Annotated in this window: 851 protein-coding genes, 8 tRNA genes, 1 other RNA gene, 5 pseudogenes and 1 riboswitch (2 of these 866 only partly in view); of the genes and pseudogenes, 380 read left to right on the top strand and 485 right to left on the bottom strand. The window is 63.0% G+C overall.

The features are described 5' to 3' along the window. Nucleotides 1-909: the 3' portion of an aldo/keto reductase gene (locus IEV58_RS05095; protein ID WP_188408578.1), read on the top strand. Its footprint begins 39 nt before the window's first position; only the last 909 of its 948 coding nucleotides appear in the window; its start codon lies beyond the left edge, outside the window; its stop codon occupies nt 907-909. A gap of 11 nt (nt 910-920) precedes the next feature. Further along, on the top strand, nt 921-1391 hold the full coding sequence (locus IEV58_RS05090; RefSeq protein WP_188408577.1) for an MgtC/SapB family protein: 471 nt from the start codon (nt 921-923) through the stop codon (nt 1389-1391). On the opposite strand, the gene IEV58_RS05085 is transcribed toward IEV58_RS05090, so the two are convergent. The 8 genes from IEV58_RS05085 to coxB form a co-directional block, all read right to left on the bottom strand. Then, nucleotides 1388-2131: an SURF1 family protein gene (locus IEV58_RS05085; RefSeq protein WP_188408576.1), complete on the bottom strand. Its 744-nt coding sequence runs from the start codon at nt 2129-2131 to the stop codon at nt 1388-1390. The two genes, IEV58_RS05090 and IEV58_RS05085, sit on opposite strands and share 4 nt — an antisense overlap. Further along, nucleotides 2121-2495: a DUF983 domain-containing protein gene (locus IEV58_RS05080; protein ID WP_188408575.1), complete on the bottom strand. Its 375-nt coding sequence runs from the start codon at nt 2493-2495 to the stop codon at nt 2121-2123. The genes IEV58_RS05085 and IEV58_RS05080 overlap by 11 nt, the downstream gene beginning before the upstream one ends. 93 nt (nt 2496-2588) lie before the next feature. After that, a complete protein-coding gene (locus tag IEV58_RS05075; protein ID WP_188408574.1) occupies nt 2589-3434 on the bottom strand; it encodes a cytochrome c oxidase subunit 3 in 846 nt (281 codons plus the stop codon). 40 nt (nt 3435-3474) lie between these two features. Further along, nucleotides 3475-4092 carry a cytochrome c oxidase assembly protein gene (locus IEV58_RS05070; RefSeq protein ID WP_188408573.1) on the bottom strand — a complete coding sequence of 206 codons (618 nt, stop codon included), beginning with the start codon at nt 4090-4092 and terminating at the stop codon, nt 3475-3477. 17 nt (nt 4093-4109) lie between these two features. Then, the gene (locus tag IEV58_RS05065) at nt 4110-4274 is read right to left on the bottom strand and encodes a cytochrome c oxidase system small membrane protein (protein WP_188408572.1); all 165 of its coding nucleotides are present in this window, start codon (nt 4272-4274) and stop codon (nt 4110-4112) included. Beyond that, the gene (locus IEV58_RS05060; RefSeq protein ID WP_229729247.1) at nt 4274-5182 is read right to left on the bottom strand and encodes a heme o synthase; all 909 of its coding nucleotides are present in this window, start codon (nt 5180-5182) and stop codon (nt 4274-4276) included. Before IEV58_RS05060 ends, IEV58_RS05065 begins: the two co-directional genes overlap by 1 nt. Nucleotides 5183-5282: 100 nt before the next feature. Next, nucleotides 5283-6932 carry a cytochrome c oxidase subunit I gene (ctaD, locus tag IEV58_RS05055; protein ID WP_188408571.1) on the bottom strand — a complete coding sequence of 550 codons (1650 nt, stop codon included), beginning with the start codon at nt 6930-6932 and terminating at the stop codon, nt 5283-5285. A gap of 29 nt (nt 6933-6961) precedes the next feature. Continuing rightward, entirely contained in the window at nt 6962-7891 is a 930-nt protein-coding gene (coxB, locus tag IEV58_RS05050) for a cytochrome c oxidase subunit II (protein ID WP_229729195.1), read from the bottom strand. A 234-nt stretch (nt 7892-8125) separates the two neighbouring features. Here coxB and IEV58_RS05045 point away from each other — a divergent pair, with 234 nt between their 5' ends. Continuing rightward, nucleotides 8126-8650 (top strand): invasion associated locus B family protein, encoded by a 525-nt coding sequence (locus IEV58_RS05045; protein WP_188408570.1) that lies wholly within the window; start codon nt 8126-8128, stop codon nt 8648-8650. A gap of 64 nt (nt 8651-8714) precedes the next feature. Here IEV58_RS05045 and IEV58_RS05040 read toward each other — a convergent pair whose 3' ends face one another. After that, nucleotides 8715-9095, bottom strand: a complete 381-nt coding sequence (locus tag IEV58_RS05040) for a DUF1127 domain-containing protein (RefSeq protein ID WP_188408569.1) — start codon at nt 9093-9095, stop codon at nt 8715-8717. Nucleotides 9096-9263: 168 nt separating this feature from the next. Between IEV58_RS05040 and IEV58_RS05035 the strand changes: the two genes are divergently transcribed. From IEV58_RS05035 to IEV58_RS18320, 17 genes and pseudogenes are all read left to right on the top strand, one after another. Continuing rightward, on the top strand, nt 9264-10148 hold the full coding sequence (locus tag IEV58_RS05035) for a LysR substrate-binding domain-containing protein (protein ID WP_188408568.1): 885 nt from the start codon (nt 9264-9266) through the stop codon (nt 10146-10148). 181 nt (nt 10149-10329) lie between these two features. Next, nucleotides 10330-11151 (top strand): SDR family NAD(P)-dependent oxidoreductase, encoded by an 822-nt coding sequence (locus IEV58_RS05030; protein WP_188408567.1) that lies wholly within the window; start codon nt 10330-10332, stop codon nt 11149-11151. 5 nt (nt 11152-11156) lie between these two features. Beyond that, the gene (locus IEV58_RS05025; protein WP_188408566.1) at nt 11157-13193 is read left to right on the top strand and encodes a hydantoinase/oxoprolinase family protein; all 2037 of its coding nucleotides are present in this window, start codon (nt 11157-11159) and stop codon (nt 13191-13193) included. Further along, complete coding sequence (locus IEV58_RS05020; protein ID WP_188408565.1) at nt 13193-14968, top strand: hydantoinase B/oxoprolinase family protein; 1776 nt, start codon at nt 13193-13195, stop codon at nt 14966-14968. Before IEV58_RS05025 ends, IEV58_RS05020 begins: the two co-directional genes overlap by 1 nt. Continuing rightward, nucleotides 14965-15357 carry a hypothetical protein gene (locus IEV58_RS05015; protein ID WP_188408564.1) on the top strand — a complete coding sequence of 131 codons (393 nt, stop codon included), beginning with the start codon at nt 14965-14967 and terminating at the stop codon, nt 15355-15357. Before IEV58_RS05020 ends, IEV58_RS05015 begins: the two co-directional genes overlap by 4 nt. Further along, nucleotides 15350-16228, top strand: a complete 879-nt coding sequence (locus tag IEV58_RS05010) for an alpha/beta fold hydrolase (protein WP_188408563.1) — start codon at nt 15350-15352, stop codon at nt 16226-16228. Before IEV58_RS05015 ends, IEV58_RS05010 begins: the two co-directional genes overlap by 8 nt. A gap of 4 nt (nt 16229-16232) precedes the next feature. Then, complete coding sequence (locus IEV58_RS05005; protein ID WP_188408562.1) at nt 16233-17222, top strand: NAD-dependent epimerase/dehydratase family protein; 990 nt, start codon at nt 16233-16235, stop codon at nt 17220-17222. 40 nt (nt 17223-17262) lie between these two features. Beyond that, on the top strand, nt 17263-18429 hold the full coding sequence (locus tag IEV58_RS05000; RefSeq protein WP_188408561.1) for an ABC transporter substrate-binding protein: 1167 nt from the start codon (nt 17263-17265) through the stop codon (nt 18427-18429). A gap of 83 nt (nt 18430-18512) precedes the next feature. Next, nucleotides 18513-19682, top strand: a complete 1170-nt coding sequence (locus IEV58_RS04995) for an ABC transporter substrate-binding protein (RefSeq protein ID WP_188408560.1) — start codon at nt 18513-18515, stop codon at nt 19680-19682. A 76-nt stretch (nt 19683-19758) separates the two neighbouring features. Next, entirely contained in the window at nt 19759-20919 is a 1161-nt protein-coding gene (locus IEV58_RS04990) for an ABC transporter substrate-binding protein (RefSeq protein WP_188408559.1), read from the top strand. A 67-nt stretch (nt 20920-20986) separates the two neighbouring features. Then, a complete protein-coding gene (locus IEV58_RS04985) occupies nt 20987-21853 on the top strand; it encodes a branched-chain amino acid ABC transporter permease (protein ID WP_229729194.1) in 867 nt (288 codons plus the stop codon). Next, nucleotides 21850-22854: a branched-chain amino acid ABC transporter permease gene (locus tag IEV58_RS18195; protein ID WP_229729193.1), complete on the top strand. Its 1005-nt coding sequence runs from the start codon at nt 21850-21852 to the stop codon at nt 22852-22854. Before IEV58_RS04985 ends, IEV58_RS18195 begins: the two co-directional genes overlap by 4 nt. Next, nucleotides 22851-23624, top strand: a complete 774-nt coding sequence (locus tag IEV58_RS04980; RefSeq protein WP_229729192.1) for an ABC transporter ATP-binding protein — start codon at nt 22851-22853, stop codon at nt 23622-23624. Before IEV58_RS18195 ends, IEV58_RS04980 begins: the two co-directional genes overlap by 4 nt. Beyond that, entirely contained in the window at nt 23621-24334 is a 714-nt protein-coding gene (locus IEV58_RS04975) for an ABC transporter ATP-binding protein (protein WP_229729191.1), read from the top strand. Before IEV58_RS04980 ends, IEV58_RS04975 begins: the two co-directional genes overlap by 4 nt. 35 nt (nt 24335-24369) lie before the next feature. Next, entirely contained in the window at nt 24370-24942 is a 573-nt protein-coding gene (locus IEV58_RS04970) for a cysteine hydrolase family protein (protein WP_229729190.1), read from the top strand. Between the two features lie 33 nt (nt 24943-24975). Then, nucleotides 24976-25458, top strand: a pseudogene (locus IEV58_RS18325) (NAD(P)-dependent oxidoreductase); the annotation flags it as partial. A gap of 30 nt (nt 25459-25488) precedes the next feature. Continuing rightward, the gene (locus IEV58_RS18320) at nt 25489-25869 is read left to right on the top strand and encodes an NAD-binding protein (protein WP_268235566.1); all 381 of its coding nucleotides are present in this window, start codon (nt 25489-25491) and stop codon (nt 25867-25869) included. 142 nt (nt 25870-26011) lie between these two features. Here the strand turns inward: IEV58_RS18320 and IEV58_RS04960 are convergent, their stop codons facing one another. Together IEV58_RS04960 and IEV58_RS18420 are read right to left on the bottom strand one after the other, a co-directional pair. Continuing rightward, a complete protein-coding gene (locus IEV58_RS04960; protein ID WP_229729189.1) occupies nt 26012-26359 on the bottom strand; it encodes an Lrp/AsnC family transcriptional regulator in 348 nt (115 codons plus the stop codon). 27 nt (nt 26360-26386) lie between these two features. Next, a pseudogene (locus tag IEV58_RS18420) lies at nt 26387-26470 on the bottom strand (AsnC family transcriptional regulator); the annotation flags it as partial. 177 nt (nt 26471-26647) lie between these two features. On the opposite strand from IEV58_RS18420, the gene IEV58_RS04955 reads away from it, so the two are divergent. Continuing rightward, entirely contained in the window at nt 26648-26968 is a 321-nt protein-coding gene (locus IEV58_RS04955) for an antibiotic biosynthesis monooxygenase (protein ID WP_188408554.1), read from the top strand. Nucleotides 26969-27001: 33 nt separating this feature from the next. Here the strand turns inward: IEV58_RS04955 and IEV58_RS04950 are convergent, their stop codons facing one another. From IEV58_RS04950 to IEV58_RS04925, 6 genes are all read right to left on the bottom strand, one after another. Further along, entirely contained in the window at nt 27002-27547 is a 546-nt protein-coding gene (locus IEV58_RS04950) for an AAA family ATPase (protein ID WP_188408553.1), read from the bottom strand. A 35-nt stretch (nt 27548-27582) separates the two neighbouring features. After that, nucleotides 27583-28953: a glutamate--cysteine ligase gene (locus tag IEV58_RS04945; protein ID WP_188408552.1), complete on the bottom strand. Its 1371-nt coding sequence runs from the start codon at nt 28951-28953 to the stop codon at nt 27583-27585. An 83-nt stretch (nt 28954-29036) separates the two neighbouring features. Continuing rightward, nucleotides 29037-29708: a L,D-transpeptidase gene (locus IEV58_RS04940; protein ID WP_188408551.1), complete on the bottom strand. Its 672-nt coding sequence runs from the start codon at nt 29706-29708 to the stop codon at nt 29037-29039. A gap of 187 nt (nt 29709-29895) precedes the next feature. Next, complete coding sequence (locus tag IEV58_RS04935; protein WP_188408550.1) at nt 29896-30564, bottom strand: L,D-transpeptidase; 669 nt, start codon at nt 30562-30564, stop codon at nt 29896-29898. Between the two features lie 99 nt (nt 30565-30663). Then, the gene (locus IEV58_RS04930) at nt 30664-31419 is read right to left on the bottom strand and encodes a 16S rRNA (uracil(1498)-N(3))-methyltransferase (protein ID WP_188408549.1); all 756 of its coding nucleotides are present in this window, start codon (nt 31417-31419) and stop codon (nt 30664-30666) included. Nucleotides 31420-31426: 7 nt separating this feature from the next. Next, complete coding sequence (locus tag IEV58_RS04925) at nt 31427-32254, bottom strand: lytic murein transglycosylase (protein WP_229729188.1); 828 nt, start codon at nt 32252-32254, stop codon at nt 31427-31429. A gap of 117 nt (nt 32255-32371) precedes the next feature. Here IEV58_RS04925 and ubiA point away from each other — a divergent pair, with 117 nt between their 5' ends. Genes ubiA through IEV58_RS04910 form a run of 3 tightly spaced genes read left to right on the top strand, consistent with a single transcriptional unit; the run spans nt 32372 to nt 34538 of the window. Beyond that, the gene (ubiA, locus tag IEV58_RS04920; RefSeq protein WP_188408548.1) at nt 32372-33313 is read left to right on the top strand and encodes a 4-hydroxybenzoate octaprenyltransferase; all 942 of its coding nucleotides are present in this window, start codon (nt 32372-32374) and stop codon (nt 33311-33313) included. A gap of 11 nt (nt 33314-33324) precedes the next feature. Then, nucleotides 33325-34095, top strand: coding sequence for a class I SAM-dependent methyltransferase (locus tag IEV58_RS04915; RefSeq protein ID WP_188408547.1), 771 nt, complete (start codon nt 33325-33327; stop codon nt 34093-34095). Then, entirely contained in the window at nt 34092-34538 is a 447-nt protein-coding gene (locus tag IEV58_RS04910) for a DUF6314 family protein (RefSeq protein ID WP_188408546.1), read from the top strand. Before IEV58_RS04915 ends, IEV58_RS04910 begins: the two co-directional genes overlap by 4 nt. A gap of 4 nt (nt 34539-34542) precedes the next feature. Here IEV58_RS04910 and IEV58_RS04905 read toward each other — a convergent pair whose 3' ends face one another. Next, a complete protein-coding gene (locus IEV58_RS04905) occupies nt 34543-35109 on the bottom strand; it encodes a DUF6101 family protein (RefSeq protein WP_188408545.1) in 567 nt (188 codons plus the stop codon). Nucleotides 35110-35402: 293 nt separating this feature from the next. Between IEV58_RS04905 and IEV58_RS04900 the strand changes: the two genes are divergently transcribed. From IEV58_RS04900 to lpxK, 5 genes are read left to right on the top strand one after another with little or no spacing between them, the layout of a single operon-like run. Continuing rightward, nucleotides 35403-36212 (top strand): 3'(2'),5'-bisphosphate nucleotidase CysQ, encoded by an 810-nt coding sequence (locus tag IEV58_RS04900; protein ID WP_229729187.1) that lies wholly within the window; start codon nt 35403-35405, stop codon nt 36210-36212. 15 nt (nt 36213-36227) lie between these two features. Beyond that, entirely contained in the window at nt 36228-36458 is a 231-nt protein-coding gene (locus tag IEV58_RS04895) for a DUF4170 domain-containing protein (RefSeq protein ID WP_188408544.1), read from the top strand. Between the two features lie 17 nt (nt 36459-36475). Continuing rightward, complete coding sequence (locus tag IEV58_RS04890) at nt 36476-37189, top strand: lysophospholipid acyltransferase family protein (protein ID WP_188408543.1); 714 nt, start codon at nt 36476-36478, stop codon at nt 37187-37189. Continuing rightward, nucleotides 37182-38471 (top strand): 3-deoxy-D-manno-octulosonic acid transferase, encoded by a 1290-nt coding sequence (locus tag IEV58_RS04885; RefSeq protein ID WP_188408542.1) that lies wholly within the window; start codon nt 37182-37184, stop codon nt 38469-38471. Before IEV58_RS04890 ends, IEV58_RS04885 begins: the two co-directional genes overlap by 8 nt. Then, entirely contained in the window at nt 38471-39493 is a 1023-nt protein-coding gene (gene lpxK / locus IEV58_RS04880; RefSeq protein WP_188408541.1) for a tetraacyldisaccharide 4'-kinase, read from the top strand. The genes IEV58_RS04885 and lpxK overlap by 1 nt, the downstream gene beginning before the upstream one ends. Here lpxK and IEV58_RS04875 read toward each other — a convergent pair. The 4 genes from IEV58_RS04875 to IEV58_RS04860 all read right to left on the bottom strand — a co-directional run bounded on the left by IEV58_RS04875 (nt 39465) and on the right by IEV58_RS04860 (nt 41281). Next, nucleotides 39465-39692, bottom strand: a complete 228-nt coding sequence (locus tag IEV58_RS04875) for a DUF2093 domain-containing protein (protein ID WP_188408540.1) — start codon at nt 39690-39692, stop codon at nt 39465-39467. The two genes, lpxK and IEV58_RS04875, sit on opposite strands and share 29 nt — an antisense overlap. A gap of 74 nt (nt 39693-39766) precedes the next feature. Further along, on the bottom strand, nt 39767-40405 hold the full coding sequence (locus IEV58_RS04870; protein ID WP_188408539.1) for a protein phosphatase CheZ: 639 nt from the start codon (nt 40403-40405) through the stop codon (nt 39767-39769). A gap of 54 nt (nt 40406-40459) precedes the next feature. Further along, nucleotides 40460-40843: a response regulator gene (locus tag IEV58_RS04865; protein WP_188408538.1), complete on the bottom strand. Its 384-nt coding sequence runs from the start codon at nt 40841-40843 to the stop codon at nt 40460-40462. Nucleotides 40844-41053: 210 nt separating this feature from the next. Beyond that, nucleotides 41054-41281 carry a DUF378 domain-containing protein gene (locus IEV58_RS04860; protein ID WP_188408537.1) on the bottom strand — a complete coding sequence of 76 codons (228 nt, stop codon included), beginning with the start codon at nt 41279-41281 and terminating at the stop codon, nt 41054-41056. A gap of 120 nt (nt 41282-41401) precedes the next feature. Between IEV58_RS04860 and IEV58_RS04855 the strand changes: the two genes are divergently transcribed. From IEV58_RS04855 to IEV58_RS04815, 9 genes are all read left to right on the top strand, one after another. After that, nucleotides 41402-42376 carry a bifunctional riboflavin kinase/FAD synthetase gene (locus tag IEV58_RS04855; RefSeq protein ID WP_188408536.1) on the top strand — a complete coding sequence of 325 codons (975 nt, stop codon included), beginning with the start codon at nt 41402-41404 and terminating at the stop codon, nt 42374-42376. Between the two features lie 92 nt (nt 42377-42468). Continuing rightward, nucleotides 42469-45453 (top strand): isoleucine--tRNA ligase, encoded by a 2985-nt coding sequence (ileS, locus tag IEV58_RS04850; protein ID WP_188408535.1) that lies wholly within the window; start codon nt 42469-42471, stop codon nt 45451-45453. Next, on the top strand, nt 45450-45965 hold the full coding sequence (gene lspA, locus IEV58_RS04845) for a signal peptidase II (RefSeq protein ID WP_188408534.1): 516 nt from the start codon (nt 45450-45452) through the stop codon (nt 45963-45965). The genes ileS and lspA overlap by 4 nt, the downstream gene beginning before the upstream one ends. A gap of 10 nt (nt 45966-45975) precedes the next feature. Next, nucleotides 45976-46620 (top strand): hypothetical protein, encoded by a 645-nt coding sequence (locus IEV58_RS04840; protein WP_188408533.1) that lies wholly within the window; start codon nt 45976-45978, stop codon nt 46618-46620. Nucleotides 46621-46865: 245 nt separating this feature from the next. Further along, a complete protein-coding gene (locus tag IEV58_RS04835) occupies nt 46866-48116 on the top strand; it encodes a M16 family metallopeptidase (RefSeq protein WP_229729186.1) in 1251 nt (416 codons plus the stop codon). Continuing rightward, nucleotides 48113-49450 carry a M16 family metallopeptidase gene (locus IEV58_RS04830; protein ID WP_188408531.1) on the top strand — a complete coding sequence of 446 codons (1338 nt, stop codon included), beginning with the start codon at nt 48113-48115 and terminating at the stop codon, nt 49448-49450. The genes IEV58_RS04835 and IEV58_RS04830 overlap by 4 nt, the downstream gene beginning before the upstream one ends. Nucleotides 49451-49511: 61 nt before the next feature. Then, on the top strand, nt 49512-51296 hold the full coding sequence (gene mutL / locus IEV58_RS04825) for a DNA mismatch repair endonuclease MutL (RefSeq protein ID WP_188408530.1): 1785 nt from the start codon (nt 49512-49514) through the stop codon (nt 51294-51296). A gap of 72 nt (nt 51297-51368) precedes the next feature. Then, nucleotides 51369-52277, top strand: coding sequence for an alpha/beta fold hydrolase (locus tag IEV58_RS04820; protein WP_188408529.1), 909 nt, complete (start codon nt 51369-51371; stop codon nt 52275-52277). A 1-nt stretch (nt 52278) separates the two neighbouring features. Next, nucleotides 52279-53280: a phosphotransferase family protein gene (locus IEV58_RS04815; RefSeq protein WP_188408528.1), complete on the top strand. Its 1002-nt coding sequence runs from the start codon at nt 52279-52281 to the stop codon at nt 53278-53280. Here the strand turns inward: IEV58_RS04815 and IEV58_RS04810 are convergent, their stop codons facing one another. Continuing rightward, nucleotides 53281-53727, bottom strand: coding sequence for a nucleoside deaminase (locus tag IEV58_RS04810; protein ID WP_188408527.1), 447 nt, complete (start codon nt 53725-53727; stop codon nt 53281-53283). 154 nt (nt 53728-53881) lie between these two features. Between IEV58_RS04810 and IEV58_RS04805 the strand changes: the two genes are divergently transcribed. After that, entirely contained in the window at nt 53882-55582 is a 1701-nt protein-coding gene (locus IEV58_RS04805; RefSeq protein ID WP_188408526.1) for a pseudouridine synthase, read from the top strand. Nucleotides 55583-55588: 6 nt separating this feature from the next. Further along, on the top strand, nt 55589-56146 hold the full coding sequence (gene rsmD, locus IEV58_RS04800) for a 16S rRNA (guanine(966)-N(2))-methyltransferase RsmD (RefSeq protein ID WP_188408525.1): 558 nt from the start codon (nt 55589-55591) through the stop codon (nt 56144-56146). On the opposite strand, the gene IEV58_RS04795 is transcribed toward rsmD, so the two are convergent. From IEV58_RS04795 to purD, 3 genes are all read right to left on the bottom strand, one after another. Next, nucleotides 56147-57472, bottom strand: a complete 1326-nt coding sequence (locus tag IEV58_RS04795) for an SDR family oxidoreductase (RefSeq protein ID WP_188408524.1) — start codon at nt 57470-57472, stop codon at nt 56147-56149. It abuts the gene before it with no gap. Next, complete coding sequence (locus tag IEV58_RS04790; protein ID WP_188408523.1) at nt 57469-57942, bottom strand: DUF2269 family protein; 474 nt, start codon at nt 57940-57942, stop codon at nt 57469-57471. Before IEV58_RS04790 ends, IEV58_RS04795 begins: the two co-directional genes overlap by 4 nt. A 78-nt stretch (nt 57943-58020) precedes the next feature. Beyond that, nucleotides 58021-59280, bottom strand: a complete 1260-nt coding sequence (gene purD / locus IEV58_RS04785) for a phosphoribosylamine--glycine ligase (protein ID WP_188408522.1) — start codon at nt 59278-59280, stop codon at nt 58021-58023. Between the two features lie 89 nt (nt 59281-59369). Between purD and xseA the strand changes: the two genes are divergently transcribed. After that, a complete protein-coding gene (gene xseA, locus IEV58_RS04780) occupies nt 59370-60905 on the top strand; it encodes an exodeoxyribonuclease VII large subunit (RefSeq protein ID WP_188408521.1) in 1536 nt (511 codons plus the stop codon). A gap of 13 nt (nt 60906-60918) precedes the next feature. Here xseA and IEV58_RS04775 read toward each other — a convergent pair whose 3' ends face one another. The 3 genes from IEV58_RS04775 to aptA form a co-directional block, all read right to left on the bottom strand. Continuing rightward, nucleotides 60919-61824, bottom strand: a complete 906-nt coding sequence (locus IEV58_RS04775; protein ID WP_229729185.1) for a TIGR01459 family HAD-type hydrolase — start codon at nt 61822-61824, stop codon at nt 60919-60921. 19 nt (nt 61825-61843) lie between these two features. After that, complete coding sequence (locus IEV58_RS04770) at nt 61844-63409, bottom strand: EAL domain-containing protein (RefSeq protein WP_188408520.1); 1566 nt, start codon at nt 63407-63409, stop codon at nt 61844-61846. A gap of 115 nt (nt 63410-63524) precedes the next feature. Next, nucleotides 63525-64868, bottom strand: coding sequence for an omega-aminotransferase AptA (gene aptA, locus IEV58_RS04765; protein WP_188408519.1), 1344 nt, complete (start codon nt 64866-64868; stop codon nt 63525-63527). Nucleotides 64869-65113: 245 nt separating this feature from the next. Between aptA and hisS the strand changes: the two genes are divergently transcribed. Both hisS and IEV58_RS04755 read left to right on the top strand, forming a co-directional pair. Beyond that, nucleotides 65114-66598, top strand: a complete 1485-nt coding sequence (gene hisS, locus IEV58_RS04760; protein ID WP_188408518.1) for a histidine--tRNA ligase — start codon at nt 65114-65116, stop codon at nt 66596-66598. 254 nt (nt 66599-66852) lie between these two features. Beyond that, a complete protein-coding gene (locus tag IEV58_RS04755) occupies nt 66853-67368 on the top strand; it encodes a hypothetical protein (protein WP_188408517.1) in 516 nt (171 codons plus the stop codon). Between the two features lie 143 nt (nt 67369-67511). Here the strand turns inward: IEV58_RS04755 and IEV58_RS04750 are convergent, their stop codons facing one another. Then, nucleotides 67512-67790 carry a hypothetical protein gene (locus IEV58_RS04750; RefSeq protein ID WP_188408516.1) on the bottom strand — a complete coding sequence of 93 codons (279 nt, stop codon included), beginning with the start codon at nt 67788-67790 and terminating at the stop codon, nt 67512-67514. Between the two features lie 16 nt (nt 67791-67806). Then, nucleotides 67807-69036: a zinc metallochaperone GTPase ZigA gene (gene zigA, locus IEV58_RS04745; protein ID WP_188409088.1), complete on the bottom strand. Its 1230-nt coding sequence runs from the start codon at nt 69034-69036 to the stop codon at nt 67807-67809. A 150-nt stretch (nt 69037-69186) separates the two neighbouring features. On the opposite strand from zigA, the gene IEV58_RS04740 reads away from it, so the two are divergent. The 4 genes from IEV58_RS04740 (at nt 69187) to IEV58_RS04725 (ending at nt 73143) form a co-directional block, all read left to right on the top strand. Beyond that, nucleotides 69187-70299 (top strand): ATP phosphoribosyltransferase regulatory subunit, encoded by a 1113-nt coding sequence (locus tag IEV58_RS04740; RefSeq protein WP_188408515.1) that lies wholly within the window; start codon nt 69187-69189, stop codon nt 70297-70299. Continuing rightward, a complete protein-coding gene (gene hisG / locus IEV58_RS04735) occupies nt 70296-71273 on the top strand; it encodes an ATP phosphoribosyltransferase (protein WP_188408514.1) in 978 nt (325 codons plus the stop codon). Before IEV58_RS04740 ends, hisG begins: the two co-directional genes overlap by 4 nt. A gap of 102 nt (nt 71274-71375) precedes the next feature. Beyond that, nucleotides 71376-71804: a GlcG/HbpS family heme-binding protein gene (locus IEV58_RS04730; protein WP_188408513.1), complete on the top strand. Its 429-nt coding sequence runs from the start codon at nt 71376-71378 to the stop codon at nt 71802-71804. Nucleotides 71805-72024: 220 nt separating this feature from the next. Continuing rightward, complete coding sequence (locus IEV58_RS04725; RefSeq protein WP_188408512.1) at nt 72025-73143, top strand: extracellular catalytic domain type 1 short-chain-length polyhydroxyalkanoate depolymerase; 1119 nt, start codon at nt 72025-72027, stop codon at nt 73141-73143. Here the strand turns inward: IEV58_RS04725 and IEV58_RS04720 are convergent, their stop codons facing one another. From IEV58_RS04720 to IEV58_RS04700, 5 genes are all read right to left on the bottom strand, one after another. Next, nucleotides 73144-73767 carry a MarC family protein gene (locus IEV58_RS04720; protein WP_188408511.1) on the bottom strand — a complete coding sequence of 208 codons (624 nt, stop codon included), beginning with the start codon at nt 73765-73767 and terminating at the stop codon, nt 73144-73146. It abuts the gene before it with no gap. A gap of 85 nt (nt 73768-73852) precedes the next feature. After that, nucleotides 73853-75499 (bottom strand): chaperonin GroEL, encoded by a 1647-nt coding sequence (gene groL, locus IEV58_RS04715; RefSeq protein WP_188408510.1) that lies wholly within the window; start codon nt 75497-75499, stop codon nt 73853-73855. Nucleotides 75500-75553: 54 nt separating this feature from the next. Next, a complete protein-coding gene (gene groES / locus IEV58_RS04710) occupies nt 75554-75841 on the bottom strand; it encodes a co-chaperone GroES (RefSeq protein ID WP_188408509.1) in 288 nt (95 codons plus the stop codon). A 139-nt stretch (nt 75842-75980) separates the two neighbouring features. Continuing rightward, entirely contained in the window at nt 75981-76304 is a 324-nt protein-coding gene (locus IEV58_RS04705; protein ID WP_188408508.1) for a hypothetical protein, read from the bottom strand. Then, nucleotides 76301-78454: a lysylphosphatidylglycerol synthase domain-containing protein gene (locus IEV58_RS04700; protein ID WP_229729246.1), complete on the bottom strand. Its 2154-nt coding sequence runs from the start codon at nt 78452-78454 to the stop codon at nt 76301-76303. Before IEV58_RS04700 ends, IEV58_RS04705 begins: the two co-directional genes overlap by 4 nt. 317 nt (nt 78455-78771) lie before the next feature. On the opposite strand from IEV58_RS04700, the gene IEV58_RS04695 reads away from it, so the two are divergent. Beyond that, nucleotides 78772-79623, top strand: coding sequence for a L,D-transpeptidase (locus IEV58_RS04695; RefSeq protein ID WP_371873615.1), 852 nt, complete (start codon nt 78772-78774; stop codon nt 79621-79623). A 78-nt stretch (nt 79624-79701) separates the two neighbouring features. On the opposite strand, the gene IEV58_RS04690 is transcribed toward IEV58_RS04695, so the two are convergent. From IEV58_RS04690 to thiE, 3 genes are all read right to left on the bottom strand, one after another. Beyond that, nucleotides 79702-80049: a DUF2076 family protein gene (locus IEV58_RS04690; protein ID WP_188408506.1), complete on the bottom strand. Its 348-nt coding sequence runs from the start codon at nt 80047-80049 to the stop codon at nt 79702-79704. Nucleotides 80050-80160: 111 nt separating this feature from the next. Beyond that, on the bottom strand, nt 80161-81759 hold the full coding sequence (gene aceB, locus IEV58_RS04685; RefSeq protein WP_188409086.1) for a malate synthase A: 1599 nt from the start codon (nt 81757-81759) through the stop codon (nt 80161-80163). 106 nt (nt 81760-81865) lie between these two features. Beyond that, the gene (thiE, locus tag IEV58_RS04680; RefSeq protein WP_188408505.1) at nt 81866-82501 is read right to left on the bottom strand and encodes a thiamine phosphate synthase; all 636 of its coding nucleotides are present in this window, start codon (nt 82499-82501) and stop codon (nt 81866-81868) included. A 181-nt stretch (nt 82502-82682) separates the two neighbouring features. Here thiE and IEV58_RS04675 point away from each other — a divergent pair, with 181 nt between their 5' ends. Beyond that, a complete protein-coding gene (locus tag IEV58_RS04675) occupies nt 82683-83615 on the top strand; it encodes a LysR family transcriptional regulator (protein ID WP_188408504.1) in 933 nt (310 codons plus the stop codon). Between the two features lie 52 nt (nt 83616-83667). Next, a tRNA-His gene (locus IEV58_RS04670) sits at nt 83668-83744 on the top strand. A 36-nt stretch (nt 83745-83780) separates the two neighbouring features. Here IEV58_RS04670 and IEV58_RS04665 read toward each other — a convergent pair. The 4 genes from IEV58_RS04665 to IEV58_RS18185 form a co-directional block, all read right to left on the bottom strand. Continuing rightward, nucleotides 83781-84530, bottom strand: a complete 750-nt coding sequence (locus IEV58_RS04665) for a DUF3750 domain-containing protein (protein ID WP_229729184.1) — start codon at nt 84528-84530, stop codon at nt 83781-83783. A gap of 103 nt (nt 84531-84633) precedes the next feature. Beyond that, nucleotides 84634-84798: a hypothetical protein gene (locus tag IEV58_RS04660; RefSeq protein WP_188409121.1), complete on the bottom strand. Its 165-nt coding sequence runs from the start codon at nt 84796-84798 to the stop codon at nt 84634-84636. A gap of 80 nt (nt 84799-84878) precedes the next feature. After that, nucleotides 84879-85076, bottom strand: coding sequence for a GNAT family N-acetyltransferase (locus tag IEV58_RS18190; RefSeq protein WP_229729183.1), 198 nt, complete (start codon nt 85074-85076; stop codon nt 84879-84881). Between the two features lie 12 nt (nt 85077-85088). Continuing rightward, complete coding sequence (locus IEV58_RS18185; RefSeq protein ID WP_229729182.1) at nt 85089-85382, bottom strand: GNAT family N-acetyltransferase; 294 nt, start codon at nt 85380-85382, stop codon at nt 85089-85091. A gap of 265 nt (nt 85383-85647) precedes the next feature. Here IEV58_RS18185 and IEV58_RS04650 point away from each other — a divergent pair, with 265 nt between their 5' ends. Further along, the gene (locus tag IEV58_RS04650) at nt 85648-86157 is read left to right on the top strand and encodes a hypothetical protein (protein ID WP_188408503.1); all 510 of its coding nucleotides are present in this window, start codon (nt 85648-85650) and stop codon (nt 86155-86157) included. A gap of 101 nt (nt 86158-86258) precedes the next feature. Here IEV58_RS04650 and IEV58_RS04645 read toward each other — a convergent pair whose 3' ends face one another. Both IEV58_RS04645 and IEV58_RS04640 read right to left on the bottom strand, forming a co-directional pair. Next, nucleotides 86259-86717: a phasin gene (locus tag IEV58_RS04645; RefSeq protein ID WP_188408502.1), complete on the bottom strand. Its 459-nt coding sequence runs from the start codon at nt 86715-86717 to the stop codon at nt 86259-86261. A 169-nt stretch (nt 86718-86886) separates the two neighbouring features. Then, nucleotides 86887-87270 carry a phasin family protein gene (locus IEV58_RS04640; protein WP_188408501.1) on the bottom strand — a complete coding sequence of 128 codons (384 nt, stop codon included), beginning with the start codon at nt 87268-87270 and terminating at the stop codon, nt 86887-86889. 160 nt (nt 87271-87430) lie between these two features. On the opposite strand from IEV58_RS04640, the gene IEV58_RS04635 reads away from it, so the two are divergent. The 3 genes and pseudogenes from IEV58_RS04635 (at nt 87431) to bfr (ending at nt 91376) form a co-directional block, all read left to right on the top strand. Continuing rightward, entirely contained in the window at nt 87431-90442 is a 3012-nt protein-coding gene (locus IEV58_RS04635) for a PAS domain-containing sensor histidine kinase (protein WP_188408500.1), read from the top strand. A 147-nt stretch (nt 90443-90589) separates the two neighbouring features. Continuing rightward, nucleotides 90590-90733, top strand: a pseudogene (locus IEV58_RS18180) ((2Fe-2S)-binding protein); the annotation flags it as partial. Between the two features lie 163 nt (nt 90734-90896). Then, the gene (bfr, locus tag IEV58_RS04625; protein ID WP_188408498.1) at nt 90897-91376 is read left to right on the top strand and encodes a bacterioferritin; all 480 of its coding nucleotides are present in this window, start codon (nt 90897-90899) and stop codon (nt 91374-91376) included. Between the two features lie 72 nt (nt 91377-91448). Here the strand turns inward: bfr and IEV58_RS04620 are convergent, their stop codons facing one another. Both IEV58_RS04620 and pstS read right to left on the bottom strand, forming a co-directional pair. Next, the gene (locus IEV58_RS04620; protein ID WP_188408497.1) at nt 91449-93179 is read right to left on the bottom strand and encodes a Na/Pi cotransporter family protein; all 1731 of its coding nucleotides are present in this window, start codon (nt 93177-93179) and stop codon (nt 91449-91451) included. A 60-nt stretch (nt 93180-93239) separates the two neighbouring features. After that, nucleotides 93240-94319: a phosphate ABC transporter substrate-binding protein PstS gene (gene pstS, locus IEV58_RS04615; RefSeq protein ID WP_188408496.1), complete on the bottom strand. Its 1080-nt coding sequence runs from the start codon at nt 94317-94319 to the stop codon at nt 93240-93242. A gap of 386 nt (nt 94320-94705) precedes the next feature. Here pstS and IEV58_RS04610 point away from each other — a divergent pair, with 386 nt between their 5' ends. Both IEV58_RS04610 and IEV58_RS04605 read left to right on the top strand, forming a co-directional pair. Further along, entirely contained in the window at nt 94706-95740 is a 1035-nt protein-coding gene (locus IEV58_RS04610; RefSeq protein ID WP_308790875.1) for a Fe(3+) ABC transporter substrate-binding protein, read from the top strand. Nucleotides 95741-95789: 49 nt separating this feature from the next. Continuing rightward, the gene (locus IEV58_RS04605; protein WP_188408495.1) at nt 95790-97523 is read left to right on the top strand and encodes an ABC transporter permease; all 1734 of its coding nucleotides are present in this window, start codon (nt 95790-95792) and stop codon (nt 97521-97523) included. Here the strand turns inward: IEV58_RS04605 and IEV58_RS04600 are convergent. Beyond that, entirely contained in the window at nt 97493-99445 is a 1953-nt protein-coding gene (locus tag IEV58_RS04600) for an acetoacetate--CoA ligase (RefSeq protein WP_188408494.1), read from the bottom strand. The genes IEV58_RS04605 and IEV58_RS04600 overlap by 31 nt on opposite strands. Before the next feature lie 103 nt (nt 99446-99548). On the opposite strand from IEV58_RS04600, the gene IEV58_RS04595 reads away from it, so the two are divergent. Continuing rightward, nucleotides 99549-101357: an AsmA family protein gene (locus tag IEV58_RS04595; protein WP_188408493.1), complete on the top strand. Its 1809-nt coding sequence runs from the start codon at nt 99549-99551 to the stop codon at nt 101355-101357. A 9-nt stretch (nt 101358-101366) separates the two neighbouring features. On the opposite strand, the gene IEV58_RS04590 is transcribed toward IEV58_RS04595, so the two are convergent. From IEV58_RS04590 to IEV58_RS04575, 4 genes are all read right to left on the bottom strand, one after another. After that, nucleotides 101367-102182, bottom strand: coding sequence for an ABC transporter permease (locus IEV58_RS04590; protein WP_188408492.1), 816 nt, complete (start codon nt 102180-102182; stop codon nt 101367-101369). After that, on the bottom strand, nt 102179-103078 hold the full coding sequence (locus IEV58_RS04585; protein WP_188408491.1) for an ABC transporter permease subunit: 900 nt from the start codon (nt 103076-103078) through the stop codon (nt 102179-102181). Before IEV58_RS04585 ends, IEV58_RS04590 begins: the two co-directional genes overlap by 4 nt. Before the next feature lie 5 nt (nt 103079-103083). Then, complete coding sequence (locus IEV58_RS04580) at nt 103084-104235, bottom strand: ABC transporter ATP-binding protein (RefSeq protein WP_188408490.1); 1152 nt, start codon at nt 104233-104235, stop codon at nt 103084-103086. 75 nt (nt 104236-104310) lie between these two features. Next, entirely contained in the window at nt 104311-105429 is a 1119-nt protein-coding gene (locus IEV58_RS04575; protein ID WP_188408489.1) for a polyamine ABC transporter substrate-binding protein, read from the bottom strand. Between the two features lie 186 nt (nt 105430-105615). On the opposite strand from IEV58_RS04575, the gene IEV58_RS04570 reads away from it, so the two are divergent. The 4 genes from IEV58_RS04570 (at nt 105616) to IEV58_RS04555 (ending at nt 109124) form a co-directional block, all read left to right on the top strand. After that, complete coding sequence (locus IEV58_RS04570; RefSeq protein ID WP_188408488.1) at nt 105616-107013, top strand: glutamine synthetase family protein; 1398 nt, start codon at nt 105616-105618, stop codon at nt 107011-107013. Between the two features lie 9 nt (nt 107014-107022). Then, nucleotides 107023-107217, top strand: a complete 195-nt coding sequence (locus IEV58_RS04565) for a hypothetical protein (RefSeq protein ID WP_188408487.1) — start codon at nt 107023-107025, stop codon at nt 107215-107217. Further along, a complete protein-coding gene (locus tag IEV58_RS04560) occupies nt 107214-108494 on the top strand; it encodes an NAD(P)/FAD-dependent oxidoreductase (RefSeq protein ID WP_188408486.1) in 1281 nt (426 codons plus the stop codon). The genes IEV58_RS04565 and IEV58_RS04560 overlap by 4 nt, the downstream gene beginning before the upstream one ends. A 114-nt stretch (nt 108495-108608) precedes the next feature. Continuing rightward, entirely contained in the window at nt 108609-109124 is a 516-nt protein-coding gene (locus IEV58_RS04555; protein WP_188408485.1) for a hypothetical protein, read from the top strand. Nucleotides 109125-109173: 49 nt separating this feature from the next. On the opposite strand, the gene IEV58_RS04550 is transcribed toward IEV58_RS04555, so the two are convergent. Continuing rightward, a complete protein-coding gene (locus tag IEV58_RS04550; RefSeq protein WP_188408484.1) occupies nt 109174-110739 on the bottom strand; it encodes a DHA2 family efflux MFS transporter permease subunit in 1566 nt (521 codons plus the stop codon). A 20-nt stretch (nt 110740-110759) separates the two neighbouring features. Continuing rightward, a complete protein-coding gene (locus tag IEV58_RS04545) occupies nt 110760-111938 on the bottom strand; it encodes an HlyD family secretion protein (protein WP_188408483.1) in 1179 nt (392 codons plus the stop codon). A 111-nt stretch (nt 111939-112049) separates the two neighbouring features. On the opposite strand from IEV58_RS04545, the gene IEV58_RS04540 reads away from it, so the two are divergent. After that, a complete protein-coding gene (locus IEV58_RS04540; protein ID WP_188408482.1) occupies nt 112050-112667 on the top strand; it encodes a TetR/AcrR family transcriptional regulator in 618 nt (205 codons plus the stop codon). A gap of 332 nt (nt 112668-112999) precedes the next feature. Continuing rightward, complete coding sequence (locus IEV58_RS04535; RefSeq protein ID WP_229729181.1) at nt 113000-113566, top strand: MarR family winged helix-turn-helix transcriptional regulator; 567 nt, start codon at nt 113000-113002, stop codon at nt 113564-113566. A 98-nt stretch (nt 113567-113664) separates the two neighbouring features. Here IEV58_RS04535 and IEV58_RS04530 read toward each other — a convergent pair whose 3' ends face one another. Together IEV58_RS04530 and IEV58_RS04525 are read right to left on the bottom strand one after the other, a co-directional pair. Next, nucleotides 113665-114699 carry a LysR family transcriptional regulator gene (locus IEV58_RS04530; protein WP_229729180.1) on the bottom strand — a complete coding sequence of 345 codons (1035 nt, stop codon included), beginning with the start codon at nt 114697-114699 and terminating at the stop codon, nt 113665-113667. A 98-nt stretch (nt 114700-114797) separates the two neighbouring features. Further along, a complete protein-coding gene (locus IEV58_RS04525) occupies nt 114798-116123 on the bottom strand; it encodes a TIGR03808 family TAT-translocated repetitive protein (RefSeq protein WP_188408480.1) in 1326 nt (441 codons plus the stop codon). A gap of 260 nt (nt 116124-116383) precedes the next feature. On the opposite strand from IEV58_RS04525, the gene IEV58_RS04520 reads away from it, so the two are divergent. Together IEV58_RS04520 and IEV58_RS04515 are read left to right on the top strand one after the other, a co-directional pair. Beyond that, nucleotides 116384-117340 (top strand): Bug family tripartite tricarboxylate transporter substrate binding protein, encoded by a 957-nt coding sequence (locus tag IEV58_RS04520; RefSeq protein WP_188408479.1) that lies wholly within the window; start codon nt 116384-116386, stop codon nt 117338-117340. 160 nt (nt 117341-117500) lie between these two features. Then, nucleotides 117501-118862, top strand: a complete 1362-nt coding sequence (locus tag IEV58_RS04515; RefSeq protein ID WP_188408478.1) for an esterase-like activity of phytase family protein — start codon at nt 117501-117503, stop codon at nt 118860-118862. 72 nt (nt 118863-118934) lie between these two features. Here IEV58_RS04515 and aceA read toward each other — a convergent pair whose 3' ends face one another. Together aceA and IEV58_RS04505 are read right to left on the bottom strand one after the other, a co-directional pair. Continuing rightward, nucleotides 118935-120230 carry an isocitrate lyase gene (gene aceA, locus IEV58_RS04510; protein WP_188408477.1) on the bottom strand — a complete coding sequence of 432 codons (1296 nt, stop codon included), beginning with the start codon at nt 120228-120230 and terminating at the stop codon, nt 118935-118937. Nucleotides 120231-120311: 81 nt separating this feature from the next. After that, nucleotides 120312-120539 carry a hypothetical protein gene (locus IEV58_RS04505; protein ID WP_188408476.1) on the bottom strand — a complete coding sequence of 76 codons (228 nt, stop codon included), beginning with the start codon at nt 120537-120539 and terminating at the stop codon, nt 120312-120314. Nucleotides 120540-120667: 128 nt separating this feature from the next. Between IEV58_RS04505 and IEV58_RS04500 the strand changes: the two genes are divergently transcribed. Beyond that, nucleotides 120668-122071: a helix-turn-helix domain-containing protein gene (locus IEV58_RS04500; protein ID WP_188408475.1), complete on the top strand. Its 1404-nt coding sequence runs from the start codon at nt 120668-120670 to the stop codon at nt 122069-122071. Nucleotides 122072-122111: 40 nt separating this feature from the next. On the opposite strand, the gene IEV58_RS04495 is transcribed toward IEV58_RS04500, so the two are convergent. From IEV58_RS04495 to IEV58_RS04440, 12 genes are all read right to left on the bottom strand, one after another. Further along, nucleotides 122112-122411, bottom strand: coding sequence for an I78 family peptidase inhibitor (locus tag IEV58_RS04495; protein ID WP_188408474.1), 300 nt, complete (start codon nt 122409-122411; stop codon nt 122112-122114). A gap of 177 nt (nt 122412-122588) precedes the next feature. Continuing rightward, nucleotides 122589-124502: a putative bifunctional diguanylate cyclase/phosphodiesterase gene (locus IEV58_RS04490; protein WP_188408473.1), complete on the bottom strand. Its 1914-nt coding sequence runs from the start codon at nt 124500-124502 to the stop codon at nt 122589-122591. Nucleotides 124503-124891: 389 nt separating this feature from the next. Further along, nucleotides 124892-125689 (bottom strand): hypothetical protein, encoded by a 798-nt coding sequence (locus tag IEV58_RS04485; protein ID WP_188408472.1) that lies wholly within the window; start codon nt 125687-125689, stop codon nt 124892-124894. Nucleotides 125690-125726: 37 nt separating this feature from the next. After that, complete coding sequence (locus IEV58_RS04480) at nt 125727-126986, bottom strand: type II toxin-antitoxin system HipA family toxin (protein WP_188408471.1); 1260 nt, start codon at nt 126984-126986, stop codon at nt 125727-125729. After that, nucleotides 126986-127210 carry a helix-turn-helix domain-containing protein gene (locus IEV58_RS04475; protein ID WP_188408470.1) on the bottom strand — a complete coding sequence of 75 codons (225 nt, stop codon included), beginning with the start codon at nt 127208-127210 and terminating at the stop codon, nt 126986-126988. The genes IEV58_RS04480 and IEV58_RS04475 overlap by 1 nt, the downstream gene beginning before the upstream one ends. A gap of 196 nt (nt 127211-127406) precedes the next feature. Continuing rightward, a complete protein-coding gene (locus IEV58_RS04470; protein ID WP_188408469.1) occupies nt 127407-129254 on the bottom strand; it encodes a ParB/RepB/Spo0J family partition protein in 1848 nt (615 codons plus the stop codon). A 525-nt stretch (nt 129255-129779) separates the two neighbouring features. Continuing rightward, nucleotides 129780-133088 carry a DUF499 family protein gene (locus IEV58_RS04465; protein WP_188408468.1) on the bottom strand — a complete coding sequence of 1103 codons (3309 nt, stop codon included), beginning with the start codon at nt 133086-133088 and terminating at the stop codon, nt 129780-129782. A gap of 13 nt (nt 133089-133101) precedes the next feature. Beyond that, on the bottom strand, nt 133102-136023 hold the full coding sequence (locus tag IEV58_RS04460) for a DUF1156 domain-containing protein (RefSeq protein ID WP_229729179.1): 2922 nt from the start codon (nt 136021-136023) through the stop codon (nt 133102-133104). Then, complete coding sequence (locus IEV58_RS04455) at nt 136024-136515, bottom strand: hypothetical protein (protein WP_188408467.1); 492 nt, start codon at nt 136513-136515, stop codon at nt 136024-136026. Further along, nucleotides 136515-137348 carry an ASCH domain-containing protein gene (locus IEV58_RS04450; protein ID WP_188408466.1) on the bottom strand — a complete coding sequence of 278 codons (834 nt, stop codon included), beginning with the start codon at nt 137346-137348 and terminating at the stop codon, nt 136515-136517. The genes IEV58_RS04455 and IEV58_RS04450 overlap by 1 nt, the downstream gene beginning before the upstream one ends. Further along, a complete protein-coding gene (locus IEV58_RS04445) occupies nt 137345-140860 on the bottom strand; it encodes a DUF8742 domain-containing protein (protein ID WP_188408465.1) in 3516 nt (1171 codons plus the stop codon). The genes IEV58_RS04450 and IEV58_RS04445 overlap by 4 nt, the downstream gene beginning before the upstream one ends. A 2-nt stretch (nt 140861-140862) precedes the next feature. Beyond that, nucleotides 140863-141780: a helix-turn-helix transcriptional regulator gene (locus tag IEV58_RS04440; protein ID WP_188408464.1), complete on the bottom strand. Its 918-nt coding sequence runs from the start codon at nt 141778-141780 to the stop codon at nt 140863-140865. A gap of 181 nt (nt 141781-141961) precedes the next feature. On the opposite strand from IEV58_RS04440, the gene mblB reads away from it, so the two are divergent. From mblB to IEV58_RS04420, 4 genes are all read left to right on the top strand, one after another. Beyond that, nucleotides 141962-143095 carry an anti-phage 6A-MBL system MBL-fold protein gene (gene mblB / locus IEV58_RS04435; protein WP_188408463.1) on the top strand — a complete coding sequence of 378 codons (1134 nt, stop codon included), beginning with the start codon at nt 141962-141964 and terminating at the stop codon, nt 143093-143095. Then, on the top strand, nt 143095-145371 hold the full coding sequence (gene cap2-3 / locus IEV58_RS04430; RefSeq protein WP_188408462.1) for an anti-phage 6A-MBL system cap2_3 protein: 2277 nt from the start codon (nt 143095-143097) through the stop codon (nt 145369-145371). Before mblB ends, cap2-3 begins: the two co-directional genes overlap by 1 nt. Further along, nucleotides 145368-146528, top strand: coding sequence for a patatin-like phospholipase family protein (locus IEV58_RS04425; RefSeq protein WP_188408461.1), 1161 nt, complete (start codon nt 145368-145370; stop codon nt 146526-146528). Before cap2-3 ends, IEV58_RS04425 begins: the two co-directional genes overlap by 4 nt. A 370-nt stretch (nt 146529-146898) precedes the next feature. Then, nucleotides 146899-147192, top strand: coding sequence for a hypothetical protein (locus IEV58_RS04420; RefSeq protein WP_188408460.1), 294 nt, complete (start codon nt 146899-146901; stop codon nt 147190-147192). A 17-nt stretch (nt 147193-147209) separates the two neighbouring features. Here IEV58_RS04420 and IEV58_RS04415 read toward each other — a convergent pair whose 3' ends face one another. From IEV58_RS04415 to IEV58_RS04405, 3 genes are all read right to left on the bottom strand, one after another. Then, complete coding sequence (locus IEV58_RS04415) at nt 147210-147539, bottom strand: hypothetical protein (protein WP_188408459.1); 330 nt, start codon at nt 147537-147539, stop codon at nt 147210-147212. A gap of 93 nt (nt 147540-147632) precedes the next feature. After that, entirely contained in the window at nt 147633-149402 is a 1770-nt protein-coding gene (locus tag IEV58_RS04410; protein ID WP_188408458.1) for a relaxase/mobilization nuclease domain-containing protein, read from the bottom strand. A 7-nt stretch (nt 149403-149409) separates the two neighbouring features. Further along, the gene (locus IEV58_RS04405) at nt 149410-149736 is read right to left on the bottom strand and encodes a hypothetical protein (protein ID WP_188408457.1); all 327 of its coding nucleotides are present in this window, start codon (nt 149734-149736) and stop codon (nt 149410-149412) included. Nucleotides 149737-150310: 574 nt separating this feature from the next. Between IEV58_RS04405 and IEV58_RS04400 the strand changes: the two genes are divergently transcribed. Next, a complete protein-coding gene (locus IEV58_RS04400; protein ID WP_229729178.1) occupies nt 150311-151162 on the top strand; it encodes a SprT-like domain-containing protein in 852 nt (283 codons plus the stop codon). 73 nt (nt 151163-151235) lie between these two features. Here the strand turns inward: IEV58_RS04400 and IEV58_RS04395 are convergent, their stop codons facing one another. The 4 genes from IEV58_RS04395 to IEV58_RS04380 form a co-directional block, all read right to left on the bottom strand. Next, on the bottom strand, nt 151236-151544 hold the full coding sequence (locus IEV58_RS04395) for a hypothetical protein (protein ID WP_188408456.1): 309 nt from the start codon (nt 151542-151544) through the stop codon (nt 151236-151238). Further along, nucleotides 151541-151750, bottom strand: a complete 210-nt coding sequence (locus IEV58_RS04390) for a hypothetical protein (protein WP_188408455.1) — start codon at nt 151748-151750, stop codon at nt 151541-151543. Before IEV58_RS04390 ends, IEV58_RS04395 begins: the two co-directional genes overlap by 4 nt. Before the next feature lie 31 nt (nt 151751-151781). Next, nucleotides 151782-152036, bottom strand: a complete 255-nt coding sequence (locus tag IEV58_RS04385; protein WP_188408454.1) for a hypothetical protein — start codon at nt 152034-152036, stop codon at nt 151782-151784. A 665-nt stretch (nt 152037-152701) separates the two neighbouring features. Further along, entirely contained in the window at nt 152702-153067 is a 366-nt protein-coding gene (locus IEV58_RS04380) for a phosphoglycerate kinase (protein ID WP_188408453.1), read from the bottom strand. 308 nt (nt 153068-153375) lie between these two features. Between IEV58_RS04380 and IEV58_RS04375 the strand changes: the two genes are divergently transcribed. Next, complete coding sequence (locus IEV58_RS04375) at nt 153376-154902, top strand: type IV secretory system conjugative DNA transfer family protein (protein ID WP_188408452.1); 1527 nt, start codon at nt 153376-153378, stop codon at nt 154900-154902. Here IEV58_RS04375 and IEV58_RS04370 read toward each other — a convergent pair. Both IEV58_RS04370 and IEV58_RS04365 read right to left on the bottom strand, forming a co-directional pair. Next, nucleotides 154894-155286 carry an ankyrin repeat domain-containing protein gene (locus IEV58_RS04370; RefSeq protein ID WP_188408451.1) on the bottom strand — a complete coding sequence of 131 codons (393 nt, stop codon included), beginning with the start codon at nt 155284-155286 and terminating at the stop codon, nt 154894-154896. The two genes, IEV58_RS04375 and IEV58_RS04370, sit on opposite strands and share 9 nt — an antisense overlap. After that, the gene (locus tag IEV58_RS04365; protein ID WP_188408450.1) at nt 155276-156139 is read right to left on the bottom strand and encodes a hypothetical protein; all 864 of its coding nucleotides are present in this window, start codon (nt 156137-156139) and stop codon (nt 155276-155278) included. The genes IEV58_RS04370 and IEV58_RS04365 overlap by 11 nt, the downstream gene beginning before the upstream one ends. Nucleotides 156140-156245: 106 nt before the next feature. Here IEV58_RS04365 and IEV58_RS04360 point away from each other — a divergent pair, with 106 nt between their 5' ends. Then, nucleotides 156246-156938 (top strand): hypothetical protein, encoded by a 693-nt coding sequence (locus IEV58_RS04360; protein WP_188408449.1) that lies wholly within the window; start codon nt 156246-156248, stop codon nt 156936-156938. A 61-nt stretch (nt 156939-156999) separates the two neighbouring features. Here the strand turns inward: IEV58_RS04360 and IEV58_RS18360 are convergent, their stop codons facing one another. The 7 genes from IEV58_RS18360 to IEV58_RS04330 all read right to left on the bottom strand — a co-directional run bounded on the left by IEV58_RS18360 (nt 157000) and on the right by IEV58_RS04330 (nt 162054). Then, nucleotides 157000-157446 carry a zincin-like metallopeptidase domain-containing protein gene (locus IEV58_RS18360; protein ID WP_308790992.1) on the bottom strand — a complete coding sequence of 149 codons (447 nt, stop codon included), beginning with the start codon at nt 157444-157446 and terminating at the stop codon, nt 157000-157002. Between the two features lie 3 nt (nt 157447-157449). Next, nucleotides 157450-157914 carry an ArdC-like ssDNA-binding domain-containing protein gene (locus IEV58_RS18355; protein ID WP_308790863.1) on the bottom strand — a complete coding sequence of 155 codons (465 nt, stop codon included), beginning with the start codon at nt 157912-157914 and terminating at the stop codon, nt 157450-157452. Between the two features lie 532 nt (nt 157915-158446). After that, nucleotides 158447-159163, bottom strand: coding sequence for a GIY-YIG domain-containing protein (locus IEV58_RS04350; protein WP_188408448.1), 717 nt, complete (start codon nt 159161-159163; stop codon nt 158447-158449). Then, nucleotides 159160-159948 carry a DUF6884 domain-containing protein gene (locus IEV58_RS18175; RefSeq protein WP_229729177.1) on the bottom strand — a complete coding sequence of 263 codons (789 nt, stop codon included), beginning with the start codon at nt 159946-159948 and terminating at the stop codon, nt 159160-159162. The genes IEV58_RS04350 and IEV58_RS18175 overlap by 4 nt, the downstream gene beginning before the upstream one ends. 341 nt (nt 159949-160289) lie before the next feature. After that, a complete protein-coding gene (locus IEV58_RS04340) occupies nt 160290-161471 on the bottom strand; it encodes a tyrosine-type recombinase/integrase (RefSeq protein WP_188408447.1) in 1182 nt (393 codons plus the stop codon). A 57-nt stretch (nt 161472-161528) separates the two neighbouring features. Then, nucleotides 161529-161771 (bottom strand): hypothetical protein, encoded by a 243-nt coding sequence (locus tag IEV58_RS04335; RefSeq protein WP_188408446.1) that lies wholly within the window; start codon nt 161769-161771, stop codon nt 161529-161531. A 37-nt stretch (nt 161772-161808) separates the two neighbouring features. Further along, nucleotides 161809-162054, bottom strand: a complete 246-nt coding sequence (locus IEV58_RS04330) for a hypothetical protein (protein WP_229729176.1) — start codon at nt 162052-162054, stop codon at nt 161809-161811. Nucleotides 162055-162302: 248 nt separating this feature from the next. Here IEV58_RS04330 and IEV58_RS04325 point away from each other — a divergent pair, with 248 nt between their 5' ends. The 4 genes from IEV58_RS04325 to IEV58_RS04310 all read left to right on the top strand — a co-directional run bounded on the left by IEV58_RS04325 (nt 162303) and on the right by IEV58_RS04310 (nt 164961). Continuing rightward, nucleotides 162303-162494: a hypothetical protein gene (locus IEV58_RS04325; protein WP_188408445.1), complete on the top strand. Its 192-nt coding sequence runs from the start codon at nt 162303-162305 to the stop codon at nt 162492-162494. A gap of 114 nt (nt 162495-162608) precedes the next feature. Then, on the top strand, nt 162609-162998 hold the full coding sequence (locus tag IEV58_RS04320; RefSeq protein WP_188408444.1) for a hypothetical protein: 390 nt from the start codon (nt 162609-162611) through the stop codon (nt 162996-162998). Nucleotides 162999-163045: 47 nt separating this feature from the next. Further along, a complete protein-coding gene (locus IEV58_RS04315; protein ID WP_188408443.1) occupies nt 163046-163309 on the top strand; it encodes a hypothetical protein in 264 nt (87 codons plus the stop codon). After that, on the top strand, nt 163306-164961 hold the full coding sequence (locus IEV58_RS04310) for a recombinase family protein (RefSeq protein WP_188408442.1): 1656 nt from the start codon (nt 163306-163308) through the stop codon (nt 164959-164961). Before IEV58_RS04315 ends, IEV58_RS04310 begins: the two co-directional genes overlap by 4 nt. On the opposite strand, the gene IEV58_RS04305 is transcribed toward IEV58_RS04310, so the two are convergent. From IEV58_RS04305 to IEV58_RS04295, 3 genes are all read right to left on the bottom strand, one after another. After that, nucleotides 164932-165008: transfer RNA gene (locus tag IEV58_RS04305), tRNA-Arg, on the bottom strand. The two genes, IEV58_RS04310 and IEV58_RS04305, sit on opposite strands and share 30 nt — an antisense overlap. Before the next feature lie 53 nt (nt 165009-165061). Continuing rightward, nucleotides 165062-166498 carry a sensor histidine kinase gene (locus tag IEV58_RS04300; protein WP_188408441.1) on the bottom strand — a complete coding sequence of 479 codons (1437 nt, stop codon included), beginning with the start codon at nt 166496-166498 and terminating at the stop codon, nt 165062-165064. Nucleotides 166499-166526: 28 nt separating this feature from the next. After that, nucleotides 166527-167918 carry an FAD-dependent oxidoreductase gene (locus IEV58_RS04295; protein ID WP_188408440.1) on the bottom strand — a complete coding sequence of 464 codons (1392 nt, stop codon included), beginning with the start codon at nt 167916-167918 and terminating at the stop codon, nt 166527-166529. A gap of 194 nt (nt 167919-168112) precedes the next feature. Between IEV58_RS04295 and rpmH the strand changes: the two genes are divergently transcribed. The 8 genes from rpmH (at nt 168113) to thiC (ending at nt 175534) form a co-directional block, all read left to right on the top strand. Beyond that, a complete protein-coding gene (gene rpmH, locus IEV58_RS04290; protein ID WP_188408439.1) occupies nt 168113-168247 on the top strand; it encodes a 50S ribosomal protein L34 in 135 nt (44 codons plus the stop codon). A gap of 11 nt (nt 168248-168258) precedes the next feature. Then, nucleotides 168259-168675, top strand: coding sequence for a ribonuclease P protein component (gene rnpA / locus IEV58_RS04285; protein WP_188408438.1), 417 nt, complete (start codon nt 168259-168261; stop codon nt 168673-168675). Next, nucleotides 168659-170443 (top strand): membrane protein insertase YidC, encoded by a 1785-nt coding sequence (gene yidC, locus IEV58_RS04280; RefSeq protein ID WP_188408437.1) that lies wholly within the window; start codon nt 168659-168661, stop codon nt 170441-170443. Before rnpA ends, yidC begins: the two co-directional genes overlap by 17 nt. 78 nt (nt 170444-170521) lie before the next feature. Beyond that, nucleotides 170522-171175, top strand: coding sequence for a CatB-related O-acetyltransferase (locus IEV58_RS18350; RefSeq protein WP_188408436.1), 654 nt, complete (start codon nt 170522-170524; stop codon nt 171173-171175). Then, the gene (gene yihA / locus IEV58_RS04270; RefSeq protein ID WP_188408435.1) at nt 171172-171813 is read left to right on the top strand and encodes a ribosome biogenesis GTP-binding protein YihA/YsxC; all 642 of its coding nucleotides are present in this window, start codon (nt 171172-171174) and stop codon (nt 171811-171813) included. Before IEV58_RS18350 ends, yihA begins: the two co-directional genes overlap by 4 nt. A gap of 102 nt (nt 171814-171915) precedes the next feature. Further along, nucleotides 171916-172812 (top strand): acetylglutamate kinase, encoded by an 897-nt coding sequence (argB, locus tag IEV58_RS04265; RefSeq protein ID WP_188408434.1) that lies wholly within the window; start codon nt 171916-171918, stop codon nt 172810-172812. Beyond that, nucleotides 172784-173500 (top strand): pyrimidine 5'-nucleotidase, encoded by a 717-nt coding sequence (locus IEV58_RS04260; RefSeq protein WP_188408433.1) that lies wholly within the window; start codon nt 172784-172786, stop codon nt 173498-173500. Before argB ends, IEV58_RS04260 begins: the two co-directional genes overlap by 29 nt. A 28-nt stretch (nt 173501-173528) precedes the next feature. Continuing rightward, nucleotides 173529-173648: riboswitch (TPP riboswitch) on the top strand. Between the two features lie 65 nt (nt 173649-173713). Further along, nucleotides 173714-175534 carry a phosphomethylpyrimidine synthase ThiC gene (thiC, locus tag IEV58_RS04255; protein ID WP_188408432.1) on the top strand — a complete coding sequence of 607 codons (1821 nt, stop codon included), beginning with the start codon at nt 173714-173716 and terminating at the stop codon, nt 175532-175534. A 28-nt stretch (nt 175535-175562) separates the two neighbouring features. On the opposite strand, the gene IEV58_RS04250 is transcribed toward thiC, so the two are convergent. Together IEV58_RS04250 and IEV58_RS04245 are read right to left on the bottom strand one after the other, a co-directional pair. After that, on the bottom strand, nt 175563-175763 hold the full coding sequence (locus tag IEV58_RS04250; protein ID WP_188408431.1) for a hypothetical protein: 201 nt from the start codon (nt 175761-175763) through the stop codon (nt 175563-175565). Between the two features lie 17 nt (nt 175764-175780). Next, nucleotides 175781-175966, bottom strand: a complete 186-nt coding sequence (locus IEV58_RS04245) for a hypothetical protein (RefSeq protein ID WP_188408430.1) — start codon at nt 175964-175966, stop codon at nt 175781-175783. A 206-nt stretch (nt 175967-176172) separates the two neighbouring features. Here IEV58_RS04245 and IEV58_RS04240 point away from each other — a divergent pair, with 206 nt between their 5' ends. From IEV58_RS04240 to dapE, 3 genes are all read left to right on the top strand, one after another. Continuing rightward, a complete protein-coding gene (locus IEV58_RS04240; RefSeq protein ID WP_188408429.1) occupies nt 176173-177372 on the top strand; it encodes an MFS transporter in 1200 nt (399 codons plus the stop codon). 63 nt (nt 177373-177435) lie between these two features. Then, entirely contained in the window at nt 177436-178278 is an 843-nt protein-coding gene (dapD, locus tag IEV58_RS04235) for a 2,3,4,5-tetrahydropyridine-2,6-dicarboxylate N-succinyltransferase (protein WP_188408428.1), read from the top strand. Nucleotides 178279-178283: 5 nt separating this feature from the next. After that, nucleotides 178284-179438: a succinyl-diaminopimelate desuccinylase gene (gene dapE, locus IEV58_RS04230; protein ID WP_188408427.1), complete on the top strand. Its 1155-nt coding sequence runs from the start codon at nt 178284-178286 to the stop codon at nt 179436-179438. On the opposite strand, the gene truA is transcribed toward dapE, so the two are convergent. The 4 genes from truA to IEV58_RS04210 all read right to left on the bottom strand — a co-directional run bounded on the left by truA (nt 179423) and on the right by IEV58_RS04210 (nt 183558). Next, nucleotides 179423-180169, bottom strand: a complete 747-nt coding sequence (truA, locus tag IEV58_RS04225; RefSeq protein WP_188408426.1) for a tRNA pseudouridine(38-40) synthase TruA — start codon at nt 180167-180169, stop codon at nt 179423-179425. The two genes, dapE and truA, sit on opposite strands and share 16 nt — an antisense overlap. Then, nucleotides 180169-181098 (bottom strand): methionyl-tRNA formyltransferase, encoded by a 930-nt coding sequence (fmt, locus tag IEV58_RS04220; RefSeq protein WP_188408425.1) that lies wholly within the window; start codon nt 181096-181098, stop codon nt 180169-180171. Before fmt ends, truA begins: the two co-directional genes overlap by 1 nt. A 31-nt stretch (nt 181099-181129) precedes the next feature. Next, complete coding sequence (gene def / locus IEV58_RS04215; RefSeq protein WP_188408424.1) at nt 181130-181684, bottom strand: peptide deformylase; 555 nt, start codon at nt 181682-181684, stop codon at nt 181130-181132. 164 nt (nt 181685-181848) lie between these two features. Beyond that, nucleotides 181849-183558, bottom strand: coding sequence for a methyl-accepting chemotaxis protein (locus IEV58_RS04210; RefSeq protein ID WP_229729175.1), 1710 nt, complete (start codon nt 183556-183558; stop codon nt 181849-181851). Between the two features lie 544 nt (nt 183559-184102). Between IEV58_RS04210 and IEV58_RS04205 the strand changes: the two genes are divergently transcribed. Then, the gene (locus tag IEV58_RS04205; protein WP_188408423.1) at nt 184103-185284 is read left to right on the top strand and encodes a DNA recombination protein RmuC; all 1182 of its coding nucleotides are present in this window, start codon (nt 184103-184105) and stop codon (nt 185282-185284) included. Nucleotides 185285-185287: 3 nt separating this feature from the next. Here the strand turns inward: IEV58_RS04205 and IEV58_RS04200 are convergent, their stop codons facing one another. The 5 genes from IEV58_RS04200 to ffs form a co-directional block, all read right to left on the bottom strand. Then, nucleotides 185288-187000, bottom strand: a complete 1713-nt coding sequence (locus IEV58_RS04200) for an AmpG family muropeptide MFS transporter (RefSeq protein ID WP_229729174.1) — start codon at nt 186998-187000, stop codon at nt 185288-185290. Between the two features lie 72 nt (nt 187001-187072). Then, on the bottom strand, nt 187073-187678 hold the full coding sequence (gene recR, locus IEV58_RS04195; protein ID WP_188408422.1) for a recombination mediator RecR: 606 nt from the start codon (nt 187676-187678) through the stop codon (nt 187073-187075). 13 nt (nt 187679-187691) lie between these two features. Then, the gene (locus IEV58_RS04190; protein WP_188408421.1) at nt 187692-188012 is read right to left on the bottom strand and encodes a YbaB/EbfC family nucleoid-associated protein; all 321 of its coding nucleotides are present in this window, start codon (nt 188010-188012) and stop codon (nt 187692-187694) included. A gap of 12 nt (nt 188013-188024) precedes the next feature. Then, complete coding sequence (locus IEV58_RS04185) at nt 188025-189773, bottom strand: DNA polymerase III subunit gamma/tau (RefSeq protein ID WP_188408420.1); 1749 nt, start codon at nt 189771-189773, stop codon at nt 188025-188027. A gap of 27 nt (nt 189774-189800) precedes the next feature. Beyond that, nucleotides 189801-189897: signal recognition particle sRNA small type (gene ffs, locus IEV58_RS04180), an RNA gene on the bottom strand. Nucleotides 189898-189952: 55 nt separating this feature from the next. On the opposite strand from ffs, the gene IEV58_RS04175 reads away from it, so the two are divergent. Together IEV58_RS04175 and nudC are read left to right on the top strand one after the other, a co-directional pair. Further along, the gene (locus IEV58_RS04175; RefSeq protein ID WP_188408419.1) at nt 189953-190471 is read left to right on the top strand and encodes an HIT family protein; all 519 of its coding nucleotides are present in this window, start codon (nt 189953-189955) and stop codon (nt 190469-190471) included. Continuing rightward, the gene (gene nudC, locus IEV58_RS04170) at nt 190461-191378 is read left to right on the top strand and encodes an NAD(+) diphosphatase (protein WP_229729173.1); all 918 of its coding nucleotides are present in this window, start codon (nt 190461-190463) and stop codon (nt 191376-191378) included. The genes IEV58_RS04175 and nudC overlap by 11 nt, the downstream gene beginning before the upstream one ends. 3 nt (nt 191379-191381) lie before the next feature. Here the strand turns inward: nudC and IEV58_RS04165 are convergent, their stop codons facing one another. Continuing rightward, on the bottom strand, nt 191382-192236 hold the full coding sequence (locus tag IEV58_RS04165) for a prephenate dehydratase (protein ID WP_188408418.1): 855 nt from the start codon (nt 192234-192236) through the stop codon (nt 191382-191384). 15 nt (nt 192237-192251) lie between these two features. Beyond that, a complete protein-coding gene (locus IEV58_RS04160; RefSeq protein WP_188408417.1) occupies nt 192252-192980 on the bottom strand; it encodes a 3-deoxy-manno-octulosonate cytidylyltransferase in 729 nt (242 codons plus the stop codon). A 164-nt stretch (nt 192981-193144) separates the two neighbouring features. Here IEV58_RS04160 and IEV58_RS04155 point away from each other — a divergent pair, with 164 nt between their 5' ends. The 7 genes from IEV58_RS04155 (at nt 193145) to IEV58_RS04125 (ending at nt 202432) form a co-directional block, all read left to right on the top strand. Further along, entirely contained in the window at nt 193145-194029 is an 885-nt protein-coding gene (locus IEV58_RS04155) for a c-type cytochrome (RefSeq protein ID WP_188408416.1), read from the top strand. Between the two features lie 142 nt (nt 194030-194171). Next, nucleotides 194172-196028, top strand: a complete 1857-nt coding sequence (locus tag IEV58_RS04150; protein WP_188408415.1) for an extracellular solute-binding protein — start codon at nt 194172-194174, stop codon at nt 196026-196028. Beyond that, on the top strand, nt 196028-197911 hold the full coding sequence (locus IEV58_RS04145; RefSeq protein ID WP_188408414.1) for an extracellular solute-binding protein: 1884 nt from the start codon (nt 196028-196030) through the stop codon (nt 197909-197911). The genes IEV58_RS04150 and IEV58_RS04145 overlap by 1 nt, the downstream gene beginning before the upstream one ends. 30 nt (nt 197912-197941) lie before the next feature. Continuing rightward, the gene (locus tag IEV58_RS04140) at nt 197942-199057 is read left to right on the top strand and encodes a microcin C ABC transporter permease YejB (protein ID WP_188408413.1); all 1116 of its coding nucleotides are present in this window, start codon (nt 197942-197944) and stop codon (nt 199055-199057) included. Nucleotides 199058-199060: 3 nt separating this feature from the next. Further along, nucleotides 199061-200203 (top strand): ABC transporter permease, encoded by a 1143-nt coding sequence (locus tag IEV58_RS04135; protein ID WP_188408412.1) that lies wholly within the window; start codon nt 199061-199063, stop codon nt 200201-200203. 10 nt (nt 200204-200213) lie between these two features. Next, nucleotides 200214-201842 (top strand): ABC transporter ATP-binding protein, encoded by a 1629-nt coding sequence (locus tag IEV58_RS04130; RefSeq protein WP_188408411.1) that lies wholly within the window; start codon nt 200214-200216, stop codon nt 201840-201842. Further along, nucleotides 201839-202432 (top strand): NUDIX domain-containing protein, encoded by a 594-nt coding sequence (locus IEV58_RS04125; RefSeq protein ID WP_188408410.1) that lies wholly within the window; start codon nt 201839-201841, stop codon nt 202430-202432. The genes IEV58_RS04130 and IEV58_RS04125 overlap by 4 nt, the downstream gene beginning before the upstream one ends. Before the next feature lie 25 nt (nt 202433-202457). Here IEV58_RS04125 and IEV58_RS04120 read toward each other — a convergent pair whose 3' ends face one another. From IEV58_RS04120 to IEV58_RS04100, 5 genes are all read right to left on the bottom strand, one after another. Continuing rightward, the gene (locus IEV58_RS04120) at nt 202458-204404 is read right to left on the bottom strand and encodes a MacB family efflux pump subunit (RefSeq protein WP_188408409.1); all 1947 of its coding nucleotides are present in this window, start codon (nt 204402-204404) and stop codon (nt 202458-202460) included. Then, nucleotides 204401-205585, bottom strand: coding sequence for an efflux RND transporter periplasmic adaptor subunit (locus IEV58_RS04115; RefSeq protein WP_188408408.1), 1185 nt, complete (start codon nt 205583-205585; stop codon nt 204401-204403). Before IEV58_RS04115 ends, IEV58_RS04120 begins: the two co-directional genes overlap by 4 nt. 151 nt (nt 205586-205736) lie before the next feature. Next, on the bottom strand, nt 205737-206582 hold the full coding sequence (locus IEV58_RS04110; RefSeq protein ID WP_188408407.1) for a C40 family peptidase: 846 nt from the start codon (nt 206580-206582) through the stop codon (nt 205737-205739). After that, the gene (locus IEV58_RS04105) at nt 206579-206929 is read right to left on the bottom strand and encodes a MarR family transcriptional regulator (RefSeq protein WP_188408406.1); all 351 of its coding nucleotides are present in this window, start codon (nt 206927-206929) and stop codon (nt 206579-206581) included. The genes IEV58_RS04110 and IEV58_RS04105 overlap by 4 nt, the downstream gene beginning before the upstream one ends. A 58-nt stretch (nt 206930-206987) precedes the next feature. After that, nucleotides 206988-208358, bottom strand: coding sequence for a leucyl aminopeptidase family protein (locus IEV58_RS04100; protein ID WP_229729172.1), 1371 nt, complete (start codon nt 208356-208358; stop codon nt 206988-206990). Between the two features lie 108 nt (nt 208359-208466). Between IEV58_RS04100 and IEV58_RS04095 the strand changes: the two genes are divergently transcribed. Then, entirely contained in the window at nt 208467-209237 is a 771-nt protein-coding gene (locus IEV58_RS04095; protein WP_188408405.1) for a tetratricopeptide repeat protein, read from the top strand. Nucleotides 209238-209288: 51 nt separating this feature from the next. Here the strand turns inward: IEV58_RS04095 and IEV58_RS04090 are convergent, their stop codons facing one another. From IEV58_RS04090 to IEV58_RS04050, 9 genes are all read right to left on the bottom strand, one after another. Then, nucleotides 209289-210263 carry a type II secretion system F family protein gene (locus tag IEV58_RS04090; protein ID WP_188408404.1) on the bottom strand — a complete coding sequence of 325 codons (975 nt, stop codon included), beginning with the start codon at nt 210261-210263 and terminating at the stop codon, nt 209289-209291. Between the two features lie 10 nt (nt 210264-210273). Continuing rightward, complete coding sequence (locus IEV58_RS04085) at nt 210274-211251, bottom strand: type II secretion system F family protein (RefSeq protein WP_188408403.1); 978 nt, start codon at nt 211249-211251, stop codon at nt 210274-210276. An 11-nt stretch (nt 211252-211262) separates the two neighbouring features. Beyond that, on the bottom strand, nt 211263-212711 hold the full coding sequence (locus IEV58_RS04080; protein WP_188408402.1) for a TadA family conjugal transfer-associated ATPase: 1449 nt from the start codon (nt 212709-212711) through the stop codon (nt 211263-211265). A 14-nt stretch (nt 212712-212725) separates the two neighbouring features. Continuing rightward, nucleotides 212726-213997, bottom strand: coding sequence for a CpaE/TadZ family protein (locus IEV58_RS04075; RefSeq protein ID WP_188408401.1), 1272 nt, complete (start codon nt 213995-213997; stop codon nt 212726-212728). Further along, on the bottom strand, nt 213994-214725 hold the full coding sequence (locus IEV58_RS04070; protein WP_188408400.1) for a CpaD family pilus assembly protein: 732 nt from the start codon (nt 214723-214725) through the stop codon (nt 213994-213996). Before IEV58_RS04070 ends, IEV58_RS04075 begins: the two co-directional genes overlap by 4 nt. Before the next feature lie 17 nt (nt 214726-214742). Beyond that, entirely contained in the window at nt 214743-216173 is a 1431-nt protein-coding gene (locus tag IEV58_RS04065; RefSeq protein WP_188408399.1) for a type II and III secretion system protein family protein, read from the bottom strand. Between the two features lie 37 nt (nt 216174-216210). Then, nucleotides 216211-217023: a Flp pilus assembly protein CpaB gene (gene cpaB / locus IEV58_RS04060; RefSeq protein ID WP_188408398.1), complete on the bottom strand. Its 813-nt coding sequence runs from the start codon at nt 217021-217023 to the stop codon at nt 216211-216213. 113 nt (nt 217024-217136) lie between these two features. Beyond that, complete coding sequence (locus tag IEV58_RS04055) at nt 217137-217637, bottom strand: A24 family peptidase (RefSeq protein ID WP_188408397.1); 501 nt, start codon at nt 217635-217637, stop codon at nt 217137-217139. Between the two features lie 57 nt (nt 217638-217694). Next, nucleotides 217695-217871, bottom strand: coding sequence for a Flp family type IVb pilin (locus IEV58_RS04050; protein ID WP_188408396.1), 177 nt, complete (start codon nt 217869-217871; stop codon nt 217695-217697). Nucleotides 217872-218263: 392 nt separating this feature from the next. Between IEV58_RS04050 and IEV58_RS04045 the strand changes: the two genes are divergently transcribed. From IEV58_RS04045 to IEV58_RS04035, 3 genes are all read left to right on the top strand, one after another. Continuing rightward, nucleotides 218264-218665 carry a pilus assembly protein N-terminal domain-containing protein gene (locus IEV58_RS04045; RefSeq protein WP_188408395.1) on the top strand — a complete coding sequence of 134 codons (402 nt, stop codon included), beginning with the start codon at nt 218264-218266 and terminating at the stop codon, nt 218663-218665. A 92-nt stretch (nt 218666-218757) separates the two neighbouring features. Continuing rightward, complete coding sequence (locus IEV58_RS04040) at nt 218758-219315, top strand: TadE/TadG family type IV pilus assembly protein (protein WP_188408394.1); 558 nt, start codon at nt 218758-218760, stop codon at nt 219313-219315. A gap of 11 nt (nt 219316-219326) precedes the next feature. Beyond that, complete coding sequence (locus tag IEV58_RS04035) at nt 219327-219869, top strand: TadE/TadG family type IV pilus assembly protein (protein ID WP_188408393.1); 543 nt, start codon at nt 219327-219329, stop codon at nt 219867-219869. 304 nt (nt 219870-220173) lie between these two features. Here the strand turns inward: IEV58_RS04035 and IEV58_RS04030 are convergent, their stop codons facing one another. From IEV58_RS04030 to IEV58_RS04020, 3 genes are all read right to left on the bottom strand, one after another. Further along, complete coding sequence (locus tag IEV58_RS04030) at nt 220174-222273, bottom strand: putative bifunctional diguanylate cyclase/phosphodiesterase (protein WP_188408392.1); 2100 nt, start codon at nt 222271-222273, stop codon at nt 220174-220176. Between the two features lie 153 nt (nt 222274-222426). After that, entirely contained in the window at nt 222427-223926 is a 1500-nt protein-coding gene (locus IEV58_RS04025) for a phosphomannomutase/phosphoglucomutase (RefSeq protein WP_188408391.1), read from the bottom strand. Between the two features lie 91 nt (nt 223927-224017). Beyond that, complete coding sequence (locus IEV58_RS04020; RefSeq protein WP_188408390.1) at nt 224018-224527, bottom strand: retropepsin-like aspartic protease family protein; 510 nt, start codon at nt 224525-224527, stop codon at nt 224018-224020. 147 nt (nt 224528-224674) lie between these two features. On the opposite strand from IEV58_RS04020, the gene IEV58_RS04015 reads away from it, so the two are divergent. Both IEV58_RS04015 and IEV58_RS04010 read left to right on the top strand, forming a co-directional pair. Next, nucleotides 224675-225487 (top strand): DUF1194 domain-containing protein, encoded by an 813-nt coding sequence (locus IEV58_RS04015; RefSeq protein ID WP_188408389.1) that lies wholly within the window; start codon nt 224675-224677, stop codon nt 225485-225487. 5 nt (nt 225488-225492) lie between these two features. After that, a complete protein-coding gene (locus IEV58_RS04010) occupies nt 225493-225897 on the top strand; it encodes a methylglyoxal synthase (RefSeq protein ID WP_188408388.1) in 405 nt (134 codons plus the stop codon). Here IEV58_RS04010 and IEV58_RS04005 read toward each other — a convergent pair. The 7 genes from IEV58_RS04005 to IEV58_RS03975 form a co-directional block, all read right to left on the bottom strand. Then, on the bottom strand, nt 225882-226151 hold the full coding sequence (locus tag IEV58_RS04005) for a PepSY domain-containing protein (protein ID WP_188408387.1): 270 nt from the start codon (nt 226149-226151) through the stop codon (nt 225882-225884). The genes IEV58_RS04010 and IEV58_RS04005 overlap by 16 nt on opposite strands. Nucleotides 226152-226206: 55 nt before the next feature. Continuing rightward, complete coding sequence (gene hrpB / locus IEV58_RS04000) at nt 226207-228660, bottom strand: ATP-dependent helicase HrpB (RefSeq protein ID WP_308790853.1); 2454 nt, start codon at nt 228658-228660, stop codon at nt 226207-226209. Between the two features lie 88 nt (nt 228661-228748). After that, entirely contained in the window at nt 228749-228940 is a 192-nt protein-coding gene (locus IEV58_RS03995; protein ID WP_188408385.1) for a hypothetical protein, read from the bottom strand. A gap of 100 nt (nt 228941-229040) precedes the next feature. Then, entirely contained in the window at nt 229041-230783 is a 1743-nt protein-coding gene (ggt, locus tag IEV58_RS03990) for a gamma-glutamyltransferase (protein ID WP_188408384.1), read from the bottom strand. 42 nt (nt 230784-230825) lie between these two features. Continuing rightward, on the bottom strand, nt 230826-231629 hold the full coding sequence (locus IEV58_RS03985; protein ID WP_188408383.1) for an FAD binding domain-containing protein: 804 nt from the start codon (nt 231627-231629) through the stop codon (nt 230826-230828). A gap of 24 nt (nt 231630-231653) precedes the next feature. Continuing rightward, a complete protein-coding gene (locus IEV58_RS03980; RefSeq protein WP_188408382.1) occupies nt 231654-232118 on the bottom strand; it encodes a (2Fe-2S)-binding protein in 465 nt (154 codons plus the stop codon). 3 nt (nt 232119-232121) lie between these two features. Beyond that, nucleotides 232122-232751: an SRPBCC family protein gene (locus IEV58_RS03975; RefSeq protein ID WP_188408381.1), complete on the bottom strand. Its 630-nt coding sequence runs from the start codon at nt 232749-232751 to the stop codon at nt 232122-232124. A gap of 184 nt (nt 232752-232935) precedes the next feature. Here IEV58_RS03975 and IEV58_RS03970 point away from each other — a divergent pair, with 184 nt between their 5' ends. The 4 genes from IEV58_RS03970 (at nt 232936) to IEV58_RS03955 (ending at nt 237337) form a co-directional block, all read left to right on the top strand. After that, complete coding sequence (locus IEV58_RS03970) at nt 232936-234609, top strand: methyl-accepting chemotaxis protein (RefSeq protein ID WP_188408380.1); 1674 nt, start codon at nt 232936-232938, stop codon at nt 234607-234609. 128 nt (nt 234610-234737) lie between these two features. After that, nucleotides 234738-235709, top strand: coding sequence for an acetyltransferase domain-containing protein (locus IEV58_RS03965; RefSeq protein WP_188408379.1), 972 nt, complete (start codon nt 234738-234740; stop codon nt 235707-235709). 185 nt (nt 235710-235894) lie between these two features. Further along, nucleotides 235895-236074: a hypothetical protein gene (locus IEV58_RS03960; protein WP_188408378.1), complete on the top strand. Its 180-nt coding sequence runs from the start codon at nt 235895-235897 to the stop codon at nt 236072-236074. A gap of 75 nt (nt 236075-236149) precedes the next feature. Then, the gene (locus tag IEV58_RS03955) at nt 236150-237337 is read left to right on the top strand and encodes an MFS transporter (RefSeq protein WP_188408377.1); all 1188 of its coding nucleotides are present in this window, start codon (nt 236150-236152) and stop codon (nt 237335-237337) included. A 43-nt stretch (nt 237338-237380) separates the two neighbouring features. Here IEV58_RS03955 and IEV58_RS03950 read toward each other — a convergent pair whose 3' ends face one another. The 5 genes from IEV58_RS03950 to IEV58_RS03930 are packed head-to-tail and all read right to left on the bottom strand — an operon-like array spanning nt 237381 to nt 240667. Then, nucleotides 237381-237947: a DUF2076 domain-containing protein gene (locus IEV58_RS03950; RefSeq protein ID WP_188408376.1), complete on the bottom strand. Its 567-nt coding sequence runs from the start codon at nt 237945-237947 to the stop codon at nt 237381-237383. Between the two features lie 15 nt (nt 237948-237962). Further along, nucleotides 237963-238676: a Bax inhibitor-1/YccA family protein gene (locus IEV58_RS03945; protein WP_188408375.1), complete on the bottom strand. Its 714-nt coding sequence runs from the start codon at nt 238674-238676 to the stop codon at nt 237963-237965. A gap of 22 nt (nt 238677-238698) precedes the next feature. Next, nucleotides 238699-239472 carry an anti-sigma factor family protein gene (locus IEV58_RS03940; RefSeq protein ID WP_188408374.1) on the bottom strand — a complete coding sequence of 258 codons (774 nt, stop codon included), beginning with the start codon at nt 239470-239472 and terminating at the stop codon, nt 238699-238701. Continuing rightward, nucleotides 239456-239998 (bottom strand): sigma-70 family RNA polymerase sigma factor, encoded by a 543-nt coding sequence (locus IEV58_RS03935; RefSeq protein WP_188408373.1) that lies wholly within the window; start codon nt 239996-239998, stop codon nt 239456-239458. Before IEV58_RS03935 ends, IEV58_RS03940 begins: the two co-directional genes overlap by 17 nt. A gap of 27 nt (nt 239999-240025) precedes the next feature. Continuing rightward, complete coding sequence (locus tag IEV58_RS03930) at nt 240026-240667, bottom strand: TetR/AcrR family transcriptional regulator (RefSeq protein WP_188408372.1); 642 nt, start codon at nt 240665-240667, stop codon at nt 240026-240028. 226 nt (nt 240668-240893) lie between these two features. Between IEV58_RS03930 and IEV58_RS03925 the strand changes: the two genes are divergently transcribed. Beyond that, complete coding sequence (locus tag IEV58_RS03925; protein ID WP_229729170.1) at nt 240894-244292, top strand: acyl-[ACP]--phospholipid O-acyltransferase; 3399 nt, start codon at nt 240894-240896, stop codon at nt 244290-244292. A gap of 49 nt (nt 244293-244341) precedes the next feature. Here the strand turns inward: IEV58_RS03925 and IEV58_RS18460 are convergent, their stop codons facing one another. Continuing rightward, nucleotides 244342-244428, bottom strand: coding sequence for a small membrane protein YohP (locus IEV58_RS18460; protein ID WP_443092846.1), 87 nt, complete (start codon nt 244426-244428; stop codon nt 244342-244344). A gap of 396 nt (nt 244429-244824) precedes the next feature. Between IEV58_RS18460 and IEV58_RS03915 the strand changes: the two genes are divergently transcribed. Next, nucleotides 244825-249363 carry an autotransporter outer membrane beta-barrel domain-containing protein gene (locus IEV58_RS03915; protein ID WP_188408371.1) on the top strand — a complete coding sequence of 1513 codons (4539 nt, stop codon included), beginning with the start codon at nt 244825-244827 and terminating at the stop codon, nt 249361-249363. Between the two features lie 211 nt (nt 249364-249574). On the opposite strand, the gene IEV58_RS03910 is transcribed toward IEV58_RS03915, so the two are convergent. Then, nucleotides 249575-249659 (bottom strand) — tRNA-Leu (locus IEV58_RS03910). Between the two features lie 146 nt (nt 249660-249805). On the opposite strand from IEV58_RS03910, the gene IEV58_RS03905 reads away from it, so the two are divergent. Then, on the top strand, nt 249806-250780 hold the full coding sequence (locus tag IEV58_RS03905) for a complex I NDUFA9 subunit family protein (protein WP_188408370.1): 975 nt from the start codon (nt 249806-249808) through the stop codon (nt 250778-250780). A gap of 15 nt (nt 250781-250795) precedes the next feature. On the opposite strand, the gene IEV58_RS03900 is transcribed toward IEV58_RS03905, so the two are convergent. Beyond that, nucleotides 250796-251602, bottom strand: a complete 807-nt coding sequence (locus tag IEV58_RS03900) for an undecaprenyl-diphosphate phosphatase (RefSeq protein WP_188408369.1) — start codon at nt 251600-251602, stop codon at nt 250796-250798. A 145-nt stretch (nt 251603-251747) separates the two neighbouring features. On the opposite strand from IEV58_RS03900, the gene IEV58_RS03895 reads away from it, so the two are divergent. From IEV58_RS03895 to IEV58_RS03885, 3 genes are read left to right on the top strand one after another with little or no spacing between them, the layout of a single operon-like run. After that, nucleotides 251748-252440: a glutathione S-transferase family protein gene (locus IEV58_RS03895; RefSeq protein WP_188408368.1), complete on the top strand. Its 693-nt coding sequence runs from the start codon at nt 251748-251750 to the stop codon at nt 252438-252440. Between the two features lie 25 nt (nt 252441-252465). Then, nucleotides 252466-253605 (top strand): tRNA epoxyqueuosine(34) reductase QueG, encoded by a 1140-nt coding sequence (gene queG / locus IEV58_RS03890; protein WP_188408367.1) that lies wholly within the window; start codon nt 252466-252468, stop codon nt 253603-253605. Next, on the top strand, nt 253602-254477 hold the full coding sequence (locus IEV58_RS03885) for an NAD-dependent epimerase/dehydratase family protein (protein ID WP_188408366.1): 876 nt from the start codon (nt 253602-253604) through the stop codon (nt 254475-254477). Before queG ends, IEV58_RS03885 begins: the two co-directional genes overlap by 4 nt. Before the next feature lie 3 nt (nt 254478-254480). Here IEV58_RS03885 and IEV58_RS03880 read toward each other — a convergent pair whose 3' ends face one another. Continuing rightward, complete coding sequence (locus IEV58_RS03880; protein ID WP_188408365.1) at nt 254481-255182, bottom strand: winged helix-turn-helix transcriptional regulator; 702 nt, start codon at nt 255180-255182, stop codon at nt 254481-254483. A 68-nt stretch (nt 255183-255250) separates the two neighbouring features. Here IEV58_RS03880 and IEV58_RS03875 point away from each other — a divergent pair, with 68 nt between their 5' ends. From IEV58_RS03875 to IEV58_RS03860, 4 genes are read left to right on the top strand one after another with little or no spacing between them, the layout of a single operon-like run. Further along, on the top strand, nt 255251-255673 hold the full coding sequence (locus IEV58_RS03875) for a VOC family protein (protein WP_188408364.1): 423 nt from the start codon (nt 255251-255253) through the stop codon (nt 255671-255673). A 29-nt stretch (nt 255674-255702) separates the two neighbouring features. Continuing rightward, on the top strand, nt 255703-256143 hold the full coding sequence (locus IEV58_RS03870) for an SRPBCC family protein (protein WP_188408363.1): 441 nt from the start codon (nt 255703-255705) through the stop codon (nt 256141-256143). Nucleotides 256144-256179: 36 nt separating this feature from the next. Then, nucleotides 256180-256533, top strand: a complete 354-nt coding sequence (locus IEV58_RS03865) for a DUF1428 domain-containing protein (RefSeq protein WP_188408362.1) — start codon at nt 256180-256182, stop codon at nt 256531-256533. 4 nt (nt 256534-256537) lie between these two features. Then, nucleotides 256538-257008, top strand: coding sequence for a VOC family protein (locus tag IEV58_RS03860; protein WP_188408361.1), 471 nt, complete (start codon nt 256538-256540; stop codon nt 257006-257008). A gap of 34 nt (nt 257009-257042) precedes the next feature. On the opposite strand, the gene hrcA is transcribed toward IEV58_RS03860, so the two are convergent. Continuing rightward, entirely contained in the window at nt 257043-258158 is a 1116-nt protein-coding gene (hrcA, locus tag IEV58_RS03855) for a heat-inducible transcriptional repressor HrcA (protein WP_188408360.1), read from the bottom strand. Between the two features lie 149 nt (nt 258159-258307). Between hrcA and IEV58_RS03850 the strand changes: the two genes are divergently transcribed. Continuing rightward, the gene (locus tag IEV58_RS03850) at nt 258308-259981 is read left to right on the top strand and encodes a thiamine pyrophosphate-binding protein (RefSeq protein WP_188408359.1); all 1674 of its coding nucleotides are present in this window, start codon (nt 258308-258310) and stop codon (nt 259979-259981) included. A gap of 43 nt (nt 259982-260024) precedes the next feature. Further along, nucleotides 260025-260747 (top strand): hypothetical protein, encoded by a 723-nt coding sequence (locus IEV58_RS03845; protein ID WP_188408358.1) that lies wholly within the window; start codon nt 260025-260027, stop codon nt 260745-260747. A 2-nt stretch (nt 260748-260749) separates the two neighbouring features. Here IEV58_RS03845 and IEV58_RS03840 read toward each other — a convergent pair whose 3' ends face one another. The 4 genes from IEV58_RS03840 to IEV58_RS03825 form a co-directional block, all read right to left on the bottom strand. Beyond that, nucleotides 260750-261526: an SDR family oxidoreductase gene (locus IEV58_RS03840; RefSeq protein WP_188408357.1), complete on the bottom strand. Its 777-nt coding sequence runs from the start codon at nt 261524-261526 to the stop codon at nt 260750-260752. Nucleotides 261527-261607: 81 nt separating this feature from the next. After that, on the bottom strand, nt 261608-262693 hold the full coding sequence (locus tag IEV58_RS03835) for an ABC transporter substrate-binding protein (protein ID WP_188408356.1): 1086 nt from the start codon (nt 262691-262693) through the stop codon (nt 261608-261610). Between the two features lie 48 nt (nt 262694-262741). Next, nucleotides 262742-264418, bottom strand: coding sequence for a thiamine pyrophosphate-binding protein (locus IEV58_RS03830; protein WP_188408355.1), 1677 nt, complete (start codon nt 264416-264418; stop codon nt 262742-262744). 269 nt (nt 264419-264687) lie between these two features. Then, the gene (locus IEV58_RS03825) at nt 264688-265404 is read right to left on the bottom strand and encodes a GntR family transcriptional regulator (RefSeq protein ID WP_229729169.1); all 717 of its coding nucleotides are present in this window, start codon (nt 265402-265404) and stop codon (nt 264688-264690) included. 219 nt (nt 265405-265623) lie between these two features. Here IEV58_RS03825 and IEV58_RS03820 point away from each other — a divergent pair, with 219 nt between their 5' ends. The 6 genes from IEV58_RS03820 (at nt 265624) to IEV58_RS03795 (ending at nt 271917) form a co-directional block, all read left to right on the top strand. Further along, nucleotides 265624-266640: a TAXI family TRAP transporter solute-binding subunit gene (locus tag IEV58_RS03820; protein WP_188408354.1), complete on the top strand. Its 1017-nt coding sequence runs from the start codon at nt 265624-265626 to the stop codon at nt 266638-266640. Nucleotides 266641-266747: 107 nt separating this feature from the next. Then, complete coding sequence (locus IEV58_RS03815) at nt 266748-268778, top strand: TRAP transporter permease (protein ID WP_188408353.1); 2031 nt, start codon at nt 266748-266750, stop codon at nt 268776-268778. 58 nt (nt 268779-268836) lie between these two features. Next, nucleotides 268837-269553, top strand: a complete 717-nt coding sequence (gene rph / locus IEV58_RS03810; RefSeq protein ID WP_188408352.1) for a ribonuclease PH — start codon at nt 268837-268839, stop codon at nt 269551-269553. Then, the gene (gene rdgB, locus IEV58_RS03805) at nt 269550-270206 is read left to right on the top strand and encodes an RdgB/HAM1 family non-canonical purine NTP pyrophosphatase (RefSeq protein WP_188408351.1); all 657 of its coding nucleotides are present in this window, start codon (nt 269550-269552) and stop codon (nt 270204-270206) included. Before rph ends, rdgB begins: the two co-directional genes overlap by 4 nt. Next, nucleotides 270203-271354 carry a radical SAM family heme chaperone HemW gene (gene hemW / locus IEV58_RS03800; RefSeq protein ID WP_188408350.1) on the top strand — a complete coding sequence of 384 codons (1152 nt, stop codon included), beginning with the start codon at nt 270203-270205 and terminating at the stop codon, nt 271352-271354. Before rdgB ends, hemW begins: the two co-directional genes overlap by 4 nt. A 239-nt stretch (nt 271355-271593) precedes the next feature. Continuing rightward, nucleotides 271594-271917: a hypothetical protein gene (locus IEV58_RS03795; RefSeq protein ID WP_188408349.1), complete on the top strand. Its 324-nt coding sequence runs from the start codon at nt 271594-271596 to the stop codon at nt 271915-271917. Nucleotides 271918-271966: 49 nt separating this feature from the next. Here IEV58_RS03795 and IEV58_RS18415 read toward each other — a convergent pair whose 3' ends face one another. Beyond that, nucleotides 271967-272164 carry a con-10 family general stress protein gene (locus IEV58_RS18415; protein ID WP_188408348.1) on the bottom strand — a complete coding sequence of 66 codons (198 nt, stop codon included), beginning with the start codon at nt 272162-272164 and terminating at the stop codon, nt 271967-271969. Between the two features lie 206 nt (nt 272165-272370). On the opposite strand from IEV58_RS18415, the gene ahcY reads away from it, so the two are divergent. From ahcY to trxA, 7 genes are all read left to right on the top strand, one after another. After that, complete coding sequence (ahcY, locus tag IEV58_RS03785) at nt 272371-273765, top strand: adenosylhomocysteinase (RefSeq protein ID WP_229729168.1); 1395 nt, start codon at nt 272371-272373, stop codon at nt 273763-273765. A gap of 147 nt (nt 273766-273912) precedes the next feature. Continuing rightward, entirely contained in the window at nt 273913-276357 is a 2445-nt protein-coding gene (locus tag IEV58_RS03780) for a sensor histidine kinase (RefSeq protein WP_188408346.1), read from the top strand. A 4-nt stretch (nt 276358-276361) separates the two neighbouring features. After that, nucleotides 276362-277885: a tRNA (adenosine(37)-N6)-threonylcarbamoyltransferase complex ATPase subunit type 1 TsaE gene (gene tsaE, locus IEV58_RS03775; RefSeq protein WP_188408345.1), complete on the top strand. Its 1524-nt coding sequence runs from the start codon at nt 276362-276364 to the stop codon at nt 277883-277885. Then, nucleotides 277882-278610, top strand: coding sequence for a nucleotidyltransferase family protein (locus tag IEV58_RS03770; RefSeq protein ID WP_188408344.1), 729 nt, complete (start codon nt 277882-277884; stop codon nt 278608-278610). Before tsaE ends, IEV58_RS03770 begins: the two co-directional genes overlap by 4 nt. Next, nucleotides 278610-281693: a double-strand break repair protein AddB gene (gene addB, locus IEV58_RS03765; RefSeq protein ID WP_188408343.1), complete on the top strand. Its 3084-nt coding sequence runs from the start codon at nt 278610-278612 to the stop codon at nt 281691-281693. The genes IEV58_RS03770 and addB overlap by 1 nt, the downstream gene beginning before the upstream one ends. Beyond that, on the top strand, nt 281690-285151 hold the full coding sequence (addA, locus tag IEV58_RS03760; protein ID WP_188408342.1) for a double-strand break repair helicase AddA: 3462 nt from the start codon (nt 281690-281692) through the stop codon (nt 285149-285151). The genes addB and addA overlap by 4 nt, the downstream gene beginning before the upstream one ends. 75 nt (nt 285152-285226) lie before the next feature. Further along, complete coding sequence (gene trxA / locus IEV58_RS03755) at nt 285227-285547, top strand: thioredoxin (RefSeq protein WP_188408341.1); 321 nt, start codon at nt 285227-285229, stop codon at nt 285545-285547. Between the two features lie 49 nt (nt 285548-285596). Here the strand turns inward: trxA and IEV58_RS03750 are convergent, their stop codons facing one another. The 11 genes from IEV58_RS03750 to aroA all read right to left on the bottom strand — a co-directional run bounded on the left by IEV58_RS03750 (nt 285597) and on the right by aroA (nt 296299). Beyond that, complete coding sequence (locus tag IEV58_RS03750) at nt 285597-286913, bottom strand: bifunctional folylpolyglutamate synthase/dihydrofolate synthase (RefSeq protein WP_188408340.1); 1317 nt, start codon at nt 286911-286913, stop codon at nt 285597-285599. 4 nt (nt 286914-286917) lie between these two features. Further along, nucleotides 286918-287838 (bottom strand): acetyl-CoA carboxylase, carboxyltransferase subunit beta, encoded by a 921-nt coding sequence (gene accD, locus IEV58_RS03745; RefSeq protein ID WP_188408339.1) that lies wholly within the window; start codon nt 287836-287838, stop codon nt 286918-286920. Nucleotides 287839-287853: 15 nt separating this feature from the next. After that, on the bottom strand, nt 287854-288693 hold the full coding sequence (gene trpA, locus IEV58_RS03740; RefSeq protein ID WP_188408338.1) for a tryptophan synthase subunit alpha: 840 nt from the start codon (nt 288691-288693) through the stop codon (nt 287854-287856). Continuing rightward, nucleotides 288690-289904, bottom strand: coding sequence for a tryptophan synthase subunit beta (gene trpB, locus IEV58_RS03735; RefSeq protein WP_188408337.1), 1215 nt, complete (start codon nt 289902-289904; stop codon nt 288690-288692). The genes trpA and trpB overlap by 4 nt, the downstream gene beginning before the upstream one ends. A 2-nt stretch (nt 289905-289906) precedes the next feature. Then, complete coding sequence (locus IEV58_RS03730; RefSeq protein WP_188408336.1) at nt 289907-290572, bottom strand: phosphoribosylanthranilate isomerase; 666 nt, start codon at nt 290570-290572, stop codon at nt 289907-289909. Nucleotides 290573-290697: 125 nt separating this feature from the next. Continuing rightward, the gene (locus IEV58_RS03725) at nt 290698-291036 is read right to left on the bottom strand and encodes a lipopolysaccharide assembly protein LapA domain-containing protein (RefSeq protein WP_188408335.1); all 339 of its coding nucleotides are present in this window, start codon (nt 291034-291036) and stop codon (nt 290698-290700) included. Nucleotides 291037-291045: 9 nt separating this feature from the next. Then, a complete protein-coding gene (locus IEV58_RS03720) occupies nt 291046-291336 on the bottom strand; it encodes an integration host factor subunit beta (protein ID WP_188408334.1) in 291 nt (96 codons plus the stop codon). A 14-nt stretch (nt 291337-291350) separates the two neighbouring features. Next, complete coding sequence (sppA, locus tag IEV58_RS03715) at nt 291351-292334, bottom strand: signal peptide peptidase SppA (RefSeq protein ID WP_188408333.1); 984 nt, start codon at nt 292332-292334, stop codon at nt 291351-291353. Nucleotides 292335-292437: 103 nt separating this feature from the next. Next, the gene (gene rpsA, locus IEV58_RS03710) at nt 292438-294147 is read right to left on the bottom strand and encodes a 30S ribosomal protein S1 (protein WP_188408332.1); all 1710 of its coding nucleotides are present in this window, start codon (nt 294145-294147) and stop codon (nt 292438-292440) included. Nucleotides 294148-294344: 197 nt separating this feature from the next. Continuing rightward, nucleotides 294345-294968, bottom strand: a complete 624-nt coding sequence (gene cmk, locus IEV58_RS03705) for a (d)CMP kinase (protein ID WP_229729167.1) — start codon at nt 294966-294968, stop codon at nt 294345-294347. Then, a complete protein-coding gene (gene aroA / locus IEV58_RS03700) occupies nt 294965-296299 on the bottom strand; it encodes a 3-phosphoshikimate 1-carboxyvinyltransferase (RefSeq protein WP_188408330.1) in 1335 nt (444 codons plus the stop codon). Before aroA ends, cmk begins: the two co-directional genes overlap by 4 nt. A 157-nt stretch (nt 296300-296456) precedes the next feature. Between aroA and IEV58_RS03695 the strand changes: the two genes are divergently transcribed. The 4 genes from IEV58_RS03695 (at nt 296457) to IEV58_RS03680 (ending at nt 297941) form a co-directional block, all read left to right on the top strand. Beyond that, nucleotides 296457-296864, top strand: a complete 408-nt coding sequence (locus IEV58_RS03695; protein ID WP_188408329.1) for a TIGR02300 family protein — start codon at nt 296457-296459, stop codon at nt 296862-296864. 94 nt (nt 296865-296958) lie between these two features. Beyond that, nucleotides 296959-297034 (top strand) — tRNA-Ala (locus IEV58_RS03690). Between the two features lie 192 nt (nt 297035-297226). After that, nucleotides 297227-297685, top strand: coding sequence for an Hsp20 family protein (locus IEV58_RS03685; protein WP_188409072.1), 459 nt, complete (start codon nt 297227-297229; stop codon nt 297683-297685). Continuing rightward, complete coding sequence (locus IEV58_RS03680; protein WP_188408328.1) at nt 297675-297941, top strand: BQ00720 family protein; 267 nt, start codon at nt 297675-297677, stop codon at nt 297939-297941. The genes IEV58_RS03685 and IEV58_RS03680 overlap by 11 nt, the downstream gene beginning before the upstream one ends. Before the next feature lie 48 nt (nt 297942-297989). Here the strand turns inward: IEV58_RS03680 and ptsN are convergent, their stop codons facing one another. The 8 genes from ptsN to IEV58_RS03640 form a co-directional block, all read right to left on the bottom strand. After that, nucleotides 297990-298457, bottom strand: a complete 468-nt coding sequence (ptsN, locus tag IEV58_RS03675; protein ID WP_188408327.1) for a PTS IIA-like nitrogen regulatory protein PtsN — start codon at nt 298455-298457, stop codon at nt 297990-297992. A 75-nt stretch (nt 298458-298532) separates the two neighbouring features. Beyond that, nucleotides 298533-299111: a ribosome hibernation-promoting factor, HPF/YfiA family gene (gene hpf, locus IEV58_RS03670; protein WP_188408326.1), complete on the bottom strand. Its 579-nt coding sequence runs from the start codon at nt 299109-299111 to the stop codon at nt 298533-298535. A gap of 255 nt (nt 299112-299366) precedes the next feature. Beyond that, nucleotides 299367-300854 carry an RNA polymerase factor sigma-54 gene (gene rpoN / locus IEV58_RS03665; RefSeq protein ID WP_188408325.1) on the bottom strand — a complete coding sequence of 496 codons (1488 nt, stop codon included), beginning with the start codon at nt 300852-300854 and terminating at the stop codon, nt 299367-299369. A gap of 62 nt (nt 300855-300916) precedes the next feature. Continuing rightward, nucleotides 300917-301666 (bottom strand): LPS export ABC transporter ATP-binding protein, encoded by a 750-nt coding sequence (lptB, locus tag IEV58_RS03660; RefSeq protein WP_229729244.1) that lies wholly within the window; start codon nt 301664-301666, stop codon nt 300917-300919. A 91-nt stretch (nt 301667-301757) separates the two neighbouring features. Next, nucleotides 301758-302312 (bottom strand): lipopolysaccharide transport periplasmic protein LptA, encoded by a 555-nt coding sequence (gene lptA, locus IEV58_RS03655; protein ID WP_229729166.1) that lies wholly within the window; start codon nt 302310-302312, stop codon nt 301758-301760. Further along, nucleotides 302309-302977 carry an LPS export ABC transporter periplasmic protein LptC gene (gene lptC, locus IEV58_RS03650; RefSeq protein WP_188408324.1) on the bottom strand — a complete coding sequence of 223 codons (669 nt, stop codon included), beginning with the start codon at nt 302975-302977 and terminating at the stop codon, nt 302309-302311. The genes lptA and lptC overlap by 4 nt, the downstream gene beginning before the upstream one ends. 41 nt (nt 302978-303018) lie before the next feature. Next, complete coding sequence (locus tag IEV58_RS03645; protein WP_188408323.1) at nt 303019-303633, bottom strand: ribonuclease D; 615 nt, start codon at nt 303631-303633, stop codon at nt 303019-303021. Nucleotides 303634-303768: 135 nt separating this feature from the next. Further along, nucleotides 303769-304920: an acyl-CoA desaturase gene (locus tag IEV58_RS03640; protein ID WP_188408322.1), complete on the bottom strand. Its 1152-nt coding sequence runs from the start codon at nt 304918-304920 to the stop codon at nt 303769-303771. Between the two features lie 306 nt (nt 304921-305226). On the opposite strand from IEV58_RS03640, the gene IEV58_RS03635 reads away from it, so the two are divergent. Both IEV58_RS03635 and polA read left to right on the top strand, forming a co-directional pair. Continuing rightward, the gene (locus IEV58_RS03635) at nt 305227-306276 is read left to right on the top strand and encodes an acyltransferase family protein (RefSeq protein WP_188408321.1); all 1050 of its coding nucleotides are present in this window, start codon (nt 305227-305229) and stop codon (nt 306274-306276) included. Between the two features lie 173 nt (nt 306277-306449). After that, a complete protein-coding gene (gene polA / locus IEV58_RS03630) occupies nt 306450-309374 on the top strand; it encodes a DNA polymerase I (protein ID WP_229729165.1) in 2925 nt (974 codons plus the stop codon). A gap of 18 nt (nt 309375-309392) precedes the next feature. On the opposite strand, the gene IEV58_RS03625 is transcribed toward polA, so the two are convergent. The 4 genes from IEV58_RS03625 to IEV58_RS03615 all read right to left on the bottom strand — a co-directional run bounded on the left by IEV58_RS03625 (nt 309393) and on the right by IEV58_RS03615 (nt 312531). Further along, nucleotides 309393-310049: an exopolysaccharide biosynthesis protein gene (locus IEV58_RS03625; RefSeq protein WP_188408319.1), complete on the bottom strand. Its 657-nt coding sequence runs from the start codon at nt 310047-310049 to the stop codon at nt 309393-309395. 146 nt (nt 310050-310195) lie between these two features. Beyond that, the gene (locus IEV58_RS03620) at nt 310196-310870 is read right to left on the bottom strand and encodes an SDR family NAD(P)-dependent oxidoreductase (protein WP_229729243.1); all 675 of its coding nucleotides are present in this window, start codon (nt 310868-310870) and stop codon (nt 310196-310198) included. Continuing rightward, nucleotides 310752-312299 carry an AMP-binding protein gene (locus IEV58_RS18155; RefSeq protein ID WP_229729164.1) on the bottom strand — a complete coding sequence of 516 codons (1548 nt, stop codon included), beginning with the start codon at nt 312297-312299 and terminating at the stop codon, nt 310752-310754. The genes IEV58_RS03620 and IEV58_RS18155 overlap by 119 nt, the downstream gene beginning before the upstream one ends. Next, nucleotides 312277-312531 carry an acyl carrier protein gene (locus tag IEV58_RS03615; RefSeq protein ID WP_188408317.1) on the bottom strand — a complete coding sequence of 85 codons (255 nt, stop codon included), beginning with the start codon at nt 312529-312531 and terminating at the stop codon, nt 312277-312279. Before IEV58_RS03615 ends, IEV58_RS18155 begins: the two co-directional genes overlap by 23 nt. Nucleotides 312532-312642: 111 nt before the next feature. On the opposite strand from IEV58_RS03615, the gene IEV58_RS03610 reads away from it, so the two are divergent. Continuing rightward, nucleotides 312643-313269: a serine O-acetyltransferase gene (locus IEV58_RS03610; protein ID WP_188408316.1), complete on the top strand. Its 627-nt coding sequence runs from the start codon at nt 312643-312645 to the stop codon at nt 313267-313269. Here the strand turns inward: IEV58_RS03610 and IEV58_RS03605 are convergent. From IEV58_RS03605 to IEV58_RS03575, 7 genes are all read right to left on the bottom strand, one after another. Next, a complete protein-coding gene (locus IEV58_RS03605; protein ID WP_188408315.1) occupies nt 313249-314757 on the bottom strand; it encodes a tripartite tricarboxylate transporter permease in 1509 nt (502 codons plus the stop codon). The genes IEV58_RS03610 and IEV58_RS03605 overlap by 21 nt on opposite strands. Then, on the bottom strand, nt 314754-315227 hold the full coding sequence (locus IEV58_RS03600; protein ID WP_188408314.1) for a tripartite tricarboxylate transporter TctB family protein: 474 nt from the start codon (nt 315225-315227) through the stop codon (nt 314754-314756). The genes IEV58_RS03605 and IEV58_RS03600 overlap by 4 nt, the downstream gene beginning before the upstream one ends. Then, a complete protein-coding gene (locus tag IEV58_RS03595; protein ID WP_188408313.1) occupies nt 315218-316183 on the bottom strand; it encodes a tripartite tricarboxylate transporter substrate binding protein in 966 nt (321 codons plus the stop codon). Before IEV58_RS03595 ends, IEV58_RS03600 begins: the two co-directional genes overlap by 10 nt. A gap of 84 nt (nt 316184-316267) precedes the next feature. Beyond that, a complete protein-coding gene (locus tag IEV58_RS03590; RefSeq protein ID WP_188408312.1) occupies nt 316268-316837 on the bottom strand; it encodes a peroxidase-related enzyme in 570 nt (189 codons plus the stop codon). Further along, a complete protein-coding gene (locus tag IEV58_RS03585) occupies nt 316834-317322 on the bottom strand; it encodes a carboxymuconolactone decarboxylase family protein (RefSeq protein ID WP_229729163.1) in 489 nt (162 codons plus the stop codon). Before IEV58_RS03585 ends, IEV58_RS03590 begins: the two co-directional genes overlap by 4 nt. Beyond that, complete coding sequence (locus IEV58_RS03580; protein ID WP_229729162.1) at nt 317319-318791, bottom strand: flavin-containing monooxygenase; 1473 nt, start codon at nt 318789-318791, stop codon at nt 317319-317321. Before IEV58_RS03580 ends, IEV58_RS03585 begins: the two co-directional genes overlap by 4 nt. Further along, entirely contained in the window at nt 318788-319777 is a 990-nt protein-coding gene (locus IEV58_RS03575; RefSeq protein WP_188408310.1) for a LysR substrate-binding domain-containing protein, read from the bottom strand. The genes IEV58_RS03580 and IEV58_RS03575 overlap by 4 nt, the downstream gene beginning before the upstream one ends. A 221-nt stretch (nt 319778-319998) precedes the next feature. On the opposite strand from IEV58_RS03575, the gene IEV58_RS03570 reads away from it, so the two are divergent. From IEV58_RS03570 to IEV58_RS03555, 4 genes are all read left to right on the top strand, one after another. Beyond that, nucleotides 319999-320075, top strand: a tRNA-Arg gene (locus IEV58_RS03570). Between the two features lie 919 nt (nt 320076-320994). Further along, nucleotides 320995-322074, top strand: coding sequence for a hypothetical protein (locus IEV58_RS03565; protein ID WP_188408309.1), 1080 nt, complete (start codon nt 320995-320997; stop codon nt 322072-322074). Beyond that, a complete protein-coding gene (locus IEV58_RS03560; protein WP_188408308.1) occupies nt 322071-322472 on the top strand; it encodes a hypothetical protein in 402 nt (133 codons plus the stop codon). Before IEV58_RS03565 ends, IEV58_RS03560 begins: the two co-directional genes overlap by 4 nt. Next, nucleotides 322465-323121, top strand: coding sequence for a hypothetical protein (locus IEV58_RS03555; protein ID WP_188408307.1), 657 nt, complete (start codon nt 322465-322467; stop codon nt 323119-323121). Before IEV58_RS03560 ends, IEV58_RS03555 begins: the two co-directional genes overlap by 8 nt. A gap of 24 nt (nt 323122-323145) precedes the next feature. Here IEV58_RS03555 and IEV58_RS03550 read toward each other — a convergent pair whose 3' ends face one another. Then, nucleotides 323146-323352: a helix-turn-helix domain-containing protein gene (locus IEV58_RS03550; protein ID WP_229729242.1), complete on the bottom strand. Its 207-nt coding sequence runs from the start codon at nt 323350-323352 to the stop codon at nt 323146-323148. A 74-nt stretch (nt 323353-323426) separates the two neighbouring features. Here IEV58_RS03550 and IEV58_RS03545 point away from each other — a divergent pair, with 74 nt between their 5' ends. Together IEV58_RS03545 and IEV58_RS03540 are read left to right on the top strand one after the other, a co-directional pair. Then, nucleotides 323427-323957 carry a hypothetical protein gene (locus tag IEV58_RS03545; RefSeq protein ID WP_188408305.1) on the top strand — a complete coding sequence of 177 codons (531 nt, stop codon included), beginning with the start codon at nt 323427-323429 and terminating at the stop codon, nt 323955-323957. Between the two features lie 20 nt (nt 323958-323977). After that, nucleotides 323978-324577, top strand: coding sequence for a hypothetical protein (locus IEV58_RS03540; protein ID WP_188408304.1), 600 nt, complete (start codon nt 323978-323980; stop codon nt 324575-324577). Nucleotides 324578-324583: 6 nt separating this feature from the next. On the opposite strand, the gene IEV58_RS18410 is transcribed toward IEV58_RS03540, so the two are convergent. From IEV58_RS18410 to IEV58_RS03520, 4 genes are all read right to left on the bottom strand, one after another. Continuing rightward, the gene (locus tag IEV58_RS18410) at nt 324584-325000 is read right to left on the bottom strand and encodes a winged helix-turn-helix domain-containing protein (RefSeq protein ID WP_371873614.1); all 417 of its coding nucleotides are present in this window, start codon (nt 324998-325000) and stop codon (nt 324584-324586) included. 271 nt (nt 325001-325271) lie between these two features. After that, nucleotides 325272-325499, bottom strand: a complete 228-nt coding sequence (locus IEV58_RS03530; RefSeq protein WP_188408302.1) for a helix-turn-helix transcriptional regulator — start codon at nt 325497-325499, stop codon at nt 325272-325274. 68 nt (nt 325500-325567) lie between these two features. Further along, complete coding sequence (locus tag IEV58_RS03525) at nt 325568-326092, bottom strand: hypothetical protein (protein ID WP_188408301.1); 525 nt, start codon at nt 326090-326092, stop codon at nt 325568-325570. A gap of 58 nt (nt 326093-326150) precedes the next feature. After that, entirely contained in the window at nt 326151-327131 is a 981-nt protein-coding gene (locus tag IEV58_RS03520) for a site-specific integrase (protein WP_188408300.1), read from the bottom strand. Between the two features lie 107 nt (nt 327132-327238). Between IEV58_RS03520 and IEV58_RS03515 the strand changes: the two genes are divergently transcribed. Then, a tRNA-Arg gene (locus IEV58_RS03515) sits at nt 327239-327314 on the top strand. A gap of 75 nt (nt 327315-327389) precedes the next feature. On the opposite strand, the gene IEV58_RS03510 is transcribed toward IEV58_RS03515, so the two are convergent. Then, nucleotides 327390-328643, bottom strand: a complete 1254-nt coding sequence (locus tag IEV58_RS03510; RefSeq protein WP_188408299.1) for an MFS transporter — start codon at nt 328641-328643, stop codon at nt 327390-327392. Further along, entirely contained in the window at nt 328640-330154 is a 1515-nt protein-coding gene (locus IEV58_RS03505) for an FAD-dependent oxidoreductase (protein WP_188408298.1), read from the bottom strand. Before IEV58_RS03505 ends, IEV58_RS03510 begins: the two co-directional genes overlap by 4 nt. Before the next feature lie 62 nt (nt 330155-330216). Between IEV58_RS03505 and IEV58_RS03500 the strand changes: the two genes are divergently transcribed. Continuing rightward, on the top strand, nt 330217-330696 hold the full coding sequence (locus IEV58_RS03500) for a MarR family winged helix-turn-helix transcriptional regulator (protein WP_229729161.1): 480 nt from the start codon (nt 330217-330219) through the stop codon (nt 330694-330696). 34 nt (nt 330697-330730) lie between these two features. Here the strand turns inward: IEV58_RS03500 and copM are convergent. Together copM and IEV58_RS03495 are read right to left on the bottom strand one after the other, a co-directional pair. Next, nucleotides 330731-331033 (bottom strand): annotated as a pseudogene (gene copM, locus IEV58_RS18150) (CopM family metallochaperone); the annotation flags it as partial. Between the two features lie 42 nt (nt 331034-331075). Continuing rightward, nucleotides 331076-331840 (bottom strand): annotated as a pseudogene (locus tag IEV58_RS03495) (MauE/DoxX family redox-associated membrane protein); the annotation flags it as partial. 48 nt (nt 331841-331888) lie between these two features. On the opposite strand from IEV58_RS03495, the gene IEV58_RS03490 reads away from it, so the two are divergent. After that, the gene (locus tag IEV58_RS03490; RefSeq protein ID WP_188408296.1) at nt 331889-332293 is read left to right on the top strand and encodes a MerR family transcriptional regulator; all 405 of its coding nucleotides are present in this window, start codon (nt 331889-331891) and stop codon (nt 332291-332293) included. 86 nt (nt 332294-332379) lie between these two features. Here IEV58_RS03490 and IEV58_RS03485 read toward each other — a convergent pair whose 3' ends face one another. From IEV58_RS03485 to IEV58_RS03460, 6 genes are all read right to left on the bottom strand, one after another. Next, the gene (locus IEV58_RS03485; RefSeq protein ID WP_188408295.1) at nt 332380-332964 is read right to left on the bottom strand and encodes a GNAT family N-acetyltransferase; all 585 of its coding nucleotides are present in this window, start codon (nt 332962-332964) and stop codon (nt 332380-332382) included. A 155-nt stretch (nt 332965-333119) separates the two neighbouring features. Continuing rightward, nucleotides 333120-333596 carry an Rrf2 family transcriptional regulator gene (locus IEV58_RS03480; RefSeq protein WP_188408294.1) on the bottom strand — a complete coding sequence of 159 codons (477 nt, stop codon included), beginning with the start codon at nt 333594-333596 and terminating at the stop codon, nt 333120-333122. Nucleotides 333597-333832: 236 nt separating this feature from the next. Further along, entirely contained in the window at nt 333833-334129 is a 297-nt protein-coding gene (locus IEV58_RS18405) for an SH3 domain-containing protein (protein ID WP_371873617.1), read from the bottom strand. A gap of 412 nt (nt 334130-334541) precedes the next feature. Continuing rightward, nucleotides 334542-335609 carry a Gfo/Idh/MocA family protein gene (locus IEV58_RS03470; RefSeq protein WP_188408292.1) on the bottom strand — a complete coding sequence of 356 codons (1068 nt, stop codon included), beginning with the start codon at nt 335607-335609 and terminating at the stop codon, nt 334542-334544. Continuing rightward, nucleotides 335606-336562 (bottom strand): MDR/zinc-dependent alcohol dehydrogenase-like family protein, encoded by a 957-nt coding sequence (locus tag IEV58_RS03465; protein ID WP_188409067.1) that lies wholly within the window; start codon nt 336560-336562, stop codon nt 335606-335608. The genes IEV58_RS03470 and IEV58_RS03465 overlap by 4 nt, the downstream gene beginning before the upstream one ends. A gap of 135 nt (nt 336563-336697) precedes the next feature. Then, nucleotides 336698-337240: a DUF1003 domain-containing protein gene (locus IEV58_RS03460; protein WP_188408291.1), complete on the bottom strand. Its 543-nt coding sequence runs from the start codon at nt 337238-337240 to the stop codon at nt 336698-336700. A gap of 168 nt (nt 337241-337408) precedes the next feature. Here IEV58_RS03460 and IEV58_RS03455 point away from each other — a divergent pair, with 168 nt between their 5' ends. Genes IEV58_RS03455 through IEV58_RS03425 form a run of 7 tightly spaced genes read left to right on the top strand, consistent with a single transcriptional unit; the run spans nt 337409 to nt 346120 of the window. Further along, the gene (locus tag IEV58_RS03455; protein ID WP_188408290.1) at nt 337409-338515 is read left to right on the top strand and encodes an NAD-dependent epimerase/dehydratase family protein; all 1107 of its coding nucleotides are present in this window, start codon (nt 337409-337411) and stop codon (nt 338513-338515) included. Next, a complete protein-coding gene (locus IEV58_RS03450) occupies nt 338515-340545 on the top strand; it encodes an NAD-dependent epimerase/dehydratase family protein (RefSeq protein WP_188408289.1) in 2031 nt (676 codons plus the stop codon). The genes IEV58_RS03455 and IEV58_RS03450 overlap by 1 nt, the downstream gene beginning before the upstream one ends. After that, a complete protein-coding gene (locus tag IEV58_RS03445; RefSeq protein WP_229729160.1) occupies nt 340542-341702 on the top strand; it encodes a glycosyltransferase family 4 protein in 1161 nt (386 codons plus the stop codon). Before IEV58_RS03450 ends, IEV58_RS03445 begins: the two co-directional genes overlap by 4 nt. 2 nt (nt 341703-341704) lie before the next feature. Next, on the top strand, nt 341705-342835 hold the full coding sequence (locus tag IEV58_RS03440) for a CgeB family protein (protein ID WP_188408288.1): 1131 nt from the start codon (nt 341705-341707) through the stop codon (nt 342833-342835). Then, the gene (locus tag IEV58_RS03435; RefSeq protein ID WP_188408287.1) at nt 342832-343926 is read left to right on the top strand and encodes a CgeB family protein; all 1095 of its coding nucleotides are present in this window, start codon (nt 342832-342834) and stop codon (nt 343924-343926) included. The genes IEV58_RS03440 and IEV58_RS03435 overlap by 4 nt, the downstream gene beginning before the upstream one ends. Then, entirely contained in the window at nt 343923-345050 is a 1128-nt protein-coding gene (locus tag IEV58_RS03430) for a CgeB family protein (RefSeq protein ID WP_188408286.1), read from the top strand. Before IEV58_RS03435 ends, IEV58_RS03430 begins: the two co-directional genes overlap by 4 nt. Before the next feature lie 32 nt (nt 345051-345082). Then, nucleotides 345083-346120, top strand: a complete 1038-nt coding sequence (locus IEV58_RS03425; RefSeq protein ID WP_188408285.1) for a UDP-glucuronic acid decarboxylase family protein — start codon at nt 345083-345085, stop codon at nt 346118-346120. 31 nt (nt 346121-346151) lie between these two features. Here IEV58_RS03425 and IEV58_RS03420 read toward each other — a convergent pair whose 3' ends face one another. The 7 genes from IEV58_RS03420 to IEV58_RS03390 are packed head-to-tail and all read right to left on the bottom strand — an operon-like array spanning nt 346152 to nt 353615. After that, entirely contained in the window at nt 346152-347072 is a 921-nt protein-coding gene (locus tag IEV58_RS03420) for a 2-hydroxyacid dehydrogenase (RefSeq protein ID WP_188408284.1), read from the bottom strand. Continuing rightward, nucleotides 347069-348205 carry an NAD(P)/FAD-dependent oxidoreductase gene (locus IEV58_RS03415; RefSeq protein ID WP_188408283.1) on the bottom strand — a complete coding sequence of 379 codons (1137 nt, stop codon included), beginning with the start codon at nt 348203-348205 and terminating at the stop codon, nt 347069-347071. Before IEV58_RS03415 ends, IEV58_RS03420 begins: the two co-directional genes overlap by 4 nt. Then, on the bottom strand, nt 348202-349572 hold the full coding sequence (locus tag IEV58_RS03410; protein WP_188408282.1) for an FAD/NAD(P)-dependent oxidoreductase: 1371 nt from the start codon (nt 349570-349572) through the stop codon (nt 348202-348204). Before IEV58_RS03410 ends, IEV58_RS03415 begins: the two co-directional genes overlap by 4 nt. Continuing rightward, complete coding sequence (locus IEV58_RS03405) at nt 349569-349862, bottom strand: (2Fe-2S)-binding protein (protein ID WP_188408281.1); 294 nt, start codon at nt 349860-349862, stop codon at nt 349569-349571. Before IEV58_RS03405 ends, IEV58_RS03410 begins: the two co-directional genes overlap by 4 nt. Before the next feature lie 27 nt (nt 349863-349889). After that, complete coding sequence (locus IEV58_RS03400; RefSeq protein WP_188408280.1) at nt 349890-351404, bottom strand: FAD-dependent oxidoreductase; 1515 nt, start codon at nt 351402-351404, stop codon at nt 349890-349892. Nucleotides 351405-351414: 10 nt separating this feature from the next. Further along, nucleotides 351415-352980: an ABC transporter substrate-binding protein gene (locus tag IEV58_RS03395; protein ID WP_188408279.1), complete on the bottom strand. Its 1566-nt coding sequence runs from the start codon at nt 352978-352980 to the stop codon at nt 351415-351417. 23 nt (nt 352981-353003) lie between these two features. Continuing rightward, on the bottom strand, nt 353004-353615 hold the full coding sequence (locus IEV58_RS03390) for a helix-turn-helix domain-containing protein (RefSeq protein WP_188408278.1): 612 nt from the start codon (nt 353613-353615) through the stop codon (nt 353004-353006). A 241-nt stretch (nt 353616-353856) separates the two neighbouring features. On the opposite strand from IEV58_RS03390, the gene IEV58_RS03385 reads away from it, so the two are divergent. The 8 genes from IEV58_RS03385 (at nt 353857) to IEV58_RS03350 (ending at nt 362560) form a co-directional block, all read left to right on the top strand. Continuing rightward, nucleotides 353857-354798, top strand: a complete 942-nt coding sequence (locus IEV58_RS03385; protein ID WP_188408277.1) for an ABC transporter permease — start codon at nt 353857-353859, stop codon at nt 354796-354798. Next, nucleotides 354795-355655, top strand: a complete 861-nt coding sequence (locus tag IEV58_RS03380) for an ABC transporter permease (protein ID WP_188408276.1) — start codon at nt 354795-354797, stop codon at nt 355653-355655. The genes IEV58_RS03385 and IEV58_RS03380 overlap by 4 nt, the downstream gene beginning before the upstream one ends. Continuing rightward, nucleotides 355648-356673 carry an ABC transporter ATP-binding protein gene (locus IEV58_RS03375; protein WP_188408275.1) on the top strand — a complete coding sequence of 342 codons (1026 nt, stop codon included), beginning with the start codon at nt 355648-355650 and terminating at the stop codon, nt 356671-356673. The genes IEV58_RS03380 and IEV58_RS03375 overlap by 8 nt, the downstream gene beginning before the upstream one ends. Beyond that, complete coding sequence (locus tag IEV58_RS03370; protein ID WP_188408274.1) at nt 356670-357659, top strand: ABC transporter ATP-binding protein; 990 nt, start codon at nt 356670-356672, stop codon at nt 357657-357659. Before IEV58_RS03375 ends, IEV58_RS03370 begins: the two co-directional genes overlap by 4 nt. Further along, nucleotides 357649-359088: an MmgE/PrpD family protein gene (locus IEV58_RS03365; RefSeq protein WP_188408273.1), complete on the top strand. Its 1440-nt coding sequence runs from the start codon at nt 357649-357651 to the stop codon at nt 359086-359088. Before IEV58_RS03370 ends, IEV58_RS03365 begins: the two co-directional genes overlap by 11 nt. A gap of 197 nt (nt 359089-359285) precedes the next feature. Continuing rightward, nucleotides 359286-360086 (top strand): methyltransferase domain-containing protein, encoded by an 801-nt coding sequence (locus IEV58_RS03360; protein WP_188408272.1) that lies wholly within the window; start codon nt 359286-359288, stop codon nt 360084-360086. A gap of 60 nt (nt 360087-360146) precedes the next feature. After that, nucleotides 360147-361478, top strand: coding sequence for an APC family permease (locus tag IEV58_RS03355; protein ID WP_188408271.1), 1332 nt, complete (start codon nt 360147-360149; stop codon nt 361476-361478). A gap of 203 nt (nt 361479-361681) precedes the next feature. Next, nucleotides 361682-362560, top strand: coding sequence for a glycosyltransferase family 47 protein (locus tag IEV58_RS03350; protein ID WP_188408270.1), 879 nt, complete (start codon nt 361682-361684; stop codon nt 362558-362560). Here the strand turns inward: IEV58_RS03350 and rfbF are convergent. The 7 genes from rfbF to IEV58_RS03315 form a co-directional block, all read right to left on the bottom strand. Then, nucleotides 362557-363333 (bottom strand): glucose-1-phosphate cytidylyltransferase, encoded by a 777-nt coding sequence (gene rfbF / locus IEV58_RS03345; RefSeq protein WP_188408269.1) that lies wholly within the window; start codon nt 363331-363333, stop codon nt 362557-362559. The two genes, IEV58_RS03350 and rfbF, sit on opposite strands and share 4 nt — an antisense overlap. After that, nucleotides 363330-364637 carry an NAD(P)H-dependent oxidoreductase gene (locus tag IEV58_RS03340; RefSeq protein WP_188408268.1) on the bottom strand — a complete coding sequence of 436 codons (1308 nt, stop codon included), beginning with the start codon at nt 364635-364637 and terminating at the stop codon, nt 363330-363332. The genes rfbF and IEV58_RS03340 overlap by 4 nt, the downstream gene beginning before the upstream one ends. A gap of 21 nt (nt 364638-364658) precedes the next feature. Further along, nucleotides 364659-365225 carry a dTDP-4-dehydrorhamnose 3,5-epimerase gene (rfbC, locus tag IEV58_RS03335; RefSeq protein ID WP_188408267.1) on the bottom strand — a complete coding sequence of 189 codons (567 nt, stop codon included), beginning with the start codon at nt 365223-365225 and terminating at the stop codon, nt 364659-364661. Between the two features lie 110 nt (nt 365226-365335). Next, the gene (locus IEV58_RS03330) at nt 365336-366376 is read right to left on the bottom strand and encodes an NAD-dependent epimerase/dehydratase family protein (protein ID WP_188408266.1); all 1041 of its coding nucleotides are present in this window, start codon (nt 366374-366376) and stop codon (nt 365336-365338) included. 106 nt (nt 366377-366482) lie between these two features. Continuing rightward, entirely contained in the window at nt 366483-368123 is a 1641-nt protein-coding gene (locus IEV58_RS03325) for an MFS transporter (RefSeq protein WP_188408265.1), read from the bottom strand. 111 nt (nt 368124-368234) lie between these two features. Beyond that, entirely contained in the window at nt 368235-369104 is an 870-nt protein-coding gene (locus IEV58_RS03320) for an EamA family transporter (protein ID WP_188408264.1), read from the bottom strand. A gap of 19 nt (nt 369105-369123) precedes the next feature. Further along, on the bottom strand, nt 369124-370437 hold the full coding sequence (locus tag IEV58_RS03315; RefSeq protein WP_188408263.1) for an MFS transporter: 1314 nt from the start codon (nt 370435-370437) through the stop codon (nt 369124-369126). A gap of 176 nt (nt 370438-370613) precedes the next feature. Between IEV58_RS03315 and cyoA the strand changes: the two genes are divergently transcribed. From cyoA to IEV58_RS03280, 7 genes are all read left to right on the top strand, one after another. Beyond that, entirely contained in the window at nt 370614-371780 is a 1167-nt protein-coding gene (gene cyoA, locus IEV58_RS03310) for a ubiquinol oxidase subunit II (RefSeq protein WP_188409065.1), read from the top strand. A gap of 15 nt (nt 371781-371795) precedes the next feature. Then, nucleotides 371796-373808, top strand: coding sequence for a cytochrome o ubiquinol oxidase subunit I (gene cyoB, locus IEV58_RS03305; protein ID WP_188408262.1), 2013 nt, complete (start codon nt 371796-371798; stop codon nt 373806-373808). A 5-nt stretch (nt 373809-373813) separates the two neighbouring features. After that, on the top strand, nt 373814-374443 hold the full coding sequence (cyoC, locus tag IEV58_RS03300) for a cytochrome o ubiquinol oxidase subunit III (RefSeq protein WP_188408261.1): 630 nt from the start codon (nt 373814-373816) through the stop codon (nt 374441-374443). After that, nucleotides 374440-374829 (top strand): cytochrome o ubiquinol oxidase subunit IV, encoded by a 390-nt coding sequence (cyoD, locus tag IEV58_RS03295; RefSeq protein ID WP_188408260.1) that lies wholly within the window; start codon nt 374440-374442, stop codon nt 374827-374829. Before cyoC ends, cyoD begins: the two co-directional genes overlap by 4 nt. Nucleotides 374830-374847: 18 nt before the next feature. Continuing rightward, complete coding sequence (locus IEV58_RS03290) at nt 374848-375645, top strand: SURF1 family protein (protein ID WP_229729158.1); 798 nt, start codon at nt 374848-374850, stop codon at nt 375643-375645. A gap of 82 nt (nt 375646-375727) precedes the next feature. After that, nucleotides 375728-376927: an ATP-binding protein gene (locus IEV58_RS03285; RefSeq protein WP_229729157.1), complete on the top strand. Its 1200-nt coding sequence runs from the start codon at nt 375728-375730 to the stop codon at nt 376925-376927. Beyond that, complete coding sequence (locus IEV58_RS03280; RefSeq protein ID WP_188408258.1) at nt 376917-377450, top strand: response regulator transcription factor; 534 nt, start codon at nt 376917-376919, stop codon at nt 377448-377450. The genes IEV58_RS03285 and IEV58_RS03280 overlap by 11 nt, the downstream gene beginning before the upstream one ends. A 16-nt stretch (nt 377451-377466) precedes the next feature. Here the strand turns inward: IEV58_RS03280 and IEV58_RS03275 are convergent, their stop codons facing one another. The 10 genes from IEV58_RS03275 to IEV58_RS03230 all read right to left on the bottom strand — a co-directional run bounded on the left by IEV58_RS03275 (nt 377467) and on the right by IEV58_RS03230 (nt 386361). After that, nucleotides 377467-378105: a flavin reductase family protein gene (locus IEV58_RS03275; protein WP_188408257.1), complete on the bottom strand. Its 639-nt coding sequence runs from the start codon at nt 378103-378105 to the stop codon at nt 377467-377469. A 57-nt stretch (nt 378106-378162) separates the two neighbouring features. Beyond that, nucleotides 378163-379059, bottom strand: coding sequence for a polysaccharide deacetylase family protein (locus IEV58_RS03270; RefSeq protein ID WP_188408256.1), 897 nt, complete (start codon nt 379057-379059; stop codon nt 378163-378165). Between the two features lie 26 nt (nt 379060-379085). Next, nucleotides 379086-380516 carry an amidase gene (locus IEV58_RS03265; RefSeq protein WP_188408255.1) on the bottom strand — a complete coding sequence of 477 codons (1431 nt, stop codon included), beginning with the start codon at nt 380514-380516 and terminating at the stop codon, nt 379086-379088. Next, nucleotides 380509-380706, bottom strand: a complete 198-nt coding sequence (locus tag IEV58_RS03260; protein ID WP_188408254.1) for a hypothetical protein — start codon at nt 380704-380706, stop codon at nt 380509-380511. Before IEV58_RS03260 ends, IEV58_RS03265 begins: the two co-directional genes overlap by 8 nt. Nucleotides 380707-380763: 57 nt before the next feature. Further along, entirely contained in the window at nt 380764-382074 is a 1311-nt protein-coding gene (locus IEV58_RS03255; RefSeq protein ID WP_188408253.1) for a TRAP transporter large permease, read from the bottom strand. After that, on the bottom strand, nt 382067-382630 hold the full coding sequence (locus tag IEV58_RS03250; RefSeq protein WP_229729156.1) for a TRAP transporter small permease subunit: 564 nt from the start codon (nt 382628-382630) through the stop codon (nt 382067-382069). The genes IEV58_RS03255 and IEV58_RS03250 overlap by 8 nt, the downstream gene beginning before the upstream one ends. Nucleotides 382631-382692: 62 nt before the next feature. After that, the gene (locus IEV58_RS03245; RefSeq protein WP_188408251.1) at nt 382693-383706 is read right to left on the bottom strand and encodes a TRAP transporter substrate-binding protein; all 1014 of its coding nucleotides are present in this window, start codon (nt 383704-383706) and stop codon (nt 382693-382695) included. 29 nt (nt 383707-383735) lie between these two features. After that, entirely contained in the window at nt 383736-385094 is a 1359-nt protein-coding gene (locus IEV58_RS03240; protein WP_188408250.1) for an amidase, read from the bottom strand. Continuing rightward, nucleotides 385091-385282, bottom strand: coding sequence for a hypothetical protein (locus tag IEV58_RS03235; RefSeq protein WP_188408249.1), 192 nt, complete (start codon nt 385280-385282; stop codon nt 385091-385093). The genes IEV58_RS03240 and IEV58_RS03235 overlap by 4 nt, the downstream gene beginning before the upstream one ends. 62 nt (nt 385283-385344) lie before the next feature. Next, on the bottom strand, nt 385345-386361 hold the full coding sequence (locus IEV58_RS03230) for a TRAP transporter substrate-binding protein (RefSeq protein WP_188408248.1): 1017 nt from the start codon (nt 386359-386361) through the stop codon (nt 385345-385347). A gap of 345 nt (nt 386362-386706) precedes the next feature. Between IEV58_RS03230 and IEV58_RS03225 the strand changes: the two genes are divergently transcribed. The 4 genes from IEV58_RS03225 (at nt 386707) to IEV58_RS03210 (ending at nt 390356) form a co-directional block, all read left to right on the top strand. Then, entirely contained in the window at nt 386707-388134 is a 1428-nt protein-coding gene (locus IEV58_RS03225; RefSeq protein WP_188408247.1) for an amidohydrolase family protein, read from the top strand. A gap of 4 nt (nt 388135-388138) precedes the next feature. Next, complete coding sequence (locus IEV58_RS03220; RefSeq protein WP_188408246.1) at nt 388139-388459, top strand: hypothetical protein; 321 nt, start codon at nt 388139-388141, stop codon at nt 388457-388459. Continuing rightward, nucleotides 388456-389454, top strand: coding sequence for a CobW family GTP-binding protein (locus IEV58_RS03215; protein ID WP_188408245.1), 999 nt, complete (start codon nt 388456-388458; stop codon nt 389452-389454). Before IEV58_RS03220 ends, IEV58_RS03215 begins: the two co-directional genes overlap by 4 nt. 164 nt (nt 389455-389618) lie before the next feature. Beyond that, complete coding sequence (locus IEV58_RS03210; RefSeq protein ID WP_188408244.1) at nt 389619-390356, top strand: GntR family transcriptional regulator; 738 nt, start codon at nt 389619-389621, stop codon at nt 390354-390356. A 49-nt stretch (nt 390357-390405) separates the two neighbouring features. On the opposite strand, the gene IEV58_RS03205 is transcribed toward IEV58_RS03210, so the two are convergent. The 8 genes from IEV58_RS03205 to IEV58_RS03170 all read right to left on the bottom strand — a co-directional run bounded on the left by IEV58_RS03205 (nt 390406) and on the right by IEV58_RS03170 (nt 398153). Continuing rightward, nucleotides 390406-391560: a M20 aminoacylase family protein gene (locus tag IEV58_RS03205; RefSeq protein WP_188408243.1), complete on the bottom strand. Its 1155-nt coding sequence runs from the start codon at nt 391558-391560 to the stop codon at nt 390406-390408. Continuing rightward, nucleotides 391557-392231, bottom strand: coding sequence for an RraA family protein (locus tag IEV58_RS03200; RefSeq protein WP_188408242.1), 675 nt, complete (start codon nt 392229-392231; stop codon nt 391557-391559). The genes IEV58_RS03205 and IEV58_RS03200 overlap by 4 nt, the downstream gene beginning before the upstream one ends. Before the next feature lie 23 nt (nt 392232-392254). Beyond that, nucleotides 392255-393334: an ABC transporter ATP-binding protein gene (locus tag IEV58_RS03195; protein ID WP_229729155.1), complete on the bottom strand. Its 1080-nt coding sequence runs from the start codon at nt 393332-393334 to the stop codon at nt 392255-392257. Further along, a complete protein-coding gene (locus IEV58_RS03190) occupies nt 393327-394145 on the bottom strand; it encodes an ABC transporter permease (protein ID WP_188408240.1) in 819 nt (272 codons plus the stop codon). Before IEV58_RS03190 ends, IEV58_RS03195 begins: the two co-directional genes overlap by 8 nt. A gap of 10 nt (nt 394146-394155) precedes the next feature. Continuing rightward, the gene (locus IEV58_RS03185) at nt 394156-395013 is read right to left on the bottom strand and encodes an ABC transporter permease (RefSeq protein ID WP_188408239.1); all 858 of its coding nucleotides are present in this window, start codon (nt 395011-395013) and stop codon (nt 394156-394158) included. A gap of 83 nt (nt 395014-395096) precedes the next feature. Beyond that, nucleotides 395097-396194: an ABC transporter substrate-binding protein gene (locus IEV58_RS03180; RefSeq protein ID WP_188408238.1), complete on the bottom strand. Its 1098-nt coding sequence runs from the start codon at nt 396192-396194 to the stop codon at nt 395097-395099. Between the two features lie 121 nt (nt 396195-396315). Then, nucleotides 396316-397467 carry a M20 family metallopeptidase gene (locus tag IEV58_RS03175; protein ID WP_188408237.1) on the bottom strand — a complete coding sequence of 384 codons (1152 nt, stop codon included), beginning with the start codon at nt 397465-397467 and terminating at the stop codon, nt 396316-396318. A gap of 2 nt (nt 397468-397469) precedes the next feature. Then, nucleotides 397470-398153 (bottom strand): RraA family protein, encoded by a 684-nt coding sequence (locus IEV58_RS03170; RefSeq protein ID WP_188408236.1) that lies wholly within the window; start codon nt 398151-398153, stop codon nt 397470-397472. Between the two features lie 200 nt (nt 398154-398353). Between IEV58_RS03170 and IEV58_RS03165 the strand changes: the two genes are divergently transcribed. Beyond that, nucleotides 398354-399244: a LysR substrate-binding domain-containing protein gene (locus tag IEV58_RS03165; RefSeq protein ID WP_188408235.1), complete on the top strand. Its 891-nt coding sequence runs from the start codon at nt 398354-398356 to the stop codon at nt 399242-399244. Nucleotides 399245-399258: 14 nt separating this feature from the next. Here the strand turns inward: IEV58_RS03165 and IEV58_RS03160 are convergent, their stop codons facing one another. Beyond that, complete coding sequence (locus tag IEV58_RS03160; protein ID WP_188408234.1) at nt 399259-400038, bottom strand: ZIP family metal transporter; 780 nt, start codon at nt 400036-400038, stop codon at nt 399259-399261. A 470-nt stretch (nt 400039-400508) separates the two neighbouring features. Here IEV58_RS03160 and IEV58_RS03155 point away from each other — a divergent pair, with 470 nt between their 5' ends. After that, complete coding sequence (locus IEV58_RS03155; protein WP_188408233.1) at nt 400509-401264, top strand: response regulator transcription factor; 756 nt, start codon at nt 400509-400511, stop codon at nt 401262-401264. Here IEV58_RS03155 and IEV58_RS03150 read toward each other — a convergent pair. The 5 genes from IEV58_RS03150 to IEV58_RS03130 form a co-directional block, all read right to left on the bottom strand. Beyond that, nucleotides 401261-401863 carry a hypothetical protein gene (locus tag IEV58_RS03150; protein WP_188408232.1) on the bottom strand — a complete coding sequence of 201 codons (603 nt, stop codon included), beginning with the start codon at nt 401861-401863 and terminating at the stop codon, nt 401261-401263. The two genes, IEV58_RS03155 and IEV58_RS03150, sit on opposite strands and share 4 nt — an antisense overlap. A 2-nt stretch (nt 401864-401865) precedes the next feature. Continuing rightward, a complete protein-coding gene (locus IEV58_RS03145; protein ID WP_188408231.1) occupies nt 401866-403173 on the bottom strand; it encodes an HlyD family type I secretion periplasmic adaptor subunit in 1308 nt (435 codons plus the stop codon). Then, the gene (locus tag IEV58_RS03140) at nt 403166-404887 is read right to left on the bottom strand and encodes a type I secretion system permease/ATPase (RefSeq protein ID WP_188408230.1); all 1722 of its coding nucleotides are present in this window, start codon (nt 404885-404887) and stop codon (nt 403166-403168) included. The genes IEV58_RS03145 and IEV58_RS03140 overlap by 8 nt, the downstream gene beginning before the upstream one ends. Nucleotides 404888-404895: 8 nt before the next feature. Continuing rightward, nucleotides 404896-411903 (bottom strand): carbohydrate-binding protein, encoded by a 7008-nt coding sequence (locus IEV58_RS03135; protein WP_188408229.1) that lies wholly within the window; start codon nt 411901-411903, stop codon nt 404896-404898. A 180-nt stretch (nt 411904-412083) separates the two neighbouring features. Continuing rightward, nucleotides 412084-413037, bottom strand: a complete 954-nt coding sequence (locus IEV58_RS03130) for a LysR family transcriptional regulator (RefSeq protein WP_229729154.1) — start codon at nt 413035-413037, stop codon at nt 412084-412086. Between the two features lie 71 nt (nt 413038-413108). On the opposite strand from IEV58_RS03130, the gene IEV58_RS03125 reads away from it, so the two are divergent. After that, nucleotides 413109-413855 carry a sulfite exporter TauE/SafE family protein gene (locus tag IEV58_RS03125; protein ID WP_188408228.1) on the top strand — a complete coding sequence of 249 codons (747 nt, stop codon included), beginning with the start codon at nt 413109-413111 and terminating at the stop codon, nt 413853-413855. Nucleotides 413856-413871: 16 nt separating this feature from the next. On the opposite strand, the gene IEV58_RS03120 is transcribed toward IEV58_RS03125, so the two are convergent. After that, nucleotides 413872-414558, bottom strand: coding sequence for a GntR family transcriptional regulator (locus IEV58_RS03120; RefSeq protein ID WP_229729153.1), 687 nt, complete (start codon nt 414556-414558; stop codon nt 413872-413874). Between the two features lie 100 nt (nt 414559-414658). On the opposite strand from IEV58_RS03120, the gene IEV58_RS03115 reads away from it, so the two are divergent. From IEV58_RS03115 to IEV58_RS03085, 7 genes are all read left to right on the top strand, one after another. Further along, nucleotides 414659-415987, top strand: a complete 1329-nt coding sequence (locus tag IEV58_RS03115; protein WP_188408227.1) for an FAD-dependent oxidoreductase — start codon at nt 414659-414661, stop codon at nt 415985-415987. Nucleotides 415988-416050: 63 nt separating this feature from the next. Next, on the top strand, nt 416051-417649 hold the full coding sequence (locus tag IEV58_RS03110) for an acyl CoA:acetate/3-ketoacid CoA transferase (RefSeq protein ID WP_188408226.1): 1599 nt from the start codon (nt 416051-416053) through the stop codon (nt 417647-417649). Nucleotides 417650-417769: 120 nt separating this feature from the next. Next, nucleotides 417770-418804: a TRAP transporter substrate-binding protein gene (locus tag IEV58_RS03105; protein WP_188408225.1), complete on the top strand. Its 1035-nt coding sequence runs from the start codon at nt 417770-417772 to the stop codon at nt 418802-418804. Between the two features lie 95 nt (nt 418805-418899). Continuing rightward, entirely contained in the window at nt 418900-419397 is a 498-nt protein-coding gene (locus IEV58_RS03100) for a TRAP transporter small permease subunit (protein ID WP_188408224.1), read from the top strand. Further along, entirely contained in the window at nt 419387-420700 is a 1314-nt protein-coding gene (locus tag IEV58_RS03095) for a TRAP transporter large permease (protein WP_188408223.1), read from the top strand. Before IEV58_RS03100 ends, IEV58_RS03095 begins: the two co-directional genes overlap by 11 nt. Before the next feature lie 45 nt (nt 420701-420745). Further along, nucleotides 420746-421489, top strand: coding sequence for an enoyl-CoA hydratase/isomerase family protein (locus IEV58_RS03090; RefSeq protein ID WP_188408222.1), 744 nt, complete (start codon nt 420746-420748; stop codon nt 421487-421489). A gap of 24 nt (nt 421490-421513) precedes the next feature. Then, nucleotides 421514-422653: an acyl-CoA dehydrogenase family protein gene (locus IEV58_RS03085; RefSeq protein WP_229729152.1), complete on the top strand. Its 1140-nt coding sequence runs from the start codon at nt 421514-421516 to the stop codon at nt 422651-422653. A 33-nt stretch (nt 422654-422686) separates the two neighbouring features. On the opposite strand, the gene IEV58_RS03080 is transcribed toward IEV58_RS03085, so the two are convergent. The 17 genes from IEV58_RS03080 to IEV58_RS03000 form a co-directional block, all read right to left on the bottom strand. Next, nucleotides 422687-423637 (bottom strand): D-2-hydroxyacid dehydrogenase family protein, encoded by a 951-nt coding sequence (locus tag IEV58_RS03080; RefSeq protein WP_188408221.1) that lies wholly within the window; start codon nt 423635-423637, stop codon nt 422687-422689. A gap of 145 nt (nt 423638-423782) precedes the next feature. After that, a complete protein-coding gene (locus tag IEV58_RS03075; RefSeq protein ID WP_188408220.1) occupies nt 423783-424601 on the bottom strand; it encodes an enoyl-CoA hydratase/isomerase family protein in 819 nt (272 codons plus the stop codon). 66 nt (nt 424602-424667) lie between these two features. After that, nucleotides 424668-425657 carry an ABC transporter substrate-binding protein gene (locus IEV58_RS03070; protein ID WP_188408219.1) on the bottom strand — a complete coding sequence of 330 codons (990 nt, stop codon included), beginning with the start codon at nt 425655-425657 and terminating at the stop codon, nt 424668-424670. Between the two features lie 36 nt (nt 425658-425693). Further along, nucleotides 425694-426563, bottom strand: coding sequence for an ABC transporter permease (locus IEV58_RS03065; RefSeq protein ID WP_188408218.1), 870 nt, complete (start codon nt 426561-426563; stop codon nt 425694-425696). Nucleotides 426564-426637: 74 nt separating this feature from the next. Continuing rightward, nucleotides 426638-427429, bottom strand: coding sequence for an ABC transporter ATP-binding protein (locus tag IEV58_RS03060; protein ID WP_188408217.1), 792 nt, complete (start codon nt 427427-427429; stop codon nt 426638-426640). 181 nt (nt 427430-427610) lie between these two features. Further along, on the bottom strand, nt 427611-428831 hold the full coding sequence (locus IEV58_RS03055) for a CaiB/BaiF CoA transferase family protein (protein WP_188408216.1): 1221 nt from the start codon (nt 428829-428831) through the stop codon (nt 427611-427613). Then, nucleotides 428828-430258, bottom strand: a complete 1431-nt coding sequence (locus IEV58_RS03050) for an MmgE/PrpD family protein (RefSeq protein ID WP_188408215.1) — start codon at nt 430256-430258, stop codon at nt 428828-428830. Before IEV58_RS03050 ends, IEV58_RS03055 begins: the two co-directional genes overlap by 4 nt. A gap of 390 nt (nt 430259-430648) precedes the next feature. Then, nucleotides 430649-430724: transfer RNA gene (locus tag IEV58_RS03045), tRNA-Phe, on the bottom strand. A 66-nt stretch (nt 430725-430790) separates the two neighbouring features. Next, a complete protein-coding gene (yacG, locus tag IEV58_RS03040; protein ID WP_188408214.1) occupies nt 430791-431000 on the bottom strand; it encodes a DNA gyrase inhibitor YacG in 210 nt (69 codons plus the stop codon). Beyond that, nucleotides 430997-431632, bottom strand: coding sequence for a Maf-like protein (locus IEV58_RS03035; protein WP_188408213.1), 636 nt, complete (start codon nt 431630-431632; stop codon nt 430997-430999). The genes yacG and IEV58_RS03035 overlap by 4 nt, the downstream gene beginning before the upstream one ends. 46 nt (nt 431633-431678) lie before the next feature. Continuing rightward, complete coding sequence (gene infA / locus IEV58_RS03030; protein ID WP_188408212.1) at nt 431679-431897, bottom strand: translation initiation factor IF-1; 219 nt, start codon at nt 431895-431897, stop codon at nt 431679-431681. Between the two features lie 77 nt (nt 431898-431974). After that, on the bottom strand, nt 431975-432409 hold the full coding sequence (locus IEV58_RS03025; protein ID WP_188408211.1) for an arsenate-mycothiol transferase ArsC: 435 nt from the start codon (nt 432407-432409) through the stop codon (nt 431975-431977). Continuing rightward, nucleotides 432406-432909, bottom strand: a complete 504-nt coding sequence (locus IEV58_RS03020; protein WP_188408210.1) for a UPF0262 family protein — start codon at nt 432907-432909, stop codon at nt 432406-432408. Before IEV58_RS03020 ends, IEV58_RS03025 begins: the two co-directional genes overlap by 4 nt. A 49-nt stretch (nt 432910-432958) precedes the next feature. Continuing rightward, nucleotides 432959-434251: a histidinol dehydrogenase gene (gene hisD, locus IEV58_RS03015; RefSeq protein ID WP_188408209.1), complete on the bottom strand. Its 1293-nt coding sequence runs from the start codon at nt 434249-434251 to the stop codon at nt 432959-432961. After that, on the bottom strand, nt 434251-434700 hold the full coding sequence (locus IEV58_RS03010) for a DUF2948 family protein (RefSeq protein ID WP_188408208.1): 450 nt from the start codon (nt 434698-434700) through the stop codon (nt 434251-434253). Before IEV58_RS03010 ends, hisD begins: the two co-directional genes overlap by 1 nt. A gap of 93 nt (nt 434701-434793) precedes the next feature. After that, complete coding sequence (gene murA, locus IEV58_RS03005; protein WP_188408207.1) at nt 434794-436083, bottom strand: UDP-N-acetylglucosamine 1-carboxyvinyltransferase; 1290 nt, start codon at nt 436081-436083, stop codon at nt 434794-434796. A gap of 81 nt (nt 436084-436164) precedes the next feature. Beyond that, entirely contained in the window at nt 436165-436329 is a 165-nt protein-coding gene (locus IEV58_RS03000) for a hypothetical protein (protein WP_188408206.1), read from the bottom strand. Between the two features lie 116 nt (nt 436330-436445). Here IEV58_RS03000 and IEV58_RS02995 point away from each other — a divergent pair. Continuing rightward, a tRNA-Thr gene (locus IEV58_RS02995) sits at nt 436446-436520 on the top strand. A 464-nt stretch (nt 436521-436984) separates the two neighbouring features. Then, nucleotides 436985-437569, top strand: coding sequence for a hypothetical protein (locus IEV58_RS02990; RefSeq protein WP_229729151.1), 585 nt, complete (start codon nt 436985-436987; stop codon nt 437567-437569). Between the two features lie 168 nt (nt 437570-437737). On the opposite strand, the gene IEV58_RS02985 is transcribed toward IEV58_RS02990, so the two are convergent. Then, nucleotides 437738-438106: a hypothetical protein gene (locus IEV58_RS02985; protein WP_188408204.1), complete on the bottom strand. Its 369-nt coding sequence runs from the start codon at nt 438104-438106 to the stop codon at nt 437738-437740. Between the two features lie 365 nt (nt 438107-438471). Between IEV58_RS02985 and IEV58_RS18145 the strand changes: the two genes are divergently transcribed. From IEV58_RS18145 to IEV58_RS02975, 3 genes are all read left to right on the top strand, one after another. Next, the gene (locus tag IEV58_RS18145) at nt 438472-438699 is read left to right on the top strand and encodes a hypothetical protein (protein ID WP_229729150.1); all 228 of its coding nucleotides are present in this window, start codon (nt 438472-438474) and stop codon (nt 438697-438699) included. A gap of 24 nt (nt 438700-438723) precedes the next feature. Then, entirely contained in the window at nt 438724-439533 is an 810-nt protein-coding gene (locus IEV58_RS02980) for an AI-2E family transporter (RefSeq protein ID WP_229729149.1), read from the top strand. A 289-nt stretch (nt 439534-439822) separates the two neighbouring features. Further along, nucleotides 439823-441631 carry an SLC13 family permease gene (locus IEV58_RS02975; RefSeq protein ID WP_188408203.1) on the top strand — a complete coding sequence of 603 codons (1809 nt, stop codon included), beginning with the start codon at nt 439823-439825 and terminating at the stop codon, nt 441629-441631. 73 nt (nt 441632-441704) lie between these two features. Here the strand turns inward: IEV58_RS02975 and IEV58_RS02970 are convergent, their stop codons facing one another. Next, nucleotides 441705-442268 (bottom strand): 3-keto-disaccharide hydrolase, encoded by a 564-nt coding sequence (locus tag IEV58_RS02970; RefSeq protein WP_188408202.1) that lies wholly within the window; start codon nt 442266-442268, stop codon nt 441705-441707. Continuing rightward, nucleotides 442268-442819, bottom strand: a complete 552-nt coding sequence (locus IEV58_RS02965; protein ID WP_229729148.1) for a Mut7-C RNAse domain-containing protein — start codon at nt 442817-442819, stop codon at nt 442268-442270. The genes IEV58_RS02970 and IEV58_RS02965 overlap by 1 nt, the downstream gene beginning before the upstream one ends. A gap of 344 nt (nt 442820-443163) precedes the next feature. On the opposite strand from IEV58_RS02965, the gene IEV58_RS02960 reads away from it, so the two are divergent. Both IEV58_RS02960 and hemA read left to right on the top strand, forming a co-directional pair. Then, nucleotides 443164-443322 (top strand): hypothetical protein, encoded by a 159-nt coding sequence (locus IEV58_RS02960; protein ID WP_188408201.1) that lies wholly within the window; start codon nt 443164-443166, stop codon nt 443320-443322. Between the two features lie 97 nt (nt 443323-443419). Continuing rightward, nucleotides 443420-444646, top strand: a complete 1227-nt coding sequence (gene hemA, locus IEV58_RS02955) for a 5-aminolevulinate synthase (RefSeq protein ID WP_188408200.1) — start codon at nt 443420-443422, stop codon at nt 444644-444646. On the opposite strand, the gene IEV58_RS02950 is transcribed toward hemA, so the two are convergent. Both IEV58_RS02950 and IEV58_RS02945 read right to left on the bottom strand, forming a co-directional pair. Next, on the bottom strand, nt 444643-445788 hold the full coding sequence (locus IEV58_RS02950; protein ID WP_371873613.1) for an AbrB family transcriptional regulator: 1146 nt from the start codon (nt 445786-445788) through the stop codon (nt 444643-444645). The genes hemA and IEV58_RS02950 overlap by 4 nt on opposite strands. Continuing rightward, nucleotides 445742-446212 (bottom strand): Lrp/AsnC family transcriptional regulator, encoded by a 471-nt coding sequence (locus IEV58_RS02945; RefSeq protein WP_188408198.1) that lies wholly within the window; start codon nt 446210-446212, stop codon nt 445742-445744. The genes IEV58_RS02950 and IEV58_RS02945 overlap by 47 nt, the downstream gene beginning before the upstream one ends. Before the next feature lie 126 nt (nt 446213-446338). Between IEV58_RS02945 and IEV58_RS02940 the strand changes: the two genes are divergently transcribed. From IEV58_RS02940 to pdeM, 3 genes are read left to right on the top strand one after another with little or no spacing between them, the layout of a single operon-like run. Next, nucleotides 446339-448732 (top strand): thiamine pyrophosphate-binding protein, encoded by a 2394-nt coding sequence (locus tag IEV58_RS02940; RefSeq protein ID WP_188408197.1) that lies wholly within the window; start codon nt 446339-446341, stop codon nt 448730-448732. Between the two features lie 53 nt (nt 448733-448785). Beyond that, nucleotides 448786-451317, top strand: coding sequence for a ligase-associated DNA damage response DEXH box helicase (locus IEV58_RS02935; RefSeq protein WP_188408196.1), 2532 nt, complete (start codon nt 448786-448788; stop codon nt 451315-451317). Beyond that, entirely contained in the window at nt 451310-452122 is an 813-nt protein-coding gene (gene pdeM, locus IEV58_RS02930; RefSeq protein WP_229729147.1) for a ligase-associated DNA damage response endonuclease PdeM, read from the top strand. The genes IEV58_RS02935 and pdeM overlap by 8 nt, the downstream gene beginning before the upstream one ends. On the opposite strand, the gene IEV58_RS02925 is transcribed toward pdeM, so the two are convergent. The 3 genes from IEV58_RS02925 to IEV58_RS02915 form a co-directional block, all read right to left on the bottom strand. After that, on the bottom strand, nt 452050-452811 hold the full coding sequence (locus IEV58_RS02925; RefSeq protein WP_188408195.1) for a TIGR02186 family protein: 762 nt from the start codon (nt 452809-452811) through the stop codon (nt 452050-452052). The genes pdeM and IEV58_RS02925 overlap by 73 nt on opposite strands. Next, on the bottom strand, nt 452808-453764 hold the full coding sequence (locus IEV58_RS02920; protein WP_308790815.1) for a sulfite exporter TauE/SafE family protein: 957 nt from the start codon (nt 453762-453764) through the stop codon (nt 452808-452810). Before IEV58_RS02920 ends, IEV58_RS02925 begins: the two co-directional genes overlap by 4 nt. 77 nt (nt 453765-453841) lie before the next feature. Beyond that, a complete protein-coding gene (locus IEV58_RS02915; RefSeq protein WP_188408193.1) occupies nt 453842-457030 on the bottom strand; it encodes an SEL1-like repeat protein in 3189 nt (1062 codons plus the stop codon). Between the two features lie 284 nt (nt 457031-457314). On the opposite strand from IEV58_RS02915, the gene IEV58_RS02910 reads away from it, so the two are divergent. The 5 genes from IEV58_RS02910 (at nt 457315) to IEV58_RS02890 (ending at nt 463990) form a co-directional block, all read left to right on the top strand. Then, nucleotides 457315-459102 carry an acyl-CoA dehydrogenase C-terminal domain-containing protein gene (locus IEV58_RS02910; RefSeq protein WP_188408192.1) on the top strand — a complete coding sequence of 596 codons (1788 nt, stop codon included), beginning with the start codon at nt 457315-457317 and terminating at the stop codon, nt 459100-459102. A 105-nt stretch (nt 459103-459207) separates the two neighbouring features. Further along, a complete protein-coding gene (locus IEV58_RS02905) occupies nt 459208-460416 on the top strand; it encodes an acetyl-CoA C-acetyltransferase (RefSeq protein ID WP_188408191.1) in 1209 nt (402 codons plus the stop codon). A 13-nt stretch (nt 460417-460429) separates the two neighbouring features. Next, nucleotides 460430-462646 (top strand): FAD-dependent oxidoreductase, encoded by a 2217-nt coding sequence (locus IEV58_RS02900; RefSeq protein WP_188408190.1) that lies wholly within the window; start codon nt 460430-460432, stop codon nt 462644-462646. Further along, a complete protein-coding gene (locus IEV58_RS02895) occupies nt 462646-463221 on the top strand; it encodes a secondary thiamine-phosphate synthase enzyme YjbQ (RefSeq protein WP_188408189.1) in 576 nt (191 codons plus the stop codon). Before IEV58_RS02900 ends, IEV58_RS02895 begins: the two co-directional genes overlap by 1 nt. Nucleotides 463222-463312: 91 nt before the next feature. Then, nucleotides 463313-463990, top strand: a complete 678-nt coding sequence (locus IEV58_RS02890; protein ID WP_188408188.1) for a response regulator transcription factor — start codon at nt 463313-463315, stop codon at nt 463988-463990. 1 nt (nt 463991) lies between these two features. Here IEV58_RS02890 and IEV58_RS02885 read toward each other — a convergent pair whose 3' ends face one another. Further along, on the bottom strand, nt 463992-467510 hold the full coding sequence (locus IEV58_RS02885; RefSeq protein WP_188408187.1) for a hybrid sensor histidine kinase/response regulator: 3519 nt from the start codon (nt 467508-467510) through the stop codon (nt 463992-463994). A gap of 181 nt (nt 467511-467691) precedes the next feature. Between IEV58_RS02885 and mscL the strand changes: the two genes are divergently transcribed. From mscL to IEV58_RS02860, 5 genes are all read left to right on the top strand, one after another. Continuing rightward, nucleotides 467692-468111, top strand: a complete 420-nt coding sequence (mscL, locus tag IEV58_RS02880) for a large conductance mechanosensitive channel protein MscL (RefSeq protein ID WP_188408186.1) — start codon at nt 467692-467694, stop codon at nt 468109-468111. A 79-nt stretch (nt 468112-468190) separates the two neighbouring features. Then, nucleotides 468191-469384 (top strand): pyridoxal phosphate-dependent aminotransferase, encoded by a 1194-nt coding sequence (locus IEV58_RS02875; RefSeq protein ID WP_188408185.1) that lies wholly within the window; start codon nt 468191-468193, stop codon nt 469382-469384. Between the two features lie 14 nt (nt 469385-469398). Beyond that, on the top strand, nt 469399-470553 hold the full coding sequence (locus IEV58_RS02870; protein WP_188408184.1) for a YbfB/YjiJ family MFS transporter: 1155 nt from the start codon (nt 469399-469401) through the stop codon (nt 470551-470553). 45 nt (nt 470554-470598) lie between these two features. Next, on the top strand, nt 470599-471645 hold the full coding sequence (locus IEV58_RS02865) for a ligase-associated DNA damage response exonuclease (protein ID WP_188408183.1): 1047 nt from the start codon (nt 470599-470601) through the stop codon (nt 471643-471645). Continuing rightward, the gene (locus IEV58_RS02860; RefSeq protein ID WP_188408182.1) at nt 471642-473285 is read left to right on the top strand and encodes a cisplatin damage response ATP-dependent DNA ligase; all 1644 of its coding nucleotides are present in this window, start codon (nt 471642-471644) and stop codon (nt 473283-473285) included. Before IEV58_RS02865 ends, IEV58_RS02860 begins: the two co-directional genes overlap by 4 nt. 5 nt (nt 473286-473290) lie before the next feature. Here IEV58_RS02860 and IEV58_RS02855 read toward each other — a convergent pair whose 3' ends face one another. The 4 genes from IEV58_RS02855 to IEV58_RS02840 all read right to left on the bottom strand — a co-directional run bounded on the left by IEV58_RS02855 (nt 473291) and on the right by IEV58_RS02840 (nt 477948). Further along, nucleotides 473291-475003 (bottom strand): alpha-amylase family glycosyl hydrolase, encoded by a 1713-nt coding sequence (locus tag IEV58_RS02855; protein WP_188408181.1) that lies wholly within the window; start codon nt 475001-475003, stop codon nt 473291-473293. After that, nucleotides 475003-476631, bottom strand: a complete 1629-nt coding sequence (locus IEV58_RS02850; RefSeq protein ID WP_188408180.1) for an alpha-glucosidase family protein — start codon at nt 476629-476631, stop codon at nt 475003-475005. Before IEV58_RS02850 ends, IEV58_RS02855 begins: the two co-directional genes overlap by 1 nt. A 175-nt stretch (nt 476632-476806) precedes the next feature. Then, complete coding sequence (locus tag IEV58_RS02845; RefSeq protein WP_188408179.1) at nt 476807-477523, bottom strand: LrgB family protein; 717 nt, start codon at nt 477521-477523, stop codon at nt 476807-476809. 5 nt (nt 477524-477528) lie between these two features. Continuing rightward, entirely contained in the window at nt 477529-477948 is a 420-nt protein-coding gene (locus IEV58_RS02840) for a CidA/LrgA family protein (RefSeq protein ID WP_188408178.1), read from the bottom strand. Here IEV58_RS02840 and IEV58_RS02835 point away from each other — a divergent pair. From IEV58_RS02835 to IEV58_RS02815, 5 genes are all read left to right on the top strand, one after another. Then, nucleotides 477947-478309 carry a DUF6460 domain-containing protein gene (locus IEV58_RS02835; RefSeq protein WP_229729146.1) on the top strand — a complete coding sequence of 121 codons (363 nt, stop codon included), beginning with the start codon at nt 477947-477949 and terminating at the stop codon, nt 478307-478309. The two genes, IEV58_RS02840 and IEV58_RS02835, sit on opposite strands and share 2 nt — an antisense overlap. A 166-nt stretch (nt 478310-478475) precedes the next feature. Then, nucleotides 478476-479078, top strand: coding sequence for an HD domain-containing protein (locus tag IEV58_RS02830; protein ID WP_188408177.1), 603 nt, complete (start codon nt 478476-478478; stop codon nt 479076-479078). Nucleotides 479079-479103: 25 nt separating this feature from the next. Then, nucleotides 479104-479592: a TRAP transporter small permease gene (locus tag IEV58_RS02825; RefSeq protein WP_188408176.1), complete on the top strand. Its 489-nt coding sequence runs from the start codon at nt 479104-479106 to the stop codon at nt 479590-479592. 24 nt (nt 479593-479616) lie between these two features. Then, nucleotides 479617-480939 (top strand): TRAP transporter large permease, encoded by a 1323-nt coding sequence (locus tag IEV58_RS02820; RefSeq protein ID WP_188408175.1) that lies wholly within the window; start codon nt 479617-479619, stop codon nt 480937-480939. Between the two features lie 26 nt (nt 480940-480965). Then, on the top strand, nt 480966-481973 hold the full coding sequence (locus IEV58_RS02815; protein ID WP_188408174.1) for a TRAP transporter substrate-binding protein: 1008 nt from the start codon (nt 480966-480968) through the stop codon (nt 481971-481973). 17 nt (nt 481974-481990) lie between these two features. On the opposite strand, the gene IEV58_RS02810 is transcribed toward IEV58_RS02815, so the two are convergent. From IEV58_RS02810 to IEV58_RS02775, 8 genes are read right to left on the bottom strand one after another with little or no spacing between them, the layout of a single operon-like run. Beyond that, nucleotides 481991-482299, bottom strand: coding sequence for a hypothetical protein (locus IEV58_RS02810; RefSeq protein ID WP_229729145.1), 309 nt, complete (start codon nt 482297-482299; stop codon nt 481991-481993). 21 nt (nt 482300-482320) lie between these two features. Then, nucleotides 482321-483046, bottom strand: a complete 726-nt coding sequence (locus IEV58_RS02805) for a maleate cis-trans isomerase family protein (protein ID WP_188408173.1) — start codon at nt 483044-483046, stop codon at nt 482321-482323. A gap of 7 nt (nt 483047-483053) precedes the next feature. After that, nucleotides 483054-484589 (bottom strand): L-piperidine-6-carboxylate dehydrogenase, encoded by a 1536-nt coding sequence (gene amaB / locus IEV58_RS02800; RefSeq protein WP_188408172.1) that lies wholly within the window; start codon nt 484587-484589, stop codon nt 483054-483056. A 40-nt stretch (nt 484590-484629) separates the two neighbouring features. After that, complete coding sequence (locus tag IEV58_RS02795) at nt 484630-485745, bottom strand: LVIVD repeat-containing protein (RefSeq protein WP_188408171.1); 1116 nt, start codon at nt 485743-485745, stop codon at nt 484630-484632. Between the two features lie 20 nt (nt 485746-485765). Then, entirely contained in the window at nt 485766-487298 is a 1533-nt protein-coding gene (locus IEV58_RS02790; protein WP_188408170.1) for a tripartite tricarboxylate transporter permease, read from the bottom strand. Between the two features lie 39 nt (nt 487299-487337). Beyond that, complete coding sequence (locus IEV58_RS02785; protein WP_188408169.1) at nt 487338-487772, bottom strand: tripartite tricarboxylate transporter TctB family protein; 435 nt, start codon at nt 487770-487772, stop codon at nt 487338-487340. 1 nt (nt 487773) lies between these two features. Beyond that, the gene (locus IEV58_RS02780) at nt 487774-488727 is read right to left on the bottom strand and encodes a Bug family tripartite tricarboxylate transporter substrate binding protein (RefSeq protein WP_188408168.1); all 954 of its coding nucleotides are present in this window, start codon (nt 488725-488727) and stop codon (nt 487774-487776) included. Between the two features lie 48 nt (nt 488728-488775). Beyond that, nucleotides 488776-489513, bottom strand: a complete 738-nt coding sequence (locus tag IEV58_RS02775) for a GntR family transcriptional regulator (protein ID WP_188408167.1) — start codon at nt 489511-489513, stop codon at nt 488776-488778. Between the two features lie 106 nt (nt 489514-489619). Between IEV58_RS02775 and IEV58_RS02770 the strand changes: the two genes are divergently transcribed. The 7 genes from IEV58_RS02770 (at nt 489620) to IEV58_RS02735 (ending at nt 497229) form a co-directional block, all read left to right on the top strand. Next, nucleotides 489620-490108 carry a VOC family protein gene (locus IEV58_RS02770; RefSeq protein WP_188408166.1) on the top strand — a complete coding sequence of 163 codons (489 nt, stop codon included), beginning with the start codon at nt 489620-489622 and terminating at the stop codon, nt 490106-490108. Nucleotides 490109-490811: 703 nt separating this feature from the next. After that, entirely contained in the window at nt 490812-491834 is a 1023-nt protein-coding gene (locus IEV58_RS02760) for a lysylphosphatidylglycerol synthase transmembrane domain-containing protein (protein WP_188408164.1), read from the top strand. Nucleotides 491835-492011: 177 nt separating this feature from the next. Then, nucleotides 492012-493622, top strand: coding sequence for an ABC transporter substrate-binding protein (locus tag IEV58_RS02755; protein WP_188408163.1), 1611 nt, complete (start codon nt 492012-492014; stop codon nt 493620-493622). Between the two features lie 7 nt (nt 493623-493629). Next, nucleotides 493630-494700: an ABC transporter permease gene (locus IEV58_RS02750; RefSeq protein WP_188408162.1), complete on the top strand. Its 1071-nt coding sequence runs from the start codon at nt 493630-493632 to the stop codon at nt 494698-494700. Further along, the gene (gene nikC, locus IEV58_RS02745) at nt 494697-495608 is read left to right on the top strand and encodes a nickel transporter permease (RefSeq protein ID WP_188408161.1); all 912 of its coding nucleotides are present in this window, start codon (nt 494697-494699) and stop codon (nt 495606-495608) included. The genes IEV58_RS02750 and nikC overlap by 4 nt, the downstream gene beginning before the upstream one ends. Continuing rightward, on the top strand, nt 495605-496438 hold the full coding sequence (locus IEV58_RS02740) for an ABC transporter ATP-binding protein (RefSeq protein WP_188408160.1): 834 nt from the start codon (nt 495605-495607) through the stop codon (nt 496436-496438). The genes nikC and IEV58_RS02740 overlap by 4 nt, the downstream gene beginning before the upstream one ends. After that, nucleotides 496435-497229: an ABC transporter ATP-binding protein gene (locus tag IEV58_RS02735; protein ID WP_188409057.1), complete on the top strand. Its 795-nt coding sequence runs from the start codon at nt 496435-496437 to the stop codon at nt 497227-497229. Before IEV58_RS02740 ends, IEV58_RS02735 begins: the two co-directional genes overlap by 4 nt. Here the strand turns inward: IEV58_RS02735 and IEV58_RS02730 are convergent. The 7 genes from IEV58_RS02730 to IEV58_RS02700 form a co-directional block, all read right to left on the bottom strand. Continuing rightward, the gene (locus tag IEV58_RS02730; RefSeq protein WP_188408159.1) at nt 497220-497945 is read right to left on the bottom strand and encodes a FadR/GntR family transcriptional regulator; all 726 of its coding nucleotides are present in this window, start codon (nt 497943-497945) and stop codon (nt 497220-497222) included. The genes IEV58_RS02735 and IEV58_RS02730 overlap by 10 nt on opposite strands. A gap of 99 nt (nt 497946-498044) precedes the next feature. Further along, nucleotides 498045-499574 carry a tripartite tricarboxylate transporter permease gene (locus IEV58_RS02725; protein WP_188408158.1) on the bottom strand — a complete coding sequence of 510 codons (1530 nt, stop codon included), beginning with the start codon at nt 499572-499574 and terminating at the stop codon, nt 498045-498047. Between the two features lie 3 nt (nt 499575-499577). Beyond that, nucleotides 499578-500024 carry a tripartite tricarboxylate transporter TctB family protein gene (locus IEV58_RS02720; RefSeq protein ID WP_188408157.1) on the bottom strand — a complete coding sequence of 149 codons (447 nt, stop codon included), beginning with the start codon at nt 500022-500024 and terminating at the stop codon, nt 499578-499580. Nucleotides 500025-500088: 64 nt separating this feature from the next. Next, nucleotides 500089-501072 (bottom strand): Bug family tripartite tricarboxylate transporter substrate binding protein, encoded by a 984-nt coding sequence (locus IEV58_RS02715; protein WP_188408156.1) that lies wholly within the window; start codon nt 501070-501072, stop codon nt 500089-500091. A gap of 50 nt (nt 501073-501122) precedes the next feature. After that, nucleotides 501123-502010, bottom strand: coding sequence for an isocitrate lyase/PEP mutase family protein (locus tag IEV58_RS02710; protein WP_188408155.1), 888 nt, complete (start codon nt 502008-502010; stop codon nt 501123-501125). Nucleotides 502011-502100: 90 nt separating this feature from the next. Continuing rightward, complete coding sequence (locus tag IEV58_RS02705; RefSeq protein ID WP_188408154.1) at nt 502101-505289, bottom strand: efflux RND transporter permease subunit; 3189 nt, start codon at nt 505287-505289, stop codon at nt 502101-502103. 28 nt (nt 505290-505317) lie between these two features. Then, complete coding sequence (locus IEV58_RS02700) at nt 505318-506547, bottom strand: efflux RND transporter periplasmic adaptor subunit (protein WP_188408153.1); 1230 nt, start codon at nt 506545-506547, stop codon at nt 505318-505320. 109 nt (nt 506548-506656) lie between these two features. On the opposite strand from IEV58_RS02700, the gene IEV58_RS02695 reads away from it, so the two are divergent. Beyond that, nucleotides 506657-507268: a TetR/AcrR family transcriptional regulator gene (locus tag IEV58_RS02695; RefSeq protein ID WP_188408152.1), complete on the top strand. Its 612-nt coding sequence runs from the start codon at nt 506657-506659 to the stop codon at nt 507266-507268. 38 nt (nt 507269-507306) lie between these two features. Here IEV58_RS02695 and IEV58_RS02690 read toward each other — a convergent pair whose 3' ends face one another. From IEV58_RS02690 to IEV58_RS02655, 8 genes are all read right to left on the bottom strand, one after another. Continuing rightward, nucleotides 507307-508320, bottom strand: a complete 1014-nt coding sequence (locus IEV58_RS02690) for a 2-hydroxyacid dehydrogenase (protein ID WP_188408151.1) — start codon at nt 508318-508320, stop codon at nt 507307-507309. A 180-nt stretch (nt 508321-508500) separates the two neighbouring features. Beyond that, nucleotides 508501-509604 (bottom strand): ABC transporter substrate-binding protein, encoded by a 1104-nt coding sequence (locus IEV58_RS02685; RefSeq protein ID WP_188408150.1) that lies wholly within the window; start codon nt 509602-509604, stop codon nt 508501-508503. Between the two features lie 296 nt (nt 509605-509900). After that, nucleotides 509901-510653, bottom strand: coding sequence for a citryl-CoA lyase (locus IEV58_RS02680; protein ID WP_188408149.1), 753 nt, complete (start codon nt 510651-510653; stop codon nt 509901-509903). Next, nucleotides 510650-511708, bottom strand: a complete 1059-nt coding sequence (locus tag IEV58_RS02675; RefSeq protein ID WP_188408148.1) for an ABC transporter ATP-binding protein — start codon at nt 511706-511708, stop codon at nt 510650-510652. The genes IEV58_RS02680 and IEV58_RS02675 overlap by 4 nt, the downstream gene beginning before the upstream one ends. Further along, complete coding sequence (locus IEV58_RS02670; RefSeq protein WP_188408147.1) at nt 511701-513452, bottom strand: ABC transporter permease; 1752 nt, start codon at nt 513450-513452, stop codon at nt 511701-511703. The genes IEV58_RS02675 and IEV58_RS02670 overlap by 8 nt, the downstream gene beginning before the upstream one ends. A 3-nt stretch (nt 513453-513455) precedes the next feature. Beyond that, nucleotides 513456-513788, bottom strand: a complete 333-nt coding sequence (locus IEV58_RS02665) for a MaoC family dehydratase (protein ID WP_188408146.1) — start codon at nt 513786-513788, stop codon at nt 513456-513458. Between the two features lie 10 nt (nt 513789-513798). After that, nucleotides 513799-514251, bottom strand: coding sequence for a hypothetical protein (locus IEV58_RS02660; RefSeq protein ID WP_188408145.1), 453 nt, complete (start codon nt 514249-514251; stop codon nt 513799-513801). Continuing rightward, nucleotides 514248-515444, bottom strand: a complete 1197-nt coding sequence (locus IEV58_RS02655) for a CaiB/BaiF CoA transferase family protein (RefSeq protein WP_188408144.1) — start codon at nt 515442-515444, stop codon at nt 514248-514250. The genes IEV58_RS02660 and IEV58_RS02655 overlap by 4 nt, the downstream gene beginning before the upstream one ends. A gap of 659 nt (nt 515445-516103) precedes the next feature. Between IEV58_RS02655 and IEV58_RS02650 the strand changes: the two genes are divergently transcribed. The 13 genes from IEV58_RS02650 to IEV58_RS02590 all read left to right on the top strand — a co-directional run bounded on the left by IEV58_RS02650 (nt 516104) and on the right by IEV58_RS02590 (nt 528652). Then, nucleotides 516104-516565, top strand: a complete 462-nt coding sequence (locus IEV58_RS02650; RefSeq protein ID WP_229729144.1) for an SRPBCC family protein — start codon at nt 516104-516106, stop codon at nt 516563-516565. A 120-nt stretch (nt 516566-516685) separates the two neighbouring features. Further along, entirely contained in the window at nt 516686-517279 is a 594-nt protein-coding gene (locus tag IEV58_RS02645; protein WP_188408142.1) for a UbiX family flavin prenyltransferase, read from the top strand. Further along, nucleotides 517243-518958, top strand: a complete 1716-nt coding sequence (locus IEV58_RS02640; RefSeq protein WP_229729143.1) for a UbiD family decarboxylase — start codon at nt 517243-517245, stop codon at nt 518956-518958. The genes IEV58_RS02645 and IEV58_RS02640 overlap by 37 nt, the downstream gene beginning before the upstream one ends. A 78-nt stretch (nt 518959-519036) precedes the next feature. Continuing rightward, nucleotides 519037-519402, top strand: coding sequence for a Rieske (2Fe-2S) protein (locus IEV58_RS02635; RefSeq protein ID WP_188408141.1), 366 nt, complete (start codon nt 519037-519039; stop codon nt 519400-519402). Beyond that, on the top strand, nt 519389-519733 hold the full coding sequence (locus IEV58_RS02630; RefSeq protein WP_188408140.1) for a hypothetical protein: 345 nt from the start codon (nt 519389-519391) through the stop codon (nt 519731-519733). The genes IEV58_RS02635 and IEV58_RS02630 overlap by 14 nt, the downstream gene beginning before the upstream one ends. Continuing rightward, complete coding sequence (locus IEV58_RS02625) at nt 519730-520974, top strand: amidohydrolase family protein (RefSeq protein WP_188408139.1); 1245 nt, start codon at nt 519730-519732, stop codon at nt 520972-520974. Before IEV58_RS02630 ends, IEV58_RS02625 begins: the two co-directional genes overlap by 4 nt. Nucleotides 520975-521081: 107 nt before the next feature. After that, the gene (locus tag IEV58_RS02620; protein WP_188408138.1) at nt 521082-522050 is read left to right on the top strand and encodes a Bug family tripartite tricarboxylate transporter substrate binding protein; all 969 of its coding nucleotides are present in this window, start codon (nt 521082-521084) and stop codon (nt 522048-522050) included. A gap of 48 nt (nt 522051-522098) precedes the next feature. Continuing rightward, nucleotides 522099-522539, top strand: a complete 441-nt coding sequence (locus IEV58_RS02615; protein WP_188408137.1) for a tripartite tricarboxylate transporter TctB family protein — start codon at nt 522099-522101, stop codon at nt 522537-522539. Continuing rightward, complete coding sequence (locus IEV58_RS02610; protein ID WP_188408136.1) at nt 522530-524041, top strand: tripartite tricarboxylate transporter permease; 1512 nt, start codon at nt 522530-522532, stop codon at nt 524039-524041. Before IEV58_RS02615 ends, IEV58_RS02610 begins: the two co-directional genes overlap by 10 nt. Nucleotides 524042-524052: 11 nt before the next feature. Continuing rightward, nucleotides 524053-525783, top strand: coding sequence for a thiamine pyrophosphate-requiring protein (locus tag IEV58_RS02605; protein ID WP_188408135.1), 1731 nt, complete (start codon nt 524053-524055; stop codon nt 525781-525783). Nucleotides 525784-525839: 56 nt separating this feature from the next. Continuing rightward, the gene (locus tag IEV58_RS02600; RefSeq protein WP_188408134.1) at nt 525840-527267 is read left to right on the top strand and encodes an aldehyde dehydrogenase family protein; all 1428 of its coding nucleotides are present in this window, start codon (nt 525840-525842) and stop codon (nt 527265-527267) included. A gap of 97 nt (nt 527268-527364) precedes the next feature. Then, nucleotides 527365-527847 carry a MarR family winged helix-turn-helix transcriptional regulator gene (locus IEV58_RS02595; protein WP_188408133.1) on the top strand — a complete coding sequence of 161 codons (483 nt, stop codon included), beginning with the start codon at nt 527365-527367 and terminating at the stop codon, nt 527845-527847. A 13-nt stretch (nt 527848-527860) separates the two neighbouring features. After that, nucleotides 527861-528652, top strand: a complete 792-nt coding sequence (locus IEV58_RS02590; protein ID WP_188408132.1) for a sulfite exporter TauE/SafE family protein — start codon at nt 527861-527863, stop codon at nt 528650-528652. Here IEV58_RS02590 and IEV58_RS02585 read toward each other — a convergent pair. The 18 genes from IEV58_RS02585 to IEV58_RS02500 form a co-directional block, all read right to left on the bottom strand. Further along, nucleotides 528649-529680, bottom strand: coding sequence for an alpha-hydroxy acid oxidase (locus IEV58_RS02585; protein ID WP_188408131.1), 1032 nt, complete (start codon nt 529678-529680; stop codon nt 528649-528651). The genes IEV58_RS02590 and IEV58_RS02585 overlap by 4 nt on opposite strands. A 230-nt stretch (nt 529681-529910) precedes the next feature. Further along, the gene (locus IEV58_RS02580) at nt 529911-530846 is read right to left on the bottom strand and encodes a LysR substrate-binding domain-containing protein (protein ID WP_188408130.1); all 936 of its coding nucleotides are present in this window, start codon (nt 530844-530846) and stop codon (nt 529911-529913) included. A 299-nt stretch (nt 530847-531145) separates the two neighbouring features. Beyond that, nucleotides 531146-532657, bottom strand: coding sequence for a tripartite tricarboxylate transporter permease (locus IEV58_RS02575; protein ID WP_188408129.1), 1512 nt, complete (start codon nt 532655-532657; stop codon nt 531146-531148). A 13-nt stretch (nt 532658-532670) separates the two neighbouring features. Beyond that, entirely contained in the window at nt 532671-533150 is a 480-nt protein-coding gene (locus IEV58_RS02570) for a tripartite tricarboxylate transporter TctB family protein (protein ID WP_229729142.1), read from the bottom strand. A 47-nt stretch (nt 533151-533197) separates the two neighbouring features. Beyond that, nucleotides 533198-534190, bottom strand: coding sequence for a Bug family tripartite tricarboxylate transporter substrate binding protein (locus IEV58_RS02565; RefSeq protein ID WP_188408127.1), 993 nt, complete (start codon nt 534188-534190; stop codon nt 533198-533200). Between the two features lie 392 nt (nt 534191-534582). After that, nucleotides 534583-535491 carry a Bug family tripartite tricarboxylate transporter substrate binding protein gene (locus IEV58_RS02560; protein ID WP_188408126.1) on the bottom strand — a complete coding sequence of 303 codons (909 nt, stop codon included), beginning with the start codon at nt 535489-535491 and terminating at the stop codon, nt 534583-534585. A gap of 186 nt (nt 535492-535677) precedes the next feature. After that, a complete protein-coding gene (locus IEV58_RS02555; RefSeq protein WP_188408125.1) occupies nt 535678-536643 on the bottom strand; it encodes a Bug family tripartite tricarboxylate transporter substrate binding protein in 966 nt (321 codons plus the stop codon). A gap of 135 nt (nt 536644-536778) precedes the next feature. Further along, nucleotides 536779-537765 carry a Bug family tripartite tricarboxylate transporter substrate binding protein gene (locus IEV58_RS02550; RefSeq protein WP_188408124.1) on the bottom strand — a complete coding sequence of 329 codons (987 nt, stop codon included), beginning with the start codon at nt 537763-537765 and terminating at the stop codon, nt 536779-536781. A 205-nt stretch (nt 537766-537970) separates the two neighbouring features. After that, nucleotides 537971-538753: an ABC transporter ATP-binding protein gene (locus tag IEV58_RS02545; RefSeq protein ID WP_229729141.1), complete on the bottom strand. Its 783-nt coding sequence runs from the start codon at nt 538751-538753 to the stop codon at nt 537971-537973. Then, a complete protein-coding gene (locus tag IEV58_RS02540; RefSeq protein ID WP_188408123.1) occupies nt 538750-539556 on the bottom strand; it encodes an ABC transporter permease in 807 nt (268 codons plus the stop codon). Before IEV58_RS02540 ends, IEV58_RS02545 begins: the two co-directional genes overlap by 4 nt. Continuing rightward, on the bottom strand, nt 539553-540578 hold the full coding sequence (locus tag IEV58_RS02535; protein WP_229729140.1) for an ABC transporter substrate-binding protein: 1026 nt from the start codon (nt 540576-540578) through the stop codon (nt 539553-539555). The genes IEV58_RS02540 and IEV58_RS02535 overlap by 4 nt, the downstream gene beginning before the upstream one ends. Before the next feature lie 353 nt (nt 540579-540931). Next, on the bottom strand, nt 540932-541738 hold the full coding sequence (locus tag IEV58_RS02530) for an alpha/beta fold hydrolase (RefSeq protein ID WP_188408121.1): 807 nt from the start codon (nt 541736-541738) through the stop codon (nt 540932-540934). Nucleotides 541739-541742: 4 nt separating this feature from the next. After that, nucleotides 541743-542207, bottom strand: coding sequence for an SRPBCC family protein (locus IEV58_RS02525; protein ID WP_188408120.1), 465 nt, complete (start codon nt 542205-542207; stop codon nt 541743-541745). Between the two features lie 24 nt (nt 542208-542231). Next, nucleotides 542232-543212 carry an amidohydrolase family protein gene (locus IEV58_RS02520; RefSeq protein WP_188408119.1) on the bottom strand — a complete coding sequence of 327 codons (981 nt, stop codon included), beginning with the start codon at nt 543210-543212 and terminating at the stop codon, nt 542232-542234. Further along, nucleotides 543202-545604 carry a xanthine dehydrogenase family protein molybdopterin-binding subunit gene (locus IEV58_RS02515; protein ID WP_188408118.1) on the bottom strand — a complete coding sequence of 801 codons (2403 nt, stop codon included), beginning with the start codon at nt 545602-545604 and terminating at the stop codon, nt 543202-543204. The genes IEV58_RS02520 and IEV58_RS02515 overlap by 11 nt, the downstream gene beginning before the upstream one ends. Then, nucleotides 545601-546101 carry a (2Fe-2S)-binding protein gene (locus tag IEV58_RS02510; RefSeq protein ID WP_188408117.1) on the bottom strand — a complete coding sequence of 167 codons (501 nt, stop codon included), beginning with the start codon at nt 546099-546101 and terminating at the stop codon, nt 545601-545603. Before IEV58_RS02510 ends, IEV58_RS02515 begins: the two co-directional genes overlap by 4 nt. Continuing rightward, nucleotides 546098-546976, bottom strand: a complete 879-nt coding sequence (locus tag IEV58_RS02505) for an FAD binding domain-containing protein (protein ID WP_188408116.1) — start codon at nt 546974-546976, stop codon at nt 546098-546100. The genes IEV58_RS02510 and IEV58_RS02505 overlap by 4 nt, the downstream gene beginning before the upstream one ends. 43 nt (nt 546977-547019) lie before the next feature. Then, a complete protein-coding gene (locus IEV58_RS02500; protein WP_188408115.1) occupies nt 547020-547340 on the bottom strand; it encodes an NIPSNAP family protein in 321 nt (106 codons plus the stop codon). A 272-nt stretch (nt 547341-547612) separates the two neighbouring features. On the opposite strand from IEV58_RS02500, the gene IEV58_RS02495 reads away from it, so the two are divergent. Continuing rightward, nucleotides 547613-548992 (top strand): aminotransferase-like domain-containing protein, encoded by a 1380-nt coding sequence (locus IEV58_RS02495; protein ID WP_229729238.1) that lies wholly within the window; start codon nt 547613-547615, stop codon nt 548990-548992. Between the two features lie 101 nt (nt 548993-549093). On the opposite strand, the gene IEV58_RS02490 is transcribed toward IEV58_RS02495, so the two are convergent. Further along, complete coding sequence (locus IEV58_RS02490) at nt 549094-550050, bottom strand: homocysteine S-methyltransferase family protein (protein WP_188408113.1); 957 nt, start codon at nt 550048-550050, stop codon at nt 549094-549096. A 206-nt stretch (nt 550051-550256) separates the two neighbouring features. Here IEV58_RS02490 and IEV58_RS02485 point away from each other — a divergent pair, with 206 nt between their 5' ends. Continuing rightward, complete coding sequence (locus IEV58_RS02485) at nt 550257-550937, top strand: TetR/AcrR family transcriptional regulator (RefSeq protein ID WP_188408112.1); 681 nt, start codon at nt 550257-550259, stop codon at nt 550935-550937. Here IEV58_RS02485 and IEV58_RS02480 read toward each other — a convergent pair. Next, nucleotides 550934-551791 carry a type 1 glutamine amidotransferase gene (locus IEV58_RS02480; RefSeq protein WP_229729138.1) on the bottom strand — a complete coding sequence of 286 codons (858 nt, stop codon included), beginning with the start codon at nt 551789-551791 and terminating at the stop codon, nt 550934-550936. The genes IEV58_RS02485 and IEV58_RS02480 overlap by 4 nt on opposite strands. A 369-nt stretch (nt 551792-552160) precedes the next feature. On the opposite strand from IEV58_RS02480, the gene IEV58_RS02475 reads away from it, so the two are divergent. Continuing rightward, on the top strand, nt 552161-553669 hold the full coding sequence (locus tag IEV58_RS02475) for a lipopolysaccharide biosynthesis protein (protein WP_188408110.1): 1509 nt from the start codon (nt 552161-552163) through the stop codon (nt 553667-553669). Nucleotides 553670-553681: 12 nt separating this feature from the next. Here the strand turns inward: IEV58_RS02475 and IEV58_RS02470 are convergent, their stop codons facing one another. Further along, the gene (locus IEV58_RS02470; protein ID WP_188408109.1) at nt 553682-554875 is read right to left on the bottom strand and encodes an iron-containing alcohol dehydrogenase; all 1194 of its coding nucleotides are present in this window, start codon (nt 554873-554875) and stop codon (nt 553682-553684) included. Between the two features lie 128 nt (nt 554876-555003). Between IEV58_RS02470 and IEV58_RS02465 the strand changes: the two genes are divergently transcribed. Next, entirely contained in the window at nt 555004-555828 is an 825-nt protein-coding gene (locus IEV58_RS02465) for a TrmH family RNA methyltransferase (RefSeq protein WP_188408108.1), read from the top strand. 88 nt (nt 555829-555916) lie between these two features. Continuing rightward, nucleotides 555917-556318: a PRC-barrel domain-containing protein gene (locus tag IEV58_RS02460; protein WP_188408107.1), complete on the top strand. Its 402-nt coding sequence runs from the start codon at nt 555917-555919 to the stop codon at nt 556316-556318. Between the two features lie 72 nt (nt 556319-556390). Here the strand turns inward: IEV58_RS02460 and IEV58_RS02455 are convergent, their stop codons facing one another. From IEV58_RS02455 to cobA, 8 genes are all read right to left on the bottom strand, one after another. After that, the gene (locus IEV58_RS02455) at nt 556391-556678 is read right to left on the bottom strand and encodes a hypothetical protein (RefSeq protein WP_188408106.1); all 288 of its coding nucleotides are present in this window, start codon (nt 556676-556678) and stop codon (nt 556391-556393) included. Between the two features lie 105 nt (nt 556679-556783). Further along, complete coding sequence (locus IEV58_RS02450) at nt 556784-557830, bottom strand: sulfate/molybdate ABC transporter ATP-binding protein (protein ID WP_188408105.1); 1047 nt, start codon at nt 557828-557830, stop codon at nt 556784-556786. An 88-nt stretch (nt 557831-557918) separates the two neighbouring features. Further along, the gene (locus IEV58_RS02445; RefSeq protein ID WP_188408104.1) at nt 557919-558911 is read right to left on the bottom strand and encodes a sulfate ABC transporter substrate-binding protein; all 993 of its coding nucleotides are present in this window, start codon (nt 558909-558911) and stop codon (nt 557919-557921) included. A gap of 43 nt (nt 558912-558954) precedes the next feature. Continuing rightward, nucleotides 558955-559671 (bottom strand): phosphoadenylyl-sulfate reductase, encoded by a 717-nt coding sequence (locus IEV58_RS02440; RefSeq protein WP_188408103.1) that lies wholly within the window; start codon nt 559669-559671, stop codon nt 558955-558957. Further along, complete coding sequence (locus IEV58_RS02435) at nt 559671-560174, bottom strand: DUF934 domain-containing protein (RefSeq protein ID WP_188408102.1); 504 nt, start codon at nt 560172-560174, stop codon at nt 559671-559673. Before IEV58_RS02435 ends, IEV58_RS02440 begins: the two co-directional genes overlap by 1 nt. After that, on the bottom strand, nt 560161-561816 hold the full coding sequence (locus IEV58_RS02430; RefSeq protein ID WP_188408101.1) for a nitrite/sulfite reductase: 1656 nt from the start codon (nt 561814-561816) through the stop codon (nt 560161-560163). The genes IEV58_RS02435 and IEV58_RS02430 overlap by 14 nt, the downstream gene beginning before the upstream one ends. Before the next feature lie 9 nt (nt 561817-561825). Then, a complete protein-coding gene (locus IEV58_RS02425; protein ID WP_188408100.1) occupies nt 561826-562140 on the bottom strand; it encodes a DUF2849 domain-containing protein in 315 nt (104 codons plus the stop codon). A gap of 5 nt (nt 562141-562145) precedes the next feature. After that, complete coding sequence (cobA, locus tag IEV58_RS02420; protein WP_229729137.1) at nt 562146-562925, bottom strand: uroporphyrinogen-III C-methyltransferase; 780 nt, start codon at nt 562923-562925, stop codon at nt 562146-562148. Between the two features lie 193 nt (nt 562926-563118). Here cobA and cysD point away from each other — a divergent pair, with 193 nt between their 5' ends. The 9 genes from cysD (at nt 563119) to IEV58_RS02375 (ending at nt 579906) form a co-directional block, all read left to right on the top strand. Beyond that, a complete protein-coding gene (gene cysD / locus IEV58_RS02415; protein WP_188408098.1) occupies nt 563119-563913 on the top strand; it encodes a sulfate adenylyltransferase subunit CysD in 795 nt (264 codons plus the stop codon). 14 nt (nt 563914-563927) lie between these two features. Then, nucleotides 563928-565820: an adenylyl-sulfate kinase gene (cysC, locus tag IEV58_RS02410; RefSeq protein WP_188408097.1), complete on the top strand. Its 1893-nt coding sequence runs from the start codon at nt 563928-563930 to the stop codon at nt 565818-565820. A 128-nt stretch (nt 565821-565948) separates the two neighbouring features. Next, entirely contained in the window at nt 565949-567493 is a 1545-nt protein-coding gene (glpD, locus tag IEV58_RS02405) for a glycerol-3-phosphate dehydrogenase (protein WP_229729136.1), read from the top strand. Beyond that, entirely contained in the window at nt 567490-568989 is a 1500-nt protein-coding gene (gene glpK / locus IEV58_RS02400) for a glycerol kinase GlpK (protein WP_188408096.1), read from the top strand. Before glpD ends, glpK begins: the two co-directional genes overlap by 4 nt. Nucleotides 568990-569209: 220 nt before the next feature. Continuing rightward, nucleotides 569210-571018 carry an autotransporter assembly complex protein TamA gene (locus IEV58_RS02395; protein ID WP_188408095.1) on the top strand — a complete coding sequence of 603 codons (1809 nt, stop codon included), beginning with the start codon at nt 569210-569212 and terminating at the stop codon, nt 571016-571018. 1 nt (nt 571019) lies between these two features. Next, nucleotides 571020-574850 carry a translocation/assembly module TamB domain-containing protein gene (locus tag IEV58_RS02390; protein WP_188408094.1) on the top strand — a complete coding sequence of 1277 codons (3831 nt, stop codon included), beginning with the start codon at nt 571020-571022 and terminating at the stop codon, nt 574848-574850. A 145-nt stretch (nt 574851-574995) separates the two neighbouring features. Then, a complete protein-coding gene (locus IEV58_RS02385; protein ID WP_188408093.1) occupies nt 574996-576768 on the top strand; it encodes an N-acetylglutaminylglutamine amidotransferase in 1773 nt (590 codons plus the stop codon). A 69-nt stretch (nt 576769-576837) separates the two neighbouring features. Next, a complete protein-coding gene (ngg, locus tag IEV58_RS02380) occupies nt 576838-578625 on the top strand; it encodes an N-acetylglutaminylglutamine synthetase (protein ID WP_188408092.1) in 1788 nt (595 codons plus the stop codon). A 114-nt stretch (nt 578626-578739) separates the two neighbouring features. Next, entirely contained in the window at nt 578740-579906 is a 1167-nt protein-coding gene (locus IEV58_RS02375) for an osmoprotectant NAGGN system M42 family peptidase (RefSeq protein WP_188408091.1), read from the top strand. 16 nt (nt 579907-579922) lie between these two features. On the opposite strand, the gene IEV58_RS02370 is transcribed toward IEV58_RS02375, so the two are convergent. Beyond that, complete coding sequence (locus IEV58_RS02370; RefSeq protein WP_188408090.1) at nt 579923-581596, bottom strand: thiamine pyrophosphate-binding protein; 1674 nt, start codon at nt 581594-581596, stop codon at nt 579923-579925. A 1-nt stretch (nt 581597) separates the two neighbouring features. Continuing rightward, nucleotides 581598-582782 carry an acyl-CoA dehydrogenase gene (locus IEV58_RS02365; RefSeq protein WP_188408089.1) on the bottom strand — a complete coding sequence of 395 codons (1185 nt, stop codon included), beginning with the start codon at nt 582780-582782 and terminating at the stop codon, nt 581598-581600. 256 nt (nt 582783-583038) lie between these two features. On the opposite strand from IEV58_RS02365, the gene IEV58_RS02360 reads away from it, so the two are divergent. Together IEV58_RS02360 and pbpC are read left to right on the top strand one after the other, a co-directional pair. Further along, nucleotides 583039-588225: an alpha-2-macroglobulin family protein gene (locus IEV58_RS02360; protein ID WP_188408088.1), complete on the top strand. Its 5187-nt coding sequence runs from the start codon at nt 583039-583041 to the stop codon at nt 588223-588225. 5 nt (nt 588226-588230) lie between these two features. Continuing rightward, nucleotides 588231-590303, top strand: a complete 2073-nt coding sequence (gene pbpC / locus IEV58_RS02355; protein ID WP_188408087.1) for a penicillin-binding protein 1C — start codon at nt 588231-588233, stop codon at nt 590301-590303. 90 nt (nt 590304-590393) lie between these two features. On the opposite strand, the gene IEV58_RS02350 is transcribed toward pbpC, so the two are convergent. From IEV58_RS02350 to IEV58_RS02340, 3 genes are all read right to left on the bottom strand, one after another. Next, the gene (locus IEV58_RS02350; RefSeq protein ID WP_188408086.1) at nt 590394-590603 is read right to left on the bottom strand and encodes a hypothetical protein; all 210 of its coding nucleotides are present in this window, start codon (nt 590601-590603) and stop codon (nt 590394-590396) included. Nucleotides 590604-590800: 197 nt separating this feature from the next. Further along, nucleotides 590801-591934, bottom strand: a complete 1134-nt coding sequence (locus IEV58_RS02345; RefSeq protein ID WP_188408085.1) for a helix-turn-helix transcriptional regulator — start codon at nt 591932-591934, stop codon at nt 590801-590803. A gap of 124 nt (nt 591935-592058) precedes the next feature. Beyond that, entirely contained in the window at nt 592059-592634 is a 576-nt protein-coding gene (locus tag IEV58_RS02340) for a helix-turn-helix domain-containing protein (RefSeq protein ID WP_188408084.1), read from the bottom strand. Between the two features lie 299 nt (nt 592635-592933). Here IEV58_RS02340 and IEV58_RS02335 point away from each other — a divergent pair, with 299 nt between their 5' ends. The 3 genes from IEV58_RS02335 to IEV58_RS02325 all read left to right on the top strand — a co-directional run bounded on the left by IEV58_RS02335 (nt 592934) and on the right by IEV58_RS02325 (nt 596288). Further along, on the top strand, nt 592934-594373 hold the full coding sequence (locus tag IEV58_RS02335) for a sensor histidine kinase (RefSeq protein ID WP_188408083.1): 1440 nt from the start codon (nt 592934-592936) through the stop codon (nt 594371-594373). Further along, nucleotides 594363-594995 (top strand): response regulator transcription factor, encoded by a 633-nt coding sequence (locus tag IEV58_RS02330; RefSeq protein ID WP_188408082.1) that lies wholly within the window; start codon nt 594363-594365, stop codon nt 594993-594995. Before IEV58_RS02335 ends, IEV58_RS02330 begins: the two co-directional genes overlap by 11 nt. Before the next feature lie 63 nt (nt 594996-595058). Beyond that, entirely contained in the window at nt 595059-596288 is a 1230-nt protein-coding gene (locus tag IEV58_RS02325; protein WP_229729135.1) for a BaiN/RdsA family NAD(P)/FAD-dependent oxidoreductase, read from the top strand. Here the strand turns inward: IEV58_RS02325 and IEV58_RS02320 are convergent. Together IEV58_RS02320 and IEV58_RS02315 are read right to left on the bottom strand one after the other, a co-directional pair. Beyond that, a complete protein-coding gene (locus IEV58_RS02320) occupies nt 596275-597354 on the bottom strand; it encodes a quinone-dependent dihydroorotate dehydrogenase (RefSeq protein ID WP_188408080.1) in 1080 nt (359 codons plus the stop codon). The genes IEV58_RS02325 and IEV58_RS02320 overlap by 14 nt on opposite strands. Beyond that, nucleotides 597351-597701 carry a DUF952 domain-containing protein gene (locus IEV58_RS02315; protein ID WP_188408079.1) on the bottom strand — a complete coding sequence of 117 codons (351 nt, stop codon included), beginning with the start codon at nt 597699-597701 and terminating at the stop codon, nt 597351-597353. Before IEV58_RS02315 ends, IEV58_RS02320 begins: the two co-directional genes overlap by 4 nt. A 166-nt stretch (nt 597702-597867) precedes the next feature. Between IEV58_RS02315 and IEV58_RS02310 the strand changes: the two genes are divergently transcribed. Then, nucleotides 597868-598503, top strand: coding sequence for a S24 family peptidase (locus IEV58_RS02310; protein ID WP_188408078.1), 636 nt, complete (start codon nt 597868-597870; stop codon nt 598501-598503). Between the two features lies 1 nt (nt 598504). Here IEV58_RS02310 and IEV58_RS02305 read toward each other — a convergent pair whose 3' ends face one another. Beyond that, nucleotides 598505-600151: a lysine--tRNA ligase gene (locus IEV58_RS02305; protein ID WP_229729134.1), complete on the bottom strand. Its 1647-nt coding sequence runs from the start codon at nt 600149-600151 to the stop codon at nt 598505-598507. 625 nt (nt 600152-600776) lie between these two features. Here IEV58_RS02305 and IEV58_RS02300 point away from each other — a divergent pair. Further along, the gene (locus IEV58_RS02300; protein ID WP_188408077.1) at nt 600777-601586 is read left to right on the top strand and encodes a hypothetical protein; all 810 of its coding nucleotides are present in this window, start codon (nt 600777-600779) and stop codon (nt 601584-601586) included. Nucleotides 601587-601589: 3 nt separating this feature from the next. On the opposite strand, the gene IEV58_RS02295 is transcribed toward IEV58_RS02300, so the two are convergent. Both IEV58_RS02295 and IEV58_RS02290 read right to left on the bottom strand, forming a co-directional pair. Continuing rightward, entirely contained in the window at nt 601590-601829 is a 240-nt protein-coding gene (locus IEV58_RS02295; protein WP_188408076.1) for a hypothetical protein, read from the bottom strand. A 57-nt stretch (nt 601830-601886) separates the two neighbouring features. Beyond that, nucleotides 601887-602285: a winged helix-turn-helix transcriptional regulator gene (locus IEV58_RS02290; RefSeq protein ID WP_188408075.1), complete on the bottom strand. Its 399-nt coding sequence runs from the start codon at nt 602283-602285 to the stop codon at nt 601887-601889. Between the two features lie 87 nt (nt 602286-602372). Here IEV58_RS02290 and IEV58_RS02285 point away from each other — a divergent pair, with 87 nt between their 5' ends. The 4 genes from IEV58_RS02285 (at nt 602373) to IEV58_RS02270 (ending at nt 604889) form a co-directional block, all read left to right on the top strand. Continuing rightward, a complete protein-coding gene (locus IEV58_RS02285) occupies nt 602373-602948 on the top strand; it encodes an NADPH-dependent FMN reductase (protein WP_188408074.1) in 576 nt (191 codons plus the stop codon). Between the two features lie 265 nt (nt 602949-603213). Continuing rightward, a complete protein-coding gene (locus tag IEV58_RS02280) occupies nt 603214-603411 on the top strand; it encodes a hypothetical protein (protein ID WP_188409119.1) in 198 nt (65 codons plus the stop codon). Nucleotides 603412-603423: 12 nt separating this feature from the next. Beyond that, complete coding sequence (locus IEV58_RS02275; protein WP_188408073.1) at nt 603424-604017, top strand: SCO family protein; 594 nt, start codon at nt 603424-603426, stop codon at nt 604015-604017. 29 nt (nt 604018-604046) lie between these two features. After that, entirely contained in the window at nt 604047-604889 is an 843-nt protein-coding gene (locus IEV58_RS02270; protein ID WP_188408072.1) for a transporter substrate-binding domain-containing protein, read from the top strand. On the opposite strand, the gene IEV58_RS02265 is transcribed toward IEV58_RS02270, so the two are convergent. Genes IEV58_RS02265 through IEV58_RS02255 form a run of 3 tightly spaced genes read right to left on the bottom strand, consistent with a single transcriptional unit; the run spans nt 604883 to nt 608033 of the window. Further along, entirely contained in the window at nt 604883-605878 is a 996-nt protein-coding gene (locus tag IEV58_RS02265; RefSeq protein WP_188408071.1) for an Hsp33 family molecular chaperone, read from the bottom strand. The two genes, IEV58_RS02270 and IEV58_RS02265, sit on opposite strands and share 7 nt — an antisense overlap. Continuing rightward, on the bottom strand, nt 605875-606810 hold the full coding sequence (gene argF / locus IEV58_RS02260; protein WP_229729133.1) for an ornithine carbamoyltransferase: 936 nt from the start codon (nt 606808-606810) through the stop codon (nt 605875-605877). The genes IEV58_RS02265 and argF overlap by 4 nt, the downstream gene beginning before the upstream one ends. 14 nt (nt 606811-606824) lie before the next feature. Then, nucleotides 606825-608033: an aspartate aminotransferase family protein gene (locus IEV58_RS02255; protein WP_188408070.1), complete on the bottom strand. Its 1209-nt coding sequence runs from the start codon at nt 608031-608033 to the stop codon at nt 606825-606827. Nucleotides 608034-608441: 408 nt separating this feature from the next. Between IEV58_RS02255 and IEV58_RS02250 the strand changes: the two genes are divergently transcribed. Beyond that, nucleotides 608442-608945, top strand: a complete 504-nt coding sequence (locus IEV58_RS02250) for a GcrA family cell cycle regulator (RefSeq protein ID WP_188408069.1) — start codon at nt 608442-608444, stop codon at nt 608943-608945. A 60-nt stretch (nt 608946-609005) separates the two neighbouring features. On the opposite strand, the gene phoB is transcribed toward IEV58_RS02250, so the two are convergent. After that, nucleotides 609006-609710, bottom strand: a complete 705-nt coding sequence (gene phoB, locus IEV58_RS02245) for a phosphate regulon transcriptional regulator PhoB (protein WP_188408068.1) — start codon at nt 609708-609710, stop codon at nt 609006-609008. A gap of 128 nt (nt 609711-609838) precedes the next feature. Here phoB and IEV58_RS02240 point away from each other — a divergent pair, with 128 nt between their 5' ends. The 7 genes from IEV58_RS02240 (at nt 609839) to IEV58_RS02210 (ending at nt 618189) form a co-directional block, all read left to right on the top strand. Then, nucleotides 609839-611122 (top strand): ATP-binding protein, encoded by a 1284-nt coding sequence (locus tag IEV58_RS02240; protein ID WP_229729132.1) that lies wholly within the window; start codon nt 609839-609841, stop codon nt 611120-611122. Between the two features lie 111 nt (nt 611123-611233). Then, the gene (locus IEV58_RS02235; RefSeq protein ID WP_188408067.1) at nt 611234-612280 is read left to right on the top strand and encodes a PstS family phosphate ABC transporter substrate-binding protein; all 1047 of its coding nucleotides are present in this window, start codon (nt 611234-611236) and stop codon (nt 612278-612280) included. A gap of 88 nt (nt 612281-612368) precedes the next feature. Next, the gene (pstC, locus tag IEV58_RS02230; protein ID WP_188408066.1) at nt 612369-613733 is read left to right on the top strand and encodes a phosphate ABC transporter permease subunit PstC; all 1365 of its coding nucleotides are present in this window, start codon (nt 612369-612371) and stop codon (nt 613731-613733) included. After that, on the top strand, nt 613726-615567 hold the full coding sequence (gene pstA, locus IEV58_RS18400) for a phosphate ABC transporter permease PstA (RefSeq protein WP_188408065.1): 1842 nt from the start codon (nt 613726-613728) through the stop codon (nt 615565-615567). Before pstC ends, pstA begins: the two co-directional genes overlap by 8 nt. 15 nt (nt 615568-615582) lie before the next feature. Next, on the top strand, nt 615583-616392 hold the full coding sequence (pstB, locus tag IEV58_RS02220; RefSeq protein WP_188408064.1) for a phosphate ABC transporter ATP-binding protein PstB: 810 nt from the start codon (nt 615583-615585) through the stop codon (nt 616390-616392). 20 nt (nt 616393-616412) lie between these two features. Then, on the top strand, nt 616413-617126 hold the full coding sequence (gene phoU / locus IEV58_RS02215) for a phosphate signaling complex protein PhoU (protein WP_188408063.1): 714 nt from the start codon (nt 616413-616415) through the stop codon (nt 617124-617126). Nucleotides 617127-617244: 118 nt separating this feature from the next. Beyond that, a complete protein-coding gene (locus IEV58_RS02210; RefSeq protein ID WP_188408062.1) occupies nt 617245-618189 on the top strand; it encodes a cation diffusion facilitator family transporter in 945 nt (314 codons plus the stop codon). A 7-nt stretch (nt 618190-618196) separates the two neighbouring features. Here the strand turns inward: IEV58_RS02210 and IEV58_RS02205 are convergent, their stop codons facing one another. From IEV58_RS02205 to IEV58_RS02130, 16 genes are all read right to left on the bottom strand, one after another. Then, nucleotides 618197-618871: a class I SAM-dependent methyltransferase gene (locus IEV58_RS02205; RefSeq protein WP_188408061.1), complete on the bottom strand. Its 675-nt coding sequence runs from the start codon at nt 618869-618871 to the stop codon at nt 618197-618199. A 65-nt stretch (nt 618872-618936) separates the two neighbouring features. Beyond that, nucleotides 618937-620205, bottom strand: coding sequence for a phosphoglucose isomerase-related protein (locus IEV58_RS02200; protein WP_188408060.1), 1269 nt, complete (start codon nt 620203-620205; stop codon nt 618937-618939). A 143-nt stretch (nt 620206-620348) separates the two neighbouring features. After that, nucleotides 620349-620924: a HupE/UreJ family protein gene (locus IEV58_RS02195; RefSeq protein ID WP_188408059.1), complete on the bottom strand. Its 576-nt coding sequence runs from the start codon at nt 620922-620924 to the stop codon at nt 620349-620351. 15 nt (nt 620925-620939) lie between these two features. Beyond that, nucleotides 620940-621566 (bottom strand): urease accessory protein UreG, encoded by a 627-nt coding sequence (gene ureG, locus IEV58_RS02190; protein ID WP_188408058.1) that lies wholly within the window; start codon nt 621564-621566, stop codon nt 620940-620942. After that, nucleotides 621563-622231, bottom strand: coding sequence for an urease accessory protein UreF (locus IEV58_RS02185; protein ID WP_229729131.1), 669 nt, complete (start codon nt 622229-622231; stop codon nt 621563-621565). Before IEV58_RS02185 ends, ureG begins: the two co-directional genes overlap by 4 nt. Continuing rightward, nucleotides 622221-622685: an urease accessory protein UreE gene (locus tag IEV58_RS02180; RefSeq protein WP_188408056.1), complete on the bottom strand. Its 465-nt coding sequence runs from the start codon at nt 622683-622685 to the stop codon at nt 622221-622223. Before IEV58_RS02180 ends, IEV58_RS02185 begins: the two co-directional genes overlap by 11 nt. Nucleotides 622686-622833: 148 nt before the next feature. Beyond that, the gene (gene ureC, locus IEV58_RS02175) at nt 622834-624546 is read right to left on the bottom strand and encodes an urease subunit alpha (protein WP_188408055.1); all 1713 of its coding nucleotides are present in this window, start codon (nt 624544-624546) and stop codon (nt 622834-622836) included. Next, nucleotides 624543-624899, bottom strand: coding sequence for a GFA family protein (locus tag IEV58_RS02170; RefSeq protein ID WP_188408054.1), 357 nt, complete (start codon nt 624897-624899; stop codon nt 624543-624545). Before IEV58_RS02170 ends, ureC begins: the two co-directional genes overlap by 4 nt. Next, complete coding sequence (locus IEV58_RS02165) at nt 624899-625519, bottom strand: urease subunit gamma (protein WP_188408053.1); 621 nt, start codon at nt 625517-625519, stop codon at nt 624899-624901. Before IEV58_RS02165 ends, IEV58_RS02170 begins: the two co-directional genes overlap by 1 nt. Nucleotides 625520-625534: 15 nt before the next feature. Beyond that, nucleotides 625535-626377 carry an urease accessory protein UreD gene (locus tag IEV58_RS02160; RefSeq protein ID WP_229729130.1) on the bottom strand — a complete coding sequence of 281 codons (843 nt, stop codon included), beginning with the start codon at nt 626375-626377 and terminating at the stop codon, nt 625535-625537. Continuing rightward, on the bottom strand, nt 626349-627044 hold the full coding sequence (urtE, locus tag IEV58_RS02155) for an urea ABC transporter ATP-binding subunit UrtE (RefSeq protein ID WP_188408052.1): 696 nt from the start codon (nt 627042-627044) through the stop codon (nt 626349-626351). Before urtE ends, IEV58_RS02160 begins: the two co-directional genes overlap by 29 nt. A 139-nt stretch (nt 627045-627183) precedes the next feature. Further along, nucleotides 627184-627936 (bottom strand): urea ABC transporter ATP-binding protein UrtD, encoded by a 753-nt coding sequence (gene urtD / locus IEV58_RS02150; RefSeq protein WP_188408051.1) that lies wholly within the window; start codon nt 627934-627936, stop codon nt 627184-627186. Between the two features lie 5 nt (nt 627937-627941). Further along, nucleotides 627942-629081, bottom strand: a complete 1140-nt coding sequence (urtC, locus tag IEV58_RS02145; RefSeq protein ID WP_188408050.1) for an urea ABC transporter permease subunit UrtC — start codon at nt 629079-629081, stop codon at nt 627942-627944. Between the two features lies 1 nt (nt 629082). Next, nucleotides 629083-630729 (bottom strand): urea ABC transporter permease subunit UrtB, encoded by a 1647-nt coding sequence (gene urtB / locus IEV58_RS02140; RefSeq protein WP_188408049.1) that lies wholly within the window; start codon nt 630727-630729, stop codon nt 629083-629085. A gap of 129 nt (nt 630730-630858) precedes the next feature. Beyond that, complete coding sequence (urtA, locus tag IEV58_RS02135; RefSeq protein WP_188408048.1) at nt 630859-632157, bottom strand: urea ABC transporter substrate-binding protein; 1299 nt, start codon at nt 632155-632157, stop codon at nt 630859-630861. Between the two features lie 192 nt (nt 632158-632349). Beyond that, the gene (locus IEV58_RS02130; RefSeq protein ID WP_229729129.1) at nt 632350-633108 is read right to left on the bottom strand and encodes a class II glutamine amidotransferase; all 759 of its coding nucleotides are present in this window, start codon (nt 633106-633108) and stop codon (nt 632350-632352) included. Nucleotides 633109-633324: 216 nt separating this feature from the next. Between IEV58_RS02130 and IEV58_RS02125 the strand changes: the two genes are divergently transcribed. Further along, nucleotides 633325-634743 (top strand): sodium:proton antiporter, encoded by a 1419-nt coding sequence (locus IEV58_RS02125; protein ID WP_229729128.1) that lies wholly within the window; start codon nt 633325-633327, stop codon nt 634741-634743. Between the two features lie 9 nt (nt 634744-634752). On the opposite strand, the gene IEV58_RS02120 is transcribed toward IEV58_RS02125, so the two are convergent. The 4 genes from IEV58_RS02120 to IEV58_RS02105 all read right to left on the bottom strand — a co-directional run bounded on the left by IEV58_RS02120 (nt 634753) and on the right by IEV58_RS02105 (nt 637215). Next, nucleotides 634753-635823, bottom strand: a complete 1071-nt coding sequence (locus tag IEV58_RS02120) for a serine hydrolase domain-containing protein (RefSeq protein ID WP_229729127.1) — start codon at nt 635821-635823, stop codon at nt 634753-634755. A 93-nt stretch (nt 635824-635916) separates the two neighbouring features. Continuing rightward, complete coding sequence (gene leuD, locus IEV58_RS02115; RefSeq protein WP_188408046.1) at nt 635917-636519, bottom strand: 3-isopropylmalate dehydratase small subunit; 603 nt, start codon at nt 636517-636519, stop codon at nt 635917-635919. 55 nt (nt 636520-636574) lie between these two features. Further along, nucleotides 636575-636985, bottom strand: coding sequence for a metallopeptidase family protein (locus IEV58_RS02110; protein ID WP_188408045.1), 411 nt, complete (start codon nt 636983-636985; stop codon nt 636575-636577). Further along, complete coding sequence (locus IEV58_RS02105; protein ID WP_188408044.1) at nt 636982-637215, bottom strand: hypothetical protein; 234 nt, start codon at nt 637213-637215, stop codon at nt 636982-636984. The genes IEV58_RS02110 and IEV58_RS02105 overlap by 4 nt, the downstream gene beginning before the upstream one ends. Nucleotides 637216-637387: 172 nt before the next feature. Between IEV58_RS02105 and IEV58_RS02100 the strand changes: the two genes are divergently transcribed. Then, complete coding sequence (locus IEV58_RS02100) at nt 637388-637669, top strand: hypothetical protein (RefSeq protein WP_188408043.1); 282 nt, start codon at nt 637388-637390, stop codon at nt 637667-637669. Between the two features lie 140 nt (nt 637670-637809). On the opposite strand, the gene leuC is transcribed toward IEV58_RS02100, so the two are convergent. From leuC to msrP, 9 genes are all read right to left on the bottom strand, one after another. Then, nucleotides 637810-639219: a 3-isopropylmalate dehydratase large subunit gene (gene leuC / locus IEV58_RS02095; protein ID WP_188408042.1), complete on the bottom strand. Its 1410-nt coding sequence runs from the start codon at nt 639217-639219 to the stop codon at nt 637810-637812. Between the two features lie 83 nt (nt 639220-639302). After that, nucleotides 639303-639470, bottom strand: coding sequence for a hypothetical protein (locus IEV58_RS02090; protein WP_188408041.1), 168 nt, complete (start codon nt 639468-639470; stop codon nt 639303-639305). A gap of 133 nt (nt 639471-639603) precedes the next feature. Further along, the gene (rplS, locus tag IEV58_RS02085) at nt 639604-639999 is read right to left on the bottom strand and encodes a 50S ribosomal protein L19 (protein ID WP_188408040.1); all 396 of its coding nucleotides are present in this window, start codon (nt 639997-639999) and stop codon (nt 639604-639606) included. A 77-nt stretch (nt 640000-640076) separates the two neighbouring features. Continuing rightward, nucleotides 640077-640808, bottom strand: coding sequence for a tRNA (guanosine(37)-N1)-methyltransferase TrmD (trmD, locus tag IEV58_RS02080; protein WP_188408039.1), 732 nt, complete (start codon nt 640806-640808; stop codon nt 640077-640079). Further along, a complete protein-coding gene (gene rimM, locus IEV58_RS02075; protein ID WP_188408038.1) occupies nt 640805-641329 on the bottom strand; it encodes a ribosome maturation factor RimM in 525 nt (174 codons plus the stop codon). Before rimM ends, trmD begins: the two co-directional genes overlap by 4 nt. 103 nt (nt 641330-641432) lie before the next feature. Continuing rightward, complete coding sequence (gene rpsP, locus IEV58_RS02070; RefSeq protein ID WP_188408037.1) at nt 641433-641816, bottom strand: 30S ribosomal protein S16; 384 nt, start codon at nt 641814-641816, stop codon at nt 641433-641435. Between the two features lie 32 nt (nt 641817-641848). Next, complete coding sequence (gene ffh, locus IEV58_RS02065) at nt 641849-643357, bottom strand: signal recognition particle protein (protein WP_188408036.1); 1509 nt, start codon at nt 643355-643357, stop codon at nt 641849-641851. 156 nt (nt 643358-643513) lie between these two features. Beyond that, nucleotides 643514-644182: a protein-methionine-sulfoxide reductase heme-binding subunit MsrQ gene (msrQ, locus tag IEV58_RS02060; protein ID WP_229729126.1), complete on the bottom strand. Its 669-nt coding sequence runs from the start codon at nt 644180-644182 to the stop codon at nt 643514-643516. A gap of 8 nt (nt 644183-644190) precedes the next feature. Beyond that, nucleotides 644191-645147, bottom strand: a complete 957-nt coding sequence (msrP, locus tag IEV58_RS02055) for a protein-methionine-sulfoxide reductase catalytic subunit MsrP (protein ID WP_188408035.1) — start codon at nt 645145-645147, stop codon at nt 644191-644193. A 228-nt stretch (nt 645148-645375) separates the two neighbouring features. On the opposite strand from msrP, the gene IEV58_RS18315 reads away from it, so the two are divergent. Then, nucleotides 645376-645504 (top strand): hypothetical protein, encoded by a 129-nt coding sequence (locus IEV58_RS18315; protein WP_268235562.1) that lies wholly within the window; start codon nt 645376-645378, stop codon nt 645502-645504. Between the two features lie 85 nt (nt 645505-645589). Here IEV58_RS18315 and IEV58_RS02050 read toward each other — a convergent pair whose 3' ends face one another. Together IEV58_RS02050 and IEV58_RS02045 are read right to left on the bottom strand one after the other, a co-directional pair. Beyond that, nucleotides 645590-647203: a phosphoenolpyruvate carboxykinase gene (locus IEV58_RS02050; protein WP_188408034.1), complete on the bottom strand. Its 1614-nt coding sequence runs from the start codon at nt 647201-647203 to the stop codon at nt 645590-645592. Nucleotides 647204-647358: 155 nt separating this feature from the next. Then, nucleotides 647359-648378: a PAS domain-containing protein gene (locus tag IEV58_RS02045; RefSeq protein ID WP_188408033.1), complete on the bottom strand. Its 1020-nt coding sequence runs from the start codon at nt 648376-648378 to the stop codon at nt 647359-647361. Between the two features lie 189 nt (nt 648379-648567). On the opposite strand from IEV58_RS02045, the gene IEV58_RS02040 reads away from it, so the two are divergent. The 6 genes from IEV58_RS02040 (at nt 648568) to IEV58_RS02015 (ending at nt 653157) form a co-directional block, all read left to right on the top strand. Continuing rightward, nucleotides 648568-649233 (top strand): Crp/Fnr family transcriptional regulator, encoded by a 666-nt coding sequence (locus IEV58_RS02040; protein ID WP_229729125.1) that lies wholly within the window; start codon nt 648568-648570, stop codon nt 649231-649233. 150 nt (nt 649234-649383) lie between these two features. Then, nucleotides 649384-650082, top strand: coding sequence for a response regulator transcription factor (locus IEV58_RS02035; protein WP_188408031.1), 699 nt, complete (start codon nt 649384-649386; stop codon nt 650080-650082). 36 nt (nt 650083-650118) lie between these two features. Next, nucleotides 650119-651897, top strand: coding sequence for a sensor histidine kinase (locus IEV58_RS02030; RefSeq protein ID WP_188408030.1), 1779 nt, complete (start codon nt 650119-650121; stop codon nt 651895-651897). After that, a complete protein-coding gene (locus IEV58_RS02025) occupies nt 651894-652343 on the top strand; it encodes an HPr kinase/phosphorylase (RefSeq protein WP_188408029.1) in 450 nt (149 codons plus the stop codon). Before IEV58_RS02030 ends, IEV58_RS02025 begins: the two co-directional genes overlap by 4 nt. A gap of 122 nt (nt 652344-652465) precedes the next feature. Next, the gene (locus tag IEV58_RS02020) at nt 652466-652867 is read left to right on the top strand and encodes a PTS sugar transporter subunit IIA (RefSeq protein WP_188408028.1); all 402 of its coding nucleotides are present in this window, start codon (nt 652466-652468) and stop codon (nt 652865-652867) included. Continuing rightward, on the top strand, nt 652864-653157 hold the full coding sequence (locus IEV58_RS02015) for an HPr family phosphocarrier protein (RefSeq protein ID WP_188408027.1): 294 nt from the start codon (nt 652864-652866) through the stop codon (nt 653155-653157). The genes IEV58_RS02020 and IEV58_RS02015 overlap by 4 nt, the downstream gene beginning before the upstream one ends. A 251-nt stretch (nt 653158-653408) precedes the next feature. Here the strand turns inward: IEV58_RS02015 and IEV58_RS02010 are convergent, their stop codons facing one another. Genes IEV58_RS02010 through IEV58_RS02000 form a run of 3 tightly spaced genes read right to left on the bottom strand, consistent with a single transcriptional unit; the run spans nt 653409 to nt 656647 of the window. After that, complete coding sequence (locus IEV58_RS02010) at nt 653409-653729, bottom strand: EscU/YscU/HrcU family type III secretion system export apparatus switch protein (RefSeq protein ID WP_188408026.1); 321 nt, start codon at nt 653727-653729, stop codon at nt 653409-653411. Beyond that, nucleotides 653726-655708, bottom strand: coding sequence for a flagellar hook-length control protein FliK (fliK, locus tag IEV58_RS02005; protein WP_188408025.1), 1983 nt, complete (start codon nt 655706-655708; stop codon nt 653726-653728). The genes IEV58_RS02010 and fliK overlap by 4 nt, the downstream gene beginning before the upstream one ends. Before the next feature lie 45 nt (nt 655709-655753). Further along, on the bottom strand, nt 655754-656647 hold the full coding sequence (locus IEV58_RS02000) for an NAD(P)/FAD-dependent oxidoreductase (protein WP_188408024.1): 894 nt from the start codon (nt 656645-656647) through the stop codon (nt 655754-655756). A 159-nt stretch (nt 656648-656806) separates the two neighbouring features. Between IEV58_RS02000 and IEV58_RS01995 the strand changes: the two genes are divergently transcribed. Then, the gene (locus IEV58_RS01995; protein WP_188408023.1) at nt 656807-659029 is read left to right on the top strand and encodes a transglycosylase domain-containing protein; all 2223 of its coding nucleotides are present in this window, start codon (nt 656807-656809) and stop codon (nt 659027-659029) included. Nucleotides 659030-659032: 3 nt separating this feature from the next. On the opposite strand, the gene IEV58_RS01990 is transcribed toward IEV58_RS01995, so the two are convergent. From IEV58_RS01990 to IEV58_RS01980, 3 genes are read right to left on the bottom strand one after another with little or no spacing between them, the layout of a single operon-like run. Continuing rightward, the gene (locus IEV58_RS01990) at nt 659033-660235 is read right to left on the bottom strand and encodes a multidrug effflux MFS transporter (protein ID WP_188408022.1); all 1203 of its coding nucleotides are present in this window, start codon (nt 660233-660235) and stop codon (nt 659033-659035) included. A gap of 34 nt (nt 660236-660269) precedes the next feature. Next, a complete protein-coding gene (locus IEV58_RS01985) occupies nt 660270-661058 on the bottom strand; it encodes a M48 family metallopeptidase (RefSeq protein WP_188408021.1) in 789 nt (262 codons plus the stop codon). A 43-nt stretch (nt 661059-661101) separates the two neighbouring features. Beyond that, nucleotides 661102-661866, bottom strand: a complete 765-nt coding sequence (locus IEV58_RS01980) for an alpha/beta hydrolase (RefSeq protein ID WP_229729124.1) — start codon at nt 661864-661866, stop codon at nt 661102-661104. Nucleotides 661867-661983: 117 nt separating this feature from the next. On the opposite strand from IEV58_RS01980, the gene IEV58_RS01975 reads away from it, so the two are divergent. From IEV58_RS01975 to pheT, 6 genes are all read left to right on the top strand, one after another. Then, complete coding sequence (locus tag IEV58_RS01975; RefSeq protein ID WP_188408019.1) at nt 661984-663156, top strand: glycosyltransferase family 4 protein; 1173 nt, start codon at nt 661984-661986, stop codon at nt 663154-663156. Nucleotides 663157-663168: 12 nt separating this feature from the next. Next, on the top strand, nt 663169-663807 hold the full coding sequence (gene infC / locus IEV58_RS01970) for a translation initiation factor IF-3 (protein WP_229729123.1): 639 nt from the start codon (nt 663169-663171) through the stop codon (nt 663805-663807). A 197-nt stretch (nt 663808-664004) separates the two neighbouring features. Continuing rightward, complete coding sequence (gene rpmI / locus IEV58_RS01965; RefSeq protein ID WP_188408018.1) at nt 664005-664208, top strand: 50S ribosomal protein L35; 204 nt, start codon at nt 664005-664007, stop codon at nt 664206-664208. Nucleotides 664209-664252: 44 nt separating this feature from the next. Continuing rightward, nucleotides 664253-664612 carry a 50S ribosomal protein L20 gene (rplT, locus tag IEV58_RS01960; RefSeq protein WP_188408017.1) on the top strand — a complete coding sequence of 120 codons (360 nt, stop codon included), beginning with the start codon at nt 664253-664255 and terminating at the stop codon, nt 664610-664612. Nucleotides 664613-664743: 131 nt separating this feature from the next. After that, nucleotides 664744-665826, top strand: coding sequence for a phenylalanine--tRNA ligase subunit alpha (gene pheS / locus IEV58_RS01955; protein ID WP_188408016.1), 1083 nt, complete (start codon nt 664744-664746; stop codon nt 665824-665826). A gap of 16 nt (nt 665827-665842) precedes the next feature. Continuing rightward, entirely contained in the window at nt 665843-668260 is a 2418-nt protein-coding gene (gene pheT, locus IEV58_RS01950) for a phenylalanine--tRNA ligase subunit beta (protein ID WP_188408015.1), read from the top strand. A gap of 18 nt (nt 668261-668278) precedes the next feature. Here pheT and IEV58_RS01945 read toward each other — a convergent pair whose 3' ends face one another. Together IEV58_RS01945 and nth are read right to left on the bottom strand one after the other, a co-directional pair. Continuing rightward, nucleotides 668279-668959 carry a sulfate transporter family protein gene (locus IEV58_RS01945; protein ID WP_188408014.1) on the bottom strand — a complete coding sequence of 227 codons (681 nt, stop codon included), beginning with the start codon at nt 668957-668959 and terminating at the stop codon, nt 668279-668281. Between the two features lie 84 nt (nt 668960-669043). Next, nucleotides 669044-669655 carry an endonuclease III gene (nth, locus tag IEV58_RS01940; RefSeq protein WP_229729122.1) on the bottom strand — a complete coding sequence of 204 codons (612 nt, stop codon included), beginning with the start codon at nt 669653-669655 and terminating at the stop codon, nt 669044-669046. Nucleotides 669656-669770: 115 nt separating this feature from the next. On the opposite strand from nth, the gene IEV58_RS01935 reads away from it, so the two are divergent. The 5 genes from IEV58_RS01935 (at nt 669771) to IEV58_RS18345 (ending at nt 674127) form a co-directional block, all read left to right on the top strand. Beyond that, a complete protein-coding gene (locus tag IEV58_RS01935) occupies nt 669771-670283 on the top strand; it encodes a DUF2244 domain-containing protein (RefSeq protein WP_188408012.1) in 513 nt (170 codons plus the stop codon). Nucleotides 670284-670403: 120 nt separating this feature from the next. After that, nucleotides 670404-671405 (top strand): sulfate ABC transporter substrate-binding protein, encoded by a 1002-nt coding sequence (locus tag IEV58_RS01930; protein ID WP_188408011.1) that lies wholly within the window; start codon nt 670404-670406, stop codon nt 671403-671405. A 122-nt stretch (nt 671406-671527) separates the two neighbouring features. After that, a complete protein-coding gene (gene cysT, locus IEV58_RS01925; protein ID WP_188408010.1) occupies nt 671528-672367 on the top strand; it encodes a sulfate ABC transporter permease subunit CysT in 840 nt (279 codons plus the stop codon). Beyond that, complete coding sequence (gene cysW, locus IEV58_RS01920) at nt 672351-673190, top strand: sulfate ABC transporter permease subunit CysW (protein WP_229729121.1); 840 nt, start codon at nt 672351-672353, stop codon at nt 673188-673190. Before cysT ends, cysW begins: the two co-directional genes overlap by 17 nt. Before the next feature lie 61 nt (nt 673191-673251). Then, nucleotides 673252-674127 (top strand): methylated-DNA--[protein]-cysteine S-methyltransferase, encoded by an 876-nt coding sequence (locus tag IEV58_RS18345; RefSeq protein WP_188408008.1) that lies wholly within the window; start codon nt 673252-673254, stop codon nt 674125-674127. Here the strand turns inward: IEV58_RS18345 and IEV58_RS01910 are convergent. Further along, complete coding sequence (locus IEV58_RS01910) at nt 674115-675215, bottom strand: hypothetical protein (protein ID WP_188408007.1); 1101 nt, start codon at nt 675213-675215, stop codon at nt 674115-674117. The two genes, IEV58_RS18345 and IEV58_RS01910, sit on opposite strands and share 13 nt — an antisense overlap. Before the next feature lie 202 nt (nt 675216-675417). On the opposite strand from IEV58_RS01910, the gene IEV58_RS01905 reads away from it, so the two are divergent. From IEV58_RS01905 to nadE, 6 genes are all read left to right on the top strand, one after another. Continuing rightward, nucleotides 675418-676806 (top strand): lipopolysaccharide biosynthesis protein, encoded by a 1389-nt coding sequence (locus tag IEV58_RS01905; RefSeq protein ID WP_188408006.1) that lies wholly within the window; start codon nt 675418-675420, stop codon nt 676804-676806. Nucleotides 676807-676811: 5 nt separating this feature from the next. Beyond that, a complete protein-coding gene (locus IEV58_RS01900) occupies nt 676812-677939 on the top strand; it encodes a hypothetical protein (protein ID WP_188408005.1) in 1128 nt (375 codons plus the stop codon). 118 nt (nt 677940-678057) lie between these two features. Beyond that, nucleotides 678058-680007 carry an asparagine synthase (glutamine-hydrolyzing) gene (asnB, locus tag IEV58_RS01895; protein WP_188408004.1) on the top strand — a complete coding sequence of 650 codons (1950 nt, stop codon included), beginning with the start codon at nt 678058-678060 and terminating at the stop codon, nt 680005-680007. Between the two features lie 20 nt (nt 680008-680027). Then, nucleotides 680028-680297 carry an acyl carrier protein gene (locus IEV58_RS01890; RefSeq protein ID WP_188408003.1) on the top strand — a complete coding sequence of 90 codons (270 nt, stop codon included), beginning with the start codon at nt 680028-680030 and terminating at the stop codon, nt 680295-680297. Between the two features lie 21 nt (nt 680298-680318). Beyond that, nucleotides 680319-681887: a class I adenylate-forming enzyme family protein gene (locus IEV58_RS01885; RefSeq protein WP_188408002.1), complete on the top strand. Its 1569-nt coding sequence runs from the start codon at nt 680319-680321 to the stop codon at nt 681885-681887. Between the two features lie 2 nt (nt 681888-681889). Beyond that, nucleotides 681890-682879 carry an NAD(+) synthase gene (gene nadE / locus IEV58_RS01880; RefSeq protein WP_188409045.1) on the top strand — a complete coding sequence of 330 codons (990 nt, stop codon included), beginning with the start codon at nt 681890-681892 and terminating at the stop codon, nt 682877-682879. A 13-nt stretch (nt 682880-682892) separates the two neighbouring features. Here nadE and dapB read toward each other — a convergent pair whose 3' ends face one another. Further along, a complete protein-coding gene (gene dapB, locus IEV58_RS01875) occupies nt 682893-683708 on the bottom strand; it encodes a 4-hydroxy-tetrahydrodipicolinate reductase (protein ID WP_229729119.1) in 816 nt (271 codons plus the stop codon). Nucleotides 683709-683910: 202 nt separating this feature from the next. Between dapB and IEV58_RS01870 the strand changes: the two genes are divergently transcribed. Then, the gene (locus tag IEV58_RS01870) at nt 683911-684375 is read left to right on the top strand and encodes a hypothetical protein (protein WP_188408001.1); all 465 of its coding nucleotides are present in this window, start codon (nt 683911-683913) and stop codon (nt 684373-684375) included. 34 nt (nt 684376-684409) lie between these two features. Beyond that, the gene (gene ampC / locus IEV58_RS01865; RefSeq protein ID WP_229729118.1) at nt 684410-685579 is read left to right on the top strand and encodes a class C beta-lactamase; all 1170 of its coding nucleotides are present in this window, start codon (nt 684410-684412) and stop codon (nt 685577-685579) included. Nucleotides 685580-685586: 7 nt separating this feature from the next. On the opposite strand, the gene IEV58_RS01860 is transcribed toward ampC, so the two are convergent. The 5 genes from IEV58_RS01860 to dnaK form a co-directional block, all read right to left on the bottom strand. Beyond that, nucleotides 685587-685892: a DUF1330 domain-containing protein gene (locus tag IEV58_RS01860; protein WP_188407999.1), complete on the bottom strand. Its 306-nt coding sequence runs from the start codon at nt 685890-685892 to the stop codon at nt 685587-685589. A gap of 27 nt (nt 685893-685919) precedes the next feature. Next, nucleotides 685920-686621 carry an orotidine-5'-phosphate decarboxylase gene (gene pyrF, locus IEV58_RS01855; protein WP_188407998.1) on the bottom strand — a complete coding sequence of 234 codons (702 nt, stop codon included), beginning with the start codon at nt 686619-686621 and terminating at the stop codon, nt 685920-685922. Continuing rightward, the gene (locus IEV58_RS01850; protein ID WP_229729117.1) at nt 686618-687163 is read right to left on the bottom strand and encodes a class I SAM-dependent methyltransferase; all 546 of its coding nucleotides are present in this window, start codon (nt 687161-687163) and stop codon (nt 686618-686620) included. The genes pyrF and IEV58_RS01850 overlap by 4 nt, the downstream gene beginning before the upstream one ends. Before the next feature lie 135 nt (nt 687164-687298). Beyond that, nucleotides 687299-688435 (bottom strand): molecular chaperone DnaJ, encoded by a 1137-nt coding sequence (gene dnaJ, locus IEV58_RS01845; RefSeq protein ID WP_188407996.1) that lies wholly within the window; start codon nt 688433-688435, stop codon nt 687299-687301. A gap of 89 nt (nt 688436-688524) precedes the next feature. Further along, nucleotides 688525-690429 (bottom strand): molecular chaperone DnaK, encoded by a 1905-nt coding sequence (dnaK, locus tag IEV58_RS01840; RefSeq protein ID WP_188407995.1) that lies wholly within the window; start codon nt 690427-690429, stop codon nt 688525-688527. Between the two features lie 358 nt (nt 690430-690787). Here dnaK and IEV58_RS01835 point away from each other — a divergent pair, with 358 nt between their 5' ends. Continuing rightward, on the top strand, nt 690788-691429 hold the full coding sequence (locus IEV58_RS01835; RefSeq protein WP_188407994.1) for an alpha-ketoglutarate-dependent dioxygenase AlkB family protein: 642 nt from the start codon (nt 690788-690790) through the stop codon (nt 691427-691429). Here the strand turns inward: IEV58_RS01835 and IEV58_RS01830 are convergent. The 5 genes from IEV58_RS01830 to IEV58_RS01810 all read right to left on the bottom strand — a co-directional run bounded on the left by IEV58_RS01830 (nt 691426) and on the right by IEV58_RS01810 (nt 695806). After that, nucleotides 691426-692049 carry a trimeric intracellular cation channel family protein gene (locus IEV58_RS01830; protein WP_188407993.1) on the bottom strand — a complete coding sequence of 208 codons (624 nt, stop codon included), beginning with the start codon at nt 692047-692049 and terminating at the stop codon, nt 691426-691428. The two genes, IEV58_RS01835 and IEV58_RS01830, sit on opposite strands and share 4 nt — an antisense overlap. A 27-nt stretch (nt 692050-692076) precedes the next feature. Next, nucleotides 692077-692715: a nucleotide exchange factor GrpE gene (gene grpE / locus IEV58_RS01825; RefSeq protein WP_188407992.1), complete on the bottom strand. Its 639-nt coding sequence runs from the start codon at nt 692713-692715 to the stop codon at nt 692077-692079. A gap of 56 nt (nt 692716-692771) precedes the next feature. Beyond that, complete coding sequence (locus tag IEV58_RS01820) at nt 692772-694154, bottom strand: polyhydroxyalkanoate depolymerase (RefSeq protein ID WP_308790773.1); 1383 nt, start codon at nt 694152-694154, stop codon at nt 692772-692774. Between the two features lie 84 nt (nt 694155-694238). After that, nucleotides 694239-695063, bottom strand: a complete 825-nt coding sequence (locus IEV58_RS01815) for an ABC transporter permease (RefSeq protein ID WP_229729116.1) — start codon at nt 695061-695063, stop codon at nt 694239-694241. Further along, nucleotides 695060-695806 (bottom strand): ABC transporter ATP-binding protein, encoded by a 747-nt coding sequence (locus IEV58_RS01810; RefSeq protein ID WP_188407991.1) that lies wholly within the window; start codon nt 695804-695806, stop codon nt 695060-695062. Before IEV58_RS01810 ends, IEV58_RS01815 begins: the two co-directional genes overlap by 4 nt. Nucleotides 695807-695925: 119 nt before the next feature. On the opposite strand from IEV58_RS01810, the gene IEV58_RS01805 reads away from it, so the two are divergent. Both IEV58_RS01805 and IEV58_RS01800 read left to right on the top strand, forming a co-directional pair. Beyond that, a complete protein-coding gene (locus IEV58_RS01805; protein ID WP_188407990.1) occupies nt 695926-697263 on the top strand; it encodes an ActS/PrrB/RegB family redox-sensitive histidine kinase in 1338 nt (445 codons plus the stop codon). Nucleotides 697264-697327: 64 nt separating this feature from the next. Then, nucleotides 697328-697879, top strand: coding sequence for an ActR/PrrA/RegA family redox response regulator transcription factor (locus tag IEV58_RS01800; RefSeq protein ID WP_188407989.1), 552 nt, complete (start codon nt 697328-697330; stop codon nt 697877-697879). Nucleotides 697880-697882: 3 nt separating this feature from the next. Here IEV58_RS01800 and IEV58_RS01795 read toward each other — a convergent pair whose 3' ends face one another. From IEV58_RS01795 to IEV58_RS01775, 5 genes are all read right to left on the bottom strand, one after another. Further along, nucleotides 697883-698377, bottom strand: a complete 495-nt coding sequence (locus tag IEV58_RS01795) for an MmcB family DNA repair protein (protein ID WP_188407988.1) — start codon at nt 698375-698377, stop codon at nt 697883-697885. Nucleotides 698378-698414: 37 nt separating this feature from the next. Further along, nucleotides 698415-699029: a LysE family translocator gene (locus tag IEV58_RS01790; RefSeq protein WP_188407987.1), complete on the bottom strand. Its 615-nt coding sequence runs from the start codon at nt 699027-699029 to the stop codon at nt 698415-698417. Between the two features lie 63 nt (nt 699030-699092). Then, entirely contained in the window at nt 699093-702245 is a 3153-nt protein-coding gene (locus tag IEV58_RS01785; RefSeq protein ID WP_188407986.1) for an efflux RND transporter permease subunit, read from the bottom strand. Nucleotides 702246-702258: 13 nt separating this feature from the next. Then, a complete protein-coding gene (locus tag IEV58_RS01780) occupies nt 702259-703428 on the bottom strand; it encodes an efflux RND transporter periplasmic adaptor subunit (protein ID WP_188407985.1) in 1170 nt (389 codons plus the stop codon). Nucleotides 703429-703564: 136 nt separating this feature from the next. Further along, entirely contained in the window at nt 703565-703801 is a 237-nt protein-coding gene (locus IEV58_RS01775; protein WP_188407984.1) for an Lrp/AsnC ligand binding domain-containing protein, read from the bottom strand. A 122-nt stretch (nt 703802-703923) separates the two neighbouring features. Between IEV58_RS01775 and IEV58_RS01770 the strand changes: the two genes are divergently transcribed. The 5 genes from IEV58_RS01770 to IEV58_RS01750 all read left to right on the top strand — a co-directional run bounded on the left by IEV58_RS01770 (nt 703924) and on the right by IEV58_RS01750 (nt 708486). Next, complete coding sequence (locus IEV58_RS01770; RefSeq protein ID WP_188407983.1) at nt 703924-704256, top strand: hypothetical protein; 333 nt, start codon at nt 703924-703926, stop codon at nt 704254-704256. 81 nt (nt 704257-704337) lie between these two features. Further along, a complete protein-coding gene (locus tag IEV58_RS01765; RefSeq protein ID WP_188407982.1) occupies nt 704338-705504 on the top strand; it encodes a M20 aminoacylase family protein in 1167 nt (388 codons plus the stop codon). A gap of 130 nt (nt 705505-705634) precedes the next feature. After that, on the top strand, nt 705635-706738 hold the full coding sequence (locus tag IEV58_RS01760) for an AbrB family transcriptional regulator (RefSeq protein ID WP_188407981.1): 1104 nt from the start codon (nt 705635-705637) through the stop codon (nt 706736-706738). Next, on the top strand, nt 706735-707526 hold the full coding sequence (locus IEV58_RS01755; protein WP_188407980.1) for an LOG family protein: 792 nt from the start codon (nt 706735-706737) through the stop codon (nt 707524-707526). Before IEV58_RS01760 ends, IEV58_RS01755 begins: the two co-directional genes overlap by 4 nt. A gap of 129 nt (nt 707527-707655) precedes the next feature. After that, nucleotides 707656-708486, top strand: a complete 831-nt coding sequence (locus tag IEV58_RS01750) for a MipA/OmpV family protein (protein WP_188407979.1) — start codon at nt 707656-707658, stop codon at nt 708484-708486. 55 nt (nt 708487-708541) lie between these two features. On the opposite strand, the gene gyrB is transcribed toward IEV58_RS01750, so the two are convergent. The 9 genes from gyrB to mutM form a co-directional block, all read right to left on the bottom strand. After that, nucleotides 708542-710959 carry a DNA topoisomerase (ATP-hydrolyzing) subunit B gene (gene gyrB / locus IEV58_RS01745; protein WP_188407978.1) on the bottom strand — a complete coding sequence of 806 codons (2418 nt, stop codon included), beginning with the start codon at nt 710957-710959 and terminating at the stop codon, nt 708542-708544. A 293-nt stretch (nt 710960-711252) separates the two neighbouring features. Further along, on the bottom strand, nt 711253-713073 hold the full coding sequence (gene recQ, locus IEV58_RS01740; protein WP_188407977.1) for a DNA helicase RecQ: 1821 nt from the start codon (nt 713071-713073) through the stop codon (nt 711253-711255). Then, nucleotides 713070-714206: a DNA replication/repair protein RecF gene (gene recF / locus IEV58_RS01735; RefSeq protein WP_188407976.1), complete on the bottom strand. Its 1137-nt coding sequence runs from the start codon at nt 714204-714206 to the stop codon at nt 713070-713072. The genes recQ and recF overlap by 4 nt, the downstream gene beginning before the upstream one ends. Before the next feature lie 23 nt (nt 714207-714229). Further along, entirely contained in the window at nt 714230-715342 is a 1113-nt protein-coding gene (dnaN, locus tag IEV58_RS01730) for a DNA polymerase III subunit beta (protein WP_188407975.1), read from the bottom strand. A 121-nt stretch (nt 715343-715463) separates the two neighbouring features. Next, entirely contained in the window at nt 715464-716933 is a 1470-nt protein-coding gene (dnaA, locus tag IEV58_RS01725; protein ID WP_188407974.1) for a chromosomal replication initiator protein DnaA, read from the bottom strand. 96 nt (nt 716934-717029) lie between these two features. After that, nucleotides 717030-717449 (bottom strand): rhodanese-like domain-containing protein, encoded by a 420-nt coding sequence (locus IEV58_RS01720; protein ID WP_188407973.1) that lies wholly within the window; start codon nt 717447-717449, stop codon nt 717030-717032. A 649-nt stretch (nt 717450-718098) separates the two neighbouring features. Beyond that, nucleotides 718099-718365, bottom strand: a complete 267-nt coding sequence (rpsT, locus tag IEV58_RS01715) for a 30S ribosomal protein S20 (RefSeq protein ID WP_188407972.1) — start codon at nt 718363-718365, stop codon at nt 718099-718101. A gap of 140 nt (nt 718366-718505) precedes the next feature. Beyond that, nucleotides 718506-719279, bottom strand: a complete 774-nt coding sequence (locus IEV58_RS01710) for an enoyl-CoA hydratase (RefSeq protein ID WP_188407971.1) — start codon at nt 719277-719279, stop codon at nt 718506-718508. Nucleotides 719280-719296: 17 nt separating this feature from the next. Next, the gene (gene mutM, locus IEV58_RS01705; protein WP_188407970.1) at nt 719297-720163 is read right to left on the bottom strand and encodes a bifunctional DNA-formamidopyrimidine glycosylase/DNA-(apurinic or apyrimidinic site) lyase; all 867 of its coding nucleotides are present in this window, start codon (nt 720161-720163) and stop codon (nt 719297-719299) included. Nucleotides 720164-720253: 90 nt separating this feature from the next. Between mutM and ubiE the strand changes: the two genes are divergently transcribed. From ubiE to IEV58_RS01670, 7 genes are all read left to right on the top strand, one after another. Next, complete coding sequence (gene ubiE, locus IEV58_RS01700) at nt 720254-721012, top strand: bifunctional demethylmenaquinone methyltransferase/2-methoxy-6-polyprenyl-1,4-benzoquinol methylase UbiE (RefSeq protein ID WP_188407969.1); 759 nt, start codon at nt 720254-720256, stop codon at nt 721010-721012. A 6-nt stretch (nt 721013-721018) separates the two neighbouring features. After that, a complete protein-coding gene (gene ubiB, locus IEV58_RS01695) occupies nt 721019-722590 on the top strand; it encodes a 2-polyprenylphenol 6-hydroxylase (RefSeq protein ID WP_188407968.1) in 1572 nt (523 codons plus the stop codon). Nucleotides 722591-722614: 24 nt separating this feature from the next. Beyond that, the gene (coaBC, locus tag IEV58_RS01690; protein ID WP_188407967.1) at nt 722615-723823 is read left to right on the top strand and encodes a bifunctional phosphopantothenoylcysteine decarboxylase/phosphopantothenate--cysteine ligase CoaBC; all 1209 of its coding nucleotides are present in this window, start codon (nt 722615-722617) and stop codon (nt 723821-723823) included. Continuing rightward, entirely contained in the window at nt 723820-724287 is a 468-nt protein-coding gene (gene dut, locus IEV58_RS01685) for a dUTP diphosphatase (protein WP_188407966.1), read from the top strand. Before coaBC ends, dut begins: the two co-directional genes overlap by 4 nt. Continuing rightward, the gene (locus IEV58_RS01680) at nt 724284-724742 is read left to right on the top strand and encodes an RrF2 family transcriptional regulator (RefSeq protein WP_188407965.1); all 459 of its coding nucleotides are present in this window, start codon (nt 724284-724286) and stop codon (nt 724740-724742) included. Before dut ends, IEV58_RS01680 begins: the two co-directional genes overlap by 4 nt. Nucleotides 724743-724826: 84 nt before the next feature. Beyond that, on the top strand, nt 724827-725780 hold the full coding sequence (gene cysK / locus IEV58_RS01675) for a cysteine synthase A (protein WP_188407964.1): 954 nt from the start codon (nt 724827-724829) through the stop codon (nt 725778-725780). A gap of 121 nt (nt 725781-725901) precedes the next feature. Then, nucleotides 725902-726171, top strand: a complete 270-nt coding sequence (locus tag IEV58_RS01670; RefSeq protein ID WP_188407963.1) for a hypothetical protein — start codon at nt 725902-725904, stop codon at nt 726169-726171. Between the two features lie 60 nt (nt 726172-726231). On the opposite strand, the gene typA is transcribed toward IEV58_RS01670, so the two are convergent. The 5 genes from typA to IEV58_RS01645 all read right to left on the bottom strand — a co-directional run bounded on the left by typA (nt 726232) and on the right by IEV58_RS01645 (nt 733135). After that, entirely contained in the window at nt 726232-728064 is a 1833-nt protein-coding gene (gene typA, locus IEV58_RS01665) for a translational GTPase TypA (protein ID WP_188407962.1), read from the bottom strand. A 127-nt stretch (nt 728065-728191) separates the two neighbouring features. Next, a complete protein-coding gene (locus IEV58_RS01660; RefSeq protein ID WP_188407961.1) occupies nt 728192-729313 on the bottom strand; it encodes an NAD(P)/FAD-dependent oxidoreductase in 1122 nt (373 codons plus the stop codon). Beyond that, entirely contained in the window at nt 729310-730035 is a 726-nt protein-coding gene (locus IEV58_RS01655) for a methyltransferase domain-containing protein (protein ID WP_188407960.1), read from the bottom strand. Before IEV58_RS01655 ends, IEV58_RS01660 begins: the two co-directional genes overlap by 4 nt. Continuing rightward, complete coding sequence (locus IEV58_RS01650; protein ID WP_188407959.1) at nt 730035-731108, bottom strand: type III polyketide synthase; 1074 nt, start codon at nt 731106-731108, stop codon at nt 730035-730037. The genes IEV58_RS01655 and IEV58_RS01650 overlap by 1 nt, the downstream gene beginning before the upstream one ends. A gap of 86 nt (nt 731109-731194) precedes the next feature. Further along, nucleotides 731195-733135, bottom strand: coding sequence for a hybrid sensor histidine kinase/response regulator (locus IEV58_RS01645; protein ID WP_188407958.1), 1941 nt, complete (start codon nt 733133-733135; stop codon nt 731195-731197). A 191-nt stretch (nt 733136-733326) separates the two neighbouring features. Between IEV58_RS01645 and IEV58_RS01640 the strand changes: the two genes are divergently transcribed. Beyond that, a complete protein-coding gene (locus tag IEV58_RS01640; protein WP_229729115.1) occupies nt 733327-733827 on the top strand; it encodes a pyridoxamine 5'-phosphate oxidase family protein in 501 nt (166 codons plus the stop codon). 77 nt (nt 733828-733904) lie between these two features. Next, nucleotides 733905-734969 carry an ROK family protein gene (locus tag IEV58_RS01635; protein ID WP_188407957.1) on the top strand — a complete coding sequence of 355 codons (1065 nt, stop codon included), beginning with the start codon at nt 733905-733907 and terminating at the stop codon, nt 734967-734969. Here the strand turns inward: IEV58_RS01635 and IEV58_RS01630 are convergent. Continuing rightward, nucleotides 734966-735718: a HesA/MoeB/ThiF family protein gene (locus IEV58_RS01630; protein ID WP_188407956.1), complete on the bottom strand. Its 753-nt coding sequence runs from the start codon at nt 735716-735718 to the stop codon at nt 734966-734968. The two genes, IEV58_RS01635 and IEV58_RS01630, sit on opposite strands and share 4 nt — an antisense overlap. A gap of 137 nt (nt 735719-735855) precedes the next feature. Here IEV58_RS01630 and IEV58_RS01625 point away from each other — a divergent pair, with 137 nt between their 5' ends. Then, entirely contained in the window at nt 735856-736251 is a 396-nt protein-coding gene (locus tag IEV58_RS01625) for a DUF4112 domain-containing protein (RefSeq protein WP_188407955.1), read from the top strand. A gap of 111 nt (nt 736252-736362) precedes the next feature. Next, nucleotides 736363-737577 carry an argininosuccinate synthase gene (locus tag IEV58_RS01620; protein WP_188407954.1) on the top strand — a complete coding sequence of 405 codons (1215 nt, stop codon included), beginning with the start codon at nt 736363-736365 and terminating at the stop codon, nt 737575-737577. Between the two features lie 66 nt (nt 737578-737643). Here the strand turns inward: IEV58_RS01620 and IEV58_RS01615 are convergent, their stop codons facing one another. The 4 genes from IEV58_RS01615 to fabA form a co-directional block, all read right to left on the bottom strand. Continuing rightward, complete coding sequence (locus IEV58_RS01615) at nt 737644-738270, bottom strand: LysE family translocator (protein WP_188407953.1); 627 nt, start codon at nt 738268-738270, stop codon at nt 737644-737646. A gap of 4 nt (nt 738271-738274) precedes the next feature. Then, nucleotides 738275-739129, bottom strand: a complete 855-nt coding sequence (gene fabI, locus IEV58_RS01610; protein WP_188407952.1) for an enoyl-ACP reductase FabI — start codon at nt 739127-739129, stop codon at nt 738275-738277. 101 nt (nt 739130-739230) lie between these two features. Beyond that, nucleotides 739231-740448: a beta-ketoacyl-ACP synthase I gene (gene fabB / locus IEV58_RS01605; protein WP_188407951.1), complete on the bottom strand. Its 1218-nt coding sequence runs from the start codon at nt 740446-740448 to the stop codon at nt 739231-739233. 20 nt (nt 740449-740468) lie between these two features. Continuing rightward, nucleotides 740469-740996: a 3-hydroxyacyl-[acyl-carrier-protein] dehydratase FabA gene (fabA, locus tag IEV58_RS01600; RefSeq protein ID WP_188407950.1), complete on the bottom strand. Its 528-nt coding sequence runs from the start codon at nt 740994-740996 to the stop codon at nt 740469-740471. A gap of 220 nt (nt 740997-741216) precedes the next feature. On the opposite strand from fabA, the gene irrA reads away from it, so the two are divergent. Then, on the top strand, nt 741217-741660 hold the full coding sequence (gene irrA / locus IEV58_RS01595) for an iron response transcriptional regulator IrrA (RefSeq protein ID WP_371873612.1): 444 nt from the start codon (nt 741217-741219) through the stop codon (nt 741658-741660). A 52-nt stretch (nt 741661-741712) separates the two neighbouring features. Here irrA and IEV58_RS01590 read toward each other — a convergent pair whose 3' ends face one another. Beyond that, complete coding sequence (locus tag IEV58_RS01590; protein ID WP_229729114.1) at nt 741713-742255, bottom strand: SH3 domain-containing protein; 543 nt, start codon at nt 742253-742255, stop codon at nt 741713-741715. A 158-nt stretch (nt 742256-742413) separates the two neighbouring features. Between IEV58_RS01590 and IEV58_RS01585 the strand changes: the two genes are divergently transcribed. Continuing rightward, a complete protein-coding gene (locus IEV58_RS01585; protein WP_188407949.1) occupies nt 742414-743412 on the top strand; it encodes a 2-hydroxyacid dehydrogenase in 999 nt (332 codons plus the stop codon). Nucleotides 743413-743587: 175 nt separating this feature from the next. Here IEV58_RS01585 and pnp read toward each other — a convergent pair whose 3' ends face one another. The 8 genes from pnp to rimP form a co-directional block, all read right to left on the bottom strand. Then, nucleotides 743588-745726: a polyribonucleotide nucleotidyltransferase gene (gene pnp, locus IEV58_RS01580; RefSeq protein ID WP_188407948.1), complete on the bottom strand. Its 2139-nt coding sequence runs from the start codon at nt 745724-745726 to the stop codon at nt 743588-743590. Between the two features lie 175 nt (nt 745727-745901). After that, on the bottom strand, nt 745902-746171 hold the full coding sequence (gene rpsO, locus IEV58_RS01575; RefSeq protein ID WP_188407947.1) for a 30S ribosomal protein S15: 270 nt from the start codon (nt 746169-746171) through the stop codon (nt 745902-745904). 194 nt (nt 746172-746365) lie between these two features. Further along, a complete protein-coding gene (truB, locus tag IEV58_RS01570) occupies nt 746366-747316 on the bottom strand; it encodes a tRNA pseudouridine(55) synthase TruB (protein ID WP_188407946.1) in 951 nt (316 codons plus the stop codon). Further along, nucleotides 747313-747717, bottom strand: coding sequence for a 30S ribosome-binding factor RbfA (rbfA, locus tag IEV58_RS01565; protein WP_188407945.1), 405 nt, complete (start codon nt 747715-747717; stop codon nt 747313-747315). Before rbfA ends, truB begins: the two co-directional genes overlap by 4 nt. A gap of 154 nt (nt 747718-747871) precedes the next feature. Then, nucleotides 747872-750466, bottom strand: a complete 2595-nt coding sequence (infB, locus tag IEV58_RS01560) for a translation initiation factor IF-2 (protein WP_188407944.1) — start codon at nt 750464-750466, stop codon at nt 747872-747874. Beyond that, nucleotides 750463-751134: an RNA-binding protein gene (locus IEV58_RS01555; RefSeq protein ID WP_188407943.1), complete on the bottom strand. Its 672-nt coding sequence runs from the start codon at nt 751132-751134 to the stop codon at nt 750463-750465. Before IEV58_RS01555 ends, infB begins: the two co-directional genes overlap by 4 nt. Nucleotides 751135-751158: 24 nt before the next feature. Then, nucleotides 751159-752769, bottom strand: a complete 1611-nt coding sequence (gene nusA / locus IEV58_RS01550; protein ID WP_188407942.1) for a transcription termination factor NusA — start codon at nt 752767-752769, stop codon at nt 751159-751161. A gap of 2 nt (nt 752770-752771) precedes the next feature. After that, entirely contained in the window at nt 752772-753425 is a 654-nt protein-coding gene (gene rimP, locus IEV58_RS01545; RefSeq protein ID WP_188409038.1) for a ribosome maturation factor RimP, read from the bottom strand. 176 nt (nt 753426-753601) lie between these two features. On the opposite strand from rimP, the gene IEV58_RS01540 reads away from it, so the two are divergent. Further along, nucleotides 753602-754285, top strand: coding sequence for a class I SAM-dependent methyltransferase (locus IEV58_RS01540; RefSeq protein WP_188407941.1), 684 nt, complete (start codon nt 753602-753604; stop codon nt 754283-754285). On the opposite strand, the gene trmB is transcribed toward IEV58_RS01540, so the two are convergent. From trmB to miaB, 8 genes are all read right to left on the bottom strand, one after another. Continuing rightward, nucleotides 754282-754977, bottom strand: a complete 696-nt coding sequence (gene trmB, locus IEV58_RS01535; protein WP_188407940.1) for a tRNA (guanosine(46)-N7)-methyltransferase TrmB — start codon at nt 754975-754977, stop codon at nt 754282-754284. The genes IEV58_RS01540 and trmB overlap by 4 nt on opposite strands. Before the next feature lie 5 nt (nt 754978-754982). Beyond that, nucleotides 754983-756155, bottom strand: coding sequence for a methionine adenosyltransferase (gene metK / locus IEV58_RS01530; protein WP_188407939.1), 1173 nt, complete (start codon nt 756153-756155; stop codon nt 754983-754985). Nucleotides 756156-756258: 103 nt separating this feature from the next. Next, the gene (locus IEV58_RS01525) at nt 756259-756609 is read right to left on the bottom strand and encodes a helix-turn-helix domain-containing protein (RefSeq protein WP_229729113.1); all 351 of its coding nucleotides are present in this window, start codon (nt 756607-756609) and stop codon (nt 756259-756261) included. Between the two features lie 177 nt (nt 756610-756786). Next, nucleotides 756787-758418, bottom strand: coding sequence for an apolipoprotein N-acyltransferase (gene lnt / locus IEV58_RS01520; protein ID WP_188407937.1), 1632 nt, complete (start codon nt 758416-758418; stop codon nt 756787-756789). Then, on the bottom strand, nt 758415-759446 hold the full coding sequence (locus IEV58_RS01515) for a hemolysin family protein (RefSeq protein ID WP_188407936.1): 1032 nt from the start codon (nt 759444-759446) through the stop codon (nt 758415-758417). The genes lnt and IEV58_RS01515 overlap by 4 nt, the downstream gene beginning before the upstream one ends. Before the next feature lie 11 nt (nt 759447-759457). Continuing rightward, entirely contained in the window at nt 759458-759958 is a 501-nt protein-coding gene (gene ybeY, locus IEV58_RS01510; RefSeq protein ID WP_188407935.1) for an rRNA maturation RNase YbeY, read from the bottom strand. Further along, complete coding sequence (locus IEV58_RS01505; protein WP_229729234.1) at nt 759955-760959, bottom strand: PhoH family protein; 1005 nt, start codon at nt 760957-760959, stop codon at nt 759955-759957. The genes ybeY and IEV58_RS01505 overlap by 4 nt, the downstream gene beginning before the upstream one ends. Before the next feature lie 29 nt (nt 760960-760988). After that, complete coding sequence (gene miaB / locus IEV58_RS01500; RefSeq protein ID WP_188407934.1) at nt 760989-762371, bottom strand: tRNA (N6-isopentenyl adenosine(37)-C2)-methylthiotransferase MiaB; 1383 nt, start codon at nt 762369-762371, stop codon at nt 760989-760991. A gap of 346 nt (nt 762372-762717) precedes the next feature. On the opposite strand from miaB, the gene IEV58_RS01495 reads away from it, so the two are divergent. The 3 genes from IEV58_RS01495 (at nt 762718) to IEV58_RS01485 (ending at nt 769745) form a co-directional block, all read left to right on the top strand. Further along, nucleotides 762718-766905, top strand: coding sequence for an ankyrin repeat domain-containing protein (locus IEV58_RS01495; RefSeq protein ID WP_188407933.1), 4188 nt, complete (start codon nt 762718-762720; stop codon nt 766903-766905). A gap of 150 nt (nt 766906-767055) precedes the next feature. Next, nucleotides 767056-768111, top strand: coding sequence for a dipeptidase (locus IEV58_RS01490; protein WP_188407932.1), 1056 nt, complete (start codon nt 767056-767058; stop codon nt 768109-768111). Between the two features lie 125 nt (nt 768112-768236). Continuing rightward, nucleotides 768237-769745, top strand: a complete 1509-nt coding sequence (locus IEV58_RS01485; RefSeq protein WP_188407931.1) for an argininosuccinate lyase — start codon at nt 768237-768239, stop codon at nt 769743-769745. Between the two features lie 59 nt (nt 769746-769804). Here the strand turns inward: IEV58_RS01485 and IEV58_RS01480 are convergent, their stop codons facing one another. Continuing rightward, nucleotides 769805-770761 (bottom strand): LysR family transcriptional regulator, encoded by a 957-nt coding sequence (locus IEV58_RS01480; protein ID WP_188407930.1) that lies wholly within the window; start codon nt 770759-770761, stop codon nt 769805-769807. 176 nt (nt 770762-770937) lie between these two features. Between IEV58_RS01480 and IEV58_RS01475 the strand changes: the two genes are divergently transcribed. The 6 genes from IEV58_RS01475 (at nt 770938) to IEV58_RS01450 (ending at nt 777675) form a co-directional block, all read left to right on the top strand. Further along, nucleotides 770938-771930 (top strand): TRAP transporter substrate-binding protein, encoded by a 993-nt coding sequence (locus tag IEV58_RS01475; RefSeq protein WP_188407929.1) that lies wholly within the window; start codon nt 770938-770940, stop codon nt 771928-771930. Between the two features lie 127 nt (nt 771931-772057). Continuing rightward, entirely contained in the window at nt 772058-773437 is a 1380-nt protein-coding gene (locus tag IEV58_RS01470) for an MmgE/PrpD family protein (RefSeq protein ID WP_188407928.1), read from the top strand. A 7-nt stretch (nt 773438-773444) separates the two neighbouring features. Continuing rightward, the gene (locus IEV58_RS01465) at nt 773445-773915 is read left to right on the top strand and encodes a TRAP transporter small permease (protein WP_188407927.1); all 471 of its coding nucleotides are present in this window, start codon (nt 773445-773447) and stop codon (nt 773913-773915) included. Nucleotides 773916-773917: 2 nt separating this feature from the next. Then, nucleotides 773918-775201, top strand: a complete 1284-nt coding sequence (locus tag IEV58_RS01460; protein ID WP_188407926.1) for a TRAP transporter large permease — start codon at nt 773918-773920, stop codon at nt 775199-775201. Between the two features lie 69 nt (nt 775202-775270). Beyond that, nucleotides 775271-776023, top strand: a complete 753-nt coding sequence (locus tag IEV58_RS01455; protein ID WP_188407925.1) for an enoyl-CoA hydratase/isomerase family protein — start codon at nt 775271-775273, stop codon at nt 776021-776023. A gap of 59 nt (nt 776024-776082) precedes the next feature. Beyond that, the gene (locus IEV58_RS01450) at nt 776083-777675 is read left to right on the top strand and encodes an AMP-binding protein (protein WP_188407924.1); all 1593 of its coding nucleotides are present in this window, start codon (nt 776083-776085) and stop codon (nt 777673-777675) included. A gap of 72 nt (nt 777676-777747) precedes the next feature. On the opposite strand, the gene proC is transcribed toward IEV58_RS01450, so the two are convergent. The 8 genes from proC to putA form a co-directional block, all read right to left on the bottom strand. After that, nucleotides 777748-778563 carry a pyrroline-5-carboxylate reductase gene (gene proC / locus IEV58_RS01445; protein WP_188407923.1) on the bottom strand — a complete coding sequence of 272 codons (816 nt, stop codon included), beginning with the start codon at nt 778561-778563 and terminating at the stop codon, nt 777748-777750. A gap of 31 nt (nt 778564-778594) precedes the next feature. Continuing rightward, a complete protein-coding gene (locus IEV58_RS01440; RefSeq protein ID WP_188407922.1) occupies nt 778595-779431 on the bottom strand; it encodes an IclR family transcriptional regulator in 837 nt (278 codons plus the stop codon). 104 nt (nt 779432-779535) lie between these two features. After that, complete coding sequence (gene dapA, locus IEV58_RS01435) at nt 779536-780453, bottom strand: 4-hydroxy-tetrahydrodipicolinate synthase (protein ID WP_188407920.1); 918 nt, start codon at nt 780451-780453, stop codon at nt 779536-779538. Nucleotides 780454-780486: 33 nt separating this feature from the next. After that, nucleotides 780487-782193, bottom strand: a complete 1707-nt coding sequence (locus tag IEV58_RS01430; RefSeq protein ID WP_229729112.1) for an ABC transporter permease subunit — start codon at nt 782191-782193, stop codon at nt 780487-780489. 60 nt (nt 782194-782253) lie between these two features. Continuing rightward, the gene (locus IEV58_RS01425) at nt 782254-783351 is read right to left on the bottom strand and encodes an ABC transporter ATP-binding protein (protein ID WP_188407915.1); all 1098 of its coding nucleotides are present in this window, start codon (nt 783349-783351) and stop codon (nt 782254-782256) included. An 87-nt stretch (nt 783352-783438) separates the two neighbouring features. Further along, nucleotides 783439-784521 (bottom strand): ABC transporter substrate-binding protein, encoded by a 1083-nt coding sequence (locus IEV58_RS01420; protein WP_188407914.1) that lies wholly within the window; start codon nt 784519-784521, stop codon nt 783439-783441. 55 nt (nt 784522-784576) lie between these two features. Further along, a complete protein-coding gene (locus tag IEV58_RS01415; RefSeq protein WP_188407912.1) occupies nt 784577-786001 on the bottom strand; it encodes an FAD-binding oxidoreductase in 1425 nt (474 codons plus the stop codon). A gap of 154 nt (nt 786002-786155) precedes the next feature. Next, a complete protein-coding gene (gene putA, locus IEV58_RS01410; RefSeq protein ID WP_188407910.1) occupies nt 786156-789851 on the bottom strand; it encodes a trifunctional transcriptional regulator/proline dehydrogenase/L-glutamate gamma-semialdehyde dehydrogenase in 3696 nt (1231 codons plus the stop codon). A gap of 147 nt (nt 789852-789998) precedes the next feature. Between putA and IEV58_RS01405 the strand changes: the two genes are divergently transcribed. Beyond that, nucleotides 789999-790466 carry an Lrp/AsnC family transcriptional regulator gene (locus tag IEV58_RS01405; protein WP_229729111.1) on the top strand — a complete coding sequence of 156 codons (468 nt, stop codon included), beginning with the start codon at nt 789999-790001 and terminating at the stop codon, nt 790464-790466. A gap of 12 nt (nt 790467-790478) precedes the next feature. Here IEV58_RS01405 and olsA read toward each other — a convergent pair whose 3' ends face one another. From olsA to trpS, 7 genes are all read right to left on the bottom strand, one after another. Beyond that, the gene (gene olsA, locus IEV58_RS01400; protein WP_188407909.1) at nt 790479-791276 is read right to left on the bottom strand and encodes a lyso-ornithine lipid O-acyltransferase; all 798 of its coding nucleotides are present in this window, start codon (nt 791274-791276) and stop codon (nt 790479-790481) included. Nucleotides 791277-791279: 3 nt separating this feature from the next. Continuing rightward, the gene (locus IEV58_RS01395) at nt 791280-791708 is read right to left on the bottom strand and encodes a Fur family transcriptional regulator (protein WP_188409035.1); all 429 of its coding nucleotides are present in this window, start codon (nt 791706-791708) and stop codon (nt 791280-791282) included. A 97-nt stretch (nt 791709-791805) separates the two neighbouring features. After that, on the bottom strand, nt 791806-792294 hold the full coding sequence (locus IEV58_RS01390; RefSeq protein WP_188407907.1) for a GNAT family N-acetyltransferase: 489 nt from the start codon (nt 792292-792294) through the stop codon (nt 791806-791808). Beyond that, nucleotides 792291-792974, bottom strand: a complete 684-nt coding sequence (tsaB, locus tag IEV58_RS01385; protein ID WP_229729110.1) for a tRNA (adenosine(37)-N6)-threonylcarbamoyltransferase complex dimerization subunit type 1 TsaB — start codon at nt 792972-792974, stop codon at nt 792291-792293. The genes IEV58_RS01390 and tsaB overlap by 4 nt, the downstream gene beginning before the upstream one ends. Before the next feature lie 69 nt (nt 792975-793043). After that, nucleotides 793044-793607, bottom strand: coding sequence for a NifU family protein (locus IEV58_RS01380; protein WP_188407906.1), 564 nt, complete (start codon nt 793605-793607; stop codon nt 793044-793046). A 116-nt stretch (nt 793608-793723) separates the two neighbouring features. Beyond that, nucleotides 793724-794221 (bottom strand): universal stress protein, encoded by a 498-nt coding sequence (locus tag IEV58_RS01375; protein ID WP_188407904.1) that lies wholly within the window; start codon nt 794219-794221, stop codon nt 793724-793726. A 46-nt stretch (nt 794222-794267) separates the two neighbouring features. Beyond that, the gene (gene trpS / locus IEV58_RS01370) at nt 794268-795305 is read right to left on the bottom strand and encodes a tryptophan--tRNA ligase (RefSeq protein ID WP_188407902.1); all 1038 of its coding nucleotides are present in this window, start codon (nt 795303-795305) and stop codon (nt 794268-794270) included. Between the two features lie 174 nt (nt 795306-795479). Between trpS and IEV58_RS01365 the strand changes: the two genes are divergently transcribed. Then, nucleotides 795480-796487 (top strand): adenosine kinase, encoded by a 1008-nt coding sequence (locus IEV58_RS01365; RefSeq protein WP_188407901.1) that lies wholly within the window; start codon nt 795480-795482, stop codon nt 796485-796487. Nucleotides 796488-796520: 33 nt separating this feature from the next. Here IEV58_RS01365 and IEV58_RS01360 read toward each other — a convergent pair whose 3' ends face one another. From IEV58_RS01360 to IEV58_RS01320, 9 genes are all read right to left on the bottom strand, one after another. Further along, nucleotides 796521-797522, bottom strand: coding sequence for a TraB/GumN family protein (locus tag IEV58_RS01360; RefSeq protein WP_188407899.1), 1002 nt, complete (start codon nt 797520-797522; stop codon nt 796521-796523). Between the two features lie 26 nt (nt 797523-797548). After that, a complete protein-coding gene (gene coaA / locus IEV58_RS01355; protein WP_229729109.1) occupies nt 797549-798505 on the bottom strand; it encodes a type I pantothenate kinase in 957 nt (318 codons plus the stop codon). 10 nt (nt 798506-798515) lie between these two features. Next, the gene (locus IEV58_RS01350) at nt 798516-798839 is read right to left on the bottom strand and encodes a phosphoribosyl-ATP diphosphatase (RefSeq protein WP_188407895.1); all 324 of its coding nucleotides are present in this window, start codon (nt 798837-798839) and stop codon (nt 798516-798518) included. Nucleotides 798840-798851: 12 nt separating this feature from the next. Next, the gene (gene hisF / locus IEV58_RS01345) at nt 798852-799613 is read right to left on the bottom strand and encodes an imidazole glycerol phosphate synthase subunit HisF (RefSeq protein ID WP_188407894.1); all 762 of its coding nucleotides are present in this window, start codon (nt 799611-799613) and stop codon (nt 798852-798854) included. After that, complete coding sequence (hisA, locus tag IEV58_RS01340; protein ID WP_188407892.1) at nt 799606-800346, bottom strand: 1-(5-phosphoribosyl)-5-[(5-phosphoribosylamino)methylideneamino]imidazole-4-carboxamide isomerase; 741 nt, start codon at nt 800344-800346, stop codon at nt 799606-799608. The genes hisF and hisA overlap by 8 nt, the downstream gene beginning before the upstream one ends. Continuing rightward, on the bottom strand, nt 800343-800993 hold the full coding sequence (gene hisH / locus IEV58_RS01335) for an imidazole glycerol phosphate synthase subunit HisH (RefSeq protein WP_188407891.1): 651 nt from the start codon (nt 800991-800993) through the stop codon (nt 800343-800345). The genes hisA and hisH overlap by 4 nt, the downstream gene beginning before the upstream one ends. Beyond that, a complete protein-coding gene (locus IEV58_RS01330) occupies nt 800990-801487 on the bottom strand; it encodes a DUF2628 domain-containing protein (protein ID WP_188407889.1) in 498 nt (165 codons plus the stop codon). The genes hisH and IEV58_RS01330 overlap by 4 nt, the downstream gene beginning before the upstream one ends. Further along, entirely contained in the window at nt 801487-802080 is a 594-nt protein-coding gene (hisB, locus tag IEV58_RS01325) for an imidazoleglycerol-phosphate dehydratase HisB (protein WP_188407888.1), read from the bottom strand. The genes IEV58_RS01330 and hisB overlap by 1 nt, the downstream gene beginning before the upstream one ends. A gap of 154 nt (nt 802081-802234) precedes the next feature. Beyond that, nucleotides 802235-803020 carry a DUF72 domain-containing protein gene (locus IEV58_RS01320; protein ID WP_188407887.1) on the bottom strand — a complete coding sequence of 262 codons (786 nt, stop codon included), beginning with the start codon at nt 803018-803020 and terminating at the stop codon, nt 802235-802237. A gap of 83 nt (nt 803021-803103) precedes the next feature. Between IEV58_RS01320 and hslV the strand changes: the two genes are divergently transcribed. The 3 genes from hslV to hslU are packed head-to-tail and all read left to right on the top strand — an operon-like array spanning nt 803104 to nt 806064. Then, nucleotides 803104-803655: an ATP-dependent protease subunit HslV gene (gene hslV, locus IEV58_RS01315; protein ID WP_188407886.1), complete on the top strand. Its 552-nt coding sequence runs from the start codon at nt 803104-803106 to the stop codon at nt 803653-803655. Between the two features lie 50 nt (nt 803656-803705). Beyond that, complete coding sequence (locus IEV58_RS01310) at nt 803706-804752, top strand: hypothetical protein (protein ID WP_188407885.1); 1047 nt, start codon at nt 803706-803708, stop codon at nt 804750-804752. 7 nt (nt 804753-804759) lie between these two features. Beyond that, the gene (hslU, locus tag IEV58_RS01305) at nt 804760-806064 is read left to right on the top strand and encodes an ATP-dependent protease ATPase subunit HslU (protein WP_188407883.1); all 1305 of its coding nucleotides are present in this window, start codon (nt 804760-804762) and stop codon (nt 806062-806064) included. Nucleotides 806065-806086: 22 nt separating this feature from the next. Here the strand turns inward: hslU and IEV58_RS01300 are convergent, their stop codons facing one another. Genes IEV58_RS01300 through IEV58_RS01290 form a run of 3 tightly spaced genes read right to left on the bottom strand, consistent with a single transcriptional unit; the run spans nt 806087 to nt 808352 of the window. After that, complete coding sequence (locus IEV58_RS01300; protein ID WP_188407881.1) at nt 806087-806635, bottom strand: Smr/MutS family protein; 549 nt, start codon at nt 806633-806635, stop codon at nt 806087-806089. Next, nucleotides 806632-807633, bottom strand: a complete 1002-nt coding sequence (gene mltA, locus IEV58_RS01295) for a murein transglycosylase A (RefSeq protein ID WP_188407879.1) — start codon at nt 807631-807633, stop codon at nt 806632-806634. The genes IEV58_RS01300 and mltA overlap by 4 nt, the downstream gene beginning before the upstream one ends. Then, a complete protein-coding gene (locus IEV58_RS01290; protein WP_188407877.1) occupies nt 807630-808352 on the bottom strand; it encodes a Tim44/TimA family putative adaptor protein in 723 nt (240 codons plus the stop codon). The genes mltA and IEV58_RS01290 overlap by 4 nt, the downstream gene beginning before the upstream one ends. 226 nt (nt 808353-808578) lie before the next feature. Here IEV58_RS01290 and secB point away from each other — a divergent pair, with 226 nt between their 5' ends. Next, a complete protein-coding gene (gene secB / locus IEV58_RS01285; RefSeq protein WP_188407876.1) occupies nt 808579-809061 on the top strand; it encodes a protein-export chaperone SecB in 483 nt (160 codons plus the stop codon). 8 nt (nt 809062-809069) lie between these two features. On the opposite strand, the gene dnaQ is transcribed toward secB, so the two are convergent. The 5 genes from dnaQ to IEV58_RS01260 are packed head-to-tail and all read right to left on the bottom strand — an operon-like array spanning nt 809070 to nt 812666. Further along, nucleotides 809070-809768 (bottom strand): DNA polymerase III subunit epsilon, encoded by a 699-nt coding sequence (gene dnaQ, locus IEV58_RS01280; protein WP_188407874.1) that lies wholly within the window; start codon nt 809766-809768, stop codon nt 809070-809072. Between the two features lie 12 nt (nt 809769-809780). Continuing rightward, nucleotides 809781-810365 carry a dephospho-CoA kinase gene (gene coaE / locus IEV58_RS01275; RefSeq protein ID WP_188407872.1) on the bottom strand — a complete coding sequence of 195 codons (585 nt, stop codon included), beginning with the start codon at nt 810363-810365 and terminating at the stop codon, nt 809781-809783. Beyond that, on the bottom strand, nt 810362-811201 hold the full coding sequence (locus tag IEV58_RS01270) for a shikimate dehydrogenase (protein ID WP_188407870.1): 840 nt from the start codon (nt 811199-811201) through the stop codon (nt 810362-810364). Before IEV58_RS01270 ends, coaE begins: the two co-directional genes overlap by 4 nt. Continuing rightward, entirely contained in the window at nt 811198-811824 is a 627-nt protein-coding gene (locus tag IEV58_RS01265; RefSeq protein WP_229729108.1) for a Maf family protein, read from the bottom strand. The genes IEV58_RS01270 and IEV58_RS01265 overlap by 4 nt, the downstream gene beginning before the upstream one ends. After that, the gene (locus IEV58_RS01260; protein WP_188407868.1) at nt 811821-812666 is read right to left on the bottom strand and encodes a pyruvate, water dikinase regulatory protein; all 846 of its coding nucleotides are present in this window, start codon (nt 812664-812666) and stop codon (nt 811821-811823) included. The genes IEV58_RS01265 and IEV58_RS01260 overlap by 4 nt, the downstream gene beginning before the upstream one ends. A 356-nt stretch (nt 812667-813022) precedes the next feature. Here IEV58_RS01260 and hemE point away from each other — a divergent pair, with 356 nt between their 5' ends. The 8 genes from hemE to IEV58_RS01220 all read left to right on the top strand — a co-directional run bounded on the left by hemE (nt 813023) and on the right by IEV58_RS01220 (nt 821537). After that, nucleotides 813023-814048 carry a uroporphyrinogen decarboxylase gene (gene hemE, locus IEV58_RS01255; protein WP_188407867.1) on the top strand — a complete coding sequence of 342 codons (1026 nt, stop codon included), beginning with the start codon at nt 813023-813025 and terminating at the stop codon, nt 814046-814048. Further along, entirely contained in the window at nt 814045-814470 is a 426-nt protein-coding gene (gene hemJ, locus IEV58_RS01250; RefSeq protein ID WP_188407866.1) for a protoporphyrinogen oxidase HemJ, read from the top strand. The genes hemE and hemJ overlap by 4 nt, the downstream gene beginning before the upstream one ends. A 197-nt stretch (nt 814471-814667) precedes the next feature. Then, the gene (gene rho / locus IEV58_RS01245) at nt 814668-815933 is read left to right on the top strand and encodes a transcription termination factor Rho (RefSeq protein ID WP_188407865.1); all 1266 of its coding nucleotides are present in this window, start codon (nt 814668-814670) and stop codon (nt 815931-815933) included. A gap of 33 nt (nt 815934-815966) precedes the next feature. Next, on the top strand, nt 815967-817268 hold the full coding sequence (gene mnmE / locus IEV58_RS01240) for a tRNA uridine-5-carboxymethylaminomethyl(34) synthesis GTPase MnmE (RefSeq protein WP_188407864.1): 1302 nt from the start codon (nt 815967-815969) through the stop codon (nt 817266-817268). Between the two features lie 46 nt (nt 817269-817314). Continuing rightward, the gene (gene mnmG / locus IEV58_RS01235; RefSeq protein ID WP_229729107.1) at nt 817315-819186 is read left to right on the top strand and encodes a tRNA uridine-5-carboxymethylaminomethyl(34) synthesis enzyme MnmG; all 1872 of its coding nucleotides are present in this window, start codon (nt 817315-817317) and stop codon (nt 819184-819186) included. After that, complete coding sequence (gene rsmG / locus IEV58_RS01230; protein WP_188407862.1) at nt 819179-819808, top strand: 16S rRNA (guanine(527)-N(7))-methyltransferase RsmG; 630 nt, start codon at nt 819179-819181, stop codon at nt 819806-819808. Before mnmG ends, rsmG begins: the two co-directional genes overlap by 8 nt. Before the next feature lie 22 nt (nt 819809-819830). After that, nucleotides 819831-820637 carry a ParA family protein gene (locus IEV58_RS01225; protein ID WP_188407860.1) on the top strand — a complete coding sequence of 269 codons (807 nt, stop codon included), beginning with the start codon at nt 819831-819833 and terminating at the stop codon, nt 820635-820637. A 30-nt stretch (nt 820638-820667) separates the two neighbouring features. Continuing rightward, nucleotides 820668-821537, top strand: a complete 870-nt coding sequence (locus IEV58_RS01220; protein WP_188407859.1) for a ParB/RepB/Spo0J family partition protein — start codon at nt 820668-820670, stop codon at nt 821535-821537. Between the two features lie 9 nt (nt 821538-821546). Here the strand turns inward: IEV58_RS01220 and holA are convergent, their stop codons facing one another. The 3 genes from holA to leuS are packed head-to-tail and all read right to left on the bottom strand — an operon-like array spanning nt 821547 to nt 825743. After that, on the bottom strand, nt 821547-822587 hold the full coding sequence (holA, locus tag IEV58_RS01215) for a DNA polymerase III subunit delta (RefSeq protein ID WP_188407857.1): 1041 nt from the start codon (nt 822585-822587) through the stop codon (nt 821547-821549). A 5-nt stretch (nt 822588-822592) separates the two neighbouring features. Further along, entirely contained in the window at nt 822593-823123 is a 531-nt protein-coding gene (gene lptE / locus IEV58_RS01210) for an LPS assembly lipoprotein LptE (protein ID WP_188407855.1), read from the bottom strand. Next, a complete protein-coding gene (leuS, locus tag IEV58_RS01205) occupies nt 823110-825743 on the bottom strand; it encodes a leucine--tRNA ligase (protein WP_188409031.1) in 2634 nt (877 codons plus the stop codon). Before leuS ends, lptE begins: the two co-directional genes overlap by 14 nt. Nucleotides 825744-825890: 147 nt before the next feature. Here leuS and IEV58_RS01200 point away from each other — a divergent pair, with 147 nt between their 5' ends. Continuing rightward, nucleotides 825891-826559 carry a YggS family pyridoxal phosphate-dependent enzyme gene (locus IEV58_RS01200; RefSeq protein ID WP_188407853.1) on the top strand — a complete coding sequence of 223 codons (669 nt, stop codon included), beginning with the start codon at nt 825891-825893 and terminating at the stop codon, nt 826557-826559. 8 nt (nt 826560-826567) lie between these two features. On the opposite strand, the gene IEV58_RS01195 is transcribed toward IEV58_RS01200, so the two are convergent. Continuing rightward, entirely contained in the window at nt 826568-827077 is a 510-nt protein-coding gene (locus IEV58_RS01195) for a L,D-transpeptidase family protein (RefSeq protein ID WP_371873616.1), read from the bottom strand. 115 nt (nt 827078-827192) lie between these two features. Between IEV58_RS01195 and IEV58_RS01190 the strand changes: the two genes are divergently transcribed. Next, nucleotides 827193-827879 (top strand): response regulator transcription factor, encoded by a 687-nt coding sequence (locus IEV58_RS01190; protein WP_188407849.1) that lies wholly within the window; start codon nt 827193-827195, stop codon nt 827877-827879. Then, nucleotides 827879-828331 carry a cyclic nucleotide-binding domain-containing protein gene (locus IEV58_RS01185; protein WP_188407848.1) on the top strand — a complete coding sequence of 151 codons (453 nt, stop codon included), beginning with the start codon at nt 827879-827881 and terminating at the stop codon, nt 828329-828331. The genes IEV58_RS01190 and IEV58_RS01185 overlap by 1 nt, the downstream gene beginning before the upstream one ends. Before the next feature lie 2 nt (nt 828332-828333). On the opposite strand, the gene IEV58_RS01180 is transcribed toward IEV58_RS01185, so the two are convergent. From IEV58_RS01180 to tesB, 6 genes are all read right to left on the bottom strand, one after another. Further along, nucleotides 828334-829134: an exodeoxyribonuclease III gene (locus IEV58_RS01180; protein WP_188407846.1), complete on the bottom strand. Its 801-nt coding sequence runs from the start codon at nt 829132-829134 to the stop codon at nt 828334-828336. Between the two features lie 267 nt (nt 829135-829401). Then, complete coding sequence (locus IEV58_RS01175; RefSeq protein WP_229729105.1) at nt 829402-830205, bottom strand: outer-membrane lipoprotein carrier protein LolA; 804 nt, start codon at nt 830203-830205, stop codon at nt 829402-829404. A gap of 81 nt (nt 830206-830286) precedes the next feature. Continuing rightward, entirely contained in the window at nt 830287-832866 is a 2580-nt protein-coding gene (locus tag IEV58_RS01170) for a DNA translocase FtsK (RefSeq protein WP_188407845.1), read from the bottom strand. A 173-nt stretch (nt 832867-833039) separates the two neighbouring features. Further along, nucleotides 833040-834368, bottom strand: a complete 1329-nt coding sequence (locus tag IEV58_RS01165; protein ID WP_188407844.1) for an ammonium transporter — start codon at nt 834366-834368, stop codon at nt 833040-833042. A 38-nt stretch (nt 834369-834406) separates the two neighbouring features. After that, complete coding sequence (locus IEV58_RS01160) at nt 834407-834745, bottom strand: P-II family nitrogen regulator (RefSeq protein ID WP_188407843.1); 339 nt, start codon at nt 834743-834745, stop codon at nt 834407-834409. Nucleotides 834746-835012: 267 nt separating this feature from the next. Beyond that, entirely contained in the window at nt 835013-835876 is an 864-nt protein-coding gene (gene tesB / locus IEV58_RS01155) for an acyl-CoA thioesterase II (protein WP_188407842.1), read from the bottom strand. A 69-nt stretch (nt 835877-835945) separates the two neighbouring features. On the opposite strand from tesB, the gene IEV58_RS01150 reads away from it, so the two are divergent. Continuing rightward, complete coding sequence (locus IEV58_RS01150) at nt 835946-837178, top strand: FAD-dependent monooxygenase (protein ID WP_188407841.1); 1233 nt, start codon at nt 835946-835948, stop codon at nt 837176-837178. A gap of 57 nt (nt 837179-837235) precedes the next feature. Here the strand turns inward: IEV58_RS01150 and IEV58_RS01145 are convergent, their stop codons facing one another. Next, nucleotides 837236-838834, bottom strand: coding sequence for an alpha-amylase family glycosyl hydrolase (locus IEV58_RS01145; RefSeq protein ID WP_188407840.1), 1599 nt, complete (start codon nt 838832-838834; stop codon nt 837236-837238). 174 nt (nt 838835-839008) lie between these two features. On the opposite strand from IEV58_RS01145, the gene IEV58_RS01140 reads away from it, so the two are divergent. Genes IEV58_RS01140 through IEV58_RS01130 form a run of 3 tightly spaced genes read left to right on the top strand, consistent with a single transcriptional unit; the run spans nt 839009 to nt 842005 of the window. Continuing rightward, the gene (locus IEV58_RS01140) at nt 839009-840634 is read left to right on the top strand and encodes an alpha-amylase family protein (RefSeq protein WP_229729104.1); all 1626 of its coding nucleotides are present in this window, start codon (nt 839009-839011) and stop codon (nt 840632-840634) included. A 1-nt stretch (nt 840635) separates the two neighbouring features. Further along, the gene (locus tag IEV58_RS01135) at nt 840636-841637 is read left to right on the top strand and encodes a TIGR03885 family FMN-dependent LLM class oxidoreductase (protein ID WP_188407838.1); all 1002 of its coding nucleotides are present in this window, start codon (nt 840636-840638) and stop codon (nt 841635-841637) included. Then, a complete protein-coding gene (locus IEV58_RS01130; protein ID WP_188407837.1) occupies nt 841634-842005 on the top strand; it encodes a sensory rhodopsin transducer in 372 nt (123 codons plus the stop codon). Before IEV58_RS01135 ends, IEV58_RS01130 begins: the two co-directional genes overlap by 4 nt. A gap of 16 nt (nt 842006-842021) precedes the next feature. Here IEV58_RS01130 and prpC read toward each other — a convergent pair whose 3' ends face one another. The 6 genes from prpC to IEV58_RS01100 form a co-directional block, all read right to left on the bottom strand. Then, nucleotides 842022-843194, bottom strand: a complete 1173-nt coding sequence (gene prpC, locus IEV58_RS01125; protein WP_188407836.1) for a bifunctional 2-methylcitrate synthase/citrate synthase — start codon at nt 843192-843194, stop codon at nt 842022-842024. A 201-nt stretch (nt 843195-843395) separates the two neighbouring features. After that, nucleotides 843396-845210: an ABC transporter ATP-binding protein gene (locus IEV58_RS01120; RefSeq protein WP_188407835.1), complete on the bottom strand. Its 1815-nt coding sequence runs from the start codon at nt 845208-845210 to the stop codon at nt 843396-843398. Nucleotides 845211-845215: 5 nt separating this feature from the next. Beyond that, the gene (locus IEV58_RS01115) at nt 845216-846250 is read right to left on the bottom strand and encodes a glycoside hydrolase family 113 protein (RefSeq protein WP_229729103.1); all 1035 of its coding nucleotides are present in this window, start codon (nt 846248-846250) and stop codon (nt 845216-845218) included. A gap of 180 nt (nt 846251-846430) precedes the next feature. Beyond that, on the bottom strand, nt 846431-848629 hold the full coding sequence (locus IEV58_RS01110) for a sugar nucleotide-binding protein (RefSeq protein ID WP_188407833.1): 2199 nt from the start codon (nt 848627-848629) through the stop codon (nt 846431-846433). After that, a complete protein-coding gene (gene glf / locus IEV58_RS01105) occupies nt 848626-849780 on the bottom strand; it encodes a UDP-galactopyranose mutase (RefSeq protein ID WP_188407832.1) in 1155 nt (384 codons plus the stop codon). The genes IEV58_RS01110 and glf overlap by 4 nt, the downstream gene beginning before the upstream one ends. Further along, nucleotides 849773-850966, bottom strand: a complete 1194-nt coding sequence (locus IEV58_RS01100) for a glycosyltransferase family 1 protein (protein WP_188407831.1) — start codon at nt 850964-850966, stop codon at nt 849773-849775. Before IEV58_RS01100 ends, glf begins: the two co-directional genes overlap by 8 nt. Before the next feature lie 243 nt (nt 850967-851209). Between IEV58_RS01100 and IEV58_RS01095 the strand changes: the two genes are divergently transcribed. The 8 genes from IEV58_RS01095 (at nt 851210) to egtD (ending at nt 859687) form a co-directional block, all read left to right on the top strand. Further along, entirely contained in the window at nt 851210-852205 is a 996-nt protein-coding gene (locus IEV58_RS01095; protein ID WP_188407830.1) for an ATP-binding cassette domain-containing protein, read from the top strand. Next, complete coding sequence (locus IEV58_RS01090) at nt 852202-853005, top strand: ABC transporter permease (protein ID WP_188407829.1); 804 nt, start codon at nt 852202-852204, stop codon at nt 853003-853005. The genes IEV58_RS01095 and IEV58_RS01090 overlap by 4 nt, the downstream gene beginning before the upstream one ends. Nucleotides 853006-853160: 155 nt before the next feature. Then, nucleotides 853161-854486, top strand: coding sequence for a sn-glycerol-3-phosphate ABC transporter substrate-binding protein UgpB (ugpB, locus tag IEV58_RS01085; protein ID WP_188407828.1), 1326 nt, complete (start codon nt 853161-853163; stop codon nt 854484-854486). A gap of 58 nt (nt 854487-854544) precedes the next feature. Beyond that, on the top strand, nt 854545-855432 hold the full coding sequence (ugpA, locus tag IEV58_RS01080; RefSeq protein ID WP_188407827.1) for a sn-glycerol-3-phosphate ABC transporter permease UgpA: 888 nt from the start codon (nt 854545-854547) through the stop codon (nt 855430-855432). 6 nt (nt 855433-855438) lie between these two features. Further along, nucleotides 855439-856287 (top strand): sn-glycerol-3-phosphate ABC transporter permease UgpE, encoded by an 849-nt coding sequence (gene ugpE / locus IEV58_RS01075; protein WP_188407826.1) that lies wholly within the window; start codon nt 855439-855441, stop codon nt 856285-856287. A 10-nt stretch (nt 856288-856297) separates the two neighbouring features. Beyond that, on the top strand, nt 856298-857347 hold the full coding sequence (gene ugpC / locus IEV58_RS01070; RefSeq protein ID WP_188407825.1) for a sn-glycerol-3-phosphate ABC transporter ATP-binding protein UgpC: 1050 nt from the start codon (nt 856298-856300) through the stop codon (nt 857345-857347). Between the two features lie 103 nt (nt 857348-857450). Continuing rightward, a complete protein-coding gene (egtB, locus tag IEV58_RS01065; RefSeq protein ID WP_188407824.1) occupies nt 857451-858728 on the top strand; it encodes an ergothioneine biosynthesis protein EgtB in 1278 nt (425 codons plus the stop codon). Nucleotides 858729-858730: 2 nt separating this feature from the next. Next, the gene (gene egtD, locus IEV58_RS01060) at nt 858731-859687 is read left to right on the top strand and encodes an L-histidine N(alpha)-methyltransferase (protein ID WP_188409029.1); all 957 of its coding nucleotides are present in this window, start codon (nt 858731-858733) and stop codon (nt 859685-859687) included. A 36-nt stretch (nt 859688-859723) separates the two neighbouring features. On the opposite strand, the gene IEV58_RS01055 is transcribed toward egtD, so the two are convergent. Then, nucleotides 859724-860020 carry a hypothetical protein gene (locus tag IEV58_RS01055; RefSeq protein ID WP_188407823.1) on the bottom strand — a complete coding sequence of 99 codons (297 nt, stop codon included), beginning with the start codon at nt 860018-860020 and terminating at the stop codon, nt 859724-859726. A gap of 132 nt (nt 860021-860152) precedes the next feature. On the opposite strand from IEV58_RS01055, the gene IEV58_RS01050 reads away from it, so the two are divergent. Then, a complete protein-coding gene (locus tag IEV58_RS01050) occupies nt 860153-861421 on the top strand; it encodes a DUF763 domain-containing protein (protein ID WP_188407822.1) in 1269 nt (422 codons plus the stop codon). Here IEV58_RS01050 and IEV58_RS01045 read toward each other — a convergent pair. Further along, on the bottom strand, nt 861418-862218 hold the full coding sequence (locus IEV58_RS01045) for an IclR family transcriptional regulator (protein WP_188407821.1): 801 nt from the start codon (nt 862216-862218) through the stop codon (nt 861418-861420). The two genes, IEV58_RS01050 and IEV58_RS01045, sit on opposite strands and share 4 nt — an antisense overlap. A gap of 214 nt (nt 862219-862432) precedes the next feature. On the opposite strand from IEV58_RS01045, the gene IEV58_RS01040 reads away from it, so the two are divergent. The 6 genes from IEV58_RS01040 to IEV58_RS01015 are packed head-to-tail and all read left to right on the top strand — an operon-like array spanning nt 862433 to nt 868121. Next, entirely contained in the window at nt 862433-863449 is a 1017-nt protein-coding gene (locus tag IEV58_RS01040; protein WP_188407820.1) for a tripartite tricarboxylate transporter substrate binding protein, read from the top strand. A 16-nt stretch (nt 863450-863465) separates the two neighbouring features. After that, a complete protein-coding gene (locus tag IEV58_RS01035) occupies nt 863466-864380 on the top strand; it encodes an SMP-30/gluconolactonase/LRE family protein (protein ID WP_188407819.1) in 915 nt (304 codons plus the stop codon). A gap of 17 nt (nt 864381-864397) precedes the next feature. Then, nucleotides 864398-865807 (top strand): acyclic terpene utilization AtuA family protein, encoded by a 1410-nt coding sequence (locus IEV58_RS01030; RefSeq protein ID WP_188407818.1) that lies wholly within the window; start codon nt 864398-864400, stop codon nt 865805-865807. Beyond that, on the top strand, nt 865804-866112 hold the full coding sequence (locus IEV58_RS01025; RefSeq protein WP_188407817.1) for a DUF4387 domain-containing protein: 309 nt from the start codon (nt 865804-865806) through the stop codon (nt 866110-866112). Before IEV58_RS01030 ends, IEV58_RS01025 begins: the two co-directional genes overlap by 4 nt. 60 nt (nt 866113-866172) lie before the next feature. After that, nucleotides 866173-866616: a tripartite tricarboxylate transporter TctB family protein gene (locus IEV58_RS01020; protein WP_188407816.1), complete on the top strand. Its 444-nt coding sequence runs from the start codon at nt 866173-866175 to the stop codon at nt 866614-866616. After that, complete coding sequence (locus tag IEV58_RS01015; RefSeq protein ID WP_188407815.1) at nt 866616-868121, top strand: tripartite tricarboxylate transporter permease; 1506 nt, start codon at nt 866616-866618, stop codon at nt 868119-868121. Before IEV58_RS01020 ends, IEV58_RS01015 begins: the two co-directional genes overlap by 1 nt. A 65-nt stretch (nt 868122-868186) precedes the next feature. Here IEV58_RS01015 and IEV58_RS01010 read toward each other — a convergent pair whose 3' ends face one another. From IEV58_RS01010 to IEV58_RS00990, 5 genes are all read right to left on the bottom strand, one after another. After that, nucleotides 868187-868852, bottom strand: a complete 666-nt coding sequence (locus IEV58_RS01010) for an ATP-binding cassette domain-containing protein (protein ID WP_188407814.1) — start codon at nt 868850-868852, stop codon at nt 868187-868189. Beyond that, nucleotides 868852-869598, bottom strand: coding sequence for an ABC transporter ATP-binding protein (locus tag IEV58_RS01005; protein ID WP_188407813.1), 747 nt, complete (start codon nt 869596-869598; stop codon nt 868852-868854). The genes IEV58_RS01010 and IEV58_RS01005 overlap by 1 nt, the downstream gene beginning before the upstream one ends. Beyond that, nucleotides 869595-870524 carry a branched-chain amino acid ABC transporter permease gene (locus tag IEV58_RS01000; protein ID WP_188407812.1) on the bottom strand — a complete coding sequence of 310 codons (930 nt, stop codon included), beginning with the start codon at nt 870522-870524 and terminating at the stop codon, nt 869595-869597. The genes IEV58_RS01005 and IEV58_RS01000 overlap by 4 nt, the downstream gene beginning before the upstream one ends. Before the next feature lie 6 nt (nt 870525-870530). Then, nucleotides 870531-871430, bottom strand: coding sequence for a branched-chain amino acid ABC transporter permease (locus IEV58_RS00995; RefSeq protein WP_188407811.1), 900 nt, complete (start codon nt 871428-871430; stop codon nt 870531-870533). Between the two features lie 71 nt (nt 871431-871501). Continuing rightward, the gene (locus IEV58_RS00990; protein ID WP_188407810.1) at nt 871502-872797 is read right to left on the bottom strand and encodes an ABC transporter substrate-binding protein; all 1296 of its coding nucleotides are present in this window, start codon (nt 872795-872797) and stop codon (nt 871502-871504) included. 222 nt (nt 872798-873019) lie between these two features. Between IEV58_RS00990 and IEV58_RS00985 the strand changes: the two genes are divergently transcribed. Both IEV58_RS00985 and IEV58_RS00980 read left to right on the top strand, forming a co-directional pair. Beyond that, nucleotides 873020-873706: a DUF2848 domain-containing protein gene (locus IEV58_RS00985; RefSeq protein WP_188407809.1), complete on the top strand. Its 687-nt coding sequence runs from the start codon at nt 873020-873022 to the stop codon at nt 873704-873706. Continuing rightward, nucleotides 873703-874425, top strand: a complete 723-nt coding sequence (locus tag IEV58_RS00980; RefSeq protein WP_229729101.1) for a GntR family transcriptional regulator — start codon at nt 873703-873705, stop codon at nt 874423-874425. Before IEV58_RS00985 ends, IEV58_RS00980 begins: the two co-directional genes overlap by 4 nt. A gap of 1 nt (nt 874426) precedes the next feature. Here IEV58_RS00980 and IEV58_RS00975 read toward each other — a convergent pair whose 3' ends face one another. The 9 genes from IEV58_RS00975 to IEV58_RS00935 form a co-directional block, all read right to left on the bottom strand. Next, nucleotides 874427-875785 carry an amidase gene (locus tag IEV58_RS00975; protein WP_188407807.1) on the bottom strand — a complete coding sequence of 453 codons (1359 nt, stop codon included), beginning with the start codon at nt 875783-875785 and terminating at the stop codon, nt 874427-874429. 18 nt (nt 875786-875803) lie between these two features. After that, on the bottom strand, nt 875804-876184 hold the full coding sequence (locus IEV58_RS00970; RefSeq protein WP_188407806.1) for a cupin domain-containing protein: 381 nt from the start codon (nt 876182-876184) through the stop codon (nt 875804-875806). Nucleotides 876185-876208: 24 nt separating this feature from the next. After that, entirely contained in the window at nt 876209-877678 is a 1470-nt protein-coding gene (locus IEV58_RS00965) for a 4-hydroxyphenylacetate 3-hydroxylase family protein (protein ID WP_188407805.1), read from the bottom strand. Nucleotides 877679-877711: 33 nt separating this feature from the next. Continuing rightward, nucleotides 877712-878263 (bottom strand): flavin reductase family protein, encoded by a 552-nt coding sequence (locus IEV58_RS00960; protein WP_188407804.1) that lies wholly within the window; start codon nt 878261-878263, stop codon nt 877712-877714. Between the two features lie 33 nt (nt 878264-878296). Beyond that, the gene (locus IEV58_RS00955) at nt 878297-879997 is read right to left on the bottom strand and encodes a thiamine pyrophosphate-binding protein (RefSeq protein ID WP_188407803.1); all 1701 of its coding nucleotides are present in this window, start codon (nt 879995-879997) and stop codon (nt 878297-878299) included. Continuing rightward, complete coding sequence (locus IEV58_RS00950) at nt 879994-881469, bottom strand: aldehyde dehydrogenase family protein (protein WP_188407802.1); 1476 nt, start codon at nt 881467-881469, stop codon at nt 879994-879996. The genes IEV58_RS00955 and IEV58_RS00950 overlap by 4 nt, the downstream gene beginning before the upstream one ends. 92 nt (nt 881470-881561) lie before the next feature. After that, nucleotides 881562-883070: a tripartite tricarboxylate transporter permease gene (locus tag IEV58_RS00945; RefSeq protein ID WP_188407801.1), complete on the bottom strand. Its 1509-nt coding sequence runs from the start codon at nt 883068-883070 to the stop codon at nt 881562-881564. Continuing rightward, nucleotides 883064-883516 carry a tripartite tricarboxylate transporter TctB family protein gene (locus IEV58_RS00940; protein WP_188407800.1) on the bottom strand — a complete coding sequence of 151 codons (453 nt, stop codon included), beginning with the start codon at nt 883514-883516 and terminating at the stop codon, nt 883064-883066. The genes IEV58_RS00945 and IEV58_RS00940 overlap by 7 nt, the downstream gene beginning before the upstream one ends. 80 nt (nt 883517-883596) lie before the next feature. Beyond that, the gene (locus tag IEV58_RS00935) at nt 883597-884556 is read right to left on the bottom strand and encodes a Bug family tripartite tricarboxylate transporter substrate binding protein (protein WP_188407799.1); all 960 of its coding nucleotides are present in this window, start codon (nt 884554-884556) and stop codon (nt 883597-883599) included. Between the two features lie 466 nt (nt 884557-885022). Here IEV58_RS00935 and IEV58_RS00930 point away from each other — a divergent pair, with 466 nt between their 5' ends. The 6 genes from IEV58_RS00930 (at nt 885023) to IEV58_RS00905 (ending at nt 891128) form a co-directional block, all read left to right on the top strand. Next, nucleotides 885023-885571, top strand: coding sequence for a MarR family winged helix-turn-helix transcriptional regulator (locus IEV58_RS00930; protein ID WP_188407798.1), 549 nt, complete (start codon nt 885023-885025; stop codon nt 885569-885571). A gap of 135 nt (nt 885572-885706) precedes the next feature. Then, entirely contained in the window at nt 885707-886309 is a 603-nt protein-coding gene (locus IEV58_RS00925) for a UbiX family flavin prenyltransferase (protein ID WP_229729100.1), read from the top strand. 61 nt (nt 886310-886370) lie between these two features. Continuing rightward, nucleotides 886371-887777: a UbiD family decarboxylase gene (locus IEV58_RS00920; RefSeq protein WP_188407796.1), complete on the top strand. Its 1407-nt coding sequence runs from the start codon at nt 886371-886373 to the stop codon at nt 887775-887777. 12 nt (nt 887778-887789) lie between these two features. Next, on the top strand, nt 887790-888344 hold the full coding sequence (locus IEV58_RS00915) for a TIGR02444 family protein (RefSeq protein ID WP_188407795.1): 555 nt from the start codon (nt 887790-887792) through the stop codon (nt 888342-888344). Between the two features lie 283 nt (nt 888345-888627). Beyond that, on the top strand, nt 888628-890085 hold the full coding sequence (locus IEV58_RS00910; protein WP_308790732.1) for a DUF7125 family protein: 1458 nt from the start codon (nt 888628-888630) through the stop codon (nt 890083-890085). Further along, complete coding sequence (locus IEV58_RS00905) at nt 890082-891128, top strand: sensor histidine kinase (protein WP_188407793.1); 1047 nt, start codon at nt 890082-890084, stop codon at nt 891126-891128. Before IEV58_RS00910 ends, IEV58_RS00905 begins: the two co-directional genes overlap by 4 nt. A gap of 24 nt (nt 891129-891152) precedes the next feature. On the opposite strand, the gene IEV58_RS00900 is transcribed toward IEV58_RS00905, so the two are convergent. From IEV58_RS00900 to IEV58_RS00880, 5 genes are all read right to left on the bottom strand, one after another. Then, nucleotides 891153-892226, bottom strand: a complete 1074-nt coding sequence (locus IEV58_RS00900) for an ABC transporter ATP-binding protein (RefSeq protein WP_188407792.1) — start codon at nt 892224-892226, stop codon at nt 891153-891155. A gap of 28 nt (nt 892227-892254) precedes the next feature. Beyond that, a complete protein-coding gene (locus IEV58_RS00895; RefSeq protein WP_188407791.1) occupies nt 892255-893079 on the bottom strand; it encodes a carbohydrate ABC transporter permease in 825 nt (274 codons plus the stop codon). Nucleotides 893080-893087: 8 nt separating this feature from the next. Next, entirely contained in the window at nt 893088-893996 is a 909-nt protein-coding gene (locus tag IEV58_RS00890) for a carbohydrate ABC transporter permease (protein ID WP_229729098.1), read from the bottom strand. Nucleotides 893997-894030: 34 nt separating this feature from the next. Next, nucleotides 894031-895272 (bottom strand): ABC transporter substrate-binding protein, encoded by a 1242-nt coding sequence (locus IEV58_RS00885; RefSeq protein ID WP_229729097.1) that lies wholly within the window; start codon nt 895270-895272, stop codon nt 894031-894033. 167 nt (nt 895273-895439) lie between these two features. Further along, the gene (locus tag IEV58_RS00880; RefSeq protein WP_188407789.1) at nt 895440-896798 is read right to left on the bottom strand and encodes an MmgE/PrpD family protein; all 1359 of its coding nucleotides are present in this window, start codon (nt 896796-896798) and stop codon (nt 895440-895442) included. Nucleotides 896799-897107: 309 nt separating this feature from the next. Between IEV58_RS00880 and IEV58_RS00875 the strand changes: the two genes are divergently transcribed. From IEV58_RS00875 to IEV58_RS00825, 11 genes are all read left to right on the top strand, one after another. Beyond that, complete coding sequence (locus IEV58_RS00875; RefSeq protein ID WP_188407788.1) at nt 897108-897770, top strand: TetR/AcrR family transcriptional regulator; 663 nt, start codon at nt 897108-897110, stop codon at nt 897768-897770. Between the two features lie 2 nt (nt 897771-897772). Next, nucleotides 897773-898960 carry a pyridoxal phosphate-dependent aminotransferase gene (locus tag IEV58_RS00870; protein ID WP_188407787.1) on the top strand — a complete coding sequence of 396 codons (1188 nt, stop codon included), beginning with the start codon at nt 897773-897775 and terminating at the stop codon, nt 898958-898960. Nucleotides 898961-898962: 2 nt separating this feature from the next. Then, complete coding sequence (locus tag IEV58_RS00865; protein ID WP_188407786.1) at nt 898963-899763, top strand: transporter substrate-binding domain-containing protein; 801 nt, start codon at nt 898963-898965, stop codon at nt 899761-899763. 29 nt (nt 899764-899792) lie between these two features. Continuing rightward, on the top strand, nt 899793-900470 hold the full coding sequence (locus IEV58_RS00860; RefSeq protein WP_188407785.1) for an amino acid ABC transporter permease: 678 nt from the start codon (nt 899793-899795) through the stop codon (nt 900468-900470). After that, on the top strand, nt 900463-901113 hold the full coding sequence (locus IEV58_RS00855; protein WP_188407784.1) for an amino acid ABC transporter permease: 651 nt from the start codon (nt 900463-900465) through the stop codon (nt 901111-901113). Before IEV58_RS00860 ends, IEV58_RS00855 begins: the two co-directional genes overlap by 8 nt. A gap of 12 nt (nt 901114-901125) precedes the next feature. After that, nucleotides 901126-901869, top strand: coding sequence for an amino acid ABC transporter ATP-binding protein (locus tag IEV58_RS00850; protein ID WP_188407783.1), 744 nt, complete (start codon nt 901126-901128; stop codon nt 901867-901869). An 11-nt stretch (nt 901870-901880) separates the two neighbouring features. Beyond that, complete coding sequence (locus IEV58_RS00845; protein ID WP_188407782.1) at nt 901881-902963, top strand: 4-oxalomesaconate tautomerase; 1083 nt, start codon at nt 901881-901883, stop codon at nt 902961-902963. Between the two features lie 42 nt (nt 902964-903005). Then, nucleotides 903006-903728: a PIG-L deacetylase family protein gene (locus IEV58_RS00840; RefSeq protein ID WP_188407781.1), complete on the top strand. Its 723-nt coding sequence runs from the start codon at nt 903006-903008 to the stop codon at nt 903726-903728. After that, the gene (locus tag IEV58_RS00835; RefSeq protein ID WP_188407780.1) at nt 903725-904432 is read left to right on the top strand and encodes a 4-carboxy-4-hydroxy-2-oxoadipate aldolase/oxaloacetate decarboxylase; all 708 of its coding nucleotides are present in this window, start codon (nt 903725-903727) and stop codon (nt 904430-904432) included. Before IEV58_RS00840 ends, IEV58_RS00835 begins: the two co-directional genes overlap by 4 nt. A gap of 234 nt (nt 904433-904666) precedes the next feature. Then, entirely contained in the window at nt 904667-905098 is a 432-nt protein-coding gene (locus IEV58_RS00830) for a DUF2231 domain-containing protein (protein WP_188407779.1), read from the top strand. After that, nucleotides 905095-906450, top strand: coding sequence for a PQQ-dependent sugar dehydrogenase (locus tag IEV58_RS00825; RefSeq protein WP_188407778.1), 1356 nt, complete (start codon nt 905095-905097; stop codon nt 906448-906450). Before IEV58_RS00830 ends, IEV58_RS00825 begins: the two co-directional genes overlap by 4 nt. Nucleotides 906451-906482: 32 nt before the next feature. Here the strand turns inward: IEV58_RS00825 and IEV58_RS00820 are convergent, their stop codons facing one another. Continuing rightward, nucleotides 906483-907124, bottom strand: a complete 642-nt coding sequence (locus tag IEV58_RS00820) for a GntR family transcriptional regulator (protein ID WP_188407777.1) — start codon at nt 907122-907124, stop codon at nt 906483-906485. Between the two features lie 330 nt (nt 907125-907454). Here IEV58_RS00820 and IEV58_RS00815 point away from each other — a divergent pair, with 330 nt between their 5' ends. Continuing rightward, a protein-coding gene (locus IEV58_RS00815) for a proline racemase family protein (RefSeq protein ID WP_188407776.1) crosses the window boundary here: on the top strand, nt 907455-907540 show its 5' end (the start). Its footprint extends 922 nt past the window's final position; only the first 86 of its 1008 coding nucleotides appear in the window; the start codon lies at nt 907455-907457; the stop codon falls past the right edge of the window.

Below are 907540 nucleotides of genomic sequence, written 5' to 3'. Positions count from 1 at the left end.
GCCCCGATCGTTCTCGGTGGCAATGTCTTTGGCTGGACCGCCGATGAAGCGACCTCATTCCAGTTGCTGGATGCCTTCGTTGACGCCGGCTTCAACGCCATCGACACGGCCGACAGCTATTCGCGGTGGGCGCCCGGCAATAGAGGTGGCGAGTCCGAGACCATCATCGGAAAATGGCTCGCTTCTTCCCGCAAGCGCGACAAGGTCGTGCTCGCCACCAAGGTGGGTTGGGATCTTGGCGACGGACGAAAGGGCCTGGCGAAGGACTACATCCTGGAAGCGGTGGAGGGCTCTCTGCGCCGGCTGAAAACGGATCGGATCGACCTCTACCAATCCCACGTGGACGACCACGAGGCACCCATGGAGGAAACGCTGTGGGCCTACGATCAGTTGATCCGACAGGGGAAGGTGCGAGCCATTGGCGCGTCAAACCACGAGGCGGAGCGGCTGAAGACGGCCCTGTCCATATCGGAACGTGAGAGCTTGCCCCGTTATGAGAGCCTCCAGCCAAAATATAATCTCTATGACCGGGATGCCTTCGAGGGCGACCTTGAAAACCTCTGCCTGGAGGAGAACGTCGGCGTCATCTGCTATTATGGCCTCGCCGCCGGGTTTCTCACTGGAAAGTATCGATCCGCCGCCGATTTCGGGAAGAGCGCGCGCGGCCAGGGCATGAGCACCTATCTGAACGCGCGAGGACTGCGGATCCTCGCCGCGCTCGACAAGGTCTCAGGCGAGCTTGGCGGCACACCGGCGCAGGTCGCCCTCGCCTGGCTCATCGCCCGGCCCTCGGTAACCGCTCCCATCGTCAGCGCCACCAGCCTGGACCAGTTGCGCGACATCCTGGGCGCTGCCCGGTTGACACTCGGTTCAGAAGCCATCGCGGCCCTGGACGACGCAAGCGCCTGAGGGCCCGGCAGATGATCGACCAACTCGGCCAACTCATTCCGGGCAATATCCTGCCGCACTTTGCGGCCTTGGTTGCCGCCTATGTGCTGGCGCTTCCGATCGGCTGGGACCGGGAGCGCCGGGAAAGGTCTGCCGGTCTTAGAACATTTCCGCTGGTGGCCCTCGCCTGCTGCGGTTTCATTCAGGCGACGGAACGGATCACGATCGGCTCCCCCGAGGCAACCGCCCGAATCATGGAGGGGTTGATCACGGGCATGGGCTTCATCGGCGGCGGGGCGATCCTGCGGCTGGAGGATTCGGTCCGCGGAACGGCAACGGCAGCCAGCCTCTGGGCCACCGGCGCCATCGGCGCGGCGGTTGGACTGGGAGCTTATGACGTGGCGGTCGCCATCGCCTTCATGACCTTTGTGACCCTGCGCGCGCTTACCCCGCTCGGACGCAAGGTTCAGGAAGCCGGCAAGGATGAAAAGGGAAGCGGTTAGGACCGGCGCCGTCGGCTCCACGCCCATGCACCGAAGACCCCGAGCAGGCCTGCCGCCAGGCCATACCAGGTCAAGGCATATTCCAGATGCCGGTTCGGGAAGGCGATCCGGGTTTCACCTCCCTGGGGCAGGCCACCCGGATTGGAGGTCGCATCGGCATCGACGGTGAACGGCGCCGCATCAGTGATGCCATAGCCCGCAGCGATGTCTGCGGCATCGCGTGAGAAAAACAGCTTTCTCTGCGGATCCGGCGCAGGCGTGAACATATTTCCCGCCTCCGGTGCTCGCAGCAGACCGGTAACGGTGACGTCGCCTTCCGTTTGCCCCTCGGACCGAGTCTCAGGGCCGGCGCGTTCTTGCGGGACGAAACCGCGATTGACGATCACTGTCCCGGAACCGTCGGCCAGCGACAGCGGCGTCAGGATGAAATAGCCGGCACCCTGCTCCCGGCCCTTTGGCTCACTCAGCAAGGTGTAGACCCGTGCCTCCCGGCCGTGATCGAACCGGCCATGAAGCGTGACCGGACGATACTCCCAACGCGCATAGTCAAGATCGGCCCACTCCGATCTGGGAGGAAGCGGAGCGGGTGGCTCCTCGATGCGCTGCGCCACCCGCGCCATCAGCTCTTCCTTCCAGTGCAGGCGCTGAAGCTGCCAGCTTCCCAGGCCGACAAGGATGACGAAGGCGACAGCCGTCAGGACGGCGGGAATTACGATGCCCGTTTTGGCCTCAGCGTTCACGCTGACCTTCCGATGCACGGTTGCGGTATTGCAGAGCCAGGAGCAGCCCCTTCAGAGGGCGCAGCATGCCAAGGCAGATCACCAGCGTCAGCGGCAGAAAGACAACAAGATGCAGCCAGAGCGGCGGCGCGAGAACGAGTTCCGCCCAAAGCGCCGCGCCAACGATGAGGAACCCGGCCATCATGATGACGAACACGGCCGGTCCGTCGCCGGCGTCAGCGAAATCGAAATCCAGACTGCAGATCGCGCACTCTTTATTGAGCGCGATAAAGCCGTGGAAGAGCCGTCCCTGGCCGCACCGCGGGCAACGCCCGGCAAGGCCGGTCGCATAGGGCGATAACGGTGGGTAGTGCCCATCAAGCATTCCATACTCCAGATACACGTCGGCCCCGCCAATGCGCCTCGCCTGTGGCGGGCTTGTGGCAGGGCCGATAGCGCGGTCAGGGTTAAGAAAGTGTCAGTGCGCGGCGGCGCCCGCCACAGGGCCTCCATAGCCATAGACGTAGATGCAGGCGAAGAGGAACAGCCAGACCACGTCCACGAAATGCCAGTACCAGGCGGCCGCCTCGAAGCCGAAATGCTGCTTCGGCGTGAAATGGCCGAGGTAGACGCGGTAGAGGCAGACCGCGAGGAAGATGGTGCCGACAATGACGTGGAAGCCGTGGAAGCCAGTCGCCATGAAGAAAGTGGCACCATAGATGTGGCCGCCGAAATCGAAGGTGGCGTGGCTGTACTCATAGGCCTGGCACAGGCTGAAGAGGATGCCGAGGGCCACCGTGATCCAGAGTGCCTGCTTCACGCCCTTGCGGTCGCCATGGATCAGGGCGTGGTGCGCCCAGGTCACGGTTGTGCCGGATGTCAGAAGAATGAGCGTGTTCAGGAGCGGCAGGTGCCAGGGATCGAAGGTCTGGATGCCGGCGGGAGGCCAGGTGCCGCCGGTCAGCTCGGTGCGCTGAAACTGCGCCGCCTCATTGGCATAAAGCGCAACGTCGAAGTAGGCCCAGAACCAGGCGACGAAGAACATCACCTCGGAGGCGATGAAGAGGATCATGCCATAGCGGTTGTGGAGCTGCACGACACGGGTGTGATGGCCGGTCTGGGCCTCCTTCACGACATCCCGGAACCACATCAGCATGACATAGAGAATGCCGAGGAACCCAACGGCAAAGACCAGCGGCGAGCCGCCTTTCATCCAATGGATGGCGCCGATGGCGGTGACGAAGGCGGAAACGGAGGCCACGAACGGCCAGGGGCTCGGGTCCACCAGATGGTAGTCATGATGCTTGGCGTGTGCCTCGGCCATATCTCGTCTCCGGTCGCGTCGCGGGGCGAAGCCCCAACGGTCACATAGGCTGTTGCGTCTTGGTCGTTCCCACCTGCGCTGTCGGCTTGGCGTCAGGTTCGGTGGGGAAGAAGGTGTAGGAAAGCGTGATCGTCTTTACCCGGCTCGCATCGCCATCCTCGACAATTGCGGGATCCACGAAGAAGACGACGGGCATGTTCAGGGTTTCGCCCGGTTTCAGGTGCTGCTTGGTGAAGCAGAAGCACTGAAGCTTGGCGAAATAGGAGCCGGTGATGCCCGGCGATACGTTGTAACTGGCCGTGCCCCAGGTGTCCTGCGAGGAGAGATTGGTCGCTTTATAGACCACCATGCGGGTCTCGCCGAGCTTGACGGTAACCTCGCGCTCCTCGGGAACGAACTCCCACGACAGGCCTGGCGCCACATTGCCGTCGAAACGGACCTTGACGGTGCGCTCCAGCGCTGCCGCCGGCGCGGACGAGGCGACCGTGGTGGTACCGCCGAAGCCCGTCACCCGGCAGAAGAGGTCGTAAAGCGGGACGGCAGCGAATGCCGCGCCGAGCATGGTGCTGCCGAACAGCACACAAATCATGGCGACGCGCTTGTGACGGCGCGCCAGATCCGATGAGGTCCGCGAAGAGGTCTGGGGTGCATCATTCATGCTGTCGCCCTCCCCTTTCAGAACGGCCGGTTGAGGACATTGGGTCCCATCTTCACGACGGTGACCGCATAAAAGATGCCGACCAGCGCGAAGAGCACCACGGCGATCGCGATGTTGCGGCGGCGTTGGCGGCGCTTCTGCTCCGGTGTCAGGACCAGGGGGTTCTTGTCCGGCTCCTGCATCAGGCGGCTCCCGGCAGAACGGCCTCTACCAGAAGCACCGCGAAGAGCGCGAAGAGGTAGAGAATGGAAAAGGCGAAGAGCTGACGCGCCGCCGTCTTGGCAGGTTCGCCCTGCCGCTGCCGCCAGACACGCACCGCAAGGATAAGGAACATGGCGCCGAGACCGAGGGAGGCAATGCCGTAGCCGATGCCGGTGAAACCGAGTGCCCAAGGCGCGACGCCGAGCGGCGCGAGTAACACAGAATAGATGAGGATCTGGCGACGGGTCTCGTCAGCACCAGCCACCACAGGCAGCATGGGGACGCCCGCACGCGCGTAATCATCCGACTTCAGGAGCGCGAGCGCCCAGAAGTGAGGCGGCGTCCAGAAGAAAATGATCATGAAGAGCAGGATGCTCTCCAGACTAATGTGCCCTGTAACCGCGGCCCAGCCGATCATGGGCGGGAAGGCACCGGCAGCTCCACCGATCACGATGTTCTGCGCTGTCCAGCGTTTGAGCCACATCGTGTAGACGACGGAATAGAAGAAGATCGTGAAGGCGAGGAGCCCTGCCGCGAGGAGATTGACCGCAAGGCCAAGCACCATCACGGCGCCCGCTGACAGCACCAATCCAAACGCCAGCGCCTCGCCGGGCGCGATGCGGCCAGCGGGAATCGGGCGGCCGCGCGTGCGGGTCATGACGGCATCGATGTCCGCGTCCCACCACATGTTGAGGGCACCGGAGGCACCAGCACCGATGGCGATGCAGAGAAGCGAAACGGCCGCCAAAACCGGGTGAAGGGCATCAGGCGCCCGGACGATGCCGACCAGCGCTGTAAAGATGACCAGTGACATGACACGCGGCTTCAGCAGCGCCACGAAATCGCGCACTTCACCCTCGCTCGGCTGAGCGGCTGGTGCGTGGCTCATATGGTCGCTTGCAAGGGTCATGTCAGTCAGCATGTTCTTTCAGTGGGCCGGCCGGAGCAGTGCCCCGGCCGATATCGTGTTTGTCCGTTCGGCCGCCCGATCACTTGATCTTTGGCAACACTTCGAACTGGTGGAACGGCGGAGGCGACGACAGCGTCCATTCCAGCGTGGTTGCACCCTCGCCCCAGGGATTGTCGCCGGCGACACGCTTCTTCGCGAAGGCCTCCGCGACACCGTAGAGGAAGATCAGCACGCCGACGAAGGCGATGTAGGAGCCATAGCTGGACACCATATTCCAGCCTGCGAAGGCATCCGGATAGTCGACATAGCGGCGAGGCATGCCGGCGAGGCCCAGGAAGTGCTGCGGGAAGAAGATCACGTTGACGCCAATGAAGGTGACCCAGAAGTGCAGCTTGCCGATGAACTCGGAGTACATGTAGCCGAACATCTTGGGGAACCAGTAGTACCAGGCCGCGAAGATGGCGAAGACCGCACCCAGCGACAGCACGTAGTGGAAGTGCGCCACGACATAATAGGTATCGTGCAGGTAGCGGTCGATGCCGGCGTTGGAGAGCACCACGCCCGTTACACCGCCAAGGGTGAAGAGGAAGATGAAGCCGAGGGCCCAGAGCATGGGGGTGCGGAAGGAAATCGAGCCGCCCCACATGGTCGCGATCCAGGAGAAGATCTTCACGCCCGTCGGCACCGCGATGACCATCGTCGCGAAGACGAAATAGGCCTGCGTATTCACCGAGATGCCCGAGGTGTACATGTGATGGGCCCAGACGATGAAGCCCACCACGCCGATGGCGACCATGGCATAGGCCATACCGAGGTAGCCGAAGATCGGCTTGCGCGAGAAGGTGGAGACGATGTGGCTGACGATGCCGAAGGCCGGCAAGATCAGGATGTAGACCTCAGGGTGCCCGAAGAACCAGAACAGATGCTGGAACAGGATCGGATCGCCACCCCCCTCAGGTGCGAAGAAGGTCGTGCCGAAGTTGCGATCCGTCAGCAGCATGGTGATGGCGCCGGCCAGAACGGGAAGCGACAGCAGGAGCAGGAAGGCCGTGACAAGAACCGCCCAAGCGAAGAGCGGCATCTTGTGCAGCGTCATTCCCGGCGCGCGCATGTTGAAGATGGTGGTGATGAAGTTGATCGCCCCCAGGATGGACGACGCGCCGGCGATGTGAAGCGCCAGGATGGCGTAATCCATGGCCGGACCAGGCTGACCGGAGGTCGAGAGCGGCGGATACATGGTCCAGCCACCGCCCGCACCGTTGGCGCCGGCAGGTCCCGGCACGAACATGGAAATCAGGAGCAGGATGAAGGCCGGCGGCAACAGCCAGAACGAGATGTTGTTCATGCGCGGGAAGGCCATGTCCGGCGCGCCGATCATGATGGGCACGAACCAGTTGGCGTAACCGCCGATCATGGCCGGCATCACCATGAAGAAGATCATGATGAGGGCATGGGCCGTGGTGAAGACGTTGAAAAGATGCTTGCCGACATCAAGAGCGCCATCAGGAGAGGCCCCTTCGATCATCTGGGCGAGGCCCGTGAAGATCTGAATGCCTGGTTCCTGAAGCTCCATGCGCATCGCCACGGACAACAGGCCGCCGAAGACCCCCGCGAAGATCGCGAAGATCAGGTACATGGTCCCGATGTCCTTGTGGTTGGTCGAATAAACGTACCGTTTCCAACCGGTCGGGTGGGCGTGCGCGTCGTGGGCTGCCGCAGTGGTCGCCATGATATCCTCCGACGTCTTCTCTGTCGCGCTCAGCGCGCCGTTTCAATGGCAGCAACCCGGCGGACGGGAGCCGTGGTGGTTGCCGCAAATCTCTGTTTCGCCTCGGCCATCCAGGCCGCGTATGCCTCATCGGAGACCACGCGCACCGCGATAGGCATGAAGGCATGATCCTTGCCGCACAGTTCCGAGCACTGGCCGTAGTAGACGCCCTCACGCTCGGCGCGGAACCAAGTCTCGTTCAGGCGGCCGGGCACTCCGTCCGCCTTGATGCCGAATGACGGCACCGCGAAGGAGTGGATCACATCGCCTGCGGTGACGAGAAGGCGCACCACCTTGTTGACGGGAACAACGACCTCATTGTCCACCGCCAGAAGGCGCGGCTGGCCGGGCTGCAGGGCATTGTCCGGAACCATGGTCGAATCAAAGGCGATCTCGACCGTGTCGCCATCCTGCGCGGCCTGCTGGCCCGCTACATTGGCGGCCTCTTCCTGAACGACATTGCCAGCCTCGTTCTGCTGCGCCGTCTGGGCGCCCGCCTGATACTCATAGCTCCAGTACCACTGATGGCCTGTCGCCTTGATGGTCAGATCCGCCTCCGGCGCATCGTACTGCTGGTAGAGCAGCTGAAATGAGGGAATCGCGATCACCACCAGGATCATCACCGGCAAAACCGTCCAGATCACCTCGATCACCGTATTGTGCGTCGTCCTCGACGGCACTGGATTGGCCTTGGCGTTGTAGCGCACCGACACGATCACCAGAAGCCCAAGGACCAGCAGCGTGACCGCCGTGATCAGGACCAGCAGAAGCCAGTGAAAGTCGTGCATCTCTTCCGCGACCGCCGTGACGGCGCCCTGAAGGTTGATCTGCCAGTCCGACGGCTGGCCTGTGCCAGCGCTTGCCGGGGCGGTCAGCGCCATGACGGCACCGAGGACGATGAGGCCGAAGCGGATCAGCATGTCCGGGTCGCTCTCCTGAATAGGGTATGGTCGCGCTGACGGGGCGCCAACACGCTTCGCTCTTCAAACATAAAGGGAGATGCCCCGCAACGGCGAGGGCTCGGCCATCCCGTGCGGCATAAGGGCGCGAAGAGGACGGACGCCTCAGGCGCCAAGCCTTGACAGGCAAACCGTCTCTGTTAGGCCAGAATCCGGACGCATCACCCTGCGGTCCTGCAATCTGGAGATTTCCACGTGTCCTTCGCTCCGACCCTTCGCCGCGCTGTGCCGCTCGCCCTTGCGCTTGCGCTGGCTTCCGGCCCCACCGCCGCCTTCTACCCCGCAGCCGCACAGGGAACCGTGAAGGCCAACCACGGTGATTGGCAGCTCAGGTGCGACACGCCTCCAGGCGCGCAAAGCGAACAATGCGCGCTGGTTCAGAACGTCACCGCCGAAGACCGACCCAATGTCGGCCTGACGGCGATCGTGCTGAAGACCGCGGACAACAAATCCCGGCTCATGCGGGTTCTGGCTCCGCTGGGCGTCCTCCTGCCCGCGGGGCTCGGCCTCAGAATCGACAATGCGGATGTGGGCCGGGCAGGCTTCGTGCGCTGCCTGCCGAACGGCTGCGTCGCCGAGGTTGTCATGGACGACGAACTTCTCGGCAAGCTGAGCAAAGGCAAGCAAGCAACGTTCATCATCTTCCAGACGCCAGAAGAGGGAATCGGCATTCCCGTTTCGCTCAATGGCTTTGAGCCGGGTTTCGCCGCGCTCAAGTAGCGAAAAAAGAACGGCCGCCGCAGAGGGGAGCGGCGGCCGTCTAAACCTGTCGATCGTTGCGGGATCAGCAGGCAGTTTTCAGGCCTTCGGCCCGAGGGCGGTTTGTCATCTCGGTGGCGGGGGGCACCGAGTCAGAGGCCGCCATCCATTGAAGGTCTTCACGTGCCTTGGCGCGAGCGGAAGCGCGGCGCTCCACGACCACCAGCTTGAGGCGAATCGTCGGATCGGACCACAGAGGCTCGGCAAGGGCGGAGCGGACATCGCTTTCATGCAGGCCGATGTCCTTGAGCATGCGCCCGTCCATGCCAGCGAGGGTCACCATGGCTTCACGTCGGTTGCGCCATGCTTTGAAAATCGATTTGCCCTGGAGGAAGAGGTCGCGCACGCGCACCACGACTGCCTGGCGAGCGGGCACGGGTATGGGCGTCAGAAGATCATGCGACATTGGACTTCTCCATCCTGCTGCCAAGCGCATACTCCTCCGCAAACCCCTGTTTGCAGCCGGTTTTCAGCAGCGCTTTCAGCATGACCTTCTTATGCCCCAAGCCGATTGATAATTTAAGCGCATAGTTTTAATATGTGACATCATTATTTGTGATGTGACGCTTTCGCCATGCCCGCGCTTCTGGACGTCGATCAACTACGCACCTTTGTGGCCATCGCCGACACCGGCTCGTTCACCCGCGCCTCTGAAATCGTGCACAAGACCCAGTCGGCCGTGTCGATGCAGATGAAGCGGCTCGAGGAGCGCCTGGGCAAACCCATCTTCATGCGGGATGGCCGCCAGAGCCGTCTGACCGAGGACGGGGAGCGTCTGCTCGATTATGCCCGCCGCATCGTCAAACTCTCGTCCGAGGCCCTAACCGCCCTGTCGGATGTGGACCTGACGGGCCATGTCCGTCTCGGTCTCCCGGACGACTATGCGGACCGCTATCTCCCGGAGATCCTGGCCCGTTTCAGCCGATCCAACCCAAGGGTCGAAGTGACGGTGGTATGTGAACCGACACCGGACCTGGTGGATTCACTCAATGATGGCGGGCTGGATCTAGCCATTATCACACATACCGACCGGCGTGGGCCGGCGACCATCGTGCGGCAGGAGCAACTCCTTTGGGTGACCGCCTCCAATGCCATGGTCCATGAGGAAGATCCGCTGCCCCTGGCTCTTGGCCGGCCGACCTGTGCCTGGCGGCGTGCCGCGTTCGAGCGGCTGGAGGCCGTGGGACGCAGCCATCGCGTCCTCTATGCCAGCTGGAATTCCACTGCGGTCGGTGCGGCCGTTCTCGCCGGCCTTGCCGTCTCGGTGCTGCCGGAATCCGCCATTCGTCCGGGCATGCGCGTGCTTGGTCCATCGGACGGCTTTCCGGCGCTGCCCTCCATCAAGATCGCACTTCTGAAAAACCCTCACGAAACATCCACTTTGATCGAGGCGCTCGCTGATCATATAGTGGCCAGCCTCGACAACCTGTCGGATGCTGCCGCCCTCGCTGCCGAGTGAGGTTCATGCCTCGCTTATGGGCGGAAATGTCGTTGCAAACAGCAACCAAATTGAGCGCCGACGCCCATTAAGTTGACTGTTGACAGTTGGTGGCAAGTCGGCCTTAACTTCCATCCCAGAGGCGCCGCCAGAGCGCCCGCAAAAAAGAAGACCCGCTTCCCACGAACAGCCGGGTTGGGACATGAAACGCTTGGAGAATCGCGTTGCGCTCGTCACGGGTGCAGCGAGAGGTTTGGGCCGCGCCATCTCCTGCGCCTTTGCGCAGCAAGGAGCTGCGGTCTGCTGTCTCGATATCGATGCTGAAGGCATTGCCGAAACGGTTCGCACCATCAGCGCCGCCGGCGGCGCGGCTTTGGCGCTCACGGCCGATGTCTCCGACGAGGCCGGCGTTACCAGCGCCGTTGAAACGGCGGCCGGAACCTATGGCCGCCTCGACATCGTCATCAACAACGCCGTCTTCGCCCGTTACGGTCCTCTCGCGCAACTGGACCCCAAGCTCCTTGACCGCATGCTCGCCGTCGGCATCAAAGGCGTGCTGCTGACCACCAAGGCCGCGGCCCCTGCCCTGGCTTCAAGTGGGCATGGTGTCGTCATCAACATGTCGTCCATCGTCGGCCTGCGCGGTGTCGCTTATTCGTCGGCTTATGCCGCGTTGAAGGGGGCGGTGAACGCCATCACGCCGGCTCTCGCGGTGGAGCTCGGGCAACAGGGCATCCGCGTCAATGCCGTCGCGCCGAGCGCCATCCCCAGCGACATGTCCAATGCCGTGCTCGACGAGGCTGGTTGGGAGGAGCGCCGGCGCCGCACCGCGCTGCAGAAGATCGGCACACCCGAGGATGTGGTGGAAGCGACCCTTTTCCTCGCAAGCGATGCCGCCCGCTTCATCAGCGGGGTGGTGCTGCCGGTCGACGGGGGCTTCACGGCGGCGGGGCTCATTCCAGGCGTCGATCTCAGGAGCGTCCAGACCAGTGCCGCCTCTGAACGCGTTCAGGCTGTGGGGTAAAGCTCATGCAGTTCCACGTAGGCGTCGACGTCGGCGGAACATTCACCGATACCATCGCGATCGATGCCGATGCCGGCACGGTAAAGCTTTCCAAGGTCCCGTCGACGCCGCCCAACCAGGCGGTGGGCTTCCTCAATGGCCTGCGGCAGGTCGACATTCCCTATGAAGCCGTGTCCTGGCTCGTGCACGGCACGACCGTCGGCACCAACGCCACCCTGGAGCGCAACGGCGCGGTCTGTGGACTGATCACCACACGCGGCTTCCGGGACATCATTGAACTCGCCCGGCGCGAGCGTCCGCAGCTCTTCGGCCTCTATGGCGAATTCGAACCGTTGATCCTCCGCAAAAATCGGCTGGAGGTGACGGAGCGCCTGAACGCCGATGGCGAAGTGGTGGTGCCGCTCGATGAGGACGGGCTTCGGGATGCCATCGAGGAACTGAAGGCCAATGGCGTCGAAGCCCTGATGATCGGCTTCCTCCATGCCTATGCAAATCCGGTGCATGAGCAGCGGGCGCTCTCCATCGCCCGCGAGATCTGGCCCAATCCATACATCACCACCAGCGCGGACATCCTGCGGGAATACCGTGAGGTGGAGCGCTTCGGCACGGCTGCGGTCAACGCCTACATCCAGCCGCTGATCCACCGCTATGTCACCCGGCTGAAAAGCGATCTCAAAGAGGCTGGCGTCCCGCGCAACCTCGCCATCATGCAAGCCAACGGCGGCATCATGTCGGCGGACATGGCCTGCGACCGCTCGGTCAACACCGTCCTGTCCGGCCCGGCGGCAGGCGTGATCGCCGCCTCCTACATCTCGCGGATGGCGGGCTTCAAGAACGTCATGACCTGCGATCTCGGCGGCACGAGCTTCGATGTCGGCATGATCGTCAACGGCACGCCCGTGGTCTCCAGCGACCGGGACCTCGGTTTCAACCTGCCGATGCGCATCCCGGTGATCGACATCCACACCATCGGCGCCGGCGGCGGCTCCATCGCGCATATCAACGAGGCCGGCATCCTGCAGGTCGGGCCTCGCAGCGCCGGTGCCGTGCCGGGCCCGATCTCCTATGGCCGCGGCGGCGAGAAGGTCACCGTCACCGATGCCAATGTCGTTCTCGGCCGTCTCAGCTCGGAAAAGCTTCTGTCGGTGGAAGGCGGCGTCGACATGCCCCGCGTTCACAAGGCCTTCGACGAGCAGGTCGGGGCAGCCCTCGGTCTTGATGCCATCAGTGCCGCGGCGGCGACGCTCCGGGTGGTCAACGACAGCATGGCCGGCGCCATCAGGCTCGTCAGCCTGCAGCGCGGGTTCGATCCGCGCGAGTTCGCCATCTTCTCCTTCGGTGGCGCCGGGCCGCTGCATGGCACCGCGCTTGCCCGCGAACTCGGCGTGCCGCATGTCATCGTGCCCTATGTTCCCGGCATCACCTGCGCGCTCGGCTGCATTGTCGCCGATGTCAGGCATGACTTTGTGCAGACCGTCAGCCGCCTGATCGATGAGGTTTCGGAGAGTGATCTTGCCGATGTCCTTAAAACGCATCGGGCAGAAGGCGAGGAACGACTGAAGGCGGACCAGGTGCCGGTGGGTGCCATCGAGGTCACCCATTTCGCGGACATGCAATATGAGGGCCAGACCTACACCCTCCGTGTCGCGCTCAACCCGGATGATCTCAGTACCGCTGCCCTGAAAGACGCGCTGCGGCAGGCCTATCTCGACCGCTTCTCGATCGACCTTTCCAACTTCCGCGCCAAGCTCATCAACCTGCGCACCGCCGTGACCGGACGCCGGCAGGCCCTGGACCTGAAGCGCATCTTCAATGCCTCGCCGAAAAAATCCAGTGCCGCCGAGGCCATCATCGGCGAACGCGAGGTCTGGTTCGACGGCGCGTGGCTGAAGACGCCCATCTATGCACGGGACGAACTCCCCGTCGGCGCCGAGATCATGGGTCCGGCCATCTTCAACCAGATGGACACGACAACGGTGGCCGAACCGGGCAACCGGATCACGGTCGACGAGGTCGGCAATCTCATCATCGAGGTGAAGTGATGCTGGACAACCCCGCCCTTCCCGCCATCGACCCGGCGACACTGGCCGTGATGCAGAACGCGCTGCGGCAGATCGTCGATGAGATGGACATCGCTCTTGAGAAGGCCGCCTTCAACCCGGTGATGTCGGAAGCGCGCGACCGCGCCAACGGCATCTATCACCCCGTCACGGGCGAGGTCGTGGCGCAGGGCGACACCGGCCTGCCGATCTTCGTCGGCGTCATGCAATATGCGGTGCAATCCGCCCTCGCCGCCTTCCCCGACATGGAGGAAGGCGACGTCGTCATCCTCAACGATCCCTATTGCGGCGGCACGCACCTCATGGACGTGAAGCTGGTGCGGCCCTTCTACTACAAGGGCAAGCGCTTCGCCTTCCTCGCCAACTGCGGCCACTGGACCGACATCGGCGGCAATGTGCCCGGCGGCTTCGGCGTGAAGGCGACCGAGGTGATCCAGGAGGGCGTGCGCATCCCGCCCATTATGCTCTACCGCAAAGGTGTGCTGCAGGAAGGCATCCTCGACATCCTCTTCGCCAATATGCGGGTGCCGGAGGAGCGGCAGGGCGATCTCAAAGCCCAGGTCGCGGCGCTCAATGTCGGCGAGGAACGACTGACCGCCCTCCTCGACAAATACGGCGACGGCACCGTCACCCGCTATATCGATGAGCTCAACGCGCGCGCCGAGCAGCAGATGCGCGCCTACATCACGCAGATCCCCGACGGCTCCTATCACTTCGAGACATCGCTTGATTCCGACGGAATCGTGCTGGAGCCGATCAATGTCGTGCTCCAGATGACCGTGAAGGGCGACCGGCTCCAGTTCGATTTCACCGGGTCCTCGAAACCCGTGAAGGGCCCCCTCAACGGGTCGATCTCCGCGACCTTCGCCGCCGTCTTCGTGGCGCTGAAACATGTCTTCCCCGAGGTGCCGATCAACGCCGGCATCTTTCGGCCCGTGGACATGATCGTGCCCGAGGATACCTTCCTCAATGCCAAATATCCCCGTGCGGTCTCCGGCTCCTCCGCCGAAGTGTCGCTGCGCGTGGTGGATGCGGTCTTCGGCTGCCTTGCTCAGGCGGTGCCTGATCGCGTGCCGGCGGCCTGTTTCGGCTCCGTCGCCAATTTCACCATCAGCGGCTACGACCAAAAACGGGACAAGCCCTTCATCATGTTCCGCTTTTCCGGCGGCGGCTATGGCGGGCACCCGATCTGCGACGGGCTGACGAACGGCAACGCCCCGATCTCGGCCGCGCGCACCTCGCCGGTGGAGATCATCGAGCAGCTCTATCCCCTCACCTTCGACCATTACCGCATCCGCGAGGGCTCGGCCGGCGCCGGTTATCATCGTGGCGGCTTCGGCATGGAGTTCCAGATCCGCCTGCGCGAGGGGGAGGCTGTCTCCTCCGTGCTGGGTGACCGCGGCCGCTTTCCGCCCTATGGCCTCCATGGCGGGCACGATGCCGAGAAGGCGGATGTCGAGTATGTGACCTCCGGCATTTCCTACCGGCCGGAGCATGTGACCAAGGACGAAGGCATCCTCATGGCGGCAGGCGACACGGCACGTGTCGCGACACCCGGCGGCGGTGGCTGGGGCGATCCCATGACACGCGACCCCAGGAAGGTCCTGCGCGACGTGATGATGGGCTATTTCTCCCGCGAGGCAGCGAAGCGGGACTATGGCGTCGTCCTGCGCGACGGCGCGTCGGGCCTTGAGGTCGACGAGGATGCCACCCGCCGAATCCGCAACGGCCACACATCCCTCAAGGAGGCATCATGAGTATTGAAGGCGCTCTCCGGACCTTCATGGCTGACGCGGTCAACGCCTCTCCACCCCTCGTCCAGCGCGGCACCCTCCTCAACACCGTGTTCCTCATGGGGATCGGTGACGAGAGTTTCTATGTCACGGTTCGGGACGGCCGCATCGAGAGCATAGAGACCCGCGAGAAGCCGCTGCAGGCGGTGTCCTTCTCCGTCAAGGGCGGCATCGATGCCTGGAACGATTTCTGGCAGCCGGTCCCGAAGCCCGGCTCCTATGACATCCTCGGCCTTGCCAAGGTCAAGCGGATGACCATCGAGGGAGACATCAAGGTGCTCATGACCCACCTGCGCTACATCAAGGAGGTGCTGGCGGCGCCACGGGGAAAGATGGGAGCGCTCCATGGTTGAGTTCGAGCCCATCGTGGGGCGCTACGCCACCTTCGAGATCGGCGGCCGGCCCAACCGCATCTATATCGAGGAGGCCGGTCAGGGCATCCCGCTGCTGTGCCTGCACACGGCCGGAGCCGACGCCCGCCAGTTCCGCCACCTCATGAACGATGCTGAAATCACCAAAGACTTCCGCGTCGTGGCTTTCGACATGCCCTGGCACGGCAAGTCCTATCCGCCGGAGGGTTTCGAGGACGAGGAGTACAACCTCACCACCGACGGCTATACCGACACCATCATGGCGGTGGCCCGCGGGCTCGAGCTCGACCAGCCGGTGGTCATGGGCTGCTCCATGGGCGGCCGCATCGTGCTGCACCTGGCGCGGGTCCATGCCGATGAGCTCGGCGCGGTCATCGGACTTTCGGGCGCCGACCACCAGCAACCCTGGTATGACACCCAGTGGCTCAACCGGCCCGATATTCACGGCGGCCAGGTCTCGGCCGCGCTGGTCTCCGGCGTCATCGCCCCGCAGAGCCCCAAGGTCTACGGCTGGCAGACGCTGTGGCAATACATGCAGAGCGGACCAGGCGTCTTCAAAGGCGATCTTTTCTTCTACCGCGAGGATTCCGATTTCCGGGGCAAGGTCGCCTCGATCGACACCTCGCGCTGCCCGGTCCACCTGCTGACCGGCGAATACGACTTCTCCTGCACCGTGGAGGACAGCGAGCGCACCTCGAAGGCGATCAAGGGCTCAACCTTCACGCCCATGACCGAGATGGGCCACTTCCCCATGAGCGAGAACCCGGACCACTTCCGGACCTACCTCCTGCCCGTGCTGCGCGAAATCCAGCGCACGCGCAGCAGCGCATCCAACCAGAAAAAGGCATCCTGACACTATGAAGATCGAGAACGGCACATTCATGATCACCGGAGGCGTCAGCCTCGTCGGCTCTCACATCACCGAGCAGCTGCTTGAACAGGGCGCCAGACAAGTCATCCTGTTCGACAATTATTCGCTCGGCTCGCCCGACATGATCGCCGACATCCTCAAGGACCCGCGCGTCAAGCTGGTGCGTGGCGACATCCTCAGAACCAACGAGCTCTACGACAACCTCGAGGGTGTCGATGGCGTCTTCATGGTTGCGGCCTTCCTGACGCTGCCGCTCAGCCAGAACCCGCAGCTCGGACTCTCGGTCAATGTCCAAGGCCAGATCAGCGTGCTGGAAGCCTGCCGCTACCGCGGCGTGAAGCGCGTGGTGCTGTCGTCCTCCATCGCCACCTATGGTGACCCCAAGGCCGACCTCATCGACGAGACGCATCCCTTTGAATGGCAGAGCCTGTCGCCCGCGGGCGTGCTCTATGGCGCGTCCAAGATCATGGGCGAGAACCTCCTGCGCCTCTACCACCAGCGCCATGGCATCGGCACCGTTTCGCTGCGCTATTCCAGCGTCTACGGCGAGCGCCAGCACTACCGCGGGGTCAATGCACTCTACATCATCGAGACCTACGACAAGATCCTCAAGAACGAGCGTCCGACCATCCCCGACGACGGCTCAGAGGTGCATGACTACGTCCATGCCGGCGACGTGGCGAGGGCCAACATTATGGCCATGGCCAGCGACGTGTCAGGCGAAAGCTTCAACGTCTGCACCGGCAAGGCGACGACCTTGAACGATCTCGTCGACATCGTCCTCAAGATCACCGGCTCGGACCTGAAGCCGGAATACAAGACCGATCCGAACGCGGTGCGCGTCACCACATCCGACAAGCTTAACCTCAGCGTCGAGAAGATAAAGAAAGCCATCGGCTGGGAGCCGAAGGTTAGCCTCGAAGAGGGCGTCCGCCGCGTGATAAAGTGGCGGGAGTCACAAGCCAGCAAAGCCTGACAACCAAAAAAGCAAAACGTGACGGATCCGGAGGAAGCAGATGTTCAAATATGGATTGAGTGCCCTGGCGCTCTGCGTCGCCTTCGCGGGCGGCGCACAGGCGCAGGAACAGGAACTGAAGATCGGCGTCATCGCGTCGTTGTCCGGCGCGGGCGCCACCTGGGGCCTTGCCATGAAGGGCGCGGCGGAACTGGCCGCCGAGGACGTCAACAAGGAAGGCGGCCTGGAGGTCGGTGGCAAGAAATACAAGGTGAGGATCATCGCCTATGACGACCAGTACAAATCGTCGGAGGCGATCACCGCCGTCAATCGTCTGATCTCCGAGGACAAGGCGAAGTATTTCGTCGGCACGGCAGGCTCGGCTCCCATGGTCGCGGTCCTGCCGATCACCACCAAGGCCAAGGTCATCAACATGACGCTGGCCTTCACCGACAAGGCCACGACGCCCGAGGTGCCCTATTCGTTCCGCTCGGTGCTGCCGACCGGCATCTTCGCCAAGCCGCAGATCGCCTGGGTGGTGGACAAGCTCGGCGCCAAGAAGATCGCCGGCCTGTTCCCCAACGACGAGAGCGGGCAGCAGCTCGCGAAAGACAATGAGGCGGCCTATGAGGCAGCCGGGGCGAAGTTCGTGTCGAAGGAGTTCTTCGAGCGCGAGCGCACCGACTTCACGCCGCTGCTGACGCGCATCCTCGCCAGCGACGCGGAGGCCATCGAACTCGACGGCAATGCGCCCAATACCGCGGGCCTCATCGTCAAACAGGCCCGCGAACTTGGCTGGGACAAGCCGATCATCCGCACCGGCGGCGACGCCACGGCCGATATCATCAACATCGCCGGAGCGCAGTTCGCCGAAGGCGTCTATGTCCACCAGCCGATCGATCCCGAACTGCCCGAGACCAAGGCCTACATCGACCGCTGGAAGAAGACCTACAACACCGAAATGAACGGCTTCTCGCCCTTCTTCTACGTCAACGTCAAGATGCTGTTCGAAGCGATGAAAAAGGCGGGTACGGTCGATGACACCGACAAGGTGCGCGAGGCCATGGTGGCGTTGAAGGACTTCCCCTCCGCGCTCGGTCCGGTGGGCTGGACCGGCGAGGAGCTGTTCGGGATCAACCATCAGCTCAGCGCACCCTTCTACATCGGGCAGATCAAGGGCGGAAAATCCGAGATCGTCGCCCGTTGCACGAGTGCCGGCTGCGAATAAGCCGCTCATGCGGGAGGGCGGCGCCTTCAACGCCGACCTCCCAAGCCCGGTTTGGGCCTGACCTTTTCCCTGTGGAGTCCTCTATGACGCAGAAGCGCCTTTGCATCACGACCCTTGCAGTCCTTTCCCTTCTGTCCGCACCCGCCGTGGCACAGGAAACAATAAAGCTTGGAGTGCTCGTCTCCCTAAGCGGAGCCGGCGCTACCTGGGGGCTGGCCATGAAAGGCGCGGCTGAGCTCGCGGCCGAGGACATCAACAACGAGGGTGGCCTCGATGTCGGCGGCAAGAAATATAAGATCGACATCGTCGCATATGACGATCAGTACAAATCCTCGGAAGCCATCACGGCGGCCAACCGCCTGATCTCACAGGACGGCATCAAGTTCATGATGGGCCCCATGGGATCGGCACCGGCCGTCGCCATCATGCCCATCACGACACAGGCAAAGGTGCTGACCTCCACCATGGCCTTCACCGACAAGGCCATGAACAAGGACACGCCCTATTCCTTCCGACCGGTGCTTCCGTCCTCGCTCTTCTCAGGCCCGCAGGCAAAATGGGTCGTCAAAAAACTGGGCATCACCAAGATCGCCGGCTTTTATCCCAACGACGAAACCGGGCAGGCCCTGCTCAAGGACAATGAAGAGGCCTATACGGCCGCCGGTGCGAGCTTCGTCATCAAGGAGACTTTCGAGCGCGAGCGCACAGACTTCACCCCGCTTCTGACCCGCGTGATCGCCTCTGATGCGGAGGCCATCGAGCTCAGCGGAAACTCGCCCCAGACCGCTGGTCTGATCGTCAAGCAGGCGCGCGAATTCGGCTGGGACAAGCCCATCATCCGCACCGGAGGCGATGCCACGGCTGATATCATCAACGTGGCCGGCGCTCAGTTCGCGGAAGGCGTCTATGTGCACCAGCCCCTGAATGCCGAACTGCCGGAAACCAAGGGCTACATCGATCGCTGGAAGGCCCGGTACAAGACCGAGGTGAACGGCTTCTCACCCTTCTTCTACGTCAACATGAAGATGTTGTTCGAGGGCATCAAAAAGGCCGGCACCGTGGACGATACGGACAAGATCCGCGCCGCCATGCTGGAGCTGAAGGACTATCCATCCGTGCTCGGCCCGGTCAGTTGGACCGGCGAGCAGAAATACGGGATCAACCACCAGCTCAACGCACCCTTCTATATCGGCCAGATCAGGGGCGGCAAATCGGTGACGATCGCCACCTGCGATATCGACGACTGCAAGTGATGCGAAGACCGGGGTGGCCGAAATGCTGCCCCGCACGGCCTGATGAACTCACGAAGCCCCTTTCGCGGAGACGCAGATGCGTGGATCACTCATTGCCCTGGCCGCAGCCGGGCTTATCGCCACCGGCGCTCAGGCGCAGGAAGAACTCAAGATCGGTGTCCTCGTGACCCTCAGCGGCGCCGGAGCCACCTGGGGCAACGCCATGAAGGGCGCGGCAGAGCTCGCCGCGGAGGATGTCAACAAGGCCGGCGGCCTCGATGTCGGCGGCAAAAAATACAAGATCCGCCTCATCTCCTATGACGATCAGTTCAAGAGTTCGGAAGCCATCACGGCCATGAACCGGCTGATCGCCGAAGACAAGGTGAAGATCGTCATGGGCCCCATGGGATCGGCCCCGGCCGTGGCGCTGGCGCCTATTACTTCTCAGGCCAAGGTCATCACCATCACCATGGCTTTTACGCCAAAGGCTATGAATGCCGATACGCCCTATGCCTTCCGGCCCGTTCTTCCAACCGGCATCTTCGCCAAGCCGCAGGCCGACTGGGTGGTGAAGAAGCTCGGCGTCACCAAGATCGCTGGCCTTTTTCCCAACGATGAGACCGGCCAGGCGATCTTCAAGGACAACGAGATCGCCTATGAGGCGGTCGGCGCCAAGTTCGTCGCCAAGGAAGTGTTCGAGCGCGAGCGCACCGACTTCACTCCGCTGCTCATCCGCATAATGTCGACCGATGCCGAGGCCATCGAGCTCGATGGCAACTCGCCGCAGACGGCCGGGCTCATCGTCAAGCAGGCGCGTGAGCTTGGCTGGGACAAGCCCATCATCCGGACGGGTGGGGACGCAACCGCCGACATCCTGTCCGTGGCCGGCAAGGAGGCGGCGGAAGGCGTCTATGTGCACCAGCCGCTGAATCTCGGCATGCCGGAGACCAAGGCATTCGTGGACCGCTGGAAGGAGACCTACAAGACCGAGATCAACGGCTTTACTCCCTTCTTCTACGTCAACATGCATATGCTGTTCGAAGGCATGAAGAAGGCCGGCACCGTGGACGACACGGACAAGATCCTCGAGGCCACGCTGGCGCTGAAGGATTTCCCTTCCGTGCTTGGCCCTGTCAACTGGACCGGCAAAGAACAGTTCGGACGCAATCACCAACTCAGCGCCCCCTTCTACGTCGGCCAGATCCGCAATGGCCAGGCTGAAACCATCGCCACCTGCGACGCCAATACTTGCAAGTGATCCGCCGGCGGGGCCCGCACGCGGGGACCAGCTGACCCGACTCTACCTCCTAACGGGAGCCCATGTTTTGACCGGAACTCTCATCGCCCAATCGCTCGTGAACGGGGTCGTGCTCGGCATGACCTATGTTCTCGTGGCGCTCGGCTTCACACTCATCTTCGGCATCATGCGCATGGTGAACTTCGCTCATGGCGAGTTCTACATGCTGGGCGCCTTCGTCACCTTCTTCGCCTTCGCGCAGTTCCAGATCCCCTTTATTGTTTCACTGGCAATCGCGGCGATCATCATCGGCTGTTTCGGTATGCTGATAGAGAGGGTGATCTTCCGGCCATTCCGGGGCAACGAACTCAACGGCATGATCGCCGCGCTGGGCCTTGCGATCATCATCCAGAACGCGGCCCTGATCATGTGGGGCGCCGACCCGAAGCCCATGCCGTCGGTGGCGACAGGCATCCTCAAGCTCGGTCCGCTGATCTTCCCGTGGTCTCGCCTCTATGTGATCGGCGCCGCAGCAGTCATCATCGCTCTGTTCTATGTGGTGATCACCCATACCTCGCTCGGCCGGGCCATGCGGGCCGTGGCTCAGGACACCGAGATCGCCCTTGTCCAGGGCATACGTGCGGAGCGCATCTACCCCTTCGCCTTCGGGCTCAGCGTCGCCCTCGCAGCATTGGCCGGCGGCCTGATGGGGCCGGTCTTCGGCGTGTCACCCACCGTGGGTCTCGCGCCCATGCTCAAGGCCTTCATCGTCGTCATCATCGGCGGGCTCGGCAGCATTCCAGGCGCTTTGCTCGGCGGCCTCCTACTGGGCATCGTGGAAAGCTTTGCAAGCACCTTCCTTGGCGCGACCGTGTCGGACTTCCTGCTTCTTGCCCTGGTCATGCTGGTCCTGATCTTCCGCCCCTGGGGCCTCATGGGAGTGCGTGAAGCATGAGCATCAGCCAGACAACGGAAGTACCGAACGCCGATCATATGCCCGCCGCGACGCAGGGCCGCCACGTCTGGCGGAACTTCATCATCGTGGCGGTGGCCGTGGCCGTCGTCCCACTCATCACCTCCAGCCAATACTACCTGCATGTCGCAATCCTGGTGTTGATCAACTCCACCTTCTCCACCAGCCTCTCCATCATCGCTCGCACCGGCCAGCTTTCACTGTGCCATGCCGGCTTCGCCAGCGTTGGCGGTTACATCTCGGCTCTGGGTGCCATGCGTCTCGGCATACCGCCCGTCTTCGGCATCTTCATCGGCGGCGCCGTCGCCGGTCTGGTGGCGCTTCCTCTCGGCTGGATCATCCTGCGGCTGCGAGGCGTCTACTTCGTCCTCGTGACCTTCACCTTCGGCCAGTTGCTGACGCTTCTGGCGCTCGACCTGCAGTCGATCACCGAAGGCGCCAACGGTCTGGTCGGTGTGCCGCCGCTGTCGATCTTCGGATATGCCTTCGTCGACCGCGTGCCCTTCTACTATCTCGCCGCAGGTTTCGCTGGCCTCGTCTTCCTCTTCACCTGGCGTCTTCTGGGCGCGCCCGCCGGGCGAAACTTCACCTGTGTGGAGGAGAATCTGCAGCTGGCCGAATCGACCGGCATCGATACACGCAAGACGCAGGTGATCGCCTTCGTCATCGGCAGCTTCATCGCCGGCATGGGCGGCGCGCTGATGACGCATTACATCCGCTATATCTCGCCTGACTCCTTCACCTTCTGGAGCTCCGTCGCCTTCATCACGATGATGGTGGTGGGTGGCCGATGGGCGCTTGCTGGTCCTTTCATAGGCGCCCTTATCATCACACCTCTGCCCGAGCTCCTGCGGGACACGGGCGGCTTCCAGCACATCATCTACGGTGCGATCCTGATCCTCGTGCTGCAGTTCCTGCCCGACGGCATTGCGAGCATTTCCCAGCGAGTGAAAGCCATAAGCAGAAGGAGGGCACAGCCGTGAGCGCCTCTCTGGAAGTCCAGAACGTCGGGAAATATTTTGGCGGCCTAAAGGCCCTCAACGGCGTCAACTTCACTATCCAACCCGGCCAGATCTTCGGACTGATCGGTCCCAATGGCGCCGGCAAGACCACAGCCTTCAACGTCATCAGCGGCGTGCTTCCGCCTTCAAAGGGCGACATCCGCCTCAACGGCGAGAGCATCGTCGGCAAGAAGCCGAGCCGCATCGTCGACAAGGGACTGGTCCGCACCTTTCAGCAGACTATGGTGTTCCCCGGCCGAACTGTGCTGGAGAACGTCATCGCCGGCGCCATGGTGAAGGAAGAGATCTCGCTGGCAGCGTCGATCTTCGACACCAAGGCGGCGCAAGATGCCCGCAACCGTGCCGAGGAACATGCCTGGGAGGCCCTCAACCTCCTTGGCATCGGCCACCAGGCTCATATCCGCGCCGGAGATTTGCCCTACGGCCACCAGCGGCGCCTCGGCGTTGCCGTCGCTCTGTCAACGCGGCCCAGCATCCTCCTCATGGATGAGCCAGCCGCCGGCCTCAACCCGGAGGAAAAGGCCGACATGGCGCGCGCCATCACCTCCATCCGCGAGGCACGCAACCTCACCATCCTCCTGGTCGAGCATCACATGAAGATGGTGATGGGCCTGTGCGATCGCATCGCCGTTCTCAATTACGGCGAGATGATCGCGGAAGGCTCGCCCGCCGAAATCCGGTCCAACCCCAAGGTCATCGAGGCCTACCTCGGAAAGGATGACTACGAGTGAGCATCCTCGAACTCTCCAATGTCAGCGTGTCCTACGGCCCCGTGGTCGCGGTCCATGACGTTTCGCTCTCGGTGCCCAAGGGCAAGATCCTCGCGATCATCGGCGCCAATGGTGCCGGCAAGAGCTCCACGCTCAAGGCAATCATCGGGCTCATCAAGCCCCGATCCGGCGAAATCCGCTTCGAGGGCGAGCGCATCGACGGCCTGTCGGCGCCCGATATCGTGGCGCGCGGCATTGCCCTGTCGCCCGAAGGCCGCCGGGTCTTCCCGCGCATGAGCGTGATGGAAAACCTCACTCTCGGCGGCTACCTTCAGCGTGACAAAGGCGTTGTCTCCCGCACGCTGGAGCTGATCTTCCATCACTTCCCGCGGCTGAAGGAGCGGCGTTCCCAGGCGGCAGGCTCGCTGTCAGGCGGCGAGCAGCAGATGCTGGCGATCGGCCGCGCGCTCATGGCCCAGCCACGCCTTCTCCTTCTGGACGAGCCCTCGCTCGGTCTCGCACCGATCATGGTTCAGGAGGTGGCCCGGGTGATCGTCGACATCAACAAGAGCGAAGGCATCTCCGTCGCGCTTGTGGAGCAGAACGCCAAGCTTGCCCTGAAACTCAGTCATGAGGCCGTGGTGCTGGAAAGCGGCGAGGTGGCACTCGGCGGCACCGGCGAAGAACTTCTCACAAGCGAATATGTGCAGAAGGCTTACCTCGGCGTGTGACGCCTTCAAAAACCAACATGCAGGAGTGACGTGCCGTGCAGTCGATTTTCCTCATCATGGACATGATCAACGACCTTGTGGGCGAGGACGCATCGGGCCCCAAGGGCTTCAAGAAGGAAGTCGAAAGGCGCGATCTCATCGCCAACATCAAACGTGCCCGCGAAAAGGCCGATGCGGCCGGGGCGGCCGTCGGTTACGTGCGGCTCGGCTTCTCGCCGGATTATCGGGAATGCCCGGAGCACTCGCCGCAGTTCGGTGCGGCCAAGAAGAACGGCCTCTTCAAGCTCGGCAGCTGGGGCACGGAAGTCTGTCCGGAGCTGGCACCGCGACCCGGCGACTACGACATCGTCAAGCATCGCGTCAGCGCCTTCTTCGGAACGAACCTCACTCCGCTGCTCGGCGCCAACGGCATCCGGCGGCTCTATCTGTCAGGCGTTTCCACCACCTATGTGGTGCAGGCCACCGCCCGCGACGCCCATGACCGGGACTATGAAGTCGTGGTGCTGGACGATTGCTGCGCGGCCTTGAGCGAAGAAGAGCACGAGTGGTCCATCAAGGCACTGTCGCGGCCCGCGAAGATCGCTACCTCGCATGACGTGACATTCTGATCACCGTCCGCGCACTCAAGTCATCAGGAGAATGCAATGACCGACGAGAAGATTGCCGTCATCGGCATGGGGCAGATGGGTTCCGCCATGGCCGAACGACTGATCGACAGCGGCTATGATGTCCTCGGCAGCGATATCAGCCCGGATATCCGCAAGGCCTTGGCCGATCGTGGCGTGCCCGTTACCGAGGATGTTGCCAAGGCGCTGGCGGGGCGCAAGATCGTGCTCTCAAGTCTGCCGAACCCGGTGGCGGCACGCGCGGCTTTTCTGGGCCCGGACGGCGCATTTGCCAAGGCGGACAAAGGCAGCGTCTTCATCGATCTGTCGACGCTCGATCCCGCCAGCATGAAGGAGCTGAACGAGGCGGCGAAGGCCGCTGGCCACGAGATGGTGGACTGCCCCGTCAGCGGCAGCCCAGCGGAGGCACGCCAGGGTAAACTTGTGCTCATCGCCGGCGGCAACCGGGCGACCATCGACAGGCTGGAGCCGCTGCTCCTGAAGCTCGGCTCAAGCTGGTTTTACACGGGCGATGTCGGCACCGCCAAAGTGGTCAAGATCGTCAACAACATGATGTCCATGGGCAATGTGCTGGTGGCGGCCGAGAGCTTCGCGCTCGGCACCGCAGCGGGTGTCGATGCGCAGATCCTTTATGACGTGATCGCCAACAGCGGCGGGCGCTCGCATCATTTCACCAAGCGCTTTCCGAATGCTCTGAAGGGCAATTTCGCCCCCGGCTTCAAGATGGAGCTAGGCGAGAAGGATCTGGCGCTCGGCATTGAGCTTGGCCGCACGCTGCATCAGCCGACACCGGCGGCATCTGCCGTACGCGAGATGTTTTCCGTGGCCATGGCCGAGGGATATCGCGGCCAGGACATCGTCGCCCTGCTCGACATGTACAACAAGTGGGCGGAGAAGGTGAAAGCCTAGGCTCAGGATCCACCGATCCAGACCGGGAGTGGCGGCATCTCGATCTGCCCTCAGATGCCTCGAATCGTATTGCGCTTCTGAAGACCCGAACCCTCACGGCTTCAACGAGCGATGTCGACGATGCCGCCATGGGCTGCTTGAACTATTCCGACAATGCGAGCGGCTGCTGAACGCAGATCGTTCTCAGCGCGAAGTTCGATCGAACATTTGAAATCATCTCCATCGTCAGGATGTGCTCAGTCAGCACACGTTCATAAGCCGCGTGATCGGCAACAACCACTTCGGCCAGAAAGTCCGCGTTGCCTGATACCATGTGGCACGAAACGAGCCCTGGTATGGCGGCGAGGCGCTCCTGAACGGCATCGGCGTTTTGCTTTGAATGCCGGTCGACGGATATCTCAATGAAAACAGTCGTCGTCAGACCTACCGCGGCCCGATCAACATCAGCTCGGTAGCCCTTGATAATGCCCGCCTCTTCCAGAAGCCGCACACGCCTCAGGCAAGGCGAAGGCGACAATCCGACCCTGTCCGCCAGCTCGACATTGGTCAGGCGGCCGTCCCGCTGAAGTTCAGCAACAATCTTTTTGTCTATCCGATCCATTGTGGCACACCATGCTAAGAAGGCCGCATAAAATCAACAGACATGCCAAGACTTGGAATTTTCTGGACTCAAGTTCGGCAGGACCTGCTCTCCCCCAGCACGTTAAGATCTTCCCGTGCGAACAGCATCGGAAGCAACGGAATAATCCGGGGCTTCCTCTGAGACAGGAGCTAGTTGATGATCACGCGCATCTGGCACGGCTGGGCCACCCACAAGAACGCTGATTCCTATGAAACCATTGTCCGGACTGAAGTCATTCCTGGCATTCTTGCAAAAAAGATCAACGGGTTCAGGCGCATTGAACTGATGCGGCGCGAGCGCCAGGAGGATGTGGAGTTTGTGACCGTGATGTGGTTCGACAATCTGGACGCGGTAAAAGCGTTTGTGGGGCCGGACTACGAAACCGCCTATGTCCCGAACAATGCTCGCCAGGCGCTTGCGCGTTTCGATGCACAAGCCCAGCGTTACGACATTCTGGACGTGCAGGATAACGGCTGACGTTCATCCGGTATGGAGCGAAGCAGTCTGCCGCTAACGTTCTGCCATTCTGATCACGAAGTCCGCCCGCTCATCCACCGTCGCGCGCGGCACTTCGACGAGTTCGTATCCGAGCGCCCCGTAGGTACGCACCATGGTGTCATAGGTGCGCGCGGCCACCTCCAGCGTCTGCTTGCGCTCCGCATCCTGGCCGAAGATCTCCGGCCAGGGCGGGCAGAGAAAGACGCGTGGCGCGTAAAGCAACGTCTGTGCGGCACGCGACGCATGGCACGGGACGGGGATATCTTCGAGTTCGAGATAACCAACGACATCGGGCACGCCGCGATCGAAGAAGACGACGTTTCGGCTCCCCATCTTGTCCCGATAGCTGCGCATCTCCCACGACAGCATCAATTCGGCGAACAAGGCTTTGTCGGCCCAGGGCAGCGCCTTGCCTCCGACCGTCTGCTGCTCCTGGATGATCCGGCGCCCCACCTCCTCGGTGGTTTCATATCCGCGCGCGGACAGGGCGCCGATCAGCGTGCTTTTCCCGGAGCCTGGACCGCCGGTGATGACGAAGAAATTGTTCTTGCGTGGCATTGGTTGAACGCGAGCGCGAGAGCACTTGCCGCCTGTCAGTACGCCTGTTCCATGAACACCGGGTCGACCGATCGCCGCCAAACGCCCTCATAGCGCATCAGGAGATCGTCCGCGGCGGTGCGACCGCTGGTGACGATGCCATCCAGTGGTCCAAGGAAGACAGACTCGTCGTCGCCAAAGCTGTCCTGTTTGCCGCGCGCGACGAGGCCAGCGCGCGAGATGTCGAGCGTCTCTCGGGCAATGTCGCCCAGCGTATGGTTGCGGAAGGGCGTGCGAAGTCCCGTTCTCGGCACTTCCCGGCGCAATGTGTCGCGTTCCTCTTCCGTCCAGTCCTTGGCCAGGTCCCAGGCGGCATCCAACGCCGTCTGATCATAGAACAGGCCGGTCCAGAACGCTGAGAGGGCGCAGATGCGGCTTGTGGGACCGGAATCAGCACCCCGCATTTCCAGATAGCGCTTCAGCCGGACCTCGGGGAAGATCGTGCCGAGGTGGTTCGACCAGTCGGAAACCGTCGCGCGCTCGCCCGGCAACTGGGGCAGCCGGCCCTCCAGAAGGTCACGGAACGACGCGCCGGTGACATCGTGATAGGTGTCGCCGCGTTTGACGAAATACATGGGCACATCGAGCGCATAGTCGGTGTATCGCTCAAAGCCCATGCCATCCTCAAAGGCGAACGGCAGCATGCCGGCTCGATTGTTGTCGGTATCGAGCCAGATGTTGGAGCGTTCCGACAGATAGCCGTTGGGGCGCCCCTCCGTGAAGGGAGAGTTGGAGAAGAGCGCGGTGGCGACGGGTTGCAGCGCCAGGCTCATCCTCAGCTTCTTGACCATATCCGCTTCGGAGGAGAAGTCGAGATTCACCTGGACCGTCGAGGTACGATACATCATGTCGAGGCCGCGGGTGCCGACCTTGGGCATGTAGCCAGTCATGATGTCATAGCGGCGCTTAGGCATCCTAGGTGTGCGCGCCAGGGTCCAGGACGGGCTCATGCCGAGGCCGAGAAAGCCGATGCCGAGAGGGGCGGCCACCTGCCGCAACTGCGCGAGATGCGCATGAAGCTCTCGGCAGGTCTGCTGGATCGTTTCGACCGGCGCTCCGGACAGCTCGAACTGGCCGCCCGGTTCGAGGCTGATGGCGCCGCCACCGGTCACATCCAGCAGGCCAATGATGTGATCGCCCTCGATGATGGGCTCCCAGCCCAGCAGCTTCTGCATGCCATCGAGCAAAGCCGCGATGCCCCGGCGCCCATCATATGGCACCGGTGTATGGTCGGCGATGTAGAAGGGAAATTTCTCGTGTTCGGTGCCGATGCGGAAATCGGCGGGCGCTTTGCAGCCCTTCTCGAACCAGGTGACCAGTTCGTCGCGGGAGGAGATGGGCGTTTCGTCGATGATATCGCGGGCCATGCGGGGTCTCGCGTAGAGGGGTCCGCGAGAGGTAGGCAGTTGAAGGCCCGCCGTCTAGTGGCGGGCCTTAAGTTTCCCGAATCTCACACCATGCCCGCGCCAAGCACCACCACTTCGGTGCCGATCGGAACGCGCGAGTAAAGATCAATAATATCCTGATTTATCAAACGGATGCAGCCCGAAGACACCGCGGTGCCGATGGAATAGGGTTCCCGCGTGCCGTGGATGCGGTACAGCGTGTCGCGGCCGTTCTGATAAAGATAAAGAGCGCGAGCGCCCAGTGGGTTGTCCAGGCCCGGCTCCATGCCGTTGGCCCATTCCGCATTGCGCGGATCACGGGCGATCATATCCTTGGTCGGCGTCCAGCGCGGCCATTCCGCCTTCCGCTGGATGGTTGCGCGCCCGTTCCAGTCCAATCCCTCCTTGCCGACACCGACGCCGTAACGCATCGCCTGCCCGTTCTCCTGGACGAGGTACAGGAACTTGTTGAAGGGATCGACCACCAACGTGCCGGGACGCTCCACGGTCGGATAAGAGACCACCTGGCGGTAGAACATCGGGTTGACACGCGAGATGTCGATGGCCGGCAGAGGGTAGCGCTCGTTGGGGACCGGCCCGTACATCGTGACGTAATAGGGATCCACATAGGGACCTATCGGCTCCTGAGGGGCACTGACGCATGCGGCAGCGACAAGCGGAACACCGAAGACAAAAGCACGGCGGCTCAGAACAGCAGGAGACACTTCATCGACCATAAAGATTCCTTGCAGGAAGGCAGATCCTGCAAACCTTTCATACGTGAGCGTGGGAACACGCGGATATTTCACTGCGGCCTGTCGGTGCAGGACGTGGCCAAAACGTGGCGAAACTCGAAACAGTTTCCTCACGAACCGGTGTGAGGCGTTGAGGTCGGAAGCCTGTGCTTTTTCGGCAACGCCTGTGTCAGGCGCGCACGACCACCGGCGCGTTCATTTCCACCCGCGCATAGAGGTCGATGATGTCCTGGTTGAAGAGCCGGATGCAGCCGGAGGACGCCGCCGTGCCGATCGACTTCGGCTCGTTGGTTCCATGCAGCCGGTAGAGCGTGTCTTTCTGGCCTTCATATAGGTAGAGCGCCCGGGCCCCCAGCGGGTTCTGGATGCCGGGGTCCATACCCTCGCGGTAGGGTTCCAGGCGCGGCTCCCGTTCGATCATTTCCTTCGGCGGAAACCACTTCGGCCATTCGCGCTTGGCGCCAACCCTCGCATTGCCGTTCCAGGCAAAACCTTCGCGCCCGACACCGACGCCGTAGCGCAAGGCCTTGCCGCCCGGCTGAACCAGATAGGCGTAACGGGCCTTGGGATCGACAACGATGGTGCCCGCGGCCTCAGGTCCGGTCCAGGAGACCTCGCTGCGCAGAAAGGCGGGATTGATGGTGGTCGTGTCGATGGCCGGAATACGATATTGGCCTTCAACGACAGGGCCGTACATCTCGGCGTAGCTCATGGCGCGCCACGGACCGGCGGGGCCGCCCCCCGGGCTGACACAGGCTGCGGCAACCAGCGGAATCCCCAGCACGAGGCTGCGACGCGTCAGAGTGGAGGCGGAAGATGTGGTGCAATCAGTGCTCATAGCTGTCCCAGCCCGGCGAGAATCACGATTCTTCACCATTCGCCATGACTACCCCCCCGCTCTCAAGAGGCTGATGAACTTCTTGGCGCTATGGTGTTTTCAGGTCACAGGTGCTGTCCAATCCCCCAGCACCGCCTGAACGACCGTCAAAGCGGCAACAGCCGCGGTGTCCGCCCGCAGGATGCGGGGGCCAAGCGACAACCGGACCACGGACGGCAATCTCAAGAGGCGCGCCCGCTCACTTTCATCGAAGCCGCCCTCAGGGCCCACCAGAACGGCGAGCGGCCCGGCGGGTTTCGCCTGCGCCAGCGTCTCGACCGCGCTGGCGGCGCCCGCGTCCTCGTCGCAGAAGATCATCGTCCGTTCGGGCGGCCATGCGTCGAGCACCTTTTCGAGAGGTGCTGGTTCAGCAATGCCGGGAACATTGAGAATGCCGCATTGCTCCGCGGCCTCGATGGCGTTTGCGCGCATACGTTCGCCGTTGACACGGGAGGCCTGCGTGCGGCGGGTGAAGACGGGCATCAGGCGCGATGCACCCATCTCCACAGCCTTCTCGACCATATAATCAAGCCGGGCATGCTTCAGCGGCGCGAAGACGTACCAAAGATCGCCGGCGTTCTGCTGCGGGCGGACGAGCTCTTCCGCCACTAGCGTCACCCGCCGTTTCGCAATGGCGCTCAGCCGGGACCGCCACTCTCCATCGCGGCCGTTGAACAGCAGCACCTGATCGCCTTCAGCCAGCCGCAGCACGTTCTTCAGGTAATTGGCCTGGCTTCCCTCCAGCACCACGTCGGCGCCGGCTGCGAGAGCCTCCTCCACGTAAAGCCTTTGAGCGGCGAAGTCATAGGAGGCCATGAAGCGGTCACACCCCGCCTGCGAGTTTCGTGGCGAAAAGAGCAATGGTCTTCTGATAGACCTGCGACCGGTTCCAGTGCTGGAACACGGCGAAATTCGCTGTTCCTTCCGTCCAGGGCTGCCCAGGCCGCCAGCCATAGCCGCGCAGGTAATTGGCCGTCGAGGCCAAAACATCCGGGGTGGATCGGATCAGGTCGCGCCGTCCGTTGCCATCGAAGTCAACAGCGAAGCGAATGTACGAGGTTGGCAGGAACTGCGTCTGGCCAAGTTCGCCCGCCCAGGCGCCCCGCATCTCGGCCGGCGTCATGTCGCCGCGATCCACGATCCGCAATGCGTCCAGAAGCTGCCCCTGGAACATCTCGGTGCGGCGGCAATCATGGGCCAGGGTCGCCAGCGAGCGTATGGCCGGCTGCTTACCCATGACGGCGCCAAAATCGGTTTCCAGCCCCCAGATGGCAACGATGACCGGCCCTGGCACGCCGAACCGCTGCTCGATCCGCGCCAACAGGGACGCATGCTGCTTCAAGAGAGCCGCGCCCTTGCGCAGGCGTCCGGCCGTGATGCGATTGGCGGCGAATTGCTGAAAGCTCTGCTTGAACACCTTCTGATTGCGGTCAAGCGAGAGCACCTTCTGGTCAGGCGTCAACCCGGTCAGGGTCGCCGAGACGGTGCGAGGCGATATGCCTGAGGCCACGGCCTCTTGAGCAAAAGCTTCAAGCCAGGCGTTGAAGCCCCCGGGAGGCTGGCACTGGGCGGCAAGAGCTGGAGATGCCCCGCACATGATAAGCAGCGGAATGAGCTTCAGCGAAAAACGCATAGAAACAGGCCGCGACATGAAACCCCCTGCATCAGGATAGAGCATGGGCGCTGCATAAGCCCTATGCCTTAAAATTGTGCTAGGAGGCGTGCTCAAGAGCTTGCGAGCAGTCCCTCCTGAAGGCATTTCGCCGTCATGATTGAATCAAACGCCACCATCGTCGCGGACGCCGTGCCGGGCAACTGGGTCGATCGCCACGCGCCCGTCTGGGCTCGTCCTTATCTTCGGCTGGCGCGGCTCGATCGGCCGATCGGCACCTGGCTCCTGTTCTGGCCCTGCGTATGGGGCGCGGCACTCGCGGCCATCACACTTGGCTTCCCCTGGCCCAATCCGTGGCATATCGCGCTTTGCGCAATCGGTGCGCTCGTCATGCGGGGTGCCGGCTGCACCTACAACGATATCGTCGACCGCGACATCGATGCCCGTGTCGCCCGCACCGCCAGCCGACCGCTTCCCTCCGGCCAGGTCACCCTCAAGGGAGCGGCCGCTTTTCTGGCGGCGCAACTCCTTGTCGGCCTCCTGGTGCTGCTCCAGTTCGACACCTATACCATCATGGTCGGCATGGCCTCGCTGGTGCCGGTCGCCACCTACCCCTTCATGAAGCGGATCACCTGGTGGCCGCAGGTGATGCTCGGCATCTGCTTTTCCTGGGGCGCGCTCGTCGGCTGGTCCGGCACCATGGGTTCCATGGACGCGCCCGCGATCGCGCTCTACCTGGGCGCGCTTCTGTGGACCATCGGCTACGACACCATCTATGCGCTGCAGGACATCGAAGATGACGCCCTCGTCGGGGTTCGGTCCACCGCCCGGCTGTTCGGCACGCGGGTCAAGGCCTGGGTCGGCGTCTTCTATGCCGCGACCATCCTGGTGCTCGGTTCGGCGCTGATCATGTCGGCTGCGGGGCTGACCGCCTTCGTGGGCCTCCTCGCCTTCGCCGCCCACCTGTCCTATCAGGTGGCGGAGGTTCAGCCCGACGATCCGGCCCTGGCGCTGCGGCTCTTCAAGTCCAACCGCAACGCCGGCCTCATCTTCGCCCTTGGCCTCATCGCCGATGCCTATGTCATGACGTTGATCTGACGGACCGCCGGATGCACGCGAAGAGCTTTCATGCCGATGCCAAGCGCTACAGCGCCTTCCGGCCAAACTACACCGGCGGATTGCTGGCGCATCTCGCCCAGGCGCTGGCCGCAGCACCCCCGACGACGGGTCCCGTGCTGGATGTCGGAAGCGGAACCGGCATCTTCACCCGCCAGCTGCGGGAATGCCTGCCGGCGAGCATATCCGTCATCGGCATCGAACCTTCGGATGCCATGCGAGAGAAGGCAATCGATCTTGCGGGGCGCGACACCAACCTGACCTATGCGGCGGGGGCCGCCGAACGATTGCCTGTCGAGGCGACCTCCGCCCGGGCCGTCGTTGCCGCCGCGGCCGCCCATTGGTTCGATCGGCCTGCCTTCTTTGCCGAGGCAGGACGAGTGCTTCGCCCCTCAGGCCCGCTCGCGATCGTGGAGTATGTGCGCGACGAGGCACGATCGCCCGCCGCCGCGGCCCTTATCCGGTTCACCGCCGATCACGGCGGCCCTGCAACCTATGGCCGGCCGGACTATGCGGAAGAGCTGGCGGCACTTGAGAGCTTCACACAGCTCGATGTTTTTCAGGAAACGGCCATTCTTCATCTGACGGCGGAGCAATATATCGGCCTGGCACTCTCTTCGTCCCATGCTCGGCCGGCGATAGAGAAACTCGGCGCCGCGCGCGCGGAAGAGCTGTTGCGCGGTCTTGGAGAAGAACACGCCGGCTCCGACGGCCTCATCCCCTTCGGCTATATCTTTCAATCCTTCATGGTCCGCCGAAGGTGAGCGGGCGTGAGACTTCCTGGCAGGCGGCCAGCCTGGTGTTGTCGCTTGCCGGTCGGTGGCAGCTGGAGCGCGAGATCAGCGGCAATATCTCCATGGAAGGCGGCGCTGTCTTTTCGCCGCACGGCGACGGCGCCCTCCTCTACCATGAGGAGGTTCGCCTGCATCTCGCCGACGGCCAGGAGCTTGACGGCAGCCGCCGCTACTTTTTCAGACAGGCTGGAAACGGGTTCGATGTCTTGTTCGACGAGCGAGTGCCGCGGCTATTCCATCATGTGGAGCTTTCGGCAGCCGGTGCCGAGTTGCGCGGCGGCGCCATCCATTACTGCGGCGCCGATGTCTATGAGAGCATCTATGATTTCAAGCCCGGCGGTTCGTTCCGGGTCCGGCACATGGTGTCGGGGCCACGCAAAGACTATTTGATCGACACGCGCTACCGGCGCTGAAGCCTCAGTTGCGGGCGATGATCTCGCGCTCATCGCGGATGACTTCGGCATCACGGTCGGGATGCCCAGCCTTGCGCCGCATCAGAAAACGCGGGCGGCGTGCGAGAAAGGAACGGCGGCGGCGCGGTCCGGGGCGGGCGATCTGCACCTGACCCAGCCGGCTGTAAGGCTCCGACAGGCGGCCGTCCAGATCCTCGATCAGAAGCGGCAGACCAAGCGTCGATGCCCAGGTCTGCCATTCCGCCACGACATCCGCATCGTGATCGGCCTCATAAAGCGTCACATCCAAAGCGCGGTCGCGATGCGCCAGCACGATGGCGATACGATCGAAATTCTCAGTGATGCCGGGAAGCACTCGCACGGCAACGCCACGGAAGCTGCGCATCGGAAGCCTGATGTTCATGGCTGTACGGCCAACGTGACGCGCCACCATCACTTCCCCGCGATCCAGAAGGATCCGCCGCTCTCCGCCGTCCGCCGCAGCATCGGGAGCCGCGAAGCGAACGGGGAGATGGGCGGGGTCCAGACGGCTTGGACATCCTGACTGTGCAGTGGTTCGACCAAGTTCCATTTGCCCATGCTCCGATTTGACTGTCATCCTGCCGCTGTTTCGCGGCTTATGAGCATGATGCTAGGCAGCTACCTTCCCGATCTGCTTAATTCTTCTGGTTAACCGCAAGTATCCCTATTTCTTGGTTTTTGAAGTCTTTCCGATAATTGAAGAAAACCTTTCCAACACCTGAACAATTGGTTTCCAAGCCGCGACGAAAGGTCTGCGGTCGTCAGCCGTCATATCTTGCCGCGGGCGGGGTGCTCCGCTACTTCATTCGCCATGACTTTCCAGCATCTTCCTGAAGGTCCCTGGTGACCCCAGAGGCAACCGCACCTGACCTCGACCTCCTGGCACCCGCGCTTGATCAGATCATGCGCGAGGCGGGAGAGATCGCCGCCGGCTTCTTTCACCGAGGCGCCCGGCGCTGGGAGAAAGCCGACTCCTCACCCGTGACCGAGGGCGACATCGCGGTCGACACGTTCCTGAAGGCCCGGCTTCCGCCACTCCTCGCGGGATCGGGCTGGCTATCGGAGGAGACCGCGGATACGGCCGAACGGCTTCAGCGGAGCCACGTTTGGGTGGTTGATCCCATCGACGGCACCCGCGCCTTCGCCGACGGCATACCCATGTGGGTGATTTCGGTCGCGCTGGTGGAGCGAGGACGCCCTGTTCTTGCCGCCATATTCAATCCGCTTGCAGACGAATATTTCGAGGCGACCGCCGGTGGCGGAGCAAGGCTCAACGGCCAAGCCATCATGGCCACCTCACCGTCAGGGCTCGCAGGGCTCAGCATCTCGGGACCTGCGCCATTGTTCGACCTCTTCGCCGCGTTCGGCGCGCGCAAGGCACCCTGGGTCTATGCCCTCGCCTATCGCCTGGTGCATGTGGCCGCCGGGCGGATCGATGTCGCCACGGCCCGGACCAATCCCAAGGATTGGGATCTGGCCGCCGCCGATCTTATCCTCCACGAGGCAGGGGCGGTGCTGACGGACCTGCAAGGCCGCGAACTGACCTACAACCGTCTCCAGGTCAGTCATCCCGCGCTGATTGCCGCCGGGCGGGCTATTCACAGCACGCTCGTCACCGCTATAGCTTCCCAGAACCGATCATCTCAAACTTGACTGAGTGAGCCTCTCATGACCGACACTCCGCAAAAGCTCCATCTCGTTTTCGGCGGCGAGCTCGAGAACCCCGATACCGTTCACTTTCACGATCTTTCGACGCTCGACATCGTCGGCATCTTCCCCGATGCGGAAAGCGCGAAGGCAGCCTGGAAGTCCAAGGCGCAGGGTTCGGTCGATAACGCCCATATGCGCTATTTCGTGGTCAACCTGGACCGCAGCCTCAATCCCGACCGCGCGAACTGAGCAGCGCAGTAAGAGGCATGCTGAAGCGTATCTGGCGTTCGACGCTCGTCCAGGAGACGATAGGCGGATTTATGGCGGCTTACCTGACGTTCGTGTTCCGCACGACGCGGTGGGAGGTCGTGACGCCTGATCTGCTCGAAGATCTCAAGCGTGACGGGCCGGTGATCGCGGCCATGTGGCATGGCCAGCACTTCCTGGTGTCCTTCTTCGTGCCGGAAGGTGCGCGGGCCAAGGTGTTGATCTCGAGGCACGGCGACGGCGAGGTCAATGCCATTGCCATACGCAAGCTCGGGCACGGCCTCATCCGGGGATCGGGCGGGCATGGTGCCCCGGACAAGATCCGCAAGCGCGGTGGTATCCAGGCGCTGCGGGACATGGTCCGCGCACTGTCGGAAGGATTCATGATCGCCATGACGGCGGACGTGCCCAAGGTCTCGCGTGTGGCGGGAGAGGGCGTGGCGCTTCTCGCCAAACTCTCTGGACGGCCGATTTATCCCGTTGCGGTCGTCACCAGATGGCGTATCACCCTTGGGTCATGGGACAGGGCCACCATCGGTCTGCCGTTTTCGCGTGGAGTGCTTGTCCTTGGGCCCGCGGTGCGTGTGCAGGCAGATGCGGGCGCGGACGCGGTGGAAGAGGCGAGACGGCAGGTGGAATCGGAACTCGAAGCGGTGCATGAGCAAGCCTATCAGCGCCTAGGCGGCAAGCCCTGGAGCGCGCGGCATGGCTAATCGCTCGATCGGACTGTCGGCCTATCGGCGCGCCCTTGGGGCCTTCGGGCCGCTGGCGAACCTCGTGCTGCATTACCGTGTCCGCAAGAACAAGGAAGATCCGGCTCGCATCGGCGAGCGGCGGGGTCGCCATGGCGCGGCACGTCCGCCCGGCCCCCTTGTCTGGCTGCATGCAGCAAGCGTTGGCGAGTTCCTGTCGATCCTTCCTCTGATCGAGGCGATCGGTGAACGTGGCTTTGTGCTCCTTGTCACCACGGGCACGGTCACATCCGCGAAGCTGGCAGACGAGCGGCTGCCCCAGAATGCCATCCACCAGTATGTGCCGCTGGACGTGCCACGCTACGTGCGCCGTTTCCTGGCCCATTGGCGTCCGGATATGGCGATCTTCGCGGAATCAGAGCTTTGGCCAAACCTGCTGGAGGGTCTTCGTGCCGCTTCCACGCCGGTGATCCTCGTCAATGCACGCATGTCGGAACGCTCGTTCCGGCGCTGGGGGCGCGCGCGCTCCACAATCGGAACCCTGCTTAACCGGATCGACCTGTGCCTTGCTCAATCCGACGTGGATGCCAAGCGGCTCGAGTCTTTGGGCGCTCCGCGCGTGGTCACCACGGGAAATCTCAAGTTCGATGTGCCGCCACCGCCGGCCGACAGCAGCCTGTTGCAGCGGCTCAAGATCGCGCTGGGTCATCGCCCCGTTCTTGTGGCGGCCAGCACCCACTCCGGTGAGGAAGCGGTCATCGCCGAGGCCCATCAGAAGATGTCGGACCAGTTGCCCGACCTCTTGACGATCATCGTCCCGCGTCACCCGGAGCGTGGTTACGAGGCCGGCGAGACCGTGGCCAACGCGGGACTGTCAGTCGCCACCCGCTCTTTCGGCGAGGAAGTCCATCACGACACCCAGATTTATATTGCCGACACCATCGGCGAGCTCGGTCTGTTCTATCGCCTCGCAAATGTGGTCTTCATGGGCGGTTCTCTGGTCCCGCACGGGGGGCAGAACCCCATCGAACCGGCAAAGCTTGGCGTGCCGGTTCTCCACGGCCCGCACATTCACAACTTCACCGCCGTTTATGAATCGCTCGATCGGGTGCAGGGCGCCCTCACCGTGGTCGACGGCGACGCGCTTGCCGAAGTCGTGACGACGCTGGTTTCCAACGAAGAGGCCTGCGAGGACATGCGCCGTGCGGCGGCTGAGATCGTCATCGCCTATTCCGGCGCACTTGGCCGCACGGTCGCAGCCATCGACCCCTATCTGATGCAACTGCGGCTGGGGCGCACCTGATGCGCGCTCCCGCCTTCTGGTGGCGGGAGCGGCCGGGGCTGGCCGCCTTTCTGCTGTCGCCGGTTGGCGCGGTTTGGGGTGCCCTCACCTCCGCGCGCATGGCGCGTTCGGGAACCGGTGTCGGCGTGCCGGTGATCTGCGTCGGCAATCCCGTCGCCGGCGGCGCCGGGAAAACGCCGACCGCCATGGCGCTTGCGGTATTGATGACCGGCATGAAAGTAAGGCCGGCTATCGTCTCCCGGGGGTATGGAGGCAGCCTGCAGGGACCGGTTCGCGTCGATCCTTACGCTCATGGTGCCGAAGCTATTGGCGACGAGCCGCTGCTGCTGGCACGTCAGGCGGCCACCTACGTGGCTCATGACCGGGTCGCCGGAGCCCGAATGGCGGTGGCAGATGGCGCGACGGCTGTGGTGCTGGACGACGGCTTTCAAAACCCCGCACTGACAAAGGACCTGTCGCTGCTGGTGGTGGACGGCGCCGTCGGGGTCGGCAACGGGCTGTGCCTGCCGGCGGGGCCCTTGCGTGCGCCGATGGATGATCAATTACGGCGTTCCGATGGATTGATCATCATCGGCACGGGAGCGGCGGGAGACGTGATCGCCGCGACGGCCCGGGCGGCAGGCAAGCCGGTTTTCCTGGCTCGCCTAGCGCCGGATAGGGAGATTGCAGCCCGACTGAACGGCCGGCGCGTGATCGGTTTTGCCGGCATCGGCCGTCCGGCGAAATTTGCCGCGACCCTGCGCGAGGTGGGCGCCGAGATCGCCGCGTTCCACGCCCTGGGAGATCACGCCGTGCCGTCGCCGTCCAAGGCACGCGCGATCCTGTCACAGGCGGAGCAGGAAGGCGCGCTTGTGGTCGCAACGGAGAAAGACGTCGTGAAGCTTTCCACCCAGGGCGAGCTCGGCGCTCTGAAGGCCGCCACCATCGCCCTGCCCGTCACTCTCCAGTTCGAGGACGAGGCTCGAATACGCGACCTTCTGGGCCGCGCAATCGTCAGTGTGGGGTCAGACCCAGTTCAGTGAGGCGCGCGAGCGCAGCCTCAGGGCCGGAATAGGCTTCTTGCCGATCAACCGACCAATAGCGAAGTTCATCCAGGGGAATAGGATCGCCCGTCACGGCGCAACGGACGAAGCTACCAGGCGACAAGATGCGGAAGTCGGCGTCGAGATATTCGACACGCGCTTCGCTGGCGCCGCCCATAGGTCGTTCAAACCGGTTCATGCCTGCAGCATGTCACACGCAGACCAGATGGCGTCAAGGCAAACCCGGCCCTGAAGCCATCACGGATCGGCCTGTCACTTGAAGAGCTCGTCCACCGAGGTCTGATCGATACCGCCGCCCTCAAGCTGCGGTCCATTCAGCATCAGCATTTCCTTGCGCTTCTTGCGCTGCTCTTCCGCCATGGACAACACGCCGTCGATGTCTTTGGCATTGACCGCATCGATCAGGCGCCCGACGCGCTTCTCGATTGTCTGCAAGGTCTCCACCACCTTGGACACCCGCTGACCGGTAAGGTCCTGGAACGAGCAGGCTTCAAAAATCTGCATGACCTTGTCGTTCACCAGCGACTGATAAGCTTCCGGATTGCTGGTGTCCGCAGCCAGGATCTCTTCCGCGCATTCCATGATGGAATTGGTCGCCTGCTCGGTCGACTGCACCACTGCGTCCAGTTCCTGGCCCGCGGCGGGGATGCGGCTGTCCTTGATATCGTTTGCCTGGAAGACGCCGATCTCCTGCTTCATCGTCACGATGTAATCGGCGATGCCGCGCAGCTCGCGGTTCACGGCCGCATCCATGTTATGGATGAACTGCTGCATGGATTCCGAGGCGATGCGCGCCAGCGCGACTACATCGCCAAGGGAGGGATCGTTCTTACCATTGGCGCGAAGATGGCCAAGGATGCTGTCATAGGTCTGACGTCGGGTCTGCGGCATGATGCACTTCCTCGCCCGGAACGGGCTGAACTAGATGGCGGATGATGCCGCAGCTCAATCGCCGAACACCGCGTCGATTTTCGATTTCAAAGTCTGGGCGTTGAAAGGCTTGACGATGTAGTTGTTGACGCCGGCCTTCTTGGCCGCAATGACGTTTTCCGTCTTGGATTCAGCCGTCACCATGATGAAGGGCGTCTTCTGCAGCTTCTCGTCGCCGCGCACTTCTTTCAGCAGCTCGTAGCCCGTCATCGGCTCCATGTTCCAATCGGAGATGACGAGCCCATAACGCTTCTCGCGCATCTTACCGAGCGCCTCAGAACCATCGGCCGCCTCGTCGACGTCTTCAAAACCGATCTGTTTCAAGAGGTTGCGGATAATGCGGATCATGGTCTTGTAATCGTCCACGACCAGCACCGACATCGAGCTATCGACAGCCATTCTCACTCTCCTAGCGAATTCAAATCGGCATTCTGCCGACCATTTGTCGCGGTTCCCGAAGCATCCGCCGTCACGGCATCATCTTCTCCAGGCCCTTCTTAAGCGCTCGGATTGAAAAACCGGTTAATCCGGTTGCAGAGACATCTGTCTTGCCACCGGCACAAAAAAACGCCGGCCCCGAAGGCCGGCGTCCATGGACCCTGTTCGCAGTCAGTGTATCCGCTGTGGGTTGCTGTATCCGTCATGCGACACAGCGGCAAACAATGGGATCAGCTGATAGATAGCCGAGACCCCAACGACGATATAAACAAGCCGGGCGAGCGCCGAGCCGGGACCGAACAGTGCCGCAACGACATCCAGGTCGAACAGACCGACAAGACCCCAGTTCACGCCGCCCACGATGAGCAGCAGCAGTGTGATGATATTCAGCGTTTTCATGACCGACGATCTCCGAGAGTTAAGTTGCATCAACAACCACTTGGCAACGTTCTGGTTCCCCTCAGTCGACAGCAGCGGCTTGACCATCGGCTGTTCCGATGAGCACCGTGGCGGGCGACCATGACCATCTTTCCGTCCACCACATCCTTCACCGTCACTCATGGCCATGAAAACGATGGCGTTCTCAAGGGCGGTGCTCTGGCCATCGGCAATTTCGACGGCGTTCATCGCGGCCACAAGGCTGTCCTGGCTCAAGCCAGGGCCATGGCCCATCCCAGCGTCGCCGTAACCTTCGAGCCACATCCACGCACCCTTTTCCGACCGGATGCCCCCGTGCCGCGGCTGACCAGTGAGGCGGACAAGTTGAGGCTTCTGAAGCGCGAAGGAATGGACGGCGCCGTCATCCTGCCCTTTGATCGCGCGCTCGCCGCCGTCGATGCCGAGCATTTCGTCACCGAGATCCTGATCGGCCGTTTTCAGCCCCAGGCCGTGGTGGTGGGTTACGACTTTCACTTCGGCAAAGACCGCGCCGGCTCGCCCGATTTCCTTCGCGATGCGGGAAAGCGTCACGGATTTGCCGTCGAGGTCGTCGCGCCCTTTGGCGAGGGTGCGCCGATCTCGTCGAGCACCATCCGCTCGCTGCTCGGCGCCGGCGAGGTTTCACGGGCCAATGGACTGCTCGGCCATCGCTGGTTCGTGTCCGGCGAGGTGGTGCATGGCGACAAGCGCGGACGCGATCTCGGCTATCCGACAGCCAACATCGTGCTGCCCCCGGAAAGCCCGCTCGCCCATGGCATCTATGCCGTACGCGCGGGCTTCGGGGGGACAATCCTGGGCGGTGTCGCAAGCTTCGGCCGGCGCCCGACGTTCGATGATGGCGCCCCCCGACTTGAAGTCTTCCTGTTCGACTTTGCCGGTGACCTTTACGGAAAGACGCTTGATATCGAGTTCCTCGGCCATATCCGTGGTGAGGAGAAGTTCGACACGATCGAGGCGCTCCTCGCGCGCATGGATCTGGATTCCAAGATCGCCCGAGACATGCTCGCCGAACCCGATAACGGGGATGCTCCGAGCGCAATCGAGGCGTTCTCATAGGAGCGACCACGGTTCACAAAACAGAAATTCTCTGTTTTGTCCGGAAGCATCTTGCTACAAGCCCGACAAAAGCTGACACCGACATTGATCCCATGACCGATACCACGACGCCAACGCGCGACTATTCCGAGACGCTGTTTCTGCCGAAGACTGATTTTCCCATGCGCGCGGGCCTGCCCGAGCGGGAGCCGCAGATGCTGGCGCGTTGGGAGGAGATCGGCCTTTACCGGCAGCTCCGGGAGCAGGCCAAGGGCCGCAAGCCCTTCACGCTGCATGATGGTCCCCCTTATGCCAACGGGCACCTTCACATCGGGCATGCGCTCAACAAGATCCTGAAGGACGTCGTCACCCGATCGCGCCAGATGGCGGGCTTCGATGCCAATTATGTGCCGGGTTGGGACTGCCACGGCCTCCCGATCGAATGGAAGGTCGAGGAAGGCTACCGCGCGAAAGGCCGCAACAAGGACGACGTGCCCGTGGTGGACTTCCGTCGCGAGTGCCGTGCCTACGCCGAACATTGGATCGACGTGCAGAAAGCGGAGTTTCAGCGCCTCGGCGTCACCGGCGATTGGGCCCATCCCTACACCACCATGAGCTTCCGGGCCGAGGCGGTGATCGCGAACGAACTGATGAAGTTCGCAACCTCGGGCCAGCTCTACCGTGGATCGAAGCCGGTCATGTGGTCGGTGGTTGAAAAGACCGCTCTCGCCGAGGCCGAGATCGAATATCACGACCACACCAGCGATACGATCTGGGTCAAGTTCCCCATCGTCTCCTCCGCCGAAAAAGCTGCGGAGGCCGTCCTGATCGCGGCCGCCGCCGGAGACGGCGATGCCTATGTCGCTGGTGGCGCCACCTCGGCCTTCGATGGCGCATCCGTCGTCATCTGGACCACCACGCCCTGGACCATTCCCGGCAACCGGGCCATCTCCTATTCGCCAAAGATCGCCTATGGGCTCTATGAGGTCACGGCGGCACCGGAGGACAATTGGCTCAAGACCGGAGAGCGGCTGGTGCTGGCCGACAAGTTGGCCAGCGATGTCTTCGGCCAAGCGCGCGTCGAAAGCTTCGAGCGCCGGGCGGATGTCAGCGCGGATGATCTCACCGGCCTCGTCTGCGCGCATCCGTTGCGAGGGCAGGGGTATGAGTTCGACGTGCCGCTGCTCGACGGCGACCACGTCACCGACGACACCGGAACGGGCTTCGTGCATACCGCTCCCGGCCACGGCCGCGAGGACTTCGATGTCTGGATGAACAACAAGGCCGCCCTCGATGCGCGCGGCATCGACACGACCATACCTTATACTGTGGATGCGGACGGGCGTCTGACGACCGACGCGCCCGGCTTCACCGGCCGCCAGGTCATCACCGACAAGGGCGAGAAGGGCGATGCCAATGAGGCCGTGATCGCGGCCCTGCGCGAGGCCGGCAACATCATCGCACGCGGCCGGCTCAAGCATCAGTATCCGCACTCCTGGCGCTCGAAGAAGCCGGTGATCTTCCGCAACACGCCGCAGTGGTTCATCTCCATGGACCTTGGCCTTGAAGGCGGCAGGACCGACACGCTGCGGGCACGCGCGCTGAAAGCCATCTCCGAGACCGCTTTTTATCCGCCGCAGGGGCAGAACCGACTGCGCGGCATGATCGAGGCGCGTCCCGATTGGGTGATCTCGCGCCAGCGCGCCTGGGGCGTGCCGATCGCCGTCTTTGTCGAAAAGGCGACCGGGGAGGTGCTGACCGACGAGAAGGTCAACGCCCGCATCGTCGAGGCCTTCGAGGCCGAGGGCGCCGATGCCTGGTTCGCCGATAATGGCGCGCGCTTCCTCGGCAACGACTATGCGCTTGAGGACTACGAAAAGGTCAACGACATCCTGGATGTCTGGTTTGATTCCGGTTCGACCCACGCCTTTGTGCTGGAGGGCCGCGACGACGTGACATGGCCGGCCGCGATGTATCTGGAAGGATCCGACCAGCATCGGGGGTGGTTCCATTCCTCACTCCTGGAAAGCTGCGGTACCCGCGGCCGCGCGCCTTACGACAGCGTGCTGACCCATGGCTTCGTGCTCGACGAGCAGGGCCGCAAGATGTCGAAGTCGCTCGGCAATACGGTCACGCCCCAGGAGGTGATCCAGAAATCCGGCGCCGATATCCTGCGCCTCTGGGTCGTCGCCTCCGACTATGCGGATGATCTGCGCATCGGGCCGGAGATCCTGAAAACCACCACCGACACCTATCGCAAGCTGCGCAACACCCTGCGCTGGATGCTGGGCACGCTTGCCCATCATCGCCCTGATGAAGACGTGTCCTACGCCGAGATGCCGGAACTTGAGCGCGTCATGCTGCATCGGCTCACGGAAGTCGATGCCGTGGTGCGGGAAGGCTTTGAGGCCTATGATTTCAAGCGCATCTTCGCCGCGGTCATGGCCTTTCTGACGGCGGACCTCTCCGCCTTCTATTTCGACGTGCGCAAAGACACGCTTTATTGCGAGCCGATCTCCTCGGTGAAGCGCCGTGCCGCCCTGACGGTCGTCGATCGTCTCTTCGACACCGTCGTGCGCTGGCTTGCTCCGCTCCTGCCCTTCACGGCGGAAGAAGCCTGGCTCTCGCGGCACCCGTCGAAAGACAGGTCGGTCCACCTCCAGACCTTCGCGGACGTCTCCGACGCCTGGCGCGATGAGGCACTTGCTGCCAAGTGGGAGAACGTGCGCCGCGTGCGCCGTGCCGTTACCGGCGCTCTGGAACTGGAACGCGCCGCCAAGCGCATCGGCTCTTCGCTGGAAGCGGCGCCTGTGGTCCATGTCTCGGATTCGGACCTGCTCCAGGCGCTTGAGGGTCTCGACCTCGCCGAAATCTTCATCACCTCCGGCGCGCAGCTTTCCGCAGGCGAAGGCCCGGCCGATGCCTTCCGCATGGATGAGGTGAAGGGCGTGGCGGTGACGCCCGAACTGGCCGAAGGGCGCAAGTGCGCGCGGTCCTGGCGGATCACTGCCGATGTCGGCTCCGATCCTGAGTTTCCCGACATCACCGCCCGCGACGCACAGGCCATGCGTGAGTGGCTGAAGGCGACGGCCGCATGACGGCGACCCGGCTCGGCGTCATCATCACGCTCATTACCCTGGTGCTGGACCAGGCGAGCAAGCTTTGGGTGCTGTTCAGCTTCGATCTGCCTCTCAAGGGACGCGTCGCCATCGCTCCCTTTGTCGATTTCGTCATGGTCTGGAATCGGGGCATCTCCTACGGCCTCATGCAGCAGGATGGCGATCTCGGGCGCTGGCTGCTGATTATTGTGACGGTCATCGCCGTCGTATTCCTCGCCAACTGGCTTCGCAAAGAGGACGGCCGGATCAACGCGGCCGGGCTGGGCCTGATCATCGGCGGCGCCGTGGGAAACGGCATCGACCGCGTCGTTTATGGCGCGGTTGCCGACTTCGTGCTGCTGCACGCCGGCAACTTTGAATGGTATGTCTTCAACATCGCCGATGCGGCCATCGTTGTCGGCGTCGTCTTCCTTCTGTATGGTGCGCTGAAAATCGGACGCGACGATGAGCGTTCGCGGGCCGAGGAGCCCGGCACCAACACAACCACATGACAGGTTGGACATGAACAGGACACCATCTCCCGCACGCATTGCCGCCCTTTTTGTCGGTGGCGCGATGCTGTGGCTTCCCACCCAGGCGTCCGCCCAGAGCAGTGGCCTGATCCATGATCTTGTCGGCGGCTTCGGCCTGCTGAAGCAGGAAAAGCCCGATATCGAGTACCGCGAACGGCCGGGCCTCGTGATCCCGCCGTCCCGCGATCTGCCGCCGCCGGAAGCCGGTGCTCCCGTGGCCGCCAATCCCAATTGGCCGACCGACCCTGACGTCATGCGCCGGGAAAAGGAACGTCAGGCGCGGAACATGCCTGCCGGCAGCGACACCAAGTCCCGCCTTCAGATCGACCCGCGCCTTTCCCCCGATGAGTTGCGGGCGGGGCGTGCCGCGACCCCCGAGCGCGGGTACGAGGAAGTTCCCGTCGGCAATCGCGAGGATCCAAGGATCTCGCCCGATGAACTGCGTCGCGGTTCGGCTGTCTACAAGGCGCAGAAAGAGAAGCAGCTCGACCTGACCACGCGGCCGCGCCTGAGCGATCCCCCCGTCGGCTATCTGGAGCCTTCGCCCAATGCGCCGCTGGCGCCCTCCGGCGAGGAGCCGACCGCGCCCGGGCAGAAGAAGTCCTGGCTGAGCAAGATCAATCCGTTCGATTGATCACGGCAGCCGGCGTCATCGCGCGCTGTCCTGCCCTTCACAGTTTTGTGCTGTTGCGGCGCCGCTTTGGCGCCGCAGTTATATAAGCTCTTACCCGCACCCGCTTATATTGGTCGGCTAGGTTTTTGATGTTTTCGCTCTCGCGCCTCATGGTATCTGCTTTGGTCACAGCCACCCTGTCTCACGGAACTCTCGCCCAGGCACAGCCTGCGAACATTACCGGGCCAGAGGTCGAGACCTTCACATTGAACAACGGTCTACAGGTCGTGGTGATCCCGGATCATCGCGCGCCTGTCGTCACCCATATGATCTGGTACAAAGTGGGCGCGGCCGACGAACCGGAGGGCGAATCCGGCATCGCCCATTTCCTCGAGCACCTGATGTTCAAGGGCACCAAGACCCACCCCGGCGGCGCTTTCTCCGCCATGGTGTCCGAGCTCGGCGGCCAGGAGAATGCCTTCACCAGCCAGGACTACACCTCCTACTATCAGCGCGTGGCCAAAGAGCATCTGCCGACGGTGATGGAGTTCGAGGCGGACCGGATGACGGGCCTGGTCCTCAGCGATGAGGTGGTGAATCCGGAACGTGACGTCGTCCTGGAAGAGCGGCGCATGCGGACCGACAATGATCCGGGATCGCGTCTCAGCGAAGCCATCGCGGCCACGCTGTTCGTCAATCACCCGTACGGCACGCCGATCATCGGCTGGCAGCACGAGATCGAACAGCTTGATCGCGCCAACGCGCTCAGCTTCTACGACCGTTTCTACACGCCCAACAACGCCATCGTGGTGGTGGCCGGCGATGTGACCACCGGCGAAGTGCGCACACTCGCCGAGGCCACCTACGGCAAGATCGAACGGCGGGGGGACGTCGGCCCGCGCATGCGTCCGGCAGAGCCGGACCTGCTTGCCGCGCGGCGCGTGACCCTGGCGGATCCGCGCGCACGCCAGCCCAGCCTGACACGAACCTATATCGTGCCCTCCTATGCCAATGCCGAAGGGCGCCAGGCCCATGCGCTGGATCTTTTGGCCTTCATCCTCGGCGGCGGCTCGACCAGCCGGCTGCATCGTTCGCTGGTGGCCGATCAAAGCATAGCGGCCTCCGCCGGCTCCTATTATCAGGGCGACGCGCTCGACCAGTCGCGCTTCGTGGTCTATGCGATCCCGCGCGAGAACATCGATATGGAGCGGCTTGAGAAGGCGCTCGATGCCGAGCTTTCCAAGATCGTCAAGGACGGCGTGACCGCGGAAGAGCTGACCCGGGCCAAGAAGCGGCTGGTGGCCGAGACCATCTATGCCCAGGACAGCCAGACCACCCTTGCCCGCGCCTATGGCACAACCCTGACCACCGGTGGTACGGTCGAGGACGTCAAGGAATGGCCTTCGGTGATCGAAGCCGTTTCAGCGGAGGAGATCCAGGCGGCCGCCAAGCTGGCGCTGCAGATCAATCGCTCCGTCACCGGTCTCCTTCTCACCGAGGAGGCTCCGCCACAATGATATCCCGCCTCCTACTCGTGGTTGCCATGTCGCTTGCCGTTGCCCTGCCCGCCAAATCCGAAACCCGCATTGAGGAGGTGACCTCTCCCAAGGGGATCAAGGCCTGGCTGGTGCACGACACGACGCTTCCCATCGTCGCGCTCGAATTTGCCTTCCGCGGCGGCGCCGTGCAGGACGCCAAAGGCCGGGACGGCACCGCCAATATGGTCTCCGGCCTGCTCGATGAAGGTGCCGGCGAACTCAAAGCCCAGGAATTCCAGAGCCGTCTGGAAGACAGCGCGGTCGAGCTGTCGTTCGACACCCGCTACGACAGTTTCTTCGGCAGCCTCAGGACGCTCTCGGCCAATGAGGATGAGGCCTTCGATCTGCTGAAGCTCGCCGTGACCTCTCCGCGCTTCGACCAGGATGCGATCGACCGTATCCGCGCCCAGGTAATGGCCCGCATCCGGCAGAACTCCACCAATCCGGAAGCGTTAGCCCATTATAATTTCCAGGAGCAGGCCTTCCCCGGTCATCCCTATGGGCGCGAGGTCGAGGGAACCGCCGAAACCGTGACCAGCATCACGCGTGACGACCTCGTCACCTTCCACCGCAACAACTTTGCGCGGGACAATCTCGTCGTCACCGCCGTGGGCGCGATCGATGCCGAGACCCTCGGCAGGCGTCTCGATGAGGCTTTCGGCGATCTGCCCGCCACGGCGGAGATCACGCCCGCGGCGCCGGCCACCCTGACCAATGTCGGGACGCTGACGGTCGTGGAGATGGATACGCCGCAGACTGCTATTTCGTTCGGCCGGCCAGGCCCCCTTCGCAAGAACGAGGACTTCATGGCCTATTACGTGCTGAACCACATCCTGGGTGGCGGCACCTTCACATCGCGGCTGTTCAACGAGGTGCGCGAGAAGCGCGGCCTGTCCTATGGGGTCTTTACCGGGCTCTTCCCGCTTTCGGCCTCGGGCTATGTCATGGGCCAGGTGGCAACGCGCAACGACCGCGCCGGCGAGGCCGTCAGCGTAATCCGAGACGAGTTCCGCAAGCTTGCCGCCGAACCGCCAAGCGAGGAAGAGATCGCCAAGGCGAAGAAATATCTTATCGGCTCCTTTGCCCTGCGTTTCGACTCCTCCAACAAGATCGCCCGCAACCTGCTGCAGTTCCAGATCGACAATCTGGGCATCGATTTCATCAACGAGCGGAACGCCTTGATCGAAGCAGTGACGCGCGAGGACCTCGCCCGCGCCGCCAAGTCGCTGCTGGGGGATGGTGAGCTCCTGGTGGTCGCCGTGGGCAAGCCCGAGGGCCTGGAGAGCACCGGTACGAGCAGCGGCGACCGCTGACGCGTCGACGGTCACGGGCTATTGTTGAGGCGTGACATCCGAATCAGGTGAAAGCCGCCTCATGTCCGTCCGTCTGCTGCCCGAGACCCTGTCCAACCGCATCGCTGCGGGCGAGGTGGTCGAGCGCCCCGCCAGTGTGGTCAAGGAACTGGTCGAGAACGCCATCGACGCGGGCGCTGGCCACGTCGAGATCGTCGCGCGGGATGGCGGCACCAGCCTCATTCGCATCACCGACGATGGCCACGGCATGAATGCCGGGGATCTGACGCTGTGCGTGGAACGGCATGCGACGTCGAAACTGCCTGACGACGATCTGCTGGCCGTGCGCCATCTCGGCTTTCGCGGCGAGGCGCTGCCCTCGATCGGCTCGGTGGCACGCCTCACCATCACGACCCGCACGGCCGATGCCCCTCATGCCCTGGCGCTGACGGTGGATCACGGCCGGCGCGGCGATCCGCGGCCTGCCGCCGGGCCACGCGGCACTCGGGTGGATGTGGAAGACCTCTTCGCCGCACTGCCGGCGCGACGCAAGTTCCTCAAGACCAACCGGACGGAAGCCCAGGCCATCGCGGAGACCGTGCGACGGCTCGCGGCGGCACGACCCGACATCGACATGACGCTCGTGCTCGATGATACGACGCTTCGCTTCGAGCGTGCCGGAGGCAGCGGCGAGGGCGTCAGGGACCGGCTCGCCGTCATCCTCGGGCGGGATTTCGCGGAAGCGGCCGTGCCCGTCTCGGCGCTACGCGAGGGCGTTTCCTTAAGCGGGCTTGCCGCCCTCCCCACCTATACCCGCGCAAATGCGGCCCATCAGCTGCTCACGGTGAATGGGCGGCCGGTTCGCGACCGGCAGTTGATCGGCGCCATCCGCGCCGCCTATGGCGATCTCCTGCCCCGGGACCGGCAGCCGGCGGTGGCGCTCAGCATCGAGCTCGATCCGCAGGAGGTCGACGTCAATGTGCATCCGGCCAAGGCCGAGGTGCGGTTCCGGGACCCCGGCCTTGTGCGCGGCCTTGTGATCAGCGGGCTGCGGGCCGCGCTCGCGGACGCGGGGCCGCAGCCGCTGGCAACCGGTGCAGCGCGCGCCTCCACGGCCTTTCGCGCGCCACCACCGGCCTGGCCGCAGCGCCCGTGGTCGGCGGCGACGAGCCCGTCGGCACCTCCGGGTTTTCAGGAGCCGGCCCAGAGCGGCTTCGGTTTTGCGCCATCGGCGGATATGCGTGCGGCCGTGGCGGCCGAAGAGGTTTCCGCGCCAGAGCCGTCGGGGCTGCCCCTGGGCGCCGCGAAAGCGCAGCTGCACGACACCTATATCGTCAGCCAGACCGAGGACGGCCTGATCCTCGTCGATATGCACGCCGCCCATGAACGTCTGGTCTATGAGAAGCTGAAACGCGAACGCGCCGCCAGCGGCGTCGCCCGCCAGGCGCTGCTGGTGCCTGAAGTCATCGACCTCGGGCTGGAAGATGCCGAGCGTGTCGCCGCAGCTGAGCGGGAACTGGCGGCGCTTGGACTCGTGGTGGAGGGTTTCGGCCCCGGCGCCGTGCTGGTGCGGGAAACGCCGGCGGCACTCGGCACCACTGACGTCACCGCCATGGTGCGCGATGTGGCCGATGCCCTGGCGGAGACCGGCAGCGCCGGAGCACTGGAGGACCGGCTGGACCGCCTTGCCGCGACGGTTGCCTGTCACCATTCCATCCGCGCCGGCCGCCGGCTGAAGCCCGATGAGATGAACGCCCTCTTACGGGCTATCGAAGCGGAACCGGCGGCTGGGACCTGCAACCATGGGCGCCCGACCTTCGTTGCCCTGTCACGAGCCGATCTGGAGCGCCTGTTCGCACGTCGTTGACGTTTTCTTCGCGCCCTTTCGGCAAGATGATGGCGAGGCAGGATGCCTCGGCCCGCCTGTCAGGGGTATATCATGCCAGAGAACGCCGATCTTTTTCCCGGTTTTCAGTCGGAGTGGATCGACACCGACGGCGGCCGCTTCTTCGCCCGTGTGGGCGGGAAGGGACCCGCCCTGCTCCTGCTTCACGGCTACCCCCAGACGCACGTCATGTGGCACCGGCTCGCGCCGGGACTGTCCGAACGCTTTACGCTTATCATGCCTGACCTGCCCGGCTACGGCTGGTCCTTCGTTCCGCGCGCGGCGGATGACCACCGGCCGCATTCCAAACGGGTCTGGGCGGCGGCATTGGTGGATCTCATGGAGAGGCTTGGCCACGTGCGGTTCGGCGTGATCGGGCATGATCGCGGCGCGCGGACCGCCTACCGCATGGCGCTCGATCATCCCGGACGCATAGACCGGCTCGCGCTCCTCGACATCATACCGACGGAAGCCATGTGGACCGGGATGACGGCGAAGCTGGCGATGAAGTCCTATCACTGGCTGTTCCTGGCTCAGCCGCACCCTCTTCCGGAAACGCTGATCGGAAAGGATCCCGATTTCTATCTGGACTGGACGCTGGCAAGCTGGACCGCGACAAGCGATCTCTCAGCGTTCGATCATCGCGCGCTCGCTCAATACCGGGCGGGTTTTCGATCTCCGGACCGCATCCGTTCAGCCTGCGAGGATTATCGCGCCGGACAGAGCGTGGATCTCGCCGATGATCAAGCCGATCTGGAGACTGGCAAGAAGATAACCGTGCCCTTGCTGGCGCTCTGGGGTGAAAGGGGATTTCCCGGCGAGACGTCGGGGCCTCTGTCGATCTGGCAGCGCTGGGGAGACGAGGTCACGGGCGCCGCCATCACGTCCGGCCATTTCCTTGCCGAGGAAAATCCTGGTGAGGCGCTGACGTCCCTTCTTCATTTCTTCGCACCCGAGGCCTGACATGACCGTAGCCGCCCGTGAGATACCGCAGGCCAATCAGTTTCGGGTCCAGCGGCTCGAAGTGTTCCTGACGCACACCATCGCCGGCTTCCGTGGACCCGTGACGGTCCGCCCAATCCATGACGGATTGGAGAACATGAGCTATCTCATCGCCACGCCGGGCGACCGGCTGGTGTTGCGGGCAAAGACACCGGACGCGACGCATCCGCTGGAGCGCGAGTTTCGTGTGGTCGCCGCCCTCAGCGCGCGCGGATTCCCCGTGCCGCGACCTCTCATCTATTCCGACGATGAGAGCGTTCTCGGCTACGCCTTCTATGTCATGACCTTCGTGGACGGCCGCATCTTCCCACGTCCAAGCCTTCCCGGCGTCACGCCTGCCGATCGCACCGCCATCTATGATGCCATGACGGATACCCTGGCACGGCTGCACAGCTACGATCCTCACACGCTGGGGCTTGCCAGCCTGAACAAGAGCAGCGGCTATCTTGCAGGGCAGGTCCAGCATTGGAGCGAGGTTTACCGCACCCTGTCCGGCGATGAACTGCCGGAGATGAACCGCTTGATGGCCTGGCTGCCCGACCACCTGCCGCCTGATCGCCCGCTGCGGTTGGTGCACAACGATTTCGCCACGGAAAAGCTGATCATCGCGCCGCAGGAGCCGAAGATCCTGGCGGTGGTCGATTGGGAGGCGGCGACGCTGGGCGATCCCGTGGCCGATGCCGTCAACAGCGCCATCCCCTGGATCACTCCGCACGCGACCGCCTCCGGGACAAGCCTGATGGGCCTCAAGCTCTCCGAACTCGGCATCCCATCCATGGACCGGTACCTGTCGGCCTATGCGGCGCGGGCCGGCCTGGCGGAGATACCGCACCTCAACACCTACATTGCCTATTGCTTCTTCCGCAGGGTGGCGATGCTGCGCCGAAATCCCGGCGCCGCCGAGCCGCGCCATGCCGCCGCGCTCGCCAAAATCGGATGGGCCTTTGCCCAGCGCGCCGGCTGATCAGCGTTTTGCGCGGAAGAAATTGCGCAGGATGTTGCCGGACTGAATTTCCCGGAAGCCACCATAGACCTCAGGCCTGTGGTGGCAGCTTGGCTGCTCGAACAGCCTCACTCCATTCACGACAGCGCCCCCCTTGGGATCTTCCGCGCCGAAATAAAGCCGCCGCACGCGGAAGAAGGAGATGGCGCCCGCGCACATGGGGCAAGGCTCCAAAGTGACCCAGAGATCAGCCTCACCGATGCGTTCGGAGCCTTTCAAGGCGGATGCCTGACGCAGGGCCAGCATTTCGGCATGGGCTGTGGGATCGGAATATTCCCGCGTCCGGTTTCCGGCGCGAGCGACAACCTCGCCATCGAGCACCACGACAGCGCCCACCGGCACCTCGCCGCGTGCCGCGGCGGCCTCGGCCTCCTCGAGTGCGAGCGCCATGAATTCTGGTCGTGCCATGCTCTCCCCAACCGCTCCGACACATGTTAGAGCATGCCTGTTCTGGCCGAAACGAACGTGCTGCCAGATCTTTCACGAATTTTGGAGTGGCGATGCGGTGTTCGCCTCGCCGGAATGCTCTAAAACGCCCGTTCCCATGACAGAGCAAGAAAAAATGTCCGACGACATCCCCCAGCGCGAGCGCATCGCCAAGGTCATCGCACGGGCCGGCATCGCCTCACGCCGCGATGCGGAGGCCTGGATCGCCGCCGGGCGCATCGGCCTCAACGGCGCGACGGTCACCCAGCCGGGCACGACTGTTGGCCCCGACGACAGGATCACGGTGGACGGCGAGCCGCTGCCCGCGCGCGAGCGCACCCGCCTGTGGCTTTATCACAAGCCGCGCGGCGTCGTGACCACGACGAAGGACCCCGAAGGCCGGCCCACGGTCTTCGACGTGCTGCCGCCGGACCTGCCGCGCGTGGTCACCATTGGCCGGCTCGATATCAATACCGAAGGGCTTCTGCTGCTCACCAACGATGGCGGCCTGGCCCGTGTGCTGGAGCTGCCGGAAACAGGCTGGCTGCGGCGCTACCGGGTGCGCGTTTTCGGCCGCGTCGACGAGGTCCGGCTCGCCCAGCTTGCCGACGGCGTGACCATCGATGGCTTCCAGTACGGGCCGGTGGAAGCAAGCTATGACCGCGCGCAGGGCACCAACGCCTGGCTCACGGTCGGCCTGAGAGAAGGCAAGAACCGCGAGGTGAAGCGGATCCTGGAGCACCTCGACCTCAAGGTGAACCGGCTGATCCGTCTCTCCTTCGGCCCCTTCCAACTGGCCGAGATCGCGGAAGGCCAGGCGGAGGAAGTGCGCTCGCGCGTGCTGCGCGACCAGCTTGGCGCGAGGTTGATCGAAGAGGCCAATGCCGATTTCGAGGCGCCGATTTTCGTACGCCAGCCCGACCCGGCAGAGGCCCGCCGTCGTGAAAAGCGCGCCCGGGATGCCGGCGAAGGTGAGAAGCCCAAAGTTCGTAACAGCCTTGTCACCGCCAGAGATGGCCGCAAGGTGCTGGTTGAACGCCACGAAAAGACCGCGGCGGCGGAAAAACCGCGCGGCCCCCGCCCCCGTCCTGCCTGGGCCAAGGATGACCGTGGTGAGCGGCCGCAGCGTTCCGTTGAGGGCGACGACCGCCCGCGCCGCAGCCGCAGCGAGGGCGATCGCGCTGAACGCCCGGCACGCTCATTCGATGACGAGGTCAAGAAGGAGCGGAGCTTCCGCCCCTGGGAAACGGACGATCGCGCGCCGCGTTCCGCAGACACTGACCGCCCGAAGCGGCCGTTCCGCGAACGGCCCGATAGTGACCGGCGACCAGAGCGCCCGTCACGCCCCCGTCCAGAGGGCGACACCCGCCCGCCGCGTGGCGAGGGCGATCGTCCTGAGCGTCCGTTCCGCGCCCCGGCCGACGATCAGCGTGGCGACCGGCCGGTCCGGCCGCGCGCCCCGGGGGACAGCCGCCCGCCGCGTTCGGCCGACGGCGATCGTCCCAAGCGCCCCTTCCGTGAACGCCCTGAAGGTGACGAGCGCGGTGACAGGCCTTTCCGGCCGCGCCCCGAGGGCGACAAACGGCCTCAACGTTCCGGCGATAGCGAGCGGCCGAAGCGGCCATTCCGGATGAAGGCCGAAGGCCATGACGGCGCGGCGCGCCGGGACCGTTCACCCTCGAGCCGGGATCATGCGTTGGGCAAGATGTCGACCCGCCCGCCACGCGCTGGCGGACCGGGACGGCCAGGCGGTGGCAAGCCCGGGGGTGCAGGCCCGGGACGGCCGCGTCCGGGCGGCGGTGGAAAGCCGGGCGGACGCCCGCCGCGCAAGGGCTAAGCCTCCATGCGCATCGTCGCGGGGCGCTGGAAGGGACGGGTGCTGAAGGCCCCCTCCAGCCAGGATATCCGCCCGACCTCGGACAGGCTGCGCGAGAGCTTGTTCAACATCCTCGCGCATGGCCATGACATCGAGATCAATGGTGCCCGTGTCCTCGATCTGTTTGCCGGCACCGGCGCCCTTGGTCTGGAAGCATTGTCGCGCGGCGCGAGCTTTGCGCTCTTCGTGGATGAGGGCGCGGAGGCGCGCGCGCTGATCCGGGAGAACACGCAGACGCTGGGAGCGGCCGGCATCACGCGGCTGTTCCGGCGCGACGCGACGCGGCTTGGCCCGGTCGCACCGTTTCAGCCCTTCACGCTGGTCTTTGCCGATCCGCCCTATGGCAAGGGACTGGGCGAGAAAGCCATCGCTTCGGCGCGCGACGGCGGCTGGCTGGCGCCGGATGCGCTGATCGTCGTGGAGGAGCGGGGCGATGCGGAGGTCGCCGCACCTGAAGGTTTCGAGCACATCGAGCGCCGCGAGGCGGGTGACAGCCAGATCGTCTTCCTGCGCCACCGCGCCTGATCAGCGGTCGTCCCTGATCGCGAGGGCGACCAGCATCAGCACGATGGCGGGAATGGTCTTCACAAGCGGACCCACGGGATCGAGCCAGAGTGCCGGTGTCAGGACGAGCGATCCCGCCACATAGGCCAGCGACAAGGCGATGCCCGCCAAAAGTCCGGCGCGACTCCAGGGCCGCCATGCGATGGCGAGGCCGATGGCGACATCTGCAAAGCTCGTTGCAGCGGTGATGGCATTGGCAAGCCCCTGCGGGAAACCCGCTGTCGTGAAGACCAAAGCTGCCGCGCCGAAGGACACCGTCAGCGGGATCAGGCCAGACACGATCCAGAACAGCGCCAGAATGCCGAAGACAAGTGCCTTGAGGAGATAAAGGCGGGCGAACCAGGATGCCTGGACGTTCGCCTCCAGTCGCGTAACGGCCTCGGCCAGCGACCGCGGCTCGATGCCTGTTGCGGCGATCCAGGGCGCAGGGTCGCCCTCGACGCCGCGGCGGATCTCCGCGAGCGCTGTCGTGCGGATGGGAGGGGTCCACCCGAGGCGCGAGACGAGATCGCCGGCCCGGGCGCCGATACTCATGAGCCAGCCCGGCAGGTTGGCCACGGCTCGCGGCCCGCCGAAATGGCGGCGGAAGCTCTCGACGACCTGGCCGAATGTCGCCGACTCCCGTTCCAGCACGTCCCAGCTCTCCGCGAAAGCGCGGTCGCCCTCATGCCACCTCGTAGCGACATGGGCGATGGTCGCGGTGATGTCGGCGACATCGGATACGGCAAAGGGCCTCGCGTTCTGTTCGTCTGGAAGCCCCAGCGGCAGAGCGGCCAAGGCCCGGATCATGGCGCTGCCGCCATAGGCGGCGGGCGCGATGACGAAGCCGGGGCGCAGGATGACATAGCGCACCGGGCCTCCGGCGATCAGCCGCTCTCCCTCGCGCTTGCTGCGGCTGAACTGCGTCCGGTCGTCCTCGTCGCGGCCGGGCATGGACAGATGCACCAGCAGCGCCGGCTCGATGGCGGCATCCATGGCGGCGAGCAGGCGCTGGATGAAGGCGCTGTGCACCTCACCGGTCTTGCCCTTCGGCCCGTCCTGCAGGACGCCGATGCAGTTGACCACGACATCCGCCTGCCAGCCGGCGAGCGTCTCGGCCAGTTTGGCGCGGCTCATGTCAACGACAGGTGCCGTCACGGCGGCATGGCCGAAGGCCCAGGCCTGCGCCGGCGTGAAGCGGCGCGCGACGGCGACGACGGAGAAGCCCTGCCTGATCAGGCCGAGGGCGACGGCTCCTCCGATCAGACCGGAGGCGCCAAGGACGGCAATGGTGGGACGGCTGATCATGACCACAGCACCGGCTTTGCAATCATCAGCCAGAGAATGGCGATGACCGATCCAAATCCCGGGAAACCGAAAACGAACCAGATGCGGAAAAGCTGATGATAGCGCGGGGGCAGCGGCTCGCCCGCCGTGACGGCATCTCGCGCCAGATCGCGCATGCGGGCCTGCATCCAGACCACCGGCAGCCAGAAGACGCCGGTCACGACATAGAGGACGAGCGAGGCGGCGACCCAATCTTCCGTGAGGGGAACGGCGAGTTCCTGCGCGAGGAGATAGCCGGTGACGGGCTGGGCCACGGCGGCGGTGGCGGTGAAGAGCGCATCGGCGATGACGACGACTGCGGCCGTGCGGGCGATGAAGGCCGCATCCCGGCTGAGATGCGCCATCAGCATGAAAAAGGCGATGCCTGTCCCGGTACCGAGCAGCACAACGGCGCCAATCACGTGAAGGTACTTCAGGACAAGATAGGTCACGCGCGATTGGCCGGAGGTAGCGGAGCGGTCAGGATGTCCTAACCGATCCGCCTTAAGGCCGCGTGAAATGCGAGCGCTTCAGCCGAGCGCGCGCCAGCCGATGTCCTTGCGGCAGAAGCCTTCCGGCCAATCGATGGTGTCGACGGCCGCATAGGCCGCATCGCGCGCCTCACGCAGGGTCGGCGCTGTTGCCGTGACATTGAGGACGCGGCCGCCCCAGGCGAGAAGGCGGTCGCCCTCGCGCTTGGTGCCGGCGTGGAAGATCTTGACCCCGTCCCGGGTCACCGTGTCGACGCCGCGGATCTCCGAACCCTTGGGAGCCGTTCCCGGATAGCCCCTGGCTGCCATGACGACGGTGATCGCCGCAACGTCACGCCATTCCGCCGTGACGCCGTCGAGCCGGCCGTCAGCAGTCGCGACCAGGAGCGGCAGGAGATCCGACGCCAGGCGCGGCATCAGCACCTGGCATTCCGGATCGCCGAAGCGCACGTTGTATTCGATGAGCTTGGGCCCCTCACGTGTCAGCATCAGGCCGGCGTAGAGCACGCCGCGAAACGGGATGCCCAGTTTGGACATGGCGCGAGCCGTCGGCTTCACGATCTCATCGATGGCGCGCGCTTCAAGCTCCGGCGTCAGCACAGGCGCCGGCGAATAGGCGCCCATGCCGCCGGTGTTCGGCCCCTCATCGCCGTCGAAGACGCGCTTGTGGTCCTGCGCGCCGCCGAGCGAGATCACGGTCTCGCCGTCGACCAGGCAGAAGAGGCTGGCCTCTTCTCCCACCATGCACTCCTCGATCACCACGGTGGCCTCGGCGTCGCCCGCTTCGGCAAAGAGCGCATCGACGGCGGCTTCCGCCTCCTCGATGCTGGCGGCGACCGTCACGCCCTTGCCGGCGGCGAGGCCATCCGCCTTCACCACGATGGGCGCGCCTTCGGCCCGGATATAGGCCTTGGCGCTCCCCGCGCTGTTGAAGCTCTGATGGCGGGCGGTCGGGATGCCATATTCGGCGCAAAGTTCCTTGGTGAAGACCTTGGAGCCTTCCAGCTGAGCGGCGGCCTTGGTCGGGCCGAAGACGCGGATGCCGGCGATGCCGAGGTCGTCCACGAGACCGGCCACCAGCGGCACTTCCGGCCCCACGACGACGAGGCCGATCTCCCTGTCGCGGCAGAAGTCGGTGACAGCGCCGTGATCAGCCACATCCAGTGCGACAATATCCGCGTGATCGGCTATGCCGGGATTGCCCGGCGCGGCGTAAAGCCTCGTGAGCTCCGGGCTCTGCGCCAGCTTCCAGGCCAGCGCGTGCTCGCGTCCACCGCTGCCGATCAGGAGTATGTTCATGGGCCTTCCGTTCCTTCATATTCCGGTCCAAGGTCGCGGACCTTTTAACCGGCTCGCGCCGCGCCGTCACCACGTCATCTCAGGCCCCTATGACTGATCTTGCCCAGCCCGCCACCAATGCTCCGGAAATCTCCGTTTCCGACCTTTCGGCAGCGCTCAAGCGCACGCTGGAGGATGCCTTCGGCTATGTCCGGGTGCGCGGCGAGATCTCCGGCTTCCGCGGGCAGCACTCCTCCGGCCACTGCTACTTCTCGCTGAAGGACCAGAACGCGAAGATCGATGCCGTCTGCTGGAAGGGCACCTATTCCCGGCTGCGCCACAAGCCCGAAGAAGGGCTGGAGGTCATCGCCACCGGCCGCATCACGACCTTTCCTGGCAAATCCGCCTATCAGATCGTCGTCGATACGCTGGAGCCGGCAGGCGCCGGTGCACTCATGGCACTGCTGGAGGAACGCAAGCGCAAGCTGCAGGCGGAAGGCCTGTTCGAAACCGCGCGCAAACGACCCCTGCCCTATCTGCCGCGCGTGATCGGCGTCGTGACCTCGCCGACCGGTGCCGTCATCCGCGACATCCTGCACCGACTGGACGACCGCTTTCCCCGGCGCGTGCTGGTCTGGCCCGTGCGCGTGCAGGGCGAAACCAGCGCCGCCGAGGTGGCCGCCGCCATCCGTGGGTTCAACGCGCTGAAGCCGGGCGGGAGCATCCCGCGTCCTGATGTGCTGATCGTCGCGAGGGGCGGCGGGAGCCTGGAAGACCTCTGGAGCTTCAATGAAGAGGTGGTGGTGCGCGCCGCGTCCGAAAGCACCATCCCGCTGGTCTCGGCGGTGGGCCATGAGACCGACACCACGCTGATCGATTTCGTCTCCGATCGCCGGGCACCCACACCGACAGGCGCGGCCGAGATGGTGGTTCCGGTGCGCAGCGAACTGGTGGCGACGACGGCGGACCTCGGCGGACGCCTTATCGGCGGCCTCACGCGGCTGGTCGAGCGCCGGCGCTCGGAGCTTCGCGCCGCCACGCGCGCCTTGCCGACGCCGGAACGGCTGATCGGCCAGCCACGCCAGCGGCTCGATCTTGCGACGGCACGGCTGAAGCCGGCGCTCAACGCCGCCGTGCATCAACGCCGCATCCGGCTCGCCACCGTGGGCGGACGCCTCAACCAGGATGCTCTGAGAGGCCAGATGGGCCGCAGCCGGGACCGGCTCGGCAATGCCGCCCAGCGCCTGCGCCAGGCGCTCACCGCCCGCACCCATCGTGCCGCCGATCGGCTTGCTCCGCTCGCCTTGCGCCTCAACGCCGACCTCATCCGGCGCGGCGTCGAACAGCGCCGCCAGAAGCTCGAGCAGGTTTGGAAGCTCGTGGGCGCCTATTCACACGAAAGCATCCTGGAGCGCGGCTTCGCGCTGGTCCTCGATACGGACGGCCATGTGGTTCGCCGCAGTGATGCGGTGTCCCCGGGCTCGGCTCTGACGTTGAAGTTCCACGATGGTGAGGTTGGCGCCACGGCGGATGGTGCCGAGGAGCCTGTCCCCGGACAGCAGCCGAGCGCGTCCCCGGCGGCATCCTCTGCAAGGACGGCCATTCGGCCAAAGCCCAAGGCGGGTCAGGGGGACCTCTTCGGCTGAGCGGCTGCGGCCGTCAGATCTGCCAGATCAGACGCTGCGACCAGCCGACGGGCGGCTGCTTGGCCTGGGCCAAAAGCTCCGAGAACACGGCCGGCGCGGGGGGATGGCCGAGATCGGGACCATGGATGCCACCCGTCATGAAGAGGCAATCGACGCCGATGCTGTTGGCGCCGGCAAGATCGGTGCGCACCGCATCACCGACGGCCAGGACGCGCGAGCGATCGACCTTACCACCACGGATGGAGGCGGCGATCTCGAGGGCTTTCTCATAGATGGCCGGATAGGGCTTGCCGAGCCAATCCACCGCGCCGCCCATTTCCTCGTAAAGATCGGCGATCGCGCCGGCGCACCAGACAATGGTGCCGCCACGCTCCACCACCCTGTCCGGGTTGGCGCAGATCATGCGCACCTTGTGCTGCAGCAACACCTCAAGTGCGTCGCGATAGTCGTCGGGGCTCTCGGTCTCGTCGTTAAACAGGCCGGTCACCACCGCGATCTCGGCGTCTTCCACAGCGCCGCGTTCGATCTTGATGTCTTCAAACAGGGTGTAGTCGCGGGCGGGGCCGATGTGATGAACCAGCTTCGCGCCGGATTTCACCAGAGCCTCGCGTGTCATGTCACCGGAGGACACGAAGCCGTCCCAGGCCGTGCGGGGAACGCCGAACTCATCAAGCTGCGGGACCACGCCCGCACTCGGTCGGGGCGCGTTGGAGACCAGCACCACCGCTCCGCCGGCTTCCCGGAACCTCGTCAATGCCTCACCCGCCTCACGCCAGGCGCGGGCGCCGTTGTGAAGCACGCCCCAGACATCGCAGAGGATGACGTCATAGCGCGAGGCGATGGTGGCGAGGCCGGTTTCGGCAGGAAGAAGAGACTGGTTCATGGCCGCGTTGATGGCGAGGAACCCGCGCAGCGTCAAGAGTTATGACCCACCCCGGTCAAACCCGACGGGCAAATCCCTGTCCGTAACGTTCCGGCCGAAGGGCGGGCCTGGGTGCGGGTTGCTGCGGCCGGACATTGGCGCTGATGGGCCCCCGCTGCAAAGGGGTGACAGTAGCTGCCGGTGCGGCGGGCCGCGCCTGCTCGAAGATTTCGCTGCGCACGGGGCGCGGCGGTCCGAACAGCAGCCCTTGAGCGTGTGCGATGTCGAAATCGAGCAGGTCGGCAACGGTCGCTTCTGTTTCGACGCGCGTCGCGATGAAGGAGATGCCGTGCCGCTTCAGGAGCCCCGGAACATCCGCGGGGTGGATCTCCGAAGTCACCGATGCAGGGTTGAGGATCACGTCGGCCGCGACCTTGGCGTAGCGAACGCCGAGCTCATTGAGCGCCCTCGGGTCGAACGACAGATCGGTGACATGGTCGACGCCGAAGCGGAAGCCGCGTTCGACAAGCCCCTGCAAAGTCTCATGTTCCAGCGCACCGAGATGGGAGAGCGACTCCTGCCGCAGCAACATCACGATCCGGCCCGCCTGGTCACGCCAGCCCTCGAGCATGGCAGCCAGTCCGGTGAAGGCGGTATCGTCGGCCAGCATGGCCGGCGAGATGGAGACGAAGAGACCGAGATCCCGACCGCGCTCCCGAAGGCGCTCGGCGATCATCAAGCCGCGTTCGATGACGAAGCGGTCGATGGCGGGAGCAAGACCGCCCGCCCGCGCCGCCGGCAGGAATTCCATGGGCATGCGCGTGCGGCCATCGGTGTCGCGCAGACGCGGGCTCGCCTCATAGAAGAGGATCCGGCGCTGCGGCAAGGCGACGATGGGCTGGAGGTGGATCTCGATCCGATCCTCGGCCATGGCACGACGAACGGCTTCTACTTCTACTGTGCCGGCGGAACCGCTGGCCATGCCGCGAGGCGCTTTCTCGGCGCGCGTGACGGGTGCGGGAGCCGCAGCAACGGGCGCAGAGGCTGCGGGTGCAACGCTCGGCGCGGGCACCGCGACGGGTTCAGGCGCACGGCGCAGCTCGGCGCGGATCTCCGACACGGCGGCGGGCAAGGGATCGGCATGCGCCCCGTTGAGCATCGAGGGCGTGCGGGCAAGGCGCGTCTCGCCACGCACTTCCGGCGCGGCCAACGATTCCGGCGCCGGCACATTGGTGATGGCGGCTTCGCGCAATTTGCCGATAGCCTGATCATGAGCGTCGATCTGCTCGGCAAGCTGCGAGATGAGCCCGCCGATCTCCGCGATCTCCTCCGACACCGGCTCGACCACCACACGGGCGCTGTCGCGCATCATGGCTTCATGATGTGCGAGGCGCTCCTCGATCGCCTGAATCCGGACCCAGATGTCGTGATTGGAGCGGCCAGGCTCGACCCGCACCTGGGGCTTCTCCAGCCCGTTGCGGGTGAAAACCGCTTGCAGCAGCCCCAGGATGGCGAGGGAACCGAGGCCGACGAACATGGCGTCGCCCAGCGTCAGGCCGAATCCGGACATGGAAATGACCGCGAGCGATACCGCAACCATGACCATGCAGAGCGCCACGAAGATCGTAGCGGATTTTCCCATGAACCCCAAACCCAGAAGCCGTTAACCTCTTGTTCACTATCAGTGATTCGAGGGGTTTGGGCCACGGATAGAGATTATGTCCACAAGATGATCAGCCGGCTGTGGCTTTTGGGAATCACTGGGCGGTCGCCTTGATGACGGCGGCGGTCTTCTCGAACAGCTCGGCGATCTGTGCCTCCGAGATGATCAGAGGCGGTGTGATCGCCAGCGTGTCGCCCGTCACCCGCATCATGATGCCCTCATTGTGAAAGCCCCGCTCGATGGCCTCGAAGCCGCGTTTGCCCGGCTGATCGGCGTGACCCTGAAGATCGATGCCGGCTACAAGGCCAATGGTGCGGATGTCGAGCACGCCGGACAGGTTCTTCAGCGCCATGGCGGCATCGGCAAAAGCCGGTTCCAGCTCCCGCGCCCGCTCGAAGAGCCCCTCGTCGCGATAAAGGTCGAGCGTGGCGAGGCCCGCAGCCACCGCCAGCGGATGAGCGGAATAGGTATAGCCATGGAAGAGCTCCACCATGTGCTCGGGGCCCGTCATGAAGGCATCGTGGATGGGTTTGCTGACGAGAACGCCGCCCATGGGAACCGTGCCCGATGTCACGGCCTTGGCGAAGACGATCATGTCCGGCTGGACCCCGAAGCGCTCGGCCGCGAAGGATGCGCCGAGGCGACCGAAGCCGGTGATGACCTCGTCGAAGATGAGGAGGATGCCATATTTGTCGCAGATGGATCGAAGCGCCCGGAGATATCCCTTCGGCGGCGGCAGAACGCCGGTGGAGCCCGCCATGGGCTCGACGATAACCGCGGCTACGGTCGAGGCATCGTGCAACGCCACGATACGCTCAAGCTCGCCCGCCAGGTGGGCTCCCCATTCAGGCTCGCCGCGCGTGAACGCCTGCTCGTCGCGATTGTAGGTGGCGGGCAGATGATCAACCCCTGAGAGGAGGGTGCCGAAGCGCTTTCGGTTCGTGACGATGCCGCCGACCGAGATGCCGCCAAAGCCGACGCCGTGATAGCCGCGCTCGCGCCCGATGAGGCGGGTGCGCGTGCCCTCCCCTTTCGCGACGTGATAGGCCAACGCGATCTTCAGCGCGGTGTCGACGGCCTCCGAGCCGGAATTGGCGAAGAAGACATGATCGAGGTCGCCGGGAGCCATGGCGGCGAGGCGTGCCGCGAGCGTGAAAGCCTTCGGGTGGCCGTATTGGAAGGAAGGCGCGTAATCGAGCTCGGCGGCCTGGGCCTGGATCGCCTCCACGATGGGCCGCCGGGCGTGTCCTGCGTTGCAACACCACAGACCGGAGGCACTATCGAGGATCTTCTGGCCGTCCGGCGTCTCGTAGTGCATGTCCTTGGCGCGCGACACGATCCGGGGCCGCTTGCGAAAGGCCCGGTTCGCCGTGAACGGCATCCAGAAGGCGTCGAGGTCATTGGGGCGGCTCTGGTCCGCATCGGCGGCAAGCATCATCGCTTCGTTTCTCCGCGAAAACCATCCTGACGGCGCGACATGCAGCGCGCCGCTCACGATCAGCTGCACAGCCTGACAGCAGCCGCCGCCACATGCAAACGGACCATCTACCGCAACGCCAATCCTGGGCGTCCGCGACAGCCGCCGAGTGATCATGACCTGCCGAGGCGCTGCTGCCCTTGCGGTCCGCCCCTCTTGCGCGTTAGGACGCGGGGCTTCATCCCCATATGCATAAGAGCAGAGCCATGTCCGACACCGACCGCCTGAAAGCCCGCAGCCCGCGCGGCTTCGCCGACCGCGGCGCGGCCGAGCTTTCCGCCACCCGCGCCATGATGGAGGCGATCCGGCAGGTCTATGAGCTGTGGGGCTTTGAAGAGGTGGAAACGCCCTTCGTGGAATACACCGATGCGCTCGGCAAGTTCCTGCCGGACCAGGATCGGCCGAACGCCGGCGTCTTCTCCTTCAAGGACGACGACGAACAGTGGCTGAGCCTTCGCTATGACCTGACGGCGCCGCTCGCCCGTTTCGTGGCGCAGAATTTCGACGCGCTGCCCAAGCCCTACCGCAGCTATCGCTCCGGCCCCGTGTTCCGCAACGAAAAGCCGGGCCCGGGCCGTTTCCGGCAGTTCCTGCAGTTCGACGCCGATATCGTGGGCGCCGCCAGCGTCGCCGCCGATGCCGATATCTGCATGATGGCAGCCGATACCCTGGAAGCGGTGGGCATCGCTCGCGGCGACTATCTCGTGAAAGTGAACAACCGCAAGGTGCTCGACGGCGTGATGGAGGTGGTGGGGCTGAGCGGGCCGGAAAACGCCGCCCGCCGTCTCATCGTGCTGCGCGCCATCGACAAGCTCGACCGGCTCGGCGTGGAAGGCGTGCAGGCCCTGCTCGGCGCCGGCCGCAAGGACGAGAGCGGCGACTTCACCAAGGGCGCGGGGCTGTCGGAAGAGCAGATCGTCAAGATCATCGCCTTCGTCACCGCGCAAAGCAGCGATACCGTCACCACCATCGCCAACCTGGGCACGCTGGTGGTGAATTCGGAGATCGGCGAGGCCGGGGTGGCCGAACTTGCAGAGATCGCGGGTCTTGTCGCGGCTGCCGGCTATGAGGACCGCGTGCGGATCGATCCGTCCGTGGTCCGGGGCCTCGAATATTACACCGGCCCTGTCTATGAGGCTGAACTCACCTTTGAAATCACCGATGAGGACGGCCGTCTCGTGCGCTTCGGATCCGTCGCCGGCGGCGGACGCTATGATGGTCTTGTCGCGCGTTTCCGTGGTGAGCCGGTGCCTGCAACCGGCTTTTCCATCGGCGTCTCGCGCCTGCAGGCCGCGCTCGCGGCGCTTGGGCAGGACCAGCGCGCCACCGGGCGTGGTCCGGTCGTGGTGCTGGTCCTCGACCGCGATCACCTGGCCACCTACCAGGCGCTTGCGCGGGAATTGCGGGATGCCGGTATCCGCGCTGAAATCTATCTCGGCTCATCCGGCATGAAGGCGCAGATGAAATATGCCGATCGCCGCCACGCCCCGGTTGCGGTTATTCAGGGATCCGATGAACGCGAACGAGGCGAAGTGACGATCAAGGATCTCGTCGCCGGAGCGCGCCTGGCTCAAACCATCACCGATCGGGCTGAATGGACCGAGGCCCGTCCTGCCCAGATCACCGTTCCCAAAGAAGAAATGGTCGGCGCAATCCGCGATATACTTGGCGCGTCCAGCAACGTTACCTGATGGGGTAAGCGCCTCTTTTTTGAGTCGCAAAGGCTGCAACCGCGCCCGTCGGGGCGCCTTTCCGGAGCGTCCAAAAAGCGCAAAATCATCTTATTTTTCAATGTTTTAATTGCTCCATAGTGCATACAACCGCTTTACTTCAACTTCTGATAGAAGTATTTGCACCGATTTACCATATCGTTAAGATTTCGTTACCAACTGTTGTCGCTATTGAAATTTGTTGTCATGATCCCTTGCATCAGATGGAGGGCATCATGAGTGAGAATTTAATGAAGGTTGAAGCACCGACGCTTGATCGAAGCGTCGATCACGACATGGCCATGCGCCGTCCGGCACGTCCGGATGGCATGAACGGCCGGTCGCCGAAGCCGCTGAAAGCGGCCTTCCTCGCCATTCGCGAGGATCTGGAACGCCGTTCGCGTGAATGGGTCACCGTTGCCCATCTCGTCGAGCAGAACCGCCTGCATCTCGCCGCGGCCGAGATCGAGCGGGATGCGGCCTACAAGCTCCTGGCCGAGATCGTGCCGACCGTCGAAGAGACGGCCCGCGCCCTCAAGTCGGCCATGGAAACCAACAAGGACAGTGATGTCCCGGGCGATCTCAAGGCTCTGTTCGACAACAGCGATCGTGCACTGGAGCGTCTGGAGCGTGTCGCTTCCGATCTCAGCGCCCAGCTCGCCTGGTGCCGCTCGACGTGGGAGCAGTACTCCTCGACCGTCGAGCGCGAGAAGGAGCTTCGCGCGCAAATGCTGGGCAATCGGGGCGCCTGAGGTCCAAGCTACGACCCGGACCTATCGGCGTCGCACGCCTCTCACCGTCGGGCGACGCCAGCCGTGGCCCTCCCTCGGTGGGTCCGGGCATCGTCTGGAGGGAGGAGCCCGCACTCTTCCCTCCAGCATATTTTCAGGCGGCTTCAAGCCGCCTGAATTGTTTCCAGGGCCAGCAGGATCTCTTCGTCGGTGGCCAGGAACAGAGCCTTCTTCACCTTGACGGCTTCCGTGCGCCGCCCGGCGCGCAGGATGAGGACGACTGTCTCCGCGCCGCCGCAGCCGGGGTCACCGCAGGCGATTTCGCTGACGGTCACCGCGTCATGTTCGCCGAGCGACAGATGTTGCCGCACCAGCGCCGATACATGCGCACGTGCCTGTTCTGCCGCTTCGTCGCGGCGCCGGCCAAGAGAAAACAGTCCCATGCGGGGCACTTTAATCTCAGGCGGCGCTGCGGCGCCAGAGCGGGAACGGATCGGGCAGATCACGCCACCGAGAAGGCTCGAACCGCTCCAGCGTCCCCAAAAGGCAGCCATCAAGTGCGGCTCTCATGGCGGCTTCATCCATATCCTGACCAATGAAGACGATCTCCTGGCGGCGATCGCCCCAGATCTCGCTCCAGTTCCGGTGCAGGAGCGAGCGCCATTCATCCGACCCCGGCCACCGCGCCTGCGGCACCGCCGCCCACCAGAAGCCCATGGCCTCAGTGCGGCAAACCGCGCCGGCGATCGAGAGCTCGCCAACCCAGTCCGGCCGCGTCGCCAGCCAGAAATGTCCTTTGGCGCGGATGAGGCCTGGCCAGGTCCGGCCGAGAAAATCATTAAACCTTACAGGATCGAATGGCCTGCGGGCGCGGTAGACGAAGCTGGCGATCCCATATTCCTCGGTTTCCGGCACGTGGTCGCGAAAGCCATAGAGCTCTTTTGCCCAGAGCGGGTGTTCCTCCGCCCGATCGGGATCAAACAGGCCGGTATCCAGCACCTTCGCCAACGGCACCCGGGAATGATCCGCCTCGATCAGGTGGGCATCGGGATTTAGCGAACGAATGATCGTCCGAGCGGCTTCAAGCTCGGCAGGTTCAGCGTCAGAAACCTTGTTCAGCACGACCACGTCGCAGAATTCGATCTGATCGGTCAGAAGATCGGCCAGCGTCCGTTCATCTCCCTCCCCGAGGTGCTCGCCTCGCTGATGGAGCCGGTCATGGCTGCCGAAATCACGCGCAAGATTAATGGCGTCCACCACGGTGACCATGCAGTCGAGGCGGGCTATGTCCTCCAATGCAGCGCCCTCTTCGTCGCGAAACGAAAAGGTGGCTGCCACCGGAAGCGGCTCCGAGATACCAGTGGACTCGATGACGATGGCATCGAAGCGACCAGCTTCCGCCAGGCGGCGCACCTCCTTCAAGAGATCTTCCCGGAGCGTGCAGCAGATACAGCCGTTGGTCATCTCCACCAGCGTCTCTTCCGTCCGGGCCATATCCACCCCGCCGCGCACGAGATCGGCATCGATGTTCACTTCCGACATGTCATTGACGATCACGGCGATCCGGCGGCCCTCGCGATTGGCAAGCATGTGGTTGAGGAGCGTCGTCTTTCCCGCGCCGAGGAAACCGGAGAGAACGGTGACGGGAATGCGATCATCGCCATGCCTCCGAATGCCGGGAGTGACCATAAGACTAACCTCCATCAAATGATATGTTATAATGTAACATATCGGGCGCGCCTCCGCAGGGCAAGCAAGGCTGCGGGAAAAACGGTCGCGCCCTGCGCTTTGTCCTGCTAGAACCCCGGCGCATCACGGGTTTTCAAAGAACGACGTTTCATGTCCTCCCCTCTCTCCAACGATGCGCTGCTGGCACGGCTTGAAGGCACGGGCTACGTGCGGGTCGAGCCTCCGGTGCTGCAGCCTGCCGGCGTTTTCCTCGATGTCTCGGGCGAAGACCTGCGGCGGCGCATGTTTCTCACCTCCGGTCCTGATGGCCGTGAGATGTGCCTGAGGCCCGATCTCACCATCCCGACGGCACGGCTGCATCTCGGCTCGACCCGCGCCGGTGGGGATGCTGCCTATTGCTATCTCGGCTCGGTCTTCCGTTTCCGCAGCGAGGCCAGCGCCGAATTCACGCAAGCTGGCATCGAGATCTTCGGCCGCCCCGACCGCGAGGCCGCCGATGCGGAGGTTATCGGCTGCGCCGCCGATGCGATCCTGGCCTGCGGCATAGACGATCCGCTGGTGCGTATCGGGGATCTTGCTCTCATGGGCGCCGTGATCGAGGCGCTGGGCCTGCCCAAGGCCTGGGTGCGCCGCTTGATGCGCGATGCCACCCGCGGCGGCACCGTCGAGGAGACCCTTGATGCGCTGATCGCGTCCCGCGAGGGCGCCGAACGCGCGGCCTTCCTTGCCGCGCTCGATGGCAGCCATCCGGAAGCGGCCAAGGCCGTGGTGGAAGATCTTCTCGCCATTGCCGGCATATCGACCGTCGGCGGACGCTCGGTTTCCGACATCGCGGAACGTTTTCTCGATCAGGCCCGACAGCGGGCGGGGGCCGACCTCTCAGCGGAGAAGCGCGCGGCGCTGTCCCGCTTCCTCTCCATCGAGGGCACGCTTTCCTCGTCGATCAAGGAACTTCGCGCGCTCCAAAGGGACACCGGCCTTGCCATGGGCGCGACGCTCGATGCCTTCGAGAGGCGCGCGGACCTCATGTCCTCTCGCGGCCTGACCTCTGATCGCGTCACCTTCGCGGCCCGCTTCGGCAGGGCTGTCGGCTACTACACCGGCTTCGTCTTCGAGTTTCATTCGGCCACCTCCCTGGCGCTCGGGCCGCTCGTTGGCGGCGGGCGGTACGACACGCTGATGACCACGCTCGGCGCGCCGCAGCCGGTGCCCGCCGTAGGCTGCGCCTTCTGGATCGAGCGCCTGCAGGAGGCCGGACGATGACCGACGCACCGCTTCTTCTCGCCGTGCCTTCCAAGGGGCGGCTGCAGGAAAATGCCATGGGCTTCTTCGCGCGCGCCGGCCTGCCCCTGGTTCAGTCCCGCGGTGCGCGCGACTATCGGGGCGCCATCGCCGGCGTCGCCGGTGCAGAGGTTGCCTTCTTGTCGGCCTCTGAGATCGCCTCCTCCCTTGGGCAGGGGACGGTTCATCTCGGCATCACCGGCGAGGATCTCCTGCGTGAGGACATGGATGACGCCGATGCGCGGCTTCTGTTCCTGGAAAAGCCTGGTTTCGGTCCGGCCAATGTGGTGGTTGCGGTGCCGGCCGCCTGGATCGACGTGCGCGACATGGCTGATCTCGACGATGTCGCCACTCATCTCAGGGCAAAGCGCGGCCGCCCGCTCCGGGTTGCGACCAAATATGTCAACCTGACGCGCGGGTTCTTCGCCCGCCACGGCATCGTGGACTACCGCATCGTGGAAAGTGCGGGCGCCACGGAAGGCGCGCCGGCCGCCGGCGCGGCCGACATCATCGTCGATATCACCACCACAGGCGCAACGCTTGCCGCCAATGCTCTCAAGATTCTCGATGATGGCATCATGCTGAAAAGCGAGGCCAATCTGGTGGCATCGCTGCAGGCCGACTGGTCGCAAACGGCGCGTGAGGCGGCCCGCACCATCCTTGCCCGCCTCGGCGCGGCCGCGCGCGCCCGCGCGGTAAAGGAGGTTCACGCCCGCCTTCCGATCGATGATGGCGCCGTCAGCGTCGAGGCTGCGGATCGCTTCGGCGCCACAGCGCCGTTCGGTGCGCCCGAAGGAGGCTTGCTCGTGCTGCATGTGCCCAATGCGCAGGTCTATGCCTTGGCCGACTGGCTGATGAACAAGGGTGCCGAGGCGGTGTCAGTGGCGGCCCTCGACGAGGTTTTCGACGCACGGAATCCGCTTTGGCAAAGACTTGTGGCGCGCCTCAACGGCTGATCCGTCATCCACGGATCAAAGGCCTGTTCTGAAAAGACGGCTACCGAAACCGGTTTTCCTAAGGCAGAACTGCCCACACAAGACGCCATACGGAGGATCACCATGACCGAGCTCACGCTGGAGACTGCCCGCAAGATCATCGCCTGCGGTTTTGCCAAGGCCAAGGATGCCGATATGAAGCCGCTCGGCATCGTGGTTCTCGATGCACGTGGCGCGGTCAAGGCCGTCGAAATGCAGGATGGCACCTCGCTCATGCGTTACGAGGTCGCTCATGGCAAGGCCTATGGTGCCCTGGCACTTGGCATGGGGTCACGCGCGATATTCAAGCGCGCCCAGGAGCAGGCCTTCTTTGTTGATGCCGTGAACACGCTGGCGCAGGGGCGGATGGTGCCCGTGCCCGGCGGTGTGCTGATCCGCGACAAGCAGCGCATCATCGGCGCGGTGGGTGTCTCGGGCGAGACATCGGACAATGATGAAATCGCCGCAATATCGGGGGTTGAGGCGGCCGGCTACACCGCCGACGCAGGCTGACCGGACAAGCCGGATCGAGCGCGGCCGGTGTTGTCGGCGGCCTGGCTGACTCCGCCGATGTTCATCGTCATATCCTGGCGCGGTCGGCAAGAGGTTTCAAGCAGTCTCCGTAGTGACTGTCCCCTGTTCCTCCATCATCGCGGAGATAGCACCGGCTCACACTTGATATGCTGCACTGCAGCATCCACTTAACGGAGGTGTATGAGAACAGGACCTTCGGATGAGCGGCCTTGGCATGAATCTGGAAGCGCTTCGCCGCTATCGGCAGCGGTGGGAGCAACTGTCGCAAGGCATCACCATGGAAGAGGTGGGCGCCAGACCTGGACAAGGGACGCGCCTGACGGAAGTCCGGCGCTTCGGCAGCAATCCGGGTGCCTTGCGCATGAAGTGCTATGTGCCGGCGGCCGCGCTGAAGAGCATTCCGTTGGTGGTCGTCCTTCACGGCTGCCAGCAGGACGCCGAAGCCTATGATCGCGGCACCGGTTGGACGCGCCTTGCCGACGCCGCAGGTTTCGCGGTGCTCTATCCGGAACAGCAGGCGGCCAACAATCCAAAGAACTGTTTTTCCTGGTTCCAGCCCGGCGACACCCGCCGGGGAGCGGGCGAGGCCCTTTCCATCCGCCAGATGATCGACGCCATGGTCATGAGGCATGACATCGATAAGGATCGTGTTTTCATCACAGGCCTGTCGGCCGGGGGCGCCATGACATCCGTGATGCTGGCGACCTACCCTGAAGTCTTCGCTGGCGGCGCCATCATCGCCGGCCTGCCCTATGGGGCGGCCCGCACAGTCCAGCAAGCCTTCGAAGCGATGTTCAAGGGTGCGAACAACTCCGGCAAAGAGCTTGGCGGATGGGTTCGAGCCGCATCCACCCATCGTGGTCCCTGGCCGCGCGTGTCCATCTGGCATGGCACTGCGGATACAACAGTCGTTCCATCAAACGCCCGCGAAACCTTGAAGCAGTGGCTGAATGTCCACTCTCTGCCTGACATTCCGTCGGCAGAGGACAGAGCACTGGGGTATCGCCGACGGCAGTGGTGTGATGCCGAGGGCAAGACATTGGTCGAGGATTGGATCATCGATGATCTTCCCCATGGCACCCCTCTCGATGCACAGGGGGGCGCCGAGTTCGCTGGCCCGTATCTGCTTGACGCCGGCATTTCCTCTACATGGCATATCGCCCGCTTCTGGGATCTGACGGCAGAGATGCCGCCCAGCTCCGCCAAATCCTGCGGTGCGCCGAAGCGCCGGCACCTGTCTCCCGCGCCCGAGGCTGGACCGTCGGGCGTTCAGGCGACCATCACCAAAGCCTTGAAAGCCGCTGGTTTGTTGCGTTGACTAGAGCGGCGGCAACGAGAGCCATTCGGATAGGGCCTGGACGACATCGGTGACCGCCACCGAAGCCAGGATCATTCCCATCACGCGGCTGATGATGCTGGCACCGGCATCGCCGATCAACCGCTGCAACCTGCCCGCCAGCATGAAGATGCCGAACTGGATCGCCAGGACGAAGACCATGACCAGCCAGGTCATGGTCTGATCCGCGACGTTGTGCCGGGCGTCATCCGTCAGCAGCACCACTGCGAGCATGGCGCCGGGGCTGGCAATGGCGGGCACGGCAAGGGGAAACACCGCCTTCTGCCGCGGCGACTGCACCGCAAGCGGCAGATCGGCCTCTTCCTTGGCAGGGCCAAAGATCATCTGCAGGGCGAAGATGAAGAGCACGATGCCGCCGGCGATCTGGAAAGCGCGCAACGGCACCTCCAGCATGGCGAAGAGAAGCTGCCCGCCGACGAGGAAGGCCGTCAGGACACAGAAGGCCACACCCACGGCCCAGATCGCCGTCTGCCGCCGATGGTGATCGGCCAGACCGGCGGTGACCGCCAGGAAAATCGGCAGCGAACCAATCGGGTCAATCACGACCCAGAGCGTTATGAACTCGGAGATGCGATCCTGGAGCATGGGCCTACCACGGGGTGCAGGGACGCATTGATAAACAAAAGGGCCGCCCGAAGGCAGCCCTTTCGCATTCGCTGAGGCCGGTGGATCAGAAGTCCATGCCGCCCATGCCGCCCATGCCGCCGCCCGGCATTGCCGGAGCGCCCGAGTCCTTCTTGGGAGCATCGGCGATCATGGCTTCCGTCGTGATCAGGAGCGAGGCAACGGATGCTGCGTCCTGAAGCGCGGTGCGGACAACCTTGGTCGGATCCACGATGCCGGCCTCGATGAGGTCGACGTAGGTCTCGTTCTGAGCATCGAAACCGAAGGTGGTGGAGGCGTTCTCCAGAACCTTGCTGACGACGATCGAGCCTTCGACGCCGGAGTTAGAAGCGATCTGGCGGATCGGAGCCTCGACCGCGCGACGAACGATCTTGATGCCGGCCTGGATGTCCGGGTTGTCGCTCGTCAGATCGTCGATAGCCTTGCGAGCACGCAGGAGAGCCGTGCCGCCGCCGGGGACGATGCCTTCTTCGACAGCCGCGCGGGTTGCGTTGAGTGCATCGTCAACGCGGTCCTTGCGCTCCTTGACTTCGACTTCGGTTGAGCCACCGACGCGGATGACCGCAACGCCGCCTGCGAGCTTGGCGAGACGCTCCTGCAGCTTCTCACGATCGTAGTCAGAGGTGGTGTCTTCGATCTGAGCCTTGATCTGAGCGACGCGGCCTTCGATGTCGGACTTCTCACCAGCGCCGTCGACGATGGTGGTCTTTTCCTTCTCGATCACGATCTTCTTGGCGCGGCCGAGCATGTCGAGCGTGACATTCTCGAGCTTGATGCCGACGTCCTCGGAGATCACGGTGCCGCCGGTGAGGACGGCGATGTCCTCAAGCATGGCCTTGCGGCGATCGCCGAAGCCCGGAGCCTTGACGGCTGCGACCTTGAGGCCGCCACGCAGCTTGTTGACGACGAGGGTGGCGAGAGCCTCACCCTCCACGTCCTCGGAGATGATGACGAGCGGACGCGAGGACTGCACGACGGCCTCGAGGACCGGGAGCAGAGCCTGCAGGCTGGAAAGCTTCTTCTCGTTGATGAGGATGTAGGGATCCTCGAGATCAGCAATCATCTTCTCGGCGTTGGTGATGAAGTACGGCGAGAGATAGCCGCGGTCGAACTGCATGCCTTCGACGACTTCCAGCTCGGTCTCGGCGGTCTTGGCCTCTTCGACCGTGATGACGCCTTCGTTGCCGACCTTCTGCATCGCCTGAGCGATCATCTGGCCGATTTCCTTCTCGCCATTGGCAGAGATGGTGCCGACCTGCGCGACTTCCTCAGAAGACTTGATCTTCTTGGAAGCGGCCTTCAGCTCCTCGATGACCTTGCCCACGGCGAGATCGATGCCGCGCTTCAGGTCCATCGGGTTCATGCCCGCGGCGACGGACTTCGCGCCTTCCTTGACGATCGCCTGTGCGAGAACCGTCGCGGTGGTGGTGCCATCGCCAGCAATGTCGTTGGTCTTCGAGGCCACTTCGCGCACCATCTGGGCGCCCATGTTCTCGAACTTGTCCTCGAGCTCGATCTCCTTGGCGACGGTCACGCCGTCCTTGGTGATGCGAGGCGCGCCGAACGACTTCTCGATCACGACGTTGCGGCCCTTGGGACCGAGGGTGACCTTCACGGCGTTGGCGAGAGTGTCGACGCCGCGCAGCATCTTCTCGCGCGCATCGGCGGAGAAACGTACGTCCTTGGCAGCCATGTCTCAGCTCCTTGATGTGTAACTACGGATTGTAACGGTGAAGAGCGGCCGGCCTCAGCCGATCACGCCCAGGATGTCGGATTCTTTCATGATCAGCAGCTCTTCGCCGTCGATCTTGACCTCGGTGCCGGACCATTTGCCGAAGAGCACCTTGTCACCGGCCTTGACGTCGAGCGGAACGAGCTTGCCGGCTTCATCGCGGGCGCCGGAACCGACAGCGACGATCTCGCCTTCCTGCGGCTTTTCCTTGGCCGTATCAGGGATGATGATGCCGCCCTTGGTCTTCTCTTCGGCCGTCAGGCGACGGACAACCACGCGGTCGTGCAGCGGACGGAATGTCATAGGAGTCTTCCTCTTCATACGCGTCTTGTGAACGCGGACCGAACCTAACTCTGGTGCTTTAGCACTCTCTACCGAAGAGTGCTAGCAGCGCCGAGATAGGAGAGCCCCGTCGGGGTGTCAAGAGGACAGCGGATATCTCTCAGCCGATATATTTCAGCCGTTCCGCGCAATTCCAGCGCGTGTAAACGTCGCTCGCAGCTTCGATCTTGCCACGCACATTCGCCAGCTTGCGACCGATGTCGATACGGCGGACGACGTTGCCGCCTCCTTCGCGAGGCCAGGCATTCATCAGCTGAACAAGTTCAGCTTCCTCCACCCGGTTTGCGGCAATGTGGGATTGAAGTTCCTGGCAGGTGCTTTCGCGATAGTCCAGCGGCGAGATGCGTTCCGGCTTGACCTCTTCCGGCGTCGCGGCGCAGGCCGCACACAGCAGAAGACCAGCCAGTGCCAACAAACATCTCATCGCGTCGCGCTCCTTTGCATCTGCGTTGGGGTGACTGTTAGAGCAAGCCCGGCCCCCAGCACCAGCCAGAACAATCGCTGATACATCATTTCGTGAGCAAGCGACATGACCGCAAAGGCGCTGATTGAGCCGATAAGCAGAACAGCGGCATCGTCCCTGGGGAATGGTCGTCGGATCTCATTCAGGGCTACGCGAACAAAGGGAACCCCTATCAGAAGAGCGCCGAAGAGACCAAACTCAGCCAAAAGCCACAGTGGTGTGGAATGAATGACAAGGAATTCTCCGGTTGTTGTCATGTGGTCGTGAACGAAAGCACCAAGTCCAGCGCCAAACAGAGGAGAGTCGAGAAACATCTGCCATGCTGCCTCGAGAGTCAGCATTCGTTCTGCATCTGAATCGGCAAAACCACTTGTGAAAACGCCATGAACAGCGTCGCCGCCGAGCAAAGCTGCCGGCAGATAAATCACGGCTATCACAATCACCAAACCGCAAAGGCACGCGCGCCCGACTCGGCCGATTAACTTCGGGCGCATGCAAAGCGCCAGTGGCAAAGCCACGAGGATCGCACCAAATGAGGCACGCGAGCCTGCGAACCATACGCCAGCAAGGATCAAGGCCGGTATTACAACCGCTTTGTAACCATCACGGAACGCCAGCAGCGCTGCGAAGAAGGTTAATATAAGCTGAAAGGCGAAAGCATTGGCATTTATAGAGAATCCTTCAATTCGCCCGCCTAACAGGTTCTCTGGTATCTGAACGCCGGCAAAGCGCAGGATCAGCAGCGTAAGGTCAATGACAAGGACCGCGAGCCCGGCCGCGGCAATGGTACGCAGGAGAGTTGAAAGCCCATCAGTTCCGGCGCGGGAAACAAGAAGCGCTCCGGTTGCGCCATATCCGAGCAGAACGAACCAGCCCACAAGCTTGCTGGTAAAGGCCCAGGCGGTCCAGCCGAACGAATTCCATCCGATGATGAAGGCGATGATGAACGCACTGGACGCGGCGAAGACGTGAATGTTAAAGCCGGAAAGGCGCCACTGTGGCCATGCGCGATCGCGCATTGCCCAGATGACGAAAAGGGTGCCTCCCATGATGGCTGCCGGATCCGCGAAATTGACATTCAGTTGTCCGGTTCCGGTCGGCACATAAACCTGGAAAAAGACCGCCGTGGCGACAGTGAGCGGCAGCGCCCAGACCAGCCCCGTGCCGTAATCAATCTTTGGAGCCTTTATGCCGGGCCTTGATGCGACGCCTGAATCTTCCCGTCGCCATGCCCCAGCAGTCAGCAGAGCGAGGGTGGCTACAACGCCAAGTGCCATGCTTCCCACCAGCACCGCTACAACGAGGGCTTCTTCTGGCGACATTCCAATGGCGCCGAGAGCCAGCACGGCGCTGACCTCACGAACGCCCCAACCGGCAAGGCTGATAGGAAGGCTTGCCGCTAACATGACCACAGCCGAAGCCGCCGCCAGATCCTCGATGGCCAGTGATGGCGAAAAGGCTCTTGCCAGCACGACGTAGGCAACCATCGTGCACAACTGCGTCGCGACGCTGACGCAGACGCTTCGCGAGATAAGAAGGGCGAGTCGACCGTGGAGGTGAGGTGTGACGCTTTTGACGACGCGCCTTCCCCAACCGAGCACCCCCCCGACGAGAACAGCGAGAATTAGACCTATCGCGAGTTCCAGAAATTCCAGTCCGCCCCCGTCAAGATCAAGCACGACACGCCCGAAAATCAACCAGCCTCCCGCCAAAGCGAGAGCCAGCGAAACTGAGAAAGCGACCACCCGTTCATAGCCGGTCAGCACAACGGTCACCGAGACGGGCAGACCACGTCTCGCTAAAAGGGCGCCCCGTGCGATCAACTGTCCAACGAGCTGAAAGAAAATGCCGCCGGCGAGTTGCCCGATGCTCAAAGCCGCTACGGCATCACGCATCCGGAGGGGGTAGCCGAGATCATGGGCAATGAGCCACACGCGAAGCGAGGCACATAGCGCACCGACGAAAAGTGATAGCGCCGCCAGAATTACGATGGCAGGCGATAACTCGGCGAAAGTTTCTGCCAGGCTGGCGAGGTCAGTATTCGAGCCGACCCAAATCACCGCTGCTAGAATCAGAGCAATTGATATCGAAGCCTGCAACCATCGACGCATCTGCACATACTTTCCGCCACTTCGGATCAGAGTGGTGAGATTGCTGTCTGGCACAGTCAGAGGACACGTCCAAGTAGCAGTGCGGTTTTTTCAACCTTTGGGGAGATGTTTCTGTGAGCTAATGAAGTGCGAGAACCTAATATTCGGCACCAGCCTGAGAACTCGAAGATGAGGTAGCGCCACAGCATCACCGAACAGTAAGATGTTTACCAATGAGCTTTAAGGCTTGGTTTATCGTGTAGCCGTCCTCGGCAGCATGGGTATGGCAAGTGTAGAGTGCGGTGACCGCGCCGCGTCAGTCGGGGGTGCTGAACCCAATGAAACGTATCTTCATATTGACGGCGGCTGTGGCCATGCTGGCCGCACCCGCTTTTGCCCAATCCTATCAGGAGCCGGCCATCATCGTGGCGCCCCAGGGCGCGCCCCAGATCGCCTATGGCTCCGGACGCGTCTATGCCACGCCGGCGCACGTCAGGCCGCGTCCCGTCTATGCGCCGCCCGGACAGATGCCCAATTTCAATGGCGGCTTCATCGAAGGCATGGTGATGGGACGCGAGCCGGTCTATCGGCCGGAGCGGCGCACCTATGTCGTACCCAACACCAACGGCACCATCTATGCGGTCCCCGGACGCGCGCTGGTGCTTCCGCCGGAAGAACGCCGCGTATCGCGTCATCCTCGGCCGCAGTCAGCCTCGCTCATGGCGCCCGCCACGCGCCGGGCAATCGACCCCGCGTTCAAGAGGACAGAGATCGCCTACGACGGCCCGCATGAGCCAGGCACCATCGTTGTCGATACCGGCACGCGGTACCTTTACCTCGTTCAGAAGGATGGCCGCGCTATCCGGTACGGCGTGGGGGTCGGCAAGGAAGGCTTCGGCTGGAAGGGCACCGAAAAGATCACCCGCAAGGCTGAATGGCCGGATTGGCGGCCGCCGGCGGAGATGTTGAAACGCCGGCCGGACCTGCCGAAGTTCATGGCGGGCGGTCCGAGCAATCCGCTGGGCGCGCGTGCGCTTTACCTCGGCAATACGCTTTATCGGATCCACGGCTCCAATGAGCCCTGGACCATCGGCCAAGCGGTCTCGTCCGGCTGTATCCGGATGACCAATGAAGATGTCACCGACCTTTACGGCCGCGTCGGTGTCGGCACCAAAGTTGTAGTCCTCTGAAAATCTTCACTGTTACGAATAAAAAATGCCCGGCACCAAGCCGGGCATTTTTATTTCGAGATGCGTCGGGCCAGGACCTCAGACGCTTGTCACTGCCAGCGTCACGGCTGCTGCACTGGCAAGGAAGCCGGTGGCATCGGTACGGCCGATATGATCGGCAACACGTAAATCATCCCGCTTGAAAGGGCGGCTGGAGGTGCCGTCCTGCCGGTCCAGCTCCGCCTGAAGATTGACGATCCGCGCTTCAGCCGCGGCGAGCTCCTGATTCTGCATCAGCACCGTCTGCGCAAGGGTGTAGGCGAGGCTGGGATTTCCCTTCAGCTTTTCCAGGATAAAGCCCTCAGTCTCACGGTCGTGCGACGCGGTATCGATTACCGCGAGCCGATCGAACAAGGCGTCGATCAGCAGGCGTTCCTGTTCTGTCATGGCGCATCTCCCTGGGCAGGCGAATCTTGTTTTTTGTGTATTGTGCAAGAACGGCGGAAATACGAAAGTCTAATGACATCTTCCGAACAGCACAACCCAGGGTTTGGCGCCTTATTTAATCAACTTATAGGCGGGGACCGTCAGGAACTCGGCGAAATCCTTGGCCAGCGACATCTCCGCAAAAAGCTCAAGGGCTTCCGGGAAACGACCGGCATCGTAGACCTCTCCTCCTAGAGCATCCCGCACCCGCGCCATCTCATCCGCCATGACCTCGCGGAAGAGATCGGGCGTCACCTTGCGGCCATCGTTCAATGAGGCCCGGTGGTGCAACCACTGCCAGATCTGCGCGCGGCTGATTTCCGCCGTCGCCGCATCTTCCATCAGATTGTACAGCGGCACGGCGCCCCGCCCGCGCAGCCAAGCCTCGATATATTGAACACCGACGCGAATGTTCTCGCGCAGGCCCGCTTCGGTGCGTTCCCCCTCATGTACCTCCAGCAGCATGTCGCGGGTGATCCGGTCATCGCGGCGGCGTGTGACCTGATTGGCCTCAGGCATCAGCCGATCAAACACCTCCATGGCAACAGGCACGAGATCGGGATGGGCCACCCATGTGCCATCGTGACCATCGCCCGCTTCCCGTTCCTTATCCGCCTTCACTTTGGCGAGCGCCGCCGCATTGGCCTCAGGATCCTTGCGGTTGGGAATCTGCGCGGCCATGCCGCCCATGGCGAAGGCTCCGCGCCGGTGGCAGGTATCGATCACGAGCAGGGAGTAGGCCCTCAGGAAGGCCGCACCCATGCCCATCAAACCCCGGTCGGGAGTGAGGAACCGTGGGTTCTTCCCCAGCCTCTTGATGTAGGAGAAGATATAGTCCCAGCGTCCGCAGTTGAGCGCGACGATATGATCCTTCATGGCGTAAAGGATCTCGTTGAGCTCGAAGGTCGCCGGCAAAGTTTCGATCAGGACCGTGGCCTTCAATGTCCCATGCGGCAGGCTCAGCTTGCCTTCCGCGTGAGAGAACACGTCATCCCACAGTTTTGCCTCCTGGTGGCTCTCCATCTTCGGCAGATAGAAGGCAGGCGTGAGACCCTTCGCAACCACGGTTGCGGCATTGTGAAAGACATAGAGCCCGAAGTCGAACAGGCCGCCGGAGATGGGCGCGCCATCGACGGTGACGTGTTCTTCCAGCAGGTGCCAGCCGCGGGCGCGCACCAGGAGCGTCGCCGGGTTCTCGCTCAAGCGGTAGCTCTTGCCTGAGGCGGGATCCTCATAGGTCAATTCCGCGTGCCAGCGATCCTTCAGGTTGATCTGGCCATCGATCATATTGTCCCATGTGGGTGAGGTCGCATCCTCAAAGTCTGCCATAAACATGCGCGCGCCTGAGTTCAGCGCGTTGATGACCATCTTGCGGTCCACCGGCCCGGTGATCTCGACACGCCGGTCGAGAAGATCGGCGGGAACAGGCGCGATCGTCCAGTCGCCCTCCCGGATGTCGCGCGTTTCGGGCAGAAAATCCGGAAGTTCGCCGGCATCGTAGCGCTTCTGGCGCGCATCCCGTGCCGCAAGCAGTTCAACGCGGCGTCCGTCGAAGCGGCGATGGAGCTCGGCGACGAAGGCCAAGGCCTCCGGCGTCAGGATCTCGTCGTAGCGCGGGCCCGGGGCTGCGTGAACGGCCACTCCTGCCGGCAGGGTCACATTGGTCAGCATATTCACATCCTCCATCAGCGCCGGATTTTTCGTTTCCTGCAGAATGCCCAATTCTCATTATTTCGGAAGAAGGAAAGAAGACACAGTTTTCATTCCAAAATGGAAATTATCCGCGAAGGGCCTGCGCCAGAGCGCGTGCGGCTGCCGCAGCATCAGGAGCGGCGCAGATGGCCGAGACGACGGCAAGGCCGGAGGCGCCGGCTGCCAGAAGCTCCGCGGCATCGGAGGATCTCAGCCCTCCGATGGCCACAGCGGGAAGAGCAATTCGTTCTCGCACGGCGCGAAAACCCTCCGCTCCGATCGCCTGACCGGCGCCCGGCTTGGTGGCGGTCCCCCGAACGGGCCCGATGCCGACATAATCGACATAGGGAAGACTATCCTCGGAGGCGCGCAGTTCCTCCATCGTCCCGACCGACAGGCCGACGATGCGCTCCCGGCCCAGAAGGGCGCGGGCCTCCTTTGCGGGCATGTCGTCCTGGCCAAGGTGAACTCCGTCGGCATCCACCGCCAGAGCCACATCCACCCGATCGTTGATGATGAGCGGAATGGCTTTTGGCCGCAGAATGTCCTGAAGTGCGTTGGCATCGCCCATCAATTCCCGGGTTGAAGCATCGGGATCACGCAGCTGGACCAGCGTCACGCCACCGGCTACCGCCTGCCGGACGGTCTCGATCATCCCCCGGTCACCACACAGCCTGCGATCGGTGACGAGATAGACGGACAGATCAAATGAGCGGGCCATGGAACCTCCCAATGTGTCGTGTCTCTCATCCGTAACCGGGGCTGTGGGTATTATCCATATGGAGGATGGGGTCTTCACAGATGCCCCTGTGGGGGATAGTCACATCCGCAAGCAATGGACAGGAGGCGGGAAAACCCATGATTGTGGCGCGGGCAGCGAAGGCAGCCACAGGTGTGACGCAATGAACCACCTGGGTGACATGGAGGTCTTCGCGCGGGTGGTGGCCACGAGCTCGATGTCTGCCGCGGCGCGGGAGATGGGCCTGTCGCCCGCTGTGGTCTCCAAGCGAATCCGGCGCATGGAAGAGCGGCTCGGGGTGCGGCTGCTGCAGCGAACGACACGTCAGATCGCGCTCACCGACGTTGGTGAGGGATACTATGAAAGAGCGCTCGCCATTCTCGCTTCCATCGATGAGGCGGAAGCCTTCGCATCGGGCCGCGCCGCCAGCGCCCAGGGTGTGCTGAAAGTCTCCGCCCCCACGTCGTTCGGGCGGCTGCATGTGGCGCCGCATTTGACGCCTTTCCTTGAGGCGAACCCTGGATTGACCGTGCATCTGGACCTGTCGGATGCATTGGTGGACATCGTGGGCGATGGTTTCGATCTCGCCCTTCGCATCGCCGACCTCGGCGATTCCAGCTTCGTCGCCCGTCGCCTGGCGCCTGTGCACCGCGTGCTGTGCGCCACGCCCGACTATCTTGCAAGACATGGCGAACCGCGGACGATCCACGAGTTGTCACGCCACCGCTTGTTGGCCGCCCTCAGCCAGGACCCCTGGAAACTGGAGGGGCCGGAGGGGCCAGTCACGCTGAAGACGCAAGGGCCGCTTCGCACCAATTCCAACGAGGTCGTGCGGGAAGCGGTGCTGTCCAGCATGGGCATCGCGCTTCGTTCAACCTGGGACGTGGGAGCCGAATTGCGAAGCGGAAAGCTGAGAGCGGTTTTGCCAAGCTGGCGCGCGTCCAGCCGGATCGGCGTCCATGCCGTCTATCCCACCCGCCGCTTCCTGGCCCAGAAAGTCCGTATTTTCATCGATTATCTGGCAGGCCTCTACGGCGCGACACCTTATTGGGACGAAGGGCTGGATATCGTTGAGCGCTCGTCGGACGCAGCCTGACGGGTCTTGCCGTCGGCGATATTTTCACCTAAATGATCCCCATCCTGATTGGGCCGCCGTAGCTCAGTTGGTTAGAGCACTAGATTGTGGATCTAGGGGTCCCCCGTTCGAGCCGGGGCGGTGGTACCAACCTCTCTCAGGATTTTCAGCCGCACAGCCCGGTCGTCATGCCGGCGCGAGCCCGATCCGGCCCCAACCGGGCAGCTTGATCGCAGGACGCCTTAGATCGAGGCCAGCGACTGCGCCGAGGAAGTTGACTTCCAGGCCTTCGACCCAGCCGACCGTCACGCCGAAGAGCCCGTCATAGGACAGCTGAATGCCAAGTCCGCTGGGCGCGAAACCGGCAAAGAAGCCCGTGCTGCGAAAATCCTTTCCAAGAGCCGTCGGCAGCAGCGCAGGCGCAAGCGCCGGCACCGCCTGGGCAACGTGGGCAATGAAAGTATTGGAGTTGGGGCCGGGCCAGGCGCGGTAGCTGCCTGAGCCAGCGAAGGGGTAGCCGGCCACCGCCCGGCGAATGGAAGGTATGGCTTTTTCCGCAGCTTCGCCGTTCAGGCTCACCAAGACCACCGGATCGTTGCCGAACCATCGTGCATCCGCCTCGCGGTGGTCGGTCCGCACCGGCGCTCCCCAGCCGACCACGTCATAGCGCGTGTAACGGCTCGCATCGGCCGGCTTGATGACGATCCAGGTATGATGAGCGAAGATGCCGCGCCAACGTCCTACCCGCGCCGCCATGACGTGAACGGTCGCGCCCTCAACATCTTCGGCCGGCGGGAGAAGCCTTGCCGAAGACCAGTCGGCGCCAGACCAATGTTCCGACCATCCCCTGTTCCACCACCAGGCCGCATGCGAGCCCAGTGGCAGAAAGAAGATGAGCGTCAGAAACAGGAGGACGTTTTTGAAAAGAGACAGCACTGCGATCGCAAGGAAGGTTTCTGGAACGCTTCCTCATATATGAACGAAAACAGTGCTCGGAAAGCGAGGCGGCGCAGGCCGCCCCATCACGTCTTGGTGTAGTTCAGCGCCGGCCTTTATCCTCGGCGCCGGTGATGCCTGATCCCGGCTGCGTCGAACTGGGGGGATCGCTCGCCGGGAAGGTGTCTTTGACTTCCTTGTCGAGCTCCTTGGAGTTCTTCTCCTTGTTCTGATCCCGGTCGGGCTTCTGGCTGTGGTTGTCGGCCATAAGACGCATCTCCTCAATTGATCGGGAGGTCAACGTTTCCGCGCCGGGGGTCGTTCCCGATCGGAGGTGCGACCTTTCCGTCAGACGTCGGCGATCAGCTTCTCCACGATCACGACATCGCGCCAGATCCCATCAAGCTGCGCGTGCTTTTCGTAGATGCCCACCTCCCGAAACCCAAGCTGCTCGCAGAGCTTCCGGCTCGCCATGTTCTCCGGGAAGATGCGCGAGAGAAGTTTCCAGGCACCATCGGCGCACGCCGCCGGAATGAGAGCCGTCAAGGCGGCGCGGCCTTATCCATGCCCTCGCATCTCCCTGGCCACATAGATTGAAAATTCCCGGACACCGGCGTAGCAGGGGCGCGCACGGTAGGGCGTTGCCAGCGCATAGGCACCGATAACCCCTCCCCGCTCCGCGACAACAAGCGGATAGTCCGCGTCGAACCATGCCTCCACATCCTCGACGCTGCGCAGCCGGGTTTCGTAGGTGGCGATGCGGTCCTCGATGCCTTCGTTATAGATCTGGGCGATGCGAGTGGCATCCGCGCGAAGGCCGGGACGGGTTTCGATGATGTCTGCCGTGATCATTGCGGTCATTCTGCGGGCCGTCGGAGCGAGGCGGAACGGGGAGATGCAAGCAGTTCAGGATAAGCCATAAGGCGGGCGTCCGCGCAATTGGTCCTGGCACCCATTCCAGAAGATGCCAGAAGATGGCGTTTTCGCGCCGCAGCTGCTGGACGATCGGCCTCCTGGCCGTTTCCACGGCGGTGCTCTCTCTGTTGTGGAATGAGGCAGAAGCATGGTAAATTGAAAGTTAATCATTCGCACGTCATGGCTTGGTTAGGAGACGCGAGTGGCTATCTCGATCCAAGGGACAACCTACAGCTTAGTCGACGACAGCGGGTCGGGAGACGCTTTCCGGATCGCCGCGGGCGCGGCTCTTCGCGATGATGAGACCCTCGATGAGGTCACGGTAACGGGAAACTATGAAGCGCCTGAGAGCGTCGTCGATCCCGGAAGCGCGATCCTCATGCAGGCCTTGCCTGCGCCGGATGTTCAAAGCGGCCCCAGCGAAACGAAGATCGCCACCGTGGGCGAACTGGTCGACAAGATCGAGGATGGCGAGGCCCGAATTCTCAGCGGATCAACGACCGACGCTCTCGTGGTGGAGGTGGACGGCAAGATCTATATCGTCGTCGGCCACTATGCCGAGCTTCTGGTGGACCGCGCGCTTCAGGTCAACGGGTTCTTCGGACGCTATATGGCGACCTACGGTCTTGCCCGGGGCGCAATCATCGATCACGACGACGAAGATCATGTCGTCCTCGATCTTGATGGAAGATCATCCTCGGAGAGCGCGTAGAGTGGAGATTGCGCCTCCGCGTGGAGGCTGCGCGTCGCGCCGCTTCGCCTGATCTGAAACCCGGCAAACGCCGGGTTTCCTGTTGCAGACCTTGATCAGGATTACCTGCCGAGGGACATGCTCTTGGCAGCGAGGTCCTGGTAGGGTTTGGCCGTATCGGTCGCGATCCGCCCGGCAAGCTGCGCCAGATCCTTGGACTGGGCGGTAAAGGCTTCAAACTGCTTGCGGACATGGGTCGTCTGGAGCTCAACAGCTTCGCTCAGCGATTTGGCATTCGTGAGAGCCACCGCCAGATCGAAGACCGCATTGAAGTTGTCGCGAGTGGCTTCCAAAGCCTTCACGCGCAACTCGGCCGCACCCTTGTTGGCGGTCAGGTAACTTTCCTCGATGCGGTCCGACGTATCCTCGGCCGAAGTGCGCAAAGCATCATAATTGGACTTTGCCTGCGCGACGCTCTTCTCGGCCACGGTCCGGATCGCCTCCGGCACCTCGACCTTGGGCGCCGCGGCGGTTTCTGTTGCCAATTCGTCTGCTTTTGCCGTTGCCTTGACGTTTGCCATCTTGATGTCACCTCACGTTGAAAGACAGGGGAAAATCACGGCTTTTATTCCGGCGCCGCTCATCTGCCGTGTAACGGGCGCCTTTTCGACGGGCCGCAACCCGCCCCTGCAATCTACAAGAGAATTTGTGCGGTGCAACACAAAACCGCGCCGCACAATCATCGGGTCGTCAGCCGCGGGGCTTTATCATGCTTTCGGTCAGGCGAGCTCCGGCCGATCCCAGTTCCTGTGCCTGCTGGCTTGCGTTGCTTGCCTGCCGCGCGGCGTATTCGGCTTGCAGGCGCATCATCTCTTCCACCGATTTGGCTCGGGCCATCCGTTCGGCAAGATCGAAAGCCGACTGAATGTTTGCCTGGGTGAAGGTCATGACCTTCTGACTTATGGCCTGGCCGTCGGCGCGGATCGAGGCACCGCGCGCCTCGGCAGCCGTCATGTTGTCCCGGGTCATGTCGAGCATACGCTCGACGGCCTTGCGCGCCTCGGAAATCGACTTCTCGGCCGCCTCCCGAACCGCCGCGGGAATCTCGCCGTCCATGCCGATTTTGTCTGTCATGCTCTCTCCCCTCACATGAGTGGCGTTTACCTTCTTCGCATCCTTCGGTGTTTTGCCATCAGAGTCTCGTGGACCCGCCGAACACCTTGCCTTAATAATAGGTTAACGAAAAATCCGGGCTTGGAATGCCGGCCCGACAACAGCGATCTTACCAGAGACCATGTCATCTGAGGATATTTTCGTCACCGACCCAGCCCTTGCCCCTTTCGGGGGCGAGAAGGGCGTGGCGATCGCCCTTTCGCCGACAGGAGATCGGCTTTTCGGCAGCACAGTTGCGGGTGGGGCGGTGTTCGGCGTCGGTCCGTCAGGCCAGCTGTCGGCCCTGCTGACCGAGCAGGTGCGGCGGCTCGGCGCCCAGGTGGGCTTCGGTGCGCCCCGCCTGGTTCGGCTTCGGCTCGGGGGGCTTCGCCCGGTGACCGTGCGGGCGCAGCGTGCGCGGCTTGCCGACGGATCGGGTGCCTTGGTGTTGGTCGCGCTCGACGCCGTCCTGCCGCGGCGCGTCGGTGCCGCACCCTCCGTCATGGAGGGGCCGGCTGAATCGCCTGATCTCAAGGGCACCGAAACGGCCGAAGAGATATCCGCGGCACCGGCCCTGGAGGAAACCAACGTCCCGCCGCCGGAGAGCACCTCCACGGCTGAGCAGGCCCCTTCTTTCGAGGAGACGCCGACTGCGCACGACGACGTCATGGCTGATGTCGAGGCCAACAGGGCAACGGCCATCTCTTCCGGCCAACCTGACGCGGGAGACGCCGCTGAGGATCTTTTGGATGAGGCCGAGCAAGAGGCGCCGGCTTCAGTCGAACCGCTGAAGGACGCCAGCGAGGCTAAGGCCGCGGACGAAACGCAACCTGAACCTGTTTCCGCCGACGCACATCCGGGCGGCGGCGGCAGTGAAGGGGCTGCCGCCGAGGTCTCCGCCGCTGCGCAGCCGCAGAAGCGGCCGCTGCGCTTTGTGTGGCAGGCGGATGAGGCTGGCGCACTGACGCTATTGTCGTCGGAATTTGCCCAGACGGTGCGACAGGATCTCGATCGTTTGCTCGGCCGCTCGTGGAGCGACCTTGCCGGTGAGTTCGGCTTTGACCGGGAAGGCAAGCTTTCACGTGTGCTGGAGCGCCAGGACACCTGGAGCGGCATCACGATCACCTGGCCGCTTGGTGACGACCTTTTGGTGCCGATCGATCTCGCTGGTCTGCCGGTCTATGACCGGGAACGCGTCTTCAAGGGCTTCCGAGGCTTCGGCGTCTGCCGTGAACCTCAAGCGGTTCAAGCCGACAAGCCGGTCATGGCTGAACCTGAGCCGCAGCCTGTGACCGAGTCCGAAGTCCAGCCCGACGTGGCCGAGGCACCTGTCGTGCCGGTCGTGGCGCCGGCTGAAGCGGGCCCTGAAGATATGTTCGCTGATGCCACGCCTGAGCCCGCCGCCGTTGTTCCCTTCCCGGAGCAGCGTGACAATGGCCGGCCGCCGCTGTCCAACAGCGAGCGCCATGCGTTTCGGGAAATCGCGCGCACGCTGGGCTCGCGAGCCGGTTCATCGACGAAGCAGGTTGAGCCGTCGCGGCTGCCGATGCCGATGTCACGAAGCCGGGTGACACAGCTAACGCCCGTGCCGGCAAAGCGGGTGCATGAGGCCCCTCCTCAGGCCAAGGCTCCCGATGCCGCTCCTGCAGGAGAAACCGATGTTTCCGTCACGGCGGGCGCCGGGCAAGACGACCGCCGGCTGCTGGATGCCCTACCCGTCGCCGTTCTGCTTCACCGGGGCGGTGTGCCCATCTATGCCAATCGCGCCTTCCATGACCTGACCGGCTATAGCGACCTTGACGCCCTTTCGGGTGATGGTGTCGACCAATTGTTCGAGTCACCTGAGGCCCAAGGATCAACCGCCGGCTTTCGTCTCAAGCGCCAGGACGGCGTCATCCTTCCCGCCGAATGCCACCTGAAGCAGGTCGACTGGAACGGCGAGCCGGCCAGCCTCCTGACATTCCGCGTCGTCGACAAACCACTTCTTGCACCCGCCGCAACGGAGGCCGCCGCGGCGGAAGCCGGCAAGGCGCAGGCCGAACGCAAGATCCGGGAGCTCTCCGCCATTCTCGACACCGCGACCGACGGCGTGGTCGTGCTGGACGCCGAGGGGCGCATCGAATCCATCAACCGCAGCGCTGAAGCGCTGTTCGGATATGAATCGGCAGAATTGACAGGCCGCAGCCTCACGCTGCTGCTCTCCACCGAAAGCCATAATACGGCGCTGGATTATATCGAAGGGCTGCGCGCCCATGGTGTCGCGGCACTTCTGAACGACGGCCGTGAAGTGCTCGGCATCGCGCGGCGCGGCGGCTCCATTCCGCTGTTCATGACCATTGGCCGCCTCGGCGATGATGCCAATGCCAAGTTCTGTGCTGTCCTGCGCGACATCACGCAGTTCAAGAAGGCCGAGGAAGAGCTCAAGGTGGCCAAAAGCCATGCCGAGACCACGAGCGCCCAGAAGTCTGACTTTCTCGCCCGCATCAGCCATGAAATTCGCACCCCGCTGAATGCCATTCTCGGCTTCGCCGAGGTCATGATGGAGGAGCGCTTCGGCCCCATCGGCACCGATCGCTACCGGGACTATCTTCGCGATATCCATACCTCGGGCCAGCATGTCATCAGCCTGGTCAATGATCTTCTTGATCTGTCCAAGATCGAGGCCGGACGGCTGGACCTCGCCTTCACCAGCCTCCAGCTCAACGATGTGGTGACGACGGCCGTCGGACTGATGCAGCCGCAGGCAAACTCCGCCATGGTCATCGTCCGTACCAGCCTTGCGGCAAAGCTGCCGGCGGTGGTGGCGGATGAGCGCAGCGTGCGCCAGATCGCGCTCAACCTTCTGTCCAATGCCATCAAGTTCACGCCCGCCGGCGGCCAGGTGATCATCTCCACCGCCCTCACCGATCTCGGCCAGGCGGTTATCCGCGTGCGGGACACCGGCATCGGCATGAACGAAAAGGATATCGCGGCCGCGCTGGAGCCGTTTCGGCAAATTCCCACATCCGGCCGCGGTGACGGCACAGGGCTCGGCCTTCCGCTGACCAAGGCCCTGACGGAGGCCAACCGGGCGACCTTCGCCATCCAGAGCGCCGCCGGCTCCGGCACGCTGGTGGAAGTTATCTTTCCGCCCACGCGCGTGCTTGCGGAATAGTGACCGGCTGCGCGGGCCGGTCGCACCCGCAATGGTTGACTCCGCGATCGTTCTCGGCGATTTTCATAATGAAATCAGTAGTTTAGACTATTTCTAAACTGCGAGTAAACGAACCATGCGGCCACAGTGCCGCCTTTGGATCTCTTTATGATCGTCTGTTCTTGCAACGTCATAAGCGCGAAGGCCATTCGAGAGGTCTGTTCTGCGAATGATGGTCCGCGGACCGCAGGACAGGTTTATCGCTGCCTGGGGTGCAGTCCCCAGTGCGGCCGCTGCGCCCACACCATTCGCGCCATCATGAAGGATGTCGGGGCCGCCTGCCCCGATGCCTGCGACGCCTGCCCCGCCGCCGTCGCGGCCAATGCCTTCGTCGAAGCCGCCGAATAAGGCTTGCCGGACCGCCCGCGCTAGTTTAGAACGCTTCTAAATCAGTTGCGCGATGCGGAGGCATGCCATGAAGGGTGACGCGAAGGTCATCGAATATCTCAACCGTGGGCTCAGGTCGGAGCTGACCGCCATCAACCAATATTGGCTGCATTACCGCATCCTCGACGATTGGGGATACAAGGAGCTGGCCAAGAAATGGCGTGAGGAGTCCATCGAGGAGATGCACCACGCCGATAAGTTCGTGGATCGCATTTTGTTCCTTGAAGGTTTCCCGAACATGCAGGTGCTCGATCCGCTGCGCATCGGGCAGGACATCAAGGAACTTCTCGAGTGTGATCTGGCGGCCGAGCATGAGGCCCGCAATCTCTATACCGAAGCTGCGGGATACTGCCTTGAAGCCGGCGATCTCGCCAGCCGCGAGCTTTTCATCAAGCTGGTGCAGGACGAGGAAGGCCATATCGACTTCCTGGAAACCCAGCTGAACCTCGTGGAGCAGCTCGGTGTGCAGCTTTATGCTCAGAAGCACATGGGCGGCCTCGAAGACTGAGCATCCTCAATATCGCGAAAGATCGGGCCGTGGGCGCATCAGCACCGGCGGCCCGACGTTGTTATGCGGCTCTTATTCGGCTGGCACCGGGCTGAAGTCGCCGTCCGCGATCGGGGGCGATTGGGTCTGCCTGCGTGCCGAAGCGCGGGCGACGATGGCCTGGCGATTGACGGACCGGCGCTCGTTGTCGATGCGCCGGATCAGGATCTCGGCGCGCTCGATTGAGCCGAGGAGTGCCAGAATGGTCCCGCGCTCGGCGGCTCCGGCATTCGGCCCCAGAGCCAGCGTGCTCGCACGAAGTTCCTCCACATCGGGATAGCTGACGTGCCCGTCGGGCATCCGGGGCTGCGCGATGCCGAAGTCCGGAAGGATGTCGCGCAAGGAGGCATCCAGCTTGTCCAACGCCTTGTCGACGATCATCCGCGCCCTCTCGGAGAAGGTTTCACGTCGCACTCTCCGTGCGACCTGGTGCAAGCTCTCAGTGAGTGCGGCGGTGAAGTCCGCCTCTTCGATAAGGCTGGCAATGAGATCGAGCTGTTCCAGCGGCAGGTCTTCCTTCATCAAGGCTGCCGTGTAGGAGCGGATGTCACGACTCAGGATATCGGTTGCCAGATAGTGTTCTCCCGGATCGGACGGGGCGTTCTTTGCTCCGCGCGCGATGTCGAGAAAGAGGGCGCCGGCCTGAAGATGCCGGGCGGTTTCCTTCTGAACCGCCGGAACCGCCAGAGCGAAATCATCGGCCAGCTTGCGGTCGAGATAACGGGGCGTCGAGAAATCCTCGACATCTTCCTCCGAGGTGCGGCCGATCCTGGACAAGACACGTTCGAACACGCCGACGAAGGGAAACAGCAAGGCCGTGTTGAAGATGTTGAAGACCGTGGAATAGAGGCCTACCGCCACCGGAACCAGGGGGAAGGTCTCGCGACCATCAACCATGACGGGAACCGATGGATCGCCACCGAAAAACTGCAGCGCCCATCTCAGCACCTCGATGGACACAAAGAACAGCGGCACGGTGATGCAGACGCCGATGATGTTGAACGAGATATGCGCATAGGCCGCTCGTTTGGCGTTTCTGGACAGGTTAAGCGATGCGATCCAGGAGGTGATGGTCGTCCCCAGATCCGCGCCAAGCGAAAAGGCCACCGCTGTAGTCCAGTCCAGAATGCCCGCCGCGCCGAGACCCATGACGATGCCGATGGTGGCGGAGGACGAGTGGATCATCGCCGTCACCAAGGCGGCGATCAGCACGCATTTGATGAGATTGAAGTAGCTATCGGCCTGGAGGGTGGACAGCAATTCCATGACTTCGGGCATGTTGCGCAGGGGGCGCAGGCCTCCGGTCATAAGGTTGAGACCATAGAAGATGAGGGCAAAGCCCATGCAGGCAAGCGCGATGCTGCGCACCTTCTCGCTTTTGGCAAAACAATAAACCAGGGAAAAGAAGCCTGCGAAGATGAGCCCGAGCGGCCCGAGTGGCAAGGCGATGAGGCCATTGCCAAGCGTGGTGCCGATATTGGCACCCATGATCACGCTGATGGCCGGACGCAGGCCGACGACGCCCGCGTTGACGAGGCCGACGACCATCACGGTCATGGCGGTCGAAGACTGGATGACGCCCGTGATCAGCGTTCCCGCGAAAACGCCCTTGAGCGGCGTGCCGGCCGCCTGTGCCAGAAACCGGCGCATGCGGTTGACCGAGAGGGACTGGATGCCGTTGGACATGAACTCGAGGCCAAGCATGAAGATGCCCAGGCCGCCGATGACCGGCACGAGGATGTCTTTGAAAATATCAATATCCATTTTGGAGATCCCAAGGACGGGTTGAAGCGATATCGATGCGAGAGACAGGTGGCTGGATCGTCAGTGTCCGGCTACGGCCCGACTGGCCCAGTAGTCTTCAACCTGGCGCGCAAGCGCGGGCGGCAGCGGCACGTAACCGAGCTCGAGGGCGGCTTTTGAGCCGGCGGCGGAGAAGGCAAGGCGAAAGAGATCCTGCACTCGACGGGAGCGGTGTTCCGAGCGATCGGCCGCGGGGATGATCACGAAAGTCGCGGCGCTGATGGGAAAAGCGTCTGCACCTGGCCGGTTGGCCAGAGAGACATGGAAATCCTTGATACCGGACCAATCAACGGATTGCGCTGCAGCCTGCACCCCTGGCGCGCCCGGCAGTACGAAATGGCCGGAACTGTTCTGAAGCGCGGGCATCTGGAGCCCTGAGCGCTCCGCCTGCCCGAATTCGGCATAGGCTATGGCTCCGGGGGTTGCCTTGACCGCTGTTATGAGGTCACGGGTTCCCTTGACACCTGTCCCGATCGGCCACGTAAGCGAGGTGCTCCGGCCGTAGGCGGTCTGCCACTGCGGGCTGACAGCGGACAGGTATTCAGTGAAGGCGTAGGTCGAACCCGATCCGTCCTTCCGGTGAAGCACGCTGATGCGGAGATCAGGCAGGCCCACTCCAGGATTGGTCTCCACGATCGCCGGATCAGACCATCTCTGGATCTTACCGAGATAGATGTCCGCGAGCGTCGCGCCGGAAAGACGCAATCCGCCTTGACGCATGCCTTCCAGATTGACGATGATCGCGACGGCACCCATCACGACGGGGAATTGGCGTTGCCCGTTCTGGGCGAGTGCTTCCGGTGCGACGGGAACGTCAGTGGCGGCGAAATCAAGGTCGGGCTGCTGCAACCGCATCAGCCCCGCCAGCGACCCCACGGGCTCGTAATCAACCGTCCAATCCGGAGAGCTGTAATCGCCACCGTCGGCGCGAGCCTCTTCGTAGGCCGCTGCCCAGGCTTCGATGATCGGAGCGGCAAAGGTCGATCCTGCTCCACGGATCGGTTCCGCAGTTGCGCTGGAAAAAGCGCCGGCCGCGAAAACTAAGCAAGCAGCAATGACCGCCCTCACCGCAACCGGTGAGATGTATAATACCGATCTCATATGCGTGAGCCTTCGGTTTTCAGTTGTTTTGCTGATAATACTTGACAGGCACGGCACTGATGCTGCCATCCGCCTGCTAGGGCGTGGGCGAGGGTTAGCTCGTCATTGATAAATCTGCTCGTTGACGTTTACGTGACACGGATTGCCACCGATGACACGCGGCCAATCAGTCCGCATTCCGCTCGATTGGACGCGTCAAGGTGACCTGTCCCTTAGAATGCAAGATTAGCAAGCGGCTTAGCCTGTTTTTATAACCATTCTAATTCCAATATACTTGTTGTGACTAACTTTTTTATTGACCGGTTTCTTGTGCTGCCCTATCGCGGGTTGCGGCAGATAGAGCCGTAGATACCGCGCGGGATGAAGCCCGCCCGAGGGAGGTCTTCATGGCACGTATGCTTTCGCTTTCCGCTTTGTTCGCCGTTGGCGCCACCGCAGCGCTGACCGGTTCCGCTGCCGCGCAATCAGGTGAAGTAAACATCTACACGACGCGGGAGCCGGGCCTGATCCAGCCGCTGCTTGATGAGTTTTCGAAGGAAACCAACATCAAGGCCAACGCCATCTTCGTGAAGGAGGGCCTTGTCGAACGGGTCAGGGCCGAGGGAGCCAACTCGCCGGCGGATCTTCTGCTGGTGGTCGATATCGGCAATGCGACCGATCTTGTCGCGGCAGGAGTGACACAGCCCATCACGTCCAAGCTCGTGGAGGAAACGGTGCCGGCCAATCTTCGTGGCACCGAAAACCAGTGGACTGCCCTCACCACCCGCGCCCGCGTGATCTATGCCTCCAAGGATCGTGTCGCCGAGAAGGCCATGACCTATGAAGAACTGGCAGACCCCAAGTGGAAGGGTAAACTCTGTATCCGCTCCGGAAAACATCCCTACAATACCGCGTTGATTGCCGCCTTCATCGCCAAGCACGGTGAAGCGAAGACCGAGGAATGGCTCAAGGGCGTCAAGGCAAACCTTGCCCGCAAGGCCGGTGGCGGCGACCGCGACGTGGCGCGCGATGTGCTGGCCGGGATCTGCGATGTCGGTGTTGCCAATTCCTACTATGTTGGCCTGATGCGGTCGGGCAAGGGTGGAGACGAGCAGGTGAAGTGGGGCGAGGCCATCAAGGTCATCCTGCCGACCTTCAGCGACAATGCGGGAAGCCACGTCAATGTTTCCGCCGCAGCCATCGCCAAAAACGCGCCGAACAAGGAAAACGCGGTCAAGCTGCTGGACTTCATGCTCGGGCATGAGGCGCAGGACCTCTATGCCAAGGCCAACTTCGAATATCCCGTCGCGGCGGATGCTCCGGTCGACCCGATCATCGCGTCCTTCGGCAAGCTGAAGGCCGACAGCGTACCGCTCGACGAGATCTCCAAGCATCGCAAGGCCGCGGCTGATCTCGTCGACAAGGTCGGCTTCGACAATTAATCCTTTGAGGATTGGCACGGCGCGGCCTGTGGTCGCCCGGGCCAACGCGATGGCCATCACACTTCCGTCCCTGTCTCGGTCTCGCCTGCGTGCGGCCCCTCGCCTGAGCGGCTGGATCATTGCCAGCGGCGCGATCGCTTGCCTCATCGCGGCACCCATCGTCACCCTCGCCTGGATCGCCGCCCAGGGCTCCGGCGATCTGTGGCCTCAACTCATTGCCTATGTCCTGCCGCGCGCGATCCGGGACACGACGATCCTGCTTGCAGGTGTCGGCACCTTGACGGCGGTGATCGGCGTCGGCACGGCCTGGCTTGTCACGGCCTATCGCTTTCCCGGGCGCGGCCTGTTCGACTGGGCGCTGCTGCTGCCGCTTGCCGTGCCCACTTACATCCTTGCCTATGCTTACCTTGACCTCCTGCATCCACTGGGCCCGGTGCAAGGTCTGATCCGCGCCATGCTCGGCATCGAGAGCCCGGTGGACTTCCGCCTCCCCGATATCCGCGGCATGGCGGGCTGCATCTTTCTCTTCGGCCTTGCCTTTTACCCTTACGTCTATCTCACCGCGCGGGCCATGTTCCTCATGCAATCGGCCTGCGTCATCGAGGTGGCGCGGACGCTCGGCTGCGGGGGGGCGGGTGCTTTCTTTCGGGTGGCACTGCCGCTCGCGCGTCCGGCTGTGGCGGTCGGGGTGAGCCTTGTCTTGATGGAAACGCTCAACGATCTCGGCGCCTCGGATCTTCTGGGCGTGCAGACGCTGACGGTTTCGATCTACTCCACCTGGGTGAACCGATCCAATCTTCCGGGCGCCGCGCAGATCGCCCTGGTGATGCTGGCGGTGGTGATCGGGCTTGTGATCCTGGAACGCGCCGCGCGGCGGCGGCAGGCCTATGCGGCGCAGGCGCAACGCAGCCGCAAGACCGACCCTGTCCGGCTTACCCCGGGGCACGCTGCTCTCGCCGTCGTAGCCTGTGCCCTCCCCATCCTCCTCGGCTTCGCTGCACCCGCCGGCTATCTCCTGCGCGAAACCTTCCGCCGCGCGCAGATGAACGGCTTTCCGCCTGATGTCATGCAGATGGCGGGTAACACCATGATGTTCGCCGCCATCGCGACGGTGATCACCATGGGCCTCGGCCTTTTGCTCGCTCACACGAGCCGCCTCGTGCGCCGCCCCTTGACCCGGGGCCTCGTGCAGCTGTCGAGCATCGGCTATGCGGTACCGGGCACTGTTCTGGCTGTCGGTCTTCTGGTGCCGCTTGCCAATCTCGACAACAGCATCGATGCCTTCATGCGCTCGCATTTCGGCGTGGCTACCGGCCTCCTGATCTCCGGTTCCGGCGCGGCGCTCATCTATGCCTATGCGGTGCGCTTCATGGCGATCTCCGCCGGCGGCATCGAGGCGGGCTTCGCCAAGGTGCCCATGAGCCTTGACTGGGCGGCACGCAACCTGGGCGAGACCGCCGCGGGCACCGCGCGGCGTATCCATCTGCCGCTGTTGCGGCCCGCCATCGGCGCAGCAGCGCTCCTGGTCTTCGTGGACTGCATGAAGGAGCTGCCGGCCACGCTTCTGCTGCGACCTTTCAACTTCGAGACGCTGTCCACCTACGTCTATGCCGAGGCCTCGCGCGGCACCTATGAGAACGGTGCCTTCGCGGCACTCCTGATCGTCGCCGCCGGGCTGTTCCCCGTCGTCCTGATGGCGCGCATGAGCCGGCCCCCCGCCGCCGAGGCCTTCGGCGGCGAGGAGCCCGACGATCAGGTGGTGAGTTCGGCCAGGCCGCGATAAAGCTCCAGAGCTTCCGGATTGGCCAGCGCCTCCTGGTTCTTGACCACCCGGCCATGGACGACGTCACGCACGGCAAGCTCGGTGATCTTCCCGGACTTCGTGCGGGGAATGTCGGCCACGGCCACGATCTTCGCCGGCACGTGCCGGGGGCTGGCCCCGGAGCGGATCTGGCGTTTGATGCGGTCCTTCAATCCGTCGTCCAGAACGGCCCCATCCTTGAGGCGCACGAACAGCACGATGCGGACGTCGTCATCCCAGTCCTGGCCGATGGCCATGGCCTCCAGCACTTCGGGGATCTGCTCCACCTGGGCGTAGATTTCCGCCGTGCCGATCCGCACTCCTCCGGGATTGAGCGTCGCATCGGAGCGTCCATGGATGATGATGCCGCCATGTGGCGTCCACTCGGCGAAATCGCCGTGGCACCAGATCCCGTCGAAGCGCTCGAAATAGGCCGAGCTGTACTTGGCGCCGTCGGCGTCGTTCCAGAAGCTCACGGGCATGCAGGGGAAGGCCCGGGTGCAGACCAGTTCTCCCTTGCCCGCGACCATGGGCCTGCCGTCCTCGTCCCAGACCTCGATCGCCATGCCGAGGCCGGGCCCCTGGATCTCGCCCCGCCAGACCGGTTCCGTCGGCAGGCCCAGCACGAAGCAGGAGACGATGTCGGTGCCGCCGGAAATGGAGGCGAGATGAATGTCCTCCTTGATGCCGTCATAGACAAAATCAAAGCTCTCGGCGGCCAGCGGCGATCCCGTCGAGGTCATGGTCCGGACCGTGGACAGGCTGTGCGTGTCCCTGGGGCGGACGCCGCCTTTCTTGAGCGCATCGATGAATTTCGCCGATGTGCCGAACAGGGTGACACCCTCCTCGTCCGCCAGATCGAACAGAACCGCCGGCGTCGGATGGAACGGCGAGCCATCGAACAGAACCAGCGTCGCCTCTGAGGCGAGTGCCGACACGAGCCAATTCCACATCATCCAGCCGCAGGTGGTGAAATAGAATACCTTGTCGCCCGGTTTCACATCGCAGTGGAGCTGATGTTCCTTGATGTGCTGGAGGAGCGCACCGCCTGCTGAATGCACGATGCATTTCGGTACTCCGGTGGTACCCGAGGAGAAAAGAATGTAGAGCGGATGCGAGAAGGGCAGCCGTTCGAAGGAAAGCTCGCCGGCCTCAAAACCGCTGATGAAATCGGCGAAGCTCGTGGCGTGGGGGAAGGACGCGGCGATCTCCCGCGATTGGCCCAGATAGTCCACCACGACGACCTTTTTCGCAGTGGGAAGGCCGGCGGTGATCGGTCCGAGCTTGGGCGCCACGTCAATGCGCTTGCCCGCATACCAATAGCCATCGGGACAGAAGAACAGTTTCGGCTCGATCTGACCGAACCGGTCGAGGACGCCTCTCTCGCCGAAATCGGGTGAGCAGGACGACCAGATGGCGCCGAGCGAGGTGACCGCGAGCATGACGGCGACTGTTTCGGGCATGTTGGGCATCATGCCTGCCACCCGATCGCCCACACCGACGCCTTCGGCCTTCAGCGCCTGCTGGAGCCGGGACACCAGGGCACGCAGCTCGTTCCACGACAGGCGGCGCTTTGCCTTGTCTTCGCCCCAGAACAGGATCGCGTCCCCGTCCCCACTGCCACGCAGAAGGTTTTCGGCGAAGTTGATCCTGGCCTCAGGAAAGAACCTCGCACCAGGCATGCGATCGTCGGACAGGAGGACATTCCCCTTGTGTCCGATCACCTTTCCGCGTTCCCAGACGAGGTCCCAGAAGGCTCCGCGGGACGCCACCGACCATTCGTGCAGGGCGCGCGTGTCGGACAACTGTGTGCCGCTCTTGGCTTCGGCCGCCTTTCGGAAGGCTTCCAACTGGCTGGAGGCGATCCGTTCCGGCGACGGTCTCCACAGCGGCTGTTCGGTCATCTTGGTTTCCTCCAGTGCTTTCCTTTGTGCTCTGGATCGTTATACAGGCCTTGTCTCGGCCTCAAGCTCGTCGTGGGCTTTGTGCTCAGCCTCGGACCCTTGGATGAAGCGTTTTCTCGCCGCCGCCATTTTCATCGCCATGACCATCGTCGTCATGGTCATGGCAGCGCGCATGCTTCCCGTGGATTCGGCCACGGCGGCGGTGCAGCGGCGCCTTGCCGATACCCTCGGTGCCCAACTCGCGCCGACAGCCGAGGCCAAGTTCACGCTCATCCCCTTTCCGATGATCCATCTGCCTGACGTCTCGCTGGTGGCGGAGGATGGAAACCTGCTGGTGACCTGCCGCGGGCTTACCGCGCGCCTCAGCCTGCTGGCGCTGCTCAGGGGTGAATATCAGCCGAGCAGCATCACGCTCGATGCGCCGGATATCGTCATTGCCATCCAGAAGGACGGGCATCTTTCCTGGCCCGGCGTCAGGCAGATCGTCGATGCCGTCAAAGCTGGCGATCAGGCACTGCCGAAGATCCATCTGTCCCGCGGAAGCATCGCTTGGCAGGACCTGCGCGACGGCAGCCGTATCGTGCTGTCGGATTTCAACGGCAGCCTCGGGATCGGCAGCAAGAGCGCGCTCACCATCGACGGCAGCTTCACCTGGCGGCGCGAGACGATAAGCGTTGAGATGGAGGTGGCCGATCTGGCGGCCTTCGGCGAAGGGCGCTGGAGCGAGGCCGAAGCCCGCTTTACCTCGCCGCCGGGCCAGATGCGATTTCGCGGCCGGGTGAATACGATATCCGGGCTGCAGCTCGACGGAGACCTCGCGGTCGATAGCCCTGCTGCGGACCGGTTCGCCGTCTGGCTTGCCAACGACTGGAACCGCTCCCATTGGCCCGCCGGGGAACTGGATCTGCGGGCGCAGCTGAAACGTGTTCCGGAGGCTCTGAGCCTGCTCAACATGAAGCTTTCACTGGGCGAGACCAGCGCGACCGGGGCCGCGGTTCTGAAGATGAACGATGGCCGTCCCCTGCTGCAAGGCACGCTGGGCGCGGACACTCTTGATCTGACGCCTCTTCTGAAGCGCCTTCTGAATTATGGCGTCAGCTCGGCTGGCTGGAGCCGGCAAGACTTCAAGATCAGCTCGTTCGAAGGCTTCGACAGCGAACTTCGCGTCTCCGCCGACAAGATCCTGTTCGGAAAGATCACCCTGGAAGACAGTGCCCTTCTCGCCGATATCCACGATGCCAACCTTTCGGTGCGGCTGGAGGAGGCGCGGACCTTGGGCGGCGCCATGTCGGCCACCATCAGGGCCGTGCCAAACGGACCCGATCTCGACCTCCGGATGACCGTTTCCGGCCGCGACCTTGCCATGTCCCAGATCTTCGAGCTGATCGGCACCGAGAATCCGGCCGAAGGACGCTCCGATATCCAGGCGGACATCAGCGGAAGGGGCCCGACCACGGAGGCCATTGCCCGCAGCCTCAACGGAACCATCATCTTGAATGCAAGGGATGGAGCTGTGCATGGCATCAACATCGCGCAGCAGCTGCAGCGGCTTGAGCGGAGCCCCCTGGCTTTGGGGTCCATGCGCGGCGGACGCACCTCGTTCAGCCGCCTTTATGGCGAGCTCAGCATTTCCAGCGGTATCGGCCTTCTGCGCAATCTGCGCCTGGAATCGCCTGACCTGCTGCTCGGCATGTCGGGAAGCATCGATGTCGGCGCCCGTTCGCTGCAGCTTGCCGGCACCGCTGCCCGCCGGGACAAGGAACCGCCATTCGTGCTGCCCTTCACGGTGACAGGGGACTGGCGTGCGCCGCTGGTGCGCCCTGACGTCGACATGCTCCTGCGCCGCTCGGATGCCGCCGCGCCGCTGTTTCCTTCGGCCACCATGCCCGCGCCCGCGCCAGTGCTGCCGTGACCGACGGCGTCAGCCTGCCGCCAGGCGCTCCGCCCTCTCCCGTTCGATAATCGACCGTTTCTGCACGAGCGAGGCGATGATGACGCCGATGGAGACGAGGCCGATCAGCAGCGTGCAGACGGCGTTGATCTCCGGCGTCACGCCGAGGCGGACCGACGAGTAGATGCGCATGGGCAGAGTGGTGGCCCCTGGCCCGGTCGTGAAGCTGGCGATGACGAGATCGTCCAGCGACAGCGTGAAGGCGAGCATCCAGCCCGCGATCACGGCCGGCGCGATGATGGGAAGCGTGATGACGAAGAAGGTCTTCCACGGCGGACAGCCAAGATCCATAGCCGCTTCTTCAAGGCTGCGGTCGAAGGTGACGAGCCGCGACTGCACCACCACCGCCACGTAGCAGAGCGTGAAGGTGATATGGGCAATGGTCACGGTCCAGAAACCGCGATCGAGGCCGATGGCGACGAAGAGCAGCAGCAGCGAGAGGCCCATGATGACCTCCGGCATGACCAGTGGTGCATAGGCGAGCCCGGAGAACAGGGTGCGGCCGCGAAAGCGCCTGAAACGGGTCAGCGCGACCGCTGCAAGCGTGCCGAGAACAGTTGCGATGGTTGCCGATAGGAAGGCGATGCGCACCGTGACCCAGGCGGCATCGAGAAGCTGGCGGTTGCCCAGCAAGGATGCGTACCACTTGGTCGAGAAGCCTCCCCAGACGGTGACGAGGCGCGAGTCATTGAAGCTGTAGATCACCACCAGCAGGATGGGGATGTAGAGAAAGGCAAAGCCGAGCGTGAGCGCGATCAGATTGACGGCCGAGAAACTGCGGTTCATCGCGCCGCCTCCACCTGCCGGGCCTGCATGTGCTGGTAGACGACGATGGGCAGCACCAGGAGGAGCAGCAGCACCACGGCGACGGCGGATGCCACCGGCCAGTCGCGATTGCCGAAGAATTCGCGCCACAGCGTCTTGCCGATCATCAACGTATCGGAACCGCCGAGCAGGTCAGGAATGACGAATTCGCCCACCGCCGGAATGAAGACGAGGAACGAACCGGCGATGATCCCCGGCAGCGACAGGGGCACGGTGATGAGCCAGAAGGCCTTCCACGGAGGACAACCGAGGTCCGCCGCCGCTTCCAGCAGCGTCGGATCGAGCTTTTCCAGGCTGGCGTAGAGCGGCAGCACCATGAAAGGCAGATAGGCGTAGACGATGCCGATGAAGACCGCCGTCTCGGTGTTCATGATGCGCAGCGGCTGATCGATGACACCGAGCCAGATCAGGAAGGCCGAGAGGAGGCCTTCCGGCTTCAGAATGCCGATCCAGGCGTAGACTCGGATCAGGAACGAGGTCCAGGACGGCAGGATCACCAGCATCAGCAGCATGGGCTGGATCGCGCGCGGCGCCCGCGCCATGGCATAGGCGAAGGGATAACCGATCAGGAGCAGCAGCAGCGTCGAGATGGCCGCGATGCGCAGGCTGGAGAAATAGCTCGAATAATAGAGACTGTCGGAGGCAAGGAAGGCGTAATTGTCGATGGTGAACTGCCGCGCCTTCTCCCAGATCTCGGCAAGGCTGTTGAAGGATGGGACATAGGGTGGCTGCGCCAGCGTGGGCGTCGACAGGCTGATCTTGAAGACGATCAGGAAGGGCAGCAGGAAGAAGACCGCCAGCCAGAGATAGGGCAGCGCGATGACAAACCAGCGGGCGTTGGGCCGTTTCTCCGCCATGACCGTCACCGGCTCAGAAGGACGCCGGCTTCCGGCGCCCACCAGAGGTGTACCTTGTCGTCCCAGGAGATCGGGCGTTCGACGGTGCGGGTCATGTTGGCCTGGCTGACGCGGAGGATCTTCCCGCCCGGCAATTGCACCAGATAGACGGTCCAGTCGCCGAGATAGGCGATATCGAAGATGGTGCCGGTCAATGCATTGGCCGTGCCGGCAGGCGGTGCGTCCAGCGACAGTCGCGTCTTTTCGGGCCGCACGGCGATCCAGGCTGTCGTGTCCTTCGCCAGATCCGCCTCGGAGGCGACTGTCAATGGCGCCTCCGCCTCCGCGCTGCCGATGGTGACACGCCCTCCCGACGCTCCGGTGATCCGGCCTTCGATGATGTTGATATCGCCGATGAAGTCGGCCACGTAGCGGGAATTGGGCTGCTCATAGATCTCACCCGGCGTCGCCACCTGGATCAGCTTGCCCTTGTCCATCACCGCCACGCGATCGGCGACGGTCATGGCCTCTTCCTGATCATGCGTCACGATGAGGAAGGTCAGGCCGAGCGTGACCTGGATGTCCATGAGCTCGAACTGCGTGTCCTGGCGCAGCTTCTTGTCGAGCGCGCCGAGTGGCTCATCAAGGAGCAGCACTTTCGGCTTTTTCGCCAGAGAGCGCGCGAGCGCCACGCGCTGCCGCTGGCCGCCGGACAGCTGATGCGGCTTGCGTTTCGCGAAGCTCTCCAGCCGCGTGAGCTTGAGCATTTCCTCCACGCGGGACGCGATCTCGCCCTTGGTCATGCCGTCCTGCTTGAGACCGAAGGCAATGTTGCCTTCAACCGTCATATGCGGAAACAGCGCATAGGACTGGAACATCATGTTGGTCGGGCGTCGGTACGGGGGGCGGCCGGCCATGTCCTCGCCACCGAGCGTGATGCGCCCCTCCGTGGGCTCCTCGAAGCCGGCGAGCATGCGCATCAGGGTGGTCTTGCCACAGCCGGATGGTCCCAACAGCGCGAAGAATTCGCGTTCATGGATATCAAGCGTCAGATCGTCGACAGCGGTGAAACCGCCGAAGCGTTTGGTGACCTTATCGAAACGGATCAGCGGAACGGCTGTGGGATCGTTCCATGGCGCGAAGCTGCGTCGAACCGGGCCCAATGCGCGTGTCGCCATGATGTCTCCTTCAGGTCCGCTTCAACAGAGATGCCCGGCCATGCGGCCGGGCATGATCCTTGATCCGACAGGCTGTTATGATCCGCTCTGCGCCCTGGTCCAGGCACGGGTGATGATGCGCTGGACCCGAGGATCCTCCACGGTCGACACCGTATAGAGGCGCTTCACCACGTCCTCGGTGGGATAGACGCGCGGATCCTGCGCCACCGCCTCATCGAGATATTCCTTCGCGGCCAGGTTGCCATTGGCATAGCTGACGAAGTTGGACGCCTTCGCGATCACTTCCGGACGCGTCATGTAGTTGATGAAGGCGTGTGCCTCATCGGGATGCGGTGCGTCGGCGGGGATCGCCATCTGGTCGAACCAGAGCTGGGCACCCTCCTGCGGAATGACGTAATCGACCTCGACTTTCTCAGCCGCTTCCGAGGCCGCCTGCAGAATGTCGCCGGAATAACCGACGGCCAGGCAGATGTCCCCATTGGCCAGCGCGTTGATGTATTCTGAGGAGTGGTATTTGAGGATGTAGGGCTTGAGTTTGGCCAGGTGCTCGCCGGCCTTCTCGACCGATTCGGTATTGTTCATGTCCGGCTCAAGGCCGAGATAGGTCATGACCGACGGCAGCAGATCCTCGGGGCTGTCGAGCAGCATGACGCCGCACTTCTGGAAGTTCTTCAAAACCTCGGGATCATAAACCAGCTTCCAGCTGTCGACCGGCGCATCGGGCATGGCCTCGTTGATCTTCTCGGGGTTGTAACCGATGCCGGTGGTGCCCCACATGTAGTTGACCGAATATTCGTTGCCCGGATCATATTTGGCCGCGCGCTCCGCGATGTCCGACCACATGTTCTTCAGGTTCGGCAGCTTTGACTTGTCGAGCTTCTGGAACACACCGGCCTTGATCTGGCGCGACAGGAAGGTGGCCGTGGGAACCACCACATCGTAGCCTGTTCCGCCCGTCACAAGCTTGGCTTCGAGGATCTCGTTGGAATCGAAAACGTCGTAGATGACCTTGATCCCGGTTTCCTTTTCGAAGTCCTTGAGGATCGCCTCGTCGATGTAATCCGACCAGTTGTAGACCCGCACTTCCTTGGCAAGAGCCGGGGCAGCGCAGCTGCTCGCAACGGCAGCAAGGAGCAGGTGGCGAAGAGAGGCGGCAAAAGCCATGGCGCTAAGATCTCCGGATTGATGGCTCATCTTGATGTCGCGGCTTCAGCGTCGCTCCGCCGCTTCGTCAGCCGAAACGTTAGTGATCTCACCAGCGCCACACAACGGTTTTTGGGCGGCTTTATCCTTTGGTTCGCAACATTGACGCTACACTGACGGCTCAGGCAGTGTGCAGGCCCACCGGAGGCCCGCTCCTGCGGCGCACGAGGCTGATATATGGCGAAGAAAAAGAAGGCAGATAAAGGGGTTGGCAACATCCGGGGCGTGGCGGACCTCGAGGAGGCGCGCTCCTGGATCAAGGCGCGCGGCATCGAGGAGATCGAATGCGTGGTGCCCGACCAAGCCGGTGTGGCCCGCGGCAAGATCATGCCGGCGTCGAAATTCTTCACCAACCCCCTGATGGCCCTGCCGAGCGCCATCTTCCAGCAGACGATTTCCGGCGAATATCCCGAAGATGAGGTCATCACGCGGCAGAACCCGTCGGACAACGACATCGTGCTGGAGCCCGATTTCTCCACGCTGTCGGTGGTGCCCTGGGCGTCCGATCCGACCGCTCAGATCATCCACGACAGCTATCATCAGGACGGCCGCCCGGTGGATATTGCGCCGCGCCAGGTGCTGCGCCGTATCCTGGAGCTGTATGAGCACAAGGGTCTGAAACCGGTGCTGGCGCCGGAGATCGAATTCTATCTCGTCAAACCCAATACCGATCCCGATTATCCACTGGAGCCCCCGATCGGCCGCTCCGGCCGGCCCGAGATCGGCCGTCAATCCTATTCGATCCAGGCGGTCAACGAGTTCGATGACCTCTTCGAGGACATCTACGATTTTTCCGAGGCCCAGGGCCTGGAGATCGACACGCTGATCCATGAGGAGGGCGCGGCGCAGATGGAGATCAACCTGCGCCATGGCGATCCCCTCGTCCTCGCCGACCAGGTGTTCCTGTTCAAGCGCACGATCCGCGAGGCGGCGCTGAAGCACAACATCTATGCCACCTTCATGGCCAAGCCCATCGCCAATGAACCGGGCTCAGCCATGCACATCCATCAGTCGGTGGTCGATGCCAAGACGGGCAAAAACATTTTTTCGGAGGACGATGGGCGACCGACGCCGGAGTTCTTCTCCTTCATCGCAGGCCAGCAGAAATATCTGCCCCGCGTCATGGGCATCATGGCGCCTTACGTGAATTCCTACCGGCGCATGACCCGCGCCTCCACCGCGCCGATCAATGTGGCCTGGGGCTATGACAACCGCACCACGGGTCTTCGCGTGCCTCCGTCGACACCCGATTCGCGCCGCGTGGAGAACCGGGTTCCCTCGTCGGACGCCAATCCCTATCTCGTCATCGCCGCCTCGCTGGCCTGCGGTTATCTCGGGCTTCGGGAGGGACTCTCAGCGACCGAACCGATTGACGGCTCCGCCCAGGAGCTGGATTTCGACCTGCCGCGCGGCCTTCTGGAAGCCATCGCGCTGTTTGAGGAATCCGATGCTCTGGTTGAAATCTTCGGCGAGACCTTCGTCGGCACCTATTCGGCCATCAAGCGTGCGGAATTCGAAACCTTCATGCGGGTGATCAGCCCCTGGGAGCGGGAGTATCTGCTTCTGAACGTGTGAGGTAGCGTCATGATCGGCATGGTCAGCCGGCAATTCCGGCGCCTTTGGGGAGCGCTGCGCAGCGCCCCGCGCGAGCGGGCAGAGCATTACGACAAGTGGCAGGAGCTTGCCGAGCGGAAGAAGCGCCTTGACGCCATGGCCGCCGCGCATCAGGCAAAACAGCAGGTGAGCGCGTCCCGGCCACCAGAAGACCTGTCGCCGTGAAGTCGCCCCGATCGGACAGCACGCCGACCTGGTATGAAGCGGGACTTCCCGCGCCTCAGCGTCATGCGCCGCTCGGCGGCGATCGCGCCGCGGATATCGTCGTGGTGGGAGCGGGGTACACCGGCCTCGGCGCGGCCCTGCACCTGGCGGAAAGGGGCCGCGATGTGGTGGTGCTGGAGAAGGCCGCCGTCGGTTCCGGAGCATCGGGGCGCAATGGCGGACAGCTGCACACAGGCCAGCGGCGCGAGCAGGACTATCTGGAAAAAACCGTTGGAGCCGATGACGCCATGCGGCTTTGGCGTTTGGCCGAGGACGCCAAAGCGAATCTCAAGGAGCTGATCGCGCGCCACAACATCGACTGCGACTGGCGCGAGGGGCTGGTGGAGGCCGAGCACCGGAAGCGGTTCGTCCCCGGCGCGCATGCCTATGCCCGACACCTGCGGGACCACTATGGCTATGACCAACTGGAAACGCTCGACCGGGATGCACTGCAGACCTATGTGCGCTCCGATGACTATCACGGCGGGGTGCTGGACCGCGGAGCGGCCCATCTTCATCCGCTAAAGCTTGCCCGCGGCATGGCCGAGGCCGCTGTCCGCGCTGGCGCAGTGATCCATGAAGACACCGAGGCGCTGGAGATATCGCAACAGGGGGGCGTCAGCGTGCGAACGCCGCACGGCACCGTGCGGGCGCAGCGGCTGATCCTGGCGGGAGACGCCTTGATGCGCGGGCTGGATGATCAGGCGGACAGCTGCATCCTGCCGATCGCAAGCACCATCGGCGTCACCGCGCCCATGGGCGAGCGGCTCAAGGACTTCCTGCCGGCGCTGACGGCCGCCTTCGACAGCCGCTTCGTGGTCAATTACTTCCGCCCGACGCCGGATGGCCGTCTCCTCTTCGGCGGGGGCGAGTCCTATTCCACAGAGCCTGTCGCCAATCCTGGACGACTGGTCCGCGCCGCCATGAAAAAGGTGTTTCCGGCACTGGCTGACGAACCCTTCGACTATGCCTGGAGCGGAGTTGTCGGCGTCACCACGACGCGGCTTCCTTTGGTACGCCGGATGGGCAACGCGGTGTTGGCTGCCGGATATTCAGGTCAAGGGCTCGCCCTTGCGCCCTACTTCGGCCGGCTCATCGCCGAAGCGGCCGATCAGGCCGATGCGCGTTTTGACATGCTGACACGGCTGCCCACGCCAGCCTTTCCGGGCGGCGCTCATCTGCGCTGGCCCTTGATGGTCGCCGCCATGAGCTATTTCGCTTTGCGCGACAGGCTTTGATGCTTACGAGTGCCTTACAAAAGCCGCAGGCCGTTCAGAGACCATTCAGCATAAGCGCCTATCATGGCGTCCAAGGAGCACTCGCCGAGTGCTCGGGTGAGAAAGAATAGATCGATGCGTACATCTCGCTTTTTCAAATCAGCCGTCGCCGCCGCGATGCTGTCGGCCATGACCCTTGCCGCCACGGCACCCGTCGAAGCACGACACGGACGCAACGGTGCGGCCGCGCTCGGTGTCGCAGCCGGCGCCGCCATTGCCCTCGGCGCGCTCGGGCTTGCTGCCAGCGCCAATGCCGCTCCCCCGCCTCCGGGCGTCTACGATGCACCTCCTCCGCCCCCCGGCGTTTATCTGGAGCCACCCCCGCCGCCTGCCACGGTCTATGTGCCGGCACCGGTCTATGGCGAATCTCCCGATGAAGCGGTCCAGGCCTGCCATGAGGGAATCGAGACCGCCGCGCGCCAGCAGGGCGCCTATCGCGTCCATCTCAATCGCGTCATGAATGTTCGCCCGCGCGGCGACGGTCACCGCGTCCGTGCCGAGATGACCGCCTATTATCGCGGTTACGCCCGCACCTCGCTGGTGACCTGCGAGACGGCCGACGGCTATCTCGTCAGCGCCCGCGCCAGCTGATCATCGACTTTGGAGTGGAAGAGGCCCCGGTGGAGACGCCGGGGCTTTTTTAGTGCGCCGGAGCATCTCCGGCTTCCGCGCGTGGCTTGCTTACCAGCGGGATCAGCAGCACCATGACTGCGAAGATCAGCCCCATGATCAGGAAGACATCGGCAAAGGCCATGACCAGCGCTTCGCGCCGAACGATCTGCGCGAGCTGCTGTACGGCCGCCAAATCCGCGTTGGAATCCAGGGCTCCCTGAAGGCCGAGAGCCATGGTGTTGAGGCGTTCCACCGCCACATCACGCCCCCAGGACACGCTGTCGTGCAGCCGCGTGAGGTGCAGATCCCAACGATCATTGAGAATGGTCGTGATGCCGGCGAGCCCGAAGGCGCCGCCGATGTTGCGCATGAGGTTGAAGAGGCCGCTGGCGTTCTTGATCCGGTCGGGCGGCAACGTGCCGAGAGCCAATATGTTGATGGGCACCATGCACATCATCAGCGAAACCCCGCGCAGCGCCTGCGGCAGGAAGAGTTCCCAGAAGCTCCAGTCCTTGGTCAGTGGCGCAAGCTCGAAGGAGGATATGGCGAAGCCGATCAGCCCGCATGAAATCACCAGGCGGGGATCGAGCTTGCGGCCAAGGATGCCCACCACGGGCGCCGCCAGAAACATGAAGACGCCGGTGACGAAGACCGTCTCGCCGATCTCCAGCGCGTTATAGCCGCGCACGCGGGCAAGATAGAGCGGGTAAAGATAGGTCAGGCCATAAAGACCGATGCCGAGGATGAACGTAAAAAGGGACCCGACCGCAAAGTTGCGGTCCTTGAAGGCCGACAGATCGACCAGCGGCACATCGCGTGTGAAAGCCCGAAAGAAGAAGATAGCACCGCCGATGGCGGTCAACAGAGCAAACAGACGGATTTCATTGCTCTCGAACCAGTTCTCGCTGGATCCCTCTTCGAGCAGGAACTCCAGACTGCCGAGGAAGATCGCCATGGAGGCAAGCCCAATGTAATCGAAGTGCTTGAGAAGACCGAATTCCGGCTTGTCGAAATCAACGAGGTTCCAGGCAATCAAGGTGGCGATGGTGCCGGGCACGATATTGACCAGGAACAGCCAGTGCCAGGAGAACAGATCGGTGAGATAGCCGCCGACGGTCGGGCCGATGGTCGGCGCCAGCGTAACCGTCAGTCCGACGACCGCCATGACCGGGGCCTGAGCCCTCTTCGGGAAGATGGTATAGGCGGCTGCGAAGGCCGTCGGGATCATGCCGCCGCCGATGAAGCCCTGGATCGCGCGATAGCCGATCATTTCAGGCAAGGTCGTCGCGGTGGCGCAGAGGATGCTTGCCAGCGTGAAGCCGGCCGCCGAGGCCGAGAACAGGATGCGCGTCGACAGCGCCCGGGCGAGAAAGCCCGAGAGCGGGATCATGATCACCTCGGCGATGAGGTAGCTGGTCTGCACCCAGGAGATTTCTTCCGCGCTGGCGGAGAGGCCCGCCTGGATCTCCGAGAGCGACGACGACACGATCTGGATGTCCAGGATCGCCATGAACATGCCGAACACGAGGGCCGAGAAAGCGATCAGCTTCCGAGTCGTGACCTGAGGCTCCGGCGCGGGCGGGTTATGAGCCATGGGCAGAGCGCTTCCGCCGCTCAGTTATTCTCTTGGGGAAGAACACCATGAGGATCGGCCGTCACCACGACGGACAAACCTGGCCGCAGCATGCCTTCGGCCGCCACATCCTCCGGCACACGCACGCGGACAGGCACCCGCTGCACGATCTTGGTGAAGTTACCGGTGGCGTTTTCCGGCGGCAGCAGACTGAAGACGGCTCCCGATGCCGGCGCTACGCCTGCAACTTCGCCGCGAATTTCACGATCGGGATAGGCATCGATTTCGATCTTCACGGGCGTGCCGGGCTTCAGATCGGCGATCTGCGTTTCCTTGAAGTTGGCGTCGATATAGATCTCTTTCAGCGGCACCACAGCCAGAAGTCGCTTGCCAGGCGTGACGTAATCGCCAACCGCGACCGCCAGATTTCCAACAACACCATCCACCGGTGCACGCAGGGTGGCGCCATCGAGATCGCGCTGAGCCCGGTCCCGAGCAAATTCCAGCTCTCTGAGGCCCTGCTGTGCCTCCGCCTTCTGTGCGCGAACGACGTCGCTGTCGGCCTCGGCTGCGGTGATACCGGCAACGGCCTGCCTCTGCGCCGCGACCGCGCGGTCACGCGCAGCCTTTGAGGTTTCCAGGCGCTGCCGGCTGGCATAGTCAGAGGCCGCCAGGGTCTCATAGCGTGCATAATCGGCTTGCGCCTGTTCCACATCGGCGTCGGCGGAAATCTTCTGGGCCTTCGCCTGCTCGACCGAGGCCTCGGAGGAGGCCACCTGACGGTCGAGCCGCTCCAGTGTCGCCCGCTGGCTGGCAATCCGCGCCTCTGCACTATCAAGCGCCAGCTGGTAGTCACCCCCGTCAAGCACCACCAACGGCTCGCCGGCTTTCACAGGCTGGTTCTCAGCGACCGGCACGGACGCGACGTAGCCGGTGACCTTGGGGGCGATGATGGAGAAATCCACGTGCACATAGGCATCTTCCGTGGAAACGAGATAACGGCCCACCGTCAGCCACTCATAGCCGAAATAGAGCGCGGCCAGTGCCAGGATGCCGCCGATGCCGATCAGCACATAGCGTCTGACCGGGCGTTGTGGCTGCCCGTCATTCCGCCGATCGGTCTTTTCCTTGCGGATAGGTGCAACGACAGGGCTGCGGCTCGGCGCTTCGGCGATCTCGCCGCCGTCCGCCTGACGTTTGGCTTCGTCTTCCGTGCGCATGGCGCACCTCCCGAATTGACCGAACCGTTCAGTCAGGCTTGACATAAAGCAGGCAGCGCAACTAAGTCAATATGACCGAACCGTTCGGTCACTGACTTTTCAGGACCCGTCATGAACTCCCTTCCGCCGTCGCCTGATCGCGACAAGAAGCTCCAGATCCTGGAGGGCGCCCGCTCCGTCTTTCTGGCCAAGGGGTTCGATGGCGCCAGCATGGGGGAGATCGCCCGGGAAGCCGGCGTCTCGAAGGGCACGCTTTATGTCTACTTCGAGAGCAAGCAACTCCTCTTCGCGGAACTTGTTTCGTCGGAAAAGCGGCAATCGGCCGAACAGTTGTTCGAGCTCGACGCCGAAGACCACGATGTGGCCCGTGTTCTGGGGAAACTGGGCAACAGCTACCTGGAACTGATGCTTCGTCCGGATCATGTGGCATCGCTGCGTGCCGTCATCGGCGTGGCGGAAAAATTTCCGGAAGTCGGTCAGGCGCTTTACGATGCAGGGCCGCGGATCGGAATTCAGCGTCTCTCGGGCTATCTCGCCCGTCAGGTCGAGGCCGGCATCCTTGCCATCGAGGACATTGAACTTGCCGCGACCCAGTTCCTCGGCATGCTCATGAACTGTGGGGTCACTCCCACCATGCTGGCCAGCGCACCACCGCCCGGCAAGGAAAGGCGCAAGGCGATCATCGACGGTGCTGTCGCCGTCTTTCTCGCGGCCTACGGCGCCGGGTAAGTTCCGCCGCTCGCGAGTACGTCTCCCGTCTTCCAAAGCATATTACCGAATCGCCTCGAGCCGGCGCCGCAACGCGCGGCTTGCGGCAGTGCACAAAATTTCCTTCTCAAAATTCAGGCAAACTGCCGTAATTTCATCGCCGCCAAGAAAAGGACATAACCGCCCCATAGCGTCACGCCCTCGTGAACACCGTGCTCTCGTAAAGTAAAACGGAAATGTGACGTGCCGATGGAAGGCAGCGACATGTTTCAACGCAAATAGAAGATGGGGCAACGACCGATTATCTGGAAAGTGTTTCGAATTTCACTTTATCAAAAATGGGGAACCACGCGATGATACATAAGGCAATGGGGGCGTTCGATGCGGGCGCGCCCAATGATGATTGGGCGGTCACCGCCATGCCCAATGCTGCAGTGCAAAGCGCTGACAGCGATTCGGCGTCCAGTTCCGTGACCCATCTGGAGCTTGTTCGGCTGGTGGAGCGTGTCAATCGCCGATACGCGGATCTTCTGCGTGTCGAACTCACCCGCCTGGGCATCGATGATGTCTCCTGCGCGCAGGTGATGCTCCTGTTCACCATCGGCGATGACGAACTGACGGTGCGCGACCTTCTGGAGCGCGGCCATTACCTCGGCTCCAACGCCTCCTACAATCTGAAGCAGCTTGTGGAAGGTGGCTATGTCGACCGCAGCGCATCGCAGCGCGACAGGCGCTCGGCACGCCTGCGGCTGTCGGAGAAGGGCCAGCAACTTTGCCGCTCCCTAGGTGTGGTGGACGAGACGTATCATCGCCTGATCGCGCGCGATGAAGATGAAATTCGCGATCTGGAAACGACCTATCGGACGCTGCGGCGGCTTGAACTGATCTGGACCAGCACGTTGCGCTACGGCGAACCCTGACTGATGGGCCTGGGACATCGACTGGATAACTGCGGACTGGTCCGGTCGATCGCCCCGCCGCTCCTCCGGGCAGCGCCGAGACGCGCTGCCACTGTTCCTCAGACCCGTTTATCGACTTTGATCAAACCGCCCAGATGAGGGCAAAGCGCGCGCACCTCCGGCAGGATATTCTGCTTCAGGATTCCCACCGTGGATTTGAAGATCTTGTCCATGACCTTGTCGGACTCGCCTTCATGGCCGACCAGGCAGATTGCCCGCTGCATGTTCGCGTTGGGAAGTGGCAGGCATTGCAACGAGGAAATATGGTGCCGTGCTTTCAACAGCGCTAGGGGCGTTGCGATCGACCAGCCCAGCCCTCCGGCAACCATGGCCATCACGGCCTCTATCGAGCTGAATTGATATTTGTTCTTCGTGCGGACGCCGTTGTCGCCAAGATAGCGATCGACCTCCTCTCGCATGTGAAGGCTCTTGCTATAATGAACGAAGTCCAGGTGCTCTGAGAGCTTGCCGATATCATCCCCTGGATCGGGTGCCGCCTTGGGCAGGACAAGACAATACGGTTCCCTGAGGATGAAACGAACAGCAAGATTGGCATGGCGCGCAGGATCATCGGAGGTGATGATCAAGTCCGCCCGATGCTCCAGGACCGCGCTGATCGATGTCTCCTCCGCGCCCGATTTCACGGACCAGTTTGACGCGATGTCGCCAAGGTCATTGATCAGGTGGGGGATCACCGTCGTCGCGAAGGTATCGATGACGCCAAGGCGCAACAGCGGAAGCTGAGCCTGGGCCGAAAACCGCAACGCATGTTCAAGCTGCTGCGTGCGCTCGATGATCTCGCCTGCATGCTTTAGAATAAGGCGCCCGGTCATGGTGAAGGCAGGCGGGCGCAAGCTTCGATCGAACAGCCTTTGACCCAGAGAATCCTCGAACGCCTGCATGGCCTGCGAGATGGCTGATTGCGTCAACCCGAGCCGCTTTGCCGCCCCACTCAGGCTGCCTGTCTCGTCGATCGCAGTCAGGATGTTCAAAAACCGGAGCGAGATGAGCGAAGCCGGAACAGACTGAAACTTTTCTTGCGGCTTTATTGCCGAACGTGCCGCATGTGCTGGCACGGCCTTTGTCGTTCCCATTTGCTTTAGAACCTTTACAGACGAGCGGGTACTTGCGCCGATTTCTATTCCTTAAAGGAGACGGCAAAGCCCAGCAAGTCTGACCTTATTCCAAAGTATTAGGCGGCACTGTTATCCCGTACCGTCAGGCGCGGATCGACGGAGACGCCCGCGCGCGCGAGATCGCCTGTCTTCACATCGTCCCATGCGAAGCCGAGAATGGCGCCACGGCGTGCGCCGGCAATGGTGTTGCCGATGATGCTGGCGCGACCGGCGTCGGGCGCCACCGATACCCCGATCCCGACTGACACGTCGCGGACGATATTGCCGTGGGCCGCAACATCGCGGAGATAAGGTCCCCAGCCGAGGTTGATGCCGATGCCTTCGGCACCCTCGACCACGTTGCCGGACATGACCGTGTCGGCTTCAGCGGAAATCCCATAGCCATAGCTGATCTTGCCGGTTTCGGGGTCCGGCCTGCGGAAGACATCGCGCACGAGGTTGCCCTGAACGGTGCCAAGACGGCCGCCATCATTGAAATTGGTGATGGAGATGCCGGCTGCGGCCCGTTCGATGACATTGCCGACAACCACTGCCCCGGAGAAACCGAACTCCACGAAGATCGCGACCTCGCCCATGTTGCGGGCCATTGTCCCTCGGATCGAAACATCGGAAGAGGCGTTGGCTCTGACAGCCGTATAAGCGCAGTCGCCGGCCTGCGTGTCCGCGACCAGCACGCCGCCGGCGCGGAACAGATTGACGGCATTACCGTTCTGGCCGGAGCCCCCCGCGTCGGCACGAACGCGTTCGATCATATTGCCGCGCACCAGCGTACCGTCCCAGCCGCCAGACGAGCGCCAGACCTGAATGCCGTTGTTGCCGATGTCGGTCATTCGACAGCCTTCGATGATCAAGCCCGTGGCGTCGAGACTGAAGATGCCGGTGTTCGCAATGTCGCGAAGCGACAGGTCGCGGAGCCGCCCTCCGCAACGCAGCAGCCGGACGCCGCTGCCCGGAGACCGCGCCACCTCGAGCCGCTGCAACGTGATGTCTCCGACATCTTCGGCCGTTAGCAGGCCGGCATCGTCGGCCGCCGCGCCGCCCCGTGCCTCCAGGGCGAGACTCTCGATGCTGATTCGTTTCGCTTTCTCCGCGATCAGGATCGGTGAGGTTCCACTGCCATGAAGCCGCGTTGCACCGGGCTCTCCGATCAGCCGCGCACCATCCGGCAGTCGGACGCGCTCGGCCCTGTAATTGCCGCCAGGAAGATAAAGCGCCTCGCCCGCCGCCGCCGCGCCGCGCAGAAGGCGCTCCAGAACATCCGATTGATCATTGGTGGCGCCGGGCTTCAATCCCAGCTTCGCGCCATCCAGCGCCCTGGCGCCGGAGGGCACCGCCGCGAGAAACCCGGCAGCGGCGCAAAGGACAAGGCGGCGGTTCGGCATGAGCGGCATCCGACGTGAAGATGATGGCGATCTCAGTATGTCGTGCCCGGCTTGCCAGCGCGTTACCCGCCCTACCGAAACGAGAAGCCAGAGCTGTCGCAGACCGAACAGTCCAGATTGTAGACTGTTGACGTTTCGCCGACGCCGTGCTGCCTTAGGGGCGGCCGAACATGGCCGCTTGTGCTCTCAGAGTATAGCTTTCGGAGAAAAGCATCGAGAGGGCCGGAACGCGCCACGGCGCATCAAGAGGGAGGAATTCCATGAAATGTCTAATAGGGGCTGCCCTGGCAGCCTTGTGCCTGACCACCGCGGTTGCGGCTCAGGACTATCCAACACGGGCGGTCACCATCATCGCGCCGTTTGGAGCCGGCAGCGGCACCGACGTTGTCGCCCGCATCTTCGCGGAACGGCTGGAGGCGGAACTGGGCCAGCCCTTCATCGTGGACAATAAGCCTGGCGCGTCCGGGACGATGGGAGCCGGCCTCGCGGCCAGGGCCGAACCTGACGGCTATACGCTGACGATCGGTGGCACATCGAGCCATGCCGCGAGCCGCAGCCTGATGAAGAATGTTCCCTATGACCCGGTGAAGGACTTCGAGGCCATCGCGGGGCTCGGCGAATATCCGTATTTTCTGCTGGTCAACGCCAAGGATCCCTATACCGATCTCAAGAGCCTGGTCGAAGGCATCAGAAAAACCCCCGGTGAAATGACCGTGGGCTATGGCAATGCACTGGGTCAGCTTTCGGGATCTGTCTTGAAGGCTGAGGAGAAGCTTGACCTCACCATCGTTCCCTACAAGAGCAGCCCGGCCGCCATCCAGGATCTGCTGGGGCAGCGCATCACCTTCATGTTCAACGATCTTGTCGCCGCGCTGCCGCAGGTCAAAGAGGGATCCCTGCGCATCCTCGCCGTGACAACGGCTGAACGAACGCCTTTGATGCCGGATGTGCCAACGCTCAAGGAAGCCGGTTTCCCCTTCTTCAGCATCTCTGCCTGGAGCGGAATTTTCGCGCCTAAGGGCACCCCGCCCGAGATCATCGAGAAACTCCGGCAGGCGCTGATCAAGATCACGCAGCAGGACGACGTGAAGAAGAAGCTCGCCGATATGGGGTTTGCCGTGCGGGAGGATCATAGCCAGCCCTTCGGCGATTATGTCGCCGCCGACGTCAAGCGCTGGGCCGAATACACCAAGACGGCTGGCATCGAGCCGCAGTGACAACATCACCTCCAGCCCTCTTCCGAGAGGCTGGAGGTTTAATGTGCGCGCGGCACGCCTGCCCGGCATCCCCGTCATGGGATCGTCGCGGATCCGAGACGTGTCTGTCACGGTTGGCGCCTATCCGCCGAGGGCTCATTCCTGAAACAAAGGAGCCCTTATGCTGCGCCGTGTTCTGCTGTCCACCCTTGCACTTTCGGCCTTGATGCTGCCCGCCTCTGCCGAGGAGGTCTTTCGCGCCAAACTGGCCGGGCACGCGCTCCTGCCCGCCCTCTCTTTGGTAACGCCGCCCGCCGACGCCCCGCGGGATGCGTGGATGTCCGGCAAGTTCACGGGCAAGGTGCCCAACCATAACGCGATGTCGGCGCCAGGCGATGTCGGTGCCGCCTATGGCAGCCATCCGACCGGCATCTCGCTGCCCTTCATCGGCCAACCGGTCCAGGGCATGTCGGGCTTCGCCATGAACCGGGCCGGCGACGGCAGCATCTTCACGCTGACTGACAATGGCTTCGGCAGCAAGATCAACAGTCCCGACGCCCTTCTCTTCTTCCACCGCATGAAGCCGGATTTCGACGCCGGCACGGTGGGGCGCGTCGAGACGATCTTCCTGCGCGATCCCGACAGGAAGGTGCCCTTCCGCATCGCCTACGAGGGCACAGAAAGCCGCTATCTCACGGGCGCGGATTTCGATCCTGAAAGCATCCAGTATCTCGATGGAGAGATCTGGATCGGCGAGGAGTTCGGGCCTTACATCATCCGCGCCGCGGCAGACGGACGCGTGCTAGACGTCTATCCGACCCGGCTCGACGGCGCTGTGCTGAGAGGGCCGGACACTCCCGGCACGGTCGTGCCCGCCCTTGCAGGCAGGGATTTCCGCGTCCAGCGCTCCGGCGGCTATGAGGGAATGGCGCTTCAGCCCGGAACCAATCTGCTTTGGGCCCTGCTCGAAAAGCCGATTCTTGGCGAGGACGGAAAACCGGAAGGCGACTTCCTCCGCATCATGACCTTCGACACGGGCAAGAAGGATTGGACCGGCGAAAGCTTCAAGTTCCGCCTGTCCGACGGCGCCACGGCGATCGGTGACTTCAACTTCATCGATGAAAGCCGGGCGCTGATCATCGAACGCGATAACGGCGAAGGCGACCCCAGCCTTGCCTGCGCCGAGGGTGCCGGGGACAAGACAGCCTGCTATCCGCTTCCGGCGCGGGTCAAGAAGGTTGTGCTGGTCGACACCTCGCAAAGGGATGCCGAAGGCTTCATCCGCCGCATCGGCCACATCGACCTGATGAATATCGAGGATCCCGACGGCAAGGCGCTAGTGGAGACCGCCGCTAAACGCGACCTCACCGGCAAGTTCACTTTTCCCTTTTTCACCATCGAAGACGTGATGCGCGTTGATGATACCCATATTCTCGTTGCCAACGACAACAACCTGCCGTTTTCAGCCGGCCGGCAGATCGGCAAGGCGGCGGACAATGAGTTCATCCTGCTTGAAGTGAGCGATCTCCTGAACGCCCGCTAGGGAGCCAAGGAGGCGGGCGGCGCCAGCCGCCCGCCTTCGGAGGTTCAACGAATGTAGCCGGTCTCATCGCCTTCAGTGGAACTGGGCGGCTTCCGTGGACTCGCCCATGGCCGTGGTTGCGCTCTTGCCTTCGGAGACAGCGAGGGAGACGGCGTCGAAATAGCTCGTGCCAACCTCGCGCTGGTGGCGAACGGCGGAAAATCCATGCTGCTCCGCTGCAAATTCGCTCTGTTGCAGCCGGGAATATCCCGCCATGCCGTCCTGCCTGTAGGCACGGGCAAGCTCGAAGGTGGTGAGGCTGACATTGTGAAACCCGGCCAGCGTGATGAACTGATATTTGTAGCCCATGGCTGCGATTTCGCGCTGAAACCGTGCCATGGCGACCTCGTCCATATGCTTGGCCCAGTTGAAGCTGGGTGAGCAGTTGTAAGCCAGTATCTGGTCCGGATGCACCTTTCGGACAGCCTCGGCAAATTTCCTGGCTTCGGCGAGGTCCGGCCTGCTGGTTTCGCACCAGATGAGATCGGCATAGGAGGCATAGGCGATACCGCGGGCGATGGCCGCATCAATCCCGCCCTTCAGGCGGTAAAAGCCCTCCGCCGTGCGCTCCCCCGTGACGAAGGGCGCATCATATTCGTCGATATCCGACGTGATCAGCCGGGCTGCCTCAGCGTCGGTGCGCGCCATGATCAGCGTCGGTACGCCCATGACGTCGGCGGCCAACCGGGCTGCGTTCAGAGTACGGATGAACTGGTTCGTCGGCACCAGAACCTTGCCGCCCAGGTGGCCGCATTTCTTCTCCGATGCCAGTTGATCCTCGAAATGCACCGCGGCTGCGCCGGCTTCGATCATCGCCTTCATCAATTCGAATGCGTTGAGGGTGCCACCGAACCCGGCCTCGGCATCGGCGATGATCGGCACGAAGTAGTCGATGTCGGCGCTCGCCATGCCGTCCGCGCGCTCCATGGTCTGGATCTGGTCGGCGCGTTGCAGGGCCTTGTTGATGCGGCGGATGACGGAGGGAACGCTGTCCACGGGATAAAGGCCTTGGTCGGGGTAGGTGTTGCCCGACGTATTGGCATCGGCCGCCACCTGCCAGCCTGAGAGATAGATCGCCTTCAATCCGGCCTTGACCTGTTGCACCGCCTGATTGCCGGTGAAAGTGCCCAAAGTCGGCACGAAATCTTCCGAATGCAGCAGTTCCCACAAGCGCCGAGCGCCGTGTTCGGCCAAGGTGTGGCGGATCTGCAGAGAGCCCGAGAGCCGCACGACATCAGCGTAGCCGTAAGTGCGGGCGATGTTCTTCCACCGGTCCGGCGCATAGTCCGGCGCGGGAAAGCCCTCGAAACTGCGTGACGTGTCGAGCATGCTCATCTTCTCCTCTGGCATGGCTCCGCCGTCCGCCGGACGGCGGCATGACCGGATCTGGGTTGTACTGGGATCGCCCCCCTAGCGGGCGATGGTGCGCGAGAAGGTCGCCGCCACCAGGTTCTCATCGGCGAACAGCGTCGTGCTGGTGGTGCCGCTCACCAGAGAGAACTGATGCCGGCCTATCCTGCCCGCGATCAGGAAACCTTGCTCGTCAAGGCCGCGCGCTTTGAACTGCGCCATGGCCTCCCCGGCACTGGGGGCGATGATAGTCACATATTCCTCGCTGCCGTTGTCAATCGCGTTCATGGCTGTCTCCTTTGATGTAAAGATTTGACAAGAACGCAGGAAGCGCAAGAATATCCTCATATCTGCTAGGTAAACCTGTAAACTCACGTCAATTTGCGGTTCCAGATTGTAAATCTTGTAAAGGCAATATGATGGATGTCACGGACACGCAGGTTGGAGGGCGCATCAAGAGGCTGCGTCGACAGCGCAAGCTTTCGCAGGCGGACTTTGCGCGGTCTCTCGGAATTTCGGCGAGCTATCTCAACCTCATCGAGCACAATCGCAGGAAGGTGACGGTTCCGCTGCTGTTCTCCATTGCGGGGCAGCTTCGCGTGGAGCCGGGCGAGCTCGTGGACAGCGACGACACGCGGCTGACCGGCGACCTGATGGAAGTCTTCGGTGACGATCTCTTTGCCGACAGCGACATCACCAATCTTGAGATCCGCGATCTGGCACAGTCCATCCCAGCCGCAGCACGAGCGATGCTGAGGCTCTATGATCGATACCGCGTGCTGACCGGGCCGCATGCCCGCGTGGAGGCGCAGAATGAGCCCTTTCACGCCGCGACCGATGCAATTTCCGACTTCATCCAGGAGAACGCCAATCACTTTCCGACCCTGGAAGCCGCCGCGGAACGCATCCGCGCCGACATAGATCGCTCAGGCGACAGGTTCGAGGCTGGACTGCGGACCTATCTGTCCAACGTGTTCGGGCTGGAGGTGCGGCTGGCTTCCCTGCCTCGCGGCATTGCCCGGCACTACGATGCCTCTTCCCGGGAGCTTGCGATATCGGACCTTCTGCCGAGCGAGACGGCGCAATTTTTCATCGCGCACCATCTCGGCGCGATCGCCGCCGAAACGGAAATCCTGGATATCATCGCCTCCTCCGGGCTGCCGGAGGGAGATGCCCCGGTCCTCGCGCGCAATGTGCTCGCGGCTTATTTCGCCGGCGCGCTCATCATGCCCTATGAGCCCTTTCTCCAGGCCTGTCACGACCATCGCTACGATATCGAGCGGATCGGGCGCCGCTTTTCGACAAGCTTCGAGCAGGTGTGCCATCGCATGACGACGCTGCAGCGCAAGGGCGCGCAGGGAATTCCGCTGCATCTGGTGCGCACCGACATTGCCGGCAATATCAGCAAACGTTTCTCCCTGTCCGGCATCCACATCCCGCGCCATTGGGGCGCCTGTCCTCGCTGGAACATCTATTCCGCGTTCCTCGCGCCTGAACGGATCAATGTGCAGGTCAGCCAGATGCCAGATGGACAGCGCTACTTCTGTATCGCCCGGGCGATCACCAAAGGCGGGCACCGTTACAATGCGCCCCGCAGCTATATGTCCATCGGACTTGGTTGCTCCGTGCACCATGCCCAGGCCATGGTCTATGCCGACGGCATGGACCTCTTCGGAGACGGACAGGCGGTTCCCGTGGGCGTCAGTTGCCGCATCTGCCCGCGCATCGAATGCGGCCAGCGCGCTCATCCCCCGGCTGATCATCGCTTCACCCTGGACGACACGTCCCGTCCCGGAAGCATCTACGCTCGAATGCAGTGATGCGGCTTCAACCGTGATCTGTGCTCGGGCGGCCTCAGATCTATCCGCATGTCGCCCGAACGACGCGCCCGTCGGCCGGATCTGTTTCGATGGTGACGCGATTGTCTCTGTAGTCCTGCGTGACCGGCTGGCCGGGCGCGATCTGGCGTACGATGGTCGCACCTGTCAGGCGCATGGCATCGGCATCGGTCGGCTTGCGCTCGCCGACAAGACGTTGCGCGGCTTGCGCGTCGCAGACGCCCGATGTCGCAGCCGGGGCTGAGCAGCTCGCCGTGACGCTGGCAAGCGTCAGCAGCACCACGGGGGCAAGGACGGGCGATTTCAGACGTTCATAGCGCATCGTACGATCCTTCAAAGCGATCACGGCCAGGCGTTCAAACGCGGGACTAAACGCCAAAGGCGGCGCATTTCAGGTCGTCACTAGCGGCAACGGGTTTAGGCGCCATTTTTGGGCGCCACTAAAAGCGCGTTGTCAGATGGTCCAGGCGCCGGAGTTGGCGCTCGCTAAGCCAATCCGCTATCGCGGCCCGACGTGCTCTTTCATCAATAGCTCAAGCGCCTTATCCATAGGAACCGCCTTGGAGAACAGGTAGCCCTGAGCCGCCCTGCAGCCAAGCTCCTGAAGGAGGTGCCTGTCGGCTTCCGCCTCGACGCCTTCCGCCGTGATCTCGATTCCGAGGCCTTTTCCGATGTCCATCACCGCCTTGACGAGCAACTGGTCATCGGGAGATTGCGCCAGTCCTCGAACGAAGCCCTGATCGATCTTGACCTTGTTTATGCGCCGGTCCTTGAGCGAGGCCAGGGTGGAGAAGCCGGTTCCGAAATCGTCGAGGGCAATGGAAATGCCGGCATGCGCGATACGGGCAAGCTGTTCGTCCACCCTGTCCCCGTCCACCGGGGCTTCCTCGGTGATCTCGATCTCGAACATCGACGCGGGAAGACCGCGCCTCTCGAGGCCGTCCAGTATCAGATCATCGAGACGACCGTTTTCCAGTTCGCGCGGAGAAACATTCATCGCGACGCGGCAGTTGCCGTGCCCGGCTTCCGTCAGACGAGCCATCAAGTCGCAGCAGCTGCGAAACACCGTATCCGTCAGAGCATCCATCATCCCGATTTCGCGGGCGATCTCGATGATCTCGGGCGGAGCGATAGGGCCATGGGAGGAATGAAACCATCTGAGCAGTGCCTCAAAACCGATGATCTCGCTTGTATCGAGCCGGACGACCGGCTGGAACCATAGTTCGATCTTGCCGGTATCGATGGCACAACGCAGATCCCGCTCGATGTGCTGACGGCGCTGAATCACGTCTTCCAGCTCGTCGTCAAACTGGCGGAACTCGTTCCGTCCATGGTGCTTCGCTGCATAAAGAGCGACATCAGCCCTCAGAAGCATCTCCGTCACTTTGGCACGTTTGGACAAATATATCCCGATACACGCTCCGACCTGGACCGACGCAAAACTGGGAAAAGGTCTGGCAATCTTCGCGATGATGTTGGTTGCACGATCACTCGGCGACAGCCTGCCCGCCGACACAGGGTACACCAGGAGGAACTCGTCCCCCCCGATCCGGGCAAGGGTCCCACCCGGAGGCACCTCATCCTTGATCCGTCCGGCGATGCTGGAAAGGACGTCGTCTCCCGCCTTGTGGCCATATGTGTCGTTGACGGATTTGAAGCCGTCGAGATCGATCAGCATCGTCACAAAGGGCCCGTCAGCCTCCCTGAGACGGTCGATCGCCTCCTCCAGCCCGCGCCTGTTGAGCAGGTCCGTCAGCACGTCCTTTCGGGAAAGGCGCTCCATTTCGCCGGCTGTCCGCTCCGCTTCATGTCTCAACCGGCTCGTCTCGCGGAAGCGGGCCTGCCCAAGCAAAGCACCTCGCACGAGCCCCGCGAGAAAGAGCAGAACCGCGAACGCCAGCAGATAATCCTCGATGCTGCCCCTGATCGCCACGGCTGCCGAGGTGGCAAGCAGGGGTGGCGTGATGAAGCAGATGGCAACCGCGGCATATGAGGTGGCATATGTGACCGCCCCGGCGCAGATCCCGGTCAGGATGATCAGGTGAAGCGGCGACTGTGGGATCGTGTATCCATCCGTCAGAACGACGATGAAGGACCACACGACGCCGGATATGAGGGCCAGCGCGCTGAAAAGATGAAGCTGCTGTTTCGGGTCGCACAAGCGGCGGTTCCAACCCGTTCCATCCGGCTGTGGGTCGTAAAACGCCAGGATGAGACGCACGCCGTTGATTGCTGTGACGATCAGGAACCACATTGTGGCCAGCAGGCCGTGTCCCGCGATCCATTGCCCAGCAAGGATCAGCACGGACAGGATGCTCGAAATCGGCATCGAAACAGGAAGGCCTGCCTTCAGGTCCTCGAGTTGATCGGCACGGATTCTGCCTTCGAGTGCATCGCTCCGTGCTCCGGTCATTTCAGCCGTCGTTGTGCTTATGTAGACCAACAAGACCTAGCAGGCCGTACTGAAAGTTACGTTAACATCTAGATCAATGGCTCACCCCTTGCCGTCCTGTGCGCTCCGACGGCGGCCTCCGCGAAATCGCTGTAGTAAAGGGAAAGAGCGTCGGGGTGCCAGACAAGACACCGCCCATGCCAATCTTGGCAACGATGACAGCGCTTCATGCGCCGTTGGTGCTGCTGAGTTGCGCCCACCCGCCGAGGACCCCTGGCAAAATGGATCTATGCCGGCAGCCGTCGCAGCGAGTCAGAAAATTCCTGAGTTTCAACAAGATAAGTGGCGCGCCGGACAGGACGAAACTGGGAACTGCTATGCCATTGTCTGCATTATATAATTCGAAGATGCTACTTTCTTGTCAGGTCGATGAGCGGATAGCTCAGTATGAAGCTCTCTCCATTGTCGAAATCCGGAGAACGCAGGTCAAGAGGCCCGCGCCAGTAATGGACCCCTTCTTCGTCCAGTTCGAAAATTCCAAAAGTTTGGAACGAGCGCCCTTTGAAATAGCCATACTGTAGTTTGCCGCCGACACCGATGATGCCGGGGTCATCAATGACCGTCTGAACGACGTCGAGAATTTCTCGGCTGGACGGCACATGGCCAAGGCCAAGGCCAGCAATATGCTGATTGGCAGCTGTGGAACCGCTGCCGAAAAATATAAATTCTTGATCATCCTTCAAAATCTCCTCGAACGAAGATTGGTTCTGAAGGTCTGTGCTGAGGCGGAAAGCCCGGAGTTTCAACTGCACTGGGCAGTATCCGGCCAGCACTACAGTGGACAACCCCTTCTCGAAAATTTGCTCACATAGGGTCCGCGAGATCGTGCGGTAAGCCCGATATACGAACTGGGCTATATTGGCGAAACTTGTATCGGTGTAGCCTGGTACAGCTTGCATATGCGGAAGAATCTCGGTGATCGCTTCGCGCACAAAGAGCGCGCCAGAGGCACTTCCAGCGAAACACATTCCGATGTCGCCCTCAGCAACCTTATCGGCAACGCCCCGTTCGTCCGTGGGGCCTACTACCCGAAACGGTGCCCGCACAACCTTTATGGCGATTGGGGCAAACGTCGTCCCGAGCGACAGTTCAGAGTCGGATGCTAAGTGGATTGTCCCATCGCGACGCCAGGCTGCGCACAGAGTCATGAGTTTAAGCTCCCTTCGAAGTTTGTAACGCCACGACTCATGAGACGTTTGCTATCTTCAGTAGATGGGCCGCGCGTGTCTCTATCACAGCGCGAACCGCGCCAAGAATTCCATGTGCTATGCCGGCATCCTCTAACTCGGCCAAAAGCCCGTCCGCCTCTTTCCCGATGCGCCCTGCGAGCTCCGCCATGTCCTTGACCAGCAGTCGCTGCGCGCCGCGCGTCTCAGGGACAAGCGTCAACCAGTGTTTTAGCTGGATGGTGTCCGGGACCGACCGCCCGCCAATCGCCATGGCTTGTTTCTTCGCGAGCCGCGGATAAGCCGCCGTGCAAACGACATCGTAGAGCGGCGCAAGGTCGGGAACCTTGCTGCGATAGAGCAAGGCGTAGTTCTTCCCGTGCGCGTCAGCGTTGCCGACGAGATAGTGGAAAATCAACGCGCGGATGAAGGCCAGCCGGTCGAAAGCCGGACGCGCGGTAGCCCGGTCGATCAGGTCCAGTGACCGGTCGATCCCTGGTCCGCCTTCCTCTTCATATTTGAGTTCGGGCGGCACGCTGAGCGCCTGACAGAAATCCTCCTGATGCAGGCGCGTAATCGTCCCGTCTTTGTGCGGCGCCCGGTCGTAGCGCTCTACGAGAAGGAACGGGATCGTTCCGCCATGGCGCATTTCGACTGCGGGCACGGGAAGCTTCAGGCGCGCTGCCAACCGCAAACAGAACAGCTCGTTCTCGACCGTGCCGTCGAGCGCCTGAATGAAAGGTTTGAGGATATGCGTGGTCGGACGCCCGCCTTTCGCAAGCCCGATAGCATCTCCTTCCACGCAGACGGCGAGCTTGTCCTGTGCGCCCGCCAGCGAAAGACGGACTCCTTCCTCGCCACCAAGGAGAGGCCGCTCGCGCAGCTTGCCGAGAATTTCTTCGAGGCGGGGCTGGCTCAAGATTTCGACGCCGTCATCGTCTGACGAAGGTGGCGTATCGCCCGCCGGGTAAAGCGACAGGGCCCCGGCACATTCGCCGCCGATCACTTCCAGCAATCCGAAGGCGTTGCCCGCTGATATGCCAAGCGCGCCCGCCAGACGTTGCCGTGCCCCTTCATCCGGCAGCAGGCCGGAGAAGAACGGGCGGACTACCCGATCCGTATAGGGAGCCTCCTGCAACGGCATGGAGAAAGAAATGGCGCGCGGCTCCGGCCCCGTGAGATAGCCGGGGTCATAGGCATAGCTGAGAGCCCCCGCTTCGTCCTGGCTAAGTGAGCCTGCCTTCGCGTCCCCGAACCATACGTCCAGCAGATGCGCCATCACGCGTCCTCCCGCCGGCTGCCGATAGAGACCGTAAGCCCCAGGGACGCCGCCACCTGAAGGGCGCGTCCGAATTGGCAGCTCTCCTTTCCCGCCTCCAGCTCACGCACGAAGCGCACGCCGACTCCGGTCAGGCCTGCGAGCTGTTCCTGCGTCAGCTTTTGTGCCTTTCTCTCTGTGCGGATGAGCAGGCCGAAGCTCTTGCTGTCTAGGATCGTTTGCATAAATCACCCCTATCGGGATGATTATAGCACAGTGGCGGTCAAGAAGCTATAAAAAGAACCGAACGGGACGATTATGGTGCATGCGATAGGATACCACCGAAAAACGTCCCGTACGGGATGAAACGCCCCCCCTTGGCGAACGGGGCAAAAACCGACCGCGCCGTGCGGGCGCGATCGGCGTAGTCATTTTGGCCGACTAGGCAGCCACCTCGTCGAGTTCATTGGACTGCGGATCACGAGCGCGCAGCACCTCCGGAAGCCAACCCGTTCCGGCGATCTCACGGGCGGCAAGAGCTGCCAGTTCGGCCTTCTTCATTTTCGTCCAAGACGGTGCAGGGGAAACGCCCTTCGCCTCGCACAAGGCGGCGATGATATGGGCACTGCTGATGCGACCGAAATAGTTGCCCACGTCCGGCGTGAACCATTCGGCCATGTCGAACGATAAGGCCTTTGCCAGAGCATCGGCCGCGATAAGCCGCCCGCATTCAGGACGGTCAGCCTTAAGCCGAACAGCATTCACCGCCTGCGCCACGACAAAGGCCAGCAGCGACAACAAAGTGTCCTGCGGCTGGGCGAGACACCATGGCCAGAACTCCGCAGAATCCAACGGCAGGCTCTCGGACCACCGCGCCAGCGCATCGGCGTTGACCGACACCGCCGCGTGACCGGCTTCGTCCCTGATATGGCGCTCGGCAGATGTTTCCCGCAGAGTAACCTGCAGGCAAGACGGATTGACGCCCAGCGGGTAGAACACAGGCAAAGCCAGAGCGTGTACCGCCGCAGCCAGCGCGACCGGCACATTCCTAGCCACTGCAACGCGCAGTGCGGCAGTTTTCCGAGCGGTCAGTTCCTCCATCAATGCAGTGGAAAGACCGACAGGCTCGCGAGGTGTCGGCTCGTCAACAGCATCATCCACGGGTTCGTCACGACGAATGAGCCCCCGCTCGACAGACGGCGTACCCTTGTAGGTCAAGGTTACGATCGCACCGGCGATAGCCAGCGTTTCCGCTGTCCAGACCTTTTGCGCGTGCTCAAGGTCAGACATTGAACCTTCGATCCGGTCCAGCCGTGCGAGAACTCCTTCATCGCCATCATCGGCTTCCGCCGAGTCGGCCAGCGTATCGTATTCCTCCGATAACGCATCGAACAGCGCCTGCTGTTCAGCGGTCAGTTCGATACGTTCGGGATGAACACGCCGGTAATCCCCCAGCACTGACCGATCAAAATCCGCGACAATCTTGACCCAGGCCCAGCCTTCGGCGCGCACACTGTTGGCAAAGTCAGCGAGCTTCTCGGACACAAGACGATCCAGAAGGATTGTACCGATCAACGTGCCGCTCGACTCATCGTCGAATAGGTCGCGGCGCACGACTCCGCCCGCCAGTTGATATGCATCAAGCCCGACAAAACGCACGCGCTTGTCGCTTGCGGGGATTTCACCTTCGGTCAGATGACGCCGGATCAATGATGGATTGCGGCTCCATTCGGAGACTTCGGCCAGCACCCGTTCTTGCGCCTGGTGGTCATCGGAGATCGCGAAAGCCTGCGCCTCTTCGAGATCAATCTCTCCGGCACGGTATGCCGCAAGCACAACCGGGCTCAGACGTCCCAGCTTCAGACGCTTGGCCACGATATTCTCGGTAACGCCGAACCGAGCTGCCACAGCAGCAACCTCGACACCACGATCAACGAGGTCACGGAAGGCTTCGAACTGATCGGCAGGGTGCATAGCGACACGCACTACGTTTTCGGCAAGGCTGATTTCACCGGCATCAGCATCAGCGGCCACCAGCTGGCAGGGTATAGCCATATCGGCAGCGATAGTCCCCTTCTCCGCCAGCAGTTTCAGCGCGAGCAGACGACGCTGACCGGCGACGACACCGTATTTGCCGCCCTTGATCTTGCGGACGATGGGCGCCTGCAGAAGCCCGTGTGCCGTGATCGAAGCGGAAAGCTCTTCGATACCTTCAGACGCACCGGTTTTGCGGACATTGCCGTCCCATGGGACGAGTTTGTTTAAAGGGATAGATAGCGTCTCGGTCATGACTTTCTCCTTTGTTGTCGGTTGGCTCAAGACGCCAAGGAGAAAGGCTGGGCGGACAAGCCGCCCGGTCACCGCTGCAAGCGGGTACGGCCAACACGGCCCGGCAACGCCGGGGTGGTGCGGGCAGGCCGTTGACCGGGCGGCGCGCCCGGCCGCAATTGGCGTCATGGATTGAGCGAACGGCGATAGGAGAACGAGGCCGCTGCGGAGCGCTGTCGCGATTGGATGAACTCAGTCCGACGGACTATTTCACGACCTCGAAAGGCCAATCGAAATGAGAATACAGGAAGGGCTTGCCACCCTCCCTGTTCGTCTCTTTGGCGTGAATGCGAAAACGCGTTCCGACTGGATAAAGCTTTCGCATTGACCGGGAGCACTCGACATCCATCGTCGTCGGAAAGGGCTGCCCCGCAACTGGGCGGACATGGACGCGGGAACTCTTTCCCGCTTTAACGGCCGCGTAGGTCTCAACGATGACCTGCTGATATTGTGACCACGGTTTACCGATTTCGTGGCTCATTTTGGCTAGCTCACGACCTTGTCGATGAAGCCGAGCGTCGTCGCATTCTCCATGAGAGTGCGCACCTTCGCGCGGTCCATCCCCCCCGGAATCTCGGCATCAATTTTCAGCTTCAGCGAGACATCGCTGCCCGGCATTGTTGTGAGTTGCTCCACAATCGCCTCGACAATCTGGTGAATCTCTCTGGCCGGACGCTCCGACGAGATCATCACTGTACCGACGAACCTTGTGGGCAGCTTTTCGGGTGCAGGTGCAGGTGTGCCGCCGGAACCCCCAGTCGGACCAGCCGATCCGCCTTCAATTGTCTGACCGTCGACCAAGTCATCAGCGCTAGGTGGCGCGGCCGTTTTCGGAACAACAAGTTTACTGAGCGCAACATCGGGTTTGATGATGACACTCTCACTATCGATGACGACGGGGACGTTCCCTGCTTTCTCGATTGCCAAGCCATGGTAGGTCTGCGCTGCTTCGTCCCAACGCTCGGCATAAGCAAATGGGCCTGGCAGCATCCCCGAAATTGCCGCCTGAACCGCCTTTACCAGGACTTGCTGATTTTGAAACCTAGGCAGGTATGTATAGCGGTTAAGATACTCCCAGAGATCTTTCAAAGGGAGATGGGATTTGCCGTTCCAGATGTATTTCTGAAGTTCGCGGTCCAGGCGCGCCGGGCCGAACTCCGGGAATAGTCCTTCGTCGCTGACTAACTTTTTGCTCGCGCGAGATAGCAATCCGTCCTGTGCCGGTATCTTCGCGGAGGTCCATGTTAGGTCGGCTTGCGCACTGTCTTGAACAGGATACAGCAGGTAGCACCATGCTTCCTTCATGCGGGTTCTAAGTGTCTCATTCGCCTCGGCGACCTTCGACTTGGCTAAAGCTTCGTCGCTTTGTGTCAGATTGAGTCGATCGGTCTGCTTCACAATTTCAGCCCAGGCGAGGGCTGACCGCATAGCCGATTTCACATTATCGAGCTGGCGCTGCTCGGCTGCTAAAAACACGAGCATATTCCGGTAGACGCGCGGCGTGCTGCCACGCTGCATCAGGATATCCTTGGCCTCCGTATGGGCATCCGAGCCGTCACGCCCTGTATGAGAGTGCGCAACGCCAAGGATCACCGCGCGAACACCGCCGCGCTCATCTGGAACATCCGAAGAGCTACCCGGCGCAATCTGGATAGCGTCAAAAAGGCCACGATCTCCCAGGCCATTGATGTAGCCGACAAGCGCCTTGTCGATTTCCATCAACACAAGCGCCTCTTCCAGTTGCCCCGCACGGTCGGCAGCCATCCGGTTAAGGCTGGCAGACATGGAGTACCAGTAGCGGCCTAGGTCGCTGTGCATGAACTTCGCCTGATTGGTCAGGCGCCGGAGGGCGTCACCAAAAATCGCCGGGCGCTCTCCCGGTTGCACGACCCCTAGATTGATCTGCTTGTCATCGAGTCCTTTGTTTTCCTGGCTGTGAGTCGGCGCTGTTCCCATGAACACTGCGCGCGCAACCCTGCGCGTTGCCGAATACCGGTTCAGGTTCGGTGCTGATTGGTCGACTTTGTAGGGCGTCGATGTAATGCCATCGACATCGCCCGCGATGATGGATTGCCAGCTAGTGTCCAGATAGTGAAGCAGCTCCGGCTCTACGCGCGCCGAGCTGATTGCCACGCTGCCGGGCATAATCATGACCGAGGGGTCATTGCCCATCCACAGCTCGTGGATGACCTGAGCCATAAGTCGCAATACGCCACGGGTCCGCTGGAATTTTTCGAGCGAGCCCCAGCTCGTATACAGCTGGTCAAACAGCTCTGGATGGATCGGATATGCTTTTTCGAGTTTGCGGCGATAGTCTTCATCCGCGCACCCCTGCGGGAAGTCATTCGCGTTCTCACGATAGAGTTTTGCGAACTGTTTCAGCGTGTTGTCGCGGTGATGAAACTTATCGCCCGGAATCTCCTTGAAGAGACGTCGGCGAACGATCTCATAGCTTTCCTCCTGCGATGCCGGGCGCCAGGATGACTCAACACGGCTGAATGTCTGCTTGAGGCGCGCCAAAGCCTCATGCCCTCCTTCGCCGCCGACCTCGATTTGCGAAGCGGGCAGCGAGGCAACAAGAAGCGTACCCGGACTGGCCTTAACGGCTTCAGTCAGAGCCTGGACGAATGACAGATTGGCGTCGAAAGTCCCTGAGGGCAGACCCTCCACCTTGTAAATCTGGCGGAGATAGGCAACCCATTCGTCGATCAGGATGAGGCACGGCGCGCACTTCTTGAATATGGCTTCGAGCACGTTCGAACCCGGCGCGATGCCACGCGCATCGTTCTCAGCAATCATGTCGAAGACTTCGGCACCGCCAAGCTGCCACGCCATATCGCCCCACGTCGTGCGGATTTTTCTGCCGCCTTCGAGGCTGATGATGTCTTGCGGACCGCGCGATGTACCCACGAGCACCGCGCGGTTGATTTTCGCAGGTACGGTCAGACCGTTGCGCGACAAGAGCTGGTCCAGCCCCGGGAGATCGCTGACAGGCGTGCCACTGACCATGTGGTAGAGCGCCAGCATGGAATGTGTCTTGCCGCCGCCGAAGTTGGTCTGCAATTCGACAACCGGGTCGCCACCAGCCCCTGAGAGCCGCTTGGCTGCGCCCATCAACAGGTTACTCAAGCCCTCCGTCAGATAGGTCCGCGCAAAGAACTCTCGGGGATTGCGATATTCGGACGGCGCGCTGCCATTGTGGACCTTTGCAAGATCGGCTGCGAATTCGGCCTGTTGGAATTCGCCTGTGGCCACATCTTGGTGTGGCTCCACGACCTCCCGCCACGGCATCAGCCCGGCCACGGTCTCAACCGATATCTCACTGCGCTGTGTCTTCCGGCGCTCCTCATTGCGTTGAAGCTCTGCGTACTTGGTCCGCAGGATGGTGTCTCGTGATGCGCTGATCTTCTCCGCTACCTCGCCGGCGCTCACGGCTTCCAGCAAGCGGCGCATGGTGTCCAGAGCACGTTCAGCATCGTCGTATGTGAAGTTTTCGTTGTGCGCGAGCTTATTCCGGACGTCGAGAAGCTCAGAAACGTAAGAGCGTTCAGGATGGCCCAATACGGTCGCGAAGGCGTCCTTCCAGAACGCCATCATCGCCTTGAGCAGGCCCTGCTGATCCCACGCTATCGCCGTGCCCTGGCTGTTGGGTTTCAACCCCTGAACCCGCTGGACGACTTCAACCTGCCAATGCCCGGTTAGCGCCGTTTCCAGTCGCTTCTCAACGAAGGGGACTAGCCCCTCCGGCAACAATTCCATGCCTTCGAAAACATGCTGACGTGTGCTCTTAGCCATAAATCGCGCCCCCTTAGAAATTCAGACGCGTCTGGCCGTCGCCGCGCGTATCATGGATTGTTGCTGCCTCCCGCGTAAGCTCGGTCCAGTCCGCGATCAGAGCGTTGTAGGCCGTGGCTTCTTTGGCATCCTGCCGCTTATTGGCGCAGATGTCGTAGAGACAGTATGCAAGGTCTTTAACTGCCTCCGCCTTATCACCGATCTTCTTCAGCACCAGTGCGGTGCTGTGAGAGATGCCATCCTTCTCATGCAGCCGGACCAGATGTTGAAGGCACTCCCAGATCGTGAGGTGTGTGTCGGTCTCGGGGTTCCAGTCAGCCTCAAGCTCATCACGCCTGAGAACGCGCACTTTGCCCGCAGCACTCTCGACTATTCCAGCGTGCTTCACGCTTTCGACCGAAATGCCGCGTGCCGTGGCAATATTATTGGCGATCCCATAATCGCCCGCCTTCATGCCATTCTGTTCAAACCAAGTGATGGCAAACCGGGTGTCGGCGTCGAACTCGCCTTGGATGCCTCCTAGGTATTCATCGAGCTCGCGGTTGATCAGCTGCAGAGCCGCCTTCACCGTCATCGGTCTGTCATCGGATTCTAGAACTGCTTTGTAGCGAGAAAAGACGCCCATACCGGGGCCGATGGCCGATTGCGGCATGTCGGCCGGGGTGATGTTAGCGGCCTGAAGTTCGGCGATGGCCGGGGGGAGCTCGCGTTTTAGAGCCCGTATAAATTCGGCACGGGTCATGACCTCAGCACTTTCTTGTTTCTTTCGACAAACCAGTACGACAGAATTCGCCAAGGCGTTTGTGCCTGCTGCAATCATTCGATGCGTCTGCTCGGAACGAATAGGCCAAGTACCAACGACAGAGTAGCCAGCTTCTACCACCGCCTGAAGGAACGTAGCCCATCCCGTGGAGCTGATACCCTCCTTTTCGATCTCACTTTGCTTAAATGCATAATATATAGTTGCGGGGATTTCGGAATCCGATTGTACACAGAAGTTTTTGATCGCAGCCCTCATTCCATTAAGAAAGAATGCTTCGGCAGACTGAACTCCGCCGTGTCGATAGGGCGTTGCAACGAGCTCTTCTGTTTTTGGTGTCGCAAGAATGCCAAAAAGGTCGGAGTAGACGGCACTCAGGCCACGTCTCTGCCAAACGAAAAAGAAATCCGAAAGATCGGCGTAGCCAATATTGTCGTAATATGGCGGATCCGTAGAGATGACGACATTTTTTGGATAATTGACTGTCTGTGCATCATGCGAGCATAAGAATCCATCATTCCCTGGAACCAAGGTTTCAATGCACTTCGAGATAAATGCAGACGCCGGTTGAAAGCCACCTACGACCTCTTCTAATATATTCGCTTCACCAAAGTCCCACGACATCGGGATAGATTGTCGGGCAAAAAGATTCATTACCTTCTGATTACTTGGATTCCAGCGAACTGTTGCATTAGAAAAATCTGCGCATCTGTCAACTGCGAACTGCAGGTAGACGCTCACTGCTTCAGCATAGGCTTTGGCGCCTTTGCCGCCGTCGCGAAGCGGTCGGGGATCGTCGATGAGGTCTGAAACCCTTCCATCCGCCTCGATGTGAGTGCGCGCTTCAAGCACCAGATCACTTAGCTCTGTTAGCGCAACTAACTGACGATCAGTGAACAAGTCGCCGAATGTAGTCAGACCGTAATCCACGGTCCAGAAATTGCGCGGATCATTTGGTAGGACTGTCTGCGGCTTCCAGTCAGGCTTTTTGGAAGTCGCGATGGCAGCATGTTCCTGGTTCGGAGGAACGTAGGCGCGGGTCCTTTTGCCCTCTGCGACGATGGCAATCAGGGTTTGTCCCATTTTGCCATCTCGGCCCATACGTTTTACGTATTCGGGAGTAATCGCGGTCTCAGAAATGAGGCAACGAAAATTTGCTCCCCGGCCGGCCTTGGTACCTTCCTTTGCACTTGCAATTTCAGCTTTGTCTCCGCCGTGCCTAATGGTGTATGTGATCGTTTTTGCCTGCCGGTCGACTATGGGTTCGATCCACGACTCCTCATTGACCTTGGAACTAAGCAAGAAGCTTGACGCAATCGGGACCTGCACGTCCGAAAAAGCCGGGTCGGGGCTCGGTACTGTCCGAGCCCATATCCAGGCGATCACCTTCGCTTTACCGCCACCATACTTTTTCGACAGATCAATCTGGGGATATAGGTGCCCGATACGCTCCCAAGCCTTCTCGCGCATCCATTCGCCGTAGTATTTCACATCCTCGGCTAGTCCTTCTGCGTTGCGATAGAACGAACGCTCCTTGATACCAGGGTGTATGGGGGGTATGTCCTTGAATCTCGGTGGGATTTCGATCATCGCTTTGCCGATCATCACGGCCACAGGATTGAGGTCAGAGCCGTAAGCGGGCAGGCCCAGGCGCTGCGCCTCGAGCGGGATCGACCCGCCGCCCGAAAAAGGGTCATATATGGGTGGTAACTCGCCGCCACAGCTGCGCCTGATTTCAGCGCGGGCGCGTTCTAGCACCTCCTCGTTCGTCGAGTTCTCCCACTTCACTAGGTCTTCGATGATGGCGAAGAGCCGCTTCCGTTCAAGCTCGACTACCACGTCCTCAAGCGTTGGCTTAGACGCATTCGCCGCCGCGCCTTGTGCCGTAGCCTTGCTCTTTTCCCAGGCCGCCACCCGCCCGGGCAGCTGCGCCTCGGCTTGCCTCTGGAGTTTCACATCTGCCAGCAGTTCATCAACCCGCGACGAGGGATCATCTACCAACTGCGCGAACAAAACGGCTCGGCTCGCCACAAGCGGGCGCCGTGCCCAATACTGATGCAACCCGCGAGGATGTGCTCCAATCCCAGGCATTTTTTCATAGGCTGACGCCGCGTTAATCGCCTCTAGCGGGATCGCAACTTCGATCAGTTTCTTCTTGTAGGGCTTGGTCATCATCTACACCTGAAATTGAATTGTTGAGGGCATGGCAACGAGCTCAGGCCCTCTGGGAGGTTTGTCTTTGCGCCAGCCGCCCTTGACGGTCTGCAGCGCCGAAATCGGCATCTTTTGGCCCTGAGGCAGTTCCGCCAGGTCTTTGACGTGCCAGAAAACGGCCCAGTGCCCCTTATTGTCGGCACCATACTGGCCAGTCGTTGGCGAACGGTGCTTCATGCCTAGCGGATGAGTGCCGTTGCTACTTTCCTGAGAGCCGACATACAGGCCGAACCACGACACGATGTAGCTGTCTTTGGCGGGCACATCCTCGTGCGACGGATAGATGAGAACAGGCACGGGCGCGCCGCCGCGCAGTTCATCCACCTTGCGGAAGAGCTCCCACTTGCGGGAGCCGAACGCGACGAAGCCTTCGGTTTCAGCAATGACTTTCCCGGACTGGAGATGCTCCAGCGGAACGGGCGCCAGGATGGCGAACTGCGAGAAAGGAGTCATCAGCGTGCCCCGCCCCTCTTCTTGACCCGGACGCGGTAGCTGTAAGGCCCTGTCTCTTGTACCTGCACACGGTCCCCTGCGGATGCATCGTTGGCTTCGAAGAATGTCCTGATCCAACCGCGGGACCGGAAGAGCTTCTTCGACCCATCGAGATCAGTTTGCGCCGGGGACGCGCCGCCCCAATCGACAATGACCTCGCGCGCCGCCTTCTCGTGCCGGTTCGATCCCCCGACGGCTTCCTCAGGGAAACGATCGAACAGATCGCGCAGGTAGATGTGGCTATTGCGGATATTGCCCGCCGTGAGTTTAACTTCGCCGAGCAGCGCACCTGCGGTCTTCGATGACTCGACTCTGGTGGCTAGAATTGGGGAGCTTGGTGTTTTCTGCTGCTTCGGCGGGGAGACGGATGTCACGACCGAGAGGCTTTCTGTGCCCACTTCCGAACCAAGCTCGATCGCAATCGCGCGGGAAACATCCTCGTCCAGATGAACCCACGTCACGGCACCGCTCTTGTGGCGGTACGGTACGGGCTTACGGAAGCGGCGAATGTCGGCCAGCTTCCATGGGGTATTCCACTTTTCGACTGCACCGGAACGGATCATTTCCTCCGGGATGCGGTGCTTATCGAAGCTCGCGATCATTTCGGCGGAAGAGAGCGGCGCACCGACATCGGCCAGCCGCGCGGCGGCATAGACCGCGCCCGAACCTTTGCGGATCAGCCCGAACCAGCCGCGATGGGACGCGCCGGTCGACCGCATCTCCCAGGTCTTAGAACCGTCCAGAATGTACCCGATCCAAGGATCGGCGATGATCAGCGCCTTCGTGACTTTCATTCAGGAGCCTCCGCCCGGGCCAGCAGGCCGCTAAGATTGACTTGGATCGCCGTTATCCCGAACTCCGGCTCCTGCGAGAACGGCCGGCGGATGTAGCGGGGCTCGCGGGCAAACCCGTTTTCGACCTGAACGACTGCGAGAATGAACTTGTCCGGTTCATGCAGCGAGGTGATGACCTCCTGCCGCGTCACCATGATGCTGTCCGCTCCATCGATCCGGCCCTTCACTTCGATGAATCTCAAATGCTCGCCGTTGGCTGCGAGTGATGCGATGTCGTATCCGATCTTCTGGGCTGACACGTCGCTCGGCGAATTGCCGAGGGCGCGCTCGGCCGCCATGACCGCTTCCATCGCCAGCAACTCGATCTCCCGCCGGGCTGCAGGGTCCTCTGCGAATCCTGTCGGCGCTGACCCGTTCTGCGGCGTGACCGAACCACGCGCGGCGAGAAGGCCGCGCGGTATCACCACCATCCCGCCTCTCATGCGCGGGGGCTGCGAGGAGATGAACTTCTCCTGCTCCAGCTGCATCTGTCGGCGCTTAAGCCGCTCGGCGAGATCCTCGGCGCGCCGCTCGGCGTTCTGCCAGTTCAGCCGCGTTTTCTTGCCGGCTTTTTCTTCCTCTTTCAGCTCAAACGAACGGCTATCCCAGTAGTTGATCTCCTTCTTGAGCCGCGCCTTCACTTCCTGCTCGACCTTGTCGATCTCGGGAATGCGTCGCGCTTTGACCTCGGCAACGTGGCCTTGCGCGAGTTCGACGGTTGCGAACTGCACGGCAGTCCTTTCCAGGTCGGCGGTAAGCCAGGGCTCGTCGAGGCAATCCTTGACCAGCGCTATCTCGTCCGGTGTCGCCGGACGGAGATTGAGATGAGGCGCGATACCGGCGTTTGTCGTGCGTCCCTGCTTGTCGACGGCAGCGAACTGCAGCTTCTGCGAGATGATGTGCGGCTTGCCCGTGCTGGTGAGGCGCCCGTCCTGAACGCTATGCTCCAGCAGGAATATCGCCGCGAGGTCAGTCCCCAGGTCCGTTTCATCGACAAGGACCGCGCCCTGTTTCATGAGCTGGTCGTAGTCCTCACGGATAATGCTGATGACGGCTTCCAGAAGCGGATGGCCCGGGCACACGAACGTGGCGACGGGTTGCTGGTTGATGGCGTTCTTCTCAAAGCAGATGCGCTCGTACTTCTTCTGGATGGGCGCGCCGCTCCCCATCTGGCGGTCGCGCTCCCGGATGCGGACAGGCACATGGGTGATCTCCCAGCGCCCTCCCTCGCGCTTTTTCAGACGCCCCCCGAGATGCTGGAAGGCTTCGACGAAGAAGCTCTGGACATGATGCGGCTGCAGACGCTGCGCCTCCGCCCGCTCCATCTCCAGGCGGAGTTCCTGCACCTTGGCTTCCGGCATAGTGTCGTTAGTGAGGGCGCGCCGCTTCAACAGCTCCAGCAGGTGCTGCTGATCCACGGCCCCATCGACCTGCTTGAACAACCGCGCGCGGACATCCTCCTGCTCGCCATACTGGATCGCCTGAAAGAGCAAATCCTTGAGGGCAACGCCCTCAAACAGTTCGCCGAGAACGTCGTACACCCGGCCGCCAAGCGCCTCGCGGGCGGCTTCGAGCTTCTCAAGAAGCCGGGCATAAACCTCGCCTTCTCGCGTATCCGCGGCCACAATGTTCCAAAGGTGGCACACCTCGGTCTGGCCGATACGGTGGATGCGCCCGAAGCGCTGCTCGATCTTGTTCGGGTTCCAGGGGAGGTCGTAGTTGACCATCAGGTGCCCGCGCTGGAGGTTCACACCTTCGCCGGCAGCATCATTGGCAATCAGGACCACCATATCGCGGTCCTGCATGAACCGCTCGATGACCTTGCGGCGCTCCTCGCGCGTCACGCCGCCATGAATGACATCCACGGCTTCGGGATTGCCAAGCCGTGATCTCACCTTGTCGACAAGGTAATGCAGTGTGTCTTTGGGTTCAGTGAAAATGATGAGCTTGCGACGGTTGCCCTGAGGATCGATCATCAGGTCATCGTCGAGGATGCGATTAAGCTGCGTCCACTTGGTGTCTTCGCCTGATCGCAGAACGCCCAACGCCATCTGCTCCAGGCCCTTCAGCGTTTCGACTTCGATTGCGAGCTGATCGACTGTTTCCGCCGTGGTCGCGCCGGTGGAAATGATATCCTCCAGCTCATCGACCTCTTCCTGACCGTACTCTTCGATGTTGCGCAGGACTTCGTTGCTGACTCCGGTCTCGGCGATTGTGCCGCTCGGACGGCCGCGGGCCGCAAGCCGCGCCTCGGCAAGCTCATTCTCCAGCCTCTCCCGCCGGCGCTTGAGTGACTGATAGATAGCCGCCGGTGACGATGCCAACCGCCGCTGCAAAATCTGCAGCGCGAAGCCGACGTTATTGCGCTTTTTGTTATCGCCATCGGCAAACCGCAGCACGCGGTTCATCTCTGTCCGAACGTACTCTGTGACCGCGCTGTAAAGAGCGGCTTCCTTGGGAGAGAGTTCGTATTTTACGGTGTAGGCTCGGCGTTCAGGAAAGAGGGGTCGACCGTCAAACCGCAACAGCTCCTCTTTTGTGAGGCGCCGCATCATGTCAGCTGTGTCGGCATAGTGGACGCCATCGCGAAAGCGCCCCTCGAACCGGTCGCCGTCAAGCAGCGCCATAAACAGCTGGAAGTCTTCTTCCTTTCCGTTGTGTGGCGTTGCCGACATGAGCAGCAAATGGCGGCAAATCTGACCGAGCCTTTGTCCGACCTGATACCGCTTCGTGTACTTCACATCACCACCGAAATAAGTGGCAGCCATACGGTGCGCTTCATCGCAGATGATCAGGTCCCATTCCTGGGACTTCAGCAGCTTTTCCTGAAGCTCCTCATTCCGGGCCAGTACATCCAGCCTGACGATCAGGCGGTTATGATCATTGAACGGATTGCCCGACCGTGACGTCTCGATCATATCCCGCGTCAGGATGTCGAATTCGAGGGAGAACTTCTCTCCCAGCTCGTCCTGCCACTGCTCGACAAGGCTGCCCGGTGCAACGACAAGACAGCGCTCCAGATCACTGCGAGCGATAAGCTCTTTAATGAGCAGGCCAGCCATGATGGTCTTGCCTGCACCCGGATCGTCGGCGAGCAGGAACCGCAGCGGCTGGCGGGGCAGCATCTCGCCATACACAGCTGATATCTGGTGCGGCAGCGGATCAACGAGGCTCGTGTGAACGGCCAGATAGGGATCAAAATAGTGAGCAAGTTTGATCCGGTTGGCTTCGGTGACAAGGCGCAGGAGGCCGCCGTCGGCGTCAAACGACCAGAGCCGACCGCGCGCGTCTAGTTCAAGACGATGCTCATCGTCGCGATACAGCGTGCCTTCGGCAACGGCACCGTTCTGGTCCCGAAATACGACGTTGACGGCCTGCTGGCCAATCCAGTCGACCGATATGATTTGGACAGGCTGCCGCGGCACTACACCGCGTACAAACGCTCCCCCCTTGATGTCCTCAAGCCGAACCATGACTACCCCTGCGCGCCTACAGCATTTTCCGTATTGTTTTCAATGAATTCCGCGCGCGCCAGCGCAGTTTGCACATCACTGCGGCTTGAAACAACAATATGTTGCCGCCTTGCTGGTTCTTTTGCAGCATCGCCTAGTAAGCCCAGCCGGCGAAGAACATAAAAGAGCATGGCGTATCGAACTGTCAGGACGCACTTCCCATCTGTCATTCCATAATCTTTGGCAACAACACTCTGCTGGCTGGGCGTCAGATCAGGATGGGGCACGATTTCAAAATCAAAATGCTCTTGCCACAGACTGTCCTTATCGCCCGCTGCGCCGGGCTCGCCGGGGGCGCGCGCTTTGAGCGCACGCGGCAACAGAAAGTCTTTGAACTTCTGATCGATGTGGCAGAACGCGCGGGCGTGCCAGCGAAAGCCGTCATAGCCGAACGCGTGCGGCGTGATGCGGCGCCATACCGGATCGGGCCGCTGTTTACTCATTGATTGATACAGGACTTCGATTGACCGCCGGTCCCGGACGGCTTCGAGCACAGCGCGCAGCACATCAGTATTGATGTCCCGCTTGGGTGTTATGGCGATATCCGTCTGGGGAGGATTGGCGATCCAAGACTCGACCGGCATAGCAAGTCCTTCGCCGAGCGAGCGCAGCCTCGACAGGTAAGCGTCCGGATCAGGTTTTAGGAAGCGCGGTTCGAATTCCTTGGCCGCGACGTACCGCTTGGCGCTCTTATCGTAGGCGACGTTACCCGGTGCGCGCTCTTGGTACAGCGAGAGGTCCTTCGAGGCCTGCGGCACTGACACACCGAACACATCGATGATGTCGGACCGATTCACCCCGCCCTCCCAAAAGAGGCGGAACTCGATGAATTCGAGCCGCTGCTCCACCCCCCACCGGATGCCGGGGTTCTCATGATCCATTGCGCTCACCAAAAAGGGTATAGAAACTATATTGACATCGAAACTCGACGCGTATAGTTTCTTATCTCATCAGCAGGCCGTGGTCAATTGAAATCGGGAGCTTTTGCCCGTTGGACCGCTCGGCCCTGCCGCGACCAACACCGAATCGTCCCGGCAGAGCTGCGGACCACAGGAGATCAAAATGACTGCCAAGCTGACCTTCCACCCTCTCGGCAATGCCGACTGTACCCGGATCGATTTTGCCGACGGCAAGAAGATGCTCGTCGACTACGCCAATATGCGCAACGACAACGACCCCTACGACAAGCGGATCGACCTTCCCGCGGAGCTGAAGACGGACCTGCGGGCTGCCGGGCGGGACACCTACGACGTCGTCTGCTTTACGCATCTGGATGACGACCATTGCTGCGGCGCAGGCGATTTCTTCTGGCTCGAACACGCTGCGAAGTATCAGGGCGAGGGCCGCATCAAGATCAAGGAGATGTGGGTGCCCGCCGCCGCCATCCTCGAAGATGGCTGCGAGGACAGCGCCCGGATCATCAGGCAGGAGGCACGGCACAGGTTGCGGCAGGGCTCCGGCATTCGCGTTTTCTCGCGGCCGAAGAAGTTGGCCGACTGGCTGGCGAAGCAGGGCCTGTCGCTGGAGTCGCGGGCTCACCTCATCACCGACGCGGGCCAGGTTGTCCCCGGCTTCTCGAAGTACGGGCCGGAGCAGGCTGAATTCTTCATTCACAGCCCTTTCGGCTGGCGTCAGGATGAGAACGGGATAGTTGACCGGAATCAGGACAGCGTCGTCTTCCAGGCCACCTTCCTCGAAGGCGGCCGCGAGACCTACGCGCTGTTCATGTCCGACATCCACGCCGACTCCATTGATCAGATGGTGATCACCACCAAGCGCCACGGGCGCGAGGACCGTCTGCTCTGGGACATTTTTAAGGTCCCTCATCATTGCTCTTACACAGCGATCGGCTGGATCAAGGGCGAGGATGAGACCGAGCCCACCGAGCACGTCGAATGGCTGTGCGAGACGCAGGGCCGCGAGCGCCACATCATGGTGTCGACCAGCAAGCCCATGCCCCTCAAGGGCACGGACGAGGACGAGGACGTCCAGCCTCCCCACCGGCAGGCGGGCAACTACTACAAGGCGGTCGCGCGTCGCGCTGACGGGACCTTCAAGGTGACGATGGAATCGCCTTCGACGTCCAAGCCCAAGCCTTTGAGCATCGAGGTGACGAGCCGCGGCGCGCAGCTCCTGACCGTCTCGGCGGTGGCCGGTGCTGCCAGCATCATCTCCACGCCGGCCCGGGCGGGCTGATGATGACAAAGGCTCTGCATCCCTGGTGGGAGACTTTCGGACAGCCGGTCTCACCGGATGCTGTTGAACTCGATATCGCCCGGACGGTCGTCGCGTATGTCGCCTCTGGCCATGCGCCCTCCGTTTCGTTGGCGGGCGCGCGGCAATCCGAAGACGGGGCCCTGGCCGCGCTCCAACTCGACATCGAGGTGGAACGGCCGCAAGACCTGGCCGCCCCGATCCGCAGCGTGGAACCGGTGGCCGTCATCTTCGGGGCGAGTGACGCGCAGCCGTCCGTTCTCGCCTTGCGGGATGATTTCCCTGACACCATGCACCAGAACTGGTCGCCGGACGACATGCCGCGCGCCCTTTGCATCGACGACCGTCCTTGGGCGGAAGCGCGGCTGACCTTCACACCGGCTGACTTTATCCGCCGTATTCAGCTCTGGCTCGCTAAGGCGGCCCGCGGCGAACTTCACGATACGGCGCAACCGCTGGAGCCGCTTTTCTTCCGCAGCCCGGCAACCATCATCTTGCCCGCCGCGGCCCTCACGCCTGCTGAACAGCCCCCCGAACTGGTCGGCCATCTCCGCAGTGAACAAGAAACGATCATTGTCACCGAGTTTGTCAGGCAGGACCGTACCGGCCCTGATCCGCAGTTCGTGGTCATTCCGTTGCGTGCCGCGCCGCAGGGCATGCAGCGCCTGCAGTTCGCTCCACAGACCCTCGAGAAGCTCGGGCTGCAGCTGCAGGGCTGCGGCATAGACCTGAATGCCGAGCTCCGCGCGCGGCTCATCGCCTGGGCGGGGCTTGATGCCGCAGCCGTCCGCCGCCAGCAGGCGCGTATCGCCCTCGTCGTCGCCTTCCCCGTCACGGGTGATGATGGCCGTCAGGCCGAAGACCTGCGCGCTTTTATCACCCATGACTGCGCCGGTGATGTAGGCGACGCCCTCGGCGTGCTGGCGCGCAACGACAGTAATGTCGGATCAGGCAGCGGCTATGTGCAAACGGTCGGCGCGGCTGCCAGGGCGGATGTTCCCGCCCTCGCCATCTCACCCGCAGACGTCCATCTCGCATTTGACCGCGCTCTCGGTGCCGCGATCAGCGGACAGGCCCAGGCCGACATGCGCCGCTGCGTACAGGTCGGCGCGGGATCACTGGGATCGCAGCTGGCGATCAACCTTGCCCGCGAAGGCCGGTTCCAGTGGACGATCATCGATCCCGACAGTCTGATGCCGCACAACCTCGCCCGCCACGCGCTCTACCCGATTGATGTGGGTAGGCCCAAGGTCGTCGGTCTTGCGAACCGCCTCCATGGGTTGCTTGATGAGTCGGTCACCTTTTACAAGGCCAACATTCTCCATCCGCCTTCGGATATGAGGGAGGGTATGGACGCGGCAGTCAATGCTGCCGAGATCATCATCGACGCATCAGCCTCCGTCGCCGTTTCGCGGCACATCGCCGACCTGCCGCGCCCCGGCGCGCGCCGTCTGTCCGTGTTTTTCAATCCGGCCGGGACAGCGGTGGTGCTTCTTGCCGAGGGGGCTGATCACTCGATCACCTTGCGCGATCTTGAAGCGCAATATCACCGGCTCGTTCAGACCGATCAGCAGCTGGCGCAGCACCTGCAGGCAGAAGCCGGCGTGCGCTATAGCGGCTCCTGCCGGGCTGCCACCAACCGCATCCCGGCCGCGCGCGCCGCTCTGATGAGCGCGATCGCTTCGCAGGCCATCATCGATTCGCTCGCAGCGGATGATGCAGCCGTGCGCATCTGGACCCTCGCCGACAACCGGACGGTCAGCCTCGCGGAACTAACGCCGCTGCCGGTGCAGAACATCACACTTGGCAACTGGACCGTCACTTATGATGACGGGCTCGCCAGACAGATCGCGGGATTACGGGCAGAACGCCTGCCACATGAAACCGGCGGCGTGCTGCTCGGCATCACCGACACAAGCCGCCGCTCCGTACACATCGTCTCGGCCTTGCCGGCACCGGCGGACAGCTCTGGGAGCGTCACCGCCTTTGAGCGCGGCGTTGCAGGGCTCGCCGCCGCGGCCGAGCAAGCGGCGGCGCGCTCACTCCACCAGGTGCGCTATGTCGGTGAATGGCATTCCCACCCGCGAGGCTCATCAACGCGGCCCAGCGTTACGGACATCAAGCAGCTGTGCTGGCTCACTGAAGAGCTGGAGAGCGAGGGCGTCCCGGCCCTTATGGCGATTGCAGGCGACGGCGGACAGCTCAGCGTACTGCTTGCGGGACGAGGCATCACCGCGCCCGCAGGAGATACGCCATGAATGATCACGCCGCGGCGCAGGACATTCAGAGCCTCTTTGCGGCAAACGCTGCGGAGGGCGATTTCCTGCAGGCCCGCAAGCTCGACGACACGATAGGCCTTTGCCTTTCAGGCGGCGGCTACCGCGCCATGATCTATCATGTCGGCGCAATCATCCGCATGAACGAGCTCGGTTTCCTCCCCCGTTTGGCCGAGGTTGCGAGCGTCTCCGGCGGCTCGATCACAGCCGGGCTTCTGGCCCTGCGCTGGTCGCAACTGCGTTTTGACACTAACGGCCGCGCGGTCAATCTCGACGAGCTGTTCGTTTCACCCCTGCTGCGGTTCGCGCGGGCAGGCATCGATATCAAGGCTGTGCTCTACGGCCTTCTACCGGGGTGCAGCGCGGCTGACAGCCTTGTCCGCGCCTACGATCGCCATCTCTTTCACGGTGCGTGCTTACAGGACATCACAGATACCCCGCGCTTCACCTTCATGGCGACGAACCTGCAAACCGGCAGCGGCTGGCGGTTCGCCAAAAGCTACGCGGCTGATTACCGTGTGGGATTGATAGACCGTCCGGCAATCCCCTTGGCGCGGGTCGTAGCGGCGTCCTCGGCATTCCCTCCGATCCTGTCACCAGTGCGCATCGACCTGTCCGGCGAAACCGTGAAGTCCACTGCCGGGGCCGACCTGCATCGGGAGCCGTTCATCACCACCGCTGTTCTTGCGGATGGCGGCGTCTACGATAATCTCGGGCTCGAACGCGTCTGGAAGCGGTGCCGGACCATTCTGGTCAGCAATGCCGGTCGCACGATCCCCGAAGTTGGCCGTCCGACCGGACGCTGGATCGGTCAGTTGTTTCGCACTCTCGCTCTCATCCAGCAGCAAGCGGAGAATTCAAGGCGTCGTATCCTGTTCGGAATGGCCAATCGGGGAGACCGGCAGGTTGCTTATTGGAGCATCGATACGGCGTCCACGATGTATGCCCTGCCGGACGCTTTGCTGATCTCCGCTGAAGAGGCCGCAGAGGCCGCTTCTATGCGGACCCGGCTCAACCCGTTCTCCGAGGACGAACAGCGTCTACTTTTGAAGGCAGGTTATGCCGGCGCCGATGCATCGCTGCGCGCGCGCTGTCTGGCGCAGAACGACCCCCCAGCCAGTTTCGACTTCCTGCCCTAGAGCAAGACAACCGCGCTGGCCAATCTTTGAATTGGTCCAGCTGCGAAATGCCTGCTTCGTCTGGAGCCGTCCGTCGCCCTCACCAGCTGAGGGGCGACGGCGGAAACAGCCGAAGCCAAGGCCTGCTTTGGTGGTGGGCTCCCGAGCCCTCCTGAGTGCGCGCGAAGGATCGTCACCCGCATGGGCCGAGACCCTGCAAAGCCCGGGCGATGCAGGGCTCGGGGGTCGCGCTGTAGCTTAGGCGGAAGCGGACCGTAGAGCCTGATCCGAAAGGACGCGCCCCACGCGCCCTAGGAATACGTCCTCCTTGGCCCTGTCACCGGCTCTAAGCTATGTTCTATATATGTTCTCAAGCAGCAAAGACGACAAAGTGGCCTATTTCGGCATGTGGGCGGACAGTGCCCGGGACCGCTCTTACCGCAAGGAGGCGCTGCGTATCTGCATCGAAGCCGCAGAGCGCTGCATCGATCTCGACCTGAGGACTTGCCCGCAGGTCCAGCAGGCGTTGACCTATCTTGAACGCAATGCCGACCGCACTTCCGTGATAACCCGCTTCCGCCGCGCCCTCGATATCCATGACCCGCTGACCCGCGCCCGTGAAGTCGAAGCCGCGTGCGCGGCCATTGCGCGTGCGACCGCGATCAGCTGCCAAGCCGACTCGTAAGCGCCGGGGATTTGCCTTTAGTGCGCACTGCCGCTGTCCAAAGACTCTTCTTCCGGCAACGGCGCTGCCAGATGAACCTGCGCCACCTGACTGTAGGCGCTGTAAAGAAGCGCCTGCGCCTCACGCACCTTGCCGTACCAGAAGGCATCCAGCAGCACCGCGCCATGCCCCGCCAGTTCCCGCTCCATCAATTCAACCACAAGGTTGGTGACATGCAGAGCTTCATGACACCCGAACGACCCGGGCCCGTAACGCGCCTCCAGACTCCGGTGATCCGGCCCCTCAAATTCCGCCGCCCGGCGCGCCGCCAGCGCCGCCAGCCGTTCCTTATCGAAATCCTCGCTCATCCATCCCCCCGCCATCTTTGGCGACATGCTCATCCTGACGGCAGGCCCGGTCAACAAGCGGCACTGCGTTGCCTGCCGGGCGGCCAACTTTCCTTACCGCTCCCGCTCAAAATCATCATCCCGTCCCCGCCGCTTCGTGCGCGCCCGCTCGCTCGGTCGCTCCGCCCGCGATATCCGCGGCGCGGGCGCTCCATCATCCCCGCCGCCTTCGCCGCCCGTCCCGTCAGCCGCCGCTTTCGCAAATTCCTCCGCGAGATCGACCTTCTTCCAGGGATGCTGCCGCTCCCGTGCTTCCCGGTGCGCGTCCGTCAGGTCGATCTCCGGCGCCTGACGCTGTTCCTCCTGCGCGATCTGCGCGCGCATGACGCGCTCTTCGGCACGCTCTTGCTGCTGGATGACCCGCTCCGGATTGACCCGTTCGTCGCGCCCGGACCGGTCCCGATATCTGTCTTTAGCACGGCGCACCGCCGCCCCGCGCCCGCGCGGCTTCAAGCCGGGCGCGAGCGCCGGCATATGCCCGTTCTCGCCGCGGCTCACGATCCGCCGCTCGCGCAAACGGGATTCCGCCAGCGCCTTCCGCTCCCGCGCCTCGACGGCTGCGAGTGCCTTAACCTCCCGGTTCATATCAAGCGCCTGCAGCGTGTGCCGGTGCTGCAGCGATGCGGCCTCATCTCTCTGCCCTGCCGCAAGCCCCTGCTTAGTCTCCCGGAACGCTAGATACCTCTTCGCATCCTTGTAGCGCTGCACCCGGTGAATGATCGCCGACACGCCAGTCACGCGCCCCAGGAACGCAGCCAGCCCCGTGGGCCGCGCCTCATCACGCTGCTGCCTGACCCGCGCCACCTCCGCCAGATACAAGGCCCGCAGCCCCTGCCGCGCCGCCAACTGCTCCCGGGCGAGCGACTCACGCTCATGCTCCTGCTCCTGACGCGCCAGCATCGCCGCGCGCTCGGCCTCTACCTTCTCCCGCCGCGCCGCCTGCGCCCGCGCGAGCGCCTCATCCTGCTTTCTATCCTCCTGCGCTTTGGCGAACTGCTCGCGCGCCTTGCGGTGCTGCGCCACCAGCGCCTTCGCCTCGTCCACGGTGGGCAGCGACTCCGGCGGAAAATCCTTGGCAAGGAATTCACGGATATCCTTGGTGCGCACGCTGCGATCGTCGATCAGCTTGGGTAGCGCATTCTTCCCGCCATAGATGTCGACCAGCACATAAGGCCGGTAGCCCGTCGCCAGCATATAGCCGAGGTCTTCGAGCGCCCGGACAAAGGCCTTCGGGGTATCACTCTGCGCCCAGGCCTGCGTGACCTGCGCCGCGCGCTCTTGCTTGCTGATGCCGGTGACCCGCTCCTGCGCCCGCTCATAGAGCGAGGTCTGCCGCCGCCGCTCGTCAAAGCGCGATGGCCCATATCCCTCCGGCAGTTCCAGCCCGTGCTCGCGCGCGAACTGCCGCGTCACCATCATCAGCTTCTCGCGGTCGAACGCGAGATGGACGGCTTTTTCGGTCTGGTAGTCGATGCGCGACCAGACGACATGGCAATGCTCCCGGCCGTCCTTGATGTGGTAGACGATGGCCCGCGGCTGGCCTTCGAGGCCAAGCGCCTTCTCCACCCGGTCGACATAATCCATGTACTGTGCCCGCGACAGCTGACCCTGCCCGAGGTCCGGATTGACCGAGAGGCTGTAGAGATAGTTGCGGCACTTGGTGAGACCGGTGGCGATGGCCTCCCACTCGGCGAAGGCCCCGTGCAAATCCGGCGCAATCGCGCCCGAGACCTCGGCCACCTCGACATACTCGTTGTCGAAGGCGTTCAGCAGATGGGTGGCGAGGTCTTTGCCGCCGCCGCGCTGGCTCCCCTTGGGGATCATGTGAGCCTCATGGTGATCGCCCCAGCGCCTTCAAACAGGCGGCACGGATTTCACGAAGATCGCGCGCGGCGTCCGCCAGCAGCGCCGGATCGGCATCGCCCGCGAGACCCTTCAGGCGCTCGTTCAAGAGCGCGGTCTCGGCCAGCAGGCGGGCCACGTCCGCGCGCGGCGCGGACGTCCGGCGGGCAAGCTTCGGCGCAGTATCGCCGAACACGGCCGCGGTGATGAAGGCATTGACGGAGAGCCCCGAGTCGGCGACCCGCGCCCGGAACTGCTCCCGCAGTTCATACGGGGGCCGGTAAGAGATCGGGGCTTCGCGTTTCTTCTCCGTCATGCCTCATCGATAGCGTCGCAATGCCGCCCCGATCCGCGCGCTTTCCACGCGCGCGCATAGCCGTGATCGGGACGCTGCCGCCGCCATCGCCCGCGCGCAAATTGCGAGGGTTCCGGGGAGCGCCATTCCCCGGTCGATGGGTTTGCAAAGGGAGAGCCGAAGTCTCCCTTTTGCTCGAAGCCGGTGCCGACACACCGGTCGTGGTCCGGGGCGCGACAGCCCCGGCCGTGGGTTGCAAGGGGGCGCGGCCAGCCCCTTTGCGCGATGGGTCCAGGGAGAGCGCAGTCTCCCTTGGTCGGGATGCAACGCCGAAACGTTGCCTTCAGCCGCGCGGGCTCGATGCCCGCAGGCGGCTGACCGCATCCCTTGCCGCATAGGCCGTCACAAGGACGGACTCATCGGCTTTAGGGATGCCCTGAGGGGGTCCGCGGGGAACCGGAGAGTTCCCCCGGCAAGGTGAGCGCGGTAGTACCGCGCACACCTTGTACTCTTCCCTACTGCGCCTTTGCCCCTCTCTATAATTATGCCATGAGGCGGGGCTAATTTGAGATGTACATCGCAGCATAATGACAGAATGACCGCTCTGCCATTGCATTTTCAACTGCAGCAGAAACGAGGAAAGCACGAGGAATGCGGAAGACGATGCCGTCTACATAAAGAGCCATCAACAACCGGCACCTTCATTCTCTTTGTAATGTGCATTCCAAACGAAGAGAGCCGGTGGAAAGGATGGTCCACTGTGAATGCCGCTCTTGATCCCTCAACGCTGCAGATCAAACCCACCAAGGAAACCTACGACCGGTTCCAGCAGGCTTATGATCATTTCAACAAGGCGCTGTTCGGCGGCACGCTGCCGAACGCGCTGATTACCCTTCAGCGCCGCAAAGGGACCTATGGGTACTTTGCCGGGGCGCGGTTCAGGCACGAGGACGGCCGCATGGCCGACGAGATCGCCCTGAACCCGGCGACCTTCACGGATCGCCCGTACAAGGAGGTTCTGGCGACCCTAGTTCACGAGATGGTGCATCTCTGGCAGCACCATAAGGGCGAGCCGGGACGCGGGCGCTACCACAACCGCGAATGGGCCGACCAGATGAAAAAGGTCGGCCTTCAGCCCACCGACAACGGCGCCGAAGGCGGCAAGGAGACGGGCGAGTCCGTCAGCCATGTGATTGTCGAGGGCGGGCCCTTCGACGAGGCCGCTGACAGGCTGCTGGGTAAGGGCTTCACCATCATCTGGAAGGAAGCACCGCCAGCGGCACGCCCCGCCACAAAAGGCGAGGGCGCAGCCGAGCCAGAGATCGTGCAGAAGAGCGGCAAGCGCGTGCGCTATAGCTGCCCGGACTGTGACCTGAAGGCGTGGGCGAAGCATGAGGCCCGCCTGATGTGCGCTGACGACCAGACGCTGATGGTCGCCAGCGCGTAACCCTCCGTCCTCTTCGACAAAACAAAGACGCGGACCGTTAGGTCCGCGTCTTTGTTTTGCGCCGCGGCCGCGCTCAGGTGAGCGCGCACTGCCGCGGGTCCTGGGACTGTTCCTGCCAGGCTGGTGCCTGTGCGGCTTCGTTCAGCCAATCCGTGACAAACGCGACCGGTCCGCCGGCCGCGTCGACTTCGACCGGGTTCGCAAAATACGACCGGTACCCGGTGTGCGAAATCGGAAGCCGCATGGACTCGGGCTCGACCATTTTGATGGCCAAGTGGCCAATGCGGTCGTCCTGCGCGCAGCAGAGCCAGGTGGCCTCGTAACGGATTTCGATTTCAAAGCCGCGCCAGATGATGGTGGATTTTTGAAGGGAGCGCGTCATGACGCGCCCCCGGTTTCGTGGTGGTAGTGGCCGCGGGCCAGATAGTTGCAGCGGGTGTAATCCAGCCCGGCGGCGTCGCAGAGGTGACGGATATCGACCAGCAGGTCGATGACTTGGTCCTCGGCGTAGGCGGGCGAGGTCCCTCTCGTCCAGGCCGCGCGGGCGAGCGCGGCGCGGGCGGCTTCGATACGGCGCATGGGTGTCATGGCGTGTCTCCTTTCAGGTGGGAGGGGGCGCTTACGCGCCCACCTCCTCGTGGGTGGTTTCGGGAGAGGCGTCATCGACCTTCGGGACGCGGAGGACGATGCGGCCGCCGGTGACCGGGACCAGGTCGAGCTGGAGGGTCAGGCCTTCGCCCTTCTGATGCCGCCAGGCGGCGCCGATGCGGGTCCAGTACTTCTTGGTGCCCTTCTCATCGACGTGCCAGGCGATATAGGCCGGGGGCGTGAATTCACGGGCGGGCTTGCGGGTCAGGTTGGTGTTGCGTGTCATGATGTAGCTCCTTTCGCTATGGGTTTTCCTCGACACGCCTCATTCAGGAGCGGGCGGAAAAGCGGGCGGTTCATGGCTGGTGCGGGGGTGGGGAATCACCCGGCTTGCAGGGAGCGCAGCGAGCGAAAGTTGGGGATACCCCCGTGCCACCCCGCAGGGGCTTGGCCTTGAACCGGCGGCGCGCCCGATCAGGACTGTGGCGGTTATTGTCGAGGAAAATCCCTTCTCAGCGAATGAGCGGGGCGTCAGGCGCAACATCAATCCGGCAAGGCACGCCCATGCAGAAAGCAGCCCATCCGCCAAGAACGCCGTCAGGCTATGAATGCGGCAAGACGTCTGGAGCCTCAACGCCGTACTGATGAACATAGGGGGCAAAGGACACCCTTCCCCGCCTGATACCCACCGGCGGTGCAAAGATCCTACGTGCCGTGAGATGCCCCCCGCTCCACCGCCGAAGGAAAGGCTGCGCAGCCCCACAATCGAAAATGACAAACGCCATAGTCAGGTGCGCCCGCTGCCAGATAGCGGTGATTCGTGCCCTGGCGTGAGACCGGACCCGTACCTCTCGCAACAGATAGGAACCATCACCGCGCTGCTGGGCATTGCCACCGCGAGCGCCGCCAAAAACCAGAACCGCGGCGGCCCCCGGGCCGCCGCGGAACGCCTTACCACCACGAGGTGTAAAAGACAGTCATGCCGTCAGCGAGGGCGTCCCGCGCCTTCTTCACAAAGGCCAGATCGTCTGCGCGCTCGGTGCCGTCGGAGGCTCCGAAGAAAAAGCCGGATGTCGGCGGCAGGTTGCGGCCGCGGATATCGGCTTCGAGCCGGTCGAGGTCTTCGGAAGTGAGCTGCAGGTTGACGCAGTTGAAGACGTCATCCTTGCCGCCCTTCTGGCGGTAGAGCGCTTCCATCCAACCATGCAGGTTCGGGTGCTTGCGCCAGTAGTGCAGTTCATTGTGCGCATCAGTATCGAAATCGACCGGCGCAGCCGGGGTTTCGGGGATGGCGTAGGCGTACATATCCAGGCCCATGGGAGTTCCTTCCGTTCGTTGTTGCGTGTCCCGAGGGACGCGAACGAAAGGCCGGTCGGCATCAGCCGCCGCCGTCATGACCAACTCGGTCCGCCGCATCAATCTAAGATGCGCGGGAGTGGTGCGGGCCGGTCATTGACGGCAAGGCGACGACCGGCAGGTTCGCGGCAATGAACCGAGGGCGCGTGACGGACGAAGAGAAAGCCAGCCGTAGGCAGTGCGCCGTGCCTGTGCGCGAGGAAGCCACGAGGAAAACGCGTTCCTGAGCGCTCCAGATTGACGAACAAAAGTTCGATCAGGAGATGGCCGTGAGCGCCTTCAGCAAAGAGTTTATGAGCGATGTTGCGCGGGGCGTAACGACCCGCTTCCTTGATCAGCAGGCTGTACCTCAATCGCGCTGGGAGCCGCTGGAGAATATCCGAAGCAGCCGTCCCCTCGCGTATGATACCGCGAATCCCGGGCGCAAAATTCTTGTCGGGGCGCTGGGGGACCGCCTCATCGGCATTGATGACAATCGCCACGTCATGACGGTGGCGGGGTCGCGCACCGGCAAATCGGTCACGCTCGTCAGCAACCTCCTGTTCTATCGGGGGAGCGTGCTTGCCCTTGATCCCAAGGGCGAACTCGCGGCGATTACGGCGGAGCGGCGTGCGGCGCTAGACCAGAAGGTCTGCGTCCTTGACCCGTTCAACATTACTCCCGAGCGCCTCAAGCCCTACCGCGTGCGCTACAATCCCCTGACTTTGCTCGACACCGCTAGTGACACGATGATCGAGGACACGCGCCTGATTTCCGATGCGTTGGTGATTGGCGCCGGAAAGGACCCGCATTGGGATGAAAGCGCGCAGAACCTGATCGAAGGACTGCTGCTGCACATTGCCACTGATCCTCATTTTGAAGGCCACCGCCATCTCATAACGCTGGGCGACCTCCTGGGAGAGGTGCTGGTCCCGGCCGATGATGAAGGCGATGCTTACGCCCTTGAACTGGCCATGCTGACGAACGCAACACGGCTTAAGCGCAGCGCCCCCACAGCCTATGTCGGAAAGGCTATCGAGAAAGCCGCGCGCGGTTTCTACGAGAAGCCTGCGAACGAACGCGGCAATGTTCTATCAAATGCGCGGCGTCATGCGCAGCTACTGGATTACGGTGCGATGGCCCGCGTTCTTGAGGGTCACGACTTTGACCTGCGGGAGTTGAAAACGGCGCCGCGCGGCATGACCATCTATCTGTGTTTACCGGCTAACCGCATGAGACAGTGCAACAGGTGGCTGCGCCTGTTCATCAACCTGCTGCTCGATGCGATGGAGCGGGAGAAGGCAAAGCCTGCCGTCCCGGTCCTCGCTTGTCTCGATGAATTCCCTGTCCTGGGGCATATGAAACAGCTTGAGGATGCGGCCGGTCAGATCGCATCCTTCGGGGTGAAGCTCTGGGTGATCCTGCAGGACTGGGGTCAGGGCAAGGCGCTTTACAAAGAGCGCTGGGAAACGTTTGCGGGCAATGCCGGTATCCTGCAGTTCTTCGGTAACAATGACCTGCTGACGACCGAGTACATTTCCAAGCGCCTCGGCAAAACCGTGGTGAAGGTCATGCGCGAGGGCGATGCTGCGACCGATCAGAGAGCGTCCGGCATCACGGGCCGGTCAGAGTCGCTGGAGCAATATGACCTGCTCACGCCGGATGAAGTCAGCCGCCAGTTCTCGCGCGATGACCGGCTGAAGCGCCAACTGGTGTTATGGGCAGGCTACAATCCGCTGATGCTGCAGCGGGTGGAGTATTTCGACCAAAGCAGCCCGGTTCACGGGGCTTTCGCCGGAAAGTACGCATCACCCTAAGTCGGTCTGCTCGCCCGGCCGGCGTCGTTGCGGGGCTGCTGCTATCCCGGTCCCATGCTGCAGGTCGGCGAGATAGCGCCCGACGACGGGATTGCGTGCAACGGTGACGGCGATCGCCGCCGCCGTCCGCCCTTGAGCATCCTTGACGCGAAGGTCGCAGCTTCCGGTCCCAATAAGAAGGCGCAGGACAGCAACAGCGTTGCGTCCCGCCGCAATGTGCAAGGCCGTAAGTCCGGTCCCGGGTTCGGCGTAGTTGATGTCAATTGCGCCGTTGCCGAGCGCTTGGCGGACAGCGGCTATGTCGCCGATATTAACCGCTTCGAGGAATGCCGCATGCAGCCGCTGCCGTTCGCGTTCATTTGGTTGGATTGGCTCACTGGGCATCGGGATCGCCCTCCTGCCGGTACTCCCAAATCCGTTCTTTGATCTTCGAGAAGGCCATTTCCCGCGTGCTCGCGTCATCCGGGACGAGGCTCATCCTCCCCTTCTCGTATCCCGGCGCGGGCGCGCCGAAATCCCGCGACTTAACCAGGAGGATGACAGCCGGAATGTCGCCTGCGGCGACCTTGCGGTCGAGGACCGTGTAGATTGCTGGCTCGCCGCGCAAACTGTCCTGCACGACAAGGCACGTCTGCCCCTTCTTGTGGAAGAGCCAGCCATCATAGCGCTGCTCACTGCCGCCCAACCTCTTTAAGACACGGGCGAGCGCGTCGCGCGTCACCGACTGTGGAGCGGCGGGCAGGCTGTAAAGCTTGTCCTCAACAATCGGAACACGGACACCGGCGTTGCGGACGGTCACGACGGACAGCTCCGTCCGGCCGGAGGGTAGCTTGCGGCTCGCCGCAAAGCGCCCGGCCACGACAGCCAGCGCGTTTCTCTCCTCGTCCCCGCCAAAGAAGGCTGTCAGAGCGTGAACCAAGGGACTACCGACCTCAGCAGGCCGGAGGTCAGCGTCGGTGAGAAAAGATTTGGATTTCAAATAGGAGCAGAGCGCATCAAGGCGCTCCTTACTTGGCGTTTGTGATCCTGCCGCGAAACGCCGCAAAGCCTCGGCAAGCGCTTTGTAAGGATCGCCAGATTGGCCGTCATCATCAGAGTCGAGCGAGTCGATCGCAGAATTGTACAGCTCTCTCGCAATCACAGACCAAGTCCGCTTGCGGCCATTGGTATGCGTGGCGGCGTGAAAGTCGATCAGCGCCGCCTGAATTCTTGACAGTATATCGTCCGAATACTCCATGATCCGGTCCATCAAACGAGGAAAGCGCGAGGATAAAGCGCTGCTCCGAGTGGCACATTCTCACGCAGGGCCGCGCCGAACAAGGCGCTACCGCAGGGAGATCGCCATGAACGCGCTGGCAAAAGTATTCGATGGTGAACCGAAGACCGAGGTCTCTGCCGAGGGCGGACGCACGACCATCGCGGTCGCCATGCGTCACCTCCGGCCGTACGATGCGCAAAGCGCCGATGAAGTCACAAGCTGGCTCGCGATTGCCGCTTTCGGCCTCGCGGGCTGGATCAGCTATGCTTCGATGGACGTCACCGTCCCGGCAGTCGCGCTCTTTCTCGGTGGACTGTGCGGCCGCCCGTTCGTGCAGAAGAAGCTGCGCCTGATCGGGCAGGTCACAGCGAACATCAAGTTTACCGATGACTGTATTTTCCTACAGAGGGTTCAAAAGGCACCGTACTGGGAGCCCGAACCGGAATGGCTGCGGTTCGACCGCGCCCATGATCATCGTTTCGTGTTGATCTCCCACGATAGGGCGCGGGCGGAAAAAGACGAAATTGACTTCCTGACCCGGACTAAACCCGGTGCCCGGGTGACGCGCTACTACGGTGATTCCTGGTACGTGGTCCTCGAATATCTCGGCCAGCGCTTTGACATCGCTGAGGTCATGGGCGAGCGCCGGGCTCACGCCATCGTCGATCGCCTGACCTTTTGCGACAAGTACATGGACGGCCTGGCCGATGCCCGGAAGGGGCTTTCAATGCGGGCGGAGGACGAATGGTCCGGGCCGACCGGCTCGCTCCCGCAATAGCGTGCGAGAAGGATCACCTCCGATGACGACCCATTTCGCTTCAGGAGAGAAAGGCCCCCGCTCACGCGGCGGCCTCCACCGGGCGACTGTATCGCCCGAGATAGTCGGCGGCACGCTGCGCGTGAGCCGCAGCAGCGAAGACGGCCCGCTTGTCTTCCTTAAGGACAGACAGCCAGTGGCCGATATAGGCGGCATGGTCGGCCCGGTCCTCCAGCCACAGCCCAAGGTCCGCGCACAGGAAGGCCGCGCCCAGCTCGGCCACGAGCTCTTCGCGGGCATAGCCGTCATCGCCGAAGCGCTTGCGCCCGAAGTCCCGGTCCAGCCGGGTCGCATGGCGCGTCCAGTGGGTCGCTTCATGGGCCAGCGTCGCGTAGTAGGCCTGCGCGTCGCGGAAGGCCTCGAAGGGCGGCATCTGGATGTAATCCAGCGCAGGGCTGTAGTAGGCACAGTCGCCGCCGTGTCGGATATCGGCGCGGGTGGCTCCGAAGAAGGCCTCGGCCTCGGAAATCCGCTAGTCGGGATTGCGGCTGGCGTGTGCCAGCGCGTGGAAATGCTCCGGCAGCCCTTCGATCTGCTCGACGTTGAAGACCGTGTAGGCCTTCAGGAACGGGATGGCGCGCTCAGTTTCGTCACCGGTGGCCTCGTCGGCCTCGGTCCGGCGCATCGTGTCGGCGTAGACGACGGGCGAGCCCTTCTCGCCCTTGCGGACATGGCCACCCAGTTCGATGGCCTGCTTGAAGGTCATCCAGATAGGCGCCGCATAGTGCGCCGTCATTGCCGACGCCCAGAGCGTCAGGACGTTGATGCCCGCATAGGGCAGGCCGTTGTGGCGCAGAGGCCGGGAGACATGACCGGCAGCATGGGCGGCGTTCCAAGGCTGGGTCCAGGGTTTCACGCCCTGCTCAAGGGCTTCGATGATCTGGTTGGTGATGCGGCTGTAGACATCCTGCCGCGGGGTTTCGTTGTTGGCCGACATGACCTTGCTCCTTTGCGTCGGGGTTTTCCTCAAGACGCGGGCAAGGAAGGCCGGGGGATTAAGCCGGCGGGTCAGGCCCTAACACGGTCCCGCCTCTTGAGGGCGGGAGTGGTGCGGGCGGGGTTTGACCAGACGGCGCGCCCGGCCAGAACTCAGCGTCAATGTTTGAGGAAACCCGCCACAGAGGCGGTCACACGCGGCCCCAAGGTCACCGCGGTTGCTAACGCGAACGCAAATCTAACCGGATGACAGAGAAAGGATTGGTCATGGGCTATCACCGCTGGAAGACCCATTCGGCAAGACGCAAGGCTCTCTGGCCCGGCGACATGAAGGCCTACCTACAACGTCAGCACAAAGTGACAATCAGCATCGACAGTGAGCTTGCGGAGTGGCTCATAAACGACGTCGTGGGCCGATCATCGTTCTCAGGCGATCTGGAAGAAGCGGTCATCACGGCACTTCGGGTCGTACGGGGAGAACTGCCTGCCTCGTTTTTCCCAAGCCCTGCGCGCAAAGAGCGAACGGCTGGCAATCATGCGCGGGAAATCACATCCTCAAGGACATCGAGAAAGGCAGGGTCATAGTCCTCGTCAACATGGCGCTGATTCCACAGGCCGGATCGGCGCACCTTCTCCCTGCCGGACAGGCGGCCGAGCCAGTCGTCCGACGGCGGGTCCAGTGGCGGTCGATTAAAATTGCTGAGCAGCGCTATCGAATTGCGCTCGATGACGCCCCGCAAGCTGTCAGGCCCCGGATCGTCATCAACAGAGAGCCAGAGGAAAGGCATCGCCCTCAGATAGGTGCTAACGGCGATTTCAACGGGCGCTTCCAACGCTGATAGCTCGATCCGGCTTCTGGCCAGCAACGCTGCGGCCTTACCGATATCGCCTTTGACCCCCCAGGACAGACAGGATGGACATGCATCCCGGGTCAAAAGTGCCTCGCCGACAAGAAGACGGAAGATCGAACCGCGGTGATTGCCCCCTCCGGCAGAACGACCGCCATGCTGCCGCAAACGTTGGCGCAGGGTCGATTGGGCGCCGGCTCCCAGAGCATGGGTTCCGATCCGAACCAAACGTGGTCCCGTTCCACTTTCGGATCTTTCTTCGCCAGATTCAAAGAAGAAGTAGACTCCGCGGCGCGGCCAGTCTCGCGTTGTTCCAAGGCCGTTCAGCGTCCGTTTCCCGCCGGCGGTCTCCAATCGGCCGAGCAGACTGTAAAGCCGGGTTAAATCCTCCAATCGGCTCATTGATGATTACCAAGCCAAGAGAGTTGCTCTCCCTGGGCCAGCCCTTCCATGGGGACATCGACTTGTCGACCGGTGCTTAGAACTGGCCCGATAAGAAACTCGCGATACCTGAGACCGGCGAAAAATACGACGCGCGGGTAAGCGCCAAGTTCAGGCTCAAGGGCCTCGTAAACGTGTGCGGCCCACTTCCGGCGATCTGCAACGCCAAACTTGTTCAATGTCTCCTCATAGGGAGCGATGTTCCTGTCTGGTTTCACGAGGCCATGCAAGGCGGACAGGATGAACCAATGGGCATTCTGAGATTCGATCAGGCGCCGCACTTTGGCAAACCAGGCGGAACAGTAAAGCTCCCGGGCCGGAGCAGTCCGGGACAGCTTGCTTTTTACGCACGACACCAGCACGAGCGCATCGCTCAGGTCCAAGCCGTCGTGCCCTGCCGTAGCGGGTCGTGTCGCGGTTCGAGACGCAGGTACGGGAGGCTGGGAAAGCAGTGGACCAGACGCATCGCTTCGCTGGATGAGGTCAAATCGAAAATATACGTTTGCCCCGTTGACCGGACCGGCGACGTCAGCCCTTCTCACGCCTGCCAATTGTTCAAACCTGCCCCCGCGCAGTACGCTGCAGATGGCAGGCATGGCGTTCGTGAGCCCCACCTCACTGTGGAGATCGCCGGCACGAATTATGACATCTGTTTGCCCGGCCGCGCGGGCGGGCAGAATATACTTCTCGATAGCGGTTTGACGTATCCGATCAGCCTGGCTCATCGCTTCAACGTAGCTAAACAAGCCGGGGCGCTGTCAAGAATTCTTGACTGCAGCGGGGGCAGTGACAAAACGCGATTCGCCACAAGCTTGCCACAAGCCCAGACGGGCCACGCCAGACAATCGAGGATTTCTGCGGGTTACAGCGGACTCTCGATTTGTGGCAAGTACAGGCGAATTACGCGGATTATGCAAATACGAAACCTGCTAAGTTATTGAATTTAAACTGGAGCGGGCGACGGGGGTCGAACCCGCGACATTCAGCTTGGGAAGCTGAGAAAGAAACCAGCATTTCTGCGGGCTCCAGCCGATTTGCCACATATTTGCCACATCAATTTTCTCCTTTTGTTCTTACTAGCTAAAATCTACTCGGCCGCCATCAACTCGGCGGCGAATTCTTCGGCCGTCCGCTGATGCCTGGCTTCTTTATCCTTCAGCAGATGTCCGTAGACGTTCAGGGTGATCTGAATGTCGGCATGACCCATGCTGGTCTGGATGAACTTCAAGTCCTCGCCCTTGGCAATCAGCTTGGAAGCGAAATAGTGCCTTAAGCCATACGGCGTGAAACGAGGCCGCATGGCTCCACCTTCCCCATCTGGGTCGAGCTCCATCAGTTGCGCCGCCTTCATCAGGGGCTCCCAGCAGCGCCGTGCAAAATTGTTGAGCGCCATCGGCTTGCCATGCGCAGTGGGGAACACGAGGCCCAGCGTTGACGCGGGGCAATGCTGGCGCCAGTCCATGACCATCCTCCCGACGGCTTCGGGAAGATAGATAGTGCGCCGGCCGGCGCGCGACTTGACCGGCCCGATCTGGTTGAGGCGGTCTGCGCGTTGCCGGACGTGCACGCGGTCCATGGCAATGTTGCTCCATGCGAGGCCGCGATACTCGGACGGGCGCATACCGGAAAACACGGCGAGGTAGATCATCGGGCGATAGCGACGCCAAGCTTTCGCCAGCTGTTCGGACCCTTCACCCATGGCATCTGCCGCCTTCAGGAGCGCCCGAACCTCTTCATCTGTCGGGATACGGACTTCCCTGTCATCCTCTTCATATCGTCCGTCGGCGCGGATGGTGATGCCGGCGGCAGGATCGTCCTTGATAAGGCCCTGCAGCCTCATCTCGATAATAACCGAATGGAAGGAGGAAAGTGTGCGGCGAGCCAGATCACGGCTCTTATGCTGAAGAAGCCAGTTTCGAAAATGCACGACATCGGAAGCCTCAAGCTCGTGCAGGTGCTTTTCCCATGCATACGCCTTCATAATAGAACCCCGGCGCTGGTACTCCACGTGGGTGGTGGTTTCCACCTTCTCCCGTCCATCGCGCCCAATCTTCTCGCAGGTGTCGAGCCAGATTTGCACCGCCTCTGGCACGGTGACCTTCCGTCCGCCGGCTATATGCTTCAGGCCCCCGAGATTCTCGGTAAAGGCGCGCGCCTCCTTCAACGTGTCGAAGGTGGCATACGCGTAGCCGCTCTTTGTATTTTTGCTGGGATACCGGACCTGGTAGTTCGTGCCGTTACTGCCCGTGCGTTTCCTTATATCTGCCATTCAAATTCATTGTTTTTATTGTTGTTTCAAGTATAGAACAAAATATGAACATCGAAGTCAATCACTATTGTTGAAGTCGCGGACGGCATCATTCTGTAGTTGCTGATAGATGGCAACAAGCGTGCCTTTCTCGATCTTTAGTGTGCCTTCCACCGGGTCCACGAAGAACGGTAGCTTTCTGTGGCCATGCGCATCACGGTCCGCTGCACGTTTCATCTGGCGCGGCGTCAGCTCGACGCCGATCTCAGCCAGCACCTGGCGGGCCTGCTCAAGCCCGATGTAACAGGGCGGCAGTTTCATGCCGCACATCCTTTCCTTCGTCCTTTCAGCCCGGCATTTAGATTTTGTATTCGTCGGCCGCTGACTGGTAAGGACCCTTTTTGGTCACGCGCGAAAGCACCTTGCCGCGCTCGTCACGCAGGACAACCTTCTCGCCGAATTCGTCGATGGGGTTTACGAAAACCGTTACGTTGCGCGAATGGCGCAGATTGTGTTCGTCTTCGATTTCTCCAAGAGCCTCAAATATAGCTTGCCGTACCTGAGCCATCGTCAGATCGCCCCGTACGCTGATCAAAATAGACACGTAAATCTCTCAAATAGTCTCTCCAATATAAGCCTATTTTAGCACGCGCGTTTCTCCGCCAGCAAACATTTCTGCGAAGATTGCAACGCCTTGCTTTGCGTTCGGCTGTTCCGGACGCAGCCCTCTCGTGCGCCGTGCAGGCCACTTTTCCCTTCTCTTCCGCAACCCGCCATCGGTCCTTCTGCCGATGATCTGTGTGTGGGGCTCAAAGGCCCCGATTGGCGGGGCCGCGAGAGAAAGGAAATGCGATGTCTCGCACCTACACCCTTCAAGACCTTCAAGCCCTGACCCTGTCCGAACTGCACGCACTGCGTGGCACGCTCTACCGCGAGCTGGCCCTGGCCCCTCCACACTCGGAGGACGCCCGACAGACCTTCGCCAGCCTCGATGCCGTAAACCGCGTCATCCGGCAGCGCGCGACTGGCCCACGAATGGGCTAGTCGGCAGGACGCGAGGTTTCCGCGTGGAACAGCTTGTGGCTGGCCTGCTACAAAGCCAGCACAAATGGCTCGATCGTAAAGGTTTCGGCTATGGCGAATCCAAAGATTACAATCATGATGCCGGACCCTTTCCAGCATTTTATCGCTGAAGGGCATGACCGGCTAGATCTCGAAAATGCCACGTCCGAGCAGACCACGGCGGCGTTTCAGGAGATCGTCAACCTCATGGCCATTCTCCTGTCCGGCCGCCATGGCCCGGACTTGGACGACCCGCGGTACCACCAGCAGATGGAAGACAGCTTCTTTGCCTGGGGCCATGGTCGCAAGGTCACACCCGAGGCACAGGCCATCGGCCGTGCCTTCCTCACCTTTCTCAAAGATGCCGTGCAGCGGCCTGGCTTTGAGCTCTTGTTTGAAGACACCCGACGCGGCGATGAATCAGCCGCGTTTGATCCCGGCGGCGGCTTGAAGGACCGACGCCATGACGATGACGGCCAGATCTAAGCCGTCATCGTGACTACCAAAACCAACCCCATCCAGAGGACGCGGAGATGCGCGGACGCAAGTCCAGCCATCGTGAATTGCTGCGCTCTGCTCCCAGCCGACAGGCTGGCAGCGGGGACAGTTCGCGCCCTGCGGTCATCTCAGACGACCTTGAGAATCTGCCCGTCACGCCAGAAGAGCTGGACGCTATCGAATCCTTCCTGATGCCGCAGATACTTCTCCTGCTGGAAACAGGCCGCTGCACAACAGACGACTCGAAACGGCCCAAAACGGATGAGATAGTGCCGGAAACTGAAGGGGCACTGTCATGAAGTTGCTCAACCGGACGAACCTGGAGGAGAAAGACGCGGCAACCGTGCGTGCTGCCCTCTACTTGCGAGTTTCCACCGGCCGGCAGGCCGAGAACGATCTCTCCATTCCTGACCAGCGCCGTCAGGCACAGGACTTCTGTAAGGCACGCGGCTGGCAGGTCGTTATCGAGTTCGTTGACGCGGGACTGAGCGGCACCGACGACCGGCGCCCCGAACTTCAGCGTCTTCTGGAACTTGCGGCGGGCGGGGACTCCCCTTTCGACGTCGTCATCGTCCATTCCTTCAGCCGTTTTGCCCGCGACCATTTCGCGCTCGAATACAATGTGCGCCGCCTGCGCAAGCACGGCGTCAAATTGGTCAGCATCACCCAGGACCTTGGCGATGACCCCATGAGCGTCATGGTCCGGCAGGTCTTCGCTCTGTTCGATGAATACCAGTCAAAAGAGAACGCAAAGCATGTTCTCCGCGCCATGCAAGAGAATGCCCGTCAAGGCTTCTGGAATGGCGCTGTCGCCCCGTACGGCTATGCCATCGTGGCTGCGGAGCAGCGGGGAGCAAAGACCAAGAAACGCCTCGCCATCGATGCCGTGGAGGCGGAAGTGGTGCGGCTCATGTTCAAACTGGCCCATGAAGGCAATGGCACGAGCGGCCCCCTCGGCGTGAAGGCCCTTGTCTCCTACCTCAATGAGCGCGGCTACCGCACGCGGCGCGGCGCGCGCTGGGGTATCGGCCCGCTGCACAGCCTTCTCACCAGCCCCACTTACAAGGGCGAGTATCGGTTCAACCGCAAAGTCTGGAAGACGAAGGAAGATAAGCCCATGGCCGACCAGGTCATGGTCGCGGTCGCCCCTATCATCGACCCCGCCTTGTTCGACGCCGTTCAGGCCCGGCTAAAGTCCCGCAATCCCAAACAGACGCCGCCTCGCGTCGTCACCGGCCCGATCCTCTTGACTGGCCTTGCGACCTGCGCCAGCTGTGGGGGCGGCATGACGCTGCGGACGGGCAAGTCCGGGCGCTATCGCTACTACACCTGCGCCACCTGCGCCCAGCAGGGAAAGTCTGCCTGCCCGGGACGGTCCGTCCCGATGGACAAGCTCGACAAACTGGTCACGGACCAGCTCAACGCCTCCCTGTTCACTCCGGAAAGAGTGCGGGCTCTCCTCGGCGGGCTGCTGTCCCGGCAGGCCTCGCGCAGCGAAGACCATGCGCAACGTCTCACGGCTCTACAGAACAAGGTTGCCGACTGCGAGAACCGCCTATCGCGGCTGTATCTGGCAATTGAAAACGGCATCGCCGACGCATCTGATCCAACGCTCAAGGACCGGTTGGCAGCTCTGAAAGGCGAACGCGATCAGGCTCGGGTAGCCAAAGACCGCGTTTTCGCCGAACTCCAGCCAGATACTCGCATCACCGAAGATAAAATCAACGCCTTCGCCGCCTTGATGCGCGAGAACGTGGCGAACGGTGCCATCCCGTTCCGCCGCGCCTACCTGCGCTCCGTCATCGATCAGGTCGAAGTCGATGACACGGAAATCCGCATCCACGGACGGCGCGACGTTCTGGAGCGGCTTGTGATGGGTGGAGGGGCTACTCCGGCAGGAGTGCCCAGTTTTGTTCGTAAGTGGCGCGCCCGAAAGGATTCGAACCTCTGACCCCCAGATTCGTAGTCTGGTGCTCTATCCAGCTGAGCTACGGGCGCGCAGCGCGGTGATCCGCGTTGGTGCGCCTGATTAATCGGTCAGCGCGCGCATTTCAAGTCCGAGCTCGCTTCCTTTCGCGCGCATGTGCGGCAAGATCGAGTGGACGGTCGGGAATAACAATGCGGAAGGTGGCGCCGAGCGTGCCCTCCACAAGACGGATTTCGCCGCCATGAGCGCGGATAATCTCGTGAGAAATGACCAGTCCGAGGCCCGTTCCGCCCTGCCGCGTCGAGCCGTGGAAGGCCTCAAAGAGATGTTGCCGTGCTTTTTCCGACAGGCCGGGGCCGGTATCGGAGACTTCGATGATCACAAGGCCGCCCTCGCGCCGTCCGGAAATGCGGATCTGATCACGCGCCGGATCAAGGTCGCCCTTGGATTCCAGCGCCTGCACCGCGTTGCCGGTGAGGTTGACAAGCACGCGGAAGAGCTGGTCCGGATCGGCATCGATCTCAAGACCCCTCTCAATGGCGCTGATCCAGGCGATGCCACTGGGGCGTCCTAGTGTCACAGCCTCCTCGGCATCATCGACGACATCGGACAGGAGCACGCGGGCGCGCTCCGGCGTCCGCTCCTGGGCCCGGCCATAGGCGAGCACCGATCGGCAATAATCCACCGCGCGCTCGATGGTGCTGAGAAGCTTGGGCGCCACGCGCCGCACCATGGGATCGGAGGAATCCTCCAGACGCTCGGAGAGGAGCTGGGCCGAGGCCAGAAGGTTGCGCAGATCGTGATTGATTTTCGACACGGCAAGGCCCAGCGCCGCCAGGCGTGCCTTGCTTTGCAACTGTCCGCGAAGCTGATGCTGAAGAGCTGCAAGTTCGCGCTCGGCGATGCCGATCTCGTCATCGCGATCCGAGCTTTCGGCGATACCCTCACCCTCGGGGTCGGAACGGAAGCGCGTCATGCTGCCGGTCAGATGTCGCACCGGCCGCACGATCATGCGGTCAAGGTAGACGTAGAGCATGGCACCGGTGATCGCGGTAATCAGCAGCGAAACAAGCAACAGATTGACCGAGAAGTTCAGCATGGCCGCCTTCAGGGCGGATTCCTCGAGCACGGCTTCGACGAATTCGCCCCGATCCGCGGCTCCCACCACACGGATGGTGCGGCCTGGTGGCGCCAGCAAGGTGCCGAGCGCTTCCGGAATCGCTGTCCAGAAGCGGGATTCACGCAGGTCGACCAGTTCAGAGGCCTCCTCCGGCGTGTCGGAGATGGCAAGGAGCTTGCGTGCACCGCTGAGCTTCAGCGCCACCGCCTTCGCGCCCACGCTGTGCAGGAGCTCACGCGTCAGCGCGGGCGAGACCATTTCAGCGGGTGCGGCCTCAAGAACGAGCGCAACAGAACGTGCGCGGCCGAGACGGTCCTCAAGCCAGCGCTCGCGATAGTTGGCAATCGCAGGCACATAGATCAGGATTTCCGCCACCATCACGAAGAGGATGGTGAGGCCGAGAAGCTTTCCGGAAAGGCCCAACCTCGGGAAATTCCTCATGATACTCCATCACCGGAGTTGCGCGCCGTTATCCGAGGCGCAGAAATCTGATGATGCGTTGCACTCTCGGGTTCGTCAAATGTTCGACCTGCAGCACCGCTGCGGCCTGACGTCCGAGATCGCTGAAAGCCGGATAGGTTGCGAGCACGTCCGCGACCTCGGCCAGCGATCGGCGATGTTTTACGGCAGCGGCCCATGTATGGATCAACTCTCCGGCGCCATGCCCGACGATCGACACGCCAAGAACACGTGTCCTGGCATCGGTGACGATGCGAATATGGCCGCTGGTAGAGGCTTCGGCCTGCGCGCGGGCGTTGTCATGATAGGGCCAGCGGAAGATCCTGATGACACCGGCCCGGCGGTGCGCTGCTTCTTCATCCAAGCCAACGCTGGCGTAAGGAGGGTCGGTTGCTATCAGATATGGCAGGTGCTCATCAGTCCGGCGCGCCGGCTGCCGGAATATGATGTTCCGGATCACGATCGCCGCGTCGGCGGCTTCGGCGGCGGGATTTCCGGCCGTGGAGCCGATGGCAAAGACGCGGCGGTTGCTGGTGCGCAGCCTCTGATCGACCTCGATCGTCCTGTCATCATGCCGGACACCGGCCAGATCGAGACGCAGCGCTTCGATCTCCTGCGATGTTTCCGCTTCCACCAAAAGATGGCCGGCGGTCAATTGCGTGCCATCCGCCAATTCGGCCTTGATGCCGCTCTTCTCCAGCCGGACCGAGGCGACGGCGGCCTCATGAAACATGACGCCGTCGCGGCGGCAGCTCGCCAGGATGGGTTCGCGCCATTCAACGGCGAGATCGGCAAGCGGGGATGCCCCCACGATGGCGACCCGGGATCCCAACTGCGCAAAGGCCTGAGCAAGTTCGATCGAACGAGGTCCCTGCCCCAGGATCAGCAGCCTCTTTGGCATTTCCTCGAGCGTCATGACGCAGTCAAGCGTCAGATGGGGTGTCTCCGAGAGCCCCGGCACCGGCGGCAGCAGCGCGCGAACACCGGTGGCCAGGATAAAGCGGCGCGCCCTGATGGTGTGACTGCCCGCCTGAACCGTACGGTGATCAACGAAGGAGGCATCAGCGGCGATCACCTGAACCCCGAGCGCTGTCAGGCGCGCCGCGCTGGTGTTTGGCGCCAAGGCCTCGGCCGCCTGCGCGACATGGGCCCTCACCGCCGGCCAATCCACCTTGGGAGCGGACGAGGAGATACCGAACCGCCGCGCCGTCCGCACCACATGGGCCCGGGCGGCCGCGGCGAGGAATGCGGCGTGTTCCGTCTGGGCCTGTGCACCACGCCCGACCTCGCCCCGTTCCACAAGAACGGTGGGTATGTTCATGGCGGCTAGGGCGAGGGCCGCTGTCGTGCCCGCAGCGCCGCCGCCGATGATGCAGACGTCTGGTGTCAATAAACCGCTCATGCCCCGCCCTGCGTTTCCTGTCGTCTTTGTCTCGCCTCGCACATGACCTCCTGTCATGCGTTGACGAAACCTCCGGCTGTCCCTTATAAGCCCCCGACATCGGGCGTCCGCGGAAGTGGCGGGCGCCCTCCTTATGTTTGACAGCTTGTAACGGCGCGCGCGACAGCCCGCGTTGACGCCGACGGAGACGACCCGTGAAACGCACCTATCAGCCGAGCAAGCTCGTGCGCAAGCGCCGCCACGGCTACCGCGCCCGTATGGCGACCAAAAACGGCCGTAAGATCATCGCTCTTCGCCGCGCCCGCGGACGGAAGCGCCTGTCGGCCTGACGATAACGACCGTGCGGGACCCCTCAGAGGCCCCGCGGCTCGATCGCTTGAGACGGCGCGCGGACTTCAAGGCCGCTTCCAGCGGCAGGCGCGCCCATGCCGACCTCCTGACGCTTCAGGCCCGCGACCGCGCTGACGGCGTGTCCCTGATCAGGCTCGGCTTCACCATCACGCGCAAAGTCGGAAATGCCGTCGAGCGGAACCGCATCCGGCGCCGGCTGCGCGTGGCGGTGCCTCGCGTCGCGGATACAAATGCGCGTCCCGGTCATGATTATGTGATCGTCGCACGGCGCGGTCTTATCGACGCACCGTTTGAAACCATGCTTTCAGACCTTGCAGCCGCCTTCGCGCGCGTTCACAAGAACGGCGCTGGACGGGCCAAAGCCGTACATCCACGGGAAGACAAGAGTGATGACCCACAATCGTAACTTCATCATCGCCATCGTGCTGTCGATCGGCGTGCTCGTTGGATGGGAATATTTCGTCGGGACACCGACGCGTGAGGCCGCGGTTCAAGACACGCCGGCCGATTCCGTTACCGCCGGACAGCCGGGCCAAGGCGCCCAGCCGCAGACGCCCGCAACCACACCGCAGGTAACACCCGCCATCGCGCCCGCCGCGAGCCGCGAAGAGGCGCTTGCCCGCAGCCAGCGCATCACCATCGACACGCCGCGCGTTCGCGGTTCCGTCGCGCTCACGGGTGGCCGCATCGATGATCTGGCGCTGAAGGATTATCGCGAGACGGTAGACCCCTCCAGTTCCAACATCGTGCTGCTCTCACCGGTTGGCAGCGCGCATCCCTATTATGCCGAATTCGGCTGGGTGGGCTCGCAGGGGGTGCCGGCCGATGCATTGCCGAGCGCGTCAACCGTATGGACGCAGGAAGGCTCGGGCACGCTGACCCCGGACACCCCGGTCACGCTGACCTGGGATAACGGGCAAGGCCTCACTTTCCGCCGCGAGATTTCCGTCGACCGCGATTACCTGTTCACCGTCAAGGATAGCGTCACCAACAACGGTGCCGCCGCGGTTCAGCTCTTCCCCTATGCGCTGGTGTCCCGCCACGGGCTGCCGCAAACGGCCGGCTATTACATCCTGCACGAAGGCATGATCGGCGTCCTCGGCGATCAGGGCCTGCAGGAGGTGAAGTACTCGGACTTTGAAGACCAGAAGGCCTTCACCTACCAGTCGAACAGCGGCTGGCTCGGCATCACCGATAAATATTGGGCAGCGGCGCTGGTGCCCCCCCAGCAGGACTTCACCGGCCGCTTCATCACCGGCACCGCCGGCGGAACTCCGACCTATCAGGCCGATTACCTGATGCCGGCGCAGGATATTGCGGCCGGCGCGACGGCCGAAGTCTCCACCCGCCTGTTCGCCGGCGCGAAGGAAACCAACATCCTCGACCGCTACGAGAACGAGCAGTCGATCCCCCGCTTCGAGCTGATGATCGACTGGGGCTGGTTCTACTTCATCACCAAGCCGATGTTCTATGCCATCGACTTCTTCTTCCACTTCTTCGGCAATTTCGGCATCGCAATCCTCGTCGTGACCGTGATCGTCAAGCTCATCTTCCTGCCGCTGGCCAACCAGTCCTACAAGTCCATGGCGAAGATGAAGATGGTGCAGCCCGAAATGATGAAGATGCGGGAGCGCTATAAGGACGACCGCGTCAAGCAGCAGCAGGAGATGATGGAGCTCTACAAGCGGGAGAAGATCAATCCCGTGGCCGGCTGCTGGCCCGTGCTGATCCAGATCCCGGTGTTCTTCGCGCTCTACAAGGTTCTGTTCGTCACCATCGAAATGCGCCACGCGCCCTTCTTCGGCTGGATCCGCGATCTGTCCGCACCGGATCCGACGACGATCTTCAACCTGTTCGGCCTCATCCCCTGGGATCCGCCGACCTTCCTGATGATCGGCATCTGGCCCATCATCATGGGCATCACGATGTTCCTGCAGATGCGCATGAACCCGACGCCGCCCGATCCGGCGCAAGCCATGATCTTCACCTGGATGCCGGTGTTCTTCACCTTCCTCCTGGCATCCTTCCCGGCGGGTCTCGTGATCTACTGGTCGTGGAACAACTTCCTGTCGATCCTGCAGCAGGGCCTGATCATGAAGCGCCAGGGCGCCAAGATCGAACTGTTCGACAATCTGAAGGGCATATTCGATCGAAAGAAGAAGACGCAGAGCTGAGGGCGCTTGAGGCGAGGCTGAATGCCTCGCTTCTCATGCCTGCCTCGTCGACTGTTTCGCTGACAAGGAGGCACGCCCATGCACGGCCCCGATTCCGACACGCTTCACCCGGTGCCGGAGCATTCGCGGATCGTTTTTCTGAAGCCTCTGGCGGAAGGTCGCGGCAATGTCGGCGTCGGGGCGTACAGCTACTACGATGACCCCGATGCGCCGGAGGCCTTCTTCGAGCGGAATGTGCTCTATCATTTCGACTTCCTAGGAGACCGCCTGGAGATCGGCGGCTTCTGCGCGATCGGCACCGGCGCCCGCATCATCATGAACGGCGCAAACCATGCGATGGCCGGTTTCTCGACCTTTCCGTTCAACATCTTCGGCAGGGGCTGGGAAGCCGGTTTCGACATCGCCAGCTACACGGCGAATGTGAGGGGTGACACCGTCATCGGCAACGACGTGTGGATCGGCGCACGGGCCACCATCCTGCCGGGCGTGCGCATCGGCGACGGCGCCATCATCGGCACAGAGGCGGTGGTCGGATCGGACGTTCCGCCCTATGCCATCGTTGCCGGCAATCCGGGCCGGGTGCTTCGCACGCGGTTTGATCCCGCCACGATCGATGAACTGCTTTCCATCGCCTGGTGGAACTGGCCTCCGGAGACCATTACAGAACATCTTGCCGCCATCCGGGGCGCGAACATCGCCGCTCTCAGGGCGGCACGGAACCAGACACCATGATCGAAACGGATCCCCTGACCGAAGCCGGTCGCAAGCTCTTCGCCCGCCCCTGCACCTTCATGAAGGGTTCGGTGAAACTCGACCAGCTGCCACCCATGGAGGGGCTGGAGATCGCTTTTGCCGGCCGGTCCAATGCAGGGAAGTCCAGCCTCCTCAACGCGCTGACCTACCGGAAAACGCTGGCCAAGGTGTCGAACACGCCCGGCCGGACGCAGGAGATCAACTTCTTCGACCTCGACGGCGCCCTGAAGCTTGTCGACCTGCCGGGCTATGGTTTCGCCCAGGCGCCTGAGGCAAAGGTCAAGGCCTGGACCCGGCTGATCCGCTCCTACCTTGCAGGCCGCGCCAATCTCGCGCGCATCTTTGTCATGATCGACTCTCGGCACGGGCTGAAAACCGCCGATACCGAGATCCTCGACGAGCTGGACAAGGCCGCGGTGTCGTACCAGATCGTGCTCACCAAGACCGATCAGCTGCGCCCGGCGGAACTTGATGCGCGCCGCGAGACGGTGCTGCAGCAGCTGTCGCGACGGCCGGCGGCCTATCCGGAGATTGTGGCCACCTCATCGCGCACCGGCGACGGCATTCCCGCGCTTCGGGCCTCCATCGTGCGTCTAATGACCGAGCTTGGCGCCTGAAAAGCGCCGATGCCGTCGACAGTTTGCGAGCGGGGGTCTTTTCCCTGACGCATTCGGGGGCTAGAAACAGCTCGAATTCCCGCTCCCGCCACAGGTTGCCTCATGCCCGACATCACCCTGCCCGACGTTCAGACCCAGGCTGAAACCCTCGTCCAGGCGCTGCCGCACATGCAGCGCTACGACCAGGAGATCGTGGTGATCAAATACGGCGGCCATGCCATGGGCGACCCGGCGGCAGCCGAAGACTTCGCCGAGGACGTGGTGCTGCTGGAGCAGTCGGGCGTGAAGCCCATCGTGGTGCACGGCGGCGGCCCCCAGATCGGCAAGATGCTGGAGAAACTGGGCGTCAAATCGGAATTCGCGGCAGGGCTCAGGATCACGGACAAGGCCACCGTCGAGATCGTGGAAATGGTGCTGGCGGGCTCCATCAACAAGCAGATCGTCGGCACCATCGCAGCCGAGGGCGGCAAGGCCATCGGGCTTTGCGGCAAGGACGGCGGCATGGTCACGGCGCGCAAGGTCTCGCGCACGGTGGTCGATCCGGATTCCAACATCGAGAAGATCGTCGACCTCGGTTTCGTCGGGGAGCCGGAGACGGTCAACCGCACGGTGCTGGACGCGGTGCTCAATGCTGAGATCACGCCCGTTCTGGCGCCGGTCGCCATCGGCCGCGACGGCCAGACCTATAACGTCAATGCCGATACCTTCGCGGGTGCCATCGCCGGGGCCATGAACGCCAAGCGCCTCCTTCTCCTCACCGACGTTCCAGGCGTCCTCAACAAGGACAAGGAGCTGATCCCAGAGCTCACCGTGGACCAGTGCCGCGACCTCATCGCCGACGGCACCATCACCGGCGGCATGATCCCCAAGGTCGAGACCTGCATCTATGCGCTGGAACGCGGCGTGGAGGCCGTGGTCATCCTGGATGGCAAGGTGCCCCATGCCGTACTGCTCGAACTCCTCACGGATCATGGCGCCGGAACCCTCATCCGGCGCTGAGCCGCGCTCCTTCAAGACGGTCGAGGCCTGGATCTTCGACCTCGACAACACGCTCTATCCGCCGTCGAGCCGGCTGTTCGAGCTGATCGACCAGCGCATGTCGCTGTTCATCGCCGACCGCTTCGGCATCGACGGCATATCCGCTCGCGCGCTGCAGAAGCACTACTACCGTAAGCACGGCACGACCCTGCGCGGTCTGATGACGGTCGACGGCATCGATCCGCATGAGTTCATGGATTTCGTCCATGAGATCGACCATGGCCGCATCACCGCCAATCCGGCATTGGCGCTTGCCATCGAACGGCTACCCGGCAAGCGCTTCATCCTCACCAATGGATCGGTGAAGCACGCGGAAGATGTCGCGAAGGCCATCGGCATACGCGATCTTTTCGATGGCATCTTCGACATCGCCGCCGCCGATTTCGTACCCAAGCCGGAAAGCGTGGTCTATGAGCGTTTCCTCGCGCATTTCGGCGTGGCGCCGGAACGTGCGGCCATGTTCGAGGATCTCGCCCACAACCTCATCGTGCCGCACCAGCTGGGCATGACCACCGTTCTCGTGACACCTGATGGCGAGGACGTTTCGGAACGCATGCGCCATGCCGAAGACGCGGTGAAGGGTCCGCATGTGGACCATGTGACCGACGATCTGACCGCTTTCCTGGAAGAGATCCTGCTGAACCGTTGACAGCGTCGCCCAAGGGGCGGATGCTTCCCGCTATTCCGAGGGGGGCCCCGTGAAGGGGCTGAGATACCGACGGTCCATCAGGACGCCGCGGTGACCCTTAGAACCTGATCCGGGTCATACCGGCGAAGGGACGGACACCGCGCACATCCAAAAAAGCGCACCGCGATTCGCTGACGCCCGGATTTCCTGCAGTCTATTGGAGGAAATCCACAAATGAACATTCATCAGAAGCCCCCCTCTCCCAAAAGCGTCACCACCGGCGCCATCAGCGGTTCCCGCAAGGTCTTTTCCAGCCCGGAGGGTCGCCCCGACATCCAGGTGCCCTTCCGAGAGATCGCACTCGACCCTTCGGCCAATGAAGAGCCGCTCCGCGTCTATGATACCTCTGGGCCTTTCACCGATCCTGAGGCCATCATCGATCTCGCCGCAGGCCTTCCGCAGGTGCGCGAAAGCTGGATCCGGGCACGCGGTGCCGTTCCCGCCACGCCGCGCGCGGTGAAGCCCGAGGACAACGGCAATGTCTCGGCGGACAAGCTGGTGGCACCCTGCCCCGCCGAACGCCAAGTGCTGGAAGCGCCCCAGGGCACGCCCATCACCCAGTTCGAATTCGCCCGCGCCGGCATCATCACCGAGGAGATGATCTATGTGGCGCATCGGGAGAACCTCGGCCGGGCGCGCATGCTCGAGGGCGCCGAAGAACGCCTTGCTGATGGCGAGAGCTTTGGCGCGGAGATCCCGCCCTTCATCACGCCCGAGTTCGTGCGTTCCGAGATCGCCCGCGGGCGGGCCATCATTCCGGCCAACATCAATCATCCGGAGATCGAGCCCACCATCATCGGCCGCAATTTCCTGGTGAAGATCAACGCCAACATCGGCAATTCCGCCGTCACCTCCAGCGTGGCGGATGAAGTGGAGAAGCTGGTCTGGGCCATTCGCTGGGGTGCCGATACGGTCATGGACCTCTCCACCGGCCGCAACATCCACAACATCCGCGACTGGATCATGCGCAATTCGCCCGTCCCGATCGGCACGGTGCCGATCTACCAGGCGCTTGAGAAGGTCAATGGTGACCCGGTGAAGCTCGATTGGGAGGTGTTCAAGGACACGCTCATTGAGCAGGCCGAGCAGGGCGTCGATTATTTCACCATCCACGCTGGCGTGCGCCTGCCCTATGTGCCGCTGACGGCAAAACGCGTCACCGGCATCGTCAGCCGCGGTGGCTCCATCATGGCCAAATGGTGCCTGGCGCATCACCGGGAAAGCTTCCTCTACGAGCGCTTCGACGAGATCTGCGACATCATGCGCAAGTACGATGTCTCGTTCTCACTGGGCGATGGGCTGCGTCCCGGCTCCATCGCAGACGCCAATGACGCCGCACAGTTCGCCGAGCTGGAGACGCTGGGCGAGCTCACGAAAGTCGCCTGGGACAAGGGTTGTCAGGTGATGATCGAGGGGCCCGGTCACGTGCCGATGCACAAGATCAAGGTGAATATGGAAAAGCAGCTCGCCCACTGCGGCGAAGCGCCGTTCTATACGCTTGGACCGCTCACCACCGACATTGCGCCCGGTTATGATCACATCACCTCGGCCATCGGCGCGGCCATGATCGGCTGGTTCGGCACCTCGATGCTCTGCTACGTGACACCCAAGGAGCATCTGGGCCTGCCCAATCGCGATGACGTGAAGACCGGCGTCATCACTTACAAGATCGCCGCGCATGCGGCCGATCTGGCCAAGGGCCACCCTGCGGCGAAGCTTCGCGATGATGCCCTGTCACGCGCGCGCTTCGACTTCCGCTGGGAAGACCAGTTCAACCTGTCGCTCGATCCGGACACGGCACGCTCGTTCCACGACGAGACCCTGCCGAAGGAGGCTCACAAGGTGGCCCACTTCTGCTCCATGTGCGGACCGAAGTTCTGCTCCATGAAGATCACCCAGGACGTGCGGGACTATGCCGACAAGCTCGCCGGCATGGAGGCGAAATCCGCGGAGTTCAAGGAGAAGGGCGCCGAGATCTACATCCCGGCGCCCTAAGAAGGTGGCTCGTTGAGTGGAGGTGGCCTCAGGAGCCACCTCCTTTTCGCTCGGCGTCATGGGTGTGATGGCTGTCCTTCTCGCCACCGCCGCCGGATACCTTGCTGCGCTGGCGCGCATCGCTGTCCGCGGCTCCTTTCGGGATGTCGAGCGGTGCCTTGGCATTCTCATGGGATGCGCCGGGACCGCCCTGCCGGATCGTGTTGGGCGATTTGGTTGATGTCGACATCTCTCTCTACCCTCCGATCAGCGATCCTGCTGGTAGCCCTGGTTGGTGGTGTTCTGCTTGATGTTTCCCTGGCGGCCTTGCTCTGCGAGGTTCTGCGTACGGACCTGCCCCTTCTGGGTATCATCGGTGGAGGTCGTCTGCGGCTGTGCCGGCCCCTTCTGGTTCGCGTTTTCGGGCGGCACCGGTGGAGCTTTGCTGCTCATGTCTTCCTCCTCGTTGTTTCAAGGACAACGAGCGGCGGCAGGAGCGGTTCCGGAAATCTTGACTTCGCGGCACCCCATCACATTTCGTCATGGACCAGATCACAGCAGGGCGATTTCCTCGCGCTCCGGGTCGCGATATGGTCCGCCGCCATTGTTGACAGTTCATCGCTTTCGGGTGCCTCCGGCAGTCCCAGGCGGAGGTTGAAGTGAGTGAGATATCCGCAGCAGCGCTGCCCTACCGCGACGGCCGTGTCATCAGCCTGATCGGCGGCGCCCATTTTTCCAGCCACTTCTTCCATCTCGTGCTGCCTCCGCTGTTTCCGATCCTTCGAACGGAGTTCGGCGTCGGCTATGTCGAGCTCGGATTCATCATGTCCGTGTTCTTCACCACCTCAGGCTTCGGCCAGGTGGCGGCGGGCTTCGTGGTGGACCGCTTCGGTCCGCATCGGGTCCTCTGCATAGGAATCGCGCTTCTCGGGCTGTCCATGGTGATTGCCGGCCTTGCCCCGTCCTACTGGTTCTTCCTGCCCGTCGCCGTCATTGCCGGGCTCGGCAACAGCGTGTTCCATCCGGCTGATTATTCCATCCTCACGGCGCGCGTGACACCCAGCCGCATGGCACGCGCCTATAGCGTTCACAACATCGGCGGAAGTCTCGGCTGGGCCGCCGCACCTGTGGTGGTGCTGGCTCTGTCCGGCGCCTTCGGCTGGCGCACCGCGCTCATCATCATCGGGCTTGCCGGCCTGGTCTTCGCCGCTCTCATCCTGTCCGAGCGCAACTATCTTCATGTGCAGAACAGTCATGCCGCGCCGACGAGCGCAGGCGCGCCGGCCATCGCCTTGCTGTCACGCCCGATCCTCATCTGCTTCGCTTATTTCGCGATGGTTGCCCTGGCCATGTCCGGCGTTCAGAGCTTCCTGCCGACACTTCTGCCGAAGGTGCAATATGTCTCGCTGACCCTGGCGGCGCTGGCGACCACCCTCTATCTCGTTGGCAGTGCCGTCGGCGCTCTCGGCGGCGGCATTCTTGCCGACAAGACCCCCAACCATGACCGTATCATCGCGGTGGGTCTGTTTTTCGCAGGATTCATGCTGCTGGCCATCGGCTATCTGCCGCTGCCGGTGCCGCTCGTCTTCCTCTTCGTGATCCTGGCCGGTTTTGCCGTGGGCTCCACAAGCCCATCGCGCGACATGATGGTGCGGGCCGCAACACCTCCCGGCTCCACCGGCAAGGTCTTCGGCTTTGTCTACTCGGGGCTTGATCTCGGCTCGACCCTGGCACCGCTCGTCATCGGCGGCATTCTCGACCATGGCGAGCCCTCCAGCGCCTTCGCCTTCGTCGCAGTCGCGCTTCTGGGTGCGGTGGCTGTTGCCTTCGGCATCAAGACCCAGGTTCGCAAGTCTTGACAGCAGGCCTCGTCCCGGACACACCGACGCCTGATCTTTCCTGTTGTTTTCCGAGGACCTCCCATGACTGACGCGAACCTGCAATCAACCATCGACGCCGCATGGGAGGCACGTGCCGATATCTCCGCCAAGACGACCGGCGAGGTGCGTGAGGCGGTGGAACAGGCCCTGGCGCTTCTGGACAGCGGCAAGGCGCGTGTTGCGGAGAAGGTTGGGTCCGACTGGACCGTCCATCAGTGGCTGAAGAAGGCCGTGCTGCTGTCGTTCCGCCTCAACGACATGGTCACCATCAGCGGCGGCCCCGGCGGCTCCTCATGGTGGGACAAGGTCGCCTCCAAGTTCGACGGCTGGACCGACAAGGAGTTCAGCGCCGCCGGCTTCCGCGCCGTACCCAATTGCATCGTGCGCCGCTCGGCCTTCATCGCGCCGGGCGTGGTGCTGATGCCTTCCTTCGTCAACATCGGCGCCTATGTTGACAGCGGCACCATGGTGGACACCTGGGCGACCGTCGGTTCCTGCGCCCAGATCGGCAAGAATGTGCACATCTCCGGCGGCGCGGGCATCGGCGGCGTGCTGGAGCCGCTGCAGGCCGGCCCCGTCATCATCGAGGACAACTGCTTCATCGGCGCCCGCTCGGAAGTGGCGGAAGGCGTGATCGTGCGCGAGGGGTCGGTGCTCTCCATGGGCGTCTTCCTCGGCGCCTCCACGAAGATCGTGGATCGCACGACGGGCGAGACCTTCATCGGCGAAGTGCCCGCCTATTCCGTCGTGGTTCCCGGCGCGCTGCCGGGCAAGCCGCTGGCCGACGGCACGCCCGGCCCGAACCTTGCCTGCGCCGTCATCGTGAAGCGGGTGGATGAGAAGACCCGCTCGAAGACATCGATCAACGAACTCCTCAGGGACTGAACATCATGGCCGGCGAGGTGAACGTGCTTACGCTGGCCCGCGATCTCCTGCGCTGCGCCAGCGTAACGCCTGATGAGGGCGGCGCCATCGCCCTGCTGGCCAGCGTGCTGGAACAGGCCGGTTTCTCCGTACACCGCCCTGTCTTTTCCGCGCCGGATACACCCGACGTCGAGAATCTTTATGCCCGGATCGGAACAGAGGGACCTGTTCTCGTGCTGGCGGGACATACCGATGTGGTTCCGCCGGGCGATGAGGCCGGCTGGACCCACCCGCCGTTTTCAGGTGACGTGTCCGATGGAAAGCTCTGGGGGCGCGGCGCCGTAGATATGAAGGGCGGCGTCGCCGCCATGGTTGCCGCGGCCCTGTCACAGGTCCGCAAGGGGCCCTTCCAAGGGTCCATCGTCTTCCTCATCACCGGCGACGAGGAAGGCCCCGCCATCAACGGCACGAAGAAGCTGCTGTCCTGGGCACAGGAGAAGGGCGAGCGTTTCGACCATTGTCTGCTCGGCGAGCCGACCAGCGTCGGGGCCATGGGGGATACGCTGAAGATCGGGCGCCGCGGCTCCTGCACCGGCCGCCTGACGATCCACGGCAAGCAGGGGCACGTCGCTTATCCCGAGAAGACACAGAACCCCATCCGCGCGGCGCTGCCGGTTCTCGCCGCGCTCATGCAGCCGCTGGACGAGGGCAATGAGCATTTCCAGCCGTCCAACCTGGAGGTGGTCAGCGTCGACGTCGGGAATCCGGCTTCCAACGTGATCCCCGCCAGTGTGACGGCGCTTTTCAACGCCCGTTTCAACGACCTCCACACGCTGACCTCCCTGGAGGCGCTCTTGCGTGCCCGTGTTGCGAAGGCGGCCGGCGGGATCCCATTCGAGCTCACCTTCGCATCCAGCAATTCGGAAGCCTTCCTCACCGCGCCGGGCCCCTTTGTCGACCTGCTGCAAAAGGCTGTTGAGGCTGAGACGGGCCGGATGCCGCAGCTATCGACCGGCGGGGGTACATCGGACGCCCGCTTTATCAAGGACTACTGTCCCGTGGTTGAACTTGGCCTTGTCGGGACCACCATGCATCAGGCGGACGAACATGTGCCGGTGGATGAGCTGGAAGCCCTGACGCGGCTCTACAGCCGCATCCTGGAGCTCTACTTTTCCGGATAGTCGACGCTCATGAAGCAGAGCCCCGCGGCTGGCGCGGTCGGTCCGCAGGCCTTGCGGTCGGCCGCCTCAAGCGCTGCGCGCAGATCCTTGGCGGTCCACTTGCCCTCGCCGACGAGCTTCAGCGAACCGACCATGGAGCGCACCTGATTGTGCAGGAAAGAGCGCGCTTTCGCCCGCACCACCACCATTTCGCCCTCGCGGCTGACGTCGAGACGATCAAGTGTCCGCACCGGCGAATTGGCCTGACACTCGGAGGCGCGGAATGTCGTGAAGTCGTGGCGGCCAAGCAGGACCTTTGCCGCCTGGTGCATGGCCTCATGGTCGAGCCTGACCGGTACGTGCCAGACCCGGCCGCGATCAAGAGCGGGCGGTGTGCGGCGATCGAGGATCAGATATTCATAGGACCGGGCGGTGGCCGAGAAGCGGGCGTCGAAGTCGTCCTCGACCTTGTCGGCCGCCAAGATCACCACGCCGGCCCCGCGGAGATGGGCATTGGTGGCATCGCGTACGGTATCGGTTCGCCAATCCTTGACGATGTCGACATGTGCGACTTGTCCGCGTGCGTGTACGCCGGCATCGGTGCGGCCAGCGCCGCGGATCTTCACATCCTCGGCGGTAAAGGCCGCGATGGCGGCTTCAATGGCGCCCTGAACGGAGGGCCCATTCTCCTGGCGCTGCCATCCGGAAAAGTGGGTGCCGTCATATTCGATCAGGAGCCTGTAGCGCGGCATCAGCCGAAGCTCGTGCCAAGGGCAAGACGCGCGCCGCGCTGGAAGTCGTCCCAGGCCATGGGGCCTTTGCCGGCGCGCTGCACCTGCAGCAGCTTCACCGCGCTCGCGCCGCAGGCGATATCGCCTGCTTCCGACAGAAGCGTGCCGGGCGCGCCGCCCCCCATGCCGGCCGCGCTGCGCAGGATCTTCAGCCGCTCCGGCCCCTTGCCGAGATCGGCTTCGCACCAGGCTCCGGGGAAGGGGCTGAGGCCCCGGATATGATCGTGGATCTCCGCCGCCGGCCGCTGCCAGTCGATCCTGGTCTCGGCATTGGTCAGCTTGGCGGCATAGGTGACGCCCTCCTCCGGCTGAGGGCGGAAGGTCAGGCCGCCGCGCATGACGGCGCCGAGGGCGCGGTGCATCAGATCGGCGCCCAGGCGCGCAAGACGGTCGTGAAGATCGCCGGCGGCGTCATCGCGTCCGATCTCGATCCGCTCCTCCATGGCGACGGGGCCGGTGTCAAGGCCCTCCTCCATCTGCATGATGCCGACGCCCGTTTCGGCATCTCCGGCCATGATGGCGCGGTTGATGGGCGCCGCGCCGCGCCAGCGCGGCAGAATGGAGGCATGAAGATTGAGACAGCCGTGCGCGGGAGCGGCGAGCACCGGCGGCGGCAGGATAAGGCCATAGGCCACCACCACGGCCACGTCGGCACCATGGCTTGCGAAGATCTCCTGCGCATCGGCATCGCGCAGTGTCTTCGGCGTGAAAACCGGGATGCCGAAGCCATCCGCGAAGCGGTGCACGGGTGTCTTGGTCAGCTCCATGCCGCGCCCGGCGGGCTTGGGCGCACGCGTATAGACCGCGACGACATCGTGGCCGGTGCCGATGATCTCGGAGAGCGTGGGAACCGCAAAATCCGGCGTTCCCATGAAAACGACCCGAAGCATGTTGAAGCCCTTTCGGAGCGCTGTGCGAGGGCTAGCCGCGCTTGGCTTGCTTGGCGAACTTCCTGGTGACCCGGTCACGCTTCAGCTTCGACAGGTGGTCGATGAAGAGCACGCCGTCGAGATGATCGATCTCATGCTGGAGACAGACGGCCAGAATGCCATCGGCATCGACCTCCTGCTGCTTGCCGTCACGATCGAGGTACCGCACCCGCACACGTGCCGGCCGCTCGACCTCCTCGTAGTAATCGGGGATCGAGAGACAGCCTTCATCGTAGGTCCTGGTTTCCTCGGACGCCCAGACGATCTCCGGATTGGCGATGAACATGGGCTTGCGATCGACCGGCTTTTCCGCCGCCTCGTCCCCTTCGCCTTCTTCATCGTCCTGCTCGCGATGCGAGACGTCGAGCACGACGATGCGCTTCAGGACGCCGATCTGCGGTGCGGCAAGACCGATGCCGGGCGCGTCGTACATGGTCTCCAGCATATCATCCATCAGCCGACGCACATCGTCGTCGACCGCGGCGATGGGCTCGGCCTTCTGGCGCAGAACGGAGTCGGGAATGATGCGAATGGGCAAGATCGACATGATGCTCGCGGAGATAAGCGGCGCCTCGCGCCCCGTCAACAATACACCCCGTTTGCCCTGAAAAATTCGCGACCCGATCCGCGTGCTATTTTGGCTTAATGGAAAACCACCGGCGATATTCATCGCCGATGGCCCCTGTCGTAATCAAACCTTATCTGCGGGATTCAGGCCGCACGCACCGTCTGAAGGAAGCCATCGACTTCCATCTTCAATCGGCTGCCCTCTCTGGAAAGCTCCTGCGCGGAGGAAAGGACCTGGGTCGAGGCGCTGCCCGTGTCCGCAGCGCCGTTGTTGACCTCGCCGATGTTCGAGGCAACCTCGGACGTGCCGATCGCGGCATTCTGAACGTTGCGTGCGATCTCCTGCGTGGCGATCCCCTGTTCCTCGACGGCTGCTGCAATCGAGGAGGCGATTTCCGCCACGCGCTTGATCGTGGTGCTGATCTCCTGGATCGACCCAACCGAATCCTGCGTCGCCTTCTGGATACCGCTGATCTGGGATGCGATCTCGTCAGTTGCCTTGGAGGTCTGGCTTGCGAGTTCCTTGACCTCCTGGGCGACCACGGCGAACCCTCTACCCGCCTCACCGGCACGTGCGGCTTCAATCGTGGCGTTGAGAGCCAGGAGATTGGTCTGCTCCGCGATGGCGGTGATGAGCTGGACCACTTCACCGATGCGGTCCGCCGCTTCGGAAAGCTCATTGATACGCGTGTCGGTCCTGTCGGCCTGATCCACCGCATCGCGTGCTATCCGCGAGGATTCGGCAACCTGACGGGATATCTCCTGTACCGATGTCGCCAGTTCCTCAGAAGCGGACGCCACGGACTGAACGTTGGACGACGCCTCCTCAGAGGAGCTCGCCACAAGAACGGAGAGCTGCTGGGTGCGATCGGCGGTCTGGGTCAGCGTGGAGGCCGCGGTTTCAAGTTCATGCGAGGCTGAAGCAACGGTTTGAACGATGGCGCCGACGGCGTTTTCGAAATCATCCGCCATCTTCATCATCTCCTTCTTGCGCTGTTCCTCCGAAAGCCGCTTGCTTTCTTCCTGCTCCTGCTGGAGACGGATCTTGTCGAGACCGTTCTGCTTGAAGGTGAGCGCGGTACGGGCGACGTCGCCGACCTCATCCTTACGCTCGGTGCCGGTGACATCGACGTTCAGCTCGCCATTAGCCAAGCGCTGAAGCAGGTCAACGATCATGCGGATGGGTTTCGCAACGCCGAACTGACCGATGGCAAAGCCGAACACAAGTCCAAGAACGATGCCCGCAGCGGATACGCCGATCATTAGGCCGGAGGTCGCTTCGTATTCTGCCGTCGCTTCAGCCGAAACCGTCGAGACTCGATCATCCAGTTCCGTGGCCATCGTGCGAAGGGAGGCCCTGAGATCCTCCGCCGCCTGGCGGCTGGCCATGGCGCTATCACGGAGGCGACGGGTTTCTTCACCGATCTCAAAGTTGCCGACATCCTTGGCGATCTTGATCGTCCCCTCGAGTTCGCCGCGATAGGTTAGCCACTGACGCTCGATTTTCTCGATGTGCCCTTTCACAAGTCTATTTTCGCTGCTCTTCATTTCATCGAGACGTTTCTGGAAAAGAGCCGCCTCTTCGTCGATCTGTGTCTGAACCTGCTTGAGATTTTCCGGGCTTGGATCAATGGCGATGCGAAACTCGCCACGGTTGATCGCCACCAGATTGGTGTTGAGGCGTCCTGCGGTCAGGGCGTTCGCGGCGGCCACTTCCATGCGGTCCGTTGCATCATTGAGACTGCTCAGCGAACTGGTGCCCATCACGGCAACGCCCACTGTCACTCCAGACAGGAACAGGATCAACGCGATGATCTTCGTGAGAATGCGAAAATGTGAAAGAAAAGACATCATTTGGCTCCTCGACGACCTTCTGTCGCCGACCGGGGTTTCTCACTCTCGCCTCGACCAGCCATCCTGCTGGCGAGCGCCTAGAGCTATGCTCCTCATTCTCGCCATCGTGACTAAAATTTGATTAATGTTTGAATAAAATCGCAATTTTATTCTTGGTGTAGGTGCATCTATTTCAGAAATTACCAATTTATTATTGTATGGATTCCTTCTATTCTTCGAAGAAGTTTGGCGGAAAATCCGCCTGTTTCCAGAGTCCTACTCACCCACCAACAAAGATCGTTGATCACATTGGGCGATCTATACTGCCTTGCGCACGGCTCCACGCCCGATCCGGAATTGTTGCGCCGCAAAACATTACATCTAGAAGCACCCTTCAAGACTGGCTGCCTCTGCGCAGGGCGGCGCCATATTCTGTGACTCATGAGCCAAACACCTCGCAACAAAGGTCTCGAAAGCGCCCCGATGCCCATATCGGGCACGCCTTTATCAGCAAATGTTCTTTTTTTGTTCTCGAAAGGTGATGCGAATCCTGCTAAGGGACGGCATGGAAACTCCGATCCTTACCATTGGCAACACCGTCGTCACCGCCAGCCAAGCCATGGCCGGTCTAGGTCTCCTCGTGCTGCTTCTGCTCGTCGCGCTCCTTGTGGCGCTGGGACGGATGTCGCGGCAGCGGGCTTTGGAGGCCGCGAGCCATGGTGAGCGGGCGCAGGCCGCGGACAGCCATATCGCCGATCTCACACGCGCCCATGCGGAGATGGCGGGACGGCTTCAGGCCTTCGCGGAAGCACTGGCCCAGCGGCAGGCCGATCTTGGCCGCAGCGTCACCGAACGGCTCGATCAGGTGACGCAGCGCGTGGGCGAGAACCTGACGCGCGGCACCGCCGCCACGACCGAGCAATTGCAGAAGCTGGAGGCACGCATCGCCGTGCTCGACGCGGCCCGGGACAGCATCACCAGCCTCACCGACCAGGTCACGGGCCTCAAAGCCATCCTTGCGAACAAGCCGGCCCGCGGCGCCTTCGGCCAGGGCCGGATGGAAGCCATCGTCAAGGATGCGCTGCCTCCGAGCGGCTATTCGTTCCAGACGACGCTCGGCACCGGTGTGCGTCCCGACTGTCTCATCTATCTTCCCGGCGATGCGCGGGCGCTCGCCGTCGACGCGAAGTTTCCGCTGGAAGCCTTCGAGCAGCTTCGGCTCGCCAGCGGCCCCGAGATGGAGCGGGTCGCGGAAGCGCGGGTGCGATCCGACATCGGCAAGCACATCAAGGATGTGTCGGAGAAATATCTCGTGCCCGGCGAAACCCAGGATATCGCGCTTCTCTTCGTGCCGTCGGAATCCATCTATGCCGAGCTGAACGAGCGCTTCGAGGATGTGGTGCAGCGCAGCCACAAGGCGCGCGTTCTGGTGGTCTCGCCTTCACTGCTCATGCTGGCGATCCAGGTGGTGCAAGGGCTGGTGCGTGACGCCGCCATGCGCGAGCAGGCCCACCTCATCCAGGACGAGGTGCGCAAGCTGCTCGATGACGTGCGCCGTCTTGTCGACCGGACCGGCAAGCTGAAAAGCCACTTCGGCCAGGTGGAACAGGATCTCTCCGACATCGACATCTCGGCCGCGAAGATCCAGAAGCGGGGCTCCCGCATCGACCAGATGGAATTTTCCGGCTCCAGCGCCGCACCGGAAGCACTGCCGAACCCCATCGCCCGCAGCGTCGCCGCCGAGTGAAGGTCAGCGCGCCGGCACCTCTTCAGGCGCGGGCGCGGCCCCTCGGGTTGGCCTGATCATCACCATGACTGTCAGCACCACGGCAAATACGCCGATCAAAGCGGAATAGAGGAAGAAGGTGACGTAGCCCACGCCGAGGGCGGCCGGCGATACCGCCAGTTTGGCGGCGCCGGCCGCATAGGATTCCGGCGTGGTGCCGGTAAAGAGCGCCATCAGTGGCGCGACGGGCCCGCCGCTTTCCGCGCCTCTCGCCGCCCCTTCCACAATCCGGCCGGATTGCGAGGCAAGCAGCTTTCCCGGCAGGGCATAAAGCGAGGAGAAGAGAGCATATTGGGTCGCGGTAAAACCTGAGGAGGTCAGGCTCGACATATAGGCGATGAGGCAGGTGCCGGAGAAACCGCCGCAGACATTGTCGACGCCGATGGCCACATAAAGCGCCGGCAGGGAATGCCCCGATGTCGCGAGGAAGACGAAGGCGAGATTGCTGATGGCGCCGGCGAAGGCCCCCACCAGCAGCGACCGCATCAGCCCGAAGCGGGCAATGGCATAGCCGCCGAGAATGACACCGCCGAGCGATGCGAAGACCCCGAAGATCTTCCGGACCTCGGCGATCTCGACCATGGTGAAGCCGAGGTCGAGATAGAAGGGATTCATGATGTTGAGGACGAAGTCCGACACCCGGTAGATGCAGATGAGGGCGAGGATCAGCGCGGCCGATCCCTCGTAGCGCCGGAAGAAATCCGCCAGCGGCGCGCCGAAGGAGCCGCCGAGATAGACGCCGGGACGCGTGCGATGACCGGGGATGGCGCAGCACCCCATGGCGATGATCGCAAGACCGAGTGCCACCGCGCCGATCTGGAGCGCGATGCTGTAGGACTGGCCCTTCCACAACGGTGCCAGGCCGAAAGCATCCGCTGAACCGGCAAGCCCCGTCATAAGCGTCAGTGGGGTCGGATCGCCCATCAATCCCGCGCCGGCGATCAACGCGCCCGTGATGAAGAGGAGGCCGCGCACCAGCCACTCGGCGGCCTCGGCGAAGGGGCGGGCCGGCAGGTCGGCGGCGGGGATGGGCCGCACCGCATGTTCCCTTTCGCGCGGCGCGACGAGGACCGCCAGCACACCGATGCCCATGAGCGCGGCCATGACGGCGTAGGAGATGTTCCAGCTGTAGGCCTGGGCAAGGACCAGCGGCGCCGCGCCGGCGGTGATGATCGCCACGCGATAGCCCCACTGATAGGCCGCCGCGAGGATGCCCTGCTGGCTGTCGTCGGCGGCCTCGATGCGCCAAGCGTCGATGACGATGTCCTGCGTCGCGCCGGCAAAGCCGACGAAGACGGCCGCGGTGGCGACAAAACCGAGCTGGCTTGCCGGATCACTGCCGGAGATCGCCCAAAGCCCGAGAATGACGGCCGCCTGCGCCAGCAGCATCCAGGAGCGCCGATGCCCCAGCCAGCCGGTGATGAGCGGCACGCGCGTGCGATCAACCAGCGGTGCCCAGAGAAACTTCGCCGAATAGGCCAATGTGGCCAGGCTGAAAAAGCCGATCACCGCCAGCGAGATGCCCTCGCCCCGCAGCCAGGCGGAAAGTGTGTCGAAGATCAGGAGATTGGGTAGGCCCGCCGAAAACCCCAGCGCAAGCATGACGAGCGTGCGGCGCTGCAGGAAATCCGAGAGCACATTGCGCCGCTCCGCTGTCTCACCGCCCTTGCCCTGCACGCCACATCCTTTCGCCGAATCCCTCGTCCAACTTGAAGGCAGACGCGGCGCGGGTCCAGTGTCCGCGCCTGATCAGAAGGTGGTGCGGGACTTGAGCGCCGCGGCCAGCGTCCCCTCGTCGAGGTAATCGAGCTCACCTCCCACCGGCACGCCATGGGCCAACCGGGTGACTTTCACGCCCTGCGCCGCGAGGAGGTCGGTGATGTAGTGAGCTGTCGTCTGACCGTCCACCGTTGCATTGAGGGCCAGGATCACCTCGCCAATGCTGCCCTCAGCCACACGGGCTGCGAGTGTTGCGAGGTTGAGATCCTCGGGTCGTCGCCCGTCGATGGCCGAGAGCACCCCGCCGAGAACGTGATATCGGGCGCGGATGGCCCCTGCCCGCTCCAGCGCCCAAAGGTCCGCCACATCTTCCACCACGACCAGGATCGAGGGATCGCGACGCTCGTCACGGCAGATGGTGCAGGGATCGGAGGTATCGACATTGCCGCAGGAGGAGCAGACGACGATCTTGTCGCGCGCCTCGGCCATGGCGGATGCCAGGGGTGTCAGAAGCTGCTCCTTGCGCCGGATGAGCTGCAAGGCCGCGCGACGCGCCGAACGAGGCCCGAGCCCCGGCAGGCGGCCGAGGAGCTGGATCAGGCGCTCGATCTCGGGGCCCGCGACGGAGGATGGCATTGAGCCGAACGCCTCAGAAGGGCAGCTTCACGCCCGGCGGCAGGAGGCCGCCGGTGACGGACTGCATCTTCTCCTGCATGAGCTGCGCGGCCTTGGTCTGAGCGTCCGCATGGGCCGCGACGATGAGATCCTCCAGGATCTCGATCTCTTCCGGCTTTGCCAGGGAGGGATCAATGACGATGGAGCGCAATTCGCCCTTGGCCGAAAGCCGCACGGCGACGAGGCCAGCACCGGAGACGCCGTCCACCTCAAGCTGCTCAAGCTCGGCCTGCATCTCCTTCATCTTCGACTGAACGGCCTGGGCCTGCTTCAGCATGTTGAGCATGTCTTTCATGGTACGCTTCCTTCAGAAAATATCGTCATCATCGTCCATGACGGCGTCAGCGTCCATGGGCTCGGCCACGGCATCCGCCTCCGGCTGCGGCGGCTTGTTGGTGCGAACCTCGACGATCTGCGCACCGGGATATCTATCGAGGATGGCCTGGACATGAGGATGCGCGGCGACCCCGCGCCGCCTCTCCTGCTTCTCCGCCTCCTCGCGCTCGCGCACCGTCAGCACGCCTTCAGCGCGCCCTACCGAGACGATCCAGCGGCGGCCGGTCCATTCGGACAGCTTGCGCTGGATGACCTGGGCGAGATCGGGCGCGGCTGTCTGCGCGGGCTCAAATTCAATGTGCCCATCCTCGAACCGGACCGGCCGCACGTCGCATTCCAGCGCGATCTTGAAGGCGATGTCGCGCTTTTCCGCCGCCATGGCAATGGCCTGTTCGAAGGTATCGATGCGCCGCGCCGGTGCTGCCTGCGGCCGCGCCATGGCATGAGGCGCCTGCTGATAGGCAAGAGCCGCGCGCGGGCCACCGCCTCCGCCGGAGGGCACGGAAGGCGCCGCGCCTGCCGGGGCCGCGCCGCCCTCGCGCAGGATTCTCAACGCGTCGTCGGGCGTGGGCAGATCGCTGGCATAGGCAAGGCGCATCAACACCATGTCGGCCGCCATGGCCGGCTTTGGGGAGACCTGTACCTCCTGAATGCCCTTGGTCAGGATCTGCCAGGCCTGGCTGAGCGCGCGCATGGAAAGGCGCGCGGCGAAATCGGCGCCGCGCGTGCGCTCCGCTTCCGTGGCCGCCGGGTCCTGCAGCGCGGCCTCCGAGAGCTTCACCCGGGTGACGAAATGAACGAATTCGGCGAGATCGGTCAAAGCCACGGCCGGATCGGCACCGCCGTCATAGAGATCGCGGAACTCCGCCAATGCGCCGGCAGCATCGCCCCTCATCACCGTCTCGAACAGGTCGACGATGCGGCCGCGATCGGAGAGACCGAGCAACGCGCGCACTTCCTCGACCTCAACACGGCCCTGCCCGTGGGCGATGGCCTGGTCGAGCAGCGACAAGGCATCACGTACCGAGCCTTCCGCCGCACGGGCGACGAGCGCCAAAGCCTCGGCTTCGGCCTCGACCTTTTCATTGGTGACGATGCGGCCGAGATGCTCCACCAGCATGGCCGCATCGACACGGCGCAGGTTGAAGCGCTGGCAGCGCGACAGCACCGTGACGGGTACTTTGCGGATTTCGGTGGTGGCAAAGACGAATTTGACGTGCGGCGGCGGCTCTTCGAGCGTCTTGAGGAAAGCGTTGAACGCCTTCTCCGACAACATGTGCACTTCGTCGATGATATAGACTTTGTAGCGTGCCGACACCGGCGCGTAGCGCACGCCGTCAAGGATCTCGCGAACGTCCTCGATACCGGTGCGCGAAGCCGCATCCATCTCCAGCACGTCCACATGGCGACTTTCCATGATGGCTTCGCAGTGAACGCCGAGTTCGGAAAGATCGACCGTCGGGCCTTTGACGGAGCCGTCCGCCTTCTCGTAATTAAGCGCCCGTGCAAGGATGCGCGCTGTGGTCGTCTTGCCCACGCCGCGCACGCCGGTCAGCACCCAGGCCTGCGCGATGCGGCCCGAGGCGAAGGAATTGGTCAGGGTGCGGACCATGGCCTCCTGACCGATCAGATGATCGAAATTCTGAGGCCGATATTTGCGTGCAAGGACCCGATAGCCCGCGCCGGACGTCATGGAGGCGCTGGGTGGGACGTCATTCATCACGGTTGTCGATTGGCTCGTAGAAAAGTAGGAGGTTGGAACGGCAACCCGCATCGATCTCGTTAGGGCTGCTTCCTTCCGGACCTGACCCGGTTGGCGAGTGAAACGTCCACCGCCAACCTCCCGCCACGAATATGGAGGTATAGAGCCTCGTGTTCAACCGTTATGGGTGAGAGTTTATGCTGAAATCCACCATCGAGATCGACCGCCGCCTGGCCGCCGACACGGTCTATGTGTCCACCCTGGCCCTCAGCCAGGTGCGCCTGATGGATGATGCGCGATTCCCCTGGGTGGTGCTGGTGCCGAAAAGCCAGGCGACCGAGCTCACGGACCTTTCCCCGCTGGAGCGCGGCGCGCTCATGGAAGAGATCGCAACCGTCTCCCATGTGCTTGGCACCACGGTGTCGGTCGACAAGATCAATGTCGGCGCGCTCGGCAATATTGTCTCCCAGCTTCATGTCCATGTGGTGGGGCGGCGCCATGGCGATGCCGCCTGGCCTGGGCCGGTCTGGGGTTCCGGCGAGGCTGAGAAATATGAACCGACGGCACGTGACGCGTTGGTCAACAAGCTCGCCGAAGCGTTGAACGGCCCAGCGGAGCCGCGCGGCCTCAGCGCCGAGCCGACCGACGATCAGGCCTCGACCGATACGATCTTGGATACGGAACCACCAGCAGCGGACGGCACCATTGAACGATGATCCTGGCCTTTCCGCCCGTCTTGGCTTTACCGCCGGCGCGCTTGATCGGATGCCCGCGCAGCGGACGGATGCAACCTTCCTGACGGCGGAGACCGAGCGGGGCGACCGGCGTTTCGTTGTCTTCTCGGGCGACGCGCCTCTCGTCACGACGGACGGGGGCTGCTTTTTCACGCCGGAGACCGCCGAAGCACTCGGCATCGCGGCGGATGAGCTTTATCTCGGCCGCCAGGATGGCGCACCCATCTTTGCGCGCCGCATCGAGCTGGAGCCGGATTCCGGAGAAGCCTCGCACGGCACCCTTGCCGACCTCAGGACACTCGCCATCGAAGGGCAAATCGAGGTGTCCGGGGTGGCACTTCTGGGCCTGGCCAAAAGCCTTCTGTCCTGGCACCGCCGTCACGGCTTCTGCGCCAATTGCGGAGAGCGGACAGCCCCGGTGCATGGTGGCTGGCGGCGTGACTGTCCCTCGTGCAATGCAGAGCATTTTCCGCGGGTGGATCCGGTGGCGATCATGCTGGTGACGGAGGGCGATCGCTGCCTTCTCGGGCGCCAGCCGCGCTTTGCCACCGGCTCCTATTCCTGCCTTGCCGGCTTCATCGAACCTGGCGAGACTGCAGAGAATGCGGTGCGCCGCGAGGTCAAGGAGGAAGCAGGCGTCACGGTCGGCGCCGTTCGCTTTCTCGCCTCGCAGCCCTGGCCATTCCCGCATTCGCTGATGATCGGATGCCATGGCGAGGCGCTTTCCACCGACATCACCATCGACCGGGATGAACTTGAGGACGCGCGCTGGTTCACCCGCGAGGAACTGCGCCAGATGATCGCCGGCACCCATGCCGGCGGCCTTCGCATCCCGCCGCCGATCTCCATCGCCAGCGGCATGCTGCGGCATTGGGCCGGAGCAGGCTGACGGTCAGCCTGCCTTGCGCGCTTCGAAGCGAAACGGGTGGGCCTGGTAGACGCCCAGGATCTTCACTTCGGAGGAGAAGAAGGCCAGTTCCTCCAGCGCCAGCTGCACGTTGCGCTCGTCGGGATGGCCTTCCACATCGGCGTAAAACTGGGTCGCCACGAATTCGCCGTTGAGCTGATAGCTCTCCAGCTTCGTCATGTTGACGCCATTGGTGGCAAAGCCGCCCATTGCCTTGTAGAGCGCGGCCGGCACGTTTCGCACCTTGAAGACGAAGGTGGTGACCACGGGGCCGTTGCCCGCCTTCACCCATTCCGGCTCACGCGAGAGCACGACGAAGCGCGTGGTGTTGTGATCCTCGTCTGCAATGTCGGGCGCCAGGATGTCGAGACCATAGATCTCGGCGGCGAGCGTCGAGGCGATGGCTGCCCGGGTCGGGTCCTTCGCCTCCGCCACCTCGCGCGCGGAACCGGCCGTGTCGGCGGCGACAACGGCCTTGAGGCCAAGCTTGCGGATCACATTGCGGCACTGTCCAAGGGCCATCACGTGGCTCTGCACCGTCCTGATGGTCTCGAGAGAAGCGCCTTTCGCCGCCATAAGCTGGTGCTGCAGCGGCAGGAAATATTCTCCGACGATGTGCAGGTCGGACGTCGGCATCAGGTGATGGATGTCGGCCACCCGGCCGGCGACCGTGTTCTCGATGGGGATCATTCCCAGTGCCGCGGTTCCGTCGCTGACGGCCGCCAGCGCGTCCTCGAAGGTCGGACGCGGCAAGGGTTCCATATCGGGATAGGCATCATTGCAGGCAAAATGGGAATTGGCCCCCGGCTCGCCCTGATACACGATCTTCTGCTTGGCCATGAGATTGTCCTTCCGTCACTTCGCCAGTCGGGCGCGGGCGCGCTCCAGGTCTTCGGGGGTGTCGACGCCGAGCGGGACATCGCCCACCAGCATGACGTCTATGCGCATACCGGCCTCCAGGGCGCGAAGCTGCTCCAGCTTCTCGCGCTGCTCCAGCGTTGACGGCGGCAAGCCGACAAAACGTTTCAATGCGGCGCGGCGCCATGCATAGAGGCCGATGTGGTGGTAGAGCGGCCCATCACCATAAGGCGCCGTCGCGCGCGTGAAATAGAGGGCGCGCAGGTGGTTCTTCGCCAATGGTGTTGCGACCGCCTTCACCACATTGGGGTTTGCCTTCTCCTCGTCGCGGGTGATCTCGGCGGCAAGGGTCGCGATATCCACCGCTTCGTCACCGAGCGGCAACAGCGAGGCGGCGATCACCTTGGGGTCGATGGTCGGCAGATCGCCCTGCACATTGACCACGACATCATATTCACCGGCGGGATCCAGCTTTTCCAAAGCCTCGAAGATGCGGTCCGATCCCGAGGGGTGATCGGCGCGCGTCATCACCGCTTCTCCCCCGGCGGCGCGGACGGCTTCCGCGACCTCGGCCGAATCGGTCGCTACCGCGACGGGCCCGACATGGGCTTCGGTAGCCCTCATCCACACCTGGACGATCATTGGAAGCCCCGCGATATCGGCGAGCGGCTTTCCGGGCAGGCGGGTCGAAGCCATGCGGGCGGGGATGAGAACGAGGGACTTCATGAAGGAGCCAAAAGAGACGCGGGGGTTCAGGCGGCAAAAAGTAGCAGCGCGCTGGTCTCTATACGAGTTGTCAGGTGCGGGGGGAAGCGGCTAGGTTCCGCCCGCTCTGTCGCGGTCCCCGTTCGGGGGCGCGCCCTATTGTCTGACCCTCAGGCGGGAAGCGGATGGACTCGTTCGAACTCAATAAAATCCTTGGAGCCGTCCTCGGCACGATGACCTTCACGCTCGGCCTGTCGATCGCGTCGGAGATGGTCTTCCATCATCCGGCGCCCGAACAGCAGGGCTACGCTCTGCCCGAGCCGGAACCGACCGCCGCCGGGGGTGGCGCCGAAGCGGCCGCGCCGCAGCCGATCGCCGCCTTTCTGGGCTCGGCGGATGCGGCCAAGGGTGCGGATATCTTCAAGCGCTGTGCCTCCTGCCACACGGTGGAGAAGGGCGGAGCCAACAAGGTTGGCCCCAATCTTTATGGCGTGGTCGGCAATCACAAGGCGCATCTGGACGACGCCTTCGGCTATTCCAGCGCGATGAAGGAAGCCGGCGGCGAGTGGACCTGGGATGAACTCAGCCATTTCCTCGAGAACCCGCGCGCGGCCATCAAAGGCACGGCCATGTCGTTCGCCGGCCTGAAAAAGCCGGAAGAGCGCGCCGCCATTCTCGTCTACCTCAACGAAAATTCGGACAACCCGCTGCCGATCCCGGAAGCTCCCGCCGAGGGTGCGGCACCGGCAGAAGGCGCGGCACCGGCCGAAGGCGGTCAGCCCGCTCAAGGTGGAGCACAGCCTGCCGGTGGCGATGCACCTGCCGGCCAATCCCCCGATACCCCGGCACCCGGCCAGCAAGGCGCGGATGTTCCCGGCGGCGGTGAAGGCACGCAGCCCGGCCCGGCCACCAACGATGGCCAGCAGCCGCAGCAGCCCCAACAGCCGAATGCCCCGCAGGGCGGTCCCGCCCAGGAGCAGGCGCCGAACCCGTCTGAAAATCCGGCGAGTTCTCCCGCCCAGACGGGGCAACCTCCGGCATCGGACGCGCCGCCGCCTCCGGCCAACTGACACCGCTTTCGCGCCGGGCCTCGTGCCCGGCGTTTTCATTTCCGGCGGTCACGTTCGCGTAAAGGCCTGGAAGCCCTTCCCATTTGCGTCATAATTTCCGACAACCACTGTTGCTGTCGCACATAAGGAAGGTCGGTCGCGCATGATGTATCGCCGTTGGTTCGGTTTCCTGGCCATCCTCATGGCCACGGCTCTTCCCGCCGCGGCACAGTCCCCCTCCCCCGACGGCAGCGGCTGGAAGCACGGGCTCTCGTTGATGGGAGACGTGAAGTATCCGGAAGGGTTCAAGCACTTCGATTATGTGAACCCAGACGCCCCCAAGGGGGGCCGGGTGCGCCTGTCCGCCATCGGCACCTTCGACAGCTTCAATCCCTTCATCGTCACCGGCAATCCTGCCGCGGGTGTGGCGCTGCTCTACGATACGCTGATGGCGCCATCTTTCGACGAGGCGTCGAGCGAATACGGCCTGATCGCCGACGCGGCACGGTACCCTGAGGATTATTCCTCGGTCACGTTCCGCCTCCGGCCCGAGGCACGCTGGCATGACGGCAAGCCCATCACCACCGAAGACGTGATCTGGTCGTTCGAGACGCTCAAGAAGATCTTCCCCACCTTCAATCGCTACTACCAGAACGTGGTCAAGGCGGAGGCCACCGGCGAACATGAGGTGACCTTCACCTTCGACCAGAGCGGCAATCGCGAATTGCCGCAGATCGTGGGTCAGCTTTATGTGCTGCCCAAGCATTGGTGGGAGGGCACGAACGACAAGGGAGAGAAGCGAGATGTTACGCGTGGCACCCTTGAGCCGCCGTTGGGATCGGGCCCTTACAAGATCAAGAGTTTATCGACTGGCCGCAGCGTCACCTATGAGCGGGTGAAAGACTATTGGGCGGCGGATCTGCCTGTGAACCGCGGCATCAATAACTTCGACGAAATCTCCTATGACTATTTCCGCGACCGGACGGTGGCGCTTGAAGCCTTCAAGGCGGATCAGTTCGACTACAACCTTGAGGCGTCCGCCAAAGAATGGGCGACGTCCTATAAATTCCCGGCCGTGGAGCAGGGCAAGGTGAAGCTGGAGATGTTCGAGGACAGCGGCTCGGGGATCATGCAGGCCTTTGCCTTCAACATCCGACGCGAAAAGTTTGCCGACCCGCGTGTGCGCCGCGCGTTCAATCTCACGCTCGATTTCGAGGAGATGAACCGTACGCTGTTCTACGGCCAGTACAAAAGGATCGACAGCTACTTCTTCGGCACCGAGCTTGCCTCCAGCGGCATTCCGCAGGGCCTGGAAAGGGAGATCCTCGAAACGGTCAAGGACGACATACCGCCCGAGGTCTTTACCAAGCCATATACCAACCCCACCGGCACCGGCCGGGAGGTCATGCGCGAACATCTTCTGGAGGCGCGTCGGCTGTTGAAGGAAGCCGGCTGGGACATACCCGATGGCGAACGTGTGCTGAAGAACGCCAAGGGACAGCCTCTAACGGTTGAATTTCTGCTGGTTCAGCCGAGCTTCGAGCGCGTCGTGCTGTTCATGAAGCCATCGCTGGAGCGCCTCGGTATCCAGGTCAACGTGCGCATCGTCGATGACAGCCAATATGTGAACCGCGTGCGCGGGCGGGACTATGACGTCATCGTCACGGGTTGGGCGCAATCGCTGTCGCCCGGCAATGAACAGAGGTATTTCTGGGGTTCGGGCGCTGCGGATGACCCTGGATCGCAGAATTTCGTCGGCATCAAGAATCCCGCCGTGGACAAGCTGATCGATCGGGTGATCTACGCCAAAAATCGCGAGGAACTGGTGGCAGCCACCCGTGCCCTTGATCGGGTTCTGCTGTGGAACCACTATGTGGTTCCGAACTGGACGCTCAATGCCGACCGCACCGCGCGCTGGGATCGCTTTGGCCACCCCGACAACATGCCCAAGCGCGGGTCCATGTTCCCGACCATCTGGTGGTATGACGAGGCCAAGGCCGCAGCCGTGGGAGGCCGCTGATGACCCGCGACTTCCGGATCAGCCGCCGCGCCTTCGTCGGCGCCCTCGCGGGCAGCCTGCCCGCCCTTCATCTGGCGCGGGCGCAAGGGCCCGTGCCCGAGGCCAAGGTCGCCGTACCCGATGTCGAGCGGCACGGCATGTCATCCTTCGGCGATCTCAAATATCCGCCTGACTTCGCCCATTTCGACTATGTCAATCCGGACGCGCCGCGGGGCGGGACGCTGTCCCATGTGGGCTCGACCAATGCCTACAACCAGGAATTCAACACCTTCAACTCACTGAACATGTTCATCCTCAAGGGCAGCGGCGCTCATGGGATGCAGCTGACCTTCGCGAGCCTTATGACGAGCGCGCTCGACGAGCCGGATTCGCTTTATGGCTTCGTGGCACAGTCCGTTGCCATTTCCGAGGATGGACTGACCTATCGTTTCCGCATCCGCCAAGGCGCCGCCTTCCATGATGGCACAGCCATCAGTGCGGAGGATGCCGCCTTCTCGATCCTGACACTGCGCGACAAGGGCCACCCGCTCATGTCGCAGCCGCTGACCTGGGTAGAGGATGCCAGCGCCGAGAGTGATGTCGTCACCGTCCGGTTCAAGGCGGGCCGCTCACGCGACATCCCGCTGATGGTCGCCGGCCTGCCCATCCTCTCGAAAACCTATTATTCGAAGCAGCCCTTCGAGGAATCCACCCTGGAGGCGCCCCTGGGGTCGGGGCCCTACAAGGTCGGGCGTTTCGAAGCCGGCCGCTTCATCGAATACACCCGTGTTGCGGACTGGTGGGCCAATGATCTGCCCATCGCCAAGGGCCAATACAATTTCGAGACGATCCGCTACGAATATTATCGGGACCGGGACGTCGCTTTCGAAGGCTTCAAGGGGCGGGCCTATCTCTTCCGCGAGGATTTCACCTCGCGTCAGTGGGCGCGGGGATATGACTTTCCGGCGGTCAAGGACGGCCGGGTGGTCAAGGACGAGATCCCTGACGGGTCGCCATCCGGCGCGCAGGGTTGGTTCTTCAATGTCCGCCGCGACAAGTTCAAGGACGTGCGCGTCCGTGAGGCCATCACGCTGGCGTTCGATTTTGAGTGGGTGAACCAGAACATCATGTTCGGTTCCTATCAGCGAACCTCCTCCTTCTTTGAAAATTCGCCGCTGAAGGCGGAGGGCACGCCGAGCGCGGGCGAGCTTGCCCTTCTCGAACCGCTCCGGGACAAGCTCTCTCCTGCCGTCTTCGGTGAAGCGGCCATGCCGCCCACCTCCGATGGATCGGGACGTGACCGCAACAACCTGCGCCGCGCCATCCAGCTTCTGCGCGAGGCCGGCTGGACCAGCGATGGAGGCAAGCTCATCAATGCCACGGGCGAGGCCTTCACGATCGAACTCCTGGATTTCGATCCCGGCCTTGAGCCGCATCTCAGCGGTTTCATCGCCAATCTGAAATCGCTCGGCATCGCCGCGGCGATCCGGCGGGTGGATCCGACACAGTTCCAGGCCCGCGTGCAGGATTTTGACTTCGACATCATGTCCCGCCGCTTTGTCATGTCGCTGACACCGGGCGAGAGCCTGCGACTTGTCTTCGGGTCGGAAGCGGCCAAGACCAAGGGATCCAACAATCTGTCCGGCATCGCCGATCCCGCGGTGGACGCGCTGATCGAGAGCGCCATAAAGGCAAAGACACGCGATGATCTGACGGTCGCCTGCAAGGCGATCGACCGGGTGATCCGCGCTGGCCACTATTGGGTGCCCGCCTGGTACAAGCCCAGCCACTGGCTCGCCTATTGGGACGTCTACGAGCGACCCGGGGTCAAGCCTGCCTATGCCCGGGGGGTACTGGAGACATGGTGGTGGAATCCCGATAAGGCGAAGAAGATCGGCCTCTAACATCATCCGCCAGCAAACGACGGTTCCCTCTTGCTCGCATACATCGCCCGCCGACTGCTCCTGATGATCCCGACCATCCTCGGGATCCTGCTCATATCCTTCGTCATCGTTCAGTTCGCCCCGGGCGGACCGGTGGAACGGGTGCTGGCTCAGATCTCCGGCACCAATGTGGATGCGACGGCCCGGTTCTCCGGCGGTGGCGGAGACATGGCAGGCGCGCGGCCGGCGCCTGGGGCCTCCGGCGGTCAGCAGGGGCCGCAGGGAACCTATCGGGGCGCGCAAGGCCTCGATCCCGCCTTCGTGGCGCAGCTGGAAAAGCAGTTTGGCTTCGACCGGCCCGCGCATGAGCGCTTCTTCAAGATGGTCTGGGATTACATCCGCTTTGATTTCGGCCGCAGCTACTTCCGGGACATCTCGGTGGTTGATCTGATTGCCGAGAAGCTGCCGGTGTCGATCTCGCTTGGCCTCTGGATGACGCTGATTTCCTATGCCATCTCCATCCCACTGGGCATTTCCAAGGCCATGCGCGACGGATCGCGTTTCGATGCCTGGACGTCGGGCGTCGTCATTGTCGGCTATGCGATACCGTCGTTCCTGTTCGCGATCCTGCTCGTGGTGCTGTTCGCCGGCGGCTCGTTCCTGCAAATCTTCCCCTTGCGCGGGCTCACCTCCGACAATTGGAACAACCTCTCGCTGGCCGGCAAGATCATCGATTATTTCTGGCATCTGGCGTTGCCGCTGACCGCGATGGTGGTGGGCGGTTTCGCCACCACGACGCTGCTGACGAAGAACTCCTTCCTGGAGGAGATCCGCAAGCAATACGTCCAGACCGCGCGCATGAAGGGGCTGACCGAGCGGCGCGTGCTCTACCGCCATGTGTTCCGCAACGCGATGCTCATTGTCGTGGCCGGTTTTCCGGCGGCCTTCATCTCGGCCTTCTTCACCGGCGTGCTTCTGATCGAGACCATCTTTTCGCTCGACGGCCTCGGACTTCTGTCGTTCGAAAGCGTGGTCAACCGCGACTACCCGGTGGTCTTTGCCACTCTCTATATCTTCGGGCTGGTCGGCCTGATCGTCGGGTTGATCTCGGATCTCACCTATACCTGGATCGATCCGCGCATTGACTTCGAAAGCCGAGAGGTCTGAGGGATGGAGCAGACCGCCGCCCTAGCCGTCACCCCGAAGGCGCGCCGTTTTATCCTCTCGCCCCTCAACCAGCGGCGCTGGCGGAATTTCAAGGCCAACCGCCGGGGCTACTGGTCGCTCTGGATCTTCCTGATCCTCTTCGTCGTGACGATGTGCGCCGAGCTCATCGCCAATGACAAGCCGATCCTCATCCTGTTCGACGGCGGGATCTATAGCCCTGTCTTCAAGACTTACCCCGAGACCGCCTTCGGCGGCGACTTCGAGACCGAGGCGGACTATCGCGACCCTTATGTGACTGACCTCATAAAACAGAAGAACGGCACCGTGATCTGGCCGCCGATCCGCTTCAGCTATTCCACCATCAACCTCAATCTGCCGGTACCGGCGCCGGCGCCACCGACCTGGAGCCTGACGGATCAGCAATGCGCGGATGCCGCGCTGCGCTTCGGCGGCGAGGGATGCTCGAACCTGGAAATGAACTGGCTGGGAACGGACGACCAGGGCCGCGATGTGGTCGCCCGGATCATCTATGGATTCCGCATCTCCGTTCTCTTCGGGCTGACGCTGACCATCCTCTCTTCCGTCATCGGCGTCCTGGTCGGCGCCCTTCAAGGCTACTTCGGCGGCTGGACCGATCTCATCGGGCAGCGGTTGATCGAGATCTGGACCAGCGTTCCCACGCTCTATCTTTTGATCATCCTTGCTTCGATCCTTATCCCGAGCTTCTGGATCCTGCTTGGCATCCTTCTCTTGTTCTCCTGGACGTCGCTCGTCGGTGTCGTACGCGCCGAATTCCTGCGCGGTCGGAACTTCGAATATGTCACGGCGGCGCGGGCGCTGGGCCTGCCGAATACCACGATCATGTTCAAGCACCTCCTGCCGAATGCCATGGTCGCCACCCTCACCTTCATGCCGTTCATCCTCAATGGGTCGATCACAACGCTGACGTCACTGGACTTCCTCGGCTTCGGGCTTCCGCCCGGCTCGCCCTCGCTGGGCGAACTCCTGGCGCAGGGCAAGGCGAACCTCCAGGCGCCATGGCTCGGTATCACCGGCTTCGTGGTCACGGGATTGATGCTGTCGCTTCTCATCTTCATCGGCGAGGCGGTTCGCGACGCCTTCGACCCGCGCAAGACGTTCCAGTGAGGCGCGCCCGATGACCGAACCGCTTCTTTCCATCCGCGATCTCTCCGTCGCTTTCCGCCAGGACGGCCGGGATACGCTTGCCGTCGACAGGGTGTCCTTCGATATCGCGAGGGGAGAAACGCTGGCGCTGGTGGGTGAATCCGGCTCCGGCAAATCCGTTACCGCCCTATCGATTCTCAAGCTTCTTCCCTATCCGGCCGCGCATCATCCCTCCGGCCAGATCTTCTTCAAAGGCCGGGATCTTCTCACCGTTCCGGCCGCGGAACTACGCGAGGTTCGCGGCAACGACATCTCCATGGTGTTCCAGGAGCCGATGTCGTCGCTGAACCCGCTTCACACCATCGAGCAGCAGGTCGGAGAGATCCTGCGCATACACCGCGGCCTCGGCCGCGGCGCCACGCGGACGCGCGTGCTGGAATTGCTCGACCAGGTGGGCATTGCCAATGCCAAGGAGCGGCTCGACGCCTATCCGCATCAGCTTTCCGGCGGACAGCGCCAGCGCGTGATGATCGCGATGGCACTGGCAAACGAGCCGGATCTTCTTATCGCCGACGAACCGACGACGGCGCTCGACGTCACGGTCCAGGCACAGATCCTGAAGCTGCTGGAGGAACTGCAGAGCCGGCTCGGCATGGCCATGCTGTTCATCACGCACGACCTCGGCATCGTTCGAAAATTCGCGGACCGCGTCTGTGTCATGACCAAGGGTGAGATCGTCGAACGTGGTGATACCGCCCGCGTCTTCGAGGCGCCCGAGCACGATTACACGAAGAAACTGCTGGCCGCTGAGCCGAAGGGCGAACCACCCGCTGAGAAACCCGAGGCGCCCGTCGTGCTTTCGGCGGAGGATCTCAAGGTCTGGTTTCCCATCAGGCGTGGGTTCTTCAAACGTACCGTCGGTCATATCAAGGCCGTGGACGGCATCACGCTGGACCTGCGCGCCGGCGAAACGCTTGGCGTTGTGGGCGAATCCGGATCCGGCAAGACAACCTTGGGGCTTGCGATCCTGCGACTGATCTCCGGCGATGGACCAATCGTCTTTCTGGGCAAGAACATCGAGGACTTCAGTGCGTCCGACATGCGCCCGCTGCGCAAGGACATGCAGATCGTCTTTCAGGATCCCTTCGGTTCGCTCAGCCCCCGGCTGTCGGTGGCTCAGATCGTCGAAGAGGGCTTGAAGATCCAGAAGCCCGAGCTGTCGGCCGAAGCCCGCCGCGCCGTGGTGGCGGAAGCCCTCACCGATGTCGGTCTTGATCCCGCCGCCATGGACCGCTATCCGCATGAGTTCTCCGGCGGGCAGCGCCAGCGCATCGCCATCGCGCGCGCCATGGCATTGGACCCGAAATTCATCGTCCTCGACGAGCCCACATCGGCGCTCGACATGTCGATCCAGGCACAGATCGTGGATCTGCTCCGCGACCTGCAGGCCAAACGCAACCTCGCCTATCTCTTCATCAGCCATGATCTGAAGGTGGTGCGGGCACTGGCGAGCCGCGTCATCGTCATGCGTCACGGCAAGGTGGTGGAGAGCGGACCTGCCGCGCAGATATTTGAAGCGCCGCAAACCGACTATACCCGCGCGCTGATCGCAGCGGCGCTCAATCTCGAAGCCACAGCCGCCGAGGCCGTCTCATCATGATCGAAGACAAGACATCCAGCCCTGAGATCCATGAGGTACGCGAGGTCTACAAGGGCCCACGCTCTATGGAGACCTTCCGTCTGACGCCAGAAGGCGGGAAGGAGCAGACGCGCGACGTGGTTCGCGCGGGCCGAGTCGCTGCCGTCATCGCCTATGACCCTGACCAGGACGCCTTAGTGATGCTACGGCAGTTCCGCTTGGCCGCGCACCTCGCCAATGGCCATGGCGAATTGATCGAGATCGTCGCTGGGCGTGTTGAGAAGGATGAGGATATCGAGGAGGCGGCGCGGCGCGAGTGCGAGGAGGAGATCGGGCTTGCACCGCAGAAGCTCGTGAAGCTCTTCACCTATCTTCCCAGCCCCGGCTACACCGACGAGGAAACGACGGTTTTCCTGGCGCAGGTCAACGCGCTTGATGCGCCCGAGGCCGCGGGCGCCTTGCATGAAGGCGAAAGCACACAGCCGCTGGTGATCTCCCGAACTGCTGCCATGGAGGCGCTCGATTCCGGCAAGATCCATAACGGGTTGACGCTGACCGCGCTCTATTGGATTGCGCGGCACGGCAGGCGGCTGGTCGAACTCCTTGCCTGACAAACGGCTCTAAAGCCGGGGCCTGCTACTCGCTCGCCAATGCGGCGACCGGATCCATCCGCGCCGCCTTGCGGGCCGGCAGATAGCCAAAGACGACGCCGGTCAGGAAGGCACAGGCAAAGGCGAAGATAGGCGGGCCGAGGGAATAGGCGACGGGATTGCCGAAGAACTCCATGGTGGCCGCGACCGCGAAGCCGAGGCCAACCCCAATGAGGCCTCCGAGACCGCAGACCACAACCGCCTCGGTGTTGAACTGAAGCAGGATGTTCAACATGCGCGCGCCGGTCGCCATGCGGACGCCGATCTCGCGCGTTCGCTCGGTGACCGACACCAGCATGATGTTCATCACGCCGATGCCGCCCACGATCAGCGAGATGATGGCGACGGCGGCGAGCATCATGGTGAAGGTGCGCCGCGTCTCTGTCGCCGTTGCGATGAAGGAAGCGGTGTTGCGGATCTGGAAATCCTCAACGCCATGCCGGACCTTGAGGAGCGAGGTAATGGCCTCCTCGGTCTGGCTCGCCTTGTCGAGATCCTTGATGCGCACCACGATGGAGCCGAGATAGTCGCGCCCGAACACACGCATGAAGGCGCTGCGCAGCGGAACCACCGCGATATCGTCCATATCGTTGCCGCCACCGGTGGCGCCCTTTGGCGCCAGCACGCCGATGACCTCGAATGGCTGCGACGCGATCAGCACCGTCTTGCCGATGGGGCTGCTGTCCGGGAAGAGGTTGCGGGCGACGGTGTCGCCGAGAACCACCACGGCGGCCAGTTCCTTCTCCTCCTGAGGGCCGAAGAAGCTGCCTTGGGCGATCTGCCAGTCCTGCGCTGCCGGGAAGCCTGACGTCACGCCGTTGATCTGTGTCCTGTAGTCGATATTGCCGGCGCGCATGGTCTTCTGCGTGGACCGCTGCGGCACGACGACCTCCACATTGGGAAGACCCGCGATGGCCTCGGCATCGCCCACCACGAGGGTTGCCATATCGCCGGTGGGCCGTGTGCCCGGCGCGCCGGGACGAACGGTCAGAAGATTGGTGCCGAGTTGGGAGATGCGCTGCATCACCTGTTGCTGGCTGCCGTTGCCGATGGCGAGCATGGCCACCACCGCGGCGACGCCGATGACGACGCCGAGCAGGGTCAGCGAAGTGCGGAACATGTTGGTGCGCAGCGTGCGCAGGGCGAGCTTCGCCGCCTCGCCCATATCGGGCAGAAAGCCGAGGCGACCATCGGCGTGCATGCCGCCGACCTTGTGCGTGGACCCCGGACGGAACAAGAGCGCTTCGTCAGTGCGGGTATCGGAGACGATCCGGCCATCGGCGATGCGGATCACCCGACGCGCGGCCCGCGCCACTTCCGGATCATGGGTGATAAGAATGATGGTGCGGCCATCGCGGTTGAGATCCTGCAGCAGAGTGAGCATCTCGGCGCCGCTGGTGCGGTCCAGCGCGCCCGTTGGTTCATCGGCCAGAATGATCGGCGCGTCGTTCATCAGCGCGCGGGCGATCGACACACGCTGCTGTTGTCCGCCTGACAGTTGCCCCGGCGTGTGATCCAGCCGGTCGCCAAGGCCAAGCCGGGTCAACAGCTCCGCCGCGCGGGTCCAGCGATCCTTCTTCGGCCTTCCGGCATAGATGGCCGGCACCTCGACATTCTCCATGGCCGTGGTGTTGGCGAGGAGATTGTAGCGCTGGAAGACGAAGCCGAAGGTGTCACGACGCAGCGACGCCAAGGCATCGCGATCCAGCCCGGCTACATCACGACCGCGAATGAAGTAATGACCCTCGGTCGGCCGGTCGAGGCAGCCGAGGATGTTCATCAGCGTCGACTTGCCCGAGCCGGACTGGCCGACGATGGCGACAAACTCGCCCTCTTCGACGGTCAGCGACACCCTGTCCAGGGCCCTCAACTCATCCTCGCCGCTGTGATAGACGCGCGAGACATCGCGGATGTCGATGAGGGGCGCGCTCATGGACGTGGTCCGCGGCCGCCGCGCATCATACCTCCCTGACGGCTCGCATCGCCATCGGCTGCTGCGGGGCTCAGCATGCCGGTGATCACCTTGTCACCGACGTCAAGGCCGCTTTTGATTTCGGCGTGGGTGCGGTTGGTGAAGCCGATCTCGACCTTGCGTGTCTCGACACCGCCTGATGTGGCCACTCGCGCAAAGCGGTCGCCGTTGCGCCCGGTGCGCAGAGCTGCGAGGGGTACAACAGGCACGTTCTCCACCGCGCCCTCGATGAAGGAGACCTGTGCCGACATGGAGGGCAGCAGAACGCCGTCCTCGTTCGACACGTCTACCAGCACCTTATAGAGCACCACGTCGTTGACGATCTCAGGCGTCGGCTGGATCTGGCGCACCGTGCCTTCCCAGCGGCGATCAGGCATGCCCAGCGTGGAGAAGTAGGCCTTCATCCTGGGCTTCAGCGAGACGACATCCGCTTCGACAACCTTCGCCTGCGCGGTCATGGTCTTCAGGTCGGCGACGCGGACGATGATGGGCGCGGACTGGTTTGCGTTCAGGGTCTGGCCTTTGACGGCCGACTGCGAGACCACGGTGCCGTCCATGGGCGCATAGATCTTAGTGTAGTTGAGATTGGCTTCCGCCGCTTTCAGAGCAGCGCTCGCCTGCTGCACCTGCGCATCGATCACCCCGATCTTTGCCTCCGCAATGGCGACGGTGGAGCGGGCAATATCCAGCGCGTCCTGGGTCGAGACATTGCGTGCTGCCAGGCTTTGCGTGCGCTCGAACTGCGCCTTCGCGAGGTCCAGCTCGGCTTGCACCTGTGCTCGTTGTGCCGTGAGTTCGGCCAGCTTGGCGCGGTTGGAGGCGACCGATGTCTGATGCACGGTCGGGTCGGTCTCAGCCAGGAGATCGCCTGCCTTGACTTCGTCCCCGATCTCGACGTTGAGCACCTTCAGCTGACCGGACACCTGCACGCCCACGTCCACGTAATCACGGGGCTCCAGTGTGCCGACGGCAGATACCTTCCGCTCCACATTCCCCATGACGACAGTCTCGGTCCGGTAGCCCGGTGTGCCGGTCGCGCCGTAATACCCATAACCAAGGCCGGCCGCCGCCACCGCGAGCAGGGCAAGAGCCGCCCCGCCAAGCCACCAACGCCTAAGCCGCGGGGCTCGCGGTTTCGTCAATGTCTCCGGCCCTTTCGGCAGAAACACGACAGGAGCAGCGGTTTCGGATGTGCTATCCGGAAGTGGAGTGTGCTGGTTCACTTGGAAGGGTCACGCCGTTTCGATAACTGACATCTGTTCAACGGCGTCTTTCGGCAAATCCGTCGCAGATCTAATCGAGCCGGCGAACGCCCAGGACTTCACCCTCACCCGCCGCGACAATTCTGGCGATCGTCGCCTCGACATTTTCTATGGTGACGGCCATGGCGAAACCATTGGCGTGAAGGAAGTTGCCATCCCCACGGGCGATGGCGACATGACCCTTCCAAAACACGAGATCGCCCCGCTGGAGCGCGGCTGGATTTATGTCGACGGCATGGCCGAGAGAGGCGAACTGCATGTCGCTGTCGCGAGGAGCTGCCTGGCCGCAGGCGTCCAGCGCCATCTGGACAAGCGCCGAACAGTCGAGACCGACGCTGGTGCGACCGCCCCACAGATAAGGCGTGCCGAGGAAACGTTCGGCGACCGCGACCATATCACTCTCGCGTCGGTCGATCGGCGCCAGATGCGCCTTATGCACGAACCCGCCGGAATCGAGGATCGCGAATGGCCCCTCCTCCCGCACCACGGTGAGGCGCGCATTGAAGGGCAGCAAATCCTCGGGAGGCAGCTTGATGCTCGGCCCCGGAAAAACGAACGAACGGAGGGCCGCGACCCGATGGGTTGCCGCCGCTCCTGACGCGGTGAGCGCGGCAAGCGGCAACCAGCCGACATAGTCGTCGGTGGCAAGCTGTCCCCAGGCCCAGCCCTCATGCTCGTCGTAGACCGTGAAGGTCTCACCGAAGAGGGCCTCGGTGAAGAGAGAAGCATCGGGTCTCGGTTCTCCGCGCAAAGGAGCGGCCCCTACCGCGACCCGCTGGTTTCTGCCCTCGACATAGCGGGCCGCCGTGACCTCGCCTTGCAGATGCGCTGCGGCAAGATCGGGCCGGGCCGGTGTCACACGTCGATCAAGTGTCATGCCGGAAGCTCCGCAGCCTCGCGCACCAGGAGATCGGCAAGGCGCTCGACAAAGAGTGCGCCCTTCACCGTCCGCTGCACGATGACGTTGCGCCGGTCCGCATCATCCCTGCGGCGCGCCACCAGTTCCATCTTGCCCATGGTATCCAACGCGCGGGTGATGACAGGCTTGGTCACACTCAGCTTCTTTGCCAAGCCACGGACCGTGTGCGGCGGGGCATCCATGTAAATGGTCAGCAGGATTGCCGTCTGGCGGGCGGAAAGGTCCGGCTCACCGTCCGTCACCTGCGCCATCATCACATTGTGCCACAGCCGCAGTGCCTGCGCCGGTCTTAAGTGTGTTGCCACGCCGACCCCATCGTTTCGGAGGCGTATTATTTACGTCTCCGCCGCGATCGGCAAGGGGTCAGCGGCCATATCGTTCCGCGAGCAGGGCGAAGGCTGCCCGCGCGCCTTGGCATTCGCCTCCCTCGGGACGGCCGGGTTTCGCGGTCGGGGTCCAGCCGAACACGTCGAAATGGACCCAGGTTTTCGCCTTCTCGACGAAATGCGCAAGGAACAGGGCTGCCGTGATGGAGCCGGCGAAGCCGCCGCTGGCGGAGTTGGTGAGATCGGCGATCTTCGGCTCGATCATCTTGTTGTAGGGCTGCCAGAGGGGCAGGCGCCAGAGGGGGTCATTTTCGGTGGTGGCGTGGCGGGCAAGATCCGCAGCCACCTGATCGTCATCAGTGTAGAAGGGCGGCAGATCAGGTCCAAGCGCGACACGCGCGGCGCCGGTCAGCGTAGCGAAGTCAAGCAGAAGCTCGGGCGCTTCTTCATCGGCAAGCGCGAGGGCATCGCCCAGCACGAGCCGACCTTCGGCATCGGTGTGACCGATCTCCACGGTGAGGCCCTTGCGACTGTGGAGAATGTCTCCCGGACGGAAGGATGAGCCGCCAATGGCGTTCTCCACCGCCGGAATGAGCACCCGAAGGCGGATCGGCAGTTTCGCCGCCATCACCAAATGCGCCAGGGCCAGCACGGTGGCCGCGCCGCCCATGTCCTTCTTCATGTTGCGCATGGCGGCATCCGGCTTCACGTTGACACCGCCGGTGTCGAAGCACACGCCCTTGCCTACCAGCGTCACTTTCGGCGCATCATCCGCCCCCCAGGCCATATCGATAAGGCGCGGTGCGCGATCCGAGGCACGGCCGACTGCGTGGATCATGGGAAAGCCCTGCTGCAGCAGCGCATCGCCGGTGATTACCGAAATATCGGCTTCATGTTTGCCGGCCAGACGGCGGGCCGCATCTTCCAGCTCCTGGGGACCCATATCGTTCGCAGGCGTGTTGATGAGGTCGCGCGCCAGCGTGACGGCCTCAATGGTGTAGCGCAGCCACGCCTCATCGACGCCCTGCGGCACTTCGAGCCGGGCCTGGGTGGTCTTGCCCCGCGAATAGCGGTCGTAGCGATAGGAGTGCAGCACGTAGCCAAGCGCGGCGAGGCGACGGTCCTGCGGGGGAAGAGCAAAGCGGTATAGACCGGCGCCGAGCGAAGCGGCCACGGCACCCGGCGCGAAAGGATCACCTTTCGGATCGACGCCGAACAATACACCCGCGAGTGCTCCCGTCTCGGACGGCAGCATGACCGCACGGCCAGGCTCCGCCTCAGCGCCCGTCGATTTCATCCAGGCCGCCGCCAATTTGGGGAGATCGGCGGGAAGATCGTCCCCCTTGGACACAAACCAGAGGGGAGTGGCGTCTTCGCCGCTGCCGGCGGATGCGATCAGATCGGTCACGGAAGCATCTCCTGCTGTCAGTCCGCCCTAGCATGTCCCGGGGCCCGCGCCTCCAGAGCCAGATGCCGCACCCGCTCATGGTTAATCAGGCGTTAAGGTTAATAGTTCATGACTACGGTGTCTTCGACCTGGAGTTCTGCCGTGCGGACGCCACAGCTTTCCCTTTTAACGGTATCTCTCACTGCGCTTCTTCTTGCTGCCTGTACCACCACGCGATCCCCCGAGACCACCGGTTCGGTCTCGCGTGCGCTCGCCGCGGAACGCAGCCCGCAGGAGTGGCGGCAGCTGGCAGAACGTGCCAGCCGGCGCTATGAGGCCGATCCGTCCGACGCAGGTGTGGCGCTGGCCTATGGTTCTGCCCTTCGCGCCACCGGCCAAAGCGCACAGGCCGTGGCGGTGCTTCAACAGGCGGCCATACGCCACCCGGGCAACCAGGACATCCTGGCCGCCTTCGGCCGCGCACTGGCGGACGCCGGCCGCCTGGAGCAGGCGCTGGATGTGCTCAAGCAAGCGCACAGCCCCGCGAAGCCCGACTGGACCATCCTGAACGCACAGGGTGCCATCCTCGACCAGTTGGGGCGCCCTCACGCCGCGCGCGACTATTACGAAACGGCACTCAAGATCGCGCCGAACGAGCCGGCGATCCTGTCGAACCTCGGCCTGTCCTACGTGCTCAGCAAGGACCTTGCCAAAGCCGAGGCCGCACTGAAGCAGGCAGTGGCACAGCCGGGGGCGACCTCCCGCATCCGCCAGAACCTTGCGCTGGTTCTTGTGCTGCAGGGCCGGCGCGCGGACGCCGAGGCCGCGGTTGCGGCTGATCTCGGCGCGAAAGGTGCGGCCGAAATGGTTGCCGCCCTCTCAAGCAAGCAGCACAGCTGACACGTCGGAAAGGCCGCAGCGAAAAAAATCGCCGCTGTGTTCGCGCTTTCTCTAGTTGATGCCCATCACGCGGATGGCGGCCGGGCCGAGGATCACGATAAAAATCACCGGCAGGAAGAACAGGACCATCGGCACTGTCAGCTTCGGTGGCAGGCCGGCTGCCTTCTTCTCGGCATCCGCCATGCGCATGTCACGGCTTTCCTGCGCCAGCACCCGCATGGCCTGCCCGATCGGGGTGCCGAACTTCTCCGCCTGGATCAACGCGGCGACAACGGAACGGACTGTTTCCAGACCGGTACGTTTGCCGAGGTTCTCGTAGGCCAGGCGCCGATCCTGCAGATAGGACATTTCGGCCGTGGTGATGATGAGCTCCTCCGCCAGGGCCGGTGACTGCTCGCCGATTTCATCGGACACACGGCGCAATGCCGCTTCAATGGACATGCCCGATTCCACGCAGATCAGAAGGAGGTCCAGTGCATCGGGAAAGGCCCGCCGGATCGAAAGCTGTCGCTTTTGAACGACATTCTTGATGTAGAGATCAGGAAGCTTCACGCCGACGAAGGCGGCGCCTATGGCAATGCCCAGCACGATCAGCGGAGGCTGGTCCAACTTGACGATCACGAAGAGGTAGATCAGCGCGGTGCTGAAGACCAGGATAGGAATGGCAAAGCGGAAGAAGGTGAAGGCCACAAGAGGGGCTTGTCCGCGGTAGCCGGCCATGGCGAGTTGTTCGCGAACCACCTCAGCGTCGATGTATTTCGACAGTTTGAGCTGTTCGACGATCTTCCTCATATAGGCTTTGGGTTCCTGGCGCGCGATGCTGCGATCTTCCCGCGCCAGCCGCTCGCGTTCGCGAGCCCGAATCTTGTCGCGCTCCAGGGCCACCGTTTTCATGCGGCGGTTCAGGTCATCGCCAGCGAGCAGGGGAAGGCCGAGGGTCAGAACCGTCGCCATGGCGGCGATGGCCGTGAACGTCATCACCAGAAAATCAGTGTCGCGCAGTTTTTCGATGATGAGATCGAACATCTCTCGTCTCTCAGAAATCGAAGTTGATCATCTTGCGCATGACCATCACGCCGCAAAACATCCAGAAGGCGCTGCACCCGAGCATGACTTGACCAAGCGGCTGCGTCCACAGAAGCTCGATGTAATCAGGGCTGGTGAGATAGACGAGCACCATGATCACGATAGGGAGCGAACCGATGATACTCGCCGAAGCCTTGGCCTCCATGCTGACGGCCTTGATCTTCGCCTGCATCTTCTTTCGGTCACGCAGAACCTTCGAAAGATTGCCCAAGGTATCGGCGAGGCTGCCGCCCGTCTTCTGCTGAATGGCGATAACGATGCCGAAGAAATTCGCCTCGGTCACACCAACCCGTTCGTAGAGCTTTTCGCAGGCCTCTGCGACAGGAACACCGACTGTCTGAAGCTCGATGACCTGCTTGAATTCCGACCGCACCGGTTCCTGGGATTCCGTTGATACGATCCGCAGAGAATCGGCCAACGGCAAGCCGGCTTTGACGCCGCGCACGATGGCGTCGATAGCATTGGGGAATTCATCCAGGAACTTCTGCTGCCGCTTCTTACGCCGATAGCTGAGGAACCAACGAGGGAAACCGAGCCCGCCTGCGAAGGCCGCCGCAAGGCCATAGATCGGGGAGCTGAGCGTTACCATAACGGCAAGGCCTAAAATGACTGCGGCAACCGCACTGAACAGGAAGAACTGCGGCCTGCTGATCTCCAGGCCCGCCTGATCGAGGCGTTGGTTGAGCGAGGGGTTCTTGCGCCGCTTTTGGCGGTCTTCAAGCTCCTTCATGCTTTCCGCCACCTGTGTGCGCCGCATGGCAGCGTCGCGCGGCTTTGCAGCGGCAAGCCTGGTGGCATCGCGTCTGGCGATGTCCTGCGTGCGGCGCTCGGCGCGTATCTCACCCGTGAGATAGGGCAGGATCACCCAGGCAACGCTCGCCACGGACACCGCGACCAGAACGAAAGTGAGGGCGAATCTGAGGTCCATACCCGGGCCCCTTAGGCAGCGCCGGCTTGGCGGCGCTCTGATTCATCGAGCGCCCGCGCCAGATTGTGCTCTTCGCCATAGTAGCGGGCGCGATCCCAAAAATTGGGGCGGCCGATGCCCGTCGACTTATGGTGGCCGATGAACTTTCCGTTCGCATCCTCACCAACGATCTCATAGACGAAGAGATCCTGGGTGGTGATGACATCACCCTCCATGCCCAGCACTTCCGTTACGTGGGTGATGCGACGTGAACCATCGCGCAGGCGCTGCGTCTGGATGATGACGTCGACGGAGCTGCAGATCATTTCGCGGATCGTCCGGACGGGCAGATTAAACCCGCCCATGGAGATCATGCCTTCCATACGGGAAAGGGCTTCGCGCGGGCTGTTGGCATGCAGCGTGCCCATGGAACCATCGTGGCCCGTGTTCATGGCCTGCAGGAGGTCGAAGGCCTCCGGCCCACGCACCTCACCCACAATGATGCGTTCAGGACGCATACGCAGGCAGTTCTTGACGAGATCGCGCATGGTGATCTCGCCCTCACCTTCAATATTCGGCGGGCGTGTCTCCAGCCGGACCACATGAGGCTGCTGCAGTTGCAGTTCCGCCGTATCCTCGCAGGTGATGATGCGCTCATCGAGGTCGATGGCACGCGTCAGGCAGTTCAGGAGCGTGGTTTTTCCCGAACCCGTGCCGCCGGAGACGATGCTGTTGCAGCGAACACGCCCGATGATGCGCAGGATTTCCGCGCCCTCGGCCGAGATGGAGCCGAAGCGCACGAGCTGATCGAGCGTGAGCTTGTCCTTTTTGAACTTGCGGATGGTCAGGGCCGCGCCATCGATGGCGAGCGGCGGCGCGATGACGTTGACGCGGCTGCCGTCCTGCAGGCGGGCATCGCATATGGGAGATGATTCATCGACGCGGCGGCCGACTTGGCTCACGATGCGCTGGCAGATGTTCAGAAGCTGCGCGTTGTCGCGGAAACGAATGTTCGTCAGCTGAATCTTGCCGCCAACTTCGATGTAGGTCTTGCTGGCGCCATTGACCATGATGTCGGCGATGTCATCGCGCGCTAGCAATGGCTCGAGGGGACCATAGCCGAGAACGTCATTGCAGATGTCGTCGAGCAGCTCCTCCTGCTCGGCGATCGACATCACGATGTTCTTGATGGAGATGATGTCGTTCACGACATCGCGGATCTCCTCGCGAGCGGCATCCTGATCGAGGCGCCCGAGCTGAGCGATATCGATGGCTTCGATAAGCGCCGAAAAGATCGCGCTTTTCATCGTGTAATAGGCGGCGGATCTTTTGGGCGCGCCCGCATCATGAACGACTTCGGGCGCTATGACCTGGTTGGTGCGGCGCTCAGGAGCGGGAACGGCGGCCGGCTCCGCAGCCGCCGGCTTCGCCGGCACCGGCTGGATCGAGGAGCTATCTGAGGGGCCACGTTTGCCGAACATGAATGTACCGACTGTCAGGCTGATTTCTTGGAAAGCTTGGTCAGGATCGGAGCCAGGGACATGATGCCACGTTTCTGGACACGCACTTCCGCTCGCCCTGTCACCACCCGCGCGATGTCGAGAAAGCCTTCGTTAGCCTTATGAGAGGCTGATGTTTCGGCGATCATCTGGCCGTTGTTCGACGCGGTGCCGAAGACCTGCGCGTCGAAACCGATCGTTCCGATGGGATCGGTATCGAGCGCCTTGGCGAAATCCGATGGCTTGATCTCGGGGCGTTTGGTCAAACCGATCTTATTCAGAACAAGCCTCGGTTGCGCGTCGTTCGGGCGCTCGGCCTTCAGCTTGTCGAAGATGTTCTTCGCATTGCGCAAGTTTGCCAGGTCCGGCTCGGCGACTACGACGATCTCATCGGCGATAACGAGAGAGCGCTTCGCCCAGGAGCTCCACACGTGAGGGACATCAAGAACGATGCAAGGAATGTTCGCGCGCAGGATATCAAGCAGTGGATCGAACGCGTCCTCTCGAAAGTCATAGGGCCGATCGAGCGTCGAGGGTGCGGCAAGCAGACTGAGGTGTTCCGTGCACTTTGCCAGGAGCCGATCGACGACATTGCTGTCGAGCCTGTCCGCGGTGAAGACCGCTTCGGCCACGCCCTGTGGAGGATCCTGATTGAAATCGAGACCGGCCGTTCCAAAGGCGAGGTCGAGATCGACGATCACCGAATCCAGCGCCATGTCCCGGGCAATGGCCCAGGACACATTGTGAGCAACCGTCGAAGCGCCTGAGCCACCTTTCGCGCCGACGAAGGCAATGGTTCGGCCGACGGGCTCGGAATCAGGTGCGCGGAAGATCTCGGAAAGCGTGGCGATCAGCTCAAGTTCCGTGATCGGACCAACCAGATATTCACTGACCCCGCGGCGCATGAGCTCGCGATAGAGCACCACATCATTGAGCTTGCCGATGATAACAACCTTGGTGCCGGCATCGCAGAAGGCGGAAAGCTTGTCGAGGCCCTCAAGCACAACCTCGCGCTTCGCATCGCTTTCGAGCACGATAACGTTGGGCGTTGGCGCGCTTCGATAAGCCTCAACTGCCGCTGGTATGCCGCCCATCTGCACCTTGACGTGCGCCTTCGACATGCGACGGTCGAGCGCGGCGGACTGCATCAATTGGGCGATCGCCGGCGTCTCACAAAAGGCCTGGATCGACACCCTCGGAAGCGGAGCGATGACATTGTGCTCCGCCGCTTGATTGTTGTCGTCATCGCCATGACCGATCTGGCTCATTGTCCGACCTCGCTGATGGAGGTGTCTTCCGAACCGATCGGCGGCTGCGCACCTGTGGCCTCGCCCTTGATGTATTTGTCCATGATGGTGGCGCGACGGGCGCCGCTCGCCGGAGTTTCGGCACGCGGGCGGATAATATCTTCAGGATCCGCGATCATGGCCGCCATATTCTTTTGATAGGCGCAGCCGAAGTTGCTGTAGTCGCCATTGTTTCGACCTTGGCGCGATGTCAGGCTATTGCCGATATCTTCCGGCCATTGCCCACATACTGAGGCAACATCGGCCGCCAGTTTGGGAAACGACAGCCGGACCGGCGCAAGCTGCGCCGGATGGCTTGCTGGATAGGTTGAGGTTGTCATAGCCCGAGAGGGTATGCCGCCAGCGGTTAGCTCAGTCCTAATGCCCCGCACTGTGTGAGCCGCGGCCGTATCCGTCGCGCCGCCCTTCGGCATTTCGATCCGGACCAACCCGCGGCCCTGTTCCCGCCACTCCTTCGCGAAGCCGCGGATGTCCTCGCGCTGCCGCTCGGTCAGACCACCCGGACCACCGCCCGGCACGAGATCCAGCGTCTCGGCAGCTTCCGTGACCACGATCGGATGCCGGTCCCTGTAGGTCTGCGCGAGCGAAGCGGTCGTGACGGGATCGGATGCGCAGGCACCAAGCCCGAACGCCATGGCGGCGAGCACCATGATCTGCCCCGATCTTCTGATGTCTTCAGTTCGTATCATCTCGAAGCTCCACGACATCAGTCGACGATAAATCCAACCTGCGAGGCGTCCGTGGGCCGGATGCCGTAAACCTTGTTCATCCGCCCCAGGAAGTAGGCTTCACCGTCGCTGGACGTGATGAACCCATCATCGGGCCGCGCCATGGCATCCGGCCGAGTCGCTTTCGCAATGTAGGGCGTCACGAAGATCACAAGCTCGGTTTCAGCCTTCAGGAAGTCCCGGCTGCGGAACAGCGTGCCGATGATGGGAATGTCCTTGGCGCCTGGGATGCCAGCCATAGCCTGTCGGGTCGACTGCTGTATCATGCCGGCGAGTGCAATGGCGCCGCCGGAGGGGACCTCAACAGTCGTATCGGCACGGCGCACGCGAAGACTTGGAATGGTAAAGCCGTCGGTCTGAGTGAAAGCGCCTTCGTTGGAGAGCTCGCTGACTTCCGTGTTGACCTTCAGGCTGATGCGTCCGCCTGTAAGGACCACAGGTGTGAATCCGAGCGAGACGCCGAACTTCTTGAATTCGATGCTGACGTTACAGCCGTTATCAGGCGTACAGGTGCGGCCGGTTGGCACCGGGAACTCGCCGCCAGCAAGGAACTGTGCGGTTTCACCGGAGATGGCGGTGAGATTTGGCTCCGCCAAAGTCCGCATCACGCCATTTTCTTCCAGCGCGCGAAGATTGACAGCGCCCTCTCCACGAGAGTTCTGAAACGCCGCGCCGATGCCGTTACCACCGGCGATAACGTTGCCCGTGGTGGGATCGATAATGTTGGCCAAAGCATCGCCAAAGGCGAAGCCAGGATTGGAGCCTCCGCCGATGATCGTCGTTCCGATTTGATAGGCTGCATCCCAATTGATGCCGAGCTGCTTGGCTATATTGCGCTGCACTTCAGCAACCGTGACCTTCAGAAGAACCTGATCACGTTCGGTAACAGCCAGAGAATTGATGACCTTCGCGGGATCCCCCACAAACTGGCCGGCGAGCGCGACGGCAGTCTGAGCGTCCTGGGCCGAGCGTACCGAGCCGGTGACCATGATGGAATCGCCCACAGAGCGCACGTCGATCGGAGACTCGGGAAGTATCGTGCGCAGCGAAGCTTGCAGCGCACCGACGTCGCGTGCGACCACCACATCGAGCGCGACGATCTGCTGGCCCTGCGCGTCGATGAAGATGATGCTCGTGGCGCCGCCGGCGACACCGATGAGGAAAGCCCGCCGTGCCGACCGCACGACGGCATTGGCGATCTTGGGATCGGCGACGATGACTTCGCTGGCATCCCGCGGCAGTTCGACGACCATGGATTTGCCGATGCCGAGCTCGACCTGCTTGGAGCCGCCATAATGCAGCATCCCGCCGCCGACCGGCGCGTCCGCGGCCTGCGCCGGCACGGCACCTGGTGCGCAGGCGATCGCGGCGGCCAGGACGATCCTGCCGATCTTGCCCCCAATGCTCATTTCCCCATCCCCTTCAAGGCCTGCGGCCTTCCTGAAATCACTGTACGGCCTGCGTTGTCACACCGTAGCGCACGACATTGAGGCGATTGGCTTCACCGGGTTTACCTTGCAGCGCTTCACCGAATTGCGGGAGCGCGCCACCCACCAAGCCTTCTGGATTGGTGTCGACCATCGGGCGCAGAGCCAGCGAAATGGTTCCCAGCTGCCGAGAAAGAGCGAGCGCCTCGGCTTGCTTGGGCAGAAGTTCGAGCGTGGCCGTGCGGCCGACGACCACTTTCTTGCCGTTCTGGTCCTCGACGGTCTGGTCGATGGCGAGGGTGCGCACGTTTGTAAGCAGGGTCGAGGAAACGAACTGCTCCACACCGTTGATGTTCTCGCGGCGCGTCAGAAGAACGTCGACACGATCGTTCGGCAGAATGAAGCCGCCCGCACCTGTTTCGGCCGAGATCTCGGTTGCGATGGCACGCATGCCTGACGGCAGAATGGCGGACATAAAGCCTGATCCGGATTTGATCAGCTTGTTGTCGTTGATCGGCTCGCCCGCCACGAAAGATTGCCTGGCGATGGCACCGACATATTCACCCTTCTGATCGGTTCCGGGCTGTTGCTTGATAAAGCTCGCGGCATCCGCGCTGGGCCAGGTTCTCCAGGTGAGTTGCTCCGCCTTGATGGCGCTGCCCATGGGAATCTCGCTGCCGGCGACCAGAACCTTAGTCGTTTCCATCGCCGGAGCAGCGGCTTCCTGCTTGACCACGACCGGGGCAGGCGCATCTCCGCCGCGCGACAACAGCGCAGCAGCACCGCCCGCCACGATGGCAACCCCAAGAACCAGAAGACGTGAGCCTCTCATACGCCGTTACCCTTGGCATCAAGACCGCGCAGATCGCGAGTCATGGCAGATTTGACCAAGGAAAGGTCAATGTATGGTTAATGAGACGTATCGTTTTTTGCTGATCTTCAGGATCAGCTTAATGCTTTGGCCCAGAACGACATGGGGAGAACCCATAATGCTCCTGCAGAGATGGCTATGCCATATGGAATACCATTTGCAATATCATGTAAGCGGAGCGCCCATTCCTGTCGATGCAATAATGTAGGCAAGGGAAGCCTACGGGCGAACAAGACAAGTAATGTGAGGGCGCCTCCGATTATCGCGGTCATCAGAAGCCAAGGCATTAGCAGATCAAAGCCGATCCAAAGGGCTACACCTGCGGCAAGTTTTGCGTCTCCGCCACCAAGCCACCCCATCGAAAATAAGAAAAAGCAAACTATTAAAACTACACTGCCAGCCGCGATGTGCCAGACAACCGGCGTGGTACCCATGTTCAAGGCTGCAGCCGCCAAAGGGAACATCGCTGCGAATGTCAGGGTAACACTGTTGGGAATCTTCATCGTGAAAAAGTCGCTCAACGCGCAAAATCCAAGCGCCGCGACAATAAAAGAGATGACAATAGTGCTAGCCATCTCCCCCCTCCTAAATATAAAAGGCCGCCACGTGGCGGCCTTTTCTCGTGAAGACGATCAGTCGCCTGCACCGGTCAATGCAGTGGAAACGGCGGTAAATTTGTCCTGAAGATCGCCACCAAGGGTCTGCAAGGTGCCAATCAAAACCACTGCGATCAGCGCTGCGATCAGACCATATTCAATCGCGGTCGCGCCGGATTCGTCCTTCGAAAAACGTGCGATAAGCTTCGTCATTAGACCCTCTTGTGTCATCCTAAGCGTGTTGCTTTTCCGCCTACGTCGGGCCCAACCCGCGATATCGGAATGAGCGCATTTTACGTATAATCTGTTGAGGCAAGGTTAAACTGGTCACAGAAAGAGGATTAATGTTGTGTTTCAGTCGAAACTATTGTTGCAGCACAACCTCCTATTCCGTTAGCCCCTCAACGGAAAAGCGATAATTTCTTGTTTTACTGTTTTCCAATTTAACTAAATTGCATCAGGAAAATTAGCCCTTCATTCACCATTATGGATCAGTATCTCCGCAAGTGATTGTCCTCCACGGATGCAACATCATGCGGCCGCTCGTTTTATCTGCCACACTGATCGCCTCTCTTGTCGTGGGGCATCATGCGTCCGCGGAAAACATGAAGACTGTTACGGTGGTCGTAGACCGCGCGCTCGTCATTCCCGCCCCTCAGGGCACGACGACGCTGGTGGTCGGCAATCCCGCCATCGCCGACACCTCCATCCAGCGCAACAATGTCATCGTGCTCACCGGCAAGAGCTACGGCACAACCAATCTGATCGCCATCGACTCCTCCGGAAAGACCATCGAGGAGATGCTGGTCACGGTGCGCAGCCCCGAAGACAGTGTCGTCACCGTGCACCGCGGCACAGAGCGGGAATCCTATTCCTGCAGGCCCACATGCGAGCGCACGTTGCGCATGGGAGACTCGCCCGCCTTCTTCGATCAGGTCGGCGCACAATTCGGCGCACGCAATGGTTTTGCCCAGCAGGGACAGGCCGGTCAGGGCCAATCACGCTGACTTTCGGCGATCGCGATAACACTATCGAAAACTTTAACTGATATTCACCAAGCCGATCATGCGCGACTTCGCGCTCAGCGGAGCTTGGTGAAATGAGAATTAAGCGCCAGAAGAACCTTGCGGTCGCGGCGAGAGCACTTGGTCAGGACACCGAAGGTGCCACCGCTGTCGAGTTTGCTCTTGTCAGCGTGCCGTTCTTTGCCTTGATCTTTGCCATTATCGAAACAGCACTGGTTTTCTTCGCCGGACAGCTCCTGGAAAGTGCTACCGCCGATGCAAGCCGACTCATTCTGACGGGCCAGGCGCAAGGACAAGATCAGTCCTGGTTCAAGGAGCAGATATGCGAGCGGACAATAGATCTGTTCGGGGAAGATTGCGCGGGGCTCCAGGTGGACGTCCAGGTTCTGGGCAGTTTCACCCCGCCGTCAGGTCCGCCCAGGGACGAGGATGGAAATCCTGATTCATCGGGATTCGGCTACAATCCCGGCAACGGCGGCGACATCGTGCTTGTCCGCGTGATGTATGAGTGGCCTGTCTACGTCTCATTGATGGGCTTCAATCTCGCCGACCTGCCGAACGGCAATCGGCTTTTGATGGCAACGAGCGCCTTCCGGAACGAGCCTTTCGGCACGCCCGTCGCCGCCAACTAGGAGAGCACACAATGCTGCACGCTCTTCTCACATCCCGCTTTGCCCGCGACGCCCGTGGGGTCTCGGCGGTGGAATTCGCGCTGGTCCTGCCTTTCATGCTGATCCTCTATCTCGGCGGCATCGAGATCAGCCAGGCGGTTGCGATCAACCGCAAGGTGACGCTGGTCTCGCGCGTCGTCAGCGATCTCGTGGCCCAGAGCTCCGAAGACATCACCGTTGCCGAGCTGAACGCCATTTTCGCGGCCGCTGATGCCATCATGGCTCCCTATCCAGTCGAGAACCTCGGCGTCACGGTTTCCAGCGTCGCGATCGATGGCAGTCAGAACGGATCCGTCACCTGGTCCCGGCAGAGGAACAGCACGGAGCGAGGAGCAGGAGAACCAATCACCTTCCCGTCCCCCGCCATGGCCGTTGCGAATACATCGCTGATTATGGCGGAAGCCAAATACCGCTATGTGCCCACCTTCGGCTCGGCCTATATTGACCCGATAAACCTGTCCGAAACGATCTATATGCGGCCTCGCCTGGTCTATGAGATCAACGCGCCGCAGTAGTTCGTTGCCGGCGATCAGTCTGGCGCATCGGATAGCCTCCTCCGTCAGCCCTCTTCCGCTCGAGGCGGCTTCCTGTCCCTGCTTCCGCCAAGTGGGATCGGACTGCCGCATCGCCTTTGACGCATCATTTCCGGCTGCCGAACCCTGGCATCGGCTCACCCGCGACATGTGCAGCATGGCTCTTCCGGTGGAGACGGCAGACATGCTGGCTGGTGTTCAGGCGATCTCTGTTTTGCGATACGGACAGGATTGAACCTGTACTGAGCTATGTGCTTCCCAGACAGGATGACAGTTTCAGCACGGCTCAAACGACGCTGCGGACCTGTTCCTGCAGATCCCGGGCATCGATACGCCGCTGCTCGATGAAGGCCGCTTCGAATTCCGGCGCCGGCATCGGCTTTCCGAAGAGATAGCCCTGCGCAAAGGTGCAGCCGTAACGCAGCAGGAATTCTCGCTGCAGTTCCGTTTCCACGCCCTCCGCCACGGTCTGGTAGCCGAGATTCTGCGCCATGCTGAGGATGGTTGCCACCACGACACGGGAGGCACCATCGCGGACGCATTCGCTTACGAAGGACCGGTCGATCTTCAGGACGTCGAAAGGCAGGCGCGTGATGGTGGCGAGGTTGGAATAGCCAGTGCCGAAGTCATCGATCGCGAGCCGGACGCCCGCTGCCCGCAGAGGAGCAAGCTCGCGCGCCGTGCGAACCGGGTCGCGCATGGCGACGCTCTCGGTCAGTTCGATCTGCAACGAGGTCGTCGGCACGCCGCTCTTTGACAGCACGTCGAAAATCCCCGAGCAGAAATCGGGCTGCATGCATTGGCTGGCGGACACATTGACCGCCACCTTGGGGTAGAGCCCTTTGCGGCCCCATGCGGCGAGCTGAGCCGCGACTGACTGCAGCACATAACTGCCGAGCTGGTCGATCAGGCCTACGTCTTCCGCAACGTCGATGAATTCCATGGGGCCGACGAGGCCGCGCGAGGGGTGGATCCAGCGCACCAGCGCCTCGGCGCCGATGAAGGCGCCGTCACGAAGATCGACTTGAGGCTGATAGAAGACAACGAGCTCATTCCGCTCCAGCGCCAGGCGCAGTTCCTGTTCGATCGCCAGGCGACGATCGGCCCGGGCCGCAAGATCGCTGCGGGCAAAGCAGAAATGACCGGATCCTTGAGACCGCGCCTCGTGCAACGCCAGGTGCGCATTGCGCTTCATAGCCGAGTGGTCCGCGCCGTCGGCGGGCGCCAGCGCGATGCCCGCAGAAACCGTTACCACCACCGAGCGGCCGTTGATATCGAGGGGATTGTGGAAGGCCATGAGAAGCTGTGTGGCCACCTCCGCGGCCTCTTCGCCGATCTCCGTTCCGGGTATAAGGATCGCGAACTCATCGCCACCAAGGCGCGCGATGAAACGATCCTGGGGGGCGCCGAAGGCGACCGGCGATCGTTCGACCATGGGCTGGAAGCTCGCCAGGGCCTCGCTCAGGCGCTCAGCGGAGGCGGCGATCACTTTCTCCCCCATATCGCCGCCAAGCTCGACATTGAGCTGGCTCAGCCGTTCGACATTGACGATGAACAAAGCGAAGTGGATGCCGCTTTCAAGGTGGCGCGTCATTTGCCGGCGCAGACCCTGTGTGTTCGGCAGGCCCGTCAGAACATCGGTGGTGGTGAGCTTCTCGACCGTCCGAGCGGCCGAATCCATTCGGTCTTGCAGATCTTGAAATGCGCGGGAGAGATCCCCGATCTCATCCGTGCGCCGACCGATCAGCTCCAGCGTTGTCCGGTCCTGATCTGCTCCGCGGGCTGCCGAGACGAGTTTCCTGAGCGGCGATGTGATGTTGAGCATAGCCGCGACGGCGAGCGGCACGATCACCAGCAGCAGAATGGCGAGCATCATCGCCTTGTGTGGCAAACTGCCAAACGGGGATGCCTCGAGAGGGGCTGTGCTCAAAGCAAAATAATAGGCGGCCACGGGGCCGCCGTTTCCCGGAACAGGAACCGCGAGGGCTACTTGATCTCCAAAACGACGGACCACCGTTTGCTGATCCTGCCGCAACCGCGCGAGGATCAGCTGTTTGGGGCTGTTCACCGAGGATGACGCTTCTTCGGTGAAGGAAACATACTCCTGCTCGACCACCAGACCATCAAAGTCCAGCCGATCAAGGACGGCGGCGATCTGCTCCCGCGCTTCGGAATGATCGGCATCGGAGACGATGGTCTCGATGCTGCTGACCATGAGATCGACCCGGCGCTCCACCATCTCGCGCGAGGCACGCTGGCCGTCGAGACTTTGCATGACCAGCATAAGCGAAATCAAAGCGACGGCGACGGCCGCGATCAACGCCGTACATTGCGCTGTCAGGCTTATTTGCCCTACCGCGAGGCGGTCCAGAAATGCGCGCGTCACCGTCGATCCCGTCACCCGGGGACCGGGGCCTTACAAGGGGCCCCGGTGTCCGTGTTTGTTGTTGGTCACGGGCAAGTGTTCAGGACTTGACTTAAATGGGGGTTAAGTTGCGGTCGCCCCCATTGGAAATTTTCGTTTAAGTTTGCGGGCAGCTCATATCGTCTGGTTGTATTCGCCCACTTCCGGATGTGCGCGCAGCACACCATCGACAGCGGCGAACATCTCGCGCATCCGTGCCTCCGACACCGGGCTTTCCACCACAACCACAAGTTCGGGCTTGTTGGAGGAGGCGCGCACCAGGCCCCAGGTGCCGTCTTCCGCGGTCACGCGGACGCCATTAACCGTGACGAGATCGCGGATCTTCTGGCCCGCGACCAGGGCACCCTCGCTGCTGGCTTTTTCAAAGTGCGCGACAACCTGATCCACGATGCCGTATTTTGCCTCGTCGGCACAATGCGGGCTCATGGTGGGTGATCCCCAGGTCTTCGGCAGAGCCTTGCGCAGATCGGACATCTTCTTTCCGGGATTGCGATCCAGCATGTCGATGATCGCTATGGCGGAGACGAGCCCATCGTCATAACCGCGTCCGATTGGCTCATTGAAGAAGTAGTGGCCCGACTTTTCAAAACCGACGAGGGCACCGGTCTCGTTGACCCGGCGCTTCATATAGGAGTGGCCGGTCTTCCAGTAGTCGGCCTTCACCTTATTGGCGATCAGCACCGGGTCGGTAGCGAAGAGACCGGTGGATTTCACGTCGACCACAAAGGTTGCATTCGGATGCAGCGCCGAAAGATCCCGCGCCAGCATGACGCCGACCTTATCCGCGAAGATCTCTTCACCTTCGTCGTCGACCACGCCGCAGCGATCGCCGTCACCGTCGAAGCCGAGGCCCACGTCCGCTTTGTGCTCAAGCACGGCGTCGCGGATGGCATGAAGCATCTTCATGTCTTCCGGGTTCGGATTGTATTTCGGGAAGGTATGATCGAGCTCGCAATCGAGCGGCACCACTTCACAGCCGAGCGCTTCGAGGATACGCGGGGCGAAGGCGCCAGCGGTGCCGTTGCCGCAGGCGGCCACGACCTTCAGCTTGTTCTTGATCTTCGGCCGCGAGGTGAGATCGGCGATGTAGCGCTCAGGAAAATCCTGAACGAAGCGATAGGCGCCGCCTTCACGCAGCTCGAAGGCCGCGTTGAGCACGATCTCCTTCAGACGGGTCATCTCATCGGGGCCGAAGGTCAGCGGGCGGTTGGCGCCCATCTTCACGCCCGTCCAGCCGTTGTCGTTGTGGGAGGCGGTGACCATGGCCACGCAGGGAACATCAAGGTCGAACTGCGCGAAATAGGCCATGGGCGAGGTGACGAGACCGATGTCGTGCACCTTCATCCCCGCGGCCATGAGACCCGACACAAGCGCCACCTTGATGGCGGCGGAATAGCTGCGGAAGTCGTGTCCGACCACGATTTCCGGGCGCTGTCCCATGGCATGCACAAGAGTGCCGATGCCCATGCCGAGCGCCTGAACGCCCATGAGATTGATTTCTTTCTCATAGAGCCAGCGGGCGTCGTATTCGCGGAAGCCCGTGGGCTTCACCATGGGCCTGCTCTCATAGGCATAGGTGTTGGGCTTGAGAACGGGCTCGGGCTTCGGAAACATCAAAGGAAACTCCTCGCGCAGAAAGGGCGTGAGACAAAAGGTAGGGCAGGAATGTGAAACTACACCATTACGGCAAAGTGGCGGCGCGTTTTTATTGTTCCATGACCAGCAGGCCGTTGCGGATCTCGAAACGTCCCAGCTGGCTGAGGAAGCTCATGCCAAGCAGATTGCCGGACAGGGCGCCTTCCTCGGAGACGGTCGCGCTGACATTGCGCACGACGATGCCGCCGACACGGACACTGTCGAGCGTCACGCGCTTGCCCCGTGCGATGCCATTCGCCGTGCGCATCTGAACGTCCCAGCGGTCTCCCGGCCGGATGACCCCGAGCCGGCGGCCTTCCTCATAGCTGAGCGCGATCGTCGACGCCCCCGTGTCCACCATGAATGGCACGGACAGACCGTTCAGGACGGCTTCGGTGAAGTAATGGTTATTGCGGCTCGCGCGCAGCGTCACGGTGGATTGGGTATTGCTGGCGTCATCGCCGTCATCGGTCAGCCTGGCAGCGGACACGGCCGGCTTGTCCATTCCTTCCAACAACCGCGGGGCCAGAACGGCGGCACAGGCCGTGACGCCCGCCAGCATGGCAAATGTGCGCAACATGTGAAGCCTCGCGAAAACCCGCTGCCAAGCATGGGTTCCGCGGCCAAACAGGCCGTTAACGAAACGGTTTTCTACAGAACTATTTCGCGGCACACTCGTTGTGCTGAGGTTATCCCGAGTCGTCAGCTGACCGCAGGAGGTGTCGTAATGCCCACCTGGCGTCTTGTTTCCTTGATTTTCGCCGGTCTGATCGCAGGTCATCAGCCAGCCATCGCAGCAACCGAAGTTGATCTTGAGCTCGTGCTGGCGGTCGACATTTCCTATTCCATGGATCCCGACGAATTGAACATCCAGCGAGAGGGCTATATCTCCGCCCTCACCTCGCCGGAGGTTTTGACCGCCATCCGAGACGGCGTTCTCGGAAAGATCGCGGTTACCTATGTGGAGTGGGCCGGGTCGGAAACGCAGAATGTCGTGGTCGGCTGGAAGATCATCGACAGCCCGGAAAGCGCGTCCGCCTTTGCCGCCATCATAGGTGAGGCGCCGATCCAGCGCGCCTTTCGAACCTCGATCTCAAGCGCTCTCGTCTTCAGCAGCGGGCTTTTCGACCGAAACGATTTCGAAGGCATCCGCAGGGTCATCGACATTTCTGGCGACGGGCCCAACAACCAAGGGCCAATCGTAACCGGGGTCCGGGACGAGGTGCTGGCGAAGGGCATCGTGATCAATGGGCTTCCCCTCGTGTTCAAGCGGCCCAGCTATTCGCTGATGGATATCGAGGATCTTGCCGCCTATTATACGTCTTGTGTGATCGGCGGGCCCGGAGCTTTCGTGATTCCCGTGTCCGACAAATCGCAGTTTTCGGAAGCCATCCGAACCAAGCTGGTGCTGGAAATCGCGGGCAATCGATCCCTGCAACACAGGGATGGTGCACGGGTCATGGCGGCTCAGGCCACCACACCGGAGGTCTGGGCCTGCACGGCGGGCGAACGGCTCTGGCGGCAGAGGTACGGTAAGTGAACTTGATGACAGCGACAGCGGATCGGCCATGTGTGGCGCTCGTCGCGCATGACGCCAAGAAAGATGATCTCGTCACCTTTTGCAGCCAGCATCGTCGTGTTCTGGTCGGCTGCGACCTCATCGCCACGGGAACCACCGGTGGCAGGATCAAGGAGGCATGCCCTGATCTTTCGGTAACGCGGTTCAAGAGCGGCCCTCTTGGCGGCGACCAGCAGATCGGCGCCCGGATCGCGGACGGCAAAGTCGACGTCCTGATCTTCTTCATCGACCCCCTGTCGCCCCACCCTCACGATGTGGATGTCAAGGCGCTCACGCGGCTGGCTGTCCTTTACGACATCGCCATGGCCCTGAACCGCGCCACGGCCGAACTGCTCATTGTTCAGATCCTGAAAAATCAGCGCGTTGCCTGATCAGCCGACGGCGGCTGACCGGTGCGGGCATCCAGATGCAGCTTCACCTCTGCTCCGTCGGTCATGAAGTAAGTGATCTCATAAATGCCTTTTTCGATATCGATTTCATCGATGAAGGCGAATTTTTCCCGCTTCTCAACGATGCTCACGATTTCGGACAACATCTTTGCGCCTTGGGGCGGCCGGTCCTGAAAATCCGCGGCAGCCGGCAACGCGAACAGTGTTGCAGCTGTGGCGATAAGGGCGAAGCGCATGAATGATCCTCGTTTACGTAAAGGGTATCCTTTAACGCGCGGCGTCAGATTTCGTTCACATCTCCATCCGTCGCTTGGTTCGATTGGTTGCCGGAGCGTTTAGAGGATCTTCAGGCCAGGGATGCTTCGGATAGCGGCCGCGCATCTCGGCGCGCACCGAGTTCCAGGAGCCGCGCCAAAAGCCCGGAAGGTCCCGCGTCACCTGAACAGGGCGGTGAGCTGGCGAGAGCAGTTCCAGCACCAGGGGCACGCGACCCGCCGCGATCGCCGGATGTTCGCCGAGACCGAAGAGTTCCTGCACCCGAATGGACAAGACTGGCTCATCGCCGCCGTAATCGATGGGAACGCGTGATCCCGAGGGTGCCGGGAAATGTGTCGGCGCCTCGGCTTCCAACCGCCGGGACAGATTATAGGGCAGCAGGGCCTTCAGCGCCGTGTCGAGATCGCCTTCGCTTATCTGCGCCAATGCCGTTTTCCCGATGAGGAACGGAGCGAGCCAGCCGAAGGCTGTCTCGGCCAGGTTCTGATCGCTCAGATCGGGCCACTCGTCTCCCTCGGCGCGACGCAGGAACATGACGCGCTCGCGCCACTGGCCGAGCGATTTGTTCCAGGGAAGCCGCTCGATACCGAGCGATATGATGCCTTCGGCAAGGGTCTTGGCGGCCTCATCGCCGAGGGGAACGGATCGGGGCTGCTCGTCCAGAACGAGCGCGTCCAGACGCCGGACAAAGCGGGCCCGCAATGACGCGCTGTTTCGGTCAAAGCTGATCTCTTCGCCGGCGGTAATGCGATCAGCGAACATCTCCTCGATGTCCTCGCGGCTGATGGCCGCCGCGAGCTGGATGCGCGCTGAGGCGGCCGATCCCGTCAGTTCCGCGGCGACGACATAGGGTTCACGCGCCAGCGCCTCGACTGGATCGAGGTTGGCCCCTCGCCCGTTGGCGAGGCGGAAGCTTCCCGATTTCCCCCGAGCCTGCGCGATTCGGTCGGGATAGGCGCGGGCGAGCAGCACGCCAGGACTGGACGTGGTGGGGGCCTCGTTCTCCGTCGGCGCCCAGCGCCGCGCCAGCTGCCGCGCATCCTCAGCGCGGCGTGACCGGTCACGCCTGAAGTTGGTGAGCCGCAAGGCGATGTCGATTTCGCTGCCGCCAAGGCCGCGTTCCACAACAAGCACCGCCAGTTCGGCCGCGAGGCTGCGCTGGCCGGGCACGGCAACGATCATAGCGGCGAGACGGGGCGGAAGCGGCAGGGCCCGGATGGTTTGGCCACCTTCGGTCAGCCGATCATTCTGATCGAGCGCTCCGAGAGCGCGCAGAAGCCCCTTCGCTTCAGCCATGGCGGACGCAGGCGGCGGATCAAGCCAGGACAACTGAGCCGGATCAGCCGCACCCCATCCGGCAAGATCAAGAGCGAGGCCGGAAAGATCGCTGCTGAGGATCTCAGGCTTTGCGAAGGGCTCAAGGCTTCCCGTCGCAGCTTCTTCCCATAGCCGGTAGCAGACACCAGGTTCCGTGCGCCCGGCGCGGCCGCGCCTCTGATCGGCCGCGGCGCGCGACACCTTCACTGTCGCAAGCCTCGTCAGCCCGGCCGAGGGCTCGTAAACCGGCACGCGCGAGAGGCCGGCATCGACCACAACGCGCACGCCCTCGATGGTGAGGCTGGTCTCGGCGATGGAGGTAGCCAATACGACTTTGCGCCTGCCGGGTTCCGCCGGTCTCACGGCAAGGTCCTGGTCGCGAGGATCAAGTCCCCCGTGAAGGTCGGCAAGCGTCACCGCCGGATCGATCCGCTCTGCCAGACGATCGTGCACCCGCCGGATTTCCGCCTGTCCGGGCAGGAAGACGAGAATGCTCCCGGTCTCCTCGCGCAGGGCAAGCATGACGGCATCGGCAACCTGATCTTCCAGCCGTCCTCGTGGATCGCGCGGCAAATGGCGGGTTTCGACCGGAAAGCTGCGGCCTTGGCTTTCGATGACAGGCGCGTCACCCAGCAGCTTCGCGACGCGTGCGCCGTCGAGCGTGGCCGACATCACCAGGATGCGCAGGTCCGGACGCAGAGCAGCCTGCGCTTCCAAGGCCAGGGCCAGCCCGAGATCAGCATCGAGGCTTCGCTCATGGAACTCGTCGAAGAGAACGGCGGCGATCCCCTCCAGAGCGGGGTCGTCGAGAATCATCCGGGTAAAGACACCCTCGGTCACAACTTCGATGCGTGTGCGCGCCGATATCCTGGAGCCGAGCCTGACACGAAGACCGACAAGATCGCCCAGGTTTACCCCAAGGGTTTGCGCCATTCGCGTGGCGGCACCGCGGGCGGCGAGACGCCGCGGCTCCAGCACGATGATCCGCCCGTCACGACGCCACGGCGCGTCAAGCAGGACCAAGGGCACGCGCGTGGTCTTGCCGGCACCTGGAGGAGCCACCAAAACGGCGTTCGACTGATGCGCCAGCGCCGCATCCAGGGTGGGCAGCACATCATCAATCGGAAGGGCGGTATCGAATGTCATCGACATGCCCATATCGTGCCGCCACGGCGAGCAAAAGCCATGAAAAAAGCCCGGCGTGTTGCCGGGCCTTGATCACACTGTTCGCTTGATAGGATCAGGCCGAGCGGTCCGCCGTGAAATGGCCGCACCAGTCAGCCTGAGTCACCACGGGCCACAGGCCGTGCGAGGTCTCGTTCGGCTGCGAGACCGGCGGGTTGTAACGGCACAGGCCGTCCGACGGCGCGGCGGCGTTGCGGCTGTGCTCATCAAAGAAAACGCAGGCGCTGCAGGTGGCTGACTTGTTCATCGGTTCACTCCATCACAAAGCTTACTTTGGAACGGCTCTAAATTGGAATGGTTCAAAAGTGCAAGCTGATTTATCCGCCTGCTGGTTTGTAGCGCGGAAGTTACTCTCCTACGGCCAAGCCCTCCCGCCGTGGATCCGCCCCGCCGACGAGCCCTTCGGGCGTGATGACAATGCCTTGCAGCCCAGAGGTCATTTCCGCCGCCCTTACCTCGTAGCCCATCGCCTCGAGCGGCGCCTTGAGAGCTTCGGCTTGAGTTCCCCACTCGATCTCCATGGGGCCGGTCCGGCTCAGAATATTGGGAAGGGAGATCGCCGCCTGGATGTCCATGCCCCAGTCAAGGTGAGCGATCAGCGTCTTCGCCACATAGCCGATGATCTGGCTGCCGCCAGGAGAGCCGACCGACATGTAAGGAGCACCCTCACGCATCACGATGGTGGGCGACATGGATGACCGAGGTCTTTTGCCTGGCTCAACCCGATTGGCGATCGGCACGCCGTTCGCGTGGGTTTTGAAGGAGAAGTCGGTGAGCTCATTGTTGAGGAGGAAACCGTGCACCATGAGGCGGGAGCCGAAACCGGCCTCGATGGTCGTTGTCATAGCGACCACATTGCCTTCTCCGTCCACAATGGAGATGTGGCTGGTGGAGGGAAGCTCGAGCGCCTCGTCATCCGCCCAGAGACTGGCATGGGTCCATTTCGGATTGCCGGGCTTGGCATCCGTCAGGCGCTGGCCGGGTTTCAGGGCCCCGGAGCGATCCCTGAGGTAGTCCCGCTCGACAAGTCCTTTGACCGGCATCGGTACGAAATCACTATCGGCCATGTAGCGATCGCGATCAGCGAAGGCGAGGCGCGAGGCGTCGCCAATAAGCTGCCACGCCTCCGCGGAGTTGGAATCCATCGCCGTCAGATCGAATGGCTCCAGCAGGCCGAGAATCTGGCCGACGGTTAAAGCGCCGGAACTCGGCGGCCCCATGCCGCAGACGTCATAGGTGCGATAGGGCGCGCAGACAGCTTCGCGCTCCTTGACGCGATAGTTCCTGAGATCGTCCAGCGAGAGGACGCCGGGATTACCTTCAGCGCCCCGCACCGTCGCGACGATGTCGGCCGCGATCGGCCCTTCGTAAAAAGCATCCGCGCCTTCCTCGGCAAGAAGACGCAAGGTCTGGCCATATTCCGGATTTTTAAGCAGGGCACCAGCGGCGAGGGGCGCGCCAGAGGCGTCAAAGAAGTATTCCGCCGGGCCGTCATAGCGCTTCAGCTTGTCGCCTTCGGCGGCCACGAGAGCCGCCAGGCGCTGCGGCACGGGAAAGCCCCCTTCCGCCAGCTGGATCGGCCGCAGGAACATTCGGCCCCAGGCAAGCCTGCCGTACCTGCGGTGCACCGTTTCCAGAAGGCGCGGCGTGCCGGGCGTGCCGACAGAGCGACCGCCGACCACGGCATCGGCAAATTTCAGAGGTTCGCCCTTTTCATCCTGAAACAGTGTCGGCGTTGCCTCCGCCGGCGCCGTCTCACGCCCGTCAAACGTTGTGAGGCGCTTCTCGTTTGCGTCCCAATAGACAAGGAAAGCGCCGCCGCCGAGGCCGGAGGATTGCGGTTCGACCAGGCCAAGCACCAGTTGGACGGCGACAAGGGCATCGATGGCATTGCCACCGGCCCTCAGGATTTCAGCGCCGGCTTCCGCGGCGGTGGGATTTGCCGCCGTCACCATCCATTTTTTTGCGGTGACTGCCTTCTTTTCGGCAAGCCCGGAGGCGCCTTCCGGCACCACCACGTCGGAGGCCTGCTGCGCCATGACGGGCGCCGCGGCCATAAGCGGGATGAGGAGAGCAAGAAGGCGAAGCATGGCGTGTTCCTCTTTCCTGAATTCTCGCAGAACCGCGTCGCGTCACATGGCGAGCGCCTTCACGATGGCCTTCTCCGCCATGACATGGATCAGATGGGCGCGGTAATCCCTGTCCGCGTGGATGTCTGAACCGAGGCAGCTCGCAGGTACTTCCGCCTGCTTCACCGCATCCGGGCTGAAGTTCGCTTTCAAGGCCGCTTCCATGGCCGGCAGGCGAAAGACGCGAGGCCCCGCGCCCGTCACCGCCACACGCACGGTTCCGCCGGCAAGTTCAGCCACGAAGACACCGGCCAAGGCGTAGCGGGACGTCGGATGCCGGAATTTTTCGTATCCGGCGCGGCGCGGCACAGGGAAGCGGACCGAGGTGACGATTTCACCTTCCCCCAGCACCGTTTGAAACGGACCGACAAAGAAGGCCTCGGCCTCGACGTCACGGCGATTGGTGGAGATGGTTGCGTCAAGGGCAACGAGCGCAGCGGTGTAATCCCCGGCAGGATCATTGGTGGCGACCGCTCCGCCAAGCGTGCCGAGATGCCGGACATGCGGGTCACCGAGCACAGCGACGAGATCGGTCAGCGCAGGAATCCGGCCCCGGACCACCGGATCCGTGAGAACATCCGCATGCAGGGTGTTGGCGCCAATGACAAGCGCATCCCCCTCATCACGCATGCCCTTCAACTCGGGGATACGCGCTATGTCGATCACATTCGCCGGCGACAGCCGCCGATCCTTCATGATCGGCAGCAGCGTCTGTCCCCCTGCCAAGAGTTTTGCGTCCGGATGGGCGGCCAGCAGCCGCTCGGCCTCCGCAAGCGTCTTTGCGCGATGGTAGGTGACGTTATCCATGGCGGCCCTCCCGCAGCACCTCGGTCATGCCGCGGCCCCGCTCGCCGCAAGGACGGCCTTCACGATGTTCTGGTAGCCCGTGCAGCGGCAGATGTTGCCTTCCAGCTCGTGCCGTACCGTCTCTTCATCGGGATGAGGGATCCGCCGCAGCACATCCACCGCCGACATGATCATCCCGGGCGTGCAGAAGCCGCATTGCAGGCCATGATGCTCGCGAAACGCTTCCTGCATGGGATGCAGGAGGCCATCCCGCGAGAGCCCCTCGATGGTCGTCACTTCGCAGCCGTCGGCCTGCGCGGCCAGCAAGGTGCATGACTTCACGGCGCGACCGTCGAGGTGGATCACGCAGGCGCCACATTGGCTGGTGTCACAACCGACATGCGTCCCCGTCAGGCCCAGCCGCTCGCGCAGGAAGGTCACCAGCAACAGCCGGTCCTCAATCTCTTCGCTTCGCAGGGTGCCGTTTACGGTTATGGCGACGGTGCTCATTGCTTATCCATTCATGATGACGAGGACGAAGACCATCGCCAGGAAGACGGCGAACATGGCAATGTTCCGCCAGCGCCAGAGTGTTATGCCCGTTTCGACGGGATCGGGTGTCGAGGAAACCACAGTCGGTGCGATCGGATCCAACCCATAGGCCAGGGGCGGCGCGTCGGTCAGAGGCAGTGGCCCTTCGAAGGAGGAGGCGCATCTCGCCGACAGGGCATCGAGAAAGTCTTCCGCGGCCTTCTGGGCCGCATCCTCGAGCGCCCGGTCTCCAAGGCCGGCGATCCTGCCATCGAACTCGGCCCGCCATGTGTAGTCAACCCGGGTTCGCGTCCCCTCTGGCGTCAGCCGCAGTGCGGCCACGCCTTTCGTGAAGCCCGATGCTCCGCATGATCCATCGTAAACGAGGCTGAGGCCATGAGGCGGATCGATGTCCGACAGTGCAACCCGGCTGGTGAAGCGGTCCCTGAAGCCACCGACGTGAACGCTGCCTGAGGCGATCATATGGGTGGCCGTCACGCGATCGAGGCCCTCGCAGCCGGGCAAGCAAGCTCTTAGCATCTCAGGGTCGTCTATGACCGCCCAGACATTTGCGGGCGAGGCCGAAATCCGGCGTGAACCGGCAATCTGCATGAAGCAACCTTCCTCGGCGTCAATTCTGCCCTCTTCAATCTAGGGCATTTGGCGCGCGCGGGAAGTTTTTTTCACCGCCTCCATTCCCGAGAAAAAGCCCGCGTTGGTTGCAGAGCGTTATATCGGCATTTACTTGCGCGGGTTTAGTAAACGACGACGGAGTCACTTTAATAGGAACTAAACGATGAATATTCGGGCGAAGGTTTATTCCATTGTCGCCGCAATGGGGCTGACCGCAATTGCGATTACAGGACTGTCGATCTATGCGCTCCAGTCTTATGAGCAGCACACCGGACGCCTTGAAAGCATCTCCGCCCGCACGTTCATCGGAGAGAACCTCAACCGGCTGGTTTCCCAGGTGGTTTCGGAGTCACGCGGTGTCTATATGTCGCCCGGCACCAAGGAGGCACGTCCCTTCGCCGACGGCATCGTAAAGACACTGGGGCAGATCGACACCCTGATGGCCCAATGGGAGCCTCTCGTGCATCCGCGTGAAAGAGACGCGTATGAAGCCATGAAACGCGATCTCATGAAGTTCAAGGAGTTCCGTACGGAAACTGCTCGCCTTGGAACCGAGGTATCGCCGGAGGCGGCATCCATACAGGGCAACAATGAAACCAATCGGGCAAGCCGCAAGGAATTGCAGGCCTCGATCGACGCCCTCGTCGCCGACAATCTGGCGCGCCATGCGGCCATCAAGGAAGAGCTCTCGGCATTCGGCAACAATATCTTCTACCTCGTCGTCGGCACGGCGGTCGCAGGCATCGTCGTAAGCGTTGCTTTTGCAACTTATATCGGCTCCGCTCATATGAGCCGCCCGCTGCAGCGGCTCACCGGAACCTTGAAGCGCATCTCCGATGGCGATCTCGATACACCGATCCAGGTCCGTCGTTCCAAGGACGAGATTGGAGAAATCTGGAAGACGGTTGAGCGATTCCGCGATGTCCTTGTTCAAACGGAGACGCTGAAAGCCGAGCAGGCGCAGTCGGAGCAGCGTCAGGCGGAGGCACGCAAGCAGGCCCTCATGTCGATGGCCAAGGACTTCGAAGACGGCGTCGGCATGATCATCCAGACGGTGTCGTCCTCGTCGTCCCAGATCGTCGGCGCGGCGGAAAGCATGTCGCGCAGCGCCGAGGAAACCACCCATCAATCCACCATCGTCGCCAGCGCTTCGGAGCAGACCTCGTCCAGCGTGCAGTCGGTCGCCAGCGCCTCCGAACAGCTCTCGGCGTCGATCAACGAGATCGGCCAGCAGGTGGCGAACGCCGCCCAGTTGATCTCGGCCTCTGCCGATCAGGCTCGCGAGACCGACCAGGAAGTGCAGGAACTGGCCGACAGCGCGCGCAAGGTCGAAAGCATCATCGGCATCATCCGCGACATCGCCGAGCAGACCAATCTCCTCGCGCTCAACGCGACGATCGAGGCTGCCCGGGCCGGTGAAGCCGGACGCGGTTTCGCTGTGGTGGCGAGCGAAGTGAAGGCTCTTGCCAGCCAGACCGGCAAGGCGACGGAGGAGATCGAGACGCACATCGCGCAGATCCAAAATGCCACCAGCCGCACGGTCTCTTCGATAAACGCCATCGGCGGACGCATCCAGAACCTCAACGAGATCGCCGCGGCCATCGCCGGCGCGACCGAGGAGCAGGCCGCCGCTTCACAGGACATCGCCCGCTCCATCTCGCAAGCCGCGCAGGGAACCGGCGAGCTCAACAGCGGTATCTCTGCCGTTCGGTCGATGGCCGAAGGTACAGGTGCATCCGCTTCCGGCCTGTTCCAGGCCTCGCAGGCCTTGGCAGCCGAGGCGACCAACCTGCGGGAGCAGGTGGCGGGTTTCTTGCGCACCGTTCGCGCCGCATAAAAGCTTGAGCCTGATCAGTCGCGACGCCGGGGCCGAAAGGCTCCGGCGTTTCTTTTCGGCATTCCCGCCTTGCTCTTGGCACGGTCACGCGGCACACCGAGGGTCGCTCCTGCCTTGTAACAACATCGATGACCCACGTGCCGCGCACCGACCTGAAGCCTCGCCTGCCCATGATCGATCTGGCGCGAGGTCTCGCGCTCGTTGCCATGGCGGTCTATCATTTCTCCTGGGATCTCAGCTTCTTCAGGCTCATTGAGGTCAATGTCTCGGGCGAGCCCGGCTGGCGCCTCTTTGCGCGGCTGATCGCGGGCTCCTTCCTTTTCCTTGTGGGCGTCAGCCTCGTGCTGGCCTCCCGGGGCGGCCTGTCCCGTGCCGCCTTCCTGCGCCGTCTGGCGCTGGTGGCAGGCGCGGCGGCCTTGATCACGCTCGCGACATGGTACGCGTTTCCGTCGAGCTTCATCTTTTTCGGCATTCTCCACCACATCGCCCTCGCAAGCCTGCTCGCGCTGCCTTTCCTAAAGGCGCCGATTTCTGTGACCGCCGTCATCGCCGCCGCGGTCTTCGCGCTCCCCTTCTTCTTCACGCATGATGTCTTCGCGCAGCCTGCGCTCCTGTGGACCGGGCTTGCTCCCGTGCCGCCCGTCACCAATGATTATGTGCCGCTGTTTCCCTGGTTCGGCGTCGTGCTTGCCGGTGTCGTTGCCGCACGGCTGGCGCTGGCATTCCCGGACCGGCTGCGGTGGGCGGAACGAAAGCCGACGTCCAACGTCGGACGGCTTCTGGTCTGGGGCGGGAAGCGAAGCCTCTGGGTCTATCTCATTCACCAGCCGGTGCTACTGGCCGTTCTGTGGCTGGTGGCGCAGGAACTTGGGCCTGCGCCAGCGGCCGACGATCAATCCTTCGCCCAGAGCTGCCAGCAGAGCTGCACGTCAGCGGGCAGCGATGCTGAATTCTGCACGGCGTTCTGTGGTTGCGCCGCAGACAGCCTGAAGCGGGAAGGCCTTTGGGGCGCTCTCATGTCCGGCCGGATGAACGATGTGGCGCAGGCCCGGGTGGCGGAGGTCACCGCCATGTGCCGCAGCAACCATCCGATGCCTTAGCCGGCTTTGTCGCCGTGCGCTTCCGGCCGCTCAACAAAGAATAAACCATGACATTGAGTAAAGTTGGCTGCCGGACTGTATTACCGGGCTGATGGCCCTTTTTTCGACTATATTCGTTTTCTCAGACGCGCGTGCAGGATGCACCCCCACTACGGCGGTAAGGCATTTCTTACAGGATGAGACCTATGGCTCGGCATGCTCTCGCGCGCAGTCCGGCGCGTGAACGCGCGGCGACACGTGCGCTTATTTTCACCTTCCTCATCGGTCTTCTCATGGCGGCCGGCTTCCTGAGCCTGATCGCCTTCAGCACCCGCATGGCTGCCGATCGCCCGACCTTTGCCGTGACGGTCCATCCCGTTGCCTGACGCTGTCGATGGTTGACAGGCGGGCTCGCGCCGCTCCATGGCATCAAAGCCATTGACGCTTGCGAGTCTGCCGACGTGCTTCCGTACCGCCTCGTCCTGACACTCCTCGGCATGGGACAGCTCATCAGCTGGGCCGCCTTCTACTATTCCTTCTCCTCCTTCGTGCTGCCCATGCAGACCAGCCTCGGCTGGGACAAAGCGACCCTGATGGGTGCCTTTTCGCTTGGGCTCGCTGTCTGGAGCCTCGCCACCTACGGGGCCGGCGCCGTGATCGACGCGGGCTACGGCCGGGCGCTGATGACGGGCGGTTCCGTCCTCGGCGGCATCGGCTTTCTGATCTGGTCGCAGACCAGCGAGCCGTGGATGTTCTATCTTGCGTGGTGCTTCATCGGCTGCGCCATGGCCATGACGCTTTACGAGCCCGCCTTCACCATCCTGACGCGGCGCTACCCGACGCGCTACCGACAGGGGATCACGACGCTGACCCTGATCGGCGGCTTTGCCTCGACCGTCGGTTTTCCCGCGGCCGCAGCCTTGCTCGCCGTCGTGGACTGGCGCGCCGCCGTCCTGGTGATCGGTATCGTGCTGATCGCCGTCATCGCACCGATCCACTTCCTGGCGCTGCGGGGCGGCGGAGAGCTTGTCCCGGCGACTGCTGCCGCGTCCGGGGAGCCCGCGGCGGAGACAGGCTTCACCGTGAACGAGGCGCGCCGCACTGCCGCCTTCTGGCTTCTGACCGCCACTTTTGCGCTTTACTCCTTCGCCGCCGCGGCGCTTTGGGCACATGTCATTCCCGCGCTGGCCTTCAAGGGCCTTGATACGGCGGAAAGCATGGCCGTGCTGGTCTGGGTGGGACCGGCGCAGGTGGCGGGACGACTTGCCTTCGTCACCTTCGGCAAAAGACTGCGTCCGCATCCCCTCGGCATGGTGATACTCTGTGGACTGCCGCTTTCCTTCGGGCTCTTCGCCTTCGCCTCCACAACGGCGGAACTGATCATCTTCGCCGTGCTGTTCGGCGCCGCCAACGGGTTGGTGTCGATCATCCGTGGCAGCCTGCTGCCTGAATATTTCGGGCGCACGAGCCTGGGGCGTATCGGGGGCGCCATGTCCGCCGTCGCTCTCCTGGCCCGGGCGATCGCGCCCCTGTCCGCCGCGGCGCTTCTGCTTTTACCGATGTCCTATGCCGGCATCATGCTGGTGCTGGCTGGTCTCGGCGTAGTGGCGGTGGTGGCCTTCGCGTTGGCGCGCGCGCCGCTGCGCTGAGAGATCAAGAGAGCCGGAAAATCCGGCTCCCTTGTTTTGCGACTCAGAATTCGTTGTCGTCGAAACCGGCATCGTCGAAGCCGGCGTCATCGGCCTGCGGTTCCTCCTCGGCGGGCGCTGGCGTTTCGGCTGCCTGCGCCTCCCCGCCACCGAGCATGCCGGCGATGGCGTTGCCGAGCAGGACGCCGCCGGCCACGCCCATGGCGGTCTGCGCCGCGCCGGCAAGGAAGCCGCCACCGCCCATGCCGCGCTGGGACTGGTTCCAGGGCGAGGCGGGCTGCGCCTCACCGCCGCGGGCCACCCGCGGAACGGAGCCGGAAGACCGGACCGGTTGCCGGCCGGAGCCGAGGAGACCGCCGAACAGGCCGCCCGATGCCGAAGCCTGCGGCTGGCCGCGTCCCTCCAGTTCCTCGATGCGGGCCTGCGCCGCCTCGAGAGCCTGCTGCTGCACCACGATGGTCTGGGCCATGTAGTAGGGCGCATGGGGCTGCTGCGCGATCCGCTCCCGGATGAAGTCCTCCGACTGCGGATCGCGCGAGGGCGACTGCCGCTCAACAGCGGAGAGCTTACCGAACAGCGAATCGATCGCCTGCTGGTCGTTCCTGTCCATGGTTCCGCCCACCGGTTACTCGCGCTCGCCGGTGAAGTTCAGCAGCAACTGGAAGATGTTGACGAAGTTCAGGTAGAGCGAGAGCGCGCCCCAGACCGCCATCTTCTGCTGCGATTCAGCGTCGATGTTCTCGGCGTACTGTTCCTTGATGGTCTGCGTGTCCCACGCGGTGAGGCCGAGGAAGACCAGGATGCCGACCACCGAGATCACAAACTGCAGGGCCGAGGAGCCCAGGAAGATGTTGACGATGCTCGCGATCACCACGCCGATGAGGCCCATGATCAGGAACGACGAGAACTTCGTCATGTCGGTCTTGGTGGTGTAGCCGTAGAGGCTCATGGCACCGAACATGGACGCGGCGATGAAGAAGGTGCGCGCGATGGAGGTTCCGGTGAAGACCAGGAACACCGAGGCCATGGAAAGGCCCATGACGGCGCAGAAGGCCCAGAACATCATCTGCGCGCCCGATGCCGACATGGTCTGGAGACGGAAAGAGAAGAAGAACACAAAGGCCAGCGGCGCCAGCATCACCACCCACTTCAGCGGGGATGAGAAGATCGGCACATAGAGCGCCGGCACCGAGGACACCGTGAAGGCAACGAGGCCGGTCAGCACCAGGCCGAGAGCCATGTAGTTATAGACGCGCAGCATGTGCTGGCGCAGGCCCTCGTCGAAGATGGCGCCGGAGCGGGCATAGCCGGTCTGATAGCCGTAGTTGGGAGTGTTCATGCGTATCTCCTGGATGGATCACTCAATAAAGGGTATCGGCGAGCCGCTCTGCGGCGCGGCTCAGGTCTTTCGTCTTTCCTGCCGCGACAAGGGCATAGGCCACCTCGCCGATCTGGAAATAGGCGGAAGAGGTCTCTTCGGAGGTCGCCTGTGTCGGGCGGACGACGTCGAAGGTGCCGGGACGCACCGCAAAGAGCGACATCAGGCCGAAGTCCTTGCTGTCGACCGCGAGTTCGACGCTGGGTCCGAAGCGTGAGGGATAGATCTGCACGTCGCGCACATGCCAGCTCTTCGGCAGCTCCGGCATGACAATGGCGGTGGCGGCACGGATCTCCTCGGGGTCGTAGTTGGTGACCTCCGGCTGCGACTGCATGGAGGCGCGCAGCACCATGGTGCCGTGTGCTCGCGCGGCATCCTCCACATAGGCCGGAGGGGGCGTGGAGGCGACGACCTCCGTCACCGAAAGCGGCCCCGCCATCTCATGGGCGAGCCAGCCGGCGGCAATGAAGACGGTGATGGCCGCGGCACGCTGCAAGCGGCTGAACAGCCGGTCGCGGTAGAGCCCGCGTTCCAGCCGCCGCGCCGCAACCTGGATGCGGGTGCGCGGCAGCCCGTGCGGGCCGGCCGTGGCAAGGCGCAGCTCATCGCGCAGCCTCAAGTCGGCCATGACCTTGGCGGCATCGTCAGGCCGGGCGGAAAGATAGGCTTCAACCTCGATGCGGCGGGTGACATCGAGCTGATCGTCCACATAAGAGTCGAAATCCGCCGGGGTGATGGGATCAAGCGCTTTCGTCATCGCGTCCTCCGACGATCCTGAGGTGTCTTGCGGCGGATGCGCCGCCCTCCTCCATCTGCCGCAAGGCCGCCCGCGCCCGGCCGATCCGGGACATGAGCGTGCCGATGGATATGCCGAGCGCGTCGGCCGCCTCCTGATAGGACAGGCCCTCGATGGCAACGAGGTGCAGCGCCGCCCGCTGCGGCTCCGGCAAGGCAAGGAACGCCTCACGGATCTGCGTCAGACGAACCGAATGCTCCTGCGTGGGATCACCGGCCATGTCGGCAAGAACACCGGCCTGCTCCTCGCGGGCCGCGGCGGAACGATGGCTGCGGATGCGGTCGACGAATGTGTTGTGCAGGATGGAGAGCAGCCAGGCGCGGATGTTGCCGCCACGCCGGAAGGTGCCGCGCCGCTCATAGGCACGCACCAGCGTGTCGTGCACGAGATCTTCGGCATCGGCGGCGTCGCGCGTCAGAGATCCGGCGTAACGCCGGAGTGCGCCGAGTTGGCCGAGGACGTCGAAGGGTGCCTTGGGCGATGTCATGCTGAATATACGGAGCCGCCAGCGGCTTTAATCCGAGGTGCCCTGATTTTTTTCGCCCCGGGCTTGCAACCCCGCACAGATCAGCCGCACGAGGGTCTCGATCTGGCTTTCGAGCTGACGCCTCGGGACGGCCACAAGCTTGTCCTCCAGCCCTATGGCGATCACACCATGGACGGCGGAGAAGAGCGTGCGGGCGAAAACCGCGCGTTCTGCCTCGCTCATCCCCGGCGCAAGGCGTGCCAGCGGCCGGGCAATATGCCGGAACAGAATCATCTGGTCCGTCACAGACCAATCGGGCAATTCCGCACCTTCGGCTATGCGATGCTCGAACAGGATGCGCCAGAGCTGGAGGTTTTCTCGGGCGAAGGCGCAGTAAGCCAAAGCCAGGGCCACGAGGCTGTCACTTGCTTCCACAAGCGAGGCTGGCGGCTCTTCCATCGCGGCGGCGGTGAGCGCCTCATCAAGACGCGCCAGGGTGCGGGAGCCGACCCGCAGAACCAACTCATCCATGTCAGACACAAGGTTGTAGATCGCGCCCACGGCGCAGCCCACCTCCCGCGCCAGTTCGCGCGCCTTCAGCCCGGCTGCACCTTCGGCGGCGATCGCCGCCTCGGCGGCGTCGATCAGGGCCTCCCGTTGCCTTTCGCGGCGTTCAACAGTGCTCCGCATCGATACTCCCATGAACGACGTTCATATTTCCTGTTGAACGCCGTTCATAACGTGATATAGACGTGAACATCGTTCATATCAGGAGCGCGTCGATGTTCAAGGGTTTTAGACTTCAACTGTCCAGCGGTAAGCGCTTCTCAACCTCAAAATTGCATCGCTTCCGCGCCAGAAACGTTTGATTTGCCGTGACGATGCAATTGTCCTCCCAAACCCTGGCGAGCACATCATGACCACACTCCTTATGAAGCGCCGTTTCGCCCCGCTGTTCTGGGCGCAGTTCTTCTCCGCCTTCAACGACAACTTCCTCAAGAATGCGCTGGTCTTCCTCATTCTCTACAAGCTCAGCGGCAGCCACGGCGAAGCCCTCGTCACGCTTGCCGGCGGCATCTTCATCGCTCCCTTCTTCCTGCTCTCCGGCCTCGGCGGCCAACTCGCCGACCGGTTCGACAAGGCCTTCGTGGCGCAGCGGCTGAAGCTTGCGGAACTGGGTGCAGCCGGCGTCGCCGTCCTCGGATTCTCGCTGCAGTCGGTGCCCGTACTCTTCGTGGCACTGTTTCTGTTCGGCGTGATCTCGGCCCTGTTCGGACCCATCAAATACGGCATCCTGCCGGACCATCTGAAACGCGAGGAACTGCCGGCCGGCAACGCGCTGATCGAGGGCGCGACCTTCATCGCAATCCTGCTCGGCACCATCGCCGGCGGCCTCGCCTCCCGCGATGGCGGCGATCCGGCCTCCCTCAGCCTGCTCATCCTCGGCTTTGCCGCGCTGTGCTGGATCGCGACCCTGTTCATCCCCAAGACCGGCCCCGCCGCGCCGGATCTCCGGATCGATCGCAACATCTTCCGCTCCACAGGCGACCTCCTCACAGACCTCTGGAGCGATACGCGGCTGTGGCGGCTCGGCGTCATGGTCAGCATGTTCTGGCTGATCGGCGCCGTTGTCATGTCGCTGCTGCCCTCGCTTGTGAAGAACGGCATGGGCGGCACCGAAATGGTGGTTTCCACCTACCTCGGCCTCTTCGCCATCGCCATCGCGGTGGGCTCCGGCATCGGCTCGTTCCTCTCCAGCGGCCGCATCGTGCTGCTGCCCGTTCCTGTCGCCGCCGTGGTCATGGCCATCTTCGCGCTCGATCTCGGCTGGGCCATCTCGGGCGTCATCGCGCTTCAGCCCGCGCAGGACATCTCCGGCTTCTTCGCAACATCCGTCGCCTGGCGCGTGGGATTCGACCTCGCCATGCTGGCGCTGGCCGGCGGCGTGTTCATCGTGCCCTCCTTTGCCGCCGTCCAGGCCTGGGCGCCGGCTGAAAGGCGGGCGCGCATCATCGCCGCCGTCAATGTGCTGTCGGCGGCCTTCATGGTGGGCGGCGCCGTGACCGTCGCCGTCCTGCAGGCTGCCGGCCTTAGTCTCTCGCAGCTTTTCCTGGTGGTGGGCCTTGCCACGCTGGGCGCGGCCGTCTGGATCTTCAGGGTGCTGCCGACCAATCCTCTGCGCGACTTTATCTCGATCCTGCTGCGCGCCTTCTACCGGCTCGAAGTGATCGGCCATGAGAACGTCGCGAAAGCCGGGCCCAATGCCATCATCACGCTGAACCACGTCAGCTTTCTCGATGCAGCCGTTGCCCTCTCGATCCTCGACAAAGACCCGGTCTTCGCCATCGACCACACCATCGCACAGCGCTGGTGGGTGAAGCCTTTCCTCAAGCTGACACGGGCCATGCCGCTCGATCCGACCCGCCCGCTGGCGACGCGCTCGCTGATCAATGCCGTCAAGGACGGCGAGAGCCTGATCATCTTCCCGGAAGGCCGCCTGACGGTGACCGGCAGCTTGATGAAGGTCTACGACGGCGCGGCCATGATCGCGGAGAAATCCGGCGCCAAGCTGGTTCCGGTGCGCATCGAGGGGCTGGAGGCGACGATCTTCTCCCGCCTGACGCGCGAGCAGGTCCGCCGCCGCTGGTTCCCCAGGGTGCGCGTCACCATCACCGAGCCCGTCACCCTGTCGGTGGATGACAGCCTCAAGGGCAAGCAGCGCCGGCACGCGGCAGGCGCCGCCCTCTATGAGATCATGTCCGATCTCATCTTCAAGACGACTACCATCGACCGCAGCGTCTTCGATGCTGTCGTCGAGGCCGCGAAGATCCACGGCAAGGGACGCACGGCGGTGGAGGATCCCGTCACGGGATCGCTCAGCTACCGCAAGCTCCTCGTCGGCGCGCGGGCGCTGGGCCTGAAGCTCGGTCATCTCGCAGGGCATGGTCAGGCGGTCGGCGTCATGCTGCCCAATGCCAATGGCGCGGCCGTGGCCGTGCTGGCGCTGATGTCATCGGGTCGTGTGCCGGCCATGATCAACTTCACCGCCGGCGCCACCAACATCCTGGCGTCCTGCAAAGGGGCGGAGATCCGCACCATCGTAACCTCGCGCGCCTTCGTGGAGCGCGGCCGCCTTCAGGGGCTGATCGAGGCGCTGCGTGAGAACGTCGAGATTCTTTACCTCGAGGATGTCAGGGAGGCTGTCACCACGACGGACAAGCTGAAGGCGCTGTGGAACTGGGACAAGCCCATCGCCGCCGCCCAAGGCCAAGACCGCGCCGCCATCCTCTTCACCTCGGGATCGGAGGGAACGCCAAAAGGCGTGGTGCTCTCCCACACCAACATGCTGGCCAATGCGGCGCAGGCGGCCGCCCGCATCGACTTCGGCCGCCGCGACAAGGTGTTCAACGTGCTGCCAGTGTTCCACTCCTTCGGGCTCACGGTCGGCCTGGTGCTGCCGCTGGTCTCGGGCGTGCCGGTCTATCTCTATCCCTCCCCGCTGCACTACCGGATCGTGCCGGAGTTGGTTTACGGCTCCAACGCCACCATCCTCTTCGGCACCGACACCTTCCTGTCGGGCTATGCCCGGGCGGCCCATGCCTATGACCTGAGATCGCTGCGCTACATCCTCGCCGGCGCCGAGCCGGTCAAGGAGTCCACCCGCCGGACCTATATGGAAAAGTTCGGCCTGCGTATCCTGGAGGGCTACGGCGTCACAGAGACCGCGCCGGTGCTGGCCATCAACACGCCGATGTTCAACCGCTTCGGCACGGTCGGCCGCCTGATGCCGGGCATGGAGGCACGGCTGGAGCCGGTGCCCGGTGTCGATGAGGGCGGTCGTCTTTACGTGCGCGGGCCCAACATCATGCTGGGCTACCTCAAGGCGGACAATCCGGGCGTGCTGGAGCCTCCCGCCGAGGGCTGGCACGACACGGGCGACATCGTCACCATCGATGCCCAAGGCTTCATCACCATCAAGGGCCGCGCCAAGCGCTTTGCCAAGATCGCCGGCGAAATGGTGTCGCTGGCGGCCATCGAGACCATGGCGGCGGAACTGTGGCCCGATGCTCTTTCGGCCGTTGCCAGCGTGCCCGATCCGCGCAAGGGCGAGCGCCTCGTCATGGTGACGGAGAGGAAGGACGCGACGAAAGGCGATTTCCAGGTCTTCGCGAAATCCAGGGGTGCGGCGGACCTGACGGTGCCTTCGGAGGTGCTCGTGGTGCCTGCGGTGCCGGTACTGGGATCGGGCAAGCTCGACTTTGCCGGCGTCAACCGCATGGTGCGCGAGATGGCGGCGGACAGCGCCGCGGCATGAACGCGGTCCCGACGCAAGCTGTCGCGTCGGGACGCCAAATTCATCGGGATCAGAAGATCAGGTCGAAGATGCCGAACACGACGGCAAGGCCGATCAGAAAGATGATCAGGATGATGATACCCAGGACTCTCAACATGAAATTCTCCCACCCGGCTGTCTCTTGCGGAAAGAACCCGGACGGGTGCGGCAATGTTCCATGTGGCCGGACTGCCAGTGCTGCTCTCGACACGGTCTAAGGCGATTACCTGCTACCGCCAAGTCGCGAGCAATCTTTCTTTTAGGCGCCATTCGACTCACGCCAAATCTTGCCTACGCCTTGCTCTTCCCGAGCTGTGGAAATTCACGCCTCGTCAAGGATTGAACTCTACAAATCGCGGCAGAATTGTGCTGTTTCTGCGATAGCTTGCCTTGTTTGTTGGCTTGGAGTGAGTTGGGGGTTTCTGGCTTGACGATTTCTCGTTTTACTTCGTCAGCTCGTAGGCCAAGGACCGGAGGAAGGTTCGCTCTTTTCGTCACCACTTCCTCGGTCGCATTGGTCTTCGCCAGTCAGCAGGCACTGGCCGCCAGTTACACGGCCTCGACGGAGCAAGAACTGCGTGACAGGATCGCCGACGCCAACGCGGATGCGGACCCGACCGCCACGATCACGCTGACCGGTAATATCGCGATCAGCGATCCAGCAGCCTTCCCGGCATTGACTAAACCGGTGACGATCGACGCGGGGGCATTCACGTTGTCGGGCCCTGACGTCGCGGTGGGCGCAGCCAATGGCAGCCCCTTGTCGTTTTCCGGTGGCAGCATGGTGCTCACCGGCACATTTGAGGGCGGCAATGCTGCCTCTGCCAACAGCAATGGCAGCGGAGGCAGCGCGATCTCCCTGACGGGCGGCTCCATCGACAATAGCGCGGCCGTCACCGGCGGCGCCGGAGGCAGCACCAGCCTCACGAGCCCCGCAGGACGTATCGCAGGCGTCGGCGGTTCCGGCATGTCCCTGACCGACAGTGTGTTGGTCAACGGCGCCGCGGGTTCAATCACCGGCGGTCAAGGTGGTTATACGGATTCCTTAGGTAACTCAGGCTCTGGAACAAACTTGGGGGGCGGTGCGGGTGGAGCGGGCCTCATCATGACCGGCGGATCGCTCGACAATCAGGGCACCATCACCGGTGGCGATGGCGGAGACATCCTCAATTCGCCGGGGAATGCCGACAACCATTTCGCCGGCGCGGGCGGGGTCGGCGCCTTCCTGACCGGCGGCACCCATGCCAACAGCGGCACCATCACAGGTGGCCAGGGTGGCATCGGCAGAAATATCGGAGGTATAGGCAGTGGCCTTGGCGGCACCGGACTTGCGCTGGCCGGCGGCGGCACCTTCGTCAACAACGGCGCCATCATTGGCGGCGACGGCAACATCGAGACCAACACCACGCGCGGCGGCAGCGGCGGCCTCGGCGCGACCGCGGCGAACAGCACCCTGGAGAACTTCGGCACGATCACGGGCGGCAACGCGGGCGGCACCACGGGAGGCGTGGGGGGCATCGGCATCAGCGGCACGGGTGGCGCGAAGATCGTCAACGGGGGCATGGTCGACGGCGGGCTTGCGAGCAACGGCGTCCAGAATGCCATCGCCATTCAACTGACCAATGGCGGCAACACGCTCGAATTGCGGGCCGGCTCGACCATCAACGGCCTTGTCACGGCCACCGCCACCGATACGCTCGCCCTGGGCGGCACCACGAATGAGACGTTCAACACCGCGCTCATCGCTTCCAATCAGACCTATCGCGGCTTCGGCCGCTACCAGAAGATCGGCAGCAGCACCTGGACGCTCACCGGCACCACGGCGGCGGTGACGCCCTGGGAAATCGTCGACGGCATGCTGTCGGTGGCGCAGGACAGCAATCTCGGCGCCCTTTCAGGCCGCCTGACCTTTTCCGGCGGCACCCTGGAGAACACCGCGGCCTTCACGACGTCGCGCGCGATGACCATCAATGCCGCGGGAGGCACGTTCAAGACCGATGCCGATCTGACACTCTCGGGCATGATTGACGGCGCCGGCGGATTGACCAAGACCGGAACGGGCAAGCTTACCCTGACAGGCACCAATACCTATGCCGGCGGCACCCTTATCGACGATGGCACTATCTCCGTCGCGGCGGATGCCAATCTCGGCAATGCCGCAGGGGCGCTCGTTTTCGATGGGGGCACGCTGGAGAACACCGCGGCCTTCACCTCAAACCGCGCGGTGGGGCTGAATGCCGGAGGCGGCACCTTCGACACCGGCGCGAACCTCACCCTCAACGGCGTGATCTCGGGCATCGGAGGATTGGACAAGACCGGTCTCGGCACCCTCATCCTGAACGGCAACAACGACTATGCCGGCGCGACCACGATTTCGGCCGGCACGCTCCTCGTCAACGGCGATCAATCTGCGGCGGACGGCCTGACGACGACTGGGAGTGGAGCCACGCTCGGCGGCTCGGGCACGGTGGGCGGCGACGTCATCATCGACGACGGCGGGATCCTGTCGCCGGGCGCCTCCAACACACAGGCTGACACGCTCACGATCGACGGCGACCTGACCCTCTCCGGCGGCTCGATCCTGGATTTCAATTTTGGCCAGTCCAATATTGAGGGCGGCGCGTTCAACGACCTCGTCAACGTCAACGGTGACCTGACGCTGGACGGCACCCTGAACGTGACCACCACGCCCGGCGGCACCTTCGACACCGGCATCTATCGGGTCATCAACTACTCCGGCGATATCATCGCCAACAATATTCTCGAGCTCGGCAGCCCCAGCCCGACCCTCTATGTCCAGACCTCGATCGACCATCAGGTCAATCTCGTCAACACATCCGGCCTAGCGCTGCGCTATTGGGACGGCGATGCCGGACCCAAGAACGATGGCACACCCGACGGCGGCAATGGCATCTGGCAGGATTTCAGCGGGAACGACAATTGGGTCGATCCGGATAACGTGCCCAATGCGGGATTTCTGGATTCCGCCTTCGCGATCTTCATGGGCACAGCCGGCACGATCGAGGTCGATGACAGCCCCGGCGCGGTCAATGCCTCCGGCATGCAGTTCATGACCGACGGCTATCGCATTGAGGGCGACGCCCTCAATCTGGTTGGCGCTACCTGGTCCGACATCCGCGTCGGTGATGGCACCGCCGGCGGCACGACCATGACGGCCACGATCGCTTCGGAACTCACTGGCGCGTCCGGCCTGAACAAGACGGATGCCGGCACCCTCGTCCTGACGGCGGCCAATAGCTATACCGGCGGAACCCGCATCAGCGGCGGCACTCTACAGATTTCCGAGGACGCCAATCTCGGATTGGGGTCCGTGGAGTTTGACGGCGGCACCCTACGCACCACCAGCAATTTCACCACCACCCGCGCGCTCACGGCATCTGCCGGTGGCGGCGCGATCAACACCGACGCTGCGACGAGCCTGACACTTGCCGGGGTCCTCACGGGCGCCGGGTCGCTCGACAAGATCGGCGTCGGAACGGTTCTCCAGCAAAGTGCGAGCCTTCAGACCGGTACGACGACCATCCGCCAGGGCATCTGGCGCACCGGCGGGGCCAACGTGTTGAGTGCCGTGGGAGGCTATGCGGTGGCTGCCGGCGGCACGCTCGATCTGGACGGCCTCGACCAGACCGTCGGCGGGTTCGACGCTGGTGGCGCCGTGCGCTTCGGCGGCGCACCGGGCACCACGCTCACCGTGAACGGCGATTATGCCGGCAGCGGCGGCACGCTCTATATGAACACGACGCTTGATGGCGACGGGTCGTCCACGGACCGGCTGGTCGTTACCGGCAACAGCACAGGCAACAGCAACATCCACGTGACCAATGTCGGCGGCAGCGGCGCACCGACGGCTGAGGGCATCAAGCTCGTCGATGTCGGCGGCGCCTCGACCGGCACCTTCGCGCTTCGTGGCGACTACGTCTTCGAGGGCGATCAGGCCGTGGTCTCGGGCGCCTATGCCTATCGGCTTCATCAGGGTGGTGTCTCAACGCCGGCCGATGGCGACTGGTACCTGCGCTCGGCCCTGGTGGCTCCCGATGGATCCGCCGGTCACCTCTACCAGCCCGGCGTGCCGCTCTACGAGAGCTATGCCCGTGTGCTGCAGCGCTTCAACACGCTGGACAGCCTGCATCAGCGTGTCGGCAACCGCTCGTGGATGGGCGCCGCACCCGGCGGCGAGACCGGGGCGATCGAGGGCAACGGCATCTGGGGCCGCGTGGTCGCGTCGCACGCCCACTTCGAACCGGAGCATTCCACGTCGGGCGCCTCTTTCAACGCCGATACCTGGAAGATGCAGTTCGGCGCGGACCGGCTCCTTCACGAGAGCGGCGCCGGCCGCCTGATCGGCGCGCTGTCGGCGCGCTACGGCCTCGTGTCGGCACAGATCGAGTCCCCCTCGGGCGACGGCGACATCGACACCACCGGCTACGGCCTCGGCGGTACGCTGACCTGGTATGGCGCGTCAGGCTTCTATGTCGATACTCAGGCGGAAGCGACCTGGTACAGCAGCGACCTTGCCTCCGACACCGCGCGGCTGTCACTCGCGGACGGCAACGACGGCTTCGGTTATGGCTTCAGCCTGGAAAGCGGTCAGCGCATTGCGCTTGATCCGCACTGGTCGCTGACGCCGCAGGCGCAGCTTGCCTATTCAACCATCGACTTCGACAGCTTCACCGACGCCTTCGGCGCAAGGGTCTCCTCCGAACGTGGCGGCAGCCTCGTGAGTCGTCTTGGCCTTGCGGCAAATTACGACAACGAATGGCGCAACGGTGCCGGTCAGCTTGCCCGCTCAAGCGTCTACGGCATTGCCAATCTCTACTATGAGTTCCTCGATGGCAGCCGCACCAAGGTTGCCGCCATCGACTTTACCCAAGAGAGCGAGCCGCTGTGGGGCGGTCTCGGCCTCGGCGGCAGCTACAACTGGGCTGACAACAAATACTCCGTCTATGGCGAGGTGGGCCTGAACACCAGCCTCGCAGCCATCGGCGACAGCTACAGCGTCAACGGCACTGCCGGGTTCCGCGCGCGCTTCTGAGGCGACTCATGTCGGCCTTGCTCTTGTGGAGCAGCAGAGCGTCTATTCCCTGACTACGGCGGACGAGGGCGCGCAGTTCATCCGGCTTGTCACTCTCGGCGCGTAAATAGCCGCGTTCCAAAGCTGGAAAACGTGCCAGCGCTAATGTCATCTACGCCCCCCGCGGAGTGTCACTCGGCGTTGGCGCGTCCGGTCTAACTATGAAAGATATTGGTGCCCAGGAGAGGACTCGAACCTCCACGGATTGCTCCACACGGACCTGAACCGTGCGCGTCTACCAGTTCCGCCACCTGGGCATTGGCGCCCTCATAAGGCCCGGCTCGACGCCTGTCAACGAGGGGCGCGGCGCGACATCGCGCCCCGGCGCTCTGGACGCCCTGCGGTGGGTCGATTAGGACAGTGCCCAAGACACACATCACGCCAAGATCGCGAGGGCAAAACCATGAGAGCGGCGATATCGGATCGGCTGGTCACGGTTTACGGGGGATCAGGCTTCATCGGCCGCCATGTTGTGCGCCTTCTGGCGCAGCACGGCTGGCGGATACGGGTCGCCGTGCGGCGGCCGGACCTTGCCAACCATTTGCAGCCACTGGGCGCCGTCGGCCAGATCCATGCCGTGCAGGCCAACCTGCGCTACCGTGATTCGGTGCTGCGCGCCGCCGAGGGCTCCGAAGCGGTGGTCAACCTCGTCGGCATCCTGGCGCCGTCCGGCCGGCAGAGCTTCGACGCCGTCCACGCCTTCGGCGCGCGCATGGTGGCCGATGCGGCCCGTGAGGCGGGCGCGCGCACCCTGGTGCATATCTCGGCCATTGGGGCCGACGCCAATTCGCCGTCATCCTATGCCCGCACCAAGGCCGAGGGCGAGGCCCGTGTGGCCGAAGCCTTCCCCAACGCCGTGATCCTGCGCCCTTCGGTCGTGTTCGGGCCGGAGGACGATTTCTTCAACCGGTTCGCCTCTCTTGCGCGCATCTCGCCCTTCCTGCCGCTCATCGGCGGCGGCGAGACGAAGTTCCAGCCGGTCTTCGTCGGCGATGTGGCGGCCGCCGTCACCTTGGGCGTCGAGGGCCGATTGAAGCCACGCACCGTCTATGAGCTGGGCGGGCCGGAGGTGAAGACCTTCCGGGAGCTGATGGACTATGTGTTGAAGACGACCTACCGAAAGCGCTTCCTCGTACCGGTGCCTTTCGGCCTCGCCAAGATGAAGGCCCATGTGCTGCAGCTGCTGCCCAAGCCATTGCTGACGGTCGATCAGGTGGAGCTCTTGCGTGAGGACAATGTGGTCTCACCGGAAGCCATCGCGCAGAAGCGCAGCCTGCCAGGCATGGGCGTTGCGCCGACGTCTATCGAGGCGATCGTGCCGAGCTATCTTTACCGCTTCCGCAAGAGCGGACAGTTCGAGCGTGCGCCAGAGGCCTGAGGGCCTCCGGCCGTATCAGCCGACCAGCACGAGGGCGGCAAGGCCGACCGTGCCGACGAGGATGCGCCACCAGGCGAAAGGCGCGAAACCGTGGCGCGAGACGAAGTCGAGCAGCGAGCGCACCACGAAAACGCCGGCGATGAAGGCTGCGATGAACCCGGCGGCGATCACCGTCAGATCATCCACCGTGATGACGTCGCGGTTTTTATAGAGGTCATAGGCGAAGGCGCCGGCCATGGTGGGCATGGCAAGGAAGAACGAGAACTCCGCCGCCGAGCGCTTGTCGCAGCCGAGAAGCAGCGCCCCGCCGATGGTGGAGCCGGAGCGCGAGACGCCGGGGATCATCGCCAGCACCTGGCAGAAGCCAATGGCGAGGCAGAGCTTCCAGGGATAGGCCATGGCATCGGTGTGACGCGGCTCGATGGTGCGCCGATCGATCCAGAGCAGGGCAAACCCGCCGATGATGAGCGCGATGCACACCACGGCCGGCGTCTCGAACAGCACGGTCTTGATGAAGTCATGCGCCAACGCGCCGATCACGGCTGCCGGCAGGAAGGCGATCAGAACGCCGATCACGAAGTTGCGTGCCGACGGGTCGGTCGGGAGCCGAAGGGCCACATTGGTGAGCCTTGCGGCATAGACCGAGAGGATGGCGAGGATCGCACCCAGCTGGATCAAAACCTCGAAGGTGTTGCCGCTGGTCGAGAAGCCCAGGAAATGGGTGAGGAGAAGCAGATGCCCGGTCGAGGACACCGGGATGAATTCGGTCAAACCTTCCACGAGGCCCAGAAACAGGGCTTCCACGATACGGCCATAGTCCACGGGTGTTTATCCTTTAGAACAGGGGACGGCAGCCCGATTCGGGTTGCCCGGCTTCGGGCGCGGTTCTATACGGGGACGGCGATCCGCGCCACCTCACGAGTATCATCGAGGCTTCATTGGCCGGTTTCCGCGGCGACATCCATTCATGGCGATTTTATACCATCACCCTTTGTGCCCGCATTCCCGCTTCGTGCGCCTGATCCTTGGTGAGCTTGGCGTTGAGCACGACCTTGTCGAAGAGCGGGTCTGGGAGCGCCGGAGGGAGTTCCTCGTTCTCAATCCCGCCGGACAGACCCCCGTGCTGGTGGAGGACGAGGGGTCAGCGGTGCCGGGAGCCTGTATCGCGGCGGAATGGCTGGATGAGACGCGCGGGCTAGCGCTCGGCGAGCATCGGCTGCTGCCGGAGGCGCCCCAGGAGCGCATCGAGGTGCGCCGGCTGGTGGAGTGGTTCAACGTAAAATTCTTCGAGGAAGTCTCGCTGCATCTGGTGCATGAGAAGGCCTATAAGCGCTTCATGCCGGCCGATGTCGGCGGCGGCCCTCCCAATCCTGCCGGCATCCGGGCTGCGCGCGCCAACATCCGTTACCATATGCAGTACATCGGCCATCTGGTAGGACGGCGGCACTGGCTCGCGGGCGAGCGGTTGACCTATGCCGATCTTGCCGCAGCGGCCCATCTTTCGGTGACGGACTATCTGGGCGACACCCCATGGGACGAGGATCAACGGGCAAAGGAATGGTATGCGCGCGTGAAGTCGCGCCCGTCCTTCCGTGCCCTGCTCGCCGATCGGATCGCCGGCATCTCCCCGCCCGACAGCTACGCAGACCCCGACTTCTGACCTCCATACATTCGGGAGGCGCGCCATGACGGCCGCGCGCCCGGCTCCCGACAAGCTCAAGGCTCTCCTGCTCGCACGGGCGGCGGAGGAGGATTTCGACGTCCTCCGCATCACCCGTCCCGACGCCATCCCCAGCGCCGCCGCCGGGCTGACGGCCTTTCTGGACGAGGGCCATCACGGCACCATGGCATGGCTTGCCGAGCGGCGCGAATGGCGCGGCAACCCCGCCGTGCTCTGGCCGGAGGCACGCTCGATCATCATGCTGGGCCAGAATTACGGCCCGGCACGCGATCCACGCGGCAACCTTGAGCGCGCCGACCGTGGCCACATCTCCGTCTACGCGCAGGGCGACGACTATCACGACGTCATCAAGGGCAAGCTGAAGCGGCTGGCGCAGTGGCTCGCCCACGCCGGCCAAGCCGAGGTGAAGGTCTTCGTCGATACGGCGCCGGTCATGGAGAAGCCGCTGGCGGAGGCCGCCGGCCTCGGCTGGCAGGGCAAGCATACCAACCTCGTCAGCCGCGAATTCGGCTCCTGGCTCTTTCTCGGGTCGATCTTCACCACTCTGGAACTGCCGACGGACGAGCCTGACCAGAACCGCTGCGGCTCGTGCCGGGCCTGCCTTGCCGCCTGCCCCACCGATGCCTTTCCCGCGCCCTACCGGCTCGATGCGCGCCGTTGCATTTCCTATCTCACCATAGAGCATCAGGGTCCGATCCCGGACGAGTTCCGCCCCGCCATCGGCAATCGCATCTATGGCTGCGACGACTGCCTCGCCGCCTGTCCCTGGAACAAATTCGCTCAGGAAGCCCGCGAGATCCGCTTGCGGGGACGGCAGGAGCTGGACGCGCCGCGCCTCGCGGAACTTCTGCGGTTGGACGACGCTGCCTTCCGCGCCCTCTTTCGCAAGAGCCCGGTGAAGCGGATCGGCCGCGACCGGTTCCTGCGGAACGTGCTGATCGGCGCTGGCAATTCCGGGCTGGCAGAGCTCGTGCCCCCAGTCCGCCCGCTCCTGAACGATGCCTCGCCGCTGGTGCGGGGGGCTGCGGTCTGGGCGCTGTCGCGACTGCTTTCACGGGACGATTTTACGGCTCTCGCCATTGCCCATCGTTTCAAAGAGGACGATGTGGGGGTTCAGGCAGAGTGGGATAAATGCGCGGCATGACGACACTGCTCCTTCTCGGATACGGCTATGCCGCCGAGCGGATCGCTGAAAGACATGCGGACCGTTTTGGCAAACTCATCGTCACGGCGCGATCAGCCGATAACGTCGATGCATTGAGGGCCCGGGGCCTCGACGCCTACCTTTTTGACGGCACCGGTGTTTCGGCGGAACTCTCCCTGGCGCTCCGGCCGGTGACCCATGTGGTTTCGTCCATTCCGCCCGCCGAAGCCAGTGACCCGGTGCTCGCAGCCCTCGCCCCGGAGCTCGCCCGTTCTCCAAACCTTGCCGCCGTGGGATATCTGTCGACCACGGGGGTCTATGGCGACCGGTTGGGGGCCTGGGTCGATGAGGATACCGAACCGCAGCCGAACGGGCCGCGCGGCCATCGCCGCCTCCAGGCCGAGAACCAGTGGCGCGCCTTCGCCGAGGGCAGCGGCGCCACCGCGATCATATTGCGCCTCCCCGGCATCTATGGCCCCGGGCGCAATACGCTCATGCAGCTTCGCGCCGGCACGGCCAAAAGGATCGTCAAGCCAGGGCAGGTGTTCAGCCGCATCCATGTGGACGATCTCGCGGACGCCGTGGCGGCCGCCCTTCTCAATCCTTCGGCCGGACGCATCTGGAACGTTGCCGATGACGAACCGGCTCCGCCGCAGGACGTGGTGACCTATGCCGCCCGGTTGATGGGCCTGGAGCCGCCGCCGGCCGTGCTTTTCGAAGAGGCGCAACTGTCTGACATGGCGCAGTCGTTTTGGGCGGACAACAAGCGCGTTGCCAACCGCGGCATTCGCGATCGGCTTGGCGTCACGCTGACCTATCCCACCTATCGCGAAGGCCTCCACGCGCTCTGGACGCAGAGCAACGGCGGCTGACGCTTAGACGGCGGTCTCAACCTTCGGCGGCAGCGTGAAGAGTGTCGCAAAACGCTCGGCCACGGCCCGGTCGCCTTCCACGGCCAGGGCTCCGACTGAGATCATCGTGTCGAAGGGCTGGCCGCCGTAGACGACAGCGGCCAGCGAGGTCGCTTCTCCCGCGATCGTCGCATCGGCTCCTTCGAGCGGTGAGCGCTTCAGGTCCAGCGTGCCGTCGGCGATCCGCGCAAGGAAGCTTTCCTCACCGATGCGGATGCCGACAGTTGCATCGAAACCTTCCGCCTTCGCCGCATCGAACATGGTGCGAAACGACAACATAAGCGAGACCGCGCTGAGCGGCAGACTGGGGTCGTGTCGGGGCGAGCGCGCTGCCCACCGCCCCATGACCTTGATCAAGGGTTCGGCCTCGTAGCCCCAGGGCGTGAGCTCATAGACATGCGCCGACGCAGGAGGCGGCAGCTTGCGGCGGATCAGAATGCCATTCGCCTCCAGGCCCTCCAGGCGCTGGGTCAGCACATTGGCGCTGATGCCGGGCAGGTCCGCTCTCAGGTCGCTGAACCGTTTGGGTCCGAGCATCAGCTCGCGCACCACCATCAACGACCAGCGTTCACCAACAAGATCAAGGGCATGAGCAAGGCCGCAGGCGTCGTCATAAGTGCGCCGGGAGCCTGCTTCACTTCTTTTAGTTATTTTTTCTAACTTCATGGTTGCTTTTTATAACTCACGGGACTAAAGGTGTCAAACGTCACGAGCGAGATCAAAGAGGAAACGCCATGCCCAAGCTTGTTTTCATCAACCTGCCCGTCACCGACCTCTCCCGTTCCAAGGCTTTCTATGAGGCGGTCGGCGCCACCAACAACCCGCAGTTCACCGACGACACGGCTGCCTGCATGGTATTGTCGGATACCATCCACGTGATGCTGCTGACGCATGAGAAATTTCGTCAGTTCACACCTAAGGCCATCGCCGACGCACGGACCACGAGCGAGGTGCTGATCTGCCTTTCAGCGGACAGCCGTGGCGAGGTTGACGGCCTGGTCGACAAGGCCGTGAACGCCGGCGGCAAGGGCGATCCCACGCCCACGCAGGACTTCGGCTTCATGTACGGCCGCAGCTTCGAGGACCTCGACGGCCACATCTGGGAGACGATGTGGATGGACATGGAAGCCGCCAAGGAAGCCATGGCTTCGGCCTGAGACCGAGCTCGCACCAGGGAGTGTCTGTCATGCACGAGCTTACCGTCACCCGGTTGATCAATGCTTCACCGGAAACCGTCTATCGCGTCTGGACGACACGGACGCAGGAATGGTTTGCGCCCAAGCCTTACACGACGCCGCGGCTCGAATTCGACCTTCGCCCCGGCGGGCGCAGCTGGATGGAGATGCAGGCGCCCGATGGTACGCTTCATCCGCATGAGGGCGTCTTTCTGGAGGTCGTTCCCAACCGGAAGATCGTCACGACCGATGCCTTCGCTCCCGGCTGGGTGCCCCAGGGGCCGTTCATGGTCTCGATCTTCACCTTCGAACCGGAAGGCTCTGGAACACGCTACACCGCCGTGGTGCGCCACTGGCGCGAGGAAGACAAGAAGACCCATGAGGAAATGGGCTTCGAAGCCGGCTGGGGCCAGGTATGCGACCAACTCGCCGAACTGGCAGAGCGCAACTGACCGGGACGTGACACCCAACCAAGAGGAGAAGAAGACATGAGCTATATTGATGGATTCGTCGCCGCCGTTCCTACGGCGAACAAGGACATCTACACGAGGCATGCGAAGGAGGCGTGGGACATGTTCAGGGACTACGGCGCCACGCGCATGGTGGAATGCTGGGGCGACGACGTGCCCGCTGGCAAAATCACCGACTTTCAGAGGTCGGTTCAAGCAAAGGATGACGAAACCGTCGTCTTCGCATGGATCGAATGGCCGTCCAAGGACCTGCGCGATGCGGGCTACAAGAAGATGATGGACGATCCGCGCATGTCGATGGACAACATGCCTTTCGACGGCAAGCGCATGATCTATGGCGGTTTTTCGCCGCTGCTCGACCTGAAGGGATAGTCACATGTCACAGGTCGCGACATGCCTCTGGTTCGACAAGCAGGCTGAAGAAGCGGCGCGCTTTTATGTATCGCTTCTGCCTGGTTCCACCATCGACTTCGTTCTCCCCTTCCCGGCCGAGACGCCGAGCGGCGGTCCTGGCGGCGTCATGACGGTGGAGTTCACGCTGGCCGGACAGCACTACATCGCCCTCAACGGCGGCCCTTACTTTCACCTTTCACCGGCGGTTTCGATTTCCGTCACCTGCGAGGATCAGGCGGAAGTCGATCGCCTTTGGGAGGCGCTTCTTGAAGGCGGGGCACCGCAGCAGTGTGGCTGGCTGACCGACCGCTTCGGCCTTTCCTGGCAGATCGTGCCGAAGCGGCTGCTGGAGCTGGTGAAGGACAAGGATGCCGAAAAGGCCCGGCGTGTCACCGAAGCCATGCTGCAGATGGTGAAGCTCGATGTCAGAGCTCTTGAGCAAGCTGCAGCCTGAATCACCTGCGCGGCGGCAACGGCCGCGCAGGCCCTCACCCTTGCCCTAGCAGGCGCCCCACCAAACGGGCCGTATAATCCACCATCGGCACGATACGCGCGTAGTTAAGCCGCGTTGGCCCGATGACGCCAAGCACTCCCACGATCTTCTGCTCGCTGTCGTGGAACGGCGCCGCGATCATGGAAGAGCCGGACAGGGAAAAAAGCTTGTTCTCCGAACCGATGAAGATGCGCACGCCATCGGCGCTCTCGGCTCGGCCCAGAAGATCGATCACGTCCTTCTTTCCTTCCAAATCCTCCAGCAGAAGGCGCACGCGCTCCAGATCTTCCAGGGCCTTTAGGTCCTCCAGAAGATTGGCCTGCCCGCGCACGATCAGCTGCCGCCTGTCGTCGTCGCCGTTCGACCAGATGGCAAGCCCCGCCTCCACCACCTTCGCGGTGAGCGCGTCCAATTCGGCCTGAGCAGAAGTGTGTGCGCGTTCAAGCTCGGCGCGCGTTTCGGCGAGTGTGTGGCCGCGCATGCGGGCATTGAGGAAATTTGAGGCCTCAACCAGCGCCGAGGGGGGCAGTCCCGACGGCACCGCCAGCACGCGGTTTTCCACGCTGCCGTCCTCACCCACCAGCACCACCAGCGCGCGAGTTGGCTCCAGCGGCACGAATTCGATGTGCTTGACGCGCTGGTCCTGCTTCGACGTCACCACGACCCCAGCGCCGCGCGAAAGGCCCGAGAGCATGGTGGAGGCCTCGGTGAGCACCTGCTCCATGGAGCGCGTTCCCGGAGCGCCCCGGACCTGCGCCTCAATGGAGCGGCGGTCGTCCTGGTTGATGTCGCCGATCTCCAGCATGGCATCCACGAAGAAGCGAAGGCCTGTCTCGGTGGGCAACCGGCCGGCGCTGGTGTGGGGCGCGTAGATCAGCCCCGCCACCTCCAGGTCCGACATCACGTTGCGCACGGATGCCGGCGACAGTGTCATCGGCAGCATCCGCGACAGGTTGCGTGAGCCCGCCGGTTCCCCGGTCGCCAGATAGGTCTCTACGATCTGTCGGAAGACTTCGCGGGACCGCCGGTCAAGGGCGGGCAGTGCAGGACCTGATCCAAGGATCGGACGTTCGATCGTCACGTGCGGCAATTCCTTCTTTCCAGCTGTCATTGTCGTCCCGTGCGCTGGCGCAATCAAGCGGCGCCTTGCGCGCAGGCACGCGCTACGGAGAGTCGACAGTTTTGTTGACAGTTGCCAGGTCGCGTGGTGGCATATCGCGCCTGCACAAGAACAAAACTGAAGCTCACCGGAGGAGCGCCATGAAAGTTTACGAGGCCGTCGCGGCAGCCGTCGTGGCGGAAGGCTGTGATTCCATCTTCGGTCTCGTCGGCGATGCCAATATGGGTGTCTGGGCCGCTTTCGGCGGCATGCCGGGGGTAACGCTTTATGCGGCACGGCACGAGGCCGCGGCCGTCACCATGGCCGAGGCCCATGGACGCGTGACGGGAGGCGTGGGTGTCGCGACCGTGACGCGCGGACCGGGCCTCACCCATACGGCGACGTCTCTTGTCGCGGCAGTCAAAGGTCATTCACCGCTGGTGCTGATCGCAGGCGACATCGCTCCTGGCAGCAAGAACAGGCACCAGGATATCGATCAACGGAAGTTCGCTGAGGCCTGCAACGCGCGCTTCCAACAGCCGTCCCGGCCGGACACCGTGCTTGAGGATGTGCGAGAGGCCTTTTACATCGCACGGACGCATCGCTGCCCCGTGGTCCTCAACCTGCCGGCCGACATCGACGAGCGTCCCTACGACCGGCCGTGGAATTACGTGCCCTCGACCGCCTTTCTGCCCCAGCAGGTGACAAGTCCAGACGCGGCCGCCATCGCCACGCTTGCCGATGCCCTCATGGCATCGGAACGGCCGGTTATCATCGCCGGCCGGGGTGCGGACAGAGATGCCGCGAAAGCCATCGAACAACTCGCTGATCGCGCGGGGGCACTTTTGGCCACGACCCTTCTGGCGAAGGGTCTCTTCACCGGACACCCCTATGATCTCGGCATCGCCGGCGGCTTTGCCAATGCGCCGGCAGAACGGCTTATGGCCGATGCCGATTTCGTTCTGAGCTTCGGCGCCGACCTTGGCTATCACACCGCCGACGGGGGCAAGATGTTCCCCAAGGCGGAGATCGCCCGCGTCGACATCAGGTCTTCAGCCGAAAGCATCTCGCTGCTGCCCGGCCGCTTTGTGCAGGGCGATGCCCATGCGACGGCCCTCGCTCTTGCCCATGAACTGGAGTTGCGGCAGGTGCAACGGAGCGGCTACCGCACATCTGAAACGGATGAGGTGCTCGCCACCGACTTCGGCGCATTCGAGACGCCGACCGATGGCCTCGACCCGCGGCTTCTGATGCGGCGCATGTCGCCGGCCCTTCCCGACAAGGTGCTCGTCACTTGCGGCATCGGGCACTTCTTTGCCTTCCCCGCCATGTATGTGGAACTGCCGCCTGATGGCGATATGCAGTTCTCCCATCATTTCGGCGCCATCGGGCAGGGTCTTCCCTATGCCATCGGATCCTGCGTCGCCGCGCGCAACCGCCCTCACGTCCTCATCGAAGGCGACGGCAGCCTGCTGCAGCATCTGCAGGAGCTGGAGACCGTGGTGCGCGAGGGACTGCAGCTGACCGTCCTGGTCTGGAACGATGCCGGCTACGGCGCCGAGGTGCACAAGATGCGCCAGAAGGGCCTCAATCCCGCATTCGCCCAATGGACATCACCCGACTTCGTCGGTGTCGCGCGTGCCTTCGGAGGAGACGGCATCGTGCTTGATAATGAGCAGCAGATCAAGGACGCGCTGGCCACGGGTCTGAGCAGAGGCGGGCTTTACGTCATCGATGCCCGTGTCTCTCCCAGCACCATCAGCGATCCCTATCGCCGGCAGCATTTGGGCGAAGACAACAGGGCGCCGCTGCTTCGCTCTGTCGCCCAGCCGTGAAGGCCACGGGAAGAACCTCGGCCCTCGCCAGGAGGAAAAGAGAATGACCATCGGCATTTCGGCAGCGCAGGCCGCAGATACCCGCATTCGCAAATCCCTCAAGAACGGCACCGGCTATTTTCGATCGCGTTACGTCAACGATGAGAATTCAGGAAAGCCGGAGGGGCCCACCTGTTACCTGATCGAGCAGGATCCCTCCTCCGTGATCCCAGCCCATTTCCACCAGGCCAACCAATTCCAGGTCATGGTCAGGGGCGGCGGCCATCTCGGCAAGAGGGAGATCAATGGTGTCCTCGTGCATTACACGGACGCCTATACGCCATATGGGCCGATCAACTCCGGCGAAGAGGGCCTGCATTATTTCACCCTGCGCGACGGCTTCGATCCCGGTGCACGCTTCATGCCCGAACAGCGCGCCGAACTGGTGCGCAAACATGGCCACCACCGGCACATGGTGTCGGTCATCGTGCCCACCGATCTCGTGACGTCCGGTGATGAAGACCGCGTTGAACTCATCGCGGCACAGGAGGACGGGCTCGAGGCGACGCTATTTCATCTGAAAGCGGGCGAAAGTCTTCCTCCCGCCAAAGGCGCCGGCGGCGGTCAGTTCGCGTTGGTGCTGCGAGGAAGCCTGCAGCACCTCGATCAGAGCATCGAGGACAGAGGGTGCATCTACGCGGCAGCGGACAGCTCTGTTTCGGCGATGGCCGGGGGGGAAGGCGCGGAGGTGATCCTGATGCAGTTTCCCCGGCCGCACCTTCACTGACGTCACGCCACCGGCGACAGGCCGCCATCGACGTTGATCGCGGTGCCGTTGATGTAGGATGCCGCATCGGAGGCAAGGAAACAGGCGATGTTGGCAAATTCCGCCGCCTCACCCATGCGGCCGAGCGGCACGGATGAGCCGAGCGAGTGCTTTTCCTTTTCAAGACCGGCCTGGTCGTCGGGATGACGGCGCGCGATCTGGTCGGTGACGATCTTTCCGATCAGCAGTGCGTTGACGAGAATGTTGTGCGGTCCGCCATCCCAGGCCATGGCCTTGGTCAGGGCCATGCCTGCGGCGCGGGTCACGCTGGTGGGCATGCTGGCGGCGCGAGGGGCCTTGGCCCCGATGTTCAGCACATTGATGATCCGGCCCCAGCGCCGCTCCTTCATGCCGGGCCAGGCCAGCCGCGCCAGCCGGATCGCCGCGAAGAGCTTCTGGTCGAAATCGGCCTGCCAGAGTTCGTCCGTGACGGTCTCGAAGTGATTGGCGCGGCCTTGTCCCGCATTGTTGAGGAGGATATCGACGGCGCCGAATGCGGCTATGACCTTTCCGAAGGAGGCTTCGATATCCTCCTTCTTCGCGACATCGCAGACAAAGCCCTCGACCTTGCCACGCGCGGTGGCGGCCAGGCTGTGGCAGGCTTCCTCCAGAACATCCGCGCGCCGCGCGAATATGGCGACATTGGCGCCCGAGGTCGCAAGCGATTGCGCCGCGGCGAAACCGAGACCCTTGCTGCCCCCGGTGATGATGGCCGAGCGTCCGTCAAGCCGGATGTCCATCCCGCTTCTCCCTTGCTGCATCGATATGGTGGATGATGGGAAGCACGACGCGGCAGAGGCCGCGTCGCTCCGGTATTCTGGTCAGCGGACGCCGAATGTGGTCCGGTAGTGGTTGACGATCTTGGCCTGCCTTTCTGAATCGATCAGGCTCAGGCCATCGACGACCTTGGGAAGCTCGGTCGTTGCCGGAAGGTGCTCAAGCGATTTTGCTCCCGTACGGGTGACGGACAAGCCGCCAAAGGTCAGCAGCTGTTCCTGGCCCTTTTCGGTCATCAGCCAGTTCAAAAACACCTTCGCGGCATTCGGGTGGGGGGCCTTCGCGGCGACGAAACCGACGCCATTGGTCACCGTCGTTCCCGACTTGGGATAGATGAAGCCGACCGGTGCCCCATCCTCCAGGAGCGGATGAAGGGGGATGTCGGTCAGTTCGGCCACCGCGACGTCGCCGCGTACAACCGCCTGGATGATGCCGCCCGACCCTTCGAAGAATCGGACATCCTGCGCTTTCAGCTTGGCTGCGGTATCACCCAGCTTCAGCTCGTCCTCCCAGTAGGCGATGATCTGCTGGATCGCGAGCGCACGCCAGGGCGGATTGAAGCCGATCTTGCCCTTCCATTTGGGGTCGAAGAGATCCGTCCATTCCTTGGGCGCTTCGTCATCGGTCACCAGGTTCTTATTCCAGATGATCGCCTCTCTGGCCTGCTGCAGCGTGAAGAGCTGGTTCTTGCGGCTATGCTCGGGGGCAAAGTTCTTCAGCTCCGGCGGCGTCCATGTCATCGCCCAGTCCTCCTCGTCGATGCCCTTCAGAAGGCGCTCGTCGGGATAGGTGATCATGACGTCGACGATATGCCGGCCGGAATTATATTCCGCGACGAAGCGTTCCAGCATCGGGGGAGCACCCAGCCTGATCTGCTCCGTTGCAATGTCCGGATGATCCTCACGGAACTTCTGCAGCAAAGCCTCGACCCCATTGGGCTGCAGGTTGCTGTAGAGGACGACCTTGCCCTCCTTCTTCGCCCCGGCGAGGACCTCATCCCAGTTCTCCTGCGCGCCGGCCGTGACCGTGCTCAGGCTCAGTGCTGCCGCGATCGCAACGGCACAAGACGTGATCTTTCTGACCCATGCACCAGCAAGGGTGCCGGCATTGTTATCGCCATGCCATGTCATTTGTTTCCTCCCAAATTTTATTGTCCGAATTCTTCACTCCGTCTTTTTTTATTTTGCAGGCGCCATTTTCTTCTTCACTGCGCGGCGCATGACCGGAGACATGACGAGATCGGAGACATGGATGTCCCAGATTTCGCTGCCGGCGCCGCCCTTGAAGCCTTCGAGCCGTTCGGCGAATTGGTCGGGCGAGGTGATGGTGGATCCACGAAGGCCAAACCCCTGCGCGAGCTTGCCGAGGTCGCCACGGCCGAAGGTGGAGCCGCTGTCGTCGATACCATCCGATCGCAGCTTGTGTATTTCGGCGCCGAACGCGCCATCGTTCAGCACACAGATCAGAATGCGCAGATTGTGCCGCCGGATCGTCTCCAGCTCCTGGACATGCATGTAAAAGCTGCCATCGCCGTCGATGAGAACGATCGTCTTTTCAGGTTTGGCCGCCGCCATGCCAATGGCATAGGATACGCCATTCCCGATTGCACCGAACTCCCGGATCACCAGGAAGCGCTCCGCGCTGCGGCCGCGCATCTGTGCCGGATAGAACGAGCAATGCCCGGAGGAGTTGACGATCTCCCAGTCTTTCGGAATGACCCGGTTGAGGGCTGCGATCGCGTCCCGCGGATCCAGCATTCCCTTTTGTTCCGGGAAGCTTTCACTGTCCGACGGCTCCTCGATGATCCGACGTGCCAGCTCCGGGGTGCGCCACGACGCCTCGCGCGTACCCTTGCGCGCTTCAACGGCTGAGATGAGCGCCTCGACACCGGCTTTCGCGTCGGCGCGCACGTAAAGGTCGGCCACCTTCAGGCCCTGGCGGATGCCGGCCGGGTCACAGTCAATCTGGATCACATCCGCATTGGGAAACAGCTTTCCGCCATCGACCGTGTGATGGGTCATGCTGGCGCCAACGGAGATGACCAGGTCGCATTCGTCGAACTTCTCGCGCGCGACCTCCGATGAGAAGCCGCCGGCGACGCCGAGCGAGAACTCGTCCTCGTCGAACAGGCCGCGAACCGGCAGCGTGGTTGCCAGCAGCGCGTCCACCATGCCGGCAAGTTTCCGGCACGCCTCCTGCGCCCCGGCCTTTTTCGCGCCACGCCCGGCGATGACGATGATGCGCTTGGCCTGCGCCACTCGATCCGCCGCGCGCTCAACGAATGCGGGATTGGGCACCATGCGGCCCGTGTCCGGGATGAACTCGGTCGAGGGAACGTAGGGCTTGGAGGGCTCCAGAAGCTGCTTCTGAAGATCATAGGGGACGCCGAGCACGACCGGGCGCTGTTCCATGCGCGCGATGAAAAAGGCGTTGCGCACATATTCCAGCATACGGGGCAGGCTGTGCGCCTGGATGTAATGGGCACCGGTGGCCGTAACGATCGGGCCCTGGTCGATCTCCTGATTATACCAGGACATATTCAACGGGCTCTCGCCGGCAAAAACCACCAGCGGAATGCGCGCGCGGACCGCCGTTGCGAGCGCGGTGGAGAGCTGAGTGAGGCCTGGACCGCAGGTGACCGAGGCAACGCCCACCTTTCCGGTGGCTGTGGCATAGGCGGACGCTGCCGCGCAGGCACAATGCTCATGCCGGACATAAATCGTCCGGACGCCCTGATAGCCGGCAAGGGTGGACACCCAATGCATGTTGCCGTCACCCATCAGGGTGAAGTGTGTATCGACACCTTCAAGGAAAAAGGCCTCGGCAAGAAGCTTGTAAATTTTTGAGCCGCTCATGGTTCACCTGTCCTGCCCTGGAAATTGCTTTGCTGTGCGGCGATTTCGCCGGCGTTCAAAAGGCTGCGAAGCCTGATCAGGAGCCAATCACATCCGATGCCGACAAGCCAGTCAACTATATTGTTGACAATCTCAAGAAGCGAAGCTTGTGATCCCAGCCTGTTCATGCGAGCTGGGGCCCAGCTCTTTGGAACCAGGCCGCGGCGGGTCAGAAACCGAAAGCCATGCTGAATGCGCAGAACTCAGCTCGACGGAAGTTCGAACCGCGACTAAGCGAAGGAGTGCGTCATCTCGAAAGATTTCTGCAGATTTTCCAGAACCGAACTGAGGTGGTCGCGCATGGCCGCCTCCGCCTCCTGTTCCGAGCGTGAAACGATCGCCGCGACGATGCGCTTGTGCTCCTTGAGCGACTGAGCTGCGCGATCCGGCATCAGGATCGCCCGATACTGAATCCGCACCAGCTGATGCTTGAGATTCATGATCAGCTTTGTCAGCGTGCGATTATCCGCCATCTCGAGTATCTGGCTGTGCAGTCGCCCGTTCAGATGGGACATCGCCAGGAGATTTCCCGTCTCATACTCGGCCTGCATTGCCTCGATGGTGTCCTGCAACGGCCTGCAGTTTTCGGGGGTTGCGCGTTGCGCCGCCTTTTTCGCGACCAGCCCCTCCAGCACCTGTCGTGCCTCGGCGATCTCGATCGCTTCGTCTTCCGAAATGTTGCGCACGCGAGCGCCGCGGTTCGGTTCGCGGACGACGAGGCCCTCGCCTTCGAGCACCGCGAAAGCAGTGCGGATGTTCGTCCTGTTGGTGTGCAGCGACGCCGCGAGATCAGCTTCGATCAAGCGTTCGTGGGGCATGAGCCGGCCCGCGACGATCATTTCGCGCAACTGGGCGATGATTTCCATGATGCCACCACGAGCCCCGTTGGTTGAGGCCTCCGCTCCGCTGTTTTGAGGAGCTTCGATGTCGTTGGTTCTCGTGGTCATAGAGTTATTCCGTCAGCGGCAGCGCACGGCTGCTTCTAGCGAGCCGCTCGCTCCGAGCCAACTCATGTAACAGATATCTATAATGTCGACATGTTTGTCCGCAATTGGCCAGCCGAAGTGGCTCATCTGCGGCTGTTGATCCATATGGCAATACCGTGTCAGCATCAGCTCATACTGAACCGACCGGCCCCAAGACCGGAAACAGGCAGGAGCTTCCAGATGAGCATGTTGACGACGATGAAACGCCTGGCGGCAGGCGCGGCCCTCTTCGGCGCCGCTGCCGTGGCCACAGCTGCGGTGGGCCAGCAGATGCAGTTCTTCCGCATCGGCACCGGCGGCACCGCTGGCACCTATTTTCCAATCGGCGGCCTGCTCGCCAACGCCATATCAAGCCCGCCTGGAAGCCGCTCCTGTGCCGATGGCGGCGCCTGCGGTGTCGAAGGCCTGATCGCAACCGCGGTCGCGTCCAACGGCTCGGTCGGCAATATCAACGCCATTCAGGGCGGCTCGCTGGAGTCAGGCTTTACCCAATCGGACGTCGCCTTCTGGGCCTATACGGGCACCGGCGTCTACGAAGGCAAACCCAAGGTGGAAAACCTTCGTGTGATCGCCAATCTCTATCCCGAGACCATTCATCTGGTCGCCCGCAAAGGCGCGAACATCAAGTCCGTGGCGGATTTGAAGGGAAAGCGCGTCTCGCTCGATGAGCCGGGATCGGGCACACTGGTCGATGCGAAGCTGATCCTCGCCGCTTATGGTCTGACGGAAAAGGATGTCGAGGCGGAATATCTGAAGCCGAACCAGGCCGGCGAGCGCATGCGCGATGGCGGCATGGACGCTTTCTTCTTCGTCGGCGGCTATCCGGCCGGCGCGATTGCCGAGCTTGCCAGTTCCAGCGGCATCGATCTTGTGCCCATCTCCGGTCCCGAAGCGGAAAAGATCCTCGGTGAATACAAGTTCTTCGCCAAGGACACGGTGCCGGCGGACACCTACAAGGGCGTCGGCCAGGTGGAGACCATTTCGGTCAATGCCCAGTGGGTGACCAGCGCCAGCCAGCCGGATGAGCTCATCTACGGCATCACCAAAGCGCTGTGGAACGACAATACTCGCAAGCTGCTCGACAGCGGCCATGCCAAGGGCAAGGCGATCAAAACCGATACCGCCCTGCAGGGCCTTGGTGTGCCGCTGCACGCCGGCGCGGAGAAGTTCTACAAGGAAGCCGGCCTTCTGAAGTGAAAGCCTGATCCCGTGCCGCGTGCCGGCACGGGGACCTTGCCGGCAGCCGCGCGCCAGGAGGTGCCGGCTGTCTGTTGTCACGGCGGCGGCTAAGCCAGGGGACCCGGATGACGCGTGTCGAGCTCGATGAAGCCAAGGCGCAGGCGCTTGAGGAAAAATTCGATTCGGAGGTGCGCTTCCGGAAGCTCGGCCCTGTGGCGACCCAGCTTGTGGGCGTGCTGCTCGTCGCCTTATCCCTGTTCCACTATTACACGGCTGGCTTCGGCCTCCTGCAGGAAGTCACCCATCGCGGCATCCATCTCGCCTTCGTGCTGGGGCTGATCTTCCTTGTCTTTCCCATGGCCAAGGGCGGCTACGACGGCTCTCTTGCCGGAAGTGCCCTGAGGCCGCTCGGCATACCCCTGATCGACTGGCTTCTTGCCGCCGTGGCGGTGGTTGCCGTGCTTTATGTCCCCTTCACCTTCCAGGAAATCGCGTTCCGCGTCGGCAACCCGAACACGACCGATGTGGTGTTGGGCGGAGCGCTGATCGTCATCCTGCTGGAGGCCACGCGCCGTTCAATCGGCTGGCCCCTGCCGATCATCGCCATGATCTTCATGGCCTATGCGCTGTTCGGGCGCTATGCTCCGGGTGTCCTGGTTCACCCCGGCTCGTCCTTTTCCAACCTGATCAATCATCTCTACCTCACCAGCCAGGGCGTCTACGGTGTCGCGCTCGGCGTCGTCGCTACCTATGTCTTCCACTTCGTGCTGTTTGGCGTGCTGGCGACCCGGATCGGGCTCGGCCAGCTCTTCATCGACGTCGCATCCTGGGTGGCTGGGCGCTACGCCGGCGGCCCCGCCAAGGTTTCGATCTTCGGCTCGGCGCTCTTCGGCATGATTTCCGGCTCATCGATCGCCAATACGGTAACGGTGGGATCGCTGACGATCCCGGCGATGATCCGCCTGGGCTACCCCAAGCACATCGCCGCCGCCGTGGAGGCGACCTCATCCACCGGCGGCCAGATCACGCCGCCGATCATGGGAGCCGCGGCCTTCCTGATGATCGAGTTCCTGGGCGTGCCGTATCAGAGCATCATCGTGGCGGCCATCGTCCCGGCGTGCATGCACTTCTTCGGCGTCCTCTGTCAGGTACATTTCGAAGCAAAGAAACGGGGCCTGCGGGGCCTGCGCCGCGATGAGCTGCCAAACCTCCGCGAGGTCATCAAGACCGACTGGCCGACGGTGATCCCGCTGATCGCGCTCGTCACCATCCTGGTCATGGGATACACGCCCTATCTCGCCGCCTTCTGGGGCATCACGCTCTGCATCGCCGTCGGCTTCCTCAATCCGCGCCGCCGCATGAGCCTGATGGATCTGTTCGTCGCGTTCCGCGATGGCGCCAAATATGCCCTTGCCGTTGGTGCGGCGGCCGCGACGGTCGGCATCGTGGTAGGCGTCGTGACCCTCACCGGCGTCGGCTTCAAACTGTCCTTCATCGTGACGGGAACAGCCAACGACCTCGCTCTCTGGACGACGTCATGGTTGCCGGCGTTCCTCGGCGACCAGGGAACGCTGACGCTGCTCTTCACGCTGATCATGACCGGCATTGTCTGCATCCTGATGGGCTGCGGCATTCCCACCACGGCGAACTACATCATCATGGTGACGATTGCTGCGCCCGCACTGGTGCTTCTGGGCGTGCAGCCGATCGTGGCGCATTTCTTCGTCTTCTATTACGGCCTGCTTGCCGACATCACCCCACCGGTGGCCCTTGCGGCCTATGCCGCGGCCGGCATGGCGGGTGCCGATCCGTTCCGCGCCGGCAACACCGCCTTCCGGCTCGGCATCGGCAAGGTTCTGGTGCCTTTCGTCTTCGTGTTCTCGCCCTCGCTTCTCATCATGGTCGAAGGCTTTTCCTGGAGCGGCTTCTTCCTCGGATTGTTCGGCGCCGTGGCGGGCATCCTGTGCCTGTCCGCCGCCTTCGCCGGGCACCTGCTGGTGGACACCAAACACTGGGAACGCTGGGTGCTCAGCATCGCAGCCCTTCTGATGGTGGCGCCGGAGCTCTATTCCACGCTGATCGGCCTCGTTGTGGCGCTGCCGGTGCTCGCGCGCCACATCGTCGCGTGGCGGCAAGTGCCGGTTGCGGCGGCATAGGCCTTGTCGGGAGAGGCATAACACGGCAAAGAAGGCGCCTTGATCCCAAGAGGTGCCAATGACCCGTCCATCCAACCGCGCGCCCGACGAAATGCGAGCCGTTTCGCTTGAGCGCAGCGTCGCCCGCTATGCCGAGGGTTCCTGTTTCGTGAAGTTCGGCGAAACCCATGTGCTGGTGACTGCCAGCGTGGAGGAGCGCGCGCCCGCATGGCTGCGCGGCACCGGCAAGGGATGGGTCACGGCTGAATATTCCATGCTTCCGCGCGCGACATTGACCCGGACGCGGCGCGAGTCGAGCTCCGGTAAACCGTCGGGCCGCACTCAGGAAATTCAGCGCCTCATCGGCCGTTCCATGCGCTCGGTCGTCAATCTGCGCGGGCTTGGAGAGCGCCAGATCACCATCGACTGCGATGTGATCCAGGCCGACGGTGGGACACGGACGGCGGCCATCACGGGTGCCTGGGTGGCGCTGCATGATTGCCTTAACTGGATGCTGGAGCGCGGTATCGCATCGGGCAAACCGCTCGGCGACCACGTGGCGGCGGTCTCCTGCGGCATTTCAAAGGGCGCTGCGGTGCTGGATCTCGATTACGCTGAGGACAGTGAAGCGGAATCGGACGTCAACTTCGTCATCACCGGATCCGGCGGACTGATCGAGGTGCAGGGGACGGCGGAAGCGGCGCCCTTTTCCGAGGAGCAGTTGATCCATATGCTGGGCCTCGCCCGCAAAGGCACCTCAGCCCTTATCGAACTGCAGAAGGCAGCCATCGCGTGAGCCGCCGCCTGACCGAACCCAAGCTGGTTGTCGCCACGCATAATGCGGGCAAGCTCCGGGAAATCCGTGAGCTGCTGGCACCGTTCGGAGTTGAGGCCGTTTCAGCGGGTGAGCTCGGTCTTCCCGAGCCGGAGGAGACCGGCACCACCTTTGCCGAAAACGCGCGCATCAAGGCCGAGGCCGCCGCCACGGCGTCGGGTCTGCCTGCGCTGGCTGATGACAGCGGCATCGCGGTGATGGCGCTCTGGGGCGCGCCCGGCATCTTTTCGGCGCGTTGGGGCGGGCCGCAGAAGGATTTCGGGGCGGCTATGGCTCGAGTGGCGGCGGACCTCGAGGCACGCGGGAAAACCGAGCCGCAGCAGCGCCGCGCGGCTTTCGTCGCCGCGCTTTGCCTCGCCTGGCCGGACGGTCATGTGGAAGAAATCGAGGGTGCTGTGGAAGGCATTGTGGTGTGGCCTCCACGGGGCGACCGCGGCTTTGGCTATGACCCCATTTTCCAACCCGACGACCATCAGCGCACCTTCGGCGAGATGAGCTCGGAGGAAAAGCACGGCATTCGCTGGAGCGCCGAAGGAGGCACCGGCCTGTCACACCGCGCCCGCGCCTTCGCCGCCCTTGCCGGCCGCTGCCTTGGCGAACCGGTGCTGCCATGAGTGGCGATGCTGGCTTTGGCGTCTATGTGCATTGGCCGTTCTGCGCCGCCAAATGTCCCTATTGCGACTTCAACAGCCATGTCCGCCACAACGGCGTTGATCAGGCCGACTATGCGAAGGCCTATGTTGCGGAGATCGCGCATATGGCCTCGCTCGCACCGGGAAAGAAGGTGCGCTCAATCTTTTTCGGCGGCGGCACCCCCTCCCTGATGGAGCCGGCGACCGCGCAGACGATCATCGACGCCATCGCCGGACACTGGAGCCTGGAGGCGGACGCGGAAATCACCCTGGAGGCAAACCCCACCAGCGTCGAAGCGGACCGCTTCACCGGCTATCGCGCCGCCGGTGTCAATCGCGTCTCGCTTGGCGTCCAATCGCTTTACGACGAAGACCTCAAAGCGCTTGGACGTCTGCACAGCGGGGCCGAGGCCATGTCCGCGCTTGATATCGCACAGCGCATTTTCCCGCGCGTGTCATTTGATCTGATCTATGCCCGCCCACGGCAAACGCCGGAGATGTGGCAGCGCGAACTTGCGACAGCCATCACGCGCGGAACCGAGCATCTGTCCCTCTATCAACTGACCATCGAAGAGGGCACGCCTTTTGCCGCGCTGTTCAAGGCCGGCAAGCTCCAGATGCCTGACGAGGATACTGCGCGGGCGTTCTGGGACGTGACGCAGGACCTCACCGGCCAGGCCGGTTTGCCGGCTTACGAAATCTCCAACCATGCTCGACCGGGAGCCGAGAGCCGCCACAATCTCGTCTACTGGCGATCCGGCGAATGGGCCGGCATCGGCCCCGGCGCCCATGGCCGGCTTGGCGATGACGATCGCCGTCTGGCACTCACCGTGGAGAGAAATCCGGAGCACTGGCGCCAGCGGGTGGCCCAGTTCGGCCACGGCCTCGTAACCGAGGAGCGGCTCGATATCGGCGAAATCGCCGATGAGTTTCTGGTGATGGGCTTACGGCTTGCCGAAGGCGTTGATCTTGCGCGCTATCGGCGGCTGACAGGAGAGGATCTTGATCCGGTTCGCATCAAAGCTCTGGTGGATGATGGGCTGATCGAAGCTCTGGGCGCCGATCGTCTCCGGGTAACGCCATCGGGCTTTCCCGTGCTCGACGCGGTTGTGGCCGATCTCGCGGCCTGATGCGTCGCGTTATTGCCGTACAGCTTTGTTTCCATAACTCGGCGTCCTTTCAAGCATACATAAATATAACGGCAGCAAAGCGCGACCGCTTTCGAAATTCTTGCCATGAAATAGTGCTGAAATGGGCAGTTCATCGCCCCGGTAAAGCCTGATTATGAGCACCCTCAACCGGGAATCTCCTGTCTACTTCAGCGCGGCTATTAGCAGCCGCTCCTTCATGACACCAACGGGAGATTTCAATGACCCGAACGCTAATCGCCGCTGCCGCCGCCGTGTGTTTCACGCTGCCGGCGTTCGCACAGACCGCCGGGGGCTCCACCTCGGCGGCGCTCTGCACCAGCGAGGCCACCCAGATCCAGGCAGCCGTTGAACGTTCCAGCCTTCAGCAGGAGCAGAAGAGCCAGGTCAATTCCGCACTCGGAGCTGCAATCGATCAGGAAAAAGCTGGAAATTCGCAGGCCTGCCAAGCAACGCTCGATCAGGTGAAGCTTGCCTTGGGAATTCAGCCGGCAACGCCGAGCGGCCGCTCTTCCACGACGAGTCCCCCTCCCGCGGCGCAGTAATCACCTTGCAAGAGGGCGGGCGGCTCCGGCCGCCCGCCCTCTTTTTGTATCAGCGCTGACCGCCCTTGCGGCCAGCTTCCGAAGCGCGCTCGCGGTCTTGAGCAAAATTGCCGCCGCCCTGCTGGCGATTGTCGCTACCGCTCTGCTGCGACTGCTGGCCATGTGACTGCTGGCCGCCTTTGCGACCGGCCTCCGAGGCCTTCTCGCGATCATTGGCGAAATTTCCCGGATTGTTGTTCTGAGCCATTTTTAGATCTCCCTTGTTCGAGTGGCCTGAACAGGAAATCAATGACCGCCGGATGGTGAAGTTCCTGCCGCAATTTGGGCATTTCGCTTCGCCCTTTGACATAAAGACTTCTTTATATGCTTATTGCCGCCAAGCGGTAGCGGTGCTAGAGAGCCTGCGACCTTGCGCGGGTTCCTCACCGCGCCTCTTGAAGGATGGGATGCACGATGACTGATTATGTGGTGAAGGACATTTCGCTGGCTGACTGGGGCCGCAAGGAAATCGATATCGCCGAGACCGAAATGCCGGGCCTGATGGCGACGCGCGAGGAGTTCCGCGCCGCGCAGCCGCTGAAAGGCGCCCGCATCGCCGGCTCGCTCCATATGACCATTCAAACCGCCGTCTTGATCGAGACGTTGAAGGAACTGGGCGCCGATGTCCGTTGGGCCTCCTGCAACATCTACTCCACGCAGGATCATGCCGCTGCGGCCATCGCCGCCTCCGGCACTCCGGTTTTTGCCATCAAGGGCGAGAGCCTTGAGGACTATTGGGAGTATACCCACCGGATCTTCGAATGGGCCGATGGCGGCACCCCCAACATGATCCTTGACGACGGCAGCGATGCCACGCTCCTCATCCATCTCGGCAAGCGGGCTGAGGACGGCGACACCGCCTTCCTCGACGGCGCGACCAACGAGGAAGAAGAGGTCCTCTTCGCGTCAATCAAGAAGCGGCTGAAGGAAAAGCCGGGCTTCTATTCCGCCATCGCCAAGAACATCAAAGGCGTCACGGAAGAGACCACCACCGGTGTTCATCGCCTTTATGAAATGCAGAAGAAGGGAACGCTGCTGTTCCCGGCGATCAACGTCAACGACAGCGTCACCAAGTCCAAGTTCGACAACCTCTATGGCTGCCGGGAAAGCCTCGTGGACGGCATCCGTCGCGCCACCGACGTGATGATGGCGGGCAAGGTCGGCGTTGTTGCCGGCTTCGGCGACGTGGGCAAGGGCTCCGCCGCCTCGCTGCGCAACGCTGGCGCACGGGTGATCGTCACCGAGATCGATCCGATCTGCGCGCTCCAGGCCGCCATGGAGGGCTATGAAGTCACCACCATGGAAGAGGCCGCACCGCGCGGCGACATCTTCGTGACCACCACCGGCAACGTCGACGTCATCACGGTCGACCATATGCGCGCGATGAAGCACCGGGCGATTGTCTGCAACATCGGCCACTTCGACAGCGAAATTCAGGTGGCCGGCCTCCGGAACCTCAAGTGGCACAACGTGAAGCCGCAGGTGGACGAAGTCGAATTTGCCGATGGCAAGCGCATCCTCCTTCTCGCCGAAGGGCGCCTCGTCAATCTCGGCTGCGCCACCGGCCATCCGTCCTTCGTGATGTCGGCGTCCTTCACCAACCAGACGCTGGCACAAATAGAACTGTGGACAAATCTCGGAAAATACGAGCGCAAGGTCTATACCCTGCCCAAGAAGCTCGATGAAAAAGTGGCCGCCCTGCACCTCGAGAAGATCGGCGTCAAGCTTTCGAAATTGAACGAAAAGCAGGCCGCCTACATCGGCGTGTCGGAGAACGGGCCCTTCAAGCCGGAACACTACCGCTACTGAGTCTTTCACGCCACACATGGCCTCATCCCGCACGGCTTGACTCAAATAACGATCGGAGTCCGTGCGGGGACTCTTCTTCCCGATTCTCGAGAACGCTATCTTGATTGTGATTCGCGTAGGGCGCGAACACAGGAGAGGGCGGGGAACATGGGACAAGCGGGACGCTGGCGATCGAGGAGCCTCAAGGCTCTTCTCGCACTCGCGCCACTCCCCTACCCCGCTGCGGCCCAGTCCGCCGATTTTGCCCTGCATGAGCCCGGCAACCTGATCTGGGTGGTGATCTTCGCCGGGGTCGCCGTCACTGCCGTCACCTCCAGCCTCATGCTGGTGCGTTATCGGTCACGCGCGCTTCTCAATGAACGCACCGCCTCCAGCCAGATCAGCGCGCTGCGCGCGCGCCTGGACCGGGCCGAGGTGTTGGCTTCGACGGAGCCCCAGATCGTCATCATCTACGAAGGCCGCGACAGCGAGCCGGAAATCACCGGCTCACTGCCCGAGGCCCAACTGCCGCCCGGCAAGCGCATCCTCGGCTTCGGTGCCTGGCTGCAACCGCACGATGCCGCCGCGCTGGAACATGCCGTGGAAGTGTTGCGGACCAAGGGCATTGGCTTCCGCCTCGACGGGGTCACGCGCTTTGGCGACCATGTGCTGGTGGATGGCCGGGTGTTGGGCGCGCAGGCGCTGGTGCGCATTCGCGATGTCACCGGAGAGGCCCGTGCGCGTGCCGAACTGCAAAGCGCCTATGACAGCCTTATGAAGGACATGGAGCGCACACGCGCCCTGCTCGATGGACTGCCGCACCCGTCGTGGATGCGCGATGGCCAGGGCAACCCCATCTGGGTCAACAAGGCCTATGCCTCGGCTGTGGAAGTGCCGGAAATTGGTAAGGCTCTCGCGCTGGAGCTGTTCGACGAGACTGCGCGCTCCGCCGCCGCCCGGTCGCTCGCGCACAGCGGCAAATACCGTGAGCGCGTCGCTGCCGTTGCTCGGGGAGAGCGCCGCATCTTCGATATGTTCGCAACCTCGACCGGTGCCGGCAGCGCCGGGCTTGCCGTTGATGTCTCCGATGTCGAGGCGGTAAAGGCGGAGGTGGAGCGGCTGCGCGCCTTCCACCGCCGCACGCTGGACGAACTCTCCACCGGTGTCGCCACTTTCGCCGCCGACGGCACGCTGGTGTTCCACAATCAGGCCTACCGCCAGATGTGGCGGCTGGATCCGGCCTTCCTCGACAGCGAGCCGACCGACACCCAGATCCTCGAGCGCCTTCGCGCTGACCGCCAGCTACCTGAACAAGCCGACTTCCGGGTGTGGCGGGAGAAGCTGCACGAAGCCTACCGTGCGATCGAAAACATCGAACACTGGTGGCATCTGCCGGACGGCCGCAGCGTCCGAGTTGTGCAGACGCCGAACCCCGAAGGCGGCATCACCTATCTGTTCGACGACGTCACCGAGCGCATCAAGCTGGAATCCCGGTTCAACGCCCTGTCACGGGTGCAGAACGAGACGCTGGATCATCTTCGGGAGGGCGTTGTCGTGTTCGGCACAGACGGCCGCCTCAAGCTCTGGAACCCCGCTTTCGCCGCCCTCTGGGGCATTCCGGCGGAGCGCCTTCAGGATGAGCCGCACGCCGCCGACGTCTTTGCAGCCTGTCATCCGCGCGACGAGAATGCGCAGGAGTGGGCGCGCCTCAAAGGCACCGTCACATCGCTGGCCGAGCAGCGCACACCGGTCTCCGCGCGCATCGAGCTCACCGACAACACCGTGGTGGACGTCAGCACCGTGCCGCTGCCCGATGGCGCCACGCTGGTCGCCTTCACCGATGTGACCGCGCAGTTCGGCATCGAGCGCGCGCTTCGGGAAAAGAACGAAGCGCTGGAAGCAACCGCTCAGCTCAAGAGCGACTTCGTCAAGAATGTCTCCTACGAACTGCGCTCGCCTCTGACCAACATCATCGGCTTCACGCAATTGCTGGGTGATGCCACCATCGGACCGCTCAACGACAAGCAGCACGAATATGCCGAGCATATCCTCGCATCGTCGGCGGCACTCCTGACCATCATCAACGACATCCTAGATCTCGCCACCATCGACGCCGGCGCCATGGAACTGGACCTCGCCGAGGTCGACATCCGCGAGACCATGGCCGCCGCCGCTGAGGGCGTACGCGATCGTCTGGCTGAAGCCACTCTGACGCTCGATATCGCGGCCGACAGGAACATCGGCCGCTTCACCGCCGATGGCCGCCGCGTTCGCCAGGTTCTGTTCAACCTCCTCTCCAATGCCATCGGGTTCAGCCCCAACGGTGGGACCGTCACTCTTTCGGCCATGCGTGAGAACGACGCCGTCGTGTTCAGCGTGACCGATCGCGGCCCCGGCATTCCGGAGGAAATGATCGATCGGATGTTCGATCGCTTTGAAAGCCGCACCAACGGCTCGCGCCATCGCGGCGTTGGCCTCGGTTTGCCGCTTGTGCGCTCACTGGTTGAGTTGCATGGTGGCACGGTGGAAATCATGAGCGCGCAAAACAAGGGTACGACCGTGATCTGCCGCTTCCCCATCAGCGGTGTGGCAAACCGCGTCGCTGCGGAATGACAGCATGACGACGGCCGCGCGCTGCGCTCTTCCGCTCGCCGACGAAGCGGCGATGAAGCTGGTGGCATCGCGCATGGCGGAAGCCTTCCAGCCCGGCGATCTTATCGCCCTGCACGGCGATCTTGGTACCGGCAAGTCGACCTTCGCACGCGCCGCCATCCGCGCGCTTGCCGATGATCCGAGGCTCGAGGTGCCGAGCCCGACCTATACCATCATCCAGACCTATGAGACGCGAAAGGGAATGGTGACACATGCCGATCTCTACCGCGTCTCGGGGCTGGACGAGATCGAGGCGCTGGGCTGGGACGAGATCAGCGAGCACGCCATCGCTCTTGTGGAATGGCCCGAGCGTCTCGGCACCCTGCCCGCGGATCGATTGGACGTGGAAATCAGCCTTGCCCCCGAACGCGGGGCGGAAGCGCGCAATGTCGTGCTCATCGGCCACGGCGCCTGGGCACCCCGTCTTGCCCGCACCCTGATCGTGCAGGACTTCCTGGACAAGGCAGGCTGGGGCATGGCGCACCGCAGCCACATCCAGGGTGATGCCTCCAGCCGGCGTTACGAGCGGCTGACGCTCGACCGGCGCACCGCCATCCTGATGGATTCGCCTGCCAGACCCGATGGGCCGCCCATCCGCGACGGCAAGCCGTACAGCCGGCTGGCGCATATCGCCGAGGATGTCCGCCCCTTCATCGCCCTTTCCCATGGGCTTGGAACGCGAGGCTTCACGGTTCCCGACGTCATGGCGGCGGATGTCGAACGCGGGCTCCTGCTTCTCGGCGACCTCGGCACCACCCCCGTGCTGCGCGAGGGGCGGCCGGACATGCTGCGTTATGCTGCTGCCGTGGACCTGCTGGTGGCCTTGCACGGCAAGGTGTTGCCCCACGAGATCATCGTCTCCGACTCTTTCAGCTACACACTGCCGGACTATGACCTCGACGCCATGCTTGTTGAAGCGGAGCTCCTGGTCGACTGGTACATCCCCTTCCAGACCGGCGAGACGCTCGATCCCGATGAACGCGACACCTTCCGTGATCTCTGGGGGGCAGTTCTGCGCGACGTTGCCGGCCGCGACGGCACCTGGGTTCTGCGAGACTTCCACTCGCCCAACCTCATGTGGCTGGAGGAGCAGCACGGCATCAAGCGCATCGGCCTGCTCGACTTCCAGGACGCGCTTTTCGGGTCGGCCGCCTATGATCTGGTTTCGCTCCTGCAGGATGCCCGCGTCGACGTTGCGGAGGATCTTGAGCTGCGCCTGCTCAGCTCCTATGTGAAAGGCCGCAAGGCGCAGCAACGCGTTTTTGATCCGACCGATTTTGCCCAAGCCTATGCCATCATGGGCGCCCAGCGCGCGACAAAGATCCTCGGCATTTTCGCGCGGCTCGCCAAGCGCGACGGCAAACCGGGATATCTCCGTCATATTCCGCGTGTATGGCGCTATCTGACACGCGACCTTGCGCATCCCGCCCTCGGCGATCTGCGGGCCTGGTATGATGCCAAAGTGCCGCCTCCGGAGATGAATGAATGAACGTGAAGTCCTCCATCCGCCGCGCCTTTGTCCCCGCCGCCGGGCTTGGAACGCGGATGCACCCCATCACCACCACGCGCCCCAAGGCCCTCGTCGAGGTCGCGGGCCGCAGCCTGCTCGACCATGCCCTCGATCGCCTGTCGGCGGCAGGCGTCGAAGAAGCGGTGGTCAATGTCCACCATTTCGCCGACATGGTCGAAGGCCATCTGAAGGGCCGCAAGGCACCGAAGATCATCATCTCCGACGAACGGGACGCGCTTCTGGAGACGGGTGGCGGTCTGGTCAAGGCGCTGCCGCTTCTGGGCGATACCCCATTCTTCGTTGTCAATGCGGATACCATGTGGCTCGACAGCGTGCGGCCCAACCTCGCCCGTCTTGCGGAAGCTTTCGACGAGAGCCGGATGGACGGCCTTCTGCTGCTCGCCTCCAGCGTCGGCAGCGTCGGCTATTCCGGCCGGGGTGATTTCCGGCTTGACCCGCTGGGCCGCCTGATGCGCCGGCCTGAACGGGATCTTGCTCCCTTCGTCTATGCGGGCGCGGCCGTCATTTCACCGGCGCTTCTTGAAGGTGCGCCCGAAGGCGCCTTCTCGCTGAACAGGCTGTTTGATCGCGCCATCGAGGCCGAACGGCTTCATGGTCTTCGGCTCGAGGGCATGTGGATGCATGTCGGCACGCCTGATGCCATCGCGGAGGCGGAAGACTCCATCGCACGCAGCGCTGCCTGATGGCAGGCTCCAGGCCGCGCGTCTTCACCATACCGCCGGGCGCCGCCTTCCTCGAGGTCCTGGCCGAATCCCTGATCGAGGGTCGTCTCATCCCCGGGTTTCGTCCGGCGGATGATCCGTTGCTTCTGGCCGACGCCACCATCTATCTGCCGACCCGGCGCGCCTGCCGTGCGCTTGAGGCGGTCTTTGTTGCCAGGGCGGCCCATGGTGTCGCCGTGCTGCCGCGCATTGCACCTCTGGGCGATGTCGATGAGGACGAGGAGGCCTTCGCGGAGGACATCCCGTCGCCCAGCCTGCCGCCTCCACTGAGTCTGCTGGAGCGACAGCTCACACTCTCCCGCCTGGTTGCGGCATGGGCGACAAACGTGCGCGCGGAGATGCTCCGGGCAGCACCAGGAGAAGAGCCGCTGCTGCCGACAACGCCCGCCGAGGCCCTGTCGCTTGCAGGGGAACTCGGCAAGCTCATCGACAGCGTGGAGACCGAAGAGGTCGACTGGAGCGCTTTTTCTGGGCTGGTGCCTGCAGATTATGACGAGGCCTGGCGCCTCACCGCGAACTTCCTCGCCATTGCCATCGCCCATTGGCCAGATCACCTCAAAGAGCTCGGACGCTCCGATCCGGCCTGGCGCCGAAGCCGTGCGCTGAGGGCGGTTGCCGAGGACAAGAGGCAGAACCCACCGCGGGGGCCGGTCATCGCGGCCGGCTCCACCGGATCAATCCCGGCCACCGCCGCGCTTCTTGCATCGATCGCCTCACTGCCGAACGGCGCGGTGGTTCTCCCAGGGCTCGATACCCTGCTCGACGAGCCGAGCTGGCGGATGCTGGAGGAAGATGACGCCGCCAGCTTCACCAGCCCGCAAGGCGGCCTCAAACGCCTGACTGCGGCGCTCGGCGTGGAGCGCAAAGATGTGGTGCCGCTCGCCGAACCGCCCGTGCCTGAGCGCGTAGCACTGATTTCGACGGCGTTGCGGCCGGCCGCTTCCACCGATCGCTGGCTGGAGGCCCACCTCGTTCAGGACCAGGGGGGCGGAGGTCTGAACGGAATGGCCATGGCAGAGGCCTCCAACGAGCGCGAGGAGGCACTGGTCGTGGCTGCTGCCGCTCGCGAAGCCTTGGAAACCAAGGGTCGTTCGGTGGCGATCGTTACGCCTGACCGCGATCTCGCGCGTCGCGTCACGGCGGAGCTGTGCCGCTGGGGCATCGAAGTCGAAGACAGCGCCGGCTGCCCGCTCTCGACCACGCCGGCCGGCCTCTTCGCGCGCCTCATCGCCGAGGTTGCCGCGACCGATTTCGCGCCGATCGCGCTGCTGGGCCTGATTCAGCATCGCACGGCAGCTTTTGGTCTCGATCCGGCCACCATGAGAAGGGCGGCGACCGCGCTGGAGCTTGGCGCGCTGCGCGGGATTATGCCACCGCCCGGCATCGCTGGCCTGCGGGAGGCACTGGCCAGAGCACGCCGCGACAGGCGCAGCCACCATCGGCGCCGGATGTCCGATGCCGACTGGGATGCAGCGGGTGACCTGGTCGCGCGGTTGGAACGCGCCCTGGCACCGCTGGCGGATCTGCGGGCACAAAGCCTCTCACTCGGCAGCCTGGCGCAGGCACACGCCGAGGCCATTCGCATCGCCGGCGCCACGCCCGAGGATGCCGATGCCGCCTTCGCCGATCGCGATGGGGCGGCACTCCTGGCACTGCTGGAGAGTGTCGCCGCGTCAGGCAATGAGGTGGCGCTGCGGCTTGAGGACTATCCATCCGCCATCCTGACCCTGATCGGCGGCGCCGTGGCACGGCCGTTCCGCCCCTCTCACGCCCGCATCACCATCCTCGGCCTCCTGGAGGCGCGACTGATCACGGCCGACCGCCTGATCCTCGCCGGTCTCGACGAGGGCATCTGGCCGCCGCAGACGCGCAACGACCCCTGGCTGTCCCGGCCCATGCGCCGCCAGATCGGCCTACCGCCGCCGGAGCGGCGGATCGGTCTTGCCGCTCATGACTTCGCTCAGGCGTTCGCCCACCCCGATGTGATCGTCACCCGGGCGCTCAAGCGTGAAGGCGTGCCCTCCACGCCGGCGCGCTGGCTGCAACGCATCGCGGCGGTCGCGGGGGATCAGGTCTGGGGCGAAGCGCGAGCGCGTGGCGATGCCTACGTCCTACTCGCGCGCACTCTCGACGAGGCGCCGCGTGAGGCGGCGCCGGCCGCGCCGCAGCCAAAACCGGCGCTGCCGCTGCGCCCTGCCCGTCTTTCGATCACCGAGATCGAGACCTTTGTCCGCGATCCCTATTCCATCTATGCAAAACATGTCCTGAAGCTGCAGCCGCTCGACCCGCCCGGCCTCGCCCCAGGCGCCGCCGATCGTGGCACGATCATCCACGATGTCCTCGCCCGCTTCGTTGCGGAGGGAGCCGACCCACGCATGCCTCATGCGCACGAGCGGCTTCTCGCCTTGGGCGCGGAGGCTTTCGCCACGCTGGAACAGAACGATCTGACCGCGATCTGGTGGCGACGCTTCCTGCGGATCGCTGACTGGTTTCTAGGCTGGGAAGCCGGCCGGCGGCCCTCTCTTGCCGAAAGCCATGTCGAGCAGGAGGGCCGCAGCGAGTGGACGACGGTGGCCGGACGCCGCTTTGCGCTCATAGGCCGAGCCGATCGGATCGACCGTTTCACCGACGGCACGCTCGCCATCGTCGACTACAAGACCGGCAACCCGCCCGGTGCCAGGGAAGCCCGCGTCGGTCTCGCGCCACAGCTGCCGTTGGAAGCGGCCATGGTGGCCGGAGGAGGCTTCGATGCCGTGCGACCGAGCGAAGCCTCGTCGCTGCTCTATGTGCGGCTGTCGGGCGGCACCCCGCCGGGGGAGCTTCGCGAGGTGTCCGACCCAACGAAGGAAGGCGCCAGCGCACCCGCCCTTGCCGAAGAGAGCATGCTGCGGCTGAGGGAATTGATCGACCGCTTCGAGGCGGAAGATCAGCCTTACACCTCTCTCGACCACCCGAAATTCAAGCGCCGGCCGAATGGCCCTTACGACCATCTCGCCCGCGTACGTGAATGGTCGATTGCCGGTGACGAAGGGGGCGAGGGATGAGCCGCGGTTCTCCCAGCGATGAGACAGTCGCCCGCCAGCGCCGCGCCTCCGATCCCGGCGCTTCGGCCTGGGTGTCCGCCAACGCCGGATCTGGCAAGACTTACGTTCTCGCCCAGCGCGTGGTGCGGCTGCTTCTTGCCGGCACGCCGCCCGGCCGCATTCTCTGCCTTACCTTCACAAAAGCCGCAGCCGCCAATATGGCGAACCGGGTGTTCGGCTGGCTGGCCGAATGGACGCGCCTGACCGATGAGGAACTCGATGAGCGGTTGCAGCGGCTCGGCGAGGAGAGGCCCACTCCGGCGCGGCGCGCGGTGGCGCGGCGGCTGTTCGCGCAGGCGCTGGAGACGCCTGGCGGCCTTAAGATCCTGACAATTCATGGCTTCTGCGAAAGGGTTCTGCAGCAGTTCCCCTTCGAGGCCAATGTGACGCCGCGCTTCTCGGTGCTCGATGACCGCACCGCCGCGGAACATATCGCGGCGGCCAAGGCCCAGATCATCACGCGGGCCACTGCCCAACCGGACAGCAGGCTCGGCCGCGCAATGAACGCGGTCATCGAAGGGGCGACCGACAGCGCCTTCGCCTCAGCCTTGAACGAGCTTCTCAGCGCGCGCGGTCCTCTCGCCCGCGCCACGGAAAGCGCGCCGACCCCCGGAGTGGCCGGGATCATTTCGGAGCTCGCGGCAGCGCTTGGCGTTGCACCGGGCGACAGCCTCGCGACTATCGATGATGAGGTGCTGGTGGGCATACCTGCCGAACAGTGGCTCGATCTTGCCGTGGCCTTCGAGGAAGGCACTGCCGCCGACCACAAGAACGGCTCGCTCCTGCGCAATGCGATCACCGCCACCGATGAGGTGGTCCGGCGGGCGCTCTACCGCAGCCTGTTCTTCACCCAGAAAGACGAGCCGCGTTCACGCCTCGGCACCAAGCGCTTCCGTGACGCTTTTCCCGCCTGGGCAGAGCGTCTCGACGCCGAGATGGCGCGTCTTGTCCAGCTTACCGAACGCCGGCGGGCCGTGGCGGCGCTGACGCGAACCGACGGCCTGCTGACGTTGGCCGATGCGATCCTCACAGCCTATGCCCGGGCGAAGGCTGCGCGCGGCGCGCTCGACTTCGACGATCTCGTCGCCAAGACGAAGAACCTCTTCACGCGCGTGCCGGCAAGCTGGGTGCTCTACAAGCTCGACGGCGGGCTCGATCATGTGCTGGTGGATGAAGCCCAGGATACCAATCCGGATCAATGGGAGATCGTTGCGGGGCTCACCTCCGAGTTCACCTCCGGCTTCGGCGCGCGCGGATTCGCACATCGGACCGTCTTTGCGGTCGGTGACGAAAAGCAGTCCATCTACGGCTTCCAGGGCGCGGCTCCAGAGGCCTTCGACGCCTGGCGCCGCCGCTACATGCGAGAGCATCAGGACGCGGAGCTGTCCTTCTTCGACGTCAGGCTCACGCAGTCCTTCCGCTCCACGCCGGATGTGCTTGATGCGGTCGATCACGTCTTCTCGCGGCCCGAGGCCTACCAGGGCCTCGAAGCTCAGGCCGCCGCCACCATCCACGAGACCGTGCGGGCGGGCCACCCTGGTGTAGTGGAGATCTGGCCGCTGGCGAGAGCCGAGCCGCCGGTGACGGTCGACAGCGCCTGGGATGCGCCCTTCGACACCGCGCGTGCGACGAGCCAGCATGTCATCCTGGCCGAACGCATCGCCAGTGCGATCCGGCGCTGGACGACCACGGGCGATCCGGACGCCGGGCGGCCACCGGTCTCTCCGGGCGACATCCTCATCCTCGTGCGCAGCCGTGGCCCCCTCTTTGAGGCCACGCTTCGGGCGCTGAAACTGAGAGGCATTCCGGTGGCGGGCGCCGACCGCCTCGTACTCAACGAACACATCGCCGTTCTCGATCTTCTGGCGCTCGGCGATGCTGTCATTCAGCCCGAAGACGATCTGGCGCTCGCGTCGGTGCTGAAGAGCCCGCTCTTCGGCCTCAGCGATGTTGATCTACTTGCCTTTGCTCCCATGCGCCGAGGCAGCCTGGCGGAGGCCCTGGAGGAAGCAGCCTGGAACGACCTTGCGATCGCCACCGCCCGTGATCGGTTCCGCGACTGGCAAAAGGCGGCGCGCCAGATGGCGCCATTCGACTTTTTCAGCCGGGTGCTTGGTCGCGACGGCGGCCGGCGGGCGTTCCGGGCAAGGCTTGGGCCGGAAGCCGATGACGTGCTCGACGAGTTCCTGGGCCTCGCGCTGGCCTTCGGCCGTGACGAGATTCCCACCATGGCGGGGTTCCTGCACTGGATGCGGGCGGCCGAAGTCCAGATCAAGCGGGACCTCGACGTCGCGTCCGGCGAAGTCCGGGTCATGACCGTTCACGGTGCCAAGGGGCTGGAGGCCAAGGTGGTGGTGCTTGCCGACTCCGGCCTACCGCCTTCCGGAAAACAGGACGCCTGTGTGCTGACGCTGCCCGCGACGGCGGCCCATGGACCGCTGCCGGTCTGGTCGCCGCGCGCGGGGGATGATCCCGCAGCCGTGGCGGAAGCACGGCTTCAGGCCCGCGCCTCCGCGGAAGCCGAGCATCGCCGGCTTCTCTATGTAGCGCTGACGCGGGCGGAAGATCACCTCGTCATTGCCGGCGCCCTGCGCGCCAATGCGCAGGAGATCGACCCTCAGAGCTGGTATGCGCTGGTGCGGGATGGTCTTGCGCCGCTCTCGCAGGAGTTCCAGCTCCCAGGCGTGGAAGAACCGGCGCTGCGCTTTCGCGCAACCGAGGGAACGGCAGAGGGCGAAGCGCACACCGCGCCTGCGCTCATGAGCTTGACACCGCCTCCCTGGGCCCGCACGCGGCTCGCTCCGGAAACACAGATGCCCAGCCTCAGCCCTTCCGCGGCCGCGGCCCATGAACCGGTGCGCGCATTCGGCGGTGCGGCTGGCCCCGCCTTTGCGCGTGCGCGCGGGCTTGCCATCCACCGTCTTGCGGAATGGTTGCCGGGGCTTGCGGCGGATGCGCGCCGGACCGCTGCGGAACGCTTCCTGGGCGGCGGCCATGCGGACCTGCCGCCGGATACGGCTGATGGCGATGCCGCCGGAATCATCGATGAAGCGCTTGCGCTCGTCGCGGACCCTTCTCTTGCGGAGCTCTTCCATGGAAATGCGCGCACCGAGGTCACAATCGCCGGCCGCGTGGAGATCGCGGGCCAAACTCACGCGATATCGGGCCGTATCGATCGGCTGGTGGAAGAGGCGGACGGCTCGCTTCTGCTGATTGATCTGAAGACCGACCGGCAGCCTCCGGCGCACCCGCCGGCGGCCTATGTGGCCCAACTCGCGCTTTACCGCGCGCTGCTGCAGCGCATGATGCCGGGGCGAACGATCAATGCCGCTCTCCTCTGGACGGCACTGCCGCGGCTTGAGCGCCTGCCGGGGGATGTGCTCGATGCGGCCATCGCCCAGATTGTGTCTGTTCCTTGACGTTCAGGGTGCGGATGCATAGCTTCCACCCGACTCTCGGGACTTGATGTCCCGCACAATCGAAAGGTTTTTCAGATGGCTACCGTCAAGGTAACGGATTCGAGCTTCGAAGCTGAGGTTCTCAAGGCTTCCGAGCCCGTCGTGGTCGACTTCTGGGCCGAATGGTGCGGTCCCTGCCGCATGATCGGCCCTGCTCTGGAGGAAATCTCCAACGATCTCGCCGGCAAGGTGAAGATCGCCAAGATCAACGTGGACGAGAACCCCGGCGTTGCCGCGCAGTTCGGCGTCCGCTCCATCCCGACCCTGCTGATTTTCAAGGGCGGCGAACATGTCTCCACGCAGGTCGGCGCGGCGCCCAAGCCAAAGCTGTCGGAATGGATCCACGCCGCCGTCTGATCACGGCAAGCGATGACGACTAAAAAGGCCGGCACATCGCCGGCCTTTTTCATTGTGGGGGCGTGCCGTTGAGCGCCAGCACCTCACCCGCCAGATAGAGCGAGCCGGTGATCAGCACGCGCGCGGGGCTTTCGCTCTGCCGCAGGACGGCAGCGACCGCTTCCTGCAATGAGGCATGGGGCAAGGCCGGTATGCCGGCACGTGCCGCCGCCTGGGCCACCTCTTCCGGCGTTCGGCTGGCGTCGCTCGATGCGATCGGCACCGCGTGAAGTTCGCTGGCGATGCTGGCGAAGGAGTTGAGGAAACCCTCGGAATCCTTTGTGTTCAGCATGCCGACAATGAGGATCAGCGGACAGGACACCCGCTCCTCGAGCGCTGTCATGGCCTCGGAGATGACGCGACCGCCGTCGGCGTTGTGGCCGCCATCGAGCCAGATTTCGATGCCTTCCTTAAGGCCTTCGACCAAGGCGCCCTTGGTGAGGCGCTGCATGCGGGCCGGCCACTCGACGGTCTGCAGGCCCCGCTCAACGCTCCCAGCGGTGACGCCGAGCTGCGGCAGTGCTCTTAAAGTCGCGATGGCGGCGCCGGCGTTTTCATGTTGGTGGCGTCCTTGAAGCCGTGGCAGCGGCAGATCGAGAAGGCCGCTCTCATCCTCGAACACAAGGCGCCCCCGCTCCTCCCGCGCCTGCCAATCCTGCCCCGAGATCAGAATCGGAGAGCCGGTCCGCGCGGCGGCCCGTTCCAGCACATCGCGGGCCTCATTCCCCTGCACGGCGATGATGGCCGGCACGTCCTTCTTCAGGATACCGGCCTTTTCCCAAGCGATTTCCGTAACCCGGTTGCCCAGGAACTTGGCGTGATCCAGCGAGATGGGAGTGATGACGCTCGCCAACGGCTTGGCCACCACATTGGTGGCGTCAAGCCGACCGCCGAGCCCGACCTCCAGCAGCAGAACATCGGCGGGATGACGCGCGAAGAGCAGGAAGGCAGCTGCCGTGGTGATCTCAAAGAGCGTGATGGGCGCGCCCGCGTTGACCTCTTCCACATAGGCGAGCGCTTCGGCGAGCTCCGTTTCGCTCACCAATTGCCCGCCGCCGGGTGCGGCAAGGCGGATGCGCTCATGGAAGTGGACAAGATGGGGCGAAATGTAGACGTGAACGCCTTTGCCTTCCGCCTCGAGCATGGCGCGAAGGAAAGCGATCGTCGACCCCTTCCCATTGGTGCCCGCCACATGGATCACCGGCGGCAGGCTCTGCTCGGGATGGCCGAGCGCGGCCAAGAGCCGCTCGATGCGGCCCAGCGACAGATCGATCTCACGCGGATGAAGCGCGACCAGCCGCGCGAGGATCGCGTCGCTGGATTTCATTCCGTCACTCGGCCGCAGCCTGCTCCACTGGCGCGGCCGGCAAGGCGACCGGCGCCATGGTCGGCGTGGCGATGGCCGGCGCCTTGATCATGAAGCGGCAAAGGCGCGAGAGCGTGTTCTTCATCTCATGGCGATGCACCACGATGTCGACCATGCCATGGTCGCGCAGATATTCGGCGCGCTGGAAGCCTTCCGGCAGCTTTTCCCGGATGGTCTGTTCAATGACCCGCGGGCCGGCGAAGCCGATGAGGGCGCCGGGTTCTGCGATGTGGACGTCGCCCAGCATGGCATAGGATGCCGTGACGCCGCCGGTGGTCGGATTGGTGAGAACGACGATGTAGGGCAGCTTCGCCTCGCGCAGCATCTGCACGCCCACGGTCGTGCGCGGCATCTGCATGAGGGACAGGATGCCTTCCTGCATGCGGGCGCCGCCGGAAGCGATGAAGAGGATGAAGGGCGTCTTGCGCTCCACCGCCGTCTCCATGCCCTTGACGATCGCCTCGCCGGCCGCCATGCCGAGTGAGCCGCCCATGAAACCGAAGTCCTGGACACCCACCGTCACCTGCAGGCCGCTGAGGTGACCGACGGCGACTTTCACCGCGTCCTGATCACCCGATTTGTTGCGGGCATCCCTCAGGCGGTCGATGTACTTCTTCTCGTCGCGGAACTTGAGAGGATCCACCGGCACATCCGGAAGCGCAATCTCCTCCCATTCGCCATCGAGCACGGAAGCGAGACGCTGCTTGGCGCCCATGCGCAGGTGATAGCCTGAGCCGGGAATGACCCAGAGATTGGCTTCCACGTCCTTGTGGAACACGAGCTGGCCCGTTTCCGGGCATTTGATCCAAAGATTTTCCGGCACCTCGCGCTTGGCACCGAGGAGGCTGCGGATTTTCGGACGAACGACGCTGGTAATCCAGTTCATGACCGTTACTCCTGACTATTCGGCCGCGACGCGGGCGCCGCGGACGCCGGAGGCAAGCTCCGACACCAGGGCAACCACCGCGGAGACCGTCTGTTCCGTCGCCTTGCCTTCGGCGTCGAGGCTCTTCCTGATTGCGTCGATCAAGGCGGAGCCGACCACGACGCCGTCCGCGTTCGCGGCCAAGGCACGTGCATGTTCAGCCGTTTTTACACCAAAACCGACGGCAACAGGTAAATCGGTCCTGGCCTTGATGCGGGTGACCGCCTGGCCAACGACTGAGAAGTCGGGCGTGGCGGAGCCCGTGATGCCCGTTATCGAGACGTAATAGACGAAGCCCGAGGTGTTCCGCAGCACTGTCGGCAGGCGCTTGTCGTCCGTGGTCGGGGTGGCCAGGCGAATGAAGTTGATGCCGGCCTTCATCGCCGGAAGGCAGAGCTCGTCGTCTTCTTCCGGCGGCAGATCGACGATGATGAGGCCATCCACCCCGGCCTTCTTTGCGTCGGTGAGGAAGCGGTCGACGCCATAGATGTAGATGGGATTGTAATAGCCCATGAGCACCACCGGGGTCGTCTGGTCCTCCTCGCGGAAGGTGGCGACGAGGTGCAGCGTCTTGGTCAGCGTTTCACCCGATTTCAGCGCGCGCAGGCCCGCCGCCTGGATCGCGGGGCCATCGGCCATGGGATCGGTGAAGGGCATGCCGAGCTCGATCACATCGGCGCCTGCGCCCGGCAAGGATTTGACGATGGCGAGCGAGGTGGTGTGGTCGGGATCGCCGGCCATGACGAAGGTGACCAGCGCCGCGCGGCCCTCGGCGCGCGTTTCAGCAAAGCGGGTGTCGAGACGGGTCGTGGTCACAGGCTGGCTCCGATGGCGTCAGCCACGGTGAAGATGTCCTTATCGCCGCGACCGGACAGGCAGAGCACCATGATGTGTTCCTTCGGCAGCTTCGGCGCAAGTTCGATAACCTTCGCGAGCGCGTGTGCCGGCTCCAGGGCCGGAATGATGCCTTCAAGACGCGAGCAGGTCTGGAAGGCGTCCAGCGCCTCCTGATCGGTGGCGGTCAGATAGGTAACGCGGCCGCTGTCCTTCAGCCAGGCGTGCTCCGGACCGATGCCGGGATAGTCCAGGCCGGCGGAGACCGAATGGGCCTCTTCGATCTGACCATCGGGATCCATCAGGAGATAGGTGCGGTTGCCATGGAGAACGCCCGGGCGGCCCTTGGTGAGCGAGGCGGCGTGTTCATTGGTATCGAGGCCCTTTCCCGAGGCTTCAACGCCATAGATCGCGACATCGGGATCATCGAGGAACGGATGGAACAGCCCGATGGCGTTCGAACCGCCGCCGATGCAGGCGATCAGGCTGTCCGGCAGGCGGCCCTCGCGCTCCATCATCTGCTCGCGCACTTCATTGCCGATGACGCACTGGAAATCGCGCACCATGGCCGGATAGGGATGCGGGCCGGCGGCCGTGCCAATGCAATAGAAGGTGTCGTGGACATTGGTGACCCAGTCCCTCAGGGCCTCGTTCATGGCGTCCTTCAGCGTCCGGGCGCCCGATTGAACCGGTACGACCTCCGCGCCCAGCATGCGCATGCGGAAGACGTTGGGCTTCTGCCGCTCGACGTCGACGGCGCCCATATAGACCACGCATTTGAGACCGAAACGGGCGCAAACCGTGGCGGTTGCAACGCCGTGCTGCCCGGCGCCGGTCTCGGCGATGATGCGCGTCTTGCCCATGCGGAGGGCAAGGAGGATCTGTCCTAGCACATTGTTGATCTTATGCGCGCCGGTGTGGTTGAGCTCCTCGCGCTTGAAATAGATCTTGGCGCCGCCAAGATCCTCGGTCATGCGCTCGGCGAAATAGAGCGGACTTGGCCGGCCGACGTAGTGGGTGAGATAGCCATCCATCTGCTCGCGGTATTCCGGATCCTGTCGGGCCGCCTCATAGGCAGCCTCTAGGTCCAGGATCAGCGGCATCAGGGTCTCGGCGACGAAACGGCCTCCGAACTTGCCGAAGAGACCCCGATCATCCGGGCCGGTGCGAAACGAATTCTGCGCATGCAGCATGCTTATCCTGCCATCCTCTCGGCACGGCTCGCGTCCCGTGCCGCGCGCACGAAGGCGCGGATCTTTTCTGCGTCCTTGATCCCGGGTGCGCTTTCCACGCCGGATGAAACATCCACCGCCGGGGCGCGCGTTACGCGGAGCGCCTCTCCGACGTTCTCCGGATCAAGACCACCGGAAAGCACGAAGGGCTTTGCAAGGTCAAGCTCCGCCAGAAGGTTCCAGTCGAAGGACACCGCGTTGCCGCCCGGGCGGTCCGCACCTTTCGGCGGCTTGGCGTCGAAGAGGACCCTGTCGGCCACGGCGGCATAAGCGCCGGCACGCTTCAGATCCTCGGCACGATCCAGGGCGACCGCCTTCCAGATCCTCACATCGTAGCGCGCCGCGATCTCGGACACCCTCTCCGGGCTTTCAGAACCATGCAGCTGCAAGACATCCGGGCGGATCTTGGTCATGACCTCATCCAGCAGGGCGTCGTCGGGATCCACCGTGAGCACCACAACCGAGGCACGCCCACGCGCCTGCTCCGCCAGTTCGGAAGCCGCCGTGAGATCGACATTGCGGGGGCTTTTGGGGAACAGCACGAATCCTACCTGATCGGCCCCGGCTTCCAGCGCCGCCTCAAGCGTGTCCCTGGTGGACAACCCACAGATTTTGATCTCAACCGCCATGGGGCTCTATGTGGCATGCCGGCAGGCAAAGGTCCATGAGGCGCGTCAGGACGCCGCCTTTTTGCCGACAGGACCAGTCGAGGATCGCCGCAGTGAGATCCTCCAGCGCCGGGAAGGTTGGCAGGCTATCTTCGTAGGGCGGGCACTCCGGCGCCGGCGCCGGCGTGAGCCTGGGCGGCGAGATTCTGCTTTTCCGCCTCCAGCTTGCGGATCTCCTGCCGGCGGTGGCGCACCTCGCGGCGATAGCGGCCCTGCTGCAGCCAGCCAGCGACGCCCCCAAGAACAACACCAGCCATAAGGGTGAGGAGGAGCAGCACGAACAACGGCAGGCTAAAGGACAGAGCCGGTGTTTCCGGCGCAAAGGGATCAAGCGAGACCGTCACCCAGCCCCGATTGGCCAGCGCGAAGAGGATCAGGAGCGCCGCCGCAGGCAGACCGATCAGCAGGGTAATGATCCTGTGCACGTCGTCCCCTTATCCCGCGCCGTTCTGGTTGATGCGCTCGCGCATCTCCTTACCGCTCTTGAAGAAGGGAATGTCCTTCTGAGCAACGGAAACCTTCGCGCCTGTGCGAGGGTTCCGTCCCTCGCGCGCCGGCCGGCTCTTCACGGAAAAGGCCCCGAAGCCGCGGAGCTCCACCCGGTCACCGCGGGCAAGCGCATCGCCAATGGCATCCAGGATCGCATTCACGACATTTTCCACGTCTCGTTGATAAAGATGCGGATTGTTCTCCGCAATCTTCTGAACCAGCTCTGACTTGATCATGACCCACCCCTAAATCATTCTGATATATATTGTTTTTCAATCGAAGGGTGCCAGACCGCAAGCACACCGTCAAGCACCCCGACCTGATTTGCGCCGCCGCGCCGGAGATCGGCGGCAAGACCCGTCCAGCCGAGCACCTCCGCCAGTGCCGCCGCCATGGAGGAGGTCGCTCCCATGCCGGACCAAAAGCCCTCCGATGGTTTCCAGTCGACGATGGGAAGGTCCCCGGCGACCCCCTTCTCACGCGCGAGCCACTGCCGGGCTTCGTCTTCCCCGCCAAGCTCGTCGACGAGCTTGAGATCGAGGGCCCGCTGCCCGACGACCACGCGGCCGTCGGCTACGCGATCGAGTTCCTCTCCGGTCAGGTTCCGCCGCTCGGAAACCAGACCGCGGAATTGCTGATAGCTGTCGGACACCAGCGTTTCCAGGACCGCGGTTGCCTCGGGCGGCGTAGGGCCGAAGCCATCGGGCTCGGCCTTGATGGGGCTGGATCGCACGGCTTCCATGTTGACGCCGACGGTGTCGAGCAAGCCGGTCAGATTGGGATATTGCACGAGTACGCCGATGGAGCCCGTGATGCTCGATCGGCGTGCCACGATGTGGTCGGCGCCCAAGCCCACCATATAGCCGCCGGAGGCGGCCAGGCTTTCAAAGACGGCGACCACCGGCTTCTTTGCCGCCAGCTTGCGGGTTTCCTCGTAAAGCGCTTCGGAGGCCGTCACGCCGCCACCCGGGCTGTTGACCACCAGGATGACCCCTTGAGCGCTGCTGTTTTCCAGCCGCCGGAACATCTTGGCATAATCACGAGCGTTGCCGATGAAGCCGGAGACCGAGACCCGAGCGATGTGGCGTCCTTGGCCAAAGCCCACGCCATCGGCCACCCGCCAGGCGATCGCCCCCAGCGCAACCGCGATCAGAACAAGGGCCAGACCGCGCCATAAAGAGGCTCTGCGGCGCAGCCGCCGCCGTTCCACGAGGGCGTCAGCATCAAGGCTCATGATCGATTCTCCCGCATACTGCCGCGACTGTTAAACAAGAAAAAGCCCGCGCGGGGAACCCCGCGCGGGCTTCAGGTCGTTGCCGATGCTAGGCCGGCGTGTCTCAGTCTTCCGAGCTATCGCCCTGGCGCTGCTTGAGTGCAGCACCGAGAATGTCGCCCAGCGAAGCGCCGCTATCGGTCGAACCGTACTGCGCGATCGCTTCCTTCTCCTCGGCCACTTCCAGCGCCTTGATCGACACGGAGACCTTGTGGGCCTTCTTGTCGAACTGGGTGACGCGGACGTCGAACTTCTCGCCAACGGCGAAACGCTCGGTACGCTGATCGCCACGGTCACGAGCAAGCTCGGCACGGCGGATGAAGGTGGTCAGGTCAGTATCGACGATCTTGACCTCAAGGCCGGTGTCCTTGACCTCGATGACCTCGCAGGTCACGACAGCACCCTTGCGGATGTCGCCGCTCTCGACGAACGGATCACCACCGAGCTGCTTGATGCCGAGGGAGATGCGCTCCTTCTCGACGTCGACGTCAAGAACCTGAGCCTTGACCATCTCGCCCTTGCGGTACTCTTCGATGACCTGCTCGCCCGGACGGTTCCAGTCGAGGTCGGAGAGATGGACCATGCCGTCCACATCGCCGTCGAGACCCAGGAACAGACCGAATTCGGTCTTGTTCTTGACCTCGCCTTCGACCACCGCGCCGACGGGATACTTCTCGGCGAAGGCCTCCCACGGGTTCTGCATGGTCTGCTTGAGACCGAGCGAAATGCGGCGCTTGGATGAATCCACCTCGAGCACCTGCACCTCGACCTCCTGGGAGGTGGAGACGATCTTGCCCGGATGAACATTCTTCTTCGTCCAGGACATTTCGGAGACGTGGATGAGGCCTTCGATGCCTGGCTCCAGTTCCACGAATGCGCCGTAGTCGGTGATGTTGGTGACACGACCGGAGAAGCGCGCACCCAGCGGGTACTTGGCTTCGATGCCTTCCCACGGATCGTCCTGCAACTGCTTCATGCCGAGCGAGATGCGGTGGGTCTCGTGGTTGATCTTGATGATCTTGACCTTGACGGACTGGCCGATGGTCAGGACCTCGCTCGGGTGATTGACCCGGCGCCAGGCGATGTCGGTCACATGCAGCAGGCCGTCGATGCCGCCGAGATCAACGAACGCACCGTAGTCGGTGATGTTCTTGACGACGCCGTCGATGATCTGGCCTTCCTCGAGGCTCTGCACCAGTTCCTGGCGGAGCTCGGCGCGGCTCTCCTCGAGCACGGTGCGGCGCGACACGACGATATTGCCGCGGCGGCGGTCCATCTTGAGGATCTGGAACGGCTGCGGCTGGCCCATGAGCGGGCCAACATCGCGCACGGGGCGGATGTCGACCTGGCTGCGCGGCAGGAAGGCCACGGCGCCATCGAGATCGACGGTGTAGCCGCCCTTGACCTGGTTGAAGATAACGCCTTCGACCTTTTCGCCCTTTTCAAAGGCGACTTCGAGCTTGACCCAGCTCTCCTCGCGACGAGCCTTGTCACGCGAGATGACGGCCTCACCCATCGCGTTCTCGACGCGCTCCAGGTAGACGTCGACTTCATCGCCGACCTGCAGGCCAGCTTCCCGGCCGGGGCCGGTGAATTCCTTGAGCGCGACACGACCTTCGGTCTTGAGACCGACGTCGATGACGGCCACGTCCTTCTCGATCGCTATGACAGTGCCCTTCATCACCGTGCCTTCTGCGAAATCAGCCTTTTCGAAAGACTGTTCCAGCAGGGCGGCGAAATCGTCGTGAAGGGTGGTCTTGGAAGCGGTTGCCATGAAATCTCCTGCCCATCTAGGGCATCTGCGCCGTTCTTGTTCGTGTTGCGATCGTCCTGGCGCTGCGACCTTCCACTTCGGCCCGTCCGGGCCGAAGTTCGGCGCATATCCGCACCGTCAGAACCGTTTCTTCAAGATGCCGTTCCGGTTCAGACCGAAACGACGAAAGGGGCACGCGCAAAGCGCACCCCACTTGTTCAGGCGCCGTCGATCAAAGCGACAGCCGCCCGGAACGCCGCGTCTATATCCAAATTTGTCGTATCGAGCAAGCGCGCGTCCGGTGCCGCCTTTAGCGGCGCTACGGAACGCGCACCGTCGCGGGCGTCGCGCGCCTGGATGTCGGCCAGTATCTGCGCTTCGTCCGCGTGGGCCCCGCGTCCGCGCAGCTCCCGCACACGGCGGCGTGCGCGCTCTTCCGCAGTTGCCGTCACAAAAAGCTTGGCGTCGGCATGCGGCGCCACGACGGTGCCGATATCGCGGCCGTCGAGCACGGCGCCTGCCGGCTGATTGGCAAAGGCACGCTGGAAGTCCAGGAGAGCCGCGCGAACGGCGGGAATGGCGGCGACGATCGAGGCCGCCCCACCCATTTCGGCACTGCGCAGGCGGGGATCGCTCAGATCGTCCAGTTTGAGATTGCGCGCGGCAGCCTCCGCCAATGCGGCATCCTCCAGCGGCTGTCGTGCAATTGTCATGGCCAGCGCCACGCCGCGGTAGAGCAGCCCGGTGTCCAGGTGCGGAAGGCGGTAATGTGCCGCCAGCTGCTTCGACAATGTGCCCTTTCCGGATGCGGCCGGCCCGTCGATCGCGATGATCATCGTCAAGCCTTCAGACTGGCGCCGAGCCGCGTCATCAGCGGAACGAAATCCGGGAAACTCGTGGCGATCATCGTCGCGTCATCGACCGTCACCGGTTCATCGGATGCCAGGCCCATGCAGAGGAAGCTCATGGCAATGCGATGATCGAGATGGGTTTCGACCGTGCCGCCACCCCGCACCCGCCCGCCGCGAACGATCAGGTCATCACCTTCCACCCGATGATCGACGCCATTGGCGGCAAGACCCGCGGTGACGGCGGCAAGCCGGTCGCTTTCCTTGACGCGCAATTCCGCTAGGCCCCGCATCCGCGTCTCGCCTTTGGCAAAGGCCGCGGCGACCGCGAGCACGGGGTATTCGTCGATCATGGAAGGCGCGCGCTCTGCCGGCACATCGACGCCGTGTAGAACCGAGGCCCTGACACGCAGATCGGCCACTTCCTCACCACCGTGCCCCCGTGTTTCGGCAACCTCGATGGACGCCCCCATCTCGCGCAGCGTCTTGATGAGGCCGGTGCGCGAGGGGTTCAGCATGACGCCTTCGATCAGGATATCGGAGCCCGGAACCAGAAGGGCGGCCACCAGCGGGAAGGCTGCGGACGAGGGATCGGCCGGCACTTCCACCTCCCGCCCCTTCAGGTTCGGTCGTCCCTCAAGGGTGATGCGGCGGCCGTGCTCTCCTTCGGGTTCAACGAAGATCCTGGCACCGAAATGGGCCAGCATGCGCTCGGTGTGGTCACGCGTTGCCTCGCGCTCCACCACGGTGGTGCGGCCCGCCGCGTTGAGGCCGGCGAAAAGCACGGCGGATTTTACCTGCGCAGAGGGAACGGGCGTCTCATAGACAATCGGCAGCGGATCACCGTTGCCCCTGAGCACCAGCGGCAGCCGTCCGCCCTCGCTTTCCGACACGATTTCCGCACCCATTTTCAGGAGCGGGTCGAGCACGCGGCGCATCGGCCGCTTGCGCAGGCTGGCATCGCCGTCAAAAGTGACCGTGACACCGTGGCCGGCGACCACCCCCATCATGAGCCGGGAGCCGGTGCCGGCGTTGCCGAAATCGAGCACTTCCCGCGGTTCGGCCAATGCACCGACCCCAACGCCGAAAACGCGCCAGGCGCCTGGTCCATCCTGGGTGACTTCAGCTCCGAGGGCGCGGCATGCTGCCGCTGTGGCCAGCACATCCTCGCCCTCAAGCAAGCCGCTGATACGGGTTTCGCCGCGGGCGAGGAGCCCCAGCAGCAGAGCGCGGTGGGAGATGGATTTATCGCCGGGAACGCGCACACGTCCGGTCAGCGGCTGACCGCGCGTGGCGGAGAGAGGCATGGCAGCTTGATGGCTCATGGGTGTCAGTCAGATGAAGAACGAGCGGGGCTGGTAACATGAGGCTGCCGCCACGTCACCTCTCGCTTGAGCCCGTCCGGTCGTTTGTCCTTGACATGGCCCCCATGGCGCGTCATGGGGAGCCCCCAAATTCAAGAGAACATCGTTGGGGATTTCCGTGGTGAAACCAGATCTCGGCACGAAGCGTGTCTGCCCGACGACGGGCCGTAAATTCTACGATCTCAATAAAGATCCCATCGTCTCGCCTTACACAGGCGAAGCCTTCCCGCGGTCGCTGTTCGAGCCGCAGATGAAGACGCGGACTGCCGAAAAGCCCGCACCCGAAGCCGAGGCCGAAACCAGCGAGCTGCAGGAAGATGTCGAGCTGATCAGCCTGGAGGATGCCGACGAGGATACCTCCGGCAAGAAGCGCGCTGATCCGAGCATCGACGGTGACGACGATGAGCTCGAGGATGACATTTCCACAGATGACGACGACGACACTTTCCTTGCAGATGACGAGGATGACGGCGACGACGTGTCGGATTTGATCGAAGGCGATCTGAAAGACGACGAAGAGCCTTGATGCGGCGCTAAAACTGTGGTTCATGGCGCCCGTTCGGTGCGGGCACCGAACCACAGACTCTCCGGCCTGACACCCAAAACAGGCTGGTTTTCGTGGGGCCATAGCTCAGTTGGGAGAGCGCTTGAATGGCATTCAAGAGGTCGGCGGTTCGATTCCGCCTGGCTCCACCAAGTTTCGGGAGGCAAGCTCCCCAGAAAGCCACCTTCGGGTGGCTTTTTTGTTGCGCGCTCTGACCTGCGGTTCCACCATTTCCTCAACTTGCAGCGATGATCATCCATCCCCATATCACGGGAGCGGACGATCCCGCATTCCGGAGGCCGCTTGTGGATCCGGACAAAGTCGCTTCAAGGAGGGCTTTGGCAATGACCAGACCAAACGGGCTGTCGAGCCCATTTCTTCTTGGCTTCGAGACCATCGAGCGAACCATCGATCGCGTGGCCAAGGGCTCTGATGGCTATCCACCCTATAATGTCGAGCGCGTTCCGCCGAAAGGGAACGACCCTGAGCGCATCCGCATTGCTCTAGCAGTGGCCGGCTTCACGTCGGACCAACTCGACGTTACCGTCGAGGACAAAGAGCTCGTGATCCGCGGCCGTCAGGTCGATGACGACAGCCGGATCTATGTTCACCGCGGCATTGCGGCGCGGCAGTTTCAGCGGGTGTTCGTTCTCGCGGAAGGCATGGAGGTTCTGGGGGCAACTCTTGAAAATGGGTTGCTGACAATCGATCTGGTGCGCCCCGAACCGCAGAAGACTGTGCGCACCGTCGATATCACCGTGCGCGGAAAAAGCGCACGAAAGGAGGTCCAGGATGACCAGTGATCATTTTGTTGTGCCCGATGGGCCCATTTCGCCTTCTGAACTGGCGAGTATCGGCGGTGGCCGTTTGGCTTATGTGAAGACCATGACGTCCGATGAGCTTCATGAGGCTTTCCCGCTGGCTCCAGCCCTGCAGCCGGGCCTGAAGCTCTTTGCGCTTCTGGCGGCGGATGGCACGCCCATCCTCGTTACCGACACTCGCGAGGCCGCCCTTGCCAATGCCTGGGAGAATGAGCTTCTGACGGTAAGTCTACACTAAGACGCAGTACCGGGCGCGGGCTTACCCGCGCCCAACGCCTTTACGGCATCACGCCGCGTTTGATGACGACTGCGGCTGGGTAAGGAGAGCGTAGAGCGCCGAGGCATCCTGCGTGGTTCGCAGCTTCTGCGCGACATTTGCATCGCGCAGCACGCGCGCGACCCGGGCCAAGGCCTTCAGATGATCGGCCCCAGCCGCTTCCGGCGCCAGCAGCAGAAACACAAGGTCCACCGGCTGCCCATCCAGTGAATCAAAATCAATCGGCCGATCCAGGCGGGCGAAGAGCCCGACGAGGCGGTCGATAGTGGTCAGCTTTCCATGAGGAATGGCGATGCCATTTCCGACGCCGGTCGAACCCAGCCGCTCGCGCTGAAGCAACGTGTCGAACACATCGCGCTCGGCAAGCCCTGTCAACTGGGCAGCCTTTTCCGCAAGCTCCTGAATCGCCTGCTTCTTGGAATTCACCTTCAGCGCGGGAATTACCGCCTCAGGTGTCAGGAGATCACTCAGAGGCATGTGCAAGCCCCCTTGCCGGTGCGTGAGCCAAACTGCTCCGCACGATGATATGAGCATAGCCGCATGGCGACGCCCTTAGTTCCCGCCGTCCGGGGCGGGATCAACCCAGCCGATATTTCCGTCAGACCGGCGGTAGACCACATTGATCCGTCCGTTGGCAGCATTCCGGAAAATCACGCATGGCGCTCCGGTCAGATCAAGATCAACCACGGCTGAACTCACAGGCAATTGCTTCAGCTTGATCGCTTTTTCAGCAATGACAATAGCACTGAAGCCGTCGACATCGATTTCCTCATCGGAGGTCGGCGCTTCGAATACGGTATAATTGGAGGAAAAACCATTTCCCTCTATCGCAGCCGCATGCCTGTCCTTCAGCCGACGCTTGTACCGGCGCAAACGCTTTTCAATGCGCTCTGCGGCCTGATCGAAACTGGCATAGGCGTCCATGGCCGTCGCGGTGGACTGGAGATCAATGCCGGAATCGAGATGCAGCGCGCATTCGGTCCGAAAGCCGGCTCCCTCGCGCTCAACGGTCACATGACCGGAATAGCCGCCGCTGAAATATTTCGACAAGGCATCCGCGATACGGCCTTCCACCTGACTACGCAGCGCATCACCGATATCGATATTCTTACCAGATATTCGCAAAGACATATGCGCCTCGCGCCCCCGCCATTCTCTTTATACCGGCGCCACAGGCACCACGGTATGATCGGGATCAACCTCGGTCATACCACGCTCAGCTCATCTTCTGCCGCCTGTTCCGGGAGGGCGCTCCCCGCCGGAACATACGCCTGAAACTCCAAGTTCGTTCCACCCCCTCGGGGACGGTCGACCTTGGTCCAAGACCTACGGGTGGGCGGTCAGGAAGTCAATCTGCGGTGCGGTAGCAAGCGGCCCCTGCCTTGCCTATGCGGTGGCGCGCTTGGCGCGGCGGCGATCGACGGATGAGGGGATTCCCATGCCCTCGCGATATTTCGCAACCGTGCGCCGGGCAATGTCGATGCCCTCGTCCTGCAGCTTCTGAACAAGCGTGTCGTCGGACAGAACACGTTGCGCGCTCTCTTCGTCGATCAGCTGGCGGATGCGATGCCGAACCGCCTCAGCCGAATGCGATTCGCCGCCGTCGGACGATCCGATGGCGGCCGAGAAGAAATATTTGAACTCGAAGATCCCGCGCGGGGTCGCCAGATATTTGTTGGATGTCACCCGGGAAACGGTCGATTCGTGCATCGAAATGGCATCTGCGACCGTCTTCAGATTGAGCGGACGAAGATGGGCGATGCCTTTGACAAGAAAGGTATCCTGCTGGCGCACGATCTCGCTGGCTACCTTGAGGATGGTCCGCGCCCGCTGCTCGAGGCTGCGGGTCAGCCAGTTGGCGGATTGCAGGCATTCCGCGAGATAGGACTTCTCCTCGGTCGAGCGCATGCGGCCCGATACCACCGCGTGATAATCCTGATTGACGAGGACGCGCGGCAGCGTGCTGCTGTTCAGCTCCACGCGCCACCCGCCATCCGGGGCCATCTGCACATAGACATCAGGTACGACGATCTGAACCGGCGCGGCCCCGAAGGCCAGGCCGGGCTTGGGCGTCAAGGCCCTGATCTCGGCAATCATATCGGCGAGATCATCCGGATCGACGCCGCACAGCATGCGCAGGCGGCCAAGATCGCGCCGGGCCAGAAGTTCGATGTTTTCCACCATGGTCTGCATTGCCGGATCGTAGCGGTTGCGCTCGCGCAGCTGGATGGCAAGGCATTCGGACAGCGATCGTGCGCCCACGCCGGCCGGATCGAAGGTCTGGATAACGCGCAGGACTTCCTCGACTTCCTCCATCGAGGCGCCCAACTGTTCGGCGATGGGCTCCAGCGGGTCGGTCAAATAGCCGCTGTCATCAATCATTCCGATCAAGAGGCTGCCGATTATGAGGCGGCGCTGATCGGTCACCGCGACGCCGAGCTGGCGCTCCAGATGATCCGGCAACGTGGTGTCGGCAGAAACAAAGGCTTCGAGATCAGCGCTGTCCTCTCCGCGCCCGCCAGGTCCCCAGGACGCGGCATCAGGGCCGATTTCTCCTTTGGCGGGCGCGGTGGCGGAAGCCGCCGCCGGATCATCGGGAAAGACATTGTCGAGGTCAGTGCCGAGCCTTTCTTCCATATCGGCCCGGCTAGGTGTCTCAACGCTCACGCCGTTTGTCTCGCCGCCTTCGGCGGGCGGATCGGCGCGGGGCTGATCGTCGCTTGCTTCCAGAAGCGGGTTTTTCTCCAGCTCCTCGGCCACATAGGCCGCCAGGTCCATGTTGGATAGCTGCAGCAGACGGATCGCCTGCATGAGCTGCGGCGTCATGACGAGCGTCTGACTGTGCCGCAGTTCAAGCTTTGGGGTTAGTGCCATCGGCTTTGCTTCACGCTTCCCGGAAGTGGGCCAATTCTTGCATGTGGCCCTTCGAGAAACTGTTAAAGCCGAAATTCCTCGCCAAGGTAAAGACGACGAACGTCACCGTTGGAAACTATTTCATCCGGTGTGCCTTCCATCAGCACCCGGCCGGCGTGGATGATATAGGCGCGATCGATGAGACCGAGCGTTTCACGAACGTTGTGATCGGTGATCAGGACGCCGATGCCTCGGGACGTCAGGTGCCGCACCAGCACCTGGATATCGCCGACGGCGATGGGGTCGATGCCGGCGAAGGGCTCATCCAGCAGCATGAAATCCGGGCGGCTGGCCAGCGCCCTTGCGATCTCGACGCGCCGCCGCTCGCCACCGGACAAGGCGATGGAGGGAGAATGCCTGAGTCGCGTGACGCCGAATTCCTCCAGCAGGGCCTCAAGCTCGGCCTCACGCTTGTTCCGGTCCGGCTCGACCACTTCGAGCACGGCCCGGATGTTGGCCTCGACCGTCAGACCACGAAAGATCGATGCTTCCTGCGGCAGGTACCCGATACCGAGCCGAGCGCGGCGATACATCGGCAGCCGGGTGACATCGAACCCGCCGAGCTCGATGCGGCCATGATCGGCGGAAACAAGGCCGGTGATCATATAGAACACCGTGGTCTTGCCGGCTCCGTTCGGACCCAGGAGCCCTACAGCTTCGCCGCGACGCACCGACAGGCTGACGTCATGCACCACCGCGCGCTTGCGATAGCTTTTCGCGAGACCTTGGGCGGCGAGAACGTCCGCTCCGCCTTCGCCGATATGGGCATCCAGATCCGGATCGATGAGTCCAGGGCCAGAGGCGGAACGCTGTCCGAAAAGGGAAAAACCGCGGGCTAAAATGAAACCTCTCCCAAAACGTACGTCAGTTGCGGGGAGGCGCGCCCGGCGTGCCCTTGTTCGGCAGGAACAGGCCCCGCACGCGTCCGGTGTTGCCGCCGGTTTCGATGCGGGACGTCTGCTTGGTCAGATCCACGAACAGGCGATCGCCGCGAATAACGTTCGGCCCCTGGGACACGGTAACCCCGCCGGTCATGACGATCGTGTTGGACGCCATGTCGAAAACGCCGGTGTTGCCGGTTGCCTTCTGGTCCTTCGATATCACGACGACACCGCCATCGGCTTCCAAGCGCCGGATGGAACGGCTGCTTGCGGGCGCATCCGCTGTCGCGCCTCCGGTGTAGAAGACCGTCAAGGCCTTCGTCTCCAGACGCGATTCGCCTTGAGTGACGACCACATTTCCGGTGAAGACCGCAGCCTGGTCCTTGTCACGCACGTCAAGCCGGTCGGCCTCGATGTTCACCGGCTCATCCGAATTGCTGGAAAAGCCGTCGAAGGCGTTCGTCGCCTGCTGTGCCGTGGCGCCGGCGATGCCGAAACAGCAGGCAAGAACAGCGGCCATCACAATCCGTCCGGTCATGTCGCACCCTTGGCTGATGTCTTCGAGGGTTCGATCTTCATGCGAACCCGGCCCTGAAAGATAATAAGATCGCCACCGTCGCGGATTTCCATGCGATCTGCCTTTAGGTCGCCGGCATCGAAGGTCACCGCAACCGGCTCATTGGAAGTCACACGGCCTGCTTCGAGGTCCACATCGGCGGAGTTCATGGTGGCATGATAGCCGGTGTTGGACGTGACGCTGACATCCTTGTTCAGTCGGAGCGTCTGCCCTTCATTGTCAAAGAAGCCCCGGCTCGATTCCAGCCGCGCCCAGCCGTCGCCCTCAAGCTGCATGCGTGCGGCGAGCTGATCGAGATCGATCTTCTGCGGCGCAGCGATATCTTGCTCTGCCCGCGACGCGATCACTTCATAGGGCCGCCGCTGGCTGTTGTAGCCCGTCAACCGCGGCTCGACCATGGTGATGGTCGACCCCGATATGGCCGAGGTGCTCTGGTCAAAGACCGGGTCCCCCAGCGAACGGATGTCGAGGAAGGACGTCAACAGGAAGCCCGCGGTAAGAAGGAGGGCAAGACCAGGAACGCCAACGCGCAGCAGGCCGACAAGCCGCGAATGCCGGCGCGCGGCGCTGAACGCCGTCAACCGGTTTTCGGCATGGCCATCGAAAGCTATGGCGAGATCGTTCATGCGTTCATCGTCGCCTCAAGGCGCCCTCGTCTTATGCATTTCTATGAATGCGCGAAAATGTCGTCGTTTTCAAATCCAGCAAGGTCAAGAGCCGCGCGGATCGGCAGAAAGGCGAAGCAGGCATCCGCATAGGCTGTGCGGCCTTCTCGGGCAAGGCGTTCGTCCAGCTTCTGTTTCAGAGCATGAAGATGCAGTACATCGGACGCCGCATATGAAAGCTGCGCGTCGCTAAGATGTTCCGCTCCCCAGTCGGAGGATTGCTGTTGTTTGGAGATCTCCACGTTCAACAGCTCGCGTACGAGATCCTTCAACCCGTGGCGGTCGGTGTAGGTCCGGGTGAGGCGCGAGGCGATCTTGGTGCAGAAGACCGGCTCCGCCATCACACCGAAACTCTTGAAGAGCACGGCAACGTCAAAACGGGCGAAGTGAAACAGCTTGAGGATCGATCGATCGCGCAGAAGGGCGATCAGGTTCTTCGGCATCGATTGTCCAGGGCGGATCTGGACAAGTTCCGCCGTCCCGTCCCCGGCCGACAGCTGCACGAGACAGAGGCGATCCCGATGGGGGTTCAGGCCCAGCGTTTCGGTGTCGATAGCCACCGCACCGGAGAAAGTCAGGCCATCCGGGAGGTCACCCTGGTGCAAGCGTATTGTCATCGGAAATCCGTTCTTCTGAAGCGTGTCGTGCGGGTTAAACCTCAGATGTCGTTCGGGTGCAAATAGGCACTCCTCCCGCCATGCAAAAGGGGCGACCCCTTGGCCGCCCCCGATTTCAGCGCAGACCGGGAATGATCAGGCGGGCGCGGCAAGACGCGCCGAGACCGCCTCAAGTATCTTGCGGTGAGCGCGGTCGACGATATCGTCCAGCGAACGTGTCTTGGCGAACATGGCCTGTGCCCGTTCCCGGATCTCCTCATGCGTCGGCAAGTGCGGCATGTGAAGGCCGGCGAAGAGGTCCTCCGCCTTGTGCTGCGCCGAGGCCATGCGCTCATGCAGCTCGGCCAGGACCGGAGAGTCCGCCAGCGCGTGGCGAATGCCGGCGACGATGCCGTCCACGTGGAACGTGGCGGCGAGATCACCTGCGGCGCGGTCGATCACGCGCGCTCCGAGGCGCTGTTCGTTGCGCAGTACCTCCGGGGGCGGGCTCTTCATGTCCCAGACAACGCCGATCCACGAGAGCGCCTTCAGGATGTAATAGGTGGGATCGATCTCCCACCACTTGAAGCCCTGCCGCACGCTGGACTGATAGGCGTGATGATTGTTGTGCCAGCCCTCGCCCATGGTGAAGAACGCGAGCAGCCAGTTGTTGCGGCTGTCATCGCCGGTGACATAGCGCTTTTTGCCATGCACATGGGCCAGGGAGTTGATGCAGAAGGTGGCGTGGTAGACCAGCACCGTGCTCCAGACGAAGCCGACCACGAGGCCAGGCCAGCCCGCGATCAGCCAGCAGACAATCGCCGTGATGACAGCGGGCAGCAGCTCGAACCGGTGCAGGAACATCAATTCCGGATATTTGGCGAAATCGGCGATCTTCACGAGATCCGTGGTGTCGTGGTTCTTGGCGAAGATCCAGCCGACATGGGCATAGAAGAAGCCGGTGTGCCGCGGCGAATGAACGTCATGCTCGGTATCGGAATGGAGATGGTGATGCCGGTGCTTGGCCGCCCACCAGAGCACGCTCTTCTGCGCGGTGCTCTGCGCCAGGAAAGCGAGGATGAACTGGAAGACGCGGCCTGTCTGGTAGGAGCGGTGCGAGAAATAGCGGTGATAGCCCGCGCCAATGGCGAAGATGCGGATGACATAGAGCGCGACGCAGATCGCCACCGCTTCCCAGGTCACGCCGGTCCAGATGGCGGCAAAAGCCGCGAAGTGCAGAAGCACGAAGGGGATGGCGGCGGGATAGACGATGTCGTCGTGATGGTCGTGATCGGTGTCGGCTGTCATGAGTATCCTGAAGGTATAAACGGAGTGCCCGTATCATAAGGCATTCGCGACCGCATGGAACGCCCCGCCGCTGTCGGCAATACACATTTCTGCGAGAGCAGAGTACGGTGACGCAGCCTAAATATTAACAAGACGTTAATGACACATCCGGAGTTTATATAGGACACGACGGTCTGCATTAACCCACTGTTGAAGTTTAGATATCCGATATGACGTTTGTGCTTACATCACCGATAAAATTAAGCGAAAGATGATCACAAGAAAGGCCCGAGCGGGTCTTCAACACATCTTGCGTGAGGCGTCATCATGAGCACGGTCAATTCGGCCACTCGTGTCGACTGGGTCGATTATGCGAAAGGTCTTTGCATCATCATGGTGGTGATGATGCATTCGACGCTTGGCGTGGAAAAGGCGGCGGGAACCGAGGGCTGGATGCATGCTTTCGTTGCTTTCGCCCGACCTTTCCGCATGCCCGACTTCTTCCTGATCTCCGGCCTCTTCCTGGCGCGCGTCATCGACCGCGACTGGCGCAGCTATCTTGACCGCAAGGTGGTGCACTTCGCCTATTTCTACGTTCTCTGGCTTCTGATCCAGGGCTTTTTCCGCTGGCCCGGGCTCGCTCTTTCTGAAGGCCCGGCCGCCGTTGCCGAACAATTCCTGATCGCTCTCATCGAGCCGTTCGGCACGCTCTGGTTCATCTATCTTCTGCCCATCTTCTTCGTGGTGGCGAAGCTGGCGCGCCGCGTGCCGCCGCTGGTAATGCTCGCTCTTGCGGCCCTGCTGGAAAGCGCGCCGATCGTCACGCATTGGATTGTCATCGACGAATTCGCCAATCGGTTCTTTTTCTTCCTGCTCGGCTGGTATGCCGCACCCCAGATCTTCGCCTTTGCCGCCTGGGTCAGCCGGCAGCCGGGACTGGCAGTGGCTGTCCTCGCAACCTGGGTTTTCGCCAACGCTCTCGCGGTTCTGACCGGCGTCGCCGAATGGCCTGTGGTCAGCCTGATCCTGGGTCTTGCCGGTGCCGGCGCGGTGATCGCCATCGCATCGCTGCTCGCTCGCCGCGACAGCGCTTGGATGATCCGACACGCCGGCGCCAATTCCCTTGTGGTTTATCTCGCCTTCTTCCTGCCCATGGCGATGACGCGCACCGTTCTTCTGATGACCGGCGTCATCCCCGACGTCGGGACCATATCGCTCATCGTAACCGCCGTGGCCGTGGTCTCTCCGCTGGTCCTCTATTGGATCATACAGCGCATCGGCTGGGGACGCTTCCTGTTCGAACGACCCGCGGCCTTCCGCCTGGACAGTCTGCGCCCGCCGCAAAGGGCGACACCCGCACCCAATCCCTTCCCCTGACGGGGAGGGCTAGAGTGAGGATGGTTCGCCGGGTACTGCTGCCCCCATCAGACGCCCTGAGCGAACCATCCTCCTCGCCATCTTGCGCGTGAAGCCGGGTTTCCTCCCCGCCGCGCCTTGTGGCAATGTCCCGGCGAATTTTAAGCGCACTGCCGCGCCAAAGCCCGGACACCATGACCGACACCACTGTTAAAGCCGGCGACCACGTCGTTCTCGTCGACGGTTCCGCCTATATCTTCCGCGCCTTCCATGCCCTGCCGCCGTTGACGCGCGCGTCCGACAAACTGCCCGTGGGCGCCGTGGCAGGCTACTGCAACATGCTGTGGAAGCTGGTACGGGGCCAGGGCTTTGATCCCAAGCCGACCCATCTCGGCATTATTCTGGACAAGAGCGAGACCACCTTCCGCAAGGAGATCTACCCTGAGTACAAGGCGCACCGGCCGGAACTGCCGGATGACCTGCGGCCACAGCTCTCGCTGATCCGCGAGGCAACACGCGCATTCGATCTGCCATGCATCGAACAGGACGGCTATGAGGCCGACGACATCATCGCCACCTATGCCGAGCAGGCCGCCGCGGCCGGGGCCAAAGTGACGATCATCTCCTCGGACAAGGATCTGATGCAGCTCGTGACGCCGCTGGTGTCCATGTTTGATCCCATCAAGGACAAGGTCATCGGGCCGGATGAGGTGTTCGAGAAATTCGGCGTCACGCCGGACAAGGTTGTGGAGGTGCAGGCGCTGGCGGGCGATGCCACCGACAATGTGCCGGGGGTGCCGGGGATCGGCGTCAAGACGGCCGCGCAGCTCATCACCGATTACGGCACCCTGGAAGCGCTGCTGGAACGGGCGGCGGAAATCAAACAACCGAAACGGCGCGAGAGCCTCATCACCTATGCGGTGCAGGCCGCCATTTCCAAGCAGCTCGTGGAGCTGAAACGGGATATGGACGTGGAGGTCCCGCTGGCGGACTTGTGCTGCATCGAGCCGGATCTGAAGAAGCTTATCAGCTTCCTCAAGGCCATGGAGTTCAACACGCTGACACGCCGCGTCGGCGAGGCGGCCGAGATCGATATCAGCGCCATCGAAGCCGACCCGCGGTTGAAGGCTGGCGGTTCGGCCGCACCGATGCCGGCCGCCGTGGAGGTTTCCGGCGAGGTCGCGGCGGGCGCGGAGCGACCCGGCCTCACATCTGACGCGGCAACGCCGGCCGCTCTCGCGGCCAAGCGGGCGGAGGAAGCCCGCTCCTCCCCCTGCTCGCACGATGCCTATGTCACGGTGCGGGATATGGAGACGCTGCAAGGCTGGGCCGATCATGCACGACAGGAGGGCGTCGTCGCCTTCGATACCGAGACCACCTCACTCGATGCCATGTCGGCGGAACTGGTCGGCATCAGCCTCGCGGTCGGGCCCGGCGAGGCCTGTTATATCCCGCTGAACCATCGCGGCAGCGCCGACATCTTCGGCGGCGGCAGAGCCGAAGGCCAGCTCAACATCGCCGAGGTGCTGGAGGTCCTGAAGCCCGTCTTTGAAGATGCCGGCATCCTGAAGGTGGGGCAGAACGTCAAATACGACTGGCTCATCCTGAAGCGCCACGGCGTCGACGTGCGCCCCTTCGACGACACCATGCTGATGTCCTATGCGCTCGATGCGGGGGTCACGGCGCATGGCATGGACACGCTGGCGGACCGGCACCTCGGCCATGGCTGCATCAGCTATGACAGCGTGACGGGCACCGGCAAGGCGCGGATCAATTTCGCCGAAGTGCCCATCGACAAGGCGGCGGTCTATGCCGCCGAAGATGCGGACGTGACCTTGAGGCTGTGGCGCGTGTTGAAGCCGAGGCTGGCGGCGGAAGGCGCGACCACCGTCTATGAGACGCTCGAGCGGCCGATGCCTGACGTCCTGGCACGCATGGAGCAGCACGGGATCTCCATCGACCGGCAGATGCTGTCGCGCCTGTCGGGAGAATTCGCGCAGCGCATGGGTGCGCTGGAAGCGGAGGTCTATGATCTCGCCGGCGAGCGCTTTACCATCGGCAGCCCCAAGCAGCTCGGCGACATTCTCTTCGGCAAGATGGGGCTTCCCGGCGGCACCAAGACCAAAACCGGCGCCTGGGCCACCGGGGCGCGCCTCCTCGACGACCTTGCCGAACAGGGGCACGAACTGCCGCGGCGGATCCTCGATTGGCGTCAGCTGTCGAAGCTGAAGTCCACCTATGCCGACGCCTTGCCCACCTATCTAAACGCCGAGACACGGCGGGTGCACACCTGCTTCCAGCTGGCGGCGACCACGACGGGGCGGCTCTCCTCGTCGGAACCGAACATCCAGAACATCCCTGTCCGCACCGAAGAAGGCCGCAAGATCCGCCGCGCCTTCGTCGCCGAGCCGGGCCACAAGCTTGTCTCCGCCGACTACAGCCAGATCGAGCTGCGCGTTCTCGCCCATATAGCCGATATCCCGCAGCTGAAGACGGCCTTCGCGGACGGTCTCGACATCCACGCCATGACGGCATCGGAGATGTTCAATGTGCCGATCGATGGCATGGACCCGATGGTGCGGCGGCGGGCGAAAGCCATCAATTTCGGCATCGTCTATGGCATCTCCGCCTTTGGCCTCGCCAACCAGCTTGCCATCCCGCGCGAGGAAGCCGGCGCCTATATCAAGAAGTACTTCGAGCGCTTCCCAGGCATCCGCGATTACATGGAGGCAACCAAGGCCGCCTGTCGCCGCGATGGCTATGTGACGACGCTGTTCGGCCGGCGCTGCCACTATCCGCAGATCAACACCAGGAACCCGGCCGAGCGGGCCTTCAACGAACGGGCGGCCATCAACGCGCCGATCCAGGGAACCGCGGCGGACATCCTGCGCCGAGCAATGATCCGCATGGAAGGCGTGCTTGCCGAGGAGAAGCTTTCCGCGCGGATGCTTCTGCAGGTGCACGATGAACTGGTGTTCGAAGTGCCTGATGCCGAGGTGGACGCAACACTGCCCATCGTCAAGCGGGTGATGGAGATGGCGCCTCTTCCCGCCGTTACCCTTTCGGTGCCGCTGCAGGTGGACGCGCGTGGTGCCGACAATTGGGAAGAGGCCCACTAAGAGGCCTCTTCTCCTGCGCTACGTCATGACGGCGTTCTTCAGGAGGAAGATCGCACTCTTCACCAGCGCGTAAAGCACGCCCCAGACCAGGGCGATGGCGCCCGCGCCGGTCAGGGTGCCAACGATGACCCACAGGCCGTCGCGTTCAAGAAGGCCCAGCGCCAGAAGGCAGATGGCGAGGGCCGGCAGCATGTTGCCGAGCGGAATCGGCAGCACCAGCACGATCGACATGATGAGGCAGATGACGCCGATGGCGTGTTCGGCGGGCGGATAGGCAAGCCAGGTCAGCCGCGGCCGCAGCAGCTTCTCGGCGCGCGCCAGCCAGGGCCGGGACTTGGCGATGAGGGTGGCAAAATCGCGCCTCGGCATGGATCTGTTGGCGATGATCTTGGGCAGCCAGGGCTGCCAGCCAAGCGCCAGTTGTGCCGCCAGAAAAACCAGCGGCGCTCCGAGGATGGCCGAAGTGCCAGGTATGGACGGCAAGGCATTGGGCAGAGCGAAGATCAGCATCAGCGCGCCGATGGCACGGTCCCTCATGAAGAACAGGAGGTCGGCAACCGAAATGCGCTCGCGGCTCTCATCCTCTGCAATATCGGTCAAAAGATCCGACAGCCGGCGCCCCTTCACCGGGTCACCATATGGCGCGTCTTCTTTAAAATCGTCGTCAGTCGGCAATCACGCGCTCCGGGCAGTCGTCGCGGCGCTCTTAGCACAGGAGCGTCGCGTAAAGCATCTAGCCGTTACGATGTGACGCAATGACGACCGAAGTGAGTGCCTGTGCAGATGCGGGCCCGCCTGCGACGTTACGACCCCACCGGCCATCAGCAGGTGCTGCCGGCGTCCACCGTCACCACGGTGCCGGTGATCGATCCGCCGTCGGGGCCGATGAGGTAAGAGACCGCGCCCGCGGCATCCTCAGGTGTCGCGAGGCGGCGCAGCGGGCTGCGGCGGAGGATGGACTGCAGCTTGTCTCCCTCTAGGCCCTGCGTCATCTCCGTCTGCATATAGCCCGGCGCCACGGCGTTGACCGTGATGTTGATGCGTCCCAGTTCGCGGGCAAGCGACTTGGTGAAGCCTTCCAGCGCCGCCTTCGACGCCGCATAGGCGGCAAGACCGGAGAAGCCGGTGGATGCGATGATGGAGGAGATGTTCACGATACGGCCGCCCCGGGCCAGCATCATGGAACGGGAGGCATATTTGGTGAGGATCATCGGCGCCAGCGTGTTGATCCGCAGCAGTCGCTCGATATCGGAATTGTGCATGGTGCCGAGCACGCCATCGAGCCCGACGGCCGCATTGTTGACGAGCCCGAACAACGGCCCATGGGCTGTGGTGACCGATTGCACGAAATCCTTGATGCCATCGGTCTCGGCCATGTCAAAGGGCAGGAAATGCACGCGATCCGGCTGGCTCGCGCGCAAGGCCGCCAAATCCTCCGTCTCCCGCCGTCCGGTGGCGACGACATTCAATCCGTCGCTCGCAAGACGCGTGGCGATCGCAAGTCCGAGGCCACGTGTTCCGCCGGTAACCAGCACTGTCTTCACGGAATGCTCCTCTGCACCTTGCCGGCCGCCGTGGTCTCGATGCTGTCCACCAGCCGCAGGATCGCCGGAACCTGCCAGCGTTGCAGATGTGCGCGGCAATGGGCGAGAAGCGCGGCGGTGTAGGCCTTGTGTCGGGAACCTCTATGGCCGGAACCACCTCGGCAACGACCACCGCTCCGGTGATGGGATTGGGCCGCGCCGAAACGCGGGCCAGCCGGACCTCGGGATGGGTCACCAGCATACGCTCCACCTCTTCAGGAAAGAGCTTGTTGCCGCCGATGTTGATGGCGCCGTTGGCGCGGCCGCGAAAGAGGAAGCGATCTCCCCGCCGTTCCACCACATCCCCGGTGTCGATAAAGCCCTCCTCATCGGCAAAGCGCTGGTCAGAACCGATGTAGGAGGGCGAGACATCACCGTTCTCAACGAAGAGCCTGTCATCATGGATCTTGAGACGGATGCCGCCTGGCGGCTCATCGACAAAGGAGGCTGGAAAACCGGCCTTGCCGTCCTTCACCGAAAATGCCGCTCCCGCCTCTGTCGAGGCGTAGATGTGGACGATCCGGGCCTCGGGAAACTCCCGTTTGAGGCTCTGAAGGATGGCATCGTCCGCGACTTCGCCGCCAAGCGTCACCTGCCGCAGGGACAGTCGCGGCCGGTCCGGCGTCATCAATATCTTGCGCCAGAGCGTGGGCGTACCTGACAGCGCGTTGCAGTCGTGAGCCGCCAGAAACGCGAGCTGATCACGCAGGGGCCACCGCGTGTCCGGCAGGACAAGCCCGCCGCCGCCCATGAGGCCCTGCAGGAAGACCTGGATGCCGGCAAAACGTGACAGTTCGAAAAGCTGGCCCCACCGCAGGGCCGCCCCCTCCCCCCGTCCGCGTTTGGCGGTGCGGGTCAGGGAGGAGAGACTGTGCTCCACCAGTTTCGGCCGTCCCGTGGTTCCCGAGGTGGCGAAAACCCAGCGGGTTTCGGCAACTGCCTCCGGCCCTGCGGTAACAGGGCTAGCCCCCGGCAACGTCACGTCGCCGTCCCAGACCACCGGCGTGCCGCGCTCCATCCAGCCCTGCGCCCCATCACTCAAGATGGTGCATGGGCCAAGACGGCCGAGAAGGTCGGCGGCATCAGCGGCGGCGGTGGCGGGCGAAATGAGCACCATGCGCTCGGCGCGCCCATGAAGAGCGAACAGCGCCAGCGCCAGCTTCAGCGGATCCGCCAGGCAAAGGACGACATCACCCGCCTCCGCCAAGACCGCTGCGGGCAGCAACCGCCCGGCCTGACGCAAAGTCTCGCCGGTCCACGGACCGGCCGTGGAGAAAAGCACATTCGCCTGCGGTAAACCGGCGGCCTCGGCCGCCAGGTCAGCGAGGGCGATTGTCTTCATAGAAGGCGACGAACTGGCCAAAGGTCGTTGGATAGAAAGCGGTGCTGGAGAGGGAGAAGGGATCGTAGCCCAGCTCCTCATCCAGCCGCGCGACCAGTATGGCAAAGCCTAGCGAATCCAGCCCGCTCTCCAATAGAACGGTGCCGTCTTCAAGGTTGACCTTTTGGGTAGCCCCCGTTTCAGAAATGACATCGTCGAACACGGAAATGATCTTCGCTCGGACATCTGTCATTAGCCAACTTCCCCTGATGCCAAGTCTCGCATTTTAGCTTAATCTACGGTCCTCGCCATTGAAAGCCTAAAGCTTGACCATAGAACTGTCTGGTACAGCGGGGAGTGTGCGATGTCCTTCGTGGAAGATACGGGAAACGCCAGCACGAGGATGGGCCTGAAGGCGCTGATCAGGGAAGACTACCGGAACCATTTTTCCGACTGGACGCGCCCCGGCTTTCGCGCCATCGCGGTCTATCGTTTCGGTTTTTGGGCGAGAGGCCTAAAACCCGGCCTCAAGCGCCGCATCCTCGTCCGCCTCCACCTGACGGCGTTCCGCTATGTCCGCAATCGCTATGGCATTGAGATCGCGGCAACCGCCAAGATCGGCCGTCGCTTCCACATCGGGCACCAGAACGCCATCGTGGTGCATGCCCATGCGAGTATTGGCGACGACTGCAAGATCCGCCAGGGCGTCACTCTCGGCGTGGGCGGCCTCGAGCGCGACATCGATTTTTCCAAGAGCGGCCCGGTCATCGGCAACAGGGTCGACATCGGCGCGGGCGCGATGATCGTCGGCAAGGTCACCATCGGCGATGACGTCAACATCGGCCCGAACGCCGTGGTCATGGTCAATGTGCCGGCCAATTCCACCGTGCTCGGCCCGCCCGCCCGCATCCTGCCGCGGCCGGCACCGGCAGCGGAAGGCAAGGCCCATGCGGCCGGCGCAACCGCGCCTTCATTTAGCCGGCTCAACTGAGCTGCGTCGGCGCTGCTTCCAGACAGTCCAGAGCGGTGTCGCAAGCACGAACAGCGTCAGGGCGATCATGATCATCGACATGGGCGAGGAGACAAGCGCCATGGGGTCTCCGCCGGAGATGGTCATGGCGAGCAGGAGCTGGCTTTCCGCGATGGGCCCCAGGATCACGCCCAGAATGATGGGAGCATTCGGATAGTCCAGCTTGTCCAGCATATAGGCGACAAGGCCGATGCCCAGGAGGGTATAGAGATCGAACATGGTGTTGTTGACCGCATAGACGCCCACGGTCACGAACAGCATGATCACCGGCGCCAGCACCACGCGCGGAAGTCTCAGGGCCTGTCCGAAGATGCGCGTTGCCGTCAGGCCGCCGACCACGGCAAGCATGACGGCAGACAGCAGCATCTGGACCATGAAGCCGTAGACCACATCCGGATGTTCGGCGAAGAGCTGCGGTCCCGGCCGGAGGCCATGAACCAGGAGGCCGCCGAGGATCACGGCGGCCACGCCGGAGCCGGGAATGCCAAGGGTGAGCGCCGGGATGAGTGAGGCGGCATTGTCCGCTCCGTTGCCAGCCTCCGAGGCCGCGACACCCTCTGGATTGCCCTTGCCGAAGGTCTCGGGCTGCCTGGAAGCGCGCTTGGCGTCATTGTAGGCCAGATAACAGGACATGCTGCCGCCCGCGCCCGGGAGCACGCCGATGATGATGCCGATCACAGAACTGCGCATCCAGATCGGCAGATAGCGGCGCCAGTCCGCCAGAACCGACCCCTGCCGCTTCAGCTTCAGAAGGTCACCGGGCATGCCCGTCTTCAGCGCCTCCTCGATCATCATGAGGACCGGCGGGATGGCGAAGAGCGCGCTGAGGAGCACGACGATGTCGAGACCGTCGGCGAACTCCAGCAGGCCGAATGTATAGCGCTCGGTACCGGAGGAAATATCCGTGCCGATGGTGCCGATGAGAAGGCCGATCACCGTGGCGATCAGGCCCTTGAGAAAATCATCGCCGAGCAGCGACGCGACGGTGGCAAGGCCGAGGATGGCAACCCAGAAATATTCCGCCGGGCCAAAGAGCAGGCTGAGCTTCACAAGACCCGGTGCGAATATGATCAGCGAGATGGCTGACAACACCGATCCGATAACGCCGGAGACGACGGCGACCTGAAGCGCATAGGCGGCCTTGCCCTGCTTGGTCATCTCATAGCCATCGAGGATGGTGGCGACGGAAGCAGGCGTGCCGGGCACGCGCAGCAGGATGGCGGGAATGGCGCCGCCGTAGCTGCCGCCGTTGTACATGCCGGCCATCATGCCGAGCGCGAACAGCGGGTCGAGCCCGAAGGTCAGCGGGATCAGAACGGCAATGCCTGTCGTGACCGTGAGGCCAGGCAGTGCACCCACCACGAGGCCGGCGACCGTGCCCAAGAGAACGGCGAAGAGATTTGCGGGCTCGAAGACGAGCGGCAGTGCCGAAAGCAGAGCGTCGATCATAGGATGGCTCTCAGTACGCCGTCGAGAACATCGGGCGGAAGCGGCCTTTCGAGCATCACCTTGAAGACGAGATAGATGAAGACGAGGATGCCGATGACGACAGGCAGGAGAAGCTGCAGGTGGCGATAGCCGAGGAGCATCGGCACGCCGATGCCGAAGATGAGGCTCGGCAGGATGTAGCCGACGACATCGATGGCGACGACGTAGAGGAAGATCATGCCGAGGCCGACAACAAAGCGGCCGGGATGATCGAAGAGGCGCGCGTCATCGGGCGCGGAAGCGCCCATCAGCGTACGCGCCGCCAGGATGATGGCACTGAGTCCCAGCAGGATGGCGAGGACGCGAGGGTAACCCCCGCTCTGCCCGGCATAATTGCCGGCCTCCACATAGGCCCAGACCGCCGCGCCAAGAAGCAGCGCGGCGAATCCGACCTCCGCATGGCGGCGGCTGGGGTTGAGATTTACCGCCACGGGGTGACCTTCCAGGTCTCAGCGAGATTCTTGCTGATGAGGTCGATCAGCGCCTTGTAATCCTCGGCGTTGAGGTAATGCAGCGGGATCTCGGCCTTGATGGCGGCATCGCGATATTCCGGATCGTTCATGGCCGCTTCCAGCGCCGCCTGCAGCTTGGCCAGGATCTCTAGCGGAACACCCTTGGGCGCGGCGAGACCACGAGAGGTGGTGACCACCAGATCGATGCCCTGATCGCGGAAGGTCGGAACATCGGGCAGAGCCTTGGAGCGCTCCTCGGCCATGATGCCGAGAATGCGGATGTCGCCGGAACGGGCGAGCTGGACGGCCTCGCTGAGGTTCATGGTGGCGGCAGGGACATGGCCGCCGAGCAGCGCCTGACGCACGGGCGCGGTGGAGCCGAAGAAGGCGGGCTTGAAGGTGGTGCCGGCCTGGCGATTGAGGTTGAGAAGGCCGATGTGGTCGGAGGAGCCGACCGCGCCGGAATTGCCGATCACGATGGTGTTCGGCGCCTTCTTGTCGGCCTCGATCAAATCCGCCAGGGTCTTGTACGGGCTGTCCTTACCCACCACGAGGATGCCGGGGTCATAGACCATGTTGCCGATCGGCTGGAAGTCATCGGTGGTGTACTTGGCCTTGCCTTCCACCACGAGGGAGTTGAAGGCCGGCGGATTGATCATACCGATGGTGTAGCCATCCGGCTTTGCACGGGCGAGCTCGGTCCAGCCGATCTCACCGCCGGCGCCGGGCTTGTTGACCACGGCGATGCGGGCACCGCCGCCGAGATGTTTTTCCATGAAGCGGGCAATGGAGCGTGCCGCCACATCCGTGCCGCCGCCGGGCGCGAAAGCCACGATCATCTCGATGGGCTTTTCCGGATAGTCCGCGAGTGCGGCTGAAGGAAGGGCCGCGAGGCCGGCGATGATGCAGCCGGCGAGCCAGGTTTTCGTTTTCATGTCGGATCTCTCTGGTCAGGTTATTGACTATGCACTTGGCCTCGCCGTTCAACGGGCGAAATCTCACTCATGGTTCCACCCTCCTCATTCGGCAGGCTTTGAATGCCCGAGCACATGCATCAGCCGGTTGGCCCAGCCGAAGATGGCGATGGCATGGATGAGGTCGATGATCTCGCCGTCGTCGAGGCCAGCATCGCGAAGCGCCGCGACATCCTCAGGCGTCGCCTGCGATGGCGTCACCGACAGGCGCCGGGCGAAGGTGTAGATCGCGGCGTCGCGCGGGCTCATGTCCTCCGCGCGATTATAGAAAGCGGCCGACACGGTGTCGTCGCTGCCGGTGATCCTGGCATGCTGGCGCGCATGGACCACCGCGCAATAGCGGCAGCCGTTGACAACGGACGCCCCCAGCGCCCCGAGCTCGCGATCGGCGCGCGGCAGGCCGCCCTCCACATACATGATGGCGTTGAACAGCACGGTGCGCGCCACATAGCTTTCCGGATCATGGGCGAGCGTGCGCACATATTCCGAGACCTTCTTGGCAGACGGCGTGACCTTCATGGCCTCGAGTTGCTCAGGTGTCGCGTCATCAAGCTCCACCGGTGCGATGTGGGGATGCCAGGTCAGCGGTTTCAGGCGGACGGCGGGAAGGCTCATGATGCCCCCATGAGGCGCAGGCCTGCGACAACACGGGTCTGGAAGTTGACGAAGGCGATCAGCTCGGACAGCGCCACGATCTGCGGGTTGGTGAGGCCTGCGCGCTCCAGCCGCCGGATGTCCTCGGCGCTGGCACGTGAGGGATCGGAGGTGATCAGATCGGCATGGCCCGCCATGGCCGCCAGCGGTTCGGCAAGGCCGGTCTCGCCGCGGGAGAGCCGAAGTTCCTCCTCCGTCGGCAGGCTCATGGTGAGTTCGGCGTCATAGTAGGCCGTCAGCGGCGCATCGTCGTTGAGCGCGGCCATGCGCCGGGCAAGCGCTGCCCGCAGCGCGCGCGACAGACCCAGGTCGTCCTTTGGCGCAAGCACCGACGTCCGGCAGATCTCCGCGCCCTCGACGAACTCCGGGCGAAGCCGGCGGGCGATGAAGCGGGGATCGGCTGACGACAGCCCCGCTGCGCTGTCGATCACATCACGTTCGGTCATCGCGTGCCCTCCACCTGCAGCAGCGGCGTTGAGTCCACCCATTCATCGCCCTGAAGTTCCGGCGTGTCATAGGCGATGAGGTTGGCGAAGTGGGTCTCCACATCGGCCGCAAAAAGCGCTGCCGCGATGCCGCGCGCCAGGCGGTCCGCGCCGGCGCTGACCGCCGGGATGTCGCCGGAGACCTTGCCATGGGTCAGCATGGCGGCATCGTTGAAGCAGTGGATGCGCGACAGCATGGGGCATGTGCCCGGCACCTTCTCGCGGAACTCGAAGTCTGGCCCGAGATCGGGCGCGTCGCTCATGTTGCTGCGCATCGGCCCCATGTCGGCGGTCTGGCGGCCATCGGCCCAGGTGCGGATGAAAGGCGCGATGCCGGCAAATTCCTCGCGGTTGGTGAAGCCGTTGGAAAAGCCGGTGGCGGCAATCAGGAAATCAAACTCCATCTTCCCTTGCGTGGTCTCGACATCAAGCGCGCCGTTGCGCTCGACAACGCTGCGGATGCCGCAATCAAGATAGAAGCGCGCGTGAGGATGGCGCGAGACACGGAGGGTGGAGGACCGCGGCGGCGGCGTCTGCTGCGCGGCGGTGTAGTCGACGAAGCGCCACTTCCAGGCATCCGGCAGACGGTGCATGCCGTGGATCACACCCTGGCTGCCGATGCCGGTCATCTTGTTGATGCGCGGCATCTCCTTGCGGCGGATCAGCATGGCAAGGCTGGCCGCGCCCGCCTCCAGCGCGGTCGCCGCATTGTCCATGGCGGAAGCGCCCGCCCCGATGACCGCCACGCGCTTGCCCCGCAGGGCCTTGAAATCGATGTCGTCAGCGGAATGGGCCCAAAAGCGGCGATCGACGCCCTCAAGGAAGGGCGGAATGGTCGCCCCGCCAAGGCCGGAGCGGCCGGTCGCCAGCACCAGATGGCGCGTAAACACGCGGCGCGCCTCGCCATGGTCGAGGAGATCGAGCGCGATGACGTCGCCGGCGTCATGGATGCCGGTGAGCCTGACGCCGTTCTCGACCGGAAGATTCAACACGCGGCGATACCAGACGAGGTAATCCATCCACATGTCCTTGGGGATCTTGTCGAGATCCTCCCAGGCCTGCTCGCCGAATTGCGCCGTGAACCAGGCGCGGAAGGTGAGCTGCGGCAGGCCAAGGCTGGGACCTGCCAGGGACTTCGGCGAACGCAGCGTGTTCATACGCGCAAAGGTAACCCAGGGCCCCTCGCTTCCTTCAGGCGCGGCGTCATAGGCCACAACATTGGTGATACCGGTCAGCACAAGCTTTGCCGTGGCGGCGAGGCCGCACATGCCGGCGCCGATGACCACCACATCGCGGACCCGCTCGCCCTCATGCCGCTTTTCCGGCACCCAGGGCTTGGCGGGAAGTTCCAGGTAGAGCAGGTCCTGCGCCAGCCGGGCCTCGAGCCCGGCCAGTCCCACCATCCCGTGCGTGTGTGCGACGTCAGTCATGCCGGAAGTCCGTCCTTCACATGATCATCCGCTGCGACTGGAACTGACTTGCCCACGATCAAAGTTCCGGCGAGAGCCGGATCCAGCACCTCAAGTCCGGGAATCTTTTCTCGCGCCGCGGCCTCGACGGCGTCGATCAGCGCCATGGCGAGGGGCCGGACGGGCCGTCCCTGCGGCGCGATCACACCCCATCGGAAGGGCGCCGCGCCATCGATCGGGCGGATCACCACGCCCGGAAGGCTGAGGCCATAGGCGGTGACCGGGTCGATGACGGCAGGCACGGCCATTTCGCGCACCATCTGGAGCGCGGCATAGGACACATTTGTGCGGATCACCGGTCCAGTCTCGACACCGCGTGCCGCGAGCGCCTCCGCGATGTGACGCTGAAAGCGCATCGGATCCAGCATGGTGACGATGCGCCGGCCGGCAAAGGCCGTTAGCGGCACGACGTCGAGCTTCACCAAGGGATCATCGGCCTGCAGCGCCACCACATCGGGCACGGAATAAAGGCGCAGCACCTGAAGGCCGGGCGTGTCAAGCGGCAGGCTGGAGAAGCCCACCTCCGCGCGCCCTGCCCGCACCTCCTGCGCCACCACGGAGGGCTGGAACTGACCGACATGGGTTTCCTGCGGAAGCTGGCCCTCATCCAGCCGGGCCAGGGCATGCGGCAGGAGCCCCGTTCCGATGGCGGAGGTCGCGGCAATCTGCAGGATGCGCCCTTTGCCGGCGGCAATGGCTTTCGCCCGCGCCGCAAGTTCGGTGAAGGACATCAGCAACCGTCGCGCCTCCTGCTCGAAGGCGACCCCCTCCTCCGAAAGCTGCACCCGCCGCCCGACCCGGTGCAGCAGATGAAAACCCAATTCCTGCTCCAACTCCTGGATGGTCCGCGTCACCGAGGGCTGCGGCCGGCCAAGCATCTCGGCAGCCTTGGTGATGCTGCCGCTCGCCGCTACTGCGAGGAATGTCTGAAGATCACGCGTTTCCATTGGGCATATGCTGAATGTGAATTTATTATATTAACTCATTCAAATATGGCATATGTCAACCGGGTCTGAAGAGGGGCCGTGTGGGCCTGGGCTGACAACAACGGCCAGATGCAGGACAAGGGGTAAGCTGAGCCGTTCACAGGAGCCGGTGACCAGCCGCGCATTCCGCGTTGCGAAAATCGCAACGATCCGCTACGTTCCGCCCGCACTGCTTAAGGCAAGCACCCGTAGCTCAGCTGGATAGAGCGTTGCCCTCCGAAGGCAAAGGTCGCACGTTCGAATCGTGCCGGGTGCGCCAACTTCCAACTCATCCGCAGCCGCAAAAACCTCTCATTTCGCAACCGCTTGCGCGATTCTAGAACGCAGTGGAAGCGAAAGCAATCGGCTGCTGTCGTTTACGAAAGACTGACGATGGGATGCGGCTAGTGTGACCAGCGTGTGACCAGATCACATGATGATGCCGGTTCACCTACTACCTGCGCAAAGATCGATGAGCCTCCCCCCGGAGAAAACAAAACGGCGGAGTGCGTAGTGCGTGCGTGGAGCAAAGTGAGGCTCATTGTCCCCCACTTGCATCGACGCGGAGTGCTGCCTTTGGGAGCGCAATCGGTGCGGTACCGGCGAAAGTACCACTTAGGAGCTTGAGCATCATAGACCCCACATCACGACCTGATTGACAACCCAACTTTCAGTGCGTGCAACCATCTGTCGATAGCGAATGAGCTTAGATGGAGCCGGACGCATTTGGCCTTATTCGAATTTCGGCACCGAGTGATCGCGGCAATCAAACTACCTGCCGTTCGAGTTGCTTTTGATACGCGCGTTATAAAAGCCGCTTATTGAATTGGCGGCGGTGGCGGAATCGACGGCACACTAGTGATAGTCCGTCGTTTTTAGCCGACGATCAGATATGAATGCCGCTCGCTGTAACAGATACGGGTAACTAGGCTGCTCCGATCAACATCAACGCAATCGAAACCTGCCGATGAAACACATGAGCCGTACTTCGGACATAAGGCTTCAGCCGCTACGCTGGAACTGGCTGCCAAAGCGCTGGCGAAAATAGCGATTTTTGACAAGCACGAGCACCTCCAAAGCTTTTTGTCGAAAGTTGCACCAAATTTCTGTGTAACTTTTCTCTTTGGCTATAGCCGACTTCGATCAGGTCAGACAATCGTATGCTGACGATGCTCGATGGATGCACTGGAGTTGGTAGCATGAAAGCAAACCTTGCGAAAAGCATGCAGGCGCGAATGCCATTTCAAATTGCTCAGAAAATTCTTCGACAGCTTGATCTTGATCGCGGCATGGGCTGGGAAAAAACCGTTCAAAAAATCGCAAGTGATGATCTTACAGATGAGCAGGTCAGCAGCTTGGAAGCTGCGCTTCGAGAACATATATTTTGCGGGGAAAAGAGTGTGCGCTTTTTCCACATCTCCGACGATGAGCGGTCCCTCTGCCAGTCGAGCCAATTCCTCGAACCAATTCCAGAAAGCGAGTTTAGGAAGCACTATCCGGCATCTGTGCCGGAAGATCAGTTAGCAGGCCTGCCAAACAAGCCGATCTTAACAGCCATCGAAACCGTTGGAGAAGACACCGCATTCGTTTTCTGTTCGGTCCGAACGCAGACAATCCGTGAGCCCATTCGACCTGATCAATTACCTACCGAGACAGCCTCCGATCTTTTCCAGTCCTATGAGGAGATTGTTGGGCTGAAAACAAAACGCATTCAAGCGTTTGATGTCATTTGGATTCCCGGAAAGTCCAAGCTTGCCGATGCGCGAGTCGATCAACCGCTCGGAATGTTGGGCGAAGCAGCAGAAAACGCACACATTGATCTAGCAGAGGCCTTTAACAAGCTTGTTGGCCAGAACATTTTCTCCAACCCTATCAACTTGTTTCCGCTGATCGAAAAAATGTATGGCGATGAAAAAGAAGGCGTTGTTGTCGAACTTGGGTTTGGAACCTCTACCGCCTCGGTCAAACAAGAAAAAATGCGGCGTCAGGGCGCATGCTTGCGAAAGGAAAGCTATCATGTCGGTGGCAAGGCGAACCTCCCAACGCCGATTGAACCCTATCGCGTCAGCATTATGTGGAAGCTACCATTACGTCACGATCAGTTCTCAACACCTGAATTGAGCTTAAATAGCAGTGTCCGCATTGCCGGATCAGCCATGCCATCGATGCTATCGGTTAACCTAAGGAAGTGCTTAGGAAACTCCGATTACAATTTCGTAAGATCACGTATCGCCAGTCATCTTTATGGTTCACCAACGGCAGCAAAGCCAAACCCATGAGCATCAAGACGATCACTGACGCACTTGAACGTTGGGAAAAGGGCCCGGCGCGCGATGCCTCTTTGAAGATCGTTGAGTATGTTTCCGAACATCGTAATCACGTTCAACTCCTAACGTTCAAGACGCTGGGAAATGCCGTTGGGGTCGAGGTGAATAATCAAGTGTTGCTCGCTGCGATCAATATCCTCGCGAGCCCTCGTATTGCGGCATTAGATATACACGCACACTATTCGGATAATGATGAGGAAGAAATCGAGTTAGACGCGCGAGAATTTGCCGAGGTTTGCAGGACCGGCGTTTTTATTCATCCCTATACGGGAGCTGAGATCAACGACTATCAGGATAGAATATATCCGTTCTTTGTCCCATCTTCGAACTTTCTTGAATCCAATGACTGAAGAGCGCTACAGCCTCAGAGAACTTCGCCTTATGACAAATGGTGATTTGCCAGCCACACTGTCACTTGATCGCCTATTTAATAGATCGTTTGAAGAACAAAATAAGATTGTGAATAAATCTATTGATTTATGCGCTCGAATTCTTGTGGAAAACAGGCATTTAAAGCAAAAACGATCTGAAGATGAACTTACCATTGATCTCGTCATGATGTTGCAAGCTCAGGGAGTGGATGCAACACATGACACACAGATAGGAGGCCACTGTGATATAGTCATTCGCGGCTATTTTGGTTTTTTATGGATAGGAGAATCAAAGCTAGGAACAGACTACAATTGGATATTGAAAGGATACGAGCAGCTTGATACAAGATATTCAACAGGGTTAGAAGGGCAAGACACAGGATCTATGCTAATATTTAGTTATCGCAAAAATTCTGCATCGATGTTTAGCCGATGGCTAAAACATCTTAAGTCTAATAGGTCAGATGTTAGTATAATTGAGAACGATAACGATACTGTATCGATACACAAACATGAAGGTACGGAGCGTCCATTTACAGTTCGCCACATTCTTGTGAGCTTATATTGGAAACCCATGGATAACAAAACACCAAGTCAGCGAAATTTAGCCAGATCAGGCAATTCTTAAGAACTATATCTGCAACAACATCTACTAATCGGGCTCTTTCACTAGGTCGACATGACTAACGCTCAGAACGGCCGCTAGCTCAAAAAGAGTTATCACTGTTGGGTTTCGCTTGCCCCGCTCCAAGTCGCTTATATATTGCTGACTATACCCCGAGAGTTCGGCGACTTGCTCCTGTGTAAGCCCCCGAGCTTGGCGTATCCGAGCAAAGTTGTCACCGACGAGCTTGCGCATATCCATGCGCTACCGATTGCAGGAGTGCGCTTCTCGGTTTATCAACTATAGTATGTAAGTTGGGGTGTTCGCTTATGTTGCATCGTCGTTCGAAGCTGATTGTTTCTGCCTTCGCTGTATCGCTGATCGGCGGTGGATGCACAACGACCGCAGACGGAACGCAAACACGTCAGCTGTTCGCCCTAGCTGATCAAAAGCAGGCTGTGTGTGATGCGCAGCGGTTCGACACTGCACGAGCACGTGCTACGTGCGCCAATAGCGCGGACGAGGCGGCGATTGCTGCTTACGGCGGCGATGCCGATCTCATTCGAGCGAAAACAGCGGCAAGGATGGCCATCGCTGAACAGGTTGATCGAGGACGGCTAACCCGCACGCAAGCACAAGCGCAGTTCGCACAGGTCACATCGCGTCTGACTAGCGAGCTCCATCGCCGTCGAGCTCAACGAGTGGGGGCAGTCGCTCAGGTCATGCAAGCGCAAGCGAACTCGCAAGCCATCGATACGATTGCCGCATCGAGCGAAAGGCTGGCGGGTGCTGCGGAGGATCAAGCCGCAACCTTCAGGACGCTGACGCAACCTGAACGTTATCGCCGCGCTGCATTTTGAAGCTCAAGCCGAGGTATCAGATGTTTCGTGTCAGTCTGTTCGCAACATCACTGCTTCTGGCGTTGACGGCCGGATCGGCTCACGCGGATTTGGTGAACGGGATCGTTCGGGACGCCATGCGCAAAGCTGGTGATGAAGCGGCCCAACGCGCTATAGCGGAATTAGCGCATGAACGAAATGCTGGGTTTCGATGGGCGCTAGAAAACGACATTACGACCGAGCGGAGGTGCACAGAACGCTCAATTAATCACGCTGCAGGCTGCCGCGAGTTTGTCCAATTGCAAAAGTTCTACCGGGTACCCGTCATCAATGCGGTTGAGACCTTCAAAGATCAGGGTATGAGTGGACTCGAAATATTGTCTCGCGATTGCCGACGCAAGAACGGAACGGCCGAACCGTTGTGCGTCTACATCGACCAAGTCGGCTTATACGTTGACGCAACAATATCGGCTGGGTTGGGATTTCCGCCGCACGCGTATTTCACTGAGGAAGCGTTTTTACGCCGCTCGGTGCCAGTGCTGAAAAATAACGGTCTCAGCGCGGTCGAGCCTGCTAATTCCTATCTGCGAGACGTGCATCGCTACGTCACTCGCATCGTTGATATGGAAATGGGTTGGTAAACCATCTCAACTTAAGCTAACAACCAATCTATTTGGATGTTTTGGATGCATAGCCTGTGTCATAGTGTAAGCTTGGCGGATGTTTTCGGGTCCGCACCAAGCAAAGTCGGCATCTATTTCATACCATCCGTGGCCCCAATTATATATGTAATCCAGCTCTTTAAGAGTTTTGATCGCGCGTCCGACAGTGTTTGAGGATATTCCTAGCTCGCGAGCAAGTTCTTCTTGCCCAATCTCAGCGCGGCACCCACATACTCGCAACCTGTATGCACTGTTCCCCTCCGGCGGTTCGGGCGCTGCATGATCCAGCTCCGCTACTGCGAATTGGAACCGACGTATCAATGCGATGAGAATTCGTAGCGCTGAGTTATTTGCTAATGTCGCTCCATCCTCTTCGATTTTAGCGAGAAGCTGTCTGGTCATTCGGACATGCTCTGGCATCCGATTGTTGGGATCGTAAACACTAACATTCAGGCCGTCGTTTCTTACTGCCTCTTGCGCCCGACGTTTCGCTTCGCCTGTGTCGCGCATGTAAAAGATGGGTCGGAGATCAGACCGCTCTGGCCTAGGCATGGAACAAAAACCCTCATCTAAGAGGGATTCCGTCCCTCCTTAAGGCACAAAAACCATCAGGTATGGTGGATTTTGGACGAGAAACATAAGTTTTTTCAATGACTTAGTTCCCTATATATATTCAAGAGGCTATGCCCTGCTTGTTGGCTTGAAGCCACTCACGGACCTGTCCAGTCTGATAAAGCACGGCTCGACCTACCTTGATGAAGGCAGGCCCTTTCCCCTCGTGACGCCAGCGAGCAAGCGTTTGCTCCGCTACGCCTAGGTAGGCGGGCAGCCTGGATGACGGAATTAGGGCCTCATCGGCCTCGGGAAGCAGTTTCAGCGCATAGGCGGCATCGGGTGTCATGAGAGGCAATCCTCTGCAAAGTGTCGATACCAGACGTTAGCCAATACGTCTGAGTTTGCATTGGGGCATTAATCGCGTGCGAGCTTGCGCCGCGTTTCACGTCGAGTGATCACGCGACGCAGTCGCAAACAGGTCTGCTTTCTGAACTGTGGCCCAAACGTCGCGTATATCGCCGTAGCGCGTTCGAACTCACGCAACAGCACGCACCAAAAGAAGTCGTCGATACTGTAGCTCTTGCTCGGATCGAGCAGCGGGTGGTGACGTGGTGCATGCCGGTGATACTCGCGACGCAGTGTATCTATGTCATCTTCCGGATCGCGGTACTGATCGTCGTGGTCCTGCGTACGCCGCTGGCGTGGTTTAGCGTCAGGGTGCTGATCGACGCTTTGGCGCAACGCAGCTCTCACGCCGCGGTTGGTCGCGAGCGCCTGCGTCACTTCCCGGTGTAGTGCGGTCTTCTTTGCATTGCGTGGCCGGCCGCGAGCAGGGAGACGTGCGAGATCGTCCGCAACGCGTGCGACATAGTCGCGTGGCGGTTCTGGCAAGTCGTCAAACTCTCGGCGCAATAGGTCTAGAAGTTCTTCGGTTTCCATGGGTTTATCGGCCGATGTACGCACATGCGGGATTGACGCTAAGACGATCATTACATCTTCACCGCGATGCCAGCTTCTGATGAATTTGCTCACGAGCAGCATGTGAATAGCGTTGTAACATCCTCATGTCTCGATGCCCCGACATCAACTGCGCCTCCGGTACCGTTAGGCTCATCTCGAAAAAGCGGCTGATGCCTTCGTGGCGCAGATCGTGGAAGTGGATGTCTTCCACCTCGCACCGTAGTCTGATCCGTTCCCATGCTAACCGCAGTGCGTTCGCGGTCATCGGGAACACGTTCGGCTGAGTGTGTGGCGTCAACATCGCCATTGCCCTAACTGATAGCGCGATAGTCCTCGCGTGACCGTTCTTAGTTGAGGGAATGAGAAGCGTTCGCCGTTCGAAATTTATATGATCCCACCGCATCGCAAGGATTTCGCCGCGCCGCATAGCGGTCTCGACCGCAAACACCATGATCCGTGCGACCATCCCACAACGCCGGTCGGATGCCGCGATCATCAAGCGCTGATACTCGTTCGAGACAAGCCGCCGCTCGCGCTGGTTAGGCTGCAGGTTGATCTTTAGCCGAGCTAGCGGGTTTTCATTGATCGGCAATCCCCATTCGTCGCGTGCAACTTCGAACATGTTGCGGATTGGTCCGAGCTGTCGCTTCACAGTATGCGGCGACACCGAAGCCAACCGCTCATCACGATACGCTATGAAATCAGCAGTCGTAACGTCTGAGAGACGCTTTCGGCAGATTGGATGACGCAGAAACGCGGTGAGAAACGTGTGCTCGACGGCATGCCCGCGCTTTGTCGGTGTGACCGTGTCGCGATAGCGTGTGATCACATCAAAAAGCGTGATGCGCTCAAGCTCTCGTGGATCGCCAGCCATTCCGCGACGGTCTGCCTGCGACTCCATCTGTCGCGCCCATTCTTTCGCGTCGGACATGCGGTTGAAAGAACGTGAGATCGCGGGAAATCCCTTCCTGCGAATCTGCACCTGAAACTTGTCTCGATGTTTGCGGATCGTCGCCATTTCGTTGCTCGCTGTGACCAGAGTGTGACCAGCGGCTTGCGACGAGATATTTCTGGTGACTGCGGACGAGTTAGAAGGCTACAAGCTCTTGGCACTGCTTAAGGCAAGCACCCGTAGCTCAGCTGGATAGAGCGTTGCCCTCCGAAGGCAAAGGTCACACTTCGAATCGTGTCGGGTGCGCCAGCTACCTTCCTAAATCTGTTTTAATCGCGAACGCTGGACGCTGCCGATTTCACGTCTTCCATTAGGGCGGCACGATTATAGAGGCGGCCCGGGCGCCGTAGTCCCGGCGGCGGCATGGCGAGGAAGGCAGGTGGCGGCGATCATAGCTCCTGTTATGGCGATGGCCACCACCGCGCCGATCCATGCCGCGTAGAAACCCAACCCGAGAATGAAGCCCGCCAGAACCGGAGAAACGATATCCGTCACCGCGACCAGGGCTTGCCCCGCTCCCATGACGGCCCCTTGTCGCCCGGGCGGGACATGGACCGACAGGGCGGCGAGATAGGTAGGCTTCGCAAGTGCGTCGCCCGTACTGATGCAGAGAATGGCAAAGGCGAGGACAGGGATCGAGCTTGCTATCCCAGCACTGACGACACCTGTGCAGATGAGGGCAAAGATCAGCGTGATCAGCCCTTGCTCGGAGAAGAACCGGCCGAACCATCTGAGCAGGAAAAGCTGGACGAGGATGTTGATGACGCCGTCGGCCGCTATGATGTAGCTGAACTCGCGTGGCCCGAGGGCGCGACCGTTCCACACGAAGTGATCGGCAAGGAAATTCGGAAGCTGGGAGGTGTACATTCCAAAAGCGAAGCAGTGGCACAGCATCACGACGATGAGCACGCGGATCACCGGGGAGCCGACTGTCGCCCGGAACAAGATTTTGGCCCGATCGGCCTCAGCCGCCGGCTGTCTCACGACCGTGTCGCCTTTCAGGCCGAACATCGTCACCGTGACACCGAAAGCTGACAGGGCCAGTGCCATATAGATCGGGACGTCCAGCGAAATCTCCGACAGAATGCTTGAAAGGCCCGCACCGACGATCGCCCCGAGACCAAGACCGGCGTTCACGACCCCCATCGCCTGGCGTCGGTTCGCCGGCGAACTATTGTCCGCGGCATAGGCCGCTGCAGCCGAGAAGTTGCCGGCGGTGAGACCGAAGAGGAAGCGAGCGAGCAGGACGGTGAAGATGCTCTGCGCGAGAGCAAGCAGCAGCAGGCTTACCACTGCTATGAAATGACTGGCCAGAAGAATCCGTTTGCGTCCGAAACGGTCAGACAGCTGGCCGAGCAAAGGGGAGGCTGCGGATTGGCTCAGCGCCTCCGAGGCAAGGACGAGGCCGAAGACGAAAGGGCTCGCCTCCATCTGACGCATATAGAACGGCAGGATGGGGAGAACCGCACCGATGCCGGCGGCGTAAAGGGAGACGATGGCGAACAGCGGCAACATCAGCCGCCAGTCGAGCCTATCCGACGCGCCCGCCGCATCCTTCGAACCGGTCTCGACGCTCATTTGCGTTCTTCTTCGAGACAGACGATGCCCATGCGGACCAGGTAGGCTTCCAGCTCCGCTGTCTGGTCTGCATCAAAGATCGCCCCGATATATCCGTCCGGACGGATCAGCACACACTCGCCCCGTGCCAGATCGTAGGCATCGCGGACGTGTCCCCCGGCGTCGATGACATCGCCTTGCAAACCGACGTGGTGGACACGCAGCCTCGGGCGTGACGCAATCGGTTCTCGCGCGGCCTCATGGACAAGCAGCGTCCAATGCGGCCCCTGGAACAGCCGGAACAGGCGCGACGGCTGACCCGCGGCGCCCGCAACCGGGGCATCGGGGGCGCGGCTTCCAGCGCGCAGACCGCCGCTGCGTTCGGCCGCGCCCTGCGAAAGAAGAGATCCGGGATAGCCGATATCAAGCTGGTGTACCTCGCGGCCCCGCGGCATCCCACCTTCTTTCTGTGCATCGAGCAGCCGGGTCGAAAGACCGAGTACCGCTTCTGCGACAGGACGCCTTTCCTCCTCATAGGTGTCGAGCAGGTGATCTTGAGCGCCGCCGAGCACGGCCGCGAGTTTCCAGCCCAGGTTGTAAGCGTCCTGCACGCTGGTATTGAGGCCCTGGCCACCTGTCGGCGGATGGATGTGGGCGGCATCGCCAACGAGGAACACCCGGCCGACCCGGTAGCGATCGGCGAGCCGGGCGTTCATCGCGTAGGCCGACGCCCAGGAGACCGAGTGCACCTGAATATCGCTGCGGCCGGTCCGCTCGCCAATCATCCGTCCGAGGCCGTCTGCTGAGAGGTCGCATTCGCCCGCAAGCGGAACGGGTGCCTGAATCTGGAAGAGATCGGTTCCGGCAAGCGGGCAAATTGCAGCCATCCGCTCCATGTCGCCGGCGTTGAATTGATGCCACGCCTCGCGATCAAGCCCGCTCAACACGACATCTGCCACGATTGCACGCACGCCCACCGTCTTGCCCGGAAAGTCGATGCCAAGCGCTCCACGCACGAAGCTGCGTCCGCCGTCTGCTCCGAGAAGATAGCGGGCGCGAACGGTTCGCTCGCCATCCGGCCCGGCAAGACGTGCCGTGACGCCGTTCCCGTCTTGCTCAAGCCCGACCAGCTGGCATCCGAACTCGACCCGATGGCCCAACTCGGCCAGCCGCTCCCGCATGATCCTTTCCGTGATAAATTGCGGGATCATCAGCGGGATATGGTACGGCTCCGCCGGCGTCGGACCGGCCCGCTCGACAGTGCCCTTTTCGGAGTAGCTGCCGTTGTCGCGATACTCGCGCAACGGCGGATAGAGGCCGCCAGCGGCAACGACCTTGTCGAGAATGCCAAGGTCCTCGAGAATTTCCTGTGTCCTGGGCTGAATGCCCTTGCCGCGTGAGCCAGGGAACGGTTTGCTCGTTTTTTCGATCAGCCGGAAAGACACCCCGCGCCGTGCAAGCTCGATCGCCAACGTCAGGCCAGCCGCTCCCGCGCCGCAGATGAGCACATCTGCTGCAAAACCGTTTGTCATGCCTGTCTCCATATGTGTATTATGCACATAATAGGAGGCCAGCAATGCCGTCAAGGAAAAATGTGAAAAATACACATATTGAAAGCCGTCAGATACGCGAACTCCATGGAGCGCTGATCGAAATCGCCAGCCTTATGAACAGGCCCCAGCGCGACGAGCAGATGGTACGGGAGGCCGGAATCGCACTCGATCGCGCCCTGTTTCCCCTGTTGGTCGGGATCGAACGGCTTGGCCCGATCGGCATCGTGGAACTCGCTGACCGGGCCGGCCGCGATTACACCACCGTCAGCCGTCAGGTGGCCAAGCTGGAAAGCCTTGGTTTGGCGGAGCGCAGGCAGAGCGCCGCCGACCGTCGCGTCAACGAGGCCGTGGTCACGCCGAAGGGCAAGGCGATGACCGACAAGATCGATGCCGCGCGGGAAAGGAATGCCCGCGCCATTTTCGAAACCTGGGATGCACATGAGATCGCCGAACTCGTGCGGCTCATGCGCAAATTTGCTGACGCGATGAAAGGAGAACCGAGCGACTCGATTCACTCTTAGGACGAAGCACGAGGCCGCACAGCTTTGATATCTATCAATGCCCGCCTTGATGGCCGCCGCGCTCTGCAAGCCACTCCTTCATCTCTTTTATCTCGGCCTCCTGAGCCGCGATGATGCTGTCGGCCAGCCCGCGGATCTGAGGATCCTGCCCGTAACGCTGCACGACCTTGGCCATGGCGATCGCGCCTTCGTGGTGCGGGATCATGCCGCGCATGAAGTCTGTGTCGGCGTCTCCGGTGTAGGAGAGGTCCATCGCCTCCATCATGTCGTCGTGAGCCGTTCGGTAAGCCGCCGTGGAGGGCGTCTCCGTTCCGGCATCAGAAACGGCGTGGGCGGTGTGCGAAGGCTGCGTCGCCATGTTCATGCTGCCGGCCACAAGGCCGAAGGCGGCAAGGGCCATCCAGACCGCCATGGCGACCATCATCAGGTTTTCGGTGAGCGAGACGAAGCCGAGCGGCACATTGCTGGAGCCGCCGACGCAGGCGCATTTCAGCTCACGCTTGTCGATGTAGACGGCCTTGAACACCGAGACGGCGCCCACCGTCCCGATGAAGAGGGCGACGGGGACGGACAGCCAGGTCAGCGCACCCGCCACCATCAACAGGCCCGCGAAGGCTTCAGCGAAGGGATAGATGTAGCTGTAGGGCACCCAGCGCTTCGCCAGAAGGTCGTAGTTCAGGAACATCGTCGAGAAAGTCTCGACGTTCTGGAGCTTGAGCAGCGCCAGCACGACCATGGAGAAGCCGATGAACCATTCCGCCGCGCGAAGCGTGAAGGGGCTGCCGTATGCGGCGTAGCTGACGGCCAGAGCCAGCAAGGCCGTCGTCGCGAACAGCGCGACAACGGGGCGGTAGCTGGTCGCCTTCGGATCGGCGACGCGTTTGCCGAGGAACCGGCGGAGATCGTCATAACCGCCCACGCGCTTGCCAGCGATGAAGGTCTGGGGCGTGGTCGCAACGCTGTGTTGCGCCTTGAAGGCATCGGTCTCGGCGCGAGTCGTCAGGTGGTGATCCTCGACGTCATAGCCGGCACGCTTCAGCAGGTCTTTCGCCTTCAGGCCGTAGGGGCAGGTATGATCCGGCATCACCATGCGATGGATGACCGCCTTCTTTCCGATCGTTGGCTGGCTTACCGTATCCGACATTTTCACGTTCCCTTGTCGTTTCGTCGGCACTCATATAGGTTCCGTACCATGGTACAGAGTCAAGAGACCCAATCGCTCACGATCGGCAGGCTCGCCGCCGCCGGCGGCGTGGGCGTCGAAACCATCCGCTTCTACCAGCGCAGGGGTCTGCTTGGGACTCCAACGCGCGAAAGCGGGATTCGCCGTTATGGCCGGGAAGATTTGCGCCGGCTGCGATTTATCAAGCACGCGCAGGCAGCGGGCTTCACGCTTGAGGAGATCCGCGAGTTGATGGCGCTGGATGCGAGCGACGACCGGGGCCGTGCGCATGAGCTTGCGCAGGCCCGTGTCGACGCGCTCAACATCCGGATTGCCGAACTTCAGCGTGCCCGCGATGCGCTCAAGCGGTTGGCACGAGAATGCGGCGGGGGCGGAACAGGGCCATGCCCGATCCTCTCGTCCTTCGAGATGTGAGGATTGATCAGCGGCATCGGTATGAGGGCGTTCCCTCCGAAGGCAAAGTCACACGTTCGCATCGTGTCGGGCGCGCTTCCGAAGGCTCAACGCGGTTGCCGCAGCATCGGGACGAGCGTCGGTGACGAACCGGCCTGGATCGCGCCGAGCGGTTCGAAGCCGTGGCGCCGGTACAAGGATATGTTGCGCGGGTTGGAGGATTCCAGATAGGCCGGCACGTGATCGCGATCGCACTGAACGAGTGCGTAGGCCATCAAGGCATCGCCGTAACCTTTGCCCTGATGAGCCGGGTCGACACCGATCACGGGCAAGTACCAATGCGGTTCGTTCGGGTGGTACTTGGCCATCTGCTCGAATATGGCTGCGGCGTCAGCAGCAAGAGAGGGCGCAACCGTGCTCTCCACCACCGCACCGAGCTCCTCCTCGTCGGGATGCACCCCGGGCGGCAGCCATAGCGCCGTCCCGGCGCAGCCGTCGGTGCTAAAGGCGCTTCCGTTAGAGAAGGCCCTGCTTCCAAATGCACGGATCAGTCGCGGCATGGCCGCGAGGTACTGGTGTGCATGCGGCCAGGTCCAGCGCGCCATGGGATCGGCTGCAAACGCCAGCACGATCGTTTCGACCGCCCACTCTTCATCGGCCGCGGCCATAACTTTCACTGCCGGCGATGTCATGCTGCCCTCCAGTGACGTAGGTGGTTCCGTGCTCAGTCACCCATCGTAACCCGGATGACGCGGGAGCGACATCCGATTGCTGGCGCTCCCGGCTCGCTTCGCCTGCTTTCGCAGGCTTTTGCGGACTTTGTGCGCCCGCAAGAGCCGGCCTGTCCTTACTCCGTTCGAGATGACCCATGGACGGTCTCCAGATCGAAAAAACCGCCGCGGGCCACCAGACGCCGGTGAAAGTCGGCGCTCAGCGCGGCCAGCGTCACGTCGCCAAAGCGCGAGAGCAGCAGCGCTTCTGCATCCTGAAACGCCTGGTTGAGGGCGGCATTCACGGCCTGTTCGACAAGGCAGCCTGGCGCTTCCGTCCGGTTTCCCATGGCCAGAAGCGGCGGACAGCCGAGCGCTGTGTAGATATCCCGCAGCGTCACCTCCGACAGGTCGCACGCGAGCGTCCAGCCCCCGCCATGGCCCTTCTCCGACCGGACATAGCCTTGATCGCGAAGGCCGGCCATGATCCGCCGGATCACCACCGGATTGGTGTCCATGGCTTTCGCCAATGTTTCTGATGTCACCGGTCCGCCCTGCTCCGCCATGTGAAGCAGGACGTGCAGCACACCCGACAGTCGGCTATCTCTCTTCATGCAACTTTATGTGTTGCATAACGGCAAAAGATCAAGCTCGAACCGGCTCTGATAGGGCCAGCAAGCCATCACAGGTGGCAATGCCACCCTTACCAGCGGATCCGCGGGCCAAGATTGCCGCCGATGCTTCGCTCATCCGTGTCGCCGCCGGTTCCTGTGGTGTAATCGGCCGCAAGGAAGGCGCTAGCGGGGTCACGAGAATTCCGTGACGCGAGGGCTGCAATCGGGTTTCCTGCTCACCGGCAGGGATACCCCGGCGCGATGCGGCAGTCAGGTCGCGGACGTGGCCTGTGATGCGGCGGGCGCGGCCGATAATGCGGCGGCCGGACCACCACAGGCGGGCGGACGATAACCGGAGGCCGAACCACGACAGGTGGGCGCGACAATCCTTGCAAATAGCCAGACGAAACCCAACCGCTGAGGCGTCCCACGCGGACACGGCACCACGAGCCGGCGCAGCGCGCGACGTTGACGCCGGTTCCAGCATCGAGTGTGGCAATGCGGGGATAACTTGTGCCGGGACCGGTGCGCATATTGACGTTGCCGGTGGTGAAGGCATCCGCCGCCAGGGCGGATAAAGGATAAGAGAGAACGGCCAGAAAGGCGCCGCCGATCAGACAACGCACCAAGCGTGAGGGCCGCATGGATGTCTCCTTGGCAGGGTTACTGGTTGTAGTAGAGCATAGCTGCACGCCAGGCACAATTCTTTCGCCGCCTAACTTTCCGGATAGAAGCTGTTCGGTTAATCGCATCGATGGAACCCGAACCAATTCTTCCGGAATGGCGGAAGCAGTGCCGGCGGATTCAAGTCAGGTGTCGCCTTGACCCGATCGCGTCCAGACTGGCCGGGGCATGCTGGTTGAAAGCCAACCCGCTAAGGCTCGGCGTTCCGGCTGCTGTTTCCAGCCCTGGAGGATCGGGTCGGCGTGACTCTTCTTGCAAGCTTCAGGCCGCGGTCCGGCCTGGCGCCTGCTGGATCTGCTCAGGGGCGCGTCCATAAATGCCGTCGAGAACCCTGGCGACGTCCACCAGCTTCTCCGCCTCCGGGTTAAACCCCTCGCCTTGCGCGAGACGCCGCGCCCAGTCCGCGGCAGCCCTCCCGCCCCAGGCGTCCGGCGGAGCGGTCAATGTGTCCGATGCCGTGCCGCGATAGCGTTCGGCGGTGAAGTCGTAAAATGAACCGTTTACGTTACGAAGAGCAGCTCCACCTTGCGTGCCATAGAAGGTGGCCGAAATGACCGCATCTGCGCCGGCATGGAGGCGCCAGGAACAGGTCAGGCGGATGACGGTGCCGCTTTTCAGCGCAATGGTCGCGACCGCATAATCTTCCACCTGCTTGGTTTCATCCGCGAGCGGCTGGCCACCGGCAAAAAGCGAGCCCGACACCGTCTCGACCGCAGGGAAATCGAGAGCCCAGAGGGCAAGGTCCACCAGGTGGACGCCGAGATCCATGACGCAGCCGCCTCCCGCGCGAAGCGGATCGTAGAACCAGTCTTTGTCGGGGCCATAGGCGTTGTGGAACACGAGGTCCACGGCATAAAGCCGGCCAAGTTCCTCCGACTGAACGAGCTTACGGATCTCCTGCATGCCTTCCGTGAAACGGTAAGACAGATCGACGTCAAGAAGGCGGTCCGCCCGCCGCGCTGCCTCCACCACAGAGGTCACTTCGGCCGCGGTCCGTCCAAGGGGCTTCTGGCAGAAGACGGCGGCACCCGCGTCCAGAACCTTGATGGACTGTTCGGCATGCATCGCGCTCGGCGTGGCAATCACCACGCCATCGACACCCGCGGCGAGCATTTCGTCCAGAGAGGAAACCAGCACCGCGCCAGACGCAAGCTTCGCTGCCTCCTGCGCCATCTCTGGAGAAGCATCGGCGATGGCCACCACATCGACAGTGTCCGTGTCGACGATGGCCTGCATCCGGTGCCGTCCGATCCAGCCGACGCCGAGGAAACCCACCCGAGAACGGGCGGCGCGCGTGGAGGAGGTTTCTTTCGCGGAGATGTTGCTCATTCGTATGTCACCAGGGCCTTGAGGAATCCGTCGGGGCGGTCACGGGTGGCGTTCAGCGCGTCATCCAGGCGCTCCAGCGGAAACCGATGGGTGTACAGCGATGAGGGGTCGAGTGCTCCGGAGGCCACCGCATCAACCGCCTCGCGGATGCCCTGAATGTAGATCCTGGGATCTCGTTCATGAGCGTTGATGACGTCGATGCCCCGCCAGTTCCAGAGCCACATGTTGACCTGCCGGGCCCCGTCCTGATGATAGCCGGCAACGATCAGCTTTCCGCGCTCGCGTGTCAGCTCGCCGGCAAGATCAAGCGGCCACTGCTTGCCGACCGCCTCGACCACCCGGTCACAGAAGGCGCCGCCGGTCAGTTCCTTCACCCGCTCGATGATGCCGTTGTGATCTTCCATGGGGATGGTCTCGGTGGCGCCCATCCGGCGGGCGACACCGAGAGAGAAGGGCCGCCGCGAGATGGCGATGACACGTGCCCCCGCGTTGCTTGCCAGCCTCGTCAGGATGGCGCCGAGAAAGCCGATGCCGATGATGGCCACCGTCTGACCGGCAACGATCTCGCTGCGCCGGAAGATGTTCATGGCGCAGCCGAGCGGCTCTCCGGGGAAGGGCTGCCCCGCCAGTTCAGGCGGCAGGGGAACGACGGCGTCAGCCGCGGCGATGTCATGGGTGGCATAGCTTTTGTAGGATAGCGCCGCGACCCGGTCTCCAACGGAGAGAGTGGTGACACCCTCACCCACGGCGTCGACGAAACCCCAGCCTTCATGGCCGAGATCGCCCGGAGCCGTGGGGAACGTCATCCAATCCGGGCCGGACCAGGGTGTCAGGTTGGAGGCACAGACGCCGCACCCCTCAAGCCTTATCCGCACCTCTCCTACGCCGGGTTCCGGCAGGGAATACTCCTCAATCCGGATTTCGCCAGGGCCTGTGACAACTGCCGCCCGCATCACGTCCAATGCTTGGCCTCCGCCGCTCTTCTCATCGCTATACACGGATCATCCTTCTGTGATTGCCCCTTGGGGAGATGTTTTAGGGCTGCGACGGCGCAAGTCTCGCCTGGCGAAAAAATTCTAAGGCTCTTCTCAGCGACTGCTCCCGCTCCCGGTATGCTCCTCGATCTCATCGAGGACCGCTTCCGGCGCCACGTCCTTCTTCAGTTCATCCAATTCCGGATCGGCTTCCGTCTCGACGCCAAGCTTATCGGCGATCGCGGACATCATGGCGATCAGCCTGGTGGTCTCATGCTCATCCAGCAGCGAAATCTGCAGATTGAGATCGGCGCGTTTGTCATCCGCCGCTGCCATCCGGTTCTGGCTGATCAGGACGAAGGTCGACAGAAAGATCGCTTCCACGGACGCGATCATGGCCAGAACGACCATGGAGGGATCCCATGGGGACACACCGGGGATCCGGCCTAGGTTGGCGATGATCCAGAAGCCGAAGAAGGCGAGGTGGAGATAGACGAAGGGCATACTTCCGGTAAAGCTTGTGATCGCCTCGGCGATGCGCTCCTGCAGCGAGGCCTCGGCAGCCTCCTTCTCGCGCCGCTTCATGAGTGCTTCGATGTTCTGCTCGAGAACGGGACCGAGAATGTTTCGCCGTTCCCCCTTGTTGCGATTGCGCATGGGGCTTCCTCCGCTGGCTCCCAACGCCGAAAGTCTGCTTTGGTTCGACGCCTTCGCAGTGCCCCTGCCGCTCGATTTTTCCGCAGCAGCAGGTGGAACCGAATCCCCGTGCAGCGACTTCCTCCTACCTCACCCATACAGGGAACGGCAGTCTATCAGGGGGATCCATTGAGCACCTATCTGATCACCGGCGGTTGTGGCTTCATCGGCCGGTATGTCGCGCGCGAGCTCCTCGACCATAGTCACCAGGTTCGGATCCTGGATTCTCTCGTGGAGCAGGTGCATTCCGACAGCACGCTTGATGTTCCTGATGGTGCCGAGTTCCTGCAAGGCGACGTGCGCGACGCGGATCTCGTGGCGCAGGCGATCGAAGGTGTCGACGGCGTGTTCCATCTTGCCGCCGAAGTGGGCGTCGGTCAGTCCATGTATGAGATTACGCGCTATGTCGGCGGCAATGATCTCGCCACGGCTGTCCTTCTGGAGGCGCTAATCAAACAGCCGGTCCCGCGCCTGGTGGTCGCATCCTCCATGAGCGTTTACGGAGAGGGGCTTTACACCAAGGGCGATGGCACCCGGGTCAGCAATGCCCGCCGCCAGCAATCTCGGATCAAGTCGGCGCTCTGGAATCTCGTCGACGAGAATGGAGAGCCTCTGACGCCCGTCGCGACGGATGAGGAAAAAGTTGTCGACCTCGCGTCGATCTATGCCCTGACCAAATATGTGCAGGAGCGAGCCGTGCTCATCTTTGGCGAGGCCTATGGTGTCGAAACCGTGGCGCTGCGGCTCTTCAACGTGTTCGGTCCAGGTCAGGCCCTCTCCAATCCCTACACGGGCGTTCTCGCGAATTTCGCGTCGCGACTGGCGAACAATCAGCCTCCCATGATCTTTGAAGATGGCGAGCAGCGCCGCGACTTCGTTCACGTGCGCGATGTCGCCCGCGCTTTCCGGCTCGCGATGGAGCAACCGCGCGCGCCCGGACATGTCATCAATGTGGGCAGCGGTCGCGCCTACACCATCACCCAGGTCGCGACGATGCTCGCGGAGGCCATGGGGGTTCCGGAGATCGCACCGGACATCATGGGCAAGGCGCGTTCCGGTGACATCCGCAATTGCTTCGCGGATATCTCCAAGGCGCGGGATCTCCTGGGTTTCGAGCCGCAACATCGGCTGGAGGACTCGCTCGGGGAACTCGCTGAATGGGTGCGGCAGGTCGGCGCCGTCGATCGCGGCGCTGAGATGAAGCGCCATCTGGAAGATCGGGGGCTCGTATCCTGATGAACGGTCCTGCTCGTTTCTCGGAGAATCGGCGCGGATTTGGTTTCGTCGACTGGTTTCGGCCCGGAGAATATGAGCGGACGGAACAGGTGCTGTCGGATGTGGTCGCCTCGGGAGCGTCTTACCTGCGCACCCATCTGTCATGGGCCGAATATCTCGCGCCGGGCGGAGAGAAATGGTTCGACTGGCTCATGCCAAAGCTCGGCAGCCAGATCGACGTCTTGCCTTGTGTCCATTACACGCCGCCTTCGCTGTCGCGCACGGGCCAGTGCAATGGCGCACCGCGCGAGCTCAAGGACTATGCAGATTTCGTGGACCATGTGCTGACGCGCTATGGCAAGCACTTCCGCGACATCGAGCTCTGGAACGAGCCGAACAATCTTCTCGACTGGGATTGGCGCCAGGATCGGGATTATCAACTCTTCTCCGAAATGATCGGCGGTGCCGCCTATTGGGCCAAGCAGCGGGGCTGGCGCGCCGTCCTTGGTGGGCCCTGCCCCTTCGACCCCTCCTGGCTCAACCTCATGGGCGAGCGGGGTGTTCTCGAGGTGGTGGCCGCCGTCGGCTTCCACGGCTTTCCCGGCACCTGGGACAGCGAGGCCGGCAGCTGGAGCGGCTGGGATGCTCACCTCGGTGAAATGCGCGCCATTCTTGACCGCTACAACAAGGATGCCGAAATCTGGGTCACCGAAACAGGTTACTCCACCTGGCGGAATGACGAGGTGGAGCAGGTCCGAAAGTTCTGGCAGGCGCTCAATGTACCGGCGGACCGGATCTACTGGTACAGCTGGCGCGACGTCCCGAGCGATGTTCCTGTCCAGGAAGGGCTGTGGTTCGATCCCCGGCACTATCACCTCGGTGCCGTGACCGCGGCGGGTGAACCAAAGCTTCTGGCACGCCTCCTCACCAGCGGCGGGCTCGCCAAAATCAGCGAGGTCGCGGGTCTTGCGGCGCCTGCCGTTTCGGTCAAAGCGGAACCTATCGTTATCGTGGGTGGAAGTGGCTTCATCGGCTCCAATCTCGCTGAAAGTTTTCTGGCGGACGGCGAGGACGTCATCGTCCTCGACAATCTGAGCCGTCCGGGCGTCGACCAAAATCTTGCCTGGCTATCCGACCGCTTCGGCGATCGTGTTCATCCCGTCCTGGCCGATATCCGGGATTATGTGGCGGTTGCTCCGGTCTTTGCCGATGCCAGGGCGGTGTTCCATCTCGCCGCGCAGACGGCGGTGACGACGAGCCTCACCAATCCCATGGAGGATTTCGAGGTCAATGCGCGCGGCACCGTCAACGTGCTGGAAGCGGTCCGCAAGGCGGGTAAATCCGCGCCGGTGATCTTTGCCAGCACCAACAAGGTCTATGGCAGCCTCGAAGACATCGAGATGGTCGAGTTGGACGACCGTTATATGCCCGCGGACCAGAACATCCGCCCCCATGGCATCAGCGAGGCCCGCAATCTCGACTTCTGCACGCCCTACGGCTGCTCCAAGGGCGTCGCCGATCAATATGTACTGGATTACGCCAGTTCCTATGGGCTGCCGACCGCCGTGCTGCGCATGAGCTGCATCTATGGGCCTCGGCAGTTCGGCACCGAGGATCAGGGATGGGTAGCGCATTTCCTCATCCGCGCTCTCAAAGGTGAGCCCATCTCCATCTACGGCGATGGCAAGCAGGTGCGCGACATCCTGCATGTCTCCGATGCTGTCGCGGCCTACCGCGGCCTCTTGAACGCCATCACTTCCGTCAAAGGCCAGGCCTTCAATCTCGGCGGCGGTCCGCGGAACGCGGTCAGCCTGCGCGCGGTTCTTGAGGAAATCCGACAAATCGCGGGCCGTGAACCTTCGGTCTCCTTCAGTGAATGGCGCCAGGGGGATCAGTTCTACTTCATTGCCGACACGCGGAAGCTGGAAGCCGCCATCGGTTGGCGCGCTGAGATTTCCTGGCGCGATGGTGTCAGGGACCTTGGCTCATGGCTGCGCGAGCAGCGTGGCCTGGGTGCCTTAGCCCCGGAACCACGGAGGGTACCCGCATGATGACGGCCGTTCCCCCTGCTTTCCCGATCAAAGGCCGGCTTCGCCAAGATCTCGGAACGGGGGCGCGGCCGGAAAGGGTGCTCATGACGCTGGACGCCATCGGCGGTGTCTGGCGCTATGCCATGGATCTCGGCACAGGCCTGAAGCAGGCCGGTGTCGAGGTGGTCTTCGCAGGCTTTGGACCGCTGCCCTCCCCCGGGCATGCCGAGGAGGCGCGGACAATCGGGACATTGGTCTGGCTCAAGGCACCGCTCGACTGGATGGTCACGGGGGCCGCCGAGTTGACCGATGTGCCGCATCTCCTTCAGGGCCTCATCGAAGACCACGACATCGATCTGGTGCACCTGAACCTGCCATCGCAGGGCTACCGCCTCCAAGCCTCGGTGCCGGTGGTGGTGGTCTCGCATTCCTGCGTGGTGACCTGGTTCAAGGCCGTCCGGCAGAGCGATCTGCCGGACTATTGGTCCTGGCAGAAGGCTTGCAACCGCGCGGGCTTCGACACCGCGGACGCGGTTGTCGCTCCGAGCCAAGCGCATGCCGATCTCCTGTCGGCCTGTTATGGCGTGATCAACAATCTCACGGTGATACCCAACGCCGTGCGCGAGCCGGCAAGCCCTGCGGCCAAGAAGGAGATCGTCTTCGCGGCCGCCCGCTGGTGGGACGACAGCAAGAACGGTTTGGTGCTCGACCAAGCGGCTTCCAAGAGCCTATGGCCCGTCGTCATGGCCGGCCCAACCGTTGGTCCCAACGGCCAGGCCATCTCCCTCGCCCATGCCCATTCGCCGGGCGAAATCGCCAGCGAGGAGGTTCGACAGCGGGTGGCCAGCGCGGGCATTTTCGTTTCGCCATCCATCTATGAGCCCTTCGGCCTTGCCGCCCTCGAAGCGGCGCGTGCGGAAGCGGCACTGGTGCTGGCCGACATCCCCACCTACCGCGAGCTCTGGCGTGACGTCGCCCTTTTCGCAGACCCGCGCGACCCGGACAGCTTTGCCTCGGCCATCAACACTCTCGTGGCGGATCCGGAGCGACGGCAGGCACTCGGCCGTTCCGCCCGCGCGCGATCTCAACGCTTTTCCACCGAGGCCCAAACCCGGAGCTATCTGGATCTCTACCGGCACGTCATGAGCCATTCACCGCAACTTGCAACCGCGATCTGAACATGCGTTTTCTTCTCTACACTCACTCGCTAATTTCAGATTGGAACCATGGCAACGCGCACTTCCTGCGCGGAATCATGCGCGAGCTGAAAGCCCGCGGTCACGACGCCAAAGCCCTGGAGCCCGAAAACGCCTGGAGCCGTGACAATCTTCTGAAGGATCAGGGCCGATCGGCCGTCGAGCGGTTCCGCCGTGATTTTCCGGAACTCTCATCGCGAGCCTATGGGCCGGGCTTTGATCATGAAGAGGCGCTGAATGGTGCCGATGTGGTCATCGTCCACGAGTGGACCGATCCCGCCTTGGTGGCGCGCATCGGACGCGCGCGGCGCCAGGGTGGCCGTTTCACTCTCCTGTTTCACGACACTCACCACCGGGCCGTCTCCGCCGAGGAAGATATCGCTGATCTGATGCTGCGGGATTATGACGGCATCCTCGCCTTCGGCGAAACCCTGCGCCAGCGCTATCTCAGGGCTGGTTGGGGCCGACAGGTTTTCACCTGGCATGAGGCCGCGGACGATCGCCTGTTCAAGCCACATCCAGAAATTGGGAAGACCGGCGATCTGGTCTGGATCGGCAATTGGGGAGATGACGAGCGAACGGCGGAGATACAGAGTTTCCTGATCGAGCCCTCGCACGCGCTTGGTCTGTCGGCGACCGTGCGCGGCGTGCGCTACCCCGCTGCCGCCTTGCGGGCGCTTCGCGAGGCGGGCCTCTCCTATGGCGGCTGGATCGCCAATGCGGACGTGCCGGAGGCCTTTGCCAGGCATCGCGTGACGATGCACATCCCCCGGCGTCCCTATGTGGAAGCCCTCCCGGGCATCCCCACGATCCGCATGTTCGAGGCCCTGGCCTGCGGCATCCCTCTGATCTCGGCGCCCTGGAGCGACAGCGAAATGCTGTTCCGGCCGGGACAGGATTTCCTTTTTGTGCGGGACGGCGCGGAAATGACCTCCCGGCTCCGCGACCTTCTCAACGATCCGGCTCAAGCCTCAGCGCTGGCCGCATCCGGTCTTGAGACCATCCGCGCCAGGCACACCTGCCGCCACAGGGTCGATGAGCTCTTCTCGATACTGGAAGGCTACGGCGCGAGCCGCGCCACCCGCGAACTGGCACTCAACGAGGTCGAAAAATGAAAATCGCCTTCTACGGATCCAGCATTCTGTCGTCTTACTGGAACGGTGCCGCCACCTATTATCGCGGCCTGCTGCGCGCTCTCGCGGAACGCGGCTACGACATCACCTTCTATGAACCCGACGTCTACGACCGGCAGAAGAATCGCGACATCGATCCGCCCGATTGGTGCAAGGTCGTCGTTTACGACGGAACGATCGAGGCGCTGAAGCGCGTCGCAACCGAAGCCGGAAATGCCGATATCGTCGTCAAGACGAGCGGCGTCGGTTTTGAGGACGACGCGCTCCTGTCCCATGTTCTGGCCGCGAGCTCCCCGGCTGCCATGAAGATCTTCTGGGATGTGGATGCCCCGGCGACGCTGGCGGAACTGAAGTCACAGCCGGATCATCCGCTGCATCAGGCGCTCGGGCAAATTGACATGGTCCTCACCTATGGGGGCGGCCATCCCGTCGTTGATGCCTATCGTGCTCTCGGTGCGGCCGATTGCATACCGATCTACAACGCGCTCGACCCGGAGACACATCATCCCGTCGCGCCCGATCCTCGCTTCAACGCCGACCTCGGCTTCCTCGGCAATCGATTGCCTGACCGCGAAGCTCGCGTCGAAACCTTCTTCCTCGACTGCGCGGCGCGCAGCCCGGAACAATCGTTCCTGCTCGGTGGATCGGGCTGGGGCGACAAGCCCATGTCATCGAACGTCAACTACATCGGGCACGTCTCCACGCGCGACCACAATGCCTTCAATGTAACGCCGAAGGCCGTACTCAACATCAGCCGCGCCAGCATGGCGGAGACGGGCTTCTCACCGGCAACACGCGTGTTCGAGGCCGCGGGCGCCGGAGCATGCCTCATCACCGATGCATGGGTGGGGCTGGAGCTTTTCCTGGCGGACGGCGAAGAAGTCCTGGTGGCGCGGGATGGCCATGACGTCGCCGACCTGCTGCGGGACCTTACACCGGAGAAGGCCAAGGCGATCGGCGAGCGGGCCCTGGCGCGGGTTCTGTCTGAGCACACCTATGCCCATCGGGCCGCCGAAGCCGACCGCATCTTCCGCGCCTTTGCCGGCGCTCGCGCCGTGGAGCCCGTGCAATGAGCCGCGCTCTCGACATCGTGGTCCTCGGTCTTTCACTTTCATCGTCCTGGGGCAACGGGCACGCAACGACGTTCCGGGGGCTGCTGCGCGCGCTCCACGCCATGGGGCACCGCGTGCTGTTCCTGGAACGGGACGTGCCCTGGTACGCAAACCATCGCGATCTCGCGGAGCCTGATTTCTGCGACCTCCGTTACTACGATGGCCAGCGGGGCCTGCTCGATGCGTACTCCGATGTCCTTCGTGACGCAGATGCGGTGATTGTCGGCTCCTATGTGCCTGACGGAGTGGAGATCATCGATGCTGTTGCGGCGCTGAGCCCGCGCCGGTTCTGCTTTTACGACATCGACACGCCCGTGACGCTGGCAAAACTGGAGCGCGGCGACGAGGAATATCTCGCACGCCGTCAGGTGTCCCTCTTCGACACCTACTTCTCGTTCACCGGCGGCCCGACACTCGACCGGCTGGAAAAAGTGTTTGGCGCGCGTCATGCCGCCGCCCTCTACTGCTCGGTCGATGCAGACCGCTACAGCCCAACGGGCGAAGCGCTTCAGTGGGATCTCGGTTATCTCGGCACCTATAGCCCTGACCGGCAACCCACTCTTGAACGGCTGCTGATCGGACCTGCCCGGCGATTGCCGGACATGCGCTTCGTGGTCGCCGGGCCGCAATACCCTTCAGACATCGACTGGCCGGCCAATGTCGAGCGTGTCGATCACCTGCCACCGGCCGATCATCCCTCCTTCTACAGCCGGCAAAGATTCACGCTCAATGTGACGCGCGCGGACATGATCGCCGCGGGCTGGTCACCAAGCGTTCGGCTCTTCGAAGCCGCCGCCTGCAACAGTCCCATCATCAGCGACTACTGGGACGGTCTGGACGAGTTGTTTCCCGACGGCGAGGCGATCCTGATCGCGAACACCACCGAAGACGTGGTGCATGCCTTGACCTCAACGGATGAGGAAAAACGATCCGCAATCGCCCGCTCCGCCCGCTCGCGTGTTCTAGACGGCCATACCGGTCAGGCAAGAGCGCAAGAACTCCTAGGTCATTTGGGAACCAGAGACAATCCGGATCGTTCCTTAGGGTATACAATATCAGAGACTATTATCGAACAGCAAGTTTAAGAGCATATCTCGTCAGTCGAGGGAACAAAAACATGCGCGGCAAATCCAGAATTAACAATAATAAGAGTATTGTCGTGGCTGGCGGCGCCGGCTTTGTCGGATCGCATCTTTGCGAAGCTCTCCTTTTCCGAGGACATCGAGTTGTCTGCGTCGACAATTTCTTGACTGGCGCTATGATTAATGTCGAGCCGCTCGAGAACCATCCGAATTTCAGGTTAATAGAGCACGATATCTGTGACCTGCTGGAGATAACCGAGCCGGTGGACTTCGTCTACAATCTTGCCTGCGCGGCCTCGCCTCCCCGGTATCAGGCCGACCCCGTGCATACCATGATGACGAATGTGGCCGGCACCAAGAACCTGCTGCAGCTTGCGGAACACTACGGTGCATCATTCCTGCAGGCATCCACGAGTGAAGTTTACGGCGATCCGGAAGAGCACCCGCAGCGGGAAGATTACTGGGGGCATGTCAACTGCACTGGTCCACGGGCCTGCTACGATGAAGGCAAGCGGGCCGCTGAGGCGCTATGCTTCGACCTTTATCGCAGCGGGCAGGTGGACGCCCGCGTGGCACGCATTTTCAACACCTACGGTCCTCGGATGCAGCCCGAGGATGGCCGGATCATCTCCAATCTGGTGGTGCAGGCACTCCGGGGGCTGCCGCTGACGATCTACGGCAATGGCGAGCAGACGCGTTCCTTCTGCTATGTGTCCGACCTCGTCCGGGGCTTGATCGCACTGATGGAAGTGAACCCGAATCCCGGCGTGCCGGTCAATCTTGGAAACCCCCACGAGTTCACCATCAACGAGCTGGCTGAGATGGTGCTGGCCTTGATCCCGGCGTCATCCTCAAAGCTCGTGTACGAGCCGCTGCCGACCGATGACCCCCAGCGCCGCAAACCGGATATTAGCCGCGCGGAAGAGTTGTTGGACTGGCGACCGTCGGTGCCGCTTGCCGAAGGCCTGCCCCAAACCATCGCCTGGTTTGCCGCCACGTTAACGGGCGTGACGACAACGATGCCCGCCCATGCGGCGGAAGCACCGGCGCGCCCGGCGCAGCTACCACTTTAATGCTGACAGCGCGTGGCTGCTGCCGAAGCCCTCAGTAGCCATGGTCCCGGTCGACCAGCCCGAGAGGGGGCTCACCACGGCGCAGGCGGCCGATGTTGTCAGCAACGATCTGCGCCGCGGTGTCAGGCACCGTCATGCTGGCGATGTGCGGGGTCACGAAAATCCGCGGGTGAGACCAGAAGGGATGTTCCGCCGGTAACGGCTCCTTGCGGAACACGTCGAGCACCGCGCCCGCCAGCTGACCGGATTCCAGCGCCGCCAGCAGATCCTCTTCCACGAGATGCTCACCACGCGCCACATTGATCAGATGCGCGCCGCGAGGCATGCGCTCGAAGAGCGAGGCGTTCAGCACCCCTTCGGTTTCCGTGGTGCGGGGAAGAAGGCAGACCAGGACATCGGACCGCGCCAGGAAGGGCGCGAGATCCTGCTCGCCGGCATAGCTGGTAACGCCTTCGACATCTTTTCGGCTGCGGCTCCACCCGGCGACGTCATAGCCGAGCGAGACAGCCGTGGTGGCAAAGCCCGTACCCAATTCTCCCATGCCCATGACACCGACACGGCGCGGTATGATTTCCGGTCGGGTCCATAGCGCCTGCCGTTGATTGGCCTCCATCTCTGCGAGATTGCGATGCAGCCGCAACAGCGCCATGAGCAGGTACTGGGTCATCCCCCGCGTCAGCGACGGATCGATCATGCGCACCACGGGAAGATGCAGCGGCACGGTCGGGTCGTTCAGGATATGATCAACACCGGCTCCCAGCGACAGAATGGCCTTCAGATTGGGAAAGCTCGCGATCACACCGGGATCGGCAGCCCAGGTCAGAACGAATTCCACCTCCTCCACCGGACCGGTTTCCGGCCAGATATGAACCTTCAGATCCGGGCAGGTCACGGCCAGAGCCTCCAGCCACGCCTTGGTCGGTGCGTTCTTGCGGATCAGAACCAGACTCATAGGATGCTTGCCTCGCTCATGGGGTGCGGGTTGAAACGATTAATGCGGAAGCTGTCGAGAGGCGTGGTGCTCGTGCCGTCCCTTACCAGTTCGGCCAAAACTTCGCCTACGGCTGGCGCGATCTGGAAGCCGCCGCCGGAAAAACCGAAGGCATGAATGAGCCCTGAAGTCGTCGGGCTGAAGTCGATCACCGGGTTCTTATCCGGAGTATAGCCTTCGGTGCCGGACCAGAAGCGAATCACCTGGGCATGCCGCAGCGCAGGAAGGATCGCGGCCGCTTGCTCGGCAACCGAGGCCATGGGACGACGCCCCGGCCGGGAGGTGCCTGGCCCCGTCGCTTCCCCGAAGCCGCCGCCCATGACCAGATTGCCCCGCGCGACCTGCCGCGCATAGAAGCCGCCGCCTTCGACGCCGAGACTGACGCCGAGCACTGCCGGAAGCGGCTCCGTCACCGCCATGGTGGGATAACCGACTTTCAAGGGGAGGTGGTCGCCGAAGTGGGAAGCAACCTCATGCCCCCAGCCGCCCGCAGCGTTGATGAGGTGCTGCGCCCTGATCTCAACACCCGCCTCAGCGCGGAGGAGGAAGCTCCGTTCCTCCCGAGCCATGCTTGTCAGGTGGCAGCGCTCCAGCACGATCACCCCCGCCGAGGCCGCGGCCCGCGCAAATGCGGGCGCGACGAGACGTGGATTGGCCTGCCCATCCTCCGGGCTGAGGGACCCACCGGCGACACCTTCGCCGAACATCGGAAAGCGGCGGCGAAATTCAGCACCCTCCAGAATCTCCAGCTTGAGATCAAAATCCGACGTCCGCTCGCGGTACTCTGCAAGAGCGGCGAGGTCCTGCGGCGAACGGGCCAGCTTCAAATGCCCGGACTGGACATATTCGCCGTCCGTTCCGATGAGTTCGGGCAACCGCTGCCAGATCGCATGGGCACGCATAGCCAGATGCAATTGGCCGATGCTGCGGCCTTGGCGCCGCACGCCGCCGAAATTGACGCCGCTTGCCCTGGCACCGCACAGATCCCGTTCGATCAGAACGACAGAAAATCCCAAGCGCCGCAGCGCAAGGGCCGCCGAGGAGCCGATCAGGCCGCCACCGACGATGGCGACATCGCTTGCAAATAGGCTCATGGCGGCGGCACGCCGATGGCTGCCAGCGGAACGGGCTTGATCGGTGCCTGAGCCCGCAGGCGGCCCGCCGAGGCTAGGCCCCCGCCCGAGCATTGCGCCAGCAGTTCCGCGGCCGCCGGTGCGCAGCTGCGTCCCTGGCACCGCCCCATGCCGATGCGGGTGAGAGCCTTCAACCTGTTGAGTTCGGAGATCTCATTGGCAGCGATGGCACGGCGTGCCTCACCAAAGGTGATCTCCTCACAGCGACAGATGATGAGATCGTCGTTCAGCTGAAAGTCACCGAAGCCGGGTGCGGGAAACGCCGTTTCCAGACCTCTGCGGAAGTGCCGCAGTTTGCCGATCTCACCGTCAAGGACAACAGCACGCGCATTGTCATGGCTGTGGCCGATATCTTCCAGAAGTGCGAGAGCGGCGCGCTCCCCTGCTCGTTCCGCAAGATCGGCACCACCGATGCCGCTGCCATCACCGGCCAAGTAGACTTCTGCCCGGGAGCTGCGCCCAGCGCCGTCCACCTGGGGCAGATAGCATCGCTGGCTGTCGTCATACTCGAACTTGCACCCGAGCAGGTCGGCGATCTGGGTTTCCGAGCACAGGCCAAAACCGGTTGCGACGGCATCGCAGGCGATATCCTGCCGCTGGCCCTTGCGCGACCAGGTCAGTCCCTCCACCGTTCCGCTTCCAAGCGCCTCTACCGGCAAGGCTGCGTTCCACACCGGAATGCCGCGAGCATGAAGAAACGCCCGGTAAAACAGGCCCTTCGCCAATGTGACCGGCTGCCGGAGCAGATCCGGCAGGGCGCGGACCTGGGCTCCAAAGGGCGCACTATCTATCACACCGGCCACCGCGGCGCCGGCAGCCGCATATTGATAGGCAACGAGGTAAAGGAGCGGGCCGGTTCCGGCAAAGACGATCCGCGGGCCCAGAAGCGCGCCCTGATATTTAAGCGCGATCTGCGCGGCACCGAGGCTGAAGACTCCGGGCATGGTCCAGCCCTCGAAGGGAAGCACGCGGTCGCGTGCGCCGGTCGCAACAATGATGCGGTCGAAGGAGATCTCCGCCACGCGGCCCGCCCGCAACAGATCGAGCTTGCCCTCGCGCGCGTTCCAGACCAGCGTTTCAGGATGGTAGTCGATGTCGGGCATGATCCGGGCGAGAGCGCTGTGCACGCCGTCCGCCTTGGGCGCCTCCCAACCGTAGAGATCCTTGCCGCTACGGCGGAAGGCCCGTGGCGGCTGCCGGTAGATCTGCCCTCCGCCCCGTGCCGCCTCGTCAATCAGCACCGGCCGAATGCCATTGCGCACCAGCGTCTCGGCCGCGCGGATGCCCGCCGGCCCGGCGCCGATGACGACGACGCGGTCGGTGCTCATAGCGTTCTTCCGCTGTCAGGCACCACGAGGCTCATGCCGTCCGTCAGCAGCGTGGAGCAGGCGCGGAAGCGGTCACCGTTCTCGGTCGCCATCCAGCAGTCCTGGCAGGCGCCCATGAAGCAGAAGCCGGCGCGCTCTTGGCCGGAGAACTCGCTGACGCGGAGGTGGTTGCTGACAGCCAGCACTGCCGTCAGCACCGTATCGCCCTCCAACGCGCTATGGGGCGCACCATTGAGACGGAAGCGCAAAGTCGGGCGATCGGTACTTTTGACGCGGCGGAGCAAGCTCATGTCCATTGCCCGTGCATAACGGTGACCTCAGGCTTCAGGAACACCATAGAGCCGCTGGACTGTCGCCCGGTAGTCCGCGACTTCGGCCTGCACCCGGTTTTCGCCCCAGCCAAGAAGAGCCCCCGCAGTCTGCGCGATCTCTTCGGCCTCCGGCAGTCCCTGGCGCCGTTCCCACAGAAGCCCCAGCCGGCGCGAGAGCAGATCATCGAGAGTGACGACATGTTCGGTCTCGGCGATCCGCGCAAGATGGGAGCGCCAGTCGGCGGTTCGCGTGATCCTGTCCGCGGAATCTTGCATAGCCTCGGCGGGTGCCGGCGGCTGCGGCACATGAGCGGAAACGGCGTCCAGAAGATCCTGACCGGTGGCGCGATGGGCTCCGAGAGAACCATTCGTGAGCGCGAAGGCATCCGGCAGATCGTCTTGTCCGAGATCATGAATCCGGCGCGAGCGATGACCCATGGGGAGGGCGGGATCATAGGTCAGGGGGCGGATGCCGGCCCAGGTGGAGACGATATCCTCCCGCCGCAATGACAGGCCCGGGAAGAGATGAATGGCTTCGCTTAGGATGAACTCCACCTCGTCCGCGGTCACATGGACATCGTCGAGGTCTCCCTCGTAGAGCGTCTCGGTCGGGCCGAAGAAGTGAAGATCACGCCAGGGCATGCAGTAGAAGGGACGGCCACCGCGGGACATGCCGGCAAGGCCGTGGCCGCGACATTCGGGCGGCAATGCAAAAACGATGTGCGAACCCTTGGTTCCCGTTACCTTGCGGCCGACCGGCCGGCCGGACCGCGCATTGACCTCATCGACCCAGACGCCCGCGACGTTAAGAAGGCTGCGCGCGCGAAAGGTCGCCGTTTCCCCGGTCGTGATGTCGGAGACACGCAGTTCCCATTGGTCGCCCTGCCGCTCGAAGGCGGTGACCGCGGTGTAATTGCGGATGACGGCGCCTGCCCGCTCGGCATCGAAGGCCATATCGAGCACGACGCGTTCCGGCCAGTCGAACTGGTATTCGGTGTAGGAGGCGATGCTTTTGAGCAGCGGCTGATCGCGCAGCCATTTGGCGAAGGGGATCTTGCCCTGCGCCTCAGCGGCGGTCATGCGCCTGTAGTTCAGGGATACCCCGTCGTCTCCCAGGGATCGCAGCAACCCAAATGCCACATCGATTTGCCACGGCGCATAGGGTCCGTCCGCGTAGACGGGATAATGCATGCGGATCGGCTGTACGCTCTGCGGCTGCGTCCGCACAAAATCGCTGCGCACCGCCATGGAGCGCCGTGCGGTCTTCAGCACATCGAGGAAGCGGCCCGGATGCCGGACGAAATTGGACAGCGGTCCGCCCGGCGCCAGATAGCGCAAGCCGCAGTGCAGAAGACGGCTGGAGCGGCTGCTGGATCCCGATCCATAGTCGCCCTTGTCGAGAAGGGCGACCGAATATCCGGCCGCTGCCGCGGTGCGAGCCGCGGCAGCGCCGTTGATGCCGGCCCCGACGATCGCGATGTCGAACAGACGATCATTGATGACGTCGAGGCCCGGCCGCACGATCGATCTCCTACTTGTTCAGCGTGGTCTGCTCGGTGATGAGCGGACCGTAGGACAGCGAGCCAACCAGGTCGTAGCCGTAGTCGAGCGTGTTGCGGCGAGCCCAGACGAGCTTCTGCTCGAACAGCGGCACCGCGCAGACCTCATCGATGATCTTGGTCTGAGCCGTCTTCCACAGCTCCTGCTGGCGCGCCGGATCGACTTCCTTGCTGGCCGCGTCGATCTCGGCATCGGCGGCCTTGCAGTGCGAGAAGTTGGTCACGGCGGTGGGCTGACCGACCGCGCTGCGGGAGTGATAGAACTCCTTGAAGTAATTGTCGGCCACGGGGAAGCGCGCCGCGCCGTAGACCACAATGTCGGACAGGTTCTGGCGGATCTGCTGGTGATAAGTGGCATGTTCCACCACATCCATGTCGATCTCGATGCCGACCTTCTTCAACTGGGCCTGAACGATCTGCGCGGGCCCGAGACTGGTGATGTTCTGGCTCTGCACCATCTTGAGGCGCAGGCCATCGCCGAAACCGGCTTCCTTCAGCAGCTCCTTGGCCTTCTCGGGATCATAGGCCGGCAATTTGGCTTCCGGGTCCGCGCCGAGAGTGGCCTTCGGGAAGATGGTCACAGGCGCTTCGGAGACGAGGCGTCCCTTGAAGTTGACGACCTGATCGACATCGATGGCATGGGCGATGGCCTGGCGCACGCGAATGTCGTCGAGCGGCTTGTGCGACATGTTGAGATAGGCCGTGCCCTGATAGGCTGGCTCCATCACGTCGAGGACGGTGTCCTCGCGTGCCTTCATGCGTTCGGCCCATTTCTGGTCCTGACGGCCGTAGATGAGGTCGAGCTCGCCGGATTCATAAGCCAGATCACGGCTCGCGTCGGACCGGATGTAGCGATAGACGATCTTGTCGATCTTGGGCGCGCCGCGGAAGTAATCGCGATTGGCGGACAGCGTCACCGACTGACTGGCCTGGTAGGAGGTGAAGCCGAAGGGTCCGGTTCCAGCCGGGTTCACACGGAAATTGTCGCCGTGCTTCTCCACCGCCTTCTTGGACACGATGAAGCCGCCCTGGAAGCCGACCAGCGTGTAATGCAGTGTGGCCGACGGCTCCTTCAGCGTGAAGCGCACCGTCTTGTCGTCCACCGCCTCGACATCGGCGATATTGGCGAAATCGGACGAGAAGGAGGAGGTGGCGGGGTCCGCCGCGCGCTTGATGGAGAAGACGACATCTTCCGCCGTCATCATGCCGTAGTCGCCATGGAATTTGACGTCATCCCGCAAGGTGAAGGTCCAGACCTTCTTGTCCTCCGAGATCTCCCACTTGGTCGCCAGATCCGGCTCGATGTCATTGAGATCGACGGAGCCCGGCTTGAAGCGGGTCAGTCCGTTGTACATCCAGGCCAGCACGATCTTCTCTTGGGTTGCCGCGCCACGGTGCGGATCAAGCGTACCGAGATCGGAGGCGGCCATGCCGACCGACAGCACCTTTTCCTGGGCGAAGGCTGGACCGCTGGATAAGAATCCCGCTGTGCCGATCAGCGCAGCGGCAATGAGAGGCCGGCAGTTAAATCGCGTCATCTGAAGTCCCCTGTTTCCTTGTTTTACTTGTCGTTAATGAGCGCCACGGCTGCCACGACCCAGATCACCTCTGTCCTCGTGTCACCGGGATTGCGCCACCTGTGCGGCGTCTTGCTGTGGTACCGGAAGCTGTCGCCCGGCTTTAGCGTGAAGCACTTGTCTTCAATCCAAAGCTCCAGCTGCCCCGTCAGCACGAGGCCGACCTGCTCTCCCCGCTCGATGGTAAAAAGCTCTTCACCGGTTGAGCCGCCGGGCTCTATGAAAGCGCGATAGACGTTGATGCCGGCCGATGGCTGCGGCGTCACGATCACCTTCTCAATGCCCTTTTCGGGATTGTTCAACGTCGGGTGGCTGTTGGCCCGGGACACGATCCCCTTCTCATCCGAGGCGGGCGCGTCACCGAATTTGAGCAGAGCAGAACTTGGGATCTCCAGCGCTTCCGAAATCAACCGAAGAGCGCGAACCGAGGGTGAACTGATCCCCCGTTCGATCTGGCTGACGAGCCCGACCGACATCCCGCACTGCTTCGACAGATCCGAAATCGACAGTCCGCGCTTCTTGCGCGTCTGGCGGATCTGCTGACCCAACCAGAGGTCCGCGACGCTCCGCGCTTCATAGCTTGTGGTCGATGCCATTTCAGCTCCGTGCCACCGGCACTATCCCCGGCCGACACGAAAGTTTCATCAATGATGGCATCACGCAAGTGAAAATTTCATATTGACGATGAGTTCATTCATGCGCAGGCTTGTTCCGACTGGCGCCGACCTCCGTGCGTCAGCGACGGAGCATGCCTATGATGTCCATGGAGCTTTGCGCATTCGGATCAGTTGACCGAGGCATAGCCATGTTTGCCGGCTCCCTAAGAGGCGCCCGCTGATGCTGGCTTACACCCTGAAGCGGCTCCTGGTGGCCATCCCGACGCTGCTCGGTGTGCTGACGATCGTCTTCTTCCTGGTGCGGGTCGCCCCCGGGGATCCTGCCATCGTCATCCTGGGCGAGAATGCGACCCAGGTGGCGATCGACCAGTTGCGGGAGCAGCTGGGATTGAACAAGCCGCTCATGGAGCAGTATTTCAGCTTCATCGGCGCCATCGCCCAAGGCGATTTCGGCCGCTCCATGATCAGCAATCAGCCGGTCCTGACGGAAGTGCTGCGTGTGCTGCCCTACACGCTGGAGTTGACAGCGGCCTCGCTGATCATAGGCATCGTGCTCGGGCTCCCTCTCGGCGTCATCGCGGCCCGTTACCGCAACACCTGGATCGACTTCTCCATTCGCTTTTTCTCGCTGCTCGGCCTGTCGTTCCCGGCGTTCATTTCCGCCATCCTGCTGCTGCTCGCCTTCGCGATCGAGCTGCGCTGGTTTCCCGTTATCGGTGAGGCCGCCTATGCCGATCCCGTGCAGCGCCTGCGCGCGTTGATACTTCCCTCGCTCAATCTCGGGCTGATCATGGTGGCCTATATCACCCGTGTGACCCGCTCCAGCATGCTGACGGTGATCAGCGAGGATTATATCCGCACGGCGCGCGCCAAGGGCGTTCCGGCCCGCATGGTGATCTGGCGGCACACGCTCAGAAACGCCCTGATCCCCATCGTGACGGTGATCGGCCTTTATCTTGGCGTCCTCATCGGCAACTCGGTCCTGACGGAGATGGTCTTCAACCGGCCCGGACTCGGCAAACTGATCGTCATCGCGCTCAACGCCCGCGATTACACGACCCTGCAGGCCATGCTCGTGATCTATGCCTTCTTCATCGTCCTCGCCAACCTCATCACCGATCTTCTCTATGGCGTCATCGACCCGAAAGTGAGGCACCAATGAGCGCGATCGCAGCAGAGACGCGGCTGTCGCGGCTGGGGCGCCTCATGTGGCGCCGGAAGGCGGCGAGCGTAGGCGCCATCGTGACGCTTCTGGTCATCGTTTCGGCCATTCTCGCGCCATGGCTCGCACCTTACGATCCGAACGAGCAGAACATTCTCCTCAACCTGGCGCCGCCATCGGACGAATACCTCCTGGGCAACGACACCTACGGTCGCGACATCCTCTCGCGCATCCTGTGGGGCGGCCGGGTTTCGCTGTTCGTCGGCGTCAGCTCCATCGCGATCGCCATGATCGTCGGCGGTTTGCTCGGCATTATCGCCGGCTATGTCGGTGGCCGCACCGACCGTGTCATCATGGCGGTCATGGACGTCCTTCTGTCCTTTCCCAGCCTCGTCATGGGCCTTCTGGTGGTGGCGGTGCTGGGTCCGACGCTGACCAATCTGATCATCGCCATCGCCTTCACGGCCATCGCGCCCTTCGCGCGTATCGCCCGTGCGCCGACCATGGCCGTGAAGCAGAGGGATTTCGTCGAGGCCGGGCGGGCGCTTGGTTTTTCGGACCTGCGCATCATGCTGGTCCACATCCTGCCGAACATCATGGACGAAATCCTGGTGCTGGCTTCGCTGTGGCTCGCCACCGCGATCCGTACCGAGGCCTCTCTCAGCTTCATCGGCCTGGGGGTGCGGCCTCCGACCGCGACCTGGGGCGGCATGATCCGCGACGGCTTTGAGAACATGCTCGACGCGCCCTGGCTCGTGCTCTTTCCCAGCCTCGCCATCCTCATCATCATGGTTGCGCTCAATCTCCTGGGAGACGGGCTGCGCGACGCAACGGATCCGAAGCTTCGCCATGAGTGACACCCTCAACTCCCCGCTCCAGCCCGTCCTTTCGGTGGAGAACATAACCACCGAGTTCCGCATCAATGGTGCGTGGCACCCGGCGGTGCGCGATCTCAGCTTCTCCGTCAAACCGAACGAGACGCTCGCGATCGTCGGCGAATCCGGCTGCGGCAAAAGCATCACCGCGCTCTCGGTCATGCGGCTGATCTCGAAGACTCAGGGCCGCATCAGCTCCGGGAGCATCCGGTTGCAGGGCCGCGATCTCCTGGCCTGTTCGGAGCGGGAGATGGAGGCCATTCGCGGCGACGCCATGTCCATGATCTTTCAGGAGCCCATGACATCGCTCAATCCTGTGATGACCATCGGCGACCAGATTGCGGAATCGCTCCGCTACCATCGCGGGCTCTCGCGGCGGCAAGCCAATGCCCGCGCGTTGGAATTGCTTGAGCTGGTGAAGATCCCCTCCGCCCCCAGCCGCTTCAAGGACTATCCGCATCAGTTCAGCGGCGGCATGCGGCAGCGCGTGATGATCGCCATGGCGCTTGCCTGCGATCCGCAGCTCCTTCTGGCCGATGAACCGACCACGGCCCTCGACGTCACGATCCAGGTCCAGATCCTGGCGCTCCTTGCTGAACTGAAAGAGCGTACCGGGATGGCGATGGTCTTCATCACCCACAATCTCGGTGTGGTGGCCTCCATCGCCGACAGGGTCGCCGTGATGTATGGCGGCCGCATCATTGAGGAGGCGCCGGTCGAGCAGCTCTTCGATCGGCCGACGCATCCCTATACTGAAGCACTGCTGCGCTCCATGCCCCGTGTCGACCGCGACCGATCGGAACTGCACCCGATCCCTGGCCAGGTGCCACCCATCACCGTCAGAACGCCCGGCTGCCGCTATGCCGACCGCTGCCCTTTGCGCATTGAACGCTGCATCCGGGAGGTACCGCCTCTCGCTCCGGTTGGCGGCAATCCCCATCATACCGCCCGCTGCTGGGTACGCGCCGATCTTCCCGTGCAGGAAAGTATTGCCTCATGACCACTCTCCTCGACGTCAAGAATGTTTCCAAGACCTTCGTCGTCGGCAAGGGGTTCATGGGGTCGCGCAAGGCGAAGCTGCAGGCCCTGCACGATATTTCCTTCAGCGTCGGCGAGGGCGAAAGCTTCGGCATCGTCGGTGAATCCGGCTGCGGGAAATCGACGGCTGGCCGGTCGATCCTGCGTCTGGTGGAGCCCGACGCCGGCCAGGTGTTCTATCAGGGCGAGGATCTGCTCACCGCCAACCGCAAACGCATGCGGGCTCTGCGCCGGGAAATACAGATCATCTTCCAAGACCCTTACGCGTCGTTGAACCCGCGCCTGACCATCGGCCGGACGCTGGCTGAGCCCATGCTGCTGCATGGTGTCGCCACCCGGCGGGATGTGGAGGAAAAGATCCAGTCGGTCCTCGCCGAGGTCGGTCTCCCACCGCAGGCGATGCAGAAATATCCGCATGAGTTCTCCGGCGGGCAGCGGCAACGCATCGGCATCGCCCGCGCCCTGGCACTCGATCCCCGGCTGATCATCGCGGATGAGCCGGTGTCCGCGCTGGATGTCTCGATCCAGGCACAGGTGCTGCAGCTTATGGAAAAGCTGCAGCGGACGCGCCGGCTCAGCTTTGTCTTCATCTCCCACGATCTCGGCGTCGTCAGGCACTTCTGCCGTCAGGTGGCGGTGATGTATCTCGGCCGCATCGTCGAAAAGGGCAGCGTCAACGACGTCTTCGAGGAACCGCTGCATCCCTATACCCAGGCATTGCGCGCCGCTTCCCCGGTGCCGGACCCCAGAGCGAAGATCACCGTGGCCAAGATCGAGGGCGACGCCGCCTCGGCCATGTCGCCACCAAGCGGGTGCCATTTCCATCCGCGTTGCCCCAAGGCGATGGATATTTGCCGCCGCGAATACCCAGCCTGGCGCGAGGTAGGTCACCGCGGCGTGGCCTGCCATCTCTATCCCGCCAAGGCAGGCGATGCCCATGCCGCATGACACGGTTTCGGTCCCGCTTGCCGGCAGCATCGCCCGGGCCGTGACCGGCATCAGCTATGATGCGATGCCCGCCGAGGTCGCCGAGCGCGCCTGCCTTCTGATCCTCGACGCGGTGGGCGTTGCGCTTGCTGCAAGCGCCAGGGGTCATGGACGGGGCTTGATCGAGAGCCTCGCCGCACTTGGGGGCACCGGCAGCCATGCGGTTATTGGTCATCCGGCGCAGCTTGGCGCCCGCGATGCCGCCTGCGCGAACGGGCTTCTGATGCACAGCCTGGAGTTCGACGACACGCATATGGCGGCGATCCTCCACGTCACCTGCACGGCCTTCCCCGCGGTGCTCGCGACAGGCGCCCATCTGGGTGCCTCCGGCCGGGAGGTGCTTGAAGCCTATGTCGCTGGCGCCGAGGTTGCGGCGCGGCTCGGCATGGCGGCCAAGGGCGCGTTCCAACGGCGCGGCTTTCATCCGACGGGCGTCATTGGCACCTTCGCGGCCGCTCTGGCGACAGGTAAGCTGCTGAAGCTCGATCACGAACAAATGGTCCATGCCCAAGGCATCGCTCTTTCGCTGGCGAGCGGCTCCATGCAATTCCTCGATGACGGGGGCAGCATGAAGTCCTTCCACCCGGGCTGGGCGGCGCAAGCCGGCATGACCGCCGCGATGATGGCAGCACAGGGCCTGACTGGTGCGCGGCACACATATGAAGGACGCTTTGGTCTCTTCCAGAGCTTCATCGGCATGGACGCCCTGGACACTGATCTTCCCGGCATGGTGCAATCGATCGGAGCGGAGTGGGAGGTACCGAAGATCGCTGTGAAGCCCTTTCCTGCCGCCTATTACAGCCATGCCTGCATCGAAGCTGCCGTCGAACTCAGCCAATACGACAATTTCGACATCGACGAGGTTGAGGAGATCACGGCCTGTGTGCCCGCCGAAGTGGTCGGCAAGATCGGGGCTCCGATCGAACGCAAGCGTCGCCCCAAAACGCCGTCGGACGCGCAATTCGCCCTGCCCTTCCTGGTAGCTACGGCGCTGGTACGGCGGCAGTTCACCCTCTCTGATATCGATGCCGATGTCCTGCAAGACGCCCGCATTCTAGCGCTTGCCGACAGGGTGCTATGCGAGGGCGTGTCGGGCACCTCCTTCCCGACGTTTTATCCAGGATCGCTGGTGGTGCGGCTGAGGGACGGCCAGACGTTCACAAAATCGGTGGACATCAATCTCGGTTCTCAAGGGCGGCCGATCGGCTCCAATTTCATCCAGGCAAAGTTCATCAGCAACACCGACCGGAGCTTTGCTGCGGGCGAGGCGGCGGACGGCATTATGAGCTTTATTCTCAACCTGCCGGATCGACCGAACATTCGTGACTTCTACCAAGCGGTTGCCGCTCCAGCCGGCGCCGCTACCCGGAGCGCGAAAGACGTAGCCTAGGCATCAAAGGCTGCTTATCGGCCCGGATAAAAATCCGGGCCTGCCGCTGCTTTGTCGCGGCGTTAAAAGTTCCCCCGCCCCTGCACACATTGCCGTGAACTCACGCGAATGCGTCCAACTGTGTTGGACCTATGTCGCATTCAATGCGTTCGCTGTCGCATCCTCGAGATCCCCTCGTCCAATCGGGAGAGCCGCCAATGACCTCCATCCTCTGGGGCCGTCCGGCCCGTTTGTCCGCAGCCGCCGCTTTTTTCGCCTCGCTCGCCTTCAGCCATGCCTCCGCGCAAGGGCTTGATCTCGATGTTCCCTATGTGCCGACGCCCCCGAGTGTCGTCGAAAAGATGCTGGATCTCGCCCAGGTTAAAGAGGGGGACAATGTCATCGATCTCGGTTCCGGCGACGGACGGATCGCCATCGCCGCCGCCAAGCGCGGCGCACGCGCCTATGGCGTGGACCTCAACCCGCAACGCATCGCCGAAGCCGAGGCAAACGCCAAAGAAGCGGGGGTCGAGGTCACCTTCAAGGAGCAGAACCTGTTCGACACCAATATTTCCGGTGCCGATGTCATCACCATGTATCTACTGCCATCGGTGAACCGCGACCTGCGCCAGCGCATCCTGGATCTGAAACCGGGCACCCGCATCGTCTCCCACGCCTTCGACATGGGAGAATGGGAGCCGGATGAGCGCGCGAGCGTCGATGGCCGCACGGTCTACCATTGGGTGGTTCCGGCCAAATTCTACGGACGCTGGAACGTGGAGCATAATGGGGAAACGGTGAACCTGTCGCTCAACCAGAACTTCCAGAAACTCAAGGGATCGGCCGAAGTCGGCGGCACTCGCATGGACGCCACGGGCGAGATCAAAGGAGAGGTGGTGCGCATCACCTTCGGCGAAGGGGAGAGCCGTCGCGAGTTCGTCGGCCGCATCAATGGCAGCAGCTTCGAGCCGGTTGAGGCGGAAAATGCCAAGGGCACCTGGAAGGCTACCCGCGCCTGATGCTTCCTGGCGCGGTCTTGGCCGCGCCGTCGTCATTCACTCCATCGACGGGGTCCCTCCATGGCCACTGAAGCCAAGCCTCTTGCCAGCCTATCCGTCCTCGACGGCGTCGCCATCATGGTGGGCGTCGTCGTCGGCATCGGTATCTTCCGAACGCCGCCACTGGTGGCTGCCAATGTGGGCAGCGATGCGGCTTTCATCATCGTCTGGCTGGTTGGAGGCTTCGCGGTCTTCATTGGTGCCCTGTGCTACGCCGAGCTGGCGGCCTCCCACCCCAATGTCGGCGGCGAATACCATTTTCTCCGGAGCGCCTTCGGTCGCAACATGGCGATCCTCTTCGCCTGGGCACGCTGCACGGTCATCCAGCCCGGCGCCATCGCGGCCGTTGCCTTCGTCTTTGGCGACTACATGCAGGAAATTATGTCGCTCGGCAGCTACGGCGGCGCCATCCATGCGGCGATCGCCGTGGCCTTGCTGACAGGCCTCAACGTCCTTGGAACACCCCAGTCCAAAACGCTGCAGATTGCGCTGACCACGCTGACCCTGGCGGCCGTGGGAGGCGTGGTTGTCGCCGGTTTCGTGGCCGACCCCGCTGCGATTCCACCCTCGGAGAGCAGCACCGGCACAACAGGCGCGCTCGGCATGGCGATGGTTTTCGTGCTCCTTACCTACGGAGGCTGGAACGAAGCGGCCTATATGTCGGGCGAACTGCGTGATGCCAAACGCACCATGGTTCGTGTGCTGGTCTATGGCACGGCCGTGATCGTCATCGCCTATACCGCGGTCAATCTCGCCTTTCTCGGCCTGCTCGGGCTTGACGGCCTGCGTGCCGCCGACGCGCCTGCCGCCGTGGTGATGCGGGCCGCCGCCGGCGAGGCTGGCGTATTCGCGCTCAGCCTCATTGTCGGGCTCGCCTCCTTGAGCACCATCAACGGGACCATCTTCACCGGCGCCCGGGCCTATTACGCGCTCGGGCGCGATATGCCGCAGTTGCCGGGCGTCGGCGACTGGGATGATCGCGGTGACACGCCGCTCAACGGATTGCTGGTGCAGGGCGGCCTTTCGCTGGCCCTCGTGGCTCTGGGCGCGGCAACGCGCGATGGTTTTCAATCCATGGTGGATTTCACGGCTCCGGTGTTCTGGCTGTTCATGCTCTTCGTTAGCCTGTCGCTTTTTGTGCTTCGGCGAGCCGAACCCGACATCGAGCGGCCTTTCAAGGTGCCGCTCTATCCGGTGCTGCCCGCGCTCTTCACCCTGATGTGCGCCGGACTGCTCTACTCCAGCCTAGTCTACACCGGGGTTGGGGCATTGATGGGTGTTGCCGTCCTGATTGCCGGCATTCCCTTTCTGCTGATCGGGCGGCGGCAGGAGTTGCCAAAACCTGCTGAATAAACTTGGATTTAGCGGTCATATTGCATCGCAACATACTGCTGGCGGCCCTGCCAGTTTCAAGCGAAACCGGTTGCCACTCATGCAAATGCATTATTGTCTGAAATTGTAGCTAACTATGAAACCGTGCCATAGTCCCGGGAGTTGAAAGCTCGAGTGGCGCCGCAATGGCTGCCACTTGAACCTTAAGCCGGGAGGGGTAACGCATGCTGTTCGAGGCGGCCGTTGACCTAAGCTGGATCCAATCGTTGCGGGTCCTTCATGCGATCACCGAAGCCGGATTCACATTGCAGGTCGCGCCGGAACATGAAATCCGGATCCGCGCGCTGAAAGATGTGTTCGGCATGAAGGTGGAACTGGGCCGCGAGGCGGTTCCTGTTCTCACCGGCATCGTTCTCAATCATCTCGGCCCTGAAACCCGCATCGGTGAGATTTCCCGCCCGATCGTCTTCCCAAAGGCAGCGACCGAATACTGCCGCTCCCGGTGGAGCCACGACCGGCCCGTTCATGTCTCCTTCGCGGGGCTTCTGACCGATAGCCGGCGGCGCGCTATTGAAAACTGGCTCACGATCTCGGGCATGAGCGAGGAAGTGAAGATCCCGCAGGCGCCGAGCCGATATAGGCTCTTCGCCAATAAGGTCGTACGCCGCCTGGGACTTGCGATATCGGAAACCGTTTCGACCAAGCACATGGTTCTCTCGTTTTCCAATCAGGGCCGCGTTTTTCCGGCCAAGGCCTGGAACGTTCAATATTACGATCTGCTCCTGGCCTCCCGCTTCGTCCTGTGCCCAAGCGGCGATTTCGGTGCGCAAGGCCATAGCTGGACCTATCGCTTCTTCGAAAGCGTCCTGTGTGGCGCCATTCCGGTGGTTGAGGAGCCATGCTCAGCCTATGACGGCTTCCGCTATCTCTCGATGAGCGACCCTATCGCCAATTTCGACTGGCGCCAGGACGATGCCGACTTCAACTATCAGCTGCTGCTGGAGCGCACGACGATCGATTCCGATGAGCTGCGCGCCGAAGTGCTGCGCCTTCTCAAAGGGGCACGCCACGAGGCAGAGGCACCTCGCGCTGCCTTTGCCTAGACCCAGACCTTCCAGGGCGCATTGCCGCTGGCCCATTGGTTTTCCAGCACCATCTTGTCGCGCAGGCTGTCCATGCTCTGCCAGTAGCCCTTGTGCCAGAAGGAGCCGAGCTTCCCGTGTGCGATGACAGCGTCCATGGGGCCCTCTTCCCAAACGGTGTCATCGCCCTCGATGAAGTCGAACACCTCCGGCTCCACGACGAAGTAGCCGCCGTTGATGAGGCCGCCGTCCCCGGCGGCCTTCTCGCGGAAGGTTCGGACCCGTGACATGTCGTCCGACAGGCCCAGGGCGCCATAACGCCCCGGCTGGCTTACGGCTGTGAGCGTGACCCAGTTGCCGCTGTCGCGATGCGCTTTTATCGCCGCGCCGACATCGACGTCGGACACGCCGTCGCCATAGGTCAGCAGGAAGGTGTCATTACCAATGTGCTGGCGGGCACGCTTGAGGCGGCCGGCGGTCATCGTCTCCAGCCCCGTGTCCAGCACCGTGACGCGCCATTTCTCCACCGCGTTATGCATCCAGGTAACCTCCCCGGTGGACAGATCCACCGTGAAGTCGCTGTTCTGGGCATAATAGGAGTGAAAATAATTCTTGATGAAATCGACCTTATACCCGCCCAAGACAATAAAGTCCCGGAAGCCGTGGTGCTCATAGATCTTCATGATGTGCCAGATGATAGGTTTACCGCCTACCTCCACCATGGGCTTGGGTCTCAAGGTCGTTTCTTCACTGAGCCGGCTACCGTATCCGCCGGCGAAAATCACCACCTTCATGATGCCACTCCTGCCGGAAAAAGAGCGTCCTGTTCGGCTCGCAGTGCGTGAACCATGCTGCCGTGAGGCGGCTCGACATCGTCGTAAGTCAGGGCCTGGTCGCGCGAGACGTCCCGTTTCAGCCTGCAGCCTTCGGCCAGCCCCATGGGCAGCAGGCGTTCCGTACGGCTGACCTCGTAATTCTCGCCGACGCCATAGGTGGAATAGCCGCCGATGCCGTCGACCACATCCCCGGCCTTGAGGTCCACCTTGGCGCAAGCAACGACGTCGACGCTGGGTCCATCCTTCGGCGCGATGATCACATCGCGGCACAGGGCGACGCGGGCGATGGAAAGTCCGAACTCAAGGACGGTGAGGTGCCAGGGCGTATAGAAGCTGTAGAGCGGCCCTTTGCCGAGCTTGCCCAGGTTCAAGTAAAAGGCGGCATTGTCATCGAGCGCCTCGGCAAGAACATAGATACCGGGGCTCGGGCGGGTGCCGACCACATAGTCGACGATGCCGCCGAGGGCGCGAAGCTGGTCAATGTCGTAGAAGGCAGTGAGGTCATCGACATGGCCATCGTGCTCGCGGCCGATCATCCCGCGCTGCGACACCTTCATGCCGGTGGCATTGGCGACGATGGCCTGTTCGGCCGTCATCTTGGTGCCGTCGGCGAAGCTCGCCACCATCTGCGGCGTCTGGTTCCACTGTTTGGCGTAAGCTTGCTGTGTGGTCGGATTGCGGGTGCGGTCCTGTAGGCCCTTGATGTTGCCGCAGACAAGCGGCCTGAGCCCCATGGTCTCGATATAGCGCACCAAATTCATGGTGACGCCGGGCTGGTCGCCGTCGGCGCCGGTCAGTATCACCCCCGCCGCATCCGCCTTCTTCTTCAGAAGCGGGCCGACCGTGGCATCGAGTTCGACGTTGAGCGAGACGATATCCTTGGCATTCTCGATGCAGGCCAGGGTCACTTTCGCGCCGTGTTCCACGGCTCCGGTTGTCTCGATGACGATCTCGATAGCCGGCGAACGCGCAATCAGCAGAGGATCGGGGGTGACAACACGCTTGCCTGATGCGATGGCCTCGGCAAAGGCAGCATCACTCTCCACTTCCGCGATGTCTTCGCGAGCGATACCGGCGGCGACATAGGCATCGATCGCCCGCTGCACATTGCGGTTTGCGATGGCCGCGAAGTGCAGCACCTTCATGTGGCGCTCCACGTGCACCAGCATGCCGCGCCCCATGAACCCGCTGCCGATCATGCCGACGACCACCGGTTTTCCGGTCGCCAGACGTGCCTTGATGGCGGTATCCACGATGATCATTCCAGCCCTCCCGGCGCGCCCTCAGACCAGGACGCGCAAATGCTCCGCTCCATGGAAGGCCGGATCGAAGTCCGGCCAGGAGGCGTCCTTCTCAGAAATTTCCATAGGTTGGCGTGGCCATTCGATGCCGAAGGCCGGATCGTTCCAGCGAAGGCCGCGCTCGCTCTGCGGCGCATAGGCGGCGCTTACCATGTAGATCACTTCGGTATCTTCGGTCAGCGTGATGAAGCCGTGCGCGAAGCCACGCGGCACATACATCATCAGGCGGTTCTCGGCACTGAGTTCGGCAGCGAACCACTTTCCCGAGGTCGGAGAATTCGGCCTCAGATCGACGATGCAATCCCAAAGGCTGCCACGGATGCAGCGGACGAGCTTTACCTCCGCCGCAGGCGGCAGCTGATAGTGCATGCCCCGCAGGGTGCCGGCCTGCGCGCTTAACGAGTTGTTGACCTGAACGAAGTCGGTTTCCAGCCCTTCCGCTGCGAATTCATCGCCGCAATAGATGCGAGCAAAGAAGCCACGGCTGTCGCCGCGTGGCTCGGGCTCGATCAAACGGGCCGTTTCCACTGGTGTTTTATGGAACTTCATTGGTACCCGCCGGAAGTAACCTTCGTTGTCTACAACGCACTGGGAGTGCACTGCAACATCATCAGCGCGTAGTAAGAACCGCTATTGGCAATGAGTCAAATTATGGGGGGTCAGGTCCAGCGGAGATCGGTGTTTAACGAGCCCTGTGCAATCGCTTGATCGAGCACGTTCAGCCGCACGAAAGCGGAAGTTCGAAAGTCCTGGTCCTGGAAGCCCAAGCGGCTGAGACCTGCCGCGATATCCGCCACGGCTTCAGGAAGCGTCACGCGGGGCTGATGCTCAGGCGCGAGCTTCGCGTACAGCGAAAAATCCACCTGATAGGATCGCTTGTCGGGCGGTGCGTCCGTGTTTATGGAGACGTCCGTTCCTTCAATCTCCGCCGCCACCGCCTCTGCCAGGTCACGGACCTGATAGTTCCAGCTGTTGGTTCCGACATTGACGGCAAGATGAGAGCCCGTCTCGCTCTCGTCACGCGTGATTGCCCACTCGATGGCACGCGCCATGTCGGTGACATGGATGAGGGGGCGCCACGGTGTTCCGTCGCTGAGGACGGTGACGCGTCCCGTCGCGAGCGCGGAGGCGACGAAATCATTCAAGACAAGGTCGAGCCGTATGCGTTCGGAGAAACCGCAGGCGGTGGCGAAACGCAGCGCCGTTGTCACCATTCCGTTCGGTGCCATCTGGGCGAGGCTCTTCTCGGTGGCGACCTTGGAGCGGGCATAAGCCGTCAAGGGATTGAGATCATGATGTTCCGCTCGCGGACCGCCTTCGGCAAAGCCGTACATGGAGCAACTGGAGGCGAAGACGAAGCGCTTGACGCCGCCCGCCGCCGCCATCTCCGCAAGGCGGGCACCGGCGCGCCAGTTGATCTCATCGGTGACGTCCTCGAAACGAGCTCCCATGGGATCGTTGGACACCGCGGCAAGATTAACCACCGCGTCGACACCATCCAACATCTCTGGCGCAATATCGCGCAGGTCACAGAAGATCTGGCGGTCGAGCCGCGTCTCCGGAAGCCTTGGTACGGAAAGACAATGCGCAAAAAGACCGCTGTCCAGCCCAACAAGTTCGCAGTCCGGCCATTTCTGCCGAAGATGGCGCGTAACGACCGGGCCGACATAGCCCATATTGCCGACAATAAGGATCTTCAACTTGGCCTCCCCAGCCCCGAAGACTTCAGCGTAAGTAATCCTATTTCACTCTCAAGCGGAAAAAGAAAGCAAAACTAGTCCATTCGGAGAATATGACGGACCTATCTCAGTGATGGAGGTCGACCATACCCTTAGACGACGGAGCGACCACTTCGTTCCATTTCACCGGACGTTCAATGGTGCGGTGGATGCGCGGCGGCTCGGTTCCGGCATGGAGGCGGCGGATGTGCTCGCCCACCACCGCGTCCGCGTGCGTCATGCGGTGATTGTGGCGGATGTAGTCCATCCAGGTCGGCGTGCGATAACTCTCGTACCACAACGTCGGATCTTCCAGGTCGCGTGCCAGTGACCAATGGCGTGCGCCATCACGACGGCGAATGCGTCGGCGCTCCAGCATGACGTTCAGGAACTCCGCCGTGTCCTCTTCGCGGATGATGTATTCGATATTGATGACGATGGGTCCGCTGCGCGGCGTCACATCAAGAGCAAGGTGGGGTTCCTTCCACCGGTTGAGCGGATCGAGGTTGAGCTCCTTTTGCTGTGGCAGGGCAAGGCGGGGGAAGAAGCCGAGCGCGCCGCCCGCGACCAGCCAGCACGAGGCGATGAGCAATGCATCGCTGGTGCCATGCTGTTCGGCAAAAAGCCCCCAGATCCAGCTGCCAAGCGCGACGCCTGAAAACATCGCGGTCTGATAGAGCGACAGCGTGCGGCCGAGGACCCAGCGCGGCGTCGACAGCTGGACCGTGACGTTGAAGAAGGAGGTCGACAGCACCCAGCAGGCACCGCCGATCATCAGCGCCGGACAGGTGATCCAGGCCGTCGTGCTGAGCGCGATGATGGTGGTGCAGATCGCAAAGCCGATGAAGCACAGACGGATGCTCCATTCCGCCGAAAGCTTCTCTCTTATCCCCGAACTGAAAAGCGCGGCGAAGACGGCACCGGCGCCAAAGAAGCCGAGCATGACGCCATAGAGCAAAGGGCCGCCTTGCAGGATATCGCGTGCCACCAGAGGCAGCAGCGCAAGGATGGCGACGCTGCCGCCGCCGGAGATGGCGGCGCGGAGCAACACCTTGCCGATGTTCGGCGACATGGCGACATAGCGGAGGCCCGCGCCGATGGCGATGATGAGAGGCTCGCGCGGCAGTGGGCTTTCAGGGATGGACGGCCTCCAGCGCATCAGGACGGTCATGATGGGCAGATAGCTGAAGGCGTTGAACACGAAGGCGCCGACGCCGCCCGCGAAAGCCACGATGACGCCGCCGATCGCCGGGCCCAGGCTGCGTGTGATGTTGAAGCCAAGGCCGTTCAGCAGCACCGCTGCCGGCAGGTCGGCGCGCGGGACCATATCGCCGACCGAGGCCTGCCATGAGGGATTGTTGAGGGCGGTGCCACAGCCGAGGAGGAAGGTGAAGGCAAGCAGAAGCCAGGGCGTGAGGCCGCCAAACCAGGCGGTCACGACCAGCATGACCGACACCGCCAGCATGAAGCCCTGCCCCACCAGCATCACGCGGCGGCGGTTGAAGTTGTCCGCGATCGCTCCCGAGAGCGTTGAAAAGAGCATGATGGGCGCGGCCGCGGCAGCCTGCACCAGGGCCACCAGATCGGCGGAATCGGAGATCAAGGTCATCATCCATGCGGCGCCGACGCCCTGAATGATGGTGCCGAAGTTGGAGGCGATGTTGGCGATCCAGACCGAGCGAAAGACATCATGGCGAAAGGGAGCCAACGTCGATGTATGCTCAGTCACGAGTTCCCCCGGCGGTCTTGCTGACGCGTTCACGACGGCAACGCGGCGTGTGCGTGATTTGATCCCCGAAGCCTAGGCCCTGTTCACCCGGAACGATAGAGCATAAAGCTCTCAGGCCGCCCTCTTCGCGGCCGTCGCCGTTGCGCCCGCCGAGGCCAGGATCACAATGCTGATGGCTACCCATTGAGCGATTGCGAGTTTCTCGCCCAGCACCAGAAAGCCGGCGAGAGCCGCTATGGCGGGTGCCGAACTCACGAGGATGCCGAAAACCCTGCTGGACAGCCGGCGTAGCGCCTGCATTTCGAGCGTATAGGGAACCGCCGAGGACAACAGCGCAACCAGGAGACCGATCAGAAGCACGCGCCCCTGCAGCATGGCGGCGCCCGATGTCGCGGCGCCGAGCGGAACGGTGATGACGGCGGCGATGACCATGCCAAGCGCCACAGCCTTTCCACCGGCCATCGCGCTGGAGACGCGTTTACCGAAGACGATATAGAACGCCCAGCAGGCCCCGGCGCTCGCCGCGAACATGATGCCCCATGGGTCCAGCGGTGGCACGCCCTCCTCCGGCACGAGCAGGAGGTAAAGTCCCACGATCGCGAGCGCGGTCCAGACGAAGTCCTGGAGCCGGCGCGAGGTGAGAAGGACCACGGCGAGCGGACCCACGACCTCGATGGCAAGAGCGATGCCCAGCGGGATACGCGCGAAGGCGTGATAGATGGAAAGGTTCATCAGCCCAAGCGTCGCGCCGTAGATGAGAAGGCTGACGAGATCGCGCCGCGCCAGCCGGACGTCCCATGGACGCCAGAGCGCGAGAAGCACAACGGCGGAAATGCCGACACGCAGCGCCGTGACGCCCTCGATACCCACTTGGGGGAAGATGTCCTTGGCGAAAGCCGCGCCGACGTTCACCGAAAACAGTGATGCCACGACGGCGAGACTTGGCAGCAGTGTTCGTTCCGTCGCGGAAAGCTGGCTCATGTCACCATGGCTATGGGATTCAGCGTTCCAATTCCAGCCGCTGGTTCACCCACAGCGCGATCAATGTGCAGACAGCACCCGACAGAAGATAGGCTCCGGCGGAAATGAGGCCGAAATTGCCGGCCAGCAGAAGCGCGGCCAGCGGCGCGAAACCCGCACCGAACAGCCAGGCGAGGTCGGAGGTAATGGCCGAGCCGGTGTAGCGGTAGGTCTTTCGGAAGCTGGACGCCACCGCGCCTGAGGATTGGCCGAAGGACACTCCGAGCAGGATGAAGCCGACGATCATGAAGATCATCTCGCCGGCGAAGCCCGCGTCCAGCATGGCCGGTGCGAAGCCGCTGAAAACGGCGATTGCGATGGCCCCGCCGCCGAGGAGCGCCCGCCGCCCGATCCGGTCGGCGATGAAACCCGACAGCACGATGGCGATAAGCCCGAAGACAGCGGCAAAGGCCTCGATGAGGAGGAAACGGGCTGGCCCCTCCTCCGTGTAGAGAAACACCCAGGACAGCGGGAACACCGTAACCATATGGAACAGGGCGAAGCTTGCCAGCGGCGCGAAGGCACCGGTGATGATCTGGCGGCCGGCATGCCGCCAGGTCGTCACGACGCTGGTGGGTTGCAGTTCGCGGCTTTCGAACAGATGCGTGTATTCCGGCGTCACCACGATGCGGAGACGGGCAAAGAGGGCCACGACGTTGATGGCAAAGGCGACGAAGAAGGGATAGCGCCAGCCCCAGGTGAAGAAGTCTTCCGCTGACAGGTTGCCGACAAAGAAGGCGAACAGACCACTGGCGACGATCAGCCCGATGGGAGCGCCAAGCTGCGGGATCATGGCGTACCAGCCACGATGTTTTTCCGGCGCGTTGAGTGCCAGAAGGGAAGCAAGACCATCCCAGGTGCCGCCGAGGGCGAGGCCTTGGCCGATGCGCAGGAGCGTCAGCGCCCAGACCGCGCCAGCTCCGATCTGATCGTAACTTGGAATAAAGCCGATGCAGACGGTGGATGTGCCCAGCAGGAAGAGTGCGAGTGTGAGCTTCATACTCTTGCCATAGGCGCGGTCGATCTCGGTGAAGATGAGCGTGCCGATGGGGCGGGCGATGAACGCCACCGCAAAGATGGCGAAGGAATAGACGGTGCCGGTCAGCGGATCGACATAGGGGAACAGCAGCCTCGGGAAGACGATAACCGAGGCAATGGCATAAACGAAGAAGTCGAAGAACTCCGACGTCCGGCCGATGATGACGCCGATCGCGATCTCGCCGGGATTGACGTCGCCGTGCCGTGCGTTGACCAGCCGTGCATCGCGTTCTGCCGTGGTTGATGTTTGCGCCATGTTTTCAGCACCCGACGATTGCGTATCGCCCATAGGCAAGCGACCACGGGCTGTTGGCTATCTTATTGTCCTGCGGGGGCAGATAGCGGCATTGGGCAAATTGTCCAATGTCGCTTAGCCTGTCCGAGAGCTAGCGGTGCCCCATCTATAGAGCATTCCATCGACAGGTGGCTGTCTTGACCCCGTTCCGCCTCCTTTTCCTGCTGCCCTTCGCCCTGCTTCTGGGCGGCTGCGATCTCGTCGTCATGTCGCCCTCGGGCGACATCGCCGACCAGCAGGCCAATCTGATCATCATCTCCACCATCCTGATGCTGATCGTCATCGTGCCCGTCATGGTGATGATAGTCCTGTTCGCCTGGCGCTACCGCCATACCAACACCGAAGCCAGATATGAGCCGGACTGGGACCATTCGACGGGGCTTGAGCTCATCATCTGGTCCGTGCCGCTTCTGATCATCATCTGCCTCGGCGCCGTGACCTGGATGGGGACGCATCTTCTGGACCCCTACCGCCCGCTGGACCGGCTGGCGCACGGCAAGCCGGTGACCGAAGAGCACGTTCCTCTCGAAGTTCAGGTGGTGGCGCTCGATTGGAAATGGCTCTTCATCTATCCCGAGCAGGGCATCGCCAGCGTCAATGAAATGGCGGCGCCGGTGGATCGGCCGATACACTTCCGCATCACCTCCTCCTCGGTGATGAACTCCTTCTACGTGCCCGCCCTCGCCGGCATGATCTATGCCATGCCGGGCATGGAAACGACGCTTCACGCGGTCATCAACGCGCCCGGAGAGTTCGAGGGTTTTTCCGCCAACTACAGCGGCGCCGGCTTCTCCGGCATGCGCTTCGCCTTCCATGGGCTCGAGCAGGGCGATTTCGACAAATGGGTTGAGACGGTCAAATCCGCGGATGGCGCTCTGAACCGGCCGGATTACCTGGATCTCGAGCGCCCCAGCGAGAACGTTCCCATCCGCCATTACGCCAGCGTCGACGCCGGCCTCTTCAACGCGATCCTCAACATGTGCGTGGAAGAGGGCAAGATGTGCATGAAGGAGATGATGGCCATCGACGCCGAGGGCGGCCTCGGCCTCGCCGGCATCCACAACACCATGCCGCTGACCTATGACAAATACGCCCGCCGCGGCGCTGTCTTCGGTCCGGATCCGAGCTATGTGCTCAGCATCTGCGCCGTCGAGGAAGCACCCGGGACAGCGGAGTTCACGCCCACGCCGCCGGCGAACATGTCACCGATCGTCGGCGCGGGCCTGAAGCGCCCCAACGTCAAGCCGCTGCGCTCCTTCCCGACAACCTTCTGGGCCGCCCCCAGCCGGCCGTCCAACTCCTGATACGCAAGATTTGTCATGACCGAGACACAGCAAGCCATCCACCCGATCTTCGGCCGGCTGACCCTGGAATCCTTCCCCATCCATGAGCCGATCCTGGTGGCGACCTTCATCGCGGTCGCCCTCGGCGGCCTCGCGATGCTTGGTGTGATCACCAAGTACCGGCTCTGGGGCTACCTCTGGAAGGAATGGTTCACCACCGTGGACCATAAGCGCATTGGCATCATGTACATGATCCTCGGCATCATCATGCTGCTGCGGGGATTTGCTGACGCCATCATGATGCGCCTGCAGCAGGCGATGGCCTTCAACGGCTCCGAGGGCTACCTCAACGCGCATCACTACGATCAGATCTTCACGGCCCACGGCGTGATCATGATCTTCTTCGTGGCCATGCCGCTGGTCACGGGCCTCATGAACTACGTGGTACCGCTGCAGATCGGCGCCCGTGACGTCTCGTTCCCCTTCCTCAACAACTTCAGCTTCTGGATGACGGCCGCCGGCGCGGTCCTCGTGATGATGTCGCTGTTCATAGGCGAATTCGCCCGCACCGGCTGGCTCGCCTATCCGCCGCTCTCGGGCATCGCCTACAGTCCCGATGTCGGGGTGGATTATTACATCTGGGCGCTGCAGGTGGCCGGCATCGGGACGACGTTATCCGGCGTCAACCTGATCTGCACCATCGTCAAGATGCGCGCGCCCGGCATGACCATGATGAAGATGCCCGTCTTCACCTGGACCTCGCTGTGCACCAACGTGCTCATCGTCGCCTCCTTCCCGGTGCTGACGGTCGTCCTGGTGTTGCTCTCACTTGATCGCTACGTGGGAACGAACTTCTTCACCAACGATCTCGGCGGCAATCCGATGATGTATGTGAACCTCATCTGGATCTGGGGTCACCCGGAGGTCTACATCCTCGTCCTGCCCGCCTTCGGCATCTTCTCCGAAGTGGTCACCACCTTCACCGGCAAGCGCCTGTTCGGCTACACCTCCATGGTCTACGCCACGGTGGTCATCACCATCCTGTCGTACCTCGTCTGGCTGCATCACTTCTTCACCATGGGCTCCGGCGCCAGCGTGAACTCCTTCTTCGGCATCACGACGATGATCATCTCGATCCCGACGGGCGCCAAGATCTTCAACTGGCTCTTCACCATGTACCGCGGCCGGATCCGCTTCGAGCTGCCCATGATGTGGACCGTGGCCTTCATGCTCACCTTCGTGGTGGGCGGCATGACCGGCGTTCTGCTCGCCGTGCCTCCGGCCGACTTCGTCCTGCACAACAGCCTGTTCCTGGTCGCGCACTTCCACAATGTGATCATCGGCGGGGTGCTGTTCGGCCTTTTCGCCGGCATCAACTACTGGTTTCCCAAGGCCTTCGGCTTCAAGCTCAACCAGTTCTGGGGCCATGTTTCCTTCTGGTGCTGGGTTGTCGGCTTCTGGGCCGCCTTCATGCCGCTCTATGTGCTCGGTCTCATGGGCGTGACGCGGCGCCTGCGCGTGTTCGACGATCCCTCGCTGCAGATCTGGTTCATCATCGCCGGCTTTGGCGCGGCGATCATCGCCGTCGGCATCGGCGCCTTCCTGATCCAGATGGTGGTCAGCGTCTGGAAGCGTGAGGAACTGCGCGACAACACGGGCGATCCCTGGAACGGCCGCACGCTGGAATGGGCGACCTCCTCGCCACCGCCGGACTACAACTTCGCCTTCACCCCCGTGGTGCACGACAACGATGCCTGGGCGGACATGAAAAAGCGCGGATACCAGCGCCCGCTGGAGGGCTTCCGGCCCATCCACATGCCCAGCAACACCGGCACCGGCATCATCCTCGCCGGTCTGAGCATCGCCTGCGCCTTCGGCCTCATCTGGTACATGTGGTGGCTTGCGGCGATCAGCTTCGTCGGCATCCTCGCGGTCGCGATCGGGCACACGTTCAATTACCACCGCGACTTCCACATTCCTGTAGAGGAGGTTGTGCGGACCGAGGAGGAGCGCACCCGCCTCCTCACCGCGGCAACGGCGAAGGCCTGACGATCATGGCGGCAACAGTCACGACCACCCAGGACGAGGCCCCGATCTTCTATCAGGTCGAGGAACACGCCCACCCCGAAGGCAGCAGCACGGCGCTGGGCTTCTGGATCTATCTGATGAGCGACTGTCTCATCTTCGCGATCCTGTTCGCCACCTATGGCGTGCTCGGCGGCAACTATGCCGCCGGACCCGGCCCGAAAGACCTGTTCGATCTGAACCTGGTGGCGCTGAACACGGCCATGCTGCTGTTCTCGTCAATCACCTACGGCTTCGCCATGCTGACCATGGACAAGAACCGTGTCGCTGCGACGCAGATGTGGCTTGCCATCACGGGCCTGTTCGGCCTCGCCTTTCTCAGCATCGAACTCTACGAATTCCATCACTTCATCCACATCGGCGCCACACCGCAGCGCAGCGGCTTCCTGTCGGCCTTCTTCGCGCTGGTCGGAACACATGGGCTTCACGTCACCTTCGGCATCATCTGGCTGGTGACGCTGATGGTGCAGGTGGGCAAACACGGGCTGATTGCCGCTAACCGCCGCCGGCTGATGTGCCTCAGCATGTTCTGGCATTTCCTGGACGTCATCTGGATCGGCGTCTTCACCTTCGTCTATCTGATGGGAATGGTGCGATGAGCGCGACGGTTCACAACGAACATGGCCATGATCATGGTCACGACGACCATGGCGACGGCCACGCCCACGGCACGTTCAAGAGTTACATGGTCGGCTTCGTATTGTCGGTCATCCTGACGGCCATCCCCTTCTGGCTCGTCATGGAGGGCGTTCTGGCGGATGCCAATGCGACGGCCTTGACGATCATGGGCTTTGCCGTGGTGCAGATCGTGGTCCACATGGTGTTCTTCCTGCACATGACTCCCAAGGCCGAGGAAGGCTGGAATATGATGGCGCTGATCTTCACCCTGATCGTTGTCGTCATCATCCTCGCCGGCTCGCTGTGGGTGATGTACCACCTCAACACCAACATGATGCCCGGTGTCCATGACATGAACCGGATGTGACGGAGGCCGTCCCATCCCATGGCTCAAGCGCCCGGCGACAGGACTGAGCGGCACCGCAGGCCCCGTTCGGCCCTGGCGCTTTCGATCATGGGTCTTTTGGCGGCCCTCGGCGTCGTCGTCCTGACGGGCCTCGGCCTGTGGCAGGTGGAGCGGCGTGCCTGGAAGCTCGATCTCATCGCACGCGTGGACGCGCGCATTCACGCCGCGCCTGTCGCTGCGCCCGGCCCCGCATCCTGGCCGCAGATGACGGCCGCGGGTGCTGAGTATCGAAAGGTTCAGGTCCGGGGACGGTTCCTGCACGACCGTGAAGTGCTGGTGCAGGCGGTCACCGACTTCGGCGGCGGCTTCTGGGTGATGACGCCGCTGGCCACATCTGAAGGATTTACGGTCTTCGTCAACCGCGGCTTCGTGCCGACCGATCGCCGCGCCGCCTCCAGCCGCATGGAGGGACAGGTCGAAGGCGAGACCACGGTCACGGGCCTCCTGCGCCTCAGCGAGCCCGGAGGCGCCTTCCTGCGCAGCAATGATCCTGCGGCTGACCGCTGGTATTCCCGCGATGTGGCCGCCATGGCGCAGAGCCGCGACATCGATGAGGCCGCGCCCTATTTCATCGATGCGGATCGAACCGCCAATCCCGGCGGACTGCCGGTCGGCGGGCTCACGGTGGTCCGCTTTTACAACAACCATCTCGTCTATCTCCTGACGTGGTTCGCGCTGGATGCCATGCTGGTGGGCGCCATCATCTTTGTCGCCTACGATGAACGGCGCCTGCGCCGTGCCGCGCGCGGTGGCAGCGAAACGATGAGGGAGGCCTGAGATCAGCACCCAGCAGACAACCGGGCAGAAGAATCTGTTCCTCCTGATCCAACTCCGTTGGCTTGCGGTCATGGGTCAGGTGGTGACGATCGTCATCGTACAATACTGGTTCGGCATCGCTTTACCGCTCATCGAAATGGCGACGGTGATCGGGCTTCTCATCGCGCTCAACGCAGTCAGCATGCTGCAGCTGCGGCACGAGGCGGTTGCCAGCAACATGGGGCTTTTTCTCCAGCTCCTGATCGACGTGGCGGCGTTGACCATCCAGCTCTATCTGTCCGGCGGCGCGACCAATCCGTTCGTTTCGCTGTTCCTGCTCCAGGTCATCCTGGGCGCGGTGCTGCTTGAAACCTGGTCGACCTGGGCGCTCGTCGCCATCGCCAGCGGCTGTTTCATCTGGCTGACGACCAGTTACCGGGAACTCGAGCTGCCCCAACACCAGGCCGGCAACCTGCTCAATCTGCACATCCAGGGCATGTTCATCTGCTTCGCCCTGGCGGCGACCCTGCTCGTGCTGTTCATCACGCGCATCAACCGGAACCTGCGTGCTCATGACGCCTATCTGGCCGATATGCGGCAACGCTCGGCGGAAGAGGACCACATCGTGCGCATGGGCCTTCTTGCCTCCGGCGCCGCCCATGAGCTCGGCACCCCGCTCGCGACAGTCTCCGTCATTCTCAATGACTGGCGGCGCATGCCGATCTTTCGCGACGATCCTGATATCGCGCAGGAGATCGAGGAAGTGCAGGGTCAGCTTGATCGCTGCAAGACCATTGTGTCCGGCATCCTGATGTCCTCAGGCGAGGTGCGCGGCGAAGGCACGGTGAGAACCACCGTCAACGCCTTCTTTGACGAGGCCATAGCGGAGTGGCGGTCGCACCGCTCGCCGCCGGAGCTCGTCTACGACAACCTCTTCCGTCCCGATGCGGTCATCGTGTCCGATCCGGCGCTGAAGCAGGTGCTCTACAATGTGTTCGACAATGCGCTGGAGGCCTCTCCCCAGTGGGTGGGGGTCGATGTCGAGCGGCGGGATGACCATCTTATGGTCACGGTGAAGGATGCCGGCTCCGGCTTCGATCCGGAGATCCTCGCGGAATTGGGAAAGCCTTACCGTTCCAGCAAGAACAGGCCTGGCAGCGGCCTTGGCCTCTTCCTTGTCGTCAATGTGGTTCGCAAGCTCGGCGGCAGCGTGGCGGCACAAAACCGGACCGGCGGAGGCGCCGTCGTGACGGTGGCCCTGCCGCTGGGCGCGCTCTCGCCAGGAGGTGACAATGAGCTCTGATCGCACGCTCCTGATCATCGAGGATGATCCCTCCTTCGCACGCGCGCTGAAACGCTCCTTCGAGCGCCGCGACTATGAGGTCCATCTCTGCGATGGCCTGGAAAGCGTCACAGCCCTCCTCCAGACAACGTCTCCGCATTATGCAGTGGTGGATCTGAAGCTCGTGGGAGGGTCGGGCCTTGAATGCGTGAAGACACTGCACGCGCACGACCCTGATATGAAGATCGTGGTGCTGACGGGCTTTGCCAGCATCGCCACCGCCGTTGAGGCCATCAAGCTGGGGGCCTGCCACTATCTGGCCAAGCCCTCCAATACAGATGACATCGAGGCGGCCTTCAGCAAGGCGGACGGCGACGCGGCGGTGCCGCTGACCAACCGCGCGACTTCAATCAAGACCCTGGAGTGGGAGCGCATCCATGAGACGCTTGTCGAAACCGATTTCAACATATCGGAAACGGCACGGCGTCTCGGCATGCACCGGCGCACGCTGGCCCGGAAGCTGGAGAAGCAGCGCGTGAAGTAAGCCGGCTTGCGATCCGTCAGGACGTTCCGTTCTTCTCCAGCCACTCCTGATAGCTGTCCATCTTCATTTCGAACTGATCGCGCGTGCGTGTGTAGAGCGAGGCGAACAGGCGGCCCACGGGCTTATAAGCCTGGATGTCGATCCTGAGGGTCTCCGGGTCCATCAACCCGTCGCGCACATGCACCATGACCACTTCACCAATGGCCAGCTTTCGTTGGGGCGCGATCTGCAGAACGGCGATGCGGCGGCATTCCAGTGATGCGGGCGCTTCCACGATCCGGTGAGGCTTGATCTTCTCCGACGGCGCCAGCGTCAGACCCGCGATCTCCGTCTCGTTCGTGCCCTCCGGAAAATCGGTGGCGCAGACGTTCATGGCCTGCGCCAGGTCCTCGTCGACCAGGTTGACCACGAACTCGCCGGTCTCCACCACGTTGATCGTGGTGTCCTTCACCTTACGGTCCTCCCAGTGGTCCTGTAGGCCGATGATCACGACCGGAGGATCCTCGCCGAACATGTTGAAGAGGCTGAAAGGCGCGGCGTTGTGTGCGCCGGCGGGCGACATGGTGGAGACCAGGGCGATGGGACGCGGCACCACCAGGGACGACATGACTTTATATTGATTGCGGGCATCGAGACTTTGGATATCGACTTTCACATCGGCCTCTGGATCTGGGGAAGTGAGCGGAGGACAGGACGCCCTCCGCTGAGTGGATCAATACTGGTCGCCGGGAACAGTGCCCTTCGGCAGGCTTTCGATGTGCTGGCAGATGTCACCGGGGCGGGTCAGCCAGATCTTATCGCGGTGCTTCAGGATGTGCTCGAAGGCCCGGCGCAGTTCCCGGAGGCGATAAGGCCGGCCGACGACGAAGGGATGCAGCGAGATGGGGCATACCAAGGGCTGGTCCTTGGACTGCTCGAGCATCTCATCGAAGCTGTCGATGACCATGTCGGTGAATTCGGCCGAGGAGTAGCGGTACCAGACCAGACCGCGGTTATCGTTGGTCTCGACAGGATAGGGCATCAGCAGGATCTTGCCGTTGCGGGTCTTGGCCCAGACCGGCTGATCGTCCGACGTCCAGTCCATGACATAGCGATAGCCGGCTTCCTGCAGGAGATCGAGGCTGCGCTCGGAATTGGAGAGCCAGGGGCTCATCCAGCCCAGCGGCTTCTTGCCCTCCTCCTTTTCGATGCGCCGGGTGCAGTCTTCGATCAGCTTGCGCTCATCGTTCTCCGGAAGACCGCCCTGCTCGTCGGAGTTGGTATGACCATGACCGAGGATCTCGTCGCCGTGTTCGCGAATGCGCTCCATGATGTCGGGATGATGGTCATAGATCGCCGTGTTGAGCTGATGCTCCAGCGGAATGTCCATGTCGCGGAACATGTCCATCAGGCGCCAGAAACCGACTCGGTTGCCGTAGTCGCGATAGGAATAGACGCTGTGGCTGTTGGCCTGATCCGGCGGTGCGATGGCTGCGCCCTTGCCCTTGCCGTAGCGAAACACCTCGATGTTCATGGCGACGTAAACGGCAAGGCGTTTTCCGCCCGGCCAGTCGTAGGTCGGCCGTTTGGTGATGTTGGAATAGTCAAAACGTCCGTGATGCTCGAGCATCGTTCGTTCTCCTCCGAAGCTGTGGATCAAGATGCCGTGCGCGCGATGGTCGGGGCCTGGCGATGGAAGTCGGTCTTCTGCTGGAACTGGTCGGCGGCCACGAGGATGCGCGCCTCCGCGAAGGGCTTCCCAACAAGTTGGAAGGCAATGGGCAGGCCGGCGGTGTCAAAGCCGCAAGGAACGGTCACCGCCGGCAGGCCCAGCAAGGAGATCGGCCGGGTAAACTGCGTGATGCGGCCGACGAGCTCCAGCACCTTTTCGCCACCCGCGCCTTCGACGTTGGTGTCCGCGATCTTCGGAACCGGGATCGGCATGGTGGGAAGATGCAACACATCGACCTTGCCCATGACATCAGACAGGAAGGCCGCCGTCAGATGAGAACGCTGGCGAAGGGCGTCGATGTAGGAGGTTGCCGGAATGGCGAGACCCGCCTCGATGCGTACGCGCACATGGGCGGCGTAGTCCTGCGGGCGGGTGCGCAGCCACTCGCGGTGCATGGCGCCGGCTTCGGACTTGATGATGGTCTCGGCAGTGAAATAGATCGGTTTCAAGTCCGGCAGGTTGACCGGAACCAGAACCGCGCCGAGGCCTTCCAGGACCTTGAGGCTGGCCTCAAGCGCGTCACGCACCTGAGGGTCGACCGTGGCGAGATCCTTCTCGGACGGCACGCCGACGCGCAGGCCGCGCACGCTGCCGCCTTCGAACGGAATCCCGCCCACCGCCGGCTGGTCGGCGGTGCTGGGATCGCGAGGGTCGGCACCGGCGATCGCCTGATAGATCAGGGCGGCGTCGCGGGCCGAGCGGGCCAGGGGGCCCACATGATCGAGCGACCAGGAGCGAGGGACAGCGCCATGGCGGGTGATGCGGCCATAGGTGGCCTTGAGGCCGGTGAGGCCATTGAAGGCCGCAGGCAGCCGGATGGAACCGCCGGTGTCGGAGCCGAGAGCACCGAACACGAGGCGGGCGCCGACGGCCGCGCCGGAGCCGCTCGATGAGCCGCCGGAAATGTGGTCGTGGTTGTAGGCGTTGCGGCAGTCGCCGTGGTGAACGTTGTGTCCGGTCGGCCCTGCGGCGAACTCGGACATGTTGAGTGCACCGAGATCGATTGCGCCTTCCGCGTCGAGGCGTTCGAGCAGCGTGGAGGTCTGGGTGGCGACGCGGTCCTGCAGGATTTTCGAACCGCCGGTGGACACCTTGCCCTTGCGATCGAACATGTCCTTGTGGGCGAGCGGGATGCCATGAAGGCGGCCCTTGAGGCGGCCGGCCTTGCGCTCGCGGTCGCTCTCCTGAGCGGCCTTCAGCGCCTCCTCCGCATCAAGGCGGATGAAGGCGTTGACGGACGGATTGTGCGTCTCGATCCTGGCAAGGCAGGCTTCCGTCAGCGCCACGCTGGTGGCCGTGCCCTTTTCAAGGGCTTCGAGAGCTTCGGTGAGATTGAGAAGGGCAAGATCAGCCACGGTCGGCCTCCTTCCGCATCAGCGCCGCATAATTTGAGGGTTCGTCGTAGTAGTCGAGCGGAATCTGAATGCTGGCGAGACCTGACAGCAAACGGTTCGTCTCGATGGCGATTTCCTCAAACCGCGCCTCTGGACGGTCGATGCCGTGCAGCGCGAACGCGGTCTGAACCAGGTTCTTCAGGTCGTTCATGTCGGACACTCGTGCGGGGGGTGGAATGAGGCCGGCATCGCTGCCGGCCTCGAGACATCAGGACATCATGTTGGGGATGAAGAGTGAGAGCTGCGGGAAGAAGATCAGCACCGCCAGGACCAGGAAGTCCATGACTACGAAGGGCATCACACCGGAGAAGACGTTCTCCAGTGTCAGCGGCACGGGCGAAGCGCTTCGCACCACATAGACGTTCAGCCCCACCGGAGGTGTGCAGAGAGAGATCTCCGCCAGCTTCACCGAGATGATGCCGAGCCAGATCGGATCGTAACCGACGCCGGTCAGAACCGGATACATCACCGGCAGCGTCATCACCATGATGGCAATGGATTCGATGAACATGCCGAGGATCAGGAACACCACGATGAAGCACAGCAGGTAGGTGTAAGGCGCCAGCTCCAGCGAAATCAGGTAGGCGCTCAGATCATTGATGACGCCGGTGTAGGTCAGGAACCGGGCGAACAGCATGCCGCCGATGATGATGATGAAGATGGTGGTGCTGGTGATGCCGGTGTCCTTGATGATCTCCAGCATGGATTTGCCGGTGAGCCGGCGCTTCAGGATGACGATCAGCAGCGCGCCGAAGGCTCCGATGGCTCCGGCATAGGTCGGCGTGAACAGGCCAGCGTAGATGCCGCCGATGACCAGCAGAAACAGGACGCCGATGCCCCAGACACCGTAGAGCGACTTCCAGCGCTCGCCCCAGGAGATGACCTCCTTCGGCATCGGAGCAAGCGACGGATTCAGCTTCACCCGGACATAGATGCCGCCCATGAAGACGATGGCCGTCAGGAGCCCAGGAACGAGACCTGCCAGCATGATCTTGCCGATCGATTGCTCGGTGATGATCGCATAGATCACCATCAGGATGCTGGGTGGAATGAGAGCCGCCAGCGTCCCCGAGGCCGCGATGCAGCCCGCGCTGAGACGCTTGTCGTAGCCGAGGCGGGTCATCTCCGGCAGGGCCATGCGGGTGAAGACCGCCGCGTTGACGACCGTGGAACCGGAGGCTGCGCCGAAGGCGGCCGAAGCGAAGGTGGTGGCGATGGCAAGTCCGCCGGGGAGACGGCCGAGCCAGGCGTAGGCTGTCCGGTAGAGATCGGTGGTCAGGTTGGCCTGCGTTGCGAAAGATCCCATCAGGATGAAGAGAGGGATTACCGCCAGCATGAAGGAATTGGTGGTGGCGAAGGGCACCATGGCAAGCTGCGCCCAGGCGGCGTCGGGGCCGATGGTGAGATACATGCCGAGAATACCGGCAAGACCCAGCGCAACGCCGATGTGCGTACCGATCACCAGCAGGACGGCCAGAAGAGCCAGTACAATGTAACTGGTTGTTGCGGGATCAAGCACGACGCTGCGCTCCTTCTTCCATAAGCGCCTTGATTTCTTCGGAAATCAGCTCTTCCTCGCGGCCGCCTTCGCCCGTGATGAGACGACGGATGTCCTCGATGAAGTCGACCGACATCTGGGCCAGGAACATGGCCGAGCCGAAGACGAGCAGGATGCGTGCGGGGTACAGCGGGAAGCGGATGAGACCGCTGGTCGCCTCGTTGATCTCGATGCTGTAGGCCGCCTCGTTCCAGCCCTGCCAAATAAGCAGGCCAAAGAAAACGAGTGCTGCGATGTCGGCGAGGATATCCATGAGGGACTGCACGCGCGGGCCCATGCGCAGGTAAAGCAGTTCCACACGTATGTGCTTGCGCTTGATCTGGGCATAAGTGAGGCCGCCGAAGACCACGAGCACCATGGTGCTTTCGGTCAATTCGTAAGCGCCAGGCACCGGATGGTTGAAGTAACTTCCAACGACATCGGCAACACCGAGGCCCATGGACAGCATCAGACCAATGCCGCCGACAAGAACGGTGACCAAGGCCATTTTTTCGAGAAATCGGGACAGTTGGATCATGAAGTGTCCACCGGGATCTAAAGGAGCGTGGCCGGAGTCCGGCCACGCAGATGGTCCGGGTATTACTTGGCCAGCTCTTTCAGGCGGGCCGCGATTTTGTTTGCTTCCTCGCCCTTGCCGCGCTTGGCCATATCCTCAGCCCAGGCCTGTACCAGATCAGGCGTGGCAGCCTTCCACTTCGCCATTTCATCCGCATTGAAGGGGGTGATCTGGATGCCGGCGTCGTTGATGACCTTGATGGCGTTCTTGCCGTTGTCATCGACCCAGTCCAGGTAACGCTGCTGGGCTGCGTCGGCTTCCTCCATGATGATCTTCTGATATTCCTCCGGCAGCTTGGCCCAGGTCCGCTCGCTGATGGTCATCATATGACCGCTGAAGGTCATGATCGGGCCGCAGATGTTCTTGCCAACTTCATAGAGCTTGAGCGAGGCGATATTGCCGACATCGGCATTGGCGTAGTCGATGACGCCGCGCTGCACCGCCTCATACATTTCCGTGGTGGTCAGCGTGATGGCCACAGCGCCGGCCGCGGAAATGATCTTCGGAATTTCTGAACCGAAGGCACGGATTTTCTTGCCTGCCAGGCCTTCTAGGGTATCACAGCCCGCCTGGGGACCGACGAAGTAGTAGGAACCGAGCGGCTGCTGGAACAGGAAGCGGATTCCCATGCCCTTCATTTCTTCATCGAAAAGCGGGAATTCCTCCCGCAACGTCTTGAAAGTCTCGATGGCCTGCTTCGGCGTGTCGAAGACGAAGGGGAGTTGGGACGCCTTCCAGACCGGCAGGCGGTCAGGATAGTAGCCGGCCGCCGAGGTCGCGAAGTCGACGGCTCCGCGTCCAGCGAGGTTGAGAATTTCACCAGCGCCGCCGAGGCCGCCGGCATAGGTGCCGGTGATCTTGACCTTGCCGTCGGTGCGCTTTTCGACGGCTTCGGCGAAGCTGTTCTCGATCTCCAGGAACGGCGTGTTGGGCAGGTAGTGCGCCCAGCGCAGGTTGAACTCGGCCTGGGCCTTGGCGAAGGTGGGGGCCAGCGACAGGCAGGCGGCGGCGACTGCAACGGGAATGAAGCGTTTCATCTGTTTTTCTCTCGCGTTGTTGCGACTGTTCAATTGGCAGTCAGCGGCGGATGTCTGTCCGTCCAGTCGGTCGCCTTCTGGTAGGCGGCGGCGACATTGAGGACGACGTCCTCCCGGTTTTGCGGGCCTGCGATCTGCATGGCCAGGGGAAGGCCCGAGGCGGATAGCCCGCACATCACGGACATGGCCGGATGGCCGGTGAGGTTAAAGGGTGCGCGGGCATGCTGGAAATAGTTCAGCGCGACCGCTTCCTCGTCCTCGATACGGCACGGCGGGTTCATGGCGTTGGCCAGCAGCAGCACATCCACCTTGTCGAAGACGGCCTCGACCTTCTCCTTGAGCCTTGCGCCCATGAGGCGCGCCCGGACATGGGCCTCCGCCGACACGAAGGCGCCGACCATGAGGCGGCGGCGGCTGAAGCGGCCGTATTTCTCCGGGTGCTCGCGCATCCACTGGCCATGGATAGCCCAGGCTTCCGGGGTGAGGATGGCGCGGTTGACGTTGGCGAAATCGATCAGGGACGGCAGTTCCACGTCGGTGACGGTCGCGCCAAGACCGGCCAGGGTGTCAGCCGCCGTCTGAAGCGCCGCCGCCGTCTCCGGTCCAGCCGGGATTTCCTTCTCATGGTAATGGCGGACAAAGCCGACGCGCAGACCGCGGATATCGGGATTGAGCGCGGGCGGCGGGCTGCCTGTCATGGCGCCGAGGAACAGCGCGACGTCTTCCGCCTTGCGGGCGAGAGGGCCGACATAGTCCAGCGTCCACGACAGCGGGAAGACGCCGTCGCGCGAAACCTTGTCGTATGAGGCCTTCAGGCCCATCACACCGCAGGCACCGGCGGGATTGCGGACCGAACCGCCGGTGTCGGTGCCAAGCGCGACCGGGAACAAGCCGGCGGCGACGCCGGCGCCGGAGCCGGACGAGGAGCCGCCGGGATGGTGGTCGAGGTTCCAGGGATTACGCGCCGGCGGGAATGGCAGGTCAAAGGAAGGGCCGCCGATGGCGAACTCGTGGGTGGAAATCTTGCCCAGCGGGATGGCGCCAGCCTTGCGAAGACGGTCGACCACGACGGCATCGCGCGTCGCCACATTGTCCTTCAGAACGGCGGAATGGCAGGTGGTCGGCAGGCCCTTGACGTCGATGATGTCCTTGACGCCATAGGGAATGCCATGAAGGCTGCCGAGATCACGTCCCGCCGCGAGGTCAGCCTCCGCCTGACGGGCCTGACGCAACGCGCCTTCCTCATCTACATGGATGAAGACATTGAGGGTCGGGTTCAGCGCGCGGATGCGCGCCAGGAGATGCTCGACCACCGTGACCGGCGACAGCTCGCGGCGGCGATAGGCTGCGGCGAGGTCCGCCGCGGAGAGCCAGCAGATGTCCGTCATCGGTCGACCCCCGGAAGATAGGTGGAACCGGGAACGAGGATCTCGACGTCGAGCTTGGCGACGGCCTCATTATAGCGGGCGGCCTGTTCGAGAGCGACCATCACGTCTTCCGGATAGGCGGCATAGACTTCCTCGAGGCCGGCCTGAGCAATCAGGGCCTTGGCCTCGGCGGGACTGAGCGAACGCATTTTCGATCTTCCTGATGAGAACCATGGAGTGCGGCCGCCAGTTGGCGGCCGCAACAGACGTCTTACTTCTTGAGCAGCTTGTTCCAGCTATCGACGACGCTCTTGGCGGCATCGCCCTCGCCGCGCTGGGCCATGTCGTCAGCCCAGGCTTGCAGGAGGTCAGGGGTATTGGCCTTCCACTTGGCCATTTCCTCGGGCTGGATAGGCTTCACGATGTGATTGGCGTCGGCGAGAACCTTGGCGGTGTCGGCGTCGTTCTTGTCGAGCCAAGCGATGTATTCCTGCTGCGCCTTGTCAGCTTCCTCGTTGATGATCTGCTGGATGTCTGCCGGCATGCTATCCCAGACGCGCTTGTTGATCAGGACCATGTGGCCGCCAAAGCTCATGACCGGGCCGCAGGTGTATTTGCCGACTTCGTTCAGGCGGTGAGCCGCAATGTTGCCGAGATTCAGGAAGGAGTAGTCCAGCGTCTTGCGCTGAAGCGCCTCATAGATTTCCACGACCTGGATGGTGACGGGCGTCCCACCAGCGGCATTCACCACCTTCGGAATGTCGGCGCCGAAGGCGCGGACTTTCTTGCCCTGGATGCCCGCAAGCGTGTCACAGTTTTCGGTGTTGCCTGTCAGATAGAAGGAACCGAGCGGCTGCTGGAACAGGAAGTGCGTGCGAAGCTTGTCCATTTCCTCGACAAAGGGAGCGGTGCCCTTCGAGGCGGTGACGACTTTAATCGCCTGCTCTGGCGAGTCGAACACGAAGGGAATCTGCGTGGTTTTCCAGAACAGCAGCTGGTCCGGATAGTAGCCCGGGACCACCGCCGCCATGTCGACGCCGCCACGCCCGACCAGACCAAGAACCTCGTTGCCGCCGCCGAGGCCGCCGGAATAGGTGATGGCGATCTTGACCTTGCCGCCGGTGCGCTCCTCGACACGTTTGGTGAAGGCTTCCTCGACCTCAAGGAAGGCGCCCTTCGGCAGGTAATGGGCAAATCGCAGATTGAACTCCTGCGCCGCCGCCGTGCCGAGCGTGAGGGCAAAGCCCACAGCGGCCGCGAGGCTGCACGTCAGGGGATGTCGCTTCATGGCTGGCTCCTCTGCCTGATCTATATGACCGCATTTACGCGTGATTGGGCCGACAACATAGGCATATTAACCTACCGCCGTGCCGATCCTCTTTTTTCACCAGCATCCGAACCTACTGCAGCTTTGTCAATAGGCATATATCGTATATGATATTTTTTTGGTCACGATTGCTGCCATTTGTACAAATGCGCTCTTCTTCTTGACTTTCTCGCCCAAATTTTTATCGGTGAAAAATGTTTACATATCAGTTGCCTCCGGAATTTTTGACGTATAGCATTACCGTTAGACTCGCCCGCACCACTCAGTGTGGTCTGCGTTTATTTTCCTATGCGTCGGAGGCCTCCGATGATCGATCTCATCATTCGTTCTGACAGGGTGGTCACGCCGCATGGCGTCGGCGACTACGACATCGCCATTTCCGGCGAGAAAATCGCCGCCGTTGCCAAAGCCGGCACTTTCGCTCCTGAAAACGGCGCACGGCTGATCGACGCAACCGGGAAGATCGTGATCCCGGGAGGGATCGATCCTCACGTCCATTGCAGCTGGCATGTGCCCAATCCTGATGGCACCGCCGGACTGTCGGACCCGCCCCCCGTGGTCAGTCGCGCCGCCCTTCACGGCGGGACCACAACGGTGATTGATTTCGCGCGCTGGACGCACGGCAACACGATCCAGGCAACCCTGGAAAAGCGTGACCAGGACTGGCTGGGTGAGTGCTACTGCGACTATTCCTATCACGTGATGGTGGAAGGCCAGCTGCCGCCGGATCTGTTCGGCCAGATCGCCGAGACCATCCAGGCCGGCTACCCGACGATCAAGATCTTCACCACCGACATTCGCCCTTCGACGCGAGGACGGATGGTCGACTTCGGCGATATCTGGGAGGTGTTCAAGGTCCTTTCGACCGAGGGCGGCATGGGGGTGATCCACGCCGAAGACAATGACATCGTCATGCACATGTATGACAAGCTGATCCGCGAGGGCCGCACCGGCTTTGAGAACATGGCCGAGGTGCACAATGTGCTTTCGGAGGATCTGTCGTTCCGCCGGATCATCCGCCTCGCCGAGCAGGTGCCGGGCACGGCGCTTTACATGATGCATGTCAGCGCCAGCACCGGCGTTGCCGCGATCCGGGCCGCCCGTGCCAAAGGCTTGCCTATCTATGGGGAAACGCTGCATCAGTACATCATGTACACCAGCGAGGACTACAAGCGCCCCAACGGCCAGATCTATCACACCTATCCTTCGCTGAAGTCGGAAGAGGATCAGGCCGCGCTCTGGGGCGGCACGCTCGACAGTTCCATCAACACCATCGCCACCGACGAACTTTGCTGCAGCCTTCAGCGGAAACTGCAGGGAAACCGCATCGATGACACGACCGGCGGCAATGCCGCAGTCGAGCCGCGGGTGTCGCTGATGTATACGCAGATGGTGGAGCGGCGCGGCTATTCCCTGGAAAAGTTCGTCGACCTCATATCCACGAACGCGGCGAAGATCCTCGGCCTTTACCCGCGCAAGGGCGCACTCGCCCCCGGAAGCGATGCCGATATCGTGGTGCTGGACCCCAGCCTGCGCCGCACGCTCCGCGCCGAGGAACTGCACGAGAGTGACTATTCACCCTGGGAGGGGCATGAGGTGGCGGTCTGGCCGTCCCTCACGGTCCTGCGCGGCAAGATCGCAGTCGAGGACGGAACGCTCCAGGCTGTCAAAGGCGGCGGAACCTATCTGCCACGCAAGCTGGACCCGCGCTTCCTCTCCGAACCTTGTCTGTGATGCGATGGAACAGGCCGAGGCCATCTCCCGTGTCCACGCTCTCCTCAGCGCCAGCCTGGTGCTCTGGGGGGCGGCACAGGTCATGGGGCCGCGTGAGGATGCAGACACCCTCACGGTGCGGGAGCCTGATGGAAGCGTGGTTCTGATCATCGGTCCTGCGCCCGCCGCTCTGAAAGACATCTTCCGATGGTCCGCCACTCCTCGAAAGGGCGCTGCACGCAACAGCAGTTCCGTCCTCGGTCTGCTTGATACTGTTCGCGACATGCTCGGGCTGGAGCCCAACAGCCTGTCTGTTCGGCTTGGGGTGACGGGGACGACCTCATGACACCGATCACGCTTCTCACGGGGTTTCTCGGCAGCGGCAAGACCACGCTTCTGTCTCGCCTCCTGAAAAGCAATGACTTCCGCGATACCGCCGTCATCATCAATGAGTTCGGTGACGTCAGCCTCGACCATGACCTGGTCGACAGCGCCGACGAAACCATCGTCACCTTGAGCAACGGCTGTCTGTGCTGTCAGGTGTCATCCGACCTTGCGTCGACGCTGTCGGAGCTCAACAGGCGCCGATCCGCAGGTGAGATCACATTCAAACGTGTCATGATCGAAACCTCGGGCCTCGCCGATCCGGTGCCTCTTCTTCATGCCTTGGGCACGGACCATGTGATCGCCATGGACTTCACGCTGGCCGGCGTGGTGACCGTTGTCGATGCCGTCGCCGGGAAAATGACACTTGAGCGCTATGGTGAGGCACGCCGGCAGGTCGCCCTGGCCGATGTGCTTCTCATGAGCAAAGTGGATCTTGAGGAGGCGCGGCGGGAGGAAACCACCGAGATCCTCGCCACCATCAATCCCGCGGCCACGGTCGCGGATGCATGTCACTGGGACGGTTCAGCCGCGAGCGCTCTGATCGCTTCGGGCGTAAAAGCCACGATGCCGCGCATGTTCGGCCGCCGCCATAGCCAGCGCTTTTCGACCGTAACGCTTCTGCGCGAGCGTCCCCTGCCCGCGCTTGCGGTACCTCTTCTGCTGGAGGGCCTCGCGGCCCACCTGGGTGACCGGCTTCTGCGTCTCAAGGGTCTCATCGCGCTGGAGGAGATAGCGGACAGACCGATGGTCGTGCATGCCGTGCAGCACATGGTGCACAAGCCCGAGTGGCTTGATGCGTGGCCGTCGCCCGACCGCCGCAGCCGGATCGTGCTGATCGGCCATGACATTCTGCCTGACTGGCCGGGCCTTCTGCTCGATGCCATCGAGGATGAAGTCCGCGATGCAGCGGCCGCCTCGATCGACCGTAAAGCCGCGTACCCGAAAGCTGGATGAAAGGTCATTCATGGCGAGTGCAAGGTGTAGATAATCCGTCGGAAAATCCTTCGAACCTATGGCAATTGAGCGGGTTAATGGATATTTCGGCAGGGCTGGACACAGGTGGCAGGCGGCCGCGCATCTCGCGCAGCCGCTCGAACCACCGCTACCGAGGAGCGATTGTGAGACCATCACAAGCAGGCGTCAGGAATGGCAGACGGCCGGCCCGTGATGATGCCGCTCTCAATCTCCGCGCGGCTCCGGTGGCCCCGCTGCAACGCGATGTCCGCGAGAACCTCTCCACTCACGTCGAACGCCACATCCGATCGTCCCTGCTCGCGGGCCGCTTCACGCCCGGCGACCGCATCTCACTGATCTCACTTGCGGAAACCCTGGGCACCAGCGTCACTCCGGTGCGCGAGGCCCTGTCGCGGCTGGCGGCGGAGCGCGCTTTCGAGCTCATTCCCGGGCAGATCGCGCGGGTGCCACGGTTCGACGCCCAGCGCTACGCGGAACTGCGTGACATCAGGGTCGCGGTCGAGGGGCTTGCAGCCGAACGCGCGGCCGAGCGCATCACGAAGCGGGAGCTCGCCAAGCTCAAGCGTGTCCTGAACCAGTTCAACGCGGCGTCGCAAGCCGGTGAGGTCGAGCGCATGCTTCTCGACAGCCGCGACTTTCGCTTCATGGTCTATGAAGCCTCGGGGATGCCGGCTCTGGTCCGGATCATCGAAGGCCTCTGGCTCCAGAGCGCGCCATCATTCCGGCTGATGTACGGACCCAATGATCGGGACGAATTGCTCGAGAATGCCTATGGGTGGCTGCTGCAGGCCCTCACCGATCACGATCCCGCCGAAGCCAAAAGGGCTGTCGAGAGAGCAGTCACCATGGGTGCGAGCCGCCTGATCTCGATCGTGGGCTGATTGGCTGAGGCGCCAGGCTGCGCGCGGTCAAGCACCGGCAAAATCTGCTTCAGCTCAACCTGCGCTCGACGTGACGGGCGAAGAGGGCCGCCCCGATAGGCAGGATATCGTCATCGAATTCATAGGCCGGATTGTGCAAGGCCGCGCTGTTCTTCTGACCGAGGAAGAAATAGGCGCCCGGCACGCAGCGTAGCATGTCGGCGAAATCCTCACTCCCCATGAAGGGAGCGGCTGTATCGACGACCTTGTCGGGGCCGAGAACTTCCCGCGCCGTCTCCGCAATGGCCGCAACGGCGTCCGGCTGATTATCCAGCACGGTGAAGGCATCGCGGATATCGATATCAGCCACTGCTCCGAAGGTCGTCGCGATACCGGAGGTGATCTCCCCGAGCCTTGCCCGCAGCAGGTCCCGCGTTGGATCGTCCAGGGCGCGTAACGTACCGGTCAGATGAACCTCATCGGGAATGACGTTATAGGCCGCACCGCTGTGCAGCTGAGTGATGGAGGCGACGGCCGGCAGCAAAGGATCGACATTGCGGCTGACGATGGTCTGGATGGCCTGCGCCAGGGTCGTCGCCACGATGATCGGATCTACCGTCGTCGATGGCAGTGCCGCGTGTCCTCCGCGGCCGATCAGTCTGATGTCGAAGAAATCAGCGCCCGCCATGGTGGCGCCCGGGCGCAGCCATACCGTCCCCTCCGGATAATGCGGGGCATTGTGCAGGGCATAGATTTCGTCGCAAGGGAAGCGGTCGAACAGCCCGTCGGCGATCATCGCACGGGCTCCACCCAGCCCCTCCTCCGCCGGCTGGAAAATGAAGACCGCCGTGCCGTTGAAGCGGCGTGTTTCAGCCAGATAACGCGCCGCGCCCAGGAGCATGGTGGTGTGGCCGTCATGCCCGCAGCCGTGGAACACATTAGGGTGCTTCGACCGATAGGGAAGATCGGTCGCCTCCGTCATGGGAAGGGCGTCCATGTCGGCGCGCAATCCGATGCGCCGCCCCGAACCCGATCCGCCCCTGAGCACGCCGACAACGCCGGTGCGACCGATGTTCCGGTGCACGTCGAGCCCCCAGGCCTCGAGCCTTTCGGCGACGATCCCGGCGGTGCGATGTTCCTCAAAGCCGATTTCCGGATGGGCATGGAAGTCGTGGCGCAGGGCCATCAGCTCCCCGGTGAAGCCCTCGATGTGTTCCCGGATCATCCCGCGGCCTTCTCCATCACTTCCCGGATGCGTTGATTGGTGCCGTTGATATCGGCGATCTTTTCGCCAGCGGCGACACGCGCGAGCGTCTTCTTCTCCGCAAGCTGCATGGCGATGGCCCGGTTCGCCGCAGGCTCGATCTCCGATGCCGGCAGCACCAGAACGCCATTCTCATCGGCCAGCACGGCGTCGCCGGGATGGACCGTGACCCCGCCGCAGGAGATGGGCACGCAGAACTCTCCGTGGGTGTATTGCCGTTTTCCCGTCACGGCCGAAAGCCCGCGCGCCCAGACCGGCAGGCCATACTCCCTCAGTTCGGCGATATCGGTCGCCGGACCATCGATGATGATGCCCACGGCCCCTGCCTCGCGCGCGGCGAAGGCGACACCGCCGCCGCAGGCGGCATGCCGCCGGTCCCCCATGCGGTCCATGACGAGCACATCGCCGGGGCGGATGTGGCTGAGGGCGTAATGAACGATGGTGCTGTCCATCCCGGCGAAGCGGATCGTCACGGCGGTGCCGGCGATGCGGCGGTCTGGCAGAAGCGCGCGCACATCCGGGTCCATGAAGCCCTCATGGCGGAAATGACCGATGGTGGCAGGCTCCGCCTTCACGAGAAGGGCGAGGAGGTCGGGATCGACCTGGGCGGGAAGGTCTTTCAACGTGAACATCAGCGGGTTTCCTTACGGTCGTGTCAGGCGGGCAGGACGTGGCAACAGGAGGCATCGGCACTCATCCAGACCTCGTCGCCCGCGGCGACGGGCACAGGCGCGCCATTGTTCGGCAGTTCGACGCAGCCAAAGCGGCCGTCCTGATACTGGACGTGGACTTCACGAGCGGCGCCCAGGAACAGGACGTCGGAGACGCGACCCTTGAGCGCCATGACAGCCTCGCCTGCAGCGGGCATGTCCTTGGATATGCGGGTTCGCTCCGGCCGCACGGCAACATGCACGGTGGTGCCCGCCGCGAGCTCCTGGGCATCGTGGCCTGAAATCACATTGCCTCCCACCAGTTCGATGCGCCCGGCGTCGTCCATCACTCGACCCTGGTAGAAGTTCATCCGGCCGATGAACTGCGCCACGAAACGGCTGGCCGGGTGCTCATAGATGTCGGTGGGCGGGCCGACCTGCTCGATCCTGCCGGCGTTCATCACGGCGATGCGGTCCGACATGACGAGGGCCTCACCCTGATCATGGGTGACGAAGACCGTGGTGATGCCGAGCTTGCGCTGGATGCGGGCGATTTCGACGCGCATGTCCTCGCGCAGCTTCAGATCAAGGTTCGACAGCGGCTCATCAAGCAACAGGATCGTCGGGCGGATCACCAGCGCACGCGCAAGCGCCACCCGCTGGCGCTGGCCGCCGGACATTTCCAGGGGCTTGCGCTCGCCCAGGCCCGTTAGCTTCACGAGACTCAGCGCCTCCTCGACCCGGGTCTTGATCTCGGCCTTGGGAAGGCGCCGCATCCTGAGGCCGAAGGCGACATTCTGCTCCACCGTCATATGGGGAAACAGGGCATAGTCCTGGAACACCACACCGATGTCACGCTTGAAGGGCGGCAAGGCGGCCACGGGCTTGCCGGCCAGCATGATCTCGCCGGCGGTGGGTGGGAAAAAGCCCGCGATAAGGCCGAGCGTGGTGGTCTTGCCGCAGCCGCTGGGGCCCAGCAGCGTCAGGAACTCGCCGGTGTGCACCTGAAGGTCGATGCCATCGACTGCGCGGGCCGCACCATAGGTTTTTTCAAGGCCTTGCAGTTCGAGCGCGAATTCAGCCATTGCCGCGTCCCCCATAGATAAAGTTGCCAAGACCGGTCAGCCGCTCGACGATCAGGACGAGGATCAGCGGAAGAACCAGGGTGATGACCGAGACCGCAGCCAAGGTCGGCGCAAAGCCGTATTCGAGAAAGCCCATGATCTTCACGGTGATGGGCTGCTCTCCCGGACGCACCAGGAACAGTGAAAGATTGATGTCGGTGAAGGAGTGGATGAAGGCGAAGACACCGCCGGCCACGATGCCGTTCTTGATGTATGGCAGCGTGATCTCCATGAGGGTGCGCAGCTTCGATGCCCCGAGGCTTGCCGCCGCCAGCTCCAGGTTTGGCGGCAGCGTGGTCAAGCTGATGGCGATGGTGCGCACCGCAAATGGCAGGCAGATTGCGACATGGCCGGCGACGAGCGCGGGAAAGCCGATCCAGGCACGCCACCCCATGAAATCAAAGAACTGCAGCAAGGCGACACCGGTGACGAGAGCCGGCAACAGAAGTGGTCCGAGCGTCAGCGCCATGAGCGCCTGGCGGCCGGGGAAGGTGTAGCGCACCAAGGCGAAGGTCAGAGGCAGCGCCATCAACGGGCTGAGGACGGCCGAGACGGCCGACAGCTTGAGGCTGAATATCAGGGGGTCGACCCATTCCGGCGAAAAGGCCTCGCCCCACCAGCGCAGGGACAGGCCCTGCGGCGGAAACAGCGAGCGATTGGTCGCGTTCAGCGACACCACGGCGGTGATCAGGATTGGCGTCAGCATGAAGGCATAGACGGCGCCGACCGCGATCTTCAGGGCACTCCAGGGCGAGACACGCAGAAAGGACATGGCGGTCTCCTCACAAGCTCGCCGTCCGCGCACCGGCGCGGGCGGCGAGATAGAACAGGAGCAAGGACGAGACGATCAACACAACCGCCATGGCGGCGCCGATAGACCAGTCGAGCAGCTGCGTCATGAAACCGTAGATGGCGGTCGCCATGACCTGGGTGGCCGGCCCGCCGAGGATTGCGGGCGTGGCATAGGCCGAGATCGCAACCGAGAACGACAGGATGAAGCCGCCGATGAGGCCCGGAAGAGCCAGCGGCAAGACCACTTCCACAAAGCAGCGGAAGCGGCTGGCGCCAAGGCTCATGGCCGCCTTTTCGAGCGACGGATTGATGCCGCCCAAGGCGCCCATCAGGGTCAGAACCGCATAGGGCAGCAGCGAATGAGCGAGCCCGATGATGATCGCGCCGGTGGACGGCATCAAGGTGAGGCGCTGCTCGATCACGCCCAACCACAGCATCACGTCGTTGGCGACGCCGAAACGGTTCAGGATCACATACCACCCGTAGGTACGCACCACGACGCTGGCGAGCAGCGGCGCGAGCGCCAAAGCGATCAGAAGTCCACGCCAGCGGGAGTTGGTCCGCACGAGAAAATAGGCCAGAGGAAAAGCCAGCACCACATCCAGTATGCCCACGCTGACGCCGACAAAGAATGTGCGCAGAAGGGCCTCAAGATAGGTCTGCTCCGTAAAGAGGAAGACGTAGTTGTCGAGCGTCAGCTCCCCGGTGAGTTGTTGCGCCTCGGTCTTCAGGAAACTGATGGACAGCAGCATCGCATTCGGCAGGCCGAAGAAAACGAACAGGAAAACGGCCGGCAAAAAGGCGATAAGCCAGGGGCGACGGTCCTGGAGGGAAACGGCTTTTGACATGATGCCTCAAGTTGGATCGGCTCTCCCGGGTAGAGCTCCACCCAGGAGAGATTTCGGCGCAACAGGCGAGACGGCTGACGCCGTCAGGCCATGATTTCCTGCCAGCGCAGGGTCCAATCCTTGCGCCTTTCACCGATCAGCGCGGAATCCGGGAACTTGAGCTTGTCCATCTGTGCCTGCGTGACGACCTGGCTTGCCGCGAATTCCGCAGGCCAGTCTTCGATGTCGCCGCGGCCGGGGCTGCTGTGATAGGCCAGCGAGAAAGCACGCTGGGTTTCTTTTTCCAGCCGGAAGTTCAGGAACTCGTAGGCCAGCTTCTTGTTGGTGGCGCCGACGGGGATCGCAGCGACGTCGCAGAGGGCGTTGACGCCCTCGGTGGGGATGACCATGCCGAAGGGCATGCCACGCTCGATGTAGTAGCCGCTGCGCGGGCTCCAGTAGGGTGCGAGCCACACCTCGCCATTCTCAAAATAGGGCACCGCTTCCGATGAGCCGGTCACGACGGTGCCGACATATTCCTTCTGCTTTTTGAGATACTCCCAGGCGGGTTCCATATTGTCTGCGCCGCCACCGCCGAGCTCTGCCGCCTGGAGCAGGGCATAAACGGCCAAAAGATTGTTGGGATGGAAGGCGATCAGATGCCCCTTCAGATCGGGGTTGCCGCTCTTTGCCGGGTCCCAGTAGTCCGCCCAGGAGGTCGGTGCCTTGACCTTCTCCTTGTTGTAGATCAGCGCGCAGTACATGTAGGTGTGGGGCACACCAAAGCCTGGGATGACCTTTTGCCCTTGTGGCCAGATGTATTTGAGGTTGGGCACCTCGCGCTCGGTGACCGGCTCCAGCATCTTTTCCTTGGCGCCGAGAATGACCTCGGGCGGGGTCAGGTTGTGCGCCACGTCGAAGCCGGGTGCGCCGCGCGCGGCGCGTATTTTCGCATAGTCCTGCGACGCGCTTCCGGTGGGGTCATGGATGACCTGCACGCCGAACTTCTTCTCGAAAGGCTTGATCACCGTCTCTTCGATGATCGGCTGGAATTCGCCGCCCTGGCTGTTGACAACGAGCGTGTCGGCCGACCGCGCGGAAATGATGAAGGGCTTCGACAGCGTCACCGCGCCGACAGTGGCCGCGCCGGCAAGGAAGTTGCGGCGGCTGAGACTTAAACCTGAGTTGATTGGCTTTGTCATCGTAGGGTCCCTCTGGATTGGCTTCGATCAGGCTGCGGCTTTTGTGGTCTTCTTTGCTTCGCAGCACGGTCGTTCTGGATGAACATTGATAACCGAACAGGTCGTCTTGTCCTTTCTGTTCTCAAGCAGGCTCGAGCTGCTGGATCGTCAGAGCCAGCGCTTGCGCGCGCGGCACCAGTGTGTCGACCAGCAGGAATTCGTCAGGGCTGTGAACCTTGGCGCCGCACGGACCGGTCGAACATACGGTCGGCGTGCCGAGGGCCGAGGTAAAGCCGGAATCGGCGCAGCCGCCGGCAAATTCGCCGTCAACGGTCTGGCCGAGTTCGGCGGAGGCGGCAACATAGGCATTGAACATGGCCTCGGAGGCCGGCGTCTGGACCAGCGGCACGAATTCTCCGGCGATCGTCAGTTCGGCGGAGGCGCCGGGCACGAAGCTCCTGTTCACAATGGCCTGGATGGCGGAAAGTGCCGCTTCACGCTGAGGCGGCTCGACGTAACGCAAATCGATCTCGGCGGAGGCCTCCGCCGCGACAGTGTTGACGGACTGGCCGCCCGAGATGAGGCCCACGTTGACGGTGGTTCCGATGGACAGATCCGTCAACGCATGAAGCGCCGTGGTCTTGCGGGCCAGCTCCTCAATGGCGCTGATGCCGTCCTGGAAATTGACGCCGGAATGCGCTGCCTTGCCGCGAACCGTGAGCTTCATGAAGACGCCGCCCTTGCGGCCGGTGACGACGTTGTTGTTGAGCCGTCCGGGCTCGGCATTGAAAACGGCGCGAACCCCGCGCGCCTCGGCCTCGATGACCGGCCGGGAGGCCGGCGAAGCGATCTCCTCGTCGGAGGTATAGAGTGCGATCATGGGTATGGGCGCTCCGGCCCGCGCAAAGGCCGCCATGACGAAGCTGTTCATGACAAGACCGGCCTTCATGTCGGCGACACCAGGCCCGTAGGCCTTGCCGCCCTCAACCCGGAAGGGGCGGCGGGCGGCTTCGCCATCAGGAAACACGGTGTCCCGATGGCCGAGAAGGAGGATGGGCGCCGTATTGCCGATAGGGCCGATCCGGGCGCGAATGCTGTCGCCGAAACGCTCCTGCGGAATGATCTCGCAAGTGATGCCGAAGCCGGAGAGGAATTCCCGGATGATCTCGCCTACCCGGTCGACACCGGCCTTGTTGTAGCTGCCGCTGTCGGTGTTCACGAGCCGGCCGAGGAGATCGACCATGGCATCGTGCTGCCCGCCCAGCCAATCCAGGACCTCGTTGCCGCCCGCCATGATCAACGCCCGGTCCAGCGCGCAAGCTTCGGGGTCAGCGAGAACACGTCCTCGATGGTCCGGCCGCTGGCGACCTCTTCCATTCGGGCAAGCTCACCTGCGAGGTGTTCGTCCGCCAGATCGGCGACGCGCTCGGCATCGGCCAGAGGCACGACGACCACGCCATCGCGGTCTCCGATGATGATGTCGCCAGGGTTCACGGATACGCCGCCGCAGGTGATGGGCACGTTGATGGCGCCGGGGCCCATCGAACCGAAGATGCGAATGCAGCTGGCGCGCGCGAAGGTGGGCGGTGCGTCGGTCACCATGCCGGCCGCATCACGCACGGCGCCATCGACGATGATGCCGACCGCGCCCTTCTGCTTGAAGAAACCGCCAAGACGCTCGCCGATGCAGCTGACGTCCTTGTAGCCGCCAGCGTTGATGACGATGACGTCTCCCGGCTGCGTCATGTCGATGGCCTTCTGCACATAGAGCGCATCGCCCGGCCGGGTCAGCACCGTCAGCGCCGAACCGAACACGCGCATGTTGTTTTCAAGGGGCTTGATCTCGAATTCCATGGCGCCGTAGCCGCCCATGGAGTCGCACACCTTCGCGGTATCGTGGATCTTGAAGCGCTCGATCAGGGATTGGGGAGCGCGCTTGAAATCGCTGATGGTCTGACCGTGAAGAGAATGCTGTTCCATTGTCTGCCTCTTGTCCGATGTCGTCATCGCCCGTTGCAGGCGGAAAGATTGTGGCTTGCGACACAGCATGAAACTTTGGCTGGGATCACGAGGCCAAGTGGAGGTAGGCTAGGAGCGATGGAACTTGGCTGTCCAATGACTAATCCGCCCAAATCTATAACCTGAAGGCATGGGATGCAGCACCAACCGGTGAGGGTTCAGTGAACTACCGTCAGCTCGAGGTTTTTCAGGCCATCATGCACACCGGCTCCGTTACGGCGGCCGCGCGGATGCTCAATCTTACGCAACCCGCCGTGACGAAGATCCTGCGCCATACGGAGGATCAGCTACGGTTTCAGCTGTTCAGCCGGGTGAAAGGCAGGCTGGTGCCAACGCAGGATGCCCAAGCGCTGTTTCCCGATGTCGAACGGGTCTTTGACGAGATGCGCGAGGTCCGGCAGTCGATCGAGGACATCCGCAGCGCCCGATCCGGCCGGCTCAGCATCGTTTCAATTCCGACGCTGGGGGAGGCAATTCTTCCCCAGGCGATCTCGACCTTCATGGCCGAGCGCCCCGACGTCACCCTTGATTTTGATGTGCGCCCGCGCCGCGCCGTCGTACAGAGCATCGCCACGCAGCGAGCCGATCTGGGCTTTGCCTTTCTGGCGCTGGAGCATGCCGCCGTCGCTTCCACGGAACTGTGCCGCGGCGGCGTCACATGCATTATGCGGCGCGACCACCCCCTGGTGCGGCTCGACGTCATCACGCCGGCCAATCTCGTCGGGCACCGTCTGGTGTTCTATTCGAAAGATCAGGGTCTTCGAACCCTGATCGATGCCGTGGTCGCCGATGCTCGTGTCGAGCTGGAACCATCACTTGAAGTGGGCTGGATCTCAACCGCCTGGAGCCTCGTCAACAAAGGCATCGGGGTTGCTCTGGTGGATAATTTTTCGCAGCTCGACGCGATCTACCCCGACATCATCATGAAGCCGTTCCTTCCCCACATCCCTCTGCGCGCGGAATTGCTGACCACGAAGAACATTCCGCTGTCCCGCCTGGCCCGGGATTTCCTGAAGACGGTATCGCAATGCATCCGGGCGCCTGCAGTTTAAGGCGTAGGCTGCCGTCACATCAGGTTTGACAGCACCATGACCGTGAGAAAGCCCGCCCCGATGGCAAGCGCCGCCGACTGCTGAAACTGATGCGCCTCCGCCTCCGGCACGAGATCGGTGATGGTCAGATAGAACATGCCTCCCGCGCCTATGGCGAACAGGGTGCCCTGCAACGTCTCCGGGATGTTCCGCATGAGGAACCAGCCGATCATGGCGGATGCAAAGAGCGAGACGCCGATCAGTGAGGTCCACATGAAGGTTCGCCGTTTGGCCCCGGGGCCGCCCTCGCTGATCACCAGCTCTCCGATGCTCATTGCCTCACTGAGGTTGTCGATGAAGATGGCGAGACCCACGATGAAAGCGGTACTGGGCTCCAGAGCGGCGCCGACGCCGATGGTGAGCCCTTCAATCAGTTCCTCCACACTGGTGCCGCCCGCCAGAACCGACGTATCACTGCCCCGCGGCTTACGGCGCCTGTGGGCTCGTCCGACGCGGTCCCTCTGATCGGCTTCGGGCCCGGCGAGTTGCCACCGGTTCACATACAGATCCAGCAGATAGACAAGGCCGAGCCCAAGAATGAACCCACCGGCTGCCAATGGCATCGATGCCAGTTCCAGCGCCCTGGGCATCATCTCAAAGGCGAAAGTACCGAGCAGCACGCCGCCGGCGAGCCCAACCGTGATCGACAGCAGCAGGCTTGTCGGCCGCAACCAGATGGCGAGCATGCCGCCGGCGGGTGAGGCCAGCGCTGCCGCGAGCGCAATGCCAAGGACCATCAAGAACGATGAATGCAATGGTGCGGATCCGATAGGCTTAAGATCAAGCTGACCAACGTGTCGCGGCGGGGAATAGTTCACGAGCCTGATAAATACGGGCGCCCGCGGCCTCAGTTTCGCCGGTGCGGCCCCGTAATGGTGCAGCCGATGTTGTGTTCTCTCTAGCTCAGCGACAGAAGTTCCAGATGATCTGGAACATATAATAGTTGAATTGGATTATAGGGTCTCATTGTAGCTGATCCCGACATCATCCACGTTGCCTCTTTACGGAAGATGCGCGACTCAGGAAGAAGTAGAGATCTCGATAACATTGCTGAATGGTGTAATGTTTATGATCTCCCGGTAGGTGCTGTGACAGGCGGTGGAGCCTGCAGCACCCGCTTTCTCGCCGGGATACGAGGTGACGCTGGCTTCAAACCAGGACGAGCGACATCAAAATCCGAAACGCTGGAAAAGCGCAGAAACCCCACGCCAATCAGGAGGCAGACATGCTGCAATGGCGTTTTGAGGAACAGGAGGCGCAACCCCTTCCCCTTGACAGGGCCTTGGCCAGCTACCCGGCAGGAGGGTTGAAGGCAACCGCTCTTGCATCCGTGGAGGTGGCTGTCATCAGCCGTGGACTGCTTGGCCATGGCATCTGCCGGCTTCTGGCACCGCTGGTCAGGCAGATCCAGGCTTTCGACCATCTCGACGCGCTTCTGATCGCGCGCGACGATAATGATCGCGGCCTGATCGTCTTCATCGAACCGTCGGCAAAGACGCTGGCCATCAGCGAGCTCAATATGCTCGCTGCACATTGTTCGACGTGGCGAGCGATCCTGATGGTCCCGCAAGCGGCCCATTCCGAGATGGGAGAAGCCATCGCCGCAGGTGCCCTGGGCTGCATCACCCACGACACGCCGCCGCATATGATCGAGAGCATCATCAAGATGGTCCTGGCAGGACATGTCGTCTGGCCGGCGGAAGCCTGCCCGCGTCCGGGCCCCGATGCTTCGGTCACCGACCGGAGACCAGAGCGAGCCGCGGCATCGTCGATCGGGATCGATGAAAAGATCGCCCTTCTTTCCAAGCGCGAGCGGGATGTTCTGAAGGCGGTAGGAAGAGGCCTCGGCAACAAGCGCATTGCCGGCGAGCTGAGCATCTCCGATACGACAGTTCGTCTGCACATGCGCTCGATCATGCGCAAATTAGGTGCGGAGAACCGGACGCAGGTCGCGCTGTCGGTCGCCCGCGGCCTCATCTAGCGTCCTAGGCGCCCAAGGGCGTTGCGTGCGAGTTCGGCGATATGAGTGATCCCGTCCCGCAGGGCGGGAATGACTTGCCCTGTCTCAGCTTCCGCCCAGAAGCCGAGCATGAGAACGGCGCTGAGGCCAATGAAGCCGATGAGCCATCGCCTGACCCGCTGATGCGCCTCCTGGGCCTGCCGGGCGGTAGTCAGTTTCTGATTGATGGCTTCGTCGATTTTCGCCGCGAAGGTGATCGTCACGAAGGCTTCCAACTGCTCCACGCTTTCCTTGACGACAGCCATGTCCCTGCGTAGCGCGGCGGCGATGTCCGGATCATGCTCCGCCCGCAGCTCTCGAAGGTTTACTGAGAGGGAGGCGAGCTGGGAAAGGATCTCCTCCGATGCGGCATAAATGGCGTTACCTCCGGCGACGGGCGTTCCCCTGATGCGCAGCCGTCCGTCCGTAGCGTGCAACGGGACAACCGCCGGCGTGGCCTCTTCGGACGTGCCTACCGCCGCAACGAAGGGCTGCATCTGCGGCAGGCGTACCGGCGCGGCGCCGCCCTTCGTTGCGGCGGGCACCTCCAGAGCCGCAGGGACCTCTTCCTCGGTGTTCATAGTCAGTTCTCCCGCATGGCGTGAGCAATCTGATCCTGCAACGGTTTGGCGAGATAGGATAGAACCGTGCGCATATTGGTCTCGACAAAGACTTCGACCGGCATGCCCGGGCGCAGTTCTTGTCTCTCCAGCTTGGCGAGTTCGCCTTCCGCCAGTGCCAGGCGCGCCGTGTAGTAGGACATGCCCGTCTTTGGATCCATGGTCAGATCCGGCGAAACACTCAGCACCGACGTTGTCAGTTGTGGCGTGATGCGCTGATCGAGGCCGGTCATCCGCACCCGCGCGATCTGGCCGCGATGCACGGAATCGATATCCGTGGGGTTGAGTTTGGCCTCGATCAGGAGGTCATCGTCATCGGGTATGATCTGCAGCAGGGTTTCGCCCGGCGTGATGACACGCCCCACGGTGTGGACGGCCAGTTGATGCACATAACCGGCCATGGGGGACCTTATGTCGATCCGCTCCAGGCGATCGAGGGCAGCCACCTTCTCCTGGCGCAGACGGGCGATCTCGACGCGTTTCTGATCAAGTTCCGTGAGGACCTGTTCCAGGAACTCTTCGTCGATCTGGGCTTTCTGGATCTTCCGCTCGCTGATCGCCTGTTTGGCCTCCACGACCTCCGCTTTCAGCGAGGCGAGCTTTCCCATCAGAGAGGCGCGCTCGCGTTTCACCGCGATCAGTTGCGAGTCCACCAGGAGTCCGCGCTTGTTCAGGTAGGAGACATCGACAAGCTGCTCATCCAGGAGGCTTATGTTCTCGTTGACGGCCTCCTGCTCGGCCGTAAGGGCGGCGATCTTCTCCTCAAACTGGCGCGCCTGCTCATCAACCTGCGCCTTGCGGCCGATGAGGGTGGCGCGACGCGCATTCATCAGTTCGATCTGACCGCGCCTCAGGAGGGAAACGTCGGCCTCCTCCCCTGCCAGCTCCTCGGGAAAGGAGATGGCGTCCAGCCTTCCCTGTTCGGTGAGAAGGCGGGCCTCCTGAGCAAGGAGCTGCTTCAGCTGGCTCTCCACGATCCCAAGGTTGGCCCGTACCGCGGTTCCATCGAGCTGGAACAGCGTTTTGCCCGCTTCGACCCGTTCGCCCTCACGCACGGAGATGGTGCCGATGATCCCGCCCTCGGCATGCTGGACCTCCTTCGCCCTCCCCGCGACGATGATGGTGCCAGATCCGATCACGGCACCGGAAATCTCGGCATAGGCGGCCACGCCGCCAAACCCACCGGCCAGAGCGGTGACAACGGCCAGCGCCCCGAAAAGCTGCATCCGGAGCGAGCGGCTGATGCTGGTTTCGATCTGCTCGCTATGCATGCGCCGTCCTCCTTGGACCGCCCTCGACCAGCACGGGCGCGATGCTGGTCAAGACCTTGTCGCGCGGGCCGAAATCGACCTGCTGCCCGTCCCGGATCACCAGCATCTTGTTGACGGCGGAAAGCGCGCTGGAGCGATGGGCGACCATGACAACGATCGACCCCTGTTTACGGACCTCAAGAACAGCTTCCGAGAGCGCCCGCTCCCCCTCCGCGTCCAGGTTGGAGTTGGGCTCGTCCAGGACGATAAGGAAGGGCTTTCCGAAGAGGGCACGAGCGAGGCCGATACGCTGGCGCTGGCCGGCAGAAAGCCGCGCGCCGGCCTCTCCGATCATGCAGTTGTAGCCGTCGGGCAAGCTGGTGATGAGCCCATGGACGCCGGCGAGCTTGGCGGCACGGATGATCTCGACGACGGGCGGATCCGGTGCAAAACGCGCGATGTTTTCGGCGACCGTCCCTTCAAAGAGCTCCACGTCCTGTGGCAGATAGCCGATGAAGCGGCCGCGTTCGCTGTCGGTCCATTGATCAAGAGTGGCGCCGTCCAGCCGCACGGACCCGCGCACGGTCGGCCAAACGCCAACAAGGGCTCGCACAAAGCTGGTCTTGCCCGAGCCGGAGGGTCCGATCACACCCAGCCCATCGCCCGCTTCAAGAGAAAGATTGATGCCCTGAAGCGCGACGCCCGGCTCTCCCGGTGCGGCGGTTGCCAGTTGCGCAACGGCCAGGTTTTGCGTGGGCAAAGGCATATCCTTCATGCCCGTCGCGGGCGGGGATTTTCCGAGCAGTTCCTTCAGCCGGGCGGCCGCCTGGCGCGCGGCGACGAATGTCGGCCAGTTGGCCACCGCCTGTTCAATCGGCGACAGCGCACGCGCCATGATGATCGAGGCCGCGATCATCACTCCGGGCGATATCTCCTGCAGGATCGCAAGATATGCGCCGAGCCCCAGCATGGCCGACTGCAGCAGCAGGCGCAGTGTCTTTGTGATGGACGCGAAGAACGCACTGCGATCGGCGACGCGGCGCTGTGCGCCATAGGAGCGCTCCAGCCGCTGGCCGAAGCGATGGGCGAAGCTGTCGAACATGCCCATGGCACGCAGGACCTCGGCATTGCGCCGCGCGCTGGTCACCACGGCCAATTGCGCGGAGGTTTGTGTGACGAGGTCACGGGCGGGCTCACGGGCCGTGATCTCGTTGGTGACGACGAGGACGAAGATCACGATCCCGCCGCCGGCGGCCAGAACGCCGAGCCAGGGATGGAAGAGAAACAGCAGCGCGAAATAAAACGGCATGAACGGCAGGTCGAAGATAGCCGCTGGTCCCGACGAACCAAGGAAGCGCTTCACATGGTCGAGGTCTCGGATGGGCTCCATGGATCCCGCCTTGCGCCCCATCAGCAGCGGCAGCTGAACGCCGGCGAAAAAGGCCGGGACGGACAGTCTGGTGTGGACCCGCAGGGAGATCAGCGAGAGCGCCTGGGAGCGCAGGATGTCGAGAAGGCCCGAAAAGAGGTAGAGCGCGAGCGCGATACCTGACAGCACCACAAGGGTCGGCACGCTGTTGCTGGCGAGCACCCGATCATAGACCTGCAGCATGAACATCGGCCCCGTCAGCATCAGGATATTGAGAACGGCGCTGACGAGGAAGATGCCAAGCAAGGCACTGCGACAGGTGCGCAGCGCGGAACGAACACTGAGGTTGGCCGTAGCCTTCTGCATAACGCGCCTCAGATCACCAGGTGATAGTGGAACAGCGGATCCTGTGGCGCGTCATCGTCACTGGAGGTGCTGGACAGCAGGTCAGCCAGGGCGGCGGGATCATTCGGTCCGACCGAGGTGTCACCGCTGCCCGCGCTGGTGCCATCGGTATCGGACAACAGCTCAGCCGCGGTCAGATCCTCAGGCGCTTGCGTGTCCGAGGTCTCAGCGGACACCTCACCGGTGTCGATGGGCGCCTCGGAACCGCGATAATCCAGCGTGAGCGACTGAAGGTCTATGGATGCTGCGCCACCCGCATCCGACGCCGCCTTGTAAGCGATGCGGATGGTGTGCTCACCTGCCTCCAACGTCAGAGCCACCGCGCTCATTGCCGCATCACCCTCGGCGGATGGTTCCCCTGTCGGCTGCAAGGTCGCTTTTGCAAGCTCGGCGCCGTCACCCAGCGAGATCGTGACTTCCGCGGTCTCATCCCCCGTGTTTGCGGAAAGGGTGAGATCATAGATGCCGTCTTCAGGGACCGTGACGGTGTATTCCACCCAGTCGCCGTCAGCGAGCTGACCGTCGGCATCATCGGCTTCAACGGTGGTTGCATCAGCCATTTGGGGAGCGCCATCTGCGGGTCCCGCGTCGCCCGGCATGCCGGCATCGTCCGGATCACCGGGAGTGGCATCACCCGCATCCGCTCCATCGTCGGCGATGGGAGCGAGGGTCTCCTCGGTGCTCGCCAGCATCATGGAGCTCGCCGCGGTCGTCGTGGGGATGGGATTGCCGTTGGAGTCCGTCGTGATCGGAACGCCATCGCCGAAGTACATCGGCGTCACGCCCTCAATCACGAACATATTGTCGTTGTAGTCGTAGTTGCCGCCGGCATAGTCCATGATGCCGAGGTAGACGTTGGGGATGTTGTTTCCGTTGGCGTCCTGAGCTTGGAAGATCTTGACGTAATGGCCCTGCTGCGCGCCCGCGACAATCGTTCCCTGGACCTTGTTGAGACGTGGGTCGGACGAAAACTCCTCCACCATTATTCCGAATATGTCGTTGCCCGTCCAGGTATCGGGAATATCCGCCGCGGTGAAGACTTTCGTGGCGAAGGTCGAATTGGTGACGTTGGGAAGGATGCGCTGGTTGTCGTTGCTCTGATGGTTCCAGAACGTGATGTTGCCGGACTTGGTGTCGAGGTTGTGGATCCCAAGCGTGGCTCCACCGTTGCCATGAAAGCCCGTGATCTGCGTGACCTTGGCTTCGGTGACACCGTCGGCGATCTTCCAATAAGGCGACAGGATTTCCGTCGAATCGGTCTTGGCGAAAACGCCCTTCTTGCTCAGCGTCGAGTTGCCGCCGCCGTCGGTGGTCTTCAGACCCTCGATGCGGTTGCCGAAGCCGAAGATGCTCCAGACCTCGTTGACGTTGGGTTCCTGGCCCCCTTCATCACGGGCCTGCCAGAAGCCCGCGAGATTGACCACCACACTGGGTGTTCCCGCGTCGTTGCTGTTGATCTTGAGAGCTCCGGTGAAGATCGTGGAGGTCTGATCGACGTTGGTCGTGGGCGGCGTGTAGGCGGCCCGGTTGAAATTGACCCGCACGTCGAGTGATTGGCCTGCGGCCAGGGTCACGCCGTTGAGTGCATTGGGGTTGGCAAGCGTGAAGGGGCCTGTCAGCTCATAGTTGTGAAGGGACAGCGGGCCCGAGCCGTCGTTGGTGATCCGCACCGTGCCGAAGGCTTTGAAGTCGCGGTCAACGGCATTCGGCAATGTTCTGTCGGGATCTTCAAGATAGTTGAAGTGCAGCCGGTTATCGAAAAAGGCCGGATCGAGGCTCTGCACCACGATGTTTCCGCCGCCGGAGCGCGTAAAGGTCAGACTGTCCAACGCGCGGTTCAAGGCATCGTCCGTAACCTCGATCTGGGCCGTGATCGAGCCCTGGAACGCGCTCAGATCCACCGTGAAGCGATCCTGATCGTTGACGCTGACCGTCTGCCACGCGCCGCCATTGAAGCGGGCACGTACGGCGGTGATGTCGTCATCGAGACCGTTCAGCTGGAAAATGGTCGCTGCGGGATTCGAGAGATCATAGGTGACAAGATCAAGGTCACCGCCTTCGTCGGCGGTCGTGTCCTGGTTCGGAGCTCCCGGTGCCGGCGTCAAAAGAACGAGCTGGCTTGCTCCGGTGCTGCGGTTCAGCGTCATCAGGTAAAGCTGACCGGTCAAGGGGTGTTCGATGATGTCGAGCGGGTCGATGTAGTCGTCGATCACCGATCCATCGGGGCGGCGCAGCACGTCATCTCCCACGATCTCGCCGTTCTCATTGAGGCGGATCATGCGGACGTTGTCGCCGGTGGAGAACTGGGCGAAGAGGATCGCGCCCTTCAGATTGGGGCCGAACATACCGCTCTTGTATTCGATGGCACCATTGGGCGACTGGTTGTGGCCCAGATTGTAGGTGCCTTCGATGTCGTAATCAGGATCCGGATCGACCCCGACGCTGTAACCATCGGTCGAGGGGTTGCCATCGTTGCCGCCGACGACTTCGTTCCTGTCGAGGCCGGCGGTGGGGTTGCCGCCATTGAGGATATACTCGTCGCGCAGCACATTGGGGTGGCCGTAATAGCCGCCCTCCTTCACGTCGAAGAGGTAGTCGTACTGCTTCGGCGAATTGGCGATGACGGTGTCATCGGTCGGCTGCGTCGGATCTAAGGGCGTCTTGCCGCCTGCCGCGGTGCCGTTGGTCGGCACATAGAGGTGTCCGTTGGAATGCCACACGAGATCGTAGGCGTTGCGCACGCCGGTGGCGTAGATCTTCAGAACGGCGTCGGTTTCGAAGGGATTGTAGTAGCCCGGATAGGTCCCGTCCGCGTTGAAGGCCGAGGCGGGATTCTGCGTGGTCGGCGTGGTGACCGGCTCGGTGCGGACGTCGAAGCCTCCTGCCGGCGGCGTGCGCGAGGGGTCGACTTCCAGCACCGCGGCGTTGAGCAGGCGCTCCGGCCGGTTGCCCCAGGCGTCATCCTTCTCACCCGCGGCCGAGTTGGAGCCCTGTGTGAGATACAGGAGATGATCCGGCTGCCCGGGAAGCGCCGCATCGGGATTGGCGCGAAATTCGATGCTGTTGGTGACGTGATCGCCGCCCGAGCGGGGCAGACCCTGGATGTAGGCCCGCGCTACCGCGCCCTCGAAGGATCCACCCTCACCCAGCGTAATCGTGCTGATGCGGCCGGAAAATTCAGGCGTGCTGAAGGCCTTGCTCTCGCGCGGCACCGGATAGTTGTCGGTGATCCAGATCTTGTTGGGGTCGTCGGGGTCGAAGGCAAGACCAATGATGCCGCGCCGGCTGCTGCCCTGGGCAAGGTAATCCAGTTCCAGCGTCTCCTGGGAGGCCTTGTCGATCGTGCCGTCGGCGTTGACATCCCAGCGATGGATCTGGCCCGTGATGGTCGCGACGTAGAGCTTGCCGTCGGGGCTGAATTCGACTGTGGTGAAGCCGCCAGCGCCGTCAGTGAAGCCATCGAGCAATGTCTGGGTGGTGAAAGCCACCTCGCGGGGATGTTCCACCGGCGTTGTCCCGGTGACGAAAGTGGTGGTCAGGTCCTGCATCTGCCGCAGCGGCGCGGTGCCGTCGGTGATGCTTCCGAGATCGAGGACATCCTCCACCCGCAGCGTGTAGCTGGTGTTCTCCTTCAGCGGCTCCACGGGCTTGATGGTGAGCGAGTCCGAACCGCCGCTGAGCTGAACGTTGATCTCGACTTCCGCGCCGGTCAGGGTTTCGACCAGCTTGACGTTATCGACATAGGAAATGTTCGGACCCCGGTGGCCGGGCGCCTGGACGTTCAAGCCGACGACGAAGGCCGAGAGCGGGTTGATGTCGGTTGGAAGGTCTCCGTCCTCGTCAATGGCGATGGAAACCTGCGCTTCATTGAGATAGGCGGCAACCGGCGCTTCGAAGAAGGAATAATCGAGGTCGGCCGTTCGTCCGTCACCGGGCGTGAGGTCGGGAATGCGTTCGACCTCCAGATACTGGATCTCGGTGTTCACGCCACCGATGGAATCGATGGTCAACCGCCCGTCTGTCACCTGGGCGATCCCGGTGACGAGGCCGGAGCGAAATCCCTTGGTCTGCGTGCTGTCGATGGGATTGGCCGGCGACCAGTCCGGCATGAATTCCTGGCCCTCGACGTTGACGGCGTAATCGGCGCCCAGCGTGCCTGAGGTTTCGCCGATGGAGAGCTTGATCTGATAGGTGCCGTTCTCGAGCGCCATCTCCCAGGCATAGGCGGCGCCGCCGCTGGTCTCGAAGAGAGCGGAAGTCTTCTGCAGGTTGCTCGCGTTGGTGATCGTGTTGTTATAGCTCAGCGAACTTGTCGGCAGAGCCGAGGGCGTGGTGCCGTTCGCCGTTCCATCGGCGACGCTCGCCTCCGTTACCCAGCCATAGGTCTGGCCATTGCTGCGCGCGCCGTAGGCCGCGCCGGTATCGGCGAAAAAGCCCGACGGCGTGGTATAGGACGAGGGGAGGCCGCTGGCCGGCTGGAAATTGATCTTGGCAACCGGTTCGAACCTGACCTGGTCCCGCACCTCGACGTCGCCTCGGCTGATGTCGACCCGATCAATGTTCGGCCCATTGGCCACCGTATTGGTCAACTTGAGAGTGTTGGAACCGGCGGCAAGCTCCAGTTCCACCGTCGTCGTCTGCCAGATATCCCATCGTTGGGAGCCTGTTCCGGGAAATGACAGCGTCGCCGTTTCGGACCCCACGCTCAGCGTCATGGGCCTGTCGGTGCTCGCGCCTCCGCCGCCGTTGGAGTAGCGGAAGGTGAAGGTATAGAAGCCAGCCTCAGGCGCGTTGAAGGTGAAGGAGGCGGCATCACCGATCTGGCTGCCCATGTCGAGGTAGCCTGTTCCTGTGAAGCCATCCCAGAGGCTGTCACCGTTCGCATCGTGCGCGAGCGGAGTGTTGGGTTCCGGATTGGAGGGCGTGCGTGCCTGGGTGATCTGTGTTCCCGTACCCGTGGTGTCGATGGGGGTGAAGGTTTCCCCCTGGATCGTCAGCGCGAAGGGCTCGCCCGGACCCGGGCCTGGCCCTGGATCGGGGTCTGGATCGGGGTCTGGATCTGGATCGGGGTCAGGACCGGGATCTTCCGTGGCCTGGAAGGTGATCTGGTCGATATTGGGGCCGCTGGTGGCACCTGACGGTATGGCCAATTTGATGGCGTTCATGCCCGCGACAAGATCCAGCTCGACCGTCTTATCCACCCAGGTCTGCCACTTCACCGAAGAGTTCGTCGTTGCTGCGCTGGGTTGGAAGTCCACCGATGTCGTGGCGCCGCCATTGACCGACAGGCTCAGCGGCCGGTTGGCGGTGCCGCCATTGGCATAGCGGAAGGTGACAAGATAAGTCCCCGCCGTCGCCGCATCGAAGTTGATGGTGATGGCGTCACCGGCATTGCTGCCATAGTCCATATAAGCGCCGTCGACAGCGCCGCTGTGATAGGTGCCGCCGGCGTCGGGATGCGTGGCGTCGACCACACGGGTGAAGCTGGAGCTGGTCGGCGTACCGGTATCCTGAACGGTGACCTTGGTGGCGTCCTCGGCCTGGATGACGATGGGGGCCGCGAGAGCCAGAGAAGCATCGTCGTCGGGAGGCGTTTCCTCATCCTCCGGTGGTGTCTCACCGCCGCTCGTTGCTTCCGCAATGGTGATGTTCGTGCTCGCCTGAGCCACGTTTCCAACGCCATCGGTGACGAAAACAGTCACCGTCGACATGCCCGCCGGCAGATTGGACCCCGCGAAAGTAAAATCGCCGTCCGCATCCGGACGGTCGGTAATGTCGGTCCGGGTTTCCCCGCCATCGAAACTGATCTCGATCTTGACGATGTCAGGGTCGATGCCGGCCAGTTGGAAGTTGATGGAAGCCGCGGCGGCGGATGTCAGCTCTCCCTCAGGACCATCAAGGAACAGGGGCCGTTCATCCGCATCGGCGGACAGATCCGCGTCCGGATCGGCAGGTGGTGTCTCCGGCACCAGGATAAACTCGATCTTGTCGATGTTCGGCCCATTTTCACCAAGCAGTTGCAGAAGATTGCTGCCTGCTTCAAGCCGGATCGTCGTTGCCGATGTATGGGTTGTCCAACCTTCCCATCTGGTCGGATCAGGCGTCGTTCCGGCATCCTTGCCATCGGCTGGCCGGATGCTGGCGGCCATGTCCTCGTAATCATCGGGATAGGCGGAGGGCGCCGCCGTCGGCGCGAAATCGAAGGTCAGATCATCGGAGGTGTCATCATCTGCCAGGCCGAGCGTCAGGACGCGGTTGCCGGAACTGCTGGCAGAGGGTGAGCTCCCGTTGGCATAGGTGATCGCAACGCGGTAATCGCCCGCCACGGCAGCTTCGACTGCGAACTTCAACGTGCCGGCTGCGCTGCCCCAATCCAGATAGGCATTGCCCTCCGCTCCGGTCCGGAAGACCTCGTCTGAGGCCACTTTCGCGTTCTTGGCGGTCAGCAGAGCTTCCGTGATGGCGCGATTGGCGCTCTTCGGCGTCGATGTCGTGGTGCCCGAGATGAGATCCTCCGCCTGGAGCACTATCCGGCCGGGATCCGGTGCACGCACTTCGAGATAATCGATGTCGGCGCCACCGGAACCGTTGGAGGACAGCCGCAGGAGGTTCTCTCCGGCGGCAAGGAACACCCTCGTCTCTCGCTCGCCATAGGTGCCCGGCGTGCCCGTCGACGGAAGATCGAACATACGGTCGAACAGCCTGAAGGCACCTTCGCCGTGCTTGATATCGAGGCGCATCGGGGTACCGGACGCGGCGGCATAGCCGATGCCGAGATCGTAATAACCGTCGGCGGGTACCGTCACGGCAAAGTCGATGTATTCACCCGACCCGCCGCTCTCGCTGGTGAAATGAATATGGCTCGGCCCGGTGGCGGAGATGATCGCCAAGGGGACGGTGGTGAGCGAGCCTGCACCGTTGTTTCCTGGTGCCGAGGCTGTCTCCGCTTCCAGGCGGATAGTTTCAAACGGATCCATGGCTACCCCGCTTCGTCAGCGTTGAACGTGACGTGAGACGCGTTGCTCCGGCGCCCCCGGGCTTTGCCGTCAGGTGCTAATACGGCTGTCTACGGTCTGTTAGGGCTGATTGATCGTCAAATCCCCGGGCGGGGCAACTGACAAAACAAGTGCCGGTTTAAACGTTTCGTCAGGTGAATATTAGGAACTACTTTCTTGGCTGTGACGGGCGAGAGGCAAGGCCGAGGAGTTATCAGCGAGATACTGAAGGAGATCCCGCGCCGGCGGCGTCAACTCGTCCTCGGAATGGGTACAGACCGACAGCCGGCGTGTGGCCCAGTCGTCAGCAAGCCGGACCCATGCGGCCTCACCCGATTTCACATATCGCCGGGCCGCCGTCTGCGGCACGATGCCGAGGCCAACCCCATGAGCCGCCATGCGGCAGATGCCCTCGAAGGTGCGCGCGCGCACCCGCATCTTGAGCCTGGCGCCGATCCTTGCTGCCTGGGCATCCAGATGATCCTGTAGCGCGCCATGCGTCAGCCCGACGAAATATTGGTCCACGATATCGGCGAAAAAGATACTCTTGCTCGCTGCAAGCTCGTGATGGCGAGGGACCAGCACGACCAACCGATCGGTGGCGAAAGGCTGCAGACTTAGGCCGCCGGTGTCGACCGCAGCCGACAGAACACCCATGTCCGCCAGCCCCAATGAGACGGCCCTTGCGATCTCGGTGCTTTGGCGCTCCTTCAGCTCGACGTCGATCGTCGGGCGCGCCGCCATCCAGGGGGCGAGCCGTTCCGGCAGGAATTCGGTGAGGGCAGCGGTGTTCGCCAGAATGCGGATGGTCTTCCTGAGACCCTTGGCGTGTTCACCCAGTTCGCCGCGCATCCGGGCCATCTGCCGCAAGATCAATCGGGCATGATGAGCCAAGGCGTCGCCGGCCTCAGTTGGCGAGACACCGCGCCGGCCGCGCTCGAGCAGCCTGATCCGGCCCACGGCCTCCATGTCGCGGAGGCGCTCGCTTGCGGCCGGCAGCGAGAGGCCGACCTCCGCCGCTCCGTGGGTGATGCTGCCGGCATCCACCACGGCCAGGAACAGGCGAAGGTCGATAAGGTCGAACCGCATCGGGTCAAGATGCACGATATTCAGCATTCGGGCCAGCCGAAGGCTGGCTGCGGATCATCCGCATTGTCCGCGCCGTCGAACTCTCTATCCAAAAGGTCATGGAAGCATCGATCTGGCTTGTCACCGCTGTCGGCGTGACCTTCTTCGCCGCGGGCATGGTCAAGGGCGTCACCGGCATGGGGCTGCCCACCGTCGCCATGGGTGTTCTGGGCGCGCTGATCTCCCCTCTTGCCGCCGCAAGCCTGCTGCTCATCCCCTCCTTCGTGACCAATGTCTGGCAGCTTCTGTCGGGGCCAGCCTTCGGCGCGCTCGCTCGCAGGCTCTGGCTGATGATGCTGGCAATCCTTATCGGGACCGTCACGGGCTCATCGCTGCTGGCGAGCGGTGAGACGCGCCTTACCACCAGCGCGCTGGGTGCTGTCCTGGTGGCTTATTCCACATACACGCTCTTTGCGCGTCAGCTCCATGTGCCGGCGCGGCTGGAGCCGTGGCTGTCGCCCCTCATCGGGGGGATCACCGGCGCCGTCACCGGGGGCACCGGCGTGTTCGTCGTCCCGGCCGTGCCCTACCTTCAGGCGCTTGGGCTGGACAAGGACAGCCTGGTGCAGGCGCTCGGCCTCTCCTTCACCATCTCAACCGTTGCGCTGGCAGCCGGCCTCCTGTGGCGTGGCGCATTTGAGATCGACAATCTCGCCCTCTCCGCTCTGGCAATCGTCCCAGCCCTCCTTGGCATGTGGGCCGGACAGATCATCCGCGATAAAGTAAGCCCAGCGGTCTTCCGGCGCTGGTTTCTCATCTGCCTGCTTGTTCTCGGGGTTGAGATGATGTCGAGGCTGTTCTTCTGACGGCGCAACCGTGCCGTCACAGTCGCTGCTCGACCGCAAGGCGTGTGAGCCCCTCCAGGAAGTCCATTAGCGCTTCAGCGCGCACCGCGGCGGCATCGGCGTCCCCTGCCGCGATTGCTTTGACCACCTCGCTGTGGAGGTTCGCCGCATCCACCAGCCGGGTGTCGTCGATATAGGCATACCAGAAGCGACGGGAGAGCCCATGGATGACGCCCATGGTCTTGATCAGAGTAGCATTGCGCGTGGCCGCCGCGCTGAGCCGATGGATTTCCTTGTTGGCGACGAAGTACCGGGCGATTACCAAGGTCCTTGAGGCTTCGAGGATTTCGTCGGAAAGCTGCAGCAACCGCTCGCGGTCCGCTTTGCTCGCCCGTTGGGCCGCGAGGCGCACCATCAGCTCCTCCAGTGACCGCCGGACCTCCAGAAGCTCCAGCTGCTTGCGAACGTCGACCGGCGTCACCAACGCCCCCCGGCGGGGGTGGACCTCGATATAGCCCTCGAGCTTCAACCGCAGCAGCGCCTCCCGGATCGGCGTGCGGCCGCACTGCAGGACCTCGCTCATCTGACTTTCGGAGATCATGGAGCCTGGTGGAAGCGTTCGCATGACGATCATGTCTTCGATCCGCCGATAGGCTTCGTCGGCCAGCGATTCCGGGACAGCCGGCTGCAGGGGATTACCAATCATGAGCTGAGCGATCTCCATAAGATTCGTCCCGAGCCTACCGGTTGACCCCGTCATCAGCAATTGATATGTCAGTTGTCTATCAGATTGGCAAAGACCAATCGGACAGGGAGAAGCGGGCATGGACCGGAGAGCTCACGAGCGCCTGGAGACGGACGTCCTGGTTGTCGGGGGCGGTGCGGCCGGTGTGGCGGCAGCGGTCACGGCCGCGCGCCAGGGCCTCGATGTAACGCTGGTGGAGCGCTACGGCTTTTGCGGCGGTGGAGCGGTGGCGGGACATTCCGGCACGGTCTGCGGTCTCTACGAAGCGACCGATGACCGATCCGCACCCCCGCGTCAGGTGGTCTTCGGCTTCGCCGAGGAGTTCGTTCAGCGGATCTCCTCGCTCGGCGGCCTGACCGGCCCGGTTCCCTACGGCAAGACCTACACCCGCGTCCATGATCCGCTGGTCTGGCGCGAGACCGCCGACAGCTTCCTGCGTGAAGCGGGCGTGCGCGTGGTCTACCACGCTGTCGCTACCGACCTTCATATGGATGGGGCAGAGGCGGTCGAAGGGGTTTCAGTCTTTACCAAGCAGGGCCCGCTCGACATCAGGGGCAAGGTCACGATCGATGCATCGGGTGATGCCGATCTCGTCGCCATGGGCGATCTTCCCAACTTCATCGGCGACAACGGCCGGGTCCAGAACCCGACCATGATCTTCCGCCTTCTCGGCGTCGACATCGACCGTTTCCAGAAAGCCTACGGCATGGACACCATCATGCCGCCCTCGGTCACGGAGATGATCCTGGCCAAGCATAATGCCGGCGACTACGCGCTGCCGCGCGCCAAGATCTGGCTGTTCGCAACCACCCGCCCCGGCGAACTCCTCTGCAACTGCACCCGCATCGTCGGCCCCGATGGCCGTGAGCTCAATCCGCTGTTCTGGCGCGACTTCACCGACGCGGAGATCGAAGGCCGCCGTCAGATGCGCGAATATGCGCGCTTCTTCCGCGACAATCTTGTGGGCTGCGAGGCCTCCTTCGTGAACGACACGGGGGTCCAGGTCGGCGTGCGGCAGACCCGGCAGGTGGAGGGCGTTGCCAAGCTCGCCAACAGCGATGTCGTCGCCGGCACCAAGTTCGCCGACGGCATCACCGCCTCGCCCTGGCCGATCGAGCTGCACTCCGGAGCCAAGCCCCGCGTCGAGTGGCTGCTCAACGACGTCTACGAGGTGCCCTATGGCTGCTTTGTGCCGAGCCGGGGGGAAAACCTCCTCGTTGCCGGCCGCTGCCTCTCCGCCGAGCACGAGGCCGTCGCCTCGGCCCGGGTCACCGCGCAGTGCTTCGGTTATGGCCACGCCATCGGCCATGCCGCTGCCATCGCCGTGAAGGAGCGGGTGGCACCGCGCAGCATCGATGGCCGCGACCTCCGCCACGTCCTCAACCGGGACGGCGCACGGCTGGACTGAGCCGACCAGAGATTTCGAAGAAGCGGGGCCGAGGCCGCGCCTTACACGACACGAAGGGCCGACATGACCAAGATCTCCACTGCCGCGGCTGCGGTCGCTTCCATCTCCGACGGCGCCACAGTCGCCTCGGTCGGTGTAATCGGCTGGATCACCCCCGATGCGGTCCTAAAAGCCCTCGGCGAGCGCTTTCGCCAGACCGGCGCGCCGCGCAATCTCAACTTCTATTTTCCCTGCGGGACCGGCGATGCCCAGGGCATCAGGGGCATGGACCATGTGGCCCAGGAAGGCCTCATGAAGCGGATCGTCTCCGGCTCCTATATCAACCCCGTGGACCCCGTCACCGGCAAACGGCCGGAGCTGATGCGCCTGATCCGGGAGAATCTTGTCGAGGCCTACTCCTGGCCGATCGGCGCCTCCATGCATTGGCTGCGGGAGGTGGCGCGCCGCAGCCCCGGCTATTTCACCCGTGTCGGCCTCGGCACCTACATCGACCCCGATCTCGGGGGAGGCAGGTTCACCTCCCGCGCCAAGGACGATCTCGTGCAGAAGATCGAGGTCAATGGCGAGACCCTGCTGTTCTATCCCACCTGGCCGATCGATGTCGCCATCGTGCGCGCCTCCACCGCCGACGAACACGGTAACCTCTCTTGGGAGGACGAGGCCCTGGTCTCCTCCAACATGGGGCTCATCCTGGCGGCCAAGGCATCCGGCGGCCGGGTGATCGCCCAGGTCCGGCGGGTGGTGCCGGCGGGGGAGCGGCCGGCTTCCAGGGTCGGGCTTCCCGGCTATTTCGTCGACGAGGTGGTGATCGACCCGGAGATGATGATGGCGACGGACGTCGCCTTTGACCCGGCCTATTTCTCCGGCACGCGCCGGCCGCTCTCGGCGCTGCCGCGGCCGGAAATGTCGCCGGACAAGGTCATCGCCCGCCGCGCGGCGCGCGAGGTGCGCAAGCGCGAACTGTCGATCTTCGGCTTCGGCGCGGCCGCCGACATTCCGCTCGTCATGGCCGAGGACGGGCTGTTCGACGACGGCGGCCTGAACGACTACTGGTTCACCACCGAGCACGGCTCCTATGGCGGCGTCGTCATGTCCGGCTGGCAGTTCTCCGCCAACATCAACCCGGAAGCGATCATCGACGGGCTCTATCAGTTCGACGCCATCGATGGCGGCCTCTGCCGCTTCGCGGCTCTCGCCTTCGCGCAATATGACGCGGCGGGCGTGGTCAATGTCTCCAAGTTCGGCACGGCCAATCCCGGCGCCGGCGGCTTCATCGACATCGCGGAGAACGCGCGGCGGCTGGTCTTCACCGGCACCTTCACCACCGGCGGCCTCGATGCCCGCTGCCAGGATGGGCGGCTGGACATCGTCCGTGACGGCAAGATCTCCAAGTTCGCGACACAGGCGGAAAGCGTGACCTACCGCGTCGCCGATGGGGTTCGCGGCCGCGGCCAGACGGCGGTGGTGGTGACCGAACGCGCGGTCTTCGACGTGCGCCCCGAAGGCCTCGTGCTGACGGAGATCGCGCCTGGCGTCGACGTTCGGCGCGACGTGCTCGACCGCATGGACTATGCCCCGGCTGCCATCCTTGACCCCTTGCCGCTGATGGATGCCGACCTTTTCCGGGAAGCCCCCGCGGCCGCCGTTACCGTAAACGCCTAGCCGCCACCGAAGAATGCCGGCGCCCTCGGCGCCGGATAAGAAGAAGCAAACGGCGCGGCAAGCGCCGGCAACAATGAACCAGGATCGGCCAAGCGCGATCCCCAGGATGAGGAACGTTCAATGCAAGGCACATCACGCAGGACTTCGCTGAAGCTCGCCGCCGCCGCCATGGCCGTGGGCTTCTTCTCCGCGCCGGCCCTGGCGCAGGAAACCTACAACTGGCGCATCCAGACGCTCTGGCAGCCCGGGACCGCCAACCAGGAGGCCTTCGAGCGCTTCGCCGAGAACGTCGCCACCATGACCGACGGCCAGATCAAGATCACCCCGCTGCCCGTGGGCGCGATCGTCGGCGTCAACGAGACGCTGGATGCGGTCAGCCGCGGCATTCTCGACGGACAGCATCCCGCCACCGTCTACTGGACCGGCCGCAACCCGGTCTTCGCCGCGATAGGCGATCTCAACGCGGCCTACGACAATCCGTACCAGGCCATGGAATACTTCTATAAGTACGAAGGGATGGAGATCCTCAAGGAGGCCTACAAGCCCCTCGGTCTCTATCCGATTGGCGTTGCCTGGTGGGGCGTTGAGTCCATCCCCACCACCCGGCGGGTCGGCGGCGTCGCGGATCTTAAAGGCCTGAAGATCCGTCTGCCGCAGGGCATGGCCTCGGAGCTGTTCGAGAAATTCGGCGCCGTTCCGGTCAATCTTCCGGGCTCCGAAACCTTCAGCGCCATGGACAACGGCACCATCGAGGCGACCGACTGGGGCACGCTTGCCATGAACGCGGAGCTCGGCTTCCACGACAAGGCTAAGTTCGCGATCTATCCCGGCGTGCATTCCATGCCCGTCGGTGATGTCTCCATTCCGCTGAAGGTCTGGGAAAAGCTCAGCCCGCGTCTGCAGAAGACGCTCGAGATCGCCGTCCGCGACTTCAGCCTCGACATGATCCAGACCCTGGAGAAGCAGAACCTGGAGGTCGCCGAAGAGCTCAAGGCCGAGGGCGTCGAACTGGTCGACTGGAGCGAAGAGGACCGGCGTGAGTTCCGCAAGGCCGCCGTCGATACCTGGAACGCCTATGCGGGCAAGAATGAGCTGACCAAACGGGCCGTGGAAACACAGGTCTCCTACCTCCGCAAGATCGGCCTGATCGACTGACGCTGGACTTCGTCCGGCCTGACGCATGGTCCCGGCATCCTGCCGGGACCACCGCAAGACATGCGATCCCACCACATCCGTGACCGGAGGCGGCCATGAACGCGATCGGCAATGCCATCAGCGCGCTCAACCAGAAAATCGGGGACTATTCCAGTCTCCTCTATCTCGTCGTCTTCGTCGTCACCGTCTATGACGTCGCATGCCGGTATTTCTTCAACAGCCCGACCATCTGGGGTCTCGAGCTGGTCATCATGCTGGCGGGCATCCACTACATGATCGCCGGGGCCTATGCGATCAAGAACGACGGCCACGTCAGAATCGATTTCATCTATCGACTGCTTCCCAAGCGGGCGCAGATGATCATGACGATCATTGCGCATCTGCTGGCCTTGGTCTTCCTGCTTGCGGTCGTCTACTACGGTTACCAGCAAGCCTATCCTTCGGTGCTCGGCGGCGAGACCACAGGCGCCGGCTGGAACTCCCACTCTCCGATGTATCTGAAGATCGCGATCCCGGTCGGTGCCGCCCTGATGGTCCTCCAGACCATCGTCTGTTTCGTCCAAGCCTGTCGGGAGCTCTCCAATGTCCGGTGAAATCGTCAGCCTCGTAACGATCGGACTGCTGCTTCTCCTGCTGGCGACGGGCATTCCGCTGGCTTTCGCGACCGGCACCACCGCCGTGATCCTCACCCTCTGGCTGTTCGGGCCGGAAAGCCTCTACTTCATCCCGAGCCGCATGTTCACGCTGATGAACAACTATGCGCTGATCTCGGTGCCGCTGTTCGTGCTCATGGGCTGCATCCTGGAAGGAGCCGGCGTCGTCGAGCGACTGTTTCACGTCCTCCACATCTGGTCGGGACGGCTGCGCGGCGGCCTTGCGGTCGGAACGCTGCTCGCCTCCACCGTGCTTGCCGCCATGGTTGGCGTCATCGGCGCGGAGATCGTGGTGCTCGGCCTCGTATGCCTCCCCGCCATGCTGAAGCGGCAGTATGATCGAGGGCTTGCAGTCGGCGTCATCTGCGCCGGCGGCTCGCTCGGAACCCTGCTGCCGCCGAGCATCGTCCTGATCGTCTATGGCCTGGTCGCCCAGGTATCGATCGGCGAGCTGTTCCTGGCCGCGGTTCTTCCGGGCTTCCTTCTGGTCGGCCTCTATCTCACCTATGTGCTGATCCGCTGCTACCGCAATCCGGCGCTTGGGCCCCTCGCCTCCGATGAGGAGCTTTCCATGCCGCTGGGCGAGAAGCTGCTGCTCGGCCGTGCGCTGTTCCTTCCGCTCGCCCTGATCACGACCGTTCTCGGCTCGCTTTATCTCGGCATCGCCACCCCCACCGAGACCGCCGCCGTCGGCGTGCTCGGTGCGATCATCATCGCGCTGGTGAACCGGAAGCTGACCTGGGACATGATCTATTCCGCGGTCAAGACCACCGGCAGCACGGTCGCCATGCTGACCTGGATCTTCTTCGGCGCCTCGGCGCTGGTGGCGGTCTATACGCTGGCCGGCGGCACCAGCTTCCTACAGGGCGCCATCACGGGTCTGCCGGTGGCACCGATCGTGACCGTTGGCATCATGATGCTGATCCTGATCGTGCTCGGTTGCTTCATCGACTGGATCGGCATCGTGCTCCTGACCATGCCGATCTTCGTGCCGGTCATCCGCCAGCTTGGTTTCGATCCGATCTGGTTCGGCGTCCTCTTCACCATGAACATGCAGGTGTCCTATCTGACGCCGCCCTTTGGCGCGGCCGCTTTCTATCTGAAGGCTGTCGCCCCGCCGGAAATCACGCTGTCGGATATCTTCCGCGCTGTCGTGCCCTTCATCGGTCTTCAGCTGATCGGGCTCGCGCTGGTGATGTCCTTCCCCCAGATCGCACTCTGGCTGCCGGCGTTGCTGAAGTAACGCGCGCCGTCAATCACCCAATCCCAAAGGTAAGGCGACATCGACATGCTCGACATCACAATTGCCAATCGCGTGGCCACCCTCACGATCAATCGGCCGCAGCGGCGCAACGCGCTCGCGGCCGAACTGGTGGCGAAGCTGACCCGCGCCTTCGCCGATCTCGACAATGACCCGAACGTCGGTGCCGTGGTCCTTGCCGGCGCCGCACCCAGCTTCTGCGCCGGCAGCGATTTGAAGGAGCTCGGCACCATGGACGTGCCGGGCATGGTCGCCAACGAGGCCGACACCGCCGCCATGGCGCGCCGCATCGGCCTTGTCAGTGTGCCCGTGGTCGCGGCCGTGGAAGGCTATGCCCTCGGCGGCGGCTTCATCCTCGCCGCCTCCTGCGATCTGGTGGTGACCGGCGCCGATGCGCGCTGGAGCCTGCCGGAAGTGCCGAACGGCTGGCTGCCGCCCTGGGGCCTCCAGGCGCTGGTCGCCCGGGTCGGCCCTGTCAATGCCCGGCGGCTGGTCTGGGGCTTCGAAACGCTTGATGGCGAGGAGGCGCGCCGGCTGGGCGTGGCCGATTACTGTGTGCCGAGCGGGGAGGCCGCATCCCATGCCGCGACGCTTGCCGCGCGGATCGCGGCGCTTCCCGCCCCGGCGGTGCGCTCCACCAAGGAATTCTTCCAGCAGGCGATCTCCGTGCAGGCCGAGGCCTGGGACGCCGCGGCAGGGCGGATCTTCGCCGACAACTGCGCGCATGAGACGGCGCGTGCCACGCTCGCTCGCTTCGCCGCCAAGGTCTGAACGAGAGCTCGGAGACATCGGATCATGTTCACTCTCAACGATGAAGAGCTCGCGCTCAGCGAGGCGGTGGACCGTTTTGCCCGTGAACGCCTGGCGCCCGCCATGCCCGCGTTCCTGCGCGACCACCTCTTTCCCGCCGACCTCGTATCGGAATTCGGCCGGTTAGGTTATCTCGGCACGGCCTATGATCCCGATTACGGCGGTGCAGGGCTCGGCACGCGTGGCGCCGCGATAGTCGCGGAGGTGCTGGCCCGCATCGAACCTTCCTTCGCGGCGATCTATCTCTGCAACAGCGCGCCGACCTCGCTGATCGCGCGCTTCGGCTCCCACGAGCTGAAAAGCGAATGGCTGACGGCCGTCTGCGAGGGCCGTATGATCGGTTCCTTCGGCGTGACCGAACCCCATGGTGGTTCCGACGTCGCCAATATCCGGACCCGCGCCGTGCGCGACGGCGGCGACTGGGTTCTGAACGGATCGAAGATCTTCTCCACCAACGGCGGCACCTCGCTGCACGGCTTTTCCAGCATCGTCGCGGTCACAGATCCAGATAAGGGGCCGAAGGGCCTGACCTGCTTCGTGGTACCGGTGGGTACACCCGGTTTCTCGGTGGGGAAGCCCTCCCGCAAGATCGGCTGGCGCTTTGCCGATTCCGTCGAGCTCTATCTGGAGAACGTCAGGATCCCCGACCGTCACCGGGTGGGCGAGGAAGGCGACGGCCTGAAGCAGATCCTGAGCGTTCTCAGCATCGGCCGCATCCTCGTCGCGGCCACCGGCCTTGGGCTGGCGCGCCGTGCCATCGACCTCGCAAAGGCCCACGGCCGGGACCGCAAGCTCTTCGGCAAGAGCATTCTCGCGCAGCCGGGCCTGGCGTTTCCGCTGGCCGATATCCTCACCAAGATCCACGCCGCCGAACTGATGGTGCGGCATTCGGCGACACTGGTGGACGAAGGCCGTCCGTTCCGCAACGAGACCTCCAAGACCAAGCTCTTCGCCAGTGAGCTCGCGGTCGAGGCGGCCCTGAAGGCGATCCAGGTCCACGGCGGCTATGGCGTGTTCGAGGAATTCCCGGTCTCCGGGCTGTTGGGAGAAGCCAAGGTGCTGGAGATCGTCGAGGGCACCAGCGAGATCCAGCGCATGGTGATTGCGCGCGAACTGCTGGACTAACGGCCGGCCGTTCGGACTGCCAATCGGCCAGGATCAACTAAGCTGTCTTATCGGATTGCCCGCTGCGAAGGCGGCGATGTCCTCAACCACCTGGCCATAGAACAGCATATAGTTTTCCCGCGAGACATAGCCGATGTGCGGCGTGGCAACCACGTTCCTGAGGGTGCGGAACGGGTGGTCGCTTGGCAATGGCTCTGTATCGAAGACGTCAATGGCAGCCCCCGCGATCCGCCTCGATTCCAGCGCTTCGACCAATGCGTGCTCGTTCACGATCGGGCCTCGGGATGCATTGACCAGATAACAGGTCTCTTTCATCTTCGCGAACTGATCGCGGCCGATCAGACCACGTGTCCCGTCTCCGAGTACAAGATGGATCGTGATCACGTCGGCTTCCGACAACAATTCATCAAGACTTGCCGCCAGGCGAACACCCGCCGCCTCTGCACGTTCGACCGTGAGGTTGCGGCTCCACGCCAGCGTCTTCATCTCAAAGGCCTGCGCCAGCGCAGCTACGCGGGTGCCGAGCCTGCCAAGGCCCAGAATTCCAAGCGTCTTGCCCTGGAGCAGCTCGCCGAGCCCGACCTGCCAGCCTCCCCCACGAAAGGATTCCAGCTCCTGCGGAATATTCCGGACCAGGGCCATGATCAGTGCCCAGGTCAGTTCCACCGTCGATTGACCAACCGAGTCCGTGCCGGAGACCACGATACCCGCAGCCTTCGCTGCCTCGACATCAATGGATTGATTGCGCATTCCCGTGGTCACCAGAAGGCGCAGCCGCGGCAAGCTTTCGATCACGCTCCGGCCAAACGGCGTCCGCTCGCGCATCAGGACGATCACGTCAAAATCGATCAGATGCTCAAGAAGATCCGCTTCCGATTTCAGGGGATCGCGAAAGGCCCTGATCTCGACGGACGGACCCAGCCGTTCCCAATCGGCACAGCTGATCGCCACATCCTGATAGTCATCAAGTATGGCAACCTTCATGGAAGCCTCCCGTAGCACACACAACCCGAATACAGACCTTGCCTGCAGACTGCCGCGCCTCCAGCCTCCGCCAGTTCCGGCATCGGCAGTGGCTGGACGTCGAAGCCGCCCCCTGACGACCAAGGACGACAGCGCGCATCCTTACCTAGCGTCCCACGAAGACGGGCGCGCGTCGTGCCGCAAAGGCAGCCAGTCCTTCCGCATAATCTTCTGATGCAACCACGCGAACCAATGAGCGACGCTCGTTCTGGAGACATTCCGATGCCGTGAGATCCGGCGCGTCCCGCACGAGGCGCTTAATCTCGCGCGTGCCAAGCGGCGATCGCGACGCGATCAATGCCGCCAGCTGCGCCACCCTGTGGTCGAGCTCGCCCACGGGAACTGCATGATTGACGAGCCCCATCTCGCGAGCGCGCTCGGCGGTTACCGGCTCTCCCGACAGCATCATTTCCAAGGCGAGCGCACTGCCAATAAGCCGCGGCAGACGCATCGTCCCGCCAGCGCCGGGGATGACGCCAATCCGCGTCTCCGTCAATCCAATGAGCGCATCCAGCGCGGCCACCCGCATATCGCAGGCAAGGGCCACTTCGCACCCGCCGCCGAAGGCCAGGCCATTGACAACAGCAATGGTCGGAACTGGCGTTTCCGCTATCGCATCGATCGCCGCGTTGATCGCTGCATTGTGCTCCACACGCTGGTCGACGCTCATGGTCTGGCGCTCCTTCAGATCGGCGCCGGAACAGAATGCCCGCCCGGACCCGCGTATCAGCAGGACGCGGGTTCCATCGTTCGCCAATGCTTCGACCGCATCACGCAGGTTGCGGACCATCGAAAGGCCTAGCGCGTTCAGCCGCTCGGGGCGATTGAGGCGGAGCTGGGTGACCCCCTCCGAAATCCTCTCCACCACGACCTCAGCAGAGGAGGCCTCGTCGGCCCGCTCGGATGAATTCCGCACATGCATCATTGGCGTCCTTATACGAGGCAGACCCATCGGACACCCCGAAGGGTGCCGATGGCCGCCGTCCAACATTCAGGGATTGGAATAGAGCAGTGACTCCGGGACAATCTTGTCGGCGCCCTGGATCCGGCCCTGTGTCTTGACGAAGCCGAGCTCCTTCTGGATCTGCGCCATCGTGTACTCCGGTTGCGCCCAGTTGGCCGAGTTCCGCTCGAACACGCTGTCGATCGTCGATTTGTCCAACTTCGGATAGGCCTTGGACATCGCGGCTTTCACACCATCAGGGTCCTGCGCGATCATCTCCTTCAAATCCTCCAAAGATTTGATGAGGCGCTTCACCACGTCCGGGTTCGTCTTGGCGAACTCCTCCGTCGTTTGCAGAACAGTCGAGCTTGTTGGCTCCACTTCTTCCGGAAGTTCGCCACCAGTGCCGTCGATCCAAAGCGTTCCGCCGCTGGCCAAGACACCGGCATCCGTGTAGGGCGAGCCGGCCATCATGCCATTGATCGCGCCGGTCTTCAGAGCAGCCGGCATGGCCGATTGTGCCATATAGGTGAAGTTGATCTTCACATCGTTCATTTCAGCGAAGGTCTTGAGCGGAACGGTATAGGCTGAGGTTGCGCTTGGCGTTGCAATGGTCAACCCATCCAGGGCGCGCAGGCGCTCTACGACCGGAGCATCCCGCTTCACGGTCATTTTCTTGGCTATCGGTTCGCTGAGAACCAGGGATCCCGACAGTCCGCGGTAAAGGTTGCCCAGGATAACGATCTTCTGACCACGCGCGGCAGCGGCGATCACCTGCTCGGGACCGGACGCCGCCACTTCAGCGGATCCCGAGATCAGAGCCGTCGTTGCCGCATTACCGCTCTCAGCGACGACGATCTCCGCTTTGATGCCATTCTTCTCCAGGATTCCGGCGTGCTCGGCCACACGCATGCCGCCATAGGCAAAGGAATTGGAGCCAATGACAACCTTGAGGGGCACCGTCTCGGCCTTGGCGCTTGGGGAAGCGAGGCAGGCCAAAGCGCCGCAGAGAACGGATAAGGCAAGAATAGGTCTCATGTTGTTTCCTCCCGGATTCTTCTTTTGTAGCGAGTGCTAGGGGATATGCTTCGACGCATCTTCTCCGAGGGCCACCTCGGCGGTCTGCCAGTAAAGAACGCGCTTTTCGATCAGCTTCAGGATTCCAAGAAGCGTGAAACTGATCAGCATCAACATGATCAGTCCCGCAAACACGCCGGAGGTATTGAAGTAGGACGTGGCCTCCTTGATCCGGTAGCCGACACCTGCATTGGCGGCAACAAACTCGCCGACGATCGCCCCGATCAAAGCGTAGGGCAGACCGATGCGCAAACCGGTGATCACCCAGATGGACGAATAGGGAATGGCAATTCGCGTCCAGGTCTGGAACTTCGACGCGCCCAAGAGACGGGCGTTGGTGATCATGTCGCGGTCGACCTGCCGGGTGCCCTGAAACGTGGTGAAGAACACCATGAAGAATACAATGATGGCGGCAAACATGATCTTGTTGGTTATGCCGATACCAAACCACAGCACGAAGAGCGGTGCCAAAGCGACCTTTGGCAGGCTGTAGAGCGACAGGATGAGCGGTTCCAGAAGGTCTCCGAGCTTGCGGATCCACCCGAGCAGGAAGCCGATGATGGCGCCGCCGATGCTGCCGATGACGAAGCCGCTTCCCGCCGCGGTCAGTGTCATCCGCAGGTCGTTCAGAAGCGTGCCCGACGCGTACCATCGGATGAACTCCTGATACACCGCGACGGGGCTGGAAATCCAGAAATCCAGGCTGAAGTAGAGGGAGGTGATCTGCCAGGTCGCCAGCAGCGACACGAACACCAGGAGTTGCTGGAGACCCAGTGGAACGGCCCATGACTTGCGTTGCGTCGGCGCCCTGCCCTCATGCGCGCCCGTTGCTTTTCTCGAGTTGACCGCCGCGGTATTCATACTCATCGTTCAACTCCCGCTTGATTTGCAGAATAACCTCGCACCAGAAGACCGCGGGCTCATCGCCGCCTCGAGCCGGTCTAGTTGAGGTCGAGCGCCTCCCAGAGCGTCTTGATATAGCCGCCGAAGCGCGGATTGCTCTGGATATCAACCACATCTCTCGGGCGCGGCAGATCTATATCCAACGTCAGTTTCACTTGTCCGGGACGGCCCGACATGACAACGACGCGATCGGCCAGGGTGACGGCTTCAGCCAGGTCATGCGTCACGAAGACAAAGGTGGCGTCAGTGTCCTTCCAAAGATGCAGGATTTCATCGTGCATCTTCGTCCGAAGCAACGCATCGAGGCTGCCGAACGGCTCATCCATCAGATAGATGTCCGGCTCATAGACCAACGTGCGCGCGATCATGACACGCTGGAGCATGCCGCCTGAAAGCTGCCGCGGGTATGCCTTCTCGAAACCCCGGAGACCCACGCGCTCGAGTGCGCTGGCGGCAAGACTCGCGACCTGCGCCTTGGGGAACCTGCGAAATTCGAGCGGCAGACGCACGTTACCCTCGACCGTGAGCCAGGGCAGACAATAGTTCTTCTGGGTGATGTAGCCTACCGCCGGGTTTAGACCTTCGACAGGCGCACCGTTGAATATTGTTTCTCCGGTGAAGGGCTGCAGCGTTCCAGCAACCAGGTTCAGTAATGTGGATTTTCCACAACCACTTGGCCCAACGATTACAAGAAATTCACCCCGCTCAACTGTCAGATTAACGGGGCCCATCGCCGTGAAGTCGCCAAACCTGACGCTTGCGTCACGGAAGTCAATCGCAGGGCGTCGCAAACCTGCACCAGCATCGACACTGCCCGTCGGCGCATGCATTTTCTCCCCTCCTGACATTCTTTTTTTAAAGTAGATATGCCTCCCGCGCCCATGTCAACACTACATCATTTAATAACTAGACGAGTCGGAAAGACATAAGACAAATTCTTACAAGCATGACCGTCCCGCAATCATCACAAAAGCGAAGACATCAAGCAGAAGGATCAGTTTTATTGCTTTCTCAGGATACCAGCCTCTCTTCCCTCATCCGGACGATATCATCAGGACTGAAGCCGATGTCGCTTAGTATTTCATCGGTATGCTCGCCGAGACGCGGCGCCGCCGTGCGTTTGGGTGCCAGAAAGTCAGCTCCAAACAGCGGCCCCGCTAAAACCGATCGGCCGGCATCCGGCACCTCGATCTCCTCGAGCACATGCGCTTCGAAGAGAGTGGGGTCGGCAACATATTCCGCTATCGTATTCACCGGCGCCGCTGGCAGGCCGCTCGCCCGAAAGGCGGCGAGCAACTCAGCGCGGTTCCAGGTTCCGACGGCCTCCGAGACAAGCTGGTCGACTTCGGCACGATTGGCGATGCGCTCTGCCAGAAGACGATAAGGGACCTCCCCGCCAGCGCCGGCGAGGCCCAACACGCCCACCAGAACGGCCCACAGCCGGTCGTTTCCGCCGGCGATGAATATCGGTCCGTCCGAGCAATTAAACACGCGGTAGGGAACGAGCGCCTCATGGCCGCTGCCGCGCCGCTGCGGCAAGGCACCAGCCATGAAATATCCCGAGATCTGGTAGGTGAGATAGTTGGTTGCCGTTCTGATCAGCGATGGCTCCACATAGGCGCCCTGCCCTGTTCGGTCGCGCTGCAGCAGAGCCGACAGAATGGCAATCACCGAGGAAAGTCCCGTGCCGAGATCGATGACGCTCGGACCACAGCGAACCGGATCGCCGCTGCCTTCGCCCGTCAGGCTCATGACACCGGTATAGGCCTGAGTGGAAGCCTCGTAGCCCGGCATTCCCTCCGAGGCGCAGCCGGCCGGAAAGGCCCGCACGGCGCAATAGATCAGCCGAGGATTGAATTTCCGGATGGCGTCGAAGCCAAGGCCATAGCGTTCCATGGTGCCGGGCCGGAAGTTCTCGATGAAGACATCGGCCCGTTCCAGCAGCCGCCGCAGAATGGCGATACCTTCCGGCCTGGATAGATCAACCGCCAAACCCTTCTTGCTGTGGTTCATGGCAAGGAAACTCGCCGACACGCCGTTGACGATTGGCTGCCAGGCACGAACCTCGTCGTTTGCCGAGGGGTGCTCGAGATGAACGACGTCAGCGCCGAGGTCGGCAAGGATCGACGCACAAAACGGTGCGGCCAGCACGCGCGAGGCATCGACAACCCTGATGCCGCCGACCGGCCGGGGCGCCTCGTTTGCGGCCACGTCTTCGGCCCCGTCGATCATGCCAGCAAGGCCGCGAGGCTGCTGACATCCTCGAGTTCATCCAGTCGCTCAACCAGATCGATGATCTGTTGCGCGCGTTCCACGGGAATGGGAGTCGCGGCATTGGCGGCGCAGTCGAAAACCTTGGCATGGCGGCGCTCGGTCGACATGGGATTGTCGGGGTGCCCCAAAGCTGTCGTCGAGGTGGCTTCCAGCTTTCTGCCATCTCTCGTCACAACCTCGACACGGCCAGGCTCGAACGTCCAGGGGCCGTTCTGGCGCTCGTCGTAACGCCAGCGAACCTTTGGCACGCCGCGCGCGATCACGTCGTCCGCAAGTGCAGGATCGTTGTAGATCGCGAGCTTTGTATTGCCGTGCAGGATCGTCGCACCGAGCCCGAAAGGCAGATTACACAGAAGATCGATACGCCGGTCGGGGACCATTCCCGGCTCGGTCGGAACACACAGAGCCTGATTGATGCGCCCGACGACGGCAGTCACGCTCTCGATGTCGTCGAAACCAAGCCTATGCTCTTCCATCAGGCCGGTAAGAGCTGTGTAGAGGGCGTGAAGATGCCGGATCGACGGCCAGGGCTTCAGCGAGATCCGGTCGCTTTCGTAATGCTTGCCAAGATCGCCGACGAGTGTGCTGCGATCATACTCGCCGCGGAAGAACACATTGTAATAGCCGTAAGGGCCATCAAAAACCCTCCGGTCGCCGCGCACGCCGCGCATGGCCAGCGCGGCCGCCACCACGCCATCCCGATAAGCCAGGCCGTCCCTGATCGAGCGCACGCTCGATCCTCCGTGATGCAGGCTCGCCCATGTACCGGCGACCTGCGGAAGGGTGAGCCCAAGGGCTTCGGCGTGCTGACGCTCGCTGGCGCCCATGATCTTGGCGGCTGCAGCCGTGGCGCCGAACAATCCGATGACCGGGGCGCGGAACCACGGAAAACTGCTAGTATTACCATGAATGGCCAGGCCGATCCGGCCGATGAGATCATTGCCCAGTGCCACCGCGGTGATCAGCTCGCGACCTGAAACCTTTCCCTTTTCTTCGGCCGCCGCCAAAGCACAACTGAGGCTGGCCGATGTGGGATGACACACGGCAACGTCATGGGTGTCGTCGAAATCGAATTGATGAACGGTCGCACCGTTCGCAAATACGGCATTCTCCGGCGGTATCTTCAGTCCGCCCCCGCCCACGACGGTGCAGCTTTCCCGTCCGCCCCAGTGGCGGACCAGATCGTGGATCGCCTTGACGTCCACGCTGACCGTTCCGGCCATCATGCAGGCCAGTGTATCCAGGATGTTCCTCTTGGTCGCCGCGACCACGCTTTCCGGCAGGTCGGTAAAGCTCACCTGCGCCAGATGCTCCGCGATGACGTCGGCGGAATCGGCACCCTCATACCCGGCCTTCATGGCGGGAGAAGAGGCATTTGCTGGCATGATGTGCTCCCCCTGTTCGCGTGCTCGAATTGGCGCGCTTTCCACTGTCCGACTTAGCCGGATTTTTCGACGATACTGAATAAGGTGCGAGTGTCAAATCATCTGGAGCAATTAACGGCCCAATAAAAAAGGACAGCATTGCTTATGATATTGTGTTTTATATCCAAATTCGACCCTTGGAGCAGGCGTATTTACCACAAATCATCTAGAGCTAATCCGCATCCACGCTTAGCCGGCGGCGACGAGCAGTGAATCAATCAGGATTGGAGCGGGTGATTACGCGCGAAGCGCTACGAGCCACTGAGTCATCGCTGAAGTAGCGCGCGCAGGCGATCCACCCGCCCGGGTCGGGCCGACAGCAGCCAACCAATTTATTTTGATGAGGGAAAATGGTGCCCAGGGGCGGAATCGAACCACCGACACTGCGATTTTCAGTCGCATGCTCTACCAACTGAGCTACCTGGGCGCATGAGCGTGTCGCTCATGAAGCGGGCGGGTTATAGCGGCTTCTTTCAGGCGCTGTCCAGACCCATCATTCGTCTTCGCCATCTTCTTTTTTCGGCGGTGGATCATTGGGGCTTTCGTTGGTGGGAATACGATAGACGCCCCCCAGCCATCGGTTGAGGTCCACATCCGCGCAGCGCTTGGAACAGAAGGGATGGTACGCCGCCACCGACATGCGCGAGCAGATGGGACAGGGCCGCGGCGGCCGGGCGGGACGCTGGTCCTCGTTTCCGCTCATGCCGCGCCTTCGAGCGGGTTGAGCCAGCCGAGATGCACCGGGAAGCCATTGCCCGCCAGAAGATCCAGCGTCTCGCGCAGGGGCAGTCCGACGACACCGGAATAGGAGCCCACCAGACGCACCACAAAGCCGCCGGCGATGCCCTGAATGGCATAACCGCCCGCTTTGCCGCGCCACTCGCCGGAGGCGATGTAGGCCTCGATCTCCTGCTCCGACAGGCGCTTGAAGCGCACACGGGTTTCCACCAGGCGCGTGCGCCGCTTGCCGCCGGGGTCCGCCAGCGCCACGCCGGTAAAGACCCGATGAGCGCGGCCGGAGAGAAGCCGAAGGCAGCCGAGCGCCTCCTCAACCGTTTCGGCCTTGGGCAGAACGCGGCGGCCGACGGCCACCACCGTGTCGGCCGCCAGCACGTAGGCTTCCTTGAAATCCTCGCGCAGGTCGGCCGCCTCGCGGGCGGACGCGGCCTTGGCATCGGCCAGACGCACGGCGAGCTTGCGGGGCGCCTCGAGGCGCTTCGGCGTTTCATCGAGACTGGCCGGCAGCAGAAGATCCGGTCGCACGCCCACCTGCTCCAGCAGCGCCAGGCGGCGTGGCGAGGCGGAGGCGAGAACGAGTTTGCGGCGGCCGATCATGACGGAAAATCCTGGTAGCGCGGAGGTCAGCCTCGCCGCGCAGGCATCACTTGAAGCGGTAGGTGATACGGCCCTTGGTGAGGTCGTAAGGCGTCATTTCGACGAGCACCTTGTCGCCGGCGAGAACGCGGATGCGGTTCTTGCGCATGCGGCCGGCGGTATGGGCGATGATCTCATGATCGTTCTCGAGCTTGACGCGAAACATTGCGTTCGGCAGCAGCTCGGTTATCACGCCCGGAAATTCAAGCAGTTCTTCTTTCGACATCTGAACTCGCGATTAGGGAGAAAATCGCGCGGAACCTAACCGAATTGAACCGCTTTGTGAACGGCGCAGACGCTGAGTCAGCGAAATCGTTCCATTATGCGCTTTTTTAGCATGTCCCGTACCTGTCTGTAGGCCGCCATACGCTGGTCCCGATGGCCGGTTTCCACGGTCGGGTCGAGGGTCGGCCAGTACTCGACCTCAACCGCGTAGTGGCGCGTGAGCTCCAGTGCCTTGTGGTGCGCTTCCGGCGCCAGCGTGATGATGAGGTCAAAGCCAAGGTCCTCGATATCCTCCAGAGACTTGGGCCGGTGCCGGGATATATCGAGCCCCGCCTCCTCCATGCAGGCGACGGCGAAACCGTCGGCTTCACCAGGCAGGACACCGGCGGACTGCACATAGAGGGAGCGCCCGAAGTAATGTTTGGCAAGGCCTTCCGCCATGGCAGACCTGATGGCGTTCTGGCGGCACATGAACAGGACCGACTGGGGCCGCTTTGCCCCAGCATCCGTCATCTGCCCTGCCCTTTCCAGAGCAGCACGGAAATCAGCGTAAACAGCCGGCGCGCCGTTTCGAAATCGACTTCGATCTTACCTTTCAGTCGCTCGATCAGGAGATGCGAGCCTTCATCGTGCAGGCCCCTTCGGCCCACATCGATGGCTTCGATCTGCGACGGCATCGCCGTGCGGATGGCGGCATAATAGCTTTCGCAGATGAGGAAGTAGTCCCGCACGATACGCCGGAGCGGCGTCAGCGAGAGGATATGCGTGATCAAGGGCACCCCATCCTGCCGGTCGACGGCGAGCACTAGTTTGCGGTCGATGATCTGGAGGCGGAGGTTGTAGGGTCCCTCATCGGCATAGTCGCGCAGGACGAAGCGGTTCTTCTCCAGGAGATCATAGATGGCGACGCGCCGCTCGTGCTCCACATCGGGCGGCCCCTGCCCGATGGTGTCCTTGTCGAGGGTCACCGCGACAAGGCAGCATTTTTCATCTTTGGCGGGGCCGGTTGCCATGGGAGATCCTGATCGTCCGCGGGCAAGCTAGCGAAGTTTCATCGCGGCGTCACAGGTTCATGCGGAGGGCGACGGAACGGCCATGGCCCGCAAGGCCTTCGGTTTCGGCCAGCACCATGGCGGCCGGACCGATGGCGCGAAGCTGGTCGGGCCCACAACGCAGGATCGATGTGCGCTTGACGAAGTCGAGAACGGACAGGCCGGATGAGAAGCGCGCCGAACGCGCCGTGGGCAGCACATGATTGGAGCCGCCGACATAATCGCCGATGGCCTCGGGGGTATGGCGGCCGAGGAAGATGGCGCCCGCGTTGCGGATCATGCCGGCCAGAGCTTCATCATCGCTGGCCATGATCTCCAGGTGCTCCGGTGCCAGGCGGTCGATCAGCGGCACCGCCGCCTTCAGATCCTCCACCAGCACGATGGCCCCGTGATCGCGCCAGCTTGCGCCCGCGATCTCCTTGCGCGGCAGAAGGCTCAACTGCCGCTCCACGGCGATTTCCACCTCCGAGGCGAGATCGGCGCTGTCGGTGACCAGGATCGACTGCGCGGCGGTGTCATGCTCGGCCTGGGCCAGAAGATCGGCGGCGATCCAGTCGGCATTGCCGCTGGCATCGGCGAGGACAACCACTTCGGAAGGACCGGCGACCATATCGATGCCGACAGTGCCGAACACGCGCCGCTTGGCGGCCGCCACATAGGCATTGCCGGGGCCGACGATTTTCGCCACCGGGGCGATGGTGGCCGTGCCATGGGCGAGAGCCGCCACCGCCTGAGCGCCGCCGATGCGATAGATCTCATCCACGCCGGCAAGACCGGCCGCGGCAAGGACAAGCGGATTTAACCGGCCGTCGGGCGTCGGCACCACCATGACCACGCGCGGCACGCCCGCGACCTTTGCCGGCACGGCGTTCATGAGCACCGAGGACGGATAGGCCGCCGTGCCGCCCGGCACATAGAGGCCGACGGATTCGATGGCGGTCCAGCGATGGCCGAGTTCGACGCCGATGGCATCGGTGTAGCGCTCGTCCTTCGGCATCTGCCGCGCGTGGTGCGACCGGATCCGGTCGCGGGCAAGCGTCAGCGCCTCCAGAGTGCGCGCCTCGCAGGCGAGCGTCGCCGCGGTTATTTCATCCGGCGTCACCCGCAGCGTCTCGGGCGTCAGCTCAAGCCGATCGAATCTCGCCGAATATTCGATCAGGGCATCGTCGCCGCGCGCCCGGACCGCCGCGATGATGTCGGCGACAGCGGCATCGACGTCGGCGGAGGCCTCACGCTTTGCCGCCAGGAGGTCGGCAAAGCGCGCGTCGAAATCGCCCTGCCGGGCGTCGAGGCGCATGACCATCACGCCTCTCCGTCATTCAACGGGTGCTGCGGACAGCCTTCGCATTCCCAGGTGGGCCCGAGATCCTTCATGGCCGCCTCGACGCATTCAACATCCAGTTGCACGCAGGCGTCACCGGAGAAATGGAGCTCGATGGCGCCCGCGGGCGCATCGCCCGGCATGAAGGCGATGGCCAGCAGATTGAGCTTCCCGTCGCGTTGGGAGAGGTCGACGCCCCTGGAGCGGACGTTGGTGACGCCTTCGAAATGCACCGCCGCCCGACGACGCCGGTTGCCTTCCCCAAGCGCGGCACCCTCCCAGTCGAACCGATCCGCCGCGAAGGCGAAACGTCTCTCGCGCGGCAGGAAGGCGAAATCGGCAACGTTGAGGATCGCGTCCTGGAAATGGGCGGAGAAAACCGCGAGGTCTTCGGCATCAAAGGCCATGAGGCGAAGCGGAGTATCGGGCATGGGCGAACCGTTTTGGCGAGAGAGCGCCTTGGCTAAGTAGTTCGCGAACCTTCACTGTGCAACGGGCGCCCCTGGAAGATTGCGGATGGAAGATCAGCCGGAGATACGTTCGATCTCGGCGCCGCAGGCGGCCAGCTTCATCTCCAGCTGCTCGAAGCCGCGATCCAGATGATAGATGCGGTTGACCACCGTCTCGCCCTCGGCGACGAGGCCGGCAATGACCAGCGACACCGAAGCACGCAGGTCGGTCGCCATGACGGGCGCGCCTTTCAATTTGCTGACGCCGGTGATGAAGGCATTCTGGCCATCAAGACGAATATCGGCACCGAGCCGCGCCAGTTCCTGCACATGCATGAAGCGGTTTTCGAAGATGGTTTCGGTGATGCGCGACACGCCGCCGGCCCGAGTGGTGATGGCCATGAGCTGCGCCTGGAGATCGGTCGGAAAGCCGGGAAATGGTTCGGTGGTGACCTCGACCGGTGCAAGGCCGTGGCCGTTGCGCGCGACGCGGATGCCGCGATTGGTGTTTTCCACCGTGGCGCCGGCGGCGCGCATGACGTCGAGAGCGGAATCCAGAAGATCCGCCCGGGCACCGTCGAGCAGCACATCGCCGCCGGCCATGGCGACGGCGAGAGCGTAGGTGCCGGTCTCGATACGATCGGGGATCACGGTGTGGGTGGCGCCATGAAGGGCCGGCACGCCCTTGATTGTGATGGTCGAGGTGCCCGCGCCCTCGATCCTGGCTCCCATCTTGGTCAGGCAGTCGGCGAGGTCGACCACCTCGGGCTCGCGCGCCGCGTTCTCGATTACCGTCTCGCCATCGGCGAGAACGGCGGCGAGAAGCGCGGTATGCGTCGCGCCGACAGAGACCTTGGGAAAGCGGATCTCTCCTCCGCGAAGACCCGAGGGCGCGCTTGCCACCACATAGCCCGCGTCGATCTCAATGGCGGCCCCAAGATGCGACAGCGCCATGAGATGAAGGTCTACCGGCCGCGTGCCGATGGCGCAGCCGCCGGGCAGCGACACCCGGGCCTCTCCCATGCGCGCGATCAGCGGTGCCAGCACCCAGAAGCTCGCCCGCATGGTGGAGACAAGCTCATAGGGCGCGGTCGTGTCGATGATGGTCCCGGCGGTCAGTTTCAGGGTCTGGCCCGTCAGCGTCGTCTCGCCGGGGCGCTTGCCCTGGATGGCGATATCAACGCCGTGATTGGACAGGATGCGCTTCAGCGCCGCCACATCGGCAAGACGCGGCACATTTTCAAGGACCAACGTCTCGGCGGTCAGCAGGCTCGCCACCATGAGCGGCAGCGCGGCGTTCTTCGCACCGGAGATGGGAATCATGCCGTTGAGCGGGGCTCCGCCACGGATGCGGATTCGGTCCATATTGTCGGTCTCCTGCCGTGTCGGCCGAGGGTCATAGGGCGGCTTATCGGATCGCCGTCTCCCGCACAAGGACGCGGCCGGTCATCCGTTCTCGTCTTTCGCCGGCTGTTTCGTTCCTGCATCATGCCGCCGCGCCCGCATCTGCGCCTTCCGGCGCTTGAGATTGTCGCGCAACTGCTGCGCCAGACGGGCCTTGCGGAGCTCGGCCTCGGTGGGCTGGCGGCCTGGTTTCTCATCATCGCTCATGGGGCCTTGATGGCGCGGCAAAAAAGTTTGTGCAAGCGGTGTTGCACGAGCCGTTGCCTTGTGGCAGTTTCCGCGCGCTTCGAGCGGCCCGCCAGCGGGACGTCGATTGGCCCTTGGCTGCTGTAGCTCAGTGGTAGAGCACTCCATTGGTAATGGAGAGGTCGACAGTTCAATCCTGTCCAGCAGCACCATTCATTCTGCCGATAGCCAGCCAATTTCCGAACGTGCACGTTTGTCGCGCCAGCGGCGTGACTTAGCTGACAATCCAGGCGCGCTGAGACACCGCAGGCACCGGGTAGAGGACATATTTCCCGGGAGTATGCGGCTCCGTCTCAGGCACCTCTTCCGCGTTTTTCCAAGAAAGTTGTTCGTCCTATAATCGAGACTGGTTGTGCATAAATGGAGACCGGTTCGCAGAGCGGCTGCTTTGCGCCCCCGTCTCGGTCGTTCGCTCTAGCTTTTTGTGTTGCTAATAGCGGACGTTCTGTGAAGCCTTGCCTGCCACGCAGCTCTCCGCCTTGAAAGCTATTATCCGCCGCCGGCTCGAAAGCTAATACCATCCGAGATGACCCTCCCAAGCCAGTACCCCAACCACCATGTCCCAGTGAAATATTTCCTCGCTTCTTACCGTGCCCTCTCAGATGGTCGGACGGGGGTGCGTCTTCTCGAAGAGAAGCTGGAGAAATCTACGCGGTCGCTGCTGTCCGAATGGAAGGTCCTGTGGATTGGCACCTGCACGATCTTGAGGACCTCCATCGATCTGTTCCGGATCGACGGCGAGAGCTGCCTCGCGTCGCGTATCCGCGAAGAAATACGGGCAGAGTGGCATGCGATCAGAACCGAAAAGGAGAAGCACGCAATCTTTTGGGAGTTCCTCCGGAAGGAACGTGACAGCGTTATACATCAATATGAATGGCGAGCTTACGAGACGTGGATCAAGCCCGACGGCACGTTTCGTGGCCCCAAGCTGTCGCTGCTGATCATGGAGGATGACGACGTCGCGAAGCCGGCGATCCTCATGAACGACGGGTTTTTCCAGGGCAGGGATTCGCTAGAGCTTCTGCGCGAAGGGGCCGACTGGGTCGAGGAGCGCATTTTCTCGGCGGTGCGCCGCGCTGGGTTCGATCCCGAGGAGGCACGTAGCTTGGCCAGCTTTCTCCCACTGCCAACAAACAAGGGCGGACTTTTTGGTGACCCGAGCGGCGAGGACGTGGAAGTGGAAAAAAACGGCGGGCCATAGCGTAACCCGGAACGTCATGAGCCCAGCGCTTCTGCGCGTGGATGCGCCCCCATTCCGGTCGTTTGACGAGCTGACGCGGCCTCCTAAAGCGGACATCGTCAGATCGGAACGCGGTGACACGTATGGGTAGGCATAAGCGGAGCCGGCGCTCCGGGAGTGGACTGCCAACTAACTAGCGTGCACTTTAACCAAATCTGCATCGCCACCGATCCGCCGGCCCTCGCAGTACGGGCAGCCGTCGCGCCTTGACGTGGCTGTCCCTGCCATCAGCAGGTTCTTGAACTGGAAGATCGTCTTGGGTAAGCGTATCGTCGCCCGATCCGATACCAGACGAAACAGGTCGGAAGCGACCAGTACGGCAGCCGTCATGGAAACGAACGATACCGAGAACTCGGGCGGCATGCGGGCGACGAAGCTCTTAACGTCCCGCTCACCCATTTGCCCGCATTTGGCCTGGTCCGACGCCAGAAATGCCATCGCGGCATCTAGGTCATTCACGTTCCCCGCCAGTTCCCGGCGACGGTCCGCTTCGGACATAGCCCGCAGCGCCGCTTCCCGCTGGGCGGCTCGTGCCAAGTTGTCAGTCGGAACATTGGGCTTTGTCGATCACTCGACCTTCAGCCGAGCGTTCCGGCGGGAATTCGGGTACAGCCCGACCGAGGCGCGCGAAAGGAGCCTCGCCAGGCTCTCTGCACAACCGGTCAACATTGTCCTCCCGGAGACGACGGGAGATATCGCGTCCAGCTTGACAGCGGCACTGGGCAGCAACGGGAACAATCGCTTCGGGCCTTCGTCGCGTCATAGCCCCGCCGGCTAGCCAGCAAGCGTGAGGCATCCGGCATAAATGGAGAGACCCGGCGCCTCTCCTTTCCCTATACTGTTTTTATTCATTGAACTCGGGGATGACCATCGGCAAGCTTCATCAAGGTGCACAGATCCTGATCGCGGCCATCATCGCGATCGCCGCCCTGTCGGCGGCAAGCTCGGTTTTTGCCCCTGTCGCCTTCGCCCTCTTCATCATCACCCTGGTCTGGCCGCTGCAGCGGGGCCTCCAGACCGCGCTGCCACGGCTATTGGCGCTCGCCATCAGCATCGTGATCATGGTGGTGGCCTTCGCAGCCTTCGGCTAGCTTATCGTATGGGCCTTCGGCAGGGTGGGCCGCTGGATCGTCAGCGACGCCGCGCGTTTCCAGCTCTTCTACGGCCAGCTCACGACCTGGCTGGAGGGACACGGCATCGCGTTGGCGGGCGTCTGGTCGGAGAACTTCAACGTCAACTGGATGCTGCGCACGGCGCAGACCATCACCGGCCGCCTCAACAGCACAATGAGCTTCTGGCTTGTGGTGCTGGTCTATGTGGTCCTCGGGCTGCTGGAGGTCGACGATTTCGGGCGCAAGCTGCAGGCCATGCGGAACCGCGATGCCGGTGCGGTCCTGTTCCGGGGCAGCGCCGCCACCGCCAGCAAGATCCGCCGTTACATGCTGGTCAGAACCTTGATGAGCGTCATCACCGGCCTTCTCGTCTGGGGTTTCGCCAAACTGGTCGGCCTGCCGCTCGCGGCGGAATGGGGCTTCATCGCTTTCTCACTGAACTACATCCCCTTCCTCGGGCCGCTGGTCGCGACAGTGTTCCCGACCGTGTTCGCGATCAGCCAGTTCGGATCATGGCAAGCCGTGATCGCGGTCTTCGCCTGCCTCAACCTGATCCAGTTCATCGTCGGCAGCTATATCGAGCCGCGCGTGGCCGGGAACGCGCTGTCGATCTCGCCGGCCATTGTCCTGTTCTCGGTGTTCTTCTGGAGCTATCTCTGGGGCGTCTTCGGGGCCTTCATCGGCGTGCCGATCACCATCGCCGTCCTGACCTTCTGCGCTCAGCACCCCTCCAGCCTGTGGCTGGCGGAACTCTTCGGCTCATCTGGGAGAGATACATCGCCGGTTGCCGGCGACGCGGCCCCCAAAAACTGAGCCTGTTCGCCTCCTTCACGAGCGGCGGCGCCGCGCCTCGGGCAGATTGGGACGCCCGGGACAGAAGTGGGACAGGTGGTCGATGACCCTCAACAGGGCGAACGCTATTTTATTGTCAGCTCATCACGACTGTTTGTTTGCTGGGGATGGTCGGAGCCTGACCCATGCCGCAGCACAGGGCCCCGACACCTGAACGGCGCTCCGATACAATGGTTGGTGCGAACGCCACCACACTTGACCCTCGGTTCGACCAAGGCCGGAGCCTCCTCAGCACGGGACGACACGAACCATGAGCGCGATCGAAAGCACAGCGGTCATCACCGCCATCACGATCGCCCTCTTCGCCTGGAACAGGCTGCCGGTGATCGTGGTCGCTGTCGGCGCAGCGCTGGCGCTATGGGCGGCAGGCGCCGTCACGCTGGAGCAGGCGCTTGCGGGCTTCGGCGACCGTGCCGTGCTCTTCATCGCCAGCCTGTTCATCATCAGCGCCGCGCTCGAGAAGACCGGCGTGACGGCCTGGGCGGGGCAACTGCTGATCGCCAGGGCGGGCGAGAACAGACGCACCCGCCTCCTGATCATCATCATGACGGCTACCGGCTGCCTGACCGCCCTGATCAGCGGCGGCGGGGCGGTCGCCGCGCTGATGCCCGTCGTGGTGATGGCCTCGATCCGATTGCGTCAGTCCCCCTCGCAGCTCCTGATGCCGCTCGCCTTCTCGGCTCACGCCGGCTCCAACCTGCTGCTCACCGGCGCGCCCAAGAACATCTTGGTCTCCGAGGCGCTCGAGGATGCCGGCCTGCAAGGCTTCGGCTTCGCCGAATTCGCGCTCGTGGGCCTTCCCCTGCTTGCCGGCACGATCGCGATCATCCTGCTGCTCGGGAGGCGCTTGCTGCCGGAGCAGAGCGATGCGCGGCTGCCCGCGGATTTCAGCCGGCATGCCCAGACGCTCGTCGAGCACTATGGCCTCCGTGACGGAGTTTTCCGGCTGCGCGTCCGTGCCAGTTCGCCCTATGTCGGCATGGCGCCGACGGATGTGAACCTTATGAACGATCCGCGGCTCGAGCTGATGGCCGTTCAGGCCGGGGCATCGGCGATGCCGCTGCGCGCGGCGGCGGTGTCCGAAGGCGATTATCTCCTGGTGAGGGGCGAGGCCGAGGCTGTCGCGAACCTCGCGGCCGAGCAGCACCTTGCCCTGCGAGACGGCGCCGATGAGGAGGCTGGGCAAAGCCTCTTCAGCCGCCATTCCGGCCTCGCCGAAGTCGTCATCCCGCCGCGCTCGGCGCTGATCGGCAGCGCGATGTTCCCAGGCATGATCACCGACAGCGGCGATCTTGTCGTGCTGGCTGTCCAGCGCGCCGGCATTGATCTCAAACCTGGCGACACGCTTCAGGCCGGCGACACGATCCTGCTGGAGGGCAGCTGGAGGGCTCTCGACCTCAGGCTCGACGATCCCGATGTGTTGGTGGTCAACTCGCCGGATCTCGTCAGGCGACAGGCCGTGCCCATGGGAGTTGGTGCCGGCGTCGCCGTCACGGTGCTCATCGGTCTTGTGCTGTTGCTGGCGACCGGCGTCGTCCCGCCGGCGGTCGCCGGTCTCATAGCAGCTTGCATGCTGATCCTCGCCGGCATCGTCTCCGTCGAGCAATCCTATCGCGCCATAAATTGGACGACCGTCATTCTCGTCGGGGCGATGATGCCGCTCTCGACCGCCATGGTGCAGTCCGGCGCCGCCCAGCTCGTCGCCGACCACCTCGTCGCCCTGACGGGCGGCGCCGGCCCGCTTGTCTTCCTCGCCGGACTGTTCGTGCTGACAGCGAGCCTCGGGCAGATCATGAGCAATACGGCGACGACCATGCTGGTGATCCCGATCGCCATGGCGGCGGCCGCCGGGATGGGTGTCTCGCCGCGACCGATCCTGATGAGCCTATGCGTCGCCGGCGCAGCCTCGTTCCTGACGCCGATCGCCACCGCGACCAACCTGATGGTGATGGGCCCGGGCGGCTACAGCTTCAGCAGCTACTGGAAGCTCGGCACGCCGCTGATGCTCTGGTTCTTCGTCATGGCGGTGTTCTACGTGCCGCTGATCTGGCGTTTTTGACCGGCGCTGCTGGCTTGCACCGACATGGATGTAGGGCCGCTCGAGCCGCCGACAACGGCCGATCTGGTCATCTTCAGGTTCGCTGGGCGGGACTGATGTAGATGTTGCGGAACTGCACGGCGGAGCCCTCGTGGTGGTTCTGCAGGCCAATGTATCCGGAGCGGCGACGCGATCCGCCGGTGAGACGGCTGACCTCCTGCCCGTTCAGTCGGACAGTAACAGAGCTTCCTTGGGCCATGATCTCAAACTCATTCCACTCGCCCAGACCGCGCGACAGCAGCGCCCTGGCCGGGGCTAATTCATAAATGGCACCCGTCAGATGGAGCGCATCCCCGGTTCTTCCCGTGCGGGGATTGAGACCGCGGTCGTCGATCTGGATCTCATAGCCCCCGGCGATCGCTGGCTTCGGGCTGTCGTCCAGGGCGGGTGCGCGAAGGAAAACGCCTGAGTTGTCTTCGGGCCGGGTGGTGCGCCATTGAGCCCAGAGGGTGAAATCGTCAAAGCGCCCGGCCGCGTACCAGAACAGGCCCGAACCGCCCCAGCTCTCCACCATGCCATCGCCGATCCAACGGAAGCCGCCCGGACCGGCCATGCGCCAGCCGGGAAGGCCGGGCAGCAGCAGAGATCTCTTTTCCATCACCACACCGTGCCTTTCAGGGCCTCCTGCCCGCCGCCGGACCGGGCAGGCCGCCGCCACTGCCGCAGCTTCGTCATCATGCGTTTCACATGACTGCCGGGCCAGTAGAACCGGCCGCAGAGTGGGCAAGCGCGGAACGGGCCGCCGAGCTCGCGGGCAGACAGGGGCATCCTCTCCACCTCGTCCGGGCCGGCGTCACGAAGCGGCGTGTTATCCACGAGACAGCGCGAGAAGGGCCGCAGCATCCAATCGATATAAAGCATGGCGGCGAGACACTCCGCTTGCTGATCGAGATCATCGTGGGCCAGCAGAAAGGCTGCTGCGGCGCCTGCGGTTTCGGCGAGCCGGCGATCACGGGTGATGAGAAACCGCCCCTCCTCCTCGAGACGGCTGACGACGTCAGCGTCGCGCGTTCCTGGATCAACGGTCGCGGCGTCATAACCGGCGGCGCGAAGCCAGCGCGCAAGACCGATCAGCATCTCGTCACACAACAGGCGCATCGTCAGGATCACCACGGCTGCTGAATGGAAGGCGGCAGGGGAGGGTTCCACGACCTCGCTTGCGCGTCAAAACCGGACACGGATGCACTCGGATCTCGCGAACGGCAGCCGGAGGGTGCGGCACGAGTGCGCGTCGCAGATTTCACAGTTGGTCTTCAAGCACCCATGAAAATCGACACTTTTATGGCTGGTGGCAGATTCACAACAGTCTCGGGAAAGATCGAAAACCCGCCTTCGCTGCATTGATTTGTTTACCAGCCGCATCGTAAAAACCGGCCGCTTCGTCGCGGCGGGAGTTCTAAAAGCGCACCGCCAAAACGGGCTTTGCGGAACTTTATGCGTAGCCTTTCTGTTCAAACCGGAAAGCCGCCTGGCATTCTTGACGGAGTGGTCGGATGACCCGCCAAAGCAATCTTCTCCTCCTTTCCATGGGCAGCCTCCTCGGCACGACCCTGCTGGTCGCCTTCGGCATCCTCGGTTATGTGGTGTTTACCGACAGCGCCTTCGCAGACGCCCAGATCGGCTCGCCCTCGATCGCCGTCGCCGCCGAATAACCAGCCTCAACGCGGCACACTGTCGCCTTCTGAGAAGTTTCCGCGACATTTTACGGCGTTGGCGTTACGTTGGGCCGCGAAAAGCCAAACGTAAACGATGACCTACGACCACTATTTCCGTTCGGCGATCGATCGCCTCCATACTGAAAACCGCTACCGTGTCTTCTGCGATCTGGAACGATTGGCGGGGCGGTTCCCTCATGCCCTTCACCACGCCGACGGAGCGGCGCGGGAGGTGGTGATGTGGTGCTCCAACGACTATCTCGGCATGGGGCAGCATCCGGTGGTGGTCTCGGCCCTCATGGAGACGGCCGAGCGCATGGGCGCCGGCGCCGGCGGCACCCGCAACATCGCCGGCAACAATCACCCCCTGGTGATGCTGGAAGCCGAGCTGGCCGATCTTCACGGCAAGGAAGCCGGCCTCGCCTTCACTTCGGGCTTCGTCTCCAATGAGGCGGCGATCTCGACCATCGCCAAGCTCTTGCCTGACTGCCTCATCCTCTCGGATGAGCTGAACCATGCATCGATGATTGCCGGCACGCGCCATTCCGGCTGCGAGAAGGTGATCTTCCGGCACAATGACCTCGACCATCTGGAAGAGCTTCTGAAGGCGGCGGGCCGCGACCGCGCCAAGCTCATCGCCTTCGAGAGCGTCTATTCCATGGATGGCGACGTCTCGCCCATCGGCGCGATCTGCGATCTCGCCGAGCGGCACAACGCCATGACCTATCTCGATGAGGTCCATGCGGTCGGCATGTACGGCGCGCGCGGAGGCGGCATCGCCGAGCGCGACGGCGTGATGAGCCGCGTGGATGTCATCGAGGGAACCCTCGCCAAGGCCTTCGGCGTGATCGGCGGCTATGTGACCGGCAAACGCGATGTGATCGATGCCATCCGCTCCTATGCGCCGGGCTTCATCTTCACCACCGCCCTGCCGCCGGCCATCGCCGCCGCGGCGCAGGCATCGGTGAGGCACCTGAAAACCAGCGATATCGAGCGCAAGGCGCAGCAGGACCGCGTCGCGGCCACCAAGGCGGCGCTCGTGGCGCGGCGCCTTCCTTTGATGGCGAACGACACGCATATCGTGCCCCTGTTGGTGGGAGACCCGGCCAAGGCCAAGGCCGCCACGGACCGGCTTCTCGACAAACACCGGATCTACGTTCAGCCGATCAACTATCCCACGGTGCCACGTGGCACCGAGCGGCTGCGCATCACCCCCACTCCGTTCCACGACGATGCACTTGTGGACGCGCTGGTGGACGCGCTGGAAGAGGTCTGGACGGCGCTGGAACTGCCGCGCACCAAGGACCGGGCCGCGGCCTAAAGCTTCCTTCGGCTTTTCATGACGAGCGGCAGCAGCAGTGCGAGCCCGACGAAACGCGCCATCTGGTGGATGCCGACGTAGACAGGATCTATGCCAAGCGCAAAGGCCATGAGGATCATGGTTTCAAGCGCTCCCGGCACATAGGCGAGGAAGACCTGCTCCAGGGGAAGGCTCAAGAGGTGCGAGACGGCCAGCGCCGCGGCCAGCGCCGATGCTGTCGCCACCAGGAAGGCGCCGAAGGCCGGCACGAGGATGGCCGGCAATTCCCGCAACCTCACGTTCGAGAAGCGGCGCCCTACCACCGCGCCAAGCACGATGAACGACAGGACCACCACGAGCGGCGGCAATGGCGCCACGGCGACTTCCGTGACATGGAGCACCGCCGAGACGATGAAGGAGCCCATCAGAACCCCCGCCGGAACTCGAAGCCGATAGGCGAGGTAGGCGCCGATCGGACACAGCACCGCGAGGATGAGAAATTCCAGTAGCGTTCCCGTGCGCAGGGGCGCCGTGACCGGTGCTCCGCCTCCGATGTTGGAGACGAGCGAAGGCATGATCGCGACAAGGATGAAGACCCGCAGCACCTGAGCGATGGCGACACGCGGAACATTGGCATTGGAATCAGCCGCCATCATCATCACCACCGGCATGGCGCCGGGGATCGAGGCATAGAGCGCGGTGTTACGATCCCACCCCGCCACCTTCCAGAGGAAGAGGGCCGACAGGCCGACAATGGCGAAAACGCTGAGGAAAAGACCCAGGAGGCTGCCCGGCCAGGTCATGGCCTGACCGACGGCGTCGGGGGTCACGCCCACTCCCATGGACGCTCCCAGGAGGAGCATGGCCAGATTGACCACCGGATCCGGTGGATTGGCGCCACGGCTCGCAAGCGTCAGGATGCCAACGGCCAATGTGCCGCCGGACAGCCAAGGCGCCGGGAAATCCAGAAGAAGGAAAATCCAGCCCCCGAGAGCGGAAACGATCAGTGTCAGGAGCGCGGAAGCGATGCGGGGTGAAAAGACCGCCATGGGACTCATGGTTACGGGGGCGAGAGACGGCGCACCATGGTCTCTCGGGCCCTGGAGGTCAAATGCGCTAGACCAGTGGAAGGATGTGGCTGCGCTTGATCTGCCCGAGGGCAAAGCTTGATTCGATGGATGCAACGCCGTCGAGGCGGGTGAGCTTGTCCTTCAGGAAGCGCTCGTAGGCCTCGATGTCCTGAACGACGATCCTCATGAGATAGTCGCGCTGGCCGGTCATCAGGTAGCAGTCGGCCACTTCGGGCCAACGCCGCACCGCTTGCGCGAAGCGATCGAGATCCTCCTCGCGCTGACGTTCCAGCTTGATCGAGGCGAAGACGCTGATCGGCAGCCCCACACGCGCCTGATCGACAAGAGCCGCATAGCCCGCGATGATGCCCGCCTCCTCCATGAGGCGCACCCGGCGAGCACAGGGCGATGGCGACAATCCCACCAGCGCCGCGAGTTCCTGCAGCGTCAGCCGAGCGTTTCCCTGCAAGGCGACCAGTATACGCCGGTCGATGCCGTCGAGCGGCTGCGTTGGCATATTTTCCCTCGTGAGATGCTGTTTTTAGCTGCAGCAGCTAATTTATGTGCGTTGAACCTAATACTTTGGCCACTTTTCTCGCGCGCGCAACCCTAAGATGGGGAAACAAGATAGGGGAAACGCATCATGGACAAGCGCCTTCCTGCCCTGGTCGAACTGGAGCGCAAGGTGCTCTGGCTATCCACTTGGATGATCCATCACGCCAATCATCTCCGACCCAATGGCGACGGCATGAAGGTTGGAGGGCATCAGGCCTCGTCGGCCTCCCTGGCGGCGATCATGACCGCGCTTTATTTCGCGGTGCTCAAACCTGAGGACAGGGTCGCCGTCAAGCCGCACGCAGGCCCGATCTTCCACGCCATCCAATACCTCTTCGGGCAGCAGAGCCGCGCCAAGCTGGAAGGGTTTCGCGCCTATGGTGGCGCCCAATCCTATCCCTCACGCACCAAGGATGCCGACGATGTGGATTTCTCCACCGGATCGGTCGGGCTGGGGGTCGCGCAGACGCTGTTCTCCTCCTTGGTGCAGGACTACATCCGGGCCAAGAACATGGCTGCCGACCGGCCGGAAGGCCGGATGGTGGCGCTGATCGGCGATGCCGAGATGGACGAGGGCAATATCTTCGAAGCCCTGATGGAAGGCTGGAAGCACGGGCTGCGCAACACCTGGTGGATCGTCGACTACAACAGGCAGAGCCTGGACGCGGTGGTGCGTGACGGTCTCTGGTCGCGCTTCGAGGCGATCTTCCGCAACTTCGGCTGGGACGTGGTGATCCTGAAGCATGGCGCACTGATGGAGGCCGCCTTCGCCGAACCAGGAGGTGAGGCCCTGCGAGGCTGGATCGAGGCCTGCCCGAATCAGCTCTATTCAGCGCTCACCTTCCAGGGCGGTGCAGCCTGGCGGAAGCGCCTGCTGGATGATCTCGGCGACCAAGGCCTCGTGACGGCCCTGATCGAACGACGCTCGGATGAAGAGCTCGCCCGCCTGATGAGCAATCTCGGTGGCCACGACATGCCATCGCTTCTCAAGGCCTTCGAGGAGGCGCGCCAACATGATCGACCGGTTTGCTTCATCGCCTATACCATCAAGGGCTTCGGCCTGCCCCTCGCCGGCCACAAGGACAATCATGCCGGGCTGATGACCCCGTCCCAGATCGACGTCCTGCGGCAGGCCATGAATGTGCGTGAGGGCCACGAGTGGGATGAATTCGAAGGCCTTGGCCTGCCGGAGGACGATCTTCGCGCGGCGATCGCATCCGCTCCCTTCATCAGCCGCGGCCGCCGGCGCTACGAGGCGAAACCTGTCACCGTTCCGGTGTCGCTGGATGTGTCACTCCAGCCTGCGATGTCGACACAGGCGGGTTTCGGGCTCGTCATGCACGAGATCGCCAAAAGTGACACGGAGTTCGCCAGGCGCATCGTCACAGCCTCGCCGGATGTGACCGTCTCGACGAACCTCGGTGCCTGGGTCAACCGGAGGGGCCTCTTTGCACGCGAGGAGATGGCGGATCTCTTCAGGAAGGAGCGTATTCCCTCGACCTACAACTGGAACTTCTCGCCGCAAGGCCAGCATATGGAGCTGGGCATCGCCGAGATGAACCTCTTTCTCATGCTGTCGGCGCTGGGGCTCTCGCACTCCCTCTTCGGCGAGCGGCTGCTGCCGGTCGGGACCCTCTATGATCCCTTCATCGAGCGCGGCCTCGATGCTCTCAATTACGCCTGCTATCAGGATGCCCGGTTCCTGTTGGTCGCGACGCCTTCTGGAGTGACACTGGCGCCGGAGGGCGGCGCGCATCAATCCATCGCGACGCCGCTCATCGGCATGGGGCAAGACGGTCTGGCCGCCTTCGAACCGGCCTTCGTCGATGAGCTCGCGGTCATCATGCGCTGGGGCTTCGACTACATGCAGCGCTCCGGCGGTGAGGAGCCGGCGGCAGGCAATTGGCTGCGCGACGACAGCGGCGGCTCGGTCTACCTGAGGCTCTCGACACGCATGGTGGAACAGCCGCAACGCACCATGACACCAGAGCTTTCACAGGACATGATCGATGGCGCCTATTGGCTGCGTCGCCCAGGCCCCAACGCGCAGGTCGTCGTCTGCTACACAGGCGCCGTCGCTCCCGAGGCGATCGAAGCCGTCGGCCTGATGAGCGAAGACCGCCGCGACATCGGACTGCTCGCCATCACCTCCGCCGACCGGCTCAACGCCGGATGGAGCGCCGCCCAACGCGCGCGGGAACAGGGAGAGGCACAGGCGCGCAGCCATGTGGAGCGGCTGCTGGCCGATGTTCCGCGCAACTGCGCGCTCCTGACCGTTATCGACGGACATCCGGCAACGCTCGCCTGGCTGGGCTCGGTGGAAGGGCACAGGACCCGCTCCCTCGGTGTCGAACATTTCGGCCAGACCGGCACCGTCGCCGATCTCTACCGCCACTTCGGCATCGATGCGCAAGGGATCATTTCCGCGGCCGAAGCCATCGCTCCGGGGCCCCCGATCCGGCACCTGCGGGTGGTGAACTGAGGATGGGCAAGAGGGTCTCGCCCAAGCGGGGCACAAATCACATATAAGGAGACGTGAGCGCAAAAGCCGGTCCCCCCTCCACTGACGCGACAACCGCCCTGCCGGATCGCTTCCGTCGCTGGTTTAAAAAGCGCGGCTGGCGCCCGCGTTCGCACCAACTTGATCTGATCGCGGAGACCAAACCCGGCGGTTCGGTGCTGCTGATCGCGCCCACCGGCGCGGGCAAGACGCTGGCCGGCTTCCTTCCCTCGCTGATCGATCTCGCGGACGCGCCTGATGCGCATGGCGGGGTTCACACCCTCTATCTCTCCCCGCTCAAGGCATTGGCCGTCGACATCGCGCGCAACCTGGAGGCGCCCATCACCGAGATGGAGCTGCCGATAGCGGTCGAGACCCGCACCGGCGATACATCCCAGGCGAAACGTCAGCGGCAGAAGCTCCATCCGCCGCAGATCCTCATGACGACGCCGGAACAGCTGGCGCTGCTGCTGGCCAGCGCGGAAGCGGAATTTCTGTTCGGCAACCTCAAGCGCGTCATCGTCGACGAGCTTCACGCCATCGCGCCGACCAAGCGCGGCGATCTTCTCGCGCTCGGCATCGCACGGCTGCGCAGGCTGTCGCCGGCGCTCTCCATCGCCGGTCTTTCCGCGACGGTGAAGAACCCCGACGACCTCCGCCGCTGGCTGGCGCCGCAGAGGATTGGGGAGGAGCTTGCCGCCGTGATCACCGTGCCCGGCGGCGCCCGGCCCGAGATCATCGTGCATGAAACCTCCGAACATCTGCCCTGGTCGGGACATGCGGCGCGTCATGCCATCCCGGCGATCTATCAGGCGATCAAAGAGCACAAGCTCACGCTGGTTTTCGTCAACACGCGCTTCATCGCCGAATTCCTGTTCCAGGCGCTGTGGGAAACGAACGACGACAACCTTCCCATTGCGCTTCATCATGGATCGCTCGACGTCAACCAACGCCGCAAGGTGGAGGCCGCCATGGCCGCGGGGCGCCTGCGCGCCGTCATCTGCACGGCGACGCTCGATCTCGGCATCGACTGGGGCGATGTCGATCTGGTGGTGCACATGGGATCGCCCAAGGGATCATCACGGCTGCTGCAACGGATCGGGCGGGCCAACCACAGGATGGATGAGCCATCAAAAGCCATCATCGTTCCGGGCAACCGTTTCGAGGTGATCGAATGCGAGGCGACGCGCTCCGCGGCCATGGCCGGTCAGCAAGACACGGAGCCTTTGCAGGCCGGAGCCCTCGACGTCTTGGCCCAGCATGTCCTTGGCATGGCCTGCGCGGCACCATTCGAGGTGGCGGATCTTCATGCGGAGATCACCGGCGCGGCGCCCTATCGTCATCTGGGTTTTGAAGAGTTCACCGACGTCGTCAACTTCGTCGCCACCGGCGGCTATGCGCTGAAGAGCTACGACCGCTTCGCGCGGATCCGGCAGACCAAGGACGGCCTGTGGCGCATTGCCAACCCGCGCGCGGCACAGCAGTACCGCATGAACGTCGGGACCATCGTGGAAGCCGACATGCTTCGTGTGCGCCTGACACGCAGCCGTTCCCGCCGCTCCGGCCTCACCGGCCCCGTGTCGCGCGGCGGCCGCGTGCTGGGGGAGATCGAAGACTATTTCGCCAGCACATTACGCCCGGGCGACACATTCGCTTTCGGGGGAGAAATCCTGCGCTTCGAGACTCTTGCGGAAAATGAGGTGCTTGCCACCCGCTCCCACACGCAGGATGCCAAGGTGCCCTCCTATGCCGGCGGGCGCATGCCGCTGACGACAGACGTGGCGGCCACGGTGCGCGACATGATCGCCAACCCGGCGCGCTGGACCGAACTGCCCGGCCAGGTCCGCGAATGGCTGGAGATCCAGAGGCATCGCTCCGTGTTGCCCGGCCATGATGAACTTCTGGTCGAGACCTTTCCGCGCGCGGGCAAACACTGGATGGTCTGCTACCCCTTCGAGGGCCGCAACGCGCACCAGACGCTCGGCATGCTGCTGACGCGGCGCATGGAGCGGGCGGGGCTCAACCCTCTCGGCTTCGTGGCCAATGATTACGCTCTGACCATCTGGTGCCTGGGTGACATCGATGCCCGCATCGGTGCCGGGTTGTTCTCGCTGGACGAATTGTTCGACGAGGACATGCTGGGCGACGACCTTGAGGAATGGCTGCTGGAATCCTCGCTGATGAAGCGCATGTTCCGCAACTGCGCGATCATCGCCGGCCTGATCGAGAAGCGCTTTCCCGGGCAGGAGAAGACCGGCCGGCAGATGACCATCTCGTCCGATCTCATCTACGATGTCCTGCGGCGCCATGAGCCCGATCACCTTCTTCTGCGCGCGGCGCGGGCCGACGCGGCGAAGGGGCTTCTGGACGTCAGCCGCGTCGGCAGTATGCTCGCCCGCGTGAAGGGGCGAATCGTCCATCAGCCGCTGGACAGAATTTCGCCCCTTGCCGTGCCTGTGATTTTGGAAATCGGCCGCGAGCCGGTACATGGGCAGGCACGCAACGCTCTGCTCGAAGAAGCCTCCAGCGCCCTGGTGGAGGAGGCAATGGGATCCGCCGATGTCTGACACCGCCTGCCCTGTTCCCGCCATGCCGGGGGTTGCCGCCCGGCGCCGGGCGCAGGCGGTCGAGGTGTTGGGCCATGAACTGGTGATCGATCCCACAGGCGCCGTCTGGTGGCCGTCGGAAGCGATGCTGATCGTGGCCGATCTGCATCTGGAGAAAGGCTCCTCCCGTGCCGCACGCGGCTATCTGGTGCCGCCCTATGACACCTCGGCGGCGCTCGCGGGCCTTGTGGCCTTGCGCCAGCGCTATCAGCCGAAAGCCGTCCTCGCGCTGGGCGACACATTCCACGACCGCAGGGCCGGCGAGCGCATGGCGCCGCGCGACGCCGATACGCTGGCGAGCCTGTCGCAGGGCTGCGACTGGCTCTGGATCGCCGGCAACCATGATCGGGAAGCCCCTGCCCTCATTCGCGGGGACTGGCTTTCCGAATGGCGGTGCGGTTCGCTGGTGTTCCGCCACGAGCCGACCGCTGCGGCCGCGCCCGGAGAGATCGCCGGGCATCTTCACCCGGTCGCCAAGATCCAGGTGCGCGGACGCGTGCTGCGCTGCCGCTGCGTGGTCACCGACGGCTCGCGGGCGGTGCTGCCCGCCTTTGGCGCCTATACCGGCGGGCTCAATATCTGCGATGCGGCTTTCGAGCCGGTGATGGCACGGCAGCTGATGCGGCTCTGGATGCTGGGCGATGAGGCCGTCTACCCGGTCGGGCAGGACATGCTGCTGCCGGACCGCTCTGTTCAGTCGCGGCGGAAGGCGACACTGGCGAGCCAGCCACAGGCGACGGCGAGGAAGGCCGCGACAAAGCCATAAGTCCAGGGTCTTTCGCGCGCGACATCGGCCATGTCGGCTTCGAACCCCGCCTTGACCACTTCAAGAGCCGTGTTCTGGGTGGCGAGCAGCGCGCCGCCGGAGAAAAGCTTCACCTCCACCTCAAAGACGCCGATGGGGACATTGGCGGGAAGCGGGACCGTGGCGCGAAAAAGCGCCTCGTTCAGGAAGGTGACGCCGGTCGCATTGTAGATGTAGCGCCGCTCGATCTGCTTGAGGCGGATCAGCGAGGACCGGTTGCGAGCCACTTCCTCCGGCGGCATCCGCTTGGACACCGGCAAGGGAAGGCTCTCCTCCAGGCCCAGGCGGAGGCTCTCGCGTTGCGCCTCACCCGCGATCTCGGCGAGAGGCTTGGACGAGGAGATGGCGAGGTAATCGGGGATCTGCGGAAAGGTCAGCGAGCTCCAGTTGACCCAGAACCCAAGGATACGCTCCTTTTCACGCACCACGATATCGCGCTTGGGGCCCCGCACGGTGACGACGACGTCGTAGGAGCCGGAGCGGGAGATGGTGGATGCGTCGCGGCCGATGGCGCCGAACAGCACCACATCGGCTCCGGTGAAATTCGACCGGATGATGATGCGGTGCGAGGAGAGAGACACCGTCAAGCCTTCGGCAAGCGCGGGCGATGCCATCAGCACGAGCGCGGCTATGAGCGCCGGAAGCCTCATACCACCTCTCCTCGCACCGAATAGGAGAAGGGCTCCTCGGGCGTGGTGATGAGGTCGATGGCGAAACGCGCTCCCACGGCCAGCAGGAGGGCGGCGAGGAGGAAGCGCAGGTGTTCTCCCCTCAGCTTCTGGCCTGCCCGTGCGCCAAACTGCGCCCCGATGGAGCCGCCGATCATCAGCATCAGCGCGAGAACCGCATCCACCGCCTGGTTGGTGCCGGCATGAAGGACGGTCGCCACCAGCATGGTGATCAGGATCTGGAACAGTGAGGTGCCGACCACGACGTTGGTGGGTACGCGGAAGAGATAGACCAGCGCCGGAACCAGGATGAAGCCGCCGCCAATGCCCAGCACCGCGCCCACGAAGCCGATGAAGACGCCGAGCCCGATCAGCGGAATGACGCTGACGTAGATCATCGACCGCTTGAACCGCATCTTCAGAGGCAGGCCATGGATCCAATTGTGCTGCCCCGAGCGGCGTTTGACCTGGATGCCGCGCCGCGTTCGCAGGATCGCGCGGGCGCTTTCCACCAGCATGAGGCCGCCAACGATGCCGAGAAAGACGACGTAGGAAACGGCGATGACGAGGTCGAGCTGGCCGAGGCGGGACAGGACGCGGACGAAGACAACGCCGAGCCCGGTGCCGGCGATGCCTCCGATCAAAAGGACGCCGGCAAGCTTGAGATCCAGTGCCTTTCGGCGCCAGTAGGCGATCGATCCGGTGACGGATGCCGCAGCGATCTGGCTGGCCTCGGTGGCGACCGCGATGGCGGTCGGGACGCCGGAAAAGATCAGAAGCGGCGTCATCAGGAAGCCACCGCCGATGCCGAACATGCCGGAGACGAAACCGACCGCCAAGCTCATGCCGAGAACGAGCAGAACGTTCACGGGGATCTCGGCAATGGGCAGATAGACCAGCACGTCGGGGCCCGTTGGGAAATGGCACGGAAACACTAGAATTTCCGCGCCATAAAGGACGCTCGGCAGCCCGTGTCAATGTTGATACGGACCCTTATGCAATCGTGATCGGCTCAGGAGGTCTTGGCCACCGGCCCGTCCCATCCGCCGGCGGGCGCGTTCTCGTCATTGGCGAGCCCGTCCTTGGGCAGCGGCTGCCAGGTCTGTGCCTCCAGGCGCGCTGCCACCAGAGTGGCAGGTTTCAGCTTGGCGGCCACCTGATCGCGTTTGGTGGCGGCGTCGGCGTCGCCGGCAGTGGCGGCCACGGCGAACCACTTGAAGGCCTCGGCCATGTCTTGATTGACACCGAGCCCGCGCGCCAGCATGACGCCAAGATTGTACTGGCTGTCCCGCACGCCGCGATCGGCAGCACGGCGGAACCAATAGGCCGCCTGCGGATAATCCGGCTTGCCAAGGCTGCCCTCGGCCAGAAGCACGGCGAGATTGTGCATGGCTTTGATGTGGCCCTGATCGGCGGCCTTACGATACCAGCTCTCGGCGGTTCCCGGGCTGGCGGTGACGCCGTGTCCCTTGTCGTAGGCGTTACCGAGGCGGTACTGCGCCGGAGCAAAGCCAAGCTCCGCGGCCTTCTCGAACCAGCCCACGGCCTTGGCCTGATCCTGCGGAACCCGGTCGCCGTCAAAGTACCGGATCGCGATTTCATGGAAGGCGGCCGGATCGCTTTTCCTTGCGCTTTCGATCAGGGTGGGGCCACCGATCCCGGCAGGCACATCGACTTGCGCGGGAATGGAGCCGGTGACCACCGGCTCGACCGCGGGGGTCGCCACGCCTTCGGTTTCGGCGACAGGTACCGCTGGCGTGGTGTCGGTCACACCCTCACGAAGCGCTGCCGTTTCGGTCTCGGCAGTGGCGGCAGGCGGCGCCGTTACAGTTGCGGGCTGCACCTCCGCCTTGTCGCCGTCAACGGCCTGTGCCGTGCGAACTTCCTCGTTCTGAAGCGCGAGCCGGCCAAACTGGAAGGAGCCGAGCACGAGCAGCAAACCCGCGAGGCCAACCGCCGCCACCCGGCGCCCATTCCAGGACAGGCGGCCGCCCTGAGCAGGGTCCTGTTCCAGATCGTCGTTCACCGCCTCCGGCATCGCCGGGGTGGTGGCGCGGCGCGCGGCGGCGATGAAGCGCGCGCGTTTGCTGCGCGCCTCGCCGGCTTCCGATGTCTTGCCGAGGTCGAGCTCTTTGCTTTCCTCGATGGCGCGCAGGGCCGCGGCACGCGCCGCCGACATCGGGTCGAGCTCGGCCGTCGGCTCTGCCTTGGTTTTGCCGCTCGTGTCCTCATCGGTCGCGAGGCGCGCGATGATCCGCTCCAGCGTCGACCGCACGCTTTCGAAAGCATCAACCGTGCGGCGCTCCGCCTTTTCCGACTGCGACCGCAACGCGCCGAGCATATCGGACAGGGCGTTCAGCCGCTCGTTGTCGGACCCGAGCATATCCGGCAGTTCGGTCAGCGCCTCACGCACGGCACGGACCGCCGCGTCCTGAGCCACCTTGGTGGAGGTCTCGTGGCTGCTTTCCACGAGGCTGACAAGACGGCTGACCGTCTCCTCCAGAGCGACCAACCGCTGCAGGCGCTGGTCGGAGACATCAAGACGACTGGTGAGGGATTCGAGCGCGCCGCGAATGGCAAGGTTTGCTTCATGGGCATTATCGGTCACGCCGTTGCGCTCAAGGCGGTCGGCGAGGTTTTCGATCGCGCCCTGGATCGTATCGAGCGCGCCGGAATCCGTGGCCGGCGATTTGCCGTCCAGCTTCTGCGACAGTTCCGCAATGGCCTTCTCGACGCTCGACAGCGCTTCATTGGTGGCCAGTTGCATCGGCGTCTTGTCGAGCCTGTTGGTCAGGCTCGCGATCGAATGCTGCAGCGTCTGCACTTCGGGCCCGCTGACACCATCGCCGCGGCCGGAGGTCCGAAGCTCCGCGATGAGACCTTCGATGGTGTTCTCCAGCGAGGCGAGCTTCTCGGTCTTGCTGGCAAGGTTCCCGATGCGGTTGAGCTGCTCACCAATACCTTCGATGGCCGCGTGCATGGCGAAAAGCGCTTCCGCCGTGGAGGGGGCCTGCACAGCCTCGTCAAGCCTTACGGCCAGCTGCTCGATCGAGCACTGGATGGTGGATAAGACGGCACGGGTCTCTTCCCCGGGGCGGGCGTTGTCCAGGCGCGCCGTCAGCGCTTCGATGCTGTCGCGCAGCTGTTCAAGCGTCCCGACCGAGAACTCCGAGCTTTGGCCGTCAAAGCGGTAAGAAAGATCACCCAGCGCGCGATGGATCGCGCTCATCGTCTCCGGCGAACCATCCGCCGCGAGCGGGATATTGACCCGGCGGGCGAGGGACGCCACCGCATTGTTCAGCTCCAGCATTTCACGACTGACATAGGGCTTGTGTCCGTCAGACGCGTGGGACACGTTTTCCATGCGCGCGGCGATAGCCTCGAGCCGATCCTCTAGCGCACGGACACGAAGCGAGTTGTCCTTGGAGGCGTCAGCCGCCAGTTCCCGCTGGCGGGCGTTGATTTCGGAGACAACATCCTTCAGCCGCGGCTTCGGCGTTTGTTCGGGGATTACAGTGTCGGATGCGGCGGGCGTCTCCGGTTCCGGCACGGCATAGGGAACGAAAGTAAAACCAGCGCTTGTCGGAAGCGGCGAGATGGAAGGCGCGGAGACCGGCTCATCAGCGGCTTCTTCAGGATTGGTCAGGAGCAGAGGCTCGGCTTCGGCCACCTCCTGTTTTGGCGGGCTTTTGCGGCTCAGACGCGCGAGGCGTTCCTCGAAACGGCTGACCTTGTCATCCCGCGACGGCGCCGGAGGAGGCGGAGGCGGGAAACCACGCGCCTCGGGCTGCGCCTGCACGTCCCCGGGAGCCGAAGGGACTGCCGCCGGACGGGCCTGGGTCAGGACATTGGTGAGGAGCTCGAGCGCCGAGGCGATACGGTCTTCGCTTTCCTGGGTGCGGCGGGCGAGATCTGCCACCATCTGATCGAGACCGGGCTGAGCCTGGGGCTTGGGATCCGGATTTCCGGCGATCTCAGCGGGGGCTTGCGGTTCCTCAGGCGCGAGTTGCCTGGCCAGCTCGTTCAGTCGGGCCGTCACCTCATCAAGGCGATTGCCCGGCGCGGCGCGAGACCCTTCAGAAGCTTTGCCGGCCTCCTCATCGTGGCCACCCGTTTCATCCCACTGTGCGGACTGAACCGCTCCAGAACGGCCTCCCCCGATCGCACGCATGCCCTGACCACCCCAGTTGCTGCTCGCCATATTCGACCTCCAGGGCCGGCGCCGCGGTCTCCCCACCACAACATCCGGCGTCAACGCTCACTGAAAGGGCCCCCGAATCGGCTCCCCGCACGTCTCGCGTTCGTAAACAGACTGTTGCCGTGGATGGTTAACGGCGGGTTAACGCCTTAGGGATGAGCCTGCGGGCGTTAGGCATCAGCCGCTCCGACGGGGGCTCGCACGCGCAATAATTTTTCAGATATGCTTCGCTATAGATCAGGCGGATGGCAGGCCTGCCATCCGGTCAAGCCGAGAGGAACGTCCGCATGCCGCTTTACAAAGCTCCCGTGGAAGACGCGCTTTTTCTGCTGAACGACGTGCTCGGTTTTGAGCGGCACGGCAACCTTCCCGGCTTTGCAGATGCCACCCCCGACGTGCTCGAGGCCATCCTGAGAGAAGCGGCAAAGATTTCCGAGGACGTGCTGCAGCCCTTGAACCTCTCAGGCGATAAGGAGGGTTGCACGCGGCATGATGATGGCCGTGTCACCACGCCGACGGGCTTCAAAGAGGCCTATGATGCCTATGCCCAGGGAGGCTGGATGGGCCTCTCCGTGCCGGAGGCCTACGGCGGTCAGGGGCTGCCCTTCACCGTCAACGCGCTGATGAGCGAATTTTCGTCCTCCGCCAACATGGCCTTCGCCATGTATCCGGGGCTCACCATGGGGGCTGTCGCCGCCTTGCTTGTCCACGGGTCGGAGGAGCAGAAGCAGACCTATGTTCCCAAGATGGTTGCGGGCACCTGGACCGGCACCATGAACCTGACGGAGCCACATTGCGGAACCGACCTCGGCCTCATCAAGACCAAGGCCGTCCCGCAGGAGGACGGCTCCTATAAGATCACAGGCACCAAGATCTTCATCTCGGCAGGCGAGCACGATCTTTCCGAAAACATCATCCATCTGGTGCTGGCCCGCATCGAAGGCGCACCGGAGGGGACCAAGGGCATCTCCCTCTTCATCGTGCCACGGAACCGCGTGAACGCGGACGGCTCGGCGGGCGAGGCCAATGGCGTCTCCTGCGGCTCGATCGAGCACAAGATGGGCATCCACGCCAATGCGACCTGCGTGATGAATTACGACGGCGCGACCGGCTGGCTCATCGGAGAGGCCAACCGCGGGCTGAATGCCATGTTCGTGATGATGAACGACGCCCGCCTCGGAGTTGCGATCCAGGGGCTGGCCCTGTCGGAGGTCGCCTATCAGAATGCCGCCGCCTATGCCAAGGACCGCCTCCAGGGCCGCGCGCTGACGGGCGCCAAGGCGCCGGAGAAACCGGCCGATCCTATCATCGTCCATCCGGACGTGCGCCGTAACCTGATGACCATCAAAGCTTTCAACGAAGCGGCTCGGGCTCTCGTGCTCTGGACCGCGCTGAAGTCGGATGTCGCCCACCGCTCACAGGACGAGAAGGAGCGCCAGGCGGCAGACGACCACCTGGGTCTGATGACGCCGGTGCTGAAGGGCGTCCTGACCGATACGGGTTTCGACAATTGCGTGCTTGCGCAGCAGGTCTTCGGCGGACATGGCTATGTGGCGGAATGGGGCATGGAGCAGTTCGTGCGTGATGCCCGCATCGCGCAGATCTATGAGGGCGCCAACGGCATTCAGGCCATGGACCTGGTGGGCCGGAAGCTCCCGCGCGATGGCGGCCGCGCGGTCATGGGCTTCTTCAATGAGCTGGGCGCCTTCATCAAGGACAACCAGGGTAACGAGGCACTGCAACCGTTCCTGAAGCCGCTGGAGGTCTCCACTGGGCACCTGCAACAGGCGACCATGTGGTTCATGAAGAACGCCATGGCGAAGCCCGACAACGCAGGCGCGGGTGCCTATGACTACATGCATCTCCTCGGCCTCGTCGCGCTGGGTTATATGTGGGCCTTGATCGCCAAGGCGGCCATCGCGGGGAGCGCGAATGGCGACGCGAAGGCCATGGAACACAAGCTGGCAACGGGGCGCTTTTTCATGGAGCGCCTGCTGCCGGAGACGGCCACCCGCCTCGCCCGCATCTCGGCGGGCGCCGATGCCGTGATGGCACTGCCCGAAGACGCATTCTGAGCTTTCGCGCGGGCGACCACTCGCGGAAGCGGGGGACAGCCATTAAGTTCTACGGAAACGAGCGGCACGAAGGTTCGGCTGCCGCGAAGATCGGGAGGCCTGACAATGCCTGAAGCCTTCATCTATGACGCCGTGCGGACGCCGCGCGGACGCGGCAAACCCGACGGAGCCCTGCATGAGGTGTCCAGTCTTGCCCTTGCGACCACAGCGCTGGAGGCCCTGAAATCCCGCTCCAACCTCGATAGCGGCGTGGTCGATGACGTCATTCTCGGCTGCGTCGACGCGGTCGGCGAGGCCGGTGGCGATATCGCCCGCGCCGCCGCCATCAACGCGGACTACGGCACCTCGGTGCCCGGCATCCAGATCAACCGCTTCTGCGCCTCGGGCCTTGATGCCATCAACATGGCCGCCGGGCAGATCATGGCGGGGCAGCACGATCTCGTGGTGGGCGGCGGCGTGGAGAGCATGAGCCGCGTCGGGATCGGTGCCGCCGGTGGCGCCTGGCCCATGGACCCCGATATCGCGCTGAAGTCCTACTTCATGCCCCAGGGCGTCTCGGCCGACCTGATCGCAACCAAATATGGCTTCAGCCGTGATGAGGTGGATGCCTATGCGGTGGAGAGCCAGAAGCGCGCCAAGGCCGCCTGGGACGATGGCCGCTTCAAGGATTCCATCGTGCCGGTGAAGGACATCAACGGCATCACGATTCTCGACCGCGACGAGCACATGCGGCCGGAGACGACCATGCAGTCACTGGGCGCCCTCAAGGCGTCGTTCGTGCAGATGGGTGAGATGGGCGGCTTTGATGCCGTGGCCATCCAGGCCCATCCGGAGGTGGAGGAGATCAACCACGTCCACCATGCGGGCAATTCCTCCGGCATCGTCGATGGCGCGGCGGCCGTGCTTCTCGGGACCCGGGAGGCAGGCGATCGCATCGGCCGTAAACCGCGTGCCCGGATCCGTGCCTTCGCCAACATCGGGTCCGACCCGGCGCTGATGCTCACAGGGCCGGTGGATGTCACGAAAAAGGTGCTGAAACGTGCCGGGATGGAGATCGGCGATCTCGATCTCATTGAAATCAATGAAGCCTTCGCCTCGGTCGTGCTGAGGTTCCAGCAAGCCTTCGATCTCGATCTCGCCAAGGTCAACGTCAACGGCGGCGCCATCGCCATGGGCCATCCCCTGGGCGCAACCGGAGCCATGATCACGGGCACGGTACTGGACGAATTGGAGCGGTCGGGCAAATCGACCGCGTTGATCACGCTGTGCATCGGCGCCGGCATGGGAACGGCAACCATCATCGAGCGCGTCTGAGGGGGGACAGCAGATGAGCGAAACGAACTTCCGCACCGAAACCGATGCCGATGGCATCGTTCTCGTGACCTGGGACATGCCAAGCCGTTCCATGAACGTGCTGACGGCCGAGGCCATCACGGAGCTTGGCGAAATCCTCGATCGCACCACTGCGGACGAGGCCGTGAAAGGCGTCGTGGTCACCTCCGGCAAGAACGCTTTTTCCGGCGGGGCTGATCTCACCATGCTCGAAGGCATCGGCAAGCTTGCCCGCCAGGAGGCTGTGAAAAGCGGGGCCGAGGCTGCTGCGAAGCTTGTTTTTGATGAAAGCCGGAAGCTCTCGCAGCTCTACCGCCGCATCGAGACATGCGGAAAGCCGTGGGCCGTGGCCGTCAATGGCGTGTGCCTTGGTGGCGCCTTTGAGCTTGCTCTCGCCTGCCATTACCGAGTCGCCTCCGACGACCCGAAGACACGGCTCGGCCTGCCCGAGGTCAAGGTCGGTCTCTTTCCCGGCGCCGGCGGCACGCAGCGCATCGCCCGCATGATGCCAGCAAGCGATGCGCTGCAGATGCTGCTCAAGGGCGACCAGCTGCGCACCGACAGGGCCAAAGCCATGCGCCTCATCGATGAGGTCGTGCCGCGCGACCAGATGGTCGAGGCGGCCAAGACCTGGATCCGCAACGGCGGATCTGCCGTAAAGCCCTGGGATCAGGATGGCTTCAAACTGCCCGGCGGACCCGTCTGGTCCAAGGGCGGTTTCATGACCTGGCCTGCCGCCAATGCGATCTACCGGCGCGAGACCTTCGGCAACTATCCAGGCGCGCGCGCCATCCTGAAGGTGGTGTTCGAGGGGCTGCAGCTGCCCATGGATCGTGCGCTGACGGTGGAAAGCCGCTACTTCGCGCACATCCTGCAGTCGAAGGAGGCGGCGGCCATGATCCGCTCGCTCTTCGTCTCCATGCAGGAGTTGGGCAAGGGTGCCCGGCGGCCGAAGGATGTTCCGCCGTCCAGCATCAAGAAGGTGGGCGTGGTCGGCGCCGGCTTCATGGGTGCTGGCATCGCCTATGTTTCCGCGCTTGCGGGGCTTGAGGTCGTCCTTGTCGATCGCGACCAGGCCGCAGCGGACAAGGGCAAGGAGCACTCCCACAAGCTGATGACCGGCCAGATCATGAAGGGCCGCGCCAAGACCGCAGACCGCGACGCGCTGCTCGCCCGCATCGAGGCGACGCCGGACTACCAAAAGCTCGGAGACTGCGATCTCGTCATTGAGGCGGTGTTTGAGGACCCGAAGGTCAAGGCGGAGGTGATCGGCAAGGTCGAGGCGGTGATCGACAAGGATGTCATCTTCGGTTCGAACACTTCGACGTTGCCAATTTCGGGCCTTGCTGCCTCATCGGAGCGGGCAGACCAATTCATCGGCATCCACTTCTTCTCGCCGGTGGAGAAGATGCTGCTGGTCGAAATCATCCTCGGCAAGGAAACAGGCGACAAAGCGCTGGCCGTGGCCATGGACTACGTGCGCGCCATCAAGAAGACGCCGATCGTGGTCAACGACACACGCGGCTTTTATGCCAACCGCTGTGTCGGAGCCTATCTCCTTGAAGGGCACCTCATGCTGGACGAGGGCGTGCCGCCCGCCATGATCGAGAACACGGCAAAAATGGCAGGCATGCCGGTAGGGCCCCTCTCCCTCACCGATGAGGTCGCGGTCGATCTCGCGCTCAAGATCCTGAAGGCGGCGGAAGCGCAAGCCGGCCCGGATGCCATCAACGAACGGCAGAAGGAACTTCTTGTCACGCTGGTGGAAAAGGAAGGCCGCCTTGGCCGCAAGAACGGCAAGGGGTTCTATGACTATCCCGAAGGCGGCAAGAAGAAGCTCTGGCCGGGCCTCAAGGATCTGCAGCCCGTCAGCCGGGACGCGGATTCGATCGATGTGGCCGAGTTGAAGCATCGTTTTCTGGCGACCCAGGCGCTGGAAGCCGTTCGAACCGTCGCGGAGGGCGTCGTCACCGATGTGCGTGAGGCTGACGTCGGCGCGATCATCGGCTTTGGCTTCGCCCCCTTCACCGGGGGGCCGCTGTCGTGGATCGACGGCATGGGCACCAAAGCCTTTCTCGCGCTTGTGAAGGAGCTTGAGGCCAAGCACGGTCCGCGTTTCGCCGCGCCGAAGCTTCTTGAGGAAATGGCGGCCAAGGACGAGACCTTCTATGGCCGCTTTCCGCCGGAGGCGCGTGAGAAGGAGGCCGCGTGATGGCTGGCGTGATCCGGCGCAAGACGATCGAAGCACCCCGCGAGGGCACCATTGCGGGCCTTCGTGACGATCCCGTGGAGGACGGCCGCCTTCTCATCGTCGAGCGGGCACGGCTCGACGTCGATACGGCAGGCCGGGGTTTTACCGATGTCGGCGGCACCATCGGCCGCTGGCTCGATGCCATGTCGGCATGCGACGGCATGGTGCTCATCTTCCTGCGGCATACCTCCGCCTCACTGACCGTGCAGGAGAATGCAGACCCCAGCGTGCGCAGCGACCTTCTCACCGCGCTCGACCGGCTTGCGCCTGAAGACGGCGGATGGCGTCATGCGCTGGAGGGGCCGGATGATATGCCCGCCCATATCAAGACCATGCTGACAACCACCAGTCTCACGATCCCCGTCGTCGACGGGAGATTGGGGCTCGGCACCTGGCAGGCGATCTATCTGGTGGAGCACCGCTATGAGCCGCATCGGCGGGAGATGGTCCTGCAGTATATAGGCACGTGCAAGGATCAAGTGATACGTCTGGAACAGGGCCAGCAGGCGGCCCTGGAGAACGATACCTTCCTTTGACGGTAGCGAAAGCTTCCGGCTACAACTTGCGTCTAATGCTGTCGTGGTCCATGACTTGTGATCAGAGTACGGCAATCGCGACGGAGTACCAATGAGCGAGACCGAAAACGGCGCAGCGCACCGCTTCCTCATCGCTGACGACCACCCTCTGTTTCGCGGCGCCCTGAGGGCAGCCATTAGCGGCCCCTTCGCCTCTGCAGACATCGCCGAGGCGGGCAACTTCGGCGATGTCACCGCCGATCTTGAGGCACGACCGGACACGGACCTCGTGCTGCTCGATCTGAAGATGCCTGGTGTCAGCGGCTTTTCAGGGCTCCTTTACCTCAGGGCGCAATATCCCGGGGTGCCGGTCATCGTGGTCTCCGCTCTTCAGGACACGACCATCATCCGCCGCTGCATGGGCTTCGGTGCATCCGGCTTCATCCCAAAGACGCTGGAAGTCGACGGCATGCGCGAGGCAATCCGCACCGTTCTAGAGGGCGGCATCTGGACACCATCCGATATGGAAATCGCGCAGGATGACGCGGAGACCTCGGACCTCTCCCGACGGCTGTCGAGCCTGACACCACAGCAGGTGCGCGTCCTGATGATGCTGTCGGACGGTCTCCTCAACAAGCAGATCGCCCATGAACTCGGCGTGTCGGAAGCCACGGTGAAGGCTCACGTGTCGGCCATTCTGCTGAAACTTGGCGTCGAAAGCCGCACCCAAGCGGTGATCGCCGCCGCCAAGATCGCCGCCGGTCAAGGAACCGACATCATCGCCAACTGATCTATTCGGCGGCGTTACGCTGCGTCTGCCATTGTCCCAGCAGGGCGCGGAGCGCCGCCGGCTTGACCGGTTTTGGCAGGACCCGCAGGCCCAGCGCATGGGCCTGATCGCGCACCGCCGGCGTCCGGTCCGCCGTGACCAGCAGGCCGGTCACCTCGGCGCCAAGAGCCGCGCGAATGGCCGACATGGCGCCCAGGCCATCCTCGCCATCCAGATGGTAATCGACGATGACAACGTCGGGGACCACATTCTCCCGCGTCAGAAGATCGATCGCCTCGGCGGCAGATGAGGCGGTGAGAATTCTGCAGCCCCATCCCGTCAGCAGCAGCCGCATGCCATCAAGGATGGCGTTCTCATTGTCTATGCACAGCACCAGCGTGTCGGACAGCGGCATGGACGGTGAGGTGCGCGTGGCGGAGCGGCGTGGCGCAGCAGCGGCGGGCGCCGTGGACACCGGCAGGTCCACCCTGAATGTGGAGCCCTTTCCCGGTGCCGATGCAACTGAGAGCGGATGATCCAGCACACGGGCGATGCGCTCCACGATCGAGAGACCGAGACCAAAGCCCTGCGCGATACGTGCCCCCTGATCAAGCCGCTGAAATTCCTTAAAGATGAGCTTCTGATGCGCAACGGGAATGCCGACCCCGGTGTCATGGACCTCGAAGTGGACACGGTTGCCGTGACGCCGGCAGCCCACGAGGACCCGTCCTCTCGGCGTGTACTTGAGGGCGTTGGATATGAGATTCTGCAACAGACGGCGCAGCAGGCGGCGATCGGAACTCACCGCGATGCTCGATGGCACGAAGATCAGCTTCAGACCTTTTTCACGCGCGAGCGGCGTGAACTCCACCTCGAGCTGCCGGAACATCTCATCCAGCCGGAAACAGGTCATCTCCGGCTTCATGGCGCCGGTGTCGAGCCGCGACAGATCCAGCAAGGCCGACAGGATCTCCTCGACGGCCTCAAGCGACGCATCGATGTTGTGGGCCAGCCCGTCGGTGTCCATGCCGCTGCTGCGTTCCACCAGACTGCTGACGTAGAGCCGGGCGGCATTGAGCGGCTGCAGGAGGTCGTGGCTGGCCGCGGCCAGAAAGCGCGTCTTGGAGATGTTGGCCTCTTCGGCCTGCTCCCGCGCCCGTTCAAGTTCCTCGTTGAGGCGCGTCAGTTCCAGGGTGCGCTCGCGCACCCGTCCCTCCAGCGTCTCATTGGCCTTCTCCAGCGCCTCCTCGGCGACAACCGACTGGCTGATATCGGTGTAGGTCGTCACCGTTCCGCCGCCGGGCATGCGATTGGAGCGGATCTCGATCACGCGGCCGGAAGGATGCAGCCGGGTCCGGAACGTCTTGAGCTGGGTTGCAATCTGTTCAAGGCGCGCGGCGACGAAATCATCGGCGTCGCCCGGCCCGTAAAGGCCGCGCTCCGCATTGAAGCGGATGATCTCGTCGAGGCCCAGTCCGACCTGGAGGAAATCCGGCGGCAGATCAAACAGCGTGCGGAACTCCTGGTTCCAGCACATCAAGCGCAGATCGTGGTCGAACACCGTGACGCCCTGCCGGGAATGATCGAGCGCGGTCTGCAGCATGTCGCGGGAATATTGGATCGCGGCGGAAGCATCATCGAGCAGTTTGAGAGCCGCCTTGGTGGACACATTGCGCCGCTTCAGAAGGATCGAGAGCACCAGCCGCGACGAGGCGGCGCCGATGGCGGAGGCGAGGAGATGTTCGGCAAAGCGCAGAAGATGGATATCGGCGTCGCTGCGCGGCTCCAGTCTGATGCCATGCGAGCGCGCGAAACTGCGGAACGCCTGATCGGTCCGCTCCTCGCCAAGATAGCGGGCGACGGTCGCCTGCAGGTCACCCATAGGCACGGCGGCGTTCCAGAGCCGAAAACTCTGGGCCATGCCGAAAAGCTCGTCCCGCGTGAAGATGCTCGCCTGCAGCCGCTCCATGGCCTCGGGTGCGCGCGTGGCCGTCACAAGGACATAGGCGAGGACATTGGCCGCCATGCTCCACATCACACCGTGCGTCAGCGGGTTCATGTCGAGGCCGAACAGCGCCTGTGGTCTCAGCATGTCGACCCCGAAGGCGCCTTCGGTCATGAAACTCATGGGCAGCAAGCCCGATTCCGCGAAACTCGGCAGGAGCAGGGTGAAGACCCACATGGAAATTCCTGCCGTGACACCGGCAATGGCGCTGCGCGCGGTGGCACGCTTCCAGATGAGGCCGATGAAGAGGGCGGGAGCAAGCTGGGCGATGGCGGCGAAGGAGAGCAGTCCGATGCTGGCCAGCGCGGCGTCTCCCGCCGCCCGGTAGTAAACATAGCCGAGCAGCAGGATGACGAAGATCGACGCGCGCCGCACCAGCAGCAGACGCCGCCCCATGTCGGCGCGATCAGGGTCGCGCCCGCGCAGGAGGAGCGGGACCGCGATGTCGTTGGAGATCATGATGGCCAGTGCCACTGTCTCGACGATGACCATGGCGGTCGCCGCTGAAAGCCCGCCAATGAAGGCCACGATAGCGAACATCGAGGCGCCGTTTTCGAGCGGCAGCGACAGGACGAACATGTCCGGATCGACCGCGCCGGGTGCGAAAAGCACAAGGCCCGCCAGCGCAATCGGAAAGACGAACAAATTGATGGCCACGAGGTAGGCGGGATAAAGCCAGGCCGCGTGCCGGATTTCGCTCTCGCTGCGGCTTTCCACTATCGCCACATGGAACTGCCGAGGCAGTAGCAGCGCGCAGACGAAGGACAGAAAGGTAACGGTGATCCAGAAATCCGCCGAGGGCGTCACATCGAGGCGGTCAAAAACACCGATGTCGACCGCCCGAGCGGACAAATCGTTGGGGCCTCCGAAAATGCCCCAGACAACGAAAATGCCCACGGCCAGAAAAGCGAGAAGCTTGACGACCGATTCCATGGCGATGGCCAGCATCAAGCCATCCTGATGTTCGGTCGCGTCGACGTGGCGCGTGCCGAAAAGAATGGCGAAGGCGGCGAGCACGATGGCAACGAAGAGGGAAAGATCCCCCAAGACCGGCGTCTCACGGCTCATGCCGTCGATGACCGGCAGGCTCGGTTCGGCCAGGACGGTGGTGAGCGACACCGAGATGGCCTTCAGCTGCAACGCGATGTACGGCAGTGTGCCTATCACCGCGGCGAGGGTGACCAGTGCCGCGATCTTCGGGCTCTTGCCATAGCGGGCAGCGATGAAGTCGGCAATGGATGTGATGTTCTGCGCCTTGGCGAGCCGGCGGATCTTGAGCACGATCGGCAGGCCGACCGTGAACATCAGCGCCGGGCCGATGTAGACGGGAAGGAAGTCGAAACCGGTCCCGGAGGACAGGCCGACCGAGCCGTAAAAGGTCCAGGACGTGCAATAGACGCCGAGGGAGAGGGCATAGATGTAAGGCCGCCCGGCACCGGTCATCCAGGGGCGTTTCCGATCGCCGTAGCTGGCGACCGCGAACAGCACCCCCAGATAGGCCAGCGCCACCGCGACAACGACCCAACCCTGCAGCACGGAACCTGTCTCCAACCCTTGGACTTACCGCCAACAGTGCCTGAGCCAGCCGGGCCTGTCACCTAGCCGTCACTAGAAGGGTTGTCAGATGCCCTCTTCGCGCCGCAATAATGTGGCGCGGGGCACCGCCGACTCATTCATCCAGGACCCTGGCCTCAGGGTCACCCACGGGGAACCTCCGATGTTTCAGGAATTCAAGAAATTCGCCTTGCGTGGCAATGTCATCGACTTGGCCGTCGGCGTCATTATCGGCGCGGCGTTCAACAAGATCGTCTCGTCGCTGGTCGATGACATCTTCATGCCGATCATCGGCTTCGTCGCCGGTGGCCTCGATTTCTCGAACTATTTCTATCAGCTCTCCGGCACGGACGCACCGACCTATGCGACCGCGAAGGAAGTCGGCGCCACCATCGGCTACGGTCAGTTCATCACCGTCGCGATCAACTTCATGATCGTGGCCTGGGTGCTGTTCCTTGTGATCAAGGCCATAAACCGCATGAAGCGGGAAGAGGAAACCAAGCCGGCTCCGGAAGATTCCAAGGATGTGAAGCTGCTGCAGGAGATCCGCGACCTGCTGGCGCAGCAAAAGCCTACGGCGTGATGGATCGCGTCACAGCTTTTGATGCCTGACCCTGGGCGCATGCGGTTATGATGGTGATACCACTCACCCGGAGCCGCATGTGACCCACTCCGCATTCGCGCCATCGCGCCTGACCGATCACCTGTCTGCCCCGGCGCGCGAAGCGCCGGCCAGCGGCATCGTCGAGGTCATGAACCATGGCCGCGCGCGCGAAGGAATGATCCCGCTCTGGGCGGGTGAAGGCGACGTGCCAACGCCGGCATTCATCTGCGAGGCGGCGGCAAGAGGCCTGCGGGACGGCGAGACCTTCTACACCTGGCAGCGCGGCATCCCGGAGCTTCGTGCGGCGCTCGCCCGCTATACCGCGCGGCTCTACGGTGTTCCGGAAGCCGTTGAGCGGTTCTTCGTCACCGGTTCCGGCATGCAGGCCCTGCAGACGGCTCTCCGCATGGTCGGCGCGGGGGGCGACGAGGTGCTGATCCCGACGCCGGCCTGGGTCAACTTCTCCGCGGCGATCGGTGTCGGCGGCATGGCGCCGGTGCCGGTCGTCATGGCCTACTCCTCCGACAGGGGCTGGGTGCTCGATCTGGACCGTCTCGCTGCCGGGATCACGCCTAGGACGAAGGCCGTCATCATCAACTCCCCTTCCAATCCCACGGGCTGGACCGCCACGCGGGACGAACTCGCCGCCGTCCTGGCGATCGCGCGAAGGCACGGGCTCTGGATCATCGCCGACGAGGTCTACGGCCGCTTCGTCTACGACGTGGAACGCGCCGCGTCCTTTCACGACGTGGCCGAGCCCGACGACCGGATCATCTACATCAACACCTTTTCCAAGAACTGGGCCATGACCGGCTGGCGCATAGGCTGGATTGAAGCGCCGGTGGAACTTGGACCTGTCATCGAGAACCTCATCCAGTATTCCACGTCCGGCGTCGCCGCCTTTCTGCAGCGCGCGGCTGTCGCGGCGCTGGACGAGGGAGAAGATTTCCTGCGCCAGCAGGTGGAGCGCGCCCGCACCGGCCGCGATACGGCGACGCGCATCCTGGGCGCCACCAATCGTGTTCGCTTCGCCAATCCCAGCGGCGCCTTTTACCTCTTCTTCGGCATCGAGGGCGTCACCAACACACGTCGCCTCGGGCTTCAACTGGTGGACGAGGCAAATGTCGGGCTTGCTCCCGGCACAGCGTTCGGCCCCGGTGGCGAAGGTTTTCTGCGCATGTGTTTCGCCCGCAGCGAACCTCAGGTGCGGGAGGCATCCGAGCGGATCGCCGCCTGGATCGCACGTCAGTAAGGCCGCCAATCTCCATGCCCACAGCAGCTCCCATGGTTCTCAGCGGCTTTCTCACGCTCGCGCTTGCCATGGGCATCGGCCGCTTCTTCTACACCCCGGTCCTGCCCCTGATGCAGACGGCGACGGGCTTCGGCCCTGATGCCGCCGGCTTCCTTGGATCGGTCAATCTCACCGGCTATCTGGTCGGCTCGATCCTTATGTCGCTCATCGGCGGTGAGCCCTTGCGGCGCCGGATCTTCCGCATCGGGCTGATCGTCAGTGTCGCCACCACGCTCGCCATGGGCCTGACAGAAAACTTCACCGCCTGGATCGTGATCCGCACCCTGTCCGGCGTCGCCAGCGCCGTCTGCATGATCCTTGCCACCGGCTATGTCTTCGAGGCCGTCGCCATGACAGGCGAACAGCGCACGGCCGGGTGGCTGTGGGGCGGTGTCAGCCTCGGCATGGTGATCTCGGGCCTGCTGGTGCGCTTCATGAGCGACGTCGCGAGCTGGGATCAGCTCTGGCTTCTCGCCGGCGCTTTCGCCGCTCTGGTGGTGCCACTGATCTGGCGCGAGGTCGGGCCATGGCGGCACAGCCCCTCCGCCGGGCGCGGCGACATCCTGCGGCAGCCAAGGCCCTTTCCCTTCATGCCGCTGTTCTGGGCCTATGCCTGCGAGGGTCTCGGCTATTCAGTCTTCGCCACCTTCATCGTGGCGATCCTGAAGGCCCGGCCGGGGCTTGAGATCATCGCCGATTATGCCTGGGTCATCGCGGGACTGGTGGGCATACCGGCGGGGCTCGCCTGGATGTGGCTCGGCCAGCGGATCGGGATCGCTTTGGCGCTGGCGCTGGCTTATGTGGCGCAGCTGATCGGAGTGCTGCTTCCCGCCCTCAGCGAAGGCGCCGTTGCGGCCATCGTTGCCGCAGGTCTTTTCGGCGGCACCTTCGGCGCGATCTCGCTCCTTGCTCTCCCGCTCGGCAAAGCGGGTGGCGGCGGGCGTGGAATCGCCATCCTGACGGCGGGTTTCAGCGTGGGCCAGATCATCGGGCCGGCGGCGGCAGGTCACGCGGTTGCTCTTGGCCGAAGCTTCGAGGAAAGCCTGATCGGCTCCGGCGCGGTGCTCGGCCTCGGCGTTCTGCTGCTTGTCTATGGCATGTGGCGGCGACGCTACATGCCCGCCGCTTAGCCCCGCGCTCTTTTTTCCACTCCGGCGGGGCATATCTTCTGCATCATGCGCCCTGAAGATCTTCTCTGCCCCACCCCACGCGGCCTCTACTGCCCGCCGGCCGATGTCCACATCGATCCGTTGCGACCCGTTCCCAAAGCGCTCGTCACCCACGGCCATTCCGATCACGCCCGATCCGGCCATGGCGCGGTCCTGGCGACAGCGGAGACGCTTGACATCATGGAGGTGCGCTATGGACCGGACTTCGCCGGAAGCCGGCAGGCCCTCGCCTATGGCGAACGCATCAAGATCGGGGACGTCAGCATCTCCTTCCATCCGGCGGGGCATGTGCTGGGCTCAGCTCAGATCCTGCTCGAGTGGAAGGGTTTTCGGGCCGTGGTCTCCGGCGATTACAAACGTGAGGAGGATCCGACCTGCGCCCCGTTCGAGGTGGTGCCGTGCGATCTCTTCATCACCGAGGCGACCTTTGGACTGCCAGTCTTCCGGCATCCGCCGGCTCTGCAGGAGGTCGAGAAGCTGGTGCATTCGGCACGGCTCTTCCCTGAACGCGCGCACCTCATCGGAGCTTATTCGCTGGGCAAGGCGCAACGACTGATGGCGCTGGCGCGGCGCGCCGGCCATGAGGCACCCATCTATCTTCACGGCGCCCTGCTGCGGCTGACCGATTTTTACGCCGCGCGCGGGATTGAGCTCGGCGAGACACGGCCGGTGAAGGCGGATGAGCGCAAGACGCTGGGCGGCGCCATCATCATCTGCCCGCCTTCGGCGACGCAGGACCTCTGGGCGCGACGCTTCCCTGATCCTGTCACCGGCTTTGCCAGCGGCTGGATGAGGGTAAAGGCACGGGCCCGGCAGAAAGGCATCGAACTACCGCTGGTCATATCCGACCACGCGGATTGGGACGATCTCGGCCGCACCGTGCTCGACACGGGCGCGGGCGAAATCTGGGTCACCCACGGCCAGGAAGACGCGCTGGTGCACTGGTGCCAATCGCGAGGGCTGAAGGCCAGGCCGCTGCGCCTCGTCGGCTATGGCGATGAGGACGAAGGCGAAGGCGCGGTTATCGAGGAAGCTGCAGGAGGCGCGCCTTGAACCGCTTCGCAGACCTCCTGGAACGACTGGCCTATGAGCCCCGCCGCAACGCCAAGCTGCGGCTGATGACGGATTATTTTCGCGAAGTCCCCGACCCCGAGCGAGGCTGGGCCCTGGCAGCGCTCACCGGCGCCCTCTCCTTCCGCAACGCCAAGCCCGGGTTGATCCGGGCCCTGATCATGGAGCGGACCGATCCGGTGCTGTTCGGCCTGTCCTACGATTACGTTGGCGATCTTGCCGAAACCGTCGCCTTGATGTGGCCGGGCGAAACGCGGGCGAACAGCGTACCGACCTTGGGTGACATCATCGCGGGCCTGCACGAAACCTCCAAAAGCGACCTGCCGAAACGCCTGTCCACCTGGCTCGACGCGCTCGATGAAACCGGTCGCTGGGCGCTGCTGAAGCTCATCACCGGCTCCATGCGCATCGGTGCATCGGCACGGCTTGCCAAGACGGCGGTTGCGGCCCTTGGAGAGGAGATCGCTCCCAATGAAGTGGAACTGGTGTGGCACGGGCTGACGCCGCCCTATGAGTCGCTGTTCGCCTGGGTGGAAGGGCTAGGTCCCAAGCCACTTTCCGAAGATCCGGCGCCGTTCCGGCCCGCCATGCTGGCAACAGCGCTCGAGGACGTTACCGACTGGGCCGAGGCTCTGTCAGCCGGCGACTTCCGCGCGGAGTGGAAATGGGACGGCATAAGGGTGCAGGCCGCCACCGGCAGCAATGCGGATGGCACACTGGTGACGCGGCTTTACTCCCGGACCGGTGAGGAAATTTTCGGCGCGTTCCCGGACCTACTCCATGCTTTCTCCGAGGAAGGCGCGATCGATGGAGAGCTTCTCATCCTGCGTGAGGGGCGGGTGCAGTCCTTCAACGTGCTGCAGCAAAGGCTGAACCGCAAGGCGGTGACGCCAAAGCTGCTGGCGGACTTTCCCGCTCACATCCGCGCCTATGATCTTCTGGTCGATGGGCGCGAGGACATCAGGGATCTTCCCTTCAGCGAACGGCGACAAAGACTGGTGAACTTCGTTAGCCGGCTCGACACTGACCGGGTCGATCTCTCTCAGGAAGTCGCCTTCTCCACATGGGATGATCTGGCGGCCGCGCGTGCGGATCCCGCCTCGGCGGGTGCCGGAGACGACGCCGAGGCCGTGGAAGGCGTCATGCTGAAGCGGGCCGACAGCGCCTATGTGCCAGGCCGTCCCAAAGGCCTGTGGTTCAAGTGGAAGCGCGACCCGTTCACCGTCGACGCCGTGTTGATGTACGCCCAGCGCGGCCATGGCAAACGCTCGTCCTATTATTCGGACTACACCTTCGGCTGCTGGGCACCGGGCGAGGAGGGCGAGGACGTTCTGGTGCCTGTGGGCAAGGCCTATTTCGGCTTCACCGACGAGGAACTGCTGCAACTCGACCGCTTCGTCCGCAAGAACACGACCGACCGGTTCGGCCCGGTGCGCGCAGTGACGGCGGAGGCAGACCACGGTCTTGTGCTGGAGATCGCCTTCGAGGGACTGCAGCGTTCCACCCGCCACAAATCGGGCGTGGCCATGCGTTTTCCGCGCGTGCACCGCATCCGCTGGGACAAACCCCCGCGCGAGGCCGACCGGCTGGACCATCTGGAGGCGCTGCTGCGTGAGAGCTAGTACTCTCAGCCCTCTGTCACCTGGCGCTTCAATATTCCGAATCCCAGGGGCGGCAGGGTCAAACCGGCCGGCTCCCGTTTCGACACGCAGTCCGGAGCCTTGACCGGTTTCCAGTCCGGCTTGGCCGGAAACAGCCGCTCATCCAGGCTGAAGTTCACCACGCATCGCAAGGTGCCCCGATTGTCAAAGCGGTCGTAGCTCAGGAGCGGAGCCAACCGGTCGCCGTGCACCACTTCGCCGCCGAATTTCAACGCCGGCTGACGCTGCCTCCATCGCACGAATTCCTTCATGAAGTTCAACGTTGAACGTGGATCGCGCTCCTGCTGATCAACCGCAAGCGTCAGATGTTCGTCCGGCACCGGTAGCCAGGTGTCGTTGCCGGTCGTGAAGCCGGCGTGTCTCGCATCCGCTGTCCAGGGGAGCGGTGTCCGTGCTCCGTCGCGGCCCTCGAAGTCCGGCCAGAGCGCCAGCCCCCACGGGTCCTGCAAGACCTCGCGTGGCAGATGCGGGTGCGGAAGACCCAGTTCTTCCCCCTGAAAAATGGCGCAGCCGCCCTTCAGCGTAAACTGCAGGAAAAGAAGCAGCTTGGCCGCCTCGCATCGATGGCCGGCATCGACGGCAAAGCTCGCGAGATTTGATACCGCCCGGGTGGAATCGTGATTTGTGAAGACGTTGTAGAGCCATCCGGTGCGCAGATAGTCGTCGCGCCGCTGCAGCATGGCCGTGATGTCGCTGACGTTGGCCGGGCTGTTGATCAGGTCAAAATCATAGACGGCGTGGAAGGCCTTGCCTTCCGCTGTGTATTTTTCCGCCGCGCGCGAGGAATCGACGTCCGCGAGTTCTCCGATCAGAACCCGTTCGGGCGTGTAGTCCGACACGGCCTCCCGCAGCCGCTTGAGGATGGGAACGGCCTCCGGAACATCGCGGTCGAACTCGTGAAGCTGGCGCCCGAAGGGATTGTTTGGGCCGCCGCCAAGAAGAATGGGGGATCCCGCCCTGGGTGCAGGCGGGTTGGAGCGAAGTTCCGGATCACAGGCAAGGCATTGCACCGCATCGAGACGAAACCCGTCCACGCCGAGGTCCAGCCAGAAGCGCATCTCCGCGATAACGGCCTCGAGAACCTCCTCCTTCTGCAGGTTCAAAGCCGGCTGACAGGAGAGAAACGGATGGTAGTAATACTGTGACCGTCTCGGGTCCCATTCCCAGGCGCTGCCGCCAAAGGACGACAGCCAGTTGTTGGGCGGACAGCCATCCCGCGCCGCATCGGCCCAGATGTACCAATCGGCACGATCGTTGTCCCGGCTGGAGCGGCTTTCACTGAACCAGGGATGATCTTCCGACGTGTGGGCCGGAATGAAATCCAAGAGGAGCTTCAGCCCGCGATCGTGAACCCCTTTTAGCAATTCCAGGAGGTCCGACATCGAGCCGGCTTGCGGATCGACGTTGCGCATGTCGGTCACGTCGTAACCGAAGTCCTTTTGAGGTGAGGGATAGAAGGGCGAAAGCCACAGCGCATCCACGCCGAGCCCGGCGATGTAGTCCAATTTCTCGATCACGCCGCGAAGATCGCCGATGCCATCGCCGTTGCTGTCTCTGAAGCTGCGGATATAGGCTTCATAGATCACCGCTCCCCGCCACCACTCCTGCCTTACCGGCGGCTCAAGCTTCGGCTCCTTGGCATATTCGGCCAGCAGGGTCTCGCGCGTGCGGGCTTCCATCAGGCTTGGCCTCCGAAATAGGCGCCGAGTGCCGGCAGTTTCAGTGTTTCGCCGGCTCGGACGCCGCCGAAGCCATGGCCATCACGTGGGTGACCCAGGAAGGCGTCCGAGAAATTCGCTTCGGCTTCTTCGTTCTTCAGGTTGAAGACGCAGCTCACTTTTTGGCCGTCGAGCATGCGTTCGAATGCGAGGATGCCTTCCGGAGCGGAGACAAAGCGCAGTCCCCCGCGCAGCAGCGCCGGGTGCTCACGCCGCCAGGCGAAAAAGCGCTTCATGCGGTTGAGCAGCGAGCCCGGGAGGCCCTCCTGCGTGGCGACGGCACGCGCGGCGTGGCCCGCCGGTATCGGCAGCCAAGGTTCCACACGGCTGAAGCCGCAGTGAGGCTCGTCCGTGTTCCATGGCATCGGGGTCCGTGCGCCGTCCCGGCCAGCGAAGGCGGGATAGAACTCTCGGCCATAGGGATCGATCATCCGCTCGTGCGGCACCTCGGCCTCCTCCAGGCCGAGCTCGCTGCCCTGATAGAGGCAAAGCGCCCCGCGAAGGCAAGACAGCGCCGCCAGAATGGCAAACGGCAGTTCTCCGGAGGCGGCATCGGGACCGAGCCGTGTGGGCGAGCGCATGAAGTCGTGGTTGTCCAACGCCCAACAGGGCCAGCCGGAATGCATCTCGTGCCCGAGATCCGTCGCCGTTCGCGCGATGGTTTCCGCGTCAAGCCGGTCTGCGCCGAGCAACCAGTAGCCATAAGCGAGCTGCAGGCGGTTCGCCTCCGTGTATTCAGTATGAAGCCTGACGCCCTCGTTTTCGTGCAGCTCTCCCAGGAGAACCCGATCCTCGTAGCCATCGGTCAACGCGCGGAGCCGCTCCAGGAAAGTCAGGTTTTCCGGCTGTCCGATGTCCCGCGTATGAAGCTGCAGGGAATAGGGATTGAACATGAAATGGCGGCCCGACGGCCGCTGCGGGTTTGGCGGATTATCCCGCAGCTCGGCATCATGAAAATAGAAGGAGCAGACGTCGAGGCGGAAGCCATCCACCCCCATATCCAGCCAGAAGCGCGAGACGTCGAGGACAGCTTCCTGAACCTCCGGCTCGTGGTAGTTCAGGTCCGGCTGTTCGCGCAGGAAGTTATGGAGATAGTACTGGCTGCGGCGGGGCTCCCATTGCCAGGAGCTTCCACCGAACACCGAAAGCCAATTGTTCGGCGGCGCGCCGTCCGGCTTCGGATCGGCCCAGACGTACCAATTGGCCTTCGGATTGGTGCGGCTTTCGCGGCTTTCCAGAAACCACGGGTGCTCGTTCGACGTATGGCTGAATACCTGGTCGATCATCACCTTCAGCCCCCGCTCATGCGCCGCGGCCAGAAGGCTTTCGAAGTCATCGAGCGTGCCGAACAGCGGGTCGACGCTCAGATAATCGGCCACGTCGTAGCCGAAGTCCCGCATGGGCGATTTGACGAAGGGGGAGACCCAGACGGCGTCTGCTCCCAGTGTCGCGATATGGTCCAGCTTGCGCTTTATGCCTTCCAGATCGCCCACCCCATTTCCGGTCGTATCGAGATAACTGCGTGGGTAGACCTGATAAATGATGGCTCCCTGCCACCAGGCGTTTCTGCCTGTGCCGGATTTCGTCATACCGTTTGAATGCTCCGCGCGTTTCGAGACCTGCCGGTCACCCGGCCCGTTAGGGCAACGTGCGATTCATGGATCGGTTTCATGAAAGACCGGCGCCCGGCGGGTTACTGACGTGCGTCGGCGCGGAATACGGCCGAACCCTCCAGGTAGACGCGTGGTGGCATGATCCCTTCCTTCAGCCCACCACCACGGCCATGACGATCGGTGCGATCAGTGCCGTGAAAAGCGCGCTCAGCGCCATGGCGATGCCCGCGAAAGCACCGGCAACGTCGTTGACGTGCAGCGCTCTGGCCGTGCCGATACCATGTGCGGCAAGGCCGGCGGCAAAACCGCGGGCCGCATAATCGCGGATGCCCAGCGCGTTCATCAGCGGCGTCACCATGATGGCGCCGATAACGCCGGTGACGATGACGAAGGCTGCGGCCAGCGAGGGATCTCCTCCGAGCTGTTCGGCGACACCCATGGCAACCGCCCCCGTCACCGATTTCGGCGCCAATGTTGCCACCATGTCGTGGGGAAGCCCGAAGGCAAGCGCAAGGCCGATGGCGGAGATCATGGCGACAAGCCCTCCCACCAAAAGCGCCACCAACATCGGCAGGAGATTCGCCCTTATGGCGCGAAGGTTACGCAGAAGCGGCAGCGCCAGGGCGACGATCGCCGGCCCCAGAAGGAAATGGACGAACTGAGCGCCGCTGAAATAGGCCTCATAGGAGGTGCCGGTCGCCACCAGCAGGGCTGACACCAGCACGATGGAAATGAGCACGGGATTGACCAGTGGGTTCCGGCCGCTCGCCAGCGCGATGCGGTCGGCCAGGAGATAGGCGGAAATCGTCACGACCAGCCAAAACAGGGGAGTGGCGGACAGATAGACCCAGATACCGGAGAGCTCCATCGGTCTCAGCCCCTCGAGGTCAGTCGCCGCACCGCGACAAAGGTACAGGCGGTCGCGACAAGGGCCAGGAATGTCGAGACGATGAGGATCACCATCAGCGCCAGCACATGGGGAGCCACATCATCAAGACGTTCGATGATGCCGCAGCCGGCCGGGATGAACATGAGCGACATGTTGCGCAGGAGCGTGTCCGCCACGGAGGCGACAGGGCCTGCCGCCGCCTCCACATCGGCACCGCCGAGCGCATGCTGCCGCAGCACGAGACCAATGATCAGCAGGAGCATCCCGACCACGGGGCCCGGCACGGGAATGCCGGACAGCCGCACGAGAATTTCTCCCGCGAGCTGGGCAACGAGCAGGACAGCGACGGCATGCAGCATGGCGGGCTCCAGGCGAAGATCGGACGTCGCCACGTCTGCACCCATGCAGGCGCTCTGGCAATCATCCGCATGGCTCCTTATGTTGGCGCAGGTTCGATTTTTACATCATGGGCGTTCGGGCATGGCCTCTTCCTCCTCCGGTTCCATTTCCCGCTTCTTCGGCGGCTCGCCGCTTGCGGTGCTCCTGAAGCTGGTGCTGCTCTCGGTCATCATCGGTGTGCTGCTCTCGGTTCTCGGGCTCGACGCTTTTTCCATCGTACTGAACGTCAAACGGATGATCCGCGGGCTGTTCGAGAACTTCTCGGACGCCCTCGAGACCCTGACCCGTTGGTTCCTGCTGGGCGCCGTGATCGTTTTCCCGGTCTGGCTTTTGCTGCGGCTTTCGAAGATGGGCAAAAGCGGCTGATCAGGCGTTCTCGACGTCGGCCACCTGGGCTGTCCACAGTTCGCAAACTTGCCGCGACTGGCGTGGACAGTGACGCGCGAGCCTCCTAAAGTTCACCGCATCCGCCGTTTCACATTGTGAGCAAAGAGGGAGACCGCTTCCCGAGGCACGGCGCGAAGGAGGATGCGTGACCATCGAGCTCGACGAAGCCGAAATCGCTCGGCTGTTTCCTGAGATAAACGAAATCAAGGATCCGTCGCTTCGCCGCGGCGTGATCGATATCTGGATCGAGGTCGCCCGGGAGGCTCCCTGGGACCGGCTTGAGGATATCCCGAAGAATCTGGACTACGAGCGTTACCGGCCCTTGCTCGGCCACATCCGCGGGGTGACCCGGATGGCCATGGCGCTGGCCGAAATCGCCGAGCGGGAGCATGGCACGCCCTATAACCGCGACCACCTGATCGCAGCCTGCCTGCTGCATGACGTGAGCAAGATCGTCGAGGTGGAACCTGATCCCACGGGCAAGCCAACCGACGGTCCAGCCCTCCCGGCGCGCAAGAGCCCGATCGGCGAGAAGATCCAGCACGCCGTCTATGCCACCCACAAGATCTTCGAGAAAAAGCTGCCGCTCGATGTCGCGCATCTGGTGCTGACGCATACCCATGCCAGCAACCACCGCAGCAAATCCGTTGAAGCCGCCTATCTGTTCTATGCCGATTTTGCCGATTCCGACGCCGGCATCGTTCCTGTCGGCGGCAAGTCCTTCGCGCAGCGCTGGGAGCTGGGCTGACATCCGGAAGCCGAAGGACGGCAACATGGACAAGCTTCTCACCAAGATCGAGGACGCTCTCATGCTCATCGGCATGCTTGGCGCCCTCACCGTTGGAACGGCGCAGGTCGTCATGCGCTATGTCTTCAACACCGGCTTCGTCTGGAGTGAGATCGCGCTGGTGACCCTCACCATCCTGGCGGCGCTGGTCGGAGGCAGCCGCGCCGCGGCGGAAGGCATTCACATCCGCATCACGGTTCTGACCGAACGCCTGCCTGCACCCGTCCAGCGCTATGCAAACACGCTCGCGATGACGATCGCCCTCGCCTATTCCCTCTTCATGGCCTATGCCGCCTTCCTCTATGTGCAGTTCCTGCACATGACGGGCATGGTCTCGGTCGAGGCGCATATCCCGACCTGGATCATCTTTTCGATCGCGCCCCTGACCATGGCCCTCTTCTCCATCCGCTACATCCAGCGCATCCCGCATGCCTGGCGCGGAGACGAGGTCGCGAAGGTCGAGTTCATTGATTAAGCGAACCCAGCGCGAGTTCTGCGTATGACCATCGCCTTTCTGTTCGCCTCCTTCGCGGTGCTTCTCCTGGTCGGCACACCTGTTGCCGTGGCCCTGGGCGGCTCAGTGGTCCTCGCCTCTCTGTGGTCGGGCGCGCTGCCGGTGCCGATCATCGGCCAGAAGCTTTACGCGAACCTCGATCATTTCACGCTGATGGCGGTGCCGTTCTTCTTCCTGGCGGCCGCGCTGATGGAAACCGGCGGCATTGTCCGCCACCTGGTGGCGCTTGCAAACATGCTGGTCGGCCGCTTTCGCGGCGGGCTCGGCATGACGGCCGTCCTCACCTGCATGTTCTTCGCGGCGATCTCCGGTTCCAGTCCGGCCACCGTTGCCGCTGTCGGCGCCATCATGATCCCGGCTCTGACCAAACACGGCTATCCCACCAATTATGCCATCGGCGTGGTGACCACCGCTGGCGGCCTCGGCATCCTCATTCCGCCCAGCATCCCGCTCATTCTCTATGGCTTCGTCACCGAGACCTCCATCCCCAAGCTGTTCATGGCGGGCATTCTGCCGGGGCTTCTCTATGGCGCCATGCTGATGCTGATGGCGCGCTTCCTGGCACGCAAGCTTGCGGTCGCACCGCCCGAATTCATGTCAGCTGCCGAGAAGGCGCGCGCCGTCCGACTTGCGGTGCCGGCCCTGATGCTGCCCGTGTTCCTCGTCATCGGCATCTATGGCTTTCCCGCCTTCAGCCTTGGCGGCATGACCTTCGAGGGCGGCGCCATCTTTACGCCCACGGAAGCCGCCCTGCTGTGCGCGACGGCCGCGCTGCTGATCGGCGTGTTGATCTATCGCCAGACCACCCTGCGCTCTCTCGTCTCGACGGTCCTGACGGTGACGCCCCGCGTGGGCATGGTGTTCTGGATCGTCACCAATGCCGTCCTGTTCGGCTTTTTCCTGGCGCAGCAGGGCGTACCCACGGCGCTTGCGAACTGGCTCGTGAGCATGGACATGCCCGTGTGGGCGTTCCTGCTGCTGGTGAACCTTATCCTCATCGTGGCCGGCATGTTCCTCGACGGCGTGCCCATGATCCTGATGTTCATGCCGGTGCTGTTTCCGGCGGCAAAGGCACTGGGTGTTGATCCCATCCACTTCGGCATCATGGTGGTCGTGAACATCGAACTGGGGCTTCTCACTCCTCCGGTGGGGCTGAACCTTTTCGTCGCCAGCACAATTTCAGGGGTGCCTCTGGCGAGGGTCATCGTGGCCGTTTTGCCATGGGCCTGTGTTACGCTGACGATGCTGATCCTGACGACCTACCTGCCGATCATAAGCACGTTCCTGCCGTCACTGATGGTGGATTGAACAACAAAGAAAAAGGGGAGACTGATATGCGGCGTCTAACATCCTGCCTGGCGAGCCTGGTCATCGCGGCTTCCGTTGCGTCCACCGGCGCGGCACAGGCGCAGACCAAGGCGACAGCCCTCAACGACATCCAGCAGAACACGGTGAAGGGCCAGACGTGGGACCTGTTCAAGAAGCTGGTCGAGGAACGTCTGCCTGATGAGGTGACGATCGAGGTCTCCCACGGCGAGGCGCTTTATGACCAGAAGACGATGGTCCAGGCGCTGCAGCTGGGCGCCCTCCAGTTCATCTCGCCGGTGGTCGGCGTCTATAGCGGCACCTTCCCCAAGCTGTCCGTTCTGGTGCTGCCCTACCTCATGCCCTCTCCCGAGGCGATCAAAGAGGTCATGGAGGATCCTGAACTGGGCGGCGCCCTGTTCGACGACATGCGCGCCAAGGGCATCGAACCCTTGGGGGTCTGGCTCAACGGCCCTCGCGACATCGGCCGCACCGGGTCCAAGCCGGTTCTGGTGCCGGAAGACGTCAAGGGCCTCAAGATCCGCGTCCCGCCCGGCCGCAACTATGTCGACACCTTCAAGCTGCTTGGCGCCAATGTAACCACCATGTCCTGGGGCGAGGTGCCGACCGCACTGCGCCAGGGCGTGATCGATGCCGTGGAGCCGGTGCCGCACGCCTGGGCGGCCAGCCATATGTATGAGACCGCCAAGCAGATCACGCGCACGGAGTACATCTGGGATTTCTACATCGTGGCGACCAACAAGGCCTGGTGGGACGGGCTTGATCCCAAGGTGCGGGACACCTTGAAGGCGGCCATGGCTGAAGCGACCAAGTGGAACTGGGAGAACACCGCGGAAGAAAACCGTGAGGCGCGCGCCACCATGACCGCCGGCGGCGCGACCATCCATGAGCTGACACCTGAACAGCGCAAAGCCTGGGTCACCGCGGTAAAGCCCCTATGGGACACGCTCGGCACCGAGCTCGTCGGCAAGGACGTGATGGCAAAGCTGATCGAGATCACCGACAAATATCGTTGATCGGGTGGAGCGGCCGGCTATAGGCCTGCCGAGACCTCATCTCCCTCGGCGCACCGAAAGGATGAAGCGTGCCGTTGCGGCCGCCGTACCGGCGCCTGCACGGCGAGATAGGCGACCGCAAGCCGCCTTGCCTGGAACATCCGCTGAAAATGATCCATGGGGATGGCGCCACAGGTCGGCTTGAAGAACGTGTCCCACGCGGCTTCAGGCACCGGATCACCGGTCATGCCTGCCTCGACCAGACGTGTGCGAGCCGCGAGCGCCGGCGATGGCGGGATCAGCGGGCGGTATTTGTTGCCATCCTCATAGGCATAGAAGCCACACATGGTCGGTCCCCTCTACGCGCTTCAGGCCGCTGCCTTGAACAAACGTCCGGCGCTGATGCCGGTGACGTCGATCTTCATTCGGGTCAAAGCCGCCCACAGCGAGGCCTGGTTCGATGTCACGACCGGGACATTCAGCTCCCGCTCCAGACGCTCGATCTGATCCAGCGTATGGAGCTGGGTGCAGCTGATGAAGAGACCATCGCATGCTGAGATCTCCCTCGCGTGAGACATGGCCAGGGTCGAAACCTCACGCGATGGCACGCGGCGAATTTCCTCGCTGTTGCGGCACTGGAAGCTGTCCCAGGCCGCGACTTCGATGCCGTGGTGCCTGAGAAAATCCGCCTCCTGCCGGTTAAGCTCGTCCGGATAGGGCGTGATCATATAGACGCGTGCCATGGCGAGGGCACGCATGGCCTGCCAGACGGAGGTGGCGGTGGTCACGGCCGGAATGCCCGTAAGCGCGGTGATCTTGCGAGCTATGGCACCGTCGTCCTCGCCAAGGAAACTGCCACTGGTGCAGCCGTAGACGATGACCTCGGGCTGTGTCTGGGCGAGATCGGATGCCGCACGATCCACCGAGGCCTCCATGGCGAGAAGCGAGGCTTCCGACAGCGAAGAGTCCGGCCGCGAGAGGCGGTTGCAATGCATCGCCACCTCCTCGGGCAGAAGGGGTGGAAGCTCGCGTTCCATGGCGACATTGCCCGGTGGAAACAGGACGCCGAAGCGGCGGATTGGCGCCTCGCCCATCTCCATCTCACCCAATGTCGAAGGTGACGCCCTGGGCCAGCGGCAAGGCGCGCGAATAGTTGATGGTGTTGGTGGCGCGACGCATATAGCCGCGCCAGGCATCGGAGCCGGATTCACGGCCCCCGCCCGTCTCCTTTTCACCGCCAAAGGCGCCGCCTATTTCGGCTCCCGACGGTCCGATATTGACGTTGACGATGCCGCAGTCGGAGCCGGCAGCCGACATGAAGGTCTCCGCCTCGCGCAGATCCAGTGTGAAGATCGATGATGCCAACCCCTGCGGCACCGCGTTGTGCGAGGTGATCACCTCTTCAAGATCCGTGTAGCGCATGACGTAGAGGATCGGAGCGAAGGTCTCTCGCAGCACGGGGCCTGCCTGATCCGGCATCTCCACCACCGCCGGACGCGCGTAGAAGGCGGCCTCCCCGAGATCCTCACGGGCGCGGCCGCCGCCGTGCACGGTGCCGCCGAGCGACCTTGCCTCGGCCAGCGCCGCCTCCATGTTGTCGAAGGCGGCCTTGTCGATCAGCGGGCCGATCAGTGTGCCCCTGTCGCGCGGGTCCCCGATGGCAACGGAGCCGTAAACCCTGGCGAGCTTCGCCACGAAGCTGTCGGCCACGCTTTCATGGATGAAGAGGCGGCGCAGCGAGGTGCAGCGCTGACCTGCGGTGCCCATGGCGGCAAAGGCGATGCCACGAAGGGCAAGATCGAGATCGGCGGTAGGGGCGACGATGGCGGCATTATTGCCGCCGAGCTCCAGAATCGAGCGCCCGAAGCGGGCAGCGACACGCGGCCCCACTTCGCGGCCCATGCGGGTGGAGCCGGTTGCCGAGACGATGGCGACGCGATGATCGTCCACCAGCGTCTCTCCGAGCGCGCGGCCGCCCTGCAGCAGCAGGGCAAGTCCGTCCGGGGCATCGCCGAAGCGTGCTGCCGCCCGATCGAAAATTGCCTGGACCGCCAGCGCCGTCAGAGGTGCCTTTTCAGACGGCTTCCAGATCACGCTGTCACCGCAGACGAGCGCCAGCGCGGCATTCCACGACCAGACCGCCACGGGAAAGTTGAAGGCCGTGATGATGCCGCACACGCCAGCCGGATGCCAGGTTTCCATCATCCGATGACCGGAACGTTCGGTGGCGATGGTGAGGCCATAGAGCTGCCGCGACATACCGACCGCGAAATCGCAGATGTCGATCATCTCCTGAACTTCGCCCAGACCTTCCGAGAGGATTTTTCCGGCTTCGAGCGTGACCAGCCGGCCCAGGTCTTCCTTCGCCGCGCGCAATTCGTCGCCGAGAAGGCGCACCAGCTCACCCCGGCGCGGCGGCGGCACCTGGCGCCAGGCCATATAAGCCGCATGGGCCTTGCCGATCGCGGCGGTCATCTCTTCGGCGCTGTTTTCCACCACATGGCCAACGAGCTTCCCATCGATAGGCGAGCGGGCGGCGAGCCCCTTGTCACCCAAAGCGGACGCAGGAACGCCCAGCCGCTCCAGGATGGCCAATGCATCGCCGGCGACGGTTTCGTGGGATTGATGAACGTTCATCGGAGCAACTCCTCAAGCATCTCAGTCATCGGTCACAGGCTTATACCCGCTCCAGGATGTGCATTCCCCGGTTGCGGTCGATCACATACATGAGACCCTCCTTCGTCAGGAAGACATCATTGGTGCCGGGGCGATCGAACCCTTGCGGCGCATCGGGGACGAAATGGGCGACCTCTTTCGGAGCGTGAGGATTCTTCACATCCACCACGCGAAGCCCGCAGGCAAACCAGGCAACCGGGATCTCCGTGCCATAAACCTGCTCGGCTGGCTGATGACAGCCGGTGAACTCCGGCATGTTCACATTCTCCAGGCCTTCGATCTGATAGGTCGAGATCGGCACCGGGAACTCCTCCTCGGTTATATCCACCACCCAGAGGAAGGGTGGCGGCGAGGGTTTTGTCTTTCGCACATCCTCATCGGCCACCAGCAGGATGTCGCGGCCTGCCAGCTTGAAGGGCATGGGCAGCGCCGTGTGGGTGGGATGCGTGTAAGGCGGATTGTAGCGCAGCCGCGAGACCATCTTCGGCTTGGTCATGTCCTCGATGTCGAGGATCACCATTCCGGCATGCCAATAGGCAACATAGAGCCGCTTGCCACGCCTCAGGATCTGATGGCACCAGGTCATGCGGTAACCTTCGTCCGGTGTCTCGCCGCCGGCGACCCACTGGCCGGGCATCCACCAGCGGCCGACTTCCCTGGGATTGGATGGATCCTGCAGGTCAAGGATCATCGCGATGTTGAGATGGTAGCCGTCGACCTCCGGCGTGATGTAGGCGTAGCGGCCATCGAAATCGAACCGGTGAACGCCTGTCCCGGCCGTCTTCCAGAACGTGATCTGCTTCGGATTGCGCGGATCCTTCACGTCATAGATGGCAAGGCCGCCCTGGAAATTCTCGCCGAGGATATAGGGAGGTGGGCATTCCCAATTCACCAGCATCAGATCGTTCTCGACCCGCACCTTGTGAGTGTGCACCCCGTCGGGGATGGCGATATGGGCCACCTGCACAGGGTTCTTCGGATCGCTGATATCCAGAATCGTGGTGCCGGCCGGAGCATCCATATGCGCGATGTAGCAGTAGTTGCCCTGAACATAGACCTGACCGCCGCCTGGACAGTCAAAGTAGGAGATAACCTTCAGACCCTGGATATCCACCATCGCCTTGCGAGCTCCTTTTGTCAGCCGGTCGGCTGCTGTTGAGATTCATTGCGGATGAATTGCGCGATCTTGGCGCGCCGGCGCATGCCGACGACGAGGTTGAGAGCGAAGAGAGCGAGTGCCGCCAGGACCACCATCCCGCTGACGGGCCGCAGCAGGAGATAGGACCAGTCGCCATTGGCCATGAAAAGGGACTGCCGTAGCGCCTTCTCGATGATGGGCCCGAGCACGAGGGCGATGACGAGCGGTGCGGGATCGATGTGCAGCTTGCGGAGAAGATAGCCGGCGCCGCCCATGACCACCATGATCCAGACATCGAGTAGGCTGTTGTTCAGCGTATAGGCGCCGACGAGGCAGAACAGCACCACCAACGCCGCGAGAACATGCTGGGGCAGCTTCAGGATCGAAACGAAGATGTGCACCAGCGGCAGGTTGAGCAGGAGAAGCAGGAAATTGCCGAGGTACATGCTCGCAATCACGCCCCAGAACACCTGCGGTGCCGAGACCATGAACAGCGGCCCCGGCTGCACGCCATGAATGACGAGGGCGGCGAGAAGCATGGCGGTGGCCGGGGAAAAGGCGATGCCAAGCGAGAACATGGGCACCATTGAGCCGGCAGTCGCAGAATTATTGGCGCTTTCCGGGCCCGCGACACCCTCTATCGCGCCTTGGCCGAAGCGCTCGGGGGTTCGCGAGAGCTTCTTCTCCACGCGGTATGACATGAAGGAGGACATGACGGTGGCCGGGCCGGGAATGAGACCGACGATGAAGCCGATCACCGAACCGCGCAGGATCGGCAGAGCCGACATCCTGGCCTCCAGCCATGACGGCACCAGATCACGCGGACGCACCTTGGTGATGCGCGCCTTTTGGATGCCCTCCTCCATCATGGAGAGCACTTCAGCGATGCCATAGAGGCCCATGATGACGGGCACCAGATCGATCCCCTGAGCCAGATGCGTGAACCCAAGGGTGAAGCGCTGCGTGCCCGTAACAGGATCAATGCCGATGGTGCTGATGCCGAGGCCCAGCGCCACCATGGTTATGGCAATGCGAAAGGAGTTGGTTGATAGCCCGCAGAGAAAGATGAGACCTGCGATCGCCAGCGCAAAGAATTCGGGCGGCCCGAACCGCAGTGCGAATTCGGCCAGCCATGGGCCGACCAGCATGATGCCCAGAATTCCGAACGTGCCGGCTATGAACGACCCTATGGCGGCGATGGCAAGCGCGGGGCCGGGGCGCCCTTTCTTGGCCATCTGAAACCCGTCGATCGCGGTCATGACGGAGCCGGCCTCCCCTGGCACGTTGAGGAGGATAGCCGTGGTGGACCCGCCATACATGGAGCCATAATAGATGCCGGCCAGCATGATGATGGCGGCCTCCGCCGACATGCCGAAGGTGAGCGGGATCAGCAGCGCCATGCCCGCGTTGGGGCCGATCCCCGGCAGCACTCCCACCAGGGAACCAAGGGTCACGCCAATAAGGCACGCCAGAAGATTTGGAGGTGTCAGTGCCACACCAAAACCGTGCATGAGGCCGTCAATCATTTCCATGAGAGGCCTCCTCTTCAGCACAGCGGGACGGACGGGAGATCATGGCAGCCAACTCCCCCGGGGCAGCGGCAGGCCAAGCAAGGCGATGAAGAGGTAATAGGTGACGATGGCGCTTCCGATTGCGAGCGGTACCGCGAGGCGCCAAGAGGCACCGAAGAGCTTGAGCATGGCGATCATGACCGCCACACCCGAGATGATGTAGCCCAGACGCGGCAGCAGGAGACAGAAGACCATAAGGCTGATGAAGGCCGCCGCGACCTTGAGCGCCCGTTCGGGAAACGCCGGCTCGATCGTGAGGTTGGCGCCTGGCAGGAGAGCCGTTGCGACACCGGTCACGAGGAGCCCGGCGGCGATCACGAGAGGAAAGAAGCCGGCTCCCGGACCGTTCAGCGTGTGGACAGGCAGCTGGAGCGCCAGGGCGAGATAGACCGCACCGATCGCAACGACGCCCAGTCCGAAGATCCGGGCCGCCATCTCACTTGGCGCTCAGGCCGAGGCGGTCGAGCAGGACTGTATGCTCCTTGTATTCCTTCCAGAGCATGGCCTTCGCATCTTCGCCGCTGAGATAGTTGACCTGCACCTCGCGGGACTTGACGAAGTCGAGAAAGGCCTGATCCTCAAGCACCGTTTTGATGGCATCATGGAAGAAGGTCTTGGTGCCCTCGGGCGTATCCTTCGGCGCGGTTATAACGAAGCTGAGGCTGACCGCGACGTCATAGCCCAACTCCTTGAACGTGGGCACCTCCGGATAGAAGGCGCTGCGCTCGGGCTGAAAAGCCGCGATGATGCGGATTCGCCCTGCGTCAGCGAGCTGCCGTCCCTCGCCCGGGTTGATGATCAGCGTGTCGACGTGACCGCCTAGAAGCGCAGCGCTCCCCTCTGCCCAACCGGAGAAGGGAACATGGACGACATCGAGGTCGGCGACCGTGGTCAGTTGCGCCAGATTGAGATGGGATGCGGTGCCGATGCCGGAACTGCCGAAGCGCAGTTTCCCCGGCTCAGCTTTGACCTGATCGAGCAGCGCCTTCGCGTCTTTCCATGGCGCGTCGCCACGCACCGCGAGGAATTGATAGTAGGTGATGGTGTTGATGATCGAAGCGTAATCGTCAGGCGTCTTGTAGGGCAGATTGTTCATCTGCGGCTGATCGATCAGCGAGGCCGTGGGGGTCAGACCGATGACTGTTCCATCGGGCTTCGCCTGGACGATCTCGGTAACGCCGATCGATCCGCCCGCGCCCGGCCGGTTGATAACGGCGATACCGGCTGGAAACTGTGGTTTGATCTTTTCGACAATAAAGCGGGCCGTCAGATCGGTTAATCCGCCTACTGTGAAAGGATTGATGACGGAAACAGGCCCGTTGGGAGCCTGAGAGAGGGCAGGAGACGCGAAACTCAAAGCAATGAGTGCTGCAGCCAATATCTTCGTCATGACGTCCTCTGTTTTTATGAGAGTTGGTCTTTCTCCCTGCAGATTTTCTTATAGCGGGTCAGGCACTGCTCCATTGAGATCGACGACGAACCGGTGACGGTCGGCTCGGTAGAAGGCATCACTGAATATGACCGGCCGTCCGTCCTCGTCGTAATAGGTGCGCTCACCTTCCAGTACGGGCGCTCCGAGTTCCAAGCCGAGGTGTCCGGCAAATCCGGGATCGGCCAAGGTCGCCGCGATGGTCTGCACGACCGAGCTGATCCTTATGCCCGCCGCCGACTGGACCAATGATCCGAGCGTGGACCGCGTGAGCGCAGCCTCGTCTTTCAGAAGCTCCGCCCCGACATCCCCCGGCATGTAGGCCGTTATGAAGATCACCGGATCACCATCTATGAAACCAACACGATCAACAGCGGCCACACGGCTCCCTTTTTCCACCCGCAGCCGTTCCGCAATCCGCGCCGAGGCGGTGGTCATACGGGCCGATATCAGCCGGGCGAAGCCGTTGGGTTGATTGCGCAGCAACGACTGCAACAGCTGGTTCGGTTTTGCGTCCTGCCGCCGCGTCGGAGGGCGTGTATAGAACGTGCCTCTCCCTTGCTCTCTCTTGATCAAACCGTCGCTCTCCAGCAGAGAGAGCGCCTGCTGGATCGTAATTCTGCTGACTTCGAATTCTCTACACAGTTCCAGTTCCGTCGGAATCTTATCGCCGACGGAATAGTCGCGCTCCAGACGGGCCTCCAAAATAGATCTGACGACGAAATATTTTGGCACCGGCATCTTCATGGGTGTAATCTAGCGATATGTCCTATGGATATGTCAATATGCTTTTTCAGGCATTATGATGCTTTTTTGACCATGGAAGCGGCGGACCGCAGCTCGGGGGAAGGTGATGAGGATCGATCATGTAACTATGGGGGCATCTTCGCTGGAAACGGGGGCGGCCTATCTGCGTGAACACCTCGGGGCCAATATCCCGCGCGGCGGCAAGCATTCCGATATGGGCACGCATAACTGCGTCATGCGCGTCGGCACCGGGCTTTTTCTTGAGCTGCTCTCGGTCGACCCGGAAGCAGCACCACCCGCACGGCCACGCTGGTTCGGCATGGATGACCCGCGGCAGGTGGCACGGATGACGATGCAGCCGCGTCCGGTTGGGTGGGTCGTGCAAACCGAGGACATTGAACAGGCCCGCCGCAGCTGCCCCGTTGATCCCGGCCCGATCGTTTCCATGTCGCGAGGATCGCGCAGCTGGTTGATTACGCTGCCCGACAGCGGAAAATCGCCCTTTGATGGACTTTTTCCCGCCTTCATCCAGTGGCCAGAGGGCCCTCACCCGTCCGCCGCCATGAGTGCACCGGGGCCCGCCTTGAGCAGATAATAGTGAAACATCCCATGGCGGATCGCTTGGATGCCGCGCTCAGGGAAGCGGGATGCGGGACGCTCGCGGCCGTCGAAGAAGGACCAGAAGCCCTCCTGCTGTTTCGCTTCAGAGATGCCTTTGATCATTGCATAACATTCACCTGACGTCCCGGCACTCGGCACCTGACCATTGGCGCGCCACCCCTGCGCGGCCGACGATGGGTGCACACATGAATTTTATCGAGCGGCCGGTGAGCGCTCACCGCTTCATCCATCCCCGTCATCTCTGATCGTGATCCGGCTTGATGACGGCCCTGCCGATGAAGCCACAGATAAGAGAATGTAGATCAGCAACGAGCCAGCGCCGTCAGTTCGGAAAACCGTTTGGGCGCTCATTGTGGCCAGCCGCTCCTGATGCCTGCGGCATCGTCCTGTTCGTTGTGATCGCCTGGGCCGACCTGTGGTCTTGCCATCAAAGAAAATTTAGCCGATCAGGCTTAAGCTGTTCGACTTGAACGGCGCATCGCTGAGTTGCCGGATCGAAGATCCCGCCGATGTCGATATGGGTGATGTGTCCATATCCTCTTCGGGCTCGGAACGGCAGGCAGCGAGCGCTTTTCAGGATGAAGATGGTCATCGGCGTCCGCAGGCAATTCGTGTCCGGGCAGAAATCGTCGTGAACGATCGTCTGACACCAGCGTTCTGTCCGCGGGACACCTGATATGAAGCTTAAGGATTACATCTGGCCGATCATCGGCATCGGCGCGGTCGTCGTATCGATCTGGCTGCTCTACCACGAGCTGCGCAGCATCTCGCTGGACGATGTGATCGACAGCCTGAAGGCCATTCCGCTCCACGGGTGGTTTCTCTGCGCCGCATCGGCGGTGGCCGCCTATGCGGCTCTTGCCGGGTATGACCGGATTGCGCTGAACCACCTGCGAAAATCCATACCGCTCGGGTTCATCACCCTCGCCTCCTTTACGACCTATGCGGTGGCCCACAACATCGGCGCTTCGGTGATCTCCGGAGCGGTCGTGCGCTACAGGGCCTATACCTCTAAAGGCCTGACGGCCGCTGAGGTCGGTGTTCTGGTCGCGCTCTGCTCCTTCACCTTTGTGCTGAGCGTCATGCTGCTCGGCGGCGCCATTCTCATCGCGGCGCCTGAACTGGTGCTGCGCTACGTCAGCGACGTGCCCCGCGAAGCGGCCATGGCCTGCGGGGCGGTCATGCTGCTGCTGATCGCACTCTATATCCTCGGCAGCTGGAAAGGCTTCAGGCCGCTTCGGATCGGCAGCTTCGAGATCTACTATCCCCGGCTGCCCATCGTTTTCCAACAGCTGGTCATCGGCCCGCTGGAGTTGATCGGCGCAGCCGCCGTCATCTATTTCGCCCTGCCGGAGGCCGGAAATCCCGGTTTCTTCGTCATCCTCGGCATTTTCCTGGCCTCCTTTTCCGCCGCGCTCCTTTCGCATGCGCCTGGTGGTCTCGGCGTGCTGGAAATCGTCTTCGTCTCCGGCCTGCCGGATATGGACCCTGCCGATGTGCTGGCGGCCCTGATCGTGTTCCGGCTGTTCTATCTGCTGGTGCCGTTCGCACTGTCGCTCGTGGTGATCCTGCTGTTCGAGCGCTCTCAATTTTCGCGGCAAAGGCTGGCCAAGGCTACCGGTCCGACATGCCCGATACCCGTGCCCAGCGGCCTTTCACGATCCGAGGCAACACGCCGATCCGGCCCCCGGACGAGATAAAAGCCGCCTTTATTTCCGTCAAAGCTTCCCTCAGCAATTTGTCTGCTTGGAACATACGTACTTATGAGTTTAGCATCATGGGATGCGGCGAAAGCCTGCGCGTGCTCGCGCCTTTCACGACGCACGAAGCAAGGCGACCCCGTTAGCGCGTAACATCGAGCTGCCAGGGAGTTCCATATGCTGACCTTCACTGCAAGCATCCGACGCAATCTGATCGCCACCACCGCGGCAGCTCTGCTGGCCACGGCCAGTCCCGCCGCCATGGCGGCCACCCCGCCCGATACTCTTGTCCTTGCCTGGGCCATCGACGACATCATCACGCTCGACCCTGCGGAATCCTTCGAAATCAGCGCCGGCGAAATCATGGGAAATACCTATGACCGCCTGGTGCGCTTCGAGGTTGACGATCCGTCCAAGCTCTATGGCGACATCGCCGAAAGCTGGACCGTCTCCGACGACGGCAAGCTCTATACCTTCAAGCTCAAGAGCGGCCTCAAGTTCGCCTCCGGCAATCCCATCACCGCCGATGACGTGGTCTATTCGCTGCAACGGGCGGTGAAGCTCGACAAGACGCCCGCCTTCATTCTCACGCAGTTCGGTCTGTCCAAGGACAATGTGGCCGAGAAGATCAAGAAGGTGGACGACACGACCGTGACGCTGGAGACGGACAAGGCCTATGCCCCGACCTTCGTGCTGAACTGCCTGACCGCCAATGTCGCCGCCATCGTCGATATGAAGCTCCTGGAGGAACACGCCAAGGACGGCGACATGGGCTATGGCTGGCTCAAGACCAATTATGCCGGATCGGGCCCGCTGAAGATCCGCGACTGGCGCGCCAATGAAATCCTCGCCATGGAGCGCAACGAGAACTACGCCGGCGAAAAATCGAAGATGGCGCGCGTGATCTATCGGCACGTGAAGGAAAGCGCCACGCAGCGCCTGCTGCTGGAGAAGGGCGACGTCGATGTGGCCCGCAATCTGGAGCCCGGTGATCTTGAGGCCATATCCAAGAACGACGACATCACCATCACCTCGACGCCCAAGGGCACCATCTACTACGTCAGCCTGAACCAGAAGAACCCGACGCTGGCCAAGCCCGAGGTGCGGGAGGCGATGAAGTATCTCGTCGACTACGGCGCCATCGGCGCCACCCTCATCAAAGGCATCGGTGAGATCCACCAGACCTTCCTGCCCAAGGGCCTGCTCGGCGCATCCGACGAAAAGCCCTACAAATTCGATGTCGCGAAAGCCAAGGAGCTGCTTGCCAAGGCGGGGCTGCCCGACGGGTTCTCCATCACCATGGATGTCCGCAATACCCAACCGGTGACCGGCATTGCCGAGAACATGCAGCAAACCCTCGCGCAGGCCGGCATCAAGCTGGAGATCATCCCGGGCGACGGCAAGCAGACGCTGACCAAATATCGCGCCCGCAACCATGACCTCTACATCGGCCAATGGGGCGCGGATTACTGGGACCCGCACACCAACGCCGACACCTTCGCGCGCAACCCGGACAATTCGGACGAGGCGACATCGAAGCCGCTGGCCTGGCGCAACGCCTGGGACATCCCCGAGATCACCAAGAAGGCGGACGCCGCCGTTCTTGAGCGGGATGCGGAAAAGCGCGCCGCCCTGTATCGCGAGCTGCAGCAGGATCTTCTGAAGGAAAGCCCCTTCATCATCATCTACCAGATGATCGAGACCGCCGGCGTCCGCAAGAACGTCAGCGATTTCAAGCTCGGTCCCACATCGGATTCAACCTACACCTTCCGCGCCTCCAAGAGCTGAGGCGCGGATGGCCCAGACGGCAGTCGATCCTCAAGGCGGGCGCTCCGGCACCCGCCGCATCCTTCCTGTGCTCGCGTCGATCGCGCGCTTCGTCGTGATCGTCGCCCTGACCCTGCTCGGCCTCCTGGCCGTCACCTTCTTCATCGGGCGCGTCATTCCGGTCGATCCGGTGCTCGCCATCGTCGGCGACCGGGCTCCGGAACATGTCATCGAACGCACCCGCGAGGAGCTCGGCCTCAACAGGCCGATCTACGAGCAGTTCGTGATCTATGTCGGCAAGGTGCTGCAAGGCGACTTCGGCACCTCGGTGCTGACCGCCAATCCCGTCATGACGGACATCCGCCGCGTGTTCCCGGCAACGCTGGAGCTTGCCACCCTCGGCACGCTGATCGGCAGCCTCATCGGCATTCCCCTCGGCGTCTTCGCAGCGGTGCGGCGCGGCGGGCTTCTCGACCAGATCGTGCGGATCATCGGCCTCGTCGGCTATTCGGTGCCCATCTTCTGGCTGGGACTCATGGCGCTGGTGGTGTTCTACGCGCGCCTGGGCTGGGTCGCGGGGCCCGGCCGCATCGACATCGTCTATGAATATACGCTTTCCCCCGTCACCGGCATTCTGCTGCTGGACACCGCCATGCAGGGGCAATGGGACGCCTTCTGGAACGCCCTCAGCCATCTCATCCTGCCGGCGTCGCTGCTCGGCTATTTTTCCCTCGCCTACATCAGCCGCATGACGCGCTCCTTCATGCTGAACGAGCTGAGCCAAGAATATGTGGTGGCGGCACGGGCAAAAGGATTGTCCGAGGCCCGCATCATCTGGCGCCACGCCCTGCGCAACGCGCTGGTGCCGCTCGTCACGGTCATCGCCCTCTCCTATGCCGGCCTCCTGGAAGGCTCCGTGCTGACGGAAACCGTCTTCGCCTGGCCCGGCCTCGGCCTCTACATCACCAACTCACTGCAGAATGCCGACATGAATGCCGTTCTCGGCGGCACCGTGGTGATCGGAGCCGTCTTCATCGGCCTCAATCTCCTGTCGGACCTGCTCTACGGCCTGCTCGACCCACGCACGAGGCGCTCATGAGTGACACGACCTGGCGTCAATGGCTTTTGACCGAACGCCCGCAGTCGCGGTCGCAGGCACGCCTCGGACGAACCTATCAGGCCTGGCGGAGGCTGGCCGACAACCGCCTCGCGCTCCTCGGGCTCACCATCATCATCGGCCTTCTCGTCGTGGCCGGTTTCGCCGACGTGCTCGCCACGCAGTCTCCCATTGTCGGTGACCTGCGCGAGGCGCGGCTGCTGCCGCCCAGCGCCGAGCACTGGTTCGGCACCGACGATCAGGGACGCGACATCTATTCCCGCGTGGTCCATGGCTCACGGCTGACGCTCTTCGTGGTGATCCTCGTCGCGGTCATCGCCGCGCCGGTGGGGCTCCTGATCGGCACCGTTGCCGGCTACGCGGGCGGCTGGGTCGATGCGGTGCTGATGCGGATCACCGATATCTTCCTCGCCTTCCCGCGCCTCATCCTGGCACTGGCCTTTGTCGCGGCATTGGGACCCGGCATCGAGAATGCCGTGATCGCCATCGCGATAACTTCATGGCCGCCCTATGCGCGCATTGCGCGGGCCGAGACACTGACCGTGCGCCATTCCGATTACATCAACGCCATCCGCCTGATGGGCGCCTCCCCCACCCGCATCGTCGCGCGTCACATCATGCCGATGTGCGTCTCCTCGGTGATCGTGCGCGTTACGCTCGACATGGCGGGCATCATTCTCACCGCCGCCGGACTGGGCTTTCTGGGCCTTGGTGCGCAGCCCCCGCTGCCGGAGTGGGGCGCCATGATCGCCTCCGGCCGGCGCTTCGTGCTCGACCAATGGTGGGTGGCAGCGGCGCCCGGCATGGCCATCTTCCTCGTCAGCCTCGGCTTCAACCTTCTGGGCGATGGCTTGCGCGACGCGCTCGATCCGAAGGCAGGTGGACGATGAGCACGCTGTTGGAAGTGGAGAATCTTCGCGTCCGCTTTCCTACCCGGGACGGCTTCTTCGATGCGGTACGCGGCATATCGTTCACGGTCGGCCAGGAGCGGGTGGGCATTGTCGGCGAATCCGGCTCCGGCAAATCGCAGACGGGGCGCGCGATCCTGGGACTGACCCCGCCCAATGCGATCGTCACCGCCGACAGGCTCAGCTTCGACGGCGTCAATCTTCGCAGCGCCGACGCGCGCACCCGGCGGACCCTGCGGGGCGGACGCATCGCCATGGTGCTGCAGGACCCGAAGTTCTCGCTTAATCCGGTAATGACCATCGGCCGGCAGATCATGGAGACACTGCGGGCGCATATGAAGGTGTCGCGCAGCTTCGCCCGCATGCGCACGCTGGATATGCTGCAGGCGGTCCAGATCCGCGACCCGGAACGTGTGTTCGATCTTTATCCGCATGAGGTCTCCGGCGGCATGGGCCAGCGCGCCATGATCGCCATGATGCTGATCGCCGACCCTGATCTCCTGATCGCCGATGAGCCCACCTCGGCGCTCGATGTCACGGTGCAATTGCAGGTGCTGGGAATCCTGGACCAGCTGGTGGTCAACCGGGGAATGGGGATCATCTTCATCAGCCACGACCTGCGCCTGGTTTCCTCGTTCTGCGACCGCGTGCTCGTGATGTATGGCGGCAGGATCGTGGAGGAGATCGCGGCCAACCGCCTGACCAAGGCGAAGCATCCCTACACGCAGGGGCTGCTCGGATGTCTGCCCCGCATGAGCGGCAGCCCACATCCTCTCGCGGTGCTCGACCGGAAACAGGAGTGGCTGGATTGACCGCCGTTCTCTCCATCAAGGAGCTCACCGTCAGCTTCGACGGCTACAAGGCCATCGACCGCATCTGGTTCGATGTCTTCGCGGGGCAATCCTTCGGGCTCGTCGGTGAATCCGGCTCGGGCAAATCAACGGTGCTGCGTGCGATCTGCGGCCTTGCCCCCATCACCGACGGCACGATCTCGATCGACGGCGCGCCGGTGCGGGTGCCGCGCGGCAAGGACTTTCACAGGAAGGTCCAGATGGTGTTCCAGGATCCCTACGGGTCATTGCATCCGCGCCATTCGGTGGACCGCATCCTGTCAGAACCCCTGGCCATTCATGGTGTCCGCGATGCCGAGCGCCGCGTGCTCCGGGCGCTCGATGAGGTCGGGCTCGGAAACGGCTTCCGCTTCCGCTATCCGCATCAGCTTTCCGGCGGCCAGCGCCAGCGGGTGGCGATCGCCCGCGCGCTGATCCTGGAGCCGAAGATCCTCCTGCTTGACGAACCCACCTCGGCGCTCGATGCCTCGGTCCAGGCGGAGGTGCTCAATCTCCTGGAAGAGATCCGGCGGGCGCATAAGCTCACCTTCGTCCTCGTCAGCCATGATCTCGCGGTAATCGCGCATATGTGCGACCGGCTGATGATCATGCGGCGCGGACAGTCGGTCGAACTGGTGGAGGCGAGCGCCCTTGCCTCAGGCACCGTGGGGAGCAGTTACGCCCGCAGCCTCATGGTGGCAAGCGAGGGTTTCCGGCGCGGACGCAAGCCCTCGGAGGTCGTTTCCGATCGCAGACATCAGCCTCAGAGCTGATCCTGCAGATCCCATTTGCGGTCGATCTCCGGGAGCGCCAGCCGCTTGGTCGCCTGGCGTACGTGGAATCGCGCCGCTTCCTCGGCGGCGGCGGGATCTCCGGCTTCGATCGCCTCCAGGATCTTGCGGTGCTCGTCCTGTGCCTGATGCCGAAGGGACGTCACGCTGGCCGAATGTTTGCGGCCCGCCTCCACGCTTGATCGGATGTTCTGGTCCAGAAAATCCCACAGATCGGCGAACATGGGATTGCCGGTTGCCTTCATGATGGCACGATGGAAATCCTGATCGTGAGGCTGCGCGCTGTTCTGGCTGGCGATGGCCTCATCCAGCGCCTCAAAGCTGCGCCACAGCTTCTGCAGGCTTTCCTGATTGCGATAGGTCGCCGCCAGCCGCGCGGCGTTCCCCTCGATCGCCTCGCGAAGCTCGAAGGTATAGGTGAGCGTGACGGCATCGCGATCCTTATACCGGTCGAGGCGGAAGGCGCGCTGACTGCCGCGCTTTGACACGAATGATCCCGCACCCTGCACCGATTCAATCAGCCCATCGTGCTTCAGACGCGACAGGGCCTCCCGGATCACACCCAGGCTCACGCCGAAGTCCCTGGCCAGCACCGTGGTGGAGGGCAGCCGGTCGCCGGGGGCGAACTCCCCATTGGCGATCCGGTCGCGCAGGATCTCCGCGGTCCGGTCGGTCAGGGACAATGCGCGTTCGAGCATCAGCGGCGTATCTCCAGAATTTTTCCGAATAACATCGGTCCTTTGTTTCGCTGCGCAGCAATATATCAGCGGCCTGTAAACCTGCCTACTTGAAGCTCTTCACGCCTCCGGCTGCGGCGCGGCCGTTCGCGCGGTCGCCTCCTTCAAGGCGCGACGCCATTTGAAGATCGGTGGCAGCACCAGAACCGCCAAGATCAGCACCCAGAGGATCTGGGATGTCACGCTGGAGAAGAAATAGGTGACGTCACCATTGGAGGTGGCGAGGCCATTGCGCAGGTTGGTTTCGAGGATCTTTCCGAGCACGAAGCCCAGCATGATGGGCGCAACGCCGAAGCCGGTGGCACGCAGGATGAAGCCGACCACGCCGATGGCCAGCATGAGCATCATGCTGAGCACGCTCAGAAACACCGAGTAGACGCCGATGAAGCCGAGCGCCAGGATCGTGGGCATGAGGATCCAGTTCGGCACCGATACCATGCGCACGAAGAGGCCGATCATCGGCAGGTTCATGATGAGAAGGATGACGTTGCCGACATACATCGACGCGATCAGCGCGCCGACGAGGTCAGGCTGCGTGATGAAGATCTGCGGGCCAGGCTGGACATTATAGAGCAGCAGGGCGCCAAGCATGACGGCTGTTGTCGCCGAGCCGGGCACGCCAAGCGTCAGCATCGGCGCGAAGGACCCGCCAGCCGAGCCGTTGTTGGCCGCTTCGGGGCCCGCAACCCCCCGGATGTCACCATGGCCGAAGGTTCCGTTCCGATCGCCCAGCTGCTTCTCGATGGAGTAGGACAGCATGCTGGCGATGGTCGATCCGGCTCCCGGCAGGATGCCGGCAATGAAGCCGATAAATGATCCCCTGAGGGTCGGCCCGACGCAGGCCTTCGCTTCGTCGGCGGAAATCGATATGCGGCCCTCGTAGGCGATCGGGGCCTGCATCCGCTTCTCGTCCGATGCCAGCACCAGCAGGATCTCGGCGATCGCGAAAAGGCCGATGATGAAGGCGACCATATCGATGCCCTCGTAAAGCTGCGGCTCATTGAAGGTGAAGCGATAGGCACCGGTGGTAGGATCGAGCCCGACGGTGGCGAGCAGGCTGCCGAGGGCACAGCCGAGGATGGCCTTGACGGGCTGTTCGCCGGCAAAGGAGGTCAGCGTCGAGAAGGCAAAAAGGATCAGGACGAAATATTCGGCAGGCCCGAACCTGATGGCCAGCTTCGCCAGCATGGGCGCAAAGGCAGTCAATCCGATGACGGCGAGGATGCCGCCGACAAAGGATGTGATGGCGCTGATGGCCAGCGCATCTTTCGCCCGGCCCTTGCGCGCCATGGGATAGCCGTCGAAGGCGGTGACTACGGCGCCGGTGTCACCAGGCACATTGACGAGGATCGAGGTGATGCGGCCGCCGTAATCGCAACCGTAATAGATGGCCGCGAGGAGAATGAGCGTGCTGTCGACCGGGACGTTCGAGGTATAGGCGATGGGCAGAAGCAGCGCGATCGCCGTGACCGGCCCGAGGGCGGGCAGCGCGCCCACCAACGTCCCCACGAAACAGCCGACGACGGCGTAGAGCAGGTTTTCGAAGCGAAAGGCAATCTCGAAGCCTTGCCAGAGGTAGTCCAGGGACATCGATCAAAAACCCAGCAAAGGATTGGGTGGAAGCGCTATGCCGAAGATCTTCGTGAACGCCAGCCACAGGACGATGGCGTTCAAGACGCCCACGATGCACGCCTTGAACATGCTGGCGCCGAAGAGCCAGGAGGTCACCGAGCAGAGGAGGAAGATGGACAGCCTGAAGCCGGCGAACGGGAACAGCGCGGCGCTGATGACGCAGACCGCCACCAGGCCGAAGCTGCGGTAGGCGGACGGGCTAACGGCGACGGTTTGAAGCGACGGCCTGGCCAGAAGCCAGAGCGCGCAAAGCGCGCAGACAATGGCAAGAGCCAGGGGGAAGGCCCTGGGGCCAAGAGGGTCGGACGAAAAACTATATTCGATGCCGAAGCTGCCGATCGCGACCGCCGCTGCGACCATCAGGATCACAACCCCGAGGATGCGATCGACGCGCATATCCGATCCCATTGCGTTCCTCCGTTTTGAAGAGCAGGCCGCCCGGTCTGCGAGAGACCGGGCTTGAGGCCCAAGGTCAGAGACCGGCCTCTTTCGCCAGGGTCTTGAAGTTCTCGATATTCTTCTTCAGGAGCTCGTCGAAGGCGGGGCCGATGGCGACCAGCTGGAAAAGACCGCGCCGGTCTCGTTCAGCCGCGAATTCCGGCGTCTCGACCAGTTTGCGCAAGGCCTCGACCCACCACTGATACTCGGCATCGGTGATCTTCGGACCGGCGTAGAACCCGCGCCAGATCGGCCATGTCACGTCCACGCCCTCCTCCTCGGCCGTTGGGACATCCGCAAGGGTGCCGGGCAGCCGCTCATCGGCCAGAACCGAGATCACCTTTACAAGGCCTGCCTGCACATTGGGGCCAAGCTCGGCGGCATCGCCGAAATAGACATCGATGTGGCCGCCGGCGACCGAGGTCGCCGCGGCGGCGCCACCGTTCTGGGTCACGAAACGCAGCTTCTTGGGATCAACACCTGCCTCACGCGCGATCAAGGCTGCCTTCATCCAATCCTGACTGCCGATGGTGCCGGCCCCGCCGATCACCACGCTGGCAGGATCCTGCTTCAGGGCCGCCATCAGATCGCTGAGGTTCTTGATGGGCGATTCCGGCGCCACGGCCACCGCGCCATAGTCCGATGCGATCGCGCCGATCCAGCGCACGTTGGTCTCGTCATAGCGGCCGAACTTCTTCTGGGACAGGAGAAGCGCGGTGCCCAGCGACGCCGGCACGACGAGGCCTGGCTCCGCCGAACGCACGCCGATGACGTGATTGAATACGGTCGCGCCCGCGCCGCCTTCCATGTAGTTCACCGACATACGGCTGGAGATCAGCCCTGTCTTCAGAAGCGTCTCGGAAAGAAGGCGGCAGCTGAGATCGAAACCACTGCCCGGCTTGCCACCGGCGAGGCATTCGGTCCGTGCCGGCGCTTCCCCGGTCTGAGCGGCAGCGGCGGTGATGCCGGCCAGCAGGCCCGTTGCACAAAACGCCGCATAGATTGTCTTCTTGATCATACTGTCCTCCGAAGTCCGGTTTCTTGTTGTCCGATAAGCGGTGCCGGCGATCACGCCCACCGCGCTTCCATTTCATTGAGTTCCGGTTCACCCATCAGTTCATTGATTTCCTCGAACGAGGCCAGAAGATCCTGCCGATCCGGCACGGCATCGGATTTCACCATGTCGAGGAAAGCCGTCATGCCGTTCATCATCCCCCGAAGGGCCGATGCCGTCAGGAGGCGTGGGTAGGTCACCTGCGCAACGCCCAATGCCTTCAGCTCTTTCGGGTGCATCAACGGCGTCGTGCTGCGCGAGCGGATGCCGAAGCCCATGTTCACCGCCAGCGGCTTGCTGACGCTGGCAGCGACCTTCTCGATGCCTTCCCGCGAGGTGAGCGCATCGGCCATGACCACGTCGGCGCCGGCCTCCGCGTAAAGGCCCAGGCGGTCGATCACTTCGTTGATGCCGTGGGTGGCCATGGAATCGGTGCGGGCCTTGATCTGGAAGTCCTGGTCGCGCCGCGCATCGGTAGCCGCCTTGATCTTCTGGACCATTTCTTCGGCGGGAATAACCTTCTTGCCCTTCATGTGGCCGCAGCGTTTGGGCCAGACCTGATCTTCCAGCGCGATCATGGCGAGGCCCGCGTCCTCAAAGCCTCGCACAGTGAAGTAGACGTTGACGGCATTTCCATAGCCGGTGTCGGCGTCGCCCTGCAGCAGGAGGTCGGTGCAATCGGCGAGATTGCGGCAGGCGCGGACCACTTCTTCATAGCCCATGATGCCGCGATCGGGGCGGCCCAGTCTGCTTTCGGAAATGCCGGAGCCGCCGATGACCCCGGTCTTGAACCCCATCTTCTCGGCCAGATGGGCGCTGAAGCCGTCATAGACACCCGGCGACATGATCAGATCGCCCTGCTGCATCAATTCCTTCAGGCGCCGTCCCTTGCTCTTCGTCATCAGCACTGACCCTCGAGTACCATAAAAATCTCTATGGTCATCGACTTATCTGATAACTTTACAAGCAGTCAAGGGGACGGAGCCCGCGGATTACTCCGCGGGCAATGGGGCGCCTTCCGCAAAAGAGCTTTGGCCGTGCTGCGTCAGCGGGCGGTTGCGGCCAAGTGCGCGAACCAGAACGTAGAACACGGGCGTGAGGAACAGGCCGAAGAAGGTGGCGCCGATCATGCCGAAGAAGACGGCGACGCCCATGGCGATGCGCATCTCCGCGCCCGCCCCAGTGGAGAGCACCAGCGGCAGCACGCCCATGATGAAGGCGAGCGAGGTCATGAGGATCGGCCGCAGGCGCAACCCGCTTGCCTCCACCGCCGCCTGGACCGGCGTCTTGCCCTCAAACTCCAGCTCACGGGCAAATTCGACGATCAGGATCGCGTTCTTGGCGGACAGGCCGACAAGGACGATGAGGCCGATCTGGGTGAAGACGTTGTTGTCCCCACCTGTGAGCCAGACGCCGAAGAGCGCGGCCAGGATGCCCATGGGCACGATGAGGAGAATGGCGATCGGCAGCGCCAGACTTTCATACTGAGCCGCCAGCACCAGGAACACCAGGAAGATCGCCAGCGGGAAGATGATGAGCGAGGAATTGCCGGCGATGATCTGCTGGTAGGTGAGCTCGGTCCATTCGAAGGCAAAACCCTGCGGCAGGGTCTCGGCCGCGATGCGCTCCACCGCCGCCTGCGCCTGATCGGTGGAGAAGCCGGGTGCGGCGCCGCCGTTGACGTCGGAGGAGAGAAAGCCGTTGTAGCGCATGGCGCGCTCGGGGCCCGCACTGTTGGAGATGTTGAGCACGGCCGAGAGCGGGATCATATCGCCATTGGAGGACCGCACTTTCAGGTTGCCGATATCATCGGCGCGGGCGCGGTAGGCCGCGTCGGCCTGGACGCGCACCGAATAGGTTCGGCCGAAGGCGTTGAAGTCGTTCACGTAAAGAGAGCCAAGGTAGATCTGCATGGTGTCGAAGACATCCTTGACCGCGACGCCGAGCTGGCGCGCCTTGACCCGGTCAATGTCCGCATAGAGCTGCGGCACATTGATTTGGAAGGAGGAGAACAGGCCGGCCACCTCCGGCGCCTGAGCCGCCTTGGCCAGGAAGGCCTTGGTCGCCTGGTCCAGCGCCTCATAGCCGAGGCCTGCCCGGTCTTCGATCTGCAGCTTGAAGCCTCCGATAGTGCCAAGCCCCTGGACGGGTGGCGGCGGGAAGATGGCGATGAAGGCATCCTCGATGCCGGCGAAGGACTGGTTGAGCGAGAGCGCGATGGCATTGCCGCTGAGGTCGGCGGTCTTGCGCTCCTCGAAGGCTTTGAGGCCGACGAACACGATGCCGGCGTTGGAGCTGTTGGTGAAGCCGTTGATGGAAAGACCCGGGAACGCGATGGCGTTGTCGACACCGGGCTGAGCGAGCGTGATGTCGCTCATGCGGCGGATCACCTCTTCGGTGCGGTCGAGCGTGGCACCATCCGGCAGTTGGGCAAAGCCCACGAGGTATTGCTTGTCCTGGCCCGGCACGAAGCCGCCCGGCACGGTCCGGAACAGGAGCGCCGTCGCGCCGATCAGCACGAGGTAGATCACCATCATCAGCGTCTTGCGGCCGAGAAGCCTGGAGACGCCGCCGCCATAGACGCTGGAGCCACGGGCAAACACTCGGTTGAAGCCGCGGAACAGCCAGCCGAGAAGCTTGTCGAGGATGCGTGTCAGGCGATCCTTCGGTGCATCGTGGCCGCGCAGCAGCATGGCCGCCAATGCCGGCGACAGCGTTAGCGAGTTGATGGCCGAGATCACGGTCGAAATAGCAATCGTCAGTGCAAACTGCCGATAGAACTGCCCGCTCAGCCCGCTGATGAAGGCGAGCGGCACGAAGACGGCCACCAGCACCAGGGCGATGGCGATGATCGGGCCCGCCACTTCGCGCATGGCGCGATAGGTCGCCTGCCGGGGCTCAAGGCCGTTCTCGATGTTGCGCTCGACGTTCTCCACCACCACGATGGCGTCATCGACCACGATGCCGATGGCGAGCACCAGACCGAACAGACTGAGCGCGTTGATGGAGAAGCCGAAGAGATACATCACCGCGAAGGTGCCGACGATGGAAACCGGCACGGCCAGAAGCGGGATGATCGACGCGCGCCAGGTCTGCAGGAACAGCACGACCACGATCACGACCAGAACCACCGCCTCCAGCAGCGTATGGACCACGGCCTCGATGGAGGCGCGGACGAACTGCGTGGTGTCATAGACGATGTCGTATTCGATGCCTTCAGGCATATTGCCTTGGATCTCCTCCATGACCTCGCGGACGTTGTCGGAAATCTCGATGGCGTTGGAGCCGGGCGCCTGGAAGACCGGAATGGCGACGGCCGGCTTGTTGTTGAGAAGCGAGCGCAGCGCGTAGTCGGCCGCTCCCATCTCGATGCGTGCCACATCGCGCAGGTGCACGACCTCGCCGTTGGAGCCGGACTTGACGATGATCTCGCCGAACTCCTCCTCGCTGGTAAGGCGACCCTGCGCGTTGATCGACAGCTGGAGATCCAGCCCCGAAATGCCCGGGGACGCACCGACCACGCCGGCGGCCGCCTGCACGTTCTGCGCCCGGATCTCATTGACGATATCTGTGGCGGAGAGGCCGTGCTCGGCGACCTTCTGGGGATCGAGCCAGACGCGCATGGAATAATCGCCCGAGCCGAAGATCTGCACATCGCCCACGCCGTCGATGCGCGCCAGCCGGTCCTTGACGTTCAGAACGCCATAGTTGCGCAGATAGGTGACGTCGTAGCGGTCGTTCGGCGACTTCAGATGGACCACCATCATCAGGTCGGGCGAACTCTTGACGGTGGTAATGCCCAGCTGGCGCACCTCTTCCGGGAGGCGTGGCTCGGCCCGCGAGACCCTGTTCTGGATCAGCTGCTGAGCCTGATCGGGATCGAAGCCGAGGCGAAAGGTGACGGTGAGGGTCATCTGACCATCGGTCGTGCCCTGACTGCTCATATAGAGCATGCCTTCAACGCCGTTGATGGCCTCCTCGATCGGTGTCGCCACCGTCTCGGCGATCACCTTGGGATTGGCGCCGGGGTATTGCGCGCGCACGACCACCTGAGGCGGCACAACCTCGGGGTATTCCGAAATGGGCATGGCGAACATCGACAGGAGACCTGCCAGGAATATCAGCACCGACAGCACGCCGGCAAAGATCGGACGGTCGATGAAGAATTTGGAGAGGTTCATGGCAGGTCCCTATCGATGGGATTGGCGCTCAGCGAGCGACGACGTCGTTGTTGGCGGTGGCGGTCTTTTCCGAACCGCCCTCCATGGCGACCATCTGCGGATCGACCACCGTACCCGGCCTGACGCGGTGGAGGCCGTTGACCACGATGCGTTCGCCCGCCTTCAAACCTGACGTCACGACGCGAAGGCCATCGTTGACACGGCCGAGCCGGACCTCGCGGTAGGCCGCCTTGTTGTCCGGTTCCACCACGATGACGAAGCGCTTGTCCTGGTCCGTGCCGATGGCACGCTCGGAGACAGCGACGGCCTGTTCCGACCTGATCTGGCCAAGGTGCACGCGGGCGAACTGGCCGGCCATGAGAAGACCGTCGGGATTGTCGAAAACGGCACGCATGCGGACCGTGCCGCTGCTGACATCCACCTGATTGTCGACGAACTGAAGGTGGCCGGGGATCCGCTCCCCTCCTTGGTTGATGGTGGAGATCTCGACCGGAATGTCCTCGACTTCAGCCCGCTTGTTGGCTTCCGCGGAAAGAGAGGCCAGCGCCTTCGCCACCACCTGCTCGTCGGCATTGAAGGAGACATAGATCGGGTCCACCGACACCAGCGTGGTCAGCACAGGCGCGCCGGGTCCGGCAGCAACCAGATTGCCGACGGTAACCTCAAGCCTGCCGACACGACCGGATACAGGGGCGCGGATCGCGGTGTAATCGAGGTTGAGCTGGGCGGTGCGAAGGGCCGCCTTTGCCGCATCGAGGTTCGCCCGCGCCTCGTTGAAGGCATTGGCGCGCTGATCGAGCTCACTGACGGAGACCACGCGGGAGGTGACGAGTTGCTTGCCTCGATCAAGCTCCGTCTTGGCCAGTTCCAGCCGCGCCTCGGCGGCCGTGACGGCGGCCTGCTGGCGCTCAACCTCGGCGGCATAGGGTTCCGGATCGATGGTGACGAGCAGATCACCCTGGCGAACAAGGGCGCCCTCGCGGAAGTGCGCGGCAAGCACGGCTCCCGCTACACGCGAGCGCACATCAACGCGCTCGACCGCCTCCAGGCGGCCGGAAAATTCGTCCCAGGCCTTGATTTCCCTTGAAGTTACGGAAGCAACGGAGACGGGTGTCGCCGCCGGCGCGGCCGCTGGATCCTGCGCGTTTGCTGTTTGTTCGGGGAAACCAAAATAGGCTGCTGCGACAGCAGCGGAGAGAGCAATGGCGGCTGCGGCCTTGACGTACCGGCGATGCTTGCGATGTTGAGGATTGCTCATGAGTCCCGTGTCCCAACGACATTTGTAACGAGCATTACAAATGTGGGTCTGGTCGCACGGCGTCAAGTGACTTATATAACGATTAGCAAAAAAGTCTGGAGGACACCAGATGGGAATGGGCCGCCCGCGCGAGTTTGATGTGAAAAATGCGCTCGACCGCGCTATGGAAGTATTCTGGTCGAAGGGCTATGACGGCGCCTCCATGGCCGAGCTGACGAAGGCCATGGGCATCAACTCCCCGAGCCTCTACGCCTGCTTCGGCAGCAAGGAAGGGCTCTTCAAGGCCGTCCTCGACCGCTACGCCGAACTTCGGATCCAGTTTCTGGACGACGCCCTGGCGGAACCCACCGCACGACAGGCAGCCTCGACGCTTCTGTCATCAGCGGCACGCCTTTATGCCGAAGAGAACGATTATCGCGGCTGCCTGCTTGTGCAGGGCGGCCTGACCTGCGGCTGCACCACAATCCCGGAAGAACTGGCCAAGCGACGGGAACGCGTGGAGCTGGCGCTTCGTGACCGCTTCGCCCGAGCTCTGTCCGAAGGCGACCTCGGTGCCGATGCCAACCCAGCGTCGGCTGCCCGCTATGTGGTTTCGGTGCTGATCGGCATGGGCGTTCAGGCAACCGCCGGCGCAAGCCGCAGCGATCTGCAGGAGATCGCTGATCTCGCCATGCAGGCTTTTCCCGCCACCGCCAAGGCGGAAGCCGCGGCCTCCGCCTAAAGAGCAGCCTCCCTGCACTCACAGGGTCATCTGCACCTCTAGGGAAACTGTCTTGGTCGTGCCGGCGAGACCACGAGATCTGATTTGGGGATTGCCTCGCCGCGTATGAGACGCTGCATGTTCCGAAAGGCGTGCTGTGCTATTGGCGCGACATTGTCGAGCACGTTACCGGCGACATGAGGCGTCAGCACAACACTATCCATCGCGACCAATTTGCTGGAGGCCGGTAAGGGCTCAGGATCGAACGCATCGAGCCCCGCCGCCAGCAAGTGCCCCGAATTGAGCGCTTGGACCAAGGCATCCTCGTCCACCACATCGCCGCGCGCGCAATTCACCAGCACTGACCCGCGCTTCATCAGAGCCAGCGATCGGCCGTTGATGACATGATGGCTGGGCGCGCCGCCGGGACAATGCAGGCTCAGGACATCGCTCTGGCCCATCAAATCGTCGAAGCTGACGTAGCTGGCCTTCAGCCTTTCCTCCTCCGAAGTCGGCGCGCGATAGGGATCATGGTAGATGATGTCCACCTCGAATCCCTGCAGCCGCTGGGCGACGTTGCGGCCGATGTTGCCGAAACCGAGAATGCCAACCGTCTTCCCTGACAGCTTGCGGCACAGGGGGCGCAGTTCGGTATTGCGCCAGTTCGCCTCACGCACCGATCTATCTGCCATCGGCAAGCGACGCAGGGCGGCCAATATCAGCATCACGGCATGCTCGGCGACCGGCACGGCGTTGGAGCCCGCCGTTATGGCCACGGGGACACCCTGACGCTCCGCGCCTGCGAGATCGATCCTGTCGACCCCGATACCCCATTTGTGCACCAGTCGAAGCTTCGGCGATTCCTTGAGCAGTTCTTCCGTGACTGCGGTCGTGCCCATCAGGGCGAAGTCGGCCCCGCAGATCAGGGGATAGGCCTTCTCGCTTGTGTCAGTCGAGAAACACAGATCAAACTCGGGAGGGACGACGCTTTTAATGATTTCCTGGGCTTCGGGTCCGAATGCGCGGCCGACAACAGCGACGGTATATTTGCGGCCTAGACTGTTCTCGGACATCTTGAACTCCTGTGATTGGTAAGTTCCCGCACCGAGCCCGCCGTGGTGTACGACGCCGCGATCCACGTCTGTGCTGGAGATCGTTTGACCGTCGGCAATGTGGGGGCTGCCGACGGATTGGAGGGGATGACCCACAAGGAGCCCGGCCCTAGAAGTTTACGTCGGCTGAGCCCTGACAAGTCATTTTGCACCAGCCAGTTCTGCAAACTTGGCGCGGAAGCTTTCCATTTCCTCCTCGACCTTCGGAGTCCACTTGTAGACTGCCACACGGTCGGCATTCTCCGCGCCGGCAACGACATTGGAATAATGGCGCGGCACCTCGTCGACCACGGATGGAAGATAGGGCGTCAGCCCGGCCTTGCCGACCGCGACCTGCCCTTCGGGGCTGGTCAGGAAATTGACCAGGAGCTTGCCGCCGTTCGGGCTTGAGCCTCCCTTCATCACCGCCATCTCACGCAGCAGGACGGGGGTGCCATCCTCAGGATAAACAATTCCAAGCACCTCGCGCGTGGCATCGTCCGGCAGGGGGAGAAGCGCTTCGGGAAGCATATAGCCAACGACGTATTCGCCGGTCAGCAGTTTGTTGATGGCAGCTCCGGTAGTCTGCTCAAAACGCAGCTCGGGAGCGAGTACGGCTTCGTTCTTCCAGAATTTGTCTTCACCAAAATGCTCCTTGAGGGTCCAGTAGACCGAATAGGAGAATGGCGAAACCTGGGGGTTATAGCTGGCTATCTTGTCCTTGAAGATGTCCGGCTGTGCTTTCAACTTTGCTACGAGATCGGCAGTCCCTTTAGGCCAGAGGTCCTCAGGCACGACCAGTTTGTTATAGACGATAACCTGATTGTCGGTGGACAAGGTGTATCGCCCTGTCTTGGTACGAGTGAATTCGGGCAGATCGGCGATGTTTTGTGCTTCGAACGGCACAATCTGGCCGTTCTTCTCGAACTCGTCCCATTGATCCGGCCCGACGGCGAGAACCACGTCCGCGGTTTTCGTACCTGAGGCCGACTCGGCCCGGTATTTTTCAAATGTCTCGGCGTGACTGCCTGTGCGGCCCGGCTGCACTTTAACGTTCGGGTACTTTTCATTGAATGCGTCGAGGATTACTTCCCAGTTCTCCGGCGACAGTGTCGTGTATGCCAAGACAGGGCCCTCCGACCCTGCCGCCTTCTCTATCGCAGCCCAGTCTTCTTCCGCCGAGGCACCGGCGCACAGCATCAGGGCTGCTGCGCATGTCACTACGGTATGTTGAATAGCTTTCTTGACCTGCGGCACGATCTCCATGTCTTCCTCCGGTTTTTTTGTTCTCCTTCCTGTGCTGACGATCCGCTCCCAGCCGCCTGCACGGAAGATCTTTCAACCCATTGGGCAGATTTTATCGAAGCAGTTTCACAACTCGTGCCGATGGTCACAACCAATCTTTTTCACCGCATACGCCAGAAAATCTGAACTGATCAGCCTCATTTGCGCAGCGCTTCGGTGGTTGTACTATGCCCCATTCGCGGGGCATCCTGGGCCAATGCAATAAGCAGGAAGGCCCAGTGGGTATTCTCCTAAACCGTACCGACGTATTCCGGCGATCAGTTTTCGGCCGGGGCATAAGGCACCGCTTTGCGGGTCGCTTCGGCGATTGCTCGCGCAGATCGCGTCTGCTTCTCCTCCAGCACGTGGCCGACCAACCCGGCCGTACGCGACACGAGAGCAACTCCACGCGCTATGTCGGCCTCGATTCCAATTTCGAGCAGGAGTGCGGCGATCGCGCCTGTCGCATTGATCGTCATGTGCCGGCCGCGCTGTCGATCGAACTCCTCACCAAAGGCAAGAAGCGCGGCGACATATTTGCCTGATCTCCCCGCCTCCTCGGCGACTTTGAGCAGGGCCGGGCTGCGCGGGTCGTCAGGTTTATGCCGGGCATGGCCAAAGCCGTGGATCGGCGCCTTGCGGGCGACATGGTCGGCGACAACGGCGCTGATGTGCGCGTCGCGATCATCGGCTGCGACGGCCTCGACCAGCATCTGTGCGCATCCCTCCATCGAACCGGCGTAAATGCCGCCAACGGTGAGCAGCCCGCCCGCGATGGCCGATTGCATCTGATCCGGCACGGCGTCCGCGATCAGGCGTGTCGCGATGGCGCCCGGGGTGAAACCATGTTCCGCCAGTGTCACGAGGCAGGCATCAAGCACCCGCATGTCGGACTTATCGGGACGACGACCCGTGAAAAGGAGATAGATCATCTCGGTAAAGCCGATACCGCCGATCAGATCTGCGACCAGATCATTGCCGCGAATGGTGATCGAGGTTTCGTCCGATGTGGCAATGGATGTCGTGGTCATTTTTCCTCCGCGAACACGATGGCGCTCTTGCGTGCAAAGCCGATGCGCTGCCTTCCCTCCAACGAGAGGATGCCGGATTCAAATCGAATCCGATTGTCACCAAGCCGGGCGTGGTACACGCAGCGTGCCCCGAGGAAGTCGCGCTCGACAATCTCGACCTCCGCCTCGTTGTCGGCGCTTTCACCGCTGCCCAGCGGACGGATATCTTCGGGCCGAACGGCGACCACCACGTCCGTGTTGCCCGGCACGTGGGTGTCGACGGCGAAGCGTATGCCGCCGCTGCCCGAGACCTCTCCATTGCCGTTCAGGTGACCGTTGACGAAATTGGCAGAGCCGACAAAGTCGGCAACGAAGGCGGTAGCTGGGCTGCGATAGACCTCAAGCGGTGTGCCGACCTGCATCAGGCGCCCTCCCGAAATGACAGCAACACGGTCTGACATGGTCAGCGCCTCGGATTGATCGTGGGTGACGAAAATAGTCGTCACCTTGAGCCGCCGTTGGAGTTCCTTGATCCAGGTCCGTGCGCGCTCGCGCAGCTTCGCGTCGACGTTGGACAGCGGCTCGTCGAGCAGGAGAACGACGGGCTCGTACACCAAGGTCCGGGCGAGCGCCACGCGTTGTTGCTGACCGCCGGACAGTTCATGCGGATAGCGGTTCCCGTAAGCCGACATTTCGACCAGGTCGAGATATTCCTCCGCCTTCCGCCGTTGTTCTTCCTTCGGGATTTTTCGGATAACCAGCGGCAGAGCGATGTTCTGGGCAACGGTCATGTGCGGCCATAACGCATAACTTTGCAGGACCAGTCCGAGGTTGCGCCGTTCGGCCGGCACGAAGCGGCCGGCCGCTGCATCGGCGACGACCCGGCCGCCGATCTCGATGCGGCCTCCCGTCGGGTGGTCCAGGCCGGCAATGAGGCCGAGCGTCGTGGACTTGCCGCAGCCGGATGGGCCAAGCAGCGACAGGAATTCCCCGTCAGCAACGTCGAGGTTCAGATCATCAAGCGCGCGGAAAGCGCCATAACGCCGCGAAACCCCTGCGAGCCTTAGATCAGCCATGGATCGAAACTCCTGTTATCCGGCGTAGAAGCAACACGAACAGGACCGTGAGCACGAGCTGGATCGTGGCCAGCGCACAGGCGGGGCCGGTCTGACCCGACACGAACATCTGCAGCATGGTTGTGCCCAAGACTTCGCTTCCGGGCGCGACCAGGAAGAGGCCCGTCGAGTAGTCCTTGAGAAAATAGACGAACAGCAATGCGTAGCTCGATATCATGGCCGGAACCAGCAGCGGCATGACCACTTTACGCTGCGTCAGCCACCAGTCGGCGCCAACCGATCTGGCGGACCGGTCGAGCTGCGGGTCGATCTTCAGGATCGCTGTTGCCACTGCACCATAGCCGAGCGGGATGTAACGCATCGCGAAGGCGATCATCAGGATCACGATCGTCTGGCGCAGGGCGCCGAGCGGCGGAATGAGAGTGGTGACATAGTAAATGCCGATGCCGGCGATCATTCCAGGCACCGCGCGCGGCAGAAGCGAGATCATGTCGAGCTCGCGCCCAAACCGAAATTTGGAACGGTGAACGACCAGCGCCAGCATGGTGACGATGAAGGTGACCACAGCCCCGCCAATCGTCGAGATGAGCATGGAATTGATGACGGAGCGACGATAGGTCTCCGTGTTCCAGACCGTGAGGAAATTGTCGATCGTTATGACCCTTGTGAAGGGGACGAGCGGCGTCAGCAGCTTGGCGAAGGCATAGGCCACGACGCCCGCCAGCGGCAGCAGGACGAATAGGACTGCATAGGCGGCGACCAGACCAGTCGCCACCCAGCGCCAGGGGCCGAGCGAGAATTGCCTTGGCCGCTGCGCCTTGCCGCCCACGGTGACAAAGCGCTGTGGGTTTCTGAGGATGACGCGTTGCAGCGCCACCAGGACCAGAACCAGCACGACGAGCAGTGTCGCCGCGGCGGCGACAAGTCCATAGTCGGGCGTGGCGACCGACTTGGAGCGCTCGTAGATGTACGACATCAACAACTCGATCCTTGCCGGTCGACCAAAGATGAGTGGGATCGACACGACTTCGAGCATCATCACGAAATTCAGAATACCGGACACGAGAAGCGCCGGGGTGAGAAGCGGCAGCGTGATGCGCCGGAAGATCTGGGCCGGACGCAGTCCTGCCGCGCGGGCCGAATCTTCCAGGGTGGGATCGGAGGATCGCAGGGAGCCAAGGCAATAAAGATAGGCGATGGGCGCCTGCGTCACGGCCGCGACCAGCGCCATGCCGGGAATCGTGTAGAGCGACCAGAACTCCGTGCCCAGATGCTGCTTCCATATGGTGGTGAAGTAGCCGGCGGGACCATAGACGATGGACCAGCCCGTGGTGATGACCAGGTGTGAAATAAAGACCGGCCAAAGGACCAGATTTCCAAGCAGCCCGCGCAATCCCATATTCGTGCGGCCGACCAGGACCGCAAGGGTGGCGCCGATGCCCTGCGCCAGCACGGTACCAATGCAAGCAAAGAGCATCGAGTTCGCCAGCGCTCTGCCAAATGCCGGGTCGTTCAGCAGGCGGACGAAATTGCCGATCGTGGTGTGCCGGTCGGCCTTGTAGAGCGCCTCCGAAGAAACGGCCTGCATCAACAAGGGGACGATCGGGGCAAGGATCAGGAACACCACAACGACCGCAACGGCCCATTGGATGGCGCCTTCAGGGCGCCACCACCAGCGGTTCAGTGCGGCTGGTGGAGCGGCCAGTCGGGCGGTTGCTGATGTTTGTCCCTGAGCCGACGTCAAAGCCTATTTCCTCAACCCGATTTTCCCGACCAGGGCGTCGCCATCGGCTGTCACGGCGCGGAGCTCGCCGGGATCGACGCTGATCTCCACTACGTCGTTTGGGATCACCGGCCCACGGAATCGCACGTCTATCTCGCCATTGTAGAAGAAGTCCTTGCCCCATTTCTCGCAAGCCATGTCGACGGCATAACCGGACACCATGAGACCATGGGCAAGTGTCCCGCGGAAGCCGCGCTTGACCGCATAATCATGATCGTAGTGAATGATGTCGTTATCGCCATTGATGACGCCGTAGCGATCGATCATCTCCTGAGTAATCGGGTATTTGCGCTTCATTGAAAGACCCTCAGTTTGGGAAGGTTGACGTATTGACTGCCTCGGCAATCTTCATGCCGTTGTCCGCGCGATGGAAGACGGCGGAATACTTAATGTAGTTGCGCCCCTTCTTCGTGAACTTGTCTTCGACCCTGCCGGTGCCGACAACCTCAGTTTCCTCATCGGCCCAGATCGGGCTGAACGAGCGCAGGACATTTCCTGCCATGATGCCGCCCTGGGCCGGCGGATAGCGCCGGTAAAAGACGGACATCAGATAGACGAACAGAACAGACGGTAAGGCCGCGCGGCGGCCATCGACCTCGATGCCGCGGGGATCGCTTTCCACCGATCTGGCATATTCCGCGATGATGTCCGGGGTAATGGTAAATCGCGTTTCCGGCAATTCCGCACCGATCTCGAAGTCGGAAAACTTGCTGCCGGGGAGGTCTCCCTCGCGGGGTTTGATGTCGCTGGGTCTCGTCATTCCTGTGACTCCTGTTTCACGGCATTTGTCTGGAGAAGTTCGTCGATGTGCGCATCGGAGTAGCCGCACACATCGCGCAAGATCTCGCGGCTGTGCTGGCCAAGCCCCGGCGGATAGGTCAGAGGCTCGCTGCCCTGATACTTGAACGGACTGCCGAGGAAGCGGCTGGACTTGCCAGATTGTACGGCAGCAACCTCCTCAACCATGTTGCGCATCACCGCCACCGGCTGCTGGACGGCTTCGGCCACGTTCTGGACCAGTGCGGCAGGCACACGTTCGTCAAAGAAGCGCTTGGTCCAGGTCGCGGCCGGCTGCGTCTCAAAGATCGCGCCGAGGATTTTGGAAAGCTCCATCCCGTTCTGGATTCGGGCGGATCGGGTCGCGTAGGCCGGATCGGTAACCAGGTCCGGGCGATCGATGATCTGGCAGAACTTGCGCCAGAAATTATCGCCGGTCGGAGAGATGGCCAGGAACCGGCCGTCGCCGCAACGGTAGGTTTCGCTTGGCGCCAGGACCGGATTGCGCGACCCGCGGGCGACAGGAATCTCCCCCGAGGCGAAATAGTTCTGCGCCTGCCACGTCAACAACGCGACCTGGCAGTCGAGAAGGGAAATCTGGATTTTGCGCCCTTGCCCGTCGCGGGCTGCGGCGGCAAGCGTGGAGGTGAGGGCCAGGGCGAGGTAAAGCCCGCCTGAGAGATCTCCGATCTGATATCCCACTCGGACAGGATCGCCGCCTTCAGGACCGGTGATGCTCATTACGCCGCCCATAGCCTGGACGATCAGGTCATAGGCCGGCGCGCTGGAATACTCTCCCTCGTCGTGCAGGCCGATGAGCTCGGCCACGCAAATGCGCTGATTGATTTTTTTCAAACTGTCATGGTCGATGCCTAGCCGCTTCGGAACGTCCGGCGCAAAGCCGTACATGACCGCGTCCGCCTTTTCGACCAGGCGGTGAAAGGCCTCGCGTCCGCCCGTCGATTTCAGGTCGAGGGCGATGGATTTCTTGCCGCGATTCACCGACAGGAAATAGGCTGAATCGCCGTTGATCCAATGGGGCGGGACGGAGCGCGAGAGATCACCATCAAGCGTTTCGATCTTGATGACTTCTGCGCCAAGCTGCGCCAGCAACTGGCCTGCGAACGGGCCGCCGAGCACCCATGTCAGATCAAGAATTCGCAAGCCACTCAGCAACAGGCTTCCTCCCTAACATTCTGGCGCACCGTTGAAGTGCGCATTTTTTCGAAACGTAGGGCGGCGGCGGCGGCAATGACAATTTCGAAATGAGCATGCATAGGACAGCTTTTTCGAACCGAACTTGTGTAGCGGAAGCATGGCACCGCGGCTCGTTCTGATCGATTAAAGCCGTTTCCTCGCTTTCAACCGCGCTTGCCCGAAGCGTGTGTCGAAGGCGATCGGGATCTAAGGGGTCGCTGGGCATGTAGACATTGATCCACTTCATTGTAGCAGTCAGCAGGGGTCTTTGCACCGGACACTGCCTGCGCAATCAAGACATCTGCCCAATTGATGCATTATTATTGGGTCTTTCGATTGACGCGGTCGATAATTTCACTATCGTATGGGCTCATACCATATGGCTGGCGAACAGGGAGGTGTCGATGCTTGATGAATTGCTTACCGACACAGCCTATCGGCGCCGCGCCGCGGCCAAGCTTCCAGTGCGGGCACTCGGGGCCCGCCGCATGGCCGAGACGGGAGCCACGTGATGATCGGCTCCGGCATACCGCAGCCGCTTGTGGCCCCTGACAAGGCCGGCGTCGACGGCACCCGTCCGCGAAGTCATGGTTCGGCATCGCTTCGATATGCCGGCCAGTGAGGAGATGGGCCAAGGCATGAAGATGGAACTCAGCGGCAGTGAGGAGGTCGAGGCGGGGCGAGAAGCTCTCTGGACTGCGTTGAACGATCCGGACGTCCTGGCGCGCTGCATCCCCGGATGCAAGGAGATGATGGAGACGGCGCAGGACAGCTATGATGTCAAGCTCGGCCTCAAGGTTGCGGCCGTCAGCGGCTCCTTCGACGGCAAGGTTGCTTTGACCGAAAAGGTGCCACCTGAAACCTGTTGGCTCAGCGTTTCCGGCGGCGGCACGCTCGGTACGGGCAATGGCTCTGCAAGATTCACCATCACAGAGATCAGCGCCGATCGCTCGCGCCTCGACTATTCCGGTGAGGGAGAGATCGGGGGCCTCGTGGCCGGGGTCGGCCAGCGAGTGCTGAAATCGGTCTCCAAACACCTCACGAACCAGTTTTTCGTCTCGCTGCGCAATCACTTTTCTCAAGATGAAAAAGTCGGCTGAGGGCGCGGAGATGATGAGTATGGTGCGCGGAAAGATGATCAGGACTGTCTCCGCGATCGAGCGGCGCGCAGAATTCGTAAATGCTGCCGAGAGGTTTATCGAGCGCCTGGGGACGACCCAATGAGCGAGACCCGGCGCATCATTGTCGCCATCACCGGCGCATCGGGCACGATCCTAGGCATCAGGCTGCTCGAAATCCTGTGGGGGATAGACGGCGTTGAAACGCATCTGGTCATGTCGCCGGCCGCGATGCGCACCCTTCCGATCGAAACCGATTATTCGGTAGATGCCGTGTCGGCACTGGCTCACCGGACGCACAGCTTCAAGGACATCGGGGCCAGCATCGCAAGCGGCTCGTTCCGTCATGAAGGCATGATCGTCGCGCCTTGTTCCGTCAAGACGCTCTCGGCTGTGGCGAACTGCATGAGCGATGATCTGATCGCCCGCGCGGCTGACGTCTGTCTCAAGGAGCGCCGCCGCCTGGTGCTGATGTTCCGCGAGACGCCGCTTCACGCCGGTCACGTCAGCATCATGGACCAGGCTTTGCGCAACGGCGCGATCGTCATGCCGCCCGTCATCGGGCTCTACTACAGGCCCCAGACGGTCATGGATATCGTGAACCATCTCGCGGGCCGGGCCCTGGACCTGCTCGGCTTCGACGCAGGAACGGTGGTGCGATGGAACGGCCAGCCGAAACGTTCGGGGGCGGATTGATGCGGGTGGAAGGGAAACAAGCAATGGGTATGCAAGGCATTCGGCCCTATCGTGATCTTCACGAACATATCGCTGCGCTCGACGCCGCGGGACTGCTTATGCGCGTCGACCGTCCGGTGGACAAGGACAGCGAAATGCATCCGCTCGTGCGCTGGCAGTATGTCGGTGGTCTGAAGGAGGAGGACCGGCGCGCGTTCCTGTTCACCAATATCCGTGACGGCAAGGGACGCCGTTACGAGATCCCGGTGATCGTCGGTGGCATGGCGGCCAGCAGAGCCGTCTACTCCACCGGCATGGGCTGCGCGCTGGACGAGATCCAGGCCAAGTGGGACCGGGCGATCTCAAACCCGATCAAACCTCAGGAAACCACGAATGCACCATGCCAGGAGATCGTCGAAGAGGGCGAGATCCTGTCGCGCGAGGGGCATGGCGTGGACATGCTGCCGATCCCGGTATCGACGCCGGGGTTCGATTCTGCCCCGACCCTGACGGCCACCAACGTGATTACGATCGATCCGGAGGATGGGGTCCAGAACATGGGCACCTATCGCTGCGCCCTCAAAGCACCGGACAGGCTGGTGGTACGCATGGCGACGCGTGTCGGCGGCGCTGGCGGTTACCAGCATTATCTCAAGCACCAGAAGGCCGGCGACAGGGAGATGCCCATCGCTATCGTGCTGGGCTGCCCACCCTACGTGGCGTTCATGGGACCGCAGAAACTGCCGGTCGGCGTGGATGAATTCGACGTGGCGGGCGGGCTTGCGGGAGCGCCAATTGCCATCACCCGCGCCCGGACCGTGCCGCTGATGGTCCCTGCGGAGGCCGAGGTTGTCATCGAGGGATGGATCGACGTGACCCGCGTCGAGCCCGAGGGTCCGTTTGGTGAGAGCCACGGGCATGTCGCTCTCGAGGAATACAACATGCCGATGCGGGTTACCGCTGTCACCCGGCGCAAGGACGCTGTGATTCCCAGCTACATCAGTCAGGTTGCGCCGTCGGAGAGCTCGGTGATCAAGCGGGTCGCCTATGAACCGCTGTTCACTCATCACCTGAAATCGACCTTATCGATCCGCGGTGTGCGGAAGGTGTCGCTGCATGAACCCCTGACCGGCCTTCTGAGGGTCACGGTTGTCACGATGGAACCAGGCACTCCGCGATCGGAGATCTGGCGGGCGCTTTATGGCGCGGCCTATTTCAAGGGCGATTGCGGCAAGCTCTGCATCGCCGTCAACGACGACATCGACGTCGACAGCCCCGACTCGCTGCTGTGGGCGATGGCCTATCGAACCAACCCGGTTCAGGACATCCAGATCCTGCCGCATCGGGGCCAGGGGCACGGTCCGAAGCGCGAGCACGACGGCGAGGAGGATTCCTCGCTCCTGATCGACGCGACGATGAAATCTCCCATGCCGCCACTGGCCTTGCCAGGCAAAGAATACATGGAGCGGGCGAAGGCGATCTGGGAGGAGTTGGATCTTCCTAGACTTAGCCCACAGGCGCCGTGGCATGGCTATTCCCTAGGGGCGTGGCACCGCGTCTGGGATGCGGCGGCGCAACGTGCAGCACGCGGGGAGTATCTCGAAAACGGCAAGATCAGCAAGGAGTTGCAGATCGAAGGCCTGAAGCCGGAGAGCAGGGTCGATCCGGAGGAAAGCGAACAAAAATTGTCAGGCAGATAGACCTTTTGCAGTCGACAGCCGCGCCGATTATGAATATCGTATGGTTCCATACCATATTGAAGCATACGGAGTACTGACATGAGCGAAGTTTGCGTAGGACGACGTGAGGATATTCCTGATGGAGGGGCCTGCATCCTCGAAGTGGACAACCTAGAGATTGGCGTCATTCACCATGAGGGGCAGTTTTATGCCTACAGAAACCTATGCCCACATCAGGGCGGCCCCGCCTGTGAAGGCGTTCGGATGGCGGCTGTCGTCGACGATGTAGACGCTCAAAACCTATTTCAGGGCCAGAAATTCAATTCATCGGAGATGCACATCGTGTGCCCGTGGCACGGCTATGAATACAGGCTTTCAGATGGCGTGAACGTCTGCGATGCGCGCCTGCGGCTCAAGAAGTTCGAGGTCACGGAAAGGGACGGCCATCTCTATGTCACCATCTGAGAATTTCGCCGAAACCGCGAGCCGTATCGCTGCTCTGGTTGACAAGTCGATCGAAGAAGGCCGCATCGGCGACTTTGACGACGACGCTTTGGGCCAGGCTCTCGCTGCGCTCGTCCGCCTCTACGTCGCCAAGGCCGAATCGGGCGCTCGCCTGATGCCCGTTGGCCGCAACAGTGCGCTAACGCCCACCGAAATCGCGATTGCGGCGCTTGCCCTTCTCGATGCCGGTCGGATGGAAGTCTTTGAACTCGGCCTGTGGGAGCAGATGGGCCACGTACGCCCTGCCCGCCAAACCTCCCTTATCGATCACAAAGAAGGAGCCGTCGCATGACGATTGCAGAACGTCAGGTGACCACGGTCCGCGACCTGACTACCGAACCTTTCGACACGTCCGTTCACCTCGCCCATGCTCAACAGCAGGCCGACGCTCGCGGATACGAGGACTTCCTGATTGTCGACGTGGATTCACACCACTACGAGAACGAAGCGTCGGAAGAGATCGCCGAATATGTGCCGAACGAGGTCCTGCGCAACGAGATCCTCTATCAGGGTATCAGCCGCAAGGGCATATCGACGGGTTTCGGCCAATATCAGGATCTGGGTGGCCGCCTCATCCGATATCCCAAACGCAAGTCCGAGGTGGTGCCGCCGACCCCGCATCGCGACGTGACGCTGATGCGCCGCTGGATGGATGCGATGGGAACAGACATTGCTTGTATGTTTCCGACGCCGCTGCTGAACCTCGGCCTGTCGCCCCGCGTCGATCTCGAGGTGGAGCTTGCCTTCGGCTACAATCGCTGGCTGTGCGAGCGCGTGTTGAGCGGAGACCCGCGCCTGAAGTCCATGCTCTACCTGCCGTTCAACGATCCGGAGGCGTGTACGAAGATCATTGAGGAGTTCGGCGAGAAGCCCGGCGTGATCGGTTTCATGGTCACATCGACCCGTTATCGCGGCGTTTATGACAACGCCTATGTCCGCACCTACAAGATGCTCGAGGAACGTAATCTGCCGCTTGGCTTCCACACGGGGCTTGGAGGGCAGGAACCTGGTCTATCGACCTGCAATCGCTTCCTGACGCTCCACGCCCTGGGCTTTGCATGGCACAACATGCTGCACCTGTCGAACTGGGTCATCAACGGCCTGCCTGAACGCTTTCCCAAGCTGAAGGTCATGTGGATCGAGGCAGGACTGGCGTGGCTGCCATTCCTGATGCAGCGGCTCGACAACGAATACATGATGCGCCACTCCGACGCGCCGTTGCTCAAGAAAAAGCCGTCAGAATACATGCGCGACATGTATTACACCTCGCAGCCGATGGAGATGGTGGATAACGCGAAGGCGCTCGAACTGACCTTCGAGATGATCAACGCCGAGACGCAGCTGCTCTACTCTTCCGACTACCCGCATTGGGACATGGACCTGCCCAGCGTGATCTATGATCTGCCATTCCTGGGCGAAACGGCAAAGAGGAACATCTTGGGCGGCAACGCCGCACGGGTCTTCAACCTGGAGCCGGTCTTCAGTCCCCGAAAGCTTGAACGCAGGGAGTTGAAACGCAGGCTGTCGGCCTGACGGCCGTGGCCCGGGGCGGGTTGACCGCCCCGGGCGTAATGCTGCGCGGAAAGTACGGCGCGAACGATCCAATGGGACGTAATTCAAAAACATAGGGAGGAGAAAAAATGAAACAGGCGAAGCTTATGGGGACCATCGCCGCTGCCGCGCTGGCCTTCTGCACGTTCTCGGCAGCAGCCCAGGACTACCCCAACAAGCCGATCGAACTCGTCGTACCCTTCGGACAGGGTGGCGCAACGGACGGCCTGGCCCGTCTGGTCGCACCTTTGCTGGAAAGGAAGCTGGGGCAACCGGTGGTCATCATCAACCAGCCGGGCGCTGGCGGAGCCGTCGGTTTGGCCAACCTGAAGCAGGAAAAGCCTGACGGCTATACCTTCGGCATCGGCTCGGATTCGACGCTAGCGGCACGGCCGATCATGGACAGTTCCATGTACACCGCCGATGATTTCGAAACGGTCGCTCGGATGGTCGAGATTCCGTCGGGTGTCGCGGTGAGCGCGGACAGTCCGTACAAGTCGCTGACCGAGCTCGTGGAGGCGCTAAGGAAGGGTGAACGTCTCACCTGGACGGCCGCCGGCATCGGCTCTGGCCCTCATCTGGCGATGGCCGTATTCCTTGCCCAGAACAATCTGAAGGCGACTTACATCAATTCGGAAAGCGGCCCGGCCGGCTCGGTAAAACTGCTATCGGGCGAGGTCGATTTCTTTTCCGGCGGCGGCTCGAACTACCCGCCGATGTTCGACAAGGACAAGAGCAACATCCGGGTGCTGGGTCTCGCTGCCGAAAAGCGCTGGCAGTACCTGCCTGATGTGCCGACCTACCAGGAGCAGGGCTTCGACTATCTCCGTTCCCAATGGTTCGGCCTTGTCGCACCCAAGGGTACCCCGCCGGAGGTGATCGACAAGGTCTCGGCTGCTCTCAAGGAAGCCCTGGACGACCCGACCTTTAATGAACGCCTCAAGCAGTACTACTTCGAGGCCGCCTATCTCGGGCCGAAGGAGTTTCGTGCCGCGATCGAGGAGGCGGGAGAGTCGATCCGTCCAATCCTCGAGGAATCCGGACTGGTCAACAAATAACAAGCATTCCCGCGTGCACGCGCAAGGATTCACCAAGGGAGGAAAACAATGGCCCTCAGACATGAGAACACGGTCAGCGGCGCCACCTTGACGGGAGGCGGCGCTGTTATGGTGTGGCTGTCCCTCGACATGGGTCGCGGGGCTGCCGGCGCTACGCTGCCACCAAACTTCTTTCCGCTGATCTGTGCCTGGGGCCTGCTGATTTGCGGCCTGATCCTGCTGGTGCGTGGGCTTCGCTCCGCCGCTGCCCCGCTGCCGAAGTTGATTGACACACAGGTCGCCGTCGTCGGCGCCATGGTGATCGCCTTCTATTGGTGGTTCGCCTGGTGGGATTTCCGCGTGGGCGCGGCACTCCTGGCTTTGGTCACGATGTGGACGCTTGGCATCCGCAACAAGCTACTCCTGGTGCTCTTGCCGCTTGGACTGTCGATCGGTCTCTACCTGGCTTTCACACGCGGCTTTCAACTGGTGCTACCCACATGGACGTGATCTCTCACCTTGCCGGGGCAGCGGTCACTGTTGCCGACCCGATCGTATTGTTGTGCGTTACTTTCGGAGCGTTCGTAGGCATGATCTTCGGCGCGGCGCCCGGGCTCACCGCGACGAAAGCAACCGTGCTGTTTCTGCCGCTGACCTATGTCATGGGGCCGGTCACCTCGCTGGCTTTCATTCTGGGCATCTATTGCTCGGGCTACTTCGCCGGCTCCATACCTGCGATCCTGCTCAACACACCCGGTGCGCCCGGATCAGTGGCGACAGCACTCGACGGCTATACCATGGCCCGGAAGGGGCAGGGAGACCGAGCCATCGTGGCCGCCCTGCTGTCATCTTTCGTGGGTGGCCTGTTTTCGGTTGCCGTCCTCGCCCTCGTCGCGCCCATGCTGTCGCGGGTGGCCTTGACCTTCACCTCGGTTGAATATTTCACCTTTGCGCTGATCGGTATCGTCTGCGTGGCGGGAATCTCCCGCGGATCCATGGTCAAGGGATTGGCGGCCGCCTTCATCGGAATCGCGGCCTCAACGGTGGGCATCGATCCGGTGTCCGGCGTCGGCCGCTTTCTGTTCGGTCAAGCCAACCTGATGGCCGGCATTTCCGCCTCGGCCGCACTGATCGGACTGTTTGCCCTGCCGCAGATGCTGCTGATGGCGCGCAGGGACGGGGACGATGTCGAGGCTCTTCCCCTGCAGGAGCGCGCCAGCGTCCTGGAGGTGGCGACCGTCATCGTTCGCAACTACTGGCTGACGATCAAGAGCGCCGCGATCGGCACGCTCATCGGAGTCTTGCCGGGAACCGGCCCCTCGATCGCATCATGGATCAGTTATTCGGAGGCGCTCCGTGCGGCCCGATCAAAGGACCGGTACGGTCGAGGCGAGGTCAAGGGCGTCATCTCCTGCGAGGTGGCCAACAATGCGGTGACCGGCGGCGCGCTGGTGCCACTGCTCACTCTCGGCATCCCGGGCGATCCGCTGACCGCGATCATGATAGGGGCGCTGCAGATCCAGGGGCTCGAAACAGGGCCGTTCTTCATTCCCCGCAATCCCGACCTTTTCTACGTCATCCTGATGCTGCTGTTCCTCTCGAACTGCCTCATGCTGGCCATGGGCCTCGCCGGGCGCGGTCTTGCCAAACGGGTGCTGGAGATCCCGAACGGTCTCCTTGTACCCAGCATCCTCGTCATCGCCGCAGCCGGAGGCTTCTCGATGGCGTCCAATCCCTTTGACCTCAAGCTCGTCCTGATCTTCGGTCTCATCGGCTACCTGCTGGTCCAGTTCAACTTCCCGACGGCTCCGGCGGTTCTGGGAATCGTGCTTGGGCCGATTCTCGAGCAAAATCTGCGCAACGCCCTGACCGCCAGTGACATGGACCCGAGCGTCTTTATCACGCGGCCGATCAGTGCCGTGGCCCTGGCCTTCATGTGCGTCTTGCTGTGGGTCTGGCTGAAGCCCGCGAAGAAATCCGGCGCGCATTTGGCCGAACTCCCCGAAACCTGAGGAAGATGATGATGGACACTATGCAAGCCGTCGCGCGTACGGCCGCGCACCATCTGCTGGAAGCGCTGGTCGACGTTGAGATCGAGTACATCTTCGCAAATCTTGGGACCGATCATGCGCCCTTGCTCGAGGAAATGGCGCGCTGGCGCGCGGAGGGGCGCAAACCGCCCGAGATGATAATCTGCCCACATGAGAGCACGGCCGTGCACATGGCGCTGGGCTATGCGATGGCGACCGGTCGCGGACAGGCCGTTCTGGTGCACGTCGACGTGGGCACCGCGAACGCCGCAATGGGCATGCACAACGCCTGCCGCTCGCGTTTGCCCATACTCCTCATGGCGGGAAAGGCGCCCTACACCAGCCATGGCGAACTGAAGGGAACGCGCGACAACTACGTCCACTTCATCCAGGAGCCTTACGATCAGGCGGCCCTGGTTCGGCCTTACGTGAAATGGGAATATACCCTTCAGTCTGCCGCCCATGCCGGGGAAGTTGTCCGCCGCGCGCACTCGCTCATGCATTCGGGCATCAAGGGGCCCGTTTATCTCATGCTGCCGCGCGAAGCATTGACCGGCACCATCGAGACGGAGCGGCTGCAACGGTTTGATCCCGATTGGTATCATCCCATGCCGTCGCGCGGCGCCTCTGAAGGCGATCTTCAGGAGCTTGCCCGCCGCCTGCTCGCGGCCGAACGGCCGCTTATCATAACCTCCTACGGCGGTCAGACCCCGGGAACGTCGGAAGCAATCCAGAAGCTGTCCGAGCTTGTCGGCGCCGCGGTGATCGAAAATTCCATGGTGACCAACATCAATCACGAGATGGACTGCTTCGCCGGCGGTCTGCCCGGCGAGCGGCTCGGCCAGGCGGATGTCGGCCTTGTGGTAGACAGCGACGTGCCGTGGATTCCCTCGCAGGGAGGACCCGCGGCGGGATCTTGGTGGGCGCACATCGACATCGATGCGATGAAGACCGGATCGCCCGTGTGGAGCTTTCCGGCCAACCTGCGTATCGAGGGACAGAGCGCGACGATCCTCAATCAACTGATCGGTCTTATCGAGCGGGACCGTACCGATACGGCCGCGAATGCCGCCGCGGAACGCGTGACCGCCCTGCGTGCTGCCCGCAGCAAGCAAAAGGAAAGGTTCGCGGCCGCGGCGTCCGATGCCGGCCAGGCGGGTGCCCTGAACCCGAGCCATGTGCTGAGGGCGCTCGGACTGGAATTGCAGCCGGAGGACATGATCTTCCAGGAAGCAGTCCGGAACCAGCCGGCGCTGCTCCAGCAGGTCGCGCGGCCTCTGGCCGGGACGCTTTCCCGCACGGCGGGAGGTGGGCTCGGTGCGTCGGGCGGCATGGCATTGGGATACAAGATGGCGCGGCCGGACAGGTTGGTCGTGCAGGTCGTCGGGGATGGCTCCTTCTACTACAACGCCCCGACTTCGGTGCTGGCGGTCGCGCGCCAATATGACCTGCCCATCCTCACCGTGATCCTCGACAACGCCGGTTGGTCGGCAGTCAAGGAATCGACCCTTCGAGTCTATCCTCAGGGGGCAGCCAGGGAACGCGGAGAGTTTTCGTCTCGGTTCCGAAACGACACTGAATTCTCGGCCATGGCGGGAATGTTCGGCTTCAAGGGCTATCGGCTTGATGATCCGGCAGCCGTTACCGAAACCGTTCGAGAGGCAGTGAGGACGGCGCGCGAGGGAACATCCGTTCTGCTGCACGTGCGCCTCGCAGATCACTGATCGGCCGGATCACCCACACGATTGCATTGTTGAATGCACGCACCTTGGAGGCAAGTATGGCGAACGATCTCAATCTCTATATCGATGGTAGTTGGAGGCCGGCAGGTGGCCCCAAACTCGACGTCAACGATCCCGCGACCGAGGAGGTGACGGCACAGGTCGGTACGGCGTCCGAACGGGACGTGGAGGATGCTGTCGCAGCCGCGCGGGCAGCCTTCGACGGATGGGCAATGGTACCCGTTGCCGAACGGGCGGATCTCGTCGAGGCCGTCGTGCAGCAGATAGAAGCCCGGACCGACGAGTTGGTCGATCGGATCTCCCGCGAGATGGGTTCGCCGCTCGACTGGGCCCGCACGGCGCACGTCGCGAACTGCATCGAGCGCTTCGTGATGGCTGCGAAGCTGGCGCGGGATTATGAGTTCGAGCACATGGTGGGAACCAGTCGCGTCGTGCGCGAACCGGTTGGTGTATGTGCCTTCATCACCCCGTGGAACTGGCCCCTCAACCAAGCGGCCTCGAAGATCGCCTTCGGACTGGTGACAGGCAACACGATCGTATGGAAGCCGTCCGAGATTGCGCCGCTGAGCGCTGTCACACTGACCGAGGCAATTGCAGCGGTGGGTCTGCCGCGCGGGGTCTTCAACCTTGTGCAAGGTGACGGGCCGAATGTCGGCGCGCGGCTTTCCGCTCATCCCGACGTCGATATGGTGAGCTTCACCGGCTCGACCCGCGGCGGCATCGCAGTCGCAAAGGCGGCGGCGGATACGGTGAAGCGCGTCCATCAGGAACTGGGAGGCAAGTCAGCCAATATCATCCTGCCTTCCGCCGATTTCGAATCGGCGGTCGTCGCCGGCGTGAAGGCCTGTTTCCGCAACACGGGTCAGTCCTGCCTGGCCGCGACCCGGATGCTGGTGGAACGCAGCCGCATGGACGAAGCGGCGGAGATTGCGCGGGTCACAGCCGAAACCGTCAAGACCGGTGATCCGCGCCGGCAGGGCACGGATCTTGGTCCGCTTGTCAGCAAGGCCCAATGGGACAAGGTCCAGCGCCTGATCGAATGCGGCATAAGTGAAGGGGCGGTCCTCGCCACCGGGGGTCCAGGAAAGCCTGAAGGGCTGGAGAAGGGCTATTTCGTTCGGCCCACGGTCTTTCGGGACGTGACCAACGATATGACCATCGCGCAGGAGGAAATTTTTGGGCCCGTCCTCAGCATCATGGCCTATGAGGACGTGGACGATGCCATCCGGATCGCCAACGAAAGCCAATATGGTCTTGCCGCCTATGTCTGCGGCCATGATCGAGGTGAGCTCGAACGCGTCGGCAGGAAGATCCGCGCCGGCCGGATCTACATCAACTATGCGCCGGCCCGGTGCGATGTGCCGTTCGGGGGCTACAAGCAGTCAGGGAACGGGCGTGAGCAGGGCAAAGAGGGGCTTGAGGATTTCACCGAAGTGAAGGCCTTTCTCGGCTACGAAGCGGCTTAGCGGCGGACATGGATGCTGCCGGGCTGCCCGGGTGTGTTTCCAGTTTCCTCTGTGTGCTATGCGGTCCTATGGATCGGGGAGACCAGGGGACACATCCTTGACAGAAAATCCTACGAAGTCGCCCGCAGTCCCCGGCCCCATAGGCCTGGGACTGTTGCTCAGGCGGGCGCATAAGAACTTCTCGGGTGCCATCGCTGCACGCCTCGAGAAGGCAGGCGTCACCCATGCGCAGTTCAACCACCTTCGCCGCCTGGCGGAGAATGACGGCGTGAGCTCGTCGGAGCTTTCCAACCTTGTCGAAGTGAAGAAGGCAACATCGACTTCGATCTTGGATGCGCTGGAGCGCAAAGGGCTGATCAGGCGTGTCCGGGACCGGGACGACCGGCGAAAGGTCAATGTCTTCCTGACGGACGCCGGGTGGGCGATCCAGAAAGAGCTTGCGGACTGCGCAATCGCGGTGAACCTGGCCGCATCGCGCGAGATGACCGAAGCCGAACGGATTCAATTGTTCGATCTGCTCCATCGCGCCGTGCGGGCGCTTGCCCAGGAACCGAAATCGTCGAGAGACGACGCCGACTGACGGGACACCGACCATGGTGCAGATTTTCGGCGTCACGGCTTTTGAAGGCGCGACGCTGATTCAGGTCCTGTCGCTCGTCGTGATTTTCGGCGCGGCGTTTTTCGTCAAGGGCGTGTTTGGATATGGTGCCGTGCCGCTTCTCATAGTGGCGGGGTCTTTCGTGGTGGGGCCGCACCACGCGGTGCTGTTGGCGGCCGTCACAAACGTCATGTCTCACATCCAGTTCATACCGGACGGTCTCCGCTACGGCAGGCGCGACGTGGTGCTGCGCCTGACGATCGTGCTCGTGCCGTCCATCGCCGTCGGGGTCCTGATCTTTGCACGGATCAGCGGCGGCGCTTTGAGCGTTCTGGCCGGTGCCGTGATCCTTGCCTCGGTTCTCATCGATGCGCGCGGCTGGCTCGAGCCGTTGCGGCCACTGGTCGAGAAGCATGTGCGCATCGTGAGCCCCGTGTTTGGCTTGGTGGCGGGCTTGATCTCAGGCGTGATCGGAGCGGGATCGATCTCCTTCATCTCACTCTTCTTGAAGTTTTTCGCGCCGGATCGGGAGACGTTTCGCGGGACGCTTATCCTTGTCACCGCGGTGGTCCTCGTGTGGCGTGTCTGTATGCTGGCCATCGCAGGAGAGATCGGCCTCCAGATCGTCACAGAGGCGCTTCTGCTGCTTGGGCCCGGATTGATCACGGGCCTGGTCGGCCGCCGCGTGTCGAAACGGCTTAGCGACCGCACCTTCTTCACCGCCTTTCAGGTCGTGCTGTGCTGCGGTGCAGTTGTGCTGCTGTTCCGGGGCGCGATGGGAGGTTAGGACCAGGAAAGAGGCGGAACGTCGGCGACATAGCTGGAATTGAGTTCCGCGAGCGAGCGGACGCCGAGCAACGCCATTGCGTTCTGCATCTCTTCCTCCAGCAGTTCGAGCATGCTGACAACGCCTTGTTCGCCGCCGGCCGCCAGCGCCCACACCATCAGCCGTCCGAGCCCGACGGCGTTGGCTCCGAGAGCGATCGCCTTGAGCACGTCCGTGCCCCGACGAATTCCGCTGTCGAGGATGATCGTCGTCTCCGGCCCGATGGCGGCGCGAACCTCGCGCAGCACATCCAGGGTGGCCCGGCTATGGTCCAACTGGCGACCGCCGTGATTGGAGATGTAGAGTGTTTTGACGCCGCAGCGGACGGCCTGAACGGCATCTTCGGCGGTTTGAATGCCCTTCAGCATCACCGGAATCGGCGCTGCTGCGGACATGATCTCGTCGAGTATCTCCCAAGTCAGGCGAGCCTGATGATCCCGTCCTGGGGCATGAGTTGCAGGTGACGGATACTTGCCAAGGCGCTGTCGATCCCTGATGCCGTAATTCGCGGAATCCACCGTAACAGCAATGGCGGCATAGCCTGCATCCTGGGCCCTTTTGACGATCGCTGCGACCTCCACGGGATCCTGGCGTACATAGAGCTGCAGAGCCAACGCGCCGGGGCCTGCACCTGCGATCGCTTCAAATCCTGCTTCGGCTATGCTGCTGATGAAGGTGGGCACACCAAAACGTCCCGCGGCACGGACCAGAGCACAATCCGCGTCCGGGGCGATGCGGTGCAGCGAGGCGACCGGAGCCAACACGACCGGCAGGCGGCACTTGCGGTCCAGGACCATGCCACTGGTATCGACGCGGGATACGTCGCGCAGAACGCGAGGACGAAAAGCGATGCTTTCGAAGGCCATCAGGTTACGGCGGAGCGTGGCCTCGGTTCCGGCGGCACTTGCGATATGATCAGCCAGATCGGCTGACAGATTGCTGGCAGCCGCGTCTTTCAGCTGAACCAGTGAGACGAACTGCGACATCATTTGCTGCTCCTGCCGGTCTTCTGGTGCTTTGGAAGAACGCTGCCAGAGCTACGAGACGACCGTGCAGTTCGTACCATCAATGGCCTGCAGAACTCGCATCCCCGATGGCTCGGCCTGGCCTGTTCTCCCCGTGTCCCCGCACGAAAATGCCGTGGCGGACAACCTCAGCAATTTGGGGAACATGGCCTTGCCTCACAACAGATCTTTTTGGAGGAACAGGACAGGATTACTCAACTGTCATGCGAACTCGGATCGAGATCGAGGGCGTGGCAGACGAGGCGCGCGGAAACCTGCCCCTGCTCGGCCATCCAGTCGCAGAACGACGCTATCGCCCGGTTGCGCCGCCGCGTCTTGGGGAAGATTGCATGGTAGTGATTTGCGCGGCGGGAGGCGTAGGGATAAGGCAGCGCCAGCTTGCCGGACAGCACCTCGTCGATCACCAGCGGTGCCGGCACGATGCCGAAGCCAAGACCACTGGCGGCAGCTTGCACGACGAAATACATCTCGTCGAAGAAGGTCGTCTGGGGCGGGAGACCTTCGGTCACGCCGACTTCGGCCAGCCATTCCGCCCAGGCGCCCAGAGAGGTGCGTGCGTGGAGCAGTTCCTGCGAAAGAAAGGTGGTCGGGTCTTCGGGATTGATGCGTTCCTTCAGTGAGGGATGACAGACCGGGATCCGCAATTCGTCGAGAATGCGCACATATCCAAGATCTGGCGAGACTTGCGATACACGGCGGATAGCCATGTCGTAGCCGGACATAAAATCGGCCGGCTCGATCGATGTTGTGAGGGAAATGTCGATACCGGGATTTGAACGCAGGAAGTCGGGCAGCCGTGGAATGAGCCATCGCATCGTGAATGTCGGTGACGCGCTGACCGCGATCCGTGTCTCGGCGTCGTTGACCCGAGAGATGCTCTCCGCCGCTGCGGCTATGCGGCTGAGCGCCGGCGAGGTTTCGGAAAAAAGAGCGGCTCCTTCAGCCGTCAGCACAACCTGGCGCGTCAGCCTTCGAAACAGTTTTACCCTCAGCCATGCCTCGAGCAGCGCGATGTGCCGCGAGATCGCGCTGTCGGTGACGCGAAGTTCTTCGGCAGCATGTTTGAAGCTCTGAAGGCGCGCGGCAGCTTCAAAAGCGCGGATCGCATTAAGCGGAGGGAGCTGTGGCATGTTGCTGCATCACCTGACAAAATTATAACCGTATCCTACTATCAGTCCCGGGCGGATTACAGCATCCGGTGCCCGCCGGATCAGCAACACAGGTTCGGGAGCCATCGCCAACGCCAGCATGGTGCAGCTGCTGTCGGAGCGACTGGTATCGCCCGAAGCGCAAGTAAGCGTGATGAACGGGCAGCCCTGGAATGATGGAGGTGACGCGCCACCGACGCTGAGCTGCAGTCCGCCTCGTGGTGATTGGGCGGCCGCCATAGCTTCGACAGCGCGTCCCGAGACGAAGGCTCCATGCGGTCTCAGGGCATTTGCGGCTTAACACCGGAGACAGAACGGACGGCCTTGATAAGAATAGGAACCAGGATAAAGGCGAGCGTCAGAAGGAGTGCGGAGGCTGCGATTGGGCTGCCAACAAACACACTCCAGTCACCTCGTGATCCGATCAATGCCCGGCGGAATTCCGTTTCCAACAGCGGCCCCAACGCCAGTCCGAGGATCACCGGGGCAAGCGGATAGCGAAACCGTCGCAACAGAAAACCTATGATGCCGATCCCGAAGAGCATATAAAGATCAAAAATGCTCCGATTCAAACTATACACACCGAGAGTGCTCAGTGTCAGGATCATTGGATAAAGAAGTGCCTCCGGAATCTTCAGCAATTTCACCCACAGACCAACAAGCGGTAAGTTCAGCACGAGTAGCATCAGATTGCCGATGTACAGACTGGCGATAAGACCCCAGACAAGATCGGGATGATTTTTCAAAAGTAGAGGTCCCGTATTTATTCCGTAGCCTTGGAACGCGGCGAGCATGACGGCGCCGGTAGCGGACCCGGGAATTCCTAACGTCAGCAAGGGCACGAGCGCTCCGCCAGCCGAAGCATTGTTCGCTGCTTCCGGTCCGGCCACGCCCTCGATCGCACCCTTGCCGAACTGCTCCGGATGCCTGGAGACCTTTTTCTCCAGTGCATAGGCCATGAAAGAAGCGATGGTGGCTCCAGCTCCAGGCAAAACGCCGATAATAAAGCCCAGTCCCGACCCCCGGAACCAAGGTGCGATCGAGCGCTTCCATTCTTCTTTGGTCATCCTGAGCGGGCCGGGCGAAACGAGCCGCGATTCCGGCTGGCGGCGAAGATTGCCTAGCCCGAAAAGAACTTCACTCACCGCGAACAGACCTATGGCGGCGACAACAACATCAATGCCGTCGAACAGGGACGCTTCGCCGAACGTAAACCGCAGCTGTCCGCTGGTGCTGTCCAGGCCAATCATTCCCATCGAGAGACCGAGCAGCGTGGAAAATGCTGCCTTGCTCGGGTGCCCTCCCCCGATCGCCGTAACGGTACAGAGCGACAGAACCATCAGAGCGAAATACTCCGCCGGGCCGAAGCTCAGAGCGAAGGAAACGAACGGCTCCGCCAAGATCATCAGCGCAAATGTAGCAACGGTACCGGCGAAGAATGAACCGATCGCCGCGGTGGAGAGCGCCGCGCCTGCGCGTCCATTCTGCGCCATCTTGTAGCCGTCGAGAGCCGTCACCACAGAGGAACTCTCACCCGGAGTGTTGATCAGGATGGTCGTGGTCGAACCACCATACATCGCCCCATAGAAAATTCCCCCAAATGCTATGAAGGCACCGACTGGATCTACAAGTTGGAACGTGAACGGCAGCAGGAGTGAGATTGCGAGAGACGGTCCGATTCCCGGCAGGACGCCAATCGCTGTTCCGAGCGCAGCGCCGCCCAAGGCCATCAACAGATACATCGGCTGAAGAGCCAGCGCGAAACCGGCTTGTATGTTCGCGAAACTCTCCATCTCGCTCACTTCCTTAGATGATAGATGAAAGGAGGCCGTTTGGGAGAATAACGCCCAGCAGCTTTGTGAACATCAGATAGAATGTGGTCGCGAACACCGGCGCGACCAGAAGATTTACTTTCCATTTTTTGGGCACGAAGTAAGTGGAAAGGAAGAATATGAAGCAGGTGAATGACAATAAGAATCCCAGCCACTCTAAAACCAAGAGCAAGACCAAGAAGGCTCCCAGGGTCACAAAGACGCCGGACCAATCACCAATCTCCGCATCGTCCTCTACGGGAACACTCTCTTCAACGGCAGGATCGTCTACACGGCCCGAGAAGACCTGAGAAACCTGCTTGAAAGCCAGAAACGATGAGCAGGCAAGCAGCAATCCTCCGAGAATGAACGGAAAAGTGCGCGGCCCTACGGCAACATTACGGGGCGGGTCAGGAATAACAGTAGAATACCATATGAATGCCAGGGAAAAGATGACCAGCAGGACGGTGAACAAAAGTTCAGCCGCCCTACCTGCGACATGACTATACCCGGACATAGGCGCTATTTCGCAACAAGACCAAGTTCGATCAAGGATTTGCGAAATTCTTCGTGCTCTCGATCGAGAGTGGCAGGAAAGCTTTCCGTTTCAAAGCGATCTACCCACTGGTTCTTGGTGAGCTCTGTCCGCCAAGCGTCGGTCTTCACCATCTTACCAAGAGCATCTTGCCAATATTTGACCCCGGCTGCGGGCATCGCAGGCGGACCAAACACGCCTCTCCATGTTTCGGTGACAACCTCGTAGCCCTGCTCCTTGAACGTCGGCAGCTCCGCGAAAGGACCAGAAAGCCGCTCTGGCGAAGCCACGCCGAGGACACGCATTTCCCCGCCAGTGACGAGATCAATCAAGTCGGGGCCGCCCATGCCGACATCCACATGGCCACCCAGTATCGCCGCGTTGGACTCACCGCCTGTATATGGCACGAAGGTGATCTTCCTGGGATCAACGCCGGAAACCTTTGCCAAGTTGGCAGCAGTCAAATGATCCGTATTCCCGATCGTCGATCCGCCAAACTTGATGCTGCCCGGATCTTTCTTAATCGCCTCAACGACATCGTCCAGGCTCTTTATCGGGGAGTCCTTGCGCACCACCATCATCGCATATTCCGCGAACAGTTTTGCGATAGGCGTCATATCTTTGTAGGAATGCGGGGTCCCCTGCAGCAGAGGGGTCAGGTGCACGTGAAGAGCAACGCCCAGCAGGGTGTTGATGTCTCCCTTTCTTTGCACCATTTCGGCCATGCCGATCGCACCACCCGCGCCTGGCTTGTTGGTTATCTGGAACGATTGGGTGACAATCCCTTGCTCGCTCAATACTCTCGTCACCGTTCGGCCAAACAGGTCAATTCCGCCGCCCGGAGCGGCAGGTATGATCCATTCAATAGGCCTGTTGGGATAATCCTTTGGGACGTCCTGGGCATAGAGCGGGGTATGCAGCAGCGAAGCCGCGGCTAACACCGGCGCGAGCCAAAAATTTGTTCTGAGTCTGTTACGCACGCTCTTCTCCCCGTTTTGCTGGCTCAATCTGTCCAGCTTCTTTTTTGCCCAGTTATGGTTTTAGGAAACATCCGACGGCCAGTGGCGCTGATCACCCACCGCGCCCACCTCGGCCTCAGCCGCAGAACGCACAAAGCCTTCCTCCGCCAGCAACATAGGATAGGCGGCAGCTTGCTGTCAATTGACGTATGATAATGCAAGCCAAGTAGCATACATCCTATGATACAATTACGCAGAGGCATGACAGTGATGTCATAGGAGGGGCGTGCGGCGTCTCATCCGCTGGGTTTTGAGGTGTCCGGAATTGCTCGAAAAGCCATCGCTCATGCCGCCACCACCGAAGGCATCCGATCGAGGGCATCCGGGACCTAGCACGAAGAGGTACCAGTAACTTAGACCCCGCTCCTGCCAATTATATCCTTCCACTGCGACAGCTCCTCGGCGATGAAGCTTGCGAACTCGCAAGAAGTACTGCCAATGGCCTTGGCGCCCTGCTGTCTCATAAGGGACGAGAACGCCGGTGCCCGTATGGTGCTCGTCAGGGAGTTGCTTAAGCGGGCAACAGTGCCCGGCGGTGTGGATCCCGGAGCAAAAAGGCCTACCCAGCTGATAAACTGGTACTTGCCGAATCCAGACTCGGCGACAGTCGGGATGTCGGGTAGCGCTGCGGAGCGCTCGGCCCCGGTCACCGCTATTGCTCTCAGCTTTGACTGCTCGATATGCCGCATGATCGCGACCTGGGCAAAGATGCCAATGTCGCTTTCTCCTGAGACCACTGCGTCTTGAGCGCCACCCCCGCCGTCGTACTCGCGCCTGACGAAAGCCAGGCCACTCATGTCCTTGAAGAGCTCCATTGCCATTTGCTGGTTGGAGGCACGTCCAGAGTTTGCATAAGAGAGGCGCGCCTTGCTTGCGGCATCGACAAGATCACTGATGCTGTAGATCGGAAGCGAAGGGTTGACGGCCAGCACGAAGGGAGTTGTCGCCACCATCGACAGGGGTTTGAGGTCAGTCAGCGGCTGAACCGCATTGGTCGTCGTGTAAACGTTGGTGATAAGCTGGCGAGAGTGGGCAAGAAGAGTAAATCCATCCCCAGGGGAAGCGGCGGCTAAGGCCGATCCGGTTTGGGTCAGAGCACCCGGAACGTATTCCACCCTTACCTGACCACCGAGCGACCGCCGAAGCTCCCCAGCCAAAGGCGTTGCTATCATGTCTATAATTCCGCCTGCCTCGATAGGCACAATCAGTCGGACTTCTCTGTCCAGATTCTGCTCTGTATTGTGAATTTCCGGGCCAGACATCGCTTACCTCGCAAGACAAGATTTAGTCCGCTAGTTTCCGTAAACAGATCCGCAGCTGCGAGGCTGATAGGCCGACGGACAGCGCAGTTAGTGAGCGGACTTCTTGAGTAATTCTGTTGGGCCTAAAAGTGATCAAATTACCTACCGCCTTCAGACCGAAGGCGGTAGGTTTTGCGGACCGGTTTGTTAGCGACGCAGTCCCAGCTTGGTCACCAGGTCCAGCGCCGTTTCATACTCGACCTTCAAAGCGCTCTTGAACTCCTTCGGTCCGAGGAAGGAAACGACCGCGCCCGACGCTTCGGTTTCCGCGACGAAGTCGGCGTCAGACGACAAAGCCTCGAGAGCCTTCGCCCAATCGTTCACGGCTTCCTCGGGAAGATCACCGGGACCAACGATGCCATTCCAGCCGATCAAGCTGAAGTTCTCATATCCCGCTTCCTTTGCAGTCGGAGTATCGGGCAATTGCTTGACGCGCTCAGACGTGCTCACCGCCAGCGGCTTGATTGCTTTGCTTTTCAGCAAGTCACCCATCTCGGCCAGATATTGAGCGGCAAAGTGTGTTTCACCGGTGACCACTGCTTCAAGAAGGGGTCCACCTCCCTGCTTCTCGACGGTGCCGACCTTGGAGACATCGACCCCGCTGCTGCCTAGAAGCACGGAGAGCGCAATTGCACCGACGCCACCCCTTCCGGAGGTTCCGAATTTATATTTTTCCGGATTTGCCTTGACGTCGTTGACAACGTCCTCAAGGGAATTCCAGGGAGAATCTCCCTTAACGACGAATACGAGTGGGCTCAAGCTGGTGCGAGCGACGAGAGTTGGATCATCCCATTTGTAGGGCGATTTGCTGTCGATGGCCGGGTTCTGTGTTGCTTGCCCGGTCGCGCTCATCATCATGGTATAGCCGTCCTTGGGCGCAGCCAAAACATGCATGGTTCCCTTGGCCCCTCCCGCGCCCGGCATGCCCTGAAGAGAGACTTTCTGGCCCCAGTGCTTGGCAAGGTGCTTTGCCAGGATCTGTGCATTGAGGTCAGTGACGCCGCCCGGTGTGAACGGCACGACGATCGTGACTTCCTTTTCCGGAAACTTGTCGTTTGCCATGGTCACCGCCGGCGCCAGCAGGATGCCGCAAGCCAGCAGGCCCGATGTCACTCCAGTCCACCATTTCTGTCCGTCTATTACACTTTTCATGCTCTTAATCCTCCCGTTAAACATGCGTGACAAAAGTCCTGTCGAGCTTCCGACAAAGTAATCCCGCGGCGGAACTCGCTTCTTTTTTCGAATGCACTAATCCGCCGTTACACCGGCAGCTTTCACGACAGCGCTCCATTTCGCGATCTCGCCTTCCAGCACATTGGCGAAATCCTCAGGAGAACCGCCGATATGCTCACCGCCAGTTGCGGCCAGTTCGGCGAGAACCGCAGGATCGGACAGAGCGGCGTTAATCTCCGCGTTCAGCTTGTCCACGATCTCCTTAGGCGTGCCGGCAGGTGTGCCGATACCCGTCACCGCGCTTGCCTCGAAGCCGGCAATGGTCTCGGCCACGGCCGGGATTCCGGGCAAGGAGGCCGAGGGTCCTGCTGTGGTGACGGCAAGCGCGCGAAGCTTGCCGCTCCTGACCAGATCGATGGACGCGGACATCGGCTCGAACATCATCTTCGTGCTTCCGGAGATGATGTTCTTCAACGCCGGTCCACCGCCCTGAAAGTGCTCGATAGGCAGGTCCAGCCCAGTCATCGAGTTGAAAAGCACCATGGTGACATGGGGAGAACTTCCATTGCCTGTGGAAGCCACCCTGAGATCCGCTGGTTTTGTCTTTGCGTATGCGATGAACTCCGGCACGGTTCTTGCCGGAACGGAGGGATGGACCACCATTACCAATGGTTCCCGGGTGATGCCGGCCACCGGAATAATATCTTTCTGGAAATCGTAGCTCAGTTCTTTGTGAATCGAGATGTTGATTACATTTGCAGGCCCTAAGAGAAGCAATGTGTGACCGTCCGGAGCGGATTTCACCGCTGCCTCGGTGGCGATGTTTCCCGACTCTCCAGGAAGGTTTTCCACGCTGACCGGCTGGCCAAGCCTTGCCGACAAGGCCTTGGCAACAAGTCGTCCCAGAATGTCGTTTGGACCGCCGGGAGCAAAGCCCACGTTGAGTGTTATCGGCCTTGAAGGATACTTCAGCGCCAAGGCTTCCGTGCCTGTTCCCACTGAGGCCGTGATACCCATCGCAAAGGTTTGCTTCATCAGTACCGGCCCCGCTTTTTCAAGCACAAATGGGTTTAGCTGCACTCCGTCATTACTTACATCGACTGCGAGCCGAGCCCCCGAACCATGGCGGCTTTCCGGTCGCTGCTCCTGTCACTCCAGCAGTGTTCTTGGGCGAGTGATGGAAATATTGGGACTGAATCTCTTTCTTTTCAGCCGCGACAGAGGCGCTGCCGTCCGGAGCTGACAATTCGTGGTGCCCCCGGTCAAACTAGTGCGACAGAGATGTGCGGATTATCTCGCGGATCCGCTCACGCTCTTCCTCACCGACATCAGCGGACATGCGGATATCTTGCGCAATTTCGGCGGGGCGCCTCAGGACAATGATCCGGTCTCCAATGTCGAATGCCTCGTTGATGGAATGCGTGATAAAGACAGCCGTCTTGCCGTTCTCGCGCACCAGCCGCGCGAATTCGGTTCGCAACCGCGTGGACGTAATTTCGTCCAGAGCCGAGAACGGCTCATCGCACAGCAGAAGCGGTGCGTCGGTGGCGAAAGCGCGTGCGATCGATACGCGCTGGCGCATGCCGCCGGAAAGCGCGTGCGGGTAGTCGTGCTCATGCCCCTTCAAGCCCAGCTTTTCGAGCCATTGCATGGCGCGTTCCTTGCGCTCCGCCTTTGGCAACTCGAGAACCTCAAGCCCGAGTTCGACGTTGCGAACCGCCGTGCGCCAGGGCAGCAGGCGGTCGTTCTGGAAAACGATGGCCATCTTGCCGCGATACCAGTTGAAGCGCTCGAATGGGTTCTGCCCCATTACCGATACTTCGCCCTCCGTTGCCGACGTCAGCCCGGATATCATGTTGAATATCGTTGACTTGCCGCAACCGGTCTTTCCAAGAAGAGCCACGAGTTGACCTTGCTGGACGTCGAGGTTCAGTCCGTCGACTGCTACGAACTGCCCAAAGCTCTTGCGGACATTCTGAAACCGTATCGTCGCTCCATTGGGGTCTCCGATCGGAGCCGCCGGGACGTTCGTTTCGGCGGTACGCATCATAGTGAACGCTCCGATACGGCGCGGTAGCGAAACGCGACGCGCTCGATAAAGCTCAGGAACCACTGGAAGAGAAGGACGAAGAAGACGAGTTGCAGGGTCCACGCAAGCGCACCGGCCATGTCAAACAACTGCTGCTGCTGAAGAAGCTGATAGCCCACGCCACCCGACGAGCCGACCAGTTCGGCAACGACCACGACACGGCTTGCGTTGCCGAGATTGACCTTCCAGGCGGTGAGGATTTCCGGCAGCACGGCCGGAAGCACCATGGCGCCGAAGAACTTGCGCCGGTTGGGGCGGAAGCTCATCACCATTTCCAGCAAGTCCTTGTTCATCCCGCGCAACGCTCCCACCACCTGGAACGTGAAGGCGGGAAGTGTGGTGACCACCATGATGAACAGGATGCGGAATTCAATGCCGTGAAACCAGATGATGGCAAAGACGACCCAACTCAGCGCCGGGACGCCCTGAAAGAAGATCAACACCGGCGTCAACAGACGGTCCAGGGGTTGCCATTGAACAATCAGAACACCGAGGACGGTTCCGATGAGAAAAGCTCCAGCAAGGCCACCGAGGATGCGCATCGCCGTCGCGAGCACACTGGAAAACTGCGACCAGGACGTCAGGATCTCGAACACGCGAGAAAAGACGTCCAGCAGTGAAGGAAACAGGAAAGGCGGGAAGAAGAGGGACGCGACCTGCCAGCAGGCCGCGATCAGAATGAAGGGCGCGGCCGTCCAGAATACCTTCAGTGCGGCGTCGATCAGAGCGAAGTCTGGCTGCGCAGCATCAGACTTCATGCTCATCGCGCACCCCCGCCCTCATAGATCGTCGCGTCTGTCGGCATGGAAGGGAAATATTCGATCTCAAGGCCGACTTCGTAGACCTTCTTGATCTCGTCCTTGACGTCCTTCGCCCATTGAACATTGAGACCGAGGCGGTCGTTGGCCCGGATCAGTTCCGCATAGTTCTCAGAAACGTCGGTCTTGCCTCCGGATATGAGGGCAGCGGCCTTATCAGGATTGGCTTTCACCCACTCTGCCGCATCATGATATGCGTTGTAGAGCGCTGAAACGGTTTCCTTGTTGCTTTCCGCCCAAGCACTGTCTGCCGCCACGCCCAGATAGGGAATGTTGGGCGATCCGGCGAATTTCTCCCAGGTAGCGGCAATGTTGAGGTCCAGCGAACGAACCTTGTCGTTCTGCGCCATCAACGACGTGAAGCCCGGCTCCCAGAGTTGAACGCCCGCCGCGCGATCAGCCATCACGTAACCTACGAGGCCCGGCGTGGCGGTATTGACGGCCTTGACCTGGGAAAGATCAAAGCCTTGCGCCTTCGCCAGCCATCGGAACATCTGGTAGTTGGTTGTGCCGGTTGCTGCCGCCAAATCCTTGCCGGCGAGGTCGCCGAGGCTCTGGACATCGTCCCGCGTGGTAACGACCGCACCCCAGAAATCAAAAAGGTTGAACAGGTACGTCGCCTTGACCCCGCGCGTTTCCGCAAGACCGACGGTGAGCAGCGCTGCGCTGCCACCGATTTTGAACTCTCCCGAGTTGAACTGAGCCGCATAGGCGTCCGGGGTACGTTCGGCAAAGGTGATGTCCAGCCCATGCGCGGCGTCGAATTTCTGCGCCTTGATGATCGGCGGCAGGAAGGCTCCGAGCGAAGGAGGCCCGAAGACTACAATGGACAATTCAGTAAGCTTTTCCTGCGCTCCCGCGCCGGAACAGAACAGAATAGTGCTTGCCGCCAAAATGGGGGCCAAAATTGAACGCATGGCCTTCTCCCTCCCTTGCGCCGCTATCATTAGGCAGACCGTGCGCGGCACTACGATAAGCTACCTCCGAGGGTAGAAAGGGGCCGCAGGAATGTCAAACAAATTATACATCAATCCCATTCAAAACAACCAGATATATTGGTACAATAAGTGCAATTACGAGATAATGGTGCAGGCGGCACCACCTTCAGCAACAATAGCCAAGCACTGTTAGTTGATTGCCGGCCACTTCAATGTCGATTTTGCCTTTGTTGAAGCACTTTCGGCTGAATTCCAGAGCCCTGCATTCATGATCATTACAGCCGCTGTCCTCTTCGACCTATCCGACCATCAAGGCCAGTGGGAGCGGGCCGGTTTTGCGCCTGCCCCGCCGCCGATCTGCTCAAGCGCCCGGCTCGGCCCGGTCAGCTTGCCCGTTCGACGAACCGCTTCAATGCTGCGCCGAATTCGGCCGCGCACTCGACGGCGGAAAGATGTGCGGCTTCGAGCACAAGAAGCTCGGCGTTATCAGCCAATGCGACCATCTCTTCGGCCCGGGCGATGGGAGTGGATTGGTCATGCCTTCCAGCGATGACCAGCACCGGTCCGTCAAAGTCCCGCAATGCCTGCCCGGTATCTGCATTACCCAGAATGGCGCAGGCGGCGGCATATCCCTCCGCGGCCGTCGATTGTATCATCTCGCGCACCTTCTCGGCGACGTCCGGCCGCGCTTGACGGTAGGATGGCGTCAGCCAGCGTTCCAGAGTGGGCTGGACGAGTTGCGAGAACGAACCGGCTCGAGCGAGTTCCGCGCGATCGCGCCACATTTGCGCTGGCGGAAAACTAACAGCGGTATTCGCCAACACCAGGCCCGCGACACGATCCGGCATCCGCTCAGCAAGTCGCATGGCCGTCAGTCCGCCCAGCGAAAGCCCGCAAAGGACAGCCCTTTCCAAGCCGGCGGCAGCCATCACCGCGGCCGCGTCATCCGCGAACTCATCAATGGTCGCATCGCCGGCGACCGCGTCAGAGCGGCCATGTCCGCGGGCATCGTAGGCGGCCGAATGAAGGCCGAGGCCGTCACGCACGCCATCCCACATCGTCAGATCTGCTGCGAGGGAATTGAGAAAGAGGACTGGCAGCGCACCGCCGACGGCCGGCCGTTCCGACAGGAAGATGCTATGAGCACCTCCAACTGTGACAAAACGTTCTCCGGAGGTTGTGATCGACATGATGTCACACCTCCGCTTTTTCGAGTTCGGCGAAATGTTTCCGGAGCGCGGTAAAGAACTGCTTCGTCAGGTGTTTTGCAACGGAGCCGAGAATTCGTTGGCCAACGCCCGCAACAAGCCCGCCGATCTCTCCGGTCCCTGCATAGTCCAGCTGACAATTTTCGGCATCGATCTCGGTGATCACGAATTCGGCCGTGCCGGAGCCCGTGCCCAGCGTTCCCGCACCCGACACCGCGATCCGGCAGCGCTCGAGCTCGATCTTGTCCGAGAGGGCGACCTTTCCATCAAACCCCCCGCCCACGGCGGCGACCTTGAGCTGCATCGCCACGTCGTAGCTATCGGGGGCGGTCTGGACCATTGCCTTGCAGCCGGGAATGCACATGGTGAGAACCGCCGGGTCGTTCAGTCCGTCCCATAGCTGGCGCCTGCTGGCCGCGATGTGTTCCGATCCGTTCAATTCCATTTTCATCAGCATGCTCCTCCCACGCGTGCGTTAAGCGCCGATCAGTGTCTCAATCAGCCCGCCTTCGATCGACTGGCGCTGGGCGCCGCTGAGACCGACGCTTTCGAGGATTGCCCGTGGCTTCGGATCGCCAATGGGGAAAGGCATGTCCGAGCCGAGCAGAATACGATCGGCACCCACGGTGTCGATCAGCAGCTTCAGAGCCAGGGGATCATGAACCAACGTGTCGTAGTACATCATGGACAAGGCCTTGGCAGGATCGGCCATGTCGTCGGGATGAAGCGAATGGTTCCTTTTCAGGCGCCCGATCACATAGGGCAGAGCAGACCCGCCGATGCCGACTACGAATTTGACGTTGGAATAGCGCTCGACATGCCCGGAGTAGATGATCCTGCTCACGGCGATGAGGGTGTCGGTAACGCGGCCCACGGCGTTTTCCATCCCGTGAAACTTCACGCGATCGTCGCCAGCGTCGAACACCGGATGGATCGCGACGATCGACCCAAGTTCGTTTGCGGCTTCCCAGAAAGGGGTGAGGTCCGGATCATCGAGGACCCCGCCCTTTCCCTTCGGCTGGGTGCCGATCATGGTACCCTTGAACCCGTCGGCGTGAGCCGCGCGTAGGGTTTCTGCAGCGCGAGCGCCATCCTGAAGCGGGACGACGGATAGTCCGATGAAGCGGTCGCCGCTGTCTTTTGCGGCCTGTTTCAGGTGGCGATTGATCGTGCGCGCCCACTCGGCGCCCTCTTCTGCGGGAAGATCATTGCCGAACATGTCGAGCCAGCCGCCCACGACTTGCCGGTCGATGCCGTTCTCATCCATCCAGCCCAACCGCTTCGCGACATTGGTAAGACCGGGCGATACCGGCCGCGTCGGGGCTTTGCCGGCGAATGAAAAAGCCAGGCTGCCATCCTTTTCCGTCATGGAGACGGATGGAAATTCGGTGCGGCGGTCGCGCAATTCGTCGAGCAATGCGGGCGGGACGAGGTGAGCGTGGGCGTCAATGATCATTGGGTAAATTGCCTTTTTCCTGTGCGGCGGCTATCGCGTCGCTCACCGCGCTCATGCGGATGGGGAGTTTGTCGAGCTGCACGCCCCAGGGGCGTACGGCATCGTGAATGGCGCCTGAGATGGCCGCAGGTGCCCCGAGATAACCACTTTCACCGGATCCCTTCTGCCCGAACTCGGTCAGCGGAGAAGGTGTGCAGTGGTGAACGATCTCGACTTCCGGCACTTCGTGTGAGGACGGCATAAGGTAGTCGAGGAAGCTTTGCGTCATAAGTTGACCTTCCCCGTCATAGACGAACTCCTCCAGCAGGGCCGCGCCGATGCCGTGCGCGATGCCGCCGAGGGTCATACCCTTCACGATATGGGGATTGATCACCGTGCCGCAGTCATGGCCAATGACGTAACGGCGAATTTCCGGACGTGCGAGCACCGGATCGAACGACAGGAGGACGACGTGGAACTCGAATGAATAGCAGGGATACATCTGTACCCTGCCATCCTTCGGCAGGGCGACGCCCGTCGGGACCTGCTGGATGAAACTTGCCGTCAGGCCCGGGTTGGTGTCCGGCGGCAGATCGTGGAACCGGCGGTGCGCAATATCCACCACTTCATCCCAACCGACAGATCGACCATCCGGCGCCAAGACCGCACCGTCTTCATAACGTGCCACGGACGGATCGATGCCCATGGCATGTGAGGCGATCGCAACGATCTGCTTGCGCAGATTGCGGGCGGCCCCCGCTGCAGCGCCACCGAGCATGATCGCCATGCGGCTTCCGACCGGCGAGTTTCCGGGAAGGCTGCCAAGGCTATCGGGACGGATCACACGAATACGGTCGGGATCGATGCCAAGCACCTCGCCCACGACCGTGGCGGCGAGTGTCTCATGTCCCTGCCCTGAACTCGTGGTGTGAATGGCGACGGTCACCTCGCCGAGGGCATCAATATTCACCCGGCTGCCTTCCATCCAGGTCGACGTCCGGTTGTTCTCGTTGAGCAACGGCTCGAAGGATGAATTGCCGCCCGAGGGCTCGAGGCAGGCAGCAATGCCTATGCCTGCGCAAAGCCCCTCCGCACGCAGCCTGTCCCGTTCGGCGACGATGTCTTCGTAGTTTGCCTGAGCAAGGACCTTGTCGACAACCGTGTGGTAATCGCCGGAATCATAGGAACTGCCCGACGGAATCTCATAGGGGAACTGGTCGTACCGGATGAAATTGCGCCGCCTGAGTTCGATCCTGTCCATTCCGAGATGGTCGGCGACGCGGTCCATCATGGTCTCGATGGCGTAATTGGTCGGAGACTGGCCGAAGCCTCGCACCGCCTCCTGTACGGTCTTGTTCGTCGTCACCGACATCGCTCGGTATTGGACCGAAGCGATCTGGTAGGGACCGACGATTGCGCCAATCGGCTTTCCCAGCTGGAAGGGTGCACGGCCGGCATATGCACCGGCATTGTCCAGCGCGCGGATCTTCATGGAGCGAACCGTGCCGTCCCGGTCGAAGGCGACGTCGATGTCAAAGATGCGCTCTGGCCCATGTGCATCGCCGGCCCGCATGTTCTCCAGGCGGTCCTCGATGAGGCGGATCGGCCGTCCGAGCTTTCTGGCGAGATAGCCACAGAGGACCGTGTGTTTGATGCCGCGTTTGACGCCGTAGCTGCCGCCGACATCGACATCGTAGTGAACCCGCACGGCGTTGCCGGGGATTTTCAGGGAACGCGCGATCTGATCGGCATATTTCGGCATCTGGATCGATGCCCAGACGTCGAGTATTTCCGACCAGGGATCCCATTTGCAGATGACGCCGAAGGTTTCGATCGGCACGGTCGAATTTCGGCCCCAGGTCACGCGGAGGCTGAGCTTCTCCTCGCTGCGTGCGAAATCTTCCTCGACGGGACCCCAGTCGAAGGTTCGGTCGAGCAGGAGATTGGACCCATGCTCCGGGTGACACGGAGGCGAACTGGGTTCCAGCGCCGCTTCCGCATCGGTGATAAAGGCGAGCCTTTCGACATCGACGACGACCTTTTCCGCCGCGTCTTCGGCGAGCGCTCTGGTTTCGGCAACGACCGCCGCGACCCATTCTCCCGCGTAGCGGTTTTGACCGACGGCAAGCGGGAACCGCTTCACGTTTGGCGTGTCGAGCCCGTTCATCAACGGATTGACCGCGGCAGCCAGCTCGTCCCCTGTCAGAACGGCAACGACCCCCTCCATGGCGAGTGCGGCCGTTGGGTCGATATTGAGGATCTTTGCTGCCGGATACTGGGCGGCGACAAGCGCGACATGGGCCATGTCAGGAATATCGATGTCGGCGACGAACTTGCCCTTGCCGACCACGAAGCGGCGGTCTTCGCGAACGCGTCGATTGCCGGAAATGAAGCGGTTATTCTGCTGGTTCATTCCGCGACCTCCCCGGCCCTGAGGGCATTGCTCTCGCGCATGCGCTTCGCAGCAAGGCGTATAGCCTCGACAATCTGGCCGTAGCCGGTGCATCGACAGATATTGCCGGAGATGGCCTCGCGAATTTCGTCATCCGTAGGCGTCTGGTTCTGCCGCAGGAGCGCCTGCGCCGCGACAATCATGCCGGGCGTGCAATACCCACACTGAAGACCGTGCGTTTCGCAAAAGGCGTCCTGAACGATTCCCAATTCACCTTCGCCGCGCGCAATCCCCTCGATCGTGGTGATGTCGAGGCCCTCTCCCTGAACGGCGAACATAAGGCAGGAGCGCACGGCCACGCCGTCGACCATGACGGTACAGGCACCGCAGACACCATGCTCGCAGCCGGCGTGCGTGCCCTTGAGGCTCAGTTCATCGCGCAACGCATCCAGAAGGGTCGTGCGTGGCTCGACGTCGATGTCGGTCTTTCGATTGTTGACGGTCAGTGAAACCTTCATGCTGCCGCTCCTCCGGCTCGCGCGTCATCCCGCGCCTCGACAAGAGCGAGAAACGCCAGGCGGGCTGCGGCGCGCTTCCGATAACTTGCGGTCGCATGCAAGTCGTCCACGACCTCCAGCCCCTCAAGCGCCGCGGCGACAGCCTCCGCGATTTGACCGTCGTCCAGACGCGTTCCGACGAGCCCGCCGACATCGATTGCAACAGGAACGTCCCCGACACTGCCGATACCGAGGAGAGCGGCGACACAGGTGCCGGCCTGATCAAGAACAACCTGCCCGCCCGCCGAGGCGAAGGCATAGTCGCTTCTTCGAGAGGCAATCTCCTGGAAGCCTGCTCCGACGCGCCCTTCCGGCCGCTTCGGGAACACCACTTTGGTCAGACATCCGCTCGGCGGAGCCGCGGTCAGGGTCGGGCCGATGAAGTATTCGTCCGGTTGGAATTCCAGATCTTCGTCGCCGTCCCGGTAGTGTATCGTGGCGTTCAACACCGTGGCCGCGAGGGCGATCTCGGCTGAAGGGTCGCCATGGGCGATGGAGCCGCCCACCGTGCCACGCGCCCTGGTTGGGGGATGACCCACGTTGGGCAGGGCTTTGCTGAGAAGGGGCACCTGGGTCCTGATGAGATCTGAAACAAGTGCGTGCGCCTGCCGCGTTGCGGCGCCAATCTCGATGCCGGCTTCGGTTTCCTGAATCCCGACGAGATCTGCAATTGCTGTGACATCGACAAGGAGCGTCGGGCGCGCAAGCCGCATGGCCAACATGGGCACGAGCGTCTGGCCACCGGCGATGACGCGGGCATCAGGATCAGACGCCAACGCATCACATGCCTCTGCCAGCGAAGACGGGCGAACATAGGAGAATGGAGCTGGCTTCACTATTATTCGATCCTGTGAAAATGAGAAATCACCGCTAGGCCAATCAGGTGATCGGCAGACCGGTCATTGCCGGCGCGACCACGCTGACGTGCTGTTTGGCGATGAGCGGACCATCCACTTCACTGGCGGCCTTGATCGCTTTCCACTCCGGATCGGCTCCGAACGACGCCCATGCGCGCTTGCGGGACTCCTCATCGGGGAAGCGGGTCATATAGGTCAGCATTCCCGTATCGAGATCAGTGAACGCACCCAGCAGCTCGATATCGTGCTTGGGAAAGCGCGGCGCCACCTCTTCCGTAAACCGCCGGCGGACGGCGTCAGCCCTGCCATCCACATGTTCGTATATGCGAATTTCATAGATCATGTATTGAATCCTTGCAATTCACCCATCGTTAGCATGACAATATGGCGATCCCCCCATGCATGCAACCCGAAAAATAGGACATGCAAGTAGGATAAGCGAGGAGCGGTACGCCAGACGGGATTATAATAATCTGTCAGCTAAGTCAGCGAACCGCGACGGCAAAGGGGGCGTCGAGGCGTCTGAGGAGTGTGTATAAAGGTGGGCTTGGAATCAGTGCTGGATTGCGACAATTGCCGAATTGTCATATCTCGTGCGGTCATTGGAGGATTGCTATGAGTTGGTATCCAAAGCTGCCCTTCGGCGAAGGCCCCCGCTATCTGCAAATAGTCGCGGCGCTTCAGGCCGACATCGCCGCCGGGAATGTAAGCGCCGGTGACCGTCTGCCGACACACCGGGAGATGGCCGACAAGCTTGGCCTCAGCGTCGGAACAGTGTCGAAGGCCTATGCGGCTGCGGAGCGGCGCGGCTTGATCTCGGGCAAAGTCGGCAAGGGCACCTTCCTCCTTCCAACCAACCAGCCTTTGGGAGTAACCGAGGCTTCAGCGCACGAAAGCCCGCGCCGGATCAATCTGGCCTTGAACACGCCTCCGCCAACAGGCGAAGACGAGCTCATCTCCCGGACCATGACCGAGGTCATGGAAGACAAACAGTTTCCCCGGCTTCTTGGATACCTGCCCCACCAGGGTCGGGAAGAACACCGCCGTGCCGTGGCGGACTGGCTTGGCCAAGCTTCCCTGGAGATATCGCCAAACAACCTGTTCATCACCCACGGCGCCCAGCATGCCATTTCGATAGCGATGCGGCTGTTGTCCAAGCCGGGCACGCCGGTGCTTGCTGAAAATCTGACCTATTCCGGGATGATGGCGCTGGCGTTGATGGAGGGATATGCGCTGAAGGGAGTGCTGATGGATCACCACGGCATTATCCCTGACCGGCTTGACGAAGCGTTCAAGGAAAGCGGTGCCAAAACCCTCTATCTCACACCCACGTTCCAGACCGCTTCGGCAAGCATAATGCCTGTTGAGCGGCGGCGTGAGATCGCCGAGATCGTCCGTCGGCATGATGCCTGGGTCATCGAGGACGATGCTTACGGCTTCCTGTCCAGCGATCCGCTTCCGACAGTGACGTCATTCATCCCGGATCGTGCCTTCTATGTGGTCAGTTTTGCCAAATGCCTGGCTCCCGGGCTGCGGATTGGCGCTATGGTCGCGCCCCCACCGTTCCGCGACCGCATCGTGAACTCCATCAGGGCAACGGGCTGGATGGCCAACGCCGTGATGTCGGAAGCCGTCGTCCGGATGATGAAGAACGGCAGCCTAGCCGAGCAGGTAAAGATGAAGCGGGCAGCGGCGGCAGAGCGAGTGGATCTGGCGCGCGAGCTGCTCGGTGATTTCATACCCGTGATTCCAACTGTCCCTGCCTTCCATCTTTGGGTGACGATGTCGCTCGGTCGGACTGCGATATCTCTGTTTGCAGAGGCCGCCCAGGCGGGGCTGACCCTGGCCTCGCCAACTCCCCTGCAGCCACTCGATCCGATGGCCAATGGCTTTCGTCTCTGTCTTGGCGGCGCATCGAATCTTGTCGAACTGAGGGACGCATTGACTCTCCTTCGTTCGATTCTCGACGACTTCGAAGCAATGGCGATGGTGTAGCGGTTACAGGGAAGCCATGAGGCTCGATATGCGGGCAGCCTTTCCAGCCACCGCCAAGGCGGAAGCCGCAGCCTCCGCCTGAAGAGCAGCCTCCCGGTCACTCACAGGGCTGAGGCGGTCATCGGCAGGCAAGCTCTTGCCATGGCGGCCACGTGACGATGATCCGTGCCGCAGCAGCCGCCGAGAATGCGCATCCTCGGAAGCCGGCTTTGCAACTGCCGGTACTGCGCGCCCAAAGCAACCGGATCACCGGCATCAAGGGTTTCCGCCTCATCGAGTTCGGCGTGGCTTTTGCTTGAGGCGTTCGCCTTGATGCCGCCAATGCGGGCCATCCATTTCTCGTCGCTCGGCAGCGCGCGATCGAAGTGCGTGGGATGGGCGCAATTGATCATGAAGTAGGCCGGTGCGCCGTCCGTTTCCTGATCCACGATCTCGATGGCTTCGGCGATGGTACGGCCGGACAGAAGTCTGCCATCGGTTTCCACCGTGAAGGATATTGCGCTGGGGATCGCGCAGGCCCGCGCCGCCCGAGCGATGCCGATGGCTTCATCGACGGTTGTCAGGGTGAAAGCTGTGACCATATCCGCTTCGGTGCCCGCAAAGGCTTCGACCTGGGCGCGGTGATACTCCTCAGCCTCACTGGCACTCATGACGCCGATCTTGTAGCCATCGCCGCGAGGGCCCACGGCTCCGCTGATCACGCACGGTGTTTCCGGTGCCTCCCAGCGGTGGCGCAGATCGGCCAACATCGCGATGGAAGCTTCGTTGATCCTGCGCAGGCCCTGCGCATTATAGCCAAGCTGCGCGCCCCAGTCGGGATTGGCGCGCCAGGTGGCGCTGTCGAGCACAAAGCCCACGCCGTTCTGCCGGGCGATGGACAGGTAGCGCTCGTAATAGCTCTTCAAGCGGGTCCGTCCCTCATCCGTTTCGAGGAGAATGAAGGAGGCGAAGCACGGCAGATCCTGACCCTCATGGAAAATCAGCGTCGTTTCCATTCCGCCATCGGACAGGAACATCCGATCGCGCGTCTGGGGTAGATGGTCCCGGTACTTTGGCATGATTGTCTCCCTGAACGCGTTTCGATGCGGGATTTCTGAGCCAGAAGACGGACGTGAGATAGTCGTCTCGCAGTCCACTCCCGCCTCATCGGAAATGTTGACGCGCCATCAACGAGTTATGGATGCCGACGATGCAGAACATCTGACTGCTCTTGTCGCGACACCGTGAAAACTATACCGTCAGTACAGGAAGCTGGATCACGGCCATGGCCAAAGGCCTTGCCACGCGCGAGCGACTTCTTACCATCGCGGAGGCGGCCGTCCTCGCGAAGGGCTTCAGCGCGACGTCGATCGAAGAGCTTGTGGCGGAAGCCGGGATCACCAAGGGCGGCTTCTTCTATCATTTCCGCGACAAGAACGAACTCGCGCATGAGATGATCAGGCGCTACGTGGCGACCACCGACGCGCTGTTCGACGACATCTTCCAGCGTGGCCGGGAGCTCTCCGATGACCCGCTACAGGCCTTCCTGATCTCATTGAAGCTGCTGGCCGAGATCATGTCGGACCTGCCCAACGGTCATCCCGGCTGCCTCATCGCCAGCGTCTGCTATCAGGAGCGGCTGTTCGACCGGGAGGTGCGCACGCTGACGGCCGCTTCCGTCCGCAGCTGGAACATGCGCTTTCGCAAGGTGCTCGACGATATCGCCGCAGTTCATCCCCCGCGGGAGCTGATCGACCTTGATGACGTGGCGGACATGCTGTCCTGCGTGGTTGACGGCGGCATCATCATGTCGAAGGCGCTGAACGAGCCGCATCGGCTGGAACGGCAGATTCTCGCGTTCCGGTCGTTTGTCCGGCTCATTTTCGCGCCTGCTCCCACCAAGGCAATCGTGCCGATCGCTCGAACTGTTGCGGATGCCGGCAGGCCGATGGACAGCCTGTCCTAATCGCGCACGCGCTTGCTCATGACCGGCTTGACCATGTGCTCGATCCAGTTGCGGATCTCGATCATACGCCTGTCGGCATCGAGGACATCGGCATCGATGCCCAACTTCCAGGCCAGATCGGTGCGCGTGGGATCGTCACCCAATGCCCTGAGTTCACTGGCATGACCGATAGCCTCCTCCTCTGACCGTACCCGCCCCTCTTGCATCAGGGTCGGCCCATAGCGGGCCACGATGGCGGCGATGTCGTTCAGCGTGAACTCAGGATGATACTGAACGCCCCAGAAGATGCCGCTGCCGTGGCGGATCTCGGCGGCCTGGACATCGGAGGTGGCATTGGATGCGGTCACGATCATGCCTTCCGGACGCGTGCCGACCTCGTCGGTATGGATGCTGGGCGCATCATAGGCCGGCCCCTTACCGGCATGCATGGGATGGGATTTGCCGGCGTCCGTCAGCGTTATCTTGCGGGCAAGGCCGATCTCGCGGCCCTTTGGGTTGCGGCGCACAACGCCGCCTGCCGCCGTTGCCGCCACTTGAAGGCCCCAGCACGACCCGAAGAAGGGGACGCCCGCGTCGAAGATCGCGCGCGCCAGGTCGACCTGGCGCATGCATTCGGGCGTGGCATCATAGATGTTCAACGCCGAACCCGTGATGACGACCCCGTCGTAGCCGGACAGTCCATCCGCATCCGGCACATTGGCGCCAGGATCGGTCGGCAGGCAGATGTCCACCACCGCGTTGGGAACGAAGCCGCGCAGCAGGTTCGAATAAAGCTCGCCATAGGTGATCTCGCCACGCGCCTCCTGGCGTGCGCGCCCGTCGGGGGCATTTCCTTCAACCACAAGAAGACGCATCGGCTTTATCCGGCACATGAAATCGCACGGCAGCAGCAAACTGCCGTCAAACGGCTGCCCGTGTCATAGGCTTCGTCGCGGTGGTCGTCCAGCAAGGTTCCGAAGCGGCTCGCATATAGTCTTTGATGCGGCTCCGCCAATAGTCACTCCGGACTAAATCTTGCGTGAATATATCGTTGCGAAAAATCACGCTATACGCAAGTAATATAATATTATGGAACAGCCTGAGCTGTTTACGCATTTGGTGGTGCGATGAAGTTCTGTTGAACTTTCAGGCACTCACGCAAAAACGGACATCCGCGAAAAGGTGCGAGCGATGCAGGTTGAGCGCGGGCTGCGGGGACGCCGCGCTTTGTTTGGAGGGCTGGAATGGGAGGCGTAAAGCAGCAATTCGCTGCCGGTTCGTTCTGGTCCCTCGTAGGTCAGGGCGGGGCCAATGTCGTAAACTTCATCATCTTCGCCATCCTGGCGCGCCTGCTCGGCCCTATTGAATTCGGCATCGTCGCCTTTGCCAGCGTGTTCATCGACCTTAGCCGGTCACTGGCACTCGGCGGTTTTCCGGCGGCCTTGATCCGCGAAAAGGTCTGGGATCAGGAGGCTGCCTCCACCGCGTTCTGGGGCAACCTGATCTTCTCCATCACCCTTGTCGCGCTCGTGGGCATTGCGGGCGGACATTTCCTCAGCGGAAGCTATGGCCACGACTTCGGTCTCGTTCTCGCAGCCCTGTCAGCCTCACTCGTGATCGATGCCTTGCGCGCCACCCATGAGGCGAAGCTGGAGCGCGAGTTTCAGTTCAAGAGCCTGGCAAAACGTACCACGTTCGCCACGATAGGCGCCGGCATCATCGGCGTCGTTCTTGCCTTCGCCGGCTTCGGCGTCTGGGCGCTTGTCATCAATCGCATCATCAACTCCCTGATCCAGACGATCATCATCTGGCAGGCGGCTTCCTGGTCTCCATCCTGGACCTTTCACCGCCAGAAATTCGCGGTGATGTTCCGCTATGGAATCCATCTCAGTGCTTCGGCCGTCTTCGGCCAGATCAGCCGCCGCGTACCGGAACTGCTGGCAGGCTTGCTGATCAGTTCCACAGCGGTCGGCTTCTACAAGGTCGGCAGCCGCATCGTGAACTTCGTCTTCGACCTGACCATCACGCCGATGCGAAAGGCAGCCATAGCGGGCTTCTCGCGCCTGGAAGGCGATGAAGCGCTGGTTCGGGGCTATCGCAGTGTGACCAGGGCGGTTTCGCTGATCGCCCTGCCCGCCTTCTTCGGCCTCGCCGGCCTCGGCGGCGATCTCGTCGTCCTGCTCTTCGGCGAAAAATGGGCGGAGAGCGGCCCCGTGATGTTTGCCCTTTGCCTGTTCGGCGGAGTGGCCGCGATCAACTATTTCGTCCAGCCTCTTCTCGCCGCCGCCGGCAAGACCCATCTGGCGTCGGCCCGCAGCTTCGTCACCCTGGTGGCCGACGTGGTCATCTGTTTTCTCGCGGCACCCTTCGGCATATCAGCCATGGCGTTCGGCTATGCCGGAAGGGCTTACGCAGGCCTGGTTCCGACGCTGGCCCTGCTGAGGCGGGCCGTCGGCTTGCCGCCCCTCAAGGCCCTGCAAGACATCTTCCCGCCGTTCCTGTCGGCAACGATCATGCTGGCGGCGCTGATCGGCCTGCGGCTTTATGTGCTCACCGACCTCAGCCGCCTTCTGGAGGTGGTCATCCTCGTTCCCGCCGGTGTGGTGATCTATTTCGGCACCCTCGGCCTTTTCTTCCGCTCCTTCATACGGTCCGTCTGGAAGGATCTGCATCCACTGGCAGCGCCTGCCCTCATGCGGATGGGACGGGCGCCGCAGACAGCCAAGACCTCGATGCCGCCGCGCACCTCCTGAGCGCGGGGGTGGTCACCCGCCGGATATGGTGAGGTCGCCGCAGATCGCCGCGCGGATCACCCTGGCGAAATCATCCTGCGTCATGGGTCGCGGGTTGCACTCCGCGGAGGGATCGCGCATGGCCTGCTCGGCCATGGCTTCGACCCGATCCTCCGGGACACCGAGTTCGGCAAGGGAATTGGGGATGTTCAGCGAGATACGCAGGTCCAGGAGCCAGCCCAGCACCGCATCAAAGCCGTGCTGCGTCAGATTGGGCTGGAGGTCGAGCACACGGGACAGGATCGCCATCTTGTGCTCGATGACGGGCCGGTTCCACAGCAGCACATAGGGCATGACGATGGCGTTCGTCAGCCCATGATGCGTGTCATAAAAGGCGTTAACCGGATGCGAGATCGCATGTGTGGCGCCAAGACCCTTCTGAAAGGCAGTGGCGCCCATGGCGGCGGCGGCCAACATGCGGGACCGCGCCTCGATGTCATCACCTTTTGCAAAAGCGCGCGGCAGATAACGCGCGATGAGGGCGATGCCCTGCAGCGCAATTCCGTCAGCCATAGGGTGAAAACCCTTGGCGCAATAGGCCTCCACACAGTGGGTGAGCGCGTCCAGACCGGTGGCCGCTGTCATAGCGGGGGGCAGACCGACCGACAATTCGGGATCGGCGATGACGATCTTCGGCATCATCTTGGGATGAAAGATCGGCCGCTTTTCCTTGGTGGCGAGGTTGGTCACAACGGCCCCGCGCGCGACTTCCGAACCCGTGCCCGCCGCGGTGGGCACCGCGATGACGGGGGCGACGGCCTTGGCGTCGGCCTGCTTCCATCGCTCACCCGCCTCCTCGAAATCCCAGATCGAATGGGTCTGACGGGCCATGAAAGCCACGCATTTGCCGACGTCCATGGCAGACCCTCCGCCGATGGCCACAACGCCGTCATGGCCGCCGTTGCGATAGGCCTTGAGACCGGCCTGAACGTTATCGAGCGTGGGGTTGCCCTTTACGTCGGAGAATACGTCCGGTGAAAGCCCGGCGCCGGTCAGCACCTTGATCGCCTTCGCCACCACCGGCAGATCCGCCAGCCCCTGATCGGTGACCACCAACGGACTTTCGATGCTGCAGGCGCGGCAGCTTTGCGCCAGTTCGGCGATCCGCCCCGGGCCGACGAGCATCCGCGTCGGGAAATTCCAGGTGCCGGTGAGGTTCTCGGTCATGGGCTTCCTCCTCCTTGCCGGGCGTAATGGTCATCAGACCCCTCAAGCGCAAATAGGGTCGGAGGCTCTCAACCCAAGTCTTGTGTGGGCAGATGCCCTTCAGAGCCCATCATGGTAGAGCGACGGGCATGACAGAAACCAGCCACGCCATCCGTATCGAAGATCGCGACGATCCTCGCATCGCAGCCTATCGCGACGTGCGTGAGCGCGATCTCATCGGCCGGCAAGGCTGCTTCATCGCTGAAGGTGAGGTCGTGCTCCGGGTGCTGCTTGGCGGCGCGCGGTTCGACCTCGATTCCATCCTGATCGCCGCCAATCGGCTCGATGGCCTTCAGCCTCTGCTCGCCTCGGTGCCGAGACATGTGCCTGTCTACGCGGCTGCAAGCCCCGTCATGGATGCAGTCGTCGGCTTCCACATCCACCGCGGCATCCTGGCCGTCGGACGTATCGGCGCACCCCTGATGGCGGACGATCTTCTGACATCGCTGCCGCCGCGGGCTCTCGTGCTTGCGCTGGTCGGAATTGCCAATCACGACAACATGGGGGGCATCTTCCGCAACGCCGCTGCCTTCGGCGTCAATGCCGTCTTTCTCGACGACACGTCATGCGACCCGCTTTACCGCAAGGCCGTAAGGGTTTCGGTGGGTGGCTGCCTCAAGATTCCGTTTGCCCGCATCGGTTCGGCGGAGGTGCTTGTGGACGCCTTGGCGGCGCATGGAGTGGCCGCTTATGCCCTGAGCCCATCGGGAACGACAGATCTCAGCGATCTCGTGCCGGCGGCGCAGTCCGCGCTCCTGCTCGGCGCGGAAGGGCCGGGCCTGCCGCACGAGGTACTCCAACGAGCTCATACCGTCCGGATCAGCATGGCGGACGGTTTTGATTCCCTAAATGTCGCGACGTCCAGCGGGATCGCCCTGCACGCGCTGAGGGCGAAATCGTTCCCTCTGACTTAAGAATTATTCCCGGAACTCTCTCCGCTCTTTCCGGATTTCCCAATCAAGCGGCCTGGGGGCCGAACAGGATATGCGGGAGATTTGAACTATGGAAAACACACAGGGCCATCTCACCGACAGTCAGAACCGTCGTGAAACCCGCAGCCTTATCGCAAGCGACAAGGTTGAAGGCACGGCCGTACGTCGTCCTGATGGTGATAAGCTCGGCTCGATCGAGCGCATCATGATCGACAAGCGCTCGGGCCGGGTCGCCTATGCCGTCATGTCCTTCGGCGGCTTCATGGGCATCGGCCACGACCATTACGCTCTGCCATGGTCGCTGCTGCGCTACAACGAGAGCATCGACGGCTATGAGCTTGACGTCACGGAAGACCAGCTCAAGGGCGCACCGGCCCATTCGCGCGGTGATGATTTCGATTGGGACGATCGCACACGCGATGAGGAGATCTACCGGTATTACGGTGCCTCGCCCTATTGGGGCGCCATCTAACCTAAAGCCGCATCGCTGGAACCTCGCGCCGCCTCATCCCTCGGATGGGGCGGCGTTCCATTGACAGCGCCGTTAGCGCCGCGCGTCTTCGCCAGGTTCGATGACGCGATACTCGGTTTCGATCACATCGTCGCGCCGAGCCGGACCACGCGAAGCGGCGGGTGGGTTGGTGCGCGTTCCGAACAGGCGATAAGCCGCGCCCGCCAAGAGCATGATAGGGAACGCGATCAAGAAAATGCCCGTCGCCACAACCGCCAGAGCAATGCCGATGGCCAGCACCGCGGCCACGATCAGCACGATCTGCCACGTGGGCACCTTGGTGAAGCGCAGTCCGAAAGCCTGATATTGTTCGCGGTTCATGAGAAAGGTCCTCCGGGCACCATAGCAATCAGGTAACCCGGCGGGATTGTGTCCGTTAAATTACCATTTGGTAAGGTCGATCACAGCACCGTCAGAAAACGCGCTTTACGGGCGCGCCTCGAACAGCCGGTAACGGTCAAGCTTCAGGCCAACCTTTTCGCCAATGCCGAGATGCCGGTTGCGCCCGGCTTCGACCTCCACCAGGCGGCTCTCGCCGGTTATGTCATCGAGGGCGATCTCCACTCTTTGGTTGGGCCCTAGAGCTCGCAAGGCGCGCACCTCACCGGTCAGCGGTCCTTCCTGCGGTGTTACAAGCGACACATCGTGAGGCCGCACAAAGAGACGGGCCCGTCCGTTCGAGCGCTCCGTGCGACCCACCTCCGCCTCGCCCACCCGAACGGCGCCCTGGTCCAGCGTGGCGTTCAGGACAATCGATTCACCGATGAAGTCATGCACGAAGGAGGTCGCCGGCTGCTCGTAGATGTCCTGCGCCGATCCCACTTGAACGATCTGTCCTCGGTCCATCACCACGACACGATCGGCCACATCAAGCGCCTCCTCCTGATCATGGGTGACGAGGATCGAGGTGACATGGAGTTCCTCGTGGAGGTGACGCAGCCAGCGGCGCAGGTCCTTCCGCACCTTGGCATCCAGCGCGCCGAAGGGTTCATCCAGCAGCAGCACCTTGGGTTCGATGGCGAGCGCGCGCGCCAGCGCCACGCGCTGCCGCTGGCCGCCTGAAAGCTGAGCCGGAAAGCGGTCGGCAAGCTCGCCGATCTGAACCAGTTCCAGAAGGCGGCTGACATGGGCCCGGATTTCCGCTTCGGATTTCCGCTCGCGCCGCGGCTTTACCCTCAGGCCGAAGGCGATGTTCTCGAAGACGCTCATGTGACGGAACAAGGCGTAGTGCTGGAAGACAAAGCCGACGTCGCGCTCACGCACCGAGCGGTCGAGCGCATCCTGGCCATCGAAACGAACTTCGCCGCTATCAGGCCATTCCAGCCCCGCGATGATGCGCAAAAGCGTGGTCTTGCCGGAACCGGATGGCCCGAGCAGCGCCAGGAGCTCGCCGGAGGCGATGTGAAGGTCGACGGCATTGAGAGCGGTGAAGGTGCCGAACTGCTTGGTGACGGCGGCGACATCGATGTTCATGAGCGAACCTCGGCGAGACAATGGATGGGCACTGCCTCAGAAGCCGGAGCACAAAGGGCGCCGGCTCCGGGTGAGATGGGACGGGTGATCATCGTTGGAATATCTCATCGAAGGTACCGCCGTCACCAAAATGCTCCGGCTGGGCCTTCGACCATCCTCCAAACATATCATCGATGGTGAACAAACTGAGCTTTGGAAAGACCTGCCGGTAGCGAGAGGCGATGTTCTCGTCGCGCGGCCGGTAATAATGTTTGGCGGCGATTTCCTGCCCCTGCGGCGTATAGAGAAAGGAGAGATAGGCCTCCGCGACCTTGCGCGTGCCCTTGGCATCCACGTTCTTGTCGACGATCGCGACGGAAGGCTCGGCCACGATGGAGACGGAGGGAACAACGATATCGAACTTGTCGGGACCGAGTTGATTGACGGCAAGAAAGGCCTCGTTCTCCCACGCCAGTAGAACATCGCCTATGCCACGTTCAGCGAATGTCAGCGTAGCCCCTCGGGCACCGGTGTCCAGAATGGGCACATTCTTGAAAAGCGCCCGCACGAAGTCCTTCGCTTTGGCCGCATCACCGCCGCTGCGCTTCAACTCGTATCCCCAGGCCGCGAGATAGTTCCAGCGGGCACCGCCAGACGTTTTTGGATTTGGCGTGATGACCTGAATGCCCGGGCGAATCAGATCACCCCAATCGCGGATGTTCTTCGGGTTTCCCTTGCGGACCAGAAACACGATGGTCGAGGTGTAAGGTGCCGAATTGTCGGGTAGGCGCGAGATCCAACCCTTGTCGAGCCGGCCGACGTCGGCCACAGCATCGATGTCATAGGCCAAGGCCAGCGTGAGCACATCAGCCTCAAGGCCTTCAATCACCGACCGAGCCTGTTTGGCGGAGCCGCCGTGCGATTGCCTTATGGTGACACTGTCTCCGGTTTCCGCGAGATACCTTGCGGAAAAAGCTTCATTGACTTCGGCGTAAAGCTCACGTGTCGGATCATAGGACACGTTAAGCAGGCTGAACTCGGCCGCCACGGCGGGAACCGCCAGAACACTGGCAACAGTGAGGGTGATCAGTTTCTTCCACATCGGGTGATACTCCTGGTCATAAGGACACGTCTGAGAGCTGCATTCACTTCACGTGGATTCCGCACTCGATCTTACCCTGTCCGCGCCAGCGGCCGGCACGGATGTCTTCTCCCGGCTTCACCCGGCTGGTGCAGGGCATGCAACCAATCGAAGGAAAGCCTTGCGCCGCCAAGGGATGGTTGGGCAGAGCGCGTCTTTCGAACCAAGCTTCGATTTCCGCGCGGCCCCAGGAGGCAAGGGGGCTGAACTTGATGCGTGTTCCATCGGCTTCCACCACCGGCAGCCGGCGCCGCGTCACCGCCTGATAACGCTTGCGGCCGTTGATCCAGGCGGCGAAACCCTCTAGAGCGCGCGCCAAAGGCGCGACCTTGCGCAGGGCGCAACAGGCGTCGGGGGCGGATTGCCAAAGGAAGCTGTCGGGATCTTCCGCGCGAACCGCCTCTTCCTCCGGCGCCAGCGTGCGAACGTCGGTCAGGCCGAGGCGCTCGATCAGAATGTCGCGATAATCGAGCGTCTCGCTGAACAGCATGCCGGTATCGAGAAAGAGAACCGGCGTCGCCGGGTCGACTTCGGCCACAAGATCCAGGAGCACGGCCGCCTCGGTGCCGAAGGACGACACCAGCGTGATGCGGCCTTCGTAGGCCCTCACAGCAGCTTCAATGATGTCTTGCGGAGATGCATGGCCGAGCCGCGCCTCGAGCTCCGCCGCACGCGCCATGGTGGCGTCGTCAGCGACTTGCCCGAGCCCACCAGCGAACATCAGCCTATTCCTCGGCTGTGGAGGCGCTGGCGCAGAACGGTCTGGCGGCCATCGACCGCCGGCTGATAGAACATGGTGTAGCGCCTCAAGGCCTCGGTGAAAGCATCGTCATCACCGGGCTTTGTCACCTCGAAGGCATCGAAGCCGGCGCGATGCATCATCAGGAATTGGTCACGCAGCACATTGCCGGTCGCCCGCAACTCGCCCGCATAGCCGTGCCGCTCGCGCAGATGGCGGGCCTGGGTATAGGCCCGGCCATCGCGAAAGATGGGGAAGACGAGCGCCACCACCGCCAGCCCGGAGAGATAGGGCGCAAGATCGACAACGGGACGGTTGTTGGGCCAGATCACGCCGACAGGGTCGGCCCGTGAGGCCAACGCCTCCCACTCCGCTTCCAGCCGTTCAGCCGTGACCAATACCGATCCGCTCTCCGGCATCGCCGCGTCATTGTCGATGCGGGTGAAGATATCCGCGACCTTGCGGTCGTCCTTAATCAGCGACATAGGCCCTCTCCTTGAAAGGTGCCACGCCAAGGCGCTTGACCGCATCGACGAAGATCTCGTCCTCGCCCTGCCGCAGGTCAAGATAGGTGTCGACCACGCGTTCGATGACATCAACCACGCCGTCATAGGGCACCGCTGGTCCCAAAAGCTGGCCCAGCGCCGCGTTCTCGTCAGCCTTGCCCCCCAGCGTCAGCTGGTAGAACTCCTGGCCGTTTTTCTCCACGCCGAGGATACCGATGTGACCGATGTGATGATGGCCGCAGGCGTTGATGCAGCCGGAAATATTCACATGGAGGCGTCCAATGTTCTTGGCCCGATCGAGGTCGGCGAAACGCTCCGTCAGCGCCTCGGCCAGCGGGATGGACCGGGCGTTGGCCAGCGCGCAGTAATCGAGGCCAGGGCAGGAGATGATGTCGGTGATGAAATCGACGTTCGGTGTGGCGACGCCGATGGCATCGAGCTCGCGCCACAGTTCGGGCAAGTCCTTCTGCCGGACGTGGGGCAGGCACAGGTTCTGCTCATGCGCCACCCGGATTTCGCCGAAGCCGTATCTGTCGGCGAGATCGGCGATGGCATCCATCTGCTCGGCTGTCGCATCGCCCGGGGGTCCTCCCACCGGCTTCAGCGAAAGAGTGACGATGGCGTAACCAGGGACCTTGTGGCGGCCGACGGAATTTTCGTGCCAGCGCGCGAATGCCGGATTCATCAGCGCCGCGACCAGTTCGGACGGCGCATCCTGCAGCGCCTCGAAGTCAGGATATCTGAACCGCGACCGGATATCGGAGATCGCGACCTCGTCCAGCTTCAAATAGCCGTCGCGAATGCTCTCCCATTCCGCCTCCACGCGCCGGGAAAACTCCTCGGCACCGAGTTCGTGCACCAGGATCTTGATGCGCGCCTTGTAGATGTTGTCGCGCCGGCCTTCGGCGTTGTAGACGCGCAGGATCGCTTCCAGATAGCTCAGCAGATGCTCCGGGGCCAGATTTTCACGGATGACCTTGCCGACAAAGGGTGTCCGGCCGAGACCACCGCCCACCATGACGCGGAACACGGCCCTGCCGTTTCCGTCATCCAGAAGCCGGAGGCCGATGTCGTGGACGAGCACGGCGGCGCGATCTTCCTCCGCCGCGGAAACGGCGATCTTGAACTTGCGCGGCAGATAGGTGAACTCCGGATGGTTGGTGGACCACTGCCGGATGATCTCGGCCCAGACACGCGGATCGTCCACTTCACCTGCAACCGCACCGGCGCGATGATCGGTCGTCGTGTTCCGGATGCAGTTTCCTGAGGTCTGGATGCCGTGGATGCCGACGGTGGCGAGGTCCGCCATAGCGCTGGGCAGGTCCTTCAGCGCGATCCAGTTGTATTGGATGTTCTGCCGCGTGGTGAAGTGGCCATAGTTGCGATCATAGGTGCGCGCCACATGGGCCAGCATGCGCAACTGCGCGGATGACAGCGTCCCGTAGGGAATGCAGATGCGCAGCATATAGGCGTGGAGTTGCAGGTAGACGCCGTTCATGAGGCGCAGCACCTTGAACTCATCCTCGGTCAGCTGACCTGCAAGGCGCCGCTCCACCTGATCGCTGAATTCCGCGACGCGCTGCTGCAGGAAGGTCCGGTCGAACTGGTCGTAGATGTACATGACTGCTCCTCAGACCTGCCCCGGCAGGGCGACGGTCGGGCCTTCGGTTCGAATGCGTTCACGCAGATTGAGTGGCTTTGCACGGCCCTGGCTGTCGGTTGCAACATGGGCGACGTAGCAGCCGACGGCGTTGATCCCGTCCTTTTCAGCCATCTGCAGCAGCGCAAGGGCCTCTTCGGAGGTCGAAACCACCGCCGCATCGGACATCCGCCGCGACCAGGTGCCATCGGCCGTGCGCCAGACGACGATACCTTCGGCCAGGCTGTTGCCGGTGATGGCTACCGGGCCGGTGACGCGAAGTTTCTGCTGTTGGGGAGCGACCATGATCCTCAGCCTGCCAGACGTGCCGCTGCCAGTGCGGTCAGGGATTCCCGCCACGGCTTTGAATGTTTCACCACCTCGCCGATAACGAGGAGAGCCGGCCCCTCGCCTGCCTCCGCAACCAGCGCGGCCAGGCGGTCGAGCCGCCCCACGGCTGCGGCCGAATCCGCTCGCGTGCCGCGGGCAAGAACCGCCGCCGGTGTTTCGGGGGCGCGGCCGGCGGCAATCAGACCGGCAGCGACGGCGGCTGCACTGTCGCGGCCCATGTAGACCACCACCGTCATATCCGCCGCGCCAAACCCGTTCCAATCGACCGCCGCGGCATCGGTGGCGCGATGAGCGGTAACCAGGGCGATGCGGTTGGCTTCGCCGCGATGAGACAAAGGAATCCCGGCCTCGGCGGCGCAGCCGAAGGCGGCCGAGACACCCGGCACAACGGAGACCTTGATACCTGCCTCGCGCAGATATTCCATTTCCTCGCCACCCCGCCCGAAGACAAAGGGGTCACCACCCTTGAGCCGCACGGTGTTAAGGCCACGACGCGCCGCCTCCACCAGGCGGCGGTTGATGGCGGCCTGGCCAATACCCGGGCGGCCGGACCGCTTACCCACGAAAACACGTTCAGCCGCGGGCCTGGCCAGAGCCAGGATGTCCTCGGTTACGAGATCATCATGAAAAATGATGTCGGCCGCCTCGAGAACGCGCAGCGCCTTGATTGTCAGGAGGTCGGGATCGCCAGGACCCGCCCCGACCAGGTGCACGACACCTGGCGCGGCCGCATCGGCCACCGCCTTTTCCCAGGACCCCGCCCTTCCAAGAAGTGATAAATACGAAATCATTTTGTCTAATTCTCATATTGACGGTTTATCTGTTGTAATTTAATCAGACCCCTGTTTGCAACTGTATTTTTGGCTTGTTTTGCGAGTTTAAAATACGGATGACTGATGGATTTTCTACTTCTCCAACCAACTGGCACCCCTGATGGACCGTCTCGACGAACTGGAAGCCCAGAGCATTTTCATCTTTCGCGAGGCGTTCGCGCAGATGAAGAAAGTTTCCCTGCTCTGGTCGCTGGGAAAGGATTCCAACGTCATGATCTGGCTCGCGCGAAAGGCTTTTTTCGGCCGGCTGCCGTTCCCGGTCATGCATGTCGATACGGGCCGCAAGTTCCCCGAAATGTACGAGTTCCGCGACCGTTACGCGAAGGCGTGGGATTTGGACCTGATCGTGGAGGAATGCCCCGCGCTGGAGACGACGGACGCCACTCTGCCGCCGGCCGCTCGTTCCGCCGCCCGTAAGACCGAGGGCCTCAAGCTGGCGCTTGCCAAGCACGGCTTTGACGGGCTGATCGCGGGGATCCGCCGAGACGAAGAGGCCACGCGCGCCAAGGAGCGGTTTTTTTCGCCGCGCGGCACCAACGGCGCCTGGGATGTCAAAGACCAGCCGCCGGAGTTCTGGGATCAGTACAACACCGTGCGGGCGCCGGGCACGCATGTGCGGGTCCATCCGATCCTGCACTGGACCGAGGTCGACATCTGGACCTACACCCGCCGCGAGAACATCCCGGTGATCCCGCTCTATTTCTCCCGCAATGGCGAGCGCTATCGCTCGCTCGGCGACAAGGACATCACCAAGCCTGTTCCCTCAGATGCCTCGACGCTGGATGAGATCATCCTGGAACTCGCGACCACCCGCACGTCCGAACGCTCCGGGCGCGCCATGGACCATGAAGCCGAGGATTCCTTCGAGCGCCTTCGGGCGGCAGGCTATCTTTGAGCGAGGACAGAACCATGAACCTCAACCTTGTTCCCGCCGCGGCCGCTCCCGAGCGTGACCTTGTCCGCATCGTCATCGTCGGCCATGTCGATCACGGCAAATCAACGCTGATCGGCCGCCTCCTCCACGAAACCAACGCGCTGCCCGACGGCAAGCTGGAGATGCTGCAGGACGTCAGCCGTCGCCGCGGCATGCCCTTCGAATGGTCCTTCCTTCTGGATGCCCTGCAGACCGAGCGAGACCAGGGCATCACCATCGATACAAGCCAGATCCGCTTCGCGACGGAGGCGCGCGACTTCATCCTGATCGACGCGCCGGGCCACGTGGAGTTCCTTCGCAACATGGTGACCGGCGCGGCCCAGGCCGACGCCGCGGTGCTCATGGTCGATGCCGCGGAGGGCGTGCGCGAGCAGACCCGCCGCCATGGCTTCCTGCTGCACCTCCTCGGCGTCCGCCAGGTGATCGCGGTGGTCAACAAGATGGACCGGGTCGGCTATGCGGAGGATGTCTTCCGCGCCATCGAGAGCGAGCTGACCGCTTATCTCGCCGGCCTCGGCATCGCACCCAGCCAGGTCATTCCCATCTCGGCACGCGAAGGCGATTTCGTTGCCAGCCGCTCGGGTTCGCTCGGCTGGTTTGATGGGCCGACCGTGATCGAGGCGCTCGATCTTACCCGCGCGGCGCGCCCCTCGGCCGAGCTCGGGCTGCGCTTTCCCGTACAGGCGGTCTACAAGTTCGACGAGCGCCGCATCCTCGCGGGTCGCATCGAAACGGGGCGGCTCAACGTCGGTGACGACATCGTCTTCGTGCCATCAGGCGCCCAGGCACGGGTCAAGTCACTCGAAGCATGGCCTGCCAATGATACCTCCACCGCCGGGGCCGGCCGATCCATCGGCATCACGCTCGACCGCCCGATCTTCGTCGCCCGCGGTGACGTCGGCTGCCTGCCGGCAGCGCGTGCCAAGACGGCACGGCAGTTGAAGGCCCGCGTCTTCTGGCTTGGGGCCGAGCCGCTGATCGCGGGCCGCGAAGTGACGGTGCGGCTTGCGACCGCAAGCGCGCCGGCGACCGTCTCGTCCATCGACAGCGTGATCGACACCGAGATCCTGGCAACGGCCGCCGCGACGCGCATCGAGAGGAACCAGGTCGGCGAGATCACGCTCGACCTTCCACGCCCCATCGCGGCCGATGCGCATACGGTCAACCCGGTGCTGGGGCGCTTCGTGATCGAGATCGACCGGCGCATCGCCGGCGGTGGTATCCTGATGTCCGTCACCGAAAGCGCGGCCGTCCGGGCCACCAACGTCACGGCCGTGACCTCCGATGTCACCGCGGCGGAGCGCACCGCCCGACATGGCCATTCCGGAGCCGTCATCTGGCTCACCGGCCTGCCCTCCTCCGGCAAGTCCACCCTGGCCCGCGCGCTCGAGCGTTCCGTCTTCAATCGCGGCGGCTCGTCCGTCTTTCTCGATGGCGACACGCTGAGAACGGGGCTCAACGCCGATCTCGGCTTCACGGAAACCGAGCGCAGCGAAAACATCCGCCGCACGGCGGAAGTGGCGACGCTGCTGGCGCGCGATGGCCACATCGTGGTTGTCGCGCTTGTCTCGCCGGCAGCGGCGGACCGGGCGCGGGCGCGCACCATCGCCGGCCACCTGTTCCACGAGATTCACCTGCGCACCTCACTGGAGGTTTGCGAAGGGCGTGACCCGAAAGGTCTCTACAGGCGTGCCCGCGCCGGCGAGATCGTCAACTTCACGGGCGTCGACGCCTCATACGAGGAACCGCACGATCCGGAACTGGCGCTGGACACCGGCGAGGAAGAACTGCCGGCCAGCACCGCCCGCCTTATCGGCTATCTGGAGAGCCGCGGCATCCTGCGTGGTTTCGGATCCGATTCGATCTGATGTGGAAGGGCTTCTAAGCGAGCGGCTTTGCGTGCATTGTGTGGGCGCTGAAGGACCACGGATCGCATGCACCGCCTAGCCGCCACCTCCTGTCTGACATCACAGTGCCGATCCACGAGGCGGCGGCCATGACCATGCCGCCAAAGATGGATTTCGATCTCGCCGTGATCGGCGGGGGGATCAACGGCTGCGGCATCGCGCGGGATGCGGCGGGCCGCGGCCTGTCCGTGGTGCTCATGGAGAAGGGCGATCTCGCGGGCGCGACCTCCTCGGCTTCCACCAAGCTGATCCATGGCGGCCTGCGCTATCTGGAGCACTATGAATTCCGCCTGGTGCGCGAGGCTCTGGCGGAACGCGAGGTGCTGCTGAAGCTCGCGCCGCACATCATCTGGCCGCTCCGCTTCGTGCTGCCGCACCATTCGGGCCTGCGGCCGGGATGGATGCTCCGCCTCGGCCTCTTCATCTATGATCATCTCGGGGGGCGCAGCCTGCTGCCGCCCGCCCGCACCTTCCCGCTGGAGGGAGACCCTTCCGGAAAGCCCCTGAAGGCCTCCTACAAGAAGGCCTCCGAATATTCCGATTGCTGGGTCGATGACGCGCGGCTGGTGGTGCTCAACGCAGTCGATGCCCGCGAACGGGGCGCGGACATCCGCACCCGCACCAGCCTGATCTCGGCCGAGCGGGTGCCGGGAGGCTGGACGCTTATCACCGAACATGCCGGCCGCCGGCAGATCGTGACAGCGCGCGCGGTGGTCAACGCGGCGGGGCCCTGGGCGGGAGATGTGTTGCAGCGCCTGGGCGTCGACAGCCCTGGCCATGTGCGGCTGGTCAAAGGCAGCCATATCATCGTCGATGCGCTCTTTTCGCACCCCCATGCCTATATCTTCCAGAATGCCGACAAGCGGATCGTCTTCGCCATTCCCTACGAGCACGACTTCACGCTGATCGGCACAACCGACGTCGACTTCGACGGCGATCCCGCCGAGGTCACCATCGATGATGATGAGATCGATTATCTGCTGGGAGCGGTATCGGACTATTTCGCCCGTCCGGTAACACGCGACACCCTGCGCTGGAGCTACTCCGGCGTGCGGCCGCTTTACGATGACGGCACCTCGAAGGCGCAGGATGCCACCCGTGACTATGTGCTCGAACTTGATGCCTCCACCGGCCGCGCGCCGCTCTTGACGGTTTTCGGCGGCAAGATCACCACCTATCGCCGGCTTGCGGAATCCGTGCTCGACAAACTGGCCGACCATCTCACGGTTCTTGCCCCCTGGACGCACGAGGCCGCGCTGCCGGGCGGACATTTCCCCCACGACAACATCGACGCGCTGGTGGCCGCCCTCGCGCACAAATATCCGTTCCTGACCGATCGGGATGTGACGCGGATGGCCCGGGCCTATGGGACGGACGCCTTCACGATGCTCGGAGAAGCTCGAAACGAAACCGACATGGGCAAAGCCTTTGGCGCAGGTCTGACCGAGCGCGAGGTGCGCTATCTCATGACCCGCGAATGGGCGCTGACGGCCACCGACGTGATCTGGCGGCGCAGCAAGCTCGGTCTTCGCATGAGCCTCGATGACGTCCAGGCCCTTGACCGCTGGATGCTGGGGGCACGCGGCGGCGCGGAGACTGCCGCCTCATCTCCCTCGCTGGCTGATTTCGGATGAGCTATCTCGTCGCCATCGACCAGGGCACCACATCCACCCGTGCCATCGTCTTTCGCGCAGGGTTGGATCCCGTGGCGGTGGCGCAGCGGGAGTTCGCCCAACACTATCCTCAGCCCGGTTGGGTGGAGCACGATGCCGAGGATCTATGGGCAACAACGGTCGCAACCGTATCGGAGGCTATGGCGCGCGCCGGCCTGAAAGCCAGCGACATCGCCGCCATCGGCCTCACCAATCAGCGGGAGACGACGCTGGTCTGGGACAGGCGCAGCGGCAAGGCCATCCACCGCGCCATCGTCTGGCAGGACCGCCGCACCGCCTCTGTCTGCGCCGACATGAAGGCGCAGGGCCGGGAAGCACTGGTGACGGAGAAGTCCGGGCTTCTGCTCGATGCCTATTTCTCGGCAACCAAGATCGGCTGGATCCTCGATACGGTGCCGGGCGCGCGCGAGGCGGCGATGCGCGGCGATCTCGCCTTCGGCACGGTGGACAGTTTCCTGATCTGGCGACTGACCGGCGGCAGAGTTCATGCGACCGATGCCACCAATGCCGCCCGCACGCTGCTCTACAACATTCACGACGGGCGCTTCGACGAGGAACTGCTCGATCTGTTCCGGATACCGGGCAGCATGCTGCCCGAGGTTCGGGACAATGCCGGGTCCTTCGGTGAAACACTTCCCCAGTTCTTCGGCGGTCCCATCGCCATCCGTGGGGTGGCCGGCGACCAGCAGGCGGCCACGGTCGGTCAGGCCTGCTTCACGCCAGGTATGGCCAAGGTCACCTATGGCACCGGCGCCTTCGCGCTGGTGAACACCGGCTCAAAACCAGTGCGGTCGGAGAACCGGCTGCTGACGACTATCGCCTATCAGCTCGACGGTGTGCCCACCTATGCGCTGGAAGGCGCCATCTTCGTTGCCGGCGCCGCCGTTCAGTGGTTGCGCGACGGGCTCGGCATCATCGCCAATGCGGCCGAAACACAAGAGCTGGCGGAGCGAGCCGATCCGGCGCAGAACGTCTACCTCGTGCCGGCCTTCGTCGGTCTTGGCGCGCCCTGGTGGGACCCGGAAGCGCGCGGTGCGCTGCATGGCCTGACGCGCGGTACCACCCGGGCTGAACTTGCCCGCGCCGCGCTGGAGAGCGTCGGCTATCAGACGCGCGATCTTCTCGCCGCCATGCGGCGGGACTGGCCGGCGGCCGCGGGCGCGGACACCGTGCTGCGGGTGGATGGCGGCATGGTGGCGAGCGACTGGACGCTGCAGTTCCTCAGCGACATTCTGGGCCTGCCGGTCGACCGGCCCAAGGTTCTGGAAACCACGGCGGTGGGTGCCGCCTATCTCGCGGGCCTGGCCGCCGGACTGTGCCCGGCCCCTGACGAAATGGCAAAGCACTGGCAGCTCGGCCAGCGTTTCCAGCCGGAGATGGACGAGCCTCGCCGAGAGGCGAAGTACCGGGGCTGGCGCGATGCGGTTTCCCGCGTTTTGACCGACCCAAAGACCTAGACCGGAGAGGTCCGTCATCGGGCGAGCGAACGCCGACGAAGAGCTGTGGGAAGCACCCACTGTTAACCCGCTGTCAACCTTACCCAAAAGTGCAGGGGTAGCCTAAAGAATCAAATTGAGTCATGACTGCGCCTCAACATGGTTAGCGGCTGACATGGTGTTTGCGTTTTACCCGTCGTTTCCGCGTTGGCGCCTCCTGGCGGGGATCGGTGCCGCGCTGATGGCGTATGGGCCGGCCGGGGCTCAGGAAAATGCGGGCCGCATCACCTATGACGTTACCTTCTCCGTTCCCGCCGAGACCGATCTGGAAGATCGGCTCGAGGATGCATCCAATCTCGAAGAGCTGAAGGACCAGCCGGTGGACGCACCGGAGGCGCTCCTTGTGCGCGCCAGGGCGGAGCCGGAGTATCTCATCGCCGCCCTTCAGGCCGAGGCACGTTATGGCGCTGTTGTCCGGGTGACGGTTGCAGGTGTCGCGGTCGATGCTCCGGGAGCCAGTGCCGCCGTGGCGCGCGCCGCGCAGGCGGGCCCGGTGCCGATCATCGTTACCGTCGAGCCCGGTCCGGAATTCAAGTTTCAATCGATCCGAACGGTCACGGCAGATGGAAGGCCGAGTCCTGTTCCCATCGACCTCGGCAAGGCAGGGCTGACTACTGGCGAGCCGGCGCGGTCGGCCGACATCATCGCGGGCGAACGGGCCATCGTGCGTCAGATCCGCGAGACGGGCCGGCCGCTCGCCAGGGTGGCCGAGCGTGAGGCGGTGGTGAACCACAGCACCTCCACCATGGACCTGACGATCATTCTCGATCCCGGCGCGCCGGCGACCTTCGGCGAAGTCACGGTGTCGGGCACAGACCGGTTGCGACCGGAGATCGTGGCGGAACGTGCGCCCTTCGCCACGGGCGAGCCCTACAGCCCCGCCAAGATCGCGCGCTATCGGGAAAAACTGAGCGAGCTTGCCGTCTTCAAAACGGTCCGCATCGTCGAGGGCGATCAGCTCAACCCCGATGGCAGCCTGCCCATCCGGGTGGAGGTAGCCGAACGACCCCGCCGCTATGTCGGCGCGGAGGCGAGTTATTCCACCAGCGAGGGCGCTGGTGTCGGCGCCTATTGGGGTCATCGCAACCTGTTCGGCGGCGCCGAGGGGCTGAGGCTGGATGCCAATGTTTCGCGCCTTGGTGCCAACGCCTATGACGATCTAGAGTATAAGCTCGGGATCACTTTCACCAAGCCCAGCATCATCACACCGAAGGATGATCTGACCGTTTCCGTACTGGCGACACGCGAGGCTCCTGACGCTTACACGCGGGTAGGTGTCGGCGGCGTCGCAAGCATCAAGCGCGAGATCACCGAGCACCTCTCGGTGCAGGCGGGCATCGAGGTCGACCGCTCCCGGATCGACGATGTCTTTGGACGCAACGACTATACGCTGATCGGCATCCCCCTGGGCGTTACCTGGGACAACACCGACAGCAAGCTTGATCCCACGGAAGGATTCCGAGCCGCTCTCACGGTCACGCCCTTCCCCTATGCCGATGGTTCGCAAGCCGGCATGACCATCGCCAAGGGCCAGGTCTCCGCTTATCGGGCCATCGATGATGCCCACCGCTTCGTGGTGGCGGGCCGGATCGGAGCCGGCACCGCGCTCGGCGCCGAGATCCGCGACCTCCCCGCCAACCGGCGCTTCTTTGCCGGCGGCGGCGGTTCGATCCGCGGCTACACCTATCAGAGCGTCAGCCCGCGCCTCGACGAAGACACCATCATCGGCGGCCGCAGCCTTCTTGAAGGCTCGCTCGAACTGCGCGTGAAGGTCACCGACAAGATCGGGATCGTGCCCTTTGTCGATGCGGGCGCCGCCTTCGATCGGGAATTTCCCGACTTCAACCAGGACATCCAGTACGCGGCCGGTTTGGGCCTGCGTTACTACACCGCCATCGGACCCATTCGTGCCGATGTGGCGTTTCCTCTCAATCCCCGTGAAGACGACCCCGTGGCCGCCTTCTACATCAGCTTAGGGCAGGCATTCTGAGGTGGTACGGCGCCTGATCCGCATAGGGCTTTTCGCCTTCGCTCTGGTCATCGCCCTCGCGGTGCTGGCGGGGTTTGCCCTGATGCGGACCGAAGCAGGCCTGCGCTACGCCCTCTCCTGGGGCACTTCGCTTGCCGCGTCTGACGATCTGAAGGTGGAGATCGGCAATGCCTCAGGCGCGATCGCATCCGACTTCACCCTGACCGATATCCGGATTTCGGACCGCGAAGGCCCCTGGCTCACCATCGACAGCGCGCGGCTCGCCTGGCGCCCCGCCTCGCTTCTGTCGGGTGTCTTCTCCGCCGAGGCGCTGGAGGTGGGGACCGTTTCGGTGGCGCGCCGTCCTCTTCCCTCCACCGCGCCGGCTCCGCCGGAGCCGAGCCAGCAGTCCACGGGGCTTCCCGTCGGCATCGAGATCGAACGTTTCAACGTCGCCAACCTCACGCTCGCCCAGCCCGTCGCAGGCGCCGAGGCGAGCCTCTCGCTCGCAGGCGCCGCCCGCCTCGTCGACCCGACCGAAGGTTTCCGGCTCGACCTCGACGCCAAGCGCACGGACGGCGTTTCCGGCCAGATGGTGGCACGGCTCGGCTATGTGCCGGAAACCGGCGCCATCGATGCCAGGGTGAAGGCCTCGGAACCCGAAGGCGGCGTCGTGGCGCGCCTTCTCGACATCCCGGGCTTGCCGCCCGTTGAACTCCTCATCGATGGGACGGGGCAAATCGATGCCGGCCTCGTCACGCTGGCACTGACGGCCGGCGATGCGGGGCGCTTGGATGCCACCACACGCCTTTCCCGTGCGGAAGGCGGCGTGAAGGTCGATCTTGATGCCCGGGGAGACCTCAGCGGCATCGCACCCGCGGCCTATTCCCGGCTCGTGGAAGGACAGACTTCGCTGTCGGCCGGAGCGGTAGTGGCGAGCGACGCCTCCACCATCCAGATTGAGCGCGCGGAACTTGCCAGCGCGGCCGCAAGCGGAGTGGTCAGCGGTCTTCTCGACCTCAATGACGACGGCAACAACCTTGCTTTCAACGTGACATTGGGTGGCGCGGAGCGCTTCACCGGATTGATCCCCGCCCCTGTTCGATGGGCCGGGTTCAGCGCCAGCGGTCGCGCGACCGGCGTGCTCACGCAGCCGGAAGTGACGGCGAAAGTGCTTGGCAAGGATGTGGCCTATGAAGCCCGCCAGATCGGCAATCTCGCCGCCGATGTCACCGCTGTTCCCAATGGCAACATCTACGACGTGAAGGCGCAGATGGCGGCCGAGGCCCTGGCACTGCAGCTGCCCTATGCCGATGAGCTGATCGGTGACCGGCTCAATCTATCCCTTGATGCCTCGCAGCAGGCCGATGGCGGATTCAACCTGCGCCAGCTGCAGTTGCGCGGTATCGACCTGCAGCTTGCCTTCGATGGCATGGCCTCGCCCGCCGCAGTGGACGGCGACCTTGCGATCGCGACGCCACGTGTGACCCTCACCGCGGAAGTCGATGCCTCCGATCTCCAGACCCAGCCCAAGGGAACGGTGTCCATCGACGGCACCGCCGACAATGCACCGGTGACCGGCCGGACCAGCTTTGCCATGGAAAGCGATGGCCTGCGTCTCGACGACCTGTCCCTCTCGACCCGATCGGTGGAGCTTGAGGGCTCGATGCTGGCGACGCCGGATGCCCCGAGCGGCGACATTCGGCTCGTCATCGGCGATCTTGCCGACCTTGCCGCTTTCCTGCCGGTTGACGCCCGTGGCGCGCTTAACGGGCGCGTGACCCTCGGCGGCACCGGCGAGGCGGCGGTCGCCCGCGTGGAAGCATCGGCGCGCGATCTCGTGGCCGCGGGCGTTGCGGTGGGAACGGCGACGCTCAATGCCGATGTCACCGACCCATTCGGCGCGCGAAGCATCAAAGGAAATCTCAAAGCCGAGCGCATCTCGGCCGGAGTTGACGTACCGACAGTCAATCTCACGGTCGACGGGCCGCTCGATGCCGCTGCCTTCACGCTGAATACCGAAGCCATGGGCGGCACCCTGGCGGCCGGCGGAACGGTCTCTGCCAATGACATGGCCATGCAGCTTGCGCGCCTCGATGTGACACGGCAAAGCCTGCGCGTTACCCTGGAAGAGCCTACCCGTCTCCGGTTGGTGGAGGGGGCTGTCGAGACCGAAGGCCTGACGCTTCGGGCAAACGACGGCCGGGTGACGGCTCGCGGGCGGGCGGGGTCGACGCTCGATCTCAATGTCGCCATCGAACGATTGCCGCTCGCCATTGCCGAGGCCTTCGCACCGGGCCTCGGCATCGCCGGAACGCTCAATGGAACGGCGACGGTCACCGGCGCTGCCGCGCGGCCGAACGGCAAGTATGAGCTCTCCGTCGCGGGCCTGAGCGTACCGCAGACGCGGGACTTCGGTCTTGGCGCCTATGCCGTGAAGGCAAACGGCACCCTTGCCGATGGACGCACCAACCTGACGGCCACAGCGACGGGCAGCGGCACCAATCTGACCCTCACAGGATCCGCTCCCCTGGGCGCGGGCGATCTCGATCTGCGTGCCCGAGGCACCATCGATGCGAGCCTCCTCAACACCCACCTTGCCGCGACGGGCGAGCGGCTCGACGGAAATGTCACCATCGACGGCACGGTGCGCGGCCCCACCACCGCACCGTCGGTCGGCGGCTCTGCGCGGCTGGCGGGCGGCAGTTTCTCCAGCCCGGGTCTTGGCCTGAACCTCACCAACATGAACGCCGCCGTGTCCGGCGATGGCCGCTCGGTCACCCTCAGCAGCTTCTCCGCCTCCACGCAAGGTGGCGGCACGTTGCGGGGACAGGGCCGGGTCAACATCGATCCAGCCGGCGGTTTTCCCGGCAATCTCACCATCACGGCGAGTGACGCGTTGGTTGCCGACACAAAGATCGTCACGGCACGAGCCAATGCCAACATCACGCTGCAGGGCCCGCTTGCGCGCGAGCCGCGGATCGGCGGCACCATCACCGTGCGCCGCATGGAGATCACCCTGCCCGAACGGTTCCCTGCCGGAAGCTCGGCCATCCAGGTGGAGCATCGCAACGCGCCACCAGAAATCCGTCGGCGTGTCGCGCAGCAGGCGGCCGAGGACCGTGAGCGGGCGCGCTCGGAAAGCGCCTTCAACGCGAGGCTGGATCTCACCATCTCCGCGCCCAACCAGGTGTTCCTGCGCGGGCAAGGCATCGATTCCGAACTCTCCGGTGACCTGCGCGTGCGCGGCACCACCAATGCGCCGCAGATCGATGGCGGCTTCGAGATGCGGCGCGGCACGCTGACGATCCTTGGCCAGCGGCTGGAGTTCACCCGCGGTATCGCCACCTTCCCCGGTGATATCACGCCGACGCTGGACCTGATCGCCGAAACCCGTGCCGGCGATGTCACCGCCTATATCGCCGTAACGGGAAGCGCCTCGCAGCCGGCGTTCAACCTCTCGTCGCAGCCTATGCTGCCGCAGGATGAGGTCATGGCGCGCCTCCTCTTCAACCGCGCAACAGGGGAACTGTCGCCGGGACAGGCGATCCAGATCGCCCAGGCGCTGGCGAGCCTGGCAGGTGCCGGGGGCGGCCCGGGAGCACTCGACAGCATCCGGCGCAATCTTGGCGTCGATACACTGGATGTCACGACCGACGAAAGCGGCAGCCCGGCCGTCGCGGTCGGGCGCTACATCAACGACAATATCTCCATCGGCGCACGCCAGGGCGCGACGCCGGAATCAAGCCGCGTGACCGTCGATATCGATGTCACCGAACGCATCCGCATCCAGGGCGAGGCGGGCGCGGATGGCAATTCGAAGGTCGGCGTCGGCATCGAATGGGAATATTGAGCTTCAATGTTCCCTTTGAGTGGAACCTTCGGCTAAGACAGCCGTTCCTCAATTGAGCGTGGTCGCACCCGCAGCGCTATTTGCCTGCGCGGATGCGGCCTTTCTTTCACGGAGACAATCACAGCCGAAAGCGAGGGCTGATACAGTGTGTGGAATTTGCGGTGACATTACATTCGACGGCGCGCCGGCGTCCATGGAGGCCACGGCGCGCATGGCGAAAGCGCTGATCCCACGCGGGCCAGACTCCGAAGGATTTGTCTCACGAGGCCGCGTCGCTTTCGGTCACCGCCGCCTCAGCATCATCGACCTGTCGAGCCGGGCTGAACAGCCCATGGTGGACCCCGAGCTCGGCCTGACCATCGCCTTCAACGGCTGCATCTATAATTATGAGGAACTGCGCCGCGATCTCGAGGCGCGCGGCTATCGCTTCTTCTCCCACGGCGATACGGAAGTGATCCTGAAGGCGTGGCACGCCTGGGGCGAGGAGGCACCCAAACGCTTCCACGGCATGTTCGCCGCCGCCATCCACGAGCGCGACAGCGGCCGCGTGATCCTCATGCGTGATCGGCTGGGCATCAAACCGCTCTACATCGCACGCGGCGACAACCGGTTGCGCTTTGCCTCATCGCTGCCCGCCCTGATCGCCAGCGGCGATATCGACACCAGCATCGATCCGGTGGCCTTCCAGCACTACATGACGTTCCACGCCGTGGTGCCCGCTCCCCGCACCATCCTGAAGGGCGTCGAAAAACTGCCGCCCTCGACCGTGCGGGTGATCGAGCCTGATGGCCGTGAGACCGACACGACCTTCTGGCAGGTGAGCTACGAGCGGAGCTCCGCCGATGTGAGCCGCCCGGCGCATGACTGGGGCGATATGCTGCTGGAAGCGCTGAAACGCTCCGTGGACCGGCGCATGGTGGCGGATGTGCCCGTGGGAGTGCTGCTCTCCGGCGGGCTCGATTCCAGCCTGGTCGTGGGGCTCCTGGCCGAGGCGGGCCAGCAGAACCTCGGCACCTTCTCCATCGGCTTCGAGGCCGCCAACGGCGAACAGGGCGACGAGTTCGTCTATTCCGATCTGGTTGCCAAGCACTATGGCACCGATCACCACAAGATCTTCGTGCCCTCGGTCAATCTGATGGATGCGCTGCCGGGCGTGATCCGGGCGATGTCGGAGCCGATGGTCTCCTATGACAACGTCGGCTTCTATCTCCTATCGAAGGAAGTGGCGAAACATGTGAAGGTGGTGCAGAGCGGCCAGGGCGCGGATGAGGTGTTCGGCGGCTACCATTGGTATCCACCGCTAGCATCCTCCAATGACCCCGTGGCCGATTATGCCAAGGTGTTCTTCGACCGCGACCACCAGACCTTCGCCCGTCAGGTGGCCCCTGATCTGGTCGGCGAGGATCACGCGCTGGCCTTCGTTGCCGAACACATGGGCCTGCCGGGGGCGACGGATGCGGTGGACAAGGCGTTGCGCCTCGACAGCACCATCATGCTGGTCGACGATCCGGTGAAGCGGGTCGACAACATGACCATGGCATGGGGCCTGGAAGCCCGCGTGCCGTTCCTCGACCATGAACTGATCGAGCTGGCGGCGCGCATTCCGGCCGCGCATAAGCTGAAGGATGGTGGCAAGGGCATCCTCAAGGATGTCGCCCGCCGGGTGATCCCGCATGAGGTGATCGACCGGCCGAAGGGCTATTTCCCGGTGCCGGCGCTGAAGTATCTCGATGGCCCCTTCTTGGAGATGGCGCGGGACGCACTGACCAATGAACATGCCCGCTCGCGGGGATTGTTCCGCCGGGAGTATCTCGACGCGCTCTTCGCCAATCCCAAGGATCACATCACGCCCCTCAGGGGATCGGAGCTCTGGCAGGCGGCCCAGTTGGAACTGTGGCTCCAGGCGAACAACATCTAGCGGGTACGCTGATCGAGAACCTGTGCTCTCCCGGCTGCTGAACATTTCTAGGGACCAAGGCCAATGTCCATGACGACACCTCCCGGCAAACGCGGACGCGATGCCTACTCCCATCGCTTCCGCCGCCTGCGCGAACAGGGCCTGCGCCCACCCGTGCCGCAGGAAACCCCCGGCACGGAGCCGGCAGCAATCGACGCGGTGCTGGACTGCGGCTGGGGCCGCCTGATCTTCGCACAGACCTTCGCCGATCCTGCCAAGATCGCCCAATGCATGCGCGAGGAAGCGCCGGATCAGCGCGACATCGCGGTCTATGTGCGCGACCCCCATGTGGTCATTGCCGCTGCCCCGCAGGAACTGTTCCTCGACCCGTCACATACCTACCGGCTGGACCTTTCGCATTACAGGCCGTCACGCCGGACGTTCAAGGGCTTCGCGGTCCGGCGTGTCGCCTCGCGCAGCGATGCCGATGAGGTGAACCGCATCTATGCCACCCGGAACATGGTGCAGGTCCGTCCCGACTTCTTCTGGTCGTCTCGCGATGCGCGTGCGCTGGTGCATCTTGTCGCCGAGGATGAGGTCACGGGTGCGATCCTCGGCACGGTCACCGGCGTCGACCACGGCCGCGCCTTCGCCGATCCCGAGCGCGGCACATCGCTCTGGTGCCTGGCCGTGGACGCCCAGGCGACCCGACCAAGCGTCGGCGAGGCCCTGGTGAGGCATCTTGCCGAGATGTTCCAGGCACGTGGTGCGGCCTTCATGGACCTCTCGGTCCTGCACGACAACGAGCAGGCCATATCGCTCTACGACAAGCTGGGCTTTGTGCGGGTGCCCTTCTTCTCCATCAAGCACAAGAACCCCATCAATGAACGGCTCTTCGTCGGTGAGCCTCCGGAGAACAAGCTCAACCCCTATGCGCGCATCCTGGTGGACGAGGCGCGGCGGCGCGGCATCGGTGTGGAAATCACCGACGCGGAGGGAGGGTTCTTCCGCCTGACCTATGGCGGCCGGACCATTGCCTGCCGGGAATCCCTCACCGAACTGACGACCGCCATCGCCATGTCCATCTGCGACGACAAAGCCGTGACGCGGCGGGTGGCGGAACGTGCCGGAATCACGGTGCCGGAGCAGATGGAAGCCGATATAGACGACGTTCCGGCACTGGAAGCGTTTTTGGCCAAGCATGGGCAGGTGGTCGTGAAGCCGGCGCGCGGCGAGCAGGGCCGCGGTGTCGCTGTCGGTCTCGACAGCATCGGCGCCATCGAGACCGCCATCGAGAGCGCCGCCAAGATCTCCGACCGGGTCATCATCGAGCAATGCGTGACCGGCGAGGATCTGCGGCTCATCGTCATCAATTACAAGCTGGTCGCCGCCGCCATCCGCCGGCCGGCGCGGGTCATCGGCGACGGGCGTTCCACCATCCGGCAATTGATCGAGCGGCAGAGCCGGCGCCGTGCCGCCTCAACCGGTGGAGAGTCGCGTATTCCGCTCGATACCGAAACCAAGCGCTGCATCATGACCAGCGGCCACGCGCTGGAGGACGTGCTGGAATCGGGCCTGGAGCTCGCTGTTCGCCGGACGGCGAACCTCCACACCGGCGGCACCATCCACGACGTCACCGATCACGTTCATCCGACGCTGGTGGAGGCGGCGGTGCGCATCGCCCGGGCCATAGATATTCCCGTCACGGGCATCGACCTCATGGTGCCGGACTACAAGGGGCCGGGCTATGCCTTCATCGAGGCGAACGAACGGCCGGGGCTTGCCAACCATGAGCCCCAACCGACCGCGGAGCGCTTCGTCGATCTGCTCTTCCCGCAATCCATCCCGGCTTCGGCCCGCCGCGCAGCCGGCTTTTAAGTGCACCGCCGCACGCGGGTATTCATCGAACATGCCGGTTATTTTGCTATATGGCGTCTGTGATTTGCAAAATCGGCTTCTGCATCTGCCGAAAACGCTTCAACCGGACGTTTCATGCCACGCCTCGCCATCGACACCGAATATCTCAGCCACCTCCTGAAGGAGCTGCTCGCGATCCCCAGCCCCACGGGCTACACGGACCAGATCGTCCGCTTCTGCTGCTCTGAATTTGAAAGACTCGGTGTCGACTACGCATTGACCCGGCGCGGCGCCATTCAGGCCAAACTTACCGGCACATCACCGGCGCCGGCTCGCGCCTTGATCGCCCATGTGGACACGCTCGGCGCACAGGTGCGCCAGTTGAAGGACAATGGGCGGCTGTCGCTGGTCTCCATCGGCACCTGGTCCGCCCGGTTTGCCGAAGGCGCGCGCTGCACCATTTTCACCGATGCCGGCACCTATCGGGGAACCATCCTGCCGCTGAAATCCTCCGGCCATGCCTTTGGCGATGAAGTGGATACGCAGCCGGTGGGTTGGGACCACATCGAGCTGCGCATCGACGCCATGTCGCGCTCCGTCGCCGACCTGATGAAGCTTGGCGTCGCCCCCGGCGATACCGTGGCCATCGATCCGCAGCCGGAGTTTCTCGACAACGGGTTCATCGTGTCACGGCATCTCGACGACAAGGCCGGTGTCGCGCTCCTGTTCGCCGCTGTGAAGTCACTGAGGGAAAGCGGGGCCGAGCTGCCCGTCGATACTCATATCCTGCTGTCCATCGCCGAGGAGGTGGGGATCGGCGCCTCGTCCGTGGTGTCGAGTGACGTGGCCTCCATGGTCACCATCGACAACGGTGTCACCGCCCCAGGCCAATCCAGCCAGGAGTTTGGCGTCACCATCGCCATGGCGGATATGACCGGGCCTTTCGATTATCACCTCACGCGCAAGCTGGTGCGCCTCTGCCGCGAGCACGACATCCGCTTCCAACGCGACGTCTTCCGCTACTATCGCTCCGACAGCGCCTCCGCCATCGAGGCCGGCCATGACGTGCGCACCGCGCTGATCACCTTCGGCGTCGATTCCAGCCATGGCTACGAGCGCATTCATCTGCATGCGCTGCGCTCCGTGGCGGAGCTTGTCACGGCCTATGCCACCAGTTCCGTGGAAATCGAGCGCGATGCGCTGGAGATCGGTCCGATCGAGGGCTTTACCCACCAGCCGACCGAAGAGGCCCGGCTGGAAAAAGACGGCAACGCCCCTGGCCTCGAGCCGAAGAAGCCCTGACGGATAGGACTGAAGATTATTTATGTGCCGCCGCTCGGATGGCCGTCAGAGTCGTCGTCGGCGTGATGGCCTCGGGATCAAACTTCACGTGAATGAGGGCAGGCCGGCCTGATGCCACAGCGCGTTCGAAGGCCGGCGCGAATTCGTCCGTCCGCTCCACCCTCTCCGCATGGCCGCCGAAGGCCTGCGCCATGGCGGCGAAGTCGGGATTGACGAGCCGTGTCCCGCTGATGCGGCCAGGGTAGTGCCGTTCCTGATGCATGCGGATGGTGCCGTAGATGCCGTTGTCCACCACGACCACCACCAGTGGAAGATCATGCTGCACGGCAGTGGCGAATTCGTGGCAGGTCATCATGAAGCAGCCATCGCCGGCAAAGGCAACCACCGGGCGATCGGAGTGAAGCTTCTTGGCGGCCACCGCTGCAGGCAGGCCATAGCCCATGGAACCGGAGGTGGGCGCTAGCTGTGTGCCGAACTCTTCGAAACGGTAAAAGCGATGGATCCAGCTTGCGTAGTTACCTGCGCCATTCGTGACGATGGCGTCCTTGGGAAGCCTGCCGCGAAGCCACATCATGACCTCGCCGAGCTGCACCTCGCCCGGATGGGCTGGTGCCATCTCGCTCCAGGCACGCTCCTCGGCGTGGGCCTCATCCGCCAAGGACTTCCAGCGCGGGCCCACCCGTCCGGCGATCTCCTCGAGCGCCGGCGCAAAACAATCCGGTTCGGCGTGGATCGCGAGCACCGGCTGATAGACCCGTCCCAGTTCCTCCGCATCGGAATGGACGTGGACAAGCGGCATGCCGGGGTCAGGGATGCCAAGAAGCTCATAGCTTTGGCTCGGCATCTCGCTCAACCGCGTACCGATCAGGAGGACGAGGTCGCTTTCCTTGATGCGCTTCACGAGCTTGGGGTTCGGTCCGATGCCGAGGTGACCGGCGAAACAGGGATGGCTTGCCGGAAACAGCATCTGACGGCGGAAGGTGGTGGCGACCGGAAGGCCCATGGTCCCGGCGGCGCGCGTCAGCGAGGCAACGGATGCCTCCGACCAGCCGCTGCCACCCACAAGCGCGATCGGCCGCGCCGCGCCGGCGAGGCGTGCCGCGAAATCGTCCATGGCCTGCCGGCCGGGGGCGGTGCGGGCTTGCGGGTAGACTGGCGCGTCGGGCACATCGGCCTCCGCCACCAGCATATCTTCCGGCAAGGCGATGACCACCGGGCCGGGCCGCCCCTGCGTCGCCACACGAAAGGCGCGGGCGATAAGCTCGGGCACACGGGCCGGCTCATCGATCTCCACCACCCATTTCGCCATGCTGCCGAAGACGGCGCGATAGTCGAGCTCCTGAAAAGCCTCGCGGCCACGAAAGCCGGTCTCGATCTGGCCGACGAAGAGGATCATCGGCGTCGAATCCTGGCTCGCCACATGGACGCCCGCCGCCGCATTGGTGGCGCCGGGCCCACGCGTGACGAAGCAGATACCCGGCTGTCCCGTGAGCTTGCCGGCGGCCTCGGCCATCATGGCGGCGCCGCCTTCCTGGCGGCAGGTGACAAAGTCGATGGAGCTGTCGACCAGCGCATCGAGAACGGCCAGATAGCTCTCTCCCGGCACGCCGAAGCAGGTTTTGACGCCTTGACTGGCAAGAGCATCCACAAGGAGGCGTGCGCCGGTGCGCGGGTGCGGGGGCCGGGCCATCTCAGAAGAACGCCTGAATGCCAGTCTGCGCACGACCGAGGATCAGCGCATGCACGTCGTGAGTACCCTCATAAGTGTTGACCGTCTCCAGGTTCGCCGCCACCCGCAGAACATGGAACTCATCGGCGATGCCATTGCCGCCGTGCATGTCGCGGGCGGTGCGGGCGATGTCGAGCGCCTTGCCGCAGGAGTTGCGCTTGATCAGGCTGATCGCTTCCGGCGCCAGGCGGCCCTCGTCGAACAGGCGGCCCGCCCTCAAACAGGTGTGGAGGCCGAGGCTGATTTCGGTCTGCATGTCCGCCAGCTTCTTCTGCACCAGCTGCGTTGCGGCAAGCGGACGGCCGAACTGATGCCGGTCGAGGGTGTACTGCCGGGCACGGTGCCAGCAGAACTCGGCGGCGCCAAGCGCGCCCCAGGCAATGCCGTAGCGGGCGCGGTTGAGGCATCCGAAGGGGCCCTTGAGACCAGAGGCTTCCGGCAGCAGGTTCTCCTCCGGGACCACCGCACCATCGAGCACAACTTCGCCGGTGATGGAGGCGCGCAGGCTGAGCTTGCCTTCGATCTTCGGCGTCGAGAACCCTTGTGTGCCGCGCTCGACGATGAAACCGCGGATCTCGTTGTCATGAGCCGCTGATTTGGCCCAGACGACCGCAACATCGGCCATCGGCGAATTGGTGATCCACATCTTGGAGCCGGTCAGGCGATACCCATCGGAGACTTTTTCGGCCCGGGTTTTCATGCCCCCGGGGTCGGAGCCGGCATCGGGCTCGGTCAGGCCGAAGCAGCCGATCCATTCGCCTGTCGCGAGCTTCGGCAGATATTTTTTCCTCTGCTCTTCGCTGCCATAGGCGTGGATCGGATACATCACCAGCGAGGACTGGACGCTCATGGCGGAGCGGTAGCCGCTGTCCACCCGCTCCACCTCGCGGGCCACCAGACCGTAGGCGACATAGCCAAGCCCGGCCCCGCCGTAGTTCTCCGGGATCGTCGCGCCGAGCAGGCCAAGCTCACCCATCTCGGTCATGATCTCGCGGTCGAAGCGCTCCTCCCGATAAGCCGTCAGGATACGCGGCATCAGCTTGTCTTGCGCATAATCGCGCGCGGTGTCCCGGACCAGGCGCTCGTCTTCGGTGAGTTCGCCTTCAAGATCAAAGGGATCGGTCCAGTCGAAAGCCGCACGTGCCATCGGTTCAAGCCTTTCAAAAATACGTTGGGCGATGGGCGCGTCCATCGCGAGTGTCGGAACAGGGATAAGCCTTGCCCCCAGCCTCGGCAACCGGAGAAAACGTGTGATTTATAAGAGTTTGTGACGGCAGCCATAACCTTGCCGAAAGGCCTGCAACGAAAGTTTCAGACCGGCCCTTCCCGCATGCGGACAGGCGAGATTATGCTGGCACGGCAGCAGCGGGGCTTTCTCCCGCGAGACTCTTCGGGGTGATCCCATGGCCGTGTTTTCTCGTCTTGCCGTCGTTCTCGCGCTGCTTCTGGCGCTGCCGGCCCAGGCGCTTGCCGACAAGACCTTCGCACGGCCGGAGATGGCGCAGGAGGCCTTGCGGCTGGAAGCGCAGCTGAAGCGCGAGGCGAGCGGACAGGGAAAACCGGCCGCCGACTGGATCAAGGAAGGCGTTGCCGCCGTCAGAGCCAGCGACTGGCCTACCGCTGCCCAGCGCTTCGCCGCCGCCTTGAGTGAGGATCCCGCCAGCGAGCAGGCCTGGCGGAATCTGGCGGTTGCCAAGTTCCGCATCGACGATGACCAGAACCGCTATACCCTTCAGCGCGACGCGGCAGCGGCCGCCTATAAGGCCTATCTTCTTTCACCCGACGCACGGGCGGAGGCGCGGGCCCTTGCCCTTTTCGCCGAGATTTCGGCGGCGCGCTATGAGTTCCGCCCGGCGCTCGATGCCTATGCGGCGAGCCTGCGGCTCGCCGCCAATGCCGAGATCCGTGCCACCTACGAACAGCTTCGCGAAGAGCATGGCTTCCGCATGGTGGATTACACCATCGACAATGATGCCGCCGCGCCGCGCGCCTGTGTGAACTTCTCCGAGACGCTGGCTGAAGGCCGCATGGATTTCAGCCCCTTCGTATCGGTGGAAGGCATGGATCGCCCGGCCGTGACCGCCGAGGGCAGCCAGCTCTGCATCGACGGCCTGAGGCATGGCGAGACCTATGAGGCGCATATTCGCTCCGGCCTGCCCTCGTCCGTGGGCGAGGACCTCCTGAAGACGGTGGACCTCACCCTCTATGTCCGCGACCGCTCGGCCTCCGTCCGCTTCACCGGCCGCAATTACGTGCTGCCCACGCGTGGTCAGAACGGCATACCCCTCGTCTCCGTCAACACCGACGAGGTCAATGCCGAGCTCTACCGCATCAATGACCGGGGACTCGCGCCGGCGGTCATCTCGGGCGAATTCCAGAAGCAGCTCGACAGCGGCGACTTCCAGGATCTGACACAATCCCAGGGCGCCAAGGTCTGGGCGGGATCCATGCCCGTCAAAAGCCGCCTCAATGAGGACGTCACCACCGCTTTTCCTGTCGGCGAAGCGGCAGGTCCGCTGGAGGCGGGCGTCTATGTGCTGGTGGCACGGCCGAAGGACAGCGGAGAGCCTGATTGGAACGAGACCTATGCCACCCAGTGGTTCGTGGTCTCGGACCTTGGCATCAGTTCGATCTCGGCGCGGGACGGCGTCCATGTCGTGGTGCGGTCGCTGGCCACCGCCAAACCGGTGCGGGACGCCACGCTCGATCTCGTCGCCCGCTCCAATGAAATCCTGGGAAGCGCCACCACCGATGACAACGGCTATGCCAGCTTTCCCGGCGGCCTTGCCCGCGGCACCGGCGCATCGGCTCCCGCGCTCGTTACCGCGCGGGCCGGCGACAGCGACTATGCCTTCCTTGACATGACGCAGGCGGCCTTCGACCTGTCGGACCGCGGCGTCAAGGGCCGCCCGGCGCCGGGGCCGCTCGATGCCTTCGTCGTAACCGAGCGCGGCGTCTATCGACCCGGCGAAACGGTTCATGTCACGGCGCTTCTGCGCGATCACCAAGGGCTCGCGGAGCGCCTGCCGCTGACGCTCGTCGTGCAACGGCCGGATGGCGCGGAAGACAGGCGCGCCTTGGTGGCCGATGCAGGCGACGGAGGCCGCACCTATGACCTCGACCTGATCGACAGCGCCACCACCGGCACCTGGCGGGTGCGGGCCTATGCCGATCCGAAAGGCCCGGTTCTCGGCGCGACAGCCTTCCTGGTAGAGGATTACGTGCCGGAGCGGCTGGACATGGAGATCGGCACGAAAGCCGCCGCCATCGCCGCCGGCCGTCCGGCAACCGTGGAACTGACGGGCCGCTGGCTTTATGGCGCTCCCGCCGCGGAGCTCGCGGCCGGTGGCGAGCTTACCGTGCGCGAGGCCGAAAAAGCGCCTGAAGGCTATGCCGACTACCGCTTCGGTCTTGCCGACGAGAGCTTTGCTCCCGTGCGCACCGCTCTGGTGCCGGCCACAACGGATGCCCAAGGGCGGGCGCAGCTTTCGGTGGTTCTGCCTGCGACACTGCCCGCCACCACCAAAACCTTGGAAGCCGGCATCAGCGTCAGCCTGCGCGAGCCGGGCGGGCGCGTTATCGAACGCTCCCTCGCGCTCCCCGTGACACCGGCCAATCCGCGCATCGGCGTGAGGCCGCTGTTCGCCGACAGGGTGGGCGAAGGCGAGACCGCCAATTTCGACGTCGTCCTGCTGGCGCCGGACAATGCGCGCGCGGCTGCACCCCTGAAATGGGAGTTGAGCCGGCTCGAGCGACGCTATCAATGGTATCAGGAGGACGGCAATTGGCGCTATGAGACCATCACCGGCACCACCCGCGTCGCCAACGGCACGGTGAACACCGCAGCTGACGCCGCCGCCCGCATATCGGCCAAAGTGGGTTGGGGTGAATATCGCCTTGAGGTCACCACCTCCGATGCCAAGGCCGCGACCAGCGTGGAATTTGACGCCGGCTGGAATGCCAGCGCCAATGCCGACACGCCGGATGCGCTCCCGGTCGCGCTCGACAAGCCCTCCTATCCCACCGGAGCAACGGCGCAGCTCAGGATCGAGGCCCCCTTCGCCGGCACCGCCACCGTCGCCGTGGTCGATGAGACGGTGCGATCGATCCAGACGGTCGATGTCGCGGCGGGCGAGGCCGAGGTGCCTCTCAGCGTGGGGGACGATTGGGGTGCCGGCGCCTATGTGCTGGTCAGCCTCGCCCGGCCGCTGGATGAAAAGGCGAGCCGCATGCCTGGCCGGGCCGTGGGGCTTGCCTGGCTGTCCACCGACGCCACCTCGCGGCGGCTCGACCTCTCGCTCGACGCAGCGGCGGAGGCACGGCCACGCGAGATCATGACAGTGCCGATCACAGTGGGCAATTTCGGTGCCGGCGAAACCGCCCGCCTCGTTGTGGCGGCGGTGGATGTCGGCATCCTGAACCTGACAGGCTATGAGGCACCCAAGCCGACGGAATGGTTCTATGGCCAGCGTGGCCTCGGCGCCGAGATGCGCGATCTCTACGGACAGCTCATCGACGGAATGCGCGCCGAGCGCGGCGCGATCCGCAGCGGCGGCGACATGCCTGATAGCGGCATCCAGGCCTCACCGCCGACGCAGGAGCCGCTGGCGCTGTTCTCCGGCATCGTCGAAACCGACGCGCAGGGCAAGGCGGAGGTTTCCTTCGACCTGCCGCAGTTCAACGGCGAGGTCAAAGTCATGGCGATCGCCTGGACCGCCGATAAGCTGGGTGAAGCGGAAGCCGACGTCACCGTTGCCGATCCGGTGGTGGTGACCGCCGCCACGCCCCGGTTCCTTGCCGTGGGCGACCAGTCCCGCGTCAGGCTCGATCTTCACAACGCCCGCGGTCCTGCCGGAAACTATCGCCTCGCCATCGACGCCGAAGGCCCCGTCACCGTCTCAGGAGCCCGTGAGCATACGATAGCGCTGGCGGCGGACGGGCGGCAGACCGTCGACGTCGCTATCGAAGGAACCGGCGTCGGCGCGGCTGAGCTCGCCCTTACGCTTACCGGGCCTGACGGAGCGGTTTACGACCAGCAGCTTGCCCTGATGGTGCGTCCCGCGCAGCCTGCGGTTGCGCGGCGGCTGCCGGTCGCGATCCGAAACAACCACGCCGAGATCGGCGGCGCTCTCGTCGCCGGTTTCCTGCCGGATACCAGCCGGGTGACCATCTCGGCCGGGCCGCTGTCATCGTTCGACGTGGCGGGCCGCCTCGCCGCGCTCGACCAATATGCCTATAGCTGTTCGGAGCAGGTGACCAGCAAGGCGCTGCCGCTCCTCTATGTGTCGGATCTCGACGCCACCGGCCTGTTTGCCGGCGTGCCTGTCGGCCAGCGGATCGAGGAGGCCATCACGCGTGTGCTTGCCCGGCAGAACTCCACCGGGAGCTTCGGCCTCTGGTCCACGGGTTCCGGCGACCTCTGGCTGAACGCCTATATCACGGACTTTCTCACCCGCGCGCGGGAGAAGGGCCATGATGTGCCTGAGCGCGCCATGTCGCTGGCCCTCGACCAGCTGAAGAACACGCTCTCCTACCAGGGTGAGGTGGAAGACGGCGGCGGCGCGGACACGGCCTATGCCAACTATGTGCTGGCCCGGAACGGGCGCGGCAGGATCGGCGATCTTCGTTACCTGGCCGATGCCAAGCTGGACGCGCTCGGAACGCCGCTTGCACGGGCTCAGGTCGGCGCGGCGCTTGCGATCATGGGAGACAGGGATCGGGCCGAGAGCGCCTTTGCCTCGGCGCGCGACATGCTCGAGGAAAGCGGTGACGCTGACAGCCGCACCGACTACGGCAGCGGTTTGCGCGATGGCGCGGCCATACTGGCGCTTGCCGCGGAAACCGACACGGCGTCGGCCATCGTGCCCGCCGTGTCAAAACGGCTCGATGAGTTTGCCGCCGAGCCGCGCGCCCTCTCCACGCAGGAGAACGCCTGGATGGTGCTGGCGGCGCGCGCTTTCCGCGAGCAAGCGGCAAAGTCGCGGCTGACCGTGGGAGGCGCGGAGTTCAGCGGCCAGTTCGAGCGTGATTTCTCGGTGGAAGATCTGAACGAAAAGCCGGTGCAGATCGCAAGCATCGGCAGCGAACCTCTGCGCCTGTCGGTCACCGTGTCGGGCAACCCTGTCGAACCGGAAGGCCCGGCAGAAGAAGGCTTCATCCTGACGCGCCGCTATTACACCATGGAGGGGCAGGAAACCGACCCCTCCAGGGTGACGCAGAACGAACAACTGGTGGTCGTGCTGACGGTGACGGAACCGGAGCCGAGGCCGGGGCGGGTGCTGGTGGTCGACCATCTGCCGGCGGGATTTGAGATCGACAACCCCCGCCTCCTGAAGAGCGGTGACACGGCCACCCTCTCCTGGCTGCCGGAGCAGGGCGAGGCGGAACATGCCGAGTTTCGTGACGACCGTTTCGTCGCGGCCTTCGACCGCACGCAAGGAAACGAGGGGAACTACGGCGCGGCCTATGTGGTGCGGGCAGTGGCCCCCGGCTCCTATGCCCATCCGCCGGCCACGGTGGAAGACATGTATCGTCCGGAACGCTTCGCCCGCACCGGGACCGGGCGGGTTGAAGTGACGGCGGCGCGGTAGCCGCCATGGCTGCCACCGGCAGGGGTCTGTTGCAGGCGGCCGTTCTCAGCGCCGCCGTCCTGACCGGAGCGGCCGCTATCGGCGGCGGCTGGATCGCGACGCGTTCTGCCCCTCCGCTCGAGGATGCGCGTGAGGGATCAACCCTCGTCGTTGATCGCAACGGGCGCCTGCTGCGGGCCTTCACCACCGGTAATGGCATCTGGCGCCTGCCGGCCACCACAGGAGAGGTTGACCCGCGCCTCATCGCCTATCTGATGGCCTATGAAGACAAACGGTTCCGCGACCATCATGGGGTGGATCCGCGCGCCATGATGCGCGCGGCGGGCCAGGCGCTGATCCATGGCCGCATCATATCGGGCGGCTCGACGCTGACCATGCAGACGGTGCGGCTGCTCACGCCCGACCGCAGCCGCACGTTTACACGCAAGGCGGCCGAAATCGGCGCCGCCCTCGCTTTGGAGCGCCAGCTCACGAAGGACGAGATACTCGACATCTATCTCACCCGCGCGCCCTACGGCGGCAATCTTGAAGGCGTTCGAGCCGCCAGCCTTGCCTGGTTCGGAAAGGAGCCGACGCGGCTTTCTCCGGGAGAGGCCGCTCTCCTCGTCGCCTTGCCGCAATCGCCCGAAGCGCGGCGACCGGATCGGGACCCTGCTGCCGCCCGCCGGGCGCGCGACCGCGTGCTGGACCGGCTGGCGGTGGCCGGCGCCCTGGAACCTGCTGAAGCGGAGGCCGCCAAGGACGAACCCGTGCCGGATGGCCGCCGCGACTTTCCGGTCCTCGCAGCCCATCTCGCCGAACACGCCGTTGCCGAGACACCGGGCGCATCCCGGATCCAGCTCACCATAGATCGTCCTCTGCAGGAGCAGCTCGAGGCGCTGGCACGCGAGCGCGCTCACGCCATGGGGACAAAAATCTCTGTGGCCATCATGGTGGTGGAGACCGCGACAGGCGCGGTGCTGGCTCATGTGGGCGGGGCCGGCTATTTCGACGAGGCCCGAGCGGGTCATGTGGACCTTGCCCAGTCAGTTCGCTCACCGGGCTCCGCACTGAAGCCCTTCATCTATGCCTTGGCTTTCGAGGATGGCATCGCACATCCGCAGACCTTGATTGAAGATCGCCCGACGCGCTTCGGCACCTATGTGCCGGAGAATTTCGATGATGGCTTTCAGGGCACCGTGACCGCTGAAAAGGCCCTGCAATTCTCGCTCAATGTACCCGCCGTCGCCGTGCTCGACGCGGTTGGACCACAACGGTTCATGAGTCGGCTAACCTCAGCCGGCGTCCGCCTTGTCTTGCCTTCCGGCGCGGCACCAAGCCTGGCAATCGGCCTCGGCGGCGCCGGCATCACGCTTGCCGACCTCGCCCAGCTCTATTCCAGCCTCGCCCGTGGCGGCGCAAGCGTACCGCTGCTGACGCGGCTTGATCCCTCTCCACCGCCCATCGCCCCACGGCGGCCGCTGACCACCCCGGCGGCCGCATGGATGGTGGCGCACGCCCTTGCAGGAGCGCCGCCACCGCCGAGTGCCAGCGGCGGGCGTATCGCCTTCAAGACCGGCACCTCCTATGGCTATCGTGATGCCTGGGCCGTGGGCTTTGATGGGCGGTATACGGTCGCCGTCTGGGTGGGGCGGCCCGATGGTGCGTCTTCACCTGGACTGGTCGGCAGAATGGCGGCTGCCCCCATTCTCTACGACGCCTTCGCACGCGTTTCACCCGAACGCGCGCCGCTGCCGCCGGCGCCGTCCGGCGTGTGGCATGGGACCACCGCCCAGCTGCCAGCCGCGCTGCAGCGCCTGGGTCCGGTCGGGGGTGCAGCAGCTTCTGCGATTCCGCCGCTGGAGATCGCCTATCCGCCAGACGGCGCGCGGGTGGATCTCAGTGGCGGCCAGGATCCACTGGCACTCAAGGCGAATGGAGGCGTTCCGCCCATGACGTGGCTGATCGACGGCCAACCGATTTCCTCGCCGATGCACCGCCGCGAGGCCAGTTGGCCGACGGCCGGGCCGGGGTTTCTCGACATTTCCGTGATCGACGCGACAGGCGCCTCTGCCCAGGCTCAGGTTCGGGTTGATTAGGTATCGGGCGCGGATATCGGACCGGTGGTCTGACGCGAGTGGATTGGGAACCGCTGCGCCTTGTCAGATCGATCCCCGGCCGCGAGGTCATTATTTGCGAGGAGCGGTTTCCTCGGTCTTCGGATCATCGTCCGTGATCCAGTTGACCTGCTCGATGTCATATTTATCCATGTTGCGACGTTCGTTCGGCTCGCCGCCGGCGTGTTGGTTCTGCCCCACCTCACTTTCACCATCGTCAGCCGATCTGAGCCAGTGCCGCTGAATATGCACAGCATAGTTACGGCATGAGTTGCCCGCCATAGCGCCGCTCCGGACTATAGGATTAGAGAGAAAGATTGCGGCAGGAGCCAAGAATACAACTTTCGCAATAATCGCCCCTGCCGCCTCATAAAAAGAATTATGGACGTCCTCATGAGCTGGCGATTATCATTTTGCTATTCTCGCCACCCTATTAACCATTTTCTCAGCAATGAAGCGGGGCGATTAATCCATTTCAATTAGCCTTGGAGAAAAGCGGAGCTGAAAGCGCTGCCACGCGAGGCGGGCAGGCGGGCCAACAGGCGAGCCAGGGCCACCTGGTTACGTGCCCCCGTCTTGTGAAGCACATGGGACAGATGGATGCGGGCCGTGTTCCGCGAGATCGACATGTTCTGCGCGGCTTCATCCAGATTGCATCCGTTGCCAAGGAGCGACGCGAGCCGAGCCTCCTTTGCCGATAGGGCGAAAGCCGATGCCAGCACACATTCATTGACCCCGGCCCGTGCCGCCAGATCCGCAAGCATCACCATGGCCACGGCATCGCCCGGCCCCGCTGGCCCGCGATCATAGGGAATGATCTTAAGGGCAAAACGCAGAGTTCCCGTCGTATCCACCACCGGCAGCGCCATTTCGCTCTGCGGCTCGGAAGCCGCCTGGAGAATGACCGCCTCTGTCAGGGTCAGAAAACGACGCGCCGTCGCCGCGCGTGCGAAGCACAGCCGCCTCCCTTGCATCCTCAGTGCATCGCCCTGCCTCAACATCTCACCGGCGATGCCGTTGTGTGCCAGGACTGTGCCCCACCAGGACAGAGCCATAAGCCCCCAAGGCACGCTTTGAGCCACTGTGCTCTCCAACTCCCGCAGCAAAGTCCCCCGCGCCGATGCCTTATAATGCCAGAGGGTTTCGGCAAGCTTCGGCGCGAGGTCGGTAACGGCGTCCCTGTCCGCTGAGGTCGTCTGGCCGCCCCGGCGGTTCAACAGCGCGGCAATGATGTAACGAGACCCGTCGGTGCTGTCTTCGATGCAAAAAGCGAGACAGCAGTTCGGCTCCTCTTGCTCAGGCTCAAGGGAGGCGTAGCTCTCGAAAACGAGATCAAGCCTCGGCTGGCGCAACTGGCGCAGGCAGGCCATGGCGGCCGCCTGAGGTATGGAGCGCGCCCGGCGGTACCAACAGCGCCCCCTTGCGGCTCCGCCCATCATCTCGATGAGCATGATGCTCGCATCCAGCCCCTGCGCGCCGACTATGGCATTCAGGCATTCGGGCAAGGAGCGCGTCCCGCAGCAAGCCTCCAAGGCCGCTGCGCTGTCCGCATAATTCCAACCTTTGGCAGAGGTGGGGGTCTGCTCGATCAGGTCAATGTGCAATGTCATCATCAGACCTCAAGCAAGAGGGGAAGCATTACGACCGAGCCATTCGGGAAAACACTGATCTGCACAAACCGTGGATGGCTGGCTATCTGAAGCAACGAGGGCGGCGTTCAGGCGGGGTAATCTGAAATCAGACATCCCAAGCGATCAGCGCGGATCGATTGACGATGCGCACCTGACGGAGGGAAGGCATGGCGATGATCCGCTCCCGCTCCAGTTGTGTCAGAGTTCGGGATACGGTCTCGATCGTCAGGCCAAGGTAGTCGGCGATATCGATGCGGCTCATCGGAAGGCTGGCGACACAGTCGCTGCCCTGCCGCCTGGCGACATCAAGAAGGAAGCCGGCGATGCGCTCGATGGCACTCTTCTGCCCCAGAAGGAGCGCATGGTACCGCGCACGTCGCCACTCCAGGTTGATCAGCTGAAGGACCTCCCGGCCCAGAGAGGCGTCGCGGGCAGCCACTTCTTCCAGGGTCGACCGCCAGATGGCGACCACATATGTATTGTTCATGGTCGCTTCGGCCGACACGTGATGCGTGGCGCCGACATCCAGGCCGAAGATGTCTCCGGGCAGATAGAACCCTTCGATCTGCCTTCGCCCGTCCTGCCGCATGTTGAAGGCCCGCACGGCTCCCGACGTGACACGGTAGAGCATCTCCGCCGCCTCGCCCTCGCCATGGACCTCTTCGCCGGAGCGGAAGCTCATCCTTATTCCGGATAGAGAAACATCAGGGGTAAGTTGGAACAATGCCTCCGATGGCGTTGTTGGTGCCACCTCACGAAAAGATGCACGCAGCCTCGCAGGCTCCTGAATAAGAAGCATGACCATACCCTCCCAGGTTGTCTAAAGCCTAGACCATGAAAAGAGGTGTACCGACTCAGGGATTCTACGTAGTTCTTTACTGTAATCTTGTGACAGAAGATCATCGCCAAGACGACGGTGATCGTATAGCTTGATCTTGTCGCAGCAACGGTCGCCAGCCGTCCTTCCTCTAGTGAGGGGTCATGCCTGTTTCCGTACAAGGCTTCAGATGGCGTTGGTTTGTTCTTGCTTTTGCGCTCGGCACGACGGCATTCGTTTGCCGTCTCGCCATTAATGAGGTGATCGACTTCCGCACTATTTTCCTTCTGATGATACCCTCGGTGCTGATCGCGGCACTGAGCGGGTTCATCTCGGCTGCGTTCACCACGATCATCGCCGCGGCTGCCTCGGTCTGGCTGCAACAGCAGGATGGGCTGGACCTGACGGAATGGGTCAATTCCTTCATTTTCCTCGCCATCGGCTTCGGCGTTGCATGCAGCGCTCATGTGCAGCATCGGACCCGGGCAAAAGCAGACGCGGCCATGCGTGAATTGGCTGTGCGCGAGACGCATCTGCGATCCATCTTCGACACTGCGCCCGATGCTCTCGTCGTGGTCGATGCCGGCGGCCTGATCCGATCCTTCAGCTCGTCCGCGGAAAGGCTGTTCGGATGGCGCTTAACGGACGTCCTCGGGAGAGATTTTACGGCCTTGCTGTTTTCGCCGCAGCAAACATCGTCCGATCTCCTCAGCGACCGCGGCACGAAAACCCTCACGCTGACTGGCCAGCGCAAAAATGAGACCACCTTTCCGATGGAGGCGTCCGTCGGCGTCATGAGGATCGAAGGCCGTCCCTCCTACACCATATCCATTCGGGATATGAGCGAGCGGCTAAATTCGGAGGCCCGGCTTCAGGACATGCGTGCCGAGCTGTCCCATATCTCACGCATGACCGCGCTCGGTGAGATGGCTTCCGCCCTGGCACATGAGCTCAACCAGCCGCTGACGGCGATCGCCAATTACCTGAACGGTGCCCGGCGTCTGGCCATCGGCCTCGGCGGTGAGAGCAGCGCCAAGATTTCAGACGCCATCGGCAAGGCGTCGGACCAGGCGTTACGGGCCGGCGCCATCCTGCGGCGGGTCAGGGATTTCGTCACGCGCGGCGAGATCGAGATTCAAGCCGTGGATCTTGCTGAAGTGATCAACGAAGCCGTCAGTCTGGTGACCGCAACATGCGAGGGGCAGCGGATCGACATCCGCCATGACATCAGCGCAGGAGCCGAAGTGGTCCTGGCCGATCACATCCAGATCGAGCAGGTCCTGATAAATCTCATTCGTAACGCCATGGAAGCCATGGAAGGGCAGTTGCGTCAGAACATCCGCATTTCGACAACCAGAACGCGGGATGGTTTGATCATGGTCAGCGTTCTGGACAGCGGGCCTGGAATTCCGCCGCAGGTGGCGTCACGGCTGTTCCAGCCCTTCATCACCACCAAGTCGGACGGGTTGGGTATCGGCCTGTCCATTTCCCAAACCATCATCAAGGCTCACGGCGGGAACATCTGGGCCACGGAACCTGTCGGTGGCGGAGCGGCGGTCCACTTCACGCTGCGCCCGGCGCGGGAGATGGCCTATGCAGGCTAGCGCGGTGGTCCATGTCATCGACGACGATGCCGCCGCACGGGATTCATTGAGCTTCCTCTTGGAATCTTCCGGTTTCAAGGTCGAAACCTACGCCTCGGTGGAGGATTTCCTCGCCAGAGGAAGTCCTGCCGCCCATGGCTGCGTCATCACCGATGTCTGCATGCGCGGCGCCACGGGATTGGACCTCCTGACAATAATGAAGAGGGAGAGCATTCATCTGCCGGTGATCGTCATCAGCGGGCGCGGCAACATCCGCATGGCGGTCGAAGCGATCAGAATGGGCGCGTTGGACTTCATCGAAAAACCTTTCTTCGAAGACGATATCGTGGCGGCCGTCACACTGGCGCTGGAGCGCAATGTCCGGGCCGCTCCCGCGCAGGACGGTTCGAGGGCTGAAATCGTGCGGCGCATGTCGTTGCTATCGGGACGGGAGCGCGATGTTCTCAAGGGGCTTTTGGCCGGACAGCCGAACAAGATCATTGCCCATCGCCTTGGTATCAGCCCGCGCACGGTTGAGATCCATCGCGCCAATCTGATGAACAAGATGCAGGCCGATACGCTTTCATCCCTGGTGACGATGGCCATCCTTGCGAAAGGCCATCTGGACGCGGAGGATCTATAGGCGGTTGCATGATGACGCCGCGACCGGCAAGACATGGCCGACCCACCGAAGCAGCGTGCCCGCTTGTCCAGTATCTCCCCCCGCTCCCTTGCCGTGATTGGTGCCGGCCCCGCAGGCCTGATGGCCGCCGAGAGGCTGGCCGCCGAAGGCCACGCCGTCACGGTCTATGACGCCATGCCCTCGCCGGCGCGGAAGTTCCTGATGGCGGGGCGCGGCGGCCTCAACCTGACCCACAGCGAACCATTGGATCGCTTCCTGGCACGCTACAGCGGAGCCGACGGGCGGGTTGAGCAGGCCATCCGTGCGTTTCCGCCCGAGGCCTTGCGCGCCTGGGCCGAGGATCTGGGGCAGCCAACCTTTATCGGCTCCAGCGGACGGGTGTTTCCGATGGCCATGAAGGCCTCGCCATTGCTTCGGGCCTGGCTGCAGCGGCTTGAGGGAGCCAGTGTGGTGCTGGCGCTGCGCCACAGGTGGCAGGGGTGGACCTCGGACGGACACCTCCTGTTCGAGACACCTGCAGGGCGGGTGACACGCTCTTGTGAGGCCGCGGTGCTCGCGCTCGGCGGCGGCAGCTGGCCCCGGCTCGGGTCTGACGGCCGTTGGGTGCCGATCCTGGAAGCATCGGGGGTCGACATCGCCGCCCTGACCCCCTCCAATGTCGGCGTCCGGCTTTCCTGGAGCGACCTCTTCGCGGACAAATTCGAGGGGCACCCGCTGAAACGCATCGCCATGACCGTTGGAGCCGTCACCCGCCGGGGCGAGGCCGTGGTGACGCGCGGCGGTCTTGAGGGCGGCATCGTCTACGCGCTCTCCGCCGCCATCCGGCAGATGCTGGACGCACAGGATGAGGCCAAGGTCACGGTTGACCTGCGCCCCGATCTTGACGAAGCCGAACTGGGAAAACGGCTGGAGAGGCCGCGCGGCTCGCAATCGCTCTCGACCTTCCTGCGCAAGACGGCCGGCCTTGCCCCGGTTGCCGTGGGGCTACTGCGCGAGAGCGGCAAACCGCCGGCTGATCCGCACGATCTGGCGCGCAGGATCAAGGCGCTGCCCCTGCACGTCCACGGCGTCATGCCCATCGACCGCGCCATCTCCAGCGCGGGAGGCGTGCGTTTCACCGAGATCGACGGCCGCTACATGCTGCGAAGCCGGCCAGGCACCTTCATCTGCGGCGAAATGCTCGATTGGGACGCCCCCACGGGCGGCTACCTCCTGCAGGCGAGCTTCGCGACCGGCGCTGCCGCCGCCAGCGGGGTCTGCTCCTGGCTGGCAGAGGACGCTAAACCGAACTGACGTCCTCTTTGGCGATGGTGTCGGCGTCACGGCCGATGACCTGGGGCAGCTGCGTGTTCTCGATCGCCAGCTTGCCTTTCAGTCCGTTCAGAATGTCGTCGATGAGGGCGGGGCCGCGGTAGACGAGGGCCGAGTAGAGCTGGAGCAGCGAAGCGCCGGCGCGGATCTTGGTCCAGGCATCCTCCGCGCTGTCGATACCGCCGACGCCGATGAGCGGCACGCGTCCCTCTGTGCGCAGGAAGGTTTGCGCCAGCGCCCAGGTCGCACGCCGCATCAGAGGCCGGCCGGAAAGACCGCCGCCTTCCGAGGCGTAGGAGCTTCTGAGAGTGGCCGGTCGGGCGATGGTGGTGTTGGAGACGATGAGACCATCAACCCCGCGTGCAAGAGCGACGTCGACCACATCGTCGAGACCGCCAAGTTCAAGGTCCGGCGCGATCTTGAGGAAGACCGGCGGGCGCTCGGCCGTGGCGTCACGGGCCCCGATCACCCGCGCGAGAAGATCATCGAGGGCGGCTCGCGCCTGAAGATCGCGCAGGCCCGGCGTGTTGGGCGAGGAAATATTGACGGTGAAATAATCGGCGAAGGCCGAAAGGGCGCCGATGCCGGCGACATAGTCTGCCGCAAAATCCGCCGCGTCCTTGTTGGCCCCGATGTTGATGCCGAGGAGACCCGATGGCCGCCCCCCGACCAGGCGCATGCGCATGGCGTCATGGCCCTCGTTGTTGAAGCCAAGGCGGTTGATGACGCCGCCGTCCTCGGTCAGACGGAACATGCGTGGCCTTGGGTTTCCGGGCTGGGGCCGCGGTGTCACAGTACCCACTTCCACGAAACCGAACCCCAGCGCCAGCATGGCAGCGGGCACTTCCGCGTTCTTGTCGAAACCCGCGGCAAGCCCGAGCGGGTTGGGAAAGGAAAGCCCTGCAACGGTCGTCGCGAGCTTTGCATCGTCCGCCTTCCGCCGTTGAGGCGGCATACGCTTGAGCGCGGCGATGGTCAGATGATGCGCCGTTTCCGGATCGAGAAGGGAGAAGCCCAACCGGGCCAAGGGCCATGCCGCACTGATCATTGGTCGAACTCCGGAAAATGATGCGCGCCGTCGGAATCGAGCGGCAGAGGCTGAGCCCAGCGTACGGCGGCAAGGTGAAGAGTGCCATAGAGGTGAGGAAAGAGATCACCGCCGCGCGAGGGCTCCCAGCGCAGCGCGTCTCCCAGAGCAGATGGCTCGACAGCGACGACGACAAGATCGCTCATGCCGGCGAAATGCCGGCGCGCCGTCTCCGCCGCCTGGGCTGCCGTGGAGAAGTGGATGTAGCCGTCGGCCAGATCCACCGGGGCGCCGCTGAAGCAGCCCTGCCTCCTGGCGGCATTCCACTGATCAGCAGTCATGATCTTGAAGATGAGAGAAGCGGTCATGATCGGTTGGATAGAAAGGACAGCCGCATCATTCAAGCGCGATCGTATCGGTTTGCGCCAAGCCGGTGTTCACCATGGCGCTCAAGCGGTCTGGACGGCGCGCAAAGAAGGCAATATTTCCTATCACCTGCACGTGACCCGGCACTCCGCCGCGGAGAATGATCAAATGCTCACCCACAGCCAGATCTGGAAAGCGCTCGATGCGCTGGCCGAGAGCAACAACCTGTCGCCCTCAGGGCTTGCGAAGCGCGCGGGGCTCGATCCCACGACCTTCAATCGGTCGAAGCGGTCCAGTGCGGACGGACGCCAGCGCTGGCCCTCGACGGAGTCCATTGCCAAGGCGCTGGATGCTACCTCCACCACCATGGACACCTTCATCGGCTTCATTTCCGATGATTCCCGTGCCCGGCCGCGGCGCTCCATCCCGCTGATCGGCTTTTCCGAAGCCGCCAAGGATGCCTTTTTCGACGATGCCGGTTTTCCCAAAGGCGAGGAGGCCTGGGATGAGATCGGCCTTCCCGCCTTCGGCGACGAGCACACCTATGCCCTCGAGATCACCGGGGACAGTCTGCTGCCGCTGTACCGCGACGGCGACAGGATTCTCGTCTCACCCACCACGGAGATACGACGGGGAGATCGGGTGATCGTGCGGACAACGAAGGGCGAGCTCGTTGCCGGCGAGTTGAAGCGCCGCACCGTCAAGGTGATGGAACTGACGCCCGTCGGCGCCGGCAAAACCGATCGCAGCTTCACCCTGGCCGACGTGTCATGGGTGGCCCGCATCATCTGGGCGAGCCAGTAGATCAGGCAGCGGCGGCCAGCTCCCCGTTCAGGGCACGCTCGATCAGGGCCCTCATGTTGGCGATCCCGTACAGGGCCACGAAGGAGCCGAGGCGCGGTCCCTTTTCCTGCCCCAGAAGCACCTGATAGAGCGCATTGAACCATTCAATGGACACACCCGGACGTTCGGGTGTGGCGCCCTTCGCCTTGAAATCCTGATAACGCGGCACGGCACGGCCGACGTCATAAAGCACGGCCTGGACCTCCTCCGGCGTCGCGCTCTCGGGCAGGGCCGCGAGGGCTTCCGAGAGGCTTGCCAGGGCACTCCGCTCCACCTCATCCGGGGAGCGGAACGTCTTATAGGGCCGGACGTGATCCTCGAAATAACGCAACGCATAGCCCACCAGTTCGTCCAGCTTGGGGTGGCTTTCTGGCGTCACATCCGGTGCGTAACGGCGTATGAAGCCCCAGAGCACATCGCGGTTTTCCGCGTTGGAGGCCGAGACAAGATTGAGCAGCAAGCCAAAGGTCACCGGCATATCGATGACCGGCGGCTGCCCGGTGTGGATATGCCATACCGGATTTCCGAGCTTCTGCTTCCATTCCTGCCGTGCATAGCCGCCCAGGTGCTGGAAATATTCGTCGACGTTGCGTGGGATGACGTCGAAGTGAAGCCGCTTGGCCTCACGGGGCTTCAGATACATGAACAGCGACAGGCTCTCTGGGCTTGCATAGGCAAGCCAATCCTCAATGGTGAGGCCGTTGCCCTTGGACTTGGAGATCTTCTGGCCTTTCTCGTCGAGGAAGAGCTCGTAGTTGAAGCCCTCAGGCGGCGTGCCACCGATGGCGCGGCAGATCTTGGAGGAGAGCATGACGCTGTCGATGAGATCCTTGCCGGCCATCTCATAATCGACGCTAAGAGCAGTCCAGCGGAGCGCCCAGTCCGCCTTCCACTGACACTTCACGCGGCCGCCCGTGACCGGCGTCTCAATCTTCTCTCCGGTCTCCGGATCGAGATAGGTGATGGTGCCGGCCGCTTTATCGCGCGCGATCATCGGCACCTGCAGCACCTTTCCAGTGCGTGGGCAGACCGGCAGAAATGGCGAGTAGGTGGCGCGGCGATCGGGGCCAAGCGTCGGCAGGATGATATCCATGACGGCATCATAGGCGCGCAGCATGGCGAGCAGCGTCTGGTCGAAGCGGCCGGAGCCGTAAGCCTCGGTCGCGCTCATGAATTCATAATCAAAGCCGAACCGGTCGAGAAACGCGCGCAGGCGCGCGTTGTTGGCGGCGCCGAAGGAGCCGTGTTCGGAACCGAAGGGATCCGGCACACGGGTCAGCGGCTGGCCGATATAGGCCGCCATCGCCTCGCGGTTCGGAACATTGTCCGGCACCTTGCGAAGACCATCCATATCGTCGGAAAAACAGACGAGCCGCGTCGGCACCCGGTCTTCTGTCAGAACATGGAAAGCGTGACGCACCATGGTGGTTCGAGCCACTTCGCCGAAGGTGCCGATGTGGGGCAGGCCTGAAGGGCCGTAGCCGGTTTCGAACAGGATCGGCTGGTTGACGCCGCGCCGTTCGACCCGCGCGACCAGTTTGCGTGCTTCCTCGAACGGCCAGGCAGCGGAGGTCTGGGCGAGCTGTGCCAGTTCGTGGACGGACATCATATTCTCCTGAAGGCGCGGACAAGCCGTTCTCATAGCCAGCCACGGGGCGAGGCGTCAAACGCCAGGGCGTCTCCTCCAGCCCGAATGCTCTCGGTTTTGTGACGAAGATGCTCGCAGTCAACCCGGCAAAGGTTAACGCTGACTCTTTTGTATTATGGAACTTGTTAGTTCCTACAAAAACAAATATTATTGCGCTGCAGCGGTTGCAATGGAGCCTCGATACAACCTCAGTTTCCAGCAGAAATTGCCGCCTCTCGCCGCATTTTGGCCACGTCGCGACGTCAGAAAGCCTCTTGTGTCATATGAACTTCATGAACCGCCGACAGATCGCACCGTTGAAGCTGTGTTAATCATGGCGACGGGCTATCTCTGCGTGGCGGCCGTGGTCCACCTGGCCAACAGCTTGTGGCCATTTCTGCCGCAGTTCTGAACTTTGGTGCAATGCAGCACTCCGGGGCGCGCGACCTTACCCTTTACTTCAACCTATTGAACTGAAAGGTTAATCACGACAGGCATTGATCGCGAGATAGGCCTTTGTTACCCTTTTGTGGTTCGTCGCCGTTGCGGCGCAGCGTGATAGTAGGCGGCGTTGAAGCGCCGGGGACCTCGAGCTGCGGACGACGCCATGTCATCCATTTCATTTCAAATACTGGCCGTGGCGAGTGCTTTGATCGCAACCAGCGTGCGCGCGCAATCGGTCGAAGATGTCATCGTTTCCGATGCGGTTGAAATGTCCTGCTTTGACCAGGACCTGCCGGCGGACGTACGCTTGCTGTGCGACGGACTTGGCGAAACCGTCGCCCTTACCCTGGACAAGCCTGTCGCCTTTCCTGTCGCTCAGACGCCTCGGGCCGCACGCCCCTCGCTCGCCAAGCGACAGGTCACACCCGAGCTGACAGCTTGGGGGCTGACCTCCGCCCAGCAGTCATGGCCCTCCCTTCCGCGGCCTCCGCAGGACCGGGGCGTCGGGGTGCGGCTTCGATCGGCAAGCACACCGGTTACGCTGTCGACCGAAATGGTTCAGCCCGGCGATGCCTCCACGCCTGCGCATTTCTATTGGCGAATGGAGACCGCCCGCGGAGCTCCGGCGCAGCAGACGGGTCTGTTCTGGGGAGGTGCGGCTGCCGGCGCCTATCGCGAATTGGGACAGTCGGAGAGCCTGAACGGCTATGCGGGTGTTCGCCGGGTCGTCCATCCCAGCGACAACTGGCGGATCGGGGCGGAGATCACGCCGCGAATTGCCGTGGAGGATCTGGCGACGCTCTCGAGCAGCGTCGCCATCGAGCCGAAGCTGACGAGCCACGCCGCGCTTGATCTGGCAAGCAAGAGCTACCAGGCAAGCGTCGATGTCGATCTCGGCTATCGGATGCCGCTGGATCAGAATGAAGAACCGTCCGGATACGGCCGGCTGCGCCTGACCATCAAGGCCCGCTAGGCGTCAGCCCGCGACATCGGTTTCAGGGCGGTCATCACCCCTTGAACTTTCGGTGTGCCATCGCCCCTGGGCGTCCTGATATTCGATGTCATGGGTATCATCAGGCAACCTCTGTTCCCGGGCCGCGACTGCAGCTGCCTCCTGTGCCGTTTCACGGTCGGAGAAGGTCTCGGAAAAGACATCCCCCACCTTGTAAGCCCAGCCGTCGTTGTGCTGCACGATCTCGTAAGTGATCTTGGTCATCGATCCTGTCTCCATCTGGCAGATAGGAAACGGCCCGTCATGAAAGGCGGTTCCGCCTCAGCCGGTGCGGCGCAACGGCGGGGAGGCCGATGCCAAAGCAAGATCATAACGCGATCGAGCAGCCTCCACGGCCGCACGGTTGGCGATTGCCCAATCGCCCAGGGCGCGCACAGCGGCTTGCAGAGAGTGTCCGAGTTCGGTCAACTCATAGTCGACGCGAGGCGGCACGGTCGGCGTCACTGTCCGCGAGACCAGCCCGTCGCGTTCCAGTCCCCTCAAGGTCAGCGTCAGCATGCGCTGTGATATCCCGCCGATACCGCGACGGAGTTCATTGAAGCGCATCGGTCCGTCGGCGAGGCATTTCACCACCAGGATGCTCCATTTATCGCCGATCCGGGCCAAGATCTCGGTCACCGGCCGGCAGGTCTCGGTTACATGCATGTTTCCCGGTTCCATCTATGTGCCTCCTTGCCGCTACTCCCCATAGTCACATAAATAGCCCTGGTTACAAAACGGCACCAGTCTTGCCCAAAGGAGATTGCATTGGCCTTCAAGCTTCAAACCATCATCGCCAGCACCCGTCCAGGCCGCGTCGGCCCTCATGTGGCGAAGTGGTTCAACGATTTCGCCACGCAGCAGGGACTGTTCGAAACCGAGCTGGTCGACCTCGCCAGCTTCAACCTTCCCGTTTACGACGAGCCCGTGCATCCTGCGAAGCAGGACTACAAGCACGAGCACACCAAGGCATGGAGCGCCAGCGTCCGCCGTGCCGACGCCTTCGTCTTCGTGGTGCCGGAGTATAATTTCGCACCGCCCTCCTCGCTCGTGAACGCCTTGACCTTCCTGTCGCGGGAATGGAATTACGCGCCGGCCGGGATCGTCAGCTATGGCGGCGCATCGGGTGGGCTGCGCTCGGCTCAGGTGACAAAGCAGTTCCTGACCTCCTTGAAGATGGTCGCGATTCCAGAGGGGGTCATGGCGCCGATGGTTCACGGCCAGATCGACAGCGAAGCCGGGTTTGCCGCCAACGATCTACAGATCGCAGGCGCCACGGAGATGCTCAAGGAGCTCGCGCGCTGGACGGAGGCCCTTCAGCCGCTGCGCGCTGAGCGGAAGTGAGCGCGACGAAAGTATTACAAGTAAATTGAAGCCATGCAGACAGTGCATATCGCGGTTGCGAAATGATACGTGGTGCGCCGCACCCACACGAGCTATAAAACTCCTGCCCTCTTTGGGCGTTTCCTCCCTAGACTTGGGCCGTTCCTCGTGAACGGCCTTTCTTTTTTCCAGATCCTGCTGCGCGTTAAAAACGGGACATCTCAGACGATGTCCGGTGCTTCCTCTCCCGTGCTTCCTCCATCGCTCACACCCGTGTAAAATAGCTTTGGCTGGATCGGAACAGGACGACGACGTGGAGGCAGGACAGAACATCACCCGGAACAAGCCTGTTGACCGGCTGGTGATTTGGCTCGCCAGCATAGTGGGTGTATGCCTCGTGGCCGCCGCCGCAGCGCTCTGGGCGCAAGGCGGTGCGGCCGTTTTCTTCGAGATGCTGGTCGCAGGCATCATGTCTTGTTTCTGATTGCGAAGTTCTATGGCCACCAAGCGCATCAATGTGATCATCGCCGCCGCTCTGTTCGTGCTCGGAGCTCTGGTTCTGGTCTATGCCGCAACCCAGCTGGCGCCACAGGCCGGCCAGTCATCCGCCGGCTCCAGCGTCGGTGGGCCGTTCAGCCTTCAAGACCAGACCGGCGCGACCGTCACCGACGAGAGTTTGCGCGGCCAGCCCTTCGTGGTTTTCTTCGGGTTCACCCACTGCCCGGACATCTGCCCCACCAAGCTGTTCGAGCTGTCGGAAGCCCTGAACGCCCTTGGCGATGACGCCGAAAAGATATCCGTGCTCTTCGTGTCGGTGGATCCGGAACGTGACACGCCGGATATCCTTGCCCGCTATATCTCCAGCTTCAACCCGCGTATTCGGGCGCTGACCGGTTCGCCGGAGGCCATTGATGGCATGGTGAAGGCCTATCGCGGCTATTACCGCAAGGTGCCGACCGAAGGTGGCGACTACACCATGGACCACACGGCTGTCGTCTATTTGATGGACAGCGAGGGGGACTTTGTGGCGCCCCTCAACATGGAGCGTCCCGCCGAAGAGGTGGCCGCAGATATCCAGCGCCAGTTGTGATCGGCCAGATGGTTTTCCGCGCGAGAACAATGGTGCTTGTTGCGGTCCTTGCGCTGCCGCTCGTCGCCGAGGCGCAGGAGCAACCCGCCCCATCGGCGCCCGCGGCCACCGAGGTCTTCATTCCAAGCTATCGCGATCCGGCCCTGCGCTCGGAGAGCCCTGACCTGCTCGGCCGCACCAGCCTTCGCTTTGCGACATCCGACGGATTCCCGCCGTTCCAGGCCGTCGATGCCACCGGACAGCCATCGGGCTTCAACATAGATCTGGCCCGGGCCCTGTGCGATGCTCTGCAGCTTTCCTGCACCATCGAGACCTTTGCCTGGGAAGACCTGCCGAAGGCTCTCGCGGACGGACGCGCGGACGCCATTATCGCGGGGCTTCGGCCAACGGCAGAAACCCGCAAGACGTTGGATTTCACCAAACGGTATCTTCAGCTTCCGGCCCGCTTCGTGGCCCTCGCCGATGCGCCCGCCGAAGAGATCACGCCACTATCGCTGGCGGGCAAGACCATCGGCGTCGCGGCCGGCAGTGCCCATGAGGCCTATATCAAGACCTTCTTTCCCGCGGTCCGGACCCGTTCCTATGACCGCCATGCCGATGGTTATCAGTGGCTGATATCAGGCGAAGCATCCTATCTTTTCGGTGACGGAGCCTCGCTCGCCTCCTGGCTGGCTACGGAGGAAGGCTCCTGCTGCGGTTTCCGCGGCGGCCCCTATATCGACAGCCGCTACTTCGGCGAGGGCTTCGCCATCGCCGTGCGCCGTGGCGATGAGCGGCTGCGCGATGCGCTGGACCACGCGCTCGATGTCACCAACGGCAACGGCATCTTCGGCAATATCTACCTGAAGTACTTCCCGATCGGGATCTACTGATCCTCGCCACCGCGAGGCTTCAGATCATCGGGATCGAAACGGTACCTCGTGGAGCAGAATTCGCAGGTGACGACGATGGAGCCATCGTCGGCCACCATGTCGCGCCGGTCCTCTTCAGGAAACTGACGCAGCATGGTCTCCACCTTCTCGCGGGAGCAGCGGCATTTCTCCTGAACGCCGGAGCCGTCGAAGACACGTACCCCCCGTTCATGGAACAAGCGGAACAGGAGACGCTCGCTGGTCACCATCGGGTCGATCAGCTCATGATCCTCGATGGTTTCCACGAGAGCCTGAGCCTCGGTCCAGGCGTCATCCTCCTCGGGTTCCGCAGGCACGGCGGCGCCTTCCGGCGCGTCACCGGGATCAAGATCCTTGACCCGCACCCGCGCGCCCGCTTCCGGCAGGAACTGCACCAGAAGGCCGCCGGCGCGCCAACTTGGGATGCTGCCACCCGTCCAGGCCTCAGCCACGGCGAGCCGCACCCGGGTTGGGATCTGCTCCGACTGCTGGAAATACTGATGCGCCGCATCCTCCAAGCTTTCGCCGCTGAGCGGCACAACGCCCTGGTAACGTGCCATGTCGCCGCCAGGATCGATGGTCAGCGCAAGATGGCCGCGGCCCAGCAGGCCGCCCGTGGGCAGCCGCGCATCCTTTAACGCAGCGACGCCCTCCTCATTGAAGCGGGCATAGCCGCGAACGCGGTCCGGTGCCTCAAAATCGACCACGATCATGTCGATGAGGCCGTCGCTCTTGGTCTGAAGCTGGAACCGCCCTTCGAATTTCAACGAGGAGCCGAGCAGGGCCGTCAGCGCCACCGCCTCTCCCAGCACTTTGGAGACGATGGGGGGATAGCCATGACGCGCGATCATGGCATCGACGCTGGGGCCAAGCCGCACCACACGGCCGCGCACGTCCAGCCCCTCGACCTGGAAGGGAAGGATTCGGTCGTCGGGACCGTCGATCAGGGATTCCGGACCGAGATCGCTCATGCCGGCAGTGCGTCGAAGCACCAAGCCAGCACGCCCTTCTGCGCATGGAGGCGGTTCTCGGCCTCATCGAAAACCGCGGACTGGGCGCTGTCGATCACCTCATCCGTCACTTCCTCGCCGCGATGGGCGGGAAGGCAATGCATGAAGATCGCGTCCTTTGCCGCCGCCGCCATCAGGTCACTGTTCACCTGGTAGGGCTGCAAGAGGTTGTGACGGTATTCGCCATCGCTGTCACCCATGGAAACCCAGCTGTCGGTGACCACGCAGTCGGCGCCGCTGACAGCCTCATGGGCATCATTGCCGAGGTTGAGCTGCGCGCCTTCGCGCTTGGCCCAGGCGATGAGATCATCGCGGGGGGCAAGCTCGGGCGGCGTGGCGACAGCAAGCTGGAAATCGAGACGCGCGGCGGCGTGGATCCAGGAGGCCAGCACATTGTTGCTGTCGCCGGTCCAGGCTACCTTGCGGCCCTTGATGGGGCCGACACGTTCCTCGAACGTCAGGACATCGGCCAGCACCTGGCACGGGTGGGAGCGCTTTGTCAGGCCGTTGATGACGGGCACGGTCGCGTGGCTTGCAAGCTCCACCAGCTTATCGTGATCCAGCATGCGCACCATGATGGCATCCACATAGCGCGAGAGCACGCGGGCGGTGTCGCACAGCGCCTCACGCTCGCCGAGCTCGATCTCTTGGCCCGACACCATGAGCGGCTGTCCGCCGAGATCGCGGATACCGACATCGAACGACATGCGGGTGCGCAGCGACGGCTGCTCGAAGATCATGGCGATGACCTTGCCCTCCAGCGGCCGGTCGCTCTTGGCGGCGGGGGTGCGGCGGCGCGATTTCATCGCCTTGCCGGCGTCGAGGATGGCCCTGAGGGTTGCGGTGGAATGGTCCGACAGATCGAGAAAATGCCGAAGGGAATTGGACATCATAAAAGGCTCCAAAGTCAGACGGACGCATCAGCGGCGGGTTGCGCCGCGAGCGTCTGCTCAAGCTTGCCGAGGGCGGCATCGATGCGCCGGGCGGCCTCAGCGGCCTCCTCCTCGGTGATCACGAGCGGGGGAAGCAGGCGCACCACATTGTCGCCCGCCGGAATGGCCAAAAGCTTCTCATCACGGAAGGCCGCGACTACATCCGCCGGCGGGATGAGGCATCGCAGGCCCAGCATCAGCGCCTCGCCACGCAGCTCCGCCACCACGCTGGGATGGCGATCGGCGATGGATGCAAGCTGCTGCTTCAGGCGTAGCCCAACGGAACGGATGTGCTCCAGGAAACCCGGCGCGAGCACCACATCGAGCACCGCATTGCCAACGGCCATGGCCAGCGGATTGCCGCCGAAGGTGGTGCCATGCACGCCCGCGGTCATGCCCGATGCGGCTTCCGTGGTGGCAAGGCAGGCCCCCATGGGAAACCCGCCGCCGATGCCCTTGGCGATGGCCATGATGTCAGGCTCGATGCCGGCATGTTCATAGGCGAACAGTTTGCCGGTGCGGCCGACGCCGGTCTGCACCTCGTCGAAGATCAGAAGAAGGCCATTGTCATCGGCAAGCTGGCGCAATTGGCGCAGCGCCTCATTGGACATGACCCTGATGCCGCCTTCGCCCTGAATGGGTTCCGCCAGGATTGCCGCCGTTTCAGGGCTCACGGCCGCTTTCGCCGCAGCGATGTCACCGAAGGGAACCTGATCAAAGCCTTCCACAGTGGGGCCAAAGCCTTCCAGATACTTGGGGCTGCCGCCGGCGGCGATCGTCGCCAGAGTGCGGCCATGGAAAGCGCCCTGGAAGGTGATGATGCGATAGCGCTCGGGATGACCTTTGGCGGACTGATACTTCCGCGCCATCTTGATGGAGGCCTCAAGCGCCTCTGCACCGGAATTGGTGAAGAAGACCGTGTCGGCGAAGGTCGCCGCAACAAGGCGCTCGGCCAGGCGCTGCCCGTCCGGGATCTGGAAGAGGTTGGAGGTGTGCCAGAGCTTCTCCGCCTGTGTCTTCAGCGCCTCCACGAGGTGGGGATGCGCGTGCCCCAGGGCGTTGACGGCGATGCCCGCGCCGAAGTCGAGATATCGCTCGCCGTTGGTCGCAATGAGCCAGGAACCTTCTCCCCGCTCGAATGCGATATTCGCGCGGGCATAGACAGGAAGCAGGGCAGACGACACGGCAGTCACTCCATCAACCGGGCATGAGGAAAAACAAAAGGTGCCGCTGTGGAGAAGCGGCACCTCCTAGGTGCAAGAGATTCTATGGAGTGCTCTTCGCCTGTCAATGATTTTGCGGCAAGCGTCTCGGTCCCGCTCTCCGAACGGCCGCGGGACGTCCTCAGCCTCCCCCAAAGAATTGGGTAAAAATTGACGATGACATGGCCGCCTGCCGCATCGGCTGGGGAAAGTCATTTTTGTTCCCCTTTCGGACTCTTGCGGGCGAGTCCGCGCATATTGTAGTTTCCGAAACGTTAAAGCACGACATCTCGTGCAGACAGACATCCGAGACACGAGCGGCGCGTAGCAGCACCGGGCGCACAACCTGGTGACGCTATCGGATTCCGTCTAAAGGGTGAGGGACAAACCATGAGCTGGAACGACGAACGCGTCGAACTGCTAAAGAAACTCTGGCAGGACGGCCTCAGCGCCAGCCAGATCGCAGCAGAGCTTGGCGGGGTTACCCGCAATGCGGTGATCGGCAAGGTGCACCGCCTCGGCCTTTCCGGCCGGGTCAAGTCACCCACGCCGAGCCTGGCACCACGCCGCCCGCGCGCGACACCACAGCACTCGCAGCCGCGTCCGCGCTTTGCAACCCAAGGCAATGTCGCCCTTGCGCCCACGCCGGTCGCGCTGCCCTCGCCCATGCCGCACCAGGAAGCGGAGGTGATGCCCTTCTCCTGCGAGCGCGTCACCATCATGGAACTGAGGGAATGCATGTGCCGCTGGCCGCTCGGTGACCCCAGCCGATCCGACTTCCGCTTCTGCGGCTCGAAGACCAATCCCGGCGCGCCCTATTGCGACTATCACGCCCGCATGGCCTATCAGACGGTCTCGGAGCGGAGGCGCGAACGACGCGCCGCGGCCGGCTGATCATTGAAAATGAAAAGGGCCCCTCGAGGGCCCTTTCCTTTGCCTGCATCGAGACCGCTGTCAGGCGCTGGTGCGGGCAAAGGTCTCGTCGAAGGAATAGCCGGCGCCTCGAACGGTGCGGATCGGGTCGTCGTTATGCTTTCCACGAAGCGCCTTGCGGAGACGGCCGACGTGAACGTCGACTGTGCGTTCGTCGACATAGACACCATGGCCCCAGACCGCATCGAGCATCTGCTCGCGCGAAAACACGCGCCCGGGACTCTGCATCAGGAATTCCAGGAGCTTGAACTCCGTCGGCCCGAGATGGATCTCAGCGCCGCTGCGGCGAACACGCCGGGTCTCGCGGTCAAGGTCGATATCGCCCGCGGAGAGCAGGCTTGCCACATGCCCGGGTTTTACCCGGCGCAGCAGCGCCCGGCAGCGGGCCAGAAGCTCAGGCACCGAAAAGGGCTTCACCACATAATCATCTGCACCGGTGGCCAGACCGCGCACGCGCTCACCTTCCTCGCCGCGGGCGGTAAGCATCACGATCGGCAGATCGCGGGTTTCGGCCCGCGCTCGCAGGCGGCGGCAGAGTTCAATGCCGGAGATGCCGGGCAGCATCCAGTCAAGCAGCAGGAGATCGGGAACCTGCTCCCGCAATCGGAGCTCCGCCTCATCTCCGCGGACAACGGTATCGACGGCATAGCCCTCCGCCTCGAGATTGTACCGCAACAGCAAGGCGATCGCCTCTTCGTCCTCGACGATCATCACACGTGTGGCCATGCCCACCGCCTCTTTCCCTGTCGAAATTCACCGATGGCGGAAAAGAAAGCCGCTTTTCATGACAGTGTCATGAAGAAAGCGTCATAAAATGTGAACCGAAACGTCACACAGCATCGAGGGGCCCATAAGTGACGGAAAAGACGACGTTCACGCCGTGGATCAGACTGAAGCTCGGAGCAGCGGCACTGATATTCGCCTTCGCGCTCCTTCTTATGCTGGCGGTTGAAGGCGCCATCACCCTGGGTCAGGGATTGGCCGCCGCCGTGGCTGTCCTAGTCGGTGTCCTGCTGCTGCCCGTCGAGCGCTGGACTCGAGGTCCTGCGAAGACGGAAGAGGTGCCGGTCACACGAGAGATGCGGGATCTGTCTTACGCCTCCTTGATGGCTGCCATGCCGGATCCCGCCATCTTGCTGGACCGCCGCATGGTTGTCTTGGCAAACAACACCCGCGCCACCGCTCTCCTGCCTTCTTTGAAGACGGGAGAGGCGTTGTCACTGGCCATGCGCACGCCTGAAGTCATTGATGCCCTGCGCGCATCAGCGGATGGCCAAGCCCGCATGGTGGAGTATGTCGAGCGCGTACCCGTAGAGCGCTGGATTGAAGCCCATGTGACACAGACGCCCGATGACAGCGGCATTACGCTTCTGGTGCTGCGCGACATGACACGGGTACGCCGGGCAGAACGGATGCGCGTCGATTTCGTCGCCAATGCAAGCCACGAGCTGCGCACCCCGCTTGCTTCTTTGCTGGGATTTGTCGAGACCTTGCAAGGCCCTGCACGCAACGATGTGGCCGCCCGCGACCGGTTCCTGGAGATCATGCGGACCCAGGCGACACGCATGGCGCGGTTGATCGATGACCTTCTGTCGCTGTCGCGGATCGAGCAGCGCCAGCATTTGCACCCCGAGACACCGGTGGATCTCGGCAATGTTGCCCGGCATGTCGCCGATGCTCTCGTCCCGCTCGCGGACGATCGGGAGGTGGAGATCCTGCGCAACTTCCCGGCCGGGCCGGTCATGGTGCGGGGTGATCGCGATGAGCTGATCCGCCTCGTTGAGAACCTTGTCGAGAATGGCATCAAATACGGTCGCGCTGGCGGCAAGGTCGAGCTTGCCATTTCGGTGGCACTGGCGCAGGGTTCCGGCGTTGATGAGGTGCGCCTGTCGGTGCGTGACGATGGACCGGGGATACCCCCTGAACATCTGCCGCGGCTGACCGAACGTTTCTACCGCGTGGACGCCGCGCATAGCCGTGAAAAGGGTGGCACCGGCCTCGGCCTTGCCCTGGTCAAGCATATCGCCGCCCGCCATCGCGCACGGCTGTCCATCGAAAGCCCGCCCAACGAGGGGGCACGCTTCACGGTGGTGTTCGAACGGCTCCGTGAAGCCGACGACATGGCTCTGACAGCCTGATCATTTCGAAAACAACGAGATTCTTCGACTGTCATCCAGCTGTCATATAGCCGTCATAGAGGTGACCGGCGTGAGGACAGACCTTACGACAGCACATCTGGGAGACAACCCGTGACACGTTCCTTCACCAGCGCCCTGGCCCTCGCCGCCACTGGCCTTCTTTTCGCCGGCGCGGCCGAAGCCCGCGACCAGATCCGCGCCGTCGGTTCCTCGACGGTCTATCCCTTCACCACGGCTGTGGCCGAGCAGTTCGGCAAGCAGGGCGAGTTCAAGACGCCGGTCGTGGAATCCACCGGCACCGGCGGCGGCTTCAAGCTGTTCTGCGCTGGCGTCGGCGAAGGCCATCCCGACGTTGCCAACGCTTCGCGCGCTATCAAGAAGAGTGAGTTCGATGATTGCGCCAAGAACGGCGTGAAGGGCATCGTTGAGCTGAAGATCGGCTTCGACGGCATCGTCATCGCCCAGTCCAAGGCCGAGGCTCCGCTCAAGCTGACCCGCGCTCAGCTGTTCCTGGCGCTCGCCAAGCAGGTTCCGGGCGCCGACGGCAAGCTCGTCGACAACCCGAACGTCAACTGGAGCGACATCGACCCTTCGCTGCCGAACACCAAGATCGAAGTGCTCGGCCCTCCTCCGACCTCCGGTACCCGTGATGCCTTCCTCGAGCTCTTCATGGAAAAGGGCGCCGAGAAGGTTCCTGGCATGGCCGCCCTGAAGAAGTCCGACGCCAAGGCTTTCGAGACCGCCTGGAAGACCATCCGTGAGGACGGCGCCTATGTCGACGCCGGCGAGAACGACAATCTGATCGTCCAGAAGCTTGAGGCCAACACCAAGGCTGTCGGCATCTTCGGCTACTCCTTCCTGGAAGAGAATGCCTCGCAGATCCAGGGTGCGGAGATCGAAGGCACCGTGCCGACCTATGAAGCCATCGCCGACGGCCAGTACAACGGCGCTCGTCCACTGTTCGTCTATGTCAAGAAAGACCATGCCGGCGTGATCCCCGGCCTTGAGGAATTCGTCGCCGAATTCGCATCCGACAAGGCTATCGGTGAAGACGGCTATCTGGCATCCAAGGGCCTTGTTGCCCTGCCGGAAGACGAGTTGAAGGAAGTTCAGGACGGCGCGAAGAACATGACGCCGATCCAGGCGCCCGCTTCCTGACAATCCCTATCTGCGGCGGCCGTGACCCGGCCGCCGCATTGCTTTATGACGTCTTTGTGACAGCCACAGGCGAACGGGTTTCTTTGGAATGATCGGCTTCTATGCACTTGCGGTCGTGATCTGCGCCTTCGCCGCCTTCTCCGTCGGCCGGGCGCATGCCGGCCAGATGATGGCCGCCGGAAACCGGCTTCATTCCCTGCCGAGCTACCATGGCCTCCTGGCCGCAACCGTCGTCATCATTCCCATGATCGCGGCCGTTGCGCTCTGGGGCGCCGTCGCACCGGGGCTGGTGGAAGGACAGGCCATCGCCAGTCTGCCCGCCGCTCTACAGCCTACCGATGCCTTCGAGCGCAGCGGCCGCATGCGCGAGATCCTCGCCGCAGCGAATGGAGGAGAAGCATCGGAGGGCATCCGTGCCGCAGCCGAAAGTTATGCATCGGCGCTCACCTTCAGCCATATCGCCCTCTTTGCACTTGGCATGGGCCTCGCGGTCCTTGCCTTCTGGTTCGCGCGCAAGCGCGTGACCCCGGACTTCCGCGCCCGCAATGCCTTCGAGAAGGTGGTCGTCTGGGTGCTGATCGCCTGTTCCGCGGTGGCCATCGTCACCACCATCGGCATTCTCTTCTCGGTCCTGTTTGAGACGCTGCGTTTCTTCGCGCGCTACTCGCCCATCGACTTCCTGTTCGGTACGCAGTGGAGCCCGCAGACCGCGATCCGTGCCGATCAGGTCGGTCAGTCGGGCGCCTTCGGTTTCCTGCCGCTCTTCGCCGGCACCATGCTCATCACCGTCATCGCCATGCTGGTGGCGGGACCCGTCGGCCTCTTCGCCGCCATCTACATGGCCGAATATGCCAGCCCCCGGGTGCGCGCCACCGTGAAGCCCGTGCTGGAAATCCTCGCGGGCGTGCCGACCGTCGTCTTCGGCTTCTTCGCCGCGATCACCGTGGCGCCCTTCGTGAGGCAGCTCGGCGAGAGCCTGGGTCTGAATGTCGCCTCCGAGAGCGCGCTCGCGGCGGGCTTTGTCATGGGCGTGATGATCATCCCCTTCGTCTCCTCGCTGTCGGACGACGTCATCAACGCGGTGCCGCAGTCGCTGCGCGACGGGTCCTACGCCATGGGCGCGACGCGCTCGGAGACGGTGAAGAAGGTCGTGCTTCCCGCCGCACTGCCGGGCATCGTGTCCGCCTTCATGCTGGCCATCAGCCGCGCCATCGGCGAGACCATGATCGTCGTCATGGCGGCGGGCCTCACCGCCAACCTCACGTTCAATCCGCTCGAAGCAGTCACCACGATCACCGTTCAGATCAAGACGCTCCTGACGGGCGACCAGGAATTCGACAGCACCAAGACATTGTCGGCCTTCGCCCTCGGGTTCGTGCTGTTCTTCTTCACTCTGATGCTGAACGTCATCGCCCTGAAGATCGTGCGCAAATATCGGGAACAGTATGACTGAGATCGCCGTCTCCCCGCCCCGCACCGTCGATATCACGTCTGACGCAGCCGCTCAGCGGGTGCGCGCCCGATACCGCGCGGAAGCTCGCTTCAAGGCCTATGGCATCGCTGCGATCCTGTTCGCCGCCACTTTCCTCGTCATCCTGCTGGCAGACATCATCGGCAAGGCCCTTCCAGCCTTCACCGTGTCCTATGCTCAGCTCGAAGTGACGCCGACGGCAGAGAACCTGGACGTCACCGATCCGAGCGATCCGGCGCAGCTGCAACGCGCCAATTTCCTGGCGCCGGTGCGCGACAGCCTCGCGACGATGTTTCCCGCCGCGGCAGAGGCTCGCCGCACCCGGCTGCAGCTCTTCGGCCTCCTGTCGACCGATGCGGATGCCGAACTGCGTGAGCGGTTGATGGCGGACCCCAGTCTCATCGGCAAGCCCATGATGGTGCGGGCACTGCTGTCCGACGATGCGGACCTCTTCGTCAAAGGCGTCAGCAGCGAGATCTCCGAAAGCGTCAGCATCGGTACCGCTCAGCCCAGCGGCACCACCGGCACCGTGACCATCCGCTCCTCCGCCAGCGATTTCAACGACGAGATGGTGGACATCAAGCGCACGCTATCCGAGCGCGCCAGCGAATTGCGGGCCGATGTGGAGCGCTTCTCGGCGCTTGTGGCGGAACGCGAGGACGAACTTCGCTCCCTCGATCAGGAGATCGCCACGGCTCGCAGCAGCGCGCCCGATAGTGTTCCCGCGCTGGAGACCAGCCGTACCGCTCTTGCCGCGGATGTCGATGGCCTCAAGAAGCTCGTGGCCGGACGTCAGGCGGAGGCCCAGGAATTCCAGGCGCGGTTTGACAATGTGGGCGGCACGGAGCCCCTGACCAATGCCATGCCGAGCCTGCTGATCGCGATCAACGGCGGTCTGGTGAAGGCCACCAGCCTTTCCTCCGATCAGATCGAAGGCGAGGTGCTGCTGCCGCTTACCTCCGCCGAACCGGCCGGGCCGGGATCCTGGAAGGTCGTCACCTATGAAACCCCGCAGGGCAGCCGCAAGCTGACCGATCAGGAGATCGCCTGGCTCGACACGCTGACGGACCAGGGCGCCATCACCACGGGCTTCAACTGGGCCTTCTTCACCACCGGCGACAGCCGTGAGGCTGAACTTGCCGGCATTCTTGGCGCTCTGGTCGGCTCGGCGCTGACCATGCTGGTGACGCTGGTGATCTGTCTGCCGGTGGGGGTCGCCTCGGCCATCTATCTTGAGGAGTTCGCGCCGAAGAACCGGCTGACCGACTTCATCGAGGTCAACATCAATAATCTCGCGGCCGTACCCTCGATCGTCTTCGGCCTTCTCGGCCTCGCGGTTTTCCTCGGCTTCTTCGGCATGCCCCGTTCGGCTCCACTGGTCGGCGGCCTGGTACTGGCACTTCTGGTGCTGCCGACCATCATCATCGCGTCCCGCGCCGCACTGAAGGCCGTGCCGCCATCCATCCGCGAGGCCGCGCTCGGCGTCGGCGCCTCACATCAGCAGGCGGTGTTCCATCACGTGCTGCCGCTGGCCATGCCCGGCATTCTCACCGGCACCATCATCGGCATGGCCCATGCGCTCGGCGAAACGGCGCCTCTGCTGATGATCGGCATGGTGGCCTTCATCGTCGACATTCCCGGCGGTGTCACGCAGGCCGCCACGGCCCTGCCGGTCCAGATCTATCTCTGGTCGGATCTGCCGGAAGTCGGCTTCCAGGCCAAGACGGCCGCGGCCATTCTCGTCCTTCTCGCCTTCCTGTTCGCCATGAACGGACTGGCGATCCTCCTGCGCAAGACATTCGAACGCCGCTGGTGAGCGGCAGAGGCTGACATGAACACCGTTCTTCAAGCACCTGAGACCACCAAAGCCGCCCCGACCTCAGGCGATGCCAAGATCGTGGCGCGTGACGTCAATGTCTTCTACGGCGAGAAACATGCCCTGAAGGATGTCTCCATCGACATTCCGGAGCGTTCCGTCACGGCGTTCATCGGCCCTTCGGGCTGCGGCAAGTCCACCTTCCTGCGCTGTCTCAACCGCATGAACGACACGATCTCGATCGCCAAGGTCACCGGCAAGATCGAGATCAACGGGCAGGACATCTATGACCCCTCCCTGGATGTCGTGCAGCTGCGCGCGCGGGTCGGCATGGTGTTCCAGAAGCCGAACCCTTTCCCCAAATCGATCTATGAGAATGTGGCCTATGGCCCTCGCATTCACGGGCTTGCCCGCTCGAAGGCGGATCTCGACAATATCGTCGAAGACAGCCTTCAGAAGGCCGGACTGCTCAAGGAGGTGAAGGACCGTCTCCAGGACAGCGGCACCGGCCTGTCCGGCGGCCAGCAGCAGCGCCTGTGCATCGCGCGGGCGATCGCCGTCAGCCCTGACATCATCCTCATGGACGAGCCCTGCTCGGCGCTTGATCCCATCGCAACCGCCCGCATCGAAGAGCTGATCGACGACCTCCGCCAGAACTTCACTATCGTGATCGTGACGCATTCCATGCAGCAGGCGGCCCGCGTGTCGCAGAAGACCGCCTTCTTCCATCTCGGCGTCGTGGTGGAGGAAGGTCCGACGGATGTCATCTTCACGGCGCCGCGCGACAAGCGTACGCAAGACTACATAACCGGCCGCTTCGGCTGATTTTCGCGGGGGAAGCTTTCATGTCAGATCACATCGTCTCTTCATTCGACACCGAGCTGAAGGGCCTTGCCGAAAATCTCGCCGAGATGGGCGGTCTTGCGGAAAAGATGGTGGGGGATTCCGTTTCCGCGCTCCTCAGCCGCGACGGCACCCTGGCGCAAAAGGTCATCGCGGCCGATAAGTCGGTCGACCAGATGCAGCAGCGCATCGAGGAACTTGCCATCCTCACCATCGCGCGCCGGCAGCCCATGGCGGTGGACCTGCGCGCCATCGTTGCGGCCCTGCGCGTTTCGAACGATCTGGAGCGCATCGGCGATCTCGCCAAGAACACCGCCAAGCGGGTCATTGCCATCGAGGGTGAATTCAAATCGCCCAAGCTTTTCGGCGGCCTGAACCATATGAGCGAGCTGGTGCTGGGCCAGCTCAAGACCGTGCTGGATGCCTATGCCGAGCGTGACAACGACCGCGCGGTCGACGTCTGGCGGCAGGACGGCGAGATCGACGCGCTCTACACCTCGCTGTTCCGCGAGCTTCTCACCTATATGATGGAAGATCCTCGCAACATCGGCTTCTGCACCCATCTGTTGTTCTGTGCCAAGAACATCGAACGCATCGGCGATCACGCGACAAACATCGCCGAAACCGTGCATTTCCTCGTCACCGGCCAGATGCTGGCCGACGACCGTCCCAAGCAGGACAATACCTCGACGACAACCATCGAATTTCCCGGCTAACAGCACCTGTCATCGCCGCGACATACAAGGCCACCCGATCGGGTGGCCTTTCTCTTTGAGGGAACCTCTGCACGCTCCGGCCGTTCACCGGTCTTGATCCCGCAACAGGAGGGCCCTCATGGCCGCGCAATCCGGCTCGTCACGAGTGATCTACGCGGCTCTGATCGGGAACTTCCTCATCGCCGTCACGAAATTTGGCGCCGCCCTCTTCACCGGCAGTTCGGCCATGCTCAGCGAGGGCGTGCATTCTCTGGTGGACACCGGCAATGAGGTCCTTCTGCTGTATGGCCTGCACCGCGCCAAGCGCTCGCCGGATGCGCGGCATCCGCTCGGCTACAGCCGCGAAGTCTATTTCTGGAGCTTCATCGTCGCGCTGCTGGTTTTCGCGCTCGGCGCCGGTGTGTCGATCTATGAAGGCGTGCTTCACATCCGCAATCCGGAACCAAGCACCAGCATCGTCGTCAACTACATCGTGCTCGGTCTCTCCGTCATCTTCGAAGGCGTGGCCTGGACCATCGCGCTCAAGGAATTCCGCCGCCACAAGGGTTCGCTCGGCTATCTCGCCGCCATCCGCCGCAGCAAGGATCCGACGACCTTCACCGTCCTATTCGAAGACACCGCAGCGCTGATCGGCCTGATGATCGCCTTCGTCGCCATCACCGCCGCTCATGTCCTGGAGATGCCGGAACTTGATGGCGTGGGCTCCATCGGCATCGGTCTGGTGCTGGCGGTCACAGCCGTGATGCTGGCACGCGAGTGCAAGGGCCTGCTCATCGGGGAATCCGCCCTGCCGCATGTGCGTGAGCGGATCAAGGCGATCGCCAGCCAGGATCCCAATGTGCTCGGGATCAACGACGTGCTGGCGGTCCATCTTGGCCCCTCGGACATCGTCGCCGCCATCAGCGCGGAATTCCGAGACGATGCGACAACCCCCGCCATCGAACGGTCGGTTGCTTCGATCGAAGCCGCCCTGCGACGCGATATCCCCGATGTGCATTCGGTGTTCATCAAGCCCCAGCAGGCAGACTACCCGGTTCGGCCGGCGCCGATCGCAGGTGAGTAGCCTCCGCTCAAGGCTTGTAGGCAACCCACCCGCGGAAGGTCAGAGCGGCGTAAAACAGGCTCACGTCGATGAATCCTGCGGCCCTCAGTGAGGCCTCGTCCTCTTCGGGCGATAGCATCGGCAGCTCTCGTCCGATCGCGAGTGCGGCGGCTTCGGCGTTCTCACGCGGGATCCCTGATGCGGCGGCAAATGCCGCATAGCGCGACAGCCAAAGCGTTCTTTCCGCGTCCGCGCGAGGGACGCTGTGGTGCGCGACCACCAGGGGTGCACCAGGTTTCAGGCGCATCCATAGGTCCGTCAGTGTGCGCACCCGATCCTCAGGCTGCACGAAATGCAGAGTCAGAAGGCATGCGGCCGCATCGAACGGCCCTTGCGGCGCATCGTGGATGTATCCCTCGTGCAGATCGACGCGAGACAGATGCGGACCCAGCGTCCTCTCCGCCAGCTTCAACATCTCGGCTGACGGATCGACACCGCCAAAGCGCCAGGCCGGATGCGCCTCGGCGAAGACCTTCAGTTCCAGTCCCCCGCCCGCGCCCAGGACCAGAACGCGCGCCTCGTCCGGAGCCCGCTCCTCGATCAGCTGCAGGGCCATGCGTTGCAGAGCTAAAAAGCCCGGCACGAGTTTGGGAGGGTTTTCAGCGTAGCGACTGACAGCCTCAGGATCCGAAAACGGCAACATCGCTACTCCCAATGATGAAATGCAGCAGCGGCATCTTGTCTCCGGAGCCGCCGCCTCTTTCAGCTTCAGGCCATCTCACCGAGATATTTGCGGGCGAGAACCTTGCCCTCCTCCACCGCCGGCTGATCGAAGGCGTCGATCTTCATCAGCTGCGCCGCGAGCATGGTCTCCAGCATGAAATGCATGAGAAGGCCGCCCATGACGCGCTCGTCGATGGTCTCGGCAGCGATCAGGCGCGACGGGCGGTTGTTGGCGAGCAGCGTCTCATAGGTCGCCCGGGCTTCGGCATCCAAGAGGTCGCCCATGCTGCGGCTGTCGAGATACTTGAGGCGCTCGTCGCCGCCAAAAGCTGCGAGGTTCAGCTTGTCACCCACGCCCCGGCTGGGCTCCGTGATCACGGTGAAGAACTTATCCGCCGGACCGGCCAGATAAAGCTGCACCTGGCTGTGCTGGTCGACGGTGCCCATGGCACGTACAGGCGTGGTGCCCTTGCCTTCCTTGCCAAGGCTCTCGGCCCAAAGCTGGCGGAACCAGAGGCCGAATTCGGCGAGGCGGTCGACATAGGGCATCATCACGGTCGTGGTGATGCCGGCCTTCTCGGCAGCGACATTGAGGGCCGCGCCGATGATGGCATCCGATGTGCCCTCGCGGTCGGCCAAAGCTGGCTTCAGAACCTCCCAGGCGCCCGCGCGCACGGCATGGGCATCGAGGCCCGCGATCATCGCGGGCAGAAGGCCGACAATGGAAAGAACCGAGTAGCGGCCGCCGACCTTGGGATCATGCTCCAGGATGTCGGCGCCCAGGCGCTCACCGAGCTGCCGCAGGGGATTGGCGGTGGGCTCGGTGATGATGACCAGGTTCCGTCCGGCATCGCCCTTCAGACGCGGCAGCACGGTCAGAAGCTGAGACAGGGTTTCAGCCGTTGAACCGGACTTGGAGATCGCGACAATGCCAACGCGGCTCCCCTCGGTTGCCTGGAAGAAATCGGCATAGGTCACCGGATCGATGTTATCGAGGAAGTGCAGCTTCGGCGCACCCTTCTTGGGGCCGAAACCACGATCGGCCAGCGCCACCAGCGTCTTCCCGCCGAGGCTGGATCCTCCCGTGCCCAGCACCAGGACGTGATCGAAATCACGGCGCAAACGCTCCACAACGGGCTTCAGCGCATCGAGATCGTCCTTGCGCTCCGGCAGGCGCAGGAGCGGGAGTGAGCCCGTCTCATAGGCCTGGCGCAACCAATCCAGTGCGCGGGGCGCATCCCTGAGCGTGGCATCATAGGCGTCGCGGGTCAGAGGCCCGGTGAACACCTGCTGGTGGTTGTGCTTGAACGGCATATGGAAAGTCCCCTGTCATTCGGAAGGCGGGCCGGAAGCTGCCCCTTAACGTCAATGTCATCATCAACGCACGGGAACGTGAAAGGGTCCATACGGCAGAAGAAAGGCAGGCGCTTTTGATGACCGGCGCCTGCCTCGCTGCATCAGCCGATCAACAGGACCACACCGGCCAGCGCCACGGCGCTGCCCGCAAGCCGGCTGGCGACGGGCGTGCGGCCGAGGAAATAACCGAGACCGATGCCGGCGGCATGCAGCAGGGCCGTGGCCAAGGCGAAGCCGAGGCCATAGCCGAGCGCGCCTGCATCGAGCGGCATCTCGACGCCATGTGCATGGCCGTGGAAGATGGCAAAGATGCCGACTAGGCCCATGGCGAGCGCCAAGGGCCAGGGCCTGCCCAAAGCGACCGTGGCCCCGAGCACAATGACCGAACCGACGATGCCCAGTTCAACGAAGGGCACCTCGACACCGGCCATGCCAAGTGCGCCACCCACGATCATCATCCCGACGAAACTGAGCGGCACCAGCCAAAGGGCACGTCCACCCAGCATGGAGGCCAGGAGGCCGACCGTGACCATGGCGAGGATATGATCGAGGCCGCCGATGGGATGCTCAAAGCCGTGGATGAAGCCATGGGCGCCGCCGACACCGGTATGGGCCAGCGCCGGAGATGCGGTGATGGCGAGAAGGCCCGCCAGTGAAAAGGTGCGGATGTGAGACATGTCTGTTCCCCGTTTTCAGGCGGATGCGGTGAGGCCGCCGGCCTCTTCGATGAAGCGGGCAACGACATCGGTGCCGACGCCGCCGCGGATGTTGGTAAAGACGTAGGGGCGCTGGCCACGCATGCGCTTGGTGTCGTCTTCCATCACGCCGAGATCGGCGCCGACGAAGGGCGCAAGATCGATCTTGTTGACCACGAGGAGATCGGAGCGTGTGATGCCCGGGCCGCCCTTGCGCGGGATCTTCTCGCCCCCGGCAACGTCGATGACATAGATGGTGATGTCGGCGAGCTCCGGCGAAAAGGTTGCGGCCAGATTGTCGCCGCCGCTTTCGATCAGGACGACATCGAGATTGGGAAAGCGTTCGCGCATGGTGGCGACCGCCGCAAGATTGATGGACGCATCCTCCCGGATAGCCGTGTGCGGGCAGCCGCCGGTTTCCACGCCCATGATGCGCTCCACCGGCAAGGCATCGGCCACCGTGAGAAGCCGCGCATCTTCCTTGGTATAGATGTCGTTGGTGATGGCGCAGATGTCGTAGCGGTGACGCAGCGTCTTGCAGAGCGCCTCCATCAGCGCCGTCTTGCCGGAGCCGACCGGGCCGCCGATGCCCACGCGCAAGGGGCCGTTGGATTTGGACGTCATGAGCGGAACAGCCTCGTATATTGAGTTTCATGAAAGAAGGAGCCGAGATCGGCGCGAAAGGTGCAGCCTCCGACCGCATCAAGGTCCGCAGCCAGAGCTTCTGCCCCAACGGCACGGATCGTGGGGCCGAGAGCGGCAAGAACCCGGGTGCCTCCGGTCTGGCCGATGGGGGCGAGACGTACTCCTGCGGAAACGAGATTTTGCGTGACGCCGAACAAGAAGGCCTCGACGGTGGCGGCAACGGGAAGGCCATGGCGTCCGGCAGCAAGGCCGACAGCGACGGGATAGGCAATGGGTCCCGCCAGACCATCCAACCCGTCACAGGGCCAGGCGGCCTTGATGGCGGCAAGGAAGCTCGTTCCCTGCTGGCTCGTCTCAAGATGAAGCTCGGACGAGGGAGACAATGCCAGTGCAAGGTCGTTGATCTCACGCAGCACCTCAGCATCGCCGCCGGCGCGGTGGACATGAGCCAGCAGGATGGCATCGGTGCGGCCCGCGCCCAGCGTCAGGAAATCGAGCAGCCAGGGCGTGAGGCTCGCTTCGTCGGAGACATCGCCGCACTCCACCGCCCACTCCAGACCATGGGAATAGGCATAGCCGCCCACGGGAAAGGCCGGTGACAACCATGCCATCAGCGGCAGCAGATGGGGGGTGTCAGTGACCATGGCCATGTCCATGGTGGCCGCCATGATCATAGGCGCCGCGCTCCGGGCGGAAGGGCCGGGTGACGATCTCCGCGCTGCCGCCGAGGCCGCGCACCATCTCCAGAAGCACGTGGTCGTCCGCGATGTAGAGGGCATCCTCGGTGATCTCGCAGGGGATATGACGGTTACCGATGTGCCAGGCGATCCGCATCAGCCGCAGCTGGCTCCCCGTGCGGATTTCGATGAGCCTTTCCGGTGCCGCCTTGACGGCGATGAGGCGGCCGTCCTCGAGCTTGACGGCATCGCCGTCATCCAGCACCGCCGCTTCCGCCAGATCCAGCAGGAAGGCCGTGCCCGCCTCGCCCGTCAGGGCCACGCGTCGCCGATGGCGCTCGCCATGATCGAGCGTTATAGAGTCGGCTATCTTTTCCGGCTTCACCGCCACACGGCGGACGACAGAGGTGGCGCGGATCATCTGGTTTTCCTCTTCCCGTCATGTCCGGGCTTGGCTCTGATATCCAAGCGTTCCTCGTCGGAGAGACGGAGAGGCAGTAAAGTCGTGGATACCCGGCCCAAGGCCGGGCATGACGCGTCTAAAGCAACCATCATCATGTCTCCGTACCTCAGAACATGAAGTAGCGCTGCGCCATGGGCAGCACATCGGCCGGCTCGCAGACCAGAAGTTCCCCGTCCGCGCGCACATCATAGGTTTCGGCGTCCACCTCGATGTGCGGCGTGGCGCCGTTGTGGATCATGTCCTTTTTCCCGATCTTCCGCGTGTTCTCGACCGCGACCAACTCCTTCATCACGCCGAGCTTGTTCTTGATGCCATAGGCGAGAGAGGCGGCCGAGACGAAGGTGACCGAGGTGCCTGTCAGCGCGCGTCCGAAGGCCCCGAACATGGGCCTGTAATGCACCGGCTGCGGCGTCGGGATCGAAGCGTTGGGATCGCCCATGGGGGCGGCTGCGATCGCTCCGCCCTTGATCACCAGATCGGGCTTCACGCCGAAGAAGGCCGGCGTCCAGAGCACGAGATCGGCCAACTTGCCCGGCTCGATGGAGCCGATGTGCTTCGAAATGCCGTGAGCGATGGCCGGATTGATGGTGTATTTGGCGATGTAGCGCTTCACCCGCTGGTTGTCGTTGCCGCTGGCGTCTCCCGGCAGGCTCCCGCGCTGACGCTTCATCTTGTCGGCGGTCTGCCAGGTACGGATCACGACCTCACCGACGCGGCCCATGGCCTGGCTGTCCGACGACATCATGGAGAGCGCGCCGATGTCGTGGAGGATGTCCTCGGCGGCGATGGTTTCCTTGCGGATGCGGCTTTCGGCGAAGGCGAGATCTTCCGGGATGGACGGATCGAGATGGTGGCACACCATGAGCATATCGAGATGCTCGTCGATGGTGTTCACCGTGAAGGGCCGTGTCGGGTTGGTGGAGGAGGGCAGCACATTGGGCAGCCCAGCCACCTTGATGATATCCGGCGCATGGCCGCCACCGGCGCCTTCGGTGTGGAAGGCATGGATGGTGCGGCCCTTGAAGGCGGCGATGGTGTCCTCGACGAAGCCGCTCTCGTTGAGCGTGTCGGAGTGGATCATCACCTGGATGTCGTAGTCATCCGCCACCGAGAGGCAGCAGTCGATGGCAGCAGGCGTGGTGCCCCAGTCCTCATGCAGCTTCAGCGCACAGGCGCCGGCCCGGATCATCTCCTCCAGGGCGGCGGGCCGGGAGGCATTGCCCTTACCGGCGAAGGCAAGATTCATGGGAAAGGCGTCGGCCGCCTCGATCATGCGCGAGATGTGCCAGGGGCCGGGCGTGCAGGTGGTGGCGAAGGTGCCGGTCGCAGGCCCCGTGCCGCCGCCCAGCATGGTGGTGACGCCGGAATAGAGTGCCTCGTCGATCTGCTGCGGGCAGATGTAATGGATGTGGCTGTCGAAGCCGCCGGCCGTGAGGATCTTGCCCTCGCCGGCGATGACCTCCGTCCCCGGACCGACGATGATGTCGACGCCGGGCTGGATGTCGGGATTGCCGGCCTTGCCGATCCGGGCGATGCGGCCGGCTACGATGGCGACGTCACCCTTCACGATGCCCCAGTGATCGACGATGAGCGCATTGGTGATGACGGTATCCACGGCGCCTTCGGCATTGGTCACCTGTGACTGGCCCATGCCGTCACGGATCACCTTGCCGCCGCCGAATTTCACCTCTTCGCCATAGGTGGTGAAGTCCTTCTCCACCTCGATGACGAGGCTGGTATCGGCAAGGCGCACCCTGTCGCCCGTGGTGGGGCCGAACATGTCGGCATAGGCGGCGCGGGGGAGCGAGGCTCGGGTCATACGCTGGCGCCGTCGTATGGCGTTGGGCTCAACTTTGAGGGATCAACGCCATCAAGGCAACGCACGTTGATGGCCATCATGGTCTTGCCATCCGGTGCCGTGCCGCGCGCGAAGGATTCCACGCCGCAGGTGGAGCAGAAGCGATGATGGATCTTGCCCGTGTTGAAAAGATATTCGGTCGTGGCGCCCTCGCCCTGTTTAAGATCGAAGGCCTGTTCAGGAGCGAAGGCGAGCACAAGGCCGAGCCGGCCGCACCGCGAGCAATTGCAGGTAATCGTGTGATCGAGGTCGACATCCACTTCGTAGCGCACGGCGCCACACTGGCAGCTACCCGTATAATGTTGCGTGGTCATCAGAGTTTCCCCATTACATCGCCGCGGAAGCCATAGACCTCCCGCTTGCCGGAAAGAGGCACCAGCGTAACGTCACGGGTGGCGCCGGGTTCGAAGCGCACGGCCGTGCCGGGCGCAATGTCGAGGCGGAAGCCGCGCGCCCGATCGCGTTCGAACGAGAGGGCCGCGTTGGTTTCGAAAAAGTGGTAGTGGCTGCCGACCTGGATCGGCCGGTCGCCTGTGTTGGCCACCGTCAGCGTCACGCGCTCGGCGCCCTCGTTGAACGTGATCTCGCCTTCCGCCGCCGTCACTTCGCCGGGCACCTCCTTCGACGGGGCTCCCCGGATGGGATGATGTACGGTGACAAGCTTGGTGCCATCGGGAAAGGTCGCCTCCACCTGGATGTCATGGATCATCTCGGCGATGCCCTCCATGACCTGATCCGCGCTCAGCACATTGGCGCCCGCCTCCATGAGATCCGCCACCGAGCGGCCATCGCGCGCGCCCTCCACCACCGTGTCGGTGATGAGCGCGACCGCTTCCGGGTGATTGAGCTTCACGCCGCGTTCGAGCCTGCGGCGGGCGACCATGGCCGCCATGGCCACCAGAAGCTTGTCCTTCTCGCGAGGGGTCAGATTCATGCGGGCCTCTTCATTTCAGGTCTGCCAGACGCGGGGCATGGATTGGCTGCGCAAACGGGTGACGAAATGGACCACATGGCGGCGCAGCTCGGCAATGGTGGGCGACAGAAAGCGGGCGATCAGCATGCCGTTCCAGGCTGTCGCCGCCGCGGCGGGTGCCGCCTGCTCGAGGATCGCACGCGTCTCCTCCAGACGGCCCTCCGCATCGGGAGCGACATAAAGCACGGTCGCCATCGCCTTGGCGCCGGCGGCGACGGAAGGGCGGGCCAGCCACTCCGAGATGGGACCTGTGAACCGAAGGGTGTCGGCATAAAGGAGACGGCCGCCGCGCCGGATCCGCCAGCGGTCCTCAAAGTGGCCGGTTGTCACTTGTTCCTCGGCGAAGGCGGCGCGGCCAAAGACGGTCAGCTCGGCCATCAGGAACCGGCTCGTCGGATCAAGGTCGACATCGAATGAACGCTTCAGACGCGCCTCGTTGAAGAGGATGGTTTCTTGCGGCAGCCATGCAAGGCTCGCATCTTCCGCCACCGTCATGCCGACGGCCATCCGGGCGAGCGGCCCCTCGGAGCGATAGACCTTCTCGGCCCCCGGCGTCGTGACCGTGAGTTGGGCGCCCGGTCTCACCTCGAAATCCATGTCGTAGCGGTCACCGCTGGCGATGCCGCCGCCGGTGTTGATGAGCACCGCCTCGAGCCCGTCCCCGCCGATGCGCGGCAGGCGCAGCCGCGATGGTCCGCTTTCATGGAGCTGCGCCACGCGGGTCACGCTGCCGAACCTCTGGACCGTGAGTGCGATACGACCATGGGAGCGCTGGCGCCGGGACAGATCCTCAGAGGGCCAGACGCTGACGTACATCATCACCTTCAAGGGCCGCGCGATCGCCGCTGGCGATCACCTCGCCACGTTCCATGACGATGAAGCGATCGGCCAGTTCACGGGCGAAATCGAAATATTGCTCCACCAGCACGATGGCCATATCGCCCTTGTCGCGCAAGTAGGTGATGGCGCGGCCGATGTCCTTGATGATGGAGGGCTGAATGCCCTCCGTGGGTTCATCGAGCACGAGAAGCCTGGGCCGGGTGACCAGCGCGCGGCCGATGGCCAGTTGCTGCTGCTGACCGCCTGAGAGATCACCGCCCCGCCGCGACAGCATGGATTTCAGGACGGGGAAAAGTTCGAAGATTTCATCAGGAATGCTGCGCTTGCCGCGCGGCAGCGGCGCATAGCCGGTCTCCAGGTTCTCCTTCACCGTGAGGAGCGGAAAGATCTCACGCCCCTGCGGGACATAGGCGACGCCGAGCCGCGCCCGTTCGAAGGATTTAAGCCGGCTGATGTCGCGGCCATCGAGCGAGATCTCGCCGCTTGAGATCGGACGATGGCCGACGATGGCCCGCAGGAGCGAGGTCTTGCCGACACCATTGCGGCCGAGGACGCAGGTGACCTCTCCGGGCCTCGCCTCCAGGCCGACGCCGCGGAGCGCCTGCGCGGCGCCGTAGTGAAGATCGAGGGTGCGGACGTTCAGCATCCTAAGGCCTTTCCATCTCCGTCATGATCGGCCTTGTGCCGATCATTCACGAATTCCTTTTCCGGCGGCTCACGCCGCGAAGGCGTGGATGCCCGCCACAAGGGCGAGCATGACGGCCGTAATTCGCGCGCCGACTTGCTCACCGCCCCAGATAGACTTCTATGACGCGTTCGTTGGAGCTCACCGCATCGAGCGGGCCCTCCGCCAGCACCGAGCCCTCATGGAGGCAGGTGACCTTCACGCCGAGATCCCGCACGAAGACCATGTCATGCTCCACCACGACCACCGAGCGCGTCTGCGCGATCTCGCGCAGGAGATCGGCGGTGTCGGCGGTTTCCTGGTCGGTCATGCCGGCGGCGGGCTCATCGACGAGGAGCAGCTTCGGCTCCTGTGCCAACAGCATGCCGATCTCCAGCCATTGTTTCTGGCCATGGCTGAGGTTGCCGGCCTTGCGGTGGCGGTGATCCTTGAGGCGCACTCGCTCCAGCAGTTCGTCGACGCGCTCCTTGCGCGCCGAAGTCAGCTTCTCCAACAGCGAGGCGAGCGGGCGCCGGTCGGATTTCAACGCCAGCAGGATGTTGTCCTCGACCGTGAGCATGTCGAAGACCGTCGGGGTCTGGAACTTGCGGCCGATGCCGAGTTCGGCAATGCCGGCCTCATCGATCCGGGTCAGATCATGATGGCCGTCGAACATGACCTCGCCCGTGTCGGGACGCGTCTTTCCCGTGATGACGTCCATCATGGTGGTCTTGCCGGCGCCATTGGGGCCGATGATGGCCCGCATCTCGGCATGCTCGATCACGAGGGACAGGCTGTTGAGGGCGCGGAACCCGTCAAAGGTGACGGAGACATCATCGAGGTAGAGCAGGGCCGGCGTAACGGAGGCATCCATGGCAGTCACTCCGCGGGATGCGCCACGGCGGCGCCATCAGGTTCGGGTGCGGGCTTCGCCGCCTTCGGGTGGCCGAGATAGTCCTGCAGCGTGCCAAGAATGCCCTTGGGCAGGAACAGCGTGACCACCACGAAGAGCGCGCCGAGAGCAAAAAGCCAGAATTCGGGTATGGCGCCGGTGAACCAACTCTTGCCGACGTTCACGACCAAAGCGCCAAGGGCGGCGCCGACAAGCGTGCCGCGGCCGCCGACGGCGACCCAGATGACCGCTTCGATGGAATTGGCGGGCGCGAATTCGCTGGGATTGATGATGCCGACCTGCGGCACGTAGAGCGCGCCGGCGAGGCCGGCCAGCATGGCCGAGAGGACGAAGACCGCGAGCTTGTAGTTCTCCACCCGGTAACCGAGGAAGCGCGTGCGGCTTTCGGCGTCCCGTACCGCGACCAGAACCTTGCCGAGCTTGGAGGTGACGACATAGCGGCAGAGGAGATAGCCGAGCCCGAGCGCCGCCGCCGAAAGCGCGAACAGCACCGCCCGCGTTTCGCCCGCCTGGACCGAGAAGCCGAGGATGTCCTTGAAGTCGGTCAGGCCGTTGTTGCCGCCGAAGCCCATGTCGTTGCGGAAGAAGGCCAGCATCAGCGCGAAGGTCATGGCTTGGGTGATGATGGAGAGATAGACGCCGGTGACGCGGCTGCGGAAGGCGAACCAGCCGAACACGAAGGCGAGCACGCCCGGCACCAGCAGCACCATGACCATGGCGAAGAGGAAGCTGTCGAAGCCCAGCCAGAACCACGGAAGATCCTGAAAGTTCAGGAACACCATGAAGTCAGGCAGGATCGGATGGCCGTAGACACCGCGCGGTCCGATCTGGCGCATGAGATACATGCCCATGGCGTAGCCGCCGAGGGCGAAGAAGGCGCCATGGCCGAGCGAGAGGATGCCGCAGTAGCCCCAGATCAGGTCGATGGAGATCGCCAGCAGGGCAAAGCAGAGATACTTGCCGATGAGCGGCAGAAGATAATCCGGGATGTGGAAGGCGGATCCCGGCTCGATCGCCAGGTTGCAGAAGGGCACGATCACGGCCGCTGCCGCAAGGACTGCGATAAAGACCGCGCCATAGCGATCGATGAGTTTCACAGTCAGCATGTCACGCCTCCACCGCGCGGCCCTTCAGGGCAAACAGGCCTCTCGGCCGCTTCTGGATGAAGAGGATGATGGCAACGAGCAGGATGATCTTGCCGAGAACGGCGCCGGCATAGGGCTCCAGGAACTTGTTGGCGACGCCAAGTGTCAGCGCGCCGACGAGGGTGCCCCAGAGATTTCCGACGCCGCCGAAGACCACCACCATGAAGCTGTCGATGATGTAGCCTTGGCCGAGGTTGGGGCTGACGTTGTCGATCTGGCTGAGGGCGACGCCCGCAATGCCGGCAACGCCCGAGCCAAGACCGAACGTCATGGCGTCGACAAAGTCGGTGCGGATGCCCATGGAGGAGGCCATGCGGCGGTTCTGGGTGACGGCGCGGACCTGGAGGCCCAGGGTGGTCTTCTTCAGCACGAGCAGCAGCGCCGCGAAGACCAGCATCGCGAAGATGACGATGGCGACGCGGTTGTAGGTGAGGCTGAGGCCGCCGAGCTGGAAGGCGCCGCTCATCCAGTCCGGCGTGCCCACCTCGCGGTTGGAGGGGCCGAAGATGGTGCGCACCGCCTGTTGCAAGATCAGCGAGATGCCCCAGGTGGCCAGCAGCGTTTCCAGCGGGCGGCCATAGAGGAAGCGGATGACGCCGCGCTCGATGGCGACGCCCACGGCGCCGGAGACGAGGAAGGCGAGTGGAATGGCGAAGAAAAGGGAGGAGCCAAAGAGCTGCGGCGCGTGATCGCGGATCAGGTCCTGCACCACGTAGGTGGTGTAGGCGCCGATCATGACCATCTCGCCATGGGCCATGTTGATGACGCCCATGACGCCGAAGGTGATGGCGAGCCCAATGGCAGCCAGCAGCAGGACCGAGCCCAGGCTGATGCCGTAGGTGACGTTCTGCATGGCGTTCCAGAAGGCGAGCGAGCGCTCGATGCCGGCGATGCCTTCTTCCGCGGCGGTGCGCAGGGCCTGCGGCGCGTCTGCCTGCACCGAACGGAGGAGAGCTGCAGCATCGGGGTTGGCTTCGGCCGCGATGAGCTCGACCGCCGCGATGCGTTCAGCTTCCGGCGCGTCCTTTGCGGCCACGATGATGGCGGCACGCGCGGTTTGGAGAGCGGCCCTGGCACCGTTGTCGGTTTCCCTGGCCAGCGCCGCATCGACCGCCGGCAGGGCGGCCGGATCACGCGACCGCTGCACGGCACGGGCGGCAGCAATGCGGCGTGCGGGCGACGGCGCCTGCAGCGTCACCGCACCCAGCGCGGCTTGGACCGAGCGACGGAGCCGGTTGTTGAGGCGCACGACCTTCAGTTTGGCCGCGTCCACGCTTGCGGAAGCGCCGGTGCGTGCGTCGGTGAAAGCCCCAGCCTTGCCCTCGATGAAGAGAGCTTTGTCGTCGTTGCGGACCATCAGCTTGCCGGCCGACAGCGCGGCCAGAATGGCCTCGGCGCTGTCATGTCCCGACGAGACGAGGATATCGATGCCCTTCTGCGTGTCGTCGAAACCGTCCGCCGCGAAAGCCGCGAGCGCATCGTCAACCGGTTCGGCATGGACAGACGGCGCCAAGGCGAGCACCACAAGGCCCGCCAAGGCGCAGAACCTGACGGAACGGCCCAGGGCGCGGGTGAGATGGTGAAAAGCTCGGAACGACAGCAGCGACATGGAAACCTGTTTGGCGCGATGGGGAAGTGTCGGACGGCGGCGTCCCCCGGTCAGCCGCCGTCCGCAGGACCGGCAGGTGGAGAGCTGGGCACCGGAAGGAGCGCCTCCTTCCGGACCCAGCTCAGGCGATCAGCTTGCCTGACCGCCGCACTTGCCGGTTTTGGTGTTGAAGTTGCCGCACTTTTTGGAGACCCAATCGGCTTCCAGGTCCTTGGAACCCTCGAGGAAGTCGGACCAGGCGTCGCCGGGCACCAGGTCATCGGTGTTCCAGACCACGTCGAACTGACCTTCGGCGTTCACCTCGCCGATGAAGACAGGCTTGGTGATGTGGTGGTTCGGCAGCATTTCGCTGGTCCCGCCGGTCAGGTTCGGAACCTTGATGCCGACGATGGCGTCGATGACCTTGTCGGTGTCGGTGGTGCCGGCCTTCTCGACCGCCTTCACCCACATGTTGAAGCCGATGACGTGGGCTTCCATGGGATCGTTGGTCACGCGCTCGGAGTTCTTGGTATAGGCCTGCCATTCCTTGATGAAAGCTTCATTGGCGGGCGTGTCGATCGATTGAAAGTAGTTCCAGGCGGCGAGATGGCCGACCAGCGGACCGGTATCAATGCCAGCGAGCTCTTCCTCACCGACGGAGAAGGCCACGACCGGAATATCGGTCGCCTTCACGCCCTGGTTGGCCAATTCCTTATAGAAGGGCACGTTGGCGTCACCGTTGATGGTGGAGACGACAGCGGTCTTCTTGCCTGATGAACCAAACTTCTTGATGTCGGACACGATCGTCTGCCAGTCGGAATGACCGAAGGGCGTGTAGTTGATCATGATGTCCTCGTCCTTGACGCCCTTACCCTTCAGGTAGGCTTCGAGGATCTTGTTGGTCGTGCGCGGATAGACATAATCGGTGCCGGCCAGCACCCAGCGCTCCACGCCCTCTTCCTTCTCAAGATAATCCACCGCCGGGATCGCCTGCTGGTTGGGGGCGGCACCGGTGTAGAACACGTTCTTCTCGCTTTCCTCACCCTCGTACTGGACGGGGTAGAAGAGGATCGAGTTGAGCTCCTTGAACACGGGCAGGACGGACTTGCGGGACACCGAGGTCCAGCAGCCGAAGACCGCCGCGACATTTTCCTGCGCGATCAGCTCGCGGGCCTTTTCCGCGAACAGCGGCCAGTTGGACGCGGGATCGACAACGACAGCCTCGAGTTTCTTGCCCAGGAGGCCGCCCTTCTTGTTCTGCTCGTCGATGAGCATGAGCATGACGTCCTTCAGCGTGGTTTCGCTGATAGCCATGGTGCCGGAGAGCGAGTGCAGGACGCCGACCTTGATGGTTTCCTGCGCGGAGGCCGCGGTTACCGATCCCGCGACGAGCGCCGCCGCCGCGAACGTGCTGATGCCTTTCGCTGCTTTTGCAAATGTCGATAGCATTGATGCCTCTCTGATCCCTGGGGCGGCTTTCTGCCGGTCCCGCAGGGCCTTCTCAGCAAGGCTCGTGCCAATCCCTTTCAGGACTGATTCATCGACTCATTTTTTGGCAGACCGTTATCTGCACGGTCTGCAACTGCCCAGTCCCTGGGCAGTTGCACAATTTCAGGCATTGTTGCATTCAAGCCGAGCACATCAGGCGACAGCTCGCGGCATCTCCACCATGAACGGCTTGATCACCGGCGCGCTGTCGCCGAGCGCCATCAGCATGTTGCCCTCGGGAACCATCCTCCAGTTGCCGGGGCTTTCGTCCAGCGGCTCCGACACGACAATCAAGGCGCCGTCGATCTGTTTCCAATAGAGGGTCGGCGACTTCAGATCGGTGGACCAGCGAAATGCCCAGATGTCGCGTCCATCAGCCATCACCGCGGCGAAGCGCAAGGCTTGCGTTATGCCTGCCGCCTGCATCAGCCTGACGATCTCCGACAACACGCGGCCCATGGCTCCGGCAGGATCCTTGGCCGCGTGTTGTGCCAGCGCCGCCAGGAAGATCGCCTCGCTGTCGGTCGTGCCCTGGCGATCGTTATAGAGCTCGTCCGGGATCATGGCCTCGATGGACCGACGCAGCCTGGACCATCCGCCGATCTGGCCGTTATGCATGAACATGAACCGGCCATGCGAGAATGGATGGCAATTGGCGCGACTGGTGGCGGTGCCGGTGGCGGCGCGGATATGCGCGAAGAAGAGTTTGGACCGGATCTGCCGTGCCAGATGCGACAGGTTTTCATCGCCCCATGCTGGGCGCAGCTCCTTGTAAAGGCCAGGCTCATGATGTTCGCCATACCAGCCCACGCCAAAGCCGTCGCCATTGGTCTCGGTCTTGGCTTCCAAGGCATGAAGGCTTTGATGGATGAGTGAGTGGCTCGGCTCAGTGATGACGCTGGACAGCAACACAGGCTGCCCACGATAGGCGACCCAACGGCACATTAAGTATTCCCCCGAATGCGAAATTGCGATTTGCGAAGCTATGCAAAATCCGTGCGATTTTACATCATTTTATCGGAGATGCGAACAGCCCGGCTGCTAACTCCTTGAAGACCACGACGAATTCCATTACCCCACCCCCTGGGGTACGGATCGCGCATTGGTGGGAACGCAAGAGGGGCAATCATGATGCGGTTTATTTCGGCATTTCTCACGGCGCTGCTCATATCCGCGCCGGCCATGGCCGCACCTGCAGGCCACGGTGTGGATGGATCGCAGCTTTCGCTCGCATGGATCCTGCCCTTCGTCGGCATCCTGTTGTCCATCGCCATCTTCCCCCTGGCGGCACCGCATGTCTGGCATCACCATTTCGGCAAGATCGCCCTTTTCTGGGCCGCCGCCTTCGCGGTGCCCTTCGCGCTCACCTACGGGTTCGAGCTCGCGCTCTATGAGATCGTGCACATCATCCTGGTGGACTATGTGCCCTTCATCATCCTGCTGTTCGCCCTCTTCACGGTTGCGGGCGGCATCCTGGTCGCGGGCAATCTGCACGGCAGCCCTGCCACCAATACGGTGATCCTCGCCATCGGCACGGTGCTGGCCTCGCTGATCGGAACCACCGGCGCCTCCATGGTGCTGATCCGGCCGCTGCTGCGCGCCAACGACGATCGTCGCTATCAGGCGCATACGGTCGTCTTCTTCATTTTCCTGGTCTCGAATATCGGTGGCTCTCTGACGCCTCTCGGCGATCCCCCGCTGTTCCTCGGCTTCCTGCGCGGCGTCGACTTCTTCTGGACCACGCAGCATCTGTCCATGGAGACCGGCTTCCTCGCGCTGATCCTGCTGCCGGTGTTCTTCCTGATCGATACCTACTTCTACAGAAAGGAAGAGAATCTGCCGCGTCCGTCCGACCCGACGCCGGACAGCCGCCTGCGGCTTCTTGGTCTGCAGAACCTGCCGCTGCTGCTCGTCATCATCGGCGCCATCCTGATGAGCGCCTATTGGCAGCCGGGCGTGACCTTCAACGTCTATGGCACCGAGGTCGCCCTGCAGAATATCGCGCGCGACGTGATCCTCATTCTGGCGGCGCTGGCCTCGCTCTGGATCACCTCCACCGAACTGCGCGAGCAGAACGGCTTTAACTGGGAGCCGATCAAGGAGGTCGCCAAGCTCTTCGTCGGCATCTTCATCTGCATCATCCCGGCCCTGGCGATCCTCAAGGCCGGCTCCACCGGCGCCCTGGCGCCGCTCGTCGCCCTTGTCACCAACGAAGCCGGACAGCCGCGCGACGAGATGTATTTCTGGATGACAGGCCTGTTGTCGGGCGTGCTCGACAACGCCCCGACCTACCTCGTCTTCTTCAATCTCGCCGGGGGCGATCCGCAGGTCCTGATGTACACGCTGACTTCGACGCTGCAGGCGATTTCCGGCGGTGCCGTGTTCATGGGCGCCCTCACCTACATCGGCAATGCGCCCAACTTCATGGTGCGCTCGATCGCGGAGAACCGGGGCGTCAAGATGCCCAGTTTCTTTGGCTACATGGCCTGGTCGGGAGCGATCCTGATCCCGTCCTTCGCGCTCCTGACCTGGGTGTTCTTCCTCTAAGAGGCCCGCTCAGTCGCCGTCGCTGACGGCGGGAATGATGGCATCCGCCAAAAGGGCGTGGAGATCCTCGATATGCCGGTCGCGCGCCGGGCGCGGCTCGGCGTCGGAGGTCATGACCACGGTGAGGTTCAGGTCAGGCACCACATAGACCATCTGACCGCCGTAGCCCCAGGCGAAATGAACCTGATGGCCCCGCGCCTGCATGCTGTACCAGCCGTAGCCATAGCCGTGGCCGCTCCAGGGCGAGGTGGTCCGCACCTCCCAGGATGTCTCCACCCAGCCATTGGGCAGCAGGGGCAGGCCGCGAACGATGCCGCCGTTGCGATAGAGCTCACCGAAGGCGAGCAGGGACCGCGCGGAGAGCTCCATGTCATTGCCGCCGCGGTAGATGCCCTGCCGGTCGCGCGGCCAGCGCGGGATGGTGATGTCCAGCGGTTCCCCGAGCCACTCCTTGGCAAGCTCCAGCAGCGGCCGGCCCGAGGCCTTGGTCAGCATGGCGGCGAGGAGATGAGAAGAGCCGGTCGAATAGATCATCCGGCCGCCGGGATCATCCTCGAAAGGCCGCGCAAGGGCATCGCGGACCCAGTCACGGCTTGCGATCCAGGATCCAAAGTTCGGTCCTGAGGTCGATTGCAGCCCTGCCCGCATGGATAGAAGATCCTCCACGGTGATCTCATAAAGGCGGGGATCAGGATCTTCCGGAAATCTGTCCGCGAGTACAGTCGCGAGCTTCTGATCAAGGCCCGTCAGCACCCCGCGCTCGATGGCGATGCCCACCAGGGCCGACAGCACGGATTTCGATGCGGATTTGATGTTGACGGGGCGGTCGAGACTGGGGCCCGCGAAGCGCTCTTCCAAAAGCATCTCGCCATCACGCGCCACCATAAGAGCATTGAGGTGCGGAAGCGCCTCACCGCGCTGGCGGGTGGCGGCGAAGATGTCAGTCTCGGCAGAGCTTTCCGAGGTGAGTTCCGCGGCCCCAACCATGGCCGGCACACTGGCGGCGGCAAGGGAAGCGGCAGCAAAACCGATGCGTAGATATCGTAGGAAGATCATGAGCGGCGAACGGACGGTGAGCATGGAATCGGTCTTATGACCGCGCCGCATCACAGTCCATTCACATAGACTTTTTCGCGGCCGGCTTTAGTTTCCCACAGCCGGCTCTCAGAAAGCTCAGGCCCAGGCCCGCTCGGCAAGCTTTGCTTCGAAGCTCTCGATCTTGCCGCTCTTTTCCAGCGTCAGGCCGATGTCATCCAGGCCGTGCAGCAGGCAATGCTTGCGGAAGCTGTCGATCTCGAAATGGATCACGCCGCCGTCAGGACCGCGGATCTCCTGAGCTTCGAGGTCGACGGAGAGCGTGGCATTCGATCCGCGCTCGGCGTCATCCATCAGCTTCTCCAACTCCTCAGGGCTGACCTTGATGGGCAGAATGCCGTTCTTGAAGCAGTTGTTGTAGAAGATGTCCGCGAAAGAGGTGGAGATCACGCAGCGGATGCCGAAGTCCAGCAGCGCCCACGGGGCGTGCTCACGGCTTGAGCCGCAGCCGAAGTTATCGTCGGCCACAATGATCGTCGCGTTGCGATAAGCCGGCTTGTTCAAGACGAAGTCAGGGTTCTCGCTGCCATCCTCGTTGTAGCGCATCTCCGAAAAGAGGCCGGTGCCGAGACCGGTGCGCTTGATGGTCTTGAGGTACTGCTTCGGAATGATCATGTCGGTATCGACATTGACGATCGGCATCGGAGCGGCAACGCCGGTCAGCTTCGTGAAAGGCTGCATGTTCTTGTCCTCTTCCTGAACTTTTCTTGCGACGAAGATGCGCCGGGGTCAAGCGTCAGGTGACCGCAGCCTCGATCGCCTCCATATCGTCGTCGGACAGTCCGATATGATGGCCGATCTCATGGATCAGCACATGGGAGATGATGCCGCCAAGCATCTCTTCGTGCTCAGCCCAGTAGTCGAGGATCGGTCGCCGGTAGAGCCAGATCATATTGGGCATCTGCCCCGTCATGGAAACGGCGCCGTCCTGGGCGAGGCCGACGCCCTGAAACAGACCGAGAAGATCAAACTCGCTCTCCGCGCCGAGTTCCTTCAGAACCTCCGCTTCCGGGAAATCAGCAACTTGAACGAGGATACCCGCGCAAAGCCGGCGGAAGGCCTCCGGCAGACGAGAGAAGGCTTCATCCGCCAGTCTCTGAAACTCATCGAGTGACGGCGCTGTGGCGGCCGACCAATCAGGTGTCATGACGGCGCGCGGATATAAGTTTCGAACAGCCAGTAGAGCGCGATGCCGCCCGCGATAAAAGCCAGGCCGCGCCCGACGCGGCGGCCCCAGACTTCGGCGGGATCATCCTCATTGATTTGAGGCGGTCCACCGGCGCCTTCCGCCATATGGCTGTCGAGAGCGCCCTGACCTCGCGAGAGGTCATCGAGATCAGCGCGCGCGGCATCGGCTTTTTGATCGGATGTCTTCATATTTCACCGGATAACCGAAAGATGAGGTCCTGGCCAGTCGTTCAGCTACGGTTCATCAAGCTGACGCGCACCTGAACACCGGGCTCAGGCGGGGTTCAGGCTCAGCATCGTACAGTCTCCTCACGGTCGGACACCGACCAATGATTTTAAGGACCGACGAAGGAGACGACCCATGAAAAAGATGCTGCTCGCCCTTGCCGCCGCCGCCACCCTCGGCATCGCGACCCTTGCACCGGGTGCGGCCTCCGCGGCCTCCGCCACGCTGCAGATCAGCCCAGCCGGCGTGGAACTGATCCGCCATGACGGCCGCCACTATGGCCGCCATCACCGCCACCAGGTCCGCAAGCACCACCAGGTGCGCCGCATCTGCGACACGCACCGGGTGCGCTACTGGACCCACAGCGGCTGGAAGGTGAAGCGGGTCAAGGATTGCCGCGTGGTTCGCTGGCGCTGATACGGGGGATGATCCGCAGCTTCCCCCTATAGCTGCCGCGACAGGAACGGCCGCCACTCACCGGCGGCCGTTCTTTTTTGCCGCATGAAAAAGCCGGCTGGAGTGGTCCAGCCGGCTTTTCGCGTTTCTTCCGCCCCTGGTCAGCGGTCCCACTGACGGATGTCGACGAAGTGGCCGGCGATGGCCGCCGCAGCCGCCATGGCGGGAGAGACCAGATGGGTGCGGCCCTTGAAGCCCTGGCGGCCCTCGAAATTGCGGTTCGAGGTGGAGGCGCAGCGCTCTTCCGGCCGCAGCTTGTCCGGGTTCATGGCCAGGCACATGGAGCAGCCCGGCTCGCGCCATTCAAAGCCGGCGGCCAGGAAGATCTTGTCGAGGCCTTCGGCCTCAGCCTGCATCTTCACGACACCGGAGCCCGGCACGATCATCGCGTTGACGGCTTCATTGACCTTGCGGCCTTCCACCACCTTTGCCGCCGCACGCAGATCTTCGATGCGTCCGTTGGTGCAGGAGCCGATGAAGACGCGGTCGAGCTTGATGTCCGTGATCTTGGTACCGGCGGCGAGCCCCATATATTCCAGCGCGCGCTTCTTGGAAGCCCGCTTGTTCTCGTCCTGGATATCGTCGGGATTGGGAACGACGCCCTGCACCGAGATCACGTCTTCGGGGCTGGTGCCCCAGGAGACGATGGGCGGCAGGTTGGCGGCGTCGAGTACGACCGTACGGTCGTAATAGGCGCCCTCATCGGTGACGAGGCTCTCCCAGTAGCGCTTGGCGGCTTCAAAAGCTTCGCCCTTCGGCGCCTTGGGGCGGCCCATGATGTAGTCGAAGGTCTTCTGATCGGGCGCGACCAGGCCGGCGCGCGCACCGCCCTCGATGGTCATGTTGCAGACCGTCATGCGGCCTTCCATGGACAGCGAACGGATCGCCTCGCCGCCATATTCGATGACCGAGCCGGTGCCGCCGGCCGTGCCGATCTCACCGATGATGGCAAGGATGATGTCCTTGGCGGTGACGCCTGCGGGCGGCAGCCCGTCGACGCGCACCAGCATGTTCTTCGCCTTCTTCTGGATCAGCGTCTGGGTGGCGAGCACATGCTCCACCTCCGAGGTGCCGATGCCATGGGCGAGTGCGCCAAAGGCGCCATGAGTGGAGGTGTGGCTGTCACCGCAGACGATGGTCATGCCCGGCAGCGTGAAGCCCTGCTCGGGTCCCACGATATGGACGATACCCTGACGATCATCGAACTCATTGTAATATTCGATGCCGAAATCGCGGGCGTTCTCAGCCAGCGCCGCGATCTGCGCCGCGCTCTCCGGGTCCTCGTTGGGCTTGGAGCGATCGGTGGTGGGAACGTTGTGATCGACCACCGCCAGCGTCTTCGTCGGCGCATGAACCTTGCGGCCGGAGGTGCGCAGCCCCTCGAAGGCCTGCGGGCTCGTCACTTCATGGACGAGGTGACGGTCGATGTAGAGCAGACAGGTGCCGTCAGGCTGCGTGTCGACGACGTGATCGTCCCAGATCTTGTCGTAGAGGGTACGTGCTTTGGTCATGATGTATCTCTGAAACTGGAGGTTGGACTGGCTGAAACCCACGCTGCCGCTCGGCTCCGCGCGGGGGTGATCTCCTGTGGAGATCAGCCGCTAAGTCCTGACGCATCCGACGCGATCATCCGGCCGAAGAAGCGCGCCGGAAGGCGAGCGTGGTCGTCGAGCGAAGCGAAATCCAGCGTGGTACGCGCCCAGAGGGCCTTCGCCCCCGTGCGCTCCATCACCTGCCAATGCTCAAAAATCACCTGTCGCATGCCAAAAATATAGCAGTTCCAATCTGCGCCGACAATGAGCCTTCATCTCATTGTCATCAGTTCGCAAAAGCTGCCGTCCGGGCAATAAAAAACGCGGCTCTGAGGCCGCGTTTCAATCAGTCCCGAAGCGGCTTCACTGCGCCGCGGCTTCGGCCTTCTGACCACGGCTGCGGTCGACCTTCTCGGCGATACGCGCCGACTTACCACGACGGTCACGCAGATAGTAGAGCTTGGCGCGGCGGACCTTGCCGCGACGCAGCACCTTGATGCTGTCGATCAGCGGCGAATAGACCGGGAACACGCGCTCCACGCCTTCGCCGTAAGAGATCTTGCGCACGGTGAAGCTTTCCTGGATGCCGCCGCCGGAACGGGCGATGCACACGCCTTCATAGGCCTGAACACGGGTGCGCTCGCCTTCACGAACGCGCACGTTCACCTGCAGCGTATCGCCAGGTGCGAACTCGGGAACAGCACGCTGTTCGGAAATCTTGGCAATCTGCTCGTTTTCGAGCTCAAGGATAATGTTCATAACAGTCTCTCCGTCGCCGCGCTCCAACGAGGGGGGCGCCGATCATCCGTTTCCAGATGGTGTGAAGTCGCGGCTCTTTACGTGATCTTGTCGCCTTTGTCGATGGCTCCCATCGCTTCTGCGACATATTTTGCCCAAAGGTCGGGTCTGCGGATACGCGTCGCGGCGCGGGCCATGAGCTGCCGCCAACGGAAAATGGCCTTGTGATCGCCTGAGGTCAGGACGGCGGGAACAGATATCCCCTCCCAGTCGGCCGGCCGCGTGTACTGCGGATGCTCCAAAAGTCCGCTTTCGAAACTCTCGTCTTCGCCAGAGGCCTCCGTCCCCATGACACCCGGCAGAAGCCGCACCACCGCATCGAGGAGGAGAAGCGCCGCGGCCTCCCCGCCGGCCAGCACCACGTCACCCACGGACACTTCCTCAAGTGCGTGGGCCTCGACCGCGCGCTCGTCGATGCCCTCGAAGCGGCCGCAGAGGATCACCAGGCCAGGGCCGGCGGCCCAGCGGCGCACCAGCGCCTGCGATATCGGCCGGCCACGTGGGGTCATGACGAGTTTTGGCCGCAGGTCGCCCGTAGGTGCCGCCCCTTGCAGGGCGGCGGACAACACGTCCGGCCGCAGCACCATGCCGGGGCCGCCGCCAAACGGCGTATCGTCCACCGCGCGGTGCTTGCCTATGCCGTGATCGCGGATGTTGCGTGCCTCCAGCGACCACAAGCCTTTTCGCAGGGCATCCCCGGCGAGGGAATGGCCGAGGTGGCCGGGGAACATCTCCGGGTAAAGCGAGAGAACGCTCGCGCGGAAACTCATTGTTCCCTAGCGTCGGCTTCGCCGAAGGCGCCCTCCGTGACCACGACCTTCCCGCCGGCCAGATCCACCGTGGGAACGAAGGCCAGCGTGAACGGCAGGTAAATGGTCTTGCCGCCGGCAGAAGGCCGAACCTCCAAAAGGTCGCCGGCGCCGAAATTGGGCACAGCCACGATCTCGCCCACCGTCGAGCCGTCTTCCTTCTCCACCCTGAGGCCGATGAGATCGGCGTGCAGGAAGGTCTCGTCGTCGTCCGGCTCGGGCAGGCATTCGCGCGGCACAAAAAGCCTGGCGTTGGTCAGGGCAGCGGCCGCTTCCCGCGTGTCGATGCCGTCGAAGCGGACCACCGCCATGTCCTTCTGGACACGCAGGCTCTTCACCTTCAGCGTGCGGCCATCTTCCAACCCGAGCGGTCCATAGCGCTTCAGCGCTTCAGCATCCTCGGTAAAGGGCTTCACTCGCACTTCCCCCCGCACGCCATGGGGCGCACCGATCACAGCGACCAGAACGAGAGGTGAGGTCATGACAAGGTGTCCTTCAGCAGAAATGGCCGGGCGCAGAAGCCCGGCCATAAGCATGGTCGATCAATGCCACGCGCCGCAACTCACGGACGCGGGGCTTGCCTGATCACTCCGCGGAGGCTTCCTCGGCCGGCTCAGCGGCGGCAGCGGCATTCGCCTCTTCAGCGGCCTTCTGCTCGGCGAGGCGCTCCTGTGCCTTCTTGCCCGGCAGGGCCTTCTTGGGGTTGTTGCGATCGGGACGCTTGGCGAGACCCTTTTCATCAAGGAAACGCAGGACACGATCGGTCGGGGTCGCGCCCTTGGCCAGCCACTCCTTGGCCTTTTCCAGGTCGAGCGTCAGGCGCTCGGCGTCCTTGGGCAGGAGCGGGTTGTAGGTGCCGATCTTATCGATGAAGCGGCCATCACGCGGCGAGCGCGAGTCGGCCACGACGATGCGGTAGAACGGACGCTTCTTGGCGCCACCGCGCGACAGGCGGATCTTCAGGGACATTGCTTTCTTCCTTATGTCAGTCGGTTGTCAGATCATTTCTTGAAGGGGTTCTTCCCACCCGTGAGGCCGGGAAAATTCGGTGGCAGGCCCGGCATTCCGCCAGGCGCTCCCGGAAAATTCGGCGGCAGGCCGCCTCCGGGCAGTCCTCCGCCCAGGTTCTTCAAAGCATCCGGCGGCACAGGCGGCATGCCGCCCTTGCCGAGACCGAGCGCGGCGCCGAGACCGGCGAGCGGTCCGCGCTTGCCCTTGCCCAGCATCTTCATGACGTCGGCCATCTGGCGATGCATCTTGAGCAGCCGGTTGACCTCCTCGACCTTGGTGCCCGAGCCCGCCGCGATACGCTTTTTCCGGCTGGCCTTCAGGAGATCGGGGTTGCGCCGCTCGGAGCGGGTCATCGAGTCGATAATCGCCTTCTGGCGCTTGAGCAGGCTGTCGTCCAGGTTGGCGCCGGCCATCTGCTTCTTCATCTGCGCCATGCCGGGCATCAGGCTCATCATGCCGCTCATGCCGCCCATGCGTGACATCTGGTCGAGTTGACCGCGCAGGTCCTCCAGGTCGAACTGGCCCTTGCGCATCTTCTCGGCGGCCTGCGCCGCCTTTTCATGATCGATTTCCGCCGCGGCGCGCTCCACAAGCGCGACCACGTCGCCCATGCCGAGGATGCGGCCAGCCAGGCGCTGCGGTGAGAAATCCTCCAGCGCATCGACCTTTTCGCCGGTGCCGAGCAGCTTGATGGGCTTGCCCGTGACGGCGCGCATGGACAGCGCGGCGCCGCCGCGGCCATCACCGTCGACGCGGGTGAGGACGATGCCGGTGATGCCGAGCGCGGTATCGAAGGCTCGTGCGGTGTTGACCGCGTCCTGGCCGGTGAGCGCATCGGCCACCAGCAGCACTTCATGCGGGTTAGTGGCGCGGCGGACATCCGCGACCTCGGCCATCAGCGCTTCATCGACGGTGGTGCGGCCCGCGGTATCGAGCATGACCACGTCGTAGCCGCCGAGACGGGCGGCCTGCATGGCGCGATTGGCGATCTGCACAGCCGACTGGCCGGCGACGATCGGCAGCACCTCAACCTCGACCTGGCGGCCGAGGGTGGCGAGCTGTTCCATGGCGGCCGGACGGCGCGTGTCCAGCGAGGCCATCAGCACCTTACGCTTTTCGCGGGTCGCCAGACGGCGGGCGATCTTGGCGGTGGTGGTCGTCTTGCCGGAGCCCTGGAGACCCACCATCAGGATCGGCACCGGAGCGGCCGCGGCAAGGCTGATCGGGTCGGCCTCGCTGCCCAGCGTCTCCACCAGCGTGTCATGAACGATCTTGACGACCATCTGGCCGGGGGTGACCGACTTCACCACCTCCACGCCGACGGCGCGTTCCTTCACCTTGTCGACGAAGGTGCGCACCACTTCCAGCGCGACGTCAGCCTCGAGCAGCGCACGCCGGACCTCGCGCATGGCCTCGGAGACATCAGCCTCCGATAGCGCGCCGCGGCCGCGCAGTTTGTCGAGTATGCCGCCGAGGCGGTCCTGAAGTGTTTCGAACATCAAGGTCTCCAGCAACTCACGGACACAACGCAAAACGCGCCCGAGGGCGCATCGCGCTGTCGGGCGGTGACCCCTTCACCTCGCAGGATGAAGCGGCGGCTCCTTCACATCATGCTCATGAGAGCAGGCGGTGGATAGGCCACATGGGGTCCAAAGTCAAGAAATTGAGGCACGGCGACGCCAGGCATGCCAGACCCGCCAGCCGAGAAGCGCGATCAGAACGCCAAGATAGACACCGGCGTCGAGAAAATCATTCTTGCCGGATCTGATCCACCACAGGTGCAGAAGCGCAAGGGCTCCGATGGGATAGATCAGCCGATGCAGCCTTTGCCAGTTCATGCCGCCAAGACGGCGCACCCAGCCCTTGGTGGAAGTGACACCCAGCGGGATCAGCGCCAGAAAGGCGAGGAAACCGACGAGGATGAACGGCCGCTTGAGGATGTCATCGGCGATGGCCGGGATGCTGAACCACTGATCCCACCATACGTAGCTCATGAAATGCAGCGATGCGTAGAAGAGGGTGAAGAGGCCCGCCATGCGACGGACCTTAACAAGGCCCGCCTGCCCGGTGATGACCCTCAGCGGCGTGATCGCCAACGTGACGAGGAGCACGACCAGGGTCCAGGTCCCGGCGGATTTGATGAGGAAGGAAATGGGATCGGCGGTCAGCCCACCGGTGAAGCCAAGAACGAGCCAGCGCGCGAGCGGGAACAGCCCAAGAAGGAAGACACCGGCGCGGAAGACATTGAACGGAATGCCGAAGACCTGAGGACCACGCCGGCGCGGCAGCTCCTTGGGAGCCGGACGGCTCTCAGCCATGCTCATGGTGATGCTCAATAGTTCGTCTTCAGATCCATGCCCGCATAGAGCGAGGCGACCTCATCCGCATAGCCGTTGAAAAGCATCGTTTCGCGCTTCGGCGAAAAGAAGCCGTCTTCCCCGATGCGGCGCTCGGTGGCCTGGCTCCAGCGCGGATGCGGCACGTTGGGATTCACATTTGCATAGAAGCCGTATTCCTGCGCGGCCGATTTCACCCAGCTGGTCGGAGGCTCTTCCTCGGTGAAGCGGATGCGCACCAGCGATTTCACCGACTTGAACCCATACTTCCATGGCACCACGATGCGCAGCGGCGCGCCGTTCTGATTGGGCAGCACTTCACCATAGAGGCCAAAGGCCAGCAGCGTCAGCGGGTGCATGGCCTCATCCATGCGCAACCCCTCCACATAGGGCCAATCGAGGACCGCGCGGCGGACGCCGGGCATGGTGTCCTCCTGGACGGCGGTTTCGAAGGCGACATATTTCGCCTTGCCGGTTGGCTCCGCGCGCTTGATCAGTTCCGCCAAGGGATAGCCGATCCACGGGATGACCATGGACCAGCCCTCGACGCAGCGCAGGCGATAGATGCGCTCCTCCATACCTGCGAGCTTGAGGAGGTCTTCGATGCCAAGTGTCTGCGGCTTCTGCACCTCGCCCTCGATGGCAACCGTCCAGGGGCGTGTGCGAAAATCACCGGCATAGGCCGCGGGATCATCCTTGCCGGTGCCGAACTCATAGAAGTTGTTGTAGTTGGTGACATCCTCATAGGACGTCACCTGCTCCTTGGTGGAATAGGCCGGGTTCGGCTTTGACGGCAGGGACGGGTTCTTGCCCGGCGGTGTGATGGCTGCCCTGGCGGGCTGCACACCCGCGGCGCCAAGAGCCAAAGCCGCGCTCGCTTGGGCGATCAACGCCCGGCGGTTGAGGAAGATGCTCTTCGGCGAGATCTCAGAAGGCGTAATGCGGTTCGGCATCGATGAGTGCTCCTGCGACAGCGCGCCTCATCCTGCTCCATCAAGTCCCGGAAAGACAATCACAAACCCGCGCGTCTTGGAATTCATCTACTTTTAAACTATTGAAACAAAAGGATTTTTCTTGACCTTCGAGAAGATGAAGGCATCATTGGCGAGCGTTGGCCAAGAAGGCTGGCGTCTGCCGCACCGGCGGCAGGGCCTTGAACCCTGTCTGACGGAGTTTCGACCATGACGCATCTGACTGACCCCCGACCGACCCGCCTGTTCTTTTGCTGGCATTCCCGCCTCGGCGGACTGAGCCTTGTCCTGCTCGCCGCCACCTGGACGCTCGATACGCTGGCGCCCTCGCTCATCTGATTGCGCCCATCCTCCCCTGCGAGGCCCAGGCAGAAATAAAAAAGCCCCGGAACTCGTCCGGGGCTTTCGTATGGTGGCCTTGGCCTTATTCAGCGGCCGCCCGCACTTCCGGCGCGGCAGCCAGCACGTCCGGGCCAACATGGGCTTCGAACTTGGCGAAGTTGTCCTGGAACATCTTCACCAGTTTCGCGGCGGAGGCATCATAGGCCATCTTGTCCCGCCAGGTCTTGCGCGGGTGCAGCAGGTGCGGCTCCACGCCCGGCACCGAGTTCGGCACCTGGAAACCAAAATAGGGATCGGTGCGGAAATCGGCGTTGTTGAGCGAGCCGTTCAGCGCCGCGGCGAGCAGCGTGCGTGTCGCCTTGATGGGCATACGGCGACCTTCGCCATACTGGCCGCCGGTCCAACCGGTGGAGACGAGCCAGCAATCGACGTCGTGCTCGGCGATCAGCTTCTTCAACAGCTCGCCGTACTCGGACGGATGACGCGGCATGAACGGCGAGCCGAAGCAGGTGGAGAAGGTCGCCTGCGGCTCGGTGACGCCACGCTCGGTGCCGGCAACCTTGGCGGTGTAGCCGGAGAGGAAGTGGTACATGGCCTGCGCCGGCGTCAGCTTGGCAATGGGCGGCATGACACCGAAGGCGTCGGCGGTCAGCATCACGATGTTCTTGGGATGCGGAGCGCGGCCCGTGGCGCTGGCATTGGGGATGAAGTGCAGCGGATAGGCGCAGCGGGTGTTTTCGGTGCGCGAGCCGTCATCAAAATCGGGAACGCGGGTTTCCGGATCGAGCGTGACGTTTTCCAGCACGGTGCCGAAACGCTTGGTGGTGGCGTAGATCTCAGGCTCCGCCTCGGCCGACAGGCGAATGGTCTTGGCGTAGCAGCCGCCTTCGAAGTTGAAGATGCCGCTCTCGCTCCAGCCATGCTCGTCGTCGCCCACAAGGGTGCGCGATGCATCTGCCGAAAGCGTGGTCTTGCCCGTGCCGGAGAGGCCGAAGAAGACCGCCGTGTCACCGGCGTCACCCACATTGGCGGAGCAATGCATGGGCATGACGCCCTTTGCCGGCAGGACGTAGTTGAGAACCGAGAAGACCGACTTCTTCATTTCGCCGGCGTATTGGCTGCCGCCGATGAGAACGATGCCGCGTGCGAGGTCGAGCGCGATCACGGTTTCCGAACGGCAGCCGTGACGGGCCGGATCGGCCCGGAAACTGGGGAGGTCGACGATGGTGAGCTCGGGCTCGAACTGGGTCAGGGATGAGCGGTCCGGACGGATCAGCAGATTGCGGATGAACAGCGAGTGCCAGGCAAATTCGGTGAAGACGCGCACCTTGATGCGATGCTCGGGATCGGCGCCGCCCTGGAGATCCTGCGCGAAGAGCTCCTTACCGCGAGCATGAGCGATGAAATCCTTGCGGAGGGTTTCAAACTGCTCGGCGGTGATGCCGCCCGAGTTGTCCCACCAGATGGTGTCTTCGGTCAGTTCGTCACGGACGACGAACTTGTCCTTGGGCGAACGGCCGGTATGGCTGCCGGTGTCGGCGACCAGCGCACCACCAGCGGCCAAGCGCGCTTCGTTGCGGCGGATGCTCTCCTCGTAAAGACGCGGCTCCAGGAGATTCCAATGCACGGCTTCGAGCTGCTCAAAACCGAAGGCATCCGCACCCAGTGCGCGGTTCCATACGCCATCCTGCTTCATGGACTTTTCCCTCCGAGGCCTTCAAGGGGCCACGTGTTCAACTGCTGTCATCCTGCCGTCGGTAACGGCTGCTTAAACTTCGCGGCCTTCCTAAAGAATGCACGCACTGCCCGCAAGGCCTCTCCCTTGTCTCCGGGCAAAAATGTCTTCCAAAATCAGGCGGTGGGCGCCTCCAGCGGGAAGCTGAGGCGGGCCACGAAACCCGTGGAAGACATCGGCTCGAACGTTCCGTCAAGACTCCGGGCGAGGTTGCTTACAATAGCAAGTCCCAGCGTCTTTGTCTTTGACTTGTCGCCAGGACCGCTCCCGTTGTCGGCGACCGCCAGCTCCACCTGACCGCCATTTTGCCTGAGGCTGACGCGAATGGTGCCGGCCGGCTGATCGACAAAGGCGTGGCGGTAAACGTTGATCAGGAGCTCGGTGACGATCTGGCCGACGATCGCGGCCCTGGAGCGATGAATGGCGAGCGGCACGAGATCGAACACGATGCGATGATTTTCAGCGGGATCAAAACCTTGCTGGATGCGCTTTACCAGCATCTTGATGAAGGGATCCAGCGCCACAACATCGCCCGTGCCGCTTGTCTCCAGCTCCACGAAGATCGCGCCGAGCGTATCCACGCGCGCCTTCAGATCCTCCAGCGCACGGCGGCCTTCCTCGCCCTCCACCCTGCGGCTTTGTAGGCTGACCAGGCTGGTCAGCGACTGGATGTGATTCTTCATGCGATGGCGGAGTTCGGCGATCCTGTTGTTCTGCTCCTCGTCATCGACCGGCACGAGAAGACCGATGAAATGCGTGACCACGTCGCCGCCGTCGCGGACAGGCGAGACAAACACCTGGTTGCGGAAGGTCGAGCCGTCCTTGCGATGGTTTGTCAGCGTGATCTGAAAGGTTTTGCCGGCCTCGACGCCCTCCCGGAACTTGGCACGGTCGCGCGGGTCGGTTTCCTCGCCCTGAAGAAAACGGCAGTTGCGGCCGACGATCTCCTCGTTCTCATATCCCGTGAGGCTCCGGAAGGAACGATTGGTATAGACGAGCGGCCGATCGGGAGCCGTGGCATCGACAACCACCATGGCCGCATCCAGCCCTTCGAGCGCCTCCAGGTCGTCATCTCCACGCGACAGGGCCGCGGACGCGGAGGCGATCAGTCTGGCAGCGAAAGACGGAAAGGACATCCATAAAGCCTGATGGGAAGAGGAACCTTCGGGACCGAAGTATCGTTATTCTGCATAACTGCGACCTGGCGGGAAAGGTTCGGCAATTTTGAGGCACACGGTGCGCGATCATCAAAGAGGTGAATAATGCGGGTGCGTTGCACGGAGTGCCCCCTGCGGACCCGCCCAGCTTTCGTCCCGAAGTCCGAAGTGGAAATCGAGTACATCAACAGCCTCAAGCGCGACCACATCCGCGTTGCGGCCGGTACCGATATCATCCACCCGGGCCAGGAAGACGCCGAGGTTTACACGCTGTTCGCCGGCTGGGCGTTTCGCTATCAGGAGCTTCCGGACGGCCGCCGGCAGATCCTGAACTTCCTGCTGCCGGGTGACCTGATCGGGCTGCAATCCTCCTTGCTCGATCCCGCCGAGCATGGCGTGGAGGCTCTGACGGCCGTCGAACTCTGCGTTCATCCCCGCAATCGGCTTCTCCAGGTGTTCGGTGACATGCCGAAGCTTGCCTATGAGCTGACCTGGCTCGGCGCGCGCGAGCAAAGCATCGTCGATGACAATCTGACCACGGTGGGCCAGCGCGGCGCGGCCGAACGTGTGGCCGCCTTCATCTACACGCTTTATCGCCGCGCCGATGTGCTCGGCCTCGTCACCAAAAACAGCTTCCTGTTTCCGGTGAATCAGACGCACATCGGGGACGCATTAGGCATGTCGCTGGTCCACACCAACAAGACCATCGCCCGGCTGAAGCGGCTTGGATTCTTCAGCATTCCCAACGGCTCCATCGTGATTCACGATCCAGAAGGCCTCGCGCGCTTTGCCCAATACGAGCAGGATGATCTTGCCCCCCGCCCGATCATCTGACCGGCCGAAATGCTTCCGTGAGACCGGTCGATTGCTGCGCGAAACAGTATGGGTCTGCACTCCTGCCTTGATAATCTCGGGGGAGCGGCCACATTTCGGCCACCCGGCTTCGCTTCAAGTCCCTCGCAAATGACATGGAACCTTTGAGACATGCCAACAATCGCCTTGGTCGATGACGACCGCAACATCCTGACGTCGGTGTCGATCGCGCTTGAGGCCGAGGGATATCGTATCCAGACCTATACCGATGGCGCTTCCGCGCTCGACGGCTTCAAGGTCGATCCGCCGGATCTCGCCATTCTCGACATCAAGATGCCCCGCATGGATGGGATGGAACTCCTCCGCCGCCTCCGGCAGAAGTCGGAGATGCCGGTGATCTTCCTCACGTCGAAAGACGAGGAGATCGACGAATTGTTCGGCCTCAAGATGGGCGCCGACGACTTCATCCATAAGCCGTTCTCGCAGCGGCTCCTGGTGGAGCGCGTGAAGGCCGTGCTCCGGCGCTTCAGTCCGCGCGATACCACCCCCAAGGCCCATGACGCCGCCAAGGTGCTCGAACGCGGCGCCCTGGTGATGGACCCTGAACGGCACACCTGCACCTGGAACGGGCAGGCGGTGACGCTGACGGTGACGGAATTTCTGATCCTGCAGGCGCTGGCCCAGCGCCCCGGCGTGGTGAAAAGCCGCAACGCCCTCATGGATGCGGCCTATGACGATCAGGTCTATGTGGACGATCGCACCATCGACAGCCACATCAAGAGGCTGCGTAAAAAGTTCAAGGTGGTGGACGACGCGTTCGATATGATCGAAACACTTTATGGCGTGGGCTATCGCTTCAAAGAAGGCTGAGCGGGCTCACTGCCGGCTTTTGACTGGACATGAAGCATGACCGCCGAAGTTGACGGCGCCGACATCACGACGGATACGGCCGAACCGCGCCCTGGCATCGGAGCGCGGCTTTGGCGTGCCGTACGTTGGCTGTCCTTCCTCGGCGTCTCGAGCCTGACCCGACGCATCGTCCTGCTCAACATCGCCGGCCTTGTCGCGCTCCTGTCGGGTATTCTCTACCTCAATCAGTTCCGGGCCGGCCTGATCGATGCCCGGGTGCAGAGCCTGTTGACGCAGGGCGAGATCATCGCCGGCGCCATCGCCGCCTCTGCCACCATCGACACCAACTCGATCTGGATCGATCCCAACAAGCTGCTGGAACTGCAGGCGGGAGAAAGCCTCCAGCCCTATGAGGACAGCCTGTCCGCGCTGGAATTTCCCATCAACCCCGAGCGCGTCGCGCCGGTGTTGCGCCGGCTGGTGACACCGACGCGCACCCGGGCCCGCATCTATGACCGGGAAGGGCAGATCCTTTTGGACAGCCGCAGCCTCTATGCCCGCGGCGACATTCTGCGCTTCGACCTTCCGCCACCGGTGGAGCAGCAGCCGTCCTGGCCGGTCAGGGTCTGGAACGGCGTGCAGAGCTGGTTCGCCAGTTCCGACCTTCCCACCTACGAGGAACTCGGCACCGCCAATGGGCGGGGTTATCCGGAAGTCGCCCGCGCCCTGGCAGGTTCGCCCGCCTCCATCGTGCGACAGGACGAGCGCGGCAAGATCATCGTGTCCGTTGCCGTTCCCATCCAGCGCTTTCGCGCGGTCACGGGAGCCTTGCTGCTGTCGACACAAGGGGGCGACATCGACGCCATCGTCCAAGCCGAGCGCATCGCCATCGTCCGGGTCTTCCTCGTCGCTGCCGCCGTCATGGTGGTGCTGTCGGTGCTGCTTGCAGGCACGATCGCAGGCCCCGTCCGGCGTTTGGCGGATGCCGCCGACCACGTGCGGCGGCGTGTGAAGCAGCGGACCGAGATCCCTGATTTCAGCGAACGTTCGGACGAGATCGGACATCTGTCGCGTGCCCTGCGCGACATGACCCGCACGCTCTACAATCGCATCGAAGCCATCGAGAGCTTCGCGGCCGATGTGTCGCATGAACTGAAAAATCCCCTGACCTCCCTGCGCTCCGCCGTCGAAACGCTGCCGCTGGCGAAGACCGATGATGCGCGCGGACGGCTGCTCAACGTCATTCAGCATGATGTGCGCCGGCTGGACCGTCTCATCACAGACATTTCCGACGCATCGCGGCTCGACGCCGAGTTGCAGCGCCAGGACGCCGAACTGATGGATCTCGTCACGCTTCTCAAGGCCGTGACCGACCTTCAGAATGAGATCAAACGGGAAGATGGCGTCCGCATCACGATGAAGCAGGCGCAGATCTCCGGCGGGCGCGATGGCTATTATGTGCTGGGGCACGATTCCCGGCTTGGCCAGGTCGTCACCAACCTCGTGGAGAACGCGCGGTCGTTCTCGCCCGCGGGAGGCGAGGTGCGGGTGATCCTGCGCCGGGTTCGGGGCGAGGTGGAGATCGCGGTGGAGGACGACGGCCCGGGCATCCGGCCGGACGCTCTCGACCGGATCTTCGAACGCTTCTACACGGACCGGCCCGGCGAAGGCTTCGGGCAGAACTCGGGGCTTGGTCTCTCCATCTCAAAGCAGATCGTGGAAGCTCACGGCGGCCGCGTCTGGGCGGAGAACCGCCTGGGCGCCCATGATGCCGAGGGCGTTCCGACCATCGTCGGCGCACGCTTCCACGTGCGCCTGCCCGCCGCGAACACATGAGGCCGCCCGCCCCTACGATCCATGCGTGCTGCCTGCTGCTCGGAGGCGCGGGTGTTCTGGTACGGGGACCATCGGGGTCAGGAAAATCAAAACTGTTGCTGGAGCTGTTGCAGGACGCCAAGGCGCGGCGCGCTTTCGCACGGCTGGTGGCCGACGACCGCGTCCATATTGCAGAGCACAATGGGCGTATCATTGCCCATGCGCCCGTTGGTTTGGCGGGAATGATCGAGGCACGCGGGCTTGATGTGGTCACATTGCCGCATGCAAAAGCAGCCGTGATCCGGCTGGTGGTTGACCTGGTGCCGGAGGGTCAGATGCCTCGTCTACAGGACAAAAATGCCGCATTCATCACAATGTTCGGCGTTCACCTGCCGCTTTTGCATGCCAGCCCTGAAGCAGCCCGCCGCTTGATTCCGGTCGCGCTCGGAACAATTTCATCAAGCTGATGATGAAATCTCGGGCATTCTTGCCTCTTGCTTTGGCAGCGCAACATGCGAATCATGCGCGCCTTGTCTGAAGCTCGGATCAGACGCGCCGCGTCAGAAGCGCGGGTGCGTCGGAGACCTGAATGATCGGCCTCGTTCTAGTTACACACGGTAATCTGGCTCGCGAATTCCGCGCTGCTCTCGAGCATGTCGTCGGCCCGCAAAGCCAGTTGGAGACCATAACAATTGGTCCGGAAGATGACATGGAGAGCCGCCGCCAGGACATCATGGCCGCGGTGGCGACGGCTGATTCCGGCGACGGCGTGGTCGTTCTGACCGACATGTTCGGAGGTACACCATCCAATCTCGCCATCTCCTGCATGGGCGGCCGCACGGTCGAGGTCATTGCGGGCATCAACCTGCCCATGCTGATCAAGCTGGCAAGTGTGCGCGACGACGTTTCGCTGACTGAGGCCGTGGCGCAGGCGCAGGATGCCGGGCGCAAATATATCAATGTGGCCAGCAGGGTGTTGTCCGGGAAATGACAACAGACACCGCCACGAAGGCGCAGACCCGGGAATTTCTGATCATCAACAAGCGCGGCCTTCACGCGCGGGCTTCTGTCAAATTCGTGAAATGTGTCGAGGGCTATGACTGTGCCGTACAGGTATCGCGCGGAGGCGAGACCGTAGGCGGCAGCTCCATCATGGGCCTGATGATGCTTGCGGCCGCGCCCGGCACCACCATTACGGTGACGGCCAGCGGAACTCAGGCCGCCGAGGCGCTGGACGCACTTGAGGCGCTCATCAGCAGCCGCTTCGGCGAAGAAGAATGAGCCGCGCGTAACTATCCCGCCGCTTTCCCTCAACTTTTAATATCATTTTGAACCGGGCCGTGAGGAGCACCATGGCACTCTCTCCCTGAAGACTGGCTGGGGAGCCGAGGAGAGATGTCCGCTCGCATATTCGCCGTGGCTTTCGCCATCGCGGTTTTGCCGCATCATGCATTCGCCCAGGATCGTCTGGGCGGCATTCTTGCCATCGGGATGGCGCTTTCGTTCGGTCAGCGGGGTCTCGAAGCGCCTGTTCAGCCGGAGGCGTCGCCGCCAGCGGCGCCCGAAGTCGCTGAGCCGACCGATCCCCGGTCGGATGTGGCCGCGGTTCGCAGCACGAACGCGATGACTTCAGCCACGGCGCGATAGAGCGCCGGCGGGATCTCCTGGTCCAGCTCGACGGTCGAGAGTGCTACCGCCAGTCCGTCGTTCTCCTCCACCGGAACGCCTGCCTCCTGCGCGGTCTCGATGATCCGCTCGGCAATGGTGCCGGTGCCCTTGGCCACCACCCGGGGGGCGTTCGGCGCTTCGTATCTCAGCGCGATTGCGAGCGGCGGCCTGTTGCGGGCGCTCATGTGCGGCGGTCCAGCATGCCGCCCGGTGGGCGGGCGGGCTTCGGCGGCGCTCCACGCCGCACAACAACATCCTCCACGGCGAAGGCCGCATCATCCAGCGAGCGGCGCAAATCGGAGCTGGCGGCGGAAAGCTCACTTGCCGTCTCCGGGCGTTCTGCCCAAAGCGTCACTGTTGCCGCCTCGCCGCGCAGGGTGACCAGCGCATGCACCGGCCCCATCGGCTCGACATCGAGTGCAAAGCGCATGCGCCAGAGCGAGCCGGTTCTGGCCTCATCGGCACGGCCGCTTCCATCGCGCTCAACCGTGAACTGCGCCACGGCATTCTGCTGGCCGAGGACGACCGGTATCTCGACGTGAAGGGGTGCAGGCCCCGCGGGTTTGAGCGGCGTGCTGTCATCGGGAAGGGACGCGATCTGCGACAGGCGGGTGCGCGCCAGCGCACCTTCGGTCTGTTGCAAGAGGGTCCGTCCGATCTCCTCCGGCGCGGCTTCGGCGTCGATGGTCGCTGTCGCGGGCCGTTGCGCGGAAGGCGGGTCGCCGCGCAGGGGCGGTGATGGCGCATCCTTGGACGTGGCGAGTGCTTCCGGTCCCGCCATGGCCGTATCGCCCAGGAAGGATTTCAGGGCATTGCGCAGCAGCAGCAGGGCGCCCTTGAGGTCGCCGGCGACCTGGGCTGGCGGCGCACCGGCTGCAAGCTTGGCTTCAAACATGACACCGGAATCGGCGAGGGCGCGGGCAATGTCCTCACCCGTGACCGGCCGGTCCAACGGCAGTCGCGCGCCCAGGACCTTGGCAGCGGCGGCAGCGATCGTGGGTGGCAGCGCCGGAACCGCGCGCTCCGCGCCTGGAGCGTCGAGCACGGCCGTGGACGAGGCAATCGGTGAGGACGGCGCAGGTGGGGGCGGCGCCGATAGGGACGATGCCGACGGGGCTGCGGCGGCTTCAAGGTTCGCCATCAGCGGCGCCATACCCTGCTGCTGGCCCATGGCGGTCTGCAGGGCGGGAAGCAGAATAATCCGCATCGGTCCCGATGGCAGCGGAGCCGCAGCGACCGGCGATGCAGGCAAGGTCCGGACTGCCGACGGCGGCGCTGCCGCCGCGACGACGGGCGCCGACCCGTTTGCCAGTGCTGAAGCGGGTAACACAGGTGCGCTTCCGGGTGACGTCGCCAAGGCAGGCGAGGGGCTCGCCAGCTGCGCCGTCACGACAGTGGCGGGTGGTGCAGGTGATGACGGCAGCGCCAGGCTTACGGGCGTCACCGTCGCGCCAGGAGCGGGCGCGTGTACCGCGGCCGGCCGCGGCGTGACGGCCTGCCCAGTGCCGGGCAGGACAGGCGCGGAAACAGTGGCGGGACCCGGCACGGCAGGGGACGAGGCCGAAATTACCGACAGCATCGGCGTGCCGCGCTGGGGCGCCTCGATGCGCACCGCCGCGCCCAGAGGCACCGGCAGGCGGACATTGACCGTGAGATCGCCCTGTGGGGTCGCGATCCGCACGGCCCCCTTCTGATCGAGCGCGATGACCCGCCCCTCGATCGGACGTCCTGCGGTCGGTTTCAGCTCCGGCTCGAGCCCCGCCGGCAGATCGACCGGGATGTTTTGCGGCAGCACGGGTGCGGAGACCCCGGGACGTGCCGGATTGGCCATGGCGGCGCCGGTCTGCGGGGCGGGAAGAGGAGCAGCAGGCAAGGCAGCCGGCTTGGCCGGTTGATCCGGAACCGCCTCGGGATCGATCAGCCGCAGGACGAGTTCCGCGCCGGTTTTGACAACCTCGAGCTTGACGCCGGCGCCCTGTGTGAGCGGCATTGGTGGCACGACATCAATGGTGCCCTGCGGCAGAGCGAGCCGCACAATCCCGTCCTTCATCAGGGCGAGCACCTGGGCAGCCACCACCTGGCCGGCCTTCAGGACCGGCACAGACGCTGCCTGGCCGCCGGAGGCCTGGGACGCGAGATTGGACAGAATGCTGGCGTCGCTCACCGATCTTCTCCAAGAGGAGCATCGGCTATTTTAACGTGCCGGTCGTTAAGGCTTCCTGATGAGACGCGCCTCGATCGCTTTGGCGGCGGTGACCCCATCGGCAAGCGCGGTGGGGACGCTCGGATGCCCACGGCCAGCGACGTCGCCGATGGCATAGAGGCCCGTCTCCGAGGTTTCCGCGCTGCTCCAGTCCGTCACCATGTAGCCCGCCTCGTTCCGGCGGGGCGCGAGACCCCTGAGGCGGGGAAGCATGGGCTGAAAGCCATACATGACCAGGAGAAGATCGAATGGTTCGCCGTTGATGCGGCGCGCCGAGGTGTTCACTTCATAGCCGCCGATCGTCACCTCGGCCTCACCCGCTGCCGACACCAGGGCCGGACGGGCCCGGATGGAGCGTGCGAAGATGCGCACGCGTGCCGCGCCGCGCTGGCGCAGCAGCGCCGCATGATCGAATGCATTGTCGCCACCGCCGAGGACGGCGACGGATTTGCCGTGCACGCCCAGGTCGAAGACCGCCTGGCCCGGCCCGAAGAAGACACCGGTTGCCGGATCGAGACCGCCGGTGACGGCGGCGAGGCCGCTCGCCACCACCAGGGTGTGCGAGGCGACGGTGCCGCCATCGCCCAGACGCAGGACAAAGGCCGAGGGTGTGCGGGAGATTTCGTCGACGCTTATGCCGAGCCTCAGCGAAACAGCCCGATCGGCGAGATTTGCGGCGATGTCGCCGGAAAGCAACAACCCTGTCGCGTTCGATCGCGCCGTCACGATCCATGGGTTGTCATAGGGGCTGTCGGCCAGACGACCACCTGGCTGGGGGCGGGAGTCAATCACGATCGGTTGAAATCCGAGGAGCTTCAGCCAGATGGCGCAGGAGGCGCCGGCCGGTCCAGCTCCAACGATCGCCGCGTCCCAGACAGCCCTTTCATCGATGCTGGACATAATGCTCCCTTGGCTGAGATTGAGGTTTTGCCCCGCTTGAGCAGTTGCGGCAAGAGGCGCCCCGTCGTAACTCACCCTAAACCCGCCGCATTCACAGTGCAGGGGGTGACGTTGCACACGCGTGCGGGCGCGTTGGTTTCCGAGGGATTTTTACGAACCATGTTTGGACGTTGGGGCAAGCGCGGCGAACGCCGCGAGCCGGTCTTCGACTTCAAGCCGGAAGCCGAGCTGGACCTGCGGCTGACTGAGAATGATCGTCCCAGCGGCCGCAGCGGACGGGGACGAGACGCACCCCAGCGCCGCGACAAGGGCGACACCGAACGGCGGGCGCCACGGGTGGACGAGCGGCGGCCTTTGCGGTTCGAGCCCTTACCCGACGATGATGCCTCCTATGATGAGGAATTCGATATGGCACCCGCAAGAGGGCGCAAGAGCTCGCGTGGCAAGAGCCGCTCCTCATCGACAGCCCGCCGGACAACCGGCCGCAAGCGCAAACGCAGCTTCATCGGGCGGATCTTCCGCTTCGGCATGACCGTCGCCGTCCTGGGCGGCATCGCGCTTGCGGGATTGCTGGTTTATGAAATCGGCAAGCTGCCGCCGATCCATGAGCTCGCCGTCCCCAAACGGCCGCCGAGCATGACGATGATCGCGCCCAACACCATGGTGCTGGCGACGCGGGGCGAGACGGCGGGCTTCGTGGGCATCGAGGAAATGCCGCCGGATCTGCCCAATGCGGTGATCGCCATCGAGGACCGCCGGTTCCGCTCGCACTGGGGATTCGACCCCAAGGGCATCCTGCGCGCCGCCGTCGAGAACTTCCGCGCTGGCGGCTTCGTCCAGGGCGGCTCGACGCTGACTCAGCAGCTCGCCAAGAACATCTTCCTGACGCCCGACCGCAGCCTGGAGCGCAAGTTTCAGGAACTGATCCTCGCCGGCTGGCTGGAGATGAGCTTCACCAAGGACGAGATCCTGGAGATGTATCTCAACCGCGTCTACTTCGGCGCGGGAGCACATGGCGTGGAAGCCGCCGCCCGACGTTTCTTCGGCAAATCAGCGCGCAATGTGAGTCTGGCGGAAGCCGCAATTCTCGCAGGCCTCGTGCAGGCGCCGTCGCGCCTGGCCCCCACCAAGAACCCCGACGCCGCGAATGCCCGCGCGAAGCTGGTGCTGGCGGCCATGGCGGACGCCGGCTTCATCACCCAGCAGGAAGCGCAGCAGGCCTTCGCCGCGCCCTCCGCCGTGACGCCACCCCCACCGCAGGATTCCACCGGCTATGTCGCCGACTGGGTCGCGTCCGAGGTCGACCGACTGATCGGTCCTTACGAAAACGACATCTTCGTCGACGTCACCGTCGACCCGACCATGCAGAAATTTGCCGAGCAGGCCCTGGTGGAGGGGCTCGAGAAGCGCGGCAAGGAACTTGGTGTCTCGCAGGGCGCCCTCGTCGCGCTCAGCCCCGACGGCGCCGTACAGGCGCTGGTCGGCGGCCGCAGCTATGCCGAGAGCAGCTTCAATCGCGCCATTCAAGCGCGCCGCCAACCGGGCTCTTCCTTCAAGCCGTTCGTTTATCTCGCGGCTCTCGAGACCGGACTGACGCCCTTTGACGTGCGCCTTGATGCGCCGGTTCGCTATGGCAACTGGAGCCCGGAGAACTCCAACAAGAAATATCACGGCAACGTTACCCTGACGCAGGCCCTCGCCTTCTCCCTCAACACCGTGGCGGTGCGCCTGGCGGTGGAGGTCGGCCCGCAGAATGTGGCCAATCTGGCGGCGGAGCTGGGCATCCACTCCAAGCTGACGCCCAATGCCTCGCTCGCGCTGGGCACCTCCGAGGTCACGCCGCTGGAAATGGCGACCGCCTATACGCCCTTCGCCAATGGCGGGGCCCGCGTGGAGCCCTATGTGGTGACGCGCATCACCGATGCGGAAGGGAAAGTGATCTATGAGCGGCAAGCGCCGCCGCGGGTCGATGTGATCGCGCCCGAATATGTGGGCATGATGAACAGCATGCTGCGCGAGACGCTGCGCGTCGGCACCGCGTCCAAGGCAGAACTTCCGGGCTGGGATGCGGCGGGCAAGACCGGCACCAGCCAGGACTACCGCGACGCCTGGTTCGTCGGCTACACCACCAATATGGTCACGGCTGTCTGGCTCGGAAACGACGACAATTCCCCGACCAAACGAGCCTCGGGCTCGAACCTGCCGGTGACGGTGTGGAGCAGCTTCATGCAGCGCGCTCTGGAAGGTGTCCCGGTGGCGCAGTTGCCCGGTGAATGGAACCCGCGGTCCTATGACCCGCCGGTGCAGCAAGCCCCCGTGGCTGAAGCCCCCGCGATCATCCAGAAGCCGGTCAACTTCCTGAAGCGCCTGTTCGGCGGTTGAGCTCTAGATGATGAGCGCGTCGGCGCGAGCGCGCCGGCTGACGCGCTCGATCACGAGGGCCAGAAGGCCAAGCCCCGCGATCGCAAGCGCCACTGGCAGGACCGTCTCGCCGATCACATGGCCGATACCGACGCCGGCGATGGAGGCGGTGGTCATCTGCAGGAGGCCTGAGAGCGAGGAGGCGGAACCGGCACGATCGGGAAACGGCTGCATGGCGCCCGCCAGCGCCTGCGGCATGACGAGCCCGATCCCCACGAGGTAGATCGTGATCGGAAGCGTCACCTCCAGCGGATGGCCGGGGCCCAGGATGACCGCGAGCAGCATGAGAATTCCTCCCGCGGCCAGGAACCAGCTGCCGAGGCGGATCGCGCCGTCGATGCCGATCTTCCTGACGACCTTGCTCCCGATGAAACCGCCGACGACGAAGCCCAGAACAGCCATGGCGAACATCAGCGCGAAGTGAAACTCGTCGAGTCCATAGATGCCCTGCAGGACGAATGACGAGGCGGAGATGTAGGCAAAAAGGCCGGCAAAGGCGATGGAGGTGAGAGCCACATAGCCCCGGTATGCAGCGCTGAGCAGGAGGAAACGGTAACCGTTGAAGATCGACAGCAATGTGATCGGCTCCCGCCGCTTCTCGCGCACCGTTTCCGGAAGTTTGGCCCAGACGACGCCGAGAAGCAGGCAGGCGATGACGAAGATGAGAATGAAGCTTGCCCGCCAGCCGAACAGGTTTTCCAGGAGGCCACCGAGCAATGGTGCTCCTGCCGGCACCACACCCATGATCACGCCCATGCGCGCCAGTTCCTGGCCGGCGCGCGGCCCGGAATAGAAGTCACGCACCATGGAGCGCGCCAGCACCACGGGCCCCGAGCCGCCCACAGCCTGCAAGAAGCGCGCGGCGATGAGGCCTTCGATGGAGGTGACCGAAGCGCAGATCACACTCGCCGCCGCGAAGATCACGAGACCCGCCAGCAGCAGCGGCTTGCGCCCGTAGCGATCGGACAAGGGACCATAGAATATCTGGCCCACCGCGAAGCCGGCGAGAAAGATCGACAGCGTCAGCTGGCCCTCGGCCGGCGTCGCCCCCAGCTCCTGCGTCAGGATCGGCAGCGAGGGCAGATACATGTCGATGGACAGGGGATTCATGGCTGTCAGCATGCTGAGCAATGCTGTCAGCGCGAAGGTCTCAGGACGAAGTGGCATGGATGGTTCCGTGGATCACCATCCATCTAGGGCGCTACCCCCTTAGAGTCGACGCACCTTTGGTCGATGGCCCGTCGCATGCGCCGGCCGCCGCGCCGTAGCAATGCAGTTCCGCGCCATGGGCCGTCAGCCAGGCTTCCGCCGCGTCGGTTTCCGGAAAGAGGTCGCGCAGCACGGCCCAGTAGCGCCGCGAATGGTTCATCTCACGGCGGTGCGCCACTTCATGCGCGGCGAGATAGTCCAGCACGTAGGAGGGCGCCATGATGAGCCGCCAGGAAAAGGAGAAATTGCCGTCGGCGGAGCAGGAGCCCCAGCGGCTGCGCGTATCCTTGATGCTGATGCGGCCGAACTTCACGCCCAGCTTCGTCGCATGGCGCGTGACGGCCTCTTCCAGATCGCGGCGCGCTTCCCGCCGCAGGAAATCCGCCATGCGCCGTGGCAGGCTCTCGATCAGGCCGGGCACCTCGATCACCGGCTCGTCACGCTCCAAGACCTCCACAAGGCCGCGCAGGCTGTCGCGGTGCTCGATCCGGTGCAGCACGCCGCGCAAAGGGATGCTTGCGCCATGACTGAAGGGCACCACATTGGGCAGTTGTTCGACCCGCTCGGCGATCCACCGGCCGTGCCGCTGGGCGAAGTTCTCCGCCATGACCAGACTGGCGCGGGGTGGAAGGGTCAGCACCACATCGCGCTCGGCACGGCGCACGCGCAGGCTCATCCGCCGCGCCCGAGCGCTCTGACGGACCATGATGGGAATGCGGCGGCCTTCGACATCAATTTCAAAGGCCGTCGGCAGGGAGGGACGGATGAATCGGCGCAACATCGGCGCGAATCATGGTTGAGTCGGAGTCCGCCCGCCAGCCCGATCATGCCGACGGAACGATGGTCTCCACAGCCTCGAGCAGACGCTCAATGTCCTCATCGCGCGAAAGGCGGTGGTCACCATCCTTCACCAGGGTGACGGTCACATCATCCTCCGCGAGATGCTCGACAAGCGTCATGGCATGGCTCCAGGGCACATCCGGATCCTTCATGCCCTGGAGGATGCGCACCGGCGCACCAACGCGCAACGGGCGGTCGAACAGGAGATTGTCGCGGCCGTCTTCGATCAAGACCCGCGTGATGGGATAAGGTTCTTCCGAATATTCCGACGGGCGCAGCCATTGGCCGTGTTCCATGATCTCGTGCTGGGCGCTTTCGGAAAGTTCCGGCCAGATCAGGCGTTCGGTGAAGTCCACCGCCGGCGCGATCAGCACCAGCCCGGAAACAGGCCGCCCCTCCTCGGCCATGGCCTTGGCGATCATGAGCGCGATCCAGCCGCCCATCGAGGACCCGACCAGGACCGGGTCATGGCCGCCGAAGGTGTCGATCACGGCGCGCGCCTCGCGCGCCCAGAGGCTGATCGTTCCATCCTCGAAGCGTCCGCCGCTCTCACCGTGGCCGGAGTAGTCGAACCTGATGACGGCCCGGTTCCATTGTCCGCCCCACTCGGCCAGACGTTCGGCCTTGGTGCCACGCATATCGGAGCGAAAACCGCCGAGCCAGATCACGCTCGGCCCCCGTCCGTCAGTGGTTAGCACCGCGATGCGGTTGTCGGCCACATCGATGAATTGAAGTTCACTGTCCGTCACGTTAAGGCTCCCCCAGCGCATCCGGCCGCATTGGCGGCAGCATCAGGCTTTCCCTTTCGTTAAAGCTTGATGTCGATTTGCAGATTATGGACCGCATGTCGGCAAAAGACGAACACCATGCAGGATTTTTCCCATCTCCTCGCCGGCAGGACGATCATCCAGATCGTACCGGAGCTTAATGCGGGGGGCGTGGAGCGCACGACGGTGGACGTGGCCGCGGCGCTGGCGGCACAGGGCGCGCGGCCTCTCGTGCTGTCGGAAGGAGGCCGTATGGTGGCGGAGCTTGGCCTTGCCGGCGGCATCTTCCGGAGCTTTCCCGCCGCGACCAAGAATCCCGCGCGCATTCTCGCCAATGCACAGCGGCTGATGGCTATCCTGCGGGAGGAAAAGGCCGTGATCCTGCACGCGCGCTCCCGGGCGCCAGCCTGGAGCGCGCTCATGGCGGCACGCGCCGGCAAAGTGCCCCTGGTGACGACCTGGGCCGGCGCCTATTCAGCACAGAACCGTCTGAAGCGACTTTACAATTCGGTCATGGCGCGTGGCGACGCGGTGATCGCCAACTCGCATTGGACCGCCCGCCGGATCGTACAGGACCATTCCGAAGCGGCGAGCCGCATCGCCGTGATCCATCGCGGCACCGACCTCTCCCGGTTTGATCCTGCCTATGTGACGCCGGACCAGGTGGCGGCCTGCCGGCAAGCCTGGGGGGTGCCGTCTGATGCACGCATCGTGCTGCTGGCTGCGCGGCTGACAGCTTGGAAAGGGCAGAAAGTGCTGGTCGAAGCGCTCGCCCGGATGCCTGACGGTGTCGTTGCCGTGCTGGCCGGAGACGCCCAGGGCCGGGAAGCCTATGCGGCGGAACTGCGCGCCCAAGCCGAAGCACTCGGCCTCGGCGATCGCGTCTTTCTTGTCGGTCATGTGCCGGACATCCAGGTCGCGATCGCGGCCTCGGCCGTGGTGACGGTGCCGTCGACCGAGCCGGAGGCCTTTGGCCGGTCGGCCGTGGAGGCGCAGGCCATGGGACGGCCGGTTGTCGTCAGCGATCATGGCGCCGCGCCGGAAACGGTTTTGGCCCCACCACAGGTGGCGGAACGCGACCGTACCGGCTGGCGGGTTCCACCGGGCGATGCGGCGGCCCTTGCCGGCGCGCTTGGCGAGGCTTTGTCCCTGACAGACGTTCAGCGGGAAGGTCTTGCGCTACGCGCGCGGGAACATGCAGCTGGCTTTTCTCTTCGCGCCATGACCGACAGTACGCTGAAAGTCTATGCGGAATTGCTGACGGCCTGTTGACTTCGAGGCTATTTGTCACGATCTTCTGGGTACGGTGTCCGGTCCTGCGAAGGGCGCGGCCGTTTCCGCGTTTCCGGATGCCGATCGATAACATTAGAGGAGAATACGGCCATTCGTCGTCCGCATCGTGCACCCCCGCCGGTCGCTAAGGAAGGACCGCGCATCAACAGGGAAATCCGGTCCCGCGAAGTTCAGCTGATCGATTCAGAAGGCAACAACCGCGGTGTCGTCCCAACGTTCGAGGCGCTCGCGCTTGCCGACGATGTCGGCCTGGACCTTGTCGAGATCGCTCCGAATTCGGTGCCGCCTGTCTGCAAGATTCTCGACTACGGCAAGTATAAGTTCGCCGCCCAGAAGAAGGCTGCCGAGGCCCGCAAGAACCAGAAGACCGTCGAGATCAAGGAGATCAAGATGCGTCCGAACATCGACAGCCATGACTATGAGGTCAAGATGCGGTCGGTGAAGCGGTTCTTCGAGGAAGGCGACAAGGTCAAGCTGACCCTGCGCTTCCGTGGCCGCGAAATGGCGCACCAGGAGCTCGGGCTCAAGGTGCTTCATAAGGTCCGTGACGAAGTAGCCGAGATTGCCAAGGTCGAACTCGACCCGTCGCTCGAAGGGCGACAGATGATCATGGTGCTGGCCCCACGCTGAGACGTGAAAGCCCTCTCTCATCCCGAGGGAGGGCCACTGGCAGTGAGGCGCGGTTTTTGCTTCGCCCTCTTGCCATTCACAGCCTCCCAGACTAGAAGACCCACGCTTTGAGATGCCCGCCCGGCTGTATGGGCTGCCGTGGCGGGCTTGTTTGCTGTTGGACCGCCCCCGGGCCGTCCCAACCTTTGGAGAGCAAAATGCCCAAGATGAAGACGAAGTCGAGCGCGAAGAAGCGCTTCCGCTTCACCGGTTCCGGCAAGGTCATCGCGACCCAGGCCGGCAAGCGCCACGGCATGATCAAGCGGACCAACAAGCAGATCCGCAACCAGCGCGGCACGACCATTCTGACTGATCAGGATGCACGTATCGTGAAGGCGCATATGCCCTACGGCGGTCGCTGAGCCTTTCAAGACTTTCCCGAAACCCTCGCCACGGAGACTGAACCATGGCCCGTGTGAAGCGCGGTGTAACCGCTCACGCAAAACACAAGAAGGTCCTGAAGGCCGCCAAAGGCTTTTACGGACGTCGCAAGAATACGATCCGCACCGCGAAGGCGGCGACCGATCGCGCAATGCAGTACGCCTACCGCGACCGCAAGAACAAGAAGCGCACCTTCCGCGCTCTCTGGATCCAGCGCATCAACGCAGCCGTGCGCGCGGAAGGCCTGACCTATTCGCGCTTTATTGACGGCCTCAGCAAGGCTGGGGTCGAGGTCGACCGCAAGGTGCTCTCGGATATCGCCATCCACGAGCCGGCTGCCTTTGCAGCTCTGGTCGCCAAGTCGAAGGCTGCCATCGCAGCCTGACCTCCCGGTCCTATCTGAGGCCCGACCTTTTCCGCGCGGTGGCATGCCGCCGCGCGGCCGGTGCGGCCCGGTTTTCAGTTCACGCCGCACCGTCCCTTTCATCCGACGGAAATCCAGCGGCGTGACCTGACATGAGCGATCTCGACAAGCTCCAATCCGATATCCTAGGCGCCATTGAGGCCGCCTCCGACGAGGCCGCCCTGGAAGCGGTGCGCGTTGGCGCCCTCGGCAAGAAGGGCTCGGTTTCCGAACAGCTCAAGACCCTTGGCGCCATGACGCCGGAGGAGCGCAAGACGCTCGGACCCGCGATCAACGGCCTCAAAGATCGTGTCACCGAGGCATTGGCTGCGCGCAAGGCGACCCTTGCCGGCGCAGCGCTTGACGCGCGCCTCGCCTCCGAGGCTGTCGACGTCACTCTGCCGGTGCGCCCCACGGGCATAGAGACCGGCCGCATTCATCCCATCAGCCAGGTCATCGACGAGATCACCGCGATCTTCACCGACATGGGTTTTGCCATCGCGGAGGGCTCGGACATCGAGGATGACGAGCACAACTTCACGGCGCTGAACTTCCCCGAAGGTCATCCCGCGCGGGAAATGCACGACACCTTCTTCTTCACTCCAAAGGCGGACGGCTCGCGGCTTTTGCTGCGCACGCACACCTCGCCGGTGCAGATCCGCACCATGCGCAGCCAGGAGCCTCCGATCCGCGTGATCATTCCGGGCCGCACCTATCGCAATGACAGCGACCAGACCCATACCCCGATGTTCCACCAGGTGGAGGGGCTGGTCATCGACCGGCACGCCAACATGGCGAACCTCAAATGGGTGCTGGAGGAATTTTGCCGCGCCTTCTTCGAGGTGCCGAGCGTGCAGATGCGCTTCCGGCCGTCGTTCTTCCCCTTCACGGAACCCTCCATGGAGGTGGACATCCGCTGCCGCCGGCAAGGCTCGGACATCCGTTTCGGTGAGGGCGACGACTGGCTGGAGATCCTCGGCTGCGGCATGGTGCACCCAAATGTGCTGCGCAACTGCGGCCTCGATCCCGATATCTATCAGGGCTTTGCCTGGGGCATGGGCATCGATCGCATCGCCATGCTGAAGTATGGCCTGCCGGATCTGCGCGCCTTCTTCGAAGCCGATGTCCGCTGGCTCCAGCACTACGGCTTCCGTCCCCTGGACCTGCCGACCCTGGCCGGCGGCCTATCGAACTGAACCGGGAGATCATCCAATGAAATTCACGCTCTCCTGGCTGAAGGAACACCTCGCCACCGACGCGGGCCTTGAGAAGGTCGCGGATACGCTGACCCATGTGGGCCTTGAGGTGGAAGCCATCGAGGACCGGGGAGCGCAGCTTGCACCCTTCAAGGTCGTCCACGTCATCGAGGCGAAGCCCCATCCCAACGCCGACAAGCTCAGGGTCTGCCGTGTCGATACCGGCGCCGGCGAAGTCCAGGTGGTCTGCGGCGCGCCCAATGCCCGGACCGGCATGAAGGCGGTCTTCGCGCCATCCGGCTCCACCATTCCGGCCAACGGCATGGTGCTGAAGCCCACCAGGATCCGCGACGTGGAATCCAACGGCATGCTCGTCTCCGAACGGGAGATGGGCCTTTCGGGCGAGCACGACGGCATTATCGAGATGCCGGCGGACGCGCCGGTGGGACAGCCGTTCGCGCCGCTGATGGGTGTGGCCGATCCCGTGATCGAGATCGCGGTCACGCCCAATCGGCCGGACTGTCTCGGTGTGGAGGGCGTCGCCCGCGATCTGGCCGCCGCCGAGATCGGCACTCTCAAGACGGCGCCGGTCAATCCGGTCCGCGGTCAGTTCCCCTGCCCGACTAGGGTGCGGCGCGAGCTGCCGGCCGGCGAAGAGGCACTGTGCCCCGCCTTCGCCCTGCGTCTGGTGCGCGGCGTCAAGAACGGACCTTCCCCGGCCTGGCTGCAGAGCCGGCTCAAGGCCATCGGACTGCGACCCATCAACTGTCTCGTCGATATCACCAACTTCCTCACCTACGATCGCGCGCGCCCGCTCCACGTGTTCGACGCCGCGAAGATCTCCGGCGACCTCGTGGTGCGTCTGGCGCGGGAAGGCGAAAGCCTGCCTGCTCTTGACGGCAAGATCTACGAACTGCCGGCGGACGCTGTCGTCATCGCGGATGAAACTGGCGTCCAGTCGCTTGCCGGCATCATGGGCGGCGAGGGCTCCGGCTGCACCGAGGAAACGGTCGATGTGCTGATCGAATCGGCGCTGTGGGACCCTGAGAACATCGCCCGCACGGGCCGTCGCCTCGGCGTTCATTCCGACGCGCGCCATCGCTTCGAACGCGGGGTTGATCCCGCCTTCACCCTGCCGGGACTGGAAGCTGCCACCAAGCTCATCCTCGACCTGTGCGGGGGCGAGGCTTCGGAGGTGGTGCTGGAGGGCGAGGTTCCCGAGCCGCAGAAGATCATCGACTTCCCCTATCGCGAGGTTCAGCGCCTTACGGGCCTGGAGCTGCAGCCCGTGGAGATGAAACATGTTCTCACCGCGCTCGGCTTCTGGGTCGCCGGCACCGGCGAGACCGTCAAGGTGGCGGCGCCGACCTGGCGGCCGGACATCCATGGCAAGGCCGATATCGTGGAAGAGGTCGTCCGCATCGTGGGGCTCGACAAGGTGACGCCGATCGCCCTGCCGCGGGCGCCGGAGGTGCCGCAGCCGGTCCTGACCCTTATCCAAAGGCGCACCCGCGCGGCCAAGCGCGCCCTGGCCGCTCGCGGCCTGGTTGAAGCCGTCACCTGGTCCTTCGTGCCGAAAGGGCATGCGACAGCCTTCGGCGGCGGAGCGGCGGAGCTTGCATTGGCCAATCCCATCGCCGCGGATCTTTCGGACATGCGGCCAAGCTTGCTGCCGGGCCTCGCAGTTGCCGCGCAAAAGAACGCCGATCGCGGTTATCCCGACGTTGCCCTGTTCGAAGTGGGGCAGGTGTTCTCCGGCGATAAGCCCGAGGATCAGTTCATCGCAGCCACAGGACTTCGCCGCGGTCTCGCGACGCCGGAGGGCACCGGCCGCCATTGGAGCGGGAAGCCGGAGCCCGTCGATGCGTTCGACGCCAAGGCCGACGCGCTGGCGCTGCTGACAGCGCTCGGTATCGATCCGTCCAAGGTGCAGGTGGTGTCCGGCGGTCCGGAGTGGTTCCATCCCGGCCGCTCCGGCACCCTGCAGATGGGACCGAAGCTAGCGCTGGGCCATTTCGGTGAGCTGCACCCCCGCGTGCTGCAGGAACTCGACATCTCCGGTCCGCTCGCCGCTTTCGAGGTGATCCTGGATCGGTTGCCCGCACCGAGGTCAAAGCCGACCAAAGCCAAGCCGCCGCTCGACAAGAGCGACTTCCAGCCCATCAGCCGCGACTTCGCCTTCCTGGTGGATCGCAACGTCAAGGCGGGCGATCTGATCCGCGCCGCCCAGGGTGCCGACAAGCAGTTCATCACCGGCGTCGATGTCTTTGATGTCTACACCGGAACCGGTGTTCCCGATGGCAAGGCCTCGGTCGCGCTGGCCGTGACGCTGCAGCCGCGGGAGAAGACGCTGACCGATGCGGAGATCGAAGCGATCGCTGGGCGCGTGGTGAGTGCCGTCGAAAAGGCAACCGGCGGCACGCTCAGAGGCTAAGCCCCTCAAGATGCGCCGTCAGGCCGGGTCGAGCAGTTCGACCCGGCGGCCGACACGCTTGTGGATATGCACCATGAAGGCGGTGGCGACCAGCGGCGTTGCCAGGTTGACGATGGGGATCGCCATCATGGCAGCGATCATCAGCCCGCCGAAGAACACGCGGCCGCGATGCTGCCGCCGCAACGCCTTGGCTTCTTCCGGGGACCGGAACCGCATGGCGGCAAGTTCAAAATATTCCCGACCGAGCAGATAGCCGTTGGCGAGCCACCAGGCGATCAGGTTGACACCCGGAATGAGCGCCAGCAGCAGCACGCCGATGTTCACCACCAGCACCAGGGCTGCGAATTTGATGGCCAGAATGAGCGAGCGTGCCAGGGGCTGCTCCCGGCCAGGAGCATCGGCCGGATAGTGCGTGCGCTCGACCTCGCCCGCGATCTCGTCGAGAAAGAAGCCGGCTACCAGCGAGATGATCGGAGGCACGGCGAAGAACAGCACGACCAGGATGCCGAGCGCGGACGCGATCGCCGCGGTCCAATCCAGGAAGACATTCTGCAGAACGACCAGATGGGCCAGCGCCGCCTGCAAACCCGCACCGATCAGGATCAGCAGTAAAAGCGCGAGACCGACGCTCTTGAAGAGCACCATGCGGAACGGCGGCGAGAAGGCCTGGCGCAGGGCGAGTAACGCCGCATCGATCATGAGAGGTGTCCCCGTTGCTGTCGTCATGACGAAAGTGGTGCGAAGCCGGGCCCCGCGCAAGGCTCATCCGATGGCTGTGAGGCCTCAGGCCACGGTCTTGTCATCGTAGAGGCAGATGTCGCGGATGAGGCAGGAAGGGCAATCGGGCCTTCGCGCCTTGCACACATAGCGGCCGTGCAGGATCAGCCAATGATGGGCGTGATGCTTCCAGCGTTCGGGCACGACGCGCTCAAGTTCGAGTTCAACCTTCAGCGGATTGGCGCCCGGAGCGAGCCCCGTTCGGTTGCCGACCCTGAAGAGGTGGGTGTCGACGGCAATGGTCGGATGGCCAAAGGCGATGTTCAGCACCACGTTGGCCGTCTTGCGACCGACCCCCGGCAGGGTCTCGAGCTCCTCACGGGTTTCCGGCACCTTGCCGCCGTAGACCTCGATCAGGCGTTTGGACAGCGCGATGACGTTCTTCGCCTTGTTGCGGTAAAGGCCGATGGTCTTGATGTGCTGGATGAGACCATCCTCTCCGAGAGCCAGCATCTTTTCCGGCGTATCCGCCACCTCAAACAGCTTGCGAGTCGCCTTGTTGACGCCCACATCCGTTGCCTGCGCGGAGAGCGCGACCGCCACGACCAAGGTGAAGGGATTGACGTATTCCAGCTCGCCCTTCGGTTCGGGATTTGCCTGGTAAAAGCGCTGGAACATCTCCTCCACCGCCGCCGGGGAAAGGCGAGCGGGACGCTTCCTCGGCCTGGATGCTTTCGGTTTGGGGGGAGCAGGGGACTGGCGGGCTGGCATCGGAACGTTAGTATTGTGTCTCATGGATGACGACAAGCATCAGAAGGGCCCTGCGGAGCAGCTTCTGTTCGCCGCGGAGATCCGGCCTCACCGTTCGCTGACGCCGACGGGCTTCAAGCGATTGATGATGGCTGTCGCTCTTCTCAGCGCCATCGCGAGCCTTCCATTCTACATGATGGGTGCCTGGCCCGTGGTGGGGTTCTTCGGGCTTGATGTCCTGCTGCTTTGGCTCGCCTTCCGCTGGAGCTATCGCACCGCCCGGGCGCGCGAGGAAGTCTCCGTCACGGCGCTGGAGCTCTTTGTGCGCAAGATCTCGCACTGGGGCGATGTCTCCGAATGGCGGTTCAATCCCCTCTGGGTTCGGTTGAAGCGGGAGGAGGATGAAGATTACGGATTGATGCGGCTGGCGATCCTGGAGCGCAACCGTAGCCTCGATGTGGGCGGTTTCCTGTCGCCGCCGGAGCGAGCGGACTTTGCCGAGGCCTTTGCAAAGGCCTTGGCAGAGGCAAGACGCGGTCCTCGCTACGGCCATTAATACATATAGTTTGTGTTTAATATACAAATATCCTTTTTCTCTTGTAATATATTTCTATTTCCGCCATATTCGCGTTCAACCGGTGCGATCGAAGCGCCATGGATGAACTCGGATAGACCTATGAAAAAGATTCTTGGCGGCGTGCTCGTCGCACTCGCTCTTTCGGCCACGCCGCTCAAAGCGGAGGAGCCGAGTAAAATCCTGAACGTGTCCTACGACATCGCGCGTGAGCTCTATGTTCAGATCAACGAGGCTTTCACGAAGAATTACGAGGCGGAGACCGGCAAGAGCCTGACCGTCGACCAGAGCCATGCCGGCTCGTCCAAGCAGGCCCGTTCGATCCTGGAAGGCCTTCAGGCCGACGTCGTGACCTTCAACCAGGTGATCGATGTCAAGATGCTGGCCAAGGGCAGCCTCGTGTCGGAAGACTGGCAGTCGCGCCTGCCCAACAATGCCTCGCCCTACTATTCGCTTCCGGCCTTCCTGGTTCGCGCCGACAATCCGAAGAACATCAAGGGATGGGCCGATCTTGCCCGCGATGACGTGAAGGTGATCTTCCCCAACCCGAAGACCTCGGGCAACGCGCGCTACACCTATCTGGCCGCCGCTGCCTACGCCAAGGAAGCCTTCAACAACGACGAGGCGAAGGTGGAGGAGTACCTCAAGAAGGTCTTCGCCAATGTTCCGGTGTTCGATACCGGCGGCCGCGCTGCTACCACTACCTTCGTGGAGCGTGAGATCGGCGACGTCCTGATCACCTTCGAGGCCGAGGTGCATGGCATCCGCCGTGAATTCGGCGAGGACAAATATGAGGCCGTCGTGCCGGAGATGAGCCTTTTGGCTGAGTTCCCGGTTTCCGTCGTCGACAAGGTTGCCGACGCACGCGGATCTCGCGCCATCGCCGAGACCTATCTGAAGTTCCTCTATGCGCCGGAGGGCCAGGATATCCTCGCCCAGAACTTCAACCGCGTGCACGATGAAAGCGTAAAGGCCAAATATGCCGATCGCTTCCCGGAGGTGCGCCTCGTGACGGTTGAGGATGTGTTCGGCGGCTGGGATAAGGTCACCAAGGAACACTTCGGCGAGGGCGGCAAGCTCGACAAGGTGTTCGTCAATCGCTGACTGTGATAGGTGGGGTCCGGCCTTCTGACCGGGCTCCCATCGCAGAGTTATCGCTCATCCATGTGATCGATTTCGGATGGCCGGCATGACCCGGCCATCACGCATTTCAGGCTGCCGTACAGATGTCCGCTTCATCCCCCGCACGTCGCCATCTGCTTCCCGGCTTCGGGCTCACCCTGGGCGTGACGCTGCTCTACCTCGTTATCATCGTGGCCATGCCGCTGACGGCGATGCTGTTCAAGGCGGCAAGCCTCGGTTGGGCGGACTTCTGGTCGATCGTCACGTCGGAGCGGTCGCTTTCAGCGTTCCGCGTCACCTTTCTTGCAGCCGCTGGCGCAACTGTTTTTAACGCCATTCAAGGCCTTCTCATCGCCTGGGTGCTGGTGCGCTACCGCTTCCCGGGGCGGCGGCTGCTCGATGGTCTCGTCGATCTTCCATTTGCGCTACCGACGGCTGTTGCGGGTCTTGCGCTGGTCACCGTCTTTTCCAACAACGGCGTCTTCGGCCAATTTCTTGAGCCACTGGGGATCAAGGTCGCCTATACGCCGCTCGGCATCATGATCGCCATGGCTTTCACCTCCACGCCCTTCGTGGTGCGGACCGTCCAGCCGGTGCTGGAGGACATGCAGGGCGAGCTGGAAGAGGCGGCTCATGCGCTGGGCGCCACGCGCTGGCAGATCTTCACGAAGGTGATCTGGCCCACCATCCTGCCGGCCTTCACCGCCGGCTGCACGCTGGCCTTCGCCCGCAGCATCGGCGAGTTCGGAGCCGTGGTCTTCATCGCCGGAAATCTTCCGTTCGAGACCGAAATCATCTCGCTGCTGATGTTCATCCGACTCGATGAATATGACTATGCCAGCGCCGCGGCACTGGCGACCGTTCTTCTGGCCGCAGCCTTCCTGCTGCTCATCATCACCAACTCCCTCCAAGCCTGGCAGCTCCGCTATGCCGAACGCTCCTAAGCGCATGACGCACGTTCGCCACGGACGCAGCGGCAGTGAGATCGCGCTGATCGCCCTCGCGCTGGTTCTCGCCCTCGTCTTCCTCGCCGTGCCGCTGGCGGTGATCTTCGTCGAGGCGTTCAAGGCCGGTGTTGCGGTCTATGTTTCGAAGATCATGGAGCCGGCCACACTCCATGCCATCGGTCTCACCGTGCTGACCGCGCTCGTGGTGGTGCCCATCAACATCGGCTTCGGCATCGCCGCGGCATGGCTGGTGACGCGCTATCGCTTCCCGGGTCGAAAGCTTCTGATCAGCGTCATCGAGATCCCCTTCTCCGTGTCGCCCATCGTCGCCGGCGTCACCTACCTCTTTCTCTACGGCGCGCAGGGCCTGTTCGGACCGGCCCTCCAGGAGGCGGGCCTGCAGATCATGTTCACGATCTGGGCGATCTTCCTCGTCAGCCTGTTCGTGACCTCGCCTTTCGTGGCGCGCGAGCTGATCCCGCTGATGCAGCAGCAGGGCAGCGACGACGAGGAGGCTGCCTATTCGCTGGGTGCCAACGGCTTCCAGATCTTCCGCCTCGTGACGCTGCCCAACATCCGCTGGGCGCTGCTCTATGGCGCGATCCTCTGCAATGCCCGTGTGATGGGTGAGTTTGGCGGCGTGTCCATCGTCTCCGGCAGCGTTCGGGGCCAAACCATGACGCTGCCGCTGCAGATCGAGCTGCTCTTCAACGACTACAACGCCCTTGGCGCCTTCGCCGCCTCCTCCGTGCTGGCGCTGATATCGCTGCTGACGCTGGCCGCGAAAGCCATACTGGAGCGCCGCGCCGATCACGGCTAGAAAACGGGTGGCTCGGGCGGGCGGCATGAGGGACAGTGGACGCAACATCGGAGGCACTGCCATGCTTGCACCTGTTCAGACATTAGACCCTTGCGCCGACTATGACGTCGTGCGCCGCGCCGTCGCCTTCATCTCCGAAGAATGGCGCCGCCAGCCGGATGTGGAGACAATCGCCGAGGCGGCGGGCGTTGGCCCGGGCGAGCTCCATGCCCTCTTCCGCCGCTGGGCCGGGCTGACACCCAAGGCCTTTCTTCAGGCCGTCACCATGGACCGCGCGCGCGGACTGCTGCGCGAGGCGGACAACGTGCTCGATGCCGCCTATGAGCTCGGCCTCTCCGGCCCCGGCCGGTTGCATGATCTCTTCGTCACCCATGAAGCCATGTCACCGGGCGAATGGAAAGCGCGCGGCGGCGGCCTGACCATCTCCTGGGGCTTCCATCCCTCTCCCTTCGGGCAGGCGCTGGTGATGGCGACACCGCGGGGGTTGTGCGGCCTCGCCTTCGCCGACGCGGGCGAAGAGGCCGCGGCTCTGGAGGACATGACGCGGCGTTGGCCCAACGCGCAGTTTCTGCAGGATGGACCCGCCACAGCGACGGTTGCGGCGCGTGTGTTCGATCCGGCCGAATGGTCGCAGGACCGGCCGTTGCGGGTGGTCATGATCGGCACGGACTTTGAGATCCGGGTGTGGGAAACACTGCTGGCGATTCCCATGGGCCGCGCCACCACCTATGGGCGGATCGCCAGCCACATAGGCAAGCCGTCCGCCTCACGTGCGGTGGGCGCGGCCGTGGGGCGCAACCCCATCTCCTTCGTGGTCCCCTGCCACCGGGTCATCGGCTCAACGGGCGCGCTGACCGGCTATCATTGGGGCCTGACGCGCAAGCGCGCCATGCTGGGTTGGGAGGCCGGCAAGGCCGCCACCGGTCAGGGCGTATAGCGGTCGCTGACGAGACGGGTCCAGGTCTCTCCGGCAAAGCCGCTGGTGATGCCGCGGCCTTCATGAACCGCCGCCAGGATCTCCGGATCGCGCGCATGCACCATGGCGGAATGGCGGCGGAACATCAGCGCACGGCGCTTGAGAAGCGGCTCCACGAGGCGGGCCTGCGTGCGACCTTTCGCCGAGACATAGCCTTCGGCGTCGAGTTGCAGCAGCATGGCGTCCACAACCTGCAGGGCCGTGTCCGGCCGCGACAGCAGTTGGATGACCCAGGCCACACCGCCAGGATGGGCATGATAGATGTAGCCGCCGATGACCCTGTCGTTGCGATCCACCACGAGGCGGTGCTGCAGGGGGCCGCGCTTGCGGTTGCCGCTGGCGTGGGCAAGCTGCCATCCCAGCGTTTCCTCATCCCAGTCGGGCGTGAGGTCGTAAGCCTCGTCGGCAAGCTGGATGAACGCGCGGATGAATTGGTCGCGCGGCAGATCCTGCACTTCCGCCTGGTTCTGCGCGGTCACCCGGTGCGGGTCGCGCGCGAGATAACGGGCCAGCATGCGATCGAGCGGGCCTGCGACCGGTCTGCCGAAGCGCGTCAGCGGAAAGCGCTCCGCCGCGAGGGAAGCCGCGAAGGCGGCGGGGCGAAACAGGGCGAGCCATTCCATGCTTTCCATGGTGGCGGCGCGCGCCGAGAATTTCTCCCACATGCCAACGGCAATGGGATTGATGGGCTCTGAGACCGAGACATCCTGTGCCCCGTTCATGAAGGTGCGCAGCAGGAGCGCCCCGGCCATGGGGTTCTTGGCCGGTTCCGCCACGGCGATGGTGGTGGGCGCGGCGGCGCTCAAGACGCGGCCCTTGAGGCGCATGCGCAGCGGGATCACGCCGATATAGCCGCCGATGGTCCGCTCCGGCGTCACATAGACCTGGCTCTGGATCGCAGGATCGCGCCAGGGATGGCGGAAGAAAAGCTCCCGCATGCAGTCGAGCAGAGCTTCCGGTGCGGGATCCTTCGGGTTGCGGAACACCCGCTGGAACAGCGTTCCGATCGCGGGGATATCCTCCGCCGCAAGCGGCCGAATCTCGGTCATCGTCGCGCCTCGCATGGACGTCAGAAAGCGCCGCGGGACCAGCCGCGGGATCACTCTCATACGAGGGGTGTGACAACATTGAATTAATGGCGCGCAACGCCGCGCCGACCGTTCCCGTTTAACGGTATCTTTGCGCCTCCACGCGCAGAACGAGCGGCACGCCGTCGCACCCTCGTGCGATGGATTGGGCAAGAGGACGTTCGTGCCGAAGTTTCCCTCCATCTCGTCCCGCCAGGACCTGAAGGCCTTGGCTGCCCGGCTGATGCGGCAGGACGAGGGCCGCAGGGCATGGCTGACGGCCGGCATGGCTTTCATGGTGCGCGTCACCAGCGCGGCCATGCTGCTCGTCACCCAGATCCTCCTGGCGCGCTGGATGGGGAGCCATGAGTTCGGTGTCTACATCTTCGCCTGGACCATCATCGTCATGGTCGGCGATCTGATGCCGCTCGGCTTCGTCATGACCGCGCAGCGCGTCATTCCGGAGGCACGCCACCACGGCGAAGCAGCGGCCTTAAGAGGGTTTCTGCTGTCGAGCCGGCTCTTCACCTTCGCCGCCGCCACGGCAGCCATGCTGGTTCTGATCGCACTGGCGCATCTGGCGGCGCCCTGGCTTTCCAACATCGACCCCCGCGTCATCACCATCGCGGCCTTTGCCCTGCCGGCCTATGCGGTGGTCAATGTGATGGACGGCATCGCCCGCTCGTTCGACCGGGTCAATCTTGGCCTCGTGCCGCCCCTGATCGGCCGGCCCATCATGCTGGTGCTGCTGGTGGGCGGCGCACATCTCATGGGCTTCACCACCGATGCCGTGACGGGTGTCACTGCCGCCGTGATCGCGACCTGGGCTCTTGCGAGCATTCAGCTTGTGCTGCTGGGGCGGCACCTGCGCGCCGCCGTGGGGCCGGGTCCCCGCGACTACCGGTTCAGATCCTGGCTGTCGGTCTCGCTGCAGATCTTCGCCTCGATCTGCTGCGTCAGCCTGTTCACCTATGCGGATATCATTGTCCTCAACATCTATGCCGAGCCCGCGGATGTCGCGATCTATTATGCCGCTCTCAAGGTGGTCGGCATCACGAGCTTCATCGGCTTCGCCATCGCTGCCGTCATGGGCCACAGATTCGTGGAGCGGCAGGTGGCCGGCGACCGGGCCGGGCTGGAACAGCTTCTGGCGCAGGCGGTAAAGGCGACCTTCTGGAGCACCGCCGCGCTGATGGCGGTGATCCTGCTGCTGGGGCGGTTCATCCTCGCTCTGTTCGGCCCAGATTTCACGGCGGGCTACAGTCTTCTGCCGATCCTTGCCCTTGCCTTCCTGTGCCGGGCGTCGGTGGGACCGGCGGAGCGGGTCTTGACCATGCTGGGCGAGCAGCGCGCTGTCGCACGCGTCTATGCTGCAGCTTTCGTGGCGAACCTTGGCGCGAGCCTCATGCTGATCCCGCTTTACGGCCTCACCGGGGCCGCGTTTGCCGTGACCATCGGCACGGGTGTGGAAGCCCTCATGCTCTATCGGACGGTTCGGCGCCGGCTCGGTCTCCACGCCTTCATCGTGGGCGGCGCCGGCGTGGCGAAACCCGGCTATGGGGCGATACCGTGAGGCCCATGGTGACCAGTGACCCGATACCTGCGATGGCTCTCTCCGGCATCCGCCCGTTCGCGCCGGCCGACGCCAGTGACGTGGCAGGTCTGTTCCGGCGTGTCTTCATGCGCGAGCGCCACGTCAACATCGATGCCCTCGCCCGCTGCTTTCAGGACATCTTCCTGACGACGACCTACGGCAGCCTTGCCAACGGCTCGCTGGTGTTTGCCGAAGCCGGACGCATCACGGGCTTCGTCGGTGTGGTGCCGACCCTCTTCCACGTGGGCGAGCAGAGCGTTCGCGTTGCCATGGTGGGTTCGCTGATGGTGGAGGACCCGCGAAGCAACCCGTTGACGGGTGCGCGGCTGGTGCGGGCGGTTGCCACGGGCGGCTACGACATAGTGCTGAGCGAGACGGCCAATGCGGTGTCACGACGCATGTGGGACACGATCGGCAGCCGCTCCGTGCCGGGCTACAGCCTGGATTACATCAAGATCCTCCATCCCGCGCGCTTTGCACTGGACGTCGCGCGGCGCCGTTATGCCATCGCGCATGTGGCGAGACCTTTCGCCCACGCCATCGACCTGCTGGCGGCGCCGCTGCGCCAGGCGTCCGTTACCCTGGACGCGGCCTACGGCGAGGCCGATATCGGCGCGGATGAGACTGCCGACCTGATCCTGCGGCTGACGGCCGGCCGGACCATGCGGCCCGCGTTCGACGGAGCCGCATTGGCACGCAGGATCGAGCATGGTTCGGTCAAGCGCGGATATGGCGATTATGTCGCTCGCGCCGTCACACATCGCGGTGTGCCTGTCGGTCTCTACATCTACCACGTCTATGCGGGCCGCTTCGCCTATGTGCGGCAGTTGCTGGCCGAGCCGAAGCATATGATGGAAACGGCAACCCGGCTGATTGAAGACGCGCGCGCTCGTGGCGCCGTGGCTGTCAAAGGCCGGGCTGAACCCGCGAACATGACGGCGCTGGGGCTCCATCAGTGCTTCTTCTCCCAGCGCGCCTCCACCATCGTGCACACCACACGGCCGGATCTTCTGTCGCCACTGCTATCAGGAGATGCCTTCGTCACGGGAGTTGCCGGCGAGACCTGGATGCAGTTGATCGGCCACTCATTCCCTCCCGCTGTTAAGCAATAACGTTAACCTATTTACCGGTATTTACTTTACTAAACCGGACGGTGTTTTTTTATTATATTTGTTTCAACGACCATTAATCTGATTATGGCCGGTTGAAGCACGGCATACCGGGGGAAAAATGTGCGGGATTGCGGGATTTTTTGGGCAGCCACCCAACGGGGCCGCGGCCGTGCTTGCGGATATGATCGGCGCTGTCAGGCACCGTGGCCCTGACGCCAGCGGCATCCATATCAAGGAGACCGCCGGCCTTGCTCATGCACGCCTGTCGATCATCGACATCGCCTCGGGGCAACAGCCCATGCGCACGGCCGATGATGAGCTGTCGATCACCTTCAATGGGGAGATCTTCAACTACGTCGAGCTGAAAACCGAACTGGAGCGCCACGGACATATATTCCGAACCGCTTCGGACACCGAGGTCATTCTGCACGCCTATCGACAATGGGACGTGGACTGCGTCTCCCGCTTCAACGGCGATTTCGCCTTCGCGCTCCATGATGCGCGCCAGCGCCGGCTCTTCGCCTCCCGCGACCGCATGGGCGTGCGTCCGTTCTTCTTCACGCGCCAGGGCCGCTGCATCTATTTCGCCTCGGAGATCAAGGCACTTCTGACTGTGCCCGGCATCACCGCCGAGATCGATCCCATCGCCCTCGATCAGATCTTCACCTTCTGGTGTCCTCTCGCGCCGCGCACCGGCTTCAAGGGCATCGAGGAGCTCGAGCCCGGCCACCGATTGATCGCCGAAAGCGACCGGCTGGTCTGTGAACCCTACTGGCGCCTGACCTATCCCCGCAGCGGCGAGGAGGAGGAAGATCGTCGTTCGGAACCTGAGATTCGGGAAGAGTTGCGTGCGCTCCTTCTCGACGCGACAGAGCTTCGGTTGCGCTCCGATGTTCCTGTCGGCGCCTACCTCTCGGGTGGGCTGGACTCATCCATCATCACGGCTGCTGTCAAACACATCCGCTCGGACCGGCTGCGGACGTTTTCCGTCACCTTCGACAATGCCGAATTCGACGAGACGGCGTTTCAGAACGAGATGGTGGCTGCCCTCGGCACGGCGCATTCGGCCGTTGCCACCACGCCCGCCGATATCGGCGCACTTTTCCCTCAGGTGATAAAGGCGGCCGAGCGGCCGATCCTGCGCACAGCGCCGGCCCCACTGCACCGGCTTTCGGCACTGGTGCGCGATGAGCACTTTAAGGTTGTCCTCACCGGCGAAGGTGCGGACGAGTTGTTTGCCGGCTATGATATCTTCAAGGAAGCGAAGATCCGCCGCTTCATAGCGGCACAGCCGCAGTCGTCGCGCAGGCCTCTGCTGCTAAGGAAGCTCTATCCCTACCTGCCGCGTCTGGCCGGACAGAGCCAGACATATCTGGAGAGCTTCTTCGGTGCACGCCCCGGCGACGAGACCGACCCGCTGTTCTCTCATCTGCCGCGCTTCCGCAACACGGCATCGGCGAAGATGTTCTTCTCCGGCGCCCTCAAAGCCGAACTTGGCGGATATGATGCGCTGGCGGACCTGCGCGACCGCCTGCCGGCCGATTTCCCGCGCTGGCATCCGCTGTCGCAGGCGCAGTATCTGGAGGCCGGACTGCTGCTGCCCGGATACATCCTGTCGAGCCAGGGTGATCGCGCGGCCATGGCCAACGCCGTGGAAGGCCGCTTTCCCTTCCTCGACCATCGCGTGGTGGAGTTTGCCGCGCGAATTCCGCCCAGGTTCAAAATGCGCGCGCTTCGGGAGAAGCACATCCTGCGCGATGCCTTCCAGGACCTTCTGCCAAAGACGATTGCAAACCGCATCAAGCAGCCCTACCGCGCCCCCGATGCGCCGTCCTTCTCCGGTCCTGATGCGCCAGCCTGGGTGAGCGACACGCTCGCCACCGATCGCGTCCGTGACGCCGGCCTGTTCGAGCCCCGCGCGGTCGAAAAACTGATGACCAAGTGCAATTCAGGCCGCCCCCTGGGCTTCAAAGACAACGCCGCTCTGGTGGGGATCGTCTCCACTCAGCTCTGGCACGACATGTTCACGAAACAAGCGGCCCAACCGCCCGCTCGCAAGATCGCCTGACCTTCGGAAGGAACGCCACAATGACCGACAGCACCGAAAGCCGCATCCGCGCCTTCATCCAGGACAACTTCCTGTTCGCCGACAACCTCGACGCCTTCGCCAATGATGCCTCGCTGATCGAAGCCGGTGTCATCGACTCCACCGGCGTGCTTGAGCTGGTGTCGTTCCTGGAAAGCGACTTCGGCATCCATATCGCCGACGCCGACATTGTTCCGGAGAACCTCGACAGCATCGCCAGCATCAGCGCCTTCGTGCGCTTCAAGCAGGCCAGCATCGCCTCCGTCGCCTGATCGTAACGAGGAAAGATGGCCATGCGGGTCGAACGGTTCCTGGAAGACAGCGCTGCGCGGCATCCGGCCAAGACGGCTCTGGTCGCGGGTGGGCGGCGGATCAGCTTTGCCGAGCTCGACCGCGAGACAGGGCGGTTTGCCGCCGGCCTCATCGCGCTCGGCTTTCAACGCGGCGACCGCGCCGTCATCTTCATGGACAATGCCTGGGAGGCCGTGGTCGCCATTTTTGGCGTCTTGAAGGCGGGGGGTGTTTTCAGCCCCGTCAACGCCTCCACCAAGGCGGACAAGCTGGGTTACATCCTCGGCAACTGCCGTGCTTCGACCCTCATCACGCAGCATCGGCTTGCCCCGGTCGCACAGGAGGCCGCGTCGGCAACGCCCTCCGTCACCATCACCGTGGTTGCCAATGCCCCCGAGGGGACCTGCCCCGCGGGGGCCGAACGCTTCGAGGCGATGACGTCAGGCGAGTACGGCGACCGGCCCAAGCGTTTCGCCGGCATCGAAATCGACCTTGCAATGCTGGTCTATACCTCCGGCTCAACCGGCTTTCCCAAGGGCGTGATGATGACCCACCAGAACGTGGTGGCCGCGGCAAGTTCCATCACCACCTATCTGGAAAACACGGCCGACGACATCATCCTCAACGCGCTGCCTATTTCCTTTGATTATGGGCTCTACCAGGTGCTCATGGCGATGAAGCTGGGCGCGACGCTGGTCCTGGAGAAATCCTTTACCTTCCCCGCCGCCATTTTCAAGCGCGTGGCGGAGGAAAAGGTCACGGGCCTGCCGCTGGTGCCAACCATGGCGGCCATCGTGCTGCAGATGCGGGATCTGAAGCCGGGCGACTACCCGACGCTGCGCTACATCACCAACACCGCCGCCGCCCTGCCGCCTGCTCATATCGATCGGCTGCGTCAGCTGTTCCCCTCCGCGACCGTCTATTCCATGTATGGTCTCACCGAGTGCAAGCGCTGCACCTATCTGCCGCCGGCCGAGCTTGATCGCCGGGCGGGATCGGTTGGCATCGCGATTCCCGGCACCGAAGCCTATGTGGTCGATGAGACCGGCCGGAGGGTCGGGCCGAACGTGGTGGGCGAGCTCGTGATCCGGGGTCCTCACGTCATGAAGGGCTATTGGGAGAATGAGGAGGCCACCGCCAAGGCGCTGCGGTCAGGCCCCTTCCCTTGGGAAAAGGTGCTCCATACCGGCGACCTCTTCCGCACCGATGCCGACGGTTTTCTCTATTTCGTCGGCCGCAAGGACGACATCATCAAAACCAAGGGCGAGAAGGTCAGTCCCAAGGAAGTGGAGAATGTGCTCTACGCACTTGCCGGTGTTCGAGAGGCCGCCGTCATCGGCGTGCCCGATCCCATCCTCGGTGAGGCCCTGCGCGCCGTCATCGCACTGGAGCCTGGCGCCGGATTGACCGAGGCCGATATCGCCCGCCACTGTGTCAGGAACCTCGAGGATTTCATGGTTCCCCGGCAGTTCGACTTCCATGACGAGCTTCCTAAAACCGACACCGGCAAGATCAGCCGCCGGCTGGTAGCCGAACTCAGTCTTTGCGGCATGACCGAAGCAGCGGAATGACCATGAACGCCAGCACAGCTCCCTCCCGGGCCACTCCCGTCTTCACCGCCGACGCGCTGCTTCTCGACGCCGAGGCGGAGGTGGAGCGCATCGTCAGCACGGTGCGCCGACAAATGGGGCAGGTGCTGCGTCGTCGCGGCGCGGTCCTCGGCCTTTCAGGCGGGATCGATTCCAGCGTCACGGTTGCCTTGATGGCGCGCGCGTTCGGACCGGACCGGGTGCTCGGCATCCTGATGCCGGAACGGGACTCTGAAGACGAGAGCCTGACGCTGGGCCACCTCGTGGCGGATGCGTTCGGCGTGCCGACGGTGCTTGAGGACATCGGCCCCATGCTCGATGCCGCCAGGTGTTATCAGCGGCGGGACGAGGCCATCCGCCGACTTGTGCCTGAGTATGGCGCGAGTTGGGCCTGTAAGGTTGTGATCGAGAACGAGGGCTTCAACATTAGCTACCTCGTGGTGCAGTCGCCGGACGGAGTGCAGCAGAAGCTGCGTATGCCGGCCGATGTCTATCTGGCCGTGGTCGCCGCCACCAACATGAAGCAGCGCACCCGCAAGCAGATCGAATATTTCCACGCCGATCGCCTGAACTATGCCGTGGCCGGCACGCCCAATCGGCTTGAATACGACCAGGGCTTCTTCGTGAAGAACGGCGATGGCGCGGCCGACCTGAAGCCCATCGCGCATCTCTACAAGAGCCAGGTCTATCAACTCGCCGCTTATCTCGGCGTGCCGGAGGAGATCCGCCGGCGGCCGCCGACCACCGACACCTGGTCGCTCGCCCAGACGCAGGAGGAGTTCTACTTCTCCGCGCCCTGGCAGGTCATGGACCTGTGCCTCCTCGGTCTCAACAGCCATGCGCCCGTGGAAGAGGTTGCTGGGGCGGCTGGCCTCACCGCCGATCAGGTCCAGCACATCTGGAAGGATATCGAGGCCAAGCGGCGGTCAACGCGCTATCTCCACGAGGCGCCGCTGCTGGTGGATCCTGCCTGATCCGGTTGATATTTCAGAGATCAGCGATCCCGAGAACGTCGGCCATGGAGTAATGGCCAGGCTTCTTTCCACGTCCCCACAATGCGGCGCGTACCGCGCCGCGGGCGAAGATGGCGCGATCTTCAGCTTTATGGGCAAGCTCGACCCGCTCGCCGGCACCGGCAAAGATCACCGTGTGATCGCCAACAACGGAACCGCCTCTGAGGGTGGCAAAGCCGATGGCGCCCTCGGGACGGGGGCCGGTGTGTCCGTCGCGCACCCGCACCGCGTTCTCGGCCAGGGGAACCTCCCGGCCGGCGGCAGCCGCATCACCCAAAAGGAGCGCCGTGCCGGAGGGTGCGTCAACCTTGTGGCGGTGATGCATCTCCACGATCTCGATATCGAAATCCGAACCTAGCGTGGCCGCGACCTTGCGCGTCAGAGCCCCGAGCAGGTTGACCCCGAGGCTCATGTTGCCGGACCGAACGATGACCGCGTGGTTCGCCGCCGCATCAAGACGAGCGATGTCTTCCGGCTCCAGGCCGGTGGTGCCGATGACGTGGACGATGCGGGCCTGTGCGGCCAGTTCCGCAAAGGCGCGCGTCGCCTGAGGCGCGGTGAAGTCCACCACCCCGTCGGCCGCGGCGAAGGCTGCAAGCGCGTCATCCGTGAGTTTGATGCCTGAAGCGGAAAGCCCGGCCAGAATGCCCGCGTCCTCGCCCAGAAACGGGCTGCCGCTGCGTTCGACAGCGGCGGACAAAGTAATCCCAGGGGCCTCATCGATGGCACGGATCAGAGCGCGCCCCATCCGCCCGCCGGCGCCGACCACAACCAGCCTCATATCCGACATAAAAGACATCCTTTTTCAGCTTCGCGCGGTATAGCCTTCCCGCCCCCGAAGCGGAAGAGGACCACCATCTTTTCGCCCGGAGGCTCTGCGACCGGCCTCAGGCATCCAGCAGCTTGCCGCCCATTGCTTCTGCTGCGATCACCTATACTTTGATGGTTTGATCGAGAATCACCGCTCTCTTGCAAATTGGGAGCAAATTGCAATGAAATTTCTGTTTGCGTTGGTAGTTGTCTTGTTATCGGCGACGGCTGGTCTTGCGCAAGAAAATGAACCGGATGCCCAGGTTGAGCGGGTGCTGGGCGATGCCGCGTCATACCGTCAGCTCTTCGATACCCTCCAGGACGCCGTGCGGAAGGGCGATCGTACGGCGGTCGCCAGCCTGGTGCGCTTCCCCATCAATGTGCGAATCGATGGACGGCGGCGGATGATTGCCGATCCGGCCGGCTTCGCGGCCAACTATGAGCGCATCGTCACGCCGGAGATTGCAGCAGCTATCACCTCACAGCGATGGGAAGACGTCCATGTCTCCCAGCGCGGGATCATGCTCGGGCGCGGCGAGGTCTGGCTCAATGGGATATGCCACGATACCATGTGCCGTACCTTCGATGCCCGCGTCGTAACGATCCAAAGCGTTGGTGACGCTCCAACACACCCCACTCCAGACTGATCCGAGTCAGCAACCCACCTCCATGAGGACATCAATGATTGTTCCCGCGCGCCTGGTCCGTTTCCTGGCATTGGTCTTTCTCTCGTCCTGTCTGATGGGTGCTGCCGCCGGAGCGGATCAGCGCGACGAGATCGCCAAGGCCGTGGATCGCGCCTTTCAACCCCTTCTCAAGGAACACGACGTCCCCGGTATCGCTGTGGCCGTGACGGCCGGCGGCCAGCAGCACTTCTTCAACTATGGGGTTGCCGCGAAGGACACCAAGGCGCCGGTGACGAAAGACACGCTGTTCGAGATCGGCTCCATTAGCAAGACGTTCACCGCCACGCTGGCATCCTATGCGCAGGCGCTGGGTAAGCTCTCGCTGGATGATCATCCCCGAAAGTACATGCCACAGCTGAGCGGCAGCGCCGTTGATGAGGCGACGCTGCTTCATCTCGGCACCTACACCGCAGGCGGACTGCCTCTGCAGTTTCCCGAAGGCATCACCAACACCGCCGAGATGACTGCCTATTTCCGGCAATGGAAAGCCGGTGCCGCCCCGGGAGCGCAGCGGCGGTACTCCAACCCCAGCATCGGGCTCTTCGGCCATCTCACCGGCATTGCCATGAACGGCAATTTCGCCCGTCTCATCGAAACCGATATCTTTCCCGCGTTGGGCCTCGGCAGCAGCTACATCCGGGTTCCTGAGGCGGCGATGGGAAACTATGCCTGGGGCTACAACAAAGCCGGCAAGCCCATAAGAGTGAGCCGAGCCGTTCTCGACGCAGAGGCCTATGGCGTGAAATCAACCGCCGCCGACATGATCCGCTACGTCGAAGGCAACATCCAGCCAGACAGGCTCGAGCCCGCGATGAAGCAGGCCGTGGAGGGCACCCATGTGGCATACTTCAAAGTCGGCGAGATGGCGCAGGGGCTGGGCTGGGAGCAATATCCTTATCCGATCACGCTGGAGCGGCTGCTGGCCGGTAATTCCAGTTCCATGATCATGGAGCCCAACGCCGCCACCCCCTTGAAGCCGCCGCACAGGCCGACCGAGCCGACGCTGTTCAACAAAACAGGTTCGACCAACGGGTTCGGCGCCTATGTGGCCTTCGTTCCTGCGAAGAAAATCGGCATCGTGATGCTGGCGAACAGAAACTTCCCGATACCCGCCCGCGTCACCGCGGCGCATGCCGTCCTGGAAGCCTTGTCGAAGATGCCTTAGCCCGCGGTTAACTCGGCTCATATCCCTCGATGACGATGACCTCGGCCGTGGCCGCGCCGTCCCGGAAGCTGCGGGCCCTTCGATATTCGTCGGAGCGCCAGCAGGCGAGAGCGGCTTCGTAGGTGGGAAATTCGATGATCACGTTGCGGGAGCGCGCCTTTCCCTCAACCGCCTCGTGTCGGCCGCCTCGAACAAGAAAGCGCCCGCTGTATTTGGCGAAAGCCTCACCATTGGCGGCCGTGTAGGTCCTGTACGCTTCCTCGTCGCTGATATCGACGCGGGCGATCCAGTAACCCTTCGGAGGAGTAGACATAGAGCGGCTCCCTTCTTGAGCCGCACGTCAGACCGCGGCGATTTCTTCCACAATCTCGGCCGCCGCCCGTGCTGGATCGGCAGACTTCGTCACCGGCCGTCCGACCACAAGATGATCGGCTCCGGCTCGTATCGCATCGGCCGGCGTCGCGACGCGCTTCTGATCGCCGGTTGCGGCACCGGACGGACGGACGCCGGGTGTGACCAGCAGCGCCCTTTCCCCCGTTACCGACCGGACCGCCGAAACGTCGGTCGGAGCGCAGACCACACCATCAACGCCCGACTCAAGAATCTGTTTCGCCCGCCGCAGCACCAGATCGTTGACGGAAAGGGCGAAGCCGCACTCCATGACGTCATTGTCGTCATAGGAGGTGAGAACCGTGATGCCCAGGATCTTGAGGTTCGACGACCCGCGCCCGCGCGCCGCCGCCTGCAGCGTCTGCGGATAGGCATGCACGGTGAGGAAATGCGCGCCCAGTGCGGCAAGATTGGCTGTGGCCCGCTCCACCGTGTTGCCGATGTCGTGCAGCTTGGCGTCGATGAAAACCTTCTTGCCTTCGCCGATCAGACGCCGGGCAAGGTCGACGCCGCCGGTATAGAGGAGCTCATGCCCAATCTTGTAGAAGGTGGCCTCGTCACCGATGCGTTTCACCAGCGCGGCGGCCTCCTCCACGGTCGGCACATCCAAGGCGATGATCAGCCGGTCGCGGTTGTCGACGAGAAGGCTCATGGTTTGGCCGGCCGACGATAGACCCACACCCGGGCCGGCGGAAGATTCCACCAGACACGGCGCCCGCCGTCGGCCACGAAGCTGAACTCCTTGGTGGGCACCGGCGGCACCACACCATAGGTGAACTGGATGAAGGGAGCGTTGGGCGCGGCGAGATCAAAGCAATCGTTGAGCAGCGCCGCGCGGCGGGGCGCCGGCTTGGTCAGAAGCGGCAAGCTCGACACGATGGCAGATGCCGGCTCAGCCAGACGATCGCGCAGAACCTCCCGCGCGGCATAGGCATCGCCCCGTACAACCTGAACACCGGGAAAGCGAAGCCGCAGCATGTCTGCGAACTCATGGGAATATTCGACGAGGACCAGCCGCTCGGGGGCGATACCGCGCTTCAGGAGCGCGGCTGTCATCGGCCCCGTGCCGGGCCCCAGCTCAACGACAGGGCCGGCGGCATCCAGATCCACCGGAGCTGCCATAGCCTTTGCCAGAGCCTTTCCGGAGGGGGTGACCGCGCCAGTGATCAGCGGACGGTCAAACCAGGAGCGCAAAAATCGCGCCTCATGCTTCAGGGGAAATCCGGGTTGTTTGGATTCAAGCGATGGGTGCATGGGGCGGGACGATTATGGCCGATCCGATAACGCTAAAGGTGAGACTGTGGCGTTCTCATGATCATTTGCCACGTTTTAGGCTCCAAGGCCATCGAAGAAGTCTTTTACCCGTGCAAAGAAGCCGGCCGTCTCCGGCTGGTTGTCGGTGGAGGACTCCCGCTCAAACTCTTCCAGAAGCTCACGCTGCCGCTTGGTCAGGTTCTGAGGCGTCTCGACGACGGTCTGGATATAGAGGTCACCGACCTCGCGGGAGCGCAGAACCGGCATGCCCTTGCTCCGCAGTCGGAACTGTCTCCCCGTCTGGGTGCCTGCCGGGACCTTCACCTTGGCGCGGCCGCCGTCGATGGTTGGCGTCTCGAATTCGCCGCCGAGAGCCGCTGTCACCATGCCGACAGGCACGCGGCAATAGAGGTCGGCGCCATCGCGCTGGAAGAACGGGTGCTGCGCGATGGAGAGGAAAATATAAAGATCGCCGGGAGGTCCGCCGCGCAAGCCGGCTTCGCCTTCGCCCGACAGGCGGATGCGGGTGCCCTCTTCGACACCGGCCGGTATGTTGACCTGAAGCTGGCGTTCGTTCGTGACACGGCCGGAACCGGAGCAGGCGGTGCAGGGATCCTCGATGGTCTGGCCGCGACCGTGGCAGGTCGGGCAGGTGCGCTCCACACGGAAAAAGCCCTGTGAGGACCGCACGACGCCATTGCCGCCGCAGGTCGGACAGATCTTGGGCTGGGTTCCCGGTTTGGCGCCGGTCCCGCCGCAGGGCTCGCAGATCACGCTGGTTGGGATGCGCAGATCCGCGACCTTGCCGCGATAAGCATCCTCCAAGCTGATTTCCATATTGTAACGCAGATCGGAACCGCGCTCGCGTCCAGCGCCGCCGCGGCCGCCGCGCCGGCCCACGACATCGCCGAAGAGATCGTCGAAGATGTCGGCCATGGAGGAGGCAAAATCGCCATTGAAGCCGCCGGCGCCTCCCATGCCACCCTGTTCGAAGGCCGCATGGCCGAACCGGTCATAGGCTGCACGTTTCTGCGGGTCCTTGAGGGCCTCATAGGCCTCATTGATTTCCTTGAAGCGGCCCTCGGCCCCGGCATCATCCCGGTTGCGGTCCGGATGACACTCCATCGCCTTCTTGCGGAAGGCGGACTTCAGCTCCGCGTCACTTGCGCCGCGCGAAACGCCAAGAATTTCATAAAAATCGCGCTTGGCCATCTGGCATTGTTCCCTGGCCTTCGGTGTTCGAAGGCATGGTCATGCCCGGCACAAGGCCGGGCATGAGAGTATAAGGTGAGACGGTCGGATCAAGCGGACTTCTTGTTGTCGTCCACTTCTTCAAAGTCGGCATCGACCACATCTTCATCGGTCTTGCCGGCCTCGGCATCATCGCCGCCGCCTGCCGCCTGTTCCGCCTTATAGACGGCCTCGCCAAGCTTCATGGCAGCCTGTGCCACGGCACCGGTCTTCTGCTGGATAAGGTCAAGGTCATCGCCTTCCAGCGCGCTCTTGAGCTCCGCGACAGCCGTCTCGATGCCCTGCTTGTCCGCCTCGCCCACCTTGTCGGCGTGCTCGGACAGCGACTTCTCCGTCGAGTGGATCAGCGCCTCGCCCTGGTTGCGGGCTTCGACAAGCGCACGACGCTTCTTGTCTTCCTCGGCATTGGCCTCGGCGTCCTTGACCATCTTCTCGATCTCGTCATCGGACAGACCACCGGAGGCCTGGATGCGGATCTGCTGCTCCTTGTTGGTGGCCTTGTCCTTCGCCGTGACGTTGACGATGCCGTTGGCGTCGATGTCGAAGGTCACCTCGATCTGCGGCATGCCGCGCGGTGCCGGCGGGATGCCAAGGAGATCGAACTGGCCGAGCAGCTTGTTGTCGGCCGCCATCTCACGCTCACCCTGGAAGACGCGGATCGTCACCGCCGTCTGGCCATCTTCGGCCGTGGAGAACACCTGGCTCTTCTTGGTCGGGATGGTGGTGTTGCGATCGATCAGGCGGGTGAAGACACCGCCCAGCGTCTCGATGCCCAGCGACAGCGGGGTCACGTCGAGCAGCAGGACGTCCTTGACGTCGCCTTGAAGCACGCCGGCCTGAACCGCGGCGCCGATGGCCACCACTTCATCCGGGTTGACGCCCTTGTGCGGCTCCTTGCCGAAGAATTGCTTCACCACTTCCTGGACCTTCGGCATGCGCGTCATGCCGCCGACGAGAACCACCTCGTCGATCTGGCCCGCGGAAAGGCCCGCGTCCTTGAGCGCCTTCTTGCACGGCTCCACCGTGCGCTGGATGAGATCATCCACGAGCGCCTCGAACTTGGAGCGGGTCAGCTTCAGCGCCAGATGCTTGGGACCGGAGGCATCGGCCGTGATGTAGGGCAGGTTGATCTCGGTCTGAGCCGTCGAGGAGAGCTCGATCTTGGCCTTTTCAGCGGCTTCCTTCAGGCGCTGCAGGGCCAGCTTGTCGCCGCGCAGGTCGATGCCCTGCTCCTTCTTGAACTCATCGGCCAGATAGTTGACCAGACGCATGTCGAAGTCTTCACCGCCGAGGAAGGTGTCACCATTGGTGGATTTCACCTCGAAGACTCCGTCGCCGATCTCGAGGATCGAGATGTCGAAGGTGCCGCCGCCGAGGTCATAGACCGCGATGGTGCCGTTGTTCTTCTTGTCGAGGCCATAGGCCAGCGCCGCCGCCGTCGGCTCGTTGATGATGCGCAGCACCTCGAGACCGGCGATCTTGCCGGCGTCCTTGGTGGCCTGGCGCTGGGCGTCGTTGAAGTAGGCGGGCACCGTAATGACGGCCTGCGTCACCGGCTGGCCGAGATAGGCCTCTGCCGTTTCCTTCATCTTGGTCAGCGTGAAGGCGGAAATCTGCGAGGGAGAGTATTTCTTGCCATCGGCTTCGACCCAGGCGTCGCTATTGTCCGCCTTGACGATGTGATACGGGACCAGGCCCTTATCCTTCTGGGTCATGGGATCATCAAATGTGCGGCCGATCAGGCGCTTGATGGCGAAGAAGGTGCGCTCGGGGTTGGTCACGCCCTGGCGCTTGGCCGGTGCGCCGACAAGGCGCTCTCCTTCATCGGTGAATGCAACGATGGACGGCGTGGTGCGCGCGCCCTCGGCATTCTCGATGACCTTCGGCGTAGTGCCTTCCATGACGGCGACGCACGAATTGGTGGTGCCCAGATCGATACCGATAACTTTGCTCATGTCCTTCAATCCTCTCATACGGCGAGCTGCCCAGGCCCCGGAGCGACCTTGGCTGCTCCCAAGGAAATCCGCAGATTCTCGCGGGGTTGTGGGCTATATAAGGAGGCTCGTTTCAGGCCGCAAGGCAGAGCCTAACGTGATTGTGAGTTTCGACCGATCCCTGAAAAACCAAGGGTCGCCGAATGTGCGGGGATGGTCATCGGTTTAGCTCCACAAGGCGAGTTCCGCCAGGCCCACGTCGAGATCCGGTTTCGGGCCATCGCCGAACGGCTGTAATACCGGACTTGCTTTACGAGAGGAACGCGCCGTCACCTTGAGACTTCCTGTTCTGCCCGTCATCCTACGCAGGTTGGTCCCCATGCCATCTTCGCCCCCTTCTCCCGAAGCCCAGGCCGCTGTGGAAGCGGTTCGACTCATTCCCGGCTTTTTCGACCGTGCCGCGCAGGAGGCGCTGGTGGAGGAACTGCGCGCGGTGCTGCGAGCCGCTCCCCTCTTCACCCCGACCATGCCGCGCTCGGGGAAGCCCTTTTCCGTGCGCATGAGCAACTGCGGCCCGCTTGGATGGGTGTCCGACCAGCTCGGCGGCTATCGCTACCAGGCGCTGCATCCGACGACAGGGCAGCCCTGGCCGCCCATGCCGCAGGCGGTGCTGCGCGCCTGGGAAGCCCTTTCCGACTATCCGCACCCGCCGCAAGCCTGCCTCATCAACTGGTACGGGCCAGGCGCGCGGATGGGGCTTCATCAGGACAAGGATGAACAGGATCTCGGCGCGCCGGTTCTCTCGCTGTCGTTCGGCGATACCGCCGTCTTTCGTGTCGGCGGCATCGAGCGGACAGACCCCACCACATCCTTCCGCATCGCCTCGGGTGACGCCGTCGTTCTGGGCGGTGCGGCACGCCTGGCCTTTCATGGCGTCGATCGCGTGATCGCGGGATCATCGACCCTGCTGCCGGACGGCGGCCGCATCAATCTGACCCTGCGGCGGGTGACGCCGCCTTAGAGATCCTTCGGATCGCGGCCAGGCCTTCGACGGTAGACCGGAAGCATCCAGCCCCGCAGGAGCGCTCCTGCGCGAACCAGGAAGGCGAGAGCCGCGCCGCACCCGGCGGCGATCCAGAACGGCGATCCGACTTCGACAAGGATGACGAAGGTGGCGGCGCCGGCAAAGGCCGCCGTCACGTAGACCTCCCGGCGCAGCATGACGGAGGGCTCCGCCGCGATGACATCACGGATGATGCCGCCAAAGGTGGCGGTTATGATCCCCATGGCTATGGCCGCCGGTGCCGCGACACCCGCTGTCATGGCCTTGGCCGAGCCCATCACCGCATAGGACGCAAGACCGACGGCATCGGCCCAGAGCAGGGCCCTGTAGCGCGATTCCAGGAGGTGCGCGGTGAGATAGATGAGAACAGCGGCCGCTAGCGGCACGATCAGATAATGCGTGTCAACGATCCAGAAGACCGGCTGACCGATCAGCAGATCCCGCAGCGTGCCACCGCCAAGGCCTGTGGCGGCGGCAAAAAAGATGAAGGCGACAATGTCCAGCTCCTTGCGCGAGGCAGCCAAGGCACCGGTCGCCGCGAAAACGGCGACGCCGAGATAATCGAGGAGCTGGAACATTCAGGATCTCGCCTGGATCAGCGCCACTCAAGCGCTGCGATCAACGCCCTCGCCGGGCTGGCGCTCTCCGATCGCAGGTTCAGCGGTATCCTGCCGCTGTGCCTTGGCACCACCCTTGGAAACACCGACGAAGGCGGGGCGGAGTGCCCGTTCGCCGATGACGTAGCCATCCTGCATCACCTGCACCACGGTGCCGGAGGGCACCGTCGCGTCCTCCACCTCGAACATGGCCTGGTGGAAATGCGGATCGAATTTCTCGCCCGAGGGCGAAATCCGTTTTACGCCATGCTTCTGCAGGACCTTGAGCAGCTCGCGACTGGTGAGCTCAACGCCTTCGGCGAAGGCGGACAGCGCCTCGTCGCGGGTTTCGGGAAGAGCTGCCAAGGCCCGGTCCATATTGTCGGCGACGCTCAGGAGGTCGCGCGCAAAGCTGCTGACGGCATAGATCTTGGCGTCGGCGACCTCGCGCTCGGTACGCTTACGGAGGTTCTCCATTTCCGCCAGGGTGCGCATCAGCCGGTCCTTGAGCTGATAGGCTTCCGTTTCCAGCCGCTTCAGCTCGCCTTCGGCGATGGAGGCAACGTCCATCGCGCCCTCCTGAGCCTCGGTGGTGGCAAGATCCTCATCCCGTTCCTGGGGTGTGGAAGATGTCTGGTTGCTGGTCATGGCCTCGCCTCACACGTCTGTTCTGGACGCGGATATCAGTGCCTTGAGCCGAAAAATCAAGCGCCGCCGCCCTTTATCCGGCTTTTCGCCCCTGCGAGCTTCACCACTTTGGCCGTTGGGCGGGCCCCTTCATTGGACAGAATGAATTGCGTGATGCGCGGCACGATTTCGGAGCGGAAGCGCGAGCCGTTGAAGACACCGTAGTGACCCACCTTCGGCTGGAGCCAGTGCACCTTCTTTTCCGGAGCAAGACGGGAACAGAGCTTGTGCGCCGCTCTGGTCTGGCCGACGCCGGAGATGTCGTCGTTCTCGCCCTCGATGGTCATCAAGGCCGTACTGGTGATGGCTTCCGGTCGTATCAACCGGCCGCGATGGGTCATCTCACCCTTTGGGAGAGCGTGCTTGATGAAGACCGCATCCACCGTCTGGAGGTAGAACTCGGCGGTCAGATCCATGACCGCGAGATATTCGTCGTAGAAGTCACGATGCTTTTCCGCGCTGTCACCGTCGTTGGCGACAAGGTGATGGAAGAAGTCCCGGTGGGCGCTCATGTGCCGGTCGAGGTTCATCGACACGAAGCCCGTGAGCTGAAGGAAGCCCGGATAGACCGGCCGCATGAAGCCCGGATGCGGGAAGGGAACCGTGGTGATGACGTTGCGGCGGAACCAGTCGATCCCGCGCTCCTCGGCAAGATCGTTCACCCCGGTCGGATTTTCCCGGGTATCGATCGGGCCACCCATCAGGATCATCGAACGCGGCGCATAGGGATCCCTATCTTCCTCCATGCGCGCCACTGCGGCGAAAACAGGCACGGCAGGCTGGCACACCGCCATGACATGCGTGTCCGGCCCGAGCTTGTGCAGGATGGAAATCACATAGTCGATGTAATCATCCAGCGTGAATTCGCCCTCGGCCGTGGGGACCAGCCGGGCGTCGGTCCAATCGGTGATGTAGACATCGTGGTCCGGCAGCATGGCCTCCACCGTGCCACGCAGCAGCGTGGCGAAATGGCCGGACATGGGGGCAACGATCAACAGCTTCGGCTGACGGTGCGAATCGCCGCCCCAGCTCTTTTCAAAATGGATCAGCTTGCAGAAGGGCCGCGACCAGACGATGCGTTCGGTGATGGGCACGCTCCGGCCGTGCGAGAGCGTCGTCGGCAGGTCGAACGAGGGCTTGCCGTAGCGGCGTGTCGTGCGCTCAAAGACCTCGGCCGCTGCCGCCCAGGAGCGGCCGAGCGCGGTGTGCGACCAGGGATTGATGGGATTGCGAAAGTAAAGCTTGGTCGCTTCCGCCATGGTTCGCGCGGGATTGAGGGCCGCGTGAGAGGCCTCATACATCATGTACAAAGGCAATGTACCGTAGAGGCCGAATTCCGTTTCGCCACTACCACCGAATTCACCAATTGCCATACGACGGGCCTGCCTGTTCCTGCTCATGCCACTCCCCAAGTGTCGACATGTTGACAATGCAGGTCAATACGTCTGACGTATAATAGGCGGTATTTTGTATTATAAAGATTACTATTCGCTGGATTGAAGCAAAGTCCCCGCTATTCTTGCCCGATTCATCAGAATTAAAAATGATGTAACGGCAACAGCGAAAACAATGGCATTCAACCCCAGCGCCCAAATCATAAGATCAGCGCGGAAGATGCCGTCGATCACGAGAGCGCGCATGCCTTCGAACACATAGGTCGGCGGAAGGCTCCAGGCGAGGTGCTGCAACCAGTCCGGCAGGACCGCGACGGGATAATAGACCGCGCACAGGGGCATGAGAATGAAGGTCAGCGACCAGGCGATCCCTTCCGCTCCCGCACCATGCCGAAGGATGATGCCGCTGGTGAAGAGCGCGATCGACCAGCTCGTCAGGATGAGGTTGGCAAAGAAGGCCGCCAGCGCCAGGCCAAGAGCCCACAGGTTGAAGCCGAAGAAGAAGATCGCCATGAGCGTCACCGGCACCATGCCGATCAGGAGCCGGATCACACTCATGGTCATCAGCGAGGCCACGAGCTCACTCGGCCGCAGCGGGCTCATCATGAGGTTGCCGAGATTCTTGGCCCAGACCTCTTCCAGGAAGGAGATGGAAAAGCCCAGCCCGCCGCGAAACAGGATGTCCCACAACAGCATGGAGCCAATGAAGGCCCCCGCGGCCATGGCCATGCGGCCGGACGCCTCGCCGATATAGCTCTGCAGGAACCCCCAGGTCAGCATCTGCACGGTCGGCCAGTAGATCAACTCCAGGAGGCGGGGCCATGAACTGCGCAGCACATAGAGGTGCCGCTCGACCATCGCGAGCACGCGGCCCGGCGAGAAACGGGAGGGAGCACGAGGGGCTGATGAGGTCATTGGGCAGCCTCCTGCACGCGCCCGCGCGCCACGTCGAGGAACACCTCCTCCAGGTTCGACCGCCCGTAACGGGCGAGCATGTCGGACGGAGAGGCATCGTCAACGATGCGGCCGCTCTTCATCATGATGACGCGATCACACAGCCGCTCCACCTCGGCCATATTATGCGAGGCGATCAGAATGGTGGCATCACGCTCGCGCCGATAATCCTCCAGCCGGCCGCGGATCCAGTCCGCCGTGTCCGGGTCCAGCGACGCCGTCGGCTCGTCCAGCAGGAGGACTTCCGGATCATTGATCAAGGATTTCGCCAAGGCCACACGCGTTTTCTGGCCCGCCGAAAGGCGATTGGTCGGCCGGTCGAGGAAGGAGGTGAGATCAAGGTCACTCGCCAGGCGGGCGATGCGGACCGCAACATCCCGCATGCCGTAGAGCTTTGCGAAAACCGACAGGTTTTGCCTCACGGGGAGACGTCCGGGGAGATCGACATAGGGGCTTTCGAAATTCATCCGGTGCAAGACGTCGTGCCGGTGACGCGCCATGTCAGTACCAAGAACGTGCACCTCGCCGGAGGTCGGCAAGGTGAGGCCCATCACCATGGCAATGGTGGTCGTCTTACCCGCGCCATTGCCGCCAAGGATGCCGACGACGCTTCCTTTAGGGATGGCGAAGCTGACATCATCGACAGCCGGGGTGTCGCGGAACACCTTGCGCAGGTGGCGCGCTTCGATCGCAAATTGGGACATTGAACAAGTAACTCGGTGGCCTTTTCCGTGCTTCACATAGGCTCCGTGCGCCATAATTTCGAGTTTTGCCTTTCAATCAGGGCTTTTCCCGGCGACTTGTCGGGAATATGACAGCGGCCATGCCTGCCGACACCTCGCCCGCACCTCCTCCAGGTCAGACCGCAGCCCGTCTGCGGCTCGACACCCTGGTGCGGCTGCGCTGGCTGGCCATCGCGGGGCAGAGCGCGGCTATCGTTGCCGTTCATGTCGGCCTCGGTTTCACGCTGCCGGTAGGCGCCTCCTTCATGGTGATCGCCGCCTCGGCCATCCTGAACATCTGCCTGCGCATCTTCTATCCCGTCAGTGAACGCCTGGACTCCAACCGCGCGGCCATGCTGCTCGCCTTCGACGTGATGCAGCTGGCGGTGCTGCTCTATCTGACGGGCGGACTGCAGAACCCCTTCGCCATCCTGTTCCTGGCACCGGTGCTGATCTCGGCCACCACTCTGCCGCCGGTGCCCACAATGCTTCTGGGTTTCCTGGCCATCGGCTGCGCTACCTTTCTCGCCTTTTTCCAGCTGCCGCTTCCCTGGGAATCGGGCGTCATCGAACAGCTCCCCTTCCTCTATGTCCTTGGCGTCTGGGTCGCGATCGCCATGTCGGTCGCCTTCATCGGCGTCTATGCCTGGCGGGTGGCCGAAGAGGCCCGGCAGCTGTCGCAAGCGCTGGCAGCGACTGAGCTTGTCCTCGCGCGGGAGCAGCACCTTTCCGCTCTCGACGGGCTCGCCGCCGCGGCGGCCCATGAACTCGGCACGCCGCTCGCGACGATCTATCTCGTCGTCAAGGAACTGGATCGGGCGACCCCCGCCGACAATATCGCCAAAGACGACATCACCCTCCTGCGCACCCAGGTCGAACGCTGCCGCGAGATCCTGCGTACCCTCACCTCGCTCGACGACGACGGCGCGCCCTTCGCCCGGCTTCCAGTAACGCACCTGCTGGAAGAGGTGGCGGCGCCGCAGCGGGCTTTCGACGTGGAGGTCGATATCGTGAAGGGCGATTGCGAACCGCCGGAGCCGACGCTGACACGCAATCCCGGTATTCTCTATGGCCTCGGAAATCTTCTCGACAACGCCGTAGATTTTGCCCGTTCGCGCGTGGTGCTCGGTGTCTCCTGGAGCGAAGACCAGGTGTCTCTCAGCATCACCGACGATGGCTTCGGCTTCTCGGCAGACATCCTCGCGCACCTGGGCGAGCCTTATGTGACCACCCGAGGAGTGCGCTCCGGCGAGGGTGATTCCGCCACCGGCCTCGGCCTCGGCGTCTTCATCGCCAAGACGCTGCTCGAGCGGTCCGGCGCCACCGTGACTTTCCAGAATGTTGCCGCACCCGAAACGGGCGCGCAGATCCGCATCATCTGGCCTCGAAGCCACTTCGAGGCTCACCGCACCGGCCGAAACATGGGATATCTCTTGTGAAACTCGCTCCAGCCTCTACTTTTCCAACCAACTGGCCGACATCGTGCCTTTCAGGACATAGATCATGACGGAGCCATATCCCGACCTTCCCGCCGATCGCTCCCTTCTCATCGTGGATGACGACAAGGCCTTCCTGCAGCGCGTGGCGCGCGCCATGGAAGCGCGCGGCTATCAGGTCACGACAGCCGAAAGCGTCAAGGAGGGCCTGGCACGGCTCGAAGCTGAGCCGCCGGCCTTCGCCGTGGTCGACATGCGGCTGGGAGACGGCAACGGGCTGGAGGTGATCTCAGCGCTGAAGCAGAAGAGGTCGGACGCCCGCGGTGTCGTGCTGACCGGCTATGGCAATATCGCCACCGCCGTCACGGCGGTGAAGCTCGGCGCCATGGATTATCTCGCAAAGCCCGCCGATGCCGATGAAATCCACCAGGCCCTGATGGCGACCGGTGACCGCAAGCCCGCCCCACCGGAAAACCCGATGTCGGCCGACCGGGTGCGCTGGGAGCATATCCAGCGGGTCTATGAATTGTGCGGCCGCAATGTCTCGGAGACTGCGCGGCGGCTCAACATGCACCGCCGTACCCTGCAACGGATCCTCGCCAAGCGCGCACCGCGCTGATCGTCACGGAGCAAAGGCCGGCGGGTCGATCGAGGCGTGACAGCGGGCGGCGGCGAGGCGTGCGAACCGTAGCGTGAGCGCCTTGCGCGTGTGTGCGGAAAGCCGATGCTCCGGCGCAGGGCGCAACAGCTGCCCCCCGTAGGCATCCGCCACCACGAGGCCAGCATCCGGCGGCAAGACCTCCTGCGGGAATTCGATTGCCACCGAGAAAAAAAGACGGTCGCAGTGCTGGCGGTATTCCTGCCATTTGCGGTCCACCCGGAAGTCCTCAAGGGAAGACTTCACCTCGATGATCCAGAACTCGCCTTTTGGCCCTAGCGCGGCGATGTCGGCGCGCCGACCTGAGGGCAGAGGAAATTCAAGAACGCAGGCGAGGTTGAGCGAGCGCAGGAAGCGGGCCGTTCCCCTGCAGATCGCCAGAGTGGCCTCGGGGCGGCAGGGCCCGCATCCGCTGAGCTCGGCCAGATCCACCGGGGATAGATCCAGATTGTTCTCCATACGTTCCAGTATGGCAGCTTTGTCGGCAGGCACAAGATCAGGCGGATTTCCTCATCATCGCCGTCGCCACCCCAGCGCCGATCAAGAGGCTGCCTCCGGCGCGATTGATTGTTCGCAGCACGTTATCGCTGCGGATGGCGCGATGCGCCTGTGACGCCACCAGGGCATAGAACAGCGCGTTCAAGCCGGAGAGGGCAAGGAACGTCACTTCCAGAATGGCGACCTGCGGCAAGAGCGACACCGCGGGGTCGATGAACTGCGGCAGAAAGGCGATGAAGAAGACAATGCTCTTCGGGTTCAGAGCCGTCACGGCGAAGGCATGGCCGAACATGCGGGTTTGGCTTGCCGGCGCGGCGTCACCGGCCGAAGGCTTTGCCCGCCACAGCTTGATCCCAAGCCACACGAGATAAGCCGCGCCAATCCATTTCACGAGCGTGAACAGGGTGGCCGAGGCCATGAGCAAGGCCCCGACGCCGACAAGCGACAGGGTCATGGCCAGGAAATCACCGAGCACCACACCGGCCGCGGTCGCAAGCGCCGATCGCCGGCCCTGCCCCAGCGCATATGAGACGACCAGAAGAGCTGTCGGCCCCGGGATGAGCAGCATCACGGACGAACTCGCGACGAAGGTGAACCAGATATCCAAAGCCATGGCTTTCCCTCGCGAGGCTGTGGATTTTGACGGGCGCCCTTCGCCACCGGCGAAGGGCTGTTCTCAGGTCTTTTCGCCGGCAGGTGCCGCCCTTGGCCGGCCTCGGCTGAACCGTAGCACGGTGTTGCGGATGACCACATAGAACACCGGCGTCAGGAAGAGGCCGAGCAGTGTCACGCCGATCATGCCGAAGACCACCGAGGTGCCGATGGCCTGGCGCAATTCGGCGCCGGCTCCGGTGGCAAGGGCCAGCGGCACCACGCCAAGGGTGAAGGCCAGCGAGGTCATCAGAATCGGCCGCAGGCGCAGCCGGCAGGCCTCGACCACGGCCTCGGCCGGCGAGCGTCCTTCCTCTTCGGCCTGCCGCGCGAATTCAACGATCAGGATCGCGTTTTTTGCACCGAGACCGATCAGCACCACGAAGCCGATCTGCGTCAGGATGTTGTTGTCCATGCCGCGGATCATGCTGCCGGTGAGCGCCGCCAGGATCGCCAAAGGCACGATCAGGATGATCGCCAAAGGCAAGGCGAGGCTTTCATACTGGGCGGCCAGCACCAAGAAGACGAACAGGACCGCAAGGCCGAAGATATAGGTCGCGGCATTGCCGAGCTGGCGCTCCTGGAGCGCGATCTCGGTCCACTCGAAGCCGACGCCGGGAGGCAGGACCTCATTGACGATATCTTCCATGATCAGGAGCGCCTCACCGGAGGAGACACCCGGAGCCGGCGAACCGGTGATGGATATGGTGGTGAACAGATTGTGCCTGTTGACCGTAAAGGGACCCGTGGTATCGCGAAGCTTCACCAGTGTGCCGAGCGGCACCAGGGCACCCTCGTTCGACCGCACCTTGATGTTCAGGAGATCGGCCTGCTCGAGGCGATGCTCTCCATCGGCCTGGACCTTCACCTGGAAGGCGCGGCCATAGGCGGAGAAGTCGTTGACATAGGCGGAGCCCACTAGGATTTGCATGGCCTGGAAAATGTTGCCGACAGGCACATCCAGCATGCGCGCCTTGTCGCGATCCACATCGACGAAGACCTGCGGCGAGGAGATCGAGAAGGTGGAGAAGACACCCATCAGGCGCGGCTCCTGCGCCGCCCGGCCGATGACCGCGTTGGTGGCTTCCTGCAGGGCGGCGATGCCGACGTTGCCGCGATCCTGGATCTGGATCTTGAACCCGCCGCCGATGCCGAGGCCGGGAACGGAGGGCGGCTGGATAACGATGCCGAAGGCTTCCTGGATCGCGCCAAGCCGCATCTGCGCCTCCTGCGTGATGGATGCCGCGGTGAGCCCCTTCTCCAGCCGTGTTTCGAAAGGCTCGAACACCGCGAACATCAAGCCGCCGTTGGAGGCGGCGGAGAAGGTGGCGCCGTTGAAGCCGGCGATGCCGACGACGTTGCTGACACCAGGCGTGCCCTTGATGATCTCGGATGCGCGCCGCACCACCTCATCGGTGCGGCCGAGCGAGGCGCCCTCCGGAAGCTGCAACGCGACGATGCCATAGCCCTGGTCCGACTGCGGGATGAAGCCCGTCGGCACGCGGCCGCTGATCCAGATAGTGGCCGCGACCAGGCCCAGATAGATCAAGAGGAAGAAGCCCTTGCGCCGCACGACCGCGCCGATGCCACGGGCGTAACGGCCGGAGACGCGGTCAAACCAGTCGTTGAAGCGATCACCCAGGCGCCGGACGATGCCGCCCTTGCCATGCTCGTGGGGCTTGATGAGAAGCGCCGCGAGCGCCGGTGAGAGGGTCAGCGAGCAGATCGCCGAAACGATGGTGGCTGCCGCGATGGTAACGGCGAACTGCTGATAGAAGCGCCCGGAGATGCCGGGAATGAACGCGGTCGGAATGAAGACCGCCGACAGCACCAGCGCGATGGCGATCACCGCGATGCCGACCTCGTCCATGGTGCGATGCGCTGCCTCACGCGGCGTCAGCCCTTCCTGGATGTTACGCTCGACGTTCTCCACCACCACGATGGCGTCGTCGACCACGATGCCGATCGCCAGGATCAGGCCGAACAGCGTCAGCATGTTCACGGAAAAGCCGAACACGGCCATGACAGCGAATGTGCCGATGAGCGATACCGGGATCGTCAGGATGGGGATCAGCGCGGTCCTGAGCGATTGCAGGAAGATGAAGATGACGATGACGACAAGCACCACCGCTTCCAGCATGGTCTCGGTGACGGCCTCGATGGAGGCGGAGACGAATTCGGTCGGATTATAAACCACGGCGTATTCGAGGCCGGGAGGGAAATCCTGCTTCAGCTCCTCCATGGTCTGGAGCACCAGATCGGCCGCTTCAAGAGCGTTCGATCCGGGACGCTGGTTGATGCCGATGCCCACCGAGTAACGGCCATCGAGATAGCTGTTGGTGGCATATTGCTGCGCGCCGAATTCGATCTTGGCGATGTCCTTGAGCTTGAGGAGCTGCCCCTGCTCTCCGCGCTTGACGATGACGTTCTCAAACTGGCTGATGTTCTGAAAACGGCCCTGCGTCGCCACCGTGATCTGGAAGTTGGAGCCCTCAGGGGCCGGTGGTTCGCCCAGCGAACCACCGGAGACCTGGACGTTCTCCTCCTGCAGGGCGGCCACCACCTCTCCTGCCGTCAGGCCATAGCTGGCGAGGCGCTGAGGATCGAGCCAGACGCGCACCGCAAGCTCGCGCGCGCCAAAGACGAAGAGATCGCCTACCCCGTCCAGACGGGCGATGACGTCGCGGATGTTCAGATAGACGTAGTTGGAGATGTAAAGCTCATCGAGCGTTCCCTCCGGCGAGAACATGTTCACGACCATGAGGAAGTCGGTGGCGCTCTTGTTCACCGTGACGCCCAGGCGGCGCACTTCCTCCGGCAGCCGTGGCTCAGCCGTCGACACCCGGTTCTGCACCTGAACCTGGGCGATATCCATGTCGGTGCCGATCTCGAAGGTGACCGTGATGGCGAGAGAGCCATCGCTGGTGGCCTGCGAGGATTGGTAGATCATGCCCTCGACGCCGTTCACCGCCTGCTCGATGGGCGTCGCAACCGTTTCGGCGATGGTTTCGGCGTTGGCGCCCGGATAGGTGGCGTTGATGGAGATGGTGGGCGGCGCGATTTCCGGATACTGCGCGATCGGCAGGCCGAGCAGCGCGATGCCACCCACGATAACGAGGACGATCGACAGCACCGCCGCGAAAATCGGCCGGTCAACGAAGAAATGTCCGAATTTCATGGCCTTGCCTCCCTCAGCCGGCGTTGCCGACTGGCCTGGTCAGATCTTCGGGAACATCGAATTCGGTAGGCTGCGGCTGGACCTTAGATCCAGGCCGGGCGCGCATGAGGCCGTTGATGATGACCTTTTCATTGCCGTCGAGGCCGGAGCGGATCACCCGCACAGGACCAACGCGCGGCCCGATCGTCACGGGCTTGGGCGCCACAGACCCATCCTCAGTCACCGTCATGACGAGCTTGCGGTCCTGATCAGCCACGATGGCGACATCCGGCAGGACCAGTGTTTCGTAGGGCTTGCCGGTCGCGATGCGCACACGGCCGAACAGACCGGGGGTCACGAAATTGTTCGGGTTGGGCAGGACGGCACGCACGCGGATGGTGCCGGTGGCCTCGTCGATCTGGTTGCCGATGAAGTCGAGCTTGGCCTCATGCGTAAAGTCGGTCTCATCAGACAGGGCGATCAGGGCTGTCTGCCCGGCGCGCTCGCGCTCGCCCGAGGCGACGGCGCGCTGATACTTCTGGAAACTCTGCTCATCGAGGTCAAAATAGAAATGCGCGGGATCGTATTGGACGATGGTCGTGAGCAGCGTTCCGGTGGCCGAGCCGCCGGTGACATAGTTGCCTTCGGTAACCAGCTTGCGCCCGATGCGCCCGCTTATCGGCGCTTTGACCTGAGTGAAATCCAGGTCGAGACGTGCCGCTTCAGCTGTCGCCTTGGCAGCCTCCAAGCTGGCGATAGCCTCCAGCGATTCCTGCTGGCGCTGCTGCAGGATACTTTCAGGAATATTGCCGGTGGTGCGCAGCTCCTCGGCGCGCTGAAGGTTGGATGCTGTGAGATCGACCCGAGTCTGAGCGACCCGCACATTGGCCTCGGCCTGGCGCAGGGCCGCCTCATAAGGGCGCGGGTCGATGGTGAAGAGCAGATCGCCCTTTTCGACCACCGCGCCGTCGCGGAAATTGACCTCGTCGAGCTGTCCCGACACGCGAGCACGGAGATCGACGAGCGCGGATGCTTCGAAACGGCCGGAAAATTCAGCCCAGTCAACCACCTGGCGCTTGACCGGCTGGGCGACGCTGACCGGCATGGCCGGCATTTCCTGAGCATGGACCGCGGTGAGCGCAGCGCATGCCAACATCAGCCCAACGGCGGTGCGCAGGGCGCCGCCCGGAATGGAACGGGGCATGACAGTCTCCACTATAAGCTTTGGGGCCAAAGGGCCGGCGGGCCCGCAAGATCGTTGTCTTTTGCATATCGCACAAGACCCAGCGGGCGGCTTTTAGGGGTGCGTTGCCCGGTGGCAACGGGCATCAGGCACACCTTCAGAAGGCTTTGAACGTGATGACCGTGCGAGTGTCCTTGATTCCCGCCACGTTCTGCAGGTTTTCGCCAATGAAGTGGCCGATGTCGATACCGCTGTCGACGTGATATTTCACGAGAAGATCGAAATCTCCCGCGGTTGAGTAGATCTCCGAATGCAACTCCCGGTCGGCGATGCGCTCGGCCACGTCATAGGTCTTGCCGAGCTCGCATTTGATCTGAACGAAGAAGGTCTGCATTGGACTTTCCTTGGGCAACGGAGCCGCATCTTGCGCAGGGGTACATGCCTTTTTCAATGCTTATGCCGTCTTCTCAAGGAAACTCGCACGCCCACGTCCGAACATGTGGTACAAGCGTCACCGTGTTCTCCACTTGGTTCCTTCTTCTCTCCGATCTCACAGTCGCTCAGCTCTCCGCCCAGGAGATCGTGATGCGCCGCATGCTGGGCTTCGCGCTCGCCAACGCCAAGGGCAATCTCGGCAGCGATCCGGAACTGACGCGGATGGTGACGGAGAAATGGGCGGCCGCCTTCGCGGGAGCGAGCGCCGCGTCCGCGGCCATGATCTCCCTCGCGGCCAAGCCGGACAATATGATCGACGCAAGCGCCGCTTTGACCCGGGCGGCGGTCGAGCCAACGCTGCGGCAATTGAAGCGCAACAATCGCCGGCTACGCCGCCGCAGGCACTCGGCCTGAGCGCGACCAGACGGCATTGACCAGCTTCTCGTCCTCAGCTTTGCTGTGGGGCCCGACCCTGAGTGATGCTCACGAGGTGCCATGCCCGTTCTCAACCGAATCGCCGCCCTCTCCGAGGAAATAGCGGTCTGGCGACGGGATCTGCATGCCCATCCCGAACTCGCCTATGAGGAGCATCGGACCTCAGCCTTCGTGGCGGACAAGCTGGCCTCCTTCGGCATCGATGAGGTGGTGACGGGAATCGGCCGTACCGGCGTCGTCGGAGTCATTCACGGCCGAGGTGACACATCGGGCAAGACCATCGGACTTCGCGCCGATATGGACGCGCTGCCGATCCTGGAGGAAACGGGCCTGCCCTATGCCTCGACCAGCAATGGTGTGATGCACGCCTGCGGGCATGACGGCCATACGGCGATGCTGCTTGGCGCCGCGCGGCACCTGGCCGAGACCCGCAACTTCAACGGCACGGTGATCGTGATCTTCCAGCCGGCGGAGGAAGGCGGCGCCGGTGCGAAGGCCATGCTTGATGACGGGCTGATGGAGCGTTTCGGGATCCAGGAAGTCTACGGCATGCACAACTTCCCCGACTTGCCGGTTGGTCAGTTCGCGATACGGCCAGGCGCGCTGATGGCCTCCGCGGACCGGCTGCGCATCGATATCGAGGGGCTCGGCGGGCATGCAGCCCGGCCGCACAAATGCGTCGATCCGATCCTGGTCGGCAGCCATATCGTGGCGGCCTTGCAGTCCATCGTGAGCCGCAGCCTGGACCCGGCAGAGGCGGGTGTCATCTCCATCACGACCTTCAACGCGGGCCGGGCCGACAACATCATTCCTGAATCCGCCGTACTGGGCGGCACGGCGCGCAGCCTCAATCCCGACGTGCGTGACCTGCTCGAACGCCGTTTCAAGGAGATCGTGGAGAGCGTCGCCACCACCTATGGGGCCAAGGCGACGGCGACCTATTCGCGCGACTACCCGGTCACGATCAATCATGCCGACCAGACCCGCTTCGCCGTGACGGTGGCCGCTGAGGTCGTCGGCGCCGATCGCGTGGAGACCGACGTCGCACCGACCATGGGCGGCGAGGACTTCGCCTTCATGCTCGAAAAGCGCCCCGGCGCCTTCATTTTCGCCGGCAATGGCGCGTCAGCCAACCTGCACCACCCGAAGTATAATTTCGATGACAACGTCATTCCTTACGGCGCGTCCTATTGGGTCAGGCTGGTGGAGAAGGCCCTGCCCGCCTAAGTCTCACGAAGCTCTGGCATTTTTTTCCTGGCGGTGCTGGACGCTGGGACGAAGCTCACTATGATGCCGCCAGCATCATGACACCCTCCTTTCCACCTGCCCCCGCGACTTTCCTTCCGGAGCACACCCCGTGATCCGTGACCTCATCACGGAATGGCGCGAAGGCTTCGCCGCGCTCTCTCCGGCGCGCTTCCCGTATCGCCGTTTCGGGCTGGCGCTCGCCATTGGTCTCTGTGGCGCACTCGTCTTCAATCACTATCAGCTGCCGCTCGCCTGGATGCTCGGTGCCATGCTGTTCTGCATGCTGGCGACGCTGCTTCGCATTCCCGTCACCGCGCCATCGACGATCCGGCCTCCGGTCATTGCCATCGTGGGGGTGCTGCTCGGGTCCGGGTTCTCGCCGCAGATTCTCGCCGGCATCGGCAGCTGGATTCCGACGCTGCTCGGCCTGTTCGCCTTCATGCTGGTGAGTGGCGTCGTCTGCGTGACCTATCTGTGCAAGGTCGGCGGTTTTGACCTCAAGACCGCCTATTTCGCCGGAATGCCCGGCGGTCTCGCCGAAATGATCGTGCTGGGCGATGACAAGGGTGCCGATACCCGCCTCATCGCGATGGTGCATTCCGCCCGCGTCTTCACCATCGTCATGACATTGCCGTTCGTTGTGCAATGGCTTTCGGGCGTCGATCTCGGCAGCCGCGGCCGCTCCGCCGGACTTTCCCTTTTCGAAGTCCACTGGAGCACCCCTGCATGGCTGTTCGGCGTCGCCGTGGCGGGCGCCATTCTGGGCCATCTCCTGCGGCTGCCGTCCAAATATCTAATGGGCCCGATGCTGCTCAGCCTGATCGTGCATGTGTCGGGAATATCGGACTTCCACCTTCCCCGCGAGATCGTGTCCGGGGCCCAACTGGTGCTTGGAACAGTGGTCGGCTGCCGGTTCGCCGGCACGACGCCGGGGCAAATCCTGAAAGTGTTGCGCCTCGCCCTCGGCGCCACGGTGATGCTGCTTCTCATCACGCTCGGGTTTGCCGAGATCGTCTCATTTCTGTCCAGCTACGAACAGGTCCCGCTGATGCTGGCCTATTCTCCCGGCGGGCTTGCTGAAATGAGCCTCATCGCGGTGGCCATGCAGATCGAGGTCGCCTTCGTTGCGACGCATCACATCGTCCGCATCCTTGCGGTGATGATCTTCGCGCGCGTCTTCTTTCCCTGGATCGATCGACAGACATCGGCATGAACAACGACCAGCCTTCCAACGCGCCGCAGATGGCGGCGCCCTCGTTTCGGCTTCCTGCGCTGGATCAGGATTTCCTGCTGGGCGACAGCATGCGGGGTGTTCGTTTTCTGCTGGAATATGCCAAGGCTGAGGAAGCTTTGCGCCGGTGGGGCGTGCGCTCAACCATCGTGGTCTTCGGGTCCGCGCGGATCGGCGAGACTGGAGAGGGCCGCCATGCCTTCTGGTATCAGGAGGCCAGGACCCTCGGGCGGATCATCTCGGAGCGCGGCGGCGCGCTCGACGATCACGAGGGCCAGCGCGACAATGTCATCGCCACCGGCGGTGGCGGTGGCATCATGGGCGCGGCCAACCGCGGCGCGGCGGAGGCCGGCGCGCCCACCATCGGCTTCAATATCCGTCTGCCGCATGAGCAGGAGCCCAACCCCTGGACCACGCCGGATCTCACCTTCCAGTTCCACTACTTCGGCATGCGCAAGATGCATCTGGCCATGCGCGCCAATGCACTGGTTGTGTTCCCGGGCGGCTATGGAACCCTGGATGAGCTCTTCGAGCTTCTCACGCTGACCCAGACCGGGAAAGCGCCGGCATTGCCGGTTGTTCTATTCGACAAGGCCTATTGGAGCAGCCTGATCAATTTTAATGTCTTGGTCGAGCACGGCATGATCGCACCCCGTGATGTGGAGCTTTTCGCCTTCGCCGACAGCGCCGAGGAAGCCTGGGACGAGCTGCTGAAGCGCGGCGTCAAGGATGCGAGCGGCTGGAACCTGACGGCAACACCCAAGGAATAATGAAGAATTCCATGGCTCGGCGGCCGGCACCGCGCTTGCCAGCGGCATGACGGCCTGTCTACGGTTTCGGCATCACACTTCAATCTGCCCGGCATCCCACGACCTGCCGCGGCGACCACGGACCCCGCCATGTCGATCAAGTTCATTACGGCTCTTTCCGGCTGCTGCCTGTCGCTCGCCGCCGTCATCACGCCGGCTGAAGCGGCCGATCCCGAGGCCGGGGAGTTTTCTGCTGCGCCCGTGACGCCCGGTGTTGCTCCAGGAACGGACCTCATCATCGAGCTCGGCATCGGCGGGCGGGTGTCCCCCGCCTACGAGGGCGCGAGCGAATATGAGGTCTCTCCGTTCCCGATTATCAGGCCGCGCTACGTCAACATTCCCGGCCTCGGTGCATTCGGCGGGCGTGACGGCACCGGATTTTCCATCGCGCCCTCGGTCGGCTATACGCCGGAGCGCGATGACAAGGACTATGACGATGTGGCCGGGCTTATCGACGTCGATCCCACCTATGAAGCCGGCCTGAGGGCTGCCTATGGCTGGCGCCATGCCGAGATCTATGGCGAGGCGCGCTATGCCTTCGGCGGAGCGCACGGGCTTGTCGGTGAAATCGGTGCCAATGCCATCGCGCGGCCGACCAGCCAATGGGAATTCAAGGTCGGTCCCTTCATGAGCTTCGCCAGCGAAGACTATATGGACACCTACTTCGGCGTCACACCGGAGGAGGAAATCATCACCGCTGGCCGCTTCACGGCCCATGATCCTGACGGCGGCATCAAGTCGGCCGGCATCAACGCCATGATCCGCTATGAGTTTAAGCCTGATTGGTTCGCCAATGTGGAGGCATCCTACAGCCGCATGTTGGGTGATGCCGAGGATTCGCCCATCGTGGAGGCGGGCAGCAAGGATCAGTTCGCCATCGGCCTCGGCCTGTCCAAGCGCTTTTCGCTCGACCTCTTCTGATCATCGCAGCAGCAACGCCCTTCGCATCGGAGGGCGTTGCGCGATGGGAAATCCTTCAGACGTCGACGCTGGCCGCCAGGGCGTTGCTCTGGATGAATTCGCGGCGCGGCTCCACCACGTCGCCCATGAGCTTGACGAAGATATCATCCGCCTCATCGACCTCATTGACCTTCACCCGCAGCAGTGAACGGGCGTTGATGTCCAACGTGGTCTCCCAGAGCTGTTCCGGATTCATTTCACCGAGACCTTTGTAGCGTTGCAGCGCCACACCCTTGCGGCCGGCCGCAAGCACGGCCTCGACCAGGGCGGATGGTCCCCGGATGATGGTTTCATCATCGCGCCGGCGAAGTGTCGCCGCCTTGCCGTAAACCTCCTGGAGGTGCGTGGTCTTCTCATCGAGGCGGCGGGCGTCCGCCGAATTGACGAGAGCGGCATCAATGATGGAGGCTTCGCGCACCCCGCGCAGCTCGCGCTGAAAGACGAAGCCGCCTTCGGAGACCCGGCCTTCCCAGCCCTGCTCGAATTCATCGGCGAGCAGGTTGAGACGGCGTGCGATATAAGCCGCGGCCTCTTCCGCCTTGTCATCCTCCAGCGCCAGCCTCGGCGAGAGGGCGCCGGCGATGGCCGCCTGTTCCACGGTATCGTGGTCATAGCGTGAGTGAAGCCCGCCGAGAATGGCGCGGACATTGCGTGCCTCGCGCAGCAGGTCGACCAGATCGGTACCGGCGCGCTCTTCGCCGTTTGCCATTGTCAGAACGGCGCCGTCGACACCCTGGCCGATGAGGTAATCCTCAAGCGCCCGTTCATCCTTGATGTACTGCTCGGACTTGCCGCGCGTGACTTTGTAGAGCGGCGGCTGGGCAATGTAGATGTAGCCGTGCTCGATCAGCTCGGGCATCTGGCGGAAGAAGAAGGTGAGGAGCAGCGTGCGGATATGGGCGCCATCGACGTCGGCGTCCGTCATGATGATGATCTTGTGATAACGCAGCTTCTCGATGTTGAACTCCTCGCGGCCGATGCCGGTGCCGAGCGCCGTGATGAGCGTGCCGATCTGGTCGGACGAGAGCATCCGGTCGAAGCGTGCGCGCTCCACATTGAGGATCTTGCCGCGCAGCGGCAACACTGCCTGGAAGGCGCGATCGCGCCCCTGCTTGGCGGAGCCACCTGCAGAGTCGCCCTCGACGAGGAAGAGTTCGGATTTTGCCGGGTCCCGCTCTTGGCAATCGGCCAGCTTGCCCGGCAGGGAGGCCACCTCTAGCGCGCCTTTGCGGCGGGTGAGGTCGCGCGCCTTGCGGGCCGCCTCGCGGGCGGCAGCGGCCTCGACCACCTTGCCCACGATCGCTTTCGCCTCGTTGGGATGTTCCTCGAACCAGGTTGCAAGCGCCTCATTGAGAAGGCTCTCCACCACCGGCCTCACTTCGGAGGAGACAAGCTTGTCCTTGGTCTGGGATGAGAACTTTGGATCCGGCACCTTGACCGAGAGCACTGCCGTCAAGCCTTCGCGGCTGTCGTCGCCCGTCAGCGATACCTTTTCTTTCTTCGTCAGGCCCGAGCTTTCGGCGTAGCCCGTCACTTGCCGCGTGAGCGCGCCCCGGAAGCCGGCGAGATGGGTGCCGCCGTCCCGCTGAGGGATGTTGTTGGTGAAGGGCAGCACCGTCTCGTGATAGCTGTCGTTCCACCACAGAGCTGCTTCCACACCGATGCCGTCGCGTTCCGCGCGGACCACGATGGGCGCATCGACGATGGGGTGCTTGGTGCGATCAAGATAGCGCACGAAGGCCTCGACGCCGCCCTCGTAGACCATCTCCTCGCGCCGCGGTTCGACACCGCGCAGGTCGGTCAGGAGGATGCGGACACCGGAGTTAAGGAACGCGAGCTCGCGCAGGCGATGCTCCAGCGTGTTCCAGTTGTACTCCGTCATGGTGAAAGTGTCGGTTGACGCCAGGAACGTGACCTCGGTGCCGCGCTTGTCGACATTTTCCGCCACCACCGCCAGCGGAGCCACCGCCTCGCCGTGGCGAAACTCCATGATGTGCTCCTTGCCGCCCCGCCAGATGCGCAGGCGCAGCCAGCTCGACAGCGCGTTGACGACCGAAACGCCGACGCCGTGAAGGCCACCGGAGACCTTGTACGAATTCTGGTCGAACTTACCGCCGGCATGGAGCTGGGTCATGATGACCTCGGCGGCCGACACGCCTTCCTCGGAATGGATATCTGTGGGAATGCCTCGCCCGTCGTCCGTCACCGTGACGGATCCGTCGGCATTGAGGGTGACCGTGACGATGCTGGCATGGCCGGCAAGCGCCTCATCGATGGCATTGTCCACCACCTCATAGACCATGTGGTGGAGACCCGAGCCGTCATCGGTATCGCCGATATACATGCCGGGGCGCTTGCGGACGGCATCCAAGCCCTTGAGAACCTTGATGGATTCTGCGCCGTAGTCGACGGCCTGGGATGTCGGATCGGTCATTGGCAGCTTACCTCTTCAGCCCGCGGAAACATGCGGTCGATTCGTAAGCTGTACCCTAGCCTTAAATGGCGGCAATTTCAGGCCGAAAACGCAGTTTTCATCGTTGGGCGACACCCTTCAACCCTCCGCCGATCCAGCGGCCCGATATCCGAAGAGCACTCAGACCAGGCTCGCCCGCTCGATATCGCGAAGTCGTCACTTTTGTTGCAACTGAAACCGCTTTTCCGGTGGCGCAGGAGCCCTCGAGCCGAGACAGCACACGGATACGGCTGGAAGATGCCGATACCTCCGGCTCAGCTCGCTCCAAATCGAGCGATGGCGTCGAGGAAGACATCGCCATATCTGGCCAGCTTGGCCGCTCCGACACCCTGTATGAGACGCATATCGGCAGGGGTTTCGGGCTTCATCTGTGCCATATCGATCAAGGTGCGGTCGGGGAAGACGACATAAGCGGCGACACCCTCCTCACGCGCGATGGTGAGGCGTAACGCGCGCAGCTCCTCGAACAAGGCCGCCGAAGCTTCGTCGAGGCCACCAAGGCGGGGGCCGCCGCGCTCGGTCCGTGTCCGGCGCTCCGGCTTGTCCGGCACGGCCCTCAGCTGGATGTTTTCGCGGCCGAACAGCACATCCTCGCCGCGCTCGGTCATGCGGAAACCGCCGTGCTCGTCGCTGGCCTCAGCCAGGAGACGCGAGGCAAAGAGCTGACGCACCACCGTCATCCAGGATCGCCGGCTTCGATCCTTGCCCACGCCAAAGGTCTTGATCTGATCGTGGCCGTGACGCTTGACGGCATCTGTCGTCTGGCCCGTCAGGATGTCCGCAAGGTGGCCGGCGCCGAAGCGCTCGCCGGTACGAGCCACCGCCGAGAGCAGCTTGCGGGCTGGCTCGGTCGCATCCTCCATGACGGCGTGGCCGGTGCAGAGGTCACACTTGCCACAGCGCCCACTTTCCTCGCCGAAATAGGCCAGAAGCGCCTGCCGGCGGCAGGTTGCGCTTTCGCAGAGGTCGATCATGGCGCTGAGGCGTCGGTGCTCGACCTTCGAGCGCTGCTCGTCGATGTTCTTTTCGTCGATCTGGCGGCGACGGAGCGACATATCGTCGAGGCCATAGAGCGTCAGGGTCTCGGCAGGCAGGCCGTCGCGGCCCGCGCGGCCAATCTCCTGATAATAGTTTTCGATGCCAGGTGGCATGTCGGCATGCACCACGAAGCGCACATCCGGTTTGTTGATGCCCATGCCGAAAGCCACGGTGGCGGCGATGACGACGCCATCCTCCTGCAGGAAGACGTCCTGATTCCTGGCGCGGATCTGCTGGTCCATGCCGGCGTGATAGGGCAATGCATGGTGGCCCTTGCCCGACAGCCAATCGGCGAGGCGCTCGGCCTTGTCGCGCGACGAGGTGTAGATGATCCCCGAGCTGCCACGGTTTCGCGTGACGACCTCTTCGATCTGGCTTCGTGGTCGCTCCTTCGGCGAGAAGCGCAGATCGAGGTTCGGCCTGTCGAAACTGTGCACGACGATGCGGGGCGGCTTGGGAAACAGCGCGGCTGCGACGTCGGCCCGTGTCGCCCTGTCCGCCGTCGCGGTCAAGGCGATGGTCTGGACGGCGCCCAGCGCCTCCCGCACAGCGGCGAGCTGGCGGTATTCAGGCCGGAAATCGTGGCCCCATTGCGAGACGCAATGAGCCTCGTCGATGGCGAGCCGGCGTACCCCGCAACGCGTCAGGCGGCTCACAAGGCTGCCGGCCGCCAGGCGCTCCGGCGAGACGAAGAGCAACCGAAGCTCTCCCGCCTCCATACGCTGCAAGGCGTGGCGCGCCTCGGCTTCGTCATTGGTCGAATTGAGCGTCGCCGCCTCGACCCCCACGGCCTGCATCTGCTGCACCTGATCCCGCATCAGGGCGATCAGCGGCGACACGACCACCGTCAGGCCACCTTCGACCACGGCGGGAAGCTGGTAGCACATGGATTTGCCACTGCCGGTGGGCATGATGGCAAGGACATCCTCGCCATCAAGCACGGCTCCGATGATCTCGGACTGGCCCGGCCGGAAATCGTCGTAGCCGAAGATCGATTTCAAAGCGGCGCGGGCCTGCTTCAGGCTCTTGGCGGTCATGACCGCTCCACCCTTGCCGCCCGCCCCGCGCTGACGGCAAAAAGCGTCGCATGCGCGGGCAGGCTCTCGAAGAGGACGGCATCGGCGCCGGTCATCCAGGCCTGGCAGCCGAGATCGTCGAGCACCCCGTAAAGCGCAGCGCGACGTTCGGGATCAAGATGGGCCGCCACTTCATCGAGAAGGACCAACGGTGTGGCGCCCGACAGGCGCGCGACGAGACGCGCATGGGCGAGCACCAGGCCGAGCAGAAGTGCCTTCTGCTCGCCCGTGGAGGAGAGTGCCGCCGGCATAGCTTTTGGGCCGTGGTGCACGACAAGATCCGATGCCTGCGGGCCGTCGATGGCCCGGCCGGCGGCCCGATCGCGGTGGCGCATGGCGGCAAGCTGTGCGGCGAAGCGATCTTCGAGCGCGGCAGCGGGCTCAATCATGGCCTCGGCTTCCAAGGCCCCTTCCAGCATCAGGCGCGCCCAGGGGAAGGGCGAGGTGGGATCGCGGGTTTCCTCGATGAGGGCGGAGAGCCGGGCCACCGTCTCCGCCCGCGCGGCGGCGACGGCGACGGCCAGTTCGGCGGCCTCCCGCTCGGCGGCGTCGAGCCAGCGCAGGTCCCACCGCGGTTCTTCCAGGAGGCGATTGCGGGTCCGCAATGCCCGCTCATAGGCCGCGACACGCGGCCCATGTTCGGGATCGGCTGCCAGCACCAGACGGTCGAGGAAACGGCGGCGATCGCCAGGGCTGCCGGCAAAAAGCCCATCCATGGCCGGCGTCAGCCAGACGATGCGCAGATGTTCGGAAAAGACCGAAGGGCTCGGGGCCGGGGCGCCATTGACGCGGCAGCGACGGCGGCCCGTCTCCTCGCCGCCCGCGGGTTCTATTCCCGTGCCGAGACTGGCCTCTCCGTGGACGCCATCGAGCTCGCAGGCCGCGGCCCATGATCCGTCGCCGGTGACAAGAGCGATGTCGCCGGCCGCCGCGCGCCGCAGACCGCGCCCGGGCGCGAAAAGCGAGACGGCCTCGAGAATGTTGGTCTTACCCGCCCCGTTGGGGCCGGCAAGCGCCAGGCTGGCGCCGTCAGGCGTCAGTTCCAGCGCGGCATGATTGCGGAAATTGGTGAGGCGCAGGCGGCGGATCGCCACGCGCCGAGGTTGCGGTCCTGGCGTCACACCCGCATCGGCATCAGCACGTAGAGCGCCGAGGTGCCGTCCTGCTCGTGCAGCAGGGTGGGCGATCCGGGATCAGCAAGCTTCAGCACCGCTGCATCGCCGTCCACCTGCCCGAGGATGTCCAGGAGGTAGCGCGAGTTGAAGCCGATCTCGATCGCATCCGCGGTATAATCCACCTCAAGCTCTTCGGTCGCCGTCCCGGAATCGGGATTGGTCACTGTGAGCACCAACCGACCCTGGCCGAGCGCGAGTTTCACAGCGCGTCCCCGTTCGGAGGAGATGGTGGAGACCCGGTCGACGGCGCTGGTGAAATCGCCCTTGTCGACCAGAAGCTGCTTGTCATTGCCGACAGGGATAACGCGGGCGTAATCGGGGAAGGTGCCGTCGATCAGCTTGGAAGTCAGCACCACCGAACCGATGGTGAAGCGCACCTTGACCGGCGAGAGCTCGACCACGACCGTGCCGTCAGGATCCTCCACCAGCCGCTGCACCTCGGCGACGGCTTTTCGGGGGATGATGACGCCGGGCATTTCGCCGCTGCCGGAGGGCGCGGGAATTTCGACGCGTGCCAGCCGGTGGCCGTCGGTGGCGACCGCCCGCAACATGCGAATGCCCTCAACGTCGATGGCGTGGAAGTAGATGCCGTTGAGGTAGTAGCGCGTCTCCTCGGTGGAGATGGCGAACTGGGTCTTGTCGATGAGCCGCTTGAGCTCCGCGGCGGCCAGGTCAAAGCGAACAGGCAGATCGCCGGCCGTCAGATCCGGGAAGTCGGCCTCAGGCAGCGTTTGCAGCGTGAAGCGGGAGCGGCCGGCGCTCAGCGCCAGCGTGGTGCCTGATTGCTCGAGGGTGATTTCCGAACCATCGGGCAGCTTGCGGATGATGTCATAGAACGTGTGCGCAGGCACCGTGGTGGCACCGGCATCGCCCACATTCGCGGGCACGCTTTCCACCACTTCAAGGTCAAGGTCGGTTGCCTGCAGCTTCAATGCGCTGTTGGCGGCGCGCAGCAGAACATTCGACAGGATCGGAATGGTCGTGCGCCGCTCTACGACACGATGAACATGGCCAAGGGCCTTGAGAAGCGCCGAGCGCTCGAGCGTCACCCGCATGATTGTTCCCCAGGTCGGAAGAAACGTTTAGAGCGCGCGCAAGAAAATGTCCCGCGCGCCGGGAGCGGGACATTGGCGTTTTCGACGGCAGATCGCAAGCCTTAACCGGAGGTTATCCTGATCACTCTTGCAGCATGCGCTTGATGAGGTCGATCTCCTCGGCGAGCTGCGCGTCCTTGGCAACCAGCGCCTCGATCTTGCGCACGGCGTGAAGCACGGTGGTGTGGTCGCGGCCACCGAAACGCCGTCCGATCTCCGGCAAAGACCTGAGCGTCAGGATCTTGGAGAGATACATCGCAACCTGCCGTGGACGCACCACTGTCTGCGTGCGGCGCGACGACAGCACGTCAGCACGGGACACGTTGTAATGGCGTGCGACAATGCGCTGGATGTCCTCGATCTTGACCCGCTTAGGCTCGTGGGTTCGCACCAGATCCCGCAGGGTCTGTTCGGCCATCTCGAGCGTGACCGGCGCATTGGTCAGCGTATTGTGCGCCACCAGGCGGTTTATCGCCCCGTCGAGATCACGACCATTGGCGGTGACGACCTGGGCCACGTAATCCAGCACTTCTGACGGCACCGAGAAACCAGGATTGCGCGCTTCCTCGGCGGCGACGCGTGCCTTCAGAATGGCAAGGCGCAGCTCCTCATCAAGCCCGCCCATTTCCACCGAAAGACCGCCAGCCAGGCGCGAGCGCAGGCGTTCGTCGAGGCTCTCCAGCTCCGCCGGCGGACGATCCGCCGCGATCACGACCTGCTTGTTGGCGTCGATCAAGGCATTGAGCGTGTGGCCGAATTCCTGCTGAACGCTTTTGCCCTGAAGGAACTGAACGTCGTCGATGATCAGCACATCGATTCCGCGCAGCGTTTCCTTGAAGGCGAGCGCGGTCTGGGCGCGCAGCGCGGAGACGAAACCGAACATGAACCGCTCGGCCGTGAGATAAAGAACGCGGCGCCCACCGCTCTCAGCCTCGGTGCCGACAGCCTGGAGAAGATGCGTCTTCCCGAGGCCGACGGAGGCATGAACGTAGAGCGGGTTGAACCGGACGGGTTCATGCGGCTTGGCCTTGGCGACCTGTTGGGCGGCGGCATAGGCCAGCGTATTGGAGCGGCCGACATGGAAATTGGCAAAGGTCAGACGGCGATCGAGCGGCGAGCCAACGAGATTGGCCGTGCCGGTTTCGTGCGTGCCGTCGTGAGCCACCGAAAGCCGCGTCGGCAGCACGTCGGCAATGGGCGCGGAGACAATGGTCGCGGCCGGACGTACGGCGACCTTGGCGCAGGCCGAGCGCACGCCGATGGAGAGGCGGCGCACGTCGGGGATTTCGGCGGTGAAGAAACGCACGATGCGGTCGGCATAATGGGACTCGATCCAGCTCTTGAGGAAACGAGTGGGCACCGAGAGGCGCGCCGTGCCATCGGGGTCTACGCCATCAAGCGCGAGACGCGAGAACCAGCTTGTGTAGACGTCTTCGCCCAGCTCAGCCCGCAGGCTGGAGGTTACACGCTTCCACGCGCCGTCGTTGCCGCCGTCCGATCCGCTGGACGCGGTCTCGGTGACGGGCAGTGCTGGCGCGCTTTGGGCATGCATGGTGGACTCCTGGGTGGTGGTTGCAATCAAAGTTTCACTGTCAGCCGAGAGCGCAGGCTCCCGACCCAAAACGGGTCTGCTCATGACAAACCCCCGTCAGATCTTGGAAATCGGCAGGCCCTCGTCGGCCCAACCTGTTATTTCCGGCTTGCCGGAGAAACCTCCGGCAACATTGATGACACGGGTCCAGCCGCGGCTGGACATCGTCTCGCCGGCAGCACGGCTACGTGCGCCACTGCGGCAGATGAAAAGGAGGGGCGTGTCGCGATCCGCGCCCTGCGCCTGAAGCTGACTTTCCAGCTCGTTGGCGAAATCTTCGGGGGTGCGGTCCGGCGTCTGCGGCCAAACCGCATGAAGAACCGGGCGACCAAGAGCCTCGAGGGATGGCGCGCCAATATCGGACCGCTCGTCAGGACGCCGGACATCGACCAGCTGGGCTTCCGGATGATCCTGCAGAAGCTGATAGGCTTCCTTGGAATTGAGATCGTCCACCCGCATGGATTCCCTCACTGTCATAGGTACATTCTCCCCGTTCCTGTCGCCGCCCCCGGCTACAAGCCACCCTTAAACCCCAAACTATTGATTTAACGCAGTGCTACACCGAAAGCATTCCTGCTTCCGCTAGCTCGTATTGACCCAGATTCAGCCAGAATTTTTCAAAACTACTCTGACTGCCCCTCAACCAATACGATACTGTCCTCTTGCAAGGAGAGCTGGAACGCTTCGCTTGTCTTGAGAACCGGGGTAACCCCCGCGCTATGAGGAAGACATTACACGGTTGATGCAGGGACACGCAACCCGATTCACGAAAGGAATCGTTAAGGGGGCAGGACCAAAATCCGGTTTGCTGCACCGCCCATTTTTTTCGACGTCGGCAAGGTGCTGACTCTGCGAGGGATTCATTTTTGCAACTCGCGCGAAATGCGATTTCGTTACGGATGCGGAAAAATTTCGTGGGGTTCGGATGTGGCTATTTCACCACGCTCCGAAGACGCGAAAATCGCGATTATTTTCTTCTAACTTATTGAAGTTCGGACCATTTTCTGATTACGGCAATAATGTGACTGCTGTTTTTCCCAATTGGAAGCTGCAACCAGTTGACAATACAAACAGAAACGCCCGGCGCGAGCCGGGCGTTGGAAACCGCTATTTCTGGTTGCGCTGATCAGGCGCTGAGAGCCTTCACCCGGGCCGCGAGACGCGACACCTTACGGGAGGCCGTATTCTTATGGATGATGCCCTTCTGGGCAGCACGCATGACCTCCGGCTGGGCCTTGCGGAGAGCCTCCTGGGCCACCTTGATGTCGCCAGCGGTGATGGCTTCCTCAACCTTGCGGAGCTCGGTACGCATGCGTGTCTTGCGCGACTTGTTGATGGCGGTGCGGGCCGCGATCTTACGGGTGGCCTTCTTGGCCGAAGTGGTATTAGGCATCGTCAGTTCGTCCTGCCGGTGGCGCCCGCAGCCCGTGGCCTGCCAGACGCAGAAATGGATGGCGGCGGGAAATGGCCCGCCGCGATGGCGGACCTATAGTCCGACCTGCGCGGCACGTCAATGTCGCGGCGTCCCGATTGTCAGCGATTCTTGAATCGCGGCCTGCGCTTTTCCGCGAAGGCCGCCATGCCTTCCTTCTGATCCTCGGTGGCGAAGAGCGTATAGAAGCTCCGGCGCTCGGCCTTGAGGCCCTCGGCAAGGGAGGTTTCGAAGGCAAGATTGACGGCTTCTTTCGCGAGCAGCACCGCAGGCCGCGATTGCCGGGCGATCTGCGCCGCCACCTTCAGCGCTTCGTCCAGCAGGTTTGCCGTGGGCACCACACGCGAGACCAGCCCGGCGCGTTCCGCCTCACCCGCATCCATCAGGCGGCCGGTGAGGCAGAGATCCATAGTCTTGGCCTTGCCGATGGCACGGGCGAGCCTTTGCGTGCCGCCGGAGCCGGGGATGACTCCCAGCGTGATTTCGGGCTGCCCGAATTTGGCATTTTCGGCGGCGATGACGATGTCGCACATCATGGCAAATTCGCAGCCGCCGCCGAGGGCATAGCCGGCCACCGCCGCGATCACCGGTTTTCGTGCGCGCGCCACACCGTCCCAGGAGCCGATGAAGTCCTCAAGGTAGGTCTCGGGAAAGGAGAGATCCTTCATCTCCTTTATGTCAGCGCCAGCGGCGAAGGCTTTGTCCGAGCCTGTCAGGACCACCGCGCCAATCGCATTATTCCCTTCGAAAACCTCCAACGCATGATTGACGTCGGCAACCAGGCCCGCAGAGAGCGCGTTGAGCGCCGCTGGACGGTTAAGGCGGATGAGGCCGACCTCGTCGCGGGTTTCAACGATGATATTCTCATATGCCATTGTGGTCTCCCTGGCGCTTACGTCTGGCAGACAGGACAAAAGAAGGTGGAGCGGCCATTCTGCGCGACACGTTTCACGGTACCGCGGCAGCCGGGTGTGGGGCAGGCCGCATGCTCTCGATCGTAGACGCGGAAGGTATGCTGGAAATAGCCGAGCTCGCCATTTGTCTGCGCATGATCGCGGAGGCTGGAGCCGCCCGCGGCCACAGCCTCGGTCAGAACGGCCCTGACGGCCTGCGCAAGCCGTTCCGCCCGGACCGCCGGCTTGCCTGATTTCGTTGCCATGGTGCCGGCGGCACGAAAGGGAGACAGACCGGACCGGTGGAGCGCCTCGCAGGCATAGATGTTGCCGATGCCGGCGATCAGCCGCTGGTCGAGCAGCGCCGCCTTCAGGCTCGTCGCCTTTCCGCGAAACAGGCCAGCCAGCGAGGCGGCTGAAAGCTCGTTGCCGAGTGGCTCGAGTCCCAGATGCGCGAAGAACGGATGATCGGCGAGTTCCGCGCGCGGCAACAGCAGCATGAACCCGAAGCGGCGGGGATCATTATAAGTGATGGTCGTGCCGCCCAGGCGGAACACGACATGGTCATGGGCGCTGAGACGGGAGCGGGCATGGTGGAAACGGCCGGCCACCTCGCCCTTGATGCGAAAGGAACCGGACATTCCGAGATGCATGACGAGCGCTTCGCCGTCATCGAGATCGGCAACAAGATATTTGGCGCGCCGACCGAGGCTGGTGACGGTACGGCCGGTCAATCGCCGCGCAAAATTCTGCGGAAAAGCAAAGCGCAGGTCCGGTCGCCGCACCTCGACCTCGTCAAGGCGTTGGCCAAGCATGGCGGGCGCCAATCCTCGGCGCACGGTCTCGACTTCAGGTAATTCAGGCATATCCATCCTCAGGAGAGGCCGGTGAACCTAGCGCCCACCATCCGCCTGCGCTAGGGTCCGCGCCGCAATGACCAGGGAATGTTCCATACGATGAGCGAAAGCGCCGACACCCACTTCGGTTTCGAGACCGTACCTCTGACCCAGAAGCAGTCGCGGGTCGACGAGGTTTTCGCCAATGTGGCGCGGCGCTACGACATCATGAACGACCTGATGTCGGGCGGCCTGCATCGGGCCTGGAAGAACGCCTTCGTCACGGAACTCGACCTGCCCCGCACGGCGCGGCGCTTCGCGCTCCTCGATGTGGCGGGTGGTACAGGTGACATCGCCTTTCGTGCTCTCAAGCGTGGCGGGCATGGCGTGCAGGTGACGCTTCTGGACATCAATGGGCCGATGCTTGAGGTGGCACGTGAGCGCGCGGCCCATCGAAACCTTTCCGACCGGATCGAGGTGGTGCAGGGGAATGCCGAAAGCCTCCCCTTCCCCGACGGCTCCTTCGACGCGGTGACCATCGCCTTCGGCATCCGCAACGTGCCGCGCATTCCGTTAGCGCTCCAGGAGTTCCGCCGTGTGCTGAAGATCGGTGGGCGCTTCCTGTGCCTGGAATTTTCCGAGGTCACGGTTCCCGGTCTCGCCAAGCTCTACGAAGCTTATTCCTTCAACGCGATCCCACGGATCGGGCAGTGGGTCGCCGGCGACGGCGAGCCCTATCGCTATCTCGTGGAATCCATTCGCAAGTTTCCGGACGGTTTGTCTTTCGCCAGCATGATAGAAGAAGCGGGATTCGACCGGGTCTCCCACACGCCCCTAACCGGCGGCATCGCCGCCATCCATCGCGGCTGGAAACTGTGAGGCACAGTGGCCGGAGCGATAAGGCACACCTTACGGCTGATGCGGGCCGCCTTCGTGTTCGGGCGCGAAGGCGCCTTCGCCGGCGTCGATCCCACCGGAGCGCCTCCGCCCGCGGTCTTCATCCTCAGGCTCGGCCGGCTGGTGGCGCGCCGCGACAAGGCCAGCGCGCCCAATCGCATCGCCGCAGCGCTCTCCAAGCTCGGTCCTTCCTATATCAAGCTCGGACAATTCCTTGCGACACGGCCTGATGTGGTTGGCACCGAGGTGGCGCGGGACCTGGAGCATTTGCAGGATCGTGTCGCGCCCTTCCCGCAGGAAGTGGCGGTAGCAACGGTGGAGTCGGCGCTTGGCGCACCGGTGAGCGCAATCTTCACCAGCTTCGGGCCTCCCATCGCCGCCGCTTCGATCGCGCAGGTGCACAAGGCAACCGTCCGAACGCCCGATGGCGAGAAAGCCGTAGCCGTCAAGGTGATCCGACCAGGTGTCGTGAGGCTGTTCCGCCGTGACCTGGAGACCATGGGCTTTGCCGCCCGGACCGCGGAGCGCCTGCAGCCGGTCCGCCGCCTCAGGCCGGTGGCGGTGGTCAATGAGCTCGCACGCTCGGTCGCGCTGGAGCTGGACCTTCGGATGGAGGCCGCCGCCCTGTCGGAGATGGCGGAAAATACGCGCCTTGACCTCGGCTTCCGGGTGCCCGCGGTGGACTGGGAGCGGACCGCGCGCGATGTGCTCGTTACCGACTGGGTGAACGGCATTCCGCTTGCCGATCGTGAGGCCATCGATGCCGCAGGCCACGACCGCCCCGCTCTGGCACGGCTGCTCATCGAGACCTTCCTCAAGCAGGCCATGCGCGATGGCTTCTTCCATGCCGACATGCATCCGGGCAATCTCTTCGTGGATGCGTCCGGCGCCATCATCGCCGTGGACCTCGGCCTCATCGGGCGTCTCGGCCCGAAGGAACGACGCTTCCTTGCGGAAATCCTCTACGGCTTCATCACCCGCGACTATATGCGCGTCGCACGGGTGCATTTCGAGGCGGGCTATGTGCCGCCGGAACAGTCGGTGCAGGATTTCGGGCAGGCCCTGCGGGCCATCGGCGAGCCGATCCACAATCGAACCGCCTCGCAGATATCGATGGCGCGCCTGCTGACACAGCTGTTCGAGGTCACCGAACTGTTCCAGATGCAGACGCGCACGGAGCTGGTGCTTCTGCAGAAGACCATGGTGGTTGTGGAGGGCGTCGCACGCAAGCTCGATCCCGACCTCAACATCTGGTCGGCATCCGAACCAACGGTGCGGGCCTTCATGACCCACGCGCTGGGGCCTGCCGGTATCCTGGAGGGTGCGGTGGATGGTATCGGACGTCTCGGCCGCGCCTTGGTGGAGCTGCCCGATATCCTGGACCGCGGCGAGAGGCTTGCAAACCGGTTGGAAGAGGCTGTCGTTCGCGGCTTCCCGCTGGCGCCGGAAAGCGTGCATGCGATCGGCGAGGCCGAGGCGAAGCGGGCGCGCCTGGGGCAGGTCGCCATGTGGGTGGCCGCATTGGCTCTCGTGGCGATCGCCGTCAGTGTCGTTTATTGAGATAGTGCCGGGGATCGATCACCCATGCTGAACGGACGCCGCATTCTCCTCATCGTCGGCGGCGGGATCGCCGCCTACAAGACGCTTGACCTCGTGCGACGGCTGAAGGAGCGCGGCGCCAGCGTGCGGGCCGTGCTGACAGATGCCGCCCAGCAGTTCGTCACACCGCTTTCCATGGGTACGGTGACGGGCGAGCAGGTCTTCACGGACCTCTTCGACCTGACCGCCGAGCATGACGTGGGGCACATCCGCCTCGCCCGCGACTGCGATCTGGTGGTTGTCGCCCCGGCGACGGCGGACCTCATGGCCAAGATGGCCAGCGGACTTGCCAATGATCTTGCGTCGACAGCGCTCCTGGCGACGGACAGGCCGGTGCTGATGGCACCGGCCATGAACCCCACCATGTGGTCCGCCGCGCCCACGAGGCGGAACAAGAATATCCTGACCACCGACGGCATCGGCTGGATCGGGCCGGCCACGGGGGCCATGGCCGAACGGGGCGAAAGCGGGCTGGGGCGCATGTCGGAGCCGCTGGAGATCGTGGCGGCCATCGAGGCTCATTTTGGAAAAGGGCCGCTATCGGGCCGGCATCTCCTCGTCACGTCCGGCCCGACGCATGAACCGATCGATCCTGTGCGTGTCATCGCCAACCGCTCATCGGGTCGGCAGGGACATGCCATCGCGCAAGCTGCCGCCGGCGCGGGAGCCAAGGTGACGCTGGTCTCAGGACCCGTCGCCCTGCCGGACCCTCAGGGCGTGCAGGTGGTGAAGGTGGAGACGGCGCGGGAGATGCTTGCGGCCGTGGAGGCGGCACTGCCGGCCGACGCCGCCGTCTTCGCCGCAGCGGTAGCCGACTGGCGCGTGGCGGAGGAAGCCTCGCAGAAGATCAAGAAAGGTGCCGCCGGTCTGCCGACGCTCAGCTTCGTGGAGAACCCGGATATTCTTGCCACCATTAGCCGGGCAGCCGGACGCCGGCCTCGACTGGTGGTCGGTTTTGCCGCCGAAACCAGTGACGTGGTCGCGAACGCCGCCGCGAAGCGCATGGCAAAAGGCTGCGATTGGATTCTCGCCAACGACGTCTCCGCAGCCGCCGGGGTGTTTGGCGGCGAGGCGAATACCATTCACATGATCAGCGAAGCCGGTGTCGAAACCTGGCCCCGTATGGACAAGGCCGAGGCGGCACGCCAGCTGATCGACCGTATAGCCAAGCAGCTCGGACCTGTTGCCCCATGATCGAAGTGAAGATCCGCCATCTGCCTCACGCGGAAGGCCTGCCGATCCCGCACCGCGCGACCGAGGAGGCCGCCGGCTTTGATCTGGCGGCGGCGGTTGCCGAGGATCAGCCGCTGACCCTGGCGCCCGGCGCGCGTCTTCTGGTGCCGACCGGCATCATCATGCAGCTGCCCGAAGGTTTCGAAGGGCAGATCCGGCCGCGATCGGGGCTGGCGCTGCGCCATGGCATCACGGTGCTCAATGCACCCGGCACCGTGGATTCCGATTATCGCGGAGAGGTGCAGGTCCTGCTTATCAATCATGGCGATGCCCCCTTCGCGATCACGCGCGGTTTGCGCATCGCCCAGCTTGTGATCGCGCCCGTTTCGCCAATATACTTGATGCTCGCGTTGAATCTCGATGATACCCGTCGGGGATCCGGAGGATTTGGATCGACTGGCCTGCAAGGAGAGAGCGCTCAATGAACCTTCTGCCGAGACGGAGCCTGCTGGCGGTTGCCGCGGTTGTCGACATCGCTCATCACGCCCGGCCGGCGCCCATTGCCGCAAAAACACTGGCGGCGCGCCACAACCTGCCGCCGCGGCATCTGGAAACATTGCTGCAGGTGTTGGTGCGCGCAAGCATTCTGAAGGGTGTGCGGGGCCCGCGCGGTGGTTACGAGCTGGCCCGCGAGCGCCGCAAGATCACCGTGGCTGAGATCATACGCGCGGTATCCGGTGCCGGTCAGGGCAACGGCGAAGATGGCGGCGAGGATGATGAGTCCGCCCTGGTGCGCGAAGTGGTGGTGCCTGCCATCGAGGCGGCGACTCTGGCCTTCCTCGACAGGCTGGAAGACATCACCGTGGAGGATCTCTGCGATTCCGCGCAGAAGCATGGTGTCTTCGGGGACAGCCTTCCGAGTTATGATTTTACCATCTGATTTCGGTATTCGCCACAAAACCTAGACTTAATATGTAGTTTATGGTAGGGCGTTATCGAACGAAAGAGCTACAGGGAGAATGTCATGACCACCGCTCCGGGCCGCGGCCACATCTATGATTCCATCACCGATACAATCGGCAACACGCCGCTGGTGCGCCTGAACCGCATCGCCCAGGACAAGGGCGTGGGTGCCAACCTCCTGGCAAAGCTTGAGTTCTTCAACCCGATCTCGAGCGTCAAGGATCGTATCGGCGTCTCCATGATCGATGCGCTGGAAGCCCAGGGCATTATCAAGGAAGGCACGACTCTCATTGAACCAACCTCGGGCAACACCGGCATTGCACTGGCTTTCGTCGCTGCCGCTCGCGGATACCGGCTGATACTGGTGATGCCGGAATCCATGTCCCTGGAGCGGCGGAAGATGCTGGCGCTGCTCGGCGCCGAGTTGGTGCTGACACCCGCTCCGCAGGGCATGAAGGGCGCTGTCGCGCGCGCTGAGGAGCTGAACCGCGAAATCCCGAATTCCGCGATCCCGCAGCAGTTCGCCAATCCCGCCAATCCGGAGATTCACCGCAAAACGACGGCCGAAGAGATCTGGAATGATACTGATGGCGCGGTCGACATCGTCGTTTCCGGTATTGGTACCGGCGGCACCATCACCGGCGTCGGACAGGTGCTGAAGCCGCGCAAGGCCTCGCTGAAGATGATTGCCGTCGAGCCCGAGGACAGCCCGGTGCTTTCCGGCGGCCAACCGGGCCCCCACAAGATCCAGGGCCTCGGCGCCGGCTTCATCCCGAGCGTCCTGGACCGCGAGGTGATCGACGAAGTGGTGACGGTTGGCAACCAGACGGCCTTCGACATCGCTCGGCTCGTGGCGCGGCGCGAAGGCATTCCCGTGGGCATTTCATCAGGTGCGGCGGTCGCCGCGGCGATTGAGGTCGGGTCCCGGCCCGAGAATGCCGGCAAGAACATCGTCATCATCATCCCCTCCTTCGCCGAACGCTATCTGTCGACGGCCCTGTTCGAAGGGCTCTGACCCCTCTCCCAGACTGGAAAACGGCCCTTCGGGGCCGTTTTTTGTTGCGGCTTGTGATCAATGGGCAGGGAACCCGCAGCCCCCTCCGCATCGTTGACCTCGTGAAGAGGAGTAGACCCCCATGTCCGATGTCGATCCGAAACGCCCTCCGGGCGAACCGATCCGGCCTCCCATCGTCCCCGACGAGCGCGAGGTGCCGCCGCCACCGCCGATCAATGAACCAAGCCCGCCGCCGCCACCGCAGGCGTCCGGCCCCGACAAGACCAAAGACAATCTCGCGGTCGCTGGCGGGGCGGCGGGGATCGCGAAGGGAGCGGCGCGAGAGGCCGTGGACCGCGCGACAGCGTCGCTCGGCGAGAGTGACGACCGCTCCACGCCCGGCCGGCGCTAAAACACCATCCTGCAAAAAAGGGCGCCTCCGGGCGCCCTTTTCAGTCGTTCATGCTGTGGCTTAGCCGACGGCCGCCGCTTCCCGGGCGCGCTCGACCTTCTTGCGCTCATTGGGATCAAGCACGCCCTTGCGCAGGCGGATGGACTTCGGCGTGACCTCGACCAGTTCGTCATCCTGGATCCAGGCCAGCGAACGTTCCAGCGTCATGCGGATCGGCGGGGTCAGGCGCACGGCCTCATCCTTGGAGGTGGTGCGGATGTTGGTGAGCTTCTTGCCCTTGAGGACGTTCACTTCAAGGTCGTTCTCACGGGTGTGCTCGCCCACGATCATGCCCTGGTAGACCTTCCAGCCGGGCTCGATCATCATCGGCCCGCGATCTTCCAAGTTCCACAGCGCATAGGCCACAGCCTCGCCCGGCTCGTTGGCGATGAGGACGCCGTTGCGGCGGCCAGGAATATCACCCTTGTATGGTTCGAAGGCGTGGAACAGGCGGTTCATGATTGCCGTGCCACGTGTGTCGGTCATGAGCTCGCCCTGATAGCCGATAAGGCCACGGGTCGGCGCATTGAAGACGAGACGCAGGCGATTGCCACCGGAGGGGCGCATCTCCAGCATGTCGGCGCGGCGCTCGGACATCTTCTGCACCACGACGCCGGAATGCTCCTCGTCAACGTCGATCACCACTTCTTCGATGGGCTCGAGCAGCTCGCCGGTGGCCTCATCCTTCTTCATGACCACGCGCGGGCGCGACACGGCGAGTTCAAAGCCCTCGCGGCGCATGGTCTCGATCAGGATGGCAAGCTGCAGTTCGCCGCGGCCGGAGACGAAGAAGGAATCCTTGTCGGTGGACTCCTCGATCTTCAGCGTGACGTTACCTTCCGCTTCCTTGAATAGCCGGTCGCGGATGACGCGGCTTGTCACCTTGTCGCCTTCAGTGCCCGCAAGCGGGCTGTCGTTGACGATGAAGGACATGGTAACGGTGGGCGGATCGATGGGCTGTGCCGGCAGCGGCACATCGTTTTCGAGCGCGCAGAAGGTGTCCGCCACCGTTCCCTTGGTGAGGCCGGCGATGGAAACGATGTCGCCTGCTTCGCCCAGTTCGATCGGGCTGCGTTCGATGCCGCGGAAGGCGAGGATTTTTGAGACGCGGCCCTGCTCGATCATCTTGCCCTCGCGATCGAGGACCTTGATGGTCTGGTTGGGCTTGACCGAGCCGGACGAAATGCGGCCGGTAACGATACGGCCCAGGAAAGGATCGGCCTGCAGGATGGTGCCGAGCATGCGGAAGGGGCCTTCTTCGACCTTTGCCGGCGGCACATGCTCGAGCACGAGGTCGAACAACGGCGCCAGCCCCTGATCCTTGGGTCCTTCCTGGGACACCGCCATCCAGCCGTCACGGCCGGAGCCGTAGAGAATCGGAAAATCGAGCTGATCGTCGGTGGCGTCGAGGGCGGCGAAAAGATCGAAGACCTCGTTGATCACCTCTGTCGGGCGGCCGTCGGGCCGATCGATCTTGTTGATGGCGACGATGGGACGCAGGCCCAGCGCCAACGCCTTGGAGACCACGAACTTGGTCTGCGGCATCGGCCCTTCGGCCGCGTCGACCAGAACGATGGCGCCGTCGACCATGTTGAGGATGCGCTCGACCTCACCACCGAAATCGGCGTGTCCAGGAGTATCGACGATGTTGATGCGGGTGTCCTTCCAGACCACCGAGGTGGCCTTGGCGAGGATGGTGATGCCGCGCTCTTTTTCCAGGTCATTGGAATCCATGACACGCTCGGCGACGCGCTGGTTTTCTCGGAAGGCACCGGACTGCTGGAGAAGCTTGTCCACGAGCGTGGTCTTGCCGTGGTCGACGTGCGCGATGATCGCGATGTTGCGAAGATTCATAGAGCGTCCCAAAATCCAAAAAGGCCGCTCCCTCGGGAAGCGGCCAGCTGTTGTTGCGGCGCACATACCCCAAAACAGCACGAAAAGCCAGTGCCGCGGCGCATAAAGCCTATGCGGTGCCCTCAACCTAGTGACTGAGCCGCAACGCGTGACGTGGTAAACGTGTCAGGCTGGCCACATGCGCCAAGGCCTCCGGCCATAAGCGGATGCCTTGTGCCAGCAGCCCCTGCGACCGCTTGCGCACCATGGATTGCGATACGAGAGTTGCCCGGCAAACCGGGGCCCTGACGTCACACGCCAGCCTCTTCTGAAATTCGTCGGCTCCGGTGCCCGCCAGATAAGCGTCCGCCGCGAGCGCGGCACTGTGGAGCGCGATGGCCATGCCCTCTCCGGCGAAAGACGGGATCACCGCGGCCTGATCGCCGAGGCGCCAGATCCCATCCGCCTCACGGCGCACCATCCCGTATGGGATTTTGGCGATCGCCAGCGGCCGGTCGTGGCTCGGAATCGCTCCATCGAGATGTTCGGCGAAGCGGTGCGAGGAACGACACAGCCGGTCGAGCAGCGCCGACCAGGACCGGCCGAGGGAGGCGAAATCGGATTTGCGGACCAGCAGGCAGAGGTTGGCCAGATCATCCTCCACCGGCTCAAGGCCGCCATAGCCGCCAGCAAACATGACGATCTCGACCCGGCCGGCCAAAGCCCGCCGCTGCCTCGGCGACAGGTGGAAGTGAAGCTTCAGTCCGATGAGATCATTCTGCCGGCCGGGGGGCCGCGACCGGCCGCGCAGGTCGTGCTTGCCGCTGGCCAGAAACACCACGCCTCCTGAGAGGGCGATGCCCGAACCGAGATGAGCGGTCGCCCCATTCAGCCCCACATCAAGACGCGTCACCGCCTCTCCCCGCAGGACCTCGGCTCCGGCACCCACCGCGCGATCGAGCATGACTTCGTCCAGGCGACGACGCGACAGGCTGAGAGCGCGGAAGGGGAGCGGATGGGATGCCTCCGCCCTTCCTCCCGACAGGGCAACTTCCGTGATCGGCACCGCGCCGAGCTCTGCTGCGAAGATGCCGAGGTCCTCAAGGTAGGCTATGGCCTCATAGCTCAGGAACTCGCCACAGACCTTGTGATGTGCGCCTGCTTCCCGCTCGATCAGCGTCACCCTTCGTCCGGCCCTGGCCAGCCTGATCGCGAGCGCGGATCCAGCCGGCCCGCCACCAACAATCAGAGCCTCGCGACCGTCTTTCATCGCGGCTGAACCCGGGAAACGCAAAGCCGGAAGGGCATCCACCAATCAGTGTGGACACTACCGGGCTGAATGCCTGCTCTGTCCAGCAGGATCCGCCAGTCGTTCCGAACAAAGGCGCGCGTGATGGAGACGGGGCCATCGTTCTGAACAAAGCGGTGCATGCCCATCAGCCGGGAGGCTGCGCGGAAGAACCAGTAAGGTATGGGATGGCGATGCAGATCGTTCACGAACCAGCCGATCCCCGCCGTCCGCTCCATCCATGTCAGGAAGCGCACCAGGGCGCTGTCATCGAGATGATGGGCAAAGAGCGAACTGACGATCAGATCGACCTCCTGCGCAGGCTCAAAATCGAAGAGATCGCACGTCTGCCACGTGATGGCGCTGTCGGGGGTGCTCGCCTGCCGCGCCGCGCACGCCGACCACGGGTTGAGATCGATGCCGGTGAGGTCGAGCGGCAGAGCACGGCGCCTGCCCCAGCGATCGATTCGGCGGAGCATGTCGCCATAGCCGCTGCCGACATCGAGGATCCGGATCGGGCGGTGCCGTGGTAGGCGGTCGTCACTTGCCAATCTGTCCAGGAAGGCGATGGTCGGACGATAGGCCAGCGTCAGAACATTGACGCGTTCCAGATCGGCGAGGCAGTCCCGGAAGGTTTCGAACTCGCAGTGCGCGGTGTCCATGAGTTCGGGCGTATGCGCCCGCCGTGAAAAGTCCAGGGACATCACGCCGCCCCCGCCGCGCGGAACAGCATGGTCTCAGCCACCAGGCCGGGGCCGAAGGCCATGGCGCAACCTGTCTTTCCAGCCGGATTGGCCCGCATCATCTCCGCCAGAACAAAGAGGACGGTGGCCGACGACATGTTGCCATACCTGCGCAGGACGTCGCGCGAGGAGGCAAGCGCGGCCTCCGGCAGATCCAGCGCAGTCTCAACCGCATCGAGAACAGAACGGCCGCCCGGATGCACCGCCCACAGATCAATCGACGAGGTCGGGCGGTGGTCCAGCATGCGGCCGCTGCCGATTTGAAGCGTCTTGCCTATGCCTCCCGGCACCTGGCCCGAGAGCACCATGTCAAAGCCCACATCGCCGATGTTCCAGGTGATATGGGCCGCGGTTCCCGGTGACAGGATCGCGTGGAAGCGTTCCAGCTCCAGTCCGTGCGGTTCAGAGGTGATGAGAGCGGCGGCGCAGCCGTCGCCGAAGATCATGAAGGTCAGGACCTGCTCCAGATCCTGTGTTTCCTGAAGGTGCAGGGTGCAGAGCTCCACGCTGACCATGAGCACCCGGGCCTCGGGGTCTGACCGGACGATGTGACGGGCGAGCTTCAGACCATTGATGGCGGCATAACAGCCCATGAAGCCAATCATGGTGCGCTCGACGGAGGGGTTTAGTCCAAAGCGTTCCACGAGATCGAAATCGATCCCGGGAGCGGAAAGTCCGGTGCATGAGATGACGATCAGGTGCGTCACGCGTGCCGGATCGCCCAGGTCCAGCCCAGCCACCGCCTCCGCGGCTAGTTGCGGAGCGTCCTGCTCGTAGCGCCGCATGCGCGCCGCCGTCGATGGAAAGTGGCCGAGGGTGTAGAAACCTTCGTCATCGACCGCGTCGTTCCGGCCGGCGGATGCCGGCCGCAGGCAAGACCAGCGGTGATCGATCTGTCCCCGCTCGGCCATCCGCCGGAAAACGATATGACCGCGCCGGTCATGCAGGAGCTTGTCCGCGAAGGACAGAAAGGTCCTGTGCACGTCGTGCGGCGGCACCGCAGTGGCGATCTGATTCACATAGGCCGAATGCAAGGACCTCTCCTGCCGAACACAGGGTTCGAAAGGAGGACAACACCCCGTGATACCGAGGGTTCCGCGTGGCCGCGGAAGCTCAAGGTTCAGCGCGAAGCGGTCACCGCCGCCGCGATGGCCTTCGCCAGCTCCGCCTGGCTGAAGGGCTTGGCGAGCTTCAACAGCGGCTGATCCTCTATGCTCGCCGACATTTCGGCATAGCCGGTCGCGAGAATGACCGGCAGTTTGGGGTGGGTTGCCTTCACGGCGGCCGTGAGCTGCAGGCCGGTCATGTACGGCATGGCCTGATCCGTGATTACCAGATCCACGCGCTCCCCACCTTCGAGGATGTGGAGAGCCCGCTCGGCGGAGGTGGCTTGCAGGGCCTCATGGCCGAGGTCCTCCAGCATCGCCACCGTGTTCATCAGCACCAGCGCATCATCATCCACGGCAAGAACGTGAAGCCTCCGCGCGACGGCCGCGGGCGCCTCCACCGGCTCGACCGAAAGCGGCGAGGTTTGGCCCTCGGCAACGGGAAGCCAAAGCTCGGCGGTTGTTCCCTCCCCTTTGCGGCTTTTCAGGAGGAGGCGCCCGCCGGACTGTTCCGCAGAGCCCTGGACCATGGAAAGGCCGAGCCCCGTACCCTTACCCAATCCCTTGGTTGTGAAAAATGGGTCGGTGGCCCGCGTCAAAACCTCCTCATCCATACCCTCGCCCTGATCCGTCACCGTGAGGCACAGATAACGCCCCGCCTTCAGGCCGTTGGTGTCCACCTGCGACACCGCCTCTGCGCGCGCCGCCACGCGGATGGTACCGCCATCCGGCATGGCATCGCGCGCATTAACGACCAGGTTGAGAAGGGCGGCATCGATCTGGTTGGCATCCGTCAATGCTGGAGGGAGATTGGGAGGAAACTCAAGCTCGAGAGTGATGGCCGGACCGATGGACCGCTGGAGAAGTTCCCTCATGCCGGTGACGAGAGCCCCGATGTCGACGGGTTCGAGCTTGAGTTCCTGACGGCGGGCGAAGGCAAGCATGCGCTGGGTGAGCGCGGTTCCGCGCTGCGCGCCCTGAACCGCATTCTCCAGCAACCGCATCAAGGCGGGATCATCCGGCAGTTTCTTTTTCAAGAGTTCCAGGCTGCCGAGGACGACCATCAGAAGATTGTTGAAATCATGCGCGATGCCGCCGGTCAGCTGTCCGATCGCTTCCGTCTTCTGCGACTGAAACAGTGCGTTGCGAGTCTCTTCCAAGGCCTTCTGAGCCGCTACGCGCTCGGTGACATCGCGTGTGACTTTGGCAAAACCAATGAGTTCTCCGGCTTCATCGCGGATCGCATCGATGATGACATGAGCCCAAAAGTGGCTGCCATCGCGCCGAACGCGGAGAGCTTCCTTTTCGAAACGGCCTTCACGAGCAGCGGTTTCCAGTGCCCGCTGAGGCTCCCCACCGGCACGATCCTCATCGATGTAAAAGCGGGAGAAGTGCTGCCCGATGATCTCGTCCGGAGAATACCCCTTGATGCGCTGGGCTCCGACATTCCAGCTGGTGATGAAGCCGCGAGGATCGAGCATGTAGATGGCGTAATCGGTAACGCCCTGAACCAGAAGGCGGAATTGTTCCTCGCTGCGGCGGAGAGCCTCCTCCGCCTGCTTCTGCTCGGTCAAATCCCGAGTGATCTTGGCAAAACCCAACAGAGTGCCAAGTGAATCCCTTATGGGATCGATGACGATATGGGCCCAGAACCGCTGGCCGTCCCGGCGCACACGCCAGCCATGACTTTCAAAACGCCCTTCCCGCAGCGCCGTCTCGAGTTCATGTTGCGGCAGGTTCGCGCGACGATCTTCTTCGGTATAGAAGGTGGAAAGGTGCTGGCCGAGAACTTCCCAGCTCCGGTACCCCTTCAATCGCTCCGCGCCGGCGTTCCAGCTTGCGATGATCCCCTCGGGATCGAGCATATAGATGGCGTGATCGGTGATCGCCTCCACCAGGAGGCGGTAGCGGCCTTCATCCAGTGAAGATGCCTGAAGGTTTTCACCCTGCTTCATCGTGTTCCGATCCAACGCGCCTACTGTCTACTGCAACCCGACCAAGGTTCAACGAGATTTTGCAGCAGCGGTGCTTAACTGCGGTTGGGCATCTCATTCTTCAACCGCAGCTTACGACGCCTCACTCCATGTCGCGAGGAACCGACTTTCGCCGAAAATGTTGAGAAGACAGTAACAAGGAGGTTTCCGTCGTGGTCAGCCAAACCGACAGAGCACAAACGGATACAGCAAGAGTCTGGGATATCATCGAGAAGATCGACATCGGTATGCTGACGACGATCGCCGGCGGATTGCTGCGGGCGCGGCCCATGAGCAGCCACATCGAGCGAGATACCAACAGTATCTTCTTCCTGACCGATGCGAGCGGCTCCAAGGACGATGAACTGGTGCAGGATCCGAGGGCCTGTCTGTCCTATTCGGAGCCCAAGACAAACACCTATCTGTCGGTTTCCGGCACGGCCGCCGTCGTGCGCGATACGCCCAAGATAAGCGCGCTCTGGGACAAGGATGCCGAAGCGTTCTGGCCCAACGGTCCGGAAGATCCGAACATCCGGCTGATCCGGTTCCAGCCACAGCGCGCCGAATTCTGGGACGGCCCCTCAAGCAGCCTTGTCGCGGGCCTGGAGATGCTTACCGCCAGTGCGACTGGCGAACGGCCGGACATGGGCGAGAACCGGAAGGTTGCCTTCTGACGGTTATTTCCGCGCACCGATGAACCTTGACGCCTGGGTGAGCGTTGTCTCCCGTCTGCCTTCATTTTGGGGAACCCATGTCAGAGAAGAACGACCAGCAGGGCGGCGCCATTGTTCATGGGGCCGGTTCGCTACCCTCTGTTCTGGTCGACAGCTGGAACATCGAACTGAAGGATGGAAACGGCTTCCTGGGCGATCGCGCCAGCAAACGCGCGTTCACCGGGCTTCTCCAGGACTGGCGGGAGAAAACGGCAAAGCTGGGAGCAGATCCTTTCGGAGACACACCCGCCGAGGAGTTGGGCCGCAAGGCCCTCGATAAGATCCTGCTGGAGGGCGACCCGCGCGCGGCGGGCCTCATCCTGAGCGCGATCGAGGACTTCGCTGGCGAGCTTGCGACGGTGCTGCGACGCTTCCTCAAGCTCAAGGAGTGGCAGGGCACCGAGCGTATCGCCATCGGCGGCGGCATGCGCCAGAGCCGATACGGTGAGCTGGTGATCGGCCGCACCGAAGCTCTCCTGAAAGCTGAAGGATTGGGAGTCGAACTCGTCCCCATTTTCCACCATCCCGATGAAGCGGCACTGATCGGCGCCGCCCATCTGGCACCATCCTGGATCTTCAAAGGCCATGAGGCGCTGATCGGCGTCGATATCGGCGGCACCAACATGCGGGCCGGCGTGGTGAAACTGAACCAGGACGAGAAACCCGGTCTGGCGGCCGCCTGCGTGTGGAAATCGGACCTATGGCGGCACGCCGATGAGAAACCGACACGAAACGAAGCGGTCGAACGGCTGGCGAAGATGATCCTGAAGCTCACCGCGGCTGCCAAAAAGAAGGGGCTCGATCTCGCGCCCTTCATCGGTGTCGGTTGCCCCGGCGTTATCCGTGAAGACGGCTCCATCGCCAAAGGTACGCAGAACCTGCCGGGCAACTGGGAGGCGAAAGGCTTTTTCCTGCCAGAGCGGCTGCGCGAGGCCATTCCCGAGATTGGCGGGCATGAGACCATGGTGCTGATGCACAATGATGCCGTCCTGCAGGGCCTGAGCGAGATTCCCGCCATGACTGATGTCGAGAAATGGGGCGTGGTCACCATCGGCACCGGCCTCGGCAATGCTCGCTTCACCACTCGTGCCAAAAAGAACTAGGACGGCACCCGTTCATAAGTGATGCGCTCGAACCTGAGAGAACGCCCATCAATCAGAAGCAAGGTGCCGACGAGCCCTTGACCGAAGCCGACGATTTCGCGCACCGCCTCCAGCGCCATCATGGAGCCGATGATGCCGGCGAGTGCGCCAATGATGCCCGCCTCCTCGCAGGTTGGAACGGTTCCTGCCGGAGGGGGCTCGGCGAAGAGGCAGCGATAGCTGGGGTTACGCCTTCCATGGGGGCCATACTCGTGAGCGCGCAGGGTTGTCAGCCCTGCATCAAATGGCCCGAGCCAGCCTGTCACCAGCGGCCGTCCCACCTCCTCGCAGACATCGGCCACGAGATAACGGGTGGCGAAATTATCCGAACCGTCCAGGACGATATCGTAGGAGGCGATAAGCGCCGCGGCATTGGCGCGATCGATGCGATTGGCGTGGCGCTCGACCACGACGTGAGGGTTGATCCTGGCGACGGCATCCGCGGCGCTGTCGACCTTGGGCCGCCCGATATCCGCGGTCCCATGCGCGATCTGCCGCTGCAGGTTGGACAGCGAAACCTCGTCATCATCGACGATCCCGAGCGTGCCGACCCCGGCCGCGGCCAGATACAGCAAGGCCGGGCTTCCCAGACCACCGGCGCCGATGATGAGAACCCGCGCAGCCTTCAGCTTTTGCTGGCCTGGACCGCCGACGTCGGCCAAGACGATATGGCGCGCATAGCGCTCGATCTCTTCGGGGCTGAAGGCCATGGCGTTCCCGTCCAACCTGCGGAATGACGAGCTTACTTAAGCGCTCCGGGCTCCGCGCGCCACACCAGGAACGGCCGAACTTGCGGTGCGGCTTTTGCATTTCCATATGAAAGGCAACCTTGAAGGATCATGAGCTCATGACGAAAGCCGGCACCTTCGAATATTACGATGCCGCGCGTGACCCCGACCATTCGCGGCTGGGGACCATCGAACGCCTCGACAAATTGTCCCGAATGCTGGACTCGGCCTGGCGCATTCCCGGAACCAATATCCGGTTCGGGGCAGATGCCGTCATGGGCCTGGTGCCTGGTATCGGCGATCTCGCGGGCGCCGCCTTGTCGCTGTACATCGTCATGGAAGCACGGCGCATGAAGGTGCCATCAAGCGTGCTGGCGCGCATGATCGGCAACATCGGCCTCGATACCATCGTGGGCGCCGTTCCCATCGCCGGCAGCATCTTCGATGTGGCCTATCGCGCCAACCGCCGCAACGTGCGCATCCTGCGTGAACATCTGGAGAGCGCGCGCCGATAAAGCCGCCGCGGTCGCTGTCCACTTTCGTCCAAGAATGTCCGGGAAGGGTTGCGCCTTTCAGCGGCGTGGCTAATGTGCGCGCCCAGCAAGGCTCATACCCTCGGACACCCCATGACGAAGAATGTGAAGAAAGTCGTGCTCGCCTATTCCGGCGGCCTCGATACATCGGTCATCCTGAAATGGCTGCAGACGACCTACAACTGCGAGGTCGTGACCTTCACGGCGGACCTCGGTCAGGGCGAGGAGCTCGAGCCCGCGCGCAAGAAGGCGGAGATGCTCGGCATCAAGGAGATCTTCATCGAGGATCTGCGTGAGGAGTTCGTCCGCGATTACGTTTTCCCGATGTTCCGCATGAATGCCCTCTATGAAGGGCAGTATCTCCTCGGCACATCCATCGCGCGTCCGCTGATCGCCAAGAAGCAGATCGAGATCGCGCGGCAGGTCGGTGCGGACGCCGTGGCGCATGGCGCCACCGGCAAGGGCAACGATCAGGTTCGCTTCGAGCTATCCTACTACGGTCTGGAGCCGGAGATCACGGTGATCGCGCCCTGGCGCGAGTGGGATCTCACGTCGCGCACGAAGCTTCTGGAATTTGCCGAACTGAACCAGATCCCGGTGCCGAAGGACAAGCGTGGCGAGGCTCCCTTCTCCGTGGACGCCAATCTCCTTCACTCGTCATCCGAAGGAAAGGTGCTGGAAGATCCGGCCGAGGAAGCGCCTGAATATGTCTATCAGCGCACCATCCCGCCGGAAGAGGCGCCCGATACGCCGACCTACATCACCATCGATTTTGAAAAAGGTGATCCGGTTGCCATCGATGGCGTGAAGATGTCCCCTGCCACGCTCCTGACCAAGCTCAACGAGCTCGGCAAGGCCAATGGCATCGGTCGTCTCGACCTCGTCGAGAACCGCTTTGTCGGCATGAAGTCACGCGGTGTCTATGAGACCCCTGGCGGCACGATCCTCTACGCAGCGCATCGCGGCATCGAGAGCATCGCGCTGGATCGCGAGGCGGCCCACCTCAAGGACAGCCTGATGCCGCGCTATGCGGAACTGGTCTATTATGGCTTCTGGTTCACGCCCGAGCGCGAGATGATCCAGGTGCTGGCCGACAAGAGCCAGGAGTTCGTCACCGGACAGGTGCGGGTGAAGCTCTACAAGGGCTCGGCCACCGTTGTCGGCCGCACCAGTCCCTATTCGCTCTACGACCAGGACCTCGTCACCTTCGAGGAAGGCGCCGTCGCCTACGACCATCGCGACGCTCAGGGCTTCATCAAGCTCAACGCCCTGCGCCTGCGCAGCCTGAAGAAGCGCGAGCGGCGCTGATCCGGCAGTGAACGCCAATGAAAAGGCCGGTTCGCGAGGACCGGCCTTTTTCGCATTCGGAAGAGCTTAGCGCTCGAAGGCCAACCGTCCGCCGAAAACCATCATGATGGCTCCCACAACAGCCACGACGACGCGCTTCAGCGGCGATTCCCGCTGCGCGAAAGGGGTCAGCCGCAGCAGAACACCGAACGTGGTGTAATAGGTCGCCGACAGGGCCACCATGATGCCGACGCCTGTCAGGCCGATGGCCAGCGGCTTTTCCGCAAGATGGGTGACCGCGAAGAGCGACGTCACGAAAACGAGCGATTTCGGATTGGCGAGATTGGTGAGGAGACCGACAACGAAAGCGCGGCGTGGCGAGATCTCCATGCGCCTCGGCAGGTCCGCTGCGTTACCGGCAGGCCTGAGGCTCCCCCGCATGATCTGGAAGCCCTTCCAGGCAAGATAGGCGCCGCCAGCGATCTTCACGGCACTGGCGAGCGGAGGAAAGGTTTCGAACAGCCACAGCAGGCCGAACAGACCCGCCGCGCCCCATACCGCCGTGCCGATGATGATGCCCAGCGCTGCCATGACCACCGCCGCGCGTGATGACGACATGCTGATGGCCGCGAACAGCATCATGTTCGGGCCCGGTGTGATCACCGCCACGAGCCATAGGGCGGCGAGCGACAGAAGCGTGTCGGCGGTCGTCATGACCTCACTCCGCGGCGCTGCGTGCCTCTGCTGCCTGTTCCGCGGCCTCTTCGGCCGCGTCCACGGTCTTCAGCGCCTCCGGCCGCGGCATGGACATGATATTATACCCGCTGTCGACGTAATGCACCTCGCCGGTCACGCCGGAGCCGAGATCGGACAGGAGATAAAGGGCCGCCCCCCCTACCTCATCGATGGTGACGGTGCGGCGCAGGGGTGCGTGGCGCTTCTGGTAATTGAACATGAGCCGGGCGTCGGCGATGCCGGCGCCGGCCAAAGTGCGCACCGGACCGGCGGAGATGGCGTTCACCCGCACGCCCTGCGGGCCGTAGTCGGCAGCCAGATAGCGGACGCTCGCCTCCAGCGCGGCCTTGGCGACCCCCATCACATTGTAGTTCGGCATCACTCGGGTCGAGCCACCATAGGTCAGAGTGACCATGGAGCCGCCCTCGGTCATAAGTTCGGCCGCGCGCTTGGCGATCTCGGTGAAGGAGAAGCAGGAGATCAACATGGTGCGCGAGAAGTTCGCGCGGGTGGTGTCGGCGTAACGGCCCTTGAGTTCCGCTTTATCCGAATAGGCAATGGCGTGCACCAGGATATCGAAGGTGCCCCACCGCTCCTTCAACGCGGCGAACACGGCATCGACTGAATCGAGGTTCTCGACATCACAGGGAATGACGAAGTCCGAACCGAGGCTTTCCGCCAAAGGCGCAACCCGCTTGCGAAGCGCGTCGCCCTGATAGGTGAAGGCGAGGTCGGCGCCTGCCCCGGAAAGCTTCTTCGCGATGCCCCAGGCGATGGAGTGATCGTTTGCGACGCCCATGACAAGGGCGCGCTTGCCCGCCAGAAGTCCTGCCACCATTGCGGAGTCTCTTTTCTCTGCCAGTTTAACGAGCGTTGTCTATAGCGACAGCCGCTGGGACGTCCCAATCACCATTCGTCTCGATCTGTTTCGAGATTAGCTCAAGCCTCGAAACGCTGGAACACGAGCGAGGCGTTGGTGCCGCCGAAGCCGAAGGAGTTGGACAGGACCCGCTCCAGCTTCGCGCCGTCGACCCGTTCACGCACGATCGGCATGTCTGTGAAGGCGGGATCCAGGTCTTCGATGTTGGCGCTCTCGGCGATGAAGCCATTGCGCAGCATGAGGAGCGAATAGATCGCCTCCTGCACGCCGGCCGCACCCAGGGAGTGGCCGGTAAGGGATTTCGTCGCCGAGATGGGCGGGCAGTCCTTGCCGAAGACCTCCCGCATGGCCTCGATCTCCTTGAGGTCGCCAACCGGTGTGGAGGTGGCATGCGGGTTGATATAGTCGATGCCGCCCTTCACCGTCGCAAGCGCCTGCTTCATGCAGCGCACCGCGCCCTCGCCTGAGGGCGCCACCATGTCATGGCCGTCGGAGGTGGCGCCGTAGCCGACCAGCTCGGCCAGGATGTTGGCGCCGCGGGCTTTGGCGTGCTCGAGCTCCTCCAGCACCATGACGCCGGCACCGCCGGCGATCACGAATCCATCGCGATTGGCGTCATAGGCACGCGAGGCGACAGCCGGACGATCGTTGTAGCCGCTGGACATGGCGCCCATGGCGTCGAACAGCACCGACAGGGTCCAGTCGAGATCCTCGCATCCACCGGCGAACATGACGTCCTGCTTGCCGAGCTGGATCTGCTCGGCGGCGTTGCCGATGCAATGGGCCGAGGTCGCGCAGGCCGATGAGATGGAATAGTTGACGCCCTTGATCTTGAAGAAGGTGGCCAGCGTCGCCGAGGCCGTGGACGACATGGCTTTCGGGACGGCGAAGGGCCCAACGCGCTTAGGACCCTTTTCCCGCGTCACATCGGCCGATTCCACGATCACTCGGGTGGAGGGACCGCCCGAACCCATGATGATGCCGGTGCGGTCGTTGGAGACCTCATTCTCTTCCAACCCCGCGTCGCGGATCGCCTGGTCCATGGCGATGTGATTCCACGCCGTGCCGCCGCCGTGAAAGCGCATGGCGCGGCGATCGACCATCTGCTCGGTATCGATCTGCGGCGCGCCGTGAACCTGGCAGCGGAAACCCAGCCGTGCATAGTCGTCGGCGAAGGAGATGCCCGATTTCGCCTCGCGGAGGCTGGCAAGGACTTCCTGCGTGTTGTTTCCGATGGACGAGACGATACCCGTCCCCGTAACGACGACCCGGCGCATGATGGCTTCTCCGTAGTTCCTCAGGCGGACGCCGTCTCGGCCTCGGCCTTGAACAGGCCGACGCGCAAGTCCTGCGCCCTATATATGACTTCGCCATCCGCTTCCAACCAGCCATCGGCGATGCCGAGAACCAGCTTGGAGCGCATGACGCGCTTGAAGTCGATGCCGTAGACGACCTTTTTGACCGAAGGAAGAACCTGGCCGGAAAATTTCAGTTCGCCAAGACCAAGCGCGCGGCCGCGGCCTTCGGAGCCCAGCCAGCCGAGATGGAAGCCGACAAGCTGCCACATGGCATCAAGGCCGAGACAGCCGGGCATCACCGGGTCGCCCTTGAAATGGCAGTCGAAGAACCAGAGATCCGGCTTCACGTCCAACTCCGCACGGACCATGCCCTTGCCGTTGGCGCCGCCCTCTTCGGAGATCTCGGTGATGCGATCGAACATCAGCATGGGAGGCAGCGGCAGCTGGGCATTGCCGGCGCCGAACAGCTCACCTCGGCCGCAGGCCAAAAGATCCTGGTAATCGTAGCTCGATTTACGTTCGCCCATGCTGGTGCCGCCCTTAACAGTTTCGTGTTCATCTTTTGCGGGGCGCACCTCTAACACGAGCTTTGCCTTGGCGAAAAGCGGGAGGACGAACTGCTTAACGGTTATCGCGCTAAAATCTGCGATCCCGGGACGCATTGTCTTCCTGTGAATTTCCAAGTATGAACGCTGTAACTTGAGGCAATAACTGACCGCTATGGATACGACCAATACACATCGTCCCGTGACTGACGCGAACTGCGGCCTGCGGCCGACCATGTGCGTTGCCCGCGATGTTGCCGGCATGCTGCGCAAGGCCAGCCTGCGCCCGACCCGACAGCGCATCGCCCTTGGACGCCTGCTGTTCAGCAAGGGCGACCGGCACATCACCGCCGAGGTGCTGCACGAGGAGGCGCTGCTCGCCCGCGTGCCGGTCTCACTGGCCACGATCTACAACACGCTCAATCAGTTCACCGATGCCGGCCTGCTGCGGCAGGTGGCCGTCGATGGCGCCAAGAGCTATTTCGACACCAACACGGGCGATCACCACCACTTCTATCTGGAAGGTGAGAACCGCTTGGTGGACATCCCGGATGATTCCGTCACGGTCGACAATCTGCCGTCGCCGCCCAGCGGCTTCGAGATCGCACGGGTCGACGTGGTGGTTCGGCTTCGCCCCAAAGGCTGAGGTCTCACCGCAAGAATTCTAAAAGGCCGCCTCTGGGCGGCCTTTTTTACGATCAGTTGAATTTTTCGCCGGGATAGGCGCCCCAGAGGCGATCCTGACGGATCCAGCCATCAAACCCGCTGCCGCTCAGGCGGCACCAGCTTCCCGTACAACGGGAGATACTGGCCAGGACACCCGCCTCGAGAGAGGCGGTGACGCGGCTGTTGTCGCTGTCGTCGGAATGGAGCTCATAGAGCTTGCCCGGGTCCCAGGGGGCGACGACCGCTGTGCGGCGGCCGGACAGGAGGCTGTGGTAGACCCAGCCTTCAGCCCCGTCGGCGTCTCTGATCCGCCGCCAGTTCTCATATTCCGCGACGATCTCCACAGGCAGGCCTTCGCGTTTGAACATCCAGGCGATCTGGTGTTCCACCGTGGGTCCACGTCGCACGTTGACCTGATTGGATTTCAGACTCACAAACCGGGGAACGGGCAGACCGCTTGCGCCGATCACACCGCCGACGACGGGCTGCGCCGAGGCTCCGCTTCCAAGTGAAAGCAGCGCCAGTGTGACCGCCGCAACAAGAGAAACCCCAAGCTTCATATTCGAGCGTATCATCCGCTCCCACCATTCACTTTCCACGATTGTCTTTCCGGGGAGCATGTATGACACTCCGCGCGATCCGGCGGCGGCGAGCCCGGCGCCGGGGAGACTTTCCACCGTGGGTGTTTATACCCCGTTAACCAGCACGTCCCCGCCTGTTATCCGGATAACGCATGACCCGCAAGAAGCCCTTGATCGTTGTCACCCGCAAGCTGCCGGAAGCCATCGAAACACGTATGCGTGAACTGTTCGACACGCGGCTCAACATCGAGGATGTGCCGATGACCCGCGAGGCCTTGCGAGCCGCCGTCGCGGAGGCGGAAGTGCTGGTGCCGACGGTGACGGATACGATCGACGCGAGCGTGATCGAAAAAGCCGGGCCGAACCTCAAGCTGATTGCCAATTTCGGCAACGGCGTTGACCGCATCGATGTCGAGGCGGCGCAGGCGAAGGGCATCACCGTCACCAACACGCCAGGCGTCTTGACCGAGGACACCGCCGACATGACCATGGCGCTCATCCTCGCCTTGCCGCGACGGCTGACGGAAGGCGCAAGGATCATCCCTGAAACCGAGGACTGGCTCGGCTGGTCACCCACCTGGATGCTCGGTCGCCGGCTTGGCGGCAAGCGCCTCGGCATTGTGGGCATGGGCCGCATCGGCCAGGCCGTGGCCCGGCGCGCCAAGGCCTTTGGCCTGCAGATCCATTATCACAATCGCAACCGCGTCCTGCCCGCTGTCGAGGATGAGCTGGAGGCGACCTGGTGGGACAGCCTGGACCAGATGCTGGCACGGGTCGACATCGTCTCCATCCATTGCCCACACACGCCAGCCACCTATCATCTGCTTTCGGCGCGACACCTGAAGCTGCTCAAGAAGGACGCCGTCATCGTCAACACCGCGCGTGGCGAGGTGGTGGATGAAAACGCTCTGGCACGGATGCTGGAAGCAGGGGAGCTGGGCGGCGCGGCGCTGGATGTGTTCGAAGGCGAGCCCGCCGTGAACCCCAAACTCGTGAAACTTGCCAGGAAGGGCAAGGTCCTGCTGATGCCGCACATGGGCTCTGCGACCCTGGAGAGCCGGATCGACACCGGCGAACGCGTCATCCTCAACATCAAGGCCTTCATGGACGGCCACCGCCCGCCGGACAGGGTTCTGCCAAGCATGCTCTGATACAGGCTCCGGGGGTCGTACACCCGCTTTCATTACCCTGTGGCTGGTGTGTGTGAGCGGGACGGCTGAATGGCCGCCGTTCATGACCGCTGCCGCGCCATGTCCTGGCGTCCCGCGCTCACTCAAATAAAAAGGGCGCCTCAAGCGCCCTTTTTTGTTTCAACGTTTAGACCGATCAGCCTTCAGCGCTCTCGGTTTCCTTGGCGCCCTCCAGATCGGCGCCGGTTTCCTGATCAACCGCCTTCATGGACAGGCGCACCTTACCGCGCTCGTCGAAGCCGAGCAGCTTGACCTTGACCTTGTCGCCTTCCTTCAGCACGTCGGACACCTTGCCGACGCGCTCCCTGGAGATCTGGCTGACGTGCACCAGCCCATCCTTCGGGCCGAAGAAGTTCACGAAGGCTCCGAAATCGGCGACCTTCACGACGGTTCCCTCGTAGATCGTGCCGACTTCCGGTTCCGCCGTCAGTGACTTGATCCACGCCAGCGCGGCCTTGATGGCCTTGCCGTCGGAGGACGCCACCTTGACGGTGCCGTCGTCCTCGACATTGATCTTGGCGCCGGTCTTCTCGACGATCTCACGGATCACCTTGCCGCCGGTGCCGATCACATCGCGGATCTTGTCGACCGGTATCTTGATGACCTCGATGCGGGGGGCGTGCTCGCCCAGCTCGGGACGGGCTTCCGTCAGCGCCTTGGACATCTCGTTGAGGATGTGCACGCGACCGGCATGAGCCTGACTCAGCGCAACCTTCATGATCTCTTCGGTGATGCCGGCGATCTTGATGTCCATCTGAAGCGCAGTGACGCCTTCGGACGTGCCGGCCACCTTGAAGTCCATGTCGCCGAGGTGGTCTTCATCACCCAGGATGTCGGAGAGGACGGCGTATTTCTCGCCCTCAAGGATGAGGCCCATGGCGATGCCGGCCACCGGACGCTTCAGCGGAACACCCGCGTCCATGGCAGACAGGGAGGCACCACAGACGGTTGCCATGGAGGAGGAACCGTTGGATTCCGTGACCTCCGAGACGATGCGCAGGGTGTAGGGAAATTCGTGCTTCTCCGGCAGCACGGGACGCACGGCGCGCCATGCCAGCTTGCCGTGGCCGATCTCGCGGCGGCCGGGACCACCCAAGCGACCGGTTTCGCCCACCGAGAAGGGCGGGAAGTTGTAGTGCAACAGGAAGGTTTCCTTGTAGGTGCCTTCCAGAGCGTCGATGAACTGCTCGTCCTCTCCGGTGCCGAGCGTCGCCACCACCAGGGCCTGCGTTTCACCACGGGTGAAGAGCGCCGAACCATGGGTGCGCGGCAGGATGCCGACTTCCGAGGTGATGTTGCGGACCGTCTCGAGATCGCGGCCGTCGATGCGCTTGCTGGTGTCGAGAATCGACCAGCGAACGATCTTTGCCTCAAGCGACTTGAAGATCTTGCCAAGCACTTCCGGCTTCGGCGAGTTCTCGTCGCCTTCGACCACCAGTGCCTCGATGACCTTCTTCTTGGCCGCAGAGACAGCGTCGTGACGCTCGCTCTTGCCGACGATCTGGTAAGCGGCACGCAGGTCCGCCTCCGCCAGTTCGCGGACCTTGTCTTCCAGTGCCGAGGTGTCCTTGACGTCGAGAGCGCGGGGCTCCTTGGCAGCCTTCTCCGCAAGGCGGATGATGGCGTCGATCACCGGCTGGAAGCCGGCGTGTCCAGCCATCACGGCCTTCAGCATCACATCTTCCGGGAGCTCTTTGGCTTCCGATTCCACCATCAGCACCGCGTCGGCCGTGCCGGCGACGATGAGGTCGAGGGCGCTGTCGGCCATCTGGTCGATGAACGGATTGACCACCAGCTCGCCGTTGATGTAGCCGACACGGGCGCCGCCAATCGGGCCCATGAAGGGCGCGCCGGACAGGGTCAGCGCGGCCGATGCTGCAACCATGGCAACGATATCAGGATCGTTTTCCTGATCGTGGCTGAGGACGTTGATGATGATCTGGGTGTCGTTGCGCCAGCCGTCGACGAACAGCGGCCGGATCGGACGGTCGATGAGGCGGGACACCAGTGTCTCGCGCTCGGTCGGCCGGGCCTCACGCTTGAAGTAACCACCGGGAATACGTCCCGCGGCATAGTATTTTTCTTGATAATTGACCGTCAGCGGCAGGAAATCGATCCCCGGCTTCGGTTCTTTGGCGGCCACGACAGTGGCCAGCACGGTGGTGTCACCGTAGGTGGCGACGACAGCGCCGTCGGCCTGACGGGCAACCCTGCCCGTCTCGAGGACGAGCTTACGTCCTGCCCATTCCAGCTCTTCGCGTTGGATATCGAACATCTATTTTCCGTTTCATGGCTTCGGACGGCCCAAAAGCCATGAGCAAGACGGCAGGACGCACCGATCTTGCACGGGCAATCCCCGAACCAGATGCGTCCAACGATCCTGCCATGGCTTTCCGTCCATCAGGTTTGGCGCGCGCGTCCACCGCCCATCGGGGACGCGCGCAAAGGCATCAGCGGCGAATACCGAGCCGCTGGATCAGCGTCTTGTAACGCTCTTCATCCTTCGACTTGACGTAGTCGAGAAGGCTGCGGCGCTGGCTGACGAGCTTCAGGAGGCCGCGACGCGAGTGATTGTCCTTCGCGTGGGTCTTGAAGTGTCCGGTCAGATTGGTGATGCGTTCGGTCAGGATCGCGACCTGGACTTCCGGCGAACCGGTGTCGCCTTCCTTGGTGGCATATTCCTTGACCAATTCAAGCTTGCGTTCGGCAGTGATCGACATCGGGCACTCCTTAAGGTCAGAACAATCTGGCGGTCCTTCCGCCGAGCCCCCATGGCAAGGCCGGGATGTCGTCCAGCCACGTCATGAGTGCGCGCGCATTCCATAGTCCTATTCGCAGCAAATAGCGAGTCGCGTCGCTGCGGCGCCGGGCACCAGGGCCTAGTGTTCCTCCCGCCAGGTCGGCGGGCAATCCGTCACAGGCCCTCCGGGAGCCGGAACACGCGACGCGGATGAAGTTCGGCGCCTTCGATATCGGCAAGCGCCACCAGCTGCGTGCCGGTGCGCACCGACACCGTCCCGGTCAGGATTGGCGCGTCCCGCCCGCGCAGCAGCACCGACTGGCCCCGCATCAGACGGGCGGCATCGCTGCGGCTGATGGTGACGGCAGGGATCTCATCCAGCGCCGTGTCGACGGGCAGCAGGATATTCTCCTGCGTTCCAGCCTCGGCCTGCCGTTCCAGTTCCTCAAGCAAGACCATATGCTCGAACTTGAACGGACCAACCGAGGTTCGGCGCAGGCCGATGACGTGTCCGAAACAGCCGAGCGCGCGGCCCATGTCGCGGGCCAAAGCGCGCACATAGGTGCCTTTGCCGCATTCGGCCGAAAATTCCGCTGTGACCTCGTCGGGCATGGCCACGAGCTTGAGATCATGGACCTCGATGTCGCGGGCCTGCAGTTCCACGGCTTCGCCATCGCGCGCGAGATCGTAGGCGCGCTCACCGGCGATCTTGATTGCCGAATAGCGGGGCGGGATTTGGGAGATCAGCCCGGTAAAGCGCGGAAGAAGCGCCTTGATGGCGTCCGCCTGCGGGCGTACCTCCGAGGTTTCCACCACCCGGCCCTCGCTGTCGTCGGTGTCGGTCTCCTCGCCCCAGCGAACGGTGAAGAGGTAGGTCTTGCGGCCATCCATGGCATAGGGAACGGTCTTGGTCGCCTCGCCGAAGGCGATCGGCAGGCAGCCGGTCGCCAAGGGGTCGAGCGTCCCGGCGTGGCCGGCCTTCTTGGCGCTGAAAATCCGCTTCGCACGCGCCACCGCATGCGTGGAGGTCATGCCGGAGGGCTTGTCGAGGATCAGCCAGCCGTCGACGTCGAGTTTCTTGCGCCGCGGCTGCAGCGCCGGCGCGGTTTCAACCTCATCACTCATTCGTCGTCCTCGCCCAAATCGCGCTGAACCGCGTCAGAGCGCAGAATGGCGTCGATCTTGGCCCCTTCTTCAAAGGAGGTGTCGGCGCGAAATCGGACTTCCGGCGTGTATTTGAGCTCAACCTGACGGCCGATCTCGCCACGCAGGAATTTGGCGTTGCGGTTGAGGGCCGCCACCACCGCGTCGACCTCACGGCCACCGAGCGGCATGACGAAGCAGGTTGCCAGCTTCAAATCTGGCGTCATGCGCACTTCCGGCACGGTGATGATGTGCCCGGCGAGTGCGGGGTCCTGAATGTGCCCACGCGCGAGAGCCTCGGCGAGGGCGTGACGGACGAGTTCGCCAACGCGCAGCTGGCGCTGACTCGGCATTCCGCCACCGCTCTTGGAACGGCCGGCCATAAGTTCACTCCGATCAATGCGCCCTCGTCAGCCGGTGCAGCTCCGGATGTCTCGGGCTTTCGCCCACGGTCGGATCGGGCTTGGACCGATCCGTTCACCGGGGCGGATGTTGGCGCCCGATATCCTTACGGATGGCGCCTGGGCAGCGGGCGCCTCAGAGCGTCCGCTGGATCTCTTCCACGCGATAGCATTCGATGACATCGCCAGCGCGCATGTCCTGATAGCCTTCGAAGGCCATGCCGCATTCCTGACCCGCCTGGACCTCACGGACTTCGTCCTTGAAGCGCTTGAGGGTCGACAGCTTGCCTTCGTGCACCACCACGTTGTCGCGAATGAGACGCACACCGCTGCCGCGCTGCACCACACCTTCGGTGACACGGCAACCGGCCACCTTGCCGACCTTGGTGATGTTGAACACTTCCAGGATCTCGGCATTGCCGAGGAAGGTTTCACGACGTTCGGGCGACAGGAGGCCGGACATGGCCTGCTTCACATCATCCACGAGGTCATAGATGATGTTGTAGTAGCGGATTTCGATGCCATCGCGATCGGCCGCGTCGCGCGCCTGCACATTGGCGCGAACGTTGAAGCCGATGACCGCCGCACCGGAGGCTTCCGCCAGCGAAATATCGCTCTCGGTTATGCCGCCGACGCCGGAGTGGATGACACGGGCCGCCACCTCGTCGTTGCCGAGCTTCTCCAGCGAACCGATGATCGCCTCGACCGAGCCCTGCACATCGCCCTTGACCACGAGCGTGAATTCCTTGCGGCCCTCGGCGGTCTTGAGCTGGGACATCATCTGCTCCAGCGAGCCGCGGGCACCCGTGGATCGGGCGGCCTGCTTCTCGCGGCGCAGGCGCTCGCGGTAGGCCGTGATCTCGCGGGCACGTGCCTCGCTCTCCACGACGGCAACGCGGTCGCCAGCCTCCGGCGTGCCGCCGAAGCCCAGCACCTCGACCGGGGCCGACGGACCGGCATCGGTCACCGGCTGGCCAAGATCGGAGTTCAGCGCGCGCACCTTGCCCCACTGGCTTCCGGCGACGACGATGTCGCCCTGATGCAGCGTGCCGCGCTGGATCAGCACAGTGGCGACGGGGCCCCGGCCCTTATCGAGCTTGGCTTCGATGACGATGCCCTCCGCCGCGGTATTGACGGCGGCCTTGAGATCCAAGATCTCAGCCTGGAGGTTGATCATCTCCAGGAGCTTGTCGAGGTTGAGCTTCTGCTTGGCGGAAACTTCCACCTCGATCGTATCGCCGCCGAGCGATTCCACAACGATGTCGTGCTGGAGCAGTTCGGTGCGGACACGCTCCGGCTTGGCATCGGGCTTATCGATCTTGTTGATCGCCACGATGATCGGCACTTCTGCCGCCTTGGCATGAGCGATGGCTTCCACCGTCTGCGGCATCACGCCGTCGTCGGCGGCCACCACCAGGATCACGATATCGGTCACCTTGGCGCCACGGGCGCGCATGGCAGTGAAGGCCGCGTGGCCCGGCGTATCGATGAAGGTGACCTTGTCACCCGAGGGTGCGGAGACCTGATAGGCGCCGATGTGCTGGGTGATGCCGCCGGCTTCGCCCGAGACCACATTGGTCTGGCGAATGGCATCCAGCAGAGACGTCTTACCGTGATCGACGTGACCCATGATGGTCACGACGGGCGGCCGTGCCACCTGCACGGCCTCGTCATCGCTCTTGGCAAAGAGGCCTTCTTCCACGTCCGATTCCGCCACGCGGCGGACTGTGTGGCCCATTTCCTCGGCGATGAGCTGCGCCGTATCGGATTCGATCACATCGGTGATCTTGATCATCTGGCCCTGCTTCATCAGCAGGCGCACCACGTCCACGGCACGCTCGGACATGCGATTGGCAAGCTCCTGGACGGTAATCGTCTCAGGGATGACCACTTCACGCATGATCTTTTCTTTCGGGCCATCGTTTCGATGGCCGGTAACGCGTTGCATGCGGCGACGGTAGGCCGCGATCGAGCGCGAACGCTCTTCGCCTGCCTCGTGGGCATTGGTCACCGTCAGTCGGCCGCGCTGGCGCTCGCCAGCACTCTTGGGCTTCTCCGGCTTCGCGGGAACAACGGGTGCGCGAACTCCGGGGCGCTTGATGGCGGGGCCACGGCGACGGCCCTCCTCTTCGTCCGCCTCAAGCTTGCGGGCCGAAGGTGTTGGAATAGCCGGCCGCTGCGGCGCGGATTCCTGCCGCTCGGGGGCAGCACGCTTTTCCGATTCCGCCTCGCTCTTGCGGCGAAGCTCGTCCTCAGCCGCGCGGCGACCTTCTTCCTCGCGCTGACGGGCCTCTGCGGCCTCACGCTCGCGGGCCTCTTCGGCGTCGCGTATGGCGCGGCGGCGGGCCTCTTCCTCAGCGCGCTTGCGCTCTTCAGCCTCATAGACCTGTGCCTCGGCAAGCGCCTGGGCACGGGCGTCCTTTTCACTATCGGTCAGCGTGCGCAGAACGACCCCGCTACCGGAGGGACGTCGCGGAGCGGCCCGTTCCGGCTGGCGCGCGGATGGTGCCGAGGGTGACGGCGCAGCCGCGATGGGCGGCACTGGCGTTGGCGCGGGTACAGTCTCACCACCTGGCCCGATGACGCGGCGCTTCACCTTTTCAACCACCACGGTCTTCGACCGCCCGTGGCTGAAACTTTGACGCACGGTCCCCTGTTCGCTCGGACGCTTCAACGTCAGAGTCTTGCCGACACTCAGGGTCTTATCGCCAGGGTTCTTCGTATCAGTCATTCGCCATCCGTTTCCTGAGGGCCGTCCATACCGTTTTCCGCCGCGTCGGACAATCCGGCGGCAAAATTCTCGCGATATCGCGCGAGATCGTCGGCACGGGCGAGAAAAGCCTTGCTCACGGCGTCCGCGATGAGCGCAGCATGTATCACATTTGAACGCCCCAATGCCAAATCCATCTGCGGACCGTCAAAGGGTGCAAGGCGCCGGACCCTACTCTCAAGACCGGCGCGGCGCAATATCTGCTCAATTTTGCGCACTCCGTCCGGCGCGGCGTCCGATGCATGCAGCACGGCCACCGGATCACCGCCGGAAATCAGCGCCTCGACTTTGGAAAAGCCGGTGACGACTTTTCCCGCTTTGTTGGCAAGGCTGAGGAGATCGAGTGCAGCCTTGAGATAGAGCGCATCGACCCGATCCGCAAGAGCTGGATCGACCGCAACCTCCTGCTTCAAGCTCCGGGAAAAGGCTCGGCGCTTGACAGCCTCGGCCACATCGCTCCGGTGTGCCGTCACCCAGACACCGCGTCCTGGCAGCTTGCGCTTGAGGTCAGGCGCGATGCTTCCGTCGGGAGCGCGGACGAAGCGAACCAATTCGGAAACCGGACGCACCTGACGCGTGACGGCACAAAGCCGTTCCGTCGCGCTACGATCGTCCTCCGGTTTCACCATGCCTGTTCCGCGCGCCTCTCATCATCACGCCTGAGGCGCGTCTTCGGCTTCCGCCTCGTCTTCGGCCGGTTCAGCCGGAGCCAGATCGGCCTCGTCGATCCAGCCGGCCGCAACGCGTGCCTGCATGATCATGGCCTCCGCCTCCTCGCGAGACACATCGAAGCCGGTGAGGGCGCCGTCGTAGCGGGTGACTTCGCCGTCCTTCTTCTCTGACCAGCCGACGAGATCATCGGTGGCGCAGCCGGCGAGGTCCTCTACGGATTTGATGTCGTTTTCGCCGAAGGCGACGAGCATGGCGGATGTCACACCCGGAACGGTGCGGAGGGCATCGTCGACGCCCAGCGCCTGGCGCTTCTCCTCATATTCCGCCTCGACACGCTCCAAATACTCCTTGGCGCGCGTCTGAATTTCCTCGGCGGTATCCTCGTCGAAGCCTTCGATCGACGAGATTTCGGCCGGATCGACGAAAGCCAGTTCCTCGATGGAGGTGAAGCCCTCGGCGGTCAGAAGCTGGGCGACCACCTCGTCGACGTCGAGCGCCTGCATGAAGAGCTCGCTGCGCTCGACGAATTCCTTCTGGCGGCGCTCGCTCTCCTCAGCCTCGGTCATGATGTCGATGTCCCAACCGGTGAGCTGGGACGCCAGACGCACGTTCTGGCCGCGGCGACCGATGGCAAGGCTGAGCTGGTCGTCCGGCACCACCACCTCGATCTTTGCCGTGTCCTCATCGAGCACGACCTTGACGACTTCCGCCGGCTGAAGCGCATTGACGATGAAGGTCGCGGCATCGGGCGACCAGGGGATGATGTCGATCTTCTCGCCCTGAAGCTCCTGGACCACCGCCTGCACGCGGCTGCCGCGCATACCCACGCAGGCGCCGACGGGATCAATGGAGCTGTCGCGGGAGATCACGGCGATCTTGGCGCGGCTGCCGGGATCGCGGGCCACAGCCTTGATCTCGATGATGCCGTCATAGATCTCGGGCACTTCCTGCGAAAACAGCTTCACCATGAACTGCGGATGCGTGCGCGACAGGAAGATCTGCGGGCCCCGCGGCTCGCGGCGCACGTCATAAACGTAGGCGCGGATCCGATCACCGGGACGGAACATCTCGCGCGGCAGGAGTTCGTCACGGCGCACGATGGCTTCACCGCGACCGAGGTCGGTGATGACGTTGCCGTATTCCACGCGCTTGACGACGCCGTTGACCACATCGCCAATGCGGTCACGATATTCAGCATACTGACGGTCGCGCTCGGCATCGCGCACCTTCTGCACGATGACCTGCTTGGCCGATTGCGCGGCGACGCGGCCGAAGTCGAAGGGCGGCAGTGTTTCGGAGATGTAATCGCCCGGCTGCGCGGCTGGATTCCTGCGGCGCGCATCATCCGTCGCGATTTCAATCGCGTCGTTCATCACCTCGTCAGTGACTAGGAGAAGCCGCGACAAGCGGATCTCGCCGCTCTTCGGGTTGATCTCGGCGCGCACCTCGGTCTCCGAGCCATAGCGGGAACGCGCGGCCTTGGCGATGGCGTCCTCCATGGCGGCGAGCACGATCTGGCGGTCGATGACCTTTTCACGCGCGACCGCATCGGCGATCTGGAGCAGTTCGAGCCTGTTGGCGCTGACGGCCATGTTCATCTCCCTCGATGACCCGCCGAGGGCTTCTTTCGGCGGTCTTGCAATTGACGGGGGCTGGGATCCTTCCCAGCGGGTTCGGGCGGCGTTTCGCCCGTATGGGCCTGCTTGTTGGCGTTGACACGGCCGAGCGCCGCATCGATCAGATCGTCGGTGAGAACGAGGCGCGCCTCATGGATATCGTTGACGGGCAGGCGGACAAGGCGCTCCTCGCCCTCGCGCACCTCGTCACGTTCCAGGAGGGCAGCGTCACCCTCAAAGCCGCGCAGGATACCGCGAAAGCGCTTGCGGCCGTGGATCAACTCCGCCATCTCGATCTTCGTGAGATGGCCCTTCCAGCGCTCAAAATCCGACAGCCAGGCCAGAGGGCGGTCGATACCTGGCGAGGAAATCTCCAGGTGGTATTCGCCGCTGATAGGATCTTCCACATCAAGCACGGGGGAAATAGCGCGGCTGATCTCCTCGCAGCCTTCGACCGTCATGCTGCCGTCGGGGCGCTCGGCCATGATCTGCACCGTGCAACCGTTCTGAGCGGAAATCTTCACGCGAACGAGACGGTAGCCGAGATCTTCGAGAGTCGGCGTCACGATCCGCGCGACGCGCGCGGCAAGGCCGGTCTCCATGATGATCCGGCGGTCGTCCTCGAGCGGCATTTCCGCCACAGGCTTCTCCCAACAAAAAAGAGCGGGTCCGGCGGGACCCACTCTCATAAGACGATCCTTCAATGGATCAAACTCTGAGGGTCGCATGAAAGCGACGCAAAGAGATATAACCCTTGGGCAACTGCCATGCAAGACTGCCACCTCCGGGAAGACTTGGGACCTGAGCCTTGACCATCGCCAGCGCCTTCGACGCCGTCGCCACGCGCTATGACCGCGAACGCGCGGCATTGGTGCCTCACATCGACCTGTTCTATGACGCCGCCGTCACGCGTCTCTCCTTTCCTGCAGACGCAGCGCTCAGGGTGCTGGATTTGGGGGCCGGCACCGGTCTTCTGACCCGGCTGGTCGCCACCGCTTTTCCGCAGGCGCGACTGACGCTGATCGATCTTGCTCCCGAGATGCTGGAGATCGCCAGCCGTCATCTGGCCGATATGGGCCACGAGGCTCTGATCAGGGTCGGAGACTATGGTACCGAATCCCTTGGCGGGCCTTATGACGCGGTTGTCTCGGCCCTCTCGATCCATCATCTGGAACATGCAGCCAAAGAGCTCTTGTTTCGCCGCATTGAGGCGGCGCTTGCACCGGGAGGTGTCTTCGTCAACGCCGAACAGGTGCTCGGGCCGACACCGGCCCTGGAGGCGGCCTATGACGCCGAGTGGGAAGCTTATGCCCGCCACGCCGGCGCGGCGGAGGAAGCGATCGCTGCCGCGAAGGCCCGCATGACGCAGTACGATCGCTGCGCCACTCTCGACGATCAGCTCGGGTGGATGAAAGCGGCAGGCTTCATCGATGTCGACTGCTGGTGGAAATGTGGACGCTTCGCCGTTCTGTCGGGCCGCAAAGGCCGTTAGCGGCGCTCAAACACGAGGTAGGTCAGTTCGCGGCCTTCGCGTACGGCCTTTGCCTCATAGCGCGTGCGCCGCCAGTGCTCCCACGGTTCGCGGCACGCCTCAAGACCGGAAGCCGTCCAGCGGAAGGCGGCATTGCGGCCGACATGCTCCAGCGTCCACTCCACATAGGTGTCGATGTCGCTGGCGAAGCGGAAGGTGCCGCCCCGCCGCAGCACCCGGGCGAAATGCGCCACGCTGGAATCGGACACAAAGCGACGCTTCCAATGACGTTTCTTGGGCCAGGGATCAGGATAGAGAAGATCGACCCTTCCAAGGCTCTGATCGGGCAGCCAGTTCAGAAGATGGGTGGCATCGTCATCATAGAGGCGGATGTTTTCGATGCCGCCGGCCTCGATGCCTGCCAGTGCCTTGGCCATGCCGTTGATGAAGGGCTCAACGCCGATGAAACCCGTGGCCGGCAGCCGCTTTGCCTCAGACAGGAGATGCTCGCCGCCGCCGAAGCCGATTTCGAGGAAGACCTCAGCCGGCTTGTGCGGAAACAATTCAGACAGATGACCGGGCGCCGGCGTCTCAAGGTCGATCTTGAGACGCGGCAGCAGGGTTTCGCTGCGCTCGGCCTGTCCCGCCCGCAGTGCCTTGCCCTTGCGCCGTCCGAAGAAGGCGCCCGGACGTTCCGGAACGCCCGCCGTCATGCCGATCAGCCGAGTGCGCTTTTGAGCGTATCGGCGAGGTCGGTCCGCTCCCAGGAGAAGCCACCATCCTCTTCCGGCGCGCGGCCGAAGTGGCCATAGGCGGCAGTGCGGGCATAAATCGGCCGATTGAGATCGAGGTGCTGGCGAATACCCCGGGGCGACAGGTCCATGACCTCGCCCAGGATTTTCTCCAGCCTGGCGGGATCGACCTCGCCGGTTTCATGCAGGTCCACATAGATCGACAGCGGCTTTGAGACGCCGATGGCATAGGACAGCTGGATGGTGCAGCGCTCGGCGAGATTTGCAGCGACCACATTCTTGGCGAGATAGCGCGCCGCATAGGCGGCCGAACGGTCCACCTTGGTCGGATCCTTGCCGGAGAAAGCGCCACCGCCATGGGGAGCCGCGCCGCCGTAGGTGTCGACGATGATCTTGCGGCCGGTCAGACCGCAGTCTCCGTCCGGACCGCCGACCACGAATTTGCCGGTTGGATTGACGTGCCAGTCGGTGTCTTCGTTGACCCAATTCTTGGGCAGGACCTCACGGATGTACGGCTCCACGATGGCGCGCACGTCGTGCGAGGTCAGATGCTCGTCGAGATGCTGCGTTGACAGCACGATCGAGGTCGCACGCACAGGTTTGCCGTTCTCATAAGCGACCGTGACCTGACTTTTGGAGTCCGGCCCGAGCGCCCGGGTCTCGCCGGAGCGGCGGGCCTCGGCGAGGCGCTTCAGGATGTTGTGCGAGTAATAGATGGGCGCCGGCATCAGCTCCGGCGTCTCGCGGCAGGCATAGCCGAACATGATGCCCTGATCGCCCGCGCCCTCATCCTTGTTGCCCGCGGCATCGACGCCCTGCGCAATGTCGGCCGACTGGCTGTGCAGATGCACCTCGATGGCGGCCTTTTCCCAATGGAAACCGTCCTGCTCATAGCCGATGTCCTTGATGGCCAGCCGGGCGAGATGAGAGACATAGTCCTTGGTGATGCTCTCGGGGCCGCGGACCTCGCCGGCGATGACGACACGATTGGTCGTGGCAAGCGTTTCGGCGGCAACACGTGCCTCCGGAAACTCCGCCAGATAAGCGTCGACAATGGTGTCGGAGATACGATCGCAGACCTTGTCGGGATGCCCTTCGGACACGGACTCACTGGTGAAGAGATAGTTCGGGCGCGCCAAGGTAGGTCCCTCCGCTCGGTCGATAAAACAAGCTCGTTCGGAAAAACGAACGGCGCCGTCTTCTGACAGCGCCGAAACCAATGGTCAAGCCTGAAGCGTCAGATCACTCGGCAGCTTCCGTGGCGGCAATCTCGTTGACGAGATCGACCACCTTGCGGCGGAGCTTGCCGTTCTTGATCCGCACGAAAGCGCGGTTGAGCTGAAGCCCTTCGGAGGTCGCCAAGAAATCGACCACGAAGTCGGTGGTCGGCGCCTCCACAAAGCCGTTCGCGCTCTCTTCCTCGGCGTTGGGCAGTCCGTCGAAGAAAAACGCTGGCGGCACGCCAAGGATCGTCGAGATGTGCTGCAGGCGGCTGGCACCAATACGATTGGTGCCCTTCTCGTACTTCTGGATCTGCTGGAATGTGATGCCCAACTGCTCGCCGAGCCGCTCCTGGCTCATCCCAATCAGCATACGGCGCATCCGCACCCGGCTTCCGACATGTCTGTCAATTGGATTAGGCACCTTGGTGGGCATACACGTCCCTCATGCGTTAGGGTGCGAAACCCGATCGCGCGTCAGCGGTTGTATTCCTCTCTCAACACCGCCTTTCTGTCAACATAGATCAGGATTACGGAACGTCTTTTTTTCTTAGATCGCCGTCATGGAACGCTTTTTTGAGTTTGGCTGGTTAATATTGCGCCGCCTAATCACGGCACTGACAAAGCACAGGACGAGGAGGATAACGCCCGAGGCCCAGCCGCCCTGGGCGAACAGGGTTGCAGGCAGCGCGGCCGGCAGAACAGCGTCCAGGCTACCGGACGTCCCCAGTGGCATCTGAGCAAGAATTCTGCCGTAGGGGTCCACCACCGCCGACACCCCGGTGTTGGCGGCGCGGATCAGCGGCAAGCCCTGTTCAATGGCCCTGACACGGGACTGCGCGAGATGCTGATATGGGCCGGTGGTGGCTCCAAACCAGCCATCATTGGTGACATTGAGCAGCATGTCGGGCCGTGGGCCGTCTCCGATGAGGTTGTTCGGGAAGATCGCTTCGTAGCAGATCAGTGGCGTGGCCGTCAGACTCTCGCTCAAAGCGATCGAACGCCGTTCCCGGCCCCAGGAGAAACCACCCGGCAGCCGTGTGATCTGCGTGATGCCCATGGCTTCCAGCTGCGACTGGAACGGCAGGAATTCGCCAAAGGGCACGAGATGGAGCTTGTCATAGGTGGCGATGATGGCGCCGTCGGAACTGACGGCGTGGATCGAGTTGAAATAGCGCCTGCCACCGGCCGCGCCTTCCGCCCGCACCGCGCCTGTCACCAAGGTAACGCCATCGGGCAGAAACTGTCCGATGCGGCCAAGCGCTTCCGGCGTTTCCGACAATAGGAAGGGAAAGGCGGATTCCGGCCAGACAAGAAGCGTTACATCCTCGATCCCGCTGCGTTCGGGGCCGGTCGCGACTTCACTGAGCGTCAGATAGCGCTGAAGGATCCGCTCGCCTTCGGACGGACGAAACTTGTCGTCCTGCTGCACGTTCGGCTGCATGATGCGGACCAGGACATCCTCGCGAAAGGCCGGTTCAGCCAGTTGAAGGCGCAGAATCCCGAAACCGGCCAGAATAATCAGTGCCACAGCCGCCAGCGCTGTCGGCGCCCACCGGCGCGGGGCGTCCAGAAGTGTCGCGGGGGCTGCGAACACCAGGATCGTGATGACTGTCAGGCCTTCCAGCCCGATGATGGACGCTGCCTGGCCGAGGAATTGATTGTCCGCGAGCGCATAGCCGAAGGAATTCCATGGGAAGCCGGTCAGGATGTGGCCCCGCAACCATTCAGCGACGCCTAGGGCGCCGGCCAGGGCGAAAATGCGGGCGGAACCGGCTGACCAGAGCAGACGCGCCAGACCTGCACCAAGAGCGTGGAAGAAGGCCAGACCGGCCGGCAGCGCGATGACAGCGAAAGGCATCAGCCAGGCATGCGCCTCAGCATCGACCAGAAAGGCCGCTCCCGTCCACCATAAGCCGGCGAGGAAATAGCCGAAGCCAAACCACCATCCGGATCGGGCGGCGGCGAAAACGGCACGGCTGGTGCCACCCGCGGCTCCAGCGCCGTCGATGAGCCAGGTAAGGACGGCGAAAGAGAGGATCAGTACCGGGAATGCGCCGATCGGCGCCATGGCAAGCGCGCCAAGCGCACCGGCGGCGCAAGCGGTGATCGCGCGCGCAATGCCCCATTGGAGCGTGACCCGATCGCGCGCTCCGACAAGAGCGGACGCCACACCGCTCATAGTTCGGCTCGGTACTCGGCGCCGTTATCCTTCGAGGCGCGCCCCTGCCCCCGCGAGCGCGCTTCCATGGCGTCTATCGGCTCAACACGGCGGACGATGCGCACCCGCTTGATACGCCGCGGGTCGGCATCCAGAACCTCGAATTCCAGTTCCGACGGACCTGAGACGATTTCACCGCGTACCGGCACACGGCCAGCCAGGGTGACAAGCAGCCCGCCAAGGGTATCAACATCATCGGCGGCATCCTCCTCCTTGAAGTCGATGCCGAGCATTGCTTCAACTTCTTCGAGGGCCACGCGCGCATCGGCGATGAATCCGTCGCCGACCGGCTGGATCATGACGACCGCGTCCTCATCGTGCTCATCCTCGATGTCACCGACGACCATTTCCACTAGATCTTCAATGGTGACGAGCCCGTCGGTGCCGCCATATTCATCTATCACAAGCGCCATATGAACCCGTGTCGCCTGCATCTGCGCCAGAAGATCGATGGCCGGCATGGAGGGCGGGACGTAGAGGACCTGACGGACGATGTCGAGATCGTTCAGGATCTGGCTGAGATCCACCTTGGTGAAGTCATAGGACCCGCGCGCCCCGGCGTCGGCCTCCACCACCGCCTGCGCGGTCATATGGGCCAGGAGGTCCTTGATGTGGACGATACCGAGCGGCTCGTCCAGCGTCTCGCCATAGACCGGCAGGCGGGAATGTTCCGCGGAGCGGAAGATATCGAGCACCTCGCCGATGGAGGAGGCCGATGGCACCGAGATGATGTCCGGCCGTGGCACCATGACGTCATCGACCCGCAAGCCTCTCAGCCCAAGCACGTTCTTCAGCATGGCCCGCTCTTCGGGCGTGAAGTCCGGCGTCAGCACCTGCGCTCCCGTGAGTGCGTCTTCCAGATCCTCGCGAATGGTGGAGGCTGAAGGCTTCAATCCGAGGAGGGTGCGGAGGCGATCGATCAGGCCGTTGGAACGGCCCGCGGGTGAGGCAGAAACGGTATTGGATCTACTGGAATCGTCGGTGGACATAGCGGGTTCGGTCAGACATCCGTATCGGCATAGGGATCTGGTATTCCCAAGGAGGCGAGCGCGTTGCGCTCATGGTTTTCCATCTCTTCGGCGTCTTCATCCGTCATATGATCATAGCCGAAGAGATGCAGGACACCATGGATCACCAGATGAGCCATATGGTGTTGAAGGGGCCGGCTTTCATCCGCCGCCTCGCGGGCAACGGTGGTGTAGCCGAGGATCACGTCGCCGAGATGATGCGCGGTTGCGGTCGCATCCGCCTCGACGCCGGGAAAGGATAGCACATTGGTGGGGCTGTCCTTGCCGCGAAAATCCCGGTTCAGCGCCTGTACGGCGGCATCCTCGGCGAGCACGACGGACAGTTCAGCGTCGGGACGAGCGGTCAGCTTCGCGGCCGTGAACGCGGCCGCGACGGCTCGTCGAACCACTTCCTCGGCATCGGGGAGAACATCGGTCCAAACCGATGAGTCAACTCCGACATCGACGACGACGGGTGGTGCGGCAGGTGTCATTCCCGCACATCCGCGCGAGGTGCCGCCTCATAGGCCCGGACGATGCGGGCGACAAGTTCATGACGCACCACATCGACGTCGGTGAAACGGCAGATGGAAACGCCCTCGACCCCGTCCAGCAGGCGCACGGCCTCGGCAAGGCCCGACGTCATGCCGTTGGGAAGATCGACCTGGCTTGGGTCGCCGGTGACGACCATGCGCGATCCTTCACCGAGGCGTGTCAGGAACATCTTCATCTGCATGGAGGTGGCATTCTGCGCTTCATCAAGGATGACAGCCGCATGAGCCAGGGTGCGGCCGCGCATGAAGGCCAGCGGCGCCACCTCGATAATGCCGTTCTGCAGCCCCCGCTCCACACGTTCCGGCGGCATGACATCGTGCAAGGCATCATAAAGCGGCCGCAGATAGGGATCGACCTTCTCGCGCATGTCGCCCGGAAGGAACCCGAGACGCTCACCCGCCTCGACCGCCGGACGCGAGAGGATGATGCGGTCCACCTCGCCGCGTTCCAGCAGCTGGGCGGCATGGACCACGGCAAGATAGGTCTTGCCGGTGCCGGCGGGGCCGACGCCGAAGACGAGCTCGTGGCGGCCGAACGCGCGAATATAGGCATCCTGCGCAGGGGTTCGGGCGGAAACGCTCTTCTTGCGGGTCGACAGCTGAGCGAAGATGCCGGCCGGCTCGGCAGCCGTCGGCGCGGTGGGGAAGAGCGACCCCTGCGCGGCGGTGAGGCGAATGGCGCCGTCCACGTCTCCCAGGGCTACATTGCCACCCTTGCGGATACGGTCATGGAGCTTGCGAAGGACGCTGGATGCCTGTTCGCAGGCTTCACGTGGGCCACGGATGGCAAGGAGATTGCCCCGCGGCGTGGCGCTGATGCCAAGGCGGCGTTCAAGGAAGGCGAGGTTCTGGTCGTGGCTGCCGTAGAGCGCACTCGCTATCCTGTTGTCGTCAAACGTCAGCACAATCTCGCCGCCCTGATCGCCGTTGGAATCGGCGATCCAGGTAGAACCCCAAGACGCGGTCTCGCTCAAGCAGTGGCCTCCATCACATCGGTTGCACGGGTCTCAGCAGGCTTGGCATTGACAGGCACGGCGAAAAAGCTGTTGCGGGCGACGTCCGTCACCCGAACGGTCACGATATCGCCCACCGCATGTCCCGCGCCGTCGATCTGCACGGGTTGGAGATAAGGCGAGCGGCCGGCGAGCTGGCCCGGACGTTGACCAATACGATCGAGAAGCACGTCCAGTTCCCGGCCGGCGCAGGCGCGGTTGAACTCCTGGCGCTGCTCTTCCAGCAGGGCTTGGAGGGCATAGAGGCGGCGGTCCTTTTCCGCCTCGGGTACCTGGCTGTCCATGTCGGCCGCCGGCGTTCCCGGCCGCGGCGAATATTTGAAGGAGAAGGCCGAGGCGTAGCGGACGGTGCGGACCAGATCCATGGTGGCCTCGAAATCGGCCTCGGTCTCACCGGGGAAGCCGACGATGAAGTCGCCGGAAATGGCGATATCGGGGCGCACCTCGCGCATCCGCTCGATGATGCGGATGTATTCCTCCGCGCCATGCTTGCGGTTCATTTCATCAAGGACGCGATCGGAGCCCGCCTGCACCGGCAGATGCAGGTAAGGCATGACCTGCGGCAGGTCGCGGTGCGCCCTGATGAGATCGTCGGTCATATCCCTGGGATGGCTCGTCATGTAGCGCAGGCGGGCGATACCGGGAATATCGGCCAGGCGGTGCAGCAGCCGCGCCAAGTCCCAGGTCCTGCCGTCCGGCCCTTCGCCATGGAAGGCGTTGACGTTCTGCCCCAGCAGCGACAGCTCGCGCACGCCCGCCGCGGCCAGCCGCTCCGCTTCGGCGACGAGAGCCGCCACGGGCCGGGACATTTCCGCGCCGCGGGTGTAGGGCACGACGCAGAAGGTGCAGAACTTATCGCAGCCCTCCTGGATCGTCAGGAAGGAAGTGACGCCGCGCGCTCGGGGTGCCGGCAACACACGGAATTTGTCTTCGACGGGAAAATCGGTGTCGACCACCTTCCCGGAACGGGCATCGGACAGAAGCTGCGGCAGCCGGTGGTAGGCCTGCGGGCCTACGACAAGATCGACCACCTTGGCGCGCTTGAGGATCTCCGCTCCCTCGGCCTGGGCCACGCAGCCGGCCACCGCGACCATGACGTCCTTGCCATCCTCGCCACGGTTTTCCTTCATCTCGCGGATACGGCCAAGCTCGGAATAGACCTTGTCGGCGGCTTTCTCGCGGATATGGCAGGTGTTGAGAACGATCAGGTCCGCATCGTCGGCACTGTTTGTCTCGACATAGCCCTGCGGCGCAAGCGCATCGGCCATACGCTGGGCGTCGTAGACGTTCATCTGGCAGCCGTACGACTTGACGTAGAGCTTGCGGGGTCTTTCGGTCATGCCTCTCGCTGGGGGCGTGGATCGCCGGTCGGAGCGTCCTTCTGGCTCTCTACCTACCGCGATTTGCCACGTCTGAGAATAGCGTCAGAGCAACACGGCCGCTCCCACACCCCTGAAATGCGGCGCCCGCGTCTAAAGTCCTGATCCGTTTCATCAATGTTTCGCAAAACTGTTGTGAAGCGCTGCTATCCCCCGAGCCAGACATGCTTAGCGCAAACTTAACCCGTCTGCGCTGAACGCTTCGCCTGCCAAAGGCCATCTTCGCCGCAGACTGCTGCGCAACAGCGCCAGGGACATCCGCAGAAGATGAAGGCAGCCGAAGCCACGAACCAAGGGGGAGTGGGTTATGGTCGCTGCGTTGCGTCGGCAAGCTTTCGTGCCGCTATCGGGCGAGGATGGGCTTGAGGGGCTGTTCGGGCTTCAGATCAAAGCGTCAACCGATCGTCAGGGTACGGCGGCGGAGATTCAGCTGCGCGACGCGCTCAAGAGCGGCAACATGCAGCTGGCGGTCCAGATCATCAACAGCGGCACCGTCGACATCAACTGGGTGGACAGCCAGAACGGCTGGAGCTTCCTGCACTATGCGGTCTCCACCGACGGCGGCCTTCCCGCCATCGAGCATCTGGTCAAGGCCGGCATCGACATCCGCCTCACCAATGATGATGGCGAGACCGCCATCGAGATGTTCGACACCCGTTATTTCGCAGTCCTGCAGGAGAACGGCTACGACCTGGAGTACATCAAGTTCGCGACCGGCGCCGCGAAGTGGATCAGCGACAAGGCCACCGAAGAGATCAAAAAGATCGCCGAAGGCGGCATGGACAAGGTCGGCGACTTCATGGAGGTCAACAAGTGGCGCGCCGCCGGCGGCAGCCTCATTCCGATCATGACCAAGGTCTCGCTGTTCGACGTCCTTCACCTCAGGCCCGAAGACCAAGTGTGGTTCGTCAAGGACATCCTCGGCAACGACGGCCGCGTGGAGGAGATGATCGAAAACGGCGAGATCGATCCGGAAGCGCTGATGGCGGAGGAGCTCAACGGCGAGACACCCTATGTCTTCTTCCAGCGCATGGCTGACAACGAAGAGATCGCTGAGGCCGACCGCACCCGCTTCCAGGAGATCGCCGATGTCCTCAAGGGCAAAAACGCGCCGGGAAGCGAGCCGAAGCCGAAGCCCAAACCAACTCCCGAAGAGAACGGCTGGGTGGCAGGACCTCTTGGTCCGGACACACAAATTCCGAAGGACGACCACCGCACGGCGGAAGAGATCGCCCGGGACAGCAAGGTCTACAGCCAGCTTCATGAGAAGGACCGCAAGGACCTTCTGGAGTTCATCGGCAAGGATGTGAAGGACGAGCGGCGGAAGGTCTATCTCGCCGTCGCCGTGCTCAACCATATCGAGCACTACAATGAGAACGGTGACGCGATTTCGCCTACCGGAGAGGGCGTGATCGATGGCTGGACCCGCGCCGACCGCAATGACTCCAAGTCAGAAGCCGTGCACGGTACCGAGGCCGGCCGCTTCCAGGACTTCCTGAAGTACGGCTGGGGCAACCTCAAGGGCGACAGCCTGCCTAATGGCCTGCCGCCGAAATTCGGACCGCCGCCGGAGCACCTGACGCCGTCCGACACCGATAAGTACCGACCGGAGATCGGGCCTCTCGGGCCGGATGTCGAAATCCCTGACATCGACAAGCGCACCGCCCAGGAGATCGCCGAGGACAGCCTGGTCTTCAGCCAGCTCCACGAGAAGGATCGCAAGGCGCTGCTCGAATTCATCGGCAAGGATGTGAAGGACGAACGCAAGAAGATTTATCTTGCCGTGGCCGTGCTGAACCACATCGAGCACTTCGACGAAGACGGTGAAGTGATTTCCAGGTTCACTGACGAGAGGGGCAACGGAAAGATCGATGGCTGGACGCGCGGGGATCGCACCGACGACCAGTCTCACGCCCAACATGGCACCGAGTCCGGCCGCTTCCAGGACTTCCTCAAATATGGCTGGGGTAACCTGAAAGGCGACAGCCAGCCTAACGGAATGCCGCCTGACCATGAAGCGCCGGAAGGGCCGCCCCCCGCCACGCCTGAGGAAGCAGAAGCTCAGAGACTCGTGAGAGAATTTCCGCTGCTGGCGAACCTTGCGCCCAATGACAAGGCAGCGCTCAAGAGTCGCGTCGGTGATTTCGATAAGGATCCCGCGGCTGCCCGCATCGCCATTGAAGTCCTGAACCACATCGAGCGCTACGACGAGCAAGGCAAGCCGATCGTGGGTGGTGGGACCATTGGCAACGGAAAGATCGATGGCTGGACCCGCGCCGATCGAAATGATCCGCAGTCACACGCCCAGCACGGCACGGAAGCCGGCCGCTTCCAGGATTTCATCAAATACGGCTGGTCCAGCCTCAAGACGGAGACGGACGCGGGTGCGATAGCGGATATCGAGGACCTGGAGAACCTCGCGGACGGCGTCGGCGACGATTTCGGCAAGTTCGAAGACTTCATGAACCAGCTTCAGGAAAGCGTCTACTACGGCATCATCAGCGAGGCCGGCCTGCCGGCCGACAAGAGCGACTTCATCGCCAACCCCGACGCCTATTCAACCGAGGAACGTGCAGCCGCCGCGCTCGAGCTGATGATCATGCGGGAGCGCATCGGGGACGGCATCCAGCACTATTCCGAATATGGCGTTGTCCACGGCACCAACCACTATGGACGCGGCAAGATCACACTTCATACCGATCCGCAGAAGGTCATGGCTGAGATCGATAAGGTCATCGGCAAGCTGATAAACGACGATGTATCGGCCTTCATTTCCGAACGTGAAATGGAGGAACTTCAGGAAATCACGGGCAAAAGCTCGAAGTTGAAGGAATTCCTGGGCGACAAGGTTGATGCGATGCGCGACGATGCCTGGGGCCTCGACAAGATGATCGAAAAGGCCGACATCGGAGACAAGATCGATCGTTTCCGTGATCTGTCCAAGAAACTCGAGGAGCTCGACGACTCCGACACAGAAGAACGCGAGCGGCTCGAAGGCGAGCTGAAGGCGGTACTCCTTGAGATGGAAGGGCCGCTCATGGGCGCATTGGGCGCTTATATGGATTTGGCAATCACCGCCAATGTAGGAGCGGGCGAGAACAAAAATCTATATGACGACATGCTGGCCATAGATCCCGCCGACAGCAAGTATTTCGATCTCATCACTGCATCCTACGACGCTCTTGTCGCAGACCCACATGCGCTGACCAAGCTGGTTGAAAGCGGGCTGACGCAAGAAGAGGCCATCTTCCAGCTGAATGGCCGCGCCTCGATCTTCGCAAGCTACGGCTCGGATCCGAGGGAGATGAGCGAGCATATCAACGCCAACATCCAGAGCTACACTTTCCAGAATACGAACGCCGACGAACTGGTCGGCATCATCCTGAAAGAGGACGGAAGCCTTGATGAGGAGCGGCTCACCGAGGTTATCGACAAGATCCGGCAGGAAGATCCCGACAGCCCCCTGATCAACGGTGATAACGCAGGACTATCGACGGCTCAGATCATCACCGGCCTTCGCAACGTTTGGGATACGTTCCGAGGAACCGGCAAGCTGGACTTCTCGCTTAAGAAATTTGAGGAGTGGGCGAATGATCCAAAGTATGCGGATAGAAGAAAAGAATTCTTGAAATACGCCAAGTGGCGGCCGCTGAGCGATGACGCCAGTCTGCACAAAACCTTCGCAGCCGGCGCGATGCATCTGTTCAGCGGTGTTCTCGCGGCAAGCGCCATGATCGCCAAGGGTGCGGCCGGTGATATCGAACCTGCGGACATCGTGTCGGCGCTCGGCAGCGGCCTTCAGACCATCGGCCTGTCAGGAGAGGCCTGGACGTGGAGCGTCCGCGGTGAAGAAGGAAATGCGAAGCTCACTGACAAATGGAACAAAACACGTGAGAATTGGCGCTACCATCGCGGAAATTATCCTCTCGATCCCAACGCGGTTTATCCTGACGATCATCCGAAAGCTGGGCAACCAGACTATTCCAAGCGACCCTGGACAGAAGACCTGGTCAAAAGGAGAGTAGAAAACTTCAAGCATTTCGCGCGTTTCGTTGGCGCCACGGGTGGTGGATTGATCCTGGGCGCATCCATTTACCTGGGAATGCAGCTGCTGAACGAAGGCGAGGAGGAACTCGCCGCCGTGACATTCGCCGCAGGCGCCGCGAATGCGTCCACATTGATCCCCTCCTATCTGCAATCCATGGTACCCATGTTCACAGATGCCAGCGGTGGTATTCCCCGCCTTGGCTGGGACAAGGCAAAGGTCGGCAGGATCATCGGCCGCATCGGCGTCATCGGCGGAGGATTGATGATGACCCTCAATGTCGCGGCCTTCTTCGCCTTGTTTGCTGTCACGGCCTGGCTGGGCATCAAGGAAGACATGGAGACCGAGGACTACTTCGCGAGCTTCACGCCGACGCTGGCGGAATACGGGATCGATGGCGGCTATGATTCCTGGTGGGATGAGGACGACGGCCCGACCAACGGAAGCTGATCGTTACGATTTGGCGGTGGTCAGAAAAACGGGGCAGCATCTGCTGCCCTGTTCTTTTTTGGATGCCTAGCCTCCCGGCACTGTCATCAGACATTGCGTGCCGCATACAGCCACGTTTAGCGTGACCTCTCCAGCCAGAGAGGGGGCCTCTTGTCCGATATCATCCCGATCTTCGACGGCCACAACGACGTCTTGCTTCGCTTGCGCCAGGCCGGCCTGCAGAAGGCGGCACAACGCTTCATACGCGGTGGCAACACCGGCCACCTCGATCTGCCCCGTGCACGGGAAGGCGGTTTCGCCGGTGGCCTGTTTGCTCTTTATGCGCCCTCGCGCCGGGACCTCGACTTCAATCTTTTCCGCGGCGCTAGCTACGAGGTTCCTCTACCGGCCGAGGTTCCGCTCGAGGACGCCCGAACGGCGATGATCGAGATGGCCGCGCTCCTGATCCGCATCGAGCGCGAATCGAAAGGCGCGCTATCGCTGTGCCGGACCACCACGGAGATCGAAGCTGCCATGGCGCGCGGATCATTGGCTGCGGTCATGCATATCGAAGGCGCCGAAGCGATCGACCCCGACTTGAGCTTCCTAGAGGTGCTATACGCCGCCGGCCTTCGCTCCATCGGCCCCGTCTGGAGCCGCAACAACATCTTCGGTGACGGCGTGCCGATGCGCTTTCCGAGCTCGCCCAACATCAACGGCGGCCTGACGGAGGCGGGCGAGGCGCTGGTGCGTGCCTGCAACCGCATGGGCATCCTCGTCGATGTCTCGCATATGACCGAGCGCGGCTTCTGGGATGTGGCCCGGATTTCCGAGGCACCTCTGGTGGCGACCCATTCGAACCTGCACAGCTTCTGTCCTTCCTCACGCAACCTGACGGAGCGGCAGTTGGATGCCATCCGCGACAGCGACGGGCTCGTGGGGGTCAATTTCGCCACCTGCTTCCTGCGCGAGGACGGCCGCATGGATGAGGACACCGATCTGGACGTTGTGGTGCGCCATGTGGACGGGCTCATCGACCGCCTGGGTGAAACCCGCGTCGGCTTCGGCTCGGACTACGACGGCGCCATTGTTCCGCGAAGCCTGAAGTCGGTGGCGGACCTTCAGTCGCTGATCAGGGCGCTGCGCGACCACGGCTATGACGATGGCACGATCCAGCGCCTTGCCAGCGGCAACTGGATGCGGGTGCTGCGCCAGACCATCGGCTAGCATCGTAACAGACGTTTCCACCGGTGGCCGCTGGCTCAACCGGCGGAAGCCCTTTAGCCTGCGCACGGACTGCCGAGAAGCGAGAAGGCGGCGCCAGCCGTCGGCCAAACATCAAGGAGGAAGCCATGGTTAAATCACAGGTGGGCGCCTGCGCCCTCTTGCTCTGCGCCTACGCCATGCCTGCCGCCGCTCAAAAAGCCGAGCGACGCGATGAATTCTTCTGGTTGGGAGAAATCAACAAGGCGACGGCGGTGATCAACGCCGATGAAGGCCTTCTGGAAAAATCCATGGTGCCCCGGATCGCGGCCGGAATCTCGAAGGTGATCGAGGCCGGCAACCAGGAAGGCGCCAAGCGCCCTTCGACCGTCATCACTTTCGAGCCACTGCTGATTGACGCCGCCGGAGTGGAGGTGACGCTGCTCCATGCGGGCCGCTCCAGCCAGGACATGCATGCCACCTACCGTGCCGCCATCCTGCGGGAAAACCTGCTCGCCCTGGCCGATCAGCTCAACATCACGTCGCGCACGCTGGTGGACCTCGCGGAGAGGCATGCGGACATCATCGTCCCCAACTACACCAATGGCGTGGCCGCCCAGCCGAACAGCTACGGCCATTATCTTCTCGGCCATGCGGCGGGACTGGAACGCGACGCCCAGCGCATCCGCGGGGCCTATGAACGCGTCGATCGCTCGCCCATGGGAACGACCGTCCTCAACGGCACCAGCTGGCCGCTCAACCGCGCCCGCATGGCCGAATATCTCGGCTTTTCCGGCGTCGTGGAAAACGCCTATGACGCCTCGCAGATCTCGTCCATGGAACATCCGGTGGAGGCGGCCGCCATCGTGACCAGCATCGCGCTGCACGCCGGCCATTTCGTTGAAGATGTCATGACTCAATATGCCCAGTCGCGGCCCTGGATCCTCCTCCAGGAAGGCGGCGGCAACACCTATGTGTCGAGCGCCATGCCGCAGAAGCGCAATCCGGGTCTTTTGAACGGAACGCGCGAAGACGCCTCAACCGCCCTGACACTGGCCATGGGCCCTGTCATTCAGGCGCACAACATCACGCCCGGCATGTCCGACCCAAAAAGCGTCAAGGCCAACAGCGCTGTGGTCAAGAGCGCGATCGAGGTTCTCGAGGGATGGGACAAGATCCTGAGCGCGCTGGTCATCAGCCCGGACCGTGCGCTGGAAGAACTCAACAGCGACTGGACCGCATCGCAGGAACTGGCCGATGTTTTGATGCGCAAGTACAAGCTGCCGTTCCGCGCCGGGCACCATTTCGCCTCCGAAGTCGTGGATCATGCGAAGGCAAACAACATCAAGCCGACGGATTTTCCCTACGGTGAGGCAAAGCGCATCTATGCCGAAGCGGCCAAGGAGATGAGCCTGAACCCCGCCGAGCTCCCGATGAGCGAGGAGGAGTTCCGAGGCACGCTTGATCCCGTGGCCATCGTCCGCAACCGCGCCACCGCCGGCGGCCCACAACCCGCCGAAATGAGCCGGATGCTCGCGGCTGCCAAGCAGGCCCTCGATGCGCAGGCCGCCTGGGTGAAGGAAAAGCGCGGTAAGATCGAAGCGTCGCTGGCAAAGCTCGATGGCGACTTCGCGAAGCTCCTGAAAGAAGCCAACTGATCAACTGGCAGCCCGGATCAGGTTCCGACTTCCAAGGCTAGAATCTGATCCGGCCTCTCTCAGCTCTTGCCGGCGTTCTGGCGCTGGTTCTGGAAACTGTCCTTCATCCAGGGCGCGATCTCCAGGATGCGCGGCAGGCACCTCTGGATCAGGGCGCGCCGCGCGGCCGAGGCGACACGCTCGGCCAAGGCCGAATTTTCCGACTTCCGGGCGATCAGCCACAACCGGCGCTTGAAGGGAGCGCCGGGCAGAGGATGGAACGAGACGTCCCTCTCCGAGGGGCGGCTCTTGAGCGCCACCAAGGGCGTCGTGATGGTCCAGCCGATCCCCTCGCTCACCATGGCCATGACCGCGTCAGATGTGTCGAATTCGTAGCGAAGCGACGGGGTCTGCGACAGCTGACTGAGGTGGTTTTCAACCTGCTTGCCGATGAACGAGGCGCGGGCATAGCGGATGAAGTCGTACCGGCCGACGAGAGCCTCGATGGTCGTCTTCGGACCCACCTCGTTGGGCGCAACCAGGAAGAACGGCTCCTCGAAGATCGGCAGAGAAAGAATCTCGGAATCGAGCATCGTCTCGTCTGATGTGATCGCCAGATCGACCCGCCGTTCCAGCAGGGCGCGCACGCTGGTGTCCTGCAAACCGGATCCCACCAGCCAGCGACCGGCGACCGTTTCGAGATCCTTGACCAAGGCCGGCCCGGCGGTGGCCGCGAAGGAATCCACCATGCCGATCCGCAACACCGGCAGCGGCTCGTTGAGGTCAAGATCCACCATCTGCTCAAGATCGCGGATCCTGTTCAACAGACCAGTGGCCTTCTCGTAAAAGACGGATCCTGCAAGAGTGAGACGAGAAGGTCGGACCGTACGGTCCAACAACTGCTTTCCTATGGATTTTTCCAGATTTGCGATCGCCTGCGAGACGGCGGATTGGGAAAGACCTAATTTTTCAGCGGCGTTAGACATGCCGTCATTATCGATCGTCGAGACGAATATTTCCAGAAACCTGATGTTCATCCAGCTTTTCAATGCAACCCCCCGATCTGCTTGGAGGCCAACCGCTTGCCAAAAAACCGAGTTGACCACCTGATAACTTTGGCATACGTTATATGCAAAATCAATAATACTTATATTAAGGGTGCAGCGAAGATGGCTAATAGCCTGACAAGCTGCAGAACCAGAGGACCAGAAACATGAGGCAGATCCCTTTGCGGCGACTGGCAGCAGCCTTCGCGCTGACCCTGATCGGCGCGGCCCCGGCCTTTGCCGGCGATCCCATCGTTCTTCGTCTGGGCAATATCACCGACCCCCAGCATACGGAGACAAAAGCGCAGGACTATTTTGCCAAGCTGGTCTCGGAAAAGACCAACGGTGAGATTCAGGTCCGCGTGTTTTCAGGCGGTCAGCTTGGCGATGCCGGCGCGCAGCTTGAGGCCATCCGCCTGGGCGCGCAGGACATGTATGCGGGAGGCACCGGAAACTTCGGCAAGTATGTGAAGGACTGGAACATTACTTCCGTTGGTTTCGTCTTCCGCGACACCGAACATTTCAAACGGGTGCTCGACAGCGACGTCTACAAGTCCATGGAGCAGAAGCTTCAGGACAGGGGCTTTCGCATGGTGCTCAGGAACGGTGTGCGCCCGGGCAAGCCCATCATCTCGACCAAGCCCATCATGAAGCCTGAGGACCTGCAGGGCGTAAAGGTGCGCATCCCGCCATGGGAAGGTTTCGTGAAGACCTTCGAAGCCATGGGGGCAAAGACCGTCAGCCTACCGTGGGGCGAGACCTATCTCGCGCTGCGCCAGGGTGTGGCCGAGGTGGCCTCCGCGACGGTGTCGGGTTTCGCGGGCCAGTCGCTGCATGAAGTCGCGCCCTATCTGACCCTGGTCGACTTCTTCAATGACAGTTTCACGATCGTCATCGGCGACCGGAAGTTCCAGCAGCTGAGCCCGGAACACCAGAAGGCTCTTCTGGAGGCCGGCCACGAGGCGGGGAAATATTATTCCAAGCTGGCGGTCGAGGATCAGGCGCAGGTCATCGAGGAAATGATCGACGAAGGCGCAGTGGTGATCCGCACGTCGCCGCGTCCCTTCATCGAGAAGATGGGGCCCGTCGTCGCGCAGATGGAAGAACAAGGAACCTGGGAAACCAAAGGGCTGTTCCAGGCCATCCAGGACGTGAAGTAACAAAGCTGTCGCCGAAGGACCGGTCATAGGCCCACCCTTCGGCGCAACTCATCGCCCATCGGACGAAACCAACGTCTTCAGCCGTTGCTGCAGCGACCGATTTCGCTGCGCCCGCAAGGAACCTGTCATGCTGCATCCAGATATGAAATCCGTCACCCGCGCCTACGGCGAGTTCGTCTCTCAGACGCGTTGGGACGCGCTTCCGAACGACGCGCGAGAGCTGTCCAAACAGGCGATCGCCGACTGCATCGGCGGCGCCATCGCCGGCTTCACCGAACCGCCGACGATCGCAGCACTTTCAGTTGCCGAGGGTGAAGAGGGCACGGTTCCCGTCTGGGGCTGCGAGCGCCGCACCAACGAGCGCACGGCGGCGCTTATCAACGGGACCATGGCGCACGCGCACGACATCGATGACACCAATGAGTCCATGCGCGGACATCCTTCCGCACCGGTGGTGCCGGCCATCTTCGCCGCCGCGCCGCGGGCGAAAGCCGACGGCAAGGCGATCATAACGGCCTATGCGGTGGGCGTCGAAATCGAAGCCAAGCTCGGCCGGGCCATGAACATGGAGCATTACGAGCGTGGCTGGCACACGACCTCCACGCTTGGGACCATGGGAGCATCGGCGGCCGTCTCCAATCTGTTGCAGCTGGATGCGGACACGAGTGCAATCGCCTTGTCCATCGCCGCTTCCATGGCATGCGGGCTCAGGGCCAATTTCGGGACCATGACGAAGCCGCTGCACTCGGGGCTGGCCGCTCAGAACGGCGTTCTTTCCGCCGTGCTCGCCGCTAAAGGCTTAAGCGCCAACCCAAAGACCATTGAAGCGAAGGAAGGTTTTTTCGATCTGTTTGCCGGCTTTGAGAACATCGCGGTTGAGAAGGCACTTGTCGGACTTGGCGAGCCGTTCGACGTCGTCAGCCCCGGCATCATCTTCAAGCTCTATCCGACGTGTTCCCTCACCCATCACGTGCTCGACGTCGTACTTGAGGGCATCCGTAGCGGAGATATCGTTCCCGCCAAAATGAGCCGGTTGAACTGCGGCATCGGTTATCGCTGCGAAAACACACTGCCCTATCACAATGCTGAAACGGGGCTGGAAGGCAAGTTCAGCATGGAATACTGCATCGCCGCGGCGTTGCAGTATGGCCAGGTCACCTTTGCCGAGTTCAGCGACGACAAAGTCAACAATCCCGAAATCCGCGCGCTCTACCCCAAGCTCAACATCTATGTTCACGATGATCTGCGCGAGCGGGATTCGGTCTTCAACGACTTCGCCGATATCGAAGTCGTCCATGAGGATGGGCGGACGTTCAAGCGTCGGCTCTACAAGCCCAAGGGCCATCCGACAAATCCGCTGTCATGGCAGGAACTCGAACAGAAGTTCGTGACCTGCGCATCGCCCGTCATCGGCGGCGCGGAGACGGCAACCATCTGGGCCAAGCTCCGAGGTCTCGACGGCCTGACGGCGGACGAGGTTCTCGAGATCTTCAAGAAATCCCAGTGAGGTCCCGATGCAGCGACTGCTTTATTCCGTCCGAAGGTTCGAGGAGATCGCCGCGCTGCTGCTCGTGGCGGCGATCACCCTCACTCTCGGCGGCCAGATCATCTTTCGGTACTTCTTCAACGATCCGCTTTCCTGGAGCGAAGAGCTTGTTCAGTTTCTGATCATCTGCCTTTCGTTCGTTGCGGCCACGGCGGTCCTGAAACGCAACGAGCATTACTCGGTCGACATGTTCGTCAACATGCTTCCGGCCGGTCCCAAGAAGATCATGACCCTCATCGCAGATGTCATCCAGATCGCGCTGCTGGTCGGGCTTGCTTACTATTCGTTCCGCCTCGCGCTGGTCTACACCGGAACATCATCGGTGGTCCTTGGAATACCTGATGAACTGAAGGCGTACGTCATGGTCTACTGCTTTATCTCCATGGCCTGCCACATCACCGCGCGGGCGCTGCGACTTTCCCCGAGCATGGAGTATTAACGATGGAAGGCCTTGTCTTTGGCGGGCTTCTGGTCCTGCTCTTCGCGCTGAATGTCCCCGTGGCCTTCACGCTTGTCGCCGCGACGGTCGGATTTATCTTCGTCGGCAGCGACTTTCCGCTCGAGATACTTCCACAGAACATGTGGAGCGGCGTCAGCAGCTCGGTCCTGTCGGCCATCCCCATGTATGTGCTTGCGGCCATCCTGATGAACAACATGGGCGTGACCGAGCGGATCTTTGCGTTCGCACATGCGCTCGTCGGCCATCTTCGCGGTGGTCTCTACTATGTGAACATTCTCGGCAGCGTCATTTTCGCCGGCATGTCGGGCTCGAACACCGCGGATGTGGCCGGTCTTGGCAAGATCGAGATCACGGCCATGAAAGCCGCCAAGTACAACCCCGCCTATGCTGCGGCGATCACGGCGGCGTCCTCGATCATCGGACCGATCATCCCACCCAGCATCATCCTGGTCGTTTACGCCCAGCTCGCCAATGTCTCCACCGGACGGCTGTTTCTGGCGGGCATCCTGCCGGGTCTCGTGATGGCGCTGATGCTGTCGCTCATCGTTCTGGTCCTCGTCCGGGTCAAGGGTATCGCCGGCGAGACCCAGCCGCTGCCCTCGCTGCGGGAGTTCCTGACACGTCTCAGGGATGGCTTCTTTGCTCTGCTGTCGCCCGCCATCATCGTCGGTGGCATGACGCTTGGCATCGTTACCCCATCGGAAGCGGGCGTGCTGGCGGTTGCCTATTCAATGCTGCTGGGCATCGTCTATCGCAGCTTTTCGCTGCGCATATTGATCGTCTCGATTCAGGAAGCCGCGCTTTTTTCCGGCGCCATCCTGCTGGTCATCGCAGCCTCCGGACCATTCGGCTGGGCCGTCAACATCATGGAGGTTCCGGAAACCATCGCCACCGCCATCCAGGCGATCACGACCGAACAGTGGGTGGCGCTCCTCCTCATCAACATCGGTCTCCTGCTTCTCGGTTGTCTCGAGGCGGGTTCCGCGGCGCTGATCGTGGTTGCACCGGTGCTGATCTACCTCGGCAAGATCTATGGCATCGATCCGGTGCACCTCGGGATCATCGCGGCCATCAATCTCACCCTGGGCTCGATGACACCGCCGGTAGCCCTGTCGCTCTTCATCGCGGCACAGATCGCGGGAGTTCCCATGCGGTCTGCCCTGGCAGCCTCGGCGCCCTTCTTCATCGCCCTGGTGATCGCGCTGCTCTTGGTCACCTACGTTCCACTCTTCTCATTGGCTCTTCCGACCTGGCTCATGGGCTGAGCGCCAACCGGGCCGCCGCGGCGATAGCCGTCTTCGGCGGCCCCGCAACCAAACAAGAGGATGATGCTGATGCTGCAGCGGGAGATGCACGGAGAGGTGCTGGTTCTGCGCCTCAATCGCCCGGAAAAACTGAACGCGTGGAACCTGGACCTTAGGAACGCGGTCAAGGATGCCCTCATCCAGGCAGACGGCGACTCCGCCGTCAAAGCTGTCATCGTAACCGGAACGGGCAGCCGCGCCTTTTGCGCGGGCGCGGATCTCTCCGACAAGGCCATCGGCGTGGCATCGGAGGCCGGCCAGCGGATGGTGGCCTTCAGGGCACTTTACGACAGCATCCAGTCATTCCGAAAACCGCTGATCGCGGCCTTGAACGGCCTGGCTATGGGGTCTGCGTTTCAAGCCATTCTCCTCATGGACTACCGGATCGGGCATGCCGGCGTCACGGTGGGCATGCCCGAGATCAATTCGGGCATGCCCTGCATCACCGGCTCGGCAATTCTGAATTGGTCGATCGGCGCCCCCCGCGCGCTGAACATCGCCTCGACCGGCCGTTTCCTCGGCTCCGATGAAGCGCTGCATCTGGGCCTCATCAACGAGATTGTCGACGAGGATCAGGTGCTGCCCCGCGCGCTCGAACTCGCGGCCGAGCTGATGAAAAAGTCGCCGCAGGCCTATGCCGAAACCAAGCTCTGGTTCCGCGACATGACGCGGCCGGCTCTCGATGCCGCATTCGCCCGGGCCGCCGAGGTGCGCGCCAAGTCGGAGATGGCGCAATCGATCGAGGCCGGTGTCGGTGCCTTTCTGACGCGCGGGTCCGGCTGAAGTTTCAAGGCATAGCCGCAGCGCGGCGAAATCGTCATATGAACATCTGGAGCAGGAAAATGCATGACGAACCATCATCGTTCGTGATCAAGGAGAGCTGGCCCGTTCCCGGAGAAGGAACATTCACCTCCATCCTCAAAAAGCGAGCCGAAACCGATCCGGAGCATCCCTTTCTCGTCTGGGACGGCGGACGGCTCACCATCGGTGAGCTTCACGAGGCTTCCAACCGCATGGCAAACGCGCTGCTGGCGCTGGGCCTGCGCAAAGGCGATGTGGTGGGCCTCATGCTCGACCAGCACGCCGAACATGTCATCACGCTCTATGCACTCGCTAAAATCGGCCTGGTGCGAACCTCGATCAATGTTCACTCCAAGGGCGATTACCTTTCGCTGCTGATCGGCGATGCGCAGCCCCGCGCCATCATCGCCGAAACGGCATACCGTGAGCTCCTCGAGACGGCGATGGATAAGACGCCGGTGGAGTTCGCCATCTGGAACGAAACCGAACAGGGCAGCGGCACACACCGGCTTCAGGACCTCCTTCGGAACGGCGACCCTGCGCTCCCTTCCGAACTGGCGGACCCCGACGACGTGCTGGTGATCAACTACACCTCGGGCACGACGGGAGCGCCGAAGAAGTTCACGCGGTCCGATCGCGTGCTGCAGATCGGCTGCATCGGCTGTCTTCTGATCGGCGAAATGGAGCCCAATGACGTGCTGCTGTTCTGGGAGCCGCTCTACCACGGCGCCGGCAGCCAGACGGTGCTCGCCGCCTGCATGGAGAAAGTCACGCTGGCCATGGTGCCGCGCTTCAGCGCCTCCCAATTCTGGGATCAGGCGCGCCGCACCGGAACCACCAAGACCCATTACATCGGCGGCATCCTGCCGATCCTCCTCAAGCAACCGGCGCGGCCCGACGACAAGGTCCATAAGGTGTCGGTCGCCTGGGGGGCAGGCTGTCCGGCGGATGTCCTTGCCGAGTTCGAGGAGCGCTTTGGCTGCCGGGTCAACGAAGGCTACGGCCTCAGCGAGGTCGCCAACTACGTCTGCATCAATATCGGCGGGCCGAAGGGATCGGTCGGGCGTCCGCTGCCGTGGTTCATGGTCCGAACCATCGACGGCGAAGGCAATGACGTTCCGCCAGGTCAGGCCGGCGAGATCATCGCGAAGGGGAAGAGGCCCGAATTCACCTCCAGATCACTGAACAAGCAGAAAACCACCACGGCGGACGGCTGGATCAAGACCGGCGACCTCGGCCGCTTCGATGAAAACGGCTACCTCTTCTTCGAAGGCCGCAAGAGCGACAGCCTGCGCCGTCGGGGCGAGAACGTGTCGGCCTGGGAGGTGGAGCGGATCGTCGTGCAGCACCCTGCCGTGGAGGAATGCGCCTTGATCGGCGTGCCCAGCGGCCTTGGCGCCGGGGACGATGATCTCAAGATCTTCCTCAAGCTGGTGCCCTCGGCATCGCTGGAGGAACTCGAGCTCATCAAGTGGTGCGAAGACAAGATGCCCTACTTCCAAATCCCGCGTTACATCGGCTTCATCGATGAATTCCCGAAGACGCCGACGCAGCGGGTCAAGAAGGCCGAGCTGTCCAGATCGACCAGCGATTGCTGGGATCTGGAACAGTCAGGCTATGCCCTTCGCCGATAATGTCTTTCCCGGAGGGGCGGGGCGGGCCGTCCCTCCCGGGTCTGGTGCAAACCTTGATTCCGCCTCGCAGGACTAGGATGGCTTGCCAAGGGCAACAGAACGATCTTTCGCGGCCGTGACAGCTTCTTTCAGAAGATCCATCAGACCGTCATCGGCGCGCATCAGAACGTCCAGGGCGGCGGCTGTCGTGCCGTTGGGGCTCGTCACCTGACGGCGCAGTTCCGCTGGCGGGTCGTTGCTTTCGGAGGCGAGGCGCGCCGCGCCGAGAGCAGTCTGACGCGCCAGCATGAGCGACAGATCCGCCGGCAATCCGGCCTTCTCACCGGCCGCCGCCAGGCATTCGATGAAATGGAAGACATAGGCGGGGCCTGAACCGGAGACCGCGGTGACGGCGTCCATCATGGCCTCATCGTCAACGAAAGCGACCTTGCCGTTGCCCTCCAGAAGCCGCTGAACGAGTTGCCGCTGGTCCCTCGTCACATCCGCATTGGGGCAGCACACCATCATTCCTTCTCCGATGGCAGCCGGCGTATTGGGCATGCAGCGGATGACGGCGGCACCTGCTCCGAGCCGCTCGGCGATGGCAGAGGCGGCGATGCCGGCCGCAACAGACACCACGACACTGCCGGAGTGCATGGCGGCGGCATAATGGCCGATCACCTCCAGCACCAGGGCCGGTTTGGTGGCTAGCATCACGACGTCCGCCTGCCATCCGGCCGGGAGATCCGCCTGATCCGCGATGGTGCGGGCGCCCGCCTGCCCGGCGCGCGTGCGCAGTGCCTCCGCCGGTTCGACGACCAGCACATCAGGCTTTTCATCATGCGCCATCCAGCGCTGCAACATGGCGAAACCCATGTTGCCGCAACCGACGAGAATGATCTTTGTCATTGTGCAGCCCTTTCGGTTGGGTGCCCGGCCGCTAGCGGTTGTAGGAGCCGAACTTGGACATGGAGATGGAGGTCGCCGCGACCTGGACGTGCTGGCTGAGTTCCGCCTCGGCCCGCTCAGTCGTCCAGCGGGTCGTCGGAACCGAGATGTTGAGACCGGCCACCGCGCGGCCATGCTCGTCGGTGATCGCGGCCGCCACCGAGATATCGCCCATCACCGTTTCATTGGTGATGATGGCATAGCCGCGCTCCGCCGCCTCGCGGATGCGGGCCCGAAGCTTGCCTTCATCCACCACCGTATAGGGCGTCAGGGGCTGCTTGACGGTCCGCTCAAGGATGGCCTCCTGCTCATCAGGCGTCAGCCGCGAGAGGATGGCGGTGCCGGAGGCGGTGAAGATGGCCGGCAGTCGGCTTCCGACCATGATGTCGACGTTGACCAGATGGCGGCCGGGGAACCTGGCCACGAAGACGATCTCATGGCCGTCGAGCTCATGCAGGTTGGTGGTCTCGCCGATGTCACGGCTGATGTCGAGGAGATAGGGCGCGGCCTTGTCGATCAGCTCGTTGGCACGCAGGTAATTGTAGGAAAACTGTAGCAGGCGAGAGGTCAACACATAGTCCCGCGAATTATGCGCACGGCGCAGATAGCCAAGCGCTTCCAGAGTGTAGACGAGCCGTTGCGTCGCGCTGCGATCAAGCCCGGCAGCCTTTGCGATTTCCGACAGGGGCATCTGGCGGCGTGGCCCGTCGAAGGCGTGGAGAATCTGAAAGACCTTTTCCGCTGAGCCCACGAACAGGGACGAGCGGCGCGGGTCGTTTTGCTCCGTATCGTCGGTCGCGCGGACTGAGGCATCGGTCGGTCGTGGCATCGCGGATCTTCCGGCTGGAGCTTTGGTCGCGCCGCCGGGAGGCGGCGCGACGCGGGATGCCCGGGATTTATCATCACATGGCCGCAAAGGGCCATGTGTCAGGTTCAAGATGCAAGCTTTTCCGCTCTTTCTCCACGCTCCAGCAAACGCGCATATTCCGCTTTCAGAGCATCCCGCAGCTCAGTCTTGGGCTGCATCAGCGGCGCGAGCATGTGAGGGGCGTTGATGCCGATGAGGTCCATGACCGATTTCATGGGACCCGGGTTGGTTTCCGAGAACGCCAGGTTCATCAGCGGAATGAGTTCGCGATGCTTCGCGACCGCTTCTTCGGTGCGGCCGGCGGCGGCGAGATCGAACACCTTGCGCCATGTGCGGGGCAGAAGGTTTGCCGTCACCACGATGCCGCCCTTGGCGCCGGCCGCGACCTGGAGGGGAAACAACGTATCCTCGCCGCTCAGGACGGAGAAGGAGGCATCCACACCGGCAACGACACGCAGGAAATGATACATGTCGGTGTTGCAGGCCTTCATGCCGATGATGCGCTCATGGCGGGAGAGCTCGTGCAGCACCTCCGGGTCGATGGCGATCCGCGTGCGATAGGGGATCTCATAGATGAGGATCGGCAGCGGCGACTGATCAGCATAACGCAGGAAGTAATCGCGGATGCCCGCCTGGGTAGGGTTGGTGTAATAGGGCGTGATCACCAGCAGCGCGTCGGCGCCCGCGGCAGCGAAATCACGCCCCGCAGCCAAGGCATCATGATAGCCGGGATCGAGCACGCCCGGAATCACGGGGCGTTTGCCGTCCGCCGCCTTTACCGCCAGCTCCAGGAGGCGGATGCGCTCCTCGCGTGCCAGCGCGCCATATTCGCCGGTACCTCCGAGCGGCACGAGACCGTCCACGCCTTGGCCGATGAGCCAGTCGAACAAGGCCTTGGAGGCCGTCACATCAATGGTGTCGTCGGCCATCACAGGGGTGGGTGTCGCCGGCAGAATGCCGCGGAGGCGGGTGGAATCGAGCATGTCTGATTGCCTTCTTGATGTGTGATGTCGGGTTTATCGGGCCAGGCTGCGACGCCGCATGCGGTCGGCAAGGAAGATCAGCGCCGAGATGAAGAGAAGCAGGCAGGTGGAAACGGCGGCGATGACCGGCGAGACCTGCAGCGTCACCTCGTCCCAGAATTGCTTCGGCAGCGTTGCGCTGAGACCTCCTGAGGAGAACAGCGCGATGGTCAGCTCGTCGAAGGAGGTGGCGAAGGCGAAGAGGAAGGACGACAGCATGCCCGCCCCGAGGATCGGGAAGGTGACATGCCGCAATGCCTGCCACGGCCGCGCGCCGAGGCTCTGCGCCGCGAGATCGAGGCGCGTGTCGTAGTTCCGGAGCACCGCCATCATGGTCATGACGACATAGGGCACCGACACGACGGTGTGGCCGATGATGAGACCGATGGAGGTGCCGACGAGGCCGAGCTGCGCGAAGACATAGAACAGGCCAACGGCGATGATGATGCGGGGCACCACCACCGGCGAGAGGATGAAGGCCAGCATGGCAGCCTTGCCGCGCATATGGCTGCGGACCATCAGGAAGGCGGTCGGCACGCCGATCAGCATGGACAGGACGCCGGTGCCCAGCGCCACCACGAGGGAGCGCCACAGCGCCTGCATCCACAGGGGCGAGTCCAGCATTTGCTGATACCACTGCAGCGTAAAGCTTGTCGGGGGCCAGGACAGCGTGTTGCCGAAGGACAGCGGGATCATCAGGAAGGCGGGCAGACTGATGAGAACCAGAATGGTCCAGACCACCACGCGCAATGTCAACGGCAGGCCCTCATCTGCCCCACCCTTCCGCCGACGGCGGGGCGCGAGCGCCATGAGCATGTCGCTTACGTGGCCGATGCGGGCCAGAACCCAGCCTCCCGCCCGGCGGGCGGCGCTGTCGCGGTTCTTCGCGGCGGCGGCGCTTTCACCGGTGAGCGTTTCGAAGCCGAAGATCCGGTCGTAAGCGAGGAAGACGATCAGCACCACGACCAGGAGCAGCACCGAAATGCTGCCGGCGAGGCTCCAGTTCAGCGTCTGCTGCACCTGGTCGATGATGAGCTGGGTGATCATGGTCTCGCGGCGGCCGCCGAGCAGTGCAGGCACAATGAAGAAGCCGATCGCCGTCACGAAGACCATGATGCCGGCCGCCGCCACACCGGGAAGCGACAGGGGGAAGTAGACGGTCCAGAAGGCGGTGCCGGGACGGGCTCCGAGCGTGGTGGCGGCCCGGGGCAGCGTGCGGTCGATGTTCTCCATGACAGCCAGCATGGTCATGACCGCGAGCGGCAGCATGGCGTGCACCATGCCGGTCAGCACGGCGCCGAAGCTGTAGATGAGATCCGCCGGCCGATCCATCAGGCCGAGGGACACCAGCGTCTGGTTGATGACGCCGTTGCGGCCGAGGATGATGACCCAGGCGAACGCACGCACCAGGAAGCTGGTCCAGAACGACAGAAGCACCCAGAAGATCAGGCGGCCTTTGGTGTCCTTGGGCGCCGCCGAAATGGCATAGGCGATGGGATAGGCACCGATGACCGAGACGACCGTGGTCGCCAGCGAGATCTTGAGCGTGATCCACAGCACGTTGAGATAAAGCGTGGAGGCAAAGAGCTGGCGATAGGGCTCCAGCGTGAAGCCGGCATCGTTCCAGACGCTGAGCGCCAGGAGCTGGCCCACCGGATAGACGAGGAAGGCCAGCAGCAGCAGCACCAGAGGTGCTGCCATGAGGATCTGCTTAGGCAGGGCGCTCGGTGCGCGCCGCTTCGTTGCGATTGCGGCCATGGCTCAGGCCTCGGCACTGTCGGCGAGCGCGACTGCGTCAGCGCCGGCCCAGGAAAAGGTTGCTGTGTCGCCAATGGTGAAGGCCTGGCCATCCTTGCGGGTAGCGAAGGCGGCGACGAGCTGCGGCAAGCTGCGATCCTTCGGCTCCAGATAGATCTTCGTCAGGCTGCCGGTGACCATGATGTCGCTGACGCTCGCCTCGACACCGCTGCCACTGGCGCCAGGAGTGAGGATGGCGTTCTGCGGGCGAACCATGAGGCTGATCGGCGCCTCGATCTTCGCGGTCTGACCATTGGCCAGAGCTTTGGCAGCAATCGCGGAGCTGCCCAAGGAAACCTGCAGCTCTTCGCCGTTCGCGCCTATGGTCTTGGCCGGCAGGATGTTGGATTCGCCGAGGAAGTCGGCGGTGAACAGCGTGCGCGGCCGGAAATAGAGATCGGCCGGCGAGCCGAGCTGCTCAATGCGGCCGGCGTTCATCAGGCAGATGCGATCGGACATGGTCATCGCTTCCTCCTGGTCATGCGTCACATAGACGATGGTGGTGCGCATCTCGCGGTGGAGCTGCTTGATCTCAAGCTGCATCTGCTCGCGCAGCTTCTTGTCGAGCGCGCCGAGCGGCTCGTCCATCAGGATGATCGATGGGCGATAGACCATGCAGCGGGCCAACGCGATGCGCTGCTGCTGACCACCGGACAGCTCGCGCGGAAAACGTTCCGCCACATGCGGCAGGCGCACCATTTCCAGCGCTTCCACGGCGCGTTTGCGTGCATCGGCCGCCGCCACTTTGCGCATCTTCAGCGGGAAGGCGATGTTCTCGGCGATGGTCATATGCGGGAACAGCGCGTAGTTCTGGAACACGACGCCTAAGTCGCGCTCATAGGGCGCGCTGAAGGTGATGTCGTTCTCGCCGATCTTCAGCGTGCCCTCGTCAGGCTGGGTCAGACCCGCGATCAGGCTCAGAAGCGTTGTCTTTCCCGAACCGGACGGGCCCAGCAGCGTGAGAAACTCACCTTCGTTGACGACCAGATCGGTCGGCGCCAGGGCCACGAACTTGCCGTAGCGCTTTGAAAGACCCTGGATCGTGAGGTTGGAAGACGGCATGGGGACCCCATTCGGTAGCAGGCGGATTCAACGGGATTTGGACAGGTGCGCCCGGGCGGCGGGGTGCTGCGGCCCGGGCGCGAACGCTCAGGTCAGGAGCCAGGAGTTGTAGCGCTCGAGCACGGCTTCCTGATTATCGAGCCAGTACTGCGCGTCGATCGCCAGACCCTTCTTGATGTTCTCAGGGAAGGTCGGGCAGTCCTTTGCCTTGTCGGCGGGAATGATGTCGAAGGCCGCCGGCTGGGTGACACCGGCCGGGAAGTATTCGATAAGCGCCGCCTGACGCTTGGCGTCGGACGCGAACTTGATGAACTCGCGGCAGGCGTCGGCATTGGGCGTGCCGGCCAGAATTGACCAGCTGTCCAGACCCCAGATGTTCTGGTTCCAGACGACTTCCACCGGAGCGCCACCGGCCTGGGCGGCCTGGGCGCGGGAGATCCAGGTGGGGATCATGTCGACCTCGCCGGAGGTCAGCATCTGCTCCACCTGCGCGCCGCTGGTCCAGAAGACGTCGACGTCCTGCTTGATGGTGTCCAGCGAGGCGAAGGCCTTGTCGAGATCGCAGGGGTAGACATCGCCCGGTGCCACGCCGGCGCCCATCAGCGCCTGCTCGATGGTGTCGAAGGGATGCTTGCGCAGCGCGCGGCGGCCTTCGAACTTATCGAGATTGAAGAAGTCAGCCCAGGACTGCGGCGCATCCTTGCCCTCGAAGGCGTCGGTGCGATAGGCCAGCACGGTGGTGTAGACATTGTTGCCGACGCCGTAGGGCGACATGTATTCGGCGGGCATGGTGGCGACGACCGGATCGGATTCCAGCCCGTGTTTTTCCAGGTAGATCTTGTCGCCGCTGGTGAGCATCAGGATCGCCGGGCGGCTGATCTTGGCCATGTCCCAGGTATAGGTGCCGGTTTCCACCATGGAGCGGATCTGGGCGGTCGGCTCGGCATTGGCCTGCACGCCCACCACCTCGATGCCGGTGGCCTCGGTGAAGGGGCGATAGAAGATGGCGCCGAACGCCTTGGTGTAGATGCCGCCGTCATCGCGGACGACGATGCGCTTGCCCTGCGCGCGCGACGGGCTCCAGACGGCGGGCATGGCCACCGCGGCAGCGGCGGCACCGCCGAGCTGCAGGATGTTGCGGCGGGACCAACTGGTTTTGTTCTTGGTCATGGCTTGTTCCTCTTTGTCTTTGGGAAGCGATGAAAAAATCCCACCGACTTCGGCGTCAGGCCGGCGGCGGCAGCAGGCGTCCGGGGTTCATCAGCCCCGCCGGATCGAGCGCATTTTTGACCGCCCACATCAGGCGCAGCTCCGATGCGGGCTTGTAACGGGCCATTTCGGCGAGCGAGACGCGGCCCACACCATGTTCGGCACTGAAGGTTCCGCCCAGGCGGATGGCGATATCATTGACCGCCTGGCGCACCTGCGCGCCGCGCCCCTCCCCGGCATCGGGGCCGGTCCAGCCTTCGAAGGGGAAGAAGGGGATAAAATGCACGTTGCCGTCGCCGAGATGGGCGACGATGATGATGGGAAGCTCGGGCACGATGGCATGCACGGCATCCGATGCTTCGGCGATGAAGGCGGCGATGGCCGAAATGGGCACCGCGCAGTCGGTGGTAAGCCCCATGCCGCCCTTCTTGTTGGCCTCCGACACACTGTGCCTGATCTCCCAGAGGGTAGCGCGCTGCGCATCGCTGGCGGCAATGACGGCATCAAGAACGAGACCATCCTCGAAGGCGGGTGCCAGCAGGTCCTCCATGACGGCGTTGAGATCGTCCGGGCCGCCGGCGTCGCTCAGCTCGATCAGGAGGTGCCAGTCATGCTGGCCTTCCAGCGGAGAGCGACGGTCCGGCACCTTGGTCATGACGAGATCGTGCTGAAGCCGGTTCATGAGTTCAAAGCCGGAGAGGCGGCCGGCGCCGCCCTCCTGAAAGCGCCCCAGAAGCTCCAGCGCGGCGTTCACACCGGCGACGGCAAGCCAGGCGACGGACGAGCGCGACGGCAGGGGATGAAGTTTCAGGCAAGCGGCGGTGATCACGCCCAGCGTGCCTTCAGAGCCGATCAGCAGATGCTTCAGATCGTAGCCGGTGTTGTCCTTGCGCAGGCCCTTGAGGCTCGACCAAATGGTGCCGTCAGGCAGCACGGCTTCTAGGCCAAGAACATTGTCCCGGGTGTTGCCGTAGCGCAGGACGGAAGTGCCGCCGGCATTGGTGGCGATGGTGCCGCCGATCTGGCAGGAGCCTTCCGCGCCGAGGCTGACGGGGTAGTAACGACCGGCGTCGCGCGCGGCCTGCTGCACGGTGGCGAGAATCGCGCCGGCTTCGACCACCATGGCGTTGGTGACAGGATCAACGCTGCGGATGCGGCGCATGCGGTCCAGATTGATGATAACAGGCGCCGGGCCGTCCTCGGCTGGAATGGCGCCGCCGCAGAGGCTGGTTTTGCCGCCCTGCGGCAGGATGGGAACGCCGTGGCACGCACAAGCTGCAACCACTGCGGCGACTTCTTCCGTCGACCCCGGGCGTACGACGCAGGCGGCCGGTCCGTGGTAGCGGCCACGCCAGTCTTCGGTGAAGCCTTCGAGCTCGCGCGGCTCGGTAATGATGGCGTCCGGGCGAACAAGATCGCGAAGATCGTTTAAGAGCGACATGAAGCCTTGATAAAGCTGTTAATCGTATAACGATTACATCGATCAGAATACGATATCGATGATCGAAAGTGCGCGCAACAGGCATGTGTGGCTGTTGCTGCTTTTTTCATCGACCGGCGGAAAGGAAGGAGGCGAGACATTCGCCTCCCCGGGATCAGCCGATCGCCATCAGCGAGGCGTTTCCGCCGGCGGCCGTGGTGTTGATCGAGGTGGAGACCTCCTCAACCAGCCAGTCGAGCTGATAGCCGAGAGCCGCATCGCTCGATCGCGCTTGAGCAAGAACGAGCGGTCCGGGAAGCTCCGCCAAATGCTCGACGGCCTTTCGCGTGTCGTCGCTGTCGCCTTCGATCAGGGCACCGCCGTAGGGGCCGTTCGCCTCCCAGTTCTTCGTCCACGTAATGCGCGCCAGAACCTCCGGCGGCGCGCCCTTAAGCACCGCATCGAGGCCGCTGTTCTGGTCGATAATCACGGCGTTGCCGGTTGCCAGCGCGGCCGCGAGCTGCGCGATGAGACGGGTCTCTGTCTTCGGCACGAGCAGAATGCGGCCGCGCGGGTGCAGCGCGTAGAGATTGCGTTCACCCACAGGGCCTTTCAGCTCCATCGTGCGGCCAAGCCCCGACCGAGCCTTCGCCTCGCGGCACAGGCCGGCCGCAGCCGAGCGGCCATTGCCGTCAAGCCAGCGCTCAAGCGCCTCAAGCGCGGGATCGACCATGGCGGGCGAGATGCCCGGCGCGGTGGGATCGTCCTCGACCAACCGGCCGAGGTAGAGCGGTCCGCCAGCCTTGGGCCCGGTTCCCGACAGGCCGCGTCCGCCGAAGGGCTGAACGCCGACAACGGCGCCGATAATGTTGCGGTTGATGTAGATGTTGCCCACCGCGATGCGGCCTGTGACGCGGGCAATAGTCTCGTCGAGCCGCGTGTGCAGCCCGAAGGTCAGGCCATATCCGGTGGCGTTGATGTCATCGATCAGGCTGTCCAGGTCCGACCGCTTGTAGCGGATAACATGGAGCACGGGGCCGAAGACCTCGCGCGTGAGCTCACGCAGGCTCTGAAGCTCGATGATGGTGGGAGCGACGAAGGTGCCCCGCCGGGTTTCAGGAGGCATGGGTGTTTCCTCCACCTTCCGGCCCATCTGGCGCAGACGCTCGACATGGCCCTCGATGCCGGCCTTGGCCTCGGCCGTGATCACCGGCCCGACATCCACCGACAACCGGTCGGTGCGGCCGATGCTGAGTTCCCGCAGGGCGCCCTTCAGCATGGCCAGCGTCCGGTCCGCCACCTCCTCCTGGAGGCACAGCACGCGCAATGCCGAACAGCGTTGGCCGGCGCTGTCGAAGGCGGAGGCGATCACATCCGCCACCACCTGTTCGGCCAGCGCGGACGAATCTACGATCATGGCGTTTTGGCCACCGGTCTCAGCAATGAGCGGGATCGGCCGACCGCTTGAGGACAGCCGGCTTGCGAGGCTCTTCTGGATGGAGCGGGCGACGTCCGTCGAGCCGGTAAACATGACACCCGCCGTCTCCGGCGCCGACACCAGTGCGGCACCCACGGTGCCGTCACCGGGGATGAAACGCAGCGCGGTGAGCGGTATTCCGGCTTGATGCAGAATGCGCACGCCCTCGGCAGCGATGAGCGGCGTCTCCTCAGCCGGTTTGGCAAGCACGCTGTTTCCGGCCACCAGGGCCGCAGCGACCTGACCGGTGAAGATGGCAAGCGGGAAGTTCCACGGGCTGATGCAGACCACCGGCCCGAGAGGCTGTGGAGCGACCTTGCCCCACCGGCGCCGCGCCTCGCCAGCGTAATAGCGCAGGAAATCGATGGCCTCCCGCACCTCGGCGATGGCGTTTGGCGTTGATTTGCCGGCCTCACGAATGATCAGCCCAAGCAGGAGCGGCATGCGCGCCTGCATGAGATCGGCCGCGCGCTCCAGACATGCGGCTCGCTCTGTCACGGGAACCCTCGCCCAGGCCGCCGCGCCCAGCGCGGCGGCTCGCACCGCTTCAGCGGCTTCGGCGGGTTCGGCCTCGATTACCGTGCCCACCATGTCGCTGTCATCGGCCGGGTTGATCACCTGACGGCCACGGCTTTGGAGCGGAACCTGTTCAAGCTGCGGCTCCGCCGACCAGTGATGCGCTGCGCTTTCCTTCAGGGACTCGGAGAGCCGGGCCAGCACCGTCTCGTTGGAGAGGTCAATACCGGCTGAATTGATGCGCTCTTTTCCGTAGATGTCGACCGGCAGCGAAATGGCCGGATGCGGCGCGCCGGGATCGTCCATGGCGCGCACCGCTGCGACCGGGTCGGCGATGAGGTCATCGATGGAGACATTTTCATCGCCGATGCGGTGCACGAAGGAGGAGTTAGCGCCGTTCTCCAGAAGACGTCGCACCAGATAGGCCAGAAGGGTCTCATGGGTGCCAACAGGCGCGTAGATCCGGCAGGGACGGTTCAGCTTGTCGGGGGCCACGACCTCGTCATAGAGCGGCTCGCCCATGCCGTGGAGGCACTGGAATTCATAGTCGCCGACGCGGAAGTCGCTGCCGGCCATATGGTAGAGGGTGGCGAGCGTCTGCGCGTTATGGGTGGCAAACTGCGGAAAGACCGCGTCGGACGCCTCCAGCAGCTTCCGGGCGCAGGCGATGTATGAGACATCGGTATGGATCTTGCGGGTGAAAACCGGGAAGCCTTCGAGCCCGTCGACCTGCGCGCGCTTGATCTCCGCATCCCAATAGGCGCCCTTGACCAGGCGCACCATCAGCCGCCGGCTGGACCGGCGCGCGAGGTCGATGAGGTAATCGAGCACGAAGGGGCAGCGCTTGCCGTAGGCCTGGACGACGAAGCCGAGGCCGTTCCAGCCGGCCAGATCCTGATCAAACGACAGCTCTTCAAGCAGATCCAGCGATAGTTCGAGCCGGTCTGCCTCCTCCGCGTCGATGTTGAGGCCGATGTCGTAGCCCTTGGCGAGAAGCGCCAGCGCCTTCACCCGTGGCAGGAGTTCATCCATGATGCGGCGTGCCTGGGCGCGGCTGTAGCGCGGGTGAAGCGCCGAGAGCTTGATCGATATTCCTGGCCCTTCGTAGACACCGCGCCCCTCGCCTGCCCGGCCAATGGCATGGATGGCCGCCTCATAGTCGTTGAAGTAGCGCTTGGCATCCTCTCCCGTCGTGGCCGCTTCGCCCAGCATATCGTAGGAGTAACGGAACCCGCGCTGCTCCAGCGGACGGGCGCGGCGGAGCGCCTCGGCAATGGTCTCGCCGGTGACGAACTGCTCACCCATCATGCGCATCGCCATATCAACGCCGCGCCGCACCACCGGCTCACCGCACCGCGCGAGAAGCCGCGTCAGCGCGGCGGCAAGGCCGCGATCATTGACGGTCGAGGTGAGCTTGCCGGTGACGATCAGGCCCCAGGTGGCGGCATTGACGAACAGCGAGCGGCCACCGCCGAGATGCGCTTTCCAATCGCCTTCGGCGATCTTGTCGCGGATCAGGGCGTCGCGTGTCGCGGTGTCGGGGATACGCAGCAGCGCCTCCGCCAGGCACATCAAGGCCACGCCTTCCTGGCTGGAGAGCGAATATTCCTGCACCAGGCCCTCGACACCCGTGCCGCGATGCTTGTCCCGCAACGCCGTCACCAAAGCGCGGGCCGTCGCCTCAGCAGCGCTGGTTGTCTCTGCCGGAAGAGTGGCCTGGTCCAGGAGCGGCACCAGACACTCTCGCTCCGGCCGTCGATAAGCCGCCGTGATCGCCACACGCAGCGCGCTCTGCGGCCGAATGGCTGGCGCAAAGTTCGAAAACAGCGGCTCGGACAGGTCCGGGGCGGAAGGGGAGGCAGGTGCTAAAGCCGTCATGACATCTCCGACAACGACTGCTGAGACAGATGGCGCACTCGGCGCCGACAGCCAGAATAGCAAGCCCCCATAAGTCAGTTGGACTTCATATATCGGTCTGGCTATGATTATTTCCCATATTGAATGACTTTTGCAGGACTGCTGGCTATGGAAACGTCTCACAGTAGCGATCTTGACCTGTTTGATCGACGCATTCTTGACGCGGTAGCGACCAACGGACGGATCTCGGTTACGGATCTTGCCGAGATCGTGGGGCTGACAAAGACCCCATGCCAGGTGCGGCTGAAGCGCCTCATTTCAGAAGGCTATATCGAAGGCTTTCGAGCGGTGCTGAACCCACAGAAGCTCGGTCTCGACCATGTGGCCTTCACCGAGGTCACGCTGTCGGACACGCGGGAAGCGGCTCTGCAGGAATTCAATGCCGCGGTGAAGAAGATCCGCGAGATCGAGGAATGCCACATGATCGCGGGCCGCTTCGATTATCTCCTGAAGGTGCGCACGGCGAGCATCAGTCGCTACCGGCTGGTGCTGGGCGAGAAGATCTCCAACCTGCCCCATGTGTCAAACACCTCCACCTCTGTGGTGATGCAATCGGTGAAAGAGAAGGGAATGTAGCGGCCGCGGCGTTCAGATGGCCGAAGCAACCTCACCGCTTCGCGCCTTCGCGGCCATGGCGCGAACATTGCGTTCAAGCTCCCGCGCCAAGGCTTTCCGGTCAACCGCCGCCTCCAGCAGCACCGGATCGCCAAACACGACCGTGACATCGATGGCGCCCATGGCCAGCACATCAAGGAGATGCGGCGCAAGATCCATGTCGCCGTACCAGGCAAGGCGCGGTCGAATGCGCCTTCCGCCCGGCACCCCGTGGATGCCGCGATAGACAATCGCCACCGGCTGCACCCAGACCGGCTTGTCGGCCGAGGCGGTCAGCGCCGCGCTGGCAGCGCCGAGCAGCGCCGAACGGAAGGGATAGACGCGATTGCCGTCGTTCGAGGTGCCTTCAGGGAACAGCACGAGAGCATCGCCACTGCCCAGCCTCTCGGCCATTTCGGCCGTGGTGCGCCCGGTGGCGCTGCGGCGCGTCCGGTCGACGAAGACCGTGCGCTGAAGCCGCGCGAAGAGACCGAAGAGCGGCCAGTCGCCCACCTCGCTCTTCGCCACAAAGGACACGGGGGCGATGGCGGATAGAACCGTGATGTCGAGCCAGGATGCATGGCTCGAGGCCATCAGCAGCGGTCCGCCGGAATGAGGCGCGCCGACAAGTGTGCGGCGAATGCCGAGGACATGGTTGACCCAGCGGTGGAAGAGGTTGGGGATCTGCCTTGCGAGGCCGGGGCTCGCCTTCAGAGCGAGATATTGAAGGGGAATTCCGATGAGGACCGCGGGCGCCAGGAAGGCTATGGCGAAAGCCGCGCTCGGGCGCATGGTTCAGCGGCCGTCCCTGTCATCGTCGGAGAGCGGCACGCCATAAAGTTCGAGGCGATGGTCCACCAGCTTGAAACCGAGGCGTCGCGCGATCTCGGCCTGCAATCTCTCGATCTCCTCATCGCGAAACTCGACCACCTTGCCGGTACGCAGATCAATGAGGTGATCGTGATGTTCGTCCGGCACCGGCTCATAGCGCGAGCGGCCGTCGCGGAAGTCATGCCGCGCGATGATGCCAGCATCCTCGAAGAGCTTGACGGTGCGATAGACGGTGGAGATGGAAATGCGGGGATCGACGGCAGATGCCCGGCGATAGACCTCTTCCACATCGGGGTGATCCGCCGCGGCTGTCAGAATCCGCGCGATCACGCGGCGCTGCTCCGTCATACGCATGCCCTTGGCAACGCAGATGTCCTCAAGCTGGGACGGCATATCGGCGCTGGGATCGGTCACTCAGTCCCCTCGTCAGGCTCACAAATTTTTTCCGGCTTATAGGACGGGAGGGTGAGGTCGTCCACCGCCATCCTCATCACCGCAGTGCGGCCGACAGCACGCGCGCGGCGCCTTTGGTGCCATCGGCACGCGCATAATAAGCCTCACGCCGGCCAACCTCGCGGAAGCCGAAACGGGCATAGAGAATGTTGGCGGAAGTATTCTCCTCATCGACCTCGAGAAACACGCGGGCAACCCCGCGCCCGGCCAGCGCGTTGAGATGCGCCGCCAGCAGGGCATGGCCCCCGCCACGCCCGCGCCGCGCAGGCAGTATGGCGATGGAGAGGATCTCCGCCTCGTCAGCGGCGATGCGCGACAGCGCGAGACCGACCATTGGAGCGCCCGGGCGGTCGCAGGCGATGTGAGCGACAACACCCGGTTCGCTCAAAAGGCTTTCAAACTCCTCTTCGCTCCAGGCGCGCGCGAAGCACTGGCCGTGGAGCGCAGAGAAGAGCTCCGAATCCGCCGGGTGCCCCTCACGGGTGCGCCAGTCCGGGGTACGCCAGCCGAAGAGGGCATCGCTCATCGCCTGACCACACGGCCTTTCTCCTGCGGTTTGGCATCGGGGGCGAGCAGGTAAAAAGGCTTCGGGGGCGAGGCTGTGGGTTCGATGGCCGCGCCGAGACGGGCAACCCAGATGATGTCGGGCTGCGGCGAGGCCTCGATGATGCTGGCACCCCCTGGAAACGTGGACACATGAGCCACGGCCTGGGCACCGGAACCGACGAGCCGCACCGGACCCGTGCCGATCGCGCGTGCGGCGTCCTTCGCGGGCGCACAGCGCGGCGTGACCAGGGTGCGGCCTCCCGGCGCGAACATATGCAGGAAGACACGGCCGTGCCGCGCGTCGATGCAGGAAGCGACCGGCCGGCGATCCTCGTCCACGATGTAAGGCGCGGCAATGACCGTGAGCGTGGTGAGACCGACCACCGGAAGGTCACTGGCCATGGCAAGGCCGCGAGCGGCGGCAAGTCCGATGCGCAGGCCCGTGAAACTTCCCGGGCCCGTCGTGACCGCGATGCGCTCGATCTGGGAGAGGCCGCCGGCGCGGGACAGGACATCGGCGATCATGGGCATCAGCGCTTCGGCCTGCCCGCGCTCCATGGGTTCGGACACCATGGCGATGGGTTCGTTGACGTGGGTGTCGACCACCGCCACCGAACAGGAGGCCATCGCCGTATCGATCGCCAGAACCCGCACGCTCACTCGCCCCTTATCCCATGTCACGCCCATCTGCGCACGGATTCGCGCCCCGGGAAAGAGGCGCGATGCCGGTCACATCGGGCGGACTTCCTGTACTTCTGGCACGAAATGGCGCAGCAGATTCTCGATGCCGTTCTTCAGGGTCGCCACCGAGGATGGGCAACCCTGGCAGGAGCCCTGCATGTTGAGAAAGACGACCCCATCGCGAAAACCGCGGAAGGTGATGTCGCCACCGTCCATGGCGACCGCCGGCCGGACACGGGTGTCGAGCAGCTCCTTGATGGTGTCGACCACGGCCGCGTCGCCTTCCTCGAAGAATTCGTCGCCATCCTCTTCCTGGGCAGCGATGTCACCATCCCGCAGGATGGGAGCACCCGACATGAAGTGCTCCATAATGGCGCCAAGGATCGCGGGCTTGAGATGCGGCCATTCCGCCTCTCCCTTGGTCACGGTAACGAAGTCGCTGCCGTAGAAGACGCCGGTCACGCCGTCGATGCCGAAGAGCTTTTCCGCCAACGGGGAACGGCGGGCCGTCTCGGCATCGCGCGCCTCGAACGTGCCTTCGGCCAGCACGGTCTTTCCGGGCAGGAACTTGAGCGTTGCGGGATTGGGGGTGGCTTCAGTCTGAATGAACATGTCTCTCGCCTCCGGCGGGGCGCATCAGCGCCATCATTTTGAACGGCCGTGCCGTTCCCTGTCGCACCTGATATGGACCCGCTGCAGCCGTGAATCAATTGCCGCGCCGGCCACCGTCACGACAGGGTGTCGATCTCCGCCTCTGTCAGGTGGCCGGGCACGATCATGAGGGGAATGGGGAAACTGCCGGAGGATTTGCCGGCGAGCTGGGTGACCAGCGGCCCCGGTCCTTCGGTGCCGGTGCCGGCAGCCAGGATCAGCAGCGCGATGTCCTCATCCTCCTCGATGAGCGCCTGGATCTCCTCGCCGGATTTTCCCTCGCGCACGATCTGTTGCGGTTCCACGCCGGCAATCTCCCGCACCCGTTCAGCGTGGCGCGCGATATGGCCTTTGGCCTCGGCCTCGGCCTCCTCCCGCATCACGTCGCCCACGGAAAACCAGTTCTGGAAGTCGCCGGGCGCGGTGAGCGCCAGCATGGCGACCATGGCACCCTGTCGTTTGGCCCGACGCGCGGCGAAATAGACCGCGCGTCCGCATTCCTCGGTCTCGTCGATGATGACGAGGATTTTGGGCCGGTGTCCGGCCTCGTAGCAGCGGCGTGTGGCGAGCGTCATGGCGGCGGAGTTTGGCGATGCGGCAGCTTCAGGGCAAGCCCCCGCATCAGTGCCTTACAAAACCAACGATGTCCTTCACCGCCTTCAGGGTTTCCACCGCGATGGCCTCGGCGCGTTCCGAACCATCGGCCAGAATCGCGTCGATGGCGGACGGATCCTGCGTCAGGCGCTTCATCTCCGCGCCGATCGGCCCCAGCTGAGCCACAGCCAGATCCACCAGCGCCGCCTTGAACTCGGAAAAATTGCGGCCGCCGTAGTCACCGAGCACGTCCGCGCGGGTGCGATCGGCCAGTGCCGCGAAGATGCCGACGAGGTTTTCCGCCTCTGGCCGCCCCTTCAGCCCTTCCTCCTCGGAGGGAAGCGGCTCCGGATCGGTCTTGGCCTTGCGCACCTTCTGGGCGATGGCATCGGCATCATCGGACAGATTGATCCGGGAATAGTCCGAGGGATCGGACTTCGACATCTTCTTGGAACCATCGCGCAGCGACATGACGCGCGTCGCCGGCCCCGCGATCAACGGCTCGGTAAGCGGAAAGAACGTATCGCCATAGCCATGGGCGGCGATGGAGGTGGCATAGTCATTGTTGAACTTCTGCGCGATGTCGCGGGTCAGCTCCAGATGCTGCTTCTGATCGTCGCCGACGGGCACATGAGTGGCGCGATAGGCCAGGATGTCGGCCGCCATCAGATTGGGATAGGCATAGAGACCCACCGAGGCGTTCTCGCGGTCCTTGCCGGCCTTCTCCTTGAACTGCGTCATGCGGTTGAGCCAGCCCAGGCGGGCGACGCAGTTGAAGATCCAGGCGAGTTCGGCGTGCTGCGGCACCTGGCTCTGATTGAAGACGATGTTCTTCTTCGGGTCGACGCCGCAGGCGATGAAGGCGGCGGTCACTTCCCGGATCGTCTTCTTCAGCTCCTCCGGCTCCTGCCACACCGTGATGGCATGCATGTCGACCACGCAGTAGATGCAGTCGTAGCGGTCCTGAAGCGCCACAAACTTGGTGATCGCGCCGAGATAATTGCCCAGGTGAAGGTTACCCGTGGGCTGGACGCCGGAAAAAACGCGCTCGGGGAAAGTCGTCATGATGTCGCCTGCAAGCTTTGAGTTGGGTGGGCCTTATGGCAAGGCGCGCCGGGGTGCAAGCGGCTTTCAGCTTGAGGGATGGCGCCGGGGCGTTTAAGAGCGCATCACCTGACGCAACGTTGCGATTTTCGCGACATGTTGCGCCGGCCGCACGTCTTTCCTTCTGGAGATTCCATGACCACTTCGCGCTTCGACGTTACCGCTCTCGGCAACGCCATTGTCGATATCCTCGCACGCGCCGAGGAAAGCGACCTTGTGCGCGAAGGCATGGTCAAGGGATCCATGAGCTTGATCGATGAGGCGCGGGCCGAGGCGCTCTATCCCGCGATCGGTCCAACGGTTCTGGTTTCCGGCGGCAGCGCGGCCAACACCTGTGCCGGGGTCGCCTCTCTCGGCGGCAAGGCGGCCTTCATCGGCAAGGTCCGCAACGATGCGCTCGGTGTGAGCTTCACGCATGATATCCGTGCCGCAGGCGTTCATTTCACGACGGCGCCGGCCGAGGAAGGACCCACCACGGCGCGCTGCTACATCCTGGTCACGCCGGATGGCGAGCGAACGATGAACACCTTCCTCGGTGCCAGCCAGCATCTCGGACCCGACGACGTCGACCCAGCCATCATCACCGACAGCCAGTTCATCTATCTGGAAGGTTATCTCTGGGATCCGCCCGCCGCGAAGCTCGCGTTCCGCCGGGCCGCGGAGATCGCCCACGGCGCCGGCCGGAAAGTGGCGCTGTCACTGTCCGACAGCTTCTGCGTCGGACGCTACCGCGCCGAGTTCATCGAGCTTTTGCGCTCCGGCACCGTCGATGTGCTTTTTGCCAATGAGGGCGAGGCAATGTCTCTCTATGAGACCGACGACGTCGTGACGGCGCTCGCCAATCTCGCCAAGGATGCACCGGTCGCCGTCATGACACGCAGTGAGAAGGGTGCCGTTGTCGCTTCGGGCTCGTCGCGGGTGCAGGTTGCCGCTCATCCCATCGAACGCGTGGTCGATGCAACAGGTGCCGGCGACCTCTTTGCCGCGGGATTCCTCACGGGCCTTTCGCGGGGCTCAAGCCATGCCGAGGCCGCCCGGCTCGGCGCGCTCTGCGCGGCGGAAATCCTCAGCCATATGGGCGCGCGGCCGGAGACAAGCCTAAAGACCCTTGCCGCCGAGAGTGGTCTTTTCGTTGCGGCCTGAGAACCGAATGTTTCACGTGAATCAGGGCCGGGTTCAAAGCACCCGGATCAGCCGATAGCCTTCCTTGCGGAAGAGATCGACCAGGCCGCCCTTGCCCGGCAGATGCAGCGCGCCCACGGCGATGAAAAGCTGCCCCTTCTCCAGCAGCGGACGCGCCCGATCCCGCATGACATCATTGCGGGAGCCCATCAGCGCCTTCATGAAGATCATGAAGGCCTCCACATTCTCCTCCGGCAAGGCAAGATGCCGGTAGGCGGGAATCAGAGCGCCAGGACTGCGATCGAGATAGAGCTGCACCAGAAGTTCGAGCAGTTCCTGATTGCGCGCCTCTGACCGGGATGAATCGCGCAGCGCCGCCTCGTAGACCCATGGCTCGAGGCTGGACAGGATGCTCAGCTGCTCAGCGTCGGTCTCCAAGCCGACGACCGGCATGCCGCGTTCCCGCGCCGTGGTGGCGATAAGCTCATCAACATTCTGGAAAGCCGCGCGCTGGCGCGCCATCTCGCAGGCCGGAAGTGCCAGCGAAACCGTCAGAAACCAGGGCTTGAAGATCTGCACTGCTTCCGCCGGCAGGCCGCGCGCCTGCAGCGCACCGGCGATGCGGTTGCGCTCGGCAACCGTCATGGATGCAAGCGGCGGGTGTCCCGTGTTGTTCATGGCCATGGCCAGCATCCGATCCCCCAGCTGGGCCATGGCTTCCGGGTCACCGGTGGCGGCAAGTTCAAGCGCCACAGTGGCGCTTTCAGACAAGGCTTTCGTGACTTCCAGAGGAAGATTCGTGACCCGGGAGTCGGTCAGGTGGATGGTGCCGAACAGATAGGAGGGCGCGAGATCTTCCTTCTCGATGCGCCAGAGCACTCCCTTCGCGTTGGAAACAGCAGCGGTTTCGGCCTCAACCCTGGCAAAGGTGGAGGGGTCCTGACGCCGAAGCTCCGCCAGCGGGTCAGGTGCCGTGCAGACAGGAGGCATCTCCTGTGCCGCAGCCGTCGCCGCGAGCACCATCCATGCCGCCGCCGCGCATAAAAGCCGTTTCATCGGCAGATCCCCCAACCGGCGAAATATTATAGCCGGCGCAGCGCCACCTGCTCAATGCGATGGTTTTCGCCCTTGCGCAGCACTAGGCCGGCGCGATGCCGTGTCGGAAGGATGTTATCGCGCAGATTGAGGAGATTGATGCGGCTCCACAGGCTTTCAGCGATGCGAAGGGCTTCCGCCTCGGACACCTCCGCATACTTGCGGAAAAAGGACTGCGGATCGCGGAAAGCGGTCTGCCGCAGACGCAGGAAGCGCTGCACATACCAGTCGTGAATGACCTCTTCATCGGCATCGATGTAAATGGAGAAATCGAAGAAGTCGGAGACGAAGGGAATGTCCTTGCCGTCGCGCGGCGGGCGCCCCGTCTGGAGCACGTTCAGACCCTCGACGATCAGGATGTCGGGTCGATCGACCGTGGCGGTCTCGCCCGGCACCACATCGTAGACCAGATGTGAATAGACCGGCGCCGTCACAGGTGATTTGCCCGCCTTCACGTCGGACAGGAAGCGCAGCAGGGCCGGCAGATCGTAGCTCTCCGGAAAGCCCTTGCGCTCCATCAGCCCTTCGGCGGCCAGCACCGCGTTGGGATAAAGGAAGCCATCGGTGGTGATGAGTTCGACGCGAGGCGTATTGGGCCAGCGTGCCAGAAGCGCCTTGAGGATGCGGGCGGTGGTGGATTTGCCCACCGCCACCGAGCCGGCAACACCGATGACATAGGGCATCTTGGTGTCGTTGTAGCCCAGGAAGGACTTGGTCGCGCGGAAGAGCTGCTGTGTGGCGGCCACATAGAGCGCCAGCAGGCGTGAGATCGGCAGGTAGATCGCCTCGACCTCGGAAACGTCGATGGGATCGTTCAGCGAACGCAGCCGGTCGATTTCGCCCGTGGAGAGGGTCAGCGGCGTGTCGGCACGAAGGCTGGCCCATTCGTCGCGGGTGAAGATGCGATAGGGGGATGACTTGGAAGGATCATTCCTGTCGAGCAAGATGCTCTCCTCAACCCGGCCGGGAGGCCTTTTCGGCGAGACCCGAGCGAGCGGTGCGCATATCGAGCTCGGCATAGACTTCGGCCAGGCTGACCTGGCGCGCCGCCAGCAGGACCAGGAGGTGGTATAGCACATCGGCACTTTCCTTGATGAGGTGGTCGCGCTCCGACCCCACCGAGGCGAGCACCGCCTCCACCGCCTCTTCGCCGAACTTCTTGGCGCATTTCTCCACGCCCTGATCCAGCAGTTGCCGGGTGTAGGAAGTGGCGCCGCTGGCCTGAGACCGCTCCGCCACGATCTGCTCCAGCTTTTCCAAGGTGAATGCGTTCGTCATCCTCTCATACCCTCAGTCGAGCCGGACGGGAACGCCCCGTGCCGCCATGTGTTCCTTGGCCTCGCGGATGGTATACTGCCCGAAGTGGAAGATGGAGGCGGCCAGCACCGCGCTCGCCCCACCCTCGCGGGCACCAAGGGCGAGATGTTCCAGTTCGCCCACGCCGCCCGAGGCCACCACAGGCACCGATACCGCATCGACCACGGATCGGGTCAATTCAAGATCATAACCATCGCGGGTGCCGTCGCGATCCATCGATGTCAGAAGGATTTCTCCGGCGCCCAGCTGCGCGACCTCACGGGCGTAATCGATCACATCGAGCCCGGTCGGGTTGCGGCCGCCGTGGGTGAAGATTTCCCAGCGGCCGCGGTCGACGCGCTTGGCATCGATCGCCACGACGATGGCCTGAGCCCCGTATTTGTCCGCTGCGCGCGCGACGATCGACCGATCCTTCACCGCGGCGGTGTTGATGGAGACCTTGTCTGCCCCTGCCATCATCAGCGCGCGCACATCCTCCACCGAGCGCACGCCGCCGCCCACGGTCACCGGCATGAAGCATTGCTCGGCCGTGCGCGCGACCACATCGAGCAATGTGCCGCGGTTCTCATGGCTGGCGGTGATGTCCAGGAAACAGAGCTCATCGGCGCCGGCGGCATCATAGGCCTTAGCCGCCTCAACCGGGTCACCGGCATCGCGCAGCCCTTCGAACTTGACGCCTTTCACCACGCGGCCGTCTTTAACATCGAGGCAGGGGATCACGCGGACCTTAAGCATTGCCGCGCCTTTCGCGGATGAGGGCGAGCGCCTCGGTGGCGTCGAGACGGCCATCGTAGAGAGCCCGGCCTGTGATGACACCCGCGATGCGAGCGTTTTCGGGTTCCAGCAGAGTGCGGATGTCCTCGATGCCGGCGAGCCCGCCGCTGGCGATGACGGGGATCTCAACAGCCTCGGACAGGAGGCGTGTGGCCTCTACATTGACGCCCTTGAGAAGGCCGTCTCGCGCGATATCGGTGTAGATGATGGCCGCCACACCCGCGCCCTCGAAGCGTCGGGCGAGTTCAAGCGCAGTCATGTCGGACACTTCCGCCCATCCCTGAACCGCGACGCGGCCGTCCTTGGCATCGATGCCGACGGCAATCTTGCCGGGATAACGCCGCGACGCTTCATGCACGAAGGACGGATCGCGCACCGCGGCCGTTCCCAGGATGACACGGCTGACGCCACGGTCGAGCCAGGCTTCGACCCCGCGCAGGTCGCGGATACCGCCGCCCAGCTGCACCGGCATCTTGGCGCGCGAAAGGATCTGTCCCACGGCTTCGGCGTTGCGGCTCGCTCCGGCGAAGGCGCCATCCAGATCCACCACATGCAGCCATTCAAAACCCTGGTCGGAGAACACCATGGCCTGCGCGCCGGGATCGGCGCCGTAGACCGTGGCCTGGGCCATGTCGCCCTGGCGCAGGCGGACGACCTGACCCTCCTTCAGGTCGATCGCGGGGTATAAAATCACGGACGCCACCTCAAAAAATTCTCAAGTATCTTCAAGCCGAGCTTCTGGCTTTTTTCGGGATGGAACTGCGCACCGGCGACGGTTCCCCGCGCCACCATGGCGGTCACTGGGCCGCCGTAGTCCGCCGCCGCCAGCACATCGGCGCCATCTTTCGGCACCAGATGGAAGCCGTGGAGGAAATAGGCGTGAAGACCCTGCGGGCCCAGATCCAGGTCTTCCAGTAGTGGATGATCGAGCTGCGGATCGAGGGTGTTCCAGCCCATATGGGGCACTTTTAGGCCCGGATTCGCCGGCCGCAGCTGGATCACCTCGCCGGGAATCCAGCCGAGACCTTCCGTCACGCCATGTTCCCGGCCGGTCGTGGCCAGGAGCTGCATGCCGATGCAGATGCCCAGGAAGGGACGTGCCTTGGTTTCCACGACCTCGCGCAGGGATTGGATCATCCCATCGGTCTGATCGAGGCCGCGGCGGCAGTCCGCGAAGGCGCCATCGCCCGGCAGGACGATCCAGTCGGCCTTATAGACCTTGTCCGGGTCGGATGTGATGATCACCGGACGGTCTGATCCTGAACGGCGCGACACCTGCTCGAAAGCCTTGGCGACCGAACGCAGATTGCCGGCCCCATAGTCGACGATGGCAACGGTCATGAGGCCCCTCCCGGCCGCGGAAAGACGCCGAGCACGTTGGGCTCCTCACCGCGCGGCAAGCTGTATGCGGGTGCGGGTCCGGAGGGTGCAGACTGGCTCCCGGAGGCGCGCACCCAGGCCGCGAAGAAGCGCTGCTCAGCCTCCTCCCGGCTGCGGCCCATGACGGCAGCCGTCTGCACCAGCCCCCGGCGCGCCAGCTTGCGGCGACGCAAATCATTGCCTTCCAGCAGCAGCCAGACATTTGGCAGAACGAACAGGAGGTTCTGGATGTTGGGCGGCAGCTTGCCAAAATAAACCAGACCCACGGCGGCGCAGACCGCCAGGACATAGATCAGCAGGCCCAGCCAAAGCCGGTGCCAAAGCAGCCAAAGCAGCGGAATGAACAGCGCGAGCCAGGCAAAACCGTCTTTGACGAAGACGATCTTTTCGGCGCTGCGTTCGTCGCGTGTCCTGGCAAGCTTCGGCTCATGAGCCGTGAAAAGCTTCATGGGCATCAGTCCCCGATCCGGCCCTTGGTGGAGGGCAGGCGATCCGCGGCGCGCGGATCGATGGCGAGCGCCATCCTGAGCGCACGCGCAAGGCCCTTGAAGCAGGACTCGGCGACGTGATGCGCGTTGGCGCCATAGAGCGTTTCGACGTGCAGTGTCACCGCCGCGTGTGTCGCGAAGCCCTGGAAGAATTCCCGCACCAGCTCGGTGTCGAAGTCGCCGATTTTGGGCGCCGGAAAAAACGTGCGCCACACCAGAAACGGCCGGCCCGACACGTCGATGGCCACACGCGTCAGCGTCTCATCCATGGGCAGATGCAGGTCCGCGTAACGCGTGATGCCTTTCATGTCGCCCAGGGCCTTGCGCACCGCCTGGCCGAGCGCGATGCCGACGTCTTCCGTGGTGTGGTGGAAGTCGACATGGGTATCGCCCTTGGCGGTGACTTCAATGTCGATCAAAGCGTGGCGTGCGAGAAGCTCCAGCATGTGATCGAGAAAGCCGACGCCGGTCCGGACGTTGGCTTCTCCCGTGCCATCGAGCGAAACGCTGACGCTCACATCGGTTTCAGTCGTGGTGCGGGCGATGGTCGCGCGGCGCATGTCAAAATCCCCGAGGGTGGACACTCGAGCCGGAGGCTCAGCTTCAGAGGCGCTCTTTATCAGCCGCGTAGCGGAGATACCAGCGACATGACTCGGCTGTTCGGCACGAGCCGGAGCATCTTCTTGCGACTTCTCCGCCTGCTCCGACGGCTCATCAGCCCTGCAGTTGCTCCAGCAGCGCCATGGCCGCCGCAGGCGCCCGCACCTTCGCGCCATTGATCATGTAAACGAAGACATCCCGCTTGGCCGGCTGAAGCGCTTTTGCGATCAAGGGGAGATCGTCCGCAGGCTTGCCCTCCTCCCAAAGGCGCGCCCTCTCCCGCCAGGCTTCCAGTTCCTTCGCGGAATAACCGGTCTTCTCGTCCTCCCGTGCCTGCTGCAATCGGGCATAGACGAAGGGACCGGTGAGATCGGCGATCAGCGGATATTTTGCCGAATCCGCCAGAACCACCGCCACCTCATGCCTGCGCGTGAGGGCAATGAACTCCTCCGCGAGGAAGCTGTCATGCCGGACCTCTACCGCGTGCCTCAGCGGACGCGCATTCACATCCTTCGGCAAAAGTGCCAGAAAGGCGCCGAAATCCTCTGGGTTAAAGGCCTTCGTCGGCGGGAATTGCCACAGGATGGGACCAAGCTTTTCCCCAAGCTCATCCACACCGCTTTCCAGGAACTTGGCGATGGAGGAGCCTGCCTCCGCCAAGACACGCCGGTTGGTGGTGAACCGCGGCGCCTTCAGCGAAAAGATGAAGTCATCGGGCGTTTGGTCCGCCCACTTTCGAAAGGTGGAGGGCGTCTGCGTGCGATAGAAGGTGCCGTTGACCTCGATGCTGGTCACCTGCCGGCTGGCATATTCCAGCTCACGGGCATGCGGCAGCCCCTTGGGAAAGAAGTTGTCCCGCCAGGGTTCGAAGGTCCATCCACCTATTCCGACCCGGATCATGCTCTGTCCTCCCGCCATTGCGTTCGCGTCATGCTTGCTTAAGTAAGCCTCTGACAGAACGATTCACACCCGGAACCATTTCCATGACAGATGTCCAGTCTCCTTTCCACGCGACGACGATCCTGCTTGTCCGCAAGGGCGGCAAGGTCGTGGTCGGTGGCGATGGCCAGGTTTCCATGGGGCCGACCATTTTCAAAAGCAGCGCGCGCAAGGTGCGGCGCCTGTCCGGCGGCAAGGTCATCGGAGGCTTCGCCGGCGCGACGGCCGACGCCTTCACGCTGTTCGAGCGGCTCGAGGCAAAGCTGGAACAATATCCGCAACAGCTCCTGCGCGCCGCGGTGGAACTGGCCAAGGACTGGCGAACAGACCGCTATCTTCGGCGCCTGGAGGCAATGATGCTCGTTTCCGACAAGAGCACGAGCCTTGTTCTCACCGGCACCGGCGATGTGCTGGAGCCGGAGCATGGCGTCGCGGCCATCGGGTCGGGCGGCTCCTATGCGCTGGCGGCGGCCCGCGCGCTCATCGATACTGATCTTGATGCCGAAGAGATCGTACGTCGCTCAATGAGGATCGCCGCTGAGATCTGTGTCTACACCAACCACGAACTGGTGCTCGAAACGCTGGACACCGAATGATCCGGGATTTTCCGCGCTCGATTCGTCTCCGTGACTAAAGCCTCAAGCTCATGACCAAACCCGCTTCTCCCATCGATGAGATCCTGCTGCGCCAGGCGGTGTCGTCGGGCGTCATCACCCATGATCAGGCCAACCGCCTTCTGGCTCTGGCGGCGGAGACGGCTGAACGGCCGAAGGAGCCGCAGGATGATGAGAAGTTGCGTTTCATCACCGGCTTCAACGACATCTTCGTCACCCTCGGCTGCGGGCTGTTTCTCGGCGCGCTCGGCTATCTGGCATCGCAATTCCACGGTGCGCTCGCGGGGGGGGCGGTCGCGGCGACGTCCTGGCTGCTGGCCGAATATTTCACCCGGCGCAGGCGAATGGCGCTGCCCAGTATAGTGCTGGTCGGCACGTTCGTTGCCGGCGTCTTCATCGCCGCTTCGGGCGCTTTCCATGGTGCCGTCAGCATCGATGACGTCGGACCGGTCTCCGCGGCCATGGGTGCGGTTGTCGCCCTCGGTGCCGCCGCTCTCCATTACTGGCGTTTTCGGGTTCCGATCACCATCGCGGCGGGAGCCGCCGCGGCAGGCGGTGCCTTGCTGGCGATCCTGTCGGCGGCGGCGCCTGAGCTGACACCGGCCCTGCTGCAGCCCATCCTCATCGTTCTCGGTCTGGCGGCGTTTACCCTCGCCATGCGGTTCGACCTCAAGGATCCCGAGCGGCTGACCCTGAACACCGATATCGCCTTCTGGCTGCATCTCCTGGCGGCGCCGCTGATCGTCCATCCGCTGATCTCCGGGATCGCGGACGTGGGTGGCGGCACCATGACCACCGGATCGGCTCTTGCAGTTCTTGCGACTTTCCTCGCCCTTGGACTGGTGGCGCTCGCGGTCGACCGCCGCGCCATGCTGGTCTCTGGGCTTGTCTACGCGGGCGTTGCCTTTTCCAGGCTGGTCGGCCTCTCCGAAGACACAGGCTGGCCGCTCACCATGCTGGTGCTGGGCATCTTCGTTCTGACCCTCAGCGCAGGGTGGCATCCGTTGCGTCGTACCATCCTCGCGTGCCTCCCCTCGGGTGTGAGCGCACGCCTGCCCCATCCCCTAACATCCGGGTGATCTTACGATGACCGATTTTTCTCCCCGCGAGATCGTTTCCGAACTCGACCGCCACATCGTCGGCCAGAAAGAGGCCAAGCGTGCGGTGGCGATCGCGTTGCGCAACCGCTGGCGACGCCTTCAGCTTCCCGAGGATCTCCGGGAGGAAGTGCTGCCCAAGAACATCCTGATGATCGGGCCGACCGGCGTCGGCAAGACGGAAATCTCGCGGCGTCTCGCCAGGCTCGCCAATGCGCCCTTCCTGAAGATCGAGGCGACCAAATTCACCGAAGTGGGCTATGTCGGCCGCGATGTGGAACAGATCGTGCGCGATCTCGTCGAGGTCGCCATCGGCCTTGTCCGTGAGGTGAAGCGCAAGGACGTTCAGGCGAAGGCTCATCTTGCCGCCGAGGAGCGGGTCGTCACCGCGCTGGTCGGCTCCACCGCCTCCCCCAACACGCGGGAAAGCTTCCGCAAGAAGCTGCGCGACGGCGAGCTTGACGACAAGGAGATCGAGATCGAGCTTCAGGCCAGCGGCGGCAATATGCCGTTCGAGATCCCCGGCATGCCCGGCGGCCAGATCGGCGTCGTCTCCATCGGCGATATGCTGGGCAAGGCCTTCGGCGGCCGCACCACGACCAAGCGTACCACGGTGAAGGACAGCTATCCGCTGCTGATCACCGAGGAATCCGACAAGCTGGTCGATCAGGAGAGTCTGGTGCGCGAGGCCATCGACGCGGTGGAGAACAACGGCATCGTCTTCCTCGATGAGATCGACAAGATCTGCGCCCGCGAAGGTCGCGGCGGCGGCGACGTCTCCCGCGAGGGCGTGCAGAGGGATCTTCTGCCCCTGATCGAGGGCACGACGGTTGCGACCAAGCACGGGCCGGTGAAGACCGATCACATCCTCTTCATTGCATCGGGCGCCTTCCATGTGGCCAAGCCGTCCGATCTTTTGCCGGAACTGCAGGGCCGCCTGCCGATCCGCGTGGAGCTTGGCGCGCTGACGCGGGAAGATTTCCGCCGCATCCTGACGGACACGGAAGCCAGCTTGATCCGCCAGTCGGTGGCGCTGATGGGAACAGAGGGGGTGACGCTCATCTTCACCGATGACGCCATCGACGCCATCGCTGACATCGCGGCGGAGGTGAACTCCACCGTCGAGAACATCGGTGCACGCCGCCTGGCGACCGTGCTGGAACGCGTGCTGGATGAGATTTCCTTCTCCGCCTCCGATCGTGATGGCGAAACCATCACCATCGACGGTGATCATGTGCGCGGCCATCTCGGCGATCTCGCCCGCAACGCCGACCTCAGCCGGTTCGTACTCTGACGCTATGGTCGATTCGCAGCCGTTACGGCATGCCGTGGCGGCTGCGGCGCAATCTCACGTAGAGCGCACCGCCACCTCCATGATGGCGCGCCGCCTCTTCAAACCCGAGAACCGTATGCCTCAGATCGGGTGCCGCAAGCCAATGCGGCACCTGGCGCTTCAAAACGCCCGTTTCGGGCCGGTCGTCGGTTGCAGGGCTCTTGCCCTTGCCTGTGATCACCAGCACCACCCGGCTTCCCCGCCCCTGCTCGGCCGCGAGGAAGGCGCGCAGCCGATGGTGCGCCTCATCCTGCCTCAGCCCATGAAGATCGATCCGGGCGTCGATCTCGGTTCTGCCCCGGGCAAGGCGCTTCAGCAGTTGATGCTCGAGAGGCTGCAATGGAATCGGGTCCGGAACGACCCTGTTCAGCCGCTGGGGGAGCTTGCTTTCGTCGGCCGTCGAGGTGGGAGGCACCTTCTCTTTCGCCGAGGGCGGCAGGATCGGTTTTCGTCCCGGCAATGGCTGCACCGTCTCGGCGATCCGGGCCCAGAGGGCCAGGTCCTCGCGGGACAGGCCCTTGCGCCGGTTCATGTCCGTGGCACCAGGACGATCATCCGCATGGAATGACGGATGCGGCCGGCTTTGAGCCCCGCATCCTGGCCGGTGCCGATGAAGAGATCGCCGCGAGCGGCACCCACAATGGCCGTGCCGGTATCCTGCGCCACCACCAGCCGGCGCAGCGGACCGGCCGGAAGGTCGCTTTCGATCCACATCGGCAGGCCGTATGTCCAGACGGACCGGTCGACGGCGAGACTTCGCCCGGCTGTCAGTGGCACACCGGCGCCGCCGACCGGCCCCGTGGTGGGCGCCAATGCCTCGTCGATCCTGAAGAACACATAGGACCTGTTCTGCCGGATGAGTTCGCCGGCGCCCGCGGGATTGGCGCGCATCCAGGCAACGATGCGATCCATCGTCACTTCCTCAAGAGGCATGATGCCCCGATCGACCAGGACCTTCCCCACCGCCGTGTAGGGCTTGCCGTTGCGGCCGGCGTAGGCGAGCCGCAGCACGCGGCCATCCGTCAGCCGGATCCGGGCCGAGCCCTGGATCTGCGTCACGAAAAGGTCGATGGGATCCATGTAAAGCAGCGCCTTGCTGCGGCCCGCCAATGCGCCTTCCTCGATGGCGGCACGATCCGGGAGGTTGCTGCGGTTTCCAGTGGGCAGCGACAGCGCCGGCGCGCTATGGCGCGTGTCCTGCCTCAGCGAGCCGGACATCTCCGGTTCGAAATAGCCGGTCAGGAAGCCGGCACTCTCAACGAGATAGGGGATGAATTCGCCTTCGAAGAAGGCTCGCGCCTTGGCGGGCGCAACGCTGGCCGCGATCCGGCACACGCGTTCCAGGCTCTTTCCCGGCTTGCCACAGCTGATTTGGAAGGCGGCAAGGGCAGAGGCGTGATCATCCTGCGGCCAGCCGCTCAACTGGTCGAACGACAGCCGTGTCCGCGTCGCCTCGGCTTCCGCCGAGACCGTCACTGCCATCAGCGCGACGAGGGCTGCAGCAATTGCGGTCAGCAATCTCCCGGTCATTCCGCGGATTCGGTCGCGATCAGTTTCCAGTTGGGGTCGGAGCTGCCCACGTCATGGGCAAAGGTCCAGACGTCGACCACTTCGATCACGGATTCGGCGTTGCCGTCGATGACTTCGCCGGCTTTGTTGCGGGTGGCCGAGATGAGTTGTGAGACGAAACGGACGGTGACATTGGCCTGCCGACCCTTCAATTCGGCGTCGGTGATCTCGGCCTTGTCGATGGACACAAAGGTGGTTTCCGCCGTTTCGCCGCGCGACTCGCGATCGGCAATGACGGAGGAAAAGCTCTCGAAGACCTCTGTTGCCAGGAGGGGTTTCAGTTCCCGGCGGTTACCCTGGGCGAAGGCGGTTACAATCATCTCATAGGCGGCCTTTGCGCCCTGAAGGAAGCTCTCGGCATCGAAGCGGCGGTCGGCAGCCGCGATGGCATCCAGACCTGCTTCCGCGCCGCTGCCTGGCGCGACCAAGCCCTTCCAGCGATCGGCGGCAGAGATTTCGTCGCCTGCGGTTTCCAACGGCGCCTCGGTGCCGCGGCGCTTCGGCAGGGTCACGACGTTCTCGTTCACGCCCGTCGCGGGGGAGCGGTCGCGTGGAGCGTAAGGATCTTGGGGCGGGCGTTCGTGGCCGGTGCGCGTTCCAAGCACAGACCGCAGGCGCAAGATGATGAAGACCGCCAGGACTAGAAAAATGATCGTATAGATATCGAAGGCTTCGCTCATCGCTGGCTCTAAGGTCCCGGTCCTATTATCTTCAAACAATCCGTCTCATGGCACATATGGAACCCCGCGCACGCAAGGTCCAGTGCGATGACGTGTTGCAGCCACTCTAAATCAAGCGGTCACCGCCGCCAAACGGAGAGGCCTTGCCCATCTCCATGGCCGCATGTTAGCCCCAACGCAACGTTACACCGGTTCATCACGCCGGATTGATGAAAGCGAACAGCCCATGTCGACGACCGATAGCCCCGCTCAGCCCCAGGGCCCGATGCTCAGCGTTCTCGCGCAATATGTGAAGGATCTCTCGTTTGAGAACCCCAACGCGCCGCGCTCGCTCGGCGCGCCCGGCCAGTCGCCGAACATCCAGATCCAGGTCGATGTGAATGCACAAGGCCTGTCGGAAAGCGATGTCGAGGTTGTGCTGAAGATCGATGCCGAGGCCAAAGTTGCGGAAGGCACCCTGTTCAAGACCGAACTGGTCTACGGCGGCGTGTTCCGCATCCAGGGCGTTTCTCCGCAGGAACAGGGTCCGATCGTCCTGATCGAATGCCCTCGCCTCCTGTTCCCCTTTGCCCGCCAGATCATTGCCGAGGCCATCCGCAATGGTGGTTTCCCGCCGCTGATGATCGATCCGATCGATTTTGCGCAGCTTTACCGCCAGCGGCTCGCGCAGCAGCAGGCGGAGCTCTCGCCCGAAACCTCGGTCAACTGAGGAAGGCTTCAGCCTTCCCGGTACTCCAGCCAAACCACCTCGCCGCCCAGCGTCGCAATGAAAGCGGCATGGGCGACAAGGTCCTCCTCGCTGAGCCGTGACGGCAGAGGAACCAGTCTCTGTTTTGCGGGCTGCCGTTCGCCGAAGCGGAAAGCCGCGGCGGTCATATCGTCGGTGAGGCCCAGGCTGGCCTGGCGGCCACCGAGCAGTTCCGCATAGACCTCAGCCAGTATCTCCGAATCGAGCAGCGCGCCGTGCTTCGTGCGGCGTGAATTGTCGATCCCGTAGCGCGAGCAGAGATCATCCAGGCTGTTGCGCCCGCCGGGATTCTTGCGCCGTGCCAGCGCCAGCGTGTCGACGATGCGCTCCGGAGCGAGTGGCGGGCGTCCCAGGCGCTTCAGCTCCATGTTGATGAAGTTGAAGTCGAAGCCGGCATTATGGGCGACGAGGCGGGAATCGTCGCCGATGAACCGGATGAATTCCTCCGCCACATCGGCGAAGACCGGCTTGTCCTTCAGGAACTCCGAGGAGAGGCCGTGAACGCGTTCGGCTTCCGCCGGCATGTCGCGTTCCGGGTTGATGTAGACATGGAAGATCTGGCCTGAGGGAATGAGGTTTTCCAGCTCCACGCAGCCGATCTCGACGATCCTGTCGCCTTTTGCCGGATCAAGTCCGGTGGTTTCGGTGTCGAATACGATCTCGCGCATGAATCAGTCCCGTCAGCAGGCAGCAAGCGCGCGCAGGATAGCCCGAACCTGCCGCTCCGCGCTGTCGAGACCATGACTGCTGTCCACAAGGAAGTGCGCCTTGCGCCGCTTTTCCTCGTCCGGCATCTGCCGTTGCAGGAGCTCCTTGAAAAGATCCTCCGTCATTCCCGGACGGGCCATGACGCGCTGGCGCTGGATTTCCGCCGTGGTGGTGACGACGACGACGGCATGACACCTCTCAGCGCCCGGGCTCTCCAGAAGAAGCGGAATGTCGAGCACAACAAGCCGCGCCTGCCTCGCCCGCGCGCGGCTTAGGAAGTGGAATTCTTCCTCGCGAACCAGCGGATGCACGATACCCTCCAGCCGCTTCAAGGCGTCCGGACGGCCGCCCAATGCCTGGCGAAGGCGTATGCGGTCGACGGCGCCATCTCGCAGGGTGCCGGGGAAGATCTTTTCGATCAGAGGTGCGGCGCGGCCGCGATAGAGCGCGTGGACGGTGGCATCCGCGTCGTAAACAGACACACCCTGCCGGCGGAACAGCTCCGCCGTCGTCGACTTTCCCATACCGATGGAGCCGGTGAGCCCGAGAATGATCATCTTGCCGCCGTGAGATCGGCCACGATCAGGTTGCGCAGGTCCCCAGTGACCTCCGGCCGGCGCCCGAACCAGATCTCGAACCCCGGCACGGCCTGGTGCAGCAACATGCCGAGGCCATCAACCACGCGGTTGCCGCGGGCACGAGCCTCGGCAAGGAGGGATGTCTCCAGCGGCACGTAAACGAGATCGGTCACCACGCAGGTCTGCGGCAAAGCGTCGAGGTCCACCGCAAGGCCGGCCTTGCCCGCCATGCCGAGACTGGTCGCATTGACCAGGAGGCCGGCCTCCTTGAGATGATCATCAAGATCGCTCCAGGCGGCCGCTTGCAGGGGATGGCCACCGAGATCCGCCACCAGTTTCTCGGCACGATCCAGCGTGCGGTTGACCAGCACGATGGAGCCGAAACCACGTTGCGCAAGGCCATAAGCGGCGGCACGGGAGGCGCCGCCTGCGCCCAGGATCACAGCTTTGTCCCGGGTGTTGTCCCAGCCGGGTGCATTGGCATCGAGATTGGCCATGAACCCGTGAACATCCGTGTTGCTGCCGTGGAGTTTTCCGCCGTCAATCCACACGGTGTTCACAGCCCCCACGGCGCGGGCGGTCGCATCGGCCACGTCAACGGTTGCCAGCGCGCTTTCCTTATGCGGCACTGTCACGTTGGCGCCGACATAGCCATTGGCTTCAAGATCGCGCAGGAAATCCGGAAAATCTTCGGGCGCGACATCCTCCCGGCCATATTCGCCCTCGATGCCGTAGGTTTTCAGCCAATGGCCGTGCAGCATGGGTGAACGCGAATGGGCCACGGGATGACCGATAATGCAGACACGGCGCGTCATGCCGCGAGAACCCCGATGCGGCGCAGTTCACTGAGAACGCGCAGAAGCGGCAGGCCGAGCACCGTAAAATAATCGCCCTCGACACGGTCGAAGAGCTGCGCGCCGATGCTTTCAAGCTGATATCCGCCGACGGTGGCGGTGGCGACGGCTCCGGCGACATCCATGTAACGCTCGAGGAATGCGTCGCTCATCTCGCGCATGACAAGGGTCGCAGTCTCCACGCCATCGGCGACAAAATCGCCATCCTTCACGAGCGCGAAGGCGGAGTGAAGCGCATGCTCCTTGCCGGAAAGACGCTTGAGATTGTTGAAGGCGATCGACTGATCCGGCGCCTTCGCGAAACGTTCATCCCCAAGGGCGAGGACCTGATCGGCACCGAGCACGAGCCGCCCCGGCCGCCGCAGGCTGACTGTCCGCGCCTTAGCCCGGGCAAGGCCAAGGGCGACCGTCGGCGCATGCGCTCCCCTCGTCACCAATTCCGATTCCAGCGTGCGCTCATCCACATCCGCCGGGTCCGTTTCAATGGGCAGGCCCACCGAGACGAGCATGCGGGCGCGCGCCGGACTGGATGATGCAAGGACGAGCGGATCCACCAGCCGCCAAAAGGGATGATGCTCGGTCATTGCTCGTCTCTTTGCGCCTTGCGGTGATCGTCGTAGAGCCGAACGATGGCGGCCGCCGTCTCTTCAATAGACCGGCGGGTGACGTCAATGATCGGCCATTCATGACGACCGCAGAGCTTGCGGGAGAAGGCGATCTCCTCGCTGACCTGGTCTTCATCCACATAGGCGCCATCGAGAGTGTCGCCGGCAAGCGCCAGAATCCGGTTTTGCCGCAGTTGCACGATGCGCTGCGGACTGGCGATCAGTCCGACGACCAATGGACCTCGGCCGAGGTTTTCCAGCTGGGGCGGAACCGGGACATGCGGCACCAGCGGGACGTTCGCTGTCTTGATGCCCCTGTTCGCCATATAGATGCTGGTCGGCGTCTTCGAGGTGCGGCTGATGCCGACCAGGATCACATCCGCCTCGTGAATAGTGCCGAGATGCTGCCCGTCATCATGCAGCATGGTGTAGTTCATGGCATCGATGCGCCTGAAGTATTCGGCATTGAGGACGTGCTGTGCGCCCGGCTTCGTGATGCTTTCGGCGCCGAGATAGGAACGCATCAGCATGTGCACCGGCGAGAGCACCGACAGGGTCGGGCAGCCGAGCTCACGGCACCGGTCCTCCAGCCGGTCAGCCAGATCCTTGGCGACCAAGGTGTAAAGGACGATGCCAGGGGATTCCTCGATGGCGGCGATGACGCGGTCAAGCTGCTGGGCCGTGCGCACCAGAGGATAGACATGTTCGATGGCGGCGACATTTTCATACTGCGCCGCCGCCGCTCGGCCCACGGTCAGAAGCGTTTCTCCCGTGGCGTCCGAGACCAGATGAAAGTGGAAGTAGCTGGGACCATCGGTCATGGGGCCTGACGGGGAGAACGGTGTGGACAACAGTGGATGGCTGGACAGATCGCGAAGCCACCCGCCGCACATTCGCGCTAACGGCCTAAACGATCAACAGGTATGCCGTGTGGGAGGACATATAGCCGGTGTGGCTGATAAAAAAACAGCCCCGGGATAGCGGAGCTTTCATCCCCACGGCGGGGACTGTGTAATCAAAGGCTGATGCCGCTTTCCCACATCGGGCGCTTTGACGCGCCAACAACTGGTTTGGGCTTAACAGCTTGTGGACAGCGACGAAATGAGTCAAAGCCACCGACCAGAAGAATAAGAAACCTCATTAAGACTTTCTTAACTATTGAAGGCAGGCTGGTGCCATGGCGGATAAGCCTCTGCTCCAAACGCTGCGCGGTGAGATAACGGCGACGCCACCCATATGGTTCATGCGTCAGGCCGGCCGGTACCTTCCGGAGTATCGCGCTGTACGAAGCGAAGCGGGTTCCTTTCTCGATCTGTGCTATGCGCCGGACAAAGCCGCCGAGGTAACGCTCCAACCGATCCGTCGGTTTCATTTCGATGCGGCTATTCTCTTCGCCGATATTCTCCTTGTTCCGCAGGCACTGGGCCAGGATCTGTCCTTTGTCGAGAACGAGGGGCCGCGTCTCGATCCAGTCCAGAGCCGAGAAGACATCCTTCGATTGAGCGAGGACCTCGATCTGAGCCGGCTGGGACGGGTCTACGAAACCGTTTCGCGGGTTAAGGAAGGGTTACCGCCTGGTGTCGCGCTGATCGGCTTCTGCGGCGCTCCCTGGACCGTTGCGACCTACATGGTGAGCGGCGGAAAGGACCGATTGCCTGCCCTGCTCTGGGCCCGGCGTGATCCGGAAGGCTTTGGCCTTCTTGTGGATCGGCTGGTGGCGGCGTCGATCGATTATCTCTCCGGCCAGATCGTCGCCGGGGCGGAGGTGGTGCAGATTTTCGACAGCTGGGCCGGCGAATTGCCCCCAGATCTTTTCGCCGCCTTCTGTGTCGCTCCGATGCGTGCCATCACCGCGGCCGTCAAGGAACGCCATCCAGGGGTCCCGGTGATCGCCTTCGCCCGAGGCGCGGGGACGCGAACCGCATCGACGCTTTCCATCGGAGCCGATGGCCTCGGCCTGGACACAGGAGAAGATCCCCGGGTCGTGAGGCAGCTTGTCGGGCCGCGGATTGCTCTCCAGGGCAACCTCGATCCTCTCGCCCTTCTGGTCGGCGGAACGGCGCTCGATCGGGCGGTTGACGCCGTTTGCGATGCGATGGAAGGCTCGCCCTATGTCTTCAACCTCGGGCACGGCATCCGGCCCGACACGCCGCCGGACAATGTCGCACGTGCCATCGCGAGGGTGAGGAATCGGGAGCCATGATCTATCTCTGGATCAAGGCATTTCACATCGTGGCGGTGATCTCCTGGATGGCCGCCCTGCTCTATCTGCCGCGGCTCCTCGTTTACCACGCCGATGCGGCGCCAGGCTCCGAGAAATCGGAAACCTTCAAGGTGATGGAACGGCGGCTCCTGAAAGCCATCGCCAATCCCGCCATGGGCGCCACCTGGATTTTGGGTCTTATTCTGGTCTATCTGACCGGCGCCTGGAGCGAGGGCTGGTTCCACGGCAAGTTCCTGCTCGTGTTCGTTCTCTCCGGCTATCATGGCTGGTTGAGCGGGCAGGTAAAAAATTTCGCTGCCGACAGGAACAAAAAATCGGCTCGCTACTTTCGCATCGCCAACGAAATCCCGACGCTCCTGATGATCGGCATCGTGATCCTGGTGATCGTCAAGCCTTTGTGATTTTGGCAGGCTCTTGCACGACAGTAGCGAAACGCGTATGACTTGAAGACTTCCAAAACACGGATATAGAGATCGTCGCCTTGTAGCGACGGCGACGTAAGGCCAGCGGTCAAGCATGGTCATACCTCCGTGAACTTCCCAACCTTTGATAGATGCCAAGGTCGCCGCTCGCGACACGACAGCTGGAACTCCCACGTATGCCCGAAATCAGACTTCAGGACCTGAAAGCCAAAGCACCAACCGAGCTTCTCGCCTTCGCCGAGGAACTTGCTGTCGAAAATGCATCGACCCTGCGCAAGCAGGAGCTGCTTTTCGCCATTCTGAAGCAGCTCGCGTCGCAGGAGACGGACATCATCGGCGGCGGTGTGGTGGAGGTCCTTCAGGACGGCTTCGGCTTCCTGCGCTCGCCCGATGCCAATTACCTGCCAGGTCCTGACGATATCTATATCTCGCCTTCGCAGATCCGCCGTTTTTCATTGCGCACCGGCGACACGATCGAAGGCCAGATCCGCAGCCCCAAGGATGCGGAGCGCTACTTCGCCCTTCTCAAGGTCAACACCATCAATTTCGAGGACCCGGAGAAAACCCGTCACAAGGTTCATTTCGACAACCTGACGCCGCTCTATCCCAATGAGCGCCTGCGCATGGAGGTCGAGGACCCGACGATCCGGGATTTCTCATCACGCATCCTCGATGTGGTGGCACCGCTCGGCAAGGGCCAGCGCGCCCTGATCGTGGCGCCGCCGCGGACGGGTAAGACCGTCCTCTTACAGAACATCGCCAAATCCATCACCAACAACCATCCCGAGTGCTACCTCATCGTTCTCCTGATCGACGAGAGGCCCGAAGAAGTCACGGATATGCAGCGCACGGTGCGCGGCGAGGTGGTGTCCTCCACCTTCGACGAGCCCGCCGTGCGCCACGTTCAGGTGGCGGAGATGGTGATCGAGAAGGCCAAGCGTCTTGTGGAGCATGGCCGTGATGTCGTGATCCTGCTGGATTCCATTACCAGGCTCGGCCGCGCCTACAACACCGTTGTCCCCTCCTCGGGCAAGGTGCTGACGGGCGGTGTCGATGCCAATGCCCTGCAGCGCCCGAAGCGCTTCTTCGGTGCCGCCCGCAACATCGAAGAGGGCGGTTCGCTGACCATCATCGCGACCGCGCTGATCGATACGGGAAGCCGGATGGACGAAGTGATCTTCGAAGAGTTCAAGGGCACGGGCAATTCGGAAATCATTCTCGACCGGAAGGTCTCGGATAAGCGCACCTTCCCGGCCATGGACATCACCCGTTCCGGCACGCGCAAGGAAGAGCTGCTCGTGGCGCCTGACATCCTCAAGAAGATGTATGTCCTGCGCCGCATTCTCAATCCGATGGGAACGGTGGATGCCATCGAATTCCTGCTGGACAAGCTGCGCCAGACCAAAACCAACAACGAGTTCTTCGATTCCATGAACACCTGATCGCCTTGAGGCCATTGGGCGTGCCGGTGGGTCATGACGGCTGATACGATCTTCGCAGTGGCGTCGGGCTTGAAAAAGTCCGGTGTTGCCGTGATTCGTATCTCCGGTCCGCAAGCTGTTGAAGTGTTGGAACTTCTTGCTTGTAAGAAGATCACGCCGAGGATGGCGGTCTATACCGAACTCTCCGATCCAAATACAGGTGATTTACTCGATAAATCCATCGCCTTGCTTTTCAGGGCCCCCGCCAGTTTTACCGGTGAGGATGTCGCTGAGCTGCATGTGCATGGTGGCCATGCGGTCATCGACGGCGTTCTAAAGGCTCTTGGCCGGCAGCCCGGTCTGCGGCCTGCCGATCCCGGCGAGTTTAGCCGCCGAGCGTTCCTCAACGGGAAGCTCGATCTTTCCGAGGCGGAAGCTCTTGCCGATCTCATCGACGCCGAAACGGTGATGCAGCGGCGGCAAGCCCTCCGAGGGATGGACCAGGGCATTGGACGGCTTGCGGAGGAATGGCGTGACAGGCTGATCGATGTTCGGGCGCTCGCCGAGGCGACCATCGACTTCATTGATGAAGGCGATGTCCCGGATGAGGTCATGGATGACATCCGCGAGGGTCTCGGCGCTTTGCGCCACGAGCTGGCTTCCACGCTTGATGACGGGCAGCGCGGCGAGCGACTTCGCGATGGCTTCGCGGTTGTCATCGCGGGGCCGCCCAATGCGGGCAAATCAACGCTTTTGAATCTTCTGGCCAAACGCGAGGCCGCAATTGTCTCCGCTTATGCCGGGACCACGCGCGACGCCATCGATGTCCATCTCGATCTTGAGGGCTATCCGGTTCTTCTCACAGATACGGCCGGCATCCGGACCAGCGATGATCCGGTGGAGCGGGAAGGCATCAACCGGGCGGTAACGCGGGCGAGACACGCCGATCTCGTTCTGTGGCTGAGCGAGGATGGTGCCGAGCCAGACATAGGAGCGGACGTTCCTGTCTGGAGGATCCGCACCAAGGCGGACGGCGGGCGGGAGACGAACGACCAGGAATTGGTCGCGGTTTCGGCGGTGACAGGTCTTGGTATAAACGAGCTCATTGCCAGGCTTGTCGCGGAGGCAGCCGAGCAGCTGTCGGCAGGAACGGGTCCCGCGATCACGCGCGCGCGGCATCGATATGCTCTGGAAGGCGCGCTTGCGGCCGTCGACAGATCGCTGTCGCATCCCGCGGTCGAACTTCTGGCGGAAGAACTTCGCATTGCGTCCCACGAGCTTGGCCGTATATCAGGACATACCGACCCGGAGCATGTGCTGGACGCGATCTTCAGCCGCTTTTGCATCGGGAAGTGATTCACGTGAAACGTGGCCGTCCGATTCGGAATCGAAAGGATATGCCGTGAGGCTACATTACGATGTCGTCGTGGTGGGTGGTGGTCACGCCGGTTGCGAGGCTGCGGCGGCCTCCGCGCGCCTTGGGGCGCACACCGCGCTCATCACTCTGAAGGCCGATACCATCGGAGCAATGTCCTGCAACCCCGCGATTGGCGGCTTGGGCAAGGGGCATCTGGTTCGTGAGATCGATGCGCTGGACGGCTTGATGGGGCGGGTTGCCGACGCCGGCGGCATCCAGTTCAAGGTCCTCAACGGCCGCAAGGGCCCTGCCGTGCGCGGACCTCGGGCACAGGCTGACCGGAAGCTCTATGCCCAAGCGATGCAGGAAGCGATTCGGCTGCAGAACGATCTTGATGTGATCGAGGCAGAGGCATCGGAGCTTCTCTACAAGGACGGATGCATCACGGGCATTTGTCTGACTGACGGCCGGACGATTATAACGCCGTCAGTGGTGCTGACCTCCGGCACCTTCATGAATGGCCTCATCCATATCGGCGACCGCAAGATCACGGCCGGCCGGATGGGTGAAGCGGCGGTTACCGGCCTGTCTCGCTCTCTTGCAGGCATCGGTTTTTCGCTGGGCCGGCTTAAGACGGGTACGCCTGCGCGGCTCGACGGCCGTACCATCAACTATGACGCTCTCGAGATTCAGCCTGGTGATGATCGGCCTGAACCCTTTTCGGCGCTGACAAAGGCGATCACCACGCCGCAGGTGGATTGCCACATCACGCGCACGACGGCTGAGACCCATCGCATCATTCGGGACAACATCCATCGTTCAGCGATGTACAGCGGCGAGATCGTTGGACGCGGTCCGAGGTACTGTCCGTCCATCGAGGACAAAATCACCCGGTTCAGCGATCGCGACAGCCATCAGATCTTCCTGGAACCCGAAGGACTGGACGATCCGACGGTCTATCCGAACGGGATCTCCACCTCTCTGCCTGAGGAGGTCCAACACGCCTTCCTGCGATCGATCCCCGGGCTTGAGAACGTTTCCGTCCTGCGGCCGGGCTACGCCATCGAATACGACCATGTCGACCCGCTGGAGCTGCTGCCGACACTGGAAGCCAAACGGATGAGCGGCTTGTTCCTAGCGGGCCAAATCAACGGCACGACTGGTTACGAGGAAGCCGCCGCGCAGGGCCTGATCGCAGGGCTCAATGCCGCGCGCCGCGCCGGCGGTCAGGACGGCGTCGTCTTTGGACGATCGGAGGGTTATCTCGGCGTTCTTGTCGATGATCTGGTCACGCGGGGGATCACCGAACCCTATCGCATGTTCACCTCCCGCGCCGAGTACCGGCTGACGCTCCGGGCGGATAACGCCGACCAGCGCCTGACGGACAAAGGCATCGAGATCGGTTGTGTCAGCCAGGAGCGGCAGGCGGTGTGGATCGGGAAGAGGCAGGCTCTTCAAGCCATGCAGGCCGAGCTTGACGAGTTGAGACTGACGCCGCGAGAGGCGCGGGACGCCGGCATCTTGGTAAACCAGGATGGCGTGCGGCGATCAGCCTATCAACTGCTCTCGCGCAGCGACGTCGACATGGATGTTCTCCTGGGGATCTGGCCTCAACTCGGACAGCATGACGAGGTTGTTCGGAAGCAGGTTGAAATCGACGCGACCTATTCGGTCTATCTGGAACGGCAGAGAAGCGAAATCGCGCAGTCGAGAAGAGAGACGGAACTTCCGCTTCCGGATGATCTCCTCTTCTCGAGCATGTCAGGACTCTCGGCCGAGTTGCAGCAGAAGCTGGAATCGATTCGGCCCCGAACCATCGGTCAGGCCAACCGCGTCGAAGGCATGACACCGGCAGCGCTCACTCTTCTTATTGCGCATGCGAAACGGTATGAGGCGAGAGGCAGCGCCCATGGTTGACCGCAGAACGGCGGAAGAGTTGATCCGAGTTTCACGTGAAACTTGGGACCGAATCGATCTTTTTGTCGAGCTGCTCCTCAAATGGCAGAAAACGATCAACCTCGTCGCACCCTCGTCTCTCCCGCATATCTGGGTGCGGCATGTTGCGGACAGCCTGCAGCTGCTGAACCACGCCGGTGGGGGCGTGCGCTGGGTTGATCTCGGGTCGGGTGGAGGATTCCCTGGCGTTGTCATCGCCATCGCTCTAGCCGGCACTGCTGACGCCCACGTTGATCTCATAGAGAGCGATTCGCGAAAATGCGCCTTTATGCGCGAAGCCATCAGGGCAACCGATGCTCCTGCCCGTGTACATTGCGGGCGGATTGAATCCGTCCTGTCCAGCTGGACCTGTCCTGCCGATATCGTGTCCTCACGGGCGCTGGCGCCGCTTCCTCGCCTGCTGGATTACGCCTTTCCCTTGTTGAAAAAAGGTGCGTGCGGACTCTTTCTCAAGGGACAAGATGTGGAGGCGGAATTGACCGAAGCATCTAAATCTTGGAATATCCAGGCGACATTGAAACCAAGCCTGACTGAGCCGCGCGCTCGCATCGTTGTTGTGGAGCGGCTCGATCAGCGCTTTTAGGGCAAAGCACCCGGATCGAGCCATGGCCATCGTTAATCCGCGTCCGCGCATTCTCGTTCTTGCCAATCAAAAAGGCGGTGTGGGGAAAACCACCACAGCCATCAATCTCGGGACGGCGCTGGCCGCCATCGGGGAACGTGTCCTGATCGTGGATCTCGATCCGCAAGGGAATGCTTCCACCGGCCTCGGGATCGATCGCAAGAACCGATCAATCTCCACCTATGACGTTCTCGTTGGCGAGAAGTCCTTGAGTGAGGTCATTCAGCGTACCGCCGTGCCGCGGCTGGATGTGGCGCCTTCAACCCTGGACCTGTTGGGCGTGGAGCTTGAAATCGCCTCCGCCAAAAATCGCGCATATCGGCTCCGCGATGCGATCGCGGATCTGCCCGCCGAGGAAGACGGTTACACTTACATCCTGGTTGACTGTCCACCGTCGCTGAACCTTCTGACGATCAACGCGCTGTCTGCCGCTCACGCAGTCTTGGTGCCTCTCCAGTGCGAGTTCTTCGCGCTGGAGGGCTTGTCGCAACTGCTCAAGACGGTCGAACAGGTGAAGGCAGCGTTGAACCCGAGGCTGACCATCCATGGAATCGTCCTGACTATGTACGACGCCAGGAATAATTTGTCGGGCCAGGTGGTCGCGGATGTTCGCCAGTTCATGGGGGATAAGGTTTACGACACGATCATCCCGCGCAACGTGAGGGTTTCGGAAGCACCCTCCTATGGCAAACCGGTGCTGCTTTATGATTTAAAATGCGTCGGGAGCCAGGCTTACCTGAAGCTTGCATCGGAAATCATCCAACGTGAACGCACTCTACGCGCCGCTTAATATCGGGCCTGAAACGAATTGAGGACCTCCATGTCAGACGATCAATCGCGCTCTCGCCTCGGCCGCGGACTGGCTGCCCTGATCGGCGATGTCGACGACGAAAGCGCGGTCGTCGAGCGCGCGCGCGGCGCGCGCCGTGTGCCCGTCGAGATGCTGCGCCCAAATCCGAACAACCCGCGCAAGGTCTTTGCAGACACTGATCTGGAGGATCTGTCCAATTCGGTGCGGGAGAAGGGCATCGTTCAGCCGATCCTGGTGCGAAATGTGGGCGATCCCGACAGCTATGAGATCATTGCCGGCGAGCGACGCTGGCGCGCCGCCCAGCGTGCCGGGCTTCACGAAGTGCCTGTGCTGGTTCTGGAGGTCGGCGATCGCGAAGCGCTTGAGCTTGCCATCATCGAAAACGTGCAGCGTGCAGACCTCAACGCCCTTGAGGAGGCTGCCGGTTATGAGGCGCTGATCTCGCAGCATCACTATAACCAGAACGACGTTGCCAAGATTGTCGGCAAGAGCCGTAGTCACGTGGCCAATACACTGCGGTTGATGAAACTGCCGGAGACCGTGCAAACATCGGTGCGTAGCGGCGAGTTGACCGCAGGCCACGCGCGCGCCCTGATCAACGTGGGCAATCCGGAAGCGGTGGCACGGCGGATCATCGACCGGGGCCTCAGCGTGCGGCAGGCGGAGGCGCTGGCGCAGGAGGAATCGGAGACGAAGCCGGTAAAACGGCCGAGGATTGCGCGGGGCAAGGACGAAGACACTCTGGCGCTGGAGCGGGCACTCAGCGATGCCCTCGGACTTTCGGTCTCCGTTGAGCATACCGGCCCAGGCGGAGAGATTCGCATCCGTTACGGTTCACTGGAGCAGCTCGACAGCGTCTGCCGTCGTCTGCGCGGCTGATACCCTGGCTTAGCGGCTGGTCCGGCCGCGGGGTTTTGCTTCAGCCGCTATCGAGGCCAGCACACGGGCGGCAACCGTATCGCCGAAGGCGCCAGCGCGACGGCTTTCCAGCACGGCATCGGAGAGACGCACGAGCGCCGTCTCCAGTTTCTCGCTGGGCCAGGCCGAAAGCGCCCGTTCCACCTTCGCTTTGCGGCTGAAATGAAGTCGCCGCCAATCGCTCTCGATGACAGCATGTGCCGGCGTGCCGCGTTCAACCGTGAGCCGGGCTTTGTGCAGCTGCTGGCCGTGGCGCAGGCTTGATCCGAGCACGGCTTGAACAGGGATGCCGGAACCGGACAGGCTGAGGAGGATCTGCTCCAGGCCCGCCACGTCACCGGCAAAAGCAGCATCCACCGCCTCGTCCATGGCGCTGGCCCCGGAATCCGCAATCATGAGATCGATATCGGCGACTTCGATTCGGCCGCGATCCAAAGCATAGAGGCAGAGTTTTTCGATCTCGCTTCGTGAGCCGATGCGATCGGCACCCAGGAGCTCGACGAGATGTCGACGAGCATCCGGCGAGATGGTCAGATTTGCTTTGCTGATCTCATCGTCGATCAAGCGGCCGATGGCAGCGTCGCTGTCGGCGTAGCAAGGTAATGCCGCCGCCCGCGGGTTTCTCTCGCATATTGCCCGCACCGGCGCTGTCTTCTTGAGGTCGCCAGCTTCGACCACCACGCGGGCGGTGGGTGCAGGGCCGCTGAGCAGGGCCTCGATCGCAGGGGCAATGGAGCGCGAACCGAGCCTGATCCAGACCGATCGTTCGCCTCCGAAGAGCGCGGAAGTGGTGGCTTCATCGACCAGCCGACCAGGATCGCCGGCGATCACATCGCCGTCCAATCGCACGAGGGCAAAGGGGTCATCCGGATTGCTGAGCCCTGCAGTGGCGAGATGTCTGGCGCGCTCATGGACGAGGCCGACGTCGGGCCCATAGACCAGAATGCACGCGGCCTTCGGATCAGGTCGTGACAGGAAAGCGTCGACCGCGGCGGCTTTGATCGCGACCATGGTCCTCAGGGGTTGGTTGCAAGATGAGCTGCGATCTGCGTCGTGATCTGCTGCGCAACGACGTCCGCCGCACGGTCTTCCGCATCGCGTCGCGCGCGGATCGTGGCGAACCGCTGCCGGGACCTGTCATAGCTGGCGCGCCCGAAGGCACGTCCCTGGAACACCGGTTTTCCGTCGGTCGAGCCGATGCGGTCGAGCCGGAAAGTGGCGTCCAAGGCGTAGGTTTCCGTGGTCGGACGGCTTGTGAATGGATCTACCACCGCAGATTGCAGAGCATCGTTTGTCTCAACCCGAAGCCTGTAGAGGGGTTCGGGTGCCGCCGCGCCGCCCGTGAAGGCGAAGATGAGATCGTTGCGGATCTGCTGGTCGATCCGGTTGGTCGCCTCCTGGACCTCGATCGCCGACAGCCTGTCCCGCACGTTCTGATTCCCAGGAGCGGGAGAGGTGTCCCCATAGAGAGGCCGCAGGCAGGCGCCGGCAAGAAGGGCGATGCCGAGCGCAAGGCCAAGGCGAGACAGGCGATCACGCGACAACATTGATGATCCTTTGCGGAACGATGATGACCTTGCGCACCGGCCGACCTTCGATGGCCTTGACCACAGCGTCAAGGCCCAAGGCAGCGGCTTCAATGGCGGCGTTGTCGGCGTTGGCCGCGATGACGAGCTCGTCGCGCTTCTTGCCATTGACCTGGACGGGCAGGGTAATGGTATCCGCCACCAGAAGCGCAGGCTCCACCTCCGGCCAGGCAGCCTCGGCGACCAGCCCGGTTTGCCCAAGTTCCGCCCAGCAGGCTTCCGCCAGATGGGGCATCATGGGTGCGAGAAGGCGGACAAGGATCTCAAGTGCTTCACGCAGGGCCCAGCTCAGCGCGGGATCGGGAGAAGTGCCTTGCTGCCGGGCGCTCGCCAGAGCACCGGACAGCGTATTCACCAGCTCATAGATGCGCGCAACGGCGACGTTGAACCGCAGCCCTTCGATGTTCTCGCCCACCGCGGCCAGCGCGCGATGCGTGGCGCGCCGCAGATCCGTCGCTTCGGAGCTGAAGCTCGAAGGCCGGTCCGCGCCGGTTACTGCGAGAAGGCCACCGGCTTCCGTCACCAGGCGCCAGACGCGCTGCACGAACCGACCGGCGCCCTCGACGCCGGCTTCGGTCCAGATCACATCGCGCTCCGGCGGGCTGTCGGACAGCATGAACCAGCGGGCGGTGTCGGCTCCGTAGGTTTCGATGATGTCGGTCGGATCGACGGTGTTCTTCTTCGACTTCGACATCTTTTCGATCGGGCCGATCACGATGGGTGCACCGGTCCGCGCATGCGCCGCCTGGCGCTTTCCATCGGCCTCGGTGACCACGACGTCGGCCGGCGCGGTCCATTGTCCGCCGGCATCCTTATAGGTCTCATGGACCACCATGCCCTGGGTGAAGAGGCCGGCGAAGGGCTCATCGAGCCCGGCGTGGCCGGTCGCCTTCATGGCGCGGGTGAAGAAGCGCGAATAAAGCAGGTGCAGGACCGCGTGTTCGATGCCGCCGATGTACTGATCAACCGGCATCCAGCGATCAACGACCGAACGGATCGTCGGCGTCGCTGCGTCCGGTGCGGTGAACCGGATGAAATACCAGGAGGAATCGACGAAGGTGTCCATGGTATCCGTTTCGCGGCGGGCGGGTGCGCCGCAAGCGGGGCAGGACACATTCTTCCAGGTCGGATGGTGATCGAGCGGATTGCCCGGGCGGTCAAAGGTCACGTCCTCAGGCAGTCTGACCGGAAGCTGGTCTTCCGGAACGGGCTGCGACCCACAGGCTTCGCAGTGAATGATCGGGATGGGGCAGCCCCAGTAGCGCTGCCGCGAGATACCCCAGTCGCGCAGGCGTACATTGACCTTGCGCTCGCCCTGCGGGCGGCCACCGATCTGCTGCGATTCAAGCTTCCTGGCCACCGCTTCCTTGGCCTCTGGAACGGTCAGGCCGTCGAGGAATTGCGAGTTGACCAGACGGCCGTCGCCGTCAAAGGCCGTGTCACCGACCGCAAAGCTGGCGCTGTCGGCCCCTTCCGGAAGCACGACCGGCGTAACGGAAAGCGCGTATTTGCGGGCAAAATCGAGGTCACGCTGGTCATGGGCGGGGCAACCGAAGATCGCGCCGGTGCCATAGTCCATCAGGATGAAGTTGGCGACATAGACCGGCAGCGTCCGCCCCGGGTCGAGCGGATGCCGGACGATGAGGCCGGTGTCGTAGCCCTGCTTCTCGGCGGTTTCGATGGCCGCGACGCTGGTTCCCGTCTTGCGGCATTCCTCCGCGAAGGCCGCGAGCTTTTCGTCCTTTTCGGCCGCCGCCAGGGCAAGCGGATGATCCGGCGCGATGCCGATGAAGGAGGCACCAAAAAGGGTGTCGGGACGAGTGGTATAGACCTCGATCTCGTCAAACCCGCTCAAGCCGCCGTTCGATTCGAGCGCGAAACGGACCAGCATGCCTTCTGAGCGGCCGATCCAGTTGCGCTGCATGGTGCGCACCTTCTCGGGCCACCGGTCCAGCGTATCGAGCGCGGAGATGAGCTCATCGGCGAAATCGGTGATCCTGAAGAACCACTGCGTCAGCTCGCGCTGCTCGACCTCGGCGCCGGAGCGCCAGCCGCGGCCGTCGATGACCTGCTCGTTGGCCAGAACGGTCTGGTCGACCGGATCCCAATTGACCTTCGACTTCTTCCGATCGACGAGGCCGGCCTTCAGGAAATCGAGAAAGAGCTTCTGCTGGTGCTGGTAATATTCCGGGTCGCAGGTCGCGATCTCGCGGCTCCAGTCGATGGAGAGACCCATGGACTGGAGCTGGCCGCGCATGGTGGCGATGTTGTCATAGGTCCAGCCCTTGGGATGCACCTTGTTGGCCATGGCGGCATTTTCGGCCGGAAGGCCGAAGGCGTCCCAGCCCATGGGATGCAGCACGCTGAAGCCCCTGGCCCGCTTGTACCGAGCCACCACGTCGCCCATGGCGTAGTTGCGCACATGGCCCATATGGATGCGGCCCGAGGGATAGGGGAACATCTCGAGCACGTAATACTTCGGCCGCGCATCGGCATTGTCGGTCTTGAAAATGCCGCGCTCGTCCCAGGCGGCGCGCCATTTGGGCTCCGCCTCGCGCGCGTTGTAACGCTCCGTCGTCATGGAATTGGCCGTCTCACGCTTGATTGGGGCGCCAGAGGGCGCCGCTAGGAAAATCGGCGCGACCTTGGCGTGAAGTTCCTGCGCGGTCAACGAAAAGACGCGAGTTTCGTTGCGGGAACCATCGGTGCGGGTAAACTGCGCCACATCATGACCAATTCACCCGCTGAACGCCTCTCCCACATCAACGCCGCCATAGCCGCCGCCGCAGGCAAGGCCGGCCGCGCGTCAGACGATGTCACTCTTATCGCGGTGTCGAAAACCCTCGGCCCTGAAACCATCGCTCCTGTGATCGCCGCCGGTCAGCGAATCTTTGGCGAAAACCGTGTGCAGGAGGCGCAGGGCAAATGGCCGGCCCTGCGTGCCGCCAGTTCCGCGCCCGTAGAGTTGCATCTCATCGGGCCGCTGCAATCCAACAAGACCGCCGATGCCGTGGCGCTGTTCGACGCCATTCACACTGTGGACCGCCCCAAAATCGCCGCCGCCCTGGCGACGGAAATGAAGCGCCAGGGGCGCATGCTGAAGCTCTATGTCCAGGTCAACACCGGTTCTGAGCCGCAGAAGGCGGGCGTCCTGCCCGGCGAGGCCGATCGTTTCATCGAGACCTGCCGAAGCCTCCACGGCTTGGAGTTGACGGGCCTGATGTGCATTCCGCCGGCAGCCGAGGACCCCCAACCGCATTTTCACATGCTGGCGAAGCTCGCGGAGAAGCATGGCCTCAGGCACCTGTCCATGGGCATGAGCGGCGACTTTGAGGCCGCCATCGCCTCAGGCGCGACCGAGGTGCGGATCGGTTCGGCGATCTTCGGCCATCGCTGACGGCTTCATCACGCTTCAACCGCCATCCGGCTCTTTGGCCCGAGCCGCGCCAGCAACCAGCGCAGATCCCGATGGGTGAGGGCGACGCAGCCCTCCGTGGGTTTGAAGCCGCAACGGGCCACATGCATGAAGATGGCACTTCCGCGGGCCTGCCGGCGTGGGTGATCATTCCATCCCAGTTCAACAACGAGATCATAGAGCCGGTCATCGCGCCACATGGCTTCGTGTGAAGTGGGGTAGGGTCGCTGGACGTGGCGGTTGTAGTTGCGGTCACCCACGGCATCGCACCAACCGTCGGTCGAGCGGATGTGGCGGAGGGGAAGGGTTGTCAGGGGGCGTTGCCCGCGATCTGCGCGCCACCAGATGCGCCGCAGCGGCAGGATCGCGAGGGGCGTCACACCATCGCCTTCGCGCTTTCCCGTTCCCACTCCGGATCGCCCCACCGCACAGGGCAGGACACGTCCTCCGGCGAGGAGCCAGCCCCGTTGCCGCTCAACAGCGCGTGATCGAACCCGGATCAGGGTGATAATCCCACATTTAACCGCAGAACGGTGGACTTTCCGGGGCTTGTCTCTAACCATATGGATGTCTACGTGCAGGGTAATGATCCAAGCGTAACCGTCAGGAGGAAAAATGGCGACGACACGAAAGATCCTCGTCGTGGATGATGATGAAAACCTTCGTGAAACGTTGTGCGAACAACTGGCGGTGCATGAAGAATTTTCGATCCTGTCAGCCGGTACGGCGGCGGAGGGCGCCGCCATGGCCACAAAGGAACAGGCTGACCTGATCATTCTCGATGTCGGCCTTCCCGATATGGATGGCCGCGACGCTGTTCGGAAGTTGCGTGACGACGGCTTTCGCAGCCCGATCATCATGCTGACCGGGCATGATGCGGAGGATGATACCGTTCAGGGGCTCGATGCCGGAGCCAACGACTATGTGACCAAGCCGTTCCGTTTCGCGGAGCTCCTGGCGCGCATCCGCGCGCAGCTGCGCAGCCATGAGGCCAGTGAGGACGCAATCTTTGCGCTTGGTCCCTACACCTTCAAGCCTGGTGCGAAGGTTCTTCTCACCGACAAGGGATCGAAGATCCGCCTCACTGAAAAGGAAACCGCGATCCTGCGCTATCTCTATCGGTCCGGCGACAAGATCGTGCCGCGCGACATCCTTCTTTCAGAAGTCTGGGGTTACAACGCCAATGTGACCACCCACACACTGGAAACGCACGTCTACCGGCTGCGCCAGAAGATCGAGAAGGATCCGTCCAACGCGACCTTGCTGGTTACTGATGTCGGCGGCTACCGGCTGGTTCCCTGATGGCGCTTGACGACGACATACGCGTGCTCGAACGGGCGCCCATGCTGGGGGAGATCGGCCATGATCCCCTTCGGCTCCTGGCGTTTTCCGCCGAGCGGCGTACCTTGCGCGGCGGCGAGGTTTTGTTTCGCAAGGGCGACAGGGCAGATGGCGGCTTCGTGATCGCCAGCGGCACGGTGCGCCTCGGCGGAGACGGAGAACCGGAACGTCGGGCAGGTGCCGTAAGCCTCATCGGCGAGATCGCCCTGCTGTGCCCGGTGACGCGCCCGGTGAGCGCGGTGGCGGAAACATCGGTGAAATCGCTCTTTATTTCACGCTCGCTGTTCCGGCGCGTGCTAACCGAATTTCCCAGCATCGCGGTCATGCTGCGCGAACGCATGCTGGGAAAGCTCGAGGCTGAAGGCGATGCGCTGAAGCGGCTTAGCGCCACATTGGACGCGCTCGACCAGTAAGCTCAGCCGAGCACGGCCATGACCGGCACATGATCGGAGGGCCTGTCCCAGCCGCGCGCATCCTTCAGAACATCGAGTTTCGTTATACCCGGCGCCATGTCCGGTGTGACCCAGATATGGTCGAGACGGCGGCCACGATTGGAGGCAAGCCAGTCGGCCGCGCGGTAGCTCCACCAGGTGAAAAGCTTTTCGCTGTCCGGCACCAGCTGACGCATCACATCCACCCAGCCGCCCGCCGACTGGGCTTCCGTCAGCTTCTCCACCTCGACAGGCGTGTGGCTGACGATCTTCAGCATCTTCTTGTGGTCCCACACGTCATTGGGAAGCGGAGCCACGTTGAGATCACCCACCATGATCTCCTTCTGGCGCAGCCTGTTGCCGCCCCACAGGGTCATGTCATCGAGGTAGGCGAGCTTGTGAGCGAATTTGGCGTTGAGGGCGGGATCGGGAATATCTCCGCCCGCCGGGACGTAGAAGTTATGGATGACCGTCCCTGCGAACGGTCCTTCCATCAGCCGCGCACCGGCATGCCGTGCGTGGTCCTCTCCACCGAGGATCATGGACTCCACCCGCTCCAGCGGAATGCGGGAGATGGTCGCGACGCCGTGATAGCCTTTCTGGCCATGTACGACACAGTGGCGATAGCCAAGGTCATGAAAGGCGCCGAGGGGAAAGAGATCATTGATGCATTTCGTTTCCTGAAGGCACAGGACATCGGGTGCATGATCGGCGATGTAGCGGCGCACGAGGTCGATGCGCAGGCGTACGGAATTGATGTTCCAGGTGGTGAGACGAAGGGGCATGAATCGATCCGATGGGACGGGCGCACATTAATGATCGCGCGCGGGTCCTCAAGTCCATTCGGCGTGAGACGCCAGACAAAAAGAAAAGCGTCCGGCGCGGGGGGGATGGGCCGAACGCTTTTCCACTTTATGCCGTCAGGCGGGGTTCCTGGACGGCTGCAAGGTCACCTCTGGCGAGGACGGGGGGCATCGCCGTGGGCGGGTGCCTTGCCATGAATTAAAGATTGGGATGCGCCGCCAAGAATTCAAGTTCACGTGTGTGTGAGTTTAGCGAGGGGCTGCCGAGTCAACGGTGTAGTCGATGGCGAAGAGGCGCTCGTCCGGACGCGAGGTCGTGTCGATGTTGTAGACCGCGACGGTCGTATCAAGGCCCTGTGCGTCGGTAACGGTCCACTGCTTCAGTTCATGGCTCTGGCTGTCGAACACCAGCAGGAGCTTCGATGTCCCCGCGAGCTTGGAATTCTCCTCGATGGCGATGGAGGTCAATTCCGGCTCGGTGTAGACCGCGATGACCTTGGTGTCGCGGAGAAGATCGATGTTCGGCTGCAGCAGATAGCGCAGCGGCGTCTGGGACAGGGAATAGATGTCCTGGGTGGCGAGGGCGCGATCGCGGATGGCCACGGACTTGCCGTCGGCGATGATCTGCAACTTGCTGGGCGGCTCGAACTCGAAGCGCAATTTGCCCGGTTTGCTGAGATAGAATTTTCCTTCCGAACGGCCGCCGTTGGAGCCGATCTGGATGAAACTGCCCGACATGACCTGGGCGCTGTTGAAATAGGCGTTGACCTTCTGCACGGCCCCGAGCTGCTCCGCCGTCAACTGACCGGGGGCGGTCCCTTGGCCCTGCGGCTGCACGATGCGGGGCCCTCGGGCGGCAAGCTGCATGGGCGCCTGGGTCGCCGCCGGCTGTTCGGGCGGCAGGGTGACATTGGCCGGACGCGGCTCGGGATTGGGCACGCCCTGCGCCATGGCAGCCGAAGCTGTGAGGGCGGAGGCCAGAAGCGCGGCGCGGGCAGCGGTCAGCATGAAGGGACCTTTCAGGCGGAGCGAAGCAATTCCGATATCGATCATGATCCCATAGCTAGGATCTGTTCGTGGCGATTGTAGGCCCGGGCACGTGTTGTTTGTTTCACGTGAATCACGGACGCGGGATCAGGCCGCGTCATCCTTGCCCACCAGGATGTCCCGTTTGCCGGCATGATTGGCCGGCCCGACAATGCCCTCGTTCTCCATCCGCTCGATGAGCGTGGCGGCGCGATTGTAGCCGATCTGGAGACGACGCTGGATGTAGCTGGTCGACGCCTTCTTGTCGCGCAGCACGACAGCCACGGCCTGGTCGTAAAGGTCGGCCTCCGGATCGCCGCCCATGCCGGTCTTGTCGAAGACCGCGCCATCGCCGTCGCCTTCCTGCTCCTCTTCCTCCGTGACGGCATCCAAATAGTCAGGTGTGCCCTGCGCCTTCAGATGGGCGACCACCTGCTCCACCTCCTCGTCGGAGACGAAGGGGCCATGGACACGGGCGATGCGGCCGCCGCCGGCCATGTGCAGCATGTCGCCCTGACCCAGAAGCTGCTCGGCGCCCTGTTCGCCGAGGATGGTGCGGCTGTCGATCTTGGAGGTGACCTGGAAGGAGATGCGGGTCGGGAAGTTGGCCTTGATGGTGCCGGTGATGACGTCCACCGATGGACGCTGTGTTGCGAGGACGACGTGAATGCCGGCGGCGCGCGCCATCTGCGCGAGGCGCTGGATGGTGCCTTCGATCTCCTTGCCGGCCACCATCATGAGGTCGGCCATCTCGTCGACGATGACGACGATGAAGGGCAAGGGCTCCAGGTCCATGTCCTCGTGCTCGTAGATCGCCTCTCCCGTTTCACGGTCAAAGCCCGTCTGCACCGTGCGGGTGATGATCTCGCCCTTGTCCTTCGCCTGCTGCACGCGGCTGTTGAAGCCGTCGATGTTGCGGACGCCGAGCTTCGACATTTTCTTGTAACGCTCTTCCATCTCGCGGACGGCCCATTTGAGAGCCACTACGGCCTTCTTCGGGTCGGTCACCACGGGGGTTAGAAGATGGGGGATGCCGTCATAGATCGACAGCTCGAGCATTTTGGGATCAACCATGATGAGACGGCACTGGTCCGGCGTCAGCCGGTAGAGCAGTGACAGGATCATGGTGTTGATGGCGACGGACTTGCCCGAACCGGTGGTGCCGGCGATCAGGAGGTGCGGCATGCGCGCAAGCTCGGCGATGACCGACTCGCCGCCGATGGTCTTGCCGAGGCACAGCGGCAGCCGCATCTTGGCGTTCTCGAAATCGGCGGATGCGAGCAATTCGCGCAGATAGACCGTTTCACGACGGCTGTTGGGAAGTTCGATGCCGATGGCATTGCGGCCGGGCACCACGGCGACGCGGGCGGAAACCGCGCTCATGGAACGGGCGATATCGTCGGCAAGGCCGATCACCCGCGAGGATTTCACGCCAGGGGCCGGCTCCAGTTCGTAGAGCGTGACCACCGGACCGGGCCGCACGTTGATGATCTGGCCCTTGACGCCGAAATCATCGAGGACGCCTTCCAGAAGCCTGGCGTTCTGTTCCAGCGCCTCGGCGCTGACGGTGGGCCCAGAGTTCTTCTTGGGCGCGGCCAGCAGTGCGAGGGGAGGCAGTTCGTAGGTGTTGTCGTCCCTGAGGAGCGAGGCCTGAGCTTCCTTGACGATGCGCTTGCCGGGCTTGGGCGCGGCCTTGACCGGCGTCACGCGGCTGCTGACCTGCGGCTGGCTCTTCAGCTCCAGCGGCGGCAGATCGTCCAAATCCTCGTCTTCCTCATCATAGCCGTAGGCGGCGGGCGCGGGTTCGGCAGGCATGCTGACGCGCTTCAGCGGACGCATGGGAGCAAAATCATCCTCCGGCTCCTCTCCCAGGCGCGCGAAAACATCGCGCAAGCCTGCGCGGCGCGGCTCGGTGGGCGAGCGCCTCAAGGCGCCGCCGCGCATCTTGCGGGCCACGGCCCCGCGCAGGGTGAACCACCAATGGGCGAGAAGGCCGAGCGGCATGAAGCCATCGGTATCGCCGTCATCCTCTTCCTCTGGCCGCTGCTTGGCCGGCTTCGAGCGTGGCTGGCTGCGGCGGTCGGTAGCGGATTGACCGGATTGAGTGAGCACGAGATTGCTGGCGACCAGGAGCGCGGCGATGGCACCCAGGCCCCAGACCACGATCATCAAGCTGGAGCCGGTCTGCCCTATCAAGGCGATGGGCAGGGCGGCGAGCCCATCGCCGGCAACGCCGCCGAGACCTGACGGCAACGGCCAGCCGGCGGCTTTGGGCAGCGAGGAGCAGAAGGCGGACGCGAGGGCGACGGCGGCGGCCCAGGCGCCGAGGCGCAGCCGTTCGCGATCCACCGGACGGTGGGTCACCAGCCGCCACCCCCAGCAGGCGACCGGCAGCAGGAGTGCAATCGAGCCGAGGCCGAAGAGCTGCATCAAGACGTCGGCGGTGATGGCACCGGGAGCGCCCAGAAGGTTGTGGATCGTGCCGCTGGCGGCGTGGTTCACGCTCGGGTCCTGTGCCGACCAGGTGGCAAGCGCCGCACCGACAAGGCTTCCCAAGGCGAGCAGGGCCAGGCCTCCGAGTTCCACGGCGCGGCGGCGAAGCGCGTCGCGCACATGGTCGGGAAGCGGAGCGACATTGGAATAGCCGCGGCGGCGGGACGTCAGCGCGCGCAAGCGGAACCCTCTCATCTTTGTCTTCGGTGCGCGATTGGCCGCGCGGCCGGAAGTGATCCAGAGGGCAGGCTCGCCTATTGTGGTTAAGGCCAAGCTAATTCGCGCCGCGCCCATCGCTTGTAGCGGCATAAAAAAGCCGGGCGAGTGATGCTCGCCCGGCTGGAAGTTGGGAGGAACAACCTGTCTTGTCAGTGCACGCTTTCGCCGTGGAGGGCGAGGTCGAGACCTTCTTCCTCCTCACTCTTGGTGACGCGGATGCCGGTGATGGCCTTGACCACCAGCAGGATGACGGCGCTGGCGATGGCGGTGTAGATGATGGTCACGACCACACCCATGACCTGGGCGCCGACGCTGGCGCCTTCAGCCAGGGAGTTGATGGCCGGATCAGCGAAGACGCCGGTCAGGATGGCGCCGATGATGCCGCCCACGCCGTGGACGCCGAAAACATCCAGGCTGTCGTCGTAGCCAAGCGCCTTCTTGATGTGCACCGCGGCGATATAGCAGCCCACGCCGGAGACCAGCCCGATGATAAGGGCGCCGGTCGGGTTGACGAAGCCGGCCGCCGGAGTGATCGCCACAAGGCCGCCGATGGCGCCGGAGAGGATGCCGAGCACGCTGGGCTTCTTGATGACGACCCATTCCACGAACATCCAGGCGAGAGCTGCCGCCGCCGTCGCGATCTGGGTGTTGAGCATGGCAACGCCGGCAAGGGCGCCGGAGCTGGCGGCGGAGCCGGCGTTGAAGCCGAACCAGCCGACCCACAGCAGCGAGGCGCCGATCATGGTCAGCGTCAGGTTATGAGGCGCCATGTTGACCTGGCCGTAGCCGCTGCGCTTGCCGAGCATGATGGCGATGACGAGACCCGCCACGCCGGCGTTGATGTGCACGACGGTGCCTCCGGCGAAATCGAGGACGCCGTCAGAGCCGAGCCAGCCGCCGCCCCAGACCCAGTGGGCGACCGGAGCATAGACCAGGACCAGCCAGAGCGCTGTGAACAGCAGGACCGCCGAGAACTTCATGCGCTCGGCGAAGGCGCCGGTGATCAGGGCGGGCGTGATTATGAAGAAGGTCATCTGGAACATGATGAAGACCCACTCCGGGATGGTGCCGGCGAGCGCGTTCGTCGACTCCATGGTGACGCCGGAGAAGAACATGGCGCCCATGCCGCCGACGTAGGGCTGAAGGGCCTCACTGCCGTTGGGCGCGAAAACCATGGAATAGCCGATCACCATCCAGATGATGGAGGCAAGGCAGCAGATGGCGAAACTCTGCATGACGACGCCGAGGACGTTCTTCTTGCGGACCATGCCGCCGTAGAAGAGCGCGAGGCCCGGGATGGTCATCATCAGCACGAGCGCGGTGGAGGTCAGCATCCAGGCGGTGTCGCCGGTATCAAGGGCAGGGGCGGCGGCCTCAGCGGCCGGCGCGGCAGCGTCCTGGGCCAGCGCCGGGTCGATGGCGAACAGCGCGGCCGCTCCCGCCAGTGCAAAAGCACGAAGGAAAAACGAGGGGTTCATGAAAGAGCTCCGGATAGAGATATGAGGTGCCAAGGGCATCAGAGGGCGTCGCCGTCGACTTCGCCGGTGCGGATGCGCACGGCGTTTTCCAGCGAGTAGACGAAGATCTTTCCATCGCCGATCTGACCGGTTTTGGCCGCCGCGGTGATCGCTTCGACCACCCGGTCCGCCTGATCCGATGCGACGGCGACTTCGATCTTGAGTTTGGGCAGGAAGCTCACGGCGTATTCCGCGCCGCGATAAATCTCGGTGTGCCCCTTCTGGCGCCCGTATCCCTTCACTTCCGTCACGGTGAGGCCGTGAACGCCCACGCTGTTCAAGGCATCCCTGACCTCGTCCAGCTTGAACGGCTTGATGATTGCCATCACGAGTTTCATGCGTTGATCCCCTTGTCGGGATCGGCCGACCCTGGCCGATCTTGAAACCTCGGGGCAGAAATCACGCGAGCGGGACCGCCCGGCGCTCTGCCGCACTGCCTAATCCAAGCGGCGTGCCAACATGGCGGGCGGCGGCGGAAGTGTGGATTTTCAATGAACTAAGGGTCGGGAGGCGCGTGGATAGGCAGAGCGCCCGCAGCAAAAGGGGCATAAAAAAGGCACGGTGCCTACAAAGTGGGCAGGTGCTGACTTAACGGGTTCGATCGATCAAGCCTGCCTCCGCGGACGGATCAGGCCTTCCTGCGCAACGGACGCGACCAGCCGCCCGTCGCGGGTGAAGATCGAGCCGCGCGTCATGCCCCGGGCACCGCCCGTGAAGGGGCTGTCCTGGGCGTAGAGCAGCCAGTCGTCGGCGCGGAACGGCCGGTGGAACCAGAGCGCGTGATCGAGACTGGCGGCCTGGATGTCATTGCCGAAGATGGACTTGCCATGCGCCACCAGCGAGGTGTCGAGCAGGGTCATGTCGGAGGCATAGGCTAGAACGCACTGGTGGATCGCCGGATCGTCCGGAAGCGGTCCCGTCGCTTTGATCCAGACGTGCTGGCGAGGTTCCCGGGGGGCGTTGGAGGTGTAGCGCTCCAGTTCCACTGGCCGAACTTCTATGGGCCGCTCGCGCAAGAAATATCCTCGGACGGGTTCCGGCACCTTCGACATGAAAAGAGCCTTGAGCTCCTCTTCGCCCGGCAGCTTTTCCGGCGGCGTCACATCCGGCATGGCGATCTGGTGCTCATATCCCTCCTCCTCCACCTGGAAGGAGGCCGACATGGAAAAGATCGCCTTGCCATGCTGGATCGCCACGACGCGCCTCGTGGTGAAGCTGCGGCCGTCACGGATCCGGTCGACCTCGTAGATAATGGGAACTGTCGGATCGCCCGGCAGCATGAAGTAGCCATGCAGCGAGTGGGGTGGACGGCCGTCGACGGTGCGCACCGCGGCCACCAGCGCCTGCCCGATGACCTGCCCACCGAACACGCGCTGCCAGCCCGACTGGGGGCTGCGGCCGCGAAAGAGGTTGTTCTCCAGCGGTTCGAGATCGAGGATGGACAAAAGGTTGGCGATGGCGGAGGACATGGTTTCCCCTGAAAGCTGGTTCAGAGGGACAGAGACCTTTCAGGCGGTGTTCGTCAAGATGAGGGCGTGATGCAGGAGCGGGAACGGCAGGAAGAGGCAAGGGACGTCATCATCGCCGGCGGCGGCTTCGCGGGCCTCGCGCTCGCCGTGGCCCTGGCCCAAAGTTTCGGCGCCGGTGGCCGCATCGCCGTGCTCGACCCCGCCTTCGGGCGCGCGCCCCGCAAGGATCCCAACTCCTCGGCCGTTGCCGCCGGGCCCCGGCGCCTCCTCGAAACGCTCGGGCTTTGGCATAAGCTGTCACCGCAGGCCGCGCCGGTCATGCGGATGTCCATCACGGATTCCCGGCTGGAAGACGTTCTGAGGCCGGTCTGGCTTGATTTCGGCGGTCCGCTGCCTGATGGCGAGGCCTTCGCGCACATCGTTCCGAACGATGTGCTGCGCGACATCTTGCTGAAGGCTGCCCAGGAACAGGGTGTGGAACTGCTGCCGGCGGGATTCGCCGGCTATTCTTCCGTGCCGATGGGTCTGGAGGTGACATTGTCCGATGGTCGCCTGTTGCGTGCTCCTCTGCTGGTGGCCGCCGATGGCCAGCGCTCGCGGGTGCGGGATGCCGCCCGTATCAGGACGCATGGATGGCGCTATGACCAGGCAGCGATCGTGACGCGCATTCAACTGGCGGCGGATCACGAGGGAACCGCGATCCAGCACTTCCTCCCCGGGGGACCTCTCGCGCTTCTTCCACTTCCGGAACGGCACGCGGCTGTGGTCTGGACACTGCCTCGGATGGAGGCGGAGCGTCTCGCCGGGCAGGATGACATAACCTTCCGCGATGCCCTGGAGCAGGCCGCTGGCCATGCCTTCGACGGGCTGAGCCTCGCCGGACCGCGGGCGGTGCGGCCGCTGGGGCTGCAGGTCGCCCGATCCTTCGTGGCCCCGCGGGTTGCACTGATCGGGGATGCCGCCCACGCCATACACCCGTTGGCGGGGCAGGGCCTTAATCTTGCGCTCAAGGATGTCGCCGCGCTGGTCGAGGTGGTGGTCGGCACCGCCCGGCTTGGTGGCGACATCGGCGGGCCGGAGCCGCTTGAGCGCTACGCCCGGTGGCGGCGCTTCGACAGTCTTGCCATGGTGGCCGCAACGGACGCGCTGGCGCATCTTTTCCGGAACAACCGCCTCCGCACGGTGCGGGATGTCGGCCTCGGCGCCTTCGACAGGCTCGGCCGTCTGAAGAACAGCGTGATCCGCGCAGCGGCAGGTGTTCAGGGGGATGCGCCGGCGCTGCTCCGTGGCGAGCGGCCGTGAGGCCGCGAGCAGGCGCTCACCAGCTGACTTCGACGAGCCGATGCAAGCGCGATGTGCTTAACCAACTAGGGGAAGCCTGACGATAAGCCCTGCGTTGCCGGGAAGTGTCAGAGATGACGACAGAGGAATATCGGCAAGTTCCCCTTCGGTCGCGAGCAGGACGCGTCCCGCCGCCACATATTCGGGCAGGGTGATCTCCTCGTCCGTCTGGCCGAGGTTCAGAAGCACCACGAGACGGGTATCGTCGAGCCGGCGTTCATAGGCCAGCACATGTTCCGTATGGAACAACGGATGATAGCTGCCCAGTTGCAGGGCCCGCATTCGGTGGCGCAGCGCGATCAGCGATCGGTAGAGCGCCAGAAGCGAGTGCGGGTCTTGTGCCATGGTGGCCACGTTGCATTCCGCCGCATTGGCCGCCATCGGCAGCCATGGTGTCGCCGTGGTGAAACCGCTGTTGGACGATCCGTTCCACTGCATGGGCGTGCGCTGCGGGTCGCGGTTGAAGCCGAGCCCGGGCTCTCGCAACTCCCAGGTGTCGCGCACAGCCTCAGGGGGCACAGGCACCTGCTGCATGCCGATCTCGTCACCGTAGTAAAGCGTGGGCGTGCCGCGCAGGGTCAGGAGCAGCATGGCGGCCACGCGCGTCTGTTCGAGGCCGGTGCGGCTGGCGAGACGGGGCTGATCGTGGTTGCCAAGAACCCAGTTAGGCCAGCCACCAGGCGGCAAGGCGGCCTCATATTCCGCGATCAACTGGGCGATCTTGGGCGCTGACCACGGCGCCTGCAGCAGAAGGAAGTTGAAGGGGAGGTGGGTTCCTGAAAGACCCCGGCCGTAATAGGCCATCAACCGATCCATCGGCAGATAGATCTCGCCGATCAGCACGCGATCCGGATATTCGTCGATCACCCGCCGTAACTCGGTGATCAGTCCTTCGATATCGGGATGGTCGGCTGAATGGACCTGAAGCAGGCGGTTGATCTCCGGCTGGCTTGGTTGCCAGGCGGGATTAGGTGGGTTGTCGCGAAACTCGGGGTCCTTCATCAGGTGCCAGATGACATCGACGCGGAACCCGTCGGCACCGCGGGCCATCCAAAATCGCATTACGTCAGAGATTGCTTCCCGCACCTCGGGGTTGCGCCAATTGAGGTCGGGCTGCTCCTTCAGGAAGGCATGATAATAATACTGGCCGGTGGCCTCGTCCCAGCTCCAGGCGCTGCCGCCGAAATTGCTGATCCAGTTGTTGGGGACGCTGCCATCTGCCTTGGCGTCGCGCCAGATGTACCAATCGCGCTTGGCACTGTTGCGCGATGAACGGCTCTCCTTGAACCAGGGGTGCTGGTCGGAGGTGTGGTTGGGAACGAGGTCGAGAATGACCCTCAGTTCCAACCGTTTGGCCTCAGCCATCAGGGCGTCGAAATCGTCGAGGGTTCCGAACAGTGGATCAATGGCGCAGTAGTCGGCGATGTCGTAGCCGAAATCGGCCATGGGCGACACGAAGATCGGTGATATCCAGATCGCGTCGACGCCCAGACTGGCCACATAGGCCAGGCGGTCACGGATGCCCTTGAGGTCGCCGATGCCATCGCCGTCGCTGTCCTGAAACGAGCGTGGATAAATCTGATAGATCACCCCCGATTTCCACCACTCCGTCGCCATGCCGCCTCCGCCTGATGCCGCTCAGTCGGAGGCATAACGCACGTATCGACCGGGCCGTTCAAAGCGCAGCCTCCGATCCGTGCTGATGTTGTCGGAACCTCCTTAACAAGGGCGGCGTTGCCGCTCTACATGCCCGTTCGCGGCATGGTTGATCTTCGAGGGAGCCGCCAACGCATGTGGTATCAGGATGCGATCATCTACGGCATCGATGTGGAGAAATTCGCGGACGGCAACGGCGATGGCATCGGTGACTTCATCGGCCTGACATCGAAGCTCCCCTACTTGCGAAAGCTCGGCATCACCTGCATCTGGCTGCTGCCCTTCTTCGATACGCCCAATCGCGACAACGGATATGACATCCGCGATTATTACCGGCTGAATCCGCAAACCGGCACGATGGGTGATTTCATCGAGTTCATCCGCCGTGCGGGCGAGCATGGCATCCGTGTCATCGTCGATCTTGTGGTGAACCACACGTCCACCGAGCACCCCTGGTTTGAGGCCGCGCGCCGCGACGCCAGGAGTCGCTTTCGCGACTACTACATCTGGAGCGACAGCCCACCCGCCATCGACACGAACAACACGACGATCTTCCCCGGAGAGGAAGACAATGTCTGGACCTATGACGAGGTGGCTAACGCCTACTATTTCCACCGCTTCTATCACTTCCAGCCCGAACTCAACATCGCCAATGAGGAGGTACGCGAAGAGGTCGCCAAGATCATGCAGTATTGGATGGCTTTTGGCGTTGCCGGCTTCCGCATCGATGCCGCGCCCATCATGATCGGTGAGAATGGTCTGCGCCGCTCGGAGCCACGCGATCCGCACGGCGTTCTGCACGATATGAACGCCGTGCTGCGGGAGCGCCTGCCGGACGGCCTCATGATGGGCGAAGCAAATGTTGAGCCGGAAAAGCTCAGCGAGTTCTTCGGCGATGGCCAGGGCCTGGGCCTGTTGCTGAACTTCTACTTGAACGCCTTCTTTTTTCTGGCGCTCGCCCGTGAGGATGCAGCGCCCGTTGCCCAGGCGCTGACGGAGTTGCCGCAGACGCCGCAGGACTGCGGCTGGGGGAACTTTCTGCGCTCGCTCGATGAGCTTGATCTTTCGCGCCTCACCGGGGAGGAGCGCCAGGAGACCTACGCACGTTTTGCCCCGGATGAATCGATGCGGCTCTACGGTCGCGGCATCCGCCGCCGCATTGCGCCCATGCTCGACGGCGACCAGCGGCGCATGGAGATGGTGCACAGCCTTATCCTTTCACTGCCGGGCACGGCGGTGATGATGTACGGCGATGAGATTGGCCTTGGGGAAGATCTCGAAGTGCGGGGGCGTGATGCGGTGCGAGTGCCGATGCAGTGGTCCGGCGGTCGCAACGGCGGCTTCTCCGACGCCCCGGTAAAGAAGATGATCCAGGCGCCGGTGCAGAACGGGCGGTTCGGCTACAAGAGCGTCAATGTGGATGCGCAGGAGAATGATCCGGCATCCTTGTTGAACAAGGTCCGGGCACTGGTGGCGCTGCGCCGGCAGCATGAGTTGATCCATAGGGCGCAGCTTGAGGCCATGGAAACCGGACATTCGGCGGTGCTGGGCCATCGGTGCTCCGACCAGGGTGGCGGGCTCCTGTTCCTCCATAATTTTTCCGGCAGGTCCGCGAGGGTCGACATCGGCACGGCGCTCGGCCGGGCCGGGCAGGTGAAGGATCTCGTCAATGGCGAGATTTATCCCATAGATGGGAGCCGCCTGAAGCTGCAGTTGCGGCCCTACCAGTACATCTGGGGCCAGCTGGAAAAGGTGGGTTGAGATGGTGGGGATCTCCTATCATGCCTCCCACGAGCAGTTCACACCTCGCGACCTCGTCCGCTTCGTGCAGGCGGCGGAGCGGGCAGGTTTCAGCGGGGCCATGTCCTCGGATCACGCGGCGCCGTGGAGCGACCGTCAGGGGCAATCCGGATTTGCGTTGTCATGGATGGGCGCCGCGCTGCAGGCGACGCATTTTCCGATCGGAATGATCACCATTCCCGGAGGGTGGCGTTTTCATCCCGTCGTTATCGCGCAGGCCACCGCCACCCTGGCACAGATGTTCCCGGGCCGTTTTCCCTGGGTTGCGTTCGGCAGCGGCGAAGCCCTCAACGAACGCGTGGTCGGTGAAGGCTGGCCGGACAAGCCGGAGCGCCACCGGCGGCTCAGGGCTGCGGTCGATATCGTCAGGGCTCTCTGGAACGGTGAAACCGTAAGCTCGCCGGATCCCATTCCCACGTTGGACGCCAAACTTTACACCCTGCCGGAAACGCCGCCGCTGATCCTGGGAGCGGCGCTTTCGCCGGAGACGGCGGAATGGTGCGGCGGCTGGGCCGACGGCCTCATCACCATCAATCAGCCACGGGAGAAGCTCGCCGGGATTGTGGAGGCGTTCCGCCGGGGCGGGGGCAGCGGCAAACCTCTTTATCTTCAGGTGCATGTGTCATGGGCCGAGGACGACGGGGAAGCCCGGGCCAACGCCTTCGATCAATGGCGCAGCAATGCCATACCGGCACACCTTGCCGGCAACCTGCCGACGCCGGACCATTTCGAGGAGGCGACGCGCGATGTCCGGCCGGAGGACATGGACGAGCACGTGCGGATCTCGTCCGATCCCGCGCGGCACGCCGCCTGGATCACGGAGGACATTTCCATGGGCTTCAGCGAGATCGTGCTGCACAACGTCGGCCGCAACCAGCAGGCCTTCATCGAGTTCTTTGGCCGCGAGGTGCTGCCGCGCGTTCACCGCGACGTGCCTCCCTCAGGGACAGGAGCAGCCACATGACAGCGATCGGAAAGACCCGGTGGGCCATTGCAGAAGGTTACATTCCCAGCGAGAGCACCGGCCCTGCGCCGGCACTCACCAGCCACGAGACCATGTGTTTCCTGAACGCCTCCGACCAGGACGCGCAGATCACCATCACGATCTTCTATGAGGATCGTGATCCGGTGGGCCCCTATCGCCTGACGGTGCCGGCCCGGCGTACCAGCCATATGCGGTTCAACGATCTTAAGGATCCCGAACCGATCCCGCGCGACACCAATTATGCCGCGCTGGTTGAAAGCGATGTGCCTGTTGTCGCCCAGCATACGCGGTTGGATTCGCGGCAGGCTGAACTGGCGCTGCTCTCCACCATCGCTTTCCCTGGCTAGATTTGCCGGCTAAGCATTATTCCTTGCTCTTTTTTGAGCGAGGAGCCGGCTTGCCGCGTTTCTTGAGCGGCACGAAGGTGAGGTTCTCAGGACCGGTGTAATTGGCGGAGGGGCGGATGATCTTGTTATCCTGGCGCTGCTCGATGATGTGTGCCGCCCATCCCGACGTGCGAGAGATGACGAAGAGCGGCGTGAACATGGCCGTGGGCACGCCCAGCATATGATAGGAGACGGCGCTGAACCAATCGAGGTTAGCGAACATCTTCTTGGCATCGCTCATGGTGCCCTCGATGCGGTCGGCGATATCGAACATCTTCATCGATCCCGCCTCGGCCGAGAGCGCGCGCGCCACCTCTTTGATCACCTTGTTCCGGGGATCGGAGATCGTATAGACCGGATGGCCAAAGCCGATGATGACCTCCTTGGCCTCGACGCGGCGACGGATGTCGGCTTCCGCCTCATCGGGATCGGCGTAGCGCTTCTGAATCTCGAAAGCGACTTCGTTGGCGCCACCGTGTTTGGGGCCGCGCAGGGCGCCGATGGCGCCCGTGACCGCGGAATAGATATCCGATCCTGTTCCGGCAATGGAGCGCGCGGTGAAGGTGGACGCGTTGAATTCGTGCTCCGCATAGAGGATCAGGGAGACATGCATCGCGTGCACATGCGAGGCGGTGGGAGACCGGCCATGCAGCAGGTGCAGGAAATGGCCGCCGATGGAATCGTCATCCGTTTCCACCTCGATACGGCGGCCGTTGTGGGCAAAGTGATACCAGTAGAGCAGCATCGAGCCGAGCGAGGCCATCAGGCGGTCGGCGATGTCGCGCGCGCCGGGATGGTTCTGGTCGGGTGCTTCCGGCAGCACGCAGCCGAGCGCGGAGACGCCTGAGCGCATCACGTCCATGGGATGAGCCGCGGCCGGAATGGCTTCCAGCACATGCTTTACCGCCGCTGGCAAACCACGCAGTGCCCTCAGCTTGGCCTTGTAGGCCTCAAGTTCCGGCGCTGTCGGCAAGGTTCCATGGACCAGGAGATGGGCAATTTCCTCAAATTCGCAGGTTTCCGCTACGTCGAGGATGTCATAGCCCCGGTAGTGCAGATCGTTGCCGGCGCGTCCGACGGTGCAGAGCGCTGTGTTTCCTGCAACCACGCCCGAAAGTGCGACGGACTTCTTCGGCTTTGGGGTGCTCATGGATTTCCTCCTGCGACGTGTTCTTGTTTGGGCATGATCGCCGCCGCCGGAAGTGGGGGAAGGGAACGTCACCGGTTCGGAGCGAGCACGAGAGGCATTCGCCTCCGAGGCATAGATGAGCATGCCGGAGGCGCCAAGACCATCCTGCCATGGTTTAATTTCGTCTCCGCTGCAACGAAACGGCCACGACGGTGCTCCGCGTCAGGCCATTTCGTCGAACTTCAGCCCCTCCGCCTGCAGGCGCCACATGCGATCGAAGAGGCCGCCCTTCTCTCGTAGCGCGTGGACCGGTCCGTCCTCCACCACCCGGCCGCCGTTCATGACGATGATGCGGTCGAAGCCGGAGAGAGTGGAAAGCCGGTGGGCGACGGCGATCACGGTGCGGTCCCGCATGATCCTGACGAGGGCGCGCTGGATCTCGATTTCGGATTCGGTGTCGAGGGCGGAGGTCGCCTCGTCCAGAATGATGATTGGCGCGGCCTTCAGGAAGGCGCGGGCGATGCCGATGCGTTGCCGCTGGCCGCCGGAGAGCTTCATGCCCCGCTCGCCGACGATGGTGTCATAGCCCTCGCTCAGCGAGCGGATGAAGCTGTCGCAATGGGCCGCCCGGGCCGCGGCATAGACTTCCTTGTCAGTTGCGGCGGGTCGCGCAAAGCGAATGTTCTCCATGATGGTGCGATGGAACAGCGTGATTTCCTGCGGGACCACGGCCAAGGCCTCGCGCAGGCTGTCCTGCTGCACGCTGCCGATGGACTGGCCGTCGATCAGGATATCGCCATGCTGAACGTCATAGAGCCGCTGCAGCAGCTGGATGAGGGTGGATTTGCCTGCACCCGAAGGGCCGACAACACCAACGTTCTGGCCGGCGGGAATATGCAGATCGAGCTCGTGCACTGCATCGCCCTCCCTGCCATAGGCAAAGCTGACGCCGCGAAACTCGATGGCGCCACCCTCGGTCCTGAGTGGCGGCGCTCCGGGCTCATCGACGACGGTCTGTGGTTGCGCGATGACGTGCAGGGTATCTTCGATGAAGCCGAATTGCTGCACCATGTCCACCAGCGAAAGGGCCATGTCGCGCGAGCCATGCAGGATCCGAAACGTTAGCGCGCTGACCATGACGACGTCGCCCGGCGAGATTTCGTTGCGGCTCCATAGATGCACCGCCCAGGCGAGCATGCCGCCGGCCATGACGACCAGCGCGGCATCATGGATGAGCCGGGCTTTCTCGGTGTACATCCAGCTGGCGCGCTGGGCGGAAGCTTCTGTCTTGAACAGGCGTGCCAGCCGGTTGCGCTCACGCATGCGCGCCGAAAAGGCTTTCACCGACCACATGTTGGAGATGACATCGACGAGGTCGCCACCGACCTGATTGGATTCCGCGGCATAGTCGCGATGAAGGTGACGGCCTCTTTCGCCGAATATGATCATGCCAACGAGGATGGCGCCCACACCGATGCCGAGCGCCACCATCATGCGCCAGTCGACCGTGGCGAAGATGATCAGCGCGCCGATGAAATCGACGCACGGCGGCATGACGCGCCAGACCACGGTGTTGGTCAGGGCTCCGAAACTGCCGGCGGTGGAGGTGACGCGGTGCCCGAGCGATCCCGCCAGGTTGTCGGCGAAGTAGCGCATGGGTTGACCGTTCAGATGCTCGAACAGATCAAGTCTCATATCCACGCCGATGCCGATGGTGGTGCGGCAACCGAGCCAACCGCTGACCCGCCACATGATGCTTTCCACCGCGATCAATGCCAGGAAGATCGACAGCGCCAGCCAGACGGCTTCGGCGTCCCGTGGACCCGCCATGGCGTCCACCAATACCTTCATGACGTATTGGACGGCCACGGCGCAGCCGGCCGCTCCCAGGATCATGAGGAAGATGGCGGCGTAGTGGAACGGACGGTGGCGGATGTAGTGCCGGATGAACGGGCCCGGTCCTTTCAGGAAAGGCGGGAGCTTTCCGGGGCGGCGGCGCGCTGTCAGAAGCCGGGCACGGGTTAGGCGAGCGTCCATGACTGTCACTCCGCTGCGGTGGCCGGCTCGGGGGCAGCCACATCTTCAAACAGCGCCTGTTGCCGCCGCAACTCCGATGCCGTGCGAACGCAGACGGACCGCTTCTCCCACCCTTCGGCTTCGCCGAGGAGACCCACCTGGCAAAGACGTTCGTTCTCCCATCCGGGATAATCCAGAACAGGATAAAGGCAGATGCCTTCCACAGATATGCCGCGTGCCCTGGCGTCGCGCACCTCCGCGCCGATGTAGTGCAGCCATGCGGGCCTGGCGGATCCCTCCGCACCGGTTTCGGCGATCAGGATCGGACGGCCGTATCGCGCCTGGACCTCCTCCAGCATCTCCGACAGTGGGCGATAGGCGTGGTGTCCCAGCGGGATGGTCGAGCCGCCGAGGTACCACTGGTTGTCGGGGTAGAAGTTGATCCCGACCACGTCGAGATAATCGCTTCGGCCGCCAAGCCCAGGCTCAATCCGTCCGGTCAGGAGATCGACGGCTTCGAACTGCGAGAGGCGATACTGCTCGGCATCGAAGATATGTTGCGGCTCAGGAGATCCGGAGACCACATTGATCAGGGGTTCGGCGGTGATGAAACGGGCGGTGGGATCCTCAGCGCGTATGGCCTCGATGGCGGCGATGGCGGATCGCACCAACTGGCGCTTCAGTTCACCCGCCCGTCCGACAGCGCACGGATTGATGCGACCGACCTCCGCGCCTGCCCAGGCCCAATAGGAGATCTCGTTGACCGGGCAGTAGAAGGCCTGCGGCCCGGTCTCATCGCGCACGAGGCGGGCGACGGCGGCGGCGAAGCGCCCGAAGTGGTCAGGAAAGTCCTTCGACCAAATGTCGAGATGATCGGGCCACCCATAATGGCAGAGATCCCAGACCACCTGCGTGCCGAGTGCCTCGGCGCTGCGCAGCATGGGCAGGAAACTCGACCAGTCGTAATGGCCGGGCGCGCTCTCGATGAGATGCCAGCGCAGACCATCGCGGACCGCTGCCATGCCATGTGCCGACAGCTGCCGATAATCGGCGTCGGTCATCCGGTCGTGTCCCGTGGCTGAAAGAAGATCCAACCGCCGGCCATCCGGTCGCCGATGGCTGGAGCACTCAAATCCGCCTAGGAAGAAGCTGTTGAAGATCCGCCTGTTCGGCATGGAGATCCTCCATCGGTCTCGCGGGCTATCTCGCCAGAATGCCCGTTGATTGTGCCATGGACGCGATCATGTCGTGGCAAAGACGTGATGTTCGGTGTGAGGTTCCACGGTCCGCAAGCGCCGCCCGACCTCACGGATGAAGCGCCCGAGCCCGCTCTCGAGCGTCGGCATGATCAGGCCGCGCTCGCTCGTCAGAGCGGTGCTACTGGCCGTCCTCGGCGGCAGCTCCGGCGAAAGCAGAAGCGGCTGAAGTCTCGCCCGTTCCGCCGCCTTCCTGATCAGGCCGTACCAGGAGGTTTCGCCACGATTGGTCACATGCCAGACGCCGTGTTCGCCGTCGATGAGGAGGTCGAGCACCGCATGTGTGAGATCCGGCAGGTAAGCTGGCGAGAGTCGCACCGTGTCGCTGAGTTGCAGGATCTTCCGGTCGGCCATGGCGCGAAGGTTCCGATAGACGGTGTTGCGCTCATCCCACGGGCCGAAGGATGCGCCGGTTCGGATGATCAGGGCGCCTGGATGCGCTGTCAGGACAAGACGCTCGCCCTCGGCTTTGCTTTCTCCATAGGTGCAGCTGGGATTGACCGGATCGCTTTCCCGGTAGGGGCGCCCGAGCGCGCCATCGAAAACGAGATCGGAGGAAAAGGTCAGGAGCGGAAGACCCGCGTCCGCACAGGCGCGGGCGAGGGCGGCGGGGCCGGTGGCGTTCTCCCGGAAACACAAGGAGCGTTGGCGCTCGGCCTCCGAAATCTGGCTAAAGCCGGCGGCGTTGACGACAGCCCAGGGGCGGTGGCGTCTCAACGTCATAGCGGCGGTGGCTGCATCCGCCATGTCCATGGCGCCATGATCAAGAGCAACGAACTCCAGGCCCCGATGGCGGGCGATCCGGATCAAGGCATCGCCCAGCATGGTGTTAGACCCCGTGATCAGGAGCTTCCGGACGGCTCCGGTTTCTTCCGACGGGTTGGCGCGGGCAACGCGATAGAAGCGGTCGTCACGGTGCCACCAGCCCGGGGTGTCGAGCACCGGGTGATCGATCGTCTCGCCCTGGGCGATCTGGGCTGCCGCCCGTCCCAGGGCTGTGATGCGAGGCTGCGGGCTGCGTATATCGAAGAGGCCCGGCTCGTAATGGCCTGCCTTCCGTGCCAAAAGACTGTTCCAGTCCTTGGCGCCGAAGGCGGCCCAGGTTGTGACGGCACGAACGTCGGCGCCCTCCCGTCGCAGTTTGCAGGCCGCGTCCCAGACTTCCGCCAGCCAACGCAGCTGCTCGTCGCGGCTGCAGCCGTGATGGACTTCAGTCACGGCAAGAGGCAGCCGATAACGTTCCCATGTTTCGCGCAGGCGTGCCTCCGGTCCTGTCGTGCCTGATGGCAGGTCCACACGCACCGCCTCCACATCCGCATAGCGGTGGCGCCCATTGCCGCTGCGGCGGCGGCTGGCGGGAAGGTGCTCGTGGTCGAGGTAGCGTTCGCTGGTGAGATAGTGATTGATGCCAAGCACGTCGGGCGGGCAGGGATCCTCGAAAAACCCCACGAGTTCGCTTTCCGCAATACCATTGTCCAGGAAATGGGAGAACCAGGGATGCTCGCGATCAACGCGACCGGTCAGCAGGTCGAAGGCCAGCCACCGACGGTTGTTCTCATAGTCCGCCTGATATTGCAGCTTCGGGGTGCTGAAGGTCTTCCCCAGATCTTCGGTCTGGATCAGCCGGGCATCAGGGATCACTTCGCGGATGGCTTTCATGGCGAGGACCACGCCTCGACATTGATTGATGAAGGCCCGCATGAAAGACCGCAGGTCTCGCCGGTGCGGGTACCAATACCCATAAAGGGCGCTGAAGCGGGCGGTCGTCAGCGGCTCATTCACCGGCGTGAAGTGGCGCACCCAGCTGTATCGCTCGGCGACCCTTCCCGCGTGCCGCGCGAGCAATTCAGGGAAGCCGGGATCGAGCAGACTGGTGTAGCGCGGGCCGCTGCCATGATGGATGAGGCCGAGAATGGGATCGAGGTTCAGCTCGCGCAGGCGGGCAAGCCGCGGATCATGCCAGCGAAAATCGGCCACATCGGGATCATCCGGCGACACGCGCTCCCACAACACCGGGTAGCGTAGCCGACGGAAGCCGAGGGCGGCCAAGGCATCCATGTCCTGCGGGCGGCGCTGATGGCCGGTCTCGACCAGCTGATCGCGCCAGCGATTCCTCAGCCGCGCCACGGTGCATTCCAGACCGCCCCACAGCTCCGGCGCTTCCGTGGAGCCGGTATCGCTCATGGAGCAGGCTGCAGCGTGTCGACAAGCGCGGGTCCGGGTTCACGAGCCGCCCGTCCGGAAACCTCGTTCTCGATCCGGCGGAACGCCGACAGTGCCTGCCCGACAACCTGATCCATGTTGTAGTAGCGATAGGTCGCCAGGCGCCCGACGAACCAGACATCGGGCGTCTCACGCGCCAGCGCGTCATACTGCTTGAACCGGGCCGCATTCTCTGGCCGCGGTACGGGGTAGTAGGGATCGCCCTCGTCGGACGGATGTTCGTAGGTAAGGCTGGTGCGCGGGTGCTTCTGGCCGGTCAAATGTTTGTATTCCGTCACGCGGGTGTAATCGCGCTCCTGCGGATAGTTCACCACGGCTACCGGCTGATGCCATTCCTTGTCCAGCGTGACATGCCGGAACTGAAGTGAGCGGTACGGCAGTTTGCCGAAGCGAAAGCCGAAATACTCGTCGATCGGCCCGGTGAAGATCAGCCGGCGGTATCGGATCTCGTTGCGGATCTCAGCAAAATCCGTCTGCAGCATGATCCGGATATTGGGGTGATCAAGCATGCGCTCGAACATCCGGGTGTAGCCGCCCGCCGGCATGAACTGGAATTCATCGCCGAAGTAACGGTCGTCGCGATTGGTCCGTGTGGGCACCCTGGCGGTTACCGATTTGTCCAGCTCGGAGGGGTCTACGCCCCATTGCTTGCGGGTGTATCCGCGGAAGAACTTCTCATAGAGCTCCCGGCCGACCCGGCTTACCACCACGTCTTCAGAGGTGCGGATGTCCTCCACCGGCTCGGCCCGCTCGGCAAACCATCGATCGAGCTCATCGGACGTCAGGTTCAGGCCATAGAGGCGGTTGATGGTGTCCAGATTGATTGGGATGGGCAGCAGCTGATCATCGACTTCCGCCAGGACGCGATGCTCGTATGGCCGCCAGCCGGTGAACTGCGAGAGATAATCGAATATCTGCTCGGAATTCGTATGGAAGATGTGCGGGCCATACTGGTGGATCAGAAGACCCGCGTCATCATAGCGGTCATAGGCATTTCCGCCGATGTGCGGCCGGCGGTCGATAAGCAGGACCTTGTCGCCGCGTTGGCTGGCGAGCCGTTCGGCCAGGACGCTGCCGGCAAAGCCGGCGCCGACGATGAGCCAGTCAAACATGGACCGCCTCCTGCAGCTGCACCCTTTTGCGTTCGACACGCGGCCGGACCGCCGCTTTTTCCATCTCCTGTGCCATGCCTTGCCAGGTGAGATCCCACGACATACCGGCCAGATGAGCGTCGACGCGCTTCAGCCAACCGTCCTTGGGGCGCGCCAGCAGATGTTCGGCTTTGGCAACGAACTCCTGGGGGTCAGCCGCGATTTCCACCAGGCCATCCTGACCATAGGGCCGGATCACATCGGTGATCGCGGTCGACACCACCGGCACGCCGGCCGCGAGAAACTCCGGCGTCTTGGTGGGGCTGATGAAGCGGGTGGATTCGTTGAGCGCGAAGGGCATGATGCCCACATCCCAGCCGGCTAGATAGGCGGGCAGTTCCTCGTAGCGTTTGCTGCCGAGCCAGTGCAGGTTGGCGCGTTGCGGAAGCGAAGCGGGGTCGATCTTGACGACTGGACCGATCATCATGAACTGCCAGTCCGGACGCAGTTCGGCAATCCGGCCCACAAGATCGATGTCCATGCGCTCATCGATCACGCCGAAGAAGCCGAGCCTCGGGCCCTCGATGCCATCCTGGTCCGCCAGCACCGGCACATCGTCCTGTCGTGCTCGGCCGAAGTGGGTTGCGTCTATGCTGCTGGGAAAGGCGTGAACATTGTGGTGGCGGCGACGCTTGGCCTCGAACAGGCTTTGGCCGCCGGTGAAAATCACCTGGGCGCGGCGGAAGAGTTCCCTCTCCATGGCGATCAGCCGAGGATGCGCGCCGCGGAAAGCGGAGAGCTCATCCATATTGTCATAGACGCAGAGGTCGGCGTTCAGGTGGCGGCTGAAGGGCAGCGCCATCGGCGTGTAGTACCAGAGCGTAATCCGATCGGCGTTGCCAATATCTGCGAGGAGTTCGTCGATCAGGCCACGCTGCAGGCGTGTGATCTGGGGCCCGTTCATGCCTGCGGGTAGAACCGGCACAGCGACGGTGACATTCTCGGGGGTCCGCTCAACGGCCAGATGAGGGTCGGCGCCCTCTTCGAAGATCGGCTCTTCCACGAAATAGACCGTCTGCTGCCGGGCGGCACGGCTTAAAAGATGCTGGGGCCGCTGGTAGACAAAGTTCCAGCGAAGGTGGGAGAAGCAGATCAATACATCTGCGGAAGGCCGGCCAAGACTGTTGGTGTCGTCGGTAACACGCATAGGATCACCCGCGTTCGGTTGCTGTTTTCGCAACAAGCTGTTTCATGAATGCCGTGAGGCCTGCGCTCTGCAGGTAAGCGACGGAGCCACCGTCGCAGGGCACAACCGACCGCGAGACAGTGTGGTTCCCGCCTAATTTTCGTCAAAATAGAGGCCGGCTCGGCACTCGATCCGAACCATGCTTGATCAAGGGACGTGGATCGCAGTAAGCGAGCAGCACCTCAGCCGAAGGTGGAACGCCCAATGGACGTGCAGACTGTGAATACGGATGTATCGTCACGACCCCTCGCCATCGAAGCGCGCGGCCTGGCAAAGGCCTATGGCGAGCTTCGTGCCGTCGACGGTATTGATCTTGCCGTGCCTGAGGGCATGATCTTCGCGATCCTCGGACCGAACGGCGCTGGCAAGACGACCCTGATGCGGATGTTGGCGACGCTTGCGGCGCCTGATGGCGGCAGCGCCAGGGTGATGGGACATGACCTCGCGACGGCGCCGCAGGCCGTGCGCGGCTCCATCGCCATGACCGGGCAGTTCGCCTCTCTGGATGAGGATCTGACGGGGCGGGAGAACCTCCTTCTGCTCGCGCGCCTCTGGGGCTTTCGCGGCCGGACCGCACGGCAGCGGGCCGACGAGCTTCTTGAGAGCTTCGATCTGACGGACGCGGCAAAGAAGCAGGTGAAATCCTATTCCGGCGGAATGCGCCGGCGGCTCGACATTGCCGCCTCGCTGGTGGTGACACCGGGAGTTCTCTTTCTCGATGAGCCGACGACCGGCCTTGATCCCAAGGCCCGCCAGAGCGTGTGGCGCATGATCCGGGAGCTTGCCGGCAGCGGGGTCACGATCCTTCTGACGACCCAATACCTTGAGGAAGCCGACCAACTGGCCGAGCGAATCGCCGTGATCGACCACGGACGGAAAATCGCCGAGGGCACCAGCCGGCAGCTGAAGGCGGCGACAGGCTCCGGATTTCTGCACGTCGCCCTGGCCGATCCGGCGCGGCTCGACGAGGCCGCCGGGATGCTTGAAGGCTGCCTGAGGGGCGTTGCCCAGCGCAGTGTCGAGGGCGCCGAGATCTCCATTGTTGCGCCCAGTCCCGCCGAGGCGAACAAAGCCCTGGCCGCACTCATCGCTGATGGCATCGAGCTCGCGGATTTCTCCATGGGAAGCCCAAGCCTTGATGAGGTCTTCTTCGCGCTTACGGGCGGCGAGCGGCGTGTTGCGGAGGAGGCGGGAGCATGAGCCAGCCCATCGAAGGCGGACTTCGGAAAGTCGAACGTCCGCCGGAGCCCTCGGCGCTGTCCAACGCGCTTGCCTTCGGCTGGCGCGCGGTTCTGAAGTTCCGGCATGTGCCCGAGCAACTGTTCGACCTCGTCATGACGCCGATCATGTTCACGCTGCTCTTCACCTTCGTGTTCGGCGGCGCGCTGGCCGGGTCGCCCGGCGAATATCTGCAGTTCTTCCTTCCCGGCATCCTGGTGCAGACGGTGTGCTTCAACGCCGTCTACTCCGGAATGAATCTCTCGACAGATCTCGGCAAAGGGCTGTTCGACCGGTTTCGCTCCCTGCCGATCTGGTCGCTTGCTCCCTTCGCCGGTCTGATGGTCGGCGATGTGCTTCGCCATCTGATCGCCGGGGGCATCATTCTCACCATCGGCCTCGTCCTCGGCTATCGGCCCGAGGCCGGCATCGCGGGGGTTGCAGGAGGCTTCCTGCTGCTTCTCGCCATCGGTTTCGGCATGGGATGGATCTTCATCGTGCTGGGGCTTCTCATCAGCACCCCGACCACGGTGATGACGCTGGGCTTTTCCTTCCTGTTTCCGCTGGTCTTCGCGTCCAACATCATGGTCGATCCCGTTACCATGCCGGCCTGGCTGCGCGCCTTCGTCGAAGTCAATCCGGTGTCGCTGATGGCGAGTGCCATTCGGGGGCTCATGAGCGGCAATGCGAGCCTGGGCGATGTGGGTTTGGCCCTTGTCGCACCGGCGGTGCTGACGCTTGTTCTGGCGCCGGTCACGCTCCGGCTCTACCGCCGCCAATGACGGCATGACCCGATTGGATTGGTTGCATCTGAACTCTCGACACAAGCTCCGGTAATGGACAGACTGTAGACGCTCGGCAGCGCGCCGGGCACCGTTGTTGAAGTGTCATAACGAAAAGATAGAGCACGCCACGTGACTCTGTCCCACCACAGCGGATGCAGGAGAGAAACGTGAGATTCCAGGGCCTTGCAGCGAGCGCTGCCGTTACATTCACATTGCTGTCGACCACATCCGCCTTCGCCGTCACCGAGATCTCCTGGTGGCACGCGATGACCGGCGCCAACAATGAGGTGGTCGAGACCCTTTCCAGGGAGTTCAACGAAAGCCAGTCGGACTACAAGGTGGTGCCGGTTTTCAAAGGCACCTATCCGGACACGCTGAACGCTGGCATTGCCGCCTTCCGCGCCAAGCAGCCGCCCCACATTATCCAGGTGTTCGACGTTGGCACCGGCGTGATGATGGGCGCGGAAGCGGCCATCAAGCCCGTCGCGGACATCCTCTCCATGGGCGGCACTGCCTTCGACAAGAGCCAATATCTGCCGGGCATCGTGGCCTATTACTCCAAGCCCGACGGCACCATGCTCTCCTTCCCCTATAATTCCTCCTCGCCGATCCTCTACTACAACAAGGACCTGTTTCAGAAGGCGGGGCTGGACCCGGAGACGCCCCCCAAGACCTGGCCGGAGGTGTTCGACGCCGCGCGCAAGGTGAAGGCGAGCGGCGCTTCGAACTGCGGCTATACCTCGACCTGGCTGACATGGATCGGCCTTGAGAACTTCGCCGCCTGGAACAACCAGCAATATGGCACCAAGCAGAACGGCCTCGGCGGGCTTGATGTGGAGCTCACCATCAACACGCCTGTGTTCGTGAAGCACTTCCAGAACATCGCCGATCTCGCCAAAGAAAATGTCTTCCGTTACGGCGGTCGCACATCCGAGGCAAAGCAGCTGTTCCTGTCGGGCGAATGCGCCATCATGACCGAATCCTCCGGAGGCCTCGGCGATGTAGTCAAATCGGGCATGAACTATGGACTCGGTCAGCTTCCCTATTATCCCGATGTCGAAGGCGCGCCGCAGAACACCACGCCCGGCGGTGCCAGCCTTTGGGTCATGGCGGGACATGACGAGGAGGAATATGAGGGCGTTGCCGCCTTCTTCTCCTTCCTGTCGCAAACCAAGATCCAGCAGCGCCTGCATGAAGTCTCGGGCTATCTTCCGGTGACCCTCGCGGCTTATGAAGCCACCAAGAAATCCGGCTTCTACGACAAGAACCCCGGCCGCGAGATCCCGATCCGACAGATGATGGGCAAGGAGCCGACGGACAATTCCCGCGGCGTGCGGCTCATCAACCTGCCGGCGGTGCGGGACATCCAGAACGAGGAGTTCGAAAAGATGCTCGCCGGCGAGCAGACGGCGCAGCAGGCACTCGACAATGCCGTAAAGCGCGGCAACGCGGCCATCGAGCAGGCAGTCAACCGCTGAGCGGCCCCACCGGCGCCGCGTTTCGAGGTGGCGCCGGCATGAACCTTAAAAGAGCACCTTGGCCCGTCCCCGCGTCACCTTCCCGAACAGGATCCTGCCCTATCTGCTGCTGGCGCCGCAGGTGGCGATCACGCTGGTGTTCTTCTACTGGCCGGCGAGCCAGGCGCTCTACACCTCTACCCTGCGCGAGGATGCTTTCGGCCTTGCGCAGGAATTTGTTGGGCTCGACAATTTCCGCCGGGTCCTCGGCGATCCGAACTACATCAATTCGCTGCAGGTCACGGGCATTTTCTCGGTGTTCACCGTGGCGGTTGCGCTGGGCCTCGGTCTCCTCTTCGCCGTCATGGCGGAGAAGCTGGTGCGCGGCCGCGGCTTCGTGCGCACGCTGATGATTTGGCCCTATGCGGTGGCGCCCGCCATCGCCGGCATGCTCTGGCTTTTCATGTTCAATCCGGCCATGGGCAGTTTCGCCTATATGGCGCGGACGGCCGGATACAACTGGGACCCGCTGCTCAACGGCTCACAGGCCATGATATTGGTCATCGCCGCGGCGGCCTGGAAGCAGATCAGCTACAACTTCCTCTTCTTCGTCGCAGGCCTGCAGGCCATTCCAAAGTCGCTGATCGAGGCAGCCGCCATCGATGGCGCCGGCGAGACGAAACGCTTCTGGACCATCATCTTCCCGCTGCTGGCGCCCACGACCTTTTTCCTGCTGGTGGTGAACACCGTCTATGCCTTCTTCGACACCTTCGGCATCATTCATGCCGTCACCGGCGGCGGGCCGGGCAAGGCGACGGAAACGCTGGTCTACAAGGTCTATAACGACGGCTTCGTGAACCTCAATTTCGGTCAATCCGCAGCGCAATCGGTCATCCTGATGGTGATCGTCATCGCCCTCACCGCCATCCAGTTCCGCTACGTGGAGCGAAAGGTGCACTATGGCTGAGGCGGCATGATCGAGAGATCCTTCGGCTCCCGCCTTTTCGCCTATGCCGTGCTGGCGGCCGCCATCCTCATCGTCGTCTTCCCCATCTATTACACCCTGGTCGCGTCCACCCATTCGCTGACGACCATCCTGAGGCCGCCGCTGCCGCTGACGCCGGGCCCCAACTTCTGGGAAAACTATTCCACCGCCCTGTTCGGCGGCATCGGGCGGATCGGCGGTGTCGGTGTCGAGCGGCTTCTCTTCAACACCTTCGTCATGGCCATGGCCATCGCGCTCGGCAAGATCGTGATCTCGATCCTCTCGGCCTATGCCATCGTCTTCTTCCGCTTCCCCTTCCGCATGGTCTTCTTCTGGCTCATCTTCATCACGCTGATGCTGCCGGTGGAGGTTCGCATCCTGCCGACCTACAAGGTCATGGTGGACCTCGGCCTGATCGACACCTACACGGGTCTGACCCTGCCGCTCATGGCCTCGGCCACGGCGACGCTCCTGTTCCGCCAGTTCTTCATGACCATCCCGGGTGAACTGGTGGAGGCGGCGCGGCTTGATGGCGCCGGCCCCTGGCGCTTCTTCAAGGACATCCTGCTGCCGCTGTCGCGCACCAACATCGCGGCGCTCTTCGTCATCCTCTTCATCTATGGGTGGACGCAGTATCTGTGGCCGCTGCTGATGACCAACCGCAACGACATGGGAACCGTCGTCATCGCGCTACGCAAGATGATCTCCTTCGCGGATGCGGACACGCAGTGGCACCTCGTCATGGTCACCTGCGTCCTGGCGATCCTGCCGCCGGTTCTGGTGGTGGTGCTCATGCAGCGCTGGTTCGTCAAAGGCCTCGTGGAGTCCGAAAAGTGAGCCAAAGCCCATGGCAACCCTGAACCTATCCGCCGTCCGCAAGCTCTACCCGAACGGGGCGGAAGCCGTGAAGGGTCTCACCTTCGACATCGCGGACGGCCAGCTTTGCGTGCTGGTCGGCCCTTCCGGCTGCGGCAAGTCCACGCTTCTGCGCATGATCGCGGGCCTTGAAAGCGTGACGGAAGGCGAGGTGCGCATCGACGGCGCGCGCGTCAACGACATCGGTCCGGCCGAGCGCGACATCGCCATGGTGTTCCAGAATTACGCGCTCTATCCGCATATGAAGGTCTACGACAACATGGCCTATGGCCTGCGCAACCGCGGCATGGGCAAGGGCGAGATCGACACCCGCGTGCGCGAGGCGGCGGCGCGGCTAGAACTTGCCCATCTTCTCGACCGGAAGCCCAGCGAACTCTCGGGCGGGCAGCGGCAGCGCGTCGCCATGGGACGCGCTATTGTTCGCGACCCCAAGGTCTTCCTGTTCGATGAGCCTCTTTCCAATCTCGATGCCAAGCTGCGCGGCCAGATGCGGGTGGAGATCAAGAACCTCCAGCGTTCGCTTGGCGTCACCTCGGTCTATGTCACCCACGACCAGCTTGAGGCCATGACGCTGGCCGATGTGCTGGTGGTGATGAACGCGGGCGAGATCGAACAGATCGGCGCGCCGCTCGATGTCTATGAGGCTCCCGCCTCCACCTTTGTCGCGAGCTTCATCGGCGCCCCCTCAATGAACCTGCTGCCTCTCGCCTCGGGCGCTTTCGCCGGTGTCCGGGGTGTTCCCGCCAATGCTGTCACGATCGGGTTTCGGCCCGAAGACGCCGAGGTGATAGTGGCGGCCGGGGCTTCAACGTCCGACCTGACCCTCGACGCCATCGTGGAAGCGGTGGAGCCGGTGGGTGCGGAGAGTTTCATCTATGCCAGGGCCGGCGGCGACCGCATCATCCTGCGCGTGGCCGGCCGCACTCAGGCCGCGCCTGATGATGCCTGGGTCATCCGTGTTCCCGCACACAAGATTCATGCCTTTGGAACGGACGGAAGGCGGCTTCAGGAGCGGATGTAATCGCGGCATCTCCCAAAAAATCGTCGCACGGCGGTTTCCGGACGGCCATCGCGCTCCACATAGGAAAGCTCGGAAACCTCCAGCTGTCAGAGGTTAGCTCTCCATGCATGGCTCGCTTACCGCTCCGCAGGCTTCTTCCTCCATCGATGTCCTTGACCTGTTCCGCTCCGTCCGGACGGCGAGCCGCGCGCTCGGCCGGCCGCTGTCGGATGCCGACGCGACGGTCCAGTCGATGCCTGACGCCAGCCCGGCAAAATGGCATCTGGCCCATACGACCTGGTTTTTCGAGACCATGGTCCTGGGCCAGCATCTCTCCGATCACCGCATTTTCGATCCAAGCTTCAATTTTCTCTTCAACTCCTACTATGAAAGCATCGGCGAGCGTCAGCCACGCCCAAAGCGCGGCATGATCACGCGGCCATCGCTGGACGAGATCTTCGACTATCGGGCTCATGTGGATGCTGCGGTGGAGCGGCTTCTCATGTCCGATCCGGCACCGGAGGTCATCACGCTCATCGAGCTTGGCTGCCACCACGAGCAGCAGCATCAGGAACTGCTTCTGACTGACATCCTGCACCTTTTCGCCCAGAGCCCGCTGCGGCCTGCCTATCGGGATCCCTCGCCGGTTGCCGTCAGCGCGGTTGATCAAGGTCCTGCCGGCTTTTCCGCCTTGGAGGGCGGCATCGTTGAGATCGGCTTTGACGGTCAGGGCTTTTCCTTTGATTGCGAGGGGCCGCGCCATCGTGCGCTGCTGGAGCCGTTTGAGCTTGCCGACCGGCTGGTAACCAATCGCGAGTGGATGGAATTCATGGCCGACGACGGCTATCGCAACCCGCTGCTCTGGCTTTCGGCCGGCTGGGCGACCGTGGGTGCGGAGGGCTGGACGGCACCGCTCTATTGGCGTGAGCGGGATGGGCAGTATTGGACGATGACGCTGCGCGGCGAGCAGCCGGTCGATCCGGATGCTCCCGTCACCCATGTCAGCTATTACGAGGCCGATGCCTTCGCCACCTGGGCGGGCCGGCGTCTGCCGAGCGAGTTCGAATGGGAGCACGCAGCGGCCGGAAAACCGCTGATCGGCAACTTTGCCGACAGCGATCGCCTGCGGCCACGCGCCGCCTCTCCCGAGGAAGCGGGCATTCGCCAGATGTACGGCGATGTCTGGGAGTGGACCCGCAGCGCCTTCCTGCCATACCCGCGCTTCAAGCCCGTTGAAGGCGCGGTGGGCGAATACAACGGCAAGTTCATGTCCGGTCAGTTCGTGCTGCGCGGAGGCTCCTGCGTCACCCCACCGGGACACATCCGCCCGACCTACCGCAATTTCTTCCCGCCCGATGCGCGCTGGCAGTTCTCCGGCCTGCGCCTGGCGGAGGATGCGTGACCATGCTGGAGGCGGTGGACGTCCAAATCCGGCAGCGCGACACATTCCTTCACGACGTGCTCACGGGGCTCTCCGGCCAGCCGAAAAGCCTGCCGAGCCGTTGGCTTTATGATGACAGGGGCTGCGAGCTCTTCGAAGACATTACGGCCCTCGAGGAATATTACCCGACCCGCACCGAGACGGCGATCCTGCGCAGCCACGCGGCCGACATGGCGGCTTTCTGCGGGGCCGGTCCGGTGCTGCTGGAGTATGGCGCCGGCGCCGCCGTCAAGACTGAGATCCTGATGGCGGCTCTGGAGGCCCCCAAGCTCTATGTGCCCATCGACATCGCCGCTGATTTTCTGACCCTCACGGCCCGCCGCTTTTCCGCGCGTTTTCCTGGGGTGGCGGTGCGGCCGGTCGCGGCCGATTTCACGCATGATTTCGACCTTCCCTCAGGTGTACCGACGGAAGGCCGCGTCGTCTTCTTTCCCGGCTCCACCATCGGCAATCTCGACGAACCCGAGACCGCTGCTTTCCTGTCCCGCATCCGCCGCCACACCGGTTCTGCCGGCAAGGCCTTGATCGGGGTCGATCTGAAGAAGGATCTCGACCTCCTTCACGCGGCCTATGACGACCGCGAAGGCGTCACCGCGGCCTTCAACCTCAACATCCTCGCGCGCATCAATCGCGAGCTTGGCGGCAATTTCACTCTCGATGCTTACGCCCATCAGGCGCGATGGAACGAGAAGGCTTCCGCCGTTGAAATGCATCTCGTCAGCCGGCAGGAGCAGGAGGCAAAGGTCGCCGGGCGGACCTTCCACTTCGCGCCCGGCGAGACGATCCACACCGAAAGTTCGCGGAAATATGAGCCGGCGGTGTTTTCGCAGATCGCGCGCAGGCACGGCTGGCGGGTGGAGACTGTGTGGACGGACCCCGCCCGGCTCTTTGCGGTGTTCGGCCTTCGATCCATCGCCTGATGTGATGACAACACGGCTTGCTGATCCCGCCGTCTTTTACCACTGATCGGGCTTTGTCTCGCCGACCATGGCGGCAATCCGCCCGAAGGACAGCGGTTCTCCGTCGGTTCGATTGTTCGTCACTCTCAGGAAGCGGATAGGAAATTTGATGGCGGCAAGATGGGCGGCCCTCAGTTCATCACGATGTTCGCTTTCCTTGCTGACGGCCCGTTCAGCCCCGTCAAGCACCTCATCGATCTCCTGTTGGGTCAGCAGGCCTTTTCCTCTCAGGGCCTCCAGAAGAGACGACATGGCCGTGAGAATGCCCTCAATCTGCAGGTTCGCCGTGTTCATACTTTCCTCCCGTGATCTGACGAAAGGAAAGATGCTCCGCAGCCACTTCGTTCCCGGCCCGCGGGCTGGACCGTAGCGGGACGAGCGCTCACGTGTTAAACATGTTCCTGTTTTGTACCTTTGGGAGCATTCATGGCCCGCCGCGCCGGCAGCGCCGATCTGCCTTTGCACAACGGCCGCGTTCCGTCATGGCTTGGACAGCGCATGACGAAGCTCGGCGCCGTGATCGCGCAGGCGATCGTGCATCACTATGGTCGTGATGAATTCCTGCGCCGGCTGTCGCATCCTTTCTGGTTTCAGTCCTTCGGCGCGGTTATGGGCATGGACTGGCATTCGTCAGGCATCACCACCAGCGTTGTCGGTGCCCTGAAGCGCGGCCTCGCGCCACTGTCGGGCGAGCTCGGCCTTCACGTCTGCGGCGGACGCGGCAGCCATTCACGGCGCACGCCGGATGAGCTTCGCTCGGTGGGTGAGCGGACGGGTCTCGATGGAGCGGCGCTGGGAAGGGCGAGCCGGCTTGTCGCCAAGGTGGACAGCGCTGCGGTCCAGGACGGCTTCGACCTCTATCTCCACGGCTTCATCCTCGCTGACGACGGCAAATGGGTGGTGATTCAGCAGGGCATGAACAGCACGAGCCGCTATGCCCGCCGCTATCACTGGCTGTCGGAGGATCTGAACAGCTTCGTCGAGGCGCCACATGCGGCGATCGAGGGCAGGAACCAGGGCAACATCGTCAATCTGACCGACCACCGCGCCGCCGCCTCACGGAAGGGCCAGCTGGATCTCCTGAGGGAGATTGGCCCGGACCGCATCGCCCATGAGGTGGGTGTGCTGCAGGGCAAGGCTTCAAAGCCGGCACAGCCTGATGCACCGCTGCTGCCGCATCTCGTGATGCCCGAGCATCATGACGTGCGCCCGAAGGACGTGATGATCCGGCGCCTGCACGGTGCACTTGCCGCGGCGGCCGAGAGTGCGCCACAGGATTTTGCCGAACTTCTGCTCGTTCCCGGCGTCGGCGCCCGCACCGTGCAATCCCTGGCCATGGTGGCTGAAGTCGTCCACGGCGCCCCTTGCCGCTTCGCCGATCCCGCCCGCTTCTCGCTTTCTCACGGCGGCAAGGACCGGCAACCGTTCCCGGTGCCGACCAAGGTCTACGACCAGACCATCGCGGTGCTGAAGTCTGCCGTCGGCGAGGCAAGGCTCGGCAATGATGAAAAGCTCGACGCGATCCGACGGCTCGATGAACAGTCCCGCCGCCTGGAGAGCCATGTGAGCGGTCCGAGCCTGCCTCAGTTCATCGAGAACGAGCGCCAGCGGTCCCATGAATACGGCGGCCGCAGCGTCTTCGGCTGGGAGACGGAGCTCGCGGCGGACGTTCGTCGATCGAATGACGCCGTTTAGGAGGCCACTTCTCCGGTCATGGTTCTTTCCAGCGAAGCGCTGATAGTTGTTGCTGCCTCAGTCAATATAACAATCTGGCGTCTGGCTTCCGCCTCATCGGAGGTATCGCCGGGAGTCGACAAGCCCAAGGCGCCCACGAGAATACCGGATCTACCAAGAACCGGAACGGACGTTACGTAGAATCCAGGCTTTGTCTCGCCATAACTGATGGCAAATCCGGACGCCCGGATTCTGCGCAGCTTGTCTGTCATCTCGATCAATTGTGGTTCTGACAGCGCAATGGAGCGGGCGGAACGGAAATGTTCCATTATCCGGGCCAGTACCGAGGATTTTTCGTATGCCAGAAGAATGCTGCTGTTCGCGCCAAGGTGAAGTGGGCGAACTTGCCCGTCTTTGATAACGGACTCGTCGACACCCGAAGGCTGACGGCGCACGAGGACCAAACGTTCAAATCCGTACCGGATGGAGAAATAGGCCACGCTGTCAGGACCAGTTTCGAGCTCGTCCATGACCGGCCTCACGGCATCGATGACACTTGAATATTTCTTCTCCAGCACGCGCCCCAGGTAATAGAGTTTGGGCCCCAAGTGATAGCTGCCTGTATCCTCATTAAAGTACATCAAGCCAGATGCCTCGAGACTTCCGACGTAGCGAAGAATACGGCTCTTGTTGATGCCAGTCCTGTGATGAATGTCCTTGAGTTGAAGCTCGTTGGTGGAGCGGAAGCAATCGAGGATCATCACGGCGGTCATCAGCGCGTTGACGTGACGTTCGCTCTCCTTCGGGCGCCTTCGCATTCACTTCTCCTGTAGCCGCGCTCATGGGCGGGTGTTGCATGCCCAAAGCGACGAAATTCTACGTATCAGAAAAAATAGGCTCAGACGAAGCCGTTGGCTGCCTTGACGCTGTGCCCGGTGTGGTGGAGCATGAAGGCATAGGTGAAGAAAATTCAAACGTATTCAAAGTAAAGACGCGAACATACGCGCTTTCATAGCAATATAGGGATGAAAGATGAAAAAACCTGCTGGTAAAGCTGGCGGCTCGACACGTCGTGCTTTCGGTACAATGTCGCTCCTTGGCGCTGCGGCGCTCGCGTTCTTCGCGACGTCCGCTTCAGCGGAATGGCAGCCGACAAAGAACGTCGAGCTGTTGGTCGGCGCTGGCCCTGGCGGAGGAAATGACCGTATCGCGCGTGCCCTCCAGCAGGTCATGCAGGACAAGAAGCTCGTGCCAACTCCGGTTGTGGTCATGAACAAGCCCGGTGCGGGTGGCACCGTGGCCCTCGGCTATCTTAATCAGCACGCGGGGGACGGCCATTACCTGATGGTGCAGAACCCGGCGATGGTCACTAATTCCATGCTCGGCGTCGGGACAGCCACGTACAGTGATGCGACACCCGTCGCGCAGTTGATGGCCGATTACATCGTGCTCATCGGCCGCAAGGGCCTGGCGCATGAAACCGGAAGTGATGTCTTCAAGGCGTTGAAGGCCGATCCCAAGAGCCTCAGCATCGCGGTGGCACCCGGACTTGGCACCGGGCCTCATATGGCGGTCGCCCTTCTGGCCCAGACGGCGGGTGTGGAGCCCTCGGCGCTGCATGTCATTCCCTTTGCAAGCGCCTCAGAGGCGATCACAGCGATCCTCGGCGGACAGATTGATCTGATGCCTTCGACAGGCGGCAATGTGCAGGGCAACATTGAGGCCGGCAGCATCAAAGGATACGGCATTACGGCGCCCCAGCGCATGTCCGGTGTCCTGTCCGACATCCCCACCTTCCGAGAGCAGGGTATCGATGTCGTGTTCAACAATTGGCGTGCCGTCATTGGCCCGAAGAACCTGCCGGCCGATCAGCTCGCCTATTGGGAAGGTGTCTTCGAGAAGGTGAATAGCGATCCTGAATGGCAGAAGATCGCCACACAATCCTTCCTTGTGCCCGATTATCACGGCAGCGCCGAATTTGGCGCCTTTCTCGAAGCCGAAGCGAAGGAGTCGAAGGACCTTCTGACCGGCTTGGGCCTAATCAAGTAACCGGACAGAGGCAGTCATGTATGCAGTTCCTGAAAACATTCAGACGCGCGTTTTCGCGCGTCTCCCCGATGCGCTTCGCATCACTGATCGCAAGACCAGTTGGGTAGAGGCCCGCCAGCATGTCCGTCCGCATTCCTTTCTGGAAGGCCCCTCAATCGACCGCAACGGCAACCTTTACTGCACCGATATCCCATACGGCCGTATCTTCAAGGTCACCCCGGATGGCACGTTCCACCTCGTTACGGAATACGACGGTGAACCCAATGGCCTGAAGATCCACCAGGATGGCCGACTTTTCGTCACAGACCACAAGCGCGGCATCATCGCGGTCGATCCGGATACGGGGGCTATCACGCCCATCATGGAGCGCGCTTATTCGGAAGGATTCCGGGGCGTCAACGATCTGTGCTTTGCCCGCAATGGCGATCTTTACTTCACCGATCAAGGTCAAACCGGTCTCCAGGATCCCAGCGGCAAAGTCTACAAGCTGCACAACGACGGCCGCCTCAGCTGCCTCATAAGCGGGATTCCCAGCCCCAACGGCTTGGTGCTGAATCGCGAGGAGACGATGCTGTTCGTCAATGTGACGCGAGCCAACGCCGTGTGGCGTTTGCCACTCCTGCCTCATGATCGCGTGGCCAAAGCCGGGGTGTTTCTGAATTTATCCGGCGGCTTGTCGGGTCCTGATGGAATCGCCGTCGATGCCGAGGGCAATGTGGCTGTGGCTCACACGGGACTGGGTACCATCTGGCTGTTCAGCCGTCTCGGCGAGCCGCTTTACCGCGTGCGTTCCTGTGCTGGTCTGAAGACCACGAACATCGCTTACGGCGGACCCGACAACAAAACGCTCTTCATTACCGAGTCGGAGAGCGGCTCGATCCTTGCTGCCGACATGCCGGTGGCAGGGCATCCCATGTACTCACACACATAGAAAACAACGGATCAGCGATGTCCCATCCTGAAGATGAGGTGAGAGTTGTCTCGCCATCAAGCGTCTGTGGTGCCGGTTTCAGTGAAGCTTCCTTCGAGCGTGCGCTCAGCCTCAAGCCTCATTTCATTGGCTGCGACGGCGGGTCGACGGACCCCGGTCCCAACTATCTTGGCACCGGGAAGACCGTCTTCACCCGGGCGGCCATCAAGCGCGATCTGCGGCTCATGCTGCTTGGTGCGCGCCGCAACAACATCCCCCTCCTGATCGGCACCGCTGGCACGGCTGGCGGCAAGGCAAATCTGGATGGGGTCTATGAGATCCTTCAGGAGATTGCCGAAGAGGAGGGTCTCAGTTTTCGCCTCGCGTTGATCCACTCAGAGCAAGACAAGGAGTTCCTCAAGGCCAAGTTCCGCGACGGTAGGATTGTGCCCCTGAAGCCGGCGCCGCATTTCGATGAGGCGGTGATCGATCGCAGCGCGCATATCGTTGGTATGATGGGCGCGGAACCGTTCCAGAAGGCTCTTGATGCCGGTGCCGACGTGGTGTTGGCCGGGCGCGCCAGTGACACGGCGATCTTTGCCTCCTTCGCGATGCGGGCGGGTATTCCGCCAGCGGTGGCCTGGCATGCCGCAAAAATCCTCGAGTGCGGCGCCGCCGCTGTCACTCAGCGCAAGACGCCCGACTGCATGTTCGCCTGGATGCGCAAGGACCACTTTGTCGTCGAGGCCATGGATCCGGAACTTCGTTGCACCCCGCAAAGCATCGCCTCGCACGCGCTCTATGAGAACGCCGATCCGTTCCGCCTGGTGGAGTGCTCAGGGACCCTCGACTTGACCCATGCCCGTTACGAGCAGGTGAGCGATGTCGCCGTGAAGGTGACGGACAGCGCTTTTGAACACGCCGAGACATATACCGTGAAGCTCGAGGGTGCCGAACTCGTAGGTTATCAGAGTGTCCTGATCGGCTCGGTCCGCGATCCATACATCATCCGTCAGATCGACGATTGGCTGGCGCGCCTGCGCGTCAAGATCGACGCTCGTGTGCAGCAGGTGCTGAGCGCCAAGGGCGTGGCCGCAGACTACACTCTCAATGTGCGCGTCTATGGCAAGAACGGAACCATGGGCAGTCTGGAGCCGGTAGATCAGATCGCATCGCACGAAATCTGCCTTCTGTTTGAGGCGACGGCTCCCAGCCAGGATCTCGCCAATACGATCGGCAGCATTATCAGGCATCAGGCGCTGCATCTGCCGATTCCGGAGTGGAGCGGGCTGATCACCTCCATTGCCTGCCCTTACAGCTATTTGGAACGTGGTGCCGTCTACCGCTTCAACGTCAACCATGTGGTCCAGCCTACCGATCCCTACGAGATGTTCCCCATGGACATCGTTGAGATCGATGGCACCCGCCAGCGCAGGAGCGTCGCATGACCACCCTTGCTGAACTCGCTCGCCTCATCCGCAGCAAGAATGCCGGTCCGTTTCAGCTTACCTTCGACATCATGTTCGACGAGGTCGCGCAGTATGAGCGGGCACGGGATTCCGGGGCCTTCACCCGCGAGCACATGGCCGACCTGTTCCATCAGCCACCCGCTGACGTCGACATCTACTTCTGCGAACACGCCCGGGCGGTGAAGATCTCGATGCCCCGTCCCTGTTCACAGGGTGATCTTGAGGACAGCGACAGCCATGGCGGGCAGCAATACGCTCCCTTGATGGATATCGAAATCGCCTGACATTGAATGCTGGCGGAGCGGTGGAGGACAACGCCGCCCGCCAGCGGGAGGATCTTGCCTATGAGACTGACCAGAGACCTCTTGTCGGGCCTGTTCTTCGCCTTTTTCGGCGTCGGACTGGCTTTGATCGCGCGCCAGTATCCGCTCGGCACGGCGGCTCAGATGGGTCCAGGGTACTTTCCCTTCGGCCTTGGCGTGGCAATCGCGCTGATTGGCTGCGTCCTCGTTGCCCGGGAGGCCATGAAGCCCAGTGAGGAAGACGAGGGGATCCACTGGGAGATCAAGCCGCTGGCTCTCATCCTCGCGGCCATCGCCGCTTTCGGTCTCTTGATCGAGTCCGCGGGTGTGGTGCTTGCACTGGTTGTGATGACCTTCATCGCCCGCCTGTGCGAGCCAAAGTGGCGCCCGCTCGACCTTGCCATTCTGACGGTGGTGCTGATCGCCATCGCGCTCGGCGTTTTTGTCTACGGTCTGCGCATCCCACTTCCCATGGGGCCGTTCTGATGGATCTCTTCAGCAATCTCGCCCTTGGCTTCGGAACGGCGCTCTCGCTCAACAACCTTCTCGCCTGCCTTGCCGGTGTAACGCTCGGCACCTTCATCGGCATCCTGCCTGGCGTCGGCCCGCTCGTCACCATCGCCGTGCTGCTGCCCTTGACCTATGGCCTTCCGCCGGATGCCGCCATCATCATGCTGTCGGGCATCTATTACGGGGCGGCATATGGAGGATCGACGACGGCGATCCTGCTCAATCTTCCCGGGGAATCCTCGGCAGCTGTCACCTGCATCGATGGATACCAGATGGCACGGCAGGGGCGCGCAGGACCCGCCCTCGCGATCGCGGCCATAGGCTCACTGGTTGCCGGCACAATCGGCACGCTTCTGATCGCGGTGCTCGGCCCATGGCTTGCCAATCTGGCTCTCCAGCTCGGCAGCGCCGAGTATTTCTCGTTGATGCTGATGTCCATCGTGGCAGCAGCAGCGCTGGTTCACGGTTCCTTGCTGAAGGGCTTTGGAATGGCGCTCGTGGGTATTGCGTTCGGGCTTGCCGGCACGGATGTCAATTCCGGCATCATGCGTTTCACCTTTGGTGTTCCGGATTTGGCGGAAGGTATCGACTTCGTCATCGTCGCCATGGGGCTTTTCGCTTTCCCCGAGATCATCAGCAATCTTGGCCAGACGCTCAACCGTGAGGTCTTCACAAGCAAGGTCCACGGTCTGATGCCGACCAAAGCCGATCTCAAGGCATCTTGGAAATCCATTCTGCGTGGCACCGGCGTTGGCTCCGTCTTCGGCATTCTTCCCGGTGCGGGCCAGACCGTCTCGTCGTTCGCGGCTTATATGGTGGAAAAACGCGTGGTGCGCGATCCATCACGCATGGGCAAGGGCGCGATCGAGGGGGTCGCTGCGCCGGAAGCGGCCAATAACGCCGCCGCTCAGACAGCCTTCATTCCGACGCTCACACTGGGTATCCCGGGTAGCGCCGTGATGGCTCTGATCCTGGGAGCTCTGGTGATCCAGGGCATCAATCCGGGGCCCCAGGTCATGGTTCAGCATCCGGCGTTGTTCTGGGGGCTGATCTGCAGCATGTGGATCGGCAATGTCTTGTTGGTGGCGCTCAACCTGCCGTTGGTCGGCCTCTGGGTGACGCTCCTCAAGGTGCCATATCGTTGGCTTTATCCAGCGATCCTCATGTTCTCGTGCATTGGCATCTACACGCTGGCGAACAGCACGCTCGACATCGGCTTCGCGGTGATGTTCGGCCTGATCGGCTATGTTTTCCTAAAGCTGCGATGTGAACCAGCTCCATTCATTCTCGGCTTCATTCTAGGTCCGTTGATGGAGGTCAACTTCCGGCGAACGCTTCTTTTGTCGTTCGGAGATCCATCGGTTTTCGTGACACGCCCCATCAGTGCGATCTTCCTGACGCTCGCGGTCCTGATTGTCATTTCTCTGATCGTTCCGAGTGTTCGCCGGCGCAAGGAAGAGGCGGTCGAGGCGGAAGGATGATGGAGGGGCGACGTATGGGTGTCACCTGCACGGGTTCTGGCCGCCTCTGGGCAACGATGAGGTGCTCATCCTCCTTCAGCTGACGTTATGCTGCCGCGCTCGATCCGCAGCGTCCTGTCCGCGACCGCGTCGAGAAGGTGGGGGCTGGATTCGGTGATGAGCAGCGTCAGATCCTGCTTCTGCTCGCGCAACCGTCCGAGTGTGCGCGTGTAATCGAGCGCCAGCGCGGGTGCCAGTCCCTGGAATGGTTCGTCCAGTAGCAGCAGGCTGCGCGCCACCATCAGCGCCCGGCCGAGCGCCACCATCTTTCCCTGTCCGCCGGAGACGCCCCCTCCCGGGCGGCTCTTGAGAGCCTGGAGTTCAGGCAGGAGCGTGTAGACGTCCTCCAGCCGTTGACGGCGCTCGTCGGCCGGCAACTTCAGGGCGAGCGCCGGCAGAAGGATGTTCTCCTCCACGGAGAAGCTCGGGATCAGACGACGATCCTCCGGCGCATAGCCGATGCCGTGAGCGGCGCGGTGATGGCTCGGAATCGCGGCAAGGTCGGTGTCGCCGAGCCGGATTTTGCCACCTTGCAGCGGCAGGAGGCCCATCACCGTGCGCAGCGTCGTTGTTTTGCCGGCGCCGTTGCGGCCGATAAGAACCGTGGCCTTGCCCGGCTCCAGCGCGAGCGAGAGGTCGCGCAGAACCTGAACGCCTTCGATGTCCACCCGAACGGATTGCATCTTGAGCATCAGGCCACTCCCACCACATTCTGCAGGACGCGGGGATCCTTCAACACGATGTCGGGCTTGCCGTCGGCCATGACCCGGCCTTGATCCCAGACCACCACCCGATCGGCGTAGCGCTCGACCACCTCCATGTCGTGCTCCACGAAAAGCGCCGTCACCCTGGCCTGCCGAAGAGCCGTCATGAGCGTCTCCATCAGGCCAAAGCGCTCAATGGCGCTGACGCCGCTGGTCGGCTCATCGAGCAGCAGAAGCCGCGGTTTCAGCGCAAAGGCGATGGCGATGTCCGCAAGCTTGCGCAGACCTTCGGGAAGCGTTGCCGCGGACTGCTCCGCGACATCCTCAAGCCCCACCATGGACAAGAGCTGCATCGCCTCGTCGCGATGGGTCCTGCGGTCGAGCGGACGGAAAGCGTCCCAGATGCCGCGCCGCGCCGCGACGGCAAGCATCAGGTTGTCGATCAGCCGTTGATCGGTGAAGAGCTGGGGGATCTGAAAGGCACGCGCTATGCCCTGGCGCGCGATGGTGCGCGGCGCAAGGCGGGTGATCGGCCGTCCGTCCAAAAAGACCTCTCCCGCGAGGGGGCGGATATAGCCCGTGCACAGATTAAGGAAGGTGGTCTTGCCCGAGCCGTTGGGACCGATGATCGCCAGGAATTCGCCTTCGGCGATCTCCAGGTTCACGCCGTCGGCGGCTTTCACTCCCGCGAAGGCCACCTGGAGGTTCTCCGCCTTCAGAAGCGGTGTCGTCACGGCGAGGTCCTCCTGCGCGTCTCCATCAGACCGTAAAGGCCGCGGGGAAGGAAGAAGATGACGCCGATGAGCGCGAGGCCGATGATCAGGTTCCAGGCATCGGCCGCGAAGCCGACGGCAAGGGTCTGCACCACTTCCAGGAAGATAGATCCCGCGAAGGGACCGACAACGCCGCCGATGCCGCCGAGAACGGCGACCAGCACAATGTGGCCCGACTCGGTCCAGAAGGCGAACTCCGGCACCACATGGCCGATGGCCATGGCGGCGATGGCGCCGCCGAGGCCCGCCAGGGTTGCTGACAGCGTATAGGCCACCAGCAGAACGCTCCAGGCCGAGACGCCGAGATATTCAAGCCGCACCTCGTTGGTGTGGATCGCCGAGAGCGCTGCACCGAGGGGGCTCTTCAGGTAACGGTGAACTGCGAAACCGACGAGACCGGCCAAGAGGAGACCACCATAGTAGAGGACGTCGGCGAAGACCGGTCGCGCCAGCGCCATGCCGAAAACGCTCGGCGTCGCAACGCGGATGCCGTCCGTGCCGCCGGTCACGCCGTAGAGCTTGGCCAGCAGCGAGAAGAGCACCATGGAAACGGCGAGATTGAGCATGGCGAAGAAGATGGCCCGGTAGCGCACAAGGAAGGCGCCGAACAGAAGGCCAGAGAGCGCCGAGATGAGCGTGGAGGCCACGATCAGGGTGGCGAAGTCGGTGACGGCGAGATCACGCATCAGGAACGCGGTGGCATAGGCGCCGATGGCGAAGAACATGGCGTGCCCGATGGAGATGAGCCCGGCGCGCAGGAGAACCGCGACGCCCAGCGCGGCCAGTCCCTTGGCGAGCGCGATGGTCAGCGTGAACTGAAGCCAGGGAACGGCGAGCGGCAGCACCGCCATGACAGCGAGACCGGCGAGGAGGAGCAGAAGCGGCATGCGGGTTCAGATCCTGCGCGTCGTCACGCTGCCGAACAGCCCATAGGGTCGGATCAGAAGCACGACGAGCATGACGAGATAGGGGGCGACGGCGTCGAGGGCGGGGGCATAGTAGATCGCGAGGACACGGGCGAGCCCGACGATGACAGCGGCGATCGCCGCGCCCTCGATCTGGCCGAGTCCGCCGATGGCCGCGACCGCGAAGGCGAGGACCACCGTCTCGGCGCCAAGGCCCGGGGCGACGCCGGAGGTGGGCGTGGCCAGCGCGCCGCCGAGGGCGGCGAGAAAGACGCCGAGCGCGAAGGCCATTATGAAGACGCGATTGGTGTCGATCCCCAGCGTCTGCGAGACCTCGCGATCGGCCACCACGGCTGCCAGGAACTTGCCGTGCCGCGTGTGGCGGATCAGGAGCCGAAGGCCGATGATGACAACGGCGGCCAGGCCGATCAGGAGAAGCTGATAGTTGAGATAGACGATGCCGCCGATCTCGGTAATGCCGAGAAGGGCCATGGGCGTGTCTTCATAGAGCGACTGGACACCGAAGACCATGCGCTGCAGGTCTTCCAGGATCAGGAAGAGGCCGAAGGTGACGAGAATCTGGACGGCTTCGCTCTTGCCATAGGTCCAGCGCACCAGCGTGCGTTCCACCAGCGGCCCGAAGAGAGCGGCAACCAGCGCGGCGCTGAGGAGAAGGGCGGGAAAGGTCAGGTAGGGGCTGAAGCCCGACGACACGATCCAAAGCCCGATCGAAGCGGCCGCATAGGCGCCGATCGAATAGAAGCTGCCGTGGGCGACGTTCAATATGCGAAGGACGCTGAAAACGAGAGTGAGACCCACGGCCACGAAGAAGATCAGGGCCGCGTTCGCCAAGCCGTCGACGAGGAGAGGAACGAGGGACTGCAGCATGGGCGGGCGGCTCCTCCGAAAAATGGGTCAGACGCGGGCCAGACGCTGCAAGCGCGCGGCCCGCGCGAGGCTTACTTGTAGGAGCCGGGCTTGGGCAGCGTCTCCAGGAAACTCTTGTCGAGCCCGCTGATCCACTTGAAGGGATCCTGGCCAACCGGCGGCATCAGGCTTTTCCCCTCGTAACGAACCATGTCGCCGATGACAGGGAAGTCGTGCTTGGCGGATTTCACTGTCGTGCCGACGATCTGATCGACGATGCCGTCATTGTCTTCGCGGATCGTCACCTCACCGGTGAGGGTCGTCGTCTGAAGGCCCTTCAGCGCTTCGGCGACCTGGGCGCGGGTCGGCCAGGCGTCGCCATTGGCTTTCATCGCCTTCTCGTAAGCCGCCTTCGTGATGAGGAAGGTGTTCGCCATCTTCATGGTGGGGAAGACGGGGTATTCCCCATACTTCTTCCGGTAGGCTTCCGCGAAGGTCTGCGTCTTTTCATTTGCCATTGACGTCGGCGACATCCACCAACCGTCGCCGAGGACGCCGACGATGACACCCTCGGGAAGAGCGACACGCTGAAGGACCGTCTCGCCGAGGGCCAGAACCACCTGGCTGGTGGTGAACAGGCCGCGCGGCTGGGCTTGGCGGACGAAATTCTCCAGATCGCCACCCCAGAGATTGGAGAAGATCACGTCCGGGCGGGCGGCCGACAGGCGGGATATCTCGGTCTGGAAGGAGGAGGCGCCGAGACGGGGGTAAAGTTCGGCGACGATTTCGACGTCCGGCTTGAAGGCCTTCAGAGCGGCCTTGAAGATCTCCGCCGCGTCATGGCCGAAGGCATAATCGGGATTGATGATGGCGACACGAGAGACGTCAGGCTTCTTGTCGAGAAGATAGGCTGCATAGGCCATGAACTCGGGAATCGTATTGCCGTTCGGGCGGAAGACATAGTCGTAGTCTTCCTGGAGCAGCTGATGCGTGTCGCAGTTCCAGCCGATGGTCGGAACCTGCATCTGCTCGGCCACGGGCGCGAGAGCTAGGCAGTTGGCGCTCGACAAGGCCGCGATCATGACCTGGTTCGAGGCATCGCCGGCGAGACGCCGGAATTCCGAAATGACACCCTCCGCGCCCTGCGCCTCGTCCACGAAAGTCGCGCGCAGGGGGACGCCTCCGATGCCGCCATCGGCATTGATCATCTCGATGATGAACTCGGCACCGTTGCGTCCCGGCAGGCCGTAAGCGGCGGCAGGTCCGGAGGTGAAGGTGAAAACGCCGACGCCCAGCGTCTCCGGCCGCTTCGCATCCTGAGCAAGAGTGATCGCCGGCGTGGCGGCAATGAGCGCCGCCGCAGCAAGATAACGCTTCAGTAACCTCATGGTGCACCCCTTGTTCTGCCGGCGGTTCGGGCGCCGCGACAATTTCCTCAGACGCGGTATGAACCCCAGCTTTGTCGTTTCAGGCACAAGAAAAGGCTTGTGAAATTTCACAACAGCATTAGGCTTTCGGGCTGTCAAGCGCAAGTTTTGTGCAGGCATTCAATCTAGGCAGCCGTTTGGCGGCGCTCCTCCAAAAGGCTTGGGAAGACGGCAGGGATCCTGATGAAAAAGCTCGAACTGAGAATTGAAGCCCGTGACGGATCGACGAACCAGGTCTTAGAGATCGGCGATCTCGTGATCGCAGGCTGGGCGGCTCGCGACAAGGTGGCGATGGAGCACCACATCGCCGAGCTGGAGGCGCTGGGCGTGGCCCGGCCGAAGCGGACACCGACCTATTATCGTGTTTCGGCCGCGCGGCTAACGACCGATCCGGTGCTGGAAGCCACCGGCACGCAGTCGAGCGGTGAGGTCGAGCCGGTGTTGCTGGCGGCGGGCGGAAGGCTCTTCGTCGGTGTCGGATCGGACCATACCGATCGCGACGTGGAGACCTATGGTGTGACCGTTTCCAAGCAGATGTGCGACAAGCCGGTGGCCGGAACGGTCTGGCCCTTCGAAGAGGTGCGCGATCACTGGGACCAACTGATTCTTCGCAGCTTCGCCACCATTGACGGGCGCCGGGAGCTGTATCAGGAAGGTCCGGTGGCGGGACTTCTCGCGCCGGTCGACATCATCGCAGGTTTTGCTGCGCAAGGATCTTTGTCCGACGGCACGGTGATGTTCGGCGGCACGCTCGGGGCCATCGGTGGAATCCGCCCGGCCACGCGTTTTGAGGGCGAGCTGGAAGACCCGGTGCTTGGGCGTTCCCTTCGCTTCGGATATGACATGAAGATCCTCCCGATCGAGGGATGAGGAACAAGGGCACCGCCGGTTACGTCATGAGCTCCGATACGCAGACCGCAGCACGGAGCGCTCCCAATCCCGGGTCGGGAGGCGGAGCCAGGGCCTCCCTGCGCGACGTAGCCTACGAGGCCATCAAGCGGCGCATCATCACCTGTGAGCTGAGGCCCGGCGAGGTGATGAGCGCGGCCGAGCTGAGCGACCATCTCGACATCGGACGAACCCCAGTGAATCAGGCGATCGACCGCCTGATGACCGATGGGCTCGTCGAGGTCATGCCGCGCAAGGGCATCGTCGTGAAGCCGATCAGCCTCGATGAGGTGTTCGACATCATAGAAGTGCGGTTGATCAACGAGGCCTATTGCGTGCGCCGTGCGGCGGAGCATGCCGGCAGCGGCCTTATCGCCGCGCTGCAGGAGAACGTCGCCAAGATGGAAGAGGCCGTTCGCGACCGCGATACGGAAGGCATGATGGAGCTTGATCGCGCGTTTCACGCGCATCTCTCACAGGCGGCGGGGAACCAGACGTTGTCCGAGATCCTCGGCAACCTCCATGATCGTTCGGCGCGGCTCTGGTTCATTTCCTTGAAGGCGCGTGAGCACCATGTGAGCGTCTGCCGGCAGCATGCCGCCGTGGCCGATGCGATCGCGCGGCATGATCCCGACGCCGCCGAGGCGGCCATCGTCGATCACATCGAAGCCTTCCGCGCCAACATCACGCGCCAGATCTAGATCACGCCAGAGCGGCCTCAACGGCCATCGCCGTGGCAAGAAGGCGCCGGTCGTCGCCTCCGGCGGCCGCCAGGGTCAGACCCGCGGGCGTCTCGTCGCCTTCTTCCATGGGAATGGAGATGGCGCAGCCATCGGCCATATTGATCGCCGTGGAGTTGCGCAGGACGAGGAGATTGACGCGCGTGAAGGCGTCATCGTCGGTCTCCAGCACCTCCAGTCTGGGCGCGACCACCGGCACGGTCGGAAAGGCCAGGGCATGGTAGGCGCTCATCCGCTCCGTAACCCGGCGAACGAAGTCGGCGCGCGCTTGCTCAAGATCAATATAGTCGGCGGCGCTTTGCTTTTCGCCCCGCATCAGCCGGAGCGCCACGCGCGGGTCGTAGAGATCTTTCTTGGACTGCAGGAGGGCACGGTGCCAGGCGTAGCCCTCGGAGGCCGGATAGCCGCCCTTTGCATTCAGCTCCGGGATCTCGCCGAACTCGGCGAGCTTGATTTCGACGACGCGCGCTCCCGCCTTGGAGAGGCGTGACAACGAGCGCTCGAACAGCCGCCCGACATGCTCGTCCATGTCATCAAGGACGAGCGTCTGCGGTACCGCGATCGTCAGATTGGCAACATCGCGTTGTCGGATGCCGGCAGCACCCTTTGCCGGCACGTCTCCAGCCATGATGTCGAACAGGATGCGGGTGCACTCCACACTGCGCCCGATCGGGCCGGCGCTGTCGAGCGTTCGTGACAGGGGGATGATGCCGTCGCCTGATACCGTGCCCACGGTCGGCTTGTAGCCCACCAGGCCGCAGAAGGCGGCGGGAATCCGGCAGGAGCCTCCGGTGTCGGTGCCGATCGCGCCATGTGCCATGGCTTCGGCAAGCGAGACGGCGGCGCCTGAGGACGAGCCGCCGGCAATCCGCCCCTCGTGCCGGGACGCCGGGCTGAGAGGCGTGCCGTAATGCGGGTTGAGGCCGAGGCCGGAGAAGGCGAACTCGGTCATGTTGGTGCGCCCGACCACAACGAAGCCGGCGGCGCGAAGGCGCGCGATCACAGGTGCATCGGCTCGGGCGGGCGGTGCGTCGGCGAGGGCGCGCGAGCCGGCCTTTGTCGTCTGGCCCGCCAGATCGAACAGGTCCTTGACCGAGATCGGGATGCCGGCGAAGGGCGACGGTGCAGCGCCTGCTGCCCGCAGCGCGTCCATGGCCGCGGCAGCCTTGCGGGCCCCTTCGCCATCAACGCTCAGGAACGTGACGCCTCCCTGTCCCGCCGGATCGGCAATCCGGTCGAGACAGGCCTCCACGAGGGCCGCGGCGCTTGTGCGTCCGGCGCGGAGATCATCGGACAGTCGGGTCAGCGTCTGCTTTTCCATGGCGCCCTTCGCAGGTCTTCAGACGGGGTCGAAATAATGGATTTCGAGCAGGATGCAGCCCTTCTCCGACTTGAAGGGGCCATGGAAGGCCTGCGGCGGCCGGCAGGCATAGGTGTTGGGAGGAAAGGGAGTGCCGCCTTCACCCTTCTCGTCGTTGCCGACCGTCAGGTCGCCGGAGACGAGGTAGACCTCTTCCCAATAGTCATGAACGAAGGGCGCGGTGGTGAACACGCCCGGTTCGAAGCGCAGGAGCCGCGTGCGCGTCCCGCGCTTGTTGACCTCATCAAGCGCCCCGGACAGGATTTTCTGCTGGATTCCCGAGGGATAGCCCGGCGGCACCTCCCAGCCCGAGTCCATGTCGAGTGTGTAGAATTCGTCGTGGGCCTTGTTGACCGGCATCGTCCGTCTCTCCGTTTTCGTTGTTCAGCCGCGCGCGGCAAGCTCGGCCTCGAGGCCGTAGGAATCCAGCATGTCCTGGACGAGGCTGTCTGCTGCCTCCCAGTCGTAGGTGCGGAAGGCATGCGCTTTCGTGACGAAGGTCGCGCCAGCGTAGAACATCTCGTACTGGTGATGGCGTGAGCCGAATTCCGAGCCCACCGCATCCCAGGCGAGCTTGTAGAACTTCACCTTCTCGCGGGAACCGGCGGCAGGCGATTGCTGCGTCTTGTCGATCAGGGCGGCGATTTCCGGATTGGCGAAGTCCTCGATGGAGGATGGCAGCATGATCATGCCGCCGCCGGCCAGCTCACGCAGCGTGTTGAGAACCTTAGGATAGAGCTGCTGCGTCAGGGTCTGTGCGGTGTAGAGCGTGTGGCGGTCGGGGACGAAATAGGGTCCGGACTGTTGGCCCTTCGCCTCCATGGCCGCGACCAGCGCATCGACCATACCGGCTTCCGCCGAGAGCTGGCCGAGCATTTCCTTCACCTGGGGGAAGCCGGTGACGCCGTTTGTTTCCGCGATGCGACGGCCGAGACCGACGAGAAAGCGCATCTTCACCGACAGACGGATCATCGCCTGATAGTTCTGGTAGACATGCGCGGGCGTCGCATGGAACTGCTTCTGGCACATCTCCACGTCGCCATCGATGAAGACACGGTCCCACGGCACCTTCACATCGTCGAAGTAGAGGACCGCATCGTTCTCATCGAAGCGGCTCGCCAGCGGATTGTCGAACACCGATCTTGCCTGCGCCTCATAGGACTTGCGCGACAGGATCTTGAGCCCCTTGGTATTCATCGGAATGGCGAAAGAAAGGGCGTAACGCTCGTCACCGGGACGCAGCGGCTGAATGCAGGTGACGAAGACCTCGTCCGCGACCACGCCGCCCGTCGCCAGCATCTTGGCGCCGCGCACGGTGATGCCTTCCGCGTCGCGATCCACGACGCCTGTGGTCAGGAAGGGGTCGGCTTGCTCATTGGCGGCCTTGGAGCGATCGGCCTGCGGATTGATGATGACGTAGGTCAGGTAGAGATCGTTGTCGCGGGCGTAGCGATAATAGCCTTCCAGCGCTGCCGCGCGCTTCTCGTCATAGGCGCGAAACACGTCGAGGCCCATGGCCATACCGGCAATGCAGGAGGCGACATGATCAGGCGCGCGGCCCATGAAGCCGGCGTGAAGCGCACCCCAGCTCTCAAGCCCGCGCCGGCGTTCCACCAGTTCCTGATAGGAGGTCGGGAACTGCCAGATCTTGTTGGCGCGGCCGCCCTCCAGCGTCTCATAGGTCATCAGATCGCGGTTTTCGGGCGCGCTCGCATAATCGAAGAGGCGCCCCGTGGACGCGGCGATGTTGGCGAAAGCCGGATGAGTGGTGACGTCTTCCACCCGTTTTCCGTCGATGTAGATCTCGCGCCCGTCGCGGAGGTTGGCGATATGGGTCTGTCCGGTCTTGAGCATGGCAGGTTCCAGGTTTGAAGAAGCGTAAGGGTGTCAGTAGTGTATGGGGAGCGGCCATTCCGGCTCGCGCTCATGGCCCGAGGCCAGGTCCTGATATCGTCCGCGGAAGAAGACGAGAGGCTCGGGCTTGTTCGGATTGGTAGAGTAACGGATCACCCTGCCGACGAAGATCACGTGATCGCCGCCGTCGTAGGTGGCATAGGGCTCGCACTCGAAATGCGCGAGGGCGCTTTCAAGGAGCGGAGCCCCGGCATGACCGACGGTCCGCAAGGTGTTTTCCCACTTGTCGGACAGCGCGCGGGCAAAACGGTTGGACAGCGCCTCCTGCTCGCGGCTGAGCACATTTACCGCGTAACCCTTGGCCTCTTCCATGATCTTCAGGCTGTAGGCCTTGCGGTCGATCGAGAAAAGCACCAGCGGCGGATCGAGCGAGACCGAATTGAAGGAGCTCATGGTCATGCCGACGAGATCGCCCTCGGGCCCGCTGGCGGTGATCACCGCGACACCGGTGGCGAACTCTCCCAGGGCTTGCCGAAACTGCTTGATCGGATCCGTCACATCCTCACCCGAGAAACGATATGGCATTTAGCTTTGTTATAAAGCTATTTATTGAGAACGTCAACGTGAATGCGCCTCGGAATGCGGGCGGACGCCAGCCTTACGGAGCCGCATGCCCGGCGTGAGCTGATCGTGGTCCACCCGCAGCTCCAGGATCGCAGGACCGCCAGATTCCATGGCGCGCTGCAGGGCGGCGGGAAACGCCGCGCCATCTTCGACGATCTCGCCGAAAGCACCATAGGAGCGCGCCAGCGCCGCAAAATCGGGGTTGGTCAGGTCGGTGCCGCTCGGACGTCCGGGAAAGTGACGTTCCTGATGCATCCGGATCGAGCCGTAGAGGCCGTTGTTGACGATGATCACGACGATGGCGAGCTCATTCCTGACGGCGGTCGCAAAGTCTGGAGAGGCCATGAGGAAACAGCCGTCGCCGGCGAAGGCGACGACCTGCCGGGACGGAAAACGCAACTTCGCGGCGATCGCCGCCGGCAGGCCGTAGCCCATGGCGCCGGACTTTGGAGCGAGCTGAGTGCCGAGATCGCGGTACTGAAAGAAGCGGTGAAGCCAGATGGTGTAGTTGCCCGCCCCATTCGTAACGATTGCATCATCCGGCAGAACGTCGCGCACATGGGCGACAACCCTCGCAAGATCGAGAGGCAGGCCCGATGCGGGAGGAGCGACGTAGGTCTCGTAGATCCGGCGGGCTTCCTGGCGCCAGCCGGCCCAGGCTGGAGCAGCCATGGGTGCCATGCCGCTCAGGGCCTTCATGAAGGCAGAGCTGTTCGCCTGTATCGGCAGGTCGGCCCGGAAGGTCTTGCCGAGCTCTTCCGATCCGGGATGGACGTGGATGAGCACCTGCCGCGGCCGCGGGCTGTCCAGCAGCGTATAACGTTTCGTGGTCACCTCGCTCAGCCGGTCACCGATCACCAGGAGCAGGTCCGCCCTCTGCACGAGCTTTGCGACTTCAGGATTACTGCCGAGGCTGAGGTCACCTGCGTAGTTGGGGCTGCGGTTGTCGAGAATGTCCTGAGACCTGAATCCGGCAACGAGCGGCAGATCGTTTGCCGACACAAAATCCCGCAGTATTCCGCGTGCTTCCGCTGTCCAGCCACCGCTGCCTACGATCACCAGCGGACGTTCGGCGCCTTGCAGAAGCGCGCGCAGCTTCACGATGTTGTCCGGTGCGGGATAGGGTGTCGCGTGTTGGAAGCGTGGAGGATCGGCGACCTCGCTGGCTGTCGCCAGGATATCTTCGGGGATCGACAGGACAACGGGGCCGGGCCGTCCCTGCGTCGCGACATGGAACGCGCGCGAGATGTATTCGGGGATGGCTTCGGTGCGATCGATCTCGGCGGCCCATTTCGCCGTGTCCGCGAAGTGGCGGACATAGTCCATTTCCTGGAAACCTTCGCGACCGCTCTGGTCGCGTGGCACCTGACCGATCAGGAGCACCAGTGGAGTGGAATCCTGCATGGCGGTGTGCACGCCGATGGCGGCATGCATGGCTCCGGGGCCACGGCTCACCAGGCAGACGCCGGGACGGCCCGTCAGTTTTCCGTCGGCTTCCGCCATGTGGCAGGCGCTCGCTTCGTGACGACATGTCACGAAGCGGATGACATCCTCGCCCACCAGCGCATCGAATATCGGCAGGGCGCTTTCGCCGGGCACGCCGAAGATCGTGTCCGCGCCTTGCGCCTTCAGCGCTCCGACGAGGATGGCGCCGCCGCTGCGGGTGCTGCCCGTCGTGCTCGCTTCGCTCATCATGCGTTCTCCGCCCGGCATATGGTTTTCAGTTCCGAATAGAAATCGAGCGACCACTCGCCGCCTTCGCGGCCGAGCCCAGATTTCTTGAAACCGCCGAAGGCGGCGCGCTCGTCGCGCACCCGCCAGCAGTTGATCCACACCGTTCCGCTCTGAATGCGCCGGGCGACACGTTCCGCCCGGTCTGCATCCCCGCTCCACAGGGCCGAGGCAAGGCCGTAGTCAGAGGCGTTTACCCGCGCCACCGCCTCGTCCTCGTCATCGAAGGGCGAAACATGAGCGCAGGGGCCGAAGACTTCCTTCCGGCAGATCTCCGCATCGTCGGGAAGCCCTGTGAAGACGCTCGGCTGCACCCAGAAGCCGTCGTTGAAGGGTTTGGGCATCTGAAGCGCCCCGCCACCGATCACCGCGCTCGCTCCGGCTGCAAGGGCGCGGTCATAGAAGCCGAGAACCTTTGCGCGCTGTTCGGCGCTGATGGCGGGACCGAGCGTGGTGGACTGCGCCCGTGGGTCGCCCGGACGGATCGCCGTTTCGGCATGCCGGACAATGCTCTCCAGAAAGCGCTCATAGATCGGGCGTTGCACCAGGATGCGTTCCGTGGTGAGGCAGACCTGGCCGCAATTGTCGAACATGGAACGGACGGTACCGGCCGCCGCAGCATCGATGTCGCTGTCGGCGAAGATGACGGCCGCGTTCTTGCCGCCGAGTTCCAGTGATACCGGTCTCACCCCCTGCGAGGCCGCCTTCATGATGGCCTCGCCCGTGCGCGTTTCTCCGGTGAAGGTAATGGCATCGACCCCGGGGTGGGCGGTGAGGTGGGCTCCGGCCGCGTTGGCGCCATGGCCCTGAACGATGTTGAGGACGCCTTCGGGCAAGCCGGCCTGCGTGGCGATCCGCGCCAGGAGAAGCGCGGTGCGGGGGGAATGTTCTGATGGTTTCACCACCACGGCGTTGCCGCAGACGAGAGCCGGCGCCACCTTCCAGGTGAGAAGGAGAAGCGGAAGGTTCCAGGGGGCCACCACGCCAATCACGCCGATCGGCGCGCGCACCGTGATGTTGCGGGCCCGGCCGCCACCCGCCAGCGGCGTGTAAAAATCGGCCTTCTCTTCGGCAAGCGCGATATCGGCGAATGCCCTGAAATTGGCGATGGCGCGGGGAATCTCGACATTGCGGGTGGCAGTGATCGGCTTGCCCGTATCGGTGATTTCAGCGTCCACGATTTCGTCGATGTGCGCTTCAAGCGCATCGGCGATGCGGCGGAGCATCGCCGCGCGCTCGGCGAGGGTCGTGCGCGCCCAGGGTCCCGACAGACTGCGCCGCGCCGCCGACACCGCACGCTCGACCAATTCGGAACCGGCTTCGCAGACACGGCCGTTCACCCGGCCGGTCGCCGGGTCGATCTTGTCGAACCAGGTGGAGCCTTGTTCATCGCGCCCATCGATGAAGCATGGGACGGTGGAAAGAGAAGAGGTCATCGGTTCACCAGAAGAGGAAGGGCAGGCTGCTGCCGCCCAGCGGAGCGAATTGTCATATCGAGGAGCACCTTCCGTTCCGCCTGCTCGTCAAGTCATTCCTCCTCGCTGAAGACCTCTTCCCTCTTGCGCTTGATGGCCGGCAGCGCGACGGTCACGAGGAGCACCACGCTGATGAGGATGAGCGTCAGGCTGAAGGGGCGCTGGAAGAAGACGAGCGGATCGCCCCGTGAGATGATCATGCTGCGCCGGAAGTTCTCCTCCATCATTGGCCCGAGGATGAATCCCATGAGGAGCGGGGCCGGCTCGCAGTCGAGCTTGCGCAAAACGTAGCCGAGAAGTCCGAAGGCGATAGCGAGATAGATGTCGAACGGCGAGTTGCTGACCGAATAGATGCCGATGCTGCTGATGACGAGAATGATCAGGAAGAGCAGGCGGTAAGGCACGGCCAAGAGCCGGACCCAAAGCCCCACCATCGGCAGATTGATGACGATCAGCATCAGATTGCCGATGAACATGCTGGCGATCAGGCCCCAGAACAGCTCCGGCTGCCGGGTGATCACCATAGGGCCGGGAGCGATCCCGTGCATGGTCAGAGCGCCGATCATCAAAGCCATGGTGGCGCTGGTGGGAAGCCCCATGGTCAGCAGTGGGACAAAAGATGTCTGCGCCGCGGAATTGTTGGCCGCCTCCGGACCGGCGACACCTTCGATCGCACCGTGCCCAAAACGGGATGGGTCCTTGGCAAGACGCTTCTCGAGCGCATAGGCGGAGAAACTCGCCACGGTGGCGCCGCCGCCGGGCAGGAAGCCGAACACCGTGCCAAGGAGGGTGCCGCGCATGACGGCGCCACGGGCCGACTTCAGAACATCCCAGGAGGGCCAGATCCGCTCGATCTTGGAGCGATTGACGATCCGTGCCAGCGAGCCTTCGAGATTTTGGATGACCTCGGCGATGCCGAAAAGACCGAGCGCGATCGCGACGAAGCTGATGCCGTCAGACAATTCGATAAGGCCGAACGTCATGCGGGAGGCCCCGGTGTTGACGTCCATCCCGATCATGCCGAGCAGAAGACCGAGGAAGATCATGGCGACGGCGCGGAAGACCGACCCCTTGGCCAGGACGATCGCCGCGATCAGGCCGAGCACCATGAGCGAGAAATAGTCCGGCGACTGGAATTCACGCGCTAGCCGCGCAAGGCTTGGGCCGGCGAAGGCCACCACGATCGAGCCGAACACGCCCGCGAGGAAGGAGCCGATGGCCGCGATCGCCAGGGCATCGCCTGCACGTCCCGCCTGGGCGAGCTTATAGCCGTCGATGGCGGTGACGACGGAGGTGGATTCCCCGGGAATGTTGACAAGGATCGCGGTGGTCGAGCCGCCATATTGGGCGCCGTAGAAGATGCCCGACAGCATGATGATCGCAGTGACGGGTTCGAGCGCGAAGGTGGCGGGCAGAAGGAGCGAGATGGTCGCCACGGGTCCCAGACCCGGCAGGACGCCAATCAGCGTCCCGATCAGGGCACCGAACAGGCAGAAGAGCAGGTTTTCAGGCGTTGCGGCTACGGCAAATCCGTGACCGAGGAGAGAAAGCACTTCTACCATGGGAGCACTCTGACTGGCACGCCAAGCAGCCGAACGAAGACGAGGGCGCAGAAGGTTGCGAGGACAGCGCCGAAGATCACGCTCTCGCGGAGCTTCGTTTCGCGCGACGCGAAGATCGCGATGGCGATCTGGGCGAGAACGGCCACGATCAACCCGGCGCGGTCGATAAGAACGGCGAAGGCCCCCATCGAAAGAAGAACAAAGGCAAGCGGGCGCAGGTGGAGATCCTCAGCGTCCGCGCCCCGCACGACAAGGCCGCGCAGGAGGAGGAAGAGGCCCATGGCGCCCAACACGATGGCGATGGCAAGCGGAAAGAACCCGGGGCCCATGCTTCGCGGCGTTCCGATCCTGAGGTCGAGGATGAACCAGACGGCGATCGCGGCAATGCAGCTGAGCAGGAGGCCCGAATAGAAGTCGAGGCTTCCTTTGCAGATCCTGGTTTTCATTCAATGATTTCCTTGGTGACCGTGTCCTCATGGAATGCACAGGGGCGGCCGCCGACGCGACGGGCCGCCCCTGTGAACCATCACTTCTTGACGCCGATCTCGGTCAGGAGCTTGTCCCACTGGGCGACCTCGCCCGCGATGCGCTGGGAGAACTCCTCGGGCTTGGTGAAGACGGTCTGGGCGCCGATGTTGGCCATCGCCGCGACGACGTCCTTGTCCTTGGCCATTTCCTGAAGGACCGAGGATACCTTCTGCACTATCTCGTCCGGCGTGCCGGCGGGTGCCATAACGGCATTCCAGGATTCGACATTGTAGCCCTTGGCCACCGTCTCGGAGACGGTGGGAAGATCGGCTGCAAAGGGGCTGCGCTCGGCCGAAGTGACCGCCAGCGCCCGGACGTTGTTCGCCTCCATCTGCGGAAGCGCGTCAGTCATGTTGGTGAAGCTGAGATCGACCTCGCCCGCAACGACCGCGGCCGTTGCCGGGGCGCCGCCGCCGAAGGGAACGTGCACCATCTCTGTATTGGTCAGCGACTGGAACAGCGCGACCGAGAAGAACATGAGGCCGCCAGCACCGCTGGAGCCGAAGTTCAGCTCGCCCGGATGCTCGCGCGCATAGGTTACCAGCTCGTCCATTGATTTGATCGGAAGAGAGGGGTTTACGATCACAGTCTGCGGGATCGTGCTGACGATGCTGATGGGGCTGAAGCTTTTGACGGGGTCGTATTCCGTCTTCTGAGCGATGGGCGCGATCGAGATTGCGCCGACGCTGCACATGCAAAGCGTATAACCATCCGGCTTCGACTTCGACACGAGGTCAGAGCCAACGATGCCGCCTCCGCCGGCGCGGTTTTCGACAACCACGGTCTGCTTCAGCGCCGTTTCCATAAACCGCGCGGTGATACGGCCGACCGCGTCGGTGTAACCGCCTGCGGCATAGGGCACGACCAATGTGATGGGTTTTTCCGGCCATTCCGCGCGCGCCAAGGCCGGCGAAAGGACGAGACTCGCCCCAAGGATAAAGCCTGCTGCAACCTTCATGTGACTCCCCTCTTTTGCTTAAGACATACCTCTGTGGGCGATCATTCTCTTGGCGTCCTAAGGGAGCGGAGGCAAATGCCGCCTCTGGCCGTTCTCCCGATCGCCTCGCCCAACCCTCGTGAAAGTACGGTGATATTTCACTGCGATCATAGACGTGCGCAGCAAGGGGTCAACCCGCCTCCTGCGGGATTTCGCGAGAATCTGCATATTTCTTTGATATGCCCGTTCCATAGGCAGCAGGTGCTGTTCAGCGGCAGGGAAACGCACCGCTGCCAGCGTCTTGCAAGGCGCGGCATCCTCTGGACAAGGCGAGGAGCCGCGCAGGTCCGATGTCGATAACGAGTGCATGGGATGCATCGTCCGCGTCTGGATGACCTGACGGGATCATGTTAATAACTAGCTTTCTTAAAAAGCAATCCCGATAGATACGACCTCCTGTTGGCGTTCTGGGATCGACGGAGGATTCATGAAAGACAGTTCCGGCAAGATGCCGCTCCAGAGCACGACGCGTGATGCCTTGCTTCCCGGCGGGAGCGACGCCGACTTCCGGGAGATGCTGCACAACACGCTCGCCTTCGCCTCCCGCATTCAGAACGTGCGCGACGGCTTCGCTTCGCTCCTGGGTTTGTCGGGAGCGCAGTTCACGATCCTGATGGCTGTGCGCCGTTTGCAAGGCTCGGACGGAATCGGCGTGAACGCTCTGGCCGAGCACCTTCATCTCAGCGGAGCCTTTGTCACCATCGAGGTCAACAAGCTGGTGGCGCAGAATCTGATCAACAAACGTCCGCATCCGGAGGATAAGCGGCGGGTGAGGCTTACGCTGTCGGAGGAAGGATCGCTGCGTCTTACTTCTCTGCTTCCGGTGCAGGCGCCTGTGAATGATGCGCTTTTCGCCAGCCTGACCGCCGAGGAATTCAAGACGTTCCACAGCATCATGAAGCGGCTTGTCCAGCACGGCGATGAAGCTCTTGCGCTGCTCAGCTTCTATATGGCCAAGACCGGCACCGAATCCTGACAGGCTCCGCCAGGCGATTTCGCGAGAAGGGGGCTTTCCCGCGGCGAGGAAGGCCGCTAACATAGCTTTTAAACAAAGCTATTGTCTTCGCCGCTTCACCTTGGTGCAAGATCAATGGCAACGCTTGGAGGGGTGATGGCAGACGATCATCGCAGGCCTCGGATGATCGTCGCGATCAGTGGCGCGTCCGGTGCGATTTACGGGGTACGGCTCCTGGAGCTGTTGCGCCGGGCAGAGGTCGAGACGCATCTCATCATGTCGCGCACCGCCCAGGTGACGCTCGCGCATGAAACCGAGTTGAAGGTTGCCGACGTCGAGGCCCTTGCCGATGTCGTCCATTCACACCAGGACCTTGCCGCCGCCTGTTCCAGCGGCTCCTTCCATACACTCGGCATGATCGTGGCTCCCTGCTCGATCAAGACACTGTCGGAAATTGCCACCGGCGTCACCGGCAACCTCGTTTCCCGATCGGCCGACGTGACGCTCAAGGAGCGTCGTCGGTTGGTGCTGATGATGAGGGAAACCCCGCTTCATCTCGGTCACATCCGGTCCATGGCCGCGGTCACGGAAGCGGGCGCCATCGTCTATCCGCCGGTGCCGGCCTTCTACAGCCGTCCCGCTTCGTTGGAGGAGATGGTCGACCACACGCTCGGGCGGGTCCTCGACCTTTTCGGCATCGAGACCGGCGTCGTGAAGCGGTGGACGGGCACGGCGGCGTCGCGCCGGCGCGAGACGTGACGGTGCCGCGGCCCTGAATTGAGACAACTATCCATGCTTTCTGTTGGTTGATGAGGCCGAAATGAAGAATTCAGATGTTCTGGACAGCCGCTTCCGCAGCGCGCTGTCGCGCATGGCGGCGGCAGGCCGCATCCGCACCTATGAGGGGAGCACCGATCCCTATCTCGAGGTCGCGGCGCTGCTTAAGAAGCTCGATGGCGACAAGGCCCTGCTCTTCCCCTCGGTGCAGGGCTACGACATGCCTGTTGTCGGCAACATCCTTGCCTCCCGGGAAAACTGCGAGGCCGCGTTCGGCGTGGACTTCCGGGGCATCCGGACCTTCGTGGAACGTGCGCTCGGCAATCCGCTGCCGCCGACGGTCGTCGGCCATGCGCCGGCACAGGAGGTGGTCGTCACCGAGGGAATAGATCTCGCCAAGGTTCTGCCGGTGCTCCATCACACCGCAGCCGATTCCGGGCGTTTCATCACCGCCGGTGTCGTCATTGTGCGGGATCCGGAAACCGGCATCTATAACGCCTCCTATCATCGCCTCCAGCTGATGGGACCGAACCGTACCGGCATCAAGCTGGATTACGGACGGCACCTGCGCCTCGCCTTCGAGCGCGCCCAGCGCCGGGGCGAGCCGCTGCCGATCGCGGTGTGCATTGGAACCGATCTTGCCCTTCAATATACCGCGGCGACCATGGGCTCGCAGATGCCGCCCGATGCGGACGAACTTGCCGTTGCCGGCGGTTTGTGCGGCCGGCCCCTCGAAGTCGTGCGAGCGGTGACCCAGGACCTTCTCGTTCCCGCTGAAACGGAGATCGTCCTGGAGGGACTCGTTCGAACCGACGAAACGGCTATGGAAGGGCCTTTCGGGGAATTCATCGGCTCCATGGCGCCGGCCGATCTGGCGCCGGTCTTCGACGTCACGGCTCTCACCCACCGCCACCGGCCGATCTATCACGCGATCAACGGCTATGGCCGGGAAACCGTGATGCTGCGCAAATACGTCCTGGAAGCCAGCCTCCTGAAGATCCTGCAGCCGGCTGTGCCCATCGTGACCGATGCCGAGATGACGGCGGGCGGCATGCATCGCTTCCATGCCGTGATCCAGGTCAGGAAGCAGTCGGCGCAGCATGAGGGCCTGCAGCGCAACGCCGTGTTGGCGGCCTTTGGCGCCTTGAAGGACCTCGACTATGTCATCGTGGTCGATGAGGACATCGACATCCGGAATCCGCAGGATGTGGAATATGCGCTCGCCACGCGCATGGAGGCCTCGAAGGACCTTATCGTGATCCCCGGTGCGCGCGGACATGAATATGTTCGCGCCGGGAACAACGGTATCCGCGCCAAGCTTGGTATCGATGCAACCGTGCCCTTTGAGGAAAAGGCCCGCTTCGCCCGTGCCAGCTTCGCCGACATTGCCGTCGATGATGCCCGCTTCTCCTCGGACCCCAAGGCGGCCGAGGAGGCGTTGCGAGGCTGAGGAGGTGAAACGATGAGCGGCGGCGATGTTCAGGTGAACCGGGAAGGTCCGCATTGGGCCTTCTCGCTGGCCGTTTATGGCGGTGCGGGCGTGTCCGACGCCTGCCTGCATCTTCAGGACACCTGCGGCGTCGACGTCAATGTCATGCTTCTGTGCGCCTATCGCAGAGCACAGGGGCTTGCGGTCGACGAGGCGCTGCTCGCAATGGTCGAAACGACCGTCGATCCCTGGCGGGAGGGCGCGATACTGCCCCTGCGGCAGCTGCGGCGGGATCTGAAGAAGGGCGTGGCTTCCGTGCCCCCTGAAACCCTGTCCTTTGCACGGAAAAAAATCTCTGATGCCGAGATCACCGCCGAGATGGTCGAGCAGGAACTGATCATGCGTGCCATGGAAGGCGGGGACCGCCGGCCCTCCGATGAACCTTTGGCGCAGGTCGTCATGAAGGTCGTCAAATTCTATGCCGGCCGCCGCGGCCTCGACGCCCGAACCAGACGGGTTACGGAGGCGGTGGAGGCCTTGGCCGGCCAGGCGGACCGGTGCCGGCATCTGGTGCCGCCGGCGATGTAAGTCGCGGGCGGCAGATCGCGCGACTTCGGAATTCAGCCGGAAACCTTACCCCCCGCTGTGCTTGCCCCTAGACAGGACGTGGGCTGTCTCTTCCAGCCATGCTCCTGGCATTGTGACGCGTTGCGGCCGCCATCTGTGTCTCTTGCCTCGAACCGGTGCTTCATTTAGACAAACGGTGGGTTGTTGGATAATCGGCTGCCATCTCAGAGCAGAGATCGTTGCCTCGAGGCACACATGCCGACCTGTGAGCCTGGGCATCGGCCTGTAGCTTTCCCCCCGGTCGATGAAAGCAAAGGCAGCTACGATGGAGGGAAGAAGGCAGCCCACGGTAAGCTCTGGCATAGCCGGGCTTGATGATATTCTTCGCGGGGGATTGCCCGCTGCAAACCTCTACATCATGCAAGGCGACCCGGGAGCGGGTAAGACAACCGCCGCGCTTCAGTTTTTGCGTGCCGGCGTAGAGGCGGGAGAGCGTTGCATCTACGTCAGCCTCTCGCAAAGCGCGGCCGAACTGCAAGCCATCGCATCGTCCCACGGATGGACGCTCGATGGAATACGCATTGAAGAGCTCTCCGCTTCGGAAACGGTGAACGGCGCCGCCGATCAGACGATCTTTCAAACCTCGGAACTTCGGCTGGACGAAACCCGGAAGGCGATCGAGAGCGCGATCGAGGAGCACAAGCCCCATAGATTGGTCTATGATTCGCTCCTTGAGATCCGATTGATCACCGGCGACGCGCCTCGCTTTCGACGCGAGCTCATCGGCTTCAAGGCCTTTCTCGCCAGGCGCGGGATCGTGGCGCTCCTGCTCGACACGCAAACCAGCGGCGGCGACCACAACGGCGAGGAGATCGAGGGCATCGCCCATGGCGTGATCCGCCTCGATAAGGAGCTCGAGGAATACGGCGCGGTGCGGCGGCGCATCGAGGTGAGCAAGATGCGTGGCGTCGCCGTCGCCGATGGCTATCACGATATGGCCATTCGCGAAGGTGAAGGCATCGTCGTGTTCCCAAGGATCGTGCCCGGCTCCGGCGGCGAGGTTACCAAGCCGCAGTTGATCAAATCGGGGGTGGAAGCCCTCGATGAGATGTTTGGCGGCGGGCAGGAGTCCGGCACCATTACGCTCGTCATTGGTCAGTCCGGCACCGGCAAATCGACGATGGCGTCCCTCTATGCGACCGCTGCCCTGCAGCGTGGCGAAAGTGTCGCTCTCTTCCTGTTCGAGGAAAGGCTCGAAACCTTCTTTCGCCGGTCCGAAGGTTTAGGCATGAACCTTCGCCAGTTCTACGAGGACGGTCAGCTCGTCATCTATGACTTCAGCCCCAATCAGGTTTCTCCGGGGGAGTTCAGCAAGATCGTCCAGCAGGTCGTCGACCGCAACAAGACGCGGGTCGTGGTCATCGACAGCTTCACCGGATATTTGAATTCGCTGCCGCATCGCGAAAAGGCGGTGCTCGACATTCAGTCGCTTCTGAAGCATCTCGCGCGCGCCGATGTATTGACCATCCTCATCGTCGCGCAGCACGGTCTGCTGGGGCAGAATGTCGGGATTGATGTCGATGTGAGCTTCCTGGGCGATACCGTGCTTCTCCTTCGGATGATGGAGCATGAGGGCCGGCTGAGGCGCAGCATTACGGTGGTTAAGAAACGCCATGGTCCGCACGATCTGGACGTCCGGGAACTTTCCATCGCGAGTTCCGGTGTTTCGGTCGTCGCCTATAATCCCTTGCCAGAGACGTGAGCGACTTTGAGCAAAATGGATTAGGGCCGCTCGATTGGGTTCTCATTCTGGCTCCCTATCGAAAAGACGCATCCTATACGGCGTCCCTGCTTCACGAGCACAAGATAAAGGGACGCGCGACAAGCCCTGCGGAGTTGGCCGATCTGCTGGCCCAGTCTCCCGGCGCGTTGGTCGTTACGCATGAAGCGCTCGATCCCGCGGCGATCGCTACCATCGCAGACTTCCTCCGCGATCAGCCAAACTGGTCGGAAATACCCATCATCGTTCTGGTGGACCGCGCCGCATCCCAATCGCGGATCAAGGCTGCGCTTGGCGCAGCATGGCCACGCTCCCGCCAGATCTTCTATCAACGACCCGTGGCTGCCCTGGAGCTGATCAGCGGCATTCAGTCGGCGCTCCTGGCCAGGTACCGTCAGCGCGAGGTCCGTGACTATCTCGAGCGGGAGACGGAGCTTCGGCTCGAGCTCAATCATCGCGTGAAGAATATTCTCGCCAGCGTAATGTCCATTTTCGAGATGACCCGACGCGGCGCCACAACCATCGAGGAGCTGTCGGAGGACTTCCGGGGACGGTTGACCGCCCTGTCCAACGTCCACTCCACGGTGTTCCTCGCCGGTGGTGAGGAGGTGCCGTTCGCGGATGTCGTCGGCTCGACCCTGGCGCCCTATCGTTCCGGGGAACTGCCCCGCGTCTCCGTTGACGGTCCCCATATCCTGCTCTCGCGCGAGGCCGCGACGACCCTGGCGCTCTGCCTTCACGAGCTTGCGACGAACGCTATCAAATATGGAGCCCTGTCCCGGGCCGAGGGACATGTCCGGCTGGAATGGAAGCTTTCCCCCAGTTCAGACCCGGATCTGACCATCACCTGGACCGAGACGGGCGGGCCACTGGTCGTTGTGCCGTCGGGAACCGGCTATGGCACCCGCTACATACAGGCGGCGCTGACAGGCCTGTTCGCAAGACGTCCCGAGCTTGCGTTTGACCCGGAGGGCTTTCGCTGTATTGCGGCCGGCCCACTTTCACGCATTGTGCGGAAGTGCTGAGCGGTTTGAACAGCGCGCGCCGGATTACGCCGCGCGAACGGCGCGGCCGGTGTCGTCGAACAGGTGCAACGTCTCCCGCGGTGCCGACACGCGGAGCATGTGACCGCGCTCTGCCGCCGCAGTGCGCGGCAGCTTGACGATCAGCGGAGCGTCGTTGCCCACGTCGAGGTGCACCAATTGGGTCTCGCCGAGGTGTTCCACAAGCGTGATCCGGCCTTCGAAAAGCGAGGGCGCGCCGTCTTGCGCGATGGTCAGATCTTCCGGGCGAACGCCGAGGCCAAGCGACGTCCCGTTCAACGATGCGCCTAGGGCAACCGGGGCGGCGGCGCCTCGCGGCAGTACCTTTCCCTCATCCGTGACAGTGGCCGGCACGATGTTCATGGCGGGCGAGCCGATGAATTCGGCGACAAAGCGCGTTGCCGGCCGGAGATAGAGCTCCATGGGCGTTCCGACCTGCTCCACCTGACCGTCGCGCAGAACGACGATGCGATCGGCGAGCGTCATGGCTTCCACCTGATCATGGGTCACGTAGATCATAGTGGTATCGGTCATGCGCTCGTGCAGTTTCGCGATCTCTACCCGCATCTGGCCGCGCAGGGCGGCGTCCAGGTTGGACAGCGGCTCGTCGAACAGGAACACACGCGGGTTGCGCACGATGGCCCGCCCGATGGCGACGCGCTGGCGCTGGCCACCGGAAAGCTCGCGCGGTTTGCGGTCGAGCATGGATTCCAGCTCCAGAAGCCGGGCGGCCTCCATGATGCGCTCCCTGACCGCCTCGCGACCGCTTCCGGCGAGCTTCAGGCCGAAGGCCATATTGTCGAACACCGACATGTGGGGATAGAGCGCATAGGACTGGAAGACCATGGCGATGCCGCGCTCTTTCGGCGGCAGGTTGTTGACCGACCGACCGTCGAACAGCATCTCCCCCGCCGTGATCTCCTCCAGCCCGGCGATCAGCCGCAGCAGGGTGGACTTGCCGCAGCCAGAGGGGCCGACGAAGACCACCAGTTCGCCTTTGGTGATCTCCAGGTCGATGCCATGGATCACCTCGGCTTTGCCGAAGGATTTGCGGATGTTCTTGAGTGTCAGCTGTGCCATGGCGGCAGTGGCCCCTTTGGACGTTCGATCAGCCCTTCACTCCGCCGGCGGTGAGACCGGCCGCGATGCGGCGCTGGAAGATGAGGACGAGGATGATGAGCGGCGCCGTCACCACGACGGAAGCCGCCATGATGGCGCCCCAGGGCGTTTCCTGCGCCGATGTTCCGGAGATCATGGCGATGGCGACCGGCGCCGTGCGCGTGTCGGAACTGGAGACGAAGGTCAGCGCGAAGATGAATTCGTTCCAGGCCTGGATGAACGCGAGGAGGCCGGTGGTCACCATCGCCGGCCACATCAGCGGGAGAAAGACGCGGGTGACGATGATCCAGGGCGAGGCGCCGTCGACGATGGCCGCTTCCTCGATCTCCACCGGGAGGTCGCGCATGAAGGTCGTCAGCACCCAGACCGTGAAGGGCAGAGTGAAAATGAGATAGCTCATGATCAGGCTGAACAGAGAATTGTAGAGCCCGAAGGCGCGCACCACCTCGAAAAGGCCCGCCAGCACGGCGATCTGGGGGAACATGGACACCGACAAAACGGTGAGCAGCAGGAGCTTGCGGCCACGAAAGGGAACCCGCGCCAGGGCAAAGGATGCCGTCAGCCCGAGAAACAGCGAGATGGCGACGGTCGCTGCCGCCACCAGGACGGAGTTGAGCACATTGGTGGGGAAGGCACCTCGGCCGAGCACCTGGCGGTAGTTGGAGAGATCGAACGTCTCGGGGAGATAGTTCGGCGTGAAGAGTGCGGTGCCCGACTCCAGCGATGTCAGAACCGCGTAGTAGAAGGGAAACAGGGTGAACAGCAGGATCAGCGCCACCAACAGCCAAAAGGCGATCTTTCGGATCGTTGCCATGTGCGTCCTCAATCCAGATTGAGCCGGGCGGCCCGGATATAGGCGAGCGTGATCATGGCGATCACCAGGAACAGCAGCGTGGAGGCTGCCGAACCGTAGGAAAACTGGTCGAACTGGAAGAGATTTTCCTGCACGAACACCGACATGGTCCGGGTCTCGGAATTGTTGGGTGTCAGCACATAGACGATGTCGAAGACCCGGAGGGCGTCGAGCGCGCGGAAGATCACTGCGACCAGAATGGCTGGCGCCGCGAGGGGGAGCGTGACCCGCCAGAAGGTCATGATCGGATTGACGCCGTCGATCCTGGCGGCTTCGTAGATGTCGCGCGGGATCATCTGCAGACCGGCCAGGATGAGCAGGGCCATGAAGGGCGTCGACTTCCAGATGTCGACCAGCATGACGGCGACCATGGCGGTATCGGGCGATGCCACCCAGGCGACGGGTGCGGACAGAAGGCCGAGCTTCATGCCGAGGTCGTTGATGATGCCGAACTGGTCGTTCAGCATCCACGCCCACATCTTGGCCGAGACCACGGTGGGGATGGCCCAGGGCACCAGCACGGCCGCCCGCACCACACCGCGCATGGGAAAATCCGCGTTGAGAACCAGCGCGATGGCAAGGCCGAGCGCGGTTTCGACCGAAACAGTGACGAAGGTGAAGACAAGCGTGTTCCATACGGCGCGCCACCATTGGCGATCGACCAGGAGACCGATCCATTCGCCGCTGCCATCACCATAGGGCAGCCAGTCCAGATAATTGCCAAGGCCGATCCAGGCGGCGCCGTCGAGGTCGGTAAGGGAAGCGTCGGTGAAGCCGAACCAGATGGTGCGCGCTAGCGGCCAGCCCGCCACCAGTGCCAGTGTCAGCAGCATGGGTGCGAGGAAGAGGAGAGCGGCACGACGCCTGCTGGCGCCCATGGTGCGTTCTGTCCTCATCGGCCGTGCGGATGGATCATTTCCATCCCGCTCCTTTCAGCCGCCGCAGCCGCGCTTCCAGCCGAAGAAGATTCTGATGGACGTCGTCACGGTGCGAGAGCGTCCGGTGGATGGCATCCCAGACGTCCTTGGATGCCTCGTTGTAGTCACTGCCCAGCACGGCGGAAGGGCGGGGAACGGCATTGGCGAACACCTCCCGCCATTGTCCGACGATGGGCTGGGCTTCAAGGATCTTGGGATCATCATAAAGCGCCGGCCGTGTCGGAAGGCTGCTGTTCCCGATGGCGCGGGTTTTCTGCGCCTCGACACCGGTGAGGAAGAGGACGAGTTCAACCGCGGCGTCGGGCTCGGAGGTGTATTCGGAGACCGCCAGGTTCCAACCGCCGAGCGCGGCCACGGAGCCGTTTTCGCCGGCGGGGAGCGGTGCGATGCCAAACTTGCCCTTCACCGCGCTGTCGTCGCTGCCCGAGAGGGCATAGGCATAGGGCCAGTTTCGCATGAAGGCGGCATTCCCCGTTTGCCAGATGCCGCGGCTTTCCTCCTCCTGGTAGCCGAGCACACCTTCCGGCGAGATGGTGCCGATCCATGATGCTGCCCGGGTGATGGCAGCGGCGGCCTTGTCATTGTTGATGGAGATCGTGCCATCGGCTTCGACGATCTGCCCGCCGCCGTGTGACATGATCCACTCAAGACCGTTGCAGGTCAGCCCTTCGTAAGCCGCTGCCTGAAAAACATAGCCGTGAAAGTTTCCGGCACCGGCAGCGCGCTCGCCATCCTGGATGGTCTTGGCGGCCGTTTCCAACTCGTCCCAGGTCTTCGGCACCTCCAGGTGGTACTTTTCCAACAGGTCGGTGCGATAAAACAGAGCCGGAGCATCGGTGTAAAACGGCAGCGCCACCAGGCGGCCATCAACGGTCTGCGAGGTGATGATGGACTCAAAATGCTCCCCGGCAGCCTGGCGGGCCTCCGCATACTGCGAGAGGTCGAGGAGGTGATTGGCAAGCTGGGGCGCCCAGATGATATCGGTGCGATAGACGTCGACATCCGCATTGCCCGCTGCCAGCCACAGCCGAAACTGGGCGAACTGGTCAGTGGACGAGGACGGCATCTCGACGATGCTGACGCGGTGCCCGGTCCTTTTCTCAAAGATATCGAGATTGGCCCGGAGTGTCTGGATATCCCGCCCAACGCCACCAGACACGATCGACAGTTCCGCCGCTCCGGCTGCCGACACCATGAAACTGAAGAAAGCACTCAAGGTCAGATGTGCGATCGGGCGTAAAATCGCCTTGGCCTCCTCTGGCTCGCGACGAACGCCGTCTTGCTTCAGCGCAAGTTGGTACGGGACGAGTGACGTTCAGGATGTGTGCGACCATAAAGGCCTTGATCCGCGGAAGTCAAAAGGCGCCCGTGGATAGAGTTTTTCTAGGCGGCTTGGGGGACAAGGGCCTTCAGGACATCGTTGAAAGACTTCAGCTCATCCATTCTCCAGGCGATCTCCAGGGCTTTGCAGGCCAAATCCGCGCCGAGGTAGGGCGCAACCAAGGTCGTGAACTTCCGCGAGATGTCCTCAGCCGACATGGGATTGCGCTCGTGCCCCAAGGGATCAAAGCTCTCTACCCTGTGAACCGCCCCATCTTTGGTGACCGCCTCAAGCCTCAGGCCGATCCTTGCCGGCCATTGGGCGTCGATCTCTTCATCCACGATCACCTTCAGTCTGTTCATCAACACCCTCACCTGAGGGTCGGCGATGGCCTCTGGTTCGTAGCTTCCGACGTTCATGGTGCCATGCTGCATGGCCCGTGAGAAAATATAGGGCAGGCTGTGGTCCGCGGTTTCTCTCGTCTTCGGGTCCCATTTTGCCGGCTCGCTGGCCGATTCGTGATGGAGGAAACGCGAGGTGAACAATGTAACCTTGTCGATCTCTTCCCAGGAAACGATGTCGCGCAGCTTCAGTGCCGCCCAGACGCTGGCCTGCGTATTGTAGGTCGTCGGCCAATATTTGAGACAGGCGCCGAAGATCTTCCAGCTGTCAAAGCTGTCGATGTCGAGCGGTGCGGCCTTTCCATCCAGAAGCTCCATGATGCCATGCCGGCCGCTGAAGGGCGCTGAGGGGCCGGTCAGGCCGGCGCGGGCGAGAAGCGTGAAGAAGACGGCATCCTTCGCGCTGACCGCGGTTTGGACACTCTTGTAATCCGACAGCTGACCCGCGCGGTTTGCCCGCAACTGAATGCCGCTGGTGGCCGCCATGGCGATCGCGGCTTCGGTCGCGGCCCTATCGAGACCATAGAGGTGGCACAATCCCGCAGACGCGCCGATGCAGATCCCATAGCCGTAGTCGAGGCTCATGGATCGACGGGCCAGCACCGTTTCCGACAGACGCGCGAAAACCTCATAGGCAATGGCATTGGCGGCAAGTATCCTCCGGCCGGACGCCCGCGTGGGCTTAGAGGCGGCGACCAGCGCGCCGATCATATCGCTGGGATGGCCGATGGGTGGATAGAGATCGTTGAAGTCGAGGTAGCGCGAAGCCGCGGAATTCCAGAAAGCGGCGATCTCGACCGGATAGTCTCCGGCTTCACCGATGACAGCACCTGATCCCTCCGGCGTCGGAAGTGCCGGGTAGGACCGCGAGGCGGCACAGGCTCTTGAAACGCGGCCACCGATGGCACATCCCAGTGTGTCTATGATGAGGTCCCGGGATTTTTCCAACACATCGGCTGGAATGCTGTTCTCGCTCGTCGACAGGATGAATTCGACAATCGAATTCAGGGCGTCATCCATCGGCTTTCCTCCATCATTGTCTTGTCTATGCTGCCACTCACGATCCCACGATGATCGTTTGGAAAGCAGACGGTCATGGATCCTTGTCTCAGGATCCAACCCCCCTTCAATTCCGCGAATCCCCAACCTTCGCACGGACATGAAGCGCCAGCGATCCCGGCGGCACAAGCCTCACCCGATCTCGGTCTCTGCGACCTTCGTGCCTAAGCCGCGCCCACTGGCGTCCGTGTTCCCCGCGCACATCGTGATTGACACGATCTTCAAACAGTGGTTTCAAACGGTCGATTGAATCATCTGTTTGAGGCCCGTGTGGACACGCCGACCCGCATTCTCGAAGTGGCAGAGGAAATGTTTGCCGAAGAGGGCTATCGCGCTGTGTCGCTCCGCTCGATCACGCGGGCATGCGGCGCCAACATCGCGGCGGTCCACTATCATTTCGGCTCGAAGGAGGTGCTCCTCGAGCGGATTTTCGAAATGCACTGCTCGGTGATGAATGCCGAACGGCTGCGCCTCCTGGAGGCTTGCAGGCCGGGGCAGGGCCGTCCGCCGATGCTCGAGCAGATCCTGGACGCTTACCTGCGGCCCGCGTTGATGCCGCCCGATGGCGATGAGCGTGCCCGTCGCTTCATGCGGCTGCGCGCTGCGATCGCACATGAACAGGCGGATCTGTCGCAGCAACTGGTCGCCAAACACTTCAACGCCGTCACGGGAACCTTCGTGGAGGCATTAATGGCCGAGCTCACTCATCTCGCCCGCCAGGATTTCTACTGGCGGTTCCACTTTCTCCTCGGTGCCCAGTACTACACCCTGGCCAATCCCGGGCGCATCCAGATCATTTCCGGCAGTGCGTGCGATCCTTCCGATACGGAGCGCGCGGTGCAGGAGCTCATTGCCTTTGCCGCGGCCGGTTTCCGCGCACCGGTGGTGGCGCTGCCTTCATTTTCCGCTGAAACCATGCCTGCTCAGGATTGACCATGCTCTCCGCACCCCAACTATCCGCGCGCGTCTCCTCACTGAAGCCGTCGGCCACGGTCGAACTGACCGAACGCGTCCGTGTCGCGCGGGCCTCCGGCCGAAAGATCCTCGGTCTGTCCAGCGGTGACCCGAACATCGACACCGATCCGCGCATCATCGAGGCCGCGACGCGCGCCATGCATGACGGCGACACCCACTATGGACCTTCCGCCGGCAGCCTTGCCCTGCGTGATGCCATCGTGGAGCGCGAGAGCCGGCTGTCCGGTGCCACTTACGATCCCGCCGACATCATCGTAACGCCGGGCGGCAAGTTCGCCCTCATGGCCGCGCTCATGGCTATGGTGGATGCGGATGACGAGGTCATCGTCCCCGTTCCCGGCTGGGTCAGCTACGGTCCCTGCGTGCGCATGTGTGGCGGCAGGCCCGTCCCTCTGGCCATGCTTGATACAATCGATGTCGAGGCGCTGGCCAGGGCGATCACGCCGCGCACCAAGGCAATCATCCTCAACTCGCCAGTCAATCCAACCGCGCGCGTTCTGCCCGAGGCCGAGCTGCGCCAGGTTGCCGAACTGGCGCGCAAGCACGGGTTCTGGATCATTTTCGATCAGGTCTATCGTGATCTGATCCATGACGGGACTTTCCCGTCCATGCAGGGCATCGAGGGAATGCGCGAACGCACCTTCGTGGTCGACAGCATGTCGAAAACCTTTGGCATGACCGGCTGGCGCCTCGGCTATCTCGCCCTTCCGCCAGGCGCGTCGAAGGCGGTGGTGAAGTTCATCCAGCATTCGATTTACTGCGTGCCAGGGTTCATCCAGGCCGCCGGTCTCGAGGCGCTTCGCCTTTATGATCAGATCGTGCCCGGTTATCGCGCCACCTTCGAGGCGCGGCAAAAACGCACCGCCGCTCGCCTCAACGGCATCGAGGGCATCAGCTGTCCGCTTCCCGAGGCCACCTTCTATCTCTTTCCCGCAATCGCCGGCGACGACATCGAGATCGCACGCCACTGGCTCGACACGGTCGATGTCGCGGTGTTGCCGGGATCTTCTTTCGGAGAGGCCGGTGCGGGGCACCTCCGATTGTCCGTAACCTGTTCCGATGCCGATCTGGATGAAGCCTTGGCGCGCATCGAACAGGCCGGATTGCCTAGCAAAAACCAACCCAAGACAATCGGGGTCCAGAGATGAACATGCGCAAACTGCTTTTCGTGGGTCTGTCCAGTCTGATCATTGCCGGCGTGATGGCGCCGGCGGTGACGATGGCGCAGTCGCCAAATTCGGTCGAAGAGATCAAGAGCCGCGGCAAACTGCTCGCGGGTGTCAAATTCGACACGCCGCCGTTCGGCTTCCTGGGCGAGGGGAACAAGCCCACCGGCTTCGATCTCGATCTGCTCACCAAGGTTGCCGAGAAGATCGGTGTGCCCGTGGAATTCGTCAGCGTCACCTCGCCGACCCGCATTCCCATGCTGGTCAGCGGCAATGTCGATGTGGTGGCGGCATCCATGACGCATACCATCGAGCGTGACCGCACCATCGATTTCTCGATCACCTACTACACCGGCGGACAAGCCTTGATCGTCAAGGCCGGTAGCGACATCACGGGCGTCGACAGCCTGGCCGGCAAACAGGTGGCCGTACAGCAGGGCACGACGCTGGAGAAGAACATTGCCGCCGCTGCTCCCGAGGCCAAGCTCGTGGGTTTCAAGGACTACAACAGTGCCTGGCTCGCCCTCGTGCAGGGCCGTGCCGATGCATTGACCGGCAGCCTGAACATCCTCCAAGGCTTCGCCAAGGAGAACAAGGATTACCAGATCGTCGGGGACATCTTCAGCTCCGAGCCGTTCGGCATCGGTGTCCGGCAGGGTGACTCTGCCCTGCGCGACATCATCAACGAGACGCTGCAGGACCTGTGGAAGTCGGGCGAATATCAGAAGCTCTACGCCAAGTGGTTCGGCGAGGAGCCCCGCGTTCCCCTTGAGATCTGGCCCTGATCCCATAGCCCGACATCGAAGAGCGGATCATGTCCTATCAGTTCGACTGGACTCCCATATGGCAGAACCGTCAGCTCATCGCTGACGGGCTGCTGACCACCATCCTGCTGTCTCTCGCGGGGCTGGTCCTGGCGCTCTGCCTCGGGCTGATCGTGGGAACACTGGGCGCGTCCCGCTCCCGCGCGGGCAGGCTGGTGGCCGGGGTCTTCGTCGAATGCATGCGGAACGTCCCGCTCCTGATCCACATGTACTTCTGGTACATGGCGCTCGCTTTCCTGCGGTTGCCGCCATTCCTCTGCGCGGTTCTTGGCCTGACGTTCTATTCGAGCGCCTATGTGGCCGAGGTCGTCCGCGCCGGGATCGGCGGCATCTCCCGCGGGCAAACGCAGGCGGCCGAGGCCTCCGGGCTAAGGCCGTGGCAGGTTCGCCTGCTGGTGATCTACCCGCAGGCCCTGCGCAACATCGCACCGTCCCTTGCCAGCCTGTCGTCTCAGCTCATCAAGGACTCGTCACTCGCTTCCGTTATCGCGGTGGCCGAGCTGACCTATCAGGCCGGCTCCATCGAAGGACAAACGTTCCGGACCTTCGAAGTCTACATCACCATCGCACTGCTCTATCTGGCGCTGGTCACCCTGGTCACCCGTGGTCTCATGAGCATTCCCGGCCTGCGCGAGCCTCCTGCCGTCGCCAAGGTGTCCGATGTTTGACGTCATCCTCGCCAATATGCCCTTCCTCCTTGAAGGGCTGCGCATGACGCTGCTGCTGGCTGTGATCGGCATCCTGGGCGGGACCATCCTTGGTCTCGTCCTGGCGATCCTGCGCTATCGGCGGGTGCCGGTGCTGGGGGCGCTTGCCGCGCTCTATATCGAGACGGTGCGCGGCATTCCGCTCCTGGTGATGCTCCTGATCTGCTTCTTCGCACTGCCGGCCCTGTTCAGCTACCGCACCACGGCATTCGCCGCGGCCAGCCTCGGCTTCTCCCTTTTCATTGCCTCCTATCTCGCCGAGGAGTTCCGCAGCGGGCTGCGCGCCGTGCGGCCGGGACTGACCCAAGCCGGTCTGGCCACGGGTCTGCGGCCGGGTCAGGTGTTTCGTCTGATCGTGCTGCCCCAGGCCATTCGCCGCGCCATTCCGCCGCTGTTCAGCCAGTATGTGCGGCTGCTCAAATTCACGTCGGTCGCTTCCGTCATCGGTGTGCGGGAACTGACCGGCAGCGCCCTTCTGGTGAACGCCCGCGACTTCCAGCCCGTCATCATTCTGGGCTGTGTGGCGCTGACCTATCTCGTCGTCTGCTCTCTCCTCTCCTTCGTCGGGCGCCTGCTTTACGCGCGGCTCGCCATCCGAAGCTGAAAGCGATCCTCCATGAACTCCCTTCCCCTTATTTCACTCGATCATGTGTCAAAGAGCTATGGCGCCAACCCGGTCCTGCGGGATTGCTCGCTCAAGGTCGCGCCCGGCGAGATCGTTGTGGTGTGTGGTCCCTCCGGATCAGGCAAGAGCACGCTGATCAAGACGATCAACGGGCTGGAGCCCTACCAGTCGGGCACCATCATGTTCGAGGGCAAGGTGGTTGGCGCCCGCTCGACGGATCTGCCGGCGGTGCGGGCCCGCATCGGCATGGTGTTCCAGAGCTTCGAGCTTTATCCGCACATGACCGCCCTGAAGAATGTCATGCTGGCGCAGACCCATGTGCTGAAGCGCTCAAGCGAAGAGGCGCGGGCGCGCAGTCTGGAACTGTTGGCGAAGGTGGGGCTGAGCGAGCGTGCCCATGCCTATCCCGCCAATCTCTCGGGCGGGCAGCAGCAGCGTGTGGCCATAGCTCGCGCGCTGGCGCTCGACCCGATCGCCATGCTGTTCGACGAACCGACGTCAGCGCTCGACCCCGAGATGATCAATGAAGTGCTCGACGTCATGGTCTCGCTGGCGCGCGAGGGCATGACCATGGTGGTGGTCACGCACGAGATGGGTTTTGCCCGGCGGGTCGCCAGCCGGGTCGTTTTCATGGACGAAGGGCGCATCGTCGAGGACAGGCCAAGCGCTCAGTTCTTCGAAGCCCCGGACACGGAGCGGGCCCGCGCCTTCCTTTCCAAGATCATCGCCCATTGAGGAGCGCAGACATGCAACGTGCCATCCCTTGCCTGATCATGCGTGGCGGAACGTCCAAGGGCGCCTATTTCCTTGCCACCGACATACCGTCCGATCCCGCCGGCCGCGATGCCGTCCTGCTGGCAGCCATGGGATCGCCCGATCCTCGGCAGATCGATGGCATGGGCGGCTCACATCCCCTCACCAGCAAGGTTGCGATCGTCTCTCGCTCGGAGGAGCCGGGGATCGACATCGATTTTCTGTTCGCCCAGGTCTCGGTCAAGGAGGCCAAGGTCGATACCACCCCCAATTGCGGCAACATCCTCGCGGGTGTCGGCCCCTTCGCCATCGAGCGCGGTCTGGTCGTGCCGGCCGGCGACGTCACGATGGTGACGGTGCGCACCCTCAATACCGGCACCATCGCGGAACTGCAGATCGAGACGCCGGGAGGTCGCGTCAACTATCAGGGCGATGCCCGCATCGATGGCGTGCCGGGGACCTCGGCGCCGATTCCCATCAACTTCCTCGATGCCGAGGGCTCGGTCTGCGGTGCGCTGCTCCCGACCGGCCGCGCCGTCGATGTGGTCGATGGTATCCCGCTCACCTGCATCGACAACGGCATGCCGGTGGTGCTGATGAAGGCGTCCTCCTTCGGCAAGACCGGCTATGAGAGTCCCGCCGAACTCATGGCGGATCAGGAGATGCGAACCCGCATCGAGGCGGTGCGCCTCAAGGTCGGCCCCATGATGAATCTCGGTGATGTCACCAATAAGGTCGTGCCCAAGATGACCCTGGTTGCTCCTCCGGCGGCGGGTGGCAGCATCGCCACGCGCAGTTTCATCCCCCATGAATGCCACAGCTCCATTGGCGTCTTCGCCGCCGTATCGGTCGCAACGGCCTGCGTCCTGCCGGGCTCGCCAGCCCATGACGTTGCGCGGATTCCCGAAGGCGCCGTGAAGACCATGTCGGTGGAACATCCCACCGGCGAATTCACGGTGCGGCTCGAAGTGGAGGGCACGCCAGATCAGCCGGTCATTGCACGGGCCGGTCTGCTGCGCACGGCCCGCGCGCTCATGGATGGCGCCGTGCTCGTGCCCGAGAGCGCATTTTCCTGATCACCAACAAGCCATGCGGGCGCCACACAAGGAGAAGGCACAATGACAACGCAGAAGACGGGCCTCGTCGTTACGGCTCATCCCGGTGATTTCGTCTGGCGGGCGGGAGGCGCCATCGCCCTGCACGCGAAGCGCGGCTACCGCATCAAGATCGTCTGCCTGTCCTTCGGCGAGCGTGGCGAGAGCCAGTTCGCCTGGAAGAAGGGAGGCCAGACGCTGGAAGAGGTGAAGGCGGCGCGGCGCGGCGAAGCGGAAAAGGCGGCGGCCGTCCTCGGCGCGGAGATCGAATCCTTCGATGCCGGCGACTATCCGCTGCGGGTTACACCAGAGATGCTGGACCGGCTGATCGACATCTATCGCGAGCTCAATCCCTCCTTCGTCCTCACGCATTCGCTCGAGGACCCCTACAATGTCGATCATCCGGAGGCGACCCGCTTTGCCCAGGAGGCGCGCATCATCGCGCAGGCCATGGGCCACAAACCCGGCGGTGACTACAGCTACAATGCTCCTCCGGTGTTCCTGTTCGAGCCGCATCAGCCTGAAATGTGCAATTTCAAGCCGAATGTCATCCTCAACATCGACGAGGTCTGGGAGCAGAAGTACGAGGCCTTCCAGGTCCTGGCAGCACAAAAACACCTTTGGGAATATTACACCCGCGTCGCCTTGCAGCGCGGCATGCAGGGCGGCCGCAACTCCGGCAAGGCCATGACCTATGGCGAGGCTTATCAGCGGCTGTTTCCCATGGTTCTGGAGGAACTGGCATGAAGCCCGTCGTTGTCGTCAATCCGCCGCGTGTTGCACCTGAACTGACCGAGCGTCTTGGCAAACATGGCGTTGCCACCGTCCACGAAGCCTACGGCCGGCTCGGTCTGATGAAGCCCTATATGCGCCCGATCTATCCCGGCGCCCGCATTGCGGGATCCGCGGTGACGGTGCTGGCGCAGCCGGGCGACAACTGGATGATCCATGTCGCCATCGAGCAGTGCAAGCCGGGGGATGTCCTGGTGGTCGGCGTCACCACCGACAACAAGGATGGGATGTTCGGTGAATTGCTGGCGACGTCGCTGATGGCGCAGGGTGGGCGTGCCCTCATCATCGATGCCGGTTGCCGGGACGTGCAGGAACTGACCCAGGCGGGGTTCCCGGTCTGGTCGCGGGCCGTGAACGCCAAGGGTACGGTCAAGGCGACGCTCGGTTCGGTCAATGTGCCGGTCGTATGCGCCGGTGCTCTCGTCAATCCGGGCGATGCCATCATCGCGGATGATGACGGTGTCGTTGTCGTGCCCCGGCATGATGCCGAATGGGTCACCGAAGCCGCCGACAAGCGGGTGGCCAATGAGGACGAAAAGCGCCGGAAGTTGGCATCCGGCACACTCGGTCTTGATCTTTACAACATGCGCGACGGGTTGGCGAAAGCGGGCCTGCAATATGTAGAATACGAGACATGGAAGCGGTCCGCCGGGAGCTGATCGGACCGCCCAGAGCGTAATACAGGCCCCTCGGCTCTCAAGCGGCAAAAGCCCCGGACCTCCCGGGGCTTTTTGCGCCTGCCGCGGCGGAGCGGCTATTCCTCTACCATCCCATAGGCGGCCTCACGCCTCGGGGTGCTATCTCGCCTTTCGGATCGCTCCTCTGGATTTCCGAGGACCCTGCCTTAGATTCCCAGGTTCGATATTCCTGCCGGTTCAAGAGGGGATCCATCTATGGTCGCGATAGCCGCTCCGAGGTATGGGAGGTCGCTCCACCCTATCCACGCCATTCTTCTCGCCTTTCCATTTCCCCTGTTCCTGGGCGCGCTCGTGAGCGATCTCGCCTACTGGAACACATTCCAGATCCAGTGGTCGAATTTCTCATCGTGGTTGATTGCCGGGGGGCTTCTCGGCGGGGGCCTCGCCATGCTCTGGGCGCTGGTCGACCTGATCCGCTTCCGAGGGACCCGCGGCCTGCAACCCCTGATGTATTTCGTCGTTCTGTTGGCCATGTTCGTGCTTGGCTTCATCAACGCGCTCGTCCACGCGAAGGACGCCTGGGCGATCATGCCGGAAGGCCTGTACCTGTCGGCGATCACGACACTGCTCGCGCTGGTGGCGGCCTGGATCGGTTATTCCGGTTTCCGTTCGAGGGAGTATGCATGATGCGCCGGTTCGTTTTATTTGCCGCTGTGGCAGCCCTGCTCACCGCCTGCGGAGATGAGCCCGAGCCGGCTCAGTACGGCGCCAATCCCGACCTTCCCGAGGCGCAACGGGGCTTGCTGCCAGATATGAGGATCGCGCTTCCCGTGGCATGGGAGGGCAATCTCCCCACGGTGCCCGATGGCTACAGGATCGCTCCGATCGCCACCGAGCTTGCCGTCCCGCGGCAGACGCTGGTCCTTCCGAACGGTGACATCCTGATTGCCGAGGGATCCGGCGGCGGTGCTCCCGCCTTGAGGCCCAAGGACGTCATCGCGAACTACATCAAAAGCCAGGGAAAGACGGATGTCGGCGGCGGAAACCGCCTGACGCTGCTGCGCGACGCCGATGGCGACGGCACTTACGAGATGCGCGGCATCTTCGCCGAGGGCCTGAACGCGCCATACGGGCTGGCCCTGGTGAATGGCGCCATCTACGTCGCCAATCAGGACTCGCTGGTGCGCTTCGACTATGCCGATGGCCAGACCGAGGCGAGCGGGCCACCGACCAAGGTCACGGATCTGCCCTCGGCCATCAACCATCACTGGACGAAGGCCCTGACGGCAAGCCCTGACGGCCGCTTCCTCTATGTCGGCATCGGTTCCAACAGCAACATCACCGAACGCGGGATGGAGGCGGAGATCGATCGCGCTGTGGTTTGGCAGATCGATGCGCAGACCGGCGCGCACAAGCAGTACGCAACCGGCCTTCGCAATCCCACGGCGCTTGCCATCCAGCCGGGCACCGGTCAGCTCTGGGCCGTGGTGAACGAGCGGGATGAGATCGGCCCTAACCTCGTTCCCGACTACCTCACGTCGGTCAGGGAGGGCGGCTTCTATGGTTGGCCTTACAGCTACTGGGGCGACAATGTGGATCCGCGCGCGCAGCCGCAGGACCCTGAGAAGGTGGCCGCCGCCATCCGGCCCGACTACAGTCTTGGTTCACATGTCGCGGCGCTTGGGCTCGCTTTCTCAACGCCGGAAATGGGTGCGCAATTCGCCGACGGCGTGTTCATCGGCGAGCATGGAAGCTGGAATCGAACCCCGCCGGCGGGCTACAAGGTCATCTTCGTGCCTTTCCGCGACGGCAGGCCTGCCGGGGATCCTGTTGATTTCGCGACAGGCTTCCTGACGGAGGACGGAAAGGCCCGTGGTCGACCGGTTGGCGTGACGGTGGACCCGCGCGGCGCGCTGATCATCGCCGATGACCTATCCAACACGGTGTGGAGGGTCACACCCGACCGGGCCGCCTCAGCATCGGCTTCCAACGAAGAACGCCCATCCGGACAGCCGGATGGGGCTCAGGCGCAACGCTGAGGGCCGCTGGTGAGCTTCAGCAGCTCGCCAGCTCAGGCCTGAGCCCGAAAGAACTCAATGACCTCCTGAATATGCTCGCGCATCGCAGCTTCAGCGACCACGACATCGCCCCTCAGAATCGCGTTGTAAATGCGCGAGTGTTCCAGAAAGGCGTTTTGTATACTTTCGGAGCGAAGGAGATAACGAGCACTGATAAGGCGCACTTTCTCGTGGATCGTGGTCAACTGCTCAAGCAGGTTCTGATTGCCCGACAGCTGGGCGATGGTCATGTGGAACGAGTTGGCGTGCAGGTTGAAAGCGTTGATGTCGTTGCTCTCGATGAATGATTGATAGTGCTCCAGCTGCGTCTCGATGGTCTTGATCTTCTCCGGCGACGACGTCTCGATGGTCAGGCGAACCGCCATCTTTTCAAGCGCTTCGCGGACTTCATAAAGCTCCTTGACCTCCAGGGGGGAAAAGCTGCGTATACGGTAGCCACGCCCCCACCGAACCAGAAAACCTTCATGACTGAGCCGCGCCAGCGCCTCGCGGACAGGTGTGCGGCTCGCGTCGTAGGCCTTCGTGATCTCGGCTTCCTGCAGGGGCGTTCCCGGCTCGATCTTCAGCGAAATGATCCGCTTCTTGAGATCCTCATACACGAGCTCGCCGCGTGTGAATTCTATCGTTTCTGACATCGCGTTAGATCCTGCGCATCTGCGGAACACCAAGCCCGCTCATATGTATACATAACTGAGGCTGGTCGCCGCAAGCTTATCAAAAAATGGGCGATATAGGTGATTTTGGCCGCATTTCGAGCCATTTCGGCAGCCGTGTTGACAGTTGAAGCGATCGATGTATACGTTTGCGTATGCATATAAAGGGCGGCCCAGTGTGGCAAAAAAGCCTTTATTATGAGGGGATTGATGCCGTCGCCGTTTCACCCGGTGGCGACTGATGCTGTGCCGCGAGCGCAAGCTCTCGGGATGGTCTGCCCCGACCGGTGTCTTGAAACGGGGATTTCGCGCATGCGTATCAATAATTTCGTCGATGTCTGCTACACGCACACGGAAGGCGCGCCGACCTGCATCATCCACAGCGGCATCACCTATCC

The sequence above is a fragment of the Agaricicola taiwanensis genome (assembly GCF_014635245.1).
GTDB lineage: Bacteria > Pseudomonadota > Alphaproteobacteria > Rhizobiales > Methylopilaceae > Agaricicola > Agaricicola taiwanensis.
This window is presented reverse-complemented; position numbering and strand designations above follow the sequence as displayed.

Excerpts from the sequence above, each read along its gene's own strand:
- IEV58_RS05090 (WP_188408577.1), top strand. The coding sequence starts at position 921 with ATGATCGACCAACTCGGCCAACTCATTCCGGGCAATATCCTGCCGCAC.
- IEV58_RS05080 (WP_188408575.1), bottom strand. The coding sequence starts at position 2,495 with ATGCTTGATGGGCACTACCCACCGTTATCGCCCTATGCGACCGGCCTT.
- IEV58_RS05075 (WP_188408574.1), bottom strand. The coding sequence starts at position 3,434 with ATGGCCGAGGCACACGCCAAGCATCATGACTACCATCTGGTGGACCCG.
- IEV58_RS05070 (WP_188408573.1), bottom strand. The coding sequence starts at position 4,092 with ATGAATGATGCACCCCAGACCTCTTCGCGGACCTCATCGGATCTGGCG.
- IEV58_RS05065 (WP_188408572.1), bottom strand. The coding sequence starts at position 4,274 with ATGCAGGAGCCGGACAAGAACCCCCTGGTCCTGACACCGGAGCAGAAG.
- IEV58_RS05060 (WP_229729247.1), bottom strand. The coding sequence starts at position 5,182 with ATGAGCCACGCACCAGCCGCTCAGCCGAGCGAGGGTGAAGTGCGCGAT.
- ctaD (WP_188408571.1), bottom strand. The coding sequence starts at position 6,932 with ATGGCGACCACTGCGGCAGCCCACGACGCGCACGCCCACCCGACCGGT.
- coxB (WP_229729195.1), bottom strand. The coding sequence starts at position 7,891 with ATGCTGATCCGCTTCGGCCTCATCGTCCTCGGTGCCGTCATGGCGCTG.
- IEV58_RS05040 (WP_188408569.1), bottom strand. The coding sequence starts at position 9,095 with ATGTCGCATGATCTTCTGACGCCCATACCCGTGCCCGCTCGCCAGGCA.
- IEV58_RS05035 (WP_188408568.1), top strand. The coding sequence starts at position 9,264 with ATGCCCGCGCTTCTGGACGTCGATCAACTACGCACCTTTGTGGCCATC.
- IEV58_RS05030 (WP_188408567.1), top strand. The coding sequence starts at position 10,330 with ATGAAACGCTTGGAGAATCGCGTTGCGCTCGTCACGGGTGCAGCGAGA.
- IEV58_RS05025 (WP_188408566.1), top strand. The coding sequence starts at position 11,157 with ATGCAGTTCCACGTAGGCGTCGACGTCGGCGGAACATTCACCGATACC.
- IEV58_RS05020 (WP_188408565.1), top strand. The coding sequence starts at position 13,193 with ATGCTGGACAACCCCGCCCTTCCCGCCATCGACCCGGCGACACTGGCC.
- IEV58_RS05015 (WP_188408564.1), top strand. The coding sequence starts at position 14,965 with ATGAGTATTGAAGGCGCTCTCCGGACCTTCATGGCTGACGCGGTCAAC.
- IEV58_RS05010 (WP_188408563.1), top strand. The coding sequence starts at position 15,350 with ATGGTTGAGTTCGAGCCCATCGTGGGGCGCTACGCCACCTTCGAGATC.
- IEV58_RS05005 (WP_188408562.1), top strand. The coding sequence starts at position 16,233 with ATGAAGATCGAGAACGGCACATTCATGATCACCGGAGGCGTCAGCCTC.
- IEV58_RS05000 (WP_188408561.1), top strand. The coding sequence starts at position 17,263 with ATGTTCAAATATGGATTGAGTGCCCTGGCGCTCTGCGTCGCCTTCGCG.
- IEV58_RS04995 (WP_188408560.1), top strand. The coding sequence starts at position 18,513 with ATGACGCAGAAGCGCCTTTGCATCACGACCCTTGCAGTCCTTTCCCTT.
- IEV58_RS04990 (WP_188408559.1), top strand. The coding sequence starts at position 19,759 with ATGCGTGGATCACTCATTGCCCTGGCCGCAGCCGGGCTTATCGCCACC.
- IEV58_RS18195 (WP_229729193.1), top strand. The coding sequence starts at position 21,850 with ATGAGCATCAGCCAGACAACGGAAGTACCGAACGCCGATCATATGCCC.
- IEV58_RS04955 (WP_188408554.1), top strand. The coding sequence starts at position 26,648 with ATGATCACGCGCATCTGGCACGGCTGGGCCACCCACAAGAACGCTGAT.
- IEV58_RS04950 (WP_188408553.1), bottom strand. The coding sequence starts at position 27,547 with ATGCCACGCAAGAACAATTTCTTCGTCATCACCGGCGGTCCAGGCTCC.
- IEV58_RS04945 (WP_188408552.1), bottom strand. The coding sequence starts at position 28,953 with ATGGCCCGCGATATCATCGACGAAACGCCCATCTCCTCCCGCGACGAA.
- IEV58_RS04940 (WP_188408551.1), bottom strand. The coding sequence starts at position 29,708 with ATGGTCGATGAAGTGTCTCCTGCTGTTCTGAGCCGCCGTGCTTTTGTC.
- IEV58_RS04935 (WP_188408550.1), bottom strand. The coding sequence starts at position 30,564 with ATGAGCACTGATTGCACCACATCTTCCGCCTCCACTCTGACGCGTCGC.
- IEV58_RS04930 (WP_188408549.1), bottom strand. The coding sequence starts at position 31,419 with ATGGCCTCCTATGACTTCGCCGCTCAAAGGCTTTACGTGGAGGAGGCT.
- IEV58_RS04925 (WP_229729188.1), bottom strand. The coding sequence starts at position 32,254 with ATGTCGCGGCCTGTTTCTATGCGTTTTTCGCTGAAGCTCATTCCGCTG.
- ubiA (WP_188408548.1), top strand. The coding sequence starts at position 32,372 with ATGATTGAATCAAACGCCACCATCGTCGCGGACGCCGTGCCGGGCAAC.
- IEV58_RS04915 (WP_188408547.1), top strand. The coding sequence starts at position 33,325 with ATGCACGCGAAGAGCTTTCATGCCGATGCCAAGCGCTACAGCGCCTTC.
- IEV58_RS04905 (WP_188408545.1), bottom strand. The coding sequence starts at position 35,109 with ATGGAACTTGGTCGAACCACTGCACAGTCAGGATGTCCAAGCCGTCTG.
- IEV58_RS04895 (WP_188408544.1), top strand. The coding sequence starts at position 36,228 with ATGACCGACACTCCGCAAAAGCTCCATCTCGTTTTCGGCGGCGAGCTC.
- IEV58_RS04890 (WP_188408543.1), top strand. The coding sequence starts at position 36,476 with ATGCTGAAGCGTATCTGGCGTTCGACGCTCGTCCAGGAGACGATAGGC.
- IEV58_RS04885 (WP_188408542.1), top strand. The coding sequence starts at position 37,182 with ATGGCTAATCGCTCGATCGGACTGTCGGCCTATCGGCGCGCCCTTGGG.
- lpxK (WP_188408541.1), top strand. The coding sequence starts at position 38,471 with ATGCGCGCTCCCGCCTTCTGGTGGCGGGAGCGGCCGGGGCTGGCCGCC.
- IEV58_RS04875 (WP_188408540.1), bottom strand. The coding sequence starts at position 39,692 with ATGAACCGGTTTGAACGACCTATGGGCGGCGCCAGCGAAGCGCGTGTC.
- IEV58_RS04870 (WP_188408539.1), bottom strand. The coding sequence starts at position 40,405 with ATGCCGCAGACCCGACGTCAGACCTATGACAGCATCCTTGGCCATCTT.
- IEV58_RS04865 (WP_188408538.1), bottom strand. The coding sequence starts at position 40,843 with ATGGCTGTCGATAGCTCGATGTCGGTGCTGGTCGTGGACGATTACAAG.
- IEV58_RS04860 (WP_188408537.1), bottom strand. The coding sequence starts at position 41,281 with ATGAAAACGCTGAATATCATCACACTGCTGCTGCTCATCGTGGGCGGC.
- IEV58_RS04855 (WP_188408536.1), top strand. The coding sequence starts at position 41,402 with ATGACCATCTTTCCGTCCACCACATCCTTCACCGTCACTCATGGCCAT.
- ileS (WP_188408535.1), top strand. The coding sequence starts at position 42,469 with ATGACCGATACCACGACGCCAACGCGCGACTATTCCGAGACGCTGTTT.
- lspA (WP_188408534.1), top strand. The coding sequence starts at position 45,450 with ATGACGGCGACCCGGCTCGGCGTCATCATCACGCTCATTACCCTGGTG.
- IEV58_RS04840 (WP_188408533.1), top strand. The coding sequence starts at position 45,976 with ATGAACAGGACACCATCTCCCGCACGCATTGCCGCCCTTTTTGTCGGT.
- IEV58_RS04830 (WP_188408531.1), top strand. The coding sequence starts at position 48,113 with ATGATATCCCGCCTCCTACTCGTGGTTGCCATGTCGCTTGCCGTTGCC.
- mutL (WP_188408530.1), top strand. The coding sequence starts at position 49,512 with ATGTCCGTCCGTCTGCTGCCCGAGACCCTGTCCAACCGCATCGCTGCG.
- IEV58_RS04820 (WP_188408529.1), top strand. The coding sequence starts at position 51,369 with ATGCCAGAGAACGCCGATCTTTTTCCCGGTTTTCAGTCGGAGTGGATC.
- IEV58_RS04815 (WP_188408528.1), top strand. The coding sequence starts at position 52,279 with ATGACCGTAGCCGCCCGTGAGATACCGCAGGCCAATCAGTTTCGGGTC.
- IEV58_RS04810 (WP_188408527.1), bottom strand. The coding sequence starts at position 53,727 with ATGGCACGACCAGAATTCATGGCGCTCGCACTCGAGGAGGCCGAGGCC.
- IEV58_RS04805 (WP_188408526.1), top strand. The coding sequence starts at position 53,882 with ATGTCCGACGACATCCCCCAGCGCGAGCGCATCGCCAAGGTCATCGCA.
- rsmD (WP_188408525.1), top strand. The coding sequence starts at position 55,589 with ATGCGCATCGTCGCGGGGCGCTGGAAGGGACGGGTGCTGAAGGCCCCC.
- IEV58_RS04795 (WP_188408524.1), bottom strand. The coding sequence starts at position 57,472 with ATGATCAGCCGTCCCACCATTGCCGTCCTTGGCGCCTCCGGTCTGATC.
- purD (WP_188408522.1), bottom strand. The coding sequence starts at position 59,280 with ATGAACATACTCCTGATCGGCAGCGGTGGACGCGAGCACGCGCTGGCC.
- xseA (WP_188408521.1), top strand. The coding sequence starts at position 59,370 with ATGACTGATCTTGCCCAGCCCGCCACCAATGCTCCGGAAATCTCCGTT.
- IEV58_RS04770 (WP_188408520.1), bottom strand. The coding sequence starts at position 63,409 with ATGGGAAAATCCGCTACGATCTTCGTGGCGCTCTGCATGGTCATGGTT.
- aptA (WP_188408519.1), bottom strand. The coding sequence starts at position 64,868 with ATGATGCTTGCCGCCGATGCGGACCAGAGCCGCCCCAATGACCTCGAC.
- hisS (WP_188408518.1), top strand. The coding sequence starts at position 65,114 with ATGTCCGACACCGACCGCCTGAAAGCCCGCAGCCCGCGCGGCTTCGCC.
- IEV58_RS04755 (WP_188408517.1), top strand. The coding sequence starts at position 66,853 with ATGAGTGAGAATTTAATGAAGGTTGAAGCACCGACGCTTGATCGAAGC.
- IEV58_RS04750 (WP_188408516.1), bottom strand. The coding sequence starts at position 67,790 with ATGGGACTGTTTTCTCTTGGCCGGCGCCGCGACGAAGCGGCAGAACAG.
- zigA (WP_188409088.1), bottom strand. The coding sequence starts at position 69,036 with ATGGTCACTCCCGGCATTCGGAGGCATGGCGATGATCGCATTCCCGTC.
- IEV58_RS04740 (WP_188408515.1), top strand. The coding sequence starts at position 69,187 with ATGTCCTCCCCTCTCTCCAACGATGCGCTGCTGGCACGGCTTGAAGGC.
- hisG (WP_188408514.1), top strand. The coding sequence starts at position 70,296 with ATGACCGACGCACCGCTTCTTCTCGCCGTGCCTTCCAAGGGGCGGCTG.
- IEV58_RS04730 (WP_188408513.1), top strand. The coding sequence starts at position 71,376 with ATGACCGAGCTCACGCTGGAGACTGCCCGCAAGATCATCGCCTGCGGT.
- IEV58_RS04725 (WP_188408512.1), top strand. The coding sequence starts at position 72,025 with ATGAGCGGCCTTGGCATGAATCTGGAAGCGCTTCGCCGCTATCGGCAG.
- IEV58_RS04720 (WP_188408511.1), bottom strand. The coding sequence starts at position 73,767 with ATGCTCCAGGATCGCATCTCCGAGTTCATAACGCTCTGGGTCGTGATT.
- groL (WP_188408510.1), bottom strand. The coding sequence starts at position 75,499 with ATGGCTGCCAAGGACGTACGTTTCTCCGCCGATGCGCGCGAGAAGATG.
- groES (WP_188408509.1), bottom strand. The coding sequence starts at position 75,841 with ATGACATTCCGTCCGCTGCACGACCGCGTGGTTGTCCGTCGCCTGACG.
- IEV58_RS04705 (WP_188408508.1), bottom strand. The coding sequence starts at position 76,304 with ATGAGATGTTTGTTGGCACTGGCTGGTCTTCTGCTGTGTGCGGCCTGC.
- IEV58_RS04700 (WP_229729246.1), bottom strand. The coding sequence starts at position 78,454 with ATGCGTCGATGGTTGCAGGCTTCGATATCAATTGCTCTGATTCTAGCA.
- IEV58_RS04695 (WP_371873615.1), top strand. The coding sequence starts at position 78,772 with ATGAAACGTATCTTCATATTGACGGCGGCTGTGGCCATGCTGGCCGCA.
- IEV58_RS04690 (WP_188408506.1), bottom strand. The coding sequence starts at position 80,049 with ATGACAGAACAGGAACGCCTGCTGATCGACGCCTTGTTCGATCGGCTC.
- aceB (WP_188409086.1), bottom strand. The coding sequence starts at position 81,759 with ATGCTGACCAATGTGACCCTGCCGGCAGGAGTGGCCGTTCACGCAGCC.
- thiE (WP_188408505.1), bottom strand. The coding sequence starts at position 82,501 with ATGGCCCGCTCATTTGATCTGTCCGTCTATCTCGTCACCGATCGCAGG.
- IEV58_RS04675 (WP_188408504.1), top strand. The coding sequence starts at position 82,683 with ATGAACCACCTGGGTGACATGGAGGTCTTCGCGCGGGTGGTGGCCACG.
- IEV58_RS04660 (WP_188409121.1), bottom strand. The coding sequence starts at position 84,798 with ATGGCCGACAACCACAGCCAGAAGCCCGACCGGGATCAGAACAAGGAG.
- IEV58_RS18185 (WP_229729182.1), bottom strand. The coding sequence starts at position 85,382 with ATGATCACGGCAGACATCATCGAAACCCGTCCCGGCCTTCGCGCGGAT.
- IEV58_RS04645 (WP_188408502.1), bottom strand. The coding sequence starts at position 86,717 with ATGGCAAACGTCAAGGCAACGGCAAAAGCAGACGAATTGGCAACAGAA.
- IEV58_RS04640 (WP_188408501.1), bottom strand. The coding sequence starts at position 87,270 with ATGACAGACAAAATCGGCATGGACGGCGAGATTCCCGCGGCGGTTCGG.
- IEV58_RS04635 (WP_188408500.1), top strand. The coding sequence starts at position 87,431 with ATGTCATCTGAGGATATTTTCGTCACCGACCCAGCCCTTGCCCCTTTC.
- bfr (WP_188408498.1), top strand. The coding sequence starts at position 90,897 with ATGAAGGGTGACGCGAAGGTCATCGAATATCTCAACCGTGGGCTCAGG.
- IEV58_RS04620 (WP_188408497.1), bottom strand. The coding sequence starts at position 93,179 with ATGGATATTGATATTTTCAAAGACATCCTCGTGCCGGTCATCGGCGGC.
- pstS (WP_188408496.1), bottom strand. The coding sequence starts at position 94,319 with ATGAGATCGGTATTATACATCTCACCGGTTGCGGTGAGGGCGGTCATT.
- IEV58_RS04610 (WP_308790875.1), top strand. The coding sequence starts at position 94,706 with ATGGCACGTATGCTTTCGCTTTCCGCTTTGTTCGCCGTTGGCGCCACC.
- IEV58_RS04605 (WP_188408495.1), top strand. The coding sequence starts at position 95,790 with ATGGCCATCACACTTCCGTCCCTGTCTCGGTCTCGCCTGCGTGCGGCC.
- IEV58_RS04600 (WP_188408494.1), bottom strand. The coding sequence starts at position 99,445 with ATGACCGAACAGCCGCTGTGGAGACCGTCGCCGGAACGGATCGCCTCC.
- IEV58_RS04595 (WP_188408493.1), top strand. The coding sequence starts at position 99,549 with ATGAAGCGTTTTCTCGCCGCCGCCATTTTCATCGCCATGACCATCGTC.
- IEV58_RS04590 (WP_188408492.1), bottom strand. The coding sequence starts at position 102,182 with ATGAACCGCAGTTTCTCGGCCGTCAATCTGATCGCGCTCACGCTCGGC.
- IEV58_RS04585 (WP_188408491.1), bottom strand. The coding sequence starts at position 103,078 with ATGGCGGAGAAACGGCCCAACGCCCGCTGGTTTGTCATCGCGCTGCCC.
- IEV58_RS04580 (WP_188408490.1), bottom strand. The coding sequence starts at position 104,235 with ATGGCGACACGCGCATTGGGCCCGGTTCGACGCAGCTTCGCGCCATGG.
- IEV58_RS04575 (WP_188408489.1), bottom strand. The coding sequence starts at position 105,429 with ATGAGCCATCAATCCGGAGATCTTAGCGCCATGGCTTTTGCCGCCTCT.
- IEV58_RS04570 (WP_188408488.1), top strand. The coding sequence starts at position 105,616 with ATGGCGAAGAAAAAGAAGGCAGATAAAGGGGTTGGCAACATCCGGGGC.
- IEV58_RS04565 (WP_188408487.1), top strand. The coding sequence starts at position 107,023 with ATGATCGGCATGGTCAGCCGGCAATTCCGGCGCCTTTGGGGAGCGCTG.
- IEV58_RS04555 (WP_188408485.1), top strand. The coding sequence starts at position 108,609 with ATGCGTACATCTCGCTTTTTCAAATCAGCCGTCGCCGCCGCGATGCTG.
- IEV58_RS04550 (WP_188408484.1), bottom strand. The coding sequence starts at position 110,739 with ATGGCTCATAACCCGCCCGCGCCGGAGCCTCAGGTCACGACTCGGAAG.
- IEV58_RS04545 (WP_188408483.1), bottom strand. The coding sequence starts at position 111,938 with ATGCGCACGGAAGACGAAGCCAAACGTCAGGCGGACGGCGGCGAGATC.
- IEV58_RS04540 (WP_188408482.1), top strand. The coding sequence starts at position 112,050 with ATGAACTCCCTTCCGCCGTCGCCTGATCGCGACAAGAAGCTCCAGATC.
- IEV58_RS04535 (WP_229729181.1), top strand. The coding sequence starts at position 113,000 with ATGATACATAAGGCAATGGGGGCGTTCGATGCGGGCGCGCCCAATGAT.
- IEV58_RS04530 (WP_229729180.1), bottom strand. The coding sequence starts at position 114,699 with ATGGGAACGACAAAGGCCGTGCCAGCACATGCGGCACGTTCGGCAATA.
- IEV58_RS04525 (WP_188408480.1), bottom strand. The coding sequence starts at position 116,123 with ATGCCGAACCGCCGCCTTGTCCTTTGCGCCGCTGCCGGGTTTCTCGCG.
- IEV58_RS04520 (WP_188408479.1), top strand. The coding sequence starts at position 116,384 with ATGAAATGTCTAATAGGGGCTGCCCTGGCAGCCTTGTGCCTGACCACC.
- IEV58_RS04515 (WP_188408478.1), top strand. The coding sequence starts at position 117,501 with ATGCTGCGCCGTGTTCTGCTGTCCACCCTTGCACTTTCGGCCTTGATG.
- aceA (WP_188408477.1), bottom strand. The coding sequence starts at position 120,230 with ATGCTCGACACGTCACGCAGTTTCGAGGGCTTTCCCGCGCCGGACTAT.
- IEV58_RS04505 (WP_188408476.1), bottom strand. The coding sequence starts at position 120,539 with ATGAACGCGATTGACAACGGCAGCGAGGAATATGTGACTATCATCGCC.
- IEV58_RS04500 (WP_188408475.1), top strand. The coding sequence starts at position 120,668 with ATGATGGATGTCACGGACACGCAGGTTGGAGGGCGCATCAAGAGGCTG.
- IEV58_RS04495 (WP_188408474.1), bottom strand. The coding sequence starts at position 122,411 with ATGCGCTATGAACGTCTGAAATCGCCCGTCCTTGCCCCCGTGGTGCTG.
- IEV58_RS04490 (WP_188408473.1), bottom strand. The coding sequence starts at position 124,502 with ATGACCGGAGCACGGAGCGATGCACTCGAAGGCAGAATCCGTGCCGAT.
- IEV58_RS04485 (WP_188408472.1), bottom strand. The coding sequence starts at position 125,689 with ATGACTCTGTGCGCAGCCTGGCGTCGCGATGGGACAATCCACTTAGCA.
- IEV58_RS04480 (WP_188408471.1), bottom strand. The coding sequence starts at position 126,986 with ATGGCGCATCTGCTGGACGTATGGTTCGGGGACGCGAAGGCAGGCTCA.
- IEV58_RS04475 (WP_188408470.1), bottom strand. The coding sequence starts at position 127,210 with ATGCAAACGATCCTAGACAGCAAGAGCTTCGGCCTGCTCATCCGCACA.
- IEV58_RS04470 (WP_188408469.1), bottom strand. The coding sequence starts at position 129,254 with ATGACCGAGACGCTATCTATCCCTTTAAACAAACTCGTCCCATGGGAC.
- IEV58_RS04465 (WP_188408468.1), bottom strand. The coding sequence starts at position 133,088 with ATGGCTAAGAGCACACGTCAGCATGTTTTCGAAGGCATGGAATTGTTG.
- IEV58_RS04460 (WP_229729179.1), bottom strand. The coding sequence starts at position 136,023 with ATGATGACCAAGCCCTACAAGAAGAAACTGATCGAAGTTGCGATCCCG.
- IEV58_RS04455 (WP_188408467.1), bottom strand. The coding sequence starts at position 136,515 with ATGACTCCTTTCTCGCAGTTCGCCATCCTGGCGCCCGTTCCGCTGGAG.
- IEV58_RS04450 (WP_188408466.1), bottom strand. The coding sequence starts at position 137,348 with ATGAAAGTCACGAAGGCGCTGATCATCGCCGATCCTTGGATCGGGTAC.
- IEV58_RS04445 (WP_188408465.1), bottom strand. The coding sequence starts at position 140,860 with ATGGTTCGGCTTGAGGACATCAAGGGGGGAGCGTTTGTACGCGGTGTA.
- IEV58_RS04440 (WP_188408464.1), bottom strand. The coding sequence starts at position 141,780 with ATGGATCATGAGAACCCCGGCATCCGGTGGGGGGTGGAGCAGCGGCTC.
- mblB (WP_188408463.1), top strand. The coding sequence starts at position 141,962 with ATGACTGCCAAGCTGACCTTCCACCCTCTCGGCAATGCCGACTGTACC.
- cap2-3 (WP_188408462.1), top strand. The coding sequence starts at position 143,095 with ATGATGACAAAGGCTCTGCATCCCTGGTGGGAGACTTTCGGACAGCCG.
- IEV58_RS04425 (WP_188408461.1), top strand. The coding sequence starts at position 145,368 with ATGAATGATCACGCCGCGGCGCAGGACATTCAGAGCCTCTTTGCGGCA.
- IEV58_RS04415 (WP_188408459.1), bottom strand. The coding sequence starts at position 147,539 with ATGAGCGAGGATTTCGATAAGGAACGGCTGGCGGCGCTGGCGGCGCGC.
- IEV58_RS04410 (WP_188408458.1), bottom strand. The coding sequence starts at position 149,402 with ATGATCCCCAAGGGGAGCCAGCGCGGCGGCGGCAAAGACCTCGCCACC.
- IEV58_RS04405 (WP_188408457.1), bottom strand. The coding sequence starts at position 149,736 with ATGACGGAGAAGAAACGCGAAGCCCCGATCTCTTACCGGCCCCCGTAT.
- IEV58_RS04400 (WP_229729178.1), top strand. The coding sequence starts at position 150,311 with ATGACCGCTCTGCCATTGCATTTTCAACTGCAGCAGAAACGAGGAAAG.
- IEV58_RS04395 (WP_188408456.1), bottom strand. The coding sequence starts at position 151,544 with ATGACGCGCTCCCTTCAAAAATCCACCATCATCTGGCGCGGCTTTGAA.
- IEV58_RS04390 (WP_188408455.1), bottom strand. The coding sequence starts at position 151,750 with ATGACACCCATGCGCCGTATCGAAGCCGCCCGCGCCGCGCTCGCCCGC.
- IEV58_RS04385 (WP_188408454.1), bottom strand. The coding sequence starts at position 152,036 with ATGACACGCAACACCAACCTGACCCGCAAGCCCGCCCGTGAATTCACG.
- IEV58_RS04380 (WP_188408453.1), bottom strand. The coding sequence starts at position 153,067 with ATGGGCCTGGATATGTACGCCTACGCCATCCCCGAAACCCCGGCTGCG.
- IEV58_RS04370 (WP_188408451.1), bottom strand. The coding sequence starts at position 155,286 with ATGCCCAGTGAGCCAATCCAACCAAATGAACGCGAACGGCAGCGGCTG.
- IEV58_RS04365 (WP_188408450.1), bottom strand. The coding sequence starts at position 156,139 with ATGGAGTATTCGGACGATATACTGTCAAGAATTCAGGCGGCGCTGATC.
- IEV58_RS04360 (WP_188408449.1), top strand. The coding sequence starts at position 156,246 with ATGAACGCGCTGGCAAAAGTATTCGATGGTGAACCGAAGACCGAGGTC.
- IEV58_RS18355 (WP_308790863.1), bottom strand. The coding sequence starts at position 157,914 with ATGTCGGCCAACAACGAAACCCCGCGGCAGGATGTCTACAGCCGCATC.
- IEV58_RS04350 (WP_188408448.1), bottom strand. The coding sequence starts at position 159,163 with ATGAGCCGATTGGAGGATTTAACCCGGCTTTACAGTCTGCTCGGCCGA.
- IEV58_RS04340 (WP_188408447.1), bottom strand. The coding sequence starts at position 161,471 with ATGGCAGATATAAGGAAACGCACGGGCAGTAACGGCACGAACTACCAG.
- IEV58_RS04335 (WP_188408446.1), bottom strand. The coding sequence starts at position 161,771 with ATGAAACTGCCGCCCTGTTACATCGGGCTTGAGCAGGCCCGCCAGGTG.
- IEV58_RS04325 (WP_188408445.1), top strand. The coding sequence starts at position 162,303 with ATGTCTCGCACCTACACCCTTCAAGACCTTCAAGCCCTGACCCTGTCC.
- IEV58_RS04320 (WP_188408444.1), top strand. The coding sequence starts at position 162,609 with ATGATGCCGGACCCTTTCCAGCATTTTATCGCTGAAGGGCATGACCGG.
- IEV58_RS04315 (WP_188408443.1), top strand. The coding sequence starts at position 163,046 with ATGCGCGGACGCAAGTCCAGCCATCGTGAATTGCTGCGCTCTGCTCCC.
- IEV58_RS04310 (WP_188408442.1), top strand. The coding sequence starts at position 163,306 with ATGAAGTTGCTCAACCGGACGAACCTGGAGGAGAAAGACGCGGCAACC.
- IEV58_RS04300 (WP_188408441.1), bottom strand. The coding sequence starts at position 166,498 with ATGAGGAATTTCCCGAGGTTGGGCCTTTCCGGAAAGCTTCTCGGCCTC.
- IEV58_RS04295 (WP_188408440.1), bottom strand. The coding sequence starts at position 167,918 with ATGAGCGGTTTATTGACACCAGACGTCTGCATCATCGGCGGCGGCGCT.
- yidC (WP_188408437.1), top strand. The coding sequence starts at position 168,659 with ATGACCCACAATCGTAACTTCATCATCGCCATCGTGCTGTCGATCGGC.
- IEV58_RS18350 (WP_188408436.1), top strand. The coding sequence starts at position 170,522 with ATGCACGGCCCCGATTCCGACACGCTTCACCCGGTGCCGGAGCATTCG.
- yihA (WP_188408435.1), top strand. The coding sequence starts at position 171,172 with ATGATCGAAACGGATCCCCTGACCGAAGCCGGTCGCAAGCTCTTCGCC.
- argB (WP_188408434.1), top strand. The coding sequence starts at position 171,916 with ATGCCCGACATCACCCTGCCCGACGTTCAGACCCAGGCTGAAACCCTC.
- IEV58_RS04260 (WP_188408433.1), top strand. The coding sequence starts at position 172,784 with ATGGCGCCGGAACCCTCATCCGGCGCTGAGCCGCGCTCCTTCAAGACG.
- thiC (WP_188408432.1), top strand. The coding sequence starts at position 173,714 with ATGAACATTCATCAGAAGCCCCCCTCTCCCAAAAGCGTCACCACCGGC.
- IEV58_RS04250 (WP_188408431.1), bottom strand. The coding sequence starts at position 175,763 with ATGTCGACATCAACCAAATCGCCCAACACGATCCGGCAGGGCGGTCCC.
- IEV58_RS04245 (WP_188408430.1), bottom strand. The coding sequence starts at position 175,966 with ATGAGCAGCAAAGCTCCACCGGTGCCGCCCGAAAACGCGAACCAGAAG.
- dapD (WP_188408428.1), top strand. The coding sequence starts at position 177,436 with ATGACTGACGCGAACCTGCAATCAACCATCGACGCCGCATGGGAGGCA.
- dapE (WP_188408427.1), top strand. The coding sequence starts at position 178,284 with ATGGCCGGCGAGGTGAACGTGCTTACGCTGGCCCGCGATCTCCTGCGC.
- truA (WP_188408426.1), bottom strand. The coding sequence starts at position 180,169 with ATGCCGCGCTACAGGCTCCTGATCGAATATGACGGCACCCACTTTTCC.
- fmt (WP_188408425.1), bottom strand. The coding sequence starts at position 181,098 with ATGCTTCGGGTCGTTTTCATGGGAACGCCGGATTTTGCGGTTCCCACG.
- def (WP_188408424.1), bottom strand. The coding sequence starts at position 181,684 with ATGTCGATCTTGCCCATTCGCATCATTCCCGACTCCGTTCTGCGCCAG.
- IEV58_RS04210 (WP_229729175.1), bottom strand. The coding sequence starts at position 183,558 with ATGATGTCTTTTCTTTCACATTTTCGCATTCTCACGAAGATCATCGCG.
- IEV58_RS04205 (WP_188408423.1), top strand. The coding sequence starts at position 184,103 with ATGGAAACTCCGATCCTTACCATTGGCAACACCGTCGTCACCGCCAGC.
- recR (WP_188408422.1), bottom strand. The coding sequence starts at position 187,678 with ATGCCATCCTCCGTCGCGGGCCCCGAGATCGAGCGCCTGATCCAGCTC.
- IEV58_RS04190 (WP_188408421.1), bottom strand. The coding sequence starts at position 188,012 with ATGAAAGACATGCTCAACATGCTGAAGCAGGCCCAGGCCGTTCAGTCG.
- IEV58_RS04185 (WP_188408420.1), bottom strand. The coding sequence starts at position 189,773 with ATGAATGACGTCCCACCCAGCGCCTCCATGACGTCCGGCGCGGGCTAT.
- IEV58_RS04175 (WP_188408419.1), top strand. The coding sequence starts at position 189,953 with ATGCTGAAATCCACCATCGAGATCGACCGCCGCCTGGCCGCCGACACG.
- IEV58_RS04165 (WP_188408418.1), bottom strand. The coding sequence starts at position 192,236 with ATGGCCAAGCAGAAGATCGTGTATCAGGGCGAGCCGGGGGCCAATTCC.
- IEV58_RS04160 (WP_188408417.1), bottom strand. The coding sequence starts at position 192,980 with ATGAAGTCCCTCGTTCTCATCCCCGCCCGCATGGCTTCGACCCGCCTG.
- IEV58_RS04155 (WP_188408416.1), top strand. The coding sequence starts at position 193,145 with ATGGACTCGTTCGAACTCAATAAAATCCTTGGAGCCGTCCTCGGCACG.
- IEV58_RS04150 (WP_188408415.1), top strand. The coding sequence starts at position 194,172 with ATGATGTATCGCCGTTGGTTCGGTTTCCTGGCCATCCTCATGGCCACG.
- IEV58_RS04145 (WP_188408414.1), top strand. The coding sequence starts at position 196,028 with ATGACCCGCGACTTCCGGATCAGCCGCCGCGCCTTCGTCGGCGCCCTC.
- IEV58_RS04135 (WP_188408412.1), top strand. The coding sequence starts at position 199,061 with ATGGAGCAGACCGCCGCCCTAGCCGTCACCCCGAAGGCGCGCCGTTTT.
- IEV58_RS04130 (WP_188408411.1), top strand. The coding sequence starts at position 200,214 with ATGACCGAACCGCTTCTTTCCATCCGCGATCTCTCCGTCGCTTTCCGC.
- IEV58_RS04125 (WP_188408410.1), top strand. The coding sequence starts at position 201,839 with ATGATCGAAGACAAGACATCCAGCCCTGAGATCCATGAGGTACGCGAG.
- IEV58_RS04120 (WP_188408409.1), bottom strand. The coding sequence starts at position 204,404 with ATGAGCGCGCCCCTCATCGACATCCGCGATGTCTCGCGCGTCTATCAC.
- IEV58_RS04110 (WP_188408407.1), bottom strand. The coding sequence starts at position 206,582 with ATGACACTTGATCGACGTGTGACACCGGCCCGGCCCGATCTTGCCGCA.
- IEV58_RS04095 (WP_188408405.1), top strand. The coding sequence starts at position 208,467 with ATGACTACGGTGTCTTCGACCTGGAGTTCTGCCGTGCGGACGCCACAG.
- IEV58_RS04090 (WP_188408404.1), bottom strand. The coding sequence starts at position 210,263 with ATGTTCGATCTCATCATCGAAAAACTGCGCGACACTGATTTTCTGGTG.
- IEV58_RS04085 (WP_188408403.1), bottom strand. The coding sequence starts at position 211,251 with ATGGACCTCAGATTCGCCCTCACTTTCGTTCTGGTCGCGGTGTCCGTG.
- IEV58_RS04080 (WP_188408402.1), bottom strand. The coding sequence starts at position 212,711 with ATGTTCGGCAAACGTGGCCCCTCAGATAGCTCCTCGATCCAGCCGGTG.
- IEV58_RS04075 (WP_188408401.1), bottom strand. The coding sequence starts at position 213,997 with ATGAGCCAGATCGGTCATGGCGATGACGACAACAATCAAGCGGCGGAG.
- IEV58_RS04070 (WP_188408400.1), bottom strand. The coding sequence starts at position 214,725 with ATGATACGAACTGAAGACATCAGAAGATCGGGGCAGATCATGGTGCTC.
- IEV58_RS04065 (WP_188408399.1), bottom strand. The coding sequence starts at position 216,173 with ATGAGCATTGGGGGCAAGATCGGCAGGATCGTCCTGGCCGCCGCGATC.
- cpaB (WP_188408398.1), bottom strand. The coding sequence starts at position 217,023 with ATGAGAGGCTCACGTCTTCTGGTTCTTGGGGTTGCCATCGTGGCGGGC.
- IEV58_RS04055 (WP_188408397.1), bottom strand. The coding sequence starts at position 217,637 with ATGGCTAGCACTATTGTCATCTCTTTTATTGTCGCGGCGCTTGGATTT.
- IEV58_RS04050 (WP_188408396.1), bottom strand. The coding sequence starts at position 217,871 with ATGACGAAGCTTATCGCACGTTTTTCGAAGGACGAATCCGGCGCGACC.
- IEV58_RS04045 (WP_188408395.1), top strand. The coding sequence starts at position 218,264 with ATGAAGACTGTTACGGTGGTCGTAGACCGCGCGCTCGTCATTCCCGCC.
- IEV58_RS04040 (WP_188408394.1), top strand. The coding sequence starts at position 218,758 with ATGAGAATTAAGCGCCAGAAGAACCTTGCGGTCGCGGCGAGAGCACTT.
- IEV58_RS04035 (WP_188408393.1), top strand. The coding sequence starts at position 219,327 with ATGCTGCACGCTCTTCTCACATCCCGCTTTGCCCGCGACGCCCGTGGG.
- IEV58_RS04025 (WP_188408391.1), bottom strand. The coding sequence starts at position 223,926 with ATGTTTCCGAAGCCCGAGCCCGTTCTCAAGCCCAACACCTATGCCTAT.
- IEV58_RS04020 (WP_188408390.1), bottom strand. The coding sequence starts at position 224,527 with ATGTTGCGCACATTTGCCATGCTGGCGGGCGTCACGGCCTGTGCCGCC.
- IEV58_RS04015 (WP_188408389.1), top strand. The coding sequence starts at position 224,675 with ATGCCCACCTGGCGTCTTGTTTCCTTGATTTTCGCCGGTCTGATCGCA.
- IEV58_RS04010 (WP_188408388.1), top strand. The coding sequence starts at position 225,493 with ATGACAGCGACAGCGGATCGGCCATGTGTGGCGCTCGTCGCGCATGAC.
- IEV58_RS04005 (WP_188408387.1), bottom strand. The coding sequence starts at position 226,151 with ATGCGCTTCGCCCTTATCGCCACAGCTGCAACACTGTTCGCGTTGCCG.
- hrpB (WP_308790853.1), bottom strand. The coding sequence starts at position 228,660 with ATGTCGATGACATTCGATACCGCCCTTCCGATTGATGATGTGCTGCCC.
- IEV58_RS03995 (WP_188408385.1), bottom strand. The coding sequence starts at position 228,940 with ATGAACAAGTCAGCCACCTGCAGCGCCTGCGTTTTCTTTGATGAGCAC.
- ggt (WP_188408384.1), bottom strand. The coding sequence starts at position 230,783 with ATGCTTCGCCTTCTTGCTCTCCTCATCCCGCTTATGGCCGCGGCGCCC.
- IEV58_RS03985 (WP_188408383.1), bottom strand. The coding sequence starts at position 231,629 with ATGGATAACGTCACCTACCATCGCGCAAAGACGCTTGCGGAGGCCGAG.
- IEV58_RS03980 (WP_188408382.1), bottom strand. The coding sequence starts at position 232,118 with ATGAGCACCGTCGCCATAACCGTAAACGGCACCCTGCGAAGCGAAGAG.
- IEV58_RS03975 (WP_188408381.1), bottom strand. The coding sequence starts at position 232,751 with ATGCAGATTGCCGGTTCACGCCGGATTTCGGCCTCGCCCGCAAATGTC.
- IEV58_RS03970 (WP_188408380.1), top strand. The coding sequence starts at position 232,936 with ATGAATATTCGGGCGAAGGTTTATTCCATTGTCGCCGCAATGGGGCTG.
- IEV58_RS03965 (WP_188408379.1), top strand. The coding sequence starts at position 234,738 with ATGACCCACGTGCCGCGCACCGACCTGAAGCCTCGCCTGCCCATGATC.
- IEV58_RS03960 (WP_188408378.1), top strand. The coding sequence starts at position 235,895 with ATGGCTCGGCATGCTCTCGCGCGCAGTCCGGCGCGTGAACGCGCGGCG.
- IEV58_RS03950 (WP_188408376.1), bottom strand. The coding sequence starts at position 237,947 with ATGGACAGGAACGACCAGCAGGCGATCGATTCGCTGTTCGGTAAGCTC.
- IEV58_RS03945 (WP_188408375.1), bottom strand. The coding sequence starts at position 238,676 with ATGAACACTCCCAACTACGGCTATCAGACCGGCTATGCCCGCTCCGGC.
- IEV58_RS03940 (WP_188408374.1), bottom strand. The coding sequence starts at position 239,472 with ATGACGAAAGCGCTTGATCCCATCACCCCGGCGGATTTCGACTCTTAT.
- IEV58_RS03935 (WP_188408373.1), bottom strand. The coding sequence starts at position 239,998 with ATGACATCGCCCAAGGCACCCTTCGACGTCCTCGGCCAACTCGGCGCA.
- IEV58_RS03930 (WP_188408372.1), bottom strand. The coding sequence starts at position 240,667 with ATGCGGAGCACTGTTGAACGCCGCGAAAGGCAACGGGAGGCCCTGATC.
- IEV58_RS03925 (WP_229729170.1), top strand. The coding sequence starts at position 240,894 with ATGACCACACTCCTTATGAAGCGCCGTTTCGCCCCGCTGTTCTGGGCG.
- IEV58_RS18460 (WP_443092846.1), bottom strand. The coding sequence starts at position 244,428 with ATGTTGAGAGTCCTGGGTATCATCATCCTGATCATCTTTCTGATCGGC.
- IEV58_RS03905 (WP_188408370.1), top strand. The coding sequence starts at position 249,806 with ATGAGAGCGGCGATATCGGATCGGCTGGTCACGGTTTACGGGGGATCA.
- IEV58_RS03895 (WP_188408368.1), top strand. The coding sequence starts at position 251,748 with ATGGCGATTTTATACCATCACCCTTTGTGCCCGCATTCCCGCTTCGTG.
- queG (WP_188408367.1), top strand. The coding sequence starts at position 252,466 with ATGACGGCCGCGCGCCCGGCTCCCGACAAGCTCAAGGCTCTCCTGCTC.
- IEV58_RS03885 (WP_188408366.1), top strand. The coding sequence starts at position 253,602 with ATGACGACACTGCTCCTTCTCGGATACGGCTATGCCGCCGAGCGGATC.
- IEV58_RS03880 (WP_188408365.1), bottom strand. The coding sequence starts at position 255,182 with ATGAAGTTAGAAAAAATAACTAAAAGAAGTGAAGCAGGCTCCCGGCGC.
- IEV58_RS03875 (WP_188408364.1), top strand. The coding sequence starts at position 255,251 with ATGCCCAAGCTTGTTTTCATCAACCTGCCCGTCACCGACCTCTCCCGT.
- IEV58_RS03870 (WP_188408363.1), top strand. The coding sequence starts at position 255,703 with ATGCACGAGCTTACCGTCACCCGGTTGATCAATGCTTCACCGGAAACC.
- IEV58_RS03865 (WP_188408362.1), top strand. The coding sequence starts at position 256,180 with ATGAGCTATATTGATGGATTCGTCGCCGCCGTTCCTACGGCGAACAAG.
- IEV58_RS03860 (WP_188408361.1), top strand. The coding sequence starts at position 256,538 with ATGTCACAGGTCGCGACATGCCTCTGGTTCGACAAGCAGGCTGAAGAA.
- hrcA (WP_188408360.1), bottom strand. The coding sequence starts at position 258,158 with ATGACAGCTGGAAAGAAGGAATTGCCGCACGTGACGATCGAACGTCCG.
- IEV58_RS03850 (WP_188408359.1), top strand. The coding sequence starts at position 258,308 with ATGAAAGTTTACGAGGCCGTCGCGGCAGCCGTCGTGGCGGAAGGCTGT.
- IEV58_RS03845 (WP_188408358.1), top strand. The coding sequence starts at position 260,025 with ATGACCATCGGCATTTCGGCAGCGCAGGCCGCAGATACCCGCATTCGC.
- IEV58_RS03840 (WP_188408357.1), bottom strand. The coding sequence starts at position 261,526 with ATGGACATCCGGCTTGACGGACGCTCGGCCATCATCACCGGGGGCAGC.
- IEV58_RS03835 (WP_188408356.1), bottom strand. The coding sequence starts at position 262,693 with ATGACATGGCATGGCGATAACAATGCCGGCACCCTTGCTGGTGCATGG.
- IEV58_RS03830 (WP_188408355.1), bottom strand. The coding sequence starts at position 264,418 with ATGAGCGGCTCAAAAATTTACAAGCTTCTTGCCGAGGCCTTTTTCCTT.
- IEV58_RS03825 (WP_229729169.1), bottom strand. The coding sequence starts at position 265,404 with ATGACCACGAGAACCAACGACATCGAAGCTCCTCAAAACAGCGGAGCG.
- IEV58_RS03820 (WP_188408354.1), top strand. The coding sequence starts at position 265,624 with ATGAGCATGTTGACGACGATGAAACGCCTGGCGGCAGGCGCGGCCCTC.
- IEV58_RS03815 (WP_188408353.1), top strand. The coding sequence starts at position 266,748 with ATGACGCGTGTCGAGCTCGATGAAGCCAAGGCGCAGGCGCTTGAGGAA.
- rph (WP_188408352.1), top strand. The coding sequence starts at position 268,837 with ATGACCCGTCCATCCAACCGCGCGCCCGACGAAATGCGAGCCGTTTCG.
- hemW (WP_188408350.1), top strand. The coding sequence starts at position 270,203 with ATGAGTGGCGATGCTGGCTTTGGCGTCTATGTGCATTGGCCGTTCTGC.
- IEV58_RS03795 (WP_188408349.1), top strand. The coding sequence starts at position 271,594 with ATGACCCGAACGCTAATCGCCGCTGCCGCCGCCGTGTGTTTCACGCTG.
- IEV58_RS18415 (WP_188408348.1), bottom strand. The coding sequence starts at position 272,164 with ATGGCTCAGAACAACAATCCGGGAAATTTCGCCAATGATCGCGAGAAG.
- ahcY (WP_229729168.1), top strand. The coding sequence starts at position 272,371 with ATGACTGATTATGTGGTGAAGGACATTTCGCTGGCTGACTGGGGCCGC.
- IEV58_RS03780 (WP_188408346.1), top strand. The coding sequence starts at position 273,913 with ATGGGACAAGCGGGACGCTGGCGATCGAGGAGCCTCAAGGCTCTTCTC.
- tsaE (WP_188408345.1), top strand. The coding sequence starts at position 276,362 with ATGACGACGGCCGCGCGCTGCGCTCTTCCGCTCGCCGACGAAGCGGCG.
- IEV58_RS03770 (WP_188408344.1), top strand. The coding sequence starts at position 277,882 with ATGAACGTGAAGTCCTCCATCCGCCGCGCCTTTGTCCCCGCCGCCGGG.
- addB (WP_188408343.1), top strand. The coding sequence starts at position 278,610 with ATGGCAGGCTCCAGGCCGCGCGTCTTCACCATACCGCCGGGCGCCGCC.
- addA (WP_188408342.1), top strand. The coding sequence starts at position 281,690 with ATGAGCCGCGGTTCTCCCAGCGATGAGACAGTCGCCCGCCAGCGCCGC.
- trxA (WP_188408341.1), top strand. The coding sequence starts at position 285,227 with ATGGCTACCGTCAAGGTAACGGATTCGAGCTTCGAAGCTGAGGTTCTC.
- IEV58_RS03750 (WP_188408340.1), bottom strand. The coding sequence starts at position 286,913 with ATGAAATCCAGCGACGCGATCCTCGCGCGGCTGGTCGCGCTTCATCCG.
- accD (WP_188408339.1), bottom strand. The coding sequence starts at position 287,838 with ATGAACTGGATTACCAGCGTCGTTCGTCCGAAAATCCGCAGCCTCCTC.
- trpB (WP_188408337.1), bottom strand. The coding sequence starts at position 289,904 with ATGCTGCATGCGCAGAATTCGTTTCGCACCGGCCCGGATGATCGGGGT.
- IEV58_RS03730 (WP_188408336.1), bottom strand. The coding sequence starts at position 290,572 with ATGGCGGTTGAGATCAAAATCTGTGGGTTGTCCACCAGGGACACGCTT.
- IEV58_RS03720 (WP_188408334.1), bottom strand. The coding sequence starts at position 291,336 with ATGATCAAGTCAGAGCTGGTTCAGAAGATTGCGGAGAACAATCCGCAT.
- sppA (WP_188408333.1), bottom strand. The coding sequence starts at position 292,334 with ATGAGCCTTGATGCTGACGCCCTCGTGGAACGGCGGCGGCTGCGCCGC.
- rpsA (WP_188408332.1), bottom strand. The coding sequence starts at position 294,147 with ATGGCAACCGCTTCCAAGACCACCCTTCACGACGATTTCGCCGCCCTG.
- aroA (WP_188408330.1), bottom strand. The coding sequence starts at position 296,299 with ATGAGCCATCAAGCTGCCATGCCTCTCTCCGCCACGCGCGGTCAGCCG.
- IEV58_RS03685 (WP_188409072.1), top strand. The coding sequence starts at position 297,227 with ATGACCAGACCAAACGGGCTGTCGAGCCCATTTCTTCTTGGCTTCGAG.
- IEV58_RS03680 (WP_188408328.1), top strand. The coding sequence starts at position 297,675 with ATGACCAGTGATCATTTTGTTGTGCCCGATGGGCCCATTTCGCCTTCT.
- ptsN (WP_188408327.1), bottom strand. The coding sequence starts at position 298,457 with ATGCCTCTGAGTGATCTCCTGACACCTGAGGCGGTAATTCCCGCGCTG.
- hpf (WP_188408326.1), bottom strand. The coding sequence starts at position 299,111 with ATGTCTTTGCGAATATCTGGTAAGAATATCGATATCGGTGATGCGCTG.
- rpoN (WP_188408325.1), bottom strand. The coding sequence starts at position 300,854 with ATGGCACTAACCCCAAAGCTTGAACTGCGGCACAGTCAGACGCTCGTC.
- lptA (WP_229729166.1), bottom strand. The coding sequence starts at position 302,312 with ATGACCGGACGGATTGTGATGGCCGCTGTTCTTGCCTGCTGTTTCGGC.
- lptC (WP_188408324.1), bottom strand. The coding sequence starts at position 302,977 with ATGAACGATCTCGCCATAGCTTTCGATGGCCATGCCGAAAACCGGTTG.
- IEV58_RS03645 (WP_188408323.1), bottom strand. The coding sequence starts at position 303,633 with ATGACAATACGCTTGCACCAGGGTGACCTCCCGGATGGCCTGACTTTC.
- IEV58_RS03640 (WP_188408322.1), bottom strand. The coding sequence starts at position 304,920 with ATGACAGCCGACACCGATCACGACCATCACGACGACATCGTCTATCCC.
- IEV58_RS03635 (WP_188408321.1), top strand. The coding sequence starts at position 305,227 with ATGAGCACGGTCAATTCGGCCACTCGTGTCGACTGGGTCGATTATGCG.
- polA (WP_229729165.1), top strand. The coding sequence starts at position 306,450 with ATGACCGACACCACTGTTAAAGCCGGCGACCACGTCGTTCTCGTCGAC.
- IEV58_RS18155 (WP_229729164.1), bottom strand. The coding sequence starts at position 312,299 with ATGAAGACAATCGCCCTCGCTGACCTGGCGGCCGAGGCCGCCGGTTTA.
- IEV58_RS03615 (WP_188408317.1), bottom strand. The coding sequence starts at position 312,531 with ATGACAGATGTCCGAGCGAAGATCATTTCCGTGTTCGACGATGTCATT.
- IEV58_RS03610 (WP_188408316.1), top strand. The coding sequence starts at position 312,643 with ATGTCCTTCGTGGAAGATACGGGAAACGCCAGCACGAGGATGGGCCTG.
- IEV58_RS03605 (WP_188408315.1), bottom strand. The coding sequence starts at position 314,757 with ATGATCGACGCTCTGCTTTCGGCACTGCCGCTCGTCTTCGAGCCCGCA.
- IEV58_RS03595 (WP_188408313.1), bottom strand. The coding sequence starts at position 316,183 with ATGAAAACGAAAACCTGGCTCGCCGGCTGCATCATCGCCGGCCTCGCG.
- IEV58_RS03590 (WP_188408312.1), bottom strand. The coding sequence starts at position 316,837 with ATGAGCCTTCCCGCCGTCCGCCTGAAACCGCTGACCTGGCATCCCCAC.
- IEV58_RS03585 (WP_229729163.1), bottom strand. The coding sequence starts at position 317,322 with ATGACCGAACGTGATGTGATCGACAGCGCAGCGGGGCTGTCGTCAGCC.
- IEV58_RS03580 (WP_229729162.1), bottom strand. The coding sequence starts at position 318,791 with ATGACTGACGTCGCACACACGCACGGGATGGTGGGACTGGCCGGGCTC.
- IEV58_RS03575 (WP_188408310.1), bottom strand. The coding sequence starts at position 319,777 with ATGGAAACGCGTGATCTTCAGACATTCCTCGCAGTAGCGGCGAGCGGC.
- IEV58_RS03565 (WP_188408309.1), top strand. The coding sequence starts at position 320,995 with ATGAAAGCAAACCTTGCGAAAAGCATGCAGGCGCGAATGCCATTTCAA.
- IEV58_RS03560 (WP_188408308.1), top strand. The coding sequence starts at position 322,071 with ATGAGCATCAAGACGATCACTGACGCACTTGAACGTTGGGAAAAGGGC.
- IEV58_RS03555 (WP_188408307.1), top strand. The coding sequence starts at position 322,465 with ATGACTGAAGAGCGCTACAGCCTCAGAGAACTTCGCCTTATGACAAAT.
- IEV58_RS03550 (WP_229729242.1), bottom strand. The coding sequence starts at position 323,352 with ATGCGCAAGCTCGTCGGTGACAACTTTGCTCGGATACGCCAAGCTCGG.
- IEV58_RS03545 (WP_188408305.1), top strand. The coding sequence starts at position 323,427 with ATGTTGCATCGTCGTTCGAAGCTGATTGTTTCTGCCTTCGCTGTATCG.
- IEV58_RS03540 (WP_188408304.1), top strand. The coding sequence starts at position 323,978 with ATGTTTCGTGTCAGTCTGTTCGCAACATCACTGCTTCTGGCGTTGACG.
- IEV58_RS18410 (WP_371873614.1), bottom strand. The coding sequence starts at position 325,000 with ATGACCAGACAGCTTCTCGCTAAAATCGAAGAGGATGGAGCGACATTA.
- IEV58_RS03530 (WP_188408302.1), bottom strand. The coding sequence starts at position 325,499 with ATGACACCCGATGCCGCCTATGCGCTGAAACTGCTTCCCGAGGCCGAT.
- IEV58_RS03525 (WP_188408301.1), bottom strand. The coding sequence starts at position 326,092 with ATGGAAACCGAAGAACTTCTAGACCTATTGCGCCGAGAGTTTGACGAC.
- IEV58_RS03520 (WP_188408300.1), bottom strand. The coding sequence starts at position 327,131 with ATGGCGACGATCCGCAAACATCGAGACAAGTTTCAGGTGCAGATTCGC.
- IEV58_RS03510 (WP_188408299.1), bottom strand. The coding sequence starts at position 328,643 with ATGAGCGTCGAGACCGGTTCGAAGGATGCGGCGGGCGCGTCGGATAGG.
- IEV58_RS03505 (WP_188408298.1), bottom strand. The coding sequence starts at position 330,154 with ATGACAAACGGTTTTGCAGCAGATGTGCTCATCTGCGGCGCGGGAGCG.
- IEV58_RS03490 (WP_188408296.1), top strand. The coding sequence starts at position 331,889 with ATGGTACAGAGTCAAGAGACCCAATCGCTCACGATCGGCAGGCTCGCC.
- IEV58_RS03485 (WP_188408295.1), bottom strand. The coding sequence starts at position 332,964 with ATGACATCGCCGGCAGTGAAAGTTATGGCCGCGGCCGATGAAGAGTGG.
- IEV58_RS03480 (WP_188408294.1), bottom strand. The coding sequence starts at position 333,596 with ATGAAGAGAGATAGCCGACTGTCGGGTGTGCTGCACGTCCTGCTTCAC.
- IEV58_RS18405 (WP_371873617.1), bottom strand. The coding sequence starts at position 334,129 with ATGCGCACCGGTCCCGGCACAAGTTATCCCCGCATTGCCACACTCGAT.
- IEV58_RS03470 (WP_188408292.1), bottom strand. The coding sequence starts at position 335,609 with ATGAGCAACATCTCCGCGAAAGAAACCTCCTCCACGCGCGCCGCCCGT.
- IEV58_RS03465 (WP_188409067.1), bottom strand. The coding sequence starts at position 336,562 with ATGCGGGCGGCAGTTGTCACAGGCCCTGGCGAAATCCGGATTGAGGAG.
- IEV58_RS03460 (WP_188408291.1), bottom strand. The coding sequence starts at position 337,240 with ATGCGCAATCGCAACAAGGGGGAACGGCGAAACATTCTCGGTCCCGTT.
- IEV58_RS03450 (WP_188408289.1), top strand. The coding sequence starts at position 338,515 with ATGAACGGTCCTGCTCGTTTCTCGGAGAATCGGCGCGGATTTGGTTTC.
- IEV58_RS03445 (WP_229729160.1), top strand. The coding sequence starts at position 340,542 with ATGATGACGGCCGTTCCCCCTGCTTTCCCGATCAAAGGCCGGCTTCGC.
- IEV58_RS03440 (WP_188408288.1), top strand. The coding sequence starts at position 341,705 with ATGCGTTTTCTTCTCTACACTCACTCGCTAATTTCAGATTGGAACCAT.
- IEV58_RS03435 (WP_188408287.1), top strand. The coding sequence starts at position 342,832 with ATGAAAATCGCCTTCTACGGATCCAGCATTCTGTCGTCTTACTGGAAC.
- IEV58_RS03430 (WP_188408286.1), top strand. The coding sequence starts at position 343,923 with ATGAGCCGCGCTCTCGACATCGTGGTCCTCGGTCTTTCACTTTCATCG.
- IEV58_RS03425 (WP_188408285.1), top strand. The coding sequence starts at position 345,083 with ATGCGCGGCAAATCCAGAATTAACAATAATAAGAGTATTGTCGTGGCT.
- IEV58_RS03420 (WP_188408284.1), bottom strand. The coding sequence starts at position 347,072 with ATGAGTCTGGTTCTGATCCGCAAGAACGCACCGACCAAGGCGTGGCTG.
- IEV58_RS03415 (WP_188408283.1), bottom strand. The coding sequence starts at position 348,205 with ATGAGCCTATTTGCAAGCGATGTCGCCATCGTCGGTGGCGGCCTGATC.
- IEV58_RS03410 (WP_188408282.1), bottom strand. The coding sequence starts at position 349,572 with ATGAGCACCGACCGCGTCGTCGTCATCGGCGCCGGGCCGGCGGGCATC.
- IEV58_RS03405 (WP_188408281.1), bottom strand. The coding sequence starts at position 349,862 with ATGAGCTTGCTCCGCCGCGTCAAAAGTACCGATCGCCCGACTTTGCGC.
- IEV58_RS03395 (WP_188408279.1), bottom strand. The coding sequence starts at position 352,980 with ATGACGCGATTTAACTGCCGGCCTCTCATTGCCGCTGCGCTGATCGGC.
- IEV58_RS03390 (WP_188408278.1), bottom strand. The coding sequence starts at position 353,615 with ATGGCATCGACCACAAGCTATGAAGCGCGGAGCGTCGCGGACCTCTGG.
- IEV58_RS03385 (WP_188408277.1), top strand. The coding sequence starts at position 353,857 with ATGCTGGCTTACACCCTGAAGCGGCTCCTGGTGGCCATCCCGACGCTG.
- IEV58_RS03380 (WP_188408276.1), top strand. The coding sequence starts at position 354,795 with ATGAGCGCGATCGCAGCAGAGACGCGGCTGTCGCGGCTGGGGCGCCTC.
- IEV58_RS03375 (WP_188408275.1), top strand. The coding sequence starts at position 355,648 with ATGAGTGACACCCTCAACTCCCCGCTCCAGCCCGTCCTTTCGGTGGAG.
- IEV58_RS03370 (WP_188408274.1), top strand. The coding sequence starts at position 356,670 with ATGACCACTCTCCTCGACGTCAAGAATGTTTCCAAGACCTTCGTCGTC.
- IEV58_RS03365 (WP_188408273.1), top strand. The coding sequence starts at position 357,649 with ATGCCGCATGACACGGTTTCGGTCCCGCTTGCCGGCAGCATCGCCCGG.
- IEV58_RS03360 (WP_188408272.1), top strand. The coding sequence starts at position 359,286 with ATGACCTCCATCCTCTGGGGCCGTCCGGCCCGTTTGTCCGCAGCCGCC.
- IEV58_RS03355 (WP_188408271.1), top strand. The coding sequence starts at position 360,147 with ATGGCCACTGAAGCCAAGCCTCTTGCCAGCCTATCCGTCCTCGACGGC.
- IEV58_RS03350 (WP_188408270.1), top strand. The coding sequence starts at position 361,682 with ATGCTGTTCGAGGCGGCCGTTGACCTAAGCTGGATCCAATCGTTGCGG.
- rfbF (WP_188408269.1), bottom strand. The coding sequence starts at position 363,333 with ATGAAGGTGGTGATTTTCGCCGGCGGATACGGTAGCCGGCTCAGTGAA.
- IEV58_RS03340 (WP_188408268.1), bottom strand. The coding sequence starts at position 364,637 with ATGATCATCGTGGATACCGCCATCAAGGCACGTCTGGCGACCGGAAAA.
- rfbC (WP_188408267.1), bottom strand. The coding sequence starts at position 365,225 with ATGAAGTTCCATAAAACACCAGTGGAAACGGCCCGTTTGATCGAGCCC.
- IEV58_RS03320 (WP_188408264.1), bottom strand. The coding sequence starts at position 369,104 with ATGAGCCAGCTTTCCGCGACGGAACGAACACTGCTGCCAAGTCTCGCC.
- IEV58_RS03315 (WP_188408263.1), bottom strand. The coding sequence starts at position 370,437 with ATGGCGCAAACATCAACCACGGCAGAACGCGATGCACGGCTGGTCAAC.
- cyoB (WP_188408262.1), top strand. The coding sequence starts at position 371,796 with ATGACCGAGACACAGCAAGCCATCCACCCGATCTTCGGCCGGCTGACC.
- cyoC (WP_188408261.1), top strand. The coding sequence starts at position 373,814 with ATGGCGGCAACAGTCACGACCACCCAGGACGAGGCCCCGATCTTCTAT.
- cyoD (WP_188408260.1), top strand. The coding sequence starts at position 374,440 with ATGAGCGCGACGGTTCACAACGAACATGGCCATGATCATGGTCACGAC.
- IEV58_RS03290 (WP_229729158.1), top strand. The coding sequence starts at position 374,848 with ATGGCTCAAGCGCCCGGCGACAGGACTGAGCGGCACCGCAGGCCCCGT.
- IEV58_RS03280 (WP_188408258.1), top strand. The coding sequence starts at position 376,917 with ATGAGCTCTGATCGCACGCTCCTGATCATCGAGGATGATCCCTCCTTC.
- IEV58_RS03270 (WP_188408256.1), bottom strand. The coding sequence starts at position 379,059 with ATGCTCGAGCATCACGGACGTTTTGACTATTCCAACATCACCAAACGG.
- IEV58_RS03260 (WP_188408254.1), bottom strand. The coding sequence starts at position 380,706 with ATGAACGACCTGAAGAACCTGGTTCAGACCGCGTTCGCGCTGCACGGC.
- IEV58_RS03250 (WP_229729156.1), bottom strand. The coding sequence starts at position 382,630 with ATGATCCAACTGTCCCGATTTCTCGAAAAAATGGCCTTGGTCACCGTT.
- IEV58_RS03245 (WP_188408251.1), bottom strand. The coding sequence starts at position 383,706 with ATGAAACGCTTCATTCCCGTTGCAGTCGCCGCCGCCTGCCTGTCGCTG.
- IEV58_RS03240 (WP_188408250.1), bottom strand. The coding sequence starts at position 385,094 with ATGACGGACATCTGCTGGCTCTCCGCGGCGGACCTCGCCGCAGCCTAT.
- IEV58_RS03235 (WP_188408249.1), bottom strand. The coding sequence starts at position 385,282 with ATGCGTTCGCTCAGTCCCGCCGAGGCCAAGGCCCTGATTGCTCAGGCC.
- IEV58_RS03230 (WP_188408248.1), bottom strand. The coding sequence starts at position 386,361 with ATGAAGCGACATCCCCTGACGTGCAGCCTCGCGGCCGCTGTGGGCTTT.
- IEV58_RS03225 (WP_188408247.1), top strand. The coding sequence starts at position 386,707 with ATGATCGATCTCATCATTCGTTCTGACAGGGTGGTCACGCCGCATGGC.
- IEV58_RS03220 (WP_188408246.1), top strand. The coding sequence starts at position 388,139 with ATGGAACAGGCCGAGGCCATCTCCCGTGTCCACGCTCTCCTCAGCGCC.
- IEV58_RS03215 (WP_188408245.1), top strand. The coding sequence starts at position 388,456 with ATGACACCGATCACGCTTCTCACGGGGTTTCTCGGCAGCGGCAAGACC.
- IEV58_RS03205 (WP_188408243.1), bottom strand. The coding sequence starts at position 391,560 with ATGATCCGGGAACACATCGAGGGCTTCACCGGGGAGCTGATGGCCCTG.
- IEV58_RS03200 (WP_188408242.1), bottom strand. The coding sequence starts at position 392,231 with ATGTTCACGTTGAAAGACCTTCCCGCCCAGGTCGATCCCGACCTCCTC.
- IEV58_RS03195 (WP_229729155.1), bottom strand. The coding sequence starts at position 393,334 with ATGGCTGAATTCGCGCTCGAACTGCAAGGCCTTGAAAAAACCTATGGT.
- IEV58_RS03190 (WP_188408240.1), bottom strand. The coding sequence starts at position 394,145 with ATGTCCTTTCTGCGTGTCTCGCCCTGGAGTGCCCTGAAGATCGCGGTC.
- IEV58_RS03185 (WP_188408239.1), bottom strand. The coding sequence starts at position 395,013 with ATGTCAAAAGCCGTTTCCCTCCAGGACCGTCGCCCCTGGCTTATCGCC.
- IEV58_RS03180 (WP_188408238.1), bottom strand. The coding sequence starts at position 396,194 with ATGACAAAGCCAATCAACTCAGGTTTAAGTCTCAGCCGCCGCAACTTC.
- IEV58_RS03175 (WP_188408237.1), bottom strand. The coding sequence starts at position 397,467 with ATGGCGGGCGGCAACGAGGTCCTGGATTGGCTGGGCGGGCAGCACGAT.
- IEV58_RS03170 (WP_188408236.1), bottom strand. The coding sequence starts at position 398,153 with ATGGAACAGCATTCTCTTCACGGTCAGACCATCAGCGATTTCAAGCGC.
- IEV58_RS03155 (WP_188408233.1), top strand. The coding sequence starts at position 400,509 with ATGCTGCAATGGCGTTTTGAGGAACAGGAGGCGCAACCCCTTCCCCTT.
- IEV58_RS03150 (WP_188408232.1), bottom strand. The coding sequence starts at position 401,863 with ATGAACACCGAGGAAGAGGTCCCTGCGGCTCTGGAGGTGCCCGCCGCA.
- IEV58_RS03145 (WP_188408231.1), bottom strand. The coding sequence starts at position 403,173 with ATGCATAGCGAGCAGATCGAAACCAGCATCAGCCGCTCGCTCCGGATG.
- IEV58_RS03140 (WP_188408230.1), bottom strand. The coding sequence starts at position 404,887 with ATGCAGAAGGCTACGGCCAACCTCAGTGTTCGTTCCGCGCTGCGCACC.
- IEV58_RS03135 (WP_188408229.1), bottom strand. The coding sequence starts at position 411,903 with ATGGATCCGTTTGAAACTATCCGCCTGGAAGCGGAGACAGCCTCGGCA.
- IEV58_RS03130 (WP_229729154.1), bottom strand. The coding sequence starts at position 413,037 with ATGCTGAATATCGTGCATCTTGACCCGATGCGGTTCGACCTTATCGAC.
- IEV58_RS03125 (WP_188408228.1), top strand. The coding sequence starts at position 413,109 with ATGGAAGCATCGATCTGGCTTGTCACCGCTGTCGGCGTGACCTTCTTC.
- IEV58_RS03120 (WP_229729153.1), bottom strand. The coding sequence starts at position 414,558 with ATGGAGATCGCTCAGCTCATGATTGGTAATCCCCTGCAGCCGGCTGTC.
- IEV58_RS03115 (WP_188408227.1), top strand. The coding sequence starts at position 414,659 with ATGGACCGGAGAGCTCACGAGCGCCTGGAGACGGACGTCCTGGTTGTC.
- IEV58_RS03110 (WP_188408226.1), top strand. The coding sequence starts at position 416,051 with ATGACCAAGATCTCCACTGCCGCGGCTGCGGTCGCTTCCATCTCCGAC.
- IEV58_RS03105 (WP_188408225.1), top strand. The coding sequence starts at position 417,770 with ATGCAAGGCACATCACGCAGGACTTCGCTGAAGCTCGCCGCCGCCGCC.
- IEV58_RS03100 (WP_188408224.1), top strand. The coding sequence starts at position 418,900 with ATGAACGCGATCGGCAATGCCATCAGCGCGCTCAACCAGAAAATCGGG.
- IEV58_RS03095 (WP_188408223.1), top strand. The coding sequence starts at position 419,387 with ATGTCCGGTGAAATCGTCAGCCTCGTAACGATCGGACTGCTGCTTCTC.
- IEV58_RS03090 (WP_188408222.1), top strand. The coding sequence starts at position 420,746 with ATGCTCGACATCACAATTGCCAATCGCGTGGCCACCCTCACGATCAAT.
- IEV58_RS03085 (WP_229729152.1), top strand. The coding sequence starts at position 421,514 with ATGTTCACTCTCAACGATGAAGAGCTCGCGCTCAGCGAGGCGGTGGAC.
- IEV58_RS03080 (WP_188408221.1), bottom strand. The coding sequence starts at position 423,637 with ATGAAGGTTGCCATACTTGATGACTATCAGGATGTGGCGATCAGCTGT.
- IEV58_RS03075 (WP_188408220.1), bottom strand. The coding sequence starts at position 424,601 with ATGATGCATGTGCGGAATTCATCCGAGCGGGCCGACGAGGCCTCCTCT.
- IEV58_RS03070 (WP_188408219.1), bottom strand. The coding sequence starts at position 425,657 with ATGAGACCTATTCTTGCCTTATCCGTTCTCTGCGGCGCTTTGGCCTGC.
- IEV58_RS03065 (WP_188408218.1), bottom strand. The coding sequence starts at position 426,563 with ATGAGTATGAATACCGCGGCGGTCAACTCGAGAAAAGCAACGGGCGCG.
- IEV58_RS03060 (WP_188408217.1), bottom strand. The coding sequence starts at position 427,429 with ATGCATGCGCCGACGGGCAGTGTCGATGCTGGTGCAGGTTTGCGACGC.
- IEV58_RS03055 (WP_188408216.1), bottom strand. The coding sequence starts at position 428,831 with ATGATCGACGGGGCCGAAGACGTGGCCGCAAACGAGGCGCCCCGGCCG.
- IEV58_RS03050 (WP_188408215.1), bottom strand. The coding sequence starts at position 430,258 with ATGCCAGCAAATGCCTCTTCTCCCGCCATGAAGGCCGGGTATGAGGGT.
- yacG (WP_188408214.1), bottom strand. The coding sequence starts at position 431,000 with ATGAGCGGAAACGAGGACCAGCGTCCCGCCCGGCCGCCGCGGCCCTGT.
- IEV58_RS03035 (WP_188408213.1), bottom strand. The coding sequence starts at position 431,632 with ATGATCGGCCGCCGCAAACTCGTTCTCGCCTCCGCCTCGCCACGCCGC.
- infA (WP_188408212.1), bottom strand. The coding sequence starts at position 431,897 with ATGTCGAAAGAAGAACTGCTTGAATTTCCGGGCGTGATAACCGAGCTG.
- IEV58_RS03025 (WP_188408211.1), bottom strand. The coding sequence starts at position 432,409 with ATGACGGATGCTGGGGCAAAGCGGCCCCAGTCGGTCCTGTTCATGTGC.
- IEV58_RS03020 (WP_188408210.1), bottom strand. The coding sequence starts at position 432,909 with ATGGCAACCGGCCCCGCCAAAGATGAAAAATGCTGCCTTGTCGCGGTG.
- hisD (WP_188408209.1), bottom strand. The coding sequence starts at position 434,251 with ATGGTCATGCGCCTCGACGCCCGGCAGGGCGATTTCGACGCGCGCTTT.
- IEV58_RS03010 (WP_188408208.1), bottom strand. The coding sequence starts at position 434,700 with ATGCCCGATACTCCGCTTCGCCTCATGGCCTTTGATGCCGAAGACCTC.
- murA (WP_188408207.1), bottom strand. The coding sequence starts at position 436,083 with ATGGACCGAATCCGCATCCGTGGCGGAGCCCCGCTCAACGGCATGATT.
- IEV58_RS03000 (WP_188408206.1), bottom strand. The coding sequence starts at position 436,329 with ATGAGCGATGATGAGAAACCAGGCCGCCAGCCCACCGAGGCCGAGCTC.
- IEV58_RS02985 (WP_188408204.1), bottom strand. The coding sequence starts at position 438,106 with ATGTCCGAAGCGGACCGTCGCCGGGAACTGGCGGGGAACGTGAATGAC.
- IEV58_RS18145 (WP_229729150.1), top strand. The coding sequence starts at position 438,472 with ATGACCATCGGCAAGCTTCATCAAGGTGCACAGATCCTGATCGCGGCC.
- IEV58_RS02975 (WP_188408203.1), top strand. The coding sequence starts at position 439,823 with ATGAGCGCGATCGAAAGCACAGCGGTCATCACCGCCATCACGATCGCC.
- IEV58_RS02970 (WP_188408202.1), bottom strand. The coding sequence starts at position 442,268 with ATGGAAAAGAGATCTCTGCTGCTGCCCGGCCTTCCCGGCTGGCGCATG.
- IEV58_RS02960 (WP_188408201.1), top strand. The coding sequence starts at position 443,164 with ATGACCCGCCAAAGCAATCTTCTCCTCCTTTCCATGGGCAGCCTCCTC.
- hemA (WP_188408200.1), top strand. The coding sequence starts at position 443,420 with ATGACCTACGACCACTATTTCCGTTCGGCGATCGATCGCCTCCATACT.
- IEV58_RS02945 (WP_188408198.1), bottom strand. The coding sequence starts at position 446,212 with ATGCCAACGCAGCCGCTCGACGGCATCGACCGGCGTATACTGGTCGCC.
- IEV58_RS02940 (WP_188408197.1), top strand. The coding sequence starts at position 446,339 with ATGGACAAGCGCCTTCCTGCCCTGGTCGAACTGGAGCGCAAGGTGCTC.
- pdeM (WP_229729147.1), top strand. The coding sequence starts at position 451,310 with ATGTCTGACACCGCCTGCCCTGTTCCCGCCATGCCGGGGGTTGCCGCC.
- IEV58_RS02925 (WP_188408195.1), bottom strand. The coding sequence starts at position 452,811 with ATGAGGCTTCCGGCGCTCATAGCCGCGCTCGTGCTGATGGCATCGCCC.
- IEV58_RS02915 (WP_188408193.1), bottom strand. The coding sequence starts at position 457,030 with ATGGCGAGCAGCAACTGGGGTGGTCAGGGCATGCGTGCGATCGGGGGA.
- IEV58_RS02910 (WP_188408192.1), top strand. The coding sequence starts at position 457,315 with ATGCCGCTTTACAAAGCTCCCGTGGAAGACGCGCTTTTTCTGCTGAAC.
- IEV58_RS02905 (WP_188408191.1), top strand. The coding sequence starts at position 459,208 with ATGCCTGAAGCCTTCATCTATGACGCCGTGCGGACGCCGCGCGGACGC.
- IEV58_RS02900 (WP_188408190.1), top strand. The coding sequence starts at position 460,430 with ATGAGCGAAACGAACTTCCGCACCGAAACCGATGCCGATGGCATCGTT.
- IEV58_RS02895 (WP_188408189.1), top strand. The coding sequence starts at position 462,646 with ATGGCTGGCGTGATCCGGCGCAAGACGATCGAAGCACCCCGCGAGGGC.
- IEV58_RS02890 (WP_188408188.1), top strand. The coding sequence starts at position 463,313 with ATGAGCGAGACCGAAAACGGCGCAGCGCACCGCTTCCTCATCGCTGAC.
- mscL (WP_188408186.1), top strand. The coding sequence starts at position 467,692 with ATGTTTCAGGAATTCAAGAAATTCGCCTTGCGTGGCAATGTCATCGAC.
- IEV58_RS02870 (WP_188408184.1), top strand. The coding sequence starts at position 469,399 with ATGCCCACAGCAGCTCCCATGGTTCTCAGCGGCTTTCTCACGCTCGCG.
- IEV58_RS02865 (WP_188408183.1), top strand. The coding sequence starts at position 470,599 with ATGCGCCCTGAAGATCTTCTCTGCCCCACCCCACGCGGCCTCTACTGC.
- IEV58_RS02855 (WP_188408181.1), bottom strand. The coding sequence starts at position 475,003 with ATGGAAGCCCGCACGCGCGAGACCCTGCTGGCCGAATATGCCAAGGAG.
- IEV58_RS02850 (WP_188408180.1), bottom strand. The coding sequence starts at position 476,631 with ATGACGAAATCCGGCACAGGCAGAAACGCCTGGTGGCAGGGAGCCATC.
- IEV58_RS02845 (WP_188408179.1), bottom strand. The coding sequence starts at position 477,523 with ATGGAGCTCTCCGGTATCTGGGTCTATCTGTCCGCCACTCCCCTGTTT.
- IEV58_RS02835 (WP_229729146.1), top strand. The coding sequence starts at position 477,947 with ATGCAGGCGCTCTGGCAATCATCCGCATGGCTCCTTATGTTGGCGCAG.
- IEV58_RS02840 (WP_188408178.1), bottom strand. The coding sequence starts at position 477,948 with ATGGGTGCAGACGTGGCGACGTCCGATCTTCGCCTGGAGCCCGCCATG.
- IEV58_RS02825 (WP_188408176.1), top strand. The coding sequence starts at position 479,104 with ATGGACAAGCTTCTCACCAAGATCGAGGACGCTCTCATGCTCATCGGC.
- IEV58_RS02820 (WP_188408175.1), top strand. The coding sequence starts at position 479,617 with ATGACCATCGCCTTTCTGTTCGCCTCCTTCGCGGTGCTTCTCCTGGTC.
- IEV58_RS02815 (WP_188408174.1), top strand. The coding sequence starts at position 480,966 with ATGCGGCGTCTAACATCCTGCCTGGCGAGCCTGGTCATCGCGGCTTCC.
- IEV58_RS02810 (WP_229729145.1), bottom strand. The coding sequence starts at position 482,299 with ATGTGTGGCTTCTATGCCTATGAGGATGGCAACAAATACCGCCCGCTG.
- IEV58_RS02805 (WP_188408173.1), bottom strand. The coding sequence starts at position 483,046 with ATGGGCGAGGCGCCAATCCGCCGCTTCGGCGTCCTGTTTCCACCGGGC.
- amaB (WP_188408172.1), bottom strand. The coding sequence starts at position 484,589 with ATGAACGTTCATCAATCCCACGAAACCGTCGCCGGCGATGCATTGGCC.
- IEV58_RS02795 (WP_188408171.1), bottom strand. The coding sequence starts at position 485,745 with ATGGTGGATATCCAGGGTCTGAAGGTTATCTCCTACTTTGACTGTCCA.
- IEV58_RS02790 (WP_188408170.1), bottom strand. The coding sequence starts at position 487,298 with ATGGAAATGATTGACGGCCTCATGCACGGTTTTGGTGTGGCACTGACA.
- IEV58_RS02785 (WP_188408169.1), bottom strand. The coding sequence starts at position 487,772 with ATGGCGGCCCGGATCTTCGGACTGGGCGTCGTTGCGATCGGTGCGGTC.
- IEV58_RS02780 (WP_188408168.1), bottom strand. The coding sequence starts at position 488,727 with ATGACGAAGATATTGGCTGCAGCACTCATTGCTTTGAGTTTCGCGTCT.
- IEV58_RS02775 (WP_188408167.1), bottom strand. The coding sequence starts at position 489,513 with ATGAAGATGCCGGTGCCAAAATATTTCGTCGTCAGATCTATTTTGGAG.
- IEV58_RS02770 (WP_188408166.1), top strand. The coding sequence starts at position 489,620 with ATGAGGATCGATCATGTAACTATGGGGGCATCTTCGCTGGAAACGGGG.
- IEV58_RS02760 (WP_188408164.1), top strand. The coding sequence starts at position 490,812 with ATGAAGCTTAAGGATTACATCTGGCCGATCATCGGCATCGGCGCGGTC.
- IEV58_RS02755 (WP_188408163.1), top strand. The coding sequence starts at position 492,012 with ATGCTGACCTTCACTGCAAGCATCCGACGCAATCTGATCGCCACCACC.
- IEV58_RS02750 (WP_188408162.1), top strand. The coding sequence starts at position 493,630 with ATGGCCCAGACGGCAGTCGATCCTCAAGGCGGGCGCTCCGGCACCCGC.
- nikC (WP_188408161.1), top strand. The coding sequence starts at position 494,697 with ATGAGTGACACGACCTGGCGTCAATGGCTTTTGACCGAACGCCCGCAG.
- IEV58_RS02740 (WP_188408160.1), top strand. The coding sequence starts at position 495,605 with ATGAGCACGCTGTTGGAAGTGGAGAATCTTCGCGTCCGCTTTCCTACC.
- IEV58_RS02730 (WP_188408159.1), bottom strand. The coding sequence starts at position 497,945 with ATGCTCGAACGCGCATTGTCCCTGACCGACCGGACCGCGGAGATCCTG.
- IEV58_RS02725 (WP_188408158.1), bottom strand. The coding sequence starts at position 499,574 with ATGTCCCTGGACTACCTCTGGCAAGGCTTCGAGATTGCCTTTCGCTTC.
- IEV58_RS02720 (WP_188408157.1), bottom strand. The coding sequence starts at position 500,024 with ATGGGATCGGATATGCGCGTCGATCGCATCCTCGGGGTTGTGATCCTG.
- IEV58_RS02715 (WP_188408156.1), bottom strand. The coding sequence starts at position 501,072 with ATGATCAAGAAGACAATCTATGCGGCGTTTTGTGCAACGGGCCTGCTG.
- IEV58_RS02710 (WP_188408155.1), bottom strand. The coding sequence starts at position 502,010 with ATGACGAAGAGCAAGGGACGGCGCCTGAAGGAATTGATGCAGCAGGGC.
- IEV58_RS02705 (WP_188408154.1), bottom strand. The coding sequence starts at position 505,289 with ATGAACCTCTCCAAATTCTTCATCGACCGTCCGATCTTTGCCGGCGTG.
- IEV58_RS02700 (WP_188408153.1), bottom strand. The coding sequence starts at position 506,547 with ATGAGCAATCCTCAACATCGCAAGCATCGCCGGTACGTCAAGGCCGCA.
- IEV58_RS02695 (WP_188408152.1), top strand. The coding sequence starts at position 506,657 with ATGGGAATGGGCCGCCCGCGCGAGTTTGATGTGAAAAATGCGCTCGAC.
- IEV58_RS02690 (WP_188408151.1), bottom strand. The coding sequence starts at position 508,320 with ATGTCCGAGAACAGTCTAGGCCGCAAATATACCGTCGCTGTTGTCGGC.
- IEV58_RS02685 (WP_188408150.1), bottom strand. The coding sequence starts at position 509,604 with ATGGAGATCGTGCCGCAGGTCAAGAAAGCTATTCAACATACCGTAGTG.
- IEV58_RS02680 (WP_188408149.1), bottom strand. The coding sequence starts at position 510,653 with ATGACCACGACATCCATTGCCACATCGGACGAAACCTCGATCACCATT.
- IEV58_RS02675 (WP_188408148.1), bottom strand. The coding sequence starts at position 511,708 with ATGGCTGATCTAAGGCTCGCAGGGGTTTCGCGGCGTTATGGCGCTTTC.
- IEV58_RS02665 (WP_188408146.1), bottom strand. The coding sequence starts at position 513,788 with ATGAAGCGCAAATACCCGATTACTCAGGAGATGATCGATCGCTACGGC.
- IEV58_RS02660 (WP_188408145.1), bottom strand. The coding sequence starts at position 514,251 with ATGACGAGACCCAGCGACATCAAACCCCGCGAGGGAGACCTCCCCGGC.
- IEV58_RS02650 (WP_229729144.1), top strand. The coding sequence starts at position 516,104 with ATGAAGATGGAACTCAGCGGCAGTGAGGAGGTCGAGGCGGGGCGAGAA.
- IEV58_RS02645 (WP_188408142.1), top strand. The coding sequence starts at position 516,686 with ATGAGCGAGACCCGGCGCATCATTGTCGCCATCACCGGCGCATCGGGC.
- IEV58_RS02640 (WP_229729143.1), top strand. The coding sequence starts at position 517,243 with ATGGAACGGCCAGCCGAAACGTTCGGGGGCGGATTGATGCGGGTGGAA.
- IEV58_RS02635 (WP_188408141.1), top strand. The coding sequence starts at position 519,037 with ATGAGCGAAGTTTGCGTAGGACGACGTGAGGATATTCCTGATGGAGGG.
- IEV58_RS02630 (WP_188408140.1), top strand. The coding sequence starts at position 519,389 with ATGTCACCATCTGAGAATTTCGCCGAAACCGCGAGCCGTATCGCTGCT.
- IEV58_RS02625 (WP_188408139.1), top strand. The coding sequence starts at position 519,730 with ATGACGATTGCAGAACGTCAGGTGACCACGGTCCGCGACCTGACTACC.
- IEV58_RS02620 (WP_188408138.1), top strand. The coding sequence starts at position 521,082 with ATGAAACAGGCGAAGCTTATGGGGACCATCGCCGCTGCCGCGCTGGCC.
- IEV58_RS02615 (WP_188408137.1), top strand. The coding sequence starts at position 522,099 with ATGGCCCTCAGACATGAGAACACGGTCAGCGGCGCCACCTTGACGGGA.
- IEV58_RS02610 (WP_188408136.1), top strand. The coding sequence starts at position 522,530 with ATGGACGTGATCTCTCACCTTGCCGGGGCAGCGGTCACTGTTGCCGAC.
- IEV58_RS02605 (WP_188408135.1), top strand. The coding sequence starts at position 524,053 with ATGGACACTATGCAAGCCGTCGCGCGTACGGCCGCGCACCATCTGCTG.
- IEV58_RS02600 (WP_188408134.1), top strand. The coding sequence starts at position 525,840 with ATGGCGAACGATCTCAATCTCTATATCGATGGTAGTTGGAGGCCGGCA.
- IEV58_RS02590 (WP_188408132.1), top strand. The coding sequence starts at position 527,861 with ATGGTGCAGATTTTCGGCGTCACGGCTTTTGAAGGCGCGACGCTGATT.
- IEV58_RS02585 (WP_188408131.1), bottom strand. The coding sequence starts at position 529,680 with ATGATGTCGCAGTTCGTCTCACTGGTTCAGCTGAAAGACGCGGCTGCC.
- IEV58_RS02580 (WP_188408130.1), bottom strand. The coding sequence starts at position 530,846 with ATGCCACAGCTCCCTCCGCTTAATGCGATCCGCGCTTTTGAAGCTGCC.
- IEV58_RS02575 (WP_188408129.1), bottom strand. The coding sequence starts at position 532,657 with ATGGAGAGTTTCGCGAACATACAAGCCGGTTTCGCGCTGGCTCTTCAG.
- IEV58_RS02560 (WP_188408126.1), bottom strand. The coding sequence starts at position 535,491 with ATGTCTGGCCCGGAAATTCACAATACAGAGCAGAATCTGGACAGAGAA.
- IEV58_RS02545 (WP_229729141.1), bottom strand. The coding sequence starts at position 538,753 with ATGATGCGTACCGCCGAAACGAACGTCCCGGCGGCTCCGATCGGAGAC.
- IEV58_RS02540 (WP_188408123.1), bottom strand. The coding sequence starts at position 539,556 with ATGAGCATGAAGTCTGATGCTGCGCAGCCAGACTTCGCTCTGATCGAC.
- IEV58_RS02530 (WP_188408121.1), bottom strand. The coding sequence starts at position 541,738 with ATGTCGATCACAACCTCCGGAGAACGTTTTGTCACAGTTGGAGGTGCT.
- IEV58_RS02525 (WP_188408120.1), bottom strand. The coding sequence starts at position 542,207 with ATGAAAATGGAATTGAACGGATCGGAACACATCGCGGCCAGCAGGCGC.
- IEV58_RS02520 (WP_188408119.1), bottom strand. The coding sequence starts at position 543,212 with ATGATCATTGACGCCCACGCTCACCTCGTCCCGCCCGCATTGCTCGAC.
- IEV58_RS02515 (WP_188408118.1), bottom strand. The coding sequence starts at position 545,604 with ATGAACCAGCAGAATAACCGCTTCATTTCCGGCAATCGACGCGTTCGC.
- IEV58_RS02510 (WP_188408117.1), bottom strand. The coding sequence starts at position 546,101 with ATGAAGGTTTCACTGACCGTCAACAATCGAAAGACCGACATCGACGTC.
- IEV58_RS02500 (WP_188408115.1), bottom strand. The coding sequence starts at position 547,340 with ATGATCTATGAAATTCGCATATACGAACATGTGGATGGCAGGGCTGAC.
- IEV58_RS02495 (WP_229729238.1), top strand. The coding sequence starts at position 547,613 with ATGAGTTGGTATCCAAAGCTGCCCTTCGGCGAAGGCCCCCGCTATCTG.
- IEV58_RS02490 (WP_188408113.1), bottom strand. The coding sequence starts at position 550,050 with ATGCCAAAGTACCGGGACCATCTACCCCAGACGCGCGATCGGATGTTC.
- IEV58_RS02485 (WP_188408112.1), top strand. The coding sequence starts at position 550,257 with ATGGCCAAAGGCCTTGCCACGCGCGAGCGACTTCTTACCATCGCGGAG.
- IEV58_RS02480 (WP_229729138.1), bottom strand. The coding sequence starts at position 551,791 with ATGCGTCTTCTTGTGGTTGAAGGAAATGCCCCCGACGGGCGCGCACGC.
- IEV58_RS02475 (WP_188408110.1), top strand. The coding sequence starts at position 552,161 with ATGGGAGGCGTAAAGCAGCAATTCGCTGCCGGTTCGTTCTGGTCCCTC.
- IEV58_RS02470 (WP_188408109.1), bottom strand. The coding sequence starts at position 554,875 with ATGACCGAGAACCTCACCGGCACCTGGAATTTCCCGACGCGGATGCTC.
- IEV58_RS02465 (WP_188408108.1), top strand. The coding sequence starts at position 555,004 with ATGACAGAAACCAGCCACGCCATCCGTATCGAAGATCGCGACGATCCT.
- IEV58_RS02460 (WP_188408107.1), top strand. The coding sequence starts at position 555,917 with ATGGAAAACACACAGGGCCATCTCACCGACAGTCAGAACCGTCGTGAA.
- IEV58_RS02455 (WP_188408106.1), bottom strand. The coding sequence starts at position 556,678 with ATGAACCGCGAACAATATCAGGCTTTCGGACTGCGCTTCACCAAGGTG.
- IEV58_RS02450 (WP_188408105.1), bottom strand. The coding sequence starts at position 557,830 with ATGAACATCGATGTCGCCGCCGTCACCAAGCAGTTCGGCACCTTCACC.
- IEV58_RS02445 (WP_188408104.1), bottom strand. The coding sequence starts at position 558,911 with ATGTGGAAGAAACTGATCACCCTCACTGTTGCCAGTGTTCTGGCGGTT.
- IEV58_RS02440 (WP_188408103.1), bottom strand. The coding sequence starts at position 559,671 with ATGTTCGCTGGTGGGCTCGGGCAAGTCGCTGACGACGCCACCATGGCG.
- IEV58_RS02435 (WP_188408102.1), bottom strand. The coding sequence starts at position 560,174 with ATGTCGCTGATTAAGGACGACCGCAAGGTCGCGGATATCTTCACCCGC.
- IEV58_RS02430 (WP_188408101.1), bottom strand. The coding sequence starts at position 561,816 with ATGTACATCTACGACCAGTTCGACCGGACCTTCCTGCAGCAGCGCGTC.
- IEV58_RS02425 (WP_188408100.1), bottom strand. The coding sequence starts at position 562,140 with ATGGTCGCTCCCCAACAGCAGAAACTTCGCGTCACCGGCCCGGTAGCC.
- cysD (WP_188408098.1), top strand. The coding sequence starts at position 563,119 with ATGGACCGTCTCGACGAACTGGAAGCCCAGAGCATTTTCATCTTTCGC.
- cysC (WP_188408097.1), top strand. The coding sequence starts at position 563,928 with ATGAACCTCAACCTTGTTCCCGCCGCGGCCGCTCCCGAGCGTGACCTT.
- glpD (WP_229729136.1), top strand. The coding sequence starts at position 565,949 with ATGACCATGCCGCCAAAGATGGATTTCGATCTCGCCGTGATCGGCGGG.
- glpK (WP_188408096.1), top strand. The coding sequence starts at position 567,490 with ATGAGCTATCTCGTCGCCATCGACCAGGGCACCACATCCACCCGTGCC.
- IEV58_RS02395 (WP_188408095.1), top strand. The coding sequence starts at position 569,210 with ATGGCGTATGGGCCGGCCGGGGCTCAGGAAAATGCGGGCCGCATCACC.
- ngg (WP_188408092.1), top strand. The coding sequence starts at position 576,838 with ATGACGACACCTCCCGGCAAACGCGGACGCGATGCCTACTCCCATCGC.
- IEV58_RS02375 (WP_188408091.1), top strand. The coding sequence starts at position 578,740 with ATGCCACGCCTCGCCATCGACACCGAATATCTCAGCCACCTCCTGAAG.
- IEV58_RS02370 (WP_188408090.1), bottom strand. The coding sequence starts at position 581,596 with ATGGCCCGGCCCCCGCACCCGCGCACCGGCGCACGCCTCCTTGTGGAT.
- IEV58_RS02365 (WP_188408089.1), bottom strand. The coding sequence starts at position 582,782 with ATGGCACGTGCGGCTTTCGACTGGACCGATCCCTTTGATCTTGAAGGC.
- IEV58_RS02360 (WP_188408088.1), top strand. The coding sequence starts at position 583,039 with ATGGCCGTGTTTTCTCGTCTTGCCGTCGTTCTCGCGCTGCTTCTGGCG.
- pbpC (WP_188408087.1), top strand. The coding sequence starts at position 588,231 with ATGGCTGCCACCGGCAGGGGTCTGTTGCAGGCGGCCGTTCTCAGCGCC.
- IEV58_RS02350 (WP_188408086.1), bottom strand. The coding sequence starts at position 590,603 with ATGGCGGGCAACTCATGCCGTAACTATGCTGTGCATATTCAGCGGCAC.
- IEV58_RS02345 (WP_188408085.1), bottom strand. The coding sequence starts at position 591,934 with ATGATGACATTGCACATTGACCTGATCGAGCAGACCCCCACCTCTGCC.
- IEV58_RS02340 (WP_188408084.1), bottom strand. The coding sequence starts at position 592,634 with ATGAGCTTCCGCTCCGGCGAAGAGGTCCATGGCGAGGGCGAGGCGGCG.
- IEV58_RS02335 (WP_188408083.1), top strand. The coding sequence starts at position 592,934 with ATGCCTGTTTCCGTACAAGGCTTCAGATGGCGTTGGTTTGTTCTTGCT.
- IEV58_RS02330 (WP_188408082.1), top strand. The coding sequence starts at position 594,363 with ATGCAGGCTAGCGCGGTGGTCCATGTCATCGACGACGATGCCGCCGCA.
- IEV58_RS02320 (WP_188408080.1), bottom strand. The coding sequence starts at position 597,354 with ATGATCAGTGCGGCATGGCCCTTGGCCCGGTTGGGCTTCTCCCTTCTC.
- IEV58_RS02315 (WP_188408079.1), bottom strand. The coding sequence starts at position 597,701 with ATGACCGCTTCTCTCATCTTCAAGATCATGACTGCTGATCAGTGGAAT.
- IEV58_RS02310 (WP_188408078.1), top strand. The coding sequence starts at position 597,868 with ATGCTCACCCACAGCCAGATCTGGAAAGCGCTCGATGCGCTGGCCGAG.
- IEV58_RS02305 (WP_229729134.1), bottom strand. The coding sequence starts at position 600,151 with ATGATGTCCGTCCACGAACTGGCACAGCTCGCCCAGACCTCCGCTGCC.
- IEV58_RS02300 (WP_188408077.1), top strand. The coding sequence starts at position 600,777 with ATGTCATCCATTTCATTTCAAATACTGGCCGTGGCGAGTGCTTTGATC.
- IEV58_RS02295 (WP_188408076.1), bottom strand. The coding sequence starts at position 601,829 with ATGACCAAGATCACTTACGAGATCGTGCAGCACAACGACGGCTGGGCT.
- IEV58_RS02290 (WP_188408075.1), bottom strand. The coding sequence starts at position 602,285 with ATGGAACCGGGAAACATGCATGTAACCGAGACCTGCCGGCCGGTGACC.
- IEV58_RS02275 (WP_188408073.1), top strand. The coding sequence starts at position 603,424 with ATGGCCACCAAGCGCATCAATGTGATCATCGCCGCCGCTCTGTTCGTG.
- IEV58_RS02270 (WP_188408072.1), top strand. The coding sequence starts at position 604,047 with ATGGTGCTTGTTGCGGTCCTTGCGCTGCCGCTCGTCGCCGAGGCGCAG.
- IEV58_RS02265 (WP_188408071.1), bottom strand. The coding sequence starts at position 605,878 with ATGAGCGATCTCGGTCCGGAATCCCTGATCGACGGTCCCGACGACCGA.
- argF (WP_229729133.1), bottom strand. The coding sequence starts at position 606,810 with ATGATGTCCAATTCCCTTCGGCATTTTCTCGATCTGTCGGACCATTCC.
- IEV58_RS02250 (WP_188408069.1), top strand. The coding sequence starts at position 608,442 with ATGAGCTGGAACGACGAACGCGTCGAACTGCTAAAGAAACTCTGGCAG.
- phoB (WP_188408068.1), bottom strand. The coding sequence starts at position 609,710 with ATGGCCACACGTGTGATGATCGTCGAGGACGAAGAGGCGATCGCCTTG.
- pstC (WP_188408066.1), top strand. The coding sequence starts at position 612,369 with ATGATCGGCTTCTATGCACTTGCGGTCGTGATCTGCGCCTTCGCCGCC.
- pstA (WP_188408065.1), top strand. The coding sequence starts at position 613,726 with ATGACTGAGATCGCCGTCTCCCCGCCCCGCACCGTCGATATCACGTCT.
- pstB (WP_188408064.1), top strand. The coding sequence starts at position 615,583 with ATGAACACCGTTCTTCAAGCACCTGAGACCACCAAAGCCGCCCCGACC.
- phoU (WP_188408063.1), top strand. The coding sequence starts at position 616,413 with ATGTCAGATCACATCGTCTCTTCATTCGACACCGAGCTGAAGGGCCTT.
- IEV58_RS02210 (WP_188408062.1), top strand. The coding sequence starts at position 617,245 with ATGGCCGCGCAATCCGGCTCGTCACGAGTGATCTACGCGGCTCTGATC.
- IEV58_RS02205 (WP_188408061.1), bottom strand. The coding sequence starts at position 618,871 with ATGTTGCCGTTTTCGGATCCTGAGGCTGTCAGTCGCTACGCTGAAAAC.
- IEV58_RS02200 (WP_188408060.1), bottom strand. The coding sequence starts at position 620,205 with ATGCCGTTCAAGCACAACCACCAGCAGGTGTTCACCGGGCCTCTGACC.
- IEV58_RS02195 (WP_188408059.1), bottom strand. The coding sequence starts at position 620,924 with ATGTCTCACATCCGCACCTTTTCACTGGCGGGCCTTCTCGCCATCACC.
- ureG (WP_188408058.1), bottom strand. The coding sequence starts at position 621,566 with ATGACGTCCAAATCCAACGGCCCCTTGCGCGTGGGCATCGGCGGCCCG.
- IEV58_RS02185 (WP_229729131.1), bottom strand. The coding sequence starts at position 622,231 with ATGGTCACTGACACCCCCCATCTGCTGCCGCTGATGGCATGGTTGTCA.
- IEV58_RS02180 (WP_188408056.1), bottom strand. The coding sequence starts at position 622,685 with ATGATCCGCGCCACCTCTGTCGTCCGCCGTGTGGCGGTGAAGCCGGAA.
- ureC (WP_188408055.1), bottom strand. The coding sequence starts at position 624,546 with ATGACCCGAGCCTCGCTCCCCCGCGCCGCCTATGCCGACATGTTCGGC.
- IEV58_RS02170 (WP_188408054.1), bottom strand. The coding sequence starts at position 624,899 with ATGACCACGCAACATTATACGGGTAGCTGCCAGTGTGGCGCCGTGCGC.
- IEV58_RS02165 (WP_188408053.1), bottom strand. The coding sequence starts at position 625,519 with ATGAATCTGACCCCTCGCGAGAAGGACAAGCTTCTGGTGGCCATGGCG.
- IEV58_RS02160 (WP_229729130.1), bottom strand. The coding sequence starts at position 626,377 with ATGATGTACGTCAGCGTCTGGCCCTCTGAGGATCTGTCCCGGCGCCAG.
- urtE (WP_188408052.1), bottom strand. The coding sequence starts at position 627,044 with ATGCTGAACGTCCGCACCCTCGATCTTCACTACGGCGCCGCGCAGGCG.
- urtD (WP_188408051.1), bottom strand. The coding sequence starts at position 627,936 with ATGGATGCCTCCGTTACGCCGGCCCTGCTCTACCTCGATGATGTCTCC.
- urtC (WP_188408050.1), bottom strand. The coding sequence starts at position 629,081 with ATGCTGACTGTGAAACTCATCGATCGCTATGGCGCGGTCTTTATCGCA.
- urtB (WP_188408049.1), bottom strand. The coding sequence starts at position 630,729 with ATGTCGCTGCTGTCGTTCCGAGCTTTTCACCATCTCACCCGCGCCCTG.
- urtA (WP_188408048.1), bottom strand. The coding sequence starts at position 632,157 with ATGCTATCGACATTTGCAAAAGCAGCGAAAGGCATCAGCACGTTCGCG.
- IEV58_RS02125 (WP_229729128.1), top strand. The coding sequence starts at position 633,325 with ATGATGCGGTTTATTTCGGCATTTCTCACGGCGCTGCTCATATCCGCG.
- IEV58_RS02120 (WP_229729127.1), bottom strand. The coding sequence starts at position 635,823 with ATGCTCACCGTCCGTTCGCCGCTCATGATCTTCCTACGATATCTACGC.
- leuD (WP_188408046.1), bottom strand. The coding sequence starts at position 636,519 with ATGCAGCCTTTCACGAAGCTGACCGGCGTTGCCGCTCCGATGCCGATC.
- IEV58_RS02110 (WP_188408045.1), bottom strand. The coding sequence starts at position 636,985 with ATGACACCTGATTGGTCGGCCGCCACAGCGCCGTCACTCGATGAGTTT.
- IEV58_RS02105 (WP_188408044.1), bottom strand. The coding sequence starts at position 637,215 with ATGAAGACATCCGATCAAAAAGCCGATGCCGCGCGCGCTGATCTCGAT.
- IEV58_RS02100 (WP_188408043.1), top strand. The coding sequence starts at position 637,388 with ATGAAAAAGATGCTGCTCGCCCTTGCCGCCGCCGCCACCCTCGGCATC.
- leuC (WP_188408042.1), bottom strand. The coding sequence starts at position 639,219 with ATGACCAAAGCACGTACCCTCTACGACAAGATCTGGGACGATCACGTC.
- IEV58_RS02090 (WP_188408041.1), bottom strand. The coding sequence starts at position 639,470 with ATGCGACAGGTGATTTTTGAGCATTGGCAGGTGATGGAGCGCACGGGG.
- rplS (WP_188408040.1), bottom strand. The coding sequence starts at position 639,999 with ATGAACATTATCCTTGAGCTCGAAAACGAGCAGATTGCCAAGATTTCC.
- trmD (WP_188408039.1), bottom strand. The coding sequence starts at position 640,808 with ATGAGTTTCCGCGCGAGCGTTCTCTCGCTTTACCCGGAGATGTTCCCC.
- rimM (WP_188408038.1), bottom strand. The coding sequence starts at position 641,329 with ATGACCTCACCTCTCGTTCTGGTCGCTGTGATCGGTGCGCCCCATGGC.
- rpsP (WP_188408037.1), bottom strand. The coding sequence starts at position 641,816 with ATGTCCCTGAAGATCCGCCTGTCGCGCGGTGGCGCCAAGAAGCGTCCG.
- ffh (WP_188408036.1), bottom strand. The coding sequence starts at position 643,357 with ATGTTCGAAACACTTCAGGACCGCCTCGGCGGCATACTCGACAAACTG.
- msrQ (WP_229729126.1), bottom strand. The coding sequence starts at position 644,182 with ATGAGCATGGCTGAGAGCCGTCCGGCTCCCAAGGAGCTGCCGCGCCGG.
- msrP (WP_188408035.1), bottom strand. The coding sequence starts at position 645,147 with ATGCCGAACCGCATTACGCCTTCTGAGATCTCGCCGAAGAGCATCTTC.
- IEV58_RS18315 (WP_268235562.1), top strand. The coding sequence starts at position 645,376 with ATGACGCATCTGACTGACCCCCGACCGACCCGCCTGTTCTTTTGCTGG.
- IEV58_RS02050 (WP_188408034.1), bottom strand. The coding sequence starts at position 647,203 with ATGAAGCAGGATGGCGTATGGAACCGCGCACTGGGTGCGGATGCCTTC.
- IEV58_RS02045 (WP_188408033.1), bottom strand. The coding sequence starts at position 648,378 with ATGTCCTTTCCGTCTTTCGCTGCCAGACTGATCGCCTCCGCGTCCGCG.
- IEV58_RS02035 (WP_188408031.1), top strand. The coding sequence starts at position 649,384 with ATGCCAACAATCGCCTTGGTCGATGACGACCGCAACATCCTGACGTCG.
- IEV58_RS02030 (WP_188408030.1), top strand. The coding sequence starts at position 650,119 with ATGACCGCCGAAGTTGACGGCGCCGACATCACGACGGATACGGCCGAA.
- IEV58_RS02025 (WP_188408029.1), top strand. The coding sequence starts at position 651,894 with ATGAGGCCGCCCGCCCCTACGATCCATGCGTGCTGCCTGCTGCTCGGA.
- IEV58_RS02020 (WP_188408028.1), top strand. The coding sequence starts at position 652,466 with ATGATCGGCCTCGTTCTAGTTACACACGGTAATCTGGCTCGCGAATTC.
- IEV58_RS02015 (WP_188408027.1), top strand. The coding sequence starts at position 652,864 with ATGACAACAGACACCGCCACGAAGGCGCAGACCCGGGAATTTCTGATC.
- IEV58_RS02010 (WP_188408026.1), bottom strand. The coding sequence starts at position 653,729 with ATGAGCGCCCGCAACAGGCCGCCGCTCGCAATCGCGCTGAGATACGAA.
- IEV58_RS02000 (WP_188408024.1), bottom strand. The coding sequence starts at position 656,647 with ATGTCCAGCATCGATGAAAGGGCTGTCTGGGACGCGGCGATCGTTGGA.
- IEV58_RS01995 (WP_188408023.1), top strand. The coding sequence starts at position 656,807 with ATGTTTGGACGTTGGGGCAAGCGCGGCGAACGCCGCGAGCCGGTCTTC.
- IEV58_RS01990 (WP_188408022.1), bottom strand. The coding sequence starts at position 660,235 with ATGCCACTTCGTCCTGAGACCTTCGCGCTGACAGCATTGCTCAGCATG.
- IEV58_RS01985 (WP_188408021.1), bottom strand. The coding sequence starts at position 661,058 with ATGTTGCGCCGATTCATCCGTCCCTCCCTGCCGACGGCCTTTGAAATT.
- IEV58_RS01975 (WP_188408019.1), top strand. The coding sequence starts at position 661,984 with ATGCAGGATTTTTCCCATCTCCTCGCCGGCAGGACGATCATCCAGATC.
- rpmI (WP_188408018.1), top strand. The coding sequence starts at position 664,005 with ATGCCCAAGATGAAGACGAAGTCGAGCGCGAAGAAGCGCTTCCGCTTC.
- rplT (WP_188408017.1), top strand. The coding sequence starts at position 664,253 with ATGGCCCGTGTGAAGCGCGGTGTAACCGCTCACGCAAAACACAAGAAG.
- pheS (WP_188408016.1), top strand. The coding sequence starts at position 664,744 with ATGAGCGATCTCGACAAGCTCCAATCCGATATCCTAGGCGCCATTGAG.
- pheT (WP_188408015.1), top strand. The coding sequence starts at position 665,843 with ATGAAATTCACGCTCTCCTGGCTGAAGGAACACCTCGCCACCGACGCG.
- IEV58_RS01945 (WP_188408014.1), bottom strand. The coding sequence starts at position 668,959 with ATGATCGATGCGGCGTTACTCGCCCTGCGCCAGGCCTTCTCGCCGCCG.
- nth (WP_229729122.1), bottom strand. The coding sequence starts at position 669,655 with ATGTTCCAGCGCTTTTACCAGGCAAATCCCGAACCGAAGGGCGAGCTG.
- IEV58_RS01935 (WP_188408012.1), top strand. The coding sequence starts at position 669,771 with ATGGATGACGACAAGCATCAGAAGGGCCCTGCGGAGCAGCTTCTGTTC.
- IEV58_RS01930 (WP_188408011.1), top strand. The coding sequence starts at position 670,404 with ATGAAAAAGATTCTTGGCGGCGTGCTCGTCGCACTCGCTCTTTCGGCC.
- cysT (WP_188408010.1), top strand. The coding sequence starts at position 671,528 with ATGTCCGCTTCATCCCCCGCACGTCGCCATCTGCTTCCCGGCTTCGGG.
- cysW (WP_229729121.1), top strand. The coding sequence starts at position 672,351 with ATGCCGAACGCTCCTAAGCGCATGACGCACGTTCGCCACGGACGCAGC.
- IEV58_RS18345 (WP_188408008.1), top strand. The coding sequence starts at position 673,252 with ATGCTTGCACCTGTTCAGACATTAGACCCTTGCGCCGACTATGACGTC.
- IEV58_RS01910 (WP_188408007.1), bottom strand. The coding sequence starts at position 675,215 with ATGACCGAGATTCGGCCGCTTGCGGCGGAGGATATCCCCGCGATCGGA.
- IEV58_RS01900 (WP_188408005.1), top strand. The coding sequence starts at position 676,812 with ATGGTGACCAGTGACCCGATACCTGCGATGGCTCTCTCCGGCATCCGC.
- asnB (WP_188408004.1), top strand. The coding sequence starts at position 678,058 with ATGTGCGGGATTGCGGGATTTTTTGGGCAGCCACCCAACGGGGCCGCG.
- IEV58_RS01890 (WP_188408003.1), top strand. The coding sequence starts at position 680,028 with ATGACCGACAGCACCGAAAGCCGCATCCGCGCCTTCATCCAGGACAAC.
- IEV58_RS01885 (WP_188408002.1), top strand. The coding sequence starts at position 680,319 with ATGCGGGTCGAACGGTTCCTGGAAGACAGCGCTGCGCGGCATCCGGCC.
- nadE (WP_188409045.1), top strand. The coding sequence starts at position 681,890 with ATGAACGCCAGCACAGCTCCCTCCCGGGCCACTCCCGTCTTCACCGCC.
- dapB (WP_229729119.1), bottom strand. The coding sequence starts at position 683,708 with ATGTCGGATATGAGGCTGGTTGTGGTCGGCGCCGGCGGGCGGATGGGG.
- IEV58_RS01870 (WP_188408001.1), top strand. The coding sequence starts at position 683,911 with ATGAAATTTCTGTTTGCGTTGGTAGTTGTCTTGTTATCGGCGACGGCT.
- ampC (WP_229729118.1), top strand. The coding sequence starts at position 684,410 with ATGATTGTTCCCGCGCGCCTGGTCCGTTTCCTGGCATTGGTCTTTCTC.
- IEV58_RS01860 (WP_188407999.1), bottom strand. The coding sequence starts at position 685,892 with ATGTCTACTCCTCCGAAGGGTTACTGGATCGCCCGCGTCGATATCAGC.
- pyrF (WP_188407998.1), bottom strand. The coding sequence starts at position 686,621 with ATGAGCCTTCTCGTCGACAACCGCGACCGGCTGATCATCGCCTTGGAT.
- dnaJ (WP_188407996.1), bottom strand. The coding sequence starts at position 688,435 with ATGGCCAAGCGCGATTTTTATGAAATTCTTGGCGTTTCGCGCGGCGCA.
- dnaK (WP_188407995.1), bottom strand. The coding sequence starts at position 690,429 with ATGAGCAAAGTTATCGGTATCGATCTGGGCACCACCAATTCGTGCGTC.
- IEV58_RS01835 (WP_188407994.1), top strand. The coding sequence starts at position 690,788 with ATGCCATCTTCGCCCCCTTCTCCCGAAGCCCAGGCCGCTGTGGAAGCG.
- IEV58_RS01830 (WP_188407993.1), bottom strand. The coding sequence starts at position 692,049 with ATGTTCCAGCTCCTCGATTATCTCGGCGTCGCCGTTTTCGCGGCGACC.
- grpE (WP_188407992.1), bottom strand. The coding sequence starts at position 692,715 with ATGACCAGCAACCAGACATCTTCCACACCCCAGGAACGGGATGAGGAT.
- IEV58_RS01820 (WP_308790773.1), bottom strand. The coding sequence starts at position 694,154 with ATGAGCAGGAACAGGCAGGCCCGTCGTATGGCAATTGGTGAATTCGGT.
- IEV58_RS01815 (WP_229729116.1), bottom strand. The coding sequence starts at position 695,063 with ATGACCTCATCAGCCCCTCGTGCTCCCTCCCGTTTCTCGCCGGGCCGC.
- IEV58_RS01810 (WP_188407991.1), bottom strand. The coding sequence starts at position 695,806 with ATGTCCCAATTTGCGATCGAAGCGCGCCACCTGCGCAAGGTGTTCCGC.
- IEV58_RS01805 (WP_188407990.1), top strand. The coding sequence starts at position 695,926 with ATGCCTGCCGACACCTCGCCCGCACCTCCTCCAGGTCAGACCGCAGCC.
- IEV58_RS01800 (WP_188407989.1), top strand. The coding sequence starts at position 697,328 with ATGACGGAGCCATATCCCGACCTTCCCGCCGATCGCTCCCTTCTCATC.
- IEV58_RS01795 (WP_188407988.1), bottom strand. The coding sequence starts at position 698,377 with ATGGAGAACAATCTGGATCTATCCCCGGTGGATCTGGCCGAGCTCAGC.
- IEV58_RS01790 (WP_188407987.1), bottom strand. The coding sequence starts at position 699,029 with ATGGCTTTGGATATCTGGTTCACCTTCGTCGCGAGTTCGTCCGTGATG.
- IEV58_RS01785 (WP_188407986.1), bottom strand. The coding sequence starts at position 702,245 with ATGAAATTCGGACATTTCTTCGTTGACCGGCCGATTTTCGCGGCGGTG.
- IEV58_RS01780 (WP_188407985.1), bottom strand. The coding sequence starts at position 703,428 with ATGCCCCGTTCCATTCCGGGCGGCGCCCTGCGCACCGCCGTTGGGCTG.
- IEV58_RS01775 (WP_188407984.1), bottom strand. The coding sequence starts at position 703,801 with ATGCAGACCTTCTTCGTTCAGATCAAATGCGAGCTCGGCAAGACCTAT.
- IEV58_RS01765 (WP_188407982.1), top strand. The coding sequence starts at position 704,338 with ATGCCCGTTCTCAACCGAATCGCCGCCCTCTCCGAGGAAATAGCGGTC.
- IEV58_RS01755 (WP_188407980.1), top strand. The coding sequence starts at position 706,735 with ATGAACAACGACCAGCCTTCCAACGCGCCGCAGATGGCGGCGCCCTCG.
- IEV58_RS01750 (WP_188407979.1), top strand. The coding sequence starts at position 707,656 with ATGTCGATCAAGTTCATTACGGCTCTTTCCGGCTGCTGCCTGTCGCTC.
- gyrB (WP_188407978.1), bottom strand. The coding sequence starts at position 710,959 with ATGACCGATCCGACATCCCAGGCCGTCGACTACGGCGCAGAATCCATC.
- recQ (WP_188407977.1), bottom strand. The coding sequence starts at position 713,073 with ATGACCGCCAAGAGCCTGAAGCAGGCCCGCGCCGCTTTGAAATCGATC.
- dnaN (WP_188407975.1), bottom strand. The coding sequence starts at position 715,342 with ATGCGGGTGACGCTCGAGCGCTCGGCGCTTCTCAAGGCCCTTGGCCAT.
- dnaA (WP_188407974.1), bottom strand. The coding sequence starts at position 716,933 with ATGCATGCCCAAAGCGCGCCAGCACTGCCCGTCACCGAGACCGCGTCC.
- IEV58_RS01720 (WP_188407973.1), bottom strand. The coding sequence starts at position 717,449 with ATGACAGTGAGGGAATCCATGCGGGTGGACGATCTCAATTCCAAGGAA.
- rpsT (WP_188407972.1), bottom strand. The coding sequence starts at position 718,365 with ATGCCTAATACCACTTCGGCCAAGAAGGCCACCCGTAAGATCGCGGCC.
- IEV58_RS01710 (WP_188407971.1), bottom strand. The coding sequence starts at position 719,279 with ATGGCATATGAGAATATCATCGTTGAAACCCGCGACGAGGTCGGCCTC.
- mutM (WP_188407970.1), bottom strand. The coding sequence starts at position 720,163 with ATGCCTGAATTACCTGAAGTCGAGACCGTGCGCCGAGGATTGGCGCCC.
- ubiE (WP_188407969.1), top strand. The coding sequence starts at position 720,254 with ATGAGCGAAAGCGCCGACACCCACTTCGGTTTCGAGACCGTACCTCTG.
- coaBC (WP_188407967.1), top strand. The coding sequence starts at position 722,615 with ATGCTGAACGGACGCCGCATTCTCCTCATCGTCGGCGGCGGGATCGCC.
- dut (WP_188407966.1), top strand. The coding sequence starts at position 723,820 with ATGATCGAAGTGAAGATCCGCCATCTGCCTCACGCGGAAGGCCTGCCG.
- IEV58_RS01680 (WP_188407965.1), top strand. The coding sequence starts at position 724,284 with ATGAACCTTCTGCCGAGACGGAGCCTGCTGGCGGTTGCCGCGGTTGTC.
- cysK (WP_188407964.1), top strand. The coding sequence starts at position 724,827 with ATGACCACCGCTCCGGGCCGCGGCCACATCTATGATTCCATCACCGAT.
- IEV58_RS01670 (WP_188407963.1), top strand. The coding sequence starts at position 725,902 with ATGTCCGATGTCGATCCGAAACGCCCTCCGGGCGAACCGATCCGGCCT.
- typA (WP_188407962.1), bottom strand. The coding sequence starts at position 728,064 with ATGAATCTTCGCAACATCGCGATCATCGCGCACGTCGACCACGGCAAG.
- IEV58_RS01660 (WP_188407961.1), bottom strand. The coding sequence starts at position 729,313 with ATGAAAGACGGTCGCGAGGCTCTGATTGTTGGTGGCGGGCCGGCTGGA.
- IEV58_RS01655 (WP_188407960.1), bottom strand. The coding sequence starts at position 730,035 with ATGTCCCTGGACTTTTCACGGCGGGCGCATACGCCCGAACTCATGGAC.
- IEV58_RS01645 (WP_188407958.1), bottom strand. The coding sequence starts at position 733,135 with ATGAAGCAGGGTGAAAACCTTCAGGCATCTTCACTGGATGAAGGCCGC.
- IEV58_RS01635 (WP_188407957.1), top strand. The coding sequence starts at position 733,905 with ATGTCAGAGAAGAACGACCAGCAGGGCGGCGCCATTGTTCATGGGGCC.
- IEV58_RS01630 (WP_188407956.1), bottom strand. The coding sequence starts at position 735,718 with ATGGCCTTCAGCCCCGAAGAGATCGAGCGCTATGCGCGCCATATCGTC.
- IEV58_RS01625 (WP_188407955.1), top strand. The coding sequence starts at position 735,856 with ATGACGAAAGCCGGCACCTTCGAATATTACGATGCCGCGCGTGACCCC.
- IEV58_RS01620 (WP_188407954.1), top strand. The coding sequence starts at position 736,363 with ATGACGAAGAATGTGAAGAAAGTCGTGCTCGCCTATTCCGGCGGCCTC.
- IEV58_RS01615 (WP_188407953.1), bottom strand. The coding sequence starts at position 738,270 with ATGACGACCGCCGACACGCTTCTGTCGCTCGCCGCCCTATGGCTCGTG.
- fabI (WP_188407952.1), bottom strand. The coding sequence starts at position 739,129 with ATGGTGGCAGGACTTCTGGCGGGCAAGCGCGCCCTTGTCATGGGCGTC.
- fabB (WP_188407951.1), bottom strand. The coding sequence starts at position 740,448 with ATGCGCCGGGTCGTCGTTACGGGGACGGGTATCGTCTCGTCCATCGGA.
- fabA (WP_188407950.1), bottom strand. The coding sequence starts at position 740,996 with ATGGGCGAACGTAAATCGAGCTACGATTACCAGGATCTTTTGGCCTGC.
- IEV58_RS01590 (WP_229729114.1), bottom strand. The coding sequence starts at position 742,255 with ATGATACGCTCGAATATGAAGCTTGGGGTTTCTCTTGTTGCGGCGGTC.
- IEV58_RS01585 (WP_188407949.1), top strand. The coding sequence starts at position 742,414 with ATGACCCGCAAGAAGCCCTTGATCGTTGTCACCCGCAAGCTGCCGGAA.
- pnp (WP_188407948.1), bottom strand. The coding sequence starts at position 745,726 with ATGTTCGATATCCAACGCGAAGAGCTGGAATGGGCAGGACGTAAGCTC.
- rpsO (WP_188407947.1), bottom strand. The coding sequence starts at position 746,171 with ATGTCGATCACTGCCGAACGCAAGCTTGAATTGGTCAAGGAATATGCC.
- truB (WP_188407946.1), bottom strand. The coding sequence starts at position 747,316 with ATGAGTGATGAGGTTGAAACCGCGCCGGCGCTGCAGCCGCGGCGCAAG.
- rbfA (WP_188407945.1), bottom strand. The coding sequence starts at position 747,717 with ATGGCCGGCCGTTCCAAGAGCGGTGGCGGAATGCCGAGTCAGCGCCAG.
- infB (WP_188407944.1), bottom strand. The coding sequence starts at position 750,466 with ATGACTGATACGAAGAACCCTGGCGATAAGACCCTGAGTGTCGGCAAG.
- IEV58_RS01555 (WP_188407943.1), bottom strand. The coding sequence starts at position 751,134 with ATGGTGAAACCGGAGGACGATCGTAGCGCGACGGAACGGCTTTGTGCC.
- nusA (WP_188407942.1), bottom strand. The coding sequence starts at position 752,769 with ATGGCCGTCAGCGCCAACAGGCTCGAACTGCTCCAGATCGCCGATGCG.
- rimP (WP_188409038.1), bottom strand. The coding sequence starts at position 753,425 with ATGCCGCTCGAGGACGACCGCCGGATCATCATGGAGACCGGCCTTGCC.
- trmB (WP_188407940.1), bottom strand. The coding sequence starts at position 754,977 with ATGACGGCGGGCGTTCCGGAACGTCCGGGCGCCTTCTTCGGACGGCGC.
- IEV58_RS01525 (WP_229729113.1), bottom strand. The coding sequence starts at position 756,609 with ATGCTGATTGGGATGAGCCAGGAGCGGCTCGGCGAGCAGTTGGGCATC.
- lnt (WP_188407937.1), bottom strand. The coding sequence starts at position 758,418 with ATGAGCGGTGTGGCGTCCGCTCTTGTCGGAGCGCGCGATCGGGTCACG.
- IEV58_RS01515 (WP_188407936.1), bottom strand. The coding sequence starts at position 759,446 with ATGTCCACCGACGATTCCAGTAGATCCAATACCGTTTCTGCCTCACCC.
- ybeY (WP_188407935.1), bottom strand. The coding sequence starts at position 759,958 with ATGACACCTGCCGCACCACCCGTCGTCGTCGATGTCGGAGTTGACTCA.
- miaB (WP_188407934.1), bottom strand. The coding sequence starts at position 762,371 with ATGACCGAAAGACCCCGCAAGCTCTACGTCAAGTCGTACGGCTGCCAG.
- IEV58_RS01495 (WP_188407933.1), top strand. The coding sequence starts at position 762,718 with ATGGTCGCTGCGTTGCGTCGGCAAGCTTTCGTGCCGCTATCGGGCGAG.
- IEV58_RS01485 (WP_188407931.1), top strand. The coding sequence starts at position 768,237 with ATGGTTAAATCACAGGTGGGCGCCTGCGCCCTCTTGCTCTGCGCCTAC.
- IEV58_RS01480 (WP_188407930.1), bottom strand. The coding sequence starts at position 770,761 with ATGAACATCAGGTTTCTGGAAATATTCGTCTCGACGATCGATAATGAC.
- IEV58_RS01475 (WP_188407929.1), top strand. The coding sequence starts at position 770,938 with ATGAGGCAGATCCCTTTGCGGCGACTGGCAGCAGCCTTCGCGCTGACC.
- IEV58_RS01470 (WP_188407928.1), top strand. The coding sequence starts at position 772,058 with ATGCTGCATCCAGATATGAAATCCGTCACCCGCGCCTACGGCGAGTTC.
- IEV58_RS01465 (WP_188407927.1), top strand. The coding sequence starts at position 773,445 with ATGCAGCGACTGCTTTATTCCGTCCGAAGGTTCGAGGAGATCGCCGCG.
- IEV58_RS01460 (WP_188407926.1), top strand. The coding sequence starts at position 773,918 with ATGGAAGGCCTTGTCTTTGGCGGGCTTCTGGTCCTGCTCTTCGCGCTG.
- IEV58_RS01455 (WP_188407925.1), top strand. The coding sequence starts at position 775,271 with ATGCTGCAGCGGGAGATGCACGGAGAGGTGCTGGTTCTGCGCCTCAAT.
- IEV58_RS01450 (WP_188407924.1), top strand. The coding sequence starts at position 776,083 with ATGCATGACGAACCATCATCGTTCGTGATCAAGGAGAGCTGGCCCGTT.
- proC (WP_188407923.1), bottom strand. The coding sequence starts at position 778,563 with ATGACAAAGATCATTCTCGTCGGTTGCGGCAACATGGGTTTCGCCATG.
- IEV58_RS01440 (WP_188407922.1), bottom strand. The coding sequence starts at position 779,431 with ATGCCACGACCGACCGATGCCTCAGTCCGCGCGACCGACGATACGGAG.
- dapA (WP_188407920.1), bottom strand. The coding sequence starts at position 780,453 with ATGCTCGATTCCACCCGCCTCCGCGGCATTCTGCCGGCGACACCCACC.
- IEV58_RS01430 (WP_229729112.1), bottom strand. The coding sequence starts at position 782,193 with ATGGCAGCACCTCTGGTGCTGCTGCTGCTGGCCTTCCTCGTCTATCCG.
- IEV58_RS01425 (WP_188407915.1), bottom strand. The coding sequence starts at position 783,351 with ATGCCGTCTTCCAACCTCACGATCCAGGGTCTTTCAAAGCGCTACGGC.
- IEV58_RS01420 (WP_188407914.1), bottom strand. The coding sequence starts at position 784,521 with ATGACCAAGAACAAAACCAGTTGGTCCCGCCGCAACATCCTGCAGCTC.
- IEV58_RS01415 (WP_188407912.1), bottom strand. The coding sequence starts at position 786,001 with ATGTCGCTCTTAAACGATCTTCGCGATCTTGTTCGCCCGGACGCCATC.
- putA (WP_188407910.1), bottom strand. The coding sequence starts at position 789,851 with ATGACGGCTTTAGCACCTGCCTCCCCTTCCGCCCCGGACCTGTCCGAG.
- IEV58_RS01405 (WP_229729111.1), top strand. The coding sequence starts at position 789,999 with ATGGAAACGTCTCACAGTAGCGATCTTGACCTGTTTGATCGACGCATT.
- olsA (WP_188407909.1), bottom strand. The coding sequence starts at position 791,276 with ATGCGCCCGAGCGCGGCTTTCGCCATAGCCTTCCTGGCGCCCGCGGTC.
- IEV58_RS01395 (WP_188409035.1), bottom strand. The coding sequence starts at position 791,708 with ATGCCGTCCCAGCTTGAGGACATCTGCGTTGCCAAGGGCATGCGTATG.
- IEV58_RS01390 (WP_188407907.1), bottom strand. The coding sequence starts at position 792,294 with ATGAGCGATGCCCTCTTCGGCTGGCGTACCCCGGACTGGCGCACCCGT.
- IEV58_RS01380 (WP_188407906.1), bottom strand. The coding sequence starts at position 793,607 with ATGTTCATTCAGACTGAAGCCACCCCCAATCCCGCAACGCTCAAGTTC.
- IEV58_RS01375 (WP_188407904.1), bottom strand. The coding sequence starts at position 794,221 with ATGACGCTCGCCACACGCCGCTGCTACGAGGCCGGACACCGGCCCAAA.
- trpS (WP_188407902.1), bottom strand. The coding sequence starts at position 795,305 with ATGACGACTTTCCCCGAGCGCGTTTTTTCCGGCGTCCAGCCCACGGGT.
- IEV58_RS01365 (WP_188407901.1), top strand. The coding sequence starts at position 795,480 with ATGACCACTTCGCGCTTCGACGTTACCGCTCTCGGCAACGCCATTGTC.
- IEV58_RS01360 (WP_188407899.1), bottom strand. The coding sequence starts at position 797,522 with ATGAAACGGCTTTTATGCGCGGCGGCGGCATGGATGGTGCTCGCGGCG.
- IEV58_RS01350 (WP_188407895.1), bottom strand. The coding sequence starts at position 798,839 with ATGACGAACGCATTCACCTTGGAAAAGCTGGAGCAGATCGTGGCGGAG.
- hisF (WP_188407894.1), bottom strand. The coding sequence starts at position 799,613 with ATGCTTAAGGTCCGCGTGATCCCCTGCCTCGATGTTAAAGACGGCCGC.
- hisH (WP_188407891.1), bottom strand. The coding sequence starts at position 800,993 with ATGACCGTTGCCATCGTCGACTATGGGGCCGGCAATCTGCGTTCGGTC.
- IEV58_RS01330 (WP_188407889.1), bottom strand. The coding sequence starts at position 801,487 with ATGCCCATGAAGCTTTTCACGGCTCATGAGCCGAAGCTTGCCAGGACA.
- hisB (WP_188407888.1), bottom strand. The coding sequence starts at position 802,080 with ATGCGCCGCGCGACCATCGCCCGCACCACGACTGAAACCGATGTGAGC.
- IEV58_RS01320 (WP_188407887.1), bottom strand. The coding sequence starts at position 803,020 with ATGATCCGGGTCGGAATAGGTGGATGGACCTTCGAACCCTGGCGGGAC.
- hslV (WP_188407886.1), top strand. The coding sequence starts at position 803,104 with ATGACAGATGTCCAGTCTCCTTTCCACGCGACGACGATCCTGCTTGTC.
- IEV58_RS01310 (WP_188407885.1), top strand. The coding sequence starts at position 803,706 with ATGACCAAACCCGCTTCTCCCATCGATGAGATCCTGCTGCGCCAGGCG.
- hslU (WP_188407883.1), top strand. The coding sequence starts at position 804,760 with ATGACCGATTTTTCTCCCCGCGAGATCGTTTCCGAACTCGACCGCCAC.
- IEV58_RS01300 (WP_188407881.1), bottom strand. The coding sequence starts at position 806,635 with ATGAACCGGCGCAAGGGCCTGTCCCGCGAGGACCTGGCCCTCTGGGCC.
- mltA (WP_188407879.1), bottom strand. The coding sequence starts at position 807,633 with ATGACCGGGAGATTGCTGACCGCAATTGCTGCAGCCCTCGTCGCGCTG.
- IEV58_RS01290 (WP_188407877.1), bottom strand. The coding sequence starts at position 808,352 with ATGAGCGAAGCCTTCGATATCTATACGATCATTTTTCTAGTCCTGGCG.
- secB (WP_188407876.1), top strand. The coding sequence starts at position 808,579 with ATGTCGACGACCGATAGCCCCGCTCAGCCCCAGGGCCCGATGCTCAGC.
- dnaQ (WP_188407874.1), bottom strand. The coding sequence starts at position 809,768 with ATGCGCGAGATCGTATTCGACACCGAAACCACCGGACTTGATCCGGCA.
- coaE (WP_188407872.1), bottom strand. The coding sequence starts at position 810,365 with ATGATCATTCTCGGGCTCACCGGCTCCATCGGTATGGGAAAGTCGACG.
- IEV58_RS01270 (WP_188407870.1), bottom strand. The coding sequence starts at position 811,201 with ATGACGCGCCGTGTCTGCATTATCGGTCATCCCGTGGCCCATTCGCGT.
- IEV58_RS01265 (WP_229729108.1), bottom strand. The coding sequence starts at position 811,824 with ATGACCGAGCATCATCCCTTTTGGCGGCTGGTGGATCCGCTCGTCCTT.
- IEV58_RS01260 (WP_188407868.1), bottom strand. The coding sequence starts at position 812,666 with ATGACCGATGGTCCCAGCTACTTCCACTTTCATCTGGTCTCGGACGCC.
- hemE (WP_188407867.1), top strand. The coding sequence starts at position 813,023 with ATGGCGGATAAGCCTCTGCTCCAAACGCTGCGCGGTGAGATAACGGCG.
- hemJ (WP_188407866.1), top strand. The coding sequence starts at position 814,045 with ATGATCTATCTCTGGATCAAGGCATTTCACATCGTGGCGGTGATCTCC.
- rho (WP_188407865.1), top strand. The coding sequence starts at position 814,668 with ATGCCCGAAATCAGACTTCAGGACCTGAAAGCCAAAGCACCAACCGAG.
- mnmE (WP_188407864.1), top strand. The coding sequence starts at position 815,967 with ATGACGGCTGATACGATCTTCGCAGTGGCGTCGGGCTTGAAAAAGTCC.
- rsmG (WP_188407862.1), top strand. The coding sequence starts at position 819,179 with ATGGTTGACCGCAGAACGGCGGAAGAGTTGATCCGAGTTTCACGTGAA.
- IEV58_RS01225 (WP_188407860.1), top strand. The coding sequence starts at position 819,831 with ATGGCCATCGTTAATCCGCGTCCGCGCATTCTCGTTCTTGCCAATCAA.
- IEV58_RS01220 (WP_188407859.1), top strand. The coding sequence starts at position 820,668 with ATGTCAGACGATCAATCGCGCTCTCGCCTCGGCCGCGGACTGGCTGCC.
- holA (WP_188407857.1), bottom strand. The coding sequence starts at position 822,587 with ATGGTCGCGATCAAAGCCGCCGCGGTCGACGCTTTCCTGTCACGACCT.
- lptE (WP_188407855.1), bottom strand. The coding sequence starts at position 823,123 with ATGTTGTCGCGTGATCGCCTGTCTCGCCTTGGCCTTGCGCTCGGCATC.
- leuS (WP_188409031.1), bottom strand. The coding sequence starts at position 825,743 with ATGACGACGGAGCGTTACAACGCGCGCGAGGCGGAGCCCAAATGGCGC.
- IEV58_RS01200 (WP_188407853.1), top strand. The coding sequence starts at position 825,891 with ATGACCAATTCACCCGCTGAACGCCTCTCCCACATCAACGCCGCCATA.
- IEV58_RS01190 (WP_188407849.1), top strand. The coding sequence starts at position 827,193 with ATGGCGACGACACGAAAGATCCTCGTCGTGGATGATGATGAAAACCTT.
- IEV58_RS01185 (WP_188407848.1), top strand. The coding sequence starts at position 827,879 with ATGGCGCTTGACGACGACATACGCGTGCTCGAACGGGCGCCCATGCTG.
- IEV58_RS01180 (WP_188407846.1), bottom strand. The coding sequence starts at position 829,134 with ATGCCCCTTCGTCTCACCACCTGGAACATCAATTCCGTACGCCTGCGC.
- IEV58_RS01175 (WP_229729105.1), bottom strand. The coding sequence starts at position 830,205 with ATGATCGATATCGGAATTGCTTCGCTCCGCCTGAAAGGTCCCTTCATG.
- IEV58_RS01170 (WP_188407845.1), bottom strand. The coding sequence starts at position 832,866 with ATGAGAGGGTTCCGCTTGCGCGCGCTGACGTCCCGCCGCCGCGGCTAT.
- IEV58_RS01165 (WP_188407844.1), bottom strand. The coding sequence starts at position 834,368 with ATGAACCCCTCGTTTTTCCTTCGTGCTTTTGCACTGGCGGGAGCGGCC.
- IEV58_RS01160 (WP_188407843.1), bottom strand. The coding sequence starts at position 834,745 with ATGAAACTCGTGATGGCAATCATCAAGCCGTTCAAGCTGGACGAGGTC.
- tesB (WP_188407842.1), bottom strand. The coding sequence starts at position 835,876 with ATGTCCTCCGCCATCGCCAACCTTTTGTCCATCCTCGATCTCGAACCG.
- IEV58_RS01150 (WP_188407841.1), top strand. The coding sequence starts at position 835,946 with ATGCAGGAGCGGGAACGGCAGGAAGAGGCAAGGGACGTCATCATCGCC.
- IEV58_RS01145 (WP_188407840.1), bottom strand. The coding sequence starts at position 838,834 with ATGGCGACGGAGTGGTGGAAATCGGGGGTGATCTATCAGATTTATCCA.
- IEV58_RS01140 (WP_229729104.1), top strand. The coding sequence starts at position 839,009 with ATGTGGTATCAGGATGCGATCATCTACGGCATCGATGTGGAGAAATTC.
- IEV58_RS01135 (WP_188407838.1), top strand. The coding sequence starts at position 840,636 with ATGGTGGGGATCTCCTATCATGCCTCCCACGAGCAGTTCACACCTCGC.
- IEV58_RS01130 (WP_188407837.1), top strand. The coding sequence starts at position 841,634 with ATGACAGCGATCGGAAAGACCCGGTGGGCCATTGCAGAAGGTTACATT.
- prpC (WP_188407836.1), bottom strand. The coding sequence starts at position 843,194 with ATGAGCACCCCAAAGCCGAAGAAGTCCGTCGCACTTTCGGGCGTGGTT.
- IEV58_RS01120 (WP_188407835.1), bottom strand. The coding sequence starts at position 845,210 with ATGGACGCTCGCCTAACCCGTGCCCGGCTTCTGACAGCGCGCCGCCGC.
- IEV58_RS01115 (WP_229729103.1), bottom strand. The coding sequence starts at position 846,250 with ATGACCGACGCCGATTATCGGCAGCTGTCGGCACATGGCATGGCAGCG.
- IEV58_RS01110 (WP_188407833.1), bottom strand. The coding sequence starts at position 848,629 with ATGAGCGATACCGGCTCCACGGAAGCGCCGGAGCTGTGGGGCGGTCTG.
- glf (WP_188407832.1), bottom strand. The coding sequence starts at position 849,780 with ATGTTTGACTGGCTCATCGTCGGCGCCGGCTTTGCCGGCAGCGTCCTG.
- IEV58_RS01100 (WP_188407831.1), bottom strand. The coding sequence starts at position 850,966 with ATGCGTGTTACCGACGACACCAACAGTCTTGGCCGGCCTTCCGCAGAT.
- IEV58_RS01095 (WP_188407830.1), top strand. The coding sequence starts at position 851,210 with ATGGACGTGCAGACTGTGAATACGGATGTATCGTCACGACCCCTCGCC.
- IEV58_RS01090 (WP_188407829.1), top strand. The coding sequence starts at position 852,202 with ATGAGCCAGCCCATCGAAGGCGGACTTCGGAAAGTCGAACGTCCGCCG.
- ugpB (WP_188407828.1), top strand. The coding sequence starts at position 853,161 with ATGCAGGAGAGAAACGTGAGATTCCAGGGCCTTGCAGCGAGCGCTGCC.
- ugpE (WP_188407826.1), top strand. The coding sequence starts at position 855,439 with ATGATCGAGAGATCCTTCGGCTCCCGCCTTTTCGCCTATGCCGTGCTG.
- ugpC (WP_188407825.1), top strand. The coding sequence starts at position 856,298 with ATGGCAACCCTGAACCTATCCGCCGTCCGCAAGCTCTACCCGAACGGG.
- egtB (WP_188407824.1), top strand. The coding sequence starts at position 857,451 with ATGCATGGCTCGCTTACCGCTCCGCAGGCTTCTTCCTCCATCGATGTC.
- egtD (WP_188409029.1), top strand. The coding sequence starts at position 858,731 with ATGCTGGAGGCGGTGGACGTCCAAATCCGGCAGCGCGACACATTCCTT.
- IEV58_RS01055 (WP_188407823.1), bottom strand. The coding sequence starts at position 860,020 with ATGAACACGGCGAACCTGCAGATTGAGGGCATTCTCACGGCCATGTCG.
- IEV58_RS01050 (WP_188407822.1), top strand. The coding sequence starts at position 860,153 with ATGGCCCGCCGCGCCGGCAGCGCCGATCTGCCTTTGCACAACGGCCGC.
- IEV58_RS01045 (WP_188407821.1), bottom strand. The coding sequence starts at position 862,218 with ATGCGAAGGCGCCCGAAGGAGAGCGAACGTCACGTCAACGCGCTGATG.
- IEV58_RS01040 (WP_188407820.1), top strand. The coding sequence starts at position 862,433 with ATGAAAAAACCTGCTGGTAAAGCTGGCGGCTCGACACGTCGTGCTTTC.
- IEV58_RS01035 (WP_188407819.1), top strand. The coding sequence starts at position 863,466 with ATGTATGCAGTTCCTGAAAACATTCAGACGCGCGTTTTCGCGCGTCTC.
- IEV58_RS01030 (WP_188407818.1), top strand. The coding sequence starts at position 864,398 with ATGTCCCATCCTGAAGATGAGGTGAGAGTTGTCTCGCCATCAAGCGTC.
- IEV58_RS01025 (WP_188407817.1), top strand. The coding sequence starts at position 865,804 with ATGACCACCCTTGCTGAACTCGCTCGCCTCATCCGCAGCAAGAATGCC.
- IEV58_RS01020 (WP_188407816.1), top strand. The coding sequence starts at position 866,173 with ATGAGACTGACCAGAGACCTCTTGTCGGGCCTGTTCTTCGCCTTTTTC.
- IEV58_RS01015 (WP_188407815.1), top strand. The coding sequence starts at position 866,616 with ATGGATCTCTTCAGCAATCTCGCCCTTGGCTTCGGAACGGCGCTCTCG.
- IEV58_RS01010 (WP_188407814.1), bottom strand. The coding sequence starts at position 868,852 with ATGCTCAAGATGCAATCCGTTCGGGTGGACATCGAAGGCGTTCAGGTT.
- IEV58_RS01000 (WP_188407812.1), bottom strand. The coding sequence starts at position 870,524 with ATGCCGCTTCTGCTCCTCCTCGCCGGTCTCGCTGTCATGGCGGTGCTG.
- IEV58_RS00995 (WP_188407811.1), bottom strand. The coding sequence starts at position 871,430 with ATGCTGCAGTCCCTCGTTCCTCTCCTCGTCGACGGCTTGGCGAACGCG.
- IEV58_RS00990 (WP_188407810.1), bottom strand. The coding sequence starts at position 872,797 with ATGAGGTTACTGAAGCGTTATCTTGCTGCGGCGGCGCTCATTGCCGCC.
- IEV58_RS00985 (WP_188407809.1), top strand. The coding sequence starts at position 873,020 with ATGAAAAAGCTCGAACTGAGAATTGAAGCCCGTGACGGATCGACGAAC.
- IEV58_RS00980 (WP_229729101.1), top strand. The coding sequence starts at position 873,703 with ATGAGGAACAAGGGCACCGCCGGTTACGTCATGAGCTCCGATACGCAG.
- IEV58_RS00975 (WP_188407807.1), bottom strand. The coding sequence starts at position 875,785 with ATGGAAAAGCAGACGCTGACCCGACTGTCCGATGATCTCCGCGCCGGA.
- IEV58_RS00970 (WP_188407806.1), bottom strand. The coding sequence starts at position 876,184 with ATGCCGGTCAACAAGGCCCACGACGAATTCTACACACTCGACATGGAC.
- IEV58_RS00965 (WP_188407805.1), bottom strand. The coding sequence starts at position 877,678 with ATGCTCAAGACCGGACAGACCCATATCGCCAACCTCCGCGACGGGCGC.
- IEV58_RS00960 (WP_188407804.1), bottom strand. The coding sequence starts at position 878,263 with ATGCCATATCGTTTCTCGGGTGAGGATGTGACGGATCCGATCAAGCAG.
- IEV58_RS00955 (WP_188407803.1), bottom strand. The coding sequence starts at position 879,997 with ATGATGAGCGAAGCGAGCACGACGGGCAGCACCCGCAGCGGCGGCGCC.
- IEV58_RS00950 (WP_188407802.1), bottom strand. The coding sequence starts at position 881,469 with ATGACCTCTTCTCTTTCCACCGTCCCATGCTTCATCGATGGGCGCGAT.
- IEV58_RS00945 (WP_188407801.1), bottom strand. The coding sequence starts at position 883,070 with ATGGTAGAAGTGCTTTCTCTCCTCGGTCACGGATTTGCCGTAGCCGCA.
- IEV58_RS00940 (WP_188407800.1), bottom strand. The coding sequence starts at position 883,516 with ATGAAAACCAGGATCTGCAAAGGAAGCCTCGACTTCTATTCGGGCCTC.
- IEV58_RS00935 (WP_188407799.1), bottom strand. The coding sequence starts at position 884,556 with ATGAAGGTTGCAGCAGGCTTTATCCTTGGGGCGAGTCTCGTCCTTTCG.
- IEV58_RS00930 (WP_188407798.1), top strand. The coding sequence starts at position 885,023 with ATGAAAGACAGTTCCGGCAAGATGCCGCTCCAGAGCACGACGCGTGAT.
- IEV58_RS00925 (WP_229729100.1), top strand. The coding sequence starts at position 885,707 with ATGGCAGACGATCATCGCAGGCCTCGGATGATCGTCGCGATCAGTGGC.
- IEV58_RS00920 (WP_188407796.1), top strand. The coding sequence starts at position 886,371 with ATGAAGAATTCAGATGTTCTGGACAGCCGCTTCCGCAGCGCGCTGTCG.
- IEV58_RS00915 (WP_188407795.1), top strand. The coding sequence starts at position 887,790 with ATGAGCGGCGGCGATGTTCAGGTGAACCGGGAAGGTCCGCATTGGGCC.
- IEV58_RS00910 (WP_308790732.1), top strand. The coding sequence starts at position 888,628 with ATGAAAGCAAAGGCAGCTACGATGGAGGGAAGAAGGCAGCCCACGGTA.
- IEV58_RS00900 (WP_188407792.1), bottom strand. The coding sequence starts at position 892,226 with ATGGCACAGCTGACACTCAAGAACATCCGCAAATCCTTCGGCAAAGCC.
- IEV58_RS00895 (WP_188407791.1), bottom strand. The coding sequence starts at position 893,079 with ATGGCAACGATCCGAAAGATCGCCTTTTGGCTGTTGGTGGCGCTGATC.
- IEV58_RS00890 (WP_229729098.1), bottom strand. The coding sequence starts at position 893,996 with ATGGGCGCCAGCAGGCGTCGTGCCGCTCTCCTCTTCCTCGCACCCATG.
- IEV58_RS00880 (WP_188407789.1), bottom strand. The coding sequence starts at position 896,798 with ATGGATGACGCCCTGAATTCGATTGTCGAATTCATCCTGTCGACGAGC.
- IEV58_RS00870 (WP_188407787.1), top strand. The coding sequence starts at position 897,773 with ATGCTCTCCGCACCCCAACTATCCGCGCGCGTCTCCTCACTGAAGCCG.
- IEV58_RS00865 (WP_188407786.1), top strand. The coding sequence starts at position 898,963 with ATGCGCAAACTGCTTTTCGTGGGTCTGTCCAGTCTGATCATTGCCGGC.
- IEV58_RS00860 (WP_188407785.1), top strand. The coding sequence starts at position 899,793 with ATGTCCTATCAGTTCGACTGGACTCCCATATGGCAGAACCGTCAGCTC.
- IEV58_RS00855 (WP_188407784.1), top strand. The coding sequence starts at position 900,463 with ATGTTTGACGTCATCCTCGCCAATATGCCCTTCCTCCTTGAAGGGCTG.
- IEV58_RS00850 (WP_188407783.1), top strand. The coding sequence starts at position 901,126 with ATGAACTCCCTTCCCCTTATTTCACTCGATCATGTGTCAAAGAGCTAT.
- IEV58_RS00845 (WP_188407782.1), top strand. The coding sequence starts at position 901,881 with ATGCAACGTGCCATCCCTTGCCTGATCATGCGTGGCGGAACGTCCAAG.
- IEV58_RS00840 (WP_188407781.1), top strand. The coding sequence starts at position 903,006 with ATGACAACGCAGAAGACGGGCCTCGTCGTTACGGCTCATCCCGGTGAT.
- IEV58_RS00835 (WP_188407780.1), top strand. The coding sequence starts at position 903,725 with ATGAAGCCCGTCGTTGTCGTCAATCCGCCGCGTGTTGCACCTGAACTG.
- IEV58_RS00830 (WP_188407779.1), top strand. The coding sequence starts at position 904,667 with ATGGTCGCGATAGCCGCTCCGAGGTATGGGAGGTCGCTCCACCCTATC.
- IEV58_RS00825 (WP_188407778.1), top strand. The coding sequence starts at position 905,095 with ATGATGCGCCGGTTCGTTTTATTTGCCGCTGTGGCAGCCCTGCTCACC.
- IEV58_RS00820 (WP_188407777.1), bottom strand. The coding sequence starts at position 907,124 with ATGTCAGAAACGATAGAATTCACACGCGGCGAGCTCGTGTATGAGGAT.